The sequence below is a fragment of the Streptomyces sp. NBC_01481 genome, from assembly GCF_026339995.1.
Taxonomy (GTDB): domain Bacteria; phylum Actinomycetota; class Actinomycetes; order Streptomycetales; family Streptomycetaceae; genus Streptomyces.
In genome coordinates this window covers 322501-1245246 of the sequence record NZ_JAPEPT010000001.1, presented here as the reverse complement: position 1 = coordinate 1245246, position 922746 = coordinate 322501, and the positions used below count along the sequence as shown (strand labels likewise).

The 922746-nt window shown below is 69.9% G+C and carries 797 protein-coding genes, 15 tRNA genes, 2 rRNA genes, 1 other RNA gene, 25 pseudogenes and 3 riboswitches (2 of these 843 cut by a window edge); of the genes and pseudogenes, 372 read left to right on the top strand and 468 right to left on the bottom strand.

Annotation, left to right across the window (positions count from 1 at the left end; translation table 11 throughout):
* A pseudogene (gene eda, locus OOK40_RS05730) lies at positions 1 to 442 on the top strand (bifunctional 4-hydroxy-2-oxoglutarate aldolase/2-dehydro-3-deoxy-phosphogluconate aldolase); its annotated part reaches 170 nt to the left of the window's first position; the annotation flags it as partial.
* A 157-nt stretch (positions 443 to 599) separates the two neighbouring features.
* Here the strand turns inward: eda and OOK40_RS05725 are convergent.
* The 4 genes from OOK40_RS05725 to OOK40_RS05710 all read right to left on the bottom strand — a co-directional run bounded on the left by OOK40_RS05725 (position 600) and on the right by OOK40_RS05710 (position 4315).
* Positions 600 to 1445, bottom strand: coding sequence for a GNAT family N-acetyltransferase (locus tag OOK40_RS05725; protein ID WP_266477018.1), 846 nt, complete (start codon positions 1443 to 1445; stop codon positions 600 to 602).
* Between the two features lie 61 nt (positions 1446 to 1506).
* Entirely contained in the window at positions 1507 to 2748 is a 1242-nt protein-coding gene (locus OOK40_RS05720) for a bifunctional RNase H/acid phosphatase (RefSeq protein ID WP_266478913.1), read from the bottom strand.
* An 8-nt stretch (positions 2749 to 2756) separates the two neighbouring features.
* Positions 2757 to 3500, bottom strand: a complete 744-nt coding sequence (locus OOK40_RS05715; RefSeq protein WP_266478909.1) for a zinc ribbon domain-containing protein — start codon at positions 3498 to 3500, stop codon at positions 2757 to 2759.
* On the bottom strand, positions 3497 to 4315 hold the full coding sequence (locus OOK40_RS05710; protein WP_266477016.1) for a Nif3-like dinuclear metal center hexameric protein: 819 nt from the start codon (positions 4313 to 4315) through the stop codon (positions 3497 to 3499). Before OOK40_RS05710 ends, OOK40_RS05715 begins: the two co-directional genes overlap by 4 nt.
* 273 nt (positions 4316 to 4588) lie before the next feature.
* On the opposite strand from OOK40_RS05710, the gene OOK40_RS05705 reads away from it, so the two are divergent.
* Positions 4589 to 5734, top strand: coding sequence for a hypothetical protein (locus OOK40_RS05705; protein WP_266477015.1), 1146 nt, complete (start codon positions 4589 to 4591; stop codon positions 5732 to 5734).
* Positions 5735 to 5972: 238 nt separating this feature from the next.
* Here the strand turns inward: OOK40_RS05705 and OOK40_RS05700 are convergent, their stop codons facing one another.
* The 3 genes from OOK40_RS05700 to OOK40_RS05690 are packed head-to-tail and all read right to left on the bottom strand — an operon-like array spanning position 5973 to position 8878.
* The gene (locus OOK40_RS05700; protein ID WP_266477013.1) at positions 5973 to 6914 is read right to left on the bottom strand and encodes a 3-oxoacyl-ACP reductase; all 942 of its coding nucleotides are present in this window, start codon (positions 6912 to 6914) and stop codon (positions 5973 to 5975) included.
* A gap of 19 nt (positions 6915 to 6933) precedes the next feature.
* Complete coding sequence (locus tag OOK40_RS05695; protein ID WP_266477011.1) at positions 6934 to 8010, bottom strand: Zn-dependent alcohol dehydrogenase; 1077 nt, start codon at positions 8008 to 8010, stop codon at positions 6934 to 6936.
* A gap of 13 nt (positions 8011 to 8023) precedes the next feature.
* Positions 8024 to 8878 carry a MaoC/PaaZ C-terminal domain-containing protein gene (locus OOK40_RS05690; protein WP_266477010.1) on the bottom strand — a complete coding sequence of 285 codons (855 nt, stop codon included), beginning with the start codon at positions 8876 to 8878 and terminating at the stop codon, positions 8024 to 8026.
* 324 nt (positions 8879 to 9202) lie between these two features.
* On the opposite strand from OOK40_RS05690, the gene OOK40_RS05685 reads away from it, so the two are divergent.
* Complete coding sequence (locus OOK40_RS05685) at positions 9203 to 9835, top strand: response regulator transcription factor (protein ID WP_266478906.1); 633 nt, start codon at positions 9203 to 9205, stop codon at positions 9833 to 9835.
* Between the two features lie 57 nt (positions 9836 to 9892).
* Here the strand turns inward: OOK40_RS05685 and OOK40_RS05680 are convergent, their stop codons facing one another.
* Together OOK40_RS05680 and OOK40_RS05675 are read right to left on the bottom strand one after the other, a co-directional pair.
* Positions 9893 to 12526: a PAS domain S-box protein gene (locus OOK40_RS05680; RefSeq protein WP_266478903.1), complete on the bottom strand. Its 2634-nt coding sequence runs from the start codon at positions 12524 to 12526 to the stop codon at positions 9893 to 9895.
* A 227-nt stretch (positions 12527 to 12753) separates the two neighbouring features.
* A complete protein-coding gene (locus OOK40_RS05675; protein ID WP_266477008.1) occupies positions 12754 to 13935 on the bottom strand; it encodes an FAD-dependent monooxygenase in 1182 nt (393 codons plus the stop codon).
* 74 nt (positions 13936 to 14009) lie between these two features.
* On the opposite strand from OOK40_RS05675, the gene OOK40_RS05670 reads away from it, so the two are divergent.
* Complete coding sequence (locus tag OOK40_RS05670) at positions 14010 to 14582, top strand: TetR/AcrR family transcriptional regulator (protein ID WP_266477007.1); 573 nt, start codon at positions 14010 to 14012, stop codon at positions 14580 to 14582.
* Here the strand turns inward: OOK40_RS05670 and OOK40_RS05665 are convergent.
* From OOK40_RS05665 to OOK40_RS05650, 4 genes are all read right to left on the bottom strand, one after another.
* Entirely contained in the window at positions 14579 to 15832 is a 1254-nt protein-coding gene (locus tag OOK40_RS05665) for a lipid-transfer protein (RefSeq protein WP_266477006.1), read from the bottom strand. The two genes, OOK40_RS05670 and OOK40_RS05665, sit on opposite strands and share 4 nt — an antisense overlap.
* An 11-nt stretch (positions 15833 to 15843) precedes the next feature.
* Positions 15844 to 17994: an acyl-CoA dehydrogenase gene (locus OOK40_RS05660; protein ID WP_266477005.1), complete on the bottom strand. Its 2151-nt coding sequence runs from the start codon at positions 17992 to 17994 to the stop codon at positions 15844 to 15846.
* 241 nt (positions 17995 to 18235) lie between these two features.
* Positions 18236 to 18973, bottom strand: a complete 738-nt coding sequence (locus OOK40_RS05655; RefSeq protein ID WP_266477003.1) for a MerR family transcriptional regulator — start codon at positions 18971 to 18973, stop codon at positions 18236 to 18238.
* Positions 18974 to 19015: 42 nt separating this feature from the next.
* On the bottom strand, positions 19016 to 19930 hold the full coding sequence (locus OOK40_RS05650) for an alpha/beta fold hydrolase (RefSeq protein ID WP_266477002.1): 915 nt from the start codon (positions 19928 to 19930) through the stop codon (positions 19016 to 19018).
* A gap of 193 nt (positions 19931 to 20123) precedes the next feature.
* Between OOK40_RS05650 and OOK40_RS05645 the strand changes: the two genes are divergently transcribed.
* The 9 genes from OOK40_RS05645 to OOK40_RS05605 all read left to right on the top strand — a co-directional run bounded on the left by OOK40_RS05645 (position 20124) and on the right by OOK40_RS05605 (position 25592).
* On the top strand, positions 20124 to 20723 hold the full coding sequence (locus OOK40_RS05645) for a GNAT family N-acetyltransferase (protein ID WP_266477001.1): 600 nt from the start codon (positions 20124 to 20126) through the stop codon (positions 20721 to 20723).
* 210 nt (positions 20724 to 20933) lie between these two features.
* On the top strand, positions 20934 to 21164 hold the full coding sequence (locus tag OOK40_RS05640; RefSeq protein ID WP_266476999.1) for a hypothetical protein: 231 nt from the start codon (positions 20934 to 20936) through the stop codon (positions 21162 to 21164).
* The gene (locus OOK40_RS05635; protein ID WP_266476997.1) at positions 21142 to 21666 is read left to right on the top strand and encodes a DUF6879 family protein; all 525 of its coding nucleotides are present in this window, start codon (positions 21142 to 21144) and stop codon (positions 21664 to 21666) included. Before OOK40_RS05640 ends, OOK40_RS05635 begins: the two co-directional genes overlap by 23 nt.
* Positions 21667 to 21689: 23 nt before the next feature.
* Positions 21690 to 22541, top strand: coding sequence for a helix-turn-helix transcriptional regulator (locus tag OOK40_RS05630; RefSeq protein ID WP_266476995.1), 852 nt, complete (start codon positions 21690 to 21692; stop codon positions 22539 to 22541).
* Between the two features lie 99 nt (positions 22542 to 22640).
* Complete coding sequence (locus OOK40_RS05625; protein ID WP_266476993.1) at positions 22641 to 22850, top strand: hypothetical protein; 210 nt, start codon at positions 22641 to 22643, stop codon at positions 22848 to 22850.
* A 14-nt stretch (positions 22851 to 22864) separates the two neighbouring features.
* On the top strand, positions 22865 to 23950 hold the full coding sequence (gene amcB / locus OOK40_RS05620; protein WP_266476992.1) for a cyclophane-forming radical SAM peptide maturase AmcB: 1086 nt from the start codon (positions 22865 to 22867) through the stop codon (positions 23948 to 23950).
* Positions 23928 to 24104, top strand: coding sequence for a multiple cyclophane-containing RiPP AmcA (gene amcA, locus OOK40_RS05615; RefSeq protein WP_266476991.1), 177 nt, complete (start codon positions 23928 to 23930; stop codon positions 24102 to 24104). Before amcB ends, amcA begins: the two co-directional genes overlap by 23 nt.
* Positions 24105 to 24176: 72 nt before the next feature.
* On the top strand, positions 24177 to 24863 hold the full coding sequence (locus OOK40_RS05610; RefSeq protein WP_266476990.1) for a pentapeptide repeat-containing protein: 687 nt from the start codon (positions 24177 to 24179) through the stop codon (positions 24861 to 24863).
* Between the two features lie 12 nt (positions 24864 to 24875).
* Positions 24876 to 25592: a hypothetical protein gene (locus tag OOK40_RS05605; RefSeq protein WP_266476989.1), complete on the top strand. Its 717-nt coding sequence runs from the start codon at positions 24876 to 24878 to the stop codon at positions 25590 to 25592.
* 220 nt (positions 25593 to 25812) lie between these two features.
* Here the strand turns inward: OOK40_RS05605 and OOK40_RS05600 are convergent, their stop codons facing one another.
* A complete protein-coding gene (locus OOK40_RS05600; RefSeq protein ID WP_266476988.1) occupies positions 25813 to 26088 on the bottom strand; it encodes a DUF397 domain-containing protein in 276 nt (91 codons plus the stop codon).
* Positions 26048 to 26896 (bottom strand): helix-turn-helix transcriptional regulator, encoded by an 849-nt coding sequence (locus OOK40_RS05595; protein WP_266476987.1) that lies wholly within the window; start codon positions 26894 to 26896, stop codon positions 26048 to 26050. Before OOK40_RS05595 ends, OOK40_RS05600 begins: the two co-directional genes overlap by 41 nt.
* A gap of 84 nt (positions 26897 to 26980) precedes the next feature.
* Between OOK40_RS05595 and OOK40_RS05590 the strand changes: the two genes are divergently transcribed.
* The 6 genes from OOK40_RS05590 (at position 26981) to OOK40_RS05565 (ending at position 31489) form a co-directional block, all read left to right on the top strand.
* A complete protein-coding gene (locus OOK40_RS05590) occupies positions 26981 to 27400 on the top strand; it encodes an ATP-binding protein (protein WP_266476985.1) in 420 nt (139 codons plus the stop codon).
* A gap of 43 nt (positions 27401 to 27443) precedes the next feature.
* Positions 27444 to 28094, top strand: a complete 651-nt coding sequence (locus tag OOK40_RS05585) for a class I SAM-dependent methyltransferase (protein WP_266476984.1) — start codon at positions 27444 to 27446, stop codon at positions 28092 to 28094.
* A 22-nt stretch (positions 28095 to 28116) separates the two neighbouring features.
* Complete coding sequence (locus OOK40_RS05580) at positions 28117 to 29076, top strand: N-acetylmuramoyl-L-alanine amidase (protein WP_266476983.1); 960 nt, start codon at positions 28117 to 28119, stop codon at positions 29074 to 29076.
* A 147-nt stretch (positions 29077 to 29223) separates the two neighbouring features.
* Positions 29224 to 30057: a hypothetical protein gene (locus OOK40_RS05575; protein WP_266476982.1), complete on the top strand. Its 834-nt coding sequence runs from the start codon at positions 29224 to 29226 to the stop codon at positions 30055 to 30057.
* A 98-nt stretch (positions 30058 to 30155) separates the two neighbouring features.
* On the top strand, positions 30156 to 31202 hold the full coding sequence (locus OOK40_RS05570) for an LLM class F420-dependent oxidoreductase (RefSeq protein ID WP_266476981.1): 1047 nt from the start codon (positions 30156 to 30158) through the stop codon (positions 31200 to 31202).
* Positions 31199 to 31489 (top strand): hypothetical protein, encoded by a 291-nt coding sequence (locus tag OOK40_RS05565; RefSeq protein WP_266476980.1) that lies wholly within the window; start codon positions 31199 to 31201, stop codon positions 31487 to 31489. The genes OOK40_RS05570 and OOK40_RS05565 overlap by 4 nt, the downstream gene beginning before the upstream one ends.
* A gap of 264 nt (positions 31490 to 31753) precedes the next feature.
* On the opposite strand, the gene OOK40_RS05560 is transcribed toward OOK40_RS05565, so the two are convergent.
* The 3 genes from OOK40_RS05560 to OOK40_RS05550 all read right to left on the bottom strand — a co-directional run bounded on the left by OOK40_RS05560 (position 31754) and on the right by OOK40_RS05550 (position 35047).
* Positions 31754 to 32824, bottom strand: coding sequence for a prenyltransferase/squalene oxidase repeat-containing protein (locus tag OOK40_RS05560; RefSeq protein WP_266476979.1), 1071 nt, complete (start codon positions 32822 to 32824; stop codon positions 31754 to 31756).
* A complete protein-coding gene (locus OOK40_RS05555) occupies positions 32821 to 33555 on the bottom strand; it encodes a class I SAM-dependent methyltransferase (protein WP_266476978.1) in 735 nt (244 codons plus the stop codon). Before OOK40_RS05555 ends, OOK40_RS05560 begins: the two co-directional genes overlap by 4 nt.
* Positions 33556 to 33727: 172 nt before the next feature.
* Entirely contained in the window at positions 33728 to 35047 is a 1320-nt protein-coding gene (locus tag OOK40_RS05550; protein ID WP_266476976.1) for a glycosyltransferase family 4 protein, read from the bottom strand.
* 199 nt (positions 35048 to 35246) lie between these two features.
* On the opposite strand from OOK40_RS05550, the gene OOK40_RS05545 reads away from it, so the two are divergent.
* Together OOK40_RS05545 and OOK40_RS05540 are read left to right on the top strand one after the other, a co-directional pair.
* The gene (locus OOK40_RS05545) at positions 35247 to 35894 is read left to right on the top strand and encodes a TetR family transcriptional regulator (RefSeq protein WP_266476974.1); all 648 of its coding nucleotides are present in this window, start codon (positions 35247 to 35249) and stop codon (positions 35892 to 35894) included.
* A 172-nt stretch (positions 35895 to 36066) separates the two neighbouring features.
* A complete protein-coding gene (locus OOK40_RS05540) occupies positions 36067 to 36675 on the top strand; it encodes a response regulator transcription factor (RefSeq protein WP_323136037.1) in 609 nt (202 codons plus the stop codon).
* A 237-nt stretch (positions 36676 to 36912) separates the two neighbouring features.
* Here OOK40_RS05540 and OOK40_RS05535 read toward each other — a convergent pair.
* The 7 genes and pseudogenes from OOK40_RS05535 to OOK40_RS05505 all read right to left on the bottom strand — a co-directional run.
* Positions 36913 to 37467 (bottom strand): annotated as a pseudogene (locus OOK40_RS05535) (ATP-binding cassette domain-containing protein); the annotation flags it as partial.
* Positions 37468 to 38299: 832 nt separating this feature from the next.
* Positions 38300 to 39967, bottom strand: a complete 1668-nt coding sequence (locus OOK40_RS05530) for an ABC transporter ATP-binding protein (protein ID WP_266476971.1) — start codon at positions 39965 to 39967, stop codon at positions 38300 to 38302.
* Positions 39968 to 40049: 82 nt separating this feature from the next.
* Positions 40050 to 40169 (bottom strand): SapB/AmfS family lanthipeptide, encoded by a 120-nt coding sequence (locus OOK40_RS05525; protein ID WP_266476970.1) that lies wholly within the window; start codon positions 40167 to 40169, stop codon positions 40050 to 40052.
* A 63-nt stretch (positions 40170 to 40232) separates the two neighbouring features.
* Entirely contained in the window at positions 40233 to 42872 is a 2640-nt protein-coding gene (gene lanKC / locus OOK40_RS05520) for a class III lanthionine synthetase LanKC (RefSeq protein ID WP_266476969.1), read from the bottom strand.
* A gap of 175 nt (positions 42873 to 43047) precedes the next feature.
* Complete coding sequence (locus tag OOK40_RS05515; RefSeq protein ID WP_266476968.1) at positions 43048 to 43281, bottom strand: ferredoxin; 234 nt, start codon at positions 43279 to 43281, stop codon at positions 43048 to 43050.
* Positions 43281 to 44765: an aldehyde dehydrogenase gene (locus OOK40_RS05510; protein WP_266476966.1), complete on the bottom strand. Its 1485-nt coding sequence runs from the start codon at positions 44763 to 44765 to the stop codon at positions 43281 to 43283. The genes OOK40_RS05515 and OOK40_RS05510 overlap by 1 nt, the downstream gene beginning before the upstream one ends.
* A gap of 132 nt (positions 44766 to 44897) precedes the next feature.
* The gene (locus tag OOK40_RS05505) at positions 44898 to 45338 is read right to left on the bottom strand and encodes a nuclear transport factor 2 family protein (RefSeq protein WP_266476964.1); all 441 of its coding nucleotides are present in this window, start codon (positions 45336 to 45338) and stop codon (positions 44898 to 44900) included.
* A 121-nt stretch (positions 45339 to 45459) separates the two neighbouring features.
* On the opposite strand from OOK40_RS05505, the gene OOK40_RS05500 reads away from it, so the two are divergent.
* Together OOK40_RS05500 and OOK40_RS05495 are read left to right on the top strand one after the other, a co-directional pair.
* Positions 45460 to 46032: a TetR/AcrR family transcriptional regulator gene (locus OOK40_RS05500; protein ID WP_266476962.1), complete on the top strand. Its 573-nt coding sequence runs from the start codon at positions 45460 to 45462 to the stop codon at positions 46030 to 46032.
* A gap of 281 nt (positions 46033 to 46313) precedes the next feature.
* Positions 46314 to 48095 carry a GAF domain-containing protein gene (locus tag OOK40_RS05495; protein ID WP_266476960.1) on the top strand — a complete coding sequence of 594 codons (1782 nt, stop codon included), beginning with the start codon at positions 46314 to 46316 and terminating at the stop codon, positions 48093 to 48095.
* Here the strand turns inward: OOK40_RS05495 and OOK40_RS05490 are convergent.
* Together OOK40_RS05490 and OOK40_RS05485 are read right to left on the bottom strand one after the other, a co-directional pair.
* Complete coding sequence (locus tag OOK40_RS05490) at positions 48082 to 48702, bottom strand: alpha/beta hydrolase (protein WP_323136036.1); 621 nt, start codon at positions 48700 to 48702, stop codon at positions 48082 to 48084. The genes OOK40_RS05495 and OOK40_RS05490 overlap by 14 nt on opposite strands.
* Entirely contained in the window at positions 48675 to 49121 is a 447-nt protein-coding gene (locus OOK40_RS05485; RefSeq protein WP_266476956.1) for a TetR/AcrR family transcriptional regulator, read from the bottom strand. The genes OOK40_RS05490 and OOK40_RS05485 overlap by 28 nt, the downstream gene beginning before the upstream one ends.
* A 221-nt stretch (positions 49122 to 49342) precedes the next feature.
* On the opposite strand from OOK40_RS05485, the gene OOK40_RS05480 reads away from it, so the two are divergent.
* Positions 49343 to 50383 (top strand): MBL fold metallo-hydrolase, encoded by a 1041-nt coding sequence (locus OOK40_RS05480; RefSeq protein WP_266476954.1) that lies wholly within the window; start codon positions 49343 to 49345, stop codon positions 50381 to 50383.
* An 85-nt stretch (positions 50384 to 50468) separates the two neighbouring features.
* A complete protein-coding gene (locus OOK40_RS05475) occupies positions 50469 to 51290 on the top strand; it encodes a MerR family transcriptional regulator (protein WP_266478899.1) in 822 nt (273 codons plus the stop codon).
* A gap of 47 nt (positions 51291 to 51337) precedes the next feature.
* On the opposite strand, the gene OOK40_RS05470 is transcribed toward OOK40_RS05475, so the two are convergent.
* Positions 51338 to 51676 carry an SCO0607 family lipoprotein gene (locus tag OOK40_RS05470; RefSeq protein ID WP_266476952.1) on the bottom strand — a complete coding sequence of 113 codons (339 nt, stop codon included), beginning with the start codon at positions 51674 to 51676 and terminating at the stop codon, positions 51338 to 51340.
* A 298-nt stretch (positions 51677 to 51974) separates the two neighbouring features.
* Positions 51975 to 52047, top strand: a riboswitch (cobalamin riboswitch).
* Positions 52048 to 52179: 132 nt separating this feature from the next.
* Here OOK40_RS05470 and OOK40_RS05465 point away from each other — a divergent pair.
* The 6 genes from OOK40_RS05465 (at position 52180) to OOK40_RS05440 (ending at position 58743) form a co-directional block, all read left to right on the top strand.
* Positions 52180 to 53403 carry a prenyltransferase/squalene oxidase repeat-containing protein gene (locus tag OOK40_RS05465; protein WP_266478897.1) on the top strand — a complete coding sequence of 408 codons (1224 nt, stop codon included), beginning with the start codon at positions 52180 to 52182 and terminating at the stop codon, positions 53401 to 53403.
* Complete coding sequence (locus OOK40_RS05460; protein ID WP_266476951.1) at positions 53403 to 54065, top strand: SCO2322 family protein; 663 nt, start codon at positions 53403 to 53405, stop codon at positions 54063 to 54065. Before OOK40_RS05465 ends, OOK40_RS05460 begins: the two co-directional genes overlap by 1 nt.
* Before the next feature lie 368 nt (positions 54066 to 54433).
* Positions 54434 to 55501, top strand: coding sequence for an energy-coupling factor transporter transmembrane component T (locus tag OOK40_RS05455; protein ID WP_266478895.1), 1068 nt, complete (start codon positions 54434 to 54436; stop codon positions 55499 to 55501).
* A complete protein-coding gene (locus OOK40_RS05450; RefSeq protein ID WP_266476950.1) occupies positions 55498 to 57177 on the top strand; it encodes an ABC transporter ATP-binding protein in 1680 nt (559 codons plus the stop codon). Before OOK40_RS05455 ends, OOK40_RS05450 begins: the two co-directional genes overlap by 4 nt.
* The gene (locus OOK40_RS05445; protein WP_266476949.1) at positions 57174 to 57995 is read left to right on the top strand and encodes an ECF transporter S component; all 822 of its coding nucleotides are present in this window, start codon (positions 57174 to 57176) and stop codon (positions 57993 to 57995) included. The genes OOK40_RS05450 and OOK40_RS05445 overlap by 4 nt, the downstream gene beginning before the upstream one ends.
* A 325-nt stretch (positions 57996 to 58320) precedes the next feature.
* Positions 58321 to 58743 (top strand): transglycosylase SLT domain-containing protein, encoded by a 423-nt coding sequence (locus OOK40_RS05440; protein ID WP_266476948.1) that lies wholly within the window; start codon positions 58321 to 58323, stop codon positions 58741 to 58743.
* Positions 58744 to 58839: 96 nt separating this feature from the next.
* On the opposite strand, the gene OOK40_RS05435 is transcribed toward OOK40_RS05440, so the two are convergent.
* A complete protein-coding gene (locus OOK40_RS05435) occupies positions 58840 to 60009 on the bottom strand; it encodes a steroid 3-ketoacyl-CoA thiolase (protein ID WP_266476947.1) in 1170 nt (389 codons plus the stop codon).
* 265 nt (positions 60010 to 60274) lie between these two features.
* On the opposite strand from OOK40_RS05435, the gene OOK40_RS05430 reads away from it, so the two are divergent.
* Positions 60275 to 61531 (top strand): cytochrome P450, encoded by a 1257-nt coding sequence (locus tag OOK40_RS05430; RefSeq protein ID WP_323136035.1) that lies wholly within the window; start codon positions 60275 to 60277, stop codon positions 61529 to 61531.
* Between the two features lie 240 nt (positions 61532 to 61771).
* Here the strand turns inward: OOK40_RS05430 and OOK40_RS05425 are convergent, their stop codons facing one another.
* Entirely contained in the window at positions 61772 to 63748 is a 1977-nt protein-coding gene (locus tag OOK40_RS05425) for a bifunctional glycosyltransferase 87/phosphatase PAP2 family protein (RefSeq protein WP_266476946.1), read from the bottom strand.
* Positions 63749 to 64017: 269 nt separating this feature from the next.
* On the opposite strand from OOK40_RS05425, the gene OOK40_RS05420 reads away from it, so the two are divergent.
* Both OOK40_RS05420 and OOK40_RS05415 read left to right on the top strand, forming a co-directional pair.
* Positions 64018 to 65133: a DUF2330 domain-containing protein gene (locus tag OOK40_RS05420; RefSeq protein WP_266476945.1), complete on the top strand. Its 1116-nt coding sequence runs from the start codon at positions 64018 to 64020 to the stop codon at positions 65131 to 65133.
* A gap of 32 nt (positions 65134 to 65165) precedes the next feature.
* The gene (locus OOK40_RS05415) at positions 65166 to 65837 is read left to right on the top strand and encodes an O-methyltransferase (RefSeq protein ID WP_266476944.1); all 672 of its coding nucleotides are present in this window, start codon (positions 65166 to 65168) and stop codon (positions 65835 to 65837) included.
* Between the two features lie 91 nt (positions 65838 to 65928).
* Here OOK40_RS05415 and OOK40_RS05410 read toward each other — a convergent pair whose 3' ends face one another.
* Positions 65929 to 66342, bottom strand: coding sequence for a DUF3291 domain-containing protein (locus OOK40_RS05410; protein WP_266476943.1), 414 nt, complete (start codon positions 66340 to 66342; stop codon positions 65929 to 65931).
* An 85-nt stretch (positions 66343 to 66427) separates the two neighbouring features.
* On the opposite strand from OOK40_RS05410, the gene OOK40_RS05405 reads away from it, so the two are divergent.
* Together OOK40_RS05405 and OOK40_RS05400 are read left to right on the top strand one after the other, a co-directional pair.
* Positions 66428 to 67075: a MerR family transcriptional regulator gene (locus tag OOK40_RS05405; protein WP_266476941.1), complete on the top strand. Its 648-nt coding sequence runs from the start codon at positions 66428 to 66430 to the stop codon at positions 67073 to 67075.
* 228 nt (positions 67076 to 67303) lie between these two features.
* Complete coding sequence (locus OOK40_RS05400) at positions 67304 to 68254, top strand: AfsR/SARP family transcriptional regulator (RefSeq protein ID WP_266476939.1); 951 nt, start codon at positions 67304 to 67306, stop codon at positions 68252 to 68254.
* A gap of 65 nt (positions 68255 to 68319) precedes the next feature.
* Here OOK40_RS05400 and OOK40_RS05395 read toward each other — a convergent pair whose 3' ends face one another.
* The 10 genes from OOK40_RS05395 to OOK40_RS05350 form a co-directional block, all read right to left on the bottom strand.
* On the bottom strand, positions 68320 to 69624 hold the full coding sequence (locus tag OOK40_RS05395; protein ID WP_266476937.1) for an NAD(P)/FAD-dependent oxidoreductase: 1305 nt from the start codon (positions 69622 to 69624) through the stop codon (positions 68320 to 68322).
* 8 nt (positions 69625 to 69632) lie between these two features.
* Complete coding sequence (locus OOK40_RS05390) at positions 69633 to 70349, bottom strand: 4'-phosphopantetheinyl transferase superfamily protein (protein WP_266476935.1); 717 nt, start codon at positions 70347 to 70349, stop codon at positions 69633 to 69635.
* Between the two features lie 20 nt (positions 70350 to 70369).
* On the bottom strand, positions 70370 to 72163 hold the full coding sequence (locus OOK40_RS05385; RefSeq protein WP_266476933.1) for an acyl-CoA dehydrogenase family protein: 1794 nt from the start codon (positions 72161 to 72163) through the stop codon (positions 70370 to 70372).
* A gap of 9 nt (positions 72164 to 72172) precedes the next feature.
* Entirely contained in the window at positions 72173 to 73879 is a 1707-nt protein-coding gene (locus OOK40_RS05380) for an acyl-CoA dehydrogenase family protein (RefSeq protein ID WP_266476931.1), read from the bottom strand.
* Positions 73876 to 75501 carry a PfaD family polyunsaturated fatty acid/polyketide biosynthesis protein gene (locus OOK40_RS05375; protein WP_266476929.1) on the bottom strand — a complete coding sequence of 542 codons (1626 nt, stop codon included), beginning with the start codon at positions 75499 to 75501 and terminating at the stop codon, positions 73876 to 73878. The genes OOK40_RS05380 and OOK40_RS05375 overlap by 4 nt, the downstream gene beginning before the upstream one ends.
* 41 nt (positions 75502 to 75542) lie before the next feature.
* Complete coding sequence (locus OOK40_RS05370; RefSeq protein WP_266476928.1) at positions 75543 to 82916, bottom strand: beta-ketoacyl synthase N-terminal-like domain-containing protein; 7374 nt, start codon at positions 82914 to 82916, stop codon at positions 75543 to 75545.
* Positions 82917 to 83021: 105 nt separating this feature from the next.
* Positions 83022 to 89900 carry a type I polyketide synthase gene (locus tag OOK40_RS05365; protein WP_266476926.1) on the bottom strand — a complete coding sequence of 2293 codons (6879 nt, stop codon included), beginning with the start codon at positions 89898 to 89900 and terminating at the stop codon, positions 83022 to 83024.
* Positions 89901 to 90269: 369 nt separating this feature from the next.
* Positions 90270 to 90536, bottom strand: coding sequence for an acyl carrier protein (locus OOK40_RS05360; protein WP_266476925.1), 267 nt, complete (start codon positions 90534 to 90536; stop codon positions 90270 to 90272).
* A gap of 320 nt (positions 90537 to 90856) precedes the next feature.
* Positions 90857 to 92812 carry a BTAD domain-containing putative transcriptional regulator gene (locus OOK40_RS05355; RefSeq protein WP_266476923.1) on the bottom strand — a complete coding sequence of 652 codons (1956 nt, stop codon included), beginning with the start codon at positions 92810 to 92812 and terminating at the stop codon, positions 90857 to 90859.
* A 249-nt stretch (positions 92813 to 93061) separates the two neighbouring features.
* The gene (locus tag OOK40_RS05350; RefSeq protein WP_266476921.1) at positions 93062 to 94609 is read right to left on the bottom strand and encodes an MFS transporter; all 1548 of its coding nucleotides are present in this window, start codon (positions 94607 to 94609) and stop codon (positions 93062 to 93064) included.
* Between the two features lie 249 nt (positions 94610 to 94858).
* On the opposite strand from OOK40_RS05350, the gene OOK40_RS05345 reads away from it, so the two are divergent.
* Positions 94859 to 95554: a TetR/AcrR family transcriptional regulator gene (locus OOK40_RS05345; protein ID WP_266476920.1), complete on the top strand. Its 696-nt coding sequence runs from the start codon at positions 94859 to 94861 to the stop codon at positions 95552 to 95554.
* Positions 95555 to 95808: 254 nt separating this feature from the next.
* On the opposite strand, the gene OOK40_RS05340 is transcribed toward OOK40_RS05345, so the two are convergent.
* The 3 genes from OOK40_RS05340 to OOK40_RS05330 all read right to left on the bottom strand — a co-directional run bounded on the left by OOK40_RS05340 (position 95809) and on the right by OOK40_RS05330 (position 96936).
* Positions 95809 to 96024, bottom strand: a complete 216-nt coding sequence (locus tag OOK40_RS05340) for a hypothetical protein (protein ID WP_266476918.1) — start codon at positions 96022 to 96024, stop codon at positions 95809 to 95811.
* Between the two features lie 85 nt (positions 96025 to 96109).
* The gene (locus tag OOK40_RS05335; RefSeq protein ID WP_266476917.1) at positions 96110 to 96808 is read right to left on the bottom strand and encodes a restriction endonuclease; all 699 of its coding nucleotides are present in this window, start codon (positions 96806 to 96808) and stop codon (positions 96110 to 96112) included.
* Positions 96805 to 96936, bottom strand: coding sequence for a hypothetical protein (locus OOK40_RS05330; protein ID WP_266476916.1), 132 nt, complete (start codon positions 96934 to 96936; stop codon positions 96805 to 96807). Before OOK40_RS05330 ends, OOK40_RS05335 begins: the two co-directional genes overlap by 4 nt.
* Before the next feature lie 312 nt (positions 96937 to 97248).
* On the opposite strand from OOK40_RS05330, the gene OOK40_RS05325 reads away from it, so the two are divergent.
* Together OOK40_RS05325 and OOK40_RS05315 are read left to right on the top strand one after the other, a co-directional pair.
* Positions 97249 to 98109, top strand: coding sequence for a hypothetical protein (locus OOK40_RS05325; protein ID WP_266476915.1), 861 nt, complete (start codon positions 97249 to 97251; stop codon positions 98107 to 98109).
* A gap of 206 nt (positions 98110 to 98315) precedes the next feature.
* Positions 98316 to 99341 (top strand): NAD-dependent epimerase/dehydratase family protein, encoded by a 1026-nt coding sequence (locus OOK40_RS05315; RefSeq protein ID WP_266476914.1) that lies wholly within the window; start codon positions 98316 to 98318, stop codon positions 99339 to 99341.
* Between the two features lie 6 nt (positions 99342 to 99347).
* Here the strand turns inward: OOK40_RS05315 and OOK40_RS05310 are convergent, their stop codons facing one another.
* Positions 99348 to 100673 (bottom strand): DNA-binding protein, encoded by a 1326-nt coding sequence (locus OOK40_RS05310; RefSeq protein WP_266476912.1) that lies wholly within the window; start codon positions 100671 to 100673, stop codon positions 99348 to 99350.
* A gap of 504 nt (positions 100674 to 101177) precedes the next feature.
* Between OOK40_RS05310 and OOK40_RS05305 the strand changes: the two genes are divergently transcribed.
* From OOK40_RS05305 to OOK40_RS05280, 6 genes are all read left to right on the top strand, one after another.
* Entirely contained in the window at positions 101178 to 101645 is a 468-nt protein-coding gene (locus tag OOK40_RS05305) for an ATP-binding protein (RefSeq protein WP_266476910.1), read from the top strand.
* Between the two features lie 408 nt (positions 101646 to 102053).
* Positions 102054 to 103283, top strand: coding sequence for a methyltransferase, FxLD system (gene fxlM, locus OOK40_RS05300; protein WP_266476909.1), 1230 nt, complete (start codon positions 102054 to 102056; stop codon positions 103281 to 103283).
* A 66-nt stretch (positions 103284 to 103349) separates the two neighbouring features.
* Entirely contained in the window at positions 103350 to 103541 is a 192-nt protein-coding gene (locus tag OOK40_RS05295) for an FxLD family lanthipeptide (RefSeq protein ID WP_266476908.1), read from the top strand.
* An 81-nt stretch (positions 103542 to 103622) separates the two neighbouring features.
* Positions 103623 to 106670 carry a lantibiotic dehydratase gene (locus OOK40_RS05290; RefSeq protein ID WP_266476907.1) on the top strand — a complete coding sequence of 1016 codons (3048 nt, stop codon included), beginning with the start codon at positions 103623 to 103625 and terminating at the stop codon, positions 106668 to 106670.
* Positions 106667 to 107815 carry a lanthionine synthetase C family protein gene (locus tag OOK40_RS05285; RefSeq protein WP_266476906.1) on the top strand — a complete coding sequence of 383 codons (1149 nt, stop codon included), beginning with the start codon at positions 106667 to 106669 and terminating at the stop codon, positions 107813 to 107815. The genes OOK40_RS05290 and OOK40_RS05285 overlap by 4 nt, the downstream gene beginning before the upstream one ends.
* A gap of 22 nt (positions 107816 to 107837) precedes the next feature.
* Positions 107838 to 108815 (top strand): thiopeptide-type bacteriocin biosynthesis protein, encoded by a 978-nt coding sequence (locus OOK40_RS05280; RefSeq protein ID WP_266476905.1) that lies wholly within the window; start codon positions 107838 to 107840, stop codon positions 108813 to 108815.
* 146 nt (positions 108816 to 108961) lie between these two features.
* Here OOK40_RS05280 and OOK40_RS05275 read toward each other — a convergent pair whose 3' ends face one another.
* The 4 genes from OOK40_RS05275 to OOK40_RS05260 all read right to left on the bottom strand — a co-directional run bounded on the left by OOK40_RS05275 (position 108962) and on the right by OOK40_RS05260 (position 119277).
* Positions 108962 to 110359: a TerD family protein gene (locus OOK40_RS05275; protein WP_266476904.1), complete on the bottom strand. Its 1398-nt coding sequence runs from the start codon at positions 110357 to 110359 to the stop codon at positions 108962 to 108964.
* 342 nt (positions 110360 to 110701) lie between these two features.
* A complete protein-coding gene (locus OOK40_RS05270) occupies positions 110702 to 112399 on the bottom strand; it encodes a serine/threonine-protein kinase (RefSeq protein WP_266478887.1) in 1698 nt (565 codons plus the stop codon).
* Positions 112400 to 112711: 312 nt separating this feature from the next.
* Complete coding sequence (locus tag OOK40_RS05265) at positions 112712 to 117853, bottom strand: type I polyketide synthase (RefSeq protein ID WP_266476902.1); 5142 nt, start codon at positions 117851 to 117853, stop codon at positions 112712 to 112714.
* Positions 117854 to 117966: 113 nt separating this feature from the next.
* Positions 117967 to 119277 (bottom strand): phenylacetate--CoA ligase family protein, encoded by a 1311-nt coding sequence (locus OOK40_RS05260; RefSeq protein WP_266476901.1) that lies wholly within the window; start codon positions 119275 to 119277, stop codon positions 117967 to 117969.
* 285 nt (positions 119278 to 119562) lie between these two features.
* Here OOK40_RS05260 and OOK40_RS05255 point away from each other — a divergent pair, with 285 nt between their 5' ends.
* The 14 genes from OOK40_RS05255 to OOK40_RS05190 are packed head-to-tail and all read left to right on the top strand — an operon-like array spanning position 119563 to position 141036.
* Entirely contained in the window at positions 119563 to 120600 is a 1038-nt protein-coding gene (locus OOK40_RS05255; RefSeq protein ID WP_266476900.1) for a ketoacyl-ACP synthase III family protein, read from the top strand.
* 10 nt (positions 120601 to 120610) lie between these two features.
* Positions 120611 to 122254, top strand: coding sequence for a (2,3-dihydroxybenzoyl)adenylate synthase (locus tag OOK40_RS05250; protein WP_266476898.1), 1644 nt, complete (start codon positions 120611 to 120613; stop codon positions 122252 to 122254).
* 1 nt (position 122255) lies between these two features.
* The gene (locus tag OOK40_RS05245) at positions 122256 to 122525 is read left to right on the top strand and encodes a phosphopantetheine-binding protein (protein ID WP_266476896.1); all 270 of its coding nucleotides are present in this window, start codon (positions 122256 to 122258) and stop codon (positions 122523 to 122525) included.
* Positions 122525 to 124024, top strand: a complete 1500-nt coding sequence (locus OOK40_RS05240) for an amidohydrolase family protein (RefSeq protein WP_266476894.1) — start codon at positions 122525 to 122527, stop codon at positions 124022 to 124024. Before OOK40_RS05245 ends, OOK40_RS05240 begins: the two co-directional genes overlap by 1 nt.
* On the top strand, positions 124021 to 124797 hold the full coding sequence (locus tag OOK40_RS05235; protein ID WP_266476892.1) for a 2,3-dihydro-2,3-dihydroxybenzoate dehydrogenase: 777 nt from the start codon (positions 124021 to 124023) through the stop codon (positions 124795 to 124797). Before OOK40_RS05240 ends, OOK40_RS05235 begins: the two co-directional genes overlap by 4 nt.
* A gap of 27 nt (positions 124798 to 124824) precedes the next feature.
* Positions 124825 to 125490, top strand: coding sequence for an isochorismatase family protein (locus tag OOK40_RS05230; RefSeq protein WP_323136034.1), 666 nt, complete (start codon positions 124825 to 124827; stop codon positions 125488 to 125490).
* Positions 125490 to 127370 (top strand): anthranilate synthase family protein, encoded by a 1881-nt coding sequence (locus OOK40_RS05225; RefSeq protein ID WP_323136033.1) that lies wholly within the window; start codon positions 125490 to 125492, stop codon positions 127368 to 127370. The genes OOK40_RS05230 and OOK40_RS05225 overlap by 1 nt, the downstream gene beginning before the upstream one ends.
* A 5-nt stretch (positions 127371 to 127375) precedes the next feature.
* The gene (locus tag OOK40_RS05220; RefSeq protein WP_266478881.1) at positions 127376 to 128719 is read left to right on the top strand and encodes a 3-deoxy-7-phosphoheptulonate synthase class II; all 1344 of its coding nucleotides are present in this window, start codon (positions 127376 to 127378) and stop codon (positions 128717 to 128719) included.
* Between the two features lie 23 nt (positions 128720 to 128742).
* A complete protein-coding gene (locus OOK40_RS05215; protein WP_266476888.1) occupies positions 128743 to 129474 on the top strand; it encodes a 4'-phosphopantetheinyl transferase superfamily protein in 732 nt (243 codons plus the stop codon).
* 49 nt (positions 129475 to 129523) lie between these two features.
* The gene (locus OOK40_RS05210; RefSeq protein ID WP_266476886.1) at positions 129524 to 130816 is read left to right on the top strand and encodes an acyltransferase domain-containing protein; all 1293 of its coding nucleotides are present in this window, start codon (positions 129524 to 129526) and stop codon (positions 130814 to 130816) included.
* A gap of 29 nt (positions 130817 to 130845) precedes the next feature.
* Positions 130846 to 134541: an SDR family oxidoreductase gene (locus OOK40_RS05205; RefSeq protein WP_266476884.1), complete on the top strand. Its 3696-nt coding sequence runs from the start codon at positions 130846 to 130848 to the stop codon at positions 134539 to 134541.
* Positions 134538 to 137267: a KR domain-containing protein gene (locus tag OOK40_RS05200; protein WP_266476882.1), complete on the top strand. Its 2730-nt coding sequence runs from the start codon at positions 134538 to 134540 to the stop codon at positions 137265 to 137267. The genes OOK40_RS05205 and OOK40_RS05200 overlap by 4 nt, the downstream gene beginning before the upstream one ends.
* Positions 137264 to 138646: a cytochrome P450 gene (locus tag OOK40_RS05195; protein WP_266476880.1), complete on the top strand. Its 1383-nt coding sequence runs from the start codon at positions 137264 to 137266 to the stop codon at positions 138644 to 138646. The genes OOK40_RS05200 and OOK40_RS05195 overlap by 4 nt, the downstream gene beginning before the upstream one ends.
* A complete protein-coding gene (locus tag OOK40_RS05190; RefSeq protein ID WP_266476878.1) occupies positions 138643 to 141036 on the top strand; it encodes an SDR family NAD(P)-dependent oxidoreductase in 2394 nt (797 codons plus the stop codon). Before OOK40_RS05195 ends, OOK40_RS05190 begins: the two co-directional genes overlap by 4 nt.
* Positions 141037 to 141300: 264 nt before the next feature.
* On the opposite strand, the gene OOK40_RS05185 is transcribed toward OOK40_RS05190, so the two are convergent.
* From OOK40_RS05185 to OOK40_RS05175, 3 genes are all read right to left on the bottom strand, one after another.
* Positions 141301 to 141516, bottom strand: a complete 216-nt coding sequence (locus OOK40_RS05185; RefSeq protein ID WP_266476876.1) for a hypothetical protein — start codon at positions 141514 to 141516, stop codon at positions 141301 to 141303.
* A gap of 178 nt (positions 141517 to 141694) precedes the next feature.
* On the bottom strand, positions 141695 to 141970 hold the full coding sequence (locus OOK40_RS05180) for a hypothetical protein (RefSeq protein WP_266476875.1): 276 nt from the start codon (positions 141968 to 141970) through the stop codon (positions 141695 to 141697).
* Positions 141967 to 142392 carry a hypothetical protein gene (locus tag OOK40_RS05175; RefSeq protein ID WP_266476873.1) on the bottom strand — a complete coding sequence of 142 codons (426 nt, stop codon included), beginning with the start codon at positions 142390 to 142392 and terminating at the stop codon, positions 141967 to 141969. The genes OOK40_RS05180 and OOK40_RS05175 overlap by 4 nt, the downstream gene beginning before the upstream one ends.
* Positions 142393 to 142494: 102 nt before the next feature.
* On the opposite strand from OOK40_RS05175, the gene OOK40_RS05170 reads away from it, so the two are divergent.
* The 3 genes from OOK40_RS05170 to OOK40_RS05160 all read left to right on the top strand — a co-directional run bounded on the left by OOK40_RS05170 (position 142495) and on the right by OOK40_RS05160 (position 144475).
* Complete coding sequence (locus tag OOK40_RS05170; RefSeq protein ID WP_266476871.1) at positions 142495 to 143346, top strand: helix-turn-helix domain-containing protein; 852 nt, start codon at positions 142495 to 142497, stop codon at positions 143344 to 143346.
* A gap of 14 nt (positions 143347 to 143360) precedes the next feature.
* Positions 143361 to 143918: a class IV adenylate cyclase gene (locus OOK40_RS05165; RefSeq protein ID WP_266476869.1), complete on the top strand. Its 558-nt coding sequence runs from the start codon at positions 143361 to 143363 to the stop codon at positions 143916 to 143918.
* A gap of 113 nt (positions 143919 to 144031) precedes the next feature.
* Positions 144032 to 144475, top strand: coding sequence for an NUDIX domain-containing protein (locus OOK40_RS05160; protein ID WP_266476867.1), 444 nt, complete (start codon positions 144032 to 144034; stop codon positions 144473 to 144475).
* Positions 144476 to 144571: 96 nt separating this feature from the next.
* Here the strand turns inward: OOK40_RS05160 and OOK40_RS05155 are convergent, their stop codons facing one another.
* A complete protein-coding gene (locus OOK40_RS05155) occupies positions 144572 to 145174 on the bottom strand; it encodes a TetR/AcrR family transcriptional regulator (RefSeq protein WP_266476865.1) in 603 nt (200 codons plus the stop codon).
* A 245-nt stretch (positions 145175 to 145419) separates the two neighbouring features.
* Here OOK40_RS05155 and OOK40_RS05150 point away from each other — a divergent pair, with 245 nt between their 5' ends.
* The 4 genes from OOK40_RS05150 (at position 145420) to OOK40_RS05135 (ending at position 154745) form a co-directional block, all read left to right on the top strand.
* Positions 145420 to 147618 (top strand): MMPL family transporter, encoded by a 2199-nt coding sequence (locus tag OOK40_RS05150; RefSeq protein ID WP_266476863.1) that lies wholly within the window; start codon positions 145420 to 145422, stop codon positions 147616 to 147618.
* Between the two features lie 207 nt (positions 147619 to 147825).
* Positions 147826 to 149619, top strand: a complete 1794-nt coding sequence (locus OOK40_RS05145; RefSeq protein ID WP_266476862.1) for an ABC transporter ATP-binding protein — start codon at positions 147826 to 147828, stop codon at positions 149617 to 149619.
* On the top strand, positions 149619 to 151358 hold the full coding sequence (locus OOK40_RS05140; RefSeq protein WP_266476861.1) for an ABC transporter ATP-binding protein: 1740 nt from the start codon (positions 149619 to 149621) through the stop codon (positions 151356 to 151358). The genes OOK40_RS05145 and OOK40_RS05140 overlap by 1 nt, the downstream gene beginning before the upstream one ends.
* 624 nt (positions 151359 to 151982) lie before the next feature.
* Entirely contained in the window at positions 151983 to 154745 is a 2763-nt protein-coding gene (locus OOK40_RS05135; protein ID WP_266476860.1) for a LuxR family transcriptional regulator, read from the top strand.
* An 88-nt stretch (positions 154746 to 154833) separates the two neighbouring features.
* Here OOK40_RS05135 and OOK40_RS05130 read toward each other — a convergent pair whose 3' ends face one another.
* From OOK40_RS05130 to OOK40_RS05115, 4 genes are all read right to left on the bottom strand, one after another.
* Entirely contained in the window at positions 154834 to 156006 is a 1173-nt protein-coding gene (locus tag OOK40_RS05130) for a thioester reductase domain-containing protein (protein WP_266476859.1), read from the bottom strand.
* A gap of 53 nt (positions 156007 to 156059) precedes the next feature.
* On the bottom strand, positions 156060 to 157304 hold the full coding sequence (locus tag OOK40_RS05125) for an aspartate aminotransferase family protein (protein WP_266476858.1): 1245 nt from the start codon (positions 157302 to 157304) through the stop codon (positions 156060 to 156062).
* A gap of 26 nt (positions 157305 to 157330) precedes the next feature.
* Positions 157331 to 157753 (bottom strand): type II toxin-antitoxin system RatA family toxin, encoded by a 423-nt coding sequence (locus OOK40_RS05120; protein WP_266476857.1) that lies wholly within the window; start codon positions 157751 to 157753, stop codon positions 157331 to 157333.
* 143 nt (positions 157754 to 157896) lie between these two features.
* Positions 157897 to 158871 (bottom strand): BTAD domain-containing putative transcriptional regulator, encoded by a 975-nt coding sequence (locus tag OOK40_RS05115; protein WP_266476856.1) that lies wholly within the window; start codon positions 158869 to 158871, stop codon positions 157897 to 157899.
* 271 nt (positions 158872 to 159142) lie between these two features.
* Between OOK40_RS05115 and solA the strand changes: the two genes are divergently transcribed.
* Positions 159143 to 160285 carry an N-methyl-L-tryptophan oxidase gene (solA, locus tag OOK40_RS05110; RefSeq protein WP_266476855.1) on the top strand — a complete coding sequence of 381 codons (1143 nt, stop codon included), beginning with the start codon at positions 159143 to 159145 and terminating at the stop codon, positions 160283 to 160285.
* Between the two features lie 61 nt (positions 160286 to 160346).
* On the top strand, positions 160347 to 160826 hold the full coding sequence (locus OOK40_RS05105; protein ID WP_266476854.1) for a GNAT family N-acetyltransferase: 480 nt from the start codon (positions 160347 to 160349) through the stop codon (positions 160824 to 160826).
* 391 nt (positions 160827 to 161217) lie between these two features.
* Here OOK40_RS05105 and OOK40_RS05100 read toward each other — a convergent pair whose 3' ends face one another.
* A complete protein-coding gene (locus OOK40_RS05100) occupies positions 161218 to 163269 on the bottom strand; it encodes an MFS transporter (protein ID WP_266476853.1) in 2052 nt (683 codons plus the stop codon).
* 160 nt (positions 163270 to 163429) lie between these two features.
* On the opposite strand from OOK40_RS05100, the gene OOK40_RS05095 reads away from it, so the two are divergent.
* Both OOK40_RS05095 and OOK40_RS05090 read left to right on the top strand, forming a co-directional pair.
* A complete protein-coding gene (locus tag OOK40_RS05095; protein WP_266476851.1) occupies positions 163430 to 164323 on the top strand; it encodes a peptidoglycan-binding protein in 894 nt (297 codons plus the stop codon).
* Positions 164324 to 164458: 135 nt separating this feature from the next.
* Positions 164459 to 165127: an HAD-IA family hydrolase gene (locus OOK40_RS05090; protein ID WP_266476850.1), complete on the top strand. Its 669-nt coding sequence runs from the start codon at positions 164459 to 164461 to the stop codon at positions 165125 to 165127.
* 142 nt (positions 165128 to 165269) lie between these two features.
* On the opposite strand, the gene OOK40_RS05085 is transcribed toward OOK40_RS05090, so the two are convergent.
* Together OOK40_RS05085 and OOK40_RS05080 are read right to left on the bottom strand one after the other, a co-directional pair.
* Positions 165270 to 165854 (bottom strand): TMEM165/GDT1 family protein, encoded by a 585-nt coding sequence (locus OOK40_RS05085; RefSeq protein ID WP_266476849.1) that lies wholly within the window; start codon positions 165852 to 165854, stop codon positions 165270 to 165272.
* 257 nt (positions 165855 to 166111) lie between these two features.
* Complete coding sequence (locus OOK40_RS05080; protein ID WP_266476848.1) at positions 166112 to 166852, bottom strand: ABC transporter permease; 741 nt, start codon at positions 166850 to 166852, stop codon at positions 166112 to 166114.
* A 166-nt stretch (positions 166853 to 167018) separates the two neighbouring features.
* On the opposite strand from OOK40_RS05080, the gene OOK40_RS05075 reads away from it, so the two are divergent.
* The 5 genes from OOK40_RS05075 (at position 167019) to OOK40_RS05055 (ending at position 173042) form a co-directional block, all read left to right on the top strand.
* Entirely contained in the window at positions 167019 to 167672 is a 654-nt protein-coding gene (locus tag OOK40_RS05075; protein ID WP_266476841.1) for an HNH endonuclease family protein, read from the top strand.
* A gap of 93 nt (positions 167673 to 167765) precedes the next feature.
* The gene (locus tag OOK40_RS05070; RefSeq protein WP_266476839.1) at positions 167766 to 169463 is read left to right on the top strand and encodes an alkaline phosphatase D family protein; all 1698 of its coding nucleotides are present in this window, start codon (positions 167766 to 167768) and stop codon (positions 169461 to 169463) included.
* 96 nt (positions 169464 to 169559) lie between these two features.
* The gene (locus OOK40_RS05065) at positions 169560 to 171650 is read left to right on the top strand and encodes an FAD/NAD(P)-binding domain-containing protein (protein WP_266476837.1); all 2091 of its coding nucleotides are present in this window, start codon (positions 169560 to 169562) and stop codon (positions 171648 to 171650) included.
* A gap of 57 nt (positions 171651 to 171707) precedes the next feature.
* Positions 171708 to 172166, top strand: coding sequence for a DoxX family protein (locus OOK40_RS05060; RefSeq protein ID WP_266476835.1), 459 nt, complete (start codon positions 171708 to 171710; stop codon positions 172164 to 172166).
* A 216-nt stretch (positions 172167 to 172382) separates the two neighbouring features.
* Positions 172383 to 173042, top strand: coding sequence for a DedA family protein (locus OOK40_RS05055; RefSeq protein WP_266476833.1), 660 nt, complete (start codon positions 172383 to 172385; stop codon positions 173040 to 173042).
* On the opposite strand, the gene OOK40_RS05050 is transcribed toward OOK40_RS05055, so the two are convergent.
* From OOK40_RS05050 to OOK40_RS05040, 3 genes are read right to left on the bottom strand one after another with little or no spacing between them, the layout of a single operon-like run.
* Positions 172996 to 173271: a DUF2277 domain-containing protein gene (locus OOK40_RS05050; protein ID WP_266476831.1), complete on the bottom strand. Its 276-nt coding sequence runs from the start codon at positions 173269 to 173271 to the stop codon at positions 172996 to 172998. The genes OOK40_RS05055 and OOK40_RS05050 overlap by 47 nt on opposite strands.
* 56 nt (positions 173272 to 173327) lie before the next feature.
* Positions 173328 to 174485 (bottom strand): serine hydrolase, encoded by a 1158-nt coding sequence (locus tag OOK40_RS05045; protein WP_266476829.1) that lies wholly within the window; start codon positions 174483 to 174485, stop codon positions 173328 to 173330.
* Positions 174482 to 174688, bottom strand: coding sequence for a hypothetical protein (locus OOK40_RS05040; protein ID WP_266476824.1), 207 nt, complete (start codon positions 174686 to 174688; stop codon positions 174482 to 174484). Before OOK40_RS05040 ends, OOK40_RS05045 begins: the two co-directional genes overlap by 4 nt.
* Positions 174689 to 174702: 14 nt before the next feature.
* Here OOK40_RS05040 and OOK40_RS05035 point away from each other — a divergent pair.
* Positions 174703 to 174807 (top strand): annotated as a pseudogene (locus OOK40_RS05035) (LysR family transcriptional regulator); the annotation flags it as partial.
* 24 nt (positions 174808 to 174831) lie between these two features.
* On the opposite strand, the gene OOK40_RS05030 reads toward OOK40_RS05035, so the two are convergent.
* Positions 174832 to 175797, bottom strand: coding sequence for a phosphotransferase family protein (locus OOK40_RS05030; RefSeq protein ID WP_266476823.1), 966 nt, complete (start codon positions 175795 to 175797; stop codon positions 174832 to 174834).
* Between the two features lie 93 nt (positions 175798 to 175890).
* Here OOK40_RS05030 and OOK40_RS05025 point away from each other — a divergent pair, with 93 nt between their 5' ends.
* Positions 175891 to 176244, top strand: coding sequence for a helix-turn-helix transcriptional regulator (locus tag OOK40_RS05025; RefSeq protein WP_266476821.1), 354 nt, complete (start codon positions 175891 to 175893; stop codon positions 176242 to 176244).
* Entirely contained in the window at positions 176225 to 176713 is a 489-nt protein-coding gene (locus OOK40_RS05020; RefSeq protein WP_266476819.1) for an SRPBCC family protein, read from the top strand. The genes OOK40_RS05025 and OOK40_RS05020 overlap by 20 nt, the downstream gene beginning before the upstream one ends.
* Before the next feature lie 24 nt (positions 176714 to 176737).
* Here OOK40_RS05020 and OOK40_RS05015 read toward each other — a convergent pair whose 3' ends face one another.
* Genes OOK40_RS05015 through OOK40_RS04995 form a run of 5 tightly spaced genes read right to left on the bottom strand, consistent with a single transcriptional unit; the run spans position 176738 to position 179886 of the window.
* Positions 176738 to 177613, bottom strand: a complete 876-nt coding sequence (locus OOK40_RS05015) for a glycosyltransferase family 2 protein (protein WP_266476817.1) — start codon at positions 177611 to 177613, stop codon at positions 176738 to 176740.
* 51 nt (positions 177614 to 177664) lie between these two features.
* Positions 177665 to 177838, bottom strand: a complete 174-nt coding sequence (locus tag OOK40_RS05010) for a tyrosine-protein phosphatase (RefSeq protein ID WP_266476815.1) — start codon at positions 177836 to 177838, stop codon at positions 177665 to 177667.
* A gap of 21 nt (positions 177839 to 177859) precedes the next feature.
* Positions 177860 to 178714: an SDR family NAD(P)-dependent oxidoreductase gene (locus OOK40_RS05005; protein ID WP_266476813.1), complete on the bottom strand. Its 855-nt coding sequence runs from the start codon at positions 178712 to 178714 to the stop codon at positions 177860 to 177862.
* On the bottom strand, positions 178711 to 179379 hold the full coding sequence (locus tag OOK40_RS05000) for an NAD(P)-dependent oxidoreductase (protein ID WP_266476811.1): 669 nt from the start codon (positions 179377 to 179379) through the stop codon (positions 178711 to 178713). Before OOK40_RS05000 ends, OOK40_RS05005 begins: the two co-directional genes overlap by 4 nt.
* Positions 179380 to 179391: 12 nt before the next feature.
* Positions 179392 to 179886: a RidA family protein gene (locus OOK40_RS04995; RefSeq protein ID WP_266476809.1), complete on the bottom strand. Its 495-nt coding sequence runs from the start codon at positions 179884 to 179886 to the stop codon at positions 179392 to 179394.
* Positions 179887 to 180031: 145 nt separating this feature from the next.
* Here OOK40_RS04995 and OOK40_RS04990 point away from each other — a divergent pair.
* Positions 180032 to 180127 (top strand): annotated as a pseudogene (locus OOK40_RS04990) (TetR family transcriptional regulator); the annotation flags it as partial.
* Here OOK40_RS04990 and OOK40_RS04985 read toward each other — a convergent pair.
* Positions 180122 to 180874 (bottom strand): hypothetical protein, encoded by a 753-nt coding sequence (locus OOK40_RS04985; protein WP_323136048.1) that lies wholly within the window; start codon positions 180872 to 180874, stop codon positions 180122 to 180124. The pseudogene OOK40_RS04990 and the gene OOK40_RS04985 overlap by 6 nt on opposite strands.
* 366 nt (positions 180875 to 181240) lie before the next feature.
* Between OOK40_RS04985 and OOK40_RS04980 the strand changes: the two genes are divergently transcribed.
* The 3 genes from OOK40_RS04980 to OOK40_RS04970 all read left to right on the top strand — a co-directional run bounded on the left by OOK40_RS04980 (position 181241) and on the right by OOK40_RS04970 (position 184858).
* The gene (locus tag OOK40_RS04980; protein ID WP_266476807.1) at positions 181241 to 182704 is read left to right on the top strand and encodes an MFS transporter; all 1464 of its coding nucleotides are present in this window, start codon (positions 181241 to 181243) and stop codon (positions 182702 to 182704) included.
* A gap of 140 nt (positions 182705 to 182844) precedes the next feature.
* A complete protein-coding gene (locus OOK40_RS04975; RefSeq protein WP_266476805.1) occupies positions 182845 to 184407 on the top strand; it encodes a serine/threonine-protein kinase in 1563 nt (520 codons plus the stop codon).
* Positions 184408 to 184588: 181 nt separating this feature from the next.
* Positions 184589 to 184858: a hypothetical protein gene (locus tag OOK40_RS04970; RefSeq protein WP_266476804.1), complete on the top strand. Its 270-nt coding sequence runs from the start codon at positions 184589 to 184591 to the stop codon at positions 184856 to 184858.
* A gap of 121 nt (positions 184859 to 184979) precedes the next feature.
* Here the strand turns inward: OOK40_RS04970 and OOK40_RS04965 are convergent, their stop codons facing one another.
* The 3 genes from OOK40_RS04965 to OOK40_RS04955 form a co-directional block, all read right to left on the bottom strand.
* Complete coding sequence (locus tag OOK40_RS04965) at positions 184980 to 185531, bottom strand: tellurite resistance TerB family protein (protein WP_266476802.1); 552 nt, start codon at positions 185529 to 185531, stop codon at positions 184980 to 184982.
* 302 nt (positions 185532 to 185833) lie between these two features.
* Positions 185834 to 186121: a DUF3303 family protein gene (locus OOK40_RS04960; protein ID WP_266476800.1), complete on the bottom strand. Its 288-nt coding sequence runs from the start codon at positions 186119 to 186121 to the stop codon at positions 185834 to 185836.
* A gap of 242 nt (positions 186122 to 186363) precedes the next feature.
* Complete coding sequence (locus OOK40_RS04955; RefSeq protein WP_266476798.1) at positions 186364 to 186777, bottom strand: hypothetical protein; 414 nt, start codon at positions 186775 to 186777, stop codon at positions 186364 to 186366.
* Between the two features lie 753 nt (positions 186778 to 187530).
* Between OOK40_RS04955 and OOK40_RS04945 the strand changes: the two genes are divergently transcribed.
* On the top strand, positions 187531 to 187761 hold the full coding sequence (locus OOK40_RS04945; protein ID WP_266476796.1) for a hypothetical protein: 231 nt from the start codon (positions 187531 to 187533) through the stop codon (positions 187759 to 187761).
* 110 nt (positions 187762 to 187871) lie between these two features.
* On the opposite strand, the gene OOK40_RS04940 is transcribed toward OOK40_RS04945, so the two are convergent.
* The 3 genes and pseudogenes from OOK40_RS04940 to OOK40_RS35405 form a co-directional block, all read right to left on the bottom strand.
* Positions 187872 to 188108 (bottom strand): hypothetical protein, encoded by a 237-nt coding sequence (locus tag OOK40_RS04940; protein WP_266476793.1) that lies wholly within the window; start codon positions 188106 to 188108, stop codon positions 187872 to 187874.
* A gap of 281 nt (positions 188109 to 188389) precedes the next feature.
* Entirely contained in the window at positions 188390 to 188854 is a 465-nt protein-coding gene (locus tag OOK40_RS04935; RefSeq protein ID WP_266479102.1) for a hypothetical protein, read from the bottom strand.
* A gap of 210 nt (positions 188855 to 189064) precedes the next feature.
* A pseudogene (locus OOK40_RS35405) lies at positions 189065 to 189205 on the bottom strand (DUF6221 family protein); the annotation flags it as partial.
* On the opposite strand from OOK40_RS35405, the gene OOK40_RS04925 reads away from it, so the two are divergent.
* The 4 genes and pseudogenes from OOK40_RS04925 to OOK40_RS04910 all read left to right on the top strand — a co-directional run bounded on the left by OOK40_RS04925 (position 189180) and on the right by OOK40_RS04910 (position 194596).
* Positions 189180 to 189314 (top strand): hypothetical protein, encoded by a 135-nt coding sequence (locus tag OOK40_RS04925; protein WP_266479100.1) that lies wholly within the window; start codon positions 189180 to 189182, stop codon positions 189312 to 189314. The pseudogene OOK40_RS35405 and the gene OOK40_RS04925 overlap by 26 nt on opposite strands.
* Positions 189315 to 189463: 149 nt before the next feature.
* Entirely contained in the window at positions 189464 to 190387 is a 924-nt protein-coding gene (locus OOK40_RS04920; RefSeq protein WP_266476791.1) for a hypothetical protein, read from the top strand.
* An 82-nt stretch (positions 190388 to 190469) separates the two neighbouring features.
* On the top strand, positions 190470 to 192575 hold the full coding sequence (locus tag OOK40_RS04915; protein WP_266476789.1) for a bifunctional polysaccharide deacetylase/glycosyltransferase family 2 protein: 2106 nt from the start codon (positions 190470 to 190472) through the stop codon (positions 192573 to 192575).
* Positions 192576 to 193372: 797 nt separating this feature from the next.
* Positions 193373 to 194596 (top strand): annotated as a pseudogene (locus OOK40_RS04910) (IS110 family transposase).
* 497 nt (positions 194597 to 195093) lie between these two features.
* On the opposite strand, the gene OOK40_RS04905 reads toward OOK40_RS04910, so the two are convergent.
* Positions 195094 to 195330 (bottom strand): hypothetical protein, encoded by a 237-nt coding sequence (locus tag OOK40_RS04905; RefSeq protein ID WP_266476786.1) that lies wholly within the window; start codon positions 195328 to 195330, stop codon positions 195094 to 195096.
* A gap of 513 nt (positions 195331 to 195843) precedes the next feature.
* Between OOK40_RS04905 and OOK40_RS04900 the strand changes: the two genes are divergently transcribed.
* The 3 genes from OOK40_RS04900 (at position 195844) to OOK40_RS04890 (ending at position 198443) form a co-directional block, all read left to right on the top strand.
* Positions 195844 to 196896 (top strand): GlxA family transcriptional regulator, encoded by a 1053-nt coding sequence (locus tag OOK40_RS04900; RefSeq protein WP_266476784.1) that lies wholly within the window; start codon positions 195844 to 195846, stop codon positions 196894 to 196896.
* Positions 196893 to 197507, top strand: a complete 615-nt coding sequence (locus OOK40_RS04895; RefSeq protein ID WP_266476781.1) for a metal-dependent phosphohydrolase — start codon at positions 196893 to 196895, stop codon at positions 197505 to 197507. The genes OOK40_RS04900 and OOK40_RS04895 overlap by 4 nt, the downstream gene beginning before the upstream one ends.
* Before the next feature lie 150 nt (positions 197508 to 197657).
* Positions 197658 to 198443, top strand: a complete 786-nt coding sequence (locus tag OOK40_RS04890; protein WP_266476778.1) for an MBL fold metallo-hydrolase — start codon at positions 197658 to 197660, stop codon at positions 198441 to 198443.
* Positions 198444 to 198760: 317 nt separating this feature from the next.
* Here the strand turns inward: OOK40_RS04890 and OOK40_RS04885 are convergent, their stop codons facing one another.
* Entirely contained in the window at positions 198761 to 199429 is a 669-nt protein-coding gene (locus tag OOK40_RS04885) for a CDP-alcohol phosphatidyltransferase family protein (protein WP_266476775.1), read from the bottom strand.
* A gap of 161 nt (positions 199430 to 199590) precedes the next feature.
* Here OOK40_RS04885 and OOK40_RS04880 point away from each other — a divergent pair, with 161 nt between their 5' ends.
* From OOK40_RS04880 to OOK40_RS04870, 3 genes are read left to right on the top strand one after another with little or no spacing between them, the layout of a single operon-like run.
* Positions 199591 to 200160 (top strand): SRPBCC family protein, encoded by a 570-nt coding sequence (locus OOK40_RS04880; RefSeq protein ID WP_266476772.1) that lies wholly within the window; start codon positions 199591 to 199593, stop codon positions 200158 to 200160.
* 47 nt (positions 200161 to 200207) lie between these two features.
* Positions 200208 to 200498, top strand: coding sequence for a DUF1707 domain-containing protein (locus OOK40_RS04875; RefSeq protein ID WP_266476769.1), 291 nt, complete (start codon positions 200208 to 200210; stop codon positions 200496 to 200498).
* Positions 200495 to 200884 carry a hypothetical protein gene (locus OOK40_RS04870; RefSeq protein WP_266476765.1) on the top strand — a complete coding sequence of 130 codons (390 nt, stop codon included), beginning with the start codon at positions 200495 to 200497 and terminating at the stop codon, positions 200882 to 200884. The genes OOK40_RS04875 and OOK40_RS04870 overlap by 4 nt, the downstream gene beginning before the upstream one ends.
* Here OOK40_RS04870 and OOK40_RS04865 read toward each other — a convergent pair.
* Together OOK40_RS04865 and OOK40_RS04860 are read right to left on the bottom strand one after the other, a co-directional pair.
* The gene (locus OOK40_RS04865; RefSeq protein WP_266476762.1) at positions 200875 to 201537 is read right to left on the bottom strand and encodes a hypothetical protein; all 663 of its coding nucleotides are present in this window, start codon (positions 201535 to 201537) and stop codon (positions 200875 to 200877) included. The two genes, OOK40_RS04870 and OOK40_RS04865, sit on opposite strands and share 10 nt — an antisense overlap.
* The gene (locus OOK40_RS04860) at positions 201534 to 202568 is read right to left on the bottom strand and encodes a DUF3179 domain-containing protein (RefSeq protein WP_266476760.1); all 1035 of its coding nucleotides are present in this window, start codon (positions 202566 to 202568) and stop codon (positions 201534 to 201536) included. The genes OOK40_RS04865 and OOK40_RS04860 overlap by 4 nt, the downstream gene beginning before the upstream one ends.
* A gap of 118 nt (positions 202569 to 202686) precedes the next feature.
* On the opposite strand from OOK40_RS04860, the gene OOK40_RS04855 reads away from it, so the two are divergent.
* The 6 genes from OOK40_RS04855 to OOK40_RS04830 all read left to right on the top strand — a co-directional run bounded on the left by OOK40_RS04855 (position 202687) and on the right by OOK40_RS04830 (position 207633).
* Positions 202687 to 203136: a MauE/DoxX family redox-associated membrane protein gene (locus OOK40_RS04855; protein ID WP_266476758.1), complete on the top strand. Its 450-nt coding sequence runs from the start codon at positions 202687 to 202689 to the stop codon at positions 203134 to 203136.
* Entirely contained in the window at positions 203136 to 203459 is a 324-nt protein-coding gene (locus OOK40_RS04850; protein ID WP_266476756.1) for a hypothetical protein, read from the top strand. The genes OOK40_RS04855 and OOK40_RS04850 overlap by 1 nt, the downstream gene beginning before the upstream one ends.
* Positions 203460 to 203573: 114 nt before the next feature.
* Complete coding sequence (locus OOK40_RS04845; protein ID WP_266476753.1) at positions 203574 to 205166, top strand: radical SAM protein; 1593 nt, start codon at positions 203574 to 203576, stop codon at positions 205164 to 205166.
* Positions 205163 to 205972, top strand: coding sequence for a class I SAM-dependent methyltransferase (locus OOK40_RS04840; RefSeq protein ID WP_266476750.1), 810 nt, complete (start codon positions 205163 to 205165; stop codon positions 205970 to 205972). Before OOK40_RS04845 ends, OOK40_RS04840 begins: the two co-directional genes overlap by 4 nt.
* Positions 205973 to 206115: 143 nt before the next feature.
* Positions 206116 to 206475, top strand: a complete 360-nt coding sequence (locus OOK40_RS04835) for a nuclear transport factor 2 family protein (RefSeq protein WP_266476748.1) — start codon at positions 206116 to 206118, stop codon at positions 206473 to 206475.
* 96 nt (positions 206476 to 206571) lie between these two features.
* Positions 206572 to 207633: an RNA polymerase subunit sigma-70 gene (locus OOK40_RS04830; RefSeq protein ID WP_266476745.1), complete on the top strand. Its 1062-nt coding sequence runs from the start codon at positions 206572 to 206574 to the stop codon at positions 207631 to 207633.
* A 475-nt stretch (positions 207634 to 208108) separates the two neighbouring features.
* Here OOK40_RS04830 and OOK40_RS04825 read toward each other — a convergent pair whose 3' ends face one another.
* From OOK40_RS04825 to OOK40_RS04810, 4 genes are all read right to left on the bottom strand, one after another.
* The gene (locus OOK40_RS04825; protein ID WP_266476743.1) at positions 208109 to 208657 is read right to left on the bottom strand and encodes a hypothetical protein; all 549 of its coding nucleotides are present in this window, start codon (positions 208655 to 208657) and stop codon (positions 208109 to 208111) included.
* Positions 208654 to 209934, bottom strand: coding sequence for a molybdopterin-dependent oxidoreductase (locus tag OOK40_RS04820; RefSeq protein ID WP_266476740.1), 1281 nt, complete (start codon positions 209932 to 209934; stop codon positions 208654 to 208656). Before OOK40_RS04820 ends, OOK40_RS04825 begins: the two co-directional genes overlap by 4 nt.
* Before the next feature lie 464 nt (positions 209935 to 210398).
* Positions 210399 to 211613, bottom strand: a complete 1215-nt coding sequence (locus OOK40_RS04815) for an RNA polymerase sigma factor (protein ID WP_266476738.1) — start codon at positions 211611 to 211613, stop codon at positions 210399 to 210401.
* A gap of 14 nt (positions 211614 to 211627) precedes the next feature.
* Positions 211628 to 211987: a YciI family protein gene (locus tag OOK40_RS04810; protein ID WP_266476736.1), complete on the bottom strand. Its 360-nt coding sequence runs from the start codon at positions 211985 to 211987 to the stop codon at positions 211628 to 211630.
* Between the two features lie 479 nt (positions 211988 to 212466).
* Here OOK40_RS04810 and OOK40_RS04805 point away from each other — a divergent pair, with 479 nt between their 5' ends.
* The 6 genes and pseudogenes from OOK40_RS04805 to OOK40_RS04780 all read left to right on the top strand — a co-directional run bounded on the left by OOK40_RS04805 (position 212467) and on the right by OOK40_RS04780 (position 215789).
* A complete protein-coding gene (locus OOK40_RS04805; protein ID WP_266476733.1) occupies positions 212467 to 212832 on the top strand; it encodes a hypothetical protein in 366 nt (121 codons plus the stop codon).
* Positions 212829 to 213344, top strand: a pseudogene (locus tag OOK40_RS35235) (Crp/Fnr family transcriptional regulator); the annotation flags it as partial. The gene OOK40_RS04805 and the pseudogene OOK40_RS35235, both read left to right, overlap by 4 nt.
* Positions 213345 to 213492: 148 nt before the next feature.
* Positions 213493 to 213729 carry a helix-turn-helix domain-containing protein gene (locus tag OOK40_RS04795; protein WP_323136046.1) on the top strand — a complete coding sequence of 79 codons (237 nt, stop codon included), beginning with the start codon at positions 213493 to 213495 and terminating at the stop codon, positions 213727 to 213729.
* Between the two features lie 89 nt (positions 213730 to 213818).
* Entirely contained in the window at positions 213819 to 214409 is a 591-nt protein-coding gene (locus tag OOK40_RS04790; RefSeq protein WP_266478875.1) for a redoxin family protein, read from the top strand.
* Between the two features lie 6 nt (positions 214410 to 214415).
* Positions 214416 to 215309, top strand: coding sequence for a cytochrome c biogenesis CcdA family protein (locus OOK40_RS04785; RefSeq protein ID WP_266476730.1), 894 nt, complete (start codon positions 214416 to 214418; stop codon positions 215307 to 215309).
* Positions 215310 to 215492: 183 nt separating this feature from the next.
* A complete protein-coding gene (locus tag OOK40_RS04780; protein ID WP_266476728.1) occupies positions 215493 to 215789 on the top strand; it encodes a hypothetical protein in 297 nt (98 codons plus the stop codon).
* A 154-nt stretch (positions 215790 to 215943) separates the two neighbouring features.
* On the opposite strand, the gene OOK40_RS04775 is transcribed toward OOK40_RS04780, so the two are convergent.
* Entirely contained in the window at positions 215944 to 217149 is a 1206-nt protein-coding gene (locus tag OOK40_RS04775; RefSeq protein WP_266476726.1) for an SAM-dependent methyltransferase, read from the bottom strand.
* A 341-nt stretch (positions 217150 to 217490) separates the two neighbouring features.
* On the opposite strand from OOK40_RS04775, the gene OOK40_RS04770 reads away from it, so the two are divergent.
* Positions 217491 to 217781 (top strand): MerR family DNA-binding protein, encoded by a 291-nt coding sequence (locus OOK40_RS04770; RefSeq protein ID WP_266476724.1) that lies wholly within the window; start codon positions 217491 to 217493, stop codon positions 217779 to 217781.
* 357 nt (positions 217782 to 218138) lie between these two features.
* On the opposite strand, the gene OOK40_RS04765 is transcribed toward OOK40_RS04770, so the two are convergent.
* Positions 218139 to 218213: transfer RNA gene (locus OOK40_RS04765), tRNA-Val, on the bottom strand.
* A 191-nt stretch (positions 218214 to 218404) separates the two neighbouring features.
* Between OOK40_RS04765 and OOK40_RS04760 the strand changes: the two genes are divergently transcribed.
* From OOK40_RS04760 to OOK40_RS04745, 4 genes are all read left to right on the top strand, one after another.
* Positions 218405 to 219196: a DUF4097 family beta strand repeat-containing protein gene (locus tag OOK40_RS04760; RefSeq protein WP_266476722.1), complete on the top strand. Its 792-nt coding sequence runs from the start codon at positions 218405 to 218407 to the stop codon at positions 219194 to 219196.
* Between the two features lie 71 nt (positions 219197 to 219267).
* A complete protein-coding gene (locus tag OOK40_RS04755; protein ID WP_266476720.1) occupies positions 219268 to 220641 on the top strand; it encodes a hypothetical protein in 1374 nt (457 codons plus the stop codon).
* 127 nt (positions 220642 to 220768) lie between these two features.
* Positions 220769 to 221383 carry a DUF4383 domain-containing protein gene (locus tag OOK40_RS04750; RefSeq protein ID WP_266476718.1) on the top strand — a complete coding sequence of 205 codons (615 nt, stop codon included), beginning with the start codon at positions 220769 to 220771 and terminating at the stop codon, positions 221381 to 221383.
* Between the two features lie 9 nt (positions 221384 to 221392).
* On the top strand, positions 221393 to 221614 hold the full coding sequence (locus tag OOK40_RS04745; RefSeq protein WP_266476716.1) for a zinc ribbon domain-containing protein: 222 nt from the start codon (positions 221393 to 221395) through the stop codon (positions 221612 to 221614).
* A gap of 39 nt (positions 221615 to 221653) precedes the next feature.
* Here OOK40_RS04745 and OOK40_RS04740 read toward each other — a convergent pair whose 3' ends face one another.
* Genes OOK40_RS04740 through OOK40_RS04730 form a run of 3 tightly spaced genes read right to left on the bottom strand, consistent with a single transcriptional unit; the run spans position 221654 to position 226297 of the window.
* On the bottom strand, positions 221654 to 222472 hold the full coding sequence (locus OOK40_RS04740; protein WP_266476714.1) for an HAD family hydrolase: 819 nt from the start codon (positions 222470 to 222472) through the stop codon (positions 221654 to 221656).
* Positions 222469 to 225132 carry a phosphoribosyltransferase gene (locus tag OOK40_RS04735; RefSeq protein WP_266476711.1) on the bottom strand — a complete coding sequence of 888 codons (2664 nt, stop codon included), beginning with the start codon at positions 225130 to 225132 and terminating at the stop codon, positions 222469 to 222471. Before OOK40_RS04735 ends, OOK40_RS04740 begins: the two co-directional genes overlap by 4 nt.
* A 1-nt stretch (position 225133) precedes the next feature.
* Entirely contained in the window at positions 225134 to 226297 is a 1164-nt protein-coding gene (locus tag OOK40_RS04730) for an HpcH/HpaI aldolase/citrate lyase family protein (protein WP_266476709.1), read from the bottom strand.
* 203 nt (positions 226298 to 226500) lie between these two features.
* Here OOK40_RS04730 and OOK40_RS04725 point away from each other — a divergent pair, with 203 nt between their 5' ends.
* Positions 226501 to 227310, top strand: coding sequence for a TerD family protein (locus OOK40_RS04725; protein WP_266476707.1), 810 nt, complete (start codon positions 226501 to 226503; stop codon positions 227308 to 227310).
* An 11-nt stretch (positions 227311 to 227321) separates the two neighbouring features.
* Here OOK40_RS04725 and OOK40_RS04720 read toward each other — a convergent pair whose 3' ends face one another.
* From OOK40_RS04720 to OOK40_RS04695, 6 genes are all read right to left on the bottom strand, one after another.
* Positions 227322 to 228059, bottom strand: a complete 738-nt coding sequence (locus OOK40_RS04720; protein WP_266476705.1) for a Tellurium resistance — start codon at positions 228057 to 228059, stop codon at positions 227322 to 227324.
* A 97-nt stretch (positions 228060 to 228156) separates the two neighbouring features.
* A complete protein-coding gene (locus tag OOK40_RS04715; protein ID WP_266476703.1) occupies positions 228157 to 229296 on the bottom strand; it encodes a DUF475 domain-containing protein in 1140 nt (379 codons plus the stop codon).
* 48 nt (positions 229297 to 229344) lie between these two features.
* Positions 229345 to 229920, bottom strand: coding sequence for a TerD family protein (locus OOK40_RS04710; RefSeq protein WP_266476701.1), 576 nt, complete (start codon positions 229918 to 229920; stop codon positions 229345 to 229347).
* 98 nt (positions 229921 to 230018) lie between these two features.
* The gene (locus OOK40_RS04705; RefSeq protein ID WP_266476699.1) at positions 230019 to 230594 is read right to left on the bottom strand and encodes a TerD family protein; all 576 of its coding nucleotides are present in this window, start codon (positions 230592 to 230594) and stop codon (positions 230019 to 230021) included.
* Positions 230595 to 230745: 151 nt separating this feature from the next.
* On the bottom strand, positions 230746 to 231204 hold the full coding sequence (locus OOK40_RS04700; protein ID WP_266476697.1) for a peroxiredoxin: 459 nt from the start codon (positions 231202 to 231204) through the stop codon (positions 230746 to 230748).
* Between the two features lie 114 nt (positions 231205 to 231318).
* Positions 231319 to 231747 (bottom strand): DUF3052 domain-containing protein, encoded by a 429-nt coding sequence (locus OOK40_RS04695; protein ID WP_266476695.1) that lies wholly within the window; start codon positions 231745 to 231747, stop codon positions 231319 to 231321.
* A 459-nt stretch (positions 231748 to 232206) separates the two neighbouring features.
* Here OOK40_RS04695 and aceE point away from each other — a divergent pair, with 459 nt between their 5' ends.
* Together aceE and OOK40_RS04685 are read left to right on the top strand one after the other, a co-directional pair.
* Positions 232207 to 234954 (top strand): pyruvate dehydrogenase (acetyl-transferring), homodimeric type, encoded by a 2748-nt coding sequence (aceE, locus tag OOK40_RS04690; protein ID WP_266476693.1) that lies wholly within the window; start codon positions 232207 to 232209, stop codon positions 234952 to 234954.
* Between the two features lie 232 nt (positions 234955 to 235186).
* Positions 235187 to 235996, top strand: a complete 810-nt coding sequence (locus tag OOK40_RS04685) for a potassium channel family protein (protein ID WP_266476691.1) — start codon at positions 235187 to 235189, stop codon at positions 235994 to 235996.
* Between the two features lie 209 nt (positions 235997 to 236205).
* Here the strand turns inward: OOK40_RS04685 and OOK40_RS04680 are convergent, their stop codons facing one another.
* Together OOK40_RS04680 and OOK40_RS04675 are read right to left on the bottom strand one after the other, a co-directional pair.
* The gene (locus OOK40_RS04680; protein WP_266476690.1) at positions 236206 to 236514 is read right to left on the bottom strand and encodes a small hydrophobic protein; all 309 of its coding nucleotides are present in this window, start codon (positions 236512 to 236514) and stop codon (positions 236206 to 236208) included.
* Positions 236515 to 236561: 47 nt separating this feature from the next.
* A complete protein-coding gene (locus OOK40_RS04675) occupies positions 236562 to 236936 on the bottom strand; it encodes a peptidase inhibitor family I36 protein (protein WP_266476688.1) in 375 nt (124 codons plus the stop codon).
* Between the two features lie 348 nt (positions 236937 to 237284).
* Between OOK40_RS04675 and OOK40_RS04670 the strand changes: the two genes are divergently transcribed.
* Complete coding sequence (locus OOK40_RS04670; RefSeq protein ID WP_266476686.1) at positions 237285 to 238496, top strand: alpha/beta hydrolase; 1212 nt, start codon at positions 237285 to 237287, stop codon at positions 238494 to 238496.
* A 75-nt stretch (positions 238497 to 238571) separates the two neighbouring features.
* The gene (locus OOK40_RS04665) at positions 238572 to 239441 is read left to right on the top strand and encodes a DUF4429 domain-containing protein (RefSeq protein WP_266476683.1); all 870 of its coding nucleotides are present in this window, start codon (positions 238572 to 238574) and stop codon (positions 239439 to 239441) included.
* Between the two features lie 78 nt (positions 239442 to 239519).
* Here OOK40_RS04665 and OOK40_RS04660 read toward each other — a convergent pair whose 3' ends face one another.
* Together OOK40_RS04660 and OOK40_RS04655 are read right to left on the bottom strand one after the other, a co-directional pair.
* Entirely contained in the window at positions 239520 to 240548 is a 1029-nt protein-coding gene (locus tag OOK40_RS04660; RefSeq protein ID WP_266476681.1) for an aldo/keto reductase, read from the bottom strand.
* A gap of 6 nt (positions 240549 to 240554) precedes the next feature.
* Positions 240555 to 241010 carry a MerR family transcriptional regulator gene (locus OOK40_RS04655; protein ID WP_266476679.1) on the bottom strand — a complete coding sequence of 152 codons (456 nt, stop codon included), beginning with the start codon at positions 241008 to 241010 and terminating at the stop codon, positions 240555 to 240557.
* Between the two features lie 164 nt (positions 241011 to 241174).
* On the opposite strand from OOK40_RS04655, the gene OOK40_RS04650 reads away from it, so the two are divergent.
* A complete protein-coding gene (locus tag OOK40_RS04650; RefSeq protein WP_266476678.1) occupies positions 241175 to 241987 on the top strand; it encodes a serine hydrolase in 813 nt (270 codons plus the stop codon).
* A 21-nt stretch (positions 241988 to 242008) separates the two neighbouring features.
* Here the strand turns inward: OOK40_RS04650 and OOK40_RS04645 are convergent, their stop codons facing one another.
* The gene (locus OOK40_RS04645) at positions 242009 to 242668 is read right to left on the bottom strand and encodes a pirin family protein (protein WP_266476676.1); all 660 of its coding nucleotides are present in this window, start codon (positions 242666 to 242668) and stop codon (positions 242009 to 242011) included.
* A gap of 90 nt (positions 242669 to 242758) precedes the next feature.
* Here OOK40_RS04645 and OOK40_RS04640 point away from each other — a divergent pair, with 90 nt between their 5' ends.
* From OOK40_RS04640 to fabF, 5 genes are all read left to right on the top strand, one after another.
* Positions 242759 to 243943, top strand: a complete 1185-nt coding sequence (locus tag OOK40_RS04640; protein ID WP_266476674.1) for a CdaR family transcriptional regulator — start codon at positions 242759 to 242761, stop codon at positions 243941 to 243943.
* An 89-nt stretch (positions 243944 to 244032) separates the two neighbouring features.
* Entirely contained in the window at positions 244033 to 244944 is a 912-nt protein-coding gene (locus OOK40_RS04635; protein ID WP_266476673.1) for an ACP S-malonyltransferase, read from the top strand.
* Positions 244945 to 244960: 16 nt separating this feature from the next.
* Positions 244961 to 245965, top strand: a complete 1005-nt coding sequence (locus tag OOK40_RS04630) for a ketoacyl-ACP synthase III (RefSeq protein WP_266476672.1) — start codon at positions 244961 to 244963, stop codon at positions 245963 to 245965.
* A 55-nt stretch (positions 245966 to 246020) separates the two neighbouring features.
* On the top strand, positions 246021 to 246269 hold the full coding sequence (locus OOK40_RS04625) for an acyl carrier protein (protein WP_078077492.1): 249 nt from the start codon (positions 246021 to 246023) through the stop codon (positions 246267 to 246269).
* 78 nt (positions 246270 to 246347) lie between these two features.
* Entirely contained in the window at positions 246348 to 247610 is a 1263-nt protein-coding gene (fabF, locus tag OOK40_RS04620; RefSeq protein WP_266476669.1) for a beta-ketoacyl-ACP synthase II, read from the top strand.
* Between the two features lie 61 nt (positions 247611 to 247671).
* On the opposite strand, the gene OOK40_RS04615 is transcribed toward fabF, so the two are convergent.
* A complete protein-coding gene (locus OOK40_RS04615; RefSeq protein WP_266476668.1) occupies positions 247672 to 248166 on the bottom strand; it encodes a DUF3145 domain-containing protein in 495 nt (164 codons plus the stop codon).
* Positions 248167 to 248425: 259 nt separating this feature from the next.
* Here OOK40_RS04615 and OOK40_RS04610 point away from each other — a divergent pair, with 259 nt between their 5' ends.
* The 5 genes and pseudogenes from OOK40_RS04610 (at position 248426) to OOK40_RS04590 (ending at position 253759) form a co-directional block, all read left to right on the top strand.
* Complete coding sequence (locus OOK40_RS04610) at positions 248426 to 249334, top strand: SGNH/GDSL hydrolase family protein (protein WP_266476667.1); 909 nt, start codon at positions 248426 to 248428, stop codon at positions 249332 to 249334.
* A 404-nt stretch (positions 249335 to 249738) separates the two neighbouring features.
* A pseudogene (locus OOK40_RS04605) lies at positions 249739 to 249849 on the top strand (TetR family transcriptional regulator); the annotation flags it as partial.
* Positions 249850 to 249909: 60 nt separating this feature from the next.
* A complete protein-coding gene (locus tag OOK40_RS04600; protein ID WP_266476666.1) occupies positions 249910 to 251145 on the top strand; it encodes a pyroglutamyl peptidase in 1236 nt (411 codons plus the stop codon).
* A 366-nt stretch (positions 251146 to 251511) separates the two neighbouring features.
* Positions 251512 to 252981 (top strand): hydrolase, encoded by a 1470-nt coding sequence (locus OOK40_RS04595; protein WP_266476665.1) that lies wholly within the window; start codon positions 251512 to 251514, stop codon positions 252979 to 252981.
* A 61-nt stretch (positions 252982 to 253042) separates the two neighbouring features.
* Positions 253043 to 253759, top strand: a complete 717-nt coding sequence (locus OOK40_RS04590; RefSeq protein WP_266476664.1) for a carbon-nitrogen hydrolase family protein — start codon at positions 253043 to 253045, stop codon at positions 253757 to 253759.
* A 207-nt stretch (positions 253760 to 253966) separates the two neighbouring features.
* Here the strand turns inward: OOK40_RS04590 and OOK40_RS04585 are convergent, their stop codons facing one another.
* Positions 253967 to 254758, bottom strand: coding sequence for an EI24 domain-containing protein (locus OOK40_RS04585; RefSeq protein ID WP_266476663.1), 792 nt, complete (start codon positions 254756 to 254758; stop codon positions 253967 to 253969).
* A 110-nt stretch (positions 254759 to 254868) separates the two neighbouring features.
* On the opposite strand from OOK40_RS04585, the gene OOK40_RS04580 reads away from it, so the two are divergent.
* Positions 254869 to 257430, top strand: a complete 2562-nt coding sequence (locus OOK40_RS04580; RefSeq protein WP_266476662.1) for a M14 family zinc carboxypeptidase — start codon at positions 254869 to 254871, stop codon at positions 257428 to 257430.
* 81 nt (positions 257431 to 257511) lie between these two features.
* Here OOK40_RS04580 and OOK40_RS04575 read toward each other — a convergent pair whose 3' ends face one another.
* Both OOK40_RS04575 and OOK40_RS04570 read right to left on the bottom strand, forming a co-directional pair.
* Positions 257512 to 257934 (bottom strand): organic hydroperoxide resistance protein, encoded by a 423-nt coding sequence (locus OOK40_RS04575; protein ID WP_266476661.1) that lies wholly within the window; start codon positions 257932 to 257934, stop codon positions 257512 to 257514.
* Positions 257935 to 257999: 65 nt separating this feature from the next.
* A complete protein-coding gene (locus OOK40_RS04570; protein ID WP_266476659.1) occupies positions 258000 to 259019 on the bottom strand; it encodes an NADP-dependent oxidoreductase in 1020 nt (339 codons plus the stop codon).
* Between the two features lie 91 nt (positions 259020 to 259110).
* Here OOK40_RS04570 and OOK40_RS04565 point away from each other — a divergent pair, with 91 nt between their 5' ends.
* Positions 259111 to 259554, top strand: coding sequence for a MarR family winged helix-turn-helix transcriptional regulator (locus OOK40_RS04565; protein WP_266476658.1), 444 nt, complete (start codon positions 259111 to 259113; stop codon positions 259552 to 259554).
* A gap of 9 nt (positions 259555 to 259563) precedes the next feature.
* On the opposite strand, the gene OOK40_RS04560 is transcribed toward OOK40_RS04565, so the two are convergent.
* The gene (locus tag OOK40_RS04560) at positions 259564 to 260265 is read right to left on the bottom strand and encodes a hypothetical protein (protein ID WP_266476657.1); all 702 of its coding nucleotides are present in this window, start codon (positions 260263 to 260265) and stop codon (positions 259564 to 259566) included.
* A gap of 143 nt (positions 260266 to 260408) precedes the next feature.
* Here OOK40_RS04560 and OOK40_RS04555 point away from each other — a divergent pair, with 143 nt between their 5' ends.
* Entirely contained in the window at positions 260409 to 260966 is a 558-nt protein-coding gene (locus tag OOK40_RS04555; protein WP_266476656.1) for a hypothetical protein, read from the top strand.
* Positions 260967 to 261327: 361 nt separating this feature from the next.
* Positions 261328 to 262371: a rod shape-determining protein gene (locus OOK40_RS04550; RefSeq protein WP_266476655.1), complete on the top strand. Its 1044-nt coding sequence runs from the start codon at positions 261328 to 261330 to the stop codon at positions 262369 to 262371.
* Between the two features lie 24 nt (positions 262372 to 262395).
* Here the strand turns inward: OOK40_RS04550 and OOK40_RS04545 are convergent, their stop codons facing one another.
* Entirely contained in the window at positions 262396 to 262836 is a 441-nt protein-coding gene (locus OOK40_RS04545) for an Lrp/AsnC family transcriptional regulator (protein WP_266476654.1), read from the bottom strand.
* Positions 262837 to 262906: 70 nt separating this feature from the next.
* On the opposite strand from OOK40_RS04545, the gene OOK40_RS04540 reads away from it, so the two are divergent.
* Complete coding sequence (locus OOK40_RS04540) at positions 262907 to 263536, top strand: LysE family transporter (RefSeq protein WP_266476653.1); 630 nt, start codon at positions 262907 to 262909, stop codon at positions 263534 to 263536.
* Positions 263537 to 263597: 61 nt separating this feature from the next.
* Here OOK40_RS04540 and OOK40_RS04535 read toward each other — a convergent pair whose 3' ends face one another.
* On the bottom strand, positions 263598 to 264329 hold the full coding sequence (locus OOK40_RS04535; RefSeq protein WP_266476651.1) for a flavodoxin family protein: 732 nt from the start codon (positions 264327 to 264329) through the stop codon (positions 263598 to 263600).
* 244 nt (positions 264330 to 264573) lie between these two features.
* Positions 264574 to 265536, bottom strand: coding sequence for an NADP-dependent oxidoreductase (locus tag OOK40_RS04530; protein WP_266476650.1), 963 nt, complete (start codon positions 265534 to 265536; stop codon positions 264574 to 264576).
* 142 nt (positions 265537 to 265678) lie between these two features.
* Here OOK40_RS04530 and OOK40_RS04525 point away from each other — a divergent pair, with 142 nt between their 5' ends.
* Positions 265679 to 266077 (top strand): helix-turn-helix domain-containing protein, encoded by a 399-nt coding sequence (locus OOK40_RS04525; protein ID WP_266476649.1) that lies wholly within the window; start codon positions 265679 to 265681, stop codon positions 266075 to 266077.
* Between the two features lie 67 nt (positions 266078 to 266144).
* Here the strand turns inward: OOK40_RS04525 and OOK40_RS04520 are convergent, their stop codons facing one another.
* The 4 genes from OOK40_RS04520 to OOK40_RS04505 form a co-directional block, all read right to left on the bottom strand.
* Positions 266145 to 268190 carry an RICIN domain-containing protein gene (locus tag OOK40_RS04520; RefSeq protein ID WP_266476648.1) on the bottom strand — a complete coding sequence of 682 codons (2046 nt, stop codon included), beginning with the start codon at positions 268188 to 268190 and terminating at the stop codon, positions 266145 to 266147.
* Between the two features lie 315 nt (positions 268191 to 268505).
* Positions 268506 to 270431, bottom strand: coding sequence for an ABC transporter permease (locus OOK40_RS04515; RefSeq protein WP_266476647.1), 1926 nt, complete (start codon positions 270429 to 270431; stop codon positions 268506 to 268508).
* Between the two features lie 68 nt (positions 270432 to 270499).
* A complete protein-coding gene (gene modA / locus OOK40_RS04510) occupies positions 270500 to 271300 on the bottom strand; it encodes a molybdate ABC transporter substrate-binding protein (protein ID WP_266476646.1) in 801 nt (266 codons plus the stop codon).
* A 102-nt stretch (positions 271301 to 271402) separates the two neighbouring features.
* The gene (locus OOK40_RS04505) at positions 271403 to 271798 is read right to left on the bottom strand and encodes a molybdopterin-binding protein (RefSeq protein ID WP_266476645.1); all 396 of its coding nucleotides are present in this window, start codon (positions 271796 to 271798) and stop codon (positions 271403 to 271405) included.
* Positions 271799 to 272204: 406 nt separating this feature from the next.
* On the opposite strand from OOK40_RS04505, the gene OOK40_RS04500 reads away from it, so the two are divergent.
* The gene (locus OOK40_RS04500) at positions 272205 to 273461 is read left to right on the top strand and encodes a S8 family serine peptidase (RefSeq protein WP_266476644.1); all 1257 of its coding nucleotides are present in this window, start codon (positions 272205 to 272207) and stop codon (positions 273459 to 273461) included.
* A gap of 133 nt (positions 273462 to 273594) precedes the next feature.
* Positions 273595 to 274014, top strand: coding sequence for a molybdopterin-binding protein (locus OOK40_RS04495; RefSeq protein WP_266476642.1), 420 nt, complete (start codon positions 273595 to 273597; stop codon positions 274012 to 274014).
* Positions 274015 to 274064: 50 nt separating this feature from the next.
* Here the strand turns inward: OOK40_RS04495 and OOK40_RS04490 are convergent, their stop codons facing one another.
* Positions 274065 to 275255 (bottom strand): MFS transporter, encoded by a 1191-nt coding sequence (locus OOK40_RS04490; protein WP_266476641.1) that lies wholly within the window; start codon positions 275253 to 275255, stop codon positions 274065 to 274067.
* A gap of 401 nt (positions 275256 to 275656) precedes the next feature.
* On the opposite strand from OOK40_RS04490, the gene OOK40_RS04485 reads away from it, so the two are divergent.
* From OOK40_RS04485 to OOK40_RS04470, 4 genes are all read left to right on the top strand, one after another.
* A complete protein-coding gene (locus OOK40_RS04485) occupies positions 275657 to 278836 on the top strand; it encodes a bifunctional diguanylate cyclase/phosphodiesterase (protein WP_266476640.1) in 3180 nt (1059 codons plus the stop codon).
* A 71-nt stretch (positions 278837 to 278907) separates the two neighbouring features.
* Positions 278908 to 282183 (top strand): amino acid adenylation domain-containing protein, encoded by a 3276-nt coding sequence (locus OOK40_RS04480; protein WP_266476639.1) that lies wholly within the window; start codon positions 278908 to 278910, stop codon positions 282181 to 282183.
* Positions 282180 to 282968 carry a leucyl/phenylalanyl-tRNA--protein transferase gene (locus OOK40_RS04475; RefSeq protein WP_266476638.1) on the top strand — a complete coding sequence of 263 codons (789 nt, stop codon included), beginning with the start codon at positions 282180 to 282182 and terminating at the stop codon, positions 282966 to 282968. Before OOK40_RS04480 ends, OOK40_RS04475 begins: the two co-directional genes overlap by 4 nt.
* Positions 282969 to 283186: 218 nt before the next feature.
* The gene (locus tag OOK40_RS04470; RefSeq protein WP_266476636.1) at positions 283187 to 283600 is read left to right on the top strand and encodes a cupredoxin domain-containing protein; all 414 of its coding nucleotides are present in this window, start codon (positions 283187 to 283189) and stop codon (positions 283598 to 283600) included.
* A 14-nt stretch (positions 283601 to 283614) separates the two neighbouring features.
* On the opposite strand, the gene tgmB is transcribed toward OOK40_RS04470, so the two are convergent.
* The 24 genes from tgmB to OOK40_RS04350 all read right to left on the bottom strand — a co-directional run bounded on the left by tgmB (position 283615) and on the right by OOK40_RS04350 (position 307095).
* Positions 283615 to 284547 carry an ATP-grasp ribosomal peptide maturase gene (gene tgmB, locus OOK40_RS04465; RefSeq protein WP_266478872.1) on the bottom strand — a complete coding sequence of 311 codons (933 nt, stop codon included), beginning with the start codon at positions 284545 to 284547 and terminating at the stop codon, positions 283615 to 283617.
* A 10-nt stretch (positions 284548 to 284557) separates the two neighbouring features.
* Positions 284558 to 284770 (bottom strand): putative ATP-grasp-modified RiPP, encoded by a 213-nt coding sequence (tgmA, locus tag OOK40_RS04460; RefSeq protein ID WP_266478869.1) that lies wholly within the window; start codon positions 284768 to 284770, stop codon positions 284558 to 284560.
* Between the two features lie 105 nt (positions 284771 to 284875).
* Positions 284876 to 285032: riboswitch (cyclic di-AMP (ydaO/yuaA leader) on the bottom strand.
* A 220-nt stretch (positions 285033 to 285252) separates the two neighbouring features.
* A complete protein-coding gene (locus OOK40_RS04455) occupies positions 285253 to 285441 on the bottom strand; it encodes a hypothetical protein (protein ID WP_266476634.1) in 189 nt (62 codons plus the stop codon).
* Between the two features lie 246 nt (positions 285442 to 285687).
* Positions 285688 to 286644 carry a ScbA/BarX family gamma-butyrolactone biosynthesis protein gene (locus tag OOK40_RS04450; RefSeq protein WP_266476632.1) on the bottom strand — a complete coding sequence of 319 codons (957 nt, stop codon included), beginning with the start codon at positions 286642 to 286644 and terminating at the stop codon, positions 285688 to 285690.
* A gap of 334 nt (positions 286645 to 286978) precedes the next feature.
* Positions 286979 to 287455 (bottom strand): flavin reductase family protein, encoded by a 477-nt coding sequence (locus OOK40_RS04445; RefSeq protein ID WP_266476630.1) that lies wholly within the window; start codon positions 287453 to 287455, stop codon positions 286979 to 286981.
* Between the two features lie 172 nt (positions 287456 to 287627).
* On the bottom strand, positions 287628 to 288737 hold the full coding sequence (locus OOK40_RS04440; RefSeq protein WP_266476628.1) for an LLM class flavin-dependent oxidoreductase: 1110 nt from the start codon (positions 288735 to 288737) through the stop codon (positions 287628 to 287630).
* Positions 288738 to 288785: 48 nt separating this feature from the next.
* The gene (locus OOK40_RS04435) at positions 288786 to 290051 is read right to left on the bottom strand and encodes an ATP-grasp domain-containing protein (RefSeq protein WP_266476626.1); all 1266 of its coding nucleotides are present in this window, start codon (positions 290049 to 290051) and stop codon (positions 288786 to 288788) included.
* On the bottom strand, positions 290048 to 291391 hold the full coding sequence (locus OOK40_RS04430) for a PLP-dependent aminotransferase family protein (protein WP_266476624.1): 1344 nt from the start codon (positions 291389 to 291391) through the stop codon (positions 290048 to 290050). The genes OOK40_RS04435 and OOK40_RS04430 overlap by 4 nt, the downstream gene beginning before the upstream one ends.
* A 109-nt stretch (positions 291392 to 291500) precedes the next feature.
* Entirely contained in the window at positions 291501 to 291803 is a 303-nt protein-coding gene (locus OOK40_RS04425) for a YciI family protein (RefSeq protein ID WP_266476622.1), read from the bottom strand.
* A gap of 39 nt (positions 291804 to 291842) precedes the next feature.
* Positions 291843 to 292598: an SDR family NAD(P)-dependent oxidoreductase gene (locus OOK40_RS04420; RefSeq protein ID WP_266476621.1), complete on the bottom strand. Its 756-nt coding sequence runs from the start codon at positions 292596 to 292598 to the stop codon at positions 291843 to 291845.
* A 6-nt stretch (positions 292599 to 292604) separates the two neighbouring features.
* Entirely contained in the window at positions 292605 to 293915 is a 1311-nt protein-coding gene (locus tag OOK40_RS04415; RefSeq protein WP_266476619.1) for an MFS transporter, read from the bottom strand.
* Entirely contained in the window at positions 293915 to 295543 is a 1629-nt protein-coding gene (locus OOK40_RS04410; RefSeq protein WP_266476618.1) for a transposase, read from the bottom strand. Before OOK40_RS04410 ends, OOK40_RS04415 begins: the two co-directional genes overlap by 1 nt.
* A 162-nt stretch (positions 295544 to 295705) precedes the next feature.
* On the bottom strand, positions 295706 to 296923 hold the full coding sequence (locus tag OOK40_RS04405) for a hypothetical protein (protein WP_266476616.1): 1218 nt from the start codon (positions 296921 to 296923) through the stop codon (positions 295706 to 295708).
* Positions 296920 to 297807, bottom strand: a complete 888-nt coding sequence (locus tag OOK40_RS04400) for an FAH family protein (protein ID WP_266476615.1) — start codon at positions 297805 to 297807, stop codon at positions 296920 to 296922. Before OOK40_RS04400 ends, OOK40_RS04405 begins: the two co-directional genes overlap by 4 nt.
* An 85-nt stretch (positions 297808 to 297892) precedes the next feature.
* Positions 297893 to 299038, bottom strand: a complete 1146-nt coding sequence (locus OOK40_RS04395) for an enolase C-terminal domain-like protein (protein ID WP_266476614.1) — start codon at positions 299036 to 299038, stop codon at positions 297893 to 297895.
* A complete protein-coding gene (locus tag OOK40_RS04390; protein ID WP_266476613.1) occupies positions 299028 to 299912 on the bottom strand; it encodes an alpha/beta fold hydrolase in 885 nt (294 codons plus the stop codon). The genes OOK40_RS04395 and OOK40_RS04390 overlap by 11 nt, the downstream gene beginning before the upstream one ends.
* 45 nt (positions 299913 to 299957) lie before the next feature.
* On the bottom strand, positions 299958 to 301664 hold the full coding sequence (locus OOK40_RS04385; protein WP_266476612.1) for a GH3 auxin-responsive promoter family protein: 1707 nt from the start codon (positions 301662 to 301664) through the stop codon (positions 299958 to 299960).
* A gap of 107 nt (positions 301665 to 301771) precedes the next feature.
* Entirely contained in the window at positions 301772 to 301966 is a 195-nt protein-coding gene (locus tag OOK40_RS04380) for a hypothetical protein (protein ID WP_266476610.1), read from the bottom strand.
* Complete coding sequence (locus tag OOK40_RS04375; RefSeq protein ID WP_266476608.1) at positions 301963 to 302655, bottom strand: hypothetical protein; 693 nt, start codon at positions 302653 to 302655, stop codon at positions 301963 to 301965. The genes OOK40_RS04380 and OOK40_RS04375 overlap by 4 nt, the downstream gene beginning before the upstream one ends.
* A 307-nt stretch (positions 302656 to 302962) precedes the next feature.
* Positions 302963 to 303769 (bottom strand): carbon-nitrogen family hydrolase, encoded by an 807-nt coding sequence (locus OOK40_RS04370; RefSeq protein WP_266476607.1) that lies wholly within the window; start codon positions 303767 to 303769, stop codon positions 302963 to 302965.
* A 34-nt stretch (positions 303770 to 303803) separates the two neighbouring features.
* Positions 303804 to 304565, bottom strand: a complete 762-nt coding sequence (locus OOK40_RS04365) for an SDR family NAD(P)-dependent oxidoreductase (RefSeq protein WP_266476606.1) — start codon at positions 304563 to 304565, stop codon at positions 303804 to 303806.
* Positions 304562 to 305251 (bottom strand): TetR family transcriptional regulator, encoded by a 690-nt coding sequence (locus OOK40_RS04360; RefSeq protein WP_266476605.1) that lies wholly within the window; start codon positions 305249 to 305251, stop codon positions 304562 to 304564. The genes OOK40_RS04365 and OOK40_RS04360 overlap by 4 nt, the downstream gene beginning before the upstream one ends.
* Positions 305252 to 305488: 237 nt before the next feature.
* Positions 305489 to 306451: an NAD(P)-dependent oxidoreductase gene (locus tag OOK40_RS04355; protein WP_266476604.1), complete on the bottom strand. Its 963-nt coding sequence runs from the start codon at positions 306449 to 306451 to the stop codon at positions 305489 to 305491.
* A complete protein-coding gene (locus OOK40_RS04350; RefSeq protein WP_266476602.1) occupies positions 306448 to 307095 on the bottom strand; it encodes a ScbR family autoregulator-binding transcription factor in 648 nt (215 codons plus the stop codon). Before OOK40_RS04350 ends, OOK40_RS04355 begins: the two co-directional genes overlap by 4 nt.
* A 140-nt stretch (positions 307096 to 307235) precedes the next feature.
* Here OOK40_RS04350 and OOK40_RS04345 point away from each other — a divergent pair, with 140 nt between their 5' ends.
* Positions 307236 to 308177: a ScbA/BarX family gamma-butyrolactone biosynthesis protein gene (locus tag OOK40_RS04345; protein WP_266476601.1), complete on the top strand. Its 942-nt coding sequence runs from the start codon at positions 307236 to 307238 to the stop codon at positions 308175 to 308177.
* A gap of 50 nt (positions 308178 to 308227) precedes the next feature.
* Here OOK40_RS04345 and OOK40_RS04340 read toward each other — a convergent pair whose 3' ends face one another.
* Positions 308228 to 309148, bottom strand: coding sequence for a LysR family transcriptional regulator (locus OOK40_RS04340; protein ID WP_266476599.1), 921 nt, complete (start codon positions 309146 to 309148; stop codon positions 308228 to 308230).
* 113 nt (positions 309149 to 309261) lie between these two features.
* Here OOK40_RS04340 and OOK40_RS04335 point away from each other — a divergent pair.
* A pseudogene (locus OOK40_RS04335) lies at positions 309262 to 310298 on the top strand (DMT family transporter).
* 763 nt (positions 310299 to 311061) lie between these two features.
* Here OOK40_RS04335 and OOK40_RS04330 read toward each other — a convergent pair.
* The 3 genes from OOK40_RS04330 to OOK40_RS04320 form a co-directional block, all read right to left on the bottom strand.
* Positions 311062 to 311135, bottom strand: a tRNA-Ile gene (locus OOK40_RS04330).
* A 188-nt stretch (positions 311136 to 311323) separates the two neighbouring features.
* A tRNA-Asn gene (locus OOK40_RS04325) sits at positions 311324 to 311396 on the bottom strand.
* 5 nt (positions 311397 to 311401) lie between these two features.
* Positions 311402 to 311474, bottom strand: a tRNA-Asn gene (locus OOK40_RS04320).
* Between the two features lie 173 nt (positions 311475 to 311647).
* Between OOK40_RS04320 and OOK40_RS04315 the strand changes: the two genes are divergently transcribed.
* The 4 genes from OOK40_RS04315 (at position 311648) to OOK40_RS04300 (ending at position 317173) form a co-directional block, all read left to right on the top strand.
* Positions 311648 to 311947, top strand: coding sequence for a YtxH domain-containing protein (locus tag OOK40_RS04315; protein ID WP_266476598.1), 300 nt, complete (start codon positions 311648 to 311650; stop codon positions 311945 to 311947).
* A gap of 36 nt (positions 311948 to 311983) precedes the next feature.
* A complete protein-coding gene (locus OOK40_RS04310; RefSeq protein WP_266476597.1) occupies positions 311984 to 313429 on the top strand; it encodes an FGGY family carbohydrate kinase in 1446 nt (481 codons plus the stop codon).
* 91 nt (positions 313430 to 313520) lie between these two features.
* On the top strand, positions 313521 to 315254 hold the full coding sequence (locus OOK40_RS04305; protein ID WP_266476595.1) for an ABC transporter ATP-binding protein: 1734 nt from the start codon (positions 313521 to 313523) through the stop codon (positions 315252 to 315254).
* Positions 315251 to 317173: an ABC transporter ATP-binding protein gene (locus OOK40_RS04300; protein ID WP_266476594.1), complete on the top strand. Its 1923-nt coding sequence runs from the start codon at positions 315251 to 315253 to the stop codon at positions 317171 to 317173. The genes OOK40_RS04305 and OOK40_RS04300 overlap by 4 nt, the downstream gene beginning before the upstream one ends.
* Before the next feature lie 275 nt (positions 317174 to 317448).
* On the opposite strand, the pseudogene OOK40_RS04295 reads toward OOK40_RS04300, so the two are convergent.
* From OOK40_RS04295 to OOK40_RS04275, 5 genes and pseudogenes are all read right to left on the bottom strand, one after another.
* Positions 317449 to 318699 (bottom strand): annotated as a pseudogene (locus tag OOK40_RS04295) (RNA polymerase sigma factor).
* A gap of 106 nt (positions 318700 to 318805) precedes the next feature.
* Positions 318806 to 320710 carry a DNA primase gene (gene dnaG / locus OOK40_RS04290; protein WP_266476591.1) on the bottom strand — a complete coding sequence of 635 codons (1905 nt, stop codon included), beginning with the start codon at positions 320708 to 320710 and terminating at the stop codon, positions 318806 to 318808.
* A 35-nt stretch (positions 320711 to 320745) separates the two neighbouring features.
* Positions 320746 to 322008: an NAD(P)/FAD-dependent oxidoreductase gene (locus OOK40_RS04285; protein ID WP_266476590.1), complete on the bottom strand. Its 1263-nt coding sequence runs from the start codon at positions 322006 to 322008 to the stop codon at positions 320746 to 320748.
* Between the two features lie 129 nt (positions 322009 to 322137).
* Positions 322138 to 323469 carry a deoxyguanosinetriphosphate triphosphohydrolase gene (locus OOK40_RS04280; protein WP_266476589.1) on the bottom strand — a complete coding sequence of 444 codons (1332 nt, stop codon included), beginning with the start codon at positions 323467 to 323469 and terminating at the stop codon, positions 322138 to 322140.
* A 46-nt stretch (positions 323470 to 323515) separates the two neighbouring features.
* Positions 323516 to 324415 (bottom strand): sirohydrochlorin chelatase, encoded by a 900-nt coding sequence (locus OOK40_RS04275; RefSeq protein ID WP_266478867.1) that lies wholly within the window; start codon positions 324413 to 324415, stop codon positions 323516 to 323518.
* Positions 324416 to 324626: 211 nt separating this feature from the next.
* Here OOK40_RS04275 and OOK40_RS04270 point away from each other — a divergent pair, with 211 nt between their 5' ends.
* From OOK40_RS04270 to OOK40_RS04260, 3 genes are all read left to right on the top strand, one after another.
* Positions 324627 to 325307 (top strand): vancomycin high temperature exclusion protein, encoded by a 681-nt coding sequence (locus OOK40_RS04270; protein WP_266476588.1) that lies wholly within the window; start codon positions 324627 to 324629, stop codon positions 325305 to 325307.
* 99 nt (positions 325308 to 325406) lie between these two features.
* On the top strand, positions 325407 to 325988 hold the full coding sequence (locus OOK40_RS04265) for a TIGR03086 family metal-binding protein (protein WP_266476587.1): 582 nt from the start codon (positions 325407 to 325409) through the stop codon (positions 325986 to 325988).
* A gap of 110 nt (positions 325989 to 326098) precedes the next feature.
* A complete protein-coding gene (locus tag OOK40_RS04260; protein WP_266476586.1) occupies positions 326099 to 328264 on the top strand; it encodes a molybdopterin oxidoreductase family protein in 2166 nt (721 codons plus the stop codon).
* 3 nt (positions 328265 to 328267) lie between these two features.
* On the opposite strand, the gene OOK40_RS04255 is transcribed toward OOK40_RS04260, so the two are convergent.
* From OOK40_RS04255 to OOK40_RS04245, 3 genes and pseudogenes are all read right to left on the bottom strand, one after another.
* Entirely contained in the window at positions 328268 to 328735 is a 468-nt protein-coding gene (locus tag OOK40_RS04255) for a gamma-glutamylcyclotransferase family protein (RefSeq protein ID WP_266476585.1), read from the bottom strand.
* On the bottom strand, positions 328732 to 329064 hold the full coding sequence (cutA, locus tag OOK40_RS04250; protein WP_266476584.1) for a divalent-cation tolerance protein CutA: 333 nt from the start codon (positions 329062 to 329064) through the stop codon (positions 328732 to 328734). Before cutA ends, OOK40_RS04255 begins: the two co-directional genes overlap by 4 nt.
* A gap of 80 nt (positions 329065 to 329144) precedes the next feature.
* Positions 329145 to 329749, bottom strand: a pseudogene (locus tag OOK40_RS04245) (NADPH-dependent FMN reductase).
* 174 nt (positions 329750 to 329923) lie between these two features.
* Between OOK40_RS04245 and OOK40_RS04240 the strand changes: the two are divergent.
* The 3 genes from OOK40_RS04240 (at position 329924) to OOK40_RS04230 (ending at position 331991) form a co-directional block, all read left to right on the top strand.
* Complete coding sequence (locus tag OOK40_RS04240; RefSeq protein ID WP_266476583.1) at positions 329924 to 330523, top strand: Uma2 family endonuclease; 600 nt, start codon at positions 329924 to 329926, stop codon at positions 330521 to 330523.
* A 226-nt stretch (positions 330524 to 330749) separates the two neighbouring features.
* The gene (locus tag OOK40_RS04235; RefSeq protein ID WP_266476582.1) at positions 330750 to 331256 is read left to right on the top strand and encodes a hypothetical protein; all 507 of its coding nucleotides are present in this window, start codon (positions 330750 to 330752) and stop codon (positions 331254 to 331256) included.
* A gap of 93 nt (positions 331257 to 331349) precedes the next feature.
* The gene (locus OOK40_RS04230; protein ID WP_266476581.1) at positions 331350 to 331991 is read left to right on the top strand and encodes a class F sortase; all 642 of its coding nucleotides are present in this window, start codon (positions 331350 to 331352) and stop codon (positions 331989 to 331991) included.
* On the opposite strand, the gene OOK40_RS04225 is transcribed toward OOK40_RS04230, so the two are convergent.
* Both OOK40_RS04225 and OOK40_RS04220 read right to left on the bottom strand, forming a co-directional pair.
* Positions 331988 to 332773, bottom strand: coding sequence for a TSUP family transporter (locus OOK40_RS04225; protein ID WP_266476580.1), 786 nt, complete (start codon positions 332771 to 332773; stop codon positions 331988 to 331990). The genes OOK40_RS04230 and OOK40_RS04225 overlap by 4 nt on opposite strands.
* 84 nt (positions 332774 to 332857) lie before the next feature.
* Positions 332858 to 333661, bottom strand: coding sequence for a putative protein N(5)-glutamine methyltransferase (locus tag OOK40_RS04220; RefSeq protein ID WP_266476579.1), 804 nt, complete (start codon positions 333659 to 333661; stop codon positions 332858 to 332860).
* Between the two features lie 509 nt (positions 333662 to 334170).
* On the opposite strand from OOK40_RS04220, the gene OOK40_RS04215 reads away from it, so the two are divergent.
* The 5 genes from OOK40_RS04215 to OOK40_RS04195 all read left to right on the top strand — a co-directional run bounded on the left by OOK40_RS04215 (position 334171) and on the right by OOK40_RS04195 (position 340915).
* Positions 334171 to 335349 (top strand): NAD(P)/FAD-dependent oxidoreductase, encoded by a 1179-nt coding sequence (locus tag OOK40_RS04215; RefSeq protein WP_266476578.1) that lies wholly within the window; start codon positions 334171 to 334173, stop codon positions 335347 to 335349.
* A gap of 10 nt (positions 335350 to 335359) precedes the next feature.
* Positions 335360 to 337948, top strand: a complete 2589-nt coding sequence (nirB, locus tag OOK40_RS04210) for a nitrite reductase large subunit NirB (protein WP_266478865.1) — start codon at positions 335360 to 335362, stop codon at positions 337946 to 337948.
* Positions 337945 to 338295 carry a nitrite reductase small subunit NirD gene (nirD, locus tag OOK40_RS04205; RefSeq protein ID WP_266476577.1) on the top strand — a complete coding sequence of 117 codons (351 nt, stop codon included), beginning with the start codon at positions 337945 to 337947 and terminating at the stop codon, positions 338293 to 338295. Before nirB ends, nirD begins: the two co-directional genes overlap by 4 nt.
* Before the next feature lie 137 nt (positions 338296 to 338432).
* Entirely contained in the window at positions 338433 to 339368 is a 936-nt protein-coding gene (locus OOK40_RS04200; RefSeq protein WP_266476576.1) for an oxidoreductase, read from the top strand.
* Between the two features lie 386 nt (positions 339369 to 339754).
* On the top strand, positions 339755 to 340915 hold the full coding sequence (locus OOK40_RS04195; protein ID WP_266478863.1) for an alkaline phosphatase PhoX: 1161 nt from the start codon (positions 339755 to 339757) through the stop codon (positions 340913 to 340915).
* A 10-nt stretch (positions 340916 to 340925) separates the two neighbouring features.
* Here OOK40_RS04195 and OOK40_RS04190 read toward each other — a convergent pair whose 3' ends face one another.
* The 8 genes and pseudogenes from OOK40_RS04190 to OOK40_RS04155 all read right to left on the bottom strand — a co-directional run bounded on the left by OOK40_RS04190 (position 340926) and on the right by OOK40_RS04155 (position 350213).
* The gene (locus tag OOK40_RS04190; RefSeq protein WP_266476575.1) at positions 340926 to 341918 is read right to left on the bottom strand and encodes a helix-turn-helix transcriptional regulator; all 993 of its coding nucleotides are present in this window, start codon (positions 341916 to 341918) and stop codon (positions 340926 to 340928) included.
* Positions 341919 to 342431: 513 nt separating this feature from the next.
* Positions 342432 to 345140, bottom strand: coding sequence for a pyruvate, phosphate dikinase (gene ppdK / locus OOK40_RS04185; RefSeq protein ID WP_266476574.1), 2709 nt, complete (start codon positions 345138 to 345140; stop codon positions 342432 to 342434).
* Between the two features lie 395 nt (positions 345141 to 345535).
* A complete protein-coding gene (locus OOK40_RS04180; protein WP_266476573.1) occupies positions 345536 to 346210 on the bottom strand; it encodes an HAD family phosphatase in 675 nt (224 codons plus the stop codon).
* Positions 346207 to 346518, bottom strand: coding sequence for a TOBE domain-containing protein (locus OOK40_RS04175; protein WP_266478860.1), 312 nt, complete (start codon positions 346516 to 346518; stop codon positions 346207 to 346209). Before OOK40_RS04175 ends, OOK40_RS04180 begins: the two co-directional genes overlap by 4 nt.
* 306 nt (positions 346519 to 346824) lie before the next feature.
* Positions 346825 to 347285: pseudogene (locus OOK40_RS04170) on the bottom strand (ATP-binding cassette domain-containing protein); the annotation flags it as partial.
* Positions 347286 to 347287: 2 nt separating this feature from the next.
* Complete coding sequence (locus OOK40_RS04165; protein WP_266476572.1) at positions 347288 to 348184, bottom strand: ABC transporter permease; 897 nt, start codon at positions 348182 to 348184, stop codon at positions 347288 to 347290.
* Positions 348172 to 349068 (bottom strand): ABC transporter permease subunit, encoded by an 897-nt coding sequence (locus OOK40_RS04160; protein WP_266476571.1) that lies wholly within the window; start codon positions 349066 to 349068, stop codon positions 348172 to 348174. Before OOK40_RS04160 ends, OOK40_RS04165 begins: the two co-directional genes overlap by 13 nt.
* Positions 349068 to 350213, bottom strand: coding sequence for an ABC transporter substrate-binding protein (locus OOK40_RS04155; protein WP_266476570.1), 1146 nt, complete (start codon positions 350211 to 350213; stop codon positions 349068 to 349070). The genes OOK40_RS04160 and OOK40_RS04155 overlap by 1 nt, the downstream gene beginning before the upstream one ends.
* A gap of 255 nt (positions 350214 to 350468) precedes the next feature.
* On the opposite strand from OOK40_RS04155, the gene OOK40_RS04150 reads away from it, so the two are divergent.
* Positions 350469 to 351233, top strand: coding sequence for a GntR family transcriptional regulator (locus OOK40_RS04150; protein ID WP_266476569.1), 765 nt, complete (start codon positions 350469 to 350471; stop codon positions 351231 to 351233).
* A 118-nt stretch (positions 351234 to 351351) separates the two neighbouring features.
* Here the strand turns inward: OOK40_RS04150 and dusB are convergent, their stop codons facing one another.
* Entirely contained in the window at positions 351352 to 352500 is a 1149-nt protein-coding gene (dusB, locus tag OOK40_RS04145; protein ID WP_266476567.1) for a tRNA dihydrouridine synthase DusB, read from the bottom strand.
* 52 nt (positions 352501 to 352552) lie between these two features.
* Here dusB and OOK40_RS04140 point away from each other — a divergent pair, with 52 nt between their 5' ends.
* The gene (locus tag OOK40_RS04140; RefSeq protein WP_266476565.1) at positions 352553 to 353980 is read left to right on the top strand and encodes an MFS transporter; all 1428 of its coding nucleotides are present in this window, start codon (positions 352553 to 352555) and stop codon (positions 353978 to 353980) included.
* Here OOK40_RS04140 and OOK40_RS04135 read toward each other — a convergent pair.
* On the bottom strand, positions 353953 to 354804 hold the full coding sequence (locus OOK40_RS04135) for a helix-turn-helix transcriptional regulator (RefSeq protein WP_266476564.1): 852 nt from the start codon (positions 354802 to 354804) through the stop codon (positions 353953 to 353955). The genes OOK40_RS04140 and OOK40_RS04135 overlap by 28 nt on opposite strands.
* 101 nt (positions 354805 to 354905) lie before the next feature.
* Between OOK40_RS04135 and OOK40_RS04130 the strand changes: the two genes are divergently transcribed.
* Positions 354906 to 356345 (top strand): MFS transporter, encoded by a 1440-nt coding sequence (locus OOK40_RS04130; RefSeq protein ID WP_266476563.1) that lies wholly within the window; start codon positions 354906 to 354908, stop codon positions 356343 to 356345.
* Between the two features lie 61 nt (positions 356346 to 356406).
* On the opposite strand, the gene OOK40_RS04125 is transcribed toward OOK40_RS04130, so the two are convergent.
* From OOK40_RS04125 to OOK40_RS04115, 3 genes are all read right to left on the bottom strand, one after another.
* Positions 356407 to 356610 (bottom strand): DUF6243 family protein, encoded by a 204-nt coding sequence (locus OOK40_RS04125; protein WP_266476561.1) that lies wholly within the window; start codon positions 356608 to 356610, stop codon positions 356407 to 356409.
* A gap of 219 nt (positions 356611 to 356829) precedes the next feature.
* Positions 356830 to 357033, bottom strand: a complete 204-nt coding sequence (locus tag OOK40_RS04120; RefSeq protein ID WP_266476560.1) for a hypothetical protein — start codon at positions 357031 to 357033, stop codon at positions 356830 to 356832.
* A 210-nt stretch (positions 357034 to 357243) separates the two neighbouring features.
* A complete protein-coding gene (locus OOK40_RS04115; RefSeq protein WP_266476559.1) occupies positions 357244 to 358626 on the bottom strand; it encodes a glycine--tRNA ligase in 1383 nt (460 codons plus the stop codon).
* A 198-nt stretch (positions 358627 to 358824) separates the two neighbouring features.
* Here OOK40_RS04115 and OOK40_RS04110 point away from each other — a divergent pair, with 198 nt between their 5' ends.
* Genes OOK40_RS04110 through OOK40_RS04095 form a run of 4 tightly spaced genes read left to right on the top strand, consistent with a single transcriptional unit; the run spans position 358825 to position 361976 of the window.
* A complete protein-coding gene (locus tag OOK40_RS04110) occupies positions 358825 to 359799 on the top strand; it encodes a metal ABC transporter substrate-binding protein (RefSeq protein ID WP_266476557.1) in 975 nt (324 codons plus the stop codon).
* 20 nt (positions 359800 to 359819) lie between these two features.
* Entirely contained in the window at positions 359820 to 360590 is a 771-nt protein-coding gene (locus OOK40_RS04105; RefSeq protein ID WP_266476556.1) for a metal ABC transporter ATP-binding protein, read from the top strand.
* Positions 360591 to 360592: 2 nt separating this feature from the next.
* Positions 360593 to 361486 carry a metal ABC transporter permease gene (locus tag OOK40_RS04100; RefSeq protein WP_266476554.1) on the top strand — a complete coding sequence of 298 codons (894 nt, stop codon included), beginning with the start codon at positions 360593 to 360595 and terminating at the stop codon, positions 361484 to 361486.
* A 55-nt stretch (positions 361487 to 361541) separates the two neighbouring features.
* Positions 361542 to 361976 (top strand): Fur family transcriptional regulator, encoded by a 435-nt coding sequence (locus OOK40_RS04095; RefSeq protein ID WP_266476553.1) that lies wholly within the window; start codon positions 361542 to 361544, stop codon positions 361974 to 361976.
* A 3-nt stretch (positions 361977 to 361979) separates the two neighbouring features.
* On the opposite strand, the gene OOK40_RS04090 is transcribed toward OOK40_RS04095, so the two are convergent.
* From OOK40_RS04090 to OOK40_RS04080, 3 genes are all read right to left on the bottom strand, one after another.
* The gene (locus tag OOK40_RS04090; RefSeq protein ID WP_266476551.1) at positions 361980 to 363521 is read right to left on the bottom strand and encodes a hypothetical protein; all 1542 of its coding nucleotides are present in this window, start codon (positions 363519 to 363521) and stop codon (positions 361980 to 361982) included.
* Between the two features lie 97 nt (positions 363522 to 363618).
* Positions 363619 to 364971 (bottom strand): carbohydrate-binding protein, encoded by a 1353-nt coding sequence (locus tag OOK40_RS04085; protein ID WP_266476543.1) that lies wholly within the window; start codon positions 364969 to 364971, stop codon positions 363619 to 363621.
* 144 nt (positions 364972 to 365115) lie between these two features.
* Positions 365116 to 366717, bottom strand: a complete 1602-nt coding sequence (locus OOK40_RS04080) for a sigma-70 family RNA polymerase sigma factor (RefSeq protein WP_266476541.1) — start codon at positions 366715 to 366717, stop codon at positions 365116 to 365118.
* 653 nt (positions 366718 to 367370) lie between these two features.
* On the opposite strand from OOK40_RS04080, the gene OOK40_RS04075 reads away from it, so the two are divergent.
* Genes OOK40_RS04075 through OOK40_RS04060 form a run of 4 tightly spaced genes read left to right on the top strand, consistent with a single transcriptional unit; the run spans position 367371 to position 369223 of the window.
* A complete protein-coding gene (locus OOK40_RS04075) occupies positions 367371 to 367685 on the top strand; it encodes a hypothetical protein (protein ID WP_266476539.1) in 315 nt (104 codons plus the stop codon).
* Between the two features lie 19 nt (positions 367686 to 367704).
* Complete coding sequence (locus tag OOK40_RS04070; RefSeq protein ID WP_266476537.1) at positions 367705 to 368391, top strand: hypothetical protein; 687 nt, start codon at positions 367705 to 367707, stop codon at positions 368389 to 368391.
* 30 nt (positions 368392 to 368421) lie between these two features.
* Complete coding sequence (locus tag OOK40_RS04065; RefSeq protein ID WP_266476536.1) at positions 368422 to 368805, top strand: hypothetical protein; 384 nt, start codon at positions 368422 to 368424, stop codon at positions 368803 to 368805.
* Between the two features lie 43 nt (positions 368806 to 368848).
* On the top strand, positions 368849 to 369223 hold the full coding sequence (locus OOK40_RS04060) for a hypothetical protein (RefSeq protein ID WP_266476535.1): 375 nt from the start codon (positions 368849 to 368851) through the stop codon (positions 369221 to 369223).
* Positions 369224 to 369371: 148 nt separating this feature from the next.
* Here OOK40_RS04060 and OOK40_RS04055 read toward each other — a convergent pair whose 3' ends face one another.
* The 5 genes from OOK40_RS04055 to OOK40_RS04030 all read right to left on the bottom strand — a co-directional run bounded on the left by OOK40_RS04055 (position 369372) and on the right by OOK40_RS04030 (position 374620).
* Entirely contained in the window at positions 369372 to 372233 is a 2862-nt protein-coding gene (locus OOK40_RS04055; protein ID WP_266476533.1) for an AAA family ATPase, read from the bottom strand.
* 209 nt (positions 372234 to 372442) lie between these two features.
* Positions 372443 to 373288, bottom strand: a complete 846-nt coding sequence (locus tag OOK40_RS04050; protein WP_266476532.1) for an isoprenyl transferase — start codon at positions 373286 to 373288, stop codon at positions 372443 to 372445.
* A gap of 14 nt (positions 373289 to 373302) precedes the next feature.
* Positions 373303 to 374049, bottom strand: coding sequence for a DNA repair protein RecO (gene recO, locus OOK40_RS04045; protein ID WP_266476530.1), 747 nt, complete (start codon positions 374047 to 374049; stop codon positions 373303 to 373305).
* 124 nt (positions 374050 to 374173) lie between these two features.
* Complete coding sequence (locus OOK40_RS35230) at positions 374174 to 374305, bottom strand: hypothetical protein (protein ID WP_323136047.1); 132 nt, start codon at positions 374303 to 374305, stop codon at positions 374174 to 374176.
* Between the two features lie 45 nt (positions 374306 to 374350).
* Positions 374351 to 374620, bottom strand: a complete 270-nt coding sequence (locus OOK40_RS04030; protein WP_266476529.1) for a DUF1905 domain-containing protein — start codon at positions 374618 to 374620, stop codon at positions 374351 to 374353.
* Between the two features lie 173 nt (positions 374621 to 374793).
* On the opposite strand from OOK40_RS04030, the gene OOK40_RS04025 reads away from it, so the two are divergent.
* On the top strand, positions 374794 to 377319 hold the full coding sequence (locus OOK40_RS04025; protein WP_266476527.1) for a SpoIIE family protein phosphatase: 2526 nt from the start codon (positions 374794 to 374796) through the stop codon (positions 377317 to 377319).
* A gap of 26 nt (positions 377320 to 377345) precedes the next feature.
* Here the strand turns inward: OOK40_RS04025 and OOK40_RS04020 are convergent, their stop codons facing one another.
* On the bottom strand, positions 377346 to 377561 hold the full coding sequence (locus tag OOK40_RS04020) for a hypothetical protein (RefSeq protein WP_266476526.1): 216 nt from the start codon (positions 377559 to 377561) through the stop codon (positions 377346 to 377348).
* Positions 377558 to 377797 carry a hypothetical protein gene (locus OOK40_RS04015; RefSeq protein WP_266476525.1) on the bottom strand — a complete coding sequence of 80 codons (240 nt, stop codon included), beginning with the start codon at positions 377795 to 377797 and terminating at the stop codon, positions 377558 to 377560. The genes OOK40_RS04020 and OOK40_RS04015 overlap by 4 nt, the downstream gene beginning before the upstream one ends.
* Before the next feature lie 115 nt (positions 377798 to 377912).
* Here OOK40_RS04015 and OOK40_RS04010 point away from each other — a divergent pair, with 115 nt between their 5' ends.
* The gene (locus OOK40_RS04010) at positions 377913 to 378746 is read left to right on the top strand and encodes a helix-turn-helix transcriptional regulator (RefSeq protein WP_266476524.1); all 834 of its coding nucleotides are present in this window, start codon (positions 377913 to 377915) and stop codon (positions 378744 to 378746) included.
* Complete coding sequence (locus OOK40_RS04005) at positions 378728 to 378997, top strand: DUF397 domain-containing protein (protein WP_266476522.1); 270 nt, start codon at positions 378728 to 378730, stop codon at positions 378995 to 378997. Before OOK40_RS04010 ends, OOK40_RS04005 begins: the two co-directional genes overlap by 19 nt.
* On the opposite strand, the gene OOK40_RS04000 is transcribed toward OOK40_RS04005, so the two are convergent.
* On the bottom strand, positions 378948 to 379790 hold the full coding sequence (locus OOK40_RS04000) for a hypothetical protein (RefSeq protein WP_266476520.1): 843 nt from the start codon (positions 379788 to 379790) through the stop codon (positions 378948 to 378950). The two genes, OOK40_RS04005 and OOK40_RS04000, sit on opposite strands and share 50 nt — an antisense overlap.
* A gap of 305 nt (positions 379791 to 380095) precedes the next feature.
* Between OOK40_RS04000 and OOK40_RS03995 the strand changes: the two genes are divergently transcribed.
* The gene (locus tag OOK40_RS03995) at positions 380096 to 381457 is read left to right on the top strand and encodes an FAD-dependent oxidoreductase (RefSeq protein ID WP_266476518.1); all 1362 of its coding nucleotides are present in this window, start codon (positions 380096 to 380098) and stop codon (positions 381455 to 381457) included.
* A gap of 214 nt (positions 381458 to 381671) precedes the next feature.
* Here OOK40_RS03995 and OOK40_RS03990 read toward each other — a convergent pair whose 3' ends face one another.
* The 6 genes from OOK40_RS03990 to leuA all read right to left on the bottom strand — a co-directional run bounded on the left by OOK40_RS03990 (position 381672) and on the right by leuA (position 386393).
* Positions 381672 to 381848: a hypothetical protein gene (locus tag OOK40_RS03990; RefSeq protein ID WP_266476516.1), complete on the bottom strand. Its 177-nt coding sequence runs from the start codon at positions 381846 to 381848 to the stop codon at positions 381672 to 381674.
* 8 nt (positions 381849 to 381856) lie between these two features.
* On the bottom strand, positions 381857 to 382354 hold the full coding sequence (locus OOK40_RS03985) for a transmembrane transport protein (protein WP_266476515.1): 498 nt from the start codon (positions 382352 to 382354) through the stop codon (positions 381857 to 381859).
* Positions 382351 to 382893: an RNA polymerase sigma factor gene (locus OOK40_RS03980; RefSeq protein ID WP_266476514.1), complete on the bottom strand. Its 543-nt coding sequence runs from the start codon at positions 382891 to 382893 to the stop codon at positions 382351 to 382353. Before OOK40_RS03980 ends, OOK40_RS03985 begins: the two co-directional genes overlap by 4 nt.
* Before the next feature lie 350 nt (positions 382894 to 383243).
* Positions 383244 to 383549 (bottom strand): DUF1398 family protein, encoded by a 306-nt coding sequence (locus OOK40_RS03975; RefSeq protein ID WP_266476513.1) that lies wholly within the window; start codon positions 383547 to 383549, stop codon positions 383244 to 383246.
* Between the two features lie 188 nt (positions 383550 to 383737).
* Positions 383738 to 384430 (bottom strand): TerB family tellurite resistance protein, encoded by a 693-nt coding sequence (locus OOK40_RS03970; RefSeq protein WP_266476512.1) that lies wholly within the window; start codon positions 384428 to 384430, stop codon positions 383738 to 383740.
* 202 nt (positions 384431 to 384632) lie between these two features.
* A complete protein-coding gene (gene leuA, locus OOK40_RS03965) occupies positions 384633 to 386393 on the bottom strand; it encodes a 2-isopropylmalate synthase (protein ID WP_266476510.1) in 1761 nt (586 codons plus the stop codon).
* A 363-nt stretch (positions 386394 to 386756) separates the two neighbouring features.
* On the opposite strand from leuA, the gene OOK40_RS03960 reads away from it, so the two are divergent.
* Together OOK40_RS03960 and OOK40_RS03955 are read left to right on the top strand one after the other, a co-directional pair.
* Positions 386757 to 387824 (top strand): M4 family metallopeptidase, encoded by a 1068-nt coding sequence (locus tag OOK40_RS03960; RefSeq protein ID WP_266476508.1) that lies wholly within the window; start codon positions 386757 to 386759, stop codon positions 387822 to 387824.
* Positions 387825 to 387849: 25 nt separating this feature from the next.
* A complete protein-coding gene (locus OOK40_RS03955) occupies positions 387850 to 388116 on the top strand; it encodes a protealysin inhibitor emfourin (protein ID WP_266476506.1) in 267 nt (88 codons plus the stop codon).
* A gap of 276 nt (positions 388117 to 388392) precedes the next feature.
* Here OOK40_RS03955 and era read toward each other — a convergent pair whose 3' ends face one another.
* From era to OOK40_RS03870, 17 genes are all read right to left on the bottom strand, one after another.
* Positions 388393 to 389334: a GTPase Era gene (gene era / locus OOK40_RS03950; protein WP_266476504.1), complete on the bottom strand. Its 942-nt coding sequence runs from the start codon at positions 389332 to 389334 to the stop codon at positions 388393 to 388395.
* 20 nt (positions 389335 to 389354) lie between these two features.
* A complete protein-coding gene (locus OOK40_RS03945) occupies positions 389355 to 390305 on the bottom strand; it encodes a DUF916 domain-containing protein (RefSeq protein ID WP_266476502.1) in 951 nt (316 codons plus the stop codon).
* Positions 390306 to 390360: 55 nt separating this feature from the next.
* Positions 390361 to 391737 (bottom strand): beta-xylosidase, encoded by a 1377-nt coding sequence (locus OOK40_RS03940; RefSeq protein ID WP_266476500.1) that lies wholly within the window; start codon positions 391735 to 391737, stop codon positions 390361 to 390363.
* A 204-nt stretch (positions 391738 to 391941) separates the two neighbouring features.
* Positions 391942 to 392295 (bottom strand): cytidine deaminase, encoded by a 354-nt coding sequence (locus tag OOK40_RS03935; protein ID WP_266476499.1) that lies wholly within the window; start codon positions 392293 to 392295, stop codon positions 391942 to 391944.
* Between the two features lie 31 nt (positions 392296 to 392326).
* Positions 392327 to 393070, bottom strand: a complete 744-nt coding sequence (locus tag OOK40_RS03930; protein WP_266476497.1) for a hypothetical protein — start codon at positions 393068 to 393070, stop codon at positions 392327 to 392329.
* A 93-nt stretch (positions 393071 to 393163) separates the two neighbouring features.
* Positions 393164 to 394051: a helix-turn-helix transcriptional regulator gene (locus tag OOK40_RS03925; protein ID WP_266478857.1), complete on the bottom strand. Its 888-nt coding sequence runs from the start codon at positions 394049 to 394051 to the stop codon at positions 393164 to 393166.
* 366 nt (positions 394052 to 394417) lie between these two features.
* The gene (locus OOK40_RS03920) at positions 394418 to 394771 is read right to left on the bottom strand and encodes an MmcQ/YjbR family DNA-binding protein (RefSeq protein ID WP_266476496.1); all 354 of its coding nucleotides are present in this window, start codon (positions 394769 to 394771) and stop codon (positions 394418 to 394420) included.
* On the bottom strand, positions 394768 to 396066 hold the full coding sequence (locus tag OOK40_RS03915; RefSeq protein ID WP_266476495.1) for a hemolysin family protein: 1299 nt from the start codon (positions 396064 to 396066) through the stop codon (positions 394768 to 394770). The genes OOK40_RS03920 and OOK40_RS03915 overlap by 4 nt, the downstream gene beginning before the upstream one ends.
* Positions 396063 to 396560 carry an rRNA maturation RNase YbeY gene (gene ybeY, locus OOK40_RS03910; RefSeq protein WP_266476494.1) on the bottom strand — a complete coding sequence of 166 codons (498 nt, stop codon included), beginning with the start codon at positions 396558 to 396560 and terminating at the stop codon, positions 396063 to 396065. Before ybeY ends, OOK40_RS03915 begins: the two co-directional genes overlap by 4 nt.
* 12 nt (positions 396561 to 396572) lie before the next feature.
* Positions 396573 to 397589 carry a PhoH family protein gene (locus OOK40_RS03905; RefSeq protein WP_266476493.1) on the bottom strand — a complete coding sequence of 339 codons (1017 nt, stop codon included), beginning with the start codon at positions 397587 to 397589 and terminating at the stop codon, positions 396573 to 396575.
* 150 nt (positions 397590 to 397739) lie between these two features.
* Complete coding sequence (locus tag OOK40_RS03900) at positions 397740 to 398849, bottom strand: carbohydrate kinase family protein (protein ID WP_266476491.1); 1110 nt, start codon at positions 398847 to 398849, stop codon at positions 397740 to 397742.
* A 95-nt stretch (positions 398850 to 398944) separates the two neighbouring features.
* On the bottom strand, positions 398945 to 400243 hold the full coding sequence (locus OOK40_RS03895) for a glucarate dehydratase family protein (RefSeq protein WP_266476489.1): 1299 nt from the start codon (positions 400241 to 400243) through the stop codon (positions 398945 to 398947).
* Between the two features lie 318 nt (positions 400244 to 400561).
* On the bottom strand, positions 400562 to 401566 hold the full coding sequence (locus OOK40_RS03890) for an adenosine deaminase (RefSeq protein WP_266476487.1): 1005 nt from the start codon (positions 401564 to 401566) through the stop codon (positions 400562 to 400564).
* Positions 401567 to 401580: 14 nt separating this feature from the next.
* On the bottom strand, positions 401581 to 402489 hold the full coding sequence (locus tag OOK40_RS03885; RefSeq protein WP_266476486.1) for a ribonuclease Z: 909 nt from the start codon (positions 402487 to 402489) through the stop codon (positions 401581 to 401583).
* A 16-nt stretch (positions 402490 to 402505) separates the two neighbouring features.
* Positions 402506 to 402865 carry a histidine triad nucleotide-binding protein gene (locus OOK40_RS03880; RefSeq protein ID WP_266476484.1) on the bottom strand — a complete coding sequence of 120 codons (360 nt, stop codon included), beginning with the start codon at positions 402863 to 402865 and terminating at the stop codon, positions 402506 to 402508.
* 238 nt (positions 402866 to 403103) lie between these two features.
* A complete protein-coding gene (locus tag OOK40_RS03875; protein ID WP_266476482.1) occupies positions 403104 to 406307 on the bottom strand; it encodes a S41 family peptidase in 3204 nt (1067 codons plus the stop codon).
* Positions 406308 to 406353: 46 nt separating this feature from the next.
* Complete coding sequence (locus tag OOK40_RS03870; RefSeq protein ID WP_266476481.1) at positions 406354 to 406881, bottom strand: hypothetical protein; 528 nt, start codon at positions 406879 to 406881, stop codon at positions 406354 to 406356.
* A 76-nt stretch (positions 406882 to 406957) separates the two neighbouring features.
* Here OOK40_RS03870 and OOK40_RS03865 point away from each other — a divergent pair, with 76 nt between their 5' ends.
* Positions 406958 to 407368 carry a hypothetical protein gene (locus tag OOK40_RS03865; RefSeq protein WP_266476480.1) on the top strand — a complete coding sequence of 137 codons (411 nt, stop codon included), beginning with the start codon at positions 406958 to 406960 and terminating at the stop codon, positions 407366 to 407368.
* A gap of 185 nt (positions 407369 to 407553) precedes the next feature.
* Here the strand turns inward: OOK40_RS03865 and OOK40_RS03860 are convergent, their stop codons facing one another.
* The 4 genes from OOK40_RS03860 to hrcA form a co-directional block, all read right to left on the bottom strand.
* Positions 407554 to 408297, bottom strand: coding sequence for a 16S rRNA (uracil(1498)-N(3))-methyltransferase (locus OOK40_RS03860; protein WP_266476479.1), 744 nt, complete (start codon positions 408295 to 408297; stop codon positions 407554 to 407556).
* Positions 408294 to 409367: a nitronate monooxygenase gene (locus OOK40_RS03855; protein ID WP_266476477.1), complete on the bottom strand. Its 1074-nt coding sequence runs from the start codon at positions 409365 to 409367 to the stop codon at positions 408294 to 408296. The genes OOK40_RS03860 and OOK40_RS03855 overlap by 4 nt, the downstream gene beginning before the upstream one ends.
* Positions 409368 to 409494: 127 nt before the next feature.
* Positions 409495 to 410631 (bottom strand): molecular chaperone DnaJ, encoded by a 1137-nt coding sequence (gene dnaJ / locus OOK40_RS03850; protein WP_266476475.1) that lies wholly within the window; start codon positions 410629 to 410631, stop codon positions 409495 to 409497.
* Positions 410632 to 411657 (bottom strand): heat-inducible transcriptional repressor HrcA, encoded by a 1026-nt coding sequence (hrcA, locus tag OOK40_RS03845; RefSeq protein ID WP_266478854.1) that lies wholly within the window; start codon positions 411655 to 411657, stop codon positions 410632 to 410634.
* A gap of 166 nt (positions 411658 to 411823) precedes the next feature.
* On the opposite strand from hrcA, the gene OOK40_RS03840 reads away from it, so the two are divergent.
* Both OOK40_RS03840 and OOK40_RS03835 read left to right on the top strand, forming a co-directional pair.
* Positions 411824 to 412546, top strand: a complete 723-nt coding sequence (locus tag OOK40_RS03840; protein WP_266476473.1) for an MBL fold metallo-hydrolase — start codon at positions 411824 to 411826, stop codon at positions 412544 to 412546.
* Between the two features lie 10 nt (positions 412547 to 412556).
* Entirely contained in the window at positions 412557 to 413378 is an 822-nt protein-coding gene (locus tag OOK40_RS03835; protein WP_266476471.1) for a DUF3097 domain-containing protein, read from the top strand.
* Positions 413379 to 413674: 296 nt separating this feature from the next.
* Here OOK40_RS03835 and hemW read toward each other — a convergent pair whose 3' ends face one another.
* Complete coding sequence (gene hemW / locus OOK40_RS03830; protein ID WP_266476469.1) at positions 413675 to 414907, bottom strand: radical SAM family heme chaperone HemW; 1233 nt, start codon at positions 414905 to 414907, stop codon at positions 413675 to 413677.
* Between the two features lie 28 nt (positions 414908 to 414935).
* Entirely contained in the window at positions 414936 to 416888 is a 1953-nt protein-coding gene (locus OOK40_RS03825; protein WP_266476467.1) for an ATP-binding SpoIIE family protein phosphatase, read from the bottom strand.
* A 251-nt stretch (positions 416889 to 417139) separates the two neighbouring features.
* Between OOK40_RS03825 and OOK40_RS03820 the strand changes: the two genes are divergently transcribed.
* Together OOK40_RS03820 and OOK40_RS03815 are read left to right on the top strand one after the other, a co-directional pair.
* A complete protein-coding gene (locus OOK40_RS03820) occupies positions 417140 to 421252 on the top strand; it encodes a HAMP domain-containing protein (protein WP_266478851.1) in 4113 nt (1370 codons plus the stop codon).
* 10 nt (positions 421253 to 421262) lie between these two features.
* Positions 421263 to 421847 carry a two-component system response regulator gene (locus OOK40_RS03815; protein WP_266476466.1) on the top strand — a complete coding sequence of 195 codons (585 nt, stop codon included), beginning with the start codon at positions 421263 to 421265 and terminating at the stop codon, positions 421845 to 421847.
* 62 nt (positions 421848 to 421909) lie between these two features.
* Here OOK40_RS03815 and OOK40_RS03810 read toward each other — a convergent pair whose 3' ends face one another.
* Both OOK40_RS03810 and lepA read right to left on the bottom strand, forming a co-directional pair.
* Positions 421910 to 423799, bottom strand: a complete 1890-nt coding sequence (locus tag OOK40_RS03810) for a long-chain fatty acid--CoA ligase (RefSeq protein WP_266476464.1) — start codon at positions 423797 to 423799, stop codon at positions 421910 to 421912.
* A gap of 267 nt (positions 423800 to 424066) precedes the next feature.
* Positions 424067 to 425932 carry a translation elongation factor 4 gene (gene lepA / locus OOK40_RS03805; protein ID WP_266476463.1) on the bottom strand — a complete coding sequence of 622 codons (1866 nt, stop codon included), beginning with the start codon at positions 425930 to 425932 and terminating at the stop codon, positions 424067 to 424069.
* A 210-nt stretch (positions 425933 to 426142) separates the two neighbouring features.
* On the opposite strand from lepA, the gene rpsT reads away from it, so the two are divergent.
* Positions 426143 to 426409: a 30S ribosomal protein S20 gene (gene rpsT, locus OOK40_RS03800; protein WP_266476461.1), complete on the top strand. Its 267-nt coding sequence runs from the start codon at positions 426143 to 426145 to the stop codon at positions 426407 to 426409.
* 664 nt (positions 426410 to 427073) lie between these two features.
* Here rpsT and holA read toward each other — a convergent pair.
* The 8 genes and pseudogenes from holA to leuS all read right to left on the bottom strand — a co-directional run bounded on the left by holA (position 427074) and on the right by leuS (position 437703).
* Positions 427074 to 428060, bottom strand: a complete 987-nt coding sequence (gene holA, locus OOK40_RS03795; RefSeq protein WP_266476460.1) for a DNA polymerase III subunit delta — start codon at positions 428058 to 428060, stop codon at positions 427074 to 427076.
* A gap of 51 nt (positions 428061 to 428111) precedes the next feature.
* Positions 428112 to 428357 carry a hypothetical protein gene (locus OOK40_RS03790; protein WP_266476459.1) on the bottom strand — a complete coding sequence of 82 codons (246 nt, stop codon included), beginning with the start codon at positions 428355 to 428357 and terminating at the stop codon, positions 428112 to 428114.
* An 11-nt stretch (positions 428358 to 428368) separates the two neighbouring features.
* Positions 428369 to 429145 (bottom strand): arylamine N-acetyltransferase, encoded by a 777-nt coding sequence (locus OOK40_RS03785; RefSeq protein ID WP_266476458.1) that lies wholly within the window; start codon positions 429143 to 429145, stop codon positions 428369 to 428371.
* 103 nt (positions 429146 to 429248) lie between these two features.
* Positions 429249 to 431837: pseudogene (locus OOK40_RS03780) on the bottom strand (ComEC/Rec2 family competence protein); the annotation flags it as partial.
* Positions 431834 to 432901: a ComEA family DNA-binding protein gene (locus tag OOK40_RS03775; protein ID WP_266476457.1), complete on the bottom strand. Its 1068-nt coding sequence runs from the start codon at positions 432899 to 432901 to the stop codon at positions 431834 to 431836. The pseudogene OOK40_RS03780 and the gene OOK40_RS03775, both read right to left, overlap by 4 nt.
* A 110-nt stretch (positions 432902 to 433011) precedes the next feature.
* A complete protein-coding gene (locus tag OOK40_RS03770) occupies positions 433012 to 433857 on the bottom strand; it encodes a DegV family protein (RefSeq protein ID WP_266476456.1) in 846 nt (281 codons plus the stop codon).
* A gap of 77 nt (positions 433858 to 433934) precedes the next feature.
* A complete protein-coding gene (locus OOK40_RS03765) occupies positions 433935 to 434726 on the bottom strand; it encodes a hypothetical protein (protein WP_266476454.1) in 792 nt (263 codons plus the stop codon).
* A gap of 121 nt (positions 434727 to 434847) precedes the next feature.
* Positions 434848 to 437703 (bottom strand): leucine--tRNA ligase, encoded by a 2856-nt coding sequence (gene leuS, locus OOK40_RS03760; protein WP_266476452.1) that lies wholly within the window; start codon positions 437701 to 437703, stop codon positions 434848 to 434850.
* A gap of 586 nt (positions 437704 to 438289) precedes the next feature.
* Here leuS and OOK40_RS03755 point away from each other — a divergent pair.
* Both OOK40_RS03755 and OOK40_RS03750 read left to right on the top strand, forming a co-directional pair.
* Positions 438290 to 439708: a hypothetical protein gene (locus OOK40_RS03755; protein ID WP_266476451.1), complete on the top strand. Its 1419-nt coding sequence runs from the start codon at positions 438290 to 438292 to the stop codon at positions 439706 to 439708.
* The gene (locus tag OOK40_RS03750; protein WP_266476450.1) at positions 439705 to 441300 is read left to right on the top strand and encodes an NADH-quinone oxidoreductase subunit NuoF family protein; all 1596 of its coding nucleotides are present in this window, start codon (positions 439705 to 439707) and stop codon (positions 441298 to 441300) included. The genes OOK40_RS03755 and OOK40_RS03750 overlap by 4 nt, the downstream gene beginning before the upstream one ends.
* A 97-nt stretch (positions 441301 to 441397) precedes the next feature.
* On the opposite strand, the gene OOK40_RS03745 is transcribed toward OOK40_RS03750, so the two are convergent.
* From OOK40_RS03745 to OOK40_RS03730, 4 genes are all read right to left on the bottom strand, one after another.
* Positions 441398 to 441470, bottom strand: a tRNA-Ala gene (locus OOK40_RS03745).
* A gap of 143 nt (positions 441471 to 441613) precedes the next feature.
* Positions 441614 to 441847 (bottom strand): hypothetical protein, encoded by a 234-nt coding sequence (locus tag OOK40_RS03740; RefSeq protein WP_040916346.1) that lies wholly within the window; start codon positions 441845 to 441847, stop codon positions 441614 to 441616.
* 3 nt (positions 441848 to 441850) lie between these two features.
* The gene (locus tag OOK40_RS03735; RefSeq protein ID WP_266476448.1) at positions 441851 to 442018 is read right to left on the bottom strand and encodes a hypothetical protein; all 168 of its coding nucleotides are present in this window, start codon (positions 442016 to 442018) and stop codon (positions 441851 to 441853) included.
* Positions 442019 to 442088: 70 nt separating this feature from the next.
* Positions 442089 to 443525 (bottom strand): MFS transporter, encoded by a 1437-nt coding sequence (locus tag OOK40_RS03730; protein WP_266476446.1) that lies wholly within the window; start codon positions 443523 to 443525, stop codon positions 442089 to 442091.
* 112 nt (positions 443526 to 443637) lie between these two features.
* Here OOK40_RS03730 and OOK40_RS03725 point away from each other — a divergent pair, with 112 nt between their 5' ends.
* The gene (locus tag OOK40_RS03725; RefSeq protein ID WP_266478848.1) at positions 443638 to 444507 is read left to right on the top strand and encodes a helix-turn-helix transcriptional regulator; all 870 of its coding nucleotides are present in this window, start codon (positions 443638 to 443640) and stop codon (positions 444505 to 444507) included.
* Between the two features lie 118 nt (positions 444508 to 444625).
* Here the strand turns inward: OOK40_RS03725 and OOK40_RS03720 are convergent.
* The 6 genes from OOK40_RS03720 to OOK40_RS03695 form a co-directional block, all read right to left on the bottom strand.
* A tRNA-Ala gene (locus tag OOK40_RS03720) sits at positions 444626 to 444698 on the bottom strand.
* 105 nt (positions 444699 to 444803) lie between these two features.
* Complete coding sequence (locus tag OOK40_RS03715; protein WP_266478845.1) at positions 444804 to 445469, bottom strand: histidine phosphatase family protein; 666 nt, start codon at positions 445467 to 445469, stop codon at positions 444804 to 444806.
* Positions 445466 to 445897, bottom strand: coding sequence for a ribosome silencing factor (gene rsfS, locus OOK40_RS03710; protein WP_266478842.1), 432 nt, complete (start codon positions 445895 to 445897; stop codon positions 445466 to 445468). Before rsfS ends, OOK40_RS03715 begins: the two co-directional genes overlap by 4 nt.
* 83 nt (positions 445898 to 445980) lie before the next feature.
* Entirely contained in the window at positions 445981 to 447723 is a 1743-nt protein-coding gene (locus OOK40_RS03705; RefSeq protein WP_266476445.1) for an LCP family protein, read from the bottom strand.
* A 19-nt stretch (positions 447724 to 447742) separates the two neighbouring features.
* Positions 447743 to 448366 (bottom strand): nicotinate-nucleotide adenylyltransferase, encoded by a 624-nt coding sequence (gene nadD / locus OOK40_RS03700; RefSeq protein ID WP_142217123.1) that lies wholly within the window; start codon positions 448364 to 448366, stop codon positions 447743 to 447745.
* Between the two features lie 53 nt (positions 448367 to 448419).
* Positions 448420 to 448581, bottom strand: coding sequence for a hypothetical protein (locus tag OOK40_RS03695; RefSeq protein WP_186357104.1), 162 nt, complete (start codon positions 448579 to 448581; stop codon positions 448420 to 448422).
* 317 nt (positions 448582 to 448898) lie between these two features.
* Between OOK40_RS03695 and OOK40_RS03690 the strand changes: the two genes are divergently transcribed.
* Positions 448899 to 450026 carry a M48 family metallopeptidase gene (locus tag OOK40_RS03690; protein WP_266476441.1) on the top strand — a complete coding sequence of 376 codons (1128 nt, stop codon included), beginning with the start codon at positions 448899 to 448901 and terminating at the stop codon, positions 450024 to 450026.
* 212 nt (positions 450027 to 450238) lie between these two features.
* Here the strand turns inward: OOK40_RS03690 and OOK40_RS03685 are convergent, their stop codons facing one another.
* The 11 genes from OOK40_RS03685 to rplU form a co-directional block, all read right to left on the bottom strand.
* The gene (locus tag OOK40_RS03685; protein ID WP_266476439.1) at positions 450239 to 451312 is read right to left on the bottom strand and encodes a hypothetical protein; all 1074 of its coding nucleotides are present in this window, start codon (positions 451310 to 451312) and stop codon (positions 450239 to 450241) included.
* A gap of 134 nt (positions 451313 to 451446) precedes the next feature.
* Positions 451447 to 452061 (bottom strand): hypothetical protein, encoded by a 615-nt coding sequence (locus tag OOK40_RS03680; RefSeq protein ID WP_266476437.1) that lies wholly within the window; start codon positions 452059 to 452061, stop codon positions 451447 to 451449.
* Positions 452062 to 452139: 78 nt separating this feature from the next.
* Entirely contained in the window at positions 452140 to 453432 is a 1293-nt protein-coding gene (locus OOK40_RS03675; protein ID WP_266476436.1) for a glutamate-5-semialdehyde dehydrogenase, read from the bottom strand.
* Positions 453433 to 453506: 74 nt separating this feature from the next.
* The gene (locus tag OOK40_RS03670) at positions 453507 to 454025 is read right to left on the bottom strand and encodes a hypothetical protein (RefSeq protein WP_266476435.1); all 519 of its coding nucleotides are present in this window, start codon (positions 454023 to 454025) and stop codon (positions 453507 to 453509) included.
* Positions 454026 to 454156: 131 nt separating this feature from the next.
* Positions 454157 to 455284, bottom strand: coding sequence for a glutamate 5-kinase (proB, locus tag OOK40_RS03665; RefSeq protein ID WP_266476433.1), 1128 nt, complete (start codon positions 455282 to 455284; stop codon positions 454157 to 454159).
* A gap of 85 nt (positions 455285 to 455369) precedes the next feature.
* Positions 455370 to 457478 carry a hypothetical protein gene (locus tag OOK40_RS03660; RefSeq protein ID WP_266476431.1) on the bottom strand — a complete coding sequence of 703 codons (2109 nt, stop codon included), beginning with the start codon at positions 457476 to 457478 and terminating at the stop codon, positions 455370 to 455372.
* A 150-nt stretch (positions 457479 to 457628) separates the two neighbouring features.
* Complete coding sequence (locus tag OOK40_RS03655; protein WP_266476429.1) at positions 457629 to 459128, bottom strand: bifunctional cytidylyltransferase/SDR family oxidoreductase; 1500 nt, start codon at positions 459126 to 459128, stop codon at positions 457629 to 457631.
* A gap of 193 nt (positions 459129 to 459321) precedes the next feature.
* A complete protein-coding gene (locus tag OOK40_RS03650) occupies positions 459322 to 461376 on the bottom strand; it encodes a glycosyltransferase family 4 protein (protein WP_266476428.1) in 2055 nt (684 codons plus the stop codon).
* A 229-nt stretch (positions 461377 to 461605) separates the two neighbouring features.
* The gene (obgE, locus tag OOK40_RS03645; RefSeq protein WP_266476426.1) at positions 461606 to 463042 is read right to left on the bottom strand and encodes a GTPase ObgE; all 1437 of its coding nucleotides are present in this window, start codon (positions 463040 to 463042) and stop codon (positions 461606 to 461608) included.
* Between the two features lie 121 nt (positions 463043 to 463163).
* Entirely contained in the window at positions 463164 to 463418 is a 255-nt protein-coding gene (gene rpmA, locus OOK40_RS03640; RefSeq protein ID WP_142217134.1) for a 50S ribosomal protein L27, read from the bottom strand.
* A gap of 14 nt (positions 463419 to 463432) precedes the next feature.
* Positions 463433 to 463753 (bottom strand): 50S ribosomal protein L21, encoded by a 321-nt coding sequence (gene rplU / locus OOK40_RS03635; RefSeq protein ID WP_223774625.1) that lies wholly within the window; start codon positions 463751 to 463753, stop codon positions 463433 to 463435.
* A 307-nt stretch (positions 463754 to 464060) separates the two neighbouring features.
* Between rplU and OOK40_RS03630 the strand changes: the two genes are divergently transcribed.
* The gene (locus tag OOK40_RS03630; RefSeq protein ID WP_266476422.1) at positions 464061 to 465887 is read left to right on the top strand and encodes a hypothetical protein; all 1827 of its coding nucleotides are present in this window, start codon (positions 464061 to 464063) and stop codon (positions 465885 to 465887) included.
* A 76-nt stretch (positions 465888 to 465963) separates the two neighbouring features.
* Positions 465964 to 466566, top strand: a complete 603-nt coding sequence (locus tag OOK40_RS03625; RefSeq protein ID WP_266476420.1) for an acyltransferase — start codon at positions 465964 to 465966, stop codon at positions 466564 to 466566.
* Between the two features lie 71 nt (positions 466567 to 466637).
* Here the strand turns inward: OOK40_RS03625 and OOK40_RS03620 are convergent, their stop codons facing one another.
* A complete protein-coding gene (locus tag OOK40_RS03620) occupies positions 466638 to 467693 on the bottom strand; it encodes a hypothetical protein (RefSeq protein ID WP_266476418.1) in 1056 nt (351 codons plus the stop codon).
* Between the two features lie 409 nt (positions 467694 to 468102).
* Between OOK40_RS03620 and wecB the strand changes: the two genes are divergently transcribed.
* The 3 genes from wecB (at position 468103) to OOK40_RS03605 (ending at position 472848) form a co-directional block, all read left to right on the top strand.
* On the top strand, positions 468103 to 469206 hold the full coding sequence (gene wecB, locus OOK40_RS03615; protein WP_266476415.1) for a non-hydrolyzing UDP-N-acetylglucosamine 2-epimerase: 1104 nt from the start codon (positions 468103 to 468105) through the stop codon (positions 469204 to 469206).
* A gap of 166 nt (positions 469207 to 469372) precedes the next feature.
* Positions 469373 to 470728, top strand: coding sequence for a glycosyltransferase (locus tag OOK40_RS03610; RefSeq protein WP_266478839.1), 1356 nt, complete (start codon positions 469373 to 469375; stop codon positions 470726 to 470728).
* On the top strand, positions 470725 to 472848 hold the full coding sequence (locus OOK40_RS03605) for a glycosyltransferase family 1 protein (protein WP_266476412.1): 2124 nt from the start codon (positions 470725 to 470727) through the stop codon (positions 472846 to 472848). The genes OOK40_RS03610 and OOK40_RS03605 overlap by 4 nt, the downstream gene beginning before the upstream one ends.
* A 74-nt stretch (positions 472849 to 472922) precedes the next feature.
* Here OOK40_RS03605 and galE read toward each other — a convergent pair whose 3' ends face one another.
* From galE to OOK40_RS03510, 19 genes are all read right to left on the bottom strand, one after another.
* A complete protein-coding gene (gene galE / locus OOK40_RS03600) occupies positions 472923 to 473903 on the bottom strand; it encodes a UDP-glucose 4-epimerase GalE (protein ID WP_266476410.1) in 981 nt (326 codons plus the stop codon).
* A 79-nt stretch (positions 473904 to 473982) separates the two neighbouring features.
* Positions 473983 to 475266, bottom strand: coding sequence for a nucleotide sugar dehydrogenase (locus OOK40_RS03595; RefSeq protein WP_266476408.1), 1284 nt, complete (start codon positions 475264 to 475266; stop codon positions 473983 to 473985).
* Positions 475263 to 476912 carry a glycosyltransferase gene (locus tag OOK40_RS03590; RefSeq protein ID WP_266476406.1) on the bottom strand — a complete coding sequence of 550 codons (1650 nt, stop codon included), beginning with the start codon at positions 476910 to 476912 and terminating at the stop codon, positions 475263 to 475265. The genes OOK40_RS03595 and OOK40_RS03590 overlap by 4 nt, the downstream gene beginning before the upstream one ends.
* An 11-nt stretch (positions 476913 to 476923) precedes the next feature.
* Complete coding sequence (locus OOK40_RS03585; protein ID WP_266478836.1) at positions 476924 to 477934, bottom strand: Gfo/Idh/MocA family protein; 1011 nt, start codon at positions 477932 to 477934, stop codon at positions 476924 to 476926.
* Between the two features lie 2 nt (positions 477935 to 477936).
* The gene (locus tag OOK40_RS03580) at positions 477937 to 479055 is read right to left on the bottom strand and encodes a DegT/DnrJ/EryC1/StrS aminotransferase family protein (RefSeq protein ID WP_266476404.1); all 1119 of its coding nucleotides are present in this window, start codon (positions 479053 to 479055) and stop codon (positions 477937 to 477939) included.
* 332 nt (positions 479056 to 479387) lie between these two features.
* Positions 479388 to 483287, bottom strand: a complete 3900-nt coding sequence (locus OOK40_RS03575; RefSeq protein ID WP_266476402.1) for an Rne/Rng family ribonuclease — start codon at positions 483285 to 483287, stop codon at positions 479388 to 479390.
* 231 nt (positions 483288 to 483518) lie between these two features.
* Entirely contained in the window at positions 483519 to 484295 is a 777-nt protein-coding gene (locus OOK40_RS03570) for a TIGR03936 family radical SAM-associated protein (protein WP_266476401.1), read from the bottom strand.
* 125 nt (positions 484296 to 484420) lie between these two features.
* Positions 484421 to 485596, bottom strand: a complete 1176-nt coding sequence (locus OOK40_RS03565; protein ID WP_266476399.1) for a hypothetical protein — start codon at positions 485594 to 485596, stop codon at positions 484421 to 484423.
* Between the two features lie 204 nt (positions 485597 to 485800).
* Complete coding sequence (locus OOK40_RS03560; RefSeq protein WP_266478834.1) at positions 485801 to 487726, bottom strand: TIGR03960 family B12-binding radical SAM protein; 1926 nt, start codon at positions 487724 to 487726, stop codon at positions 485801 to 485803.
* A gap of 54 nt (positions 487727 to 487780) precedes the next feature.
* The gene (locus OOK40_RS03555) at positions 487781 to 489316 is read right to left on the bottom strand and encodes a CYTH and CHAD domain-containing protein (protein WP_266476398.1); all 1536 of its coding nucleotides are present in this window, start codon (positions 489314 to 489316) and stop codon (positions 487781 to 487783) included.
* A 50-nt stretch (positions 489317 to 489366) separates the two neighbouring features.
* The gene (rodA, locus tag OOK40_RS03550; RefSeq protein ID WP_266476396.1) at positions 489367 to 490569 is read right to left on the bottom strand and encodes a rod shape-determining protein RodA; all 1203 of its coding nucleotides are present in this window, start codon (positions 490567 to 490569) and stop codon (positions 489367 to 489369) included.
* Between the two features lie 3 nt (positions 490570 to 490572).
* Positions 490573 to 492738, bottom strand: a complete 2166-nt coding sequence (gene mrdA / locus OOK40_RS03545) for a penicillin-binding protein 2 (protein WP_266476394.1) — start codon at positions 492736 to 492738, stop codon at positions 490573 to 490575.
* Positions 492739 to 492754: 16 nt separating this feature from the next.
* Positions 492755 to 493426 (bottom strand): rod shape-determining protein MreD, encoded by a 672-nt coding sequence (gene mreD / locus OOK40_RS03540; protein ID WP_266476392.1) that lies wholly within the window; start codon positions 493424 to 493426, stop codon positions 492755 to 492757.
* Between the two features lie 13 nt (positions 493427 to 493439).
* On the bottom strand, positions 493440 to 494393 hold the full coding sequence (gene mreC, locus OOK40_RS03535) for a rod shape-determining protein MreC (protein ID WP_266476390.1): 954 nt from the start codon (positions 494391 to 494393) through the stop codon (positions 493440 to 493442).
* 135 nt (positions 494394 to 494528) lie between these two features.
* A complete protein-coding gene (locus tag OOK40_RS03530) occupies positions 494529 to 495548 on the bottom strand; it encodes a rod shape-determining protein (RefSeq protein WP_142218247.1) in 1020 nt (339 codons plus the stop codon).
* Between the two features lie 255 nt (positions 495549 to 495803).
* Positions 495804 to 496217: a nucleoside-diphosphate kinase gene (gene ndk, locus OOK40_RS03525; RefSeq protein ID WP_266476387.1), complete on the bottom strand. Its 414-nt coding sequence runs from the start codon at positions 496215 to 496217 to the stop codon at positions 495804 to 495806.
* A gap of 64 nt (positions 496218 to 496281) precedes the next feature.
* On the bottom strand, positions 496282 to 496635 hold the full coding sequence (locus tag OOK40_RS03520; RefSeq protein WP_266476385.1) for a DUF4233 domain-containing protein: 354 nt from the start codon (positions 496633 to 496635) through the stop codon (positions 496282 to 496284).
* Between the two features lie 6 nt (positions 496636 to 496641).
* Positions 496642 to 498132 (bottom strand): folylpolyglutamate synthase/dihydrofolate synthase family protein, encoded by a 1491-nt coding sequence (locus tag OOK40_RS03515; RefSeq protein WP_266476383.1) that lies wholly within the window; start codon positions 498130 to 498132, stop codon positions 496642 to 496644.
* A gap of 148 nt (positions 498133 to 498280) precedes the next feature.
* A complete protein-coding gene (locus OOK40_RS03510; protein WP_266476381.1) occupies positions 498281 to 500926 on the bottom strand; it encodes a valine--tRNA ligase in 2646 nt (881 codons plus the stop codon).
* Between the two features lie 440 nt (positions 500927 to 501366).
* On the opposite strand from OOK40_RS03510, the gene OOK40_RS03500 reads away from it, so the two are divergent.
* From OOK40_RS03500 to OOK40_RS03485, 4 genes are all read left to right on the top strand, one after another.
* Positions 501367 to 501909, top strand: a complete 543-nt coding sequence (locus tag OOK40_RS03500; RefSeq protein WP_266476377.1) for a hypothetical protein — start codon at positions 501367 to 501369, stop codon at positions 501907 to 501909.
* 113 nt (positions 501910 to 502022) lie between these two features.
* Positions 502023 to 502427: an ATP-binding protein gene (locus OOK40_RS03495; RefSeq protein ID WP_266476375.1), complete on the top strand. Its 405-nt coding sequence runs from the start codon at positions 502023 to 502025 to the stop codon at positions 502425 to 502427.
* 216 nt (positions 502428 to 502643) lie between these two features.
* A complete protein-coding gene (gene iscB / locus OOK40_RS03490) occupies positions 502644 to 504194 on the top strand; it encodes an RNA-guided endonuclease IscB (protein ID WP_266478831.1) in 1551 nt (516 codons plus the stop codon).
* Positions 504195 to 504273: 79 nt separating this feature from the next.
* On the top strand, positions 504274 to 505227 hold the full coding sequence (locus tag OOK40_RS03485; protein ID WP_266476373.1) for a hypothetical protein: 954 nt from the start codon (positions 504274 to 504276) through the stop codon (positions 505225 to 505227).
* A 66-nt stretch (positions 505228 to 505293) separates the two neighbouring features.
* Here the strand turns inward: OOK40_RS03485 and clpX are convergent, their stop codons facing one another.
* The 5 genes from clpX to OOK40_RS03460 all read right to left on the bottom strand — a co-directional run bounded on the left by clpX (position 505294) and on the right by OOK40_RS03460 (position 509968).
* Positions 505294 to 506586, bottom strand: coding sequence for an ATP-dependent Clp protease ATP-binding subunit ClpX (gene clpX / locus OOK40_RS03480; protein WP_266476371.1), 1293 nt, complete (start codon positions 506584 to 506586; stop codon positions 505294 to 505296).
* Between the two features lie 145 nt (positions 506587 to 506731).
* Positions 506732 to 507406, bottom strand: coding sequence for an ATP-dependent Clp protease proteolytic subunit (locus tag OOK40_RS03475; RefSeq protein WP_323136031.1), 675 nt, complete (start codon positions 507404 to 507406; stop codon positions 506732 to 506734).
* 41 nt (positions 507407 to 507447) lie between these two features.
* Positions 507448 to 508065 (bottom strand): ATP-dependent Clp protease proteolytic subunit, encoded by a 618-nt coding sequence (locus OOK40_RS03470; protein WP_266476368.1) that lies wholly within the window; start codon positions 508063 to 508065, stop codon positions 507448 to 507450.
* A 230-nt stretch (positions 508066 to 508295) separates the two neighbouring features.
* Positions 508296 to 509693: a trigger factor gene (tig, locus tag OOK40_RS03465; protein WP_266476367.1), complete on the bottom strand. Its 1398-nt coding sequence runs from the start codon at positions 509691 to 509693 to the stop codon at positions 508296 to 508298.
* Positions 509694 to 509891: 198 nt separating this feature from the next.
* Positions 509892 to 509968 (bottom strand) — tRNA-Pro (locus OOK40_RS03460).
* 153 nt (positions 509969 to 510121) lie between these two features.
* Here OOK40_RS03460 and OOK40_RS03455 point away from each other — a divergent pair.
* Positions 510122 to 510192 (top strand) — tRNA-Gly (locus OOK40_RS03455).
* Positions 510193 to 510311: 119 nt separating this feature from the next.
* Here the strand turns inward: OOK40_RS03455 and OOK40_RS03450 are convergent.
* Positions 510312 to 510506, bottom strand: a complete 195-nt coding sequence (locus tag OOK40_RS03450; RefSeq protein WP_266476365.1) for a hypothetical protein — start codon at positions 510504 to 510506, stop codon at positions 510312 to 510314.
* 421 nt (positions 510507 to 510927) lie between these two features.
* Here OOK40_RS03450 and OOK40_RS03445 point away from each other — a divergent pair, with 421 nt between their 5' ends.
* On the top strand, positions 510928 to 512082 hold the full coding sequence (locus tag OOK40_RS03445; RefSeq protein ID WP_266476363.1) for an acyltransferase family protein: 1155 nt from the start codon (positions 510928 to 510930) through the stop codon (positions 512080 to 512082).
* Positions 512083 to 512189: 107 nt separating this feature from the next.
* On the opposite strand, the gene OOK40_RS03440 is transcribed toward OOK40_RS03445, so the two are convergent.
* From OOK40_RS03440 to OOK40_RS03430, 3 genes are all read right to left on the bottom strand, one after another.
* Positions 512190 to 512639: an HD domain-containing protein gene (locus OOK40_RS03440; protein WP_266476360.1), complete on the bottom strand. Its 450-nt coding sequence runs from the start codon at positions 512637 to 512639 to the stop codon at positions 512190 to 512192.
* A gap of 62 nt (positions 512640 to 512701) precedes the next feature.
* Complete coding sequence (locus OOK40_RS03435) at positions 512702 to 513898, bottom strand: amidase (protein WP_266476358.1); 1197 nt, start codon at positions 513896 to 513898, stop codon at positions 512702 to 512704.
* Positions 513899 to 513982: 84 nt separating this feature from the next.
* Positions 513983 to 515128, bottom strand: coding sequence for a PP2C family protein-serine/threonine phosphatase (locus OOK40_RS03430; RefSeq protein ID WP_266476356.1), 1146 nt, complete (start codon positions 515126 to 515128; stop codon positions 513983 to 513985).
* A 106-nt stretch (positions 515129 to 515234) separates the two neighbouring features.
* Between OOK40_RS03430 and OOK40_RS03425 the strand changes: the two genes are divergently transcribed.
* Positions 515235 to 516464, top strand: coding sequence for a GNAT family N-acetyltransferase (locus OOK40_RS03425; RefSeq protein ID WP_266476354.1), 1230 nt, complete (start codon positions 515235 to 515237; stop codon positions 516462 to 516464).
* Between the two features lie 16 nt (positions 516465 to 516480).
* Here OOK40_RS03425 and OOK40_RS03420 read toward each other — a convergent pair whose 3' ends face one another.
* Both OOK40_RS03420 and OOK40_RS03415 read right to left on the bottom strand, forming a co-directional pair.
* On the bottom strand, positions 516481 to 517290 hold the full coding sequence (locus tag OOK40_RS03420) for an Fpg/Nei family DNA glycosylase (protein WP_266476353.1): 810 nt from the start codon (positions 517288 to 517290) through the stop codon (positions 516481 to 516483).
* Positions 517291 to 517292: 2 nt separating this feature from the next.
* On the bottom strand, positions 517293 to 517781 hold the full coding sequence (locus OOK40_RS03415; protein ID WP_266476351.1) for a ribose-5-phosphate isomerase: 489 nt from the start codon (positions 517779 to 517781) through the stop codon (positions 517293 to 517295).
* Positions 517782 to 517963: 182 nt separating this feature from the next.
* Here OOK40_RS03415 and OOK40_RS03410 point away from each other — a divergent pair, with 182 nt between their 5' ends.
* Positions 517964 to 519460 (top strand): amino acid permease, encoded by a 1497-nt coding sequence (locus tag OOK40_RS03410; protein WP_266476349.1) that lies wholly within the window; start codon positions 517964 to 517966, stop codon positions 519458 to 519460.
* Between the two features lie 91 nt (positions 519461 to 519551).
* On the opposite strand, the gene OOK40_RS03405 is transcribed toward OOK40_RS03410, so the two are convergent.
* On the bottom strand, positions 519552 to 520136 hold the full coding sequence (locus tag OOK40_RS03405) for a biotin transporter BioY (RefSeq protein WP_266476348.1): 585 nt from the start codon (positions 520134 to 520136) through the stop codon (positions 519552 to 519554).
* 384 nt (positions 520137 to 520520) lie between these two features.
* Here OOK40_RS03405 and OOK40_RS03400 point away from each other — a divergent pair, with 384 nt between their 5' ends.
* The 3 genes from OOK40_RS03400 (at position 520521) to OOK40_RS03390 (ending at position 524115) form a co-directional block, all read left to right on the top strand.
* Entirely contained in the window at positions 520521 to 521924 is a 1404-nt protein-coding gene (locus OOK40_RS03400) for an amino acid permease (RefSeq protein WP_266478829.1), read from the top strand.
* Between the two features lie 209 nt (positions 521925 to 522133).
* On the top strand, positions 522134 to 523216 hold the full coding sequence (locus tag OOK40_RS03395) for a glycerophosphodiester phosphodiesterase family protein (protein WP_266476347.1): 1083 nt from the start codon (positions 522134 to 522136) through the stop codon (positions 523214 to 523216).
* Positions 523217 to 523479: 263 nt separating this feature from the next.
* Complete coding sequence (locus OOK40_RS03390; RefSeq protein WP_266476346.1) at positions 523480 to 524115, top strand: superoxide dismutase; 636 nt, start codon at positions 523480 to 523482, stop codon at positions 524113 to 524115.
* A 129-nt stretch (positions 524116 to 524244) separates the two neighbouring features.
* On the opposite strand, the gene OOK40_RS03385 is transcribed toward OOK40_RS03390, so the two are convergent.
* A complete protein-coding gene (locus tag OOK40_RS03385; RefSeq protein ID WP_266476344.1) occupies positions 524245 to 524889 on the bottom strand; it encodes a DsbA family protein in 645 nt (214 codons plus the stop codon).
* 134 nt (positions 524890 to 525023) lie between these two features.
* On the opposite strand from OOK40_RS03385, the gene pepN (OOK40_RS03380) reads away from it, so the two are divergent.
* On the top strand, positions 525024 to 527594 hold the full coding sequence (pepN, locus tag OOK40_RS03380) for an aminopeptidase N (protein ID WP_266476342.1): 2571 nt from the start codon (positions 525024 to 525026) through the stop codon (positions 527592 to 527594).
* A gap of 222 nt (positions 527595 to 527816) precedes the next feature.
* Positions 527817 to 528842 carry a hypothetical protein gene (locus tag OOK40_RS03375; protein WP_266476340.1) on the top strand — a complete coding sequence of 342 codons (1026 nt, stop codon included), beginning with the start codon at positions 527817 to 527819 and terminating at the stop codon, positions 528840 to 528842.
* A gap of 49 nt (positions 528843 to 528891) precedes the next feature.
* On the opposite strand, the gene OOK40_RS03370 is transcribed toward OOK40_RS03375, so the two are convergent.
* Both OOK40_RS03370 and OOK40_RS03365 read right to left on the bottom strand, forming a co-directional pair.
* The gene (locus OOK40_RS03370) at positions 528892 to 530058 is read right to left on the bottom strand and encodes a serine hydrolase (RefSeq protein WP_266476338.1); all 1167 of its coding nucleotides are present in this window, start codon (positions 530056 to 530058) and stop codon (positions 528892 to 528894) included.
* An 84-nt stretch (positions 530059 to 530142) separates the two neighbouring features.
* Positions 530143 to 530616, bottom strand: coding sequence for an NUDIX hydrolase (locus OOK40_RS03365; protein ID WP_266476336.1), 474 nt, complete (start codon positions 530614 to 530616; stop codon positions 530143 to 530145).
* A gap of 55 nt (positions 530617 to 530671) precedes the next feature.
* Between OOK40_RS03365 and OOK40_RS35400 the strand changes: the two are divergent.
* The 3 genes and pseudogenes from OOK40_RS35400 to OOK40_RS03355 all read left to right on the top strand — a co-directional run.
* Positions 530672 to 530749 (top strand): annotated as a pseudogene (locus OOK40_RS35400) (CGNR zinc finger domain-containing protein); the annotation flags it as partial.
* 158 nt (positions 530750 to 530907) lie between these two features.
* Positions 530908 to 534231: a S8 family serine peptidase gene (locus OOK40_RS03360; protein WP_266476334.1), complete on the top strand. Its 3324-nt coding sequence runs from the start codon at positions 530908 to 530910 to the stop codon at positions 534229 to 534231.
* Between the two features lie 169 nt (positions 534232 to 534400).
* Positions 534401 to 535429, top strand: a complete 1029-nt coding sequence (locus OOK40_RS03355; protein WP_266476332.1) for an aspartate-semialdehyde dehydrogenase — start codon at positions 534401 to 534403, stop codon at positions 535427 to 535429.
* Between the two features lie 213 nt (positions 535430 to 535642).
* Here the strand turns inward: OOK40_RS03355 and OOK40_RS03350 are convergent, their stop codons facing one another.
* Entirely contained in the window at positions 535643 to 536146 is a 504-nt protein-coding gene (locus OOK40_RS03350; RefSeq protein ID WP_266476330.1) for a DUF1203 domain-containing protein, read from the bottom strand.
* Positions 536147 to 536273: 127 nt separating this feature from the next.
* On the opposite strand from OOK40_RS03350, the gene pepN (OOK40_RS03345) reads away from it, so the two are divergent.
* The 5 genes from pepN (OOK40_RS03345) to OOK40_RS03325 all read left to right on the top strand — a co-directional run bounded on the left by pepN (OOK40_RS03345) (position 536274) and on the right by OOK40_RS03325 (position 541830).
* Positions 536274 to 538844, top strand: a complete 2571-nt coding sequence (pepN, locus tag OOK40_RS03345) for an aminopeptidase N (protein ID WP_266476328.1) — start codon at positions 536274 to 536276, stop codon at positions 538842 to 538844.
* A gap of 185 nt (positions 538845 to 539029) precedes the next feature.
* Positions 539030 to 540460 carry a sensor histidine kinase KdpD gene (locus OOK40_RS03340; protein WP_266476326.1) on the top strand — a complete coding sequence of 477 codons (1431 nt, stop codon included), beginning with the start codon at positions 539030 to 539032 and terminating at the stop codon, positions 540458 to 540460.
* Positions 540457 to 540873 carry a roadblock/LC7 domain-containing protein gene (locus OOK40_RS03335; protein ID WP_266476325.1) on the top strand — a complete coding sequence of 139 codons (417 nt, stop codon included), beginning with the start codon at positions 540457 to 540459 and terminating at the stop codon, positions 540871 to 540873. Before OOK40_RS03340 ends, OOK40_RS03335 begins: the two co-directional genes overlap by 4 nt.
* Entirely contained in the window at positions 540870 to 541229 is a 360-nt protein-coding gene (locus tag OOK40_RS03330) for a DUF742 domain-containing protein (RefSeq protein ID WP_266476322.1), read from the top strand. Before OOK40_RS03335 ends, OOK40_RS03330 begins: the two co-directional genes overlap by 4 nt.
* The gene (locus OOK40_RS03325) at positions 541210 to 541830 is read left to right on the top strand and encodes an ATP/GTP-binding protein (RefSeq protein WP_266476320.1); all 621 of its coding nucleotides are present in this window, start codon (positions 541210 to 541212) and stop codon (positions 541828 to 541830) included. The genes OOK40_RS03330 and OOK40_RS03325 overlap by 20 nt, the downstream gene beginning before the upstream one ends.
* 268 nt (positions 541831 to 542098) lie before the next feature.
* Here OOK40_RS03325 and OOK40_RS03320 read toward each other — a convergent pair whose 3' ends face one another.
* The 6 genes and pseudogenes from OOK40_RS03320 to OOK40_RS03295 form a co-directional block, all read right to left on the bottom strand.
* Positions 542099 to 543007, bottom strand: coding sequence for a LysR family transcriptional regulator (locus tag OOK40_RS03320; protein WP_266476319.1), 909 nt, complete (start codon positions 543005 to 543007; stop codon positions 542099 to 542101).
* 34 nt (positions 543008 to 543041) lie between these two features.
* Positions 543042 to 543620, bottom strand: a complete 579-nt coding sequence (locus OOK40_RS03315) for a dihydrofolate reductase family protein (protein ID WP_266476317.1) — start codon at positions 543618 to 543620, stop codon at positions 543042 to 543044.
* Positions 543621 to 543717: 97 nt separating this feature from the next.
* On the bottom strand, positions 543718 to 544671 hold the full coding sequence (locus OOK40_RS03310; protein WP_266476314.1) for a DMT family transporter: 954 nt from the start codon (positions 544669 to 544671) through the stop codon (positions 543718 to 543720).
* A 258-nt stretch (positions 544672 to 544929) separates the two neighbouring features.
* Positions 544930 to 545160, bottom strand: a complete 231-nt coding sequence (locus tag OOK40_RS03305) for a hypothetical protein (protein ID WP_266476311.1) — start codon at positions 545158 to 545160, stop codon at positions 544930 to 544932.
* A gap of 23 nt (positions 545161 to 545183) precedes the next feature.
* Positions 545184 to 547322: pseudogene (gene malQ, locus OOK40_RS03300) on the bottom strand (4-alpha-glucanotransferase); the annotation flags it as partial.
* The gene (locus tag OOK40_RS03295; RefSeq protein ID WP_266476309.1) at positions 547323 to 547517 is read right to left on the bottom strand and encodes a hypothetical protein; all 195 of its coding nucleotides are present in this window, start codon (positions 547515 to 547517) and stop codon (positions 547323 to 547325) included.
* 289 nt (positions 547518 to 547806) lie between these two features.
* On the opposite strand from OOK40_RS03295, the gene OOK40_RS03290 reads away from it, so the two are divergent.
* Positions 547807 to 550791 (top strand): beta-N-acetylglucosaminidase domain-containing protein, encoded by a 2985-nt coding sequence (locus tag OOK40_RS03290; RefSeq protein ID WP_266476307.1) that lies wholly within the window; start codon positions 547807 to 547809, stop codon positions 550789 to 550791.
* Positions 550792 to 550909: 118 nt separating this feature from the next.
* Here OOK40_RS03290 and OOK40_RS03285 read toward each other — a convergent pair whose 3' ends face one another.
* A complete protein-coding gene (locus OOK40_RS03285; protein ID WP_266476305.1) occupies positions 550910 to 551446 on the bottom strand; it encodes an HNH endonuclease in 537 nt (178 codons plus the stop codon).
* 248 nt (positions 551447 to 551694) lie between these two features.
* Here OOK40_RS03285 and OOK40_RS03280 point away from each other — a divergent pair, with 248 nt between their 5' ends.
* From OOK40_RS03280 to OOK40_RS03215, 14 genes are all read left to right on the top strand, one after another.
* Positions 551695 to 552759 (top strand): mechanosensitive ion channel family protein, encoded by a 1065-nt coding sequence (locus OOK40_RS03280; protein ID WP_266476303.1) that lies wholly within the window; start codon positions 551695 to 551697, stop codon positions 552757 to 552759.
* Positions 552760 to 553061: 302 nt separating this feature from the next.
* Entirely contained in the window at positions 553062 to 554222 is a 1161-nt protein-coding gene (locus OOK40_RS03275; protein WP_266478826.1) for an ROK family transcriptional regulator, read from the top strand.
* A 70-nt stretch (positions 554223 to 554292) separates the two neighbouring features.
* Positions 554293 to 555630, top strand: a complete 1338-nt coding sequence (locus OOK40_RS03270; RefSeq protein WP_266476301.1) for an ABC transporter substrate-binding protein — start codon at positions 554293 to 554295, stop codon at positions 555628 to 555630.
* Positions 555631 to 555645: 15 nt separating this feature from the next.
* Positions 555646 to 556614, top strand: a complete 969-nt coding sequence (locus OOK40_RS03265) for a carbohydrate ABC transporter permease (protein ID WP_266476299.1) — start codon at positions 555646 to 555648, stop codon at positions 556612 to 556614.
* A 5-nt stretch (positions 556615 to 556619) separates the two neighbouring features.
* Positions 556620 to 557513: a carbohydrate ABC transporter permease gene (locus OOK40_RS03260; protein WP_266476298.1), complete on the top strand. Its 894-nt coding sequence runs from the start codon at positions 556620 to 556622 to the stop codon at positions 557511 to 557513.
* Positions 557514 to 557519: 6 nt separating this feature from the next.
* Positions 557520 to 558785 carry a 6-phospho-beta-glucosidase gene (locus OOK40_RS03255; RefSeq protein WP_266476295.1) on the top strand — a complete coding sequence of 422 codons (1266 nt, stop codon included), beginning with the start codon at positions 557520 to 557522 and terminating at the stop codon, positions 558783 to 558785.
* A complete protein-coding gene (locus OOK40_RS03250) occupies positions 558776 to 559762 on the top strand; it encodes an N-acetylglucosamine kinase (RefSeq protein WP_266476294.1) in 987 nt (328 codons plus the stop codon). Before OOK40_RS03255 ends, OOK40_RS03250 begins: the two co-directional genes overlap by 10 nt.
* Before the next feature lie 304 nt (positions 559763 to 560066).
* Positions 560067 to 561470: a hypothetical protein gene (locus OOK40_RS03245; RefSeq protein ID WP_266476292.1), complete on the top strand. Its 1404-nt coding sequence runs from the start codon at positions 560067 to 560069 to the stop codon at positions 561468 to 561470.
* A gap of 11 nt (positions 561471 to 561481) precedes the next feature.
* Entirely contained in the window at positions 561482 to 562489 is a 1008-nt protein-coding gene (locus tag OOK40_RS03240; RefSeq protein ID WP_266476290.1) for a glutamate ABC transporter substrate-binding protein, read from the top strand.
* 210 nt (positions 562490 to 562699) lie between these two features.
* Positions 562700 to 563986 (top strand): hypothetical protein, encoded by a 1287-nt coding sequence (locus OOK40_RS03235; protein WP_266476288.1) that lies wholly within the window; start codon positions 562700 to 562702, stop codon positions 563984 to 563986.
* On the top strand, positions 563983 to 566703 hold the full coding sequence (locus tag OOK40_RS03230) for a serine/threonine-protein kinase (RefSeq protein WP_266476286.1): 2721 nt from the start codon (positions 563983 to 563985) through the stop codon (positions 566701 to 566703). Before OOK40_RS03235 ends, OOK40_RS03230 begins: the two co-directional genes overlap by 4 nt.
* Before the next feature lie 3 nt (positions 566704 to 566706).
* Positions 566707 to 568122, top strand: coding sequence for a PP2C family serine/threonine-protein phosphatase (locus tag OOK40_RS03225; RefSeq protein ID WP_266476284.1), 1416 nt, complete (start codon positions 566707 to 566709; stop codon positions 568120 to 568122).
* A gap of 97 nt (positions 568123 to 568219) precedes the next feature.
* Positions 568220 to 569578, top strand: a complete 1359-nt coding sequence (locus OOK40_RS03220) for a VWA domain-containing protein (protein ID WP_266476282.1) — start codon at positions 568220 to 568222, stop codon at positions 569576 to 569578.
* 72 nt (positions 569579 to 569650) lie between these two features.
* Positions 569651 to 570856 carry an FHA domain-containing protein gene (locus tag OOK40_RS03215; RefSeq protein ID WP_266476280.1) on the top strand — a complete coding sequence of 402 codons (1206 nt, stop codon included), beginning with the start codon at positions 569651 to 569653 and terminating at the stop codon, positions 570854 to 570856.
* On the opposite strand, the gene OOK40_RS03210 is transcribed toward OOK40_RS03215, so the two are convergent.
* Complete coding sequence (locus tag OOK40_RS03210) at positions 570853 to 571872, bottom strand: methyltransferase domain-containing protein (RefSeq protein WP_266476278.1); 1020 nt, start codon at positions 571870 to 571872, stop codon at positions 570853 to 570855. The genes OOK40_RS03215 and OOK40_RS03210 overlap by 4 nt on opposite strands.
* Before the next feature lie 100 nt (positions 571873 to 571972).
* Here OOK40_RS03210 and OOK40_RS03205 point away from each other — a divergent pair, with 100 nt between their 5' ends.
* Positions 571973 to 572377, top strand: coding sequence for a globin (locus OOK40_RS03205; protein WP_266476277.1), 405 nt, complete (start codon positions 571973 to 571975; stop codon positions 572375 to 572377).
* A 19-nt stretch (positions 572378 to 572396) separates the two neighbouring features.
* Here the strand turns inward: OOK40_RS03205 and OOK40_RS03200 are convergent, their stop codons facing one another.
* The 7 genes from OOK40_RS03200 to OOK40_RS03170 form a co-directional block, all read right to left on the bottom strand.
* On the bottom strand, positions 572397 to 573071 hold the full coding sequence (locus tag OOK40_RS03200) for a hypothetical protein (RefSeq protein ID WP_266476276.1): 675 nt from the start codon (positions 573069 to 573071) through the stop codon (positions 572397 to 572399).
* The gene (locus tag OOK40_RS03195; protein ID WP_266476275.1) at positions 573068 to 573508 is read right to left on the bottom strand and encodes a thioesterase family protein; all 441 of its coding nucleotides are present in this window, start codon (positions 573506 to 573508) and stop codon (positions 573068 to 573070) included. Before OOK40_RS03195 ends, OOK40_RS03200 begins: the two co-directional genes overlap by 4 nt.
* Before the next feature lie 9 nt (positions 573509 to 573517).
* Positions 573518 to 575182 (bottom strand): energy-dependent translational throttle protein EttA, encoded by a 1665-nt coding sequence (gene ettA, locus OOK40_RS03190; protein ID WP_266476271.1) that lies wholly within the window; start codon positions 575180 to 575182, stop codon positions 573518 to 573520.
* Positions 575183 to 575396: 214 nt separating this feature from the next.
* Entirely contained in the window at positions 575397 to 576803 is a 1407-nt protein-coding gene (locus OOK40_RS03185) for a Cys-Gln thioester bond-forming surface protein (RefSeq protein WP_266476270.1), read from the bottom strand.
* A 233-nt stretch (positions 576804 to 577036) separates the two neighbouring features.
* Complete coding sequence (locus tag OOK40_RS03180; RefSeq protein WP_266476269.1) at positions 577037 to 577480, bottom strand: single-stranded DNA-binding protein; 444 nt, start codon at positions 577478 to 577480, stop codon at positions 577037 to 577039.
* Positions 577481 to 577603: 123 nt separating this feature from the next.
* Positions 577604 to 579415 carry a YfjP family GTPase gene (locus OOK40_RS03175; protein WP_266476267.1) on the bottom strand — a complete coding sequence of 604 codons (1812 nt, stop codon included), beginning with the start codon at positions 579413 to 579415 and terminating at the stop codon, positions 577604 to 577606.
* Between the two features lie 5 nt (positions 579416 to 579420).
* Positions 579421 to 581037, bottom strand: coding sequence for a dynamin family protein (locus tag OOK40_RS03170; RefSeq protein ID WP_266476266.1), 1617 nt, complete (start codon positions 581035 to 581037; stop codon positions 579421 to 579423).
* A 307-nt stretch (positions 581038 to 581344) separates the two neighbouring features.
* Here OOK40_RS03170 and OOK40_RS03165 point away from each other — a divergent pair.
* The 4 genes from OOK40_RS03165 (at position 581345) to OOK40_RS03150 (ending at position 584817) form a co-directional block, all read left to right on the top strand.
* A tRNA-Arg gene (locus OOK40_RS03165) sits at positions 581345 to 581417 on the top strand.
* Between the two features lie 520 nt (positions 581418 to 581937).
* Complete coding sequence (locus tag OOK40_RS03160) at positions 581938 to 583971, top strand: APC family permease (RefSeq protein ID WP_266476265.1); 2034 nt, start codon at positions 581938 to 581940, stop codon at positions 583969 to 583971.
* Positions 583972 to 584068: 97 nt separating this feature from the next.
* On the top strand, positions 584069 to 584365 hold the full coding sequence (locus tag OOK40_RS03155; protein WP_266476264.1) for a hypothetical protein: 297 nt from the start codon (positions 584069 to 584071) through the stop codon (positions 584363 to 584365).
* Between the two features lie 131 nt (positions 584366 to 584496).
* The gene (locus OOK40_RS03150) at positions 584497 to 584817 is read left to right on the top strand and encodes a GYD domain-containing protein (RefSeq protein WP_266476262.1); all 321 of its coding nucleotides are present in this window, start codon (positions 584497 to 584499) and stop codon (positions 584815 to 584817) included.
* Positions 584818 to 584916: 99 nt separating this feature from the next.
* On the opposite strand, the gene OOK40_RS03145 is transcribed toward OOK40_RS03150, so the two are convergent.
* The 3 genes from OOK40_RS03145 to OOK40_RS03135 form a co-directional block, all read right to left on the bottom strand.
* Complete coding sequence (locus OOK40_RS03145) at positions 584917 to 585894, bottom strand: lysylphosphatidylglycerol synthase transmembrane domain-containing protein (RefSeq protein WP_266476260.1); 978 nt, start codon at positions 585892 to 585894, stop codon at positions 584917 to 584919.
* A gap of 173 nt (positions 585895 to 586067) precedes the next feature.
* A complete protein-coding gene (locus OOK40_RS03140; protein ID WP_266476259.1) occupies positions 586068 to 586538 on the bottom strand; it encodes a DUF1772 domain-containing protein in 471 nt (156 codons plus the stop codon).
* Between the two features lie 433 nt (positions 586539 to 586971).
* Positions 586972 to 588558: a VWA domain-containing protein gene (locus OOK40_RS03135; RefSeq protein ID WP_266476257.1), complete on the bottom strand. Its 1587-nt coding sequence runs from the start codon at positions 588556 to 588558 to the stop codon at positions 586972 to 586974.
* Between the two features lie 433 nt (positions 588559 to 588991).
* On the opposite strand from OOK40_RS03135, the gene OOK40_RS03130 reads away from it, so the two are divergent.
* Entirely contained in the window at positions 588992 to 589591 is a 600-nt protein-coding gene (locus tag OOK40_RS03130) for a DNA-binding response regulator (RefSeq protein ID WP_266476256.1), read from the top strand.
* 23 nt (positions 589592 to 589614) lie between these two features.
* Here OOK40_RS03130 and OOK40_RS03125 read toward each other — a convergent pair whose 3' ends face one another.
* Both OOK40_RS03125 and OOK40_RS03120 read right to left on the bottom strand, forming a co-directional pair.
* On the bottom strand, positions 589615 to 590472 hold the full coding sequence (locus tag OOK40_RS03125; protein WP_266476255.1) for an ABC transporter permease: 858 nt from the start codon (positions 590470 to 590472) through the stop codon (positions 589615 to 589617).
* A complete protein-coding gene (locus tag OOK40_RS03120; protein ID WP_266476254.1) occupies positions 590469 to 593246 on the bottom strand; it encodes an alpha/beta fold hydrolase in 2778 nt (925 codons plus the stop codon). The genes OOK40_RS03125 and OOK40_RS03120 overlap by 4 nt, the downstream gene beginning before the upstream one ends.
* A gap of 133 nt (positions 593247 to 593379) precedes the next feature.
* Between OOK40_RS03120 and OOK40_RS03115 the strand changes: the two genes are divergently transcribed.
* Together OOK40_RS03115 and OOK40_RS03110 are read left to right on the top strand one after the other, a co-directional pair.
* The gene (locus OOK40_RS03115; RefSeq protein WP_266476253.1) at positions 593380 to 593796 is read left to right on the top strand and encodes a GNAT family N-acetyltransferase; all 417 of its coding nucleotides are present in this window, start codon (positions 593380 to 593382) and stop codon (positions 593794 to 593796) included.
* Positions 593797 to 593982: 186 nt separating this feature from the next.
* Positions 593983 to 595170, top strand: coding sequence for a S8 family peptidase (locus tag OOK40_RS03110; RefSeq protein ID WP_266476252.1), 1188 nt, complete (start codon positions 593983 to 593985; stop codon positions 595168 to 595170).
* On the opposite strand, the gene OOK40_RS03105 is transcribed toward OOK40_RS03110, so the two are convergent.
* From OOK40_RS03105 to iolC, 6 genes are read right to left on the bottom strand one after another with little or no spacing between them, the layout of a single operon-like run.
* Positions 595167 to 595778 (bottom strand): DUF4291 domain-containing protein, encoded by a 612-nt coding sequence (locus tag OOK40_RS03105; protein ID WP_266476251.1) that lies wholly within the window; start codon positions 595776 to 595778, stop codon positions 595167 to 595169. The genes OOK40_RS03110 and OOK40_RS03105 overlap by 4 nt on opposite strands.
* Positions 595779 to 595832: 54 nt before the next feature.
* On the bottom strand, positions 595833 to 597332 hold the full coding sequence (locus OOK40_RS03100) for a CoA-acylating methylmalonate-semialdehyde dehydrogenase (RefSeq protein ID WP_266476250.1): 1500 nt from the start codon (positions 597330 to 597332) through the stop codon (positions 595833 to 595835).
* Positions 597333 to 597358: 26 nt separating this feature from the next.
* Positions 597359 to 599239 (bottom strand): 3D-(3,5/4)-trihydroxycyclohexane-1,2-dione acylhydrolase (decyclizing), encoded by a 1881-nt coding sequence (gene iolD / locus OOK40_RS03095; protein ID WP_266476248.1) that lies wholly within the window; start codon positions 599237 to 599239, stop codon positions 597359 to 597361.
* Positions 599236 to 600126, bottom strand: a complete 891-nt coding sequence (iolB, locus tag OOK40_RS03090; protein WP_266476247.1) for a 5-deoxy-glucuronate isomerase — start codon at positions 600124 to 600126, stop codon at positions 599236 to 599238. Before iolB ends, iolD begins: the two co-directional genes overlap by 4 nt.
* Positions 600127 to 600142: 16 nt before the next feature.
* A complete protein-coding gene (locus OOK40_RS03085) occupies positions 600143 to 601027 on the bottom strand; it encodes a deoxyribose-phosphate aldolase (RefSeq protein WP_266476246.1) in 885 nt (294 codons plus the stop codon).
* Complete coding sequence (iolC, locus tag OOK40_RS03080; protein ID WP_266476244.1) at positions 601024 to 602079, bottom strand: 5-dehydro-2-deoxygluconokinase; 1056 nt, start codon at positions 602077 to 602079, stop codon at positions 601024 to 601026. The genes OOK40_RS03085 and iolC overlap by 4 nt, the downstream gene beginning before the upstream one ends.
* 129 nt (positions 602080 to 602208) lie before the next feature.
* Between iolC and OOK40_RS03075 the strand changes: the two genes are divergently transcribed.
* Both OOK40_RS03075 and OOK40_RS03070 read left to right on the top strand, forming a co-directional pair.
* Positions 602209 to 603120, top strand: a complete 912-nt coding sequence (locus OOK40_RS03075; protein ID WP_266476243.1) for a sugar phosphate isomerase/epimerase — start codon at positions 602209 to 602211, stop codon at positions 603118 to 603120.
* 214 nt (positions 603121 to 603334) lie between these two features.
* A complete protein-coding gene (locus OOK40_RS03070) occupies positions 603335 to 603532 on the top strand; it encodes an AlpA family transcriptional regulator (protein WP_266476241.1) in 198 nt (65 codons plus the stop codon).
* A 79-nt stretch (positions 603533 to 603611) separates the two neighbouring features.
* On the opposite strand, the gene OOK40_RS03065 is transcribed toward OOK40_RS03070, so the two are convergent.
* The gene (locus OOK40_RS03065) at positions 603612 to 605954 is read right to left on the bottom strand and encodes an MMPL family transporter (protein WP_266476239.1); all 2343 of its coding nucleotides are present in this window, start codon (positions 605952 to 605954) and stop codon (positions 603612 to 603614) included.
* 163 nt (positions 605955 to 606117) lie between these two features.
* Here OOK40_RS03065 and OOK40_RS03060 point away from each other — a divergent pair, with 163 nt between their 5' ends.
* From OOK40_RS03060 to OOK40_RS03050, 3 genes and pseudogenes are all read left to right on the top strand, one after another.
* On the top strand, positions 606118 to 606972 hold the full coding sequence (locus tag OOK40_RS03060; RefSeq protein WP_266476237.1) for a TetR family transcriptional regulator: 855 nt from the start codon (positions 606118 to 606120) through the stop codon (positions 606970 to 606972).
* A gap of 109 nt (positions 606973 to 607081) precedes the next feature.
* On the top strand, positions 607082 to 607393 hold the full coding sequence (locus OOK40_RS03055; RefSeq protein ID WP_266476236.1) for a heavy-metal-associated domain-containing protein: 312 nt from the start codon (positions 607082 to 607084) through the stop codon (positions 607391 to 607393).
* Positions 607394 to 607505: 112 nt separating this feature from the next.
* Positions 607506 to 608108: pseudogene (locus OOK40_RS03050) on the top strand (HAD-IC family P-type ATPase); the annotation flags it as partial.
* Positions 608109 to 608536: 428 nt separating this feature from the next.
* Here the strand turns inward: OOK40_RS03050 and OOK40_RS03045 are convergent.
* The 5 genes from OOK40_RS03045 to OOK40_RS03025 form a co-directional block, all read right to left on the bottom strand.
* On the bottom strand, positions 608537 to 609826 hold the full coding sequence (locus tag OOK40_RS03045) for a citrate synthase (protein WP_266476234.1): 1290 nt from the start codon (positions 609824 to 609826) through the stop codon (positions 608537 to 608539).
* A gap of 229 nt (positions 609827 to 610055) precedes the next feature.
* Positions 610056 to 612263: an ATP-dependent RecD-like DNA helicase gene (locus OOK40_RS03040; RefSeq protein WP_266476233.1), complete on the bottom strand. Its 2208-nt coding sequence runs from the start codon at positions 612261 to 612263 to the stop codon at positions 610056 to 610058.
* A 940-nt stretch (positions 612264 to 613203) separates the two neighbouring features.
* On the bottom strand, positions 613204 to 614001 hold the full coding sequence (locus OOK40_RS03035; RefSeq protein WP_266478823.1) for a sugar phosphate isomerase/epimerase: 798 nt from the start codon (positions 613999 to 614001) through the stop codon (positions 613204 to 613206).
* 32 nt (positions 614002 to 614033) lie between these two features.
* Positions 614034 to 615149 carry a dihydrodipicolinate synthase family protein gene (locus tag OOK40_RS03030; protein WP_266478821.1) on the bottom strand — a complete coding sequence of 372 codons (1116 nt, stop codon included), beginning with the start codon at positions 615147 to 615149 and terminating at the stop codon, positions 614034 to 614036.
* A 109-nt stretch (positions 615150 to 615258) separates the two neighbouring features.
* Positions 615259 to 615417, bottom strand: coding sequence for an Arc family DNA-binding protein (locus OOK40_RS03025; RefSeq protein WP_266476232.1), 159 nt, complete (start codon positions 615415 to 615417; stop codon positions 615259 to 615261).
* Between the two features lie 29 nt (positions 615418 to 615446).
* Between OOK40_RS03025 and OOK40_RS03020 the strand changes: the two genes are divergently transcribed.
* Complete coding sequence (locus OOK40_RS03020; protein WP_266476231.1) at positions 615447 to 616670, top strand: transposase; 1224 nt, start codon at positions 615447 to 615449, stop codon at positions 616668 to 616670.
* Between the two features lie 12 nt (positions 616671 to 616682).
* On the opposite strand, the gene OOK40_RS03015 is transcribed toward OOK40_RS03020, so the two are convergent.
* Positions 616683 to 617834: a Gfo/Idh/MocA family protein gene (locus OOK40_RS03015; RefSeq protein ID WP_266476229.1), complete on the bottom strand. Its 1152-nt coding sequence runs from the start codon at positions 617832 to 617834 to the stop codon at positions 616683 to 616685.
* A 128-nt stretch (positions 617835 to 617962) separates the two neighbouring features.
* Between OOK40_RS03015 and OOK40_RS03010 the strand changes: the two genes are divergently transcribed.
* The gene (locus OOK40_RS03010) at positions 617963 to 619027 is read left to right on the top strand and encodes a LacI family DNA-binding transcriptional regulator (RefSeq protein WP_266476228.1); all 1065 of its coding nucleotides are present in this window, start codon (positions 617963 to 617965) and stop codon (positions 619025 to 619027) included.
* Positions 619028 to 619073: 46 nt separating this feature from the next.
* Here OOK40_RS03010 and OOK40_RS03005 read toward each other — a convergent pair whose 3' ends face one another.
* Positions 619074 to 619481, bottom strand: coding sequence for an ATP-binding protein (locus OOK40_RS03005; protein ID WP_266476226.1), 408 nt, complete (start codon positions 619479 to 619481; stop codon positions 619074 to 619076).
* Between the two features lie 181 nt (positions 619482 to 619662).
* On the opposite strand from OOK40_RS03005, the gene OOK40_RS03000 reads away from it, so the two are divergent.
* The gene (locus OOK40_RS03000) at positions 619663 to 620421 is read left to right on the top strand and encodes a GntR family transcriptional regulator (RefSeq protein WP_266476225.1); all 759 of its coding nucleotides are present in this window, start codon (positions 619663 to 619665) and stop codon (positions 620419 to 620421) included.
* Positions 620422 to 620728: 307 nt separating this feature from the next.
* Here the strand turns inward: OOK40_RS03000 and OOK40_RS02995 are convergent, their stop codons facing one another.
* The gene (locus OOK40_RS02995) at positions 620729 to 622771 is read right to left on the bottom strand and encodes a TerD family protein (RefSeq protein WP_266476224.1); all 2043 of its coding nucleotides are present in this window, start codon (positions 622769 to 622771) and stop codon (positions 620729 to 620731) included.
* A gap of 257 nt (positions 622772 to 623028) precedes the next feature.
* Here OOK40_RS02995 and OOK40_RS02990 point away from each other — a divergent pair, with 257 nt between their 5' ends.
* The gene (locus OOK40_RS02990) at positions 623029 to 623964 is read left to right on the top strand and encodes a helix-turn-helix domain-containing GNAT family N-acetyltransferase (protein ID WP_266476223.1); all 936 of its coding nucleotides are present in this window, start codon (positions 623029 to 623031) and stop codon (positions 623962 to 623964) included.
* Positions 623965 to 623996: 32 nt separating this feature from the next.
* Positions 623997 to 624617: pseudogene (locus tag OOK40_RS02985) on the top strand (sugar phosphate isomerase/epimerase family protein); the annotation flags it as partial.
* Between the two features lie 7 nt (positions 624618 to 624624).
* Here OOK40_RS02985 and OOK40_RS02980 read toward each other — a convergent pair.
* Complete coding sequence (locus OOK40_RS02980; protein ID WP_266476221.1) at positions 624625 to 625581, bottom strand: EamA family transporter; 957 nt, start codon at positions 625579 to 625581, stop codon at positions 624625 to 624627.
* Between the two features lie 111 nt (positions 625582 to 625692).
* On the opposite strand from OOK40_RS02980, the gene OOK40_RS02975 reads away from it, so the two are divergent.
* The 3 genes from OOK40_RS02975 to OOK40_RS02965 all read left to right on the top strand — a co-directional run bounded on the left by OOK40_RS02975 (position 625693) and on the right by OOK40_RS02965 (position 629628).
* Positions 625693 to 626592: a LysR family transcriptional regulator gene (locus OOK40_RS02975; protein WP_266476220.1), complete on the top strand. Its 900-nt coding sequence runs from the start codon at positions 625693 to 625695 to the stop codon at positions 626590 to 626592.
* A gap of 389 nt (positions 626593 to 626981) precedes the next feature.
* A complete protein-coding gene (locus tag OOK40_RS02970; RefSeq protein ID WP_266476217.1) occupies positions 626982 to 628799 on the top strand; it encodes a glycoside hydrolase family 3 protein in 1818 nt (605 codons plus the stop codon).
* A 262-nt stretch (positions 628800 to 629061) separates the two neighbouring features.
* Positions 629062 to 629628 carry a hypothetical protein gene (locus tag OOK40_RS02965; protein WP_266478816.1) on the top strand — a complete coding sequence of 189 codons (567 nt, stop codon included), beginning with the start codon at positions 629062 to 629064 and terminating at the stop codon, positions 629626 to 629628.
* Positions 629629 to 629662: 34 nt separating this feature from the next.
* Here the strand turns inward: OOK40_RS02965 and OOK40_RS02960 are convergent, their stop codons facing one another.
* The 9 genes from OOK40_RS02960 to OOK40_RS02920 all read right to left on the bottom strand — a co-directional run bounded on the left by OOK40_RS02960 (position 629663) and on the right by OOK40_RS02920 (position 643967).
* Complete coding sequence (locus tag OOK40_RS02960; protein ID WP_266476216.1) at positions 629663 to 631096, bottom strand: S28 family serine protease; 1434 nt, start codon at positions 631094 to 631096, stop codon at positions 629663 to 629665.
* Between the two features lie 232 nt (positions 631097 to 631328).
* Positions 631329 to 631673 carry a hypothetical protein gene (locus OOK40_RS02955; protein WP_266478812.1) on the bottom strand — a complete coding sequence of 115 codons (345 nt, stop codon included), beginning with the start codon at positions 631671 to 631673 and terminating at the stop codon, positions 631329 to 631331.
* A gap of 163 nt (positions 631674 to 631836) precedes the next feature.
* Complete coding sequence (locus OOK40_RS02950; RefSeq protein WP_266476215.1) at positions 631837 to 635544, bottom strand: ABC transporter ATP-binding protein; 3708 nt, start codon at positions 635542 to 635544, stop codon at positions 631837 to 631839.
* A 108-nt stretch (positions 635545 to 635652) separates the two neighbouring features.
* Complete coding sequence (locus OOK40_RS02945; protein ID WP_266476214.1) at positions 635653 to 636609, bottom strand: serine hydrolase; 957 nt, start codon at positions 636607 to 636609, stop codon at positions 635653 to 635655.
* A gap of 112 nt (positions 636610 to 636721) precedes the next feature.
* Positions 636722 to 637759 carry an esterase-like activity of phytase family protein gene (locus OOK40_RS02940; protein ID WP_266476213.1) on the bottom strand — a complete coding sequence of 346 codons (1038 nt, stop codon included), beginning with the start codon at positions 637757 to 637759 and terminating at the stop codon, positions 636722 to 636724.
* Between the two features lie 69 nt (positions 637760 to 637828).
* Positions 637829 to 639310: a UDP-N-acetylmuramoyl-L-alanyl-D-glutamate--2,6-diaminopimelate ligase gene (locus OOK40_RS02935; protein ID WP_266476212.1), complete on the bottom strand. Its 1482-nt coding sequence runs from the start codon at positions 639308 to 639310 to the stop codon at positions 637829 to 637831.
* A 493-nt stretch (positions 639311 to 639803) separates the two neighbouring features.
* Complete coding sequence (locus OOK40_RS02930; protein WP_266476211.1) at positions 639804 to 641486, bottom strand: thiamine pyrophosphate-binding protein; 1683 nt, start codon at positions 641484 to 641486, stop codon at positions 639804 to 639806.
* Positions 641483 to 642454, bottom strand: coding sequence for an agmatinase (gene speB, locus OOK40_RS02925; RefSeq protein ID WP_266476210.1), 972 nt, complete (start codon positions 642452 to 642454; stop codon positions 641483 to 641485). The genes OOK40_RS02930 and speB overlap by 4 nt, the downstream gene beginning before the upstream one ends.
* Before the next feature lie 43 nt (positions 642455 to 642497).
* Entirely contained in the window at positions 642498 to 643967 is a 1470-nt protein-coding gene (locus OOK40_RS02920; RefSeq protein ID WP_266476209.1) for a sodium:solute symporter, read from the bottom strand.
* A 123-nt stretch (positions 643968 to 644090) separates the two neighbouring features.
* Between OOK40_RS02920 and OOK40_RS02915 the strand changes: the two genes are divergently transcribed.
* The 4 genes from OOK40_RS02915 to tesB all read left to right on the top strand — a co-directional run bounded on the left by OOK40_RS02915 (position 644091) and on the right by tesB (position 648345).
* Positions 644091 to 645578: a PucR family transcriptional regulator gene (locus tag OOK40_RS02915; protein WP_266476208.1), complete on the top strand. Its 1488-nt coding sequence runs from the start codon at positions 644091 to 644093 to the stop codon at positions 645576 to 645578.
* A gap of 113 nt (positions 645579 to 645691) precedes the next feature.
* Positions 645692 to 646162, top strand: a complete 471-nt coding sequence (locus OOK40_RS02910; RefSeq protein WP_266476207.1) for a hypothetical protein — start codon at positions 645692 to 645694, stop codon at positions 646160 to 646162.
* A 126-nt stretch (positions 646163 to 646288) separates the two neighbouring features.
* Positions 646289 to 647446, top strand: coding sequence for an acyl-CoA dehydrogenase family protein (locus OOK40_RS02905; RefSeq protein ID WP_266476205.1), 1158 nt, complete (start codon positions 646289 to 646291; stop codon positions 647444 to 647446).
* 23 nt (positions 647447 to 647469) lie between these two features.
* Complete coding sequence (gene tesB, locus OOK40_RS02900) at positions 647470 to 648345, top strand: acyl-CoA thioesterase II (protein ID WP_266476204.1); 876 nt, start codon at positions 647470 to 647472, stop codon at positions 648343 to 648345.
* A gap of 6 nt (positions 648346 to 648351) precedes the next feature.
* On the opposite strand, the gene OOK40_RS02895 is transcribed toward tesB, so the two are convergent.
* The 5 genes from OOK40_RS02895 to OOK40_RS02875 all read right to left on the bottom strand — a co-directional run bounded on the left by OOK40_RS02895 (position 648352) and on the right by OOK40_RS02875 (position 651061).
* Entirely contained in the window at positions 648352 to 648693 is a 342-nt protein-coding gene (locus OOK40_RS02895) for a helix-turn-helix domain-containing protein (protein ID WP_266476203.1), read from the bottom strand.
* Positions 648690 to 649076, bottom strand: coding sequence for a type II toxin-antitoxin system RelE/ParE family toxin (locus OOK40_RS02890; RefSeq protein WP_266476202.1), 387 nt, complete (start codon positions 649074 to 649076; stop codon positions 648690 to 648692). The genes OOK40_RS02895 and OOK40_RS02890 overlap by 4 nt, the downstream gene beginning before the upstream one ends.
* A gap of 97 nt (positions 649077 to 649173) precedes the next feature.
* Positions 649174 to 649962, bottom strand: a complete 789-nt coding sequence (locus OOK40_RS02885; RefSeq protein ID WP_266476200.1) for a phosphatase — start codon at positions 649960 to 649962, stop codon at positions 649174 to 649176.
* Between the two features lie 126 nt (positions 649963 to 650088).
* On the bottom strand, positions 650089 to 650367 hold the full coding sequence (locus OOK40_RS02880) for a hypothetical protein (RefSeq protein WP_266476199.1): 279 nt from the start codon (positions 650365 to 650367) through the stop codon (positions 650089 to 650091).
* A gap of 97 nt (positions 650368 to 650464) precedes the next feature.
* Positions 650465 to 651061, bottom strand: a complete 597-nt coding sequence (locus OOK40_RS02875; RefSeq protein WP_266476198.1) for a TetR/AcrR family transcriptional regulator — start codon at positions 651059 to 651061, stop codon at positions 650465 to 650467.
* 88 nt (positions 651062 to 651149) lie between these two features.
* Between OOK40_RS02875 and OOK40_RS02870 the strand changes: the two genes are divergently transcribed.
* From OOK40_RS02870 to OOK40_RS02825, 10 genes are all read left to right on the top strand, one after another.
* Complete coding sequence (locus tag OOK40_RS02870; protein WP_266476196.1) at positions 651150 to 652766, top strand: carboxyl transferase domain-containing protein; 1617 nt, start codon at positions 651150 to 651152, stop codon at positions 652764 to 652766.
* Between the two features lie 14 nt (positions 652767 to 652780).
* Positions 652781 to 654793: an acetyl/propionyl/methylcrotonyl-CoA carboxylase subunit alpha gene (locus OOK40_RS02865; RefSeq protein WP_266478809.1), complete on the top strand. Its 2013-nt coding sequence runs from the start codon at positions 652781 to 652783 to the stop codon at positions 654791 to 654793.
* The gene (locus OOK40_RS02860) at positions 654790 to 655728 is read left to right on the top strand and encodes a hydroxymethylglutaryl-CoA lyase (protein WP_266476195.1); all 939 of its coding nucleotides are present in this window, start codon (positions 654790 to 654792) and stop codon (positions 655726 to 655728) included. The genes OOK40_RS02865 and OOK40_RS02860 overlap by 4 nt, the downstream gene beginning before the upstream one ends.
* 7 nt (positions 655729 to 655735) lie before the next feature.
* Positions 655736 to 656896: an acyl-CoA dehydrogenase family protein gene (locus OOK40_RS02855; protein ID WP_266476194.1), complete on the top strand. Its 1161-nt coding sequence runs from the start codon at positions 655736 to 655738 to the stop codon at positions 656894 to 656896.
* Positions 656897 to 657017: 121 nt separating this feature from the next.
* Complete coding sequence (locus tag OOK40_RS02850) at positions 657018 to 658043, top strand: ABC transporter substrate-binding protein (protein WP_266478806.1); 1026 nt, start codon at positions 657018 to 657020, stop codon at positions 658041 to 658043.
* 2 nt (positions 658044 to 658045) lie between these two features.
* Complete coding sequence (locus OOK40_RS02845) at positions 658046 to 658921, top strand: siderophore-interacting protein (RefSeq protein ID WP_266476193.1); 876 nt, start codon at positions 658046 to 658048, stop codon at positions 658919 to 658921.
* Between the two features lie 116 nt (positions 658922 to 659037).
* A complete protein-coding gene (locus OOK40_RS02840) occupies positions 659038 to 660480 on the top strand; it encodes an aspartate aminotransferase family protein (protein ID WP_266476192.1) in 1443 nt (480 codons plus the stop codon).
* Complete coding sequence (locus OOK40_RS02835; RefSeq protein ID WP_266476191.1) at positions 660464 to 661729, top strand: lysine N(6)-hydroxylase/L-ornithine N(5)-oxygenase family protein; 1266 nt, start codon at positions 660464 to 660466, stop codon at positions 661727 to 661729. Before OOK40_RS02840 ends, OOK40_RS02835 begins: the two co-directional genes overlap by 17 nt.
* Positions 661726 to 662256: a GNAT family N-acetyltransferase gene (locus tag OOK40_RS02830; RefSeq protein WP_266476189.1), complete on the top strand. Its 531-nt coding sequence runs from the start codon at positions 661726 to 661728 to the stop codon at positions 662254 to 662256. Before OOK40_RS02835 ends, OOK40_RS02830 begins: the two co-directional genes overlap by 4 nt.
* Positions 662253 to 664034, top strand: a complete 1782-nt coding sequence (locus OOK40_RS02825; RefSeq protein WP_266476188.1) for an IucA/IucC family siderophore biosynthesis protein — start codon at positions 662253 to 662255, stop codon at positions 664032 to 664034. Before OOK40_RS02830 ends, OOK40_RS02825 begins: the two co-directional genes overlap by 4 nt.
* Before the next feature lie 59 nt (positions 664035 to 664093).
* Here the strand turns inward: OOK40_RS02825 and OOK40_RS02820 are convergent, their stop codons facing one another.
* Positions 664094 to 665716 (bottom strand): beta-N-acetylhexosaminidase, encoded by a 1623-nt coding sequence (locus OOK40_RS02820; RefSeq protein WP_266476187.1) that lies wholly within the window; start codon positions 665714 to 665716, stop codon positions 664094 to 664096.
* A gap of 254 nt (positions 665717 to 665970) precedes the next feature.
* Here OOK40_RS02820 and OOK40_RS02815 point away from each other — a divergent pair, with 254 nt between their 5' ends.
* From OOK40_RS02815 to glmS, 3 genes are all read left to right on the top strand, one after another.
* A complete protein-coding gene (locus OOK40_RS02815; RefSeq protein ID WP_266476186.1) occupies positions 665971 to 666825 on the top strand; it encodes a DUF4429 domain-containing protein in 855 nt (284 codons plus the stop codon).
* Positions 666826 to 666891: 66 nt separating this feature from the next.
* Positions 666892 to 667170: a hypothetical protein gene (locus OOK40_RS02810; protein ID WP_266478803.1), complete on the top strand. Its 279-nt coding sequence runs from the start codon at positions 666892 to 666894 to the stop codon at positions 667168 to 667170.
* A 41-nt stretch (positions 667171 to 667211) separates the two neighbouring features.
* Positions 667212 to 669029, top strand: a complete 1818-nt coding sequence (glmS, locus tag OOK40_RS02805) for a glutamine--fructose-6-phosphate transaminase (isomerizing) (RefSeq protein WP_266476185.1) — start codon at positions 667212 to 667214, stop codon at positions 669027 to 669029.
* Positions 669030 to 669138: 109 nt separating this feature from the next.
* On the opposite strand, the gene OOK40_RS02800 is transcribed toward glmS, so the two are convergent.
* Both OOK40_RS02800 and OOK40_RS02795 read right to left on the bottom strand, forming a co-directional pair.
* On the bottom strand, positions 669139 to 669708 hold the full coding sequence (locus tag OOK40_RS02800; protein ID WP_266476184.1) for an acetate uptake transporter: 570 nt from the start codon (positions 669706 to 669708) through the stop codon (positions 669139 to 669141).
* Positions 669709 to 669880: 172 nt separating this feature from the next.
* Positions 669881 to 670402, bottom strand: a complete 522-nt coding sequence (locus OOK40_RS02795; RefSeq protein ID WP_266476182.1) for a universal stress protein — start codon at positions 670400 to 670402, stop codon at positions 669881 to 669883.
* A 308-nt stretch (positions 670403 to 670710) separates the two neighbouring features.
* Here OOK40_RS02795 and OOK40_RS35225 point away from each other — a divergent pair, with 308 nt between their 5' ends.
* The 6 genes from OOK40_RS35225 (at position 670711) to OOK40_RS02765 (ending at position 675248) form a co-directional block, all read left to right on the top strand.
* Positions 670711 to 671127, top strand: a complete 417-nt coding sequence (locus OOK40_RS35225; RefSeq protein ID WP_323136030.1) for a hypothetical protein — start codon at positions 670711 to 670713, stop codon at positions 671125 to 671127.
* A gap of 386 nt (positions 671128 to 671513) precedes the next feature.
* Positions 671514 to 672731, top strand: a complete 1218-nt coding sequence (locus OOK40_RS02785; protein WP_266476180.1) for a GlxA family transcriptional regulator — start codon at positions 671514 to 671516, stop codon at positions 672729 to 672731.
* A gap of 258 nt (positions 672732 to 672989) precedes the next feature.
* The gene (gene orn, locus OOK40_RS02780; protein ID WP_266476179.1) at positions 672990 to 673592 is read left to right on the top strand and encodes an oligoribonuclease; all 603 of its coding nucleotides are present in this window, start codon (positions 672990 to 672992) and stop codon (positions 673590 to 673592) included.
* Positions 673593 to 673706: 114 nt separating this feature from the next.
* Positions 673707 to 673779: transfer RNA gene (locus tag OOK40_RS02775), tRNA-His, on the top strand.
* A gap of 284 nt (positions 673780 to 674063) precedes the next feature.
* Positions 674064 to 674498: a hypothetical protein gene (locus OOK40_RS02770; RefSeq protein WP_266476178.1), complete on the top strand. Its 435-nt coding sequence runs from the start codon at positions 674064 to 674066 to the stop codon at positions 674496 to 674498.
* Positions 674499 to 674567: 69 nt separating this feature from the next.
* A complete protein-coding gene (locus OOK40_RS02765) occupies positions 674568 to 675248 on the top strand; it encodes a hypothetical protein (protein WP_266476177.1) in 681 nt (226 codons plus the stop codon).
* A 29-nt stretch (positions 675249 to 675277) separates the two neighbouring features.
* Here the strand turns inward: OOK40_RS02765 and OOK40_RS02760 are convergent.
* The 4 genes and pseudogenes from OOK40_RS02760 to OOK40_RS02745 all read right to left on the bottom strand — a co-directional run bounded on the left by OOK40_RS02760 (position 675278) and on the right by OOK40_RS02745 (position 677220).
* A pseudogene (locus OOK40_RS02760) lies at positions 675278 to 675525 on the bottom strand (hypothetical protein).
* A 26-nt stretch (positions 675526 to 675551) separates the two neighbouring features.
* Complete coding sequence (locus OOK40_RS02755) at positions 675552 to 675662, bottom strand: DUF6233 domain-containing protein (protein ID WP_266476176.1); 111 nt, start codon at positions 675660 to 675662, stop codon at positions 675552 to 675554.
* Positions 675638 to 675871 (bottom strand): hypothetical protein, encoded by a 234-nt coding sequence (locus OOK40_RS02750; protein WP_266476174.1) that lies wholly within the window; start codon positions 675869 to 675871, stop codon positions 675638 to 675640. Before OOK40_RS02750 ends, OOK40_RS02755 begins: the two co-directional genes overlap by 25 nt.
* An 845-nt stretch (positions 675872 to 676716) precedes the next feature.
* Positions 676717 to 677220: a hypothetical protein gene (locus OOK40_RS02745; RefSeq protein ID WP_266476173.1), complete on the bottom strand. Its 504-nt coding sequence runs from the start codon at positions 677218 to 677220 to the stop codon at positions 676717 to 676719.
* Between the two features lie 51 nt (positions 677221 to 677271).
* Here OOK40_RS02745 and OOK40_RS02740 point away from each other — a divergent pair, with 51 nt between their 5' ends.
* The 10 genes from OOK40_RS02740 (at position 677272) to OOK40_RS02700 (ending at position 682459) form a co-directional block, all read left to right on the top strand.
* The gene (locus OOK40_RS02740; RefSeq protein ID WP_266476172.1) at positions 677272 to 677628 is read left to right on the top strand and encodes a hypothetical protein; all 357 of its coding nucleotides are present in this window, start codon (positions 677272 to 677274) and stop codon (positions 677626 to 677628) included.
* 298 nt (positions 677629 to 677926) lie between these two features.
* Positions 677927 to 678280, top strand: coding sequence for a hypothetical protein (locus tag OOK40_RS02735; protein ID WP_266476171.1), 354 nt, complete (start codon positions 677927 to 677929; stop codon positions 678278 to 678280).
* 261 nt (positions 678281 to 678541) lie between these two features.
* Positions 678542 to 679069, top strand: a complete 528-nt coding sequence (locus OOK40_RS02730; RefSeq protein ID WP_266476170.1) for a hypothetical protein — start codon at positions 678542 to 678544, stop codon at positions 679067 to 679069.
* Positions 679070 to 679114: 45 nt separating this feature from the next.
* Positions 679115 to 679675, top strand: coding sequence for a hypothetical protein (locus OOK40_RS02725; protein WP_266476169.1), 561 nt, complete (start codon positions 679115 to 679117; stop codon positions 679673 to 679675).
* 239 nt (positions 679676 to 679914) lie between these two features.
* Complete coding sequence (locus tag OOK40_RS02720) at positions 679915 to 680238, top strand: hypothetical protein (RefSeq protein ID WP_266476167.1); 324 nt, start codon at positions 679915 to 679917, stop codon at positions 680236 to 680238.
* Between the two features lie 14 nt (positions 680239 to 680252).
* On the top strand, positions 680253 to 680702 hold the full coding sequence (locus OOK40_RS02715; RefSeq protein WP_266476166.1) for a hypothetical protein: 450 nt from the start codon (positions 680253 to 680255) through the stop codon (positions 680700 to 680702).
* Positions 680703 to 680975: a hypothetical protein gene (locus tag OOK40_RS02710; protein ID WP_266476164.1), complete on the top strand. Its 273-nt coding sequence runs from the start codon at positions 680703 to 680705 to the stop codon at positions 680973 to 680975.
* Between the two features lie 63 nt (positions 680976 to 681038).
* Positions 681039 to 681782, top strand: coding sequence for an N-acetylmuramoyl-L-alanine amidase (locus OOK40_RS02705; protein WP_323136029.1), 744 nt, complete (start codon positions 681039 to 681041; stop codon positions 681780 to 681782).
* The gene (locus OOK40_RS35220; RefSeq protein WP_323136028.1) at positions 681779 to 681958 is read left to right on the top strand and encodes a hypothetical protein; all 180 of its coding nucleotides are present in this window, start codon (positions 681779 to 681781) and stop codon (positions 681956 to 681958) included. Before OOK40_RS02705 ends, OOK40_RS35220 begins: the two co-directional genes overlap by 4 nt.
* Before the next feature lie 21 nt (positions 681959 to 681979).
* Positions 681980 to 682459 (top strand): hypothetical protein, encoded by a 480-nt coding sequence (locus OOK40_RS02700; RefSeq protein WP_266476162.1) that lies wholly within the window; start codon positions 681980 to 681982, stop codon positions 682457 to 682459.
* 59 nt (positions 682460 to 682518) lie between these two features.
* Here the strand turns inward: OOK40_RS02700 and OOK40_RS02695 are convergent, their stop codons facing one another.
* Entirely contained in the window at positions 682519 to 683283 is a 765-nt protein-coding gene (locus OOK40_RS02695) for a GntR family transcriptional regulator (protein WP_266476160.1), read from the bottom strand.
* A gap of 107 nt (positions 683284 to 683390) precedes the next feature.
* On the opposite strand from OOK40_RS02695, the gene OOK40_RS02690 reads away from it, so the two are divergent.
* From OOK40_RS02690 to OOK40_RS02675, 4 genes are all read left to right on the top strand, one after another.
* Positions 683391 to 683636 carry a hypothetical protein gene (locus tag OOK40_RS02690; RefSeq protein ID WP_266476158.1) on the top strand — a complete coding sequence of 82 codons (246 nt, stop codon included), beginning with the start codon at positions 683391 to 683393 and terminating at the stop codon, positions 683634 to 683636.
* Positions 683633 to 684019 (top strand): recombinase family protein, encoded by a 387-nt coding sequence (locus OOK40_RS02685; protein ID WP_266476156.1) that lies wholly within the window; start codon positions 683633 to 683635, stop codon positions 684017 to 684019. The genes OOK40_RS02690 and OOK40_RS02685 overlap by 4 nt, the downstream gene beginning before the upstream one ends.
* Before the next feature lie 186 nt (positions 684020 to 684205).
* Complete coding sequence (locus tag OOK40_RS02680; RefSeq protein WP_323136027.1) at positions 684206 to 684610, top strand: hypothetical protein; 405 nt, start codon at positions 684206 to 684208, stop codon at positions 684608 to 684610.
* A 16-nt stretch (positions 684611 to 684626) separates the two neighbouring features.
* On the top strand, positions 684627 to 684752 hold the full coding sequence (locus OOK40_RS02675; RefSeq protein ID WP_266476154.1) for a hypothetical protein: 126 nt from the start codon (positions 684627 to 684629) through the stop codon (positions 684750 to 684752).
* Between the two features lie 90 nt (positions 684753 to 684842).
* On the opposite strand, the gene OOK40_RS02670 is transcribed toward OOK40_RS02675, so the two are convergent.
* The 3 genes and pseudogenes from OOK40_RS02670 to OOK40_RS02660 all read right to left on the bottom strand — a co-directional run bounded on the left by OOK40_RS02670 (position 684843) and on the right by OOK40_RS02660 (position 687415).
* Positions 684843 to 685118, bottom strand: coding sequence for a heavy metal-binding domain-containing protein (locus tag OOK40_RS02670; RefSeq protein WP_266476152.1), 276 nt, complete (start codon positions 685116 to 685118; stop codon positions 684843 to 684845).
* A 131-nt stretch (positions 685119 to 685249) separates the two neighbouring features.
* Positions 685250 to 685437, bottom strand: a pseudogene (locus OOK40_RS02665) (ATPase, T2SS/T4P/T4SS family); the annotation flags it as partial.
* Between the two features lie 928 nt (positions 685438 to 686365).
* On the bottom strand, positions 686366 to 687415 hold the full coding sequence (locus OOK40_RS02660; protein ID WP_266476151.1) for a LacI family DNA-binding transcriptional regulator: 1050 nt from the start codon (positions 687413 to 687415) through the stop codon (positions 686366 to 686368).
* Positions 687416 to 687639: 224 nt separating this feature from the next.
* Between OOK40_RS02660 and OOK40_RS02655 the strand changes: the two genes are divergently transcribed.
* From OOK40_RS02655 to OOK40_RS02640, 4 genes are all read left to right on the top strand, one after another.
* Complete coding sequence (locus OOK40_RS02655; RefSeq protein WP_266476150.1) at positions 687640 to 688956, top strand: ABC transporter substrate-binding protein; 1317 nt, start codon at positions 687640 to 687642, stop codon at positions 688954 to 688956.
* A gap of 5 nt (positions 688957 to 688961) precedes the next feature.
* Positions 688962 to 690002 carry a carbohydrate ABC transporter permease gene (locus OOK40_RS02650; protein ID WP_266476149.1) on the top strand — a complete coding sequence of 347 codons (1041 nt, stop codon included), beginning with the start codon at positions 688962 to 688964 and terminating at the stop codon, positions 690000 to 690002.
* Between the two features lie 126 nt (positions 690003 to 690128).
* On the top strand, positions 690129 to 690944 hold the full coding sequence (locus OOK40_RS02645; protein ID WP_266478794.1) for a carbohydrate ABC transporter permease: 816 nt from the start codon (positions 690129 to 690131) through the stop codon (positions 690942 to 690944).
* Positions 690945 to 690990: 46 nt separating this feature from the next.
* Positions 690991 to 692406, top strand: coding sequence for a GH1 family beta-glucosidase (locus OOK40_RS02640; RefSeq protein ID WP_266476147.1), 1416 nt, complete (start codon positions 690991 to 690993; stop codon positions 692404 to 692406).
* On the opposite strand, the gene OOK40_RS02635 is transcribed toward OOK40_RS02640, so the two are convergent.
* The 5 genes from OOK40_RS02635 to OOK40_RS02615 form a co-directional block, all read right to left on the bottom strand.
* Positions 692316 to 693251, bottom strand: coding sequence for a serine protease (locus tag OOK40_RS02635; RefSeq protein WP_266476146.1), 936 nt, complete (start codon positions 693249 to 693251; stop codon positions 692316 to 692318). The genes OOK40_RS02640 and OOK40_RS02635 overlap by 91 nt on opposite strands.
* Positions 693252 to 693401: 150 nt before the next feature.
* Complete coding sequence (locus OOK40_RS02630; RefSeq protein ID WP_266476145.1) at positions 693402 to 693809, bottom strand: ATP-binding protein; 408 nt, start codon at positions 693807 to 693809, stop codon at positions 693402 to 693404.
* A gap of 168 nt (positions 693810 to 693977) precedes the next feature.
* Positions 693978 to 695456: a cellulose binding domain-containing protein gene (locus OOK40_RS02625; protein ID WP_266476144.1), complete on the bottom strand. Its 1479-nt coding sequence runs from the start codon at positions 695454 to 695456 to the stop codon at positions 693978 to 693980.
* 133 nt (positions 695457 to 695589) lie between these two features.
* Positions 695590 to 696999 carry a HAMP domain-containing sensor histidine kinase gene (locus OOK40_RS02620; protein WP_266476143.1) on the bottom strand — a complete coding sequence of 470 codons (1410 nt, stop codon included), beginning with the start codon at positions 696997 to 696999 and terminating at the stop codon, positions 695590 to 695592.
* A complete protein-coding gene (locus OOK40_RS02615) occupies positions 696996 to 697712 on the bottom strand; it encodes a response regulator transcription factor (protein WP_266476142.1) in 717 nt (238 codons plus the stop codon). Before OOK40_RS02615 ends, OOK40_RS02620 begins: the two co-directional genes overlap by 4 nt.
* Before the next feature lie 113 nt (positions 697713 to 697825).
* Here OOK40_RS02615 and OOK40_RS02610 point away from each other — a divergent pair, with 113 nt between their 5' ends.
* Positions 697826 to 698365 (top strand): hypothetical protein, encoded by a 540-nt coding sequence (locus tag OOK40_RS02610; RefSeq protein WP_266476141.1) that lies wholly within the window; start codon positions 697826 to 697828, stop codon positions 698363 to 698365.
* Positions 698366 to 698367: 2 nt separating this feature from the next.
* Here the strand turns inward: OOK40_RS02610 and OOK40_RS02605 are convergent, their stop codons facing one another.
* Positions 698368 to 699243 (bottom strand): spermidine synthase, encoded by an 876-nt coding sequence (locus OOK40_RS02605; protein WP_266476140.1) that lies wholly within the window; start codon positions 699241 to 699243, stop codon positions 698368 to 698370.
* A 33-nt stretch (positions 699244 to 699276) separates the two neighbouring features.
* Positions 699277 to 699765 (bottom strand): hypothetical protein, encoded by a 489-nt coding sequence (locus OOK40_RS02600; RefSeq protein ID WP_266476139.1) that lies wholly within the window; start codon positions 699763 to 699765, stop codon positions 699277 to 699279.
* Positions 699766 to 700004: 239 nt separating this feature from the next.
* On the opposite strand from OOK40_RS02600, the gene OOK40_RS02595 reads away from it, so the two are divergent.
* On the top strand, positions 700005 to 701408 hold the full coding sequence (locus OOK40_RS02595) for a tetratricopeptide repeat protein (RefSeq protein ID WP_266476138.1): 1404 nt from the start codon (positions 700005 to 700007) through the stop codon (positions 701406 to 701408).
* 293 nt (positions 701409 to 701701) lie between these two features.
* Here OOK40_RS02595 and OOK40_RS02590 read toward each other — a convergent pair whose 3' ends face one another.
* On the bottom strand, positions 701702 to 702298 hold the full coding sequence (locus OOK40_RS02590) for a histidine phosphatase family protein (RefSeq protein ID WP_266476137.1): 597 nt from the start codon (positions 702296 to 702298) through the stop codon (positions 701702 to 701704).
* A gap of 197 nt (positions 702299 to 702495) precedes the next feature.
* On the opposite strand from OOK40_RS02590, the gene OOK40_RS02585 reads away from it, so the two are divergent.
* The 7 genes from OOK40_RS02585 to OOK40_RS02555 all read left to right on the top strand — a co-directional run bounded on the left by OOK40_RS02585 (position 702496) and on the right by OOK40_RS02555 (position 708805).
* A complete protein-coding gene (locus OOK40_RS02585; protein ID WP_266476136.1) occupies positions 702496 to 703374 on the top strand; it encodes a phosphatase PAP2 family protein in 879 nt (292 codons plus the stop codon).
* Complete coding sequence (locus OOK40_RS02580; RefSeq protein ID WP_266476135.1) at positions 703304 to 704425, top strand: hypothetical protein; 1122 nt, start codon at positions 703304 to 703306, stop codon at positions 704423 to 704425. Before OOK40_RS02585 ends, OOK40_RS02580 begins: the two co-directional genes overlap by 71 nt.
* Positions 704416 to 706002 carry a hypothetical protein gene (locus tag OOK40_RS02575; RefSeq protein ID WP_266476134.1) on the top strand — a complete coding sequence of 529 codons (1587 nt, stop codon included), beginning with the start codon at positions 704416 to 704418 and terminating at the stop codon, positions 706000 to 706002. The genes OOK40_RS02580 and OOK40_RS02575 overlap by 10 nt, the downstream gene beginning before the upstream one ends.
* Positions 705999 to 707336 carry an AAA family ATPase gene (locus OOK40_RS02570; protein WP_266476132.1) on the top strand — a complete coding sequence of 446 codons (1338 nt, stop codon included), beginning with the start codon at positions 705999 to 706001 and terminating at the stop codon, positions 707334 to 707336. The genes OOK40_RS02575 and OOK40_RS02570 overlap by 4 nt, the downstream gene beginning before the upstream one ends.
* Before the next feature lie 281 nt (positions 707337 to 707617).
* Entirely contained in the window at positions 707618 to 707959 is a 342-nt protein-coding gene (locus OOK40_RS02565) for a hypothetical protein (protein ID WP_266476131.1), read from the top strand.
* A 125-nt stretch (positions 707960 to 708084) separates the two neighbouring features.
* A complete protein-coding gene (locus tag OOK40_RS02560) occupies positions 708085 to 708741 on the top strand; it encodes a bifunctional DNA primase/polymerase (protein WP_266476130.1) in 657 nt (218 codons plus the stop codon).
* Positions 708732 to 708805, top strand: a tRNA-Lys gene (locus tag OOK40_RS02555). Before OOK40_RS02560 ends, OOK40_RS02555 begins: the two co-directional genes overlap by 10 nt.
* A gap of 80 nt (positions 708806 to 708885) precedes the next feature.
* Here OOK40_RS02555 and OOK40_RS02550 read toward each other — a convergent pair.
* Positions 708886 to 710103 (bottom strand): M6 family metalloprotease domain-containing protein, encoded by a 1218-nt coding sequence (locus tag OOK40_RS02550; protein WP_323136026.1) that lies wholly within the window; start codon positions 710101 to 710103, stop codon positions 708886 to 708888.
* Between the two features lie 392 nt (positions 710104 to 710495).
* Here OOK40_RS02550 and OOK40_RS02545 point away from each other — a divergent pair, with 392 nt between their 5' ends.
* Positions 710496 to 712304 (top strand): bifunctional diguanylate cyclase/phosphodiesterase, encoded by a 1809-nt coding sequence (locus OOK40_RS02545; protein WP_266476128.1) that lies wholly within the window; start codon positions 710496 to 710498, stop codon positions 712302 to 712304.
* A gap of 132 nt (positions 712305 to 712436) precedes the next feature.
* Here OOK40_RS02545 and OOK40_RS02540 read toward each other — a convergent pair whose 3' ends face one another.
* The 3 genes from OOK40_RS02540 to OOK40_RS02530 form a co-directional block, all read right to left on the bottom strand.
* Positions 712437 to 713510, bottom strand: a complete 1074-nt coding sequence (locus tag OOK40_RS02540; RefSeq protein WP_266476127.1) for an LLM class flavin-dependent oxidoreductase — start codon at positions 713508 to 713510, stop codon at positions 712437 to 712439.
* Positions 713511 to 713588: 78 nt separating this feature from the next.
* Complete coding sequence (locus OOK40_RS02535; RefSeq protein WP_266476126.1) at positions 713589 to 714326, bottom strand: decarboxylase; 738 nt, start codon at positions 714324 to 714326, stop codon at positions 713589 to 713591.
* On the bottom strand, positions 714323 to 715165 hold the full coding sequence (locus OOK40_RS02530) for a decarboxylase (RefSeq protein ID WP_266476125.1): 843 nt from the start codon (positions 715163 to 715165) through the stop codon (positions 714323 to 714325). The genes OOK40_RS02535 and OOK40_RS02530 overlap by 4 nt, the downstream gene beginning before the upstream one ends.
* A gap of 137 nt (positions 715166 to 715302) precedes the next feature.
* Here OOK40_RS02530 and OOK40_RS02525 point away from each other — a divergent pair, with 137 nt between their 5' ends.
* Together OOK40_RS02525 and OOK40_RS02520 are read left to right on the top strand one after the other, a co-directional pair.
* The gene (locus OOK40_RS02525; protein WP_266476124.1) at positions 715303 to 716265 is read left to right on the top strand and encodes a D-2-hydroxyacid dehydrogenase; all 963 of its coding nucleotides are present in this window, start codon (positions 715303 to 715305) and stop codon (positions 716263 to 716265) included.
* The gene (locus tag OOK40_RS02520; RefSeq protein WP_266478791.1) at positions 716249 to 717655 is read left to right on the top strand and encodes an amidase; all 1407 of its coding nucleotides are present in this window, start codon (positions 716249 to 716251) and stop codon (positions 717653 to 717655) included. Before OOK40_RS02525 ends, OOK40_RS02520 begins: the two co-directional genes overlap by 17 nt.
* On the opposite strand, the gene OOK40_RS02515 is transcribed toward OOK40_RS02520, so the two are convergent.
* Entirely contained in the window at positions 717636 to 718127 is a 492-nt protein-coding gene (locus OOK40_RS02515; protein ID WP_266476123.1) for a DUF3830 family protein, read from the bottom strand. The two genes, OOK40_RS02520 and OOK40_RS02515, sit on opposite strands and share 20 nt — an antisense overlap.
* 42 nt (positions 718128 to 718169) lie before the next feature.
* On the opposite strand from OOK40_RS02515, the gene ehuB reads away from it, so the two are divergent.
* The 6 genes from ehuB to OOK40_RS02485 all read left to right on the top strand — a co-directional run bounded on the left by ehuB (position 718170) and on the right by OOK40_RS02485 (position 722211).
* On the top strand, positions 718170 to 719051 hold the full coding sequence (ehuB, locus tag OOK40_RS02510) for an ectoine/hydroxyectoine ABC transporter substrate-binding protein EhuB (protein ID WP_266476122.1): 882 nt from the start codon (positions 718170 to 718172) through the stop codon (positions 719049 to 719051).
* On the top strand, positions 719048 to 719722 hold the full coding sequence (gene ehuC / locus OOK40_RS02505) for an ectoine/hydroxyectoine ABC transporter permease subunit EhuC (protein ID WP_266476121.1): 675 nt from the start codon (positions 719048 to 719050) through the stop codon (positions 719720 to 719722). The genes ehuB and ehuC overlap by 4 nt, the downstream gene beginning before the upstream one ends.
* Positions 719719 to 720369 (top strand): ectoine/hydroxyectoine ABC transporter permease subunit EhuD, encoded by a 651-nt coding sequence (gene ehuD / locus OOK40_RS02500; protein WP_266476120.1) that lies wholly within the window; start codon positions 719719 to 719721, stop codon positions 720367 to 720369. Before ehuC ends, ehuD begins: the two co-directional genes overlap by 4 nt.
* On the top strand, positions 720359 to 721126 hold the full coding sequence (gene ehuA, locus OOK40_RS02495) for an ectoine/hydroxyectoine ABC transporter ATP-binding protein EhuA (RefSeq protein ID WP_266476119.1): 768 nt from the start codon (positions 720359 to 720361) through the stop codon (positions 721124 to 721126). Before ehuD ends, ehuA begins: the two co-directional genes overlap by 11 nt.
* A gap of 167 nt (positions 721127 to 721293) precedes the next feature.
* Entirely contained in the window at positions 721294 to 722052 is a 759-nt protein-coding gene (locus OOK40_RS02490; RefSeq protein ID WP_266476118.1) for an IclR family transcriptional regulator, read from the top strand.
* Positions 722053 to 722137: 85 nt separating this feature from the next.
* Positions 722138 to 722211, top strand: a tRNA-Lys gene (locus OOK40_RS02485).
* Positions 722212 to 722249: 38 nt separating this feature from the next.
* Here the strand turns inward: OOK40_RS02485 and OOK40_RS02480 are convergent.
* The 6 genes and pseudogenes from OOK40_RS02480 to OOK40_RS02455 all read right to left on the bottom strand — a co-directional run bounded on the left by OOK40_RS02480 (position 722250) and on the right by OOK40_RS02455 (position 729816).
* On the bottom strand, positions 722250 to 722816 hold the full coding sequence (locus OOK40_RS02480) for a hypothetical protein (protein ID WP_266476117.1): 567 nt from the start codon (positions 722814 to 722816) through the stop codon (positions 722250 to 722252).
* The gene (locus tag OOK40_RS02475) at positions 722813 to 724525 is read right to left on the bottom strand and encodes a PHP domain-containing protein (protein WP_266476116.1); all 1713 of its coding nucleotides are present in this window, start codon (positions 724523 to 724525) and stop codon (positions 722813 to 722815) included. The genes OOK40_RS02480 and OOK40_RS02475 overlap by 4 nt, the downstream gene beginning before the upstream one ends.
* A 303-nt stretch (positions 724526 to 724828) precedes the next feature.
* Entirely contained in the window at positions 724829 to 726544 is a 1716-nt protein-coding gene (locus tag OOK40_RS02470) for an AMP-binding protein (RefSeq protein WP_266476115.1), read from the bottom strand.
* 26 nt (positions 726545 to 726570) lie between these two features.
* Positions 726571 to 727158, bottom strand: a complete 588-nt coding sequence (locus OOK40_RS02465; protein WP_266476114.1) for a lytic polysaccharide monooxygenase — start codon at positions 727156 to 727158, stop codon at positions 726571 to 726573.
* Positions 727159 to 727279: 121 nt separating this feature from the next.
* Positions 727280 to 728404 (bottom strand): annotated as a pseudogene (locus tag OOK40_RS02460) (SPFH domain-containing protein); the annotation flags it as partial.
* 86 nt (positions 728405 to 728490) lie between these two features.
* Positions 728491 to 729816: a peptidoglycan-binding protein gene (locus tag OOK40_RS02455; protein ID WP_266476113.1), complete on the bottom strand. Its 1326-nt coding sequence runs from the start codon at positions 729814 to 729816 to the stop codon at positions 728491 to 728493.
* Positions 729817 to 729962: 146 nt separating this feature from the next.
* On the opposite strand from OOK40_RS02455, the gene OOK40_RS02450 reads away from it, so the two are divergent.
* The 3 genes from OOK40_RS02450 to OOK40_RS02440 all read left to right on the top strand — a co-directional run bounded on the left by OOK40_RS02450 (position 729963) and on the right by OOK40_RS02440 (position 734355).
* A tRNA-Lys gene (locus tag OOK40_RS02450) sits at positions 729963 to 730036 on the top strand.
* A 447-nt stretch (positions 730037 to 730483) separates the two neighbouring features.
* Entirely contained in the window at positions 730484 to 732406 is a 1923-nt protein-coding gene (locus OOK40_RS02445; protein ID WP_266476112.1) for a cellulose synthase catalytic subunit, read from the top strand.
* A complete protein-coding gene (locus OOK40_RS02440) occupies positions 732403 to 734355 on the top strand; it encodes a galactose oxidase-like domain-containing protein (protein ID WP_266476111.1) in 1953 nt (650 codons plus the stop codon). Before OOK40_RS02445 ends, OOK40_RS02440 begins: the two co-directional genes overlap by 4 nt.
* 260 nt (positions 734356 to 734615) lie before the next feature.
* Here OOK40_RS02440 and OOK40_RS02435 read toward each other — a convergent pair whose 3' ends face one another.
* The 4 genes from OOK40_RS02435 to OOK40_RS02420 all read right to left on the bottom strand — a co-directional run bounded on the left by OOK40_RS02435 (position 734616) and on the right by OOK40_RS02420 (position 738215).
* Positions 734616 to 735623 carry a glycoside hydrolase family 6 protein gene (locus OOK40_RS02435; protein WP_266476110.1) on the bottom strand — a complete coding sequence of 336 codons (1008 nt, stop codon included), beginning with the start codon at positions 735621 to 735623 and terminating at the stop codon, positions 734616 to 734618.
* A gap of 404 nt (positions 735624 to 736027) precedes the next feature.
* Entirely contained in the window at positions 736028 to 736696 is a 669-nt protein-coding gene (locus tag OOK40_RS02430) for a class F sortase (protein ID WP_266476109.1), read from the bottom strand.
* Position 736697: 1 nt separating this feature from the next.
* Entirely contained in the window at positions 736698 to 737249 is a 552-nt protein-coding gene (locus OOK40_RS02425; RefSeq protein ID WP_266476108.1) for a hypothetical protein, read from the bottom strand.
* 210 nt (positions 737250 to 737459) lie between these two features.
* Positions 737460 to 738215 (bottom strand): hypothetical protein, encoded by a 756-nt coding sequence (locus OOK40_RS02420; protein WP_266476107.1) that lies wholly within the window; start codon positions 738213 to 738215, stop codon positions 737460 to 737462.
* A gap of 281 nt (positions 738216 to 738496) precedes the next feature.
* Between OOK40_RS02420 and OOK40_RS02415 the strand changes: the two genes are divergently transcribed.
* Positions 738497 to 739276 (top strand): HAD-IIA family hydrolase, encoded by a 780-nt coding sequence (locus tag OOK40_RS02415; RefSeq protein WP_266476106.1) that lies wholly within the window; start codon positions 738497 to 738499, stop codon positions 739274 to 739276.
* A gap of 66 nt (positions 739277 to 739342) precedes the next feature.
* Here OOK40_RS02415 and OOK40_RS02410 read toward each other — a convergent pair whose 3' ends face one another.
* From OOK40_RS02410 to OOK40_RS02365, 10 genes are all read right to left on the bottom strand, one after another.
* Positions 739343 to 740872, bottom strand: coding sequence for an alkaline phosphatase family protein (locus OOK40_RS02410; RefSeq protein ID WP_266476105.1), 1530 nt, complete (start codon positions 740870 to 740872; stop codon positions 739343 to 739345).
* A gap of 131 nt (positions 740873 to 741003) precedes the next feature.
* Positions 741004 to 742059: a 2-aminoethylphosphonate ABC transporter substrate-binding protein gene (locus OOK40_RS02405; RefSeq protein WP_266476104.1), complete on the bottom strand. Its 1056-nt coding sequence runs from the start codon at positions 742057 to 742059 to the stop codon at positions 741004 to 741006.
* Positions 742060 to 742073: 14 nt separating this feature from the next.
* A complete protein-coding gene (locus OOK40_RS02400) occupies positions 742074 to 742871 on the bottom strand; it encodes an ABC transporter permease (RefSeq protein ID WP_266476103.1) in 798 nt (265 codons plus the stop codon).
* Positions 742858 to 743718, bottom strand: coding sequence for a 2-aminoethylphosphonate ABC transporter permease subunit (locus OOK40_RS02395; RefSeq protein ID WP_266478788.1), 861 nt, complete (start codon positions 743716 to 743718; stop codon positions 742858 to 742860). Before OOK40_RS02395 ends, OOK40_RS02400 begins: the two co-directional genes overlap by 14 nt.
* A gap of 22 nt (positions 743719 to 743740) precedes the next feature.
* Complete coding sequence (locus tag OOK40_RS02390; RefSeq protein ID WP_266476102.1) at positions 743741 to 744793, bottom strand: ABC transporter ATP-binding protein; 1053 nt, start codon at positions 744791 to 744793, stop codon at positions 743741 to 743743.
* Positions 744790 to 745455: a phosphonatase-like hydrolase gene (locus tag OOK40_RS02385; RefSeq protein WP_266478785.1), complete on the bottom strand. Its 666-nt coding sequence runs from the start codon at positions 745453 to 745455 to the stop codon at positions 744790 to 744792. The genes OOK40_RS02390 and OOK40_RS02385 overlap by 4 nt, the downstream gene beginning before the upstream one ends.
* A gap of 14 nt (positions 745456 to 745469) precedes the next feature.
* Positions 745470 to 746591, bottom strand: a complete 1122-nt coding sequence (locus tag OOK40_RS02380; protein WP_266476101.1) for a TIGR03364 family FAD-dependent oxidoreductase — start codon at positions 746589 to 746591, stop codon at positions 745470 to 745472.
* A gap of 244 nt (positions 746592 to 746835) precedes the next feature.
* Complete coding sequence (locus OOK40_RS02375) at positions 746836 to 747600, bottom strand: GntR family transcriptional regulator (RefSeq protein WP_266476100.1); 765 nt, start codon at positions 747598 to 747600, stop codon at positions 746836 to 746838.
* 30 nt (positions 747601 to 747630) lie between these two features.
* Entirely contained in the window at positions 747631 to 748419 is a 789-nt protein-coding gene (locus tag OOK40_RS02370; protein WP_266476099.1) for a hypothetical protein, read from the bottom strand.
* 134 nt (positions 748420 to 748553) lie between these two features.
* A complete protein-coding gene (locus OOK40_RS02365; protein WP_266476098.1) occupies positions 748554 to 749630 on the bottom strand; it encodes an ROK family transcriptional regulator in 1077 nt (358 codons plus the stop codon).
* A 66-nt stretch (positions 749631 to 749696) separates the two neighbouring features.
* On the opposite strand from OOK40_RS02365, the gene OOK40_RS02360 reads away from it, so the two are divergent.
* Positions 749697 to 750776 carry a Gfo/Idh/MocA family oxidoreductase gene (locus OOK40_RS02360; protein WP_266478782.1) on the top strand — a complete coding sequence of 360 codons (1080 nt, stop codon included), beginning with the start codon at positions 749697 to 749699 and terminating at the stop codon, positions 750774 to 750776.
* Entirely contained in the window at positions 750773 to 751267 is a 495-nt protein-coding gene (locus OOK40_RS02355) for a heme-degrading domain-containing protein (RefSeq protein ID WP_266476097.1), read from the top strand. Before OOK40_RS02360 ends, OOK40_RS02355 begins: the two co-directional genes overlap by 4 nt.
* Positions 751268 to 751554: 287 nt before the next feature.
* Here the strand turns inward: OOK40_RS02355 and OOK40_RS02350 are convergent, their stop codons facing one another.
* The 4 genes from OOK40_RS02350 to OOK40_RS02335 all read right to left on the bottom strand — a co-directional run bounded on the left by OOK40_RS02350 (position 751555) and on the right by OOK40_RS02335 (position 754548).
* Positions 751555 to 752415, bottom strand: coding sequence for a fumarylacetoacetate hydrolase family protein (locus OOK40_RS02350; RefSeq protein ID WP_266476096.1), 861 nt, complete (start codon positions 752413 to 752415; stop codon positions 751555 to 751557).
* A 125-nt stretch (positions 752416 to 752540) separates the two neighbouring features.
* Positions 752541 to 753290 carry a YidC/Oxa1 family membrane protein insertase gene (locus OOK40_RS02345; protein ID WP_266476095.1) on the bottom strand — a complete coding sequence of 250 codons (750 nt, stop codon included), beginning with the start codon at positions 753288 to 753290 and terminating at the stop codon, positions 752541 to 752543.
* Between the two features lie 87 nt (positions 753291 to 753377).
* A complete protein-coding gene (locus tag OOK40_RS02340; RefSeq protein ID WP_266476094.1) occupies positions 753378 to 753698 on the bottom strand; it encodes a DUF6412 domain-containing protein in 321 nt (106 codons plus the stop codon).
* A 67-nt stretch (positions 753699 to 753765) separates the two neighbouring features.
* A complete protein-coding gene (locus tag OOK40_RS02335; protein WP_266478779.1) occupies positions 753766 to 754548 on the bottom strand; it encodes a class E sortase in 783 nt (260 codons plus the stop codon).
* A gap of 127 nt (positions 754549 to 754675) precedes the next feature.
* Between OOK40_RS02335 and OOK40_RS02330 the strand changes: the two genes are divergently transcribed.
* From OOK40_RS02330 to OOK40_RS02290, 8 genes are all read left to right on the top strand, one after another.
* The gene (locus OOK40_RS02330; RefSeq protein ID WP_266476093.1) at positions 754676 to 755686 is read left to right on the top strand and encodes an SEC-C domain-containing protein; all 1011 of its coding nucleotides are present in this window, start codon (positions 754676 to 754678) and stop codon (positions 755684 to 755686) included.
* A 235-nt stretch (positions 755687 to 755921) separates the two neighbouring features.
* Positions 755922 to 756317 carry a very short patch repair endonuclease gene (locus OOK40_RS02325; protein WP_266476092.1) on the top strand — a complete coding sequence of 132 codons (396 nt, stop codon included), beginning with the start codon at positions 755922 to 755924 and terminating at the stop codon, positions 756315 to 756317.
* A gap of 161 nt (positions 756318 to 756478) precedes the next feature.
* Positions 756479 to 759154 (top strand): Z1 domain-containing protein, encoded by a 2676-nt coding sequence (locus tag OOK40_RS02320; RefSeq protein ID WP_266476091.1) that lies wholly within the window; start codon positions 756479 to 756481, stop codon positions 759152 to 759154.
* Complete coding sequence (locus OOK40_RS02315) at positions 759151 to 760176, top strand: PD-(D/E)XK motif protein (protein WP_266476090.1); 1026 nt, start codon at positions 759151 to 759153, stop codon at positions 760174 to 760176. The genes OOK40_RS02320 and OOK40_RS02315 overlap by 4 nt, the downstream gene beginning before the upstream one ends.
* Positions 760173 to 762170, top strand: a complete 1998-nt coding sequence (locus OOK40_RS02310; protein ID WP_266476089.1) for a hypothetical protein — start codon at positions 760173 to 760175, stop codon at positions 762168 to 762170. The genes OOK40_RS02315 and OOK40_RS02310 overlap by 4 nt, the downstream gene beginning before the upstream one ends.
* A complete protein-coding gene (locus tag OOK40_RS02305; RefSeq protein ID WP_266476088.1) occupies positions 762167 to 763063 on the top strand; it encodes a hypothetical protein in 897 nt (298 codons plus the stop codon). The genes OOK40_RS02310 and OOK40_RS02305 overlap by 4 nt, the downstream gene beginning before the upstream one ends.
* Entirely contained in the window at positions 763063 to 764907 is a 1845-nt protein-coding gene (locus OOK40_RS35215; RefSeq protein ID WP_323136025.1) for a DUF6339 family protein, read from the top strand. Before OOK40_RS02305 ends, OOK40_RS35215 begins: the two co-directional genes overlap by 1 nt.
* Positions 764908 to 764916: 9 nt before the next feature.
* Positions 764917 to 766269: a DNA cytosine methyltransferase gene (locus OOK40_RS02290; protein ID WP_266476087.1), complete on the top strand. Its 1353-nt coding sequence runs from the start codon at positions 764917 to 764919 to the stop codon at positions 766267 to 766269.
* A gap of 14 nt (positions 766270 to 766283) precedes the next feature.
* On the opposite strand, the gene OOK40_RS02285 is transcribed toward OOK40_RS02290, so the two are convergent.
* On the bottom strand, positions 766284 to 766946 hold the full coding sequence (locus OOK40_RS02285; RefSeq protein WP_266476086.1) for an ATP-binding protein: 663 nt from the start codon (positions 766944 to 766946) through the stop codon (positions 766284 to 766286).
* Positions 766947 to 767126: 180 nt separating this feature from the next.
* On the opposite strand from OOK40_RS02285, the gene OOK40_RS02280 reads away from it, so the two are divergent.
* Complete coding sequence (locus tag OOK40_RS02280) at positions 767127 to 767975, top strand: helix-turn-helix transcriptional regulator (RefSeq protein WP_266476085.1); 849 nt, start codon at positions 767127 to 767129, stop codon at positions 767973 to 767975.
* Positions 767972 to 768169: a DUF397 domain-containing protein gene (locus OOK40_RS02275; RefSeq protein ID WP_266476084.1), complete on the top strand. Its 198-nt coding sequence runs from the start codon at positions 767972 to 767974 to the stop codon at positions 768167 to 768169. The genes OOK40_RS02280 and OOK40_RS02275 overlap by 4 nt, the downstream gene beginning before the upstream one ends.
* 181 nt (positions 768170 to 768350) lie before the next feature.
* Here OOK40_RS02275 and OOK40_RS02270 read toward each other — a convergent pair whose 3' ends face one another.
* Positions 768351 to 768995: a hypothetical protein gene (locus tag OOK40_RS02270; protein WP_266476083.1), complete on the bottom strand. Its 645-nt coding sequence runs from the start codon at positions 768993 to 768995 to the stop codon at positions 768351 to 768353.
* 89 nt (positions 768996 to 769084) lie between these two features.
* Between OOK40_RS02270 and OOK40_RS02265 the strand changes: the two genes are divergently transcribed.
* Positions 769085 to 769393: a hypothetical protein gene (locus OOK40_RS02265; RefSeq protein ID WP_266476082.1), complete on the top strand. Its 309-nt coding sequence runs from the start codon at positions 769085 to 769087 to the stop codon at positions 769391 to 769393.
* Between the two features lie 120 nt (positions 769394 to 769513).
* Positions 769514 to 770152 (top strand): hypothetical protein, encoded by a 639-nt coding sequence (locus OOK40_RS02260; RefSeq protein ID WP_266476081.1) that lies wholly within the window; start codon positions 769514 to 769516, stop codon positions 770150 to 770152.
* A gap of 207 nt (positions 770153 to 770359) precedes the next feature.
* On the opposite strand, the gene OOK40_RS02255 is transcribed toward OOK40_RS02260, so the two are convergent.
* Positions 770360 to 770812, bottom strand: a complete 453-nt coding sequence (locus OOK40_RS02255; RefSeq protein WP_266478773.1) for a MarR family winged helix-turn-helix transcriptional regulator — start codon at positions 770810 to 770812, stop codon at positions 770360 to 770362.
* A gap of 104 nt (positions 770813 to 770916) precedes the next feature.
* On the opposite strand from OOK40_RS02255, the gene OOK40_RS02250 reads away from it, so the two are divergent.
* The 3 genes and pseudogenes from OOK40_RS02250 to OOK40_RS02240 all read left to right on the top strand — a co-directional run.
* Positions 770917 to 771603 (top strand): SgcJ/EcaC family oxidoreductase, encoded by a 687-nt coding sequence (locus OOK40_RS02250; protein WP_266476080.1) that lies wholly within the window; start codon positions 770917 to 770919, stop codon positions 771601 to 771603.
* Positions 771600 to 772067 carry an SgcJ/EcaC family oxidoreductase gene (locus OOK40_RS02245; RefSeq protein ID WP_266476079.1) on the top strand — a complete coding sequence of 156 codons (468 nt, stop codon included), beginning with the start codon at positions 771600 to 771602 and terminating at the stop codon, positions 772065 to 772067. Before OOK40_RS02250 ends, OOK40_RS02245 begins: the two co-directional genes overlap by 4 nt.
* Before the next feature lie 244 nt (positions 772068 to 772311).
* Positions 772312 to 772410: pseudogene (locus OOK40_RS02240) on the top strand (IS5/IS1182 family transposase); the annotation flags it as partial.
* Here OOK40_RS02240 and OOK40_RS02235 read toward each other — a convergent pair.
* Positions 772411 to 772755 (bottom strand): hypothetical protein, encoded by a 345-nt coding sequence (locus OOK40_RS02235; protein ID WP_266476078.1) that lies wholly within the window; start codon positions 772753 to 772755, stop codon positions 772411 to 772413.
* Positions 772756 to 772856: 101 nt separating this feature from the next.
* On the opposite strand from OOK40_RS02235, the gene OOK40_RS02230 reads away from it, so the two are divergent.
* Both OOK40_RS02230 and OOK40_RS02225 read left to right on the top strand, forming a co-directional pair.
* Positions 772857 to 773360: a DUF4265 domain-containing protein gene (locus tag OOK40_RS02230; protein WP_266476077.1), complete on the top strand. Its 504-nt coding sequence runs from the start codon at positions 772857 to 772859 to the stop codon at positions 773358 to 773360.
* Between the two features lie 163 nt (positions 773361 to 773523).
* A complete protein-coding gene (locus OOK40_RS02225; protein ID WP_266476076.1) occupies positions 773524 to 773778 on the top strand; it encodes a hypothetical protein in 255 nt (84 codons plus the stop codon).
* Between the two features lie 194 nt (positions 773779 to 773972).
* Here the strand turns inward: OOK40_RS02225 and OOK40_RS02220 are convergent, their stop codons facing one another.
* From OOK40_RS02220 to OOK40_RS02205, 5 genes and pseudogenes are all read right to left on the bottom strand, one after another.
* Positions 773973 to 774440: an NUDIX hydrolase gene (locus OOK40_RS02220; RefSeq protein ID WP_266478770.1), complete on the bottom strand. Its 468-nt coding sequence runs from the start codon at positions 774438 to 774440 to the stop codon at positions 773973 to 773975.
* A gap of 66 nt (positions 774441 to 774506) precedes the next feature.
* Positions 774507 to 775352: pseudogene (locus tag OOK40_RS02215) on the bottom strand (helix-turn-helix domain-containing protein); the annotation flags it as partial.
* The gene (locus tag OOK40_RS35210; RefSeq protein ID WP_323136024.1) at positions 775349 to 775480 is read right to left on the bottom strand and encodes a DUF6879 family protein; all 132 of its coding nucleotides are present in this window, start codon (positions 775478 to 775480) and stop codon (positions 775349 to 775351) included. The pseudogene OOK40_RS02215 and the gene OOK40_RS35210, both read right to left, overlap by 4 nt.
* A complete protein-coding gene (locus OOK40_RS02210; RefSeq protein ID WP_266476075.1) occupies positions 775422 to 776135 on the bottom strand; it encodes a Scr1 family TA system antitoxin-like transcriptional regulator in 714 nt (237 codons plus the stop codon). Before OOK40_RS02210 ends, OOK40_RS35210 begins: the two co-directional genes overlap by 59 nt.
* A 12-nt stretch (positions 776136 to 776147) precedes the next feature.
* Positions 776148 to 776450, bottom strand: a pseudogene (locus OOK40_RS02205) (DUF6879 family protein); the annotation flags it as partial.
* Here OOK40_RS02205 and OOK40_RS02200 point away from each other — a divergent pair.
* Positions 776450 to 776866 carry a hypothetical protein gene (locus tag OOK40_RS02200; RefSeq protein WP_266479099.1) on the top strand — a complete coding sequence of 139 codons (417 nt, stop codon included), beginning with the start codon at positions 776450 to 776452 and terminating at the stop codon, positions 776864 to 776866. The pseudogene OOK40_RS02205 and the gene OOK40_RS02200 overlap by 1 nt on opposite strands.
* A 64-nt stretch (positions 776867 to 776930) precedes the next feature.
* Here the strand turns inward: OOK40_RS02200 and OOK40_RS02195 are convergent, their stop codons facing one another.
* The 4 genes from OOK40_RS02195 to OOK40_RS02180 form a co-directional block, all read right to left on the bottom strand.
* Positions 776931 to 777368, bottom strand: a complete 438-nt coding sequence (locus OOK40_RS02195) for an NUDIX hydrolase (RefSeq protein WP_266476074.1) — start codon at positions 777366 to 777368, stop codon at positions 776931 to 776933.
* Complete coding sequence (locus tag OOK40_RS02190; protein ID WP_266476072.1) at positions 777365 to 777826, bottom strand: DegT/DnrJ/EryC1/StrS family aminotransferase; 462 nt, start codon at positions 777824 to 777826, stop codon at positions 777365 to 777367. The genes OOK40_RS02195 and OOK40_RS02190 overlap by 4 nt, the downstream gene beginning before the upstream one ends.
* On the bottom strand, positions 777772 to 778134 hold the full coding sequence (locus OOK40_RS02185; RefSeq protein ID WP_266476070.1) for a hypothetical protein: 363 nt from the start codon (positions 778132 to 778134) through the stop codon (positions 777772 to 777774). The genes OOK40_RS02190 and OOK40_RS02185 overlap by 55 nt, the downstream gene beginning before the upstream one ends.
* A gap of 166 nt (positions 778135 to 778300) precedes the next feature.
* Positions 778301 to 778993, bottom strand: coding sequence for a TetR/AcrR family transcriptional regulator (locus OOK40_RS02180; protein ID WP_266476068.1), 693 nt, complete (start codon positions 778991 to 778993; stop codon positions 778301 to 778303).
* Here OOK40_RS02180 and OOK40_RS02175 point away from each other — a divergent pair.
* On the top strand, positions 778884 to 780434 hold the full coding sequence (locus tag OOK40_RS02175; protein ID WP_323136023.1) for an NADH:flavin oxidoreductase/NADH oxidase family protein: 1551 nt from the start codon (positions 778884 to 778886) through the stop codon (positions 780432 to 780434). The two genes, OOK40_RS02180 and OOK40_RS02175, sit on opposite strands and share 110 nt — an antisense overlap.
* A 134-nt stretch (positions 780435 to 780568) precedes the next feature.
* Positions 780569 to 781426: an SDR family NAD(P)-dependent oxidoreductase gene (locus OOK40_RS02170; RefSeq protein WP_266476066.1), complete on the top strand. Its 858-nt coding sequence runs from the start codon at positions 780569 to 780571 to the stop codon at positions 781424 to 781426.
* A gap of 109 nt (positions 781427 to 781535) precedes the next feature.
* Here the strand turns inward: OOK40_RS02170 and OOK40_RS02165 are convergent, their stop codons facing one another.
* On the bottom strand, positions 781536 to 783905 hold the full coding sequence (locus OOK40_RS02165; RefSeq protein ID WP_266476064.1) for an LPXTG cell wall anchor domain-containing protein: 2370 nt from the start codon (positions 783903 to 783905) through the stop codon (positions 781536 to 781538).
* Positions 783906 to 784077: 172 nt separating this feature from the next.
* Between OOK40_RS02165 and OOK40_RS02160 the strand changes: the two genes are divergently transcribed.
* From OOK40_RS02160 to OOK40_RS02150, 3 genes are all read left to right on the top strand, one after another.
* Entirely contained in the window at positions 784078 to 785025 is a 948-nt protein-coding gene (locus OOK40_RS02160; protein WP_266476062.1) for a hypothetical protein, read from the top strand.
* A 12-nt stretch (positions 785026 to 785037) separates the two neighbouring features.
* A complete protein-coding gene (locus OOK40_RS35205) occupies positions 785038 to 785424 on the top strand; it encodes an orotidine 5'-phosphate decarboxylase / HUMPS family protein (protein ID WP_323136022.1) in 387 nt (128 codons plus the stop codon).
* A 298-nt stretch (positions 785425 to 785722) separates the two neighbouring features.
* A complete protein-coding gene (locus tag OOK40_RS02150) occupies positions 785723 to 786490 on the top strand; it encodes an excalibur calcium-binding domain-containing protein (RefSeq protein WP_266476060.1) in 768 nt (255 codons plus the stop codon).
* A gap of 185 nt (positions 786491 to 786675) precedes the next feature.
* Here the strand turns inward: OOK40_RS02150 and OOK40_RS02145 are convergent, their stop codons facing one another.
* Entirely contained in the window at positions 786676 to 787167 is a 492-nt protein-coding gene (locus OOK40_RS02145) for a hypothetical protein (RefSeq protein ID WP_266476058.1), read from the bottom strand.
* A 184-nt stretch (positions 787168 to 787351) separates the two neighbouring features.
* Here OOK40_RS02145 and OOK40_RS02140 point away from each other — a divergent pair, with 184 nt between their 5' ends.
* Positions 787352 to 788308, top strand: a complete 957-nt coding sequence (locus OOK40_RS02140) for a CHRD domain-containing protein (protein WP_266476056.1) — start codon at positions 787352 to 787354, stop codon at positions 788306 to 788308.
* Positions 788309 to 788405: 97 nt separating this feature from the next.
* On the opposite strand, the gene OOK40_RS02135 is transcribed toward OOK40_RS02140, so the two are convergent.
* Positions 788406 to 789830, bottom strand: a complete 1425-nt coding sequence (locus OOK40_RS02135; protein WP_266476055.1) for a DUF445 domain-containing protein — start codon at positions 789828 to 789830, stop codon at positions 788406 to 788408.
* 90 nt (positions 789831 to 789920) lie between these two features.
* Between OOK40_RS02135 and OOK40_RS02130 the strand changes: the two genes are divergently transcribed.
* On the top strand, positions 789921 to 791162 hold the full coding sequence (locus OOK40_RS02130; protein ID WP_266476053.1) for an SGNH/GDSL hydrolase family protein: 1242 nt from the start codon (positions 789921 to 789923) through the stop codon (positions 791160 to 791162).
* Between the two features lie 275 nt (positions 791163 to 791437).
* Here OOK40_RS02130 and OOK40_RS02125 read toward each other — a convergent pair whose 3' ends face one another.
* The 4 genes from OOK40_RS02125 to OOK40_RS02110 all read right to left on the bottom strand — a co-directional run bounded on the left by OOK40_RS02125 (position 791438) and on the right by OOK40_RS02110 (position 794920).
* Positions 791438 to 792106: a DUF1707 domain-containing protein gene (locus OOK40_RS02125; RefSeq protein WP_266478761.1), complete on the bottom strand. Its 669-nt coding sequence runs from the start codon at positions 792104 to 792106 to the stop codon at positions 791438 to 791440.
* 251 nt (positions 792107 to 792357) lie between these two features.
* Entirely contained in the window at positions 792358 to 793317 is a 960-nt protein-coding gene (locus OOK40_RS02120; RefSeq protein WP_266476051.1) for an ATP-binding cassette domain-containing protein, read from the bottom strand.
* Between the two features lie 6 nt (positions 793318 to 793323).
* A complete protein-coding gene (locus tag OOK40_RS02115; RefSeq protein WP_266478758.1) occupies positions 793324 to 794100 on the bottom strand; it encodes an ABC transporter permease in 777 nt (258 codons plus the stop codon).
* A gap of 19 nt (positions 794101 to 794119) precedes the next feature.
* The gene (locus OOK40_RS02110) at positions 794120 to 794920 is read right to left on the bottom strand and encodes an ABC-2 family transporter protein (protein WP_266476049.1); all 801 of its coding nucleotides are present in this window, start codon (positions 794918 to 794920) and stop codon (positions 794120 to 794122) included.
* A 128-nt stretch (positions 794921 to 795048) separates the two neighbouring features.
* On the opposite strand from OOK40_RS02110, the gene OOK40_RS02105 reads away from it, so the two are divergent.
* Entirely contained in the window at positions 795049 to 797475 is a 2427-nt protein-coding gene (locus OOK40_RS02105; RefSeq protein ID WP_266476048.1) for a transglycosylase domain-containing protein, read from the top strand.
* On the opposite strand, the gene OOK40_RS02100 is transcribed toward OOK40_RS02105, so the two are convergent.
* The 3 genes from OOK40_RS02100 to OOK40_RS02090 all read right to left on the bottom strand — a co-directional run bounded on the left by OOK40_RS02100 (position 797469) and on the right by OOK40_RS02090 (position 798665).
* Positions 797469 to 797789: a multidrug efflux SMR transporter gene (locus tag OOK40_RS02100; protein ID WP_266476046.1), complete on the bottom strand. Its 321-nt coding sequence runs from the start codon at positions 797787 to 797789 to the stop codon at positions 797469 to 797471. The two genes, OOK40_RS02105 and OOK40_RS02100, sit on opposite strands and share 7 nt — an antisense overlap.
* 31 nt (positions 797790 to 797820) lie before the next feature.
* A riboswitch (guanidine-III (ykkC-III) riboswitch) is annotated at positions 797821 to 797885 on the bottom strand.
* Between the two features lie 59 nt (positions 797886 to 797944).
* Positions 797945 to 798301, bottom strand: a complete 357-nt coding sequence (locus OOK40_RS02095) for a co-chaperone GroES (protein ID WP_266476044.1) — start codon at positions 798299 to 798301, stop codon at positions 797945 to 797947.
* Between the two features lie 43 nt (positions 798302 to 798344).
* Positions 798345 to 798665 carry a DUF3618 domain-containing protein gene (locus OOK40_RS02090; RefSeq protein WP_266476042.1) on the bottom strand — a complete coding sequence of 107 codons (321 nt, stop codon included), beginning with the start codon at positions 798663 to 798665 and terminating at the stop codon, positions 798345 to 798347.
* Positions 798666 to 798805: 140 nt separating this feature from the next.
* On the opposite strand from OOK40_RS02090, the gene bcp reads away from it, so the two are divergent.
* The 4 genes from bcp to OOK40_RS02070 all read left to right on the top strand — a co-directional run bounded on the left by bcp (position 798806) and on the right by OOK40_RS02070 (position 800870).
* The gene (bcp, locus tag OOK40_RS02085) at positions 798806 to 799273 is read left to right on the top strand and encodes a thioredoxin-dependent thiol peroxidase (RefSeq protein ID WP_266476040.1); all 468 of its coding nucleotides are present in this window, start codon (positions 798806 to 798808) and stop codon (positions 799271 to 799273) included.
* 132 nt (positions 799274 to 799405) lie between these two features.
* Positions 799406 to 800059, top strand: a complete 654-nt coding sequence (locus OOK40_RS02080) for an HNH endonuclease signature motif containing protein (protein WP_266478755.1) — start codon at positions 799406 to 799408, stop codon at positions 800057 to 800059.
* On the top strand, positions 800056 to 800733 hold the full coding sequence (locus tag OOK40_RS02075) for an HNH endonuclease signature motif containing protein (RefSeq protein ID WP_266476038.1): 678 nt from the start codon (positions 800056 to 800058) through the stop codon (positions 800731 to 800733). Before OOK40_RS02080 ends, OOK40_RS02075 begins: the two co-directional genes overlap by 4 nt.
* A 53-nt stretch (positions 800734 to 800786) precedes the next feature.
* A tRNA-Leu gene (locus OOK40_RS02070) sits at positions 800787 to 800870 on the top strand.
* 51 nt (positions 800871 to 800921) lie between these two features.
* Here OOK40_RS02070 and rdgB read toward each other — a convergent pair.
* The 4 genes from rdgB to OOK40_RS02050 all read right to left on the bottom strand — a co-directional run bounded on the left by rdgB (position 800922) and on the right by OOK40_RS02050 (position 803094).
* Positions 800922 to 801524 (bottom strand): RdgB/HAM1 family non-canonical purine NTP pyrophosphatase, encoded by a 603-nt coding sequence (rdgB, locus tag OOK40_RS02065; protein WP_266476036.1) that lies wholly within the window; start codon positions 801522 to 801524, stop codon positions 800922 to 800924.
* A gap of 32 nt (positions 801525 to 801556) precedes the next feature.
* On the bottom strand, positions 801557 to 801940 hold the full coding sequence (locus OOK40_RS02060; RefSeq protein ID WP_266476034.1) for a hypothetical protein: 384 nt from the start codon (positions 801938 to 801940) through the stop codon (positions 801557 to 801559).
* Between the two features lie 92 nt (positions 801941 to 802032).
* Positions 802033 to 802770 (bottom strand): ribonuclease PH, encoded by a 738-nt coding sequence (rph, locus tag OOK40_RS02055; RefSeq protein WP_266476032.1) that lies wholly within the window; start codon positions 802768 to 802770, stop codon positions 802033 to 802035.
* Positions 802771 to 802860: 90 nt separating this feature from the next.
* Positions 802861 to 803094, bottom strand: coding sequence for a glucose PTS transporter subunit EIIB (locus OOK40_RS02050; RefSeq protein WP_142217368.1), 234 nt, complete (start codon positions 803092 to 803094; stop codon positions 802861 to 802863).
* Between the two features lie 243 nt (positions 803095 to 803337).
* Between OOK40_RS02050 and OOK40_RS02045 the strand changes: the two genes are divergently transcribed.
* Both OOK40_RS02045 and OOK40_RS02040 read left to right on the top strand, forming a co-directional pair.
* Positions 803338 to 804633: a PTS transporter subunit EIIC gene (locus OOK40_RS02045; protein ID WP_266476028.1), complete on the top strand. Its 1296-nt coding sequence runs from the start codon at positions 803338 to 803340 to the stop codon at positions 804631 to 804633.
* A gap of 241 nt (positions 804634 to 804874) precedes the next feature.
* A complete protein-coding gene (locus OOK40_RS02040) occupies positions 804875 to 806143 on the top strand; it encodes a PTS transporter subunit EIIC (protein ID WP_266476026.1) in 1269 nt (422 codons plus the stop codon).
* Between the two features lie 76 nt (positions 806144 to 806219).
* On the opposite strand, the gene OOK40_RS02035 is transcribed toward OOK40_RS02040, so the two are convergent.
* Positions 806220 to 806969 (bottom strand): MBL fold metallo-hydrolase, encoded by a 750-nt coding sequence (locus OOK40_RS02035; RefSeq protein ID WP_266476025.1) that lies wholly within the window; start codon positions 806967 to 806969, stop codon positions 806220 to 806222.
* Positions 806970 to 807222: 253 nt separating this feature from the next.
* Here OOK40_RS02035 and OOK40_RS02030 point away from each other — a divergent pair, with 253 nt between their 5' ends.
* Positions 807223 to 807687: a type II toxin-antitoxin system PemK/MazF family toxin gene (locus OOK40_RS02030; protein WP_266476024.1), complete on the top strand. Its 465-nt coding sequence runs from the start codon at positions 807223 to 807225 to the stop codon at positions 807685 to 807687.
* 984 nt (positions 807688 to 808671) lie between these two features.
* On the opposite strand, the gene OOK40_RS02025 is transcribed toward OOK40_RS02030, so the two are convergent.
* The 7 genes from OOK40_RS02025 to clpS form a co-directional block, all read right to left on the bottom strand.
* A complete protein-coding gene (locus OOK40_RS02025) occupies positions 808672 to 809622 on the bottom strand; it encodes a PLP-dependent cysteine synthase family protein (protein WP_266476022.1) in 951 nt (316 codons plus the stop codon).
* Complete coding sequence (locus tag OOK40_RS02020) at positions 809622 to 809954, bottom strand: MoaD/ThiS family protein (RefSeq protein ID WP_266476020.1); 333 nt, start codon at positions 809952 to 809954, stop codon at positions 809622 to 809624. Before OOK40_RS02020 ends, OOK40_RS02025 begins: the two co-directional genes overlap by 1 nt.
* A gap of 87 nt (positions 809955 to 810041) precedes the next feature.
* Positions 810042 to 810158: a putative leader peptide gene (locus tag OOK40_RS35200; RefSeq protein WP_323136021.1), complete on the bottom strand. Its 117-nt coding sequence runs from the start codon at positions 810156 to 810158 to the stop codon at positions 810042 to 810044.
* 98 nt (positions 810159 to 810256) lie between these two features.
* A complete protein-coding gene (locus tag OOK40_RS02015) occupies positions 810257 to 810679 on the bottom strand; it encodes a M67 family metallopeptidase (protein WP_266476018.1) in 423 nt (140 codons plus the stop codon).
* Positions 810680 to 810769: 90 nt separating this feature from the next.
* Positions 810770 to 812200, bottom strand: a complete 1431-nt coding sequence (locus OOK40_RS02010) for an amino acid permease (RefSeq protein WP_266476016.1) — start codon at positions 812198 to 812200, stop codon at positions 810770 to 810772.
* A 322-nt stretch (positions 812201 to 812522) separates the two neighbouring features.
* The gene (locus tag OOK40_RS02005; RefSeq protein ID WP_266476015.1) at positions 812523 to 813116 is read right to left on the bottom strand and encodes a DUF2017 domain-containing protein; all 594 of its coding nucleotides are present in this window, start codon (positions 813114 to 813116) and stop codon (positions 812523 to 812525) included.
* Positions 813116 to 813430: an ATP-dependent Clp protease adapter ClpS gene (gene clpS / locus OOK40_RS02000; protein WP_266476014.1), complete on the bottom strand. Its 315-nt coding sequence runs from the start codon at positions 813428 to 813430 to the stop codon at positions 813116 to 813118. Before clpS ends, OOK40_RS02005 begins: the two co-directional genes overlap by 1 nt.
* A gap of 80 nt (positions 813431 to 813510) precedes the next feature.
* Between clpS and OOK40_RS01995 the strand changes: the two genes are divergently transcribed.
* Complete coding sequence (locus OOK40_RS01995) at positions 813511 to 814839, top strand: nicotinate phosphoribosyltransferase (RefSeq protein ID WP_266476013.1); 1329 nt, start codon at positions 813511 to 813513, stop codon at positions 814837 to 814839.
* A gap of 96 nt (positions 814840 to 814935) precedes the next feature.
* Entirely contained in the window at positions 814936 to 815520 is a 585-nt protein-coding gene (locus OOK40_RS01990; protein ID WP_266476012.1) for an isochorismatase family protein, read from the top strand.
* Between the two features lie 425 nt (positions 815521 to 815945).
* On the opposite strand, the pseudogene OOK40_RS01985 reads toward OOK40_RS01990, so the two are convergent.
* Together OOK40_RS01985 and OOK40_RS01980 are read right to left on the bottom strand one after the other, a co-directional pair.
* Positions 815946 to 816245 (bottom strand): annotated as a pseudogene (locus OOK40_RS01985) (hypothetical protein); the annotation flags it as partial.
* 124 nt (positions 816246 to 816369) lie between these two features.
* Positions 816370 to 818787, bottom strand: coding sequence for an immune inhibitor A domain-containing protein (locus OOK40_RS01980; protein WP_266476011.1), 2418 nt, complete (start codon positions 818785 to 818787; stop codon positions 816370 to 816372).
* 370 nt (positions 818788 to 819157) lie between these two features.
* Here OOK40_RS01980 and OOK40_RS01975 point away from each other — a divergent pair, with 370 nt between their 5' ends.
* On the top strand, positions 819158 to 819499 hold the full coding sequence (locus OOK40_RS01975; protein WP_266476010.1) for a hypothetical protein: 342 nt from the start codon (positions 819158 to 819160) through the stop codon (positions 819497 to 819499).
* On the opposite strand, the gene OOK40_RS01970 is transcribed toward OOK40_RS01975, so the two are convergent.
* Positions 819485 to 820183 (bottom strand): RDD family protein, encoded by a 699-nt coding sequence (locus OOK40_RS01970; protein ID WP_266476009.1) that lies wholly within the window; start codon positions 820181 to 820183, stop codon positions 819485 to 819487. The genes OOK40_RS01975 and OOK40_RS01970 overlap by 15 nt on opposite strands.
* Before the next feature lie 75 nt (positions 820184 to 820258).
* Complete coding sequence (locus OOK40_RS01965) at positions 820259 to 821806, bottom strand: RDD family protein (RefSeq protein ID WP_266476008.1); 1548 nt, start codon at positions 821804 to 821806, stop codon at positions 820259 to 820261.
* Positions 821807 to 822026: 220 nt separating this feature from the next.
* Between OOK40_RS01965 and OOK40_RS01960 the strand changes: the two genes are divergently transcribed.
* The gene (locus OOK40_RS01960; RefSeq protein WP_266476007.1) at positions 822027 to 822503 is read left to right on the top strand and encodes an SsgA family sporulation/cell division regulator; all 477 of its coding nucleotides are present in this window, start codon (positions 822027 to 822029) and stop codon (positions 822501 to 822503) included.
* Here the strand turns inward: OOK40_RS01960 and OOK40_RS01955 are convergent.
* Entirely contained in the window at positions 822500 to 822880 is a 381-nt protein-coding gene (locus tag OOK40_RS01955; protein ID WP_266476006.1) for a VOC family protein, read from the bottom strand. The two genes, OOK40_RS01960 and OOK40_RS01955, sit on opposite strands and share 4 nt — an antisense overlap.
* A gap of 96 nt (positions 822881 to 822976) precedes the next feature.
* Positions 822977 to 824344 (bottom strand): FAD-binding oxidoreductase, encoded by a 1368-nt coding sequence (locus tag OOK40_RS01950; RefSeq protein ID WP_266476005.1) that lies wholly within the window; start codon positions 824342 to 824344, stop codon positions 822977 to 822979.
* A gap of 108 nt (positions 824345 to 824452) precedes the next feature.
* On the opposite strand from OOK40_RS01950, the gene OOK40_RS01945 reads away from it, so the two are divergent.
* Positions 824453 to 826054, top strand: a complete 1602-nt coding sequence (locus OOK40_RS01945) for a lipopolysaccharide assembly protein LapB (protein WP_266476004.1) — start codon at positions 824453 to 824455, stop codon at positions 826052 to 826054.
* Positions 826055 to 826075: 21 nt separating this feature from the next.
* On the opposite strand, the gene nthA is transcribed toward OOK40_RS01945, so the two are convergent.
* The 4 genes from nthA to hppD all read right to left on the bottom strand — a co-directional run bounded on the left by nthA (position 826076) and on the right by hppD (position 828608).
* Positions 826076 to 826663, bottom strand: coding sequence for a nitrile hydratase subunit alpha (nthA, locus tag OOK40_RS01940; protein WP_266476002.1), 588 nt, complete (start codon positions 826661 to 826663; stop codon positions 826076 to 826078).
* Positions 826660 to 826950, bottom strand: coding sequence for an SH3-like domain-containing protein (locus OOK40_RS35195; protein ID WP_323136020.1), 291 nt, complete (start codon positions 826948 to 826950; stop codon positions 826660 to 826662). Before OOK40_RS35195 ends, nthA begins: the two co-directional genes overlap by 4 nt.
* Positions 826943 to 827224, bottom strand: coding sequence for a hypothetical protein (locus OOK40_RS35190; protein WP_323136019.1), 282 nt, complete (start codon positions 827222 to 827224; stop codon positions 826943 to 826945). The genes OOK40_RS35195 and OOK40_RS35190 overlap by 8 nt, the downstream gene beginning before the upstream one ends.
* A gap of 238 nt (positions 827225 to 827462) precedes the next feature.
* Positions 827463 to 828608, bottom strand: a complete 1146-nt coding sequence (gene hppD / locus OOK40_RS01930; protein ID WP_266476001.1) for a 4-hydroxyphenylpyruvate dioxygenase — start codon at positions 828606 to 828608, stop codon at positions 827463 to 827465.
* A gap of 121 nt (positions 828609 to 828729) precedes the next feature.
* Here hppD and OOK40_RS01925 point away from each other — a divergent pair, with 121 nt between their 5' ends.
* From OOK40_RS01925 to OOK40_RS01910, 4 genes are all read left to right on the top strand, one after another.
* Positions 828730 to 829206: an Lrp/AsnC family transcriptional regulator gene (locus OOK40_RS01925; RefSeq protein ID WP_266476000.1), complete on the top strand. Its 477-nt coding sequence runs from the start codon at positions 828730 to 828732 to the stop codon at positions 829204 to 829206.
* An 83-nt stretch (positions 829207 to 829289) separates the two neighbouring features.
* Entirely contained in the window at positions 829290 to 829874 is a 585-nt protein-coding gene (locus OOK40_RS01920) for a transcriptional regulator (protein WP_266475999.1), read from the top strand.
* 71 nt (positions 829875 to 829945) lie between these two features.
* Positions 829946 to 830128 carry a hypothetical protein gene (locus OOK40_RS01915; RefSeq protein ID WP_266475998.1) on the top strand — a complete coding sequence of 61 codons (183 nt, stop codon included), beginning with the start codon at positions 829946 to 829948 and terminating at the stop codon, positions 830126 to 830128.
* Positions 830125 to 831429, top strand: a complete 1305-nt coding sequence (locus OOK40_RS01910) for an MFS transporter (protein ID WP_266475996.1) — start codon at positions 830125 to 830127, stop codon at positions 831427 to 831429. Before OOK40_RS01915 ends, OOK40_RS01910 begins: the two co-directional genes overlap by 4 nt.
* Here the strand turns inward: OOK40_RS01910 and OOK40_RS01905 are convergent.
* The 6 genes from OOK40_RS01905 to OOK40_RS01880 all read right to left on the bottom strand — a co-directional run bounded on the left by OOK40_RS01905 (position 831368) and on the right by OOK40_RS01880 (position 837178).
* Positions 831368 to 832156 carry a S16 family serine protease gene (locus tag OOK40_RS01905; RefSeq protein WP_266475995.1) on the bottom strand — a complete coding sequence of 263 codons (789 nt, stop codon included), beginning with the start codon at positions 832154 to 832156 and terminating at the stop codon, positions 831368 to 831370. The two genes, OOK40_RS01910 and OOK40_RS01905, sit on opposite strands and share 62 nt — an antisense overlap.
* Positions 832157 to 832319: 163 nt before the next feature.
* A complete protein-coding gene (locus OOK40_RS01900; protein WP_266475993.1) occupies positions 832320 to 832961 on the bottom strand; it encodes an IclR family transcriptional regulator in 642 nt (213 codons plus the stop codon).
* 217 nt (positions 832962 to 833178) lie between these two features.
* Positions 833179 to 834963: a DEAD/DEAH box helicase gene (locus OOK40_RS01895; RefSeq protein WP_266475991.1), complete on the bottom strand. Its 1785-nt coding sequence runs from the start codon at positions 834961 to 834963 to the stop codon at positions 833179 to 833181.
* 124 nt (positions 834964 to 835087) lie between these two features.
* Complete coding sequence (locus OOK40_RS01890; RefSeq protein WP_266475990.1) at positions 835088 to 835471, bottom strand: type II toxin-antitoxin system death-on-curing family toxin; 384 nt, start codon at positions 835469 to 835471, stop codon at positions 835088 to 835090.
* Positions 835472 to 835669, bottom strand: a complete 198-nt coding sequence (locus OOK40_RS01885; protein ID WP_266475989.1) for a CopG family transcriptional regulator — start codon at positions 835667 to 835669, stop codon at positions 835472 to 835474.
* Between the two features lie 30 nt (positions 835670 to 835699).
* On the bottom strand, positions 835700 to 837178 hold the full coding sequence (locus tag OOK40_RS01880; protein ID WP_266475987.1) for an MFS transporter: 1479 nt from the start codon (positions 837176 to 837178) through the stop codon (positions 835700 to 835702).
* Positions 837179 to 837355: 177 nt separating this feature from the next.
* On the opposite strand from OOK40_RS01880, the gene OOK40_RS01875 reads away from it, so the two are divergent.
* Positions 837356 to 837427: transfer RNA gene (locus tag OOK40_RS01875), tRNA-Cys, on the top strand.
* 167 nt (positions 837428 to 837594) lie between these two features.
* On the opposite strand, the gene OOK40_RS01870 is transcribed toward OOK40_RS01875, so the two are convergent.
* The 11 genes from OOK40_RS01870 to OOK40_RS01820 form a co-directional block, all read right to left on the bottom strand.
* The gene (locus OOK40_RS01870; RefSeq protein WP_266475985.1) at positions 837595 to 838560 is read right to left on the bottom strand and encodes a hypothetical protein; all 966 of its coding nucleotides are present in this window, start codon (positions 838558 to 838560) and stop codon (positions 837595 to 837597) included.
* Complete coding sequence (locus tag OOK40_RS01865; RefSeq protein ID WP_266475984.1) at positions 838557 to 839762, bottom strand: alpha/beta hydrolase; 1206 nt, start codon at positions 839760 to 839762, stop codon at positions 838557 to 838559. The genes OOK40_RS01870 and OOK40_RS01865 overlap by 4 nt, the downstream gene beginning before the upstream one ends.
* A 236-nt stretch (positions 839763 to 839998) precedes the next feature.
* Positions 839999 to 842314 (bottom strand): xanthine dehydrogenase family protein molybdopterin-binding subunit, encoded by a 2316-nt coding sequence (locus tag OOK40_RS01860; protein WP_266475983.1) that lies wholly within the window; start codon positions 842312 to 842314, stop codon positions 839999 to 840001.
* Positions 842311 to 843633, bottom strand: a complete 1323-nt coding sequence (locus OOK40_RS01855; protein WP_266478752.1) for a 2Fe-2S iron-sulfur cluster-binding protein — start codon at positions 843631 to 843633, stop codon at positions 842311 to 842313. The genes OOK40_RS01860 and OOK40_RS01855 overlap by 4 nt, the downstream gene beginning before the upstream one ends.
* A gap of 23 nt (positions 843634 to 843656) precedes the next feature.
* Positions 843657 to 844553 (bottom strand): xanthine dehydrogenase family protein subunit M, encoded by an 897-nt coding sequence (locus OOK40_RS01850; RefSeq protein WP_266475981.1) that lies wholly within the window; start codon positions 844551 to 844553, stop codon positions 843657 to 843659.
* Between the two features lie 288 nt (positions 844554 to 844841).
* Positions 844842 to 846476, bottom strand: a complete 1635-nt coding sequence (locus tag OOK40_RS01845) for a beta-N-acetylhexosaminidase (protein WP_266475980.1) — start codon at positions 846474 to 846476, stop codon at positions 844842 to 844844.
* 3 nt (positions 846477 to 846479) lie between these two features.
* Positions 846480 to 847322 carry a carbohydrate ABC transporter permease gene (locus OOK40_RS01840; protein WP_266475979.1) on the bottom strand — a complete coding sequence of 281 codons (843 nt, stop codon included), beginning with the start codon at positions 847320 to 847322 and terminating at the stop codon, positions 846480 to 846482.
* A gap of 32 nt (positions 847323 to 847354) precedes the next feature.
* Positions 847355 to 848308 (bottom strand): carbohydrate ABC transporter permease, encoded by a 954-nt coding sequence (locus OOK40_RS01835; protein WP_266478749.1) that lies wholly within the window; start codon positions 848306 to 848308, stop codon positions 847355 to 847357.
* 476 nt (positions 848309 to 848784) lie between these two features.
* Positions 848785 to 850089 carry an extracellular solute-binding protein gene (locus tag OOK40_RS01830; protein ID WP_266475977.1) on the bottom strand — a complete coding sequence of 435 codons (1305 nt, stop codon included), beginning with the start codon at positions 850087 to 850089 and terminating at the stop codon, positions 848785 to 848787.
* Positions 850090 to 850335: 246 nt separating this feature from the next.
* Positions 850336 to 850635 carry a DUF3039 domain-containing protein gene (locus OOK40_RS01825; RefSeq protein ID WP_266475976.1) on the bottom strand — a complete coding sequence of 100 codons (300 nt, stop codon included), beginning with the start codon at positions 850633 to 850635 and terminating at the stop codon, positions 850336 to 850338.
* A 30-nt stretch (positions 850636 to 850665) separates the two neighbouring features.
* Complete coding sequence (locus OOK40_RS01820; RefSeq protein WP_266475975.1) at positions 850666 to 851226, bottom strand: YqgE/AlgH family protein; 561 nt, start codon at positions 851224 to 851226, stop codon at positions 850666 to 850668.
* 253 nt (positions 851227 to 851479) lie between these two features.
* On the opposite strand from OOK40_RS01820, the gene murA reads away from it, so the two are divergent.
* A complete protein-coding gene (gene murA / locus OOK40_RS01815) occupies positions 851480 to 852820 on the top strand; it encodes a UDP-N-acetylglucosamine 1-carboxyvinyltransferase (RefSeq protein ID WP_266475973.1) in 1341 nt (446 codons plus the stop codon).
* 340 nt (positions 852821 to 853160) lie between these two features.
* On the opposite strand, the gene OOK40_RS01810 is transcribed toward murA, so the two are convergent.
* The 13 genes from OOK40_RS01810 to OOK40_RS01750 form a co-directional block, all read right to left on the bottom strand.
* Positions 853161 to 853442, bottom strand: coding sequence for an HU family DNA-binding protein (locus OOK40_RS01810; RefSeq protein ID WP_004571953.1), 282 nt, complete (start codon positions 853440 to 853442; stop codon positions 853161 to 853163).
* 312 nt (positions 853443 to 853754) lie between these two features.
* Positions 853755 to 855188, bottom strand: coding sequence for an NAD-dependent malic enzyme (locus OOK40_RS01805; protein ID WP_266475965.1), 1434 nt, complete (start codon positions 855186 to 855188; stop codon positions 853755 to 853757).
* Positions 855189 to 855600: 412 nt separating this feature from the next.
* Positions 855601 to 857955, bottom strand: coding sequence for a UvrD-helicase domain-containing protein (locus OOK40_RS01800; RefSeq protein ID WP_266478746.1), 2355 nt, complete (start codon positions 857953 to 857955; stop codon positions 855601 to 855603).
* A 105-nt stretch (positions 857956 to 858060) separates the two neighbouring features.
* Entirely contained in the window at positions 858061 to 858897 is an 837-nt protein-coding gene (locus OOK40_RS01795; protein ID WP_266475964.1) for an anti-sigma factor, read from the bottom strand.
* Positions 858894 to 859481: a sigma-70 family RNA polymerase sigma factor gene (locus OOK40_RS01790; protein WP_142217417.1), complete on the bottom strand. Its 588-nt coding sequence runs from the start codon at positions 859479 to 859481 to the stop codon at positions 858894 to 858896. The genes OOK40_RS01795 and OOK40_RS01790 overlap by 4 nt, the downstream gene beginning before the upstream one ends.
* Before the next feature lie 108 nt (positions 859482 to 859589).
* Entirely contained in the window at positions 859590 to 860192 is a 603-nt protein-coding gene (locus OOK40_RS01785) for an ABATE domain-containing protein (RefSeq protein WP_266475963.1), read from the bottom strand.
* Positions 860193 to 860462: 270 nt separating this feature from the next.
* Entirely contained in the window at positions 860463 to 861698 is a 1236-nt protein-coding gene (locus OOK40_RS01780; RefSeq protein WP_266478743.1) for a serine hydrolase, read from the bottom strand.
* Between the two features lie 141 nt (positions 861699 to 861839).
* A complete protein-coding gene (locus tag OOK40_RS01775; protein WP_266475962.1) occupies positions 861840 to 862979 on the bottom strand; it encodes a uroporphyrinogen-III synthase in 1140 nt (379 codons plus the stop codon).
* A 97-nt stretch (positions 862980 to 863076) separates the two neighbouring features.
* The gene (locus OOK40_RS01770) at positions 863077 to 864417 is read right to left on the bottom strand and encodes a NarK/NasA family nitrate transporter (RefSeq protein WP_266475961.1); all 1341 of its coding nucleotides are present in this window, start codon (positions 864415 to 864417) and stop codon (positions 863077 to 863079) included.
* Between the two features lie 106 nt (positions 864418 to 864523).
* Positions 864524 to 865726, bottom strand: coding sequence for an acyltransferase (locus tag OOK40_RS01765; RefSeq protein ID WP_266475960.1), 1203 nt, complete (start codon positions 865724 to 865726; stop codon positions 864524 to 864526).
* Positions 865723 to 867846: a bifunctional polysaccharide deacetylase/glycosyltransferase family 2 protein gene (locus tag OOK40_RS01760; protein WP_266478741.1), complete on the bottom strand. Its 2124-nt coding sequence runs from the start codon at positions 867844 to 867846 to the stop codon at positions 865723 to 865725. Before OOK40_RS01760 ends, OOK40_RS01765 begins: the two co-directional genes overlap by 4 nt.
* Before the next feature lie 66 nt (positions 867847 to 867912).
* Positions 867913 to 868554: a hypothetical protein gene (locus OOK40_RS01755; RefSeq protein WP_266475959.1), complete on the bottom strand. Its 642-nt coding sequence runs from the start codon at positions 868552 to 868554 to the stop codon at positions 867913 to 867915.
* 207 nt (positions 868555 to 868761) lie between these two features.
* Positions 868762 to 869727, bottom strand: a complete 966-nt coding sequence (locus OOK40_RS01750; protein ID WP_266475958.1) for a LysR family transcriptional regulator — start codon at positions 869725 to 869727, stop codon at positions 868762 to 868764.
* 84 nt (positions 869728 to 869811) lie between these two features.
* Here OOK40_RS01750 and OOK40_RS01745 point away from each other — a divergent pair, with 84 nt between their 5' ends.
* Positions 869812 to 871074, top strand: a complete 1263-nt coding sequence (locus OOK40_RS01745) for an MFS transporter (RefSeq protein WP_266475956.1) — start codon at positions 869812 to 869814, stop codon at positions 871072 to 871074.
* Positions 871075 to 871161: 87 nt separating this feature from the next.
* Positions 871162 to 871587 (top strand): hypothetical protein, encoded by a 426-nt coding sequence (locus tag OOK40_RS01740; protein WP_266475955.1) that lies wholly within the window; start codon positions 871162 to 871164, stop codon positions 871585 to 871587.
* Between the two features lie 63 nt (positions 871588 to 871650).
* Here the strand turns inward: OOK40_RS01740 and ssrA are convergent.
* The 5 genes and pseudogenes from ssrA to ftsE form a co-directional block, all read right to left on the bottom strand.
* Positions 871651 to 872035, bottom strand: a transfer-messenger RNA (tmRNA) gene (gene ssrA, locus OOK40_RS01735).
* Positions 872036 to 872178: 143 nt separating this feature from the next.
* Positions 872179 to 872658, bottom strand: coding sequence for an SsrA-binding protein SmpB (smpB, locus tag OOK40_RS01730; RefSeq protein ID WP_266475953.1), 480 nt, complete (start codon positions 872656 to 872658; stop codon positions 872179 to 872181).
* Positions 872659 to 872676: 18 nt separating this feature from the next.
* Positions 872677 to 873821 (bottom strand): annotated as a pseudogene (locus tag OOK40_RS01725) (S41 family peptidase).
* A gap of 67 nt (positions 873822 to 873888) precedes the next feature.
* On the bottom strand, positions 873889 to 874806 hold the full coding sequence (ftsX, locus tag OOK40_RS01720) for a permease-like cell division protein FtsX (protein WP_266475951.1): 918 nt from the start codon (positions 874804 to 874806) through the stop codon (positions 873889 to 873891).
* A 9-nt stretch (positions 874807 to 874815) separates the two neighbouring features.
* The gene (ftsE, locus tag OOK40_RS01715; RefSeq protein ID WP_266475950.1) at positions 874816 to 875505 is read right to left on the bottom strand and encodes a cell division ATP-binding protein FtsE; all 690 of its coding nucleotides are present in this window, start codon (positions 875503 to 875505) and stop codon (positions 874816 to 874818) included.
* 249 nt (positions 875506 to 875754) lie between these two features.
* On the opposite strand from ftsE, the gene OOK40_RS01710 reads away from it, so the two are divergent.
* On the top strand, positions 875755 to 875949 hold the full coding sequence (locus OOK40_RS01710; RefSeq protein WP_266475948.1) for a hypothetical protein: 195 nt from the start codon (positions 875755 to 875757) through the stop codon (positions 875947 to 875949).
* 99 nt (positions 875950 to 876048) lie between these two features.
* Here OOK40_RS01710 and OOK40_RS01705 read toward each other — a convergent pair whose 3' ends face one another.
* From OOK40_RS01705 to OOK40_RS01690, 4 genes are all read right to left on the bottom strand, one after another.
* Positions 876049 to 876705: a hypothetical protein gene (locus OOK40_RS01705; RefSeq protein WP_266475946.1), complete on the bottom strand. Its 657-nt coding sequence runs from the start codon at positions 876703 to 876705 to the stop codon at positions 876049 to 876051.
* A gap of 270 nt (positions 876706 to 876975) precedes the next feature.
* Positions 876976 to 878085: a peptide chain release factor 2 gene (gene prfB, locus OOK40_RS01700; RefSeq protein ID WP_266475945.1), complete on the bottom strand. Its 1110-nt coding sequence runs from the start codon at positions 878083 to 878085 to the stop codon at positions 876976 to 876978.
* Positions 878086 to 878134: 49 nt separating this feature from the next.
* Complete coding sequence (locus tag OOK40_RS01695) at positions 878135 to 879373, bottom strand: serine/threonine-protein kinase (protein ID WP_266475943.1); 1239 nt, start codon at positions 879371 to 879373, stop codon at positions 878135 to 878137.
* Positions 879374 to 879507: 134 nt separating this feature from the next.
* Positions 879508 to 881160, bottom strand: a complete 1653-nt coding sequence (locus OOK40_RS01690) for a serine/threonine-protein kinase (protein WP_266475941.1) — start codon at positions 881158 to 881160, stop codon at positions 879508 to 879510.
* Positions 881161 to 881617: 457 nt separating this feature from the next.
* On the opposite strand from OOK40_RS01690, the gene OOK40_RS01685 reads away from it, so the two are divergent.
* From OOK40_RS01685 to OOK40_RS01670, 4 genes are all read left to right on the top strand, one after another.
* Positions 881618 to 885043: an FHA domain-containing protein gene (locus tag OOK40_RS01685; protein ID WP_266475939.1), complete on the top strand. Its 3426-nt coding sequence runs from the start codon at positions 881618 to 881620 to the stop codon at positions 885041 to 885043.
* A 218-nt stretch (positions 885044 to 885261) separates the two neighbouring features.
* The gene (locus OOK40_RS01680; protein WP_266475938.1) at positions 885262 to 886623 is read left to right on the top strand and encodes an ABC transporter substrate-binding protein; all 1362 of its coding nucleotides are present in this window, start codon (positions 885262 to 885264) and stop codon (positions 886621 to 886623) included.
* A gap of 3 nt (positions 886624 to 886626) precedes the next feature.
* Positions 886627 to 887976, top strand: coding sequence for a carbohydrate ABC transporter permease (locus OOK40_RS01675; protein ID WP_266475937.1), 1350 nt, complete (start codon positions 886627 to 886629; stop codon positions 887974 to 887976).
* Positions 887973 to 888854, top strand: a complete 882-nt coding sequence (locus tag OOK40_RS01670; RefSeq protein ID WP_266475936.1) for a carbohydrate ABC transporter permease — start codon at positions 887973 to 887975, stop codon at positions 888852 to 888854. Before OOK40_RS01675 ends, OOK40_RS01670 begins: the two co-directional genes overlap by 4 nt.
* 66 nt (positions 888855 to 888920) lie before the next feature.
* Here the strand turns inward: OOK40_RS01670 and OOK40_RS01665 are convergent, their stop codons facing one another.
* The gene (locus OOK40_RS01665; protein ID WP_266475935.1) at positions 888921 to 889526 is read right to left on the bottom strand and encodes a TetR/AcrR family transcriptional regulator; all 606 of its coding nucleotides are present in this window, start codon (positions 889524 to 889526) and stop codon (positions 888921 to 888923) included.
* 130 nt (positions 889527 to 889656) lie between these two features.
* Between OOK40_RS01665 and OOK40_RS01660 the strand changes: the two genes are divergently transcribed.
* The 3 genes from OOK40_RS01660 (at position 889657) to OOK40_RS01650 (ending at position 892645) form a co-directional block, all read left to right on the top strand.
* Positions 889657 to 890559, top strand: coding sequence for an ABC transporter permease (locus tag OOK40_RS01660; RefSeq protein WP_266475934.1), 903 nt, complete (start codon positions 889657 to 889659; stop codon positions 890557 to 890559).
* Positions 890560 to 890587: 28 nt separating this feature from the next.
* A complete protein-coding gene (locus OOK40_RS01655; RefSeq protein WP_266478738.1) occupies positions 890588 to 891364 on the top strand; it encodes an ABC transporter ATP-binding protein in 777 nt (258 codons plus the stop codon).
* Between the two features lie 183 nt (positions 891365 to 891547).
* Positions 891548 to 892645, top strand: a complete 1098-nt coding sequence (locus tag OOK40_RS01650; protein WP_266478735.1) for a glycosyltransferase family 87 protein — start codon at positions 891548 to 891550, stop codon at positions 892643 to 892645.
* 93 nt (positions 892646 to 892738) lie between these two features.
* Here the strand turns inward: OOK40_RS01650 and OOK40_RS01645 are convergent, their stop codons facing one another.
* Positions 892739 to 897676 carry an NAD-glutamate dehydrogenase gene (locus tag OOK40_RS01645; protein WP_266475933.1) on the bottom strand — a complete coding sequence of 1646 codons (4938 nt, stop codon included), beginning with the start codon at positions 897674 to 897676 and terminating at the stop codon, positions 892739 to 892741.
* 449 nt (positions 897677 to 898125) lie between these two features.
* On the opposite strand from OOK40_RS01645, the gene OOK40_RS01640 reads away from it, so the two are divergent.
* Positions 898126 to 898692: a DJ-1/PfpI family protein gene (locus OOK40_RS01640; RefSeq protein ID WP_266475931.1), complete on the top strand. Its 567-nt coding sequence runs from the start codon at positions 898126 to 898128 to the stop codon at positions 898690 to 898692.
* Positions 898693 to 898800: 108 nt separating this feature from the next.
* On the opposite strand, the gene OOK40_RS01635 is transcribed toward OOK40_RS01640, so the two are convergent.
* Positions 898801 to 899466 carry an HAD family hydrolase gene (locus OOK40_RS01635; protein WP_266475930.1) on the bottom strand — a complete coding sequence of 222 codons (666 nt, stop codon included), beginning with the start codon at positions 899464 to 899466 and terminating at the stop codon, positions 898801 to 898803.
* Between the two features lie 55 nt (positions 899467 to 899521).
* On the bottom strand, positions 899522 to 900028 hold the full coding sequence (locus OOK40_RS01630; protein ID WP_266475929.1) for a hypothetical protein: 507 nt from the start codon (positions 900026 to 900028) through the stop codon (positions 899522 to 899524).
* 289 nt (positions 900029 to 900317) lie between these two features.
* Here OOK40_RS01630 and OOK40_RS01625 point away from each other — a divergent pair, with 289 nt between their 5' ends.
* Positions 900318 to 900752, top strand: coding sequence for an Rv3235 family protein (locus OOK40_RS01625; RefSeq protein ID WP_266475928.1), 435 nt, complete (start codon positions 900318 to 900320; stop codon positions 900750 to 900752).
* A gap of 48 nt (positions 900753 to 900800) precedes the next feature.
* On the opposite strand, the gene OOK40_RS01620 is transcribed toward OOK40_RS01625, so the two are convergent.
* Positions 900801 to 900980 (bottom strand): hypothetical protein, encoded by a 180-nt coding sequence (locus tag OOK40_RS01620; RefSeq protein ID WP_266475926.1) that lies wholly within the window; start codon positions 900978 to 900980, stop codon positions 900801 to 900803.
* 49 nt (positions 900981 to 901029) lie between these two features.
* Complete coding sequence (gene secA, locus OOK40_RS01615) at positions 901030 to 903843, bottom strand: preprotein translocase subunit SecA (RefSeq protein WP_266475924.1); 2814 nt, start codon at positions 903841 to 903843, stop codon at positions 901030 to 901032.
* A gap of 240 nt (positions 903844 to 904083) precedes the next feature.
* Here secA and OOK40_RS01610 point away from each other — a divergent pair, with 240 nt between their 5' ends.
* A complete protein-coding gene (locus tag OOK40_RS01610) occupies positions 904084 to 904659 on the top strand; it encodes a GNAT family N-acetyltransferase (protein ID WP_266475922.1) in 576 nt (191 codons plus the stop codon).
* Between the two features lie 120 nt (positions 904660 to 904779).
* On the top strand, positions 904780 to 905943 hold the full coding sequence (locus OOK40_RS01605) for a winged helix-turn-helix domain-containing protein (RefSeq protein WP_266475921.1): 1164 nt from the start codon (positions 904780 to 904782) through the stop codon (positions 905941 to 905943).
* 55 nt (positions 905944 to 905998) lie between these two features.
* On the opposite strand, the gene OOK40_RS01600 is transcribed toward OOK40_RS01605, so the two are convergent.
* The 7 genes from OOK40_RS01600 to mtnA all read right to left on the bottom strand — a co-directional run bounded on the left by OOK40_RS01600 (position 905999) and on the right by mtnA (position 914552).
* Positions 905999 to 906760 carry a response regulator transcription factor gene (locus OOK40_RS01600; protein ID WP_266475920.1) on the bottom strand — a complete coding sequence of 254 codons (762 nt, stop codon included), beginning with the start codon at positions 906758 to 906760 and terminating at the stop codon, positions 905999 to 906001.
* 192 nt (positions 906761 to 906952) lie between these two features.
* A complete protein-coding gene (gene raiA / locus OOK40_RS01595; RefSeq protein ID WP_266475919.1) occupies positions 906953 to 907642 on the bottom strand; it encodes a ribosome-associated translation inhibitor RaiA in 690 nt (229 codons plus the stop codon).
* A 333-nt stretch (positions 907643 to 907975) separates the two neighbouring features.
* Positions 907976 to 908701, bottom strand: coding sequence for a ComF family protein (locus tag OOK40_RS01590; protein WP_266478732.1), 726 nt, complete (start codon positions 908699 to 908701; stop codon positions 907976 to 907978).
* Between the two features lie 151 nt (positions 908702 to 908852).
* The gene (locus OOK40_RS01585; protein WP_266478729.1) at positions 908853 to 910610 is read right to left on the bottom strand and encodes an LpqB family beta-propeller domain-containing protein; all 1758 of its coding nucleotides are present in this window, start codon (positions 910608 to 910610) and stop codon (positions 908853 to 908855) included.
* A gap of 85 nt (positions 910611 to 910695) precedes the next feature.
* Positions 910696 to 912711, bottom strand: coding sequence for an MtrAB system histidine kinase MtrB (gene mtrB / locus OOK40_RS01580; protein ID WP_266475918.1), 2016 nt, complete (start codon positions 912709 to 912711; stop codon positions 910696 to 910698).
* Between the two features lies 1 nt (position 912712).
* Positions 912713 to 913402 (bottom strand): two-component system response regulator MtrA, encoded by a 690-nt coding sequence (gene mtrA, locus OOK40_RS01575; RefSeq protein WP_007448372.1) that lies wholly within the window; start codon positions 913400 to 913402, stop codon positions 912713 to 912715.
* A 4-nt stretch (positions 913403 to 913406) separates the two neighbouring features.
* Positions 913407 to 914552 carry an S-methyl-5-thioribose-1-phosphate isomerase gene (gene mtnA, locus OOK40_RS01570; RefSeq protein WP_266475911.1) on the bottom strand — a complete coding sequence of 382 codons (1146 nt, stop codon included), beginning with the start codon at positions 914550 to 914552 and terminating at the stop codon, positions 913407 to 913409.
* 182 nt (positions 914553 to 914734) lie between these two features.
* On the opposite strand from mtnA, the gene OOK40_RS01565 reads away from it, so the two are divergent.
* Genes OOK40_RS01565 through OOK40_RS01545 form a run of 5 tightly spaced genes read left to right on the top strand, consistent with a single transcriptional unit; the run spans position 914735 to position 920150 of the window.
* On the top strand, positions 914735 to 915958 hold the full coding sequence (locus OOK40_RS01565) for a hypothetical protein (RefSeq protein ID WP_266475910.1): 1224 nt from the start codon (positions 914735 to 914737) through the stop codon (positions 915956 to 915958).
* Between the two features lie 25 nt (positions 915959 to 915983).
* A complete protein-coding gene (locus OOK40_RS01560; protein WP_266478726.1) occupies positions 915984 to 916652 on the top strand; it encodes a DUF4129 domain-containing protein in 669 nt (222 codons plus the stop codon).
* Positions 916649 to 917848: a DUF4350 domain-containing protein gene (locus OOK40_RS01555; RefSeq protein ID WP_266475909.1), complete on the top strand. Its 1200-nt coding sequence runs from the start codon at positions 916649 to 916651 to the stop codon at positions 917846 to 917848. The genes OOK40_RS01560 and OOK40_RS01555 overlap by 4 nt, the downstream gene beginning before the upstream one ends.
* On the top strand, positions 917845 to 918828 hold the full coding sequence (locus OOK40_RS01550) for a MoxR family ATPase (RefSeq protein WP_266475907.1): 984 nt from the start codon (positions 917845 to 917847) through the stop codon (positions 918826 to 918828). The genes OOK40_RS01555 and OOK40_RS01550 overlap by 4 nt, the downstream gene beginning before the upstream one ends.
* 11 nt (positions 918829 to 918839) lie before the next feature.
* Entirely contained in the window at positions 918840 to 920150 is a 1311-nt protein-coding gene (locus OOK40_RS01545; protein WP_266475906.1) for a DUF58 domain-containing protein, read from the top strand.
* An 80-nt stretch (positions 920151 to 920230) separates the two neighbouring features.
* On the opposite strand, the gene rrf is transcribed toward OOK40_RS01545, so the two are convergent.
* Together rrf and OOK40_RS01535 are read right to left on the bottom strand one after the other, a co-directional pair.
* A 5S ribosomal RNA gene (rrf, locus tag OOK40_RS01540) occupies positions 920231 to 920347 on the bottom strand.
* A 94-nt stretch (positions 920348 to 920441) separates the two neighbouring features.
* Positions 920442 to 922746, bottom strand: a 23S ribosomal RNA gene (locus OOK40_RS01535) (it continues 819 nt past the right edge of the window).

Genomic DNA, 922746 nt, shown 5'->3' with positions numbered 1-922746 from the left:
TCCGGACGCGATCGTCGGCGCGGGCACGGTCGTCTCCCCGGACGGCGTGGACGCGGCGATCACGGCGGGTGCCCGGTTCCTGGTGAGCCCCGGCTGGACGGACCGACTGCTCGACGCGATGCAGCAGTCGGGAGTGCCGTTCCTGCCGGGGGTCTCGACGACGTCGGAGGTCGTGGCACTGCTGGAGCGCGGGCTGAGCGAACTGAAGTTCTTCCCGGCCGAGGCGGCGGGCGGCACGGCGTATCTCAAGTCCCTTGCCGGGCCGCTTCCCCAGGCCCGCTTCTGCCCGACGGGCGGCATCTCGCTCACGTCGGCACCGTCGTATCTGGCACTGCCGAACGTGGGCTGCGTGGGCGGTACGTGGATGCTTCCGGCGGACGCGCTCGCTGCGCGGGACTGGGCGCGGGTCGAGACGCTTGCCCGCGAGGCCGCCGCACTTAGGGGGTGTCCGGCGGATCATGCTGGGCTCGCGACGCCCTGCGACTCCGTCTCCTGCGTTGTCGTCGGTCGGCATGGCTCCGCCATGCCTCCCTCCTCCGCCTTGGATCCGAAGCCGCATGACGCCGCTCCCTGATCCAGCCTGATCCGCCGCACACCCCCTAGCTGAAGGCCAGGTCCACGTAGTCGGCGAGCGGGCGGTAACCGAGCCGCTGGTAGAGGGCGTTGCTGGTGGGGTTGGCCAAGTCCGTGAAGAGCAGCACCTGTTCGGCCCCCGCGTCCAGCGCGGACCGGCTGACGGCAGCGGTCACCGCTCCCGCGTAGCCGCGGCCGCGCAGCCCGGGCGGGGTGTAGACGGGCGACACCCGGGACTGCCCGGCGAGCAGCGGCGAGCGGGCGGCCATGGAGACGGGCTGCCCGCCGGTCTCCCACAGGTACAGGCATCCGTCGGCAATGCGGCGTGCGACGTTCTGGGTGTGGTCGGCGTCGGATCTCTCGCCTATGTCGGCCGCGAACTTCTTCATCCAGGCGGCGGCCAGGGGCACGTCGTCAGCGGTGGCCTGCCGGGCGGCGCCCGGGGGTGCCGGGCGCTTGGGCGTGAGCTCGCCGAGCCGCAAGAGCCGCAGCCGCAGGGCGACGGTCCAGCCGCCGCCTCCGGTCCACGCCTCGGCGAAGGCCTGGGCGGAGCCCTCCCCGCCCTTGACCCCACGGACCGGGACCCCGGCGCCCCGCAGCGCCTGAGCGAGCTCGCGGGCGAGGGGCTCCGCCATCGGGGCGAGCAGCGGCGGCTGGGGCGGCGTCTGCAAAAACGCCGCACCCACGGCACCGCCGCCCTCCTGCCACCAGCCGAACCGCGCGGGTTCGGCTGCCCCGAACGCATGCGGCCCGTGCCGTCGCACCGTCTCGCTGACGGTGAGCAACGCGGTACGCCGCGCGGGGTCCCGCGCCAGGTAGTCGCCCGCCGCGCGGTGGAACTCCTCGACGTCCTCGGTCAGATGCCAGGTCATGCCAGATGTTCCTACGGGCAGGGGCGCGGGCGCACCCGTATTTGCCCCCGCTGTGTGCCCCTCAGCGCAGGTGCGACGTGTCGTTCAGCAGGCGCACCGACGCGGTGCCGTCGCTGTAATACGCCACCGCCGAGATCGACGCCGCCGAGAGTTCCATCCGGAACAGCGACTCCGGCGGGGCGCCGAGCGCCAGGCGGACCAGGGTCTTGATCGGGGTCACATGCGTGACGAGCAGGACCGTACGGCCCCCGTAGCGCGCGATCAGTCTGTCCCGCGTCGCAGCGACCCGGCGGGCCACCGTCGCGAAACTCTCGCCGCCGCCCGTCGGCTCCACCTTCGGGGAGGCCAGCCAGGCCGACAGGTCGTCGGCGTACCGCTCCTGGACCTCCGCGAACGTCAGGCCCTCCCACGCGCCGAAGTCCGTCTCGCGCAGGCCCTCCTCGATGCGGACGTCCAGACCCAGCCGGGTCGCGGCCGCCTCCGCCGTCTCGCGGCAGCGCTTGAGCGGGGAGCTGACGATCTCCTGGACCGTGCCCCTCGCCGCCAGGGCCGCGGCGACCGCCTCCGCCTGGCGCATGCCCGCCGGGGACAGGGACGGGTCGGTGCCGCCGCTGCCCGAGAAGCGCTTCTCGGGAGTGAGCGGTGTCTCGCCGTGGCGCAGCAGTACGAAGGTCGCGGGCGTGCCCAGGTCGGCGGGCCCCCAGCCGACCGACTGCTCGGCGCCCTCCGGCTCGGCGACCGCTTCGCCGGCAACCGCTTCGCCGGCGGGGCCGCGCCCCGCGAGCGCCGCCCTTGCCTTCGCCGCGCCCGCCGCCGCGTCGCCGACCACCCGCGCCGCCTTCGCGTCACGCGCGTCAAGGGCCGCCGTGGAGCGCGAGGGCTCCCACTGCTTGCCCTTCTTGCCCGCGTCCATCGCCTCGTTGGCCAGCCGGTCCGCGTGCTTGTTCTTCTCGCGCGGGATCCACTCGTACCTCACCTGCGAGGCGGGAAGGACGCGTGAGGCCTCGGCCGCCAGCGGCTTCATGTCCGGGTGCTTGATCTTCCAGCGGCCCGACATCTGCTCCACGACGAGCTTGGAGTCCATCCGGACCCGGACCGAGGCGTCGGGGTCAAGGGCCTTCGCGGCCTTGAGACCGGCGATCAGGCCCTTGTACTCGGCGACGTTGTTCGTCGCCACACCGATGTACTCGGCCGCCTCCGCCAGCGTCTCCCCCGTCTTCGGGTCGATGACCGCGGCGCCGTATCCCGCGGGGCCCGGATTCCCCCGGGAGCCGCCGTCCGCCTCGACGACGAACTCGCGCAGTACAGGCACTACAACCCCGACTCAGCCGTACGGACCAGGATGCGGCGGCAATTCTCGCAGCGCAGCACCGTGTCCGGGGACGCCGCCTTGACCTCGTTCACCTCGGTGATGTTGAGCTCCAACTGGCAGCCCTCGCACCGGCGCTGGTAGAGGCGGGCCGCGCCCACCCCGCCCTGCTGGACGCGCAGCTTCTCGTACAGCTTGAGCAGGTCCGCGGGCACGGAGCCCGCCATGACCTCGCGCTCCTTGGTGGCCGAGGCGATCTCGCCGTCGATCTGCTCCTGCGCAGCGTCGCGGCGCGCGGTCGCGTCGTCGACCTTGGCCTGGACGGAGGTGACGCGCCCGGTCAGCTCGGTGGCACGCTCCTGCGCGGACTCGCGGCGCTCCATGACCTCCAGGACGACGTCCTCCAGGTCGCCCTGGCGCTTGGCGAGCGAGACGATCTCGTGCTGCAGGCTCTCCAGGTCCTTGGGTGAGGTGACGGCGCCCGAGTCGAGGCGCTGCTGGTCGCGTACGGCACGCTGGCGCACCTGGTCGACGTCCTGCTCCGCCTTGGTCTGCTCGCGGGCGGTGTCGCTCTCCTCGGTCTGCGCGGCGACCAGTAGATCGCGCAGCTGCGTGAGGTCCTTGGTGAGCGATTCGATCTCGGCGTGCTCGGGCAGCGTATTGACCTTGTGGGCGAGCTGCGACAGCCGTACGTCCAGTGCCTGGACGTCGAGAAGTCGGATCTGGTCGGCGGGCGCGGCGTTCAGTTGGGGGCTCCAGGAGAAGAGTGGTGGGCGGACCAGGGGTCGGTGACCGTGTGCGAGACGTGGACCCGAAGGCCCCAGCCGTGCCGGTCGGAAATCGCGTCGAGCTGGGCGGCTGCCTGCTCGCACCAGGGCCACTCGGTGGCCCAGTGCGCGGCGTCGACCAGCCCCAGGGGTGAGTGCTGGGTGGCCTCGGAGGCCGGGTGGTGGCGCAGGTCCGCGGTGAGGAAGGCGTCCACGCCCGCGGCCCGTACGACGTCGAAGAGGCTGTCGCCCGAGCCGCCGCTGACCGCGACCGTGCGCACCAGGGCGTCCGGGTCGCCCGCGATGCGGATGCCCTGCGCGGTGGCGGGGAGCCGCTTTGCGGCGCGCTCGGCGAATTCGGCGAGGGTCTCGGGATGGTCGAGCTCGCAGATCCGGCCGAGGCCGCTCTCGGGTACGAGGGGGCCGGTGACCCGCAGGTCCAGCGCGCCCGCGAGGGCGTCGGACACGCCGGGATCGGCGGTGTCGGCGTTGGTGTGCGCGACGTGCAGGGCGATGTCGTGCTTGATCAGGGTGTGCACGACCCGGCCCTTGAAGTGGGAGGCGGCGACCGTCGTCGTACCGCGCAGATAGAGCGGGTGGTGCGTGACGATCAGCTGGGCCCCGAGCCCGATCGCCTCGTCGGCGATCTGCTGGACCGGGTCCACGGCGAACAGTACGCGGGTGACCTCGGAGTCGGGGTCGCCGCAGACGGTGCCGACGGCGTCCCACTGTTCGGCCCGCTCGGGGGGCCACAGGGCGTCGAGCGCGGCGATGACTTCAGACAGACGGGGCACGGACACAGGTTACCTGCGCCGGGTGCCCCGGTGGCCTGGGCTCCTTGGCCCAGTTCTTCCGGGCTCCTGCCGGCTGCGGCGGCGCAGGGGGACGCGTGCTCCCGGCACAGCAGTCAGAGGTGCTCACCTGAAGCACCACATCCCCGCTGAGCACACTCGTCCCCCGCCCCTCAGGCGAATCCCGGCTCGGCCACCCGTATGTGTGAAACGACGGGCTCGTGCTGTTCGGCAGGAAGTGCGATACCTAGCTTCGTGACCGGAGGTGACGATCCCATGACAGCCTGTGCCATCGAGACCGCCGCGGAGGACGGATCCGTGGCGAGTACGGGGTTCACGATCACCGCGGGCGGGAGCTACGCGGCCCGGCTGGCGGGGGACGGTGAGGCCCTGTTCGCCGAGCGGTGGACGCTCGACGGGCCCGAGCCCTATGCGGTGCCCCTGCCGCTCGGGCAGCCCGAGGAGCGTGACGCCGATGTCCTGCCGCTGGCCGACGGGCGGGTGCTGATCCGGCGGCGGGTGGAGAGGCGGCATGCCTTCTCGCTGCTGTACCCGACCGGGCCGGGGACCGGTGAACTGCCGCTCGGCGGCATCGAGTCGGCGGAGCTGAGGCTCCTGCCACCCGCGCCGGACGGCGTCTGCGCCTACGCCCTGGCGCCCGGCCCCAGGTCGACCGCGATCTGGCTGGTGGCGGGCGGGGCCTTCGGTCCCGAGCATGTCGCCGAGGTGCCCGGGCGCTGCTCCGGCGGGGTGTGGCTCGACCGTACGGGCCGGATGCTCGCCCTGGACCGGCAGTTGGAGGGCGGCCCGGTGAAGGCGGTGGCGGTCGACCTGGAGCGGGGCGGGGAGGTGACACCGCTGCTCCAGATCACCGAGGAAAGCGACGACCGGCTGCTGCTGGCCGCCCCGGACAGCGGCCTCCTCGTGATCCGCTCGAACGCGCCGGGCCACGACCGGATCGGCTGGGGCGTGCTGGGCAGCCTGCTGCCCGTGCGCTTCCCGGAGTGCCTGCGGCTCGCGGACTGCGCGGTGACGCCGTTCGCCGTGCAGCCGGGTCAGGTCCTGACGCCGGAGAGCTGCGCGGTCGCGCTGCGGATCGACGGGGCGGCGGGAAGCTGGCTGGGCATCTGGTGCCCATCGGGACGGCGGCTGCACCAACTGACAGCGCCGGAAGGGTGGTTGGCGGGAGCCGGGCTGTGGAGCCCGGAGTGCGTACTGCAACTGCCGTACGCGACAAAGGCGGTGCCGTGCGGGGTGGCGCGACTCGACGCGTCGGCGATCACTGCGCGAGAGGTGATCACGGAACCGGCACAAGCGGAATGCGCAGGTGGGGAACCGTACGGGGGTGCGGGGGCTCCTGGTGCGTGGAAGCCTGTTCCCTTGCGGGAGGCGCCTCTCGGCGGGGGTACGGCCGGTGGCTAGCGCAGGGGGTGACGGGGGGTGCGCCGGCGGCGCTTTCCCCCACCCCGCCCCTTCCCGTAACCGGGGCTCCGCCCCGGACCCCGCTCCTCAAACGCCGGAGGGGCTGAACTATTCAGCCCGTCCGGCGTTTGAGGACACGCGCGAAGCGCGTACGGGTCCGGGGCGGAGCCCCGATTCGGGAAGGGGCGGGTAGGGGAACGCTCCGCGCAGCGGCACCCGGCACACCGCACCCGCACCGCTACCCCCGCTTCAGGCCCAAGACCTCCGCCGCAGCGAACGTCCCGCCCCCCGGCCGCTCCGCGTAATACGCGCCCAGCACTCCCTCCAGCTCCTCGAAGCTGAACGCCTCCTTCGACGTGTCGAACTTCGCCGCCACCTTCGGGCGTTCCACGATCGCCACCATCCCGCCGTGCACGACCAGCAGTTGCCCGTTGACCGTTCCCGCCGCCGGGGAGGCGAGATAGCCCACCAGCGGGGCGACATGCTCCGGTGCCAGCGGGTCGAGTTCGCCGGCCGCCGGTTCGGCGAAGCCCGCGAAGACGTCTTCCGTCATGCGCGTACGGGCCCTCGGGCAGATCACATTGGCCCTCACGCCGTACTTGGACAGTGCCAGGGCCGTCGACGTCGTCAGGCCGACGATGCCGCCCTTTGCCGCCGCGTAGTTGGGCTGGCCCGCCGAGCCTGCCAGGAACGCCTCCGACGAGGTGTTGACGATCCGGCCGTAGACCGGGCCACCCGCCGCCTTGGAGCGCTCGCGCCAGTGGACGGATGCGAAGTGGGTCGTGTTGAAGTGGCCCTTGAGGTGAACGCGGATCACCGAGTCCCATTCGCTCTCGGTCATCGAGAAGATCATCCGGTCGCGCAGGATGCCCGCGTTGTTGACCAGGATGTCGAGCTTGCCGTACGTCGTGACGGCCAGGTCGACGAGGGCGCGCGCGGACTCGAAGTCGGACACGTCGCCGAGGTGCGCGACTGCCCGGCCGCCCGCCGCGCGGATCTCTTCGGCGACGTTCTCCGCGGGCGCGGCGGACGCCTCGCCCGAGCCGTCGCGGCCCGGGCGGCCGTAGTCGTTGACGACGACCGCCGCGCCGAGCCGGGCGAGTTCCAGGGCTTCCGCCCGGCCGAGACCGCGGCCCGCGCCGGTGACGATCGCGCTGAGGCCCTCAAGTGGGAGTGACATCAGTGACTTCAACGTCCTCTCAGATCTCGATGCAGGTGCGCAGCGCCTCGCCCGTGCGCATCTGGGCCAGCGCCTCGTTGATCTCCGCGAGCTTCACCCGGTGGGTGATGAGCCCTTCGAGGTCGATACGGCCCGCGCGCCACAGGGCGATGGCCCTCTCGTACGAGGTGAGCACGTCCCCGCCCCCGTACATGGACGGCAGGATCCGCTTCTCGTCGAAGAACAGCTCGAACATGTTGAGCTGGAGGTGGTCGTCCATGGCGCCCGCGCCGACGATGCACAGGGTGCCGCCGCGCCGGGTCGTCTCGTACGCGGTGCGCGCGGTGGCGGATTTGCCGACGACCTCGAAGACGTAGTCGAAGCCCTCGCCCGCGGTGACGCGCTGCTTGGCATCGGCGAGTTCGTCGGGCGAGACGGCTTCCGTGGCGCCGAACTTCAGGGCCGCCTCGCGCCGGGTGGCGACCGGGTCGACCGCGACGATCTGGGCCGCGCCCTTGAGCCGGGCGCCCTGGATCGCGGAGATGCCGACCCCGCCGCACCCGATGACGGCGACCGACGAACCGGCCGCCACATCCGCGGTGTTGATGGCCGCGCCGAGGCCGGTGGTCACTCCGCAGCCGATGAGCGCGGCGATGTCGAAGGGCACGTCGTCGGGGATCGGCACGGCGCAGCCCGCAGGGACGACGACTTCCTCGGTGAAGGTTCCGGTGCCGGCGAAGCCGAAGACGTCGCCGCCGGGGCGCTTGAAGTTGGGGGTGCCGGCGTTCATGAATCCGGCCAGGCACAGTTCGCTCTGGCCGCGCTTGCAGGCGGGACAGACACGGCACGCGGGCAGCCAGCACAGCAGCACCCGGTCGCCCTGCGAGAGCCCGTTCACGCCGTCGCCGACGTCGGTGATCTCGCCCGCCCCCTCGTGTCCGGGGACGAAGGGCGCGGGCTGCGGCAGTACGCCGTTCATGGCCGAGATGTCGGAGTGGCACAGTCCGGTGGCCCGGACCCGGATCCTGACCTTGCCGGGGCCGAAGCCCACCGCCTCGACGTCGTCGAGGACTTCGAGCTTGTCCTGCCCTGTCTCGTGCAGTACCGCTGCGCGCATGACGCGGCTCCCTTCAGGACGTTTCCACGAGGGTGTCGACGAGGACCGGGGCGTCGTCCCGTTCCACGGCTGTCACCGACACCTGGACCTTGCTGTCTTGCTGCCACATCCGGATACGCAGGGTCTCGCCCGGGAAGACCACTCCGGCGAAGCGTGTGGTGTACGAGCGGACGCGGCGGACGTCCCCGCCGAGGACGGTGTCGACGACGGCCTTGAGGGTCATCCCGTACGTGCAGAGCCCGTGCAGGATGGGCCGGTCGAAGCCCGCGAGCGCGGCGAACTCGGGGTCGGCGTGCAGGGGGTTGAAGTCGCCGGAGAGCCGGTAGAGCAGCGCCTGGTCCTCGCGGATGCTCCGTTCGACGGTCTTGTCGGGCTCGCGTTCCGGCTGCTCCAGGCGCACCGACGGCCCGCGATCGCCTCCGAAGCCGCCTTCTCCGCGTACGAAGATCTGGGAGTCGCTCGTCCACAGCGGCCCGTCGTCGTCGGCGGCATCGGTGCGCAGGACGAGGACCGCGGCTTTGCCCTTGTCGTAGACGGCGGCGACGCGCGAGGTCGAGGCGGCTTTCCCTTCGACCGGGAGCGGCCGGTGCAGCCGGATGGTCTGTCCGCCGTGGAGTACGGATGTGAGGTCGATGTCGAGCCCGGGGCTGCCGAGTCCGGCGACGACGCCAAGGCGCCCGCCCGCGACGGTGGCGAAGCTGGGCAGTACGTGCAGCTTCGATTCGAGGGTGTAGCGCAGTTCGCCGGGATCGGTGGCGGGGACACCCGCGCCGAGGCCGAGGTGGTAGAGCAGGACGTCCTTGCGGTCCCAGCGGATCTCGGCGCTGCGGGGTTCGGCGGCGACGGCCTTGGCGGCATCAATGGGCATGGGGTTGCTGCTCCTTGATGGGTGGAAGACCTCGGCGCGGCCGTCCGCACCGTCGGCCGCACCGAGGTCGCACGGGACCGGCCCGGGGCGCCCGTTCTAGAACGCGTTCTAGGGTCGGTGGCCCCTATGTATAACGCAGCCCCCAGAACTTGTGAAGACTGCTGACTCCATGTCAGATACCGTGGGCGGCCCCGGACATTTGTCACTGCCGAGTGCGTACGGCTCTTCGGTGATCGCCGGGGTGCGGAACGGCGGGATCGCTTTGACCTGCGACGCATGGCCGCCGAACCCCCAGATCCGCCATACGCTTACATCGTGGAAGAAATGCCCCAGGACCACCGGCCCGCCAAGTCCGTACGCGTACTCCTCGCCGAGGACCCGGGCATGATGCGCGGCGCGCTCGCGCTGCTCCTCGGGCTGGAGCCGGACATCGAAGTCGTCGCACAGGTCGCCCGCGGCGACTCCATCGTCGACGCCGCGCTCACCTCGCGCCCCGACGTGGCGCTCCTCGACATCGAACTGCCCGGCCGCAGCGGCCTCGACGCGGCCGCCGACCTGCGGGACGAGGTCCCCGACTGCCGGGTACTGATCCTCACCACCTTCGGGCGCCCCGGCCATCTGCGCCGAGCGATGGAAGCCGGAGCAGCGGGCTTCCTGGTCAAGGACGGGCCCGTGGAGGAACTGGCCGGGGCCATCCGCAAGGTCCTGACCGGCGAGACGGTCATCGACCCGGCCCTGGCCGCAGCGGCCCTGAGCGCGGGCCCGAGCCCGCTCACCGCGCGAGAGCGGGAGGTCCTGAACGCGTCGGTGGACGGGGCGACGGTGTCCGACATCGCGGGGACGCTGCATCTGTCCGAGTCGACGGTACGGAACGATCTGTCGTCGGCGATCGGCAAGACGGGCACGCGCAACCGCATGGAGGCGGTGCGGGCGGCGCGGCAGCAGGGCTGGCTGTAGCCGGCGCCGCGTATTCAGCCCGTCCAGTATTGAGCCCGTCCGCCGTTCGAGGGTGTCTCAGCGTGTCGTCTTTTTCAGCTCAAGGGTGAACCAGGTGGTCTTGCCCTCGTCGGTGGGACGCACTCCCCAGCTGTCGGCGAGGGCCCGGACGAGGATCAGTCCCCTGCCGGACTCCTCGTCCTCTGCCGCGAGCCGGGGCTGGGGCAGATGGGGGCTGTGGTCGCTGACCTCGACGGTGAGATCGGTGGCGGTACGGCGCAGGTGCAGGCCGATGGGTCCCTGCGCGTGCTGGACGGCGTTGGTCAGGATCTCGGAGAGCAGGAGCTGTGCCTCGTCCGCGGCCTCCGTACAGTCCCAGGAGGAGAGGGCCTTGCCGAGGAAGGCGCGGCCCTCGGGCACCGAGTCGGGGATGGCGGGCAGGTCGGTGGTGACGGCGGCCAGGGGCGCGTCGGGCAGTCGTGTCAGCAGCAGGGTGACGTCGTCGTTGTGGCCCTCGACGTCAGGCAACAGGGTGGCGAGGATGTGATCGGCGGCTGCCTCCAGCTCGGGAGGGGCGGCGAAGAGGTCGCTCAGGGTAGTGGTGAGCTGGGTGAGTTGGTCCTCGATGTCGCTGCCGGGGGTTTCGATCAGGCCGTCGGTGTAGAGCACGAGGGTGGCGCCGGGCGGTATGACGGCGCTGGACTGCTGGTAAAGGATGTCGCCGACGCCGAGGGGAGCGTTCACGGGCGCCGCGAGCGCCCGGGCGCCGTCGCCGGGGGTGGCGATCAGGGTGGGCAGATGGCCGGCCGAGCAGACCGTGACCTCGCCCGCGTCGGCGGCGATGACCAGATAGCAGCAGGTGACCAGTTGGTCGGGGACGTCCAGGTCGGCCACGCAGGTGTCCAGGGCCTGCATGAGCTGGCGGGGCTGCATGCCGGTCTTGGCCAGGGCGTGCGCGGCGGAGCGCAACTGGCCCATGACGGCAGCGGCTTCCAGGCCCCGGCCCATCACGTCGCCGATCAGGACGCCCACCCGGCCGGCCCCGAGCGGGATGAGGTCGAACCAGTCGCCGCCGACCCCGGCGCCTTGGGTGGCGGGCCGGTAGCGGCTGGCGGTGGCGAGGCCGGGGATGGCGGGCGGGGTGCCCATCAGGCTGCGCTGGAGAGTAAGGGCGATGTGTCGCTGTTGTTCGTAGAGAACGGTCAGTTCCGCCTCGGCCTGCTTGCGGTCGCTGATGTCGCGGACGATGGCGCACGCGCCGGTGACTGTGCCGTTCGCGGCGCGGGTGGGCCAGAGGGTGATGTCGACGTCCAGCAGAGCACCGGAGCGGGTGAGGCGCAGGGTCTCGAAGTGCTCGACCCTCTCTCCGTTGCGCAGCCGGTGCATGAGTACGGCGATCTCGTCCCGGCGTTCGGGCGAGGCGAGCAGGGCCACGTGCCGGCCCATGACCTCGGCCCGGGTGTAGCCGTACAGCCGCTGGGCGGCGGCGTTCCAGTAGGTGATGTGGCCGTCGAGGGTCTTGGCGAGGATCGCGTCCTGGGAGGACTCGACGAGCGCGGCGAGTTCGTTGATGCGTTCCTCGGCGGCTTTACGGTCACTGACGTCCCGGACGGCAGCGGACACAAGAAGACCGTCGCTGGTCTCCAGCGGACTGAGACTGATCTCGACAGGGAACTCGGTACCGTCCTTACGCAGCCCATTCAACTCCAACCCCGCACCCATCGGCCGCACCTGGCGATTGTTGGCATAACCATCACGATGACCCGCATGGTGAGCCCGGAACCGGCCAGGGACCAGCAACTCGACAGGATGACCCAGCAACTCACCACGCTGATAACCGAAGAGAGCTTCGGTCTGGGCATTCACGAGCTTGATGATGCCGGTGTCATCCACAATGACCATCGCGTCCGGCGCCGCCTCCAACAACCCCCGAAACCGCTCCTCGGCAGCTTTACGGTCACTGACGTCCCGGACGGCAGCGGACACAAGAAGACCGTCGCTGGTCTCCAGCGGACTGAGACTGATCTCGACAGGGAACTCGGTACCGTCCTTACGCAGCCCATTCAACTCCAACCCCGCACCCATCGGCCGCACCTGGCGATTATTGGCATAACCATCACGATGACCCGCATGGTGAGCCCGGAACCGGCCAGGGACCAGCAACTCGACAGGATGACCCAGCAACTCACCACGCTGATAACCGAAGAGAGCTTCGGTCTGGGCATTCACGAGCTTGATGATGCCGGTGTCATCCACAATGACCATCGCGTCCGGCGCCGCCTCCAACAACCCCCGAAACCGCTCCTCGGCAGCTTTACGGTCACTGACGTCCCGGACGGCAGCGGACACAAGAAGACCGTCGCTGGTCTCCAGCGGACTGAGACTGATCTCGACAGGGAACTCGGTACCGTCCTTACGCAGCCCATTCAACTCCAACCCCGCACCCATCGGCCGCACCTGGCGATTGTTGGCATAACCATCACGATGACCCGCATGGTGAGCCCGGAACCGGCCAGGGACCAGCAACTCGACAGGATGACCCAGCAACTCACCACGCTGATAACCGAAGAGAGCTTCGGTCTGGGCATTCACGAGCTTGATGATGCCGGTGTCATCCACAATGACCATCGCGTCCGGCGCCGCCTCCAACAACCCCCGAAACCGCTCCTCAGCAGCTCCCGGCCCACCTTCGTGAGCCGCGACACCACACAGACACTGATTCCGGACCGCCGCATCCGCGGACCGAGCCGATGCCGGTCCAACAAAGTCACCCATGTCCGCCCCAGACGTGCCGCCTACCGTGAATCGGGCCATTCCAGTACGCCTGGACCGCGCCCGCCGCGACTTGTCGCTTACTGGCTTCACAACGGCCGAACCTGTCCGCCGACAGTGCCCCCGGTGACCGTCTGACGACGACGCAAGAACCTGGCGGGTCCCTGCTACCCGGGGAGGCGGAAGCCGTTGAACAGGTCGTCCATGCCGCGCAGGGCAAGGCGGGCAGGGGTGGCACGGACCGCGAGGTCGCGGGCCGCCACCGCGAGCGGGTTACGGAGGGCGCCCAGGCGGCCGACCCGGCGGGCGCGGACGCGCACGGCGTCGGTGCGGTCGCGGCGGGCGGCGGTGTACGCGGCGAGGGCGGCCGGGACGGAGTCTGTGCTGTCTCCGCCGTCTCCGGCGGGAAGCAGGTGCGCGAGGAGCACCGCGTCCTCGATGGCCTGGCAGCCGCCCTGGCCGAGGTTGGGGGCCATGGCGTGGGCGGCGTCGCCCAGCCAGGCGATCCGGCCGTGGTGCAGGGTGGGGAGCGGAGCGGCCAGGTCGTAGAGGTCGTTCTGGAGGACGTCGGCGGGGTCGAGTCGCCCGACGCGGTCCAGCAGGGCCGGAATCGGGTCGTGCCACAAGCCGAAGCGGTGCCGGAGTTCGGCGCGGGGGTCGGCCGACCGGGTGCCGGCCGGGACGACCGCGGTGGCGTAGAGGTAGAACCGGCCGTCGGTGAGCGGGGTGATGCCGAACCGCTCGCCCCGCCCCCAGGTCTCGCTCATGGCCGCTATCCGGAGGTCCGGGGCGTCCACGATGGTCCGCCAGGCGGTCTCGCCGATGTAGTGCAGGCCGGGGTGGGCGGGGAAGTACGCGCGGCGCAGCGGGCTGTGGATGCCGTCGGCGGCGACGACCAGATCGGCGGGAAGGTCCGGGCCGACTTCCGTACGGATGATCGGGCGGCCCGCGGCGTCGTCGACGGCGGTCACGGCGGTGCTGTAGCGGAGGGCCTCCGGCGGCAGGGCGGCGGTCAGGGCCGCGGCAAGGGCCGGGCGCGGGACGGCGATCGGGGGCATGCCGTAACGGGCTGCCATGTCGGCGGTGTCGGCCCGGCTGAGCCACTGGCCGTCGGAGCGGCGCAGGCCCATCGTTGTGGGTACGGCGCTGCCGGCGGCGTGGGCGGCGTCGACGTCGATGCTGTCGAGTGCACGCAGGGCGTTGGGGGCGAGGCCGATGCCGGCGCCGGTGGAGGGGGGTTCGGGGGCGCGTTCGCAGACGGTGACGTGCCAGCCGCGGCGGTGCAGTGCGATGCCGGCTGTGAGGCCGCCTATTCCGGCCCCGACCACCACCGCGTGACGTTTCGGCATGGAACACCTCTCCGTTCGGTTCAGGCATCCTCTACACCTGTAGAGCCCTCACTCTACAACTGTAGAGTGAGGGCATGTCCAGCCCTGACCGCCGCACCCTCATCGCGGACACCGCGATCGCCACCGTGGCCGCGGCCGGCCTGCGGGGGCTCACGCACCGCGCGATCGACACCGCGGCGGGGCTGCCCGCGGGCAGCACGTCGTACTACTTCCGCACGCGTACGGCGCTGATTGGCGCATGCTATGCGCGCATCGCGGAACTGGACCTGGACGACGTCGAGTTGAGGCAGCCGGTCTCGCGGGAGGAGGCCGCGGCCTCGCTCGGGGCGCTGCTGCACCGCTGGCTGACCACGGGCCGCGAGCGCCAGCTCGCCCGCTACGAGCTCAGCCTTGAGGCTGCGCGCACGCCGGAGTTGGCGTCGGCTCTCCACCGGGCGGGCCTGGCGGCCCGCGCCGGTGCGGCCGCCGTTCTCGCGGCGCTGGGCGCCGCCCGGCCCCCGGAGGCCGCCGAGCTGCTGGTCGCCTGGATGGACGGCCTGCTCTTCGACCGCCTCGCCGGCGCGATGGCTCGCACCCGGCCCGCGCCCGACCTGGCGGAACTCACGGCGGTGGCCCGCCGGATGCTTGACGCTGCGCTGGCAGACTAGGAGTTGCCGTGCGGTTCGACCTCGATGGTGATGGGCCCGGACGTCCGGAGCAGCGTCACCACCGCCGCGCCGCCGAGCCCGATGTTGTGCGCGAGCCCCACCCGCGCCCCTGCCACCTGCCGCCGCCCCGCCTCTCCCCTCAACTGCCGGACCAGTTCGGCCGCCTGGGCCAGACCGGTCGCGCCGAGCGGATGGCCCTTGGAGATCAGGCCGCCCGACGGGTTGACCACCCACCGGCCGCCGTACGTCGTCGCGCCGCTCTCCACGAGCTTGCCGGACTCGCCGTCCTCGCACATGCCGAGCGCCTCATACGTCAGCAGCTCGTTGATGGAGAAGCAGTCGTGCAGCTCGATGACGTCGACGTCCTCGATGCCCAGGCCTGACTTCTCGTACACGCTCATTGCTGCCTGCCGCGACATCGGCTTGCCGACGACGTCGATGCAGGAGCCGGAGGCGAAGGACTCCTCGGTGTCGGTGGTCATGGCCTGGGCGGCGATCTCCACGGCCTTGTCGTGCAGCCCGTGCCGGACGACGAAACGCTCGGAGACGACCACGGCCGCGGCCGCGCCGTCCGAGGTGGGCGAGCACTGGAGCTTGGTCAGCGGCCGGTGGATCGTCTTCGCGGCGAGGATCTCGTCCACCGAGTAGACGTCCTGGAACTGGGCTTCCGGGTTGTTCGCCGAGTGCCGGTGGTTCTTGGCGCCGACGGCGGCGAGCTGCGCCTCGGTCGTGCCGTACCGCTCCATGTGCTCGCGGGCGGCGTTGCCGAAGATCTGGGCGGTGGGGGGTGTCATCTCGAAGCCGTGCGCGGCCGCCATGACGCCGTAGTGCCGGGCGACGGGTGACGTGGCGCCCCCGACATTGGCGGCTCCGCCGCGGGCCCCGCCGTCCGCACCCGCCCCCAGCGCCCCGCGGGTCATCTTCTCGAAGCCGAGCGCCAGTACGCAGTCGCTGATGCCGCCCTCGACGAACTGCCGCGCCATCATCAGCGCCGTCGAGCCGGTCGCACAGTTGTTGTTGACGTTGTAGACGGGCACACCGGTCAGCCCGAGTTCGTACGCGGCCCGCTGCCCCGCTGTCGACGCCTGGAAGCAGTACCCGACAGGCACCTGCTCTACGAGGTCGTACGAGATCCCCGCGTCGGCGAGCGCGCCCGTCCCCGCCTCCTTCGCCATGTCCCAGTACTGCCAGTCCCTCGACTCGGGCTTCTCGAACTTCGTCGTCCCAACCCCGACGATGTACGCCTTCATGGTCTTCCCTCTCAGTCCCTGGGCAGGCCGAGGATGCGCTCGGCGACGACATTGAGCTGTACCTGCGTGGTGCCGCCCGCGATGGTGAGGCAGCGCGACATGAGAAAGCCGTGCACGGCTCGCGCGCCCGCGCCTTCGTTCAACGCGCCCTCGGGCCCGAGCAGTTCGAGTCCGAGCTCGGCGGTCTTCTGCTGGTGCACGGTCTGGATGAGTTTGCGTACGGACGCGCCCGCGCCCGGTTCGAGCCCGGACACCTGCCGCATCGTGGTCCGCAGCCCGATGCAGGCGAGGGCGTGCGCCTCGGCCGCCAGCGCCCCGATCCGTACGCGGTCCGCGCCGTCCAGGCCGGACGCCCGCGCGAGAAGGGCCTCAAGGCCCGTGTCGAAGGCCATCTGGTCGGCCATGTGGACGCGTTCGTTGCCGAGCGTGTTGCGGGCGACCTTCCAGCCCTCGCCGATCTTCCCCACCACCGCGTCGTCCGGCAGCAGCGCAGCGTCGAAGTAGACCTCGTTGAAGAGGGAGTCGCCGGTGATCTCCTTCAGCGGCCGGATGTCGATTCCGTCCGTCCGCCTCATGTCGACGACGAAGTAGGTGAGTCCCTTGTGCTTGGGGGCTTCGGGGTCGGTACGGGCGAGCAGGATGCCGTAGTCGGCCCGCTGGGCGGAGCTCGTCCACACCTTCTGGCCGCTGACGCGCCAGCCGTCCGGGGTCTTCTCTGCCCGGGTCCGCAGACTCGCCAGGTCCGATCCGGCGCCCGGCTCGGAGAACAACTGGCACCAGCGCAATTCGCCACGCAGGGTCGGCCCGAGGAAGCGCTCCCGCTGGGCGGGCGTCCCGTACGCGATGAGCGAAGGCACCACCCAGGTCGCGATCCCGAGGTCGCTCACCCGCACCCCGGCGGCCCGCAACTCCTCCTGCACGACGAGCTGCTGGACCGCTCCCGCGCCAAGGCCGTACGGCTCCGGCAGATGCGGTGCGGCGTACCCGGTGGGTGCGAGTTCCCTGCGTACGGCGTCGGGGTCGAGCCCTCGTACGCTCTCGGACGCCGCCCGGGCCGGTCCCCGGTGGCTCGCGGCCTGCGCCGGCAGTTCCAGCTTCAGCTCCCGCCGCGCCCCGCTCGCCGCGAGCCGGACCGCCCGCAGCCGATGGCTGTCGCCGGGTCCGAGCAACTGGCGCGCGACAAGGGCCCGGCGCAGATACAGGTGCGCGTCGTGCTCCCAGGTGAAGCCGATCCCGCCGAGCACCTGGATGCAGTCCTTGGCGCAGGAGTACGCGGCGTCGAGCGCGACACTCGCCGCCAGCGCTGCCGCGAGTCCCCGCACCTCTTCGGTGTCGTCCACCGCCCGTGCCGCGTCCCACGTCAGCGCGCGGGCCTGCTCGACGCGTACGAGCATGTCGGCGCACAGATGCTTGACGGCCTGGAACTGCCCGATGGGCCGCCCGAACTGCTCGCGCACCTTGGCGTATTCGGCCGCGGTGTGCAGCGCCCAGGCGGCGGTGCCGCACGCCTCTGCCGCGTACAGCACGCAGGCGAGGTCCCGTACGAGACCTGTGTCGATGTCCAGCACGCGGTCCCGCGGCACGGTCACGCCGTGCGCGGTGACCTCGGCGGTGGGCCGGGTCGGGTCGGCGCTCTCGTGCACGCGGACGGTGAGGCGGTCCCCGTCCGCCGCGAACCACGCGGTCCCGGTGTCGAGCACGAGCAGATCCGCCTGCCCGCCGCCGAGCACGGGCGGTGCGGTGCCGTCGAGCCGGTAGCCGTCCGGGGTTTCGGTGGCGGTGAGCGTCCCGGGGCCGAGCGCGACGGCCCCGATGCGCTCCCCGCCCGCGAGTGCGCCCGCCAGATCGCCCCGGCCCGCGCGGGCCAGCACGGCGGAAGCGAGCACGCTGGGCAGATACGGCCCCGGCAGCGCGGCCCGGCCCGTCTCCTCCAGGACAACGGCGAGGTCGAGCACCGTCCCGCCCCCACCGCGGTGCTCCTCGGCGAGGTGCGGGCCGAGGATGCCCTGCTCGGCGGCACCGTCCCAGTACCCGGGCCGCCCGGTCCCGTCACCGGGCGCGTCGAGCAGCTTCCGCACGGCCTCGGGTGGCACGGCGCGGGCGAGCCAGCCGCGCACCGACTCGGCCAACGCGAGCTGCTCCTGCGTGATTCCGATGCCCATGCGGGCAGACTAGAACACGTTCCAATCTGACGGAAGGTCAGATACGCGTTCTGGCATGCCGTTGACCGTCTGGTGGTGTCCTGTCTTGTTGGTCCCGTCTCTCTGAAGCCGAGAGGGTCTCGGTCTTTGTGACGCATCTGGTTGTACGTCTCTGTCAATCTCGGGCATCTGCTGCTGTGTCTCAGTCAATCCGAGGTACCGGACATCCGCCGCGCCTTCGGACGCGACCAGGGTGCTGGCTTCAGCTGTCGTGCCCGGCAGGTCGGCGCCGCTTGGCGCGGTGGACGAGCGCATCGACGATGCGTTGCCATGCCGGTGATGCCTCGGAGATCCGGGACGAGACCAGCTTCAGGTACCCTGCCCGGTTGCTGTCTCGTTCGTGTTTGATCTCCCATGCGTCCAGGTCGTCGATGAGCCGGTCCAGGCGTGGATCGTGCGGATCCCAGTCGACTGATTGATCACAGGCGAGATACAGGCGCGTCGTCTCAGGGTCGTCGAAGCCGGCGTTCTTGTCCCGTATCCGCTGCGGCATGACGTGCGGATCCAGTGCCTGCATCAGGATCCACGAGTCGCGCTCGACTCGTACCCTCCGTTCGCTGACCCCGAGACTGCGCATCCGGTTCAGGATGGCGACCACCTCAGGGGGCAGGACAAGCCTTTCGCCGCTCGCCAGTTCGGCGATCCTCCAGCGGTATTCGGTGAGCTGGTCGATCTTGCGCTGCAATTCGGCGTCGATGTCGGTGATGGCCGCGGCGAATTCGGTCGGCTGTGCATGCAGCAGCGCGTCGATACGGGCCAGTGGCACCCCGGCATCGGCGAGGGTCCTGATCCGGATGAGATCCACCGCCGCTTGCGCGCTGTAGCGGCGGTAGCCGGAGGCATCGCGCTCGGGCTCGGACAACAGGCCGACGTGGTGGTAGTGGCGAACGGTGCGCACGGTCACACCAGCGGTCGCCGCCAGCTGGCCGATCGTGAGCACCGTCCTCCTCGGGTCTTCGGGTCTTCGTGGGTCGTGCCGAGTCTAGGTGCGAGCCGCCCGGTCGACGACGTCGCGGACCGCCTGGACCACGGCATCGGGCCGGTCGAAGCAGAGCCGGTGGTGGGCGGTGTCAGAGATGATGCGTTGCTCCCCGTGCGAGACCCCGCTCGCCAAGGCCGCGTCCAGTCTCGTCCTGCCGTCATGCATCTCTTGCAACGTCCGCTCCGACGTCAGCGCCTGCTGGCCGGGGTCGGTGCCCACCACGGTGAGAGCAACCACCGGGACGTCGGGAATGTTCGGCCCGGCCCGCACTTCGGTGGCGAGTTCGGCCAACTTGGTGCGCTCGGCGATGCCGGCGTCGGTCCATTCCTCACTCATCTTGGCCTCGATCAGCGCCTGCCGCACGTGCTCCGGGTAGTCCGCGAGCAACTCTGCGAACATCTCGCGCAGGGCCGGGCGCATCTGTTCCAGCTGCTCCCGATCAGGTGCCATCTGCTCAACCACGGTTAGACCCGCCGTGGGAGGCATGAAGTCGTCCCAGTCGCGATGGAAGGCGTCCAACCAGACCAGTCCGGCCACGTCCTGCGGGTACAGCTGCGCGAACCGATGCGCGTAGAAGCCGCCGAGGGAGTGCGCCACCAGAACGTATGGGGCGGCGATGTTCTGGGCGCGCAGCAGCTCGCGCAGTTCCGTGGCGACCGCAGCGGCGGTGCGCGGCAGCGGGAGGGGATCGCTGTAGCCCGTGCCGCCGCGGTCGTACACAACGGCGGTGGTGAACTGCGAAACCCCCTGCTGGACACCGAAATAGTCCAGGCCGACCGCGCTGGCGCCCGGCAGGAACACCACGGCCGGTCCGCCGCTGCCCGACCGATGCACGAAAATGCGGCGGCCGTCGATCTCCTGGAACCCTCCGACCGACGGAGCGAGCCGAGCTGAGGTAGTGCTGCTGTTCGTCATGCGACCAGGCTCCAACCCTGACGTAGGGTCAGGGTCAACCCCTTCCGCCGCAATAGGTCACACAGCACTGTTGTGTCGAAGCGCGGCGTCCGGACGGCCCTTCTCATGTCACGGCCCGACCGGGACGATCACCATGTCCGCCGAGGCCGTAAAGCGGTGGACAGCCCTCCGGTGCTGGGCGAGCATCTCCGCGATGAATAACGAACCTCTCCCCATCCCCAAACGCGTCCGCTTCGTCGAGCTCAGCGCAAAGGCGCTGCGGGCGCTTGCCGACGGTGACCTCGCTGGCGGCAGCGCCGAGGCCAGGGTCGCCCTTGACGAATACTTCGTCTGCGACCGGGCCCGCTGGATCTTCGGCCATCGCGCTGACCAGCTCGCCGAGGACCCGTCTGCCGCGCCCTGGATCACGCGGGCCGCGGTGTCCGAGCCGGACGGGGCCGTCGTCGGCGACGCCGGGTTCCACGGGCCGCCGGACGAGGCCGGCATGGTCGAGGTCGGCTACACCGTCGTGCCCGGGTACCGCCGCCAGGGCTATGCCCGCGCCATGCTGACGGCGCTGCTCGTCAGGGCCGCCGCCGAACCCGGTGTCAGGACCGTGCGGGCCACTATCAGATCCGACAACAACGCCTCCCTGGCCACCATCGCGGGCTTCGGTTTCACGCGCGTCGGCGAGCAGGGGAACGAGCGCAACGGGCTCGAGATCGTCTTCGAGGTCCCCGCAGAAGCGATTCAGGCCGGGCAGCTTTACGGCCTCGGCGGACATGGTGATCGTCCCGGTCGGGCCGTGACATGAGAAGGGCCGCACGGGTTGGGTGAGTTGTGAAGCTGACCTGGGCCCGTGCGGCCTGTTCCCAACCTGCCCAGTCCGGTGTTTCACGCGCACATTTCGGCGAGGCGGCTCTCTCCGAGTCACAGCAAGTTCGTGCAAGTTCCGTGCACTGCCCCGGATTTGAATGCAAGAGTTCTAGCTCATAGATCGGCAACACCGAGCGAGGAGGGCACCATGGCTCTGCACAAGCTTGGCAAGGACCCGGAGAGTAAGTCCGGCGGATCCCCCACGATCTACCTGGACGACGAGAAGGACTCGTATGTCGTCCAGGGATGGCGGATCGAGGACGAGGACCGCCTGAAGCAGCTCGATGACATCCCCGGCCACGAGACCGTCGTCGAGATCCCCCGGCGGATGGTTCAGTTCTTCTTGGAGATGCGACGTGACGAAGGCACCGACCTTTGAGGATCTGCTGGCGTCAGCCCAGCAGTCGGCCGTGCACCTGGAGATGCGCGACGGGTACATGACCTCGGACCCGGCGTTCATCGCCTGGCAGAACGGGACTCTGACAGATCCGGTTGGTGATGACGCCGACTTCCAGCAGTGGCTCAAGTGGGTACGCGATGCCACCGAGCGTGGGGTCGCCATTCGCCGGGCCCGGGTCTTCTCGGTCCCGGAGTCGGACTACGTCCGGTTCGAGCACTACGTCTCGGATGCCAACGTGGAGGCAGGCGAGCAGATCCGCTGGCTGCCGCGCCGCCGGGCAACGGACATTGCCTTCCCCGGCAATGACTTCTGGGTGTTCGACAATCAGACAGTCTTGGTCCTCCACTTCACTGGGGACGGTGAGACGGCACCTGACTGGATGGAGCTCACGAAGGACCCGACGGTTCTCAAGCTGTGCGCGAGTGCCTTCGAAGCCGTGTGGGAACGCGCGATCCCCCACGCGGAATACCGGCCCGCCTGAGCGCACGACACCGAAGTAGAGCTGTGGCATCGTCGCCATCTTCAGCCGTCCAGGACGCCCGGCAAGCCCTGGGCGGTCGGCTTCGAGAGATCCGTAAGGCAAGCGGCTTCAGGACCGCACGGGCCTTCGCGGCCCGTGCCGGCTGGAGTGAGTCGAAAGCGTCCCGCATAGAGAACGGCGTGACGACGCCGTCCGACGACGACCTACGCCAGTACGCGGAACTGTGTCAGGTGCCCGAGACGTACCCCGACCTTCTCGCTACCGCGCACAACATTGAGGAGATGTACGTCGAGTGGCGGCGGCTGCAGCGGGAAGGGCTGCGTCCCGTCCAGGAGGCGCACGTCCCCTTGTACGAGCGCACACGGCACTTCCGCATCTACGAACCAGGCGTCATCCCAGGCCTGTTGCAGACCCGCGACTACGCCCGGTCGATCATGAGCCGCATCATCGGCTACTGGAACATCCCAGATGACACCGAAGACGCCGTCGACGTGCGCCTGGGCAGGCAGCGCGTGCTGCGCGACGCGAACCGAAAGTTCGGCATCCTGCTGGAAGAGACCGCGCTCAGGTCGCGGTTCGGTACCGCGGAGACCATGGCCAACCAGCTCGGCCACCTCCTGACCGTCTCCGTCCTCCAACAGGTCAGCCTCGGCATCATCCCCATGACAGCTGACCGCACGATGTGGCCCCTGGAAGGCTTCTGGATCTTCGATGACGAGCAGGTGATCATCGAATTGGCCACAGCTCAGGTGACGGTGAAGCAGCCCAGCGAGGTGTCCATGTACGCCCGCATGTTCTCCGACCTCGCTGGGATCGCCTGCTACGGCAAACCGGCTCGCGCGCTGATCTCCGAGGCCATCGACGCCTTGGAGTGAATGCGTGCAAGGCCCTGCAAATTTCTTGAGTCAGGCCGGTCCCCTTGTCGATGCTGTCTACACCTCTAACAGCAGCCATCAAGATCGGTGGTGACACCTGTGCCCGTCGCGAAGACCGGTTCCAGGCCTCTCGACAGCATCTCCGCCAATGCCGCAAGGGAGTTGAGCGACGCTCTGGAGTCGATCGGCGTCAAACTTCCCTCAGCCCGAGGAGAGGGCGAGGTGAACGGCAAGGCCTACGTGAACCTCGGTGGCTGCGCCGCAGAGCAGGCGTTCGCCCTGGCGCACTGGATCCGAGACCACCAGTGACGCGCCTCGCCGACGTGCCTCGCGCGGTCATCATGCAGCCGACGACGCTGTGCCAGCCACTCGACTGCACCTACTGCTACCTGCCCTTCCGCAAGACGAAGCACCTCATGCCGATGCCGGTGGCACAAGCCGTCGCCGACCCGGTCAATAGGTGTGCCCAAGACGATCCGCAGTTCGAGGTGGTGTGGCACGGCGGCGAACCCCTTGCCACCGGCCGGGAGTATCTTGCCGCGCTCATGGACCCGTTCCGGGGTGTAAAGCACACCCTTCAGACGAACGCTGTGCTCCTCGATGACGCCTGGTGCACTTTCCTGCTGGAACGAGACATTGGCGTCGGCGTCAGCGTCGACGGTCCGGAGGACATGAACACCCATCGGGTCACCCGGGCGGGGCACCCGGCCTATCGGCTGATCAAACGCGGGATCGACCGCCTCCGCCACCACGGCATTCCCTTCTCGGCGATCGCCGTGGTCTCCCACCCGGACCCCGCGCGGGCAGCCGACTTGTACGAGTTCTTCGTCGATCTCGGCTGCCATTCCCTCGGCGTCAACATCGAGGAGCAGGAGGGCGTCAACGTCACCGGTGGCCAGGACTTCGAGCAGGCAGCCGGCTTCTGGGAAGCCCTCACATCGGCCTGGCACGACAACCCCGTCCTCCAGCTTCGGGAAGTCGACCGGGTCCTGGACTTCGCCGGATCGGTGCTCGACGGCGACGTGGGATCGCCCCCAGTCCTCCAGGCATGGGACCCGTTGCCCACGATCGCCTACGACGGCGGCGTGGTGCTCATATCTCCCGAGCTCGCGGGGTTCACCGACGAACGCTTCGGCGACTTCACCACTGGCAACGTCCTGCACACCGGCCTCGACGTGCTCCTGGCCGAGGCGCACCAGCGCACCCGCTGGTTGTCCGAATTCTGGAGCGGAGTCGACGCCTGCAAGGCCACATGCCCCTACTTCAGCTTCTGTGGCGGCGCCCATCCAGCAAACCGGTACTTCGAACACCAGGGGCGGATGGACGGCACCCGCACCCGATACTGCACCACCTCGAAGATCGCCCTATTCGAAGGAGTCAACCGCCATGCCCACGCTCACAGCCACTGACCGGGTACTGGATTCGGCCGACACATTCCGGGCCCTGATACGCCTGACCACCCTCGTCCCTGTCTCGAAGTTCGACAATCGACCCACGTGGGCGAACAGCACACCGAAGTTCGACAACCGGCCCACCTGGGACAACTGGAACAAGAAGAAGTAGCTTCACCGCGGCGGGCCGCGGCCTTACTCGCGCGGCCTGCCCCTACCCGCCCCGAATGGGAGACGACAGCTTGTGGATTCCCGATCCTTCGGCCGTGCCCGGCTCACCCTGCCCGACTTCGACCAGCCGGGCCCGTACCTGGCCAACGTCACCTCCCTCGAATCCAGCCGCGGTAGCGTTCAGGAGTTTCTGTACGCCGACGCCGACCTCCGCGCGCTCGAGCTGGCCGACACCCAGCTCATTACCGGCCGCATCACGGGTCTGCGCGCTGCCCGCGTCCAGCTCCAGTCGTTGAACCTGCACTCCGTCGAGTTCGACGCCTGCAACCTCGGCACCGCCCAGTGGGCCGACAGCAAGCTGTCCCGCGTCGTGTTCCGAAACTGCAAGGTCATGGGCGCAACCTTCGACGGCCTCGCCCTTGACGAAGTCCTCTTCGAGAACTGCAAGCTCGACTACACCGCCTTCGCCAAGGTCCGAGTCACCGGGCCTCTCGCCTTCTCCAAGTGTGCACTGTCGGAAGCCTCGTTCACCGACTGCGACCTCACCGACGCTGTGTTCAGCGACTGCACGTTGCGGCTGACCGAATTCGGCCGGGGCCGCTATCAGGGACTGGACCTGCGCGGCAACGACCTGTCGACGGTGCGCGGCGTCCACCGCCTGGCGAAGGTCCTTATCGACCGCGCACAGCAGGCAGACATGGCTGAGGCACTGCTGGCCGAGCTGGACGTGACCTACGGCGACGACTTCGAGGAACGCTGACGGAGGACCTGCATGCCCCTGAGCATCGTCTACAACCACGTCGCTGCCTTACTGGGTCGGTGCGAGGTGGCCGACGTCCGCGCCGTGTCGGGAGAGCCCGCGTACGAAGACACCGCTGTCATCCCCTCCGAGCCCTGGCAGCCGCTCAGCACCGACACCGCCCGTGCCCTCCGTCCAGGCACAACGGCGCAGGACGGCACCCTCATGGAAGTCGTGAGGCCGCCCGGTCCAGCCAACATGCCGCTGGAGAACTTGGCCGCCCGCCTCGGCGATCCCGACGCCGTCTACCTGGGCCAGGCCTCCAGCAAGCCGAACTGCCTGACCACCACGGACAACTACATGGACGGGCGTCGCATCGGTCTCCACCTCGACGACTGGGACAAGCTCTCCTACACGGCCAAGCACACAGGACGGCGGCGGCTGTGCCTCAACCTCGGCCCCGGCGCCCGGTACCTCGTGGTCTGTGAGCTGGACGCGCAGACCCTATGCCGAGCCGTACACCCGTGCGACTTCTCTAACCGCTACCCGCACACCGACGACCTGCGCCGCTATGTCGCCGACGGACAGAGCCTGCGGTGCCTACGCATCCGTCTCGACCCCGGCGACGGATACATCGCTCCCACCGAGTACCTGCCTCACAACGGCTCCACCCAAGGGCAGTCGGAGCCGTCCACAGCCGCCTTCTGGCTCGGCCACTGGCCGCGAAACAGCCTCCCCTCACTGATATAGCCGGCGCTCGTCAGTTGTCCTATCGGGCCCCGCACGCCGAGCGCCCGCCGCGCATGCCATGCAAGTGACCACCGAGGCCTGGCACATGGTGGTCTGGCGGCTCTGACGTCAATCACCTGGCAAGGAGACCGGCAGTTGTAGGCGGGAGTTGAAGGTGGCCGGTGGAGCGGAGAGGAGAATCATGGACCTCGGCTCCACCGGCCGCACTCGCTTGCAGCAGTCAGAGACCGCCCTCGGCGGCGGCCGTGACGAAGGCCGCGAAGGCGGCCGGGGTGACGGCGAAGGCGGGGCCGTCGGGGTTCTTGGAGTCGCGGACGGCGATACGGCAGGGCCGGGCGGCGACCTCGATGCACTCGCCTCCGGTGTCGCCGCTGTACGTCGACTTGCGCCAGGCGGTCGCACCGAGCGGCGCGCACTCGATGCACTGGCCGCCGGTGTCGCCGCTGTACGACGACTTACGCCACCGCGCGCCCGTCAGATCCTGCTTCGTGGCCATAGCGCTCCTCCATTACGCGGGCGATCAGTGCCGCCGAATCCTCCACGGAGAGCGCGGCGGCCTGCAAGTGATCGTAACGGAGCAAACCTTCCCTGAAAGCTTGCGGATTGGCCGTCATATGGCCCTGGACGAAGTCCTCGGTATAGACGAGGTCCGGGTCATCCTCGAACCGCAGAAGGTTGAACGAGCCCATCTGCCCGGCATTGGCACCGGCCACGAAGGGCAGGATCTGAACCTGCACCCACTCCCGCCCACGCAGGCCCAACAAGTGGGCGAGTTGGTTCCGCATGACGTCCCGACCGCCGACCTCCTGGCGTAATACGGCCTCGCTCAGCACCACCCAGCTCAGTGGCGGATTCTCGCGCTCCAGGATGCGCTGACGCTCCATCCGAGCGGCCACCTTCGCGTCGAGGTTCTCCTCGGTCCGGACACCGAGGACCGCCCGCGCGTACGCCTCGGTTTGCAGCAGGCCATCCACCAACTGCGCCTGAAATGACGAGATGTACGCCGCTCGCGCCTCCATCTCCGCGTACGCCTGGAACCAGCTCGGCAGCTGGCTCCGCAGCACAAGTCCCACCAGCCGTGAAAACACCCCGCCCGTCCCCAGCGCCGCGTCAACGCGCTCCGAGAAGTCCCGCGTCGGCACCTTCCTCGCCGTCTCGATCTGGCCGACCAGCGACGCCGTACAGAAGACGGCGACGCCCAGCTCGCCCTGCTTCAGCCCGGCGTCCTCTCTCAGGCGGCGCAGTTCGGAGCCGTAGTAGTCCAGCGGTGATGCGCTGGGATCCAGGTCGCGGATGTTGACCACGCGGCGGTCACCCCCAAGCAAACGCCTCGCGGCGTACGTTTCCGGTCATGGCCGAGCGTAAGCGCGCCACTCCACTCTGGTGACATGAATCACGTAACTGACTGCCCACCAGCGACGATTGAAGGCTGCTACCGCATGGGCTTCACGGTGGGTACTCACTCCGCGCGGCATCTGCGGCGCATCCTGCGGACGTTCCTGACCCGCTGGGAGATGCCCGGGCTGACCGACGCCGCCGAGCTGGCGCTGACCGAGCTGGTCGCCAATGTGGTGCGGCACGTGCCCGGCAGGCGGTGCACGCTGCTCATCCTGCGGCGGCCCGACGGGCTGCGGGTCGAGGTCGCGGACAAGCACCCGCACTGCCCCCGCCCGGTACGCCCCGAATGCGGAGGCGATGAGCTCGACGAGGGCGGGCGCGGGCTGCTGCTCGTCGAGGCGGTGACCGACCGCTGGGGCGTCACGCCCATGCCAGGCGGCAAGACGATGTGGTTCGAGTGCGACGCGTGAGGCACGATGGGCGGCCGGACACCCCGTACGACCAGGAGGAACCATGGCCGCCGCGCCCAAGCCGGAGACCCTCGCCGCCTTCGAGGCCGCCAAGGGCTTCATGCCGGTACGGGAAGGGCTCGCCCTGTATGCCGCCGCCGCCGAGGCGGGCGGTCTTGGCCTGCCGCTGCTGGAGGTGGGCACGTACTGCGGGCGCTCGACGATCCTGCTCGCCGACGCCGCCCGGGAGGCGGGTACGACGGCCGTCACGGTCGACCACCACCGCGGCAGCGAGGAGCAGCAGCCGGGCTGGGACTACCACGACGCGGAGACCGTGGACCCCGAGATCGGCCGGATGGACACGCTTCCCACCTTCCGTCGCACCCTGCACAGGGCCGGTCTGGAGGACCACGTCATCGCGGTCGTGGGCCGCTCGCCGCAGGTCGCCAAGGTGTGGGGTACGCCACTGGGGCTGGTCTTCATCGACGGCGGGCACACCGACGAGCACGCGGCCGCGGACTACGAGGGCTGGGCGCCGCATGTCGCCGAGGGCGGACTGCTGGTGATCCACGACGTCTTCCCCGACCCGGTCGACGAGTGGACGGGCCAGGCGCCGTACCGCGTGTACCTGCGGGCACTCGCGTCCGGGGCGTTCACCGAGGTCTCGGTGACCGACTCCCTGCGCGTCCTGCGCCGCACGGGGCCGGGGATCTGAGCAGCGGGCTAGCATCGCCAGGGTGTCGTACGACGAGAACCAGCCTCCCGCCGCCCGGCCGCGCCGTATCGGGCGGGGCAATCTCACCATCGCGATCGCCGCGCTGGTGCCGACCGCCCTGGCGGGGTGGCTGGTGTGGCAGACGATGAGCGGCCCGGAGGAGAACGAGCCGCCGAAGGTGCTGCCGCTTCCGAGCGGGCAGGCGACGGCGGGCAAGCCGGGCAGCCCGGCGACCTCCGCGAGCAGCACCCCCGCCTCGCCCTCGAAGTCACCCTCGAAGTCTTCGGACGGGGAGAAGGGCGGGACGGGGCCGCTGGCCGGGAAGGTCGTGGTCGTCGACCCCGGGCACAACCCCGGCAATTTCCAGCACACGAGCGAGATCAACAAGCTCGTGGACATCGGAACCAATCGCAAGGAATGCGACACGACGGGCACCGCCACCGCCGACGGTTACACCGAGGCCGAATTCACCCGCGATGTTTCACAACGTCTTCGCAGACTGCTGGAAAAGCAGGGCGCAACGGTTCAATTCACCCACGACAACAACCGGGCGTTCGGTCCCTGCGTCGACGAGCGCGCCCGGATCGGCAACAAGGCCAAGGCCGATGCCGTCGTCTCCGTCCACGCGGACGGCGCGTCCGTCGGCGATCGCGGCTTCCATGTCATCCTTCCCGCCCTGGTCAAGGCGGGTGCCGCGGACACCACGAACATCGTCGGCCCCTCGCGTGAACTGGGCGAAAGGATCGCCGGACGGTTCGTACGCGCGACCGGCAGCGCGCCCTCCAACTACGTGGGCGACGGCACCGGGTTGGACGTGCGCAAGGATCTGGGCGGCCTCAATCTGTCCAGCGTGCCCAAGGTATTCATCGAATGCGGCAATATGCGTGACCCACAGGACGCCGCCCTGCTGAAAGACTCGGCGTGGCGCCAACTGGCCGCCCAGGGAATGGCGGACGGCATCGCCGGCTACCTCCAGGGGTAACTGCGATACCCGGCAGACGGCCGGATCGGGCAGACGATACATTCACCTCTACGATGGGGAGTCACCCCCGAGCTCCGCGCCGTGCACACCGCCGCACCGGCGGCAGCGACGACCGCCCCGATGAGACGACCGACGAAGGACTTTTACGTGAACATCCGCTCCCTCACTCGAGGCGATGGCGTGGTGATCGGAGCAGCGGTGTTGCTGTTCATCGCCTCGTTCCTCGACACGTTCGACTGCTCCGGTTCCAACTGCGACGACGTGCCGACCGCCTGGGACAACGGTTCCCTGCTCCTGGGTGTCTACTTGGCGGGCATCATCGGCGCGGCACTGATCGTTACCTCCCGTGCGCTGCCGCAGCCGCCGAAGGTCATCGGCCTCGACCTCGGCCAGCTCGGTGTCGCCCTGACGCTCTTCACGGCGTGGAGCGCGCTCGGCGCGATCTTCGACCCGGCGGGCTCGCTGGACCTCGGCGACAGCGGCATCGACTCGGGCACCGGCCTCATCCTCGGCTTCATCGCGGCGCTCGCGCTCGCGGCGGGCGCGGTCTGCTCGCTGATCGTCCCGGCCTTCAAGGCGCCACTCATGGGCGCCCCGAAGCCCCCGGCGACCCCGTACGGCGCGCAGCCGGGCGTCGCCGGAGCCGGTTACGGCTACCCGGGCGGCGGCCAGCCGCAGCCCTACGGCGCTCAGCCGGGTCAGCCCCAGCCCTACGGCGCCCAGCCGCAGCCGGGTCAGCAGCAGCCGGCTCCGGCCGCGCCGCAGCAGGCGGGTGCTCCGGCCGACTTCACGCCGTTCTGGTTCGCGGTGCCGGTGGCCCGTCCGCTGTTCGGTGAGGACGGTTCGCCGACCCCGATCGCCGAGCTCGCGCCCGGCACGTGGTACCTCGCGGTCGAGCAGCGCGGTCCGGGCCTGGTGGCCCAGACGCAGGACGGCCGCCGGGGTGTCCTCCAGGACACGAGCGGTATCCAGCGCGGCTGATCCCGCGCCCCGACCGAGCACGGCCCTTCGCCCTTCCGGGCGAGGGGCCGTTGTCGTACAGTCTGCCCCGACCTGACGTACCGTCAGAAGGGATCGCCATGCGACTCGGGCTCGCACTCGGCTACTGGGGCCGCGGCCCCGACCCCGCCCACCTGGAGCTCGCGCGCAAGGCCGAACGCCTCGGCTACGACTCCGTGTGGACGGCCGAGGCCTGGGGCTCCGACGCCTTCACCCCGCTCACCTGGATCGCCGCGCACACCTCCCGGATCCGCCTCGGCACGGCGATCGCGCAGATGGCCGCCCGCACGCCGACGGCCACCGCCATGCACGCGCTCACCCTCGACCATCTCTCCGGCGGCCGGATGATGCTCGGGCTCGGCCTGTCGGGCCCGCAGGTCGTGGAGGGCTGGTACGGGCGCCCGTTCCCCAAGAGCCCGCTGACGGCGACCCGCGAATACGTCGACGTCATCCGCCAAGTCCTTCGGCGCGAGGCCCCCGTTGAGCTGGCGGGCCGCTACCACTCCCACCCGTACCGCGGCGACGACGCCACGGGTATCGGCAAACCCCTCAAGCCGATCACGCATCCCCTGCGCGCCTCGCTGCCGCTGCTGCTCGGCGCCGAGGGCCCGAAGAACATCGCCCAGACGACGCGCATCGCCGACGGCTGGCTCCCGCTGTACTGGTCCCCGCTGCGGACAGACGTGTACGAGGCCTCGCTCACCGGCCTTCCGGAGGGCTTCCTGATCGCCCCCATGGCCCGCGCCAAGGTCTGCGACGACGTCGCAGAAGGGCTGCTGCCGGTCAAGGCGATGCTCGGCTTCTACATCGGCGGCATGGGCCATGCGGCCCGTAACTTCCACGCCGACCTGATGGCGCGCATGGGATACGAGTCGGAGGCCCGGCACATCCAGCAACTCTTCGCCGAAGGCCGCCGCGAGGAGGCGGTCCTGGCGGTGCCCGACGCCTTCGCCGACGAGATCTCCCTCGTCGGACCGCGCGCCCGGATCGCGGAACGGCTGGAAATGTGGCGCAAGGGCCCGGTCACGGACCTGCTGGTGACCGCGCCGGACCTTCACACCCTGCGCGTGCTGGCCGAGCTCAACCAAGGTTTCACAGGCTCACAAGCGGCAACCCGATGTGTATGAGCCCTAGTCGTCGGAACGGAACGCTGCAGGCCGCGAAGGTCATCACCATCGTGGCCGATGTCATGGCCGTCATCCTCGGCCTCTGGATCCTGATGTACCTACTGGACGCCAACCGCGCCAACGACCTGGTGAGCTTCATCCAGGACGTGGCCCGCTGGCTGGCCGGCTGGTCCTACGACCTGTTCACGTTCGACGAGGCGTGGGCGAGGGTGGTGGCCGGGTATGGGCTGGCGGCGGTCGTGTACCTGGTGGTGGGGCACGGGGTGGCGGGTCGCCTGCGGCGGTAGCGGGGTCCGCGGTGCGGGTCCGCTGCGCGGGGCTTCACCCCACCCCGCCCCTTCCCGTAACCGGGGCTCCGCCCCGGACCCCGCGCCTCAAACTCCCCCAGACTTCGTCCGGGGGGACCCCCACGGGGCTGAATTATTCAGCCCGTCCGGCGTTTGAGGACACGCGCGAAGCGCGTACGGGGGTCTGAGGGCTTGCCCCCAGTCCGGGAAGGGGCGGGTAGGGGAAAGGCCCGCCGCAGGCGCACCGCCCGCCCCCCGCACGGGCTAGCAGCAGTCCGGCGCCAGCCCCACCGGCAGTCGCTCCCCGCCGAACACCGCCACCGTCGCCTCGTCGCCCCCCAGCGCCGCCACCGCCAGCAGCAGCGCCCCCGCCGTCCACGACGTGACCTCCTCCGGCCACACCGCGCGGTTCTCCTCGAAGACGTAACCCGTCCAGTACATCCCGTCCTCGGTCCGCAGATGCTGCACGGACTGCAGGATCTCCAGCGCCCGGTCGGACTCCCCCATCACCCACAGCGCCAGCGCGAGTTCGCAGCTCTCGCCGCCTGTCACCCACGGGTTGGGCAGCACACACCGCACACCGAGACCCGGAACGACGAAGTCGTCCCACGACTCCTCGATACGGGACTTGGCCTCCGCGCCGGTCAGCGCGCCCCCGAGGACCGGGTAGTACCAGTCCATGGAGTAGTGGCTCTTGTCGAGGAAGCGCTCGGGGTGCTTGCGGATCGCGTGCGCAAGTGCGCCCGCCGCCAACTCCCAGTCCGGCTGCGGCTCCTCGCGTTCCTCGGCGATCGCCAGCGCGCACCGCAGCGCCTGGTGGACGGACGAACTGCCCGTCAGCAGAGCGTCGTTGACCGGCGTACCGTCCGCCTCGCGCTTCCAGCCGATCTGGCCGCCCGGCTGCTGCAGCTCCAGCACGAACTCGATCGCCCCGAACACGGCGGGCCACATCCGGTCGAGGAACACCTCGTCCCCGGTGGCCAGATAGTGGTGCCAGACGCCGACGGCGATGTACGCGCAGAAGTTGCTCTCGCGGCCGCGGTCGGTGGGCCGGCCGGCCTCGCCGTCGTGGTAGGCCGCGTACCAGGACCCGTCGGGGTTCTGGTGCCGCAGCAGCCACTCGTACGCACGGGCCGCCGCCTCGTGCTCACCGGCCGCGTCCAGCGCCATGGCCGCCTCGGTGTGGTCCCAGGGGTCGAGGTGGTGCCCCCTGAACCACGGGATCGCACCGTCCTCGCGCTGCATCGCGCGTATGCCCGCGACCGTCTCGGCGGCCTGCTCGGCGGTGAGCACTCCGGGCAGGACAAGGTGTTCCGTACGCCCGGGAGTTGTCACTTGGCAGCCACCGCAGGCAGGTGCGGCTTGGTCGCGTACGCCACGAAGCTCTTGCCGACGACCGGGTTGAGCGCCTGCTCCGCGAGCCGGGTGACCAGGGGCTTCTTCATGATGTCCCAGACCAGCAGCTTGTGGTACGCGCGGACCGGCAGCGCCTTGTCGTTGTCGACGCCGAACGCGCACTTGAGCCACCAGTACGGCGAGTGCAGCGCGTGCGCGTGGTGCGTGCCGTACGGCTTCAGTCCGGCTTCCCTCATCTTGCCGAGCAGCTCGTCGGCCTTGTAGATGCGGATGTGGCCGCCCTCGACCTCGTGGTACGCGTCGCTGAGCGCCCAGCAGATCTTCTCGGGCCCGTAGCGGGGCACGGTGACGGCGATGCGCCCACCGGGCTTCAGCACCCGGACCATCTCGGCGAGGACGCCCTTGTCGTCGGGGATGTGCTCCATGACCTCGGAGATGATCACGACGTCGAAGGACTCGTCGGGGAAGGGGAGGTTGAGGGCGTCGCCCTCCATCGCGGTGGCGGTGGCGCCCTCGGGGGCCTCACCGGCCTCCTTCATCGCGGCGAACCACTTGGCGACCTCGCGGATCTCCTCGCCGTTCTGGTCGAGGGCGACGACCTGAGCTCCGCGCCGGTAGCACTCGAACGCGTGCCGCCCGGCGCCACAGCCGAGATCGAGCACGCGGTCGCCTGCGGCGAGCGGGAAGCGGGAGAAGTCGACGGTCAGCACGTGGACCTGCTTTCGCGGTCGGGGGTGGTTCGAGTTGCCGTGGCGATGGCCGAGGGGGGCGGGGCTGTGGGCCTGCGGCACGTGGCTGTGGCCGTGCGGGCGGGTGCCGTGGCCGGGCAGGCCCGGGCCGTGGGCCTCCGGCCCACATTTGTGGCCGCGGAGCGGGCAGAGCTCACCGCGCGGCCCCCCGCGCCGCGCGGCCCCGTACCGCGATCGCCTCGCGGTACAGCTCCGCCGTCCCCTGCGCCGCCCTCGCCCAGGTGAAGCGCGCCAGCACCCGTTCCCGGCCCGCTCTCCCCAGCCGGGACCGGAGTTCGGGGTCGCCCAGCAGCCTGCCCAGCGCCGCGGCGAGCGCGCCCGCGTCGCCCGGTGGGACGGCCAGGCAGGTCTCCCCGTCCGGCCCGGAGACCTCCGGGATCGCTCCCCCGGTCGTGGCGACCAGCGGCGTCCCCGTCGCCATCGCCTCGGCCGCGGGCAGCGAGAAGCCCTCGTACAGCGACGGCACACACGCGATCTGCGCGCCTCGTACGAGGTCGACGAGCTCCGCGTCGGTGATGCCCTTGACGAACCGGACCGCGTCCTGGAGCCCGTACCGCTCGATGAGCTGCGCGACGGGCCCGTCCTCGGCCCGCTTGCCGACGACGACGAGGTGCGCGGCCGGGTTCTCCGTACGGAGCTTCGCGAGCGCTTCGACCAGGTGCACGAGGCCCTTGAGCGGGACGTCGGCGCTGGAGGTGGTGACGATCCGGCCGGGGACCTCCGCGACCGCGGGGTCCGGCGACCAGAGATCCGTGTCGGCCCCGATGTGGACGACCCGGACGCGCTCCGGCCGTACGCCGAGGTGGTCGACGATCTCCTGCTGCGAGGAGCCGGAGACGGTCAGTACGGACGGCAGCCGCCGCGCGACCCGCTTCTGCATCCGCGTGAAGCCGTACCAACGCCGTACGGAGGCCCGCCGCTTCCAGTGCTCCGCGGCGTCGATCTCCAGCTGCCGGTCGACGGTGATGGGGTGGTGGATCGTGGTGACCAGGGGCGCGCCGAGGTCGCCGAGCAGCCCGTAGCCCAGGGTCTGGTTGTCGTGGACGACGTCGAACTCGCCGCGCCGCGCGGCCAGATGACGCCTCGCGCGCAGCGAGAAGGTCAGCGGCTCGGGAAAGCCCCCGGTCCACATCGTCGCGACTTCGAGCGCGTCGATCCAGTCGCGGTACTCGCCGCGCTTCGGGGTGCGGAAGGGGTCCGGGCTGCGGTACAGATCGAGGCTGGCGAGCTCGGTGAGCGGCACGCCCTCGTCGAGTACGGGATAGGGCTGCGCGCCGATCACTTCGACGCTGTGACCGAGGCGGGCGAGTTCGCGCGAGAGGTGGCGTACGTAGACGCCCTGGCCGCCGCAGAAGGGGTTGCCCTTGTAGGTGAGGAGCGCGATGCGCAGCGGCTCGTCACCGCCGCCGGACCGACCCGTACGAGGGCCGGCCTCTATGGCCTCAGCGGTCACCCACGGCCCCCTTCTCACTGCGTTTTCGCCGGAGCGTAACCGCTCACGCTAATCTAGAACAAGTTTCAGACTTGATCGCTCAAGGAGCTTCGAATCTACCGGCAGGTAGCGCCGCTGTAAGGGCCGGATCAGGTGATTCGCGCCACGACGGGCACGCTGCCATGCTGTGCGATCCGGACTCGTGCGTGGAACGGGAAACATGACAGCGGAAGCCAAGTCGGCGGGGCCTGCGTCGCCGCCCCTGACAGAACGCCAGGAGGCGCGCCGCCGTCGCATCCTGCACGCCAGCGCGCAGCTGGCCAGCCGCGGCGGCTTCGACGCGGTGCAGATGCGCGAGGTCGCCGAGGCCGCCGGGGTCGCGCTCGGCACGCTCTACCGCTACTTCCCCTCCAAGATCCATCTGCTGGTCGCGACCATGCAGGACCAGCTCCAGCACATGCACACCACGCTGCGCAAACGCCCCCCGGCCGGTGACAGCGCGGCGGAGCGCGTCTCCGAGACGCTGATGCGGGCCTTCCGCGCGCTGCAGCGCGAGCCGCATCTCGCGGACGCGATGGTGCGGGCGCTGACCTTCGCGGACCGCAGCGTGAGCCCAGAAGTGGACACGGTCTCCCGGCAGACGACGGCGATCATTCTCGACGCGATGGGCCTGGAGAACCCGACGCCCGAGCAGCTGTCCGCGGTCCGCGTGATCGAGCACACCTGGCACTCCGCGCTGATCACCTGGCTGTCGGGGCGCGCGTCGATCGCACAGGTGAAGATCGACATCGAGACCGTCTGCCGTCTGATCGACCTGACGACTCCGTCGGCGCCGTCGAGGCCGGCTGCGCCGGGGCGCGCCCGCTAGAGGGGCCTGACCCGCGCACGCGGTCGCGCACGCCGGGCGTTCACCCCCGGCCCGTGCGCCCCTCTTGCCACCCCTTTGGCTGGATCTCCGTGCCCGTGTCGGTGCAACGCCGACCACAATGTTTGCGTGCTGCACGGAGCAAACCGGTGGGCGGGAGCTGAGGGGGCGATACGTGATCCGGGTACTTCTCGTGCACGACGCTGGACTGCTGCGCTCGGCGCTGGCGGACAGGCTCGCTGATGAGCCGGACCTGGAGGTCTCCCACGCGCCGTGGCGCACCGCGCCGGGGCTCGCGCGGTCGCTCGCGCCCGACGTCTGCGCCGTCGACCTGGAGTGCGAGGACTCGTACGGCATCGCGCCGCTCGGTGAGCTGCGCGGGCGGCTCAAAGGAGCCGCGAACGGCCGGCTGCTGGTACTCGCCAGCGCAAACCGGCCAGGTCCGCTCCGGCGCGCGGTCGAGGCACACGCCATCGGCTACGTCGACAAGGAGGGCACTCCCGAGCGCCTGATCGCGGCGATCCGGCAGGTGGCGCGGGGGGAGCGCTTCGTCGACTACTCGCTGGGCTTCAGCTTCCTCAAGGCGGCCGAGATGCCGCTGACGAGACGGGAGTTGAGTGTGCTGTCACTCGCGGCCGAGGGAGCCTCGATCGCCGACATCGCGAGCAGTCTCCATCTGTCCAGCGGCACGGTGCGCAATTACATGGCGGCCATCACCCGCAAGACGGGGGCCCGCAACCGGGTCGACGCCATAAGGATCTCCCAGGGGGAGGGCTGGGTGTGAGGCTTCGGAGCCTGTGAGCTCGGAGCCGGTCAGCTCGCGGTAGAAGGAGGAGCGGGCGAGCAGTCCCTCGTGGGTGCCGCACTGCGTGTGCGTACCGTCCATGAGGAGGACGCACCCGGCCCGCCGCGCCGAGCCGATCCGGTGCGCGACGACGATGAGCGTGCCGCCCGGGCGGGCGGCGAACGCCCGCTCCGCCAGGGCCTCGGCCGCCGGGTCGAGATGGCAGGTCGCCTCGTCGAGCAGGACGAGGGGCGCGGGCGCCACATGGGCGCGGGCCAGCGCGAGCAGCTGACGCTCACCGGCCGACAGGGCTCCGGGGTCGAGCTTCGCGTCGAGCCCGCCGAGCCGTTCGACGAGCCCCAGCGCGCCGACGGCCGTGCAGGAGGCGAGAAGCGCGGCGGCGGTGGGCGGCTCGGGGCACAGGTAGCCGAGGTTCTCGCGCACGGTTGCGGTGAAGACGTACGCCTCCTGCGGTACGAGAACCCGCTCGCCGCCGAGCGCGATCTCCCCGCGGTCGGGCCGCAGCACCCCGGCGATCAGCGCGGCGAGCGTGGACTTGCCGATGCCGCTCGGACCGGCGACGACGAGGTGGCCGCCGTACGGGACGTCCAGATCGAGCCCGTCGACGACGGGGGCGGCACCCGGCCCGTAGGCGAAGGTCACCCCGCGCAGCCGGACTGCCTGCTCCGCTCCCGCCGCCGGGGACACCGCATCCGGCTGCCGCTCCCCCTCGGCGGTGAGCCGGCGCAGGACGACCGCGAGCCGCGCGCCCGAGGTCCCGAGGCCCTGCATCAGCGACTGCAGGGCGGGCAGGAGGGACTGACTGAGATAGGCGAGGGCGCCGACCAGCGCGCCCGCACTCACCCCGTGTGTGAGCAGCCAGGGGGCGGTGACCAGCAGCAGCACGACAGGCAGACGGCCGCCGATGCCCACGGCCAGGACACGCAGAGTGCCCCAGCGCGCCAGCGCGCGGGCGGCCCGGTACTCGTCGGCGAACCGTACGCGGGCGTCAGCGGTCACCCGCCCCTCCGCCCCGGCCGCGGTGATGTCCCTCAACCCCGAGGTCAGCGCGCCCAGTTCGGTGGCGATCGCCTCGTCGGCGACGAGGAAGGCCTCCTGTCTGCGCGCCATCGGGCGCAGGGTCAGCGCGAAGAGCGCCAGTCCGGCGAGCAGGGGCGGCGTGACGACCAGGAGCAGTACGGGCGCCAGCGAGAACAGTCCGGCCAGGGCTCCGGCGGCCGTGAAGGCGAAGGTGCGAGAGACCAGGACCAGGCCCGCGAAGGTGTCCCGGGCGATCTCCACCTGGTGGGTCAGCCGGGACACGGCAGCGTCGTCCCCGTCGCGCAGCGCCCGGTCGACCACCTGTCGTACGAGTGCGTCCCGCACGGGCTCCACGAGGTCGGCGACCACCCGGTGGACCCTGCCGGTGCCGTACGCCCCGAGGACGACGGCGAGCGCAGCGGCGGCCAGCCAGCGCAGACCGTGGACGGGGTCGTGGGCAAGGAAGCCGCCGTCGACGGCGCGGGCGAGGGCGTAGCCGAGGAGGAAGGTCTGCCCGGCCTCCAGCGCGGACCAGGCGGCGAGGCGCACGAGCACGGAGGGCCGGGCGCGCAGGAGCCGGAGCTCACCCATCGAACACCGCCCGGTACTCCGGCAGTTGCCAGAGCTCGGCGTGCGGGCCGACCGCGCGGATGCGCCCCTCGTCCAGCCACACCACAAGGTCCGCGCGGGCGGCGGTCGGGGCGCGGTGGGCGACGATCAGCCGGGTCCGCCGGGCCCCTGCGAACAGGGCCTGGGACACCTTGCGCTCGGTGGCGGAGTCCAGGCTGGAGGTCGCGTCGTCCAGGATGAGCAGGCGCCCGGTGTGCGCGAGCGCCCGTGCCAGACCGAGGCGTTGGGCTTCGCCACCGGACAGTGGCGCGGCGGTGCAGGGCGTGTCGTAGCCGAGGGGCAGACGGCGTACGAAGTCGTCGGCACAGGCGGCACGCGCGGCCTCCCTCACGGCCTCGCCCGCGGGCAGGTGGGAGCCGAAGGCGATCGTGCCCGCGACGGTTTTGCCGAGCAGTGCCGGACGGGCGAAGGCATGGCCGACCTCGCGGCGCAGCGCGTCGCGGGAGAGTGACGTCAGCGGGACGCCGTCGATGAGGACGGCGCCCGTGTCGGGGTCCGCCAGCCGTCCGGCCAAGGCGGCCAGCGCGGACTTGCCGCTGCCCGAGCGCCCGACGACGGCGGTGACCGAGCCGCCCGGAACCACCAGATCGATGCCGCGCAGCCCGCGCCGGTCCACGCCCTTGAGCTGCAACTCACCCTTGCCGGGCGGGAGCTGACGCGCTCCGTACGTCATCGCGGGGGCTTCGAGGATCTCCGCGAGCCGTCCGGCGGCTGCCTGGCCGCGCACCAGGCCGTTCAGCTGCCCCACCAGTACGCCGGTGCCGGTGGCGAGCACCCCGTACCGCCAGGCGGCCAGCATTCCGCCGACGCTCAGAGCGCCGTCCGCGAGGCGTAGACCGGCGACGGCCAGCACGGTGAGCTGGAGCAGCGGCAGCAGGGCGGCGGCGCGGGCGGTCGAGCTGCCCAGGATCCGCCACATCAGCCGCCCCTGGCGGGTCAGTTCGGGCAGCGGCGCGAGAATGCGGGCCGCGTCGCGCTCCGGGACGCCGGCCGCGGTGATCGTCCGGATGCCTCGTATCGCTTCCGCCAGGAGTCCCGCGATCTCGCCCTGGGCCGTGAGATAGCGGGCGCTGCTCTCGCCGGAGGCCCGGATGAACACCCTGAGCAGCAGGGCGAGCAGCGGCATTCCGGCGATGACCACGAGTGCTGTCCACGCGTCGGTGAGGGCGAGTGCGACGAGGCCGCCCACGGGCGTGAGTACGGCGGCGAGCGCGGCGGCCAGGGCGGTCGGTACGGTTCCGGCCTGCGCGGCGTTGCCCGTGAGCCGGGCCACCAGCTCGCCGGAGGGCAGGCGCTGCTCGGGTCCGGCGGCGAGGACATGCCCGAGGACCCGTGCCCGTATCCAGGCGGTGGTACGGGCGTTGGCGCTTGCGGTGACGAGCCCGTCGAAAGCGCCGAGCAGCACGGACAGGGCGGTGAGACCGGCGCAGAGGGCGAGCCATGGTCCGGCGTCCGCGCGAGCCCCGGCTCCGGCTCCGGCTCCGGTTCCGGCGAGCAGAAGGTCGAGGGCGTGGCCGAGCACCGCGGGCAGTGCGAGCCCGGCGGCGGCCGAGGCGCAGGTCAGCAGCAGGACGAGGACGGCACGCGGCGCGCCGTGCCGGACGATCTCCCGGAGGAACATGCAGGACTCCTACGTCGCTGCGATCGATGCGGCCCCAAGTGGCCGGTGAGCGGTGCCACCCGGGGCCGCGATCCTCACTCGATCAGAGGCAGAGCAGGTTGCTGTGCGAGCTGTGCTTGTCACAGAGCAGCAGGCTGACGCTGCTCTCGCCGCCGCCGTCGGTCTCGGGGACGTCCATCGTCTGCAGGTCGAGAAGTGCCATGGTGATCTCCTTGTTCATGGGGACAGTTGCATACGTGGTGCGTGGTGCTCTTTGCTCGACCCCTCACGGGGTCGTTCGAGGAGCCGCCTTCGGTGGCGGCAGGAAGGGCAGCCGTGCGGGCCGTTCGTGGTGGCCCAGCGCGGCGCCGAGTGCGAGCAGGACGCCCGCGGTTCCGGTGGCGAGGTCCATGGAGAGCCGCATCATCTGGTCGCCGGGGAAGGCGAGTTCGCCCCTGTACGGCACGGCATACCAGTCGAGCGCGGCGATCTGGGCGTCCAGGTGCGGTCGCGGGGCGCGCGTCCGGGCCAGGTGAAGCACCATCCCGGCGCGCCCGTTGAACAGCCCGGGCTGTGCGTAGTACCGCAGTCGCGCGGCGGGCAGGATCGCCTCGCGGGCGCGGGCGAACTCCTCGTCGTGGCGATGGGCGAGAAAGTCGTCGAGGACCGCGCCGATGCCGGTGCTGCCCGCGCCGAGATACGGCATGGTGCGTGCACCCTCGTCCACCAGCAGGGTTCCGCTGCGGTCCCGTACGCAGGTGCCGAGATCCCGGCGCAGGGCCCGGGCGGCCTCGTCGAGAAGGGCCGGATCGCCCGTCGACTCGTACAGCCGCAGAAAGAACAGGGCGGGCCCGCTCGCGCCGCGCAGCAGCCCCGCGCGCCTGCCGTGCCCGGGCGGCTGCGGCCGGTCGATGAGGACGGACGCGGCCTCCAGCGCCTGCGCGCGCAGTCCGAGCCGGTCGAGTACGAGACCGATACCGGCCAGTCCTCCGTGGAGGTCGGGGGCGAGGCGCTGCCACTTCTCGTCCATCACGCGGCCGACGAGTTCGACGGCGCGCTCGCGGTGGCCGAGCCGGTCGAGGACGTCGGCGACGCCGGCCAGCCCGTCGTAGAGCCCGAGCGGGGTACCGGACGGGGGCGGGTCCGTATGGCTCAGCAGCCACTCCTCACCCGCCTCGTAGCGCTCGGCGCCGGTCTCGGCGAGGGCGTACAGCACCCCGGCGGCGCCGTGCGCCAGGCCGAGTCCGCCTCCGTCGCCGAACTGCGCGATGTCGCCGGGAAACAGCCGGTCCTCGCGCTCGGGTGTGGCGGAGGCGAGGATCGCGCGCACCATGGAGTCGCGGCTCGCGGGCCAGTCCTGTACGGGCACCGGCAGATAGCGGTCTCGCGGCGCCGAAGCGGAAGCGCCGCCCCCGGCGACGGGCCGCCCTTGCCGCTGCCCTTGCCGCCGCCTTTGTCGCCGCCCGCCCCGTACGACCTCCACCGCCTCCGCCAGGAAGCCGTCCGGCAGGTCCGGGAACAGCTCCCCCGCGACCTCCGCCAGGTGCGCCGCCTTGTGCCGGTCCACCACCAGCAGCGTCGTCATCGGCACGAAGAGGGCGAGCCGCAGACAGGCGAGCGCGTAACGGTCCACCTCGAAGCCGACGCGGTCGCCCGGCGCGACGAATCCCGGGTGCGCCATGGCCTGGCCACGATGCTCCTCGACCGGTGTCGCCGCCTCGAAGTCGAGCAGCCGTACGGAGTCGTCGTCCGGGTCGACCATGATGTTGAACATGTGCAGGTCGTTGAAGACGAGACCGCGACCGTGCACGGCCGCTACGGCCTCCTCCACCGCGTGCAGCACCCCCAGCGCCCAGCGGGTGTAGCCGGCGACCGCCGCCGGGTCCGGCTCGACGGCCAGCAGCGGATGACGCTCGGCGAAGAAGGAGTTGAGCGTCCGGCCGGGCAGGAAGTCCATGACGAGGAAGCGGTGGTCGCCGAGGGTGAACCAGTCCCGCGCCCCGGGAGCCACGCCCAGCCCGCCGAGCCGCTCCAGCGCGGCCCGCTCGCGCTCCAGCCGCGTGACGGCGTCCGCCCCGTCCGCGGCGAGCCCGGCATGGGGCCGCGCCTCCTTGAGTACCACCTGCTCACCGGTCCGCAGATCGGTACCCGCGTACACGCCCCCGCCGTTGGAGAAGTGCAGGGCACGCTCGATGCGGTACGGCAGATCCTGGGTGGTGGTCGCGTTGCGCGCCGCGAGCTGGGGTTCGAGGAAGGCGGGCAGCGTCACCCACTCGGGCAGCCGGAAGACCGGATCCCTGCGGTCGGGCACCAGCACGCCCTCGGCGTTCTCGATAGCGGGCACGAGCGCGCCCGAGCCGGCTTCGTCGACGCAGTGCCGCTTGGCGAAGCCTCCGTACCGTACATAGAGCGGGCCTTGCTTCCAGCGGAGATCCGTGAGGATGTACGGGCCCGGCTCGCCCGCGAGCTCCTGGCCCAACTCGTCGAGAATCAGCCGGAGTTCGGACTCGTCCGCCGGATAGATCGTGGCGAACTTCCCGCTGGAGCCGCGGCCCGCGTACTTGGAGTTGCGCAGGTGCAGCGGCTGCCGTCCGGGGACGAACTTGAAGGGGACGGAGCGCGGGACGCAGTAGTCCCACACTCTGGCCGCCGTCTTCTCGGCGTTGTCCAGAGTGGCCGAGACATGGATCTTCCAGCCCTGGCGCGGGCGGGCCGTGCCCACCGGGCTGATGTGGAGCCAGTCCCCGGAGAGGAAACGCCGCCACCCTTCGGGGACCGGGCGCCGCGCCGCTTCGAAGAGGGGGACGCTCTCCCCCGTACCCCCCTGCTCCGCTCTGCGGGACGACCCGCGCACGGAGGACAAGCGGTCAGGGGTCTCGTAGAAAATCCTGTCCGCAAGACAGAAGACCTCATACCGCTTGTCCATCCTGCTTCCCCCCGTCGGCGACGTGGCAACGAGATTTCCACGGCGTCCGGGGGCCGGACAGTCACGCATGTCACGAGATCACCGTGCGGTACGCACGAGTCAACCTCTGTTCGAGCAGCGGGAGTTCGACTACGAGGGCTCGACTACGGGCGCTCGGACGCACGGGTCTGCTCGGTCACTCCTCCGGCGGGAAGACCGGCTCCCCGCTCTCCAGCAAGGTGATCGCGATCGCCTCGACCGGGCAGTTCTCCGCGGCCGCGAGGATCCGCTCATTGGCGTCGGTGTCGTCGGCCACCGGATGCGACTGCCGCCCCGAGTCGAGCTTGAAGCCGTCCGGGGCGTGCCCCACACACATGCCGGAGCCGATGCACACGCTCCGGTCGACCTCGACGTGCCAGCGGTCCCCCATCAGTTCTCTCCACCCGCCGCGTCAGCGGCTGATGTATACGTGGAGGGCAGATGGATCATCTTGTGCTCCAGATACTCGCCGTACCCCTCGGGTCCGAACTCCCGCCCCAGACCGGAGTTCTTGTAGCCGCCGAACGGACCGAGCATGTCGAGACTGAACGTATTGATGTTGTACGTCCCCGTCCTGACCTGCCGCGCGAAGTCGATGCCGCGCTCGACGTCGGCCGTCCAGACGCTGCCGCTGAGCCCGTAGTCGGAGTCGTTCGCGATCTTCGCGGCCTCGCTCTCGTCGCCGTACGGCAGCAGACAGATGACCGGCCCGAAGATCTCCTCGCGGGCGATACGCATGGAGTTGTCGACCCCGCCGAAGAGGGTCGGCTCGACGTACCAGCCCTGTTCGAGACCAGCCGGCCGGCCGCCGCCCGTGAGGATCTTGGCGCCCTCCTCCTGGCCGATCCGGATGAAGTCGAGCGAGCGCTGCTGCTGGCGGCGGGCCACGAGCGGACCGACCTGGGTCGCCGGGTCGAGCGGGTCGCCGACCACCAGCGCGGAGGCGGCAGTGGCGAAGGCCTCGGCGAACTCGTCGTAGCGACTGCGCGGCGCGAGGATACGGGTCTGGGCCACGCACGCCTGCCCATTGTTCATCCAGGCCGCGGGCACGATCCCGGCGACAGCCGACTCCAGGTCCGCGTCCGGCAGGATTACGGCGGCCGACTTGCCGCCGAGCTCCAGGGTGACGCGGGTCAGATTGCGCGAGGCGACCTCCATGACCCGCTTGCCCGCGGCGACGGACCCGGTGAAGGACACCTTGTCGATCCCGGGGTGCCCGACCAGATACTCACTCACCTCACGGTCCGCGGGCAGGATCGACAGAACACCCTCCGGAAGCCCGGCCTCCGTCGCGATCTCGCCGAGGATGTACGAGTCGAGGGGCGACTCGGGCGACGGCTTGAGCACGACCGTACAACCGGCGAGCAGCGCGGGCCCGAGCTTGGCGGCGGCGGTGAACTGCGGCACGTTCCACGGCACAACCGCCGCGACGACCCCAACGGGCTCCCGCCGCACCAGAATCGGCCCGAGCACACCGGCCCGCCGCTCTTCGTGCGCGTAACCCCGCGCGACGGTGATGGCCGCGTCCCACACCATCATCGCGCCGAGCGCCTGCGCGAGCACGCTCCAGGAGTACGGGGAGCCGTTCTGCGAGCTGATGGACCGGGCGATCTCCTCGTGGCGTACGGCGATCGCGTCCTTGATCCGCGACACGACGCCGATCCGCTCCTCCAGGCTCATCCGCGGCCACGGCCCACGCTCGAACGCCTCCCGCGCGAGGGTCACGGCCCGGTCGACATCCGCCCGGGAGGCATGCGGCACGCGCCCGATGACCTGCTCGGTGTGCGGCGAGACGACCTCGATGGCGTCGCCGCCGAGGGGATCGGTCAACTCCCCGCCGATGAACAGCTTTCCGTGTTCCACAAGCTCGGTCATGGCTGCTGCCTCCCGGGGCCCCGGCGTTTCTGACACTGTTTCAGAACTGATACCAGTTCTAGTTCGAGTAGTCCACGGCAGGGACGAACGAGCCCCCGACCGGTGGCCCCGGCCCTGAGCACCGCACTCGTGCTACTCGCCTTCCAGTGCCGCCACCAGCTGAGACAGGTTGCCGCCGGCCACGACGAGGGCAAGGTGGTCGTGGTAGTCCCGGCTGCCGACGATCAGGCCGTCGCGGACCCGCAGCACCTGAATGTTGGAGGCCTCGAAGGTCCGTCCGGTCAACCGGTGGTGCACGTGGTAGTCGAACTCGGCGACGACCACCTCCGCGTCGTCGGTCTCCCGGACGACCACGTTCACCGGGGTCAGCTCCACGGGCGAACTTGCGGCGACCTGGGCGAACCGCTCCTCAAGTGCGGCCCGCCCCTCGACCCGGCGCGGACCGACCGGCTCGAAGACGGTCTCCACCACGGCGTCCTCGGCATAGAGCTCGGCCAGCTCCGTGAACCGCCCGGCGCCGATGCCCTCGATCAGCTTCTGGAAGACCTCGCGCGGTGACAGCGTTTCAGGCATGACAAACCTCCGGTGGGATCCCCGCTAGAATCGGACTAGCGACTCCGTTTTTACGATACGGACTGGAGACTCCGGTTGTCCAGGGTGGTTCCGCCGTCGACGGCGAAGGGATGGGAGAGGGATGGGTGGCGCTCAGGAGCGCCCGCTGCGGGCGGACGCGGTCCGCAACCGGGCCAGGCTGCTGGATGTCGCCACGGAGGTGTTCACCGCCCGCGGCGTCAGCGTGCCGACCGAGGAGATCGCCCGCATCGCCGGGGTCGGAGTCGGCACGCTCTTCAGACATTTCCCGACCAAGGAGGCGCTGCTGGAGGCGGTGATGGTGCGCAGACTGGAGGAAATGGCGGCCCAGACCGCACAGTTGGCCGCCGATGCCGGGCCCGCCGAAGCCTTCTTCGCCTGCTTCCGTCTGGTGGTGGATCAGTCCGCGGGCAAGAACGAGTTCGCCCAGGCACTCGCCGCGGCCGGGGTGAACGTACACGCGTCCCTTCAGGAGCCGACCATGGAGATCCAGACCCGGCTGGCCGATCTGCTGACCGGGGCGCAACGGGCGGGGGCGGTCCGCCCGGAGCTGGGCATGCCGGAGTTCATCGCCCTCCTGGCCGGCGTCGGCAGGGCGATGGAACAGCTCGGAGCGGATCCGGCGCCCCGGGAGCGGATCTTCGAGGTCGTCTTCGACGGGCTGCGGCCACGCTGAACCGAAGGCGTAAACCCCTTCCACGGCTGCGCACCCTCAGGCTGATACCGAGCTGAAATCGAGTTCGCGGCGCTCCAGTCGGCCGGTACTTCTTTCGATACGCGCCCTGGAGCCGGAGCTGGGGTTCGCCCCGGACGGGTCGTCCCGTCCGGGGCCGGTGGCAGGTCGTGAGCGGCCTCGGCCACCACATCACCCGCCCAGTGCACGCACCTCGTTGAGGATGGTGCGCATCTGGGGTCCGGACTTCTCTTCTGCGCGGCAACCCAGGTATCACTGGCCAGGTGACCGACAAGCCGGACCAGCACACCGAAGCCTTGCTGCGCCTGCTGCGTGAGGGCGCGGACGAGGACGCGTTCCTCGGCCTGGGCGCACCGGCCCCGCAGGTCGAGGACGCCCTGGAGGTACGGGCCCGGCTCGTCGCCCAGTCACGGCGCGAGGCCGCGCTGGCCGCGTTGTACGAGACGGCGGGCGACCTCGCCTCGCTGCGTGACCTCGAGGAGGTCCTCCAGGCCATCGTGCGCCGGGCCCGCACTCTCATCGGCACCGATGTCGCGTATCTGCTGCTGTACGACCCCGAGCGCGGCGACACCTATGTGCGGGTCACCGACGGCATCCACAGCGAGGCCTTCAAGAACGGGCGGCTCGCGGTCGGCGCATGTCTCGGCGGCCTGATCGCCGAAACCGCCCGGCCTTACCACACCGCCGACTATCCGAACGACACACGCTTCGCACACTCCGACTATGTCGACGGCGTCATCGGGGCCGAGGGACTCGTCGCCATCCAAGGGGTGCCGCTGAAGTCCGGTGACCAGGTCCACGGGGTGCTGTTCGCCGCCAACCGGCGTGTGCGGCCGTTCGCCCCCGAAGAGGTCGACCTGCTCATCTCGCTGGCCAACCACGCCGCCCTCGCGATCGAGAACGCCACGCTCTTCGAAGAGGTGCAGCGGGCCGCGACCGTCCACCAGCGGCTGACCGCCGTGGCGCTGGAGGGCGGCGGCACGGCGGGGCTCGCGAGCACGCTGGCCGAGGTGCTCGGCGGCAGCGTCTTCGTCCTGGACGCTCATGGCCGCCGACTCGCCGCGGCGGGCGAGGCTCCGCTGCCCGATCCCGTTCCGCGCTGCAAGGGCAGCGGCAGCAGACGTCTCGCTCTCGACGACGACGCGGCGTGTGTCACCCCGATCGTGGGGGGCGGCGAGCAGCTCGGCACCCTGCTACTCGTACGGCACCGGCTCGACGCCTCCGACGTCCACGCCCTGGAACGGGCTGCCCAGATCGCCGCACTGATGCTGCTGAGCGAACACACGGTCGCCCAGGCCGAGCAGCGGCTGCGCGGCGAAATCCTCGACGACCTCCTCGGCGCCCCGCACCGCGACCCCGAAGGCCTCCGCCGCAGGGTGGCACTCGTCGGCCTCGATCTGGACCGCGGCCATGTGGTGCTCGCGGCACGCTGCCGCGACGGCGACCGCCGTCGCCAGGTCACGGACGCCGCGGGCCGCTACGCCCTGCGGCTCGGCGGCCTGGCGGGAGAGTACGGCGGCAACACGGTCGTCGTCCTGCCGGGCGGCCCGGGCGCGGGCGAGGCGGCGCGCGCGCTGACCGCCGTACTGACCCAGGGCGCGGGCCGGCCGGTGACAGTCGGCGGTGAGAGCGCAGGCCCCGGCGCGGCCGCCCTGGTCGAGGCACACCGGGATGCCGTGCGCTGCCTCGATGTGCTCTTCGCCCTCGACCGGGACGGCGAGGGCGCCTGCCGCGATGAACTCGGTATCTACGGGCTGCTGTTGAGCCATGCGGGACGAGCCGAACTGAACCGCTTCGTGGAACGCACGGTGGGGCCGCTGCTCGCGCACGACGAGGCGCGCGGCAGTGAACTGGCCCGCACGGTGCTGACCTACTTCGGCTGCGACGGGTCTCTCGCGCGCACCGCCGGGGCCCTCTACGTCCACGTCAACACGCTGTATCAGCGCATCGACAAGGTGGGCGCGCTACTGGGCGCGGACTGGCGCCACGGCGACCGCGCCCTGCAGGTGCATCTGGCGCTCAAGCTGCACCTCACGGGAAGCTGACACCGGCCAGCCGCTCGGCGACGGTCTTGGCGTGGGAGCCCATGAGAATCGTGTAGTGGTTGGAGCCTTCGACGAACTCGGCCTGCAGGCCGGGCACTTCGCGCGCCCAGTGCTCGACGAGCGGCGCGGGCAGCATCGCGGGCTCCTGCCCTAGCAGACCGAGCGGGGAGTGCAGCAGCAGAGTGGGTACGGCGAGCCGGCCGAGGTCCGCGGCGAAGGCGTCGGCGGAGCCGAGCAGATCCCGCCCGTCCTGCCGCACGGCATCCTCCCGTGCCTTGGAACGGCGCGCGCCCTGCGGTCCGGTGAGGTCGTAGCGCACGTATGCCTCGATGTCCGGGCTCCAGTCCGGGCCGAGCGCCGGATGTGCGCGGAAGAAGTCCACGTACGCCTGGTCGCTCTCGTAGGTCCGGGAGAGCCGGGCGATGGCCGGGCCGAGCGTGAGGTCGAGGATCGCGTCCGGGTCGACGCCCTCGGGCGCGGGCAGCGGCAGACCGCCGTCGACGAGCAGCAGCCGGTCGAAGAGTTCGGGCCGGCGGGCGGCCGCGCGCAGCGCGATGTACGCACCCATCGAGTGCCCGGTCAGCGCAACCGGCCCGCCGTCGCCCAACTCCTTGCCAGCGAGGGCGCGGCGGCCTCGCCGCCCAGGACATGCAGCTCGGCATTGGCGACCAGCGCCAGCTGCGCGTACTCGGCATGCGCCAGTACATGCGCCCGCACCAGCGCCGCCAGCTGCCCGGTGGGGCCGCCGCGGGCTGTGACCAGCGCATGCTGCAGCCGGCCGTGCAGCTCCTGATGGCCCAGCAGCACCAGGGCGGCCAGCACATGCTCCTTGGAGCGGTAGTGCGAGTACAGGGTGGCCGAGTTGATCCCCGCCCTGGCCCCGATGTCGCGGATGGACGTTCCGCTGAAGCCCTTCTCGGCGAACAGCTCAAGACCGGCCGCGAGAATCCGCCCCGCGGTGCCTGGCGGGACGGCCCGCGGGGGCAGCCCGGCAGACAGGGCCGCGGATCGTACCCGCTCCGGCATGCGGTCCCCCATCGTTTGATTGGGAGAATCTAACAATGATGCCCAGTGGGGAACGCTTGATGGGGTGGCGGAGCCAATCAATTGATTGGCTCGGGGAGGGTGCCCGTCCCAGTCCGGCGGTGTCAGAGCCGCCCGTCAAGACAGTCGACTCGGGCGACTACTGGAACGAGTTCTAGTTATAGTGGGCAATGGCCGTGCCGCCGAAGAGAGATGAGAGCCTCATGACTCAGGTGATCAACCACGGCGGTGGCGTCTGGTCCATCGAGGTGCCCATCCCGGACAACCCTCTCGGCCATACCCTCGTCCATCTCCTCGACACCGACCGCGGTCCCGTCCTCATCGACACCGGCTGGGACGATCCCGCCTCCTGGGACACGCTTACCGCCGGGCTCGGGTCGCTCGGGGTCGGCATCGGCGACATTCATGGTGTGGTCATCACCCATCACCATCCCGATCACCACGGTCTTTCGGGCCAGGTCCGCGAGGCGTCCGGTGCGTGGATCGCGATGCATGCCGCCGACAGTGCTGTCGTGCGGCGCACGCGCGAGGCCGAACCCGGGCTCTGGCTCGACTACTTGGCCGACAAGCTCACCAGAGCCGGTGCGCCCGACGAGCACACCGCCCCGCTGCATGAGGCCCGCGCGTCGGGGCGGATGCGTACGTTGCCCGGGCTGCGGGCCGCGCTGCCCGACCGGGAGATCGTGCCCGGTGAGCGCCTCGATCTGGCGGGGCGGCGGCTGCGCGCGATCTGGACGCCCGGGCACACCCCCGGGCATGTCTGCCTGCATCTGGAGGAGGACCATCCGGCGAACCGGCCCGGGAACGGCAGGCTGTTCTCCGGCGACCATCTGCTGCCCGGGATCACCCCGCACATCGGCCTGTACGAGGACCCGGACGACGCCACCGTCACCGACCCGCTCGGTGACTACCTCGACTCGCTGGAGCGCATCGGCCGCCTCGCCCCCGCCGAGGTGCTGCCGGCACACCAGTACGCATTCCCCGACGCGGCCTCCCGCGTAGGGGAGTTGCTCGCCCACCACGAGGAGCGCCTGGTCGGTTTGCTCGCGCTGCTGGCCGAGCCGCTCACGCCGTGGCAGGTCGCCGAGCGAATGGAGTGGAACCGGCCCTGGGACCAGATTCCGTACGGATCACGGAACATCGCGGTCTCGGAGGCGGAGGCGCACCTGCGCAGGCTGGTGAAGCTGGGGAAGGCGGAGGCACGGACGGGGTGCGGACCGACGGTGTACGCGGCGACGATCTAACCGGCCCACCGGACTCGGGTCCGTCCGTTGAGCACTCCAGCCTCTTGACCCTCACACCGTGTCAGGCGCTGAACTCGGAGACATCATGTTCACCATCGGAGACTTCGCCCGGCACGGCCGCGTATCGGTCCGGATGCTGCGTCACTACGACGCGACCGGCCTGCTGCGCCCGGCCCATGTCGACCCTGCCACCGGCTACCGCCACTACACGGCCGCCCAGCTGGCCCGTCTCAACCGCGTCATCGCGCTCAAGGACCTCGGCTTCACCCTCCAGCAGGTCCAGGACATCCTGGACGAGAAGGTCACCACTGAGGAACTGCGGGGCATGCTGCGGCTGCGGTTGGCCGAGCTGGAGGTCACGATGGCCGCCGCGGCGGCGCGGCTGGTCCAGGTCGAGGCGAGGCTCCGGTCGATCGAGAGTGAGGGGCACATGCCCACGAACGACGTCGTCATCAAGAGCGTCCCGGCGATCCGGGTGGCGGAGCTGACCGCGACCGCCGCGAGCTACGGGCCGGAGGACATCAGCCCCGTCATCGGGCCGCTCTACGACGAGCTGTTCCGGCGCCTGGACGCGGCGGGCGTCACGACTGCGGGGCCCGGTGTCGCCTACTACGAGGACGTTCCGGAGGGCGGTGGCAGGATCAGCGTCCACGCCGCCGTCCAGGTCGAGGCTCCCCTTCAGGATGGCGCCTTCCGGGTGCTCGACCTGCCGCCCATCGACCAGGCGGCGACGATCGTGCACCGCGGCTCGATGGATACGGTGCTGCCCACGGCCCAGGCTCTGGCCCGCTGGATCGACGGCAACGGTCACCGGTCGACCGGATACCCCCGGGAGATAAACCTGGAGTGCCCCGACAACCGCGACGACTGGGTGACCGAACTGCAGGTGCCGGTAGCCCAGCCCTGACGCCCAGGGGCATCGGCCCCGTACGAGGCCTACACGGGTCCGGGCGGTCAGCCGGCGTCCGGCGCGTCGATGATCTTGCCGTCCTTGTCGAGCGTATGGGTGCGCCAGTACACGTCCCACTTGTCGTCGACCTGCTTCGGCACCTTGCCCTCGGGGTATCGCGTGTAGTCCTTCGGAGGCTGCTTGTCATCCGAGACGCATGCGGACCCGGTTCCTCCGACCGTCATGACGGGGTACTCACCCTTGCTGCAGATGTCCTCCTCGTACGCGAAGGAGCATCCGGTGAGTGCCACGGCTGCTGCCGCACCCGCGAGTGCGGCAGCAGCTGCGACACGGACCCTGCGGCGCCGGGAGGTGGTGGCGGGTCGGCTGAGTCTGCGGGACATGGGCACGGCGGTCTCCTGTCGTTTCGGTGTGCGCACCACTCTCGCCGACAGCGACCGCCGCGCCTTGAGTACGCGTACTCAGAAGCGCACCCGCCCATCATCTCAACACGCCGCATTCCACATCCGCTTGACGGCCGAACGACTCCCGGTGGCGGTCGGGCCGTGGTGTCGGGCCGAGGACCACGGGCGTCGCCCCCAGGAGCCGACCTCGGCCGAGGCCGGCCGGAGACAGGATGCGCCCCGCCGGGTGCTGGTGACCGGCCGGTAGAGTGAGCGCGTCGTCATCACACCCGTACGGGGGGAAGCCGGTGCAAATCCGGCACTGACCCGCAACCGTGAGCCGCCGTCGCAGGCGGTGAGTCGGAATGCCCCGTACACAGGTGTGACCGGCTCGCGCCACCGGCAGCCCGCCGGTGGCCGGCACCGTCGAGGAATACGGAGCCGGAGCCCTGGTGCCCGAGTGCGCCCGTGCCCGGCTCCCCAGTGGAGAGGCACCGCCCGCCATGACCGTTCGCCGCAGCGCAGCCACGCTCGCCGCATCCGCCGTGCTCTGCGTGGCCGTCGGCCCCGTTGCTGTCGCGGCGCCGAGCCCGACGCCGGCGCCCGCGACCCCCTCCGGCCTGTACGGGACGGGCGACCCGACCTACGACGGCGTCTGGCGGCAGTCGCTCGCCCTGCTCGCGCAGGACACCGTGGGCGTGAAGCCCGCGGCCAAGGCGGTCGACTGGCTGACCGGGCAGCAGTGCGACGGCGGGGCCTTCCCCTCGTATCGCGCGGACACGGCCAAGCCCTGCGACGTCAAGCTGCCGCTGGACTCCAACGCCACCGCTGCGGCGGTGCAGGCGCTCGCCGCGCTCGGCGGGCAGGACGCCGCCGTGAAGAAGTCGGTGGGCTGGCTGAAGTCCGTACAGAACGCGGACGGCGGGTGGAGCTACAACCCCGGCGGGGCCAGCGACGCGAACTCCACGTCGATCGTGATCGGCGCGCTCGCCGCGGCGGGCGAGAAGCCGGACGGCGTGAAGTCGAAGGGCGGCAAGACGCCGTACGACGCGCTGCTGACGTTCGCGCAGCCGTGCGGCGGGAAGAACAGCGGGGCGTTCGTCTACCAGCCGAAGCAGCCGGGCATCGTCGCGGACTCGACCTCGGCGGCGGTGCTCGGGGCGCACGGCATGGGGTTTGTCGCCACCGCGGGCGCGAAGGACGCGAAGGGGACGGTCTGCGAGAAGTCGACGACGGTCGAGGGCGCGGCGCACAACGGCGCGGCGTACCTGGCGACCGCGCTCGCCAAGACCGGCCACCTCAACACGGCCCCGATGCCGGGCTCCGAGGACCCGACCGAGAAGCCGGACTTCGGGAACACGGCGGACGCGGTCGTGGCGCTCAGCGCACAGGGTCTCGGCGACCAGGCGAAGAAGCCGCTGGCGTGGCTGGAGCAGAACTCCGCGGCGTGGGCGAAGGGCGCGGGTCCCGCGGCGTACGCCCAGCTGATCTTCGCGGCCCACGCGGCCGGTACGGACCCGAAGAGCTTCGGGGGTACGGACCTGGTGGCGGGCCTGAACGCGACGGGCCCCGCGCCTCAGAAGGCCGCGGCGGCCGAGAAGTCCGAGAAGAAGGACTCCGACTCGGACTCGGGCATGGGGGTGTGGTGGATCATCGGCGTCTTCTTCATCGCGAGCGTCGGCGTCGGCTTCCTGATCAGCGGCCGCCGGAAGAACCAGCAGCGCTGATGCGTACGCGACTTCTCGCCCTGGTCCTCGCGCTCGGCGCCGCGCTGACGGTGCTGGGCGCGGGGCCGGCGCAGGCGGCCGGGTACCGCTACTGGTCGTTCTGGCAGAGCAGTGGCGACACCTGGACGTACGCCACCGAGGGCCCGGCGACGGCTCGGCCCGAGGACGGGGCGGTGAACGGCTTCCGCTTCTCGGTGAGCCAGGACAGCGCTGACTCGGCCAAGCCACGCAGGGCGCCCGACTTCAAGGCGATCTGCGCAGGTACGCCCGCGAAGGCGGACGCCAAGCGGATCGCCCTGGTCATCGACTCCGGCACTCCGGCGGACGCCCCGTCGGGCGAGACGCCGCCCGCGCTGCGGGTGGCGTGCGCGCAGGTGCCGAAGGACGCGACAAGCGCGGAGGCACTGGCGTCGGTGGCGAAGCCGCTGCGCTACAACAGCGAGGCGCTGCTGTGCGCGATCTCCGGCTACCCGAAGTCGGGCTGCGGCGAACAGGTCGCGGCATCCGAGCCCACGCCTTCCGCCTCACCGAAGCCTTCGGCGGGCGGCGGGGACGGTGGCGGCCCGTCGGTCGGCATCATCGCGGGCATCGCGGCGGTGGCGGCGCTGGGGGCGGCAGCGGTGTGGCAGTCCCGTCGCCGCAGGTCCCCCGGTCCACGGTGAACGTGGGCCAGGGGGCGTTGGTGGTTCCTGCACGGTGGGTGGCCTCGCGGGCGAACTCCGGCGGGGCCGCGTCCACGCCGTCCCCGTGGGGAGGGCCCGTGCAGGGTCGTCCCCACAGGCGATTGGCGGCCAACACCGGGTCACTGCACCGACGCCTGTATGCCGCCGACGCCGAGGAGTCGAGCCCGACGGGGCTTGTACCGGGTTCGTGGTGGACGTGGGCCAGGGGGCGTTGGTGGTTCCTGCACGGTGGGTGGCTTCGCGGGCGAACCGTTGCGCACCGCCGTCCCGGGAGCCGCGCCGCGGACGCCAAGCCCCGCCACCCCCGCCGGCCGAGGCTCGCGCCCGAGGCCAGTCGTAGTAACGCCCTGCACGCCGGTGCCTGGTGGCTCTGGGCCCTCGGGCTGGCCGTCGCCGCGTCGCGGACCACCAATCCGCTGCTCCTCGGGCTCATCGTCGCCGTCGCCGGATACGTCGTCGCCGCGCGCCGTACCGACGCGCCCTGGGCCCGGTCCTACGGCGCCTTCGTCAAGCTCGGCCTTGTCGTCATCGCCATCCGCGTCCTGTTCTCCGTGGTCCTCGGATCGCCCATCCCCGGTACGCACACCCTCCTCACCCTTCCCGAAGTCCCCCTCCCCGACTGGGCGAAGGGCATCCGCATCGGCGGCCGGGTCTCGGCCGAGCAGCTGGTCTTCGCGCTGTACGACGGCGCGAAGCTCGCCGCCCTCCTCATCTGCGTCGGCGCGGCCAACGCCCTCGCCAACCCCGCGCGTCTGCTCAAGTCCCTTCCGGGCGCGCTGTACGAGGCCGGTGTCGCCGTCGTCGTCGCCATGACCTTCGCGCCGAACATGGTCGCCGACGTCGTGCGCCTGCGTACCGCCCGCCGACTGCGCGGACGCCCCACCGGCGGCATCAAGGCGCTCGTCCAGATCGGACTGCCCGTCCTGGAGGGCGCGCTGGAGCGTTCCGTCGCCGTCGCCGCGTCGATGGACGCGCGCGGATACGGGCGTACCGCCCAGGTGCCGCCCGCCGTACGGCACACCACCACCGCCCTCACCCTCGGCGGACTCCTCGGCGTCTGTGTCGGTTCGTACGGGCTGCTCGACCCGACCAGCCTCGCCTACGGGGTGCCTCTGCTGGTCGCGGGGCTCGCGGCGGCGGCGGGCGGCCTCTGGCTCGGCGGCCGCCGCTCCGTACGCACCCGCTACCGCCCCGACCGCTGGAGGCCACGGGCCTGGCTGGTCGCGGGCTCCGGCGCGGCGGTCGCGGCCCTGATGATCCGGGCGAGCGTGTACGCCCCCGAGGCCCTGCACCCCGGCGTCGTACCGCTGACCGCGCCCACGCTTCCCCTCTGGCCCGCGGCGAGCATCCTCATCGGGCTGCTGCCTGCCTTCGTCGCCCCCGCCCCCGCGCAGCCTTCGCAGGAGAAACCGTGATCCGCTTCGAAGACGTGTCGGTGACCTACGGCGACGCGGACGCGCCCGCGATCCGCGGCGTCGATCTGACCGTTCCCGAGGGCGAGTTGGTGCTGCTCGTCGGCCCGTCCGGCGTCGGCAAGTCGACCCTGCTCGGCACCGTGTCCGGGCTTGTCCCGCACTTCACCGGGGGCACCCTCCGTGGGCGTGTCACCGTCGGCGGCCGCGACACCCGCACCCACAGGCCCCGCGAACTCGCCGACCTCGTCGGCACGGTGGGCCAGGACCCGCTCGCCCACTTCGTCACCGACACGGTCGAGGACGAGCTGGCGTACGGAATGGAGTCGCTCGGCCTCGCCCCGGACGTGATGCGCCGCCGCGTCGAGGAGACGCTGGACCTCCTCGGACTGGCCGAGCTCCGCGACCGGCCGATCGCGACGCTGTCCGGCGGCCAGCAGCAGCGGGTTGCGATCGGCTCGGTGCTGACCCCGCACCCCGGGGTGCTGGTCCTCGACGAGCCGACGTCGGCGCTGGACCCGGCGGCGGCGGAGGAGGTGCTGGCGGTGCTGCAGCGGCTGGTGCACGACCTCGGCACGACGGTGCTGATGGCCGAGCACCGGCTTGAGCGGGTGGTGCAGTACGCGGACCAGGTCATCCTGCTGCCCGCGCCGGGAGCGGCTCCGGTCATGGGCGCCCCTGCGGACATCATGGCCATCTCCCCCGTCCACCCGCCGGTCGTGGGCCTGGGCCGCCTGGCGGGCTGGGATCCGCTGCCGCTGTCGGTACGGGACGCGAGGCGCAGGGCGGGTGCGCTGCGGGAGCGCCTGGCGGGGCTTTCCCCCACCCCGCCCTCCCCCAGACTCCGTCCGGGGGGACCCCCAACCTCCTCGCTCCTCAAACGCCGGAGGGGCTGGATTTCCCGGCCGGCGGCTGAGGGCACCCACAACGGCCCGCTCGCCCGGGCCACCGCACTCACCGTCCGCCGTGACCGCGTCGAAGCTCTCCGTGACGTCAGCCTCACGGTCGCGCCCGGTGAGGCCATCGCCCTCATGGGACGCAACGGCGCCGGGAAGTCCACCCTCCTCGCCGCCCTCGTCGGCATGATCGAGCCCACCTCCGGCACCGTCCTGGTCGGCGGACGGACGCCCCACCGCACCCACCCGCGCGAGATGGTCCGCCGGGTCGGTCTCGTACCGCAGGAGCCGCGCGATCTGCTGTACGCGGACACTGTGGGGGCCGAGTGCGCGGCCGCCGACACCGACGCGGGCGCAGCGCCCGGCACCTGCCGTGACCTGGTCGGCGAGCTGCTTCCCGGCCTGGCGGACGCCACTCACCCCCGCGATCTGTCCGAGGGGCAGCGCCTCGCGCTCGCGCTCGCGGTCGTGCTGACCGGCAGGCCACCGCTGCTGCTGCTCGACGAGCCGACCCGTGGCCTGGACTACGCCGCGAAGGCACGTCTGGTCGCCGTGCTGAAGGGCCTCGCCGCCGAGGGCCATGCCATCGTTCTGGCCACCCACGACGTGGAACTGGCCGCCGAGCTCGCGCACCGCGTGGTGATCCTGGCCGACGGCGAGGTCGTCGCCGACGGCCCGACCGCCGAGGTCGTGGTGTCGTCCCCCGCCTTCGCTCCGCAGGTCGCCAAGATCCTGGCTCCTCAGCCGTGGCTGACCGTCGCCCAGGTCGAGGACGCCCTGTGAGCGCCCGCGCGATCAGGCTCGGCCCGCGTTCCATCGCCGCCCTCGTCCTGATCAGCGGTATCGGTGTGATCGCCTTCGGCTGGCCGCTGCTCGCCGACGCCGATTCCGGGCTGGCCCACTCCGCCGACGCCCCCTGGCTCTTCGCCGCGCTGCTGCCGCTGCTCGTCGCCGTCGTCGTGGCGACGATCGCCGACACCGGTATGGACGCCAAGGCGGTGGCGATGCTCGGCGTGCTGGCGGCGGTCGGCGCGGCGCTGCGGCCCCTCGGCGCGGGCACGGCGGGCCTGGAGCCCATGTTCTTCCTGATGGTGCTGAGCGGCCGGGTCCTCGGTCCGGGTTTCGGCTTCGTCCTGGGTTCGGTCACGATGTTCGCCTCCGCCCTGCTCACGGGCGGTGTGGGCCCCTGGATGCCGTTCCAGATGCTGGCTATGGGCTGGTTCACGATGGGCGCCGGGCTCCTGCCGGGCCCGCACCGGCTGCGAGGGCGGGCCGAGCTGGCGATGCTCGGGGTCTACGGAGCGGTCGCGGCGTTCGCGTACGGCACGGTCATGAACCTGCAGGGCTGGACGTACATCGGCGGCCTGTCCTCCGGGATCTCCTTCCATCCCGGCGATCCGGTCCACGAGAACCTGGTCCGCTTCCTCGCCTACTGCGCCGCGACCTCCTTCGGCTGGGACCTGGGCCGCGCCGCGCTCACCGTCGTCCTGGCCCTCACCATCGGCTCCACCGTCCTCAAGGCGCTGCGCCGCGCCACGCGACGCGCCAACTTCGAGGCGCGGGTCACATTCGAGGCCCCCGGAAGGGTCCCTCCGGCGTGAGCCGCCCCACACGACCCGGGTCCCGTACTAGGCGGCATAGGAGCCTTCCGGCACCCCGGACAAACCGCCTCATTGCGGCGGCGACCTGTGCGAACACGGCCCGTCAAGCCCCCCGGGCAGGTCACCCCGGGTGCGACCTCCACTAGTAACAGCGGTCGTTGCGAGGGTCTGATCCGCTCGCTAGAACTGTTCAGGTCGCAAGGCGCCAACGGGCTCGCCAGAGAGCCGCAGAGCCGCAGCGCCACTCGGGCGGCCGGAATCCCTCGTACGTACGAGAGTCCGGCATGCCCGTGCGACCGCCCTGTTCCCGACGTTAGGCCTCTCTGTGTCCCGCTCGATCATCCGCCGCATCGCCAACCGTCCGAAGACCGCTCTGGTCGGCTCCGCTCTCGTACTGAGCTCCGCCGCCATGGTGCTGGGCGCCAACCCGGCCTCGGCCGCCGCCGCTCCCTCGCAGACGGGCTCGGCGAAGGCGATCGCCCAGCAGATGATCAAGGACGACGCGCAGTTCGAGTGCTTCAGCAACATCGTGTCGCACGAGAGCGGCTGGGACTCCAACGCCTCCAACCCGTCCTCCGGTGCGTACGGCCTGGTCCAGGCGCTGCCCGGCAGCAAGATGGCCTCCGCAGGCGCGGACTGGAAGACCAACCCCAAGACGCAGATCGAGTGGGGCCTGGACTACATGAACGACCGCTACGGCAGCCCGTGCGGCGCGTGGTCCGCGTGGCAGTCCCAGGGCTGGTACTGATCCCATTAGCCCGTCCGGCGTTTGAGGACATGCGGCCGAAGGTCGCATACGGGGGTCTGGGGGCCCACCCCCCAGCACGGGCCCCCAGCACGTGATCTACAGGCGCTGAATGATCGTGCCGGTCGCCAGCGCACCCCCCGCGCACATCGCCACCAGCGCGAACTCCTTGTCCCTGCGCTCCAGTTCATGCAGCGCCGTCGTGATCAGCCGCGCCCCGGTCGCCCCCACGGGGTGCCCGATCGCGATCCCGCCGCCGTTGACGTTGACCTTCTCCAGGTCTTGTTCGAAGACCTGCGCCCAGCTCAGCACCACTGATGCGAAGGCCTCGTTGACCTCCACCAGGTCGATGTCCCTGAGCGACATCCCCGCCTTGCCGAGCACCGCCCGCGTCGCGTCGATCGGCCCGTCCAGGTGGTAGTGCGGGTCCGCGCCGACCAGTGCCTGGGCGACGATCCGCGCGCGCGGCTTCAGCTTCAGCGCGCGTGCCATCCGCTTCGACGCCCACATGATCGCCGCCGCGCCGTCCGAGATCTGTGAGGAGTTGCCCGCCGTGTGCACGGCGGTCGGCATGACCGGCTTCAGCCGTGCCAGCGCCTCCATGCTGGTGTCCCGCAGTCCCTCGTCGCGGTCGACGAGGCGCCACATGCCCTGTCCGGCGGCCTGTTCCTCCTCCGTCGTCGGCACCTGCACGGCGAAAGTCTCCCGCTTGAAGCGCTCCTCGGACCAGGCGACGGCCGCCCGTTCTTGTGACAACAGCCCCAGGGAGTCCACCCGTTCGCGCGTGAGTCCGCGATGGCGCGCGATGCGCTCGGCGGCCTCGAACTGGTTGGGCAGGTCGACGTTCCACTCGTCGGGGAAGGGCTTTCCGGGCCCGTGCTTGGACCCGCTGCCCAGCGGCACCCGCGACATCGCCTCGACGCCGCAGCTGATGCCGACGTCGATGACACCCGCCGAGATCATGTTGGCGACCATGTGGCTGGCCTGCTGCGAGGATCCGCACTGGCAGTCCACGGTCGTTGCCGCGGTCTCGTACGGAAGCCCCATCGCCAGCCAGGCGTTGCGCGCGGGGTTCATGGACTGTTCGCCGGCGTGGGTGACGGTGCCGCCCACCACCTGCTCGACGCAGTCGGCGTGGATGCCGGTGCGGCCGAGGAGTTCGCGGTAGGTCTCGCCCAGGAGGTAGGCGGGATGGAGGTTGGCGAGCGCGCCTCCGCGCTTGCCGATCGGAGTGCGTACTGCTTCGACGATGACGGGTTCCGCGGCCATGAGCTCGTCCTCTCCTCACCCAGCCGCTGGGCGTCCCGGCGCCTCGCAGCTGGAACTAGTACGCGTTCTAGTTCTCAGTGCAGTCTGATGAGAGTTACCCCCGGTACGCAAGACTCTTGCACGCCTCCGCTGCGAGCGCCGCAGGCAACAGAACCCGCCATGGCCCTTGCCACTTGTAGAACTCGTTACTACCTTTCGGTCAACTTCTGATGGGTCGTCAGACAGATCCGTGTCACTGACACCGCCGCCAGAACTGGAGTTGACCTTGAAGCTGCCGAAGGACTGCCCCCATCTGCCCGAAGGGTTCGACTTCACCGATCCCGATCTGCTCCACGCCCGCGTCCCCTACCCGGAGTTCGCCGAGTTGCGGCAGACCGCCCCGGTCTGGTGGTGCGCGCAGCCGGCCGGCATCTCCGGCTTCCAGGACGAGGGCTACTGGGTCGTTACCCGGCACGCCGACGTCAAGCACGTCTCCACACATCCCGAACTGTTCTCCTCCAACACCAACACGGCCGTCATCCGCTTCAACGAGTCCATCAGCCGCGACCAGATCGAGGTCCAGAAGCTGATCATGCTCAACATGGACCCGCCGGAGCACACCCGCGTACGCCAGATCGTCCAGCGCGGCTTCACCCCGCGGGCGGTCCGCTCCCTGGAGCAGGCCCTGCGCAGTCGCGCCCGCGCCATTGTCGAGACCGCGCTGGCGGGTGCGAAGGACGGTGGCAGCTTCGACTTCGTCACCAACATCGCCGTCGAACTCCCCCTCCAGGCGATCGCCGAGCTCATTGGCGTACCGCAGGAGGACCGCACCAAGATCTTCGACTGGTCCAACAAGATGGCGGCCTACGACGATCCCGAGTACGCGATCACCGAGGAGATCGGCGCCGAGGCGGCGATGGAGATCGTCTCGTACTCGATGAACCTCGCCGCGGCCCGCAAGGAGTGTCCGGCCAAGGACATCGTCAGCCAGCTGGTCGCCGCGGAGGACGAAGGCAACCTCTCCAACGACGAGTTCGGCTTCTTCGTGATCCTTCTGGCCGTGGCGGGCAACGAGACGACGCGCAATGCCATCAGCCACGGCATGCACGCCTTCCTCACCCATCCCGGTCAGTGGGAACTCTACAAGCGCGAACGCCCGGAGACCGCCGCCGAGGAGATCGTGCGCTGGGCGACGCCCGTCGTCTCCTTCCAGCGCACCGCCACACAGGATCTCGAACTGGGCGGGCAGCAGATCAAGAAGGGCGACCGGGTCGGACTCTTCTACTCGTCGGCCAACAACGACCCCGAAGTCTTCGACGCGCCCGAGCAGTTCGACATCACCCGCGACCCGAACCCGCACCTCGGCTTCGGCGGCGGAGGCCCGCACTTCTGCCTCGGCAAGTCCCTCGCCGTCATGGAGATCAACCTGATCTTCAACGCGATAGCGGACGTTCTGCCCGACCTCCGCCTGGCGGGCGCCCCCCGCCGACTGCGCTCGGCCTGGCTCAACGGCATCAAGGAGCTCCAGGTCAGCCACGGCTGACGAGCCGAGCCGTGGGAGGCAGGGGCTCCGATCCCACGCCCCGCCCCTGCCTCCCGCCGGAACACACGACCTGGGTCTCCGAGTGGCGGAACCGGCGCCGCTGGCGGATCCTGGCAGGACGCGACGATCCACCCCAGGGGGTACGGGACTTCCCGTACCCCCTGGGGCCACGCAAGTTCGCGTACTACTTCGGTGCGGCGGCTGTTCGCGTACTACTTCGGTGCGGCGGCTGTTCGCGTACTACTTCGGTGCGGCCGCGACCGGCGTTTCCGCCTGCGCGGGGGCATCCGCCCTCGCGTGCGGCAGCGCGCCTCCCGGCAGCCTCAGCTGCCGCCGCCCGGCCAGCAGATACGTCAGGCCGAAGCCCGCGCCGACGACCGCGGCGCCGCCCGCCGCGTCCAGCACCCAGTGATTCGCCGTGGCGACGATCGCGCAGACCGTGAACAGCGGGTGGAGCAGGCCGAACAGCTTCATCCACAGCTTGGGCGCGAGGACGAGGATGACGAGCCCGCACCACAGGGACCAGCCGAAGTGCAGCGAGGGCATCGCCGCGTACTGGTTGGTGACCGCGGTCATCGCTCCGTAGTCCGGGTTGGCGAGGTCCTGCGGGCCGTGGACCGTGTCGATGTAGTCCATGCCGGGCATCAGGCGCGGCGGGGCCAGCGGGTAGAGCCAGAAGCCGAGCAGCGCGAGGAGCGTGGCGAAGGCGAGTGAGGCGCGCGCCCAGCGGTAGTCGGCGGGGCGGCGGGCGTACAGGACGCCGAGGATGGTCAGCGGCACCACGAAGTGGAAGGACGTGTAGTAGAAGTCGAAGAAGGCCTCGGCCCACTTCGCCTTCACCACCGCGTGGTTGATCCAGTGCTCGACGTCGATGCCGAGCGCCTGCTCGATGTCGAAGATCTGGCGGCCGTGCTCCTCGGCCGCGGCCACGCCGCCGGTCGCGGCGGCCCGGATGTGCGAGTAGGCGGAGTAGCCGACCCGGATCACCAGGAGTTCGAGCAGCAGGTTGGGGCGGCTGATCACGCGCCGCCAGTAGGGCAGCAGCGGCACCCGGCTCCAGCGGGCGGGGGCCGGGATCGCGTACCGGGTCGGGACGGGCCGGCGGAAGTACGGCGAGGTGCGCGGCAGGAAGGGCACCGCGCAGGCTGCGGCCAGGGCCGCTGTCAGCAGGACGTTGTCGCGTACGGGATAGAGCACCACCATGTTGGGCAGCAGCATCTTCCCGGGCAGGGTCATCGCCAGGATGATCAGGACCGGCCACAGCATGCGGTCGGACGCCCGCTTGCCGACGCGGCCGACGACGGCGAGCAGCACCCACAGGAGCTGGTGCTGCCAGGCGGTGGGCGAGACGGCGACGGCCACGCAGCCCGTCAGCGCGACGGCGAGCAGCAGCTGGCCGTCCTCGGCGTAGCGGACGGCGCGGCGCAGGCCGACGAAGCAGACGGCGACGGCGAGCGCGAGGTAGACGGAGATTTCGAGGGGGCCCTCCAGGCCGAAGCGGAGGAGGGCTCCGTGGAGGGACTGGTTGGCGAGGCTGTCCGGGCTGGCGCCGAGCCCCGCGCCCGCGACGTGGTGGACCCAGTACGTCCAGGAGTCGCTGGGCAGCGTGACCCAGGCGAGCCCCGAGCACAGCGCGAAGGTGCCGGCCGAGGTGACCGCGGCGCGTCTGCGTCCGGTGAACCAGAACAGGGGCGCGAAGAGCAGGACGGTGGGCTGCAGGGCGGCGCCGACACCGATCAGTACGCCGGAGGATCTCTCGCCGCGGACGGCGAAGCAGCCAAGGAGGACCAGCAGGACCGGGATGATGCTGGTCTGCCCGAGGTAGAAGCTGTTGCGCACAGGCAGCGACAGCATCAGCAAGCTGATGGCGATGGGCGTCGCGAGCACGGTGCTGCGGCGCGACACGGGGCCCGGCAGGGCGCGGGCCACGACCAGGCCGATACCGACGACGAGCAGGAGCGTGCCGAAGGTCCAGGCGACGCCGAGGCTCTGCTCGGCGGAGTGCGCGAGTGGTTTGAGCACCAGCCCGGCGAAGGGCGTACCGGTGAACTTGTCCGCGTCGTAGAGCGAGCCCTTCAGATGCAGGACACCGTTCTCGCCGATCCAGGTCTCCAGGTCGGTGAGCCGCTCACCCGGCGGCTGCCGGAGCACCGCTGCCGTCTGCCGTATCGCGAGTACGGCGGCTACGAGCCACAGCGCGACCCTGGCCGCACCCATCCTCGAGTCCGTCGTCGCACTCCCGTGCACACTGTGCTCCGCGTTCGCCACCTCGCGCCGAGCCTCCCCTGCGTTGTGTAGTCCGTCCCGGATTTGCGATCCATAGAGGGTCGCACTGCCCCATGAGGGAGACTCAGGCAACCCCCTCTTCGCCTGAGTGTCACTCCGTTTTGACTGATTATCTCGCTGAACGGCACCGGAACCATGTGGTCCGCGGCCTCGTCACAGGAAGCATGCGGGGGAACATACAAGACTTCAGGCCTGGCCACATGCCGGGCCGCAGGCGACAGAAAACGCTGTTCGTGGTGCTGGCGCTGCTCGCGCTGCAGCTCGGCTCGCTGATCAGCCCGGCGTACGCCTGCGGCTGTGGCGCGATGGTCCCGGGCCGCGGGTCCCATATGGCAGTCGACCGGGAAACCTCGGTGGTCGGCTGGGACGGCCGTACCGAGCAGATCGTCATGCGCTTCACGGTTGACGGGGACGCCCCGAAGGCCGCGTGGATCATGCCGGTGCCCAGCCGGGCGACGGTCGAGCTCGGTGACGCGGCCCTCTTCGAGGAGCTGGAGACGGTCACCGCGCCCGCACACCGCAAGCGGCACTACTTCTGGCCGCGGGCCAGGGACTGGCCCTTCTCGGGCACGGACACGGACAGCGCGGGCGCTCCGGCGCCGAGGGCCGGGGCCCCGGTGGGCGTGGTGGGGCGCGAGCGCCTCGGCGACTTCGACGTCGCGCGGCTGACGGCGACGGATCCCGGGGCGCTGCGAAGCTGGCTGGAAAGCAACGGCTTCGAGCTGCCGGACGGGCTGGCGCGCGAGCTGAAGCCGTACGTCGAGCAGAAGTGGGAGTACGTCGCCGTACGGCTGGCGCCCCAGGCCGAGGGCGCGGTGCTGCGCGGCACCCTCGATCCGCTGCGGCTGCGCTTCGCCAGCGCGAAGCTGATCTATCCGATGCGGCTGTCGCGGCTCGCGAAGACCGCGCAGTCGCTGGGCCTGTACGTGCTCGCGCCGCACCGGATGGAGCCGCGGAGCTCGATCGGCGGGAACCGGCCGGAGGTCACGTACGCGGGGAAGGTCGAGCCGGACGGGCCGCTGAGTGGGTTCACCGGCGGCCGGGAGACCTTTCTGACGGCCCTGGACCAGAGCTTCCCCGAGCCGGAGCGGATCGACGACGACCATGAGCTGCGCGCGGCGGGGGCGGACACCCCGTTCCGTCGGGTGGTGTACGAGGACGAACTGCTGACGGCGGGCGGTGTGCCGGTCTGGCTGCTGACGATGGGCGGGGGCCTGGTGGTGCTGGTGGGCGCCGGGGCGTGGCGGACGACGGCACGGCGGAGGAGGCCGGTGCTGCCGCCGCCGCCCGTCCATGCGCCCCCGCCGTTGCCCTGAAAACTCCCGCCCGCCTGAAATAGGTTGGGCGTATGACCCAGGAGCAGTGGAACGCAGTCGACCGCTATGTCACCGATCTCCTCGTCCCCGCCGACGAAGCCCTGACCGCGGCCCTCGCGGCGAGCGACGCGGCCGGGCTGCCCGCCATCAATGTCGCCCCGAACCAGGGCAAGATGCTGCATCTGCTGGCCAGGATCCAGGGGGCGCGGACCGTCCTGGAGATCGGCACGCTCGGCGGCTACAGCACGATCTGGCTGGCCAGGGCGCTGCCGGAGGAGGGCAGGCTGATCTCCCTGGAGTACAGCCCCGATAACGCGGAGGTCGCCCGCGCGAACCTCGCGCACGCGGGCCTCGACAAGATCGCGGAGGTCCGGGTGGGCCCGGCCCTGGAGACCCTGCCGAAGCTGGTACAGGAGCCGGGGGCGGGGCCGTTCGACCTGGTCTTCATCGACGCGGACAAGCAGAACAACGCGCACTACGTGGAGTGGGCGCTGAAGCTCACGCGCCCCGGCAGCCTGATCATCGTCGACAACGCGATCCGCGGCGGCGGGGTGGTGGACGCGGACCGGGCGGACCCGGCGATTGAGGGGACGCGGGCGATGTATGAGCTGGTGGGGCGGGAGGAGAGGCTGGAGGCGACGGCGGTGCAGACGGTGGGGACGAAGGGGTGGGACGGGTTCCTGCTGGCGCGGGTGGTCGCCTGAGCGGGTTGTCCTCAAACGCCGGACGGGCTGAATATTCAGCCCGTCCGTTGGTGCCCCGGCCCGGGGACGGGGGCGACCCCGGGCCGGGAGTTCAGGTGGTGCGGTTGGCGTCAGCGCGGGCCTGCTCGTCGATGCGGCGCTTCGCGTCCTTCCAGGAGATCGGCAGCTCCTCCACCGGCACCTCCCAGAACGTGAACGTCGACCCGCTCATCGTCGACCGCAGGCCGGTCATCACGCTCTTGTGGGGCTCGGTGCGCGCGTACTTGTACAGCGCGTCCCTGTCTTCCCAGGCCGAGAGGGTGAAGAAGACCCCCTTGAACAGCTGGGCCTCCAGGGACGCCCCGAGGGCTCCGGGCGCGGACCGTACCTGGCCCCAGGCGGAGAGGGACTTCAGGAAGAAGCGCGGCACGTCCTTCTTGGACTTCACCTCGAGACGCGAGGCCATGACGAAGGCGCGGGTGTCGGGTCGGGCAGGGTTCGGCGTCGTCCAAGGAAGAGTCGGCACGGTATCCTCGCATCCACAGTTGGTGAGTGGCAGTATCTATATTAGACAGTAGAGCTGCCCAATTGCCAGTGGGAAGCGGGACCAGGTGCGAATTTCCGAGTTGAGCCGCCGCAGCGGAGTAGCCACCGCGACGATCAAGTACTACCTGCGCGAAGGGCTGCTGCCGCCCGGCCGCGCCACCGCCGCGACCCAGGCGGAGTACGGCGAGTCGCATGTGCAGCGCCTCCGGCTGATCCGCGCCCTGATCGGGGTGCGGGGTCTTACCGTCAGTGCCGCCAAGGACGTACTCGACGCGCTCTCCGAGGTCGAGACGGACACCCATGAACTGCTCGGGCTCGTCTTCGGTGTCTGGCCCGCCTCAGGTGCCAAGGACTCCGCCGCCAAGGACTCAGCCAAGGACGGGGACCCCGACTCGGACACCTCCGAAGTGAACGCGCTGCTGGCCGAGATGGGCTGGACGGTCACCGAGCACAACCCCGCCCGGCACGTCATAACCCAGACACTGGACACCCTCAGATCGCTCGGAATGGACTACGACTGGCAGAACCTCGTTCCCTACGCGCAGCTCGCCGAAAAGACCGCCGCCCTGGACCTCGATCAGCTCCAGGATCCTGCCGAGCCGATCGAAAAGGCCGAGCGTGCCGTCCTGTTGACGTTCCTGCTCGAACCGGCGCTGCTGGCCCTGCGCCGGCTCGCGCAGGAAGCCGAGTCAACCGTCAGGTACCGCGGCTGACAGCACTTCCGGCGCTGCGCCTACTTCACCACGCGGCGTCCGCCCGTACGTGAGTGATCAGTACTCACATGGCTGGAAAGACACGTGCCCCCCGGGGCCCGGCGCACCCGGCTCGCGGCGGCGAAGGTGAGTACCCATGACTCAGGCCCGGCCTGCCGCCGGGTGGTCTGCTCGTGAGCTGAACGCAACACGGCGAACGCCGTGGACGGCGCACGGGGAGGCAAGAGCATGCAGTTCCGGATTCTGGGCTCGCCCGAGTTGTACGACGAGAAGCGGCACCGGCGCATCCCGCTGACCAGCCCCAAGCAGAGACTGCTTCTCGGCACTCTGCTCGCCCGTCCCAACTCCCCCGTCCCGAGGGAGCGGTTGATCTGGGAACTGTGGGGCGCGCTGCCCCCGCGGAAGGCTCGCAACACGCTCAACGCCCATGTCTCCGGGCTCCGCAAGGTCCTGCTCGAGGTCGAGCCCGAGCGTGCCCACACACCGCGCATCGTCGCCCGGGCGGCGGGTTATCTGCTGGAGGCCCGCCCGGCGGAGACGGACAGCGGCCGGTTCTGCCTGGCGGTGGCGCAGGCCCAGGGCGTTGCGCAGGACGATCCGCGCGGTGCGTACGACTCACTGCGCAGGGCGCTCGGTCTCTGGCGCGGCAGCGCGCTGGAGGGCGGCTCCCACGGTCCTGTCTGCGCGGCGCTGGTCGCCCAGCTGGAGGAGGAGCGGCAGCAGGCTCTGGAAATCCTCTTCGACTGCGCGCTGCGCACCGGGGAGCACCGCGGCATCATCCCGGAGCTGGAGGAACTGACTGCTGCGCACCCGCTGCGCGAGCGTTTCCACGACCAGTTGATGCTGGCCCTGTGCCGCTGCGGGCGCGGGGCGGACGCGATCCGTGTCTACACGCGGGCCCGGCAGCGGCTGACCGCGGCGCACGGCGGCACTCCCCTGCTGACCGCCCGCCTTGAGCAGATCAGCGTGCAGGCGCCCGCGTTGTTCGCGCACGAGACGGAGCGTCCCGAAGCCAGGAAGCGCGCCCGGGTGACGGCCCCTGCGGCCGGCGGGCGCGAAATCGACCGGCTGCGGCAGGAGATGAACCAGATCGAGGCGGAACAGCAGACGGCCCGGTCGGTCGTCGGCTATCTGACGAACATCCTCAGTGGGCAGGCTCTGCGCACCGGCGGCGCATGACCGCACACACCAAGCGCCCTTGCGTACCGGACGCGGCACGCAAGGGCGCTTGTGTATTCCGGGGATCAGAGTTCGCGGATGAGCTGGGCCGCGATCTCCATTCCGGAGGAGTAGCCGGCCTCGTGGGAGCCGATCTGGTCCACGCCGTGCCGCTTGGCGTGGAAGTAGGAGCCGCACAGCTTCACGCGGGTTCCCTCATTGACGTTGTAGATGTCGTTCTGCATTTCGCGCACATCGACATTGATGATTGGATGCGTGTACGGGAATTCCGCGATCACCGTCGCCGGGTCGACCTCTCCCGGGTAGTCGAGGGTGACGAAGTAGTCCTTCTCGGCGGTGAATCCGTGCAGCTTGTTCATGTAGTACGCGACAAACGTCTTGGGCTGTCCGCCGACCTCGACCTTGCCGTAGTTCCAGGCCTCCCAGCGGCTCTTGTCCTCGGGCACCACGGAGGGGTCGGTGTGCAGGATGACCTTGGAGGAGTTGTACTCCACCTTGGAGAGCACCTCGTGCTGGCGCCCGGTGGGGTTGTCGAGCATCGCGAGCGCCTCGTCCGCGTGGGCGCCGACCACCACGTAGTCGAACTTCTCGCTGCCCTTGTCCGTGGTCACCGTGACGCCGTCGGCCTCCTGGTGGATGCGGCTGACGGCCTCGCCCAGGCGCACCTCGGGACCGATCGCGGCGATCGCCTTGCGTACGTAGGAGATCGAACCGCCGCCCACCGTCCGCCAGTCCACGTGCTGGCCGCCCAGACCACCCTCGTCGTGGCCCATGAAGAAGGCGATCGCGGTGCTCGCCGGCATCTCCCAGATCAGCTCGGCGGGAATCGACCAGACCGCCGAGCAGAGCAGGATCACGTACGAGTGACGGAAGGCCTGGCTGTATCCGCCGCGGTCGAGGTACTCACCGAGGGGAATGTCCGCCCGCTTGCGGACGAAGTCCTTGCGGCCCTCGGTGTGGAAGCGCCTGGCCTCCTGCCAAATGGTCAGGAACTCCTCGGAGTAGCGCCCGGCCACCTCCTCCTCGCTGAGGCCGAGCTCCTTCGTGCCGTACTCGAGACCGGAGTCCAGGTCGAAGAAGTTGAAGGCCCCGCGGTGCTCGACGGCATCGACGCCCAGCTCGTCGAAGAACTCGCAAAGGTTGGTGTAGGCGGGACGGTTGAAGACGACGAAGGCCGTGTCGATGCCGAGGATCTTCCCGTTCTCCTCGACCTCGACGGTGTTGGCGTGCCCGCCGAGGCGGTCCTCCCGCTCGAAGACCGTGATCCGGGCGCGGTCGCGCAGGTGATAGGCGGCGGAGATGCCGGCGACGCCGGCACCGACGACGGCGACTCGTGGGGTGGTGGGCTGCGGCATGAGCTTGTCCTTCATGGTCGGTCTCATACGTACGAGAGGTCGGAGAGGTCTGTGCGGCGCAGGGCACCTGGCCGCCCGTTCTCTGTGGCGACGGCCAGGACGTGCCCCGGGCCGGGGTGGAGCAGGTCGAACCACCAGCGGGCATCGGTCCCCGCCGGCTGCTCCGGGTCGTGCACGGCGATCCGGTCCGCGGTCCGCGGCACGAAGGAGAAGCCGTCGAGGCCCCGGGACAACCCGGTGCCCAGGGCCTTGAGATACGCCTCCTTCAGCACCCAGAACTCACTGACCAGGGCCGCCCGGACGCCGGGAGCGGCGGCGGCGAGCTCCGCGCGTTCGGCGGGGGCGAGCCGGTGGGCGAGGTGGGTCGTCAGCCGGCCCGTGGAGGGAGTGGGGCCCACGTCGACCCCGCAGCCGCGCCCCTGGGTGACGACACACGCGATGAGGCCCTCGGTGTGGGAGAGGTTGAAGCGCACGCCCTCCTCGTCGGGCTCCGGTTCGGGGCGCCCGAAGTCGCCGGTGCGAAAGCGCCACCGGTCGGGCGGGCGGCCGGTGCGGGCGCTGAGCGCGTAACGGCACAGCAGCCGCGCACCGAGGTACCGGCGCCGCGCACCCGCGGTGAGCCGCCGTTCCAGCCCGGCGCGTTCCTGCGCCGTGAGCAGCCGCGTCCCGCCGAGCGCCGTGGCGAAGCGGTCCACGGCATGCTCGGGCAGCAGCCACAGGAACGTCGGGTCGGGATGCATCGGCGTCGGTTCCCGGCCGGTCAGAGGCGGGTGGCGGCGGCGTCGACGGTGCGCTCGGCGAGCGGGAACTGCCAGTGCGAGAAGAGCAGGTTCTCGCGGTGCAGATGGCGCAGCACCCGCATCACCTCGTCGATCACCACCTGGTCGGTGACGGACTCGTACGGGTACAGGTGCTTGCGCAGCCGCTCCATCTGGAGCAGCAGGAGAGCGCCGCTGGGCAGCGGGTCCTCCAGCGCGTCGTGCGAGTGGACGAAGGTGAGCACGCAGGCCGCGGTGGCATGGAGCAGGCAGTACTCCTTCGACAGCTCGAAGAGTTCCGTCGACTGCGCGTAGTCCCGGCCCAGTTCGGCCTTGAGCGCAGCGGACCGCTCGCTCATCGAGGTGACCCGGCCGAGCAGTTCTTCGGCCACGTCGGCCGCCTTCAGCAGCCAGTCGCGCTCGGTGCCCTTGGCGTCCTCGGCCAGGACGCGCAGCCGGCGCACCGCGTCGGGTCCGGCGAGCACCGCGTCGTCGAGCCCGCGGCTGAACATCTCCTGCTTCACCGGCTCGTACGGTGGCAGCTCGCTGTCCATGCCGAAGAGGGTGGCGGCGCGTTCGGCCGAGGCCTGAAGAACCTCCGGGGCGGCGCCGCCCGCGGTGGTCAGCAGACCGCCCAGCTGCTGGCCGATGTTGCGCAGGTTCACCACGGTGTTGCCGTCGGCGAAGTTGGCGACCATGAGGTCCCGCAGCATCTTCTGGTGCATGCCGTAGTGCGGGTGGTCCCGCAGGAAGAAGCGCGCGCCGAGGACCACGTTCAGCTGCGACATGGTCTTCTCGAGCAGCGTCGGCACCAGGTACTTGACCACCGACGACCACACGCTGATCTGCTCCGGCGCCGCCTGCAGCGCGCGGACCGCGCCCAGGCTCACGGCGTCGGCCAGCATCAGGTCGGCGAAGGACTCGGTCAACTGGCGGCGGCTGTAGGGGACATCGCTGACCGTGCCGCCCATCAGGACCCGGACCTCGGTGAAGTCGAGGACGAGCCGCAGCGCCGTGTCGGTGGCCGACATCGCGAAGCTGCTGATCACGGCGCGCGCCAGCTGGCCGGACTTGAGCGCGAGTTCCAGGCCCTGGCCCTCGGCTCCGATCCGCGCGGACTCGGGGACGAACGCGCCCTTGAAGCGCAGCCCGCTGAGGTCGAGGGCCCGCAGTCCGTGCAGCTTCTCGACCGGCAGTTCCTCGACGGTGTCGGCGTCGAGGAGCCACTTGTCCACCATGAGGATGGAGTGGGCGGCCGGGCCGCCGCGCTTGCCGGTGCGGGCGTGGACGGCCACCTTGTCGCAGACGGTGGCGTTGCCGATCAGCCACTTCTCGCCGGTCAGCCGGTAGCCGCCGTCGACCTTCTCGGCGACCACCTCGTTGGCGAGCAGATCGCTGCCGTGCTCGCGTTCGGTCAGTCCCCAGGACAGTCCGCGGCCGCGCTGCATCTCCTCGATCAAAGAGCGCTTCTGCTCGTCCGTTCCGCCCATCCACGCGGGCAGGAAGCCGAGGACGTTGATGACCAGGGCGGTGGCGGTCGTCACGTCACGGCGGGCGACGAGCCGCATCAGGTTGAAACCGGTCTCGATGTCGTCGGCCCGGGCGCCGTGCGCGGCGGGCAGGGTGTGGTCGAGCACGCCCCAGCGGCGGAGCTGGTTGACGAAGGCGTGCGGGTACTCCTGGTTCTCGTCGTGGTCCAGAACCCGGGTGAAGGGAATCCGGCTGCCCGGGTCGTGCGGGTCACCGAGGTGCTCTTCCAACTGCGCGGCCAGCGCGGTCAGGTCGGCCTTGGACATGAAGAACTCCTATCGGGTGGTGGCCAGTCGGACGGGCAGGGCGGAGAACAGCCGGCCGGTCTCCCGCAGCGCCACGACGGCGTCGAGCGCGGGCGTCAGTACGTCCCCGTGGTGGCGGGGGTCGACGCCGTCGGCCCGGGCGAGCAGATAGCCGAGCGTCGCGCCCAGCCAGCCGGCGGAGCCGGGCGGCGTGCCGTACAGCGACCGGTCCCGGTTGGCCCACCACAGGTGGACGCAGGAGGCGGCCGCGTGCAGCCAGGCGTACCGCTCGGCGGCGTCGACCAGCGCGTTCGGGTCGGCGCCGCGCTCCCGTGCGGCCCGGGTCAGATCGCCGAGCCCGGCCACGGCCCCGGCCAGCTGCCCGAGCAGTTCGACGACGGGGGTCGCGCTCTCGTCGTCGCCCAGGGCCCCGGCGACGTCCGTGGCGGCGTCCGGGAGTCCGGCGAGCACCGGGTCGACGCCGCGGGCGAACATGTCGAGCCTGGCCGGTTCGTACGCGGGCAGATCGGCGTCGAGCCCGTAGACGGCGGCGACGGCCTCCGGGTCCGGCTCCGCAGCGCCCTCCGTCAGCGTGGGCAACTGGCCCGCGAAGGAACGGAGGTTGGCCAGGGTGCTCGCGTCGATCACCCGGACGACCGCCGAGTCCCGCTGGAGCTTCTGGAACAGGCCCGCCCCCCGCTCGCCCTCACGCAGGACCGAGCGGGTGGCGAGCACTGTGCCGCAGCGGCGGATGAGCTCGTCGGTAGCCTCCGCCACTACGTGTTTGGCGGCCAGTGCCCAGACGCTGAACGCCTCGGGCACCACATGGACGCCGCGTGCCGCGGTCAGCGCCACCGTGTCGGCGGCCAGCAACGCCGCGGCGGCGACGGCCAGTTCACGCCGGGGGTGCGGCGATTCGGTGAGGACGGTGCGGCCGATCCTGCGGGTCGTGGCGAATTCCAGCGCGAGCCGCAGCGCGGTGTCCGCGATGCCCAGGCTGCCCGCCATGCTCATCAGCCGCACGGCCTGCTGGGCCTTGACGGCCGCTTCGAGCCCCTCGCCCTCCTTGCCGACCAGCGCCTTCTCGGGCACCTTCAGGCCGTTGAAACGCAGCCTGGCCATGTCGATGCCGCGCATACCGCCCGTACGGACCGCGGGAGTGCGCTCCAGCTGTCCCTCGGGGATGTCGGCCAGATCGAGCAGGACCGCGGAGAAGGCGCCGGGGCCGCGCTCGCCGGTGCGGGCGATCACGTACACCGCCTCGCAGCTCATGCCGAGGCCGACCATCCACTTCTCGCCGGTCAGCTCGCCTTCCGGGCTCAGCCGTACCTCGTTGGTGAGCAGATCGCTGCCGTGCTCCGCCTCGGTGAGCGCGAAGGCCACCGCCCCGCCGCCGGTCAGGATCTCGGCTGCCCGGCGCTGCTGCTCCGGTGTGCCGTGCAGCTGCAGACAGGTCGCGGCGATGATGCTGAACATCGTGCCGGGCATGATGTTGACGTCCCGGCGGGCCGCCGACCGTACGAGGGTGAGGCTGCGGTCGAAGGACTCCAGCTCGCCGCCCCACGACTTGGGCAGGTAGTTGAGGTGGAACCCGGCCCGGCGCAGCTCGTCGCAGAGCGCGGTGGGGAACTCGTCGCGCTCGTCACGCTCGACGGCGGCGGCGAAGCCGTACGGATTGGTGTTGTCGCCGGGGTCGCCGAGCAGCGCCTCCAGCTCGTCCGGCGTGAGCAGGGTCATCGCATACCCGCCGGCGAGCCGTGGGCCGGGGTCTCCAGCGGCACCGGACGGTAGTCGCCGGCCGTGGAGGGGATGTGCACACCGGTGCTGCGCAGCTGCGCGAGCCGGGTGTGGAAGGCGGCGCCGAGCATCAGGTGGTGGGCCACGTCGGCGACCCGCCGGTTGCCCGGGGTCTTCAGATAGCTGCCGGTCACCCAGTCGTTGAAGCTGCCCATCGCCGGGCCGCACCAGATCTGGTAGTCCATGGCGCGGTCCTTGTCGCCGACGACCGCCCAGCGCGAGGACATGCCCAGGTACCAGCGGAAGATCAGCGCCATCTTGCGCTTGGGGTTGCCCGCGGCGCGGGTGAGCTGCTCCGGGTCGCGGCGCTGGAAGTAGCCGACGCATTCCTGCCAGACGTCCTCCAGCGGCCGCCGGAAGATCTGCTGCTCCAGCTTGGCCCGGTCGGGCGCGGGGATCGCGTCGATGCCGTCGTGGGCCTGGTAGATCTGGTAGAGCCGACGGGCCCGCATCGGGAAGAGGGTGCCCTTCTTGAGGACCTGGAGGTCCACCCCCATCTCGAACATGTCGGCGGCCGGGGCCATGTCGACATCGGCGATGCCCGCCTCGGCGAGCATCGCCTTGGACTCGGTGGACGCCCCGGACTCCAGGCAGGACTGGTTGACGGAGCCGGTGACGACGTAGGCGGCGCCCATCGCGAAGGTCGCGGCCACCGCGACCGGTGTGCCGAGGCCGCCGCCGGCCCCGACCCTGATCGGCACGGCGTAGCGGTGCTCGCGCTGGACGGTGTCGCGCAGCCGAAGGATGGTCGGCAGCAGCGCGGGCAGCGGACGCCGGTCAGTGTGGCCACCCGAGTCCGCCTCGACGGTGATGTCGTCGGCCAGCGGCACATGATGGGCAAGTGCCGCCTGGTCGTGGGTGATCAGGCCCTGCTCAAGGAGGGAGCTGACCAGGGTGGCCGGGGCCGGGCGCATGAAGCGCTCGGCGGTCTCGGAGCGGGAGATCTTGGCGATCAGCCGGTTCTCGGCGACCACCCGGCCGTCCTGGTCCGTACGCAGTCCGGCCAGCCGGTAGCGCACGACATGCGGGGTGAGGTCCATGAAGGCCGACGCCTCCACGCACCGCACGCCGTGCCGCAGGAACAGCTCCACCGCCTCCCGCTCAAGACGGTCCTCGCTGGGGCTGTGGATCAGATTGACGGCGTACGGAAGTCCCGGGATCTCGGCGGCGAACCGGCCGAGCGCCTTCTCGATCGTCTCGGGCAGCAGGCCGGCCGCGCCGTAGGAGGCGAGGAAGCCCTCACGGGCCAGGGCGATCACCATGTCGGCCGAGGCGATCCCGCCTGCCATGGCGCCCGCCATGTACGGCTGGCGCACCCGGTGGGCGGCGAGGAAGGCGGCCGAACCCAGCCGCTGCGGGGGCAGCGGCTGAGCGGCGGCGAGCAGCGGCAGGCCGTCACCGCCGCCGGCAACCGAGCCGCCGGAGACGGCACCGATCCCGTCCGGCGTGACGACGATGAAACAGGGCTGGTCGAGATCGGCCAGCGCGTTGTAGATCCCGGCCGGATCGGTGCTGGGGTACCGGTCTCCGGACCATCGGAGAGGGGTCTCGCGAATATCCATGGTGAAACGAAGCTCCTTGGGCTGTGCGCGGGTACGGACCGTCAGGCGCCGGCGGTACGGACCTCGATGGCCACGTCGGTGAGTTCGTAGATGCGCAGGCCCGGCTTCGACAGATCCGCGTCGGCGATGATCAGCAGGCGGTCCGCCTCGCGCCGGACCTCCTTGATGTGCACGTCGAACTGCAACTCCTTGTCGTGGCGCAGGATCTGGCCGCGGTACTTCCAGGCCATCTCCACATCGGTGGCCATCGCGAAGTGCGGCCGCTCCATGCCGTCGGCGAGGTTCTGGTCGATCACGAACAGGCGCATCGCCTGGAGGATGGCCTCGACGCCGAGCGAACCGGGCATCACCGGGTCGCGGTGGAAGTGGCAGTCGAAGTACCACTCGTCGGGCCGGATCTCGCGGAACCCGTGCATATAGCCCTTGCCGTGGTTGCCGCCGTCCTCAACGACGTCGACCCGGTCCACCAGCGCGAAGTGCCCACCGGGCAGATGCAGCCGGCCGCCGGCCGGGTCGGTGAACGCCGGCGCGTTCTCCGGGAGTTCGATCCGGCGGACCCTGGCGGTGTCGACGTTCGCCGTCTCGATCCAGGGAGCGACCCACTTGCCGTTGTCCAGGCCGACCTGGTTGGCCAGCGCCGCCTCGCTGAAGTAGCCGAACAGCGACTCGCCGACGTAGAAGACCTCGCCGTCGGCGGACAGTTCGTAACTGAAGTTCTGCAGCACCGCACCGGAGACCGCGCTGGTCATCAGCAGCTTGGAGTGGTGGCGGATGGTCTTGCCGCGCAGGTCGATGTCCTTGACCAGCGTCGCCCGACCGTCCAGGTTGCGGATGGCGTACTGCTCTTCGGGGCGTTCGAGGGTCGCGCCGAGGTAGTAGCCGAGGAAGATCGCCGCCTGGAGCGAGGACTCCATGTAGATCGCGTTCGGCATGTGCGGGTGGGAGTTCTGCTCGTAGTACCAGGCATCGGCCGGGGAGTCGTACTCCGTGACCATCTCCGAGCCGGGGCTGCGCAGGTCGCCGCGCGTGCCCTTGAGGGACATGACCCGGTCGACGAACTGGAAGTCCCCGTTGGGGATGTAGGGGGCGCGGCTGTTGCGGTAGACCTCGAACTCCGGTCCCATCGCGACGTCGAGCAGGCCCTTGGCGGCGTGCGCCAGATGCATCTCGTTGATCATCGCCGCCTCGCCGTTCCTGTTGCGGCGGCCGAGGAACTGCGGCACACCGCCCGCCTCGGGACGGTAGGGCGTGCCCTCCTTCTCGCGGACCTGCAGGCCCAGGCCCTTCATCTTGATGACCGGCTTGTCGCCGAGGTAGATCAGCACGTCGGCGATCACCGTGGCCCGGGGCAGGAGCGTGAGCTCCATGACCTCGACCTCGTAGCGGATCTCCTCGTGCTGCTGGGTGATCTGGCCGCGGACCTGGACCTCGATCGGGACGTCGGTGACGCACTGGAAGGCCGCGTCGGGCAGGGTGAGATGCATGCCCTGGTGCATCAGGTAGATCTGCAGCAGCTGTACCGCGCCCTCGGCGACCAGCGAGCCGGCAAGGACGTGGTCGTCCGGGAAGTGGCAGGTGAAGTACCAGGCGTCGGGCGTCAGCTTCTTGATCGCGCTGAGGGTACCGAGGCCGCGCGGACCGGCCTTGCGGTCGATGGTGACCTCGTCGACCATCCGCAGCTTGGCGTCGGGCAGCCGGATCGCCGGGTTGATGCCCGGGTCCTGGGCGTGGTCCGGGCCGAAGACCTCACCGATGCGGCCCTGGGCAAGCAGCTCCAGGTCGTCGGAGGTCAGGTGGTTCTTCTCGGTGTACGCGAGGGGCTTGAACCAGCCCTTGGGGAGCGCGGCGCGGGCGGCCTTCTCCTTCTCGGTCATGACGACGCCGAGCGGGGTGTCGAGCTCCGCCTGGCTGAAGAACCCGGCGCAGGCGTCGTGGAGTTCGAGGATCAGCTCACCGTCGGCGTAGCACTTGTAGCTGAAGAAGAAGAGCGTGGTGTCGCCCTGGTGGACGAAGCGGTCGATGGAGATGTCGTAGCGCAGGGTCTGGCCGACCCGGGGCAGATTGCCGCGGAAGATCAGCGTGCTGTCGAGCAGCCGGTAGACGCGCTCGCCCTTGTTGCGGAAGTCGATGCCGAGGTAGCTGACGAGCAGCAGGTCGCACTGGCCGGCCTCGACGGTCACGGCCGGCGGCACGCCGCCGTCCACGGCGTACCAGGCGTCCTCGGGGACGTCGTACTCGGTGGTGATGGTGGCGGGCTTGAACTCGCCCGTCGTACCGCTGAGTTCGGTGACGCGGGTGACGAAGTGGTACGGGGGTGCGGGCAGCCGGACGCGCTTGGCGTAGCCGTCGATGACGCCGAACTCCGGGCCGAAGACCTTGGCGACGGAACCGACGGCGAACTCCAGCAGGTCCGCCTCGTCCCAGATCACTCCCTCCTTGATCACGCCCTCCTTGATCACGCCCTCCTTGACCTCGCGGTCGGCGGGCGGGGGCGGCGGCGTGGCGGGCCCGGAAGCGGCGGGCGCCGCGGGGCGGGCGGGAGCGACCGGGGGCAGGGCCGGGCGTACGGCCTGGTCGGACACGGCCGCCGTCAGGGCCGGCTGCTGTGCGAGGTCCGCGGTGCGCGGGGCGGGTGCGGGTGCCGGGGCGGTGGCTCCGTCGAGGAGCGCCTCCATCCGGCTGAGCGTGGCGCCCTGGAGGATGCGCTGGGTCTCCATCACCACCGAGTGGGTGGCGACCATCTGCTGGCGGATCTCGCGGACCAGATCGGCGGCGGGGTCCGCGGATGCGGGGGCGGGCTTGGCGGGTGCCGCCGTGGGGGCAGTCGGTGCCGCGACCGGTACGGCGACCGGTGCCGCGGGCACCGGTCCTGAGGCAGCGGGCTCGGGTGCCCCGGGCGCGGGCGGCGCCCACGGCAGGAAGGAGATCGGGGTGCCGTCGAAGGCGATGACCTCCGCGTCAGCGAGAGTCGGGTCGGCAGGCATGACGGAGTCCTCCGGCGGTACGGACGGGACGGGCGCGGGCGGTACGGGCACAGGGGTAGGGGCTGGTGTGGGGGCGGGGGTGGGCCTGGCGGGTGCCGCCGCGGCGGCCACGGGCTGCGGTGCCAAAGCCGGCTCGGCCGCCGGGCGGGTCGCCGCGATCCCCCGGGCGACGCGCGCCGGTACGGGGTCACCGCCGCCGACCCGGAACCGGGAGGCGCGGGCAGACCTGGCCGGGACCTGGTCCGCGGCGGTACCCAGCAGCGGCCTCAGATCGAGTTCCAGACCGTGGCTGACCAGGCGGGCCACCAGCTGCGCGACGGACTTCGTGGCCGGCGCCCCGCGCCGGTCCACCGGCAGCGCGACATGGGCCGCGTCGCCGAGCGTGTCGTGGATCCAGCGCGAGCAGGTCGCGCTGGGGCCGACCTCCAGGAAGTAGCGGAATCCGCGGTCGTGCGCGCCCTGTACGAGGCGCGGGAAGTCGATCGGGGAGCGCAGGGTGTGGGCGATGCGCCGGGCGATCTCCTTGCGGGCAAGGCCGGGCAGCGCTTCGTAGTCGTAGGCGCTGAACAGCTCCAGATCGCCGAACGAGCCGGTGGGGTAGTCGTTCAGACCGGCCAGGCCGCCGACTTCGGCGTCGACGACCGGGCAGTGCATGACCGCGTTGACGGGTGAGCGCGCGGCGGGGCAGCCCAGTTCCTTGACGAGGGCCTTGCACTGGGCCGGGTCTCCGGCGATCACCAGCTCGTTGGGGGTGTTGATGTGCGTGAGGTGGACCCGGTCGTAGCGGGTCAGCGCGTCCCGGACGGTGTCCGCGTCGGTGAGCAGCACATGGCTGGCCCACACCTGCCCGTCGGGGACGGACTCGGGCAGGTCCCAGTGCTCGCGCACCGTACGCTTCGGCCCGCACAGCCGGTCCTTGAAGATCGGCGTATCGCTGATCAGCTCGTCGCGGCGGCTTTCGGGGAGCCAGCCCCGGGTGGCGAAGAGCATGCTCGACTCGCCGAGGCTGTAGCCGAAGCCGCCGTGCGCCAGGACGCCGAGCACCTCCCGGACCAGGTCCGTGTAGAGGATCGCGAAGCTGGTTCCGGTGGCGAGCATGAACGGGATGTCCTCGCCCAGTTCGGCCTCCAGGCCCATCAGTTCGCGCCGCCCCGGGGTGACCTGGGTGCGCGGGTAGAGGGCGCGGGAACGAAGGTGCAGCGCAGGCTCGTCCGCCTGGCTCTCGAACCGGTCGAGCAGCCCCGGGAAGGCCCGGAAGAAGTCCTGGCCGAGTCCCGGATAGGAGTTGAACGCGCCCGGGTAGACCAGGGCGACCTTGCCGTCGGGGCCGATGGGCCGGGCGGTGAAGAAGCTCCCGGCCGGGGTGGCCCACTCGCCGCCCGCGGCGTGCACGCCGGGCAGATCCCTTGCGGCGAGCTCCAGTTGGGCCCGCAGCTCGGCGCGGCCACGGCCGACGAAGACCGCGCGCAGCTTCCTGCCCGCGAGTTCCTTGGCCGCATCGCGGGCCAGCGCGTACGGGTCGGCGACTTCGAGCAGTTCCAGATGCTGCTCGATCGAGGCGTGCAGGGCCTCGAAGGAGTCGGCGGCCAGGGGCAGTACGACGGGACCGCCCGCGCGCTGCCAGTCGCTCGGCGTGACCGCGCCACGGGTGGCCTCGGCGGAGAGCACGAGGTGGCCGTGGGCTCCGGAGGCGCCGATGAAGCTGAGGGCCGCGTACCGGCGGGCGCCCTTGGTCTCGCGCAGCCACGGGCGCGACGCGTCCGGGACGTACAGCGCGGAGGCGGCGAAGTCGTCGGCCAGCTCACCGGCGGGGCGGCTCCAGCCGCTGGTGCCGGGCAGATAGCCGTGGTGCAGGCAGAGCACGGACCGGATGAGTCCGGCCATGGTCGCGGCACAACCGGCGTCGCCGATCTGCGCCTTGGCGCTGCCGAGGGCCACACTTCCGCCGGCGGCCGGGTAGACCCGGGCCAGTCCGGCGATCTCGGCCCGGTCCTGGATGTCGGTGCCGCCGGCGTGGGCCTCCAGATAGCCGATGTCGGCTGCCGTGACGCCCGCGGCGGTCAGCGCCGCCTCGGCCGCGGATGCGAGGGTCGCAGCGTCGGCCTCGGGCACCGCGCCGTCGACCGGTGCGGCATGCCGGATGGCGACCGAGTCCAGGCGCGCGTACACCGTCGACTCGGACTCGCCGGGGCGGGTGACGACAATCGCGCCCGCGCCCTCGCCGATACGGCGGCCACGGCTGCCCTCCCCGAAGGTCAGCCCGGCCTCGGCGACCACATCGGGCCGCAGCAGCAGGTTCTCCGCCGAGCCCGCCAGGTCGACCGCTCCGACGAGGACCGCCTCGATGCTGGGGTCGAGCAGCAGCAGCCGTGCGACCTCCAGGGCCTCGGCGGTGCCCGAACCGTCGGAGGAGACGGTGAAGGACGGTCCGGTCAGGTTCCACAGCGAGGAGATACGGCTCGCCATCACGTTGCCGATGAAGCTGAGCACCTCGTTGGCGACGATCGGGTCGACCACCGCGTCGCGGCCGACCGCCGTCACGGCGGCCAGCTGCTCCTCGTCGATCGCGACTCCGGCCCGCTCGAACTCCTCGCGTACGAAGGCCCCGAGCGTGCGGCGGGTGAGCCGCAGATGCGTCATGGGCTCGATCTCCATGGCCACCACGACCGCGACCCGGCGCGGTGCGGGAGCGGTCTGGCCCTGAGCCACGGCGCGGCTGAAGCCGGCGTCGTGCAGAGCCTCGTCGGCCACCTTGGAGGCGAGCGCGTGCTGGAGGTTGTACGTCCGCAGGTCCGACGGCGGGATCTTGAGGTCTACGGGGTCGATGCCGAGCCCGTCCACGAAGGCGCCGTGCGGGAGCGCGTCGGGCGAGACGCCGGTGCCGTGCTCCAGGGAGCCGCCGCGGGTCTGGTCGAGGCCGCGCCAGCGCCGCTCGGGCAGCGGGCCCAGTGCGTCGCTGCCCTCGTGGACGGCACGCTCGAAGGCGTCGAGGGAGTCGAACGAGCCGAAGTGCGCGCCCAGGCCCACCACATCGAGGGTGGGCACGGTGGCCGCGGCCGCCTCGGTGACGGTCTCGGCGACCGGCTCGGAGAGCACCACATGCGCGTTGGTGCCGCCGAAGCCGAAGGCGGAGACCGCTCCCCGGCGAGGGTCCTCACCGCGCGGCCACTCCCGGCCCGTGCGGACCAGCGTGTCCTCGCCGACGCGTCCGTCCTTGGAGGCGACCGGCCGCTCCACACCGATGGTCGGCGGGATGTGGCCGTTGCCCATGGCCAGGATGACCTTGAGCATGCTGCTGAGCCCGGCCACGGTGAGGAGGTGGCCGATGTTGCCCTTGACCGAGCCGATCAGCGGGACCTTGCCCGCGTCGCCGAAGAACGCGGCCACCGAATCGGCCTCGGTCGAGTCGCCGATGGGAGTACCGGTGGCGTGGCACTCCAGGTAGTCGATGGTGGTCGGGTCGATGCCCGCCTGCTCGTACGCCAGCTCGTACGACTGGAGTTGGCCGCCTCCCTGCGGGACCAGCAGATGGCGTCCGCTGCCGTCGTTCGTCAGGCCGATGCCGTCGACGACGGCGTGGATCCGGTCGCCGTCACGCAGCGCGTCGGCCAGCCGCTTGACCGCGACCATGCCCGCGCCCTGGCCGGTGAGGATGCCGCCGGACCTGTCGTCGAAGGGCTGGCTGAAGCCGTCGCGGGGGTAGGCCTGCAGGTCCGAGAACGACAGGTGGATCAGCGTCGGGTCCGGCGCGCAGACACCGCCGGCCAGCACCAGGTCGGCCTGGCCCGCGGCGAGATGGTCGCAGGCCAGCTTGAGCGCGTACAGCGCGGACGAGCAGGCGGCGTCGAGCGCGTAGCGGGGGCCGCCGAGGCCCAGCGCGGTGGCGGCGAGGGACGACGGGGAGCCGCTGACCCGCAGGTCCTCGGGCTTGAGAGCGTCGCGGTCGATGCGGCGCTCCTGCTCGGCGAGCGCGCCGAGCGCCGGGTGCCCGGCCCCTCGCAGCCCCTCCAGAACCGCCTCCTGGACCAGCGGCACGCTGACCTCGGCGGAGGTGGGCGTGGGGAAGGAGTAGTTGCCCAGGATCAGTCCGGTACGGGCGAGGGTCTCGGGGCGGTCCGCGTGGCCACTGTCGCGCAGCGCCTCCCTGGCGACATGCAGGGACCAGTGGAAGATGCGGTCGAGCCCCGCGAGATGGCCGGGGTCGAGGAGATAGCCGGACGGGTCGAAGTCGAAGTCTGTGATGAAGCCGCCCCGGCTGCAGTAGATGCCGTGCTGGGGGTCGGTGTCCCGGGCGTCGAGGGCGGGGCCGAAGACCTCTTCGCCCCCTTCCTTGCGGCTGTCCGCCCCGGTACGGAGGTTCTGCCAGAACTCGGCAGGTGTCTCCGCTCCTGGAAACAGGCAGGAGAGGCCAACGATGGCGTACTTGCTCATGAGAGCTCTGGGGTCCCTTCTGAGGGGCGGCCGGCCCGGACGGCTGGGGCACGGTGAGCACCGTCCGGGCCGACCCGATCGCTTGCGTCAGCTACGAGGCGTCAATCAGCTGCTGATGAACTTGGCCGCCAACTGCGGGGCCGAGACCACGGATACGCCGTCGAAGCGGGTGAGCACCCGTCCGTCGGGGGCGCAGGCGGTGATGGTGAGCGAGGCTCCGATGCTGCTGCCCGACGGTGCGGGCTCCACCACGATCAGGAACGGCTCACCGTCCGGCAGCGGGTGGTGCAGATCGGCCCGGCCCACGGAGAGGGGCAGCCCCGCGGTGCCGCGGAACAGCCTCACCCACACAAGGCCCGCCTGGAGCAGCAGGTCCGCCGTACCCGGCGCGAAGCGGGAGCCGCCGAAGGCGCCTCCGGCGGGCCGGAGTTCGGGCAGTTCGCACTCGAGGACCAGCCGGGACCCGTCCTCGGCCAGCACCCGGCGCACACCGCGCAGGGCAGGTCCGTGGAAGAGCGTTCCGTCGCTGTAGAAGCCGGCGGCGTCCCGGCCCGAGCCGAGCGCCGGCAGTCCGGCGACCGTGGCATCGGCGAGCGTGGTCCCCGGGGCGACGACGGCCGCGTAGCGCGGTCGTGCGACTCCCTCGGCGTCGGTCGCGCGGATGGCCACCTTGACGGTGTCCCCGGCCGGGGTCATCACCAGGCTGACCTGCTCGGCCTGCGTACCGTCGAAGACGATGCCCTTGTGGACCGAGAAGTCGCTGACCTGGCGCACCTCGGTGGCACCGGCCCGCTCGACCGCGCCGATCGCCCAGCCGAGCGCGACGGCCGCCGGCAGCACCGGCGAATCGCCGATGACGTGGTCGGTGAGGATCGGGTCGCCCGCCAGCTCGCCGAGGTTTCGCTCGACGGTGACGGTGGCCGTGGGAACGGTCCGCTCCGGCTCCGAGAGGGGCGTCGTCGGGCCGAGTACGGTCACCACGTCCCCGGCGTGCTCGGGGGCGAACTGCTCGGTGAACATCTGGGCTCCGGTGTCCGCCGGGATCAGCGTGATGCCGCGTTCCTGGAAGACGGCCTTGACCTCCGGGGAGACCATTCCGCTGTCCCAGGCACCCCAGTTGAGCGAGGTGACGCGGGAGGCCGGGTGGCGCTGCTTCCAGGAGGACGCCCAGGCGTTGAGGACCTCGTTGGCCATGGCGTAGTCCGACTGGCCGCGGTTGCCGAAGAATCCGGCGACCGAGGAGAAGAGCACCACGTGGCGCAGTGCGTCGGCGGGCAGCGCGGCGGTCACGGCGCGCAGCCCGGCCAGCTTGGGAGCGAAGACCCGCTCGATCTCGGAGGCCTTCTTGTTGGCGATCAGCTGGTCGGCCAGGACACCCGCACCGTGCACCAGGCCGCTGATGCGCTCCTTGTGCGAAGCGAGGGCGGTGGCGACGGCGGCCGGGTCGGTGATGTCCACCGCCAGGTACTCGACCTGACTTCCGGCGGCCCGTACGTCCTCGATGGTCTTACGGATCTCACGGGCACCGACGACGGCCCGGTAGAGCTGCTCGACCCGCTTGGGGGTGGGCTTCTCGCCCGCGGCCTTCAACTGGCCCGCTGCCGCGGCCTTGAGCGCGGCGGCCTCGACGCCGTGCGCCCACTGCGGCTCCTCGTCCAGCGGGGTGCGGCCGAGCAGCAGCAGCCCCGGCTTGTACTGCTTGGCCAGCTCGATCACGCAGTCGGCGGTGATGCCGCGTCCGCCGCCGGTGACCACCAGTACGTCGTCGGAGGTGAGCGGTGCGATATCGGCGCCCGTGTCGGTCAGCGGCCGCTCGGCGAGGGTGAGGCCGACCCGGCGCGTACCGTCGTGGCCCACCTGCACCGTGTCGGTGACGGCGTCGTGGACCTCGTTCAGGACGAGGTCGGCGCCGGCCTCGGGGGTGAGGGCGGGGGCGAGGTCAAGAGCCCGGGTGAACAGCTGGGGCGCTTCCACCGCCAGGGTCTTGACGAGGCCCGCCACACCGCCGGCGGGGGCGAGCTCCTCGTCGACCCCGCCGAGGCCGAAGGCCCCGTCGAGACGCGTGACGGTGACGAAGGCGGCCCGGCCCGCGGTGGCCGCGGTGTTCAGCGGCTCCACCGCGTGCTTGGCGACGAGCAGCGTGTGGGCGAGGCGGCGCACTGATTCGGTCCAGTCACCGCCGTGCGCGGCGGAGAGGTCGATGACCAGGCTGATCCGGTCGGCGAGGATCTCCTCCATCCGGTCGGCGAGTTCGGTCACTCCCCAGCCGGACAGGGAGTGGTCCTTGACTCCGCTGACGCGCTGGGCCACACCCGGCAGCCGCAGTACGTGCACGTGGCGGCCCGACTCGATGAGACGGTTCACGAGGACCGGCGCGAGGTCCGCACCGTCGTCCACGACCAGCGCGCCCGAGCCCTCCGGGTAGGCGCCGACCAGCAGGTCGGGGGTGGCGAGGGTGACGAGCGCGGCCTGGGCCCGGCCGATACCGGCGCGGGAGTTGTCGGCGGCGGGCTGGGCGGCGGTCGCGTCGGCGGCCTGGGGCGCGGAGGTCTGGGCGGCGACTGACGCGTCAGTGCCGCCCGCCATGAAATCCACGATGTGGCGGAGCGTACGCAGTTCACCGAGCTGCTCGGGACCGGCGGCGACCAACTCGCCGAACCTCTCCTGCATCACGCCCATGATCTCGACCCGCTTGATCGAGTCGATACCGAGGTCCGCCTCGATGTCCATGTCCAGCTCGAGCATGTCCGCCGGGTAACCGGTCTTCTGACCGACGACCTCGAGGAGCGCGGCTTCCAGACCTGCGGCGTCCGGGCCGGCCGGGGCGGCGGGCTGAGCCGGGGCGGCGGGCTGCGGGGCAGCGGGGGCGGCAGCGGAGCCCGCGGCCTCGGCCATGAAGTCGACTATGTGGCGCAGGGTACGGAGTTCACCCAGTTGCTCGGGTCCGGCGGAGACTGTCTCGCCCAGGCGCTCCTGCATCACGCCCATGATCTCGACGCGCTTGATCGAGTCGATACCGAGATCGGCCTCGATGTCCATGTCCAGCTCAAGCATGTCCGCCGGGTAACCGGTCTTCTCACCGACCACCTCAAGCAGGACAGCCTCGACATCCACCGCGGGCTTCGCGGCAACCGCCGCCGCCGGAGCGGGAGCGGCGGCAGCGGGAGCGGCGGCAGCGGCCTCGGCCATGAAGTCGACTATGTGGCGCAGGGTACGGAGTTCACCCAGCTGCTCCGGACCGGCGGCGACCGTCTCGCCCAGGCGCTCCTGCAACACGCCCATGATCTCGACCCGCTTGATCGAGTCGATACCGAGGTCCGCCTCGATGTCCATGTCCAGCTCAAGCATGTCCGCCGGGTAACCGGTCTTCTCACCGACCACCTCAAGCAGCGCGGCCTCGACATCCACCGCGGGCTGTGCGACCACGACCGCCGCCGGAGCGGGAGCGGGGGTGGCCGGGACCGGAGCGGCGACGGCGGGCGCGGCGGCGGGCAGAGCCTGCGGTGCGGCGGGAGCCGGGGCTGCCGAGACCGGGGCCGCCGTCAGCGCGGCCGGGACCTGGGCGGGAGTCACGGCCTGCGGGGCCGTGGCGAGGGCGGCCGGTGCGATCTGCTGAGGGGCAGCCGCGCGAGTCGGGGCCGGGGCGTTGCCCAGCTCCAGGCCGGCCAGGTCGCGCAGGATCTCATTCGCCCGCAGGTGGCTGCGGCCGATGTCCAGGCCGTGCTCCTTGACGGCGTTGACCCCGGCCAGCACCTGGCCGAGCTGCCCCTGGTCGGCGGCGCGCTCCAGCAGACCGGTGAGGCGTTCGGCGCTCTGCAGCTGGCCGTTGAGGTACTCGTCGTGCAGGGAAAGATGGTCGGCCACAAGATCGGCCAGGCGGTCACTGTCCACGTGGGCTGTCTCCATGACGGTGGGAGCGGGGGCGGGGGCGGGCGCCGCCTGAACCGGAGCGGGTGCGGGTGCCGGTGCGGTGGCCAGGGCGGTGGCGGTGGCGACACCGGTCGCGGCGGAGGCGGTCGCCGGTGCCGGTGTCCCGGGGCTCCGCACCGGACCCCGGTCCGGGGACGCCGGAAGGGCCTGACGTGCCGCCGGTGCCGCCACCGGAGCGGGCGCGGGCGGCGCCGGAGCGGCCGGAGTGGCCGGGACCGCGATGCGGTATCCGTTGTCGATCGCGTCGCGGTAGGCCGCCTTGCGCTGGGGCGAGACGTAGTTGATGCCGTTCAGGAGGATCGACATCCCCTTGGTCGGCGCGTTCTCCACCGGCGCGGCCACATAGCGGTCGGCGGTGGCCAGCGGCAGTCCGAGGACGGCGAGCTGGGCGACGGCCTGCTTGAGCGCGACGTCCGCGTCGCGTCCGGGACCGGCGTCGAGGTTGACGACCGTGTGCTCGCGGTCGCCGAGGATCCGGCGTACCAGCTGGGTGAGCACGCTCTTGGGGCCGAACTCCACGAAGACCCGGAACCCGGCCGCGTACATCTCCTCGACGCGGGCGGCGAAGTCGACCGGGTTGATGAGCTGCTCGGCCAGGACCTTGCGGTTGGCGGCGATGTCGTCGCCGTAGAGCGCGCCCTTGGTGTTGGCGAAGACGGTGCCGTTCGGCCGGCGGACCTCGAAGCGCTCCACGTCGCCGCGGAAGGCATCGACGGCGTGGCCGACGAACGGGGTGTGGAAGGCGGCCGAGACCGGCAGTCGGCTGGCGCGCAGGCCCGCGGCCTTGGCGGCCGCGACCAGGCGCTCGACTTCCTCGGTGCCGCCGCCGATCACGATCTGGTCGGCAGCGTTGCGGTTGCAGACGACCAGACCCGCACGGTCGGCGAGCAGTTCGGCCACGCGCTCCTCGGGGGCGGAGACGGCGGCCATCGCACCGGCGTCGAAGCCGGTCTCCGGCGGCGGGGCCATCGCCTTGCCGCGGGCTCGTGCCAGCGCGAAGAAGGCGTCGTTGTCGAGTGCGCCCGCGGCCCACAGGGCGGTCAGTTCACCGAAGCTGTGGCCGAGGAACCCTTCGGCGGCGAAGCCGAGTTCACCGAGGTAGCGGAACTGCCCGGCCGACAGCGCGCCGATGGCGGGCTGGGCGTAGGCGGTCGCCTGGAGCGCGGTCTCCTGCGCCGTGCGTACGTCGTCGCCGAACAGCGGCGGCGGGAAGGCGATGCGGGACAGCGGCTCGGAGCCCTCGAAGTGCAGGTTGGCCCGGTCGAAGGCGGTACGCAGCGGCGGCAGCGCCATGACGGCGCTCTGGCCGAGGTTGACGTACTGGCTGCCCTGACCGGCGAAGAGGGCAGCGACCTTGCCGGCCGGTGTAGCGCTCGTGCGGAAGTGGACGCCCTTGGGGTGCGACCAGGCGTCCGCCCCGGGCCGGGAGCGCAGTTCGCCGAGCGCCAGCTCGCGCAGCGTCTTCAGCTCGTCCTCGGTGCGGGCGACCAGGGCGACGCGGGCGTGGCCCTCGGGGGCCGGGCCTCCGGTCGCGGGCGCAGCGGCGGCGAGGGCCTCGATGAGGGCGGCGGTGTCCGGGGCGTGCCACAGGTGCACGGCCGCGACCGGGTAGCTGACGCGCAGGTCTTCGCCGTCGCCGTGCTCTTCGAGCACCATGTGGAAGTTGGTGCCGCCGAAGCCGAACGAGGAGATCGCGGCGCGGCGCTTGGGGCGCTCGGGGTCGCGGATCCAGGGCCGGGCCTCGGTGTTGACGTAGAACGGTCCGGAGTCGAAGTCGATGGCGGGGTTGGGCTCGTCCACGTTGATGGTGGGCGGCAGCACCTTGTGGTGCAGCGCGAGCGCCAGCTTGATCAGGCCGGCCGCGCCTGCGGCCGCCTTGGTGTGGCCGATCTGCGACTTCACACTGCCGACGGCCGCGTACTGACGGCTTTCGTTGCCGTCGGAGACGACGGCGGACAGGGCGCTCAGCTCGGTGGCGTCGCCGACGGCGGTGCCGGTGCCGTGCGCCTCGAAGAGCTCGATGCTCGACGGCGAGCAGTCGGCGTCCTCGTACGCGCGGCGCAGCGCGACCATCTGCCCTTCCTTGCGGGGGGCGTAGATGGACTTGAACCGGCCGTCGCTGGAGGTGCCCATGCCGCGCAGCACCGCGTAGATCTGATTGCCGTCGCGCTCGGCGTCGGCGAGGCGGCGCAGCGCGAGCATGCCGATGCCCTCGCCGATCAGCGTGCCGTCGGCGTCCTTGTCGAACGGGCGGATGCGCCCGGACTTGGACAGCGCGGGCGTCTTGCTGAAGCACAGGTACATGAAGATGGTGTTCTCGGCGTCGCAGCCGCCCACCAGCATCGTGTCGGAGCGGCCTTCGAGCAGTTCGCTGGCGGCGGTGCGGACGGCGCCGAGCGAGCTGGCGCAGGCTGCGTCGATCGTCATGTTGATGCCGCCGAGGTCGAGCCGGTTGGCGACCCGTCCGGCGACCACGTTGCCGAGCATGCCCGGGAAGGAGTTCTCCTCCCACGGCGCATACGCGAGGCGGAACTTGGCGACGATCTCCTCGGCGTCCCTGGCGGACAGTCCGCAACTACGGACGACCTCCTTGAGCACTCCGCTCTGGAGCCGTGCTGTCAGCGGCTGGGTCAGCTGGTTGGCGCCGGTGATGCCGAGGACGACGCCGGTGCGCGAGGCGTCGTACCAGGGCTGGTCGGCTCCGGCGTCCTTGAGCAGATCGCGTGCGACGACCAGGCTCAGCAGCTGGAGTACGTCCGTGACCTCCAGCGTGTTCGGCGGAAGGCCGAACTCCAGGGGGTTGAACGGCACGTCGGGGATGAACCCGCCGCGCGTGGAGTACGTCTTGTCCGGCACCGTGGGGTCGGGGTCGTAGTGCTCGTCGACGTCCCAGTGGTCCGCGGGCACATCGTCGATGCAGTCGGCGGCCGAGACGACGTTCGCCCAGAATTCCTGCAGGTTGCTGGACTTGGGGTAGAGCGCGGAGAGGCCGACGATGGCGATGGGGTCCCGGGCGAGCCGACGGTCGAGGTCGGATTCCTGCGATGAGTTCACGGCAAGTCTCTCTGGATCTGGGCGAACAGGGACTTCGGTCTCGGCGCCTGTGGCACGGGGGCCGGCGGCCCGAGGCGGGGCGGCGCGCGCCCTCGGGGGCGGCGGACCAGGTCGGCGACGGTTGCTGCAGCGGGCGGGTCCGCATCGTGGAGGGGTCGCCTGGTGCGGTGTGCGCGTCCGGACCGTTCGGCGCGGCCGGGTGTCTCGTCCCACGGGATGGCGGACGGGGCTGAGGTTCGCCTCCCGTGGGACGAGGCTCTGGGGCCGTGCCGGCGAGCGGCTGTACGGACGTGGTCGCCGGCGTACGGACGGGGCCGACCGCGCTGTCGAGCGGCGCCGGCCAGTGCGACCGGCCCGGCGCCGCAGGCGCTACGCCGCGGCGGAACGCGCCGCGCACTCCTCGGCGATGTGCGCCGCGAGAGCCTCGATGGTCGGGTGGTACCACAGCGCCGTCGTACCGAGCTCGAAGCCGAGCCAGCTCTCCATCTCACCGGCGATGATGAGCGCCTGGGTGCTGTCCAGGTCGAGCTCGTCGAAGTACTGGTCGGCCGGGACCTCCGTCGGCTCCACACCCAGGCGCTGTGCGATCTCGTCGATCAGCCATTTCTGGGCTTCTTCGGCCGTAACGTTCGCCATTTCCCATCCTCTCCCACGGCTTATTGCACGCCTTCGGGGACTTTCGCATTCCCCGTAAGGGCGCCTCGCACATGGAGGCGCAAACAATCATCAGCAATGACCGAAAACCCGGCCATTATTCGGGACTTGCCCGCGAGCTTTGACCATAGGTCTGAGCCCCTGTCCGAGCAACCGAACTCCGCACCAGCAAAGGCCGATTTACCTCATGGCAATCATTCGTTCGGCCTGTGCTGGGCGGAATTCCCGTGCTGAGCTGCGGTGATTGAGTGGAGGAAGACGGGAGAAGACGTGCTGTCAGCCTCGCGCAAGGCTGTCAGCGGTCATGTCAGCCGGTGCCACCGGCCGTTGCCTGCATTGCGAGTCCTGCTCGAAGTCACCGACTGCTTGGACCGCAGCGCATAGGAGTGGTCGGCAGCCCTTCGCGCGAGTTCGGTGACAAGTGCGTGGATCGACAGGTGCGGTGTCGCCGCGAGCCTGGCGACGGCCATGCGCAGCTCCAGCGGATACTGCCCGCAGACCGCCGCCAGTTCGGCCGTGGCATCGGGCTCCGCCTGCGTACGCTCCGGACCGAGATGGGTCTCGATCAGGGCGTACGACTCCGCCGCGGACAGGACGTCCAGGGCGATGGACTGCGCGCCCTCGCGGGTCACCAGATCCATCAGCGGCGATCTGCTGGTGACGACCACCAGGTTTCCCGGAGTGCCCGGCAGCAGTGCGCGGACCTGCGCCGCGTCCGCCGCGTCGTCGAGCAGCACCAGGAAGTGGCGGCCGGCGAGAAGGCTGCGGAACAGGGCGGACGCCTCTTCCCGGGTGTCCGGGATCCAGGCGTCCGGCACTCCGAGGGACCGCAGGAAGCGGTTGAGCACCGTGCGGGGGTCGACCGGCCGTCCCGCGGCTTCGGCGCTGCCCTGCAGATCGGCGTAGAGCTGTCCGTCGGGGAATTCCTCGTGACGGTGATGGGCCCACCGCACGGCCAGTGCCGTCTTTCCGATCTCGGGCGGTCCGTTAATGGCGGCGATGCCCACGGAGGGGTGCCCCTTGCGCTGGTGCGCCAAGAGACCGTCCAGAATCCCCAGTTGCTCCTGCCGGCCGATGAAAGGCGTGATGACCGGCGGAAGTTGCGCCGGTGGAGCAAGGCTTCTGGGGCGGGCCGCCTCCGCCACGAAGGGCGGCGGGGTCGGCGCGGGCCAGGAGTCGCGGGCCGTGCCGTACGTATGGGTCGTCGCCGAGCCGGGCCGCCCGGCGGCCGCCTGATCGGTGCGCCCGTCGGGGCCGTCGTCCATCAGGATGGCGTTGCGCGCCTGCCAGATCTCTTCGCTCGGCTCGACGCCCAGTTCCTTCTTCAGCCTCATCCGCAGATCGGCGAAGAGGCGCAGCGCGGCCGCCCGCCGCCCGGAGCCGGCGAGCGCGAGCATGATCCGCGCCTGGAGTGCCTCGTGGAGCGGCTCCTCGTACGACGCGACCCTGAGATGTTCGACCGCAAAGGCGGAACGGTTCAGCCTGATTGCCAGATCCGCGAAATCGATGGCCACATCGATATGCCGCTGCGCCACCCTGACGACGGCGGGGTGCTGCCACAGCTGCGACAGATCCTGCAGGAGCCGCCCCTGCCAGCCGCGCAGGGCCTGGCCGAACAATTCGAGCGCGGCCATCGGATCGGCCGCCGCCGTCTGCTTGGCCTGTGCGCTGCGTTCCTCGAACTGACGGAGATCCAGCTCAACGCCTCTACTGTTGAAGACGTATCCGCCGCGCACCGTACTGATACGGCGGGCTCCTCTTCCGTGCCTGCCCTGCCCCGGCTCGATGAGGCGGCGCAGTCGTGCCACATAGGTATGCACCAATTTCTGGTAAGCGGGCGGCGCTTCACCGCTCCACAGCACATCCGCTATTTCTTCGTGGCTCACGGTCTGGTCCGGCTGTACGGCGAGCAGCCCGAGCAGTGCCCGCTGCTTCAGCGGCATGGCCACGGGCAGCCCCGTGCACAGAACCGTCAGCGGCCCCAGCAGGCGTATCTCATAGCGGAATCCGGGCTGGTCGGGCTGCGGATCCGTGTCCGGCTCGCTCCCCGGTCCCGCGGCCTCGTAGTCGTACCCGACCACCTCGGCCATCCGCGCCAAGGTCTCGTGGCGCGGATTCTTCACCTGGCCACGTTCAATATGACGGACGGTTCTGACGCTGATTTCGGCTCTTCGCGCCACTTCGTCCTGCGTTAATCCTGCCTTGATGCGTGCGGCCCGCAGACCGTCCCCCCTGGCAATCCTCAACCATCCCCCCACCCTTCAAGCGCATTTGGCGACGCCAGTTCGATAAGGACTGACATACGTCTCGCCACCGGTCACTCTATTGTGAAGATTCTGCGGAAGTGAAGACTCCGACTTTGTCATTGCCAACAGTCCTACGAAACACGGTCCCAGGGTGTTGACACCAAGTGACCATGGACTGTGGTCTTGTGGGAATCCAGTCGAACCCTCAACCACATTCCCTGGGCCCGCCGGCCGAACGGCCGACGGACCCGCGCACCACTCTCAGGCGGTCCGAAGCGGACTTTCCGCCGCAGGCGACTGCCCGTCGTACTCGGGAATATCGGCATCCGGCTGTTCGGCGGACCGGCGCACCAGCACCAGGACCAGGACCCCGGCGAGCGCGGCCGCGACACCGCTGATCAGGAACACTTGATCAAGACCTGCCGCCCAGGCGTCCTCGATCGCGGTGGTCGCCGCGGCCCGCGACTGCTCCGGGAGAGAGGCGACCACGCCGGCGGCCTGACCGCTGCTGACCTGCTCGGCCACCTCGTTCGCCCCGGCGAACGCCTTGCTGTCGTCGAGGTTCCGGCCGACCACACCCGTCAGGATGGCACCGACGATCGGAATGCCGACCGCGAAGCCGAGCTGACGGAACGTGTTCGCCGCACCGCCCGCCATGCCCGCCCTGCTCGCCGGCGCAGCGGCCAGCGCGGCCGACGCGAGGGTCGGCGAGGCGATACCGACACCGATACCGGTGACGATCATGCCGGGGAGCAGGGCCGTCCAGCCCGAGTCGCCGGTGACAAGCATCTCCAGGAGGGTGCCCGCGCCGATCAGCAGAAGACCGATACCGATCGGCCACTGCGGAGCGACGCTCGCCAGGAACCGGCCCGCAAGTCCGGCGGCCAGGAAGGACATTCCGCTCAGCGGCGTAAGGATCAGACCCGCCTTGACCGGGCTGAGGTCGAGCACCGACTGCGCCCACACCGAGACGAACACCAGGTTGGCGAAGGCCGCGGCGCTGAACACCACGGCTCCGGCCATCAGCCCGCCGAAGGACGGTGTACGCAGCAGGGCCAGGTCCAGCATCGGATCCCGCTTGCCGCGCTCGACCAGGACAAAGGCCACCAGCGCGAGCGCCGCACCGCCGAACAGGGCGAGCGTCGTGTTCGCGCCCCAGCCGTCGTCGCCCGCGCGGATCAGCGCGAAGATCAGCAGTGTGGCCATCAGGGTGAAACCGATCGTGCCGGGCAGGTCGACCCGGCGGTCGGTGCGGATGGCCGAGCCCTCCAGATACTTGCGGCCGACGATCAGCGCGAGCGCCGCGACGGGCAGGTTGACCAGGAAGATCCACCGCCAGTTCAGATGCTCGGTGAGCAGTCCGCCCAGGATCGGTCCGGCCGCCGCCGCGGCGCCGTTGACCGCGCCCCACAGGCCGAAGGCGATTCCGCGGTCGCGACCGCGGTAATTGCTGGCCAGCAGGGCGGTGTTGGTGGCGAACATCGCGGCGGCGCCGAGGCCCTGCACACCGCGCGCCGCGATCAGCTGACCACTGTTGTCCGCGAGGCCGCAGGCCAGCGAGGCGAGGGCGAAGACGGCGAGGCCGACGAGATAGACCCGCCGGGCGCCCTTGAGGTCGGACAGCGAGCCGATCGCCATCAGCAGGGCGGCGAGGACCAGCACATAGACGTCGACCACCCACTGCAGATCGGAGAACGACGCGTCGAGCGAGTCGGTCATCTGCGGCAGGGCGACGCTGACGATGGTCACGTCGATCAACAGCATGAAGGTGCCAAGGCAAACCGCCAGCAGCGGCATCCATTTGCGCATGACGCGGAGCCTCTCAGATTGCGGGACGAAAAAGGACAAATACATCCAGCCGGTCGGCCGGGTCGCCCGGCGGCCGGGTCGTGCACTGCTGCGTAACAACCGGTGCCGCAGGACGCGGCGCCGGTGACGGGCGGTCTGTGCGGGCACCTCTTAGACAGTGACTAATAGGTTAGGCTGACTCTATGCCCTGCGGGTCGCCGGGCGTCAAGTCGCTTCGGTCACACCCCCTCCAGCGTTAGGTTTTTAGTCATGTCTGGGTCAGCGCCCCGCCGCCGTTCACGGGCCTCGGCAGGCCTGCCGCCCATCACGGCGGACAAAATCATCGATGCCGCGGTCGAGTTGACCGCCGAGCACGGACTCGACGGCTGGTCCATCCGGCAGATCGCCACCAAGCTGGACGTATGGCCAGGTGTGGTCGCGCATCACGTCGGCGACCGCGAGGCGGTGGTCATGGCGGTCACCGACCGGGTGATCGCACGCATTCCGGTGCCCGACGCGGACTCGGCGTGGCGCGACTGGTTCAGCGCACTGATGCTCGAAGGGCGCGCCGTCCTGCGCCAGTACCCGGGCGTGGCACGCCGCCTGGTCCTGGTCGGCCCGAACGTGCCGGCCGCGCTGCCGACGATCGATGTCGGCATCAAGGTGCTGCTGGGGGCGGGGTTCGGCAAGCACGCGACCGAGATCTACCGCTACCTGCTCAACAGCGCGTTCATGCTGGTGGCGGTGGAGGACGACCGCGACAACTACTTCCCGGCGGCACGCGCGGAAATGGGCCGCGCCATGGCCGCGTTCGCGAAGGACGAGACGCGCCCCGGCCTGGCGGCGGCGGGCGCGCAGGCGGTCGCGAGCGACGACCCGGCGGATCTGGCGGCGCAGGACCTGGCGTTCTTCAAACTGACGGTGGAACGATCCCTGGACGGCGCGGAGGCACTGCTGAAGGACTGACCCGGCCGCGTGGGCGCCGCCCCGGACCCGCTACGCGACGGCGACCAGCTCGCGGGCCCGTTCGTCGAAGTCGGCGACGAGGATTGGCCCGGCCAAGCGAGCTCGATGGCAGCAGGACACCGTCGATCACCAGCTGCACTGCGCACGGTAGGCATGAACTCCTCCCGTGGCATCACGATCACGAGCAGGCCCGTCGCGGAAGGGTCCGGGCGGACGGGCCGATGGGGCATTCACCGTGAGGGGCACCGAGGGGCTCACGGGCCGCCGGACTGCGAGATGCTCTCCGCGAGTTGGCCCACGACGTTCAGGACTCCCTGGCCGAAGCTGGTCGGGGCGATCAGTAGGCCGAACACCAGCACAATGAGTACAGTCAACTTCTCGTCCACCCGACTCCGAGCCTCCGTACGTCGACGCAGTCGGACGATGATGATGAAGGCCAGCAGAACTGCCACATTGATCGTCAGAATCACCCGTCCACTCCTCCCAACAGGCAAAACACCACGGCGTTACCGGTAGTGCCAGGGCCCCGTCCTGCCCATTCGTGCGGCGCACGGGTCAGGACAGGGCCGTCGGTCGACGTGGAGGAGGGATGCGGTCCAGCAGGTCCCACAGCGGACGGGATCCTGCGGCCCACTCGCCGAGTACACGGCGGTCGACGAGATGAATGCGATGCTCCCTGCCCCAGGGGATGGCCTTCGAAGAAAAGCGACCGTTGGTGAGCACGACCGCGATGTCCGCCCCGTGGACCTGCCGGGCAGTGCCGTTGACCTGCTGCAGCACGCCGACGCCGACGGCAGAGCCGCGGTCCCCGTCTCGGCGGTGCTTGCACTGGATTGCCCAGACTCGGCCGGCCGGGTCGGTGGCCCGTACGTCGCAGGCGTCGTCGCCGGCACCGCCGATCCGCTCAGCACTACACCCGTCCCGGCGCATCAAGTCCCGTATGGAGAACTCGAATGCGCGGTGGTCCAGGGCGTCTATCTCGGCGATCCTCAGCCGCAGCGCCTGGGCGCGGACGCGCTGCCACTCGGCCCTCTGTCGGACCTGCTGGATCCAGAGGCCACCCGCGACCGATGCCATCACGGCCGCGAGAACGAGGAGCCACCAGTGGACAAGCAACCACTGAACGGCGGCGGCCACCAGCCCAAGCGCCACGACTCCGCCAACCAGCAGGGCAACCTGCTCGTCCTGCTTCTTGGAACGGCGGACCGGACGGCGCCGGACGGGACCCCGCCGCACCGGGCGACGGCGGCTCACAGGCCCACAAACGACTGGTCGCTGGCCGCGGGAGCGGGGTGGCACAGCGGCGGGGCCTTTGCTTCACCGCCGAACGCGCTGTCGGCCTCCGAGGCTCCCCGTATGTACGCCGGCACCTGTATCGCCATGAAAGAACTCCCCCTCGATCCAAGTTCGTTGGCTTATCCCTGCACAGGTCGTATGAGAGCACGCACCACTGACACAACGTCACCGTACGGTCACTGATGGCGCTGGGTTTTCGGTCAGCGAGTCCTTCACATCGATGCGCCCGTGGGCGAGCGACCTGCGCGTCTGGTGGCTCGACCGATCTGCTTTCAGCCGTTTCCACACCGTGGGGGCGGTGCCGCGATCGGCGGCCGAGCAGTGGCCTTCGTAGCTCTGTTCACCGCATAGACCGAGACGGACATGGGGTCCATTGCTCCGGTGCTACGGTCGCCCGCATGACGCTCTCGGTACCTTCGGCGCAGGCCGTTGACTTGCGAGTCGAACCGGTTGACAACGTTCTCGATCACGTAGAGCGATCCCTTCAAGTCGAGTTGGACCGGGACACGGTGGTACGCAAACGCCGCTCGGTCGGAGCGCGGACAGACCGGCGCACGTGGGTCCGTATTGAGAGGCGCGGGCTCGACAAGATCGGGGTGCAGGGCTGGAACGGCACCGAGTGCGCTGCGCGACTCGACGGCATTGCCCAGCCCACCTGGCAGGGGTGTGTCGTCTGGCGGGACGCGGACGAACCCGTGATGTGGCGCGCCGACGAGACCGAGCTCTTGCCGAGTGCGCCCATCGGTACCGCGATCCTCAGCGAAGACCCGAAGCTGCAGGACTCGTGGTGGCAGGCGTTCAACGCTTTGCTGGACGCGCTTGTGGCCCAGGACACGACGCGTGTCGCCACTCCGGACACCGTCACTATCACGCAGGCTCTCGTCACCGAAGCTGTCCGCAGCATCTCCCGCGCCGATGGCTTCGACACGACGGTAGAGCGGTGGGTGCCGGCTCACGCGGATCTGAACTGGGCCAACATGACGGCGCCGACGTTGTCTGTCTTCGATTGGGAGGACTGGGGCAACGCGCCGCGCGGCTTGGATTCCGCTTCGCTGTGGGGAAGCTCCCTTGCCGTCCCCTCTCTGGCCGATCGCGTACGGCTGGAACGGCGCCACGACTTCGAGAGCCGGGACGGCAAGCTGATGACGCTCTTCGTGTGCTCGAAAATCCTCGGTCCGCACGCGCACCCGCAGGACCCCCGGTTGGAACCCGCGCGCCGGATGACGGATCAGGTCATCGCGGAGCTTCATGCAGGCTGACAACGCGTCCGGGCTCGGATGAGGTCTCGGTACTCGCGGACGGCCCGCTCATCGACCTCACTGACCAGGGCGCCCATCAGTTCGCCCAGGTGGGCGGGCTCGTCCGGCGAGCGATCGGTCCACCAGCTGACGCCCGCATGCGGGATAGGGCCGGATCAGAGCGGGCCCCTTATCCCGGGGCCCTCGGGGAAGGCAGGATCTTGGGCATGAGGATTCTGGTCTTGGGCGGTACGTGGTTCCTGGGCAGGAGTGTCGCCGTGGAGGCGCATCGTCGCGGCTGGGACGTGACGGCGTTCAGCCGCGGCCGGTCTGGGCAAGACGTGCCAGGGGTGCGGCCGGTTCGCGGGGACCGGACAGAAGCGGCGGACCTCAACCGGCTTGCCGACGAGGGACCTTGGGACGCCGTGATCGATACGTCAAGTTCCGAACTCCCGCCCCGTGACGTGCGCCTCGCCGCACGCGCGCTGCGCGATGCGGCGCGCCGGTGGGTCCATGTCTCCACGGTGTCGGTCTACGCAGGGTGGCCGCATCAGCCCCTGACCGAGGCATCCGAAATCCTGGATTGCCCGTCGGACGTGAACGAATCCTTCGGCTACACCGGCGCGGATGGTTCGCCCACCAAGTACGGGTTTCAGAAGGCCGGTGGGGAGCGAGCCGTCGCCGAGGTATTCGGCGAGGGGGCGGTGTTCCTGCGGCCGGGGGTCATTCTCGGACCCGGTGAGTACGTGGGGCGGCTGCCGTGGTGGCTTAACCGTGCCCACCGCGGCGGACCGGTCCTGGCGCCGGCTCCGGCCAGTCGAATCATCCAGCCGACCGATGTGCGCGATGTCGCGGCGTTCGCCGTGGACCAGGCAGCCGCGGCAACCGGCGGCGCCTACAACGTGGCCCACCCCGAGGGGATGGCCTTCGGGGACTTCCTGCACGCGTGCTTCACCTTGACGCAAGCGGACGCCCATGCGGTGTGGGTGGAGCCGGAGGTGCTCATCGAGCATGGAGTACGGCAGTGGACCGAGCTGCCCCTCTGGCGTACGCACGCGGGTGTGTGGTCAGTGAACTCCAGCCGCGCTGTCTCAGCCGGGCTGAAGTGCCGACCGCTGCGCGAGACGATCGCGGACACGTGGGCGTGGCTGCGGGCCGACGGCCGCCCCGTGGACCACCCGCGCTGGGCCGAACACGGGCTCGCCACCGAGAAGGAGGCCAAGATAATCGCCTCCTTGGCCTCCACGCCCTGACGCGGCTCAGCCCTCCAGGGCCGCCACCGCTCCGGCTGCCGGGCCGAGTTGGTGCTGGGCGGCGAGTCGGCTGAAATGCTCCAGGCGCTCGCCGACTTCGCTCGCCAGAGGCGTCCGGCGGAACCGCTCGTCGGTCAGTGCCCGGCGGACGCGCGCGGTGCGGGTCAGCAGGCCCGTGGCACGCTGTTCGCCGGGCACGATCCAGAGGCGTTCGAGAGCGTCGGCCGCTCCATCGAGATCGCCGCTCAGGAGCCGGGCGGCGGCCAGATCCACGGCTGCACCGCCCACTACACGTACGGAGCGCAGTGTCTCGGGCTTGTTGGCCACCAGCTCAAGCGCGCTGCGGGCCGCGGTCTCGGCTTGTTCGCCGTTCCCGAGTAGCAGGCAGGTCGAGCTGTTGGACATGGCCAACCGTTCGTCGGGGAAGCCGAACTCGCCTGCCACGCCGTCGTGCAGGTCGTCGTTCTCCCCGCGTCTCGCCTCGTGAGAGGCGTTGAGTGCCTGCTGGGCCGAGACGGCGTCGCCTCGGTGGCCGTGGGCGCGTGCTTCGATGGCCGCCAGCCGGCGGCGTGCGACGTCACCGAGTCCGGTGAACATCTGCGCGCGCTGGGCGAGCTGCGCCGCTTCGGCGGGCCGACCGGAGAAGTAGGCGATGTAGGCAAGGGTTCCGCCGGCGAAGGCTCGCAGCGGGGTGTAGCGGGCGGTCTCGCCGTACAGGGCGGCGGCGCGAGCCAGGCGGGTGGCGCCGTCGAGCGAGCCCAGATCGAAGGCCGCGGCGGACAGCAGCGCGCAGGCTTGTCCGGCGGTGATCAGCAGGTCCTGCTGCTGAGCGGGCACCTGAGTGCGGTCGCGTTGCTGCTCGGACTCCTCGCGCAGCTTGCGCGCGGTCTGCAGGACCTCGAACGCCGAAAAGGTGTTGTAGCGGCGGGCGAGTTGGGCGACGTCGTCGCGTAGCTGGTCGACGGTGGTGTCGGAGATGGACGCGGAGGCGGCGGCGCCGGCCTCGCTGGATGCGTCGCGTGCGGTCATGTCGATCTCGGCTTTCAGGCTGAACGCGGGTGCGGGTGACTCGGGCGAGGGAGGCGCCTGGAACAGAGCGGTGGCGCTGACGCCGAACATCTCCTCCAGCACGCGGCAGGCATCTGGGCTGGGTAAAGTCCGGATGGTTCCCGCGGTCCAGCGGCGGAACTGCGCCTCGGAGATCGTCGGGTTCCTGGTGCCCTTCTTGACGACCTGCTCGGCAGTGCGGGCGAAGTGGCCCACGAAGTCCCCGTAACGCCAGTGTCGTTGGGACACCAGCGCTTTGAGCAGCGTCCTGGGACGTTCATCCATCGTCGGCCCCTCTCGGCCACAGAAGACCACTGACGACCGCTGTCGGCTCTGACCGGCGGCTCCCTCGCTTGCAGGGGACACCGCCACTCCTCTCGCACGCAACGCCCTAGGCATAGACGACACTTCGACGCTACCCGCGTGCTAGGTCCGTCACCCGGAAGAGCGCTGCACGCCATCTGCTGGGGCATGGCGACGACATCCGCCTGGGCACCACTCTGATCGCCGTCGCCGAACGCGAGGACGCCATCACCAGCGACCTACGTGGCGCTGGTGAGTCCCGTTCGGACATGTTCGTCTCTTCTCAAGGAGCCCCACCGTGATGCAGGAAACCCCCACACCTGGCCTCCAGGGCAGACGGCCGCTGCCGGTCCGGCCGTGCGGCCGGACCTGGCTCGTGCTCCTGCCCGCAGAGCCGCGGACGGCCGTGGACGTCGCTGGGGGCGGTTTCAGTGCCGGCACGAGGACCGTACGACGGGTCCGGAACACGCTGCGCAGGTGGGAATGATGGCGATCCCCACGCCGAGCGTGCCGAAGGGCCACATGCTCCGAGCGCTCGCGACACCTCTGGATTCCGACCCGCGCGAGGTGTCCAGAGCGCGCAGGACGGCGCGTGGCGCCCTGACCTCATGGGGCCTGGGCGACCTGGCCGACGACATGGCGCTCATCGTGTCGGAGCTCGTGACCAACGCGGTGCAGCACGGCGAGGGACCCATCGTGATGGTCCTCCAGCAGCGCGACGACACGGTCCTCATTGAGGTCGCCGACGCCTCTCCCCGCCTCCCGGTCCCGCGACAGGAGTCCGCCGGGGAGGAGTCCGGCCGCGGGTTAGCCCTGGTCCAGGCATGCTCGGACGACTGGGGGTGCCGTGCACGGGGGCGCAATGACGGCAAGTGGGTGTGGTGCCGCCGATCACTCAGGTCCGCGGCCACCACGCCCGTCGACCAGCCCTCACTTCTGGAGGCTGCGTCATGACCGCCTCCACGGGCACCCGGCCCGACGAAGAGTTTGAATGCCGGCTGCGGCTACTCGGGCGGCTGGAACGAGCACGGCGCCGAACTTACAAGGTCATCTCGGCCAAGGACGCCGCACACTGCGCACTGGGGACGACGCCCCCGCCCTGCCTCTCGAGGCAGAGTTGTCCCGGCCGCCGCCGATGCACGTCCATGCGGCGACTCGCGAACGCGGTGCGCCGCTGTCCGGGAGTGACCTTGCCCGGAGTAGCTGTCAACCTGCCCACCCTCTACCCCATGTGGCTGCTGTCGCCTTTCTACAAGCCATACCCCTAGCAGGGGCCAACACCAGAAATCGCTCCACTGTGCACACGCCACCGCTCGGCGCACACAGCCGAGGAGGAGAAAGCCCGTGAACAACGTCTCCGGCATGACAACTCACAGCGAAGAAGTCCCCACGCCCGAACAGCACTTGCGCGACGAGATGGTCAGGGAACTCATCGAAGTCGGTGCCGCACAAAGCCCGCACGTCGTGGCTGCGTTCGGCAAGATCCCCCGCCACCTGGCCACCCCGGACGAGGACATGGCCAAGGCATACCAGGCGGAGTACGCCGCGATCACGAAGAAGGACGCCGACGGCGTGGCCGTCAGCTCGGTGTCCGCGGCCCGCATCCAGGCCATGCAGATCGAGCAAGCGGACATCCGGCCGGGAATGCGGGTGCTGGAGATCGGTTCCGGTGGCGTCAACGCCGCCTACCTCGCCGAGATCGTCGGCACGGACGGCCTGGTCGTCACCCTGGACATCGACCGCGATGTCACCGAGCGCGCCGAGATGTTTCTGGCCAAGACCGGCTACGACCGGCAGGTGCAGGTCTTCACCGCAGACGGCGAGTACGGCTTGGCCGGGCACGCCCCGTACGACCGCATCATCGTCACCGTCCAGGCCGCTGACATCCCCCCTGCCTGGATCGAGCAGCTCGTCGACGGCGGCCGACTCGTCGTGCCGCTGCGGATGCGCGGCATGACGCGCACCGTCGCGCTCGTCCGCCACAGCGACCACCTCGTGAGCGACAGCGTCGAGCTGTGCGGCTTCGTGCCCATGCAGGGCGCTGGAGAGAACCGCGTCCGCCTGGTCCTGCTGCACGACATCACAGGCGAAGAGGTCGGCCTGCGCCTGGACGGACACCCGGAGCCGGACGTCGATGCGCTTCGTGCCGCCCTGCGCACCTCCCGAGCCGAAGCCTGGTCCGGGGTGACGCTTGCCGGCAACGAGTCCAACGAACACCTGGACCTGTGGCTGACAACCGCGCTCGACAACCTGCCGCTCCTGGCCGGGACACCGGCCGCCCGCGAGCGCGGCCTGGTCGCCTCGATCTCGCCGCTCGGCGTGCCCACCCTCGTCGACGGCGACAGCTTCGCCTATCGCTCGGTCCGCCGCACCGACACCCCGGAACGGTTCGAGCTGGGCGCCATCGGCCACGGACCGCAGGGCCAGAAGGTCGCCGAGCGGCTCGTCGAGGAGATCCAGATCTGGGACCGCGAACACCGCAGCGACCGAGCACGGGTCGAGGTCCACCCGGCAGGCACGCCCGACGCCCAGCTTCCCGTGGGCCGCGTCGTCGACCGTCCGCACGCACGGGTCCTGATCACCTGGCCCTAAGCGCAGAAAGCGCCTCGGACCAGGCAGCAAGGCACATCCCACCCACCTGCACAGGAAGGCAACGAGATGGCACCGCAGGGCAGCACCACGCTCAAGGCCGCTACGGACTTCACGGTCGACACCGACTCGGACTTCGACCTCAACATCGAGACCATCGCGTCCGCCCCGGTCGTGGCCGGACTGTTGAACGACACCGGTGACGGCTGCGGCGCGACCTGCCAGTCCGCCTGCTCCAACAGCACCTGCATCGGCAGCTGACCAACCAGTCCCGGGGCCGGGCCGGATTCCTCAGCCCGCCCCCGGGACCAAGCCACCCCAGACGACGAAGGAGGCACTGCGATGTACCACGCCGTTGACGCGGCTCTGATCCGAGCAGCCGCATGGCCGCTGGCGGCGCTGCCTCCCTGGCCCGACCTGGACGGAAACACCTCCCGCGACGTGGAACGCTGGCAGGAGTGGATCGGCAAGGTCTGGGCGGACGACTCCAGAGCAGCAGCGATCGAGGTCGCCAGTCCCCTGCTGGTCGAGGCCGTGCAGGGCGTCCTCGACGGCCGGCTCCAGAGACCTCGATCAGTCCGCCGCGCTGTCATTTCCCTGGTCCGCTACCTCCTGCGGATGCAGCACCGCGCCACCCCCTTCGGCCTGTTCGCCGGCCCCGCGCCCGTACGCCTTGATCACAAGGCCCAAGCCCACTGGGGTACCCGGCATCAGGCTGTCGCCCGAGCGGACGCCGAGTGGCTCACGCACATCGTCACCGTGCTGGAGCAAGACCCCGATCTCCTACGGCGCCTGCCCGTGATCGCCGATCCCACCTGCATCGCGCGAGGCGGGCAAGTCGTCGTACCGCATCAGCCGGGCAAGGACGGCTCCGCCGAGGTCAGCCTGCTACGTACTCCCGCCGTCGAGAAGGTCCTTGAACTCGCCCACTCGCCGATCACGGTCGAGGACATTGTCGCGAGACTGCAGTCCGACTACTCCCACACATCCACGTCGGTGATCGAGGACATGGTCCGTGGCCTCGTCACACACCGCATCCTCCTGACCAGCCTGCGGGCGCCAATGACCACCGACGACGCCCTCGGGCATCTGGTGGCCCAACTCGACGCTTCCAGTGCCCAGATGCTCCCCTCAACGGCAGCCACCGCTGGGCAGCTCCGGCAGATCCACCGGCTCCTGATCCGGCACGACACCGCCTCGACTGACGAGCAACGGGCTCTCCGCGCCGACGCCACCCGGCGTATGACGACCGTGACCGGCGCGGCCGAACGGACCCTGGTAGTGAACCTGCGCCCAGACTGCGACATCGCCCTGCCCATCGCAGTTTCCCGAGAGGTGGAACGGGCCGTGGACGTCATTACCCGTATCTCGCCGTACCCAGTCGGCCCCCCGGCCTGGCAGGACTACCGCGCCCGATTCCTGGAGCGCTACAGCATGGGCGCCCTGGTGCCGGTCCGCGACCTCACGGATCCCGACATCGGACTCGGCTTCCCGGCCGGCTATCGAGGCTCGGTCCTCAAACGCCCCGTCTTGGCCACCACCCGCCGGGACGAGCACCTGCTCGCCCTCGCCCAGCACGCCGCGGTGAACCACGTTCGAGAGCTCGTCCTGACAGACGAGGACCTCGCCGCACTCGCCGTCGGCGAGGCCACCCAGGTCCCCGCGCACATCGAGCTGTGCTTCACCGTGCTCGCCACCTCCTTGGACACCTTGCAGGAGGGGCGGTTCGAGCTGAGCCTCGCGGGCCTGTCCCATGCGGCAGGCACCACGACCGGCCGGTTCCTGGCGATGTTGGACCAGGCCGACCGCGAGCGCATGACGTCCGCGTACGCGTCCCTGCCCACCCTCACCGCCGAGGCGGAACGCGCGCAGGTCTCCGGCCCACCGCTGCGGCTGCGCACCCAGAACGTCAGCAGGGCCCCTGCCGTCGTACCGCACGTGCTCTCCCTGGGAGAGCACAACCCAGCCGCCACGCTCGACCTGGACGACCTCGCCGTGACCGCGGACTCCCAGCGCCTCTACCTGGCCTCGTTATCCACCGGCACACTCATCGAACCGTCAGTAATGAACGCGGTCGAACTCACCAACGCCACTCACCCCTTGGTCCGCTTCGTCACCGAGGTGCACCGCTCGCACACCGCAGTGCTGGCCCCCTTCGTCTGGGGCGCCGCCGCTCAGCTGCCGTTCCTGCCCGAAGTCCGCGTCGGCCGCACCATCCTTTCACCCGCCTGCTGGCGACTCCGGGCACGCGATCTCGGCCATGAGGACGAGCCCGGCTGGCTGCGGGGCCTCATCAACTGGCGCTGCCGTTACGGCGTTCCCCGCACCGTCTTCCTCGGCTCCGACGACCGGCGCCTCCGGCTCGACCTCGACAACCCCACCCAACTGCAACTGCTGCGCATGGAGCTGGACCACACCAGCACAGTGACACTGCACGAGGCACCAGAGGAGGACCTATACGGCTGGCTGGGACGCGCCCACGAGATCACCATGCCGTTCGCCTCCACACAGCAGCCCGCGGCCCGGACCACGGAAGCACAGGCGGTGGTCGTCCGCCGCGAGTCGGGGCGCCTGCCCGGCACGTCCCCATGGGCCTACCTCAAGATCTACTGCCACCCGGAGCGCGCCCGGGAAATCCTGACCACGCACCTGCCCGCCCTCTTCCAGGAATGGCGGGACGGCACACCGCTGTGGTGGTTCACCCGGTACAGCGACACCGGAACCCACCTACGCGTACGAATCCGAATGCCGCACCCGCGCGCCTTCGGCGATCTTGCGCAACGCGTCGGTGCCTGGGCGGGGGCCCTGCGCCAAGCTGGGCTGGTCAACCGCATCCAGTGGGACACGGACGAACCCGAGGCCGGCCGCTACGGCACCGGGCGCCTCCTGGACACTGCCGAGCAGGTCTTCGCTGCCGACTCCGCATCCGCCATCACGCAGATGGCGCTCGGCCTGCGGACCGGCAGGCGTCCAGCCGTGATCGCGGCCAGCTTCGTAGACATCGCCGCCGCCTTCACCAGCAGCCCGGCGTCCGGGCACCGCTGGCTGATCGAACACCTCCTCAAGGCCGAGGGCACACAGCCTCCGCGCGACTTACTTACGCAAGCCGTTCGGCTGTCCGAGCCGGACGGCGACTTCACCGCGCTGCGCTCCCTACGTGGAGGGGAGCAGGTCGTCGACGCCTGGGCTCGCCGCCGCGACGCCCTGGAGACCTACCGGACGTTGCTCATCGACCATGGCACCGACCCCGCCAAGGTCCTGCCGTCCCTGCTCCACATGCACCACAACCGAGCCGTCGGCATCGACCCCGACGGCGAAGCCGCCTGCCGCCGCCTGGCCCGCTCCGCCGCCCTGTCCTGGACCGCACGCGCGGAAGGAGGGCCGCGTTGACCACCGCCCGGACCGCTACCAAGCAGGACACCGCCTTTCGCCAGTCCCTCAGCCACGGCTCTCTCGGCTTGGCCCTGCTTGACATCGAACGCGCCCACCAAGGCACCGGATCGTGGCAGGCCGTGCACCATCTGCTTGCCGCCATCGGTCCCCTGATCGGCGGAGACGAAGCGAACCTGTTCCTCGGGGCACCCGCGATGGCATACGTCCTGCACCTGGCCGCCGCCGACACCGATCGATACGCCGGCGCTCTACACACCCTCGACCAGATCGTGGCCACGCACACCCAGCGCCGCTTGAAGGCTGCCCACGCCCGCATCGACCAGGGCAAGCCCACCAGCTTCGCCGAGTACGACCTGCTCCGCGGTCTGACCGGTCTCGGTGTGCTCCTCCTGCGCCGAGCCCCCGGAGGCGCAGAGCTGAAGGGCATCCTCAAGTACTTGGTCCGCCTGACCGAACCGCTCCCCGGCCCCAGCGGGCGCACACTGCCCGGCTGGTGGGTGTGGCACAGCCCCGTCAACCTCGGTACGCCCACTCCGGGCGGTCACGCGAACGCCGGGCTCGCCCACGGAGTCACAGGCCCCCTGGCTCTCCTGTCCCTCGCCAAGCTCGGCGGCATCACCGTGCCCGGCCATCAGGACGCGATGCTGCGGATCTGCCGCTGGCTGGACCAGATACAGCACAGCGACCGCCATGGAACCCGCTGGCCGCGCTGGGTCACCGAGACCACCGCCGTCCCCGCGTACCCGACCACACCGTCCTGGTGCTACGGCACCCCCGGCCTCGCCCGCACCCAGCAACTCGCCGCCATGGCTCTGGACGACCCGCACCGCAGACGCATGGCCGAACGGGCACTTCTGTACTGCCTGGCCGACCCGCTCCAGCTCGACCAACTCACCGACCGCGGCCTGTGCCACGGCATCGGCGGCCTGCTCCGCGTCGTCCAACGCGTCGCGCAGGACGCCGACGAACCACGCGCGTTCACCGACCGTCTGTCGCAGCTCAGTAGACGTTTCCTCGCCGCAGGGTCGCCGACGGCGACCGGTTTCCTGGAGGGGGCAGCCGGAGCCATGCTCACCTTCCAGAACGCCAAAGCAGGCTCAGCGCCCGCGAGCGACTGGGACGCCTGCCTCCTTCTCATCTGACCGCTCCAACGGAAGGGCCCGGGTGGATCTGCACGACAGCAACCCGACCGAGCAGGCCATTCTGGCTGTCCTCACCGGTACGCCGATCGCAGAGGTCGCCAGTTGGGCGCGCTCGTCCCCCGAGATTCTCGCCGAGGCCGCCGCGCGGTACCGCGCGGCCGGACGAACGGCCCTCACCCCGCGGCCGGAACCGTCCGGCTGGCACCAGCTGAACATCGAGTTCGCCGACTACCAAACCGCCGAACGCGCCTTCCTCACCTACCTCCTGCCCCCCTTGCGGCAGGCGACGGACACCGGGGTGGTCGGGTCCTGGTGGTTCGTCCGCAAGTACCCCTGCTGGCGCCTCCGAGTCATCCCCAGCCCGCAGTCAGCTGCCGACGAGCTCTCGCAGCAAGTCGGCGAAGTCCTCGACAGTGCGGTCTCGTGGCGCGTGGTGAGGCGCTGGTGGCCGTCTCTGTACGAGCCAGAGGCCACAGCATTCGGCGGCCCGGACGGCACGGACATCGCTCACGGCCTGTTCCATGGGGACAGCGTCGGAGTCCTCGGTTACATACATCACGCGGGTACGGACGGGAGCGGACTCCTCGATGCAAAGGCAACCTCGCTCCTTGTCATCAGCCTCTTCCTACGCGCCGCCGGCCAGGAATGGAGCGAGCAGGGTGACGTCTGGGCACGTGTCGAGGCAGCGCGCCCCCTGCCCGATGATGTCTCGGTCGAGCGCGTGACCGCCATGACCGGAACGATGCGCAGGCTCCTGGCGATCGACGCCGCGTCGGCCCTCGCGACCGGTGGCCCGCTCACGCCCGTCGCCGAATGGGTCACTGAAATGGAGCGCGGCGGCCGTGCCCTCGGCCACGCAGGGCGCGAAGGACGACTCAACCTCGGCACACGCGGAGTTCTGGCCCGGCACATCCTTTTCCACTGGAACCGGATGGGTTTCACGACGCGTCAGCAGGCTATCTGGGCACGAGCAGCGCGGGAGACGACGCTTGGGAACTAACCGCGAAGGCCTAAAGCGGGTGTCACACGGCGCTGGGACGCTGCACCTCAGACCCGCCCGAGTTGCTCGGGACGAAGAGGTCGGACTGAGACGCTCCCCGGAAGGACATGACAGACCACAGCTGCGGCACGAAGTGCCTGGGCCGGTCAGCGTCTCTTGCATTCGACTGGTCCCGCATTCATCTCGATGGTCCCGTCCGGATGGAGGACCGGGCGGCGTTCAGTCATGCGGGCGCTGTAGGCCTCGATGTGGTGGATCGCTGCTCCGTCAGCCGCGGTGAAGTCGACGAGAGCGATGGCCACCCAATAGCGGGTCTTGGTGTTCTCGAAGAGCGGGACAGTGACGGTGGAGCCACGCCCGTCCGTGATGACGACCTTCGCGCCAAAGCTGCGAAAGGACCCGATGCCGTTGCTGAGCGCAGAGTAGGCGCAGAGGAGGATGTAGCCCTGCTCGTCGGAACGAACGATACGAAGTGACTCACGCCCCGGAAAACGTGAATCGCCATCGAGGCGAATGTAGGGTCGGCTCTTCACCGAGCCGAGCCGCTTGTAGTAAACAACATCTGCGCCCCTGCCCTTCGTCGCTGTCCCCGGAACTGCGGGCACACCCACTCCCGGTCGCAGCGGCTCGCCTTGTGCCACATACCCGGACTTGACGAGGGCGCCGGGTGCCTTCTTTCCACGCAAGGCCTTTGAGGCCGGCACGAACAAGGCGTACAAGTCGAGGTCGGCGCCCAGCCTGCGGCGCCGCTCGCTTCCGCCATCCCACTCCAATGAGGCCGTGACCACCAACTGGCGGTCGTTCTTGTCCAGGCCCATGGAGACCTGACGGCCTTTGTCGAGGCTGATCTTGCCGAGCGGAGGCTTGCGCAGGCTCATCGGGCTCGCGGTGGCGACGGCTGGCGTGACCGGCCTGGGAGTCACCGCCGTAGTCGCGGCGTCGCGCGTTGATCCACTTTCTCCCGTATCGGACTGGTCCGCCGCAGGGGCTTCCTGTGACTCCTCCACGTGTATCCCGAAGTCGGTGGCCAGGCCGGCCAGACCGTTCGCGTAGCCCTGACCGATGGCGCGGAGCTTCCATGCCGGGCCCCGACGGTAAAGCTCCACCAGCAGCACGGCGCGTTCACCGTCAGTGAGGGCAGGGGGGCGGAAGCGGACCGGATCGGCACGGTGCTGGATGGCGCGTATCAGCACCTCGTTGACGTCACGAAAAGTGCGAGTCGCATCGTCGGGGTCGCAACTGCCAACCAGGACAACCCGATCGATCTCCGTGGGGAGAGCGGCTGGGTCCATCTCAATGCGCTCGGGACCCTCGGCGTCAGCGGCGAGGTGCTGGACGGCATATGAACAGGCGGAGGGCTGGTTGTAGAAGACCAAGTCGTCGTCGGACCTGACCTTGCCGTCCGCGGCGACCAGCAGGGCGCTGAGGTCGACCGGACTGCCCACAGTGTGCAGCTCGGCTGTAATGCGCCCCGAGCCCACTGCCGTGTTCTCCCCTTTACGGAGCTCTGGCATGCCGTCCACCCCCACGGGTATCCACGTCACCTTCGTCCCACCTTGTCACATCAAGTTCAAAGCGGAAGGGGTTTCACGCAGGCGCCCGTTCAGGGGCGGCCCTGCAGGTGTCGGCGACGCCCAGCGTGCCAGATCGAGCGGTCAACCCGACTAACAGGATCCGCTCAAGGCCCCCCAACGACCGGTCTGCCCCTCACTGACCGATCCACATAGAGCTATGGATCAGAAGGCTTCTGACATCCACGGCTGACATCAACGATGGCGCAAGGCCGCATATCTGAGCGGTCCACACGGCAGTTGGAGGACCAGACTCATGTGAACCAGACAGTCAGCGGTCGAACTCCTAACGCGGGTGTCTGACGATGCGCAGGTTCACTGGTAAACGCTGGCAATCGGCGTACTGACGCTGGTGCCTGCGCCGTTGGCCCTGTGAGAAATGACCCAAAGGGCGTCAGTCTTGTCAGGGTCCCCATACAGGTGGCCGCCATTTTCGCAGCTGTAGTTCATGCGTACTTCGGCGAGCACGGTGGTGGCTCCAGTCATCACACGACAGGTGTCCCCATCAGCGAGAACGATGATGATGGGGCTGATCTCGGGCCCACCAGGGATGTGGAAGTTGTTCCCGGGCAGCGTCTCGGTCAGAGTCAACCGGACCATCCGGGTCGGCCCGGTTCCCATACAGAGCAGGACCTGGTGCTCCGGGCCGACGTCGGGAGCGAAACAAGGGTCGAGAATTTCACTCTCGGCGCTGCATCTCCAAGCATCGAGGCGCATCGTGGCCTCGGAGGAGGACCAGCACGAACCGATCGTTTCTCCCGTAACGGTGATGTCCTCAGCGGGGTAACCACCAACAGCCCAGGGTGCGATGGTGTTGATCCGTGTCCGGCTCAGTGTCGGCGAAGGTGAAGGTACAGAAGATGGTGAGGACAAAGCGCGCACCGTGGGCGTCGGGCTTGATTGGGGTGGGACTGCAGAGCGGTTCATCTCAGTGGGGCTGAGGGGAGAGGTTTGGGAATCGCGGCTGGAAGCGGTCTCGGTACTCGTACCGGCTGTTTCCAGGATTCCCGCGTTCCAGGTGCCGATTGCCGTAGCGAGCACGGCGATGGCCACCCCAGCCAGCCACGCGGTGCGCTTGTGACGACTACGAGACGTCAGAGGCGCCCATGCAGGATCAACTTCAAATGCTGGTATGCGCCACTGTTCGAGGATCACGTCATCGACCATCGTGGGCTGCCCAAGGATGTCGCCCAGAAGCTGCGTTGCTTGGCGGCCCAACAGGTCCGCCGTCTTCTCGGCGAGCGTCTCAGCCGTCGGCCGCTTGCCTGGCTCCTTCGCTAGACATGCCTCGACCAGGCCGCGCAGATCGTCGGGCACGCAGTTCAGGTCCGGCTGTTCACGCATCACCCGGAACGCCACTACGTCTGGAGCCCCGCTACCGAAGGGAAGCCGTCCCGTTGCCGCGTAGGCGATAAGCGCGCCCCATGCGAAAACGTCACCGGGCGTCCCATCGGCTCCGTCCCGGTAGTGCTCGGGGCTGATCCAACCTGGGGTACCCGACATGATTCCAGTTCGAGTGATCGCCGTTCCGTCGACTACATGAGCGATCCCGAAGTCCAGCACCCGCGGCCCTTGCGGTGCAAGGATTACGTTCGTGGGTTTCAGATCCCGGTGGACGACACCCGCGGCGTGGATGGCAGCCAAAGCGCCAGCGGTACCGGCTGCGAAGAGGTGGAGCTGGATCCCCGACAGCGGCTCCCCGGCGGCCAGATGCTGCTGCAGAGTGGGACCGGGAACGTATTCGGTAGCCAGCCAAGGGACGTCGGCCCCTGGGGCCGCATCTAGCAGCGGTACCAGGCATGTGCCGCCTACGCGGCGCAGCACTTCCACTTCACGATGAAAGCGTGCCCGGAACTCAGAGTTTGCAGCGTGCTGAGCGTGGATGACCTTAACCGCGACACGGTGCCCTGCCGGATCCGTTGCCGCGTACACGGTCCCCATGCCGCCCGATCCCAGTCGCCCCAGGACACGGTATGACGCGATGCGCTCAGGGTCTCCTTGCAGAGCGGGCATGATCGTGGACACGGCATCTCCAGGGGCCAGGCACGCGAGGAGCGGCGTCAGAGGGTTCCCAAACCGTAGCGTTTGACCGATCTTTCCGAGGGGTGGTCTGGGCAATCGCCGAGCCCTCGGTGTCAGATGCGCCAGTCAGCCCGCCCGTAGGTTGCCGTAGCGATGCTCGCGGTCAACACCGCGGCGCACCCGATCAGTCTGAGGTAATCGCCTGGCAGCCCGCCGTCCAGGCTCCGCCCCGAACCCGCGCCTCCAACTCCCCCGGACGTCGTCCGGGAGACCCACAAGGCCGGGTTCGGGGCGGAGCCCCCGTCAGGCGGAAGCCCTGTCCGAGGCGTCCGTGTTTTCCGCGAGGACACCCGCCAGGAAGCCCGCGATCTCGCTCACCGTCGGGTAGTTCCACAGCAGCGTCGCCGGCAGGGCCACGCCCAGGTCCCGTTCCAGCGCGACCCGTACCGCCGTCGCCAGCAGTGAGTCGACGCCCGCCTCCGTGAGCGGGCGGTGGACGCCGACCGCCGTCGGCTGGACGCCGAGGACGACGGCGACGCGCTGGCGTACGTCGTCGAGCAGATACGCGGCCAGTTCGTCCCCGGTGAGGCCGACCCAGTCGGGTACCTCGGCCGGCTGGGAGGTGTCGCCCTGGGCCAGTTCCGCCAGCAGGGCGGGCCGCGGGCCGGTGTGGCCGCGCAGCAGGCTCAGGACGGTGACCAGGCCGCTCGGCGCGCGGCCGACGGTCTGGTCGAAGGCGCGCAGTGCCTGGTCGGGGGCGATGTCCGCGGTGCCACGGGCGGCCAGTTCGGCGTCGGTGGCCGAGGCCGCCGTCGCCATTCCCATGCCGCGCCAGCTGGTCCAGGCGATGCTCACCGTCTCCTGGTGACCGGCGGCCCGCCGGTGGGCGGCCAGTGCGTCGAGGAAGGCGTTGGCCGCCGCGTACGCGCCCTGGCCGGGCAGTCCGAGCAGGGGGCCGCACGAGGAGAACAGGACGAAGAAGTCCGTCGACCCGGGCGGGAACAGCTCGTGGAGCACCATCGCGCCGTCCACCTTGGGCCGCATGACGTCCCGCAGGTGCCCGGCGTCCAGCCGGTGCAGGAGCGCGCTGTGCACGGTGCCCGCCGCGTGGACCACTCCCCGGATCGGGGGCAGCTGGAGCGCGTCGAGCGCCGCCCGGGTGGCGCCGAGGTCGGTGATGTCGGCGGCCACGGTGGTGACGGTGACCCCGGCGGCCTCCAGCCGGCGCAGCGCGGCGACCCGGGGGTCGTCGTCGGACCACTGTGCCCGCGGGGGCACCGGGGTGCGGCCGAGGAGCACGATACGGCGGGCGCCGCGCCGGGCGAGGTGCTCGGCGAGCACCAGGCCGAGCACTCCGAGACCGCCGGTGATCAGATACGTGCCGTCGGACCGGCAGGTGAACGGCTCGCCGTCCTCGGCGAGTTCGGCCGGTACGAGCCGGGGCACCCGCACCTCGCCGTCGGTGACCGCGAGCACCGGCTCGGCCGGGCGCAGGTGCAGCAGGCTCATCAGCAGCCCGGCGGGCAGTTCCTCCAGCGGCCCGGCCGGCAGGTCGACCACGCCGCCCCAGAATTCGGGGTGTTCGCTCGCGGCGACCCGGCCCATGCCCCACAGCGGGGCGTGGTTGAGCTCGTCGGCCGATGCTGCCTCCCGTACGCCTGTGGTCAGGCACCACAGTGTGGGCTTGCGGCCGGGCAGCGCGGCGATCGCGCCGACGAGTTCGGCGAAGGCCACGGCAACGTCGGCGGCCGGTATCGCGTGCGGCGCGAACAGCACATGGTCCGCGCCGTCCAGGTCCGCCCGGTCGACGCTGACCGTCGCACCGTGCTCGGCGCAGGCGGGAACGAGCGCGCGGGCCAGGCCAGCCGCGGGGCCGAGCACCAGCACGGTGCGGTCCGGGAGGGCGGTGTGCGCGCCGGTGTCCACGGGGAAGGGCTGCCAGTCCAGTTCGAAGCGCCCGCTGGTGCTCTGCTCCTCCCCGGACAGGTCGCCTTCGAGCTCGCTGTAGCGCAGCCCGCGCAGGGTGAGTACGGACTCGTCGCCGTCGGCCTCGCCGCGGATGTCGACGTGCACGGTCGTGGGGTGCTCCTCGTCGAGGCTGACCGAGATCGTCGCCGTCCGGGGCGGCTGCCCGGTGCGGGTCACCTGGTCCACGTACGAAGGCATCCGCAGTACGCCCGGGCCGGGGAAGATGACCGAGGCCATGGAGAGGGCGGCGTCCAGGACGGCGGCCCAGCTGCGGTCGAGTTCGGCGCTCGCGGTGGCGGTCAAGGTGCCCTCGCCGCGGCGCAGTTCCTCGATCCGCCACGGGTAACCCATGTCGGCCACGCCCAGTTCGGCGAGCCGCTCGATCACATGGCCGGGGTCGAGAGTCTCGGTGGCCTGTCCGATGCGTACGGGCTCGGGCGCCGCTCCCCCGCCGACGGTGGCGAGGGTGTGGGTGGACCAGGCCGAGTCGGGTGCGCCGAGCCGGCGGGAGACCAGGGTCAGAGCGGTGTCGTCGCGGACGATCTGCAGTTCCCGCGTCTCCTGCTCCGGCACCACGACCGGCTGACGCAGCCGCAGATCGGTGAGTACGTCGGTGCGGCCCGCGGTGAGGAAGGTGTTGACCAGGACGGCGGCCGGGACGATCTCCGTGTTCAGTACGGGGTGGCGGCGGGGGTACGGCCGGGTGCGCAGGTCGAGTGTGGTCTGCCAGACCCGCAGCCGGGAGCCGTGCACCCCGGTCTCGGTGCCGAGCAGTGTGTCGACCGGCGACTCGCTGCGGTCGCGTGCGTCGACCCAGTGCCGGGCGTGCTGCCAGGCGGTGGTGGGCAGGTCGGTGCGGTTCCCTGCGGGCTGCAGGACCGACCAGTCGACCGGGACGCCCTGGCAGTGCAGTGCGGCCAGCGAGGTGAGCAGGGTGGTCCGCTCCGGGCGGTGGCGGCGAAGGCTCGGTGTGACCAGGGTGTCCCCGGCGCCCGAGACGGTCTCGTTGATCGAGTGGCCGACGACGGGGTGCGCGGAGATCTCCAGGAACAGCCGGTGGCCGTCCTCGAACGCGGCCTCGACCGCCTGCTGGAAGCGCACCGGATTACGCAGGTTGAGCGCCCAGTAGGAGGCGTCCTGGCGTCGCGTCGACCTCGGGTCGTCGAGCGCGGTGAGGTAGAGCGGCACCTGCGCGGGCCCTGCCTGGAGATCGGCGACGGCGGCGGCGAGGTCGGCACTGATCGCGTCCATGTGCGCGCTGTGGAAGGCGACGTCGGAGTCGACCCTGCGTACGGTCCAGCCCAGTTCGGCCCACTGCTCGGCGGCTTCGTCGACGGCCGGGATGTCTCCGGCGACGACTGTGGACGAGGGGGCGGCGGCGATGGCGGCGCAGAGGGTGTCGGTGGCGCCGATGGCGTCCTGCACCTCGTCGAAGGGCCGGTCGACCATGATCATCGCACCTCGGCCCGCCACCTTGCGCAGCAGTCCCGAGCGGCGGCAGACCAGCCGCGCGCCGTCTTCCTCGGACAGCACTCCGGCGACGACCGCCGCGGCGATCTCGCCGACGGAGTGCCCGATCACCGCGCCGGGCGTGACGCCGTAGCGGCGCCAGACCTCGGCGAGGCCTATCTGCATGGCGAACAGCATCGACTGGATGACGTCGACCGAGCCGAGTTCACCGCTGCTGAGTACCTCGCGCGGGGTGACGCCCAGTTCCTCGGCGTAGATGGGGCCGAGCCGGTCGATGGCCGCGGCGAACACCGGCTCCTGGGCGAGCAGGTCCTGGCCCATGCCCGACCACTGGGCGCCGTGTCCGGAGAATACCCAGACCGGCGAGCGCGACGGTCCGGACGTCTCGCCGGTGATGACCGTGGGAAGGGCTTCGCCCTCGGCCAAGGCACCGAGTCCGTCGGCGAGTTCGGCCCGGTCCGCCGCAACTACGACGGCGCGGGCGGACAGGTGCGCCCTGCGGTGCGCGAGGGTGTGCCCGACATCGGGGAGCGCGTGCGCGTGCAGCACCTCGCCCAGCCGGGCGGCCTGGGCGGCGAGCCCGGGCGCCGTCGCCGATGACAGCGGGTAGACAGTGAGCCCGGCGGATTCCGCCGACTCCGCCTGCTGGGCCTGCTCGGGCTCAGCGGTGAGAGGTGCCTCAGCGGTGACCGGGGCCTGCTCAAGGACCGCGTGCGCGATGGTGCCGCCGTACCCGTAGCTGGCTACTCCCGCGAGCCGGGGCCGGCCGGAGTCGGGCCACGGCGTGGCCTCACTGACCAGGCTGAGCCCGGAATCTGCCCACGGGATGTCCTTGCGCGGACCGTCCACGGTCAGGGTCGGCGGGATGATCCCGTGCTGCATGGCGAGCGCGGTCTTGATCAGCCCGGCGATGCCCGCCGCCGCCTCGCAGTGCCCGATGTTGGTCTTCACCGAGCCGATGAGGCACGGACGTTGTCCCGAGGCGCGGGCGCCGACGACTTCGGCGAGCGCGGCGGCCTCGATCGGGTCGCCGACCTTGGTGCCGGTGCCGTGCGCCTCGACGTAGTCGACCTCGGACGGCGCGATGCCCGCCGACTCGTACGCCTTGCGCAGCAGATGCGCCTGCGCGGAGGAGCTGGGCGCCATGATGCCGTCGGTGCGGCCGTCCTGGTGCACGGCGCTGCCGCGGACCAGGGCGATGATCCGGTCGCCGTCGCGCCGGGCGTCGGCGAGCCGCTTGAGTACGACGATGCCGCAGCCCTCGCCGCGGCCGTAGCCGTTCGCGGCCTCGTCGAAGGCCTTGGAGCGGCCGTCGGGCGAGATGGCGCCGGCGATGTCGAGCACGGTGGTCAGCCCCGGGCCGGCCATCAGCATGATGCCGCCCGCGAGCGCGACCGGTACCTCACCGCGCTGGAGGCTGGCGCACGCCTGGTGCAGTGCGACCAGCGAGGACGAGCAGGCGGTGTCCACGGCGACGCTCGGACCGCGCAGATCGAGGGTGTACGAGATCCGGTTGGGCACACCGCACAGCGAGGAGCCGATTCCGGTCCAGGCCTCGACTCCGGGCAGGTCTTCCAGGAGCCGGCGGCCGTAGTCGTCGGTGCCGACGCCGACGAACACGCCGGTGTCGCTGCCCGCGAGGGTGGAGGCGGGGATGCCCGCGTGCTCCAGCGCCTCCCAGGCCACCTCCAGCGCCATCCGCTGCTGCGGGTCGAGCTGGCGGGCCTCGGTGGCCGAGATGCCGAAGAAGGAGGCGTCGAATCCGCTGATGTCGCCCAGGAAGGCGCCGTTGGAGGTCACCCGCGACAGGACGGCGGCGTTCTCGCGCGACTGGGCGCGCTGCGGCGCCCACCGGTCCTCGGGAATCGGGCCGGACGCGTCGACCGCGCCCATCAGCAACTCCCACAGCTGTTGTGGCGAGTTGGCGCCGCCGGGGAAACGGCAGCCGATGCCGACGATGGCGATCCGGTCTTCGGAGGTCGGCGGCAGGGGGGACAACTCACTCACCATGGGGTCACCGCTTACGGGTCGGGCGTCGTCCACAGCGGACGGCGACGGGACAAGAAGAAGTCGGCCGGAATCGGCGGAACACGCTCGCAGGGCGGGCAGCGGGAGGCGGCTCATGCGTACATGACCGCCTTGTCCCAGTCCTCGCCCTCGCCGAACAGATAGCGGGCCTTGAGGATGTCGCGCTGCGTCGTGAGCGCTTCGCGGGGCACAAGCGCTCCCAGCGGCAGTCCGGTGATGCGGTGCGGTACGCCGAGCTCGCGGTCGATCAGTCCGGCCAGCTCCTTGACCGCCTGGTCGCGGCTCTCGTCGGGTGCCTCGAACTCCAGGCGCAGTACGTCCGGGTGGGCCATGGCCCGCCAGAACATCACCTCGTAGCTGCCTGGGAGGCTGAACACCAGCTCCTCGAGCCGCTGTTGGGTGACCGTCGCCGCGCCGACCGGATAGCCCGTCCCGGACCGCCCGAGCACGCGGACCGTCGGCAGCAGCCAGCCGCAGGAGCACTGAGCGTCGGACACCTCGACGTCGTCGGCGAGGTTGTAGCGCAGCAGCGGCATGGCCTCGCGGTAGAGCGGGGTCACGACCAGCTGGCCGCGTCCGGACTGCGACAGTTCACCGGTCTCGGGGTCGAAGACCTCGAAGATCGCGCGGTCCGCCCACAGGTGCAGGGCGCCGTTCGGGCACTGGCCGGCGATGGTGCCGGTCTCGGTGGAGCCGTACTCCTCGACGATCGGGATGCCGCCCCAGATCTCGCTGAGCCGGCGCCTTCGCACCTCGGTCAGCGGTTCCGCCGCGGTGAACATGGCCCGCAGCGCGGGGAAGTCCTGGTCCGGGCGCAGCCCGGCGGCCTTGGCCGCGGCGGCGAGCATCATGATCTCGGTCGGGTTGCACCAGGTCAGCGAGACGTCCAGGGCCCGCATGACGCGGATCATCCGGGGCAGCGGGGTGGCGAGCGAACGGGCGTCGCCCGGCACGATCGTGGCGCCGCGCAGCCGTCCGGCGGCCTGTGCCAGATGCGCGGTGATCACCAGGCCGTAGGGGGTGCGCACCAGGAAGGTGTCCGAGGGGGTGATGCCGACCCACTTGCGTGCGTAGCGTTCGGCGAGGTCGGCCCAGTCGTCGTCGGTGTAGTACGAGGCGGTGGGATCCCCGGCCGTGCCGCTCGACTCGTGGTAGGTGGCCAGCTTCTGGCGGTCCACCGCCAGCATGCCGAAGGGGTACTGGTCGCGCAGATCCTGCTTGGTGGTCAGCTCGATGCCGGCGAAGTCCTCCGCGTCGCGCGGCACGGCGCGGCCGTCATAGCGGGCGGAGTAGAACGGCGAGCGCATCGCCTGGGCGATCACCCGCGGCAGCTCCGCCCGCTGCAGCTGCGTGAGTTCGGCGGGACTTGACCAGTCGCCCAGTTCCGGACGCGACCACGACATCGGATCTCCTCGTCTGTGCCGGGGGCCGCGAGCGGACGGCACGCGGCGGATACCCGCCCAGCACACACCGCGGCCTTGGCCCGGGCCCGAGTAGTCGCTACTCAAATCAGCCAACGGGGGCACAGGCCAACAGGGGCCGGATGGCCTGCGTAGGGGACCCTTAGTCGACTCCCGTCTTAGACAGTGTCTAAGACGGGACCTTGAGTAGCGCCTACTCATGAGGCCCGTCAGCCCCCGTGTTGTGCTTGCCGCGAAACGCATCCACCCCACGAAGGAGTCGGCGCGATGAGGACCGAGAACCTGTATCTCGCCGGGATCGGCAGCCATCTGCCGCCCCTGTACCCGGCCGAGCGCGCGGTCGAGGAAGGCCTGTACGACGAGGAGAGCCGGCAGGCCTCCGGCATGCGTTCCGCGGCCGTCAGCGAGTCGACACCCGCGCCCGACATGGCGATCGACGCGGCCAGGGCCGCACTGTCCGCATCCGGCCACGGGCCCGACGACATCGGCATCCTGCTGCACAGCTACACCCACCACCAGGGTCCCGACGGCTGGTCGGCGGTGCACTACATCCTCAACAACACCGTCGACCGCCCGGTGCCCGCCGTGGAGATCAAGCAGGGCTGCCTCGGCATGCTCGCCTCCGTCGAGGTGGCGGCCAACCGGCTGATCGCCAACCCCACCCACGACGCCGCACTGATCACGACGGGCGACAACTACTCAACTCCGGGTGTGGAGCGATGGCGTGCCTCCGGTCTCTTCGTGCTCGCCGACGCCGGCTCCGCCGTGGTGCTCTCGCGGCGCGGCGGCTTCGCCGAGCTGCTCGCGGTCGGTTCGCTGTCCGACTCCTCGATGGAGATCCTCCACCGGGCGGGCGAGGAGCTCTTCCCGCCGGGTGTCACCCGTGGCCGCGGCCTGAACTTCGGCGAGCGGGCCCAGAAGGTCCGTGAGCAGTGGGCGGCCGGCCAGGCCCCGCCGATCAAGAACTTCGGCGACAAGGTCGCCGAGATCGCCGAGCGCACGCTCAAGGAGGCGGACCTGACCTTCGATCAGATCGCCAGGGTCTGCCACGTCGGCTTCGGCCGGCAGGCGCTGGAGGCCATGTTCCTGCTGCCGCTCGACGTCGACGAGGACAAGGCCCTGTGGGAGTACGTCAACACCATCGGGCACACGGGCGCGGCCGACCTGTTCCTGGGTCTTGAGCACGTCTGGCGCACCGGCCAGGTGGGGCCCGGCGACCACGTCCTGCTGATCGGCGCGAGCACCGGCATGGAGGCGGGCGCCGCCGTCGTACGCATCACCGAATCCGCACCCGAAGCCGAGTAGGAGTTCGAAGATGCTTGCCGGATGCACTCCTTGGCCGTCCGATGTCGCGCAGCGCTACCGCGAGCAGGGCATCTGGCGCGGTGAGACGCTCGGCGCTCTGCTGCGGGGCGCCGCGCGCCGGTACGGCTCCGCCACCGCGCTGGTGCACGGCGGCCGGCGGATCAGCTACGTCGAACTCGACCAGTGGGCCGACCGGCTGGCCGCCGGGTTCGCCGCGCACGGGGTGCGCGAGAACGACCGGCTCGTGGTGCAGCTGCCCAACGTCCCGGAGTTCGTTGCGATCGCCTTCGCCCTGATGCGTATCGGCGCGAAGCTGGTCTTCTCGCTGCCCGCGCACCGCTCGACGGAGATCTCCCACCTGGTGGAGCTCAGCGGGGCCACCGGTTACGTACTGCCCGAGACGCACCGCGGGTTCGACCACCGCGAGATGGCGCTGGAGATCCAGGCCTCAGCCCCCGAGCTGCGCACGCTGTTCGTGCTCGGCGAGAAGAGCGAGGGTTTCGTCTCGGTGTCCGAGCTGGAGCTCGCCTCCGCCGAGCCCGAGTCCGAGGCCAAGTCCGAGTCCGGGCCGCTGCCCGAGCCCGATGCGGCCGATGTGGCGTTCTTCCTGCTCTCGGGCGGGACGACCGCGCTGCCCAAGCTGATCCCGCGCACCCACGACGACTACGTCTACCAGTCCCGGCGAGCCGCCCAGGTGTGCGAGCTGACCAGCGATGACACCTATCTCGCCGTGCTGCCGGTCGAGTTCAACTTCGCCTACGGCTGCCCCGGAGTGATCGGCACCTTCCAGACCGGCGGAACCGTCGTCCTGGCCGACACCCCCAACCCCCTGGACTGCTTCCCGCTGATCGAGCAGCACAGCGTCACCGTCACCTCGATGGTGCCCTCGATCATGCAGCTGTGGCTGGAGGCCGCCGAGTGGAGCGAGGACGACCTGAGCAGCCTGCGGCTGGTACAGGTCGGCGGCGCGCGGATGACGCGCGAGTTCACCGAGCGCATCGCGCCGACGCTGGGCTGCTCGCTCCAGCAGGTGTTCGGCATGGCCGAGGGGCTGCTGACCTTCAGCAGGCCGGACGACCCGGCCGAGTCGGTGCTCACCACCCAGGGCAAGCCGATCTCGGACGCCGACGAGCTGCGCATCGTCGACGAGGACGGCAACGTACTGCCCGCCGGCTCCATCGGTGAGCTGATCACCCGCGGCCCGTACACCCTGCGGGGCTACTACGGGGTGCCCGAGTACAACAAGCGCGCCTTCACCGAGGACGGCTTCTACCGCACCGGTGACCTCGCCCGGCTCACCGAGGACGGTGACCTGGTGATCGAGGGCCGCATCAAGGACATGATCATCCGCGGTGGCGACAAGATCTCCGCGGGCGAGGTCGAGGACCATCTGCTCGCGCTGCCGTCGATCGCCCAGGCCGCCGTGATCGGCGTGCCCGACGAGTTCCTCGGCGAGCGGATCTGCGCGTATCTCGTCCCGGACGGCGAGCAGTTGGCGCTGGCCGAGCTCAAGAAGGCCATTCACTCCCGGGGCGTCGCGGACTACAAGCTGCCCGACGTGGTGCGTTACGTGCTCGAGCTCCCCCTGACGCCGCTGGGCAAAGTCGACAAGAAGGCGCTGGCCGTCATGGCCGCGTCCGAGCAGGAAGGCTGACGTGGACATCACTCCGACCCCTACTGAGCTCGATCTGCGAGCAACGGTCGCGCCGCTGCTGGGCCTTGAGCCCGAGGCGATCGAGCCGGACGCCAACCTGGTGGTTCTCGGCCTGAGTTCGCTGGAGATCATGCGGCTGGTCAGCCGCTGGCGCAAGAACAAGATCCCGGTTCAGTTCGACGAGCTGGTCGCCGCTCCCACGCTGAACGGCTGGCTCGCGCACTTCGCCTCCCTCGCCGTGCCCGCCTCGACCGAGCCCGGGGTGGCCTGATGAGCGTCCAGTTGATCACCGGCGGCACCGTCTACACGGCGGACGCCGAGGAGAGTGTGCACGCCCGCGGCGCGGTGCTGATCGTGGACGGCACGATCGCCGCGGTGGGCAGCGCGGCCGAGGTCGAGGAGGCGGCCGCCACCCTCGACCCGGCGCAGAAGGCCGCGATGAAGAGGACCGACGCCGGCCGCATGATGGTGCTGCCGGGCTTCGTCAACGCGCACTGGCACGAGATGTTCGCCATGCGCTTCCCGATGCGCGGCGCCCTGCGGCCGGTCTCCGACCGTGAGGACCATGTCGCGTTCATGGGCGGCGGCGGCAACATGCACGAGATCTCCGCCACCTTCGACCGCTTCGACGACCTCATCGACGGCATGACGCCGGACGAGGCACAGGCCATCGCCGAGTACTCGATGTGGACCCAGCTGCGCGGCGGGGTGACCACGCTCGGCGACATGGGCTCGCTCAACCGCCCGCACTCGATGGTCGCCGCGGCGCAGCGCCTGGGCATCCGGTTCTCGGCGAGCACCTGGGCGAGCGACGCGATCTGCCCGCCCGACCAGAGCACGTATCTGCGCACCAGGGACGCCGACGGAGTTCTGGCGAACTTCGAGTCGCTGCTGCAGCTCGTCGGCAAGGACACCTCGGGCCGCATCAGGTGCCGTCCGAGCATCGCCTACGTCACGAACATGACCGACGAGCTGGCGCGCGGCATGGCCGACCTGGTCGCCGCGCACGATCTCGGGTTCGCGACGCACGTTGGCGCGCTGCGCAACGAGGTCGAGCTGATGCGCACCTACTACGGCGAGACGGGTGTGCGCCGGCTTGCCGAACTCGGTCTCGTGGACGAGCGGTTGATGGCAGGGCACTGTGCCTTCCTCGACGAGCAGGAGCAGAAGCTCCTGCTGGAGGCCCGCGCCCACATCAGCCACTCCCCCGGCAAGTACGGGCCGTCCGGCGAGTCGTCGCTGACCGAGACCGGCGCCGTCCCTGCGCTGCGCAGGGCGGGCCTGGACGTGTCGCTGTCGACGGACGGCTCGTCGATGCCGAGCGCGGGGATCGCCGAGACGATGCGCGCGGCCTGGCAGATGTACAACGAGATGAGCGCCGACCAGACCGAGGTGCTGCCCAGCGACGCGCTGGCGATGGGCACCCGGATCGCGGCGAAGGGGCTGCGCTGGGACGACGCGGTGGGCAGCCTGGAGGTCGGCAAGCAGGCCGACCTGGTGCTCGTACGGGCCGACGACTGGCGCTATCTGCTCAACCCCCGGCCGCTGGAGAGCTTCCTGTGGCTGGCCGGTTCGGCCGATGTGGACACCGTGATCGTCGGCGGCCGCACGCTGCTGTCCGGCGGCAAGGGCGTCGAGGTCGACGAGGCGGGCCTGCAGGAGCGCTATCTCGAGGCGCTCGGCGCGTTCACGACGCGCACGCTGCGGGTGCCGTCAGAGGTGGTCGGGCGCGTACTGGCCGGACACGGCCCAGGCCAGGTGACACGGTGACCGGCGGCCTGTCCGGCGTCGCCGTCGTCACGGGGGCGGCCGGCGGGATCGGTGCCGAGATCGCCAGGTCTCTGGTGGCCGCCGAGACACCGGTCGCGCTGCTCGACCGCGACGTACTGGCGCTGTGGGAGCTGGCGGCCGAGCTGGACTCGACCGGCGTACGCGTCCTCGCGGTGGCCACCGACGTGACCGACAGCGGCGACGTGGACAGCGCGGTGGCCAAGGTCGAGGTCGAACTCGGCCCGATCGAGTACCTCGTCAACGCCGCCGGGGTGCTGCGCAGCGGGCAGGCCGCCCAGCTGACCGACGAGGAGTGGGACACGACCTTCGCCGTCAACGCGGGCGGGGTCTTCCACATGAGCCGCGCGGTGGCCCGTGTGATGGTGCCGCGCGGCAGCGGTTCGATCGTCACGGTCGCGTCGAATGCCGCGGCCACGCCGCGGATGTCGATGTCCGCGTACGCGGCGTCCAAGGCCGCGTCGGCGATGTTCACCAAGTGCCTCGGCCTGGAACTGGCCGCGCACGGCATCCGCTGCAATGTGGTCGCCCCGGGCTCGACCAGGACCCCGATGCTGACCGCGCTGCAGGGCGACGCCGCCGAGCGCGCCTCGATCGAGGGTGTGCCCGACGCCTACCGGGTCGGCATCCCCCTGCGGCGTATCGCCGAGCCGTCGCACATCGCCGACGCCGTGCTCTTCCTGCTCTCGGAGCGGGCCTCCCACATCACCATGCACGACCTGACCGTGGACGGCGGCGCCGCGCTCGGAGCCTGACCGACCGATGAGAAGAGGACACGACCAGTGGCGATTGCGCCGATCGACTCCTATCCGATGCCGCGGCCCGTCGACCTACCGGCCAACACCGCAACATGGACCGTCGACACCCGCAGGGCCGTGCTGCTCGTGCACGACATGCAGCACTACTTCCTCGCCCCGTTCGCCGGCGGCAGGCAGCCGCTGACCGATCTGATCGCCCACACCAGCGCTCTGCGCGAAAGCTGCGAGGAGCACGGCGTCCCGGTTCTCTACACGGCCCAGCCGGGCGGAATGACTCCCGAAGAGCGCGGTCTGCTCCAGGACTTCTGGGGACCGGGCATGTCGGCCGCGCCCGAGGACAGAGGCATTCCCGAAGCGGTCGCGCCCGGTGAGCGGGACACCGTACTCACCAAGTGGCGGGCCAGTGCCTTCCACAACACCGGGCTGCTCGACCTGATGTCCGCGCAGGGCCGCGACCAGCTGATCATCTGTGGGATCTACGCGCATGTCGGCATCCTGCTCACCGCCTGCGACGCCTTCGCCCACAACATCCAGCCCTTCGTGGTGGCCGACGCGATCGCCGACTTCACGCCCGAGTTCCACCGGATGGCGCTGCAGTACGCGGCCACCCGGTGCGCCATGACCCTTCCGACCGCGACGGTGCTCCAGGCGCTCGCGACGGTGACCACCGCGTCCGTAGGAGACTCATGATGACCCGCCTCGACGAACTGGCCGGGGGCGGAAGGCCGTTCGCGGTGCTGCACCGGCCCGAGAGCGGCCGGGAGCAGATGGTCGACCTGCTGCTCGGCGAGTTCACCGAGGTAGCGGGCACCGCCGAGCTGCCGGTCCCCGACCTCGGTGAACCCGACACGCACGCGACGCTGGTCCTGCTGCCGTACCGGGTGATCGGCGAGCGCGGTTACGACCACCACGACGACGGCGAGCCCGTACTGGCGATGCCGGTCGACGAGCAGTCGCTGCTGCCCGTGGACGAGGTGCTCGACCTGGTGCTGCGCTGGCCGATCGAGATGGGTGAGGGCACCTTCGACCTGGACGACGAGGAGTACGGCGATCTGGTGCGCCGGGTACTCGCCGAGGAGATCGGCCATGGCGCGGGCGCCAACTTCGTGCTCAAGCGCACCTTCGTCACCGAGATACCCAACTGGTCGGTGCGCACCGCGCTGGCGTTCTGGGGCCGGCTGCTGCGCGCGGAGCCCGGCGCGTACTGGACGTTCCTGATCCACACCGGCGAGCGCACCTTCATCGGGGCCAGCCCGGAGCGCCATGTCAGCCTCGACGACGGCGTCGCCGTGATGAACCCGATCAGCGGCACCTACCGCTACCCGGCCGGCGGCCCCGCCCCGGACGGAGTGCTGGACTTCCTCGCCGACAGCAAGGAGACCAACGAGCTGTACATGGTGCTCGACGAGGAACTGAAGATGATGAGCCGGGTCTGCGACGACGTGCGCGTGGTCGGTCCTCAGCTCAAGGAGATGGCGCACCTCGCCCACACCGAGTACCGCATCGTCGGGCACAGCAGTCGTGACGTACGGGAGATCCTGCACGAGACCCTGCTCGCGCCCACGGTGACCGGCAGCCCGGTGCAGAGCGCCTGCGAGGTGATCGCCAAGTTCGAACCGGCCGGGCGCGGTTACTACTCCGGGGTTGCCGCACTCATCGGCCGGGACGCCTCGAACCGGCGGCGCATGGACTCCGCGATCATGATCAGGACGGCGGACGTCGACCTGAGGGGACGGATGCGGATCGGGGTCGGCGCGACGCTGGTGCGCGACTCCGACCCCGCGAAGGAGGCCGCGGAGACCGCGGCGAAGGCGGCCGGGCTGCTCGACGCCCTGGGCCGCGTCGCCGAACACGCCCGCCCCGCGGGCCTCGACGCACACCCGCGGATCAGAGCCGCACTCACCGACCGCAACAGAGCGCTGTCGGACTTCTGGCTCGCACCCGCCGTGCCCCGGCTCGCCACCCGCGGCAAGCTGCTGATCATCGACGCCGAGGACAACTTCACCGCGATGGGCGCGCTGCAGCTGCGGGCGCTCGGCTTCGAGGTGACGGTGCGCCGCTTCGACGAGCCCTACCGGCTGACCGGCTACGACCTGGTCGTACTCGGCCCGGGTCCCGGTGATCCGCGCGACGAGAACCACCCCAAAATCGCGTATCTGCGGGCGGTGACCCGCAGCCTGCTCAACCTTCGCGTGCCGTTCGTATCGGTGTGCCTGAGCCACCAGATCCTCAGCGGACTGCTCGGCCTGCCCCTGCACAAGCTCGACTTCCCGAACCAGGGCGTGCGGCGCACGATCGATCTCTTCGGCAGCCCGGAACCCGTCTACTTCTACAACGCGTTCACCGCACGCTCCGGCAGCGAACTGCTGGAGAGCCCCCTGTGCCGGGACTTCGTGGAGGTCTCGCGCGATCCGGTCACGGGCGAGGTGCACGGCCTGCGCGGTCCCGGCTTCACCTCCGTGCAGTTCCACCCCGAGTCGGTGATGACCCGTCACGGATCAGCAATCCTCGACAGCCTGGTCACCGGTGCTCTCGCGCCGGTGCCTCACAGAGTGGAGCTCACGGCGTGACCCCCATGGTCGACGTCCCTTCCGTACGCGCCGGGCAGACCTGGCGTTCGCTGCCGGCCAAGCAGCAGCCCCAGTGGCCGGACCCCGCCGCGCTCGACGCCGCGGTCGACACCCTCACCGGCAGCCTTCCCCTGGTCGTTCCGCGCGAGTGCGACCTCCTCAAGAAGCGGCTCGCCGCCGTCGCCCAGGGCGAGGCCTTCCTCGTCCAGGGCGGCGACTGCGCCGAATCCCTCGACGCGGTCAACGCCACGTCGATCAGCCGCAGCGCGAGCACCCTGCAGCAACTGGCCACGGTCTTCGGATACATGATGTCCCTGCCGGTGGTCACGGTGGGGCGCATGGCCGGGCAGTACGCCAAGCCTCGCTCGGCGACGACCGAGACGCGCAACGGCATCGAACTGCCCGCGTACCGGGGCGACGCCGTGAACGGGTTCGCCTTCACCACCGCGGCCCGTACCCCCGACCCCCATCGCATGGTGCGCGTCTACAACGCGTCCGCCGCAACCCTCAATCTGGTGCGAGCCTTCGGCACGGGCGAGTCGGCCAGTGCCGCCCAGGCCCTGGAGAACATCAAGAAGTTCGCCGTGGACTCGCCGGACCGGGCCCGCCACGAAAGCCTCATCGCCGAGATCGAGGAGGCCGGAGGCTTCACCGGAACCGATGGCTGGCACACGCCCGGCGAGCTGTTCATGTCGCACGAAGGACTGCTCCTCGACTACGAAGCGGCGCTGACCCGGACCGACTCCGACACCGGCAGGCCGTACGCCACCTCCGGGCATCTGCTCTGGATCGGTGAGCGCACCCGGCAGCTCGACGGCGCGCACGTGGAGTACTTCTCCGGCATCAGCAACCCGATCGCCGTCAAGGTCGGAGCGACCGTCGACCAGGACGAACTGCTGCGTCTGATCGACCGGCTCGACCCGAGGCGCGAGCCGGGCAGGCTCACCCTCGTCGCCAGAATGGGCGCCGGAAAGGTACGCGCCGTACTGCCCGGCCTGGTCGAGCGGGTCACGGCTGAGGGTCTGCCCGTCGCGTGGGTGTCCGATCCCATGCACGGCAACACGATCAGCGCGCCGTGCGGGCGCAAGACCCGCAGGTTCGACGACATCCTCGACGAACTGTCCGGGTTCTTCGAGGTGGTCGGCTCACTCGGCGCGTACCCCGGCGGCGTACATCTGGAGCTGACCGGTGACGATGTGGCCGAGTGCGTCGGCGGCGGTGCGGGGCTCGGATTCGACGACCTGCCCGCGGGCTACCGCTCGGTCTGCGACCCCCGGCTGAACCGGGAGCAGTCGCTCGACCTCGCGTTCCGGCTCGCCGACCTCGTCCGTGCCCGGACGTTCGGGTGACGGGTAGCGCCAATGTCAGCACCGTGGCGGAGCAGGTGGCCGCCACGGGGCTGACGCATGTCTGGCTGCTGCCCGAGCATGCCGTGGACTCCTTCGCCGCGGATCTCGGCGGCACCCGGCTCCTCACCGAGGACGAACGGGCCCGCATGGACCGGCTGTTGACGGCCCCGCTGCGACGGCGTTTCCTCGCCCGGCGGCTGCTGTGCCGGTACGCGCTCAGCGACGGCACCGGCCGCCCGCTCGACCACTGGCGCTTCCGGGCAGGCCCGCACGGGCGGCCCGAGGCCGAACCGGACGACGACGGCATACGGTTCAGCCTCTCCCACACCGAGGGGCTCATCGTCTGCGCCGTCACACAGGGACGGGTCTGCGGAGCCGATGTGGAGCGGCTGCCCGCCACCTGTGAAACCACCGACTATGTGAGCCGCTACTTCGCCGCCGACGAGCGCGCGGAGCTGGCCGCCCTCACCCCCGCCGGGCGGATCGCCCGCGGCAGCGAGCTGTGGGTGCTCAAAGAGGCGTACCTCAAGGCTCTCGGCACCGGTCTGCACCGGAGTCTCGACGGATTCTCCTTCGCCGCGCAGCCGGCGGGCAGAGCGGGACGCATCACCGTCAACGACCCCGAGCGGCGCGAGAGACCCGGCGACGGCTGGTCGTTCGAGCTGCTCCATCCCGGCCCCGAGCACATCCTCGCCATCGCCGTCGAGGGAACGCACTCCGGTGCGCTGCAACGGACCGACTTATCCGGCACATAGCGCGCTGGCAGCGCAGAGATTGGACCTTCCCATGAACCGAGAACTGCACATGAGTGTTGCCCTCTTCCCCGGGCAGGGCGCCTACCGGCCGGGGACCCTCGCGGGACTCTGGGAGCGCGGCGACGACACCGTACGCGACACCTACGAAGAGGTCGACGCGGTCGCCAAGGAAAAGCTCGGCCGCAATGTGTCCTCGACCGTCTTCCGGCCCTCGCCGCCGAGCCCGGCCACCCTGCTGGCGTCCGCCCCGGACACCCTGCAGCTGGCCGTCTTCACCACCTCCGTGGCCACCCACCGCCTGCTCACCGAGCGGGGCGCGCAGGCCTCGGTCCACCTCGGACACAGCCTGGGCGAGCTTGCCGCCCTGACCTGCGCGGGCGCGTACGACCTGGCGGACGCGGCGGCCGTGCTCTGCGAGCGGATCTCCGTACTGCGCGAGCACGACACCAGCGGCGGCGCGATGCTCGCGCTCGGCTGCGGGCGTGAGCGGGCCGAGCGCGTGGTGGCGCTGATCGACCACCCCGACCTGGTCCTCGCCGTCGACAACAGCGCCGGCCAGGCCGTCGTCTCCGGCCCCGCGGACGCCATCGCCACGGCCGCGGGGATCGCCGCGCAGCTCGGCATCACGTCCACTCAGCTGCGCTCCCCGCACCCCTTCCACAACCCGCTGCTCGCCGAGGCACGGCGTCAGCTCGCCGCCCGTATCGCACCGCTGCGGACCCGGCCGCTCACCGTTCCGGTGTACTCGCCGATCCTGGGCCGCTTCTACCGCGACGGGGACGACCTCGCCGAGCTGCTGGCCCTGCACCTGGTGACGCCCGTCGACTTCCGTACGTCGGTGGCCGCACTGCATGCCGCCGGCGCGCGGGAGTTCGTGGAGATCGGCGCGGGGCGGGTGCTGACCGCGCTGGTCACGGAGGCGCTGCCGGGGGTGCACGCGGTGGCGCCGCTGGCGGGCCGCGACGACGAGGCGGGACTGGCGCAGGCGGCGGAGGCGCTGCGGGACCCGCTGGGCGGGGACGCGGTTCCTGCGGCGGCGGTTCAGGCCGCGGTTCCTGTCGCGGCTCCGGCGCAGATCGCTCCGGTTCACGTGGACCGGGATGAACTTACCGCCCAGGTACGGGCGTTGTACGCCGAGGCCATGGAGTACCCCGACGAGGTCTTCACCGACGACGTGCTCCTTGAGGCGGACCTCGGGATCGACTCGGTCAAGCAGACCGAGCTGCTGAGCAGGCTCGGCGACCGCTTCGGGCTCGGCGTCCCGCCGGCCGGGCTGCGGGTGGCCGACTACGACACCTTCGGCAAGGTCGTCGACTTCGTCGCCGCCGGGATCGCCCCGTGAGCCCGCACCACCCCACGGCAGGTGGGGACTTGGAGTTCTCCGGACGGATCGCACTGGTCACCGGCGGCGCGGGAAGCGTCGGCCGGGTGATCGTCGAGCGGCTCGCCGAGCGCGGCGCCACGGTCCTGCTCAACTGCTTCCACTCGTACGACTCCGCCAAGGAGCAGGCCCGCGGCCTGGTCGAACGCGGCCTGGACGTCCGGGTGGTGCGCGCTTCGGTGGCCCGCCCGGCCCAGGTCGAGCGGATGTTCGCGGAGATCGGCGTGGAGCACGGCCGCCTCGACATTCTGGTCAACAACGCGGCGGCGGGGTCGTTCGTCCCCTTCGACGAGATCACCGAGGAACTCCTCGACCGGACCTACGCCACGAACGTCAAGGGCCCCCTGTGGTGCTCCCGCTACGCCCGCCCCTTGCTCGCCGCGGCGCGGGGGCGCGGTGGCTCGGTGGTCAACGTCTCCTCGCTGGGCGCGGTCACCACACCGGCGAACTATCTGCCGGTCGGGGTGTCGAAGGCGGCCCTGGAGGCACTGACCCGCTATCTGGCGGCGGAACTCGCCGAGGACCTGATCCGGGTGAACGCCGCGTCGTGCGGCCTGATCGACAACCCGGTCGGCCAGATGTTCCCGGACTTCGCGGGCGTGAGCGCGAACACGGTCGCGGCGACACCGCTGTCGCGCCTGGGCCGCCCGGAGGACCTGGCGGAGGTCGTACTGTTCCTGGCCTCGGAACGCTCGGGCTGGGTCACGGGCCAGACGGTCCTGGCGGACGGCGGCCTGACACTGCTCCGGTCGGCGATGTCGCCACCGCGGGAGGTGGCGGCTGCCCTCGACGGCGTTGAGCCCCGGGCGGGGCTGGCGGCCCAGGCCGGACCTGGCGCCCCGGCCGACCTGGTGGCCGAGCCGTCGCCGGACGCGGCGGTACAACCCCCGGCCGGGAACGCGGCCAAGGCCCGACCGGACGTCGCGGCCGGGACCCGCCTGGGCCACGAGGCCCAGACCCCAACCGGCGCCTCGGCGGACGCAGGGGCACAGGCCCCGGCCGGTGCCCGGCCAGACACTGCGGCCGTCCTCGTGGGCGGGACCCGGCCCGGCGTTGCGGCCGAAGCCCGGGCCGACGCCGCGGCCGAGCCTCGGATCGAAACCCGGGCCGACCTCGTGGCCCAGGCCCCGACCGAGCCCCTGCCGGGCGAAGTGACAAAGCCCCAGGCCGGGTTCGTGGCCAAGACCCGGCCGGGTGTCGCGGCCGGGACCGGCCTGGGCCACGAGGCCCAGACCCCGACCGGCGCCTCGCCGGGCGCGGTGGCACAGCCCCCGGCCGGTGCCCGGCCGGGCACTGCGGCCGACCTCCTGGGCGGGACCCGGTACGGCGCCGCGGCAGACAGTCCGGTCGGGACCCGGACCGGCCGTGCGGCCGAGACCCCGGGCGAGGGACCGATCACGACCCGGGCCGACCTCGTGGGGGGCGCCTCTGGCGGGGCCTGGGCCGAGGCCGTGGCGGATGCCGTCGTCGAGACCGAGGCCGCGTCGGCCGATGACGCGGATGCCGTCGTCGAGACCGAGGCCCCGCCCGCCGCTGTGCCCGAGGACGATCCCATCGCCGTCGTCGGCATGGGCATGGCCGTCCCCGGTGCCTCGTCCCCCGAGGAGTTCTGGCGGCTTCTCATCGACGGGGCCGAGCTCTTCGTCGACGCTCCCGCCGACCGCTGGGACATCGCACGCTTCCACGCCACCGACCGCGGCGCCCCCGACAAGACGTACCAGCGCCGCTCCGGCTTCATCACGGACTTCCGCCCGCACGAGAAGCTGCGCGCGGAGGGCCTGGCCGAGGCCGGTCTCGATCAGACCGCGCTCTGGCTGCGGCACAGCCTCCACCAGGCGCTCGACGGCGTACGACGAAACGCGCGGGACCGGTTCTCCTTCTGTGTCGGCTACACCCCCGACGGCAGCCAGCACTTGGAGGAGGCCTTCGTCCTGCGCTCCTCGCTGGACACCCTCGCCGAGGACGGCGACGACGCCGTCGACGGACCGATCGGCGACGCGCTGCGGCGCCGGTTCAGCCGCGGCGACGACCCGTCGGCCTCGTATCTCCCCCACCGCATCGGCCAGGACGCGATGGCGGGCATCCTGCCGCCCGCCACCCGGGTGCACATGGTGGACACCGCCTGCTCCTCCTCGCTCTACGCGATGGATCTCGGGGTGCGCGATCTGCTCTCCGGGCGCAGCGACATCGCCGTGTGCGGCGGCTCGTTCGCGCTGGCGCCCAGCGGCTCGATCCTGTTCGCCAAGCTCAACGGACTTTCCGCGGGCGGTGCCGTACGCGCCCTGGACGCCGGAGCGGACGGTGCGCTGTTCTCCGACGGTGCGGGGCTCGTCGTGCTCAAGCGGCTCTCGCGCGCCCGCTCCGACGGCGACCAGGTGCTCGGCCTCGTCTCGGCGATCGGGCTGTCGGCCGACGGCCGCGGCAAGGCGATCTACGCTCCCGCCCGCGCCGGTCAGGAGCTCGCCATCGAGCGGGCCTTCGACCGCAGCGGGCTCGGCCCGGACGACGTGGACTGGATCGTCGCGCATGCCACCGGCACCCCGGCGGGCGACGAGGCGGAGTTCACGAGCCTCGCCCAGCGGTACGCCGGTGCCCGCAAGACCCTGGTGACCTCCAACAAGTCGCTGGTGGGGCACTGCGGTTGGGCCGCCGGCGTGGTCTCGGTCATCCACACCCTGCTCGCCCTGCGGCACGGAACGATCCCGGCGCAGTACCGCTTCGAGCGGCTGCCGGACGCTCTGGCCGGCGAGGCGGACGGGCTCACGGTGCCGGAGCAGCCGGTGTCCTGGCCCGCCAGTGCGGCGCGTCCCCGACGCGCCGCGGTCTCCGGCTTCGGTTTCGGCGGCACGAACGCCCACATGATCATCTCCGAGGAGCACCGGGGAAGCCGGTCCGGCCATCCCGCCGCGCTGCCCGCCCCGGTCGGCGAGGATCTGGTGCTGGTCGGCTGGTCCTCGCGCCAGCCCGGGGGCCCCGACGCGGACGCGGTCGCGGCATGGGCGGCCGGTACGGGCGAGGCCCCCGAGCCCTCGTTCGGGACGACCTATCCGGTGCCGCCGTTCCAGCAGTTGCGTATGCCGCCACCCACCGCGCGCGCCACGGACCGTACGCAGCTGATGATGGTGCGCTGCATGCAGGAACTGGACGAGGCCGTACGCCAGTTGTGCCTGGACCACCACAAGACCACCGGTGTCGTGGTCGGGCACACCGGCGCCACGCGTAATGCCCTCCTCTACAAGACCCGTGCCTATCTCGACGAGATCGGCCATGCGGTGGCCGGTGCGGACGAGCGGGCCACGACTGCGAAGTTCCTCCAGCGGCTCGAAGAGCGGGCCACCGGCCTGATCGCCGCGCCGACCGAGGACTCGTTCCCGGGCGAGATGCCCAATGTCATCGCCGCCAGGCTGTCGAACTACTTCGACCTCCGCGGCCTCAACATCACGGTCGACGCGGGCGAGGCCTCGCTCCTCGAGGCGTTCGACGTGGCGGGTTCCTACCTCGACTTCAGGGAGATCGATGTCGCCCTGGTGGCCGGGGTCAACGGAACGGCGCTGCCCGGCTGGAACGACACGGCGGGACGGAACGCCACCGAAGGCGCCTTCCTGTTCGTCGTGACCCGCAGGTCGCTCGCCGAAGAGGCCGGTCTGCCCGTGCTGGCCGTCATGGAAAGGAGCGTGGGAGTGTGAGTGCCCCGCGTCAGGGTTCCACCACCCTGCTGGGCGCCGAGGGCGCCCGTGAACTGATCGCGTTCCTCACGGCCCCCGCGCCGTCGCGGACCGCGGTGATCGAGCGCGCCGTACAGGAAGGCGGCCCGCTCCACCGGCTGCGGCTGCGCCACCCGGAGGCTGCTACGGCGGACGGGGCGCAGGAACCCGAGGCAACGGAAACCTTGGCGAAGCAACCCGCCGCCCCAGCCCGCCCCGCCGAGGCGCACCTCCTCGACCGGCACGTCCTTCGGCTGGCGCCCGCGCCCCGTCCGGCTCGTGCCGAGGGGCCGCCGCCGCTCTTCCCGCCCGGCACCGCCGTCCTGACCAACCTCAACGCCTCACAACTGCCCGGCGACAGCACGGTTCTCCAGGACGACGAGACGATCGAGGCCGACGTCCTTCGTGCCCGCCCGCGCCATGTGCGCGTGCTGGTCGACCTGTCCTCGCAGGACAAGGACACCGGTCCCTCGGAGCGGCTGCTGGGCCTGCACGACGCCCTCTTCCGTACCGCCAAGGCCTGCACCGAACTCCCCGAGCGACCAGAGTCGTTCGTCGTGCTCGTCCTCGGAGGCATCGACGCCGCGCGGGTGCCGCACCCGTGCAGCGGCCTGTTCACCGGCTTCGCGAAGAGCCTCGCGCTCGAATGGCCGGACTCGTCCGTCGTCGCCGTCGTCCACGAGGCCACCAGCCTCGCGTCCGCCGAGGCGGACACCGCGGCCGAGGCCGTGGCCGAACAGCTGCTGCCCGTCGTCTGCTTCGCGGGCGGCACCCGGCTGCTGTGGCAGGCGGCGCCCGAGCCTGGCGAGAGCAGGCCCGAGCGGTCCAGCACCGCGGAGTACACGATCGTCGCGGCCGGCGGCGGACGCGGCATCGGCGCCGAGCTCCTCATCGCGCTGGCCCGCCGCGAACGCCCCCGCCTCCATGTCATCGGCTCCACGCGCCTCGACACGGTGACCGACGCGGACGTCCTGCTGACCCGGAAGGACTTCATCCGCACCCGCACGACAGCGACCGGCGCCGGCCGACTCACCGTGCGGGAGGCGAACGCCGCCTTCGACCGGCTGTCCGCCGCCCGCGAGGTCAAGGCCAACCTGACGGCCCTGGAGGAGATCTGCGGTCCGGGCAGGGTCACGTACCACGCCTGCGACCTGCGGGATCGCGCCGCCGTTGACGCGGTCGTGGGACAGATCACCGACGCGCGGGGCGGCGGCCGCGTCGACCTGCTGCTCAATATCGCCGGGACCAACCGCGCCGCCTCGGTGGACCAGAAGAGCCTCGGCGACTTCCGTACGGTCCGCGACCTGAAGGTGCGTACGTACGCCAATCTCAAGGCGGCCTTCGGCAGCGGGCAGCCGCGCCGCTGGTGCAACTTCGGATCCTTCGTCGGCTTCACCGGACAGACCGGCGAGACCGACTACGGAGCGGCGAACGACTACTTCAACACCGCGGCCCTGTACAGCAGTTCACGCGGTGTCCGGGAGTTCACGATCGGCTGGACACTGTGGCGGGACGTCGGCCTCGGTGCCACACCGATCATGCGGACGTTCCTCGCGAAGAGCGCACAGTTCACCGCGATGCCCACGGCCGAGGGGATCGACCACTTCCTGCACGAGCTGGACCAGGCCGCGCACACGCCGGTCACCGTCCTGTTCGGAGACCCGGAACGAGCCGCCATCGAGGCGGCCGTCCCCGGCTATCTGGACTTCTGCCGTACAGCACCGACGCCTCCGGCACCGATCGCTCCCGCACCCGCCCTGCCGGACTTCTTCGTCGACGACATCGTCGACCGCGGCCCCGACCGGCTCACCGTCGTCCGCACCTTCAACCAGGACCGGGACGCCTACCTCCACGAGCATGTGGTCAACGGTTTCCCGACGCTGCCCGGCACCTTCGTGCCCGAACTCGCCGCGCAAGCCGCCATGCACCTCGTACCCGGCCGGGTCCCGGTCGTCTTCGAGGACATCCGGCTCGACTCCTTCCTGCGCGTCTACAAGGCGGGCCGCGACGAGACCAAACGCATCAAGGCCCACCTCGTCAACCATGGACCGCAGGAGTCGGTCGTCGACATCGAGGTGACCGGTGACGTGCTGGCCCCGAACGGGCGGCTGCTCGTGAAGGACCGCCGCCACTTCTCCGCCCGCGTACGGCTGCGCGACGAGCACGTCGCACCGCCACGCTGGGACCACTGGGACGACCAGGGTGCCGAGCGCATGGCCGACCCGTACCACGTGCCCAATCCGGCGGTGCTGCTCAGCGGTGTCTTCGTCTCCACGGCCGACACCCGCACGCATCCCAACGGCCGACGCGCCCGCTACGTACCCGACCGGCCCGGCATCGAGCGCTGGTTCTCCTCCCTCGTCGTCCCTTCGGTCCTCCTGGACGGCCTGGCCCGTGTCTCGGTCCTGGACCGCAGCGAGGGCGACTGGACCCCGCTGGCCGTGCCGCGCACGATCCGCCGTATCGATCTGTACGGCGGCCACACCGACGCCTCGCTCGCCGCGGCGGGCACCGGGGTCGAGCTCTACTCCCTGCCCTCCCGTCTCGATCTTGAGAGCGAGGAGGACAACCGGGCCCTCGCGGTCACCGCGGCCGGGGACGTCGTACTGCAGATCAAGGACATGACCGGCGTCGTACTCGGCCATGTGAACCAGTCCACCGGCGAGTACCGCGAGCGCCGGCGCCCCGCCGAGGAGGCAGCAGCATGACCGAGGAAAACGTGACCAAGGGCGTCTGCCCGGTGACCGGTGCCGGGCCCAGGCAGGTCGAGGGGCCGACGGGCTTCCCGATGTCCTCGCCGATCATCTCCACCGTGCGGTACGCCGCGGATCCGCCGGGCTTCTCGTTGCGGGCCCAGAAGGAACACGGCACCGTCGTCAAGATCCCGATCCTGCCCCACAATCCGACGGTCCAGCTCTCCTCGCCCGAGGCGATCCGGCGGGTCCTGCAGGGCAATGCCGACAACTACTCGCGCGGCGCCTACTACGAGGCGTTCGAGCTGTTCATGGGCCGGGGTCTGCTCACCCTGAACGACGGCGACTGGCGCGGACACCGCAAGGTCGTCAACCCCGCCTTCACTCCGAACGCGATCGCCGCGCGCGCGGCCGAGTCCGACGCGGCCGTCGCCGACCTGCTCGACCGCTGGGCCGAACACGCCAGGGCGGGCCGCTCGTTCGACCTGTTCACCGAGTCGATGAAGCTGACCTGCCGGGTAATGGGACATGCTCTGGTCGGCAAGGATCTGTCCCAGGACGGCGGCGAGTTCGCCGAGGCGGTGTCCGTCGCGCTGGAGGCGATCTTCAAGAACGTCGGTTCGGTGGACAAGGCGATCCCCTCGTTCATCCCGACCCCCTACCGCCGCAAGGTGGCGAGGGCACGGCGCACGCTGGAGCGCGTCGTCGCCGAAGCCGCCACGAACGTCGACCTCGGTGTGGGCGGCGAAGTGGCCACCCTCATCCGGGAGTCGGACCTGCCCGAGGACGCCCTGTGGGCCGACCTGGTGACCCTCTTCCTCGCCGGTGTCGAGACCACGGCGCTGTCCCTGTCCTGGACGCTGTACGAAGTGGCCCGCGACCCGGTGGCCCGTGATCGTCTGGAGGAGGAGACGGACCGCGTGCTGAGCGGCCGGATGCCCACGACGAAAGACCTGGCCGAACTCCCGTACGCAGGCATGGTCGTGGACGAAGGACTGCGGATGCACCCGCCGGTCTGGCAGTTCACGCGCGAGGCGATCGAGGACGACGTACTGGCCGACCACCACATTCCGGCGGGCACACCCCTGCTGGTGTCCGTGTACGGGGCCCACTACAACCCCGAACAGTGGGAGGACCCCGAGCGGTTCGACCCGGAGAGGTTCCGGCCGGGCAGCGCGCCCAGCCAGGACCGTTCGGCCTATCTGCCCTTCGGCGGCGGACGCCGCCAGTGCATCGGCAAGAAGATGGGGCTCGCGCTTCTCCAGCAGGCGGTCGCCGCGGCATCCGGCCGGTTCCGGCTCACGCTCGCGCGCGAGGACGCCCGCTCCGGCGCGTTCATCACGCTGTTCCCCAAGGGCGGCATCCATGTCACGGCCGAGGAGCGGCACCGATGACGACCACTGATCTGCCGGCCGCCGACGGGTGGCCGGCGATCCGCCCGCACCTGTCCTCCTTCGACCCTGACGCCTTCGTCCGGCCGGTCGACCGGTTCGTCTGGGAGCCCGTCCACGTCCCGCACACCGGGCCGCGCGAAGCCCGCCCGCTCGCCGGCCGCAGGATGCTGCTCGTCGGTGAGTCGGCGGATCTGGTCGGCGCCGTCGCCCGGGAGCTGGGCGAGCGCGGCGCGCTGGTCGTACGCTCCGATCCCGATACGCCGCTGAGCGCGGGCGGATGGGACGGCATCGTCGACCTCAACGTCATGGGCGAGAGATACGAACTGGGCGACACCACCTGGCGCTCGGCGCTCGCCCGCACCACCGAAGCGGTCCGCAGCGGCTATCAGCAGTGGGCCGCCGAGCCGCGCTTCGGCCGCCATGTCTATCTCGCCGTGACCCATCTCGGCGGGCACGCGGGGCACGGCGAGGGACAGGTGCCGCAGCCGCTGGGCGGCATCTGGGCCGGTCTCGCCAAGTGTCTGCCGCGCGAACTGCCCGCCGCCGGGATCGTCGTCGTGGACCTGGACCGTGCGGAGCCCGCGGCGATCGCCGACGCGGTGGAGCGTGAGTACGTACGCCCCGGCCACTTCGAGGTCGGCTACCGGGACGGCCGCCGCCATGTGCTGGTCGGGCGTCCCGCGCCTCTGGGACCGCCCGGTTCGCGGCCGCCGGGCCCCGACGACACCGTCCTGATCACCGGTGGCGCGCGGGGGGTCGGCTTCGCGGCAGCCCGCGCGTTCGCCGAGTCGTTCGGCTGCCGCGTCGTCGTCACGGGCCGGGGGATGCGTCCCGCGGCGAGCGAGGTGAGCTCCCTGGACGACGAGGAGTTCGCGGCCTGGCGCCGCAGGCGGCTCTCCGGTGCCCGTACCCCGCAGGACCTCGCCGCGGCCCGAGGCGAGATCCGCCGCGCGGACGAGGACCGCACCGTCCACCGCAACCTCGCGGGGGCAGCGGCGGACGGGCTGCGCATCGACTATCTGCGCTGCGACTGCACCGACATGGAGCAGGTCGAGCGAACCTTCGCCGCACTCGGTGACGGCCCGCAGTTCGTCGTCCACAACGCCGGGATCGACGATCCGGCCCGTTTCGACCGCAAATCCGCGGACGGTGTGGTGCGTACGGTCGACGTCAAGGTCACCGGCTTCGCGAACCTGGTCGCCGCGATCCTGGCCCGGCCCGAACGCCGCGATGCGCTGCGCCTGTTGAGCAATGTCGGATCGCTCGCGGGCCGCATGGGCGGGATGGTCGGCCAGATCGACTACGCGGCGGGCAACGAGGCCCTGGCCCGGCTCGGCTTCTGGGCGCGCGACAACCTCGGCCTGCCGGTGCAGACCCTGTGCTGGCCGACCTGGGAACGGCTCGGCGTGATCGCGAACTACTCCGCCGCCGTCCGCTACGTCTCCACGCTCGACCCGGTGGAGGGCGCACGCCGCTGGACCGAGGAACTCGCCTCCGGTCACACCGACGAGGCCGTGTTCCTGGGCAGGATCGGCGCGGTGCTCGCCCCAGGCCAGCTCCGCGGCTTCGGAATGCTCACCGGCCACCCCGATCTGCCCCGGCTCCACGCGCTGGACCATCATCTCGGTGAGGTCGAGGAGTACGAGATCTTCCGGTCGCTGCGGACCACCCTGCGCCTGAACGCCGGGCAGCATCCGTGCCTGTCGGACGTGCGCGTCGGCGCGACCCCCGCCGTCCCCGTCAGCGTCGTGCTGGAGCACGCGGTGGCCGCGGGCGACTGGGTGGTGCCGGAGGGCTGGCCCCTGCTGCATCTGCGCGAGTTGCGCGAGCTGAAGGTCCGGCTCGACGGGCTGCGGTCCGGCGGCGGCCGTCTCGATCTGCACCGCGAGGCGCGCGGCGGTTATGCCGAGGGAGAGTGGTGCGTCGATGTGACGATTCGCGACCGGGAAGGCGCGGACATCGCATCGGTGACGCTCGTCTACGGCGCCGAGCCCGCCGGGCGGACCGCGGTGCCGGACGAGGAGGAGGGCGGCAACTGGCCGACGGCGCAAGCGGGTTGGCTGAGCTGGGCCGGTGTGGTCTTCCCGGAAGGGGATGCAGGCCGGGGGCGTCGGCTCGACGTCACGCCCGTACTGCCCGCCGATCTGTGGACGGTCCCCTTCCCGCCCGACCCGACCGTCGCGCCCGCGGCCGTCGAGGCCATCGTCCGCGAGACGGACCGCCACACGGCACGGGAGGCGGCGGGGACGCTGACGATCCGCCGGCTGGTGCTCAGCCCGGGCGCGCAGCACGTCGAGCGCCTGTATGCGACGGACGGTCTGCGGCGATGGACGGGGACGCGCGAGGGAGTTGGCGTGCTTCTCGCTGAGGGGGTCGGCCTGACGGTGTGAGCCCAGACCCGGGGGCGGCGGACGGTACGCGGACCTGCGCGGCCCATGGCTGGCTCAAGCGGCCTTCTTACCCAGGAGAGAGTTCACCTACGCGGGAGTCACCCATGCGCGGGCGGGTAGATCCGCACGGATGGCCCCCGAGGCGCGTACGCGCGTACACGTCTCGGGGGCCGACGTGCCCCGGCCTGCCCATGACGGGGGACGAGTGGCAGACCGGGGCCGGCACCCGCTGGCGGCCAACCCCAGTCAGCCGCCTGCGGGGATCTAGCGGGAGCGTTGCCACACGGGCTCAAGCGCCCTTATGGCGTCGCGCCGTTCGCGAACCGCGGTGAAGAACTTGTCCGGGTCGCGCTCGAAAGAGTCGACCAGCTCGCGGTGCAGCTGGTGCGCCTCCGTCGAGATCTCGTATCCGCATCCGCCGCACCGATACCACTCCGAGCCGACCGGGCCCAGCCGTGCAGCGCACTGCGGACAATTCACGTTTCCTCTATCCGGGCTGGCTGGCGCCACAGGCGTAGCAGATCCACCAGCCTCCTGGGCCCTGGGTCATTCCGGCTCCGCATTTGGGACACTGCATTGTGCCTCCCTCTGTGATGGATGGGTGGTAAACCCGTCCCGGCCGGGATTCCTGGCGAGGTGCTCCGGTCGGGACGGGGGCTCAGTGCGTGCTGTCCTGCTGCTCACGGTGCAGCGGGTTACCGGGGGCGGGCACGGTCCGGAGGAAGGCCGTCGTCGTCGCCCTGAACGAGCGGTGATCGGTCTTCCGGCCCGTGTGCGTCAGCGCCCACAGCTCCGGGTCGGACTTGTCCTCGCTGGCCTGCGAACCTTCGTCGCACGTCGTGCATGTCAGCTCGAAGATCGGGCCAGACGCGCCGGGGCTGCGGTCGATGCCGAGGATCCAGTCGGCGAACTTGATGACGCTGCGCACGGTCACGATGCCCGCTCCCCTGCGATCTCACGAGGTCCGAGGGCGGCCGACACGGCTGCCTCCAGCGCGGCCCGTAGCTGCGAGGCGTCCGTCAGGCAGCGGCCCCGGGTTGGCGGCACCCGCCACTGGGGGCCAGCAGTGCGTTGAGGGCCGGGCACGGCAACGTGCGCCGTTTCGCGGAGGACTTGCACCTGTGCGGCCGGGTGGAACTCCCACGCCACTGCATGCCCTGTCGGAACCAGCCAGTAGAAGAGCCTGCCGCCGGGGTCCTCGATGACTGCTCCGGTGTCGTCTCCGAGCCGCCCCAGGACAGAGAGTCCGATGGCGCGCGGCACGCGGACGGCATCCCACCATTCGCCGGCAGGGCGCATCGAGACGACGCGTCCGGGTGGGACCCAGTCCAGGTTGTGCGCGGTTCGCTTCGTCATGCCCTCAGGATCTTGTGACGTAGCGTGTCGACTCGATACCCGAGCGGTAATCTCACCGTGGGATGACTTCCCATACCAGTTGTGGATACCGGGGGTTGCGGCATGGCGACGTCACTCGCGCCGATCGAGCTACCCGATTGGGCATGGGAGCGTGCCGAGGTCAGACAAGCGCTCCGAGGCAGGGACATCGGCGCGGTGTTCCGGCACGCGCAGCAGTACGCAGGCGTCAGCCAGTCGAAGATTGCCACCGCGATTGGCATGACGCAGGCCCGCGTCAACGAGATCATCAACGGCCGCCGTGAGGTGTCGCGCCTCGATGTGTACGAGCGGATCGCCGACGGCCTCAACATGCCCGACGATGCCCGGCATCTCCTCGGCCTTGCAGCAAGCAGAGAGAAGCGAAGCGGCGGCGCAGCCTTCGACCTTGCGGCATTCCCCGAGGTAGTCCGCGTGTACGCCGCACAGGCGTCGGCAGGCGAAGAGATCCAGCAACAGGCCCGCGATGCCCAGGAGCTCGACGTGCTCGCTGTGCGTGGCCTGGGACTGATCGGGTTGAATGACTCGCTCCTGCGGGCGTGCCTGCCCCGCGAGCAGGGCGGCCGGGGCCTGCGCGTCCGCGTACTGCTCCTCGACCCGGAGTCGGCGGCACTCACCCAACGTGCCGCGGAAATTGGGGAGTCGACTGAGTCCCTTGCCAGCGGCGTGCAGCTCGCAGAAGCGCGGCTGCGCGAGCTCGCGGATACCTGCGACGTTCAGGTCTACCGGTACGGCATGCTGCCGACCTGGCGTGTCATCCGCACGGACAGCACGATGTTCGTGGGCGCCTTCGATGCCGGGTGGGAAGGGCACGAGTCGGCGACGTACAAGGTGATGGAGACGCCACACGGGCCTCTGTACCGCGGGTTTCGGCGGATGTTCGAGGCCGTGATCGACGGGGCTGAGCGGACGGTGTGAGAGGGGAACGGCTGGTGATCGAGGCGGAGCTGAAAGCGCGCGTTCAGGCTCCCGAGATGGTGCTCAGGCTCTTGGAGGAGCGAGCGACGGGGCGGGCCGAGGTGTACCGCGATACGTACTACGACGATGCGGGCGGCGGCCTCGCAGTGAAGGATCAGGAGCTGCGGGTGCGCACGGTGCACGGGCCCGACGACACCCGCACGGTCCTGACGTTTAAGGAGGCAACCGTCGACGAGGCGTCTGGCTCGAAGCCCGAGCATGAGACGCGAGTGGCGGACGCTGCCGCGGTCCACGCCATGCTGAAGGGGCTGGGGTACGTGCCGGTGATCGCCTTCGAGAAGCGGTGCCGGAACTACGAGTTCGAGGCGCGGGGGCGGCGGATGCTTGCCACACTCGTACGCGTCCCGGAGATCGACGGCACGTTCCTAGAGCTTGAGACCCTCGTCGACGATGACGAGGTGAGCCCGGCACTGGACGACGTCCGGGCAGTCCTCGCCGAGTTGGGGATCGACGCTGAGGATCTAACGCGAGAGCTGTACACCGACGCAGTGGTGGCCACACGCTCCGCCTGACATCAGCAGCACGTGACATCTCAAAGGGGTCGGCCTCTGCATCTGTCACACACGCTCCCCGATCCCTCGGTACCGTCGGCAGTCTCACCGAACCCAACAACCCCCCAGGGACCATGAATCCGGAACCCGCACAACCCGTCGTCGACACCCACGTCATCCTCCGCGACGGCGACAAGCTGCTCTTCTCCCAGCGCGGCGGCTCCTACGGCTACGGCCGCTGGCACATGCCGTCGGGCAAGCTCGACCGGGGCGAGTCCCTGAGGGTCGGGGCCGCGCGTGAGCTGCTGGAAGAAACCGGCGTCGCAGTCGATCCGGACCGCCTGCGCATGGTGCACGTCGTGCACCATGCGCAGAGCGACACCGTGGAGCGGATCGGGTTCTTCTTCGAGGCCACCGAGTGGAGCGGTGAACCCGTCAACCGGGAGCCGGCGAAGTGCCTCGGCCTGGAGTGGTTCAGCGTTCACGAACTGCCCGAGGACATCATCGAGTACCCGAAGGAAGGGCTCCTCGGCTACCTGAAGGAAGACGGCGGCCTGACAGAGCACGGCTGGAAGTAGCTCCAGAGCCCCATGCGGAGGTCGGGCTCCGAGACCCGCAGCACGAAGCGGGACCGGGTCCGACATTCGCGTTGAAGGAACATCAGGGCCCCAGGCTCACTCGGGCTCCGGCCGCCACCCGGAGACGACCGCCCGCAGCGTGGCCTCGTAACAGTCGCCGATGTCCAGACCGGGAGGCTCGTTCCCGGACAGCTCCAGCGATACGAGCCCGTGCGCCGAGCCCCAGCAGGACAGCGCGATGACCTCCGGCGGGGCGTCGGCCTTGAACCGGCCGGCCTTCTGTCCCCGGACCACGGCGTCCACGAGCGGCTGGATGGTGTCTCCGACCTCGCTCTTGCGCTCGTCCGTCGGCTCGTACTCGACGGTGCGGTCGGCGAACAGAATCGCATACAAGTGCGGATTCGCGAGTGCGTACTCGCGATAGGCGACGCCGAGCCGAATCACATCGTTTGCGGGATCGTCGCTCGAATCGACCGTGGCCAGACGCGCGACAAAGAGCCGGGCCGCCTCCCGGTACAGACTGTCGAGCAAACCCGCCTTGTTTCCGAACAGCGAATAGACCGCCGTGGTCGAGGTCTTCACATCGGCTGCGAGCCGCCGCAGGCTCAGCGCAGCGGTGCCCCGGTCGAAGACCGTGGCGGCGGCGCGGTTGATCAGCCTGAGTCGGAGTGCTTCGTCGTAAGTCTTGAGCCTGGCCATACGTTAAATGTACCGCAACAGTGTTTTACAAGCTGGGTCGCTCTGCGTAGACACTTCCAGCCTACGCCCCTCACCGAAAATTCGCCCTGGCATTAGTGCAGGTCAGAGGCCACTTACTCGTGCTCACCCCTCAACACCGACGCCCATCCCCTCCCTGAAGGCGATTGATAACGGTGTTACTGTTGCCGTACCGTCGAGGTCAGGCAAGGCAACCTGCGCTCGCTGACGATCTAGGGAGAGACGTGATGTTCGAGGGGTTGGGGCGGTTCATTCACCGGGGGCGCAAGCCTCTGCTGATCTTCACGCTGTTGTTCGCCGTACTGTCCGGGGTCTATGGCGTCGGCGTCTTCGGCGACATGAAACCGGGCGGCTTCGAAGACCCGAAGTCGGAGAGCCGCCACGCGGCCCTCCTCGCCGAGAAGGCATTTCCTCAGCGGGCACCCGACGCGGTCGTGGTCTACCGCAACGACGACCTGACCGTGGACGATCCGGCGTTCCAGAAGGCGGTCACCGACAAGGTGAACTCGCTGCCGCGCTCGGTGGTCACCGGGTCGGCCCACTTCTGGATGACCAAGATGCCGGAGCAGGTGAGCCGGGACCGGCACGCGACCTATGTCGCGATGAACCTGCACGGCAGCGACGACAACATCAAGGAAGAGTCCTACAAGGCGGTCAAGGACAAGCTGGATCTGCAGGGCTTCAAGACCCTGCGCGGCGGCCCGGTCCCGACGGGCCATCAGGCCGGTGAGGAGATCGGCGAGGACCTCGGAGCGGCCGAGGGCTTCTCCTTCCCCGTGCTCTTCCTGCTCCTGGTGATCGTGTTCGGCGGACTCGCCGCGGCCAGCCTTCCGCTCCTCGTCGGCGGCCTGTCCATCCTGGGCTCGATGGCGGTCCTGCGGGTCATCGCACAGTTCACCGATGTCTCGGTGTTCGCGATGAGCCTTGTCACCGTCCTCGGTCTCGCGGTCGCCATCGACTACGGCCTGCTGATCGTGAGCCGCTACCGGGAGGAACTGGACCGCGGGCGCACCGGAGCCGACGCAATCTCGCGCACCGTCGCCACCGCCGGACGCACGGTGGTGGTCTCCGGAATCACCGTCGCGGTGGCGCTGTTCGGAATGACCTTCTTCCCCTTCGCCTTCCTGAAGTCCATGGCGTACGGCGGCGTGGCGGCGGTCGTTCTGTCCGTCTTCTTCTCGATCATCGCGCTGCCGGCGGCTCTGGCGGTCATGGGCCCGAAGGTCAACGCCCTGTCGCTGCGCCGCAAGAAGCGTGCGGCACAGGCACCGGCGGCTCGGACCGAGGCCGAGGGCGAAGGCGCCTGGTACAGGCTGGCCCACGTTCTGATGCGGCGTCCGGTGGCCATCACCGTGGTCACGCTGGGCGTGCTCATCGCCCTCGCGTCGCCGTTCCTGCGGATCGACTTCGGCGCCAACGACGCCCGGCAGCTGCCCAACAGCGCGGAGGGCCGCCAGGTTCACAACATGCTGGAGAAGGACTTCGACGGCGACGGCGTGAAGTCCATCGACTCGCTGCTGACCCTGGCGGGCGAGGCCACGTCCAAGGAGCAGGGCGCCGCGCTCCAGGCGTACGCCGACAAGCTCGGCAAGGTGCCCGGCGCGAAGGGCGCGCAGATCACCGGAGCCGAGGGCACGACCGCGCGGGTCTCGGTGAAGTTCGACGGGGTCGCCGTCTCCAGCCCGGCCCGGGACCTGGTGAACGATCTGCGCGAGGTGGCACCGCCGCCGGGCGCCAAGGCGTACTTCGGCGGTGAGACCGCGGTGTTCGACGACACCCTGGACGCGCTCGCCGACACGCTGCCGATGATGCTGCTCTACATCGCCGTCGCGACGTACATCCTGCTGTTCCTCGCCTTCGGTTCGGTGCTGCTGCCGCTCAAGGCGATCGCGATGAACCTGCTGTCGCTCTCGGCGACCTTCGGAATCCTGGTGTGGATCTTCCAGGACGGGCACCTCTCCGATGTGATCGGCTTCGATCCCACGGGCAACATCGAGCCCAATATGCCGATCATGCTGTTCGCGCTGATCTTCGGACTCTCCATGGACTACGAGGTGTTCCTGGTGTCCAGGATCCGGGAGCAGTACGACCTGCTGGGCGAGCCCACCGCCGCGGTGGCCACGGGACTGCAGAGCATCGGCAAGCTGATCGTCAGTGCCGCGCTGCTGATGTGCGTGCCGCTCGCGGCCATGGCGACGAGCGGTGTGCTGACCATGACGCTGTTCGGTGTGGGCATGGTCATCGCGATCCTGCTGGATGTGTTCGTGGTGCGCATCCTGCTGGTGCCGACCGTCATGAAGCTGATGGGCCGCGCCAGTTGGTGGGCTCCGGGCCCCCTGCAGAAGCTGTACTCCAAGTACGGCATCAAGGAGGGCGACGGGGTCGAGGCCCCGGAGTCCACCGAGCGTGTTCCCGTCCCGAGCTGACCGGCCGGTCTCGCTCCCGGGTCGAAGTGCCGTGCTCCTCACGGCACTTCGGCCCGGGCTCGGCCATCGGCCGTTCTCGCCGGTCATCGGTGATGTCCGGCACTACGTAACACCCCTCAACGCTTGACGCACCAAGTCGCGCGTCGGGTACAGTCATTCCATCTATTAGACACCGTCTAACGTCTAACTGAGCCTCTGGAGGACCGGATGGCCGCGGAAAAGGCCGCACTTGGCGAGATCCTTCGCCCGATCAAGGGACGGCTACGACTGGCCGTCGCCGCCCAGGCCGTTTCGGCGGTCGCCGGCGTCGTCCCCTTCATCGCCATCGCCGAACTCGGCCGGGTACTGCTCGACAACGAGCCCGACCGCAACAGCGATGCCTGGACCATCACCGCGATCGGCGCCGGCGCCCTCCTGGTGCGGCTGATCTTTCTGCTGGCATCGGGCGCCATCTCCCACTTCGCGGACAACGAACTGCAGCTGCACATCCGGCGAAGCCTCGTGGACCGGCTCGGCCGCGTCCCGCTGGGCTGGTTCTCCGCCCGTAACTCCGGCTCGGTGAAGAAGGCCGTGCAGGACGACGTGGACGCGATGCACCACATGATCGCCCACTCGGTGCTCGACATGACGGCCGCGACGGTCGTGCCGGTCACCTCGCTGGCGTATCTGTTCTGGGTCGACTGGCAGATGACCCTGGTGACGATCGCCCCGCTGGTCATCGGGCTCGGTCTGTACAGCATCACGATGGCCGGGATGGCGAGCCACCTTCCCGAGTACGACAAGGCGATGGAGCGGATCAACGGCAGCGCCGTCGAATTCGTCCAGGGCATCGCGGTCGTCAAGACCTTCGGGCAGACCCGCCGGGCGCACCAGCAGTTCGGTGCGGCGGCGGACGACTTCTCCTCGTTCTTCCTCAACTGGGTGCGCTCCACGCTCAACTCCAAGGCCGCAGCCGAGATCGTGCTGTCCCCGATCGCCGTCCTGGTGGCGGTGCTGACCGGCGGCGCGCTGTTCGTGACGAACGGCTGGATCGCCGCCGTGGATCTGCTGCCGTTCGCCCTGCTCGGGATCGGCCTCACCGCGCCGGTGCTCGCCCTGTTCTACGCGAGCTACGAACTGCGGTTCGCCAAGGGCGCGGCCGAGCGCGTCAGCGAGATCCTCGCCACCGAGGAGCTCCCGGTCTCCGACGCGCCCCGCACCCCGTCCGGGAACCACGTCAGCTACAAGGACGTGCACTTCTCCTACGACGGCAAGAAGGAAGCCGTGGCAGGTGTCGATCTGGAGCTCGTCCCGGGCACGGTCACCGCTCTGGTCGGCCCCTCGGGTTCGGGCAAGAGCACACTGGCCACTCTGCTTCCCCGGTTCGGCGACGTGACCGGCGGCTCGATCACCATCGGCGGCGTCGACATCAGGGAACTGGCCCTGGAGGATCTGTACAGCCGGGTCGCCTTCGTCTTCCAGGACGTCAAACTGACCCAGGACACGGTCGCCGAGAACATCCGGATGGCACGGCCCGACGCCGATCTGTCCGAGGTGCAGGCCGCCGCCCGCGCCGCCTGCGTCCACGATGTGATCGAGGCGCTGCCGCGCGGCTACGACTCGGTGATCGGCGAGGACGCACGGCTGTCCGGCGGCCAGGCGCAGCGCGTCTCGATCGCCCGGGCGCTGCTGGCCGACACCCCGATCATCGTCCTCGACGAGGCGGCGGCCTTCGCCGACCCGCAGTCCGAGGCCAAGGTGCAGGACGCGCTCTCCGAGCTGACCCGCGGCAAGATCGTGCTGCTGATCGCCCACCGGCTGTCGACGGTGGTCGACGCGGACGTGATCGCGGTGCTCGACGACGGAAAGATCGTCGAGCGGGGCACACACTCCGAACTGGTCGCCCGGGGCGGCAGGTTCGCGCGGATGTGGCACGCCCATGAGAAGACGGCTCAGTGGCAACCCCACCAGCCCACGTTGATCACGACCGTGAGCGCCGCTCCGGTGGGAGGGAACAGCTGATGATCCGCCAACTGCTCAATGTGGTGGGCCCCGAGCAGGGAGCTCCCGTACGCAGGATGCTCGTCGCCCTGGCGGTGGGCGCGGTGCTCCAGGGCATCGCCTTCGCCCTGCTGGTCCCGATTCTGGAGGCGTTGTTCGGCTCCGATCCCGACTCGGTCTGGCCGTGGATCTGGTCGCTGCTCGGCGTGTCCTTCCTGTACTGCGCGGTCTATTACGACAGCCTGCGCACCGGTTTCCAGGCGGGCGCGACGCTCTCCAGGACCCTGCACCACCGGATCGGTGACCAGGTGGCCTCGCTGCCGCTGGGCTGGTTCGCACCGGAGCGGGTCGGGCAGCTCGGCCAGCTCGCCACGAAGAGCGTCATGGACATCATGGGCGTGCCGGCGCATCTGCTGCGGCCCCTGGTGACCAGCTTCCTCACCCCGGCCACCGTCGTGCTGGTGATGTACGCCTTCGACTGGCGCCTCGCGCTGGCGGCCACGCTCACCGTGCCGGTGATCGTCGTGGTCTACCGGTGGAGCGCCGGTCTCAACCAGAAGGCCGACGAGGCACGGACCGCCGCACACGCCGTGACCGGCGGCCGGGTCGTCGAGTTCGCCCAGCTCCAGCCCGTTCTGCGGGTCTTCGGCCGGGGCGGCAAGGGCGCCGGAACGCGCGGGCTCGACGACGCGCTGCACACCCAGTACGAGGCGTCCCGCAAGGTCCTCGTCACCGGCGTGCCCGGTCTGATCAGCTTCGCCCTCGTTGTCCAGGCGGCGTTCACCGTCATCCTGGTGACCGGCACGTATCTGGCCCTCGACGGGGGCCTGGACGTGGCCAAGCTGCTGGCGATCCTGGTCCTGTCGGCCCGGTTCACCGAGCCGATCGCCGAGACCGCGGTGCTGGGCTCGACCCTTCGTACGGCACGCTCCGCGCTCGACCGGGTTTCCGATCTCCTCGAGCAGCCCCAGCTCCCGCAGCAGGACGACCCGCGGGTCCCGCTCGGCAACGCGATCGAGTTCGAGAACGTGTCCTTCAGCTACGACGGGACTCCGGTGCTCTCCGGGGTGTCGCTGGTCATGGAGGAGGGCACGATGACCGCGCTGGTCGGCCCCTCCGGTTCCGGCAAGACCACGGTCAGCAAGCTGATTCCGCGGTTCTGGGACGTGGACTCCGGTGTGGTGCGGGTCGGCGGCGTCGACGTGCGCGACATCGACCCCGAGGTGCTGATGTCCCGCATCTCCGTGGTGTTCCAGGATGTCTACCTCTTCGAGGGCACCATCATGGAGAACATCCGGGTGGGCCGCCCCTCGGCCACCGAGAGCGAGATTCGCGAGGTCGCCCGGCTGGCCCGGGTGGAGGAGATCGTGCAGCGGCTGCCCGACGGCTGGGACACCAAGGTCGGTGAGGGCGGCGCCCTGCTGTCGGGCGGTGAGCGCCAGCGGGTGTCGATCGCCCGCGCGATCCTCAAGGACGCTCCGATCGTGCTGCTCGACGAGGCGACCGCCTCGCTCGACCCGGAGAACCAGCAGGCGGTCCAGGAGGCACTGAGCCATCTCACCGCCCGCCGGACGCTCCTGGTCATCGCGCACAGGCTGCAGACCGTGGCCGCCGCCGACCAGATCCTGCTGCTCGACGACGGAAGGATCGCCGAGCGCGGCAGGCACGAGCAACTGATCGCCGCGGATGGCCGGTACGCCGACTTCTGGGCGGAGCGGAGCCGTGCTCAGCGCTGGCGGCTTACCCGTCAGTACTCCTGACGGATATTCAATTCAGCCACCCTGCACGGTCACTTGTCCCCGGTCCCCGACCGGGGACAAGTGGTATCCGGACGCGGGCACGAAGGAGGCACCTCCCCCCTCAGCACGGCAAACGGAACCCTCTAGCAGAATGCGTGGCCTGAAGTCCCCTCAACCGGAACGGCGTCTTGCAGGATGTCAGAATTGCCGGTCCATCTTGCCGCTCCCCTGCCGCGCAGGACCTGAATGCCGGAACCACCAGGCAATTCAACGTCTGCCGCCCCCGCCATAATCATTCAAGTCCCGCTTGCAACATGCCGGTCTATACTTGTAATCGTCCTGATGACCCACCAGGTTCGAGTGACGAAAAAGCAGCGCTGATTTTCGGCCGTCTGGGGAGCAGAGCAGTTGAAGAAGCACGTTTCTCCCTGGTTACGGGCTCCTTAATCAGCCACCACACCAAGACATCTGAGGGTTCCAGGACATTCATCAAAGGGTGCTGACATTCTTCCTGCGGGGGCTTGAGAACATATGTCAACAGATGTTGTTTTCCACTGGCCAATAACTGCACGAGATACCGAACTCGACGCCGTCGAAAGCGCCCTGGGGCGAGGCAGCGGAGCGATTCTGGTCGGCGGCTCCGGTGTGGGCAAAAGTCTGCTGCTGTCCACCGCACTGGAGCGCGCGGCCGACGAAGGCCGGACGGTCCTGTCCGTCGGCGGGGCGAGCTGGAACAGCGGCACGCGGGCCAAGGGGTTCGGATCGCTCGCCGAATGCCTGGAGTCCGTCGAACCGTCCACCCTGGACGGCGCCGCGGCCGAGCGTCCGGTCGTCGGTATCGACGACGCCCATCTGGTCGACGCCGCATCCGGCCACCGCCTCCACCGGCTCGTCGCAGCGGGCCGCCTCAGCGTGCTCGCCACCAGCCGCAAGGACGCGATCACCCCGGCCGGCATCGACAAACTCTGGGTCGACAGGCTCATCGACCACGTCGAAGTGGCTCCGTTCGACAGGGCCGCGCTGGGCGACGTCCTGCGCGCCCGTCTCGGCGGCCACACCGACACCTCCACGCTGGAGCGTCTGTGGGCAGCCACCCACGGAAACGCGCTGATGCTGCGCGAACTCATCGAGCACTCCCTCGAGGACGAGTCGCTGCGCTGCCTGAACGGGACCTGGGTCTGGCAGGGCCTGACCGAACGCCCGGGCAAGCGGCTGTCCGACGTCATACGACTCGGACTGCGGGACCTCAGTCACGACGAGAACGAACTCGTGAACATGCTCGCCGTCGCCGAGCCGCTGGAAGTCGACATCGCCGCCGCGTCGGGCCTCGCCCACGCGGCGGAGTCACTCGACCTGCGCGGCATCGTGACCGTCGAGCGCACCGGGGCCCGCGTGGACCTGCGGCTCGCCGTACCGCTGAGCCGCGTCGTGGTCGCGTCCCGGATGTCAGACCTCACCGCGCAGCGGCTGCGCCGACAGGTCGCCGACGCCCTGGAACGTACGGGCGCACGCCGGGTCGAGGACGTCCTGCGCATCGTCTCCCTGCGGATGGAGGCGGGCATCGTCCCCGAGCGGGACCAGCTCCTCGCCGCGACCCGCACCGCGATCCAACGCCGGGACTTCGCACTCGCGGAACGCCTGTGCCTGCTCGCGCTGCGCGACACCCCCTCGGAGGCCGACTCGGCGCCCTATCGCCCGGTGCCGGACTCCGTGGAGTACGGAACGGACCTGTGCCGCGTGGTGACCCGCGCGGCCCGGAGCTCCGAGCCCTCGGACTGCATCCGCGCCGCTCTGCTCCTCGGCCAGGTCCTGATCGGCAAGGGATCCCACCAGGAGGCCGAGGCGGTCCTGGCCACGGCGCTCGAATGCGGCGTCGAGGTGCCGCACGCCGAATACATCGCCGCGGTGCACACCCGGGTCATCAACCTGGCCTGGAGGCTGCGGCGGGTGCCTGACGCCGGGGCCGTACTGGCCCACGCCATCAAGGCCGTAGGCTCCGAGCAGGCCGGGGTGCTGCACGGCAGCCGCGCCATGATCGCCGTGATGTCCAACCGGCTCCAGGACGCCGTCGCCATCGGTGACACCGTGCTCAACGCCGAGACCGCGGGGCTTCCCGTCGCCCAGGCGCTGGTGCCCGTCGTGGCATTCGCACGGACCGAACTCGGGGACCCCGCGGGCGCCCTGCAGCTGCTGAACAGCTACCGGGACGTCTCGTACGACTGGGACACCGACGCGCTGGTGCTCGTCGACGCCGTCGCCGCACGCTGCTCCTACCTCGCGGGCAATCTGCAGGAGGCGGCCGACACCCTGGACGCCCCGCGCCGCTACGACTCCACCGACCGCTGGCCCGTTCTGGTACAGAGCATCATCGCCAGGTCCAGGCTGCTGCGGCTGCTGGGCCAGCCCGAGCGGGCCGTCGTACTGCTGCGGCAGGCGATCGCCTTCGAGACGGGCCACGAATGGCCGGCGACGCGGGCCTGGCCGCTGGCCCAACTGGCGGGCGCGCTCGCCGAGTCGGGCATGCACTCGGAGGCCCTGCGCACCCTCGTCGAGGCCCGCCTCGTCCAGCGCGAGGCGGTCTCGCACCCGATCGCCGAGGACGAGATCGCGCACGACCGCGCACTGGTGCTCGCCCACACCGGAGACCTCACGGGAGCCGTCGCCCAGGCCGTCGAGCTGGCCGAGGGCGCGGCGGCCTCAGGACGCACAGTCACGGCGGTGATCGCGCTGCATCTGGCGGCCCGGATCAAGGAGAGCGCCGCGTGCCGCTTCCGCAACCAGGCCCGCGAGCTCGCCTCGCAGAGCACCGGGGGCCTGGTGCGGGTGATGGCCGATCACATCCAGGCGCTCGCCGAGGCCGACGGCAATGCGCTCACCAAGGTCTCCAAGCAGTTCCGCGACATGGGAGCGCTTCCGCTCGCCGCCGAGGCCGCCGCGCAGGCGGCCCGCGCGTACCGGGCATCGGGCCAGCGCCGCAAGGGCCGTGAGGCCTGGGCGGCCTGCCAGGACATGCTCCGCGCCCGCGGTGGCGCCCTGCCGCCGTGGATGGTGAGCGAGAGCCGCGGCGAGAGCGACATCGCACCGCTGACCCCGCGGGAGCGCGAGGTCGCCGCGCTCGCGGCGACGGGTCTGTCGAACCGTGACATCGCCAACCAGCTGGTGGTCTCCGTACGCACCGTGGAGAACCATCTGCACCGCATTTACCACAAGTTGGGCATCACCGCGCGTAACAACCTCAAGCAGGGGCTGGACCAGTCGACCACGCAGTCCGACGGCACGAGCCGGACGGCATCGATGCAGCTGATCCGCTCGGCGGAGCCCGGATCTCCGGCTCCGGAGAAGAAGGACACCGACCGGCGCACGCCCCGCCAGTCCAGCCTCCGGTTCGTCGACCGGCCCGCCTCCTGAGCTCTCCTGAGGTCGCCGGCACGGTGATCCGCCGACATGAAGGTGTCCCGCGAGGTTCCTCGCGGGACACCGTTGTTTCGTCAGCGGTTCACAGGCACGGGTCCGGCAGCACGTCATGACGGACGAAGTACGCCACGTAGGCGGCGAACACCTTCTCGTCGATGCTGGGGCATTCGACCCCGGAGCCACTCAGGAACTCCCTGGTGTCGCCGTCGGCGAACTCCGCGACCTCGACCTTCTCCAGGTCCACGATCATGGCCATCAGCGGGTACATGGAGTTGTGGACGTCGGCCGAAATGCCCTTCATCCACTTGATGATGCTGACTTCCTTCAGCTCGTAACCGGAGCTGCGGATGAGGCCCAGAATCTCGTCGGAGTCCAGCGACCCGGGACTCACCTCGTGGAACGCCCTGCCGATGGACGCCGGGTCCCGGGAGATGGCGACGATGGCGGCGCTGACGTAGTCGACCGGCACCATGTTCATGTCGAGCCGGAACTTCCGCGGATACAGGCCGGCCTGTATGGATCCCTTGATGAACCGCCAGACGAAGTCGTTCGGCTGGCACGCTCCGCTGCGCGTGTCACCCCACACCTGCCCGGGGCGGTGGATGGTGGTGGGCACACCCCTGCGCCCGGCCTCGCGCACGAGCTGCTCGGCAACCCACTTGCTCTTGGTGTAGCCGAGCGACAGCTTCTCCGGCGGTCCCGTGGGATCCGCCTCGCGCCTCGGCCCGAGGGCGGCCTTCGGCTCGAAGACGCCCGTGGTCGACACGTGGTGCAGGGCGGCCTTCGCCGCGCACGCGAATCGCAGGATCTCGTGTGTTCCGTCGACCGTCGACTTGCGCAACCACTTGTACAGCGTAAGGAAGTTGACCTTGGCCGCGGAATGGTAAATGGCGCCTATCCGCCCGGCCAGTTCGGCATAGGAGGGCTCATCCATACCGAACCGGGGCTTCGTCACATCCCCGGGAACGACCCTGACCCGGTCCAGATCGACCTCGTCGATTTCGTACGTGTCCAGGTTGGCCTTCAGCCGGCCGAGTCCCGCGTCGGCGTCCGCGGCTCGCACCAGGCAGTGCACGACAAGGCCACGCGCCAGCAGTTCCTTCAGCAGAAATGCCCCGAGAAAACCGGTCGCGCCGGTGAGGAACACTTCGGATACGGTGTGCGGATCCGGAGCCGTGAAACCGGTGATGTCCTCGTGCAGAACGACATCGTCGGCGAACTCCTCGGTGACTTCTGAATGCGTGAGCGAAGTCATCAGTTATCTTCGTTCCTTCCCCGGGACATTCGTCCGGTTCGGTGCCGCGGCAGTCAGGCGCCGGCGGCGGCCTTTGCGATCGCGCCGGCGAGCAGTGACAGCGCCTCGTTCACGTCCTCGTCGGTCGCGACGATCGGCGGGAGCAGCCGCACGGTCGTCGGACGGCTGATGCAGGGTGAGACGACCAGACCGCTCTGGGCGAGTCCCGCAAGTACGTCGCCGGACAGCTCCGGCGAGCGGAAGTCGATGCCCCACAGCAGTCCACGGCCTCGCACGGCGACGACGATGTCGCTGTGCTCCTCCTGGATCCGCGCGAGTCCTTCCGCCATCGCCGCGGCGACGCGGGCGCCGTCCTCGGCGTGCTGCTCGATGGTGGCCAGGGCCACGGGAATCACCGCGGTGCCCAGCGGATGGCCGCTGAAGGTGGCGGTGTGCTTCATCGGATCGGTCAGCAGGGGCTGGAAGAGCCGGTCGTTGCCCACCGCGGCCGAGACCGGGACGACGCCGCCGCCCAGGGGCTTGCCCAGCAGTACGGCATCCACCGGCAGCCCTGCCTCCAGCGCCACGGACTTGGCGCCGCACCGCCGCAGGCCGACCTGGATCTCGTCGGAGATCACAAAGGCACCGTGCTCGTGGGCGTCGCGGCACCACTGCGCCAGGACGGTCTCGTCCAGCACCTGCACACCGTTCTCGGCCTGTACGGGCTCGAAGATGACGGCAGCGACGTCCTGTTCGCGGATGACCCGCGCGACCGCCTCGGGGTCGTCCGGGTCGACATGGACGACGCCCTGGAGCAGCGGCTCCAGGCCCGCCCTGAAGCGCTCGTTGTGGGTCAGCGCGAGGGCGCCGAGGGTCTTTCCGTGGAAGGCTCCGTCGACCGCGATGACGGTCATCCGGCCGGTGGCCATACGGGCCAGCTTGAGGGACACCTCGACGGCGTCCGCCCCGCCGCATCCGAAGAAGACCCGGTTGAGGACTCCTCCGAAGTACTCCGACAGGCTCTCCGCGGCCATCGGCGACACGGGGCTCTGGACCGTCCTGGTCGACGCCGGCATCACGTCCAGCTGGCTGCGTACGGCGTCGATGACCGCCGCGTTGCGATGGCCGAGGAGTGCGACGGCGTACGAGCCGAAGTCGAGGACGGACCGGCCGTCCGAGAGGGTCACCCGGCAGCCGTCCGCCGAGGACTCGACGGCACCCTGCCCGGAGAACTTACCGGCCACGGAAAGCGCCGGAGAGAAATGGCGCTTCACGCGCCGGAAGGTTTCCTTGGCGTCACCCGAGCGAAGGTCACTCATTGCTTCTCCTCCTAGTGGCTCTGGTCCTAGAGGCTCTGGCCGACAATTCCGGCCTGGTAGCCTTCCAGCGCCTTGGCCACCGCGGGATGAATCATTTCGGCAACCATCGGCAGACCGATGTCGAATTCCACGTTCAGTTCGAGGCCGACAACACCGTCGCCGTCCTCGACGACCTGCCAATAGCCCTCGTAGTGGGCGAGATCCCCGTCGGTCTGGCGGAACTCCAGACGCCGCCGCTCGGCGTCGATGACGTCCTCCTGGTCCCACTCCATCTCGGAACCCTTGAGTTCGACCACCCAACTACTGGTCCGACGGCCGTCCTCCTCGCCGGTGACGGTCACCTCATTGACGCCCTCCATGTACGAAGGGAACGCCTCGCAGTCCAGAAGCACCTTCCACACCTGGTCCGGTGTCCCGGCACTCTTGTGAGTCGTGTGCAGCACGGCCACGGAAATCTCCTCTCAGAAATCAAATTCCCGCTCATCAGCGATTCGCATTGTAGTTTGACGCGACACTCACCTGGGCATTCAAATGCCCATATCTGACACGCAATTGACAGACTGACAAACGGCCCCGATCCGGCACCGGGAGTTCACGCGGAATCCCTGCGCCGGGCAGGGACGCGCTCTTCCACCAGTGCCATGAGGCGGTCGAGTTCCGAGCGGAGTGTGTGCTGTTCGGAGGTCAGCTGGTCGACCCGCCGTCGCAGCCGCAGCAGTTCGAGATTGCTCGCACCCTCGCGGTGCGGGGTGTCGCCGTCGCCGTACTCCTCCGCCACCGTGTGCTCGACCGCGGCCTGCGCCTGCCACCGGCTCCCGGCCTCGTGGATCTGGCGTACGGGCACGGTCAGCACCGGCGCCGCGCCCGTACCGACCTCGGCGGCGCGACGTCGCCGTACGGTGTCGCGCACCGTGCGCGCCTCGCCCGGCCGGCCGCTGCGCTGGAGCGAGAGGGCCAACTGGTCGCGGAAACGCTCCCGCAGAGGGTGATCGGCGACCAACTCCTCCAGCTGGGCGATCACTTGGCGATGCTGGCCCATCCGGAGCGAGGCGTCGCACAGGTCCTCCAGAGCGAGCAGCCGCTCCTCCTCCAGCCGCGCGGCGACACCCGCACTCAGCGGTCCGTGCGAGCCGCCGGCCAGGGCGGGTCCGCGCCACAGCTTCAGGGCCTTGCGCAACAGGACGCACGCGGAATGCGGATCGGACTCCAACTGCCGCTGGGCGCGGGCCACCAGGAGCCGGAACTGCACACTGTCGAGTTCGTCGGGCCGCGCCTGCAGCAGATAACCGGAACCCCGCGCGACCAGGCGCGGCGTATTGGCCCGGGAGGGCTCCACCTCGATCAGCTGCTGCCGCAGCCGGGACACGTGCGCCTGCAGCGCGTTGATGGCCTTGTCCGGTGCGTTGCGTCCCCAGAGCTCGTTGATCAGCGCTTCCGTGGGCACCGGAGATCCCATCCGGACCAGCAGCGCCCCGAGCAGCACCCGCTGCTTGGGACTGGTCAGCTGGACGCTCCGTTGTCTGACCTCGTCGTAGATCTCGGGAGTCCCCAGTACACGGAATTGCATCCAAACCTCCACCGGTCGTCGCGCGCTGCACCGCGCGGCGCCATGAGCTGACCACGCGCCGGGACCCGGCTTCATGAGTACTCAGGTACTCAAACCTCTTCCGCGTCCCGACTCCGCGGCGCCCCGACCCGGCCCCCGCCGGTCCCCCGGAGGGGCAACGGCCGGGCGGCCAGGGGCGGCCACAAGGTGAGTAGCCGGTACTCAGGCATACGCGCGGGGGCGCGTGGTGGTGTGGACCCTGAGCACCTGACGACATGCGGGAGTGAATGACATGACTCGGTGGGACGCTGAAGCTGCGGTCGTGGGACTCGGGGCCTGGGGCGCCTCGGCCCTGTGGAAACTGGCTGCCCGGGGCGTCGACGTCCTGGGCTTCGAGCGCTTCACACCGGGTCATTCACTCGGTTCCTCCCACGGCGGGGCCCGGATGTTCCGGCTCGCCTGTCCGGAGCACCCTCAGCTCGTCCCGCTCGCACAGCGGTCCCGTGAGCTGTGGTCGGAGCTCGAAGACGCGGCACAGGAGCAGCTTTTCGTCCCCACCGGCGGGCTCATGATCGGCCCCGAGAACGGCCGCATCGCCGGCGGCACGCTCAGCTCGGCCCGCGAACACGGCATCGACGTGCGCACCTTCACGGCCCGCGCCCTGCGCTTCCAGTACCCGCGCCACACCGCCGTGCCGGACCATCACATAGGTGTCTGGGAACCGACCGCCGGGATCGTACGGCCGGAGAGGACCGTACGCTCCGCCGTCGCACTCGCCCGGCACGCGGGCGCCCGCGTGTACACCGACACCCGGATCACCTCGATCGAGCCGGTGCCGGGCGGAGTTGTCCTGCACACGGCGCAGCGGACCGTGCGGGTGCGGCAGGTCGTCGTGACGGCCGGCTCCTGGCTCGCGTCCCTCGTACCGGGGCTGCCGCTGGAGACGGTACGCATGCCGATCACCTGGTTCCGTCAGCTGGAGCCGGACGACAGCTTCACCCTGGACAGCTTCCCCGTCTTCATGCGGGAGCTGGACGACGTCCGGGTGCTGCGGGGCAGCGGGATGGAAGGCGGTCATGACATCCAGCTGAGCCTGGAGGACCGCAGTGTGTCGGCCAAGCCGATCGACCCCGACGACAGCGACCGTTCGGTGGCGTCCGAGGACTGGTCGGACCTGGCGGCCATGCTGCCCGCCAAGATCCCGGGCCTCGAGCCGGTGCCCGCACGAGTCGCGGTCTGTATGGCGACCCGCACCCCGGACGGGCAGTTCGTGATCGGCCGCCCCGGGGGTGACCCGCGCGTGATCGTCGCGGGCGGCGACAACACGCACGGCTTCCAGCACGCGACAGGCATCGGCGAGGCCCTGGCGGATCTCGTCCAGAACCGGCCGACGAGGGTGGCGCTGGACTTCCTCTCCCCCGACCGGTTCGCCTGACAGCTTCGCCTGACCGTTATTCGTTGGCCAACGGCTGCGCCGCTCGGGTACAGAGATCGTCATGACGAGCTGGACCCTGGCCCCCGAGGCCTTCGACTCCCCCGACGCGAGTGCGCTGCGGCGCGAGTACTACGACGAGGTCGCGAGCCGCTACTGGCAGCGCCCCGCGACCGACGAGGAGATCGACCAGGGGATGGCCGGGGACGGCGTGGAGCAACTTGTGCCGCCCACGGGCCAGTTCGTCGTCGGCCGCCACGACGGCAAGGCGGCGTCCTGCGGCGGCATCCTGATGCTGGACGCCGAGCGGGCGGAACTCACGCGTGTGTTCCTACGACCCGCCTTTCGGGGCACGGGGGGCGCCGGTCTGCTCATGGAACTGCTGGAGACGCAGGCGCGGGTCCTGGGCACGAGGCGGATGGTGCTGAACACGCGACTGGACCTGGTCGAGGCGCGGGGGCTGTATGTGCGGCACGGGTATGGGGAGATCCCGGCGTATTGCTCGGGGCCGTACATGGAGATCTGGTACGGCAAGGAGCTGTAGGCGGGGTGCGAGCGCGGGTGCGGGTGCGGGTACCGCTGCGCGGGGCTTGCTCCCCACCCCGCCCTCCCCCAGACTCCGTCCGGGGGGACCCCCAACCTCCCAGTATGCGACCTTCGGCCGCATGTCCTCAAACGCCGGACGGGCTGAACATTCAGCCCCGTGGGGGTCCCCCCCCGGGACGAAGTCTGGGGGAGTTTGAGGCGCGGGCGTCCGGGGGCAGCGCCCCGCACGGGCTTCGGGGCGGAGCCCCGGTGGGGGCTGGGGGCTTGCCCCCAGTTCGGGATGGGGGTACCTCCCACGGCCGCCAGGCCGTAGGGGGAGGGCGGGGCGGGGCTGTATCGATTTGCGGCTCCGCCGCGTGGGCCCGCCGCAGGCGCACCCGTAGGGGCGGTCACGGCGCGTGGTGGTCACCCGGCGGCGGGCGGCTGTACGGCCGCTCCGCGTCCGAGCCGCACAGCTCCGCCGTCAGCTCCCTCACCAGCTGCACCAGATCCGTCGGCCGCTCCGGCCCCCACCAGTCCCCCAGCAGCTCCGCGAGCGACTCCTCCCGCGCCTGCGCCAGCCGGACGGCGACCTCGTCGCCCCGGTCGGTGAGCAGCAACTGCAGCCCCTCGCGGCGGGCGAGGCCCCGTACCTCCACCTGGCGGGCGGCCTCGGTGATGGTCCGCAGCGGCACCGGCGTGGTGTCCGCCAGCAGCGCGGGCTGCACCATGCCGTGCCGCCGGATGCGCAGCAGCAGCCAACTGGCCGCGGGCAGCATGTCGTACCCCGCCTTCGCCGTGATCTTCTCGTAGATCCGCTGCCTCCCCTCGCGCGAGCCCAGCACCGACAGCGCCCGCGCCACCTCCTCGTGGGAGGAGCGCTCGACCGGGTTGGAGGCAAGGGTTTCGCTGGGGTCGGGCGCGGTGACCGAGCCGCGCAGCTTGTCCTCCTTGAGGAACCAGGAGACGAGGAAGGCGAGGACCACCACGGGTACCGCGTACAGGAAGACGTCCGTGATGGACGAGGCGTACGCCTGGAGCACCGACGGCCGCAGCGCGGGCGGCAGTTCCGCGATGGCGCGCGGGTCGGCGGCCAGCTGCCCGGGGCCGGTGCCGGAGGGCACGGACTGTCCGGCGAGCGCGCCGGAGAGTTTGTCCCCCAGGCGGCTGGTGAAGATCGTGCCGAAGATGGAGACGCCGAACGAGGCCCCGATGGAACGGAAGAAGGTCGCGCCGGAGGTGGCGACACCCAGGTCCTCGTATCCGACGGAATTCTGGACGACGAGTACGAGTACCTGCATGACCAGACCGAGCCCGGCGCCGAAGACGAAGAAGTACGTGCTCATCTCCCAGGTGGAGCTGGACACGTCGAGCTGGTGGAGCAGGAACAGGCCGACGGCGGTGATGCCGGTGCCCGCGATGGGGAAGATCTTCCAGCGTCCGGTGCGGCTGACGATCTGCCCGGACGCGGTGGAGGCGATCAGCATGCCGAGCACCATCGGCAGCATGTGGACACCGGACAGGGTGGGCGAGACGCCCTGCACGACCTGGAGGAACGTCGGCAGATAGGTCATCGCTCCGAACATCGCGAACCCGACGATGAAGCTGATGACCGCGACGAGCGTGAAGGTGCGGATCCGGAACAGTTTGAGCGGCAGCACCGGTTCGGTGGCGCGCTGCTCGACGTACACGAAGGCGACCAGCAGTACGGCGCTGAGAGCGACGAGGGAGATGATCTGCGCCGAGCCCCAGGCCCAGGTGGTGCCGCCGAGGGAGGCGACGAGGACCAGACAGGTGGCGACGGAGGCGATCAGGAAGGTGCCGAGGTAGTCGATGGTGTGCCGGGTCGGCCGGACCGGGGGGTGCAGTACGGCGGCGATGACGAGGAGCGCCACGACGCCGATCGGGAGGTTGATGTAGAAGACCCAGCGCCAGCTGAGATGTTCGGTGAACAGGCCGCCCAGCAGCGGGCCGAGCACGCTGGTCGCGCCGAATACCGCACCGAACAGGCCCTGGTACTTTCCGCGTTCGCGCGGGGAGACGATGTCGCCGACGATCGCCATGGACAGCACGATGAGGCCGCCGCCGCCCAGGCCCTGCAGCGCGCGGAAGCCGATGAGCTGCGCCATGTTCTGGGCGACGCCGCACAGCGCGGAGCCGATGAGGAAGATGACGATCGCGGCCTGGAAGAGCTTCTTGCGGCCGTACTGGTCACCGAGCTTGCCCCACAGGGGGGTGGCGGCGGTCGAGGCCAGCAGGTACGCGGTGACCACCCACGACAGATGGTTCAGGCCGCCGAGTTCGCTGGCGATGGTGGGCAGCGCGGTGGAGACGATCGTCTGGTCGAGGGCGGCGAGCAGCATGCCCAGGAGCAGTGCACCGATGGCGACCATGACGGTCTGCCGGTTCTGCCCCTCGCCGGGGGCCGGGCTCACGGCCTCGGTGCTCATTCCCTGAGCCATGCCGCTTTCACCCCTCGCCGGTCTCTTGACCACTCTCCTCCCCATCCTGGTGGTTGTGGCCGGTTATGGCCTGCCGAGTGTGCGGCCGGGAGGGCGGGCGCTGTTGGGTGTCCCGAGGAGCCGCTGCATAATCGCTCGCAGTGCAAGGGGAGGACCAGCGATGACCGGACACCAGTGTCCTGAATGCGGTACGCCGCGAGATGCCCAGGGCAGAGCCGGGCCCGGCTGCGCCTGTGCGGAGCGGGCCGCGGACGCGGTGCGGGCTGAGCGGGAGGCGGATGCCGCGACGGCAGAGGACTTCGATCCGCTGCGCGTACGGCCTTATGTGACGTTGCAGAACGTGGCCGAAAGCGGGGTGGCGCCGGACGGGGGGACGGTGCCACTGCCCCGCGTGGTGGATGCCGCGCCGCACGACGGGCCGGACGCTCTCCACCCGGTCACGCTCGACGCGGTGGACCTCACGCCGGCCAACCTCACCCCCGTGCGCCACCGTCGGCGCAAGCGCTCGTACAAGGGGCTCGTTGTGGCCGCGGCGGCGGTGACGGTGGCCGGGACCGCGGCGTTCGCCGGCGGCCTGTTCTCCGGGGACGACGACAAGGAGAAGGCTCTGCCGGACAGGGGGACGGTCGCGCCGACCGTCAGTCGCCTGCCGGATGCACCCACATCCGGGCCGACCGGTTCCGCTTCGGCCGACGCGTCGGCATCGGCGTCCGGTACGGCGTCCGCGGATCCGTCCACGACCTCGGCGGCCTCCCGCGACTCCTCACCGGCGGATCCCGCGTCGTCCACGGCGCAGACCACGGGCTCGGTGTCCCAGGCGCCCCAGACGCAGGTCTCGGGCACGCTGCGCAGCGGGGACAGCGGAGCGGCGGTCGTAGATCTCCAGCAGCGACTGGCCGAGGTGCTGCTGTACGTGGGTCCGATGGACGGCGAGTACGACCAGTCCGTGGCGGATGCGGTGCGGGCCTTCCAGAACACCCGGCATGTCAAGGGCGACCCCAAGGGCGTCTACGGCCCCAAGACGCGCCGGGCCCTGGAGGCGGAGACGAACTAGGCGGGGTGGACGCGGGAGCCCGCGCTTTGTATCGTGGTGGAACAAAGTGGTTCCGCCCGTACTCCCTGACCGGCGGGCGGAGCCGCCTTGTTTTCTTCTCCCGCGTTTTCTTCTCCTGCGCTCTGGAGTACGCCGATGCCGGCAACCGCACCGCCCGTCCTGACCGCCCGCGCCCTCCTGCTCGACATGGACGGCACCATCGTCAACTCGGACGCGGTGGTGGAACGCTGCTGGCGCCAGTGGGCGACCGAGCACGGCCTGGACCCGGAGGCGGCACTGAAGGTCGTCCACGGCCGCCAGGGGTACGCCACCATGGCGGCGCTGCTGCCGGACCGGCCGATGGAGCAGAACTACGCCGAGAACCGCGTGATGCTCGCCCAGGAGACCGCGGACACCGAAGGCGTGGTCCCCGTCGCGGGCGCCCCGGCCTTCCTGGCCGCGATCGCCGGGCTCCCCCACGCCCTGGTCACCTCGGCGGACGAGACCCTCGCCCGGGCCCGGATGACCGCGGCGGGCCTGCCGATGCCCCAGACCCGCGTCACCGCCGAACGAGTCGGCGCCAGCAAGCCGGACCCGGAGGGCTTCCTCAAGGGCGCGGCGGAACTGGGCTTCGCCCCGGCCGACTGCGTGGCCTTCGAGGACTCCGAGGCGGGCATCGAGGCGGCACGCGCGGCGGGCATGCGGGTGGTGGGCGTAGGCCCGCGCGCGAAGTCGCTCTCCCCGGACGTCCACGTGGAGGACCTGACGGGCCTGCGGGTGACGGCGGGCCCCGACGGCCTGATCCGCCTCCAAGTCACCTCCTGAATTCGGGCCGACCGGCGGAATATCAGCCCCGCCGGCGTTTGGCCCGCCGCAGGCGCCCCGAACCGGCACCGCACCAACCGCGCCCCGCACCCACACCCCCGCACCCCCGCACCCCCGCACCCCCGCACCTGAACGACCCCCCTCAGCCCGCGACCGCCTCCACCAGGCTGAGCCCCGCCAGCCCCAGCATCAGCCCCGCCGCCACCCTCGTGATCAGCCGCAGCGGCACGTACTTCATCAGCGTCCGCCCGCCCACGATGCCGATGCCCGCGACCGCCCACAGCGCCAGCACCGCACCGATCCCGACCGAGACGGGGCTGTCGTAGCGCGCCGCGAGATTCGCGGTCATGATCTGCGTCAGATCGCCGAACTCCGCCACCAGAATCAGCATGAAGCCCGCCCCGGAGACCTTCCAGAAGGACTGGTCCGCCGGGGCCTTGACGTGTTCCCCGTCGCCGTCGTCCCTCTTCATGAGCAGCATCAGCGCTCCCGCGAGGAAGAGCAGCCCGACCACCGCCTGCACCAGCCGGTGCGGCAGCAGGGTCAGTACGCTGCCCGCGGCGATGGCGAGCGTGACATGGACGGCGAAGGCGGCGGCGACACCGGCGAAGACGTACGAGGCGCGGTAACGGGTGCCGAGCATCAGACCGGCAAGCGCGGTCTTGTCGGGCAGTTCGGCGAGAAAGACGACGCCGAAGGTGATCGCCATGACGGTGAAGCTGATCACGGGTGATTCCTCAATCGGTCGGGCGCGGCCCTGCCGAGAGTCCTGAGCTTTCAGGGGTCGCTTCGGCACGGCAGCGCCATGAATACGTACATGGGCACTGCGGCCGAAGGTCTCGCTGACGGACCTCACCGAGGCCGCCTCCGGGCGCCGGCCAGGCACGAGGCCCGGCAGTATGTCGACGTTCCGGCGAAGAGCTACTCCCCTTCTGCTCCGTCAAGGGTACCCAAGCGCCCCCGGCACACCTCGCGCACGCCCCGTCACGCCGGATCCCGGTACAGCCGCCCCCGCGCCACCAGCTCGAGGACCAGCGAGACCGCCACCGCCTGCACCGCCATCAGCGCGACCAGCACAAACAGCTGCACCGCCCCGGCCAGCAGCGGGGAGGCCCCGCCGAGCAGCATGCCGACGAAGGCGCCGGGCAGTGTGACGAGCCCCACGGTCCTGGTCTGATCGAGCCCGGGCAGCAGCGCGTCGGACGCGGCCGGGCGCGCCACCTCCAGCCGGGCGTCGCGATCCAGCAGCCCGAGCGCCATCCCCGCCTCGACCTCTCCGTGCCGCAGCCCCAGCTCGTCGAGGGCCCGCCGCCCGCCGAGGACGGTCGCGGTGAGCGCGCCGCCGATGAGGATCCCGGTGACGGGGATCAGCGCGATGCCCTTGAGCGGAACGAGACCGGTGAGGAGCAGGGCGCAGACGACGGGCGCGACGCCCGCGGCGATCGGCAGCCAGGCCCACCACCAGGTTCCGTTCTTGGTGATACGCCGGCCCGCTGTGCGTACGGCGACCGCGTACATAAGCAGCAGAAACGCGAGCAGCAGCGGCAGGGAGTCGACGACCCAGCGGATCACCAGGGAGACGACGGCGAGTTGGACCGCCGCGCGCACGCCCGCCACGACGATCTCGCGTGCCCGGCCCAGGTGGGCGACGGCGGCCACCGTGGCCGCCGCGGCCAGCAGCACGGCGAGTACGACCCCGAAGGTGACATTGACCGTCAGCAGCACCCGGCAACCCTACGACGTAACTCGGCGTATGCCGGGGCGTCAGAAACCTTGATATGACGTGCCCATGTCGCCACCCTGTTACCTGGCGCACCCCCCAAGGAAACCTGGCGCCGTCAGCATGGCCACGCCCGAACGGCCAAGCTCCCCCCACATCAAAGGAGTTCGTATGCCTGGTGTCTACGCGCGTAACGCCCGCCGAATAGCCGTACTCGCCGCAACCTCCGCACTCGCCGTGACCGGCCTGCTGGCCACCGCCCCCGCGGCTCAGGCCTCCCCGCCCACCCCGGTCAGCGCCTCCACCGCCCGTACCTACCTCAGCCAGCTGACGGTGAAGGCGGAAGGCTCCTCCACCGGCTACAGCCGGGACAAGTTCCCGCACTGGATCACCCAGTCGGGCACCTGCAACACCCGTGAGGTCGTCCTCAAGCGCGACGGCACGAACGTCGTCCAGGACTCCAGCTGTGCTGCCGTCAGCGGCAGTTGGTTCTCCGAGTACGACGGCGCCACCTGGACCCTCGCCTCCGACCTGGACATCGACCACGTCGTGGCGCTCTCCGAGGCATGGAAGTCCGGTGCCAACAGCTGGACCACCGCCAAGCGCCAGCAGTTCGCCAACGACCTGACCCGTCCGCAGCTGATCGCGGTCACCGACAACGTCAACCAGGCGAAGGGCGACCTCGACCCGGCCGAGTGGCTGCCCTCGCGCACCTCGTACCGCTGCATGTACACGCGGATGTGGGTGCAGGTGAAGTACTACTACAACCTGTCCGTGGACTCGGCCGAGAAGAGCGCGCTGCAGGGCGTCCTGAACGGCTGCTGACCTGCGCCTGACGGTTCGGCCACGATCACGGCCGGAACCTGGCCGCCCACCTCTGTCGTTCCGTACCGTACGGGGCGACAGAGGAGGGCACACATGGCGGGCCTGCGCCTTGGACCACTACTGCGGTTTGTCGACTGGGAGACCGGCGGGAGCGCGACCGTCTGGGTCGAGGCCGACCGGCCGTGCACGGCCGAGGTCCGGTGCGCGGACGGCGCGCAGGGCACCTCGCGCACGTTCCAGATCGCGGGGCACCACTACGCCCTGGTCCCGGTCACCGGACTGACACCCGGCACCACGACCGCGTACGAGGTACTGCTGGACGGCCGCCGCGTCTGGCCGCTCGACGGGTCCGGCTTCCCGCCGAGCACGATCCGTACACCCGATGTGCCCTGTGACGGCGTCACCGTCTCCTTCGGCTCGTGCCGCTGGTCGGCCGCGCCCGCCGGGGAGCACGACCCGGTCGGCCCGGACGCGCTGGACACCCTCGCTGTCAAGCTCGCCGCCGAACCCGAGGCCGAGCGCCCCGACGTGCTGCTTCTGCTGGGCGACCAGGTGTACGCGGACGCGACGTCCAAGGCGACCCGGGCATGGCTCGCGGCCCGCCGGGATCTGCGCGAGCCCCCGGGCGCGGAGGTCGCGGACTACGAGGAGTACACCCACCTCTACGACGAGTCCTGGTCCGACCCCGAGGTGCGCTGGCTGCTCTCCACGGTCCCCAGCTGCATGATCTTCGACGACCACGACGTGATTGACGACTGGAACACAAGCGAGTCCTGGCTGGCCGAGATGCGCCGGACGCCGTGGTGGCAGGAGCGGATCGTCAGCGGCCTGATGTCGTACTGGGTCTATCAGCACCTGGGCAACCTCTCCCCCGCCGAGCTGGAGTCGGACGAGCTGTACGCGGCGGTACGGGCGGCGCCCGACGGGACCGACCTGCTGAGGAGCTTCGCCGCGCAGGCGGACGCCGACCCGGCCTGTGTGCGCTGGAGTTACCGCCGCGACTTCGGCCGGACCCGGCTGCTGATGGTGGACACCCGCGCGGGCCGGGTCCTGGACGAGCAGCGGCGCTCGATGCTGGACCCCGACGAGGCCCACTGGCTGCACGAACAGGCACTGGCCGGGCGGGGCTCGTACGACCATCTCCTGATCGGCACCTCGCTGCCCTGGCTGCTGCCGCCCCTGATCCATGACGCGGAGGGCTGGAACGCCGCGCTGTGCCGGGGGGAGCGGGGCGCACGGTGGGCGCGCTTCGGCGAGGATCTGCGCAGACGGGCCGACCTGGAGCACTGGGCCGCCTTCCCCGACTCTTTCGAGAAGCTGACGCGGCTGATCGCGGAGGCGGGCAGCGGCCCGGACGCACCGGCGACGGTGTGTGTGCTGTCGGGCGACGTCCACCATGCGTATGTCGCCGAACCCGAGTGGCCGGGCGGGGCGCCCGGTGCCCGGGTGCTGCAACTGACCTGTTCGCCCGTGCACAACTCCATCCCCCGCTCCGTACAGCTCGGCTTCCGCTTCGGCTGGAGCCGGACGGGACGGCGGCTCGGTCATGCCCTGGCCCGGCACGGCAGAGCGGGCAGACCGACCGTTTACTGGGGGCGCACGGGCGGTCCCTGGTTCGGCAATCAGCTGATGACGCTGACGCTGCGCGGGCGCTCGGCGGGTCTGCGGCTGGATCAGGCGCGGGCGGTGGGAGCCGGCCAGGGCACGGGTCCGGGCGGTGGTGCGCGGCTGGTCACGGCGGAGGAGCGGGAGCTGACAGCGCACCGTGATCCTTCCCACAGCGGAGGGTGATCATCGGTCCCAGGGGTTCGACTCCGGGCGCGGCCCCGGCATGATGAGCCGGACACTCCGCTTCCAAGCACCCCACATGCACCGGGAGTTCCCGTTTTGTCCGACGTACGCGACGACGCACGGTCCGTAGTTCCCCCCTCCGGCGCCCGCGCCATCGCAGTCGTGGGGGCCGGCCCGCGCGGCACCTCCGTCCTGGAGCGGCTCTGCGCCTCGGTGCCCGAGCTGACCCCGGGAACGCTGCTGACGGTCCACCTGGTCGACCCCGCACCACCCGGCCCCGGCCGGGTGTGGCGCACCGACCAGCCGGCGGAGCTGCTGATGAACACGGTGGCCTCGCAGGTCACTCTGTTCACGGATGACAGCGTTGTCTGCGAAGGTCCGATACGACCCGGTCCGAGCCTGTACGAGTGGGCTTCGGCGCACACGGACGAGCAGTTGGGCCCCGACGACTATCCGACGCGGGCCTGTTACGGACGCTATCTGGAGTGGGCGTTCCACAGGACGGCGGACGCCGCCCCGGACACGGTGACGGTCCGGGTCCACCGGGCGCGGGCGATACGGCTTGAGGACGACCGGGACGAGGCGGCGCGCGACGCGGCCGGTGTCGACGCCGTGCACGCGGCCGGTGTCGACGCGGTGCACGAGACCGCTCGCGCCGATGGCGGGGGCGGGGTTCGGCGTCCGGCCACGCGGCGGCAGACCCTCACACTCGACGACGACACCACGCTCACCGGCCTGTCCGCGGTGATCCTCGCCCAGGGGCATCTGCCCGTGGTCTCCCGCCAGGCCCAGGCACATCTCGCCGAGTACGCCGCCCGCCACCCCCGCCTGCGCTACTACGAGCCCGCCAACCCCGCCGACCTCGACCTCTCCGCCGTAGCTCCCGGCGAATCGGTCCTGCTGCGGGGCCTCGGCCTCAACTTCTTCGACCACATGGCCCTGTTGACGACCGGCCGCGGCGGGACCTTCGTACGCGACGGCAGGGGCGCGCTCGTCTACCGTCCCTCCGGCCGCGAGCCGCGCATGCACGCGGGATCGCGGCGCGGCGTCCCGTACCAGGCACGCGGCGACAACGCCAAGGGCGCATCGGGCCGGCACGAACCCCTTCTTCTCACCCCGGACGTGATCGCGGTCTTCCGCAAGCGCGCGGACGAGGGCGATCCGCCGGAGTTCCTGACCGAGATCTGGCCGCTGGTCGCCAAGGAGGTGGAGACGGTCCACTACGAGGCGCTGCTCGCGGGTCCCGACGGCCTCGTGCCCCGCGGCTTCCGCTCCCGCTATCTCGACGCCCCGCACGGCAGCCGCCAGGAGACCGCCGTACTGGACGAGTTCTCGGTCGCGCGCGCGGACCGCTGGTCCTGGGACCGTGTTTCCCGCCCGTACGACGGCCAGAGCTTCAACACCCCTGCCGAGCACCGCGGCTGGCTTCTCGCGCATCTGCGCCAGGACGCCGCCCAGGCCGCGCTCGGCAATGTCGCGGGCCCGCTGAAGGCCGCGCTCGACGTGCTGCGCGATCTCCGCAACGAACTGCGGCTGATCGTGGACCACGCAGGGCTCTCCGGCACATCCCGGCGTGACCACCTGGACCGCTGGTACACCCCGCTGAACGCCTTCCTCTCCATCGGCCCGCCGCGCCGCCGGATCGAGGAGATGGCGGCGCTGATCGAGGCGGGCGTGCTGGATGTGGTCGGCCCGCGCACGTGTTTCGGGACGGCGGAGGGGGTCTTCACCGCCGAGTCGCCCGACGTCCCCGGATCGCTCGTTACAGCGACGACGCTCATCGAGGCGCGGCTGCCGGAGCCGGATCTGCGACGGACCTGCGACGAGCTGCTGGGCCGGCTGATGAATACGGGCCAGTGCCGCCCGCACGCGATCGACGGCTACGAAACCGGAGGGCTGGACGTAACGCAGCGCCCGTACCGCCTGATCAACCGTCAGGGCCGCCCGCACCCCCGGCGTTTCGCGATCGGCGTGCCCACCGAGGGCGTGCACTGGGTGACCGCGGCCGGGGCCAGGCCTGGCGTCGACTCGGTGACGCTCTCGGACGCGGACGCGGTGGCACGCGCCGCGCTGCGCACGCTGCGAGGGCCGCGGGAGCGGGCAACAGACAGCGGGACGGGCAGCGAAACGGAATCCCTGGCAGAAATCGGCCTCCGGTCGAAAGTTGAACTTGCAAGCATTGATTAGGTCTGCCTAACCTGGGGCCCCCTCGTCGGTTCACGTCCCCAGACCGAAGGAGCCCCCATGGCGCACCCCTCGCTGTCCACCCGGCTCAACAACGCCCAGCCGTATGTGCTGAGCCTGTTCCGCATCGTCGTAGGCCTGCTCTTCACCTGCCACGGCGCCCGCTCACTCTTCGGCCTGCTCGGCGGCACCACCGTCCCGGCCGGCACCTGGCCCGAGTGGTACGCCGCGGTGATCGAACTGGTCGGCGGCGCGCTGGTGCTGCTCGGCCTCGGCACCCGCAGCGCCGCGTTCATCGCCTCGGGCTCGATGGCGTACGCGTACTTCAACGTCCACCAGCCCAAGGGCCTGTTCCCGATTCAGAACAGCGGCGAGGGAGCCGCGATGTTCTGCTGGGCCTTCCTGCTGCTGGTCTTCACCGGCCCCGGCGCGCTGGCGCTGGACAGGCTGTTCGCGCGCGGCGGGAGCCGGGCGGCGGACGAGGAGCGCAAGGAACAGTCCACCCCGGTCGCGGTCTAGGTCTCGGTCCAGGTCCAGCCGCGCCGAATTCCGGAGCGCCCGGGTCCTCTTGAGGAGGATCCGGGCGTTCCGTTTTGCCCGACACGTGACGATCACTACATCCCCCACCCTGGCGATCCTCGAGCCGAACCCCAGGCGTACGCTGTACAGCTGTACTTGCCGCCCCTGCCGCTCCCCTGCGACGTCGCGGCCTCTTCACGAAACCGGGGAGTTCGGGTGCTCGAGAGTGTGGGGTCGCTGACCGGCAGCCCATGGATCTACGCCGTGGTGGCGCTGTCCGTACTTCTCGACGTCTTCCTGCCCGTGCTCCCCAGCGGAGTCCTGGTGATCACGGCCGCGACCGCGGCCGCCGCGGGTACGACCACCGCGGCAGGCGGCTCCGTCCAGAGCGCGGCCGGGCAGGTCCCGCACGAAGTGCCCTCGCTCCTTGCCCTCGTCCTGTGCGCGGCCACCGCTTCCGTACTCGGCGACCTCGTCGCGTACCGCCTCGCATGGCGCGGCGGCGACCGGCTGGACCGTGCCATCGCCCGCTCCCGCAAGCTGACCAGCGCGCAGGAACGACTTGGCTGGGCTCTCAGCCGCGGCGGCGGCGCCCTTGTCGTCATCGCACGCTTCGCCCCGGCCGGACGCTCGGTCGTCTCGCTGGGCGCGGGCGCGGCCCACCGCAAGGCCAGGGATTTCCTGCCCTGGTCCGCCCTCGCGGGCGTGGCCTGGGCCGGCTACAGCGTCGGCCTCGGCTACTTCGGCGGCCACTGGCTGGGCGCGACCTGGGTCGGCGCGGCCGTGTCCGTACTGGCGCTGTTCGCGGCGGGCGCGCTGGCGTCCTACGTCATGCGGCGCCCGAAGCGGGAACCGGCTCCGGAGCCTGCCGCTTAGTCCCTGTCCGGCTGCCACCGGAACCGCGCACCTCGAGCCCTTCGAGCAGCTTGCGGGTCGCCTCGGCTATCTCGTCGACGGCCTGCTCGAAGACCTCGCGATTGTGCGCGGCGGGGACATGGAAGCCGGACACCTTGCGTACGTATTGCAAGGAGGCGGCACGGATGTCCTCCTCCGTGGCCTCTTCGGGGAGGACGGGCGGGCGGAGAGTCTTGATACTGCGGCACATGTCTTCAGTGTGCCTCGCGGGTGTGACAGTCGTCCGCGAAAGCGTCTCTGTGCTGGTCAGACCGCTGCCGCCGCCCGCACCACCGCCCGCGCCAGACGGTCGTTCTCCGCGGCTCCACCACCCGGCGGGTAGGCGAAGCGCCGGCGCACGTAGCCGTACGCGACGCCGGATGCCGGGTCGGCGAAGCCCATCCCGCCCGCCGCGCCGCTGTGGCCGAAGGCCTCCGGGCCGAGGAACGGATACCGCACGCCCATCGCCTCGAAGCCGAGACCGAAGTGGTCCACGTCGCCGGTGACCACGTCCGTGCCCACGGTGTGGAGGCGGCCGAACTCCGCGATCGTGTCCGGCTTCAGCAGGGGTGCCCGGCCGCCGGTCTCGCTGATGGCGGCCGCGTACATCCCCGCGACACCGCGCGCGTTGCCGACCCCGCCGCCCGAAGCCTGGCCCATTGCGCGTGCGTCACGCCTGTTGGCGAAACGCACCAGGTCGGTCGGCGGCTTGGCGTGGGCGTTGAAGGCGATGCCCATCAGGCTGTCGCGCGCCGGCGCGCCCGCCACGAGATCGGCGAGCTGCTCGCGTGTGGGCTCCATCGGCTGGACGTCGAGCCAGCGCGCCTCGAGCGGTTCGGGCAGGCCGAGGTAGAAGTCGAGACCGTACGGAACCCTGATCCGCTCCTCGAAGAGCTCCTGGATCGACTGCCCGGTGACCCGGCGCACCACCTCTCCGGTGAGGGCGGCGATCACCAGGGCGTGATAGCCGTACGCCGTGCCTGGCTCCCAGAACGGACGCTGACCCGCCAGCCGTTCGGCGATCAGCCGGTCGTCCGCGAGCTCCGCCTTGCTGAAGCCGCCGTCCGCACCGATCACCCCGGACTGGTGCATGAGCAGCTGACGCAGGGTGAGTGCACCCTTGCCCTCGGCCGCGAACTGTGGCCAGTAGTGGGCGACTTCGCGCTCCAGCTCCAGCGTCCCCTCCTGCACCAGCAGCGCCACGATCAGATGCGCCGCGCCCTTGGTGACGGAGTAGACGGCGGTGAGCGAGTCGCACTCCATGCCCTCCCCGGCCCACAGGTCGACGACCTGCCGCCCGTAGACACAGGCCGCGAGCTGCACCCCGGACGTGGTGATCCCCTCGTCGAGCAGGGCGGCGAATTCCTCCCGTACGGCCTCGAAGCCCTCGGCCACGGTCCCCTGCACGCCGGCTTCGGCGGTCATGCGTCCTCCCCGGTGATCCGCTGTACGTTCCGCGCGTCGCCCGCAACATACGCCACGCCGCCTGCCACGTCCGGCAGTTCACGACCTCGGGACGGCCCGTCGGCGATCACGGTCCGGCCCGGGCCGAACCCGCGGTACCCGATCACGACGGCGACGATCGCGACGATCAGCAGGACGGCGACCGTACGCAGCCCGACGCCCATGGCGGACGTTCTCCCTGCCGACGCTGCCTTTCGGCCTGGCGTGGCACCCGCGCAACGACGCGGACCCGGCCCACACGTGGCTGCGGGCCTGCGCGCGCGAGTTGCTGACATCGGACTGAACGGCTCATCCTGCGGCGGCGGAATCACCCGAAACGGTCGAAGAGGCTCTGCATGTACTCCTCCAGGCGCCCCGCGAGTACATCGGACGTCAGATCCAGCCGCCCCAACTCCCGCCAAGGGAGGCCGACTTTCTCCGCGTCGGGCGCGAAGGCGAGCGCGTCCAGCAGCCGCCAGTACAGATGATCCACCGCGCTCTCGGACAGCTGCCCGCCGGCGGAGACGTACCGCTCGGCGAAGCTCATGCCGACGGGGACGCCGTGCAGCAGCGCCAGATTGGTCGAGCAATGAGCCACGTCCAGATCAGACGGACCCCAGGAGGTCTCGACCCAGTCGACGACGCCGCTGACGCGAAGATCCGCGTCTGCGCTGACGCCGGTGAACAGGACATTGCCCGGATGAAAGTCCCGGTGCAGGAAGTGGGGCCTGTACATGGGAGGTTCACGGCGGATGACATCGACGGCCCGGCGCCAGAGCGCGGGCCGGTCGGTCGCCTCGGGCACGTGGACGCACTCGGGCGCCGTCCATGCCTGGTAGTCGCGCGGGCGGGTCACATCCGTCACCTGGACCCGGTGAATGTCCACCAACTGCCGAGCCAGCAGCTCGACGCGCTCCGGCGCACCGGCATCGTCCAGCCGCACGTCGCCCGGCAGGAGTGACATCAGCAGAGAGGGGTGGTCGCAGTGCTCACCCGTAGCGTCGACAGCGATCAAGTCGGCCGCGGGCACGTCCATACTGCCGAGCAGTTCCAGAATCTCCGCCTCGCGGGAGAGCAGTCCGGGCGCATGCCGTAGGAAGAAGGGCTTGACGAAGGACCGCAGAACCAGTGAGCGCGGCCCGTGCGGCCCGGTGACGTACAGCCGCCGCATCTGCGAGGTCCACCCGCCCCGTAGCCGCTGCACGCTCTCGATCCGCTCACCTTCCGCGAGGACCTTCTCCACCCAGGTACGGGTTGCTGCCCAGCTCAGGCCACTGCCGTCCGCGTCAGTCACGCCTGGAGCGTATCGCCGCGACGAGGCTTGACAGCAGGCGACCCGAGGCGCATGCTCAACCTATCGGTTAAACAACTAGATGGTTGATTACAGATGCCAGACGACCCGCTCAGCACCACCTTCGGCGCCCTCGCCGACCCGACCCGCCGGGCCATCCTGGCGCGCCTCGCCGACGGCGCGGCGACGGTCAACGAGCTGGCCGAGCCGTTCGACATCAGCCTGCAGGCCATCTCCAAGCACCTGAAGGTGCTCGAACGCGCCGGTCTGATCACAAGGGGCCGTGACGCCCAGTACCGGCCCTGCCATCTGCGGGCCGGCCCGCTCAAAGAGGTCACCGCGTGGCTGGAGCGCTACCGCAGCTTCTGGGAGGAGAGTTTCGGCCAGCTCGACGAGTACCTGATCGATCTTCAGGAAAGGCAGCGGAACAATGACATCGAAAGCCAGTGAGCACCCGACGACGCTGACGACCCCGTCGGACCGAGAGCTCGTCATCACGCGCGTCTTCGACGCCCCGCGCAGCCTCGTCTTCGAGGCCTGGACCAAGCCCGAACACGTCCGCCAGTGGTACGGCCTGCGCTCGCTGACGACGTCCGTCTGCGAGATCGACTTCCGCCCGGGCGGCGCGTGGCGCTGGGGCCAGACAGGAGCCGACGGAAACGCCGTCGTGTTCTCGGGCGAGTACAAGGAGATCGTGCCGCCGGAGCGCATCGTCTACACGGAAATCTTCGAACAGATGCCGGGCCCCGCGGTCCTGACCACCCTCACCTTCGAGGAGAAGGACGGCCGGACGACCCTGACGAGCACCTCGGTCTGGCCCTCGGCGGAGGTCCTCGCCGGAGCCATTGCCATGGGTATGGAGGCGGGAGTGGTCGAGACGTACGAACGCCTCGACGAGCACCTGCGGACGATGGCTTGAGGGCGGAGATCGGCCTCGCGTCGCCTAGACGATCGGCGGACGGCCGAGGCGAGTCATGCGCCGGACAGTGCGCCACCGCATGGGGCGGCGCGATCCGCAAGGCTTCCGCACACCCTCCGCGAAGCCGCCGAACCAAGCCCGCAGACCGGCCAGTGAACGGGTTCGGGCCAGTGTGAGCGCGATCCATGTTCCGAGATAGACCGGCACGAGCGGGGCGGGCAGATGGCGGCGAGCCATCCAGACGCGGTTACGGGCGGTCATGCGATAGAAGTCCGCATGGCGGGCCGGCGACGTGCGTGGGTGCTGGAGCACCAGATCCGGCTCGTAGAGGATCTTCCAGTCCGCATCCAGCGCCCGCCAGGCGAGGTCGGTCTCCTCGTGCGTGAAGAAGAACTGGTCGGGCCAGCCGCCGATTTCGGCGAGCATCCGCATCGACAGGCCATGGCCGCCACCCAGGAACGTGGTCACCAGGCCACGCTGCATCGGGTCGCCGGCTCGAAGCCGGGGCACGTGCCGCCGCTGGGTGAAGCCGGTCTCGTCGGCGATACGGAAACTGACGATACCGAGCCCGGGGTCGGCGGCGTACAGATCGGCGATCCGTGTGAACACGTCGTTGTCGATCAGGAGCCCGTCGTCGTCCAGGTCCACGAGGACGTCCACGTCCCCGGCTTCGCGGAGCAGGTCGATCGCGACATTCCGGCCACCGGAGACCCCGAGGTTCTCCGGAAGCTCCACACCGTCGACCCCGTCGGGCAGTTCCGGCAGGGGTGTGCCGTTGCCGACCACGACGACACGGGCAGCGGGCTCGCCCTGCTTGACCACCGAATCGAGGAGGGCCCGCAGTTCGGCGGGCCGGGTTCCCATGGTCAGTACGGCCACACCCACGCGCGGTCGGGTCACGTCCAGATCACTCCAGCTCTCGGGGCCGGCAGAAGGGACGATGCTAAGGGCTCAGCTCAGCAGCCGCGCGCGCAGTCGGGAGATCAAGGCCTCGTCGACGCCGAGCTGCTTGACCGCGTACTCGTGCACCGAGCCGTACGTGGCGGCAAGGTCGGACAGGAACAGCCGCATGATCTCCTCCGGTGCTCGCCCGTAGCCGGGCCACTTCAGTGCCGAACGCGGCATGACTGCCTCGGCGCCGGCGGTTCATGACGGCTGGACGGGGCCCAGCCCGTGGTGGGCGGTGAGGTGCTCGGCCAGCGCCCACAGTTCGGCGCCGAGCGCCGGGTCGTGAAGCTGTGGTGAGCCGGGCGCCGGGCGATTGCGGACGAAGTAGGCCTCTTCGATGGGATCCGCCGTCGTGGCGAGCCGGACCAGACGGTTCGCGCCGTCCGCCGGGCTGTCGAGAAAGGGCCGGGCCAGTGTCTTGAGAAGGGTGCCGACAGGGCCCATGTAGCGGCCGAAGTCGGAGGCGATGATGCCCGGATGGAAGTCGGCGACCGTGATCTCCGGGTGGCGGCGGCCGAATTCGCGCAGCAGGATCCCGGCGGCCAGTTTGGCCCGGGCATAGACCTTGTGGGCACTCAGGCCCGAGGCGCCGGCCGCGGCTGCCACGACCGTGCCCCGGGTGAGCGAAGCCCCGGTGTGGGAGCGGGAGGAGGTCGCCACCACCCGTCCTCCCGCCAGCAGGGGGGCGAGGAGGGTCATGAGCAGCCATGGCCCGATCGCGTTGACCTGGAAGACGGGCTCGATGCCATCCGCCGTCGCGCCGCGGGCGCGCGGGATGCCTCCCGCGTTCGCCGCGAGCACATCGATCCGGGGCACCAGCAAGCGCAGGGCGTCGGCCAGCCGGTGGACGTCCGCGAGATCGGCGAAGTCCACCGTGAGGCCGTCGATTCCGAGCTCGCCCGCCAAGGCGCGGGTCCTCGCGGGGTCGCGGCCGACGGCGATCACCCGGGCGCCTTGTCGGTGGAGTTGCCGGGCGGCCTCGGCGCCGATTCCGGAGCTGGCTCCGGTGATGACGACGGTGCCGAGGGCGCTGTCGGCCGCGGTGCTGCTCATCGCGGGACCGCTCCCTTCCGGTCGCCGGAAGGCCCGCTGAGCACGGCGCGCGCCCGGGCGAAGGCATTGTGTTCGGCCGCGGTGAGCAGGAACTGGGCCACGTCCGCGCGTGAGATCGCGAGGTTCGCCGGGGTGCGGATCTCCGCGGACGCCGACCAGTGCGCGCCGGCCGACGCGTCGGTCAGGGCGCCGAAGTACGCGACCGTCCAATTGAGTTCGGACTCCTCGAGCATCCGCTCAGCGGCGTCGAAGTCCCGGTAGTCACGCCGTATGAACACTCGGGTCGCTGTCCGGACCAGCGGGGACGCCCCGCGGCGGCTCGCGCCCGCGCCCCAGGCCAGGGGCATCACGATCCGTTCCACTTCGCCGTTGCGCATCGCAGCCACCAGATGTCCGGTCGCCCTCGCAACGATCGCCGGTCCTTTGCGGCCCTTGAGCCACAGCGGGTTGCCGAGGGCGCAGATGACGGCATCATGTCCGGGGACCGCCTTGCGCACGGCATCGGGCTCGTCCGCGACCGCCCCCGTCACCACCGTCAGACGTGGATCAGGCGGCAAACCTTCCGCCCGCCGGACGAACGCGGTGACGCGATGACCGCTCAACAGCGCGCGGAACACGACCTGGCGGCCGATCCCGCCGTTGGCTCCTGTGACGAACAGACGCACGGTGACAGTTCCTCAGTTCTCACGGTCGGATTCTGCCCCGGCGGGACGGTTGCCGGTGGCCGGCACGGGGCGTAGGGCGTTCTCGCCGGTGGGGACCCGCACTGCGCGCGCCGCCGGCAAAGCGGCGACCACATCGACCTCGAGCAGATACTCCGGTGCGAAGAGGGCAGGCACGCCCACCAGTGTGCTGGCGGGTGCCTGCCGGATGCCCGCCCGCAGCGGTCCGAAGATCGCGGGCAGCAGTGCGGGGCGGTAGTCCACGACGTAGACGGTTTCCTTGATGATGTCGTGCCGGGTGGCGCCGACCGCCGCGAGAGCCGCTTCGATGTTGCGGGCGATCTGGGTGGCCTGGGCCTCGTGGTCCCCGGGCCCCACGAGCCGCCCGTCGGCGTCCCAGGCGACCTGGCCCGAGAGATGCGCCAGCCGCTCGCCGTCGGTGGTGACGACTTGGCTGACCATCCCTGAAGGGCTGTGCACGGCGGGGGGATTGACGCGTTGTACAGGCATGGCTGTTTCCTTCTGGGATTCAGGAGGGCGTTCCGGCCCAGGCGGTCAGCGCCTTTCGCCGCTCGTCACGGCGTGCGGCGATGTCGTCGCCCTTCCCATTTAGTGAACGTCGTTCTCGTGAACGGTGTTCACTATAGTGAGGTCCATGAGCTCCCCGTCAAGCCCGGCCCGAGGCCGACCCGCGCGGCTCGACTTTGCGCGCACCCTGCGAACAGCCCTTGGTCTGCTGAATCAGTCAGGTCACCGTGGGCCACGCCCTGGAGGAACAGGCAGCCCTCCAACCGGGCAGCGGGGGCCCCGCGGATCTGCAGCTTGAGACCCGGATACCGAGTCCGGCGCTCCACATTCGGCGGAGCGGGCCGAACAACGGCCGGTCACCACATGCGCGACGGTCAGCTTCCCGCGGGAGCAGCAGTGCGCGCGCTCGGCTCCGTGAAGGGAGGGGTTCGGCGTACGACGCGACGAAGTCCCTGATCTCGGCCCTGCCGACCGGGAAGGCGGGGACGTTCGCGATCCAGGCGGCGGCCTCCTCCGCGGTGGCGAAGCACCGCACGGCCGTGCTCTGGCCGATGCCGCGCGGGTCCCAGCTGACGATGTCGTACCGCTCCCGCAGCTGAGCCGGGAACTTCTCGTACTGTGCCGGGAGTCCCACCGTCCCGGCGCCTCCAGGCCCTCCGGGGTTGAAGAACAACGATCCGACGCGCCGGCCGGGAGCGGTGGCCGGGTGCCTGATCACCGCCAGATCAATGGTGCGCCCCCGTGGGCGGGTGTAGTCGAGCGGCACCTTCGCCGTCGCGCACTCGAACCCCTGCTGCTCCTCGCCCTCACAGGCCCTCCACCGCAGCGCCGTCCCCGTGCCGCCCGCGGACGCTTTCCCCTTGGCCGGGTCGGCCGCGACCGAACCGGTCGCAACCGCGGAGGAGATCAACAGGGCTGCCGCGGCGCAGAGAGCACCACGGCCCCGCCACGTCAGAGTGGCTCCTGGCATCCGAAGACCCTTCCTGGGGCAGCACGAGCTGCGGCATGAGTCATGGCGACGGCCGATCATCGGCAGGCACAGTCACATATGACCGGCCCCGGCCGTGCCGGGCAACAGGCGCACATCCGAACGGGTGGCAACGTCCACCGGGCGGCGGGCGGTCCGTCGAACCGTGCGGGACAACGCATGTGGTCCGTCGTCAGTGCGCCGTCCGACGAGCGTGGGTCGTTGACGGGATCGGTCAGGGCGAGCTGTATAGGGTCTTGGCCAACCGTCCCTATCTCGACGTGGCCCGCCCTCCCGCCCGCCCCGAATCAGACGGACTTTCCCGGCAGGCCGTATGCGCAGACTTGGCCGATCATCAGGAGTGCTGCCGTGGGCCCCATAGAGACACCATCAGCGCCCGGAAGCCTCGGCTGGAACCGTGAGACAGCGATGCTGGCGCTGCTGTCCTTCGCCATGCTGATCGTTTCGCTCGACCAGTACATCGTGGTCGTGGCACTCCCTGACATCGCGCGCGACCTCGGCTATTCCGCGCAGACGCTCCAGTCGGTCATCAGCGCCTACACAGTGGCCTCGGCCGGCTTCCTGCTGTTCGGCGGGCGTGCCGCCGACCTGCTCGGACGACGCCGCATCCTGGCCACCGGCCTCGCGCTCTATGCCGGCTCAGCGCTCGCTGGAGGACTCGCGACCAGCCCCGGAATGCTCCTCGCCGCCCGCGCCTTCCAAGGGCTCGGCGGAGCGCTCGTCTTCCCCACCACCCTGGCACTCATCAACACCACCTTCGCCGAAGGCCGCGCCCGCAACCGTGCGTTGGGAATCTGGGGAGGGTCGGGCGCGGCAGGACTGGTCATCGGTGTGCTGCTCGGCGGTCTTCTGACGCAGGCGTTCGGCTGGCAAGCGGTCTTCCTCGTCAACGTCGCCCTGGCCGGTCCTGCGCTGCTGCTCGCCTTCGTACTGATCCCCCGGGACGGTGAACGCGAGAAGGGCCGCACGTTCGACCTCCCCGGTGCGCTCAGCGTCACTCTCGGCGTCACGCTCATCGTGTTCGCCCTCGTGCAAGGCCCCGGACTGGGCTGGCTTTCGCCGGGCATCCTGGTCAGCGCAGTGGCGGGCGTGCTGCTCATCGGGGCTTTCGTCATCATCGAGCGGCACAGCGACGACCCGCTCATGCCACCACGGATGCTCTCCAACCCCAACCTGGTCACCGGCACCGTCATCGCGTTCATGTTCATGGCGACCTTCGGCTCCGTGCTCTACTTCCTGTCCCTCTACTTCCAGGAGATTCTGGGCTACGACGCACTGCAGACCGGCGCCGGCTTCCTCATCCCCACGGCAGTGGTGGTTGCCGGTTCGACAACCGCAGGCCAGTTCGTGACGCGGTTCGGTCTCAGGCGCACGCTGGCCGCGGCCCTCGCCGTCGGTGCGCTCGGTGCGCTCGCACTCGGCCTCGCGATCTCGCCGAACGGCACATACGTCGAACTCGTCCCCGGCCTCGTGGCGCTCAGCATCGGCGACGGGGTGGTCTTCACGACCATGTTCATCGCCGCCGCCACCGGAGTCCCCGACCGACAACAAGGCATCGCCTCCGGCATTGCCTCCACCGGCTCAGGCGCGGGAGCGGCTGTCGGCCTCGCCATCCTTGTCCTGGTGGCGACGGCAGGCCTCGACGGCCTCTCCGGTGAACAGCTTCGCGTCGCCACCGCCGACGGGATCAGCACCGCGCTCTTCGTCGTGGCGGGCGGAATCGTGCTGACCTTCCTCGTCGCCGTGAGCCGGTGCCCGACACCGACGGAACCGCACCCCGCCCCCGTGCCGTACCAGACCCGTCGCTGCTGACAGGAAACCGTGGCCCGGGTGGTCTGTTGTGGGTGCGGCAGGTGATGCTTGGTGCGGACGTTATGGATACGGCGCCTGGCCGGTCCGGTCCGGGGGCGAACCTGGTTGGCAGTGTGCGGGTGTGAGGGGGCGGCGGGGGCGTGGAGTTGCTTGAGGGGTCGGATCCGGGGGCCATTGGTGGTTATCCACTGCTGGCGCGGCTCGGTGAGGGCGGCATGGGGCTGGTGTATCTGTCGCGGACGGTGTCGGGGCGGCCGCTGGCGTTGAAGACGGTGCGTGCCGAGTTCGGGCGGGAGCCGGGGTTCGAGGAGCGGTTCGCGCGGGAAATCCGTAACAGCGACCGGGTGCGCTCCCCATGGACCACCGCGGTGGTGGACTACAGCCCTGCGGGCCAGCGCCCGCAGTGGCTCGCCACGGAGTACGTGGCCGCGCCTTCGTTGGCGGAGTGGGTGCAGCGGTACGGCCGGCTGCCCGAGCGGTCCGTACTGGCTCTTGCGGCCGAGCTGTGCGGGGCGCTGGGGGCGGTACACGCGGCGGGTCTGGCCCATCGGGATGTCAAGCCGTCCAATGTGCTGTTGGGCCGCCGAAGTCCTTTGCTCATCGACTTCGGGATCGCGCGCGCGACGGAGGACTCGCGCCACACCATGACCGGCGGCGTGATCGGTTCTCCCGGTTATCTGGCGCCGGAGCAGGCGAGTGCTGGGGGATCGGGTGCGCCGGGTGATGTCTTCTCCCTGGCTGCGGTGCTGGTGTACGCGGCGACCGGACTGGGCCCGTTCTCCCACCGGGGCGAGGAGGTCTCGGCGGCGGTGTTGCTCTACCGCATCGTGCACGATGAGCCGAACCTCGACGGGGTTCCGGCCGCCCTGGTCTCGCTGCTGCGGTCCTGCCTGGCCAAGAACCCGCAGCAGCGGCCTACGGTCGGCGCCGCCGGCGCGATGCTGGAACGCCTGGGCGGCCGGACCGGTACCTGGCCGCAGCTGCTGCCCGAGGTGCTGGAGAGGGATCTCGCCGTGCGGGAGGAGGAGGCGCACGCGTTGGTCTCCGAAGCAGTCCAACCGCCGTCCGTGGCGCCCGTGGCACCTGTGTCACGTGAGGCGGCGGATGGCCCGGCTTCTGATGGCGCAGGCGCCACCGCTCCGCCGACTGCCACTTCCCTGCCACGGCGGCTGTCCGGCCGTACCGCCTGGGCTGTCGCAGGGACCGTTACCGCGGCCCTGATCACCACGGCGGGCACGCTCCTCGTGCAGCACTTCTCCGGCGATGACGCATCCGGCGCGACGCCTTCGCCGTCACCCACCGTCGCTTCTCTTCCCGCGTCTTGGACCGGGACATGGGTCGGCACAGGCCCAGGCACCCCAACCGCCGACGGCGTCACCCAGGCCCGGACCGGCCGGTTCGCCGTCACCCTGACCCTCCACCCGGCACTGCGCGGTGAACTGGCGGGCAAGCAGGTCAGCAAGGTGACCGAAGTGGGCAGCGGTCGTGAGCTGGGCTGCACCGAGGCCCTGCAACTGCGGGAGGTGCGCAGGACATCGATGGTCTTCGAGGCGGTCACCAGCCGCCCCACCGACCAATCGGCGGCCTTCTCCTGTCCCAAGGGCAGTATCTACATCGTCACGATGACCGGCCGCGACACCCTGGGCCTGGGCGACGAAGGTGCGCAGTCCGCCGGCGCGCCGTCCACCCTCACCCGGCGCTGACGGACGCGGCTCACACCCCACACTCACCGCAGGTGATCGGCCCCTGACCAGGCAACTCGGTCAGGGGGCCTGTCTCATTGGCGTTGTCCCCCGGCGACCGCTGTTCCCCGCTGTTTGCCGGCCGACCTCGTTCGGCCCGGTGACGACGACGGACCCCCTGGCCTGCTCCTATGCTTCGACCATGGCTCTGTGGATGTCCTGGGAAGTCTCGCCGATCGCCTCGGCGGGTGAGGATGTGGGCGACATCGAGGGCGCAGTGGAGGCTCTTGATCAGTCGGTGCAGCGGATTCAGGAACGAGCCACGCCCCCTGGCCACGCTGCGGTCCTGGATGAATCGGCGCGAGTCGTCCGCGATCTGATGCTCAGCGACGGCCGCGCGGCCGTAGAACGGGGAGAGCGCTGGACGGCCAAGGTGGGAGAAGTCGAAGTGACGCTGATTCCGCAAACGTGATGGCCCCAACGGCTGCTCGGCTTCCGGTTCATTCGGTGCTGCCCAGTGCGGTCATCGGGGTGGTGGCGCGGGTGAGCGCGGTCGAAGGGTCACCGACGGCGACAGGCGGTGGGGCCGGTGGTCAGATGCCGAACTCCTGCGGGGACAGGCCGAGTACCGAGCACGCCTCACGCAGGACCTGCTCCTCGGCCGGCGCGACGAATCCGTCCGCACCGGCGACGACGAATCCGGTCTGCACGACCGCCCTGGCCTCCGTCGGCTTCTTCGCCGCCTTGGCGATCTCCTGCATGACCTCCGCCTTGCCCTGCTGGAAGTTGAACGCCAGCTGGTCGACGTGCTTGTTGAACCGTTGCCGCAGCTGGTCGGACGGGAAGTTCTGCAGGACGTCGTTGTTCAGGATCAACGACTCCACATGTTGCCGCTCGGCCGGATCGACGTGCCCGTCGGCGGCCGCGACCAAGGCGCACATCGCCATGCTGGCATCCCGGTAGGCGCCACTCTTCAGCTCGGCCTTGAGGGAGGTGAGCTGGGACTTGAGCGTGTTCACCAGCTGAGCCCGCGATCCGCCGGACGACCCCGCACCCGGCCGCCCATGTCCGCCGGAGCCCCGCGTCCCCTGCGACTGCTGCTGCAGATTCTTGGCCTGGTCCTTGATCCGATCCCACATCGCCACTCGTGCCACCTCGGCTTCTGCCCATGTCGTTCCGGTCGTCGCGCGATTTCGCGCGTCCTCCTGCCAACGCTTCCCGGCCCCGCCGAAGTTCCGCGCTCGGCCTGCCGTGTCGCCGGGTGCGCGAAGCCCGGCCGTGAGTGACCGCCCTCGTTGACGTCGGATATGGATGCCAAAGGCCCCCGGCCGCGATCGGCTGGGGGCATTTGAAGGAGATGTCAGGCTGCCCTCGATGCCGAACCACGGCGGGGCGATCGCTGGGGTCTCTCAGGCTGATCAGCGTGCGGTCGCCGAGGTCGGCACCACTACTTCAGGGCAGCAAGGCCCCGCTGCAGATCCTCGAGATTCATCACCGGCTCGAATGTGACGTCGGCGCCCATCTCCTGGAAGAACGGATCGGCGATGGAAGGGAGTTGCGAGCTGTCCTGCATGTCGAATACGAGAATCATGGAGCGCCCGCCCTCAGGGGTGAAGTAGGCGGCTTCCGGCTTCAGCCGCTCGATGGCTGACTTCACCGACGCGGGCATGGCTCCCCCCTTCGTCACCTGATTCGACATCTGGGTGTCCATGCGGGCTTTCATCATCATCCGCATCGCACGCTCTCCTCGCGCACCACGACCTGCGCGGTTCCGTCCGCGCTCGCTGGGATCCGGTGCTTCCCGCTCAGATTCCCCTCACTGATCAGCGGCCGCAACATCTCCTACGCCCTACGTGAACCAGGCGAGGGGGACGCTGCCAGGAGCCGTCCGCCCCAGCCGCCGACTCCTACGCCCCGTCGCCTGCAGCCACGTGTTCAAGCCCCAGTCCAGCCCACGGGCACCCTGCCATGCCACGCTCAGCCTCCGTCAGGCCAGCCGCCGGGTCCGTCTGTGCGGATGAGGATCCCGGGGTCGTCCGGATCAACCTCACCCGTGTAATGGCTCGGCCAGAACGCCCGGCGGGTGCGCGGCAGGGGTATCTCCACGAGTCGGCCGTCGTGGATCATCCACAGGCCAAAGCACTCGTCCTCCTCGTCGTGAACCAGCACCTGCACTGAGTGTGGTGATTTCCAGGGCAAAGACTCAAGGTGCTCCAGCAATCCGATCCATCTGGACCGCCGCACGAACTCAATGGCCCAGCCGCCGAACATGCCATGTCCGATATCGGTGAAACACCCCGACCACTCTCGACTGTCGTCTGGCTGGGTCAGCGGCTCCATGGTCTCTTTTTCGTTGCTGGCCAGCACGATGACTTCGGCAAATCTGCTCATGAGGGAGTATCGCCAGTCGTTGAGAAGGAATGGCAACCGAGATTCCGTGTGAGCATGCTGCCGGCCGAGCATTGGCTTCGTGCACAGGTCAGTGGAGTCTCGGTCAAGTGCTGGCGCACCGGGCCTTGAAGCCCCAGTTCGGAAGATCGCGTAGGCGCATGCGGCCTGACCTGGCAAGTCCCTGACCTGCACGGGAGCTCCTACGACGCCGTCTTCCCCGTGGGTCCCCGACAGATGCCGCCTTAGCGGGCACGCGGCCTGGGGATCGTGCGGAATTGATCAGCCTTGGTCCCGACAACCACCAACGTCGACAGCCGGGACATACCGCTGCGTACCGTAGCGTCAGCTGAGGGCCCGAGCAGCCCGACCCCGGCCGGTACGACCCGGCCATCCTTGAGCGGACGACAGCGCTGATCGAGGCGGCAGGGTACGAAGTGGACCGGGACCTGTGGCGCGGCCCAACAGACACACTCGTATCCGTGGCCGCGGACTGCCAGCACTCCGACGACAGCGGGACAATCGTCATCACCCCCAAGCCCAAGCCCAAGGCGTTCTAGGCATCCGGCATGGCGAAGGAATGGATTGACCCGCGGTACGCGTACTTGGTCGCAGCGTGGAAGCGCGAGCAGGTGCCCAGCTCCCGCGATCCGCAACCCAGGCCCGTGAGGGCGTTCATCGTCCCGTCCAAGGCCTGACCCCCAGCGAGCCCCGGTCTGCCTGCGCCCCCCGTCGCGGGAAGGCCGGGGCTCACGTGTGTACGAGGTCGGCGAGCGGCACATCGACAGCCGCGGCAATGCGGAGCAGGATCCCGAGGCTCGGATCAGTGTGCGCGCACTCGATGCGGTGGATCGTCTTGTGGTCCGCGTCGACGAGCTCGCCGAGCTGCTGCTGAGGTGGGGATGTGGCCTCTATGTGGCCTCGATCATCGAAACGGCCCCCCGGTCGATCATGACCGGAGGGCCGAAACAGGCTCTCACCTGCTAGTTACCGCTGTGGGCGCGGACGGTTTCGAACCGCCGACATCTGCTTTGCAAGTTCGCCCAGACCGCCTCTCGGGGCCTCCAGCTGGGGAAGCGGGTGCCGTTCGGAGCTACTCAAGGTTGCCGCTGTGCGGCGTTGTTGATGTCACGGTGGATGTCAGAAGCATTCTTATCCGCAGCGCCGTTCCCGGCGTTGATGGCTTCAGCCAGCGCCAGGAGCGCTTCCACCTGAGCGATACCTATTACGTGCTCATTCAGCAGACCTCTCACGCGGCGACTCAGTTGTCTCTCCACGTCCAGGGCTTCAAGCAGCTTCTGAGCGTTCTGAACATGCGTGGCGTAATCGCCCACCGTGACCTCCCCCTCGTGGTGAGCCGAACAGTAGCCGCTCCTCGAAGTTCGGCGGCGTATGGATTGGGCTCCCAGACGGCCCCGGAGGATGAGGTCGGCGGAGTCTCAATGGCCCAGTCGAGCGATGGCGCGACGGTTCTTGGCGCACGAGTTTGGAAGGTCCCGTATGCGGACTGAGCCTGACCTGCACGTCCGCTGACCTGCGAGGGAGCGATGGTTGCTCCACACCTCCGCGTGGCTCCCCCTCGCCCCCACCGGATCGGGCACGCGAGGGGCACGCCTCAGACGCCCGCGCTGGCCACCCACTCAGCCCTGAGGTCCGCGCACAGGATGCGTACCGTTGTGGTCGTCAGCCTCAGCTCGTGACTACATCCGGCCTCATCTGGCAGGACTTCGTCCAGACGAACGGAGCCGAAGTCCGACAGCTCGATCGACTCCCCGTCGTCAGCCGCGATCTGAACGCTCTTGACTCCGCTGTACCGAATCGTGAGCACGTCCTCCTCACAACCTGACCTGGCGAAACGGATCTCGTACTGCCCCAGTGAATCGGCAGCGGCGGGCAACGCCTGGGGCCTCAGGTCCTTGATGCAGCGAGGTGCCGAGAAGTCGTAGTGCTCCGGATGTGAGGCGAAGGCACGTGCTCCGAGCGGAAGGGCCGGCAGCAGCTCCGGGAGCTTGGAAACGTACGGACTCGGGTCGTGCCAGAAGATTCCCCGGCCCTGCTGCTCGACGACTGCATACTTCACGGTTCCCCCCTCTGCTGACGGCTCAACGTACCTGGGAGGCGTGACGATCGCACACGGGCCCGATGGCACACCCGCCGACTCATCCGCACCGCCTGGACCCTCGGCGCACTCCGCACCGCCCGCGCCGAATGGCGACGCCTCGTCGTATTGGCAGTCGCTGCGATTGTCCCAGGGCAATTCGGGATCGCCGATCGGTGGGCTGAGCGTGTGCCGCGCAAGAACACGGCGCTTGGCTTCTACGTCGCGAAGGACGCGGGCGGGATCGTGAAGCGCCACGTGCTGGGCGATCGTTGGGTGGAATCTGGCAGAAGTCCACCGTGTCTCCGTGGGCACTCCACTGTCCGCAGTCATCGCCGTCGCATCGAACGGCCAGCTCGGCCTCCTCGTCCAACCGAGCTCGCAAGAACACCACCACGTCATCTCTCATGAGCGCATCCTCGACGACAGGGCACGCCTCTGACACCCGCTTTAGACATAGCCGTCGCGTTTGTACTGATAGGGCGATATAGCGCAGCTTTCCAGCCGTTTTGCCATGGAGGGCTGGGGGCTTTGAGCCGGTATCGTCCTCCGTTGCATCGCAGGTCTCCCGAGTCTCTATACTCTGCGCCCATGTCCTGGCAGCCTCAACACGGCAACGGTGCGTACGGCGCAAGCGGCGCCAATGGCGTGTACCACGCGGAGCAAGCGAACCTCGCGGACGGCGCCAATGGCGTGTACGCCGGGAACGGCGCCTACCAGGACCGTGGCGACACCCAGGGCCCGCCGCTCGTGTCCCACCGGTACGGCGACAGCCCCCTGGCTTATGACGGATACGTGGATCCGGCGGCCGGGCAGGGGTGGCAGGAGTCGGCTGCGACCGGTCACGGGGTTGCGCCCGGCAATGCTTTCGGCCACCCCCGAGGCACGTACGCTGACGGTCACGATGCGTACGGTGACGGCCACGACACCCACAAGGGGGGCTTCGGCCCCCATGAGACCGACCATGGGGCCTACGGCATCGAGCACGACCACATATATCGAGACGACGGATACGCCTACGGCACCGACGACGACCAGCACGACGCCGGGCACGCCGACGGCTCGGTCTTCGTCGATGCATCGGGCCGCCGCAGTCGGCTGATCCGCCGTGCGGCCCTCGCTGTCGCGGCGGTCTGTGTTGTCTTCATAGCCGTCGTGATCGCAGGATTCTTCAGTCCGGTGCCTTCCGGCGGCGTGCTGCCCTGGAGCCAGAAGCAGGAGCCGGAACGGGAGCAGAAGCAGGAGGGCTCGACGAAGGCCACGGACCAGCCCGGCTCGACCGACCGGCCCACCGCCGGCCCTTCCGCCACGCCCGCGGAGTCAGCGGCCCCGAGCCCCTCGCCCTCGGTGAGCGCCACCAAGACTGGCGGCGAGACCACGGAACTGCCCACCAAGGCGCCTACGACCACGGCCGCCTCCGCCACAAGCGCGCCGGGCCAGGGGAACTCCGGCGACCACCCCGGCGGCGGCCAGGGATCGACCAGCGGCCAGGGATCGACCAAGGGACCTAGGTGAGTCAGGCACAGCGCGACACCGGAACGAACCGCTCCACCGGCAGCAGCCGTTCTCCCCGCACCAAACGCTCGGCACGACTGCGGTGACCCGCGCAACGCAGACGGCGCCGCCTGCCAGAACCAACCGGCATGCCCTGCGGCGCGACCCCCGCGCCCACTGGCTGCTGCTACTGCTCACTCTCGCAGTCGCCGCCACCGCGCTGCTGTTCAGCGGTTACGGTCGGCACGAGATAACGCCCACCGCCACCCCCGCACATCCCTGCACCGCCGCCGCCCCCGCGGCGGTACGCACGGGCGGCCCCGTGCTCAGCGAGGCAGGCGGAAAGGCGCACAGCGCGCACCTGCCCGCCGGGAGGGTCTCCCTGACCTACGACGGCGGCCCCGATCCCACCTGGACTCCGCCACTTCTCGACGTCCTGAAGAAGCATCACGCCAAGGCGACGTTCTTCCTGTCCGGCACCCAGGTGGCCGCCCACCCGGACCTCGTGCGCAGGATCCACGGCGAGGGCCACGAGATCGGCTCGCACACCTACACCGACGCCAACCTCGCACAGGTCTCGGCGGCCCGCGCGCGGCTCGAACTCGCCATCACCCAGAACACCCTCGCCGGCGCCGCCGGCCTCGGTACACGTCTGGTGAGGCTGCCGCACACCGGGGACATCTCGTCCATGTGCGCCGACCAGTGGGCGGCCGGACGGCGCGCGATCGACGACGGCTACATCCTGGTTGCCGCCGACGCCGCCGACCGGAGCACGAAGCGGGGTGCGATCCGCCAGTTCAGCGGCTCGCAGGAGGCCGTCGACGCCACCGAGAAACTCTTGGCGTCCGCGCCGCACAGCGTGCGGTTCACGACGGTCGGGGCGGCGCTCGGGATGAACGGCGCGAGCTACCCCGTCTCGGAGGCCACCGAGGCGAAGGGCACAGCCGTCCTGTGGGCGCAGACCCTGTCCCGCGGCTTCGCCGACTCCATGACCTGGTTGCTGGTGGCCGCAGGTGTGATCTCCCTGGGGCGCCTCGTGCTGCTGTTCACGGTCGCCCGCGTGCATGTGCGCCGCACCCGCGGGAAACGGCGCCGCGGCAAGCGGCTGCCACCGGTCAACGACCCGGTCACCGTGATCGTGCCCGCGTACAACGAGGAGGCAGGCATCGAGGCGACCCTGCGCTCGCTGCTCGCTTCCACGCACCCGTACATCCAGATCATCGTGGTCGACGACGGATCGAGCGACCGCACCTTCGAGATCGCCGAGTGGGTCAGGCAGGCGGATCCGCGCGTGATGGTGGTGCGCCAGCCCAACGCGGGCAAGGCGGCTGCACTCAACACCGGTCTCGCCTGGGCACACTTCGACATCGTGGTGATGATCGACGGTGACACGGTCTTCGAGCCGGAGGCGATCCGCAATCTGATCCAGCCGCTCGCCGACCCGCGCATCGGCGCGGTCAGCGGCAACACGAAGGTCGGCAACCGGCAGGGCATACTCGGCCGTTGGCAGCACCTCGAGTACGTCGTCGGCTTCAACCTCGACCGCCGCATGTTCGACGTGCTCGAATGCATGCCGACTGTGCCGGGAGCCATCGGCGCCTTCCGTCGGCAGGCGCTCACGGGCGTCGGCGGGGTCAGCGAGGACACCCTTGCCGAGGACACCGATCTGACGATGGCGCTGTGCCGCATGGGCTGGCGGGTCGTGTACGAGGAGTCGGCGATCGCCTGGACGGAGGCGCCGTCCACCGTCCGACAGCTCTGGAAGCAGCGATACCGCTGGTGCTACGGCACCCTCCAAGCGATGTGGAAGCACCGCAGGTCGCTTTTCGAGAAGGGGTCGGCAGGCAAGTTCGGCCGCCGCGGACTGACCTATCTCGCCGTCTTTCAGACGCTGTTGCCGTTGCTCGCGCCGCTCGTCGACGTGTTCGCCGTGTACGGGCTGCTGTTCCAGAGCGCCGCCCAGGCCGGGGCCGTGTGGCTCGGCTTCACGACCGTGCAGGTGATCAGCGCCCTCTACGCGCTCCGCCTCGACAAGGAGAAGTTCGAACCGCTGTGGACGCTGCCGCTGCAGATCTTCGTCTACCGGCAGCTGATGTACCTGGTGGTGGTGCAGTCGGTCGTCACGGCGCTGCTGGGCAGCAGGCTGCGCTGGCACCGGATGCAGCGCACCGGTTCGGCGACGGACACGCTGCAGCGGCAGCCGGCGTGAGTTTGTACGGCCGGACACCTCCAGCACGCCGCACGAACGGCAGTTCGACCGTCGACCGATGACGCCACGTCCCGGCGTGCTCGCCCTGCCCTCGCCGTAGAGTGCTCGATCCCGGGTCGGAAAAGGCCCCGACCATGATCGGTCGGGGCCTCTTCACTGGTGGGCGCGGACGGTTTCGAACCGCCGACATCTGCTTTGTAAGAGGTCCAAGAACCTAGATCATCATGGCGGATCTTGCTTCGGCTGCCTCATTTTCGCTGGTCATAGGCAGGGTAGGCGAACCAGACTGCGCGATCTTTACTGGTCTTTCTCGGTCCTTGCGTTCCCATGATGTTCCCAGCGGACGGCATGGAGACCCGCGTGCAGCTCCGAGGTGATGTCCGCTCCTGGCTGCGGCAATGCTGATCGCTCGACTACGGCAGTGCATTTGAGGCGCGGAGTAGAATCCGCGCCTTTGCCCGGGGGCGAGCCGATGACCGTTTTCACAGGTCAGCTACCCAGCGCACCTTCGGTGCGCGCCGGGGGCGTGGTAAATGTCCTCGGCGCGCCGGGGTGCTTCTTGTGTGCCCTGTCAGCACGGTGGACGTGATCGAGACCATGTTCAGGGCTGTCCGTTCCGGTCGAAACCGATGCGGCTGTGATGCCTGCAGCTCGTAGGTCAGCTTGGTGCTGAGGGACGTCCACGGGAACCGTGGAGTGTTGCTGTGAGCACGGGCGTCAGACTCCTGTATTGCCCTGGCCCTCCCGGAACGGGCGGCCCGCTGGGGTGCGCTGTCGGTCGGTGAAGGAGCGGGGTCATGGACGTACTGCATGAGCGGTGCGCGGGCATGGACATCAGCAAGCGGGACGCGAAGGTGTGCATCCGGGTGCCGAGCGTGAAGCGCCGGGGGGCCTTCACGAGCGAGACCACCACCTGGGGTGCCACCACCAACGCCGTCCTGGAACTGCGGGATCACCTCTTGCAGGCCCAGGTCACGCTGGTGGTGATGGAGGCGACCAGCGACTACTGGAAGCCCTTCTACTTCCTGCTTGCCGAGGGGCTGAACGTCGTCCTGGTCAACGCCGCGCAGGTGAAGAACCTGCCCGGCCGCAAGACGGATGTCTCGGATGCGGCCTGGCTGGCCCACCTGGGGACGCACGGACTGGTGAGGGCGTCGTTCGTGCCGCCGCAGCCCGTGCGCGAACTGCGGGACCTGACCCGCACCCGGACCCAGATGACGCGGACGCGCGGTCAGATCGTCCAGCGGGTGGAGAAGATGTTGGAGGACTCCGGCATCAAGCTCGCCGCAGTGGCCTGCGACATCATGGGCGTCTCCGGCCGGGCCATGCTGGAGGCGCTGATCGCCGCGGAGCGTGACCCGCAGGTCCTGGCCGAACTGAGATCCCGGAACTGACCGAGGCGTTGACCGGCCGCTTCCGTGAGCATCACGGGTTCCTGGCCCGCCTGCATCTGGACCAGTACGACCAGCTCACCGAAGCGATCGGGCAGTTGAACGAGCGGATCGAGGAGGCGATGGCCCCCTTTCGGCCCGCCCTGGACCTCCTCGACACCATCCCCGGAATCAACCGGGCCGTCGCCGAAGTGATCGTCGCCGAGACCGGCGGCGACATGAGCCGCTTCGCCAGCGACAAGCACCTCGCCTCCTGGGCCGGCGTCTGCCCAGGCCACCACTCCTCGGCCGGACGCACCAAGAGCACCAAGGTCCGCCCCGGCAACCCGCATCTCAAGGGCGCCCTGGGCATCGCCGCCCTCGGCGCCGTACGGCACCCAGGACACCTACCTCCAGGCCCGCTACAAATGGCTCACCGCACGGCGCGGCATGATGAAGGCCCTCGTCGCCGTCGAGCACTCCATCGTCACCGCGATCTGGCACATGCTCACCGACAACAGGCCGTACCACGAGCTCGGCGGGACCTACTTCGCCCAGCGCGACCCCGAACGGGCCACCCGCAGAGCGATCACGCAGCTCAACCAACTCGGCTACAGCGTGACCTTCAACCCCCTCGACACCGCAGCCTGACCCAGGCACCCCACACTCGACGACCGCCACGCGACCCGCCGAGTACACCGTGCTGCCCGAAACCACCCTGACGTGCACGTATTTACGCGTCAGCCACGTGGCAACAGCGTATCGCAGCAACCATGCAGTCCCCGGCAGTCCGTCCCGATGCCATTACTTTCAGCCGTCGCTGAAAGCTCTGAGATCGAGTGGGCTGCCGGGGGCCTGGCCAGAGCCAAGGAGTGGGTCACGCGAGTCGGCGAACGTCTCCGCCGGCGGTGCGGCTCGCTCTGGTTTTCCGGTGTATTGAGCATTTTCCTCCCGATTTACAGCGAGTCAAGGAGTTTCTTCGCTTTCTCGGCAAAAATACAGTTCCTGCACTCCAGGGAGCAGACGACCGCCGGGCGGTGAGCTCCCGGGCCCCGGTGGGACCCAGGACAACAGACAGGGGTTCAGCCAAGGTGAGCCCAAAGCCACAACAGCCCGCCAGGCACTGCGTTGAGGCGAGGGGTGGGTGGTCAGGCCGTCGTGGCGGCTGTGAGCACCTGCCGGAGCTGGTCGATTTCGGGTACCCCTGACAGGCCGTGCGGTGTGCGATAGATCCGGCAGGCCAGTCCTGGCGGGCGGCTGGGGTCGGTGAACGGGTCGTGTCCGTCGACGAGGATGGTCGGGGAGCCGGTGAAGCCGGAGGTGTCGTGCAGACCGATGTCGTCCAGGGCTTGCCGCAGCCGTTCGGCGGCGGCTTTCTCGTTCACCCATCCGCGCCCCAAGGGGTCACAGAGAGACGGCGGCCGCGGATCGGGGGCGTCAGGCGAGGGGTGTTCCGTGGACTGTAGGCAGCGTCACCGTCGCCGCGGATGGGGCGCTCTAGTGCTGCACCGCGTTGATTGGTTGAGGGTGTGCGTCCGGTGATGGGGGTTACCACCCGCTTCGCTGCGGTCGACAGCGCGTATCTGAGCTGAGGATCAGGTGTCGCAGGCCGTTCCAGGGGTGATAGAAGCCGAGACGATCGGGGGAGAACTCGGCCCAGTCACCGCTCAGCGCCCTCGACGCAATCGCCATGGCACTCGAGGGCCAGGCCGTGAAGGGACCTCGCCAATACCTGGAACGGTCTGATGGCGATGTCGCCGCCCCACGCGCTGTGGGCGCATTGTTGGCTGATCGGTGTTCGGGTAGGGCGAGGCCCGTGGCGTGCGGCAGTTCCTGTGGCCGGATCTGACAGAAACTGGTCATAGCGGCCGCGGGGACAGGCGGGGAACCATGGCGGCATGCCCGCATCACGCAGAGTCGTCATCGTCGCCTTTCCCGGGGTGGAACTCCTGGATGTCACCGGTCCGGCCGAGGTCTTCTCCGTCGCCTCGGGCATCGCCGGGGCAGACCGTCCCGGCTACCAGGTGGAGATCGCGGCGACTCGGGCCGGCGAACTGCCCACCTCCAGTGGGGTCCGACTGGTGGCCGACGTGGCCCTGGAGGAGGTGGGCGGGCAGGTGGACACCCTGCTCGTGTCGGGTGCGATCAACCTGGTCGACGGTGGCGTCGAACCGGTAATCGACGCTGCTGTCGTCGAGTGGCTGCGTACGGCGGCCCCCCAGGCCCGCCGGACCGCCTCGGTCTGCGCGGGTGCGCATGTGCTGGCCGCGGCGGGGCTCCTGGACGGACTGTCTGCCACCACGCACTGGCTCACCGCCGAGCGGCTCGCCGCCGATTACCCGCAGATCGCCGTCGACCCGGATCCGATCTTCATCCGGGCCGGGCAGGTGTGGACCTGTGCGGGTGTCACCTCGGGGATGGACATGGCCCTGGCCATGGTCGCCGAGGACCACGGCCAGGCTCTGGCGCTCGCCACCGCCCGCATGATGGTCATGTATGTGAAGCGTCCCGGCGGGCAGAGCCAGTTCAGCGTGCCGCTCTCGATCCACGCGCCCTCGGGTGACCGGATCGATGAGCTACGCCTGTGGATCGCCGACCATCTCGCCGATGACCTGTCGATCGAAACACTCGCCGAGCGGATGCACCTGAGCGTGCGCCACCTCGCCCGGCTGTTCCGGCAGCGCACCGGCAGCACGCCCGCCTCGTACATCGAAGCGGTCCGGGTGGAGACCGCGCGCCGCCTCCTGGAAGAGACCGACCGCAGTCTGCCCGATGTGGCAACCGCGAGCGGCCTCGGCTCCGTGGAGACCCTGCACCGGGCCTTCCGGCGGCGGCTCGTCACCACTCCGGCCGAATACCGGCGCCGCTTCCGGTCCCCGCCCGCTGCCGACACCGTCGGCGCGTTCCCTGACGGCCCTCTCCCCCTGCCCGACCAGATCCCGGCACCATGACCCGCAGAGAGAGTCCCATGCCGCTGTCCTCGTTCCCCGACTCGCCGCTCGCCCGCGCCGCCGACCAGATGCTGTGCGCCGCGAGCCCCCCGACGCTGGTGGCCCACTGTCACCGCACCTACCGTTTCGGTTCGGCCTTCCTCGAGGGACAACGGCGCGCCTTCGACGCCGAGGCGCTGTTCATCGCCTCGGCCCTGCACGATCTGGCACTCACCGAGGCGTATGACGATCCCCAGACCCCGTTCGAGGTGCACGGAGCCCGGCTGGCCGAGCAGGAGTTGCACTCCCGCGGAGCCCGGCCCGATCTGGTCGGACTGGTCCGGGACGCGATCGCCCTGCACATGGAAATCACCACTGCCGACGACCCCCGGCCGGAGGTGGCCGCGGTCCACCTGGGCGCCGCGGCGGACGTCATGGGGTTGCGCCTGGACCAGCTGCCGCCAGGCCTGCTCACCGACGTGCTCAAACTCCACCCCCGCCAGGGGTTCGCCGCTTTCGTGACCGACGCAGTACGCCGACAGGCGGCTGCCAAGCCAGACTCGCGGATCGCCCTGCTGATCCGGCACGCCGGTTTCCTGGACCTGATCGCTGCCGCACCGTTCGAGGACTGAACGCACCACAGGCGACTGACGGATCACTCCGTCGATCCTCGACACGACCGGGCCGTACCGGGTGCCGGGGCCGGGCGGCGCGCCGGACTTCGCGCGCCTCGACCCACAGAAGCCACGCCGGAGCCGAGGCGGAGGCACTTTGGAGGAACCATGTCCCATACGAAGATCATTGCCATGCCCGTCCTGGGAAAGCACGCGATCAATACATACCTGGTGCTGGGCCGACGCGCTGTCGTCGTCGACGCGGGGACACCAGGAAACGGCCGCAGGATCCACGACCAGGTAGCCCAGCACGGAGTGGATCCCCAGGACATCGCTCTGATCGTTCTGACGCACGGTCACATCGACCACTTCGGCTCCGCGACCGAACTGCACCGGCTCACCGGTGCGCCCGTCGCGGGCCATATCGCCGACCTCGGCCCGTACAGCACCGGCCGTTCCCGCCGACCGTACCTGCCGACCGGGACGATGGGACGCCTGATGAACAGAAGCAAAGCCATGCACGTCACCGTGGAACGAGTCGAACCCGATGTGCTCGTCCGGGGAGAGATGAGTCTGTCCGACTACGGAGTCGAGGCTCGCATCATGCCCACTCCGGGGCACACCGCCGGCTCGGTGTCCGTCATCACCGACGCGGGCGACCTCGTCGCCGGCGACCTGGTGGCCAACTCCTTCATGGGCCTCATCACCGGCAGGCCGGCCAACCCGCCCTTCCACGACGACCCGCTGCGCAACCTGGCCAGCCTGCGCGAGATGCTCGCGCTGAAGCCGACCAGACTGCACGTGGGCCACGGCACTGCGCTCGATCCCGACCGGGTGCGCCAGTGGGCGGACAGAGAAGAACACCGACTGCGCAAACTGGCGGCTAAGGGCCGCCTGCCTCGGCGAACAGAGCCCGCGAGTTCCCATGCGGAGCCCACGACCGGAGCAGGATGAGGCTCGTCGCTCCCCGGCCTTCTACGACTGATCGCTCTGCCAGTCAGGTAGAACCGTCCTGGTAGCCGTCGCTTGGCGAGGTCGATGGCGAAGCCCCAGGTGTGCATGACCCGGCGAAGCGCAGACGGCACAGCGGCAGGCTCTGCCCGGTGGGAAACGTCCCCGCAACGTCGGCAAATCCGGCCCGAAAGCGCACGTCGACACGGGTCAGCTGCGGCCAGCGCGAGCGGGCGTGCTCGTTCAGGCGCTGGCGCAGGTGGTGCTGCATCGACTCCGGCAGGTTCTTCAGCTGTCGGTTGGGGCACAGGGGTGCCCGGTCAACGGCGCAGGAAGTGCCGCAGGGCGACGACGCCCTGCATCGCGGCGGCCGGGCGCAGCAGTGCGGGGCGGGGCCGCTCGGGCATGGTGCCGCGGCGGATGCCGATGGCCGTGACCGTGACGACCGGTAGTGCCCATGCGGCGATCGCCGCCGCCCGTACCGCACGGCTGGGTTCGTGGCTCAGGGTGAGCCAGGTCCAGTACGCGGCGTCGGCGAAGGAGTCGGCGTAGTCGCCGAACGGTGACACGGTGCCCTGGTTCCGGGCCAGGTGCCCGTCCGTCAGGTCCAGGGTGATGGCCAGCAGGCCCGACCAGCGGCTCGGTCCCATGCTCGTGGCGGGGAGGTTGCCGCGGATCAGTGTGAGCATATCGGCCGGCGAGAGCCGGTCACGGTGCTCCAGCAGGCCCAGATGGACCACGGCAAGGGTCCAGCTGGTCGCCACCCATCCCCGCCCCGGGCGCTGCTGCCCGGCGCGAGCGAGCAGCAGGCAGTGCAGGGCAGTGATCTGGCCGAGTGCCCGGGGGCGGCGGGCCGCCTGCCGCGCTGAGCGGTCGGCGGCCTGCCACAGGAAGCGGGCGACGGCGTGCGGTCTCCAGCCATCCCGCCTCAGTGCTCCCAGCAGGGCGTTGGTGGCGGCGCGGCTGTCGGTGAGATCGGATACGGACACGTGGAGGCGGTGCCCCTCTCTTCGAGCGCGGGATGTGCTGCGCTCACGGTAGACGGCCGACCTGCGGCCCGAAGGTGAGCGCGCTCACCGATCCGCCGGCCCGTCGGCCGTAGCGTCATCCCCGGATGGCACGAGTGCGGAGCATGGAGAGAGGACCCGGTATGTCGTTGCCGGCGAAGCTGGTGGGTGTGGCTGCGGTGGGCGGCGGCGCTGTGGCCGGGTATCTGGGATTGGTGACCGGGGCGCTGCCCCTGGATGTGGGCGTTGGTCGGCGGACCCGCCCGCTGGGGCCGCAGATGGTCGGCATCCAGGCCCCCCGGGAGGTCGTCTTCGACGTGATCGCCCAGCCGTATCTCGGGCGGGCCACCCGGGCGATGCGGGAGAAAGTACGGGTGCTGGAGCGCGGCATCGACATGGTGCTCGCCGCACACTCCACCCCGGTGGCCGGCGGGCGTCTGACGGCCGTCACGGTGGAGACGGTCCGGCTCACCCGGCCCTCGCGAGTGGACTTCCGGCTGGTCCGCGGGCCGGTGCCGTATGTCATGGAGTCCTTCGTCCTGGCCGAGCACGAGACGGGCACGCGTCTGGCGTACGAGGGCGAGCTGGGCACGGACCTGTGGGCGCTCGGGCAACGCTGGGGACAGCTGGTGGCCAGGCGCTGGGAGGAAACAGTCGCGGCCTCACTGACCTCGGTCAAGAAGGAGGCGGAGCGGCGCTCTGCCCTGCAGTAAGCCCGGGCCCGCCGCCACCGGCCGTACCGTGAAAGGAGGAGGTCCCCATGCCGTCACCGCAGGTCGGTCACACCGAACGGGACCAGGCCGTCGATCGCCTCAAGACGGCATACGCCGAAGGCCGATTGGACGAACCGACGTTCAAGGAACGCGTCAGCCAGGCAACGCCCGCGCACACCCAGGACGAGCTGAGCCAGCTGCTCCCGCTCGTGCCCGCTGCCGTGGCCGAACCGCCCGCTGTCGTCGGCCCGGTGCCGGTACGCGATCGCGTCGGCAACTGGCTTGTCCGGGCGCTTCGGCGCGCGGTGTTCTGCTGGCTGCCCCCTCCGCACGGGTGAACGCCGGACCGGTGCGTGTGCATCGGTCCTTGGTCCCGCGGCACCATGCCGCGAGCGGCGGCGGCACCTTCAAGCACTACGTCGCGGCCACCGGGGAAACCCTGACCGGGACATTCCAGGCCCGTTGGGTCAATAGCTTCACGTCCTACGGGAACGGCACGCCGCAAGGGGCGCCCGCCGACTGGTTCGGCGGGTTGCTCATTCTGGCCGTGGACATCACTCCCGACACGGACCCCAAGGCGCGCATCCCCGCGATTCTTACCATCGACTGCCTGCTCGGCAGCCCGCCTGCCGGAGCCGAGGAGGGCATCAAGCTCATCATCCCCGGACTGATCAACTTCGACACGATCGTTCCCGGCAGCGCAACCGTGTTCGTTCAGATCTGAACCGAGTCCCGGCTCGGTCGGTCATACGGCCGGCCGATCCGGGATGCGCCCCACACCAGTGTGTTGACGAGCATCAACAGCGTGAGCGGGTAGAAGACCGGGCGCAGGGGGATCAGTACCGGCAGGAGGGCCGCGGCGGCGCCAGTGCCGAGGACGAGCAGGAAGGTCGGTACGCAGCAGGCGAATCCGAGCAGGAACGCCGGGAGCACGCCGAGCAGCCGCGCGTAACCGGTCCGTCGGCAGGAGGCCGCCTGCCGGGCCGCCAGCCCGGCGGTGGCGACATTGCACCCGACCAGCGCGGCCACGACCGCGCCGAGCATCAGGTTGACCGGACTGACGAACGCCGCCACATGCCGAGTGGGATGCAGCGCGAGTACCGGCTCGAACAGGTAGGGCGCACGGGCCCGGAACAGCTGGTCCCAGGCGGTCTGGAACACGGGGGCGCCGGTGTACCGGCCGGAGGCCGACACCGCGAGATCGCCGATGGAGAACAGGTACGCCACCAGCACGACGGCAGCAGCGACCAGTCCGATCCGCCGGTGGCGGCTTACGGCGAGGGCGGCGCGCACACGGCGAGGGGTGGCCACGGCGGCGGCGATCGTGGCGTCCCAGGCGTCTCCGGCCCTGGCAAGCGCGGCGAGTGGCCTGTTCATTGCCGTACCTGGGTGCTCGGGTAGAACGCGTACCAGGCGAACCACATGGAGTCGAGGTGGTCGGCAGGCTCCCACCGGTCGCCGACCCGCTGAAGGACCCGGGCGGTGTCGAGCCGCTCGTCCCATCGCGCGACGAGTTCGGTGCCCGCGAGTTCGGAGTGCACGGTCTTTGCCTTGCGGACGAGGTCCTTGTGGATGGCGAGGCGCTCCTTGCCGACCCGTACTCCTATAACGACGTCCTTGTCGGAGAAGCGGTCGCTGCTGGTCAGCACCGGGAAGAATGGACGACCCCCGGCGTAGTAGCCGCTGCGGTCCGGATACGAGTCGTAGGAGCCGTACGGGTCGCTGCCGTAGCTGCGCAGGGCGCCGGTGCTGGTGGACAGTACCTGGGTGTCGGGGTGCGCGGCCCGCCACTGCTTCCACGTGGTCCACACCAGGGGGAGCGTGTCCAGCTGCTTGCCCTTGAGCGGGCCGCTGACGGCCGTGCCGAGCAGTTGCGGCCACTCGGATCCGGTCTGCCGGTCGTACATCAGCAGGTTGGAGTTGACGAGCCGTCCGGTCGTGCCGAACGTCAGCTTCGGCACACCAGGCGGGCTGGAGAACCCGATCACCGTGCCGGTGAGCGGGCAGTAGGTGACCGCCAGCGGCTGGCCGCCCACGGTGTCGTTGACGATCTCGTGCCACACCAGCACGAGCTGCGGGTAGGCCCGGACCTCGCCGCGGTACTCCAGTCCGAACACCGGGTCGTCGTCCGCGAGGAAGTCCGCGTCACCCGCCGGGATGAACCGGGGCCGGTCGATGGAGGGGATTCCGTCCTTGCCCGGCCCGCCGGAGACCGCCGCGCCGGCCAGCGCCTCCAGCGACGGATCCTGTCCGGGCTGTACGGCGGTCACGGGCTCGGACGGGCGGTCCGAGAGGGCCTGCCAGCCGATGACGCCCCCGCCCGCGACCAGGACGACAACTCCCCCGATCACGCCGGCGCCCTTGATGACCTGCCGACGGTCCCGCCTGGGCTGCCGCTGACCGTTCACCGTGCATCACCCGCCTCGGAACACGGTTCCCACACTCCCGATGGTCCCGCGCAGCCGGTGCCCGTTCGGTGAGCGCGCTTACAGTTCTCGGCACCCACCCGCGTCTAGCGTTCAGATCATGGTGCTGCGGATCATGCTGGGCGCGGTGTATGCCGCGATGGCGCTCGGCCAGCTGGCCTCCATCGGGCACATGCCCGGGATACTGGCCGCCTACGGGCTGGCGACCGGCGGTGCCGCGACCGCCCTGGCCGTGGCCCTGATCGCGGGCGAGCTGGTGTGCGGGGTCTGGTTCCTGGCCCGCCCGCGCTCAAAGGCGCTTGCACCGGTGTGGGTGTTCACGGCCGTCTCGGTGGTGCGGTCGTTCCTGGCTGTGCAGGCGTACGCACGCGGGCTCACCGTGGCCAACTGCGGCTGCTTCGGCATCTACCTGTCCCAGCGGCTGAGCTGGTTCGTACTCGTCCAGGACGCCTTGACGCTGCTCTACGCGGGGCTGCTGCTGCACGGGGCACGCAGGCGCCCTGCCGCACCCGCCGAGTACCCGCACATGAGGGAGGAGGCCGATGCCTGATGTCCGAACCCCGCGAACCCACCGGCCTGCGCGGCACGCCGGCCGCAGTCGGTAGGGGGCTGCTGACAGTGCTGGCCTGCGCGGGCCCGCTACTCGTTGCCGGCGGTGTGGCCGTTGCCGTAGGCGGTGCGCGGCGCAATCCCTGGCTGATCGCCGTCGGTACGGTGATGGTCCTTGCCGCTGTCGTCCGCACCCTGCGCTACCGGTCCCGCGGTGGTGCCGGGCCCGAGGACTGCTGCCCGTCCGTCACACCACCATCCGACGCGGCCGGCCAAGGCAGGCCGCATGGCTCGGACACGGAAGACGCCCGCCACCATCCATGACATCCGGTGACCGGCCGGACCCTTCCGCCGTTCACCCAGACCGCAGCAGCCCGATGCGGCGACGCCAAGGCCAGGTGTGCGTGCCCGGTCGCGATATGAGTGGAGAACCCCCGGATGACCCAAGCACCCGTGCCGCAGCGCAAGGTGGATCGCGACGAGGTGTTCGTGGAGTTCACCAAGTCCATCTGCCCGATGTGCAAGACGCCCGTCGACGCCCAGGTCAACATCCGCGACAACAAGGTCTACCTGCGCAAACGCTGCCGCGAGCACGGCGGGTTCGAGGCTCTTGTCTACGGGGATGCGGAGGAGTACCTGTCGTCTTCGCGGTTCAACAAGCCCGGCACCATCCCGCTCGTCTTCCAGACCGAAGTACGGGACGGCTGCCCGAGTGACTGCGGGCTGTGCCCGGAGCACAAGCAGCACGCCTGCCTGGGGATCATCGAGGTCAACACCGGCTGCAACCTGGACTGCCCGATCTGCTTCGCCGACTCCGGCCACCAACCGGACGGCTACTCCATCACGCACGAGCAGTGCGAGCGGATGCTGGATGTCTTCGTGGAGTCCGAGGGTGAGGCGGAGGTGGTGATGTTCTCGGGCGGCGAGCCCACCATCCACCAGCACATCCTCGACTTCATCGACCTCGCCCAGGCCCGGCCGATCCGCAATGTCACCCTCAACACCAACGGCATCCGCCTCGCCTCCGACAAGCGGCTCGTCGCGGAGCTCGGCACACGCAACCAGATGCCCGGCAGGTCGGTGAACATCTATCTCCAGTTCGATGGCTTCGACGAGCGCACCCATCTGGAGATCCGTGGCCGGGACCTGCGTACGTTCAAGCAGCGGGCATTGGACAACTGTGCCGAGGCCGGGCTGACCGTCACCCTGGTCGCCGCCGTCGAACGCGGACTGAACGAGCACGAAGTCGGCGCGATCATCGAGTACGGCATCGACCACCCCGCCGTACGGTCCGTGGCCTTCCAGCCCGTCACCCACTCCGGCAGGCACGTCGCCTTCGACCCACTGAACCGGCTCACCAACCCCGATGTCATCCGGCTGATCGGCGAGCAGCGGCCCAGCTGGTTCCGGAAGGGAGACTTCTTCCCCGTGCCCTGCTGCTTCCCCACCTGCCGGTCCGTCACCTACCTCCTCGTAGACGGCGAACCCGGTAACCGAACGGTCGTCCCGATCCCACGCCTTCTCCAGGTCGAGGACTACCTCGACTACGTCACCAACCGCGTCATGCCCGACACCGGCATCCGCGAGGCCCTGGAAAAGCTGTGGTCCGCCTCCGCGTTCATGGGCACAGCCACCACCGAGGAGCAGCTACGGACGACAGCCGTGGCGCTGGACTGCGCTGGGGGCACCTCCCGTGCCGAAGGCTACGGGGGAACCTGCGGCATCGACCTGCCGCAGGCCGTGAAGGACTTGAACGACAAGGCGTTCATGATCGTCGTGCAGGACTTCCAGGACCCCTACACCCTCAACGTCAAACAGCTCATGAAGTGCTGCGTCGAGGAGATCACCCCCGACGGACGCCTCATCCCGTTCTGCGCCTACAACTCCGTCGGCTACCGGGAACAGATCCGGGCACAGATGTCCGGCGTCCCGGTCGCGGACGTGGTGCCCAACGCGCTGCCCCTCACCGACCAGCTCACCGATACCCCGTACGGCTCCAAGACCGCCCGCACGGACGGGAGTACGCGATGACCGCCGAGGACAAGCTCAAAGCCTGCTGCGCCGCCGCGTACTCCTCCGACGTCGTCGCCCTGCTGCTCGGCGACTCCTACCATCCCGGCGGCACCGCCCTGACCCGCCGCCTCGCCGGCTCTCTCGGCCTCACCGAGGACGGCCGTGTCCTGGATGTGGCCTCGGGCCGGGGCACCACCGCGCTCCTCCTCGCTGACATCTACGGGGTGCGGGTGGACGGCGTCGACTATTCCGCCGCCAACACCGCCCTCGCCCAAGGAGCGGCCCAGGCGGCGAGTCTTGCGGAACGGGCGGTGTTCGTCACCGGCGACGCGGAGCACCTGCCCTACGCGGACGGGATGTTCGACGCGGTGGTGTGCGAGTGCGCGCTGTGCACCTTCCCCGACAAAGCGCAGGCCGCAGCCGAGTTCGCCCGGGTTCTGTGCCCGGGCGGTCGGCTCGGCGTCACCGATGTGACCGCCCAACCGGACCGGCTTCCACCGGAACTGAGGGGTCTCGGCGCCCGGATCGCCTGCATCGCCGACGCCCGCCCGCTCGCCGAGTACACCGACATCCTGGCCTCCGCCGGACTGCGCACCATCACCACCGAGCGCCACGACCAGGCCATGGTCCGCATGATCGACCAGATCGCGGCCCGTCTGAACCTGCTGCGCATGACCGCTCCCGACAAACTCGCCGCCGCGGGCGTCGACCTGAACGCGGCCCCAGCCGTCCTTCAGGCCGCCCGCGAGGCCGTGGCCGACGGCGTCCTGGGCTACGCCATGCTGATCGCCGAACGAACAGTCCGCCTTGGTGACGCCACGTAGCGATGCGCGCTTCCACCGGAGACCCGGCTGCCCGAACACCACGTGCCTTTCGGGCCCCACCGATGAGTTCGGAGCACATCCCGGGGTCTGTATAGGTGGGGACCTGCCGTGCCCGGTCCTTCGACATCGCAGCTGGAGGGATCATGACAGTCCAGGAAATCGTGGATGCTTACTACGAGGCGTGGATCAGCGGGAAGGGCGATTTCAGCCGCGTGCCCCTGGCGGCCGATTTCGTGTTCCGGGGGCCAGTGGCCAGTTTCGAGTCAGCCGAGGGATACCGGGCGATGGCCGCCCAGGCCGGCCCTATGGTGACCCGATTCACGGTCCGTCATCAGTTCGTGGACGGCAGCCGGGTGTGCTCGATCATCGACTGGGAGATGAGCCTGCCGGTGCCGCCGATGACCTCGGCGGAGATCCTTGAGATCGAGGACGGGAAGATAGTCCGAGGTGAGCTGATCTACGATGCCGAGCCTCTCCGCGCCGCCATGGCCCAGAACCGCTGACCTGACCGCGAGCGATGCCCCGCACGCCAGCCGTCACCTGTCCGCGCCGGTCAGGTCGGGACGGGCGAATGTCCTGGCAGAGCGTAGCGTGACCGGATGGACGCTGTGACAGGTGAGCCGCCGCCCGAGGACAGTCCGTCCGAGGACGAACTGCTGGCAGCGGCCCGCGCGGGCAACGAGGACGCCTTCAAGGCGCTGGTCGGCCCCTACCTGCGGGAATTGCACGTTCACTGCTACCGGATGCTCGGCTCGGTCCAGGACGCTGAGGATGTCATGCAGGAGGTCCTGCTACGCGCCTGGCGTCACATGGACGCCTTCGAGGGCCGGTCGTCGGTGCGGGGATGGCTGTATCGCATCGCCACCAACCGCTGCCTCACCAGCCGCAGCCGGGCCAGGACTTGGCCTCCCTTGGAACAGCCTCAGGGACCGCCGCTCTCCAACGCCGATGACGTGGAGGTGGTCGCGCTGGAGCCCTACCCCGACGCGCTGCTGGACCTGCTCGATGACCGTAATGACCCGTCGGCACGCTACGAGCTGCGCGAAAGCGTCCAGCTGGCCTTCCTCGCCACCATCCAGCTCCTGCCGGCACGGCAGCGGGCGGTACTGCTGCTGCGCGACGTCCTCGGCTACTCCGCCGCCGAGACCGGAGCGTTCCTGGAGGCCAGCGTCGCCTCGGTGAACAGCGCCCTGCAGCGGGCACGCGCGACGCTGGAGCGGCATCGTGCGAGCGGACGCCTGCACAGCGGCGGCCCGCCACCGACTCGCGCCCTGCAATCAACGCTCATCGAGCGGTTCACGGCTGCCTGGCAGGCAGGTGACGTCAACGGACTGGTCACGCTGCTCAGCCACGACGCGCTGCTGACGATGCCGCCCTACCCGATGGCCTACCGCGGGCGGCCCGCGATCGCATCCTTCCTCGCCACCGTGCCCGCGGGGGGCGACCTGACCCGGATCACGCTGGTTCCCACCCGGGCCAATGGCCAGCCCGCCCTCGCCGCCTACGGCCGCGACCCCAGCGGGACGAAAGCCTCCGCCTACGGGATCATGGTCCTCACCGTTGACGACGATGCGATCGCCGAGATCACCGGCTTCACCGACCCCTCTCTCTTCGCTCTGTTCGGCCTGCCCGACCACCTACCTGACGTACTGGAGGCATAGATGCCGTACGACGAGGCCCTGGCCGAGCGAGTACGGGACACGCTGCCACCGACCGATGACGTCAGCGGACGCAAGATGTTGGGCGGACTGGCGTTCCTGCCGGCGGCCACATGGGTCCGCTTCGCCGCCACCGACGAGCCCGGCTGGCCCCGCCACGAGTCCGGTCGTTGCCGCGTCCAGGGGGCTGCGCCGACGGAGGCACTCGCACGAACCGGCGCCCCGAACCTGGGGGAGCGTCGCCCCAGGGGCGGGCTTCAAGACTGCCGACGGCGAGGAGGCCTTCCTGGCCGGTGACGCCTACTACGTGTCGCCGGGCCACCCTCCCGAGATCTTCGAAGGCAGTGAGGTTGTCGAGTTCAGTCCGACCGCCGAACTCAAGCGCACGCTCGATGTGGTCGGCAGAAATCTCGAAGTCGGCGGGTGAGGCCGAGCCGCACTCGTCGCAGGTGTCCGGGAACGGCTCGTCGTCCTCGTCCTAATCCGGCTCATCCGGTTCGTCCGACTCCATGCCGGGTGTGGATTCCCGGTTCGGCTCCGGCGCCCGCCTGGTCGGGCGGGACGACCACATCCGGACCAGCAGCAGGAGAGCGGAGAGGCCGAACAGTGCGGCGCTGATCAGTAGCCAGCGGCCGAGGAACACGTCGTCGGGGAGGCCGGTGTATGCGGTGAAGATTTCCACCTGTCCCAGGATCAGGGGAAAGTAGGTCAGGAGCAGGAGACCGGACAGGAAGACGGGCACTCGGACGTAGTTGATCCATCCCCGCATCGGCGGGTTGTCGTCACCTTGAGCGGCAGGATCTGGGGGTCTGCCCAATACGGTCTGTGCGGCGCGGTCGGTGAGCGTATAGAGGGGGAGCAGGACCAGGTCGTGCAGGAGGACTGCTCCGACGAACCACACCACGACCATCCACGGTTGGTCCCCGTCCAGTAGCCGGATTCCCGCATACCCGGTCAGGGCAAAGGAGCACAGCACCAGCAGCAGGTGCAGAGGCGAGGCCCCGTAGCGGGCTCGAAAGCCGCTCATGCGCTCTCCCCGAAGGTCAGTCGGGTGACCCATTTGGTGTTGTGGACACCGGGGTTGGCCGGGACGATGACCCGCGCCGGATACCCGTGATCCGGCGACAGGACGGATCCGTTGACCCGCAGGGCCAGCAGCGAGCGCGCGTCGCGGACCTGGTTGTCGCGCAGCATGGCCGAGCGGAACGCCCCGCTGCGCTGGGCCGATTCGACGAACACACCCGGCGCACGGTCCGCGAAGCCGACGAGTGCGGCAAGGTCTGCCAGCCGCACCCCGCTCCACTCCTGGTCGTCGGTGGACCACCCTTCCACGCAGGCGATGGGCAGCGCCGCACTGTGCTGCCGCAGCGCCAGCACCTGGTCGCGGGTGAGGATCCTTTCGTGGCCCCCGCCTCGTACGACCAGCCGCCAGGCGGGTCCGATGTCGCGGGCACGGATTCCCACACCCGCCGCGGTTTTGTTGATCTGGAAGCCGTTCGGTCCGGGCCCGGGGTCCTGGCCGTGCGGGGCCAGCCAGGCCGTGGCTCTGAGGGAACCGCCAATGCTCTGCCCTGCCGTCACAGCCAGCAGAACCAGGGAGCCCGCACCCACCATGCCCAGCGCACCCCGCCGCGACAAGGTCGGCGGGGCCGGGTTCGGTGTCACCAGGCCGGTCGCGTCCACGAATGTTGCCTGCGTGCTGCCGGCCGGCGTGCGCAACTCGTCGCGGAGGCCGCCGCTGCGCAGCGTCCGGATCACCAGGGGAATGCGGAAGGCGATATGCACGACGAAGGCGCCGATGAACACCCAGGCCCCGTAGAAGTGCAGGACGTAGAAGGAGCCGGGGAAGATGTAGTCCAGCTGGATATTGAGCACACCGGTGGCGAATTCGAACAACACGCCGCCCACGAGCAGCAGCAGAGACAGCCGTTCAAGCGCCTGGCTGAGTGACCTCACAGGGGGCCAGGCGAACAGCCGGGGAATCACCGACCACAGCTTCGCCAGCAACACCGGGATCAGCACGATGCCGAGCGTGACATGCACGCCCTGGTTGAGGCGGTACAGCCAGGACGGATCGGTTGGCCAGGCGAACAGATAGAAGCCCAGCCACCGCCTGTCGGGGGTCTGGTCATTGCCCGCAAGATCCGGGTTGTACGCGGCGTAGGAGAGCAGCCCGGTCACGAACAACACCGGGATACCAACGAGCAGAACCGCGCCGAATACGGATGTCAGCCACGGCCCCCGCAGAGGACTTCGCCAAAAGCCCGGCCGGGACGGACCGGCCGGTGGGCCCACCAGCAGCATGTCCGCAGCCCGCGCCCTCGATGTCTTCGGCCTTGAGCCCGCCGCCGGAGTCCGCGGGGAACGGTCCTCCCTTTCGTGCCCGTCGGGTGGCTCAGCCGCGGAAGGACTGCGTTCCATACCGGCCTTTTGCACGCTCGTCGCGTCACTTCGTTCCCCAGACGTCTCGTCCGCACCGCGCCGACCCGACTCGCCTGCGCTGACGGCCGGCTCGTCTGCCGAGGAAGGCTCCCCCTCATCGTGTGTGTTGCCCATGGGATCCCTTGCGCTGTTCACGGAACGGCAGACCACTGACCAACGCCGAACAGTAGCCCCAAATACCGGTGTTTGAGGGTATTTGTTGAGGGCCGATCCTCGTGGCTCCCGCGCCGACCGACTGTGCTGGAGGCCCGGAGCACGGGCACGGAGCCACGCCCTGACGGCGGGCGGCTACGCGCGCGACGCCCGCGCGCTGCAAGCCGGTTCGCTCAGCGCGCAGCTCGGCCGCCGAGCCTGAGGAAGTCCCGCTCTGCGTCCGTCGGCGCCATGGCGGCGGCGCGCTCGTAGGCGACCGCGGCCTCGCTGTTCCTGCCCAGCCGCCGCAGCAGATCAGCTCGCGTGGCGTGGAAGGGGTGGTAATTGTCCAGGTCCAGCTCGTCCACCAGAGCCAGCGCGGCGGCGGGGCCCTGCACCTCACCGATGGCGACGGCACGGTTCAGGGCCACGACGGGCGTGGGGGCGATGGCGAGCAACTGGTCGTACAGGGCGACGATCTGCGACCAGTCGGTCTGCTCGAATGTCGCTGCGTCCGCGTGTACGGCATTGATGGCGGCCTGGAGCTGATAGACACCGGGGTGATCGCGGCGAAGGCACTTGCGGACGATCGCCTGGCCCTCCTCGATCAAGGCCCGATCCCATCGGCTGCGGTCCTGCTCGCCGAGCAGCACCAGGGAGCCGTCTGGCCGCATGCGTGACGAGCGACGGGACTCGGTCAGGAGCAACAGTGCGAGCAGGCCGGCCACCTCCGGCTCGTCGGGCATGAGCGTCGTCAGGATCCGTGCCAGCCGGATCGCCTCGGGGCACAGACCCTGTTCGGCCGGTCCGGTCAGTCCGGCGTTGTAGACGAGGTAGACGACGGCCAGTACCAGGGGCAGGCGGTCGGGCAGCTCGTGATCCTCCGGCACGCGGTAGGGGATCCGGGCGGCCTTGATCTTGTGCTTGGCACGCACGAGGCGTTGCGCCATCGTCGGTTCAGCCAGGAGGAAGGATCGTGCGACCTCCGCGGTCGACAGGCCGCCGAGCAGCCGGAGGGTGAGAGCCACCTGCGCTTCCGTGGAGAGTGCCGGGTGGCAGCAGGTGAAGATGAGGCGAAGCCGGTCGTCCTGCACGGGTCCCGCCTCCTCGAGCGTGCCGTAATCGTCGTTGCCGGGCGAGAGCACCGCCGCCTCGCCGAGCAGTTCCCGTTCACGCGACTCGTGGCGCAGACGGTCAATGGCACGCCGGCGGGCGGTCGTGGTGATCCAGCCGCCCGGGTTGGGCGGCAGGCCGCGGTCCGGCCAGGTGTGCAGGGCGACGGCGAACGCCTCCTGCACCGCATCCTCGGCGACGTCGATGTCGCCGAAGACGCGGATCAGGGCAGCCACCGATCGGCCGGATTCCTCGCGGAAGATCCGGCCGACCGCGGCCTGGTCGACGATCGGCAAGGTCAGGCTCCGGGCTACGCGGCGAAGCCCGCGAAGGGGCGGACCTCGATCGGCGCGTTGATGGCGTCGGTTACTTTCGACGCCCAGGCGATCGCGGCGTCGAGGTCGTCGGCCTCGATGATGTAGAAGCCGCCCAGGTGTTCCCTGGCCTCCGCAAAGGGGCCGTCCGTGGTCAGCACCTTGCCGTCGGACATGCGCACGACGGTGGCGGTGTCGGGTCCGTGCAGTCGGCCGGAGAACACCCAGGCGCCGAGCGACTTCATCTCCTGCTCGATGATGCCGACCTGCTTGTGGGACTGCTGCATCTCCTCGTCGGTCATCGGAGCGCGGGCCTCGCCCTCGACGCTGTGGACGGACAGCATGTACTTCGTCATGGTGGTGCTCCTCGTGACGGTGCGGGCACTTCCCGCCTCACCCCAACTACGAACGAGCCTCGGCCCGGATCGACAAGTGCTTCCAAGAAGAGCTCTTGCGGCCCAAGCAGAGCTCGTCAGCGGCGGATGAGTCGATCAGGACATCAGCCAACCGACCGGGTCTCTTCATCCTGGCACCTACCGCCTGACCATCCTCACCAACGGCACACCATGCGTCTGCTCACAGCTCCGGCAGCCTGTCGCCGTGAGACCCGCGCTACCACCGGGTACGTAAGCGCCCTCACATACCTGCCCCGCCATCGGTCATAGCGTCGAAGCCGAGAAGCAGACATCACCGAATGTGAGAGGGCGCTCACCATGACAACGACGACGCAGGTATCCCCAAGCACGCCGCCGTCCCGATCCATGCGGCATGGGGCGCTGCGGCCGGACTCGTCGGCGGAATAGGGATGGGCATCTGGATGTCGGTCTCTCGGCCGATGACGGACACCGCAATGATCACCATGGTCGCAGGACTCCTCGGCTCGACCAACGCCTTCGCAGGCTGGCTGATCCACCTGTCCATCGCGCTCTTCGCCGTCATCACCTTCGGCGCCCTGCTCGGCCAGTTCGCCCAGCGCCTCGCACCCGCCGTCCTCCTCGGCGTGGCCTACGGCGCGGTGTGGTGGTTCGTCGGTGCGCTGTGGATCATGCCCGCGAACATGGGCATGCCGGTCTTCGAATGGAACGACGTCAGCAGTTCCAGCCTCGGCGCACACCTGGTGTTCGGGCTGCTCGCCGGACTCACGTTCGCCGCGATCGCCCAGGCCGCGGACAAGCAGCGCACCGGCCCGGCCGGCGGATGAGCCCGCCGCCGCCCGCGTCAACACCCGGCCCCCATAGTCCACGGCCGGGGGCAGCGCCGCGCCGGACGGGCGACGCCGGTATGGCGGTGTCCTACTGTCTGGCCGACAGCGCCGATGCGCTGGCCGGCCCGGCGTGGGGCACCGCGCCCCCGCCGTGGGCACCCGGACGACGCGAGGAGACGCACACCATGATCGACGCCGGTACGGACGACGCCGGGGACGCCGACAGGACCTGGTGCATGGCCGAGGTCGACATCTTCTGCGACCTGTCAGCACAGGAAATGGAGGCCATCGCCGCCGCGGCGCCGATGAAGACCTACACCGCGGGCGAGATCCTCTACTCGCCCGTTCAGCCCAGCGAGGTGCTGTTCATCCTCAAGAAGGGCCGCGTGCGCGTCTTCCGCGTCTCCGCCGACGGCCGGGCGCTCACCACCGCAATCATCACCCCGGGCACCGTCTTCGGCGAGATGGCCCTGCTCGGACAGCAGATGTACGACAACTACGCCGAAGCCCTCGACGACACCGTCGTCTGCGTGATGAGCCGCGCCGACGTGCACCGGCTACTGCTGACCGACGCCCGGATCGCCGCCCGTATCACCGCGATCCTCGGCCGCCGCCTCGCCGACCTCGAACAGCGTCTTCAAGACCGTCGCCCAGCGCATCGCCACCACCCTCGACACCCTCACCACCGCGCAGCCCCCGGCGAGCCCGCTGCGGCCCGGCGGACGGCACCCGCAGATCGCCCTCACCCACGAACAGCTCGCCGCGCTGGCCGGAACCTCCCGCGAAACCTGCACCAAGGTGCTGCACGACTACGCCGACCAAGGACTGCTCCGCCTCGCCCGCGGCCGCATCACCGTCCTCGACACCGCCCGCCTCAAGGACGCCGCAGGCTGACGTCACCAAACCGTAAGACCACCACCACGCACCTGCGGGGCCTGGTGGATCTACAGTCATGCCCGGTCCCGAACACACAGGAGTCCTCCATGCGCGCCCGCACTCTCCTCCCGGCCGTCCTGGCCGCCGCCCTGCTCACCGTCACCGGGTGCGGAGCTGACGGCGGCTCCGACTCCGCCGGTGACGCGGGGGCGGCCGCCTCGAAGACATCGTCCTCAGCCCAGCCGCCAGCCCCCTCGGACGGGGGCGACACCGGGAGCGCAGGGGCCGAGGTGCCCGAGCTGCTGAAGTTCACCGGCACCACCGTGGACGGCAAGCCCTTCGACGCCAAGACCCTCGCCGGCAAGCCCACCGTTCTGTGGTTCTGGGCTCCCTGGTGCCCCAAGTGCAAGGCCCAGGCCGCCGAGACCGCGAAGGTGGCCGCCGATTACGCGGGCAGGGCCAACGTGGTCGGCGTCGCAGGGCTGGACAAGAACGCCGCCATGAAGGCATTCGTCTCCGACACCAAGACCGACGCCTTCCCGCACCTCTCCGACGAGAACGGCGACGTGTGGAAGCGGTTCAAGGTCACCGAGCAGAGCCGATACGTCATCCTCGACAAGGACGGCAAGACCGTCTACGAAGGCGTCCTGCCCGGCGGCGACGGGCTGGCCGAGAAGGTCGCCGGACTCACCGGCTGAACTCCCATGGCCGACCTGCCCCTCGCCCTCGCGCTCACCGCCGGCATGCTCGCCGCCGTCAACCCGTGCGGATTCGCCCTGCTCCCCGCCTACCTGTCGCTGCTCGTCCTCGGCGACGACAGCCCCACACGCACCGTGGCCGTCGGTCGGGCACTGACGGCCACCGCTGCGATGACCGCCGGATTCGCCGCGCTCTTCGGCGTCTTCGGCCTGGCCGTGCAGCCCGTCGCCGGACAGGTCCAGGAGCACCTGCCCTGGTTCACCATCGCCTTCGGACTCCTCATGGCCGCCGCCGGGACCTGGCTGATCACCGGCCGCCAACTCCCGGCCCTGACCCCGAAGGTTCGCCGGGCTCCCACCGTCACCCGCTCCGTCCCCTCGATGGCGCTGTTCGGCATGGCGTACGCCACCGCCTCGCTGGGCTGCACCATCGCCCCCTTCCTCGCCATCGTCGTCTCCGCCTTCCGCGGCAGATCCACCGGCGAAGGCATCGCCCTCTTCGCCGCGTACGCGGCCGGGATGGGTCTGATCGTCGGCGCCGCATCCCTGACCGTGGCTCTCACCCGCACCACCGCCGTCACCCGCCTGCGCCGCCTCGGCGCCCTCGCACCCCGCCTCGGCGGCGGCCTGCTCCTGCTCGTGGGCGCATACGTCGCCTACTACGGCTGGTACGAAATCCGCGTCCAGCGCGACCCCACAGCCCAGGACCCGGTCATCGACGCCGCGGGCACCGTCCAGCGCACCATCGCTGAAACGCTGGACACGATTGGCCCAGCGATCATCACCGCACTCTTCGCGGGTGTGCTCGTCACAGGAGTGATCATCCGCAGGCGCCGAGCAGGTCGCCGCGGCTCAGCCCCTGGATCCCCGCCCGCATCGCATACACCATTGTCCGGGTGACGGCTCTAACGTCGATGCAGCCCAGATCCGGGTTCATCAGCGATGGGGCTCCAGTGAGGGCTGAACGGCCGGCGGATCCGGAACAGAAAGCGCAGCCCCGACTGTGGGCACTGCGCCCCGGTCCAGCTCACTGGCCCTTGGCCTGATCCGGCGTAGAGTTTGTGACTACCTGCGGGAGGAGTCATGCGCCGCACGATACGAATCGGGCCGTTCACGATCGGATTCGGCCGTCGGCCGGTGCCACCGGTGGACGGCTCGGTGAGCCGCGAGCGTTTCGCCATCGACATCGCAGAGGGCCAAATGGGTGTCGGGGTCCCGTTGAGACGCGGCTGCAGCGCCCTCGGGTTCCGCGTGCGGGTCATCGACACAACAACCGGGCGGCGCCAGTACGTCTCCGAGAACTACACTCACGACCTCGCGTACGCCGACGGCGAAAAATACGTCACCAAGCTGATCACCGGTGCGAAGAGGGTGAAGTAGCGCCACCGATCAGCACCGCCGGGCCCCGCTCATGCCCACGCCACGTCCGACCACTTTTTTCCTGCTCGGCCTGTGTGCCGTACGGGGCGACGCGACGGCCCGCCCCCTCGCGGATCGGGGAGCGCCCTCAACCCTCAGGTACCGCGTCGGGTGCCTACCGTGAGTGCAACCGATGGCCGAGCAGCATCGTGGGGGATCCTGCGGTGCCGGTCACGAACACCGTGGCCGCGTTCGGGCCGTGAGGCTTGACGATGCAGCACAGCTCCTCCGGATCGGCGGCCGAGCCGCGCTCCTTGACGGTCAGCTCGCCGATCCCGCGCTCGCATAGCAGTGCGCTGAGTACCTCGGTACTGAACGGCATGACATCGGTGATCTCGTAAGCGGTGGCGAACGGGGTGGCGTGCAGGTCGTCGGCGGTGATGTAGGCGATGGTCTCGTCGATGAGGCCACCGTCGACGTCCTGCGCGAGCTCGGCTACGAGGTGGGCGTGGATGACGGCACCGTCCGGCTCATACAGGTAGCGGCCGACGGGACGCACGGCCGGGTCCGGCAGACCGCGGCTGATCAGTGACTCGCCGCCGGGGAGCAGAGTGGCGCTCCGCACGCCGTGGAGCCCGCCGAACCCGGTCCCGTCGGGCCAGTCGAACCACAAGACGGCTTCCTGGACGTCCCCGTCGTAGGAGATCCATTCGGCCAAGGCGCAGTCGGGCAGAACCTCGTGCGGGATATCGGGCGCGATCTTGATGGCTCCTCCCGCCGTAGCCTCGCGCACGGTCTCTACCGCCCGCGACAGATGCGTCGAGTACGCCTCGGGGTCGACGTTCCTGTCCTGGTCGACGCGCCGCACCAGGTCGATGACGACCGTCTCACCAAAGCCAACGGACTCCAACACATCGTCCTCGCAGGTCACCGTCATGAGGATCAGCGGCAGTTCCAGCGCGTCCGCGTTCGCCGCCGCGACAGCGCATGCCAGCGGGTCGTGGTCGACGGCCCAGACGACCAGCCCAGTATCAGCCACCTCGATCGCGTCGCCACCGATGCCGCAGCCCAACGTCTCCACGCCGAAGGTGCCGATGTACTGGTACAGCCGTTTCGCGCGGTACTCGGCGACGGCCTTGTGGGACGACTGCTCGAGGCCATCCGGGGTGAAGTACATGCGGTGTGCGTCCGCGCCGAACTTCGCGACGGCCTGCTGACGTAGCCGGATCTGCTCGATGGCGGCCGACACCAGCTCCGCGGGGTACTCGCGCCGCAGTCGGGCCGCCGTCGCGAGTTCGTCGGCCGGGTCGAAGTCACTCAGGGAAGCCAGCAGCGCCTGTCCCTCATCGGTCAGCAGCGCCTTGAACGCCTCAAGATCCACCCGCGCATTGTCCCACCCGGTCCGGACGCGGGGTCCCGTTGGGGGTGACTGCGGCACGCACAGGCGAAGGCGGCCGTCCGCCCGCCTTCGACCGGCACCAGTGGCGCGGCATCGCCACCCGACTGGCAAGACCGCCGGGCAAACCCGTGAGCCGAGCGTCGACTGATAGGCCTCGGCCCCGTCGCGGGCGCGCACGCCGACGACGTGCGGGCTCCCGCAGTCCGCATCGGGACAGCGGTAGACCTCGCCCTCACGGAACGGCATGGCGTTTCACTTCTCTCGTCGCGTTTCCCTCCGTACGTCCGCGACGCTAGAACCCGGCCCCAGGGGCAAGGTCAAGAGTGGAGACAGGAGGAGGCAACGACCATGCCGCCGCACGCACAGACCATCGGGCAAGCCGCCGTGGCCGCCGGGCTGACCCGCAAGGCGGCGAGCACGACATCGAGCTGCTGACCTTCATCCGCCGGGCCCGCACTCTCGGCCTGCACCTGGACGACATCCGCGAAGTCCTCGCCATCCGCGACGGCGGCGTGCCCCCGTGCGACACCGTCCGCGAGCTGCTCGACACCCGCATCGCGGAGATCGACGCCACCGTCACCGAACTCCTCGCCCTGCGAATGGCCCTCGCCTAGACCCCGTCGACGGGCTGTGACCTGCACCGGCGACGCGCCGGTCACCATCTGCGCGATCATCGAGGACACCGGCCGGCCCACGGCACGACTGCCGCAACACCGGTGAACGGCCGACAGGGCAGTCGCGCACGTCGATGGAGGCCGCTCACGCGAGGCCGCCGACGGACACGGCACCGGGTCGGCGAGCGGTGCAGCGCATCGGCGTACGTCCCGCAGCCGGGTCTTCGAATATCGAAAATCTAGATATAGAAGACATATCAGAGCATCAATTGTTCCCAGGATGTTCCCATCTGGGCACAGGAAAAGCCCCCCACGATCTTCGTGGGGGGATTTCAGGGCCCTGACCTGCATCTTCTCTGGTGGGCGCGGACGGTTTCGAACCGCCGACATCTGCTTTGTAAGAGCAGCGCTCTACCCCTGAGCTACGCACCCGTGGATGAGGCAACAGCGTACATGGCAGATGGGGCCGCCCTGCAAACCCGTTCCCCGTGACCGGGCCGCTACGGGGGCTACCCCCACCCCGCACACGGTGGTCGCCCGGATCGTTCCACCCCCATCCCCCCTCATACGGTGAGAGCACATCGGCGACACCGCCTGAACCAGACCTGGGGGAAACGATCACCATGGACGCACTCCGCACCCGCCGCACCCGCCGTACCGGCCGTCGGGCGCTCGCCGTGTTCGGGGGCGCGGCAGTCCTCGGCCTCTCGCTGACCGGGTGCGGGAGTGCCGATGCCGGGGAGGCGCCCGTCGAGAAGCGGGCTTTCCCGTTTGCCGGGAAGGCGCTCACCATCGACAGTGACGACTCCGACATCGAGCTGCAGCCCGCCGATGTGAAGGATGTGCAGGTGACGCGGCAGGTCGACGGGTGGGTCTTTCTCGGGAACGGGCCCGAGGCCACCTGGAAGATGGAGGGCGGGAAGCTGACCCTCCGGGTGAAGTGCGATGCCGTCGCCAGTGACTGCGAGGCGCGGCACATCGTGAAGGTGCCCCGCGGCGTCGCCGTGACCGTTGAGGATGACAACGGGAGCGTGACCGCCAGTGGGTTCGACACCGCGCTGGCGATCCGATCCGACAACGGTTCCGTGACGGTACGGGACTCCAGCGGGCCGTTGCAGCTCGACAGCGACAACGGGGACGTCGTCACCGAGCGCGTCAGGGCCCGGACCGTGAGTGTCGACTCGGCGAACGGGGACGTGCGGCTCGGGCTCCTTGCCGTGCCCGAGCTGGTCGACACCGTCAGTGACAACGGGTCGGTCCTCATCGAGCTGCCGCGCGCGGGGGCTCCGTACGCCGTGACGGCCAAGAGCGACAACGGCGACGTGGACGTCGACGTGCCGAACGACAGCAGCAGCTCACATGTCGTGACGGCGCGCAGCGACAATGGCAAAGTCACTGTGCGAAGCGCGAACTAACGGGCCCGTGTGTTCGTCCTTACCTGGTGGGAGAATGAACCGGGCAGGGCGACACAGCACGGGAGAGGGATGTGACGGCGACACACGCGCGGCCGCACGCCAGAGCGCAGGCGCGAGCGAGTGCCGTCCGTGACGTCCTCGCGCTTGTGCTGCTGCCCCTGCCGTTGATCGCCGTGGCGCTGCCGGGCACGTTCGCCAGCGGGGGGACGCGGCGCTGGTTCGGCGGGCGGGGTGAGAGTCACCGGGCCGATGCGCAGGCCGCGAAGGATGCCGCGGCCGCCGCCTTCTACGAGCTGGACACCGCCCAGCGCGATCTGCGGATCTCGATCGAGACGATCAGCGCCGTCGACAGTACGCCGGGGGCCCGCAGGGCCGTGGACGACTTCGCCGCGCTGGGGCAGCGGATCGACGAGGCGAGCGATCGGTACATCACCGCCGTCGACGCGCACGATCTCGACCGGGACGATCTGGAAGCTTCGGTCGCCACGCGGGCGCGCGGGGAGCTGGACCGGGCCAAGGACGAGCTCGTACGGGTCAAGGGCGATCTCGACCGGTTCGCTCAGGGGCTCGGGCCGCTGCTCGACAAGGCGGAGACACAGCTCGCCCGGCTCGCGCCCGCCGTCGAGCGGGCAAGACAGGCGCTCCTTTCCGCGAGCAATGCTCTCGATTCGGTGCGGAGCTCCGGACTGCGAGCAGATCATCTCGCGGCCCGACTCGCGGCTCTCGCCCCCGAGCTGACCATGCTCAATCAGGGCGCGGGCCGGCACGGCGTCGCCGAGACCCTCCAGCGCGCCGACCGGGTCCTGCGCGACGCCGAAGCCGTACGGGCCGAGGCCGAGCGGCTCCCCGAGCGCGCCGCCGAGACCGACAAACGCCTCGTCTCCCTCCGTACGCGCGCCCAGGCCCTCACCAACCGCGCCGGATCCGTCGAGCCCGTCCTCAGCGAGCTCCGGCGGCGTTTCTCCGCCGCCTGCTGGCAGGATCTGCAGCCCGTCCCCGAGCAGGCGGCAATCAGCGTCCGCAAGGCCGAGGAAAAACTCACGGAGGCGGCGAAGGCGCGCGACGAGCAGCGGTGGGCGGATGCGACGGCCCTGCTCAGCACGGTACGGGCGCTGCTGAACACCACCGACGAAGCCGTATCGGCCGCCGGCGACCGGCTGCAGCGGCTCAACGCCGTGGCCAAGGATCCGCAGCAGGAGATCGAGCGCACCCGCTTCGCCATCAGGGACGCGCAGCGCCTCGCCATGGCCGGGCGCAACACCCCCGATCCCCGGCACGCACGGCCGCTCGACGATGCTGTGGGGCGGCTGGAGCGGGCCGTCGCGGGGCTCGAGAGCCGTCACCCCGACTACTGGCACTTTCTGATGGAGACCGAGGCGGTGCGGAACACGGCCGCGCACGTGGTCGAGCAGATCCGCGAGGAGCGCGGCGCGGGCCACGCCTGACCGACGTCCACCCGGCCCCCCTTCGGCCTGCCCCCGCGCTCCCGTCGGCCCGGCCCGGAGCCCACCGATTGAACGCTGTCGCACTCGGGCGGATCCTAGGAGTACGTACGTCCAAAGGAGGCCGGACATGGCCGCACACGTACCTCTCCCCAAATCCAGCCGGAACGCGCCCCTGCTCGACGAACACCTCCCCGTCGACCACCGGCTCAACCAGGTCTACCGCGTGGGCGCCGGGCTGATGGGGCTCGTGCTGCTCGCCTTCGGGATTCTCGGGCTCATCGACGAAGTCGGCTTCTTCGACACCGACGGAGACACCGTCGCGGGCCTCAACACCAACGGCGCGCTCAGCGTGCTGTCCATCTGCATCGGCCTGCTGCTCTTCGTCGGCATGGTCATCGGCGGGAACTTCGCCTCGACCCTCAACATGGTCCTCGGCATCGCCTTCATCCTCAGCGGCTTCATCAACCTCGCGCTGATCGACACGACCTTCAACCCCCTCGCCTTCGAGATCCAGAACGTCCTCTTCAGCTTCGTGGTCGGCGTGCTGCTGATGTTCTTCGGGATGTACGGCAGGGTCAGTTCGACGCTGCCGCACGACAACCCGTACTGGAAGGCCCGCCATCCCGACCGCGCGGCCCAGGCCCAGGCTCCGGCCCAGGCACAAGCACAGGAACAGCCCGCCCGCCCCGCCGAACCTGGACCGGGCCCGGGACCGACGCTGGACAAGGGGCAGGGCAGCTAGCCTGAGGCCATGCCTCGTTACGAATACCGCTGCCGCAGCTGCGGCGACACCTTTGAAGTGAACCGGCCGATGGCCCAGTCCTCCGACCCGGCGAACTGCCCCGCCGGACACGAGGACACCGTCAAGCTGCTCTCGGCCGTCGCCGTCGGCGGTACGAAGTCCGCGCCCGCGCCCGGCGGCGGAAACGGAGGCGGCGGAGGGGGCTGCTGCGGGGGCGGCTGCTGCGGCTGACTGCCTCCGGTCACCCCCACGCGGCCACCCCCCGCGCGCTCAGGCAGTCGTGGCGCGGCCGAAGCGGCGCAGGATCTCCTCACCCGCCGCGACCCCCGTCTCGGACAGCACCTCGACGTTCGGGGCGTCCCAGCCGCTGTCGGCGAGCTCGCCGTGGCCCGGGCGCCAGGCGCGGTCCGCGGCGAGCAGCAGATCGGCGTCGAGGAGGGAGTCCCCGGCCGCGAGGATCTGCTCCGTGCCGCTGCGCCGGGCCACTTCGCGCACCGCCGCGCTCTTGGTGAGCGGCTGCGGCACCGCGTAGATCTTGCGGCCCTGGAGCGAGACGGTCCAGCCGCGGCCCTCGGCCCACTCGGAGAGCTCCTTCACCCAGCCCTCGGGCAGCAGGGTGCGCTCGACGACGAGATACGCGAACAGGTCTTCCGCGACCCGCTCCTTGAGCAGCCAGGCGGGGTCGGCCGCCGCGAGGAGATGGGCGCGGACCTCGGCGAGCGAGGCGCACTCGTCGGCGAGCCGGGCGGCGACCTGCCGCTGCCAGCCGGTGTCCGAGACGCCGTCGACGAGCAGATGTCCGCCATTGGCGCAGATCGCGAACTCGGGGGCGGGGCCCGGGAGATGGATCCGCTGGTACTGCTCGCGGGTGCGGGTGGTGGTCGGTACGAAGACGGCTCTACGGGCCAGCTCGTCGAGCAGCCCGGCCGCGGTCTCCGTGATGTACGACAGCGGCTTGCTCCCGTACACCTCGACACACAGCAGGCGGGGCGCGTCCGCGTCCGGCATGCGCAGATCGAGCGCGGCGTTGGAGTAGATGAGGGTGCGGTCGAGATCGCTCGCGATCAGGGAGGTGCCGGGCGTGCTCACAGCGCCGACACCGCCTTGCCGTCCGCGCCCGTCGCGCCGCGGGTGTACTGGGGGTGGATCAACCCGACGCAGGTGTACGGGAGTTCGTCGACCTCCTCGACCGGTACGCCGCGCTGCTCGGCGAGCAGCCGGACATGGTCGAGGTCGGCGCCCGCGCCGCGCTTGGCGAGGATCTTCCAGGGGACGCGGCGCAGCAGCACGCGGGTGGCCTCGCCGACGCCCGGCTTGACGAGGTTCACGTCGTGGATGCCGTACTCCTCGCTGATCCGCTCGACGGCGGCCCAGCCCTCCCAGGTGGGTGCGCGGTCCGCCGCGAGCAGCTCCTTGACCTCGGCGTCGACGGCGGTCGCGACCTCGGCGAAGCGGGCGGCGACGGTGTCCAGGAAGTGTTCCGAGACATCGCTGCCGGCGAGCTCGCGGTAGAACTTCGCGCCGTGGAAGTCGTTCGGGCCGACCAGGTCGGCGCGCAGCACCGTACGCGATATCAGGCCGGAGACCGTGGAGTTGAGGCAGGCGGAGGGGATGAGGAAGTCCTCGCGGGTGCCGTAGGTGCGGACGCAGCCGCCGGGGTCGGCGAGCACCGCGATCTCGGGGTTGAACCCCTCGAACTCCTCCAGCGCATCGGCCAGTTCGCGGGTGATCGCGCCCTTGCCGGTCCAGCCGTCGACGAACACGACGTCGGCCGGGTCGTGGTGCTGCTGCAGCCAGCGCAGGGCGTTGGCGTCGATGCCGCGGCCGCGGACGATGGAGACGGCGTAGTGGGGCAGGTCCAGGCCGTGCCGGTGCTGCGCCCAGCGGCGCATCAGCACGCCCACGGGGGTGCCGGCGCGGGCCAGCGACACGAGCACGGGGCGCGGCTCGTGGGGGTCCCTCCCAGGCCGAAGGCGCTGGGGGAGCTCGGCGATGACGGTCTCGGTGACGGTGCCGACGGCGCGGGCGATGCGGGCCGCCGATATCTCCAGGGCGGACTTGAACAGCTCTTGGTACTGGGCGCTGGGCTGGTACTCGACAGGAAGCGACTCGGCGTAGTGCGCGCCGCCGCTCTGTATGGCCTCTTCGCGCTCCTCGGTCGGGGCCTCGAGATCGACCTCGGACAGATCCTGGAGGAGCCAGCCGACCTCGTCCGGGGCGTAGGAGGAGAAGGCGGGGCCACGGAGGGGCTCGGGCAGCATGGACGCCCTTTCGGGTGCTTCGGGTACTTCGGCAGCTTCAGTTGCTTCGGGTGCTTGGGGTACGTAGCTCGGTACGACGGCCAGGACGACGTGCGGGACCTGCGCGGCGAGCTGGGCCAACAGGCCGTCGGGGGCATGCAGTTGGGCCGTGTCGGCGGCCGAGTCCACAACGGCGACGACGGCGTCGAATCCGGCGCCGGCGACGTTGTAGGCGTACCGCTCGCCGGGACCGTCGGCGGGGTCGTCGTGTGCCGGGAACACGAGCCGGGTGCGTATGGCGTAGCCGGGGTCGTCGACGGCGAGGACGGGTGAGCGGGTGGTGGTCGAGTAGCGGACGTCGGCGTCGAGGGCCTGCTCAAGGGCGGTGCCGAGGCGCAGCGGGGCGTACATCAACTCCTCGAAGCCGAGGACGAGTACGCGGGAGGCGCGGCCTACGGCCTCGGCTGTTCGCTCGGCCATACCGGGCAGGGCCGCTTCGAGCGCGGCGCGGTGCGCGGGAGTGAACCCGTGCCGCCCACCATCGGGCACGCCGCTCGGCCAGCCGAGCTCGACACGGGTATGGGCGGCGGACCCGGCCCCGCCGGAGGCAGCCTCGCCGGACGCGCCCCGCGTCCCGGACTCCGCACCGCCGGCCAAGGCCTCGCCAGGAGCGCCGTCGATCGCCGCAGCCTGGGCCAGGGGCCCGGACTCCCCTCGCAGGGCGTCACCGGATGTCGCCCGCGCCAGGGCCCCGGTACCGCCGACGGCCGCGGTCCGCGTCGCGATCGCCTCCTGTTCCGCAACCAGCGCCTGGCCCTTCTCCAGCACTCCCTCCGGGAGCCGGACCGTCCCCGAGGCCAAGGCCACCAGGTCGACCCTCGCGCCGATCTCCTGGGCGAAGCGCTCGAAGCGCTCGCGGTCCGCCTCCGAGCGCATGTCGACCAGCGCCACGATCACGTACCGCTCCCGCGGATACCGCTCGTGCAGATCCCGGATCGTGTTCAGCACGGTGTTGCCCGTCGAGAACTCGTCGTCGACCAGGATCAGCGGTCCGTCACCGGCCAGCAGCGCCGGGTCCTCGGGCAGCAGCAGATGCGAGGTCGCGTGCGAGTGGGACTCCTCGAAGCCGCCCGCCCGCTCGACCCCGTCGACCGGGCGGCGCGTGGAGTGCAGATACGGCGCGAGCTCCACCCCGTCCGCCACCGAGTGGCCCAGCCCCGTCGCCGTCTCCGCGTAGCCGAGGACGACCGCGCGGGCCGCCTCCTCGTCGCCGAGCAGCTTGCGGACCTGCTCACCGAGCCCGTACCCGGCGTCGTACACGACCTGCGGCGACTGCGGCACATGCTTGCCCAGCACGTTCGACACGAGCAGATGCGCCCGCTTGGGATTGCGCCTCAGGGCCAGTCCCAGCAGAGCGCTCAGCTCGGCGTCTCCGACAAGCCCGACGCCCAGCCGTTCAGCGACCCATGCACCCGACCACACCACGCTTACAGTCTCTTCCCTCTTCATGTCAGCCGGAGAGTCCGGCCGTGAGCAGCTCCACGAAGCCGACCTCTTCCCTGGCCACCCCGAAGACCTCCGCGCGCAGCAGCGTGCGCTCGGCCCAGGCCCGGTGGGGCTTCACTTCGTTCATCTTGTTCGTGTACGCGGAACGCATCACGCCTCCGCCGCCCCGCTCCGGCCGCAGGATGTCCTGCGCGTCGCTGAACTCTTCGTGACTGACGACCGACAGCGCGTGCACGGGCAGGACGTGCGAGGGATGAATGCAGGTCTTGCCCTGCAGGCCGTTGGCCCGGTCCAGTTCGATCTCGCGGAGCAGCCCGTCCAGGTCGTGCTCGATCAGGGTGGCACGCAGCTCCTCGGCCCGGCCCTCCATGAAGGGGCTGCGGCGCAGCTGGGGCTTGAACATGCGCTCCTGGAGCCGGAAGTACTCCCATACGGGTCCGGTCACCGTGAAGCCGGTGCCGTCCGCCCGCCCCAGGACATTCACCACGTCGGCGATGACCGCGGCGACGATCTGGACGTCGTACGCCGTCATGTCGGGCGATCTGCGCAGCCCGTACGCCGAGCAGAAGTCGGTGACGCCGAGCCGCAGCGCCAGGACCCGGTCGCGGTATTTGTCGACGGTCGCCGCGATGCCGGTGAGCGTCTCGGTGCGGGTTTCGAGGTGGAGAAGTTCCGGGGATTCCAGGACGGGCATGGCGAAAAGCCGCTGTCCGCTCGCGGTCTCCGCGTCGGCGAGGGCTTCCAGGAAGGGAACGCCCCGCTCTTCGGTGAATTTGGGAAGTACAAAACCGGACAGTCGTCGGACCGAGGGGCCGAGCCGCTCCACGAGATCCGGGATCTGCCCGGGTTCGCGGACCCGGATGAACAGCAGCGGCAGCTCTTCGCCGCGCGCGTCGAGGTCGGCGAACTGCCGGACCAGGTTCTCCTCGGCCTCGGCGACTTCCGCGTCGTCGATGGAATCCTCCAGGCAGAGCACCATGGAGACGGCTCCGCGAGCCGCCAGCTTGAGCACGTCGTCGGCGAGCTTGGGCCGGGTCGCGGGGCTGTAGAGGGTGGCGCCCAGCGCGGCCGCGAGGGTGCGCGCGGGCGAGGCGGCGCTGAATTCGCACGGCTCTTGATGGAACAGACTGTCACGCACAGTAGGCGAAATTTGCCCAAAGTGACGCATATATTTCCCCCGTACTGCCTTGGCGGCCCAACTGGCGTGGCCGGTAATAGTACGTACGACCATGTGTCAAGAGTTCCCCAAGCCCATGAATTCCAGGTAACCCGCTTGCACCATGCCCATGTCCTGGCCTGACGACAAGGGGGTCTCCTTCGAACACTCCCTAAGGGCCCCCGCGTTGTCCGGGCGGCCATCGGGAAGGCAGGATGACGGACATGACGCACGCGATGGTGAAGGGCTCGAACGTTCCTCTCGATGCCACGGCCGTACGGGCCGTGCTGCGCTGGACCCCGGGCGCCGGGGTCCCCGACGTGGACGCCTCGGCCCTGCTGCTCGGCAGCGACGGGCGTGTGCGCTCCGACGAGGACTTCGTCTTCTACAACCAGCCGCGCCATCCGTCGGGTCTGGTGCGGCGGCTGTCCAAGAAGCGCGTCGCGGAGCATCTGACGGACACCGTCGAGGCGGATCTCTCCTCCCTCGACCCGTCCGTCGACCAGGTGGTACTCGCCGCCTCGTCCGACGGCGACACCTTCCAGCATGTACGCGATCTGCGGATACTGCTCTACGACGCCGCCCTGGCCGACAGCGAGCCGCTCGCCGTCTTCGATGTGAAGCCGGAGACGGGCCTGGAGACGGCGATCATCTGCGGCGAGCTGTACCGGCGCGGGGAAGGCTGGAAGTTCCGCGCGGTGGCGCAGGGTTATCCGACCGGTCTGGTGGGTCTGGCCACGGCGTTCGGCATCTCGGTGGACGAGGCGGAGGCGGCTGCCGAGCCGTCCGCCGAGCCCGAGCCTCGGCCGCAGACCGACCCGCACCCCGCGCCGCCCGCGCAGCCCCCGGCCGCCCAGCCCGCCTATGGTTACCCTCAGCCCGCGTACGGTTACCCGCAGCCGCCGGCGACCCAGCCGGTCGCGCCTCCGGCGTACGGCTATCCGCAGCCCGCCGCCGCGGCGGCGCCCGCGCCCGACCCGAATTTCCGGCTGCCGCCCATGGGCCCCCAGTTCGTACGCCCCTGAGTGGTCAGCCGCTACACCCGGTTCTTGTAACCGCGTCCCCACTGCAGACCCCAGCCGTACAGCCGGTCCAGCTCCGCCTGGAAGCCGTATACGAACTTCACCTCGCGGCGCACGACCAGCTCCCCCTTCACGTTCTCCATGGAGAAGATCGCGCAGGAACGGGCCTGCGGCGCGCGCTCGTCGAGCTCTATCTCCACCCGCGGACCATTGCTCGGGTAGAGCGTCACATGCGCGTGCGTACGGTCGAAGGCCGGTGTCTGGTCGTAGATGTACGCGAAGAACAGCAGCCGCTTGATCGACTCGCGGTGGTCGAGATTGACGTAGATCGTCTCGCCCGAGGGGGAGCCGAAGCGGTCGTCGCCGCTGAGCTTCACATAGGGCGCCTCGTTGATGCTGCCGAAGAAGCTGCCCAGCGGCTGCACCACGCCCTTGCTGCCGTCCGTCAGCTCGTAGAGACAGCCCAGGTCGAGGTCCACATTGACCACGCCCTGGGTGTGGGCCTGGACCACATCGGGCTGGAAGAGCTTGAAGGGGTGCCGCAGCAGTCTGCCGCTCTGCTTGGACCTGCCCTCGATGTCGGAAGTGCGCATCCTCCAGGAGAGGTTGACGCGCAGATTGCCGGTGGCCGCGCCCTGCTTGGTGAGCGAGACCGTCGGGTGCCGTTTGGTCAGCTCGATCGAATTGGTCGCTGCGCTGCCGGAGTCGAACTGCAGTGACCTGCCACGCCGCAGGCCGTCCCAGAAGGCCATGCCCCACCCCCACATGCGTCGATGAACCCAGCGGGGCGGCTCCGAGGCCGGTGCCTCGGAGCCGCCCCGCTCAGAGCGTTCCTCAATCCCCTCCGGGTCACACCCCGGAGGTGACTTCCTGCTTCTCGTCGGAGTTGTCCCCGCCCTCCGCTGCGAGCGCCCGGTTGCGGCGCACCGAGGACCAGAAGGACCAGGCGATCAGCACGACGCCGACGAGACCGGTGATGATCTCGCTGATCTGGTACTGGATGGTCACGAGGAGGATCATGGCGAGGGCGCCGATCGCGTAGTGCGCGCCGTGCTCCAGGTAGACGTAGTCGTCCAGGGTGCCCTGGCGGACCAGGTAGACCGTGAGCGACCGGACGTACATGGCGCCGATACCGAGGCCGAGCGCCATCAGCACGATGTCGTTGGTGATGGCGAAGGCGCCGATGACACCGTCGAAGGAGAACGAGGCGTCCAGGACCTCGAGGTACAGGAACATGAAGAACGCGGCCTTGCCGACCAGTTGGACCGCAGAAACCTGCTTGCCGCTCTTCTTGGCCTCCTCCTCGGCCTCGTGCTCGCGCTCCTCCTCTTCCTCGAGCCTGTTCTCGAAGAAGCCGGAGAGACCACCGACCACCAGATACGTAATCAGACCCGCGACGCCGGACAGCAGCACCGTCGCCGCCTTGTCGGCATGCCCGGCGTGCTGGTGCGCCTGGGTCGCGAAGGTCATGGCCGTGATGAGAAGTGCGATCAGCGCGATGCAGACCGACAGCATGTCGATCTTGCCGAGCTTGGCCAGCGGGCGCTCCAGCCAGCCGAGCCACTTGATGTCACGGTCCTCGAAGATGAAGTCCAGGAAGATCATCAGCAGGAACATGCCACCGAACGCGGCGATCGACGGGTGAGCGTCGGTGACCAGCTGCTCGTAGCGCTCAGCGTCGTTGAACGCCAGGTCGACTGCCTCGATGGGGCCGATCTTGGCGCTGATGGCAACGATCACGACGGGGAAGACCAGTCGCATGCCGAATACGGCGATGAGCACGCCGACCGTGAGGAAGATCCGCTGCCAGAAGGCGCTCATCTTCTTCAGGATTCCGGCGTTGACCACCGCATTGTCGAAGGACAGCGAGATCTCGAGGACGGACAGGATCGCGACGACCCCCAACGCCGTCCACCCGCCGAACAAGACCGCTGCGACCAGGCCGAGCGCGGTGACCGCGAACGACCAGCCGAAGGTTTTCAGAACCACTGGTACCCAATCGTGTAAGTACGGGTCTCCCCCGCGCCGTGCGCGGCTTTACGAAACGTTGACCCCGAAGTCTAGAGCGATGCCTCGCAGACCCGACGCGTACCCCTGCCCCACGGCCCTGAACTTCCATTCCCCGCCATAGCGGTAGAGCTCGCCGAAGATCATCGCGGTCTCCGTCGAGGCGTCCTCGCTCAGGTCGTAGCGCGCGAGCTCCTGGGTGTCCGCCTGGTTGACCACACGGATGAAAGCGTTGCTGACCTGGCCGAAGGTCTGGCCCCGGTTGTCGGCCTCATGGATCGAGACCGGAAAGATGATCTTGTCGACATGAGCCGGCACCTGGGAGAGGTCCACGAGAATCGATTCGTCGTCCCCCTCGCCCTCGCCCGTGAGGTTGTCACCGGTGTGCTCGACGGAGCCGTCGGGGCTCTTGAGGTTGTTGTAGAAGACGAACCACTCGTCGCCGAGCACCCGGCCGGACTGGCAGAGCAAGGCACTGGCATCGAGGTCGAAGGGCGCTCCGGTGGTGGAGCGCGCGTCCCAGCCGAGCCCGACCAGCACCTGTGTGAGGTTCGGTGCGGCCTTGGAGAGGGAGACATTGCCTCCCTTGGCGAGCGTGACGCCCATGTTTGTGGTCCTCCCCGAGATGACGAAACAAAGGTGGTGCAGGCGCGTCCGGCGCCGCACTGGAAGGTGCGGCGCCGGACAGGGAATGAACCGCTCGCTCAGACGTTCACGCCGAAGTCCTGCGCGATGCCGCGCAGACCCGAGGCGTACCCCTGGCCGATGGCACGGAACTTCCACTCCGCGCCGTTGCGGTAGAGCTCGCCGAAGACCATGGCGGTCTCGGTCGAGGCGTCCTCGCTCAGGTCGTAGCGCGCGAGTTCGTTGTTGTCGGACTGGTTGACGACGCGGATGAAGGCGTTGCGCACCTGGCCGAAGGACTGCTGGCGGCTCTCGGCCTCGTAGATCGAGACCGGGAACACGATCTTGTCGACGTCGGCGGGCACCGAGGCGAGGTTCACCTTGATCTGCTCGTCGTCGCCCTCGCCCTCACCCGTGATGTTGTCACCGGTGTGCTCGACGGAGCCGTCGGGGCTCTTGAGGTTGTTGAAGAAGACGAAGTTGCCGTCGTTGGCGACCTTGCCCTCGGCGTTGGTCAGCAGGGCGCTGGCGTCGAGGTCGAAGTCGGTGCCGGTGGTGCTGCGTGCGTCCCAGCCCAGGCCCACGGTGACCGCGGTCAGGTTGGGCGCGGCCTTGGTCAGCGAGACGTTGCCGCCCTTGCTGAGGCTGACTCCCACGAGTCCCTCCATTGTTTTGTCAGGGGCAGCGCCCCCGTCGTGCGGTGATGTATCGGATCAACGAGTGGATCCTAGTGACCGGTTCCCATCGAAAACACCCTTTCGGGCAGGGGTCGGCCGATGAATAGGGGCGTGCGTCAGAGGGCGCGCGTCAGAGCGCGTCGAGCGCCTTGACGTAGTCGTTCAGGTCGCGCGCCTCGGGCAGAGAGTTGACGACGGTCCAGCGGACCACGCCCTCCTTGTCGATGATGAAGGTTCCGCGCACCGCGCACCCCTTCTCCTCGTCGAAGATTTCGTACGCCCGTGAGGTCTCGCCGTGCGGCCAGAAATCCGAGAGCAGCGGGTACTCCAGACCCTCCTGCTCGGCGAAGACGCGCAGGGTGTGGATGGAGTCGGTGGAGACGGCCAGCAGCTGGGTGTCGTCGTTGACGAACCGCGGCAACTCGTCACGGAGCGCGCACAGCTCGCCGGTGCACACACCGGTGAAGGCGAAGGGATAGAAGAGGAGCACCACGTTCTTCTCGCCGCGGAATTCGGCGAGGCTCACGGTGCGGCCGTGGTTGTCCTTCAGCTCGAAGTCCGGGGCCTTGGTGCCGACCTCGATCGCCATGACGTTGCGTCCCTTCACTGGGCTGGGCCCGACTGGTCCGTTCGGGTGGGTCCACCCTACGCAGAGGACCCCCGCCGGCAGTTGCCGACGGGGGCCCTCAGGGCGTACGGGGGCTCAGCGCTTGGATTTGGGTGCGCTCAGCCGGGTGCCCGACCAGTCCTTGCCCGCGTTGATGCTCTTGGTCTGGGAGAGACCGGAGGTCTGCGCGGCTTCGTTGATGTCGCTCGGCTCGATGTATCCGTCCCTGCCGGTCTTGGGCGTCAGCAGCCAGATGTCGCCGCCTTCGTCCAGCAGGCCGATGGCGTCCACCAGCGCATCCGTAAGGTCGCCGTCCTCGTCACGGAACCAGAGCACGACGACGTCAGCGACGTCCTCATAGTCCTCGTCCACGAGTTCCTGGCCGATAACGGCCTCGATGCCCTCACGGAGCTCCTGCTCGACGTCGTCGTCGTAGCCGATCTCCTGGACCACCTGTCCGGGCTCGAACCCCAGCCTGACGGCCGGGTTGGTCCGCTCCTCCGCGTGGTCCGCGGTCGCGCTCACGGCTTGCCTCCTGATCATGTTTGGAAAATCCTGCGGCCGCGCGCGTACGCGTGGCGTTGGCCGTAGTCCACACGGGCGGGACGGATCGCGCAAGTACCCGGCCGTTCAGACCGCCGAAACGGTGACGTTTGCGGCCGTCTCGGCCCAACTCCAGACACGCTCAATCCCGTCTCGTGATTCATGGCACACCATTCGACCATCTTTGCGGCAATCTTTCCCTTCGGTGGGCCAATCGGAACCGAACAGCCAAACGAAACACATTGGCGGCTTGGGCGTAAGGTTGCGATTTGACCGTACCCGGAACCGGGGTTGGGTCAGGATGTCAGTCAGAACAAGGGTTACCCCCCGGTAGAGATGACGTTTTCCTCCCCGCGGTACACGATGGGAGGCGGCGCGACACCGCCTGGACATCCCGTGTCTCCCGCAGGGGCAGAACCCACCGAACAGCGAAGGATTAGCGTGGCTTCCGGATCAGATCGCAACCCGATCATCATTGGCGGCCTTCCCAGCCAGGTCCCGGACTTCGATCCTGAAGAGACCCAGGAGTGGCTGGACTCCCTCGACGCCGCCGTCGACGAGCGGGGCCGGGAGCGCGCCCGCTACCTGATGCTCCGCCTGATCGAGCGAGCCCGCGAGAAGCGCGTGGCCGTGCCCGAGATGCGCAGCACGGACTACGTCAACACCATCGCCACCAAGGACGAGCCGTTCTTCCCCGGCAACGAGGAGATCGAGCGCAAGGTCCTCAACGCGACCCGCTGGAACGCCGCGGTGATGGTCTCCCGCGCCCAGCGCCCGGGCATCGGCGTCGGCGGCCACATCGCCACCTTCGCCTCCTCCGCCTCCCTCTACGACGTGGGCTTCAACCACTTCTTCCGCGGCAAGGACCAGGGCGACGGGGGCGACCAGATCTTCTTCCAGGGCCACGCCTCCCCCGGCATCTACGCCCGGGCCTTCCTGCTCGACCGCCTCAGCGAGGCCCGGCTCGACGCCTTCCGCCAGGAGAAGTCCAAGGCTCCCGAGGGTCTGTCCAGCTACCCGCACCCGCGGCTGATGCCGGACTTCTGGGAGTTCCCGACCGTCTCCATGGGCCTTGGCCCCCTCGGCGCGATCTACCAGGCGCGGATGAACCGCTACATGGAGGCGCGCGGTATCGCCGACACCTCCAGGTCGCATGTCTGGGCCTACCTCGGCGACGGCGAGATGGACGAGCCCGAGTCGCTGGGCCAGCTCTCCATCGCCGCCCGTGAGGGCCTGGACAACCTGACCTTCGTGGTCAACTGCAACCTGCAGCGTCTCGACGGCCCCGTGCGCGGCAACGGCAAGATCATCCAGGAGCTGGAGTCCCAGTTCCGCGGCGCCGGCTGGAACGTCATCAAGCTCGTCTGGGACCGCTCCTGGGACCCGCTGCTCGCCCAGGACCGCGACGGCGTGCTGGTCAACAAGCTGAACACCACGCCCGACGGCCAGTTCCAGACGTACGCCACCGAGACCGGCGCGTACATCCGCGAGCACTTCTTCGGCGACGACCACCGGCTGCGCGCCATGGTCGAGAACATGACCGACGACCAGGTCCTGCACCTGGGACGCGGCGGCCACGACCACAAGAAGGTCTACGCGGCGTACGCGGCGGCCAAGGCCCACAAGGGCCAGCCGACCGTGATCCTCGCCCAGACGGTCAAGGGCTGGACGCTCGGCCCGAACTTCGAGGGCCGCAACGCGACGCACCAGATGAAGAAGCTGACGGTCGACGACCTCAAGCGCTTCCGCGACCGTCTGCACATCCCGATCACGGACCAGCAGCTGGAGAACGGCGCGCCGCCGTACTACCACCCGGGCCGCGACTCGGAGGAGATCCAGTACATGCACGACCGCCGCAAGGCGCTGGGCGGGTATGTCCCGACCCGAGTCGTGCGGTCCAAGCCGCTGGTCCTGCCCGAGGACACGACGTACGCCCCGGTCAAGAAGGGCTCCGGCCAGCAGTCGATCGCCACCACCATGGCGTTCGTCCGGCTGCTCAAGGACCTGATGCGGGACAAGGAGATCGGCAGGCGCTTCGTGCTGATCGCGCCGGACGAGTACCGCACCTTCGGAATGGACTCGTTCTTCCCGAGCGCCAAGATCTACAACCCGCTGGGCCAGCAGTACGAAGCCGTGGACCGCGAGCTGCTGCTCGCGTACAAGGAGTCGCCGACCGGGCAGATGCTGCACGACGGCATCTCCGAGGCGGGCTGTACGGCGTCGCTCATCGCCGCCGGTTCCGCGTACGCCACGCACGGCGAGCCGCTGATCCCGGTGTACGTCTTCTACTCGATGTTCGGCTTCCAGCGCACCGGCGACCAGTTCTGGCAGATGGCCGACCAGCTCGCGCGCGGCTTCGTCCTGGGCGCGACCGCGGGCCGCACGACGCTGACCGGTGAGGGCCTGCAGCACGCCGACGGCCACTCCCAGCTGCTCGCCTCGACGAACCCGGGCTGTGTCGCCTACGACCCGGCCTTCGGTTTCGAGATCGCGCACATCGTCCAGGACGGTCTGCGCCGGATGTACGGCTCGTCCGAGGAGCACCCGCACGGCGAGGACGTCTTCTACTACCTCACCGTCTACAACGAGCCGATCCAGCACCCGGCCGAGCCCGAGAACGTGGACGCCGAGGGCATCCTCAAGGGCATCCACCGCTTCAGGGCGGGCGAGGCCGGCGCGATTCCCGCGCAGATCATGGCCTCGGGTGTGGCCGTGCCCTGGGCGATCGAGGCGCAGAGGATCCTCGCCGAGGAGTGGAACGTACGCGCCGACGTGTGGTCGGCGACGAGCTGGAACGAGCTGCGCCGCGAGGCCGTCGAGGTCGAACAGCACAACCTCCTGCACCCCGAGGAGGAGCAGCGCGTCCCGTACGTCACGCAGAAGCTCTCCGGCTCCGAGGGCCCGTTCGTGGCCGTCTCGGACTGGATGCGCTCGGTTCCGGACCAGATCTCGCGCTGGGTTCCCGGCACGTACCAGTCGCTGGGTGCCGACGGCTTCGGCTTCGCGGACACCCGGGGCGCGGCGCGTCGCTTCTTCCACATCGACGCGCAGTCGATCGTCCTCGCGGTGCTCACCGAGCTCGCGCGTGAGGGCAAGGTCGACCGTTCGGTGCTGAAGCAGGCGGTGGACCGCTACCAGCTGCTCGACGTGGCCGCGGCGGACCCGGGCGCGGCCGGCGGCGACGCGTAACGCTTGCACGGTGAAGGGCGGCGGGACCCGGCCGGGTCCCGCCGCCCTTAGGTCCTGTCCGGCCGATCTTGCCGGGCTCGCGTGCCCTGGCACGGCACCTCGCCGCGTTGTCGTCAGTCGCCGACGCTCCGCGTCGGCTCCATCCTCCGCCTTGCGATGCACCACGCCAGACCCCGCTCCCTGACCCGGCCCGATCGACCGGACAGGACCTACGCGTCTCTAACATGCAGGCATGAAGCAGCGAACAGCGCAGGTCCGGTGGGAACAGCGCATGCAGACCCCCCTGCTGGCACTCGCCATCGCGTTCGCCCTCGCGTACGCCGTGCCGATCGTGGCGCCCGACGCCAGTGGTTCGGTGATAACCGTGTGCACGGTCACCGAGTGGGTGGTGTGGGGGACCTTCGCCGTCGACTACCTCGTACGGCTGCTGCTGGCACCGGCCAAGTGGCTCTTCGTACGCAAGCATCCGCTGGATCTGGTGGCGGTGGTGCTGCCGCTGGTGCAGCCGCTGCGGCTGCTGCGGGTCGTCTCGACCCTGCTGCTGGTGGGCCGCCGGGCCAGGATGGCGCCCCAGATCACGCTGACGACGTATGTCGGTGGCGCGGTGGTGGGGCTGATGATGTTCGGCTCGCTGGCCGTGCTGCATGTGGAGCGGGACGCGCCGAACGGGAACATCAAGACGCTGGGCGACGCGGTGTGGTGGTCGTTCACCACGATGACGACGGTCGGGTACGGCGACCATGCGCCGACGACGGGTCTGGGGCGGGTGCTCGCGGTCGGGCTGATGATTTCGGGGATCGCGCTGCTCGGTGTCGTCACCGCCAATATCGCGGCGTGGTTCATCTCCCGCTTCGAGCGGGACGACTTGGAGGAACGCAAGCAGACGGCGCTGCTCCAGGCGCTGACTGCGGAAGTACGGGCGCTGCGGGAGCAGGTGGCCACGCTGTCGCAGGCCCGCGCGGTCACGGAGCTCCCGGATACGGCGATGCCGGCGGAAACCGGGGCGGGCGCGATGCCCACCCCGGTCGGTCCGTCCGACTAGGTCCTGTCCGGTCGACCAGGCCGGATCAGTGAGCGGGGTCTGGCGATGGGGGCACCTCCCGTGCCCGAAGGGCTACGGGGGAGCATCGCAAGGCGGAGGAAGGAGCCGACGCGGAGCGTCGGCGACTGACGACAACGCGGCGAGGTGCCGCGCCAGGGCACGCGAGCCCGGCAAGGTCGGCCGGACAGGACCTAAGGCGTGGCTGACGATCACCACATCCCGCTCGCGGGAACCGTGGCTCCCGCGAGCCAGACGATCGCCAGCAGGGTGTCGATGCCGCCGAGCACGACCGCGGCCAGTGCCGGGACCGGCTGTGCGCCGTTCCAGCGACGGCCCATACCGAGCCATCCGCAGACGATCGCGATCGGGCCGAGGACGATCCCCAGCACGAAGAAACCGGCGATCGCACAGATCAGGCCGATGATTCCGAGTGCCGCACGATCCGGCCCGCTCCGCGACCAGTTACGGCTGCGTGAGCGAGGGTGCCTGCGCGTTGTGTGTCCGAAGCCCGCCATCATCACTCCTCGAGTCGTCGAATCGGGGCTTCGTCAGCGGGTACCCCGGTTCAGCGCTCCCAGACCTTGAACGCTCTGACCTGGTACGGGGATTGAGGCACCCACGTGCCACCGCCCGGGTAGGTCTCGAACTCGCCCGTCTCCTCGCACTCCGCCGACTGGTACGCGGTGACGGGGCGCCCGGTCCGGTTTGCGAGTGCCTCGGCGGTGGTGCCGGACGGCAGCGGAACACAGCTCTCGATATCGGTGCCGGACAGCTCGTGGACCTGGCGTGTGCCCTTGAAGTTCCCCTTCTCCCACAGGCAGAGCTGGCCCGCCGCGCACTCCCCGAGGCGGGGCGGCGCGGCGGCCGCCGTCTGCGGCACCAGCACTGCCGCGGCCAGGGCTGATGTGGCCAGGACTCCGGCCGTGACGATCATGCGCATGTCGGTAACCCCCGTGTCGTACTGATCACTTGACCGCACCCTGCCCCCTGGCCGGGGGTCGGGAAAGGGGGTTCGGGGCGCATCACCCTGATAGGGGACGGCTCCGCCGGGCGGGCGCGGCGGAGCTGTCGTACGCACAAGGTTGACGCGCGGCCGCCCCCAGATGTGGGTCGCGCCCGCACGCGCCCCGGCGCAGGAGGGTGGTGGGCGGCCCACCGCGATCCCGGTGACCACAGGGGCGCGCCCGCGCACGGAAAGTGACGACTTGCCCCCCGCACTCCCCCCGGACACGTGATCTGTCTCACGGTCTTCGCGAGCCGCGTCGCGCGTCTCCTAGGGTGTCCCGCAGTGACTTCCTTCGACTCCTCCCCCACCCTCACCGCCTGGCGCGCCCTGCTCGCGCTCGCGGTCGTGTTCATGATGCTGGCGACGACCGGCTGGACCGCCATACGACATCAGGGCGGTCCTCGCGACGCTCTCGAGGCCGAGCTGTCCGGCTGGGCCAAGGCCAGGATCGGGGTGCGGGCACTGCCCGATCCGGCGTCACCGCCGCAGCGGCTCGCCGCGTTCTTCGGTTCCATCGGCAGCACGCAGCGGGCCCGCCTCGCCGACCGGTACCCCATCCTCGTCGGCAATCTCAACGGCGCCCCGGTCACCCTGCGCTACCGCGCCAACCGCAAGGCCCTCGCGCTCTCGATCGCCGAGGAGCGCAAGCGCGTGAAGGACGTCAACCTGACCGCGGACGGCCGGCACCAGGCGGTCCGCCGTATGCACCGCTTCGAGGCGCTCATGAGCGCGGAGCGGCAGATCCTCGCCTTCGACCCGTCCGGTCCCGGCAAGGTCGCCGAGGTGCTCGGCGATCTCGACCGCGCCCAGCGGGTGTCGGTGATCGTCCCCGGTGTGGACACCAATGTGCTCACGTTCCAGAAGACTTCCCGCAAGTACACCGCGCCGGTCGGCATGGCGGAGTCGCTGTACGCCGCCGAGCGGGCCGCGTCCCCGCGCACGCGTACTGCGGTCATCGCCTGGGCCGACTACACCGCACCCGCAGGCCTCGGCATGGACTCGGCCACGGGCCGCCGCGCGGAGGACGGCGCCGTGCGCCTGACCGCGCTCACCGGCGCGCTGCCGGGCAGCTCCAAGATCGCGCTGTTCTGCCACAGTTACGGCTCCGTCGTGTGCGGCGTCGCCGCCCGCCATCTTCCCGCCCGCGTGCGTGACGTGGCGGTGGCCGGCAGCCCCGGCATGCGCGCCGAGAACGTGGCCGGGCTCCATGCCCGTGCCCGCGTCTGGGCGATGCGCGACAGGGACGACTGGATCGAGGACGTGCCGCATCTGGCGGTCGGCGGCCTCGGCCACGGCGAGGACCCGGTGACGGAGGCGTTCGGCGCGCGGGTGCTGTCCGCGTCGGACGCGGTCGGTCACACCGGCTATTTCGAGCCGGGTACGGAGAGCGTCAGCAACTTCGCCGAGATAGGCGTCGGTTCGTACGACGGCGTGACCTGTGAGAGCGGCGGCGACACATGCCGCAGTGGTATTTACGGCGATGAGGCGGCCTGACGCGCGTAGAGCATCGTGGCCGGGCCTGAGCACCGAGGGGCGACGCGCGGGCAGGCGCAGCCTACGATGAGGCGTATGGGTGATGTTCTGGCCGGAATTCAAGCCACTTGGGAGTTCGAGACCGACTCCGTGCTCATCCGCTTCGAACGGGGGCTGCGTGCGCCGAAGCTGTTCCAGACGCTTCGCGAACGCCGCATCCCCCACGAGGCGTTGGCGTCGGTGACCCTCTCCCCCGGCAAGCGCGGCACGGTGGTGCTGCACGCCCTGCCAAGACCCGGCGCCGATCCGCTGATGGATGCCGCGGCAGGGCAGTTGAAGGAGGGCTGCGACCCGTACCGGCTGGTGCTGCCCGCGGAGCGCGAGACGCTCGCCGAGTACTACGCCGACGAACTGCGCGCCCTGCTCCCCGCCGACGCGGACACCCCGGCCGAGCGGTACGCCGTGGCCGCGCCGGAGGGGCCGATGCACTTCAAGGCGTACGACGGCAAGGCCTTCTTCGACGGCTCGATGGTTTCCTTCCGCTGGTCCCGGACGGCCGCGTCGTCCGCCAAGTGGCGGGCGGGCGACCAGAGTTTCCCGGTGACGGAACTGAGCGGCGTGGAGTGGCGCTCGCCGGAGGCCTTCGACGGGTATCTGCGACTGCTGCGCCGGGCGGACGATCCGGGCGACGAGGCGGCCGCGCCCAGGCAGGCGGACCAGGATCCGGCGGCGGTGCTCTTCGGGGTGAGCCGCGGGCCGGTGCACGAGTCGCTGCCGTTCGCCGCCGCGGTGCTCGAATCCGTACGCAGCAGCGGCTCGGCCCCGGTGATGGCGCTGCGGGCGGGGCGGCGCGACCCGGCGGACATCGCCGAGCGGATTCGGCACCTCGGGGAGCTGCACCAGGCGGGTCTGGTGACGGACGAGGAGTTCAGCACGAAGAAGGCGCAGCTGCTCGCGGAGCTGTGAGTCGTACGTGGGGAGGGCCCGCCGCGCGGCAGCAGCACTGCTCGCGGCGGGCTTCGTCTCATGACTGGCCCCGTACGGCTACTCGCGCGCCGCCGATGTCGAGGACATGTCCGGGTAGCGGTCCCCCGCCACCTGCCCGGCGATCGGCTCCAGCACCGCCAGCTCCTCCTCGGTCAGCTTCAGCCGGGTCGCCGCGACGTTCTCCAGCAGCCGGCTCGTCTTGCGGGTGCCGGGGATCGGCACCACGGCGAGCGAGTGCACCTCTGCCCGCTGCTGCACCCACGCGAGGGCCACCTGCGCGGCCGTCGCCCCGTGCGCCGCGGCGATCTTGTGGACCGGCTCCAGGAGCGCGGCGTTGGTCTTGGCGTTGTCGCCGGTGAAGCGCGGCTGGTGCCTGCGGAAGTCGTCCTCCGAGAGCTCCTTGCCCGCGTCGGCGAAGGCACCGGTGAGGAAGCCGCGGCCGAGCGGCGAGTACGGCACGAAGGCGACACCGAGTTCGGCCGCGGCGCCCACCGCGCTGCGCTCCACGTCCCTGCTGAACAGCGACCACTCCGACTGCAGCGCGGCGATCGGATGCACGGCGTGCGCCTCGCGCAGCTCCGCGCCGGTGACCTCGCTCAGCCCCAGGTGCCTGACGAGGCCGCGCTCCACCAGTTCGGCCATCGCGCCGACGGACTCGGCGAGCGGCACGGCCGGGTCGCGGCGGTGCATGTAGTACAGGTCGATGACTTCGGTCTTCAGCCGCCGCAGGCTCTCCTCGACGGCCTTGCGGATGTACGCCGGGTCGTTGCGGACGGCCCGGTACCGCGGGTCGTCGGTCCGCTGGATGGCGAACTTCGTGGCCAGGGTGATCTCGTCGCGGTGCGCTCCGACGAACGGCGCGAGGAACTCCTCGTTCGCCCCCCGCCCGTACACGTCCGCCGTGTCGAAGAGCGTGACGCCCGCATCCAGCGCCGCCACCAGGGTGTCCCGGGCTGCCGCCAGGTCCGTCTCTCCGTAGAACTCGCTCATGCCCATGCAGCCCAGGCCCTGTATGCCGACCAGCGGTCCGCCGGTCCCGAGCCGCACCTGTGCGATCTTGCTGCCGCTCCTCAAGGATTCAGCCATCAGGTTTCAGAGCCTCTCCGACGCCCGCCGGGCGTCCGCGTAAAAGTCGATCTTGTGATCCAGCACGGCGAGCGTGTCCTGCAGCTCCGCGATGCGCCTGCGCACATCGCGCCGCGTCTGCTGCAGCAGCTCCTGCCGTGCCTCGAAGGTGTGCTCGCCCTCGCGCACCAGCTCGGCGTAGCGGACCATGTCCGCGACCGGCATCCCGGTCAGCCGCAGCTTGCCGACGAAGGCGAGCCAGTCCAGATCGCGATTGGTGAAGCGCCGCTGTCCGGTGTGCGACCGGTCGATGTGCGGCATCAGCCCGATCCGCTCGTACCAGCGCAGGGTGTGCGCGGTGAGCCCGGTGAAAGCGACGACCTCGCTGATCGTGTAGCGGTCCTGGCCCTCGGGGCGGGGATGCGCGCGGGGAGGCGGCTTACAGAGGTCCACTCCTGCCGGCGTGCTCTCGATCAGCGTCATGTCCTCAACGCTAAAACCTTGGAGTGCACTCCAAGCAAGCAGAAAGGGATGGCAGTTTTCCTGCGGCGCCCAATAGCCTGCCGAAACCATGAGCCTCGGGACCTCGCTCGGCTTCGTCCGCACCCCCGATCCGGCGATGAGACTCACCCTTTAGGCTCGTACGCATGCAGAGCCTGGCGATGATCGAGAACTGGCCGGTACCGACCGCGGCGGCCGCCGTCGTACGAGCGGACGGCACCGTCGCCGGATCGCACGGCCCCCTCGCGCACCGCTTCCCGCTCGCCTCCGTCACCAAGCCGCTCGCGGCCTACGCGGCGCTCGTGGCGTACGAGGAAGGGGCGGTCGAGCTCGACGAACCGGCGGGCCCCGAGGGCTCCACGGTCCGTCATCTGCTCGCCCACACCTCGGGCCTGGCCTTCGACGAGCACCGGGTGACGGCCCCGCCGGGTACGCGCAGGCTGTACTCCAACGCGGGCTTCGAGGTGCTCGGCGACCACATCGCCAAGGCGACGGACATCCCGTTCGCGGAGTATCTGCGCCAGGCGGTCCTCGAACCGCTGGGCATGACGGCGACAACGCTGGACGGCTCCCCCGCGAAGGACGGCGTCTCGACGGTCGACGACCTGGTGCGCTTCGCCGCCGAGGTGCAGGCGCCGCGGCTCCTTGACGCCCGTACGGTCCTTGAGGCCATGACGGTCGTCCACCCGGGCCTGTCGGGCATCCTTCCCGGCTACGGGCACCAGAAGCCGAACGACTGGGGCCTGGGCTTCGAGATCCGGGACTCCAAGTCGCCGCACTGGACGGGCAGTTCGTCCTCGCCCCGTACGTTCGGCCACTTCGGCCAGTCGGGCACGTTCCTGTGGATCGACCCGGCGGTGGGCGCGGCGTGTGTGGCGCTCACGGACCGGCCCTTCGGGCAGTGGGCGATCGACGCGTGGCCGCCGTTCACGGACGCCGTGCTGGCCGAGCTGGGCTGAGGTCCGGTCTCAGAACCGGGCTCAGGACTCGTTCAGCTCCCAGAGCAGCAGCTCGGCGGGTACCAGGGCAGCCAGGTCGAGGCCGTCCGCGTCCGTGATGCGGGCCGCGTCCCCTGGGGCCAACTCCGCATCTCCCAGGCGGACTTCGCCCCGCACCACATGCACGTACACCGCGGGCGCGTCCGGCACCGCCGTGCGCTCGCCCCGGCCCAGACGGCGGACATGCAGCAGCGCGCCCGCCTCGGGGAGTGCGTACGGCGTCGAGTCAGCGATGCCGCGCACGATCTCGTACGCCGGATCACCGCCCGGCGCCAGCGGTGCGAGCCACATCTGGACGAAGGTCAGCGGCGCGTCCGCGTCATTGCGCTCCACATGGCGGACACCGTCCGCGGAACTGAGCCGCTGGACGTCGCCGGGCCGGACGACGGTCGCGTGGCCCGTCGAGTCGCGATGGGTCAACTCGCCCTCGACGACCCAGGTGACGATCTCGGTGTGGCTGTGCGGATGCTCGTCGAAGCCGGCACCGGGATCGAGACGTTCCTCGTTGCAGGCGAGGATCGCACCGAAGCGCAGGTTGTCGGGGTCGTAGTGCCGCCCGAAGGAGAAGGCGTGCAGGGATTCGATGCCCGAGGCGGGGTCGCCACCGCGGAAGCGGCCGGCGGAGCGACGTACGTCAATCACGGGTCCACCGTAGTCCGAGACGGCGGCCCGATGGCCGTACCCGAGCCCCGCCACTCCGCTCACCCGTCCCGATAAGGCACTCTTGTCCCCGTGCCCGAACCTGCAGCGAACTCCGCCCACCCGCATACCGCGACCCTGCGCCGACTGGAGCAGTCCTCCGGCCGGCTCGCCGCGAACGCCATCGCACGCATGGACGAGACGCTGCCGTGGTACCGCGCGATGCCCCCGGAGAACCGGTCGTGGATCGGCCTTGTCGCCCAGGCCGGTATCGCCGCCTTCACCGAGTGGTTCCGGCATCCGGAGACCCCGCAGGCGATCTCGACCGACGTCTTCGGCACCGCTCCGCGCGAGCTGACCCGCGCGATCACCCTGCGCCAGACCGTCGAGATGGTGCGCACCACCATCGAGGTCATGGAGTCGGCGATCGAGGAGGTCGCGGCGCCCGGTGACGAGTCCGTACTGCGCGAGGCCCTGCTCGTCTACGCACGCGAGATCGCTTTCGCCACCGCCCAGGTGTACGCGCAGGCAGCCGAGGCCCGCGGCGCCTGGGACGCCCGGCTCGAATCGCTGGTCGTGAACGCCGTACTGTCCGGCGAGGCCGACGAGGGCGCCGTCTCCCGCGCCGCCGCACTCGGCTGGAACTCGCCCGAGCATGTCTGCGTCATCCTCGGCACCGCACCCGACGGCGACAGCGAACTCACCGTCGAGGCCATCCGCCGGGCCGCCCGGCACGCCAAGCTCCAGGTCCTCACCGGAGTCCTCGGCGACCGGCTCGTCGTCATCGCGGGCGGCAGCGACAACCCGCTGCAGGTCGCGAAGGCCCTGATCGGGCCTTATGCCGCGGGTCCCGTGGTCGCGGGGCCCGTCGTGCCCGACCTGCTCGCCGCCACCAAGTCCGCGCAGGCCGCGGCCGCCGGGCTCAAGGCGTGTTTCGCCTGGCAGGACGCCCCACGCCCGGTTCTCGCGGACGATCTGCTGCCGGAGCGCGCGATCGCCTCGGATCCGGCCGCGCGGGAGCAGTTGGTGGAGGAGATCTACAGACCGCTGGAAGAAGCGGGGTCGGCACTTCTGGAAACCTTGAGCGTCTATCTAGAGCAGGCGAGTAGTCTCGAGGGCGCTGCAAGGATGCTCTTCGTCCACCCCAACACCGTGCGCTACCGGCTGCGACGTGTGACCGACGTCACCGGATGGTCACCCTCCGATGTACGCTCCGCGTTCACCCTGCGGATCGCGCTCATTCTGGGGCGTCTGGCCGACGCCGATTCGCAGCCCTAGACTTTTGTAGAAGGCCCACAATTCCCCTGACGTTTCTTGGTCCCTGTCCCCACGGGCGGTTGGAGCCGTCCACAAGAGAAAGTGTGAGGGTGCTCGTACTCGTCGCTCCCGGCCAAGGCGCTCAGACGCCCGGCTTCCTGACTCCCTGGCTCGACCTCCCCGGCGCCGCCGACCGCATTGCGGCCTGGTCCGACGCCATCGAGTTCGACCTTGCCCACTACGGCACGAAGGCCGACGCGGACGAGATCCGCGACACCGCCGTGGCACAGCCGCTCCTGGTCGCCGCGGGCCTGCTCTCGGCCGCTGCGCTCGGTGACGTACGCCCCGGCGCCGTCGCAGGTCACAGCGTCGGCGAAATCACCGTGGCCGCGGTCGCCGGTGTCCTCGACGAGGTCGCCGCGCTCGGCTTCGTCCGTACGCGCGGACTGGCCATGGCCGAGGCCGCCGCGGTCACCGAGACCGGCATGTCGGCCGTCCTGGGCGGTGACCCCGACCAGGTCGTGGCCCATCTCGAAAGCCTCGGCCTGACCGCGGCCAACGTGAACGGCGCCGGCCAGATCGTCGCCGCCGGCACCGCCGAGCAGCTCGCGGCACTGGCCGAGAACAAGCCGGAGAAGGCCCGCGTCATCGCACTGAAGGTGGCCGGCGCGTTCCACACGCACCACATGGCGCCCGCGGTCGCGACCCTGCAGGAGGCCGCCGAGAACCTCACGGTCTCCGACCCGGTCCTGCCGTACATCTCGAACAAGGACGGCCGTACGGTCTCCACCGGCGACCAGGTCATCGCCCGGCTGGTCGGCCAGGTCGCCAACCCGGTCCGCTGGGACCTGTGCATGGAGACCTTCAAGGATCAGGGCGTCAGCGCCCTGATCGAGGTCTGCCCCGGCGGCACGCTCACCGGCCTCGCCAAGCGCGCCCTGCCCGGCGTGCAGACGCTCGCGCTCAAGACCCCCGACGACCTCGACGCGGCCCGCACGCTCGTCGCCGAGCATTCAGCCTGACAAGGAGCCGTAGCGCATGTCGACGAAGATCAAGCCCAGCCAGGGCGCCCCGTACGCACGCATCATGGGTGTCGGCGGCTACCGCCCCATCCGGGTCGTGCCGAACGAGGTGATCCTCGAGACGATCGACTCCTCCGACGAGTGGATCCGCTCGCGCTCGGGCATCGCGACGCGCCACTGGGCCTCGCCCGAGGAGACCGTGAGCGCGATGTCCGTGGAGGCGGCGGGCAAGGCGATCGCCGACGCCGGGATCACCCCGGAGCAGATCGGCGGCGTCATCGTCTCCACGGTCTCGCACTTCAAGCAGACCCCGGCCATCGCCACCGAGATCGCGGACAAGATCGGCGCGGTCAAGCCGGCGGCGTTCGACATCTCCGCGGGCTGTGCCGGTTTCGGCTACGGCCTCACGCTCGCCAAGGGCATGGTCGTCGAGGGCTCGGCGCAGTACGTACTGGTCATCGGCGTCGAGCGGCTGAGCGACCTGACCGACCTGGAGGACCGCGCGACGGCCTTCCTGTTCGGTGACGGCGCGGGCGCGGTGGTCGTCGGCCCCTCCAAGGACCCGCAGATCGGCCCGACCGTCTGGGGCTCGGAGGGCGACAAGTCCGACACCATCAAGCAGACCGTGCCGTGGGACGACTACCGCAACGGCACCGTCGAAAAGTTTCCGGCGATCACGCAGGAGGGCCAGGCGGTCTTCCGCTGGGCCGTGTTCGAGATGGCGAAGGTCGCCCAGCAGGCGCTGGACGCGGCCGGAATCAGCGCGGACGACCTGGACGTCTTCATCCCGCACCAGGCCAATATGCGGATCATCGATTCGATGGTGAAGACTTTGAAACTGCCGGAGCACGTCACGGTCGCCCGCGACGTGGAAACCACCGGCAACACCTCGGCCGCCTCGATCCCGCTCGCAATGGAGCGGCTCCTGGCGACCGGACAGGCCAAGAGCGGCGACACCGCGCTCGTCATCGGCTTCGGGGCGGGTCTCGTCTACGCAGCCACGGTCGTTACCCTCCCCTAGGCAACCGGATCTTCCGGACGCCACACCCTCTGATACAACACCGAAGGAGCGCCACATGGCCGCCACTCAGGAAGAGATCGTCACCGGTCTCGCGGAGATCGTCAACGAGATCGCCGGCATCCCGGTAGAGGACGTCCAGCTGGACAAGTCCTTCACCGACGACCTGGACGTCGACTCGCTGTCCATGGTCGAGGTTGTCGTCGCCGCCGAAGAGCGTTTCGACGTCAAGATCCCGGACGACGACGTCAAGAACCTGAAGACTGTCGGCGACGCCGCGGACTACATCGCCAAGCACCAGGCCTGAGCCTGAATCGCGTTTGTCGCCACCCGGCGGTGGCGCCGTGAAAATTCAGCACCCCCTACACGTGGAGAAAGAATTCCTGTGAGCTCGACCAATCGCACCGTGGTCGTCACCGGTATCGGCGCAACCACACCGTTGGGTGGCGACAGCGCATCGACCTGGGAGGGTCTGCTCGCCGGGCGCTCCGGAGTGAAGCCCCTCGAGGGCGAGCGCTTCGCCGAACTCCCGGTCCGGATCGCCGCACCCGCGGCGGTCGACCCGGGCGAGGTCCTGCCGCGCCCGCTCGCCCGCAAGCTGGACCGCTCGGCGCAGTTCGCGCTGATCGCGGCCCGCGAGGCGTGGGCGGACGCCGGCTACAGCGCACCGGCCGGTGAGGACGTCAACGTTCTCCCCGAGCGCCTGGGCACGGTCATCGCCTCCGGCATCGGCGGCGTGACGACTCTGCTCGACCAGTACGACGTGCTCAAGGAGAAGGGCGTACGCCGCGTCTCCCCGCACACAGTGCCCATGCTCATGCCGAACGGCCCCTCCGCCAACGTCGGCCTGGAGGTGAACGCCCAGGCGGGCGTGCACACTCCGGTCTCCGCCTGTGCGTCGGGAGCCGAAGCGATCGGCTACGCGGTGGAGATGATCCGCACCGGCCGCGCCGACGTCGTCGTCGCCGGCGGCACCGAGGCGGCCATCCACCCGCTGCCCATCGCGGCGTTCGCCAACATGATGGCGATGTCCAAGAACAACGACGAGCCCGAGAAGGCCTCCCGTCCGTACGACACGGCCCGTGACGGCTTCGTCCTGGGCGAGGGCGCGGGCGTCGTCATCCTGGAGTCGGCCGAACACGCCGCCAAGCGCGGCGCGAAGGTCTACTGCGAGGTGCTGGGCCAGGGCCTGTCCGCGGACAGCCACCACATCGCGCAGCCCGAGCCGACCGGCCGCGGCATCGCCACCGCGATGCAGAACCTGCTGGACGCGACGGACCTCAAGCCGTCCGAGGTCGTGCACCTCAACGCGCACGCCACGTCGACTCCGCAGGGCGACATCGCCGAGATCAAGGCCCTGCGCAAGGTCCTGGGCGACGATCTCGACCATGTCGCGGTGTCCGCCACGAAGTCGATGACCGGCCATCTGCTGGGCGGCGCGGGCGGCATCGAGACGGTAGCCACGGTGCTCGCGCTGTACCACCGCACGGCACCGCCGACGATCAACATCGACGACCTCGACGAGGCGGTCGACGCGGACATCGTGCGCGGCGAGCCCCGCAAGCTCCCCCAGGGCACCATCGCGGCGATCAACAATTCGTTCGGCTTCGGCGGCCACAACGTGGTTCTGGCGTTCCGCACCGTCTGAGTTTTCGTACGCACCCGAAAGGGCCCCCACCACGCGGTGGGGGCCCTTTCGGCTACGTCGTTCAGACGACCTGGTGCAGCCAGCGGACCGGTGCGCCCTCCCCTGCGTACCGGAACGGCTCCAGTTCGTCGTCCCACGGCTTGCCCAGCAGCTTGGCGATCTCCGCCTCCAGGTCCGTCTCGCCCTGCACCGACCGCGCCAGCGCTGCGCGCAGCCGGTCCTCGGGGATCAGGATGTCGCCGTGCATCCCGGTGACGGCGTGAAAGATGCCGAGTTCGGGCGTGGCGCTGTAGCGCTCGCCCTCCGCCGTGGAGCAGGGCTCGGCGGTCACCTCGAAGCGCAGCAGCTGCCAGCCGCGCAGCGCCGAGGCGAGCTTGGAGGCCGTGCCCACCTCGCCCTGCCAGGAGAACTCGGCTCTCCAGGTACCGGGCGATGCCGGCTGCCGGATCCAGTCGAGCTGGACGCGCACGCCAAGAACACTCGCAACCGCCCATTCGACGTGCGGGCACAGCGCGCGGGGTGCGGAGTGAACGTACAGAACGCCACGTGTCGTCACCGGGACCTCCAGTGTGGGACGAGGATCGTCTTCCCAGCGGCCTCAGTAAACAGCATCGGGAGTCAAACTCCACAAAAGGGACAACATGTGACGTGATGTAATTTACCGGGGCCGATGGGCTCGGTGCCTCTGGGTCGACGGGAAAAAGCTACCGTGAGTAGGTGGCTGAGGGGTGACGTAATGTCGGTCCCGGGCCCGTACGCACCAAGCTTTCACTCGGCAGGACGTCTGGGACCGGTGATACGGAGGGGAACTGGGGATGCGGGAGACACGTCGGACGCGCCGCTCGCGCAGGGCGGCGGCAGCCCTGACGGCAGCTTTCCTCCTGATGACCGGCGCACTGACCGGCTGTGACTCCTCGTCGGACCCGAACGCGCACGGATCGCCCGCCAAACGGCGGCCCTCCCCCACCCCCGTCTGGGACCGCAGCCCGGACTCGATCGCCGCGGTCGGCGACTCCATCACCCGCGGTTTCGACGCGTGTGTGGTGCTCTCCGACTGCCCGGAAGTGTCCTGGGCGACCGGCACGGACACGAAGGTACGCAGCCTGGCGATGCGCCTGATCGGCGAACCCGCGATCGCCGAGCGCAGCTGGAACTACGCCCGCTCCGGGGCCGATGTCGCCGACCTGCCCGAGCAGATGGCACAGGCGGCGGCCAAGAAGCCCGAGCTCGTCACGGTCATGGTCGGCGCGAACGACGCGTGCGCGGACTCGGCGGAGAGAATGACGACCGTCGAGAACTTCCGCCGGTCCTTCGAGGGCGCGCTGAAGCAGCTGCGGCGTACGGCACCGAAGACCCAGGTGTACGTGTCGAGCGTGCCGGACCTCAAACGGCTGTGGTCGGCCGGGCGCGGCAATCCGCTGGGCAGGCAGATCTGGAAGCTGGGCATCTGCGCGTCGATGCTGGGCGACGCGGACGACGTGAGCACGCGGGCGCAGGCGCGGCGGGCCCGGGTGCAGGACCGGGTCGTCGCGTACAACGAGGTGCTGAAGGCCGTCTGCGGAAAGGACCCTCGGTGCCGGTACGACGGCGGGGCGGTGTTCGACTTCCGCTTCAGCGGCGAGCAGTTGAGCCGGTGGGACTGGTTCCACCCGAGCAGAGACGGCCAGGAACGGCTGGCGGAAATCGCCTACCGCAACGTGACGTCGGCGAAGCCGCCGGCTTGACCGGGGGGCTGTTCCCCACCCCGCCCTCCCCCAGACTCCGTCCGGGGGGACCCCCACGGGGCTGGATTGTGCGGCAGGGCCGCATATCCAGCCCGTCCGGCGTTTGAGGACATGCGGCCGAAGGTCGCATACGGGGGTCTGGGGGGCTTGCCCCCAGTTCGGGATGGGGGCACCTCCCACGGCCGCCAGGCCGTAGGGGGAGGGTGGGGTGGGGAAAACAGGCCCGCGGCCGGTCGCGCTGCGGGCCGAGGTGGTTGAGGGAGAACATGATGGCGGAAAGTGGCATGCTCGGCGCCTTGTTGACCGGGTGGGCGAGGGAGACCTCGACCGGCTCGCCCGTGGTGAGAGCGACCCGGCCACGTTCCGTCGGAGCCAACGCCGGAGCGGGCCGCCCCGCTGCTGCGGCGGTGTTGGACGGGCTGCAGTACCAGTGGCTGCTGGATCCGGAGGCAGTGGACATGCCCGAGGCGTTCCGGGACTTCCTGAGGCTCTTGGGGCCCGCGCGGCCGAAGTGACGTACTGGCCAGGATGGTTGGGCGACGGCGATACTTCCGCCACCCGACGGAAGGAATCCCGTGTCCCGGATACGCGTCCGCCTGCACGTAGTTGGCGCCGCCCTCGTCACCCTCACCCTCGCCGGCCCACCTATGGCCGCGGCCGAGCCCGCACCGGCTACACCCTCCACGGTGGAGGAACAGCGGCTCGACCGCGCCGTGCCCCAGGAGATCCTGCGGCGCAGCGGATTCGACGCCGTGGCACCGCGGTTCGCGGACGCGCTGGCCGTGGCGCGGACGTACCGGCAGGCCGAGCGTGCCGTCGTACGCCAGGGCTCACAGCTGTGGGACCGGGCCGTCGACCGCGCCCAGGGCCGCGGCCCCGCCCTCGGTGATCTCAGCCGGGACGACGACCGGCCGCTGTACTGGGCCCGGCTCGGCATGACCCGCGAACTGCGCCAGTGGCAGCCGGAGTTCGGGCTCTCGGACACCCAGCGGGCCCGCCTCCTCGACCGGCTCGAACGCTCCTCACGCGGCCAGGACTCGATGAACCTCCCCGCGGGCAAGGGCATCAAGCGCATCGTGATGACGGGCTTCGACCCCTTCACGCTGGACCGTGACATCCGTATCAGCAACCCGTCCGGGGCGACGGCGCTGGCGCTGGACGGTACGTGGATCCGCACGTCGGACGGCCCGGCCCGCATCGAGACAGCGGTCTTCCCGGTGCGCTGGCAGGACTTCGCGGACGGCACGGTCGAGCGGACGCTGCGCCCTCAGCTTCCGAAGGCGGATCTGTTCACGACGGTGAGTCAGGGCAGGGTCGGCCGCATCGACATCGAGCGCACGAACGGCGCGTGGCGGGGCGGGTTCGGCGACAACGAGAACGTCTCGCGTACGGAGACGGTGCCGGTGGCCGACCCGGCGTCGCAGCCGCAGTGGACGACGACCACGCTTCCGTACAAGGCGATCGTCGCGGCGCAGACGGGGCGCTTCCCCGTGTACGACAACACGACGGTGACGGAGATCCCGGCGGGCGGCTCGGCCCCGGTGGTCCGCCCCGACGGCCCGACAGCGGGCTCGACGGCGCGGGCCGGGGGCGGGGGCGACTACCTGTCGAACGAGATCGCGTACCGGGCGACGCTGTTGCGGGACCGGCTGGGGCTGAAGATCCCGGGGGGTCATGTGCACACGCCGGTACTGCAGTTCGGGCCGGAGAACACGACAGAGGTCACGGATCCGGAGTTCGTCAGGAACCGGCTGGACATCATCGCGCAGGTCCGCGCGATCCTTCGCGTGGCGGCGGAGTCGTCTGCCTGAGCCGGAACGGGGTGCGCCTGCGGCGGGCCCCACGCGGCGGAGCCGCACATCGATACAGCCCCTACCCGCCCTCCCCCTACGGCCTGGCGGCCGTGGGAGGTGCCCCCATCCCGAACTGGGGGCAAGCCCCCAGACCCCCGTATGCGACCTTCGGCCGCATGTCCTCAAACGCCGGACGGGCTGAAAGTGAGGCCCAGCCGGCGTTTGAGGCGCGGGGGTCCATGGGCGAAACAAGCCATTGTTGGTACCGGGTTCGCCATGTACCGTTCAAGCGCGCGTCGTCCCGCGGTTCGCCGCCCGCTGTTCTACGCGCGCAGAATCGACGCCCGCACCGCCTCTCCCCACCCCTCACGGAGGTACTGCCGGATGCTCGGATTCCGAGGTTCCAGAAGGTCCAACAGCTCCAGAAGACCCGGACGCGGACTCGTCAGCGCCCTCGCCGTCTTCGCCGCCCTCGTCGCCGGAACCACCGTTCAGGCCGCCACCGCCCCCGCCGCGGTCGCCGCCACTCCCCACCGGGTTCTCTTCGACAACAGCAAGGCCGAGACCGCCGGCAACGCCGACTGGATCATCGGTACCAGCCAGCCCGACCCGCTGGGGCAGGACGCGACGCCCTCCGCGGAGACCGACTGGACCGGCGCCATCTCTGCCTGGGGTGTCGCGCTGCAGAAGACCGGCAACTACCAGCTCAAGACGCTGCCTTCCGGCAACAGCATCACGTACGGCACCACCGCCGCGCTCGACCTGCAGAACTTCGACACCTTCGTGCTGCCCGAGCCGAACGTCCTGCTCACCGCGGCCGAGAAGACCGCTGTCATGAAGTTCGTGCAGAACGGCGGCGGGCTCTTCCTGGTCTCCGACCACACCGGGGCCGACCGCAACAACGACGGCTACGACGCCGTCGAGGTCATCAACGACCTGATGAGCAACAACAGCGTCGACAGCACCGACCCGTTCGGGTTCTCCGTCGACACGCTGTCCATCTCCACCAACAACCCGCGTGCCATCAGCGACACCACCAACCCGGTGCTCAACGGCCCCTTCGGCAAGGTCACCGGCAGCATCATCCGCAGCGGTACGACCGTCACGCTCAAGCCCGCCGACAATCCGGCCGTCAAGGGCCTGGTCTACCGCACGGGATACTCGGGCAACACCGGCGCCTTCTTCGCCACCAGCACCTTCGGCAGCGGCCGGGTCGCGGTCTGGGGCGACAGTTCGCCCATCGACGACGGCACCGGCCAGTCCGGCAACACCCTCTACGACGGCTGGAACGACACCGCGGGCACCAACGCCGCGCTCGCCCTCAACGCCACCGAGTGGCTCTCCGGCGGCACGGGCGGGGGAGGTGGCGGTGGCGGCACCTGCACCGCCGCCCAGCTCATCGCCAACCCCGGTTTCGAGTCCGGCGCCGCCTCCTGGTCCGCGACCGCCGGCGTCATCACCGCCGACAGCGGTGAGGCCGCCCGTACCGGCTCCTACAAGGCCTGGCTGAACGGCTACGGCTCCGCGCACACCGACACCCTGTCCCAGTCGGTGACCATCCCTTCCGGCTGCACCAGTGCGACGCTCAGCTTCCATCTGCACATCGACACGGCCGAGACGACCACGAGCACGGCCTACGACACCCTCAAGGTCCAGGTCCTGAGCAGCAGCGGCACGGTCCTGTCCACGCTCGCCACGTACTCCAACCTGAACGCGGCGAGCGGCTACACCCAGCGCAGCTTCAACCTCGGCGCGTACGCCGGGCAGAGTGTCACGCTCAAGTTCACCGGCACGGAAGGCTCCCAGCTGCAGACGTCGTTCGTCGTCGACGACGCGGCGCTCAATGTGAGCTGAGGCCGACGGCGGTCTCCCCCAGCACGGCACCTGGGGGAGGCCGTGTCCGATGATGGGACGCATGAAGACAGCGGCAGGGCAGTTCACACCAGTACCCGGTGACATCGAGGCCAACGTCCGTTCCATGTCCGCCCTGATCCGGGCGGCGTCCGCGCAGGGCGCCCGGCTCGTCGTCTTCCCCGAGCTGGCGGTGACGGGCTACGAGCTGAAGCTGATCGCCGAGGACCCGGAGCTGTGCGTGGCGCCGGACGATCCGCGTCTTGAGCCGGTCAGGGACGCGTGCCGCGCCACCTCCACCGCGGCGGTCGTCAACTGCGCGGCCCGCACCCCCGGCGGACGGCCCACCATCGCCTCGCTCGCCCTCGGCCCGAACGGCGAACTGCTCGCCCGCTACGACAAGCTGCATCCGTACGGGGACGAGCTCGACCTCTTCGAGGCCGGCACCGAGGACGGACGGTTCACGCTCGACGGCGTACGGTTCGCGATGACGATCTGCTACGACAACCGCTTCCCGGAGCTCGCCCAGCGGGCCCGTGCCGACAACTGCCGGGTATATGTGGCGAGTTCGGCGCTTGAAGTGGGCAATGACTCGTTCGAGTCGGTCTACCCGGTCCGGGCTCGGGACAACGGGCTGTATGTGCTGCTCGCGAACCCGGTGGGCGGGAGCGAGGCCGGGGAGTGCGGGGGCGGCAGCGCGATCTGGGGGCCGGACGGTGCGCTGCTCGCCACGGCGGGCGCGGAGACGCCGGGCTTGGCGGCGGCGGAGCTCCGGTTGTAGGGCGTGCTCCTCAACCTCCGGACGGGCTGCATTGTGCGGCCCAGCCGCACATGTCAGCCCCGTGGGGGTCCCCCCGGACGAAGTCTGGGGGAGTTTGAGGCGCGCGGTCCGGGGCGGAGCCCCCACGCGGCGGAGCCGCAGAATGTCACAGCGGGAAGCGGCGGGGTGGGGAACAAGCCCGCCGCAGGCGACCCGCACCCCGCACGCCTACCCCTTGTTCAGGCTGAACGGCGCGCCCGCCCCCGGCGCCCCGTCGTCGTCCGGCGGCGCCACCAGGTCCCGCACCATCAGCGTCGCCCCCGCCACCGCCCCCGGCATCAGGAACACCGCGACGAAGGGCACCAGGAAGGCCAGCGTGAGCGGAACCCCGAAGCCGAGGGTGAGCAGCCTGCGGCCGCGCAGCAGAGCGAGGCGTTCCTTGAGCTCGATTCCGCGCCGCTGGAGGGCGACCGCGGTGAGCTCCTCCGCGAGGAAGAAGCCCGAGACGCAGAAGCCGATCACCGGGACCACGGTCTGGCCGACGACCGGGACGAAGCCGAGGGCGAAGAGCAGGACTCCGTACAGCACGACGCGCGTCAGAACCCGCAGCGAGTCGCGGGCGGAGATCCACAGCTCCCGCCGCAGCGGCAGCCCGGACTCGGGTACGTCTCCGCCTTCGGTGCGGTCGACCTGCTCGGACAGCGACTCGTAGAAGGGCTGGCCGATCAGCAGGGTCACCGCGGTGAAGGTGATCACCGCGGTGAACAGCCCGAAGCCGACGACGAGGGCGGTCAGAAAACCGCGGAACAGGCCCTGCCAGGGCGAGGACCAGTCGTCGGCGAAGGGTGTCGCCCATGCCGTGAGATCGTCGGCGCCGTAGCCGAGTCCGACCAGCGCGGCCGCGTACAGCACCATGGCCACAAGCCCGGGCAGCAGCCCGAAGCCGAACCACCGGCCGTGCCCGGTGACCCAGCGCTGTCCTTTCACCAAGTAGCCGAAGCCCACCCCAAGATCACGCATGAGGCTCAGCCTATCGGGGGCCTCTTGTTGCCGGGCAGTCGGATCCGGTAGACCCCTGCGTACTGATCGTTGTGCTGTTCGATTTTTCGACACCATGGAGGCACGCACGCATGGGCATTCCCCGACCCGCCCTGGCCGCCACCGCGGCGCTCGCCGGTGCGCTGTTACTCGCGCCGCCGCCCGCGACCGCCGTCCCCGGCGCACCGGGTCGCGACTCTCCGCATCCCGTCCGCGAAGGGGGCGGACGCGACACCGAGGTCGCGAGGACTCCCCTCTCGGCCGCCGTCAACGCCCTGCGGACCGGAACAGGAACGACCCCCGGGCTCGCGAAGAGCGGCGGCTATCCGCGGCGTACCGTCCTCGACGTACCGCCCGTGAACCCGGCCGACAAGTCGATAAAGCTGGGGCTCGCGCCGTACCACTCGCTCGCACCGAGGCTCAACGCCCTGCAGAAGCTGGGCGACCGGGTCAGCGTCGAGGTCGCCGGTCACTCCGCCGGTGGACACGAGCTGTATCTCGTCACCGTCACCGCGCCCGAGAGCTCCGGGCAGGTGCGGGAGCAGGAGCGGATGCGGGAGCGCATCGAGAACTCCCCCGCCGCCGCGGCCAAGGACAGGCGCATCAAGGCCTCGTACAAGACGCCGGTGTTCATCAACAACAACATCCACGGCAACGAGTGGGAGGGCACGGACGCCGCCCTGCACCTCATCGAGCGGCTGGCGAAGGCCAAGGACGCGACGACCCGCGAGCTGCTGTCGAAGAACCGCGTCCATCTCAATGTGACGGCCAACCCGGACGGCCGCATCGCCGGAACCCGTACGAATGCCAACGGCTTCGACCTGAACCGCGACTTCATCACGGGATCCCAGCCCGAGGCGCGCGCCATCCGGCAGATCGCCATCGACAAGCAGCCTGCCCTCATGCTCGATCTGCACGGCTACGTCAACGGCACGCTGATCGAGCCGACGACCCCGCCGCACGGCGAGAACTACGAGTACGACCTCTTTCTGAAGAACGCCTACGCCAACGCCCTGGGAATGGAGAAGGCGGTCAACGGGCTCGGCTACACGCCCGCGAAGGACGGCGTCGAGCCCGCGGTCATCCCCTTCCGGGACCAAGAGGAGGGCTGGGACGACTGGCCGCCGATCTTCACCCCGCAGTACATGCCCTTCCAGGGCGCGGTGGCCGCGCACACCGTCGAGTTCCCGATGGCGGTCAACAACGAGGAGTACGACTCGCTGCCGGTGGCCGAACTGCGCCGCCGGGCCGCGATCAACACCGCCGTCGCGGGCGCGGCAATGCGCGCGACCCTCGACTACACGCGCACGCACCGCACTTCGGTGATCGCCGACCAGATCGAGACGTTCCGGCGGGCCGCGGCGGGCGAGGCGCAGCGGCCGGTGTCGGAGAAGACCGTGCCGGGTGTGCCGGGCATCGGTCCCGAGGATGTGTACACGACGACCTTCCCGCGCGCGTATGTCATTCCGGCCGGTCGGGGTCAGAGGTCGGCGACCGCGGCGGCCCGGCTCGTGGACCATCTGGTCGCCAATGACGTACGGGTGGTGCGGGCGCTGCTGCCCTTCCGGCTTGCCGGCCGCGTCTACCCGGCGGGTTCGTATGTCGTCGACATGCACCAGTCCAAGCGCGCCATCGCCAATGTGATCCTGGCCGAGGGCCGGGACATCAGCGCGGATGTCGCCACGATGTATGACATCTCGGGCTGGAGTCTCGGGCTGCTGTGGGGCGCGAGGGTCGACAAGGCCGCCACGGGCGAACTGCGTGTCGTGGGCCGCCCGGTGCATGCCGCGGCACCCACCGGCCATGTCGCCCCCTTCGGGGACCTGCGGCTGCGGCTCGACGACCCGAAGGAGATCGCCGCGCTCAACTCCCTGCTCGCGCAGGGCGTGCGGGTGCGGCGCGCGGCGGACGGCTCGGCGGTGGTGCCCGGTTCGGCCCGCGCGGTGGCATCCGTGCTCGCCGATCGCCTCGGGGTCGCTTTCCCGGCGACCAGGGAGAAGGGCACGGCGCTGCTGAAGCGGACCCGGGTGGCGGCGGCGGTGACGGCGGGTGAGCTGTTCGCGCTGCGCGAGATGGGCTTCGAGGTCCGGCCGGTGTCGACGGCCACGCTCAACACGGGTTACGACTGGTCGACCACGGATGCGCTGTATGTGTCGAGCGGTCTGGAGTACGGGAGTCTGAACCCTAAGGCCCGCGGCGCGCTGGACGCCTTCCTCAAGCGCGGCGGCGGTGTCGTCGGTCTCGGCGCGGGCGGCGCCGCCTTCAACACCGGCGCGGGGCTGCTCGCCGCCAAGCCGGTGGCGGGCAACGGCGATGCCAACGGCGTGGTCCGGGTGGCCAATGCGGCCGGCAGCCCGGTCACCGGCGGCGCGCTCGCGCACACCTTCGTCTACTCGCCGCTCTGGTTCACCGACCTGGGCCCGGGCGTGCGGGTCGAGCAGTCGTACGCCGCCGGGAACCCGCTTGTCGCGGGCCACTGGCGTACGACGGAGGACGGCAAGGGCGGCCCGAAGGACGCTGCCGGACAGGCGTCGATCGTCAGCGGCGTCAGCGCCAAGGGCGCGCCGGTGGTGCTGTTCGGCACCGAGCCGCTGTTCCGCGACCACCCCAAGGGCGTGTTCGCACAGGTCGGCCGGGCGCTGCTGACGCATTGAGCATGCAAGGCTGACGCACTGAGCATGCGAAGAGGGCCGCACCCCCGCCGGGGTGCGGCCCTCTCGTATGCCGTGAGGCGATCAGACCGCGAGGTCGACCGTGATGTTGCCGCGGGTCGCCTTGGAGTACGGGCAGACCTGGTGGGCCTTCTCGATCAGGTCCTTGGCGGTGGCGGCGTCGACGTTCGGTATCGTCGCGGAGATCTTGACGATGATCCCGAAGCCCTCGTCGTTCTTGCCGATGCCGACCTCGGCGGTGACCGTCGAGCCGGAGATGTCGGCCTTCTCCTGGCGGGCGACGACACCCAGCGCACCCTGGAAGCAGGCGCTGAAACCGGCGGCGAAGAGCTGCTCCGGGTTGGTGCCCGCGCCGGAACCGCCCATCTCCTTCGGCGGGTTGACGACCACATCGAGCTGACCGTCGTGCGTGGCGACGCGGCCGTCACGGCCGTTCTCCGCGGTGGCGACGGCGGTGTAGAGGACGTCGGAATGCTGGATGGACATGAAGAGATTTCCTCCTGCTGGTTCACCGCGGCTCGCGCCCACGACCGCGGTGGCTGAGGTCGAGACTACTGGGTGAGCGAAACGATCATCTTGCCGGTGTTCTCACCGCGCAGCAGACCGAGGAACGCGTCGTAGCCGTTCTCGATGCCCTCGACGACCGTCTCGTTGTACTTGAGCTCGCCGGAGGCGATCCAGCCCGCGACCTCGCGGACGAACTCCGGCTGGAGGTCCTTGTGGTCGTTCACGAGCATGCCCTGCAGACGCAGCCGCTTGCCGATGACCATGGCCAGATTGCGCGGGCCGGGCGTCGGCTCGGTGTTGTTGTACTGGGCGATCATGCCGCAGATGGTCGCGCGGCCCTGCACGTTGAGCGAGGAGATCGCGGCCTCCAGGTGGTCCCCGCCGACGTTGTCGAAGTAGACGTCGATGCCGTCCGGGGCGGCCTGCTTCAGCTGCTCGGCGACGGGGCCGTTCTTGTAGTTGAACGCCGCGTCGAAGCCGTACTCCTCGACGAGGAGCTTGACCTTGTCGTCGGATCCGGCCGAGCCGATGACCCGCGAGGCGCCCTTGAGCCTGGCCATCTGGCCGACCTGGCTGCCCACCGCACCGGCCGCGCCGGAGACGAAGACCGCGTCGCCCTCCTTGAAGGAGGCGACGTCGAAGAGACCGGCGTAGGCGGTGAGGCCGGTCATGCCCAGCACACCGAGGTACGTGGAGAGGGGGGCGAGGGAAGCGTCGACCTTGGTGGCGTACTGGGCGGGCACCTCGGCGTACTCGCGCCAGCCGAGCCCGTGCAGTACGTGGTCGCCGACGGCGAAGCCCTCGGCGTTGGAGGCTATGACCTCGCCGACCGCGCCGCCCTCCATGGGGTGGTCGAGCTGGAAGGGCGGGGTGTACGACTTCACGTCGTTCATCCGGCCGCGCATGTACGGGTCGACCGAGAAGTAGTGGTTGCGCACGAGGATGCGGCCCTCGCCCGGCTCGGTCACCGGAGCCTCACGCAGAGCGAAGTCCTCAGCCTTGGGCCAGCCGTGCGGACGGGCGATCAGGTGCCATTCACGACTGGACGTGGGAAGTGTGGACATGCTGCGTTCCTCCTAGAAAAAGCTTCACCATCTGAAACAACCATGCGCCTCGATATTTCATGTTGTCAAGTAACTGGGTATCCTGGTGCCCATGGCCACTGAACGCACAGACCCCCTGACCCGCGAAGTCGTCGAGCTCATCGGCACCGTCGTGGCCCGCTACTACACGGAGTACGAGCAGGCCGCGGCCAAGCACTCGCTCACCGGGGCACAGGCCCGGGTACTGGGACTGCTGGCCCTTGAGCCCCTGCCCATGCGACAGGTCGCCCAGACACTGAAATGCGAGCCGTCGAACATCACCGGCATCGTCGACCGGCTGGAGGCGCGCGGCCTGGTGGAGCGGCGGCCCGATCCGGGCGACCGCAGGGTCAAGCTCGCCGCGCCGACGGAGGAGGGCAAGGACACCGCTCGCCGGCTGCGGGAGTCGCTGGACTTCGCGCGCGAGCCGCTGGCCCAGCTCTCGGAGGAGGAGCGGACGGTGCTGCGGGACCTGCTCAAGCGGATGCTGGGAGACCAGGCCCCGGCGGTGCCGTAAGAGCACCCCCTAGATGCACCACCAGAGGAACTGGTCGCACGTCTCGCTGGGGCTGGGGGTCGGAACCGGGTTCGGCGGAGGAGGCTCGCCGGGGTTCGACCCGGTCGGCTGCGCGGAGCCCGACGGCTGCGCACTGCCCGAGGGATCCGCGGCGGAGGACGAGGCGGACGGCTCGCCGACCGGGCCGGACCCGGTCGCGGTCGGCTTTCCGGTGCCACTGCCACTGCCGCCCACGGCAGTACGGGTGGCCGTGCGCCTGGGGCGCGGGGAACCGGACGAGGTCACCGGCGCGTCCGTCACCTCGTCGGGACCCTGCGGAGTCAGGCTGTCCGTCGGCTCCGGAGCGGGCTCCGTCTCGACGCTGTCCTCTTCCTTGACCGCGGTGGCCGCGCCGTCCTCGCCCCCGCTCTCGTAAGCGAGCTCGGCGAGGCTCAGCGCACCCACTGCCAGGACCAGGCCGACCGTGCCGAACAGCACCTTGCGGCCACGCCTCTTACGGGCCCGGCGCCCCGCAGGAGCTCTGCGGCGGGGAGCGGGCTGACGGCGCGAACGCCTGTGGCCCACGGGCTCGGACACCTCGTCGAGGTCGAAGACGGGGTCCGCCGCGGGCGCACTGGGGCTGAGATGCCGTAGCTCCTCGACGGGCGTGCCGCAGCCTGCGCAGGCCAGAGCGCCGTTGAGGTGCCGTTGACACTGGTGGCAGTAATCCATGGCGCCCGCAGATTATGCGGCCCGAGGGGACCAGTGGTGAATGACTCTGTGAGGGTTGTGTGTGGAATCTTCGGCTCCGCGGCGGCTCGGCTTCGCGCGGTTGACGGCGCGTTCGAGCCGGTCAGCGGGGCAGGATGTCGGGCATGACCCCAGCCGCGCCTTTCGGGCCCCGCGACTTCCAACTGGTGCTGCTGCGCCGCATGGCCGACCACCAGCCGGGCCTCGTCGAGGACGCCCGCCACCAATTGGGGGCCTCGCTCGCCGAGATGCGCGAGGCCAACCGCCGCTGGCAGGCAATGGTCCGCGCGCCCAGAAGCCGCGGCGCGCCGGCCCGCTACCGCTCGGTGCTCGGCGAGCCGGAACGGGTCGTACGCCGCAGGATCGGCGATCTGGAGTGCGACGCGCTGCTGTGGCCCGTACCGCTCTGGCCCGATCTGCGCTTCGAGGTGCTGGCGGCGGGCGGCGGGGCGGTGTGGAACGAATGGCTGGTCCGCGCCCCCGGGGCACCAGCTCCTTCGCTGCGTACGGCGCAGGACCTGAAGCCGTGGTCGTGCACGGTGGACGAGGCGGCGAGGGCGTTCCCGCCCGCACGGCCGATGGAGGGCTCGGCTCCGACGCGGTGGCAGCTGGAGCTGACGCTTCCGGACGGGGAGCGGTGCGTGGCGGAGTTCACGTGGGGACTGCTGCAGAGGCTGCGGTAGGTCCTGTCCGGTCGGTCAGGCCGGATCAGTGAGCGGGTCTGGCGATGGGGGCACCTCCCGTGCCCGAAGGGCTACGGGGGAGCATCGCAAGGCGGAGGATGGAGCCCACGCGGAGCGTCGGCGACTACGACAACGGTGGGGGTACCTCCCGTGCCCGAAGGGCTACGGGGGAAAGGTGCCGTGCCAGGGCACGCGAGCCCGGCAAGGTCGGCCGGACAGGACCTGAGGGCTGGGACTCCCCGAACGGCGGAGCTGATCTGGCGGGTCGTCAGCTTTATACCCCCGACCGGCTCACCCAGCGCGCGCACCTCCCGCGGCGATCGCACGATGCGAACAGGTACCGCACTCGGGAGGATCCGCCGTGACCGTCAGCCTTGAGCAGTTGCGCCGTTGCCATGTCGCCGTCGACCTGGGAGCCGCGAGGACCAGGGTCTTCGTCAAGGGGGCCGGGCTCGTCGTCGACGAGCCGAGCGTCGCCGCCGTGAACACCCGCACCGGCGCGCTCATCGCCGTCGGTTCGTTCGCCGAGCAGATGACGGGCCGTACGCCCGACTACATCCGCGTCGCCCGCCCCGTCTCCGGCGGCACCGTCGTCGACATCGACATGGCCCAGCGGATGCTCCGTCACCTTCTCGGCGAGAAGCTCCGCCGCCAGCTGCGCCGCAAGCCCAGGCTGCGCGCCGCCGCCTGCACCCCGCACGACAGCGACCCGCTCGCCCAGCGGGCCGCCGTCGAGACCCTCGTCGGACTCGGCGCCCGCCGGGTCGAGCTCGTCGACACCCTGATCGCCGCGGCCGTCGGCTGCGGGCTGCCCGTGGAGCAGCCCGTCGCGACCATGATCCTGGTGTGCGGCGCGGCGACCACGCAGGTCGCCGTGCTCTCGCTCGGCGCGATCGTCACCGCCGAGCGGATCCCGGTGGGCGGCAACGCCATCGACCACGCGGTGATCCAGCACCTGCGCCACCAGCACGAGCTGATGCTGCCCAGCCAGTCGGTACGGCCCCTGCAACTCGCCCTGCACGGCAACGGCCTGACCCCTCATGGCCCGGCGTCTACCGAGATCCACGGCCGGGACGTGGCCACCGGCCTGGCCCGTTCGGTGCGCGTGGACACCGCTGCCGTACGCGACGCGATCCACACCCCGCTCACCTCCGTCCTCGACGGCATCGGCAAGGTGCTGCGGGACTGCCCGCCGGATCTGGTGGCCGATCTCGCCGACCGCGGGATCATGATGGTCGGCGGCAGCGCGCTGCTGCCGGGCCTGGACCAGATGCTGCGCGACGCGACCGGCATGCCGGTGCACATCGCCGAACGGCCCGACATCTGCGCCATCCTGGGCCTCGGTTCGATGCTGGAGGGCAAGATCCGGCCGCTGGTCCTCGATCCTCTCGCCGGGGCCGAATGAAGGCCGGTCAGGGGCAGAGGACGCTCACCTGGCAGGTCCCCCGGTAGCGGCCCGCAGCGCGATCCGGGTGCTGGACTGGGCGACGCCCGCCTCGCGTTTGAGGGTGCGCAGCAGTGCGTCCAGTTCTGCGGGGTCGGCGGCTCTGGCCCGTACGAGATAGTCGTGCGCTCCCGTCACATGCACGACTTCGGTGATGCCGGGCAGCTTCAGCACGACCCGCTCGAACTCCTCGTTCGTCGTGTCGAGCCGCAGCGTGATGTCGATGAAGACGACGAGACCCGCGCGGGAGTCGGCGGTGGGGTCGACGATCGTGGTGAAGCCGCGGATGACGCCGTCGCGGAGCATCCGGCGCACGCGCTCGGCGGCGGCATTGGCGCTGAGGCCCACACGTACGCCGAGATCGCGGTAGGAGATCCGCGCATCCTCTCGCAGTACACCGAGGATTTCGCTGTCGAGACGGTCCATACGGCGATTGTCGCAGTACGAGGCGTAATACGGCCGCGCCGATCACAGCCGGGGCCGGACAGTGTCCGCCATGAGTATGTGGACAACGGCGATGGCGGGCGCGGCGGCGGGCCTGGGAGTGGCGATGCCCCTGGGGGCGGTGGGCGTGCTGCTCATCCAGCAGGGCATGCGCGACCGCCGCGGAGCCGTGGCTGCCGCGGCTGCGGTCGCCGTCGTCGACTGCTCCTATGCCGCCGTGGCGACGGCACTGGGCCCTCTCGTCGCCTCCGCGCTCTCCGGTGTGGAGGCCTGGGTCCGGCTGGTGTCGGCCGCCGTGCTGGCGGTGATCGCGGTACGCGGACTGCTCGCCTCGCGGCGCCCCCGCCCCGCCGTGGCGAGCGAGGGCGAGGACGAGACGGCGGCTACGGGGGCGGTGCGGACGTTCACCCGGTTCGCCGCGATCACGCTGATCAACCCCACCACGGCGCTGTACTTCGCCGCCCTGACCACCGCTCAGGGGGCGACCCTGAGCACGGGCGCGGCGGGGGCGGTCTTCGTCGGCGCGGTGTTCCTCGCCTCGCTCGGCTGGCAGCAACTGCTGGTGGCGGCCAGCGGGTTCGCGGGCACCCGGATCTCGGACACCGCCCGGGCATGGACCTTCCGGATCGGGTACGGGCTGGTGGCCGTGTACGCGGTCAGGGTGGCGCTGCCGCTGCCTTGACGGTGGACCGTCTTACTCCGGAACGGCCACGCGTGCGATCACGCCGGCCCGGTGAACAGCTTCAGCGGTACTCGGGGTTGGGGAAGTCGAAGCGAAGTCCCGCGTCCCAGCCGGAGCGCTGGTTGCCGTACGCCGGGATGCCGCCCGCGCGCTTGAGCATCGCGGCCATGTGCATCAGGTTCCAGGTCATGAAGGCGGTATTGCGGTTGGTGAATTCGTTCTCCTGGGCGTGGGAGTCGGGATCCAGATACGAGGGCCCCGGACCCGCCTCACCGATCCACCCGGCGTCGGCCTGCGGCGGGATGGTGTACCCGAGGTGCTGCAGGCTGTAGAGAATGTTCATGGCGCAGTGCTTCACCCCGTCCTCGTTCCCGGTGAGAAGAGCACCCCCGACCCGACCGTAATATGCGTACTGGCCCTGCTCGTTGAGGATGCCGGAGCATGCGTAGAGACGCTCGATCACCTGCTTCATCACGGAACTGTTGTCGCCGAGCCATATAGGTCCGCACAGCACGAGAATGTCGGCCGCCATCACCCGCTCGTACAGCGACGGCCAGGCGTCGGCCTCCCAGCCGTGTTCCGTCATGTCGGGCCAGACACCGACGGCGATGTCGTGATCGACGGCGCGAATCAGCTCGGTGGTGACACCGTTCTTCTCCATCACAGCGCGGCTCTTGTCGATGAGGCCATCGGTGTGACTTGTCTCGGGCGAGCGCTTGAGCGTGCAGTTGACGAACAGCGCGCGCAGGTCGTCGAAGCGGTGCGGATTCTCGCTACGGTCCATCGTGGCCATGGTGATTCCTCGGGTCGCGGGGGAAGGTCCGGGTGAGTACCCCCAGCGTGGCATCCGAGCGTGCCGTTACGGCCGGGACGCCCGCGGCGTCAGCGATTCGTAAGAAGGCGCACGACGGCGCTTGAACGGATGTCATGGGCAGCGGGCAACTGCGCCCGTATCCAACGGCCTTCTCCGGCCGGCTCCATGACGCCCGAGGCCGGCCGGCAGCCTGGCAGGCTGCGGCCGGTCTCTGCGGCAGGGGTCAGGAGGTGACGCGCAGGACGAGCTTGCCGCGCGTGCGGCCGCTTTCGCCGCGGGTGTGGGCCTGGGTGGCCTGCTCCAGCGGGAAGACCTCCTCGACCTCCACGCTCACCTCGCCGGCGTCGATGAGTTCGGCGATGCGGGTGAGGGCCGGGCCGTCGGGCTCGACCAGGAAGGCGCTGGTGCGCAGCCCCCGGGACTCGGCCGCCTGGAGGAGTTCGGGCGAGACACCGGCGGGAATCGCGACGATCAGTCCGCCGGGGCGCAGCACGTCGAGCGAACGGGTGCTGGTGTTGTCGTGCACGTCGCCGACGAGGTCGATGACGACGTCGATGTCCTTGGCGGCCTCCTCGAAGCGGACCGCGGTGTAGTCGATGAGTTCGTCGGCGCCGAGTGCGGTGAGCCAGTCGTGGCGGGCGCTGCCGGCGGTGCCGGTGACGTGGGCGCCCAGGTGCTTGGCGAACTGGACGGCGAAGTGTCCGACGCCTCCGGCGGCGGCGTGGATCAGCACGCGCTGGCCGGGACGGATGCCGGCGGTGTCGACCAGGGCCTGCCAGGCGGTGAGGGCTGCCAGCGGTACGGCGGCGGCCTGCTCGTGGCTGATGCTCGCGGGCTTGCGGGCGAACTGCCGGGCGGGGGCGGTGACGTACTCGGCGTAACCGCCGGCCGCGCGGGGGAACCACGGCATCCCGTAGACCTCGTCGCCGGCCTTGAGGGTGGTCACACCGAAGCCGGTCTCCTCCACGACGCCGGAGACGTCCCAGCCCAGGGTGAACGGCGGCTCGCCGAGCACCCCGGCCATGCCGCCGCCGCCCCGGGTCTTCCAGTCGACCGGGTTGATGCCGGCGGCGTGCACCCGCACCAGGACCTCGGTCGGCAGCGGCACGGGCCGGGGCACCTCCTCCACCCGCAGGACGTCGGAGCCGCCGAAGGTGTGCTGCACCACCGCGCGCATCGAGGACATGAGTCGTCTCCCTTGAAACCAAACCTGCCGAAAGGCCACTTATCGGCCCCGGTCCAGTGGGCTTGACCGTATCCCCAGGGAGGTAGTTACCATCAAGGGAATCTACTTCCCAATGGGAAGCATGCTGCTGAGGAGCGCCCCCGTGACCACCGACTGCCAGACCGGGCAGCACGCCCACCACGACGTCTACGCGGCCCAGTGCCCCTGCCGCGCCATGCTGGACCTGCTCGCGAACAAGTGGTCGGCCCTGGCCATCGGAGCTCTGGAAGGCGGCCCACAGCGTTTCGGCGCCCTGCAGCGACTCCTGCAGGGCGTCAGCCCCAAGGTGCTCACCCAGACGCTGCGACGCCTGGAGGACACAGGGCTCGTCGACCGCACCATCTACCCCGCGGTGCCCCTCCACGTGGAGTACGCCCTGACCGACCTCGGTCACGGCGCAGCCGTTCCGCTGCGTCTGCTGCGGACCTGGGTCGAGGAGAACCTCGACAACGCCACGAGAGTGCCGGGCAATCAGGAGACCGGGCCGGCTGTGGCGAAGTAGCCGCCGGGCAGCTCCGGCAGCCCTGCGCTCCCGAAGCTGCCGCGAAGCGACACGTAGCTCTCTCCCGTCAGAGTGACGCTCGGTCAGGGCGAGTGGGGGCGGCCTTGATACGAGCCCCGATGGGCTCAGGTCCGGCCGCCGGATCAGCCTCCGCCTTGTCGGGGACCCTCGAATTCAGCGAGCCGGTCGCACCCTTGGCCGTCGGCCTCAGCAGGTTCGTCGCAGCCGACGGGCGCACCCGGCGCGCGCGCTCCTCGCCCGGAGCGGCGGCCTCGGAGCCCCACCCGGTACCGCCGTCGTTGACGCGGCGCACGCTCGAGCGGGCCTCGCCGTACCGCTGCGTCGGCGCAGGCGGCTCCGGGGCCGGCGCCGTGCCCGTTCCGGCGGACGCGCTGCTAATGCCCCCGGCCGGCGGCATGTTGACCTCCTTGGTCGAGGGATGCGCCGTGTCCGCGCTCGGCCGCGCCCTCGGCACCCGTGCGGCAACGTTGTCAGTGGCCCATCGCTGCCCCGGCGACCCGTCCCTCATCTTGACCACCACCGCCGACCCGGCGTCGGCCGACGCGGGCACGAGAGCCAGTCCTTCGTTCCAGCGCGGGATCACATCGCCCTGGATCGTCAGGTCGTAGCGCACATCCCCCGCATCGGCCGCCGACTCCTGCGTACAGACGCCGAGTTCGGCGACCCCGTCAAGCTCGTGGGAGTCGAGGCAGAGGTTGACGGCCGCCGCGCTGCGCAGCAGCCCGTCCGTCTCGTACACCCACTGCTGGGTCACCGCCGACGAGCACGCCGCCATCGTCGCCTCCGCACCGGCCTCCACCCTCTGGTCCTTGATGTCGAGGCACAGGTCCGCGCCGAGATTGCGCAGCGTGGTGTTCAGCGGGCCGGTCGGCATCGCGGCAGAGGTGGTGGACGGCTGGGGGCCGGGGTCGGAGGGGGTACGGGATCCGGGCGCGGGCATCGCCGTGACGGAGCCGCTCGGGACGGAGGGAGAGGGGGGGGGGGGGGAGGAGGAGGCGCGCGCGCTGCGCGCGCGCCCGCGCGCACGTAGCCGTCGTCGAAGCCAGAGTTCGGTGACGGCGGTTGCGACGACGAGCAGGCCGGTCATGATCCCGAGCCCGGTGACGACCGCGCCGCGCCCGCGCGGGCTCAGCGAGAGGCGGGGCAGTGCGCGCGGGCGTCCGCCCCGCGAGTGCCGTCCGGCGCCGCGTACCGCCGCGCGCACTCCGGCGACCCCGGACGCCCCCTCCGCCCTGGCGGCCCTCGCCTGGAAGCGGGCGCTGTTGCGGGCGGGCCGCGAGTCGAGATAGGGCTGGGCGGCCCGGCCGAGTACGGCCTCGGCCAGCAGCAGGGCCAGCCGGCCGCCGACCTGGTCGAGTTGTTCCGCGCCGAAGCGGCAGTGCTGGCACTTCGCCAAGTGCGTCTTGATGTCGGGGATCAGCGTGCCGCCCCGCCGCAGGGACACGTCGAGCAGCCTGCTGAAGTGGCGGCATTCGCTGTCCGGGGCCAGCTCCACGTGCAACCGCAGGCACGCCGCCCGGAAGATTTCCCGGGCTTGCTCCAGCTGAGCCGCCGCGCCCCGCGGATCAATGGCCAGCAAACCGGCCGGTACGGATATGCCCTCGCCCTCGGCCTCGGCGTGCCACAGCAGGCATTGGGCGGGCCCGGGCAATGCCTGGAATGCCCGTGCGACGAGGGTCCGATTCTCCGGGATGGTGAACATGTCGACCGGAACGGAGCGGCCGGTGTCCGGATTCTGGAGTTCTGGCAGTGCGGTGATCCGCTCGTCGGCCGCCCACGCCTTGCCGATTTGACGGGCCGTCACCAAAAGAAGCGGACGAAGCGCCGCCGTCGTCCGCACCTGCCGGAGATTCTCCAGCACCTTGTTGCAGGCGGCCGTGGCGAGCATGGACGCCCCCGTGGCCGATGGAGTGCAGATCGACGTGTAGTCGAAGACGGGTTGCCAGTGCCTCGCCAGCAGCACTGCTACGGGACGTATCTCGTCCGTCCCCCCGCCGGTCCGCAGTGTCGCCGCGAGACCTTCGTCGGAGTCCCCGGAGCTGAGGCCGGTGCGAGAGGGAGGGACGGGACCCGGAGTACGGGGATTCTGCATAGACGTGTTTCCATCCAGGGCATTGCGGTGGGGGGTTGAACGGTTGCCGGTTCCCCGGTCCGAGTTGACGGCCCGGAGAAATTTCTGTCGCTTGAAAGGATGCGCCCTACTTGGTCTATACCGCGGTGAAATTCGAACGACTGAACAAGAAACACCATGTTCAGACGCGAGGAAGCTCACCCTTACACAAACCCCAGGCGGGGAACAAGAGTTCCGGGAACCGGCGACCATTCCGACCGCTGCCGGGAAAGGATAAAGAGTGCTCGACTTTTGTTCAGAGTTGGCCGGTTTCCCGCCCTGTTCGACGATCAATACTCACAGAGTGACAACAACGGCTTCTGTCGCCTTGACACTTGTCCATACGGAAGTCCCCTCAGCGAGGCCGAGTTCCGCTGCCGCCTGAGGGGTGATCTCGGCGACGAGGTCCGGCGCCTGCGGCGAGGCGATGAGGATCCGCAGCCGGCTGCCACTGGCGGTGATCTCCCTGACGGTGCCCGGCCAGACGTTGCGCGGGCTGCCGCCGGGCTTGTCGCGATGCACCGCGACCGCTTCCGGCGCGATGATCGCCAGCGCCTCGGTGCCGACGGGCAGCGGATCGGCGACGACCAGAAGCCCGCCGCCGGGGAGGGCAAGGCCGTCCGAAGTCGCTGTGCCCGGCCAGGCGTTGCGGCCGAGCATCCGGGCGACCCACGGTGAGCGGGGGTGGCGGGTGACCTCGGAGGGCGGCGCGTCCTGGATGGCGCGGCCCTCGTCCAGTACGAGAACGCGGTCGGCCAGTGAGACGGCCTCCACCGGGTCGTGGGTGACGATCAGGCAGACGCCGCCGAAGCCGTCGAGGTGGGTGCGCAGAGTGTGGCGTACCCGTGCCCGGGTGGTCTGGTCGAGTGCGGCGAGCGGCTCGTCGAGCAGCAGCAGCCGGGGCCGGGCGGCCAGCGCCCGCGCCAGGGCGACACGCTGGGCCTGGCCGCCGGAGAGCTGGGCGGGCCTGCGGTGGGCGAGGTGGCCGACGCCGAGCCGGTCGAGCCAGTCCTGGGCGCTGCGGCGGGCCTGGGCGCGCGGGACGCCGTGGGCGCGCAGCCCGTAGGCCGTATTGCTCAGGGCGCTCAAGTGCGGGAAGAGGGCGCCGTCCTGGGGCACCCAGGCCACGCCGCGGCGGTGCGGGGGCAGATCGGTGACATCGGCGTCGCCGAGGCGCAGTGCCGCATGGGCTCGCGGGGTCAGGCCGAGCAGGGCGCGCAACAGGGTGGTCTTGCCCGCGCCGTTGGGGCCGACGACGGCGATGGTGGTGCCGGGCTCGGCGTCCAGGGTGAGCTCGTTGAAGCCGGTGACGCGGGCGTGCAGCCGCCAGTTCTCGTCCAATACGGGAAAGTCCGCCCGCGGGCCGGCCGGGGCCGGTTCGGGGCCGTCCTGGGGGCGCTGTCCGCCTGCTGCCCGGGCCGGGGTCCCGCCGGTCCAGCGCCCGCGCAGGGCGACGAGCACCGCCATGGCGATGGCGAGCAGCAGCAGGGACAGCGAGGTGGCCGCCTCCGGCTGGGACTGGAGCAGCAGATAGACCTGGAGGGGCAGGGTCTGTGTGGTGCCGGGCAGATTGCCGGCGAAGGTGATGGTCGCGCCGAACTCGCCCAGCGCACGCGCCCAGGTGAGGGCCGCCCCGGCGACGAGCCCGGGAGCCACCATGGGCAGCGTGACGGTGAGGAACACCCGCAGCGGCGTGGCTCCGAGCGAGGCCGCGGTCTCCTCGTAGCTCGGACGCAGGCCCCCGATGGCGCCTTCGAGGCTGATGACGAGGAACGGCATCGCGACGAACGTCGCCGCGACGACCGCGCCCGAGGTGTGGAAGGGCAGCGTGATGCCGAACGTCCCCTCCAGCCAGGGGCCGAGCAGTCCCCGGCGCCCGAAGCCGAGGAGCAGCGCCACGCCCCCGACGGTCGGCGGCAGCACCATCGGGAGCAGAACGAGGGAGCGTACGAGCGCCTTGCCCGGGAAGTCGACGCGGGCCAGCAGCCAGGCCAGCGGCACCCCGAGGAGCAGGGAGAGACCGAGTGCCCAGAAGGAGACGAGCAGCGACAGCCGCAGCGCCTCGGTGACGCCCGGGCTGGTCAGATGCGTACCGAGATCGCCCCAGGCGGTCCGGGCGAGGATGCCGATCAGCGGCATCAGCAGGAACGCGATCGCGAGGAGCGCGGGCACAGCGAGCGCGACCGGGGTGGTGCGGATGCCACGCGTGCGCGGACGTCTCATCGGATGTTCCCGGGGGTCTGGTGGCGGGCTGCCCGGCCCCCCCGCACCGGGCAGCCCGCGTACGGCGGTTACGGCTGCTGGAAGCCCGCGTCCTTGAGGATCTTCTGCGCCTCGGGCGTGGACAGCCACTGCACGAACGCGGCGGCGGCCTCGCTGTTCTTGGACGTCTTCAGGGTCGCGGCCGGGTACTGGGCGATGGCGTTCTGCGCGTCGGGGATCTCGACGGCGTCGACCTTGCCGGTGGCTGTGGCGGCATCCGTCTTGTAGACGAGACCCGCGTCGGCCTCACCGAGCTCGACCTTGCTGAGGACGGCCCGGACGTTGGGCTCCTCCGAGACCGGCTTCACCACGATCTTCTGAGAGTCCAGGATCTTCTTGCTGTAGCGGCCGACGGGGACCTCGGGCGCTGCGAGGACGACCTTCAGCGTGCTGTCGGCGAGGTCCTTGAGTTCGTCGACCTTCTTCGGGTTGCCCTCGACGGTGGCGATGACCAGACGGTTCTTGGCGATCACCGTCGGGGTGCCGGTGTCGGACTTCAGACCGTCCATGGTCTTGGTGTCGGCGGTGACCAGCGCGTCGGCGGGGGCGCCCTGCTTGACCTGGGCGGCGAGTTCCTGCGACCCGGCGAAGGAGAAGGTGATCTTCGAGCCGGGGTGGGACTTCTCGTACGCGGCACCGGCGGTCTTGAAGACATCGGTCAGCGAGGAGGCGGCCAGCACGATCAGAGCGGCATTCGGCGTGCCGGATGCGCCGGTCTTCGCGCCGCTGTCCGGTTTGGCGTCGTCGCTGCCGCAGCCGGCCAGCGGCACGAGCAGGGCGGCGGTCAGGACGACGGCAGCGGTACGGCGCCGGGTGAAGGCGTACGACATGACGGGACTCCTTGGCAAAAGCGGTAGGGAAAGGCCGCGTCGGGGACGGACGACGCCACTGCGGAAGAAGCGGAAGGCGGAAGAAGGTGGGCTGTCAGCTGCTCAGGTGCGGTCGATGTGCACGCTGGTCGACTTCACGCGGGCGGTGGCCTGCATGCCGACTTCCAGTCCCAGCTCTTCGACAGCCTCCCGGGTCAACAGGGAGACCAGCCGGTGCGGACCGGCCTGAATCTCGACCTGCGCGGCGACATCGCCGAGCTTCACGGCGGTGACGATGCCGGGAAAGGCGTTGCGGGCCGAGGTGTACGAGACCTCCTCGTCGCCGGTGCCGCTCTGGGCGACCTCGACCGAGAAAGCGGCCAGATCACGGCCGTCGACAAGCCGACGGCCGCTCTCGTCGCGATGGGTCACGACCCGGCCGGCGTCGGCCCAGCGGCGCGCGGTGTCGGCGCTGACGCCCAGCAGGCGCGCCGCCTGGCCGATTGTGTAGGACTGCATATGCGACACGGTAGGCAGGATGGACCAGCATTTACAAGCCATGGAGCGCTGCTTCATAGCAAATGCCAGACCGGTTGGACGAAGGCCCAAAGCACAGCCCGGCGAGCGGGCGCCGCCGCCCTCACGGCGGATTCATGAGCCTGAGAATCCGCGGCCGGTCCCGGCTACGGACCCGTATGGCCCGGGCCTGGAACCGGCCCGGGCGGCGGGGCGAGGCAGCGAGGGTCCGTACAGGGCCACATGGTTGACAGAGGGTCAGAGAATCCCCTGGGCGCCGTATGTCGGGCTGTCGCATCGCCGCAAACCTGCTAGCTGTGAGCGCGATAGCGAACCGAATATTTCCAGGGCAAATGCCCCGGAATTGCCGGGTTGGCTCGCCCTCCACCGCTCTCACGAAAGGTCCGGGATGCCCAAACTTTTCGGCGCCGCCCTCCTTGCTCTGGCCCTGCTGACTGCTACACCGACTCCTTCCGCGGCCAAGGAGTCCGTCCCGTCCGGTCAGATCCCCGGCCGGTACATCGTGACCCTCGCGGACACCACCACTCGCGGGGAAGCCGAAATGGACGCGGCTGTGGACGCGGCTGTGGAGCAGGCCTCCACCTTCGGTGCCGTGGTGCACCACGTCTACCGCTACGCCGTCCACGGCTATGCGGCATCCATGACCCCGAGCGCCGCAGCCGCGCTCGCCGCCGACCCCCAGGTTTCGGTGCAGCCCGACAAGTGGGTACGAGCCGCCGCCCAGTCGGTCCCGACCGGTGTGAACCGTGCGGAGGCCGACCTGAGCCCCACCGCCGCCATCGACGGCAAGGACACCCGGGTCAACGCCGATGTCGCGGTCATCGACACCGGCGTCAATCTGAACCACCCGGACCTGAATGTGTACAGAGCCGGTGGCAAGAACTGCACGATCCCCTTCCTGCCGCCCGAGGACTACCACGGCCACGGCACCCATGTCGCCGGAATCATCGGCGCTCTGGACAACGGCACCGGAGTCGTCGGCATGGCGCCGGGCGTCCGGATCTGGCCGGTGCAGGTGCTCAACGCCGCCGGCTGGGGCAGCACGTCGGACGTCATCTGCGGCATCGACTACGTCACCCAGCACGCCGACCAGATCGACGTCGCCAACATGAGCCTGGGCGGCGAGGGCACCGACGACGGCAACTGCGGCAGGACCAACGGCGATGCCGAGCACCGGGCGATCTGCGATTCGGTCGCCAAGGGCGTCACCTACACCGTTGCGGCGGCCAATGCCCACGCCGACGCGAAGAACACCGTCCCCGCCGCGTACGACGAAGTGATCACCGTCAGCGCCCTGGCCGACTTCGACGGCAAGCCCGGAGGCCTCGGGCAGGCCAGCTGCATGAACGACCAGGACGACACCTTCGCCGACTTCTCCAACTACGGCGCCGACGTCGACCTGATCGCGCCGGGCGTGTGCATCCGCTCCACCTACAGGTTCGGCGGCTATTCGACGCTGTCCGGCACCTCGATGGCGGCACCCCACGTCGCGGGCGGCGCGGCGCTGTACCGAGCCACCCACCCCACCGCATCACCCCTGTCCGTCAAGACGGCCCTGCAGGCCGCCGGCAGCCTCGACTGGACCTGGCCCTCCCAGGACCCCGACGGCACCAAGGAGAGCCTGCTGCGGGTCTCGTCCTTCTGACCGGCGGTCACCGGACCCGTGGGCGCGCCCCGCTGAGGGGCGCGCCCACGTGCGTCCGGCTCGTCCCGACCGCCGCCGGGTGACGTAAGCGCGCCGACCGGCCTCCGCCCGCGCCCGTGGCTACGGTGCTTCCATGAGCCTGAGCATCCGCAATCAGATCCCCGGCACGGTCGTCTCCGTCCATCCCGGCGAGGTCATGGCGACCGTCAAGGTCCGCCTGGAGGGCGGCCAGGAGATCACCGCCGCGATCACGCTGGAGGCCGCCCAGGAGCTGGGCCTCGCCCCGGGCTCGGCCGTCCGCGTCCTGATGAAGTCCACGGAGGTCTCCCTGGCCACGGCCGCGGTCGAGGGCCTGAGCATCCGCAATCAGATCCCGGGCACGGTCAACGGCATCACCGCCGGTGGCGCGATGGCGAGCGTCAAGATCGGCGTCGTCGGCGGCGAGTTGACGGCCGCGATCACGAAGGACGCGGTCGCCGATCTGGGCCTGACGGCGGGGTCCTCGGTCGTCGCGCTGATCAAGTCGACGGAGATCTCCCTCGCGACGGACTGACGGCGCCACCCGGCATCGGCGGCGCCGGGCACCCGATACGCTCGGCGAGCTCACTGCACGCCGGCCCGGGTCAGCCGGGGCAGGGCGAGCGAGACCGTCGCGGCGGCGAGCAGGGCCGCCCCGCACGGCACGCGGTAGCCCGCCGAGGCCCCCGCCACATCGACCACCCATCCGGACGCGGCGTAGCCCAGCGCCACCCCGACGGAGAGGCCCGAGACGAGCCAGGTGATGCTCTCGGTGAGCTGAGAGGCCGGCGCCAGGTGGCTCACCAGCCCCATCGCGGTGATCAGGGTCGGCGCGATGGCCATGCCCGCCACAAAGAGCATCCCGGCCAGCACCGCGAGATTCGGCGCGAACAACAGCGGTGCCATCGTCACCGCCATCGCGCAGACGCTGACCAGCAACCGCCGCGTGATCGCCCCCCGCGGCCTGATCGCTCCGAAGGCCGCGCCCGCCAGGCCCGAGCCGAGCGCGTACACCCCCAGCAGCAGGCCGGAGAACCCCTTGTGGTGGTGGGCGTCGGCGAACGCCACCGTCGCAACCTCCACCGAACCGTAGGCCACTCCCACCGACGTCAGCGTCAGCACCAACAGGCCGAGTCCCGGGATGCGCAGCACGCTGCCCCCGGGGCGCTGCGACTCGTGGCGCACCGGCGGTTCCGTACGCCGCTGGGCGGCGAACAGCAGGACGCCGACGGCGAGCAGGACCCCGGCCGCCAGCGGTCCTGCCTCGGCGCTGACGCTGGTCGACAGAGTGATCGCCAGGGCCGGGCCGACGACGTAGATCACCTCGTCGAGCACCGACTCCAGCGAGTACGCGGTGTGCAGCAGCCGCGGTGACTGCAGGTAGATCTCCGCCCAGCGGGACCTGACGAGCGCGCCCATGCTGGGCATGCAGCCGGCTACCGCCGCCGCGATGTAAAGCGTCCAGGCCGGGGCGGCGTACCGGGCGCACAGCAGCAGCGCACCAATGGCCGCGACCGTCACGGCCGTCGCCGGGAGGACCACCCGGCGCTGGCCGTGACGGTCCACCAGCCGGGAGATCTGCGGTCCGATTGCCGCGGCGGCGATCGCCTGCGTGGCGGAGACCGAGCCGGCGAGCCACCACTCGAAGCCGAGCTGCGACAGCATGGTGATGATGCCGACGCCGATCATCGCCAGCGGAAGACGGGCAATGAAGCCCGCGGCGGAGAAGAGCAGAGTGCCTGCAGGAGAAAAGATCCGGCGGTAATCGGAGAGCATGGGACTCCACGCTCCATCAGGAGCCGATCGTCGCTGGGCGGATCCGGTCCGGTTTCCGCGTCCTCCATTTTCACGTACGGCGCGGCATCTCGCGACGCGACACGGTATTTCTCCTTGCGCGTTGGGGTATCTCTCCCTGCGCATGCGGGAAATGGCGAGCCGGGTAAGCTGGGTCGAAGACACGTCGATGTCTTGGCGAGAAGGAGCCCGTATACCGGCGACCGAGTGTACCGGTGACTGCGTATACCGGCGATCGTGTTCCCGTGCAACCAGGACCGAATCCCGGCCCCGGAGAGATTCTCCTTTTTCAGCCCGATCCCACGGGCTTCTCCGCCGACGCCCGGTGCCGTTCGCCCAGCTCGGTCCGCCCGACAAGTGGCCCTCCCTGGAGGTGAGTTGGGGTGAACCCGCGACTGCGAAGCCTGGCCGCGATGGCCGCCGTCAGCGCATGCATCATCCTGCTGACGGCGCTCTACTACACATTTCCGCAGCATCGGCTGATCTTCGTAGGAATTGGAGCGCTCGGCGTCATCGGTATTTCCCTGGGTGTCTTTCTCAACCGCCCGGCGCATCGACTCCCCTGGCTGTTGCTCGCCGCGGGAAACTTCGCCTTCGCCGCGGGCCAGGCCACCCAGATCATCCTCATCGACTTGCTCCAGGAGGAGATGCCGTTTCCGTCGATCGCCGACGGCTTCTATCTCGCGGCATATCCGCTCTATGCGGCCGGGCTGCTGGGCTTTGTCCACTGGCGCACGGGGTGGCGCGACCGGGCGAGCCTCGTCGACGCACTGACGCTGACAGTCGGCTTGGCGCTGCTTTCGTGGATCTTCCTCATCGATCCGCTCGCCCACATCGAGGGTATTACCTGGGTGCAGAAGGCGTTCTCCATCGCCTATCCGCTCGGCGACATCCTCGTACTGGCGATGCTGCTGCGCCTGCTCGCCGGCCGTGGCGGCAGGAGCCCTGCGCTCATGCTGCTCACCGCGGGCACCGTCGGCCTGCTCGCCGCAGACGTGGCTTACGGCCTGATAGTACTGAACGGAACGTGGCGCACGGGTAGCGTCGTCGAGCTCGGCTGGGCCGTCCTGTACGGCGCCTGGGCGGCCGCCGCGCTCCATCCGTCCATGCGGTCGCTGACCCAGCCGGTGGCATGGCGCGGTGAGACCGGTGTGGGCCGGCTGAGCCTGCTCACCCTGGCGTCGCTGATCGCGCCGGCCATCCTCCTGATCGAGGCGCTGCGCGGCGTGAGGTCCAATGTCGGCGTCATCGGAGTGTTCTCCGCGGTGCTCTTCGTCCTCGTGCTCTACCGCCTGGCGGGCGTGGCGGCAACCCACCGGCAGGCGGTCGGCCGGGAGAAGGTGCTGCGCATCGCGGTGTCGTCGCTGGGCGGAGCGCGCGACGTGCGGGATGTGGCCGCCTCCGCCCACGCCGCCGTGACGGAGCTGATGCCGCACGGCCCGCCGCGTTCCGCGCTGCTCACCCCGCCGGACAACGCGCTCTGGGTGAACGGGGCGCACAGCGGCGTACACGGGCCCGCGGCCGAACGGGTGACCGCAGCCGTACGGGAACTGACCACGTCCGGCGAGAACCGCCTGGTGCCCCTCGACGGTCTGGGGCCCGATCTCGCCGACTGCCTCACGAGCCAGGACGAGGAGCCGAGCCGCACCGACCAGGCGCTCATCTGCCCCCTCAGCTCGCAGGATCACCCCGCGGGCGATCCGCTGATCGGGGCGCTGATCGTGGCCGGGGACGAGCAGGACCTGCTCGTACTCCGCGAAACGCTGGCGACTCTCGCCGCTCAGACGGCACTTGCCGTGGCACGGGTCGCCCTCGCACAGGAAGTCAACCGGCGCAACAGCGAGGTGTACTTCCGCACGCTGGTGCAGAACGCCTCCGACGTCATCCTGATCCTCGACGACGACGACCGGATCCGTTACGCCAGCCCCTCCGCCGACCAGGTGCTCGGCATTCCGGACCTGGAGGGCACCCTCCTCATCGATCTGGTGCCGCCGCAGGACAGCCGCGGGGTGGTCGAGACACTCGGCCGGATACGGACCCGCGAACACCAGGGCAGGCGCGAGCACTGGCGCATGGTCCGCACCGACCGGGCAACCATCGAGGTCGAGGTGAGGTGGAGCGACCTGCGCGAGGAGGCGACCGTCGGTGGGGTGGTGCTCACCCTTCAGGACGTGACCGAACAGCGCAAGCTCGAACGCGAACTCACCCATCAGGCGTTCCATGACCCGCTCACCGGCCTGGCCAACCGCATCCTCTTCCAGGAACGGGTCAACCACGCACTGGTTCAGGCCCAGCGCGACGGCACAGTGGTCGGCGTGCTCTTCGTCGACGTGGACGACTTCAAGGTCGTCAACGACATACACGGCCACAGCGTGGGCGACGAACTCCTGGTCGCGCTGTCACTCCGGCTGTCGACCACCGTCCGTGCCTCCGACACCGCCGCGCGCATCGGCGGCGACGAGTTCGCACTGCTGGTGGAGGGCTCCATTGGGCCCGAGGGCGTGGAGCGGTTCACCGAAAACGTGATGACCGTGTTCGCCGAGACGTTCCGGCTCAGCGTGGGGCCGGTGAGCACATACGCGAGCATCGGCGTCGCGACGACGGAGGACAGCATCGACTCGGTCGAACTGCTGACACACGCCGATCTCGCGCTCTACGCGGCGAAGACGGCGGGCAAGCGCCAGTGGCGCCGCTACCAACCGGAGCTGCAGAGCGGCATGGCCGAGCGTGCCAAGTTGCAGGAGGGCCTGGACAGTTCGCCGATCGAGACTTCGTTCCTGGTGCTTTACCAGCCCATCGTGGAGCTGGCCAGCGGGCGGATCTCCGGCTTCGAGGCGCTCGTTCGCTGGCCCTCCACGCGCGGCATGGTGCTGCCGGAGCAGTTCATCACGCTGGCCGAGGAGAGCGGACAGATCGTACCGCTCGGCGCCTGGGTGCTCGATCAGGCCGCGGCCGAGGCTGTCCGGTGGCAGGGCTCCGTGCTGCGCGACGGGACGGCCGACCGCATCCAGCCTTACGTCAGCGTGAATGTGTCGCCGCGTCAGTTCCGGGACGCCGAGTTCTACCAGGTGATCCGGCGCGCCCTGGATCTCTCCGGCATCGAACCGTCCTCTCTCGTACTGGAACTGACCGAGAGCGTGCTGATGTACAACGACGAACGCATCCTGGCCGAGATGAGTTCGCTCACCGACCTCGGGATCCGCATCGCGATCGACGACTTCGGAACGGGCTACTCGTCGCTGAGCTATCTGCGTGAGTTCCCGATCTCGATACTCAAGATCGACAAGTCGTTCGTCGACGAACTCGGGCGCTCACCCGAACAGTACGCCCTTGTCGAGGGCATCACCCATCTCGCGGACACACTCGGCCTCACGGTGATCGCCGAAGGAGTGGAGGACGTGAGGCAGCAGGAGTTGCTGACCTCCATTGGCTGCAAGTTCGGTCAGGGATACCTCTTCGCCGAGCCGGTCAGCGCCGAGGAGGCGGAGCAGCTCGTCCTCGCACCGCCGCTCGGCCGCCTGACCGGATTGCCTGAGGAGGCGCCCGCGGAGAGGAAGCGGTGATGGACCCGGCCTCTCCCTCGGGGGGCCCAGGCCGTGCTCCGCAGGACGCCGCGCCAGGCAGGAGACCCAAGGTGACAGAACGCCAGGACGCTCCGGCGGAGTCGGCCGCGCCGTGCGTCGTGCTGCGCAACGACGAGGAGGAGTACGCGATCTGGCCCGCCGATCGCCGGATTCCGGACGGGTGGCGCCGGATCGGCGGACCGGCGTCCGCCGCGGAGTGCGGGAGCCTGGTCGAACACCTGTGGACCGACATGCGGCCCGCGAGCGCCCGCGCCGAGGGGCGGCCTCCGGGTTCCGGGCCGGGCACCGTGCCCGAGCTGGTCCGGGAGCGGGCGCGGGATGAGCCGTCCGCTCTCGCGGTGGTCTCGGACGAGGGCCGGCTCAGCTACGCCGAACTGACCGGCCGCGCCGACCTGCTTGCCCACGAACTGCGGGAGTCGGGCGTCGGCGCGGAGTCCGTCGTCACCGTGTGCCTCGACCGCGAGCCCGAGTTGATCCTCGCGCTGCTGGCGGTACTGAGCTCCGGCGGCGCGTTCCTCCCCCTCGACCCGGCGACTCCGCAGCAGCGGATCGTCGCACTGGTCGGGGAGACCGGTTCACGCCACATTGTCTCGAGCCGTGAGCACGCCCCGTTGTTCGCCGGGTGCGAGGCGCGGATCGTCTACGCCGGGGAACAGGCCACGCAGGCGCCTCTGGAGGGAATTCCGCCGGCACGCGGCCCCCGGCCGGACGACCTCGCCTACGTGATCTACACCTCCGGATCCACCGGGCCCCCCAAGGGGGTGATGATCACCCATCGGTCGCTGGCCCACTCCCTCACCGCGGTGTCCCGGGCGTACGAACTGAGGCCCGGCGACCGGGTGCTGCACGCCGCGGCGCTCGGCTTCGACACCTCGCTGGAACAGGTCTTCGCCACACTGACCAGCGGCGCGACGCTCGTCCTCGCGGGAACACAGACGTGGGCACCCACCGACCTGCTGCACCGCCTCCCCGAGCACGGGATCTCCGTCGCCGACCTGACCCCCGCCTTCTGGCACCGGATCGTCTCCGTCGCGGACCGCGGCGAGATCCTCGCGTCGCTGAGGCTCGTCATCGTCGGCGGCGAGATCGTCACCGCGAAGGACTGCCGCGCCATTCTGCGCCGGATCCCCGGCGCGCGGCTCGTCAACGCCTACGGGCTCACCGAGACCACCATCACCTCCACGCTCTGCGACCTGAACGAGGAGGTGCTCGCGGCGCCGGACACCGCCGTAGCCCCGATCGGAAGGGCCCTGGAGGGGAGTCACGTCCACGTGCTCGACGCCGAACTGCGCCCGGTGCCGGCGGGCGAGCGCGGCGAGATCTACATCGGCGGCCCGGGGCTGGCGCGCGGTGTCTGGCGGCAACCCGCCCTGACCGCACAGCAGTTCCTGCCCGACCCGCACGGCTCCGCGCCGGGCGACCGGATGTATCGCACCGGGGATCTGGGCCGCCGGCGCCCGGACGGCAACCTGGAAGTCCTGGGCCGGGTCGACGACCAGATGAAGATCCGCGGATTCCGGGTCGACCCGGCCGAGATCGAGGCCGCGCTCGTCTCCCACCCGGAGATCGGCCAGGCGATGGTGGTGGCCCGGGCGCGCGACAACGGCGACCGGCACCTCATCGCGTACTACACGCCGGCCGCACAGCCGGCCGGCGGCGAGGCGGCGCTGCGCACGCGGCTGCGGTCGGCACTCGCCGAGGTCCTGCCGGGCTACATGATCCCGGCAGCCTTCCACGCGGTGGAACAGCTGCCCGTCGCGCCCAGCGGAAAGCTCGACCGCAAGGCCGTGCCGGAACCCAAGACCGCGGTGACGACGCCCACCGCCGACGACCGCCCGGTGCCGCAGGGGATGGCCCAGTTGTGGGGCCAGATCCTGGGTGTTGAGTACGTCCGTCCGCACGACGACTTCTTCGAGCTGGGCGGCAACTCGCTGCTGGCCATGGAGATGCTCGCCCGGACCCGCGTCATCTTCGGCATCGGCGTCACACAGATCCGCGAGCTGACCCGCTCGCTGCTGCAGCAGCCGATGCTCGCCGCTTTCACCGAGTCCGTGCGCCAGGCACGTGCCGGCACACTGGCCCATCCGGAAGGCGGGAGCGTCGACTTCGCCGCCGAGACCGCTCGGAGCATGCCGCCGATAGGCCGTGACGCGCCGGCTCCGCACCCTGAGCGCCCCGGCGACGTCCTCCTCACCGGGGCGACGGGGTTCTGCGGCGCGTACATGATCGACGAGCTGCTGCGCAGGACGACGGGGCGGATCCTGTGTCTGGTCAGGGCTTCCGACGACCTCGACGGTATGGAGAGGATCCGCGCGAGCCACAAGCGGTACGTCCTCAGCGATCTGTCCAGCGAGCGTGTCCAGCCGGTCGTCGGCGACCTGGCCAAGCCCGGACTGGGGCTGCCTCCCGGCCTGTTCGAGGAGCTGGGGTCGACCATCGACGCCGTCTACCACTTCGGCGGCCAGGTCAACTTCATCTACCCGTACCACGAGTTGCGCGCGGCCAATATCGAGGGAACATACGAGATCATCCGCCTCGCCGCCGACAGGGCCGTCCCCGTCCACTTCACGTCCAGCATGGCGGTGCTCGCCGGATTCGGGCCGGCCGGGGTGCGCGAGGTGACAGAGAGCACGCCGCTGCAGTTCCCGGACTATCTGTCGGTGGGTTACGTGGAGGCCAAGTGGGTCGGCGAGGCGCTGCTGCAGAAGGCGTCCGATGCGGGCCTTCCGGTCGCCATCTACCGCCTGATGGACATCACGGGCGGCAGCGGAACCAGCGTGATGAACACCAGCAGCGAGTTGGCCGCCCTCTTCGGCTTCATCGCGCGGACCGGGCTGTGCCCCGACGTCCGGCTGCCGCTGGACTTCCTGCCGGCCGACCACCTCGCCCGCGCAATCGGACACATCTCCACCCACCATCTCGCTCGCGGCGAGGTCTACCACCTCAACAACCCCCGTCCCACGCTGCTGCATTCGCTCGCCGAGCGCCTGCGCCAGCGCGGTTACCCGGTCCAGGAGATCCCCTACGCCGAGTGGATCGCCGTTCTGGTGAAGTACGCGGCCGGGCACCCCACCGACCCGATAACCCCGTTCGTCCCGCTCTTCGTCGACCGTTGCAGCCGCGCCGACATGACCGTGAGCGAGATGTACTTCCAGGGCGTTTTCGCGGAGTTCACACGCGACAACGCGGAACGGGCGCTGACGGACGCCGGGATCGACATTCCGCCGGTGGACGCGGAGATGATGGACCGTTACATCGACTACCTTTCCCAGGCCGAATACGTCCGGCCCGGGATCAACCAAGGGCACGGAGCATCGCAGTGGTGAACCGATGCCCCGACTGGGAGGCGCTGGACGTACGCAAAGCGGCGCCCGACGGTCCGGTGGCCTTCTCCGCCGACCTCAGTCCCGCCGGCCTCCTGGCGGCATACCGCGCCGGGGTCTATCCGTTCCCGGCATCCGACGAGTACACCCGCATCCTCAATGAGGTGGTCTTCGCCGAGCAGGTCGAAGAGGGCCGCATCCCGCTCGTGGGGGAGGAATCGGCTGATCCCTACGCCGTCTCCTGGTGGTCGCCCGACCCCAGGCCGGTGCTGCCCGTCTCGGCCGCGCACCTCAGCCGGAGCCTCGCCCGCAGGCTGCGCAACCAGCTGCCGTGGTCGACCAGCCTGGACCAGAGGTTCGAGCAGGTCGTCCGCGAATGCGGCGCCGATCGCGACCCTCTGTGGCTCACCGAAGAGCTGATCGCAAGCCTGATCCGCCTGCAGGAGCTGGGGCATGCCCACAGCGTCGAGGTGTGGGAGAACGGCGATGTGGTCGGCGGCGTCTTCGGCCTCCAGGTCGGATCGGTCTTCAGCATGGACTCGATGTTCTTCCACCGTCCCGGTGCCTCGAAGGTCGCGGTGTCCGACCTCGCGGAGCGCTTCGCACAGGCGGGCGGCGTGCTGCTCGACGCGCAGCGGGACAGCCCGCACGTCCGCGGCCTGGGCGCCCACCTCGTACCGCGCGAGCAATACGTGCGGGACCTGCGCGGCGCCGCGCCGGGCAGCCTCCCGATACCGACCGCCACCTTGCCGGCCGGCCGCCTCGCCCAGCCGAGGGGACCGGGCTGACCGCGCCCGTCGCGTCGCTCGCCCATTGGGTGAACCATGTCGGCGCTCCCCCGCCCGCCCGGGATGAAGCGCGACTCCCGTCGGCATTCAGGTGAACGGCACCGCGACTGGCGGTACCGCCCTGGCGAGCGCCACCGAGGACGGCGAACCTGAATGCGGCGGCCGATCACCAGCCGCGCCCAGACCACGGCATCCCTCGTCGGAAAGGTCCGCCCGGCATGTCCCTCACCTATCCGGACCGGGTCCACACCGCCCTCAGGGTGGGCGGAGCCTGTGTCCTGCTTGCCCTGGCCGGATGTTCGAGCAACGGCGACGGCAACGACACCGCCACCCCCGCCACCACCAGCGCCTCATCCGCCCCAAGCACCTCCAACGTCGGCGCAGCTCACATCTCGATCAAGAACTTCACCTTCATCCCGGCGACACTTCAGGTGCGCCCCGGAACGAAGGTCATCGTCGAGAACCAGGACTCGGTCACGCACACCCTGACCGCCACCGGGGACAAGCCATTCGACACCGGCGACATCGATCCCGGCGAAACAGCCACCTTCATCGCTCCGTCCACATCCGGCAGCTATCCCTACATCTGCACCATCCACACGAACATGAAAGGCACCCTCACCGTGAGCTGACGCCCCGGGTCGGCTCACACCGCAGGACCCAGAGCCAGCCAGGCTGCGACGGCTTCGGCGATGGGCTGACCGGTCTCCAGTTGGACGAAGCCGAACTGCCCTCCCTGATTGCACTCCAGGAACCACCAAGTGCCGTCACCGTCCTCAGCGAAGTCGAAGGCGCCGTACGCGAGCTGGGCGAGGGACATGTAGGCGCCGACCGCCTTCGCGATGCGGGTGGGTACTTCGGCCGGAGCCCAGGCACCGCCGTTGTCGGTGAAACGCCAGTCCACCTCGTCCGGGTCGGACGCCCTCCGCGCGGCGAACAGCTCGTCCCCCACACAGGTCAGCCGGATGTCCGCGCGCTTGGGCACGCGCTGCTGCAGGAGCGTGGGGCCGGCGGTCACCGCGTCGAAGTCGGCGTCCGGCCCGACGGGGGTGGTGGGCAGTGCCAGCGCCGGGTCGCCCGGATGCGCTCCCGAAACCGGCTTCACGACGAGGTCCGGGTACTGGGCGGCGAACTCGCGTGCAACCCGCGGAAAGCCGGTGATCAGCGTGGGGGGTACGGCGAAGCCGCTGCGGTGGGCGACGCGCAGCTGCCATGGTTTCCAGCGGGCTTGCGCGGCGGCCGCCGGGTGGTTCATCCAGCGCACGCCCGTGCAGTTCAGCGTTCCGTACAGGGCCTGTTCGGCCTCGGCGGTGAGCCATGCGGACTCATGGGCGGCACGCGCTGCCGGACGGCCGGGCCTGCGTACCCATACCGAGCGCAGTCCGCTCATGCTCACCACACGACCACCGGCCGACAGGTGCCCGTCGAAGTCGCCCCGCACGTATTCGGCAGACAGGGCAACCTGGCCAGGGAGGTCGGCAGGGTCCAGGCGTACGACCGGGACTCCCGCATCATCCAGGACGGACACCACCATGTCCGCGGTCACGTCCTCCTCGCAGGTCAGTACGAGCACGGTCATGGGGCGGCCGTCAGTCATCGAAGTGCGTTTGGGAACCGGCGGTGGACGTGGTGGTGCCGCACGCCAGCAGCAGGTCGCGGTCGCTGATGGCCGGGCGCCCATCGGGCAGGACGTTCAATTGACGCAGGGGGTCATAGGCGTAGGGGACCACGGCCGGGGGGCTCACGGCGGGACGGGCGTAGTTCAATGCGAACGGTCTCCCGTCGCGGCCCGTCGAGACCACGGTGCCGCCGGTTGCTGCGGTTTCGGCGTCGGTGGGGCCGTCGAGGCGGCGGGTGGTGGCGTGGGGGTGTGGGACGCGGTGTCTTCCGACTGCAGATATCACGGTGGCTCCTACTCCGAACGCCTGCGAGGTGAGCTGTCGGGTTCGGGCTGGAGAGTTGCCCGGCCGTGGTTCTCACGGCTTCACCCCAAGCCGCCCGGGTACGTGTTGTCCCGTACGGCGCAAGTGGGTCCCCCGCTCCTGCCTGCGGTGTGGTGATGTGCTGCCGCGCGCCGGGGGCAGGATTCGGCGGTCCGGCCACGCGGTGTTCGACTTCTCCGAACGCCGTGCACGTTAGGGGGACCTTGCGTTCGAGCACAAGGTCTCCACAAGCGGACTCACATCAACTGGCTTTTCCTACAGGGGAGTTCGTGATAGGTACGCCCAGTACCCCCGGTAAGAGGGGATGCGTGCATGCGTTTGCGTGTCAGCAATCCAGGCTGCTATGACGGTGCCGACCCGTGACGACAGCGCGTCTGGCGGGCGGCAATCGGCTGCGTCCCGCGCGGCGGCTGGGTGAAGTGGCGGGCGGCGGCCAGGAGAAGAAGCGCCAGGGCGGCCGGTGCCGCGTAGGCGAGACGGAACTGGCCGGTGGAGCCGAGGAGCCCGCTCACGGCGCCACCGATGACCACGCCGACGTAGTTTCCAACGCGCGGAGGCTCCACCCCGGTGCGGGGGCGGGCTGAGGCGGTGCACCGCTTCGAGGCCGGCGGCACTGCTGCGATGGCGGATGCGCTTGGTGTTTTGAACACCAAGCTGAGCGTGAGGAACTGCACGACCAACGCCCACCGACCCGCACCCAACACACCACCCGCGCTACCGAGCTCATAGTCACCCACCCGGCTGCGCCCCACCGCCGGGAGCACCAGGGCGCGTACTCAGTCACACAGACTCGCCACCACCAGGCTGTCGAAGGCCAGGCGGCCGGACTGCCAGGCGGTGACCCGGAGGGCGGCGTCCTCGCTCGCGTCCTGCGCGGGGAGCCGCGTCGCGGAGATGTGGCAGGGGGCGGACAGGCTCAGGGGGAAATGGAAGGCGCTGCGCAGTTCCACGGGGAGTACGCGGTACGGGGCGCAGGCCGCCTGGACGGCCTGGCGGGCGGCCTCCAGAAGGACCATCCCAGGGATCTCGTCGGTGGGGTGGTTGAAGAGCACCGGGTGTCCGGGGTCGATCCGCAGGTCCCAGACCAGCCCCCGGCGGGCACCGGCGGAGCCGGGGACGCCGAGGACGACGTCGCGTTCGTCGAACCGGCCCACGATCGCCGGCGGGACGGGGTCGGGCAGCGGCGGGTACCCGCCGCCCTCCCCTGCGGCGGGGTCGCGGGGAGCCGTCGTGTGCAGGGTCAGCCGTCCGGCACCGGCGAAGTCGCCGCCGCGCAGCAGGTCGGCCTCCAGCGTGAGCGCGGTCGGGGTGCCGTGGCGATGCCGTACGTCCGTGGCCGCGACGTCGAGGCGTACCTCGGCGGGGCGGGTGCCGAGCAGAATGGCACCCGGCACGACCTCGAACTCCAGTTCTGCGATGGTGAAGTCATGGTCCGCCGGGACTCCGTAGTACGTCTGCCCGACCAGGACGGACGCCTGCCGCAGTGACTCGGCGGCGAGCAGGGGGTCGTACCAGGTACCGGCGATGGGCGCGTAGAAGTGGTGCCCGCGCGGCCACTGCGCGCCCAGCCGAAAGGCGTCGGGGCCCAGCCGCCGCCAATCCGTGATCAGTACCTCGGCCACCGCGCTGCGGTCGACGAGATGGCGTGGGGCGGTCCGCACGAAGTGGAGGTCGGCGTCGTCCCTGGCATCCGGCGGCAGGGGCGCGGTGAGTGTGGGATCGGTGAGGGACACGCAGGTTGCCTTTCTGGTGGGCGTCGACGCGGGGCATGAACCGGAACCGGTGCGGATGCCAGGCCGGGGGGACAGGGCCGGGCCGAGGACGCCGGTGGCCTCGGCCCGGTGGACGGGAGGAGTCAGGCGGTGACGGGCGGCCGTCGGCCGTGTCCGGCACCGAACCGGATCGCCGGACACCGCTGGCCCCCCGGATCGCCGGCCCGAGACCGGGACCGCACCGGACCGCCGGCTCAGGGGGGCGAAGCCGGGGCGGGTGCCGGGGCCGACCGCCAAGCCACCACACCAACCGAACCGGCCGAACCAACCCGAAACGCGTCGGTGTTCGTTCGTCTCAGGCCGCTGCCAGGGCCGTGAAGCGGCCGGCGTGGAACACCAGGGGGTCCGCCTGTTCGGTCAGGGCGCCCTCCAGGGCCTCGGCGATGACCAGTTCGTGGTCGCCCGCCGGATGGACCGTGGTGATGCGGCAGTCCAGCCAGCCCAGGCCGTCGGCGGGGATGGGGTGCCCGGCACGGGTCGTCGACCAGTCGCCGGCGGCGAAGCGGTCGGCGCCCTTCGTGCTGAACAGGCGGCAGAGTTCCGCGTGCCGGTCGCCGAGGATCGTCACCGCGAAGGAACCGGTGTCGCGGATGGCCGGCCAGGTGGAGGAGGTGTCCGCGGCGCACAGGGCGACCAGCGGGGGGGTCAACGAGACGGAGGTGAAGGAGTTGACCGCCATGCCCTTGGGGCCCTCGGCCGTGTCTGCGGTGACCAGTACCACTCCCGTGGTGAACCGGCCGAGTATGTCGCGGAACGAGCGTTGCTCCAGCATGAGTTCTTTCCGATCGGGTGGGGCGCCCGGCCGGGCCGAGGAAACGGCCCGGCGTGACGTGGCGTGAGTGACGTGATTGACGGCGGGGCGGCGAGGAGGACTTCCGGAGCGCGTCGGCCGTACCTCCGCCAGCCGTGCCGACGCGGCCTGCCTCCTCGGGCCCCCGGCCCGCCTACTTCTTGCGGCTGGCGATCGCGAAGTCCACCGCCTCCTGCGGGCGCGCCGCCGAGCCGGTGATGCGCGGTGCGACATGGCGGGCCAGCAGTTCCATGCTGCGGTTGGTCTTCTCCCAGGACGTCCAGTCGGCGACGTAGACGAGCAGCGTGCCGAAGCCGCCGGTGATCTCGTGGAGGCGCTCGATGCCGGCGACCACGTCGTCCACAGAGCCTACGAGCGCGCCGCCCGCCTCGACCCGGGCCTCCAGCGCCTTCTCGCGCGGCACTTCGGGGCTGAGGACGTCACGCCCGGCCGCCTTGCCGAAGTACTCGAACAGCCAGCGATCGTAGCCCTCGCGGACGTCCGCGTACGCCTCCTCGCGGGTCTCCGCCACATGCACCGGCAACGCGATGCGCCACTTGTCGCGGTCCAGGGTCTGCCCGTGCTCGGCGGCGGCCTCCTCCGCGTACTTCCACTGGTGGGCGAGGTTGATGTGCGCGGGCGCGCCCGGCGTGAGCAGCGCGAAAGGGAGCGCGAACGAGGTCATGCTCAGCCCGTACTGGCCGATCAGGCGCGGGCTGGACTGCGAGGTCCCGGAGGTGGCGACGGCGACCTCGATGCCCTGCGGGCTGAACCGGGGCAGCTGGAGCTTGGCGTCGCGCAGGTCGAACCAGTCGGTCTGCTTGGTGATCCGCTCGTCACCGTTGACGAGTTCCAGGACCGTCGGCAGGGCCTCCTCCAGGCGGCGGCGCTGCACCGGCTGCTCCAGGCCGAACATCTTCGCGTCGAAGGGCACGCCAGGGCCGACGCCCAGGATGTAACGGCCGCGCGTGAGGTGGTCGAGGTGGACGGCGCGGCTCGCCACGTGGAAGGGGTGGTGGCCGGAGAGCGGTACGACACCGTGGGCCAGCTTGATCTGGGTGGTTCGCTGCGAGGCGGCGGCTATCAGCGTCTCGGGCGCCCCGACCAGACCCCAGCCCAGCGTGTGGTGCTCACCGAACCACGCCTCGTCGAAGTTGAGGTCGTCGACGTACTCGACGAGGTCCAGGTTCCGGCGGATCGCCAGGTGCGGGTCCTGGCCGGTCTCGTGGACGGGGGACAGGAAGAGACCGATACGGCTGTGCATGACAGAAGCCTCCGGGGAAGTAAGTCGTAAGAGGGGAAAGAACGATGGTCAGGCGACGCGGTACACCGCGTCCTTCAGCGAGCGGACCTTCTCGTAGTCGGCCGTCAGGGTCGTGTCGTCCGGTGCCGTGAAGAACACGCGCAGGGAGCTGGTCAGCAGGTCGACCGTCGGCTTGATCCGGGCACCGGGTCCGAACTTGACCGCCGTGAAGAACACGCTCTCCAGGGACCGGATCTCCGCCACGGCCGTCTCGTCGACGGACTCCACGACACCGTCCAGCTCGGTCGGGGTGTTGTAGACGACGGCGGGCTGCAGCCGGGCGTACGTCCGGCCGGCGTACTCGGCGCGGAACTCGCCGGGCCGGGTGTACGCCCGCGCCGTGAGCGCCGCCTGGTTGTGGCCGAGGCACACGTCGTGGAAGGGCGCGTTGATGTTGCCGTTGAGACGGGTGCCGATCTCGACCAGGACGGGGCCCTCGTCGGTGACGATGACCTCGGCGTGGGCCGGCCCCCAGGCGACGCCGAGCGCGGCGAGGACCTCGTCGACATACGAGGTGAGGGCGGCGACCACCGGGTTGTCGTCCGGGTCGGCGAGGAGGTCGCGGTTGTAGATGTTCTTGCCGGACGGCAGCAGCGTCTTCTCGTACTCCCAGACGCCGCAGACGTACCGCTCGCCGCCGCAGCTGACCGTGTCGACGATGTACTCGGTGCCCTTGAGGTAGGACTGCACGAGGATCTCGGTGTTGGCGAGGCCGAACATGTTCGGGGCGTCGAGGACGGTCCGGGCGGCGGCGCGCACCGCGTCGGGGCCGTCGCAGACGAAGACGCCGTCGGAGGCCGCCGAGCTGAGCGGCTTGACGACGACCGGGTAACTTCCGTGATCTTCAGCCCAGTTCACCGCCGCGTCCGGGTCGTCGGTCTTGAACTGCCGCGCGCAGCGCACCCCGGCCCGGCGCAGCGTCTCGATCATCTCGTACTTGTCGCGGCGGGCCGGCGACAGCGCCGAGCCGTTGGAGGGGACGCCGACCGCCTCGCTCAGCCGGTCGGCGAGCGGCACGGACGACTCCTGCCCGGCGATCACACACACGGGTCCGAAGGCGCGCAACCGCTCGACAAGGGCGGCCTCGCCGCCGTGGCCGACGATGTTCTCCTTGTACGCGGTGAGGTCCGGCGGCGCCATCGCCGGGATCAGCTCCGGGGTGGACTGGATGTGGACGACGTCCGTGCCGTACGCGGCGAAGGCGGCGGGGTAGAAGTTGCCGGAGGAGTAGCCGTCGACGATGACGGCGACGGGGCGGGTGGGTGTGCTGCTCATGAGGTGGCCTCCGAGGTGGACGTGGACTCGTCCTCGATGAAGCGGGCCAGGCGGGTGATGCCCTCGCGGATCGCGGCGGGGGTGAGGTTGCTGAAGCCGAGGCGCAGGGCGCGTTCGCCGCCGCCTTCGAGGTGGAACATGCTCATCGGCGCCCAGCTGACGGCGTAGTCGCGGGCCGACCGCTCCATGGCAACCAGGTCGGCCTCGAAGGGCACCTCGACGACCAGGAAGAAACCGCCGCGCGGCCGGTTCCAGCGCACCCCGTGCTCGGCGTACCGCTCGGGTGGGAAGTGCTCGGCGAGGGCGTCGAGGGTGGCGGCGAGCCGTTCCTGGTAGACGGCGGCCAGGTCGCGGGTGGCGGAGCGCAGGTCGTGGCCGGCGTCGACGAGGATGCCGCCGATCGCCGCCTGGGAGAGCGACGACGAGCCGACCGTGAACATCGCCTTGGCCTTGGAGAGCTCCTGGGCGAGGGTGCGCCGGGCGCCGTCCTCGCCGACCACTTCGCGGTCGCCGACCAGATAGCCGAGCCGAGCGCCGGGGAACGCGGACTTGGCGAAGGAACCGAGGTAGACGACGTCACCCCGCGTGTCCAGGGACTTCAGCGTGGGCAGCCGCTCCTCGTCGCTCGCGAACAGCCCGTACGGGTTGTCCTCCAGGATGGTGAACCCCTCCTCGGCGGCCAGCGCGAGCAGCCGCCGCCGTGCCTCCAGCGGTACGACCGTGCCGGACGGGTTGGAGAAATCGGGGACCAGGTAGAGCGCGGCGGGCCGCTTGCCCTCGGCGCGCACGGCGCGCACGGCGGCGGCCACGGCCTCCGGTTCGAGCCCGTTGGGCCCCTCGGTGATGCCCTTGACGGGGATGTCCAGCATGCGGGCGGCCCCGCGTATGCCGACGTACGCCGGGGACACGGACAGCAACACATCGTCGGGCGACCGGAACAGCCCCCGCAGGGCGACGAGCGCCGCCTCCTGGAAGCCGTGCGTGATCATGACGGCCTCGGGCGCGACATCGATGTCCTCGTCCCTGGCGAGCATCAACGCGACTTCCTCCTGGATGAACCCGTTGACGGGTCCGTACTGGAAGTGCAGCCGGGTGATGCGCTGTTCGGGCACCCCCTTCTCCCGCAGATGCGCGATATAACGGTCGACGTAGTACGAGAGCTTCGCGAGGTCGTGGGTGCCGTCGTGGGGCGCCCCCGACGAGAACGACAACGCTTCGGGAAACCTCATCGCCGTCTCGCTGAGCAGGCGCATCGAGTCCATACCCGGATCGACGATGCCGACGTGCAGCGCTTCACGGCGCAGGGGTGTGGCAGCTTGCTGAACTGGCGTCACGAGCACGTCAGTTGGTCCTTTCGGGTAAAGTCACTTCGCGAAAGCGGGGGTCTGGGGACGCGGCCCCCGGGGGCGGGAATGGGTAGGGGTGGCGGGGGGCGAAAAACCCTCGGGCTCAGGCCACTGCCTGACGCTGCCCCGCAACCCACGTCCCCTTACCAGGCGCCCACTGCCGGATACGGATGTGGCAGACGATGCCGCCCGTGACGTAGGGCTCGGCGTCCAGAATCCGCTGCAACGCGTCACGGTCCTCGGCCTCGTAGACCAGCAGACCGCCGTTGGTGTCCTGGAGCGGCCCGCCGAGCAGCAGCACACCGCTGTCGGTGAGGGCCCGCAGGTAGTCGGTGTGGGCGGGGTGCAGATGCTCCCGGCCCGCACGATCGACGTTGTACTCGAACTCGACGACGAACTTCGCCATGGAAACCTCCGGTGTCACGATGGGGGGCGGGGGCGGGACTCACATGTAGAGGCCGCCGTTGATGTCGATGACGGATCCGGTCGAGTAGCCGGCGCTCTCCGAGCAGAGGTGGAGCACGCTGCCGACGGCCTCGGCGACGGTGCCGTAGCGGCCCGTCGGCAGCTTGGCCAGGACGGCCGCCTGCTGCGCCGGATCGCGCCGCCCGAACGCCCCCGCGACCCGCTCGGTGGCGATGGGCCCGTGCGCGACAACGTTGACGACGACCCCGGTCGGGGCGAGCTCGTACGCCATCTGCTTGGTCATGCCGATGACTGCGGCCTTGGCCCCGACGTACGCGGCGTTGTTGAAGTGGCTGTACGTACGGCCGCCCGCCGAGGCGAAGTTGACGATGCGTCCGTAGCCATCGGCGGCCATGCGCGGGGCACACACCTTGACCGCGATCCAGCTGCTGACCACGTTCTCCAGGAACGACTGGTCGAAGTGGTCGGTGGTGAGGTCGGCGTAGCCGATGACCCGGGTGTCGCCGCCGACGGCGTTGACGAGGATCGAGGGGGCGAACCGGTCGACGATGTCGGTCAGTTGGCGTTCCGCCGACGGGATGTCGGTGATGTCACCGACGACGGCCTCGACCTTCGTGATCTGCCCCAGCTCCTCGGCGAGCCGGCCCACGGCCTCCGGGTCCCGGTCGAAGAGGACGAGCGTGTGGCCCTCCTCGGCGAGCTGGCGCGAGACCTCCTTGAGGATGCCGCCGGCGGCTCCGACGAGAAGTGCGGTGCGGGGGGTGGGTGCGGACATGTGGGATCACCTTGTCTTTGTGGTCAGGGATTCTTCGGTGGCGGTCGCTCGGGGGACGGCTTCCGGCTCCGGGAAGGGGGCGGGCGCGGGGACGGCCTTCGACGCGGGGACGGCGTCGGGCTCGGGGTCGGTCTTGGTCGCGAACCCGGTCAACCTCGGCAGCAGCGCGAAGCCGAGTGTCACGGCCAGGCCCAGGCCCAGGACGGACAGCCACAGCGATCCGTAGCCGTGGGCGTGGGCGAGGGCCAGTCCGGCGGGGCTGCCGACGACGAACGCGGCGTTCCAGGCGAAGAAGTACGAGCCCTGGTAGGTGCTGCTGCGTCCGGCGGGGGCGCGGTCGGCGATGAAGGTCGCGGACATGGGGGCCCACAGCACCTCGCCGAGTGTCCAGACGACGGTGGCGAGGGTGAAGGTGACCATGCCGTCGGCGAAGGCGTTGACGCCGAAGCCGAGGGCCATGAACCCGGCGGCCAGGATCAGCGGCACATGGGCGCGCATCCCGCCGACGAGGCGGGGGACGAGCGGCAGCAGCAGGACCGACAGTACGGCGTTGACGGCGAGCACGAACCCGATGTCCCCGGCGGTCAGCCCGCTGTCCCGCATGTCCAGCGGCAGCGCGGAGTTGACCTGAAGGTAGATGCAGGCCAGCAGGAAGGTCAGCAGGAGGAAGCCGACCAGGACGGGGGTGCGGAACGGTTCGGCGATGCCGCGCGCGGCCGACTTCAGGGCGGCCGCGGCCCCGGCGGGCCGGTCGGCGTCCCGCGCGGACGGCGGGTCGGCGGGCACCGCGAACACCAGGGCCGCGTAGACGAGGCTGGAGGCCGCCCAGACCACGAACAGGGCGCCGGGGCTGACTTCGAGGAGGAACCCGGAGACGACCGGGCTCAGCGACATCCCGATGTTGAAGCCGACGAGGAAGAGGCTGTACGCCTTCGAGAACTGCTCCTGCGGAACGATCGCGGAGATCAGCCCGGCCCCGGCCGGCCGGTCCACGGCCGACAGGAACCCGGTGATCAGCGACAGCGCGCACAACGCGACGACATGGTCGGCGACGGCAAACAGCAGGGCCATCGCGGCGGCCACCGGCTGGGCGGCGACGATGGTCCGGCGCGGCCCGATCAGATCGGCAAGTGCCCCTCCCACCAGCCCGGACAGCACGACACCGGCGCCGAAGAGTCCGACGACGAGCGGGGTGGTGCCGGGGGCGACGAGGCCGTCCTGCTCCAGGTAGAGGACGAGGAAGGCGGGGGCGAGCGTCCCGAGCCGGCTGACGGTCTGCCCGAACCACAGCAGCCAGAACGCTTTGGGAAGGGCCATCAGGAGCATCCCGTTCGTGTCGGAGAGGTGGGGGTCCGCGAGGGTGGGGGCGCGGGGGGTGGTGGGAAGAGTGGGGGTGCGGAGTGCAGGGCTGGGGGCGCCGAGTGCCTGGCGGGGGAGACCGAAGGCTGCGTGGGAGCCGTCGAGGGCAGCGGAGGCCGTGTCGAAGCCGACGGGAACCGCGTCGGAACCGCGGGAGGCCGCGTCGAAGCCGTAGAAGCCCGCGAGGGAGCTGTCGAACCCCGCCCCGGAGCCCCGGCACTCCGCGTCGGCGCCGCACCGCTTCGTGCCCCGCGCGGCGGTCGGCCCGCCATCGGTCCACGTGAGGCGGGGGCCGGGTTGCCCGGCGGCGCGGTGGCGGAGCCGAGGGTGCCGTAGGCGAAGGCGGCGGAGACCAGCGTCATGTGGTGGTGCCAGCCGGGGTACGAACGCCCCTCGAAGGCATGCAGCCCGAAGTCCTCGGCCAACCGCTCCACCGTGTCGACGGCCTCCGTGTGCAGCCGGGCCAGCGCCAGCACCTCAGGCGCCGGCCGGTCCACGAGATCGGTGAGCCAGACCCGCACGCCATCACCGGAGGCACCGCCCCCCTCCCCCCAACGCTCGCAGACCAGCCGGAGGGCGACGGGGATGCCGGGGAGGCGGACCACCCCCGTCGCCACGGCCGCCGGTCCCGGCGCGAGGGCCAGGTCCGGCTCGGCCGCCGCCGGGGGGTGCAGCGGCGACCGGCCGTGATGGGCTGCGAGCAGATTCCGCGCGGTGACGGCACGCGCCCGCGCCCCGGACGTACCGGACGCGGTACGTCCGGCCGCACCCGAGGCAGCCCGACCGTACGCACCGAACACGACGCGCCCGGCCACACCGCCCACCACCCGGTCCGGAAGCACGACAAGGTCCCCGGGCACCGCCACGACGAACCGCCGCCGCCGGGCGACCAGCCCGCACACCAGCGCGCCGGAGTCCGCGAAGCCGACCAGGTCGGCGACGACCGGCACCCCGTGCAGGTCCGGGTCCGGCAGGCCCCGGCCGACCTCGTCGACCAGGTCCAAGGCCTGCGCCTCGGCCGAGTCCTGGGCGCCGGAGGCGGTCTCGGGGACGCGGGCCCGGCCGCGTACCTCCGGGTCCTCGGACCACGCGCCGGGCAGCAGCAGACGCCAGTCGACGGGGACCGTCGCGTCGTCCGTGGCGAGGAACGCGCCGACGCCGACCTGGCAGTTGACGGTACGTCCGTCCTGCGGGACGAAGCGGCGGTGCACCCCGCAGGAGCGGTCGCCGCGCTTGGGCAGCACCGCCGGGCCTAGGACCAGGGCGCGGGGCCGGGACCGCCGTACGACCCAGTCGGCCAGGCGGGCGCGGACCGGCGCCCAGTCCCAGGGGCTGGCGTTGACGAACTGGTGCAGGGCCTGGGCGGCCGTGGTCGAGTCGGACACGGAGGCCGCGAGCCGCCGTACCGTCTTGCGACCCGGCGTCACCAGCAGGCCACGCGTGTAGATATGGGCCCATTTGCGCTGGTCGGCACGGGGCAGCCGTTCGAAGATCTCCGCGACGAAGGCGTCGAGGGCGGGGCGGTTCGCGGCGGAGCCGACCACCGTCCGGGCCGGCTCGGGAGCCACCATGGACAAAGTCCCCATGACGCGTCCCCTTTCCTCTGAGCTGTGCGCAGTTGGGCGGGCCTCGCTGGTTCGAAGCCTGGACTAAAAAATAGAGAACGAACTCTTTGTTTTCAATCGGAGGGCCACCCCCGGCTACGACTTTGAGGAGTCCGCACCCACGCAAGGCTCCCACCTGCGCTTTTACACGGGCAGCAAAGCGGAACGCAGCAGTGCCGCCTCGGTCAGCTCCCGCTCCGCGACCGCCACCCAGGGCCCACCGACGGCGAGAGCTACCGTCAACGCCCCCTTGAACGACGACAGCTGCAGGGTGCCGCCGAGCCGCGTCCCCCCGTGTGCCGCGACGGTCCGGAACCCCGTGACCCTTCCGGCGTGCGGGCCGAGCGCGGTGTCCACCGACCCGGCGTCGGTGACCCGAAGCTCCACCCCGCCCTCCCCCGCCGCCGCCCTCTCCACGGCCCGACGGACAGCGGCGTGCGCGCGCCGCTCCGGACGCCACGCACGCCCCGCCGCGCAGAGCGCCGCCGCGTTCGCCCGGGCCCCGCCCACCGGGTCGCCGCCCGGGCTCGCCCGCAGCGCCGCCCGCACCACGCCCAGCACACAGCCCGGTTCGGTGATCAGCGCCCGCTCGGCGTAGCTCCGCCGCAGGGACACCGCGGTGGCGACCGCGACCTCGGTGCATCCGCTCTCCCGGGCGAGCGCGTCGGCCAGCACGGTCGTGAGAAACCCGCTCACCGTCAACTGCCGCGTTCCGCACCAGGAGCGCAGCCGTCGAGTCGCGTAGGCGCTCAGGGCGAGGGTCACGACATCACCCGCACGCCCCACCTCCTCGGCCTGCCCGTCACTGTCTCCCGCGTACGGCGTCACGGCCCGCTTGCCCCGGCGCGGCGACCCGGAGGGCATGCACACCGCACACCCGCACGCGCCCCCGCCCTCGTAGGTGAGCCCGTCGAGGTCGGGGGGCAGCTCCTGTTCCCCGGGACAGGCGCCCGGCGTGCCGAACAGGGCGTCCAGCAACGGCCGTACGAGGCGGCCGACGGAGTAGCCGTCGCAGATCGCGGGGTGGAGGGTGAGGGAGAAGCGGGTCGTGCCCACCGGGGTCTGCCCGACGCTCAGCCTCCACAGCCGTTCCCCGTCCGCCTCCTGCTCGTGGACGGGGAACGCTCCCGGCGCCCCCTTTCGGAACCACAGCCCCGCGCCGCCGGCGTCCTCGATCCGCAGCGACAGCAGCGGCAGCCGCCGTACCCACAGCTCCACCGCGCGCTCGACCCGCTCCGGGGCGAGGACGCCGTTCACCGTGAAGGTGGTGGTGAGCCGGCCGCTGCCGCGCAGGAGTGCGTGGGCGTAGGCGAACGCCGCCTCCGTGTCGCTGAGCCTGCGCACCCCCTCGCCCCGGCTCACGAGCCCTCGTGCGCGGCGGCCACGAGCGCCGGCGACGCACACCGCACGGTGTTGGAGAGGGTGACGCCATGGCTCTCGAAGTCCAGCGTGACGCGGTCGCCGTCGGCCATGCGGTGGCCGTCGTGGAAGCTGCTGCGGTCGGCGCCGATATAGACGTAGTGGACGCGGCCGGGGGTGAGCAGGGCGTCGTACGAGAACAGCTCGGACATGATGTCGTCGAGCCCGTAGTGCAGAGCCTTGGTGCCGGTGGTGAAGTGGCCCCGCCAGCAGGGCTCGCCGTCCCGTTCGATCGTGACGTGCCCGGTGACATGGCGCGGCGGTTCGCCGAGGAACAGCCAGGGTGCCACGGCCGCGTCGCACAGCTTGGCATAGGAGAGGTGGCCGCGGTGGCGGCGGAAGCGGCCGATGTCGGTGAGGTCGTTGCCGAAGGTGTGGCCGACGTACCGGGGCCGGTGGTCGTCATCGGTGACGTAGACGAGGACGATCTCCGCCTCCTCGGTCAGCGCGACGGAGCCGACGGGGGCGCGCAGTTCCTCCCCGGAGGTCTTCAGCACCTCGCCGAGCCCCTTGAGGAACCAGTTCGGTTGGCTCGGGGTGTCCGCGTCCACCTTGACGTTGTGGGTCTGCATGAAGCCGCCGACCATGGCGTCGCCGAGGTGGTCGGGCAGCAGGGGCGGCCGGAAGGACACGGCGTCGCGTTCGCTCGCGGGAATGGTCACTGTCTCGGCGGCGGCGAGCAGCACGGCGACGTCGCCGCCCTCGACGAGCAGCTTCCCCAGGTCCAGGTTTCCGAGCGGGGTGACGTGCAACGGCTCGCCGTCCTCGGGAAGTCCGAGGCCGAAATAGCGGCCGCCCCGGTAGGTGCATTCGAACAGTACGGTCATGACGGTCCTGCCTTTCGGGCATGGGTGTGCGGGGTGTGATGTGCGAGTGGGAAGAGACAGCAGACGGTACGAGCGATGGGCGGGCTCAGAGGTCCCGTACCGCCCAGCGCTCCGCGCTCGCGGCGAGGTCCATGCCCCAGCCGGTGCCTCCCGCCGGTGACAGGGTGTTGGTGTCACGGTCGACGGCGGGGGGCGGGGCGACGATCATCTCGGGGAAGAAGCGGTCGGACTGGCCGGCCTCGACGGTGAGCGCGTCCGGGTGGCCGAAGGCCAGCGCCCGGCCCGAGTTGATGAGCGGGCCGACCTCGGCGACCTGGACGCCGAACTGAAAGCGGACCCCGTTCTCCCGGGCGTAGTCGACGAGCCCGGCGGCCGGCAGCGGCCCCCCGTTCTTCGACACCCGGATGTTGAACGCGTCGCACGCCCCGGACTCCACCGCCGTACGGGCGTCCCGGGCCGCGCACACCGACTCGTCCAGCATGATCCGCACCCCGCCGTCGCGCCGCAGCACGCGCAGCGCCTCCCAGGAGCCCTTGGGCAGCGGTTCCTCCACATAGTCGACGCCTGCCTCGCGCAGCCGACGGGCGTGGTCGACCGCGTTCGCGGGGGTCCAGCACATATTGGCGTCGACCATGATCGGTACGTCGTCGCCGATCCTGTCGCGGATGGTGCGGACGGTCCGGGCGTCGTGCTCGACGTCGTCCGACGCCTTGATCTTCACGAAGTGGAAAGGCCCCCGGGTGGCGAGGAACTCCTCGGCGTCCAGGCTGAGATCGAGCACCTGGGAGACGGGCAGGGGCGGTGGAGTCCCGCCCTCTCCCCCCGGCAGCAGAGCGCGCGCGCCAAGACCCAGCCGCCGCCCCAGCCAGTCGAGCACCGCCGTCTCCAGCAGGCAGAGCAGATTGTTGCCGCCGTCGATCCCGAAGGTCCGCGCGAAGCCGTCCCGGTGAAGCAGGCCCAGCAGTTCCTCCGGGTCGCGGCCGGTCAGCAGCGCGAACGGCGCGGCGAAGTCGACCTGTTCGAGCGCGGTGCGCACACTCGCGGTGGTCTCGCCGGTGACGTACGAGCGCGGCGCGCACTCCCCGATGCCGTCCACACCGTCGGCCGAGAGCCTCAGGACCAGGCTGTCGGACGTACGGCGCCGGGCGGCGGGATGGTCGAACGGCGTCCGCATGGGCAGCTCGACGTGGTACAGCCGGGCCCGTCCGGAACTCCCGGCCTCAGGCGCCACGGTTCACCCCCTGGAGCAGGGTGTACGTCGACGTCCAGTCGACCAGGTCGCCGCTGACGTCGGTATAGAAGAGGTAGTGCTTGTCGCTGGGGAACTTCATGATCGATCCGCGCGCGGAGACCAGGTCCTGGAAGACGGAGTGGGCCGCGTCGAGGTTCACGATCGGGTCGGTCATCCCGGAGACGAAGGTGGCCGCAGGCACCCGTGGCGTCGTACGCCCGCGCGTCAGATACAGCTGCTCCAGCTCCAGCAGCACGGCCCTCGACCGCCGCGTCAACTGCCGTACGGCCAGGTCGTCGTGGTCGATGAAGTGCTGGTACTTGACATCGTCGGTGAAGTCGGCGGCCTTCAGCCCCGCGTCCCACGGCTCCTCGCTCGCTTCCGCCACGATCGCCGCACGCGTGTCCGCGTCGAGCGTGGCGTGCATCCGGCCGAGCCAGGACGAGCAGAACACGGCCGCGTCGTACGAGGTGGTGAACCCCTCGTAGCTCATCAGGGCCGCCATGAAGGAGCCGCCGAGGCAGTGCCCGAACAGGGACAGGGGTACGGTGTCGCCGATCATCTCCCGGACGAACGCGACGGCCTTGGCGTAGTCGCCGAGGACGGTGTCGACGTCCGGTATCTCGCCCCGCGCCCCGGGGCTTATGCCGCTGCCGCGCCGGTCCAGGACGAAGAAGGCGATGTCGTTGTCGGCGAACTGCGGGCCCACTTCCCACAGCCACCCGGCGTGGCTCTGCAGCCCGTGGAAGTAGAAGACGGCTCCCCTGATCTGCTCCGGCCGCCACACGTGCAGGGCGAGCCGGGTGGCGTCGCCGCACGGCAGGTCGATGATCTCGCGGCGGGTGTTCTGCGGGGGCCTGAGGGTTTCCAGCACGGTCAACTCTCCTTGTTCAATGAGCAGTTGGTGATGTCAGGGCGGTCAGTCGGTCACGACCGCGTCGACGAAGTCGGTGTCCTTCTGGAACGGCTTGTACTTGTACTGAGTCGCGTTGCCCGGCTGCCGCCGCGACTCGACATACGCGGCGATCGCGCCCTGCGCCACGGTCCGCACTTGCAGGCCGGCGAGCCGTCCGCTGTCCCGCTTCGAGGCGTACTCGATGTTGATGACGGACAGCTCGCGGTCGATGGCGGCGGACAGCTCCACATCCAGCTCGTCCCCCGGGGCGGGTACTTCGACGACGACGGTGTAGGACGGCGGCTCGTCCCAGCGCGGCCCGCACATGTACAGCCCGGTGTCGAGACCGCTGCCTTCGAGTCCCTGCCGGATGGCCTGGGTGACCTGGCCCTCGGTGATCTTCTCGCCGGTGAAGGAGTGGAAGACGCCGTCGCGGTGGGTGAAGTGGATCCAGGGCGTGTCGTCGACGATCCGGTCGACACGGTAGATGTCGCCGGTCCACAGCCGGTAGAGGCCGTTCCCCTGGGACATGATCAGGTGGTAGTCGCGGCCCGCCTCGACCTCGTCGTACAGCAGGGTCTCGATCTTCTCGCCGGCGTCGAGGAGCTGCCCGAGCGGTACGTCGGCGGGGACGAACTCGAACCAGGCCTGGCTCACGGCGAGCGGCTGGCTCTCCAGGGTGTCGTCCACGGGGATGGTGGTGACTCCCTCGGTGCCGCAGCTCATGAACGGCAGCTTGGCGACGCCGGGCAGTACGGCGTCCAGGCGCGGCCGGTACAGCTCGGCGGAGGCCGACAGCCAGCAGCTGTAGAGGGTGAGGGACGGCCAGACGTCGACGAGGCTGAAGTCACGCTTGGCCAGGGCCTGTTCGAGGTGGAGCGCGGCCTTCTCGTCGGGCTCGGTCCACGGCCTGCCCTGAAGGGTGCCCTCGCGCAGGTCGCGCACCAGTTCGGCGCCGTGCTCGGCGAACAGGTCGCGCAGCGAGACGAGCGTGCTGGGGTTGATCGCCGAGATGTAGTGCAGGTCCTTGCCGACGAGGTGCCGTACGCGGTGGTACATCCGCCCGGCGTGGCTGGTGGGCGTGTCGGGGCCGAACCACGGGGACTCGTACCACGGCGGGTTCCAGTCCCGGCTGTTGATCTGCGGGTGGCGGTTGCTGATCGCCTGGTGCTCGACCCCGTGCACGAAGTCATAGACGTCCTCCCGGACGCTCTGGGTGTCGAGCGTGGCCCAGGGGTGGGCGAGGATCTCCGGGTGGTGCTCCAGGTAGGTGCCCCACATGGCCTTCATCGCGGGGATCCGGTACTTCAGCAGCCAGTGCAGCGTGTACGGGACGCGCTTGGGGGTGCCCGTCGTCCCGCTGGTCTTGAGCCAGCGCAGTACGGGGCTGCACGAGAGGATGCCGCCCTTGGTGCGGGTCTCCCGGTCGATCTGCTCGACGAAGTCGTTGTAGCGCATGATCGGCAGCACGGAACGGAAGGTGCCGGGGTCGGCGGCGATGACGTCGTACCCCTCCTCTTTCCAGTGCAGCGAGCTGGCGCCGATGTCGATGAGGTCGTCCAGAACGCGGGCCTGGGCGGCACCCGGGTCCTTCAGATCGGCGAGCAGGCTCTCCCGGGCCCGGAAGCACTCCTCGACGAAGGGGGCACGGCGGGCCTGCCAGTGCTGCTGCCACTGGGTTGTCCGGGGTGTGTCCTGGGTGGTTGTCCGGGGTGTCTGGGGTGTCTCCACTGTTGTCTCTCCTCAGGTGCCGACCCGTTTCCGGGCAGGCGAAAGCGCCGCGCGGCGGGGGCCGAACGGTGATGTGGGTGTGGGGTGTTACGTGGTGCCGGGGGCTCTTAGGTGGCGCTCTCGCGGGCCACGAGCGCGGTCAGCTCGTTCAGGTCGTACAGGGCCTGGTGCTTGGTGCCGTACCGGGTGATCTTGCCTCGGCGGGCCCACTGGCGGATCGTGCCCTCGCGGACGCCGAGGGCGAGGGCGGCGAGCGAGGTGGGGACGCGCTTGCCGCGCGGGGTATGCACGTCGTTGCTCATGCCGACTCCTTGGCCACGGCTGTGGATTGACGCTGATTCAGGAGGAGCCACTGGCGTGGCGTGAGTACGTGTCCCGCGCCGCACATCGGTCCGCGCAGCACCAGGTCGTCGCCGCCGCGCCCGGGCAGCGACACCTCGGCGTCGCAGCCGGGCTCCACGCACCGGCCGAGCGGTACGAGTTCGGGCCTGGGCGGCGCCACGACGAGCCGCAGGGCGGTGGCGACCTGGGAGATCTCGTCGGCCGCCGGGCCCGCGGCGGAGTGGGCGGCCAGGAAGTCGACGTGGCGGCGGAGGAAGGCGGCCAGTTCGGGGACGGTACGGCCGGGTGGTGCTCCGGTGTCCGCGTCCGTGCACTCGTCCAGCACGAGCCGGGCCCATGAGGCCAGGCGTACGACGGCGTCGTGGCGGGCCTCCAGCGCCGCGTCGCTCACGGCCGGCGCGTCCGGGCGGTGGCCCGTGACCCGGGCGAGGCCCGCTCGCCGCGCGGGGAGTACGAGTTGCTGCTCGCTGTCGTGGTGGAGCGCGGGCAGCGCCGCCAGGTCGGCCGCGAGGGCGCGCCCGCACGATCCGCAGAGCCGGGCACCGGGCGCGGCGGACCTGCGCCGCAGCGCGTCGGAACGGGCCGCCCGGCGGCAGCGGTGGGACGCGCACTGCTCCGGGCGGGACTGCGAGGGGGCCGGGTCGGCCATGGTCGCCTCACCTTCGTGGGAAACAAAAAAAGCGCCGCTCGATGGCGACGCGACGGCAGTGCGAGGGCCCTTGGGAGAGTTCCCGGAACTCCCGGAGTCCCTGAAAGGGTTCCTGGAAGTGGGCAGACTGCCTCGCGAAAGAGTGTTACACGTCTGCCGCGTGGGCCGCAAGGGGCTGAGGGAAAAGAACCAACTGGATTGCGGGGAGCAGCAGTTGATGGCGTGGACGGTCCGCGTCGGGCACGGACGACAGGTGCCGCCCGCCCCGACGGTCGCGGGGCGGGCGGCACCTGTCGCCGGGGCTCGGTCACCGGGGCGTCGGCACACCGAGCACTCGGTCGCGGAGCGCGGGGAACTCGGCTCGGGACTTCGCCACGAATGCCGGATCGAGGTCGACGACGAGCGTCTCCTCCCCCGGCCCGGCCTCGGCGAGGACCTCGCCCCACGGGTCGACCACGACACTGTGCCCGGCCTGTTCGACCCCGGCGTGTGTGCCGGCCGTGCCGCAGGCGAGGACGTACGCCTGGGACTCGACGGCCCGGGCGCGGGCCAGCAGTGACCAGTGGGCGCGGCGGACGGCGGGCCAGCCGGCCGGGACGAGGAACAGTTCGGCACCGGCGTCCACCAGGAGCCTGAACTGCTCGGGGAAGCGCAGGTCGTAGCAGGTGGCGAGCCCGGCGGTGAGTCCGGCCGTCCCGGGCCCGTCGAGCACGGCGGTGACGGTCTCCTCTCCCCTGGCCAGCAGGGTCGCCTCGCCGCGGTCGAAGCCGAAGCGGTGGATCTTCCGGTACGTCCGGTGCGGGGTGCCGTCGGGTGCGAACACCAGGGAGGTGTTGTACAGGGCATCGCCCACGCCGCGCTCGATGATCGAGCCCGCGTGCAGCCAGACCCGTGCGGCGGCCGCGGCCTCGCCCATGGCCAGGGCCGTGGGCCCGTCGAGCGACTCGGCCCGCTCGCGGAACGTGTCGAAGGCGAACGCGCCGACCGTCCAGAGTTCCGGCAACAGCACGAGGTCGGCGGTGTGTTGCTCGCGGACGAGGGCGGCTACGCGGTCACGCCGCTCGGCGACGGGTTCGTCCGGTCGTACGGCGATCTGCAGGAGCGCGGCGCGCACGTTGTCTCCGTTCGTGGTGGGTGAGTACGGGGGGTCAGCGCAGGTGGGAGGCGCCATTGACGTCGATCACGGTGCCGCTGCACCACTCGGCCCCGGTGCTGCTCAGCCAGGCGACAGCGGCCGCGACGTCCGAGGGCACGGCGATCCTGCCGAGCGGGCTCTGCCGGCGCATGTCGTCCTCGGCGGGCCCGACGAGCATGGGTTCCGTGAGGTCGGTGCGGACGAATCCCGGGGCGACGGCGGTCACCGCGATGCCGAGCGGGCCGAGCGACTGGGCGAGCGACTGGGTCAGCGCGTGCAGCGCGGCCTTGGTCGCGCCGTAGGCGGGGGCGTTGGGTTCGCCGCGGTAGGCGCCGCGCGAGCCGATGTTGACGATGCGCGCGCCCTGGGGGCCCTGCAGCCGGTGGCGGAGGTGGTCGACGTGGTGCCAGATGAGATCGGCGGGGCCGAGGAGGTTGACGTCGACCAGGCGCCGCCAGCCGGCCCGCCAGTCCTCGTACGAGGTGGTGGCGACGGGCTGTTCGGTGTAGACGCCGGCGTTGTTGACGAGGACGTCGACCGTGCCGAGCTGTTCGACCGCGGATTCGATGATCTTCCGAGCCGCTCCTGGTGCGCCGACATCGCCGGTGACGAGGGCGTGCCCAGTGCCGGGCAGGGCGTCCAGCACGGCCTTCGCGGCGGCGGAGTCGGTACGGCAATGCACGGCCACCCGGTGCCCGGCGGCGGCGAGTTCGGTCGCGATGGCGGCCCCGATGCCCCGGGAACCGCCGGTGACGAGCGCGCAGCGTCGAGTCATGGAGTGAGCCTTTTCGTAGCGGTTGAGGATGAGGCCGAGGACGAGGGAGCGGCGGCGCCCGGTGGAAACAGGTCGGCGCCCGTGGGACACGCCTCGGCGGCGATCGGCGGCCCGGGATCGAACACCAGCGCCCACAGACACTCCAGGTGGGTCCGGACCTCCTTGCCGGTGCGTCCCGCGCGCAGGGCCGCCTCGGCGCCCGCCGTGAGGTAGACGGCCAGCAGTTCCAGTAGGTCGGGCTCGGGTCCGGGGCCGGGCCTTTCGCGGGTCGGGGCCACTACCTCCCGCAAGGCGGCGCGCCAGACGGTGTGCCAGTGGCAGGGGACGGCCTGCTCCTGGGTGAGCCGGGCCGCGGCGCGGACGGTGACCTCCTCGTCCAGCAGCCGGGCCACCACGAAGGTGAACTCGGCGACCGGCAGGAGCGTGCCGGCCGGGGTGAGTCGTGCCAGCGCATGACGGGTGGCGTCCTCGGCCTCGTGGCAGACGGCGGTGGCCAGGTCCGCCTTGGCGGGGAAGTGAAAGGTGAGCGCTCCCATCGTCACCCCGCAGGCCCGGTGCACGGCGGACAGTGAGGTACCGGCGTACCCCTGCCGGTCGAACTCGATGGCCGCCGCCGCGATCAGCGCCTGCCGGGTGCGTTCCGCTCTCACCTGCTTGACCATGGGCTTGACCTCGGTATCCGTCACGGGAACTGACTCCCACGGGCCGCAGGACGGCGTTGCGCGCTCCGGGCACCGGGGGTGGGGACCCGTCGTTGCCCTCCCGCCCGCCGTACTTTCGTTCATGGGACGAGAGGGCAGGGCCCTCAGTTTTGCGAACCTACCGCCGCTTTCCCCCGCGGACGCCCCGCGTGCCCAACTCGGCAACAACTTGGCCAAGTTGGGTGGATTCCCCCTTGGTCGCCGTCCGAGTGGCCCGCGCCATCACCCCTCCCCAAGCCACCCCCGATACCACCCCGCCGCCCCAACCAACCGCTCCAGCGGCCCCGGTCCCGGCGCGCAGCCCGTCAACCGCCAGATCTCCTCGCTCTCGTACCAGTGATCCCGGGCCAGCAGTGCGAACTGCCGTTCGCTGATGTGGCCCGGGGCCTCCCGCAGGCGCGCCAGACACTGGTCCCACGGCAAGTCACCGGCCACCGACGGCAAGACGTCCAGTTCCGCGAGCCGGGCCATCAGGTCACGGTTGCGCACCGGCACCGGATGGCTGGCGTGGAACACCCCGGAGGGCACCTCGTGGTCCGGGGCCAAGGCCACCGCGGTCACCAGCCGGGCCAGGTCTTCGACGTCCACCGCGGACACCCGCCCGCGCCCGCCGTCCCACCGCGTCGGCACCCGCCGGAGCAGTTCGCCGAGCGCGGGCACGACCCAGCGGTCCCCGGCCCCGAGTACGAGACCGGGCCGTAGCACCACTCCGCCCGCGTCGAGCGCGATCCGCTCGGCGGCCAACCGGGTACGGCTGGCCGCCGACACCGGCGCCGGCGTGACCCCGTCGACGGCGATGCCCCGGTGCGGCCCGGGCCCGTACACCGCCGCCGTGGACAGGTGGACGACGCGCCCCACCCCGGCCCGCCGGGCCTCGGCGACGATCGCCCGGGTGCCGCCGACGTTCGTCCGCTCGCACTCCTCCGCATCGCCGTCGACCCGGCAGGCGAGATGCACGAGGACATCCGCGCCGCTCGCCACACCGTCCAGCGACGCCGGGTCCGACAGATCAGCCCGTACCCACTCCACACCCGCCGAGGCCCCGGCACCCGCGGGAACCCCGCGGACGACCGCACGCACCTCAACCCCTCCCCCGTCGGCGCCCCCTTCGCGCAGCAGAGCCCCGAGCACTGCCCGCCCCACGAACCCGGTCGAGCCCGTCAGCAACACCCGGACGGGCCTCATGAAGCGGCAGCCTCCCCCGTCGCTTTCGTCCCCTCACCGTTCCCCGGGAACTCCAGAGTGGCGACGACCTCAGCCGGCGCGAGGGCCGGCAGCAGACATCGCAGCATGTTCTCTATGCGTTCGGGCAGGTCGGCCCGATTGGTGGCGAGCCGCGACATGATCTGCGTCCCGGTGTACGCGGCGACGATCACCTGCGGGAACGCGCCCTCGTCGACGTCGGGACGCAGCTGCCCGAGCTCACGTGCCTCCGCGAGATGCGTACCGAACTGCTCGGCCCACCAGTCGTAGATCGAGTAGTCGAGGAGGTTCACCTCGCTCTGCTCGACGGCCAGCCGCACACCCGCCCGGAACAGCACATTCGAGCGCATCTCCACGGCCAGGTACTGGCACACGTCGATCAGCTGCTGCAGGCCCTTCTTCTCACGGGGCCACCGCAGCTCGGCGGCCTGGTCGACGATGACCGCCCGGGCCAGCTCCTCCTTCGACTTGAAGTGGAAGTACATGGCTCCAGTCGTGGTGCCCGCCTGCTGCAGGATCGCGTTCAGACCCGCGCCGTGGTACCCGGCCTGGTCGAACACCTCCGCAGCCGCGTGGATGAGCGCGGCCCGCGTCCGCTCCGCACGTTCCTGTCGTTGTCGCGCCATCAGCGGACTCCCTCATTCCCGTAGACAAACAAAAAGAACGACCTCTATTTTATTCACGTCGGCGCCGCCCTGTCACTGCGAGCGCCCTCGCTTCACCTGCGCGTGCCCATCGGAGAGTCACCGCAACAGGGGGATCAGCCATGTCCATCAGCCTTGCCCAGCACACCCTTGAAAACCGTTTTGAGATGGTTTCGCCCGCTTTCACACACAAGACGAACCAGGACGAAGTGCTGTTGCGCGACTGGCGCCGGACCGCGCTCGACGCCTTCACCGTCACAGCCGCCTGGCCCGCCACACACCCGTTCTACGTCAACCGCCTGGGCCTGCACGACCCGCTTCTGCTCAGCGAGACCGTACGCCAGACACTGCCGCTGCTGTCCCACGGCGCCTACCAGGCGCCGTTCGGCCACCAATTGCTGTGGAAGGACTTCGCCTGGAGCCTCGACCCGTCGGCCGCGTACGCCGACGGCGACCCGGCCCAGCTGGAACTGCACATCACCTGCCCCGAGGTGACGTACCGTCGCGAGCGCGCCGCCGCGATATCCCTGAGAGTCGACGTCGAGCGCGCCGGCCGACACCTCGCCTCGGCCCGCTCCCGCTTCACCATCCAGGACCGCACCGTCTACAACCGGCTCCGCGGCCCGTACGCCGACGCGACCGCGGCCACCGCGCGCGCCGTGCCGCTGCCACCGCCGGCCGGTCTCACGCAGTTCGGCCGCGACCGTTTCGAGGACGTGGTGCTCGCCGCCACCGACCGCCCCGACCGCTGGCAGCTGCGCGTCGACACCACCCACCCCACACTCTTCGACCACCTCGTCGACCACGCCCCGGGCATGCTGCTCCTGGAAGCCGCCCGCCAGGCGGCCCTGGCCACGGCACACCCCGACACGATGACGGTCACCGGCATGGACTCCGACTTCGTCCGCTACGCCGAGATGGACGTCCCCTGCTGGGTGGAGGCCGAGCAACTGGCGGACCCCGACCAGGTGCGGATCAGCGCTCGACAGCACGGCAAGGAGATCTTCGCCAGCGTGGTCACCCTGGCCGCCGTACCCAGCGCGCACGGCGCGCACGGCGCCTGACATGCGCCCCTTACGCCCCCGCCGCGGACCCGCACCCCCGCAGGCCGCGGTCATTCCGACCGGGGCTCATCGGGCGGGTCGGCGGTGGCGGCCGCGTCCCGCAGCGCGTCCAACAGGCCGCGCAGGGCCGGCTGTTCGAGGGCGGTCTCCCGGGCGGCGGCCGAGATCACCCGGAGCGGCTCGGGGTTGCGGACCGGGCGCACGACGACACCGGGGTGCTGGTTGCGCAGCCCGAGCCGCGGCATCAGACCGACGCCGAGACCGGCCGCGACGAAGCCCTGCGCGGTCGCGTAGTCCTCGCTCTGGATGACGAAGTCGGGGCTGAAGCCGGCCGCCGCGCAGGAGTCGATGACGGGTTCGAGGCAGGGGCCGGGGGGCTCGCTGCCGACCCACTGCTCACCGGACAACTCGTGCAGGTCGATCACCTCCTTGCCGGCGAGCGGATGGCCGAGGGGCAGTACGGCCGCGTACGGGTCGTCGAGGAGGTGGACGAGTCGGAAGCGGTCGCCTGTGCGGTCCTGCGCCTGGACCACCACGGCCAGGTCGGCCCGGCCCCGCGCCACCTCCTGGAACGGGTCCTCCGGGTCGGTGAGTTCGAGGTCGACGCGGACGCCGGGGTGCTCGGCGCGGAGTCTGGCCAGGGCGGGCGCCACCAGCGTGGAGCCGGCCGTGGCGAAGTAGCGGACCGACAGCCGGCCGGTGCGTCCGGCGCGGAGGTCGGCGAGCGCGGTCTCCGCCTGGGCGACCGCCGAGCCGATCAGCGCCGCGTGCTCGGTGAGCAGCAGCCCGGCCGCCGTGGGGCGCACCCCGCGGCCGACCCGCTCGAGCAGCGCCGTACCTGCCTGTTTCTCCAGCGCCGCCACCTGCTGGCTGACGGCGGACGGGGTGTAGCCCAAGTGGGCCGCGGCGGCGGTGACCGTGCCACTGGTGACCACCGCGCGCAGGACCTGCAGTCGCCTCACATCAAGCATGTAGCACAGCTTAACAGTATGAGTAGAACCATTTGCTTGTCCTCAAGTCTTAGCTGAGGCACCTTCGTAGGACAGGGACGAGAAAACCACCGAACGAGAACGGGGGAAACGCCATGAGCGACAACAGCGGTACGCGGGGCCTGTGGGGTGGATTACGGGTGGCCGTGCTCGCCCTGCTGTGGGGCTCGACCTTCCTCTGGACCGAGCTGGCGCTGCGCGGGCTCTCCCCGCTCCAGGTCACGCTCGCGCGCTGTGTCCTCGGTGCGCTCGTCCTCGTCGTCGCCTGCTATGCGACGGGGCACCGGCTGCCGAGGGGCGTCGCCTGGCGGCACATCGTCGTCGCGGCCTTCTTCTGCAACGCCCTGCCGTTCGCCCTGTTCAGCGTGGGCCAGCAGACCGTCGACTCCGGGCTCGCGGGCGTCCTGAACGCCACGACCCCGCTCTGGTCGATCGCCCTCGGTCTCGCCCTCGGCTCGGAGCGCGGGCTGCGGCCCGTACGGCTGGCGGGTCTTCTGCTCGGCTTCACCGGCACGATCGTCATCTTCGCCCCCTGGCAGACGACCGGGGCAACCGGCTGGGGCGCCCTCGCGATCCTGGGCGCCGCCGCCAGCTACGCCGTCGCGTTCACGTACATGGGCCGCACCCTGGTCCGCAGGGGCACGCCCACGATCTCGCTCTCCGCGGCCCAGCTCGTCGCCGCAAGCGGACTGACCGCCCTCGCGGTGCCGATCGGCGGCCTGGAGTCGATCGACCCCGGCCCGACGGTCCTGGTCGCGGCCGTCGTCCTCAGCGTCTTCTGCACCGCAATCACCTTCCACCTCACCTACCGGATCATCAACGACGAGGGCGCGACCAACGCCGCCGTGGTCGGCTATCTGCTGCCGGTGGTGTCCGTGCTGCTGGGGGCGGTCGTCCTGGGCGAGGACCTGAGCGTCCGGGGGTGCTGGGGATGGCCGTGGTGCTGGTGGGTGTGGGGATGACCCGGAGGCAGGGGGCGGCTGCGGAAGCTGTGGCTGCTGCCGAAGAACCGGCCGTCGAGGAGTCGGCCACCCCCGGGCTGGCCCCGGACCTCGGCTCGGTCGACGCCGAGCCCACCCCGGAAGACCGCCCGGCCGAGGCCCCGCGCCCCCTTCTGGAAAAGACCCGGTGACCTAGGCCGCGCCGGAGCCCCGGCTGTAGCCGGCGTACCGCGAGCTGACCGAGAAGGCGGTCTTCACGGACCTCACCCATGCCTTCCGGCCGGGGCAGCCGCTCTTCCCCGGCTTCGACGACGAGCGGCGCGGTTCGCCCTTCGGCCTCGACCGGGGCGACGGTTTCACCGGTACACGCTGGTCGGCCGGGGCACGCAACGGCCCCGGCCCGTCCGGTTCGTTCGTCGCCCTGCGCACCGGCTGGAGCCGACGCTGAGGGGCCCGGCGGCGATGGCCAACCGCGACGAGGCGGAGTCAGCCACACACCGGGCTGGTCGGCCGAGGTCCTGCGGTATCTGTTCGAGGAGGCGGGTGTCACCGCCACCGGCCACGAGCAGTCCGACACCGACGCGGGACTCGCCGCATCCGCCGGCGACTACGGCCCCGAGGCGTACGTCAGGCGTCCGCCACTGCGATCCCGTCGGCCACAACAGCCACGGTCTCAGCTGAACCCGGGGCGACGCCCCTCGCAGGCCCTTCCTGTTCCTTGCGTCCTGCCGGCGCCCCGAATTCCACGCCAGCCCGCCGGACAGTCACTCCAGCGGCACCCCGCGAGCGCACGGGGCGACCGTCTGCGCAGGTCAGTGAAGCGCCAACCCCCACACACGGAACCGTTGTTGAACCGCCGGGCAGCGGATCAGTCCCTTGGGCCAAAGTCCTGCATCCGCACCCGCGATGAGACGTTTCCGCAGGTCACATCACTTCTCCACGCGTAGCGCGTAGTGGGGCGGGTGGGACTCGAACCCACGGCCGACGGATTATGAGTCCGCTGCTCTAACCGGCTGAGCTACCGCCCCTAACGGCGCGTCGCGCACAAATGTGCGCGCCGTCTGCCGCAGCATAGCCGCTCATACGATCTCCTGCCTCGGATGGTCGGCAACGCGCAATCATGAAGACTGCGCTGCCCCCTGCCCGGTTCCAGAAGTCGTCGAACTCGCAGATGACACACGAAAAAGGACCCCCAAGGGGCCCTCTTCCGGTTCCGCTCCCCCGACTGGACTCGAACCAGTAACCCTCCGGTTAACAGCCGAATGCTCTGCCAATTGAGCTACAGGGGATCGCGCTCCCCCGACTGGACTCGAACCAGTAACCTGCCGGTTAACAGCCGGCTGCTCTGCCAATTGAGCTACAGGGGATTGCTGCGTATGCACCGAACGTACCTACCCCGGGCGTCCCGGGGGGCGTGTGCCCGCTGCGACACATACATTAGCGCAAGCAGGGGGGTGCTCCGCCAATCGGTATGGGCCCGGGTGATCACGGGCCACGACGGGTAGGCGGCCTGCACCGACGCAAGGGAAGGGTGGCAGCCATGCGGTACAAGCTGACGTTCGTCGCCGGACTGGCCCTCGGTTACGTGATCGGCACACGGGCCGGGCGCGAGCGCTACGAGCAGCTGAAGAAGTCCGTGCGCCAGTTCTCCCAGAATCCCGCGGTGCGCAATGCCGTGGAGTCCGCCGCGCAGAACGGACGCCAGGTGACCGGCAAGGCCTTCCACGCGGTGAGCGACAAGGTCGGGGACCGGGTGCCCGACTCGGTGGCCGAGCGGGTGCGGTCCCTCCGGGAGCGGACCGCGAACGGCGAGGACGACTGGGGAACCACCAACACGTGACGCCGACTCTCCTCACGTGCGGCAGAATCTTGTGTCATGGGGATAGTCGCCGGCTTGGACAGTTCGTCTGCATTCACGCGCATCGTCGTCTGTGACGCGGACACGGGTGCTGTGCTGCGCCAGGGGTACGCACCGCACCCCGCCGAGGCGAAAGCCACCGAGATCGATCCGCAGGCCTGGCTGCTCTCGCTCGGCGACGCGGCGGCCGGCGGGCTGCTCGAAGGCGTGCAGGCCATCGGCGTCTCCGCCCAGCAGCACGGACTGGTGCCGCTGGACGCGCAGGGCAATCTCGTACGCCCCGCGCTGCTCGGCAACGACAAGCGGGCGCAGGTCGCCGCGGCGGATCTGATCGACGCGCTCGGCGGGCGGCAGGCCTGGGCCGAGGCCGTCGGCTCGGTGCCGCAGGCCGCGCAGCCGGTGTCGAAGCTGCGGTGGATGGCACGCGCCGAGCCCGATACGGCGCGGCGCGTCGCGGCCGTCCTGCAGCCGCACGACTGGCTGGTGTGGCAGCTGCTCGGCCGTCCGGGCCGCAGGACCACGGACCGCGGCGGCGCTTCCGGCACCGGTTTCTGGTCGGCCGGCACCGGCTCCTACCGGCACGATCTGGTCGAGCTGGCGCTCGGGCACCAGGTCGCGCTGCCCGAGGTCCTCGGCCCGGCCGAGGCCGCGGGGACGACGCCCGAGGGGCTGCTGATCTCCGCCGGGACCGGCGAGACGATGGCGGCGGCGTTCGGGCTCGGCGTCGGGATCGGCGACGCGGTGGTGTCGCTGGGGGCCTCGGGTTCGGTGATGACCGTGCACCACGAGGCGCTGGCTGATCCGAGCGGGATGATTACGTCCTTCGCCGACGCGACCGGCATGCACCTGCCGGTGGTGCACACGCTCAATGCCGTACGGGCGCTGCGCGGCACGGCCGAACTGCTGGGGCTCGGCGAGCTCCAGGAGCTGTCCGCGATGGCGATGAAGTCGACGCCCGGTTCGTCGGGGCTTGTGCTGCTGCCGTATCTGGAGGGCGAGCGCACTCCGCAACTGCCGCACACCGCGGGGACGCTGAGCGGTTTGCGCCGCGAGTCGATGAAGCCCGAGCATCTGGCGCGGGCCGCCTTCGAAGGCATGCTCTGCTCGCTCGCGGACGCCCTGGATGTGCTGCGCGGGCGCGGGGTCGAGGTGCGCAGGGTCTTTCTGCTGGGTGCGGCGGCCGAGCTGCCCGCCGTGCAGGCCGCGGCGCCCGCGATCTTCGGGGCGCAGGTCGTCGTACCGCAGCCCGCGGACTACGCGGCGCTCGGTGCGGCCCGGCAGGCGGCCTGGGCGCTCGGGGTCTCGCAGGGCACGCTGTCGCCGAACGCTCCTCCGGCCTGGCAGGGCGCGGCCGCCCAGGTTTTCGAGCCCGGCGACGAGCTGGCGGTGGGTCAGGCAGTACGCCAGCAGTACGGGGCGACGCGGGAACAGATCCACCCCGGGGCGTTCAACCCGACATCTTGACCCCGCCTTGAATAAACCCTTGAGGTTCCGCGGGTGGAGTGTCGCAAGATGGGGGTGACTCCCAGATCTTGCCGACTCCGAGAGACAGCGTGTGCTGATACGACTACTGCGGACGCATTTGGGTCCGTACAGACAACCGATCACCCTCCTTGTGGTCCTGCAGCTGCTGCAGACCAGCGCCACCCTTTATCTGCCGACACTGAACGCGGACATCATCGACAACGGTGTGGTGAAGGGGGACACGGGCTACATCCTGCGGCTCGGCGCGCTCATGATCGCGGTGAGCGTCGTCCAGGTGCTCTGCAACATCGGAGCTGTCCATATCGGCGCGCAGACCGCCGCCGCGCTCGGGCGTGACGTCCGGGCCGCTGTCTTCGACCGGGTGCAGAGCTTCTCCGCGCGGGAGGTCGGCCACTTCGGCGCACCCTCCCTGATCACCCGTACGACCAATGACGTCCAGCAGGTGCAGATGCTGGTCCTGATGGCGTTCACGCTGATGGTGTCGGCGCCGATCATGTGCGTCGGCGGCATCATCATGGCCCTCGGCCAGGATGTGCCGCTGTCGGCGGTCCTGCTCGCGGTCGTGCCGGTGCTGGGCATCGCCGTCTCGCTGATCGTCAAGAAGATGCGGCCGCTGTTTCGGACCATGCAGGAGCGTCTGGACACGGTGAACCGGGTGCTGCGGGAGCAGATCACCGGCAACCGCGTCATCCGCGCCTTCGTGCGCGACGAGTACGAGGCCGGGCGCTTCCGCGGCGCCAACAACGAGCTGACAGATGTGTCCCTGTCCACCGGCCGGCTGATGGCGCTGATGTTCCCGACCGTGATGACGGTCGTGAACGTGTCGTCCGTCGCCGTCGTCTGGTTCGGCGCGCACCGGGTCGACAGCGGCGCGATCCAGATCGGCGCCCTGACCGCGTTTCTCGCGTATCTGATGCAGATCGTGATGGCCGTGATGATGGCCACCTTCATGTTCATGATGGTGCCGCGCGCCGAGGTCTGTGCCGAACGGATCGAGGAGGTGCTGGACACTCGCTCGAGCGTGATCCCGCCGATCAAGGCCGTACGGGAGCTGCGCCGCCACGGGCATCTGGAGGTGCGGGCCGTGGAGTTCCGCTATCCGGGGGCCGAGGAGTCGGTGCTGCACGATGTCACCCTGCTGGCGCGGCCCGGCGAGACCACCGCGATCATCGGGTCGACGGGCAGCGGAAAGTCGACGCTGCTAGGGCTCGTACCGCGGCTGTTCGACGCCACGGACGGGGAGGTGCTCGTCGACGGCGTGGATGTGCGCGACCTCGATCCGGCGCTGATGGCGAAGACGGTGGGGCTCGTGCCCCAGAGGCCGTATCTGTTCTCCGGGACCGTGGCCACCAATCTGCGCTACGGGAAGCCCGACGCGAGCGACGAGGAACTGTGGCAGGCGCTGGAAGTGGCGCAGGCGGCCGACTTCGTACGGGAACTCGAAGGCGGGCTGAACGCGCCGATCGCGCAGGGCGGCACCAATGTCTCCGGCGGTCAGCGCCAGCGCCTCGCGATCGCGCGGACCCTGGTGCAGCGTCCGGAGATCTACCTCTTCGACGACTCCTTCTCGGCCCTGGACTACGCCACGGACGCGGCGCTGCGAGGCGCGCTCGCCCGCGAGACCTCCGAGGCGACGGTGGTGATAGTCGCCCAGCGGGTGTCCACCATCCGTGACGCCGACCGCATCGTGGTCCTGGACGGGGGGCAGGTCGTAGGGACCGGAAGCCATCACGAGCTGATGGAGAGCAATGAGACCTACCGAGAGATCGTGCTCTCGCAGCTGACGGAGGCTGAGGCCGCATGAGCGGGCCGGGCGGACGGATGATGATGGGCCCGGTCGAGCGGTCCATGGACTTCAAGGGTTCGGGCAAACGGCTGCTGCGGCAGCTCGCGCCGGAGCGTATGACGCTGTGGGTGATGCTCGCGGCGGCTGTGCTGAGCGTCGCGTTCAACGTGGTCGGCCCGTGGATTCTGGGCCGGGCGACCGACCTGGTCTTCGCCGGGGTCGTCGGCCGTGACATGGACGCGGGGACCAGCAAGGAACAGGCGATCGAGGGCCTGCGGGACAAGGACCAGGGCGGGCTCGCGGACCTGCTGTCCGGCGTGGACTTCACGCCCGGCGACGGCGTCGACTTCACCGCCGTCGGCCATGTGCTGCTGGTGGCGCTCGCGGCGTACGTGGCCGCGGGGCTGCTGATGCTGGTGGCGACCCGGCTGTCGATCCGGGTGATCAACCGGACCCTGTACCGGATGCGCGAGGACGTACAGGCGAAGCTGTCGCGGCTGCCGCTGTCGTACTTCGACCGGGCCAAGCGCGGCGAGGTGCTCAGCCGGGCGACGAACGACATCGACAACATCTCGCAGACCCTGCAGCAGACGATGGGCCAGCTGATCAACTCGCTGCTGACCATCGTGGGCGTGCTGGCGATGATGTTCTGGATCTCGCCGCTGCTCGCGCTGGTGGCACTGGTGACCGTGCCGGTGTCGGTCGTCGTCGCGACGAAGGTCGGCAAGCGCTCGCAGCCGCACTTCGTGCAGCAGTGGAAGACCACGGGCAAGCTCAACGCCCATATCGAGGAGATGTACACCGGTCATGCGCTGGTGAAGGTCTTCGGGCGGCAGGACGAGTCCGCCAGCGACTTCGCCGAGCAGAACGAGGCGCTGTACGAGGCGGGATTCAAGGCGCAGTTCAACAGCGGGGTCATGCAGCCGCTGATGTTCTTCGTCTCGAACCTCAACTATGTGCTGGTGGCCGTGGTCGGCGGGCTGCGGGTCGCCTCCGGCGCGCTGTCGATCGGCGACGTGCAGGCGTTCATCCAGTACTCCCGGCAGTTCTCGATGCCGCTGACGCAGGTCGCCTCGATGGCGAACCTCGTGCAGTCGGGCGTCGCATCCGCCGAGCGGATCTTCGAACTCCTCGACGCGGAGGAGCAGGAGGCGGACGCGCCGTCCGCCGAGCGGCCCGAACGCCCGCAGGGCCGGGTCTCCCTGGAGAAGGTCGCCTTCCGCTACGAGCCGGACAAGCCGCTCATCGAGGATCTGTCGCTGAGCGTGGAGCCGGGTCACACGGTCGCGATCGTCGGCCCGACGGGCGCGGGCAAGACGACCCTGGTGAACCTGCTGATGCGGTTCTACGAGGTCACCGGCGGGCGGATCAGCCTCGACGGGGTCGACGTCGCCAGGATGTCCCGCGAGGAACTGCGGTCCCAGATCGGGATGGTGCTCCAGGACACGTGGCTGTTCGGCGGGACGATCGCGGACAACATCGCGTACGGCGCCTCCCGGGAGGTGACCCGCGAGGAGATCGAGGAGGCGGCGCGGGCCGCGCACGCCGACCGGTTCATCCGTACGCTGCCCGACGGCTACGACACGGTGATCGACGACGAGGGCTCGGGCGTGAGCGCGGGCGAGAAGCAGCTGATCACCATCGCGCGGGCGTTCCTGTCCGACCCGGTGATCCTGGTCCTCGACGAGGCGACCAGCTCGGTGGACACCCGTACGGAGGTGCTCATCCAGAAGGCGATGGCGCGGCTCGCCCACGGCCGCACGAGCTTCGTCATCGCGCACCGGCTCTCCACGATCCGGGACGCGGACGTGATCCTGGTGATGGAGAACGGGGCGATCGTCGAACAGGGCACGCATGAGGGGCTGTTGGCGGCGGAGGGGGCGTATGCGCGGCTGTACGCGGCGCAGTTCGCCCAGGCGGTGGTGGAGGTGGAGTAGGGGGCGGGGGGTGCGGGGTGCGCCTGCGGCGGGCTTGTTCCCCACCCCGCCCCTTCCCGTAACCGGGGGCGCTGCCCCGGACCTCCCCGCGCCTCAAACGCCGGCGGGGCTGAAATGTGCGGCCGAGCCGCACATTTCAGCCCGTCCGGCGATTGAGGACACGCGCGAAGCGCGTACGGGGTCGGGGCGGAGCCCCCCACGCGGCGGAGCCGCAAAATGTCACAGCGGGAAGGGGCGGGGTGGGGAACAAGCCCCGCGCAGCGGACCGCGCCCCCTCAGTCCAGGTAACCCCGCAGCTGGTCCGCGAACGCGTGGTCCCGGAGTTTGTTCAGCGTCTTGGACTCGATCTGGCGGATCCGCTCCCGCGTCACGCCGAAGATCCGGCCGATCTCCTCGAGCGTCCGCGGCCTCCCGTCCACCAGCCCGTACCGCAGCTGCACAACCTTCCGCTCCCGCTCGCCGAGCGTGGAGAGCACTGCCTCCAGGTGCTCGCGCAGCAGCAGGAAGGCCGCCGACTCGACGGGAGACGCCGCGTCGCCGTCCTCGATGAGGTCGCCGAGCGCCACGTCGTCCTCCTCGCCCACCGGCGCGTGCAGCGAGACCGGCTCCTGGGCGAGCCGCAGCACCTCGCTGATCCGCTCGGGCGACAGGTCCAGCTGGGCGGCCACCTCTTCGGGGGTGGGTTCGTAGCCGCGTTCCTGGAGCATCCGGCGCTGGACGCGGATGACCCGGTTGATCAGTTCGACGACGTGGACCGGGACCCGGATGGTGCGTGCCTGGTCCGCGAGAGCCCGGGACATGGCCTGGCGGATCCACCAGGTCGCGTACGTCGAGAACTTGTAGCCGCGGGCGTAGTCGAACTTCTCCACCGCCCTGATCAGGCCCAGGTTTCCCTCCTGGACGAGATCGAGCATGGTCAGTCCGCGCCCGACGTACCGCTTGGCGACGGAGACGACGAGCCGCAGGTTGGCCTCGATCAGCCGGCGCTTGGCCATCCGGCCCATGACGACCAACTTGTCGAGGTCGACGGCCAGTTGGGAGTCGTCGATGTCGGGGGTGTTGGCGAGCCTCTCCTCGGCGAAGAGACCGGCTTCGACGCGGCGCGCCAGCTCGACCTCCTCGACGGCCGTGAGCAGCGCAATCCTGCCGATTTCCCGCAGATACTGCCGGAACAGGTCGGAGGAGGGCCCGCCGCTGTCGACGCGGCCGGCCCGGGGCTCCGGAGGCTCGGGCACATCCACTGTTTCCTCGACGACGGTCTCCGGGGCCGCCTGGGGCACGGTCTCGGGGTGATGTACGGCCCGGCTCTGCGCGGGGACCTGCGCGGAAACGGCCGCGACAGCATCGGTCTCGGTCAGGGTCTGGGTCTGCACGGGGGCGACCTCCAGGTGATCGCTGCCGGGTCGGGGGTGTGCGGCAGCGGGACGGGGGCGGCCGGGCCGCTTTCCGTCCCGTACACGATGAGCGGATCCGCGGGAGTGAGAGGCCCACCGTGGTGGACGGCCGCGCTCCGAGGACTCAGGCACCGCACCCCAGTGTGGGGTACGACACACAGCCGCCACGAGGGGCTTGCGAGCACTTTTTGAGTCCCGTGCGTGACCGGGTGGTTACCGAAGCGGGGCTGCCGAGCCTCTAGAGAACGTCCGCGCCCTGGTTGCGCAGGGACTGGGCGTACTGCTGGAGGACCCAGAGTTCGTTCTGCACGGCCGTGTGCTGCTCGGGATCGGCGTGCTGGCCGAGGCGGGCGAGGGTGCCCTGGACCTCGCGGATGCGGCGGTCGACCGCCCGCAGGCGGACCTGGACGAGCTGGACTCCGGCGTAGCTCTCGTCGACCACGCGCGCGTGGACCGCTTCGACGGCGAGCTCGGTGACCAGGGCGCGCACCGTGTCGTTCGGGGCGGTGTCGCGGACGCGGGCGAGGTAGTCGGGGGTGTCCTCGGTGCCCTGTTCGGCTCCGCCGGCCTCGGCGATGGTCTGACGGACGGCGGCATAGGGCGGGGCGGTGAACTCGTCGATGCCGTACGCGTCGAAGGCCGGGGAGACCAGCGCCGGGTGCTGGAGCGCGAGCTTGAGCAGTTCGCGCTCGGTGCGATGGGCGGGGCTGCGCAGGTTGAGCGCGGGGCCCGCGGCGATCCGCGGGGCGCTCTGGGTCTCGTACGACTGGGGGGTGCGGGACTGGGTCGCCGGGCCGCGTCCGCCGCGGTCGCGGGCCCAGCGCGCGAGTTGGGCGACCCGCTTGACCACGAACTGGGTGTCGAGGATGCCGAGGATGCCCGCGAGCTGCACCGCCGACTCGTGCTGGATGGCGATGTTCTTGATGCCCGCGACGATCGGCGCGGCCTCGTCGAGCGCGGCGGCGCGGCCCGCGGGCGTCTCCAGATTGTGGCGCTGGACGCTGTGGCGGATCGCGAACTCGAAGAGCGGCGTGCGTGTTTCGACCAGTTTCTCGACCGCGTCGTCGCCCTCGGCGAGGCGCAGCTCGCAGGGGTCCATGCCGCCCGGAGTGATCGCGATCGAGGTCTCGGCGGCGAACTTCTGGTCGTCCTCGAAGGCCCGCAGCGCCGCCTTCTGGCCGGCCGCGTCGCCGTCGAAGGTGAAGATCACCTCGGCAGTGGCGTTGTCCATCAGCAGCCGGCGCAGGATCTTGATGTGGTCGCCGCCGAAGGCGGTTCCGCAGGTGGCGATCGCGGTGGTGACCCCGGCCAGATGGCAGGCCATGACGTCGGTGTACCCCTCGACGACGACGGCCCGGCTGGTCTTGGCGATCTCCTTCTTCGCGAGATCGATGCCGTAGAGCATCTGCGACTTCTTGTAGATGCCCGTCTCGGGGGTGTTGAGGTACTTCGGCCCGTTGTCGCTCTCGTACAACTTGCGCGCTCCGAAGCCGACGACATCGCCCGAGATGTCGCGGATCGGCCACATCAGCCGCCCGCGGAAACGGTCGATGGGCCCGCGGCGGCCGTCCTGGGAGAGGCCGGAGAGGATCAGCTCCTTGTCACTGAACCCTTTGCCTCGCAGAAAGCGGGTGAGGTGGTCCCAGCCCTGCGGGCTGTAGCCCACGCTGAAGTGCTGGGCCGCGGCCTGGTCGAAGCCGCGCTCGGCGAGGAACTTACGGCCCGTCTCGGCCTCGGGGCCGTTCTCCAGCTGCTCGATGTAGAACTGCGCGGCCATCTTGTGCGCCTCGACCAGACGGATGCGCTCGCCCCGCTGGTGGGTCGGGTTGTACCCGCCCTCCTCGTAGCGCAGGGTGATGCCCGCCGTCGCGGCGAGGCGCTCGACCGTCTCGGAGAAGGAGAGATGGTCGATCTTCATCACGAAGGCGATGGTGTCGCCGCCTTCCTGGCAGCCGAAGCAGTGGAAGAGACCCTTGCTCGGGCTGACCTGGAAGGAGGGGGACTTCTCGTCGTGGAAGGGGCAGAGCCCCTTCAGATTGCCGCCGCCCGCGTTGCGCAGCTGGAGGTACTCCGAAACGACGGCGTCGATCGGGACCGCGTCCCGGACCGCCTTCACGTCGTCATCGTTGATCCTGCCTGCCACACGCGGAAGTCTACGGTGGCGCGGTGACACTCCTGTCAGCTGTTGAGGGAAGTGAGCGGTACGGAGGGGTCGGCGAGGGCGTCCGGGTCCACCGGGGCACCGGAGCGGATCAGCTGCTGGATGGGGTCGGTGACGTCCCACACGTTCACGTTCATCCCGGCGATCACCCGGCGGTCCTTCGTCCAGAAGGCGATGAACTGCCGCTTCCCCGCGTCGCCCCGCAGCACCACCGCGTCGTACGAACCGGGCGGCGCCCAGCCCGAGTACTCCAGGCCGAGGTCGTACTGGTCGGAGAAGAAGTACGGGATGCGGTCGTAGGAGACCTCCTTGCCGAGCATCGCGCGCGCTGCCGCCGGACCGCCGTTGAGGGCGTTCGCCCAGTGCTCGACGCGCAGCCGGGACCCCAGGAGCGGGTGGTGGGCCGCCGCGACGTCGCCCGCCGCGTAGATGTCGGGGTCGGACGTGCGCAGGCTCGCGTCGACGGCGACGCCTCCGCCGTGCTCACGGTCCGCCATCGCGAGACCGGCCGTCTCGGCCAGTGTGGTGCGGGGGGCGGCGCCGATCGCGGCGAGGACGGCGTGCGCGGGGTGCTCGTCGCCGTCGTCGGTACGGGCCGCGAGCACCATGCCGTCCTGCCCGGTGATCTCGGTGAGACGGGCGCCGAAGTGGAAGCGGACGCCGTGCTCGCGGTGGAGCTCGGTGAACATCTGGCCGAGCTCGGGGCCGATGACCCGCTGCAGCGGGGTCGCTTCCGGTTCGACGATCATGACCTCGGCGCCGTAGCCACGGGCGGCCGAGGCGACTTCCAGGCCGATCCAGCCCGCGCCCGCGATGAGCAGCTGGCCGTTGTCGCGGCCGAGCGCGGTGAGCGCCCGGCGCAGCCGGTCGGCGTGGGCGAGGCGGCGCAGATGGTGGACGCCGGCCAGCTCGGTGCCGGGAATGTCGAGCCGGCGCGGCTCGGCGCCGGTGGCCAGCAGCAGCTTGTCGTAGTGCAGGACGGTGCCGTCACCCAGGCGTACGGACTTGGCGTCGCGGTCGACGGCGACGACGGTCTGGCCGAGGTGCAGTTCGACATCGGCCTGCGCGTACCAGGCGGGTTCATGGACGAAGACGCTGTCGCGCTCCTCCTTGCCCGACAGATAGCCCTTGGAGAGCGGCGGGCGTTCGTAGGGGTGGTCGCGTTCGTCACCGATGAGGATCACTCGTCCGGTGAACCCCTCGGCACGGAGGGTCTCGGCGGCCTTGGCCCCGGCCAGCCCACCGCCGACGATGACGAATGTCCGATGTGCGTCGACCACTTGATGCCTCCTCTTTGCTTCTACGCTGCCAAGCCTTCAGCGAGCGTCCCGCACGGAGCGTTATGGCGGAAGAGGGAGTGACCCCTGGGCGTGTCATCGTGGCCCCGCCCAGGCGGCTCTCCCGGCTGTTCAGCGGCGTGTCGTGAGCTGGGTGTGCAGGGTGCGGGCCGAGTCGTCCGTGAGCGAGGCCAGCTGGTCGACGATCACCCGCTTGCGCGCGCGGTCGTCGGGTGCGGCGTCGAACAAGGCGCGGAACTGCGGGTCGAGACTCTCGGGCGCGCGGGCCGTGAGCGCCTCGGCCAGTTCCGCCAGCACAATGCGCTGGTCGGCGCGGAGTGCTTCCTGTTCGGCGCGCTGCATCACATAGCGGTCGGCGACAGCCTTGAGTACGGCGCATTCGTTGCGGGCGGCGGGCGGGACGACCAGTTCGGCGGCGTACCGGGTGAGCCGGCCCGAGCCGTACGCCTCGCGGGTCGCGCCCTCCGCGGCCAGGCAGAACCGGCCGATGAGCTGGCTGGTGGCGTCTTTCAGCCGAGCCTGCGCGACCGCGGATCCGTCGTAGTGGTGCGGCCACCACTCCTGGTCGACGAGCCGGTCCAGGGCCTCGGCCAGCTCCTGCGGATCGGTGTCCTCGGGGACGTACCGGCCGATCGCGACCCGGAAGATGTCGCTGCGCTCCGGTTCGGCGAGCAGGAGGTTGGGGTCGACATGGCCGGCGTGCAGTCCGTCCTCGAAGTCGTGCACCGAATACGCCACGTCGTCGGACCAGTCCATGACCTGGGCCTCGAAGCACTTCCCGTACGCGGGCGCTCCCTCACGGGCCCATGCGAAGACCGGCAGGTCGTCCTCGTAGACGCCGAACTTCGTCGAGTCGGGGTCGGTGGGGTGTCCGCCGCGCGGCCACGGGTATTTGGTGGCGGCGTCCAGGGCGGCGCGGGTGAGGTTGAGGCCGACGCTGACGAGTTCGCCGTACGCGTCGTGGACGAAGCGCTTGGGCTCGATACGGGTCAGCAGGCGCAGTGACTGGGCGTTGCCCTCGAAGCCGCCGCAGTCCTTGGCGAAGTCGTTGAGCGCCTGTTCACCGTTGTGCCCGAAGGGCGGGTGGCCCATGTCGTGGGCGAGGCAGGAGGCCTCGACGAGATCGGGGTCGCAGCCGAGTGCCGCGCCGAGTTCGCGTCCGACCTGGGCGCACTCCAGGGAGTGGGTGAGCCGGGTGCGCGGGCTGGCGTCCCAGGCCTGATTGCGCGTGCCGGGGGTCACCACCTGGGTCTTCCCGGCGAGCCTGCGCAGCGCGGAGGAGTGCAGCACGCGCGCGCGGTCGCGCTGGAAGGCGGTGCGGCCGGGACGCTTGTCCGGTTCGGGGGCGAAGCGGTCGGTGGCTGCCTCGTCGTACGCGTCGTGTCCGTTGGTTCCCGGGGGTCCGTCGGGTCCTGATGAGGTGGTGCTGGTGGTGCCTGCCATGCACCGAAGGTAACCGGAGCGGGTCGCGGACGGGCGACCGAGCGGATTACGCGGTGGCGAGTTCGCGCCGCTGCGTGGCGTACGTCGGCGTGCTCAGGGCCTCGTCGTAGCGCTGGAGCAGCAGCCGGGCCAGGGCCGGGTGCGCGCCGAGCGGTGCGGCGGCGATCCAGGGCGTCGCGGCGGCACTGGCGGTGGCGAACTGGCCGGGGCAGGCGAAGTAGGAGGCGACGGCGATGCGGTGGCGGCCGCGTGCGGTGAGCGCGCGGACTGCCGCGGGCACGGTCGGCGCGACGGCCGAGGCGTACGCGGGAACGACCGGCACTCCGCCCAGGCGCTCGCTGAGCAGGTCCGCCGTACGGCGGGTGTCCGACGCGGAGTCGGGGTCGCGCGATCCGGCGGCGGCCAGGACCACTCCGGCGCTGCGGCTGGTGCCGTCCTCGGGCCGCCAGCCCGCGTCCGCGAGGCGGGAGCAGAGCGCCTCGACGAGGAGGGGGTGCGGGCCCAGCGGGGCGGCGATGCGGATGTCCGCGGCCGGCAGCGCGGCGGCGGCCTTCGGCAGATCGTGCTTGACGTGGTGGCCGCGGCCGAGGAGCAGGGGGACGAGGACGGCCCGGGTGCCCTGCGCACGCCGCTCGGCGTGCAGCGCGGCGAGGGTGCCGGTCAGCAGCGGCTCGTTCAGCTCGATGTGGCCGAGGCGGACGTCGAGGCTGGGGCGCAGCTCACGGACCAGATCGAGGAGCGCGGTGGCGGTGCGCAGGGCGCGCGGGTCGCGGCTGCCGTGGGCGACGGCGACGAGGGTGGGCCGTTCGGTCGGTGGCATACGCCTGCGGGTTCCGTTCCGTGTGACGTGGCTGAGTTGGGTGCCCAGCTGGTCGGTGATGCGCGAGAGCAGCTGCGCGGTGGTGTCCAGGGGGGTCGTGTCGAGCGGCCCGGCGCCGAGAGGCATGGCGCCGAGGAACGTTGCGTCGAGGGGCAGGGACTCGCGAGGGTGTACTGCCGACTCCGTCATGAACCGATCCTGCCGGGTCGAGATTGCGGGGTCGTTGCGCGGGGGTGACGGGTGTTTTCCACGGGCTCACCGACTCGGCCCCGGCGTTGTCAGACTCCTCACCGATCCGGGACCGAACCGATCCGGACCCGACGGCGTCTGACCAGGTGTGAAGCGACCAAGACTCAGATTGCCCCGCACCCGGCGCGCCCAGCGGCGGATCGTGCAGACGGTCATGGTGGCGTGCGTGTTCGCGCTCGCGCCCGCGACCTGGATGCATGCCGTCGCCGACAGCCGGGTTCGCACCGTCGCGGAGGTACCCGCGCAGGATGTCGCCGTCGTCTTCGGGGCCGGGCTGTGGAAGGGCCGTCCCACACCCTATCTCGCGCACCGTCTGGACGCCGCGGCCGAGTTGTACCGGGCGGGCAAGGTCAAGGTCGTGCTGGTCACCGGCGACAACAGCCGCGTGGAGTACGACGAACCGGACGCGATGCGCGCGTATCTCACCGCCCGCGGCGTGCCGGACAAGCGGATCGTCAGCGACTATGCCGGGTTCGACACCTGGGACTCCTGCGTACGCGCCAAGAAGATCTTCGGGGTCGACCGTGCGGTTCTGGTGACCCAGGGCTTCCACATCCGGCGGGCCGTCGCGCTCTGCCGGGCGGCCGGGGTCGAGTCGTACGGCGTCGGGGTCGCCGAGCCGCACGATGCGACCTGGCTGTACGGCGGGACGCGCGAGATGTTCGCGGCGGGCAAGGCGGCACTGGACGCGACGTTCACGCCGGATCCCCGGTTCCTGGGGGCCCAGGAACCGGGTGTGAAGGAGGCGCTGGCCGCGGCGGCGGGGTGACGCCCTCGACAATGCCGTGGCGACGCCCGCGATGACACGCGCCTGCGCATGCGTGCCGCAGACTCGCGTCGGCATGCGCGGCGCGCGACAGTGAGGCGTATGGAAAACGACGTAGCCACCCTGCTCAGCCGTCACGCCGAAGCGCTCGCGGTCTTCACGGACCGCGTGCACGCCGTACGGGCCGATCAGTGGGACGATCCGACGCCCTGCACCGAGTGGTCCGTACGCGATCTCGTCAACCATCTCACCGCGGAACAATTGTGGGTGCCCGCCCTGGTGACCGACGGGCTGACCGCCGGGGACGTGGGCGACGCCTACGACGGGGATGTCCTCGGCAGAAAACCGAAGACCAGCTGGGACACCGCCGCACGCGCCGCGCGCAAGGCCTTCGCGGAGCCGGGCGCGCTGGAGCGGACCGTACATCTGTCGTACGGGGAGGCACCCGCGGTCGCGTACTGCGCACAGATGGTCATGGACGCCGTCGTGCACGCCTGGGATCTGTCGCGGGCGATCGGCGCGCCGGAGCGGCTGCCGGACGCGCTGGTCCTCTTCGCGCTCGACGAGGTCACGCCGTACGCCGCGGAGCTGGCGAAGTCCGGCCTCTTCGCGCCTCCGATCGAGCCGCCGCCGGGCGACAGCCACCAGACCAGGCTGCTGGCGCTGCTCGGCCGCCGCGCGTGAGGAACGTCGCCCGTGCCTCACGGGGCGGCGGGGCGCAGGCGGAGCCCGTCGTACCCCGACCGTAATCCGGGGCGCCCGCCCACGTAACACGGGCGCCCCAACCTGGGCGTATGCCCGACGCCACCGCCACGACCGCCCCGACCGCCCCCATCACGCCGACCCACTGTCCCTACTGCGCCCTGCAGTGCGGCATGAGCCTGCGCGGCGAGGCGGAGGCGGTCGAGATCGTGGAAAGGCCGGACTTCCCCGTGAACCGGGGCGCGCTGTGCGGCAAGGGCCGCACCGCGCCCGCACTGCTCTCCTCCCGGGTGCGCCTGACCGAGCCCCTGGTCCGTCGCCCCGCCACAGGCAGGCTCGAGCCGGCCACCTGGGAGGAGGCCCTGCGCACGGTCGCGGCGGGACTGCGGCGTACGCGCACGGCGTACGGCCCCGACGCGGTCGGCGTCTTCGGCGGCGGGGGGCTCACCAATGAGAAGGCGTACACCCTCGGGAAGTTCGCGCGGGTCGTGCTCGGCACCTCGCAGATCGACTACAACGGGCGTTTTTGCATGTCGTCGGCCGCGGCCGCGCATCAGCGGGCGTTCGGCCTGGACCGCGGGCTGCCCTTCCCGCTGGAGGACATTCCGCGCACCGGGTGCGTGATCCTGGTCGGCTCGAACCTCGCCGAGACGATGCCGCCGGCGCTGCGCTACCTGACCGAACTGCGGGAGAACGGCGGCACGTTGATCGTCGTCGACCCGCGCCGCACGCGGACGGCGGAGCAGGCCGATCTGCACCTCGCGCCCCGGCCCGGGACGGATCTGGCGCTCGCGCTGGGGCTGCTGCATGTGGCGGTGGCGGAGGGGCGTACGGACGAGGAGTTCATCGCGGACCGTACGAGCGGCTGGGAGGAGGCCAGGGCAGCGGCGATGTCGCACTGGCCCGAGCTGGTCGAGCGGATCACGGGTGTGGGTGTTCCCCAACTGCGGGACGCGGTACGGATGTTCTGCGATGCCGAGTCAGGGATGGTGCTGACGGCGCGCGGGCCCGAGCAGCACTCCAAGGGCACGGACACCGTCAGCGCCTGGATCAATCTGTGTCTGGCGACGGGCCGGGCGGGGCGGCCGCTGTCCGGCTACGGCTGCCTGACGGGCCAGGGCAACGGGCAGGGCGGCCGCGAACACGGCCAGAAGGCCGACCAGTTGCCGGGCTACCGCAAGCTGGACGACCCGGCGGCGCGGGCCCATGTCGCCCGGGTATGGGGTGTGGAGCCCGAGACACTCCCGGGCCCGGGGCGCAGTGCGTACGAACTCCTCGACGCGCTCGGCGGGGACATCAAGTCGCTGCTGCTGATGGGCTCGAACCCGGTGGTGTCCGCGCCGCGCGCCGGGCATGTGGAGGAGCGGCTGCGCTCGCTGGACTTCCTCGCGGTCGCGGACGTGGTGCTGTCCGAGACGGCGGCGCTGGCGGACGTGGTGCTGCCGGTCACCCAGTGGGCGGAGGAGACGGGCACGACGACCAACCTGGAGGGCCGGGTCCTGCTGCGCCGCCGTGCGGTCTCGCCACCGCCGGGAGTACGGAGCGACCTGGAGGTCCTGGGCGGCCTGGCGTCCCTGCTGGGCCATGAGAAGGGCTTCCCGGCGTCCCCGGAGGAGGTCTTCGAGGAGCTGCGCAGGGCGTCGGCGGGCGGCCCGGCGGACTACTCGGGCATCACGTACCGGAGGATCGCGGAGGAGAACGGGGTCTTCTGGCCCTGCCCGGTACAGGACACGGCCGCCCCGGCTACCGACCCGCAGCCCGGCAGCCCGCACGCCGGCGCCCCGCACCCCGGTACGCCGCGCCTCTTTCTCGATCGGTTCGCAACGGACGACGGGCTCGCCCGGTTCATCGCGGTCGCGCATCGTGCCGCCGCCGAGGAGACCGACGAGGCGTATCCCGTCCTGCTCACCACTGGGCGCGTCGTCTCGCAGTATCAGTCCGGGGCGCAGACCCGGCGGGTCGACGAGCTCAACGCCGCCGCCCCGGGGCCCTTCGTCGAGCTGCATCCGCTGCTCGCCGAACGGCTGGGGGCCGTCGAGGGCGAGCCGCTCGCCGTCGTCTCCCGGCGCGGGCGGGCCGTCGGGCCCGCGCGGATCACCACCGGGATACGGGACGACACCGTCTTCATGCCGTTCCACTGGCCCGGCGAGGGCCGGGTCAACTCGGTGACGAATCCGGCGCTCGACCCGACCTCGCGGATGCCCGAGTTCAAGGTGTGCGCGGTCCGGGTGGAACGGGTCGCGGCCGAGGAGCGGTAGGACTCAGCCGGGCAGGCGGCCCGTCCAGTCGCCGCCCGGGATCGGCGTGCCCGTCGTCCGCAGCTTCTGGGCCACGCCCGGCGCCGCGACGTACACCCAGGCCCGTACGGCAGTGCCGTCCGGGCGCCGGACCTCGCGCGCCACCCGCTCGTACAGATTGCGCGGGTGGCCCGGCGCGACGTACTCCTCCAGCCGGTCGAGTACGGCGAGCAGTTCCCCGTACTCCCCCGGCGCCGCCGTCACCACCTCGCCCGCGACGGTGCCCCCACCGGGTTCGAGCAGGGCGTAGGGGTAGCCGGGGCCCTCGTACAGCACCGCGTCCGCGAGCAGCGCGGGCTCCTCGACGGCGGTGCGGCCGTGCAGAAACAGGTCGTGGTTGCCCTCGCCCGGGCGCAGCGTGCCGTAGACGAAGAAGGGAAGCTCCTCCCCGAAGCTCTCCCCGGAGCCCTCCCCGAAGCCCGGTCCTCTCACGGCGCCACGGTCTCCGCGTCGATCCACGCCAGATACGCCGCGCCGCCGCCCACCACCGGCGTCGCGATGATCTCCGGCGTCTCGTAGTCGTGTGCCGCGATCAGATGCGCCTCCAGCGCCGGATAGCAGGCCTCGGTCGTCTTGAAGAGGACCTGCCACTCCGCCGCGGTCTCGATGGCGTTCTTCCAGCGGAAGACGGAGGTGACGGGCGCGGAGATCTGCGCGCACGCCGCCAGCCTCGCCTCCACCACGCCCCGCGCGAGCCGCTCGGCCTTCTCGGCGCTGTCGGTCGTGGTCAGTACGGTGAGTACGGTCAGTGCCTGGGCCACCGACAATCTCCTTCGGGTCGACGGGCCACTCGGTCAGACCACGGTACGCACGGCTGACAAAGACCGTCCCGGCAGCCCCTTCACGCCTGTCCGTACGGGTGCGCCGACTTGGCCGTGCGCAACGCGTTCCCCCACCACGCGAGCTGGTCGAGCATCGCCTCGGCCGCCGCATCGCAGGCCGCGGGGTCCTTGTGCCGTCCCTCGCCGTCGAAGTGCCCGGCCGCGTTGTGGAAGGAGACCGTGTCCCGGACGGTGACGGCGTGCATCTCGGCGAAGACCTGACGCAGCTGCTCGACGGCGCGCAGGCCTCCGGAGATTCCGCCGTAGGAGACGAAGCCGACAGGCTTGGCCTGCCACTGGGTGAAGTGCCAGTCGATCAGACTCTTGAGGGAGGCGGGAAGGAGTGGTTGTACTCGGGAGTGAGGACGACAAAGGCATCGGCGGCGGACAGCTTCGGCGAGACCTTCGCGAGCGCCGCCCGCGCGGCGGAGCCGGGCCGGTAGGAGAGAGCGGTCGGCAGGTCCGCGTCGGCGAGATCGATCAGGTCGACGGCGAAGTCGTCGCGCCCGGCGGTGCGGGAGAGAAACCAGTCGGCGATGACGGGGCCGAAGCGGCCCTCGCGGTTGCTGGAGAGGATGACGGCAAGCTTGAGCGGTGCGCCATTTTCGGGCGTTGTGAGGTCCATGCCGAGGAGACTCGTACGTCAAGTTTGGTTGAGGTCAAGCGGATCCAAGGGTCACGTTGGGTTAACTCGAACGGGTGAGCCCCTGCCGTAGCCGGGTCGTCGCAGCAGAGCGTCACTACCGTTGGAGCTCCACCAGCCCTGCGTACGAGCACTCGGAGGACTACCGTGACGACCATGATGGAACGGCCGACACCGATAGACGCACCGCCTGCCGGAGACTTCGAGAGCCTGCTCCGGACCGTGGAGGAACTGGACACACCTGACGGCTACAAGGCCGAGCTCATCCGGGGGAAGATCGTCGTGTCGCCGTGGTCCAAGCTTCGCTACCTGCACCCCATGAGGTCTCTGCGACGACAGCTGGAAACACATGCGCCCGAAGGGCACATCGCAGAGACGGCACCGTTCCTGTTTCGTCTGTCCGCCTCGGAGCGCGGCTTCGGACCCGATCTCTTCGTCGCCGACGAAGCCGCGTTCGACGCCGACGGGCGCCACGCCGACGGAGAAGCGCTGTCCCTCGTCGCCGAACTCACGTCGGTCTCCACCAAGGACGCCGACTGGCAGGACAAGCTGGAGGCGTACGGCAGGCAGGTGCCGGCGTATTTGATCCTCGACATGCAGGCCGAGGAGATCGCCGCGTTCTGGGACCCGTCGCCGCAGGGCTACCGATCCCACACCACGGTGTCCTTCGGGAAGCCGCTGCATGTGCCCGCGCCGTTCGACTTCGACCTCGACACGAGCGGCTTCGCCGCGGAGTCTGCGGAGCCCGCCGAATAGACCCCCGGCACCGGGCCTCGCCGCGCGCGGCGTCACCCGTTCAGCGCGTCCGGCATCTGATTCCCCATCACCCGCGATGACCTGCGGCAACGCATCCTGTCCAGCGCGACACGCCGAGCCGGACAGACAGATCTGATTCCCCATCAGCAGGCGGGTGCGACGGGCTGAGCCTTACCTCTGAGAGAAGACGAGCACCTCGCACCAGCGCGCTTCTCGGAGGATCACCATGCGCACCACCGCCCGCCTGCTGGCCAGTACCGCGCTGGCGGCCGCCGCGACAGGACTCGGCGTCCACCCGGCGTACGCCTGGGACTTCGGCACGCTGGAGGTCTTCCCGTCCATCGCCACTCCGGGCGCCGTCATCACCGTGAGCACCACCGCCTGCGGCCCCGGCGGCCATGGTGTCGGCGACGCGCGCGCTCTGGGCGCCGGCGAGTTCCGGCTGGCGCCCGGGTCGCACAAGGACGTCGCGGTCGGTCAGTTCACGATCCCCGGGCGCACCCACGCGGGGACCTACGCCATCTCGGTGAGCTGCAAGAACGGCCGGCAGGCCTCGGGCGACGTGACCGTAGAGCACCACGGCCGGCCGAGCGGTCATGTGCACACCGGCGTCGGAGGCAGCGTGGGCCCCGACACCACCAAGATCGCGGCGGGCGCGGCCATTCTGGCCGCGGCCGCCGTCGGCGGGACCGTGCTCCTGCGCCGCCGGGCGAGCGGCGCGCAGGGCAGCTGACGGAGCGGTTTCCACCGTTCCGGTTCCGCCGTGTCCCCGCTCCCGGCAGGCCCCGAGCCTGCCGGGAGCGGGCGAGATGTATCCGGAGGACCGATGAGCGCCACGGGCAAGGGCAAGGGCTGGGCCATAGCCGTCGCCGTCTGCGCCGGCGCCTGGCTGGTCCAGAACGGCTCCGTCGATGTGACCCCTCCGGTCCCCTCCGCCGCGGAGGCCTTCGCGGCCGGTCCCGACTTCCACACGGACGCGGCCGCCGACCCGCTGCCGCCGTCCGTGCCCGTACGCCTTCGCATACCCGAGATACGCGTCGACGCCCCCGTCATGCCGCTGGGCCTCGCCGGGGACGGCAGCCTGGAGGTGCCGCCCGCCGCCGACCGCAACCTCGTGGGCTGGTGGCGGGACGGCACCACCCCGGGCGCGAAGGGCACCGCGATCGTCGCCGGGCACGTCGACAACGCACGCGGCAGGTCGGTCTTCTACAGCCTGGGCGCGCTGAAGAAGGGCCACCGGATCGAGGTGACCCGCGAGGACGGCCGCACGGCGGTCTTCACGATCGACGCGATCGAGGTGTACGACGCGGACTCGTTCCCCGACGCGAAGGTGTACGGGCCCAAGGACCGGGCCGAGCTGAGGGTGATCACCTGCGGGGGCGGCTTCACCGAGAAGACCGGCTACAAGGGCAATGTGGTGGCCTTCGCGCACCTCATCGGAGTGCGCGAGCCGAAATCGTCCGTCTAGGCCGTCCACTGGTCGAAGGCGAGCTTCGCGACCAGCGAGAAGACCACGACGAGCAGCACCCCTCGGACGAACTCGCTGCCCTTGCGCAGCGCCATCCTTGCGCCGAACATGCCGCCCGCCAGGTTGAACACCGCCATCACCGCGGCCAGTTGCCACATCACCGTGCCCTGGTAGGCGAACATCGCCAGGGCCCCGCCGTTGGTGCAGATATTGACGATCTTGGCGGTGGCGGACGCGGTCACCAGGTCGAGATGGAGTACGGCGGTGAGCGCGAGCACCAGGAAGGTGCCGGTGCCGGGCCCGACGAGCCCGTCGTAGAAGCCGATCCCGCCGCCCACGAGCACGATCGCGGCGATCGTACGGGTGCGGGTGACGGTCCGCCGCTCGGCGTCGGTGGCGGTGCCGAAGGTGGGGCGCAGCATCACAAAGGCGGCGACGCCGAGCAGCACCACCATGATCACGGGCCTCAGTACCTCGCTGCTGATCCCGGCCGCGAAGAACGCGCCGCCCATCGAGCCCGCGAGCGCGGCGAGCCCGATCCGTACCGCGGTCTTCACCTGTACAGGAGCCTCGCGCACATAGGTGATCGCGGCGCCCGACGTGCCGACGATGGCCACGGCCTTGTTGGTGCCGAGGATCTGCGCGGTCTGCACATGCGGCAGGCCGAGCAGCATGGCGGGCAGAAGCAGCAGCCCGCCACCGCCGACCACCGCGTCGATCCAGCCGGCCGCAGCGGCGGCGAGGCAGAGGAAGACGAGCGTGGTCAGCGATATGTCGGGCATGCCCGCGACCCTACGGACGTGATGCGTGTGGCGTCCATCGATCCCGGGAGAGTTGAGCGACGTCTGAGGTTCCGGGGACGCAGATCAAGCCGACGGCCCGGCGGGCCTCGTTCCGATCACCACCGTGGCGTACAACTCCTCGGAAACGGCCGTCGCCGGGATCAGCCCGCTGCCGCTGAAGGCGTCCACGGCGAGCGGCGCCTGACGCTCGCTCGTCTCCACCAGCAGACAGCCGCCCGGCGCCAGCCACCGCGGCGCATCGGCCGCGACCCGCCGCAGGACGTCGAGCCCGTCCGCGCCGCCGTCGAGCGCGACCAGTGGCTCGTGCTCGCGGGCCTCCGAGGGCAGCAGTCCCACCTCTTCGGTCGGTACGTAGGGCACGTTGGCGGCCAGTACATCGATACGGCCCCGCAGCGCGGCGGGCAGCGCCTCGAACAGGTCGCCCTCGTACACCCGGCCGCCGACGGCCCCGACATTGCGCCGGGCGCACCGCACCGCGGCGGGGTCGACGTCGGCCGCGTACAGCTCGACCTGCCCCAGCGCCGCGGCCAGCGCGACACCCACCGCGCCGGAGCCGCAGCACAGGTCGACGGCGACGGCCCCGGGGCGGGCGAGCGCGACGGCCTGGCGGACGAGGAATTCGGTACGGCGGCGCGGTACGAAGACGTGCGGGTCCACGGCCACCCGCATACCGCAGAACTCGGCCCAGCCGAGGACATGTTCAAGGGGCAGTCCGGCAACGCGCCGGTCCACCATGGCGGCGAGATCGGACGGCGTCCGTGCGGTGGAGCGGATCAGTTCCGCCTCGTCCTCGGCGAAGACGCAGCCGGCGGCGCGAAGCCGGGTGACGATGGCGGGAGAAGTCAGGAGTGACGGTGAAACCGGCATGAGAGCCTTTCGGGGAACCGAAGGGCGCGCTCGGGAGGGTCGGTCACCTATGCGGGAGGGACCGCGGGTCCTTGAGAGGAGAGCACCCGGACTGCGACAGCGGTAATGGGTCTCACCTCCTCGGTAGGTCCACGTCGTGTGGAGACGGCAACCTTACCGGAGGGCGCCTGCGGCGGGCCTTGTCCCCTACCCGCCCCTTCCCGAACTGGGGCTTCGCCCCAGACCCCGTATGCGACCTTCGGCCGCATGTCCTCAATCGCCGGACGGGCTGAATTTCCGCCGGTCGGCCTGAATTTTCAGGCCGACCGGCGGAAATTTCAGCCCCGCCGGCGTTTGAGGCGCGGGGGTCCGGGGGCGGAGCCCCCGGTTCGGGAAGGGGCGGGGTGGGGAACAGGCCCGCCGCAGGCGCCGCGCCCTCACACCCCCCACCCCGCCGCGCTGAGCGCAGCGTTCCCCCCGGGAAACAGCCCCGCACCTGCGAGGTAACACCGACCCCGCACGCTGCGGCTATGGCATCTGGAACCGTGGTGATCGGCAGCGGGACGGCAGGCGCGCGGCTCGCGCGGCAGCTCGTCGCCGTCGGCGCGCCCGTCACCGTGATCGGTGAGGAGCCGCACGCCCCCTACAACCGCCTGCTGCTCGCGGAAGTGCTCGCGGGGCGCTACGCCCCGGAGGTGATCGCGCTGCCCGCCGTACCGGTGCGCCGGGGCGTGCGGGCAACTGCCATCGACCGGGAGCGCCGGCTGGTGCTCTGCGAGGACGGGACTCCGGTGCCGTACGACCGCCTGGTCCTCGCGACCGGCTCGAACCCCGTGCTGCCCGCCCTGCGCGGGATCGCCCAGGGGCTCCCGGACGGCGTGCATCCGTTCCGTACGCTCGACGACTGCGCGGCCCTGTCCGCCGCCGTACGCCCCGGGATCCGGGCCGTCGTCGTCGGCGGCGGGCTGCTCGGTGTCTCCGCGGCCCGGGCGCTGGCCGAGCGGGGCGCGAAGGTGGTGCTGGCCCAGCAGGGCGAGCACCTCATGGAGCGCCAACTGGACGTCTCCGCATCGCAGTTGGTCCGCGCGCATCTCGAAGCGATGGGCGTGGAGGTTCACACCGAGTGCCGGGTGCGCGGACTGCGCGGCACGGATGTCGAGCTCGCCGACGGATATGTCCTGGACGCGGAGCTGATCGTCCTCGCCTGCGGGGTGCGACCGCGGACCAAGCTCGCGCAGGAGGCCGGGCTCGACGTCGGCAAGGGCATCCTCGTCGACGACGAGCTGCGCACCTCCGACCCGTACATCCACGCCGTCGGCGACTGTGCCGAGCACGAGGGACGGGTGTACGGACTCGCGGGTCCGGCCCTCGAACAGGCCGATGTGCTGGCCTGCCTGCTCACCGGGAAGCCCGCCCGCTACACGGGCACCCGCGCCCTGACCCGGCTGACCCTCAGCGGTCCCGGCGCACTCGACCTCGCCGCGTTCGGCGATCCGACCCCGCGCCCCGGGGACGACGTCGTCCAGCTCGCCGACGCCACCCGCGGTGCCTATCGCAAGGTCGTCGTCCGCGGGGACCGGCTCGTCGGCGGGGTGCTGCTCGGGGATCTCGCCGCGGTCGGCGCGCTCGCCCGGGCCTGGGAGGGCGACGAGGCCCTGCCGGAGACGGTGCCCCTGCTCCACCTGCTCACCAATGATGGAGGCCTCTGACATGCCCGCTATGACCACCCCCACGACTCCCACGATCGTGGTCGTCGGCCATGGCATGGTCGGCCAGCGATTCCTGGAGGCACTCGCCGAGCGCGGCGTGGCCGGGCGGGCGCGGATCGTCGTGCTGTGCGAGGAGCCTCGCGCCGCCTACGACCGGGTTCAGCTGACCTCGTACTTCTCCGGCCGTACGCCCGACGAACTCTCCCTCGTCGAGGGCGACTTCATGGAGCGGCACGGTATCGAGCTGCATCTGGACGACCCGGCCGAGACGATCGACAGGGACGCGCGCACGGTCACCTCGCGCGCCGGCCGCAGCTTCACGTACGACACGCTCGTTCTCGCCACCGGCTCGTACCCCTTCGTGCCACCGGTGCCGAACAAGGACGCCGAGGGCTGTTTCGTCTACCGCACGATCGAGGATCTGCTGGCGATCGAGGAGTACGCCAAGACGGCCCGCACGGGCGCGGTCGTCGGCGGCGGGCTGCTCGGTCTGGAGGCGGCGGGCGCCCTCAAGGGCCTCGGGCTCACGACGCACATCGTGGAGTTCGCGCCGCGGCTGATGCCGGCGCAGGTCGACGACGGCGGCGGCGCCGCGCTGCTGCGCACCATCGAGCGCATGGGGCTGACCGTCCACACGGGCACCGGCACCCAGGAGATCACCGTCGACGAGGCGGGCGCCGTGAACGGCATGGCCCTGTCGGACGGTTCGGTCCTGGACACCGATCTCGTCGTCTTCTCGGCGGGTGTGCGGCCCCGGGACCAGCTCGGCCGTGCCGCGGGGCTCGCGATCGGCGAGCGCGGCGGCATCATGGTCGACGAGCAGTGCCGTACCTCCGACCCCGCCGTCTTCGCGATCGGCGAGTGCGCGCTGGCGTCGGACGGCCGGGTGTACGGACTGGTCGCGCCCGGCTACGAGATGGCCGAGACGGCGGCGGCCACGATCACCGAGGAAGCCCGCAGCTTCACCGGCGCCGACATGTCCACCAAGCTCAAGCTCCTCGGCGTGGACGTGGCTTCGTTCGGCGACGCGCACGGCGCGGCGGAGGGCTGCCTGGACGTCGTGTACTCCGACTCCCGCTCCGGGGTCTACAAGAAGCTGGTGATCGGCAGCGAGGGCGAACTCCTCGGCGGCGTACTGGTCGGCGACGCCGACGCGTACGGCATGCTGCGCCCGCTCACCGGCTCCGTCCCGCCCGTCGCGCCCGAACAGCTCGTGATGCCCGCAGGGATCGGCGCCCCGGCGGCGCTCGGCCCCTCCTCGCTGCCCGACGACGCGGTCATCTGCTCCTGCCACAACGTCACCAAGGGCACCATCCGCGGCGCGGTCACCGAGCACTCCTGCACCACCGTGCCCGAGGTGAAGAAGTGCACCAAGGCCGGTACGGGCTGCGGCAGTTGCGTCAAGGTGCTCGGCCAGCTGGTCAACGCCGAGCTGGAGGCCTCGGGCGTCGAGGTCGACAAGGGCCTGTGCGGCTGCTTCGGGCAGAGCCGCCAGGAGCTGTACGAGATCGTGCACACGCTGCGTCTCACCTCGTACCAGGAGATCCTGGACCGGCACGGCCGGGAGACGGCCCGCGGCGGCAACGGCTGCGAGATCTGCAAGCCGGCCGTCGCCTCGATCATCGCCTCGCTGGCCCCGACGATCGGCGCGGGCGGCTATGTCCTGGACGGCGAGCAGGCCGCGCTCCAGGACACCAACGACCACTTCCTCGCCAATATGCAGAAGAACGGCTCGTACTCGATCGTGCCGCGCATCCCCGGCGGTGAGATCACCCCCGAGAAGCTGATCGTGATCGGCGAGGTGGCCCGCGACTACGGCCTCTACACGAAGATCACGGGCGGCCAGCGGATCGACCTGTTCGGCGCCCGGGTGGACCAACTGCCGCAGATCTGGGCCCGGCTGGTGGACGCGGGCTTCGAGTCGGGGCATGCGTACGGCAAGGCGCTGCGCACCGTGAAGTCCTGTGTGGGGCAGACGTGGTGCCGCTACGGCGTACAGGACTCGGTCAAAATGGCCATCGACCTGGAGCTGCGCTACCGGGGCCTGCGCTCCCCGCACAAACTCAAGTCCGCGGTCTCCGGCTGCCAGCGCGAGTGCGCGGAGGCGCAGAGCAAGGACTTCGGCGTCATCGCCACGGCCAACGGCTGGAATCTGTACGTGGGCGGCAATGGCGGCGCGACCCCGCGCCACGCCGATCTGCTCGCCCAGGATCTCTCCGACGCCGAACTGGTCCGGCTGATCGACCGGTTCCTGATGTTCTACATCCGTACCGCCGACCGGCTGGAGCGCACCTCGACCTGGCTGGAGCGGATCGAGGGCGGCCTCGATCACGTACGGGACGTGGTGGTCCATGACGCGCTGGGCATCTGCGCCGAGCTGGAGTCACTGATGGCGGACCATGTCGCGAACTACCGCGACGAGTGGTCCGAGACCATCAACGACCCGGAGAGGCTGCGCCGTTTCGTCTCCTTCGTCAACGCGCCCGACGTCCCGGACCCGACGGTGAAGTTCGTGCCCGAGCGCGACCAGGTCAAGCCTGATCTGCCGCTGCTGTCCATCCGTCCGCTGGAAGCCCTGGAAGGTAGTGCCGCCCGATGACGATCGCCCCCGAGAAGACGCAAACGCAGGTCCAACTCCGTGTGGGCCACGAGTGGTTCGCTCTCTGCGCCTTGTCGCTGCTGACGCCGGGCCGCGGTGTCGCGGCCCTCCTGCCGGACGGCACCCAGGCGGCGGTGTTCGTGGACCGCGAGGGCGCTGTCCACGCCATCGACAACCGGGACCCCTTCACCGGCGCCCAGGTCCTCTCCCGCGGCCTGCTCGGCTCGGCGGCCGGCGGCCCCTTCGTCGCGTCGCCGCTGCTCAAGCAGCGCTTCGACCTGCGCACGGGCCGCTGCCTGGACGACGATGCGGTGTCGGTGACTGCGTACGAGGTGCGCGTGGGGTGAGCCGCGCCCGCTGCCTGGGCTGACATCCGCTGACGCGAGCGGGGCGGCCGGATCAGATCTGGGCGCCGACTGTGGCTCCCGGGCCCGTTCGTTCATAGGCTGAACTCAACCCAGTTTCCCTATTGAGGAGTTCAGCCATGTCGGGCTGGAACGCGAGCGACATACCGGACCAGGACGGGCGCACCGCCGTCGTCACCGGGGCCAACAGCGGCATCGGACTCATCACGGCACGGGAGCTGGCCCGCCGCGGCGCGCGGGTGATTCTCGCCTGCCGCAGCGAGGCACGCGGCAAGGAGGCCGAGGCCCACATCGCGGGCCGGGTGCCGGGCGCGAAGGTGGAGTTCAGCCCGCTGGACCTGGCGGACCTCTCCTCGGTACGGGAGTTCGCGGCCCGCTACCCGTACGACAGCCTCGATCTGCTCATCAACAACGCGGGCGTGATGGCCCTTCCGTACGGGAAGACGGCCGACGGCTTCGAGAGGCAGTTCGGCGTCAACCACCTCGGGCACTTCGCGCTGACCGGACTGCTGCTGCCGAAGCTGCAGAAGGCGCAGGGTGCGCGGGTGGTGAGCGTGTCCAGCTTCATGCACGCCATGGCAGGCCTCGACATGGGCGATCTCAACAGCGAGCGCCGCTACAGCCCCTGGACCGCCTACTCCCGCACCAAGACGGCGAACCTGCTCTTCGTGCACGAGCTGGCCCGCCGACTCGCGGCGGCGGGCTCCGAGATCGTCGCTGCCGCCGCCCACCCCGGCTACTCGAACACCAACCTGCAGACCGCCGGGGCGCGGATGGAGGGCAAGAAGGCGAAGGAGCAGTTCATGGCGGTCGGCAACCGGATCTTCGCGCAGTCCGCCGAGTCGGGCGCGCTGCCGACGCTGTACGCGGCCACCGCGCCGGGTGTACGGCCCGACTCCTTCACCGGGCCGCGGCTGCTCGGCTGGCGCGGTGCGCCCGCGCCTTCGTGGCGGATCAAGTGGTCGAAGAACGACGCGACGGGTGAGCGGCTGTGGGTCGCCTCCGAGCAGCTCACCGGTGTGACGTACGAGGGCCTCGCGTCCCTCACGTCCTGAGTCCGCGCCCGGCGGCGCAGCCGGGCGATCACGGCCAGGGCTCGGGGGTGTCTTTTGGATCAGGCCGGATCAGTGAGCGGCCCGCCGCGGAGCGGCTGATGTCACTGTGGTGCGTGCGATCGCAGGCCGGAGGACGGGGGTCCCCCCGCCGAAGGCAGGGGGAGAGCCGACGCGGAGCGTCGGCGACTGACGACAACGCGGCGAGAGCGCGTACCAGGGCAGGCGAGCCCGGCAAGATCCGAAAGACACCCCCGAGGTGAGTGGACCGCTCTACGTCACCACGTGTTGACGTGCTGTCAATTCAGGACTCCTAGGTTCCGGTAGCGCGCTACCCCGGGTCGTCGACCGATGTCCCGGGGCGGTCACCACCCTCACCTGGAGTGACAGTGGAACGTCGCAATTTCCTGCGCGGAGCGGTCATCGGCACGTCCGCCGCCGCCTTCGGCGGCACGCTGATGCGGGGTGCCGCCTACGCGGCTCCCGCCCAGCCGGGCCCCGGCCCCTACGGAGCCATCCGCGCGGCGGACGCCAACGGCATCCAGCTGCCCAGCGGATTCAGCAGCAGGGTCATCGCCCGGTCCGGCCAGCAGGTCGGCTCGACCTCGTACACCTGGCACAACGCCCCCGACGGCGGCGCCTGTTTCGCCGACGGTTCGGGCTGGATCTATGTCTCCAACTCGGAAATCAACCCCTCCGGCGGCGCGAGCGCGGTCAGGTTCTCCTCGGCCGGCGCGATCACCGGTGCGTACAGAATCCTCTCCAACACCCGCCAGAACTGCGCCGGCGGCAAGACGCCGTGGAACACGTGGCTCTCGTGCGAGGAGGTCAGCCTCGGATACGTCTACGAGACCGACCCGTACGGCGTGAACGCCGCAGTGCGCCGGTCCGCGATGGGCAGGTTCAAGCACGAGGCCGCCGCCGCCGACCCGGTGCGCGAGGTGATCTATCTGACCGAGGACGAGTCCAACGGCTGCCTGTACCGGTTCATCCCCACCACCTGGGGCAACCTCGCCTCCGGCACCCTCCAGGTGCTCGTCGCGGGCTCCGGCACCTCCGGCTCCTTCAGCTGGCAGAACGTGCCCGACCCGGACGGCTCGCCGACCACGACCCGCACCCAGGTCTCCGGCGCCAAGCACTTCAACGGCGGCGAGGGCTGCCACTACGCCAATGACACCGTCTGGTTCACCACCAAGGGCGACAACCGGGTCTGGCAGCTCAACCTCGCGAGCAGCACCTACGAGCTGGCCTACGACGACTCGCTGGTGGTCGGCGGCGGCGCCCCGCTGACCGGCGTGGACAACGTCACCGGCTCGTCCTCCGGCGATCTCTTCGTTGCCGAGGACGGCGGCAACTTGGAGATCTGCATCATCACGCCCGACGACGTGGTGGCGGTGTTCCTGCGGGTCAACGGCCAGTCCTCGTCGGAGATCACCGGACCGGCCTTCTCCCCCGACGGCACGCGGCTGTACTTCTCCAGCCAGCGCGGTACGAGCGGCTCCTCGTCGGGCGGCATCACGTACGAGGTGACGGGCCCCTTCCGGGCCTAGTGTCTCTCCGCTAGCCCGCGGCCTCCGCTGTGGCGCCGCCCCTCAGCAGGGCGGCGCCCAGCGGGGTGACCGTGTGCAGGACGGCATTGCCGTGGCGCAGGGTCACCACCAGGCCGGCCTGGCGCAGGACCGCCGCGTGCTGGCTGGCGGAGGCGAGCGACACCCCTGCCCTGCGGGCGAGTTCACTGGTCGTACAGCCGTAGCGGATCGCCTGCAGGACGACCGAGCGGGTGTGGCCGACGAGCTTGCCGAGCGAGGGGTCGCCCGACTCGCCGAAGGCCGGAGCGCAGCTGTGTGCGGCGGGGTAGACGAGCACCGGCGGGAGCCCGGTGTCCCGGTAGACCACCGGGGTGCCGCGGCAGAAGAACGACGGCTGGAGCAGCAACCCCCTCCCGTCCAGATGCAGTTCGCGCTCCGCGGGATAGTCGGCCTCCAGGACCGGCGCCCGCCAGCGCAGCACCGGTGGCAGTGAGGCGAGCAGTTCTCCGGCGCCTCCGTCCAGCAGCGCGCGGCCGCGCACCGCGCGGTCCGCCTCGACCGTCGCCTGGATGTGCGGCCAGTACGGTTCGATGGCGGCCCGGTGGTAGGTGCGCAGCGCGCCGACGAGACCGGCCAGCGCCTCGGGTCTGCCCTCGGCGAGTGCGGAGAGCCGGCCCGGCAGCACTGGCGTGGTGGCCCGTCCCGCGGCCGCCAGGGCGAGTTCGGAGTGCAGCCGGGCGGGCGGGGTGGCCCGCAGGGCTTCCAGGCCCGCCTCCAGCCCGCAGGCGCCCTCGGGGGGTGTCAGAAAGTCGGGGAAATAGCCCCGCGGCGGAACCAGCGCGGCCAGCAGGCGTGTTTCACCACTGAGCCGGACCCGGGTTTCCGCACGCCATTCGCCGAACATCAGCGCGCGCCGGCGCTCCCTCAATCGATGAAAGCTGAGAATCGTTTCCCACAGAACATCCGGTCTGGCCGCCATCCGAACTCTGGCTAGGTCATCCCCAGTGAAATGGATACGCAGCACTGAACCCCCACCTGTTGCATCCGCAATCGCCCCCACCACTGAGTATGCATGCAATCACAGGACGTTACCACGGTGTTTCAGCCACAGTTGAAACGCCTCGCGAGGGGTGGGTGCCAACCGAAAGGCTGTACGACGTCGGGCAGGAAATCTTCTGTCTCCGATGGACGCAGCGAAGACCGTGGGGGGCTTTGCGCGTCCGGCGGCGGGCGACAGAGGGTTGCGGCTCCCTGTCCGGCACGGGTAATGGGGCGCGGCTTGTGGATGGGGATCCACAGGCCGCGCTCCGCCCGTTGTTTGCGCAGTAAATGGCAAAAATTCGATTCGTGGTAACGGTCCGGAATTCAACATGGACTTTCCGGCAAGCGTGAAATAAGCGGAAGAGGCGGACGCCCCGCACAGGCGCCCGCCTCTTCCGCTTCTGTGTTCCGGAGCCGCCACCGGGTCGGTGAGGGTGAGGGTTACCGATCTCCCGGGGACCGAGGCCCCCGGCAGACCGGTGACGGCTCCGGCGTCCTATCGGGAGTCGCTGCCCTTCGACTCGGCCGCCGCGCGGCCGGCCTCCAGGCGCGCCACCGGGATCCGGAAGGGCGAGCAGGACACGTAGTCCAGGCCCACCTCGTGGAAGAAGTGCACCGACTCCGGATCGCCGCCGTGCTCACCGCACACGCCCAGCTTCAGGTCGGGGCGGGTGGCGCGACCGGCCTCGACGGCGCTGCGTACGAGCGAGCCGACACCGTCCCTGTCGATCGTCTCGAACGGGGAGACGCCGAAGATGCCCTTCTCCAGGTACGCGGTGAAGAAGCTCGCCTCGACGTCGTCACGGGAGAAGCCCCACACCGTCTGGGTGAGGTCGTTGGTGCCGAAGGAGAAGAACTGTGCGGCCTCGGCGATCTGACCGGCGGTCAGCGCGGCGCGCGGCAGCTCGATCATCGTGCCGATGGTCAGCTTGAGATTCGTGCCGGTGGCAGCCTGCACCTCGGCGATGACCAGGTCGGCTTCCTCGCGGACGATCTCCAGCTCCTGGACGGTGCCCACGAGCGGGATCATGATCTCCGCGCGCGGGTCGCCCTTGGCGTTCTTGCGCTCGGCCGCGGCCTCGGCGATCGCCCGCACCTGCATGGCGAACAGACCGGGGATGACCAGACCGAGGCGTACACCGCGCAGACCCAGCATCGGGTTCTGCTCGTGCAGCTTGTGCACGGCCTGCAGCAGCCGCAGGTCGTTCTCGTTGGCGTCCTTGCGGGACTCGGCGAGGGCGACGCGTACCGACAGCTCGGTGATGTCCGGCAGGAACTCGTGCAGCGGCGGGTCCAGCAGCCGCACGGTGACGGGCAGTCCGTCCATCGCCTCGAAGAGCTCGACGAAGTCCTTCTTCTGCAGCGGCAGCAGGGCACCCAGCGCCTGCTCGCGCTCGTCGTCGGTGTCGGCGAGGATCAGGCGCTCGACCATCTCGCGGCGCTCGCCGAGGAACATGTGCTCGGTGCGGCACAGGCCGATGCCCTGCGCGCCGAAGCGCCGTGCTCGCAGCGCGTCCTCGGCGTTGTCGGCGTTGGCCCGTACGCGAAGACGGCGCACCCGGTCCGCGTAGGCCATGATCCGGTGCACGGCGGCGACCAGCTCGTCGGCGTCGTCGGCGCCCGCGTGCATCCGGCCCTCGAAGTACTCGACGACCGGGGAGGGCACGACCGGCACCTCACCGAGGTAGACCTTGCCTGTGGAGCCGTCGATGGAGACGACGTCGCCCTCCTCGACGAGGGTGCCGTTCACCGTCATCCTGCGGCGCTTGGTGTCGACCTCAAGGTCCTCGGCGCCGCAGACACAGGTCTTGCCCATGCCGCGTGCGACGACGGCGGCGTGCGAGGTCTTGCCACCACGGCTGGTCAGAATGCCCTCGGCGGCGATCATTCCGTCGAGGTCGTCGGGGTTGGTCTCGCGGCGGATCAGGATGACCTTCTCGCCGGAGCGCGACCACTTGACCGCGGTGTACGAGTCGAAGACGGCCTTGCCGACGGCCGCGCCCGGGGAGGCGGCGATACCGCGGCCGAGCAGGTCCGCCTTCGCGTCCTCGTCGAAGCGCGGGAACATCAGCTGGGCGAGCTGGGCGCCGTTGACGCGCTGCAGCGCCTCGGCCTCGTCGATCAGGCCCTGGTCCACCAGCTGGGTGGCGATACGGAAGGCCGCGCCGGCGGTCCGCTTGCCGACCCGGGTCTGCAGCATCCACAGCTGGCCGCGCTCGATGGTGAACTCGATGTCGCACAGGTCCTTGTAGTGCGTTTCGAGGGTCTCCATGATCTGCATCAGCTGGTCGTACGACTTCTTGTCGATCGTCTCCAGCTCGGCGAGCGGCACGGTGTTGCGGATACCCGCGACGACGTCCTCGCCCTGCGCGTTCTGCAGGTAGTCGCCGTAGACGCCCTGGTGGCCGCTGGCGGGGTCACGGGTGAAGGCGACGCCGGTGCCCGAGTCGGGGCCGAGGTTGCCGAAGACCATGGAGCAGATGTTGACGGCCGTGCCGAGGTCGCCGGGGATGCGCTCCTGGCGGCGGTAGAGCTTGGCGCGGTCGGTGTTCCAGGACTCGAAGACCGAGCGGATCGCGAGGTCCATCTGCTCGCGCGGGTCCTGCGGGAAGTCCCGGCCGGCCTCGCGGGCGACGGTCTTCTTGAACTGCTTGACCAGCTTCTTGAGGTCGGCGGCGTCGAGGTCGGTGTCGACGGTGACCTTCTTGGCGGTCTTGGCCTCGTCGAGCGCGTCCTCGAAGAGCTCGCCGTCGACGCCGAGGACGGTCTTGCCGAACATCTGGATCAGGCGGCGGTAGGAGTCCCAGGCGAAGCGCTCGTCACCGGACTGCTTGGCGAGCCCGACCACCGACGCGTCGGAGAGGCCGATGTTGAGGACGGTGTCCATCATGCCCGGCATGGAGAACTTCGCGCCCGAGCGTACGGATACGAGAAGAGGGTTGTCGGCCTGGCCGAGCTTCTTGCCCATCGACTGCTCGAGGGCGTCGAGATGGGCGCTCACCTCGTCGCGCAGCGCCGAGGGCTCCTGGCCGCTCTCGAGGTAGACCTTGCACGCCTCGGTGGTGATCGTGAAGCCCGGAGGGACGGGCAACCCGAGGTTGGTCATCTCGGCGAGGTTCGCGCCCTTGCCGCCAAGCAGGTCCTTGAGGTCCCTGTTCCCCTCGGTGAAGTCGTAGACGAACTTCTGATCTTTGTTTTCCGACACGGGTCTCGACTCCTCGAGGACTCGGTGGCTGCCCTGACGGCGAGGAACATACCCAGATCGAAGGCGTCTGGGTACGTCCACTTGCCCGTCATGCGGCTGTAACCACACGTCCGCCACCAGATCGAAAGTAACTGGCGAGTAGAAAACCTTTCACCCTCCGAAGAGGGCTTGACTCAAAGCAGACCTTCGCCGCTCTAATGAGCAGCCAATGTCGCTATTGAGTTCAAGACTTGAACGCCCGAAGGGTGGCACTCCGTGCCACCCTTCGGGAGGTGGATCCATTCCGAATCGCTCATCTGAGCGTACCCCTTATCAGGGGTGGCGAGAATCACGCGGCCGAAGAGCCTTCCGTCCCATCATCCGGACCCCTGTCCCGGGCCGCAACACACCGGCTCTCAGGACGAAACACACCGGCTGAGCAGGGCAAGATCCACGTCCTCCAGGCTCTCGGCGAAGACCCGGCCCCGGGACGCGGGTACCGGCAGCAACGACGGCACCACCAGCACCGGGCATCCCGCGGCCTGCGCGGACGCACTTCCGTCCGGAGAGTCCTCCACCGCCACACAGGCCCCTGGAGCAGCACCGAAGCGCTCGGCGGCCGCCCGGTACGGATCGGGATGCGGCTTGGTCCGTACGGTGTCGTCGGCCGAGATCGTGAAGGAGAAGGGCACATCGGCCAGCGCGCCCGCAACCACCGAGTCGACGACGATCCGGGGCGACGCGCTCACCAGAGCGAAGGGCACCCGACGCTGCTCCAGTTCGGCGAGCAACCGCCGTACGCCGGGCCGCAGCGGGGCCCCGCCCTCCACCCGCCCGTGGAAACCGGCGGTCAGCGCCGCCGCCACCTCGGTGGCACTCAGGGCCATCCGGTCCGGGTCATCCGCTCCCGCGACCCGTATCAGATGAGCGGCCGTGTCCTCCACGGCCCGGCCGACGACCTCCGGAGCGTCCGCGTCCGTCAGCCGGTGGCCGAGCGAGGCGGCGACCTCCTCGGTCGCCTCCCACCACAGCACCTCGGTGTCGACGAGCGTGCCGTCCATGTCGAAGAGGACGGCGGCAGGCAGGTTCACCTCGCCGCCGGGACGACGAGGACGGGCCGCTGCGCCAGACCGACTGCCGCGCGTACGCCGGGAGTCAGCGCGCCCGCGTCCCGCGAGGGCAGATCGGCCTTGACCGAGCTGCCGTCCGGCAGATCGAGCAGCACCCTGGTGACCGAGCCGAGGAAGGACGCCGAGACGACGGTGGCCTCGCCCTGCGGGTCGGCCGCGACGGTGATGTTCTCGGGTCGTACGAGCACCTCGACCTCGGTCGTCCGCGGTGCGTCCCCGTCCACGGGCAGCCTGCTGCCCGCCGCCTCGACGAGTCCGTCGTCCGTCATCCGGCCGGGCAGCCGGTTCATGGTCCCGACGAACTCGGCGACGAACGCGGTCGCGGGCCGCTCGTACAACTCGGCGGGGGCCGCGCACTGCTCGAGCTTCCCGGCGTTCAGGACGGCGACCCTGTCCGCCATGGACAGGGCCTCCTCCTGGTCGTGCGTCACGAAGATCGTGGTGATGCCCAGGGAAAGCTGCAGGCGCCGGATCTCCTCGCGCAGGCTCAGGCGCACCTTGGCGTCCAGCGCGGACAGCGGCTCGTCCAGCAGCAGCACGCGCGGCTGCAGCGCCAGGGCGCGGGCCAGGGCGACGCGCTGCTGCTGGCCGCCGGACATCTGGTGGGGGTAGCGGTCGCCGTGCTCGGGCAGGCCGACGAGGGCGAGGAGTTCGGCGGCGCGGGCGTTGCGCCTGGCCGCGGGCACCTTGCGTACGCGCAGGCCGAAGGCGACGTTGTCGCGGGCGCTCAGGTTGGGGAAGAGGCTGTACGACTGGAAGACCATGCCCGCGTCCCGGCGGTTGGCCGGGACCCATTGTAGTCGACAGGACCTCTTCGCGTCGAGTTGTTCGAAGCCACGACGACGCAGGCGGTGGTCTTTCCGCAGCCCGAGGGGCCGAGCAGGGCGATCAGTTCGCCCGGCTCGACGGTCAGGTCGAGCCCGTCGAGGGCGACGGTGGAGCCGAAGGCCCGGCGCAGTCCGCGGAATTCGACCCGGGCGCCGGCGGTGGCGGACCCTTCGGCCCGTTCCGCGACGGCTGTTGCTGTTTCCGGCATGGCTAGTCCTTGCTGGTGGAGGGGGCGGCGGCTGCGGCGTTCGCGGTCCGGGTGCCGTTCCCCGCGCGGGAGAGGAGCAGCAGCAGCGCCCAGGTGATCAGAAGACTGAGGATGGAGACGGCCACCGACATCCGTGCCTGTGCGCCGGAAACGGTGACGATCCACACCGCGAAGGGCTGGAAGCCCAGCAGCGCGGCCACCGTGAACTCGCCGAGAACCAGGGCCAGCGTGAGGAAGGCGGCTCCGGCGAGCGAGGTGCGCAGATTGGGCAGGATGACCCGCAGGATGACGTGGAGCCAGCTCGCCCCGCAGTTGCGGGCCGCCTCGACCAGCGTCGGCACGTCGATCGCGCGCAGCCCCGCGTCGAGGGAGCGGAAGACGAACGGCAGCGCCAGCACCGTGTACGCGAGGACGAGGACGAGCGGGAAGTTCTCGTCCTGGACCGCGATGAACGTCTGGTAGAGCGGGGTGCGGGACAGATGGTCCGGGCCCCAGCGCAGGACCGTGCTGATTCCGGTGACCAGCGCGATCGGCGGCACCACCAGCGGCAGCATGCACACCACTTCGACGACGGGCCGCAGCCGGGGCGCTCCCAGCCGTACGGCGACCAGCGCGGGCACCGCCAGCACCAGGACGAGCGCGATGGTGGCGGCGGCGAGTCCGAGCGAGAGCAGCAGACTGTCGGTGAAGCCATCGGCGGAGAGGATCCCGGTGTACGCCTGGAGTGAGAAGCCCTGGCCGGGGGTGTGCACGGTGAAGACGAAGGACGCGACCAGCGGCACCAGGAAGTAGAGCCCGGCGAGGCCGAGTACGAGTCCGCGCCAGACGCGCGGCCTGCGGCTCCGCTTCCGTACCGCGAGTGCGGGCAGGGTCTCGGCGGTGGGCGTCATCGCAGCCATCGGGCGCTCCGTCGCTGGAGGGGAAGGTAGACCGCCATGACGAGACCGGCGATCACGATCATGTCGAGGCTGAGGGCGAGTGCCACGTTCTCCTGGCCGACCAGCACATTGCCGGACAGCGCGTCCGCGATCTTGAGGGTGACCAGCGGTACGGAGCCGCCGACCAGAGCCGCGGCGGTGGCGTGCGCGGCGAAAGCGCTGCCGAAGAGCAGGACGAATCCGCCCAGCAATGAGGGCGCGAGAACGGGCAGTCCCACCAGCCGCCAGAACTGCCGTCCGGTGGCCCCGGTGTTCTGCGCGGCCTCGCGCCACTGGGGACGCAGTCCGTCCAGCGCCGGGGTGATCACGAGCACCATCAGCGGGGTCAGGAAGTAGAGATAGACGACGGAGAGCCCGGTGAAGGAGTAGAGGTTCCAGCCGAGGCTCTCCAGGTCCGCGAGCTGGGTGACCACACCGGAGATGCCCGCGGTCGCGATGAACGCGAACGCGAGGGGCACACCGCCGAAGTTGGCCAGTACCCCGGAGGCGGTGAGGGCGGCGCTGCGCAGCCACTGCCTGCGGGAGGTGACGATGGCCTGCGCGATGAACACGCCCGCGACCGATCCGATGACCGCGGTGAGCGCGGAGAGCTGGACGCTGCCGATGAGCGAGCCGAGATAGGGGCCCTGCAGTGAGCGCTGGAGATGCTCACCGGTCACTGAAGTGGCACCGGTGGCCTGGTCGGTGCGCGTGACCGCACCCTGCAGCAGGGCGGCGACGGGCAGACCGAAGCACACGCCCGTGAAGAGGAGCAGCGGGAGCGTCGCGAGCCAGGTGCGCGGCCCGCGCCGCCGGCGGCGGATTCCGCCGGCGGGCCCGCTGGGGGACGAGGAGGGTACGGGCATCAGGAGAGGGCCTTGTCCCAGTTCTCGGCGAGGGTGGCCTTGGCCTTGTCGAGCTCGGCGGAGGCGGGGAACTTCGGGGTGCCCTCGACCTTGGGGAGCTTGGCGACGAAGCCCTTGTCCGCGGTGCCGTCGGCGGTCATGCCGGGCAGCAGTACGGGACGGGCGTAGCCCTTCAGCCAGAGGTTCTGGCCCTCGGTGCTGTAGAGGAACTCCATCCACAGGCGCGCGGCGGCGGGGTTGGGGGCCTGCTTGTTGATGGCCTGCGAGTAGTACTGCGCGTAGACGCCGTCGCTCGGGATGGAGACCTTCCAGTCGACGCCCTTGCCGCGGAACTGGTCGGCGTAACCGGCGTTCAGGTAGTCCCAGTCGATACTGATCGGGGTCTCGCCCTTCTCGACCGTGGCCGGGGTGGACTCGACGGGGATGAAGTTGCCGCTCTTGCGCAGCTTCGCGAAGAAGTCGATGCCGGGCTGGATGTCGGCGAACGAGCCCTTGTTGGCGAGCGCGGCCGCGTACACGCCGCCGAAGGCGGAGCCGGACTTGGTCGGGTTGCCGTTCAGCGCGACCTTGCCCTTGTACTCGGGCTTGAGCAGATCGGCGAAGGTCGACGGGCAGTTCTTGATCCGCTTGGCGTCGCAGCCGATGGAGACGTAGCCGCCGTAGTCGTTGTACCAGCGGGCTTCCGGGTCCTTCTGGTCGCCGGGGATCTTGTCGAAGGCCTCGACCTTGTACGGGGCGAACAGGCCCTCGGCCGCGCCGCTGCGGGCGAAGGCGATGCCCAGGTCGAGGACGTCGGGGGCGCGCTTCTGGCCCTTGCGGGCCTTGACCGCGGCGATCTCGTCGGCGCTGGAGGCGTCCGGGTTCTCGCTGTTGACCTTGATCTTGTACTTGGCCTCGAAGGCCTTGATCAGTTCGCCGTAGTTCGCCCAGTCCGCGGGAATGGCGATGACATTGAGCCTGCCCTCCTTCTCGGCGGCTGCGACGAGCGCCTTCATTCCGCCGAAGTCGGCGGCCGAGGCACTGGCGTTGGCCCCCACCTTGCCGCCCGCGGCGGCGCCGTCGGGTGCGGCGCCACAGGCGGTGAGGGTGGTGAGCGCGGCGGCGCCGAGCAGTGCGGCAGCGCTGAGGCCAAAGCGTCTGAACACGGTCTCTCCCAGAGACGAGGTGAATGGCACTTGTCTGAACAAGCTGGATTCAGTTCGCCCGGAGCAGCTGTCCGGATCATGAACGGGGCATGGCCGTGGTGGATCGTCTTACGGAAGACCAACTCCGCCCCCTGACCGGTCAGGGCCGGGATAACGGGAAGGACGACAGTCGCACTCCGGCGCGGTTAGGGTGGGCGGGTGAGGGGAACACAGCGCAATCGACTGCGCACAGTTCGGGGCACGGAGGGCGTTCGCGTGGGCACGGCGCGTTATCTGGAAATCGCTGAGGCGCTGCGGCGGTCGATTCTCGGCGGCGAGTACCCGGTCGGGGCGCAGCTCCCCTCCGAGAGCGACCTCGCCGACCGCTGGTCCGCCTCCCGCGGAACGGTGCGGCAGGCGGTCGCCGTGCTGGCGTCCGAGGGCCTGATCGGCTCCCGGCAGGGTGCGCGCAGAATCGTGCTGCGCCACGAACGCCGCCACAGCTTCGCGGAGTTGAACAGCTTCGCGCAGTGGGCACAGGGCATGGGCTACGAAGCGGCCGGCCGCATCCTGACCCGCACCCGGCGCCCGGCCACCCCGACGGAGGCATCCCGCCTCTCCGTACCCGCCGGGTCCCCGATCCTGTACGTGCTGCGACTGCGGCTGCTCGACGGCGAACCGGCGATGCTGGAGCGCACGGCCTTCGCGGAGTGGGTGGCGCCGGCGGTGGAGGAACTGCCCGAGGACTGCGTCTCGATCATGAACAGCATCGCCGAACAGCACGGCATAGTCGCCCACTACGGCGAGCACCTGATCGACGCGGTGGCGGCAGGCAGCGTGGACGCCCGGATGCTCCGGGTCCGCCGGGGCAGCCCGCTGCTGCGCCAGCGCCATCTGACGTGCACGGCGACGGGGCGGCCGATCGAGTGGACGGACGACCGCTATGTGGCGGGCAGCGTGACGTTCAGCGTGAGCAACTCCTCGGACACGGCGCCGCTTTCACGCCACGCGGGCGACCTCTCCAGCCCGGCCGAGGCTTGATTTCAGCCCGTCCGGCGTTTGAGGACACGCGCGAAGCGCGTTCAGGGGTCCAGGGGGCGAAGCCCCTTGGTTACGGGAAAGGGCGGGGTGGGGAAGCAGCCCCGCGCAGCGGCGCCCCTCAACCGCCGGACGTGTCCAACTCGGCCTCCGCGCTGATCCCGGCGCAGTCGTACGGGTCCTTCAGCCACCCGTCCGGCAGGACAACCCGGTTGTTCCCCGACGTACGGCCGCGAGGCCCGTCCGCCCCCACCGGCCACGCCTGGTCCAGGTCCAGCTCACCCAGCAGCTCGTCCAGCTCGCCCAGCGACGACGTGATCGCCAGCTTCTTGCGCATCTCGGAGCCCACCGCGAAGCCCTTCAGATACCAGGCCACGTGCTTACGGAAGTCGATCACCCCGCGCGCCTCGTCGCCGATCCACTCCCCCAGCAGCTCCGCATGCCGCCGCATGACGACCGCGACCTCCTTCAGCGTCGGCGTCGCGTACGTTCCCGTACCCTCGAACGCCGCCACCAGGTCCCCGAACAGCCACGGCCGCCCCAGGCACCCGCGTCCCACGACCACCCCGTCGCAGCCGGTCTCGCGCACCATCCGCAGCGCGTCGTCCGCCGACCAGATGTCGCCGTTGCCGAGGACGGGGATCTCCGGGACGTGCTCCTTCAGCCGGGCGATCGCGTCCCAGTCCGCCGTACCGCCGTAGTGCTGCGCCGCCGTGCGCCCGTGCAGCGCGATGGCCGTCACGCCTTCGTCGACGGCGATCCGGCCCGCGTCCAGGAAGGTGAGGTGATCGTCGTCGATCCCCTTGCGCATCTTCATGGTCACGGGAAGCGCACCGGCGTTGGACACGGCCTCGTTCAGGATCGCCCGCAGCAGCGGCCGCTTGTACGGAAGCGCCGAGCCGCCGCCCTTGCGGGTCACCTTCGGGACCGGGCAGCCGAAGTTCAGGTCGATGTGGTCGGCCAGATCCTCGTCCACGATCATGCGGACCGCCTTGCCTACGGTCACCGGATCCACTCCGTACAGCTGGATCGACCGCGGCGTCTCGGTCTCGTCGAAGTGGATGAGCTGCATCGTCTTCTCATTGCGCTCGACCAGCGCCCGCGTCGTGATCATCTCGCTGACGAACAGCCCCTTGCCACCGGAAAACTCGCGGCACAGCGTGCGGAAGGGCGCGTTGGTGATGCCCGCCATCGGCGCGAGCACCACCGGGGGCTGTACGGCGTGCGGGCCGATTGTGAGCATCGAGGGGGAGGGGGCAAGCGTGGTCATTCGTCCATTGTCGCGTACGACGGGACTCGTTAGTTAGCCGTACTATCCGCATATGTCCGAGCTCACACACCGACGGCGCCTGCTCGTGCTGGCGATCTGCTGTATGAGCCTGCTGATCGTCAGCATCGACAACACCATCCTCAATATTGCGCTGCCCTCCATCCGTCAGGAGCTGGGCGCCTCCGTCGCCGGAATGCAGTGGACGATCGACGCGTACACCCTGGTCCTCGCCTCACTGCTGATCCTCTCCGGCTCGACCGCCGACCGGATCGGCCGCCGCCGAGTCTTCAAGGCCGGGCTGGTCCTGTTCACACTCGGCTCGCTGCTCTGCTCCCTCGCCCCGAACCTTCCCGCGCTGGTGGCCTTCCGTATGGTCCAGGCCGTCGGCGGCTCCATGCTCAATCCGGTCGCGATGTCGATCATCACCAACACCTTCACCGACCCGCGCGAGCGCGCCCGCGCCATCGGGGTGTGGGGCGGCGTCGTCGGCATCTCGATGGCCGCGGGACCGCTGGTCGGCGGAGTGCTCGTGGACACCGTCGGCTGGCGCTCGGTCTTCTGGGTCAATCTGCCCGTCGGCCTCGCCGCGCTGCTGCTGACCTGGCGTTACGTTCCGGAGTCCCGCGCCCCGAAACCGCGCCGCCCCGACCCCGTTGGGCAACTCCTGGTCATCGCGCTGCTCGGCTCGCTCACGTACGCGATCATCGAGACGGACCTCGTCTTCGCCGCGGTCGCCGCCCTCGCGCTCACAGGACTGCTGCTGTGGGAGCCAAGACGACGTGAGCCCCTGATCGATCTGCGCTTCTTCCGCAGCGCGCCGTTCAGTGGGGCCACCGTGATAGCGGTGTGCGCCTTCGCCTCGCTCGGCGGTTTCCTCTTCGTCAACACCCTCTATCTGCAGGACATCCGCGGCCTGTCCGCCCTGCACGCCGGTCTGTACATGCTGCCGATGGCGGCGCTGACCTTCGTCTGCGCTCCCCTGTCGGGACGGCTCGTCGGCAGCCGGGGGCCGCGCCTCCCGCTGCTGATCGCGGGCACGGCGATGGCCGCGAGCGGGGTGCTCTTCGCCGCCTTCAGGGCCGAGACGTCGGATCCCCTGCTGTTCACCGGGTACGTCCTGTTCGGCCTCGGCTTCGGCTTCGTGAACGCGCCGATCACCAACACCGCCGTCTCCGGCATGCCGCGCGCCCAGGCCGGCGTCGCCGCGGCCGTGGCCTCCACGAGCCGCCAGATCGGCCAGACCCTCGGCGTCGCGGTCATCGGGGCGGTCCTCGCGGCCGGGGTCGCCTCCACCTCGTACGCGCAGGGCTTTGTCGCGGCGAGCCGCCCCGCCTGGTGGGTCATCACCGGGTGCGGGCTGTGCGTCCTCGCGGTCGGCGGGCTGACGAGCGGCGCCTGGGCGCAGGGAACCGCGCGGCGCACGGCGGAACGTCTGGACGAGCAGAGGGGGGCTCAGACCTCGGCGAGCGCCAGCGCCTGAAGCTTCTCCAGCCGCTCGCGGCTCTCGGCGTCCAGGGGTACGTAGGTGATCAGCCGGGGACCGGCGCTCGGCCCCAGCCACAGGTCCTGGTGCTCCAGGTGCAGCAGCCCGACATGGGCGTTGCGGATGAGTTTGTTCCTGCCGCCGGGGCCGACCACCTCGTGCCGCGCCCACACCTCGCGGAACTCCGCGGACTTCTCCAGGCGCGCCAGCAGCGACTTCCAGGCGGGCTCGGCGAGATGCCCGGCCATCGACGCGCGGAACTTGGCGGCCATCATCCCCTTGGCATCGCTGAGTTCGGCGACCGAGGCCCGCCAGTCGTCGTTGGTGAAGGCCAGGATCATGCAGTTGCGGTCCTCGGGCGGCAGCGCGTCGAGGTCGCACAGCAGCCGTCCGTACGTGCGGTTGTAGGCGAGGATGTCGTACCGGCTGTTCTGGACGCAGGCCGGGAGCGGCTCCAGTTGCTCAAGCATCTTCCGCAGGGACGGAGTCACGGTCGGGCACGGTGTGCCGGGCGCCGGATCGGCCGCGCCCGCGAGGGCGAAGAGGTGGGTGCGTTCGCTCGCGTCGAGGAGCAGGGCCCGGGCGATGGCGTCGAGCACCTGCGGGGAGACCTGGATGTCCCTGGCCTGCTCCAGCCAGGTGTACCAGGTGACGCCGACCGCGGAGAGCTGGGCGACCTCCTCCCGGCGCAGACCGGGGGTGCGCCGGCGGCGGCCGTGCGGCAGACCGACCTGCTCGGGGGCGATGCGCTCGCGACGGCTGCGCAGAAAGCCCGCGAGCTCGTGCCGTCGTACGTCGGTCTCCTGCGCCATCGTGGTCATACTCCCAGGGTGCCGAAGGGCTCAGCCCATTGCCAGGTACTACTTGTACCAGGATAAAGAGACTCTGGTACCAGGCTGGGCGGACGAGGATCGTCGAGGCCGTGAGTGAGACCCGTGTCCTTCCCCCAACCCCCGTCCGCGCCACCGGCACCTCGAACGAACCGGCCCTCGGCCCGCTCGGCCTGTGCACCCTGCTGCTCGGCGCGGCACTTCCGCTGATCGACTTCTTCATCGTCAATGTCGCCCTGCCCACCATCGACCACGATCTCGCCGCGGGCCCCGCACTGCTCGAGCTGGTGATCGCCGGTTACGGGCTCTCGTACGCCGTGCTGCTCGTCCTCGGTGGACGCCTCGGGGACATGTTCGGCCGCCGCCGGCTCTTCCTGGTGGGCATGGCCGCCTTCGGACTGACCTCACTGGCCTGCGGTCTCGCCCCGGACGCCTGGACGCTGGTGGGCGCGAGGGTGGCGCAGGGCGCCGCGGCCGCGCTGATGCTGCCGCAGGTGCTCGCCACCATCCAGTCGGCGACGGCCGGACCGCGCAGGGCCCGGGCGATGAGCCTGTACGGAGCGACCGCGGGCCTTTCGATGGTCGCCGGGCAGATCCTGGGCGGCGTGCTCGTCGCGGCCGACATCGCGGGCAGCGGCTGGCGTGCGGTCTTCCTGGTGAACGTGCCGGTGGTGCTGATCGGCCTGGTGCTCGCCGCCCGCTCGATCCCCGATACGCGCTCCGCGCAGCCCGCGCCCGTCGACGTGGCCGGCACGCTGTTGCTGACCGTTGCCCTGCTGACGCTGCTGGCGCCGCTGACCGAGGGGCGTGCGGCGGGCTGGCCGCTGTGGACGTGGGCGGCGCTGGCGGTGTTCCCGCTCGCCGCGGTCGCCTTCTACCGGGTGGAGCGGCACGCCGACCGGCAGGGGCGCACGCCACTGGTGCCGCCGAGCCTGTTCGGGCTGCTCTCGCTGCGGCGCGGTCTCGCGCTGGTGCTGCCGTTCTCGATCGGCTTCGGCGGCTTCATGTTCGTGATCGCGGTGGCGCTGCAGCAGGGCCTCGGGATGGGGGCGATCGCCTCCGGCCTGGCGCTGGTGCCGATGGCGGTGGCCTTCTTCGGGGCGTCGCTGGCCGGTCCGCGGCTGGTCGTGCGGTACGGGACCCGGATCGTGACGGCGGGCTCGGTGATCCAGGCTGCGGGCATCGCGATCCTGGTACTGACCGTCCGGCGCGACTGGCCGGACCTTGGCTTCCTGGACCTGATGCCGGGCGTCGCACTGGCCGGGTTCGGCCAGGGGCTCCAACTGCCGGTGATTTTCCGGCTTGTGCTCTCCGACATACCGGCGGAGCGGGCCGGAGTGGGCAGCGGGGTGATGGTGACGACGCAGCAGTCGGCCCTGGCACTGGGCGTGGCCACCCTGGGCTCGCTTTTCCTGTCGCTGGCCGGCTCGGGCGGGATGCGTCAGGCGCTGACCGTCACACTGCTGGTGCAGCTGGGGATGATCGCGCTGACGGCGCTGCTGAGCCTGCGGCTGCCGCGCACGGTGAGCTGACGGAGGCCGTACACGCCCGTGGGCCCGGACCGCGTCACGCGGTCCGGCCCCACGGCTGTGATCAGGCCTGCTCGTCCTGCGGCGCCTCCGCGTCGCCGCTGCTGCCCTGGGCGCGCTCACGCATCTTGCGCACCAGCTCCTGCTTCTGTTCGGCGGACGTCTTGCGGTCGGCGTTGCGCGCCGGACCGTTGCCCTGCTGGTCGGCCCGGGACAGCTTCTTTCGCTGTCCGCCGACGCCGAGGAGGTTGTTACGGCTCTTGGCCATGGGGGTCTCCCATTGGTGGTGAGAAGTGACTGGGGAATCGTCAGACGGGGGCGGGGGCGGCCCGCCGCCCTCTCACTCGTAGATCGGGAGATACGCATACATGCAGGCGACGGTACCGCGCCGGGAGAGGTGGGGCACACAAATTCCGGCGTGACAGCTGCCATGGAGGGTGTCGCGGATCCGGTGCTGCGGGACATGACCGCCGGACCGCCCGCGGTCTCAGGCGCTCGGGTCGACCGTCGCCTGGTGCGCCTCGGCGAGGTGTTCCTCGGCCTTGAGCCAGGGCAGGAACTGCGCCCCCTTGCGCCAGCCGCAGGTGTCGCACGTCAGCGTGCGCTGCATGCCCGACTTCGCTACGTGCACGACGTGTTCGCGGCCGTGCTGATCCCATCTGCTGACCTTGCTTGTGGTCATGGACGGCATCGGTCCTCCTGGTGACGATTGCGCCCAGTGTGCAGCACGAACAACATCAACAGCGGATTCTTCCCGCTCTGTTGCCCAGGCTTCACCGCTTGCTCAGGCGCCGCCCTCTACGTGGCGGAGAACCGCCGGAGCCCCCGGCGTCAGCGACACCGGGGGCTCCTCGACGACCGCGCAGTGCGTACTGCGCAGTGCCTACTGGGTACTTGGGGATCAGCAGCCGAGCAGACGGCTGCCCAGGTACTGCTGGATCTGGTCCAGGGAGACGCGCTCCTGCTGCATGGTGTCGCGCTCGCGCACGGTCACCGCGTTGTCGTCGAGGGTGTCGAAGTCGACGGTGACGCAGAACGGCGTACCGATCTCGTCCTGGCGGCGGTAGCGGCGGCCGATGGCGCCCGCGTCGTCGAACTCGATGTTCCAGTGCTTGCGCAGGTCGGCCGCGAGGCCCTTCGCCTTCGGGGACAGCTGCGGGTTGCGGGACAGCGGCAGCACGGCGACCTTGACGGGCGCGAGGCGCGGGTCGAGGCGCATCACGGCGCGCTTCTCCATGACGCCCTTGGCGTTGGGCGCCTCGTCCTCGTTGTACGCGTCGAGGAGGAAGGCGAGCATGGAGCGGCCGACACCGGCGGCGGGCTCGATGACGTACGGGGTGTAGCGCTCGCCGGCTTCCTGGTCGAAGTACGACAGGTCGTGGCCCGACGCCTTGGAGTGCGCGGAGAGGTCGTAGTCGGTGCGGTTGGCGACGCCCTCGAGCTCGCCCCACTCGCTGCCGCCGAACTGGAAGCGGTACTCGATGTCGGCGGTGCGCTTGGAGTAGTGGGAGAGCTTCTCGGCCGGGTGCTCGTACCAGCGCATGTTCTCCTCACGGAGACCAAGGCCCGTGTACCAGTTCCAGCGCTGCTCCATCCAGTATTCCTGCCACTTCTCGTCCTCGCCCGGCTTGACGAAGAACTCCATCTCCATCTGCTCGAACTCGCGGGTGCGGAAGATGAAGTTGCCGGGCGTGATCTCGTTGCGGAAGGACTTGCCCATCTGGGCAATGCCGAACGGCGGCTTCCTGCGCGAAGTCTGCTGCACCTGCGCGAAGTTGGTGAAGATGCCCTGCGCGGTCTCGGGGCGCAGATAGGCGACTGAGCCGGAGTCCTGGGTCGGGCCGAGGTGCGTGGCGAGCAGGCCGGAGAACTGCTTGGGCTCGGTGAAGGTGCCCTTGTTGCCGCAGTTGGGGCAGTTGAGGTCGGTGAGGCCGTTCGCGGGGGCGTGGCCGTGCTTCTCCTCGTACGCCTCCTCCAGGTGGTCCGCGCGGAACCGCTTGTGACAGGAGGTGCACTCGGTGAGCGGGTCGGTAAAGGTGGCGACGTGGCCGGAGGCCTCCCAGACCTCGGTGGCCAGGATCACCGACGAGTCGATACCGACGACGTCCTCGCGCGAGGTGACCATGTAGCGCCACCACTGGCGCTTGAGGTTCTCCTTCAGCTCGACACCCAGCGGCCCGTAGTCCCAGGCGGCACGCTGACCGCCGTAGATCTCGCTGCTCGGGTAGACAAAGCCACGGCGCTTGCTCAGGTTGACGATGGTGTCGATCTTGTCGGCGGCCACGGTGCTCTCTTCATTACGACGACGACGGGAATTAACAGGTGCGGCGCGAAGCGCCTCGGTGAGGGGTGGTGGTCGGGAGACGGGGGCGAATGCTTCAGGTTACCGGCGGCCGCACCCCCCGGATCAAATCGGTTCGGGGTAGGGGGAGCTCAGGGGCTTTGTTGACAATCGTTTCCAAGTTTGTTGAAAATGACTGTCATGAACGTACGCCGCCTCATACCCGCCACCGCCGCCGCCGGAGCCGTCACCCTCGGCCTCGTGACCCTCTCCGCCTGCTCCACCTCCGACGCCGCAGACGCCAAGAGCGGCGACGGCAAGCTCAAGGTGGTGGCGTCGTTCTACCCCATGCAGTACCTGGCCGAGCAGATCGGCGGTGACCACGTCGCCGTCTCCAGCCTCACCAAGCCCGGCGTCGAGCCGCACGACCTGGAGCTGAAGCCCCGCCAGACCGCCGAGCTCAACGAAGCGGGCTACATCCTCTACCTCAAGGGCGTCCAGCCCGCCGTCGACAAGGCCATCGCCCAGTCCGAGGCGAAGAACAAGGTCGACGCCGCCACCCTCACCAAGCTGGAGCACCACGGCACCGAGGGCGGCCACAGCCACGAGGGCGAGGAGGCCGGCCACGACGAGCACGAGGGCGAGGGCGAGGCGGGCGCCGACCCGCACATCTGGCTCGACCCGGTGAAGTACGCCGAGGTCGCCAAGGGCGTCGGAAAGTCCCTGGAGAAGGCCGACCCGGACCACGCCGCGGACTACAAGAAGAACACCGACGCGCTGATCACCAAGCTGAACGGGCTGAACACCGCGTACCAGCAGGGCCTGAAGACCACCGCCACCAAGACCTTCATCACCACCCACTCCGCCTTCGGCTACCTCGCCGAGCGGTACGGCCTGGACCAGGAGGGCATCGCCGGCCTCGACCCCGAGTCCGAGCCCAGCCCCGCCCGTATCAAGGAGCTCCAGACCATCGCGAAGAAGGACAAGGTCACCACGGTCTTCTTCGAGACGCTCGCCAGCGACAAGACCGCCAAGACCCTGGCCGAGGACACCGGTCTGAAGACGGACGTCCTCGACCCCCTCGAGGGAATTACGGACAAGTCCAAGGGCGATGATTATCTGCAGGTCATGGAGTCCAACCTGGCCGCGCTGCAAAAGGCGCTCGGCGCGAAGTGAAGTCTGTTGTGGAGGCAACCGTGGCATCGGTGAGCGAGCCCGTCATATCCGTCCGCGGGGCCAGGGCCTCGCTCGGCTCGCGACCGGTGCTGCGCGGCATCGACCTCACCGTCCAGCGCGGTGAGGTCGTCGCCCTGCTCGGCGCCAACGGCTCGGGCAAGTCCACGGCCGTACGGTCCCTGATCGGCCAAGTGCCGCTCACCGACGGTGAGATCGCCCTGTTCGGCACACAGCTGCGCGCCTTTCGCTCATGGGCGCGCATCGGTTACGTACCGCAGCGCACCACCGCCGCGAGCGGCGTGCCCGCGACCGTGCGCGAGGTCGTCTCCTCGGGCCGTCTGTCCCGCAGCAGGCTGGGCCTGCTGTCGAAGGCCGACCGGGCCGCCGTGCAGCGCGCCATCGAGCTCGTCGGCCTCACCGACCGCGCCAAGGACTCCGTGAGCGCACTGTCCGGCGGCCAGCACCAGCGGGTGCTGATAGCCCGCGCGCTCGCCTCCGACCCCGAACTGCTGATCATGGACGAGCCGATGGCGGGCGTGGACCTGGTCAGCCAGGAGATCCTCGCCGGGACACTGCGTGAGCAGGTCGCCGCCGGTACGACGGTCCTGCTCGTGCTGCACGAGCTGGGCGCGCTGGAGCCGCTCATCGACCGCGCGGTGGTGCTGCGCGACGGCTGCGTGGTCCACGACGGGCCGCCGCCGAAGGCTGTGGGCCAGCACGCCCTGCCCGGCCACGACCACGTACATCCGCACGCGGCCGACGAGCCGCTCCGCACGGGACTGCTGACCTGATCATGGAAATCCTCGAGACAGCTTTCATGCAGCGGGCGCTCATCGCCGCCCTGCTGGTCGGCATCACCGCCCCCGCCATCGGCATCTACCTGGTGCAGCGCCGGCAGGCGCTGATGGGCGACGGCATCGGCCATGTCGCGATGACCGGTGTCGGCCTCGGCTTTCTGCTGTCGACCAACCCGATCTGGATGGCGACGCTCGTCTCCGTCGTCGGCGCGGTCACGATGGAGCTGATCCGGGCGTACGGGCGCACCCGCGGCGACATCGCGCTGGCGATGCTCTTCTACGGCGGAATGGCGGGCGGTGTCCTGCTGATCAACATCTCGGACACCGGCTCCACGGCGAATCTCAGCTCGTTCCTGTTCGGCTCGCTGTCCACGGTCTCCGACGCGGACCTCACCGCGATCTCGCTGCTCGCCGCGTTCGTGGTGCTCGTCTCGCTGGGGCTGCGGCGGCAGCTGTTCGCCGTGAGCCAGGACGAGGAGTTCGCGCGGGTGACCGGACTTCCGGTGCGCTGGCTGAATCTGCTGATCGCCGTCACCGCGGCGGTCACGGTGAGCGTGGCGATGCGGGTCGTCGGGCTGCTGCTGGTCAGCGCCCTGATGGTGGTCCCGGTGGCCGCGGCCCAGCAGATCTCCCGCTCCTTCAAGGCGACCTTCACGGTGGCCGTGGCCATCGGAGTCGCCGTAACTCTGGCCGGAACCACCACCTCCTACTACCAGGACGTGCCGCCAGGAGCGACGATCGTACTGATGGCCATCGGGGTCTTCGTGGCGCTGACCGCTCTGGCGACACCGCTGGCGAGGCGGCGTGCACGCACACTGGAGGCGAACGCGGCGGAGTGCACGGCGGACCTGCCGGGCACCCGGCAGGCCGGCGACGACGTCAAGGTCTGATCGCGGGCCTGGCAGAATGGCCCGACGGATGTGCGGGCAAAGCGAGGAGGCAGCTGTGGTGACGGCGCCAACCGGCGGGAACACGGCCCCAGTGCGAGGCCGGTCGACCCGGCAGCGCGCCGCGGTGGCGGCGGCGCTCGACGAGGTGGACGAGTTCCGCAGCGCGCAGGACCTGCACGACATGCTCAAGCACCGCGGCGACTCGGTCGGCCTGACCACGGTCTACCGGACCCTTCAGTCGCTCGCGGACGCGGGCGAGGTGGATGTACTGCGCACGTCCGAAGGCGAGTCCGTCTACCGCCGCTGCTCGACGGACGACCATCACCACCACCTGGTGTGCCGCGTCTGCGGCAAGGCGGTGGAGGTGGAGGGCCCGGCGGTGGAGCAGTGGGCGGAGACGGTGGCGTCGCAGCACGGGTTCGTGAACGTGGCGCACACGGTGGAAATCTTCGGCACCTGCGCGGACTGCGCGGCGGCGGCCTCGGCCTGAAGGTCACAGCGGTGCCGGCGGCATGGATGGCGCGGTACCGAATGCGTGGAGTTCGATGCACGGCTCGGTGGTCGTCGGGCAGTGCGCGGTGACGTAGACACGGTGCGCGCCGTCGGCGGGGATGATCGGCACCGAGATGTCGTGCACGGAACCGTCGGCGGTTGGAGTGATCCGCGCCAGCGGTAATCGGGCAGGGGAATCGAGCACGAGCTCTATCCAGGCACCACCGCCCGGCGGCCCGGCAAGCCTGGCGTCGGCGAGGGTGTCCCCGCCGGCGAAATCGACACGGTCGTAGTGCAGGAGGGCGGAGCTTCCCAGCACACGGGTGCCCGGGTCGGAGCCGGCAGTCGTCCCCTGCTGGGACGTGTATGCATCGGCAGAGACGCGGTCTGTGGCCCGGAGCGTAGGGGAAGCCGGTGCTTCGGGCGACGGCTGGTCGTCCGGCGCGGGCGAGGACCGGGACGCAGATGGCGGGTGTCCCTGGCCGCCGCGCTGCTGATCGCAGGCGGCCAGCGCGGCCATGCCCACGCCAACACCGGTCAGGAAGCCGATGACCGCGACGGCTGCCCGGGATCGACGAACGATCCGCTTGGACGCCGCCCCCTTTCTTCCCCGGTGACGCGGGGCGGTGGCCGCCGGGGCCCGGCGTACGCGCGAGCGCTGTGCGGGGGTTTCGACCCGGGATCGCTCCAGCAGCCTCGTCAGGAACGGCGGATCGTCCAGTGGCACGGGGATGGCGGCCTTGGCACGCAGGTAATCCTGACCGGTCCACCATCCCAACAGCCGTACGGGCAGCTGCGCTTCGAGCTGTCCGTCGAGCCGGGACACATCCTTGTAGACACCCATGCATGCCGGACAGACGCGGAGATGGTCCGCGACCTCCTCGGTTGTCGGCGGCGCCTCGGGCCGCTGGGACAGCCGTTTGATCACCTCCCTGCAGTCCTGACGCTCCAGCCGCTCGAGATACAGATCCGTACGGGCCTGGCGCAGCGCGCTTCTGGCCTGTTCGCCTGCAGCCCGAACCGCATGGAGGGCCAGCCCCGTGATGCGGGCCGTCGACGCGGGATCGTCCCGGTCCACCACCGAGTGCCACAGCAGACACTGTGTGGTGACCGGGAGACGCTGGAACGCGAGAGCCAGCTGGCCGTCCTCTCCCCAGGGCCACCGGCCTCCCGCCTCGACCCAGGCGCGGAAGTCCGGCGACAGCGCTTCGCGCGCCCGATGCCAGCTCGTGATCGCCGTGGAGCGAACGTTGCCCAGTAACTGGGGTCGCAGGCAGCCCGGAAAACGTTGTCCGACGAACCCCTCCCCGGACACCATCCGTTGCAGCAGTTGCGCGAAGACTTGCGATGTCACCTCGTGCGCATGCAGTGGACCCGGCATGCATTGGGAGGCGTACGCCTGCACGGCGGCGTAGTGGCGGCGATAGAGATGCCGAAAGAGTTCGACTCGTCCTTTGCGCACCGCCTGAATCAGAGCTGTATCGGAAAGAGGCGGCTGTGACGGTCGCGAACCCAAGACCAATTGCATCGAGGAACCTTCCACTCAAGTCCGGTGGCAGCCATGGGTGAAGGCCCTCATGGCGCCACCGGCCTGCCGACCGGCGTCTTGCTCCGGAGCCGGCAGAGATTTCCGGGGAGACTCAGCTGAAGGTGAATGCGGTGATGCTGACGCAGGAATTGCCCGCAGCGCAGCACGCCGTGAGATACACCGTGTGGACACCGGCGGTGGGCCGCATGGGCGCATGCACCCAACGTGCCGAACCCGCTTCGGGGGCCGGGATCGTGGCCACCACCGGAGCGTCGGGCCGGTCGAGGCGGACGGCGATCTCGGCGCCGGGCAGGCCCTGGCCCATGAGGCCGAGCGTGATGCCAATCCTGGCGTCGTCACCGAAATCGACGGTGTCGAAGCGCAGCAAGCTGCCGTCGGTGAGGGTGCGGACCGTGCCCTCCGCGGCCAGGGTGCCGCTTTCCGCAGTGCAGTCGGCGGCACGGATCACGTCCGTCGCGGGGACGAGGCGGGGACTCACATGGCCTGCCTGACTCGCGCCCGGGGCGGTCGAAGGACTGGGGGCAGGAGCGTACGGGGCCGCGTCGTCGTGCGAGGCGCTCAGATTGCTCGGAGCGGGGACTACTCCCGTGGCTGCCGCACCACCGGCTGCCAGGCCCAGCCTCGGACCGGCGAAACAACGCAGCATGGTGTTCCGGCGGCGGGCACGTGGAACCCGGGAAGCGGCGCGCACGGCACGTGCGAGGAAGGGCGGGAAGCCGGCAGGCGGTGTTGTCGCGGCGCGTACTTCCTCATACCGGGTCCCTTCCCACCACCCGAGGAGTATGACGGGGAGCTGAGCGCGAAGCTGCCCGTCGAGATCGCTCAGTTCCGGTCGCGCTTCGCGGGAGAGAGCCGGCTCCGTGATGTCGGCGGCGGGGGCATTACCCTGCAGCGCCCGGTACGCCTCGCGCAGAGCGGTGCGGGACAGCTCCGCGAAAGCCCCGAATTCCTGCTTCTTCATGCCGAGCACTCGCGCGACGTAGGCCTCCGGGTCCCGTTCGACGACGGCGTGCCACAGGAATGCCTGCGAGCGCCCGGGCAGGAGGTGGTACGCCTCGGTGATTCCGGAATTCACCGACAGGGGCCATGTGCCCCCTGCCGCCGCCCAGTTGCGGAACCCGTCCGCCATGTCCCACGCCTCCGGCGCGCGGTTCCACTCGCGCAGCGCCAGCGTGCGCGCGGTGGTCAACAGGTGCACCCGTATCGAGCCTGCGGGTGGGCTACCGCCCAAAGTCGCGTCGTAGAGGTCGCTGAATACCTGTTCGGTGCCCCTCGAGACAGCGGCCCGGTCCTTGAAGCAGGTGGTGAGGTAAGCGACGACGGCGGGCCAGTGACGCACCACGACGGTCTGAAAGGCCGCCGTTCTGCCGTGTCGTACGAGCTGTCCGATCTCCGCATCACTGAAGCGCTGGTGGATGTGGTGGGCGAGGAGACTTCGGACCATTGGGTCCCCCGGGATGTGTGACGTTTGTACAGACGGTCACAAGGAGGACTGCGCCCGGCGGAAAACATCCCGCCACTTTACTAACGCTTTACTAAGAGGGCCCGTGCGGCGGTGACGGGCGTCGCACGGGCCCCGGCCAGTCAGTCACTTGCCGTCGAGGAGGTATCGGAGCCGTGCGCTGTTGTAGTAGTTGTACGTGATCACGACGGGGGCGTCCTTCTCGGGCGGCGTATCGGCCCACCAGTCCAGCATGCCGATTTGCATCTCGTCCCAGGGCTTGCCGTCTTCGAGTTCGGCACGCACCAGGTAGCTGCCGTCACTCTCTCCCCACCACGGGTCGAAGCGGAACAGCTGTCCTGTGGCGTCCGTGCGGCAGGGTCTCATCGCGATGGGGATGTGGTCGGCCTGCCCGCGTACGAGGGTGCCTTCGCCGTAGTCGATGCACTCGCCGGTGGCGGCGTTACGCAGCCAGGTGTAGTTCGCATCGCGCTTGAACGAGAAGGTCTCCCACACCTGGTCTTTGCTGTCGTCGCACGCGTTCTGTACGACACTCGTACCGGCGGGCTCGACGCACACTGTGCTGATTCCAGCGTTGCGGAGGCGGCTTGACCATTTAACGGCCCCGAGGTCGGCCCCGGTGGGCGATGGCTGCGCCGGTTTTGACTCCGTGGCGGAGGGCACGGCGTGGCGCGCCGCAGCGGCCTGGGAGGGCGTGGCCGTGAGGGTGACGGGCGGCTGCTGCTCGAAGACCGTAATGGGCGGCTGCCGTAATTGCGCAGGCGGCGAGCTCGCAGGCCCCTTCCCGTCGTCACCGAAAGGCATCGGCACGACGAGAACTGCGATCGCGATGGCGGCGACAACGGAACCGGCGACCGCGCCCGAGGACAACGGGGAGTCCTTGGCCTTGGCCCACCACCCCGTACCGCCGTCCAGGGGGAAGGAGCCGTCCGGTGCGCCGGGCGCGATGGCCATACCACCGGCACTCGCGCCCGCTTCCGCCAGCCGCGCCGCCACGTACGCCGAGCCTCCCCACAGCAGCAACCCGGCCGGCAGCACCGAGCCCAACCGCTCGTTGAGGGCCGTGAGTTCGAGGAGCGCGGCGCGGCAGCGCTCGCACTCCGCGAGATGCCGGTCGAGGTCCTTGTTCGTACGGCGGCCGGTGCGGCGCACGGCGGCGCCGAGCAAGGAGCTGTAGCGGCGGCACTCGTCGCTCACGGACGCGCTCTCGACATGCGCGGCCAGGTAGGCCTCGCGCAGACCTTCCCGGGCGCGGGACACCAGCGAGCTGACACCGCTCGCGCCCAGGCCGAGCACGGGGCCGACCTTCGCGGCCGGTTCCTCCTCGACGGCGGTGTGCCACAGAACGGCCTGCCACCGCTCGGGTAACGAGCGGAATGCCCGTAACACAAGGCTGCTCTCCTCCATGCGAAGCATCCGCTCCTCGCCGCTCTCCGCCTCGGGAGTGTCGGGCACGTTGGCGAGCCACTGCTCGAAGTCGGGCGACAGTTCGGTGCGACGAGCTGTGCCCGCCCAGTCGGCGGCGGTGCGGCGGACGACGGTGAGGAGGTACGGGCGCCAGGCGGCCTCCGGACCGCCGCCGGAGCGTACGGCTTGAAGCGTGCGGGCGAACGCCTCCGAGGCGAGGTCTTCGGCGGTGTGCCGATCGCGGCAACAGGCAAGTGCGTAGCAGAGAACGGCGGACCGGTGCCGACGGTACAGCTCCTCCACCGGGCCGTCGGACTCCAACTCTCGTATTGCAGCAGTGAGTTCGGCGTCAGACGGGGATGTCTCCTGGTAATCGGGCATGCGTCACCGAAGCCTTCCACAGGGGGGAACGGCATTCTGGCCGATGTTCGATTATCGGCGGAAGCGTCTCGGATGATTTGGTTCGAGGAGCGAAACGCCGAAGGCTCGTGACACATCCGCGCGTGAGAAATACGAAACATGGGCGTTACATGTCCGTCGCCTGCGCAGTGGCACGCGGTGCCTTCCGTGATCGTCAGTGGGCGCTGCCAGTACCGGTACGTGCCGGTGCCCGTGGCAGCGCATGAGTGGAGCCGCAGCCGCGGTTCTCCTGGTCTCTGCTCGGACCGTCGGGTCGGGGGCCGGGCTGCCGATCCCGTGGTTTCTTCCACAGAGTCTCGTGGTCGCCCACAGCCCTTTCCCTCGTGAACCGAAGACTTCAGGCGAAGCGCTTTACGTCAACGGCCCTGCCCTGCCTAACGTGACGAAGGCGCGGCACGAGCTTCGGCACCAAGAAACAGACAAGGAAAGAAATGCTCATCGCCGCTCCAGTACAGACAGAGCCTCCATGACACAGAGAAGAGAGTGGATCCGTGAACAATGGCCGGAAAGGCCTACTCGGCCTGGTCACGTTGGGGGTTACGTGCCTCTCAATCGTGGCGCTGACACCTGCTGCACACGCAGGAACCGACAACTACATCCAGATCACGCACAACGCCGGCTTCGTCGCGAACACCTGCTTCAACTGGCGCGACGCCGAGAACAAGAACTACTGCAACAACGCACGGCCGGTCGGGACTTCCTGGAAGGCGCATTTCCCCGCGGAGGCGACCGGAGCCATGATCGACCTGAGTATCTGGCCCGGCTACACCGCCAAAGCCAGCGCCGTGGTGACCGACACCAACCGGAACCACTGCTTCGAAATCAGCGGCAGCGCACTCAATCCGACGCTGCTCGAAACCGGCTGCTGAACGCAGGACAGGAGGAACAGTGATCTCGATGTCCCGAACAGGTCTCGTCGCCGGTCTGCTCACGACCGCAGTTGCGCTGACGGTACCGACAGCGTCCGCGGCTCCCTTCCCCGAGGTGAACGGTCACACGGACAACTGGGTGAACGAGGGAACTCCGTCGGTCGAGTACGACAACGGGTACAAGGTCGATTCACAGGCCGCGGTCCGGGCCGCCCTGGATCAGTGCAAGGACCGATCCGTGTCCTGCGTGACGACCACCCTCAGCACACCGACCCAGGTGACGAAGTGGTTCGACGTGGAAAACACCGGCACCGGCACCGGTCCTATCGAAAACTGCGGCCAGGGCGAAGGGGAAATCAACCAGACGATCGGCGGAACCCACACCTTCACCTGGGGGTGGAACGTGGGCGGCAGCGTTGATGTAACCATCAAAGAAGTGCTGAAGGTAGGCGCCACTGCGCAATACAACGAGAGCACCACCGAAGCCAAGAGCGGTGACATCAGGATCACCGTGAAGAAAGGCGAAAAGGGGATGCTCAAGATGGGCTACGACATGGAGCGCAGTATCTCCGATGTAACCGTCCAGGGCGGCAAGTTCGGCGGCGCGAAAATCACCGGACTGCGCCTGGAGATTCCCCTCAAGGGTGGCATGCGGGTGGGCACCGACGTAGTGCAGTGCGGTGGCACCCTGCTGAACGGCCGCTGATCCAGCAGGTCCTGCAGAAAGGTCAATCCCATGCGAAATGTGAAGCGGTCGGTGGCACGGGGTGTCGTCGGCCTCGGAGTCGCTCTGGCCGGCGCGGTGATGACGGCACCGCCGGCCTCGGCCGGATCGGGCAATTACATCGGGTTCACGAACAACGGATGGTTCGTGGTCGACACCTGCTACAAGTGGCAGTCCTCGACGACCCCCGACTCGTGCGACTACGCCAAGCCCATCAATACGGACTGGCGGGTGGAAATACCGGAGGATGCGACGGGTGTCAGGGTTGAAGTGACCGTCGCCGGACAGGTCGCCGGAGGCAACGTGTCGCCGCAGATCACGGACCTGAATCGCAGCCACTGCTACGAACTCAAGGGCACCACGTTCGGCCCGAGTATCGCCAAGAAGGACTGCTAGACCCGACTACGGGAGCGAGAAGATGAACGCTGGGCTGCGAAAAATGAAACGATCGGCGGCATACGGTGCCGCCGCCCTCGGAGTCGCTCTGGCCGGCGCGGTGATGACGGCACCGCCGGCCTCCGCGAGCTCGGACAACTACATCCGGTTCACGAACGACTCGGGGTACTTCATCGACACCTGCTACACCTGGAAGGGCACGGACGGCATAGAGAGCAAGAACTACTGTCACCACGCCAAGCCCGTCGGGACCGGCTGGGAGGCGTACTTCCCGGCGGAAGCGACAGGAGCCACCGTCACCGTGAACTTCACGGGCAGTCACTCGGTACCCATCTACATCGACGACGCCAACACGAATCACTGCTTCAAGTTCACAGGGGTCTGGCCGAACGGCCACGTCCTCCGCGTGCAGTGCTGAGCTTCCCGTCCGGCGGCTCGGAAACGACCGAGCACGAACGATAACCGTCGGAAGTCTTCACAGTCGGCCCCCGCGTTCCCCGGGCTCTCCACGAGTACCGGAGCGCGGGGGCCACTTCATGCGCCCGCCACTCACTGGCCTGTCGGAGTCACCCCTCGGCGTGGGGGTCTCTTGGGCCACGGGACGAGATGTCACCCAGCACGGCGACGAGTTCGGACCTGCCGGTGATGCGGAGCTTGCGGTAAGCCCCGGTGAGGTGGGTCTCCACTGTCCTCAACGACACGAAGAGACGCTCGGCGATCTGCTTGTTGCTGTATCCCTGGGCGGCCAAAGCGGTGACGCGTTCTTCGCCGGCCGTCAGGGAGCAGCCGTACGCCCCCCGGTTGCCGACGCGGCCGCCTGCGTCGTACAGCCGCTTCTGCAGGCGCCCCGCGAGCGAGGAAGCTCCGCACCTGACCGCGATGTCCAGCCCGCGCCGCAGGGCCTGACGGGCACCGTGCTTGTCGTCGCGCCGGAGCAGCGCGGACCCGTACTCATGCAGAGCGCGGGCGAGTTCGAGGTGAGCCGGCGTGCGCTCCAGAAGGCTCACTGCCTCAGCCAGGTGTTCCAGCCCTCGCGCTCCTCCGGCCACACTTCCGGCGGCGAGCAGCGCCACTCCGAGGGCTCGCGGGATCCGGCAGCGCCGCGCTAGATCGAGCTCCTGCTCGATCAAAGCTCGCGCGTCGTCGTGGTGGCCCAGGGCGAGTTGGGCGGCGGCAGCTCGGGAACGCCAAGGACAGATGACCGGATTGACCGTCCCCGCCGCATCGAAGTGGTGACCGCACTCACGGAGCAGCGACAGACCCGCACGGACATCCCCCCGCGCCGTACGCAGTGCTGCCAGGCTCATCAGGAACCGTGGCCACTCCCAGGAGACGTCAGTCGGATCCGCGGCGGAGTAAGCGCCGGCGATGTGCTCGGCGGCCTCCAGGTCCCCCTGTTCGAGGAGGGTGTCGATCCTGATGGTGTCCATCGTCATCGTGTACGGCCGTTCGCCGGCCGCGGAGGGTCCCTCGGACGCGGCCCGCGCCGCCGCTGCGGCCTTGCCGATGTCGCCCCTGCGGAGCGAAATCCCGGCCCGGTAGACCAGCAGGGACGAGGCCAGCAGCTCCAGACCCCTCCCTCTGGTCTCCCGGAGCAGATGAGTGCACAGGTGGTCGGCCTTGTCGAGCTCGTCCAGATACAGCAGGGCCTGGGCGACGAAGTAGTGCAAGGGGAAGAGGTCGTGGGAGAACGTCGGCAGATTGACAGAAGTCCGGTCCACCATTTCGGCGATGTAGGGGGCCGGTTGCGCCGCCCGCAAGGCGTTGAAGGCGCGGATCGCGAGGAGTTGCCGTTCCCCAGGGGTATTGCCGGCCAGTTCGGTGTCGAGGACGGCACGGGATGCGGTCCCCTCGGCCCGGGTGGAGGGGCGCTCGAACTCCAGCCACGAGCGCAGCGCGTGCATGCGGAGCAAGGGCTCGCGGTCGGAGGAGGCGAGGTCTGCCCGCACGGACAACTCTGCGGTCAGGTCGTCCAGATCCGGCGCATACGCCTTGCCTCGTGACAGGAGGTGGGAGTACGTCAGTACCCCGACGGCCTCCGAGCGGGCGGAGTCGTCGGTCAGGCCCTCAAGCGCGGCCGTCCCGTACGACACCGCCAGTCCCGTGTCGTAGTGGCTCGCGGCGACGGCGAGCTTAAGGAGCACCTGGGCGCGTTCCCCCGGCTGAACCGGTTGGTGCACGGCGTGACGCAGGTATGTCACGGCCGCCTCGGCCGCGCCTCGGCGCAGCGCCTCTCCGGCAGCCCGGCGCAGGACCGTCACGACCCAGTGCCCTGGCACCGGTCCGGCGGCCAGAAGGTGCGCCGCCACTTCCTCGTCGGGGCGGCCGCTGAGATGCAGCACATGAGCCGCCCGTGCATGCGCCTCACCGATCTCCTGGGGCGGCCACTGAGCCAGGACGACTTCCCGGACCACGGGATGTACGAAGCGCAGTCCATCCCCGGCGCGCAGCAGACCGGAAGCGTGGAGCTCCGCCGCCGCCGACCGGATCACGGCCTCACCTTTGCTGCAGTACGCGGCCAGCAGCGCGGGCGGCTTGTGGTCGCCCAGGATCGCCAGCCCCCGCGCCAGTGCTGCCATGTCATCGGATCCGTGGCCCAGCCGGTGCCCGATCTCGCGACTGAGCGTATGCAGCCCGAATGTCCTGATCTTCTCCCGGTCGTCCCTGGTGGCCTGTACGCCGCTGCGCCGTGCGTCGCACAGCAACGCGCGCAGAAAGAGCGGGTGCCCATCTGTAGCGGCGTGGCAGGCGGCGCAGAAGGACGGATCCGGCCGGTCCGTGCTGAACACCGCGGACACCAGCTTCTCCACACTGTGGACACGGAGCGGTTCCAGGACGACGCTGCGGCACGTCGAGGGGTGGACGAGATCGTTGAACAGACGGCCGGGGGCCGGTTTCTCACCGGTGCGGGTGGTGCCGGCCACGAGGATCGGATGCGCGTCCGCCCGGTGGACCAGGCGTGCCAGCCAGCGCAGCGACGGCGGATCGATCCACTGCAGGTCGTCGATGGCCAGCAGCAACGGCTGTCGGCGGGACAGGCGGAGGGCGAGGTTGTCCAGACCCAGCAGCGTCTCGGTGGCGTCGGAGCACCCGCCGGGCTCGTCGTCGTTCCTGTAGTTCTCGGGGTCCAGGATGCGCAGCACCGTATCGCCCGCTCCTTCCAGCAGGGACCGGCGATCGCTGTCGGAGGTGGCGGCCATGAGGGGCTGCAACAGCCGGCGGACCGCACCGAATGCGAAGTCCCGCTCCAGCTGCCGGCAGCGCACCCGCAGAATGTGAAACTTCCGGGCCCGGTCCAGCCAGAAGTGCAGCAGAGCCGACTTTCCGATACCTGCGTGCCCGTCAAGCAGCACCACGCGCGTCCGCTCCGACAGGACCTCTTCGGCCACCGCATCCAGGGCGGCCAGTTCATCGGCGCGCCCGACCACCGGCCACTCCCCGTAGGCCGATAAGCCCCTCGCCGACGGTCCCGAACCGGGCGATTCACCCCGACTTGTCCCGTCGCTTCGCTGGCTGCTGTGCATCCGGTGCCCACTCCCGTCGTTCGGAGTGCGAGACGTCGGTACATCGGTCCGGGTTGCGCCGGAGCAGCGTATTCCTCACCCGGGTCGCGGCGGTGGCCCCCACGTGGCCCAGGTCAGACAGCCGGCCCCTCGGGCCGACCGCGCATCGCCTCCAGCTCCTCGTTCGGGATCGCGCCCCCGAAGCGACGGTCCCGCTGCGCGTACTCCAGGCACGCCCGCCACAGGTCCCGCCGGTCGAAGTCCGGCCACAGCACGTCCTGGAAGACCATCTCCGCGTAACTGCTCTGCCAGATCAGGTAGTTGGACGTCCGCTGTTCGCCGCTCGGCCGCAGGAACAGGTCCACATCCGGCATGTCCGGGTAGTACAGGTACTTCGCGAAGGTCTTCTCGTTGACCTTCGACGGGTCGAGCTTCCCCGCCGCCACGTCCCGGGCGATCGCCTGCGCCGCGTCCGCGACCTCCGCGCGCCCGCCGTAGTTGACGCAGAAGTACAGCGTCATGGCGTCGTTGTCCTTCGTCTGCTCCTGCGCGATCTGGAGCTCCTGGACGACGGACTTCCACATCTTCGGCATCCGGCCGACCCAGCGGATACGGATGCCCAGCTCGTCCATCTCGTCGCGCCGGCGCCGGATGACGTCCCGGTTGAAGTTCATCAGGAAGCGCACCTCGTCGGGCGAGCGCTTCCAGTTCTCGGTGGAGAAGGCGTACAGCGAGAGGTTCTTGACGCCCATCTCCAGGCAGCCCTTGAGCACATCGAGGACGACGCCCTCGCCGACCTTGTGCCCCTCGGTGCGCGGCAGCCCGCGCTCCTTGGCCCAGCGGCCGTTGCCGTCCATGACGCACGCCACATGGCCTGGCACCAGCTCGCCGGGGATCTTCGGCGGGCGCGCGCCGGACGGGTGCGGCTCGGGGACCTTGTACTCGCGGCGGGACCGGCCCAGGATTCCGCGTCGTGCCATGCGGCTCACATCTCCTATTTCTCTACGTACCTCAGCGAGCGCAGGCCGCGCTCCAGGTGCCAGTGCAGATAGGCGGACACCAGCCCGCTGCCCTCCCTGACGTGGCGCGCCTCGCACGCGTCCGCCGTGGGCCAGTCGCCGGTCAGCAGCGCGCTGAGCAGACCGATGGCCTCCGCAGAGGGTACGACGCTGCCGGGCATCCGGCAGTCGCCGCATATGACGCCGCCGGCGGCGACGGAAAAGAACCGGTTCGGCCCGTGCATGCCGCATTTCGCGCAGTCCTCGAAGCTGGGCGCGTAGCCGTTCACGGCGAGGGAGCGCAGCAGGAACGCGTCGAGGATGAGGTGCGGCGCGTGCTCGCCACGGGCGAGGGTGCGCAGGGCGCCGACGAGGAGCAGGTACTGCTGGACGGCCGGCTCGCCCTCGTGGTCGGTGAACCGCTCGGCGGTCTCCAGCATCGCGGTGCCCGCGGTGTAGCGGGCGTAGTCGGTGACGATGCCGCCACCGTACGCGGCGATGGTCTCACTCTGGGTGCACAGGGGGAGCCCGCGGCCGACGAGTTCGCTGCCGCGGGCGAAGAACTGCACGTCCACATGAGAGAAGGGCTCCAGCCGCGCCCCGAACTTGGACTTGGTCCGCCGCACGCCGCGGGCGACGGCCCGCACGCGCCCGTGCCCGCGCGTGAGCAGCGTGATGATGCGGTCGGCCTCGCCGAGTTTCTGGGTGCGCAGGACGACGCCGTCGTCACGAAAAAGACTCATCGCGCGCCCCCACGGGTGTCCGGCCGGGGGGCCGGGGGGTGTCCCCCGGGTGAGCACAGCATGATGCGGTCGGCCTCGCCCAGCTTCTGGGTGCGCAGCACGACGCCGTCGTCACGAAAAAGACTCATCGCGCGCCCCCACGGGTGTCCGGCCGGGGGGCCGGGGGGTGTCCCCCGGGTGAGCACAGCATGATGCGGTCGGCCTCGCCCAGCTTCTGGGTGCGCAGCACGACGCCGTCATCACGGAACAGGCTCATGGAGCCATTGTCCCGTACGGGCAACGGCCGCCCGCCATCGGATCGTCAATCCTCCACGCGCTCCTCAAGGCGTACGGTCACCGAGTCCCCGGCCTCCTTCCCGATCGCCTTGCGCACGTCCGCCTTCACGGGCAGCTTGTGCGTGCCGTCCCCGAGCGCCATGAAGGAGCTGCGGAACGGATGACCGTCGATCGTCCCCCTGACCTTGACCAGGCCCCGGGTGCCGAAGTACTCGACCGACTCGGGCCACACCAGATACGTCCAGCCGCCCTTCTCAGGGCTCTTCTGCAGCGTCGCGCTGAATTGTTTGTCCATGCAGATAGGACGGCGTGAGGCGGGCAAACTCATCGCCCCCTCACGATCGGTGCGGCGTCCCGTCAGGTTTCGCACGGAACCATTCCATAGAAGAATTGGGCAGACACCCCTGACGTGCGGGCCACGCCACCATTGCAGCGATCGGGGCCAGCGTGTCTTCCAGCGATACCAGCTTGAGTACGCATCCCTTCGGCACTACGAACGCCGACGGCACGAACGCCGACGGCACGGCGGAGCGTGACGATGCACTGGCTGAAGCCGTCCTCAAAGCCGTCGAGGTGACCGGGGCCCATGCGGCGAGTGTGTTCCTGGTCTCGCGCAACCGTCAGACGCTGATACTCGCCGCGGCGGCCGGGATGCCGCCTTCCCTGCTCGGCGGCTGGCGGCGGATTCCTGTGAACAGTCCCATTCCCGTGGCGGAGGCGTTCCGCTCCCGGCGGACGGTCCATCTGGTCGACGCCGATGACACCATGCGGCGTTTTCCTCAGCTCGCGGTCGCGTTGCCCTACCCTTTCGGCTCCGCCTCCGTACCGGTCACCGCGGGGCAGGAGACCTTCGGCTCCATGGCCGCGGTCTGGGCCGCCAAGTCCGGAGGGGAAGGGCTGTCCAAGGCCCAGCGACGGCAGTTGCGTACCGCGGCCGGCCGCCTCGGCGCAGCGCTCGCCCATCTGAACGCGCGCGGCGTCGACGTCGGGTACGAAATGGAGACCGGTCCGCTGGAGGTCCCGGTACCTTCCCCCTCAGCGGTACGGGTGGGCCTGTTCGACTGGAACCTCGACACCGGAGCCCTGGAAGCGGATGCCACCGTGTGCGCGGCCTTCGGCCTCGCCCCGGACGAGTACGACGGACAAGCGGCCACGCTGGAGGCCCAGGTGCACCCCGCGGACCGCCCCGGTTTCCGCGGTGCCGCCCGTGCCGCCCTCAAGGACGGCCGCGTCCTCGCCCAGAGTCTGCGCGTGCCGGAGAAGGGCGGCGGTCACCGCACCATCGAGCTGTGGGGCCGGATACCCGAACCCGGCGCCGCCCGGGAGTCGCGGCCCCACCTGGTGGGCGGGGTCCTCGACCTCGGAGCCGGTATGGCCGCCGTCGCGGCGATCGAACGGCTCGCGGACGGCTTCTTCGCGCTCGACCGCGAGGGGCGTGTGGCCTACGCCAACCACAGTCTGGTGCGGCTGTTGCGCGTACGTCGGGAGGATCTGGTGGGCCGCCGCCCCTGGGACGCTCTGCCGTGGCTGGCCGATCCCGCCTACGAAGACCGTTTCCGGGCCGCCAGGGTCTCCCAGCAGCCCGTCTCCTTCCTGGCCCGGTCCCCCGAGCGGTGGCTCGTCTTCTCGCTCCGCCCGGATGCGCAGGGCCTGACCGGCTGGGCCGCCCCGGCCGGACAACAGGTCCCGGCCGGGGCCGAGCCCGGGGCACCCCCCGAGGAGGCAGGAGGGGCCGCTCCGTCCTCATCACGGCCCGCGCCGGCGCCCCTGGGCGCCATCTATCGCGTCCTTCAGATGAGCAGCGCCCTGACCGAGGCGGTCACCGCGCGCGAAGTGTGCGATGTCGTCGCCGACCAGCTCCTGCCCGCCCTCGGCGGTGATCGACTGGCGATACTCGTGGTGCACGAGCGGCACGTATATCTGCTGTCGCAGCGTGGCTACCGTGAGAACTTTCTGGAGGGGTTCGAGGGCACGCCGCTGCATGACGCCGCCCGGGAGCCCGTGACCGGGGCGCTGACCTCCGGGGTGCCGCTGTTCATCGAATCGCGAGAAGAGTTCAGGGAGGCCTATCCCGAGCTCCAGCCCGAGTCCAGCTCCTTCGTGTTCCTGCCCCTGATCGCCTCCAGCCGCCCCGTGGGTGCCTGCATCATGGGCTTCGACGAGGTCCACCGGTTCTCCGACGAGGAACGGAGCCTCCTCACCGCGCTGAGCGGGCTGATCGCCCAGGCACTGGAACGTGCCAGGCTCTACGACGCCGAATTCACCCTCGCCCGGGGCCTGCAGAACGCGCTGCTTCCGCACCGACTGCCCACGCTACCGGGCGTCCACGTCACCGGCCGGTACCTGCCCGGTACGCGCGGGATGCACATCGGCGGCGACTGGTACGACGTGATCCCCACGGACCGCGGCGTCGTGCTGGTCGTCGGGGACGTCGAGGGCCACAACGTCGCTGCCGCGGCCGCCATGGGCCAACTGCGAAGCGCTGTACGGGCCTTCGCCTCCGCAGGCCACCGACCGAGCGATGTCATCGCCAGTACCAACCGGCTGCTCATCGACCTCGACCCCGGGCTCCTCGCCAGCTGCTGCTATGTCCTCCTCGACCCGGGTTCGGGAGTCGCGCACGTGGTGCGCGCGGGCCACTGCCAGCCCCTCCTGCGCCGACCCGACGGGCACACCGAGATCCTGGATCTGCCGGGCGGCCTGCTCCTCGGAGTGGAACGCGCCGCCGACTACCCGGAATCGGAGCTGCGTCTCGTGCCCGGCTCGGTGCTGGCCCTCTACACGGACGGACTGATCGAGACACGCGAGTCCGACATCGGTGTGGGCACGGACCGGCTGCGGACCCTGCTGGCCCATGCTGCTGCGGGCTCCCTCGAAGAACTGGCCGACGCACTCCTGCGAGACGCCCGCCAGTCCCCGAACCGCATGGACGACATCGCGCTGCTGCTCACCAAGTACACCCGTGCCTCGCCGCCGACGCCCCCCGCCGGGTGAGCGGAAGCGGGCGCCGGACAGCCGCTTCAGGTCACCTCGCCCCGGCTGCGCGCGTTCACATACGCCGTCGTCGCACTGATCCGCTCCACCGCGGTCGCCGGTCGCACCTGGTCCGGCTCGCACTCCCACTCCCGGCCCCCGCCGACGGGTCTCAGCAACAGCCGCGGCCCCGCCTCCCCCATGAGCCGGCCCACGCTGCCGGTGCGCATGTCGACGACGTACGTCCCGATGGGCCCGGTCACCGTGCTGCGCCGCCTTCCTTCGGCAGTACTGCCGTGAGCATGCGGACCACGTCGATGGTGCAGCGCCCCAATTCGACCAGGGGACAGGGCACCTCCCGTGCGTACGAAGCGGGCTCCAGGCGCAGTGACGGCAGGGTGATGCCGGACCGCTCCAGGGCCGTCCGTAATTTGTTCACAGCTTCCTCCGCCTCTTCGATGCATTCCATCGAGTGCCGCGGGTTTTCCTTGCTCGCCATGACTGCCCTTCCCGATCCGGTTTCACCTTTCGCATTACAACTGTGAGGGCTCGCAGCTACGCTCAACAGAGGGCCGCGCACTACAACTGGGCAGCAGCAACAAGGGGTTTGATCCATGGCCAATGGTTCACGGCAGGCGGCTTGGGAGTTCTTCGGTGCCGAGTTGAAGCGGCTCCGGGAGGACGCGGGAATCACTCAGGCGGCCCTGGGGGCAAGCGTTTTTGTGTCGGGCGGATACATCGGCCAATTCGAACAGGCCATTCGGAAGCCGCAATTGGATGTGGCCCAGCGGATCGATGAGACGCTGCAAACCGGAGGCTTTTTCGAGCGGATGTGCCGAAAGCTGATCAATAGCTCGCGGTACGCGGACTACTTCGCGGCCGCGGCGGAGCTTGAGGCTCTCGCGACGAGGATCAGCGAGTTCGCGCCCACCGTCGTCCCCGGGCTCCTCCAGACCGCGGAGTACGCCCAGGCGGTCGTTCTGGCCAGCAATCCGCTCGCTGCCGAGGAGTACGTCCAGGAGACGGTCAAGGCGCGGATAGACCGCGCCCAGATCCTGAAGGACGCTGCACGGCCCGTGTATTGGGCGATCCTGCACGAGACCGCTCTAAGGATCCCCGCGGGCGGCCCTGCCGCCATGGCACGCCAGCTGGACCACATCGCGGCGCTGGTGCGCGAGCGCAAGACCCTGATCCAGGTGTTGCCGTACGCGGCCGGTGCGTACCCACAGATGGGCAAGATGCTCACGCTCATGGAGTTCGAGGACGCCCCGCCAACTGCCTATACAGAGGCCGTGTATTCGGGGAATCTGCTGGACGATCCGGCAGTGGTGAAGCGGACACAGGCGGCTTACGATCTGCTGAGGGCCGCCGCGCTGTCGCCGGAGGCGTCCCTGGCCCTGATCGACTCGGCGGCGGAGGACTTCAGACGATGCGCGAGTACGACCTGAGCACCGCCCAGTGGCGCAAGAGCAGCTACAGCGACGGGCACGGCGGCGACTGCGTCGAAGTGGCGTACGCCTTCCCTGGCGCCGCCTGGCGCAAGAGCACGCACAGCGACGGCGACGGCGGTAGCTGCGTCGAAGTCCTCGACAACATGCCCGGCGTCGTCCCCGTCCGGGACAGCAAGAACCCCACCGGCCCCGTCCTCGTCATCGGAGCCGCCAGTTGGACCGCTTTCGTCGAGGGTGTTCGCCGCTAGGCGGTGTCATCTCCACGTCCTTGTTGATGGCGCGCGCCATGATCACCCCGATGAGGATCAGCCCGACGCTGAACCAGGACGCCGCGGCGTCGAAGATCAGGGAGACGACGCCCACCGGGATGATCAGGCCCGCCAGCGGGGTCAGCAGGTTGCGCACCGGCGGTGGGGTCCCGGCGCCGTGGCTGCGGGCGCGGACGACATGGGGGTACCACTCCGAGAAGCTCATCGCGGTGACCATTGCCGCGATCTGGATGATCCAGGTGGTCCAGAGGTTGTCCGGGTTGTGCAGGACGAGGTCGCCGAAGCCGCCCGCGAGGGCCGCGACGAGGAAGGCCGTTCCCCAGACGCCGGTGATCACATAGTTGATGTGGAGGAACTCCGGCGACTTCCAGTACTCGGGGCCGACCCGTTCGCGTCCGTACTGCATCGTGAACGGCACCCGTACGGCCATGGAGCCGAAGGCGATGACCACCAGCGTGAGGTTGGAGATCTCGCCCGCGTAGGTGTCGAGCCATCGATAGGTGCCGGGCGACGCGGCGACTCCGACGGTGGCCAGGACGGCGAAGGAGACGACGCCCGCCACTTCGAGGATCTTGAGCGAGGTGCCGCGGTAGACCATCCGCCCCGCGCAGAAGAGCACCACCGCCAGGGCCAGGGCGAGGCCCACCGCCAGTCCGAAACGGCCGGGGCCGACAAGGACCGAGAAGACGATCCACGGGGACAGGCCGACGATCGGGCTTTCCAGCGCGGCGGCGAGACGGCCGCCGGGTGCCGTGCGTGAGGCAGGGTTCATGGTGGGGGCCCCTTCGCCGGGCAGATCCTCCTGCACTCCAGCGTGCCGCGAGATCCCCCGCCGCGCTACAGCGGTAGGCCGGGGGCGCCGATGGTGGCCGGAGGGCAGGAGGTTAGGGTGTCCTTACCCCGCCCCTCCCGGGCGCCGGGTCATAGATCAGGCTTATGGGTCCATAGGTGCAGGGCGGGTACCGCGGTGGGAGCGCTGTTGCCAGGGTGGCGTACGAGAGTCGGCTCCCTCCGCACGCGCCTGGCCGTCTCACTCGCCGGGTCACGCCCGTGGACATCGTTCGAAGGGAACCATTCATGCCCCGCCCTCTGCGGATCGCGATCGTCGGTGCCGGCCCCGCCGGAATCTACGCCGCCGACGCCCTGCTGAAGTCCGAGGCCGCAGTCGAGCCCGGTGTGTCCATCGACCTCTTCGAGCGGATGCCCGCGCCGTTCGGTCTCATCCGGTACGGCGTCGCGCCCGACCACCCGCGGATCAAGGGCATCATCACCGCACTCCACCAGGTGCTCGACAAGCCGCAGATACGCCTCTTCGGAAATGTCGACTACCCGAGCGACATCGCCCTGGACGATCTGAGTGAGTTCTACGACGCGGTGATCTTCTCCACCGGCGCGGACGCGGACCGGGACCTCGACATACCCGGCATCGAGCTGGACGGCTCGTACGGCGCCGCCGACTTCGTGTCCTGGTACGACGGGCACCCCGATGTGCCGCGCACCTGGCCGCTGGAGGCGGAGAAGGTGGCCGTACTCGGCGTCGGCAATGTCGCCCTCGACGTGGCCCGCATCCTGGCCAAGACCGCGGACGAGCTGCTGCCGACCGAGATCCCGCCGAACGTGTACGACGGCCTGGCGGCAAACAAGGCCCTCGAAGTGCACGTGTTCGGGCGGCGCGGCCCGGCGCAGGCCAAGTTCAGCCCGATGGAACTGCGGGAGCTCGACCACTCGCCGAACATCGAGGTGATCGTCGACCCCGAGGACATCGACTACGACGACGGTTCCATCGCCACCCGCCGCGGCAGCAAGCAGGCGGACATGGTCGCGAAGACCCTGGAGAACTGGGCGATCCGCGACGTCGGCGACCGTCCGCACAAGCTGTTCCTGCACTTCTTCGAGTCCCCCGTCGAAGTCCTCGGCGAGGACGGCCGGGTGGTGGGGCTGCGTACGGAGCGGACGCGGCTGGACGGCACGGGCAACGTCACCGGTACCGGCGAGTTCCACACCTGGGACGTGCAGTCGGTCTACCGGGCGGTCGGCTATCTCTCCGACGAACTGCCCAAGCTGCCCTTCGACTTCATCAGTGGGACCGTGCCGCACGAGGGCGGCCGCGTCATCGAGGCCGGCGAGCACCTCCAGTCGACGTACGTGACCGGCTGGATCAAGCGCGGCCCGGTCGGTCTCATCGGCCACACGAAGGGCGACGCGAACGAGACGGTCGCGAACCTGCTCGACGACCACGGCAACGGGCGGCTGCGTGTTCCGGCTGCGCCGGAGGAGGAAGCGGTCGTCAACTTCCTTGAGGGGAAGGGCGTTTCGTACACCACGTGGGAGGGCTGGCACCGGCTGGACGCGGCGGAGCGGGCGCGCGGTGAGGCGGAGGGGCGCGAGCGGGTGAAGATCGTGGAGCGCGAGGAGATGCTGCGGGCGAGCGGGGCCTGACCCTGCGGGGCTGTTCCCCTACCCGCCCTCCCCCAGACTCCGTCCGGGGGGACACCCACGAGGCTGGATGTGCGGCAGGGCCGCGCATTCAGCCCGTCCGGCGTTTGAGGACATGCGGCCGAAGGTCGCATACGGGGTCTGGGGGCCTGCCCCCAGTTCGGGAAGGGGCGGGGTGGGGAACAAGCCCGCCGCAGGCGCACCCCCGCGCCCCCGCTCAGGTCAGTAGCAGGCCGATCCCGATCAGCAGCGTTGTGCACGCCAGCGCGGTAACCAGGAAGACGGTGCGCTTGCTTGCGCCGCGGAGGCGTAGAGCGAGGGCCAGCGGGCCGACTGGGGTGACCTTGTTCAAGGCAGTCTCCTTGACGATCTGGATGAATCCGGACGGACTCATTTCGGGGGTCAGGGGGCTTCTTGTCGCAGAGCCTCCCGCAGCCGCAGCAGCTCGCGACGGCGGGACTGCGCCCGGACCAGGACAAGCCCTGCTGCGGCGACAAGGGCGACACCGGCCAGGGCCGTGGCCAGGGCCTCGGCCGCGGTAGCGCGTGCCGCGGCCAGTGCTGTCCCGGCCACGCCGGTCACCACGGTGACCACGAGCGAGAGCCGGGCTCCCAGCACCCGGTCCCGGGCGAACAGCGGTCGGCGCCTGCTCAGCACCAAGCCGGCGAAGGCGGCCCAGGCCAGCCCGATGGCGATCAGTCCGGCGAAGGCGGCCTGGGTGCGCGCAGGAAGCGGATGCGGCTCGGTGGCCCACAGCACCGCGATCAGTGCCGCCGCACACCCTCCCGCCAGTCCCACGGCCACGTGGCGCATCCGGGAGCCCAGCGAGACTTCCGCAGCCAGCACACGCTCGAGTTCCTTGGGCACATCCCGCTGATCTGCGCGGTTCTGCTCGCTCATGCCTCGTATCCCCTCTCGGCAAGGACGCTCCGCAACATGCGGCGTGCGCGGTGCAGCCTGCTCTTGACCGTGCCGGGCGGTACGCCAAGCACCTCCGCGCAGGCAGCCAGAGGCAGATCCTGCAGGTGGAAAAGAATCAGCACTTCACGCTCGAGGTGCGGCAGCCCGTTGAGGCCGGCTTCTACCTGCATAGTGGTCAGCACGCCGCTGAGAGAGTCGTCGACGCCGCCGCCCGCCTCCTCCATGGACGTCTCCGGAGCCTGGTACACCTGCCGCAGGTGGTCGGCGACCGCGCGCCGGGCGATGGTGAACAGCCACGGGGCGAACCGCTCCGGCTGCCGCAGCCGCGGCAGCCCACGCACCACGGCGACCCACGCCTCCTGGGCAAGATCGTCCGCGAGGTGCGGCGAGCCGACCATGCCCCGCAGGTAGCGCCGCAACGGTGCATGCCAGACACGCACCAGCTCGCGGAACGCTTCCCGCTCCCCGAGCTGGCAGCGCACCACCAGCAGCCCGTCGCGTCGCCCGTCGCCGCCCACCGCACCTCCCTGCCTCGCGCCACGTATCACCGAGACAGTCGGCATTCGAGGCAGAAAGGTTCACAGGACCAGAGCGACCGGTCAGGAGCCTGTTTGCCAAGCCGTCGACCTCATGGCGCGAGTGGCCAAGTGAAGCACTCAACGGCCAACTACCCGGTTCTGACCGCGCTTCCGTGATGACTACGCCTGGAGAGTGGAGACTGCAGGACCGTTCCGTCAGGGGATCACGTCGTCATGAAGTTGGAGACGCTCGGAGACGTCCTCGACCTTGTACACGATCCGCCGGCATCTGGGGCGCCGGCGGTCCGGGCGGCCCTCCCGCAGGCGGCTCGGTTCCGTAAACGGGGTCGTCAGATTTCGACGGCGGGGTAGGTCTCGATGTAGCTGTCGCCGTGGGCGCCGTAGTACGTGCAGGTCCGCGCGTTGAGGTCGACGTCGTACCAGACGATGCCGGCGCTCCAGCAGCCCTGGACGAACTCGGGGAAGGTGGTCTGGCCTGCCTGGTCGGCGCGCAGTGCTGTTGTGAGTGCCTGGCGGTCGAACGGCATGACCTCGACCATGCCGGTGGCGAGCGGTTCACCCTGGACGGCGACGGGTCCTGCGTCGGTGAGGTAGAGCATGGCGCTCCCGAAGGAGACGTCCGGCAAGTACACCACGGTGATGAGGCTCGTTGAAATCGGTTCTGATGTGCTTCCGTGAGGGCCCACCGGAGTGCCGGCCCCGACCCTGCTGACCGGCTTGGACGCGGGCTGTCCGTCTGGCGCAGGCATCACGGAAGAGCGGTCAGAACCAACTGAAGCGCTCAGTCACCGTTGCAACGGGGCAAGGGTTCTCTGACGCGGCACTAGAAGGGCGCACGCGCCGTCGCCAGCAGCCGCGCCGTATCGTCCGCGCACAGCTGCAGCGCCGTACCGACCGTCGTCAGCACCTCTCGCTCCGCCGCGCTGTACGGCCCGTCCGCGAGTGCGATCCGTGCCCCCTGGAGCAGGATCGACTCCCGCCCCGCGGGCGCCAGATGGGGTGCGAGCGGCTCCAGCGCCTCGTGCAGTTCGATCGCGAGGGCCGCGCCATAGGGCCCGGTGTCGGTGACGAAGCGGCCGGTGTCCGCGGCAAGCGCCTCGATCAGGCCGGTGAGCTGGTCCTCCGTGCAGTCGTCGAGCCCGGCCGCGCGGACCGTGGCGACGGCGGTCTCCCGGACCGGGCGGGAGGAGGTGCCGCCGGAGGCGAGGACAGCGAGAGCGACGGTGTGGACGGCGTCACGGAGCATCGCGGAGAAGCGGGCGGTGGTGGGGTGGTCGAGGGCGTCCATGCCGAAATGGCCGTGGCAGGCGGCGCATTCGACGACCGGGCCCGCGAAGCCGCGCGGCAGCAGGGGCACACCGAGGAAGGTGAAGCGCCGGCGGCCGGTGCGGCGGCGGTAGTTGCGGTCGCCTCCGCAATCGGGGCAGAAGAACTCACCGTCCCCCACAGTGTTCCAAGAGGTATGAACGCCGCAGACCAGCAATTTTCGGCCGAACAGTCCCCGGTCTGGCTGCACCTCGCACCTCCGAAACGCTCCGGCAACATTGCCGCATTGGCGTGATGTTAGCCACATCGGTGATGTCGCGTCAGCACCCCCGGCAGCAGTGCGCCGGGACATGGCCGATTCCCTCGCCTGCCGCCCGCACACACGAACGCCGGACAGGCTTGTTTTCAAGCCTGTCCGGCGATCAGGACCGGACCCCGGTTGTCCGGGGGTACTAGCGCGCCGCGCGGTTGACGGCCGAGACGACCGCCTTCAGCGACGCACGCGTCGTGTTCGCGTCGATGCCGATGCCCCACAGCACCTTGCCGTCGATCGCGCACTCGATGTACGACGCGGCCTGCGCGGAAGCGCCCTCGCTCATCGTGTGCTCCTGGTAGTCCAGCAGCCGCGCGTCGACGCCCACCGCGTTCAGCGCCTCGAAGAATGCGGAGATCGGACCGTTGCCGGTGCCGGTCAGGACCGTCTCGGCGCCGTCCACGACCGCCTCGACGGTCAGGGTGTCGATGCCGTCCTTGTCGGTCGTCGTCTGGCCGGAACTCAGCTGGATACGGCCCCACGCGTTGCCCGGGTTCGGCAGGTACTCGTCCTGGAAGACCGACCAGATCGCCTTCGGCGTGACCTCGCCGCCCTCGGAGTCCGTCTTCGCCTGGATGATCTTCGAGAACTCGATCTGCATCCGGCGCGGCAGGTCCAGCTTGTGCTCGTTCTTCAGGACGTACGCGACACCGCCCTTGCCCGACTGGGAGTTGACCCGGATGACCGCCTCGTAGGAACGGCCGACGTCCTTGGGGTCGATGGGCAGATACGGCACGGCCCACTCGATGTCGTCCACCGTCCTGCCCTGGGCGGCCGCGTCGGCCTCCATGGCGTCGAAGCCCTTCTTGATGGCGTCCTGGTGGGAGCCGGAGAAGGCCGTGTAGACCAGATCGCCCGCGTAGGGGTGGCGCGGGTGGATCTCCATCTGGTTGCAGTACTCGCTCGTACGACGGATCTCGTCGATCTGCGAGAAGTCGATCTGCGGGTCGACGCCCTGCGAGAACAGGTTCATGCCCAGCGTCACCAGGTCGACGTTGCCGGTGCGCTCGCCTTGCCCGAACAGACAGCCCTCGATACGGTCGGCCCCGGCCATGATCGCCAGCTCGGCGGCGGCAACGGCGGTGCCGCGGTCGTTGTGCGGATGGACCGACAGGCACACGTGCTCGCGGCGCGACAGATGGCGCGACATCCACTCGAAGCGGTCCGCGTGCGTGGAGGGGGTCGAACGCTCCACCGTGGCAGGCAGGTTGAGGATGATCTCGCGGCCTTCCTCCGGCTGCCACACGTCACAGACGGCCTCGCAAACCTCCAGCGCGAAGTCCAGCTCGGTGTCGGTGAAGATCTCCGGGCTGTACTGGTAGCCGAAGGTCGTCTCCGCGCCCAGCAGCTTCTCGGCGTACTCCATCACCAGCCGGGTGCCGTCCACCGCGATCTGCTTGATGTCGTCCTTCGAGCCGCGGAAAACGACCCGGCGGAAGGTGGGCGCGGTCGCGTTGTACAGGTGCACGGTCGCGCGGCGGGCGCCGACGATGGACTCGACGGTGCGCTCGATCAGGTCCTCGCGCGCCTGCGTCAGGACGGAGATCGTCACGTCCTCGGGGATCGCGCCCTCTTCGATGATGGAGCGTACGAAGGCGAAGTCGGTGTCGCCGGAGGAGGGGAAGCCGACCTCGATCTCCTTGTAGCCCATGCGGACCAGCAGATCGAACATCTCGCGCTTGCGGGCGGGCGACATCGGGTCGATCAGGGCCTGGTTGCCGTCGCGCAGATCGGTCGACAGCCAGCGGGGAGCCTTGGTGATCCGCTTCTCGGGCCAGGTGCGGTCGGGGATGTCCACGGCCTCGTACTGCCCGTACTTGTGGATGGGCATCCCGGACGGCTTCTGGGTGTGGGTCGCGTTGGTGACGGGCGTGGGGCGACCGACAGAGTTGTCAGACATTTGCGTAGGGCTCCTCGGGGTCCATCAAGTAGGACGGCCGACTGAGTCGAAGCAGCACCAGATCCCGCGGGGAGGGGGTCGGCCTACGACTACAGGCCCTCGCCGCGGCAGCTAAGAAGAAGCAGCCCGAAACGCATGATGCGCAGCAGCGTAGCCCAGTGTGGGCGGGGACGGCGGTGCCGTATCAGTATGCGGGACACGACCCTACAAACGGACAAATAGTGACGTACCACACTCGGGTGCCACGTCAGCGGTACACCAATGGCCCGCGCCGCGGACGCCAGTCCTCCGTTATCACTCCATTTCACTAATCATGGTTGCAACTAGTGACAGCGTCATGACCCAGTGCCACAGTCCGGGGGCATGGACGCCAACGCCCGCCGGATCAACCCGGTCTTCTGCACCATCGTGCCGCCGCATGTCCTCGACAAACTGGCCCGCGCCGAGGACCCCGCCATCGCCGACCCAGCCGCCCGCACCCTCGAGCACGACGCCCTCCAGCGCACCCGCCGCCGTCTCACCACGGTCCGCGGCCTCGCCCCGAGCGTCACCGGCACGGTGTCGGACAAGCCGAACCGCACGATCTACGACGCCGAGCACCAGGAGACGGTGCCGGGCAGGAAGGTCCACTCCGAGAGCGACCAGCCCGCCCAGGACGCCACGGTCAACCGCGCCCACGCGGGCCTCGGCGCCACCTTCGAGCTGTATCTGAAGGCGTACGGCCGCCACTCCATCGACGACTCCGGCCTGCCGCTCAACGCGACCGTCCACTACGGCGAGAACTACGACAACGCCTTCTGGGACGGCGAGCGGATGGTCTTTGGCGACGGCGACAACGATCTGTTCCTGGACTTCACCCTGCCCGTGGACGTGATCGGGCACGAGCTCACGCACGGAGTCACGCAGTACACCGCGAACCTGGAGTACTTCAGCCAGTCCGGCGCGCTGAACGAGTCCATGTCGGACGTCTTCGGCTCGCTGATCAAGCAGTACTCGCTCGGCCAGAGCGCCGACCAGGCCGACTGGCTCATCGGCGCGGGCCTGCTGGGCCCCAATGTGTCGGGCATCGCCCTGCGCTCGATGAAGGAGCCGGGCACGGCGTACGACGACGACGTCCTCGGCAAGGACCCGCAGCCCGCGACGATGGAGGACTACGTCAGGACCGGCCGCGACAACGGCGGCGTCCACATCAACTCGGGGATCCCGAACCACGCCTTCTACCTGGTCGCCACCGCACTGGGCGGCAACGCATGGGAGCGGGCGGGCCAGATCTGGTACGACGTGCTGACCGGCGGACAGCTCTCCACGACCGCGCAATTCACCGACTTCGCGGCCCTGTCGGTGGCCGCGGCCCGCGCGCGCTACGGCGAGGGCGCGGAGCAGGAGGCACTGCTGAAGGCATGGTCCCAGGTCGGGGTGCCTACCAACTGAGGCGTTCTCGTACTAGACAGGACCCATGCGTATCCAGGTAAGACGCACAGGCGGATTCGCCGGCATCGAACGGTTCGCCGAGGTCGACACCTCGGGGCGGACCGACGCGAGCGAATGGCGAGCCCTGGCCGAGCGGGCGATGGTCGGCGGCGCGGGCACGCTGCCGGCGGGGGTGCCGGACGGGTTCAGCTACCAGATCACCGTCGACGGGCGGACCATTCACTGTGCCGATCCGCGACTGTCGGAGGCGCAGCGCGAGCTGATCTCGCGTGTACTCAAGGAAGGTGCGTGAGGGGACCCGTCGCATAACCGGGGCTCCGCCCCGGACCCCGCGCCTCAAACTCCCCCAGACTTCGTCCGGGGGGACCCCCACGGGGCTGGATGTGCGGCCGGGCCGCACATTCCAGCCCCTCCGGCGTTTGAGGACATGCGGCCGAAGGTCGCATACGGGTCTGGGGGCTTGCCCCCAGTTACGGGATGGGGGTACCTCCCACGGCCGCCAGGCCGTAGGGGGAGGGCGGGTAGGGGAATGCCCCGCGCAGCGGCACCCGCCGGGACCGGCGACGTGTCAGAAGCCCAGCTTTCGCAGCTGCTTCGGGTCCCGCTGCCAATCCTTCGCGACCTTCACATGCAGGTCCAGGAACACCGGCGTCCCCAGCAGCGCCTCGATCTGGTGGCGGGACTTCACCCCGACCTCCTTCAGGCGCTTGCCCTTCGGGCCGATGATGATGCCCTTCTGGCTCGGGCGCTCGATGTAGACGTTCGCGTGGATGTCCAGCAGCGGCTTGTCCGCCGGGCGGTCCTCCCGCGGCAGCATCTCCTCGACGACCACCGCGATCGAGTGCGGCAGCTCGTCCCGTACGCCCTCCAGCGCGGCCTCGCGGATCAGCTCCGCGACCATCACCTGCTCGGGCTCGTCGGTGAGGTCGCCCTCCGGGTACAGCGTCGGGCCCGGTGGCAACAGCGGGATGAGCAGGTCCGCCACCAGCTTGACCTGTTTGCCGCCGACCGCGGAGACGGGGACGATCTCCGCCCACTCCATGCCCAGCTCCTTGCCGAGCCGGTCGATCGCGATCAGCTGTTCGGCGAGGGTCCTGGAGTCGACCAGGTCGGTCTTGGTGACGATCGCGACCTTCGGGGTCTTCTTGATCCCGGCGAGCTCCTTGGCGATGAAGCGGTCACCGGGGCCGAGCTTCTCGTTCGCCGGCAGGCAGAAGCCGATCACGTCGACCTCGGCCCAGGTGGTGCGCACGATGTCGTTCAGCCGCTCGCCGAGCAGCGTGCGCGGCTTGTGCAGGCCGGGGGTGTCGACCAGGATCAGCTGCGCGTCGGGGCGGTGCACAATGCCGCGCACGGTGTGCCGGGTCGTCTGGGGCCGGTTGGAGGTGATCGCCACCTTCTGGCCGACCAGAGCGTTCGTGAGGGTGGACTTGCCCGCGTTGGGGCGGCCCACGAAGCAGGCGAAGCCTGCCCGGTGGGGGGCGTTGTTCTCATCTGTACGAGCGCTCATGGCGCCCATTGTCCCTGATGTCACGCGCCCCCGGTTACGCGCGCCCGCCGCCGGTGCACCCTGACCCACACCCCGGCCCCCGCCGCGGCAGCCACGAGCAGCAGCGCGACCAGCCACGGGAGCGCGAAGAAGGAGACCCCGGCCGACTCGCGCACATCCCGAGCGCTGGCTGTGAGCTTCACCTCGCCCCATTCGAGCTGGGGTGCGCCCGACCAGCGTTCGGTGAGGCGGATCTTCTGGCGCGGCAGCAGTTCGGAGGGGACCTTCTTCAGGTCGCGGCTCAGCAGATCGCGCCCGAACAGGCCCTCGGCCTTGAGGGCGACTTTGGGGTTGAGGGTGACGTTGCCGCGGTTGTAGAGCGTGTACGAGATGAGCGCGCTGCTCTCGCCGGTGCCCGGGACGAGGGGCTGGTCGTGGGTGAACCTCACGTCCTCGACGGAGAGCGCGGCCACGGTGGGGCCGCCCACCCGCAGATAGACGCGTGCGCCGACGGCTTGCTGGATGCCCACGGCGACCGAGCCGGTCGCGGCGCCGATGCGCTCGTCGAGGGCTACCAGGGCGCCGGGGTGGTCGCCGGGCTCGGCGTCGTCGGGGACGGTGAGGGTGTAGGGCACGGTGACCGAGCTGTTCGCCGGCACGGTGACCCGCTCGCGCTGGGGCCTGGCCCACGCGCCGACGCCGCGCTGCTTCTCGCCGCGGGTGCGTACGGCGAAGCCGCCGTCCCGTTCGGTGTTGTACGCGTCGGCCGCGTACAGCCGGAAGCTCAGCGGGGCTGCGGTCTTGTTGGTGACCGTCACCTGGTCGGTGAGGGTCGTGCCGGGATCGGCCGAGAGATAGAAGTAGGGCCGCCCGCCCAGTTCGGAGGCGGCGGGGTAGACGGACCAGTTGCCGTTGTCGGCGGCGCGCGCGGTTCCGTGTCCGTGCAACAGCATGGCGAGGACTGGCAGCACGATGACGTAGAGCTTGCGCATGAAACCCCCACAGGCCGAGGCGGGCCGACCGGGTGCGCGCCCGGCCCGCCGGGTGTCAGGTGAGCGTGAGGGTCAGGACGCCGGAGTACGCGCCGGGGGCGGTGTACGCCGGGACGTTCAGCGAGACCTTCGCGTCCACGGTGAACTCGCCTCCGGTGAGAGCCCCGTTGGGGGTGGAGGCCAGGGTCGCGCCCGCGCTGCCGACGGCTCCCGCCGAACCGGCCACGCAGGTGCTGGGGCTTCCCGGCTTGGTGGTGCAGGCCGGAGTCCAGCCGAGCTTTCCGGCGTCGATCTTTCCGCCGGGACCGGTGAAGTCGGTGACCTTGCCGGTCAGGGACCAGCCCGCGGGCCCGCCGCGGAAGTCCTTGACCGTCACCGTCTTCAGATCGCCGCTGGACGCCCCGCCCGTGCCGAAGTCGACCGCCGACATGGCGACGGTGTCACCGGCCTGGGACATGGACAACGTGCCTGCCGCGACGGAGGAGTTGAGCTTCTGGCTGTTGCCGGGCAGCGGGGTGTCGTCGATGACGGTGTACGCCGCCGGGCCCGCGCCCTTCTCCGCCGACCAGGCACTGCCCTCGTACGCGACGATGCCCGTGGTCGCCTTGTCGTTGACCGCGAGAGGTGCCGTGAAGCCGCCTGCCGCATTCGCCTTGACGGTTGCCTTGTCGGCGGTCTCGGCCGCTCCGGCCCGGCCGACGACGGTGATGTCGGCGAGCGGAGTGAACTTGGCGCCGGTGACGGTGACGCTGTCGCCCGGCTTTCCGGAGGCCGTCGCCAGCTGGATGGAGCGCTCATTGGCCCCGGGCTGGTCCGTCGCGGTGATCGTCTCGGAGACGGGTGCGGGCGGACTGATGACCGTACAAGGGGTGTCCAGCTCCATGATGTAGCTGGTGTGGATGTTGTAGTCGCCGGGCGAGAGGGTGATCGAGCCGGGCGCAGTGACCGTGAACGTGCCGGTCATCGAGAACGGCGGGAAGGCCCCCTTGCCGGGGACCGGCGGGTTCTTCTTGGGCCCGGTGACCGTGACGCTTCCGGCCTGGGCGCCGCCGAGGGCGACCTTGCCGCTGGGCGTCATGATGTCGGCGGGCAGCGCGAGGTCGACCGGGTTGCTGGCCGCGGGCTTGGTGACGGTGTAGGTGACGGTGACGGTGTCGCCGACCTTCGGTGCGGCCTTGTCGACGGTGATCTGGGCGGTCGTGATGCCGTCGATGGGCGGGATACCGGCGATGGGCGGTGGAACGCAGTGGGTCGCGAAGTCCACCGGTGCGGATGCGGCGGCCAACGCGTGCGCGGGTCCGGCGAGTGCCGCCGTACCGGCGACAAGGGCGACCGTTCCCAGCGCGGCGGTCCAGCGCCGCGTCCGGCCGGTGAGCCGGCCGATGGATCTTCGGGTGGGCCGGGTTGCTGATCTTCGGGTGGCTGTAGCCATGATTGCCCCCTTCTGAGGAATGCCGGGGGCTATTGACGTGTCATGGCCGAAAGAAGTCAATGGAATCGAAATGCGCCGCCTGATGACCCATCAGATACTGTCAAGATCCGCATTTCCGCAGACAGAAAGGGGAATCGGCGCCACCGGTTGATGACGCCGACCCCTGTCACCTTCGTACTGTCACGCCCGCCTCGGCGCGTGCGGTCAGCCCGCGGCCACGGAGGACTTGAGCTCCCCGTCGGGACCGGCGAGCAGCACCGGCGTCCCGGGCCCGCCCAGATCACGCACCGCCGCGCGGTCCGCGTCGGAGGCGGCGTCCGCCTCGGAGACGACTGCCGCGGCCTCCAGGGACTGCGCGCCGCTGGCGACTGCCATGGCGACGGCGGTCTGGAGCGCACTGAGCCTGAGCGACTCCAGAGCCACGGTCCCGGCGACATAGGTACGCCCGGTCTCGTCCCGTACGGCCGCACCCTCGGGCACACCGTTGCGAGCCCGGGCGCTGCGCGCCAGCGTGATGATCTTGCGGTCCTCGGGATTGAGGTCGGTGCTCTGCGTCATGCCCCGAGCATAGATCGGCCGGGCAAGGGCTTCAGCCCTGGACGCCCTTGACGAACTTGTCGCCGATCAGCTGGACCAGGTCCTCGAAACTCTTCTGCGCGGCGGCGTTGCCGGTGTTCACGTACGCGACGCGGGTGGCGCCGGTGCCCTGGTGGGCCACCAGCAGATTTGCCTTGATCTCCACACCGGGGGCGAACACGATGGCCATCTGGAAGGTGTGCGACTCCTCGCCGACCTTCGGGGCGTCCAGCTTCTTGATCTTGACGGGGACCTTCTGGCCTGCCATGTCGAAGGAGACGGTGGTGCACGTGCCCAGCGCCGTGCCGATGGCATTGGTGAAGTCGGCGGCGCCCGTGCCCGCGAACGTGAAGACCTTCTGGCTCAGCTCGGACTTGCCGTCGGCCTGCTTGAAGTCGACGTCGGGGCCCTTGGTGGCGCCCTTGATCTCGTCGCCCATCATGTCGGCGATGGGCTGGCAGCCGGGCCGGTCGGCCTTCGGCGCCGGGTCGTCGCCGGCGGAGACCTTGTTGGACTTCCAGCCGGCCGGCAGGTCCTTGAGCTCCACCGCGGCGGCCTTCATCTGCGCGGCCGTCAGCGGCGTGGTGGCCGCAGGCGCATCCGTCTTGGTCTCCTGCGGCTTGGCCGACTCCGTCGTGGCCGAATCCGTCGTGGCAGGCTTCTTGTCATCGCCGGCCGAGCTCTGGCATGCCGCCGCCGTGAGGCACAGCGTCGAAACGGCGACAGCGGCGACCACACCGCGTATACGGGTACGCATCAGCAGTAACTCCCCTTGAATCGGGCTCAAAACGCTCGTGGGGAGCTTCCCCCTCCCCCTTTTTCACGGGCAGAGGATAAACACGCGCACAGGTCAGCCCGCCACCGGATACATCGAACCCCGCCGGCCCTCCGGGCTCGCGAGCCACTCCAGCTTCCGGGCGGTGTCCGCCTCCGGAAGAGGCGTGTGCATCACGATCGCCAGATCCGGACGCGCCGGGACCCGCAGCTGGGTCGCCTCCACGAACAGCGTCCCCACCAGCGGATGTTCCATCTCCTTGCGGACCTGACCGCCGGGCGCGATGTCGCGCCGCTCCCACAGCTCGGTGAACTCCTCGCTGACCGCCTTCGCCTCCTCCACGACCGCCTGGAAGCCCTCGTCGTCCGGGCACTCCGAACACGCCGCCCTGAACTGCGCAACGACATAAGGGGCGTTGTCCTCCCAGCTCGTAGCGCGGGCCCGGAAGACGGGGTCGGTGAAGAAGGCGATCAGACAGTTCTGGACGAGGTCGGGGCGCATACCGAGGATCATCCCCGCGGCGTCGTTGTACAGGACCGTGTTCCAGTACCTGTCCATGATGTGCGCGGGGAACGGCATCCACGCCTCGATCAGCCGCCGCAGCCCGGCGCACATGTCGGCGTCGCCCGGATCGACCTCGGGCGCGGGCGGATTCAGCCCGGCCAGTACGTACAGATGGCGGCGCTCCGCACTGCTCAGCCGCAGCACCCGGCCCACCGAGTCGAGGACCTGGGGCGAGACGGTGATGTCCCGGCCCTGCTCCAGCCACTGGTACCAGGAGACACCGACACCGGCGAGGACGGCGACCTCCTCCCGTCGCAGTCCGGGCGTACGACGACGGGCTCCGCCTGCCGGCAGGCCCGCCTCGGCCGGGCTGACCCGGGCCCGCCTGCTCATCAGGAACTCGCGCAGCTCACCGAGGCGGTACGCCTTCTTCGCAGCGTGCTCGGCCGAGGTGGCCACGTACTCCCCCTGTCCGTCCACGTGTTGGTGCGACCAACAGGATAGGTTGTCCGCGCCGCCGAAAGGGAGCGCCTGCGGCGGGCTTCACCCCACCCCGCCCCTTCCCGAAACTGGGGGCAGGCCCCCAGACCCCGTACGCGCTTCGCGCGTGTCCTCAAGCGCCGGACGGGCTGATATGTGCGGCCCAGCCGCACATATCAGCCCCGTGGGGGTCCCCCCGGACGAAGTCTGGGGGAGTTTGAGGCGCGGGGGTCCGGGGGCAGCGCCCCCGCAAGGGGTCTGGGGCGGAGCCCCCCACGCGGCGGAGCCGCAAAATGTCACAGCGGGAAGGGGCGGGTAGGGGAACAGCCCCGCCGCAGGCGAACCTCAGCCCCGGTCCAGGCGCAGCCGGACCGCCTTCGGGAGGCCCGCGACCACCAGGTCGTAGGAGTCTTCGATCAGCTCACGGACCAACCGGTCCGGCAACTCCCCCACCGTCACCGTGTTCCAGTGCCGCTTGTTCATGTGATAGCCCGGCGCAATCCCCGCGTGATCGGCCCGCAGCTGCACCGCAATGTCCGGCTCACACTTGAGATTCACCTTCAGCGGCTCCGCATCCAGCGCAGTCAGTGCGAAAAGCTTCCCGTGCACCTTGAACACCGACACCTCGGGCCCGAACGGAAATTCCTCCACCGCCGCGTTGAATTCCAGGCAGAACGCCTTCAGTTCCTTCGCCTTCACGCCGCCGCTCCCCCCTCCGGCCGCTTGGGTAGCGGCTCCGCAAGCACCGTCACGATCTTGTTCCGGCGGCCCGCCGGGGACTCCGCCGTCAGGCGCAGCTCGCGGCCGTCCGGCAGGTCGACCACCGCGGACGCGCCCGCGATCGGGACCCGGCCGAGTGCTTTCGCCAGGAGGCCGCCGACCGTTTCCACGTCCTCGTCGTCGAGTTCGTCGAGGCCGTAGAGCTCGCCGAGGTCCCCGATGTCGAGCCGGGCGGTCACCCGGAAGCGTCCGTCGCCGAGTTCTTCGACCGGCGGAAGTTCGCGGTCGTACTCGTCGGTGATCTCGCCGACGATCTCTTCCAGGATGTCCTCGATGGTGACGATCCCCGCCGTGCCGCCGTACTCGTCGATGACGACGGCGACATGGTTGCGTTCCTGCTGCATCTCGCGCAGCAGATCGCCCGCGTTCTTGGTGTCGGGCACGAACGCGGCGGGCCGCATCGCCGTCGACACCAGGTCGGACTCGGAGTCCCGGTTGATGTGTGTCTTGCGGACGAGGTCTTTCAGGTACACGATCCCGACGATGTCGTCCTCGTTCTCCCCGGTCACCGGGATCCGGGAGAAGCCGGAGCGCAGCGCCAGCGTCAGGGCCTGGCGGATGGTCTTGTAGCGCTCGATGCAGACCAAGTCGGTCCGCGGGACCATCACTTCGCGTACGAGGGTGTCGCCGAGCTCGAAGACGGAGTGCACCATCCGGCGCTCGTCGTCCTCGATCAGTGACTCCTGCTCGGCGAGGTCGACCATGGCCCGCAGTTCCGCCTCGCTCGCGAACGGGCCCTTGCGGAACCCCTTTCCGGGCGTGAACGCGTTGCCGAGCAGAATCAGCAGCTGCGGGATGGGACCCATGATCCTGGCGAGCGGCAGCAGGACGTACGCCGCGGCCGTAGCGGTGTTCAGCGGGTGCTGGCGGCCGATGGTGCGCGGTGAGACGCCCACGGCGACGTACGAGACGAGGACCATCACGCCGATGGCGACGGCCAGCGCCTCCCAGGTCTCGGAGAACTCCTGCAGGCAGGCGTAGGTGACGAGGACCCCTGCCGCCATCTCGCAGGACACCCGCACCAGCAGGGCGACGTTGAGATAGCGGGTCGGGTCGGCGGCGACCTGTGCCAGCTTGGCGGAGCCGCGGCGCCCGGAGCGGACGGCCTCGGCGGCGCGGAAGCTGGAGGTGCGGGCGATGCCCGCCTCGGCGCAGGCGGCCAGCCAGGCGACGACGACCAGCAGGATCGCGCCGAAGATCAGTTGGCCGCTCATGAGACGGTCGGCGCCGGGGACGGACCGGAAAGGCCCTTCTCCGCCCGCCAGCCGTCGACGATCGCAGCCTGGAGCCCGAACATTTCGGCTTTCTCGTCCGGCTCCTCGTGGTCGTAACCGAGCAGGTGCAGCACTCCGTGGACGGCCAGAAGCTGGAGCTCCTCGTCCATGGAGTGCTGCGTCTCGGCCTCTTCGCCCTGCTTCTTCGCGACTTCGGGACAGAGCACGATGTCACCGAGGAGCCCCTGCGGGGGCTCCTCGTCGTCCTTGACCGGCGGACGCAGCTCGTCCATCGGGAAGGACATGACATCGGTCGGACCGGGCAGGTCCATCCACTGGATGTGCAACTGCTCCATGGCCTCGGCGTCCACGACGATCACCGAGAGTTCGGAGAGCGGGTGGATACGCATCCGCGCGAGCGCGTAGCGGGCGATGTCGAGGATCGCCTGCTCGTCGACCTCGGTTCCGGACTCGTTGTTGACGTCGATCGACATGGCGCGCTTTTGCTACTTCCCGTTTTGGCTGTCGTACTTCTCGTACGCGTCGACGATACGGCCGACGAGCTTGTGCCGTACGACATCCTGCGACGTGAGCAGCGAGAAGTGCACGTCGTCGACGCCGTCCAGGATGTCCCGGACCTGGCGCAGACCGCTCTTCGTGCCGCTCGGAAGGTCCACCTGGGTGACGTCGCCCGTGATCACGATCTTCGAGTCGAAGCCGAGCCTCGTCAGGAACATCTTCATCTGCTCGGGGTTCGTGTTCTGCGCCTCGTCGAGGATGATGAAGGCGTCGTTCAGGGTCCGTCCTCGCATGTACGCCAGGGGCGCGACCTCGATCGTGCCCGCCGCCATCAGCCGCGGGATCGAGTCGGGGTCGAGCATGTCGTGCAGCGCGTCGTAGAGCGGGCGCAGATAGGGGTCGATCTTCTCGTAGAGCGTGCCGGGCAGGAAGCCCAGCCGCTCTCCCGCCTCGACGGCGGGCCTGGTCAGGATGATCCGGGTGACCTGCTTGGACTGCAGGGCCTGGACCGCCTTGGCCATGGCGAGATACGTCTTGCCCGTACCGGCGGGGCCGATGCCGAACACGACCGTGTGCTTGTCGATCGCGTCGACGTACCGCTTCTGGTTGAGGGTCTTGGGGCGGATGGTGCGGCCGCGGCTGGAGAGGATGTTCTGGGTGAGCACCTCGGCCGGGGTCTCGTCCGGCCCGTTGCCGTTCTCGCTCGCCTTGAGCATGGCGATCGAGCGTTCCACTGCGTCCTCCGTCATCGGCTGACCGGTGCGGAGCACCAGCATCATCTCGTCGAACAAGCGCTGGATCATGGCGACTTCCGCCGCGTCACCGACCGCGCTCACCTGATTTCCCCGGACATGGATGTCGGCCGCCGGGAAGGCCTTCTCGATCACGCGCAGCAGGGCGTCACCCGAACCCAGGACCGTCACCATCGGATGCTTGGCGGGGACGGTGAAGTGGGCTCGTGCCTGCCCCGGTGCTGGGCTCTGGGCTGTGGGTGTCTGAGTCATGGGCCGGCTCTGTGGCCTGCACATACCTCCCGTTGCAGGGTTCTCGCTGCTCGACAACCTCTGAGATACCCAGCGTACGACCTGGCACTGACAACACCGAGGGCTTTTCCGCGGGGGTCCCTCCGTGGTCCGTCCGGTGCCGTCCCCGGTCTATGCGGAGCGGCCGAAGCCGATGGTCGGGACGGCCCTGCGCAGCGGCCAGGGCCTGGCCGGGGCGGGCAGCAGCGCTTCGAGGAAGGCGTACCGCTGCAGGGCCTCCGGGTCCTGGCCGGCGACGCCCTGGACGTGCTGCCACCAGGCCGCGATCTCCGACCAGCCGGGCGCGGAGAGTGATCCTCCGAATTCCTGCACCGACAGGGCGGCGGTCAGCCCGGCGAAGGCGAGCCGGTCGGCGAGCGGCCAGCCTGCGAGGGTGCCGGTGACGAACCCGGCCACGAACACGTCGCCGGCGCCCGTCGGGTCCAGCGCCTCCACCTCGATGGCCGGAACCTGGGCGCTCTCGCCGGTCGCCCCGTCCACGGCGCACGCACCCTCCGCACCCAGCGTGACGACGGCCACCGGGACGCGTTCGGTGAGGGCGTGGGCGGCGGCGAGGGGGCGGTCGGTGCGGGTGTAGCGCATCGCCTCCTCCGCATTGGGCAGGAAGGCCTCGCAGTGCTCCAGATCGGCGAGGTCCTCCGGGTCCCAGCGGCCGGTCTCGTCCCAGCCGACGTCGGCGAAGATGCGGGCGCCCTTGCGGGCGGCCTGCGCGATCCAGTCGGCCCGGCCGGGGGTCAGCGATGCGACGGCGGCGCGCGCGGGCGGCGGGCAGTCGGGGGCGGGCTCGGGCGGCGGGGCCTCGTGGCCGTGGGAGACCATCGTGCGTTCGCCCTCGTACGCCATAGAGACGGTCACGGGCGAGTGCCAGCCGGGGACGGTGCGGGAGAGGGAGAGGTCGATGCCCTCGCCCTGTTCGAGGGCGTCCCAGCAGTACTCGCCGTAGTGGTCGTCGCCGAAGGCGGAGGCGAGCGAGGTACGCAGGCCGAGGCGGGCGAGGGCGGTGGCCATGTTGGCGACGCCGCCGGGGCTCGATCCCATGCCGCGGGCCCAGGACTCGGTGCCGCGGACGGGGGCGGAGTCGAGGCCGGTGAAGATGATGTCCAGGAAGACGTTGCCGGTCAGGTAGACGTCGCAGGCGGGATCCTCGGGGGTCCGCAGGCCCGCGAGCGGGTCGAGGCAGGCGGCCGCGTGGTCCCATTGCTCACCGTGTCGAGTGCTCACCGTGCCGCTCCTGGTACGTGGTGCAGATCAGGCCAGTCTGCCTGATGGAGCGGCGCGTGTGCGGGTGCGGCGGGTGGTGCCGGGCCCGTGCCCGGCTACCAGCGCGGGACGGGCGGTGCGGCCCAGCCCGGCTGGGCGACCCGCATCGCCGCCGCGTCGTCGCGTTCGCGCATCGTGCCGTCGTCGTCGAGCCAGCGCCGGTGCAGGCGGGCGAGCTTGTCCCGGTCGAGCTCGACGCCGAGCCCCGGCAGATCACTGACGGCGAGGCGGCCGTCCTTGAAGTCGAGGCGCTCGGTGATGACGTCCTCGGTCTGCCAGGGGTAGTGGCTGTCGCAGGCGTGGTCGAGGTTGGGGACGACGGCCGCGACATGGGTCATCGCAGCGAGGCTGATGCCCAGGTGCGTGTTGGAGTGCATGGACAGGCCGACCCCGAACGTGCGGCAGATCGCGGCCAGTTCACGCGTGTTGCGCAGTCCGCCCCAGTAGTGGTGGTCGCAGAGCACGACCTGAACGGCGCCGCGCGTGAAGGCCTCCGGGATCTCGGCGAAGGTGGTCACGCACATGTTGGTGGCCAGCGGGACACCGGTGGCGGCCGCGACCGCGGCCATCCGGTCGGTGCCGCTCGTCGGGTCCTCCAGGTATTCCAGTACGTCCCCGAGTTCCTCCGCGACCCTCAGCGAGGTCTCGACCGACCAGGCGCCGTTGGGGTCCAGCCTCAGCGGCTGTCCGGGAAACGCCTCCGCCAGCGCCCGTACGGCCGCGATCTCCTGGTCCGGCTCGAAGACGCCGCCTTTGAGTTTGAAGGAGGCGAAGCCGTACTCGCGCGAGAAGCGCCTGGCCTGGGCGACCACGCCGACTGGGTCGAGTGCCGCGCCCCAGTCGTCCGGCTCCCCCGCCCCGCCCGGGTGTTCGGCCCAGCGGTAGAAGAGATACCCGCTGTACTCGACGGCGTCGCGCACCTTGCCGCCCAGCAGCGCGTGCACGGGCAGTCCGAGTGCCTTGCCGAGCGCGTCGAGGCAGGCGACCTCGAAGCCGGAGACGACGGAGAGCCGCAGCTTGTCGGCCGTCTGCACCCCGCGCAGTCCGCCCGCGTCGACGGCGCCCGCGCCGGTGGCCTCGGGCGAGTCGCCGCACACGAGGTCGGCGAGCCGGTGCAGGCCGTTCACGTCGCTGACCTGGCAGCCGGGCAGCGCGTCCGCCAAGGGGGCGGCCAGATCGAGGTATTTGGTGTCCCCGTAGGTCTCGCCGACGCCGGTGACGCCGTCCGCCGTGACGACTTCGACGATGAGGCGGGGGGTGTACGGCTGGTGCACGCCCTGGGTGTTGAGCAGCGGGGGATCGGCGACGAGGATCGGGGTGAGCCGCACGTCGGTGATCGTGAGGTTGCGCGTCACCGCTGTCTCCCTATGTAGATGCCGTACATGGATGAGAACGAGATCGAGAGTAGGTATGGGAGCTGGGGCCGTCAATGGGGCGTCCCTGCCAGGGGTGCGGGGCGCCTGCGGCGGGCCTGTTCCCCTACCCGCCCTTCCCCGTAACCGGGGGCGCTGCCCCCGGACCCCCGCGCCTCAAACGCCGGCGGGGCTGAATTCTTCAGCCCGTCCGGCGTTTGAGGACACGCGCGAAGCGCGTACGGGGTCTGGGGCGAAGCCCCAGTTCGGGAAGGGGCGGGTAGGGGAACAGGCCCGCCGCAGGCGCACCCCCGCCCCCGCCTACCGCCCGAACTCGTACGCCTCCACCTCCGCGATCAGCCCCGCCCGCCGCCCCTCGTCGTCATCCAGAAACGCCGCCACGAACGAGTTCCGCGCCAGCTCCCGCAGCGCCCCCTGGTCCAGCCCCAGCGCCTCCCGCACCGCGTAGAACGTCTCCCCGACATAGCCCCCGAAGTACGCCGGGTCGTCCGAGTTCACCGTGCACAGCAGGCCCGCCGCCATCATCCGGGGCAGCGGGTGGTCCTCCAGTGTGTCGACCGCGCGCAGGCGGACGTTCGACAGGGGGCAGAGCGTCAGCGGGATCCGCTCGCGGACCAGGCGTTCGACGAGTTGGGGGTCTTCCATGCAGCGCAGCCCGTGGTCGATGCGTTCGATGCCGAGGACGTCCAGGGCCTCGGTGATGTACGAGGGCGGGCCCTCCTCGCCCGCGTGGGCGACCCGGCGCAGGCCGAGCGCCGCCGCCGCCTCGTAGACCTCGCGGAACTTCGACGGCGGATGCCCGACCTCCGCCGAGTCGAGGCCCACGGCCGTGATCCGGTGCAGATACGGCTTCGCGGCCGTGAGCGTCTGCATCGCCGACTCGGCGGACTCGTCCCGAAGGAAGCACATGATCAGCCGCGTCGAGATGCCGTGCCGCTCCTCGCTGTGGTCCAGCGCGCGGGCCAGCCCTTCGATCACCGTGCCGAGCGGGACGCCGCGCGCGGTGTGCGCCTGCGGGTCGAAGAAGATCTCCGCATGCCGTACGCCCTGCTCGGCGGCGCGTGCCAGATACGCCTCGGCGAGTTCGGCGAAGTCGTCCTCGGTGTGCAGGACGGCCATCAGGCCGTAGTAGAGGTCGAGGAAGGACTGCAGATCCTCGAAGAGGTAGGCGCGGCGCAGCTCCTCGGTGTCCTTGTACGGCAGCTCCACGCCGTTGCGCGCGGCGAGTGCGAAGGCGAGTTCGGGTTCGAGGGTGCCTTCGATGTGGAGGTGCAGTTCGGCCTTGGGGAGGGGCTGGAAGGACACGGCTCTCGCCTCGTTCACTGGTGACGTTTGGGGAGGGGGACGCGCAACAGGTCCTGGGCGATGGTCAGTTCGCCCTCGAACCCGGCCGCGCGTGCCTGCCGCTCGAATTCGTCCGGGTCGCTGTAGCGCTGCGAGAAGTGCGTGAGAACCAGATGCCGCACTCCCGCGTCGCGGGCGGCCCGCGCCGCCTGCCCGGCGGTCAAGTGGCCGTGGTCCGTGGCCAGTTGTTCGTCCTCGTCGAGGAAGGTCGACTCGATGACGAGCATGTCGCAGCCGTCCGCGAGCGCGTGCACGCCGTCGCAGAGGCGGGTGTCCATGACGAAGGCGAACCGCTGTCCTCGGCGGACCTCGCTGACCTCGGCAAGGGTGACGCCGTTCACCTCGCCCTCGCGCTGGAGCCGCCCGACGTCGGGGCCCTTGATGCCGTGCGCGGCGAGCTTCTCGGGCAGCATCCGGCGGCCGTCCGGCTCGGTCACGCGGTAGCCGTACGACTCGACGGGGTGCGAGAGCTTGCGGGCGTCGAGGGTGTACGAGCCGTTCTCGGCCAGCACCCCGTCGGCGGCGACGGGGGCCTGGATCAGCTCGACGGTCTCGCGGTAGGCCGTCGCGTACCGCAGCCGGTCGAAGAAGCGCTGCCCGCTCGCCGGATAGTGCGCGGACACCTCGTGCGGGACCCGGTCGAGGTTGATGCGCTGGATCACTCCGGCGAGGCCGAGTGAGTGGTCGCCGTGGAAGTGCGTGACGCAGATCCGGTTGATGTCGTGCGCGGCCACCCCGGCCCGCAGCATCTGGCGCTGCGTGCCCTCGCCGGGGTCGAAGAGTATGCCTTCGCCGTCCCAGCGCAGCAGGTAGCCGTTGTGGTTGCGGTGGCGGGTCGGGACCTGACTGGCGGTGCCGAGCACGACCAATTCACGTACGGACAAGGCGAGTCGGCTCCCTTTATCCCGGGGGCCATTCGAGACCGCGACCGCCCAGCAGATGCGCGTGGGCGTGGAAGACGGTCTGGCCCGCGCCGCTTCCGGTGTTGAAGACGATCCGGTATCCGGCGCCGTCGACCTTCTCCTCGGCGGCGACCTCGCCCGCCTCGCGCAGCACATCGGCGGCAAGCTGCGGCTCGGCGGCGGCGAGCGAGGCGGCATCGCGGTAGTGCGCCTTGGGGATGACCAGGATGTGGGTGGGGGCCTGGGGATTGATGTCGCGGAAGGCGACGATCCGCTCGGTCTCCCGCACGACGGTGGCAGGAACCTCCCCCGCGACGATCTTGCAGAACAGGCAGTCAGCCTGCGGTTCTCCCGCCATGCCGGGATCCTCCTCGCGTGGGTCCACTACGACTTGCATCGTATCGAGTGACCGGGTTCGTGGGCGCCGTGGGAAGTCACCCGGGTCCGTGGTTGCCGTGGGCCAGGGGGCGTTGACGGTTGCTTTCCGGTGGTGGGCTTCGCGGGCGAGCCGCAGATTGCGCCCCACGCCGCCGGGCGCGGTCCGATGAGGACCGGCGCCCGGCGCCGCCAGGCAGACGGGACTTTGAAGACACGACCTATGGCAGGTCCGGAGGAGTCTTCGACGGGTTCTCGGACAGCACGGCCAGTGCCATCCGTACCGCCTCGTCCAGCTGCGGGTCACGCCCTGCCGCATGGTCCTGCGGGGTCATCACCACCTCCACGTCCGGGTCGACACCGTGGTTCTCCACGCCCCAGCCGTATCCCTCCAGCCAGAAGGCGTACTTGGGCTGGGTGACGAGCGTCCCGTCCACCAGGGAGTACCGGCTGTCGATGCCGACGACGCCGCCCCAGGTGCGCGTCCCCACCACCGGGCCGATGCCGAGCGCTTTGATCGCCGCATTGACGATGTCGCCGTCCGAGCCCGAGAACTCGTTCGCCACTGCGACCACCGGGCCGCGTGGCGCGTCCTGCGGGTAGCTGGACGGCTGCATCCCGCGCGGCAGGTCCCAGCCCACGATCCGGCGCGCCAGCTTCTCGACGACGAGCTGGGAGGTGTGCCCGCCGCGGTTCTCGCGTACGTCCACCACCAGCCCCTCGCAGGCCACCTCGATCCGCAGATCCCGGTGGATCTGGGCCCAGCCGGGCGCCTGCATGTCGGGGACGTGCAGATAGCCCAGGCGGCCGCCGGACTTCTCGTGGACGTAGGCACGCCGGTCCGCCACCCAGGCGTGGTAGCGCAGCGGCTCCTCGTCCGAGAGCGGCACGACGACGGCATGGCGCGGATCGCCGCCGCCCGCCGGGGAGACGGTCAGTTCGACGGGCTTGCCCGCGGCGCCCACGAGCAGCGGTCCGGGCCCGGCGACGGGGTCCACCGGCCTTCCGTCCACCGCGAGGATCGCGTCGCCCGCGCGGACCGCGACTCCGGGCGCGGCGAGCGGTGAGTGGGCGTTCGGGTCGGACGTCTCGGACGGCAGGATGCGGTCGATGCGCCAGGCGCCGTCCGCCGCGCGGGAGATGTCCGCGCCCAGCAGGCCCTGGCGGGTGCTCGCGCTGCCGTACCCGCCGCGCGGCATGACGTAGGCGTGCGAGGTGCCCAGCTCACCCTGCACCTCCCAGAGCAGATCCATCAGATCGTCATGGGTGGCCACCCTGGACAGGATCGGGCGGTAGCGGTCCAGTACGCCGTCCCAGTCGACGCCGCCGAGGTCCGGGCGCCAGAAGTTGTCGCGCATCAGCCGCCCGGCCTCGTCGTACATCTGCCGCCACTCGGCGGCCGGGTCGACGCTGCCGCGCACCCGCGAGAGGTCGACGGTGATGTTGGAGTCGCTCTCCTCGTCGCGCGAGGCCCTGCGGTCGCTCGGGACCACCTTGAGCTTGCCGTCGGTGTACAGCAGCACCCGCTTGCCGTCCCCGCTGACGGAGAAGCTCGTCGCGTCCGGGGCGAGCTCCTCGATCCGCTGCTGGACGAGGTCGTACCGCTCCAGGGCGGTCTGGGGCCCCGGGTCGTCGGGCGTCGCGCGGGTCGCGCCGAGGACGCCGCGCAGCGGGTGGCTCAGCCACAGCAGTCCGTCCTTGGCGGCGCGCAGCGTGGAGTAGCTGGCGGCCTCGACGGGGAAGGGCACTATCCGGTCGGCGAGCCCTTCGAGGTCGATACGGATCACGGGGACGCCGCCGTCCTCGCCGTCCTGCCGTCCCTGGTCCTTGTCCTTGTCCGTCTCGAACGCCCGGCCGTGGCGCTGCGGCCCGAACGGCGAGGGCGTGGTGGCCGCGAGCGTGATCAGATGCGGGCGGCAGCCGCGGACGAAGGCCAGGTCGAAGACGTGTGTGTCGTAGACCGGGTCGAAGGCGCGCTCGGAGAGGAACGCGAGGTGCTTTCCGTCGAGCGTGAAGGCGGGCTGGTAGTCGCAGAAGCGCAGCGGGGTCGCCTCGGAGACGGACAGATCGGCGGTGTTGGCGAGTTTGAGCTGACGCAGCGGGTCGGGTCCCGCGTGCGACCAGGCGAGCCAGCCGGAGTCGGGCGAGAAGGCGAGGCCGGTGGCGTCGCCGTGCTCGCTGCGGTCGACCTCGCGGACCTCGCCCGACTCGCGTTCGACGAGCAGGACACGGCCGTCGTGCGAGGCGACGGCGGCGCGGCTGCCGTCCGGTGCGACGGCGAGGCTCAGTACGCGGCCGAGCCGTCCCGCGCCGAGCCTGCGGGGTGTCGCGCCGGGCGCGGGGCCAGTGGCCGGCGCGAACTCGAGTGCGTCCTCGCCCTCGGCGTCGGTGACCCAGACAACCTGTTCCTCGCCCTCGACACGGAAGGTGCGGGGCAGCCTGGCCCGTACGCCGGGTTCCGCGGCGAGCGCCCGCGCGGGCCCCTCCCGGTGGGTGACCCAGTGGACTGTGCCGCGGACCTCCACGGCGCTGCCGCGGCCCGTGTGGTCGGGGGTCGCGGTGCCGAAGTGGCGGTCGGCCTTGACGGGGCGCGGGCGCAGATCGGTGCGCTGGCCGCCGAGGCGGATGTCGAGCCGGCGCGGCTCGGCGGCGTCCAGGCCGTCGAGGAGCCACAGTTCACCGGCGGACGCGTAGACGACGCGGGTGCCGTCGGTGGCGGCGTGGCGGGCGTAGAAGCCGTCGAGGGGGGTGTGCCGCCGCAGGCCGGAGCCGTCGGCCGCCGACGAATAGAGCGCGCCGGTGCCTTCGTGGTCGGAGAGGAAGGCGATCCGGTCCCCCACCCAGAGCGGGTACTCGATGTTCCCGTCGAGCTCCTCGTGGAGGCGTACGAACTCGCCATCGCTGTCCCGGTCGATCCACAACTTGCCCGCGGTGCCGCCCCGGTAGCGCTTCCAGGCGGCGGCCTCGCGGCCCATCGTGGCGGAGAGCAGGACGGTGTGCGGCCCGTGTGCCACATCGCCCACGGGCCCGTACGGCAGGACGGCCGCGGGCCCGCCGTCGAGCGGCACGGCACGCGCCCAGGTGCGGCGCAGCGAGGCCTGGCCGTGGGTGGTGATCGCGAGGACCTGGCCGTCGGGGGTCCAGCCGCGGACGGACGTCTTGTTGCTGCCCCAGTACGTCAGGCGGTTCGTCGGGCCGCCGTCGACGGGCGCGAGATGCACCTCGGGGGCGCCTGCCCGCTGCGAGGACCACGCTATGTGCGTGCCGTCGGGGGAGATCCTCGGATGGTTCACCGGAACGTTGTCGGCGCTGACGCGCCACGCGCGGCCGCCGTCGAGCGGGGCGACCCAGACGTCGTCCTCTGCGGTGAAGGCGATCAACTCGCCGTGGACATGCGGATACCGGAGGTAGGCAGGGTGCGTCACACCGTCACCCTAGGCAGGTGGCCGCCGCCCGGTCACGGCTTTCGGATCACTTGGCCGGCGGGTCGGCCGTCTCGGTCACGGTCACCGTGACGGTGACCGTGGGACGCGCCGGCCCGCCCGGCGGCCGGGTCGGCGGCGTACTGCTGGGCGCGGCACTGCAGTTGCCGAGCACGCTCGCCTCGAAGACGACCTTGCCGCCAACCTTCGCAATGAGATTCCCGCGTACACACCTGCCGGAACGCTCGTCCGTCACCTTGCCCTTGAGCGTGATCTCCTGACCGGATTCGGTCTCACCGTGACAGTCGACGGTGGCCACGCTCGGCCTGGACGGCGACGCGGAGGCGGTGACGGGCGCCTTGCCGCCGTCGATGTTCGCCGTACAACTGAGCCAGCGCACCTTGAAGCCGATCCGCTCCAGGGTGCTGGTCGCCGTCTTGTCGGTGGTGACCGCGACCGCGACGGAACTCAGCCCGCCGGTCGACGGCTCACAGGCCGCAACACCAACAACTGCCGCCGCGGCAGCGCAGATTGCCGCGAGGGTGCGCGGGTGGAGTACGCGTCTCAAGGCCCCCATGAGAGGCAGCCTCCCACTGTGTCACCGGCTGCGGTAGTCCGGTTGCCGCCACTCGTGAACACCGTAGGGTGACGTCATGGGAGCGAGCCGGAAGGTCAGGCGCCTCGTCGTCGGCGACACCATCCATCTGTGGTCGGTACGGCACCGCCACCACGACAGCACCGGCGAACACTGCGCCGAAGTGCTCTCCCTCGTGCGCGAGGGCACACAGACGCGGCTGCGACTGGTCTTCCGGGCGGGTCCGGGGCGGTTCACACCCGATGCCTACGTCCCCTCGGGCACAGTGGCGGACGACCGGGACCACTGGCTCAACCTGCATGAACCGGGCGTCGTACGCCGCTTCGTGGACGAGGCCGAGGCCCGCGGCGTTCTGCCGGCAGACGGCAGGACGGTGGAGCTCGACGGCTGGCCACTGTTCGACGCGGTGGTGAGCCGGAACCTCTCAAGCCCGTTGGGGGTCCCCCGGACGAAGTCTGGGGGAGATTGAGGACAAGGCTAGGCCGTGTCTGACAAATAGCGCCGTCCGCCCGCAGGGCGGGGTGCGCGGCGTCCGGTGCGTGCAATCGCAAGGCGGAGGATCATCCTCGTACTGGACGTACTTGGATGACTCCGACAACGCAGCGAGTGTGCGTGCCGGGCGTCGCGCACCAGGCGAGATTTGTCAGACACGGCCTAGGACCAGCGGCCGGTGCGGCCGAGCAGGAGCGCCGTCGCCGCCGTGCCCGCCGTCGACGTGCGCAGCACACTCCGGCCCAGCCGATACGGCTTCGCGCCCGCCTCGGCGAATGCCGCCAACTCCTCCGGGGACACGCCCCCTTCGGGGCCCACCACCAGCACGATCGACCCCTCCGCGGGCAGCTCCGCCGTGGCCAGCGGCTCGGCGCCCTCCTCGTGCAGCACCGCCGCGAAATCCGCTTCGGCCAGAAGTGACGCAACCTGCTTGGTCGTTGCCGCGTCCGCGACCTCCGGGAAGCGGAGCCGGCGCGACTGTTTGCCCGCCTCGCGTGCCGTCGCCCGCCACTTCGCAAGCGACTTGGCGGCCCGTTCGCCCTTCCACTGAGTGATGCAGCGCGCGGCGGCCCACGGCACGACCGCGTCGACTCCGGTCTCCGTCATCGTCTCGACGGCGAGTTCACCGCGGTCGCCCTTGGGCAGCGCCTGGACGACGGTGATACGGGGCGTCGGCTCCGGTTCCGTCGGGAACTCCCGCGGTTCGACGATCAGCCGGTCCTTGCCCTCGGTCCGTACGACGACCCCTGCCGCCCCCCGCCCGCGGCCGTCCGTCAGCACGATGTCCTCGCCGGGCTGCAGCCTGCGTACGGAGACGGCGTGCCGCCCCTCGGGCCCGTCCAGGGTGACGGTCGCCCCCGGGCCGACGCCCTCCAGGGAGTCGACGAGGAAGACCGGCGCAGTCATCGGGAACCGCCCAGCGCCAGCGCGGCGCGCGCGGAGTCCGTTTCGGCGACGAGGACGTCGACCAGCCGGCCGGCGGGCAGCTCACGCGCCAGCCGGTGGCCCTGCCCGGCCCACAGCGCCATGCCCTGCGCGTCGCCCGTCCTGGCCGCGGCCTTGCGCAGGCCGCTGGTCAGGTGGTGCACCTGGGGGTACGCGGCGGGCGCGTACGGGCCGTGCTCGCGCATGAAGCGGTTCACGAGGCCGCGGGCGGGCCGCCCGGAGAAGGCGCGGGTGAGTTCGGTGCGTACGAACAAAGGATTCGTCATGGCCTGCTTGTGCAGCGCGTTCGCACCGGACTCGGGGCAGACGAGGAACGCGGTGCCGAGCTGCGCCGCGACCGCCCCCGCCGCGAGCACGCCCGCGATCTGGCCGCCGCGCATCAGTCCGCCCGCGGCGATGAGCGGAAGCTGAACGGTCTCGCGGATCAGCGCGATGAGGGAGAGCAGCCCGATCCCGGCGCCGTCGGACTCGGGGTCGTCGCGGTGGGTGCCCTGATGGCCGCCGGCCTCGATGCCCTGCACACACACGGCGTCGGCCCCGGCCCACTGCGCGGCCTGCGCCTCTTCGGGCGTGGTGACGGTGACGACGGTGAAGGTCCCCGCCTTGGCGAAGGAGTCGAGCACATCGCGGGTCGGGCAGCCGAAGGTGAAGGAGACGACGGGCACGGGGTCGTCGAGGAGGATCGCCAGCTTGGCCTCGTAGCCGTCGTCGCGCCCGGAGTCGGGGTCGCCGAGAGGAGTCTCGTACCAGGCGGCCTCACCGGCGAGCTGATTCCGGTAGATCTCGACGGCACCGGGGTCGGCGGTGTTGGGCTGCGGCATGAGGAGATTGACGCCGAACGGCTGCGCGGTGAGCCCGCGCACCTGTTTGACCTCCTGGTACATGCCGTCCGCGGTCTTGTATCCGGCAGCGAGGAACCCGAGCCCGCCGGCTTCGGACACGGCGGCGGCGAGCTGGGGGCAGGATGCGCCGCCCGCCATGGGGGCCTGCACGATCGGATGACGGCAAAGATCGGTCAGTGCGGAGGACATGCAGGCATGGTGCCATGCCGCTCGCGGCCCATCGAATCGGGCGTTCCGCAACGGCAGCGGTTGCGGGCCGCTGTCCTGAAAACGCCGGAGGGGCTGAAGATTCAGCCCCTCCGGCGTTCGACAGGGCCTAACGCCCGTTGAACGCGTCCTTCAGGCGGGAGAACAGTCCCTGCTGCCCCGGCTGGAACTGACCCGTAGGCCTTTCCTCGCCGCGCAGCTTCGCCAGGTCCCGCAGCAGCCGCTCCTGATCCACGTCCAGCTTCGACGGGGTCATCACCTCGACATGGACGATCAGGTCGCCACGGCCCCCGCCCCGCAGGTGCGTGATGCCGCGCCCGTGCAGCGGGATCGACTGGCCGGACTGGGTGCCCGGGCGGATGTCGACCTCCTCCATGCCGTCCAGCGTCTCCAGCGGGCACTTCGTGCCCAGCGCCGCCGCCGTCATGGGGATCGTCACCGTGCAGTGCAGATCGTCGCCACGGCGCTGGAACACCGCGTGCGGCAGCTCGTGGATCTCGACGTAGAGGTCGCCGGCGGGGCCACCGCCCGGGCCGACCTCGCCCTCGCCCGCGAGCTGGATGCGGGTGCCGTTGTCGACACCGGCCGGGATCTTGACCGTCAGGGTGCGGCGGGACCGTACCCGCCCGTCGCCCGCGCACTCGGGGCACGGGGTCGGGACGACCGTTCCGAAGCCCTGGCACTGCGGGCACGGCCGCGACGTCATGACCTGGCCGAGGAAGGAACGCGTCACCTGCGAGACCTCACCGCGGCCGCGGCACATGTCACAGGTCTGCGCCGAGGTACCCGGCGCCGCGCCCTCGCCCGAACACGTCGTACAGACGACGGCCGTGTCGACCTGGATGTCCTTCGTCGTGCCGAAGGCAGACTCGTTGAGCTCGATCTCCAGGCGGATCATCGCGTCCTGGCCCCGCCGCGTACGCGACCTGGGGCCGCGCTGCGAAGCCGTACCGAAGAACGCGTCCATGATGTCCGAGAAGTTCCCGAAGCCACCGGCGCCGAAGCCGCCCGCGCCTCCGCCGCCCGCCTGCGAGAGCGGGTCTCCGCCGAGGTCGTAGACCTGCTTCTTCTGCGGGTCCGACAGCACCTCGTACGCCGCGTTGATCTCCTTGAAGCGCTCCTGCGTCTTCGGGTCCGGATTCACATCCGGGTGGAGTTCACGGGCAAGCCGGCGGAAGGCCTTCTTGATCTCGTCCTGGGACGCGTCGCGGCGTACGCCGAGTACGGCGTAGTAGTCCGTGGCCACTTACGACTCCGCCAGGATCTGTCCGACGTAACGTGCCACTGCGCGTACCGCTCCCATCGTTCCGGGGTAGTCCATGCGGGTCGGTCCGACCACGCCGAGTTTGGCAACTGCCTCGTCGCCCGAACCGTAGCCGACCGCGACGACGGACGTGGAGTTGAGGCCCTCGTGGGCGTTCTCATGACCGATCTTCACGGTCATGCCCATGCCGCCCGCTTCCTTGGCCTCGCCGAGCAGCTTGAGGAGCACCACATGCTCCTCAAGAGCCTCGAGCACCGGCCGGATCGTCAGCGGGAAATCATGTCCGAAGCGCGTCAGATTGGCGGTGCCGCCGATCACCAGCCGCTCCTCGGTCTCCTCGACCAGGGTTTCGAGCAGGGTCGAGAGCACCGTGGAAACGGTACCCCGGTCCTCCGCCTCGAAGGAGTCGGGAAGGTCCTGCACCAGCTGCGGCACATCCGCGAAGCGGCGCCCGACGACCCGGCTGTTGAGCCGGGCCCGCAGGTCCGCGAGCGAGGATTCCGCGAAGGGCGCGGGGCAGTCGATCATGCGCTGCTCGACCCGTCCGGTGTCCGTGATCAGCACGAGCATCAGCCGGGCGGGCGCGAGGGAGAGGAGTTCCACATGCCGGACGGTGGAGCGGGTCAGCGAGGGGTACTGGACCACCGCGACCTGCCGGGTCAGCTGCGCCAGCAGCCGCACCGTACGGCCCACGACGTCGTCGAGGTCGACGGCTCCGTCCAGGAAGTTCTGGATGGCACGGCGCTCGGGCGACGACAGCGGCTTGACGCCGGCCAGTTTGTCGACGAAGAGGCGGTAGCCCTTGTCCGTGGGGATACGCCCCGCGCTCGTATGAGGCTGGGCGATGAACCCTTCCTCCTCCAGCACCGCCATGTCATTGCGGACGGTGGCCGGGGAGACCCCGAGCTTGTGACGCTCCGTGAGCGCCTTGGAGCCGACGGGCTCCTCGGTGCCGACATAGTCCTGGACGATGGCGCGCAGCACCTCGAGTCTGCGTTCGCTGAGCATCGCGCACACCTCCAGCTGTGATTCCTCGGTGACTGCTTGGCACTCGATGCGTACGAGTGCCAGCATTTCCCCGTGCCAGTGTACGGCCGTGGGGTACATCCCTAGCAAGGGCGGCCGACCACGCCACCGAGCGACAGTGCTGGTCGGTTGCGGATAGCGTCGCGGTATGGACGTCAGTTGGGAAGACTTCGGCTGGGAGCGGCTGGCCGACGGGGTGGGCCGGCGGCGGCTTCCCGGCTGGGACGCGACCAGTGGTTTGATCGCCGGAGAGGACGGTGTCCTCCTGTACGACACCGGCTCGACACTCCGCGAGGGGGCCGAGCTGCGGGCCCAGGCGCAAGCCCTGCTCGGCGGCCGACGGGTGACGCATATCGCACTGAGCCATCCCCACTTCGACCATGTGCTGGGCACGGCGGCGTTCTCGGGCGCGGAGGTGTACGGAGCGGTCGGCATCGCCGAATTGATGCGGCGGGAGCGGGACGAGATCCGCGACAGCGCGATACGGCACGGGGTCACCGAGGCCGACGCGACGGAGGCGGCCGACGTGCTGGTGGCGCCGCACCATCTGGTGTTCGGCGAGTGGACGCTGGACCTGGGCGGCCGCCAGGTGCTGCTGGCGAACATCGGCCCCGGCCACTCGGGCCACGATCTGGCGGTCCTGGTGCCCGGCAGCCCGGAGGTCGTCTTCTGCGGCGACCTCGTGGAGGAGTCGGGCGAACCCCAGGCGGGCTCGGACGCGATCCCCTCCCGCTGGCCGGCGGCACTGGACCGGCTGCTGTCGCTCGGCGGCGAGGACGCGGTGTACGTACCGGGGCACGGCGCGGTCGTCGACGCGGCGTTCGTACGCGCCCAACGCGAGTTGCTGGCGGCGCGCTTCGGGGTGTCGTAGCGTCTGGCGAATGCGCAGCTACAGCCCGGATCTGACCCCGCCCTGGAAGAAGTCTCAGCCCGCGCCCGAGGTGCCGGCCGAGCCCGATCTGGTCGTCGAGGAGGTCGGTACGGGCTTCTGCGGTGCGGTGATCCGCTGCGAGAAGACGGCGGAGGGGCCGACGGTCACGCTGGAGGACCGCTTCGGCAAGCACCGGGTGTTCCCGATGGTCCCCCGGGGCTTCCTGCTGGAGGGCCGCGTCGTCACCCTCGTACGCCCCTCCGCCGCCGCTCCGGCGCGCCCGGCCCGCACCGCGTCCGGCTCGCTCGCGGTCCCGGGGGCGCGTGCGCGTGTGGCGCGGGCGGGGCGCATCTATGTCGAGGGCCGCCACGACGCGGAGCTCGTGGAGCGGGTGTGGGGTGACGACCTCCGGATCGAGGGGGTCGTCGTCGAATACCTGGAAGGCATCGACGACCTCCCGTCGATCGTCCGCGACTTCGGCCCGGGCCCGGACGCGCGCCTGGGGGTGCTGGTGGACCATCTGGTCCCGGGCTCGAAGGAGTCCCGCATCGCGGCGGAGGTCACCGGCGAGGACGCACTGGTGGTGGGCCACCCGTACATCGACGTGTGGGAGGCGGTGAAGCCGTCCTCGGTGGGCATCCCCGAGTGGCCGTCGGTCCCGCGGGGCCAGGACTGGAAGACGGGGGTCTGCCTGGCGCTGGGCTGGCCGGAGAACACGGGTGCCGCTTGGCAGCGCATCCTGTCGGCGGTGCGGTCGTACAAGGACCTGGAGCCGGAGCTGCTGGGGCGGGTGGAGGAGCTGATCGATTTCGTCACGGCGGCGGAGGTGTGACCGGGGGTTGTTTCCCCTACCCGCCCCTTCCCGTAACTGGGGGCAAGCCCCCAGCCCCCGACGGGGCTTCGCCCGTACCCCGTATGCGACCTTCGGCCGCATGTCCTCAATCGCCGGACGGGCTGACTGTGCGGCCCAGCCGCACATTCCAGCCCCGTGGGGGTCCCCCCGGACGAAGTCTGGGGGAGTTTGAGGCGCGGGGTCTGGGGCGGAGCCCCAGTTCGGGAAGGGGCGGGTAGGGGAACAGGCCCGCCGCAGGCGCACCCCGCGCCACCGCACCCCGCGCCCCCGCGCCCCTAATCCACCAGGTCCCGCACCACCGCGTCCGCCAGCAACCGCCCCCGCAGCGTCAGCACCGCCCGGCCCTCCCCGTACGGGCCCGCCTCCAGCAGGCCCTCCGACAACGCCCGCCCCGCCGCCGCCAGCCCCGCCGGCCGCAGCAGCGACAGTTCGCAGCCCTCGCGCAGGCGCAGTTCCAGGAGCACCCGCTCCACCCTCCGGTCCTCCGGCGCGAGCACCTCACGGCCCGCACCCGGCGACCGGCCCTCCGCGAGCGCCGCCGCATACGCCCCCGGGTGCTTCACGTTCCACCACCGCACCCCGCCGACGTGGCTGTGCGCTCCGGGGCCCGCGCCCCACCAGTCCGCGCCCCGCCAGTACAGCTCGTTGTGCAGGCAGCGGCCGGCCTGTGAGGTCGACCAGTTGGAGACCTCGTACCAGTCGAAGCCCGCCTCCGCGAGGACCGAGTCCGCGATCAGGTAGCGGTCCGCGTGGACGTCGTCGTCGGTCATCGGCACCTCGCCGCGCCGGATGCGCCGCGCCAGCTGGGTGCCCTCCTCCACGATCAGCGCGTACGCCGAGATGTGGTCGGGGCCGGCCCCCACCGCCGCCGCGAGGGACGTGCGCCAGTCGTCGTCGCTCTCCCCCGGCGTGCCGTAGATGAGGTCGAGATTCACATGCTGGAAGCCCGCCGCCCGCGCTTCCGCGACGCACGCCTCGGGCCGCCCCGGCGTGTGCGTACGGTCCAGCACCTTCAGTACGTGCTGCCGCGCGCTCTGCATCCCGAAGGACACCCGGTTGAAGCCGCCCTCCCGCAGCTCGGCCAGGTACGCCGGATCCACCGATTCCGGGTTCGCCTCGGTGGTGATCTCCGCGTCGTCCGCGAGGCCGAACTCCTCGCGTACCGCGGAGAGCATCCGTACGAGATCCGAGGCGGCGAGCAGCGTCGGCGTGCCGCCACCGACGAAGACCGTCTTCACCTGCCGCGGGTCGTCGCCCAGCACCTTGCGGGCGAGGCGGATCTCCTCGGTGACCATCGCGGCGTAGTTGTCGCGGGAGGCGAGGACGCCGCCCGAGCCGCGCAGCTCGGTCGCCGTGTAGGTGTTGAAATCGCAGTAGCCGCAGCGCGTCGCGCAGTACGGCACATGCAGATAGAAGGCGAGCGGCCGGCCGGCGGCCTGTTCGAGGGCGGATGCGGGCAGCGCCCCGTCCTCGGGCATGGGCTCACCATCGGGCAGTACGGAAGGCATGCCCCCCATTGTCCGTCACCCGCGAGGCTTACATCGCCTGCAGCACCAGCAGCGCGAGATCGTCCCCCGGCGGCGTCTCGGCGAACTCGTGCACCGCCTGCTTGATCCGTTCCGCGATCCCCTGCGCCGTAAGCCCCGCGCAGCCCGCGAGCACCGTCGCGAGCCCGTCGCCGTCGTCGAACATCCGCGCCCCCGAGCGCCGCTCGGTCACCCCGTCCGTGACGCAGAGCAGCGTGTCACCGGGCTCCAGGTCGAAGGTCTGGCTCTGGTACGCCACCTCGTCGACGACCCCGAGCAGCACCTGCGGCTCCGCCGCCGTACGCACCGTGCCGTCGGGCCGCAGCAGCAGCGGCAGCGGATGCCCGGCGCTGGCGACGGTGCACCGCACACCGCCCAGGGGCGAGCGCACCAGCTCGCCGTAGAGCAGGGACAGGAACCGGGCCTGCGGCCCTTCCGGAAAGCCCTGGCCGCCGGCCGCGGCGACCATCAGCGCGGCCGCCTCCGCCGCTTCCATGGCGTCGTCGAGCAGCAGTCCGTTCAGCCGGTCGAGCACCTCGCCGACCTGGTAGCCCTCGCGGGCGAGCAGCCGCAGCCAGGGCCGGGCGAGGCCGGTGACGACGGCGGCCTCGGGACCGCTGCCCTGGACGTCGCCGAGCATGAAGCACCAGCGGCCGCCGGAGCTCGCCGGGAAGATGTCGTAGAAGTCGCCGCCCGCGACTCCGTCGTCGCTCGGCTCGTACACAAGAAAGCGGTCCACGCCGGGGATCTCGCCGACCTTGCCGGGCAGCAGCCCCCGCTGCAGCACTTTGCTGATGGTGGCCTGCCGGGTGTACTGCCGGGCCGCGCCGATCGCGAGGGCGAGCCGCCGCGCGAAGTCCTCGATCAGAGCGGTCACTTCGTCGGGCACACGTGCCAGGCCCTGCCGGGCGACGAGCAGCGTGCCGAGACCGCGCCCGCCGGTGACGAGACGGAAGGCCAGCACCGTCCCCTCGCCCGCGCCCGGCTCGCCCTCGCGCGGCCAGGGGATCGGCACAGGGCCGTTGCGTGGGGTGTCGGGCAGCCGCGGGGGCTCCTTGCTCAGGATCTCGCGCAGTTCCTCGATCCGGGACTCGTCACTGTGCCAGACCCGCGCGAGCCGGGGCGCGGCTCCCGAAGGGCGGCCCGTTCCCCACCTGGGGTGTCCGCCCTCGCCGTCGAGCCAGATCGCGCACCAGTCGGCGAGCCGCGGCACCAGCAGCTGGGCGGCGAGCGCCGCGACCATGTCCTCGTCGAGCTGTCCGGCGAGCAAGTCGGAGGCTTCGGCGAGAAAGGAGAGCGCCCCTCGGCTGATCCAGTCCGGGTCCTCGCGGGCGGTGCGCCGCGGCGTGGGGGCGAGGATCTCGGCCGCGCGCAGCCCGCGCTGGAGCGCGGGTTCGGCGCCCGGCACGGGGCAGGACTCCAGGCCGTCGACGGGCAGGCGGGCCCAGACGGTCTTGAGGGCGGCGCGATAGGTGATGCCCCAGCGCTCGGCGAGGGCGCCGACGAGATGGAGGCCGCGTCCGTACTCGGGGGTGCCGATGCGGTCCTCGCTGTGCGGTTCGTTGCGTACGGTCCTGGCGGGGTGGTGGTCGGAGACCTCGATCACCAGCGCGGCGGGCTCGCCCTCGGCCGATTCATCGAGCCGGCAGAGGAGTTCGACGGTGGTGCCCGCATGGACTACCGCGTTTGTCACGAGCTCGTTGACGACGAGTACGGCATCGTCTGCGAGCCGGTCCGTACTGTGCCTGCCCGGCGGGCAGCCCCCGCGGCCCGCCGTGCCCCGGCAGAAGGCGCAGGTGGCGAGCAGTCCGAGGTTGGTCCAGTCGGCGAGTGCGGCTCGTACGAAACGTCGCGCCGCACAGGGCGCGAGAGGGTTTCCGGGCAGGCTCGTGCGGGAGACCGACCGCGCGTCATCCCGTAATGGGTACAACGGGGTTGGGCGCTGGACGGTGTCTCGCTGCATCGGAACGGGCCCCACTGTGCGGCTCCTGGTCGGTTCTGGCAATGCGCCGCTTATGACACCGACAGAGTGACAGACTGAGCCTGCCCATAAGCGCCGAGTCACTGAAGTGGGCGGTTATGAACGAACAGAGTGCTTTGTCGCCCGCCCAGTCCTCCGGGCTGCCCGCCCCGTCGGGATCCCGGCCGGGTGCCGAGCCGCCGCCCGACGGTGCCTGGATCCGGGTCTCGGAGCTCCGGCCTCTGCTGGCCGCCATGACGGCCCTGCGGGACGGGGACTTCAAGATACGGGTGGCGGAGACGCATGAAGGGATGTCCGCCGAGCTGGCGGCGATGTTCAACCAGATCGCGGTGCGCAATCAGCACTTCACGGATGAACTGACGCGCGTACGCAGGGAAGTCGTACGGCACGGACGCCTGGACGACCGGCTGGCGGCGAGCCCCGGCCAGGGCGCCTGGACCTCCGGCGTGAACAGTACGAACGCGCTCCTCGACGCCCTCGTGGTGCCCGCGGCGAACGCCACCCGGGTGCTGGACGCGGTGGCCGGCGGCGATCTGACCCAGCGGGTCGATCTGCACGACGGCAACCGCCAGTTGCGCGGAGATCTGCGGCGGCTCGGCCGCGCCGTGAACAAGATGGTCGACCAGCTCTCGCTCTTCACCGGCGAAGTGACCCGGGTCGCGCGCGAGGTGGGCACCGAGGGCCGCCTAGGCGGACGCGCCAAGGTCCAGGGCCTGTCAGGGAGTTGGCGGGATGTGACGGAGGCGGTCAACACCATGGCCTCCCGGCTGACCGCGCAGGTGCGGGACATCGCGGCGGTGACCACCGCCGTCGCCCGCGGCGACCTGACCCGTACGGTCACGGTCGAGGCGACCGGTGAGCTGCTGGAGCTGAAGCTCACCGTCAACACAATGGTGGACCAGCTCTCCGCCTTCGCCGACGAGGTCACCCGCGTCGCCCGCGAAGTCGGCACAGAGGGCCAGCTGGGTGGCCGTGCCCAGGTCCGCGGCGTGTCCGGCGTGTGGAAGGACCTCACGGACAACGTCAACTTCATGGCGTCCAACCTGACCTCACAGGTCCGCAACATCGCCCAGGTCACCACCGCCGTCGCCAACGGCGACCTGTCCCAGAAGATCACCGTCGACGCCCAGGGCGAGATCCTGGAACTCAAGTCGACCATCAACACAATGGTGGACCAGCTCTCCGCCTTCGCCGACGAGGTCACCCGCGTCGCCCGCGAAGTCGGCACCGAAGGAAACCTCGGCGGCCGCGCCCAGGTCCGCGGCGTCTCCGGCGTCTGGAAAGACCTCACCGAGAACGTCAACTTCATGGCCGACAACCTCACTTCACAGGTGAGGAACATCGCGCTCGTGTCGACGGCCGTGGCCCAGGGTGACCTCGGCAAGAAGATCACGGTCGAGGCGAAGGGCGAGATCCTGGAGCTCAAGTCGACCATCAACACCATGGTCGACCAGCTCTCCGCCTTCGCCGACGAGGTCACCCGCGTCGCCCGCGAAGTCGGCACCGAAGGAAACCTCGGCGGCCAGGCCCAGGTCCGCGGCGTCTCCGGCGTCTGGAAGGACCTCACGGACAACGTCAACTTCATGGCGTCCAACCTGACCTCACAGGTCCGCAACATCGCCCAGGTCACCACCGCCGTCGCCAACGGCGACCTGTCCAAGAAGATCACCGTCGACGCCCGCGGCGAGATCCTGGAGCTCAAGGACACCGTCAACACGATGGTGGAGCAGCTGCGCGCCTTCGCCGACGAGGTCACCAGGGTCGCCCGCGAGGTCGGCACGGACGGCAGGCTCGGCGGCCGCGCCCAGGTCCTCGGCGTCACCGGCCTGTGGAAGGACCTCACCGACAACGTCAACTACATGGCCGACAACCTCACTTCGCAGGTGCGGAACATCGCCCAGGTGGCGACGGCCGTGGCCCAGGGCGACCTGTCCAAGAAGATCGACGTGGACGCCCGCGGCGAGATCCTGGAGCTCAAGACCACCATCAACACCATGGTGGACACGCTCTCCTCGTTCTCCTCCGAGGTCACGCGTGTGGCCCGCGAGGTGGGCAGCGAGGGCCAGCTCGGCGGCCAGGCGCGCGTCGAGGGCGTGTACGGCACCTGGAAGCGCCTGACGACCAATGTGAACGAGCTCGCGCTCAACCTCACCACCCAGGTCCGCGCCATCGCCGAGGTCGCCTCCGCCGTCGCCCAGGGCGACATGTCCCGCTCGATCACCGTCGAGACCCGCGGCGAGGTCTCCGAGCTCAAGGACAACATCAACCTGATGGTGTCCAACCTCCGCGAGACCACCCGCGCCAAGGACTGGCTGGAGTCCAACCTCGCCCGCCTGGCGGGGCTGATGCAGGGCCACCGCGATCTGATGGAGGTCGCCGACCTGATCCTGCGCGAGCTGACCCCGCTGGTGAACGCGCAGTACGGCGCCTTCTTCCTGGCCGACCCCGACGGCGACGGCACTCCGTCCCGTACGACATCGACCACCAAGGGACTCGCCTTCATCGCGGGGTACGGCTCGGCCCAGTCCGCCACCATCGACACGACCGGCATGCCGGGACACGGTCTTGTGCGCCAGGCGGCCCTGGAGAAGAAGCGGATTCTCCTGGAGGAGGCCCCGCCGGACTACATCAAGATCAACTCTGGGCTCGGTGAGGCGTCCCCCGCCAGCGTCGTCATCATCCCGATCCTCTTCGAGGACAAGCTGCTCGGCGTCATCGAGCTGGCGTCCTTCTCCCGCTTCTCCGATGTCCATCTGGCCTTCTTCGACCAGTTCGTGAACACCATCGGCGTCGCGATCAACACGATCATCGCCAACTCCCGTACGGAATCGCTCCTCGGCGAGTCCCAGCGCCTGGCCATCCAGCTTCAGGAACGCTCCGACGAACTCCAGCGTCAGCAGGCCGAGTTGCAGCGTTCCAACGCCGAACTGGAGGAGAAGGCGGCGCTTCTGGCCACCTCCTCGCAGTACAAGTCGGAGTTCCTGGCGAACATGTCGCACGAACTGCGCACGCCGCTGAACTCCCTTCTGATCCTCGCCCGGCTGCTCTCCGACAATCCGGACGGCCATCTCTCCGACCAGGAAGTGCAGTTCGCCACCACGATCCACCGCTCCGGCTCCGACCTGCTCCAGCTGATCAACGACATCCTGGACCTGTCGAAGATCGAGGCCGGCCGGATGGATGTGCGTCCGAAGAAGCTGCCGCTGATCAAACTCCTTGACTACGTCCACGCCACCTTCCGCCCGATCACGCTCGACCGCGGTCTCGCCTTCGAGGTCGCGGTCGGCGAGGACGTACCGCGCGAGATGTACTCCGACGAGCAGCGGCTCCAGCAGATCCTGCGCAATCTGCTCTCCAACGCGATCAAGTTCACCTCCAGCGGCCGCGTCGAGCTGAGGGTGAGCCGGCTCAAGGACCCCGACAACAAGCTGCTCAAGGGCATCGACGACCTGATCGCCTTCGCCGTCACGGACACCGGAATCGGCATCGCGCCGGAGAAACTTCCGGTGATCTTCGAAGCGTTCCAGCAGGCCGACGGGACCACCAACCGCAAATACGGCGGCACGGGCCTGGGCCTGTCGATCAGCCGGGAGATCGCCGGGCTGCTCGGCGGCCGCATCATCGCGGAGAGCGAGCCGGGCCACGGCTCCACCTTCACGCTGTACGTCCCCGTCCTCTACCCCGGCCACATCGGCGCCGACAGCGACGGCTCCCACGACGGCCTGGGCATCCACGACGTCCACGACGTGCCGATGACCTCGCCGGAGCGCCATCACGCCGAGCACATGCAGCGCGCGGACCTGGACGACGGCTGGCCGACCACGACCAAGCTGGAGGCGTGGAAGTCGGGCCGGGGCCGGATCCTGGCGGGCCGGCGCGTCCTCATCGTGGACGACGACATCCGCAACGTCTTCGCGCTCACCCATGTGCTGGGCAGGGTGGGCATGCCCGTGCTGTACGCGGAGAACGGCCGGGAAGGCATCGAGACGCTGGCGCGGAACACCGATGTCGAACTGATCCTGATGGACATCATGATGCCCGAGATGGACGGTTACGAGACGATCGAGGCGATCAGACGGAGCCCGCTGTGGACGGATCTGCCGATCGTGGCTCTCACCGCCAAGGCGATGCCCGGCGACCGTGAGAAGTCGATCGCCCAGGGCGCGAACGAATATGTGCCCAAACCTGTGGACGTCGACCGTCTGCTGACCGTCGTCTGCGCCCTGCTGGACCCGGAGGGCAGCGGGACGAGCGGACCGGACGGCGCGACACCTGGAGCAGCACCCGCGATACCGGGACAGTCAACCGGCGATGGGGATCCGGCCGTCCCACCGACGATCACGTGAGGCAGACACGATGAGCACAGAGGCGACCACCGCCGACCGCGCGAGCATCCTCCTGGTGGACGACATGGAGGACAATCTCGTCGCCTTGGAGGCTGTCCTGGGGTCCCTCAACGAGCCGCTGGTCCGCGCGCGTTCGGGGGAGGAGGCGATGAAGGCACTGCTGCGGCAGAAGTTCGCGGTGGTCCTGCTGGATGTACGGATGCCGGGCATGGACGGCTTCGAGACCGCGTCCAACATCAAGCGCCTCGACCAGACGAAGGACGTTCCGATCATCTTCCTGACCGGGACGGAGGCGGACAGCGGCTACGCGTTCAGGGGGTATGCGACGGGGGCGGCGGACTTTCTGACCAAGCCCTTCGACCCGTGGGTGCTGCGGGCGAAGGTGAACGTGTTCCTCGATCTGCACCGCAAGAACCGCCAGTTGGAGCGGATGCTGGCGCGCGAGCAGGATCAGCTGGGCGAGCTCGCGGAGCGGCTGAGCACGATAGAGACGGAACTGGGCCGCAGCGGTCCGGCGGATGTGCCGGAGCTGCGGATGCAGCTGACGCGGATGGAGGAACTCCTGACGGACCTGCGCCGCGGCAGGTGCGTGTAGCGGGGGCGGAGCCTGGCGGGAAGGCCCGGGCCTTCCCGCCGGGCTCCGCCCCGGACCCGCCCCTACGCCTCGCGTGACCCCGCGTACATGTCCTCGATCAGGTCCTTGTACTCCCGCTCGACGACCGGCCGCTTCAGCTTCAGGCTCGGCGTCAGCTCGCCGTGCTCAATGTCCAGGTCCCGCGGAAGCAGCCGGAACTTCTTGATCGTCTGCCAGCGCTGCAGCCCCTCGTTGAGCCGCTTCACATAGCCCTCGATGAGCTGCTCGGCCTCCTTCGTGGCCACGACCTCCGGGTACGACTTGCCGTCAAGACCGTTCTCCTTGGCCCAGCCGAGAATCGTGGGCTCGTCGAGCGCGATCAGCGCCGTGCAGAAGTTACGGTCCGCGCCGTGCACCAGGATGTTGGACACGAACGGGCAGACCGCCTTGAACTGGCCCTCGACCTCGGCCGGCGCGATGTACTTGCCGCCCGACGTCTTGATCAGGTCCTTCTTGCGGTCCGTGATCCGCAGATAGCCGTCCGCGGACAGCTCGCCGATGTCCCCGGTGTGGAACCACCCGTCGGGCTCCAGGACCTCGGCCGTCTTCTCCGGCAGCCCGTGGTAGCCCTCCATGATGCCGGGACCGCGCAGCAGGATCTCGCCGTCGTCCGCGATGCGCACCTCGGTGCCGGGCACTGGCTTGCCGACGGTGCCGGTGCGGTACGCCTCGCCCGGGTTGACGAAGGACGCCGCACTGGACTCGGTGAGGCCGTAGCCCTCCAGGATGTGGATCCCGGCGCCGGCGAAGAAGTAACCGATGTCCGGTGCGAGGGCCGCGGAGCCGGAGACCGCGGCGCGCAGCCGCCCGCCGAAGGCGTCGCGGAGCTTGGAGTAGACGAGCACGTCGGCGACCTTGTGCTTGGCGCTCAGCCCGAAGGGCGCGCCGGCCGTGCCCGTACGCCGGTAGTTGTCCTGCGTGGCCTTGGCGTACTCGCGGGCGACCCCGGCCGCCCACTGGAAGATCTTGTACTTCGCGCCGCCGCCGGCCCGCGCCTTGGCCGCGACGCCGTTGTAGACCTTCTCGAAGATGCGCGGCACGGCGGCCATGTACGTCGGCTGCACGACCGGCAGGTTCTCGATGATCTTGTCGACGCGGCCGTCGACAGCGGTGACATGGCCGACCTCGATCTGCCCGGAGGTCAGCACCTTGCCGAACACGTGCGCGAGCGGCAGCCAGAGGTACTGGACGTCGTCCGGGCCGATCAGGCCGGTGGCGGCCATGGCCTTGGCCATGTACGACCAGTTGTCGTGCGGCAGCCGGACTCCCTTGGGGCGGCCCGTGGTGCCCGAGGTGTAGATGAGCGTCGCCAGCTGGTCGGCCCTGATCGCGCCGACCCGCTCCTTGACGGCCTCCGGGTGCTTGGCGAGATAATCCGCGCCGCGCGCCTCCAGGTCGGCGAGCGAGAGGACCCAGCCCTCGGGGTCACTCTCGTCCGGCTCGACGCCCGCCATGTCGATGACGACGACATGCTTCAGCTCCGGCAGATCGGCCCGCTTCTCACGCGCCTTGGCGAGCTGGGAGGCGTCCTCCGCGATCAGCACCCGGCTGACGGAGTCGGCGAGGATGTACGCCGACTCCTCGGCGTTGGTGGACGGGTAGACCGTCGTGGTCGCGCCGCCCGCGCACATCACGCCGAGGTCGACGAGGATCCACTCGACCCGGGTGGAGGAGGCGAGCGCGACCCGCTCCTCGGGCTGTACGCCGAGATCGATCAGGCCGGCCGCGATGGAGTAGACCCGCTCGGCGGCCTGGCCCCAGCTCAACGACTTCCAGTCGTCGGGTCCATGACCGGAGGCGGGGGCCACCGGATACCGGTAGGCCTCGGCGTCGGGCGTGGCCGCCACGCGCTCGGCGAAGAGGATCGCCACCGAGGGCGGTCGGTTCTCGATCAGGGTCTGTGTGTCGCTCACGACGTCCTCCGGGCCTGCGGCAAGCACTGCACGACTGGCTGGTTGTTTAACTGGCGAGTAACCATCGAGCCGTGATCAGAGTAGAGCGCACCAAGCCGGTGCGTAAGAGGCTGCGGGCTGCCGCTTCATAACGAAGAGACAGCAGGATCACGGGCCGGAACCGATAATCGGTGCACGTCTCACGTATCGGGGGACGCGACCGCCTGACACGCGAAAAGCGCCCGTCCGGACCCCCGGCGGACGCTTTCGCTTGTCATGTCTCCTGGGCTACTTCTTCGCCTTGCCGCCCTCGTCGCTGGACAGCACCGCGATGAAGGCCTCCTGCGGGACCTCCACGCTGCCGACCATCTTCATCCGCTTCTTGCCTTCCTTCTGCTTCTCCAGCAGCTTCCGCTTACGGGAGATGTCACCGCCGTAGCACTTGGCGAGGACGTCCTTGCGGATGGCGCGAATGGTCTCGCGGGCGATGACCCGAGAACCGATGGCGGCCTGGATGGGCACCTCGAAGGCCTGCCGCGGGATGAGCTCCCTGAGCTTGGCGACCAGCCGTACGCCGTACGCGTACGCCGCGTCCTTGTGCGTGATGGCGGAGAAGGCGTCGACCTTGTCGCCGTGCAGCAGGATGTCGACCTTGACCAGGCTGGAGGCCTGCTCGCCGGTGGGCTCGTAGTCGAGGGAGGCGTAACCGCGGGTCTTGGACTTCAGCTGGTCGAAGAAGTCGAAGACGATCTCGGCGAGGGGGAGGGTGTAGCGGATCTCGACCCGGTCCTCGGAGAGGTAGTCCATGCCGAGCAGCGTGCCTCGGCGGGTCTGGCAGAGCTCCATGATCGAGCCGATGAACTCGCTGGGGGCGAGGATCGTGGCCCGTACGACCGGCTCGTGCACCTCGTCGATCTTGCCCTCGGGGAACTCGCTCGGGTTGGTGACGGTGTGCTCGGTGCCGTCCTCCATGACCACGCGGTAGACCACGTTGGGGGCGGTGGCGATCAGGTCGAGCCCGAACTCGCGCTCAAGACGCTCACGGATGACGTCCAGGTGCAGCAGCCCGAGGAAGCCGACGCGGAAGCCGAACCCGAGCGCGGCGGAGGTCTCCGGCTCGTAGACCAGAGCCGCGTCGTTGAGCTGCAGCTTGTCGAGCGCGTCGCGCAGCTCGGGGTAGTCCGAGCCGTCCAGCGGATACAGGCCGGAGAACACCATCGGCTTGGGGTCCTTGTAGCCGCCCAGCGCCTCGGTTGCGCCCTTGGTGAGCGAGGTGATCGTGTCACCGACCTTGGACTGACGCACGTCCTTCACGCCGGTGATGATGTAGCCCACCTCACCGACGCCGATGCCGTCGGCCGGGGTCATCTCGGGAGAGGAGACGCCGATCTCGAGGAGTTCGTGGGTGGCGCCGGTGGACATCATCCTGATGCGCTCGCGCTTGTTGAGCTGCCCGTCGACGACTCGTACGTACGTCACGACACCGCGGTACGAGTCGTAGACCGAGTCGAAGATCATTGCGCGGGCGGGGGCGTCGGCGACACCGACCGGGGCGGGGACGTCGCGGACCACGCGGTCCAGCAGGGCCTCCACGCCGACGCCGGTCTTGGCCGAGACCTTGAGGACGTCCTCCGGCTGACAGCCGATGAGGTTGGCGAGCTCCTCGGAGAACTTCTCCGGCTGGGCGGCGGGCAGGTCGATCTTGTTGAGGACCGGAACGATCGTGAGGTCGTTCTCCATCGCCAGATAGAGATTGGCGAGAGTCTGCGCCTCGATGCCCTGCGCGGCGTCGACCAGCAGGACCGTGCCCTCACAGGCGGCGAGGGACCGCGACACCTCGTAGGTGAAGTCGACGTGCCCGGGGGTGTCGATCATGTTCAGGATGTGGGTCCTGTTCTGATCCGGCCCCTCGGTCGGCGCCCAGGGCAGCCGGACTGCCTGGGACTTGATCGTGATACCGCGCTCGCGCTCGATGTCCATACGGTCGAGGTACTGAGCACGCATCTGCCGCTGCTCGACCACCCCGGTCAGCTGAAGCATCCGGTCGGCAAGGGTCGACTTGCCGTGGTCGATGTGCGCGATGATGCAGAAATTGCGGATCAGCGCCGGGGCGGTACGGCTCGGCTCGGGCACGTTGGTAGGAGTCGCGGGCACGCAGGGTCCTGATTCTTGAGACGCGGGGCGTCTCGTCTCGGGCGATGTCGGATCGATACGTAGCTTCTATCGTCCCATGGCTGCGGGGCTGCGCCCGGTTTGGGCCGTCGGATGAACGGCTGGTAACGTGGGCAGCTGTGTCTCGTGCCCTCTCAGTGCGGGACGCAACCTCAGAGATCGAAGTTTCACCGAACCTGAAAAGGCTCTTTCGTGGCGAACATCAAGTCCCAGATCAAGCGGAACAAGACGAACGAGAAGGCGCGCCTGCGCAACAAGGCCGTCAAGTCGTCGCTCAAGACCGCGATCCGTAAGGCCCGTGAGGCTGTCGTAGCGGGTGACGTCGAGAAGGCCACTGTGGCCGTCCGTGAGGCGTCGCAGAAGCTGGACAAGGCCGTCTCCAAGGGTGTCATCCACAAGAACGCCGCCGCCAACAAGAAGTCGGCGCTGGCCGCCAAGGTTGGCTCCCTGCAGGGCTGAACCTCTTGATTGTCGCCGGTAGGGACTCAGCGGGCCCTCTCTTCCGCTCCTGACCCGGCACCCTTCGCGCCGCACGCGGCCTGCGTTCGCCACGCGGGTGCGGCGCACCAAGCTTGATCCGTGGCCCCGGCCACCGTCCTTCCCCAGGACGGGACCGGGGCTTTCGGCGTTTGGGGGGCTCGGGGGCGGGGCGGGCACCGGGTGGGTCGTCCGCTCGGCGCCGCGAGAGACCGGCCCTTCGGGGTGCGCCGGGGATCGGGGGCGCCCCGGACCGAGGGTGCGCCGTCACGCCGGGCAGCATCGCCACTGCAGCGCGCCGCGGAACCTGCGCTCGGGGTCCAGGCCGCATGGCGCCGAGCAGGCGGCGCTTTGTTGTGCGCCGGGGCACAGGGGCGCCGGGGCCGCGTTTCGCACCGCGAAGCCGGCGCTTCGGGGGCGGGGCATGGCGCCGGGCCCGGGTGCGGGTGTGCCCGGCGGGCCTGGGCGTCCTCGTCAGCCACTCGCGCCGCGAAGCCGGCGCTTCGGGGGCGTGGGGGTACGAAGTACCCCCACGTCTCCACCTCCCCGGGGGTCCGGGGGCTTGCCCCCGGTTCGGGATGGGGTACCTCCCACGGCCGCCAGGCCGTAGGGGGAGGGCGGGTGGGGGAAAAGCCCACCGCAGGGCTCAGCGTCGCGACCTCGCCGCCCGCGCCACCGCCACCACCGCCTTCTCCAGCGCGTACTCCGCGTCGTCTCCGCCGCCCTTGACCCCCGCGTCCGCATCCGCCACCGCCCGCAGTGCCACCGCCACCCCGTCCGGCGTCCAGCCCCGCATCTGCTGCCGCACCCGGTCGATCTTCCACGGCGGCATGCCCAGCTCACGCGCGAGATCCGCAGGCCGCCCGCCACGAGCCGAGGAGAGCTTGCCGATCGCCCGCACCCCCTGCGCCAGCGCGCTGGTGATCAGGACCGGGGCGACCCCGGTCGACAGCGACCAGCGCAGCGCCTCCAGCGCCTCCGCCGCCCGCCCCTCCACCGCACGGTCGGCGACCGTGAAGCTGGAGGCTTCGGCCCGGCCGGTGTAGTAGCGACCGACGACCGCCTCGTCGATGGTCCCCTCCACGTCGGCCGTCAGCTGGGACACCGCGCTGGCAAGCTCCCGCAGATCGCTGCCGATCGAGTCGACCAGCGCCTGACACGCCTCGGGCGTCGCCGACCGCCCGAGCGCACGGAATTCGGAGCGTACGAAGGTGAGCCGCTCCGCGGGCTTCGTCGTCTTGGGGCAGGCGACCTCGCGCGCCCCCGCCTTACGAGCCGCGTCCAGCAGCCCCTTCCCCTTCGCCCCGCCGGGGTGCAGCAGAACGAGCGTGATCTCCTCCGCGGGCGCGTCGAGATACGCCTTGACGTCCTTGATCGTGTCCGCGGACAGATCCTGCGCGTTCCGCACGACGACGACCTTGCGCTCGGCAAAGAGCGAAGGGCTCGTCAGCTCGTCAAGGGTGCCCGGATGCAGCTGATCGGCGGTGAGGTCGCGCACGTCCGTATCGGCGTCGGCGGCCCGGGCGGCCGCCACCACCTGCTGTACGGCACGGTCGAGAAGCAGGTCCTCCTGGCCCACGGCGAGCGTGACGGGGGCGAGGGGATCGTCGGTCGAATTCTTCCTGGTGGCCATCGCGGTCCAGCATCCCACGCACCACTGACACCGCCCCCGACCTCGCAACCATCACGGCCCCTCGAGCCAGCCGTCCCACTCCCCCACGAATTGGTCCAGCTTCACCGGATCGAGCCGCCGCTCCGGGTCCTCGACGACCACCAGCCACTGGGCGTCCTCGGCATCGTCCTCACCTGCCAGCGCGTCCCGTACGAGCAAGGGCTCATCGGCGATACCGAAGCGGTCCCGCAGGGCTTCGGCCGTCTCCTCCGCGGCGTCGCGGTCGGGCAGCACCAGTACATGTCTCACAGCACTCACAGGGACATTGTTCAGGTCGCCCGGCCGGGAGCCGACGGCAGGCGGTCGAGCACCAGCCCGAAGTGCTCGCGGTAGGCCGCGAGCACCGCCGCGTCGTCGGCCAGCGGCTGCTCGTGGCGCTCGCCCCGCAGGGTGGTGACCAGCTTGCGGCCGCTGAGCGTGATCCGGCCCTCCGGAGTGAGCCGCGAGCACACGAGCGACCGCGGGAAGTGGGAATCGGGCGAGGTCCTGTGCCACCAGGCCCCCGCCCGGAAGTCATCCAGGACGCGCGGCCGCCGCTCCAGGCGGAACTGCGACTTCCCGTCCCGGTGGACATCGAGATCACCGCTCTGGGGAACCTCGACGATCCGGAACGTATCGGCCGGGTCCTCCTGGTCCCCCCGCTCGTCGAACGCCAGCGGGTAGTGGCAGTGGTCGCCGAAGCCGACATCCGCCAGCCAGGGACCCGCCGAGTCGGCCGTCTCGACCAGCAGGGCGAGATGGTCGTACGGGACACCGAGGCGGCCCCCGTCGCCGAAGACCCGCCCCTGGAGGAGGCTGACACCGAAGCCGAGGTCGCGCAGCAACGCGGCAAAGGCGCCGTTGAGTTCGTAGCAGAAGCCCCCGCGCCCGGCCTCCACGATCTTGGCCAGGAGCGCCTTCTCCTCCAGCACGATGTCCTCGCCGAGATGGATGGAGAGATTCTCGAAAGGGACTGTCTGCAAGTGCCGCAGCTGCAGCTCGCGCAGTGCGTCGGCATCGGCGCGCCGCGGGCGGCTCGCGCCGATACGGCGGAGGTAGGCATCCATGAGGAGAGTGTGGCGCGCGGGTTGTCCGCACACCATCGACCCCTGGTCCTAGGCCTGTCGCCCGATGCGGCGCCGACGTCAGCCGCGGCGGCGGGTCGGGGCCTCGCGGCACCGCCCGCAGGTCCCGGCCGTCTCCCGTCACGGCGATCGCCCCGTCGGTGTCCGTACGCAGCACCACCGCGCCCCCGGCCCGCAACGCGCCGATCGTCCGAGGAGAGGGATGGCCGTACGTGTTGTCCGCGCCCACAGAGATCAGCGCCAGCCGTGCGCGTACGCCCCGCAGCAGACCGGGGTGCTGATGGGCCGAGCCGTGGTGGGCGACCTTGAGGACATCGACCGGAGGGAGCGCCGGGAAGGCTCGCAACAGCCCCCTCTGGGCCGGTGGTTCGAGGTCGCCCAGCAGCAGCAGGGTCGGGCCGTCCTCGATCCGTACGAGCAGCGTCACGCTGGCGTCATTGGGCCCCTCCGGTACGTAGCCCACCTCCGGAAGGCCAAGCCCGGCCGTACGGGCTGCCCCGGACGCACGGACAGCCGGCGGCCACAGCACCTGCCAGGCGAGCCGCCCGACCCTCCGCCGCTCCCCCGGACCCGCACGGATCACGGGCACCCCGGCCGCAGCCGTCGCCCTCCGTACGAACACGCTCTGCTCCCAGGGCTCGTCGTACGTCGTCGTCTGGACGGCACCGACAGCTCTGCCCCGCAACACACCTGGCAGCCCCCGGACATGATCGGCATGGAAGTGCGTCAAAAGGATCAATGGAACCCGGGTGACTCCCAGGTCACGCAGGCAGCGGTCGGCGAGCTCCGGATCGGGCCCCGCGTCCACGACGACGGCCGAACCCCCGCCCGTCGCAAGCACGGTGGCGTCCCCTTGACCGACATCGCACATCGCGAACGTCCATCCCGGTGGCGGCCAGCCGGACATGGCTCTGGTGAGCGGGGCCGGACGCAGCACGGCGAGCAGAAGCAGCAGCGTGCAGCCTGCCGCCCACCAGGGATGCCTGGGAAGGCGCCTGGCGGCGAGCACGACCAGGACCGTGACGGCGGCCAGCAGCAGCCCGCCCGGCCAGCCGTCCGGCCACCCCACCTCAGCCCCCGGCAGCGCCGCCCCGGTGCGCGCGACGGAGGCAATCCACCCCGCGGGCCACCCCGCACAGCGGGCCACCGCCTCGGCAACCGGCATCGCCACCGGCGCCGCGGCGAGAGCGGCGAACCCGAGAACCGTGGCCGGGGCGACCGCGAGCTCGGCAACGAGATTGCAGGGGATCGCCACCAGGCTGACCCTCGCCGCGAAGACCGCCACCACGGGAGCGCATACCGCCTGTGCGGCAGCCGCCGCACCCACCGCCTCGGCGAGCCGGGGCGGCACCCGTCTGCGTTGAAGCGCCGCGCTCCAGCGGGGGCCGATGGTGAGCAGCGAGCCCGTGGCCAGAACGGAGAGCAGAAAGCCGTAACTCCGTGCGAGCCACGGGTCGTACAGGACGAGCAGCAGTACGGCGGCGGCCAGCGCGGGCAGCAGCGACCGGCGGCGTCCGGTGCCGATGGCGAGCAAGGCGACGGCCCCGCAGGCCGCGGCCCGCAGCACGCTCGGTTCCGGTCGGCACACGACGACGAACGCGAGCGTGAGCCCGCCGCCGAGGACTGCGGCCCCTCGCAGCGTGATGCCCAACCGGGGCGCGAGACCCCGCCGTTCAGCCAGCAGCGCGGTGCCCGGCGGTCCGATCAGCAGTATGAGCACGACGGTCAGATTGCTGCCCGAAACGGCGAGCAGATGCGTGAGATCCGTTGCCTCGAAGGCATCCTGGAGGTCGGGCGGGACCCGAGAGGTGTCGCCCACGACCAGCCCTGGGAGCAGAGCGCGGGCATCGGGGGCGAGCCCATCGGTCGCCGCGCGCAGTCCTGCCCTGAGCCCTCCGGCCGTGCGCTGAAGGGCGGTCGGCGGCCCCGTGATCGGCGGCGGACCGGACCCGTCCGGCCGCAGGACCGCGGCGAACCGGTCGTCGGTGTTCAACGGCGGCGCGAGACGTCCAGCCAGCCGGAGCGGGGTGGAGGGCAGCAGCCGCAGCCACCGGGCTGCGAAATCGCCCGCCTCGCCGGACGCACCTGCCCGCACGATCACCAGCACGGGTGTCCGGGTCACGGTCACAGTGCCGCCTGGCCCCGTCACTCGGCTCACCTCCGCGTCCAGCACCACGGATCGTCCGGCCAACTGATCGCCGCGGACCCGGGGCCGGGTCAGTCGCGGATCTGAGGTGACGGTCAATTCGGCCATGACGTGGGCATACTGGTCCGCCAGTTCCGGCAGTGGACCGCGCCGCAGATCCGCGCCGTGCAGACCGGCCGAGGCCGCACCCGCGGCGCCGCACAGCAACATGGCCGCCAGCGCGGTGGCATTGAGCCGGAGCCCGCGTCGCCCGGTACCCGCATCCCCGCCATCGGCCGCCGGACCTCCGCCGCCCGTTCTTGCACGCATGGCTCGCAACGACACCGGAGCCAGTAACAGCCCCGCGACGACAACACAGACGGTCACGGCCAGCCCGGTCCACCAGCCCGGCGCGCCTACGGCGAGAGCAGCCGCGGCCCAGGCTGCCAGGGCCGGGGGCACCAGCCGCAGATCGGCCGGTCCCTCCTGCCGCGGGTCGGACGCCCCCAGCCGATGGCCCGACGCGGCGTGCACCGCGGGGCGCGTCATGGCCGTACGAGGGTCTGGAGGTCCGCGAACCGGCGGTCGCCGATCCCGTTGACCTCGCGGAGTTCGTCGACAGACCGGAAACCCCCGTGCTGGGTGCGGTAGTCGACGATGTGCTGAGCCAGCACGGGACCGACCCCGGGCAGGGTGTCGAGCTCCTCCACGGTCGCCGAGTTGAGGCTCACCGGTCCCGCCGGCTGAGCCCCTGCCGGACCCGATGCACCCGGGCCCGATCCGGTGGCGGGCAGCCCCGGCCGTACGGCGACGCCCACCACCACCTGCTCTCCGTCCATGAGCACCCGAGCCCGGTTCAGGCCGGTCAGGTCCGTACCCGCTCTGACGCCACCGGCCGCCCGCAGCGCGTCGGCCACCCTGGATCCCGCCGGCAGCCGGTGCACCCCCGGCCGCCGCACCTTGCCGCTGACGTCGACGATGACGATCCGCCCGCCGCCCGCCCCCGGATCGGGCGGCGGCGGCCCGGGGGACGGCGGGGATTCCGGCGTGGCCGCGCCCTGCTGGACCAACTCCGGGGCCCGTACGGTCTGGGGCCGCCCCACCCAGAAGTGCTGGACCGCGAAGCCCGCGGCCAGCACGAGCACGACGGCCAGGGCGGCGAGAGCCCTGGGCTCCAGACCGCATCTGAGCTGCAGCCACAGCGGCAAGCGCTCCCGCACCGCCAGCCGCATGCGCTGCCGGGCGCTCGTACCGAAGTCCACATCCGCGCCCACGTCCACATCCGCGGCTGCGACGGCGCGCCCTTCGGCACGCGAGCGCCCGTCAGCGGCGTCGAGCCTCGCGCCGGGCGGTTCGGCAGGTCCCGTACCGCCCGGCGATCCGTCGAACAGGGCGTCCGCGCGCCGGCGCGGGGCTGTGATCGACGCGGCAGCCACCCGTCCGCCGCGAAGAGGAGCGGGTCGGCGACCAGGGCGGTACATGCCACGCCCGGGGCCACTACGCAAGCCAAAGTCGCGGGCGCGGCCATCAGCGACGCGGCCATCGCGGGCGCGGCCGTCCGAAGCCCGCGCCCTGCCCGGGCCACTACGTGCGGAACGTGTTCTCAGAGCCATGTCACAGGACGGTAGGCACATCCACCCGAACCCGCTGAGCAGGCCCAATTTCCGTGGACAACCGCCCTGTTGTGGATAACCCGGTCACCCAAAAGAGCGTCGGCGGCTCCTCATCGAGGCGAGACCACAGCCCCCAGCAACCCCGGCCCCGTGTGCGCCCCGATCACCGCGCCCACCTCGCTCACATGCAGATCCACAAGGCCGGGAACCCGTTCCCGCAGTCGCTCCGCCAGCGCCGCGGCCCGTTCCGGCGCGGCGAGATGGTGCACGGCGATGTCGACGCTGCTCGTGCCCGCCCGGTCGACGACGATCTCCTCCAGCCGGGCGATCGCCTTCGAGGCCGTACGCACCTTCTCCAGCAGCTCGATCCGGCCGCCGTCCAGCTGGAGCAGAGGCTTCACGGCAAGCGCCGAGCCCAGCAGCGCCTGCGCGGCACCGATCCGGCCGCCCCGGCGCAGATAGTCCAGGGTGTCCACGTAGAAGTAGGCCGACGTGCCCGCGGCGCGCTTCTCCGCGGCGGCCACCGCCTCGTCCAGCGTGCCGCCCCCCTCCGCCGTCTCTGCGGCGGCAAGCGCGCAGAACCCCAGGGCCATGGCGACCATCCCGGTGTCCACCACCCGCACCGGCACGGGAGCGTCCTTGGCGGCCAGCACAGCCGCGTCGTACGTCCCCGAGAACTCGCCCGACAGATGGAGGGAAACGATTCCCGTCGCTCCGGCCTCGGCTCGCGCGCGGTACGCCTCGGCGAACACCTCGGGGCTCGGCCTGGACGTGGTCACCGGGCGTCGCTTCTGCAATGCGAGCGCCAGCGAGCGGGCCGAGATCTCGGTGCCCTCCTCGAGCGCCTGATCACCAATCACGACGGTCAGCGGCACCGCGATGATGCCGTGGCGCTCCATCGTCGGCGGCGGCAGGTAGGCCGTTGAATCGGTGACGATCGCGACATGGCGGGACATGAGCGGGAGGTTACCCGCAGGGGCAGCCGGACGGCAGCCCGGGCCCTCGTCGGTGGTCGCGTCGCCTGCCTGGTGGATCAGTTCGTGGTCTCCGGACGGGCTGTTTTCTGCCAGGGGTAGGACGTCTGCTGCCGGGGATCGGGTGCCGTGATCGCCTGCGGCTGCTCTGCCACGGTCTGCCCGGGCCCAGCACCGGCCCCTGCCTCCGGCCACGTCTGCTCCGCGACACCACGGTCCCCACCACCGTCAACGCCATCACCGGCACCGCCCGTGCCCCCGGCCTCCGGCCACGACGCCGCAGGAGCCTGCGGCTCCGCCGACTCCGCTCCCGACCAGTGCCGCAACGCCCCGGCCTCAACATCGATCTGCGTGCTCAGCGCGTCCAGATCGTCGTCGGCGAACTTGCGTGCCCGGTCCCGCGCCGCCCACCGCAGGGACTCGGCCGAGCGCGTGATCCGCTCCGTACGCTCACGCAGCCCGGGCAGCAGCGACGCCACCGTCGCGCGGTCCGGCTCGCGCTCCAGCCGCTTCAGCTCGTCGTCGAGCTCATGGCCGTGCGCACTCAGCCGCTGGAACAGGCCGATCGACTCCGACAGCGAGGCGTCCTCGGCCGCGCCGGCGTGCAGCGCGTCCTGGGTCGCCCTCATCGACGTACGCAGCGACAGCCGCAGCTGCGCCAGCTCCCCGACCACGCCGCCCTGTCCGTAGCTCTTCGCGCGAAGCGTCGTCTCCTCGACGGTGCGGCGCGCCTGCGTGACCGTACGCTCCACACCTCGCTTGGCAGCGCCGATGACCTTCACGCTGACATACACCCCCAATGCCACAAAGGCGACGAAAAGCAGCGCCAGTATCAGAATCGCGGCTTCCATGAGCGCCCCTCCGGCGTCGGCTGTTGTCCCTCCACCGTAAACGGAACGGGCAGGCCGCGAGTTCCATCGGAACCCCCAACCTGCCCGTAGGGGAAACCCCTGCCGTCAGCCGGGCCCTGCGCTACGCGGGGACGATGTTGACCAGCTTCGGCGCCCGCACGATCACCTTGCGGATGCCCGCGCCGCCCAGCGCCGCGACCACCGCCGCGTCACCCAGCGCCAGCGCCTCCAGCTCCTCGTCCGAGATCGACGGGGAGACCTCCAGCCGCGCCTTGACCTTGCCCTTGATCTGCACCACGCACGTCACGGACTCGTCCACGACATAGACCGGGTCGGCGACCGGGAAGTCCTGGTGCACGACCGAGTCGCCGTGGCCCAGCTTGTGCCACAGCTCCTCGGCGATGTGCGGGGCCAGCGGGGCGATCAGCAGCACCAGCCGCTCCGCCACGCTGCGCGACAGCGGACCGCCCACCTTGGTCAGGTGGTTGTTCAGCTCGGTGATCTTGGCGATGGCGGTGTTGAAGCGCAGCGCGGCCAGGTCCTGGCCGGCGCCGGCGATCGCCTTGTGCAGCGCGCGCAGCGTCGGCTCGTCGGCCTCGGTGTCGACGACCGTGATCTCACCGGTCGCTTCGTCGACGATGTTGCGCCACAGCCGCTGCAGCAGCCGGTACTGGCCGACCACAGCCCGGGTGTCCCACGGCCGCGAGACATCCAGGGGGCCCATCGCCATCTCGTACAGACGCAGCGTGTCCGCGCCGTACTCGGCGCAGATCTCGTCCGGAGTGACCGCGTTCTTCAGGGACTTGCCCATCTTGCCCAGCTCGCGCTTGACGGGCTCGCCGTTGAAGTAGAACTTCCCGTCCCGCTCCTCGACCTCGGCCGCCGTCACCGGGAAGCCGCGGCTGTCCCGGTAGACGTACGCCTGGATCATGCCCTGGTTGTACAGCTTGTGGAACGGTTCGACCGAGGAGATGTGCCCCAGGTCGAACAGCACCTTCGACCAGAACCGCGCGTACAGCAGGTGCAGCACGGCGTGCTCGGCGCCGCCCACGTACAGGTCGACGCCGCCGTGCGGCAGGCCCTCGCGCGGCCCCATCCAGTAGCGCTCGATCTCGGGGTCGACCAGCTTCTCGCTGTTGTGCGGGTCCAGGTAGCGCAGCTCGTACCAGCACGAACCGGCCCAGTTGGGCATGGTGTTGGTCTCGCGGCGGTAGCGCTTGACGCCGTCGCCCAGGTCCAGCTCCACGTCGACCCAGTCCTCGTTGCGCGACAGGGGCGTCTCGGGCTGGGTGTCGGCGTCGTCCGGGTCGAACGTACGAGGCGAGTAGTCGTCGACCTCGGGCAGCTCCAGCGGCAGCATCGACTCGGGCAGGGCGTGTGCCACGCCGTCCTCGCCGTACACGATCGGGAAGGGCTCGCCCCAGTAGCGCTGCCGGCTGAACAGCCAGTCGCGCAGCCGGAAGTTGACGGTCCCTTCGCCGATGCCGCGACCGGTCAGCCACTCGGTGATCTTCGCCTTGGCCTCGGCGACACCCAGGCCGTCCAGCGAGATCGCGTCGTTGGAGGAGTTGATCGCGGGGCCCTGGCCGGTGAAAGCCTCGCCCTCCCAGCCCTCGGGGGGCTGGACGGTACGGATGATGGGCAGGTCGAAGGCCTCGGAGAACTCCCAGTCGCGCTCGTCCTGGCCGGGGACGGCCATGATCGCGCCCGTGCCGTAGCCCATCAGCACATAGTCGGCGACGAAGACCGGGATCTTCTCGCCGGTGACCGGGTTCAGGGCATACGCACCGCTGAAGACACCGGTCTTGTCCTTGTGCTCGGTCTGCCGCTCGACATCACTCTTCGTCTGGGCCTGCTTGCGGTACGCCGCGACTGCCTCGGCAGGAGTGGCCGCACCGCCCGTCCACTGCTCCTTGACGCCCTCGGGCCACTCGGCCGGGACGATGGCGTCGATCAGGCCGTGCTCGGGCGCCAGCACCATGTACGTGGCGCCGAACAGCGTGTCGGGGCGGGTGGTGAAGACCGTGATCCGCGCGTCGTCGCCGCCGTCGACGGAGAAGTGGACGCGTGCGCCCTCGCTGCGGCCGATCCAGTTGCGCTGCTGCAGCTTGATCGCCTCGGGCCAGTCCAGGCCGTCCAGATCGTCCAGCAGCCGGTCGGCGTAGGCGGTGATGCGCATGTTCCACTGGCGCAGCTTGGCCTTGAAGACAGGGAAGTTGCCGCGCTCGGAACGTCCGTCGGCGGTGACTTCCTCGTTCGCCAGTACGGTGCCCAGGCCCGGACACCAGTTGACGGGCGCATCGGAGGCGTACGCCAGCCGGTAGCCGCTCAGTACGTCGGCGCGCTCGACGGCGCTCAGCTCGCTCCACGCGCGCGTGGAGCCCGCAACGGCGCGCTCACCGCTCTCGAACTGCGCAATCAGCTCGTCGATCGGACGGGCCTTCTGCGCGTCCTCGTCGTACCAGGAGTTGAAGATCTGCAGGAAGATCCACTGGGTCCACTTGTAGTACTCGGGGTCGATCGTCGCGATCGACCGGCGCTGGTCGTGGCCCAGACCCAGTCGGCGCAGCTGCCGCTTCATGTTCTCCATGGCGGCCTCGGTGGACACCCGCGGGTGCGTGCCGGTGGCGACCGCGTGCTGCTCGGCGGGCAGGCCGAAGGCGTCGAAGCCCAGCGTGTGCAGGACGTTGTGCCCGGTCATGCGCTGGTGGCGGGCGAACACGTCGGTGGCGATGTAGCCCAGGGGGTGGCCGACGTGCAGACCCGTGCCTGAGGGGTACGGGAACATGTCCATGACGAACTTCTTGGGCTTGGCCGCCAGGGCGGGGTCCCCGGCCAGGTCGCCGGTCGGGTTCGGCGCCTCGTACGTGCCCTCGGCGTCCCAGAAGTCCTGCCAGCGTGCCTCGATGTCGGCCGCCATGGCAGCCGTATAGCGGTGCGCTGCGGCCACCTCTGCAGCTGAATTCGTCTCGCTCATGATCTTTGAAGCTCCATCGATTCGTCTCTGCCAGCGGAATCCAAAACGAAAAAACCCCTCGCACAGGAGGGGACGCCGCGCCGATTCCGACCGGATCTTTCATCCGTCGGGACTGATCAGCGCGGCTCGCTAAGCAGAAGGCGTACGGCACGCATGGCGTCAGGGTACCGCAGCGGGCGAACCGGCCGCATGACACCCGAGCGGGGCCGCCGAGCCACTCCAGTACCCGACCGGGGGGATCCCGGCGGTACGAACCGCACCTCTGCACACTTCCCCCACCTAACCCGCGCACATACCCCGCGCATGACACTCACCGTTTCCCCGTCGAACCACCGAACACCCCCACGCACCCCTCACGCGCCACCGGCGCACGCCCCGCGTCGCGCCCCGGAGCACCCCCCGATTGGCATAGGCCAATACCTCAAGGCACTCAAGTTACTCCGCGTATCGGGCTTATCCGGGGCAACCCCAGAGTCAGTTGACTGTGGTTCCGCTCTCTAAACGCCGAAACCTCAGACCACTTGGTATGGGTCGACCTAGCATGCGTCAACGGGACCGCATTTCCCGCACCATTCGGAGTCGCCCCATGAACCCTCATCGCAAAAGCCGTTCTTCGCCAGCGCCGGGCCCCGGGCTCAGTCGCCAGGTCCAAGGCGGCCTGACCGCTGCGGCGTTGGTACTCATACCCCTGCTCGCCGTCGGCGGGAGCGACAGTTTCCGCGCCGCGCTGGACTTCACGACCGGGGTCCTGTCCCTGGTGTCCCTCACCGCATCCGTGGCGTGGGGCCTGATCGCCACCGACCGGCTGCTGCTCTCCACACGCCACCGCCTCCTCGCCCAGGGCATCCACCGGAGCACCGCGATCGCCTCGCTCGGCTTCCTGCTGCTGCACGCCACCGTGAAGGTGTCGCTGGGCCATGTCGAACTCATCGGCGCCCTGGTCCCGTTCGGACTCGGCGTCACCGGGACGTCCAGCCTGATCGGCTTCGGCTCGCTCGCCGGGTTCCTGATGGTGGTGGCAGCCACGACCGGCGCGCTGCGCAGCGCCCTTGCGGCCAACGTCAAGGTGGCGGGCCGCTGGCGGCCGCTCCACATGCTGGCCTACCCGGCCTGGTGCTTCGCCCTTGTGCACGGGCTGTACACCGGCCGGCCGGCCGCGACGTGGGTGGTCACCATGTACTGCCTGACGCTCACCGCCGTCGCCGCTGCCGTCGCCCTACGGATGCTGCCGCAACCTGTGAAGCGCCGCCTCGCCGCCAAGATCCTTTCCCTGATCGGCTCGGCCGACGACCGGCAGGGCGCGGAGGAATGGGAACGGCGCGATCTGAACGCCTCCCCGCTCCCCGGTGCGAGCGGAGTGACCGCACCGGCCGGACTCAACGGCATGAACGGCATTCCCTCGCAACGCCCGTACGAGGCCGAGTTCCAGCGCGAGACCCCGCTCGGCGGCCCCCTCGGCCAGTCGCGCGCGCAGCCCCGACGGCTCGCCGCCCCCTCGCCCCAGCTCTACGAAGCCCCGCCGCCCCCGATCGCGGAAACCCCCGCCGAGAGGACCGCGGGCGGCGGCATCGGCCCCGGCACCGGGATCTCCGCCGCGTACCGTGCGGTGTCCCTCGCGGGCGACCAGACGGCCCCGCTGGCCGAGCGCATACCGATGACCGAGGAGATCCCCGTCGTCTCGGAGTCGGGCCCCATGCCGGGCCTGTGGCCGGCCCCGTCGCCCCCGCCTCCCGCGCAGGCCTTCCTGCCGGAGCCGTCCGAGCCCCCCGCTCCTTCGGCGTACGAGCCCCCTCCCGTGTACGAAGCACCTCCGTCCCCGTCGTACGGCACAGCCTCGTACGAGACACCGTCCCCTTACGATCCCTCGTCCCCGTACGAAGAACCCCCCTCCCCGTACCAATCCGGCACTGCCGGTGGCTACGAAGACACAGCGCCAATGCCTGGACCCCTCTTTCCGCCTCCGGCGGGAGAGCCCTGGAACGCGCCCGCAGGAGACCGACCGTGAACACCCCCCTTCCTGATGTCCCCGAGGTCCGAGTCGTCGGCCTTCCCCAGCTGACGCAGGGGTTCGACCTTGTCGAACGACTCGACCTCCCCATGCATCTCAAGGTGCACGGCCCTCTTGAACCCATGACCGGCGAACGGCTCGCCCAGCTCGCCGAGGAGATATCCCTGCGCGGCCGCGGCGGCGCCGGCTTCCCTTTCGGACAGAAACTCAGAGCGGTCGCGAAGTCCGCCATCCGGCGCGGGGTGCGGCCCGTCGTCGTGATCAACGGCAGTGAGGGCGAGCCCGCCTGCCGCAAGGACACCGTCCTGCTCAACCGCGCCCCCCATCTGATCCTCGACGGCGCGCTGCTCGCCGCCGAGGCGCTCGGCGCGCGCACTCTGGTCGTCGCGGTCACCCGCAACTCCACGGAGATCTCCATGCGCGCCGCGCTCGCCGAGCGCGGCCTGTCCGACCGGCGCGGGCAGCAGCTGCGCGCGCGGGTGGTGCGCACCCCGGAGCGCATGGTCTCCGGCGAGGCCTCCTCCGTGATCCGTGCTGTCAACGGCGGCCCCGCCCTGCCGCCGGGCCGCCGTGAGCGCGCGTCCGACACGGGCGTCGGCGGCGCGCCGACCCTGCTGTCCAACGCGGAGACGTTCGCGCAGCTCGCCATCGGCGCCCGCATCGGCTCTCGCCGCTACAGCCACACCGGCCTGGACACCGAGCCGGGCACGGTCATGCTGACGATCTCCGGGGCGGTCGCGCGCCCGATGGTCGTCGAGGTTCCCACGGGTGTGCCGCTGAGGTACGTGCTGCAGCTGGCGGGCGCCCCGCCGCTCCCCCAGGGCGTGCTGACCGGCGGCTATCACGGCAACTGGATCGACTCGGTCGCCGTCCATGAGTCGCTCGTCTCGAGAGAGTCCCTGGCCTCCGTGGGCGGCTCGCTGGGCGCGGGAGCGATCCTCCCGATCGGCCCCGAGACCTGCCCGCTGGGCGAGGCGCTGAGGGTGGCCAACTGGCTCGCCGCCGAGACGGCCGGGCAGTGCGGCCCCTGCAAGCTGGGCCTGCCCGCCGCGGCCGGCGGTCTGTCCGATGTCATCAACGGCGGTGGCCCGGCCGCCCTGGAGGCGCTGCGCGAGGTGACCCAGGCTGTGAAGGGCCGGGGCGCGTGCAAGCACCCCGACGGCTCGGCGCGCTTCTTCGCCTCGACCCTGTCCGCCTTCACCGACGATCTCGCCGCCCATGTGCTCCACGGCGGCTGCGGACGCGAGACGACCGGCGTGCTGCCGCTCCCGCTGCCCGGCTACGAGGAAGCGGAAGAGTCGATTCCGAGCGGTGAGAAGGTCTTCATCGACTGGACGCTCTGCCAGGGCCACGGGCTGTGCGCGGACATCATCCCGGAGCTGATCCGGCTCAACCCCGACGGCTACCCCTCGGTGGCCGACGCGGTCGTTCCCATGCACCTGCAGGGGCGCGCTCAGCGGGCCGTACGCCGCTGTCCCGCACTGGCGATGCGTATCGAGCAGATGCCCGCCGAGCGGGCCCCTGCGCCCTCCGGCCGGCGGGAACTGCCCGGCGGCAACCGCAAGGCCCTTGGCAGCGGCCGCGGTTGACGGGACTGACGGGACATAAGGAAGCGGGCCACCCGATCCGGGTGGCCCGCTTCCTTATGCGTACTGCATGTGTACTGCTTGATCTGTACTGCTTCTGTGGAGCTAAGGAGAATTGAACTCCTGACCTCCTGCATGCCATGCAGGCGCTCTACCAACTGAGCTATAGCCCCTTGCGATGTGCCGCCTTGTTGGAAGGCTTCCCCCGCGGCGACGTCGACAACATTACACGGTCCCCCCGGTGCTTCACCAAATCGTTTTCGGGCCTCAGACGGACGCTCCGAGGGGACACCGCCGTCGGCGCGAGCCGTCCCTGTCACGCCGTGGCGAAGGAGTAGAACCTCTTCAGGGTGCAGTGCTCGTCCAGCAGCCGCCCGTAGATCGGCTCCCCTTCGAGCTCTCTGTACGTCTCGATGGGGTCGCCTTTTATGATCAGCGCCCGCGCGCACTCCTCGCACCAGTACTGGTACTCGGGATTGATCGGGTCCATGTCCCGGACGATGGGCGTACCACTGCCGCACCAGTCGCATTTACGCCTGTGTGCACCCATCATTCAGCTCCAGCTGTGGCCGCAGGCCGTGCACACGTAGGACACTCCGCCATTGTCGCCGAGGACTTGGGCGACATGCGCCGAACCGCAGGACGGGCAGCTGAGACGAGCGCGTGCTTCCGCCGCGGCAAGCAGGTCATCATCGGCCTCCTCGCTCCCGCTGGCGGACATCGTGCTCTCCCTCCCGTTCTGGCCGGTGTCCCCTCCGGCCGTCCGATTCTGCCATGGCCACGCAAGAGGGTCAGCGGCGTTTGCGTACCAGACCGGCCACCGAGCCCAAGATCGAAGCCGCGGCGAGCGCGAGCGCGCACACCCACAGCGCATCAGCCGACCCCTGCGCCCCGGGTACTGTCTGCCGATTCAGGAAGAGTGTGCCGAATGCGGCGACTCCGATCAGCTGTCCGAGCTGCGCGATCGTCACGAGCAGACCACTGGCGTCCGCGGCATCCTCCTGTCGTACGGTCGCGAGCGCGCCCGTGAGCGTGGGGCTGTAGGCGAGCGCCAGACCGGCTCCGACGCCCATGAAGGCGCCGTACAGCCACAGCCCGCCGTCGCCGCCGTCCCGCAGCGTCAGACCGACCGCGAGACAGGCGAGCGCGGTCAGCGTGAACCCGCCCGGGACCAGCGCCTTGTGCAGGCCGAAGGGCCAGCGCCGCCAGGTCAGCCCGACCGCTCCGAAGATCACCGCGGTCGGCGCGAACATCAGCCCCGCGCGCAGCGCACTGTGGCCGAGACCACCCTGGACATGCAGGGTGAGGGTGAAGAGGAAGCCCGCGTTCACCGCCATCACCAAGGTGATCCGCAGCACCGCGCGGCCCATGCCGGGGATGCGCAGCACGCGGGGCGCGATCAGCGGTGCGCCGCCACGCGCGGCCAGCCGTGACTCGTACGCGAGGAAGGCGCCGAAGAACGCCACGGAGGCGGCGAGAGAGAGCCAGGACCACACCGGCCAGTCCTGCTCCTGCCCGAGCACCAGCGGCACGGTGAACAGCGACACAGTGGCCGCGAGCAGCACCAGACCGGGCAGGTCGAGGCCCCGGGCGCGCTCGGGCTCCTCGCGCCGGTCCCTGGGCAGTATCCGCGCGCCCAGGACGAGCAGTGCGAGGCCGATCGGAACGTTCACCAGGAAGACCGGCCGCCAGCTCGCGCCGAAGAGGTCGGCGCTGACCAGCACACCGCCCACGACCTGCCCGGCGGCGGCTCCGGTGGCCAGAACCGCCGAGTACGCGCCCAGCGCCCGCACCCGTCCCTCGCCGGTGAAGTTCCGCTGGATCAGGCTGAGCACCTGGGGAATCATCAGGGCCGCGCCCGCGTCCTGGACCAGCCGGAAGGCGATCAACTGGCCGGTGTCCGCGGCGAGTCCGCAGGCGAGCGAGGCGGCGGTGAAGAGCGACAGCCCGCCCAGATAGGCCCGTCGGTGTCCGAGCAGATCGCCGAGCCGCGCGCCGGTGATGAGCAGGACGGCGTACGAGATGGTGTAACCGGCGATGACCAGCTGCAACCCGGCACCGGACGCGTCGAGTTCGGTACGGATGGTGGGGGCCGCGACATTGACGATGAAGGTGTCGAGGAGCGCCATGAACTGCGCCGCGAGCACGATCGCGAGCAGCAGGCGTGGCCGTTTGTCAGTGCCTGGGTCTTTACTGACCAGTGGAGTGTCCGCAGAGGTTGTCGTCATGGCTGCGAGCCTGACGGCATTCCAGTACGGGTAACGAGAGCCCGCCGATGCTGGTACTGACAGCACCTGGCAAGGACGGGCCGGGGCCTCGACCATGGGGGATGTGACCACGATGACGGCGACTACGAACACCACAGACGCGGCGACGCACCACCGCCGCAGACCCGAGCTGGCCGCGTTTCTGCGCAGCCGCCGGGCGCGGGTGACGCCCGCCGACGTGGGCATGCCGCCCGGGCTGCGGCGGCGCACCCCGGGGCTGCGCCGCGAGGAGGTCGCCCAGCTCTCAGGCGTATGCGTCACCTGGTACACCTGGCTCGAACAGGGCCGCCCGATCAATGCGTCCGCACAGGTCCTGGACGCCGTGGCGCGCACGCTCCGGCTCGACCGGCCGGAGCGGGAGCATCTGTACCACCTGGCGGAGGTGCCGTACGCACCGGACAGGCAGGAGGGCGCGGAGCGCGTCGGCCCGGAGATACAGGGCATCATCGACGCCCTGGACCCGCACCACCCGGCGGTGGTCTACAACGAGCGGTACGACGTCCTGGCGACCAATCACGCCTACCGCGATCTGTTCGCCCGCCACGACGCGAAGGGCTTCGGCCTGCGGAATGTGCTGTGGACGCTCTTCACCCTGCCCGAGCCGGACTGCCCGCTGGTCTTCCGGGAGTCGGAGCTGCCGCTGATGGTGGCGCAGCTGCGCGGTGCGTACGGGCGTCATGTCGGCGAGCCCGCCTGGGAGTCGTTCATCCACCGGCTCTCGGCCGTCAGCAACTACTTCACCGAGCTGTGGGAGAGCGGGAACGTCCTGCCTCCGGGGCCGCGGGTGAAGACGTTCCGCCACAAGGACGTGGGCGAGATGCGGATGACGTCCGTATCACTGTCGATCAACGGAATGCCGGAGTGCCGGATCGTCGCCTACACCCCGAACGACGAGGAGAGCCGGCAGCGGATCGAGGCGCTGCGTGACCGCCGCGGCCAATGACGAACCGGAGACGATGAACCGGAGACGATGAACCGGCAGACGACGAACCGGATGACGGCCAGGATGACGGCCGGAAAACGCGAGATCCCGCCCTCTGGTGAGGACGGGATCCGGATTGTGGAGCTAAGGAGAATTGAACTCCTGACCTCCTGCATGCCATGCAGGCGCTCTACCAACTGAGCTATAGCCCCGCGTGTTCTTCGCGCTCCGCGCTGCGAACAAGAAGAACTTTAGCCTGCGACCTGCCGGAAAGTGAAATCCGGGGTCACGGAGCCGAACGCCGGGCCCGGAGCTGGTCAGTCGTCGTCGCCGAGGACCGGTTCCGGCAGCGTGCCGGCGTTGTGCTCCAGCAGCCGCCAGCCGCGCGCGCCCTGGCCGAGCACCGACCAGCAGCAGTTGGAGAGGCCGCCGAGGCTCTCCCAGTGGTGGGACTCCAGGCCGAGCAGCCGGCCGATGGTGGTACGGATCGTGCCGCCGTGGCTGACCACGACGAGCGTGCCGTCCTCGGGAAGCTTCTCGACGTGATGCAGCACCACGGGAGCGGCCCGGTCGGCGACCTCCGTCTCCAGCTCACCACCGCCCCTGCGCACGGGCTCACCGCGCTTCCAGGCGGCGTACTGCTCGCCGTACCGCTCGACGATCTCGTCGTGGGTCAGGCCCTGCCAGGCGCCCGCGTAGGTCTCGCGCAGGGCCGAGTCGTAGGAGACGTCGAGGCCGGTGATCCCGGCCAGCTCGCCGGCCGTGGCCGCCGCCCGCTTGAGGTCGGAGGCGACGATCGCGTGGGGCCTGAGGGAGGCGAGCAGCCGGGCTGCCCGGCGCGCCTGGGAGACGCCCGCATCGGTCAGGGCGATGTCCGTGGAGCCCTGGAAGCGGCGTTGAAGGTTCCACGAGGTCTGGCCGTGCCGCCAGAGGACGACACGGCGCCCCGCGCCCCGATTGTTTCCGGTGTCTCTGCCGTTCAGCTCAGCTCACCGTCCGGGTCACCGGTGAGCCGAGCGTGCTCCTCGGCCTTGCCGCGGGTCTTCAGGGCGTCCTCGGGGAGGGGCAGCTCGGGGCAGTCCTTCCACAGTCGCTCCAGGGCGTAGAAGACACGCTCCTCGCTGTGCTGGACGTGCACGACGATGTCGACGTAGTCGAGCAGAATCCAGCGGGCGTCGCGGTCGCCCTCGCGGCGCACCGGCTTGGCGCCGAGCTCCTTGTTGAGCCGCTCCTCGATCTCGTCGACGATCGACTTGACCTGGCGGTCGTTGGGCGCTGAGGCGAGCAGGAAGGCGTCGGTGATCGACAGCACGTCACTGACGTCGTAGGCGATGATGTCGTGCGCGAGCCGGTCGGCAGCCGCCTGAGCGGCGGTGTTGACGAGCTCGATGGAGCGATCCGTGGCGGTCACAAGCAGGCTTTCGTCGGCGGTCAGGTACCCCTCAAGGGTCTCACGGACCACCGACACCCCTTGCCGGGATTATTGGACCTTGATCATCCGCCGGTGGACGAGCTCCCGGACTTGTAGTCCTTGCCGAGGAGGACGGAGACATCGGCGTTGGGGGCACTGGCGCCCTTCTTGACCGCGCTCGTCGCAAGGCCCAGGGTCTTGGCGACCTCGACGGCCTTGGCCTTCTGCGCCTCGTCGCCGTAGGTGATCTTCGAGGTGGACTCGGTGTCCGCCTTGCCGGCGTCCAGAACCGCGTAACCGGCGTTGACCAGGTCGATCCGGGCCTTCTCGGTGGCGCCCGTGTTCCCGGTGGCGTTCTTGATGCCCACCCGGAGGGCTGCGTCCTTGTCCGGCGCGGTGACCGAGCCGCCCAGGATGTCCTTGACCACGCTGTTGGCGGCCTGCTCGGTGAGCGTGCCGTCCTGCTGGACCGGCAGCAGCGCGGTCTTGTAGTCGCCGCCCTTTGCGTGCTCGGCGAGCTTGGCCAGCGACGCGCCCAGATCGCTCTCGCGCAGCGACGGGTCAAGGATCTGTGCCAGCGTCTCCACGGTGACGGTCGCGGACTTCGGGTCGTCGGGGAACTTCTTCAGGACGCCCTGCATGACCTGGCCGAAGCGCTGGAGCTGCTTCGCCTCGGCCTCGCCGGGCCCGAGGTAGGTGGCGTAGGCGACGGCCGCGCGGCCGTTGAGCGTCTGGTTCTCGCCCTTCTTCACCAGCGGCGCCTCGCCCTTCTTGGCGCCGGGCACCGCGGTGTCGGTGGTCAGGTCGATGGTGCCGACCAGCTCGACGAGGTTCTCCAGGTACGGGGTGTCGAGCCGCCAGGTGCCGGTGATCTTGGCGCCCAGGAGGGTGCCGATCGACTCACGGGTGCCCGTCGAGCCGTCGTCATCGACCGACTTGCCGAGGGTGGTGGCGGTGCCGTCGTCGTTCGCGACGGAGAGGGCGTTGGGGAGCAGAACCGTGGTGCCCTGCTTGGTGGTGGCGTTGTCGACGAGAAGGGCCGTGGAGGTGCCCTTCTTCTTGGTGTTGTGCAGATGGACAACGATCACGTCCCGCTTCTGCGGTCCGGCGGCCGTGTTGCTCTTCTTCTCGGCGTCCGCGAGACCGGGCAGCTTGCCCGCGTACCAGAGGTAGCCGACGCCGCCGGCGAGAGCCAGCGCCAGGACGACGAACAACGCGACGACGCGGTTGCGGCCCCGGCGCTTGGCCTCCTCGCGCCGCTCGGAGCGGCTCTCGCTGAACTTCAGCCAGTCGATGACGTCTTCGGAGTCCTCGTCCGGCTCCTCGATGAAGGAGAACTGCTCGGTGCGGTAGTCACGATCGGGCGCGGGCCTGCGCTGGCCGGGCACCGCGGCCTGCTCCCGCTCCTGCCGGGGCGCCTGCGCGGGCGGGGCCGGGGGCTGCTGCGGGATGTTCCACTGCCCGGTGGTGTCGACGGCGGGCTGCTGGCCGGTGTCATAGCCGTAGCCGTCGTAGCCGTACCCGGGGGCCTGGCCCTGCTGGGGGTGCGGACGGCCGTACGGGTCGTACTGCTGGGACTGGTCGGCCTGCGGCTGCGGCGCCTGCTGTCGCTGTTGCTGTTGTTGTTGCTGCTGCTGCTGTGCGTACGGGTCGTAGCCGTATCCCTGGCCGGGAGCCTGTTGTTGCTGAGGGTGCTGCTGTTGCTGCTGCGCGTAGGGGTCGTACGGCTGGGGCTGCTGATAGACCGGCTGCCCGTACTCGTCGTAGCCGATGATCTGCGGCTGTTGGTAGTACGGGTCGTACGGGTGGCTCTGCTGGTCGTTCACAGGTGCCCCTCTCCGTGGCTCACTCGCCGCGGTACAACTGGCGCTTGTCGATGTAGCGCACCACGCCGTCCGGCACCAGGTACCAGACCGGATCGCCCTGCGCCACCCTCGCACGGCAATCGGTCGAGGAGATCGCCAGCGCCGGAACCTCCACAAGGGAGACACCGCCCTCGGGCAGCCCGTCGTCCGTCAGATCGTGCCCCGGCCGCGTCACACCGATGAAGTGGGCGAGCGAGAACAGCTCTTCGGCGTCCCGCCAGCCGAGGATCTGGGAAAGGGCGTCGGCTCCGGTGATGAAGAAAAGATCCGCGTTCTTGTTGAGGGAGCGCAAGTCCCGCAGCGTATCGATCGTGTACGTCGGCCCGCCGCGGTCGATATCGATACGGCTGACCGAAAACTGCGGGTTTGACGCGGTCGCGATGACCGTCATCAGATACCGGTCCTCGGCCGGCGACACGGCCTTGTGGGTCTTCTGCCACGGCTGCCCGGTCGGCACGAACACCACCTCGTCCAGGTGGAACAGGGCGGCCACCTCACTGGCGGCCACCAGGTGTCCGTGGTGGATCGGGTCGAACGTCCCGCCCATCACACCGAGTCGGCGCTTGCCGGAACCGGAACCGGTAGGCACTTCCTGCTCTCCCATGCGTGCAGAGCCTACTGGCACCGCGGAACGGCCCCCACTCGCCGGCCGCGGACTCAGCGGTCGCGGTTGAAGCGCGTCGTGATCCACAGCAGCAGGAGGAGCGCGAAGAGCGCGCCGCCACCGGTGAGGTACGGGCTGAGGCTTTCGTGGTTGCCACCGTGCTCGGCGCCTTCGGCGAGGGTGACCAGGCTGGCGGCGGTGCTGGTGAGGCTCATCTTCAGCAGGACCTATCGATCGGGAGTCGGAGCTCGGGAATCGGACGCCTCCGACGGAGCGGAGAGACTTCGCGCACATCGTATGCGGGGCGCCCGGGCACGCTCACGCCGACTCAGTCGTTGTCCTGCTCGTCGGTGCCGTTTCCACGGTATCCGCGCAGCAGGAAAAGGCGGGAGGAGCCCGCTCCGGCGAGCGATGCCGGGCGTGCTCCTCAGTTATCCACAGCCCCCGCCAGGCCGTAGCCGCAGCACCTACGCTGGGGTCCGTCAGGGGGACGAGCCATAAGACGCACCAACAGGCGCAACAGGGGGCTTGAATGACCGAAAGCAGTCACGAGAACGTGCCGAGCAGGCAGCGCAAGCGCTTCGCCGGCATCTCCTCACGGGCGTACGAACATCCCGCGGACCGCTCGGCGCTGGTCGCGCTGCGCAAACTCAGCGGCTTCGACACCGTCTTCAAGGCGTTGAGCGGCCTGCTGCCCGAGCGCAGCCTGCGGCTGCTCTTCCTCTCCGACTCGGTGCGGGTGAGCGACGCTCAGTTCGCCCATCTCAACACCATGCTGCGGGACGCCTGCTACATCCTGGACCTGGAGAAGGTCCCCTCGATGTACGTCACGCAGGACCCCCGGCCCAATGCCATGTGCATCGGCCTGGACGAGCCGATCATCGTCGTCACCACCGGACTGGTGGAACTGCTCGACGAGGAGGAGATGCGGGCGGTCGTGGGGCACGAGGTGGGCCACGCCCTCTCCGGCCACTCCGTCTACCGCACGATCCTGCTGTTCCTCACCAACCTCGCGCTGAAGATCGCGTGGATCCCGCTCGGCAATGTGGCGATCATGGCCATCGTCACCGCGCTGCGCGAGTGGTTCCGCAAGTCGGAGCTCTCGGCGGACCGCGCCGGATTGCTGGTCGGCCAGGACCTGCAGGCGTCAATGCGCGGCCTGATGAAGATCGCCGGTGGCAACCATCTGCACGAGATGAATGTCGACGCGTTCCTGGAGCAGGCCGAGGAGTACGAGGCGGGCGGCGACCTGCGCGACTCGGTCCTGAAGATCCTCAATGTGCTGCCCCGCTCGCACCCGTTCACCACGGTGCGCGCGGCCGAGCTCAAGAAGTGGGCCGCGAGCCGCGACTACCAGCGGATCATGGACGGCCACTACCCGCGGCGTACGGAGGACAAGGACGCATCGGTGTCCGACTCCTTCCGCGAGTCCGCATCGCACTACGCGGACACGGTGCGCACCAGCAAGGACCCGCTGATGAAGCTGGTCGGCGACATAGCCGGCGGCGCCGGCGACCTGGGCGGCAAGCTGCGGGACAAGTTCACCGCCGCGGGGGCGGCCGGCGGCTCGGGCTCCGGTGGCACGAAGAGCAGCGGCAACGGCGACGGCAGCGGTCCGGCGGGTGAGACCGGGGGCGGAGGCGGTCAGGGCGGCAGCTGAGTACGGGGACCGGCCCAACCGGGTGGCCGTCGGCCAAGCGGCCGTCGTCGGCCCGACGGTCAGGCGGCCCGACGGTCAGGCGGTCAGGCGGTCAGGCGGCCAAGCGGTCAGGCGGCCAAGCGGCCAAGGGGGCCGTCATCGGTCAGGCGGCGCGGGCGGCCGTCGGCCGGGCCGCCGGCCCGACGCCCCGTACCGCCCGTACCGCCCGTCCGTCACGGCGAGGGCTGCGCGCCTGGTGACAGGGAGCCGCAGAGTGCCGCGGTGGCCTGGCCCGTCGCATACGGGTCCGTGCCCGCTGGGCCGTCCGCGGTCGCCCGCTCGCCGGCGAGCAGCGGGCGCAGGGTTCCGGAGGCGTCCGCCGAGCAGGCCTGCGGGCCGGCCTGGACGTAGCTGACCAGCAGTTCCGCGCGGTGCTGGTGCAGGTCGTCCCGGTCGAAGCGGAAGTGCAGCTCGCGGCGGACGGTGAACAGTGAGGCCTGGTTCGCCCCGGGCCCGCTCACGCCGACCGGCCGCAGCGCATAGGCGAAGGTGTGGTCCGACGTCACCTCCAGGGCGTCGGGCCCCGCCTCGGCGAAGCGCAGCGTGCCCTGCACCCGCACCTGCGTGTCCGCCAGCGCCACCTTCGCCGGGTCGAAGCGGACCAGCCAGCCCGTGGCGGCATGGCGGCCGTCCGCGGCCGGCGTGGCGATGCTCCGGTCGAACTGCTCCAGCTGGTCCGGGTCGAGCAGCACCCGCACCGGCCGCACCGCGCCGCCCGTGAGGACGTCGGGGTCGAGCGAGGACTCCACAAGGTAGTCCTTCGCCGTGGTCAGGGCCGTCATGACCTGGCTCTCGGAGAAGTTCTTGGTGCGCCGGGCGCCGGGCAGATTGATGCCCGAGGCTCCGAGGCGGAAGTTCGCGGCGGGGCTGTGAGCGTAGAGCTCGGCGGGGGTGCCGCCCGGGACGGGGCGCTGCGGGGCGAGCGGGATCATGGTGATGCGCAGCGGTTCGGCCTGCTTGATGGCCGGTGTCTGGTAGGGGTGGCGGATGCCGAGGTAGATCGCGGTGCCGAAGGCCATCGCGACGAGCATGACGAGTACCAGGACCTGCTTTGAGCCCGTCCTGCGGCTCCAGGCGGGAAGGCTGCGCACAGCGCGCGCATGCTCGCCCATCCGTTCCTGCGCGGAGAATTCCTGAAGCCGCGCAGCCCGTACAAACGATTCGTCGAAGACGACGGATCGGTACTCGTCCTCACCGCCGGGGAGTCCCTCGGGTGTCCCCTCGGGCGGGTCTCCGCGCCCAGCCATACCTTCAGGGTAGGTCCGCCGGGGCCCCGGTAAACGCGCTGGTACACGACAATGTCTGACGAGTTCTCCCGCAGTTTGTCAAGCGGGCGCACAGCCCCTGATCAGGGGCTCGTCCGAGGGTGCTCAGGGGGTGATCACGGGGTGCGCGGATCCGCCGAAACCGGTGGCGCGGAGTACTCCGCGGAGGCGGAGGGCCCGCCCACCCGGTCGGCGGCCGGGCCGCCGGTGGGGGTGGCGTCGACGCCGGTCGTGGCGGGCGGCGGCACCTGGTCCTGGCGGTTGCCCGAGGCTCCTCGGTAGACGGCCGTGAAGGCGAGGGCGACCATGCCGATGCCCATCAGCAGAGCCAGGATCCAAGCCACGGGGCGGTGCCAGCGGGCGCTGCCGCGGTAGGGGCGCAGAGCGCCGCCGTGGCGGCCGTACGGCCCGGTGTACTCGTCGTCGAAGTCCAGGCCGTCGTCATCGTCGTCGTATGCCCGCTCGCGGCCGTACAGACCGGGGCCGTAGCCGTCGTCGTAGAGCTCTTCGTCGGGCCCTCCGCCGCGGGATCCGGCCCGGGAGGCGTCGGCTTCGGCGCGGGCCTCGGCGGCAGCCAGAAGCCGCTCGACGGCGGTCGGCTCATGGATCTCGGCAGCACGCACGAAATCCTCGTCGAACACCACGGAGGCGAAGTCCTCGTCCGCGCCCCCGCGGTCGTCGTCGGGCTCCCAGCCGTCCGGGAACGGCCTGCCCCCCACGTCGTCCGGCACGCCTTCAGAGTAAACCTGGGCGGTCGCTTTGGGCAGGCGGAGTCCGAAGTCTGCCCACTCGGGTGACCCGCCCGACAGTCACCGGGTGTGACCGTCTCCTGTCACGATGTACTTCGTCGAGGTCAGCTCCGGAAGGCCCATCGGACCTCGTGCGTGCAGTTTCTGCGTGGAGATCCCGATCTCGGCGCCGAATCCGAACTGGCCACCGTCGGTGAAACGCGTGGATGCGTTCACGGCGACCGTCGTGGAGTCCACCAATTGGGTGAACCGGCGGGCCGCGGCCTGCGAGGTGGTGACGATCGCCTCGGTGTGCCCGGAGGACCAGAGCCGGATGTGGGCGACGGCCGAGTCCAGCGAGTCGACGACGGCGGCGGCGATGTCGTAGGAGAGGTACTCCGTCTCCCAGTCCTCGGCCGTGGCCGCCACGACGGTGGCCTTGGTGGCGTCGCCGTACTCCAGCACCCGCTCGTCGCCGTGCACGGTCACCCCGGCCTCGGCCAGGGCGTCGAGCGCGCGCGGCAGGAACTCGGCCGCGATGTCCTGGTGGACCAGGAGGGTCTCGGCGGCATTGCAGACGCTCGGCCGCTGCGCCTTGGAGTTGATCAGGATGTCGACGGCCATGTCGATGTCGGTCTGCGCGTCCACGTACACATGGCAGTTGCCGGTGCCCGTCTCGATGACGGGGACGATGGACTCCTCGACGACCGTACGGATCAGGGAGGCGCCGCCGCGCGGGATGAGCACGTCCACCAGGCCGCGGGCGCGCATCAACTCCCGTACGGAATCGCGGCTTTCACCGGGCACGAGCTGCACCGCGTCGGCGGGCAGCCCCGAGCCGCCGACCGCGTCGCGCAGGACCTTCACCAGGGCGCTGTTGGAGGCGTACGCGGAGGAGGAGCCGCGCAGCAGTACCGCGTTGCCGGACTTCAGGCAGAGCGCGGCGGCGTCCACGGTGACGTTGGGACGGGCCTCGTAGATGATGCCGACGACGCCGAGGGGGACGCGCACCTGGCGCAGGTCGATGCCGTTGGGCAGGGTCGAGCCGCGGACCACCTCGCCAACAGGGTCGGGCAGCGCGGCCACGTCCCGTACGTCGGCGGCGATCGCCCGCACCCGCTCGGGGGTCAGGGTGAGCCGGTCGATGATCGACTCGCTGGTGCCCGCCTCCCTGGCACGTGCGATGTCCTCGGCGTTGGCCGCGACGATCTCGCTCGTACGGACCTCGAGGGCGTCCGCGATCGCCAGCAGCGCGTCGTCCTTCGCCGAGCGCGGCAGCGGGGCGAGGTCGGCGGCGGCGCCACGGGCGCGGTAGGCGGCCCGGGCGACGGGCGAGAGGTTGTCGTAGGGCGAAAGCGGCGAGGACGTCGTCATGACCGCAGGGTACTGCGCTTTGCGGGGGCTCCCGGCGGGCGTCGTCGGCTGTCCCGAACTGCGAGACAGAGGCCTCAGAAGGGATGAACGCCCACCGGGGCGGCCGGCGGCGGACCGTACCCCTCCGCGATGCGCTGGTGGTAGGTCTGGCGGTCGATGACCTCCAGGCCCACGATCTCCCACGGGGGCAGCTGGGCGCTGGAACGGTGCTCGCCCCACAGCCGCAGCGCCACCGCCGCGGCGTCGTGCAGGTCCCGCGCCTCCTCCCAGTAGCGGATCTCCGCGTGGTCGTTGGCGTACCGGCTGGTCAGCAGGAAGGGATGGTCGTGCGCGAGCTGTTCCAGACCGCGGCGGACCTCCTTGAGCGGGGCTTCGGCTCCGGAGACGCTGAGCGTGATGTGCCACAGCTTGGACTGCACACGGTCCTCGCCGTGGGTGTCCGTCTCCTTGGCACTCTCCCGGCTCTCCGCGCCGTCGTCGAAGTCGGCGCCCGCTCCGACGCTGGTCAGGGCTCGTTCCTCGCCCACGGCCCTCCGGGCGTGGGGGAAGCCCCCCGTCCCTCGGGGCACATCCCCTGGGCGCGCTCGTCTCACCGGCGGCCTCCTGTTGTATGTGTCGTCCTGCTGTCCCCGCCATGCCTCCGCAACAAAGTTGACCAGTCCCGGACGGGATGTGGGGCGCTTTTGGTGAAGGTCTCCGAGAGAAGACGGGACTTTCAGCCGATTCAGGGGTGCAGGACGACCAGATCGTCCCTGTGTACGACTTCACGCTCGTATGCCGGGCCGAGTTCCTCGGCGAGTTCCCGGGTCGAGCGGCCGAGCAGCTGCGGGATTTCCTTGGCGTCGAAGTTGACGAGCCCACGGGCCACGGCCCGGCCCGCGGTGTCGCGCAGCTCGACCGGGTCGCCCGCGCTGAACTCACCCTCGACGGCGGCGATCCCGGCCGGCAGAAGCGACTTCCTGCCCTGCACCACTGCCCGAACCGCGCCGTCGTCGAGGGTCAGTGCGCCCTGCGGGGTCGAGGCGTGGGCGAGCCAGAGGAGCCGGTCGGCCGAGCGGCGTCCGGTGCTGTGGAAGTACGTGCCGGTGGCGCGGCCCGCGAGGGCGTCGGCCGCGCGGACTGCCGAGGTGAGGACGACGGGGACACCCGCCGCCGCGGCGATCCTGGCGGCCTCGACCTTGGTGACCATGCCACCGGTGCCGACGCCCGCCTTGCCCGCGCTGCCGATCTGTACGTGTGCGATGTCCTCCGGGCCGCGCACCTCTTCGATCCGCGAGGTGCCGGGCCTGGCCGGATCCCCGTCGTACAGCCCGTCGACGTCGGAGAGGAGGACAAGCAGATCGGCCCGTACGAGATGGGCGACGAGGGCGGCGAGCCGGTCGTTGTCGCCGAAGCGGATCTCGTCCGTGGCGACGGTGTCGTTCTCGTTGACGACCGGGACGGCGCCCATGTCGAGCAGCTGGTCCAGGGTCCGGTAGGCGTTGCGGTAATGGGCGCGGCGGCTGGTGTCGTCGGTGGTGAGGAGCACCTGGCCGACGCGTACGCCGTAGCGGGCGAAGGAGGCTGTGTAGCGGGCGACCAGCAGGCCCTGGCCGACACTGGCGGCCGCCTGCTGGCGGGCGAGGTCCTTGGGGCGGCGGGCCAGGCCCAGCGGTGCGAGACCGGCGGCGATGGCGCCGGAGGAGACCAGCACTATCTCCTTCTCGCCGCCGCTGCGGACCTTGGCCAGCACGTCGACCAGGGCGTCGACGCGGTCGGCGTCGAGCCCTCCTGATGCCGTGGTCAGCGAGGACGATCCGACCTTGACGACGATCCTGCGGGCTTGCGTTACCTGCTGTCTTGCCACTGTCACAGTGCCGAATCTATGCCAGGGCGCGGGGCGGGTGCGCGGTCATTTCACCGGCTGGACAGCGCACACCCACTCCGCGTCACGCAGTTCAGCGTGCGACCGGGGTCGACTCCTGGGACTCCGCGTCCGGGGTCTCCGACTCGGGGTCGAGCTCGCCGATGAGCTGGCCTCCGATGCGCTGCTCCACACCGGCGTTGCGTGCCTCGGCCTTGGCCGACAGCCGCCGTACGGCCGCGTTGAACAGCTCGATCGAGCTGGGCTCGTCCGGGCCGAGCAGATAGCGCTTCAACTCGCGTCTGGCGTCCACCAGCTTGTCGCCGGAACGATCCGCCACCGCGTCGAGCAGCTCGCTCAGTTCCTCGGCGCTGTTGGAGAGGATGACCGCGGCCCGTACGGCGGTGTTCTGCCGCTTGAACTCCTCCTCGCCCAGTTGGCCCGAGTCGGTCACGGCGTAGGGCTTGCCGCTCGCGATGAAGTCCGAGACCACGCTGGAGATGTCGGAGACCATGCCGTCGGCCTCGTTGAAGCAGTCGTACAGCTTGGGCTCGGAGCCCGCGACGACCCGGTGCTCCCACCAGCCGCAGGAGCGCCAGTACGCGTCGTTCCACTCGGCCCGCAGCCTCTTGATCTCGGCCTGGCGCTCCGGGTCGGCGAGGGAGACCCGTGACTCCTCCGACTCGTCGCCGCCCGCGCGGCCGGGCTTGGACAGCTCGGCCAACCGGGCCTGGATACGGGTCAGTTCGGCCTTCGCCTCGGCCTGGTCCGACTGGGTGGCGGCGGCTTCGCCGGCCCAGCGGGGGTCGACGGCACGCTCGGCGGCCGCGGCGCGCACCATCGCGGTGATGCGCTCGTGGACGGCCAGGGCCTTCTTGTTGCGGATGCCGGTGAAGGGGTGCGGCTTGTAGATGACGCGGACCGGCTTCTCGGCCTCCAGCAGCCGCCGGACGATGTTCTCGCCTGCCAGCAGCAGGGAGGTGTTGCCCGGATTGTCGTCCCAGCCCTCCCAGGTGGGGGCGTACAGCACCGTGGGGATGGGGTTCTTCGGGGTGCCGGCCCATGAGGTGATGGGAGCCAGCTGCGGGCGGCCCACCTCGACGATGTCCTGGTCGCGCACACCGACGTCGGCCAGGGCGTAGCGGTCGCGGCCCGCGCGGCCCGCGGTCCACACCTCGTCGTACACCTTGCTGAACGGGTTGACGCTGGCCAGCTTGTCGCTGTCGCCGTGACCGATGAAGACGTGCTTCATGGTCGGCACGCGCAGGTTGTGGATGTTCTTTCCGACGTTGGCCGGGTACAGCGCGACGCGGACCGAGGACAGGTCGAGGCTCATCAGATGCATGCCGCCGGGCACGCAGATGACCGGTACCGCGGTCGCGGTGAGCTTCTTCACCATGCCGCGTTCACGCATGATGATCAGCGGCCGGCCGTCGATCTGCTCCATCGTCTCGAGCCACATGTTGACCTGGTACGCGGACTCGTCGGAGCCGGAGAAGTACAGGACGACGGTCGGCTGGTACTCGCGCAGCCAGGTCTGGACGCCCTTGAGCACGGCGGCCGCGCCCGGCACCCGGCGGCTGCGCCGCAGATACGGGACGAGGGCGGCCGTGTAGAGCACTCCGAGGACGAGAGTGACGGCGACGCCCACGTATCCGATGACGTGCTTGCCGGTCCCCGCGGCGATCACCACGCCGACCATGGCCGGGATGTCGAGGTGGAGCATCTTCTCGCCGGAGCGGCGCAGCAGCGCGTTCGGCGGCGCGTCGGGGATGCGTACAGCGTTCAGGTCGACGTTGCGCGTGACGACCGGCATCGTGCGGCGCAGGCGGATCAGGGTCGTGAGCGCGCCCTGCGGTGCCTGGAGGCCGTAGAAGATCAGGAACCCGGCGACGGCCGCGTAGAAGAAGTTGGTCTCCGCCAGACCCTCACGGGCGAGCAGCAGAACCAGCAGCAGCTGACGCAGCAGGAAGCGGATCGGCAGACCGGCCCGGACCTTGTTGAGCCGGTTGACCAGGTAGCTGCCCTTCTGGTGCAGATACCAGTCGGCGAGGTAGGTCACGGCAGCGGCAGCCGCGAAGAACCAGAGGTTCGGGATCAGTGCGGCGATCATCACGCACGGATAGCCGAGTCCCATCAGAGCCGCTGCGGCCAGCTCTGACCGGCTGCCGACGCGAGCGAGTCGAATGGCGGTCGAAATCACGAAGAACCTGCTCCAAGGGGGTGCCGGTTGATTCACGTTTGGCGGGTTTTGTGAAGGTGGGGCTTCACAAACTCGGGCCTCTGTCCTCGCCTCAAGGTTTTCGCCTCAGGGCGACCACAAAGGCCCGATAATTACTTTAACGAACGATTGTTACACATCTTCCTGGCGGTCCAGAACGGCTTCGAGGGCCTTCTCGAAGTCTGATGCCTCGCTCGCCTCACGCGTCGGATCCTGCTGCCGGACATCGATGACATGGCCGGTGAGTTCGGACAGCAGGACGTCCAGCGAGGTCCTTGCCACGGCCTCGGAAGAGAGCAGCGAGCCCTCCGGTTCCGTGCCGAAAGCCTTGGTGCGCATGGGAGTAGCGGTGCGCTCGGGATTCACGCAGTTGACGCGAATTCCGTCGCCCGCCCATTCGTCGGAAAGGGCCTGGGTGAGATTCACCATGGCCGCCTTGGTCGACGAATAGAGGCTGTACTCGGCGCGACCGCGGGTGTAGCTGGAGGAGGTGTAGAGGAGCAGCTGCCCCTTCGTCTCCGCCAGATACTTGTACGAGGCACGAGCGATCTGCACCGGCGCGAGGTAGTTGACGTTCAGCGCTTCCTGGATGGTGCTGTTGTCGGTCTCGGCCAGCTTGCCGATACGCAGCACACCGGCCGTGTTGATGACGTAGTCGACCCGGCCCGTCTCGGCATACGCGCGGGAAAGAGCGTCGTCGACATGCTCGGGATTCTCCACGTGCGTACCGGTGGTGGAGCGGCCCAGCGCGTAGACATGGGCGCCGTACTGCTTCGCGATGGCGCAGATGTCCGCGCCGATGCCGTACGAACCACCGAAGACCACCAGCGTCTTGCCGGTCAGCAGCTCGCGGTAGGCGGCGGCGTCGGCCTGGCGCGGGGCCGCGCTGGATGCCAGCTGGAAGAGCTTGTCGGCGATGAAGACGTCGACCGGCTGCGTGACCTTCATGTTGTACTCGTCGCCCGCGACCACATAGATCGGCACGTCGGGCAGGTACCTGAGCACGACGCTGCAGTCGTCGGTCGCCTGGAAGTTGGGGTCGCCGGCCGCGATCTCGTAGGCCCGCCGGATGGTGGAGAGCTTGAAGGCCTGCGGGGTCTGGCCACGGCGCAGCCGCGAGCGGTCCGGGACGTCGGTGATGAACTCGCCGTCCTCGCCGTGGGTCCGGGTCACGATGATCGTGTCCGCGGACGGAATTGCGACATCGACGGCCTGATAGCGGTCGAGGGCGTCGACGCACGCCTTGATCACACGCTGTGACAGAAGCGGACGGACAGCGTCGTGGAAGAGGACGTTGTGGTCCTCACCCTCGGCAAGCCCCTCGCTGAGCGCCTCGATGGCGCGCTCGGTGGTCTCGTTGCGGGTCGCGCCACCCTCAATCACCTTCGTCACCTTGGTGAGTCCGGCCCTGGCGATGATCCGCTCCACATCCGGCACGAAACCCGGCGCCATCAGTACGATGACGTTGTCGACGGACTCCGCCTGCTCGAAGATCGACAGTGTGTGCTCGATAACGGCCTTGCCGGCAATCTTCAGCAGCTGCTTCGGGATCGCCAGTCCCACTCTCTGACCGGTACCACCGGCGAGCACAACGGCTGTAGTGCGGGGCTTGGCTACGTGCGGCACAGACACAGACGACCGACCTACCTTGCGACGAATGGGGGACGGGCTGATGGTCGCACTCTCCGTGACGGTCTCGCAAGGCGGTGGTCAAGCACCCCACACCTCCGCGAAACCGGGCGTTCACCCCCTGGACAGGGGATACTGCTGGGTCCCGGCGCCCAGTCCGGGTGACTGAAACCACAGTTGCCACGAGTGCGCACGGCTACTTGATCGGCTTGTCGACAACGTTCAGTACGAGCTCATTGGCCGCGCTGTAGAAGACCTTGACCGTGACCAGCTCCTGCGGTTTGCCGCCGAGTCTGCGGGCCACCCCGCGCAGCGTCGCCAGGGGGCGTCTCTTGCGCAGGTCGATGCCGGGATACGGGAAGAGGGAACCCTTCTCCACCACGTCGTCCAGGACCCGCGCGAGCCTGACCGGCTGCGCGTCGGGCGCAGGGCGCAGCCACAGGTCCCAGACGTCGTGCGCATCCGACTGGCGGTCCGCCGGAGCCGCGCACGGGACGGTGGCCCGGAAGCCGTCCGCTCCCTCGCGGCTCGCCGGGAACGTCAGCTCGGCGTGAGCCTTACCACGGCGGCGCAGCAGCAGAGCCGGGTCGCCGGCGGGAGTGCCCGGGGCGAACAGCCGCCCGGAGATGGTGATCTTCTGCCCAGTGAGCCGGATCTCACCGACCTCGGCGTGGACCGGCCTGACCCAGGACCGCAGGGAGAGCACTCCCTTCTTCACATACGGGACGAGATTGCGGACCGGGCCGCCCGCGGGCGTACGGGCCACGGCCCGCATCGATCCGCGCTGGTCGACGGCCCGGGCCGCCAGCGCGATCCGCTCGCCGTCCGGCAGCTCGACCTGGCAGGTCCACACGCCCTCCGGGAACTGGGCACCGGCCGGCACCCTCGCCCGCCCCTCCGCGTCGAACGCGAAGCGCCGCGCCTCGACCGCGGCGTCCGGGTGCGTACACACCAGGTGCAGTCCGGCACCACGGCCGACGGGCCGGCCACCGCCTGGGACCAGACTGACCGTCAGCCCGCCGTCATCGGCAACCAGGCAGTCGGCGAGGGGCGTGAACTGCTCCCCCGCCGCCCTCGCTACGTGGCCCGCGCCTCCGCGCGAGGCCGTGGCCGCGCCCAGCTCCGCGAAGAGCTCCTCGTACTGCTTGGCGACCGGACCTGGGGCGAAGCGACGCGCGTTGCGCAGCGCGGCCGCGCCCATCCGGCGGCGCAGTTCCTCGTCGTCGATGAGCTTCAACAGGGCATCGGCGATGGCCTCGACGTCACCGACCGGGACGAGCAGCCCGTCCACCCCGTCCTCGATGATCTCCCTCGGGCCGTAGTCGCAGTCCGTGCTGACGACCGGCAGACCGCAGCGCATGGCCTCCACGAGCGTCATGCCGAAGGATTCGTGCCGTGAAGTGGAAACTGCGATCGCGCCCTTGACCCACTCCGGCTCGATGGGCGAACGGGGACCCATGAGATGGACGCTGTTGTAGAGGCCGAGCTCGTCGATCTTCCGGCGGAGCCGGTCCTTCTGGTTGCCCCAGCCGCAGATCCGCAGCGTCCACTCGGGCCGGGCGGCGACGACCTTGCCGAAGGCCTCGATGAGCACTTGGTACTTCTTCTCCGAGGCGAGGCGTCCCGCCACCACCACGGTCGTCCCGGAGGTGTCGGACGGCACAACCATCGGCTCGGGCACGCTGTTGGGAATGGCGAGCACGCGGGTGCCGGGCAGCGGCATCTGCGCGCGGTAGGAGGCGGCGTCTCCCTCGGAGACCGTCACAAAGGCGTCGAGCCGTGCGAGGTGGTCGTACATCTCGGCGCGCAGCTCGGGCTTGTGATGGTTGTGCGTCATGTGCTCCTGCCCGATGAGCACGGCGCCCTCCGGGCCGAACTGCGCGACGTACGCGACGAGTCCGGGCCGGGTTCCGATGACCACATCCGCGTCGGAGCCCGCGTAGTGGGCCTGCACCCGCTCGTCGGTGAGCCTGCTGTACTCCTTGTACCGCGCCTCGGACCGGGGCAGGCACGCTGCGGGCTCCAGCTGGAGCGGGTGCTTCGTCTCGTTGGACGGGGAGGCGGGGCGGGTGTCGACGAGGGGTACGACGGTGACGCGCGGGTCGATGGCGAAGATCGGGTCGTCGCGGTGCCGGAAGACCGAGACGATTTCCACCTCATGCCGGTCGGCGAGTTCCTCGGCGAGGTTCAGCGTGGTCCGGATGGTCCCGCCGATGCCGTAAATCGTGTGGATGAGGAAAGAAATCTTCATCGACGCTCCGTTCCGTGTACCGGGGCGATACGCCCCACCCCCGCGTACAAGACGGTCATTGGGGGCGAGAGGTTGCGCCGCTTCACGCAATGGAGCGAATCGGACGGGCTTGTTCTCCAAGCCCGTCCGGCGATCGGAGCCGAACCCTTGGAACGAACCCTGCATCCGGGCTTCGGACGGCTGCGCCGGACTCCGTCCGCCGACCCGGCTCAGCCATCCGGCACGTTCCCTAGAAGGGGTCGAACTCGTCGAACTCCCGCTGCGCGTCGTCCCGTTCCGCCTCGCGGTCCCGGCGGCGCTGGGCCGCGGGGCGCGGGGCCTCCAGGCGGTGGTCCTCGCCGCGGCGGCCGAGCATCTCCGCGCCCGCCATCATCGAGGGCTCCCAGTCGAAGACGACCGCGTTGTCCTCGGGGCCGATGGCCACGCCGTCGCCCGCGCGGGCACCGGCCTTCATCAGCTGGTCCTCGACGCCGAGGCGGCTGAGACGGTCGGCCAGGTAGCCCACGGCCTCGTCGTTGCTGAAGTCCGTCTGGCGGACCCAGCGCTCCGGCTTCTCGCCGCGCACCCGGAAGAGGCCGTCCTCCTCCTGCGCGACGGTGAAGCCCGCGTCGTCGACCGCCTTCGGGCGGATGACGATGCGGGTCGCCTCCTCCACGGGCTTGGCCGCGCGCGCCTCGGCGATGATCTCGGCCAGGGCGAAGGACAGCTCCTTCAGGCCGGTACGCGCCACCGCGGACGCCTCGAAGACGCGGTATCCGCGCGCCTCGAGGTCCGGGCGGATCATGTCGGCGAGGTCCTGGCCGTCCGGGATGTCGATCTTGTTGAGGACCACGATGCGCGGACGGTCGTCGAGACCGCCGTACTGACGCAGCTCCTCCTCGATCACATCGAGGTCGGAGACCGGGTCGCGGTCGGACTCCAGCGTCGCGGTGTCCAGGACATGCACCAGCACGGAGCAGCGCTCGACATGGCGCAGGAACTCCAGGCCCAGGCCACGGCCCTGGCTGGCGCCGGGGATCAGGCCGGGGACGTCGGCGATGGTGTAGACGGTCGACCCGGCGGTGACCACGCCCAGGTTCGGTACGAGCGTGGTGAAGGGGTAGTCCGCGATCTTCGGCTTGGCCGCGCTGAGCACCGAGATCAGCGAGGACTTGCCCGCGCTCGGGTAGCCGACGAGGGCCACGTCGGCGACGGTCTTGAGCTCCATGACCACGTCACGGGCCTCGCCGGGCTCGCCGAGCAGTGCGAAGCCGGGCGCCTTGCGTCGCGCGGAGGCGAGCGCCGCGTTGCCGAGGCCGCCACGGCCGCCCTGGCCCGCGATGAAGGTGGTGCCCTGGCCGACCAGGTCGGCGAGCACATTGCCCTGCTTGTCGAGGACGACGGTGCCGTCGGGGACAGGCAGGACCAGGTCCTGGCCGTCCTTGCCGGAACGGTTGTCGCCTGCGCCGGGCTGGCCGTTGGTGGCCTTGCGGTGCGGGCTGTGGTGGTAGTCGAGCAGCGTGGTCACCGACTGGTCGACGACCAGGATGACATCGCCGCCACGGCCGCCGTTGCCGCCGTCGGGGCCGCCGAGCGGCTTGAACTTCTCCCGGTGAACGGAGGCGCAGCCGTGGCCCCCGTTACCCGCGGCGACATGCAGCTCGACGCGGTCCACGAAGGTGGTCATGGGTGTGCCTCCAGAAAGTACGGAATGTCTCTTACGTAACAAGCGAAAGGCGGACCCGCTTCCCGATCAACGGGAAGCGAGGTCCGCCCTCGCGAAGCAAACCGCTCTACGGGCGCCTGAGTCAGGCGACCGGAACGATGTTCACTACCTTGCGGCCACGGCGAGTGCCGAACTCCACCGCGCCGGCGTCCAGCGCGAACAGCGTGTCGTCCTTGCCACGGCCGACGCCGTTGCCCGGGTGGAAGTGGGTGCCGCGCTGGCGGACCAGGATCTCACCGGCGTTGACGACCTGACCGCCGAAGCGCTTCACGCCGAGCCGCTGAGCATTGGAGTCGCGACCGTTCCGAGTGGACGATGCGCCCTTCTTGTGTGCCATGTCTCCTCAGTCCCTTACTTCGCAGCCGTGGGGATGCCGGTGACCTTGATCGCCGTGTACTGCTGGCGGTGACCCTGGCGACGGCGGTAGCCGGTCTTGTTCTTGTAGCGAAGGATGTCGATCTTCGCGCCCTTGTGGTGGTCCACGACCTCGGCCGTGACCTTGATTCCGGCCAGCACCCACGGGTCGCTGGTCACGGCGTCGCCGTCGACAACGAGCAGGGTCGAGAGCTCGACCGTGTCGCCAACCTTGGCAGTGGGAATCTTGTCAACCTCAACGATGTCGTCAACAGCAACCTTGTGCTGACGACCACCGCTGCGCACGATGGCGTACACGCGGATCTCACTCTCGCTCGGAACGGATCCCCTGATGCCAGCCGCTCGCACGGGCCGAAGCCCGCGACGATCCGGAAGGATGAGCGGCCTCTCCTGAACGGGCAGAGCCGTCGGGAGGGAGTTGCTCAGGGGTGGGTGTGCATGGAAACACACCGAGGGTCAAGGTTACGGGGCCCGCCCCCAGGGGGTCAAACCGGGTACCCGGCCCCCGTCTCCCGGGGACCCGGCCCGCGTCTCTGGTGCATGCTCACCGCGGCCTGTTCAATATCAGCTCGTGTCCCTGCGCTCCCTCATCACTATGCCTCGCATGCTCCGCCACGGCTCGGCCGTGGGCGCGGATCTGCCACCGGACGAGGCCGTCACCGTCGGTGCTGTCGCCGACCCCGCCCTGCGTGCCGCGCTCTCCGCGGCCGCGAGCGGCGATGCCGCGCCCGCCGGCGAGCTGCTCGCCGAGACCCGGCTTGGCGCCCAGTGGGAGCGGCGCAGTGTGTGCGTCTCGGAGCTCGCCGAGTGCGCGCTGCACAGCCCGGGCTGGCTGGAGGACTGGCTGGCGAAGTCGCCGGATGACCCCGACGCGGTGCTGGTGAAGGCGGATCTGTGCATACAGCAGGCCTGGGAGATACGGACCGGCCACCGCGCCCGGCATGTGTCCCAGGACCAGTTCCGGGCGTTCTTCGCGCTCCTGGAGGACGCTGTTCCGGTCATCGCCGCCGCGGCCGAGCTGAACCCCACCGACCCGGTGCCGTGGGAGATCGCGCTCACCCACGCCCGCGGCATCCAGGCGCCCCGCGATGTGTTCGACGCGTACCGGGCGGAGGCCGTCGCCCGCGCGCCGCACCACTACGGCTGTCATGCGACGGCTCTGCAGTACCTGTGCGACAAGTGGTACGGCTCGCACGAGGAGATGTTCGCGTTCGCCGAGCGGGCCGCCGAAGGGGCGCTGCCGGGCTCGAAACTGCACGCGCTTCCGCTGCTGGCCGCCGTCGAGTACGAGGTGGTGTCCGACGACTCCACCGAGGACGGCCCGATCGACCGCGCCCGGGTCGAGGCCGCCGTGACCCGGGCCCTGGAGCTGTCGGGCTGGTACGAGCCGGGCGACCCCGAAGCCGCCGGTTTCCGCAACCACCTGGCTCTGATGCTGATCTTCGCCGAGCGCTGGAGCGAGGCCCTGGAGGTCTTCCGGGCGATCGGCGTGCACGCCCGCGAATTCCCGTGGGCGTACGTGGGTGACAGCCGCAAGGAGTTCCTGGAGTTCCGTCTCGGCGTACGGATGCAGGTCGCCTCCCAGACCCCGTTCTTCAGCCGCCCGCCGGGGCATGCCCGGCCGGCCGCTCCCGTACCGGCCGTCCCGGCGCCGCGCTCCCTGGCGATAGCGGCGGCCCGCCTCCACCAGGTCGCCGAGGCAGCTCTGATGTGCGGTATCTCGCTCCGTATCGCCCCCGCCCCGTCCGCGACGGGGATGAGCTACGTCGAACTCGTCCCCGACGCGTCTCCCGGCAGACGCGCGAGCCTCCTCGCCGGCGAGGAGATGCTGACGGCGGCCGCGGACAACTTCACCACCGGCGAGAAGTGGCCCGCCCTGGTGCTGCGCCGCACCGCCGACCGCTGCGGCTTCACGCTGTTCCACAAGGGCAGGGCGCGCGCCTCTCATCTGTGGGACCCGGCGGCCCCGGTCACCGACCACGCGCAGGCCACCGCCACCGCGCAGGCCCTCGCCGCCGTCTTCCCCGCGGTGGACCCGCGCCCGCTGGTCTCGCTGCTGCGCGGTACCGACAGCCCCGCCCGGCGGCAGTCGGAGCTGGTGGCCGCGCTCGGGCTGCCCCCGCTTCCGGACGGCTTCGGCGAGCGCGACGAGATCCTGGACGGCGTGCCCGGGGCGCAACTCCTGGCCAAGCGAGGGGTGTTCAAGGGCATCCGCGACACGATGTCGACGGACCTGGGCACCCCGGCCCTGCCGGTCCCCCGCCCGCGGCGCTGGTGGGTGCTGCGCATCGTGGGCCTGACGATCCTCGTCCCCGCGGCGGCGTACGCCTGGTGGTCCCCGCACGTGAGCTGGTACCGCACGATCGTCCCGACGGCGGCCGCGCTGTACCTGGCGCTCCAGCTCAGGAAGGCGCGGGCCCAGCGGCCATGAAAGGCACGCACCCAGCCATGAAAGGACGGCGGGCCGTATGCTCGCCGGGCGAAGCAGCGCACCGGAAGGCAGAACAGTGAACTACAGGGTCCAGCCCACCGCCCAGGTCGACGAGACCGCCGTCATCGGCGCCGGGAGCAGCGTCTGGGAGCTCGCCCAGATCCGCGAGGGCGCCAAGCTCGGCGAGGGTTGTGTCGTCGGCCGCGGCGCCTACGTCGGCACCGGCGTGCAGATCGGCGACAACGTCAAGCTGCAGAACTACGCCCTGGTGTACGAGCCGGCGGAGCTCGGCGACGGTGTCTTCGTCGGCCCGGCCGTGGTGCTCACCAACGACCACAACCCGCGCTCCGTCGACCCCGACGGCAAGCAGAAGCGCGGCGGCGACTGGGAGGCCGTGGGCGTCAAGGTCGCCGAGGGCGCATCGCTCGGCGCACGCTCGGTGTGTGTCGCGCCGGTGCGGATCGGACGCTGGTCCATGGTCGCCGCGGGCGCGGTCGTCACCAAGGACGTACCGGACTTCGCGCTGGTCGTGGGCGTGCCCGCCCGGCAGATCGGCTGGGTCGGCCGGGCCGGTGTCCGTCTCGTGGAGCGCGAGGGCGAGGCGGGCGTCTGGGAGTGCCCGCAGTCCGGCACGGTGTACGTGGAGAAGGACGGCGTCCTCGCCGAGCAGGCGGTCTGACGCGGCGGCTCCGCCCAAGGCATGCGAAACCCCCCGGACCGGGTCCGGGGGGTTTCGCATGCCTGTCTCGGTCAGACCCGGCTCCAGGCCTCCATCGCCAGGCCGGACTCGTCCTTCTGGCGCGTGACCCGCAGCGTGCCGTCCGTACCGAACGCCGCCATCACGACCCGGCCCCTCGCGTCGATCGCGAGCGCCGGAGCGCCCACGCAGGGCTCACCCGTAAGAGTCCAGCTGACACCCGAGGACTCGTCCTCGGTGGGATACGCGGCCAGCGCCGGGCGGCCGGTGGCGGCGTCGCGGTGGGCGAGGATCGTGCAGTCGTGACCGTCGACCGGGGTGCGCAGCAGCGCGACAGGTCCGGTGCCCGAACCGTTGCCGAGCGGGGCCGCGTCGGAGGTCGGGCGCCAGGCGCGGACCGTGTTGTCCCCGGCGTCGTGCCAGAAGTGCGTGAGCCGGTTGCCGCCGGTGCGCTCCGAGCTGAGCGAATCGGCCGCGGCCTTGGCGGGGATGTCGTCGGCGCGCTGGAACTTGACGCCCGGCGTCTCCTGCTCCCAGCGCATGATGTGGTCCGCGGTCGGAACGAGCAGCTCCATCAGGCCGTCCGGAGTCAGCGAGGCGGAGACCGTACCGACGCCACCGCTGCCCTTGAGGTCGGCCCACTTGTTCCACTTGCCGGAAGGCACCTGGGCGCGTCCGCAGACGCCGCCGCCCGCATTGCGTACGAACACATGCAGCGAGCCCTCGGCGTCGATCACGGCCGACGGGAGGCCGATCTGGCCGGCGAGATCGGGGTCGTTCGGGTACGGGGAGCCGAGCGGATACCAGTCGCGTACGGCGAGGCCGGACTGGTACTGCACGGCGTACACCACATCGGTGCCGGTCCGGCCGTCCGCGAGGCGGCTGCGGCGCAGACTCACCAGGTGGACATAGCCGTCGGCGCCCTGGGCGATGGAGAGATACGGCAGCACGCCGCGTCCGGGGATCACTTCGGGCCCGGTCCACTGGGGGCCACCGGGCCGGGTCTCGGTCCAGCGCAGCACGCCGTCCGAGCCCGGTGCGTACGCTGTGAGCCTGCCGTCCTTGCCGCGCACCAGCCAGCCGGTGGTGGGGGCCGACGACGTGTCCACGGTGGGTATCGGCGCGGCCTTTCGGCTCGGCGGCTCGTCCGAGCCGCGCGCAGATTTCCGTCCGGACCAGACCGCCATGGCTCACCATCGTCTTTCGCGTGACCACCCCGCAAAACTTGCGCGACGATAGTACGACAGGTTCGCGGCACCGACCGGGCCGCAGCGGCCCTCACTCCCGTGCCGGGTTCACGAAATCGTTATCGAGGACGCGCGCCCCCGCGCGAAGCCCCGGCCGCCGGTCCGCTCACCTCGGCCATTGCCTACCATTGCGTGGAGCACCCCTGGGAGCGCGCGCTTCGCCGGGCCGGTCCGGCCGCGTCGGCGGTGGCGCGATCGCGCGGGGTGTCCGCCCGCAGTATGAGACTGTGGCACGCCCCGCCAGTGACCTGACCCAGAAGAAGAGTGTTCAGTGAAAGTCATCAGCATCGTCGGTGCCCGTCCGCAATTGGTGAAGCTCGCCCCCATCGCGGCCGCGTTCGCCGAGACCGACCACGAGCACGTCATCGTGCACACCGGGCAGCACTACGACGCCGACCTCTCCGACGTCTTCTTCGACGGTCTCGGCATCCCCGACCCGGATGTCCACCTCGGTGTCGGCTCCGGCAGCCACGGCGTCCAGACCGGTTCGGTGCTCACCGCGCTCGACCCGGTGCTCGAGCGCGAGCAGCCCGACTGGGTCCTCGTCTACGGCGACACCAACTCGACGATCGCCGGTGCGCTCTCGGCGGTGAAGATGCACCTGCCGGTCGCGCACCTGGAGGCCGGTCTGCGCTCCTTCAACCGGCGCATGCCCGAGGAGCACAACCGCGTACTGACCGACCACTGCGCCGACGTTCTGCTGGCCCCGACCGAGGAGGCCATGCGCCACCTCGCCGACGAGGGCCTCAAGGACCGCGCCGTGCTGGCCGGTGACGTGATGGTCGACATCTGCCTGCGCATCCGCGACGCGGTGCTCGCCGGCGAGCACGCCGCGCCCGCGCTGCCCGAGGGCATCGACCCTTCGAAGCCGTTCCTGCTGGCGACCCTGCACCGGCCCGACAACACCGACGACCCCGAGCGCCTGGCCGCGATCATCGGCGCCATGGCCAAGCTCCCGGTGCCGGTGGCGCTTCTCGCGCACCCGCGCCTGGTCGCACGAGCCGAGCAGCACGGCATCGAGCTCGCGCAGGGCTCGGTGCACGTCGGCCGTCCGCTGCCGTACGCGGGTCTGGTCGCCGCGGTGCTGGCCTCGACCGGTGTGGTCACCGACTCCGGTGGCCTGCAGAAGGAGGCCTTCCTCCTGGAGCGGATCACGACCACGATCCGTCCCGAGACCGAGTGGGTCGAAACCGTCGACACCGGTTGGAACGTCTTGGTTCCCGACCCGCACGAGCTCTCCGCCGACGAGTGGGCCGCCACGGTCACCCGCGCCGTTCCGACGGCCGACCCGGGCACCCCCTACGGCGACGGACGAGCCGCGCAGAACGTTGTCCGGATCATGGAAGAGTGGAAGGGGGGCAGCCGGCGCGTGTGACGGACAAGCGCCTCAATGCAGGCTCTAATCCGTACTTGTCACCGTGCTAGCGTCACCGTTTATGTCAGCGTCTCCCAGGTCCGGGCTGCCCTCAGAAGGTCCGCGACCGCACGTCATCTATCTCGCCATCGGCTTTCCGCCGGCTGCGAAGAGCAGCGCCTACCGCATGCGCGAGACGGCGAACCAGTTCTGCAAAGCAGGCTGGGACGTCACCGTCGTCAACATCGCCCAGGAGTCCTGGGAGCGGGACTCGGGTGTCGACCTCACCCTGCTGGAGCAGGTCGACCCGCGGGTGAAGATCGTCGAGTTGCCGCTGTCCCGTGAGGACCTGGAAACGGACATCCGGCTCTACAGCGAGGACCGCGCCCTCAACCCCAACAGGTGGGTCTCGCAGCTGCGCAAGCGGCAGCAGAAGGCCTTCCCCGAGCCGAACTTCGGCGAGTGGCGCGGCGATCTGGAGCGGGCAGTGCTCGACATCCACGCGGAGCACCCGGCCGATCTGCTCGTGGCCAGCTGTGTTCCGTACGTGAATCTCGCCGCGGCCTGGAAGCTCTGGGAAGAGGCCAAGGTCCCGTACGCCGTGGACTTCCGCGACGGCTGGTCGATCGATGTGATCACCGGCATCGAGGCGTTCACCAAGGACTCCGAGATGGGCCGCTGGGAACAGAAGGTCCTCGACAGCGCGGTCTCGCTGTGGGTCGTCAACGACCCGATCGCCGACCACTACCGCGCCCGCTACCCGGAGTTCGCCTCCCGCGTCGAGGTCGTGCGCAACGGCTACGACGCGGACAGCTCGCCCGGCCGCGCCCACAACCCCGACCCCGAGTCGGGTCTGGTCTTCGGCTACCTCGGCACGGTCAACTTCACACCCGCGCACCTGGAGACGGTGCTCAACGCCTGGCGCGCGGCCCGTGAGAAGGAGCCGCTGCTCGCCAACGCGCGCTTCGAGGTACGCGGCCACATCGGCAACGGAGCGGGCCGCGAGGCGAACAAGCACTCCGAGATGCTCAAGCAGGCCGAAGCGGACGGCGTGTTCTTCGGCGGTCCCGCCGCCAAGGCCGAGGTCTCCTCCATCTACGCCCGCTGGGACGCCATGGTGCTCATCCTGATCGGCGGTCGCTTCGTGACCTCCGGCAAGGTGTACGAGTACATGGCCACGGGCCTGCCGATCGTCTCGGCGCATGTCGTCGAGCACGACGCCTCGAACGTTCTCAACGGTCATCCCCTGTGGACCGGTGCCGTCGGCATCGACGAGGAAGGCCTGGCGGAGTCCTTCGTGAAGGCGGCCCACATGGCCGTCGAGACGAGCGACAAGGTCCACGCGGAAGCGATGGCGCACGCCGACCAGTTCACCCGTGAGGCCCTGATGTCCCTCGCCGTGAAGAACCTCGTCGACCGGCTCGCCACCGAGCACGGTGTACCGGCCGCGCCCGCGGAGAGCATTGTCCCCCTGACTGCCGAAGCCACGGATGTGGACGACCTCTCATCGAAGTCGATCGTCGCCGGAGGTCCCACCCCGTGACCGATGTGTTGCTCGTCGCCGCCGCCCAGCCGCAACTCGGCGTGCTGGCCGGCGCGGTGCAGAAGTTCCGCGCCCAGGGCGCCCGCGTCTATCTGGCCTGCGCCTTCGACACTAAGAGCTGCCAGGAGGAGCTCGACCGGCTCGAGCTGGACGGGTACCAGGCACTGCCGTACGGCATAGGGCATCTGCGCACCGCGACCCGCCGCAGGCTGCGCAGGCTCCCGGCGAGCCGCCGCCTGTGGATCCAGATGCGCCGCAATCCGTGGCTGCGCCGCCACGGCCTGGGAGCGCAGCAGCTCGTCGCGCTCGACGCCAACGCCGTGTACACGGTCTGGCGGCTGTCCCAGTACACCGACGCGGACGCCAGCTTCGGCATCGCGCCTGCGCTGCGGGCCCTGTCGGACCCGCAGCGGACCCCGGCCCCGGCCAGGCGGAGGGCTCTGCCGCCCCGCTCGGTGATCGTCAGCGATGTACGCCGTCAGGCCAAGGCGCTGCCCGAGACCGTGATCCGTACGGCCACGGCGCGTCCCCTGATGCGCAGCAGCGTCGGTGCCCGGCTGTGGCGCACCGCGCTCGCCGCACCCGGCGTTCCCGCGAACGTCCGGGCGCGCCTGTCCCGCCAGGTGGCCGAGGGCATGCGCTGGGCCGGCCGGCCGGGCGGCGCGACGCTCGCGCTGACCACCGCCGCACAGCGCATCTCGGACCCCGCGATCAGGACGGCGCTGCTGGACGAGGCGGCCAAGACCGAGCTCAAGAGGGGCATCGCACCGCGCGCCTTCGACAGCACGGTCAAGGAGCTGCTGACCGCCGCGGACGAGCAGTACACGTCCGGGGATCCCGAGGGCGCGGCGTCCACGCTGGACCGTGCGCTCGTCCTCGGTTTCCACCGGGTCGTCCACATCGACCAGCTCAGCTCGCCGCTGGCCAGTGACCCGGCCGCCTTCTCGGCGCCGGTGCACGGCTCGGCGGTCATGAAGAAGATCCAGCAGCCGCAGGGCAGGAAGACCCCGGCCGCGACGCCTCCGAAGGACCGGCCGCTGCGGCTGCTGGTCACCACGAGCGCCAACGACAACTTCCTCAAGCTGATCCTGTCCCACTACGAGGCCCACCAGGGCGTCGAGGTCCGCTACCTGGACCTGGCGTCCACGCCGGCCATGAAGCGCATCTCGTGGGCCGGCCGGCGGATGATAGAGAACCGTCTCGGGGGCGAGGCCCTCTATGCGGAGCAGGTCGAGCAGCTGATGCGGCCCCATCTGGACTGGGCCGACACGGTGTTCCTCGACTGGTGTGTGGCACCGGCCGTGATGCTCACGACGATCGACCCGGGCGACACCCGGATCGTGGTGCGCCTGCACAGCTACGAGGCCTTCACCCGGTGGCCGCACCTGGTGGACTTCTCCCGCGTCGACGACCTCATCTATGTCGCCGACCATGTGCAGGACCTGACGACCGCTCTGGTGCCTCAGCTCCGCGGTCCCGAGGCGCCTCGTACGCACATGATCGACAACGCCATGGACCTGAGCGCCTTCAACCGCGCGAAGCCCGCCGACGCCCGCTTCAACCTCGGGCTCATCGGTGTCTCCCAGGTGGCGAAGGACCCGCTGTGGGCCCTCGACGTCCTGGAGCGCGTACGCAAGCAGGACGAGCGCTACCGGCTGCTGCTGGTCGGCAGTGACATGGATCCCAAGACCAGCCGTGCCACCAAGGACTACCTGAAGGAGTTCGAGCGACAGCTCGAACCGCTGGTGGAGTCCGGTGCGGTGGTACGTCTCGGGCCGACGGACGACGTACCGTCCGCGCTCACCGGGATCGGCACGATCCTGAGCTCCTCGGTGCGTGAGGGCTGCCACGTCGGTCTGATGGAGGGCGCGGCAAGTGCCGCCGTCCCCGTCGTGCGCGACTGGCCGTTCTACGCCGGACGCGACCACAGCGCCCGCACCCTCTACCCCGAGGGCTGGGTCGTGGGCTCCCCGGAGGAGGCGGCGAAGCGCATCCTCGAAACCACGGCGACCGAGGAGAGCTGGCAAAACGCGGGCAAGCTGGCCTCCGAGCACGCGCTGTCCGCATGGGACTGGCCGGTGGTGAGCCGTCGCTTCGACGAACTGCTGCTCGGCGAGTAACACGTAAAGCAGTACGAAGGGCCCCCGGGAAGTCCCGGGGGCCCTTCGTCGTATGTACGGGGTGCGAGCGCAGGTCAGCCGCGTGCCTCCGGGTGGCGCAGGCACCAGCCTTCCCACGCCGATGTCACCATCGCGCGCACGTCGTGGCGCGCCTCCCAGCCGAGCTCCTGGCGGATGCGGTCGGCGGCGGCCACGACGCGGGCCGGATCGCCCGGCCTGCGGGCCGTGACCTCCGCCTTGCTGTCCGTGTGCCCGGTGACGTCGAGGATGATGTCGACCATCTCCGCGACCGAAACCCCTTCGCCGCGGCCGATGTTGAGGACCAGCGAGGCTGAGGGGTCCGCGGCGAGCCGCCGCGCCGCCGCGACATGCGCGGAGGCGATGTCCTCGACGTGGATGTAGTCGCGGATGCAGGTGCCGTCGGGCGTCGCGTAGTCGTCGCCGAAGATACGCGGCGGCTCGCCCGCGGTCAGGCGCTCGAAGACCATCGGCACGAGGTTGAAGATGCCCTCGTCGCCCAGCTCCGGCGAGGCCGCGCCGGCGACGTTGAAGTAGCGCAGGGAGGCGGTCGCCATGCCGTGCGCCCTGCCGACGGCGGTGACCAGCCATTCACCCGCGAGCTTGGTCTCGCCGTACGGGCTCATCGGCAGACAGGGCGTCGCCTCGGTCACCAGGTCGACGTCGGGCATGCCGTAGACGGCCGCCGACGAGGAGAAGAGGAACCGGCGGACGCCTGCCGCGGCCGACGCTTCGAGAAGGACCCGCAGACCCTCGACGTTCTCGCGGTAGTAGAACAGGGGCTTCTCGACCGATTCGGCCACCTGCTTCTTGCCCGCGATGTGCACGACTCCGGTGATCGCGTGCTCGGCCAGGACACGGCCCACCAGCTCACCGTCGAGGACGGAGCCGGGCACCAGCGGTACGCCCGCGGGCAGCCGGTCGGCGCTGCCGGTGCTCAGATCGTCGAGGACGACGACGCTCTCGCCACCGTCGGTCATCGCCTTCACCACATGGGAGCCGATGAATCCGGCACCGCCCGTGATCAGCCACGTCATGTCAATACCCCTTGCGGAACGGCCCCGTCCCGGTGACTCGGGACGGGGCCACTGTGTCGCTCCAGTACTGCGTACTTAATCAGCCGCCGATGACAACCCGGCGGACGCCTTCCCAGCGCGCCGGGTCGGTGGTGCGCCGGCCGTCGACCAGGACGCGGACGTCCGGCAGGTCGGATGCGGCCAGCTCGCGGTACTCGGCGTGGTCGGCCTGCAGGATCGCGGCGGTGACGGTCTGGCCCTCGTGCGGGGTCAGGCCGTGCGCGGTGAGCTCCTCGGCCGTGTACATCGGGTCCGACACGAAGGGGACGGCCCCGCGCGCCTTGAGCGCCTCGACGGTCGGGAAGACGCCGGAGAAGGCCGTCTCCTTCACACCGCCGCGGTAGGCGGCGCCGAGCACCAGCACGCCCACGCCCTCCAGGTCGCCGTAGGCGGCGGCAAGCAGGTCGACGGCGTACTCCGGCATGGCGGCGTTCGCCTCGCGCGCCGAGCGCACGACGGTGGCCTCCGGGTCGTTCCACAGGTACATCCGCGGGTAGATCGGGATGCAGTGGCCGCCGACCGCGATGCCGGGCTGGTGGATGTGGCTGTAGGGCTGCGAGTTGCAGGCCTCGATGACCTTCTTGACGTCGATGTCGTTCTTGTCGGCGAAACGGGCGAACTGGTTCGCCAGGCCGATGTTGACGTCGCGGTACGTGGTCTCGGCGAGCTTCGCCAGCTCGGAGGCCTCGGCGGTGCCCAGGTCCCAGACGCCGTTCGGCTGCGCCAGGTCCGCGCGCTCGTCGAAGTCGAGCACCTGCTCGTAGAACTCCACACCGTGCTTCGCGGAGGCCTCGTCGATACCGCCGACGAGCTTCGGGTAGCGGCGCAGGTCGGCGAAGACCCGGCCGGTGAGCACCCGCTCCGGCGAGAAGACCAGGTGGAAGTCCTTGCCCGCGGTGAGACCGGAGCCCTGCTCCAGCATCGGGGCCCAGCGGGTGCGGGTGGTGCCGACCGGCAGGGTGGTCTCGTACGAGACGAGCGTGCCGGGCTTGAGACCCGCGGCGATCGCCTTGGTGGCCGAGTCCATCCAGCCGAAGTCCGGCACGCCCTCGGCGTCCACGAACAGCGGGACGACGACCACGACGGCGTCGGACTCGGCGACGGCGGAGGCGGTGTCGGTGGTCGCGGACAGCAGCCCGGCGCCGACGGTCTCCTTGAGCAGACGGTCGAGGTCGTGCTCGCCGGGGAAGGGCTCGGTGCCGGCGTTGACCAGCTCGACGACCTTCTCGTTGACATCGGCGCCGATGACCTTGTGGCCCTTGGCGGCGAACTGGACGGCGAGCGGCAGGCCGATCTTGCCCAGCGCGACTACACAGATATTCATCGGGTCAGTTTCCTCTTCACACGGGACAGCAGGGCGCGCAGGCGCGGGAGACGGGACAGCAGGGCGCGCAGGCGCGCGTCCAGGCCGACTCTGGGCTCCCACAGGGGGGCCGTGGTGATGACCAGCCGTCCCTTGGGGTTCGCGTTGGCGGAGATGCGGTAGGGGATCTTCTCCCGCCACCGCCGTGCGAGCGGCAGCGGCAGCCCGCAGGTCTTCACCGGGATCTCGTACGTCGAGCCGGCGACGTTCACATGGACGCGGACGCCGAGCTTGGCGCGCTTCGGCTCGATCGGGATCCGGGCCCGGATCAGGGTGCCGCTTCCGTCGGGCATGGGCTCGCGGCTGAACTCGCCCACGGGGGCGGGCAGTTCGTGCCCTTCGGGCAGCTTGCGGCCGCCCGCCTTGTCGGAGCTCTTGGGCATGGCTCCGTTCACCAGACGGATGACGGCGGAGTCGGTGTCCCCGACCGTGCCGGCCCGTACGGCGACAGCGAGCGTCAGCTGCTCGCCGGTCTGCTCCCACTCGGCGGAGACCAGGCCGGTGGCCTCAGCCAGCACCGCGGGGAGGGACGCGGCGTCCGCCTCGAAGAGGCGGTCGGGCAGGTCCAGCCCCGCGGTGCGGAACCCCGGGTAGCGGACGAAGGCGCGGCCGTCCTCGACCAGGACCGGCGCCCCGGCCTCGTCGGTGATGGCCTGCACGAGCTCCTGGACCGCGCCCCGCTGGGCCAGCCCGATCCGTACCCGCCGCTTGACGTCCATGGAGTCACGCAGCGCGTCCGTGAAGTACTCGTCCGCGAGACGGGCGATACCGGCGCACACCTCCTGCCGGGTCTGCGCGTCCAGCGACGGGAAGTCCTCCCGGACGAGCTTGGCGAGCTCCCAGGTGAAGTGCCGCTTGAGGAGGTGGTCACGCTGGGGTCCTGCCTCGACGAGCCCGGCCGCGTGCTTCATGATCTCGGCCGTGCAGCGCAGCCGCGACAGATGATCGGCGCGGTAGGTGATGTTGCTGGCGTCCCCGCGCTTCACGGCGTAGTAGCACGTGTAGTCCGCCATCACCGAGATCTTCCGGGCCCGGACACACGCCTCGATCGTGAAGGGCATGTCGCTGCCGACCGGGAGGTCCTCGGGGAAGCGCAGCTTGTACTTGTCCACCAGCTCACGGCGGAACAGCTTGGTGTTGGCCAGCGTGAACGGCAGCTCCGAGTCGTACAGGCTGATGTCCGGGTCGCTCTTCTTGAAGAGCGCCTGGTGGACATAGCGGCCGTTCGTGCCGACCATTTTGCCGATCACGACGTCGGAGTCGTGCTTGTCGGCGTACGCCACCATCCGCGCCAACGCCTCTTTGCCGAGGTGGTCGTCGGCGCCGATGAAGTAGACGTAACGTCCGGTGGCCACGTCCAGCGCCCTGTTGCTGGGCGCGGCCGGGCCACCGGAGTTCGCCTGGTGGATCACCGTGATGGTGTCCGGGTACTTCTTCGCGAACCGGTCGAGCTCCGCTCCGCTCTCGTCCGTGGAACCGTCGTCGACGGCCACGATCTCGAGCCTGTCCCGGCCAATGCTCTGCCCGACAAGGGAGTTAAGGCATTCCGTCAGATACGGCATCGTGTTGTACACGGCGACGACGACGGTGACATCAGGACTGGTCAAGGCTCCTCGCCCTACTGGGCCGCGGGGTACGCGGAGAGATCGACGGTGATGCCCGTGGCGGCGGACTCCAGAACGGCTGCTGCGACCTCGACGGTACGAAGACCCTGGCGCAGTGTGCAAATGTCGTGCGACTTCCCGAGGACCGCGTCGCGGAAGAGCTCGTGCTCGACCAGCAGCGGCTCGCGCTTCGCGATGGCGTAACGGATCATGTCGCCCTCGGCGACGCCGCGGAACGCCTGGACCGCTTCCCACTCGGTGGCCTGGGAGGCGTTCGCGTAGAAGGTGAGGTCGGCGGTGAGGGTGTCCGCGACGAAGCAGCCCTTCTCGCCGGTGACCGAGGTGAAGCGCTCCTTGAGCGGGCTCAGCCAGTTGACCAGGTGGTTGACCATGGTGCCGTCGGAGAGCTGACCGACCGCGGAGACCATGTCCTCGTGCGGACGGCCCGACTTGGAGACCGTGCGCGCGGAGATCGAGGTGTACGTCTGGCCGGTCACCCAGCCGGTGAGGTCGATGTCGTGGGTGGCGAGGTCCTTGACCACGCCGACATCGGCGATGCGGTGCGGGAAGGGGCCCTGGCGGCGGGTGACGACCTGGTAGACGTCGCCGAGCTCGCCGGCCTCCAGGCGCTGGCGCAGGGAGCGCAGCGCCGGGTTGCAGCGCTCGATGTGGCCGACGCCGGCGACCAGGCCGCGCGACTCGAAGGCCTCGACGAGGCGGCGGGCGCCGTCGACGGTGTCCGCGACCGGCTTCTCGACGAGCGCGCCGATTCCGGCCTCGGCCAGCTGGAGGCCGACCTCCTCGTGCAGGGCGGTCGGGCACGCCACGACGGCGTAGTCGATGCCGAGCGCGATGAGCTCCTCGACTGTCGACAGCACCGGGGCGCCCTGGCCCCAGCCGTTCTTGTCACCCATCGGGTCGACGACGGCGACAAGCTCGACGCCCTCCAGGCCGGCGAGTACGCGGGCGTGGTGGCGGCCCATCGAGCCGAGGCCGATCAGGCCGGCCCGAAGTCCCTGGGCGATGGTCACTGGTTCTCTCCAAGCTCGTTCACGGCGACAACGATCCGCTCGAGGTCCTCCGCGGACAGCGAAGGGTGCACCGGCAGGGAGACGACCTCGGCCGCCGCACGCTCGGTCTCGGGCAGGTCCCAGTTACGGCCGGCCTTCTGGTCCGGCTCCCAGTACGGCTTCAGCCGGTGGATCGGGGTCGGGTAGTAGACGGCGTTGCCGACGCCCGCCTCGGTTAGCTTCGCCATGGCGGCGTCGCGGTCCCCGGCGATCCGGATCGTGTACTGGTGGTAGATGTGGCGCGCGCCTTCGGAGACGGTCGGCGTCTGCACGGCCGGCGCGGTGATGTGCTCGGTGAGGTACGCGGCGTTGGCGATGCGCTGCTCGGTCCAGCCGCCCAGCTTCGAGAGCTGTACGCGTCCGACGGCGGCGGCGACGTCGGTCATCCGCATGTTGGCGCCGACGATCTCGTTCGCGTACCGCTGCTCCATGCCCTGGTTGCGCAGGAGGCGCAGGGTGCGGGCGATCTCGGCGTCCGCCGTGGAGATCATGCCGCCCTCGAGCGAGTGCATGTTCTTGGTCGGGTAGAAGCTGAAGGTACCGCCCGAGCCGAACGCGCCGACGGGGGTGCCGTTCAGCGCGGCGGCGTGCGCCTGGCAGGCGTCTTCGACGACGGCCAGTTTGTGCTTGGCGGCGATGGGCATGAGCTTGTCCATCGCGGCCGGGTGGCCGTACAGGTGCACCGGCATGATCGCGGCGGTGCGCGGGGTGATCGCGGCCTCGACGGCCGCGGGGTCCAGGCCGAAGCTGCCCGGCTCGATGTCGGCGAAGACGACATCGGCGCCGACCAGGCGGACGGCGTTCGCCGAAGCGGCGAACGAGAACGAAGGAACGATCACTTCGTCACCGGGGCCGATGCCCAAAGCCAGCAGAAGGAGGTGCAGCGCGGAGGTACCCGAGTTGACGGCCACACAGTGGCGCCCCTCGACGAGCTCCGAGAAGCCCTCCTCGAACGCGGCGACTTCGGGGCCCTGTACGACCCTGCCGCTGCGCAGTACGCGTACTGCGGCCTCGATCTCTTCCTCACCGATGACCGGGCGTGCTGCGGGAATGGGCTGCTGGTTGCTGCTCGTCATGGACGTCCTCCTTGAACACCGCAAGAGCTCTATGTGGCAGAGGTCAGGGGCGGAGCGGACGTCTCACGAGGCCGCGCATACCCCTCCGGCGCAAAGCCAACGCCCTACCGAGGATCTGGGACCGGTCTTGTCCCGAACCGGGCCGGTCACCCACCGTAGTGTCCGGAACGGGGCCCTCACCCGGCAGCGACCGCCGTCACATTATCAGGGATTTCCTAGTCAATTTCGGGGCTGTTAACGCAGCCCTGCATCGATTCGGCGACAAAAACCGTGTCCCACCCCACAGTCTGCGGGATGGGACACGGTTCGTTCACTGAGGGCTCATCAACTGTTCAGCTCTCAGTGGTCGCCGTCACTGTGGGCAGCGACTGCTGCTCGGCCGCCGCTGTGGTCTTCTTCGCACCGGCCTTCTTCGCGGTCGTCTTCTTCGCCGCGGTCTTCTTGGCCGCCGTCTTCTTGGTGGCGGCCTTCTTCGCGGTTGCCTTCTTGGCGGTCTTGCGGGCGGCCTTCTTGGCCGGAGCGCCGGCCTCGTCGGCCCCGGCCTCCGGCTCCGCCGTGGGCTCGGCCGTCGCGGGGACCACGACGATCGCGGCCTCCTCGGCGCCCGACGGCGAACCGGCGGGAGCGGTGACCTTGCGGGTCACCCGGCGGCGCGCACGCGGCGGCGCCACGACGGGAGCCTCCTCCAAGACGGTGGTCTCCGGCTCGGCGACCGGCGCCTCGGCGTGGGGGGCCTCCGCCTTGGCCTCGATGACGACCTCCGCCTCGACGGGGGTCGTCTCGGCGGCCTTCGGCGCACCGGCCGGAGCCGTCGCCTTGCGGGTGGCCCGGCGGCGGGTGCGGCCCGCCGGGGCGGCCTCGGGAGCGGGAGCCTCCGCCTCGGCGACGGGCGCCTCGGCCCGGGGCTCGGCAACCGGCGCCTCGGCCCTGGCCTCGATGACGACCTCGGCCTCGGCCGCGGGGGCCGCGGCCTTAGGCGCACCGGCCGGAGCCGTGACCTTACGGGTCGCCCGGCGGCGGCCACGGCCGCGCGTCGCGGCGGCCTCGGCCTCCGCGGCGCTGCTGTACAGCTCCTCGTCCGGCACGAACTCGGGCTCCGCCGGCGCCACCGGGGCAGCCACCTCGGCGGCGACCTCTGCCTCGGCAGTGAGCTCGTGCTCGTGCTCCTGGCCCTGCTCCGCGCCGCCGCGCCCGCGCTTCTTGGCGCGCTTGCCGCCGCCACCGCCACCGGGGGCGGACGGCTGCTCCATGTGCACGATCACGCCACGGCCGTTGCAGTGGACGCAGGTCTCGGAGAAGGACTCCAGCAGACCCTGGCCCACACGCTTACGGGTCATCTGGACCAGGCCCAGCGAGGTGACCTCGGCCACCTGGTGCTTCGTACGGTCACGGCCCAGGCATTCGAGCAGACGCCGCATGACCAGGTCGCGGTTGGACTCCAGGACCATGTCGATGAAGTCGACGACGACGATGCCGCCCAGGTCGCGCAGCCGCAGCTGGCGCACGATCTCCTCGGCCGCCTCCAGGTTGTTCCTGGTGACGGTCTCCTCGAGATTGCCGCCCTGACCGGTGAACTTGCCGGTGTTGACGTCGACCACGACCATGGCTTCGGTCTTGTCGATCACCAGCGAACCGCCGCTCGGCAGCCAGACCTTGCGGTCCAGCGCCTTCATCAGCTGCTCGTCGATCCGGTACGTCGCGAAGACGTCGACCTCGGACGTCCACTTGGACAGCCGGTCGGTCAGATCCGGGGCGACGTGGTTGACGTAGCCGTGGATGGTCTCCCATGCCTCGCCACCGCTGACGATGACCTTGGTGAAGTCCTCGTTGAAGATGTCGCGGACGACCCGGACGGTCATGTCCGGCTCACCGTAGAGAAGGGTCGGGGCGTTGGAGCTGCCGCCGCTCTTGGCCTTCTTCTGGATGTCTTCCCACTGCCCCTGCAGACGCTCGACGTCGCGGCGCAACTCGTCCTCGCTCGCACCCTCGGCGGCGGTACGGACGATGACGCCCGCGTCCTCGGGGACGATCTTCTTGAGGATGGTCTTCAGACGGGCGCGCTCGGTGTCGGGCAGCTTGCGGCTGATACCGGTCATCGAGCCCTCGGGCACGTAGACCAGGTAGCGGCCGGGCAGCGAGACCTGGCTGGTCAGGCGGGCGCCCTTGTGGCCGATCGGGTCCTTGGTCACCTGGACGAGGACCGACTGGCCGGACTTGAGCGCGGCCTCGATACGGCGCGGGCCGTTCGCCATGCCCAGCGCCTCGAAGTTGACCTCACCGGCGTACAGAACGGCGTTGCGTCCCTTGCCGATGTCGACGAACGCGGCCTCCATGGACGGCAGTACGTTCTGCACCTTGCCCAGGTAGACATTGCCGACGTACGAGGTCGCCTGCTCCTTGTTGACGTAGTGCTCGACGAGCACGTTGTCCTCGAGGACGCCGATCTGGGTGCGCTCGCCGCTCTGGCGGACGACCATCACCCGCTCGACGGCCTCGCGGCGGGCGAGGAACTCGGCCTCGGTGATGATCGGCACCCGACGGCGGCCCTGCTCGCGGCCCTCGCGGCGGCGCTGCTTCTTCGCCTCCAGACGGGTCGAGCCCTTGATGGACTGCACCTCGTCGGACGGCTCGTCGCTCTTGGCGCGCGCCGGGCGGGGCTCGCGGACCTTGACGACCGTACGCTCCGGGTCGCCCGAAACCGTCTCCTCGCCCTCGGCGGGCTCACCGCTGCGACGGCGACGGCGACGACGACGACGGCTGCTGGCGGTACCGGCGGCCGAGGGGGTCCCGGTCTCGCCCTGCTCCTCCTCGCCCTCTTCGTCGTACTGGGCCTCTTCGCCGGCAGTCTCCTCGGAGGACTCCTCCGAGGTCTCGTCGGTGTCGGCGGGCTCACCGCGGCGACGGCGACGGCCACCACGGCGGCGGCGGCGCGAGGGACGCTCGTCGAACTCGTCCGACTCCTCGCCCTCGGTCTCCGGCTCGGCCTCGGTCTCGGTCTCCTGCTCGGCCTCCTGCGCGGCGGGCGCGGGGGCCTCGACCGGCTCGGCGGCCTCACCACGACGGCGACGGCGGCGACGGCCCGCGGGCTCGGGGGCGACGGTCTCGGCGACCGGCTCGACGACGTCCTCGTCCTCCTCCGGCTCCGTGTCCACGGCAGCGGCGGCGGCCGCGGCGGCCGTCTCCGGGGTCTGGAACATGGGCTCGGTGAAGACGGGGGCCTGGAACACGGCCACGGCGGGCCGTCCCGCCCGGCGGCCGCGCGCGGGCGCCTCGGCCTTCTCGCTCTCGGCCTTTGCGGGCTCGGCCTTCGCGCTTTCGGCCTTCGCGGGCTGGGCGAATTCGGGCGCGGCGGCGCGACGGCGCGTACGGCCACGGGTGGCGGCCTTCTCGGCGGCAGCGACCTCGGCCTCGGCCTCGGCGGAGGTGATCTGGGCGACGATGCCCGTGGGCAGGCTCTCGCCCGCCTCGACGACGTCCTCGTCCTCGTCGGCCTCGGCGGCCTGCGGGGTGGCTGCGGGCGCGGTGACCTTACGGGTGGCCCGACGGCGGGTGCGCGGCGCGGCTGCCTCGGCCTCCGGCTCGGCAGCAACCTCAGCGGCCTCGTCGGCCTCAGCCGTCTCTACTGGCTGCGGCGCACCGGCGGGCGCGGACGCCCGCCGGCGGGCACGGCCACGCGGCGCGGGAGCCTCGCTCTCAGTCTCGGTCTCGTCCTCGGCGGCCACGGCTTCGACGGCAGCGGGCTCGGCGACCGCCTCGGGGGCGGTCACCTGGCGGGTGGCCCGACGGCGGGTGCGCGGCGCGGGAGCCTCGGCCTCCGGCTCGGCAGCAACCTCAGCGGCCTCGTCGGCCTCCGGGGCACCGGCGGGCGCGGTGACCTTACGGGTGGCGCGACGGCGGGTACGCGGCGCGGCGGCCTCGGCCTCCGGCTCGGCAGAGGTCTCAGGGGCCTCTGCAGCCTCCGGGGCACCGGCGGGCGCGGTCGCCTTACGGGTCGCACGGCGACGCGTGCGGGGCGCGGCGGCCTCGGCCTCCGCGACATCGGCGACATCGGCGACGACAGCGGTCTCGGCGATGTCCGCCGTGACCTCCGCGGCCTCCGTGGAACCCGCGGCCGCCGTCGGCGGCCCCGCGGGACGCGATGCTGCCCGGCGCCTGCGGCGCGGCGGCAGCGTATCGCTGGGTGAATTGTTCTCGGTCTCTCCGGCGGTGCCGGATTCGTTCGGCTCGTGCATGCGGGCGGTTCTCCCGTCACGCTCCCGGGCGCCACGCCTGATTCCGGTCCGGTCACGGCCCGCGTGATGTTCGCGGTGCCGCCGTCCGGGGCGCGGGCGCCGCACGGGAGCTGATGTATGGCTCGCCGGTTCCCTACGCGTTGTACGTACGGCCTGGCGAAAGTCTCCTGTCAGTGCGCGGCCCGACCCAGGTGGCTCCCGAGTACCAGGGCTGCGCTACAACGACTGCCCTTACGCGGCGGGACCCGGCGCCGTCGCGGCGGCGATTCCGGCGGCCGTGGGTGTAGCGGCCGGAACTGCCTCGCGGTCGGGCGCGAGCGGGTCGGTCACCGTGCCGGACTCCTCGTCGAAGAGCCCCTGCGCCAGCCTGGTCACCGCTGCGGGGACCGGCGGCGCCAGGTCGGCCACAGCTCGGAGACCGGACAGGACGTCGTCGGGTCGCACGGCAGGTGTTACGTGCCGAACAACCAGCCGCAGTATCGCACAGGGCCCGTCCCCCGGCCTATCAGCCGGTGAATGGAGCGCCTGCAGCTCTGCCACGGCACCTCGTGCGTCGAAGGTCCGCAGGCCGTTCTTCGTCTTGCGCTCGACCTCTACGGTCTCGGCGCCGAGGAAGGCGGACACGGCCTGTGAAGCATCGTCGACTCCCACCCCGTCGAGCCGCAGCTCCCACACGGAGGCGGTGAGCCGGTCGGCGAGCCCCGACGTACGGGCCTCGACGGCGTCGGTGATGTCCAGCCCGGCGGGCAGCGACTCGTCGAGCAGCTCACGCAGCTTGTCGGGGTCGCGGTGCTCGGTGAGGGCGATCTCCAGATACTCGGCCTCGCTGCCCGTGCCGGTGGGTGCGGCATTGGCGTAGGAGACCTTGGGGTGCGGTGTGAAGCCCGCCGAGTACGCCATGGGCACCTCGGCACGGCGCAGCGCCCGCTCGAAGGCACGCTGGAAGTCTCGGTGGCTGGTGAACCGGAGGCGGCCGCGCTTGGTGTAGCGCAGTCGGATGCGCTGCACCGCCGGTGCGGGCGGCGGGCCTTCGGGCTGTCGCTTGCCCAGTGGTTCTTCTCCTCGGTGCGGGGCTGGCGCGGAGGGCGCGCCGCCCTCGGACGTGCGGGGTGTTCCCTGGGGGCCTGACCGGCTCACCCCCGCTTGTGCAGGGAGATCTCGGGTTCGGCCGGCGCGCCGGGAACAGTCGTTGCACTACCCAGAGTACGCGCCTGCCGCACTACCGGTTCGCCGAGCGTGCGCGCCGGAGGCCCGCCGACCAGTGCCCGCCAGGCGTCGCGCCTGGCCTGGCGTACCGTTTCGCGGGCCGATCGCAGCGCGGCCGAGGCGGCCCGGCCCGCCTCGACGGCGGCCTTCTTCGCCGGCCGCCAGATCCCGTCGCGCAGGGCATGCCCGACGGGGGTGCACACGACCTGGTAGAACCAGCGCACCGGTCGTCCCACCAGATTCCAGGCAAGCCACTTCAGCGCCCTGCCGACGGCGTGCGAGATGTATCCGGCGATACGCCAGGCGAAAGCGCACGCGTCGGCGATCTCGCGTCCGACGGGGGCGAGTATGCGCCGGTAGACCCAGGCGGCGGGCGTGACCAGCAGTGTCACGACCAGCCAGACGACCGCCATCCACACCCCGCGGCTGACGGCGGCGATGCCGCGCCCCGTCATGGTGAGCAGCCAGGCGATGCCGTGGCCGAGCGGCGTCAGCAGCTGCCGGTAGATCCACACCACCGGCACCACCAGCCCGTACGTCACCACCGGCACCACGACATACCGCCACAGCGCCACCCACGGCCAGACGAACAGGGCCCTGCCCAGCCAGCCGAGCACCACGGCGATGCCGTGCCCGACGGGGGTGAGCAGCCGGCGGTAGATCCAGCGCGCGGGCGCGAACAGCAGGTTCTCGACGAGCCAGGCGATGCCGTGGCCGAGCGGCGTCAGCAGCTGCCGGTAGATCCACACCACCGGCACCACCAGCCCGTACGTCACCACCGGCACCACGACATACCGCCACAGCGCCACCCACGGCCAGACGAACAGCGCCTTGCCGACGAAGAGCGCGACGGGGGCGAGCACGCTCTCGTACAGCCAGACCAGCCCGCGGCCGACCGGCCTCAGCAGGACGCGGTCGAGAGCGACCCCGCAGACGACGAGCAGGTCCCAGACCATCCGTACGGGAACGACCACGAGCAGCACCACAATCCGCACCGGGACCCGGACGACCGTGGTGAGACAGCCCTCGCCGGGCTGGTAGTGCGCGGGGGCCTGATGACTCCCGTATGGCTGGGGGGACTTCTCGAACTCCATGTCAGCCATGACGCGGCACAGCCCTGTCCGGATCCACTACCGGGACGCGGGTTGTGGTGGCGGCAGGAGCAGCACACGATCAAGGCCCGGCCACGGGGTTTCCCCCGCGGCCGGGCCCAGGGTCTGTCGTTCGGATCTTGCCGGGTTCGCGTGCCCTGGCACGCACGCTCGCTGATCCGGCCTGATCCGAACGACAGACCCTTGCCAGGAGCTCTAATTGACGACCGTCAGCGGCAGCAACTTCTTGCCGGTCGGGCCGATTTGGATATGCGTGTCCATCTGCGGGCAGACGCCACAGTCGAAGCACGGCGTCCAGCGGCAGTCCTCGACCTCGGTCTCGTCGAGCGCGTCCTGCCAGTCCTCCCAGAGCCAGTCCTTGTCGAGACCGGAGTCCAGGTGGTCCCAGGGCAGGACCTCTTCGTAGGTGCGCTCGCGGGTGGTGTACCAGTCGACGTCCACACCGAACTCGGGCAGCGCCTTCGCGGCACACGCCATCCAGCGGTCGTACGAGAAGTGCTCACGCCAGCCGTCGAAGCGGCCGCCGTCCTCGTAGACGGCCCGGATGACCGCACCCACCCGGCGGTCGCCGCGCGAGAGCAGGCCCTCGACGATGCCGGGCTTGCCGTCGTGGTAGCGGAAGCCGATGGAACGGCCGTACTTCTTGTCGCCGCGGATCTTGTCGCGCAGCTTCTCCAGGCGGGCGTCCGTCTCCTCGGCGCTCAGCTGCGGGGCCCACTGGAAGGGGGTGTGCGGCTTGGGCACGAAGCCGCCGATGGAGACCGTGCAGCGAATGTCGTTCTGGCCGGAGACCTTTCGGCCCTCGGCGATGACCTTGACCGCCATGTCGCCGATCTGGAGGACGTCCTCGTCGGTCTCGGTGGGCAGGCCGCACATGAAGTACAGCTTCACCTGGCGCCAGCCGTTGCCGTACGCCGTCGAGACGGTACGGATCAGGTCCTCTTCGGAGACCATCTTGTTGATGACCTTGCGCAGGCGCTCGGAGCCGCCCTCGGGGGCGAAGGTCAGACCCGAGCGACGGCCGTTGCGCGTCAGCTCGTTGGCCAGGTCGACGTTGAAGGCGTCGACCCGGGTGGACGGCAGCGAGAGGCCGATCTTGTCCTCCTCGTACCGGTCGGCCAGACCCTTGGCGATGTCGCCGATCTCGCTGTGGTCCGCGGAGGACAGCGACAGCAGTCCGACCTCCTCGAAGCCGGTCGCCTTGAGGCCCTTCTCGACCATGTCGCCGATGCCGGTGATGCTTCGCTCCCGCACGGGGCGCGTGATCATGCCGGCCTGGCAGAAGCGGCAGCCGCGGGTGCAGCCGCGGAAGATCTCCACCGACATCCGCTCGTGGACGGTCTCGGCGAGCGGCACGAGGGGCTGCTTGGGGTAGGGCCACTCGTCGAGGTCCATGACGGTGTGCTTGGACACCCGCCACGGCACGCCCGACTTGTTGGGGACGACGCGGCCGATACGGCCGTCGGGCAGGTACTCGACGTCGTAGAAGCCCGGAACGTAGACATTGCCCGTCCTGGCGAGGCGGAAGAGGACCTCCTCGCGCCCGCCCGGGCGGCCCTCGGCCTTCCAGGCTCGGATGATCCCGGTCATGTCGAGGACGGCCTGCTCGCCGTCGCCGATGACCGCGCAGTCGATGAACTCCGCGATCGGCTCGGGGTTGAAGGCCGCGTGGCCGCCCGCGAGCACGATCGGGTCGTCGATCGTCCGGTCCTTGGCCGCGAGCGGGATGCCCGCGAGGTCGAGGGCGGTGAGCATGTTGGTGTACCCGAGCTCGGTGGAGAAGCTCAGCCCGAAGACGTCGAAGGCCTTCACCGGACGGTGGGAGTCCACGGTGAACTGCGGGACCTTGTGCTCCCGCATCAGCTCTTCGAGGTCCGGCCAGACGCTGTACGTACGCTCGGCCAGCACGCCCTCGCGTTCGTTCAGTACCTCGTAGAGGATCATGACGCCCTGGTTGGGCAGTCCGACCTCGTACGCGTCGGGGTACATGAGCGCCCAGCGGACATCGCAGGCGTCCCAGTCCTTGACGGTGGAGTTGAGCTCACCGCCGACGTACTGAATGGGCTTCTGCACGTGCGGCAGGAGGGCTTCCAGGCGGGGGAAGACCGACTCGACAGGCATCGTGGTGTCTCTCATAGAGGCGGGCTGGGGTGACCATCAAGCGTACCTTGACGCTCATCCCGTCAGATCCGCCCGAAGTTCGGGGGCCGACGCCTGTGCCCACACCCCCGGCAGCTCCGCCTCGCGCTGAGCCGCGGCAGCCTCCTCCTGGCCGTACAACAGTCCCCAGGTGAAGGCCGACTCCCCCGCCGCATGCGACTGGATCGCGAGATTCCGCAGGGCTTCGCGGGCGACGACGCTGTCCTGGTGATCGCCGAGGACCGTCTGCACGGCCTTCATCCGCTTGGCGAACTTCTTGGCCGCCTTGCCGAGCGCGGGCGTGGCCGCCTCGCCCGCGTACCTGGCGCGCTTGGCGGCTTTGCGGGCGTCGTGCATGGCCAGGTCCCTGGCCTCGCCGGCCGGGAGCTCCAGGGCGTGGTCGATCCGGCCGGCCAGCCGGTCGTAGTCCTTGATCACGGCCGCGGGGACCACCCTGGCGGCGGCGCCGCCCGCCGCCTTGAGCAGCGGTGGGTCGGCGAGCAGGGTGTCCAGGGACTCCAGCAGCGCGAGGTAGCGCTTGCTGTCGAGCACGGCGACGGCCTTGCGCCGGGCGCCCGAGCCGTGGGCGACGCTCCACAGCCGCAGCCGCCCGCGCACGGGGCCGAGCAGCAGCGTCCTGGGCACGGCGTCGATCCTCGACTTCAGCCGCTCGGTGAGCACCTCCTGGTCGCGGGCGACACCGAGCTCGGCCGCGAGCCACTTGAGCTCCTCGCCGATCGGGTCGGTGATGGACCGGTCGATGACCTTCCGGAATGTCTTGAACGCGCTGCGCATCCGCCGGGTGGCGACCCGCATCTGGTGGACGGAGTCGGGCAGATCGCGGCGTACGGCGGGGTCGTAGGCGAGCAGCGCGTCAGCCTGTTCCCCCAGGTAAGCGAGGACCTGGCCGCCGGCGGTCCCCGGGTCGAGCTCGGCGCGCGGGGCCGGCAGCTTGGGGGCATGATCGCCCTGGGGGGCGGTGTCCACCAGCGCCCTCGCCAGCTTCGACGGCGAGGCGGCGGGCTTCAGCCCTGCCTTGCGGAGCTTTTTGTCGGCCGCGTCCAGGAAGGACGGGTCACTGCCGTCACCGAGCTCGACCTCGATCTCGTCCCAGGCGGCCGTTCTGCCGCCCTCGGTGAGGCGTTCCGCACGGACGGTGTCCCGGCTCAGCTCGGCGAGCAGCGTGCCGTCGCCGTCCAGAAGTTGGCGGATGTCCCGGGAGGACCGCAGCCGTACGACCGGCACGAGCTCGGCGTCCCGGGTGCGGGCCCGGGCCAGGCTCGCCAGGTTGCGCGGGACCGTGTCGGACAGGGGCGCGGTGATCTCGTCCCGTACCCCTGGTGCGACAGGAAGTTTTAGGTGCCAGCCCGCGTCGCTGCCGCCCGTTCTGCGCCGCAGGGTGATCGAGGCGGCGGCCAGCCGCAGGTCCACGGTGTCGTAGTAGACGGCGTCCAGCTCGACGACTCCCTTGTCGACGACCGCCGAAACCCCGGGCACCCGCCCGGGATCCGGCAGCCGGGTCTCGGGAGTGGCTTCGTACTTCCGCTCGATCTCGCGCTTCGTGTCCGCCATGAATTGAATCTAGTTGCCCAGAGGACGTCATGGCAGCCCCAAATGTTCACCTAAGCCGTTATCGGCCTCTGAACACGGATCGACTGCAGCAGTCCGATCGCGATCCAGACCGCGAACATCGACGTGCCTCCGTACGACACGAACGGCAGCGGCAGACCCGCCACCGGCATGATGCCGAGCGTCATACCGACGTTCTCGAACGACTGGAACGCGAACCAGGCGATGATCCCGGCGGCGACGATCGTGCCGTACAGCTCGGTGGTCTCGCGTGCGATCCGGCAGGCGCGCCACAGCACGATGCCGAGCAGCAGCAGGATCAGACCGGCCCCCAGGAAGCCGAGTTCCTCGCCCGCGACGGTGAAGACGAAGTCCGTCTGCTGTTCGGGCACGAACTGGCCGGTGGTCTGCGAGCCCTTGAACAGGCCCGTGCCGGTCAGCCCGCCCGATCCGATCGCGATCCTGGCCTGGTTGGTGTTGTAGCCGACACCGGCCGGGTCCAGCTCCGGGTTGGCGAACGCGGCGAAGCGGTTGATCTGGTACTCGTCGAGCAGTCCGAGGGCCGTGACCAGCACCCCGCCGATGACTCCGGCGCCGATCAGCCCGAGGATCCAGCGGTTGGAAGCGCCCGAGGCGAGCAGCACCCCGAGCACGATCACCGCCATCACCATGACCGAGCCGAGGTCCGGCATCAGCATGACGATCGCTATCGGAAGGACCGCGAGGCCCAGCGACTTGGCGACCGTCCGGTGGTCCGGATGCACTTGGTCGCCCGCGTCCACGCGCGCGGCCAGCATCATCGCCATCCCCAGGATGATCGTGATCTTCACGAACTCCGAGGGCTGGAGGGAGAATCCGCCGCCGATGACGATCCACGCGTGCGCGCCGTTGATGGTCGCGCCGAGCGGCGTGAGGACCAGCAGGACGAGCACCACGGACAGCCCGTACAGCACCGGGACTGCGCCGCGCAGGGTGCGGTGCCCGAGCCAGATGGTGCCGATCATCAGCGCGAAGCCGATACCGGTGTTGAGGGCGTGCCGGAACAGGAAGTAGTACGGGTCCCCCTGGTTGAGCTCGGTGCGCCCGCGCGTCGCCGACCACACGAGCAGCGAGCCGACGAAGGAGAGCGCGATCGCCGAGAAGAGCAGCGGCCAGTCGAGCCTGCGCACCATGGAGTCACGGGCGCTCAGCTGGGACCACAGGCCGCGGCGCCGGGGCCCGTATCCGGAGACGGAGAAGCCGTTCGTACCGGCCATGGCTCAGTCCCTCCGCGCGGGCGGGCCCGCGAGCTGCTCGGTCTGGTCCGGTTCCTTTTCCTTCGGCACGTACGGCTTGATCTCCGGAGCGTCGATGGAGCCGTCGGGCTGGATCTTGGGGAGCGCCTTCTGCGGCGCGGGCAGCAGGGCCCTCTTCAGGTCCTGGCCGCCCTTCTCGTCGAGTCCGTACATCGCCTCGTAGATCTTGCGCACGGCAGGACCCGAGGCGCCGGAGCCCGTACCACCCTGGGCGATCGTCATGATGATCGTGTAGTCCGGGGAGTACGAGACGAACCAGGAGGTCGTCTGCTTGCCGTAGACCTCCGCCGTACCCGTCTTGGCGTGCATCGGGATCTTGTCCTGCGGCCAGCCGCCGAATCGCCAGGCGGCCGATCCGCGGGTCGTGACTCCCGCGAGGGCTTGGTCTATCTGTTCGCGGGTGTCGGCGTCCATCGGCAGCTTGCCGTGGGACTTCGGCTTGATCTCCTTGACGGACTTGCCGTCCGGGCTGATGACGGCCTTGCCGATGGTGGGGTTGAAGAGGGTGCCGCCGTTGGCGATGGCGGCGTAGATGGTGGCCATCTGGATCGGGGTGACCAGTGTGTCGCCCTGTCCGATGGAGTAGTTGACGGAGTCACCCGCCCGCATCCGGTTGCCTTCGAGGCAGTTCTCGAAGGCGATCTTCTCGACGTAGGAGCCGTTCTTCTTGCCCTGCTTGCACCAGCCGTCCTTGTTGGCCTCCCAGAAGCGCTGCTTCCACTGACGGTCGGGAACACGGCCGCTGACCTCGTTGGGGAGGTCGATGCCGGTCTCCTTGCCGAGGCCGAACTGGTGGGCGGTCTTGTAGAACCAGTCGTTGGTCTGCTTCTTGGGCTTGGTGCCGCCGTCCTTCTGCCACTCGCGGTGGGCGAGGCCGTAGAAGACGGTGTCGCAGGAGACCTCCAGCGCCCTGCCGAGGTCGATGCTGCCGTAGCCCTTGGACTCGAAGTTCTTGAAGACCTGGCCGCCGACGGAGTACGAGGAGGGGCAGGGGTAGTCGCCGTCGAAGGGGTAGCCGGCGTTGACCGCGGCGGTCGAGGAGATCACCTTGAAGATCGAGCCGGGGGCGGCCTGCCCCTGGATCGCGCGGTTCAGCAGCGGGTAGTTGGAGTTCTTGCCGGTGAGCTTGGCGTAGTCCTTGGCGGAGATGCCGCCGACCCAGGAGTTGGGGTCGTAGGTGGGCTGGGAGGCCATCGAGATGATCCGGCCGGTCTTGTTCTCCATCACCACGACGGCACCGGCGTCGGCCTTGTAGTTCTCGTCGGTGTTCTTGTCGAACTCCTGGCGGGCGGTCTTCATCGCCTTGTTGAGCTCGTACTCGGCTACGGCCTGGACGCGCGCGTCGATCGAGGTGACGAGGTTGGCGCCGGGCTGGGCCTCGTCCTTGGCGGCCTGGCCGATGACGCGGCCGAGGTTGTCGACCTCGTAGCGGGTGACTCCGGCCTTGCCGCGCAGCTCCTTGTCGTAGGTGCGCTCGATGCCCGAGCGGCCGACCTGGTCGGAGCGCAGGAACGGCGAGTCGGTGTCCTTGGCCTTGGTGATCTCCTCGTCGGTGACCGGCGAGAGATAGCCGAGCACCTGCGCGGTGTTGGTCTTGCCGGGCGCGGTGTAGCGGCGTACGGCGGTGGGCTCGGCGGTGATGCCGGGGAAGTCCTCGGCGCGCTCACGGATCTGCAGGGCCTGTTGGGTGGTGGCCTCGTCGGTGACCGGGATCGGCTGGTAGGGGGAGCCGTTCCAGCAGGGCTGGGGGGTCTTGGCGTCGCAGAGCCTGACCTTGTCCATGACGTCCTTCGGCTTCATGCCGAGCACGGCCGCGAGGCGGGTGAGGACGCCCTTGCCGTCGTCCTTTATCTTCATCAGCTCGGTGCGGGACGCGGAGACGACGAGGCGGGTCTCGTTGTCGGCGAGCGGGATGCCGCGGGCGTCGAGGATCGCGCCGCGGACGGCGGGCTGGACGACCTGCTGGACGTGGTTGTTCTTCGCCTCGTCGGTGTACTCCTCGCCGTTGCGGATCTGGAGGTACCAGAGGCGTCCGCCGAGGGTCAGGAGGAGGGAGAAGACAAGGACCTGGATGATCACGAGCCGGATCTGGACCCGGGGGGTCCGCCCGGTCTCCGGAATGTTGCTCACGCTGCTGCCCCCTCGATCACAGTCGCTTGACTCCCTTGATGCGGCCGGCCCGTGCCGCCCGCGTCCTGGCCGCCTTCACCCGCAGTCCACCGCGGCGCTGGGTGCCGATCCGCAGACCAGTGCCGGAGGAGAGCCAGCGGGAGGCGACGTCGCCGCCGCCGCTGCTCTGGCTCTCGGAGAGCGGATCGTTCTCGGCGCGTCTGGCGAGGGCCATGATCAGCGGCACGGTGAAGGGCGCGAGCAGCAGGTCGTAGACGGCGGCCGTGAACAGCAGGCTGCCCAGGCCCACATGGCGGGCTGCGGTGTCGCCGACGAGGGCGCCGACCCCCGCGTACAGCAGCGTCGAGCCGATGGCGGCCGCGACGACCACGACCATCGGTCCGGTGGCCGACTTGATCTGGCCGTTGTCGGGGCGCACCAGGCCCGCGAGATAGCCGATGACGCAGAGCACGAGTGCGTAGCGTCCCGCGGCGTGGTCGGCGGGCGGGGCGAGGTCGGCGAGCAGGCCCGCGCCGAAGCCGATGAAGGCCCCGGCCATGTGCCCGTAGACGAAGGCGAGTCCGAGGACGACGAGCAGCAGCAGGTCGGGGACGGCGCCGGGGAGCTGGAGGCGGGCGAGGACGGAGACCTGGATGACGAGGGCGACCACGACGAGTGTCGTGGAGAGCAGCATCCGGTTGAAACGCATGACGGATCAGCTCCTACTGCTCGTCGTTCTGGCCGGTCGCGTTCACATCGCCGCCGGGTGACGGGGTGACCGTCACCGTGACCGTCGGTGTGGGCTTCGGGGCCGCCGGCTTGGGCGGCAGGACCGCGTCGCGCGGATCGGACCGGGGGGCCTGGACGACGACGCCGACGATGTCGAGCTTGGTGAAGCCGACGAACGGCCGGACGTAGATGGTGCGGGTGAGGTCGCCGCCGGAGGGGTCGACACGGACGACCTCCCCGACCGGGACACCCGGCACGAACGGCTTGTCGGCCTGCGAGCCGAAGGTGACCAGACGGTCGCCCTTCTTGACCTTGGCCTTGCCGTTGAGCAGCTGTACGGAGAGCGGACGGTCGCCCTGGCCGGTGGCGAAGCCGAGTTCGTCGGTCTTCTCCATGCGCGTCCCGACCGTGAAGTCCGGGTCGTTGGCGAGCAGTACGGTCGCGGTGTTCGGGCCGACCGTGGTGACGCGTCCGACGAGTCCGTCGCCGTTGAGCACGGTCATGTCCCGCTGGATGCCGTCGCTGGAGCCGACGTCGATGGTCACCGTCCAGGAGAAGCCCTGGGCCGCTCCTATGGCGATGACTTCGGCGCCCTTGATGCCGTACTGTCCCGCGCCGGCCTTCTTGAGCATCTTGTCGAGCTCGCGCACCCGGCTGCGGTTACGGTCGTCGCTGCCGAGTCTCTGCTTCAGCGCGGCGTTCTCGTGCTCCAGTTGGGTGATGCGGTCGTGGCGCTGACCGGAGTCCCGCACCGCTCCGATCGCGTTGCCGATCGGGTCGACCGCTGCCGCGACGCCGTTCTCGACCGGTCCGAAGACCGTGGCGGCGGCCTGCCGGGCGCCGTCGACCGGTGACTCCTCGCCCCCTCGGATATCCACCGTGATCAAAGCGAACGCGATGGCGATCAGCAGCACCAGGAGCAGCCGGCTCTCTCGTGTGTCCCTCACAGTGCGGCGGCCGTGCCTTCCTCGTAGGAATGGTGATGTCTGTATATCAACGACCCGCCGCACGGGTTGGCAGCGCACCCGTATGGGGGTCCCCCCACGCCCGCCAGGGCGTAGGGGGCGGATCCGTCGATGCCGCTAGCGGCGGGGCTGGGCGTCCAGCACCTGCTGGAGTGCCTCGAACTCCTCGACGCACTTGCCGGATCCGAGGGCAACGGAGTCCAGCGGATCCTCGGCGATATGGATGGGCATTCCGGTCTCGCGGCGCAGCCGCTCGTCCAGGCCGCGCAGCAGGGCGCCACCGCCGGTGAGGACGATGCCGCGGTCCATGACATCGCCGGAGAGCTCCGGCGGGCACTTGTCGAGGGTGGTCTTGACGGCGTCGACGATCGCGTTGACGGGTTCCTCGATCGCCTTGCGGACTTCGGCGGCCGAGATGACGACGGTCTTCGGCAGACCGGAGACGAGGTCACGGCCGCGGATCTCGGTGTGCTCGTCCTTGTCCATGTCGTAGGCGGAACCGATGGTGATCTTGATGTTCTCGGCGGTCCGTTCGCCGAGCAGGAGCGAGTACTCCTTCTTGATGTGCTGGATGATCGCGTTGTCCAGCTCGTCGCCGGCGACGCGGATGGACTGTGCCGTGACGATTCCGCCGAGTGAGATGACGGCGACTTCGGTGGTCCCGCCACCGATGTCGACGACCATGTTGCCGGTGGCTTCATGAACCGGGAGTCCGGAGCCGATGGCCGCGGCCATGGGCTCCTCGATGATGTGCACCTGACGGGCGCCCGCCTGCGTCGACGCCTCGATGACCGCGCGGCGCTCGACGCCGGTGATGCCGGAGGGCACACAGACGACGACGCGCGGCCGGGCGAGGTACCGGCGCTTGTGAATCTTCAGGATGAAGTAGCGGAGCATCCGTTCGGTGATCTCGAAGTCGGCGATGACGCCGTCCTTCAGCGGCCGGACGGCAACGATGTTGCCCGGTGTCCGGCCGATCATCTTCTTCGCCTCGGCGCCGACCGCGAGAATGCCGCCCGTGTTGGTGTTGATGGCGACGACGGACGGCTCGTTGAGGACGATCCCCCGGCCCCTGACGTACACCAGCGTGTTGGCGGTCCCGAGGTCGACAGCCATGTCACGGCCGATGAACGACATGTTGTTCCCCATGAGGATGCGTCTGGCCTTCCCAAATCGAGCGTTGATGGCTTTTTAGGATGGCGAGGTGGGTGCTGTGGCGTGGAGGTTTCATCGTAGTGCCGCCTGCACGGACACCGCGCGGTGAGTCCACCTCTCAATGTGGTGACGAGGTGTCGGAGCGATGCGTTCCCGCAAAGCACCTATGTACACCGAAGGGCGACCGAAATTCCTTCGGTCGCCCCAGGTGAAGAGCTCTGTATGGCTGACGGCCAATCAGGAAAGCCCGGGGAAGAAAATCTTGAGTTCTCGAATGGCGGACTCCTCGGAGTCCGAGGCGTGGATGAGGTTTTCCCGCACGATAGTGCCGAAGTCCCCACGGATGGAGCCGGGCGCGGCGGCGATCGGGTCGGTCGGCCCCGCGAGGGCGCGCAGGCCCTCGATGACCCGCTCGCCCTCGACGACGAGCACGACGACCGGACCGGACTGCATGAACTCGACGAGCGGCTCGTAGAACGGCCGGCCGACGTGCTCGGCGTAGTGCAGCTCCAGGATCTCCCGGTCCAGGGTGCGCAGCTCCAGCGCGCTGATGGTCCAGCCGTCCTTGGCCTCGATACGGCCGATGATCTCGCCGATCAGGCCGCGGCGTACGGCGTCGGGCTTGAGCAGGACGAGCGTGCGCTGGCTCACGGTGCGGGCTCCTTCATGTGCTGATTCGGGAGTTCAGAGGCTACAGGGCCGGACAGTACGCCGATTACGCAGCGTCAGGCTCTGAGGGGGCCTGAGCGGCCCATCTCGCCTTCGTCTCGTCGATCTTGCGGCCGTAGTGGACCGATGCCCACCACAGGCCCGCGAAGATCGTGCCGAGGAAGAACATCGTCGGCACCACGAAGCCGCTGGCGATCAGCGCGATCTGCAGTGCCCAGCCGAGCTGCACTCCGCCGGGGCGGCCGATCATCCCGCAGAGCAGGACCGAGAGCAGCATCCCGATGCCGCACACGGTCCATACGGTGGTCATGGAGAGTTCGTCGGACTTCATGGCGACGAGACCGGCGAAGCCGATCACGAAGAACTCGCCGATCAGGGTGGAAGCACAGAGCGTACGCATCGGAGGTCAGCCCTTCCCCAGCAGCAGCCGGGCCTCGCCGACCGTGATAACGGAACCGGTCACCAGGACGCCCGCGCCCGCGAACTCGGACTCCTCCTCGGCGAGCGTGATCGCCGCCTCCAGCGCGTCGTCGAGACGCGGTTCGACGACCACCCGATCGTCGCCGAAGACCTCGACGGCGACGGCCGCCAGTTCGTCGGCGTCCATCGACCGATGGCTCGAGTTCTGGGTGATCACCACCTCGGCGAAGATCGGCTCGAAGGCCTCCAGGAAGCCCCGGACGTCTTTGTCCCCGCTCGCGCCCACCACACCGATGAGGCGGGAGAAGCCGAAAGACTCGGTGATCCCGTCGGCGGCCGCCCGGGCGCCCGCCGGATTGTGCGCGGCATCCAGCACGACCGTCGGGCTGCGGCGCACGACCTCCAGACGGCCCGGAGAGGCCACCGAGGCGAACGCCTTGCGGATGGTGTCCATGTCGAGCCTGCGGGCCTGCTCGGAGCCGATGCCGAAGAAGGCCTCGACCGCGGCGAGCGCCACCGCCGCGTTGTGCGCCTGATGAGCCCCGTACAGCGGGAGGAAGATCTCGTCGTACTCCCCGCCGAGTCCGCGCAGCGTCACCAGCTGGCCGCCGACCGCGACTTCGCGGGCGACGACGCCGAACTCCATGCCCTCGCGCGCGACCGTGGCGTCGGCCTCGACGGCCTTCTTCAGCATCACCTGCGCGGCGTCCACCGGCTGCTGCGCCAGGATGACCGTCGCGCCCTGCTTGATGACACCGGCCTTCTCGACGGCGATCTCGGCGGGCGTCTCGCCGAGGCGGTCGGTGTGGTCCAGATCGATGGGGGTGATGACGGCGACGGATCCGTCGATGACGTTCGTCGCGTCCCAGCTGCCGCCCATGCCGACCTCGACGACGGCCACATCCACGGGCGCGTCGGCGAAGGCCGCGTACGCCATGCCGGTCAGCACCTCGAAGAAGGACAGCCGGAACTCCTGCTGGGAGTCCACCATCTCGATGTACGGCTTGATGTCGTTGTACGTCTCGATGAAGCGCACGGCGTCGATCGCGGCGCCGTCCAGGCTGATCCGCTCGGTGACCGACTGGACGTGCGGCGAGGTGTACCGGCCGGTGCGCAGATCGAAGGCGCCGAGCAGCGACTCGATCATGCGGGCCGTTGACGTCTTGCCGTTCGTCCCCGTGATGTGGATCGAGGGGTACGCACGCTGGGGCTCGCCCAGCACGTCCATCAGGGCAGAGATACGGGCGACCGACGGCTCCAGCTTCGTCTCGCCCCAGCGCGTCGCCAGGTCCGCCTCGACCGCGCGCAGCGCCTTGTCCACCTCCGGGTCTGCGGGCCGGGCGGGCACGGGGTCACCCTGGAGCGATCCGGCCTGCGCGCGCAGGGCGCGGCTGCCGGCCTCGATCACCGCCAGGTCGGGGTCACGGTCTGTCTCGGCGTCGACGATCTCGTCGAAGGGGTCGGGCTGGTTACTCACGGGGCCAGTCTACGGAGGAGCAGTGACAGGACGTTCGCCCCGCCCCTTTCGGGTGGTCTGCGTACCCCGCGCGAGGTAGCGGGGCAGCGGGGCATGAACGCGCGAGAGGCCCCGGGGTGCTCCCCCCGGGGCCTCTCGTACGTCGTGACTACGCCTGCGGCAGCCGGTCCAGCTGGGCGGTGATCCGCGCGATGTCCTCCTCGGCCTTGGCGAGGCGCGTACGGATCTTGTCGACCACGTTGTCCGGGGCCTTGGCGAGGAACGCCTCGTTGCCGAGCTTCCCCAACGCCTGGGCCTTCTCCTTCTCGGCCGCGGCCAAGTCCTTCGCGAGCCGCTTGCGCTCGGCGCCGACGTCGATCGTGCCGGACAGGTCGAGCGCGACCGTGGCCCCCGCGACCGGGAGGGTCGCCGTGGCGCTGAATGCCTCACCCTCCGGCTGCAGCCGCAGCAGTTGCCGGATGGCGGCCTCGTGCGGCGCCAGCGCGGTGCCGTCGAGGCTGAGCCGGGCCGGAACCTTCTGCCCGGGCTGCAGCCCCTGGTCGGACCTGAACCGGCGGACCTCGGTGACGACGCGCTGGACCAGTTCGATCTCCCGCTCGGCGGCCTTGTCGCGGAAGCCGCTGTCACTCGGCCAGTCGGCGATGACGAGCGACTCCTTGCCGGTGAGCGTGGTCCACAGCGTCTCGGTGACGAACGGGACGATGGGGTGGAGAAGTCGCAGCGTGACGTCGAGGACCTCGCCCAGGACGCGGCCGGAGACACGCGCCTGCTCGCCGCCCGCGAAGTACGTCGTCTTCGACAGCTCGACGTACCAGTCGAAGACCTCGTCCCACGCGAAGTGGTAGAGGGCGTCGGCGAGCTTCGCGAACTGGTAGTCGTCGTAGTACGCGTCGACCTCGGCGACCACCGCGTTGAGCCGGGAGAGGATCCACCGGTCGGCCGCCGACTGCTGCTCGACGGGCGGCAGTTCGCCCTCCACCGTCGCGCCGTTCATCAGCGCGAAGCGGGTGGCGTTCCAGATCTTGTTGGCGAAGTTGCGCGACGCCTTGACCCAGTCCTCGCCGATCGGGACGTCCACACCCGGGTTGGCACCGTTGGCCAGCGTGAAGCGGACCGCGTCGGAGCCGTAAGTGTCCATCCAGTCCAACGGGTTGACCGCGTTGCCGAAGGACTTCGACATCTTCTTGCCGAACTGGTCGCGGACCATGCCGTGCAGGGCGATGGTGTGGAACGGCGGGGTGCCGTCCATCGCGTACAGGCCGAACATCATCATCCGGGCGACCCAGAAGAAGAGGATGTCGTACCCGGTGACCAGGACGGAGTTCGGATAGAACTTCTCCAGGCTCTCGGTCTGTTCGGGCCAGCCGAGGGTGGAGAAGGGCCACAGGCCGGAGGAGAACCAGGTGTCCAGGACATCGGTGTCCTGGGTCCAGCCCTCGCCCGTGGGGGTCCCCCCAGCGGTAGCTGGGGGAGGCTGCTCGTCCGGTCCGACGCAGACGATCTCGCCATTCGGTCCGTACCAGACCGGGATGCGGTGGCCCCACCACAGCTGGCGCGAGATGCACCAGTCGTGGAGGTTGTCGACCCAGTCGAAGTACCGCTTCTCCATCTCCTGCGGATGGATCTTGACCTTGCCGTCGCGGACCGCGTCACCGGCGGCCTTGGCGAGCGGGCCGACCTTGACCCACCACTGCAGGGACAGCCGCGGCTCGATCGTCGTCTTGCAGCGCGAGCAGTGGCCGACGGAGTGGGTGTACGGACGCTTCTCGGCGACGATCCGGCCCTCGGCGCGCAGCGCGCCGACGATCGCGGAACGGGCCTCCAGACGGTCAAGACCCTGGAACGGGCCGTGCACGGTGATGACCGCGTGCTCGTCCATGATCGCGAGGTTCGGCAGGCCGTGGCGCTGGCCGATCTCGAAGTCGTTCGGGTCGTGGGCCGGTGTGACCTTGACGGCGCCCGTGCCGAACTCGGGATCGACGTGCTCGTCGGCGACGACCGGGATCCGGCGGCCGGTGAGCGGCAGTTCGATCTCCGTGCCGACGAGGTGGGCGTAGCGCTCGTCGTCGGGGTGAACGGCGACCGCGGTGTCACCGAGCATCGTCTCGGCCCGAGTCGTCGCGACGACGATCGACGCGTCGCCTTCGCCGTAGCGGATCGAGACCAGTTCACCCTCGTCGTCCTGGTACTCCACCTCGATGTCGGAGATGGCGGTCAGGCAGCGCGGGCACCAGTTGATGATGCGCTCGGCGCGGTAGATCAGCTCGTCGTCGTAGAGCCTCTTGAAGATCGTCTGGACGGCCTGGGAGAGGCCCTCGTCCATGGTGAAGCGCTCGCGGCTCCAGTCGACACCATCGCCGAGGCGGCGCATCTGGCCGGAGATCTGCCCGCCGGACTCCGCCTTCCACTGCCAGACCCGCTCGACGAAGGCCTCACGGCCAAGGTCGTGACGGGACTTGCCCTCCTTGGCCAGCTCGCGCTCGACGACGTTCTGGGTGGCGATACCGGCGTGGTCCATGCCGGGCTGCCACAGCGTCTCGTATCCCTGCATCCGCTTGCGGCGGGTGAGGGCGTCGATCAGCGTGTGCTCGAAGGCGTGGCCCAGGTGCAGGGAGCCGGTGACGTTGGGCGGCGGGATGACGATGGTGTACGCAGGCTTGTCGCTCTTCGCGTCCGCCTCGAAGTAACCGCGCTCTACCCAGCGCTCGTACAGCTTCCCCTCTACTTCGGCCGGCGCGTACTGGGTCGGCAGTTCGGGGTTGCTGGCTGGCTGCTGCTGAGTGTTCTCGGTCACGGCGCATAGTTTACGGGGCTGGCCACCCCCATTTCGAACCGATACCGCAACCCGACTCACCTCGGTGACCACGCGGCGTAACGTGATTGTCGGCACACTCCCTATCCCGACGGGCAGGGCGATGACGGCGACGATCAGTGATCGGCTGGGCGAACTGCGGTTGCGCCGGGGCCTGACCCAAGAAGGCCTGGCCGACAAGGCCCAGCTCAGCACTGACACCGTGCGCAAGCTAGAACCAGCGGCTGACAGCCCGGATGGGCACTCTGAACAGCCTTGCGCGTGCGTTGGACGTCGAGACATCAGTACTGCTCGGAGCCCCAGCGGTGCTCGCTTCATCCAACGGAAGCGAACCGCCGAGCCTCCTCACCCTCCGGCAAGCAGTGACGCCCCTGTCCGACTTCCCCGGCTTGGGGAGTGAGGAAGATACACCGCCTCCTACTGTGGCTCAGCTCCGCGCCGGCATCCGCAGCACTGAACAGATTCGTAGGCGCGGGGAACTGACGAAGATCACCGCGTTACTGCCCGTGCTCCTCGCGGACGCCCGTGCCGCGGTGCGCCAGTACACGGGAGACGACCGCGCGGGCGCCTGCGCCGTGCTCGCCGAGGCGTATCAAGTGGCAGCCACCACGCTGACGGCCTTCGGCAAGGAAGACGCCGCATATACCGCCATCGAGCGTTCGATGACGGCCGCACGGCAGTCCGATGACCCACGGTTGGAGATGATCGGAGTCTCATCACTTTCCTGGATCTTCTCCAAACAGGGCCGTCTCGCCGATGCCGAGCAAGTGGCCGTGCGGATGGCTGAGCGCATCGAGCCCGGCTTCCGGTCGGCGCCCATCGCCGAGCAGATCGCCCTGAGTGGATGCGCTATCACTCCTCGTCCCGGCACCTCGTGGCCGAGTTGCGGGAACGAGAACTGCGCCGGTCTTCCCTCATCAGGGATCTGGCCATTCGCCTCGAACTCGAAGGCTGAGAGGCAGTAGGACGCACCGTCCTACCGGATTCCGTCAGTCGCACGTCCTGTCCCTGGGCCGCATCCCTGTCACGGCGCACCGTTTACACGAGACGACCGACGGACTTCAGACGGTGGCACCCCATGGAAGACATGCCCCAGCAGCTCATCGTGCGGCGATGGACTCGGCACCCCAAAAGTGTTGGCCTGGCGCGTACAGAGCTGCAACGGGCCCTGTGCGGATGGGGCTTGGCAGTGATCGAGGAACCAGCTCTGCTGATCCTCTCGGAACTGGTCACCAATGCCGTGGTCCACGCTCGCGTACCCAAGGGGAGGCAGATCGAGACGCGCTTCGAGTGCGAAGACAAGGGCGTCAGGATCGAAGTGCACGATGCTTCCGACGAGAAACCGACTCTGTGTCCGCAGACTGCCGATTCGGAGCGCGGTAGAGGGCTGACGCTGGTCGAGGCGATGGCCGACGAGTGGGCTGTGAGCAAACGGAATGGACCAGGCAAAGTGGTGTGGGCTGTGCTGAGGCTCCCCCGCTGATCCCAGTGATCCCGCCACAGTTCAGTATGAATTGCCTGGATGTTTGGTAACGGTGTGAACCCCGCTGCCGCACGACTCCCCGGCTTCCGTCAAGATGTTCGGAACGCATAAGCATTCAGAGGGGAACCCAGTAGTCACACGCTCCCCGGCCGCAAGCTGGGCTCATCAGCCACGTGTGACCAGACCAAGCCATCACGCACGGGGGAGGTGACCTTGATGGCTACGTTCGCTGCAGGACAGCAGACCGACCGAGCTGTGCTTCCTCAGCAGCTCGCTCTCGAATTCGCGTCAGCAGACACCCCGGGGAGCAGGGACGAAACGGGACGCGGACGCCGCAGGGCACCCGGCAGCGGACATCGTCGAGGGGAGACATCTGGTGGTTCACCTGCCGTCGGATGCGTAACCCCCACCCCTCGGGGTGGGGAGCAGAGTCGTGAGGCTCACCCTGCCGTATTTGTTCTCGACAAAGATGGTCGACCGTTGCAGCCCACGAGTGCCGCCAGGGCACGAAAGCTGCTGAAGCAGGGCCGGGCAGCGGTGCACCGGCATGCCCCCTTCGTCATCCGTCTCAGGGACCGCTCTGTCGCCGAGTCCTCGGTGGACGGGGTGGAGTTGGGGATCGACCCCGGCAGCAAGCGCACCGGCCTCGCAGTCTTCACACCAACAGAGGGAGAAACCGGGGTCATCAGGCACGGTCTCTACGCGATCGAGCTCACCCACCGCGGCAGCCAGATCCGCCACTCACTCGCCCGGCGGTCCGCCTATCGCCGGCGCCGACGATCACGAAATCTGCGCTATCGCTCACCGCGCTTCAACAACCGGACCCGGCCTGACGGTTGGCTCGCACCTTCGCTTCGCCACCGCGTCGAGACCACGATGGCGTGGGTGGGTCGACTCGCGCGATGGGCCCCCATCAGAGCAGTCCATGTCGAGCGGGTGGCCTTCGATACCCATGCGCTGTCGCAGGGCAGAGATCTGTCACATGAGGAATACCAGCACGGCACCCTGTCCGGGACGGAGGTCCGTGAGTATCTGCTCGCCAAGTGGAGCCGCGCTTGTGCTTACTGCGGCGCGACCGGCGTGCCACTGAACATCGATCACATCCGTCCGAAGTCAAAGGGTGGGTCCGACCGCATCTCCAACCTCACCCTCGCGTGCATCCCATGCAACGAGAGCAAGAGCAACCAGGCCATCGAGGAATTTCTCTCCGGCCGGCCAAAGGTGCTTGCGAAGATCATCGTTCAGGCCAAAGCCCCTCTCTCATGTGCCGCCGCTGTAAATGCCACGCGCTCGGAACTGACGCGCGCCCTCGGCATCGCCTTCCCCGTTCTGCGCAGTGCGTCCGGCGGACGGACCAAGTGGAACCGCAGGCGTAACGGCCTGCCCAAGACTCACAGCCTCGACGCTTTGTGCGTGGGCACCTTCGACACCGTACGGCAGTACCCCCGCACCGTCCTGGCTGTGGCGGCGACCGGGCGCGGGACGTACGCCCGCACCCGTGCCGACAGGTACGGCTTTCCTCGCCTGCGACTGCCACGGCAGAAATACTTCTTCGGATTCGCTACCGGCGACTACGCGCGCGCCTCTGTTCCCACTGGTGTTCGCGCAGGCACGCACATCGGGAGACTCGCCGTCCGGTCCACCGGTAGCTTCAACATCCGCACCCCGGACGGTCTTGTCCAAGGGGTCCACCACCGGCATATCCGCCTCCTCCAACGGGCCGACGGCTATGCCTACATGACGCGTACCGAGGGGTCGGAGCCATGACCGAGTTGGGCCACGTGCGCCGCACCGACCAGTTTCACCCCCGGCCCGAAGGCCGGACTATCCATACAAGGAGATCTTGATGAGCTACAACCAGCCGGGCCCGTACGGCGGACAGCCTCAGCAGCCCGGACCGTACGGTCAGCCGGGTCCCTACGGCCAGCAGCCGCAGGCCCCGCAGCCCGGCTACGGCTACCCCCAGCAGGCCCCTCCCGGCGTTCCGCCGCAGCAGCCTCAGCAACCGGGCCAGTGGGGCCAGCCCCAGCAGCCGGGCCCGTACGGCCAACAGCCCCAGTACGGCCAGCCCTACGGCGGCGGCCAGGTCCCGCCCCCGCCGGCTGCCCCGAAGAAGAAGACGGGCCTGATCGTGGCGGCCTCGGTCGTGGCGCTCGCGGTGATCGGCGGGGGGGTGTACTTCCTGCTGGGCGGGAGCAGCGGGAACGGGGATGTCTCGGCCGACACGAAGGGCTACAAGCTGACCCCAGCGGCGTCGATCGACGACTACAAGAAGCAGGGTGCCGACAAGGCCGAGCCCCTCAGCGAGAAGGACAAGAAGCAGGCCGAGGCGTACGGGATCAAGAAGCCCGTGCAGGTAGGCGCTAACTACAGGTCCGGCACCGCAAGCGAGCCGTTGAAGGGGAAGTCCCTGAGCCTCAACGGGATGTGGGGAGACGTTTCCGACCCGGCTAAGGCGCTCGACGCCTTCTTCACGGGCCTCAAGACGGCCAGCCAGGAGGACAAGCAGAAGGGCACCGAAGTCGAACTCGTGGGAAGCCCCACCGCGGTCACGCCTTCCGGTTTCGAGGGTGCCCTGATGAAGTGCCAGACCATCAAGGGCACGTCCACCAGCGGCTCCACCGGCACAGGCCCCAAGTCCTTCGAGAGCTCGGTCTGCGTTTGGGCCGACTACAGCACCCTTGGTCAGGTGACCGCTGTCGACCTCGCCGAGATGATGACCACCGGCAAGGGCATGTCTCAGGACAAGGTCGCCGAGCTCGCGGCAAAGCTTTACAAGAGCTCGCGCACCAAGGTCTGACCCAACACGAAGGGGCGCCCGGCCAGTTCAGCTGGCCGGGCGCCCCTTATCCGTACCTACAAAAACCTACGCAGACTTCTCGTGCCGCCCGTCGTTCTTCACGATCCGCGGCTCCCGCGGCACCAGCGTCGGGTTCACGTTGTTGCGCACCACGTCCGCCGTGATGACCACCCGTGCGACGTCCTTGCGGGAGGGGACCTCGTACATCACCGACATCAGGACCTCTTCCATGATGGCCCGCAGGCCACGCGCGCCCGTGCCGCGCAGGATCGCCTGGTCGGCGATCGCCTCCAGGGCCGGGAGGTCGAAGTCCAGCTCCACGCCGTCCAGTTCGAACAGGCGCTGGTACTGCTTCACCAGTGCGTTGCGCGGCTCGACCAGGATCTTCAGCAGGGCCTCGCGGTCCAGGTTGTGGACCGAGGTGATGACCGGGAGGCGGCCGATGAACTCCGGGATCATCCCGAACTTCACCAGGTCCTCCGGCATGACCTCCTGGAACTGGTCGCTCGCCTCGATCTCGCGCTTCGAGCGGATCGTCGCGCCGAAGCCGATGCCCTTCGCGCCCGCCCGCGACTCGATGATCTTCTCCAGGCCCGCGAAGGCACCGCCCACGATGAACAGCACGTTCGTCGTGTCGATCTGGATGAACTCCTGGTGCGGGTGCTTCCGTCCGCCCTGGGGCGGGACCGAGGCCGTCGTGCCTTCGAGGATCTTCAGCAGGGCCTGCTGGACGCCTTCGCCCGACACGTCACGGGTGATCGACGGGTTTTCACTCTTACGAGCGACCTTGTCGATCTCGTCGATATAGATGATCCCGGTCTCGGCCTTCTTGACGTCGTAGTCGGCCGCCTGGATCAGCTTCAGCAGGATGTTCTCGACGTCCTCGCCGACATACCCGGCCTCCGTCAGCGCCGTCGCGTCGGCGATGGCGAACGGGACGTTGAGCATCCGGGCCAGGGTCTGGGCGAGAAGAGTCTTGCCGGACCCGGTGGGGCCCAGCAGGAGGATGTTGGACTTGGCCAGTTCGATCGCGTCGTCCCGGCCCGTGCCCCCGCCGTTCTCGCCGGCCTGGACGCGCTTGTAGTGGTTGTAGACCGCTACCGAGAGGGCCTTCTTCGCGGGCTCCTGCCCGACGACGTACCCCTCGAGGAACTCGTAGATCTCGCGCGGCTTGGGCAGTTCCTCCCACCGCACCTCGGAGGTCTCGGCGAGCTCCTCCTCGATGATCTCGTTGCAGAGGTCGATGCACTCGTCGCAGATGTACACACCCGGGCCTGCGATGAGCTTCTTCACCTGCTTCTGGCTCTTTCCGCAGAACGAGCACTTGAGCAGGTCGCCGCCATCACCGATGCGTGCCACGAGGTGCTTCCCCTTCGCCTGGGAGCAGCTTGGTTCAGCCGACTCCTGGTGCCTCATATCCGACGGTACCTTGCCGGGCCCCCCGTTCGGGCCCCCCTTGGCGCGGTTCACATGCTTGTGCTCCGCGCCAAGGGGACCGGACCGGTCAGGCGGCCGCTGCGGCCGTGGTCTTACGGGTCGAGACGATCTGGTCGACGAGGCCGTACGCAAGCGCGTCCTCGGCGGTCAGGATCTTGTCGCGCTCGATGTCGTCACGGATCTTCTCGATCGGCGTGGTGGAGTGCTTGGCCAGCATCTCTTCCAGCTGCGTACGCATCCGCAGGATTTCGTTGGCCGCGATCTCCAGGTCGGAGAGCTGCTCACGGCCGGTCTGCGAGGACGGCTGGTGGATCAGGATGCGGGCGTTCGGCAGGGCCATCCGCTTGCCGGGCGTACCGGCGGCGAGCAGCACGGCCGCGGCGGAGGCCGCCTGGCCCATGCAGACCGTCTGGATGTCCGGCTTCACGAACTGCATCGTGTCGTAGATGGCCGTGAGGGCCGTGAACGAGCCGCCGGGGCTGTTGATGTAGATGGAGATGTCGCGGTCCGGGTCCATCGACTCCAGGCACAGCAGCTGCGCCATGACGTCGTTGGCGGAGGCGTCGTCGATCTGCACGCCGAGGAAGATGACGCGCTCCTCGAAGAGCTTCGCGTACGGGTCGTACTCGCGCACACCCTGGGAGGTGCGCTCGACGAAGCGCGGGACGACGTAGCGGTTGTCCACCTGCGGGCCGGTGTAGAGGCCGCTCGCGGGGAAGTTACTCATGTGGGTGTTCACCATCCTGGTGGCGTTCTGTGGGCGGGGGCTGGGGGCAGTGCGGCTCAGGCGCCGGTGCCGCCGCCGCCCGGAACGCCCGATGCGGCGGAGATGATCTCGTCGATGAGGCCGTAGGCCTTGGCCTCTTCCGCGGTGTACCAGCGGTCGCGGTCACCGTCGCGGATGATCGTCTCGACGGTCTGGCCGGAGTGGAGGGCGGTGATCTCCGCCATGCGCTTCTTCGTGCGAAGCAGATACTCGGCCTGGATCTTGATGTCCGAGGCGGTGCCGCCGATGCCGGCCGATCCCTGGTGCATCAGAATGTCGGTGTTCGGGAGCGCGAAGCGCTTGCCCGCGCTGCCGCCGGTGAGCAGGAACTGGCCCATCGAGGCCGCCATACCCATACCGATCGTGACCACGTCGTTCGGGATGTACTGCATGGTGTCGTAGATCGCCATGCCGGCAGTCACCGAGCCGCCGGGGCTGTTGATGTAGAGGTAGATGTCCTTGTCCGGCTCGGCGGCCAGGAGCAGCATCTGCGCCGTGATCTTGTTGGCGATCTCGTCGTCGACCTGCTGGCCGAGGAAGATGATGCGCTCGCCGAGCAGCCGGTTGTAGACATGGTCGCCGAGGCCGCCACCGATGGACGGCTCACCCGCGGCGTAAGGCTTCAGATTCGTCACGTATCCACCTGCTCGTCTCTGACGGCCCTGGCCGTCTCAGCATCTTTCGTACTGGGGGCGGGGACTCCCCTGCCCTCGTATTCAAGGACCCTAACGCGCTGGTCGGCGGGCGCCATCCCGGTTCCCCAACTGTTCGCTCGGAGCGCAAGGTGGACGGGGGTGCGCGGCCGTACGAGTCGGGCCCCGGCGCGGTTGCGTCCGGGGCCCGAATCAGTGGTTCAGAGCGAGGCTCAGGCCTCGGTCTTCTCCGTGGTCTCCTCGGCCTCGTCACCGTCGACGACGGCCTCGACCGTCTCCGCGGCGACCTCGGTCTCGTCCTCGTCCTCGAGGTCGACGACCTCACCGTTGGTGTCGGTGACCTTGGCGGCCTCGACGACCACGGCGAGCGCCTTGCCGCGGGCGACCTCGCCCACGAGCATCGGCACCTGGCCGCCCTCGACGACCGCCTGGGCGAACTGGTCGGGGCTCATGCCGGAGGAGGCCGCACGCCGCATGAGGTGCTCGGTGAGCTCCTCCTGGTTGACGTTCAGCTTCTCCTTGTTGACCAGCTCGTCGAGGATGAACTGGGTCTTGATGCCCTTGATCGCCTGCTCGGACGTCTCGGCGTCGAACTCTTCCTCGGTCTTGCCCTGGATCTCCAGGTACTTGGCGAGGTCGATGCCCATCTGGCCGAGCTGGTGGTGCTCCAGGTTGTGCTTGCGGGTCTTGACCTCGTCCTCGAGAAGCTTCTCGGGGATCGGCACCTCGGCCAGCTTCAGCAGCTCGTCGAGGACGCGCTCCTGGGCCTGGGTGGCCTGGTCGTACTGCTTCATGTTCTCCAGGCGCTTGCGGCTGTCCGCCTGCAGCTCCTCGAGGGTGTCGAACTCGCTCGCCATCTGCGCGAAGTCGTCGTCGAGCTCGGGGAGCTCGCGGGCGGCGACGGCGGTGACCTTGACGGTGACCTCCGCGTCCTTGCCCTCCGCGGAGCCGCCCTTCAGCTGCGAGGTGAAGGTGGCCTCGCCGCCGGCCTCCAGGCCGGTGACGGCCTCGTCGATGCCGTCGAGAAGCTCGCCGGAACCGATGGTGTACTGCACGCCGGCCGCGACGCCGTCCTCCAGGACCTCGCCGTCGACCTTGGCCTCGAGGTCGATCGTCACGACGTCGCCCTCGGCGGCGGCGCGCTCGACCGGGTTGGTGGAGGCGAAGCGCTCGCGCAGCTGCTCCACGGACTTCTCGACGTCCTCGTCGCTGACCTCGACGGCGTCGACGGTGACCTCGATGCCGGAGTAGTCCGGGATCTCGATGGCCGGGCGGATGTCGACCTCGGCGGTGAAGGCCAGCAGCTCGCCGTCCTTCAGCTCGGTGATGTCGACCTCGGGCTGGCCGAGCGGGTTGACCGAGGCCTCGTTGACGGCCTCGGTGTAGAACTTCGGGAGGGCGTCGTTGACGGCCTCCTCCAGCACCGCACCACGGCCGAACCGCTGGTCGATCACTCGGGCCGGGATCTTGCCCTTGCGGAAGCCCTTGACCGTGACCTGCTGGTTGATCTTCTTGTACGCCGCGTCGAGGCTGTCCTTGAGCTCCTCGAAGGGCACCTCGACAGTGAGCCGAACCCGAGTCGGGTTCAGGGTCTCCACGGCGCTCTTCACGGTTCGGTCTCCTTGGTGGCTGATTCTGGGGTTCTGCTGCGTCCGCGCACTGGAGGCGGCTCAGCGGATTCGGCCCGGTCTCTCCGTCAGACTGTCCGGCTTTTCGCCGGACTCGTCGGACACACGGGCACGCAGCTTGCATAGTAGCCGCAAGCAGGATGAGCCCCACAATGTGATCTTGAAGAGCGATGGTGATGATGGTCGGGGTGGCCGGATTCGAACCGACGACCTTCCGCTCCCAAAGCGGACGCGCTACCAAGCTGCGCCACACCCCGTCGGTGCGACACGTAGGGTACATGCCCGCAGGCCATGCGGCTGCCGCATTCTTCGGGACGCGGCACAGGGTGGAATGGGGTGTGCGGCGGCGGCCCCGGACCCGCTACGATGCTCTTCGTACCGCGGCCCTCGTGACCTGCGGTGCGATGCATGCGGGCGTAGCTCAATGGTAGAGCACTAGTCTTCCAAACTAGCTACGCGGGTTCGATTCCCGTCGCCCGCTCTTCATGTCTCAGGCCCGGCTTGGTGGTTGACCACCAGGACCGGGCCTGAGTCGTTCTCGGCGCAGGTCCGACGGACCGCAAGGCGGTGCCGGGTCGGACGCTGATTCTGAACGCCGATTCAGAAGCTGATCTGATTGATGGTGTCGGCTATCGAGTCGAGGAATTTGTTGATCGACGGCGCCATGCCCGTCGAGGCGAGGAAGAAGCCGAACAGCACCGCGACGATGGCGGGTCCGGCCTTGATGGAGCCGCCGCGGATCAGCACCACGAGGATGATCGCCAACAGCAGCACCACAGACAGTGAAATGGCCACAACTGATCACACCCTCGGTCGGTCCGCCTTGCCGGCCCGGGAGCGTGCGGCCCAGCACACCCCCGCCATGACCATCGTGCCACCAACAGCCCCATACATGCTCCCTGCTGACGAATCATCGACGACGGGATCACGCCATCCGCGCGCACGCGTGCGCCTGCACGCGGGCGGAGACTGGTCCGGCCGGGTGAAATACCCAAGGAATTCGGCCTGATCGTTTCCATGCCCCCACACGTCGGTCACGCGAAATTCGAAGGCGTTCGGTGAGGAAATTCACGCACTCACAAGAGCGTGCCGCTATGCACTATTTAAGGGGGATTAATTGGGGCATAGCGGGCGGTTGGGGGCCGTTTCAGATTCGAATGGGAGACATGCGCAGAGGGTTTTACGAAATCGAATCGGCGGGGCTAGGGTGCCTCAGATGTTCCACGCTCCGAATGGATTCAGCAGGGCCCCGCTCCCCCAGGCCCGGGAGTCGGAGCCCGTCCCTACAACACAGGAGTCGGCCACACCCGCCGTTGCCGCCGCGCCCGAGAAGGCACCGGCGAAGTCCACCAGCCGAGACGCCTACTTCGACAACGCGAAGTATCTGGCCATCGTGCTCGTCGCGATCGCGCACGCATGGGAACCGGTGATGGACGGCAGCCGTGCCTCCCGGGCGCTCTACCTGCTCGTCTACACCTTCCACATGCCGGCCTTCATCCTCATCTCCGGCTATTTCTCCCGGAGTTACACCGGCAGGCCCGACCAGCTGAGACGGCTGCTGACCGGGATCGCCGTGCCGTACGTCGTCTTCGAGATCGTGTACTCCCTGTTCAGACGGTGGGCGCAGCACGCCCCCGAGCAGCCGATCAGCCTGCTCGACCCCTTCTATCTGACCTGGTTCCTGGCGGCCCTGTTCATCTGGCGGCTGACCGCCCCGCTGTGGCGGCTGATCCGGTGGCCGGTTCCGGTCGCGCTCGCCCTGGCCTCGCTCGCCGCGCTGACGCCGAACATCGGCGCCGATCTCAATCTCCAGCGCGTACTGCAGTTCCTGCCGTTCTTCGTGCTGGGTCTGTCGCTGAAGCCCGAGCACTTCCAGATGGTGCGGCGCCGGGAGGTGCGGCTGCTCGCGCTGCCGCTCTTCGCGGGCGCGGGCGCCTTCGCGTACTGGGCCTCTCCCCGGATGAACTTCAGCTGGCTCTACCGCTCCAGCAGCGCCCAGGAGCTGGGCGAGCCGTGGTGGGTGGGTGTCGTGATGACACTGGCGTTCTTCGGCTGCGCGGCGCTGCTCACGGCCGGGTTCCTGGCCTGGGTGCCGGGCCGCAGGACCTGGTTCACGGTGCTCGGCGCAGGGACGATCTGTGGCTATCTGGGGCACGGCCTGCTGATCAAGGCGGCGGACTACGGGCATGTCTTCGAGACGTACGCGTGGCTGAGCGACCCGAGCGGCGAGATCGTGCTCACGCTGGTCGCGGCGGCGGCGGTGACGCTGCTGTGCACGCCGCCGGTGCGCAGGGCTTTGCGGTTCGTGACCGAGCCGGAGATGACGTGGGCGTTCCGGCGGGACGCGGCGAAGCTGGGGCCGCGGCGCTGAGCCGTGCGGCGCCGCGCTGTGCCGTGCTGAGTCGTGCGACGGGGCCGGGTGGGACCGGGCACGTGGGTCCGGGCCCGGATCCCGGCCCGTACCGTCGTCAGGCCAGGTCACCGTCCGGGTAGGCCCAGCAGGCCGCGTACCTTCGCGTACTTCGCCGTGAGCCGCGTCCGCGTCGCCTCGTCGAGGACCGCGAGCCGCGCCGGATCGGCGTTGTGCGCGAGGTCGGCCTCCTTGACGAGGCGCGCGCCCGGCGTGGCCAGAATGCGCCTCGTGTACTCCTCCAGATCCTCGCCCTTGCGCTTGGTGAGGGCGAGGACCATGTTCTTGACCGTCTGCGGCAGCGCGGCCGCGTCCATCCACTCCCGGGACAGCGCGTCGTCCTCGACGGCGTCGTGCAGCCATCCCGCGGCGATCTGCTCATCGCTCCCGCCACGGGCCCGCACCCCTTCGGCGACGGCGGCGAGATGCTCGGTGTACGGGCGTCCCGCCTTGTCCGTCTGGGCGGCGTGGGCCTCGCGGGCGACGGCCTCGATCTCGGCGAGCGTGAGATACGGCATGGCACGACTGTACGGGTGCGCGGCCGTGCCCTGCCGGGCAGTTGGGCTCCGGGGCCCCCTGGTCAGGGGCGCAAGCCCCGTCCGGCGCTGCGCACACCCAGGTCGAGCAGCGCGCGGTCGCTCCCGCGGCCGGCGATCACCGCGAGACCCACCGGCAGTCCGTCCACCGACATCCGCGGAAGCACCAGGCACGGCAGGCCCGCGCCGCTCGCCAGGCAGGTGAGGCGGAACGTGCCCTGCCGGGTGGCTGCCTTGCGCGCGCTGTCCTCGTCGGGCAGCGGAGCCGGTCCGCTCGCCGCGGGCAGAAGCAGTACCGCGTCGTCCGGCAGAGCCGCGAGCAGCTCGCGGGCGCCGAGGTGGACCACCTCCTCCGCGGCGGTCCGCTCCTCGGGGGTGACCGCGGCGGCGCGGGCGAATCTGGCCTCGACGCCGGGCCCGAGCGTCCCGGGATGGGCGCTCACCCAGGCCCCGTCGCACTCCCACACCTCCGCCGCCTGAGCCGTCGCGAAGGCGGCCGCCCGCTCGGCCGGATCGCCTCCCAGGGACGGGACTTCCTCCGTCTTGAGGCCGAGCCGCTCGGCCAGCCCCGCCGCCGCCGGGCCGAATGCCTCACGTACTCCCGAGTCGGCGAGCGCGACGAGGTCCCTCGCCACCAGGGCGGTACGGAAAGGGCGTTGGCCCTCGACGCCGCCTGATGGCAGCAGTACGTCGCCCAGCCGTGCCAGCGTGCGCGCGTCCCGCGCGAGCCAGGCGACCGTGTCGAACGAGGGGGCCAGCGGCAGCATTCCGGTGGCGGGGACGGCGCCGTGGGTGGGCCGCAGGCCGTGGAGCCCGCAGTACGAGGCGGGCACCCGGATCGATCCGGCGGTGTCGCTGCCGAGGCCGGCGTCGGCCTGGCCGAGGGCGACCGCGGCGGCCGGTCCGCCGGAGGAGCCGCCGGGGACGCGGCCGGGTGCCGCCGGGTTGGGCGGGGTGCCGTAGTGCGCGTTCGTCCCGTTGAGGCTGTAGGCGAACTCGTCGGTCTGCGCGATGCCGGTCACGTCGGCCCCCGCGGCCAGCAGGGTGCCCACGGCCCACGAGTGCGCTCTCTGGGGTACGGCCTCGGCGAGCCAGGCCGGATTGCCGGCGCCGAGCCGGTGGCCGGCGACAGCGTGCACGTCCTTGACCGCCAGCCGTACGCCGTGCAGCGGGCCGCTGCCGAACCCGGCGACCAGCGGGTTGCCGCGCTCGCGCCAGACCGCGGTGTCTGTCGTCGCCATCAGGTCTCCTCGGGACGCCGTCGTGGGCGTTCGAGCATCTCAGGCCCCCGTCCGGCATTGAGGACAAAACACCTGCCGGGCGGATTACGCCTCGCGGCAGAGCAGCAGCAGCGCCCGGTCGTCGTTGACGTGCTTCGCGACGGCCTCGATCAGATGCCAAGCCGCGCCCTCGAACCCCGAGGCGACATAGCGGTCGGCCTCACCGGTGAGGCGGTCTATGCCCTCGCTGATGTCACGGCCCGACGCCTCCACCAGGCCGTCGGTGAAGAGCATCAGTACGTCGCCGGCGCGCAGGGAGCCCTTGACCGGGTCGAACTGTGCCCCGTCGTACACCCCCAGGAGCGGGCCTTCGGCGCCCTTCTCCTCCCAGCGGCCGCTGCCCGCGTGCAGCTGCAGCGCGGGCAGATGGCCCGCCGAGAACAGTTCGTAGTCTCCGGAGTCCAGATCCAGGACGAGATGGATGGAGGTCGCGAAGCCCTCGTCCCAGTCCTGGCGGAGCAGATAGCCGTTGGCCGCGGGCAGGAAGCCGTGCGGCGGCAGCGAGCCGAGCAGACCCCCGAAGGCGCCCGACAGCAGCAGCGCCCGCGAGGCCGCGTCCATGCCCTTGCCCGAGACGTCGGTGAGGATGACTTCCAGGGTGCGGCCGCCGTTCGTACGCGCCGCGACCACGAAGTCGCCGGAGAAGGACTGGCCGCCGGCCGGGCGGAGCGACATCTCGCGGTGCCAGCCCTTGGGGAGCCGGGGCAGGGCGCTCTGCACCCGGATGCGTTCGCGCAGGTCGAAGAGCATCGTCCCGCCGCGCCGCCAGGGCACTCCGACCCGGGCTCTGAACTGGGCTATCAGGAGTCCGAAGAGACCGCAGGCCGCGACGGCGAGAACCGTTCCCGGGGTGACGCGCGCCGGGCCCTCGGCGTACGGGCCGAGCACGACCGACTCGACGATCAGTGCCGCCGCTGCCGCCGCGTACAGACCCAGCAGGCTCGCCGGACGCAGCAGCAGACCCCCCGCCACGATCGGCAGGACGAGGGTCGCCGGGGAGACCCAGACCGGCATCACGACCGTGCCCCAGGTGAAGGCCGGGATCGTCAGCAGCAGCCCGACGAGCGCGATCCAGTCGGAGCCGTCGCCGCGGAAATAGTCGACCCCGGATTTGCGCAGCGCGATGCGTCCCCGGTGCACGGCTTTCCGCAACCGGGCCGTGAACGAGTCTGCTGCAGAGCCGCGGGCCATTGCCGTGGACCCTATCCACCCGCTCGCCATCCGTGCAGGGGGACCCCGGTGACAATGCGTTCGAAATCGGGTCGCCTCGGCGCCGTTGCCCTGGTAGGCATGGCATATGACTCTCGAACTTCGCGAACTGCGCCGTACCGAATGGGACCTCTGGTACGGCAAGTTGGAGCGCGCGTTCGGCGGTGTGGCGGAGGCCCCTGAGGAGCGTGAGCTTTACCATTCGCTGACCGAGCACGAGCGCTCCATCGGCGCCTGGGACGGCGACGAGTGCGTCGGGACGGCCGGGGCGTTCACGTTCGGGGTCTCGGTGCCGGGCGGCGCGATGGTTCCCGCCGCGGGCGTGACGATGGTCAGCGTGGCCGCGACACACCGCCGCCGCGGGGTGCTCACCGCGATGATGCGCCGCCAGCTCGACGACGTACGCGACTGCGGCGAGCCGATCGCCGTACTGACAGCGTCAGAACCGGAGATCTACGGACGATTCGGCTACGGCCTCGGGACCCAGCAGATGTCCCTGACTATCGACACCGTCCGGGGACACATCGCCCTCCCCAAGGGCGCGGACGCGGTCCGGCTGCGCTTCGCGGACGTCGCGGAGGTCGCGCCGGAGTGCGAGGCGGTGTACGTCCGCACCATCGGCTCGCGGCCCGGCATGCTCGCCCGCAGGCCCGGCTGGGAGCGGCTGCCGTTGCTCGACCCCGAGAGCGAGCGGCAGGGCGCCTCGCCGATGCAGTGCGTGGTCGCCGAGCGGGAGGGCGAGATCGTCGGTTTCGTGCGCTTCCACACCAAGCCGGACTGGGATGCGCAGGGCCCCAAGGGCAGCATCACCCTGCGGCACATCGAGGCGCTCGACCCGGTGACGTACGCCGTGCTGTGGCGCTTCCTCTTCGACATCGACCTGACGGTGCAGGTCGTGGCGCGCAACCGGCCGGTGGACGATCCGCTGCTGCATCTCGTCAATGACATCCGGCGGTGCGAAGTGCGGGTGCGGGACGGCATGTTCGTGCGGCTCATGGAGCTGGGCGCAGCCCTGGAGGCGCGTACGTACCAGACGCCGGTGGACGTCGTCTTCGACGTCGACGACGCCTTCTGCCCCTGGAACGCGGGGCGTTGGCGGCTGACCGGCGACCACAAGGGCGCGTCCTGCAAGCGGACCGAGGACCACGCAGATCTGGCGCTGTCCGTACGGGAGTTGGGCGCGGCATATCTGGGCGGGGTGTCGCTGGCCGCGCTGGCGGGGGCGGGGAGGGTGCGGGAGCTGCGGCAGGGGGCGCTGGCCGAGGCATCGGTGGCGTTCGCCTCGGACGTCGCGCCCTGGCTGCCGCACGGCTTCTAGTACGCGCGCCGGCACCTCAGGCCATCTGGCAGCCCGGGCACCAGAAAAGATTGCGTGCGGCGAGAGCGGCGGTGCGGATCTCTCCGCCGCAGACATGGCAGGGCAGGTGTGCCCGGCGGTAGACGTAGACCTCGCCGCCGTGGTCGTCGACTCGCGGCGGGCGGCCCATCGCATCGGGGGTGTGCTCGGGGCGGACGGTGTCGATGCGGTTGTTGCGTACTCCTTCGCGCATCAGCTCCACGAGGTCCGCCCAGATCGCGGTCCACTCGTCGTGGGTGAGGTCCTTGCCCGCGCGGTAGGGGTCGATGCCGTGCCGGAAGAGGACCTCGGCGCGGTAGACGTTGCCCACGCCCGCGATGATCTTCTGGTCCATGAGCAGCGCGGCGACGGTGGTTCGGGAGCGGGAGATACGGGCCCAGGCGCGGTCAGGATCGTCGGCGGGGCGCAGCGGGTCGGGGCCCAGACGCTCGTGTATCGCCGCCTTCTCACCGTCCGCGATCAGCCCGCAGGCCGTGGGCCCGCGCAGATCCACATAGGCCGTCGCATTGGCCAGCCGCAGCCGCACGGTGTCGGTCGGCGGCGGCGCGGGCGCGTCGCCGAAGGCGACCTTGCCGAACAGGCCGAGATGGATATGGACCCAGCCGAGCGGGCCGAAGCCGAGGAAGAGGTGCTTGCCGTGCGCCTCGGTGCTCTCAAGAGCCTGGCCGTCGAGCAGCGCCGCGCTGTCGGAGAACTTCCCCTGCGGGCTGGTCGCCCGCACAGGCCGGCCGCCGAACCTCTCGAAGTGGTCGGCGGCCAGTCGGTGGATCGTATGACCCTCGGGCACGCTCAGCCCTGCTGCGGGTGGTGGGCCGGGATCGGGGGAAGCTCGCCGGTCTCCTCGTACGCCGAGAGCATCTCGATACGGCGGGTGTGACGCTCCTCACCCGAGTACGGGGTGGAGAGGAAGATCTCGACGAACTTCACCGACTCTTCCGGCGTGTGCATCCGGCCGCCGATGGAGATCACGTTCGCGTTGTTGTGCTCACGGCCAAGCGCTGCGGTCTGCTCGCTCCAGGCGAGTGCGGCGCGCACTCCCTTGACCTTGTTGGCGGCGATCTGCTCGCCGTTGCCGGAGCCGCCGATCACGATGCCCAGGCTGTCCGGGTCCGCGGCCGTCTTCTCGGCGGCACGCAGGCAGAACGGGGGGTAGTCGTCCTGGGCGTCGTAGATGTGGGGACCGCAGTCGACGGGCTCGTGGCCGTGGGCCGTGAGCCACTCGACGAGGTGGTTCTTGAGTTCGAAGCCGGCATGGTCGGAGCCGAGGTACACGCGCATGATCCGAGTGTGGCACGCGAGTGTCCGGGTAGCGGTGACCGGGGTCAGGCCCTGTCGGGGCCGCGGGCTTCCGCCTATCGCCCGGACCTAACGATCCGGAGACGGGACTTCACACATCTGGAGTCGCGCGTTTGAATGCGGGGGCTCGTGACCCGAGTGCACTCAAACCTAAGGATTCGTCCATGACCTCGCAGCAGACCCTCATGAAGGAAGGCGAGAAGGCCGGTACGACCGGTAACTCGCAGCCCTCCGGTGGTCTCCAGGCCGGACTCAAGAACCGGCATCTGTCCATGATCGCCATCGGCGGTGTGATCGGCGCCGGCCTGTTCGTCGGCTCCAAGGCGGGTATCGCCGCGGCGGGCCCAGCCATCCTCCTCTCGTACGCACTCGTGGGTGCGCTGGTCGTCTTCGTGATGCGGATGCTCGGCGAGATGGCGGCGGCCAACCCGACCTCCGGCTCGTTCTCCGCCTACGCGGACCGGGCGCTCGGCCGCTGGGCCGGGTTCTCCATCGGCTGGCTCTACTGGTTCTTCTGGGTCGTCGTGCTGGCGGTCGAGGCGACGGCCGGCGCGGACATCCTCGAAGGATGGGTACCGGGGGTCCCGCAGTGGGGCTGGGCGCTGATCGTGATGGTCGTGCTGACGGCGACGAACCTCGTGTCCGTGTCCTCGTACGGCGAGTTCGAGTTCTGGTTCGCGGGCATCAAGGTCGTGGCGATCGGCGCGTTCATAGTGATCGGCCTGCTGGCCGTCTTCGGCGTGCTGCCGGGCTCCGACAACCCGGGCGCGGGCTTCGCGCACCTGACGGACGCCGGCGGGTTCATGCCGAACGGCGCGGGCGCGATTCTCACCGGCGTGCTGATGGTCGTCTTCTCCTTCATGGGCAGTGAGATCGTGACCCTGGCGGCGGGCGAGTCCGAGGACCCGCAGCGCGCGGTCACCAAGGCGACGAACAGCGTGATCTGGCGGATCGGCGTCTTCTACCTGGGCTCGATCTTCGTGGTGCTGACGCTGCTGCCGTGGAACGACGAGTCGATCCTCGCCAAGGGCTCGTACGTCGCGTCCCTGGACTCGATCGGGATCGCGCACGCCGGGCAGATCATGAACGTGATCGTGCTGACGGCCGTGCTGTCGTGCCTCAACTCCGGCCTGTACACGGCCTCCCGCATGGCGTTCTCGCTCGGACGGCGCGGCGACGCACCGAAGGCCTTCGGCCGTACGAACTCGCGGGGCGTGCCGCAGGCGGCGATCCTCGGCTCTGTCGTCTTCGGCTTCCTCGCCGTCTTCTTCAACTACAAGTGGCCCGACACGGTCTTCGCGTTCCTGCTGAACGCGTCCGGTGCGGTCGCGCTGTTCGTGTGGCTGGTCATCTGCGTCACGCAGCTGCGGATGCGCGGGATCATCCTGCGCGAGTCGCCGGAGAAGCTGATCGTGCGGATGTGGCTCTTCCCGTATCTGACGTGGCTGACGATCGGCATGATCGTTTTCGTGCTCGGCTACATGGTCTACGACGGTGGCGACGCGCGGGAGCAGGTGCTGCTGTCGCTGCTGGTGGCGGTGCTCGTGGTGGGCGTCGCGGTGGTGCGGCAGATGCTGGGCAAGGGCGGCGCGGCTGCCGATGCCGGTGCGGCTGCCGATGCCGATCAGAGCGGTGTGAAGGACTCGGTCACGTCTTCGTGAGTGGTCAGGGCGGCGTCCTGTAAGGCGCTCAGGGGCCCGCGGCCGTCGGTGGCCGCGGGCCCCTGCGCCGTAAGAGCAAGGACCGCCGGCGTCAGCCGCGGCGGCCGACGAGCTTCCAGGCCGCGGGCAGTGCACCCATCGCCAGCGCCGCCTTCAGCGCGTCGCCGATCAGGAACGGCGTCAGACCGGCGGCGACGGCCTGCGACAGCGTCATGCCGGTGGCCAGCGCGAGATACGGGACACCGACCGCGTAGATGATCAGGGAGCCGACCGCCATCGCGGCCGCGGTGCGCAGCACCGAGCGGTCGGCGCCGCGGCGCGCGAGGGCGCCGACGACCGTGGCCGCGACCATCATTCCGAGGATGTAGCCGAAGGACGGCATCCCGTAGCCCGACGCGGCCTGCGCGAACCAGGGCGTGCCCGCCATGCCCGCCACCGCGTACAGCGCGAGGGAGAGAAAGCCGCGGCGGGCGCCGAGCGCGGTGCCGACGAGGAGGGCCGCGAAGGTCTGGCCGGAGACCGGGACCGGTGAGCCGGGGACCGGGACGGCGATCTGGGCCGCGATGCCGGTGAGCGCGGCGCCGCCGATTACGAGCGCGATGTCCTTCGCACGGGATGCGGGCAGCAGGTCGGCGAGGACCACTCCGGGGCGGGACGTGACGGAAGCAGTACTCATCGGGACTCCGCTGAGGCGAGGACGGGTTGGGGGACACGGCGACGCTAGCCCACGGGGAATGTGCTGATCACGGTCGGCCGACGACAAAGGCCCACCGCGCTGATTGGTGGGGATCACACAAAGGCGGCGCGACATGCGCGAGTTGGCGTGATGCTCGTCACTGAGGTCGGAGCATGGTCGGCCCGTTTTGCGCGGAGGGGCCGTTGTTGGGGACACTGTGGGATCTTGCCAAATGAACGAGGAGGGCAAGGAGCAGGTGGGCGTGAGGATGTGTTCACCAGGTGTAAGCATCGTGCCCGTATAGCGGACATCCGTTCCGTGTAAGCGGTACACGCAACCAGACTGTGGGCCCTCCCCGTCTCAGCTACTGAACAGGGCATGCCCATGTCTCGGACCTCCGCGCCCGCGCCCGTCGACCAGCAGGCCGACGCCCCGCTCTCGCACGGACTCAAACAACGCCATCTCTCGATGATCGCCCTCGGCGGCGTCATCGGAGCCGGACTCTTCGTCGGATCCGGCGCAGGTATCGCCGCGGCCGGCCCGTCGATCGTCATCGCGTATGCGGTCTCCGGCCTTCTCGTCATGCTCGTGATGCGCATGCTCGGCGAGATGTCGGCGGCGAACCCGGCATCCGGCTCCTTCTCGGTGCATGCCGAACGGGCGATCGGCCCCTGGGCCGGATTCACGGCGGGCTGGGCGTTCTGGTTCCTGCTCTGTGTTGCTGTCGGCCTCGAAGGCATCGGTGCGGCGAAGATCATGACGGGCTGGCTTCCCGGCACGCACGAGTGGGCCTGGGTCGCGCTGTTCATGCTGGTGTTCTGCGGCACGAACCTGGCTGCCGTGAAGAACTTCGGCGAGTTCGAGTTCTGGTTCGCGGCGATCAAGGTCGGCGCGATCGCCCTCTTCCTTGGCATCGGCGCGCTGGCGATCCTCGGCATCCTGCCCGGCACGGACGCGCCCGGCACCGCCAACCTCACCGGCGAGGGCGGCTTCTTGCCGAACGGCACGGAGGGTCTGGTCGTCGGACTGCTCGCCTCCGTCTTCGCGTACGGCGGTCTGGAGACGGTCACCATCGCCGCGGCCGAGTCCGAGCACCCGGTCCAGGGCGTCGCCAAGGCCGTGCGTACGGCGATGTGGCGTATCGCGGTCTTCTACATCGGCTCGATGGCGGTCATCGTCACGCTGGTCCCGTGGGGCGACCCGAAGGTCGTCGAGAAGGGCCCGTACGTTGCGACGCTGGACCACCTGGGCATCCCCGCGGCCGGTCAGATCATGAACGTGGTCGTGCTGGTGGCCCTGCTCTCGGCGATGAACGCCAACGTCTACGGCGCCTCCCGCATGGCCTGCTCGCTGGTTGCCCGCGGCCAGGGCCCGAGGGCGCTCGGCCGTACCTCCGGCGGGGTGCCGCGCACCGCGGTGCTGGTGTCGTCCGTGTTCGGGTTCCTGTGCGTACTGCTCAGCTACTGGCGGCCCAACGACGTCTTCACGTGGCTGCTCAACATGATCGGCGCGATCATTCTGGTCGTATGGATCTTCATCGCGGTCTCGCAGCTGGTGCTGCGCCGACGCACCGAACGCGAGGACCCGTCAAAGCTGGTCGTGAAGATGTGGCTCTACCCGGCGCTGACGTGGGTCGCGCTCGCGGGCATGGTCGCGATCTTCGTCCTGATGGCACGGGAGCCGGACACCCGTACGCAGCTGTACTACACAGGTGGGCTGACGGTGGCTCTGGCGGCTGTGGGCTACGTCCGCCAGGTGCGGGCGCGGCGGGTGGGGGCCGCGGGCTGAGTTCCTCCCACCGCGGGCCGCAATTCAGCCCGTCCGGCGTGTGACGACACTCCCCCTACGCCCTGCGGGCGTAGGGGGAGTACGGCGTTCGGGGCGGACCGCGCACGCAGGACATGACACGGACACTCCCCCGCCTCCTCACCGCAATCCGGCGTGGCAAGCGTGATGAACAAACGCGCCCCACGACCGGATCCGATGAGGAGACCCGCATGCCCGCGATGCCGAGACGCCGTTCGATCCTGCTCGCCGCAGGCGCCGCCACCGCCACCACCGCCGTGACCGCGCTGCCCGCCGCCGCGGCGGAGCATCAACACCCGCACCCCGCACGCCCGTTGGTGATCGGCCACCGCGGCTCCGCGGGCTGGCGGCCCGAGCACACGGCCGCGGCGTACACCTTCGCCGTCCAGGCGGGTGCCGACTGGATCGAGCCGGACCTCGTCCCCACCAAGGACCATGTGCTGGTCGTCCGGCACGAGAACGAGATCTCACAGACGACGGACATCGCGAAGCATCCCGAGTTCGCGGAGCGCCGCACCACGAAGACGGTCGACGGGCGCGCGGTGACCGGCTGGTTCACCGAGGACTTCACGCTCGCCGAGCTGAAGAGCCTCCGGGCGGTCGAGCGACTGCCGCTGATCCGCAACCGCAACACCGTTTTCGACGGTACCCAGCAGATCATGACCTTCCAGGAGGTCGTCGATCTCGCCCGCGCGCTCTCCAAGCGGTACGGCCGAAGGGTCGCCGTCTTCCCGGAGACCAAGCACCCGACGTACTTCCGCTCCATCGGCCTCCCGCTGGAGCCCCAGCTCGTACGCGTCGTCCGCCGGAACCGGCTCGACGCCCGTGAGTGCGTCATCCAGTCCTTCGAGCCGTCCAGCCTGCTGCGGATCGCGGGCGCGCGGCTGCGGCTTCCGCTGTGGCAGGCGCTCGGCACCACCGGTGGTCCCTACGGCCACACCGCGACGTATGCCCAGATGATGAAGCCCGACGGGCTGCGCGAGATCGCGGAGTACGCGCACTGGATCGGCCCGGACAAGTCCTCGGTCGTCGCGCCCTCGGCGCTGCTGGCCGACGCGCACACCGCGGGCCTGAAGGTGGGCGCGTACACCTTCCGCGCGGAGAACCAGTTCCTGCCCGCCGCGCTGCGCCGCGGGACGAACCCCAACGACTTCGGTGAGGCGTTCGCCGAGTACGCCCTGCACTACGGGCTCGGCGTGGACGCGGTCGTCACCGACTTCCCGGACCTCGCCGTGATCGCCAGGGACCAGTGGGCCGGGGACTCGGAGTCCTAGGTCGTGTCTTCAAAGTCCCGTCTGCCTGGCGACGCCCGGCACGCACGCTCGCTGCGTTGTCGTCAGTCGCCGACGCTCCGCGTGGGCTCCATCCTCCGCCTTGCGATCGCACGCACCAGACGCCGCCGGGCCCGCCCTTCGGGCGGACGACGCTACTTTGAAGACACTCCCCAGGGCCGGCGCCTGATCATGACCCGACCCTCTTGCTGCTAGCGTGCACTTGCATATGATGTGCAATAAGCAGTCGGAGGGACCGGACAGACATGGCCGTTTACACACTTCCTGAACTTCCTTATGACTACGCGGCGCTCGAACCGGTCATCAATCCGCAGATCATCGAGCTCCACCACGACAAGCACCACGCCGCCTACGTCAAGGGTGCCAACGACACCCTGGAGCAGCTCGAAGAGGCCCGCGACAAGGAGGCCTGGGGGACGATCAACGGGCTGGAGAAGAACCTCGCGTTCCATCTCTCCGGCCACATACTGCACTCGATCTACTGGCACAACATGACCGGCGACGGCGGCGGCGAGCCGCTGGCCGCGGACGGCGTCGGCGAGCTCGCGGACTCGATCGCCGAGTCCTTCGGATCCTTCGCCAAGTTCAGGTCCCAGCTGACCAAGGCCTCCGCGACCACACAGGGTTCGGGCTGGGGCGTTCTCGCGTACGAGCCGGTCAGCGGGCGTCTCATCGTCGAGCAGGTCTACGACCACCAGGGCAACGTCGGCCAGGGCTCGGTCCCGATCCTGGTCTTCGACGCCTGGGAGCACGCGTTCTACCTTCAGTACAAGAACCAGAAGGTGGACTTCATCGAGGCGATGTGGCAGGTCGTCAACTGGCAGGACGTGGCGAGGCGTTACGACCGGGCCAAGGAACGCACCCCACTCATCACCCCGTGAGCAGGGGAACCTGAAGCGTCCTGCCCGTGATCGTCTTCTCAGCCTTCACGTGCGGGCGGTATGACGAAGGACCCCCGCGAGGACCTGACTCGCGGGGGTCCTTCCAGGAGCAAAGACCGAGGGGAGAGGTCAGTCGAAGATCGGGCCCTGCGTCCGCGTGCGCTTGATCTCGTAGAAGCCGGGGATCGACGCGACCATCAGCGTGCCGTCCCAGAGCTTCGCCGCCTCCTCGCCCTTCGGGGCGGGCGTGACGACCGGGCCGAAGAACGCGAGCTGCTCGCCGTCCGAGCCCGGGACCGCGATGACAGGGGTGCCGACGTCCTGGCCGACCTTGTCGATGCCCTCCTTGTGGGAGGCGCGCAGCTCGGTGTCGTACGCGTCGGAGTCGGCGTACTCGATCAGCTCGGCCGGGAGGCCCACATCCTCCAGCGCCTCGGCTATGGCCTCGCGGGTCGCGCCCTCGCCGCGGTTGTGGAAGCGGGTGCCGAGCGCGGTGTAGAGGTCCGCGAGCACCTCGTCGCCGTGCTTCTGCTGCGCGGCGATGACGACCCGGACCGGGCCCCATGCCTGCTTCATGGCCTCGCGGTACTTGTCGGGGAGCTCGTCGAGCTTGGGCTCGTTCAGGACGGCGAGGCTCATCACATGCCAGCGGACCTCGACGTCGCGGACCTTCTCCACTTCGAGCATCCAGCGCGAGGTCATCCACGCCCAGGGGCAGAGGGGGTCGAACCAGAAGTCGACGGGGGTCTTGCCAGTCTGACCGTTCTCGGACATGTCTCTCCTCGTCATGGCGTCACGCACGCCTCCCATCGGCAACGCCGATGGTCACCGGACGATTCCCGCACGTACCCCGCTCAGGTGTGCATGGGAGGATCGGTCCTGTCCGAACGAGACACGAAGGAGTGCCCGTGCCCGGTGAGAATCTGTCCCGCGACGAGGCCCGTCGACGGGCCGAACTGGTGTCCGTCGACGGGTACGAGGTTGCCCTCGATCTGCGTTCCGCGGTCGGGGAGACCCCGGAGGGCTCCGGGCCACGCACCTTCCGTTCGGTGACGACGATCCGCTTCCGCTGCGGCGAGCCGGGCGCATCGACCTTCGCGGATCTGCTGGCGCCCGCCGTGACGGCCGTCACGCTGAACGGCGAGAAGCTGGACGCGGCCGCCGTCTTCGACGGCTCGCGGATCGCGCTCGACTCTCTGGCCGCGGAGAACGTACTGGTCGTGGACGCGCAGTGCGCGTACAGCCGTACCGGCGAGGGACTGCACCGCTTCGTCGACCCGGAGGACGGCGAGGTCTATCTCTACACGCAGTACGAGCCGGCCGACGCCCGCCGTGTCTTCGCCACTTTCGAGCAGCCGGACCTCAAGGCGCCGTTCCGCTTCGAGGTGACCGCGCCGGAGGGCTGGACCGTCTGGAGCAACGGCGAGGGCGCGCGGGACGAGGACGGCGTGTGGCGCTTCGCCGAGACGAAGCCGATCTCCTCGTACATCACAGCGGTCGTGGCCGGTCCGTACCACTACGAGACCGACGTCTACACGCGCACCTTCGACGACGGGACGACGCTGGAGATCCCGCTCGGCGCGATGTGCCGCAAGGGACTCGCCAGGCACTTCGACGCCGACGACATCTTCCTGGTGACGCGGCAGGGGCTGGACTTCTTCCACGACCACTTCGACTATCCGTACCCCTTCGGGAAGTACGACCAGGCGTTCGTGCCGGAGTACAACATCGGGGCGATGGAGAACCCGGGCTGTGTGACCTTCCGCGAGGAGTTCATCTTCCGGGGGAAGGTGACGCAGGCGTCGTACGAGCGCCGGGCGAACGTCATCCTGCATGAGATGGCGCACATGTGGTTCGGCGATCTGGTCACCATGGTGTGGTGGGACGACCTGTGGCTGAAGGAGTCCTTCGCGGACTTCATGGGCAGCTTCTCGATGGTGGGGGCGACCCGCTTCACCAACGGCTGGATCACCTTCGCCAACAACCGCAAGTCGTGGGCGTACCGGGCGGACCAGCTGCCGTCGACCCATCCGATCACGGCCGACATCCGTGACCTGGAGGACGCCAAGCTGAACTTCGACGGGATCACGTACGCGAAGGGCGCGTCCGTACTGAAGCAGCTCGTCGCGTACGTCGGCCAGGACGCTTTCCTGGAGGGCGCGCGACGCTACTTCAAGCGGCACGCGTACGGGAACACGCGCCTCGCCGACCTGCTGGCGGTGCTCGAAGAGACGTCCGGGCGGGACATGGCGACATGGTCGCGGTCCTGGCTGGAGACGGCGGGCGTCAACTCGCTGACCCCTGTGGTGACGTACGACGCGGGCGACCGGATCACCGAGCTCGCGGTTGCGCAGGACGGCGACGAGCTGAGGCCGCACCGGGCGGCGGTCGGTCTCTACCGCGGCGAGGCGGGTGCGCTGGTGCGCTACGCCCGCGCCGAGGTGGACGTCACCGGGCCCCGGACGGTCGTGGACGCGCTCGCTGGCGCCGAGCGGCCCGAACTGATCCTGGTCAACGACGAGGACCTGACGTACTGCAAGATCCGCTTCGACGAGGGCTCCCTGGCGACGCTGCGCAGCCACCTGGGCGACATCACGGACCCGCTGGCGCGGGCGCTGTGCTGGTCGGCGCTGTGGAATCTGACGCGGGACGCGCTGATGCCCACGCGGGACTTCATCGACCTGGTGCTGCGGTTCGCGGGACGCGAGTCGGACATCGGCGTGCTGCAGATGCTGCACATGTGGGTCCGCTCGGCGCTGCACCACTACGCGGCGCCCGGCTGGCGCGAGCAGGGCGCACGGCTGCTCGCGGAGGGCGCGCTGCGGGAGCTGCGGCAGTCCGAGCCGGGCAGCCAGCACCAGCTGACGTGGGCGCGGTTCTTCGCCACTACCGCGACGTCGGCGGCGGATCTGCAGCTGCTGCGGGGCCTGTTGGAGGGTTCGGCGAAGATCGACGGCCTGGACGTTGACCAGGAACTGCGGTGGGCTTTCGTGGAGCCGCTGGCCTCGCACGGGGTGGCGGACGAGACCTTCATCGCGGCGGAACTCGCCCGCGACGACACCGCCTCGGGCAAGCGCCACCAGGTCCGCTGCCTGGCGGCGCGCCCGTCGGCGGCGGTCAAGGACCAGGCGTGGGCGCAGGTCGTCGAGTCCGACTCGCTGTCCAACGCACTGGTGGAGGCGACGATTTCCGGCTTCGCGCAGGCGGGGCAGCGGGAGCTGCTGTCGCCGTACGTGCCGAAGTACTTCGAGGCGATCGAGCGCGTGTGGGAGGAGCGGTCGATCCAGATCGGCATGGACGTGGTGAAGGGCCTGTTCCCGGGCCTGCAGGACAGCGAGGCGACGCTGGCGGCGACGGACGCGTGGCTTGCGGCGCACGAGGGGGCGGCGCCGGCGCTGAGGCGGCTGGTGCGGGAGTCGCGGGACGACCTGGCGAGGGGGCTGCGGGCGCAGGCGTGCGATGCGGGGGCGTCGGGCTGACGTCGGGTGGGGTGCGCCTGCGGCGGGCTTCACCCCACCCCGCCCCTTCCCGTAACCGGGGCTCCGCCCCGGACCCCGCTCCTCAAACGCCGGAGGGGCTGAATGTGCCGCTGCGTCTGATCGGCAGTCGAACGCCCGTACTTTAGGACGAGGTTGTCCCGAAATGTCGACGAGCCTGTAACAGCGGTTAGCTCCCCGACCCCCCGCGGGCATCCCCGTCGCATGAACCACAACACCCCGCTCTCCCCCCTCCCCCTCTCCCACCTCTCCGACGTCCAGCGCCGCGTCCTCTCCGCCGTGCAGCTGCGGGCGCACGGAGTGTCCGCCGCGCGGACCACCGCGCAGTGCCGGCCCGGTGGACCCTGGCAGTTGCTGCTGCCCGGGGTGTTTCTGCTGCACCCCGGCCCGCCGACGAGCGAGGAGCGGCTGCACGGCGCGCTCCTGTACGCCGGGCGCCCGGTGATTCCCGCGCAGGGCGAGCCCCGGAGCGCCGCGCCCCGCTACGGGGAGGCCATGGTCACCGGGCTCGCCGCCCTTGCCCTGCATCAGTTCTCCTCCGCCCCGCCGCTCCTCTCCCTCGAACGGATCGACGTCCTCGTGCCCCGCACCCGGCGGCTGCGGTCGACCGGTTGCGCCAGGCTCGTGCGCTCGCACGAGCTGCCGGGACCGCAGGAGATCACCGGCGTGCCCGTCGCGCCCGTGCCGCGTGCCCTCGCTGACGCCGTGGCGGAGCTCACGGATGCCCATGTCGTACGGCAGCTGCTCACCGAGGCCGTCCGCGGCGGGCACTGCGAACCCGCCGCGGTCGTCAAGGAGCTGAACCGGGCGCGGCTGCTCAACCGCCCCCATGTCGTCGACGCCGTCGACTGGCTGCTCGCCGAGGGCCGGGCGCTGGCCGAGGACCGGCTGTACGACCTGGTACGCGAGCACGGCCTGCCCGTCCCCGTGTGGAACGTGGACCTGCGCCTCCCCGGCGGCCCGCACCTCGGCGGCCTCGACGCCTACTGGCCCGAACAGGCCGTCGCCGTCGAGCTGGACACCCGTGCGCCCCGCCACGACGAGGACGCGCTCTGGTCGGAGTACGCCCGTAAGCGCGAGCATCTGGAGCGGCTCGGCATCACCGTCGTGTACATCACGCCGCGCAAGCTGCGGGATGCGCCGGAGCAACAGGCGACCGTGGTCCGCACCGCCCTGATGGCGGCGGCGGACCGCGACCCGGCCGCCTATGTCGTGGTGCTCCCGCGCTAGGGGGTGCGCGGCGGGCGAGCCCAGCCTGATCCGTCGGACACCCCCTAGGTCAGCCGCAGAACTCCGCCTCCACGACAGCCCAGCTGTCCCCCGACCAGTCGCCGTTGAAGTTCATCGCCAGCGAATGGCTCCCGTCCCGCGTGGTGAGCGCCTCGGACGACGACCCGTGGATCCCGCCTCCGTGGCCCCAGACGTCCTTGCCGCAGCTCGTCTTGATCTGCATCAGGCCGAGGCCGTAGCGCTTGTCCTGATCCTTCGGGTCCATCGCGACGGTGGCGGTCATCTCCCGCAGCTGCTTGCGCGGCAGCAAATCGCCCTTCAGCAGCGCCCGGTAGAAGCGCTGCAGATCGGCGGAGTCGGAGACCATCTCGCCGGCCGAACCCGCGGCCGACGGGTTCAGTTCGGTCACATCGTGGATCTTCGCCTTGGGGTCCTCGGACAGTTTCGAGTAGGCCCGGCCGCTGGGGCGCGGCATCCGGGCGTCGGTTCCCGGGAGGGAGGTGGCGCGCAGCGAGAGCGGGCGCAGGATCCGGCGCTCGATCTCGGCGCCGTACGCACGTCCCGTCGCCTTCTCGACGACCATCCCGGCGAGGATGAAGTTGGTGTTGGAGTAGTGCCAGCTCGCGCCGGGCGCGAAATAGGGCTTGTGCCCCATCGCGAGGCCGACCAGCCGACGCGGGGTCCAGGTGTCGTAGCGGTGCTGGAAGAAGCCGTCACCGAAGACCTTCTCCAGGAAGCCCTGGTCGTCGGTGTAGTTGTAGATCCCGCTGGTGTGGTTGAGGAGCTGCCTCAGGGTGATCCGGCGACCGTCGTGGCCGTTGCCGCGCACCACGCCGGGCAGCCAGTGGTCCACCGTGTCGTCCAGGCTCAGTCTGCCTTCCGCCTCCAGCTGGAGCACGACGGTGGCGACGAAGGTCTTGGTGATGGACCCGACGCGGTAGCGGTCCTGCGGCAGGCGTTCGCGCCCGGTCCTCAGGTTCGCGACGCCGGCCGTGCCGTTCCATGTGCCGTCGCGGTCGCGCGCCTGGGCGAGGACTCCGGGCACCCCGTCGCGGACGGCGGCCTCGATCGCCCGCTGCGTGGCGCGGTGGTTGCCGCTCCCTGCCGTTCCGCTGTCCGCGGCTGCGGGGCTCACCAGCGCGCCGGTGGCCAGGGTTGCCACCGCCACCGCTCCTGTCAACGCCGTCCGAACCGTGCGTACTGAACGTCCTGCCATCCCGGTCTCCTGTCTCCGACTGCGGTCGAAGGACAGGACTCGGACGGCGCGTACGGCGTTGCCCGGAGTGCCAGGGTTGAGCGGCTATCGGCCATTGCGGACGACGCGGCCCACCGGGGGCCTGGAGCGCCACAGTTCCAGGCCGATGTCGACCAGTTCGACCCGCTCCAGACCGGTCACCGAGGCGAGCGGATGCCAGGCTGCAAGGTCCGTCGACCCGTCCGTCTCATGGCGCAGCTCGCCGCCGGTGACCCTCCCCTCGTACACGATGCGCAGCCCCTGGAAGTCGGCGAACGCACCGAGTCTGCGGGGGTACTGGCGGCGGATGGTGTCCAGGCCGAGCAGTGCGGTCATCTCCGACGCGTAGCCCGTCTCTTCTTCGACCTCGCGGACGACGGTGTCGAGCGGGTCCTCCCCGTGGTCCATGCCGCCTCCGGGCAGCGTCCACTTCTTGGCGCCGTCGCGGGCCACCCAGCGGGCGAGCAGGATCTGTTCCTCCCGTACGCACACGGCGTATGCCGCAACCCTCAACTCCCTGTTCCGCAACTGCTTGTTCATGCGGTGAGGGTAGACGTACGCCCAAGATCCCCATTTCAGTGGAGTCGGGTCCCGGCGGCGCCGGTGCTCCATGGCCGTGTGCGGCAACCGGGCGAAGGCCTCGCGACACCACGCGCTCGGACGCGGGGACTGAATCTCCCCTTTGCCCCTCATGGCGTACCGTCCGCAGTGGCGGGTTTCCGCCATGACCACATCATGCCTCTGACAACTCTCCACAAACCCCTGTCACTTACGCAAGGCTGAGCGGTCATCCGGCACCGAATTCCGGACCCTTACCTTTCACAAGCAGGGATGCTGATGACCCCCCAATCCCAGAGCCCTCTTTCCGGGCGCTCCGTACCAGGTCACAGACGCGCGGCCCGCATCGCGGCCGCCGCATCGATCGTGGCCGCACTGGTAGCAGCAGGCGCCGTACCCGCTTTCTCGGCCGCGCCCGCCGACGACCCGGGCACTTCCGCCGGCGTCAAGGCGGCCTCGTCCGACAAGCTCGGCTCGGCCGACGAGGAACTCCTCGCCCAGGCCGAGGCCAAGGGTGAGAAGAGCGTGACCGTCATGGTCGCCACCGCGCCCGGCGCGACCGAGCAGGTCGCCGGGCAGCTCGACGCGGTCGAGGGTGCCGTGGTCGGCAAGACGTACGACCAGCTCGGCTATGTGCGGGCCACCCTCCCCACCGGCAGGGCGGAGGCCGCGCTCAAGGCGGCCGCCAAGCTCTCCAGCGTCCACGGCATCGACCTCAAGCACGAGGTCAAGCTGGACGACCCGACCCCGGCAGCCGACTCCGCCAAGACCGCGGGTACCGCGGCCGCGCAGACGACGCCGTACCCGGCGCCCGGCAAGGGCACCCCGGCGAAGAACCCGTACAACCCGTCCTTCGAGACCGGCGCTGTCGACTTCGTCAAGGAGCACCCCAAGGCCGACGGCCGCGGTGTGACCATCGGCATCCTCGACTCCGGCGTCGACCTCGGCCACCCGGCGCTGCAGAAGACCACCACCGGCGAGCGCAAGATCGTCGACTGGGTCACGGCGACCGACCCGGTGGCGGACGGCGACGCCACCTGGCGCCAGATGTCGCTCGATGTCAGCGGCCCGACGTTCACCGTCAACGGCCTTACGTACTCCGCCCCGGCGGGCGCGTACAAGTTCGACCTCTTCGCCGAGGCCGCCACCAAGGGCGGCGACATGGCCGGTGACCTCAACCGGGACGGCGACACCACCGACGTCTGGGGCGTGCTGTACGACGCGGGCACCCGCACCGCCCGGGTCGACCTCGACAACGACGGCAACTTCGCCAACGACACCGTGATGAAGCCGTACAAGAACGGCTTCCAGATCGGCTACTTCGGCACCGACAACCCGGCCACCGAGGTCGTCGAGCGCATTCCGTTCGTCATCGAGGTCCGCAAGGACGTCGTCTACAACGCCGCGGGCGCCAAGGCCGACTACGTCAACATCGGCGTCATCGAGTCCGAGCACGGCACGCACGTCGCCGGCATCACCGCCGCCAACAGCCTCTTCGGCGGCCGGATGAACGGCGCCGCCCCCGGCGCCAAGCTGGTCTCCTCGCGCGCCTGCACCTGGAGCGGCGGCTGCACCAACGTCGCGCTCACCGAGGGCATGGCCGACCTGGTCATCAACCGCGGCGTGGACATCGTCAACATGTCCATCGGCGGTCTGCCCGCGCTGAACGACGGCAACAACGCCCGCGCCGAGCTCTACACCCGCCTCATCGACACCTACGGCGTCCAGCTGGTCATCTCGGCCGGCAACGAGGGTCCGGGCACCAACACCATCGGCGACCCCGGCCTCGCCGACAAGGTCATCTCCGTCGGCGCCGCCATCTCCAAGGAGACCTGGGCAGCCAACTACGGCTCCGCGGTGACCAAGAAGTACGCCATGCTCCCCTTCTCCTCCCGTGGACCGCGTGAGGACGGCGGCTTCGCCCCGATCATCACCGCGCCCGGTGCCTCCATCAACACCACCCAGACCTGGCTGCCCGGCGGCCCGGTCAAGGAGGCGGGCTACGAGCTCCCGGCCGGCTACTCCATGCTGCAGGGCACCTCGATGTCCTCGCCGCAGGCCGCCGGCGCGAGCGCACTGCTGCTCTCGGCCGCCAAGCAGCGTCACATCGAGCTGACCCCGGCGAAGCTGCGCACGGCGCTGACCAGCACCGCGCACCGCATCCCCGGAGTGCAGGCGCACGAGCAGGGCTCCGGCCTGATCAACATCGTGGACGCCTGGGACGCCATCGAGGACGGTGCCACCGCCCACGACTACAGCGTCAAGGCCCCGGTCGACACCGCGATCGACTTCGCGCTGAAGACCCCCGGCTTCGGCACCGGCCTCTACGACCGCGAGGGCGGTCTGAAGACCGGGCAGAAGAAGTCCTACGACGTCGTCATCACGCGGACGACAGGACCGGACCGCCCCGTGCGGCACGAGCTGGACTGGAAGTACAACGACGGCACCTTCGACCTGCCCGGCAGCGGCGCGGTCACGCTGCCGCTGAACACCCCGGTCACCGTCAAGGTCGAGGCCAGGCCCCGGACGGCCGGCCTGCACAGCGCGATCCTGGAGGCGGACGACCCGCGTACCGAGGGCGTGGACAAGCAGATCATGGCGACCGTAGTCGTCTCCAAGGAGCTCGCGAAGCCCGCGTACACCTTCTCGGCGTCCGGCTCGGTGCAGCGCAACAGCCACAAGTCGTACTTCATCACGGTGCCCGAGGGCGCCAAGAACCTCGAGGTCGCCCTCGGCGGTCTGGCCGCCAACAGCCAGACCCGGTTCATCGGCATCCACCCGTACGGCGTGGGTGTCGAGGACAGCTCGACGATCTTCTGCTACCCGAACTACAACAATCCGGCGAACACCTGCCGTCCGGACTTGCGCTCGTACGCCGAGCCGACGCCGGGCGTCTGGGAGATCGAGGTCGAGTCGCGGCGTACGTCTCCGCTGCTCGACAACCCGTACAAGCTGGACGTGAGCCTGCTGGGCGCCTCCTTCGACCCGGCCGTCAAGACGCTCCCCGAGGCGAAGGTCGGCACGCCGGCCGCCGTCGAATGGAAGGTCACCAACGGCTTCGCCGCGATCGACGGCAAGCTCGCGGGCGGTTCGCTGGGCTCGGCGAAGGTCGCCCGCCCGTCCATCAAGAACGGTGAGTCGCAGGAGTCGACGGTCACCATCGGTGAGGGCGTCGAGCGTCTCGACGTCGCCATCGGCGGGGTCTCCGACACCGGCGCCGACCTGGACCTGACGGTCCGGCTGAACGGTGTGCAGGTCGGCCAGTCCGCGGACGGCGACTCGGAGGAGGCGGTGAGCCTGCTCAAGCCGGCCGCCGGCACCTACACCATCGTCGTCGACGGTTACGCCGTCCCGGCCGGGACCACCGAGTACAACTACCGCGATGTGTACTTCGCGGCTTCCCTCGGCTCGGTCAAGGTCGACTCGGCGAAGCCGGTCAAGCTCGCCAACGGAGCGTCGGCGCAGGTCAGCGCCGAGATTCTGGTGGGTGGCGCGGCTCCCGAGGGACGTCAGTTCTTCGGCGAGGTACAGCTGCTGAACGGCCGCGGCACCGTCGCGGGCGCCGGTAGCGTCGTGATCGAGAAGGTCACTCCGTAAGGCAGTCAGTGATCGGGGGCGGGTGTCCGTACCGGACGCCCGCCCCCTTTCGTATGCCGGTTTTCACATGCCGGACAATGGATTGGACAAGCAGACCCGGGTCATACGCATGATGGGCAGGCTGCCCGCGTCACACGCACAGATGGACGCACAGACAGAAGGAGTCACCGTGAGGGTCGGAATCGTCGGAGCCACCGGTCAGGTCGGCGGAGTCATGCGCAAGATCCTCGCCGAGCGGAAGTTCCCGGTCGACGAGCTCCGCCTCTTCGCCTCCGCGCGGTCCGCGGGCACCACCCTCACGTGGCAGGACCAGGAGATCACCATCGAGGACGCGTCCAGCGCCGACTACTCCGGCCTGGACATCGTGCTCTTCTCGGCCGGTGGCGCGACCTCCAGGGCGCTCGCCGAGAAGGTCGCCGCACAGGGCGCCGTCGTGATCGACAACTCCTCGGCCTGGCGCCGCGACCCCGAGGTGCCGCTGGTCGTCTCCGAGGTCAACCCGCACGCGATCAAGGACCGGCCCAAGGGCATCATCGCCAACCCGAACTGCACGACGATGGCCGCGATGCCGGTACTGCGCCCGCTGCACGCGGAGGCCGGCCTCACCGCGATGGTCGCCACCACCTACCAGGCGGTGTCGGGCTCCGGTCTGGCCGGTGTCGCCGAGCTGCGCACCCAGGCCTGCGCGGTGTCCGAGGTCGCCGACCAGCTCACGTTCGACGGCGAAGCCGTCGAGTTCCCCGAGCCCGGCGTCTACAAGCGCCCCATCGCTTTCAACGTCCTGCCGCTGGCGGGCAGCATCGTCGACGACGGCTCCTTCGAGACGGACGAGGAGCAGAAGCTCCGCAACGAGTCCCGCAAGATCCTGGAGATCCCGGAGCTCAAGGTCTCCGGCACGTGTGTCCGGGTGCCGGTGTTCTCGGGTCACTCGCTGCAGGTCAACGCGCGCTTCGAGCGTCCGGTCTCGGTGGAGCGGGCGTACGAGCTGCTCAAGGATGCGCCCGGGGTCGAGCTCTCGGAGATCCCGACGCCACTGCAGGCGGCGGGCAAGGACGCGTCGTACGTGGGCCGCATCCGAGTGGACGAGACGGTCGAGAACGGTCTTGCGCTGTTCCTGTCGAACGACAACCTGCGCAAGGGGGCGGCGCTGAACGCGGTCCAGATCGCGGAACTGGTCGCGGACGAGCTCCGCGGGTAGTCCGCCTGGGCGGGCCTGTTCCCCTACCCGCCCCTTCCCGCTGTGACATTTTGCGGCTCAGCCGCGTGGGGGGGCTCCGCCCCGAACCCCGTACGCGCTTCGCGCGTGTCCTCAAACGCCGGACGGGCTGAAATTCAGCCCCTTGGGGGTCCCCCCGGACGAAGTCTGGGGGAGTTTGAGGAGCGGGGGTCCGGGGGCGGAGCCCCCGGATTCCTACCGCCGCCGAACCTCGAACTGGAAGCAGCCGTACTCCACCGCCCTGACGTGGACCAGCACCACCCCCGGCTCCTCGAACGCCCCCCGCAGCGCCTCGTCGAACGCCTCCGTCGCCGCCTCCGGGATCTCCAGCAGGCGGCCTCCCGCTATGTGCCCCTCCGCGTCATACCGCCGCAGCGTTCGCAGTGCCCCCGGCCGGGCGAACGGGTAGCCGCCCCCGTCGCCCGGGCCCGCGCATTCCTCGGCGTGGATGAAGACGGGGCTCTGCTCGTCGTACGCGCCGGGCTTCGCCCCCGTCTCCGCAGCCCAGCGGCGCAGCGGTGCGTACGACACGAGGGCGATGCGTTCGCCGACAGCGCTGGGGCGCAGACAGCAGCGCAGCGGGGCGCCTCCCTCGGTGTCCGTGTACGGGGCGCACACACGCCCCGCGTCGTCGGTGTCGCGAAGCTGCTTGAGGGCGGCGGCCTCGATGGGCCGCGCGGTGAAGAGTGTGTTGGTCATAGGTTCAGCGTGACGCTTCCGGGCTCCTCGTTCCGGCGGGAAACGGACAGGGAATTAACCGCGGGCAGTCCCACCGCAGCCCGTGGAAAGATGGCCGCAAACGTAACGAAACCGAGGAGATGACAGCGTGCCTGGCACGAATCTGACCCGCGAAGAGGCGCAGCAGCGGGCGAGCCTGCTGACCGTCGACTCGTACGAGATCGACCTCGATCTGAGCGGCGCGCAGGAGGGCGGGACCTACCGGTCCGTGACCACGGTGCGCTTCGACTCCGCAGAGGAGGGCGCGGAGACCTTCATCGATCTGGTGGCTCCCGCCGTGCACGAGGTAGTGCTCAACGGCGAGCCGCTGGACGTCGCCGCGGTCTTCCAGGACTCCCGTATCGCGCTGGCGCAGCTGCACGCGGGCCCGAACGAGCTGAAGGTCGTCGCGGACTGCGCGTACACCAACACCGGCGAGGGCCTGCACCGCTTTGTCGACCAGGTGGACCAGCAGGCCTACCTCTACACGCAGTTCGAGGTGCCGGACGCCCGCCGTGTCTTCGCCTCCTTCGAGCAGCCGGACCTGAAGGCGACGTTCCAGTTCACCGTGAAGGCCCCCGAAGGCTGGACGGTCGTCTCGAACTCGGCCACGCCGGAGCCCAAGGACAATGTCTGGCACTTCGAGCCGACGCCCCGTATCTCCAGCTACATCACGGCGCTGATCGTCGGCCCGTACCACTCGGTGCACAGCAGCTACGAGAAGGACGGCCAGTCCGTCCCGCTCGGTGTCTACTGCCGCCCCTCGCTCGCCGAGTTCCTGGACTCCGACGCGATCTTCGAGGTCACCCGTCAGGGCTTCGAGTGGTTCCAGGAGAAGTTCGACTACGACTATCCCTTCGCGAAGTACGACCAGCTCTTCGTGCCGGAGTTCAACGCGGGCGCGATGGAGAACGCGGGCGCGGTGACCATCCGCGACCAGTACGTTTTCCGCTCCAAGGTGACGGACGCGGCGTACGAGGTGCGCGCGGAGACGATCCTGCACGAGCTGGCGCACATGTGGTTCGGCGACCTGGTCACCATGGAGTGGTGGAACGACCTGTGGCTGAACGAGTCGTTCGCCACCTACACCTCGATCGCCTGCCAGGCCGCCCACCCGGAGTCGAGGTGGCCGCAGTCCTGGACCACCTTCGCCAACTCCATGAAGACCTGGGCGTACCGGCAGGACCAGCTGCCGTCCACCCACCCGATCATGGCCGAAATCCGCGACCTCGACGACGTGCTCGTCAACTTCGACGGCATCACGTACGCCAAGGGTGCCTCGGTGCTCAAGCAGCTCGTCGCGTACGTCGGCCAGGACGAGTTCTTCCGCGGCGTGCAGGCCTATTTCAAGGCGCACGCCTTCGGCAACACCCGGCTGTCCGATCTGCTGGGCGCGCTGGAGGAGACCTCCGGCCGTGATCTGAAGACCTGGTCGCAGAAGTGGCTGGAAACCGCGGGCATCAACATCCTGCGCCCGGAGCTCGAGGTCTCCGAGGAGGGGCACGTCACCTCCTTCTCGGTACGCCAGGAGGCCCCGGCCCTGCCCGCCGGCGCCAAGGGTGAGCCGACGCTCCGCCCGCACCGGATCGCGATCGGCTGCTACGACCTCGACGAGAGCGGCAAGCTGGTCCGTACGAGCCGGATCGAGCTGGACGTGGACGGCGAGCTCACGGATGTGCCGTTCCCGCAGAACACCCGCCGTCCCGCGGTGATCCTGCTCAACGACGACGATCTGTCGTACGCGAAGGTCCGCCTCGACGAGGAGTCGCTGCGGGTCGTCACCGCACACCTCGGCGACTTCACCGAGTCGCTGCCGCGCGCCCTGTGCTGGGCATCGGCCTGGGACATGACCCGCGACGGCGAGCTGGCCACCCGGGACTATCTGTCCCTGGTCCTGTCCGGCATCGGCAAGGAGTCGGACATCGGCGTCGTGCAGTCGCTGCACCGCCAGGTGAAGCTGGCGATCGACCTGTACGCGGCGCCCGAGTGGCGCGAGGCGGGGCTCACGCAGTGGACGGACGCGACGCTGGCGCATCTGCGCGCGGCTAAGCCGGGCAGCGACCACCAGCTGGCGTGGGCGCGCGCCTTCGCCGCGACCGCGCGTACGCCGCAGCAACTGGATCTGCTGCAGGCGCTGTTGGACGGTACCGAGACCATCGAGGGCCTGGCGGTGGACACCGAGCTGCGGTGGGCCTTCGTGGAGCGTCTCGCGGCGGTCGGGCAGCTGGACGAGGACGAGATCGCGGCGGAGTACGAGCGGGACAAGACCGCGGCGGGCGAACGCCACGCGATGACGGCGCGCGCGGCCCGGCCGACGGCCGAGGCGAAGGCCGAGGCCTGGGCATCGGTCGTGGAGGCCGACAAGCTGCCGAACGCCCAGCAGGAGGCGGTCATTTCGGGCTTCGTCCAGACCGATCAGCGTGAGCTGCTGGCCCAGTACACCGAGAAGTACTTCGCGGCGGTCAACGACGTGTGGAACTCGCGCAGCCATGAGATCGCGCAGCAGATCGCGGTCGGTCTCTACCCCGCGCTCCAGGTCTCGCGGGCCACTCTGGACGCGACGGACGCATGGCTGGAATCGACCGAGCCGAACGCGGCGCTGCGGCGGCTGATCTCCGAATCGCGCGCGGGAATCGAGCGTGCGCTGACGGCGCAGGCGGCCGACGCGGCCGTCGCGTAACCGTGTAAACGCGCATCCGCGCAGGCAGGCGCCCCGGGCCGTTCGGCCCGGGGCGCATTCCGTTTCAGGGGGCACATGAAGATCCCGCCAAATCGATGACCCGGCGTCATCTCCCGTAACTGGAACGAGATATGCTCCCGCCCGTCGTCATATGATCTTTCCGGTTCGATGGTTTGAGGATGCTGATGGTTCGACAGGAAACGTCGACCGGAAGTCCGCGGAACGCGGCCGCTTTCGGGTGGCTCCTGCTCGTCGTCGTGACCGCCGTGGCCGCCGCGGTGGCCGCTGCCCTGGTTTCCGCCCCGGCGCGTACCGCCGTGGTCTGGATCGGTGTCGCGGCAGTCGTGCCGGTCGCCGTCGCCTGCGCGGAAGTGGCGCGGCGCGGCCGGCGGATCGAGGAGCTGAGCGCCCGGCTCGCCGAGCGGGAGGCGGTGCTGTCACAACAGCAGGCCGAGACCGCACGGCTGGCCGGTGAGCTGCTGCCTCAGGTCGTGGAGCGGCTGCGCTCGGGCGAGTTCCCCGAGGACGTGCTCGAATCGCTCGACGCCCCGGCCGAGCACCAGGCGGTCCTGAGCTCGGTGCTCGACGCGGTCGTCGCCGAGGAGGACCTGCGCGAGTCCGCGCAGCGGGCGTTCGTGAACATCGCCCGTCGCGTTCAGGCCATCGTTCACCAACAGGCGCAGGAACTGCGGGAGATGGAGGACCGGCACGGCAAGTCGCCCGAGGTCTTCGGCGATCTGCTGCGGATCGACCACGGCACCGCGCTGATCGGCCGGCTCGCCGACTCCATCGCCGTACTCGGCGGTGCGCGGCCCGGCCGCCAGTGGAGCAAGGCCGTACCGCTCTACAGCGTGATGCGCGGCGCCATGTCGCGGATCATCGACTACCAGCGCGTCGAACTCCACTCCGTCTCCGAGGTCGCGGTCGTCGGCACCGCCGTCGAGCCGCTGATCCATGCGCTCGCCGAGCTTCTCGACAACGCGACCCGCTACTCGCCGCCGCAGGCCAAGGTCCATCTGACCGCCGTCGACGTGCAGTCGGGCATCGCCATCGAGATCGAGGACGGCGGTGTGAGCATGAGCGAGGAGGCCCGCAAGCGGGCCGAGCGCATGCTCCGCCAGGCCCAGCAGGGCATCGACGTCAACGACCTGGGCGAGACGCCCCGCCTCGGCCTCGCCGTGGTCGGCCGGCTGTCGCAGGTGTACGGCTTCCAGGTCTCGCTGCGTTCGTCGGCGTACGGCGGTGTACGCGCCGTACTCGTCGTCCCGCAGGCACTGATCACCACCGCGTCGTCGGCGACCGGTCTCGCGCACGGCATCGGGGCGTCCTCCGGCCCCCGCGCCACCGGCACGATCACCGAACAGCCGCCGTCCCGGCAGGTGACCGGCCCGATGACGGCGGACGAAGAGGCCCCGATCGTGACCGAACGGACCCCGACCGGTCTGCCGCAGCGGCGTCGCAAGGCTCCCGTCACCGAAACGGCCGCATCCGCCGCATCCGCCGCGCCCGAGCCGGAGGCCTCCCCCGAGGTGCAGCCCGGCATGTGGCTGAGCGCCTTCCAGAGCGGCCTCGCCGGTGAGACCACCCAGACGAGCAAGGGAAACACGCAGCCATGATTCAGCAGCATTCCACCCGGACGAACATGGACTGGATGCTCAAGGACCTGGCAGAGGGCGTCCCCCAGACCCGGAACGTGGTCGTTCTGTCCGCCGACGGGCTGCGCATGGCCCAGTACGGCGCGGACACCGACACCGCGGACCGGCTGGCCGCCGCCTGCGCCGGGCTGCAGAGCCTCGCGGGCGCCGTCGCCTCCGAACTGCCGCACAGCGACGGCCGGATGCACCTGGTCGTCATCGAGATGACCGGCGGCTTCTTCTATCTGATGGCGGCGGGCTCGGGGGCGTTTCTCGCCGTGCTGGCCGACGAAGGGGTCGACGCCGGGCTGATGGGACAGCGGATGCGGGACCTCGTGCTGCGGATCGGGGAGCACATGAGCACGCCGCCGCGGCACGAGGGGCACACCGCGTGAGCAACCCGGGCGGGGACTGGGAGGAGAGCAGTCCCGAGCGGCTCTACGTCATCACGGGCGGCCGCAGCGGCTCCTCCGCACCCACCGCACTCGACCTGGTCACGCTGATCGTGGCCAAGTCGGGTTCCCGCCCCGGTATGCAGCCCGAGCAGGCCGCGATCATCCGGCTCTGCCACGCCCCGCTGTCGGTGGCCGAGATCTCCGCCTATCTGAGGCTTCCGGTGAGCGTCGTCACCGTGCTGCTCAGCGATCTGCTGGCCGAGGACCGGGTACTCGCCCGCGCACCCGTCAAACCCGCCCAACTCCCCGACCGCGCTTTGATTGAGGCAGTGATCGATGGACTTCAGAAGCTCTGAGCAGGCCGTCGGGCCGCGCAGCGAGGACGTGCTGCCGGAGACGGCCACGGCCGCCGTCAAGGTGGTCATCGTGGGCGGCTTCGGAGTCGGCAAGACGACCCTGGTCGGCTCGGTGAGCGAGATCCGGCCGCTGACCACCGAGGAGACGATGACCCAGGCCGGGGTCGGCGTCGACGACACGGCCGGCGTGGAGCGCAAGACCTCGACGACGGTCGCCATGGACTTCGGCCGCATCAGCATCAACGAGGAGCTGGTGCTGTACCTCTTCGGCACGCCAGGCCAGGAACGCTTCTGGTTCCTGTGGCGCGGCCTGTTCGAGGGGGCCCTGGGCGCGGTGGTGCTGGTCGACACCCGCCGTTTGGAGGTCAGCTTCGACGTCATCGGCCGCCTGGAGGAGCGCGGGGTGCCGTTCGTGGTGGCCGTCAACTCCTTCCCGGACGCGCCGGGTTACCCGCTCGACGAGGTGCGCGGCGCGCTCGACCTGCCGGATTCGGTGCCGATCGTGGCGTGCGACGCGCGTACGCGTGCGTCGAGCCGTGACGTACTGATGACGCTGATGCGGTATCTGCAGTCCCTCGCCGTGGCGAAGGAAGCGTCGTGATGAGAGCGGTGCACGATACGAGACGCGACCGCCCGTTCGCGTAGGCGGTGCGCCTGCGGCGGGCTTGTGCGACTCGGTCGCACATTTCAGCCCGTCCGGCGTTTGAGGACATGCGGCCGAAGGTCGCATACGGGGGTCTGGGGACCTGCCCCCAGTTCGGGATGGGGGCACCTCCCACGGCCGCCAGGCCGTAGGGGGAGGGCGGGTAGGGGCTGTATCGATGTGCGGCTCCGCCGCGTGGGGCCCGCCGCAGGCGCACCACCGCCCCTCACCGCCTCGCCGCCGCAGCCCCCCTCAGCGCCCCCACCACCCGCCCGACCGCCCGCCCTTCCTCCGCCCCCCTGCGCACCGCCGCCACCACATGCCGCCGCGGCTGGTCCGCGCTCAGGACACGCATCACGACGCCCGCACGATCGCCCCGTTCGGCCGCCATGCGGGGGATCAGCGCGACGCCCATCCCCGCTTCCACCATCGCCAGGATCGCCGTCCAACCGGCCGCAGAGTGGGCCTGTTCCGGCACGAAGCCCGCCGCCTCGCAGGCCGCGAGTGTGATCTCCGACCACGGTCCGCTGCCTCCGAAGATCCACGGTTCGCCGGACAGGTCCGCGAGCCGCAGTCCGGCGGCGGACGCCAGCGGGTGCCCGGCCGGAAGGGCCACGTCCAGTGGGTCCGCCAGGAGCGGGAAGCGGCTGAACTTCGGGTCGCGGGCCGTCGGCGCGTGCGCGGCCAGGGACAGCGCGACGTCCACGTCCCCGGACAGCAGCAGTTCGTACGCCTCCGCCGCCTCCGCCTCCCGCACCCGGACCTCAAGCAAGGGATACTCCTGCCTCAGCTCCCGTACCGCGGGCACGACCAGCGCGGGCACGGCCGTCGAGAAGGCGCCTACCCGCACCTCCCCCGCCTCGCCCTGCAGGTAGCCGGTCAACTCCGCGTCCGCCCGCTCCAGTTGGGCGAAGACGGCCTCCGCGTGCCGCAGCACCAGATGCGCCGCGTCGGTGAGCCGCACCCGCCGCCCCTGCGCCTCAAGCAGGGGTACGCCGAGTTGCTTTGCGAGATTCGAGAGCTGCTGCGACACGGCCGAGGGGGTCATCAGCAGCGCCTCCGCCGTGGCCGTCACGGTCCCCCGCTCGCTCAGCGTGCGCAGGATCTGGAGCTTCTTGATGTCCCACTCGGTCATGGCCGCACGCTATCCGCCCGGCCCGGGCCCGGCGTTACCGCTTCCGCGCGTACGTCGTGAAGATCAGCCCGTTGTCGAAGACCCGGTTGCTCATCAGCTCGAGGTTCATCGCGCCGTACTTCTCCGAGAACATGGGGACTCCCGCGCCCAGCACCACCGGGTAGGTCTTCACATGCAGCTCGTCGATCTCGTCGCGCAACTGCCCGGCGAGATCGGCCCCGCCGCAGAGGTAGATCCCGAGATCGCCGTCCTCCGCCTTGAGCTCGCGGATCTTGGCGACCATGTCGCCGGACACGATCTCCACCGCCGGGTCGGGTGACTCCTTGAGGCTGCGGGAGACGACGTACTGGCGCATATGCGCGTACGGACTGGTGACATCGATCCGGAGCGCGGGCTCGTAGGTGTTGCGCCCCATGACGACGGTGTCGAAGTGCACATTCGCCGCGTTCTCGATGCCGAGCATCGGACGGACATGGGTGGGAAGCGTCTCGGGGTACTCCGCCGAGGCGTACGCCGTGAACTCCTCGCTGATGGGGTAGACGTCGCCGTCCCCGTCGGGCGCGGCGATGAAGCCGTCGATGGACACGGCGATGTAGTACACGAGCTTTCGCAAGCTGATCCTCATTCACTGGTTCTGGCGGCCGGGACTCCGACCACGACGTTCATAGTGCTCCACCTGTAGTGGTTACGCAAGACCCTTTCCTGGAGCCTCACTTGACCCGGCCCCCCGACCCCAGCATCACCCCGCCGAGGATCAGCGCCATGCACAGGATCTGCGTCGGCCCGGTCGACTCGCCCAGCAGGGCGAAGGAGAGCACCGCCACGCACACCGGCTGCAGGTAGTACACGACTCCGGCCCGCGCTGCGCCGATCACCGCGATCGCCTTGTTCCAGGCGAAGAAGGCGATCGCGGAGGAGAAGACGCCGACGTAGACCAGCGGCCCGACCGTCCCGGCCGTCGGCGCGAAGCCGCCCTGGACGGCCAGACTGATGGCGAACACCGGTGCCAGCATCAGCGCGCCGAGGACGAACGTCATGAGGAGGAAGGCGAGTCCGCCGATCTCGGCGGGCCGTCGCCGCAGCAGTGCGCTGTACGAGGCGAAACTGAGCGTGGCCGCGAACATCCACAGGTCACCGGCGGTGAAGTCCATCGCGAGGGACCCCTTGCCGACGAGCAGCAGAACTCCCGTGCAGGCGATGGCCATTCCCACCACGCGCCGCGCCCCGAGCCGCTGCCCGCCGACGCGTTCGCCGACGGCCATCAGGACGGGCGACGCAGCCATGATCATGCCCATGTTGCCGGCCGGGGTGGTCAGACCGGCCTGGTTGACGAGGGTGTTGTAGACGGTGACGCCGAGCAGCGAGGCGAGCGTGATGAATCCCAAGTGGCGCCGGATCAGCCCTCGCTGACGCCAGGCCTCCCGTAGCGCGAAGGGCGCGACGGCGATGATCGCGATGATCCAGCGCCAGAACGCGGCCTGCACGGGCGGGACAGAATCGTGGAGGGCACGAGAGGCGACGAAGCTCCCCGACCAGACGACCGTCGCCACGGCGGCGAGCAGTAGCCCGGCCCCGGAGCGGTGGCCGGGGCCGACGCCTGAGCCCTGCCGGCCCCGCCTCGCCGTGGTCGCCTCACTGCTGCGGACGCGGTCCAGGACTGCCATCGGTACCCCTTGCCCTCTCCCCCGACCCGGGGCTCTCTCGCTGGTGCGATCTACCGTCGCAGCGAGGAAACGCTTAGGTCCATCGAATCTTTTCGACGATTACTTGAAGGAGAGCTGAAAGATCAGGCAGGGCTGCCCGGGCCGGACCTGCGACGCACTCGGGCGTCGGGACATGACGTCGGGGCATGACAAGGGCGCCCCGGGGGTGCGTTCACACCCCGGAGCGCCCGGGAAAACCAGCTGAGGCCGAGAGGCCGGTCAGACCTGCTTCTTGGACTTGTCGAGAACCATTACCAGGCCCGCGATCAGCACAAAGAGCCCCAGCGGCGCCGCCACGAAAAGGCCCAGCGTCTCGGCCACACTCAGGCCCTGGCCCGGGTCGTCGCCGTCGTCGGGGGTCAGGGCGAGCGCGGGCGACGACAGGAGCAGCATCATCAGCGTCGTACCGGCCGCGACGGCGCCGGCGCGCAAAGCGTTCTTCTTGTCCACGGTGCCAACGTAGCGAACGGCTGTCACGACCGCGCGTCCGGGGGTGCCGTACGAGGTTCGGAGCGGGCTTCGGGCCGGGGTTCGGGGCGAGCTCCGGAATCCGGGCCGAAGATCTCCATCAGCGCGTGCAGCCGGGGCGAGGCCGCCAGCTCCTCCAGGCTGACGGGGCGCCCGTCGGAGTCCGCGACCGGCAGCCGCCAGTTCGGGTACTGGTCCCAGGTGCCCGGGAGGTTCTGGGGACGCCGGTCGCCCACCGCGTCGGGCAGCCAGACGCCGACCATGCGGGCCGGCGTACGCAGCAGAAAGCGGTACGCCGCGCGGATCTCCCCCTCCTCGTCGCCCCTGCCCTCGGGCAGCAGGCCGAGACCGCCGAGCAGGTCCAGCCATTCGGCGACGTCCGCCGCGTCCTGTGTGCGCTCCTGGTCCAGCGGGCGGCTGAGCAGGCCGAGGCGGTGGTGCAGCGCCACATGCCCGCCGGTCAGCCGGGCGGCCGTGGACGGCAGATCGTGGGTGGTCGCCGTGGCCACGCAGTCCACGCGCCACCGCTCGGGCGGCAGCGGTCGGCCCGTGCCCGCCCAGTCGCGCTCGAACCAGAGCACCGAGGTGCCCAGCACCCCGCGGCGGGTGAGGGCCTCGCGCACGCCCGGTTCGACCGTGCCGAGGTCCTCCCCGATGACGGCGGCGCCCGCGCGGTGGGCCTCCAGGACGAGAAGCGCAAGCATCGCCTCTGCGTCGTAGCGGACATATGTGCCGTCGGTGGGCGGGCTGCCCTCCGGGACCCACCAGAGGCGGAACAGGCCCATGACATGGTCGATGCGCAGTGCGCCCGCGTTACGGAGCAGGCCGCGCAGCAGTCCGCGGTACGGGGCGTAACCGGACCCGGCCAGAACATCGGGCCGCCACGGGGGCAGACCCCAGTCCTGGCCACGGGCGTTGAAGGCGTCCGGGGGCGCGCCGACCGACATGCCCGCCGCGAAGGCGTCCTGCTGCGCCCAGGCGTCCGCGCCGCCGGGATGCACGCCGACGGCCAGGTCATGGACGATGCCGACGCCCATGCCCGCCTCGCGCGCCGCCCGCCCCGCGGCGGCCAGCTGCCGGTCGGTCAGCCAGGCGAGCCTGCTGTGGAAGTCGACGCGGTCCATCAGTTCGTACCGCGCCCGGACCGTCTCCGGCGAGTGCGGGTCCCGCAGGGCGGCGGGCCAGCCGTGCCACTCGGGGCCGTGCACCTCGGCGAGGGCGCACCAGGTGGCGTGGTCCTCCAGGGCACGGCCCTGCCCGGCCAGGAAGTCGCAGTAGTCGGCGCGGCGGCCGGGCCCGAGCGGCACGCGGTGCACGATCTCCAGGGCCTCGCGCTTGAGCGCCCAGACGGCGTCGCGGTCGATCAACGCACCCTTCTGCAGCACCGATTCGCGCAGCCCGGCCCCCTTGTCGCACAGCTCGTCCAGTCGCTGCCGGTCGCGGGCGCCGACGTACGCGTACTCGGGAATGTCCTCGATCCGCAGATGGACGGGGTCGGGGAAGCGCCGCGAGGAGGGCCGGTAGGGAGAGGGGTCGGTGGGTGCGCCGGGGACGGCCGCGTGCAGCGGATTGACCTGGACGAAACCGGCCCCGAGCGACCGTCCGGACCAGGTCGCGAGCTCGGCCAGGTCCCCGAGGTCGCCCATGCCCCAGGAGCGGGCGGAGAGCAGGGAGTAGAGCTGTACGAGAAAGCCGTACGAGCGGCCTTCCGGCTGCGGCGCCCGGCCGGGCGCGACGACCAGGGTGGAGCGGGCGCAGCGCCCGTCGGGGGCCCGGGCATCCAACTGGTGGACGCCGTAGGGGAGTTCCCGCCAGGTCTGCCCGGGCTCCGCCACCGGCTGCGGAGCGAGCTCGGCACCCTCCTCCGTCTCGACCCGCAGGGCCGTGCCCGCGGGGAGCCCGGTCAGGGGCGCCGGGACGTCGCCCTCGGGCCACAGCACCAGCGTCGGCGGCAGCAGCCGCTCCGCTGCGGCGGATTCGGCTCGGGCCAGGGCGTCCCGTACCGCCGAGGGGGTCGAGGCGTCGACGCCGAGGGCGGCGAGGACCGCGACGACCGTGGCGTCGGGGACGGGGACGCTCACGCCCTCGGAGGGCGCGTAGGCGGTGGCGACTCCATGCAGCGCGGCGAGCCGGGCAAGGCCCATTCAGACTCCTGGGGACTCCGTGCCGCCGGCCGTGCCAGGGGCTGTCGGCTCGCTGGTGAGGGGGGCGGCCTCGGCGAGCGGCGGCTCACTGGTCAGCGGTGCGGCGTCGGCGAGCGGGGGTTCGCTGGTCAGCGGGCCGGGACCCGGGACCTGTTTGGACAGGGCAGAGAGCAGAAGGTGTGCGGATGCGGCCATGACGGTCACTCCAGACGGACGGTAGCGGGACACAGCAGCCCTACCCAGTGGGCGCGACCGCAGACGTACACGATCAGTCAACGTGTTCCGTGTCACATTCCGTTCCCGGCGCGGCAGTTGGATCAAACCGCCCATCGCGCCAGGCAAAAGGTGCACAACGGCCACCTGCATTGACACCCTCAGTGTGGGGGTGGTGGGCTCGAAACCAACCGGAACGCAACCGGAACAGCAAGCGGAGCGACAACGGGAACGACGGCCGGAACGACAGGGGACACGAGGGGAGACGGGCGTGCGGCTCGCGCGCAGGAGGCGCACCGCGACAGCCGTCGCGGTCGCTGTCATCGGCAGCCTGCTCGGCGGCGCGCACAGCGCGGTCGCGGCCCCCGACAACCCCGGCACCCCCGCCGGCACCGCCACGGACCCCGAGGGTGAGGCGGGGCTGCCCACGGTCTGGCCGCGTCCGCAGACGATGCGCGCGGCGGGCCCGTCCATACCGCTCGACAGCGAGGCGACCGTACTCGTGGACCGTGCCGCCGATCCGTACGCCGTTCAGCGGCTGAAGGAGCTGCTGCACGAGTCCGGCGTCAGGACCGTGCACAGCGAACTGCCCGGCCGCGGACCCGTCGTGCGCGTCGGCGGGAGCGGCGCACAGGAGGCGCTGCGCGCCCTGCGGGCACGCGAACGCGCCGATCTCCCCTCCGGCGGCTACCGGATCGCCGTCGGCCGGATACAGGGCCGCGCCACGATCGCGCTCGACGGCGTCGGCGACGACGGTCTCTTCCACGGCGTGCAGACGCTGCGCCAGCTGATCGTGCGGAAGACCGGCGCGGTCGGTGCGGGCGCCGGCGGTGCGAGCGTCGCCGGAGTGCTCGTACGCGACTGGCCGGGCACAGCCGTACGCGGCATGACGGAGGGTTTCTACGGTCAGCCGTGGAGCCATCAACAGCGGCTGGCGCAGCTGGACTTCATGGGGCGCACCAAGCAGAACCGCTACCTGTACGCGCCCGGCGACGACCCCTTCCGGCAGGCCCGCTGGCGCGATCCGTATCCCGCCGCGCAGCGCGCGCAGTTCCGGGAACTCGCCGAACGTGCCCGGCAGAACCACGTCACGCTCGCCTGGGCCGTCGCGCCCGCGCAGGAGATGTGTCTGGCCGACGACGGCGACATCAAGGCGCTGACCCGCAAGATCGACGCGATGTGGGCGCTGGGTGTACGCGCCTTCCAGCTGCAGTTCCAGGACGTCAGCTACAGCGAATGGCACTGCGGCAGGGACGCGGACACCTTCGGCTCGGGACCGGAGGCGGCGGCCAGGGCGCAGGCGCGGGTCGCGGGCGCGGTCGCGGGGCATCTCGCGGACCGGTATCCGGGCGCGCAGCCGCTGTCCCTGATGCCGACGGAGTTCTACCAGGACGGAACAACCGACTACCGGCGGGCCCTCGCCGACGAGCTGGACGGACGGGTCCAGGTGGCGTGGTCGGGCGTCGGCGTGGTGCCACGTTCCATCACCGGAAGCGAACTGGCCGGTGCCCGCGACGTGTTCAGGCACCCGCTCGTCACCATGGACAACTACCCGGTCAACGACTACGCGCAGGACCGGATATTCCTCGGCCCCTACACGGGCCGCGAGCCCGCCGTCGCGACCGGCTCCGCCGCGCTGCTCGCGAACGCGATGGAGCAGGCGTCCGCCTCCCGCATCCCGCTCTTCACCGCCGCCGACTACGCCTGGAACCCGAAGGGCTACCGCCCCCAGGAGTCCTGGAAGGCGGCTATCAACGATCTCGCGGGCGGCGACACCAGGACCCGCGAGGCGCTGACCGCGCTCGCAGGCAACCACTCCTCCTCGCTCCTCAGCCCCGCCGAGTCCGGCTATCTGCAACCGCTGCTGAAGGAGTTCTGGCACTCCCGCACGACGGGGGACGCCGCCGCCCGGGACCGGGCGGCGGCCGCGCTGCGCGCCGCGTTCACCGTGATGCGCGAGGCCCCGCAGCGGCTGAAGCAGTCGGCCGACGGGCGACTCGACGACGAAGTACGGCCGTGGCTCGATCAGCTGGCGCGCTACGGCCGCGCGGGCGAACTCTCCGTCGACATGCTCCAGGCGCAGGCACGCGGCGAGGGCGAGGCGGCCTGGCGGGCCTCGCTGGACCTCGAGCCGCTGCGCCCGGCACTGAAGACGAGCCGGGCGACGGTCGGCAAGGGTGTCCTGGGCCCCTTCCTGGACCGGGCCGCGAAGGAGTCGGCGGCCTGGACGGGCGCGGACCGTTTCAAGGAGACGGCCGGCGAGGACACGCTGTGGCTGGACCGGCCCCGCCCTGTCGTGGCCGTGACCGCGATGACGGAGCCGTCCGCCGGCGCGGGCGCTGGATCCGGCAGGCCGGGCGCGGGCGCGGTGTCCGGCAGCCTGGAAGCACACGTTCCGGGCAAGGGCTGGCGCCCGCTCGGCCCGCTCTCGGCGAGCGGCTGGACCCAGGCGGACGCCAAGGGCATGCGGGTGGACGGGGTGCGGATCACGTCGGCCGGCGCGCAGCCTGTGGCCGTACGGTCCGTGGTGCCCTGGTTCGCGGACGAGCCCCTCGCGGGCCTCGATCTCGTACGCGGCGAGGCGGACGCCGAGATCGGCGGCGGCCCGCAGCAGGCCGGGGTCCGGCTGACCGCGCGCCGCCCGGCCGAGGTGCGCGGCGCGCTCACCGCGAAGGCCCCGGCGGGCATCAAGGTGACGGTGCCGAAGGAGACGACGGTGCCGCGCGGGCCGGGGACGACCGTGCCGGTCGAGGTCACCGTCCCGGCGGGCACACCGGCCGGGGAGTACCAGGTGCCGCTGTCCTTCGCGGGCGAGGAGCGCACCCTGACGGTACGCGCCTACCCGCGCACCGCGGGCCCCGACCTCGCGCGCGCCGCGGGCTCCGTCGCGTCCTCGTCCGGCGACGAGACGGCCGACTTCCCGGCGGCCTCGGCGATCGACGGCGACCCGAAGACCCGCTGGTCCTCACCCCCCGAGGACGGCGCCTGGTGGCAGCTGGAACTGGCCCGCCCGGCGCGGCTCGGCCAGGTCGTCCTGCACTGGCAGGACGCGTACGCGACGAGGTACCGCATCCAGGTCTCGGCGGACGGCCGCACGTGGCGCACTGCGGCGACGGTGGGCGAAGGCAGGGGCGGGCGCGAGATCGTCCGTATGGACAGCCGCGACACCCGCTTCGTCCGGGTCCAGGGCGATGCGCGGGCCACGCAGTACGGCTACTCACTGTGGTCGGTGGAGGCGTACGCGGTAGCGGAGTGAGGCCGAGGGGGCTCGGCGCCGCGGGCCGTGGCTCGGGCTCTGGGCGGGCGGCGCGGGCTCTGGGCGGGCGCGGGACCCGAAGGTCCAGCGCCCGTGCGCCAACAAAAACGACCCGCTCTCAGGCAGAGATGCCGTCGATCCGGGCCATCGCGTCGTCCGCGCCGTACGGCTGCAGGTATGGCAGCCAGCGCGGGTCCCTATGCCCGGTCCCGATGATGCGCCACGCGAGCCCGCTCGGCGGGGCGGGGTGATGGCGCAGCCGCCACCCCAGCTCGCGCAGATGCCGGTCGGCCTTGACGTGGTTGCAGCGGCGGCAGGCCGCCACCACGTTGTCCCAGGCGTGCTGTCCGCCACGGCTGCGCGGAATGACATGGTCGACGCTGGTTGCGACGCCACCGCAGTACATACAGCGCCCGCCGTCGCGGGCGAAGAGTGCTTTGCGGGTGAGAGGAACGGGCCCCCGGTAAGGGACCCGCACGAACCGCTTCAGCCGTACGACGCTGGGTGCGGCGATGACACGGGTCGCGCTGTGCATGAAGGCGCCGGATTCCTCGAGGCAGAGAGCCTTGTTCTCCAGGACGAGGATGAGCGCGCGGCGAAGCGGTACGACGCCGAGCGGCTCGTACGACGCGTTGAGGACCAGAACGTGCGGCACGGTGGATGCCTCCTTGTACGCCGGCGGCGCGTGGCTCGCGCCGGGACGATCTGCACTTCAGTGTCTCCTCATGCCAGGTCCGAGCGCCACCACGTACAGGTAACGGGCTCGAGGTGTTTTGAACCACATGCCTTCGACCAGTTCATCCCCGGGTGAGCCTCGTCTCTCCCTCGAACACCGCAACGGAGCACACCGGATGCCCCGTTAGGGTGGTTGGTCTGCCACCGCAATGCCTGGAGGTTCCCCTCGTGTCCCTTTCCGTCCTACTGGCCGCCGGCCCCTCCACCGAGCCGGGCTCGCTCGACGAGGCCGCCAAGCAGGCGGGAGACGCCGCGGGCTACGTGGAACAGAACTGGTCCACGTGGCTGAACACCAGCCTGCGTATCGCCCTGATCCTGCTGGTCGCGCTCGTGATGCGGATGCTGCTGCGCCGCGCCCTGACCAAGCTGATCGAGCGGATGAACCGCTCCGCCCAGGCGGTGGAGGGGACGGCCCTCGGCGGCCTTCTGGTCAACGCCGAACGCCGCCGCCAGCGCTCCGAGGCCATCGGATCCGTACTCCGCTCGGTCTCCTCTTTTGTGATTCTCGGCACTGCGGGCCTGATGATCCTGGGCGCTTTCAAGATCGACCTGGCACCGCTGCTGGCATCGGCGGGTGTCGCTGGCGTCGCGATCGGCTTCGGCGCGCGCAACCTGGTCACCGACTTCCTCTCGGGCGTCTTCATGATCATGGAGGACCAGTACGGAGTCGGGGACAGCATCGACGCGGGCGTCGCCTCGGGCGAGGTGATCGAGGTGGGCCTGCGCGTCACCAAGCTGCGCGGCGACAACGGTGAGATCTGGTACGTCCGCAACGGCGAGATCAAGCGCATCGGCAACCTCAGCCAGGGCTGGGCGACGGCCTCGGTCGACGTCATGGTCCGCCCGACGGAGGACCTGGACCGCATCCGCTCGGTGATCAGCGAGGTCGCTGACGAACTGGCGAAGTCCGAGCCGTGGAACGAGCGCCTGTGGGGCCCGGTCGAGGTGCTGGGCCTGAACGAGGTCCTGCTGGACTCGATGACGGTCCGGGTCTCGGCGAAGACGATGCCGGGCAAGGCACTCGGCGTGGAACGCGAACTGCGCTGGCGCATCAAGCAGGCCTTCGACAGGGCGGGCATCCGCATCGTGGGCGGCCTCCCGCCGGTGGCGGAGGAGGCGGCGACGACGGACCCGACGGCGGGAATGGCGGCACCTTCGGCGTACGCGTCGACGACGTCCCCGCAGTCGATGGCGGCAACACCGATCGGGCCTCAGGCGAACCTGTCGAAGTAGGACGACGCACGGGAACGGGCCCCTGCCACTCGACAGGGGCCCGTTCCCGTGTCCGCGTCAGTGAACCCGGTTCCTCTACCTGGCCCCGCGACCCGCCCACGTAACGCTTTGGTTGCCTAGGCCGCCCCGACCATTGACTCCCGCCCGACACGCGGCTTACCTTCCTCCCAACTGAATAGGAAACTTTCCTAACAGTCCGCTGAGAACATCCGCAGCGTCGAAGGGCAGGTGCATCCGTCGTGGCCGGAACCACACCCGGTACACCCGGGACCACACCCGGTACACCGCGCGTACTGCGCGCCATGAACGACCGGGCCGCGCTCGATCTGCTGCTGGAGCACGGGCCGCTGTCGCGCACCAAGATAGGGAAGCTGACCGGCCTCTCCAAGCCCACCGCCTCGCAGCTGCTCGCGCGGCTCGAATCCGCCGAGCTCGTCGTCGCCACCGGGACCACCGAGGGACGGCCCGGGCCCAATGCGCAGTTGTACGCCGTCAACGCGCGCGCCGCCTTCGCCGCCGGGCTCGATGTGACGCCACAGCGCATTCACGCCGCCGTCGCCGATGTCACCGGTGCCACCGTCGGGGAGTTCGAGCTGCCGACCCCGGGGCGACGCGCCGAGAGTGTCGTACGGCAGGTCACCGAGGCGCTCGACGGGGCCGTGAAGGCCGCCGGGGTGACCCGGTCCGATGTGCACCGGCTCGTCATCGGTACACCCGGTGCCTTCGACCCGTCCACGGGGCGGCTGCGGTACGCCTCCCACCTGCCCGGCTGGCACTCCCCCACCCTCCTCGACGAGCTGGCCGCCGTGCTGCCCATGCCCGTCGAGTACGAGAACGACGTCAACCTGGTCGCGGTCGCCGAGCAGCGCCTGGGCGCCGCGCACGGGCACGAGAACTTCGTGCTCCTGTGGAACGAGGAGGGCCTCGGCGCCGCCGTCGTCATCGGCGGGCGCCTCCATCGGGGCTTCACCGGCGGCGCCGGGGAGGTCGGTTTCCTGCCCGTGCCCGGCACCCCGCTGGTGCGGCAGGTGACCAAGGCCAACAGCGGCGGCTTCCAGGAGCTGGCCGGCGCCCAGGCGCTGCCCCGGCTGGCGCGCGAGTTCGGGGTCGAGGGCGTCGGTCACGGACCGCACGCCGAGGTCGCCGCGTCTCTCGTCGCCCGGGCCGCCGAGGCCGACTCGGGGCCGTACCGCAAGCTGCTCGACGCCTACGCGACCGGTCTCGCCACCGGTCTGGCCTCAATGGTCGCCGTGCTCGACCCCGAACTCGTCGTCCTGTCCGGCGATGTGATCGCCGCCGGCGGGGAGCCGCTGCGCGAACGCGTGCAGGCGGAACTCACCGAACTGGCCGCCCCCCGGCCCCGTCTCGTACTCGGTTCCGTACGAGAACACCCCGTCCTGCGCGGCGCGTTGGAGAGCGCCCTGGCCACCACGCGCGACGAAGTCTTCGACACCTCCCGCTGATCCAGCTGATCCCCGCCCGAAACTGCCGAAAGACCCGCCGGCCCACGACCCGTCACAGGGAGACTCCGCCATGTCCACACGCACCCGGAAGACGGCCGCCGCGCTCGCCGCGACCGCCGCGATATCCCTGTTCGCCTCGGCTTGTACGGGCTCGAGCGACAGCGCGGCCAACGACGATCCGAACGCCAGGACGACCATCACCTTCTGGCACGGCTGGAGCGCCCCGAGCGAGGTCAAGGCCATCCAGGAGAACGTCTCCCGCTTCGAGAAGGCGCACAGCAACATCAAGGTCAAGATCGTCGGCAATATGACCGACGACAAGATCAACCAGGCGCTGCGGGCGGGCGGTTCGAACGCCCCGGATGTGGTCTCCTCCTTCACCACCGACAGCGTGGGCAAGTTCTGCACCTCCGGTGCCTTCGTCGACCTCAAGCCCTTCCTGGCGAAGTCGAAGATCGACCCGGCCAAGGTCTTCCACAAGCCGCTGCTCGACTACACGCAGTTCGCGGGCAACCAGTGCTCGCTGCCGCTGCTCAACGACGCGTACGGCCTCTACTACAACAAGGACGCCTTCAAGGCCGCCGGGATCGCCGCCCCGCCGAAGACCTGGAGCGAGTTCGAGAAGGTCGCCGAGAAGCTGACCAAGACCAAGGGCGACAGCTACGAGCAGCTCGGCTTCATGCCGAACTACCACGGCTACGAGACGACCCCCATGCACTACGCCTCGCAGTGGGGCCCCACCTACTTCGACGCGGACGGCAAGTCCAACATCGCCAAGGACCCGGCGTTCTCGAAGATGCTGACCTTCCAGAAGAGCCTGGTCAACAAGCTGGGCGGCTTCACCAAGCTGGAGAAGTACCGCAACACCTTCGGTGACGAGTGGGGCGCCAAGCACCCCTTCCAGACCGGTCAGGTCGCCATGCAGCTGGACGGCGAGTGGCGGCTGGGCATGGCCCAGGACGCGAAGGTGAAGTTCGAGATCGGCACCGCGCCGCTGCCCGTCGCAGACGAGCAGGTCGCCGACTACGGCAAGGGCTATCTCTCCGGCACGATCATGGGCATCGCCTCCACGAGCAAGAAGCAGAACGCCGCGTGGGAGCTGGTGAAGTACATGACCACGGACACCGAGGCGGTGGTGGCCTTCGCCAACGGCATCCACAACGTGCCCTCCACGATCGAGGCGCTCAAGTCGCCGAACCTGACGATCGACCCGGGCTTCAAGACCTTCATCGACATCGCGCAGCACCCGAAGTCCAACACCACACCCGCCAACGTCGACGGCGGCGCGTACCAGGTGACCTTCCAGGACTTCGGCTACCAGTACGAGTCCGGAAAGGCGAGCGACCTGAAGGCCGGTCTGGAGAAGACGGCCAAGCAGATCGACACCGACATCGCCAAGCAGAAGTAGCAGAGAAGAAAGACAGTGACTACGCACACGCTGCGGACGAAGCGCCGGCGCTCTGGCCTTGTGGCGAAGCGCAGAAAACAAGCACTGCGCACGGCGGCCTTCATGTCACCGTGGCTGATCGGCTTCAGCGTCTTCTTCGCCTACCCGCTGATCTCGACCGTTTACTTCTCCTTCATGAAGTACGACGGCTTCCGGCCCCCCGTCTTCAACGGCCTGGACAACTGGACGTACGTCTTCAGCGAGTACCCCATGTTCTGGCCCGCCCTGCGCAACACGCTGTGGCTGGTGCTCGTGATGGTCACCTGCCGTGTCCTGTTCGGCCTCGGCATCGGACTGCTCATCACCAAGATCAAGACGGGGGCCGGGGTCTTCAGGACCCTGTTCTATCTGCCGTATCTGGCCCCGCCGGTCGCGGCGACGCTCGCCTTCGTCTTTCTGCTCAACCCCGGTACGGGACCGGTCAATTCGATCCTCGACTCGATCGGACTGCCGACCCCGGGCTGGTTCACCGACGCCGGCTGGTCCAAGCCCGCACTCACCGCGCTCGCGCTCTGGGGCATCGGCGACCTGATGGTGATCTTCATGGCGGCGCTGCTCGACGTACCGAAGGAGCAGTACGAGGCGGCGGAGCTGGACGGCGCCTCGGCCTGGCAGCGCTTCCGCTTCGTCACCCTGCCGAACATCTCGCCGATCGTGATGTTCGCCGTGGTCACGGGCGTGATCCAGACGATGCAGTACTACACACAGCCGCTGGTGGCCGGAAAGGTCGCCTCCGGAATCATCGGCGGCAGCGGGCAGCAGTTCGAGCCCGGTTACCCCGAGAAGTCGACCCTGACGCTGCCGCAGCTCGTCTACAACGTCGGCTTTCAGCGCTTCGACTACGGTGCCGCGGCCGTCATCGCGCTCGTCCTGTTCGTGCTCTCCATGGTCTTCACCGCGTTCCTGATGCGCAGGCGCGGCGGCCTCGTCCAGGTGGGTGACTGACCATCATGACCCAGATCCTCGACAAGCCCGTCCGGGCGGCAAGCATCGTCGGCGACGCCGAACGGACCGCACGCCGCAAGACGCTGCTGCACTGGATCGCGGTGCACTCCCTGGGTGTCGCGGCCGCGCTCTTCTTCGTGCTGCCGTTCGTCTTCGTCGTCCTCACCTCGCTGATGAGCGACCAGCAGGCACTCACCCGCGACCTCATCCCGAAGACCTGGGAGTGGCACAACTACAGCCGCGTGCTGGACACTCCGGGCTTTCTGACGTGGTGGCGCAACACGCTGCTGTACGCGGGGCTCGGCACCGTTCTCACAGTGGTGTCCTCGATCCCGGTCGCGTACGCCCTCGCCAAGTTCCGCTTCCGCGGCCAGAGGCTCGCGCTGATGCTCGTCATCTCGATGATGATGCTGCCGCCCCAGGTGGTCATCATCCCGATGTACCTGTTCTGGGCGAAGCAGCTCGACCTGGCGGGCACGCTGTGGCCGCTGATCATCCCGATGGCGTTCGGCGACGCGTTCTCGATCTTCCTGCTGCGCCAGTTCCTGCTCACCATCCCCAATGAGTATCTGGACGCGGCGAAGGTCGACGGCTGCAGCGAACTGCGCACCCTGCTCAAGGTGGTGCTGCCGATGGCCAGGCCGGGCATCGCCGCCGTAGCGCTCTTCCAGTTCTTCTACGCCTGGAACGACTACTTCGGCCCGCAGATCTACGCCTCGGAGAACCCGGCGGCCTGGACGCTGAGTTACGGCCTGGAGTCGTTCAAGGGCGCGCACCACACGGACTGGAATCTGACCATGGCCGCGACCGTCCTGGTCATGGCCCCCGTGATCCTCGTCTTCTTCTTTGCCCAGAAGGCATTTGTCGAGGGTGTCACACTGACCGGAGTGAAGGGCTAGAACCACATGAAGCTCGCAGTCGTGGGTGGCGGATCCACCTATACCCCTGAGTTGATCGACGGCTTCGCCCGGCTGAGGGACACCCTCCCGATCAGTGAACTGGTTCTTATCGACCCGGCGGCCGACCGGCTGGAGCTCGTCGGTGGTCTGGCGCGGCGGATCTTCGCCAGGCAGAGCCACGACGGGAAGATCGTCACCACCTCCGACGTCGACGCGGGCGTCGCGGACGCCGACGCGGTGCTGCTGCAGCTGCGCGTCGGCGGTCAGGCGGCCCGCAACCAGGACGAGACCTGGCCGCTGGAGTGCGGCTGCGTCGGCCAGGAGACGACGGGCGCGGGCGGCCTCGCCAAGGCGCTGCGTACGGTCCCGGTCGTCCTCGACATCGCCGAGCGGGTGCGGCGTGCCAACCCGGACGCCTGGATCATCGACTTCACCAACCCGGTGGGCATCGTGACCAGGGCGCTGCTGCAGGCCGGCCACAAGGCTGTGGGCCTGTGCAATGTCGCCATCGGCTTCCAGCGCAGGTTCGCGGCCCTCCTCGAAGTCGCCGCCACCGACGTCCACTTGAACCATGTGGGCCTGAACCACCTGACGTGGGAGACGGGGGTGCGACTCGGCGGCCCGGAGGGCGCGGACGTACTGCCGAAGCTGCTGGCCGAGCACAGTGACGCGATCGCCGACGATCTGCGTCTGCCGCGCGCGGTGCTCGACCGGCTCGGCGTCGTCCCCTCGTACTACCTGCGCTACTTCTACGCGCACGACGAGGTCGTACGGGAGCTGAGGACCAAGCCTTCGCGGGCCGCCGAGGTCGCGGAGATGGAGAAACAGCTGCTGAAGATGTACGGCGACCCGGCGCTCGACACCAAGCCGGAGCTGCTGGCCAGGCGTGGCGGCGCCTTCTACTCGGAGGCGGCCGTGGATCTCGCGGCTTCCCTCATCGGCGGGGGCGGCAGCCCGTATCAGGTGGTCAACACCGTCAACAACGGCACCCTGTCCTTCCTCCCCGCCGACGCGGTGATCGAGGTGCAGGCCGCCGTGGGCGCGCAGGGCGCGACCCCGCTGCCCGTGCCCGAGCTCGACCCGCTGTACGCCGGGCTGATCACCCATGTCACGGCGTACGAGGACCTGGCGCTGGAGGCTGCCCTGCGCGGCGGCCGCGACCGTGTCTTCAAGGCACTGCTGTCTCATCCCCTGATCGGCCAGTACGAGTACGCCGATGCGCTCACCGACAAGCTGATCGCGCACAACCGGGAGCACCTCGCGTGGGCCTGAACGCACGTCGGCCCGCGGAGACGAGTGTGCTCGCCATCGACGCGGGCAACAGCAAGACCGATGTGGCCGTGATCGGTGGGGATGGCGCCGTGCTCGCTGCCGCGCGCGGTGGTGGCTTCCAGCCGCCACAGGTCGGCGTGGAGGCGGCGATCGACGGCCTCGCCGAAGCGGTCGGCCAGGCACTGGCCGAGGCGGACGTGACGGGCGTGGCGCATGTTTCGGCCTGCCTGGCCAACGCCGATCTCCCGGTGGAGGAACGGGAGTTGGCCGAGGCGGTGCAGCGGCGCGGCTGGGGGCGTACGACCGAAGTCCGCAACGACACCTTCGCGATCCTGCGCGCCGGTGTCGACGAGCCGCGCGGTGTCGCGGTGGTGTGCGGCGCGGGAATCAACTGCGTCGGCATGCTGCCGGACGGCCGCACCGCGCGCTTCCCGGCGATCGGCAAGATCTCGGGGGACTGGGGCGGAGGCGCGGGCCTCGCGGAGGAGGCGCTGTGGTTCGCGGCGCGGGCGGAGGACGGGCGGGGCGAGCCGACGGCCCTGGCCCGTACGCTGCCCGCGCACTTCGGACTCGACTCGATGTACGCCCTCATAGAGGCACTGCACCTGGGGCACATCCCCTCGGGGCGCAGGCACGAGCTGACTCCGGTCCTCTTCAGAACCAGCGCGGAGGGCGACCCGGTGGCCCGCTCGCTGGTGCACCGGCTGGCACAGGAGGTCGTCGCGCTGTCCACGGTGGCGCTGGCCCGGCTCGATCTCCTGGACGAGGAGGTGCCGGTGCTGCTGGGCGGCAGTGTGCTGGCGGCTCGGCATCCGGAACTGGACGAGCAGATCGGCATCTTGCTGGCGGCCAGGGCTCCGAAGGCGGTCATCGAGGTGGTGACGGCACCGCCGGTGCTCGGCGCGGCCCTGCTGGGGCTCGACCATGTGGGGGCGCCGCCACAGGCTCGTGCCCGGCTGCGTGCGTATTACGCGTAGCCCAGGGTCAATTTACGTGTAGCGCAGGGTCAATGGGGCAGGGCTGTTCTCACTCGCCGGACGGGTTTGAACTCATGCCCGTCCGGCACCCGTGTCCACCCCTCGCCAACGGGAACCGATCGAGGTCGGGGGGCGTATTCATGGTGGGGAGACCGGTCTGGCAGGATCCTGGGTTGCTGCGATGGGAACAAGATCCAGTCAATCCTGGTGTGAATGTCGGTCACTCCGGCCATACTGCTGGCCGGGAGCAGTCTCCCGACCCGCCGGGGGGCGGGCCGACGTCAGGGACCGAGGGGGAGGTCACGTGACATACCCGCCGAATGTGCGCACCGCGCCCCAGTCGGCTCCGGGGCATGCGCCCGCACAGCCACCGGCTCGCCCGGCCATCCAGCCGCCCGCACACCGTGGCGCCTGGGCTGTGGGCAAGGAGCGACTGCGCACCGCGGCGACGACCGAGCCGGGGCGGCTGCAGATCATCGGGGCCGTTCTGGCCGCGCTGGTCGTGGCGTTCGGCGCGGTCACCGCGTTCGAGATCTCCGACCGCGCCTCCGCGGCCGACGATGTGGTGAGCCGCAGTCAGCCGCTGAGCGCGGACGCCGCGTCCATCCACCGCTCGCTGGCCGACGCGGACGCGGCGGCCGCCAATGGCTTCCTCGCGGGTGCCGAAGAGCCTCGCGCGATCCATGAGCGGTACGAGAAGGACATCACGGCAGCGTCCAGGCTGCTCATCAACGCCGCCGCGAACACCGACAGTTCGACCGAGTCGGGCCGCCAGATTGCCGCTCTCAACGAGCAGCTGCCCCGCTACACGGGCCTGATCGAGCGCGCCCGTGCCAACAACCGGCAGGGCCTGCCGCTCGGCGGCGCCTATCTGCGCTACGCCAACCTGAAAATGTCGAACGAGCTGCTGCCCGCCGCCGACAAGCTCTACCAGGCGGAGACGAAGCGCCTCGGTGAGGACAACGACGACGCGCGCGACTGGCCGTTCGTCTCGTTCGGACTGGGTGTGCTGGTGCTCGGAGCGCTCGTCTGGGCCCAGCGGCGCAACTACCGGCGGACGAACCGGATGTTCAACCACGGGCTGCTCGCCGCCACGGCCGCGTCGACGGTCGTCGTGCTCTGGCTGATCGTGGGTCACTCGGTGGCCCGTGCCGAGCTGAACAACGCCATGGAGGGCGGCCAGGAGTCCCTGAAAGCCCTCAACAGCTCGCGGGTACAGGCGCTGCAGGCCCGTGCCAACGAGAATCTGGCGGTCGTCTCCCGGGGCGCGGTCCTCACCCCGGACGGGAAGAACGACCAGTACGAATTCAACTACACGAACCGGATGGACGCCGTCGGCGTCACGCTGACATCGGCGAAGGACCTGGCGGACGACTCCGAGGGACGCGACCCCGTCGCGGACGCCACCAACGCCGTCGCCGAGTGGCGCACCCGCCACAAGAAGGCGCGTGCCACCGACAACGGCGGCGACTACGACAGCGCGCTGCAGCAGATCATCGGCCCGAAGGCCTCGACGGGCCAGTCCTTCGACACGGTGGACGCGGCGCTGCGCAGGGCGATCGACCATGAGCAGCGGGAGTTCACGGCGTCGGCGACGTCCGGGCGCGGCGCGCTGGACGGGCTGCCGGTCGGCGCCGCCGCACTGGCCGTGCTCGGCGCGGCAGGAGCCGTACTCGGCATCAACCGCAGGCTTTCGGAGTACCGGTGAGAGGGGGCGCCATGAGGGACGTGAGGAGCAGGATCCGCGGCTGGGAGGGCGTCGCGGGGATGGCTGCGGCCTGCGCGCTGACCGCCGCCGTCACACTCCTGCCGCTGGCCAGAGGTACGCAGGAGCCCGGCGCGGAGCCGGCCACCCAGGGCGTGGCCTCCGTCGTGCCCGCCAAGGAGGACGGCTGCACCACCCCCGAAGCCTCGCTGCCGTCGTCGACCGCCGGCGGACCGACCATCGACGCAATCGTGCAGCGCGGCAAGCTGATCGTCGGCGTCGACCAGAACAGCTACCGCTGGGGTTACCGCAATCCCGCCACCGGCGGCCTCGAAGGCTTCGACATCGACCTCGCCCGGGCCATCGCCAAGGACATCCTCGGCAGGCCCGACGCCATCATCTTCCGCGCCATCCCGACCAACCAGCGCATACCCGCCCTGAACAACGGCACGGTGGACATCGTCGTCCGTACGATGACGATCAACTGCGCCCGGGTCAAGCAGGTCGCGTTCTCCACGGCGTACTTCCAGACCGGCCAGCAGGTGCTCGCCCCCAAGGGGTCGTCGATCACCGGATACGACAAGTCGTTGTCCGGGAAGAAGGTCTGCTCGGCCGAAGGCTCGACGGCCTACGAGGCACTGGAGAAGAACTCCTTCGGGGCGACGTTCAAGGACGCGCACGACGGGCAGGCATCGGACGAGGACCAGCTCACTGTGCCCAATCAGCTCGACTGCCTGGTGCGGCTGCAGCTGGGCCTCGTCGACGCCGTCGTCACGGACGCGGCCCTCGCGGCGGGCCAGGCCGCTCAGGACCCGGCGGTCGCGCTCAAGGGCGGCAAGCCCTTCACCACCGAGTTCTACGGCGTCGCCACCAAGCTCGGCAACGACGACCTGGTGCGCCGGGTGAACAGCGTGCTCGACGACTACCGCAAGGGCCCGTGGACGGAGGCGTACAACAAGTGGCTGGTGGCCGATCTGCCCGGGATACCCGGGCCGCCCGCGCCGAAGTACCGCACCGGCTGAAGCCGGACGCGAACAACCAGGTCCTGTCCGGTCGATCAGGCCGGATCAGGGAGCGGGGTGGTGCGTGCCAGGGCACGCGAGCCCGGCAAGATCGGCTGGACACGACCTAGTCCTGCAGGAAAGCTAGTCCGGCAAGGAAGAGCGGAGAGGTGATCGATGGGCGCGGCGGGACCCTCCCCCAGCTTCGCGGCGGGACCCCCAGGACCGGTGATGGACCGGGACGAGGTGGACCGTGCTCTGGCGCGCCTCGGCGCCGAGCACGAAGCGATCGAGACGTCGCTCCTCGCCCTCCAGGACCATGCGGGCCGCCGGCTCCTCGAAGGCGCCGAGCTCACGGGCGTCACCAAGGACCGCTGGGCCTCCGCCGAGCAGGCGATCACCGTGCTGTGGGGGTACTTCGACGCGTACGCCGCCGCCCTGAACGACACCCGTGAGCTGCGTTCCCGCCGTCGCTGGCCCAGCCGTGAGGACCTGGTGGAGCTGACCGAGCGGCTGCGCGGCCGCAGCGTCACGGTCGCCGGCACCGCCACCCACACCGCGCCGTCGATCACCGGGCCCGCCAAGCTCTCCGAGCAGTTCACGCTCGAAGAGCTGGTCGCCCGGATGAACGAGCTGTACGCGAGCTCGCTGGACATGGTCGTCACGGCCGACTCGGTGTGGTCGGCTCTGCCCGCCCGCATAGATCTGCTCTCCGCCGAACTGCAGCGGACCCGGTCGCTCGCGCACTCCGTCGGCGTACGGCCCGGCGAGCACCCGGCCGGTGACGAGCTGGAGGCGATCACCCATGAGCTGTCCACGCTGCGTGCCCAGGTGATCTCCGATCCGCTCGCCTTCTGGCGGCCCGCGCCCGGCAGTTCGGCCCCGGGCGGCGGACGGCCCGACACCGACCGGTACGACCGGGCGGCCCGCGCCCTTGAGGACATCCGCCGTGAGATCGAGGCGGTGCTCCAGGTCCGGCAGGACTCCGAGGAGCGGCTGCTGCGGCTGCGCGACGTGCTCTCGCGCGCCGACCGGACGCTGACCGAGGCACGGTCCGCGCGCGGCGAGGTGCTCGCGAAGATCGCGGCCTCCGAGGTGCCTGCGGTCAGCGGCCCGCCGACCGCGCTGCAGGAGCGGCTCGCCACGGCGGCCGAGTACCGCAGGCACTCCCAGTGGCATCGGCTCTCGCCGCTGCTCGAATCGCTGGAGCGCGAGGCCGAGGACGAACTGATGCGCGCCCGTGAGTCGTTGACGGCCGTGACCGCGCCGCTCGCCATCCGCGCGGAGCTGCGCGGACGCCTCGACGCGTACAAGGCGAAGGTGGCCCGGCACGGCATGGCGGAGGACCCGCTGCTGATCGAGCGGTACGACGCGGCCCGCCGGATGCTGTGGAGCGCGCCGTGCGATCTGCGCGTCGCCGAACAGGCGGTGCTGCGCTATCAGCAGGCCGCGGCCGAAGTACTGGTCCCGCGCCAGGCCGGACCGGCCGGGCCCCAGGACCGCAGGGGGGATTCATGAGCGAGAACAACAAGTGCCAGCGCCCCGGCTGCGAGGGCGGTTACGAGGACATGGGCGGCGGTGAGCTGTACTGCGACACCTGCGGGCTCGCTCCCGTCGTCTCGTCGAACGGCATGGTGTCCTCGCAGCCCACCGGCATCACGGGCGGCGGCAGGGACTCCGGCTCGGCGCGCAGTTCACGCTCCTCGCGGGCCTCTTCGCGCTCGTCGACCTCGCGGCGTTCCGTATCGGGGCGGCTTTCGCGCTCGCTGACCGGGAGCAGCACCTCGACCCGGTCGGTCTCGGTGCGCAGCTCCGGCACCTCCACGGGCGCGTCCGGCCGCAACCGGCTGGGTGCGGGCCTGGTCACCGTGCCGCAGGTCCCGCGCCCCGACCCGCGCACGGCGGTGATGGAGAACCCCGAGGTTCCCGAGCGCAAGCGGTTCTGCTCGCGCTCCGACTGCGGGGCACCGGTGGGCCGTTCGCGCGGTGAACGTCCCGGGCGTACGGAAGGCTTCTGCACCAAGTGCGGCCACCCGTATTCGTTCGTGCCCAAGCTCGCCGACGGCGACATCGTGCACGGGCAGTACGAAGTGGTGGGCTGCCTCGCCCACGGCGGCCTGGGCTGGGTCTATCTGGCGGTGGACCGCGCGGTCTCCGACCGGTGGGTGGTGCTCAAGGGCCTGCTGGACACGGGCGACCAGGACGCCATGGCCGCGGCGATCTCGGAGCGCCGCTTCCTCGCGGAGATCGAGCACTCCAACATCGTCCGTATCTACAACTTCGTGGAGCATCTCGACCAGCGCACGGGCTCGCTCGACGGCTACATCGTCATGGAGTACGTCGGCGGCAAGTCGCTGAAGGAGATCGCCAACGAGCGGCGCGACACGGCCGGCAAGCGCGATCCGCTGCCGGTCGAGCAGGCGTGTGCGTACGGCATCGAGGCGCTGGAGGCCCTCGGGCATCTGCACAGCCGGAACCTGCTGTACTGCGACTTCAAGGTCGACAACGCCATCCAGCAGCAGGACCAGCTCAAGCTCATCGACATGGGCGCGGTCCGCAGGATGGACGACGACGAGTCCGCGATCTACGGCACGGTCGGCTACCAGGCCCCGGAGGTCGCCGAGATCGGCCCTTCGGTCGCCTCCGACCTGTACACCGTCGCACGCACGCTGGCGGTGCTGACCTTCGACTTCCAGGGCTACACGAATGTGTTCGTGGACTCCCTTCCCGATCCGGAGAACATCAAGGTCTTCCAGACGTACGAGTCCTTCTACCGGCTGCTGGTGCGGGCGACGGACCCGGACCCGGCTCGGCGGTTCGCCTCGGCGCAGGAGATGGCGGAGCAGCTGACGGGTGTGCTCAGGGAGGTCGTCGCGATCCAGACGGGACGCCCGCGGCCCTCGCTGTCCACGCTGTTCGGGCCCGAACTGCGAGTCACGGACACGCAGTTGTTCGCCGAGCTGACGGGAGACGTGTCGCAGCTGGGCGGGCGTGCGGCGGCGGCTTCGGGCCGTGGGCGCGGTAAGCAGTCGGCGGCGGCGAACGGCTCGGTGGGCACGGGTCCTGCGGCGGTGGGCGGCCCGGCCCCGGTGGGTGCGGGCGGCGCGCTGGTGCCCGGGGCGCGTGTGGGCGAAGGCGCGCCCCAACTGGGCGTCTACGGCGCCGGATACGGCATCGGCGGGCCCGGCCACCTGGGCGGGACGCCCGCACCGGTTGCCGGGATCGCGGGCGGAGGGGCCGCAGGCGTCCACGCTCTCGCGCCCCACCTCGCCACGCTCGGCACCCGCGCGACCTCACTCGCCCTGCCCGTGCCGCGCGTCGACCCGAACGACCCCAACGCCGGTTTCCTCGCCGGTCTCATGGCCTCGGCCCCCGCCGAGCTGATCGCCGCGCTGCACTCCACGTCCGCCGCCTCCCCGGAGACCCGGCTGCGTGAGCTGCGCGCCCGCCTGGAGATGGGCGAACTGGACTCCGCGAGCAAGGCGCTCGCCACCCTGGAGGGCCAGCACCCCGACGACTGGCGGGTCGTCTGGTACCGCGGACTCACCTCCCTGGTGACCGGGGAGAACGAGGTCGCGGCGCTCTCCTTCGACGCGATCTACGACGCGTTCCCCGGCGAGCCCGCGCCCAAGCTCGCGCTGGGCGTCTGCGCCGAGGTGCTCGGCCAGCTGGACAACGCCGCTGAGTACTACCGCCTGGTGTGGACGACCGACCCGAGCTATGTCAGCGCCGCCTTCGGCCTCGCGCGGGTGCAGCTCGCGGCGGGCGACCGGGCCGGAGCCGTACGGACTCTGGAGTCGGTGCCGGAGGCGTCGATCCACTACACGGCGGCGCGCGTGGCCGCCGTGCGGGCGAGGCTGCGGCGACGCGCCGTGCACGAGCCGCTGATCGGCGACCTGTTGGCTGCCGCAGCGCAGGTGGACGCCCTGAAGGACTTCGGTCTGGACGCCGTACGCCGCGAACAGTTGTCGACAGAAGTACTCGGCACGGCCCTGGACTGGGTACTCTCCGGTAGTCCCGGAGCCCCTCCGTCCGTACAGAACGCGCCGAGCGCACCGCACGCGGCGGCGCAGAGCACGCCGACCGTGCTGCTCGGCAGCGAACTGGACGAGCGCGGACTGCGCTTCGGGCTGGAACGCTCCTACCGGGTACTCGCCCGGCTCGCCCAGCGCGGCGAGGAGCGGATCGACCTGGTGGAGCGGGCCAACCGCTTCCGCCCCCGGACGTGGGTGTGATTGATGGCCTCGCAGATGCACCACCCGGCCGCGGGGTCGACCTGCCCAAGCTGCGACGAGCCGCTGGAGAGGGGTGACCTCTTCTGCGGCGCGTGCGGATACGACCTCTCGGCCGTGCCCGAGCAGCCGGACGACCACCCGACCATCGCCATCGGCACGGCAGTCCAGTGGCCGACGGCGACCGGCACGGACAGTGCGGGTACCCCGACGCCCACGCACCGGCCCGGCGATCTGCCGGGCACGGACTCGGGCGGCAGCCCGCTGGCCGCCCCGGCGGCCGTACGGTACGACAACCGGCCGGGCCGTGAGGCCTCGCCCGATGTCCCCGTCGTCCCTGTCCAAGCCACCGCGCCCAAGGCCTCACCCAATGCCGCGCCGAGCGTCTCTCCCAGTGGCGACTTCGAGCTGCCCGCACCCGAGGCGGCCCCCGTCGGCGCCGCCGACCCGCGCGCCGTGGATCCCGTGACTGCCCCGTCCGGCACCAAGCTCTGCGTGGCCTGCCGCGCCGGTCATGTCGACACCGACGGCTACTGCGAGAACTGCGGGCACGCCCAGCCCCGCGAGCGCGACCACATGGAGCGTGAGCTCGGCTCGGTCGCCGCGGTCAGCGACCGCGGACTGCGCCACCACCGCAACGAGGACTCGTTCGCGGTCTCCTCCACGGCCCTGCCCGACGGCTCACCGGCCGTCGTCGCGATCGTCTGTGACGGGGTGTCGTCGGCGACCCGCCCCGACGAGGCCTCCGAGGCCGCGGCGAGCGCCGCCAACGAGCTGCTGCTGGAGATCCTGCCGCGCGGCACGCACCCCCAGCAGGCCATGCACGAGGCGATCGTTGCAGCCGCGGACGCGGTCAACTCCCTTGCCACCGACCCCGGTGAGGGCGAGGCGATGGAGCACGATTCGCACCGCCACCAGAACGCGCCCGCGTGCACGATCGTCGGCGCGATCGCGGCCGGCGGTCTGCTGGTCGTCGGCTGGGTCGGCGACAGCCGGGCGTACTGGGTGCCCGACGACCGCAGCGGCCCGCCCGCCCGGCTCACCGATGACGACTCCTGGGCCGCCCAGATGGTGGCGGCGGGCCTGATGAGCGAGGCCGAGGCCTACGCGGACGAGCGCGCCCACGCCATCACGGGCTGGCTGGGAGCGGACGCGTACGAACTGGAGCCGCACACCGCGTCCTTCAAGCCGGACCGTTCCGGTGTGGTCGTGGTCTGCACGGACGGCCTGTGGAACTACGCCGAGGGCGCCGAGGACATGGCCCGGGCGATCCCGGCCGATGCCGCGGGACGGCCTCTGCACAGTGCGCAGGTTCTGGTCGGTCATGCCCTGGACGGCGGGGGCCACGACAACGTAACAGTGGCCGTCCTGCCGTTCGCCGTGCCGCAGCAAGGGGCAGGATCGGCCTACAACAAGGCTTGAGCCCCCTTTTGTCCGCGGCTTGCGGACCTTCATGTCGTTTCTCGCTGACCGATTCTGACCAACTCTGCCCGAGCGGAGCCTCAAGGAGCCGATTCAGATGGCTGTTTTCTCCAAGTCCCAGGTGCCGCAGTTCTCCGTCGAGGTGTACCAGAACGCATACCTGCCCGAGGGCGGCCGCGAGGTGAACGCGATCGTCACGGTCACCTCCACGGGGGGCGGCACCAGTGGCGGTGCTCCGCTCACGGGCGCCACGCCCTCCCCCGCCGCCATACCGGGGCAGGCACCGAGCGCGGCCGTAGTGATCATGGTCGACTGTTCCGGCTCGATGGACTACCCGCCGACCAAGATGCGCAATGCCCGTGATGCCACGGCTGCCGCCATCGACACCCTGCGCGACGGCGTCGCGTTCGCGGTGGTCGCGGGCACGCATGTGGCCGCCGAGGTCTTCCCCGGCGACGGAAAGCTCGCCGTCGCCGATCCGGCGACCCGCGCCCAGGCCAAGGACGCCCTGCGGCGTCTCACCGCGGGCGGCGGCACCGCGATCGGCACCTGGCTGCGGCTGGCCGACCGGCTGCTCGCCACCTCCGATGTCGCGATCAGGCACGGCATCCTGCTCACCGACGGCCGTAACGAGCACGAGGCCCCGGAGGATCTGCGGGCCACGCTCGACGCGGTCGGGGGCCGCTTCACGTGCGACGCCCGCGGCGTCGGGACCGACTGGGAGGTCAAGGAGGTCACCGGTGTCGCCTCCGCGCTGCTCGGCACGGCGGACATTGTCGCGAACCCGGCCGAGCTGGCCGCGGACTTCACGAGCATGATGGAGAACGCGATGGGCAAGGAGGTCGCGGACGTGGCGCTGCGGCTGTGGACACCCGTCGGCGTGGAGATCAAGTTCATCAAGCAAGTGGCTCCGACGGTCGAGGAGCTGACCGGGCGGCGCACGGAGGCGGGTCCCCGGGCCGGGGACTACCCCACGGGATCCTGGGGCGACGAGTCCCGCGACTATCACGTATGCGTCCAGGTGCCGGAGGCGGGCATCGGCCAGGAGATGCTCGCCGCCCGCGTCTCGCTGATCATTCCGGCCGCGGACGGCGGCGCTCCGCAGGTGCTGTCGCAAGGTCTCGTACGCGCGGTGTGGACGGACGACATGGTGGCGTCCACCTCCATCAATCCGCAGGTCGCGCACTACACGGGTCAGGCCGAACTGGCACAAGTCATCCAACAGGGGCTGGATGCCCGCAAGTCGGGCGACATCGACGGCGCGACCGCGAAGCTCGGCCGCGCGGTGCAGCTCGCGGCTGACTCGGGCAACGAGGACACTGCGAAACTGCTTTCGAAGGTGGTGGACGTCGTCGATGCGGCGACGGGTACTGTGCGACTGAAGGCGAAGGTCGCGGAGGCGGACGAGATGACCCTCGAAACGCGCTCCACCAAGACAGTTCGTGTGAAGAAGTAGCCAGCAGAAGCACCCAGATTGACCGATGTGAAACGGCCCCCGGGCCGGACGAGGAGAGGGGGAAGCGCCGACATGCCGACCTGCCCGAACGGACACCAGTCGGGTTCCGACGACTGGTGCGAGGTCTGTGGCCACCGCATGGCCGGTCCTGGTGCTCCCGCGGGTGCCGTGCCGCCGCCTCCGCCGCCACCCCCGCCGGCCTACGGCTACCCCGGCCCGGGTCCCGGCTCCGCCGACCCGAACGCCACCGCCCAGGCCGAGCTCTGCCCGCAGTGCCGCACCCCGCGCGAGGCCATGGCCCCTTTCTGCGAGGAGTGCCGGTACAACTTCCTCACGCACACGGCGACCTCGTACACCCCGCTGGCTCCGCCCCCGCAGCCGGTCGGCGGGCTGAATCTGCCGCCGGGCTTCCAGGCGCAGCCGGCGCCCGCGCCGCAGCAGCAGCACCCCAATCCGCAGCAGCACGACCCGTACGAGTACCAGAGCTCGCGGCCCTCGCAGATGAACCGGCCGGCCGAGCCGCTGATGAACGAGCCGCCGTCGCAGCAGCAGCCGCCGCAGGGCTTCCAGCAGCAGGGGCCGCCGCCTGTGCCGCAGGCGTTCCAGCAGCAGCCGGGCCCGCCGGCGCCGCCCGCGTATCACCAGCCCGCACCTCCCGCGCCGCCGGGGCACCAGCAGACGGGCGGCGGGGACGACTGGATGCTGCCTCCGCCCTCGCAGGCGCAGGCACCGCAGCAGACGCAGCCACCACAGCCTCAGGCACCGCAGCAGCCGCACCCGTTCCAGCAGCAGCCGATGCAGCCGCAGTACACCCAGCAGCCCGGCCCTCCGCAGGGTCAGCAGGCTCCGCCCCCGTACCAGCAGGCAGCACCCGCGGGCTGGACGGCCGTCATCGCGCCCGACCGTGAGTACTTCCTGGCGATGATGCAGCGCAGCGGCCCGGACGCGAGCGGCCTCAACCTGCCCGCGTACTCCCCCGAGCAGCAGCTCCCGCTCGTCGGCAACCAGATCACCATCGGCCGCCGCCGGCACTCCACCGGCGAGTCCCCCGACATCGATCTCTCGGTGCCTCCGGAGGACCCGGGTGTCTCGCACCAGCACGCGGTGCTGGTGCAGCAGCCCGACGGCTCGTGGGCGGTCGTCGACCAGAACTCCACCAACGGCACCACGCTCAACGGCGCCGAGGACCCGATCCAGCCCTATGTCCCGATCCCGCTGAACGACGGCGACCGGGTCCATGTCGGAGCCTGGACGACGATCACAATCCGCCGGGGCTAAGCCTGGCGTGTGGGACGCCCCAGGGGCCAGGCGTACGGCCCCTCGGGGTCGTCCAGCCAGGCCCACTGGTGGTGTCCGCTGACCGTGACCCCGAAGCGGTCCCGCTGCGGGCGCCGCTCGCGCTCCCACAGCGACAATGCCTCGTGCGGGTCGAGGCTGCCCGCGGTCAGCGTCAGCAGAAAACGGAACAGCTCGTTCTCGATCGCGCGCCTCGGCAGCCCGCCGGTGTGCCCCTCCCGTGCGGCCGAGCCGCCGCGCAGCGGCACGAAGTAGGCGGCCGTCCGCAGAAAGCGCCCCTCCGCGGTGCGGCCGCGGCTGTCGTCGTGCACCCGCAGGGCGATCAGACCGGTGGAGAGCGGCGCCAGGATCCGCGCCCCCGGCCTGCACTGCGGCAGCCAGTCGAAGGGAACGGACGGCAGGGTGCAGGTCGCGATGATGCGGTCGAACGGTGCGCGTTCGGGGCAGCCGCGCGCGCCGTCGCCGGTGATCACGGCCGGGTGGTAGCCCGCGGCGGCCAGATGCGAGCGCGCCGACTCGGTGATCTCCGGGTCCACGTCGATGGTCGTCACCAGCTCGTCGCCGAGACGGTGGGCGAGCAGGGCGGCGTTGTAGCCGGTGCCCGCGCCGATCTCCAGGACGGCGTCCCCGTCGCGTACCTCCAGCTCCTGAAGCATCCGTGCCATCAGCGAGGGCTGGCTGCTGGAGGAGAGCAGCTGCCCGTCGCGCACCCGCGTCGCGAGCGGCCCGTCGGCATAGGCACCCCGCAGCCAGCGGGCCCGCCGCTGCGGATCAGGGTCCTCGCACCACAGCCGCTCGTACGCGCCCTTGCCGACGCCGTCGCTCGGGGCGTATCCCCGGCTCACGAAGTAGTACGGCACGAACAGATGCCGCGGCACGTCCTCGAACGCCGCCCGCCAGGCCGGATCGGTCAGCCCTCCGTCGGCCATGATCGTCCGTACCATCGAGCGCCGTGCCTCGGCCGCGGGCTCGGCGAACCGTTCAAGCTCCGTACCCATGCCTCCACTCTCCTGCGCGGCCGCCGCCGAGGCGAGCACCCGATCGTGGACGGGTCCTAGGGCCTGCGTCCTCGGCCGGTGCGTCTGAGACCATGGAGGGGTGACTGAGATTCCGCGCGGCACCCTTGAGGAGCAGACGTTCTACGAACAGATCGGTGGCGAGGAGACCTTCCGGCGTCTCGTCCACCGTTTCTACCAGGGCGTTGCCGAGGACCCGCTGCTGCGGCCGATGTACCCGGAGGAGGATCTGGGTCCGGCCGAGGAGCGGCTCACGCTGTTCCTGATCCAGTACTGGGGCGGGCCCCGCACCTACAGCGACAATCGCGGCCACCCGCGGCTGCGGATGCGGCACGCGCCGTTCACCGTCGACCGGGCCGCACACGACGCCTGGCTGAGGCACATGCGTACGGCCGTGGACGAGCTCGGGCTCTCCGAGGCGCACCAGCGGCAGCTGTGGGACTACCTCAGCTATGCCGCGGCCTCGATGGTGAACGCGGCCGACTAGCGGGTTGCAGCAGCGGGTGTCAGCCGTGGCGGGTGGGCGTGACCGTCAGTCCGCCGAGACCATTGGTGCGTACGACGATCGACCCGAAGGGCGTACGCAGCCTGAGCCAGGCCCCCGTGGACAGCAGGGCGACCGGAACTCCCGGGCGCAGAAAGCCGAGCGACTGGGCGGCATGCACGGCACGCAGCGGCAGCCCGGTGGTGCCGACGGTGCGCGACCAGATGTCGCGGCCGATCCGGTCCCGCTCGGCGCGGGTGCGGCGCTCGGCGGGCAACTGCTCGTCGCGGGTGCGGAATTCGGCGACCGCGGCGGCGACGGCTCCGCGCATCGCGGTCACTCCGGGCAGTCCGGCGAGCTCCCGCCAGCCGCCGCGCGGCGGCAGCACCCCGGCCCACGGCGGCCCGGTGACGGGCGCGGGCACGGTGAACTCCGCGCCGCCCTCACCGCCCAGGGACTCCAGAAGCTCACCCGCCGAGACGGTGACATCCAGCTCGACGGGGTCGTCGAGCCGTGCCGTACGGATCGCAAGCACCTCGAAGGAGGGCGGGCGCCCGAAAACGGCGAGCGCGCCACCACCGGCCTGAAGGCGGACGGCGGCGGCGCGGTCGTAGTGGATCAGCCGGGCGAGGAAGGCGGCGAGATCCTCCGCCTCCCTCGCGTCGGCGAGGTGCAGACTCTGCACGGGCACGCTCATGCGGCGAGAGCACCCTCGCCCGCGTCGTCCAGGTACTTCAGGAGGAAGGACTTCTCCTCCGCGCTGATCCGGCGCGGACGCTCGGCGGCGAGGTCGTAGGGCACGACGACGGTCGAGGCCCGCACATAGACCTGCGAAGGGCCCTCCGCGTCCTTGACCTCGTACGCGATGGTCAGCGACGCCGCACCTATCTTCGTCACCCACGACTCGATGATCACCGGCTCGTGCCGGTGGACCAGCGGACGCTTGTACTCGATCTCGTGGCGGGCCACGACGGACCCGCCGGAGAACGACGGCGACCCGTCCCCCGGCGCCAGCCGGAACATGAAGTCGATACGCGCTTCTTCCAGATACCGGAGGAAGACGACATTGTTGACATGCCCGAAGGCGTCCATGTCCGACCAGCGGAGGGGGCAGCGGTAGATGTGCCGGGCCATTGGTGAACCTCAGCCCCGGGTGAGCTTCTTGTAGGTGGCACGGTGCGGACGGGCCGCGTCCGGGCCGAGGCGCTCGACCTTGTTCTTCTCGTACGAATCGAAGTTGCCCTCGAACCAGAACCACTTGGAGTCGCCCTCGTACGCCAGGATGTGCGTGGCGACGCGGTCGAGGAACCAGCGGTCGTGGGAGACGACCACGGCCGCACCGGGGAACTCGAGCAGGGCGTTCTCCAGGGAGGAGAGCGTCTCGACGTCGAGGTCGTTGGTGGGCTCGTCGAGGAGCAGCAGGTTGCCGCCCTGCTTGAGGGTCAGCGCCAGGTTGAGGCGGTTGCGCTCACCGCCCGACAGGACACCGGCCGGCTTCTGCTGGTCCGGGCCCTTGAAACCGAACGCCGAGACATAGGCGCGGGACGGCATCTCGACCTGGCCGACGTTGATGTAGTCGAGCTCGTCGGAGACAACGGCCCACAGGGTCTTCTTGGGGTCGATGTTGGCGCGGCTCTGGTCGACGTAGGAGATCTTGACGGTCTCGCCGACCTTGATCACACCGGAGTCGGCCTCTTCCAGACCCTGGATCATCTTGAAGAGCGTGGTCTTGCCGGCGCCGTTGGGGCCGATGACGCCGACGATGCCGTTACGCGGCAGGGTAAAGCTCAGGTCGTCGATAAGGACCTTGTCGCCGAAGGCCTTGGTGAGGTTCTCGACCTCGACGACGACGGAGCCCAGACGCGGGCCCGGCGGGATCTGGATCTCCTCGAAGTCCAGCTTCCGCATCTTGTCGGCCTCGGCGGCCATCTCCTCGTAACGGGCCAGACGGGCCTTGGACTTGGCCTGCCGCCCCTTCGCGTTGGAGCGCACCCACTCGAGCTCTTCCTTCAGACGCTTCTGGCGCTTGGCGTCCTTGGCTCCCTCGACCTTGAGGCGGGAGGCCTTGTTCTCCAGGTAGGTGGAGTAGTTGCCCTCGTAGGGGTGGGCGCGGCCGCGGTCGAGCTCGAGGATCCACTCGGCCACGTTGTCGAGGAAATACCGGTCGTGGGTGATGGCGACGACGGTGCCGGGGTACTTGGCGAGGTGCGCCTCCAGCCACTGCACGGACTCGGCATCCAGGTGGTTGGTGGGCTCGTCGAGGAGCAGCAGGTCGGGGGCTTCGAGCAGCAGCTTGCACAGGGCGACGCGGCGCTTCTCACCACCGGAGAGGGTGGTGACGGGCCAGTCCCCGGGCGGGCAGCCGAGCGCGTCCATGGCCTGCTCGAGCTGGGCGTCGAGGTCCCAGGCGTTGGCGTGGTCGAGCTCCTCCTGGAGCTTGCCCATCTCTTCCATCAGCGCGTCGGTGTACTCGGTCGCCATCTGCTCGGCGATCTCGTTGAACCGGTCGAGCTTGCCCTTGATCGCGGCAACGCCGTCCTCGACGTTCTCCAGAACCGTCTTGGACTCGTCCAGCGGCGGCTCCTGCAGCAGGATGCCGACGGTGTAGCCGGGCGAGAGGAACGCGTCACCGTTGGAGGGCTGCTCCAGACCGGCCATGATCTTCAGCACGGTGGACTTACCGGCGCCGTTGGGGCCGACCACACCGATCTTCGCACCGGGCAGGAAGCTCAGCGTCACGTCATCGAGGATGACCTTGTCGCCGTGCGCCTTGCGCGTCTTGCGCATCGTGTAGATGTACTCAGCCAAGAGAAACCGTCCGGCAAGAAGAGGGTGGGCAGATACACCCCATCTTGCCGTACGTCCATCCCTCGATGGAAACCGGTAGGTCGGGGCCCCTGCTCCGGTCCGGCCCATCGGCACCGGTCCGGCACAGAACCGGCACCGACGGAAACGACCCCGGAGCGCGCACAGGCGTACCGGGGCCGTCTCGTGCGCAGTGTCACGTTGCGCGAGGGAGCGCTCACTCCTCGGTGGGCGTCTCCTTCTTCTTGCGGAGGAAGAAGACCGCGCCGCCGCCGATCACGACCAGCCCGATCGCTATGCCCGCGATCATCGGGGTGGCGTTGGAGCTCCCCGTCGCGGCGAGGTCGCCCTCAAGGCCACTGGAGGTGCCACCGGCCGAGGCCGGGCTGGGCTGGGACGAGGGAGTGTCCTCGGGGCCCGAGGCGCCGGTGGTCTTGCAGTCCAGCACGCCTTTGAAGGTCTTACTGAAGCCTTCGGGCCCGGTGATGGTGAAGTCGTACGCCTGGTCCTCGGCGACCGGGATGGTGACCGTCCTGGACGCCCCGGCCGGGATCGTGTGCTTGAAGCCCATCAGCTCGAAGCTGAACGGGGCGTCGCCCTTGTTGGCCGCGCTGATGTCCACGCCGCCCTTGGCGCAGTTCTTCTTCGCCGACAGCGCCGGAATCGCGCCCGCCTTCGCCCAGGTCGCCGTCGCGGTCGCGGAGACCGTGGACTCGCTGGAGCCGGCCAGGATCTGGGTCTGGCTCTTGGTCGCACCCGCGAAGGCACGGCCCACCGGCACGGACGTGGTGGCCTGCGCCGTCAGCGTCGCCGAGCCGTCGACAGCACCGGCCGGCACGTCGAAGTAGAGCTGGGCGCCGTTGACGACCGCGGTGAGGGGCTTCCCGGCCACGTCGGTGATCTTGATCCCGCTGGCTGCCGCGTCGGCCGGCGGGGTCAGAGCGACCTGCCCGGCATCGGTGCGGACGGTGACGGGGCCGAGCCGTCCGCCCGCCTTGCCGGAGACGGCGTTCGGCTCCAGGCTGAGCGAGGCCTTCGGCTCCGCCACGTTCCGGGCCTTGGCCTCCAGCCAGTCCGCGAGCTTTTCCGCGGCGGGGTCGAGCGCGTCGACGTCCGCGCCGTCCGAGTAGCGCCAGATGGCCACCTGGGTGCCGGCCGCCGCGGTCCTCTCGGAGAGCGGCCCGGTGCCTGCCGACTTGGCCAGCGCCGCCAGGTCGTCGACCTGGGGGTAGGAGTGCAGCAGGATCCACCGGATCCTGCCCGCGTCCTTGTTGGTGCCCAGCGACGTCTGATTCCAGGCGGTCTCGAGGTACTTCGCCTGGTCCTGGGTCGGGTTGTGGATGTCGATGCAGTACGTCTTCAGCCGTCCGCCGCCGTCGACGGTCATCTCGAAGACCCCGGCGGGGATTTCGTGCTTCTTGCCGTTCGTGCGGAGCACGGCCCGGTCAAAGGTCTTCAGCCCGTCGAGAGCGGCAACCGCGCCACCCTGGTGCTGGACGTCGTCCTCGGCGACGGCCGGGCCTGCGGCGGCCAAAGAGCCGGTCGCGATGAGGCCCGACAGCAAGGCCGCGGCAGTCAGACGACGAGCAGCGCTCCGCCTGCGTCCGACCGACGCAGAGAACACAGCAAACACAGAATTCCCCTCCGGGCGAGGCCCTATTCGCGTGTGACGCGTGGGGGGAGTGCCTCACCTGCAGACTCAAGTGCCCCGTGGTACGCCGAAATCCTATGGACGCCGCGCACCCCAGTCCCCCGTCATACCGTCAGACAACCATTCCGACTCGGAATCGTTATCGCCGCCTCTGTCGCCATCGCCGAATCCCCGCTCCTGAATCGACAAATCTCCACAACTCCTGGTCAGGGCACGGCTACCGGCGCCGCCCCGACCTCCTCGGATCGCTCGCCGGCGCGCTCCGCCGGACGGGCCGTCAGATGCGGTTCCGCCTTCATCACGCGCCGGAATGCCGAGGTCCCGCGCGTCAGATCGTGGCCCACCGCCACCGCGTCGATCTCCACCGATGTCCTGCGTTTCCCGTCCCGCTCCTCCTCGCGCACCTTCAACCGCCCATGGACAAGAAGCGGTTCTCCCACGGAGACCGACCCGGCCAGATTTATGGCGAGCGACCGCCAGGCGAAGACCGTGTAGAAGCTGGTGTGCCCGTCCGTCCAGCTTCCGCTCTGCTTGTCCCATCGCCTCGGAGTCACAGCGAATCGGAATCGCGCCATGCCTCCTGCCACCGATTCCCGGTACTCCACATTCGTGGCGACATTGCCCACCACCGTCACCATCGTGTCGTTCACGACAGCCACCTCCCCGTCCGGTTGTGCTGACCGATCTCCATGCTGGACCGGAAGGGAAGAACCCGCTGACGGCTGTGGACGAGAGCCCCTCTGTGGAAAACCCCGTCACCCCCCTCACCCCAGTCACCGCTGGAGCCATACAGACCCGCCCCCAGGCCCGCCCCCGGAACCGCCACCCGGAACCGCCACGGCAGCCCCCGCCTTCCCCGACGACACCGTCGAGTACTGCTCCCGCACCTCGCGGTAGCGCATGAGCTCCCCCGCGATCGGGTCGAGCACCCTCGCCCGCCCGCACCCGGCCGCCGCCTCCCGCAGTCGCCGCTCGGCGTCCTGTCCGTACCGCCGCGCAGGCCCCCGTACGGCCGCCCCGCACGCCCATTCCACCAGCGGCCCGCCCACGATCCCGGCGAGCATCAGCATCGCCGGTGTCAGCAGCCCCGGCTCCAGGACGCCGATGATCTGGCCCACCAGCCAGAGCCCGCCGTAGATCTGAAGCAGCGTCATCGACGCCTGTGCCAGTACCGCGGCCGGCCACCACTTCGGCCGCAGGGGCCGTCCACTCGTCGCCGCCGCCTCCCGCGTCGCCAGCTCGTCCAGCGCCTCGGGCAGCCCCTCGGCCCCGCGCACCGCCGCCTCGCGCACCGCCTGCGCCCAGGGCGCGGGCAGCCCGGCGGCCGCCTCGTCCGCGACCGTACGCACTGCCTGTTCGACCCGTTGGCGCGCCGTGAGCTCCTCCTCCACCGGCTCCGCGGCCTCCGGCGCCCCGCTGCCCGGCGTACGCGTGCCCTCGTACCAGCGCCACAGCCGCAGCCAGGGCGTCCCGCACGCCCGCCCTGCGTTCCTGCGCCACTCGCGCTCCGCCGTCTCACCGGCCGCCTTGGCACCGATCGCCTCGGCGAGCCGGGCGGCGAAGTCCTCGCGCGAGCGTTCGCTCAGTCCGGTCCTGCCGTCGGCCACGTACACCGCACGCAGCTTGGCCGCTGCGGCCTCCACGTCGGCGGACAGGCGTCGCGCCGGGGCAGTGCGCTCCTGTACGAACGTCCCGATCATCTCCCGCAGTTCCTCGACGCCTTCCCCGGTCAGCGCGGAGAGCGGGAGCACGGTTGCGCCGGGTTCGCCGTGTTCGCCGAGCGCCATGCCGTCCTCGTCCAGGAGGCGGCGCAGATCGTCGAGCACCTGGTCGGCGGCCTCGCCGGGCAGCCGGTCCACCTGATTGAGCACCACGAAGGTGATCTCCGCATGCCCGGCGAGCGGCCGCAGATACCGCTCGTGCAGGGCGGCGTCCGCGTACTTCTCCGGGTCTACGACCCAGATCACCGCGTCCACCAGTGCCAGCACCCGGTCCACCTGCTCCCGGTGGCGGACCAGTGCCGAGTCGTGGTCGGGCAGGTCGACGAGCACCAGCCCGGACAGCTCCTCGGCGCCGCCCGCCAGGGGTCTGCGCCGCAGCCGGGGCGGGATTGCGAGCCGGTCGAGCAGCCCGGCGGCACCCTCCGACCAGGTGCAGGCGATCGGTCCTGTGGTGGTGGGCCTGCGCAGTCCGGTCTCCGAGATCGGCACTTGGGCCAGGGCGTTGAAGAGCGTCGACTTGCCACTGCCTGTGGCGCCCGCGATGGCGACGACGGTGTGCCGCGAGGAGAGCCGCTGGCGGGCGGCCGCCTCGTCGAGGACACGTCCTGCCTCGGCGAGTGTCTGCCCGTCCAGCCGGGTCCGTGACAGGCCGATGAGTTCGCGCAGGGCGTCGAGGCGTACCCGAAGCGGCCCGACGTACGCCCCGCCGATCGGGACGTGTTCCTCACCCACCTCCTCCTCGGTCCCCTCCCTTGTCTCCTCATCGCGCAGCCCGCTGTCGTCGCGGCCGCCCGCGCGCCGGGCGATCAGCCCGTCGTCCCAGCGGTCCGCGGCCTCGTCCTCGTCGTCAGTGATGGCGGTCAACGCCGTCACCTCTCCTTCTGCAGTACGGACAGCGCGGCGATCAGTTCGGCCTGCGGCTCGGGGGTCACTTCGAGTGCGTCCAGGGGTGCCAGCCGGCGGTCGCGTTCGCCGTGCAGTACGCCGTCGATGTACGTCGCCATGAGCTCGCCGCCCTTGTCGCGCAGTCGCAGCGCGCCCTTGGCGCCGATCCGTTCGGCAAGCCGCTCCCCCGCTCCGCGTGCGCGCCTGCCGCCGAGCAGTGCGGCCGCGATCAGTGCGGCCACAGTTTCGGCGTCGGGCGGGAGATTCAGGTCCAGCCGGCGTACCTCTTCGTCGGCGAGCTCCTCCAGCTCCCGCCGCCAGCGGCGCACGGCGATCCCGATCCGTTCCGCAGACTCCAGGTCCGGCCGCCCTCCCCGAGCGAGGACGGCTTCCGCGGCGGGCTCGCGCCGCCAGGCGTCCTGGACGCGTTCGTCGGCGGCGGCGACGGCGCACTGCAGCAGCGCGGACAGGCTGCCCACCAGCGCGTCCAGCAGCTCGCCCGCGGAGCTGTCGCGCGGAAAGCCGCGCCAGCGCGTCCGCGCGTCGCCCGCGAGCACCGCACCGCTCCGGAGCTGCCCGCGTACCCGCTCGCGCTCCTTGTCGTACGCGTCCTCGACCGCGCCGGTGAGCCGTACGGCCGCTGCGTACTGCCCCGCCACGGCGGCCGCGAGTTCCGGCATCCGGGCGTTGAGCGAATCGATCACGCCCGATGCGGTACGTGCCAGTGCCTGCTGGCGGGCCGCCGGATCCTGCGCCCTGTGGGCCAGCCAGGCGAAGAGGGGGGCGACGGCGGTGGTGGGCAGCAGCCCGTTGCCGCCGCCCGCCGACTCGGGCAGCTCCGGGATCGTGAACCGCGGCACCTCGCCGAGTCCAGCCTTGGTCAGCAGGGCGGCGTATTGGCGCGAGACCTCCGCGACGACCTGGTGGGGTACCCGGTCGAGCACGGTGACCAGCGTCGCGTCGTACTCCTTGGCGGTACGCAGCAGATGCCAGGGGACCGCGTCCGCGTACCGCGAGGCCGTCGTCACCATCACCCACACATCGGCGGCGCAGATCAACTCGGCGGCCAACAGCCGGTTCTCGACGACGAGCGAGTCGATGTCGGGCGCGTCGAGCAGTGCGAGCCCGCGGGGCAGGCCGGCGGCGGTCTCGATCCGCAGGGAGTTCTGCGCGTCGGCCGCCTCGCGGGCACCGTCCTGTTCCCCTTCGGTCTCGTCCTGCTGGGGCAGCCATACGCGGGTGAGGTGCGGCAGTACCCGCATTCCCGCGAACCAGTGGTGGTCGTCGGGATGGCATACGAGCACCGGCGTACGGGTGGTGGGCCGCAGCACCCCGGCCTCGCTGACCCGCCGCCCCACAAGGGAGTTGACGAGGGTCGACTTCCCGGCCCCGGTGGATCCGCCGACGACGGCGAGAAGCGGCGCTTCGGGCTCCTTGAGCCGGGGCACGAGATAGTCGTCGAGCTGTGCGAGCAGCTCGGCACGCGTCTGCCGAGCGCGCGGGGCGCCAGGAAGGGGAAGAGGGAGACGCACGGCGGCGACACGGTCGCGGAGGGCGGAGAGTGCGTCGATCAGCTGAGGCCGTGCATCCAAGGTCACCACATGCGAAGAATGCCCAATTTAAGTGGCTTTTTGAAGCGTATAGCCCTCCCTGCGCGCCGGTCGGACAGACGGGACACATGAGGCGAGTGGGGCGCAGGCATAACGAGTGCACAACACCCGAGACGCGAGGCGCTAAAAGCGGTGCGTGAATCGCACCTGCCTGCGATTATCGGTTCGCTTCACCGAACCTCCACATCGTGCCACGCAGGTGAAGCAACGGGGTCAAGGCGATCGGAGCCCTATCCTTGTCCCCGGCAAGGTCACGGAACACCCGACGTGGGCTCCAGGCCACCGAGGCCACCATTCGGCCCCCGTAGCTCAGTGGATAGAGCAGGCGCCTTCTAAGCGCTTGGCCGCAGGTTCGAGTCCTGCCGGGGGCGCTCTACCCGACCGAAGTACGGCCCTCCCTCGTGGGGGGCTTTTTTGCAGGTCACGGAAGTCTGGCGAGGGCGGCCCAGCGCTCGGGCAAACCAGCTGGGTCCCGCCGGGCGCCCGCTCGTTCGCGCTCAGGACGTCGGGGCATGGTGTTCCTGGTGGAGTCCGCGGTGGGCATCATGCTCACGTGAGCGGCCCCGGGCCCGTGCCGTCGCGGATGAATACGGGCGGGTAGCGGCGCATCGCCTCCTGGTTCTCCCCTCCGCGCTGCGGGAGTTGGGTGAGATCGGCGGCGGCCGGCGTACGTCTGCCGTGGACCCCCGTGCGCCGGATGATGGCCGGCCTGAGGCGCGCAGCCGTTTCGAAGCGAGGCGGCTCGGCAGGCTCTGACGCGTCGGCCGGCCACCCTCATCGGCGCAATTGCGCCATTTGTACGAAGCCTCGGCGAATCCTAACGAGTTCTTGATGCCCCTCAGACCCCTCTGACGGTGCATTCCGGCCGGTGGGGCGGCTTACGCTCGCGCCGTGCTCAACGTGACCGGGATACTCAAGCGGCTGGTGATCGGCCGGGCAAGGCGCAGCGAGGAGCTGGGCGAGACGCTGCTGCCCAAGCGCCTCGCTCTGCCGATCTTCGCCTCCGACCCACTGTCCTCGGTGGCGTACGCCACCCAGGAGATCCTGCTGGTCCTCACGCTGGGCGGCCTGGCGTATCTGCATTTCACGCCCTGGATCGCGGCCGCGGTCGTGGCGCTGATGACCGTGGTGGTGCTGTCCTACCGCCAGGTGGTGCACGCCTATCCGAGCGGCGGTGGGTCGTACGAGGTGGCCTCGACGAACCTCGGCCCGTCGGCCGGCCTGGTGGTCGCCTCCTCGCTGCTGGTCGACTACGTGATGACGGTGGCCGTATCGGTCGCCTCCGGCGTCGACAACATCATCTCGGCGGTGCCCGAACTGGCCGACGAGCGGGTGCTGATGGCGCTGATCTTCGTCGCCCTGCTGACCGCGATGAACCTGCGCGGGGTACGCGAGTCCGGCCAACTGTTCGCCGCCCCGACCTACCTGTTCATCGGCGGCGTACTGATCATGGTCGGCACCGGCCTGTTCCGCTATCTGATGGGTGACGCGCCGGTGGCCGAAAGCGCCGCCTACGGCATCAAGCCGGAGCCCGGGGACGCGGACCTGGCGGGCCTCGCGCTGGTGATGCTGGTCCTGCGCGCGTTCTCCAGCGGCTGTACAGCACTGACCGGCGTGGAGGCGATCTCCAACGGCGTGCCCGCCTTCCGCAAGCCCAAGTCCCAGAACGCCGCGACCACCATGGCCGCGATGGGCATCATCGCCATCACGATGTTCGTCGGCGTCACCACGCTCGCCATCGTGGCCAAGGTGCACATCACCGACGACTCCTGCCGGCTGACGGGGCTGACCGACTGCGAGGGCTACACACAGCGCACGGTCATCGCGCAGCTGGCCGCCTCCGTCTTCGGCGGCGAGAACAGCGTCGGCTTCTACTTCATCCAGGCCGCCACCGCCCTGGTCCTGATTCTCGCCGCGAACACCGCCTTCAACGGCTTCCCGCTGCTCGCCTCGATTCTCGCCCAGCACCGCTATCTGCCACGCCAGTTGCACAACCGCGGCGACCGGCTCGCGTTCTCCAACGGCATCCTGGCCCTGGCGATCGTGGCCGGACTGCTGCTGTGGGGCTACAAAGCCAATGTCACCAGCCTCATCCACCTCTACATCCTGGGCGTGTTCACCTCCTTCACGCTGTCCCAGACGGGCATGGTCCGGCACTGGAACCGCGAGCTGCGTACCGAGCCCGATCAGGCGCTCCGCCGCCGCCATCAGGTCGCGCGGGTCATCAACGCCACCGGCGCGGTCGTCACGTGTCTGGTCCTGGTCATCGTGCTGGCCACCAAGTTCACCCAGGGCGCGTGGCTGGCGGTGCTGGCGGCGATCGTGCTGTTCGTGATGATGCGCGGCATCCGCCGCCACTACGACTCCGTCGCGGCCGAACTCGCGGTCACGGACCCGCGCAGCGAGATGGTCCGGCCTTCCCGGGTGCTGGCCATCGTGCTCGTGTCCACCATCCACAAACCGACCCTGCGGGCGCTGGCCTACGCACGCGCCTTCAGGCCCGACCGGCTGGAAGCCCTCACCGTCGCGGTCGACCGCGACGCCTCCACCGCGCTCCAACGGCAGTGGGACGACTACGGCATCGAGATCCCGCTCAAGGTTCTCGACTCCCCCTACCGCGAGATCACCAAGTCGGTTGTGGAATACGTGCGCTCGATACGGCGCGAGAGCCCGCGCGACGTGGTCGCGGTCTTCATCCCCGAGTACGTGGTCGGCCACTGGTGGGAGAACCTGCTGCACAACCAGTCCGCGCTGTGGCTCAAGAGCCGCCTGCTGTTCACCCCCGGCGTGATGGTGACCAGCGTCCCCTGGCAGCTGTCCTCCTCCGTCCGCGCCGACCACCCTGCCGCCCGCGCCCCCGGCTCCGTACGCCGCGGAGAACCCACGACGGCGCCCAAGAGCGACGACGTCAGCACGCCTCACTAGCCGCCCCGCGGAGAGGAGGCGCGAGCGGCAGCGCCGACCTACGGTGGTTGGGAGAGGACGCCGTCAGGCCGAACGCGGCGTTCCTGAGGAGGCTGCGATGAAGGAGCTATTCGTCTGGGTGACGACGCGCCGCATCAAGCCCGGCGCGTTGGAGGAGTTCGAAGGGGCCTGGCGCCCGGACCCGTATCCGCAGGCTCTGCGCTACGCCTACGCGTACTGGAGCGAGGACGGCCGGGAGATCACCGGGGTGTCGTTCTGGGACACCAAGGAGGCGTGCGACTCCTGGCGGGCCTCCGAGGCGGAGACGCGGCGGCACGAGGCCATGGCCCCGTACGTCGTCGAGGAGCGGGAAGGCTTCTACCGCGGGCGTGAACTCGCCGTCCCCGCGCGATAGCCGGCGCACGGTCTGCGGAATCCCGGTCGCGGCTCTGGCACCGGGGCGGCCTTCGCCGCGACGGGGGACGCGAGGCGGAGGAGAATTCAGGTAAAGGGCAAGGATCGGGACAATGCCGAAGGCGGAGACCGATGTCGAAATACCTTTTCAGAGTCACGCTGACCGTGGACGGCCTGAAGGGCATGCTCAAGGAAGGTGCTGCGTCGCGCCGCGAGGTCGTCGAACGCATGGTTCAGGGCCTGGGAGGCCAGATCGAATCCATGTACTGGGCGTTCGGCAAGGATGACGTCTACGTCATCGCGGACCTGCCGAGCAACGCCTCCGCTGCGGCCATGGGCCTGGTCACCTCGGCGGCCGGTGGCGTTCGCACGAACACCGTCGTCCTGCTGACGGCCGACGAGATCGACGAAGCGGCCCGCCAGAAGGTGGACTACCGCGCACCCGGTGCCTGACGCACGCGCCTGACCGTTGCGGCGACCCGCATCGGGCGGCAGGGGCTCAGTTTCCTGCGCCCTGATGGCACGCACCGGGGTAGGCCCTGTCCGTACGGCTCAGAGCACCCGCCACCGCACCAGCGCGGCCAGCACCGCCACTCCCGGCAGCAGCGGCATCCATACGGTGAGGAAGCGGAAGCCGAGAACCGTCGCGGTGGCGACCACGAGCGGCGCGCCGACCGTGACGAGAGCGACGGCCAGGGCGGGCTCGACCGAGCCGATGCCGCCCGGAGCCGGAATGAAACCGGCCACGATGCTCGCCGCCAGATAGGCGATCACGATGTAGTGCCACGAGACCGGCAGTTCAAGGGCGAGGGCGACACAGACCAGCACGCCTGCCTGCAGCAGCGGGAAGGCCAGTGCGCCGCCCCACAGGGCCAGCGCCCGGGACGGCCGTTTGTGCAGGGCGCGTGCGTCGGTCAGCGCCGTGCGCAGGAATCCGGCGACGAAGCGGCGCAGCCGCGGTATCGAGAGCAGCACGATCACCGCCGTTCCGACGACGGCGACCGCGACGAGGAGCGCCGTCGGGACCGTACTCCCTGGCGGTACGAGCTCGTCGAGCCGCAGCGCGTCGGGGAAGGCGAGCACCAGCCCGAGGAGCAGTCCGATCCTGGCGACCGCCTCGACCAGGCTGTAGAGGGCGAGCGCGGCCGTCGAACGGTCCAGCGGAATGCCGCAGCCCCGAAGGAAGCGCAGGGTGACCACATGCGCCCCGAGTCCGGCCGGGAGCAAGTGGTTGGCGGCTCCGGCGGCGAACTGCGAGGCGAGCAGGCGCCCGGTGGGGAGCCGTTCCACGACGGTTCCCTGGCGTACGCAGGACGCCGCCACCCAGCACAGTCCGGTGACGACGCCGCCCATGAGCAGCCAGCTGATGTCGGCGCCGCCGAGGCGGCTGACGCCGGAGGCCACGAGGGGCCAGTTGCCGAAGGCCCAGACGGCAACCAGGACGAACGGGACGAAGCAGAGGATCCTGCGGACGGGCAGCTGCCGCAGGCGGTTCAGCGGGTGCCGTTGCAGGGGGAGGGTCTCGGGCATGGCCACGTTCTCGGCCGTCCTTCTTTCATGGGGCCCGCCTCGCGGCGCGATCGCGGTACGAGACGGGAGGGCTGCCCGGGAACCTGCCCTTCTCCCGCGACATTCCGGTGTCGCGAACCCGACATCCAGCGGATACGTCGGTGGCCTCTGGGGGCACCGGTGCTGTCACGTCGCTACAGCGCGGCACTGACCAGCAGGGCGAACGACGCGATCGTGAACAGCGTGCGGATCAGATGGAGGACGTTCCAGCGGGGCTCGAAGGCCGCGCGGACCTCGCTGTCGGGGCCGGCCGAGGGGTCGTTCTCCGACGTCGCGAGGGCGTTGTTCAGCGGGATGTTGCCGACGACGGTGACGAGGTGATTGAGGACCGCGCACAACAGGCCCGCGACGATCAGCCAACGCTGGGTGTCCGTACGCCCGTCGACGGGGACGGCGAGGGCCGCGGCCGGGAAGGCGATGATCCCGAAGAAGATGAGGAGGAAGAGCGGGCGCGGTACGACCTCGTTGATCCGGCGCATGGCGGTGAGGAACTGGTCGTCGGACAGCCGGGCGAGAGCGGGCATGACCCCGGTCCGGAAGGTCAGCATGAACCCCGCGTACAGACCGGTGGAGATGATGGCGAGGGCGAGCAAAAGGGTGGCCATGGCCCACATCATGTCCCTCCGCCTCCGGAGCGGCACGCACCAGGGCCGGACCGGAGTGCGGCGGGGCGACCACGCCGTCCGCCTCCTGCCCAAGGCGACAGGTGACTGGCGACCGGCAGGCGACCCCGCGCGGCCGGGCTGCAGCTGAGGCCCGCCTGCCGGGCCGGGACTCCAGGCTGGAGCCGAGCCACCGGGCTGGGACCGGGCCACGAGGCTGGAGCCGGGCCCGCCCTGCGAGTCCGCCGCCGGGCTGACCTCGACCCGCCTGGTCGGCGGCTCCGCCGGGCCGCACCCGAACCCACCTGCCCGGCAGCGCGCCCAGCAGCCGGGACCTGGCGCAGCCCGACCGCCGCGCCCTGACCACGGCACAGCCCGACCAGCGCTGCGCCGTCGTCGGGGCGCAGCCCGACCGCCGCGCCGTCTCACCCTCGTCTCAGTCCCGCAGCCTCTGCGCCTGCCTGATCGCCTCCGCCAGCTGCCGCACCGCGCCGTCCTCCGTCGACTTGGCCAGCGTCCCCGCCCGCTCGGCCAGTTCGCCCAGACCCGGCGCGCCCGGCATCGAGCCGCCCCTCAGCGATTCGGCGAAGTACGCCGCGACTGCCGTGACCTGGAGCCTCTTGGAGGCTCCGTCCCACAGCGCGCCGTCGATCGCGTCCGTCTCGACGGAGCCCGTCTGCTCGTGCGGCGCGCGCGTCCGTGGGTCGAGCCAGCGGACGGTCGCCGTCGCGACATGACCGCTCGCGCCCTCCCGCAGCCGTACCGCATACAGCGCCGTCACCGTGTGGCCCGGGCCGACCTCGCCGCCGTCCACACGGTCGTTGCGGAAGTCCTCGTCCGCGACCGCGCGGTTCTCGTAGCCGATGAGCCGGAACTGCTTGACGGTCTTCGGGTCGAAGGCCACCTGCGCCTTGGCGTCCCGTGCGCGCAGCTCGACATGGGTGGGCAGCTGGTCGACGAAGACCTTCCTGGCCTGCTGGCTGGTGGAGACGTACGTGGTGTGACCGTCGCCCTTGTCGGCGAGCCGCTCCATCAGCTCGTCGCCGTACTCACTGCCGACGCCCACGCCGAAGAGCGTGATGCCGTACTCCCGACGCGCGTCGTCGATGCGGTCGAGGATCGCGTCGGCGTCGGTCTCCCCCGTATTGGCGAGGGCGTCGGAGAGGAGCACGACGCGGTTGGTGGCTCCGCGGCGACGGCCCTCGACCGCCTCGTCGTAGCCGGTCCGCACGCCCGCCTCGACATTGGTGGAGTCGGTCGGCTCCAAACTGTCGATCACCGAGTGGATCCGCTCGCGGCTGCCCTTGAGCCTGGTCATCGGCAGCCGGGTCTCGGCCTCGTCGCTGAAGGTGACGACGGCGATCGAGTCGTCGTCGCGCAGCTTGTCGGTGAGGATGCCCAGCGATTCCTGGACGAGGTCGAGGCGGCCAGGCTCAGCCATGGAGCCGGAGATGTCGATGACGAACGTGAGAGCGGCGGGCGGCCGTTCGCCCGCGCGGTCGGAGGGGCGGGTCGAAAGCCCCACGCGCACCAGCGACCAGTCCTCCCCGTCCACTTCGCCCTCGGCGCCACGGGGCCGCGCGCCGTCGACCGTCACCGAGAAGCCGTCGCCCTTCGGCCGCGGATAGTCCTGCCGGAAGCTGTTGACGAACTCCTCGGGCCTGATGTCACCGGGCTGCGGCCGCTGTCCGTCGGCGAGTGTGCGACGGGCATAGCCGTACGAGGCGGTGTCGACGTCGAGCGCGAAGGTCGACAGATAGTCGGCCGCTGGCCTTGAATCCTCGAGCGCGTCGTCCTTTCGCTGTCCTTCCGACCCGCCGTCAACCCCCTCCGCAGGTGCGCCTCCTCCGCCGTCCGGCGCGATCGGCACGGGTGCGGGCTTCGAGCCGTCGTTCGCCCGCTGCTCGCCGCTGTGGGAGGACCGGTCGGCCTGGCCGCCCGTGCCGCAGCCCGCGGTCAGCAGCATGCCGCCGGCCAGTATCGCGGCCGCCGCTCCCCTGTACGTCCGTGTGCTGAGCTTCATCTGGGCTCCCCTGGATCGTCACTTGTGAATGTGACGTCCGAGACGGCTCCAAGGAGCAGTCGAAGGAGTTGCGGATGGATCTCAATGCGGCAACGGCGGGCGGGAGTTGCCCGCCCGGGAAGGGCAACTCCCTCAGTGGCTCCACTGCTCGCACTCATCTCTCCTGCCTCCATCGTGACCGGCCACCGCTCGGAAACGAAGGGACTGGCAAGGACTCGCCAGTCCCCGACCAGGCGCTTGTCACCATGTGCATTCGTGTGCGTACATGGAGTGGCATACGAATCCGAAGGGGACGGACCGTATGTCTGCGTGGATGGCGGGGGGATGATCTGCGATGACAGTGGGGGTCGTTCCGGGCTCCGTGCTCGGTCCAGAGGTTTCACGGTCTGTTCTGCGCGACGCGCCTGGGCAGCCTGTTCAAGGGGTGGCGCAGGTGAGAGCGGCCCTGACCAGGCTGGTCCGCTCCGCACGCCGCGAGCTCCTCAGCTTCGACGACCCGGCAGGTGCGCTGGGCCAGGGCATTCCGGAGCGGTTCCTCGAATTCGCAGGCGCCTGCGTGCGTTCGGCCACCGGGCAGACCGCGGCGGTCCGACGTATCGCACCCCGGCAGGGGCTGACACATATGCGGGAGCCGTTGCACTGCCCCGGCGCGGTCAGGGTGACGGACTCCATTCCGTTCAAGATGGTCGTCGCGGACCGCACGGTCGCTGCCGTGCCGCTCGATCTGGAACTGCACTACAACGGCGTGCTCTTGATCCGCGATCCCGTTGTCGTCCAGACCCTGGTCCGCACACACCGCACCTGGTGGGACACGGGTGATGATCCGACCCGACATATGGTCGGCCCTGTGCCGGCCCATCTGCGGTCCGTGCTCCACGCCATGCTGACCGGGCTCACGGACGAGGCGGCCGCGGCCCGGCTCGGCATGTCGGGGCGCACGTACAGCCGCCGCGTCGGTGAACTGCTCGCCGCTCTCGGCACGACGAGCCGCTTCCGGGCGGGAGCGGAAGCGGCTCGTCGGGGCTGGCTGTAGCGATGCGACGCGCCGGAGACCCCTTAGGACACGATGTCCTTGCGGGAGAAGTTCCGGAAGGCGAGCGCGAACAGCACCAGCGCATACGTCACCGAGACCGCCGCGCCCTTCACCATGCCGTTCCACTCCAGCTGTGGCTGGAGCGCATCGATCCACGCGAACTGCCAGTGCGCGGGCAGCACATCACGCCATGACCCGAGCGCCGTGACCGCGTCCAGCACATTGCCGATGATCGTCAGACCCACCGCGCCGCCGACCGCGCCCAGCGGAGCGTCGGTCTTGGTGGAAAGCCAGAACGCAAGCCCGGCCGTGACCAGTTGGGAGACAAAGATGAACGCCACGACCAGTCCCAGACGCGGCAGCGTGTCGCCGGTGTCCAGGGAGCCGCCCGTGGGCAGCTCCAGCGGCCCCCAGCCGTAGGCCAAGGTGCCCGTTGCCAGAGCCACCAGCGGCAGCAGCACCATCGCCGCCGCGGTGAAGCCGAGCGCCACCGCCAGCTTGGACCACAGCAACCGAGTGCGCGGCACGGGGGCGGCGAGCAGATAGCGCAGGGACGACCAGCTGGCCTCCGACGCCACGGTGTCACCGCAGAACAGCGCCACCGGCACCACCAGCAGGAAGCCGGCCGAGACGAACAGACAGGTGGCCGCGAAGTTCGCCCCGGACGCGGTGGCCGTGTCCATCAGGGTCACCCGGCCGCTGTCCCTGCCGTCCGGGGTGCCGCCGATCGCGAAGGCGGCGATCAGAATGAGGGGCAGCGCGGCCAGCACCCCGGCCATGACCAGCGTCCGCCTGCGCTTCAGCTGCCGTACGGCCTCGACACGCAGCGGCAGGGTGTGGCGCCCCCGGTAGCCAGGGGCCGACTCGACCAGCGTGCTCATGCGGGACCTCCGATCAGGGTGAGGAAGGCATCCTCCAGGCGGCGGTGCGGACCGACGCCCGTCAACGGCACATCCAGACGGACGAGTTCGGCGATCATGCCGGTGGCCGTAGCCCCGTCGAGGCGTACGAGCAGTCCTTCGTCCGTACGGGACGCCGAGCCGATTCCCGGCAGCGCGGCGATCTTCTCGACCACCGGCTCCGCGACCTCCTCGGCGGTGGTGACGAGCAGGGTGTCGCTCTCGCCGGTGATCTCCGCGACCGGTCCTGCCTGCACCAGCCGGCCACGGTCCATGACCACGAGATGAGTGCAGGACTGTTCGACCTCGGAGAGGAGGTGACTGGAGACGATCACCGTGCGGCCCGCGGCCGCGTACCGGATCATCACGTCCCGCATTTCGCGGATCTGGGGCGGGTCGAGTCCATTCGTCGGCTCGTCGAGAATCAGCAGATCCGGCATGCCGAGCATGGCCTGGGCGATGGCGAGGCGCTGCCGCATTCCCTGCGAGTAGGTGCGTACGGCGCGGGCGAGGGCGTCGCCGAGACCCGCGATCTCCAGGGCCTCCTCGATATGCGCATCGCCGGCGGGGCGGCCGGTGGCCTGCCAGTAGAGCTCCAGGTTGTCGCGGCCCGAGAGATGCGGCAGGAAGCCCGCGCCCTCGACGAACGCGCCGACCCGGGAGAGGACGGGCGCGCCCGGGCGGATGGCGTGGCCGAAGACGCGGATCTCGCCCTCGTCGGGCCGGATGAGACCCATCAGCATGCGCAGGGTGGTGGTCTTGCCCGCGCCGTTGGGGCCGAGCAGGCCGAGGACCTGGCCCTTCTCGACGCGGAAGGACAGCTCTCGTACGGCATACCGGTCGGCGGACTTGGCGTACCGCTTGGTCAAGCCGGTGATCTCCAGCGGCACTTCGGCCAGCTCGGGATCGGGCGCCGGGGCCAGGACCCGGCGCCGGGCGGTGAGCAGGAGCGCCGCCGCGATCAGTGCGCCCGAGGCCGGGAGCGCCCAGGTCCACCAGGGAAGTCCCGCGGCCTGGGTCTTCACGGCGGGTGCGGTGGGCACCGCCAGGGTGCCGCCTGCGGCGAGCGCGACGGTGTACGTGGCGGGGGCGGCCGGGGACGCATAGCCGAGGTCGGTCGCGGACAGGACCAGCCGCAACCGGTGTCCGGCGTCGACCTGATGGTCCACGGCCGGCAGGGTCAGTGCGACGTCCGTGCCCTGCTTGGCGTTCTCGACGCGGACGGGGGCGACGAGCTGGGAGGGCAGCACCTGTTCACGGCCGTCGGGCCCGACGTCGTAGACCTTGCCGAACAGAACCGCTTCGCCGTTGGAGGAGGTGACCTTGACGCGGACGGTCGGCGAGCCGGTGATCCGCAGGGACTGCGTGAGGGACTCAGAGTCGAAGCGTGCGAACTGGCCGGGGAAGTCGAGGGAGAGACCGAGACCGAGGGAGGAGAGCTGACCGAGGCCGCCGCCGAGGCCGGGGACCGCGGAGATGGCGGGCGGGGTGGCGCCGGCCGGGTTGGAGAAGCTCTGCTCGCGGCCGGTGAGCGCGATGGGCTGTGCACCGTTCGTAAGCCCCGGGTAGCGGTCGCCGGTCGCGCCGCGCAGCAGCGCCTGGCCGTCGGTGGAGTCGATGCCTCCGGTGCGGCTGACGCGGAAGGCGGGTCCGGTGTCAGTGCCCTTGTCCTGCTTCAGGTAGCGGTCGAACCAGTTGCTGATCCGGGACTCGATCCGGCCGGCCTCCCGGTCGCCGCCGTCGTGGCCGCCGACGATCCAGTCGACGGAGACGGGCGCGCCGTTGGCGCTGATCCGCTTGGCCATGGCGTCGGCGTGCGCAAGCGGGAAGAGGGAGTCGGACTGGCCCTGAACGATCAGCGTGGGCACCTTGATGCGCTCGCCGACGGCGGAGGGGCTGCGGCGCTCAAGGAGTTGCTCGGCGGCGGCGTCGGGCTTTCCCGCAACGGCGACGCGTTCGTACATCGCGCACAATGCGGGCTGGAAGCGTCCGCAGCCGCCCGGGTTGGCGGGGCCCGCGGGGGTGGCGGCTCCGGCTGCGCCCTGAGGCCCGGCACCGCCCGGGGGCGTGTCCCCGGCAGGTGCGTCGGCGGGTGCATCGGCGGGTGCATCGGCGGACCGGTCTTCGGAGGTGCCCGGCGCGCCCACCGAGCCGGTGGAGAAGAAGATCCCGGCCCAGAGCTTCTTGAAGACGCCGTCCGGGAAGAGCGCGTCGGAGAGGTTCCAGTAGGTGATGGCGGGGGCGATGGCGTCGACGCGCTTGTCGTATCCGGCGGCGAGCAGCGAGATGGCTCCGCCGTAGGAGGCACCGGCGACGCCGACGCGCGGGTCACCGTTCGCGTCCAGCTGCACTTCGGGCCGTTTCGCCAGCCAGTCGACGAGCCGCGAGACGTCCTTGACCTCGAAGTCGGGGTCGTTGAGCCCAATCTGCCCGGTGGATGTGCCGAAGCCGCGGGCGGACCAGGTCAGCACGGCGTATCCGTCGCGGGCCAGCTTCTCGGCCTGGGCGCGTACGTCGTCCTTGCTGCCGCCGAAGCCGTGGCCGAGGAGCACGGCGGGACGGCGCTCCTTGCCGCCCGTCGTGAAGTAGGAGGTGTCGATCTTCGCCCCGGGCATCTCCTGCACCCGGTCCTCACGCTGCACGGCCGGTGCGCCGTCGTCGGCGACCGCGGTCCAGGTGCCCGCGCCGGCCAGAACGGCGAAGGCGGCGACGCCTGCGAGCCATCGGCCGCGCGGCCCGGGAAGTCGGATCTGCATGCTTGAAACCCTAAGCGGATCCCTGTGCTCACTCGGCTGCCGCCAGGCGGAACTGCTGAGCCTCCTCGAGTAGTACGCAGTACGGTCCTCGTACACCAGACGCGGTATGCACCGCCGCCCCGAAGGGACCCGTATGGACATCCGGCGCGCGACCACGGTGGCCGAGCTCGTCGCGGCCGAGCATCTCTATGACGGGCCGGCGCGGGCGGAGTGGGCGGAGCGTTTCCTGGCGGCGCCCGGGCATCTGATGCTGATCGCCTATGTCGACGGGGCTCCGGCCGGAATGGTCTCGGGCATCGAGATGCTCCACCCCGACAAGGGCACGGAGATGTGTCTGTACGAGCTGTCGGTGGACGAGCCGTACCGCAGGCGCGGCATCGGACGGGCCCTGGTCGAGGCGCTGCGTGAGGTGGCGCGCGAGCGCGGCTGCTACGACCTCTGGGTGGGCGTGGACACGGACAATGACGCGGCGCTGGCGACATACCGCTCGGCGGGCTCGACGGACGACGGGGTGTTCGCGATGCTCACCTGGGAGTTCCCGGCCCGGTAGTGAACACCGGGGGCGCGAGCGGCGATTTGTGACCTTATGGGTGTTCACAATGTGTGGATCCGTCATGTGTCAAGTGGCGAAGCTGTCTTGTGTCGCAGGTCACGTCACGAGACCCTGGTCAGCGCATATGCAGCTCCTGGCACCATGCACGCCCGTACTTGTCCGTCATCGGTCAACGAAAGGTAGGTGCACGAGATGAGAGCCACTGCCCGACGCTTCGGGGCGCTGATACCCGTAATCGCCCTTGCCGCCGGTCTCCAGTTCGCCGCCTCCCCCACCGCGCAGGGCGCACCCCTCGGCGATCTTCGTCTCGCTCCCACTGCAACTGCCATACAGAACAGCTGGATTGTCGTCCTCAAGGACGGCTCGACCCGCGCCGCCGATCTGGGCGTCACACCGAAACTCACCTACCGCAGCGTCCTCCAGGGCTTCTCCGCGACCATGTCCGGCGACAAAGCGGCGAAGCTAGCCGCCGATCCTCGCGTGGCGTACGTCGAGCAGAACGCCACGGTCCGCCTCAACGACACCCAGACCAACCCGACCTGGGGAATCGACCGCATCGACCAGCGCGACCTGCCGCTGTCGAAGTCGTACACCTACAAGACCACCGCGTCAAACGTGAACGCGTACATCATCGACACCGGGATCCGCACCTCCCACACCGAGTTCGGCGGCCGCGCGAGCGTCGGCACGGACACCGTGGGCGGCGGCCAGAACGGCCAGGACTGCAACGGCCACGGCACGCATGTGGCAGGCACGGTCGGCGGGAGGACGTACGGCGTGGCCAAGGCCGTCAAGCTCATCGCCGTACGCGTCCTGAACTGCCAGGGCTCCGGGACGACGGCCGGAGTCATCGCGGGCATCGACTGGGTGACCGCCAACGCGAAGAAGCCGGCCGTGGCCAACATGAGCCTGGGCGGCGGGGTGAACACCTCGCTGGACAACGCGGTGAAGAAGTCCATCGCCTCGGGCGTCAGTTATGCGATCGCCGCGGGCAACGGCAACTTCCTCGGCCTTCCCGCGAACGCGTGCAACTACTCGCCTGCCCGAGTCCCCGAGGCGATCACGGTCGGCGCGACGGACAACACGGACCGGAGGGCGTCGTTCTCCAACTATGGGACGTGCCTTGACCTGTTCGCACCGGGCGTGAACATCACGTCGTCGTGGAAGGACAGCAACACGGCGACGAACACGATCTCGGGCACGTCGATGGCGACGCCGCACACGGCGGGCGTCGCGGCGCTGTATCTGGCGACGCACGCGACGGCGACCCCGGCGCAGGTCAGGGACGCGATCGTGAACGGCGCGACGACGGGCAAGGTCCAGGACCCGCGGACCGGTTCCCCGAACAGGCTGCTGTACTCGCTGTTCTAGCCCAGCCGGCTCTTCTCACCGGTCAACTGCCCGAGGAGCTCCTGCCCGGCCGGGTACGGGCGCTCCTCGGGCAGAAGCCTGCCCGAGGCGTCCAGCTCACCGTCCCGTACGAGGGCGTGGATCCGGTGCGCGAGCGGTGTCACATCCCTGATCGAGACAGTCCACTCGTCGGCGTACAGCCGCGAGGCATCGCCCGCCAGACCGAGCTGGAGCGAGCGGTACGGCAGCGCATTCAGACGCAGATCGCGCTCGGGGTCCCACTGGACCCGGGCGGGGGCGCGCTTCAACTCCCGCCTCCAGGCGGCCTGGTCGGGGTGCACATCTTTGTCGTAGTGCGAGAGACAGGCGTTGCGCAGCGCCCACTCGAAGCCGTCGCGGCTGATCTCGACGGCGAGGACCGTCTCCTGGCCCTCCTTGGTGCCCCAGCCGCAGCGGTACATCATCCACAGGAACGAGGGCTTGATCCAGGTCATCCGGTCCCGCTTCCAGGCCGCGGGAAAACGTCCGTCGCGGGCGGCCGGGAGGCCGATGGCCGGGGGGTAGGCCTGGTAGACGGTGACTGTGGATTCGGTGTGGAGCGCTCGGATACGGCGCTGCGGTTCTTGCATGGACCCCAGGGTGGTCCGGCCGGGGCGGCCGGACCACCGAATTACGGGCGGGCGTCAGTGATTGCGGGGGAAGCCCAGGTCCACGCCGATGTGGCCCTCCGACGGGTCCGGCCAGCGGGTGGTGACGACCTTGCCGCGGGTGTAGAAGTGCACGCCGTCGTTGCCGTAGATGTGGTGGTCGCCGAAGAGCGAGTCCTTCCAGCCGCCGAAGGAGTGGTAGCCCACGGGGACCGGGATCGGCACGTTCACGCCGACCATGCCCGCCTCGACCTCCAGCTGGAAGCGGCGCGCGGCGCCGCCGTCGCGGGTGAAGATGGCCGTGCCGTTGCCGTACGGGGAGGCGTTGATGAGGGCCAGGCCCTCCTCGTAGGTGTCCGCGCGCAGCACGCACAGCACCGGGCCGAAGATCTCGTCGCGGTACGCGTCGGAGTCCGTGGAGACCTTGTCGAGCAGCGACAAGCCGATCCAGTGGCCGTCCTCGAAGCCGTCGACCGTGTACCCGGTGCCGTCGAGCACGACGTCCGCGCCCTGCGCCGCCGCGCCCGTGACATAGGTGGCGACCTTGTCGCGGTGGGCCTTGGTGATCAGGGGGCCCATCTCGGACACGGGGTCGTTGCCGGGGCCGATCTTGATCTTCTCGGCGCGCTCGCGGATCTTGTCCACCAGCTCGTCGGCGATGGAGCTGATCGCCACGACCGCGGAGATCGCCATGCAGCGCTCGCCCGCCGAACCGTACGCCGCCGAGACCGCCGCGTCCGCGGCCGCGTCGAGGTCCGCGTCTGGCAGGACCAGCATGTGGTTCTTCGCGCCGCCGAGCGCCTGGACGCGCTTGCCGTTGGCGGATGCGGTGGCGTGGATGTAGCGGGCGATCGGGGTGGAGCCGACGAAGGAGACCGCGGCGACGTCCGGGTGCGTGAGCAGCGCGTCGACCGCGACCTTGTCGCCGTGGACGACATTGAGCACGCCGTCGGGCAGGCCCGCCTCGGCCGCCAGCTCCGCGAGGAAGTTCGCGGGCGAGGGGTCCTTCTCGCTGGGCTTCAGTACGAAGGTGTTTCCGCAGGCGATCGCCAGCGGGAACATCCACATCGGGACCATCGCCGGGAAGTTGAAGGGCGTGATGCCGGCGACGACGCCGAGCGACTGGCGGATCGAGGAGACGTCGACCCGGTTGGAGACCTGGGTGGACAGTTCGCCCTTGAGCTGGGTGGTGATGCCGCAGGCGAGCTCCACGATCTCCAGACCGCGGGCGACCTCGCCGAGCGCGTCGGAGTGGACCTTGCCGTGCTCGGCGGTGATCAGCGCGGCGATGTCGTCGCGGTGCGCGTCGAGCAGTGCGCGGTAGCGGAAGAGGATGGAGGTGCGCTGGGCGAGCGAGGACGTGCCCCAGGTGGCGTACGCCTCCTTCGCCGCGCTGACGGCGGCGTCGACCTCCTCCGCCGAGGCGAGGGCGACCTGGGTGGTGACGGCGCCGGTCGCCGGGTCGGTGACCGGGCCCCAGTTGCCTGACGCGCCCTCGACGGTCTTGCCACCGATCCAGTGGTTGACGGTCTTCATTTCGTGCTCCTTCGCAGATGGCGGCGTCACAGATGGCGGCGTCGGGCTGAGACTTGCCGGTCGTACTCCTCCCGGGCCTTGACCGCCGACGGGCGGGTCGCGGTCTCGGCCACCGGAACATCCCACCACGCCTGCGCCGGTGGCGCGCCCGACACAGTGTCTGCCGTTTCGGTCTCGACGTAGACACCTGTGGGGACGTCCGCCTCGCGCGCCTCGGCAAGCGCTTCGCGCAGGTCACGCACTGTCTTGGCGCGGATCACGCGCAGCCCCAGGGAGGCGGCGTTGGCGGCCAGGTCGACGGGGAGCGGGGCTCCGGTGTACGTACCGTCGGCGGAGCGGTGGCGGTAGGCGGTGCCGAAACGCTCGCCGCCGACCGACTCGGACAGGCCGCCGATCGAGGCGTATCCGTGATTCTGCAGGATGATCACCTTGATCGGGACGTTCTCCTGGACGGCGGTGACGATCTCGGTGGGGTTCATCAGATATGTACCGTCGCCGACGAGTGCCCACACCGGTCGTCCCGGCGCGGCCATGCCGACGCCGATGGCCGCCGGGATCTCGTATCCCATGCAGGAGTAGCCGTACTCGACGTGGTACTGGTCGGCGGAACGGGCGCGCCACAGCTTGTGAAGGTCGCCCGGGAGCGAGCCCGCCGCGTTGATCAGGATGTCGTCGCCGGTGACCAGCGCGTCGAGTGCGCCGAGCACCTGGGGCTGGGTGGGGCGGGTGTCCGGGTCCTCGGCCTCGTAGGCGGCATCGACCCGGTGCTCCCAGCGCTCCTTGTCGTCGCCGTACTCCGTGGCGTAGGCGGGCTCGACGCGGAAGCGGGTGCCGAGCGCCGCGGCCAGTTCGTCCAGGGCGGTGCGGGCGTCCGAGATCAGGGAGAGTCCGGCCATCTTGTGCGCGTCGAAGGCGGTGATGTTGATGTTGAGGAAGCGGACGGCGGGGTTCTGGAAGAGGGTCGCGGAGGCGGTGGTGAAGTCGGACCAGCGGGTGCCGATGCCGATCACGAGGTCGGCGGTACGGGCGAGCTCGTCGGCCGTGGCGGTGCCGGTGTGGCCGATTCCGCCGACGTCACAGGGGTGGTCGTGGGGCAGCGACCCCTTGCCCGCCTGGGTGGAGGCGACCGGAATGCCGGTCGCGCCGGCGAAGGACCGCAGCGCTTCCTCGGCCTCGCTGTGGTGGACGCCGCCGCCCGCGACGATCAGAGGGCGGCGGGCGGATGCCAGGGCGCGGCGGGCCGCTTCGAGGGCGTCCAGATCGGGCCTGGGGCGGCTCACCTTCCAGACGCGCTCGGCGAAGAAGTCCTCCGGCCAGTCGTATGCCTCGGCCTGCACGTCCTGCGGCAGTGCCAGCGTCACGGCTCCCGTGTCGGCGGGGTCGGCGAGGACGCGCATCGCCTGCAGGGCAGCTGGAATGAGCATCTCGGGACGGGTGACCCGGTCGAAATAGCGCGAGACCGGTCGCAGGGCGTCATTGACCGACACATCGCCCGCGTAGGGGAGTTCGAGCTGCTGGAGGACCGGGTCGGCGGGGCGGGTCGCGAACATGTCTCCGGGCAGCAGCAGGACGGGCAGCCGGTTGATGGTGGCGAGCGCCGCGCCGGTGACGAGGTTGGTGGCGCCGGGGCCGATGGAGGTGGTCACCGCGTGGGTGGAGAGGCGCCGTGACTGGCGGGCGTAGCCGACGGCGGCGTGCACCATCGCCTGTTCGTTGCGGCCCTGGATGTACGGCATGTCTGTTCCGGACTCCAGGAGCGCCTGGCCGAGTCCGGCCACATTGCCGTGGCCGAAGATGCCCCAGGTGGCGTTGATCAGGCGGTGGCGGCGGCCGTCGCGCTCGCTGTACTGGCGGGCGAGGAAGGCGACGAGGGCCTGGGCGACGGTGAGTCGGCGCGTACTGCTCATCGGGCACCCTCTTCGGTTCCGGCTTCGTACAGGGGAAGGCGGGGGTCGACGGGCTGCGCCGGCCAGGTGTCACGGATCCAGCCGTGGTCCGGGTGGTCGCAGATCAGCCACTCCCGGGTGGCGCCCGGGCCCGCCATGACATTGAGGTAGTACATGTCGCGGCCGGGCGCGGCGATGGACGGGCCGTGCCAGCCGTCGGGGATGAGAACCGCGTCGCCGGTGCGGACCTCGGCCAGCACGTCCGTACCGCCGGGCCTCGACGGGGAGACGCGGTGGTAGCCGATGCCGTCGTGGTCGATCTCGAAGTAATAGATCTCCTCGAGCTCGGACTCGGCGCCAGGGCGGTGCTCGTCGTGCTTGTGCGGCGGGTACGAGGACCAGTTCCCGCCGGGTGTGAGCACTTCGACCGCGATCAGCTTGTCGCAGTCGAAGGTGTCGGCTGCAGCGAAATTGTTGACCTGACGCGAGCAGCTGCCCGCGCCGCGCAGCTCGACCGGAACCTCCGGCGCGGGGCCGTAGCGAGCGGGGAGTCGTCGCTCGCACTTCGCTCCTGCCAGGGCGAAGCGGCCTCCCGCACCGGAGGCGATCTGTGCATGGGCATCTCGCGGGACATAGGCGAAGTCACTCACTCCGCCGAACACGCTTTCTCTGCCCTGCAGTTCAAAGATCTCGCCTTGTGTCTGCACCGTGCAACCGCCGCTGAGCGGCAGCACGATCCACTCACTGTCCCCGGCGACGAGGGAGTGTGAACCGCCCGGCTTCAGCTCCAGTACACGCAGGCTGGAGTACCCCCAGCCGGCCTGTTCCGGATCGATCCGGAGGGCATAGGGCCCGTCGGCCGCGCTGCCCGCCCGCAAGTACTGCTTCTGGTCGTCGTGGTCGCTCATGACTTCTCCGTACCCCCTACAGCAGTCCTACGGCCGTATCGACCGCACCTGCGACGTCTCCGTCGACCGGATAGAGCAGCGAGCGTCCCACCACAAGTCCTTGGACGGTGGGCAGTTGCAGGGCACCACGCCATTTCTCGTACGCGCCGTGCTGGTCGTCGCCGATCTCTCCCCCGAGAAGGACCGCGGGCAGCGTGGAGGTCTCCATCACCGACGCCATGTCGTCGGGGTCGTCGGTGACAGGGACCTTCAGCCAGGTGTACGCCGAAGTGCCTGCAAGCCCGGACGCGATCGCTATCGACCGGGTGACTGCTTCGGCGCTGAGATCGTTGCGGAGCTGTCCGTCGATCCGGTGACAGATGAACGGCTCGACGAAGACGGGAAGCTGACGCTCCGCCATCTCGTCGACGACCCGGGCGGTGGCGTACAGGGTGTCGAGCGAGCCCGGGTCCTCGTAGTCGAGACGGAGCAGCAGTTTGCCCGCGTCGAATCCGAGGCGGTCCAGGTCCTGGGGGCGGTGGCCGGTGAACCGGTCGTCGAGCTCGAAGGTGGCGCCGGCCAGGCCGCCGCGGTTCATCGAGCCCATGACGACCTTGTCGTCGAGTGCGCCGAGGAGGAGCAGGTCGTCGAGGATGTCGGCGGTGGCGAGGACGCCGTCGACGCCGGGGCGGGAGAGCGCCAGACAGAGCCGTTCGAGCAGGTCGAGGCGGTTGGCCATGGCGAGTGGACGCTCACCGACGGCGAGGGCGCCGCGGGCGGGATGGTCGGCGGCGATGATCATCAGGCGTCCGCTCTCGCCGATGAGCCGGGGCCGCCTGCGCCGCCGGGATGCGGCTTCGGCGACGGCCTCGGGGTGGCGGGTGCGGATCCCGACGAGCTCGGCGATGTCGACGCGGCTCACGACAGGGCTCCTGGCGGGACCGGCCCGAGCACGGGCGCCTCGCCGGGCGGTGGGACCGGCCCGAGCACGGGCCGCGACGGTGGTGGGGTCGGGGACGGCGGGACCGGGTCACCGGAGAGGACCTGGTCGACCTCGGCGGCGTACGGCATCGCGGTGGAGCAGGCGAGGCGCGCGGCGACAATCGCTCCTGCGGCATTGGCGTACCGCATGATGCACTCCAACTCCCAGCCGGACAGCAGCCCGTGGCACAGGGCCCCGCCGAACGCGTCTCCCGCGCCGAGCCCGTTGACCACCTCGACCGGAACCGGCGGAACCTCGGCCCGCGTGCCGTCCCGGTGGACGGCGAGGACCCCCTTGGGCCCCTGCTTGACCACGGCGATTTCGACCCCTGCGGCCAGCAGCGCGCGGGCCGCGGCATACGGTTCGCGCTCGCCGGTGGCGATCTCGCACTCCTCCAGATTGCCGACGGCGACGGTGGCGTGCGCGAGCGCCTCGGCGTAGTACGGCCGCGCCTCGTCAGGGTTCTTCCAGAACATCGGCCGCCAGTCGAGGTCGAAGACGGTGGTCCCGGACCGGTCCCGGTGGGCGAGCGCGGCCAGCGTCGCCGTACGGCTCGGCTCCGCGCACAGACCGGTCCCGGTCATCCAGAACACGCGCGCCTCGCGAATGGCCGCGAGGTCCAGCTCGTGCTCGTGGATCTCGAGGTCGGGGGCCTTGGGCTGCCGGTAGAAGTAGAGGGGAAAGTCGTCCGGCGGGAAGATCTCGCAGAAGGTGACCGGGGTCGGGTATTCGGCCACCGGCGTCACCCAGCGGTCGTCGACGCCGAACTCCCCCAGCGCCTGGTGGAGATAGTCCCCGAAGGCGTCCTGACCGGTGCGGGTGATCACCGCCGTCCGCCGGCCGAGCCTGGCCGCCCCGACCGCGACATTCGCAGCCGAGCCGCCGAGGAACTTTCCGAACGTGTCGACCTGCGCCAAAGGGACCCCGGTCCGCAGCGGATAGAGGTCCACCCCGATCCGTCCCATCGTGATCACGTCGTACGGCTGAGGCATGCGCGTCCCTTCGGTTCGACGCCGGCTGCACCCAGGTCTAGTGCTCCATCCTGAGCCCTGTCAACATTTTGTCCTTACATTCGGACGAAGTCTTGACACCCTTCTCCGGCGGCCGGAAAGCTGACCGTCATGACCTCATCCGTCCCCTCCCTGAACCGCATCCGGGTCGGCTCGGCCCCCGACTCCTGGGGGGTGTGGTTTCCCGACGACCCCCAGCAGGTCCCCTGGCAGCGCTTCCTCGACGAGGTCGCCCAGGCCGGTTACGAATGGATCGAGCTCGGCCCGTACGGCTATCTCCCGAGCGACCCCGCCCGCCTCGGCGAGGAGACCGCCCGGCGCGGCCTGAAGGTCTCGGCCGGAACTGTCTTCACCGGCCTGCACCACGGGCCCGCCGTCTGGGACAAGACCTGGGCACACGTCGCGGACATCGCGGCCCTGACACAGGCGATGGGCGCGAAGCATCTGGTCGTCATCCCCTCTTTCTGGCGCGACGACAAGACCGGCCAGGTGCTGGAGGACAAGACCCTCACCCCCGCACAATGGCGCGATCTGACCACTCAGACCGAGCGGTTGGGCCGCGAGGTGCGCGAGCGCTACGGGCTGAAGATCGTCGTCCATCCTCACGCGGACACGCATATCGACAGCGAGGAGAACGTCAGCCGTTTCCTCGACGCCACTGATCCCTCGCTCGTCTCGCTCTGCCTGGACACCGGGCATTACGCCTACTGCGGCGGCGACAGCGTCAAGCTGATCGAGACCTACGGCGAGCGGATCGGTTACCTCCATCTCAAGCAGGTGGATCCGGAGATCCTGGCCGAAGTGGTCGCGGACGAGGTGCCGTTCGGGCCGGCCGTCGACCGCGGTGTGATGTGCGAGCCGCCGGCCGGGGTGCCCGCGCTGGAGCCCGTACTGGCCGCGGCCCAGGCGCTTGACGTCGAACTCTTCGCCATCGTCGAGCAGGACATGTATCCCTGCCCGCCCGACAAACCCTTCCCGATCGCCCGGCGGACACGCCGTTTCCTGCGCTCGTGCGGTGCCTGACGCCCAGGCACCACTTCTGTCACGGTTGTCGCCCGCTCATCACGCATGTCTCCATTACGCGGGTCTTCCGTCACAGCCGATCAACAGGCCCACCCCTCCCGTCACCCGCAGTCGTTCAACGGGCACAGGCTCAGTGATCGCCAGCGTCCGCGCCGCAGCTCCCCCGACAGCCCCCCCGGCTGCCGCTGCCGCGACGCAGGGAGGTGCCACACATATGACGGACAGAAGACTCTGGTCGTACAAGGAGATCGCCGCGCACATCAAGGTGCAGCCGGACACGGTCCGTTCGTACCGCAAGCACGGCCTTCTCCCGCCGCCCGACCATGTGGAGACCGGCAAGCCCTACTGGTACGCGGACACGATCCGTGCGTGGGTCGCCAATCGCCCCGGGAACAGGGGCCGCCGGGAGTGAGAACCGGCGGGCCCGCCGACAGGACCTGCACCACCGGAGCCCCGCCCCCCTGATGCGGGGCTCCGGCGTGCTCGCGGTGTCAGGCCTCGACCTTGTCCCGTACCGCGTCGGGGTCCGTCTCCGGTCCCGAGTCCGACTTCGGCTCCGTGGCCGGGTCCGTCTTCGGCTGCGGCTCCGAGTCCGACTTCGGCTTCGTGGCCGACGGCGAGGTCAGCTGCGGCACGGGCTGGGATATCTCGCCCTCACTCAGTCCGAACCGCTGGTGGAAGCGGCGCAACGGCCCGGGCGCCCACCAGGTCGAGGCGCCCATCAGTTTCATCACCGACGGGACCAGCAGACTGCGCACCACCATGGCGTCCATCAGCACGGCCAGCGCGATTCCGAGACCGAGCATCTTGGTGTTGGTCACCCGCGAAGTGCCGATGCCCACCATCACGACCGCCAGGATCACGGCCGCCGCGGTGATCAGCCCGCCGGTGCGCTGAAGACCGAACCTCACCGCGTGTTCATGGTCGCCCGTGTGGTCGTACTCCTCCTTGATACGGGAGAGCAGGAAGACGCCGTAGTCCATGGAGAGCCCGAAGGCGATGCAGAACATCAGCACGGGCAGCGTCGTCTCGATGTCCCCGGTGGAGGTGAACGCGAGCACTCCGGAGAGGTTTCCGTCCTGGAAGACCCAGACGACCGCCCCGAACATCGCTGTCAGGCTCAGGGCGTTGAGCACGACCGCCTGGATCGGGATCAGCACACTGCCGGTGAGCAGGAAGACCAGGAGCAGGGTGACCACGGCGATGATCGCCAGCGCCAGCGGCAGCCGGTCCGCTATGGCTGCCTTGGAGTCCTCCAGAACCGCCGCCCTACCCGTCACCGAGGTCTCGAACGGGGCCGGGACATCGCGCAGTTCGTGCACGAGCCGCTGGGCCTCCCGGCCGACCGCCTCGCCCTTGGGCTGGACCGTGAAGTAGGCCGAACCGTTCGCGGCGACAGGCCCGTCGACCCGCAGCACTCCGGGCAGGGCGGCAATTCGAGCGCGGTAGTCGGCGTAGTCGGCGGGTGTCGTGCGGGACTTTGTGTCTTCGGCGTCCTCGGCGAAGACTTCGAGGCCACCGGCGGGGCTGCCGGGGAAGCCGTCCCGTATCTGCTGCTGGACCACATGCGATTCGGCGGTCGACGGCAGCTGGCGGTCGTCGGGCGTACCGAACTTCACGCCCAGGAAGGGCAGTCCGAGCAGCACCAGACCCGCGACGGTGGCGAAGGCGAAGAGCGGGGCGCGGCGCATCACCAGGCCCGCAAAGCGCCCCCATCCCGCACCGGTCTCAGCGGTGTCCCGGTCCGCACCGGCAGCCCCCTTGCCGCGCCCCCGCCGCAACAGGCGGCGCAGATCAAGCGCGTTGACCCGATGCCCCAGGAGCATCAGCGCGGCCGGCAGCAGGATCAGCGCGGCGCCCGCCGCCAGCAGCACCACCGCTATCCCGGCATAGGCGAAGGAGCGCAGGAAGTACTGCGGGAAGACCAGCATCGCGGCCAGCGACACCGCCACGGTCAGCGCAGAGAACAGAACCGTGCGCCCCGCCGTGCGCAGCGTGATGCCCACCGCCTCCCGCACCTCTGCCCCCGCGGCCAGCTCCTCGCGGAATCTGCGCACGATGAACAGGGCGTAGTCGATGGCGAGTCCGAGACCTAGGGCCGTGGTCAGGTTCTGTGCGAACACCGAGACATCGGCGAACTCGGTGATGCCGCGCAGTACGGCATTGGTCCCCAGGATGGCGACGATGCCGACTCCCAGCGGGAGCAGCGCGGCGATCGCGCTGCCGAACACCATCACCAGCAGCACCAGCGTCACCGGCAGGGCGATCATCTCGGCCCGCAGCAGGTCGTCCTGGATGATCGTCGTCATCTCGTGCTGGACGGCGACAGGGCCGCCGATCGAGACGTCGACCGGGCCGTGTGCCCCGCGGAAGTCGGGCGCTATCCGCTGCAGCACCTCGGCCGCGGCCTTCTCGTCGCCCTGAATGCGGGCGGCGATCAGGGCCTGCCGACCGTCCTGGGCACGCAGCGCGGCCGAGCCCGTCTGCCAGTACGAACCGACGCCTGTGACGTCCTTCTCGGCGGCCAGCCGCTCCGCCAGCCGCCGTCCCTCGGCGGCGACCGCCGGGTCGTCCACGCTTGCCCGCCCGCTGTCCACGAGCAGCAGCACGTTCGGCTGGGAGGCGGGGAACTCCCGCTCCAGCGCCTTGGTGGCATACGTCGACTCGGCGGACGGGTCCGCCCAGCCACCGCTGCCCATGCGCTCGGCGACTGAGCTGCCGGCGAATACGGCCAGCGCGGTGAGGACGAGCGCGGCGAGCAGCGAGAGCCGGGGGCGCGCGGTGACGAAGCGGGTCCATCCCCCGAGAGGGGGCGGGCTGTTGACTTCGGACATGGTGCGGTGTCCCCTTCACCGTGGCCCATGCGCTGGCTTCCCGGCAGGCAGCATGGGTCGACCATTGCCATAGACTGGCAAACACGAGCTATCGCTCGCATTAATCAAGAATGCGAGCGACCACTCGCGTTTGTCAACCGCTTGAGGAAGCTGGGGATTTCACGTGCCGGAGCCCACGACGCCGGAGCCCGCCGCGACCGCCGAGCCCGCCCCGACCCGGCGCACCCGCGCCGCGACCTCCGAGCCCGAGCCGACCAAGCCCGCGCCGGCCAAGGCCGAGCCGCCCGCAACGCGGCCCGCCCGGCCCGCCACCGCCGAGCCCGCCACCCCCGCGACCGGCGAGCACCCGCCCACCGCCAAGCCGCGCCGTCGGCAGGCCCGCGGTGAGCGCCGTATCGCCCAGCTCCTCGACGCAGCGGCCAGCGTCTTTTGCACCAGCGGCTACACCGCGGCCAGCACCAACGCCATCGCCCGCGAGGCGGGCGTCTCCCCCGGCACGCTCTACCAGTTCTTCCCGAACAAGGAGGCCATCGCCGTCGAGCTGGGCGGCCGGCTCCTTGAGCGGTGGCGCGATTCCCACGGCGCGGCTCTGACCGCCGCCAATCTGGACCTCCCGCTCGACCAGTTGCTGGACGCGGTCCTCGATCCGCTCTTCGCCTTCAATCACGAGAACCCGGCCTTCGCCGTCCTGGTGCACGGCCCGGACGTACCCGGCCAGATCACCCAGGAGTTCGACGCTCTGCACGCCGTGCTGCTCACGCGGATCGAGGAGATCGTCGCGAGCTTCCTCCCCGACGCCCCGCCCGCCGAGCTCTCCCTCATCGCGACCATGATCTTCGCCATTTTCAAGGCGGGCCTCGATCTGGTCCTCGCCCATGAGGGGGAGGAGCGGCAGGCGTACATCGACGAGATCAAGAAGGTCTTGTTCCGCTACCTGGCCCCCATCGTCGGTTTCTGCCCGGCCGGACAGCCGGCTGCGGAGCAGCGCGACGCACAGCCGGGCGCACATTCGCACTAATACCCCCTAGGGGTATAGTCTGGCGAGTGTCGGGGAGCCTCGGTATTCCCGTGGACCTCCGGCGCCACCATGAACTCGTACGTGTTGCACGCTCGAAGAGGAGAACGCCATGACCGCCGAGACGAACACCGAGACCGCCCAGGCGACCGGCTCCTGCTGCTCGTCGACCGGCTCCTGTCACGACGGTGCGGCCGATGTGCAGATCGGTGGCGTCACCACCGTCTACCAGGTCACCGGCATGACCTGCGGCCACTGCGAAGGCGCCGTCACCGCCGAGATCTCCGAACTCCCGGGCGTCACCTCGGTGAAGGCGGTCGCCGCAACCGGCCAGGTGACGGTCGTCTCCGACTCCCCGCTGGAGGAGACCGCCGTACGCGAGGCCGTCGACGAGGCCGGGTACGAGCTCGTCGGCCAGGCCTGAGCACGGCCCCCCGTCCGCCTGGCGCAAGCCCTCCGTCGACGCCCCTCAATACCCCCTAACGCCTCCCGCCGGGCCGCACCCGATCAGTCCGATACTGGTCCTGTACGGCCCGGCTGGCGCGGAGGGACGTGCGGCGGTCTTCGCCGCTCGCGACGGCAAGGCGCTCGGGGTCCTCACCGTTGCCGACGCGGTCAAGGACTCCAGCGCTGAGGCGGTCGTCCGGCTGCGGGTCCTGGGCCTGACTCCGGTGCTGCTGACCGGCGACAGCAGGGCGGTGGCCGAGGCGGTCGCGGCCGAGGTCGGCATCGGTGAGGTGTATGCCGAGGTCACGCCCGAGGAGAAGGCGGCCGTGGTCAGGCGCCTGCAGGCCGAGGGCCGCAGCGTCGCGATGGTCGGGGGCGGCGTCAACGACGCGGCCGCGCTCGCCACGGCCGGCCCGGGGCTGGCGATGGGCACGGGCACCGACGCGGCGATCGAGGCCGGCGACCTGACACTCGTACGTGGGGATCTGAGGGTTGCAGCCGACGCGATCCGTCTCGCACGCCGGACGCCGGCAACGATCAAAGGGAATCTTTACTGGGCCTTCGCCTACAACCTCGCCGCACTGCCTCTCGCGGCATCAGGCCTGCTCAACCCCATGATCGCCGGATTCACCATGGCCTTTTCGTCCGTATTTGTGGTAGCCAACAGCCTCAGCCTGCGCTCCTTCTCGTGACTACAAATAGGTCACAAGACCTTCACAAGGAGACCTAGATCACAGATATTGAGGGGTAACCATTAAGGCTCCTCGCGAGTCTAGATTGGCGATGCCGAGAACGTCTTGGGGGACGTTCATGGGATGTCTTGGGGGACGTCCCAGGCAAGCGTTGGCCGGGGCACGTGCCCGGGGAGCTTTGAGCGGCCCTCCCGTGCGTACGTACCCCGGCAGACCGCGTGAGGAGCTCCTGCAGCCAGCAGGCGCCCGGCCGGATCCCGTGGGGGGAATCCGCTCCGGGGATATGGGAAGCGCCCCGCCCGCCGACCCGTGGGGGGATCGGCAGCGGGGCGCTTTCCGCGTTCTGTGCGGCCGCGTTCAGCGGGGTACGGTCACCGGCTCCATCTACTGCCAGGACCGTCCGCCGCCGACCGCCGCGGACGCGGGTGTCAGCGGGCCTCGACCGGGACGAAGTCGCGCAGGACCTCGCCGGTGTAGATCTGGCGCGGACGGCCGATGCGGGAACCCGGCTCCTTGATCATCTCGTGCCACTGGGCGATCCAGCCCGGGAGACGGCCGATGGCGAAGAGCACGGTGAACATCTCGGTCGGGAAGCCCATGGCCCGGTAGATCAGACCGGTGTAGAAGTCCACGTTCGGGTAGAGGTTGCGCGAGACGAAGTAGTCGTCGGAGAGCGCGTGCTCCTCCAGCTTGAGCGCGATGTCCAGCAGCTGGTCGGACTTGCCGAGCGCCGAGAGGACATCGTGCGCCGCGGCCTTGATGATCATCGCGCGCGGGTCGAAGCTCTTGTAGACGCGGTGGCCGAAGCCCATCAGCCGGACGCCGTCCTCCTTGTTCTTCACCTTGCGGATGAAGGAGTCCACGTCGCCGCCGTTGGCCTGGATGCCCTCGAGCATCTCCAGCACCGACTGGTTGGCGCCACCGTGCAGCGGGCCCCACAGGGCGCTGATACCGGCGGAGATCGAGGCGAACATGTTCGCCTGCGAGGAGCCGACCAGACGCACGGTGGAGGTCGAACAGTTCTGCTCGTGGTCCGCGTGCAGGATCAGCAGCTTGTCGAGCGCCGAGACCACGACCGGGTCCAGGTCGTACTCCTGCGCGGGGACCGAGAAGGTCATCCGCAGGAAGTTCTCCACGTACCCGAGGTCGTTGCGCGGGTAGACGAAGGGGTGGCCGATCGACTTCTTGTACGCGTACGCCGCGATCGTCGGCAGCTTGGCGAGCAGCCGGACCGTGGAGAGGTGACGCTGCTTCTCGTCGAACGGGTTGTGGCTGTCCTGGTAGAACGTCGACAGCGCGCTGACCACCGAGGACAGCATCGCCATCGGGTGTGCGTCACGCGGGAACCCGCCGAAGAACCGCTTGACGTCCTCGTGCAGCAGCGTGTGCTGGGTGATCTCACCCTTGAAGGCCGCCAGCTCGTCGACCGTCGGAAGCTCGCCGTTGATCAGCAGGTACGCCACCTCGAGGAAGGTGGAGCGTTCGGCCAGCTGCTCGATCGGGTAGCCGCGGTAGCGCAGGATGCCCTGCTCGCCGTCGAGGTAGGTGATTGCGGATTTATAGGCGGCGGTATTGCCGTATCCGCTGTCCAGGGTGACCAGACCGGTATTGGCTCGGAGCTTCCCGATGTCGAAGCCCTTGTCGCCGACGGTGCTCTCGACCACCGGGTAGGTGTATTCACCGTCCGCGTACCGCAGTACTACAGAGTTGTCGCTCACGTCATCCCTCACCGACGTAGTGCCTCTTCTTCGAGGTGCCCTGACTGTCTCTACCATCCCCCATTTGGCTCAGGAGAGTGCACTCGGGGTCGACCATTGGGCCTACTGGCGGCACTCAGTGCCGCCAACCTGCTCATCTTGCCCCGTTCGCCCAGGTTCCGGAAACCGGGGTGGTGTTTCCCACCCCTCGGGGCCGGGTGACTTCCCCCGGCCGGCCGAGCCGTCCGTGTCAACCGCCGGTCAGCCGGTGGTCGAGCGCGGTGAAGCGTCTGCCTGCGGAAACGGTGCGCACTGCCTGTCCTATCGCCTTGCGGGAGCCGACCAGCACGACGAGTTTCCTCGCCCGGGTGACCGCGGTGTACAGGAGGTTCCGCTGCAGCATCATCCACGCTCCTGTGGTGACAGGGATCACCACCGCGGGGTATTCACTGCCCTGCGAGCGGTGAATGGTCACGGCATAGGCGTGGGCCAGCTCGTCCAGCTCGTCGAAGTCATACGGAACCTCCTCGTCCTCGTCCGTCACCACCGTCAGCCGCTGATCGTCCAGTTGGAGCGAGGTCACCACGCCGACCGTGCCGTTGAAGACGCCGTTCTTGCCTTTCTCGTAATTGTTGCGAATCTGGGTGACCTTGTCGCCGACCCGGAAGACCCGGCCGCCGAAGCGCTTCTCCGGGAGGTCCGGCCGCGCGGGGGTAATCGCCTGCTGAAGCAGCCCGTTGAGCGTGCCGGCGCCGGCCGGGCCGCGGTGCATCGGCGCGAGGACCTGCACATCGCGCCGTGGGTCGAGGCCGAACTTGGCAGGAATCCGGCGGGCGGCCACATCGACGGTGACCCTGCCCGCGTCCTCCGTCTCCTCCTCCACGAAGAGAAAGAAGTCCGAGAGCCCCGAAGTGATGGGCTGAACGCCGGAATTGATGCGATGGGCATTGGTGACGACACCCGACTGCTGGGCCTGGCGGAAGATCCGGGTGAGGCGGACGCTGGGCACCGGGCCGCCGTCCGCGAGCAGATCGCGCAGCACTTCGCCCGCGCCGACGCTCGGCAGCTGGTCTACGTCCCCCACCAGCAGCAGATGCGCGCCGGGGGCGACCGCCTTGACCAGCTTGTTGGCCAGCAGCAGATCGAGCATCGACGCCTCGTCGACCACCACCAGGTCCGCGTCCAGGGGCCGGTCCCGGTCGTACGCCGCGTCCCCGCCCGGCTTGAGCTCAAGCAGCCGGTGCACGGTGGAGGCCTCGGCTCCGGTGAGCTCGGCAAGACGCTTGGCCGCGCGCCCTGTCGGGGCCGCGAGCACCACCTTGGCCTTCTTGGCGCGGGCCAGCTCCACGATGGAGCGGACTGTGAACGACTTGCCGCAGCCCGGGCCTCCGGTGAGGACGGCCACCTTGCTGGTGAGCGCGAGACGGACCGCCTGCTCCTGCTCGGTCGCCAGCTCGGCGCCCGTCCGCTCGGCCAGCCAGGCCAGTGCCTTGTCCCACGCGACGTCCTGGAAAGCCGCCATCCGGTCCTCGGCGGTACGCAGCAGACGGCCCAGCTGAGCCGCGAGCGAGATCTCGGCGCGGTGGAAGGGGACGAGATAGACCGCGGTCAGCGCCTCGCCGCCGTCGGGGGCCGGGACCTGCTCGCGGACGACCCCCTCCTCGTCGCCCGCGAGTTCGGCGAGACACTCGATGACAAGGCCGGTGTCCACCTGGAGCAGCTTCACCGCGTCCGCGATCAGCTGCTCCTCGGGCAGGAAGCAGTGCCCCTGGTCGGTGGACTGCGACAGGGCGTACTGCAGGCCCGCCTTGACCCGCTCGGGGCTGTCGTGCGGAATGCCGACCGCCTGCGCGATCCTGTCGGCCGTGAGGAAGCCGATGCCCCATACGTCGGCGGCCAGGCGGTACGGCTGGTTCTTCACGACCGAGATCGAGGCGTCCTCGTACTTCTTGTAGATACGCACCGCGATGGAGGTCGAGACGCCGACGCCCTGAAGGAAGATCATGACCTCCTTGATGGCCTTCTGCTCCTCCCAGGCGGCGCCGATCAACTTCGTCCGCTTCGGGCCGAGTCCGGGGACCTCGATGAGCTTCTTCGGCTCCTGCTCGATGATGTCGAGGGTGTCGACGCCGAAGTGATCGACGATGCGCTCGGCGATTTTCGGGCCGATGCCCTTGATCAGGCCCGAGCCGAGGTAGCGGCGTATGCCCTGGATGGTGGCCGGGAGGACGGTGGTGTAGTTCTCCACGGTGAACTGCTTGCCGTACTGGGGATGGGAGCCCCAGCGGCCCTCCATACGCAGGGACTCGCCCGGCTGCGCGCCGAGCAGCGAGCCGACCACCGTGAGGAGATCACCACCGCCGCGGCCGGTGTCGACGCGGGCGACCGTGTAGCCGTTCTCCTCATTGGCGTACGTGATCCGCTCGAGGACCCCTTCGAGCACTGCCAGATTGGACATGATCCGACGCTACAGCCGGGGTCCGACAGTGCGGGCGGCCTGTGGACAACTCCGGCCCGGCGGGCGGGCGGCGTCCTGGCAGGTGCGGCGACAGCTGGTGCCCGGCCAGGCCAAGGGGGCCCGGTCGACCGACCGGGCCCCGTCGAACTCCCCCTCCATCAAGGGCTCCCCGAATCCCCCCAGATCCCCCCGGGAGCCTTGATGACAGGTACGACTCGCGTCACGGGGAAAGGGTTGCACGACTGCGGGCAGTTATTTTTGCGGAATCTCGGAATGCCGACGAAATGGGGTGATCGTCGCGTTTCACACTGGGCGTGGGTGGGGGTGCGGGTGTGTTGGTCCCCCACCCCACCCTTCCCGAAACTGGGGGCAGGCCCCCAGGCCCCCAGACCCCCGGGGGTGAGCGTAAAGGCTGACGCCCCCAGACCCCGGTGCGGCAGCTTCGCGCCGCGGGGTGAGCCGCAGTTACGTGAGCCCCCGGCGGCGCGGCGACCGCGCGCCACCGGGGCAGAAGGCCGGGGCCCGGCTGGGGCGGCAGACCGGAAGAGTGCTCGCGGGACGGAACCCCAACGCCAGGGGCGGCAGGCCGGGAGAGCTCGCCCAGCCGCGACTCCGTACCGCTGAGTGGGAGTCCGGGAGAACGCGCGGACCGGCAGCTTTGTGCCCGGGGGGAGGCTCGGAGCGCCCGCCGAGCCCGACTTCGTACCACCGTGCGGGAGGCTGCGAACGCTACCCAGCCGCATTCGCACCACCGCGCGGCCCGAGACCCCCCGAGCGGCAGCTTCGCGCCGCGGGATCGATCGGGGCCGTGCTCCGGACCGGGTCCCGCAGTCTCTGGTACGTCGCCAGCCCGCCGGCCCCGCCGCCGTCGCCGCGCGCCTGAAGGCGCTCCCGGGCGTCTTCGAGACAGCCCTCGGGACCAGATCCCAAAAACTGCCCCCTACGCCACGTGCTCCACGTACCGCCCCACCGTCTCCCGCAGCACCTCCACCCCGCCCCTCGCCCACAACCCCTCGTTGAACAGCTCCACTTCAATCGGCCCGCCGTACCCCGCCGCGTCCACCCGTTCCCTCCACTCGCGCAGGTCCACCGCGCCGTCGCCCAGCTGGCCCCGGCCGTGCAGGGCGCCTGACGGCAACGGGGTGGTCCAGTCCGCCAGTTGGAAGGCGTGGATGCGGCCCGACGCGCCCGCGCGGGCAACTGCCGACGGGGCCGTGTCGTCCCACCAGATGTGGTACGTGTCCACCGCCACGCCCACCTGGTCCGGCGGGAAGCGTTCCGCCAGGTCCAGGGCCTGGGTCAGGGTGGAGACCACGCAGCGGTCCGACGCGAACATCGGGTGCAGCGGCTCGATCGCCAGGCGTACGCCCCGCTCCCCCGCGTAGGGGGCCAGGACCGAGAGCGCGTCCGCGATGCGTTCGCGCGCCGCCGACAGGTCACGGCTGCCCGGTGGGAGGCCGCCCGAGACCAGGAGGAGGGTGTCCGTGCCGAAGGCCGCGGCCTCCTCGATCGCCGTGTGGTTGTCGGCCAGGGCGAGGGCCCGTTCCGCCGGGTCGGTCGCGGTGAAGAAGCCGCCGCGGCACAGGCTGGTGACCGTAAGCCCCGCGTCCCGTACGAGTTTGGCGGCCGCCTCGACTCCGTACGCCTGGACCGGTGCGCGCCACAGGCCCACCCCGCCGATGCCCAGTGCGCCGCAGGCCTCGGTGAGTTCGGGCAGGGTCAGCTGCTTGACCGTCATCTGGTTGATGCTGAGGCGCGTCAAGTCCGTCGTCACCGGTCGGCTCCGTACATCGTGAGCAGGGACTTCATACGCTGCTCGGCCAGCCGGGGATCCGGGAACAGTCCAAGGCCGTCGGCCAGTTCGTACGCCCGGCACAGGTGCGGCAGCGAGCGCGCCGACTGCAGGCCGCCCACCATCGTGAAGTGCGACTGGTGCCCCGCCAGCCAAGCCAGCAGCACCACGCCCGTCTTGTAGAAGCGCGTCGGCGGCTGGAACAGATGCCGGGACAGACCGACGGTCGGGTCGAGGAGTGTGCGGAAGCCGACGGCATCGCCGGTGTCGAGGACCCGTACCGCATGGGCCGCCAGGGGACCGAGCGGATCGAAGATCCCCAACAGCGCGTGGCTGAAGCCGTGTTCGTCGCCCGCGATCAGCTCGGGGTAGTTGAAGTCGTCGCCGGTGTAGCACCGGACGCCCTCCGGCAGCCGCCGTCGCAGGTCGATCTCGCGCTGCGCGTCGAGCAGCGAGACCTTGATGCCGTCGACCTTGTCGGGGTGCGCCGCGATGACCTCCAGAAACGTCCCCGTCGCCGCGTCCAGGTCCGACGAGCCCCAATACCCCTCCAGCGCCGGGTCGAACATCGGGCCCAACCAGTGCAGGATCACCGGTTCGGAGGCCTGGCGCAGCAGGTGGGTGTAGAGGGCCACATAGTCGTCCGGGGTCCCGGCCGCGCCCGCCAGCGCCCGCGAGGCCATCAGGATCGCCTGTGAGCCGGTCTCCTCGACGAGTGCGAGCTGCTCCTCGTACGCCGTACGGACGGCCGGCAGATCAGCCGGGCCGGTCAGTTGGTCGGTGCCGACCCCGCAGGCGATGCGGCCGCCCACTGCCTTGGCCTCGGCTGCCGAGCGCCGGATCAGCTCGGCCGCGCCCGCCCAGTCGAGACCCATGCCGCGCTGCGCCGTGTCCATGGCCTCCGCGACGCAGAGGCCGTGCGACCACAGATGGCGCCGGAAGGCGAGCGTGGCGTCCCAGTCGACGGCGGCGGGCGAGTCCGGTGAGACATCGGCGTACGGGTCGGCCACGACATGCGCCGCCGCGAAGACCGTACGGGAGGTGGGCGCAGCGCCCCCCGCGAACACCACCGGCTCGGTGCGGGGCTCGTACACCCCGTGGAGGAGCCTGATTGTCACCGGGTACCTCCGAGGGGTGCCCCGGCCTCTGGGCCGGGGAGGAATCGGACTCCTGCGGTGCAGGGCGGGGGAGGACGAATCGCGGTCAGGGCGATTCGTCGTCTGTAACGGGAGTGCCGCGCTGGGCCTCAAGGCGGTGCAGGATTTCGGAGTTGAGGGACCGTCGAGCGGATTTTGCTTGAGTGGTGAGCCATGCATGGAGGTCGGCGGGGAGTCTGAGTGTGATGCGTACTTCGTGGTCCATACGGCCAATCGTAGTAGTAGGTTGGTGGCATGACGACACTACAGATGGCCGAGGATGCTGGGCATGCCCGGTACACCTACAGGCTTCGCGTGTCGTCCACCGCGCTCGCCGCACTGAAGGCGGAGTGGGCGCGGTGCCGGTGGATCTGGAACGAGTGCTGCGCCCGGTCGAAGAAGGCGCACACCGAGGACGAGAAGTGCGGCCCGGCCCGGCTGGACAAGATGCTGACCGAAGCTCGGGCTGCGAACGCGTGGCTGCGGGAGGGCAGCTCGGTCCCGCAGCAGCAGATCATCCGGGACTTCGCCACGTCCCGCGCCAAAGCCTTGAAGGACATCAAGGCGCGGCTGCCGATACGGCAGCGGGCGGGGATGCCGAAGTACAAGAAGAAGCGCGATGCAGAGCCGACGCTGAACTACACGCAGCGTGGCTTCCGGCTGAAGGACGGCCGCCTGCACCTGGCAGGGGGCATCGTCCTGGCCGTGGTGTGGTCGCGGGATCTGCCCAAACCCCCGTCCAGCGTGCGCGTGTACCGCGACAGCATGGGGCATTGGTACTGCTCGTTCGTTGTCCCCGCCACGACTGAGGCCCTGCCCGCCACGGGCCGTGTGATCGGTGTGGACTGGGGGGTGAGGGAGACCGCCACCACCACGTCCGACATGCACGACCTGCCCCACGCGGGGCATGGGAAGAAAGCCCAGGCGAAGCTGACCCGGTACGACCGGATGATGGCCCGACGCAAGCCGAAGAAGGGGCAGCCCGGATCGAAGGGCTACCGTGAGGCCAAGCGGCTGCGGGCCAAGCTGTACCAGAAGGTCGCCCGGCAGCGGCAGGACACCGCCCGCAAGTGGGCCAAGCACGTGGTACGCGACCATGACGCCCTCGCCGTCGAGGACTTCCGGCCGAAGTTTCTCGCCAAATCCACCATGGCCAAGAAGGCCGCGGACGCCGCGATCGGTGCAGTCAAAGCGGCCCTGATCGAAATGGGCCGCAAGCACGGACGTGCCGTGCACCTGGTACATCCCGCGCACACCACGATGGACTGCGCGCAGTGTGGAGCGAGAACCAAGCACGCACTACCTCTTTCCGAACGAACCTATGCCTGCACCGCGTGCGGAGCTGTATCCCCCAGAGATAAGAACTCCGCCCGCGTAATGCTCGTCCGGGCTGGTCTCAACCCGGCTGGTGCTGATCGTGTAAGAGCTGACGGACCGCCGGTCCACAGCCAACGTGAGCCAGGAATCCCCTCCCTCTAGGGAGGAGAGGAGTCAAAGCGACAGCTCCGGCACTTCAAAGCGGCGGCCCTCGGCCGACGACTTCAGCCCCAACTCGGCGAGCTGCACGCCGCGAGCTCCCGCGAGCAGGTCCCGGTGGTACGGCTCGCCGAGCACGACATGGCGCAGGAACAGCTCCCACTGCGCCTTGAAGGCGTTCTCGAACTCCCCGTTGTCCGGCACCTCCTGCCACTGGTCGCGAAAGCACTCGGTGGCGGGCAAATCCGGGTTCCAGACGGGCTTCGGGGTCGCGGAACGGTGCTGGGCGCGGCAGCGGCGCAGGCCCGCGATGGCCGAGCCGTGTGTGCCGTCGACCTGGAACTCGACGAGTTCGTCGCGCATCACCCGTACGGCCCAGGAGGAGTTGATCTGGGCGACGGCACCGCCCTCCAGCTGGAAGATGGCGTACGCGGAGTCGTCGGCGGTCGCGGCGTACGGCTTGCCGCGTTCGTCCCAGCGCCGCGGGATGTGCGTGGCGACCTGCGCCGTCACGCTGGTGACGCGGCCGAACAGCTCGCGCAGTACGTACTCCCAGTGCGGGAACATGTCGACGACGATGCCGCCGCCGTCCTCGGCGCGGTAGTTCCAGCTCGGGCGCTGCGCCTCCTGCCAGTCGCCCTCGAAGACCCAGTAGCCGAACTCCCCACGTACGGACAGGATCTCGCCGAAGAAGCCGCCGTCGACGAGGCGCTTCAGCTTCAGCATGCCCGGCAGGAAGATCTTGTCCTGGACGACGCCGTGCTTGATGCCGGCCGCGTCGGCGAGACGGGCCAGTTCCAGCGCGCCCGCGAGATCGGTGGCGGTCGGCTTCTCTGTGTAGATGTGCTTGCCCGCCGCTACGGCCTGCTTGATCGCACAGGCGCGGGCGGAGGTGACCTGCGCGTCGAAGTAGATGTCGATGCTGTCGTCGGCGAGCACGGCGTCGAGGTCGGTGGAGACATCGGCGAGGCCGTGGCGGTCGGCGATCTCACGCAGGGCGTGCTCGCGGCGGCCGACGAGGACGGGCTCGGGCCACAGGACGTCGCCGTCGCCGAGGTCGAGGCCGCCCTGTTCGCGGATGGCGAGGAGGGAGCGCACCAGGTGCTGGCGGTAGCCCATCCGCCCCGTGACGCCGTTCATGGCGATCCGCACTGTCCTGCGTGTCATGAAGTCGCCCTCATTACGGCCGGTTTCCGCTGATACGCGGGTAGCAAGCGCTTTCTACACGGTAGGACGCTAGCCTGCCCACAGCGGCCCGGACAAGGGCCCCGTCCCGTCTCCCGCGGAGGAAAGCGATGACAGTCACTCTGGCGGATGTGGCGGCACGCGCCCGGGTGTCCCCGGCCACCGTCTCCCGTGTCCTCAACGGCAACTACCCGGTCGCGGCGTCAACGCGGGAACGGGTGCTGCGAGCGGTTGACGAGCTCGACTACGTCCTGAACGGGCCCGCGAGTTCGCTGGCGGCGGCCACATCGGATCTGGTGGGCATCCTCGTCAACGACATCGCCGACCCCTTCTGCGGGATCATGGCCGGGGCCGCCCAGAGCGAGATCGGCGTGCAGGAGGGTTCGGGGCGGGCGGGCGGCGAGAAACTGGCCGTCGTCTGCAACACCGGCGGCTCCCCCGAGCGCGAACTCACCTATCTCACCCTCCTCCAGCGCCAGCGCGCCGCGGCCGTCGTCCTGACCGGCGGCGCCATGGAGGACCCGGACCACATCGCGGCGATGGCCACGAAACTGGCCAAGCTCGCGGACGCCGGCACGCGGGTCGTACTCTGCGGCCGGCCGCCGCTGCCGGGCAGCGAGGCGATCGTCGCCGCGCTCGCCTTCGACAACCGGGGCGGCGGGCGGCGGCTCACCGAGCATCTGGTCGCGCTCGGACACCGCAGGATCGGCTACGTGGCGGGGCCGACCGAGCGCACGACGACCCGGCACCGGCTGGAGGGCCACCGGGCGGCACTGGCCGCGGCGGGCATCGACGGCGACCAGGACCGGCTCACGGTCCACGGCCCGTACGCCCGCCGCTCCGGCTACGACGCGACCCTCGAACTGCTGCGCCGCGACCCCGGTTTGACCGCCGTCGTGGCGGCGAACGACACCGTGGCGCTGGGCGCCTGCGCGGCCCTGCGCGACCAGGGCCTGCGCATCCCCGAGGACATCTCGGTGGCGGGCTTCGACGACCTCCCCTTCTCGATCGACGCGGCACCCGCACTGACGACGGTCCGGCTGCCGCTGTACGAGGCGGGGGCCCGGGCGGGCCGCCTGGCGATGGGCAAGGAGGCCCCGCCGCCCGGCGGCATCGCGACGATCGCGGCGGAACTGATGGCACGGTCGTCGACGGCGCCGCCGCGGAAGGGGTGAGGCGGGGGCGATTCCGGAGGGTGCGGCTGCGGGCCGCGCGCCAGGATCACCCCATCTTCAGTTCCGCCCAGACGGATTTGCCGATGCCGTGGCGTCGTGGGCAGCAGCCCCAGTGTTCCGCCAGGGCAGCGACGAGGACGAGCCCTCGGCCGCCTTCCTCATCGGCATCGGCCGAACGAGGTACTGGGCGACAGTTGTTGGCATCGGCCACTTCGACGCGCAGCATCCCGTCGTAGCGCGCGAGCCGCACACCGATGTCGCGACCGGCCGGCGTGCGGGCGTGCCGGATGGAGTTGGTGACCAATTCCGAGAGCAACAGCTCGGCGGTGTCGGCCACTTCGTCCCCGACCTCCCACATGGAGAGCTGCTTGCGCAGCAGCGCCCGTGCCCGCCCGGCACTGCGAGGACTTCTCGGGAATCGCCAGCCGACTTCGACGATGTTGGTACGCGGCACGGGGAGCCTCCGCAGGGTCGCAATGAGTGACATCTCTAGATATGTTTCCGTGGCGTGCCCGCCTTGGTCAAGGGTTCTCTAGAGATGTTTGCGCTCTTTGCTCGCCCGTGAGCATGGGGTGGCGGGTGATGGGCAGCGGGAGGTGCCTAGGATGTCTAGAGATGATCAGGGAGGACCGTCCATGGGGAGCCAGGGCGCCGGCAGACAGCCCAAGTACCAGCGCATCGCCGCCGAGCTGAAGGCCGCCATCCATTCGGGTGAGTACGGTCCGGGAGACCGGCTGCCCGGCGAGAACGACCTGATGGCCACCTACGAGGTCGCCCGTATGACGGCCAGGCAGGCGCTCGGCGTTCTCCAGTCGGAGGGGCTGGCCGAGGCACGCAAGGGCGCCGGAGTCTTTGTGCGCGAGTTCAGGCCGATCCGGCGCCGCGGTGTTCAGCGGCTCTCACCCGCGCTGTGGGGCGCGGGCCGGTCCATCTGGACAGCCGACACTGAAGGCCGGGATCTGACGGTCGATCCGATCTCGGTGACCGAGGAAGACGCGCCTGAAGCGATAGCGCGTGTTCTCGGCCTTGTCGATGGCGCGCGGGCGTGCGTCCGCCGCCGCCGGTTCGTACTCGACGGCAGACCAGTCCTGCTGGCCACCTCCTATCTCGATGCCGAGCTTGTAGCAGGCACGGCGATCACGCGTACGGACACCGGGCCCGGAGGCATCTACGCCCGGCTCGACGAGATCGGCTCCAAGCCGGTCCGCTTCCGCGAGGAAGTCCGCTCCCGCATGCCCACCGCGGAGGAAAACGATCGACTCGGCCTGGCAGCGGGCACACCGGTCGTCCTGATCTGCCGCACGGCCTTCGCCGAGGACGGGCGCGCCGTCGAAGTGAACGACATGGTCCTGGATGCGTCCGCCTACATCCTCGAGTACGACTTCGACGCCTGAGGCGTGCCTCCTGCTGGTGCGGCCGGGCATGCCGTTCGGGGACCGCCAGGAGGACGACCACTACGTGGTTTTCTTTGCGATCGTCGAGGGCGGGCACGGCCCTTACCACTACACCGGCGGCCCTCCGAGCGGCTCGAGCCCCGTCCGCGAGGGTACGGCGTCCTTCGCTTCGGGACGCACAGTGGGACTTCTGACGTACGAGCGCCCCTTCGGGCGCATCCCGACCGGAACCGAGATCTGCAGTGCGGACAACTCAGTCTGCTTTCCAGCCTATTACCCCGAGACCTAGCAATCCCACAACTCGGGCTCAGCCGACGGCAGACGGTTCCGTTGGTTGCGAGCGGCTTCCCGAGCGTCGTTCCAACGGCGTCAGCTGGGCAACTACGCTCGCGTAGAACCGGTCCACAGACTCGTCGACGCTGCGGATGAATCCGGATTCGGCACTGCCGCGAGTGGCGCCCATGCCCTTGAACAACGACAGCCGGAAACCGGTCATCCGGGCGCCGTCCTTGGGCAGCATGTCGGCGGGTTCAGGGCGCAGCCGCTCCAGGGTGCCGCGCGGGCCGCTGCCGCCCTCGACAAGGGTCTCGACATGGAGGTCCGCCGGCGCCTCGGCCAGCAGTCGGAGTAGGCGCTTGGCCGAGGTGAGGGGATAACTCCCTTCCGGGGCCTGGATTTCGATGGATGTGCGAAGTCTGGCTGTCCGCAGGTCGGCCGTAATCCCGAGGACCCCCGGCGTTCCGTCGATGCGCAGCTCAGCGGCCAGGCGGCCTTCGTCGCACAGCCGGTCGGCGAGTACGGCGCGCCGGGACTGGGGGTCGGTACCGCGCTTGGCGCGCTGTACCGGCAGGGCTTTCTGGCCGAGTTCGCCGCCCAGGCGCAGGCAGACCTGGCGGATGAGCCGTTCCCAGCTCTCGACGACCTCGACAGCCCGGAGGTCACCCTGGCAAAGGGTTTCCGTGTCGATGCCGTTTCGTACGGGCACCCAGGCCGGACCCATGTTCTGAAAGCCGTGGCAACCGGAGTTCTCGTGCAGGAGGTAGTGGAGCAATTCCTGCAGGAGCCACGCATGCGCAGCATTGCCGACGCCCTCATGGCGGATCAGCATCTGTGCCTGGTGCGCCACTTCGGCCCAGGACAAGTGCCACAGAGCGACTTTGTGCTTGCGCCGTCCGTCGGTCCTGACGTCCACGAGCGGACTGCCCTCCAGCGCAACGTCGTTGGAGAGGGTTATCACGGCCTCGTAGCCGCGACGGGCGGCAATGTCCATGTAGTTCTGGACCTGATCCTGCTTGAGCGGATTCCCATTGGTCTTCGTCTCGACCAGAGCGGTCCACAGCTTGCCCGCGCGCTCCACACGGATGACACCGTCCGGGCGCTTGGGGGTGTCTCCATGCGGCAGCGTGACCTCGGTGAAGGTCTGCATACGTCCGGCCGGTGCGCCGAAGGCGGCGGTGAGCCTTCGCCCCAACTCCGGCACTTCGGCCATCACCGAGAGCAGTACTGAAGTGGCCCGTAGCTCTCGCTCCTTGTCGCTTTTGAGCGACGGTGCGGGGAAGAGCCGGGCAGGCTTCCACGAGTCGTTCTCGGCGAGGGATTTCCTGGCCACCTTGGGGAGCGTGACCTTCTTCTTGGCCGTGCGAGGGCCGCGGGCGCGCTTTGTCGTGGGCTCCACGCCGACCGGCTGCGCCTCACCTACGGCCTGTGCGGGGATCGCCGCCGATGGAAGGACTGCCAGTAGTTGCCCCTCATCGGCCTTCGGTACCTGCTCCACCGCGGTCGCCGCTACCGCGTCGTCTTCGCTCCCGTCATCGATATCGATACCGAAGTCGGTCGCCAGACCCGCCAGACCGGTCTCGTAGCCCTGGCCGATGGCCCGGAACTTCCACTCCTCGCCCCGCCGGTAAAGCTCACCGAAGATAAATGCGCTCTCGACTCCGGCGTCGGTGATGGAGAATCCGAGCAGAGCCTCACCGCTGCCATCGGCGAGCGTTACCCGCAGGTCGTCGAGTTCACCGAAGCAGGAACCGCCGTACTGGCTGGCTGCCACGACAATGCGGTCAACGTCCTGCGACACCGCGGTCAGATCGAGGCTGATGCGGTCCTCGCTACCACTGTCGGTCGGTGTTTTGCCCAGCAGCTGCACGCTGCCGTCGGCCGCGGCGGGGTTGTTGTAGAAGAAGAAGTCGGCGTCGCTGCGCACCTTGCCGTTGCCGTCCAACAGTAATACGGAGACATCGGCGTCGCCGTCCCCCGCCGCGCTGCTCCAACGCAGGCTCACGACCACCGATCCGGTGTCATCGCTCAGGGCTGCGAGGCCGACGTTGGAACCCTTGGCCATTTCGCGCATGCAGTCCCCCAGACGTACAGCCGCCTCAGGGCAGGCCCGAGCGGCGGCAACATGTCGATCTGTGACGTAGCTCGCACTCGGCGCTACAAAAAGTACCGTAGCGCTCACCGTCGGTGCGCGAGCAGGTGATGTGAAGAATCAACCATCTTCCTGCTCCCGGACTTGGAGCTCTGCCCGTCGGAGCGGGTCGCCCTCTTGCCGGGACTACGGCCTCGTCGTACCGTTGACTCAGTCAAGGATAGAGCCCGGAGCAGCCCATGCCCATCCAGGAAATCCGCGCCTTCAACCGCTTCTACACCAATCTCATCGGCGCGCTCGACTACAGCAAGCACCTCTACACCCCGTACACCCTCACCGAGTCCCGCGTCCTGTACAAGCTCGCCCACAGCCCCCGTACCGACGCCGCCGATCTGCGGGCCGAGCTCTCCCTCGACGCCGGGTACTTGAGCAGACTCCTCGCCAAGTTCGAGCGGGACGGACTGGTCGGACGGGCGCCGTCCGAGGTGGATTCGCGGCGGCAGCGGATCACGCTCACCGAGCGGGGGCGCGAGGCCGCCGCGCTGCTCGACGAGCGGTCGCGGGAGGCCGTGGGGGCGCTGCTCGCCAACGTGCCCGTCGACGAGCGGCCGCGGCTCGTCGAGGCGATGCGGACCGTGCGCGAGATCCTCGGCCGTGGGCGGCCCGCCCACCGGGAAGGGCCCGTGCTGCGCGAGCCCGGTCCCGGGGATCTGGGGTGGGTCGTGCAGCGCCATGGTGCCCTGTACGGCGCCGAGTACGGCTGGAACGCCGACTTCGAGGGGCTCGTCGCCCGGATCGTCGCGGACTTCGCCCAGGACCACGATCCCCATCTGGAGCGGGTGTGGATCGCCGAGCTGGACGGGCGGCCGATGGGGTCGGTCATGTGCGTACGGGACGACGCCCCGGCGACCGCGCGGCTGCGGTTGCTGCTGGTCGAGCCGGATGCGCGCGGGCACGGACTCGGCGACCTGCTCGTGCGTACCGTCGTGGATTTCGCCCGCGATGTGGGGTATCGAGAACTGGTGCTGTGGACCAATGACGTACTGGCCGGAGCCCGCCGGATCTATCAGCGGGCCGGGTTCACCCTCGTCGCCGAGAAGCCGCACCGTTCGTACGGAGCCGATCTGGTCGGCCAGGACTGGCGGCTGCCCCTGCTGGAAGGAACCGTCACGTGAAGTTCGCCTTCTCCACCCTCGGTGTGCCGGGCATGCCGGTCCCCGACGTGGTCGCGCTCGCCGTGGACACCGGCTACCAGGGGGTCGAGCTGCGTGCCCACCCCGAGGAGCCGGTACATCCGGGGACCGGCATGCGGGAGCGGGCCGCCGTGGTGGCGGAGTTCGAGCAGGCGGGCGTGGAGATTCTCACCGTGTGCGGGTACACCGGCGTCGCTGCCGCCGGTGACGACGCTCCGGTGTACAAGGAGCTCGACGAACTGATGTGGCTGGCAAAGGACTTGGGCGCTCCATATGTACGCGTCTTCGTCGGCGCAGGCGACCAGGACCCGGACGAGGCCGAGGCCACAGCCGCCCGCCGGCTCGGGACCGCCGCCGAGACCGCTGCCGAACTCGGCGTACGGATCCTGCTGGAGACCCACGACTCGCACCGCACCGGCGCCGGTGTCTCGCGCATCCTGGGCACGGTCGGCCACAAACACGTCGGCGCGATCTGGGACGTGGTGCACCCCTGGCTCGACGGCGAGACCCCGGCCGCGGCGCATGCCGCGCTCGCCCCCTTCCTCGGCTACGTCCAGGTCAAGGACGTCGCATCGACCGACGACCTCGCGCCACTGCCGCTCGGCGCGGGCGTACTGCCGCTGGCCGAGTGCCTGGCCACGCTCACCGAGGAGACGTGGCTGTGCTGGGAGTACGAAAAGCGCTGGCATCCGGAGGCAGCCGACCTGCCAGGACTGCTGGTGCCGGGACGGGAGCACCTGGAACGCCTGCTCGCGACAGTGAGGTGAGCGCGACGCCGCCGACCAGCAGCACCGCCGCGCCCCAGCGCAGCGGGCTCACCGACTCGTCGAGCAGCAGCGCCGCGGACGACATGCCGAAGACCGGGACGAGGAGCGAGAAGGGGGCGACGGCGGAGGCGGGGTAGCGGCGCAGCAGGAAACCCCAGGCACCGAAGCCGAACACCGTCGCGCCCCAGGCGACATAGACGATCGTGCCTGCCCCGCTCCAGTCGAGGGAGCGCAGCGCCTCTACGTCGGCCTTGGGGCCTTCGAGGAGCAACGAGAGCGCGAGCAGCGGCAGCACGGGGACGGTGGAGACCCAGATCATGAAGTTCAGGGCGTCCGGCGGGGACGCCTTGCGGGTCAGCACATTGGACACGCCCCAGCAGGCCGCGGCCGCGATGAGGAGCAGGAAGGCGAGGACGGGTCCCGAGGTCCCCTCGTCGACCGCCGCGAGGGCGATGCCGCACAGGGCGATCGCCATGCCCAGGATCCGTACCCTGCCCGGACGTTCGTGCAGGACAACGGCCGCGAGCAGGGCCGTGAAGACCGTCTGGATCTGCAGGACGAGCGAGGAGAGCCCGGCCGGCATCCCGCGGTCCATACCGATGAACAGCAGCCCGAACTTCGCGACGCCCAGAGCCAGTCCGACGCCGATCACCCACTTCCAGGCCACCTTGGGACGGCCCACGAAGAAGACCGCGGGCAGCGCGGCCACCAGGAAGCGCAGGGCGGAGAAGAACAGGGGCGGAAAGTGGCCGAGCCCAAGCTCGATGACGACGAAGTTCACTCCCCAGACCGCGGTGACCAGGACGGCGAGTGCCATGTGTACGGGGCGCATGGGTCGATGATCAACGGCGCCGACCATGTAGCACCAGCGCGGGTTTCTTCATGGTGGAATTGAGCGTTGCTTACGAGTGCCCGATCAGGAACACACCACAGGGAGGCCGCCGTGCTCGATCTGGGACGACTGCGCGCACTGCACGCCGTCTCCGTCCACGGGTCCGTCGCCGCGGCGGCCGTCGCGCTCGGGTACACCCCGTCCGCCGTGTCTCAGCAGATCACCAAGCTGGAGCGGGAGACGCGTACGACTCTGCTGGAGCGCCGGGGGCGGGGCGTCGCGCTCACCGAGGAGGCGCGACATCTGGCCGCCACCGCACAGGAGTTGCTCGCCATCGTCGAACGCGCCGAGACCACGCTGGAGGAGCGCCGGGGGCAGCCGACCGGGCGGCTCACCATCGGCGCCTTCGCCACGGCGGCGCGTGGTCTGCTTCCCGGGGTCCTCGCCGAACTGAGCCGCAGGCATCCCGGGCTCGACGCCCGCATGACCGAGGTCGACCCGCATCTGTCCATCGACCTGGTCGCCCGCGGCATGATCGACGTGGCAGTAGCGCACGACTGGGACATCGCGCCGCTGCCCGCCCCCGAGGGGGTGGAGCAGGCCGTCATCGGCGACGACCTGTGTGATCTGCTCGTACCGGAGGGGCATCCGCTGGCCGCGCACGCGTCCGTACGCCGCGAGGAGCTGGCGGGGCAGCGGTGGATCTGCCAGCCGCCGGGCACGGTCTGCCACGACTGGCTGGTCCGTACGCTGCGCGCGGCCGGGTGCGAGCCCGATCTCGCCCACCGGGCGGAGGAGTACCACACCCAGCTCGCGCTGGTCGCGGCCGGACTGGGCATCGCGCTGATCCCGCGGCTGGGCCGGGGCACGCTGCCGACGGGGGTGGTGGCGGTGGGCCTGGATCCGGTGCCGAAGCGGCGGTTGTACGCGCTGTGGCGGGCGGGGGCGGCGAGGAGGCCGGCGATCACGGAGACGGTGGGGGTGTTGCGGGGGCGGTGGGCGGGGGGTTGAGGCCCGGGCGTCCGGTGCGGAGTGCGCCTGCCCCGCGCGGCTCCTCGCGTACAAATTGCCGAGAACCCCGGCGCGGCAGGAACCCCCCACCCGGGCCGGCCGTCTAACCGGCCGTACTGCTGGGTGAGTCTCCGCTGTGCGGTGTCGGCCCTCGCTGCTGGCTGCGATCGCTGACCACCCCCTCTCCAGCCGCCTGCGGCCGGCAGCACACCGCCACCGGTGCGGCCCCCTCCGACAGCACCGGTGGCGGCCCCCGTCCCGGTGACCTTCCGCGCGCCGCGCCGTCTTTGTCTTGCCACACCCTTGACCTGGCAGTAATTTTCGGGCTATCCGTGTGTCCTTGGAAGTTTCCTTCAACTCCCTTGTCGAGCAAGGCCGGAAGGAGCCCCATGCACGACCGGAGCCTCACCAGACGCACCCTCCTCACCGCGACTGCCGCCACCGCCGTGGCGGCGGGCGCCGTTGCCGGCGCCACCCCCGCACTCGCCCTCCCCTCCCACCGCGACCGCCTCAAACGGCTCATCTCCCGGATGAGCCTGGAGGAGAAGGTCGGCCAGCTCTTCGTGATGCGGGTGTACGGGCACTCCGCCACCGCCCCCGACCAGGCCGACATCGAGCTGAACCTCAAGGAGATGGGTGTCCGCACCGCCGCCGAGCTGGTCGCGGCGTATCACGTCGGCGGCATCATCTACTTCTCCTGGGCGCACAACACCCGTGATCCGTACCAGATCGCGGATCTGTCCAACGGCATCCAGCGGGCCGGACTCGCCCAGTCCACTCCCGTACCGCTGCTGATCTCCACCGACCAGGAGCACGGCATCGTGGCCCGCGTGGGCAGGCCCGCCACCCTGATGCCGGGTGCGATGGCGCTGGGCGCGGGCGGGTCCCGCTCCGACGCCCGTACGGCGGCACGGATCGCCGGGGCCGAGCTGGCCGCGATGGGCATCTGCCAGAACTACGCCCCGGTCGCCGACGTCAACGTCAATCCCGCCAATCCGGTCATCGGAGTCCGCTCCTTCGGCGCCGATCCCGACGCGGTGGCGGGCCTGGTCGCCGCGCAGGTGAAGGGCTATCAGAGCGCAGGCATCGCCGCGACGTCGAAGCACTTCCCGGGGCACGGCGACACCACCGTCGACAGTCACACGGGCATCCCGGTAATCACCCACACCCGCGAGCAGTGGGAGGAGATCGACGCCCCGCCGTTCCGGGCCGCGATCGCCGCCGGTATCGACTCGATCATGACGGCGCACATCCAGTTCCCCGCGCTGGACCCGAGCAATGACCCGGCCACGCTCTCGCGCCCCATCCTCACCGGCATCCTGCGCGAGGAGCTGGGTTACGACGGTGTGGTGGTCACCGACGCGCTCAATATGCAGGGCGTGCGCGACAAGTACGGCGACAGCCGGGTGCCGGTGCTCGCACTGAAGGCGGGTGTGGACCAGCTGCTCAACCCGCCGGATCTGGCCGTCGCCTGGAACGGCGTCCTCAGCGCGGTCAGGAGCGGCGAGCTCACCGTCGCCCGCCTCGAGGAATCGATCCTGCGCATCCTGCTCCTGAAGGAGAAACTGGGCCTGTTCCGCGACCCGTTCGTCTCCCGGCGCGAAGTGGAGCGCACCGTCGGCGCCCGCGCGCATCTCGCCGCAGCCGACCGGATCGCCGAGGGCACCACGACCCTGCTCGTCAACGAGGACGGACTGCTTCCGCTGAACAGGCGCAGTGGGCGCAATCTCCTGGTGGTCGGCGCCGATCCGGCCTCGCCCACCGGGACGACCGGACCGCCGACCTCCGTACTGGCGAAGGCCCTGACCGAACTGGGCTTCGCCGCGACCGCGCTGTCCACCGGGATCACGCCGACGGCCGCGAAGATCGACGAGGCGGTCGCGGCGGCTGGCGGCAAGGACGCGGTGATCGTCGGTACGTACAACGTCACGGCGACCAGCCCGCAGCGGACCCTGGTGGCCCGGCTCGCCGTGACAGGCGTGCCCGTTGTCGCGGTCGCCGTCCGCAATCCGTACGACATCGCCCGGCTCACCGGCGTACGGGCGGCGCTCGCCGCGTACTGCTGGACCGATGTCGAACTGCGGGCGGCAGCACGGGTGATCGCGGGCCGAGCCGCCCCGGAGGGACACCTTCCGGTGCCGGTGCAGCGTGCGGACGATCCGCTTCAGGTGCTGTATCCCATCGGCCACGGCCTGTCGTACGACTGACGGAGACCGACGGACCGGAGCGAAAAAGCCGAGACGGACCGGAGGGCGAAAGACCGACATACGCAAACGTGCCACGCACCCCCGGCGCACTCCCGCAAAATGTCATCAATCACCCCGCACGTCTGGCGTGGCCCGCCCCGGCGGGTCACGCTGGACGGACCGGCCGGGGGTCGGGGCTCGTGGGGGGTACGTGATGGGCGTGAAGCAGCGGTCAGCCGGGGCGGTGAGCAGCCTGGTACCGGTACTCGCCCTGGTGGTGGTCATGATCACCGGCTGCCAGCAGGCGAGCGGACGCACCGGCGCGGCCGCGAGCAGCGTCGAGAGCGCCACCCCAACACCCTCGGGATACGGCCTGGTCTTCCTCGGTCCCGGCGACTGCGCCTCGCGCGGCCGTGACTTCCATGAAGTGCCCTGCACCAGCGAGAAGGCATACGCACGGGTGACCGCCCGCCACGAGGGGCGGACGTCGGCGGGCCCTGCCTGCCCCGCCGCCACCGACTTCGTCCTGCACATCTCCGAGAGCCGTCCCTCGACGGACGAGGACGGCGACGGGGACGTTGGTCAGGGGTACGCCTGCATGCGCAATCTGGAGCCGCCGCATCCGGGCGACCCGGGCGGGGGCGGCGGTCCGCACACCGTGGTCGGCGACTGCGTCTACAGCGCGAGCGCGGGCCAGGTGAAGGAGACGGCCTGCGACGGATCGAGCACGCGCGCACCGGAGTTCAGGGTGGCGTCCTCGGTGGAGCGCCGGGCGCAGTGCCCGCCGTCCACGGCGCTGTATGTGCGGATGGAGGGTGACAAGCCGGTGGGCTGCGCCCGCCGCGTGTGAGGATCACTCGGCGGTGGGCGCAACCCCGGGGGACCTACGGCCGCAGGGCCGGCTCCCGCTCGATGTCGCGCTTGTCGAGCTTCGCGTCGTACCTGGTCAGCGGCTTCGCCTTCGCCTCGTCCTGCTGGACGGCGGCCGGGGCGACGCCCGCCCACTTCAGAATCGCGGCGGTGGCTGCCGCCTTCTGGTCGGGCACCAGGGCGGCCACATTGGCGCCGTGGTTGGCACCCGGAGCGACATACACATGGCTGTCGTGGGTGCCCCTGCCGGGCCGGAACTGCTCGGCGCCCCACGGGTCGTTCTGGCCGTAGACGAAGAGCATCTGGTTGGCGTTGTGCCGCACCCAGGTGTCCACGTCGCGCATGACCCACGGCTTGAAGCGCATCGGGATGTCGCGCGGCACGAAGTTCCGCGGCGGCTGGTACCCGTACCGGGTCAGGCCGTTGAGGTGCGGCTGCTTGATGTCGGGCGAGCCCAGCTCGGTGCCTGCCTGGTAGTAGTACGGGGTGTACGTCTCCAGGCCCTGGTCGGTGTAGGCGGAGAAGCCGGAGATCGCGTCGACGCTGTCGTAGATCTCCTGGTCGCTCGCGGTCGCGGCGGCCGGGATCGATCCGCAGTCGGCGAGCTTGCTGTACTGCCAGAAAGCCCAGACGTAGTCGAGGACGACCGCCTCGTACGCCTTGTCGAGGTTGCCGACGGTCTTGAAGGTGTGGCCCTCGGCGGTCGCGGCCGCCTGGTACTTGGCCTCCAGCGGCTCGCGCCGCACCAGTGCCTCGCGCTGGACCGCGTTCAGCTTGTCGCGGCACTCCTTGGTACCGACGTTCTCGAAGAACCGGTCGTACGCCGAGTCCTCCTTGTTGACCACGTCGTTGGGCGCGACGTACGCGACGACGCCGTCCATGTCCCGCGGGTAGTGGCGCTCGAAGTAGGTGGCCGTCATGCCGCCCTTGGAAGCGCCGGTGGCGAGCCACTTCTTGGTGTAGATCTTCTTCAGCGCCTTGAAGACCCGGTGCTGGTCGCTGGCCGCCTGCCAGATGTCCAGCTTGGACCAGTTGGCCGGGTCGGGCCTGGACGGGGTGAAGAAGCGATACTCCAGAGAGACCTGGTTGCCGTCGATGATCGCCGTCGGCTCACTGCGGCGTGGCGTGGTGCTCACGTTGTAGCCGGAGGTGAAGAAGACGGTGGGGCGACTGGTGTCCTTGTGCAGCAGGGTGATCCGCTGCTTGAACGTGCCCTTGCCGGGGTGCCGGTGATCGACCGGCTGTGTGTAGTTGAGGACGAAGTACCGGTAACCCGGGTACGGCTTCTCCTCGATGAGACTCATGCCCTCAATCGCGAGGATCTGGTCCTTGATGTCCGTGCCGGCCGTCGGCTCGGCGGCGGTAGCCGCACCGGCCGTCGCACCGGCCGCACTCACGGTGCCAATGAGCACCACGAGCGACAGCAGCCATCTGAGCGCCTTGCGCATTCACCCTCCCCTTGATTCACCTGTGGTCGCGGTGAACCTAGCGGGGGAACACCAGTCCCGCCAGCCCCAGTTGGGATCGGCTGGTCCGACCAGGTTGTGTCCGGTCGATCAGGCCGGATCAGTGAGCGGGTCTGGCGATGGGGGCACCTCCCGTGCCCGAAGGGCTACGGGGGAGAGGTGCCGTGCCAGGGCACGCGAGCCCGGCAAGATCGGCCGGACACCCCCCTAGGCGTCAGCAGAGGATCCAGCCGGTCGAGCGTGAGATGCCCGCGATCGAACCGGTGGCCCGTACACAGCGGTTGAGCGCGTGGACGGTGACGGGTCCCGCCTGGCGGGTGAAATTGCCCTTGTCGACCGCGGCCCGGCCGCCGCGCGCCTGGAGCGAGATGGACATGGCCCGCCGCGCGCCGGGCTTGCCGGCGACCGTGACGGCGCAGGCGTACTGCCGGTTCTTGTAGACCCGCAGCTCGCCGGTGGGGAATTTGACGGTCTTCAGCGGCCGGCCGCTGCACGTGGAGACGGCAGCCTCGGCGTGTGATGCCCCCGGTCCCGCCAGTGCGAGCGCACCTGCCGCCATGAAGACGGCGACGCCCTGCGCGAGCAGCCGCCGTCCTCGTCGTATGTTCCCCGACCCGTCGATGTTCCCCGTTCCACCGAACACGCTCGCACCCCTTTGTCACGGCCCCGTACATGCGTACGACGCAGCCGGGCCTCCAACGGTTGCGGTATTCGGCGATCCGTCATACGGCGGCGGGCTCGTCCTCCCCGATGAAGGTGCGCCAGAGCATGGCGTACGGCCCGTTCAGGGCGAGGAGTTCTTCGTGCGTACCGTCCTCGACGACCTTTCCGCGGTCCATCACGACCACCCGGTCCGCGCGGGCCGCCGTGGTCAGGCGGTGGGCGACGACCAGCGTGGTGCGGCGGCCCGTCAACCGGTCCGTGGCCTGGTTGACCTGTCCCTCGGTGGCCAGGTCGAGGGCCGCGGTCGCCTCGTCGAGCAGCAGGATGTCCGGGTCGACGAGCTCGGCCCGGGCCAGCGCGATCAGCTGGCGCTGGCCCGCCGAGAGGTTGCGGCCGCGCTCGGAGACCTCGTGCAGGTAGCCGCCGTCGAGGGTGGCGATCATGTCGTGGGCACCGACGGCGCGGGCCGCGGCCTCCACCTCGGCGTCGCTCGCGCCGGGGCGGCCGTAGGCGATGGCGTCCCGGACGGTCCCCTCGAAGAGGTACGCCTCCTGGGGGACGACGCCGAGCCGGTGCCGGTAGGCCGTCAGATCCAGCTCGCGCAGATCGGTGCCGTCGGCGGTGACCCGGCCGCCGGTCGGGTCGTAGAACCGCGCGACCAGCTTGACGAGCGTCGACTTGCCCGCGCCGGTCTCGCCGACGAAGGCGACGGTCTGGCCGGCCGGGATGCGCAGGTCGATCGAGTTCAGGGCCGCCTCGTCGTCCCCGTAGGCGAAGTCGACGTTCTCGAAAGCGATCTCGCCGCGCAGCGAGCGCACATCGACGGGCGCCTTCGCGGTGGCCGTCGATGTCGGCTCCTGGAGGAGCTCCTGGATGCGGCCCAGCGACACCGTCGCCTGCTGGTATCCGTCGAAGACCTGGGAGAGCTGCTGCACGGGCGCGAAGAACAGATCGATGTAGAGGAGGTAGGCGACCAGCGCGCCGGTGGTGAGGGTGCCCGCCTCGACCCGGCCCGCGCCGACGATCAGCACGGCCGCGGCGGCCACCGAGGCCAGCAGCTGAACGAAGGGGAAGTAGACCGAGATCAGCCACTGGCCGCGCACCCGGGCCTCGCGATAGCTGTCGCTGCGGCCGGCGAACCTGTCCGCGCCGTCGCGCTCGCGCCGGAAGGCCTGCACGATCCGCAGCCCTGACACGGACTCCTGGAGGTCGGCGTTGACGACGCTGATGCGTTCGCGGGCCAGTTCGTAGGCCTTGACGCTCTTCTTGCGGAAGAAGTACGTGCCGACGATCAGCACCGGCAGGGTCGCGAAGACCACCAGCGCCAGCTGCAGGTCGATGACGAGCAGGACGACCAGGATGCCGAAGAAGGTGACCACCGAGACGAACGCGGTGACCAGGCCCGTCTGCAGGAAGGTGGACAGGGCGTCCACGTCCGTCGTCATCCGGGTCATGATCCGGCCGGTCAGTTCGCGCTCGTAGTAGTCGAGTCCGAGCCGCTGGAGCTGCGCGAAGATCTTCAGGCGCAGCGAGTAGAGGACGCGCTCGCCGGTGCGGCCCGTCATCCGGGTCTCGCCGATCTGCGCCAGCCACTGCACGACCACACTCGCGAGCGCGAGCAGGGACGCGGCCCACACCGCGCCGAGCGCCACCTGCTCGACGCCCTCGTCGATGCCGTGCCGGATCATGACCGGCAGCAGCAGGCCCATGCCCGCGTCGGTCGCCACCAGCAGCAGGCTGACCAGCAGGGGCAGTCCGAAGCCGCGCAGCAGCCTGCGCAGGCCGTAGGTCTGCTCGGCGCGGACGGCACGCGCCTCGTCGATCTCGGGGGTGTCGGTCGCCGGGGGCAGCGCCTCGACCTGGGCGAGCAGCTCAGGGGTGGCGCCGGGCGCCGCGGACTCCTCGGCCCTTTCCTCGCGCTCCCACAGGCGGGGGGTGATGCCGCGCTCGACGTCGAACTCGGCGTCCAGCTCGTCCCGTACGGTGTTGTCCTCTTCCGGTTCCGCGGCGGGCAGCGGGGTGTGGCCCGGTGATACGCCGCCGAGCTCGTCCGGGTCGGTCAGCAGCCGCCGGTAGAGGGCCGAGCGCCCGGTCAGCTCCTCGTGCGTACCGATGTCGGCGAGGCGTCCGCCGTCGAGAACGGCGATCCGGTCGGCGAGGCCGAGCGTGGAGCGGCGGTGGGCGATCAGCAGGGTGGTCCGGCCCGCCATGACGCTGCGCAGTGCCTCGTGGATCTCGTGCTCGACACGGGCGTCCACGGCCGAGGTGGCGTCGTCCAGGAGCAGCAGCCGGGGATCGGTGAGGATCGCGCGGGCGAGCGCGATGCGCTGGCGCTGGCCGCCGGAGAGGGTGAGGCCGTGTTCGCCGACCTTGGTGTCGTAGCCCTGGGGCAGCTCGGCGATGAAGCGGTCGGCCTGGGCGGCGCGTGCGGCGGTCTCGATCTCTTCCTCGGTGGCGTCCGGCTTTCCGTACGCGATGTTCGTCCGCACGGTGTCGGAGAAGAGGAAGCTGTCCTCCGGCACCAGGCCGATGGCGGCGCGCAGGGATTCCATGGTCAGCTCGCGCACATCGTGGCCGCCGACCAGGACGGCGCCGTGCGTCACGTCGTAGAAGCGGGGCAGCAGCAGCGAGACTGTGGACTTGCCGCTGCCGGAGGAGCCGACGACGGCGACGGTCTCGCCCGCCCGGATCTCCAGCGAGAACCCGTCCAGGACGGGGCGCTGCTCGTCGTATCCGAAGGTCACGTCGTCGAACTCGACCGTCGCGGGCGCGTCCGCCGGGAGTTCCTTGGTGCCGTCCTGCATCGTCGGCTCGGTGTCGATCAGCTCCAGTACGCGCTCGACACCGGCACGGGCCTGCTGTCCGACCGTCAGCACCACGGCGAGCATCCGGACCGGGCCGACGAGCTGCGCCAGATAGGTCGAGAAGGCGACAAAGGTACCGAGGGTGATCTGGCCGCGGGTGGCCAGCCAGCCGCCGAGCGCCAGCATCGCGACCTGCCCGAGCGCGGGGACGGACTGGAGGGCCGGGGTGTACTTGGCGTTGAGCCTGATGGTCCGCAGGCGTCCCGCGAAGAGCTTGCGGCCGACCTCGCGCAGCTTGCCGGTCTCCTGGTCCTCCTGGCCGAAGCCCTTGACCACGCGTACGCCGGAGACGGCGCCGTCGACGACGCCCGCGACGGCCGCGGCCTGGCTCTGGGCGTACCAGGTGGCGGGGTGCAGCCGGACGCGGCTGCGCTTGGCGATGAACCAGAGGGCGGGGGCGACGGCCAGGGCGATCAGGGTGAGCGGCAGCGACAGCCACGCCATGATCACCAGGGAGATCAGGAAGAGCAGGATGTTCCCGATGGTCATCGGGAGCATGAAGAGCAGGCCCTGGATGAGCTGGAGGTCGCTGGTGGCACGGCCGACGACCTGGCCGGTGGAGAGTTCGTCCTGACGGCGGCCGTCCAGACGGGTGATCGTCCCGTACATCTCGGTCCGCAGATCGTGCTGGACGTCGAGGGCGAGGCGTCCGCCGTAGTAGCGGCGTACATAGGTGAGGGCGTAGATGAACAGGGCCGCGATTATCAGCAGCCCGGTCCAGACGGCGACGGACCGTGTTCCGTCACCGATCACGTCGTCGATGACGACCTTGGTGATCAGCGGGACGAGCGCCATGACGGCCATGCCCGCCAGCGACGAACCGAGCGCGAGCACCACATTGCGCCGGTAACGCCATGCGTAACCGGCGAGCCTCCGTGCCCAGCCTTGGTCTGCCGCCGCCACGTGGTGCCTCCCGGTCGCCCGATCCAGTTCTGAAATCGTGTTCTGATCTACCGGAAAGCACCAACGCGGCGAGCTGCGGATTTCATCCCGCCGCAACGAACGGACACCTCACCGGGTGGCGGAAATCGCGTCCCTCGCAGCCGTCTCCGGGGTGGCCGGCAGGGCCTCCTGCGGAACGGCGGGCGGGGTGAAGACCCCGGCCGACCGGGCTGTGGCCGGGTTGAGGTCCTTGTGGATGGCGCGGGCGACGGCCTGGATGGTGGTGACGCCGTAGTCCATGGTCGCGTTGTCCCACGTCAGGACGGTGATCGTGTAGTCGTGGCCGTTGCCGGTGAAGGCGCCGATGCTGTGGACGCGCCAGCCGTGGGTGGCCCGGGACAGCCAGCCGTTCTTGACCTGGACGGTGACGTCGGCGGGGGCTCCGGCCGGGGTGCCCCAGCGCTGGGAGGTGATGACCTTGCTCATCAGCTTGAGGGCGTACGCGCGATTGCCGTCGGACAGCACGGTGTTCGGCACGGTCAGCAGCGCGAGCAGCTTCTGCTCGTCACGAGCGGTGATCTGGGTGAGCCCCCAGTAGCCATCGGCGCCGGGCACCGTCTGGGTCATGCCGGCGGCCGTGAGGAAGCTTTTGATCTTCGTCAGGCCGAGCTGCTTCCACAGGGCGCTGGTGGCGGCGTTGTCCGACTTGGTGATCATGTCGTAGGCGAGCGTGAACTCGCGCTGGGTGAAGCCGCGCTTCTGCCGCTGCGCGTCCAGCAGGAGGGCCCCGAGCACGGTCACCTTCACCACGCTGGCCGAGTCGTATTTCTGGTCCGGGCGCAGAATACAACTCGTCTTGCTGACACGGTCGTTGAGGAGCACGGCGGTCGTCGACCTACGGCCAGAGAGCGCGGCGGTGATGTCGGCGGTCAGCTTGGCGGCGAGTCCCACGGTCTTGGAAGTACAGGCAACCTGCGGGGTCGCGGCGGCCGCGGGCGCGGCGCCCGCGGCCAGCGGCACGAACACGCCCGCGGCCACGACGGCCGAAGCCGCCCGCGCGCGACGCGATATTCGGTGGTGAGTCATGGAGGCTTTTCCCGTCTCCTGGTGCTGTCGCGGGTGCGCCTCTGCGGTGCACCCGCCACACATGACTCACGACTGGCTGAAAAGTTGTATGAGCGAGGTCTGAGTACTCGACTCAGTGCTGCGGAAGGCAGACCGAAAGCCGGTAGAAACGGGTGATTTGGGCGGGATTCTGGTTGTCGTCGCTGGCCAGCAGGAGGTGGATCCGGCCGCCGGGTCCTCGCGAAGTGACCGCCATGGCCTCGATGTTGTCCAGCAGCGGGTTGGGCTGGGGCTGCTTGGCCGGGGCGCCGAGGGACGGGCAGTCGGCGAGGTCGGCGAGCAGTGTCTTGCGTACGAGCCGGACCCCGTCCTGCCCCGTGACGTACTCGACACCGCTGACGTCGGTGGCATGCCGCAGGTCGGCGAGATAGAGCCGGACGGTGTTGCCGATGCCCGGCGTGAACCCGCGCTCGAGCACGAGCAGCCGGCCGTCCCCGGTGGCGGTGGTCTCGCTGATCCCGAGACCGGCGTCGGCGCGGTACGCGTACTGCTCGTCGAGCCGGAAGTCCTGCTTCGGGCTGTACCGCTTCCAGGTCTGCAGCCGCATGATCCCGGCCCCGTCACCGGCGATCGGCCCCTCCATGGCGGCGACGAGGGTACGGCCGCCGGGCCCCAGCGTCAGCCCCTCGAAGGTGAGATTCCGCGTGGCCCGCCCGGCGGGAGCGACACGCAGCGCCTCGGGCACGGGGAGGGAGCCGAGTATCGCGCCCTCGCGGCTGTAGCGGCGGATGGACGGCTCGATCTCGGAGCTGATGAGCCGGCTTCCGTCCCGCTCGACGACAAGTCCCTCGGAGTCGAGCTGCGCCCCCTTCTCGTCGGCGAGATGCACCACGCTCGTCGGCCGCAGACTCACGCGGTCGAGGCCGAACAGCTCCGAGCGGTCCGAGACCGCCGCGATGCCGCCGTCCGTGTCGACGGCGAGGGCGGAGAAGTTGCCGACGAAAGTGCCCTGGAACTCGGTCTTGTCGAGCGCGTCGGAGTAACTGTCGATGCTCACCCGGGGCGAGCAACTTCCCGTACGGGGACGGGAGTCGGCCGGAGCGGCGGCGCCGAGGCAGGTGGCGACGGCCAGGCCGGCGGTGACGGTGGCGAGTACGGTTCGCAGACGCATGGCGCCACCGTAGGCCGGTGCGGGTTGAGCACGGGCGGACTTCCCGTGAACGTTCGGCCGCCCGGCCGGCTACAGCTGAGCGGCCGCGAGTTCGCGTGCCGTCGCCATGTCGCTGAAGGGGAGCAGCTGCTCGCCGACGGTCTGATACGGCTCGCTGCCCCTCCCCGCGACCAGGACGATGTCGCCCGGCCCCGCGGCGTCCAGCGCGAAGGCGATCGCCTCACGGCGGTCGGCGAAGCGCTCGAAGCGGGTGCCGCTCACCGCGAGACCTGGCGCGATCTGGTCCAGGATCGCCTCGGGGTCCTCGTTGCGAGGGTTGTCCGAGGTGAGAACGCACAGATCGGAGTGTGTCCCGGCGATCTCCCCCATCTTCGCGCGCTTGGTGACGTCCCGGTCGCCGCCGCAGCCGAAGACGGTGACGACCTGGCCGGTGGCGAAGTCCCGGATGGCGGTGAGCACCTTGTCCAGGGAGTCGGGAGAGTGCGCGTAGTCCACGATCACGGAGGTGCCGCGAGGCGTCTCGAAGCGCTCGAAACGCCCCGGGACCGCGGGCATCCTGTCGAGTGCGGCGACCAGTCCTGTCAGGTCGTGCCCGAGCAGATGGCAGGCCGCCACGGCCGCCAGCGCGTTGGACACCGAGAAACGCCCGGGGACGGGGATCGCCGCGGGGTACTTGCGGCCGGCGTGGTGGAGGGTGAAGCGCGTACCGAGGGCGTTCATGCTGAGGTCGGTCGCCCGGTAGTCGGCCTCGGCGTCGAGTGCGTACGTCGAGACCGCGCCGGGCATCATGGCCCGGATCCCGGCTCCCACGGGGTCGTCCGCGTTGACCACCGCGCGCCGGCACAGCCCCTGGAACAGGCGCAGCTTGGCGTCCCGGTAGTTCTCCATGGTGCCGTGGTCGTCCAGGTGGTCCTGCGTGAGGTTGGTGAAGATCCCGACGTCCAGGAACGCCCGGTCGATCCGGTGGGTCAGCAGGCCCATCGAGGTGGCCTCCAGGACCACGGTGGTCACCTCCCGGTCGCGCATGCACCCGAGCAGGTACTGGAAGTCCGGCGACTCCGGCGTGGTCAGCACCGATCTCGGCATCGGGATCAGTTCGTCCCCGATCCGGCTGCCGGCCGTCCCGATGACCCCCACGCGCGCGCCCTCCGCGATCCGCAGCAGGGACTCGACCATGTACGACACCGACGTCTTCCCGTTGGTGCCGGTGACGGCCACCATGTCCATCGCCCGCCCGGGCTCGCCGTAGTAGCGGGAGGTGACGACCGCGGCCGCCTTGCGCGCGTCCGCCACCCGTACGACACAGACTCCGTCGGCCGACGCCCACACCGCGTCCGGGACCGCTTGGTCGACGAGGACCGCGACCGCGCCACGGGCCAGAGCGGGACCGACGAGCTCGAGTCCGCCCTCGCGGTGCCCGGGCACCGCGATGAACAGCGAGCCCGACGAGACGCGGTGGGCGTCGAAGCAGGCTCCCCCGGTGATCCTCGTCTCCGTATCACCCAGAAGAACCTCATGGTCGTGCCCGGCCAGCAACTCGCTCAACTTCACAGGGGGTCCTCTCAAGGGTGTGGCTTCGCCGGTCGCCCGGCCGTCGCCGAGGCGATGCCGATGGCACGCCGAGGAGTCGCGGAGGTGGTGCTCAGCAGACAGAAAGAAAGTGGTGCGGTGTTCCGGAAACCGGAGAGAAGCCCGGGCTGCGCGGAAAGAACTCCACGGGCGGGGCGAAAGGCCTAAGAGGGCCGGTGGGGCCGGTCGAACCGGTCGGGTCGGTCAGCCGTGACCGTGCAGAGCGCGGCAGCGCGCACCGGGACCGGAAACACACAGCGCCGGAGGTGCCTGTCGCAGGCTCTCCCTCATCGCTTGTGTGCAACCCATGGGTGGAGTGTACGTCCCACGGACCGGCCAGGACTCCGCGCTGCGGCGGACTGGGACCGCGCGTGGTGATCGCGCGGGGCGCACGGACGCCGGCGCGCGACATGCCTGCGCCCCGCCGGCTCGGGGGAGTGAACGGCAGGGCGCAGGAGTCGGGGGGCGGGTCGTCTCAGAGGTGGGTCGGGGCGAACATCCGCAGGACCGCCGGGAGCACGACCACCGAAGGGCCCGGCTCCGTCAGGGACTTCGCGAGGTCCTCGGCCAGGGACTGCGGGGTCGTACGGACCGCGGGCACCCCGAAAGATTCCGCCAGGGCCACGAAGTCCGGGCGGGACAGTTCCGTCGCCGTCGCCTCGCCGAAGGTGTCCTTCATGTACTCGCGCAGGATGCCGTATCCGCCGTCGTCCACGATCAGCCAGGTCACCGGGAGGTCGTACTGGCGGGCCGTCGCCAGTTCCGCGATCGAGTACATCGCGCCGCCGTCGCCGGAGACCGCGAGGACCGGGCGGGTGGGGTCGGCCGCAGCCGCGCCCAGCGCCGCCGGGAACCCGTAGCCGAGGCCGCCCGCGCCCTGGGCCGAGTGCATGGTGTTCGGGTGGCGGGCGTCGAAGGCGGACCAGGCCCAGTAGGCCAGGATCGTCATGTCCCAGAAGCTGGGGGCGTCGTCCGGCAAGGCCTCGCGGACCGAAGCCAGCACCTGCTGTTCCAGGGTGAGCTCCTGGGCTGCGATACGGGCCCGGACCCGGTCCAGGACCGTCCGTACGGATTCGGCCGCCGTGTCGTCCTCGCGCCCCTCCACCGTCTCGAGGAGCGCCGACAGCGCGAGCCGCGCGTCCGCGTGGATGCCCAGGGCCGGGTGGTTGGACTCCAGCTTGCCGGCGTCCGCCTCGATCTGGATGACCCGGCCGCGCGGCGCGAACGTGTGGTAGTTCGAGGACAGTTCACCCAGTCCTGAGCCGACGACGAGCAGTACGTCCGCGGATTCCAGGAAGTCCGTGGTGTGGCGGTCCTCCAGCCAGGACTGGAGCGAGAGCGGGTGTTCCCAGGGGAACGCGCCCTTGCCGCCGAAGGTGGTGACGACCGGGGCGTTCAGCTTCTCGGCCAGCGCGAGCAGCTTGCCGGACGCGTCGGAGCGTACGACTCCGCCGCCCGCGATGATCGCCGGACGGGTGGCGCCGGACAGCAAGTGGGCTGCGACCGCGGTCAGTTCGGGGCGCGGCACGACCTCGTGCGGAGTCGCGTCCATGGCCGTCACGACCGGCAGCGTCGTCGGCGCCAGCAGGACGTCCTGAGGGATTTCGACCCACACCGGCCCGTGGGGTGCCGTGAGTGCCGACTCCCAGGCCGCCGCGATCGCCGAGGGGATCTGGGACTGGGTGCGGGCCGTGTGGACGGACTTCACCACATCCCTGAACGAGGCCTGCTGGTCGCGCAGTTCGTGCAGATAACCGTGACGTCCGCCGCCGAGCCCTGCCGTGGGCACCTGGCTGCCGATGGCCAGGACGGGGGCGGAGGCCGCCGCGGACTCCTGCAGCGCCGCGAGCGACATCAGCGCGCCCGGGCCGGTGGACAGCAGCAGCGGCGCCACCTCGCCGGTGATCCGGCCGTACGCGTCGGCGGCGAAGCCCGCGTTGTTCTCGACGCGCAGTCCGACGTACGAGAGCGAGGAGCGGCGCAGGGCGTCGAACATGCCCAGCGCGTGCTGACCCGGCAGCCCGAAGACGGTCGTCGCGCCGAGACCGGCCAGGGTCTCGACGACGAGGTCGCCGCCGTTACGGCCCGCCGGGGGGTTCAGCGCGGCCGCGGTCTGTGCCTCGGTCGGCCGCAGGACGAGATCGTGGTCGTGCGTCACTGCGCCGCCTTCGCGGCCGCGATCTGGCGGGTCATGATCGTGGTCAGCTCGTACGCGGTGTGGGAGGCGGCCACGCACGTGATCTCCGCGTGGTCGTACGCCGGGGCGACCTCGACCACGTCCGCGGAGACGAGGTTGCAGGAGGCGAGGCCGCGCAGGATCTCCAGCAGCTCGCGGGAGGTCATGCCGCCCGCCTCGGGCGTGCCCGTGCCCGGGGCGTGCGCCGGGTCGAGGCAGTCGATGTCGATGGAGATGTAGAGCGGGCGGTCGCCTATGCGCTGGCGCAGCTGGTCGGCGACCTCGTCGGCGCCACGCCGGTAGACGTCGGCGGAGGTGACGATGCCGAAGCCCATCTTCTCGTCGTCGGTCAGGTCCTGCTTGCCGTACAGCGGCCCGCGGATGCCCACGTGGGACAGGGCGGAGGTGTCGAGGATGCCCTCCTCGACGGCACGGCGGAACGGGGTGCCGTGGGTGTACTCCGCGCCGAAGTACGTGTCCCAGGTGTCCAGGTGCGCGTCGAAGTGCAGCAGCGCGACCGGGCCGTGCTTCTTGGCGACCGAGCGCAGCAGGGGCAGAGCGATGGTGTGGTCGCCGCCGAGCGTCATCATGCGCGCGCCGGTGCCGAGCAGATCGTCGGCCGCGGCCTCGATCGTCTCGACGGCCTCGTGGATGTTGAACGGGTTCGCGGCGATGTCGCCCGCGTCGGCGACCTGCGCGAGAGCGAAGGGCGAGGCGTCCTGCGCCGGGTTATAGGGGCGCAGGAGCCTCGACGCCTCGCGGATGGCGTTGCCGCCGAAGCGTGCGCCGGGACGGTAGGAGACCCCGGAGTCGAAGGGAACGCCGACCACGGCGACATCGGTGGTGCCGACCTCGTCGAGCCGGGGCAGCCGGGCGAACGTCGCGGGTCCGGCGTACCGCGGAATACGGGACGAGTCGATCGGGCCGCGCGGCTGCTCGTTGCTGCTCATGTGTTTTGCCTTCTTTCGTACGCTTCGTTGCGGTAATTCGACTTTAGCTCGGGACAGCCACGGGCTCGGCGGCGGCCTCGTCGTCCTCGGCGCCCCGGCCCGCCAGACGCTCGCGCCAGTTCGCCAGGATCGCCGCGTCCGTCGGCCTGGTCGCCAGCGAGACGATCACATACGCCGCGAGCGACAGGAGCAGGCCGTAGTAGATGGGCTCGTTGGCGAGGATCCCGTACGAGGCCATCAAGCCGATGACCGCGACGCCGCCGACGATCACCGAGGCGAGCGCGCCGTACACCGTGCCGCGCTTCCACAGCAGGCCGCCGAGGATCGGCACGAGCAGTCCGCCGACGAGCAGGTTGTAGGCGACGGTGAGCGCCTCGACCACGTTGTTGAGCGCGATGGCGGTACAGATGACGCCGACGCCCATGATCAGGATGAAGACGCGGTTGCCCTTGACCTCGTCGTGGTCGGCGCCGCCCCGGGAGGCGAGAGGCCTCAGGCGCGACCAGATGTCGTTGTTGGCGACGGTCGCGCAGGCGATCAGCGCTCCGGAGGACGTCGACATGACGGCGGCGAGGGCCGCGGCGAGCACCAGGCCGCGCACGCCCATGGGCAGTTCGTCCTTGACGATGGTCGCGAAGGCGTCGTCGGCGTTCGGCAGCTTCGGGTAGAGGACCCTGGCGGCGGTGCCGATGACGGCACCGGCGAGGGCGTAGACGAGGCAGTACGTACCGGCGACGGTGCCACCGTGGCGCGCGACCCTGTCGCTGCGGGCCGCGAACACCCGCTGCCAGATGTCCTGGCCGATCAGCATGCCGAAGGTGTAGATCAGGACGTACGTGAAGATCATCTCGCCGCCGATGCCCAGCGGGTCGAAGTACTCCGTCGGCAGCGCGGCCTTCATCGCGCCGAAGCCGCCGGCCTTGACGACCGCGATGGGCAGCAGGAGCAGCAGCACACCGACCGTCTTCACGACGAACTGCACCATGTCGGTGAGGGTGATCGACCACATCCCGCCGAGCGTGGAGTACGCGACGACGATCGAGCCGCCGAGAATGATCGCGAGGGTCCGGTTCATGTCGAAGAGGACGTCGAAGATCGTGGCGTAGGCGATGGTCGAGGTGACGGCGAGCATCAGGGTGTACGCCCACATCACGACGCCCGAGAGGAGACCGGCCTTGCCGCCGTAGCGCAGGTCGAGCATCTCGGAGACGGTGTAGACCTTCAGCCGGGCGATGCGCGCGGAGAAGAGGATGGACAGGGCCAGCAGGCCGAGGCCGATGGCGAAGACCATCCAGGCGCCGGAGAGTCCGTACTTGTAGCCGAGGCCCACGCCGCCGATGGTGGAGGCGCCTCCGAGGACGATGGCCGCCATGGTGCCGGAGTACATGCCGGGGCCGAGGCGGCGGCCCGCGACCAGGAATTCGCTCTTGGACTTGGCGCGCCGCATGCCCCACCAGCCCATGCCGAGCATGCCGGCCAGATAGACGACGATTACTGCATAGTCGACAGCCATCGGCTTTCCTTCCGTCTCGTCCCCCGGGTCCCCTGGTCCTGTGCGATGACGGTAGGTGGCTGGAATGCAACGCTGAAGTGTACGTTTTATCCATTCTTGACGCCGCCGATGGATGGACTGTCCATGCCGGAGACCGCAGCAGCCCCACCGACCCCGCCGATCCCTCTCGCCGCACTGCTGGCCCGCGAGGATCTCGGTCTGCGCCAGATCGCCGGGCCGGTTCAGGCGGGCGCGGCGGTGCACATGGTGCACACCTCGGAGATGGCGGATCCCTATCCGTATCTGCTCGGCGGCGAGCTGCTGCTGAGCGCGGGGGTGCTGCTGAAGGACCCGGACCGCTATGTCTCGCGCATCGTTGAGGCGGGGGCGACGGCGCTCGGATTCGGGCTCGCGCCGGTGTACGACGCGGTGCCGGCGGATCTGATCGAGGCGTGCGACCGGCATGGGCTGCCGCTGCTCGAAGTGCCGCCGCAGACGACGTTCACGGCGGTGGCGCGGGCGGTGTGGCGGCTCATGGCGGAAGCCCGCCACCGGGAACTGCGCCGGGTCACCCAGGCCCAGCAGGGCCTCGCCGCGGCGGCAGCCCGCCCGGACCCGGTCCCGGCGGTCCTGCACCAGCTGGCGGTACGGCTGGAGGGCTGGGCGGTCCTGCTGGCCCCGGACGGCACGGAACTTTCGTCGTCGGGCCGCGCGCCGTCCCCCGAGGCCAGGGCGGGGGTGATCCGGCTGGGACAGGTGGTGAGCCCGGGCACGGGCCCGTCGCCGCGCCCGACCCCCGCATCGGCGACGGACACGGTGTCGCCGCCACCGGCATCGGAGTCCGGGGCTGCAGGACCCGCCGCCCCGGCCGCACCCGCCGTCTCCCATCTCTCCGCGTACGCCCTCGGCGGCAGCCGGGGCCTCGTCCTCGGGCTCGCGGCGCCCGCCCGCGAGGCGGGGGACCACACGGTCGCCGGGGTCGCCGTCGTCCTGCTCTCGCTGCTCACAGCCCCGCACCAGGGCGCCGACGCCGCGGGCTGCAGCGCCGCGCTCGTACGCATGCTGCTCGGCGCGAGCCCCGCCGAGACCGCCCCACTACTGGGACCGGGGCCCTGGACGGTGGTCCATGGGCAGGGCAGCGACGACAGCCCCTTCGCGGCGACGGCACTGGGCGCGGCGCTCGGCAGCGCGCTGGTCGATCCGGACGCGGACGGCTGCGTACGGGTCCTGCTCCCCGCCTCTCGCGAGGTCGGCGCACAGGCCGGCTGGACGCTGGGCGTGAGCGCGCCCGCGCGCCCCGAGGAGCTGGCTGCGGCCGACGCACAGGCAGCCAGGGCGGTGCGCCGCGCCACGGCCACCCGCAAGGCCCTGGTCCGCCACCGGGACACCGCCCCCATCTCGCTCGACGAGGCCCGCCACCGCCTGGCGCCCCTCACGGACTCCCCCGCCCTCGTCGAGACGCTGCGCACCTGGCTGTCCCTGCACGGCAGTTGGGACCGCACGGCGGCGGCGATGGAGATCCACCGCAACACGGTCCGCCAGCGCATCGCCCGATGCCAGACGCTCCTCGACGAGGACCTGGACGACGCGGACGTACGGATGGAGCTGTGGTTCGCGCTGCGGCACGGCTGAGGTGACCGGTGTTCGGGGGCGGACCGTTCTGGCGGGAGCCCACCAATCCCGGTCTCCAAAGCTGTCGCCACGATCTCAAGTCCCAGGAGGAGAAGGCGTGTTGGAATCGAGACATGACGACCACCGCCGGTTCCACGCGTATGTCCGCCGATGAGCCCTCGCGCCGCCTGCGCGCCGAGATCGAGCGTCTGCGCGACGAGGCGACGCGACAGCGGGAACTCGCCCAGCGGCGGGCGGAGTTCTGGACGAAGGCCCATATCGCGCTGGGTTTCCCCGGGGCTCTGCTCGCGGCCGTTTCGGGTGCCGCCGGGTTGGCGACGGCAGACGCACGCGTCCCCGCGGCGCTGATCGCCCTGGCCGCCGCCGGATTCGCGGCCGGGGCGGGCTTCCTGCGCAGCGATGCCAGGCGCATCGCCAACAAGCGAGCCCGCGGGGCATGGGCCGACCTGGAGGGCAGGGCCGGCCTGAAGCTGGCGCACGAGCAGCTGAGCCCCGAGGACCTGCGCGAGCTGCTGGAGTGCCGCCAGGCCGCGCTGGCGGCGTACGAGGGCGAAGCCGCTCTGCCGGGCCGGACGGCCGCCTGAAGCCCGCTCCTGGGGACATCGCAGCGTGCTCATCATCACTCTGGACAGCACTTGCGACTGCCGGGTAACTTAGTACTGAGCAAGCGCTTAGACATCTGCCCCAGCACCCCGAAGGAGGCGTCGACCGTGCGCCGCACCGTTTACAACGAGGACCACGAGGCGTTCCGCGAGACGATCCGCGCCTTCATCGAGGCCGAGGTCGTGCCCGTCTACGACGAGTGGTTCGCCGCCGGCCAGGCGCCGCGCGACTTCTATTACAAGCTCGGCGAGCTGGGCATCTTCGGCATCAACGTGCCCGAGGAGTTCGGCGGCGCGGGCATGAACACGCACAAGTTCGAGGCCGTGCTCTACGAGGAGACCTCGCGCGCGGGCGTGCAGTTCGGCGGCTCCGGCGTGCATGTGCTGCTCGCCCTGCCGTACATAAAGATGCTGGCCACCGACGAGCAGAAGAAGCGCTTCCTGCCGCAGTTCGTCACCGGCGAGGAGATGTGGGCGCTGGCGATGACCGAGCCGGGCACCGGCTCCGACGTCGCGGGCATGAAGACCACCGCCAAGCTTTCGGACGACGGCACGCACTACGTCCTCAACGGCGCCAAGACCTTCATCACCGGCGGTGTGCATGCCGACCGTGTGATCGTCTGCGCCCGCACCTCCGCCCCGCGCGAGGACGACCGCCGCTTCGGCATCTCCCTGTTCGCCGTGGACACCAAGTCCGAGGGCTACTCCATCGGCCGCAAGCTGGACAAGCTCGGCCTGCGCACCTCCGACACCGCCGAGCTGGCCTTCGTCGACGTCAAGGTCCCCGTCGAGGACCTGCTCGGCGAGGAGAACAAGGGCTTCCACTACCTCGGCCAGAACCTGCCTTCCGAGCGCTGGGGCATCGCGTTCGGCGCGTACGCCCAGGCCAAGGCCGCCATCCGGTTCGCCCAGCAGTACGTGCAGGAGCGCACCGTCTTCGGCAAGCCGGTCGCCTCCTTCCAGAACACCAAGTTCGAACTGGCCGCCTGCCAGGCCGAGGTGGACGCCGCCGAGGCCGTCGCCGACCGCGCCCTGGAAGCCCTGGACGCGGGTGAACTCACCGCCGCCGAGGCCGCCTCCGCGAAGCTGTTCAACACCGAGGTCGCGCACCGCGTCATCGACAAGTGCCTTCAGCTGCACGGCGGTTACGGCTACATGAACGAGTACCCCATCGCCCGCCTGTACGCCGACAACCGCGTCAACCGCATCTACGGCGGCACCAGCGAGGTCATGAAGTCGATCATCGCCAAGGACATGGGCCTCTAGGCACGTACCACTACGTTCCTCCCATGAGCTCAGCACTCGACGACCTGCTCGATCTGCTCGACCTGGAGCAGATCGAGCAGGACATCTTCCGGGGACGGTCCCGCTCGGCGATCGTCCCCCGCGTATTCGGCGGACAGGTCGCGGCCCAGGCGCTCGTCGCCGCCGGCCGCACCGTCCCCGACGACCGCACGGCCCACTCCCTGCACGCGTACTTCCTGCGCATGGGCGACCCCGGCGTGCCGATCGTCTACACGGTCGACCGCATCCGCGACGGCCGCTCCTTCACCACCCGCCGGGTCGTCGCCGTCCAGCACGGGCAGCCGATCTTCCACCTCTCGGCGTCCTTCCAGACGTACGAGGAGGGCTTGGAGCACCAGGCCGACATGCCGCCCGCCCCCGACCCGGAGACGCTCCCGACGGCCGCCGAGATGCTGCCGCAGTACGCGGGCCTCTTCATCGACCCGGGTGTGGTCGACCGCCTCCTGGAGGCACGAGCGGCGGTCGATCTGCGATACGTCGACGCCCCGCCGTACGGGACGGTCGGCGAGACCCGCGAGCCGCGCTCGCAGGTGTGGTTCCGGGCCAACGGCAAGCTCGCCGACGATCCGCTGCTGCACGTCTGCCTGGCCACCTACGTCTCCGACATGACACTGCTCGACTCGGTGCTGCTCGCGCACGGCCGCGGCGGCTGGGCGGTCGGCGACGTGGTGGGCGCCTCGCTCGACCACGCGATGTGGTTCCACCGCCCCTTCAGGGCGGACGAATGGCTGCTCTACGACCAGGAGTCCCCGTCGGCGTCCGGCGGCCGCGGGCTGGGGCAGGCCCGGATCTACACCCAGGACGGCCGGCTGGCGATCTCCGTCATCCAGGAAGGCGTCGTTCGCGTCCCCCGCGATTGAGGGCGGTCAGGCGGCAGGCACGTGCGCGGTGAAGGCGACCCGCGAGGTGTCCCCGTCCAGCTCCAGGCTGAGGGCCGCGTCCAGAGCGCGTGCCAGCCGGGCGAGCAGGGGCAGTGTGGGCATGGTCCCGCCCAGCTCCAGCTTGGAGATCTGCGGCTGGGTCATGCCGGCCCGCTTGGCGAGCTCGGTCTGGGAAATGCCGAGTTCGGTACGCCGGTCGTAGACGGCCTGCCCGAGGTCAAGAGCCATCCGGATCTCCTCGCGCATCCTTTCCACTTCGGGGCCCTCGCTGATCCCCTCGGCGATCTGCTTGTCGCGGGCGAGCTTCCACCGCGCGTGACTGGTCATCGGGGGATTCCCTCCTTGAAGATGCGTGCGTATTCCTCGTGCGCCGGCTTGTGCTCAGCCTCGCAGATCACCTGCGCCCGCTTGGCCCGCGCCACTTCGGAGACCTCGCGTTGCCTGTTCTTGCGGAAAACGGTCAGCAGGATGACCCTCCGTCCAGGTGCGAGCCAATAAGGGATCCGCACGGCGTGACGGTCATTCCCGAGATCGAACCGTAACTCGCGGACTGGACCTCCCAGATGACGTGAATACGGTTCGCCGAGAGTGGTCGCGTTGCACAGAAGTCGGTCAACGACGGCTTCGACGTTCAGGTAGTCCCGCACCGGAAGGTTTCCCAGCCAGAGCCGGACTTCGGGCTCGATCTCCACAATGAAGCGATCTTCCATACAGCCGAACGTATAGCCACTCCAGTATATGGAGGTCTCGATCGCGAGAGAAGTCCACCGTCCGGGTGACTCCCGGAACCCGTACTGACCCCCGCCCTCAGGCCTGGGACGTCAGCCCCGCCGCGTCCAGCAGGTACGCCGTCATCGGGTCGTAGAAGCGCGGGTCCGTGACGTGGTCGTCCAGCGGCACGGCAACCTGGAGGGTGCCCTCCGCCTCGCCGATGAAGAGCGCGGGGTCGTTGCAGTCCGCGTATCCGACGGAGTCCAGGCCGCGCTGTCCCGCGCAGCCCGCCCAGCCGTGGTCGGCCACCACCAGGTCGGGCTGCGGTCTGCCGTCGCGCTCCAGGCCGTCCAGGATCGCGGCCATGGGGGCCGGGGAGTGTGTGTGCCACAGGGTCGCGCCGCGCTCCAGCATCGCGACGTCCGCGAACTGGAAGACCATGCCCTCGTCGGCCGTGAGACCGCCCGGAATCCGTACGATCTCGCACCCGGCGGCCCGCAGCGCGTCGGCGGTCTGCCGGTGCACGTCGAGGAGACCACCGGGATGCCCGGTCGCGAAGAGCACCCGCTCCTGGCCGGCGGCCGCCTTGCGCAGCCGTGCCGCGAGCCGCTCAAGGGCGTCGACGGTCAGTTCCGGGTCGATGGTGTCCTGCCCGGTCCGGTGCTCGGGATCGTCGTTGACCCCGCACCGCTCGGCCATGACCGCGAGCACGTCCTGCTCGTCGGTCCAGCGGTCGCCGAGCTCGAGACCCAGCCAGAAGTGACGGTCGCCGTTGGCGAGCTTGCGGTAGTGGGAGAGGTTGTTGTCGCGGGGTGTGGCGACATCTCCGGCGATACGTGTGCGGACGAGGTGGTCGACAAGGGCGGCACGGCTGGGTATCGGCATGCGCCCATTGTGCCGTCAGGCACACACCGCGTGCCGGGCGTCCCGAACGCTGGACGTGCGTATCGCGTCACTCACAGGCGCGGCCGCCCCTCACAGCGGCCGCCCGGCCGGAAGTTCAGGCGTGCGTCACCCGTGGTTCGCCCAGAACAGGACGCCCATCACGACGAGGAGCCCGAAGGCGAACACCGCCCCGACACCGGGATTTCTGCGCTGGGCGGCAGACCTGACGAGCAGGCCCAGGGCCGGGATCCATCCCGCGGAGTAGATGATCCAGGCGACGGTCGATGCCGACGAGGCGTCGTCCTTCTGGAACAGTGCCCAGGACACGGCGACGAACATCGCGGGCGCGGCCCACAGGTTCCGCTCGATCGTTTCCCGGCGGTCGGGACCGATGTGTTCTGACATGAAACCCCCGTTGTCGACAAGGCTGGTCAGGCCTCGCTGCGCCGGTCGTGGCGCCGATTGGGACTGTACATGTGCCCTTCGCGTACGCCAGGGCGCCTCAGGCGCCGTCCGCCGCGGCCGCGAAGGCCCCGCGGGCCAGGCGGTGGAGCAGGTCCGCCGTCGCGTCACGGCCCATGCGGGCGTCCGGGCGGCCTAGGTGCGGAGTGGAGTTGAGCAGGCCGAAGACCGCGTGGACCGCGGCCCGGGCGTCCGCCTCGGCGAGCGCCGGGTACATCGCGCAGACCGCCTCGACCCACAGCTCCACGTACTGCCGCTGGAGCTGCCGCACCAGCTTGCGGTCGCTCTCCCGCAGGCGGTCCAGCTCCCGGTCGTGCAGGGTGATGAGTGGGCGGTCGTCCAGCGCGAAGTCGATGTGCCCGTCGATCAGTGCGGCGAGCAGCACCTCGGGGTCGGCGGCGGACTCCTCGACCCGCAGCCGGCCACCGCTCAGCAGCCGTTCGCTGATGCCCACGAGCAGCTCGGCGAGCATCGCGTCCTTGCCCGCGAAGTGGCGGTAGAGACCCGGCCCGCTGATGCCGACGGCAGCTCCTATCTCGTCGACACCGACCCCGTGGAAGCCGCGCTCGGCGAAGAGGCGCGCGGCCTCCCTGAGGATCTGCTCGCGGCGCGTCGGGGCCGCCGTCCTGGTGCTCATGGGAATTCATTCTAGACAGAGGTGTTAGCGCTCGTTAACCTAGAGGAAACACGTTAACGCTCATTAACCGAGCAAGGGAGCTCGAGCGATGCAGCAGGCACCCGTGCTGGCGAGTGCGGCAGACCCCGCCTCTCCGGCCTGGCAGGCCAATGAGGCGGCGCACCAGGAGCTGGCCGACGCCCTGCGCGCCAAGCTCGCCGCCGCGCGTCTGGGCGGAGGTGAGAAGGCCCGCGCCCGCCACACCGCGCGCGGAAAGCTGCTGCCGCGCGACCGCGTGGACACCCTCCTGGACCCCGGCTCCCCCTTTCTGGAGCTCGCTCCCCTCGCCGCCGAGGGGATGTACGAGGGGCAGGCACCGGCCGCCGGAGTGATCGCCGGGATCGGGCGCGTCAGCGGCCGCGAGGTGGTCGTCGTCGCCAATGACGCCACCGTCAAGGGCGGCACGTACTACCCGATGACGGTCAAGAAGCATCTGCGCGCCCAGGAGGTGGCCCTGGAGAACCGGCTGCCCTGCGTCTATCTCGTCGACTCCGGCGGCGCCTTCCTGCCGATGCAGGACGAGGTCTTCCCTGACCGCGAGCACTTCGGACGGATCTTCTACAACCAGGCACGGATGTCCGGCGCGGGCATCCCGCAGATCGCCGCCGTCCTCGGCTCCTGCACGGCGGGCGGGGCGTATGTGCCCGCCATGAGCGACGAGGCCGTGATCGTCCGCAACCAGGGCACGATCTTCCTCGGCGGCCCGCCGCTGGTGAAGGCCGCGACCGGCGAGGTCGTCACGGCCGAGGAGCTCGGCGGCGGCGAGGTCCACTCCCGTGTCTCCGGCGTCACCGACCATCTCGCCGAGGACGACGCGCACGCGCTGCGGATCGTACGGAACATCGTGGCGACGCTGCCCGAGCGCGGCCCGCTGCCCTGGTCGGTCGAGCCGGCCGAGGAGCCGAAGGTCGACCCGGCCGGTCTGTACGGCGCGGTGCCGGTGGACTCCCGTACCCCCTATGACGTACGGGAAGTGATCGCCCGGATCACCGACGCCTCCCGGTTCCAGGAGTTCAAGTCCGAGTTCGGGCAGACCCTGATCACCGGCTTCGCGCGGATCCACGGCCACCCGGTCGGCATCGTCGCCAACAACGGCATCCTGTTCTCCGAATCCGCCCAGAAGGGCGCGCACTTCATCGAACTGTGCGACCAGCGCGGCATCCCCCTGCTCTTCCTGCAGAACATCTCGGGCTTCATGGTCGGCAAGGACTACGAGGCGGGCGGCATCGCCAAGCACGGCGCGAAGATGGTCACGGCCGTGGCATGCACACGCGTGCCGAAGCTGACCGTCGTCATCGGCGGTTCGTACGGCGCGGGCAACTACTCGATGTGCGGCCGGGCCTATTCGCCGCGCTTCCTGTGGATGTGGCCCAACGCCAAGATCTCGGTCATGGGCGGCGAGCAGGCGGCCTCCGTGCTGGCGACCGTGAAGCGGGACCAGTTGGAGGGGCGCGGCGAGGCGTGGCCCGCCGATGCGGAGGAGGCCTTCAAGGCGCCGATCCGGGCTCAGTACGAATCCCAGGGCAATGCCTACTACGCGACGGCCCGGCTCTGGGACGACGGCGTGATCGACCCCCTGGAGACCCGCCAGGTGCTCGGCCTCGCGCTCACCGCCTGCGCCAACGCCCCGTTGACCGACCCCGCCTTCGGCGTCTTCCGGATGTGAGACGGACCATGACGATGTTCAGCACAGTCCTTGTCGCCAACCGAGGCGAGATCGCGGTCCGCGTCATCCGTACGCTGCGCGCGATGGGCATCCGCTCGGTCGCCGTCTTCAGCGACGCGGACGCGGACGCCCGGCATGTACGGGAGGCGGACACCGCGGTCCGCATCGGCCCGTCGGCGGCCGCCGAGAGCTACCTCTGCGTGGAGCGCCTGCTCGAAGCCGCGGCCCGCACGGGCGCGGAGGCGGTCCACCCCGGCTACGGCTTCCTCGCGGAGAACGCGGGCTTCGCGCAGGCCTGCGCGGATGCCGGTCTTGCCTTCATCGGGCCGCCCGCATCGGCGATCTCGCTGATGGGCGACAAGATCCGCGCGAAGGAGACGGTGCGGGCTGCGGGCGTCCCGGTCGTTCCGGGCTCCTCGGGATCCGGCCTGAGCGACGACCAACTGGCCGACGCCGCCCGGGAGATCGGCATGCCCGTGCTGCTGAAGCCTTCGGCGGGCGGCGGCGGCAAGGGCATGCGGCTCACGCGCGTGGAGTCGGCGCTCCTCGACGAGATCGCGGCGGCCAGGCGCGAGGCGCGGGCATCCTTCGGCGACGACACCCTGCTCGTGGAGCGCTGGATCGACCGGCCCCGGCACATCGAGATCCAGGTCCTCGCGGACGGGCACGGGAACGTGGTGCACCTCGGCGAGCGCGAGTGCTCGCTGCAGCGCCGCCACCAGAAGATCATCGAAGAGGCGCCGAGCGTCCTGCTGGACGAGAAGACGCGTGCGTCGATGGGCGCCGCCGCCGTGGAGGCGGCTCTCTCCTGCCGCTATGTGGGCGCGGGCACGGTGGAGTTCATCGTCCCGGGCAGCGACCCTTCCTCGTACTACTTCATGGAGATGAACACCCGCCTCCAGGTCGAGCACCCGGTGACGGAGCTGATCACCGACCTGGACCTGGTGGAGTGGCAGCTGCGGGTCGCGGCGGGCGAACAACTGCCCTTCGTCCAGGACGACATCACCCTCACGGGCCACGCGATCGAGGCCCGTATCTGCGCGGAGGACCCCTCCCGGGGCTTCCTGCCCTCCGGTGGCACGGTCCTGGCCCTGCACGAGCCGCAGGGCGACGGCGTGCGCACCGACTCCGGTCTCACGCGGGGCACGGAGGTCTCCAGCCTGTACGACCCGATGCTGTCCAAGGTCATCGCGTACGGCCCCGACCGCGCGACCGCCCTGCGCAAGCTGCGGGCGGCCCTCGCGGACACGGTCACCCTCGGCGTCCCGACGAACGCGGGCTTCCTGCGGCGTCTGCTGGCCCACCCGGACGTGGTGTCGGGCGACTTGGACACGGGCCTGGTGGAACGGGACGCGGACACCCTGGTCGTGGACGGGGTCCCGGAGGAGGTGTACGCGGCGGCGGCGCTACTGGCCCAGCAGGACCTCCCCCCTGCCGGTGGCTGGACGGACCCCTTCGGGGTCGCCAACGGCTGGCGCCTGGGCGGCGTACCGGCCTGGACGGTCCACCACTTCCGCGTGCCGGGCCAGGACCCGGTGGCGGTTCGCGTACGCGGCACAACGACGGACGCGGAACTCCTGCCCGGCGCTGAACTCCCGCCCGGCGCGGGGGAAATCCAGCGCACACGCCTCGTTCACGCCGACGCAGGCAACCTCACCCTTGAGCTGGACGGGGTCACGCATCGCTTCCAGTGCGCCACCTCCCCGGAGGGGACCTGGCTCGGCCGGGACGGCGAGTCCTGGCACGTCCAGGACCACGACCCCGTCGAGGCGTCCCTCAGCGGCGCCGCGCATGCCGGCGCCGACACCCTCGCCGCGCCCATGCCCGGCACCGTCACCGTCGTCAAGGTCGCCGTCGGGGACGAGGTCGAGGCGGGCCAGGGCCTCCTCGTCGTCGAGGCGATGAAGATGGAGCACGTCATCTCCGCCCCGCACGCCGGCACCGTCACCGAGCTGGACGTCACGCCCGGCTCGACCGTCGCCATGGACCAGATCCTGGCGGTCGTCACCCCGAGGGAGGAAGCATGACCGACGGGCTGCCCATGGCCGTTCCCGCACAGGATCTGCCGCCCCGCGTCCGGATCCACGAGGTCGGGGCGCGTGACGGCCTGCAGAACGAGAAGACGGTCGTCCCCACGGAGGTCAAGGCGGAGTTCATCCGCCGGCTCGCCGACGCGGGCCTGACCACGATCGAGGCGACCAGCTTCGTCCACCCCAAGTGGGTGCCCCAACTCGCCGACGCCGAGCAGCTGTTCCCCCTCGTCGGCGACATCGAGGGGGTCGCCCTGCCCGTTCTCGTACCGAACGAGCGCGGTCTTGAGCGGGCCGCCGCCCTCGGTGCGCGCCGTATCGCCGTGTTCGGGTCCGCGACCGAGACCTTCGCGCAGCGCAATCTCAATCGCAGCGTCGATGAGTCGCTGGCCATGTTCGAGCCGGTCGTCGCCAAGGCCCGAGCGGACAGGATCCATGTCCGCGGCTATCTGTCGATGTGCTTCGGCGACCCGTGGGAGGGACCCGTCCCCGTCCACCAGGTAGTCCGCGTCGCCAAGCAGCTCATGGACCTCGGCTGCGACGAGCTGAGCCTCGGCGACACGATCGGCGTGGCGACGCCCGGCCATGTGCAGGCGCTGCTCGCCGCCCTGAACGAGCAGGGCGTGCCGACCGATGCCATCGGCGTGCACTTCCACGACACGTACGGCCAGGCACTCGCCAACACCCTCGCCGCGCTCCAGCACGGCGTGAGAACCGTGGACGCCTCCGCGGGCGGCCTCGGCGGCTGCCCGTACGCGAAGAGCGCGACCGGAAACCTCGCCACCGAAGACCTCGTGTGGATGCTTCAGGGCCTCGGCATCGAAACCGGGGTCGACCTTGCCCGCCTCACCGCCACGAGCGTGTGGATGGCCGAACAGCTGGGCCGACCGAGCCCCTCCCGCACCGTCCGTGCCCTCTCCCACAAGGAGTGACTCCCCCATGTCCCTGGACCACCGGCTGACCCCCGAACACGAGGAACTCCGCCGCACCGTGGAGCAGTTCGCCCACGACGTGATAGCGCCGAAGATCGGCGACTTCTACGAACGCCACGAGTTCCCGTACGAGATCGTCCGCGAGATGGGCCGTATGGGCCTGTTCGGACTGCCCTTCCCCGAGGAGTACGGCGGCATGGGCGGCGACTATCTCGCCCTCGGCATCGCCCTGGAGGAGCTGGCCCGCGTCGACTCCTCCGTCGCGATCACCCTCGAAGCGGGCGTCTCGCTCGGCGCGATGCCCGTGTACCGCTTCGGCACCGAGGAGCAGAAGCGGCAGTGGCTGCCGCAGCTGTGCTCGGGCGAGATGCTCGGCGCCTTCGGCCTGACCGAGCCGGGCGCGGGCTCGGACGCCGGCGGCACGAGGACGACGGCCGTCCGCGACGGTGACGAGTGGGTGATCAACGGCTCGAAGAGCTTCATCACCAACTCCGGTACGGACATCACCGGCCTCGTCACGGTCACCGCGGTCACCGGCCGCACGGCCGAGGGCAAGCCGCTGATCTCCTCGATCATCGTCCCCTCCGGCACCCCCGGCTTCACCGTCGCCGCCCCCTACTCCAAGGTCGGGTGGAACGCCTCGGACACCCGTGAGCTGTCCTTCGACGACGTCCGCGTGCCGCTGGCCAATCTGCTGGGCGAGGAGGGCCGCGGCTACGCCCAGTTCCTGCGCATCCTCGACGAGGGCCGGATCGCCATCTCGGCCCTGGCGACGGGCCTCGCGCAGGGCTGTGTGGACGAGTCCGTGAAGTACGCCAAGGAGCGCCACGCGTTCGGGCGGCCGATCGGAGCCAACCAGGCCATCCAGTTCAAGATCGCGGACATGGAGATGCGGGCACACATGGCCCGGGTCGGCTGGCGCGACGCGGCCTCGCGGCTGGTCCAGGGCGAGCCGTTCAAGAAGGAGGCGGCGCTCGCCAAGCTGTACTCCTCCACGGTCGCGGTGGACAACGCGCGAGAGGCCACCCAGATCCATGGCGGCTACGGCTTCATGAACGAGTATCCGGTGGCCCGGATGTGGCGCGACTCCAAGATCCTCGAGATCGGCGAGGGCACGAGCGAGGTGCAACGGATGCTGATCGCCCGGGAGTTGGGGCTTACGGGCTGATCCAGCCAGCCCGGAGGGCGGGCTCGGGCCGGGGTGCCCACTGGACAGTTTCTGAGGTTAGGCTAACCTACCTTCGAACTGCCCAGTGGCCGACCCGGCACGTACGAAAGCGGACATCATCATGCCCAACGCCCGCCCTTCCCATCTCACGCGCCGTGGCCTGCTCGCCGCGGGCAGCGCCCTCGGTCTCGGCGCGGCGCTGGCCGCCTGCGGCAGCGACGACAAAAAGGGCGGCACCGACAAGGCCGCCGAGAAGCCGGGCCCCTGGTCCTTCACCGACGACCGCGGCAAGAACGTCCAGTTGAAGGCGGCCCCGAAGAACATCGTCGCCTTCACCGGCACCGCCGCGGCCCTCTACGACTACGGCGTCGAGGTCAAGGGCGTGTTCGGCCCGACCACGACCAAGGACAACAAGCCCGACGTCCAGGCGGGCGACCTCGATGTCACCAAGGTCAAGGTCATCGGCAATGTCTACGGCGAGTTCAAGATCGAACAGTACGCGGCCCTGAACCCCGAGCTCCTCATCACCAACATGTGGGCCAAGGACGACCCGTGGTACGTCCCGCCGCAGTCCAAGGACAAGATCATGAAGCTGGCCCCCAGCGTTCTGCTGTGGGCGGCCGAGACCACGATGCAGAAGGCGCTGGAGCGCCACGCCGAACTCGCCGCGTCGCTCGGCGGTGACGTCAAGGGCAAGAAGGCGGCCGACGCCAAGGCCCGCTTCGAGAAGGCCGCGGCACGCCTGCGCGCCGCCGCCAAGGCCAAGCCGGACCTCAAGGTGCTCATCGGCTCCGGCAGCCCGGAGCTCTTCTACGTCTCCGTGCCGAAGATGTCCGCCGACACCCTGTACTTCCAGGAGCTGGGCGTGAAGTTCGTCGAGCCGAAGGCGAATGCGCAGGGCTTCTTCGAGGAGCTCAGCTGGGAGAACGCCGGCAAGTACGGCGCCGACATCATCATCCTGGACAACCGCACCGGGACCCTCCAGCCCGACGCCCTCAAGAGCAAGCCGACCTGGACCCAGCTGCCCGCCGTCAAGGCCGGACAGGTCGTCCCGCGTGTCACCGAGCCGATCTACTCCTACGACAAGTGCGCGCCGATCCTCGAAGACCTGGCCAAGGCCATCGAGACCGCGAAGAAGGTCGCCTGACCATGACGACGACGGCCGAGCTCGCCCCGTTCCGCTTCTTCGACCTGAAGGTTGCACGGACCAGGCGGCTCGGCCCGACCATGGTCCGCGTGACCTTCGGGGGCGAGGACCTTAAGGCCTTCGCCGCCGGAGGCCGCGACCAGAGCCTCTCCCTCTTCCTGCCGCATCCCGACCAGCAGGCTCCCGTCGTGCCGGTGCCCGAGGACGGGGACCTGTACGCCGCGCTCGGCGCCTGGCGTGGGATGCCCGAGGACGTACGCGCCGTGATGCGCTCGTACACCGTGCGGGAGCAGCGGCTCCAACCCGCAGAGGTCGACATCGACTTCGCCGTCCACGCCGACGGCGGACCCGCCTGCCGCTGGGCCCTTCAGGCCGCGCCCGGCCACCGGGTGACGGTGCTCGGCCCGGCCGTCGCCGACAACACCGCCGTACGCTGCCGTCCGCCCGAGGACACCGACTGGGTGCTGATCTGGGCCGACGAGACCGCGCTGCCCGCCGCCGCGGCGATCTTGGAGTGGCTGCCCGCCGGAATGCGGGCCCGGGTCTGGCTGGAGGTGCAGCACGCCGAGGACCGCCAGGACGTGAGGACCGAGGCGGACGCCCATGTCACCTGGCTCGTACGGGAAGAGGGCGCGCCCTCGGCCCTGGAGGCGGTCAGCCGGGCGGAGTTGCCCGAGGGCACTGGGTACGCCTGGATCGCGGGCGAATCGGGCAGCGTGAAGGCGCTGCGCCGCCATCTGGTGCGCGAGCGTGAACTCGACCGCCGGCGCGTCACGTTCGTGGGCTACTGGCGGCGCGGCGTGAGCGAGGACGGCTTGCGCGAACAGGCCGAAGCGGGCGTGCCGGACGACGCCGCGAGCGAAGCTGACGACATGTGAACAACGGCATAACAGCCGTGCCCCGAGGGGGCGAGGGACCGCTGGCACAGAAAGTTAGGTTAGGCTAACCTTACTTCAGCATCCCTCGCCCCCCTCGCTTGTCCGGAGGACATCGCATGCGCTCGCACCTGCTCAATGACGTGACGGCGGACAGCTATCGGCGCTCCGTGACCGAAGGAGTCGAGCGGGTGGCGCATCGACTCGCCACCACCCGGAAGCCGTTCACCGGCGTGACCGCCGACGAACTCGCTCCGGTGATCTCAGCGGTCGACCTCGACCGGCCGCTCGGCAACGCCTCCGCCGCCCTCGACGAGCTGGAGACCGTCTACCTGCGCGACGCGGTCTACTTCCACCACCCCCGCTACCTCGGCCACCTCAACTGCCCGGTCGTCATCCCGGCCGTGCTCGGCGAGGCCGTGCTCTCCGCGGTCAACTCCTCGCTCGACACCTGGGACCAGAGCGCGGGCGGCACCCTCATCGAACGGCGCCTCATCGACTGGACCGCGCAGCGGATCGGCCTCGGAGCCGCCGCCGACGGCGTGTTCACCAGCGGCGGCACACAGTCCAACCTCCAGGCGCTGCTGCTCGCCCGTGAGGAGGCCAAAACGACGGACCTGGCCAAGCTGCGTATCTTCACCTCGGAGTGCAGCCACTTCAGCGTGCAGAAGTCGGCGACGCTGCTGGGCCTCGGCCGCGAGGCCGTCGTGTCCATCCCCGTCGACCGCAACAAGCGGATGCAGACCCTCGCTCTCGCCGCCGAGCTGGCACGCTGCAGCCGTGACGGCCTGGTCCCCATGGCCGTCGTCGCGACCGCGGGCACCACCGACTTCGGCTCCATCGACCCGCTGCCCGAGATCGCCGAGCTGGTCGAGCAGTACGGCACCTGGATGCATGTGGACGCGGCGTACGGCTGCGGACTGCTGGCCTCACCCACCCGCCGCCATCTCCTCGACGGCATCGAGCACGCCGACTCGGTGACCGTGGACTACCACAAGTCCTTCTTCCAGCCGGTGAGTTCATCCGCCGTGCTGGTCCGGGACGGGGCCACGCTCGGCCATGCCACGTACCACGCGGACTACCTCAACCCGCGGCGCACTCTCGAAGAGCACATCCCGAATCAGGTCGACAAGTCCCTGCAGACCACCCGCCGTTTCGACGCGCTGAAGCTGTGGATGACGCTGCGCGTGATGGGCGCGGACGGCGTCGGGCAGCTCTTCGACGAGGTCTGCGACCTGGCCGCGGCGGGCTGGGAGCTGCTGGCCGCCGACCCGCGCTACGACGTGGTGGTGCAGCCGCAGCTGTCGACGCTGGTCTACCGCTACATCCCGCAGTCCGCCACCGGCCCCGCCGAGATCGACCGGGCCAACCTGTATGCCCGCAAGGCGCTGTTCGCGTCCGGCGAGGCCGTGGTGGCCGGTACGAAGGTCGGCGGCCGCCAGTACCTGAAGTTCACCCTGCTCAACCCCGAGACGACGACCGAAGACATCGCCGCCGTACTCGATCTGATCGCCGGCCACGCCGAGCAGTACCTGGGAGAGAATCTTGTCCACGCCTCGTGAGCCCCTGGATTTCATCGGTATCGGGCTCGGGCCCTTCAATCTCGGACTGGCCTGCCTGACCGAGCCGATCGGTGAGCTGAGCGGCCTCTTCCTGGAGTCCAAGCCGGACTTCGAGTGGCACTCCGGCATGTTCCTGGAGGGCGCCCACCTCCAGACGCCGTTCATGTCGGACCTGGTCACCCTCGCCGACCCCACCTCCCCCTACTCCTTCCTCAACTATCTGAAGGAATCGGGGCGGCTGTACTCCTTCTACATCCGCGAGAACTTCTATCCGCTGCGGACCGAGTACAACGACTACTGCCGCTGGGCCGCGGCCAAACTGAGCTCCATCCGCTTCAGCACCACGGTAACCCGGGTCGAGTACGCGAACGAGCTGTACGTCGTCCACACCGAGGGCGGCGAACAGTTCCGCGCCCGGCGCCTCGTCCTGGGCACCGGCACCCCGCCGTACATCCCCGAGCCCTGCCAGGGACTGGACGGCGACCTTCTGCACAACTCGCGCTACCTCGACCACAAGGAGGCACTGCAGCAGAAGGAGTCGATCACCCTCGTCGGCAGCGGCCAGAGCGCGGCGGAGATCTACTACGACCTGCTCTCCGAGATCGACGTACACGGCTACCGGCTCAACTGGGTCACGCGCTCCCCGCGGTTCTTCCCGCTGGAGTACACCAAGCTGACCCTGGAGATGACCTCGCCGGAGTACATCGACTACTTCCACGCGCTGCCCGAGGCCACCCGCTACCGCCTAGAATCCCAGCAGAAGGGCCTCTTCAAGGGCATCGACGGCGATCTCATCAACGAGATCTTCGACCTGCTCTACCAGAAGAACCTCAAGGGCCCGGTCCCGACCAGACTGCTCACCAACTCCTCGCTCCAGAGCGCGCGGTACGAGAACGGGGCATACACCCTCGGGCTGCGCCAGGAGGAGCAGGGCAAGGACTTCGAGCTGCAGACCTCGGGCCTGATCCTGGCCACCGGCTACAAGTACGCCGAGCCCGAATTCCTGAAGCCTGTCGCCGACCGTATCCGCCGTGACGGGCAGGGCCGCTTCGATGTCGCCCGCAATTATGCGATCGACACGGCGGGCCGCGAGATCTTCCTGCAGAACGCGGGGGTGCACACGCACTCCATCACCTCGCCCGACCTGGGCATGGGCGCCTACCGAAACGCCTACATCATCGGAGAGCTGCTGGGATCCGAGTACTACGCCGTCGAAAAGTCCATCGCGTTCCAGGAGTTCTCCGTATGACGTTCACCGTCCGTCCCCTCGATCCGTTCGCCGACGCCGAGCTGGTGCACGGGTGGGTCACCCACCCCAAGGCCGCGTTCTGGCTGATGCAGGACGCGAAACTGCAGGACGTCGAGCGCGAGTACATGGCCATATCGGCTCATGAGCACCACCACGCCTTCATCGGACTGAAGGACGGTGAGCCCGTCTTCCTGATGGAGCGCTACGACCCGGCGCACGTCGAACTCGTCGGGCTGTACGACGCCATGCCGGGCGACGTCGGCATGCACTTCCTGGTCGCGCCGACCGATACGCCCGTGCACGGCTTCACCCGGGGCGTGATCACCGCGGTGATGGAGACGCTGTTCGCCGACATGGCCACCGAGCGTGTGGTCGTCGAGCCGGACGTGCGCAACCAGGCCGTGCACGCGCTCAACGAGGCCGTCGGCTTCGTGCCGGAGCGAGAGATCAAGAAGCCGGAGAAGGACGCGCTGCTGAGCTTCTGCACCCGCGCACAGTTCGAGGCGGCCCGGGGGGTGGCGGCATGACCCTCACCAACGCCGTATCGCATCTGACGCCCGAGCTGTGGGAGCAGGCCAACCGGCTGCTCGTGCGCAAGGCGCTGGCGGAGTTCTCGCACGAGCGGCTGCTGGTCCCCGAGTCGCTCGGCGAGGACCGCTACCGGGTCCTCAGCGACGACGCCGCGAGCGAATACCGTTTCAGCGCCGGCCGGTTCGCGCTCGACCACTGGCAGGTCCACGCCGACTCCATCAGCCGCCACCGGGACGGCGAGAAGCAGCCCGTGGACGCGCTGGACTTCTTCATCGAACTGCGCGGCTCGCTGGGCCTGAGCGAGGAGATCCTGCCGGTCTATCTGGAGGAGATCTCCTCCACCCTCTCCGGCACGGCGTACAAACTGACCAAGAAGCCCGTCACCTCCGCCGAACTCGCCACGGCCGGCTTCCAGGCCATCGAGACGGGCATGACCGAGGGCCACCCCTGCTTCGTGGCCAACAACGGCCGGCTCGGCTTCGGGGTCCATGAATACCTCTCGTACGCCCCCGAGACGGCCGGCGACATCCGCCTCGTCTGGCTCGCCGCCCGGCGGGATGTCGCCACCTTCACGGCAGGCGCCGGACTCGACTACGAGACGCTGGTCCAGAGCGAGCTCGGCGAAGCGGCGCTCGCCCGCTTCGGCGGGCAGCTCAGCGCCCTCGGACTCGACATCGCCGACTACTTCCTGCTGCCCGTCCACCCCTGGCAGTGGTGGAACAAACTGTCCGTCACCTTCGCCGCCGAGATCGCCCAGCAGCGGCTGGTGTGCCTGGGCGCGGGCGACGACGACTATCTCGCGCAGCAGTCGATCCGCACCTTCTTCAACAAGAGCGCCCCGGCGAAGCACTACGTCAAAACCGCGCTGTCCGTCCTGAACATGGGCTTCATGCGGGGCCTTTCGGCCGCGTACATGGAGGCGACACCCGCGATCAACGACTGGCTCGCGGGCCTGATCGACAGCGACGACGTACTGAAGGCGGCGCGCTTCTCGATCATCCGGGAGCGGGCGGCGATCGGGTACCACCACCGCCAGTACGAGCGGGCTACCGACCGCTACTCGCCGTACCGCAAGATGCTCGCCGCGCTGTGGCGCGAGAGCCCGGTGCCGTCGCTGCGGGCGGGTGAGCGGCTGGCGACCATGGCGTCGCTGCTCCATGCCGACCACGAGGGCGCGTCGTTCGCGGGCGCGCTGATCGACGAGTCGGGGCTCGCCCCCTCGGAGTGGCTGCGCCGGTATCTGGGCGCGTATCTGACGCCGGTGCTGCACAGTTTCTACGCGTACGACCTGGTCTTCATGCCCCACGGCGAGAACGTCATCCTCGTCATCGGCGAGGACGGCACGGTCCAGCGGGCGATCTTCAAGGACATCGCCGAGGAGATCGCGGTGATGGACCCGGACGCGGTGCTGCCGCCGGCCGTCGAACGGATCCGCGCGGACGTCCCCGACGACATGAAGCTGCTGTCCATTTTCACGGACGTCTTCGACTGCTTCTTCCGCTTCCTGGGGGCCACGCTGGTCGCGGAGGAGCGGCTGGACGAGGAGACGTTCTGGCGGACGGTCGCGGAGTGCGTGCTGGCCTACCAGGAGTCGGTGCCACATCTGGCGGACAAGTTCCGGGAGTACGACATGTTCGCGGACGAGTTCGCGCTCTCCTGCCTCAACCGGCTCCAGCTGCGCAACAACAAGCAGATGGTGGACCTGGCGGACCCGGCGGGGGCGCTGCAGCTGGTCGGCGCGCTGGAGAACCCGATCGCGCGGTTCTCCCACTGAACGGGCGGGCGCGCCGGTGACTACGGTCCCTCACCGGCGCGCCCGTCTCTCTTCGTGGGTCAGCCAGAGGGCCAGGGCACCTGCGGGCTGCGGTAGAAGTCGATGCCCAGCGCCTCCATCCGCGGCCCCTGCGAGGCCAGCCGCAGCCGGTACGCCTCCCAGTCGTGTGTGGACGCCGCCGACCAGCCCAGCTCCGCGACCCCCACCACCCTCGGGAACGCCATGAACTCGATGTGGTCACTCGTCGAGATCGTCTCCGACCACAGCGGTGCCTCGACCCCCGCCACCGCCGACGCCGGCGCGCCCGGAAGATACGCGCCCGGATCCCAGTCGTACGCCCTGCGCACCTCGACGAAGCCCGCCCAGTCCAGCCCCAGCGGGGTGTCCTTGTTGTACTTCATGTCGAGGTAGATACGGTCCGCGGGCGACAGGATGAGTCCGGTGCCGTTCCGCGCGGCCCTCGCGACCTGCGCCTTCTCCTGGGCGCTGGTGCCGTCCAGACCCCAGTACTGCGCGAGCGCGCCCTTCGCGGGTGTGGCGCCGGTCAGCTGGTGCCAACCGACCACCGTCTTCCCGTACTTGGCGACGATCGGCTGCACCTTGTCCATGAACGCCACATAGTCCGCATGGCTGGTGGAGTGCGCCTCGTCGCCGCCGATGTGGAGGTACTTCCCGGGCGTCAGCGCGGCGAGCTCGCGCACCACGTCGTCCACGAAGTCGTACGTCAGGGCCTTCGGCACACAGAGCGAGCTGAAGCCGACGTCCGTACCGGTGTAGAGCGGCGGCGCGACGCCGTTGCAGTTCAGCTGGGCGTACGAGGCGAGCGCGGCGTTCGTGTGGCCCGGCATGTCGATCTCCGGGACGACCTCCAGATAGCGGGAGGCGGCGTGGCCGAGGATCTCGTTGTACTGGGCCTTCGTGTAGTAGCCGCCCGGCCCGCCGCCGACCTGGGTCGAGCCGCCGTAGGTGGCCAGAAGCGGCCAGGAGTCGATGGCGATCCGCCAGCCCTGGTCGTCGGAGAGATGCAGATGCAGCTTGTTGATCTTGTAGAGGGCGAGCTGGTCGATGTAGAGCTTGACCTGGTCGACGGTGAAGAAGTGCCGGGAGACGTCGAGCATCGCGCCCCGGTAGGCATAGCGCGGGGTGTCGGTGACGGTGCCGCCCGCGACCTGCCAGGGGCCACGCTGGTGGGCGCTCTTCTCCACGGCCGCGGGCAGCAGTTGGCGCAGCGTCTGCACGGCGTGGAAGAGGCCGGCGGGCTTGCGGGCGGTGAGGGTGAGCCCGGCGGGGGACGACTGGAGCCGGTAGCCCTCGTCGCCGAGGGCGCGCTCCTCGGCGCTCAGCCGCAACCGGATGCCGCCGGGGGCGGGGCCGTCGGTGAGGGGCAGCGCGTATCCGGTGGACGGCCGCAGAATCCCGGCGAGATACGTGCCGATCTGCTGCGCCTCGCGGGAGTGCTGGTCGACCCGGATCCGGGTCCAGGGGGTGAGCGTGTACGGGGCGCCGCCCGGGCTCACGGACGCGGGCGCAGGGACGATCTGCCCCAGCGGCCGCGGGGTGGACGCGGACCGGTCGGGCACCGACCGGTCGGGCGCGGGTCCGGCGCCGATGGCGGCGATGCCCGCGGCGGCTACAAGCAGCAGCGAGCCGAACAGACGGGGTAACGCTCTGGGCTGTCTCACAGGCTGGGTCCCTTCGACGGGCGTCGCAACTGTGGTGCTGAACAACCGAACGGCAGTCATCATGCGTACCGTGCACCCCAGTTGAGGTCAAGGTGTAGACCACTTCCTCAAGCCTCAGGTGAAAGAATCCCCGCATGGCGGCTGTGCCATCCCGGGGGACAACCCCCGGACCCCCGGGCGAGAACCCCGCCGACCCCAGCCAACTCGCCCCGGGCGAACGCCCGTACCCCACCCCCGATGCGAGAATCGCGGGCATGGCGGAAATCATCCAGAAGGACGGCACCTGGACCTTCGACGGGGACACAGTGCGCATCGTGCCCGGCAGCGACAAGAGCGTCAGTCTGCTGCGCCAGACCCTCGGGGAGGTCGCCGTCCCCCTGAACGCACTCGCCGGCATCTCCTTCGAGCCCGGCAAGAAGTCCGGACGCCTCCGGCTGCGGCTGCGCAACGGCGCCGACCCGCTGCTGCAGATCACCGGCGGCAAGCTGGAGGACAGCTCCGACCCCTACCGGCTCACCGTCGAGAACGACCGCACCGGCGTCGCCGAGTACTTCGTCGACGAGGTCCGTAACGCCCTGCTGCTCGACCAGGTGCAGACCGGCCCCGTCGACACTTATCTCGTGCCCGGCCCCGCCCTGCCCATCACCGTCGGCGCGGGCGACGGCACCGCCACCTTCGACGGTGAGCGGATCCGGCTGGAGTGGAACTGGAAGACCGAGGAGTCCAAGTCGTCCGGCGGCGCCCGCAGCGTCGCCCTGGAGGACGTGGAGGCGGTGGAGTGGCTGCCCTCGGCCGGTCTGGAGAACGGCTACCTCCGGTTCCGGGTGACCAAGGCCGGCTCCCCGCCCCCACCGAAGTACGACCCGTATGCCGTGGAGCTGTGGGGCTTCCGCAAGGATCCCCTGATGGCGCTGGTCGGGGCGGCCGTAACAGCACGGATGCCGCATCCGTACGCACCGCAGGACGCCCTGCCGCCCCCCGCGCCCAGCAGCGACGATCATGACGCGCTGCTGCGCCGGCTGCGGGAGCTGGGCGAGCTGCATCAGGCCGGGATACTGACGGAAGAGGAGTTCACCACCGCAAAACGGGCGGTTCTCAAGCGCCTCTGAGTGAGATGTGCCCGCAATCGGGCAGGATTCTTGCAATCGCGACAGGTGACCCCGCAATATCTACGGGTGCTCGAACGCCGCCCATCGTCCCACGACGATCTCATCGACCATCTGGTGCGCAGCACCGCGCTCCAGCGCGGTGAGGCAGCCCGGGTGGTGCTCGACGTGCTGGCGTACTTCGACGAGAGGACCGAGGAATTCGTCCGCCGCCGCCACCGCGAGCTGCAATCCGGTGGCCTGGCGAACACGGAGATCTTCGAGCGCATCGCGGCCGAGCTGCCGTACCGCGCCGTGGCGCCGCCGGAGCTCTCGCTCCGCCAGCTGCGCCGCATCGTCTACGGCTGACCGGCCGGGCACACACCTGATCTACCGGAGGGCATAACTGTATGTGTGGAATTGTCGGTTACATCGGTAAGCGTGACGTGGCTCCGCTGCTGCTCGAAGGCCTGCAGCGGCTGGAGTACCGGGGCTATGACTCCGCGGGCATCGTGATCACGAGCCCCAAGGCCGCCGGCCTGAAGATGGTCAAGGCCAAGGGCCGGGTCCGTGACCTGGAGGCCCGCGTTCCCAAGCGCTTCGCCGGCACCACCGGCATCGCCCACACCCGCTGGGCCACCCACGGCGCCCCGAGCGACATCAACTCGCACCCGCACCTCGACCCCGAGAACAAGGTCGCGGTCGTCCACAACGGCATCGTCGACAACGCCGCCGAGCTGCGCGCGAAGCTGGAAGCCGACGGCGTCGTCTTCGCCTCCGAGACCGACACCGAGGTGATCACCCACCTGATCGCCCGCTCCCAGGCCGAGAAGCTCGAGGAGAAGGTCCGCGAGGCGCTCAAGGTCGTCGAGGGCACCTACGGCATCGCCGTCATGCACGCCGACTTCAGCGACCGCATCGTCGTGGCCCGCAACGGCTCCCCGGTCGTCCTCGGCATCGGCGAGAAGGAGATGTTCGTCGCCTCCGACGTCGCCGCGCTGATCTCCCACACCCGCCAGGTCGTCACCCTCGACGACGGCGAAATGGCCACGCTGAAAGCCGACGACTTCCGCACGTACACGACCTCGGGCACGCGCACCACCGCCACCCCCGAGACCGTCGAGTGGGAGGCCGCCTCCTACGACATGGGCGGCCACGACACGTACATGCACAAGGAGATCTCCGAGCAGCCCGACGCGGTGGACCGCGTCCTGCGCGGCCGCATCGACGAGAAGTTCTCCACCGTGCACCTCGGCGGGCTGAACCTGGACGCCCGTGAGGCCCGCGGCATCCGTCGTGTGAAGATCCTCGGCTGCGGCACCTCGTACCACGCGGGCATGATCGGCGCCTCGCTGATCGAGGGCCTGGCCCGGATCCCCGCGGACGCCGAGCCGGCCTCCGAGTTCCGCTACCGCAACCCGGTCGTGGACCCCGACACCCTGTACATCGCCGTCTCCCAGTCCGGTGAGACGTACGACGTGCTCGCGGCCGTCCAGGAGCTCAAGCGCAAGGGCGCCCGCGTCCTCGGCGTGGTCAACGTGGTGGGCTCCGCGATCGCCCGCGAGGCCGACGGCGGCGTGTACGTGCATGCCGGGCCCGAGGTCTGCGTCGTGTCCACCAAGTGCTTCACCAACACCGTGGTCGCCTTCGGGCTGCTCGCCCTGCATCTGGGCCGCATCCGCGACCTCTCGGTCTCCGACGGCAAGCGGATCATCGAGGGCCTGCGCAAGCTGCCCGCGCAGATCAGCGAGATCCTTGAGGGTGAGGCCGAGATCAAGAAGCTCGCCGAGGAGTACGCGGGCGCCAAGTCGATGATGTTCATCGGCCGTGTGCGCGGTTACCCGGTGGCTCTTGAGGCCTCCCTGAAGCTCAAGGAGATCTCCTACATCCACGCCGAGGCCTACCCGGCCTCCGAGCTCAAGCACGGCCCGCTGGCGCTCATCGAGCCCGCGCTGCCGACGGTGGCGATCGTCCCGGACGACGAGCTGCTGGAGAAGAACCGCGCGGCCCTGGAGGAGATCAAGGCCCGCAGCGGCCGGATCCTCGCCGTCGCGCACCGCGAGCAGGAGAAGGCCGACCACACGATCGTCGTGCCGAAGAACGAGAACGAGCTGGACCCGATCCTGATGGGCATCCCGCTCCAGCTCTTCGCGTACCACACGGCCCTGGCCATGGGCCGCGACATCGACAAGCCGCGCAACCTGGCGAAGTCGGTCACGGTCGAGTAGCAGAACCCGTTCCCGGACACGGGCGGTCCCCTGCGCGCAGCCACCAATGCGCGCAGGGGACCGCCCTTTTGGTAAGCCGGCGCGGCCCAGGCGCCGGCTTGCGGCTGCCTCAGCCGGTGGCCGTCACTCCACGGCCGGCAGCGCGTCCGGAGAAGGTCGGCCACTTGGCGAGTGCGGCCGTCGCGCCGTACCAGGCCGCCAGGCCCGCGACCGCGCCGACCCAGCCGCCCGCCTTGGCCAGGCCGTCGTTGTCCGCGAACGACGCGATGCCTATGAGCAGCAGTGAGACGAACAGCAGCCCGTAGACGCCCTGTCCGAACAGTCCGCTGCCCGCGGACGCGGCGGTCAGGGTGAGTGCGAGCAGCGCCCACAGCAGCAGGAAGAGGCCTGCCGCCTCGGCCGACATCTCCGTGCCGACCCCGGTGCCCCAGGTGAACCAGAAGGCGCCGAGACCCGAAAACGCCGTGCCCGCACCGGCGTTGCCCGCGCGGTACTCGAGAAGCCCGATGATGAACAGTGCGACGCCGCCCACCCACGTCGCGAGACCGGCGGCGTCCGTCGCCGCCACATTGTCGATCACACCAGTGTGGCCGACGCCGAACGCCAGCAGGGTCAGTCCGAGCGCGAGGTGGCCGAGAGTCGAGGTAGTAGCGCTTCCCGCAGAGACTTCGTTGTCCACGGCGGGCTCCCTTCGTGTCCTGTGCAGTTGTGCTGCTTACCAGCCACCCTTATCTACCCTTCACAAGCGCACAATCCACCTGTACGGGTGGGTAGTTTTCCGTGCACACCAAGGGAGTTGACCCCGCGCGACCTGGGCGGAAAGCGCAAGTGGAAGCGCGATTACGGGTTGGCTACGGGATGACGACAACCGGCCGCTGCGCGCGCTTCGCGAGCCGTCCCGCCACCGAGCCGAAGAGGCGCCCGACGATGCCGTGCGTCGAGCCGACCACGATCGCGTCGGCCGAATACTCCCGGCCGACCTCCTCCAGCTCGTGGCAGATGTCGCCACCGCGCTCGACCAGGATCCAGGGCACCTCGGCGAGATAGTCCGCGCAGGCGAGCTCCAGGCCCAGCACCTCGGTGCGGTGATCGGGGACATCCACGAAGACCGGGGGCTCACAGCCCGCCCAGACGGTGGTGGGCAGCCGGTTGGCGACATGGACGATGATCAGGCCGGAACCGGACCTTTTGGCCATGCCGATGGCGTAGGCGAGCGCCCGCTCACTGGACGTCGACCCGTCGAAGCCGACGACGACTCCGTGCCGGAAGGCCGGATCGCAGGAATGACGTGTCTCTTCTGCCGCCTGGAGGTCCGACGTGGGGTCGGCGACCTGCTTGCGGTCCGCGGGTTCGGGAAATTCGTGACCGGCCATCGGTGTCTCGGCGTTCAGATCCTCATGGGAGGGCGACGGTGGGCGGCAGAGCTGTGTCCGGGAATCATCTTCCCTGGCCCATACCCCCAAGGGTACGGCGACACTCCTTCCCCTGCCCAGAGCCCACAGGCCCTCTCACGGCGTTCCAGGGAGCATGCCCGAGCCCGCCCCGTATGGCAATGCCGCTTGGTGTGTACACGCTTGGTATGTACAGCCGTCCGGCACACCGCCGGGGACGCCTCAGGGTGACCGAACCGCTGCGCCTGTCGTTGGCACCTCGGTCACCCCGCCGCCTCCAGGGAGCTTCCGTGTCCGCACCACCGTCCGCCCCGGCCTCCGCCCCTTCTCCCGCCCCCTCCCCGGTCCCGCAGCACGGACGGCGCCGCGCGCCGCGACGGCAGGAGGCGCCCGCCGGGCCCGTCGGGCGCGTTCCGCACCCCTCGTCCGAGTCAGCCGGCGACGTGGTCCGCTGGGCGGCTTTCAGCTGTGTGCTCGTGCCTGTCGTGCTGGTCGTGTACGGGACGTCCGTCGGCGGGGCCGCCGCCGCGGCCCTCGGTCTCGCCGCGGTCACCGCCGCCTGCCGGGTGCTGCTGCGCCAGTCCGAGCGCGGTGCGGCCCGGGCCCGTACGGCCGAGGCCACGCCGCCGCGCGGCCGCCGCGCGCGGACGGGTCCGGGGGCGCGCCGGGGCGGTCGGCACGGCGCCGGAAGTGCGCCCGGCGGCTGACGGGTTCGTACACTCGCACCCGTATGTTTTCAGCCAACTTCGCGCCACTGGCTCCCCCTTGGCGAAATGGCCTGCCAACCCCCTTGCCACCAGGGAAGAAAGGACTATTCGCGGCCCTTGCGCCCTACGTGGATGGGCCATGAGTGCCAGGCGCACTTCCCTGGGCGCCCGACGAGTGGAACGCTTCGTGATCGAATGCTTCGCGCCAAGTTGCCATGTCGACATAGCGGGGCATGCCGAACTTGTCACGTCGGCGCCACGAGACACAGTAGATTCGATCATGAGTATCGAAGACTCGGGACTCGTGCAAAACCGAGGGGAAACGTGCAGGAGCGAAAGGCCCGAAACGAACGGGGAGACGCGAACACCGAGGGGGGCTTAGCGTCATGAGTCAGGACTCCGCCGCACCGGAGGCAGCGCGGAAGCTTTCCGGCCGCCGGCGCCGGGAGGTTGTCGCGGTGCTGCTGTTCAGCGGCGGCCCCATCTTTGAAAGTTCCATCCCGCTCTCGGTGTTCGGAATTGACCGTCAGGACGCCGGAGTTCCCCGCTATCGACTGCTCGTCTGCGGTGGCGAGGAGGGCCCGCTGCGGACCACCGGCGGGCTCGAACTGACCGCGCCGTACGGCCTTGAGGCCATCGGCAGAGCAGGCACCGTCGTCGTACCGGCATGGCGGTCGATCACGTCACCGCCACCGCCCGAGGCGCTCGACGCGCTGCGCCGGGCGCATGAGGAGGGGGCCAGGATCGTCGGCCTGTGCACGGGTGCGTTCGTGCTCGCGGCGGCCGGTCTGCTGGACGGCCGCCCGGCCACCACCCACTGGATGTACGCGCCGACCTTGGCCAAGAGATATCCGTCCGTCCACGTCGATCCGCGCGAGCTGTTCGTCGACGACGGCGATGTGCTCACCTCCGCGGGGACGGCGGCCGGAATCGACCTGTGCCTCCACATCGTGCGCACCGACCACGGCACCGAGGCCGCCGGGGCACTGGCCCGCAGGCTGGTCGTGCCGCCGCGCCGCAGTGGGGGGCAGGAGCGGTATCTGGACAGGTCTTTACCAGAGGAAATCGGGTCGGACCCGCTGGCCGAGGTCGTCTCGTGGGCGCTGGAGCATCTCCATGAACAGTTCGATGTGGAGACCCTGGCGGCCCGGGCGTACATGAGCCGGCGCACCTTCGACCGGCGATTCCGTTCGCTGACCGGCAGCGCGCCGCTGCAATGGCTGATCACCCAGCGGGTGCTTCAGGCCCAGCGGCTGCTCGAGACCTCCGACTACTCGGTCGACGAGGTCGCGGGCCGCTGCGGCTTCCGCTCGCCGGTGGCGCTGCGTGGCCATTTCCGGCGCCAGCTGGGCTCCTCACCGGCCGCGTACCGGGCCGCCTACCGGGTCCGCCGACCGCAGAGCGAGTCCCCACCGCCCCCGGTGGTGGAGGCTGTCGTACCGGCGCAGGCGGGTCCACAGGCCAGAAGGGCCGCGGCGGCGGCCGGAGCGACGGGACCGGCGGCCACTTCGGCCGCTCCGCCGGAGCTCGGGAAGCCTCCGTCCGACGCGTACGCGTCGGGCCACGGCCGTCCGAGCCTGCCGGGCCAGCGGAGTGCGCCATAGTCCGACGGGATGCGACGCCGCCCCCCGATCGCCGGGGGACCAGCCGGGTCCTAGGTCCTGTCCGGTCGATCAGGCCGGATCAGTGAGCGGGTCCGGCGATGGGGGCACCTCCCGTGCCCGAAGGGCTACGGGGGAGCATCTCAAGGCGGAGGAAGGAGCCGACGCGGAGCGTAGGCGACTGACGACAACGCAGCGAGGTGCCGTGCCAGGGCACGCGAGCCCGGCCTGGTCGGCCGGGCAGGACCTAAGGTAGGACGCATGAACGATCGCATGGTGTGGATCGACTGCGAGATGACCGGGCTCTCGTTGGCGGACGACGCACTCATCGAGGTGGCCGCACTGGTCACCGACTCGGAACTGAACGTGCTCGGCGAAGGGGTGGACATCGTGATCCGCCCGCCGGACGCGGCGCTGGAAACGATGCCCGAGGTGGTGCGGCAGATGCACACCGCCTCGGGCCTCCTCGACGAGCTTGCGGGCGGCACCACGCTCGCGGCCGCCGAGGAGCAGGTCCTGGCGTACGTACGCAAGCACGTCAAGGAGCCCGGCAAGGCTCCCCTGTGCGGAAACTCGGTCGGCACCGACCGCGGCTTCCTGCTGCGTGACATGCCCAAGGTGGAGCAGTACCTCCACTACCGGATCGTCGATGTCTCCTCGGTCAAGGAACTGGCACGCCGCTGGTACCCGAGGGCGTACTTCAACAGTCCGGAGAAGAACGGCAACCACCGGGCGCTGGCGGACATCCGCGAATCCATCGCGGAGCTGCGCTACTACCGGGAGGCGGTCTTCGTGCCGCAGCCCGGACCGGACTCGGATACCGCGAAGAAGATCGCGGCGAAGCACGTCCTTCCCGCGGAGTAGGACCGGAGGGGGCGAGCGCCAAGGGGAGGCCCCTGAGGGGCGTAAACCCGGGCGCGAGCACCCTCCGGGACCCTGTACACTTTTTCTCGGCCGGTCGGAAAGTGACCGGTCGTGGTGGGTATAGCTCAGCTGGTAGAGCACCTGGTTGTGGTCCAGGATGTCGCGGGTTCGAGTCCCGTTACTCACCCTGAATGATCAAGGGCTGACCTGTGAGAACGGGTCGGCCCTTCTTCATGCCCGAAACCACGGGGGTCCCGTGGGGGTCCGCTGCCGCTGAACCCCGCTTATGGTCTCCGCCATGGCGTACATCCAAGAGCGTCCTCAGAAGAACGGGGCCGTCACCTACCAGGTCCGCTGGATCGAGGGTGGCGGACGTACGGGCGAGAACCTGTCCGAGCGCTTCGGAGACCGGGGCGCCGCAGAGCAGTTCAAGAACCTCGTGAATGCCCACGGCCAGCATTGGCCGCATGGATGGGTGAAGGGTCAGGGCTTCATCGAGGAGCCGGCCGTCCCGGCGACGTCGCCCTCGACGGCTACGCGACCCGCTACGTCGACCGGCTGACGGGGATCGACGAGCGGACCCGCGAGGACTACCACCGCGAGATCCGCCTCCACCTCTCCGTCCTGCGGCACACCGACCCCGCCGGGAATCAGCGCGCCGCGACAATCTGCAACCTCACGCAGGACGACGTCACGGACTGGGTGCGTGCCGAGGAGGCAGGCGAGAAGGACGCCGAGGACCCCGAGAAGTGGGCGCGGCGGCCTGCCGACCCGAAGAGCATCGCGAACCGGCACGGACAAGATGATCGAGGACACCCTCAACGGAGACCAGTAGCGGTCACGACGGGACTCGGCCCACGTTTCCCGGCCGCCGGGCCCGACATTCGATCAACTCCGGCTCATTGATGCTCGGCGGGCATCGCCAAGCCGGCCGGGCGCCTCGTATCCAGTGAACTGCCAAACTAGGAGGTCCTCGTGGTGCAGAGCCTGCGTGACATCTGGACTGAAACGCCACCCCTCACAAAGCTCGTGTGCAAGGTCTCCATACCCTTGGGCATGACGCTCATGGCAGTGGGAGTCGTGGGCGACATCTTTTTCAAGTGGTGGGATGGCCTCTCGTTCATCACGAACCTCCTGTCCAGCGTTACCGGGCTGGCCTTCGCCGTGCCGTTCGCCCTGCTCATCCTCGACCGTCTCGCGGAACCTCACGCCATCGCAGCGGAGAGGCGCTCGGCAATACGGCTCGCTGGGCTTTGGATCGCCAAGTACGAGGCTGCCAAGGTCGACGTCGCCCGGCTGAGCCGGGAACTGCAATGGATGAATGGATTGGCGCCAGCCAACGCCGAGGAGGAGGCGGCCGCATTCGACGAGCTCCACCGAACTCTCTCCAGCAATTGGGGCTGCGTGCTTCACCTTCGGGACGCCTGGGCACTCGTCCGAGGCACCGCTGAACAGAGGCTCGCCGAGAACGGCATGCGCCTTCGCACCTCACTGCGCATTGACCATTACGACCAGCTGGTGGAGAGCACCTACCAGGGCACCATGAGGATCCTGCAAGCAACCTCGGCCAACATGCCGCCGCACGCCGAATTGGAAACCTGGTTCTCCGAGCTAGGAATGGTGTCATCAGTGCGTGTCTCGTTCTACGACGACTGATCTAGACCCAACACCGAGTCCGCACGACACTACGGGATATCGGTGTCGGACGGCTCCGCCTCGTACCTCCCCGGCTCTCCACCCACCCAGTCGATCAACTTCGAGCCACCGAGGACCAACTCATCCGGATCCTCCACACCAGCCCGGCGCAGGAACTCGATCACGTCGGCGTCCGACCACGCGAGGCCGAGGATCCGCTCATCCCCTCGACACGCACCGTGACGCGCCGCCCGCCCGACGGAGAGATCCGGTGCACGACAATCGGGGCGTGTTCCATACCTCCAGGCTGCGCCGAGCCCCCGTTCACACCACACCGAGGGCCGTGTCAGGCCGGCAGAACTGGCACGGCTCGACACCCCCGGCCAGAGCTGCGCGCGCCTGGTCCTGACTCACTGGCTTCTTGTGCTTTGCCATGCCGCAGTCGCCGATGTGGACCTCCAGCGGCTTCGGTCGGCGCCGATGCCGTACGACACGCACCAGCCCGGATCGCGCGGCGGCTGGAGACGCTCGGCGCGCACCTGCTCGGCGGCGCGCTGCTCCTCCTGCGCGATCCACCGGTCCGTCTGCTGGAGCTGCTGCTCCTGGACACGGCGGAGGAACTGGAGCAGCTCCAGACGCGGCACATATTGTCGCCATTGCGTAACCGTCTGCGATGTTCCGGTGACAGTTGGCACCTTGGGAGGATTTGATGCCTTCCATGGTGGAACCGGTGGGGATCGCGGCGAGCGGGCTTGGGCGGGCCGCTGGCACGGTATTAGGGAAGGCCCTCAGCCCGAAGGGCCGTGTGCGGCTGGGTGGTCGAGAGGAACGCAGAGCTGCCTACAGCGCGCTCCAGACTGCCGTCCTGCATGCCCTTATGGCCAAGGCCCGCTTACGGGAGTTTTGGCTCCTGCGCTGGACCAGGAAGATACCAACTTCGCACTACGCGCAGCTGAAAAAGGAAACACGGGATGTAAATGTGGCCATGGTGGATGCATACACCACGGTATTGCTGGTCGGGAACGAAGGGCCCGCCCGCGCTGCCGAGGCTCTTGTCAAGGCCGTAGCTGCCATCCAAGACAAGCGTCGCCTTGGTTCGAACAGGCAGCCGCTCCGGGATGCGGAGAAGGCGATGGAGCACTTTCTCCTCATGTGCAAGGCAGATCTTTGGTACCTACCGCAGTGGTGGCAAGTCTGGCGCCCCGCTTGGTGGCGGGCGCGGTGGAAATCTCTGCGTGGGCGGCAGGCTGATCGCAGAGCTACGGTCCGGCGCGCCAAAGAGCTGGGCTGGTAGCGGACCTGCTCGGGAAGGCGTGGCGTCCGAAGAGGCCAGACGGCGGGGGATCCACGACAAGCCACCGAAAAGTGCGGTGTCCACGGGGCCGCACCCCAGGCACGCCCAAGAAGTAGCCCAGAGCAGGACACTGAATATGAAGGCCTCGACCACCCCTCCGGTCGGGGCCTTCGCCATGTGCGCGCGGTGCCCGCATCAGGAACCGTCAGGGGCCTCACCCGGAGAGGCGTCTCCGCGCTCGGACTCTCCCCACTCTTGGGCGATTCGGCTGAGGCGCGACGCCTGGGCCAGCGGAGAGAACAGCGAGCGAATGAAGGGGAACGCGATCAGCCAGACCATTCCCCCCAAAATGGCCACCAGGCAGACAATGGCCGAGCCGGTGTGAGGCTTCGCCTTCGGCGTCGCGAGCCAAACAAGCGAGATTGTGACTGCGGCGACCTGCAAGATCCCGAACACCGCCCAAGCCATAGCGACGACGTGCCCCAACATGCTTCTCATGACTGGGCGCAGATACTTGAGAGCGGCTCTCCCGCCGGGTCGCGGGAGTCCGTTAGCCCGGTCCCGTTCCATCTCGTCGCCGATCTCGACAAGGGCGGCAGCGGCTTTCCGCTCTGAGTTGGCCAGCTCGACTGCTGCCACCAGCACGAGAACCGGTGCGACGGCGGCGATGCTGGCCGCAAAGGGTTCGGTCATCTGCATCAGCCAAGCGTGTCCATAATGCAGCGCAGACCGCGCCCGTTTGAGTCACAGATGAGTGACATCACCCGCACCCGCACCGCCGCGGCCACCGCCGCCACACTCCTGCTCGCGCTCACCGCGTGCGGCGCCAGCAGCGAGCCCAAGCCCGCCACGACCACAGCCACGGTCACCGCGCCCGCCCCTGTCGACAAGGCCCAGCAGATCCGGCTGTGCATGGACGCGGTCGCCACCGTCAAGCCCAACGCCGCCGGCGACGTGCCGTCCGAGCCGAAGCCCGACCCGTGCACCGCGCTCACCGAGTCCGAGTACCTCGATGCGTACATGGACGGCATCGCGCAGGGCAACAAGGCCGGGCAGGACGAGCTGCAGCGGCAGATCGAAGAGGCGCGCGAGAGCGCACAGCCGTAGATGGCGCCCGTGGCCAGCAACCCACGCAGCGGGCGCCGCCAGTCGCGACGATCCCGCAACATCGGCATGCGCAGGGCGTACCCGCGCGGTAACAGATCCCGCCGAACACATCCCGACCCGGAGCACGAGACCGTGTACCAGCCGTCCTGCGGCGGGCACTTCAAGCCGGAGCCGAAGCCCGTACCGGGCCAGCCCAAGTAGCCCTCGAACACCGGGTATCAGGACTGTCACACCCACACCGGGGCACACTCCGCAGGCGGACAATCACGCATCCACACCCACAAATCCGAGGGTAGCCATGAGCAATCCGTACCAGCCCCAGCCCAGCCCGTACGTCACCACTCCGATGCCCAACGCTCGGCCGCGGATGTTCAACTCCACCGCAGCAAAAGTGATCTGGACCCTGGTCCCCATCGTCACCATGAGTATCGGCGCAGCCGTCCCCTTTGTGGTCGCCGCAGTCAAGGGTGTGATTAAGCCCTGGGTCGCCGCCGTTTACGTGGCAGTCGAGGTGCTCATCCTCGGCGTGAGCACGGCGGTTGCCTCCGATGGAGAGAGCCCTTTCGTGGGCATGCTCCTCATCTTCCTGATCACCACCGCTGCCACTCACACCGCGCTGCTCGACAGCGACAAGGTGACCATCGGGAAGTGAGCAACTGTCAATGCGGCCGCGTACGGCAGCCGCCGCCCACTAGCGCTCGCTGGCCGCGGCGCTGGTGCTCGAACCGGAGCCGCTGCCATACACGCGTTCCCTCTTCACGGGCCACCGACCCCGTGGGCGGGCTTCGTCATGCGCGCGCTGCGTATCGCCGTGGTAACGGATCTCGCCTGACCCACTTCACACAGCGACCACACCGATACATTTAGTTCCCCCCACAAATACTCATAAGATCCACTTGAGGGGACTTCCGACGTGAGCCCGGATCAACCGCCACCACCCGAGCAGCCCCCCACGACCCCACAGCCGCCATCAGGTCGTCGCACCCTCACCGCTGCACTTGTAGGGGCACTCGCAGGAGCCGCAATAGTCGGAGCGGCCTGGTACGCCACCAGCTCGACCGGCGACAGCAGCAAGGCGAGCACAGCCGTAAGCAAAGCTGCCACAAGCGAGCCCAGCACTTTCAATCTGACCGGCCAATTCACCCTGAACGAGGGGGCCATCGACGACGGTGCTGGCGGATGCGAAGGGACCGGCGGCTACGAAGACATCAGCCTGGGAACCTCGGTCACCGTGTACGACGCGGCCGGGGCCGTCATCGCTACAAGTTCACTCCTCCTGTCGGAGTTCGACGAGACAGCCAGGTCGTGCACTTTCGACGTCTTGGTTCAGGACGTCCCCGCTCACGAGAGCTTCTATCAGGTAGAGATCGGGCATCGCGGCAAGCTCCAACTCTCCGCCCAGGAAGCCAAGGCCGGAGCGCTCTCCGGCAGCCTTGGCTGATCGACGCACCTACGCCCCCGCTCACGTTCGCCAGGAGACATCCGCATGAGCCACCAATACCCGGGCCCGCAGCAGCCCTACCAGGGCGGTCCCGCGCCCTACCAGCCGCCGCCCCCACCCAAGAAGCGCATGTCCCCTTGGGCCATCGTCGCCATTACCCTCGGCGGCATTTTCGCGTTCCTGATCGTGGTCAGCATCGCACTAGGCGGCACAGACACGGACAAGACGACGGCACGCAAGGGCACCCCTGCGGCTACCCCGCAGAAGAAGGCCCCCGTCACGCCCACCGAGAAGAAGCAGCCGGCCAAAGCGCCCGCGAAGGAGCTCAGCCAGGCCGACCAGTTCAAAGCCTTCGTCGCCAAGAACGGCAGCGCCGCAGAGAAGGCCGCGGTCAAGCACGTCACCAAGGTCCAGGGCGCCGACGATCAGAACGACATCGCCGACACAGCCGACGTCTACACTGACTTCAGCGGCGGACTGGTGGGCCCGCACCAGGGCGAAGGGAAGCTGATCGCCTCGGCATTCGCCGATTGGAAGGCGTCGAAGAACGGCCTGGTCACCATCTACGACAAGGACGGCCAGCTGTTGTCGAACGGCAACTTCTGATCACCATGACCGACTTCCAATGGGTCCTCGTCATCCTGCTGTTCTGCGCAATCGCCGTTGCCGTAATCGTCTGGGCCATCGAGTTCGGGACCAGCGTGCAGCTGTTCTGACGCACTGCAAGTAGTTGCAAAACCGGTCATCAGTGCCGCATTATGGGCCGCAGATCCGGGGTGCCCGGAAACAGTGACCTCGTAGGCCCCGCCACCGCGCGGGGCCTTTCGCATGCCCGGAGGTGACCCGTGGTCCTGCGACGCGACTACCGGCCCGTCACTGAAGAGGGCTACGACGCCGTCGCCGAACTGCACGCGCAGGGCCTCGGTAGGAACGAAATCGCCCGCCAGATCAACCGGGCGCAGCGCACCGTGTCCCTCATCGCGCAGGAGCTCGGCCTCGAATTCGACGTCACCATGACCGAGGTAGCCACCGCGCACCGCGTCGCCCAGCTCGCCGCGAAGCGCAGCATCCAGCGCTTCACCGTGACCCGCAGCATCAACGGCATCGTCAAGGCCCATTCGGCGGGCACTGCGGTGTCCCTCGTCTACCCGATGCGCGGCGCACTCTAGAAAAGGGGGAACCCATGGGGTTCTTGGCCGGGCAGATCGTCACCGCGGGGCAGCTGGACCGGATCCAGCCGGTCCCGTACGAGGCAGTCGCCAACGGGTCTCTCACATCGACGACAACGACGGAGACCGACATCCCTGGGGCGTCGGTCACCTTCACCACCAAGGCAGCGAACGCGACCTTCCAGGCGACCGGCACCTTCGACTGCGAGCCGCTCGCCGTCTCCAGCACGATCATGATGCTGGGGAAGCTCAACGTGGACGGGACCGGACAGTCGGGCGGCGCCGTCCACCGGATGAATCAACTGGACCGCGACACCGTGTCCAGGACCTGGACGGGTGTCCTGCCCGCGGCCGGCTCTCACACCCTGAAGCTCCGCGGGAACCTTTCCGCGAACCTCGCGGTGGGCGGGCGCTTCCAAACCGGAGATACAAAGCTGCAATTCACGATCACGGAGGTCGTCTGAATGCTCGTGACCCAGCGGGTTGAGGCTCTGGCGTACGACGGCACGAACGGGCAGTTCATCGCAGAGGAATGGCTGGCCGATGTGACGCTCGTCAGCGACAACGGGCAGCTGCTGGTACTCGAAGTGCCGGGCTGGCCGTCGCCGAGCCAGATCGACGTGCCGCATGCATATCTGGTGTTGCGGGGCGGCCGCAAGACCTTCTTGCAGCCCATCCCTGCCGACGACTTCGCGGAAAACTGGGTGCAGCTCCCGGATCCGCCGCCCGCACCCTGATCTACCTCATACCGTCGCCCCGTGCCGTCTGGCCGGGGCTTTTCTCATGCCCTGGAGGCGCTCATGGCCACTCCACCCATCGCTGACGCCTTCCTTGCGCTGCTCCGCGCCGAGGGCCTCACCGTCGTCGAGGTCGGCCGCTGGCAGACCCACAACCGCAACCACAAGGGCCCGTGGGGCCCCGTGCACGGCGTGATGATCCACCACACCGTCACGAAGGGCACCGAAAACACCGTTCGCATCTGCCGGGACGAATACACCTCTCTGCCGGGGCCGCTGTGTCACGGCGTCATCGCCAAGGACGGCACCGTCCACCTCGTCGGCTACGGCCGCGCCAACCATGCGGGCCTGGGTGACGGCGACGTACTGCAAGCCATCATCAACGAGACCCCGGCCCTGCCCCGCGACGACGAGGCCGACACCGACGGCAACCGCTACTTCTACGGCTTCGAGTGCGAGAACCTCGGCGACGGCAAAGACCCATGGCCGAAGGAGCAGCTGGAGGCGATCGAGCGGGTCGCCGCAGCGATCTGCCGGCATCACGGGTGGGAGCCGCGCTCCGTCATCCGTCACCTCGACTGGCAGCCCGGCAAGGTCGACCCGCGGGGCGTCGACTGGGACGCCATGCAGGACCGCATAGCGGACCGTCTCGCAGTCCCGGTCCCGAAGCCGCCTGCGAAGCCCCCGGTCGTGAAGCCTCCGGCGGTGGACCTGTCGAAGCTGATCGCTGCGGCCAAGTCGGATCCGCCGAGGCTGGTACGCCGATCTCGTATTACGGCGTCAAGACGGTGGAGCAGGCGCTCGTGAAAGAAGGCCTCCTGGCCTCGTCCCTCGCTGACGGGCACTTCGGATCGTCCACGGTCACCGCATACGCCGCGTGGCAGCGCTGTTGCGGCTTCAAGGGCGCCGATGCGAACGGCATCCCGGGCGCCGAGTCCCTCAAGAAGCTGGCCGCTCGCCGCGGCTTCACCGTCACCGCCTGACCTCACAGAAACGGAACTGACATGGCTGCACCAGTTGAGAAGAAGGTCACCGCCGCCACCGCGGGAACTTACGTCGCGTCGACAGGGCTCCTCGGAGCCCTCGCCGTGGTCCAGGACAATGCGCGGCTCCTGGAGTGGATGCCCGACAGCCTCACGCCGTTCGTACTGGGCCGTCGTCCCTGCGGCGATCGCGTTCGTCACTGGCTACCGCGCGAAGCACTCGCCGCGCTTCGACGTGCGGTGACGACACCGCAGGATCCGGGGGTCTACATCTCGTCGGCGCAGATGTACAGCGAGATGCGTTCGCTACACGACGCCGTCACCCGGGTAGAGACGAAACTCGATGGCTTCAATAGCCAGGCCAAGGCCATCACTGACGACGTCTCCGATCATGAGACGCGTATTCGTGCTCTGAAGCGGGCACGGTGGCCGCTGCCGACGATCGGTGTCCTCGCCGGTGCGGCTGGCGCGGCAGCCGGCTTGATCGCTCTCCTCCGCTGAACACGTCGCCCCCTGTTCTCCCTTCGGGGAGGGCAGGGGGCGCTTTCGTGCGTCCGGGCTCAGTCGTCGGGGTGCTCGATGCCGATCTCATAGGCGATCTCCCACCGGACGTCGGCGACCGTGATGTCCGCCGTCTCAACCGGCCGCCCCTCGACGTCGTAGTACGTCCGCTCAATCTCCGTGATCAGGTCACCGACGGAGATGCCGAGAAGGTTCGCCTGCTCCTGCGTAGCGCGGGCTGGCCGTGGTACTTCGACGGCCGTCTCGATGACGACACCGATCGACCGCATCCGCTCCACCACGCCAGCGCCCGCGTGTGGGCCCATCTCCGGCAGCACGATCGGCGTGCCGTCCGTGATGGCCATTGGCTCCCACGACTCGGACAGTTGGACGGGCATCCCATCAGCAAGGAACTCGTAACGGGTGACGACGCATAGGTCCCCGGACTCGATCGCCAGGCGCTCGGCGATGTGGTCGGGCGCTGGGGTGCGGGCTTCGCTCCGGCACTCCCACGTGCCGGCTCGCCCCTGCTCCTTCATGTCCGCGCGAAACGGGCTGCCGCCGCGGCGCTCACGGTGCCGGGAGCGGACCATGCGCAGGCGCTCACGCGGGCGGCGGACGTAGGTCCCGGATCCGGCGCGCCCTTCCAGCATGCCCTCGATGATGAGCCGTTCCATGGCGCGTTGGGCGACGCTCTGGCCAACTCCGTACTCCTCGGCGAACCGGGACCGGGACGGCAGCTTCTCGCCCACTTGCCACTCGCCAGCTTTGATGCGGGCGCGCAGAGCGTTTGCCACCTGCAAGTACGGGGTTTCACGAGGCATTTGGGCGGCTCCGGGGTCTTGCGTCGACATTGACAAAGCTAACCCATCAGGTCGAAGCTGAATACTCAGCATCACACCGAGTGATTGCCCGCTGACAGGGGAGAGCTGTGCGCGCTGTGCAGAATCAGGCTGCCGCACTCGTCGGCATGCTCGCCGCCGCCACTGGCAGCGAACCGCGCACCGAGGAAACCGACCGCGGCATCCGCGTCGAGGCCGACCTCCCCGAACCCCTCAGCCCCACGGCCCGGACGGCAATCCTCACTGCCCTCGCATCCGCTCACCGCTACGGGCACGCCAGGACCGACGAAAACGCCACGGTGTGGGCCGAGATCGACAGAGAGGCAGAGCAGTGACCCAGACCGGGGAACGCGTCCGTGCGTTCGTCTACGACCGGCACGCCACCATGTCCACCGTCATTCTCGACATCCGCCTCGACCGGTGCCGCGCCTACGCCGAGTCTCGCTGCTGGGAGATTGCGGGTATCTGGCTCGACGTCGGCGACGATGCGCTCGGCGACCATCGCCCCCAGTTCGACGCACTGTGTGTGGCCATGGACCGAGCTCACGGGCCCATCGTGTGCCTGGTCGACGACTGGGACCGGCTCACCCGCGACACCTCGCAGAGCTCGGTCATGCGCCACCGCATCGCGCAGGCCGGCGGCCACTGCGTGACAGCGGAAGGCGAGAGCGATGCGCCCGCAGAGAAGGCGCGCGTACGCCTGTGCACACCCCATTGATCCCCCGTCCCGACCGGAGCACCTCGCCAGGAATCCCGGCCGGGACGGGGCAAATCCCCATCTATCAGAGGAGATCACTGTGAGCGTACCTCCGCACCCCGTACCGGATCCGCCGGCAGTCCCATCCCCGTCCTCGCCCGGCAGTTAATCACCGACAGGCAGTTCACCAGCTGCCGCAAGACCGTCATGGACGGCAACCCGGACATGGCCGAGGAGATGGCCGGCCGCATCATCGATGAGGGGCTGAAGTTCGTCACAGCGTGCGCGCAGTACCCGATGGTCGGGCTCGCGCCGTCGCGGATCGTGGACGAGGGATGGCACGCGCTGATCCTGCACACAGCGATGTACGCGGAACTGTGCGACTCGCTCCGCAGCTTCGTCCACCACTACCCGGGCTGGGACCCGACGCACTACGACCCCGAGATCCTCGACCGCACCCGCGAGATGATCGCCAAGCTGGGATACACGGCGGACGCCGAGCTGTGGGGTCCGCCGTCGGACGAGACGCTCGTGTCGGTGGCGGCGAAATGTCAGCACGCACCGGAGTGCACGATCCGCCCCATGCCCACCCCTCAGCCGCCCGTAGGCTGAGCGCAGGAGGTGGCTCATGGCCGAGTGGATTGACCCGCGGTACGCGGAGCTAGTCGCGGCGTGGAAGCGCGCGCAGACGCCGGACGCCCGCGATCCGCAGCCCAGGCCCGTGAGGGGATTCGTCCTCCCGCCCAAGGCCTGACGCACAGCGAGCCCCGGTCTGTCTGCGTCCCCCGTTGCGGACAGACCGGGGCTCCTTCACGCGTCTGGATCCTCTACCCCGGGGCCGCAGTCATCTCCGGTCCATCCAGGGGCCTTCGGTTGGTTTGTGCTTCACCGCAGTTCCATAAGCAACGAAGCTTTGCCCACGGACCCCTACGGACTCAGACTGTCCCACCGCGATGCGAAGACCGATGATCGCATCTGCCCCATCCTGGAGGGCCTTCTCCTTGAGACCCGCCAGAGCCTCATCCAGGACGCCCCTGTAGTTCGTCGCTTCAGTGACCAGCCATGCCTTCTCAACGATTCCGTCTGAATCGGGAATCGAGTCAGTGGTGTAGATCTCCATAGCATCAGCCTGAGCTGTGCTCCGCGGAGCTGCACTCCGGCGGCGGCCATCCGGTGCTCGGCCCAGCCGTATCAGACCTGGTCACGTTTCGAAATCAAGGGCTAGAGGCGTCCTAATCACCAATTGGGGTTGCCCGATCCGGTCCCGCCGCTGATCAGGAAGGAGAGCTGGGCATCGATCAGCGCCCTCAACACCCGCTCCCCGCCGGCGGCACGGTCCCGGCCGCGACGAACTCCCCCACAGAGAAACGCCGGGGCCTGACGACCCGCAGCGACAGACACATCGAGCCGACCGCCACCGGCGGGATCACGGCATGCATCAAAAGTTTGGCCTCGTCGCGACGGACGAGCCGCCTCCCCCGTAGAGCAGATGTCGGAGCAATCCCCGGCACCCGAAAGCCGCCCCGGTCTGTCTGCGTCCCCCGTCGCGGACAGTCCGGGGCTTTTTCGTGCCCGGCTCCGCTACGTCAGCGGTCATCGACCTCGATTGAGATCAGGCGGCCGCGAGGGTACGTCCGCCGATTGGGAGGAATCCCGAGGCTCTGAAGCTCTCCCATCTTCGTTTCCAGGAGGAACTCATCAGGGCCAACCTCCTCGACTTTGGTCACAACTTGCGTCAACCCGATGCGCATCCCGGGCCTTACCTTCTCGATAGGAACCTGCACTACAACGCACCTCCGAGTTGAGTACGGCAGCGAAGCCCTCGCTCTTCCAGCATCTGCCGCCGCGTGGGTGGTCGCACCTCAGCACGCTCGCTGATCACTCCTGCCTCAGCTACAGCCGGTCACCATGAAGTAGAGGTGTCTTAACTGCCTATTGGGGTTGCCCGATCCGGTCCCGCCGCTGATCAAAGTTTGGCCTCAGCCCGACGGACGGACCGCCCTCCCGCGTAGAGCAGGTGTCGCCCGTTCCAGACCGGCCCTCCGCGGCCTCCCCCAGGCGGAGCGGAGTGGTCGGCGGCGCCCCCGTCTTCGGGTGGGGACGTTGTCATGTCGGATCGCGATTGCGGAGTTTGCTACTCACCCCATCAGCTCCTCTTGGCGATCTCCCACAGAGTGCGCCCCCACGGGGGTCCCGCCCGGTCTTCCCAGGCACTGAGTGGCATCGAACAGCATCGAATGACATCCTTTTGTGCCGATTTTCGGTGTCGTCGCAGGTCAAAAGTGGGTAACAAAACTGGTTCGAGTCCCGTTACTCACCCTGACGAATCAAGGGCCCCGGTCTTCGGACCGGGGCCCTTGATCGTTTCTACGAGGAGTCGCGTACGACAAGCTCCGTCGGCAGCACGATCTGCGGTCGCCCCGTCGCCCGCCCCGTGATTTCCTCCAGCAGCACCCGCGCCATCGTGCGCCCCATCTCCTCGATCGGCTGGCGCACGCTCGTCAGCGCCGGGTCCATGTGGCGGGCCACCGCCGAGTCGTCGAAGCCGACCAGCGCCACGTCGCCCGGGATCCGGCGGCCCGACTCGCGCAGCACCTGACGGGCGCCCGCCGCCATCACGTCGGAGGCCGCGAAGACCGCGTCCAGCCCGGGGCAGCGCTCCAGGAGGTCCCGCATCGCACGGCGGCCGCCCTCCTCGGTGAAGTCCGCGGGGGCCGTCAGCCGGGCGTCCGCGGGCAAGCCCGCCGCCGCCAGGGCGGCGCGGTAGCCCTCCAGGCGGCACTGCGCGCCGTACACGTCCAGGCGTCCGGTGATCGTCGCGATCGAGCGGCGGCCGCGGGCGGCCAGGTGCGTCACCGCGCTGCGGGCGCCCTCGAAGTTGTCGGAGTCGACCGCGGCGAGCGTCTCGTCGGCGGAGCGGCGGCCGCTGATCACGGCCGGGATGGAGAGGTCCTCCAGCATGTCGGGGATCGGGTCGTCGGCGTGCACCGAGACCAGCAGGACGCCGTCGACGCGGTGGGCGGCGAGGAACTGGGCCAGGCGGCGGCGCTCGCGGTCGCTGCCGGCGAAGGTCAGCAGCAGTTGCATGTCGGTGTCGGCGAGGGCCGCGCCGACACCGCGGACCATGTCGGAGAAGTACGGCTCGGCGAAGAAACGGTCCTCCGGCTCCGGGACGACCAGGGCGATCGCGTCGGTGCGGTTGGCGGCCAGCGCGCGGGCCGCGCGGTTGGGTACGTACCCGAGTTCGGCGACGGCCGCCTCGACGGCGGCGCGGGTGGCGTCGCTGACCCGCGGCGAGCCGTTGATCACGCGGGAGACCGTGCCGCGGCCGACGCCCGCGCGTGCGGCGACTTCTTCGAGGGTGGGCCTGCCCGTGCCCCGCCCGCCGTTACTCGTACGGATTGTGCGAGACACCATCTCCGCCTCCCCAGGCTTCCCGTCCGAGAACATAACGTGCCGGGTGCCTTGACACCCCTGCGGCGAGCCGCGACCCTTCAACACATCACACATGGGAGCGCTCCCACCGTACCTCAGCCATACACAACCCGCACGTTCCCCGCCCGAGCCGCAGAACGTCAACGCAACGGGGCCGCACGCCAGTTGGCCGGGGGGTCGGCACGTCAGGGCACAAGGAGGACGCAATGCGCAGGGCAGTAATCCTCGCGGTCGTCGCCGCGCTCGGCGCCGGTCTGCTGGCCGGCTGTGCCGAGGACAGCGACGAACCCACCGGCAGTGCTTCCAACGGCGGCGGCGGTGGGGGCAAGGGCAAGACCACCCTCACCGTAGGGGTCTTCGGCGCCTTCGGCCTCAAGGAGGCCGGTCTGTACGACGAGTACATGAAGCTCCACAAGAACATCGAGATCAAGCAGACCTCCATCGAGCGGAACGAGAACTACTACCCGCAGCTCCTGACCCACCTGGGCAGCGGCAGCGGACTCGCCGACATCCAGGCCGTCGAGGTCAACAACATCGCGGAGATCACTGCCACTCAGGGGGGCAAGCTGGTCGACCTCGGCACGACGGCGGGCGTGCAGAAGGACGCATTCCTGCCCTGGAAGTGGGCGCAGGCAACCACCAAGGACGGCAAGACGATCGCGCTCGGCACCGACATCGGGCCGCAGGGCATCTGCTACCGCAAGGACCTCTTCGCCAAGGCCGGTCTGCCCACCGACCGTGAGGCGGTCGGCAAACTGTGGGCCGGCGACTGGAACAAGTACCTGGACGCGGGCAAGCAGTTCAAGGCCAAGGCGCCCAAGGGCACGGCGTTCGTGGACTCGGCGACCGGAGTGATGTCGGCCATCACCGGCAGCAACGCGAACCGCTTCTACGACAAGGACGGCAAGGTCGTCTACAAGACCAACCCGGCCGTGAAGCAGGCCTGGGACATCGCCGCGTCGTTCGCGACGGAGGGTCTGACCGGCAAGCTCCAGCAGTTCACGCCCGCCTGGGACCAGGGCTTCGCCAACGGCACCTTCGCCACCGTCTCCTGCCCCGCCTGGATGCTCGGCTATATCCAGGACAAGGGCGGGGCCGCGGGCAAGGACAAGTGGGACGTGGCCGCCGCGCCCCGGCCCAGCAACTGGGGCGGCTCCTTCCTGACCGTGCCCGACGCGGGCAAGAACAAGGAGGAGGCGGCCAAGCTCGCCGCCTGGCTGACCGCGCCCGAGCAGCAGGCGAAGCTCTTCGCCAAGCGCGGCAGCTTCCCGAGCGCCAAGGCCGCGTACTCCCTGCCCGAAGTCTCCGGCGCCAAGCACGCGTACTTCGGCAACGCGCCCATCGGGGAGATCTTCTCCAAGGCCGCCGAGGGTGTGCCGGTCCAGATCGTCGGGCCGAAGGACCTGATCATCGCGCAGAACCTGGGAGACGTGGGCATGCTCCAGGTCGACCAGAAGGGCCGCTCCTCCCAGCAAGGGTGGGACGCGGCGGTGAAGGCGATCGACAACGCACTGGACCAGTGACCGGTATGGCAAGTGACGCACAGGCCGCCGCGCCCTCCCAGGGGGAGGAGGGCGCGGCCCCGCGCACACCTCCCGGCCCGCGCACATCGTCCGAGTCGCGCACACCGGGCGAGTCGGCGGCCGAACAGCGCCGCCGAGCCCGGCGCAGCCGCCGCTACCGGCTGGACGTCAGGTGGAGTCCTTACGCCTTCGTCGCGCCGTTCTTCGTGTTCTTCCTGGCCTTCGGGCTCTTTCCGCTGCTCTACACCGGCTGGGCCTCGCTGCACCGGGTGGAACTGACCGCGCCCACCGACATGGAGTGGGTCGGGCTGCGGAACTTCTCCCGGCTGCTGGAGGACGAGTTCTTCTGGAACGCGCTGAGGAACACCGTCACCATCGGGCTGATCTCCACGGTGCCGCAGCTGCTGATCGCGCTCGGCATCGCGCATCTGCTGAACTACCGGCTGCGCGGCTCGATGTTCTTCCGCGTCGCCGCGCTGACTCCGTACGCCACCTCGGTGGCCGCAGCGACGCTCGTCTTCGTGCTCCTCTTCGGACGCGACTACGGAATGATCAACTGGGCGCTGGGTCTGGTCGGCTTTGACAAGATCGACTGGCAGAACGGCACCTGGACCTCCCAACTGGCCGTCTCCACCATCGTCATCTGGCGGTGGACGGGCTACAACGCGCTGATCTATCTGGCCGCGATGCAGGCCATCCCGAACGATCTCTACGAGTCGGCCGCGCTCGACGGCGCCTCGCGGTGGCAGCAGTTCCTGCATGTCACCGTCCCCTCGCTGCGGCCCACGATCCTGTTCACCTGCGTGGTCTCGACGATCGGCGCGACCCAGCTCTTCGGTGAGCCACTGCTGTTCAACGGCAGTGCGGGTGCGACCGGCGGCGCCGATCATCAGTTCCAGACGCTCGGGCTCTATCTGTACGAGCAGGGCTGGGTGAATCTCCATCTCGGCCGGGCTTCCGCGATCGCCTGGTCGATGTTCCTGATCCTGCTGGTCATCGGCGCGGTGAACTGGCTGCTCGCCCGCCGTCTGAGCAAGAGCGCGTAGGGGGTACGTGACGTGACGACTTCGCTGAGCACCAGGCGGGCCAAGGGCCGCGCCGCACGCACCCGAGGCACCGGCCGCACCACAGGTGCCGGAGGCGCCCGCGGCGCCAAGCGCGCCGGACGCCATCTGCACGGCGGCCGGATCACCTATGCCGTGCTGATCATTTTCACCATCGGCTCCCTCTTCCCCCTCGTGTGGACAGCCATCGCCGCCTCCCGCAACAACACCCGGCTCGCGCAGACTCCCCCGCCCTTCTGGTTCGGTGGCAATCTCTTCAAGAACCTCCAGTTCGCCTGGACCGACGCCAATATGGGCGCCGCCCTGCTCAACACCACGATCGTCGCGGGGTCGATCGCGGCCGGGACCGTCGTCTTCTCCACGCTCGCCGGCTTCGCCTTCGCCAAACTCCGCTTCCGCTTCAAGAACCTCCTGCTCGTGCTGGTGATCGGCACGATGATGGTGCCGCCGCAACTCAGCGTCGTACCGCTGTACATGCTGATCGCCGAGCTGTCCTGGACCGACCAGCTGCAGTCCGTCATCCTGCCCACCCTGGTCAGCGCCTTCGGCGTGTTCTTCATGCGGCAGTACCTCATCGAGGCACTGCCCACCGAGCTGATCGAGGCGGCGCGCGTGGACGGCGCGAGCAGTTGGCGCGTGGTGTGGCATGTCGTCTTCCCCGCCGCGCGGCCCGCGATGGCCGTGCTGGGGATGCTGACCTTTGTCATGGCCTGGAACGACTTCTTCTGGCCGATCATCGCCCTGACCCAGAACGGCAGTCCCACCGTGCAGGTCGCGCTGACCGGGCTCGGCCGCGGCTTCATCCCCGACCAGTCCGTGATCATGGCGGGCGCGCTGCTGGGCACGCTGCCGCTGCTGATCGCCTTCGTCCTGTTCGGGAAACACATCGTCGGCGGCATCATGCAGGGCGCCGTCAAGGGCTGACGCCTCCTCACATTCCCGTACCTACACATATGTTGGGAGCACACCCATGTCCGACGCGCCCATGACCTTTCCGCCCGCCTTCCTGTGGGGTACCGCCACCGCCGCCTACCAGATCGAGGGCGCCGTACGCGAAGGCGGCCGCACGCCATCGATCTGGGACACCTTCAGCCGTACGCCGGGCAAGGTGGAGGCCGGTGACACCGGGGACACGGCCGTCGACCACTTCCACCGCCGCGCCGAGGACGTCGCGCTGATGGCGGACCTCGGCGTCAACGCCTACCGCTTCTCGGTCTCCTGGCCGCGCGTGCAGCCCACCGGCCGCGGCCCCGCCGTCCAGCGCGGCCTCGACTTCTACCGCGGCCTCGTCGACGATCTGCTCGAGCGCGGCATACGTCCCGTGCTCACCCTCTACCACTGGGATCTGCCCCAGGAGCTGGAGACGGCGGGCGGCTGGCCCGAGCGGGACACCGCGCACCGCTTCGCCGACTACGCGCGGATCGTCGCCCACGCCCTCGGCGACCGGGTGGATATGTGGACCACGCTCAACGAGCCCTGGTGCAGCGCCTTTCTGGGATACGGCTCCGGTGTGCACGCCCCCGGCCGCACCGACCCGGTCGCCGCCCTGCGGGCCGCCCACCATCTCAACCTCGGCCACGGCCTGGCGGCCCAGGCGCTGCGCTCGGCGCTCCCCGCGGGCGCCCAGCTCTCCGTCAGCCTCAATCCGAGCGTGGTCAGGGCGAGCAGCCAGAGCCCCCAGGACCTGGACGCGCGCCGCCGGATCGACGCGCTCGCGAACCGGATCTTCACGGACCCGATGCTGAAGGGCACGTATCCGGAAGATCTCTTCGCGGACACCGCGCGCCTCACCGACTGGTCCTTCGTCCACGGCGACGATCTCGCAGTCATCAAGCACCCCCTGGACTCGCTCGGACTGAATTACTACGCACCTGCAGTTGTATCGGCTGCCACTGACAATCACGCCGAGCGCAATGACGGCCACGGCGCGAGCGAGCACTCCCCCTGGCCCGGTGCGGACGCGGTCTCCTTCCACCAGCCGCCCGGCGATCGCACCGAGATGGGCTGGTCGATCGACCCGACCGGGCTGTACGACCTGCTGCTGCACTACACCGGCGAGGCCCCGGGCCTGCCGCTGATGATCACCGAGAACGGCGCGGCGTACGTCGACAAGCCCTCCGCCGACGGTTCGGTCCACGATCCCGACCGCATCCGCTATCTGCACGGCCATCTCCTCGCGGTCGGGCAGGCGATCGCGGACGGCGCGGATGTGCGCGGCTATTTCCTGTGGTCGCTGATCGACAACTTCGAGTGGTCGTACGGGTACGGCAAGCGCTTCGGCGCGGTGTACGTGGACTACGAGACGCTGGCCCGTACGCCCAAGTCGAGTGCGTACTGGTACGGGGAGCTGGCGCGGACGGGGGTGCTGCCGGAGCCTCCGGCGTGACGCACGGCCGGGGGCTGAACACGGGGCTCAGCGCCGGTACGGAAGGCGCTTGATGTCCGCGTCGCTCCTTTCCGCCACCGCGTCGGCGTACAGAGCCTGCGCGTCCTTGGCGTACACCGGCGAGTAGGTGATCCAGTCGACGTTCTGGTCGTTGCCTCCGCCGTTGTAGCCGCCTGTGTTGCCGATGACCTTGCCGGTGCGGGTCGCCGGGTCGTAGTCCGTGATCCAGGGCCTCCGGACACCCCTCCGTGGAAGCCGGCGCACGTCATCCGCATCTGTCGGAAGCCGGTGAGGCGCGAGGTGGTGACATCGCAACGGAGCGCCTGGTGCTTCTTGTTGACGTCCTCGCCGCTGGGATATCCGATCACGGTGGCGTTGTGGCGGTAGCCGGCCGCGCGGGTGAGGGTGAGGGAGCCGGTGACGTCCTCCGCCCTGCCCCTGCTGTTGGGGGCGAGGCGTACGAAGGCGAAGTCCAGGTCGGAGACGGGCTTCGTGGTGTTCTGCTCGTAGCGCGGGTCGACGAAGACCCGCCGCACCTCGAAGATGCCGCTGGGCTGGCCGGCGGCGGGGGCTCCGTGGCGGTACTGCGGTACGAAGACGCTGTGCATGGAGCGCTTGAGGCCGTTGGCGCAGTGGCCAGCGGTGAGGACGAGGTCCTTGGTGGCGCTGTGGACGACGCTGCCGGTGCAGGAGGTCACCTCTCCGCCGAGCGGTCTGCCGTCGTAGAAGAAGGTGCCGACCATCGGCAGTCCGCCGAAGTAATCCCCCTTCCTGATCCCGCCGGGCGCGGCCGCCCCCGCACGGGACGTGCCTGAGGCGGAGTCGACCGGTACGGCATCGGCCATGCGCTGCGCCGTCCAGTACCCGTCTGCGGCCGGGGTCGGGGCCTGGCGCGGACTCGCTCCGAGGGCTCCCGCGCAGAGGATGAGCGCGAGAAAGGGCAACCCACGTGGGCGCAACACACTGTCCTTCCCGTAGAAGATCAACCGCCGGACTCAGTGAGTCAGTTCGAACCAGGTCGCCTTGCCCCGGCCCGGGCCGTGGCTGCAGACACCCCACGCGTCGGCGCCGTACGAGATCAGCTGCATGCCGCGACCGCTCTCGTCCTCCTCCGCGGGCGTCTGACAGGCAGGAACCCCGGGCGCCTCGTCGTGCACGAGGATGCGCAGGCGGTGGGCGTCGGTCCAGCCGGCGAAGAGGGTTACCGGGGCGGTGCAGCCTTTGAGGACGCAGGCGTTGATCGCATTCGTCACCGCCTCGGAGGTGAGCAGGACCGCGGTGTCCATCAATTCGGTCCGCCGGGTCGCGCCGAGGAGCGTACGTACGGTTTCGCGAGCCGCGCGGACCCACAAGGGGTCGGGCGGGAAGACCAGCGAGACATCGCCGGTCGGGGGATCCTCCATGGGGCGCCTCCAGGTGGGGGATGCGGTGCCTGTGACCCTCGTTCGCCACTGTTCAGTACGGGGTGGGGCGATGAATCACTCAATGGCGCAGGAAAGCGCGCCCCAGCCGGATGGGGGGGTGGTCCGGCCGGGGCGCGCGGGTGGGGGGCGCCGACGTTCTCGCAGGGACTACTTGAAGGCGCCGAAGGCCTTCGTGAAGGCCAGCGGCTCCTGGACGATCGAGGAGCATGTCGCGTCCGCCGAGGGCTTCGCACCGCCCGCGCACTGCTTGTCACGCGTCGACGACCACATCGCCAGCCAGCCGATGCCCTTCGACTTCGCGAACTCGACCAGCTGCGTTGCGTCGTCGACCTTGAAGATCTCGGTCGCGACGTCGTTGACGCCGATCATCGGGGTGACGGCGACGGCCTTCCACGCCGCCGCGTCCGACAGACCGAGCACGCCCTTGATCTGCGCCTGGGTCGCGGTCGCCGCCTGGATGGCGTACTGGCCCATGTCGCCGCTGTAGGCGGGCCCGTAGTCCATCGCCATGATGTTGACCGCGCTGACCTTGACGCCGTTCTTCTTGGCGTCGGCGATCAGATCCACGCCGGGCTGGGTCAGTCCCTCGGGCATCACGGGCAGCGTGAAGGAGACGTCCAGGCCGGGGTGGGACTTCTGGAGCTGCGCGATCGCCTGCGAGCGGCGGGAGTTGGCGGCGGTGTCCGGCAGGGCCGCGCCCTCGATGTCGAAGTCGACCTTGGTGAGCTTGTACGCGTCGATGACCTTGCCGTACGCCTTCGCGAGCTCGTCGGCGGAGGAGCAGCGCAGGCCCAGCTCTGAGCCCGCGGCACCGCCGAAGGAGACGCGGACATCGCCACCCTTGGCGCGCAGAGCGCCTATCTGGGAGGCCACCTGGTCGCTGCCGAGGTCGGTGACACCGCCCCAGAGGGGCGCGCAGCTGCCGCCGGAGGTGATGAAGGCGAGGTTGAACTCCTTGACCCCGGTCTTGGTCGCGGTGTCCACCAGGTCGTACGCCGGGTAGAGCGAGGTGTCGACGTACGGCGCGAAGCGCGCGCCGGTGCCGCCTCCGGGCGTCTCGGTGGACGTGGGCGTAGGCGTCGGTGCCGAGGTGGGGGGCTTGGTGGGGGTGGCGCTCGCCGTCGGGGTGGGCGTGGGCTTGGGCTGCTCGGTCGGGCGGCCGCTGGGCTGCGGGGTCGCGCCGTCGTCCACCGAGCACTTGACCTTGTTGATGAGACAGGAGGTCGGGTCGCCCGCGGTCGCGGTGGTGCTCGCGGCGGTGACGAAACCGACGGTGACCGAGGCGCCGGGCGCGAGCCGCTTGTTCCAGCTCGCGGGCTTCACGGTGACGTGCCGGCCGCTGACCGTGTGCTCGCCGTTCCACAGCGAGCTGATCGTGGTGCCCGTGGGCAGGTCGAATTCGAGCGTCCAGTCCGTCTGCGCCGTGTCGGTGTCATTGGTGATGACGTACTGGCCGGTGTAACCGCCGGTCCAGGAGCTGGTCTTGGTGTACGCGGCGCCGACGGACGCGGCCTGCGCGGTGCCCGCGAGGGCGAATGCCGCGCCGCCGATCACCGCGGCGGCGACGACGGCGCCGACCGCCTTGGTCCTGACGCTCGCCCTGCGCCGGTGCGTACTGCTGCCCATTGCGTGCCTGCCTCTGCGTTACGGGGGTGGGGGGTGGTGAGGCAGACGCTAGCGATACGGAAACGGACAAATGACCAGTTCGGGGCGGGGGTTGCACTTCTTAGGACGGCCTTAAGGAAGGCATGGGAGGCGATTAATGGTAGAGACCAGTTGCCTTCGTCCGCTTGCGTCGCCGGACCGTTCCGCGGTGGCCGCGGCGGCGCACCGGGCCCACGCCTTCGCGCGGATCGAGGCCGATCCAGATCCGTACCTCCGTGCCGCCGAGCACCGAGCTGCCGATCCGTACGTCCCCGCCCGTGGACTCCGCCACCCGGCGCACGATGTCCAGGCCGAGCCCGGTCGAGCCGTCCCTGTGCCCGCTGTTGCCGCGGGCCATGGCCGCCTCCGGGTCGGTGATGCCCGGGCCCGCGTCCGAGACCAGCACGATGACCGCGTCCTCGCCGTTGTGGACGTCGACCGAGAAGGCCGCGCCCTCGGGGGTGTGCCGGAAGACATTGCCGAGCAGCGCGTCGAGCGCGGCGGCCAGTTCGGGGCGGGCGACCGGGATCCGTACGGGACGGTCGACGCCCGCGACCCGCACCTTGCGGCCCTCGTCCTCCGCCAGCGCCGACCAGAAGTCCATCCGCTGCCGGACGACTTCGGCGGCGTCGCAGCCCGCGCCGGGGCCGGCCGCCATGGTCTGCGGCTTGGCCTCGCGGGCGGTGCGGATGATCGTGTCGACCTCGCGCTCCAGCTGCTCGACGGCGGCCCTGGTCTGGTCGGCGGCGGGTCCTTCGCCGAGCGAGGCGGCGTTGAGGCGCAGCACGGTGAGCGGTGTACGCAGCCGGTGCGAGAGGTCGGCGGCGAGTTCGCGCTCGTTGGCGAGCAGCTGGACCACCTGGTCGGCCATGGAGTTGAAGGCGACCGCGGCGGAGCGCAGTTCGGTCGGGCCCTCCTCGGGGACGCGCGCCCCGAGCTTGCCCTCGCCGAGGTCGTGCGCAGCGCCCGCGAGCCGCTGGGCGGGCTGCACCATCCGTATGCCGAGCCGGTCGGCGACCGCGACCGAGCCGACGACCAGCGCCAGACCGACGCCCGCGAGCACCAGCCAGGCCGTGTCGACGCCGTTGGACACCTCGCCATCGGGCACGAAAACCTCGACGACGGCGATCTGGCCGGTGCTGATCGCCGTGGGCTGAAGCAGCGCGGAGCCGCCGGTGACCTCGGTGATGGAGGCGCGGCCGAGGCGCTGCGTGGTGAGCAGGTCCTTCTGGGCTGCCCGGCGGGTGCCGATGTTCACGGGCTCGCTGCCGGGCTCGCCGGAGGCCGGTATGTGCACGGCCATCCGTCCGGCCGAACCGGCCTGCGTGGACAGGACGGCGCGCTCCAGCGGATCGCGGTCGGCGGTGATGGAGAGGGTCGGGCCGATGGCGGCGGCCTGTCGCTCGGCGTTGGAGAAGGCCCGGTCCCTGGCCATCTCCTTGATGACGATGCCCAGCGGGACGGCGAAGGCGAGCACGACCATCACCGTGACGGCGAGGGAGACCTTGACCAGCGCCCATCTCATGGCATGTGTCCGTTCGACCGCTGTCCGTTCGGAGGTTCGAGCTTCACACCGACACCCCGCAGGGTGTGCAGATAGCGGGGCCTCGCCGCCGTCTCACCGAGCTTGCGCCGCAGCCAGCTCAGATGGACGTCGATGGTCTGGTCGTCGCCGTAACTCTGCTGCCACACCTCGGCGAGCAGTTCCTTGCGCGGTACGACGACGCCGGGCCGCCCGGCGAGAAAGGCCAGCAGGTCGAACTCGCGGCGGGTCAGGTCGAGTGCCGCCCCGTCCAACTCGGCCTGGCGGCGCAGCGGGTCGATGGAGAGCCCGCCGACCTGGATGACGCGCGAGGGCGGGGCCTCTCCGGCGGAGGCCCGGGATCGGCGCAGCACGGCGGCCATCCGCGCGGACAGATGCTCCACCGAGAAGGGTTTGATGAGGTAGTCGTCGGCGCCGTCGTTGAGCAGCCGGACGATCTCCGTCTCGTCGTCCCGCGCGGTGGCGATGATCACCGGTACGTCGGTGATACCGCGCAGCATTTTCAGCGCCTCGGACCCGTCCAGATCCGGCAGACCGAGGTCGAGGATGACCACGTCGAAACGGAAATGGGCCACCTCGCGCAGCGCCTCCAGGGCCGTGCCGACGCTCCTCACGGTGTGGGAGGCCTCGGTCAAGTGCCGGATGAGGGCGGAGCGCACGAACTGGTCGTCCTCGACGACGAGCACACTTGCCATGGGCGGCACCGTACGCCATCCGGCCCGCTGCGGGAGCAGCTGATGTCACTGCGGGAGTCCCCGTCAGACCCTGGCCGGGACAGACCTGGGGCGCGTGGTGCAGTATGGCCCGGATGCATCGAGGACTCGTACATGCCATGGCGTGGTCGCTGTCCACCGGAGCCGCAGTCACGCTCTCCTGGTGGGGCGTCCATACCGTCATGTCCGGTACCGCGTACGACCGTCCGCGCGCGCTGCCCATCAGTGCGGACGCGGCGACCACGCAGGGCGCGAGACCGCAGGCCTCCAGCACGCAGCGGGCGCCGAGCCCGACCGCATCGAAACCGGCCACACCGGACAAGAGCCCCAAGTCGTCGGTCACTGCTTCGGCCGGGAAGCCGAGCGGGACCAAGCCGCCGTACTCGCAGCCCTCTTCGTCGCCGTCGGCGCCGGGGAACGTGAAGGGCTACACCGTCGACGGCGGCCGGGTCGTCTTCGACATCGCCAAGACGTGGGCCGAGTTGGTGTCGGCGACTCCGGACGCGGGCTGGCAGATGCAGGTCTGGAAGCAACCGGAGTGGATCCGGGTGACGTTCACCCGCGACGGCCATGAGAGCTCGGTCTTCTGCACCTGGAACGGCCATCCGCCGATGGTGCAGTTCGACGAGCGTTAGCGCTACTGGAAGGTGGCGGGCGGCGGGACCGGTGACGGCTTCGCGCTCGCGTCCGTCACCGCGGGCGCGCCGCCCGTGAAGTCGGCCAGCGCCTTTCCGTGTTCCACCCGGCCGGCGTGCGGGTCCGTCGCCACGCGGCGGGTCAGTTCCGCGACGGGCAGCGGAACGTCCGAGGCGAGCAGCACCGCATTGCCGAAGCGGCGCCCGCGCAGAACGGTCGGGTCGGCGGCGAGCGCGAGCTCGGGGAAGACCGCCGCGGCCGTGGCGACCTGGGCGCGCAGATGCGCCAGCGGAGGCCCGTCGGCGAGGTTCGCGGCGTAGAACCCGCCCGGCGCGAGGACCCTGCGCACCTCGCCGAGGAATTCCGTACTGGTCAGATGCGCGGGTGTGCGGGCCCCGCTGAAGACATCGGCGATCACCAGGTCCGCCCAGCCGTCCGGGACCTTGCCGAGCCCGGCGCGGGCGTCGGTGGACCGGACGCGTATCCGCGCGCCGGGGTCCAACGGGAGCTGCCTGCGGACCAGTTGGACCAGAAGGGCGTCCAGCTCCACGATCTGCTGGGTGGAGCGTGGGCGGGTCGCCGCGATGTAGCGGGCGAGAGTGAAGGCGCCGCCGCCGAGGTGAACGGCCTGGAGGGGGCGGCCGGGCGGGGCGGCGAGGTCGATGACATGGCCGAGACGGCGCTGGTACTCGAAGGAGAGATGGACCGGGTCGTCGAGGTCGACATGGGACTGCGGGGCGCCGTCGATGAGCAGTGTCCAGCCGCGCGGCCGCTCACGGTCGGGTATCAGCTCGGCGAGCCCGCCGTCGACCTGCTCGACGACAGGTTCGGGGCCGCCTGCCCCGCCCGTGCGGCTGCGCCGCTTGTTCCTTGCCACCAACCCATTATCGGCGCAGAGCCGATACGCGGCTCAGCTGCAGTTGTCGGCGGCCTCGATCAGCCGGGCCGCCTCGCCGAGCGCCTCGCGCAGCACCACCGGGTCGGTGACCGGGTCGGTGCCGTCCGGCGGAAGCAGCCAGCCGGAGCCGCTGACCGGGGGCTCTTCGGGGATACGCAGACCGCGTCCCGCGGTCTGCGTACAGGCGCTGCCCGGCATGTCCCAGCCGTCGGCGGTGCCCGGCGGCACCAGAAAGCCGAGGGTGTCGCACGAGCCGTCGTGGAGTACGGGGCCGACGGCCGGGGTGGCACCGCGACGCAGGATGTCGACCGCCTCGAGCCCTTGGCGGGCGGGGACGGTCACCAGGTCGCAGGGCTCGGTGGATGCGACGGATTCGGTGGATTCGACGGACGGCGGGGTGTGGGCCGGTGCGCCGTGAGGTGGTGCGCTGCTGTCCGGGGTTGGTCTGTGGCGAGCTGTCGTCGCAGTCGTGCGTGAGCCGCTTGGGGCGCTGGTCTCCATGCCGACCTCCAACAAGGGGATCGCCTCCTCGCTCGAGTGGAGACACGTACCGCGCCTCCAAAGGGTTCAACGCTTGTATGCGTCAAGGGCTACGGCGGCACGCCGCCGCAAAGGATGGCAGTTCATGGCAGATCGAGGGGGAGATATCCCTTTTGTAGGCAAACCTTGTGTGTGCGGCCCGTCACAGCAGGTACGTTCTTGCTCCGCCGGAACACGGTGCACCAAGAGAGGGCTCCGCCATGGCGTCGTCGTCACAGGCATCAGGGCAGGCACGGCAGGGATCACAGGCAGTTCCCAATCCCGCCTTCCGCAGACTGCGCGGGCAGCGCTCGGCGGGAGAGTTCGCGGCGGCGGTACGCAAGGCCGCTCGGGAGATCGGCGAACAGGTCTCGTGCGACGCCCGCTACATCGGGCGGGTCGAGGCCGGCGAGATCCGCTGTCCGAACTACGCGTACGAGCGGGTGTTCCTGCACATGTTCCCCGGTCTGACACTGGCGGACCTGGGCTTCGCGGCGCGGGAACGCGTGCGGGGCGGCCAGGTCGCACGACGCCGGGGGCCCGAACCGGCGCATCCCTGCTGCCCCTTCGACATCGACAGCGACATCGACAGCGACATCGACAGCGACATCGACGAGGAGAGCGACGTGCTGCGTCGCGCATTCATGACGAGCGGCACCACCACGGTGGCGGCCGCGTCCCTCGGGCTCGGACTCGGTCTTGTGCCCAACCAGCGCCGGGTCGGCGAGGCGGAGGTCAACGCCGTCGAGGAGGCCGTACGGCGGATCCGGCTGCTCGACGACCGGCACGGCGCGGACGGGCTCTACCGGCAGGCCGCACAGCCGCTGCGGGCGGCGTACGCGCTGCTCGACGCGGGCACGGCGACACGGCGCTCGACCGCGGACCGGCTGCATTCGGGTGCGGGCGAACTCGCCATCTCCGTGGGCTGGCTGGCGCACGACTCGGGCCGCTTCGACGATGCGCGCTCGCACTACGGGGAGGCGCTGGCGACCGCGCGGGTGGCGGGCGACGGGGCACTCGAGGCGCACGCCTTCTGCAATACGTCCTTCCTGGCCCGGGACGCGGGCCGGTACCGGGAGGCCGTGCGCTCCGCCCAGGCGGGCCAGCGGGCGGCACACCGGCTGGCCTCGGCGCGGCTGCTCTCGCTGCTCTCACTGCGGGAGGCGGGCGGCTGGGCGGGGCTGGGGGACCGTGGCGCCTGCGAGAAGTCCCTGGTGCGGGCGCACGGGTACTTCGACCGGGGCGCGGCGGACGCGGACCCCGAGTGGATGTCCTTCTTCGGCGAACCGGAGCTGGAGGCACTGCAGGCCCAGTGCTGGTCGGCCCTCGGCGAATGGTCCCGGGCGGCCCGCCACGCCCGCCGGGCGGCGTCCCTCCAGGACCGCCGCTTCACCCGCAACCTGGCGCTGTACCGGGCCGAACTCGCCCTGAACCTGGCCCACGCGGGCGCACCGGCCGAGGCGGCGCGGGCGGGGCAGCAGGTGCTGGACCTGCTGGAGGAGGTCCGGTCGACGCGCATCCAGTCGATGGTGTCGGAGACGGCGCGGGTGCTGGTGCCGCAGCGCGGGGCAGGGGACGTGGGGACGTTCCTGGACCGGGTCGGGGAGGCGGGGCGGGGGGCGTAGGCGGGGCGGGGGTGCCCTGCGGGGCTTGTTCCCCTACCCGCCCTCCCCCTACGGCCTGGCGGCCGTGGGAGGTACCCCCATCCCGAACTGGGGGCAAGCCCCCAGACCCCCGTACGCGCTTCGCGCGTGTCCTCAAACGCCGGACGGGCTGAAATTCAGCCCCTTGGGGGTCCCCCCGGACGAAGTCTGGGGGAGTTTGAGGCGCGGGGTCCGGGGCGGAGCCCCGGTTAAGGGAACGGGCGGGGTGGGGAAACAAGCCCCGCAGGGCACCCCCGCCCTGCCGCCCGGCCCCGTCACACCTCCATGTGCCCCGTGTCGTTCCAGCGGTCCAGCGCCGGCTCCCCGTACGCCCACCCGAGTACCGACAGCGACGTCGGGTCCAGTCGGATTCTCGCCGCGAACGACGGGTCCATGCCCAGCCACCGCGCGCCCAGGACGCGCAGGATGTGGCCGTGGGCGAAGACCAGGACGTCGCGGTCCGCCGAGCGCGCCCACTCGACCACCTCGTCCGCGCGGGCGCCGAGTTCGGCCAGGGTTTCACCCTCGGGGACACCGTCCCGCCAGATGAACCAGTCCGGGCGGTCCGCCCAGATCGCCCCCGCGGTCATGCCCTCGTACGCCCCGTAGTCCCACTCCATGAGCGCGTCCCACTCGGTCGCCCGTTCCGCGAACCCCGCCAGCGCGCAGGTCTCGCTCGCCCGCACCAGCGGGCTCGTGCGGACCTCGACGGACTCCAGGCCCGACCACGGTGCGCGGTGCAGCCGCTCACCGAGAAGTTTCGCCCCGCGCCTGCCCTCTTCGAGCAGGGGGATGTCCGTCCGGCCGGTGTGCCTGCCGAGCAGCGACCACTCGGTCTGGCCGTGCCGGGCGAGCAGGATGCGCGGTGCCATGAGGGGCTCTCCTGAGGTTCACGAGCGGTTCACGAGCGGTGTCGTCCCATCATCTCGCACCTGAACGCAAGGCAACCTCCGGGAGGATCTCAGCGTCCTCCAGAGGCCGGGACCCGACGCCCGAGCACTTTCTCATACGCCGTACGGTTGAGCGGTTGGCCGATGGCCGCCTGAACACAAACTGGAGAAACGTTCGGATGTCGTACCCCGCGACCCGCCATCGGCCCCGCTGGTGGACCGAACTCACGCTGCTCGCCGTGGTCTACGCCGCCTACTCGGCCGGCCGGCTGCTCGCGCGCGGCGATGTGAACACCGCGGTCGACCACGGCATGGCGATACTCCGGGCCGAGAAGGCACTCCTCCTCAACGCCGAACACCCGCTCAACCGCCTCTTCACTGACACCCCCGCGCTCGGCATACCCGCCGACTTCGCGTACGCCTCGCTGCACTATCTGGTCACCCCGGTCATCCTGGTCTGGCTCTTCCGCCGTCGCCCCGCCCGCTACCGGGCCGCCCGCACCTGGCTGATGCTCTCAACGCTTCTCGGCCTCGTCGGCTTCACGCTTGTTCCGACCTGCCCGCCGCGGCTCCTCGACGCGGGCCAGGGCTTCGTCGACACGATGGCGCAGTACAGCTCGTACGGCTGGTGGGGCGGCGAGGCGAGCGCCCCGCGCGGGATGGGCGCGATGACCAACCAGTACGCCGCGATGCCGAGTCTGCACGTCGGCTGGGCACTGTGGTGCGGCGTGATGCTGTGGCGCCACGGGCGTACGCCGCTGATGAAGGCACTCGGTGTCGCCTACCCGCTGCTCACCACCCTCGTCGTGATGGGCACGGCCAACCACTACTTCCTCGACGCGGTCGCCGGATGCGCCGTGATGGGCGTCGGCGTCCTGCTGACCAGGCCCGCGCTGCGTCTCGCCGACCGTGTGCGCACCCGCCTGTCGGCCGCCCCTTCCGGCTCGCAGTCCCCGATTGTCAGTGCCGGATGCGAGACTTCCGCGGGTGAGCGAATCCCTGGACAGCGGACCACCTCCGCCGGCGCCGACGACAGCACTACGGCAGCGGCTCGCTGAGCTGCGCGGTCCCGCCGCCCAGCCCCATCCGCTCGACGCCCGCGCGCTGGCCGCCCTCGCGGCCAACCCCGGCTGCAAGCGGCGCGCGCTGCTGGACGGTGCCGGGGTGGACAAGGCGGCGCTCGCGTCCGCGCTGGGATCCCCGGCGGCGTTCGGCCAGTCCCAGTTCGCTTTCATGCGCGGCAACGCCTTCGAGGCGAAGGTCAAGGCCGACGGCGGCAAGGAGCTGACGCGGCTCATCGGTGTGGACACCCCGGCCGAGGTCCGCGTGCCCGAACTGTCGGCCGCCGGACCCGAGGGCCGGGCCGCGCGCACGGCTCTCGCGCTGCGCGAGGCGACCGCCGCGAAGGCGTGGACACTGCTCGACCACCCCATGCTGGCGCTGGAGGTCGCGGGCTCCCCCGCCTATCTGGAGCCGGACGCAGTGGTCGTCCACCCCGACGGGACGTGGACGGTCGTCGAGATCAAGTCCTTCCCGATGATCGACGCCTCGGCGGACGCGGCGAAGGTGGGCGCGGCCGCGCGCCAGGCCGCCGTGTACGTACTGGCGCTGGAGCGGGTCGCGTCGGTGACGGACGGGGCGCGGGTGGCCCATTCGGTCCTGCTGGTCTGCCCCAAGGACTTCTCCAATCTGCCGACCGCGTCCGTCGTCGACGTACGCAAGCAGCTGTCGGTCACCCGCCGTCAACTGGCCAGGCTGACCCGGATCGAGGACATCGCCGCGGCCCTGCCCGAAGGCACGACCTTCGATGTGGAGCGCCCGGCCGAAGAGCTGACGGCAGCGGTCGAGTCGGTGTCGGCCGCGTACGCCCCCGAGTGCCTGGCCGCCTGCGAGCTGGCCTTCCACTGCCGCGACCGGGCCCGCGGCGCCGGGGCGGTGGAAGCGCTGGGGCGCGGGGTGCGCGGCGAACTCGGCGGTCTTACGACCATCGGCGACGTCCTGGCCGCGGCCCGTGGCACGGCAGGCGATCCGGACGACCCTGCGGTCGCCGCCCTGCGCCGGGCCGCCGCTCTGCGGGCCGAAGCACTGGAGGCGGCCGGATGTCGCTGATCTCCACCCTCGCCCGGCTGGAGGCCGTGGAGTCGGGGCGGGCCGCTGCGCTCGCGACGGTGCGCCACCGGCATCTGTCCGAGCGCCCGCTGGTTCTCGTACCGCTGACGACGGCCGGTGAGGCGGGGGCCCCACTGGGCGCGCTGGTCGGCACCGACGAGGAGGAGCCGCGGCTGCTGGTCGTGGCACAGCCGCGCGACCGCGATCAGCGCTTCGCCTTTCTCGCCGAGCTCGCCGACGCCGTACTGCCGCACCTGGACGCGTACGCCGACGACGTGGAGCCCGCCGAGCGGAGCGAGACCGATCCCGAGACCGGAAAGCGGGTCAAGGTCGAGGTCGAACTGTGCGCGGACGCACCGCAGTTGATCGTGCCGGGCCGTGCAAGCATCGACTTCGTAAGACTCCTGGGCCGCTCGATGCGTTTTCGGCGTACCGCGGAGCAGGACCCCGACGCGCCCTATCCCGCGCCGCCGCGCGTCCCGCTGCTCGGCCGCTGGCTGACGCACTACGGCGAGCGTGCCCGGGTGCCCGGCTCGTCGCTGCTGCTCGCCGCGACCGATCTACTGGGGCGGCACTGGGCGACGGGTCAGTCCTCGCTGGAGGACCAGCACCTCGGTGCGCTGCTCGCCTGGATCGACCCCCCCGGGGGCGAGTCGGGCGCGGAGGCGGCGCTGCGGGCGGAGCTCGCCCGGGACGCCCGGGGCCAGCTGCTGTGCCCGCCCGCCGGTCCGGCCACCGACCCGGCCTTCGACAACAGACTGCTGGCCCCCGCGGTCGAGCGGTACGACCGGGCACGCCAGGCGCTCGGGGCGGCCGAGGACGGCGCCGAGGCGGATGCCCGGCTCGGTGAACTCACCCTCGCCGAGCGGGAGATCCGCCGCCTTGTGCTGACCCAGCTCAAGCCCACATGGCACGCCGTGTGGCGCAGCCTGGAGCTGCTGCGCGCGCTGCCGGAGGGGCCCCGGGCGGCCGACCGCTGGACCCGGGACCGCTGGTCGTTCACCGCGCACCGCGACCGCGTCCGCGCGGGCGAGCCACCGCAGCCACGACGCGACGACGCGGTGACGGCCGCGCAGAAGCTCGCCTCCCGCGAGACGGCCCAGGCCCAGCTGGAGGCGCAGGAGGCGCTGGACGACCCGCTGGTGCTGGCCGGGCGCAGGCTGGCGGGCGAGGCGTTCCTGGGCGAGGTGACCGAGGTCGTGATGGCCTGGTCCGACTCGAAGCGGCCGAGCCCCCGCCCGCTGCTCACGGTCCGTACGGACGACCGGCCGCATCTGGGCGAGCGGGCGAAGGTGTACCGCTCGCTGGGCGGCAAGGCGCAGACGGCCGAGTTCGTACGCTACGAGGCGGACGGGACGCTGGTGCTGCGGCTCACCGACCGGATGGGCCGTTCCAGGGACCCCGCGGAAGGCTCCGTACCGGACAAGGGCGAGCGGATCGCCTGGACCCTGTTCGAGCACGACCAGCGGGGCGGCCCGAAGCTGCCGGACCCGGAGGAGACCCCGTGGACGCACGGCGGGCCCCCGGGCACGGCCGCGGAGAGCCCCGACCCGGTGACTGCGGAGGACATCCTGTGAGCGGGCACGCCTTCGACCCGGCCGCCGAGGCCGCGCGGGCCACCGGCGCGATCCTCGCCGACACACTGGACGGCGGCCACCGCGGCGTCGTCGTGGACTCGCCGCCCGGCGCGGGCAAGTCCACACTCGTCGTGAACGCCGCGCGTGAACTGGCCGCGGCCGGGCGGCCATTGATGGTCATCGCACAGACCAACGCCCAGGTGGACGACCTGGTCCTGCGGCTCGCCGAGAAGGAGCCCGAGCTGCCGGTCGGGCGGCTGCACAGCAACGACTCCGACCCGTACGACAAGGCGCTCGACGAACTGGACAACGTCCGCAAGTCCGCGAAGGCGGGCGACCTCGCGGGCCTGGAGATCGTCATCTCGACCGCCGCGAAGTGGGCGCATGTCCAGGGCGTCGAGCCCTGGCGGCACGCCATCGTCGACGAGGCCTACCAGATGCGCTCCGACGCGCTGCTCGCCGTCGCCGGGCTCTTCGAGCGTGCCCTGTTCGTGGGCGACCCAGGTCAGCTGGACCCGTTCTCGATCGTCGGCGCGGACCAGTGGGCCGGGCTCTCGTACGACCCGTCCGCGAGCGCGGTCTCCACGCTGCTCGCCCACAATCCGGAGCTGCCGCAGCACCGGCTGCCGGTGTCCTGGCGGCTCCCGGCGTCGGCCGCGCCGCTGGTCTCCGACGCGTTCTATCCGTACACGCCCTTCCGCAGCGGCACGGGCGAGTCGGAGCGGCGGCTGGCCTTCGGGGTGGCGTCGGACGGCTCGGGCCCCGACCGGGTGCTGGACGAGGCGGCCGAGTCGGGCTGGGGCCTGCTGGAGCTGCCCGCCCGGCACACACCCCGTACGGACCCGGAGGCGGTACGTGCCGTGGCCCTGGTCGTCCGCCGACTGCTGGACCGCGGCGGCGCGGCCGTCTCCGAGCGCTCCCCGGACCCGGTCCCGGTGACCGCCGACCGGATCGCGGTCGGCACGGCCCACCGCGACCAGGCGGCGGCGGTACGGGCGGCGCTGGCGGAAGTGGGCGTCGCGGATGTCACGGTGGACACGGCGAACCGTCTGCAGGGCCGGGAGTTCGATGTCACGGTCGTGCTGCACCCGCTGTCGGGCCGGCCGGACGCGACGGCGTTCCACCTGGAGACGGGCAGGCTGTGCGTGCTGGCGTCGCGCCACCGGCACGCGTGCATCGTGGTGTGCCGCGCGGGCGTGAGCGACCTCCTGGACGAACATCCCTCGACGGAGCCGGTCCAGCTGGGCGTCACGGTCAAGTTCCCGGACGGCTGGGAGGCGATGCAGTCCACATGGGACCACTGGTCGAACCACCGCGTCACCTGGCGCCCGTGAGCCCGCGGCAGCGGACGGCATGGGCCCCCCGAACGCCGGACGGAGTCCGGCACGCCGCCGGAGGCGGCCGAGGGAAACGGCCCCGACGACTGGGAGGCCAACCACGCGGTTCTCGCTCACCTGGCGGAACACCGGGTGAGCTGGGCTCCGTAGGCGGCCTTGCGCGGGCCGCGACAATAGAAGACGGCCATGGGCAGAGAGCGGCCGGGGAACAGATCAGAGAACAAGGTCAATGGGGGGCGGCCGGGACGGGGCCGAACCTGTGCGAGGAGGAGAACCACATGGCGCAACCCGAGCGGAGCGAGCGCAAGCTGCGACCGGCACCGCTGCTCTTCGAGCCGTCGGAGGCCGCCGCCGACCCCGAGCACTTCTTCGACCTGGAGTCGATCGAGGACCCCCGGGAGCTGCTGGCCCGGGCGACCGAGCTGACGCTCGCCTTCCGGGCGGCCACCGACCGGGCGGTGGAGTTCCAGGCCCTCGCGGCGGCCCAGCTCGCCGACCCCGGCCGTTTCGACCGGCTGACCCCCGCGGACATCGCCGAGCGGGCGGAGTGGACGGCCGACTATGCGAAGAAGATGATCGAATTCGGCCGCGAGCTGCAGCGCGGCGGGTCCCAGCAGTAAGGCGTGCCCCGGGAACATCCCACCCGGCATATGCCGGTGCGCAAGATACTCCCACCCGCCCCGCCCTGTCCCCGTTTCCGGCAACTCTCAGAAACTGAACGGTCACTCCGGGTAGATCTTGTTTTATGAGCGCATGGCTGCGAGATGACTCCCTGCTGAACCCCGGTGCCGGTGACGACGAGCGCCGGACCGACATCTTCGCCTTCCTGAGGGAGGAGGGCGGACACCACTCCGCCCATGTCACACCCCCCGGCGGCAGCTGGCTCACCTCCGCCGGCGCCCATCCGCGCTCGATGCTCGCACTCTGGGAGACCCGCCCGACCACCCCCGCCGTACTCCCCTGCGGCTCGGTCTTCGACGTCGTGAACGTGCCCGCGATCTTCGGCCGCCGGATGCTCGACCGGCTGTGGGAGGAGGGGCCCGGCTCCGGCCCGGTCGCCATGCACCGTGGCCGGATGCTGCTCTTCACCGCCCCCGGCACCGCCCAGCGGCTGCCGTCCCTGCTCGACTGGGAGGAGTGGGGCGAAGCCGTGCCGCCGATGTTCTGCCACGGCATCGGCGACGCCGTGACCGTACCGCCGCTGACCCAGGACCACAGGGCATCCGGGCCGCGCTGGCTGGTGGCTCCCGACACCCGCCACCCGTGGCTCCCGGGGCCCGAGGTGGTGCTCTGGGCATGCGTGCGCGCGGCCCGCGCGGCCTCGTCGCCGAGCGTCCGAGTATCGATTTTTCCTCCCGCCGATCAGGATGCTAAGGTCTACGACGTCAGCAGGCGCCGCTAGCTCAGTTGGTTAGAGCAGCTGACTCTTAATCAGCGGGTCCGGGGTTCGAGTCCCTGGCGGCGCACAGACGGAAAAAGCCCCTCGCGGAAGCGGGGGGCCTTTTCGTGCGCCCGAGAGCCGCCCGGAGTCGCGGGGCCCCGCGGGCTACACCGTCGAGATCCGGACGGTCCACGCGCCCGCGCGGGTACGGTCCGCCACCTCCACCCGCGTCCGCTCCCCCGGCGCCCCCGGCATCGTGAACGTCTCACCGACCCCCAGCGGCGCGTCCGCGAGCGGCGGGTACACCGACTCGTCCCAGCACGCCTCCGTCTCCGGATGGGTGTCGACGACCTCGACCGGGCCGCCGCCCGAGTCCGCGTCGGACTGGACGCGGTAGATCAGCACGCCCTCCGTGCAGGTCGTCTCGTCATTGCCCGTCGCGCTGCGCGCCTCGACCGCGAGCGCCGTGTCCTCGCCGGTGCGTACGACCGCGAGCCGGGTGCCGAGGCTCGCGCCCGGCGCGGGCGCGGCGGAGATCGGCTCCAGCGTGATCAGCCCCGTCCTGGTGACGCACCGCACGGCCTGCCGGTCCAGCCAGCCCAGCTTCCACTTGTGCCAGCCGAAGAGGTCCGGCGACAGCCCGAACTGGCTGCCCATCACATCCCAGTCGCCGACATACGTGTCCCAGTCACCCTGTCCGTCCACCGGCCGGTGGTAGAGGTCCGGCAAATCGAAGACGTGCCCGGTCTCGTGGGCCAGCACATTGCGGTCAGGCGGATGGTGTTCGAAGACGGTGACGACTCGGCTGATGTCGGTGCCGTCGGCGTGCAGCGGCTGGTCGAGATTGACGACCTTCGTCGCGTCGGAGTCCACGCCGGGCGCATCCGGGTCGGCGACCAGATAGACGATGTCGTAGCGCGAGAAGTCCACGCCCGCGTCCGCGGCATCGAGCGCGTCGCCCAGATAGGCGCTGCGCTGCTCGGACCGCCAGTCCCGTCGTATCCCGTACTCCGTCGAGGCCTTCGGCATCGTCACCCACTGGCGCTGCGGTTCGGCCCGCAGCGAGAACCTGCCGTAGGAGGCGCGCGTGAAGAACGTGCTGGTGGCCGGGAAGTGGTCGGCGGCGAGCTCTTCCGGCGCGTTCGCCGGCACATGGTCCGGGAACGACACGAAGATCACGACCGCGTTCAGGGTCCGGGCCGGGCGCGGATACGCGGCGTTCCAGGTGTCCACGCCCAGGGAGTGGTGCGCCGCGGTGCGGGGAAGGGCGCAGGGGCCCGACGTGGTGGATGCCACCGCGGGGCCCGCGACCAAGGATGTGGCGGCGAGCGCCATGAGGGAGGTGAGCGCGGCGGCGGCACTGCGCAGACGTACGCGTTCCACTCCCTCGGGTGTTCCCTCGGATGACTGCTGACCCTCCACGTGGACCTCCGGCTACGGAATGCGCGACACCTCAACCACCTTGTGCTTGTTTGCGGTAGTACGCCCTGTTCCGCTGCCCCACCCGGGTGACCGACCCGACACCGGCTCGACACCGACCCGAGACCCGGCGACACTCCGATGGCTCACGGAACGTCACATTCGGTCAGAACGGGATCGGGCCCGGCCAGGACCTGTGCAGAAACGATCGGCCGAAGGCGTGGAGGGGACTGCTCGCGGGCCTCGTCGCTGGAACGGCCCAGGCGCGTGGCTCTATGATCGGCTCACTTTCCCGACCTCTTCCCGACCACATCTGTACGACCCTGGACGACACAACTGCACTGCGGGAGCGAGCGGTGAGCGGAACCTCCGAAGGAACAGGGCCCGCGGGAGTCGCAGTCCCCGGGAATGTCCGGCCGTCGGTCACACAGCGTCACAGCGTCGGCGCGGCGGAACAGCGTGACCACTGGGCCGCGTTCAACGCCGCCCATCTCGCGATGGCGGTCGTCGACAACGAGGGCCTCGTCGTCACAGCGAACACGGCACTCGCCACGCTGCTGGGCACCGAACCCGTGACCCTGCGGGAACAGTTCGCCGCGGATCTCGTGGACCTGGCGTCGGACCGCCGCACCTGGCACGCGTACCGCGAAGTGCTGCGCGGCCGACGGTCCCGCTTCCGCTGTACGCGCCGCCTCAAGCACCCCGACGGGCACGCGCTGTGGGCCGAGGTGACGGTGGCGCCCGTGCCCGAAAGCCGCAACGTGCTGCTGTCCATCACGGACATCAGCGACCGCCGCGAGCTCCAGGCCCGGCTGCGCCATCTCCAGATGCACGACGCCGTGACGCGGCTGCCCAACCGCACGCTGTTCTTCGAGCGACTGTCGGCGGCGCTCGAATCATCGGCGTACGACCACGGCTCGACCGGGCGGATCGGCCTCTGCTACCTCGACCTCGACGGCTTCAAGGCGGTCAACGACACGCTCGGGCACCGGGTCGGCGACCGGCTCCTCGCGGCGGTCGCCGCGCGGCTGACCGAGTGCGCGGACAGCGACGGGTATACGCGCAGCGGCGGGCACTTGGTGGCACGGCTGGGCGGCGACGAGTTCGCGATCCTCGTCGAGGACTCCACCGGTACGGAACAACTCGCCGATCTGGCGCGGTGCGTACTGGCCGCATTACAGCAGCCGTTCGACCTGGCGGGGCAGCGGCTCTCGGTCTCGGCGTCGATCGGCGTGGTGGAACGGTCGGTCTCGGGGACCACGGCCACCTGCCTGATGCAGGCCGCGGACACGACGCTCTACTGGGCGAAGGCGGACGGCAAGGCCCGCTGGACCCTCTTCGACCCCGAGCGCAACGCGCACCGGATGACCCGTCAGGCACTTTCGTCGACACTACGGCCGGCCGTGGAACGCGGGGAGTTCACGCTGGAGTACCAGCCGCTGGTGGGGATGGCGGACGGGGTCACGCGGGGCGTCGAGGCACTTGTGCGATGGAATCATCCGCAGTTCGGCACGCTGGCGCCGAATCGGTTCATCGGAATTGCTGAAGAGGACGGCTCGATCGTCCAGCTCGGGCGGTGGGTCCTGCGTACGGCGTGCCGCCAGGCCCGCCAGTGGCAGAAGGAACACCCCGAGGCACCGCCGCTGTTCGTGAGCGTCAACGTCGCCGTGCGGCAGGTCTGGGACTCCGACCTGGTCGCCGACGTGGCGGGGATCCTGGCCGAGACGGGACTCGCGCCGCATCTGCTGCAGCTGGAACTCACCGAATCGGCGGTGATGGGCTCGGCGGGCCGCCCGCTCCAGGCGCTGCAGGCGCTGAGCGACATGGGCGTACGGATCGCGATCGACGACTTCGGGACGGGCTACTCGAACCTGGCGTACCTGAGCCGGCTGCCGGTATCCGTACTGAAGCTCGACGGATCGTTTGTCCGCGGCTTCCAGGACGAGGCGCACCCGAACCCGGCGGACGAGACCATCGTCGAGGCGATGGTCCAACTGGCGCACCGGCTGGGGCTGACGGTCACGGCGGAATGCGTGGAGACGGCGGGGCAGGCGTCGCGGCTGCGGCGGATCGGGTGCGATACGGGGCAGGGGTGGCTGTATTCACGGGCGGTGACGCCGGAGCGGATTGCGGAGCTGATCGGGGCGGCGGCGCTTTCGGTTTGAGCGATTCAGCCCCTCCGGCGTTTGAGGAGCGGGGCCCGGGGCGGAGCCCCGGCGGGGGTTCGGGGGCAGCGCCCCCGGGCTACATCAGCACGCGCCCTGGTCGCGCCAGACAGGGCCAGGGGAGCAGGCGGTTCAGGAATGAACCACTCCACGCGGCAGATCGTAGGCGTCCGCGATCAGTTCGTACGAGCGCAGCCGCGCGTCGGCGCCGTGCGCGTTGGTCGTGATCATCAACTCGTCCGCGCCCGTGCGCTTCTGGAGGTCGTCCAGGCCCGTGCGTACCGCCTCCGGCGTGCCGTGAATGACGTTCACCAGCCAGCTGTCCACGAACTCCCGCTCCATGGGGCTGAATTCGTACGCAGCCGCCTCCTCGGGCGTCGGGATCAGACCGGGGCGGCCGGTGCGCAGCCGGACCATGGACAGCGCACCCGTCAGGACTTGGCGGCGGGCCTCCTTCTCGTCGTCCGATGCGAGCGCGGAGACGCCAATCAGGGCGTACGGGGCATCCAGCAGCGCGGACGGCCGGAAGGACTCGCGGTACAGGTCGAGCGCCGGGACCGTGTTCTGGGCCGAGAAGTGGTGGGCGAAGGCAAAGGGCAGTCCGAGCACTCCGGCCAGCCGGGCGCTGAAGCCGGAGGAGCCGAGCAGCCAGATCGGCGGGCGGGCGGAGGGGCCCTGCACGGGGCCGGGGACGGCATGGATGCGGGCGTACGGATGGCCGTCGGGAAAGTCGTCGTCCAGGAAGCGGGTGAGTTCGGCGAGTTGCTGCGGGAAGTCGTCCGCGCCCTCGTTCAGCCGCTCGGTACGGCGCAGTGCCGCCGCGGTCGCGCCGTCCGTGCCGGGTGCCCTGCCAAGGCCCAGATCGACACGGCCCGGCGCGAGAGCCTCCAGGGTGCCGAACTGCTCGGCGATCACCAGCGGCGCGTGGTTCGGGAGCATCACGCCGCCCGAGCCGAGGCGGATCCGCTGGGTGTGGGCGGCGAGATGGGCGAGGATCACGGCCGGGGAGGACGAGGCGACGCCCGGCATGGAGTGGTGCTCGGCGACCCAGTGGCGGTGGAAGCCGCGGCTCTCGGCAAGTCGGGAGATGTCCACGCTGGTGCCCAGGGCGTCGCTCGCGGTGCGGCCGACGCCGACGGTCACCAGGTCGAGTACCGACAGCGGTACGGGTGCGGTGCCGATCGCCGTGCCTCGAATGTCGTCCACCGGTGGGTCCTCCTGCGCATGAAAATGGGTACAGCGCAGTCAAACAGGAGGGCCTCTCCGTTTATTCCGGGTGCCCGACTATTCGGGGGGCTCGAACTCCTTCTGGAAGAGCTTGCCGAGCTTCGGGCCGTACACCCACGCCCTGCGCTCCGCCAGCCGCAGCCCCTCCCACACGGTCACCTGGTTCGCCGTGAGCACCGGCTTGCCCACGGCCTGCTCCAGATCCGCGAGATACGCCGCCGTGTGAAGGGCTGTGTCCGGCAGCAGGACGACCTCGGCATCGGGGTGGTCCCCCGCGCGCGCCAGCTCCAGTACCTCGTCCCGGCCCCAGGTGCCCACCTCGGCCGCCGTCACGATCCCGCTCGCCCGGTCGGCCACGACCTCGGCCCCGGACGCCTTGAGGAAGGCCGTGAACAGGGCCGTGATGTCCTCCGGATAGGTCGCGGCGACCGCGACGCGCTGGGCGCCCAGCTCGCGCAGGGCGTGCGCGAAGCCGAAGGACGTGCTCGACGCGGGCATCCCCGCCGCCAGGGCGAGCGAGCGGATCTGCTCGTGCGCGCCCTCCCAGCCGTACACGAAGCTCCCGCTGGTGCACGCCCACACCACCGACTCCGCACCCTCCAGCCGCAGCTCCTCGACCCGCGCCGCGAGCCGGTCCGGCGCCCCCATCCTCAGCAGCGCGTCGACGCGGTGCGCGTCCTCGCCGATGTCGGTGTGGACGACGGGCAGTCTGATGTCGCTGTCGAGCAGCACCTCGAGCCGGGGGTAGTCGTCCTCGGCGGAGTGGCCGGGGTAGAGGAGTCCGACCGTGGTCATGTCCAGCCTTCCTGGTCTTCGGGCCCGGCGGGCTGAGCCGGCTGGGCCGGCTGCGCGGGCTCTGCTGGCGGCGCCTGGGGTGCGGGCGGCACCTCCGCCTGCGCCTCCGGCTGAAGCAGCAGGCCCTGATAGGGACCTATCGCGTGCACGCCGATCCGGCGCAGCGCCGACCACATCGTCACCTGGTTCGCGGAGAGCACCGGCATCCTCAGTTCGGCCTCCAGCTGCGGGATCGCGTCGTACGTCGGCAGATTGGTGCAGCTGATGAAGAGCGCGTCGGCCGCACCCACCACCGCTTGGCGCGCCATGTCCACCACCGACCGGTACGGCACCTTCCAGATGTGCCGGGTCAGCCCGAGAAAAGCGCGTCCGGTGACGGTTGCCCCGGCTTCGCCGAGATACTCCTCCAGCGCCTCGGTGACCGATTCCGTGTACGGCGTGACCAGGGCGATACGGCCGGCGCCCAGCTCGTCGAGTGCTTCGAGCAGGGCGCCGGAGGTGGTCAGCGAGGGCACCTCCCCTTCCGCGGTCATCGCCTCGCACATCGCCCGCTCACCGGCGAGACCCCCGACGAAACTCCCCGATGTGCAGGCGTAGGCGACCACCTCGGGCTCGGATGCGCTCAGGGCCCGTACCGCGTCGCGCAGTGTCTCGTGCTCGCTCACCAGGCGCGCGAGATCGAGGGAGACCTCGACGGGCACGTAGGGCGTACGGGTGAGCCGCAGAGAGACATCGTCGGGGACCCAGCGCCACAGCTCACGGTCCAGCGCGAAGTCGAAAGGGGCGACCACGCCGACGCCGTGCTGAGGCTGTGGTCCACCGAGAAAGGAGACATCCATAGCAGGCCCCCTTATGGCCCTGACCCGTTGTTGACGACGTTAGGTTCGGGTGCGAGCGTGGTCAATCCGTACATCTCTGACTCCCCCGTATGCCCTTCGGGCACGGGAGGTGCCCCCATCGAAACGGCTTCCGCCTGATGTCCGAACCCACGCTTCTGGTGCTTGCGGCCGACCCTGAGCCCCGTCTCGGCCGACTGGCCGGACGGGTCCGCGTCCAGTACGCCGACGAGCAGACCCTGGCCGATCGACTTCCGTACGCCGACGTGCTGTTGGTGTGGGACTTCACGTCCGAGGCGGTACGCGCCGCCTGGCCGGGCGAGGGTCCGCGTCCGCGCTGGGTGCACACCCCGAGCGCGGGCGTCGACCGGCTGCTCTGCCCGGAACTGATCGCTTCCGACACCGTCGTCACCAACGCGCGAGGAGTCTTCGAGGAGCCGATCGCCGAGTACGTCGCCGGTCTGGTCCTGGCCATGGCGAAGGACCTTCCCGGCACCCTGGAACTCCAGCGGCAGCGGCGCTGGCGCCATCGCGAGGGCCTGCGGGTCGCGGGCACCCGGGCCACTGTCGTCGGCGCGGGCCCCATCGGCCGGGCCGTGGCCGCCACCTTGGAGGCACTGGGTGTCACCGTGGCGGTCGTGGGCCGTACCGAGCGCGCCGGCATCCATGGCGCCCAGGACCTGGATCCGCTGCTCGCCCGCGCCGACTGGGTGGTGTGCGCCGCGCCGCTCACCGACGCGACGCGCGGGATGTTCGGCGCGCGGCGCTTCGGTCTGATGCAGCCGTCGGCGCGGTTCATCAATGTCGGGCGCGGGCCGCTGGTCGTCGAGGACGATCTGGTGGCCGCGCTGAACAAGCGGTGGCTCGCGGGCGCGGCACTCGATGTCTTCGCCTCGGAGCCGCTCACGCCCGACAGCCCGCTCTGGGACGTGCCGGGGCTGATCGTCTCGCCGCACATGAGCGGCGACACGGTCGGCTGGCGCGACCGGCTCGGGGAGCAGTTCGTGGAGCTGTACGAATTGTGGGAGGCCGGAAAGCCGTTCCCGAACGTGGTGGACAAGAAACGTGGGTACGTCCCCATGCATGATGTCTCCGCTGACTGACCTCACCGCCCACCAGCTCCTGGCCGGCTACGAAAAGGGCGACTTCACGCCCGTCGACGCGACCCGCGCGGCGCTGGAGCGGATCGAGGTGGTGCAGCCGCTGGTGAATGCCTTCGTCCGGGTCGACGCCGAACAGGCACTGGCCCAGGCGCGCGCATCCGCCGGGCGCTGGCACCGGGGGGAGCCGCAGGGGCTGCTCGACGGGGTTCCGGTGACCGTCAAGGACCTGCTGCTGCAGCGCGGCGGGCCGACCCTGCGCGGCTCCAAGAACGTATCCGAGCAAGGGAGCTGGGACGAGGACGCTCCGTCCGTCGCACGACTGCGGGCGCATGGCGCGGTCTTCCTCGGCAAGACGACGACCCCCGAGTTCGGCTGGAAGGGTGTCACCGATTCGCCGCGGCACGGGGTGACGGGCAATCCGTACGATCCGGCGCGCACGTCGGGCGGTTCCAGCGGCGGCAGCGCGGCGGCCGTGGCTCTCGGCGCGGGTGCGCTGTCGATCGGCACGGACGGCGGCGGCTCGATCCGCATCCCCGCGTCCTTCTGCGGTGTCTTCGGGCTGAAGCCGACGTACGGGCGGGTGCCGCTGTATCCGTCGAGCCCCTTCGGGACGCTCTCGCACGCGGGCCCGATGACCCGCGACGCGGCGGACGCCGCGCTGCTGCTCGACGTCATCAGCGGCGAGGACTGGCGGGACTGGTCCCATCTGGGCCCGGCGGCGGGGGTGCGCGGCGCGCTGGCGGAGGGTGTGAAGGGGCTGCGCATCGCGTACTCGCCGTCCTTCGGCGGACAGGTGGCGGTGCGCCCGGCGGTCGCGTCCGCGGTACGGCGGGCTGTCGGGGCGCTCGCGGAACTCGGCGCGTACATCGAGGAGTCCGACCCCGACATCGCCGACCCGGTGGAGGCCTTCCACACCCTGTGGTTCAGCGGCGCGGCCCGGCTGCTCCAGCCCTACGGGCCCCGTCAGCGCGAACTGCTGGACCCGGGGCTGCGGGAGATCGCCGGGCACGGCGCGCGGTACAGCGCGCTGGAGTACCTGGCGGCCGTGGACCGCCGGATGGCGCTGGGCAGGCGGATGGGCCGCTTCCACACCTCGTACGACCTGCTTGTCACCCCGACCCTGCCGATCACGGCGTTCGAGGCGGGCGCGGAGGTCCCGGCGCACTCCGGACACCGGCGCTGGACGGGGTGGACACCGTTCACCTACCCGTTCAACATGACCCAGCAGCCCGCCGCGACGGTGCCGTGCGGGCTCGACGATGACGGGCTCCCGATCGGCGTCCAGCTGATCGGCCCGCGGCACGCGGACGCGGTGGTCCTGCGGGCGGCGCACGCGCTGTACGAGTCGGGAGCGGCGGCGATTCCCGGGCCTACGCTCGCCGGAAGCTGAGCGTCTCGCCCAGCGCGCCCGCGCGCCACAGGTCCTGGCACGCGTCCGCCATCCGGTCCAGGCCGTCCACCACCGTGCCCCACACGATGCCCGGCACCCACCCGGTGTCGCCGTTCAGCAGCAGGTTGTTCCGCTCGTAGAACAGCGCCAGATCGACCGTCACCTGGCGGGAGAGGTCACGGTCGTATCCGTACGCCGCAGTGCTCAACTCCGTGCCACTGAAGGTGAAATAGCAGAGATCACCCGGAATCGGGGTCACCGTCGGGTTCTCCAGCGGTGGCTCCTGTTCCGCGAACGCCGGGAACAGGGCGTAGATCTCATTGCGGGCGTACTTCGCGTGGTACACGTCCCCCGCGAGGGGCAGCGCCTCCCACACGGCCGCGCAGGCGAGCGGGGCCTTGTCGTCGAGGAGCTTCGCGGTGCAACGCACACCGCGCTTGTCGAGGGCTACGGTCACATATCGGTCGGCCATTTCGTACGCATACCCAGCCGGGAGCCGGGTAGCCGCGCGCCCATGGCTCGTACAAGACTGACAGGATCGATTCGCAGACGCACAGTGCTGCTCGGCGCCGCTGCCGCCGGTGCCCTCGGCGCCGCGGGCGCGGCAGGCTGCAGCCGGGTGCCCTCGGGTGACGCGCTGGCCCGGCTCAAGTCCCAGCGCACGGTGCGCCTGGGCATCGCCGGCGAGGTGCCCTACGGCTATGTCGACGACCAGGGCGAGTTCACCGGGGAGGCTCCGGAGCTGGCCCGGGTGATCTTCAAACGGCTGGGGATCGACAGTGTCCAGCCGGTCGCCACGGACTTCGCCTCCCTCATACCCGGGCTCAACTCACAGCAGTTCGACGTCGTCTCGGCCGGGATGTACATCAACAAGGAGCGCTGCGAGCAGGTCATCTTCGCCGACCCCGAGTACCAGATGCTCGACTCTTTCATCGTGCGCAAGGGCAATCCCAAGAACCTGCACACCTACGAGGACGTGGTGAAGGCGAAGGCGAAGTTCGCCACCGGCACCGGTTATGCGGAGATCGACTACGCGGTCGCCGCCGGTTATCCGGAGAAGGACATCGTCATCCTCCAGGACCAGGTGGCGGGCCTGAACGCCGTCGAGTCGGGCCGGGTCGACGTCTTCGCGGGCACCGCGCTGACCGCCCGCGAAGTGGTGAAGAAGAGCCACAAGGCCGAGGCGACCGAGCCGTTCGCGGCCGTCGTGGACGGCGAGAAGAAGATCGACGGCGGCGGTTTCGCCTTCCGCCCCACCGACACCGAGCTGCGCGACGCGTTCAACGTCGAGATACACAAGATGAAGAAGAGCGGCGAACTCTTCCGCATACTGCGGCCGTTCGGCTTCACCAAGAACGAGATGACCGCTCTCACTGCCGAGGAGCTGTGCCGATGACAGCCGGACTCTGGCAGAACTGGGTACTCCCGGGCATCTGGATCACCGTCCAACTGCTGGTGTACAGCGCGGTGCTGGCCGGTTTCGTCGCCTTCGCCGTCGGTATGGCCCGCACCCACCGCTCCCGCTTCGTCCGCTTCCTGGCGGGCTTCTACACCGAGATCTTCCGCGGCACGTCCGCGCTGATCCTGATGTTCTGGCTGTTCTTCGTGCTGCCTCCGCTGCTGGGCTGGCAGCTTGTCCCGATGTGGGCCGCGGTGCTGGCACTTGGCCTCTCCTACGGCGCGTACGGCGCCGAGATCGTGCGCGGCGCGCTGAACTCGGTGGCCCCGGCACAGCGCGAGGCCGGCGTCGCGCTCAGCTTTTCGCCCTGGCAGCGGATGCGGCTGATCCTGCTGCCGCAGGCGGTGCCGGAGATGATCCCTCCGTTCTGCAATCTGCTGGTGGAACTGCTCAAGGGCACGGCGCTGGTGTCGCTGCTCGGCGTGGGCGACGTCTCCTTCGCGGCGTACCTGGTGCGGCTCGCGACCCAGGAGAGCGCACAGATCTACACCATCAGCCTGGTCATCTACTTCGTGCTCGCCTTCGTCATCACACGCTCCATGAGGGCCCTTGAGAAGAAGACCAAGCGGAATATCGGCGTCGCGGTCTCGGGAGGTGGCGCGAAGTGAACTGGGACTGGTCCGCCGTAGCGGACTTCATGCCGCGCTTCTGGGACGGCGTGCTGATCACGCTGCAGATCCTGGTGCTCGGCTCGCTGATCTCCTTCACGCTCGGCCTCCTCTGGGCGATCGGATTCCGCGCGCCGACCCGCTTCGTACGGTGGCCGGTGAACCTGATCACGGAGTTCATCCGCACCACACCGCTGCTGGTGCAGCTCTTCTTCCTCTACTTCGTACTGCCGGAGTGGGGCGTGCAGTTCTCGGCGCTGACCACCGGCACGATCGCGATCGGGCTGCACTACTCGACGTACACCGCGCAGGTCTACCGGGCGGGCATCGAAGCCGTGCCGGCCGGTCAGTGGGAGGCGGCGACGGCGCTGAGCCTGCCCGCCCACCGCACCTGGATCGCGGTGATCCTGCCGCAGGCGGTCCGGCGCATCACACCAGCGCTGGGCAACTACGTCATCGCGATGCTGAAGGACACGCCGCTGCTCGCCGCGATCGGCGTCCTGGAGATGCTCCAGGAGTCCCGGCTGGAGAGCGCCTCGACGTTCCAGTACACCGAGCCGCTGACCGTGATCGGCATCGCCTTCATTCTCATCGCCTATCCGGCTTCCCTTCTCGTACGAGCCCTGGAGCGCCGTCTTGTCCGCTGACACCACCCCCACCGATACGACGTCCGAGCTGATCCGCTTCGAGAATGTGACGAAGCGCTTCGGCGACAACACCGTCCTCGACAACCTCTGTTTTTCGGTGAAACCCGGCAAACACGTCACGCTGATCGGTCCGTCGGGTTCCGGAAAGACGACGATCCTGCGGTTGCTGATGACGCTGGCGACGCCCGACGAGGGCACGATCCGGGTGAACGGGAACCGGCTGTTTCCGGCCGCCGAGAAGGAGCGCAGAGAAGCGCGCAAACAGATCGGCATGGTCTTCCAGCAGTTCAATCTCTTTCCCAACATGACCGCTCTGCGGAATATCACCGAGGCCCCGGTGCGCGTGCTCGGCATGTCCAAGGACGAGGCCGAGGTGCGCGCCAAGGAGTTGCTGGAGCTGGTCGGCCTCGGCGACCGCTGTGACGCGAAGCCGGGCCAGCTGTCGGGCGGCCAGCAGCAGCGGGTGGCGATCGCCCGGGCGCTGGCGATGCGCCCGCAGGTGCTGCTCCTCGACGAGGTGACCTCGGCACTCGACCCCGAGCTGGTGGCCGGCGTGCTGGACGTGCTGCGGGACATCGCGCGCTCGACCGACATCACGATGCTGTGTGTCACGCACGAGATGAACTTCGCGCGGGACATCTCCGACGAGGTGCTGATGTTCGACGCGGGCAGAGTCATCGAGTCCGGATCGCCGGAAAAAATCTTCTCCGAGCCGGAGCAGGAACGTACTCGCGAGTTTCTCGGTGCGGTGCTCTGACCATTTACTCGGGTCGATAAGTGTGACCCTGGCATATGCCAAATGGATGCGCCCCAGCTTATGCGGCTGGGGCGCACCATCATTCTCGCCAACAGCCGCCCCGGAAACGGCTCTTGGCCGCTATCGTGGTACGGAAGCTTGCGGTAACAACCTGGTAGGGGGAAACCGTGGCGCTGAAGCCCGAGCCGACCGCGCCGTTCCACTCGGTGCAATACGTCTTGCGTGTCCTGGAGACGATCTCGAAGCACGGTGGCGGTGTCACCGATGTCCAGATCGCACGCGAGACAGGTCTGCCGACCGGCCATCTGGCTCCCATGCTGGCGATGCTGCGCCGCGAGGGCTATGTGGAACAGGTCGCGGACGGCGCCTATGTGATCGGCGACTCCCTGATCCTGCTCGGCTCGGGGATCACCCGCCAGCAGGCGCTGGAGGCGAAGATCCAGGAGACGCTCACCGAGCTGCGCGACTCCGTGGGCGCGGCCGTCTACATCAGCCGGTACATCGACGGCGAGGTCAGGATCACCCAGTACGCCGACGGCCCGCGCGCCCCGAAGGTGAACGAGTGGGTGGACTTCCGCTCGGCGGCGCACGCGAGCGCGGTCGGCAAGTGCCTGCTGACCCAGCTGGATGTGAACGGCCGCCGTGACCACCTCTCGCGCCACAAGATCGCCCGCCTGACCTCGCGGACGATCACCAGCGAGAAGCTGCTCTTCTCCAAGCTGGACAGCCAGCCTCCGACGGTCCCGGTGCTGGACCTCCAGGAGTACGCGGTGGGCACGGTCTGTGCTGCGGTCCCGCTGACGGCGGGCTCGGCCGTGGGGTGCCTGGCGCTGTCCATGCCGATCGAGCACGCCCACCGACTGCGCTCGGCGGCCGATCTGCTGAACCGCAAGGCGGCGCCGGTGGTGCTGTCGCTGGCGATCTAGGCGCTGCGCCCGGGCCCGCCGGGGGTGCCCCCGGGGGGTGTCAGGAGCACCCCTCAGGACCAGGTATTATTTTCGATGTCAGCAGGCGCCGCTAGCTCAGTTGGTTAGAGCAGCTGACTCTTAATCAGCGGGTCCGGGGTTCGAGTCCCTGGCGGCGCACAGACAGGGAAAGCCCCTCGCTCACGCGAGGGGCTTTTTCACTTGTGGTCCGCGCAGCACGGGGTGGGATCGGGAGCCTCGAACGGCACCAGACTGCCGCCCACCGCGGACATCACCGTGAGCGCCAGCCGTCCCTCCCGCCACTCGGGCCGTACATGATCGCGTGTGACCAGCCGGCCGCCGGGGTCCACGGCGCCGGGTGCGCCCAGGGCGACCACCTCGTCGACGGCGGAGGCGGCCGACAGCTCGCCGACGGTCAGTGTGCCGGTCAGGGCGGCCACGCCGGGGAAGAGCACGGCCCGGCCGGCGGTACGGGTCGCGTGCTCGGCGGCTGCCCGCTCGGCCCCCGCGGCGAGGTCCGCGGGCCCCTCACGCAGAGCGCCGAACGCGGTACCCGCCTGCCGGGCGGTGATGCTCCTGAACGCCTCGTACGCATCCTCTGAGGGCAGCGCGAAGGAGAGCGCGATATGCGGGTGCCCGCCCCGGATCAGATGCGTGCAGCCGAACACGGCGGCGGGCGGCGCGAGTTCGCGGACGAGGTGATCGGCGTCGCTCAGGGACGTACAGCCCGTGTCGACGCCGATCACCCTCAGGCCCGAGGTCATGCGGGCAGCACCCAGATGGGGTTGGAGTAGAACCAGAGGTCGTTCCACGGGTCCGCGTCGCCGACCACGTCGAGCGCCGGGCCCGCGGGGTCGACCGACGCCCCGCCCAGGCCGACCGCGCCGCGCTTGCCGTCCGTGCCGCGCAGCCTGACGTACAGCGGGCCGTCGACCCGGCCGAGCCGGTAGCCGAGCCGGACCGTGCCCGTCGACCTGTTCACCTCGAAGGACCGCACGACCTTGGCGGTCGGCGCGGTGAAGGTGTCGTGGTCGGCGACCGGCCCGGTCACGTCGCCCTGGATGACGTCGACGCGGGCGAGCGCCGGGACGAACTGCGCCCAGTTGGGACCGTCGGCGAGCGCGATCTCGATGCTCAGCTCGATCTCCGTGCCGCGCCTGACGTGCAGGGCGCCGCCGAGCGTCGCCCAGCGCCCGCCGCCCTTGAGGCGTGCGTCGAGCCCGCTGATCAGGCGGCCGTGGTCGACCCAGACCCGGCCCGCCCTGATGCCGTCCATGACGGCGGCGTAGGAGAATCCGTCGGCGCCGACATGGGTGCGGCTGTACTGGCCGGGCCAGTAGTCGCCCTGGGCCAGATCGAGTCCGCCGGAGTAGACGGGGTCGGTGTGCCTGCCGTTGGCGGCGAAGTCGCTGTCGGGGCCGCCGCGCTTGGCGGTGTCCCCGTACACCTGGTGCGAGTCGGAGTTGGCGGTGATCCACCAGGGCTTGCCCTCGGCGAGCAGGCTGTCCCACAGACCGCCGACGGTCGCGGTCATCCAGTCGAAGCCGCCCCAGGTGCGGTAGCTCTCCAGGGGGTACCCGGCGAAGGAGTTGGCGCTCGGGTTGTTGTCGTAGAACCCGCGGGCCCGGCCCATACCGCGCGGGGCGGCGATCCCGGCAGCCTGGTGACCCGGTGCGCCCTCCATGCCCACGGCGATCTGACGGCCGCCCGCGGTGGCGTCGCGCCAGCCGCGTATCTCGTGCGGCGAGTCGACACCGCGCCGTGCGGGGTGGTTGGCGAGCATCAGCGCGTCCTTGACCTTGCGGCGCTCCACCTGCTCGGCGAGGAAGCGCAGCCCGGAGACGGCCAGAGCCTCATTGGCGGGGGTGTTGTCGCCGGCGCTTCGCAGGCTGCCGTCGAAGGAGGTCTCGAACTCCTTGAGTACGGCGACCTCGTTGCGTCCGGGGTGGACGAAGACGGTGCCGTGCTCGGCGGCCGGGATGTTCCACTCCAGGCCCTGGAAGACGAGGGTGTCCTCGTACTCCTCGCGGGCCTCGCGGATGTCCGGGTTGACCTTCTCCACACCGATCTTGGCGTGCGTCTCGCTGCCGTGGTCGGTGATGACCAGCCAGTCCATGCCGTGCCGGGCGCCCTGCCGCACCTGGTCGATGACGCGGTACTTGCCGTCGCTGCTGTACTGGGTGTGGATGTGGTGGTCGCCCGCCAGCCACAGGAAGCCGTCGCGCCGGGGCCGCCCGCCGTCGGCGTCCGCGTCCGCGTCCGCGACCGCGGCCGTCGCGCCGCCCAGCACACTCGCGCCGGCGATCCCGGCGGCGAGCAGGCCTGCGCGGCGGAGCATCGAGCGGCGCGAGAGTTCGTCGGGGCTCAGCTCACTGTCGGGCACGGAGGTGTCGAGCGCGGGCGGCACCGCTCCGACTCCGGCCTCGTCCGTGTGGTGGTGGTGCGGGTGGTCGTGCCCGTGGCTGTGGCCCATCTCAGCTCCTGTGTCCGGTTGCCGATGGTGCGGCTTGGAGGATCACGGAGGCGGGTGAACGCAGTGCCATGGGTGGATGAGCACGGAACGGCGGGAAGCGGGCGGGGGGTGCGCCTGCGGCGGGCTTTGCCCCCACCCCGCCCTCCCCCTACGGCCTGGCGGCCGTGGGAGGTACCCCCATCCCGTAACCGGGGGCGCTGCCCCCGGACCCCTCCGGGGCTCCGCCCCGGACCCCCGTATGCGACCTTCGGCCGCATGTCCTCAATCGCCGGACGGGCTGAAATGTGCGGCTTGGGCGCACATTCAGCCCCTCCGGCGTTTGAGGAGCGGGGTCTGGGGCGGAGCCCCAGCTAGGACCTCACCGCGCCGCCGCTCCGCGTACTCCCCCTCCAGCGCCGACCGCTCCTCTACCAGCAGCAACCGATACGCCCCCGCACCCCCCGGCCGCCACCACACCGGGTCCCCACCCCCGAACCCCACCTTCCGCAACCCCACCCGGTGGACCTTGTTCGTCGCCGTCACCGGCAGTTCCCGCAGCACCCGTACGAACCGCGGCGCCATCTTCGTGCCCAGGTCCGGCTGCGCCGCCAGGAAGTCGGCGAAAGCCTCCGGGTCGAAGGACTCCCCCTCCCGCAGGGCCATCGCCGCCATCACCTGGTCGCCCGACACCGGGTCGGGTACGGCGTAGACGGCGACCGCCGCCGCGGGCTCCCAGCGGGCGAGGATGTTCTCGATCATCGCGGCGGCGAGGTTCTCGCTGTCGACCCGCAGCCGGTCGTCCGTACGGCCCGCGAAGTACAGGAAACCCTCCGCGTCGCGGAAGAAGAGGTCGCCGGTCCAGTACCAGCCACCGCGGGTCCGGGCCGCGTCCGCCTCGGGGTGGCGCCAGTAGCCCTCGAAGGGGTTCGGGCCGCGGCTGACCAACTCCCCTATCGCTTCGTCCCCGTTGAGCAGCCGACCCTCCTCGTCCAGCGCCGCGGCCGCCCGTTCCTTGCCCGTGTCGGGGTCGACCACCGCGAGGTCGTCGCCGGGACCGGCCCTGCCTGTCGCGCCGGCGGGTGTGTCGGGGGTCCGCTGGATCGCCGCGCCGCCTTCCGAGGAGCCGTAGCCCTCGACCAGGCGTACTCCGAAGCGCGCCTGGAAGCGGGCCGCGTCCACCGCGCCCGCCTCGGTGCCGAAACCCAGCCGCAGGGAGTGCGAGCGGTCGTCGTCGCGCTCGGGCGTGGCCAGCAGATACTGGACGGCCCGGCCGACGTAGGTGAAGTAGGTGGCGCCGAACTCCCGTACGTCGGACAGGAAGCCCGAGGCCGAGAAGCGCCGCCGCAGCGCGACGGCCGCGCCCGCCGACAGCGCGGGCGCCCAGTCGGCGATGACGGCGTTGCCGTGGAACATCGGCATGCAGATGTAGTGCACGTCGTCCGCGCGCACGCCGAAGTGCGCGACGAGCGACGCGCCCGCCGCCGCGAGCCGCCCCTGGGAGCAGATCGCGGCCTTGGGCGCGCCTGTCGACCCGGAGGTGAAGTACAGCAGCAGCCGGCTGCCGGGCCCGACGGGGCCGAGCGTGGCCTCGCCCGGTACGGCGGCGGCGTACGGGGCGAGGAGCTCGGCGTAGTCGGCGTTGTCGGGATCGGTCACCAGCACCCGTGTCCCCGGCAGTTCGAGACCGTCGAGGAGGGGAAGGCGGGAGCGTTCGGTGACCAGCACCCGGCAGTCGGTGTGCTGGATGTCGCGGGCCAGTTCGGGCCCGCGCCGGGTCGGATTGATGCCTGCCACGGCGGCTCCGGCCAGAGCCGCCGCGCTGAGCCACAGGGGAAACTCCGGGGTATTGTCCAGCAGTACCCCGAGGTGTGGCTCGGCGCCGCGCGGCATCAGGTCCACGAGGAGCGCGGCCCGTGCGGCGGCGCCCGCGGCCATCTGGTGGTGGGTGAGTGAGTGACCGTGGTCTCTCAGGCCCACCCGATGATCGCCCCATTGGCGCTGTACGAGCTCCGCGACGGTGCCTGCTTCCGCGTTCCTCATGACGCCGCACGGTAACTGACTACCTGTCAGAACTGAACGTCCGAGCAGGCATAGAAGGCGTTGCCGGTGTCGTGCACGGTCCACACCGCGAGGATCAGGTGCCTGCCGGACTTCGACGGCAGCGTCCCGGAGTGGCTGAGCGTGGACGGCGGGCGCTGGCCGTTGTAGGGGATCGTCAGGAACGGCTGCGAGTCGAGCGAGGCGCGGGTGAGCTTCTGGCCCGGGTTCCAGCCGTTCTTGGTGACGTAGTACTTGAAGTCGGTCGTCGCGTGCATGGCGGTGAACTGCCACCGGAAGGTGTAGTTCTGGCCCGCGGAGACCTTGGTGGTGGGCCAGGTGCCGCCGCGCGGGTCGTCGAGCTGCGAGAAGCGGCTGTTGCCACCGGCGCAGATCGTTCCGTCGGCAGGGCCCGCGGCCGGGAAGCCCTTGGGGCCTTCGACGCTCTGGGGTTCGTAGATGATCTCGCCGCAGTCGGCGACCGTGCGGTTGGCGCAGAGCTTCTGGCGGCTGATGGGCGAGTCGGTGTAGCCGTGGCTGCTGGCACTGCCGGTGGCGAGCACAGTGGTGCCCGCTACGGCGAGACCGACCACGGCCGCGCTTATCTTTTTGCGCATGCTTCGCTCCTGGAGAACGTGGGGGAGTTCAGGCGAGCCGTGCTGCACGCGTGCGGTGTTGCGTATTCAGGTCTAGACCAAGTCCCAGGGTATTAACGGAACTTGAACATGTCCAGACCAATCACGTACCTTCCGCCGCCCCACAACGCCCGGTGTAGAAGGCGATCGTGAGGTCCTTCACCAGAGCCTTGCGCTCGTAGTCGTCGAGCTCCACGAGCCCCCGCGCGGTCAGCCTGCTCACCGTCTCCTCCACCGCATCCACCACCGAAGTCAGCACGCTGTCACGGTGCTTGGCGTCGATCGCCGCAATCCGACGGCGCTGCATCGCGGCCGCCACCTCCGGCGCGTACTCGATCCCCGTCGGCTGCGCCGAGAAGACCTCGATCCCCACCGGCGCGCAGTCCGCCGACAGCATCCGGGTCAGCGCGTCGCCGACCGCCTCCGCGTCGCGCAGCGTGGGGGTCCCCCCGGCGGAGCCAGGGGGAGCCTCCTCGTGAAGTGCGTCGGCGGGCAGCTGCGAAAGCACCCGCGCCATCGCCGCCTCGACCTGCTCGCTCAGATAGTCCTCGTGGTCCTCGACACCGAGCGCGGCACGCGCCGTGTCCGCCACCCGCCACACGACGAGCACGACGACCCGCAGCGCGGTGCCGTCCGCGTCGACCGCGGGCATGGGTTCGCTGCGCCAGTGCCGCAGCCGTACGTCCACGCGCCGGCGCAGCACCAGCGGGCTCACCCACACCAGTCCCGTACGCCGCACGCTGCCGCAGTAGTCGCCGAAGAGCGTGAGCACCCAGGCCTGGCCGACGCGACCGCGGCCCAGCCCGCCGAAGGCGAAGAGCGCAAGGGTCACGCCGAGCGTGAGCAGGCACCACAGTCCGAACCCGATGCCGTGGAACGGATGCGGGGTCAGCCCGAGCAGCCCGGCCACCGGGCCCGGCACCGCCCCGGCCCCCCACAGCACCGCGCCGATCCCGCCGAGCGCGCACGCACCCGCGACCAGACCGGTCCAGCCGGGCAGCGCGGACGCGGGGCGCTCGCCCAGGTCCGGATCGACGGGCGGCGCGGGCCGCAGAGGCACGGCGGCCGGCGGCGCGGGCCTGCGCCCGACCTTCGGCTGCTCGCCGGTGCCCTGCCGCCGCGCCACCACGGCGGAACGCAGGGCGATCGGCTGGGAGTCGTCGTCACGGAAGAGGAGATGCACCGGGATCTCGGTGGTCACCTCCTGGGCGATCACGGGGGTGTGCCGCGGGCCGTCGGACGTCGGTTCGCCGTCGGGCTCCGAGGTCGTGGTGTTCATGACTGCCGCCTCCACTGATGAGTTCGGTGCGTGTCTCAGGCGAAGAGCCGGCGCCAGGTCTCCGGTCCGGGGAATCCGTCCGCCGCCGCGCCGCGCCAGCCCTGGGCCCGCTGGAAGGCCTCGACACTGCGCCGGTCCGCCTCGCCCCAGACCGGCCCCGGGGCGGCTGTGTAGTGCTTGCCGAAGCCGAGTTCGACCAGCTTCCGGCGGAGCTGGGTGACATGCGCGCCGGACCGGCCGGGCCTGAAGTGCCGGGACCCGGGGTACGTGGGCTTCGCCGCCCTCGTGCCGCCGGGGCCGGGCGCCGCCGCAGGGATGCTCCTGCCCTGCTTGGTCGCCAGGAGCTGCCAGGTCTCCGCGCTCGGCATCCCGTCGGCGGCAGGGCCGCGCCAGCCCTGGGCGAGCTGGAAGGCCTCGGTGGCCCGGCGGTCGGCCTCGCCCCAGAGGGGCCCGGGGCCGACTGTGTAGTACTTGCCGAAGCCGAGCTCGACGAGCATCTCGCCGAGCTTGGTGATGTGCGCGTTGTTCGCGCCGGGGCCGAAGGCCGTCGCGCCCGGATACTCCTCGGCGGAGACCGGCCCGCTCGCGGTGGTCGTCGCGGTGGTCGTCGCGGTGATGAGGCCGTTGTAGCGGTAGGGCAGATAACGGTCGGCGTTGGTCCAGTACCCCATGGGCGTCGGCTGCTTGCGGGTGTGCGGCTTCGTCTGCTCGTACGCGACGTAATAGGTGTGCGTGTAGTCGGTCCAGCCGCCGAAAATCGTGACGTGCGAGCCCTTGGTCGGATTGTCCGGGTTGTGGAAGAGCAGGATGTCGCCGGGCTCCAGCTCCTCGCGCGTGATCCGGGTGGCGAACTGCGCGAGGCTCCCGGTCCACTCGTTGCTGCCCATGTTCCAGGCCATCGAGACAAAGCCGGAGCAGTCCTGGCGGTACCCGTCCGACCAGTACTTGTCCATGCTGTACGGGACTTTGGCGGCCACCCACTGCTTGGCGCGGTTGATGATCTCGGCCCGGGTGACCGGACGCAGCGCGGCGGGAACCGTGGCGGTGGCGGGATGGGGGCCGTGCAGCGGTGCGGTGCCGCCCTGCTCGTTGGCGGACTCTGGATCGCCGACGAAGGCGGCCGCCCCCGGCGCGGGCCGGAGCGCGGACCCGGGCGCGGAGGGGACCCCGACTGCCGTCGCCGCGGCTGCTCCTCCGCCGCCGCCCAGGACCACACCCGCCGCCGTGAACAGCACGAGTGCCCGGCGACAGCCGTGCGCGGCCGGGTGCTCCCCCGCGGCCAGAGCGCGGCGCTGCTGCACGCACCCCGCGCAGTCGCAGTCGTCGGCGGGCTCGAACTCCTCGAATACCGGCGCGGTCATACGTGGCCCCTGTCACTGATCGATCTGTCACGTTTGATCGCATTTTGACGGAGTAGCGGTAATAAACGACGATCCGACAGGCCGGAACGATCAGATAATGGTCAGTAGCACCCTTCGCCGTCCGGTAGAGTTCTCCGGGTCAGCAGGCGCCGCTAGCTCAGTTGGTTAGAGCAGCTGACTCTTAATCAGCGGGTCCGGGGTTCGAGTCCCTGGCGGCGCACGCAACACTGAGGCCCCCTCACGGCGAGTGAGGGGGCCTCGGTCGTCCCTACGGCCATTTTCGGCCACCCTGCACCCCGAACACTGCTCGCCCACAAGGGCACCTCAAATCGTACATATATCCGCTTAAGTGCTTCATTCACCCTTGCGATCATGGGCGGGGTCGTAGAACCTATCCTGGAAGCAATGGCTCCAATGGGGCATCCGTTTCGCGTAGTTGAGGGTAGTACAGGCGCATCAGTCCGTTGTCGGAGTGCGGGGAAGGGGACCCCGATCACGGTCCGAACACGTGACGGGCATGATGCAACCGGCGAGTGACTGTTTCGTGTCTGTAGGGACGGTGGCCCGCCACTGATGTGTCCAGGGCAACTGGTCGAGGGGGACCGGGGTCAGGACTTAAGAACCGACCACATCACACGCAGCCAGCATGCGTGCGGGGGGATGACTCATGACGTCGACGCCGAGCGGCGCCGGGCAGCACAACGACCCTTCCCTGACGACTCAGCTCCGGGTACCCGCCCATCTGCGCACCGGAGGCCACCGGCTGCGCCCGAAGAAGGCGCTTCCCAAGTACGACTACGAGCACTACAGCCGCCTCGCCGGCCCCCTCACCCAGCCCGATCCCACCAAGCCGTACACCGTGCAGTACCGCTCCCTGCTCTCGCAGGAGCCGCACCGCATACGGGCCGCCCTGCTGCTGGGAGCCGCGCCGCTGGTGTCGCTGGGTCTGTTCGCCTGGCTGATGCAGCCACAGCACTGGACCGAGCGCGATCCGAACCTGAAGAACGACACGCTGCTCATTCTCGACATCGTCATGCTCGTCTCGATCGGTCTGATCGAGCTCTTCCGCACGATGAACGTCCTGTCCAACGCGCACGCGACGCTGGTGGCGCGTGATCCCGTCCCCGTGGTGCCCGAGTCCGGCACCAAGGTCGCCTTCCTCACCTCCTTCGTACCGGGCAAGGAGCCCCTGGAGATGGTGACGAAGACCCTGGAGGCGGCCGTAAAAATCCGCCACCGCGGGCTCATGCACGTCTGGCTCCTCGACGAGGGCGACGACCCCGCCGTCAAGGAGGTGTGCGCGCGCCTCGGCGTCCACCACTTCTCCCGCAAGGGCATAGCGAAGTGGAACCAGACCAAGGGCGCCCACCGCGCCAAGACCAAGCACGGCAACTACAACGCCTGGCTAGAGGCGCACGGCGGCAACTACGACTACTTCGCCTCCGTGGACACCGACCACATCCCGCTGCCCAACTATCTGGAGCGGATGCTCGGTTACTTCCGCGACCCCGACGTCGGTTTTGTCATCGGCCCGCAGGTCTACGGCAACTACGACACCTTCGTCACCAAGGCCGCCGAGTCCCAGCAGTTCCTCTTCCACGCCCTGATCCAGCGCGCGGGCAACCGCTACGGCGCCCCGATGTTCGTCGGCACCTCCAACGCCGTCCGTATCAAGGCGCTCAAGCAGATCGGAGGCCTGTACGACTCGATCACCGAGGACATGGCCACCGGTTTCGAGATGCACCGCGCCAAGAACCCGGACACCGGCAACAGGTGGCGCTCGGTCTACACCCCGGACGTGCTGGCCGTCGGCGAGGGGCCCACGGCCTGGACCGACTTCTTCACCCAGCAGCTGCGCTGGTCGCGGGGCACATACGAAACGATCATGAAGCAGTACTGGAAGGGCTTCTACTCCCTGCCGCCGGGCAAGCTCTTCAACTACACGATGATGATCATCTTCTACCCGATGTCCGCCCTCAACTGGATCCTGGCGGCGCTGAGCTGTGCGCTGTTCCTGGGCATGGGCGCCTCGGGTGTGCAGATCGACCCCGCGATCTGGATGATGCTGTACGGCAATGCCTCGGCGCTCCAGATCGGCCTCTACATCTGGAACCGCCGCCACAACGTTTCGCCACACGAGCCCGAGGGCTCCGGCGGACTCGCGGGCATGGTCATGTCCGCGCTCTCCGCGCCGATCTACGCACGCTCGCTGATGGACGCCGTACTGCGCCGCAAGAGCAAGTTCGTCGTGACCCCCAAGGGCGACTCGTCCAGCCCGGACACCCTCTTCGGCACCTTCCGGATCCATCTCTTCTTCATCCTCGTCTTCGGCGGATCGCTGGGCTCCTCCTTCTACTTCGGGCACGACCATCCGGCGATGATCGTGTGGGCGACGCTGGCCCTGCTGATCACCGCGGCGCCGATCTTCGCCTGGCGCCACGGCATCCGTGCCGAGAAGAAGAAGCGCTCACGGCGCCACGGCGGCGGGCGGCCGCCGGCCGCACAGCCCGAGGCCCATGTGCCGCAGCAGCGGCCGGGCTCCGCCGCAGATCAGACCATGCAGATCGCCCTTGGGGGACGTAAGAAATGAGCACGCTGCCCGTCCGGCCGAACCACCGCAAGAACCGGGCCCGCCGGATAGCGATCGGCGCCGCGGTGATCGTCGCGGTGGCCGGCTTCAACGGGCCCGCGCTGTGGCGCTTCGGCTCGGACCAGTACCACGACTACAAGATCAACAAGCCCGAGTACAAGGCTGAGAACGGTCACTGGGACTTTCTGGACGTCCCCGCCGAGTACCGCATCAACTCCATCCACGCGGCGCTGCTGCACACCGGCAAGGTGCTGCTCGTCGCCGGATCGGGCAACAACCAGAAGAACTTCGACGCGAAGAAGTTCGAGTCGGTGCTGTGGGATCCCAGGACCAATGAGTTCAAGAAGATCCCCACACCCAAGGACATGTTCTGCGCCGGGCACACCCAACTGCCCGACGGCAAGCTCCTGATCGCGGGCGGCACCAAGCGGTACGAGAAGCTCAAGGGCGACATCACCAAGGCCGGCGGCCTGATGGTCGTGCACAACGAGGACCCGGACGAGCCCAAGACCCTGCCCGCGGGCACCAAGTTCACCGGCAAGAAGAACGGCAAGACCTTCGTCTCCAAGGACCCCGTCCTGGTGGAGAAGGCGAAGAAGGTCTTCGACCCGGCGACGGGCAGGTTCCTGCGGACCGAGCCGGGCCTCGGCCGTATCTACGTCGAGGCCGAGGAGTCCGGGAAGGACTACGAGACCGGCACCGAGGACAACTACCGCGTGCAGGGCCTCAAGGGCTCCGACGCCCGCAACATCTACGGCATCGCGCAGAAGCTCGCCCTCGACAAGAAGGACTTCCAGGGCATCAAGGAGGCCTACGAGTTCGACCCGGTGGCGGAGAAGTACATCACCGTCGACCCGATGAACGAGGCCCGCTGGTACCCCACGCTGACCACGCTCAAGGACGGCAAGGTCCTCGCGCTCTCCGGCCTCGACGAGATCGGGCAGATCGTCCCCGGCAAGGACGAGGTCTACGACCCGAAGACCAAGAAGTGGCAGTACACCGGGATCATCAGGAAGTTCCCCACCTACCCGGCGATCTTCCTGATGGACAACGGCAAGCTCTTCTACTCCGGCTCCAACGCCGGGTACGGACCGGCCGACGTCGGCCGCGCGCCGGGCGTCTGGGACCTGAAGACGAACAAGTTCGTCAAGGTCCCCGGGCTGAGCGACCCGGACAAGATGGAGACCTCCGCGACGGTCATGCTGCCGCCCGCCCAGGACCAGAGGTTCATGGTCATCGGCGGCGGCGGGGTCGGCGAGTCCGAGAAGGCGAGTGAGAAGTCCCGCCTGGTCGACCTCAAGGAGATCAACCCCCGCTTCAAGGACGGCGCTTCACTGGAGAAGGGCACGCGCTACCCGAGCGCCTCGCTGCTGCCGGACGACTCGATCCTGGTGACCGGAGGCTCCTCGGACTACCGGGGGCGCGGCGGCTCGAACGTACTCCAGGCGCGCACGTACGACCCGAAGACCGGCACGTACAAGCGGGTCGCCGACCCCGCGGTGGGGCGCAACTACCACTCGGGCTCGGTGCTGCTGCCCGACGGGCGCGTCATGATCTTCGGCTCGGACTCGCTGTTCGCGGACAAGGCGAACACGAAGCCGGGCGTCTTCGAGCAGCGCATCGAGATCTACACGCCGCCGTATCTCTACCGGGACTCCAAGCCGCTCATCAGCGGCGGGCCGAAGTCCATCGCGCGCGGGGACACGGGGACGTTCAAGGTCAAGGACGCCGCGTCCGTCAAGACGGCGAAGCTGATCCGGCCGAGCGCGGTCACGCATGTCACGGACACGGATCAGCGGTCGATCGCGCTGGACGTGAAGAAGACGGCGGACGGGATCGAGGTGTCGGTGCCGGCGAATCGGGCGTTGGTGCCGTCGGGCTGGTACATGCTGTTTGTGACGGACGAGAAGGGGACGCCGTCGGAGGGTGTGTGGGTGGAGGTCCCGTAACCGGGGGCTCTGCCCCCGGACCCCCGCGCCTCAAACGCCGGCGGGGCTGAGTTTCCGCCGGTCGGCCTGAATTGTCAGGCCGACCGGCGGAAACTCAGCCCGTCCGGCGTTTGAGGACATGCGGCCGAAGGTCGCATACGGGGGTCTGGGGGCTTGCCCCCAGTTCGGGATGGGGGTACCTCCCACGGCCGCCAGGCCGTAGGGGGAGGGCGGGTAGGGGAACGGCCCCGGGCAGCGGAACCGGCGCCCCCACCCCAGGGCTACTTCGACGCCCGCGCCAACCCCAGCGCGTACTCCCCCCACCACTCCCCCGCCCGCGGCCCACCCCTGCACTCCCCGTCCGACTCCCCCGGCCGCTTGACCCACAGATACGCGTCGACGAGCGCGTCGCCCGTCTGTGTCGTCGGCTTCTCGCCGAGCGCGCGGCCCGGCGGATTGCACCACGGGTCCTTGCCCGCGGTGTACGGGCCGTTGCCATTGCGGCTGGTGTCGATCACGAAGTGCTTGCCGCCGACCTTCGCGGACAGCTTGCGGCCGAACTCCTTGCTCGCCGCGGTCGGATAGAAGTTGGAGACGTTGACGGAGAAGCCGTCGGCCTTGTCGATCCCGGCCCGCCGCAGCGGGTCGAAGAGCGCATCCGGCTGCGACCAGCCCGCGTTGCCCGCGTCCAGGTACACCTTCGTGTTCGGCTGCTGCTTCAGCCGCTCGACGGCACCCTTGAGCAGATCGAACCGCTCCTCGTGGAACTCCTGCGGCGTGCACGTGTCCACGAGGTGCAGCACCGCGTCCGGCTCCAGGATCACCGTGGCCCGCCGGTCGCCGATCCCCGCCGCGACCTTGTCCACCCACTCCCGGTAGGCGTTGCCGTCGGCCGCGCCGCCCTTGGAGAACTGTCCGCAGTCGCGGTGCGGGATGTTGTAGAGGACGAGCAGTGCGTCCCGGTCGGCCTTCGCGGCCGCCTGGGTGAAGCCCTTGGCCTCGGCCTCCGGTTTGTCCGGGCCGATCCATTCGCCGACGGGCTGCTCGGCGATCTTCTTGATCAGTTCGGCGTTCTTGTCGTCGCCGTCCTTGCGGTACGCGGCAACCTGCCGCGCGGCCTTGCCGTCGGGATTGACCCAGTAGGGATCGTTCGCCTTGGGCTGCTGGCTCACCGCCGGTTTGTTGTCCTCGCCGTCGCCGGAGGAACAGCCTGCGAGCAAGAGCAGCACCGCCGCCCCCGCCGCCGCGGCCCCGCACAGGCGGGCACGCCCGGTGGAACTCCCGTACATCCACTCCCCCTTGGCTGCACTTGCAGGTGACCTCCCCGCCCGGGCTTCCCACCGGACAAGACAGGTCGAATCCATCCTGACACACGCCGGGTGAGAGCCACGAGCCCGCACCTCGTCGCGGTGTGCTCGCAGGGCGACGGTAAGGAAATAGCCACTGAGGGCGACGAGTTCACGACATGGTGTCATCCAGGCCCTAGGCCGGGCCCACCGACCGCTCTAGAGTGTCGGGCAACGGCCCCGGCCCCTGACCTTGAGCGCGACCGGACCAACCAGAACCTCCCGTGCCGGTGCCGGGCTTCTCCCGCAGCCCGGGCGCCCGCGGTCGAGGACCGGCTCGGCCGACGGCTCTGGGGGGAGCATGTCGTCGGTCGAGCCAGGTTGGACCCTGCCGACCGCTTCGCGGACTACTCCTTCACCACCGCGGTCAGATACGCGGAGACGACCACATTCGCGTTGTACGTGCCTGTCGCGCGGTCGAACGTGCCGCCGCAGGTGATCAGCCGCAGCTCCGCCCGCCCGTCCTCGCGCGGACCGTAGACCTTCGTCGGATCGAAGCGGTCCCGGCCGAAGACCTGGATGTCGTCGATGGTGAACTCCACGACCGAGCCGTCGGCCCTGCTCACCCGGACCTTCTCGCCGGGGCGGGCGGAACTCAGCCCGTAGAAGACGGCCGGTTTTGTCTCTGTGTCGACATGACCCACGAGCAGCGCCGCTCCGGACGCGCCCGGCTGCGTGCCGCTGCCGTACCAGCCGACGGTGTTCTGCATGGCGTACGGCGGAGGGTCGACCGCGCCGGCGGAGTCCAGACCGCGCGGGACGACGGGGGCGGCGATGCCTATCGACGGTATCTCCACCCGGTCGGGCCTGGCGGGGCTCAGCGGATCGAGGGCGGGCGGCAGGGGCACGCCGAGCGGCCGGCCGACCGCCGCCACATCGCCCGTGGTCGGCGCGGAGGTGCCGCCGAAGCCGCCGGTGAACCCGTTGCCCCAGAGCCACAGCCCTAGCAGGAGTACCGCCCAGGCCACTCCGGTGAGCAGCCGACCGGTCCCCGCCGAGCGTTCGGCGGAGGACATGTCAGTCCGATTCCGTCCGGCGCCGTCGTGAGCTGCGGAAGGCCACTGCGATCGCCGCGACGCCCGCGAGGACGAGACCGACCACGGCGTGCGGGGTGCCGGGGCCTGTGCCCTCGACGCGGTCCGTCGTGGCCACGGCGAGGTGGGCCGCGCCGCCACCGCCCGCGCGGACCGGCGCGACGGGGGTCTGCTGGTCCGTGGGCTGCTGCACGACCTTGATCTGGCCCTTCGCCGGGTGGCGATGACCGTCGCACACGACACTGACCTCGTACGCGGCCAGGCTCACGCCGGCTTTCACGGTCGTCTGCCCGGAGAACTGGGAGCCCGTCCTGCTGGAGAGCTCGACGTCCGCGGCGAAGGCCTGGGACGTGACGGTGGCCGTCGTTCCCTGGCAGCCCGAGACGCTGATCGCCACCTCACCGCCGGGAACGACGGTGGCCGGGGCGAGGTTGACCTCCACGGAGTCGTCGGCATGTGCGGTGGTGGCGGCGGGTGCCAGGACCAGTACAGCGGCCGCCCCTGCGGCACGGAGAGCTATCAAGCATGAACGCATCGTGAACCTCCTGATAGGGAAAAGATTCACGCGTCTGGGGCGTTTTCGCATCCGCAAGAGCGGCCCGGTGGTCCATTTGAGCCCCCTGACGTGCCCAAATGCGTCAGACCCGTTCGGCGCAGCCCCGATCGGTGACGGACCGTGCCGCTACCCCGCCACAGCCCGGACTCGCGGCGAGCAGCATTCCGCTCGCCGCGAGGCAGTCGGTGGTTACTTCTTGTGCACCGCGCGGTGCCGCTCGATCTCCAGCGCGAGGTCACTGCGCTCCCTGCGGGCCGTGTCCGCCTCCTCGCGCACCTTGTCGAGACGGTCCTCGAGCTGGGCGACCCGCTCGCGGTAGCGTTCGAGCTCGGCACGCACGAACTCGGCGTCGGCCACCTGCTGCGCGGTTTCCTTGCGGATCTTCTCGGTCTCCTCTTCGAACTTCTGCTTGGCCTCATCCAGCTCGGCGATGGCCATCTCCGCGGCCTCTTCCCCCAGCGCGGTGCGCTGCTCGGCGGCCAGGGTCCGCTGAGCAGCGGCCTTGGTCACGGTCTCGATGCGCGCCTCGGCGGCAACCGAGTCCGTGATGATGGCCAGCTCTTCGATGTAGGAGGGCAAGTCTGTGGCCAGCCGGGACATGAGTGCTATGAGATCGTCGCGAGCTCCAGTCCCGTCCTGTACGGCTTCCATCGCCTCCTCGACTTGGGGCAAGCCCGAGTCAGGCGCCTGGGCTGCGGCCGGCGGCGCGGCGAACTGAGCGGGCGGCTGAACGTCGGCCGCTGCCTTGGCCGCCTTCTTGATCTCGGTCGCCTGGCGCTTCTCCTCCTTGCGCTGCTGCCTCTTGGCACGGAACTTGCGGAAGGCCCCCAGCGCGTTGTGCTCGGGATGAACGCAGTAACGAGGCGCCGGGGCGCCGGGCGTCGGCGCTTCCGGAGGGTTGGTGCAGTCCGGGTAGGCACAGATCGGAAGCCTCTCAACGGTCACTTTTCGGCCCTTCTAGTGATATTCGGGGTCTTTGAAGTCGAACCGGCATCCGGCGCGGCTTGCGCCGACCGGTCGCACACGGGGATTTACCGATCACGCTAGATGCGTGCGGGGCCTTACGGGCCCCGCACGGGGTGGGCGTCAGGAATCGGTAAGATCCCGCGGCCGACGCGGAGTTGCCGGACAGCGGGGACGAGCCGGCGCAACGTCAGGTTCGTGCGCGTCCGGCCCGCGTCATGACCTCAAAGCGCTTGAGAAGAGGTGCTGAGTACGGTAGAGCCATGACAGAACGCAAGCCGGTCGAATCCTGGCTCACCGACATGGACGGGGTCCTCATCCACGAGGGCGTCCCGATCCCCGGTGCAGACGCCTTCCTCAAGCGGCTGAAGGAGTCCGGGAAGCCCTTCCTGGTCCTCACCAACAACTCGATCTACACGGCGCGGGACCTGCACGCCAGGCTTTCCCGGATGGGCCTGGACGTGCCCGTCGAGAGCCTCTGGACCTCGGCGCTGGCGACCGCGCAGTTCTTGGACAACCAGCACCCCGGCGGCACGGCGTACGTGATAGGCGAGGCCGGTCTGACGACGGCGCTGCACGACATCGGCTATGTCCTCACCGACCACGACCCCGATTTTGTGATCCTCGGCGAGACGAGGACTTACTCGTTCGAGGCGATGACCAAGGCCGTTCGCCTGATCAACAACGGGGCCAGGTTCATCGCCACCAACCCCGACGAGACCGGACCGTCCGCCGAGGGGGCGTTGCCCGCCACCGGGGCGGTCGCCGCACTGATCACCAAGGCCACCGGCAAGGACCCTTACTTCGTTGGCAAGCCGAACCCTCTGATGATGCGCACTGGGCTGAACGCCATCGGAGCGCACTCGGAGACCTCCGCCATGATCGGTGACCGCATGGACACCGATGTCCTGGCCGGGCTTGAAGCCGGTATGGAAACGTTCCTTGTGCTGACAGGCTTGACGAGCAAGGCGGACATCGAGCGCTACCCGTTCCGCCCGACCAACGTCGTGGACTCCATCGCGGACCTCGTCGATCGCGTGTGAGCGGCGCCGTCAACCGCCGAGACCCCCGCACCGACACTGGCGGGGGTCTCGGTCTTCGGTCCTGAATCAGGAAGCGGAGACCCTGACCCCGTCGATCACCCAGTACCAGTTGTTGGAGCCCGTGTAGCGGAAACGGAAGCTGACGCTGGAGGCCCCGGAGGGGACGTTCACGGTCAGCGACTGCGGCTGGGAGACCACATCGGCCGTGTAGCTCTTGACCACCGTGGGCGTGCCGCCGTTGAAGGAGGCCAGGACCTGGGCGGTCTGGCTGCCCTCCTGGCGGTAGAAGGTGGTGAAGTCCAGCGTCACCTTCGTCTTGCCGCCGACGCTGTACGCCGGGGTCACGAGCGTGGAGTCGTAGCCGCCCGAGTTCGTCCTGTCGTCCCACTCGTCGGAGTCGGCGACCGCGAAGACGCCGCGCGAGCGGATGTTGAGCTCACGCCACTGGTCCCGCTGCGCCCGGGACCAGAACTCGTTGGTGGCGAAGGCCCAGCCGCGCCACTCGGTGACCCCGCCGGTGCCCATCGCGCTGTTGATCACGGACCAGCCGCTGGGCGCGGTGTGCGTGAAGCCGAGCACTCCGGCCGGGATTCCGGTCTCGTCGACACGCTGGCCCAGCTGCGAGTGCAGCGTGTCGAAGGGGTCGGTCGAGCGTTCCTGGATGGGCTTGCCGTCCAGGCCCCAGGCAGGGTCGGGGGTGATACCGAGCTGCTTGAAGACCGTGGTGGCGACATCGACGAGCCGGGTGTCCGCGGGCCGGGCGCCGGCGGCGATGCCGGGGCCCTGGGCGAGCACGAACGTACGCCGTTCCTCGATGGAGCTGCCTCCGTGGCCGCCCGCGTCGACATGCCCGTGGTCGGTGGCGACGATGACGGTCCAGCGCTCGGTGGCGTACGAGGGGCGGGCCTGGATCGCGGCCTGCAACCGGCCGAGATAGGCGTCCTGGACGTCGATGGCGTCGAGGTACTTCTGGCTCGCGGCGCCGTAGCTGTGGCCCATCTCGTCGGTCTCGCCGAAGTAGACGAACAGGACGTCCGGGTTCTGGTTGCGGAGGATGTCCTCGGTCTGGTCGGTGATGACCTTGTCGTTCACCGCGTAGTTGTTGTTGAACACGAGCTTGGCGTCGGCCCCGGGGGTGACGGTGCCATGGGTGTCGAGCTCGGGCCAGTCGACGGCGGCGAAGAGGGACAGTTCGGGCCTGATCTGGTTCAACCGGGCGAGAAAACCAGGGTACTTGGCGTAGTTCTTGCCGATGAAGGTGTTGTCCTTCACGCCGTGCTTGTCGGGCCAGACACCGGTGGAGATGGTCGACCAGCCGGGTCCGGACGAGGTCTGCGCCATGGGGTTGGCGTACAGCAGCGACATGCCGTATGTCCCGTTCGCCATCAGGGACTTGAGTGTCGGGGCCTTGGCCGCGTCGATCCTGTCGTACCGCAGTCCGTCCATGCCGACGAAGAGCACCTTGTCCTTGCTGGTGCCGTTCGGGAGGGCCGGGGCGGCCTGGGCGGGGGTGGCGAGGGTGCCGGTGGCGGCGACCGCGGCGGTGGCGGCGCCGGCGGCGAGTACGGAGCGCCTGGATATGCCGTTGAGCGGCATCTGTTCCTCCGTCAGAGGGCTGAGGTTTGTCTGCGGGCAGAGCAACGCCCCCGGTTTCCCGGGGGCGTTGGTCCGTACCCGTTATCATTCCGCGACAATCAGTCCCGCAACAGAAGCTTTCCGGTGAACTCTTAGCTGCCGGTCGCGGAGTTCCACGCGTCCACATAGGACTGGAGGTTCGTGTCGATGTCCTTCCAGTCCGGCTCGAAGACCTCGACGCCTTCGAGCAGCTTGGCGAGAGCGATGGCGTTGGCGTCGGTCGCCTTCACATCGCTGCGGGCCGAGAAGCCGCCGCCGATCGCGCTGACCTGCTTCTGCGCCTTCTCGGTCAGCATGAAGTCGAGAAGCTTCTTGCCGTTCTCGCTGTGCGGAGCCTTGTTGACCAGACCAGCCGCGTAGGGAAGCGCGAAGGTGGTGGGCTTGCCGCCCTCCTTCGCCGGGAACCAGATCGCGAGGTTCGGCATGGACTTGGACTGTGCGAAGTTCATCTGCACATCGCCGTTGGCGACGAGGATCTCGCCCTTGTCGACCTTGGGCGCGAGCTTGGAGGTGGAGGAGGACGGGCCGACATTGTTGGCCTGGAGCTTCTTCAGGTACGCCATCGCCGGCTCCTTGCCGCCGAAGTCGTGCATGGCCTTGATGACCACGGCGGTGCCGTCGCCCGCGACGCCGGGCGTGGAGTACTGCAGCTTGTCGTTGTACCTGCCGTCGAGGAGCTGCTCCCAGGTGGTGGGCGCCTGCGTCAGCTCCTTCTTGTTGTAGATGAAGCCGAAGTAGTTGTTGACGACCGAAGTCCACTTGCCGGCACCGGACTTGTCGGCGCCGTTGACCTTGTCGGCACCCTTGGGCTCGTACGCCTGGAGCAGTCCCTTGGAGTCCGCCTGCTGGATGAAGGGCGGGAGGGTGACGATGACATCGGCCTGGGTGTTGGACTTCTCGCGGGCGGCGCGCTGCACCATCTCGCCCGAGCCGCCCTCCACGTACTTGACCTTGATGCCGGTCTCCTTCTCGAAGTCCTTGAAGACCTGGTCGTACCAGCCGTCGCCCTTCTCGCCCTTGAGGCCGTCGGCGCTGTAGACGGTGACGACCTTCTCTTCGGCGGCGGCCGAGCCGCCACAGGCGGTGAGGGAGGCGGCGAGTGCGAGGCTGCCGATCACGGCGGCGATCGGCTTGAGGTGGCTGTGCATGGCGTGTGCTTCTCCTAGCGGTAAGAGGCTTTGGTGCGGATACGGGAGACCGCGAGCAGGACAAGGAGCGTCGTGCCCATCAGGACGACCGCGAGGGCCGATCCGGTGAAGAGGGACCCGCGGTCGGTGGCGGTGAAGATGAGCACCGGCAGCGGCATCCAGTCGGGCGGGTAGAGCATCATCGTGGCGCTCAGCTCGCCCATGGACAGGGCGAAGCAGAGCCCTGCGGCCGCGGTGAGCGACGGCAGCAGGAGTGGGAGTTTCACCCGGAACAGGACGTACGAGGGGCGGGCGCCGAGGCTCGCCGCCGCCTGCTCGTACATCGGGTCGAGACGGATGATGGCGGCGGCGACCGACTGGTAGGCGAACGCCGTGACAAGCACGGTGTGCGCCAGGATCACGATCCAGCGGGTGCCGTTGAGCAGCATCGGCGGCTTGGAGAAGGCGACGAGGATCGCCAGGCCGACGACGACGGAGGGGACGGCGACGGGCAGCACGAACAGCGCGTCGAGCACGCGCCGCCCGCGCTTTTTGAGCCCGGCGGCCGCGATGGCGGCCCAGCTGCCGACGGTGAGGGCGAGCAGGCTGGCCGTGACGGCGGTGACCAGGCTGGTGGTGAGGGCCTGGAGGGATTCACCGCGTACGGCAGCGCTGTAGTGCTCGGTCGTCGGCCCGGAGGGGAAGGCGCCGGACCAGTGCGTCGAGAAGGACGCGGCGACGATGACGAGCAGCGGCAGCGCGAAGAGCGGCAGGAACAGGACGAGGAAGAGTGCCCAGGTGGCCCATTTCCCCTTGCGGCTATGCACCAACACGGCGGCTGACCATTCGGTAGAGGCTGTAAAGACCCACGGAGATCGCGATGTTGACGACGGCGACGACGCAGGCGGCCGGATAGTCGGACTCGAGGATCGCCTTGCCGTAGACGAGCATCGGCAGGGTGGTCACTCCCTTGGCCCCGGTGAACAGGACGATGCCGAACTCGTTGAGGCACATGACGAGTACGAGACTCCCGCCGGCGGCGAGCGCGGGCAGCGCCTCGGGCAGGATCACCCGCCGCACGATCCGCGCGGGCCGCGCCCCGAGCGAGGAGGCGACCTCCAGCTGGGCGGTGTCGAGCTGCGAGAAGGCGGCCAGGAGGGGGCGCATCACGAAGGGTGTGAAGTAGGTGATCTCCGCGAGGAGTACGCCCCAGGGGGTGGTGAGGAAGTGGAAGGGGCCCTCGGCCGCGCCGGTGAAGTCCGTCCACAGTCCGTTGGCCATCCCGACGGTGCCGTAGACGAACAGCAGCGCGAGGGTGATGAGGAAGGAGGGGAAGGAGAGGAAGACGTCGATGAACTTGGCGACCGCCTTGCCGCCCGGGAAGGGCACGAAGGCGATGATCAGCGCGAGGACGAACCCGAGGACGAGACACCCGACGGTGGCACCGACGGCGAGCCAGACGGTGGTGGCCAGAGCGTCACGGAAGGCCTGGGAGCCGAAGACGTCGGAGTAGGCGCCGGGTGAGAGGGACTCCTGTACGACGAGCGCGAGGGGATACAGGAAGACGAGCGCCAGGACGGCGACGGGCGGGAGCACCCACAGGATCGTTGGGAGCCTGCGTTCCGCGAGGGCGGCGGGGGCACCTTCCGGGCCCGAAGGGCCCTTGGGGAGTACGGGCACGATCCCCGGCGCCGGAGGCGCGCTACTCACCGCTCACCCCGCCCGCCAGCAGCACCGCGTCCTCCGGCGCGAAGTGCACGGTGACCGCGTCCCCCAGCGAAGGCGTCGCCCGCAGTTCGCGGACATCCGCCTTGACGCGGTGACCGTCCACATCCACGTACAGCCGGTGCGTCGCACCCCGCCACTGGACCTCCGCTATCGTCCCGCGCAGCGCGTTCGGCCCGTCGCCGAGTCCGACGAGGTGCGGGCGTACGCACAAGGTGGCGGTCGTGCCGGACGGGACACGGTCCGTGGACACCTTCAGCTCGGCCCCGCCGAAGGACACCGCCCCCGCCCCGACCGTCACCGGCAACAGATTCGCGTTGCCGACGAACGACGCCGTGAACTCCGTACGCGGCCGCCGGTACAGCTCCTGCGGCGTGCCGCAGTCCCGCAGCCGCGCCCTGTCCATCACCGCGATCCGGTCCGCGAGTGTGAGCGCCTCGACCTGGTCGTGTGTGACGTACAGGATCGAGACGTCCGGCAACTCCCGGTGCAGCCGGGCCAGTTCCGCCAGCATCCCGGACCTGAGCTGCGCGTCCAGTGCCGACAGCGGCTCGTCGAGGAGCAGCACGCCGGGCCGGATCGCCAGCGCCCGCGCGATCGCGACACGCTGCTGCTGACCGCCGGAGAGCTCGCGCGGATAGCGCTGCGCGTACGCCGCCATCCCTGTCATCTCCAGGGCCTCGGCGACCCGCGCCGGTATCTCTCGCTTCGGTGCCTTCTGCGCCTTGAGGCCGAAGGCCACGTTCTCCGCGACCCGCATGTGCGGGAAGAGGGCGTACTGCTGGACGACCATCCCGATCCCCCGCCGGTACGGCGGCAGTGCGGTGACATCGCGGTCGCCGATGAACACCCGCCCGGAGACGGGCCGCACGAATCCGGCGACGGCCCGCAGCGCCGTGGTCTTGCCCGAGCCCGAGGGCCCGAGCAGCGCCATGACCTCGCCCGGCTCGACGGTGAGGTCGAGCGAGTCGAGTACGAGGTTCTTCCCGTACGCGACCGAGACACTCTCGAAGCGGATGCCGCTGGTCATCGGTCTGCCCCGGCCAGGAGCTCCGGCAACTCGGCGACGGATCCGAGCACATGGGTCGCGCCGTGCGTCTGCAGCTGCTCCATGTCATGCGCGCCGGTCAGCACGCCGGCGACGATGCCCGCGCCGGACCGTACGCCGCTGAGCATGTCGTACGAGGTGTCCCCCACGACCGCGATCTGCTGGACGCCGTCCACCGCGCCGGTGCGCAGGAAGGCGGCGAGCACCATGTCGGGGTAGGGGCGGCCGCGGCCGCCCGCGTCGGCCGGGCAGAGGGTGAGCTCGACGAGGCCCTGCCAGCCGAGCGCGGCCAGGATCGCGTCCTGCGTGGTGCGGGCGAAGCCGGTGGTCAGGACGACCGTGCGCCCCTGGTCGCGCAGGTGCTCGATCGCCTCCCGCGCGCCGGGAACCGGCGCGATGCGTCCGCCGTCGACGAGTGCGCCGTACGCCTCCTCGAACGCGGCGTTCGCGGCCTGCGCCTTCGTCTCGTCTCCGAAGAGGTGCCGGAAGACGGAGATCTTCGACTCGCCCATCGTCGCGCGGACGTAGTCGATCATCGCGGCGGGATCCGCGCCGAGCCGCTCGGCGGCGGCGCCGAAGGCCTGCTCGACGAGGCCTCCGTCGGCGACGGTGGTGCCCGCCATGTCCAGTACGACGAGGTTCATCTCGTTCAACTTCTTCACCAGCCCAGTTCGTTCGCGGTCTTTTCGGCTATGGCGGGCGAGCAGGTCATGCCGCGCCCGCCCGGCCCTGTGACCAGCCACACTCCGTCGCGCACCTGCTGCCGGTGCACCACGCGGCTGGTGTCGGTGCACTGCGCGTACACCCCGGCCCAGCGGCGGCGGATCCTCGGCAGCGGCCTGCCGAGGAAGGACTCGACGACCTCGGTGAGGTGCTCGTACGGGTCCTCGATCGTGTCGAAGGCGAAGGGATGCTCGTACTCGTGGGTGTCGCCGATGGTCAGCCCGCCGTCGCGGCGCTGCACCATCAGCAGCTGCATCTTGTGCGCGGCGGCGGTCGGCGTCTGGTCCTGTCCGGCGTTGAGCGCGTCCAGGGCCTCGCTCGCGTAGGCCGGGTAGTAGCGGAAGCTGTCGGCGTCGGCGACCGAGGTGGTCAGCGGCTCGCCGAGCGGGTCGGTCTGCATCATCTGCAGGCGCACCCGGCGCACGGGCAGGTCGGGGACGAGCTCGCGGACGAGACCGGAGAGCGCGGCGCCCGGGCACAGGACGACGGCGTCGCCGGTGTGTACGTCGCCGTGGTCGTCGCGGACGGATCCGTCACCGAGGACGTCGCGGACCTCGCGCCCGCCGAGGTAGGTGTAGCGGCCGGAGGCCAGCAGCGCCTCCTTCAGGGCGAGTTGGGCTGGCCGGGGCTCGACGGCCGCGTCCCGCTCGCACCACAGGGCGGCGGTGAAGGAGCCGCGCAGCGCGGGGTTGATCCGGCGCGCCTCGTCGGCGGTGACGAGCTTGTAGCCGCGGGCCGGGGCGTCGGACCGCGCGACGGCGGCCTCGGCGACGGCCAGCTCCAGGTCGCTGCGTACCGGAGTGAGTGAGCCGATGGCCCGAAAGCCGAGCCCGGGCACGCGCGCCCCGATGGCCTCCCACAGCTCACGGGCGCGCAGGGCGGTTTCGAGCTCCTCGCCGCCCGCGCGGCCGCTGACCCATATCTGGCCGAAATTGCGCAGGCTCGCGCCTCGTGCCTCGCTCTCGCGCTCGATCTGTACGACCTCGTGGCCGCGTTCCACTGCGTGCCAGGCGTGCATGGTTCCCACCACGCCGGCTCCTACGACGATGACTCTCACGACGCCAAAGCTCCTCGGGGTTGGTGTCCCGTACGGGGCCGGTCGGCAACGGGACGGTGAACGGGCCCTCAATCTTGGCCTAGACCCGTTACCTTCTCGTTATCGACGTGTGGTGTCCAGAGGGCACTGAGAAATCGCGTCAGCCGCGGTTTCAGACGTCAGCCGCTGTTGCCGAGGTGCGCGCTGCTGCATCTCCCGGGGGACAACCCCCGGACCCCCGGCAGAAACCCCCCGCGTTCAGCCCTCAGTTCTGTTTGCCCAGATGCGCCGTGAAGCTGAAGCGGTCGCCGCGGTAGAGGGTGCGGACCCGCTCCAGCGGCCTGCCCGCCGTGTCCCGCGAGAGGCGGTGGATCAGCAGCATCGGCAGGGCAGGGGGCGTGCCGATCAGCAACGCCTCGCGCGGTGTCGCGAGCACCGTCTCGATCCGCTCGTCCGCGTCGCCGAAGGAGATCCCGAGCTGCTCGCGCAGATAGGCGTAGAAGGAGGAGTCGGGGTCGAAGTCGGCGTCCAGGCGCGGCACTCGGGCCACGGAGACGTACGTACTCTCCAGGCCGACGCGTTCGTCGTCGGCGAGCAGCACCCGCTCCATGTGCCATACGGGCTCGCCGCGGGCCACGCCGATGTCGGCGGCGAGCGCGTCGTTGCAGGGGAAGCGGTCGAGGCTGATGAGCATACGGCCCGGGGTGCGTCCCTGGCGGCGTACGCCCTCGGTGTAGCTGGCGAGCGAGAGCGGCTGCTCCAGCTTCGCGCCCGCGACGACCGTGCCGCGGCCCTGGCGGCGCAGCCGGCCCTCCAGCAGGAGTTCGCGCAGTGCCTGACGCACCGTCTCGCGCGAGACCTCGTACCGTACGGCGAGTTCACGCTCGGTCGGCAGCAGTCCTCCCTCGCCCAACTCCTCGATCAGGAGGGAGATATGGGCCTTGACGGCGTAGTACTTGGGGATGCGTCCGTGCTCCGGGATGCCGGAGCGGACAGGGGCGCCGGGCGCCTGGTCGTTCGGGTAGTCCACCAGGGGATGTTCGCAGACGTATATGAACGATCAGCGGCGGCCCGCGCGCATCCGGCGCTGCGCGAACACGAGGATCCCGGTGCCGAGCAGGACCGCGCCGAAGGCCGCGCCGTGGCGGAGGAGGGTGCCGGTGCCGGTGGTGGCGAGTTCGTCGACGGTGTCGGCCGCGGCGGTGCCGCCGCCGTCGAGGACGGCGAAGCGGTAGTCGCCGGACTCCCCGACCCAGTCGCCGTCGTCGCCCTGGCGCTGGACGACCGCGGCGTTGACCGTGACCTGGTTGGGCGGGGTGTCGGCGGCCAGGGCGAGGCGGACCTTGACGGTGACCGACTTGTGGGCGGGGACGACGAAGCCGGGGAATCCGCCGTCGAAGGCGCCGACGATCTCGTCCTCGGCGGTCGTCTCCAGGGTGACGGGGCGCCAGCGGGCCGCCGCGGCGTCGTAGAACTCCAGCGCGAGGCGGGCGGGCGTGAGTCCCGGGTCGCGGGCTGTGAGGACGATCACCGGGTGGATGTTGCCGCACCTCTCGCCGGTGGTGTTGGCGAGGTCCACGGACCACTCCTTGAAGCCGCCTCCGGGGTGGTGGACGGTCGGGCCGCCGTGGATACGGGTGTCGATGGGGAAGTCGGGGTCGGACACCGTGCCGCAGGTGGGCAGCTGGTCGCCGGGGCGTCCGGGAAGCGGCGGTGCGGCGGGCCCCGCGAGGGTCTCGGCTGCAGCGCGATCGGTCACGGCGGCGGCCGTCGCGGCCGCGCCGGTGAGCACCGCGGGCGCGATGGTGGCCGCGGTGACTCCGACGGCGAGGGCATTGCGCAGTCGCATGGGGGACCTTTGCTGCTCGGCTGCGTACGAACCCCGGGGGCACCCGGTCATGCAGCCAGACCCTTCCACGCGCGCGCGGCGCTGACCGGTCGCCACGTCCGGGCAGGGCGGATCAGCCGCGCAGATCCGCCCTATCAGCCTATTTTCGGTGCGGTAACAGCAACCTCGGCCCGCCCGAAAAGGGGGGCGAGGACCAGCTGCGCGGCGCCTTCGGCGACGACGTGCGCGCCCCCTTCGGCGAGGGCCACCGGGACGCGGACCCGCTCGCCGACACCGCGTACGAACGGTTCGGCGTCGGCGGCCACGACCCGGCCGCCGAGCAGTACGCGATCGATGTCGAGCAGTTCGACGAGATTGGCGGCACCGATCCCCAGCACCCCCGCGGCCCGGTCGAGATCCCCGAGGCCGACGGCTTCGAGGCACAGCGCCTCGATGCACCCGCGCCTGCCGCACTCGCACTGTGGCCCGTCGAGATGAATGACCTGATGCCCGAACTCCCCCGCTCCGGTGCGCGCGCCCCGGTACAGCGCCCCGGCAAGGACGAGCCCGGCGCCGAGCCCGGTCCCGAGGTGGAGATACGCGAACGACTCCCCGGCTCCCCGCAGAGCGAGCCCGAGGGCGGCGGCATTGGTGTCCTTGTCGAGTACGACGGCGTGCCCGAGCCGGACGGCGAGGGCGTCCCGGAGAGGGAAGCCGTCCCACTGGGGAAACCCGGTGACGCGACGGGCGATACCGGTGGCGTGATCGAGGGGCCCGGGCATGGCGACGCCGACCCCGAGGACGCGCCCGCCGGCCGTGGGCAGCGCCTCCACCTCGCCCGCCACCCGCTCCATGACCGCTTTGGCCCCCGAGCCGAGGTCGAGAGGAGCGGTGCGTACCGCGACCGGGGCGCCCGACAGGTCCAGCAGGACTGCCGTCAGTTCGTCGCGGTCCAGGTGCAGGCCCACCGCGTGCCCCGCCGAGGGGACCAGGCGCAGCACCGTGCCGGGTCTGCCGCCGGTGGACGCGCGGCGGCCCGCCTCCGCCGCCAGGCCCTCCTCCCGCAGCCGCGCGGTGATCTTGCTGACCGCCTGCGGTGTCAGCCCGGTGCGCCCGGCCAGCTCCATCCGGCTGATGCCGCGCTCACCGGCCGTACGCAGCAGATCGAGCACCCGGGCCGCGTTGTGGCTGCGCAGCGCGGGCAGATTCACTCCGTTGATGGTTCGGTTCATGGGCTTCACGGATCCCATTGTCCTCTGCGCTTGCACTTTGGCAACACCGTTGCTTAAGTGGAAGACATGACTGGCACCGGCACCCGCACTCCCCTTCGCGTCGGCCTCGTCGGGTACGGCCTGGCGGGCTCCGTCTTCCACGCCCCGCTGATCGCCGCCACCGAGGGCCTCGCCCTCGACACGATCGTCACCTCGAACCCGGAGCGCCGGCAGCAGGCCCGGGCCGAGTTCCCCGGCGTACGCTTCGCGGCCTCGCCCGACGAGCTGTGGGAGCGCGCGGACGAGCTCGACCTGATCGCGATCGCCTCCCCCAACAAGACCCATGTCCCGATCGCCACCGCCGCCCTCAAGGCCGGTCTCCCGGTCGTCGTCGACAAGCCGGTCGCCGGCACCGCCGCCGAGGCGCGTGAGCTCGCCGCCCTCGCCGAGGAGCGCGGCCTGCTGCTCTCCGTCTTCCAGAACCGCCGCTGGGACAACGACTTCCTGACTCTGGTGCAGCTGATCGCGGCCGGCGAACTCGGCGACGTACAGCGCTTCGAGTCCCGCTTCGAGCGCTGGCGGCCCGAACTCAAGGGCGGCTGGCGCGAGTCGGGCGACCCGCAGGAGATCGGCGGTCTGCTGTACGACCTGGGCAGCCATGTCGTCGACCAGGCGCTGACCCTGTTCGGCCCGGTCGAGAGGGTGTACGCCGAGGCGGACGTACGCCGCCACGGCGCCAAGACCGACGACGACACGTTCCTCGCGCTCACGCACACGAGCGGAGTCCGCTCCCACCTGTACATGAGCGCCACGACCGCACAGCTCGGCCCCCGCTTCCGGGTACTCGGCTCGAAGGCCGGTTACGTGAAGTACGGCCTCGACCCGCAGGAGGCGGCCCTGCGCGACGGCGCCCGCCCGACCGGGGACAAGGACGCATGGGGCGTCGAGCCCGAGTCCCAGTGGGGCCGGATCGGCGCGGGCGACGGAGGCCGCCCGGTCGAGTCGGCCCCGGGCGACTACCCCGCGTACTACGCGGCGATCGCCGCCGCCCTGCGCGACGGCACACCCCCGCCGGTCACCGCCCACGAGGCGGCCGACGCACTGGACGTCCTGGAGGCCGCCCGCCGCTCCGCCCGCGAAGGAATCACCGTGGAGGTCCCGGTATGACCCTTCCCACCCCCGCCCCGCTCACCGTCGAGGAGATCGAGGCCCAGGAACGCAAGCTGGCGCTGCGCCGCTTCACCCACGACGACGCCTGGGCGCTCGGCAGTCTCCTGGTCGAAATGGCTCACCTGCGCGAGGCCCCGGTCGCGATCGACATCCGCCGCGGGACGCAGCAGCTCTTCCACTGCGCGCTGGCGGGGTCGAGCGCCGACAACGACGCGTGGATCGACCGCAAGCGCCGGGTCGTCGAGCGCTACGGCGAGAGCTCGTTCCTCGTCGGCGCCCGCCACCGCGCGAAGGGCACGACCTTCGAGGACTCCTCGCGCCTCGACCCGAACCTGTACGCGGCCCACGGCGGCTCGTTCCCGATCACCGTCGAGGGCGCGGGCGTCGTCGGCACGGTCACGGTCTCGGGCCTGCCGCAGGCCGAGGATCACGCCATGGTGGTCGAGGCGCTGGAGCGCTTCATCTCCGCCCACCGAGGCGGTCACTGACTCCGGCGCGGGGATACGGGACCGGTCCCGAACCCCGCGCCGGGCTATCCATGCGGGCTAGGGCCTGTCGTTCGGATCTTGCCGGGCTCGCGTGCCCTGGCACGCACGCTCGCCGCGTTGTCGTCAGTCGCCGACGCTCCGCGTCGGCTCCTTCCTCCGCCTTGCGATCGCACGCACCAGACCCCGCTCACTGATCCGGCCTGATCCAAACGACAGGCCCTGCGTCCTTGAGCTCCTGGCGCTGCCGCCGGGCTACGCGTCCTTGAGCTCCTGGCGCTGCCGCCGGGCTACGCGTCCTTGAGCTCCTGGCGCTGCCGCCCGAGCCCGTCGATCTCCAGCTCCACCACGTCGCCCGCCCGCAGGAACGGCTTCGGCTCCGGCTGCCCGAGTGCCACGCCCGCCGGCGTCCCGGTGTTGATGACGTCGCCGGGGTACAGGGTCATGAACTGGCTTACGTAACGCACCACCTCGGCCACCGGGAAGATCTGGTCCGCGCTGGAGCCGTTCTGCTTGAGCTCGCCGTTGACCCACAGCTTCAGGCTCAGCGCCTGCGGGTCGGGGACCTCGTCCGCCGTCACGAGCCAGGGGCCCAGCGGGTTGAACGTCTCGCAGTTCTTGCCCTTGTCCCAGGTGCCGCCGCGCTCGATCTGGAACTCGCGTTCCGAGACGTCGTGCGCGACCGCGTACCCGGCGACGTACGACAGCGGGTCCTCGGCGTCCTCGATGTAGCGCGCCGTACGGCCGATGATCACCGCGAGCTCGACCTCCCAGTCGGTCTTGCGGCTGCGGCGCGGCACCAGCACCGTGTCGTTCGGCCCGACCACCGTGTCGGCGGCCTTGAAGAAGACGACCGGCTCGGCCGGGACGTCCGCGCCTGTCTCGGCAGCGTGGTCGTGGTAGTTCAGCCCGATGCACACGACCTTGCCGATACGGGCGACCGGCGCACCGGTCCGAAGGCCGTCGGCCTCAAGGGCGGGCAGCCCGCCCGCGTCCGCCGCGGCCCGTATCCGGGCGAGGGCGGACGCGTCGGCGAGCAGCTCACCGTCGATGTCCGCGACAAGGCCGGACAGGTCCCGCAGGGTCGTACCGTCCTGGTCGAGCAGGGCCGGTCGCTCGGCTCCCGCAGTGCCGACACGCAGCAGCTTCATGGTCAATCTCCCCTGGTCGAGTGCGAGCCCCGACGATGGGTAGCGGCCATCGGGAGGATCGGAGGATTGGCCGATCCTCCAAGACGGTCGACCACTCCGCAATACCCCGTTCACAACCTGGACCCTTACGCGGCAGTAGCAAGCGCGCCGGCGACAGGCATGTCCCGGTAGAGGAACGCCCGCTCGACAGCGGTCCAGGTCGTGCTGGTGACGATGTAGAGCGCGGCGGCCAGCGGCACCCATGCCACGGTCAGCAGCGTGAAGAAGGAGAGCAGCGGCATGACCTTCGTCATCGCGCTCATCGCCCCCATACCGGGCAGCTGCTGGTCAACAGCGAGGGGCGCGGCCGCCATCTGCCGCTTCGTACGCCGGTAGTTGTACGTCGCCACGGCGGCGACGATCGCGAAGAGCACGAGGTACACCAGCCCGGCCCCGCCGAAGACCCCGCCGTGCGCGAGGGCGTCCGACCAGCGGTCACCGAGGGGCGCGGCGAAGAGGGTGTGCGAGAGCAGGCCGTTCGGCTCGCCGCCGATCCGCGCGCTGGAGAACAGGTGATACATGAGAAAGAAGGCGGGCAGCTGCAGCAGGCTCGGCAGACAGCCGGAGAGGGGCGAGACCTTCTCCTCGGCGTGCAGCTCCAGGAGTGCCTTCTGCATACGGTCCGGGTTCTTGGCGTGCTTCTTGCGCAGCTCGGCGATCTGCGGCGAGAGCCTGGCCTTGGCCTTCTGCCCGCGGGCGGCCGCCCGCGAGAGGGGATGGACGGCGAGCCGTACGAGCGCGGTGAACAGGATGATCGCGGCGGCGGTGGCGGACGCGTGGAAAAACGGCTGCAGCAGGTCGGCGAGCTGTGCGACCAGGCTGGCGAAAACGGACATGGGTGAGCCCTCCGAGGGTCTCGTCGTGCCGGGATGAGGACATACGTCGGCATGACGCCCGCGAAAGGGTGTGTACGAGTGGGTTCCCTACGCGGCCGTCAGGAGGGCACGGCCGGGCGCTCGGGGCCTGGTCCGCCCCTTCGCGTCGGGATCACGCTGGGGCAGGAAGGCGGTGCGCTGCTCGCGGTCGCGGATGGCGGTGCGGACCCGGGTGCGGGGCACGACGGGCGCACAGCGCGCGCTGATGACGGCGCAGACGACGAGCGCGGAACCGGCGGCGGCGGTGGCGGTCGCGGCGAGCGCGAGCGCGGCGGAGAGGCTGCCGCCGTCGATGAGGAGGACTTCGACGAGGAGGAAAAGCAGGAGTGCGGCGGGCCGAACCGACTGCAGCAGCCGACGCTGTCCCATGCCCACTCCTCCCCTCAGATCGTTCGGATCGATCCTCGAACCCTCCAGCCGTTATACACGACGGCTGCTAGCTCTGGCGGGGCCGCACGGACTTCAGCTTCCCCCAGACGACGAGCCGGTAGGTGGAGGTGAACTCGGGCGTGCAGGTGGTGAGGGTGAGGTAGTAGCCGGGCTCGCTGTATCCGGCGGAGGGCTTCACGATGCTGCGCGGGATGCGGGCGATGACTCCCGTGTCGCGGGGGGAGGTCTGCGCCAGCGAGGCGTCGACCACGTAGAGGTACACCCCCTGGCGCGTCTCGACCTGGACCTGGTCACCGTCCCGGAGCCGGTTGATGTGACGGAAGGGCTCGCCGTGGGTGTTGCGATGCCCGGCGACGGCGAAGTTCCCGGCCTCGCCGGGCTGGGCGGTCCCCGGGTAGTGCCCGACGTATCCCTTGTCGAGGACTCCCCGCTTGGCGATGCCCTGGGCGACGGGGGCGACGACGCCGAGGCGGGGGATACGGAGGACGGCGTAGGCCTGGTCCCAGCGGGGTCTCTGCCGGGTGGACGGACCGGGGTCGGGGCTTTCGGGCTCCCTCGACGCCGCAGCTTCGGGAAGGACCTCCCCATCCCCTCCCGAAATATCCCCTTTCTCGCTTTCCTCACCTGCTGGGCTGCCCCACTCCTGCTCCAGGGCCCGGACCTTGTGCTCGGCGCCTTCGCGGGCCTGCCGGTTGGTCCACCACAACTGGTGTACGACGAGAAGGAGCACGATGACCCCGAGGGTGACGGCGACCTCGGCACCCGCCCAGAGCCCACGGGCGAGCATGGCCCGCCTCCGCGAGCCGCGCCCCTGCACGACGACCGCCATCCGCTCATGCACGGGCGCACGATAGGTGCTGATCGCCGAAGTCACCAGATCCGTACGCCGGTTCCCATCAGCCCTCTCGTATGGGCTTCATCCCGCCGAACCGCCGTACAGCAGTACGGTGTCCACTATGCGCCCCGACACGCCTGCCGATCACATCACCGAAGCCGAGCGCCTGCTGCGTACCGCCGCGCAGTACCCCGAGGACGACGAGCAACTGCTTCTCCAAGCCGCGGCCCACCTTGAGCTGGCAGGCGACCGCGAACGCGCCTCCACCCTCTACGACAGCCTCCTCGCGACGGACTCCGAACACACCCTGCTGATCAAGGCCCTCCAGGCCGCGAACCTGTGGGAGTACGGCCACGAGGCAGAGGCCCGCGCCCTGATCAACGGCATCCGCACGGCGGCCCCGGCGGACGCGGCGCCCTGGGAGATCATCGCGGAGACGCTGGAGTCCCACGACGAGCTCGAGGCGTCCCACGACTGCTTCACCACGGCCCTGGACCTGCTGCTCCCCGCGGACGACGACGAGGTCCCCTACGCCACCCAGTCCCTCCTCGCCGGCCGCCACCGCGTCCGCCGCCTCCTCGGCCTCCCCCACGACGACCGCGACGCCCTGGCGGACCGGGTCCACCCGGGAGACATCTCCCTGGACGAACTCCACGACCCGAAGCGCCTGTGGGCCCTGGGCTCCGACAACCCGGCCGAACTCCAGGCGGAAATCGCCCGCCTCCGCTCCGAACTCGGCTCCTACCGCTCGGAGTTGTCCCGCCCCTTCCCGGTGGCGGTCCTCCACTGGCCGGAGCCCGAACTGGACGAACTGCTCGCGGCCTACCCCGAGTTGGAACGCGAATACCCGACCCACGAGGCCCACCTGACGGACCTTGAGGCGTCCTTGCGTGACCTGTCGGCCACGGGCACGGGGAACCTGGGCATCGTGACGGGCACGGTCCCGTCGTACGAGGCCTTCGCAGCCTCGGAACAGTCCTCCCCGTCCAACGCGGACCTGCTCCCGCAGTACGCGACCACGCTGGCGGCCAGGGGCCGGGCGGTGGCGTGGCCTCCGGCGCGGGGGGCGGCGTGCTGGTGCGGGTCGGGGCGTGTGTACCGGGATTGTCACGGGGGTCCGGTTCAGGGCTGAGCCACCCCACCCGGCGGTGGATCTCCTCACCGAGCCGGACACGGCCACCATCGGCAGGGTGCGAACCTGTGCCCCAGCGCCGAGAATGACGTACATGGCTCGGTCCACGGTGGTGGGATCAATGGCTCGCCCAGGAAAGGTACGGGGAGACGAAGCAGCGCTTCTGAACGCCGCACGCCGGCACAATGCCCAGGCGCCCGATGCCATCCCTTCCTCCGCTGCCGTCTCGGCCCGAATGAGCCGCCAGGTATCGCGCGACACGGCCCCGGAAGTCGCTGTGCGCAAGCTTCTCCACGCATCAGGGCTGCGCTATCGCGTGAACGTTCCGGTTCCCGGCATGCGCAGACGCACGATCGACATCGTCTTCGGGCCGGCCAAGGTCGCCGTCTTCCTGGACGGCTGCTTCTGGCACGGGTGCCCCCAGCACGCAACCCAGCCGAAAGCCAACGCCGAATGGTGGCGCACCAAGCTGGACAAGAACATGGCCCGCGACCGCGAGACAACCGATCACCTGCTCTCCGAGGACTGGACAGTCCTCAGGTTCTGGGAGCACGAGTCAGTCGAGGACGTTGCGCGGCAGATCACCGCCGCTGTGGCGTCCAAGCGGCGCCCCTCTGTGGGGCCTGACTGAAGGCCTTGGCAACGTTCGTTCCGTCCCGAGCTGTGCGTCGGATCGGCGGGCGCAGGTCCTCTCCGCCATGAATCTCAGGTCCTGTCGCGGCGTGACAGCCGATGGTGACGTTGTTTCCCTAACCAGCGCCCATGTCACCCAATAGTGTGTAGGCACTGCATATGAGGGGTGTGCCGGGTCCAGCTTCCATGCGTCGTTCACGGAGCATTCCGGGCGATGGCGTGGCTCTGCGGAAACCGGCTCGGGCGAGCGAGGGCGGGAGACGGTCGACTTCCATGACCGAAGAATTCGATGAGATGTACGAGACGTTCAAGGCGCTCTTGGACGCGTTTCCCCCTGCCGAGGCAGTCAAGCGGCTGGAGCAGTTCGGCACCAGCCCGGACATCGTTCAGCGGATCCGAGAGCGGCACGAGCAACAGACCATACGCATCAAGGAGCTCGAGGAACCGCACGCGGTGGTTCTGGGCAACCGCGACACCTGGTACACAGGCCCGCAGCCCAAGGACAAGTGTTGGCCCGCGATCGTGGACCTGCTTCGCAAGGACGGCTGGCCCCAGGAGCCCGCGATCAGGGCGCTCGACGATTCCTCAACACGTGTCGTCTCGCTGCTCAACCATCCGAAGGAGAAGGCGTTCTCCACCCGCGGCCTCGTCGTCGGCTACGTGCAGTCCGGCAAGACGACCAACTTCACCTCGGTCATGGCCAAGGCGGCCGACCGCGGCTACAAACTGTTCATTGTCCTGGCCGGGATCCACAACGGCCTCCGCCGCCAGACTCAGGCCCGGCTGGTGCAGCAGCTCGTGGAGTCGAATCCTTCGATGTGGTCCCAACTGACCGGACTCGAAAAGGACTTCATTCCGCAGGACAATCCAGCCTCGTACTTCGGCAAGAGCAATAAGACGCATGTGCTGTGCGTGGTGAAGAAGAATGCGCCTGTACTGCGCAAGCTCGTCCGTTGGCTCGAGAAGGCCTCGGACTACCTCAAGGACTGCCCCGCGCTGATCATCGACGACGAGGCCGACCAAGCCACTGTGGCGACGAAATCGATCAATCCGTTGATCCTGAGCATCATGGGCTGCCTGCCGCGAAGCGCCTACGTCGGGTACACGGCCTCGCCATTCGCGAACTTGCTGATCGACCCTGGCGCCGAAGACCTGTATCCCAAGGACTTCGTCGTCAACCTGCCCAAGCCCACAGGGCATTTCGGCACCGAGGTCCTCTTCGGTCGCTACGCCCTCGACGGTGAAGACCCGGAGCAGATCGACGACGGATACGACATGATCCGGTCGGTGCCCGAGGGCGACATGCCATGTGTACGTCCCGAGACCAGGGCCGATGTCGAAGGCTTCGAACCTGTCATCACGGAGACCCTTCGCAAGGCAGTCGAATACTTCTGGATGGTCACCGCCGCCCGGCGCGTACGGGGTACCGGCAACCCGCACAACACGATGCTGATCCACACCAGCGTCAACACCGCCGTGCACAACAGCTTCGAGAGGCCCCTGAAGCGTCTGCGCGACCAGTCCGTGCAGTCCCTGACGGACGCCGGTTTCCTCTCTCGCCTCCGTGTTTTGTGGGAGCAGGAGACCGGCCGTGTCCCGGCAGAGGACTTCGGTGAGACCAACGTTTCGTTCGAGGAGTTGGTCCCCGAACTACCGGGAGTCCTCGACAGCTGTCGCGTCATCATGGACAACTCCAGCAGTGAGGACCGTCTCGACTACGAGAACGGTCCGGTCGTGGCAATCGCTGTGGGCGGCAACACCCTCTCGCGGGGGCTGACGCTCGAGGGCCTGTCGGTCAGCTACTTCGTCCGCTCCGTTTCGGCCTACGACACCCTGCTGCAGATGGGCCGTTGGTTCGGATTCCGAAACGGCTACGCCGACCTGCCTCGGATCTGGATGACCGACGAGCTGGCCGAATGGTTCCGGCACCTGGCCACGGTCGAGACCGAAATGCGTCGAGACATCGACATCTACATGACAGAGGACGAGACTCCACTCACCTTCGCCGTCCGTCTGCGCACACACCCGGCCCTGCGGGTGACCGCAGCTGCCAAGATGCGTGACGCCGTCACTGCGGCCTCGGCCTATGGCGGCCAGCGAATCCAGACCCACTACTTCCACACCAATGCCGACTGGTTGCGCGGCAACATCGACGCCGCACACACGTTGGTCGAAGCGTCGATCGCGAGCGCCGTCAGGGTGTCGGATCGCTCCGCGGAAGGGCGATTCATCTTCCGGGATGTTCCGCACGATGTCGTGACCGACTTCCTGTCGAGGTACAAATTCCACGAGAAGTCTCCGGAGAGCGATGCGGATCTGATCATCGCGTACATACGGAAGCGCATCGCCGCGGCAGGATCGCTGCGCAGGTGGAACGTCGCGATCGTCGGCAATCCCAAGGCCAAGGAAGGCTTCTCTTTTGCCCCCGGGGTGAACGTCGGACGCAATGTACGTGCCCGTGTGACCGGCAACCCGACCCCGGACTTCGCCGACATCAAAACTCTAATGAGCCGTCGCGACGCCGCCGTGGACCTGACCGGCGACACGTCAAAGCTGACCGAGGATGACATCGTGGACAGGCGTCGCGTCGAGCTTCCGGACACCGGCTTGCTGGTCCTTTACCCGATCGACAAGGTGTCCGAGCCGAGCCGGGCGAAGAAGTCGAAGAATCTGCGTGATCCCTTGAACGCCGAGGATCACGTCATCGGCGTCGGCCTGGTCTTCCCCAAGCCTCGGGATATGGACTCCACAGTGGAGAGCTACATCTCTGCTGACCTGTCCAACGTCCGCATCGAGGATGAGGACTTCAGCCTCCTCGACAGCGAGGACGCATGAACGACGACGAGCTCCGGAGCCTCGTCGAGGAGCAGTGGGCAGCGCTGGAAGCCGAGCAGACCAGCGGGGAGCATCGCCTACGGGTCGCCGAGCTGACTGTTGTCACCGGGAGCGGGCCGATGGCCGTGGCCGTCGACCACGACGGGCATCACCATCTTCTGGTGCCGATCCACGCGCACCGTAAGATCCGTCCCGGCCTGGACGGACCCGTACTCCAGTTGCGCAAGCGGGCGCTGGAGGACGAGGAGACCTACCAGACGTACGCCGACCTCACCTGCCTGCGCAGCGACCTCAACGATCTGTTCACTGAGCTGTGCGTGGACGTGCTGGGCGCGGCCGAAGAGCTGCCCGAGAACCCCGTCAAGGCGCTCTACCGTGTTCTCGACCGATGGAAAGCCCTCTTCCGAGCGCAGGGAAGGCCGCTGGGGCCCGAGCAACTTGCAGGGCTCTTCGGCGAGTTGACCGTACTCAACCGTCTTCTCGAGAAGGACCCGAGCGCACACCGGCTCTGGCGCGGCCCCGAGGGGCACCGCCACGACTTCTCTGCCGCGACCACCGCAGTCGAGGTGAAGTCGAGCACTGCAACCGAAGGACGAAGGCCGCGGATCCACGGGCTTGACCAGCTCGAAGTGCCGGAGGGCGGGACGCTGTGCCTGGCCTGGTTCCGCCTGCACCGCACAGCCGTGAGCGGTGCAGGCACCGCTTTCGTGGAGGCGGTGGGCGAGGCACTTCGTCTGTGCGACGACGAGGGTGCGCTACTCGATCTGCTTGCAGAAGCCGGATACCGCCCGTCCGACGCCGACCTCTACCACGATGTGCGCTTCGTGGTCAGCGAGGAGAGGTGGTATCAAGTCGGCCCCGGATTCCCCGGTCTCACAGGCCGGGAACTCAGCGCGGCCGGTGTACCGGTGTCGGTACTGGACGTCGAGTACACCATCGACCTGTCCGGTGAGGCCCCTGCCCCTCTCACGCATGACCAGGTGTCCCAAGCGATCGACAGCATGATCCAGGAGTCCGTGTGACGGAGCCCCGCTGGTTCTCCCAGCCGTACCCTCCGGAAGGCGCAAGCGCCGCAGAGGGCATCCGCAACCAGCTCGGACGCCCCGAACTCGACCTGCTCACCATCCTGGTACGCGAGTCCGCCCAGAACAGCTGGGACGCCCGTCTCGTGCCGTCCTCGAATCCGGTCGACTACCGCATCGACATGTGGACGGTCGGCCCGGCCCACGCCGGCATGTGGCGAGAGATCCTTCTCGACGGAGCCCCCACCGGGGCGGACAACTTCCCGCTGCGCGAGACCTTCAGACGCGGCTCGATCCGGGTCCTGTCCGTCTCGGACCGGGGCACCCGAGGGCTCGGAGGACCCACCCGCGCCGACGACGCGGTTGGCCCCGACCGCGATTTCGTCTCCTTCATCCGCAACATCGGCGAGCCGCGCGACACCGCGCTGGGCGGTGGTACCTACGGCTTCGGCAAGGGCATCTTCTACCTGCTGTCCAAGTCCGGCACCGTCCTCGTGCACTCCCGATGCCGTACCGCACAGGGAGGCCACGAGACCCGACTCATCGGCTGCACTCTCTGGAAGAGTTACGTGGCCGCAGAGCCCGCCGGAAATCGTCGCTACACCGGTCGACACTGGTGGGGCAACACCTCGGGAGACGTCGTCGAACCCCTGGTCGGCCGGGAGGCGGAGGCCACAGCTCAGCGTTTGGGCCTCAAACCCTTCGGCCCTGACGAGACCGGGACAACCGTCGTTGTCATCGATCCGAACCTGGACGAGCTGGAGCCGTCCGAGGCGGCCAACTACCTGGCCGAGACCATCACTTGGCACCTCTGGCCAAAGATGATCTCGACCGGCGAGAAGCCACCTGCCATGAGTTTTTCCGTCAAATGCGACGGCGTCCCACACTCTGTGCCGGATCCGCGGGAGGTCCGCCCGCTCAACATGTTCGTCGCCGCCTACGAGACGATGATCGGCCCGGACGGAAGCGATCTGCATTGCTTGAGGCCCAAGCGGTATCTGGGGCGTCTCGGTCTGGTGAAACGGATCATGCCTCCGCTGGAGCCGACCCGTGCGTCCCGCATGCTCGACATCGAGGATCTCGTCCATCACGTCTGTCTGATGCGGCCCGCGGAGCTCGTCGTCACGTACCAGCCCGGGCCGAAACCCCCCAGCGTGAACCAGGGCTACGCCGGCGTCTTCCGGGCCGACGAAGACATGGACGAGATCTACGCGAAGGCCGAACCACCCACGCACGATGCCTGGCACCCGCAGTCGCTCGACAGGCCCGAGAGCACCTTCGTGCAGACGACGTTCACGCGCATCGCAGAGGCTCAGGCTCAGCTCCTCTCCCTCGGCGGTATAGCGCGTCCCGGAGCAAGCAATGTCGCACTGGGCGCAGCCAGTTCCCTCTTCTCCGGGTTGGTGGGCGGCGCCTGGGGGATCGGCGGGGCCACTTCCTACTCCAAGCCGGGCAGCACTGTCACCCGCTCGTCGAAGCCGGACGACTCGGAGGAGAGCGCTACCCGTTCGTCTCCGGGACGTCCCGTCCCGAAGACGGCACCGTCCGGTGCGGGACTGCCAACAGCGGACGGATCGGCCGGTCCCGGCGGTTTCGGCGTCGATGGGCAGTCGTTCACCGAAGCACCGGGGAGCGATGGAACAAGCATGCCGCGCCGACGTCCGAGAGTGCAGTACGTCGGCGACCCCTACTACGACGATCGCGGCGACACCTCTGTGCTCGTCCAGGAGTTCCGGCTGCCCGTGCCCGGGCCGCAGCGGGTCCACATCGACCTTGCCGTCACACTCCCCGGAACAGGCGGACGCGAGACGGATCCGCCCATCGGGGCGAGCATGCCCGTGCTCCTGGGTTGGGAGGACGATGACGGTCGCCTGCATGCCTCCGAGACGTACGTGATCGAGGGCAGCGAGTCCGTCTGGCGCGCCCTCGTGCGACCGGCCCCGGACACCATGACCGAGATCGGCATCAAGGTCGAGGCGGTGAAGACTCCATGACCCGGCGCGTTCTTCCCTATCGCATCCCGGCCGAGACCGTCATGGCCGCCGAGGCGTGGTTGCTGGTGACCGAGGACGGCGATGTCGAGATGCCCGAGTCGCTGCCGGACTGGGACTACCAGATGGACCTGCACCTGCGCAGGACTGTCCGTGTCGACCTGGATCGGGCACGTTCGCAGTCGGGTCTTCCGACCGACGCGGCGCTGATGCTCTCGGCCGTGTGGACGGCCACCGGGTCCAACCTCAGCGGGCCCGCTCAACACGTGCGATTGACCGAAAGTGGCACGAGCACAGTGGAGCTGGATTTCCGGCTTCGGGGTGCCGATCTGGGCGGCCTGCTCCTCCTGGACACGGCACTCGTCCTTGCCGAGCGCCGGAATGACGCCCGCCCCTCCTCCCCCCGCCGGGCGGGCTCCGTGCTGTGGAGTGATCAGGAGTCGCTGCGCCTCCAGGGCGACGCGCCGCAGTTCCCCATGGCCGTGATCGACTTCGCCCGAACGTCGTTTCCCGATGACGCAGCCTGGCACCTGCAGATCAGCGGGGGCTTGGAGAGCGCCACCATGGGGTCCCTGCTTCTGCTCGTCAATGAGCGGAACAGCGTCACCGCGACCGCGTTCGAGAACGCCGGCAAGCCCCGACAGGTGGATCGGATCGTGCTCTCCGCGGTGTACGCGGACGCCGCCCGGATCATGCTCGAGCACGCACTCAACAACGACGACTTCGCGGAGGACGCAGACTTCCCCGACGGATCGCTGGGCGCCACCCTGCTGAGTCTGTTCGACCAGCTCTTCCCGGGACAGTCGATCACTGACATCCGTCTGCGTCGACGACAGTCACCCGCCCTGTTCGCCTCGGATCTGCAGGCGGCGGTCAAGATCTTCGAGGTGTCATGATGAGCTTCCTCTACCCCCGGTTGCTCGCCGAACAGGCCAGACCGCTCTTCGAGGAGTACCGACACCTGACGATCACCGAGCTGGCCGGACGAGTGGTCGTTTCTCACGAGTCGGCGGTGTATGTGGCGACCGGTGGTGACCGGGTCTCCGCCGCTCGGCTTCAGGAACTGCGTACAGACGTCGTCGACCTGGCCAGGCGTGCCGGTTTCCCCGACGACTCCGACCGTGCCCGCAACGCCGACTTCGACCTCCGGCTTGCCGCTCTGCTGCACGCCGAGATGGGCATGGTGCCGGCCGAGGCTGCGTCACGTGACGCCTGGGCCTTCCTCGCGCTGGTTCTGCTCCCGGATGTGGCCTTCTGGCGCTATCCCCAGCCGCCCAGAGACCGTGTCCTCGGTACGGACCTCACCCGGCACGTCTTCGGCCGGTTGTGGTGGCGTGCCCAGCTCGTGCGCTCCTCCGACGACTCGGAACCGTACGGGGCCCTCAAGATCCTCGGCGAGGCCGCGTTCGACCAGATCTACGCACGCCGAGCCGCGCTCGGCGGAAGTCCGCACATGGTCCGGGCCATCCTCCGCGTCTGGAAAGACCTCGATCTGACCGGCTTGAACGAACGCGAGACCCTGCGCGACTTCCTCAAGCGGCTGCTGCGGCTCGCCCCGTTCGTGCTCTTCGACGGGATCGAAGAGCACGCGTTGGACCACGAGCTCCGGGCGGTTGCCCATGAATCTGTCGACGCCCAACGCCTCACCTCCCAGCCTTCTACGGACGAGACTTCGCGGACCGGGCAGGACACGGCGCGAAGCAGCGTTGCCAGTGAATGGTCCGCAGCCGACTCGCCGAGGGAGAAGTCACCGATTCCCCAGACTGCTCCGGCGGCGTCGGTCGATTCCCGTCGGTTCAGGTCGTTGGAGATCTGTGCCGGTGCGGGAGCACAGGCGCTTGGACTCGAGAGCGCCGGTTTCGACCCAGTACTGCTCATCGACAGCAAGGCCGATGCCTGCTTCACGATCGACCTCAACCGACCTGATTGGGACGTGGTCTGCATGGACGTCTCGCAATTCCACCCCGGTATGCGGCCGGACACGCTTGGCATCGATCTCCTCAGCGGCGGACTCCCTCGCGTGAAGTCCTCAGCAACTGTCGGTCGTGCCGAGGACACGGAAGAGCGCGGCGTTCTCCGGGCTGCGATCGGGCTGGTACGCGAGCTCCGTCCGAAAGCCGTGCTCTTGGAGAACGTCCCGGACCTGGTCGAGAGCCCGAGCTTCGAGGACGACCGCTCATGGATCGAAACCGAGCTCAAGAGCGAGGGTTACCGCTGGAGTTGGCGAGTGCTCAATGCCGCGGACTTCGGCGTGCCGCAGAACCGAAGCAGCGGCTTCCTGGTCGCCCTGCAGGACTCGTACTTCTTCCGCTTCTCCTGGCCCGAGCCGGACGAACTGCCACCCCCGACCGTCGGCCAGGTCCTCGGCCCTTCCATGTCCGCATATGGATGGCCCGGCGCAGAGCGCTGGGTCAAGGGCGCCGACCGCCTCGCTCCCGCACTCGTCGGCGGCTCCGACCGGCGGGGCGGTGCCGACCTCGGTCCCACGGGCACCAAGAAGGCGTGGGCCTCACTAGGCGTGAACGGCAACAGCCTTGGCGACGAACCTCCCGGCGCGGACTTCCCCGTGGACGTCCAACCCAAGCTCACCGTCGACCAGGCCGCGCTGATCCAGGCGATTCCGCCGGAGTGGCGCCTCTTCGGTGGCAAGACGTCCAGGTATCGCCAGATCGGCCATGCGATGCCGCCGCCTCTCGCGACCGCTGTCGGACGGGCGATCGCCGCCGCCCTGCGCAGCTAAGATCCCCTCATGCGCACGCCCCGCCCCCTCGCCCCCGAGCCCATCAAAGTCCTGGATCTTTTCTCCGGCTGCGGTGGCTTCACTCAGGGGTTTCACGAGTTCCGCCCGGAGGGGGCGGAGGACGACGGACCCGTCTTCCACAGCGTCGCGGCGGTCGAGCACGACCCCGCCGCAGCTGCCACGTACGCCGTGAACTTCGGAAGCGGCCGAACGGACGACGCTCTCCCTGCCGCCCGCGTCCACCTCGAGGACATTGAGGACTGGAAACCGGCGGAGGACGCCCTCAATGCGGACGTCGTGGTCGGGGGACCACCCTGTCAGGGCTTCTCAGCCTTGAACCGTCATAAAAAGGGAGCCGAACGTAACCGCCTGTGGGAGGAATACGTTCGCATCGTCGCCAAAATTCGCCCCAAAGTCTTCGTCATCGAGAACGTCGATCGCTTTCTCAAGTCGGACGAGTTCCGCAACTTGCTCAGTGAAGTGGAAGAGGGCGGCCTTCTGGCCGAATACCGGCTCGTCGACCCTCCCGGCCATGAAGCGACCGACACCGAGGAGAAGAAGTACAAGCGCTATCTCCTCAACGCCGCCGACTACGGTGCAGTCCAAGCACGTCGGCGAGCCATCGTCATCGGTGTGCACCGTGATGTCGACAACGGTCGCGCGATGATGTACCCCGCCACGACGCACGTGCGACGCCCGAAGCACAGCATCGGCGTCTCGACCCAACCGCTCGACGGCGTCGACGTGGGCCCCTCGTACTGGCGAGCAGTCGACAGCGTGTTCAACGAATCGTCCCGACTCGTGGTCCGAGGCACCGAACTTCCGGACGGCAAGGACTACATCCCTGAGGTGGACACCGTCCTCCCCGGTATTTTCACGACCAGCGACCTCCACTTCGGCCGCAATCCGGAGCCACTCTCAAGGGCCCGCTACCGAGCCATCCCTCGGGGTGGAAACCGCAAGGACCTGCACGGCAAGTGGTACACGGTGAACGAGGACGGCGAAATCCGGATCTTCGACAACCCGAATCCTCCTGGCGTGAGGACACCGGTCAAATATCTCTCGACCGATAGCTGGGACAATCACAACACCGGGACGGGGGACGTTATGGGCCGACTTCGCCTGGGCGAGCCCTCTGTAACCATCCGAACCGAATTCTTCAAGCCCGAGAAGGGCCGGTACCTCCACCCGACCGCCGCTCGTCCGATCACCCATTACGAGGCCGCCCGCATACAGGGCTTCCCCCTCGACTTCCGCTGGTGCGGCTCGAAGACGGACATCGCCCGACAGATCGGCAACGCGGTACCGATCCCACTCGGCACAGCCATCGCCTCGGCGATCCACTCCTACCTGCGCACCTGACCGGAGTATCTGGGTCACGGATCGGTGATGCTCAGCTCCTCCGCCTCAAAGTGCACCTGAGCCCGATCCAGCGCCTCATCCGGGTCGCACCCATGAGCCCGGAGCCAGTGGAGGAGGTCGGCGATCAGGTCGATCGCCGCCTCCTCTGCCACGGCCACGCTCAGGCGACCCGATCCTGACCGCCGCGGATTGCGGGCCGTGCCGTAGAGCGTGAGGTACTCCTCGGCATGCGACACTCGGGGACTGTCGGTGTGCCCGTTCGGGCCGGTCAGCTTCGTGGCCAACTCGCACCAGACGAACTTGGAGTCTGCCCGGAGGACGACTCCCCACCGGTCGGTGACCGAGTCGACGAGCGTCATGCCACGGCCCGACTCGGCCTCGTCCCCCGCGCTGAGCAAGGTGGGCAGCGCGCGCGTGTCCGGGTCGTGCAGTTCGATGCGGAGGTACGTACCGCTCATCGAAACGGCCAGCCTGGTCGGCGTGCCGGCTCCCACGTGCTTGATGACGTTCGACGCCAGTTCGGTGACGCAGATCTGAGCCGCCTCGACCAGGTCCGGCAGACCCCACAGGGTCAGATGCAGTCTCAACACCCTTCGTAAACCTGACAGTTCGGCCGGATCGGCCGCGAACGCAATCTCCCAGGGCTTCCGCTTGACGCAATCCTGGCCATAGATCATGTCGATCCGCCTCCCTGACGATTCCTCGTGCACTGCGTGACCAGTAGTCACTCCCAGTAAGAGGTTCCCAATGCGATTCCCTTCGTGCAACGTGCACGAAGGGATTCCCTCCATCGGGTGATTGGCCTTTCGCGGTACTTCCGATGGGATGGAACATCCGCTACAGCACAAGGAGTTGGCATGGCAGGCTCTCCCACCGCTCGCCGCCGTCGGTTGGCGATCGAGCTCAGGAAGCTCCGCGAGGACCACGGCTTCACCTGCGTTCACGTGGGCCAGGAGCTGGACTGGAGCAGCTCCAAGGTCAACCGCATGGAGACCGGACAGGGGCGCGTCCAGCCGTCCGATGTGGATGCTCTGTGTCGTTTCTACGGGACCTCGGACGAACTCCGCGAGCTCCTCAAGTTCTTGGCCAAGGAGTCGAAGACGAAAGGGTGGTGGCACGCTCAGGGAGATGCCGTCCCCGTTTGGTTCTCCGTATACGTGGGCCTGGAACAGGCGGCTTCAACTCTCCGTAGCTACCAAGGGGAGTTCATCCCGGGGCTGCTGCAGACTCCCGAGTACGCAACCGAACTGTGCCGAGTGTCCGCGGAACAGACCGATGAGGAGATCCAACGCCTGGTCGACGTACGCATGAGGCGGCAGGAGCTACTGGTCAAAGCGAGCCCACCGGATCTTTGGACGGTGATCCACCAGAGTGCGCTCATGCATCTGATCGGCAGCCGCCAGGTGATGGCCGCACAGCTCGAACGTATGCTGAAAGCGGCGAGGTTGAGGAATGTGACCGTTCAGGTACTCCCCTTCGACGCCGGCGCGTATCCGGTAACAGGGACCTACATGATCCTCGGCTTCCCCGAACAGGAGGACCCCGACGTGGTCTATCGAGAAGGGCTGACCGACTCGGTCTACCTCGAAGAGCCCACGGACGTGCACCTCTACACGAAGGCGTTCGATCACCTTCGGGCTCTGGCGTTGAGCCCCCTGAGATCGGCCGCACTGATCCGGAAGACGCTGGAGGAACACTCCCGATGACCCGGCCCTCAGACCTCACATGGACCAAGAGCAGTTACAGCAACGGCACTGGTGGCGAGTGCGTCGAGGTCGCCGCGTCCGCCGTGGACGTCGCGGTGCGGGACTCCAAGGTTCCGTACGGCCCGCGGCTCGGTCTCGGGTGCGACGCCTGGTCACACTTCGTCGCCGCCGTGCGGCAGGAGCTGCTCAAGTAGAAGAGTGCCCAGGCATTCCGCGCTGCCGCCCTCAGCGAAGGGACAGGGGCGGGAGGAGCGCAGAGGCGGCCACCTGCCATGCGGCCAGGAACGGCTCTGCCCGTCTTGCACGGTCGCGCGTCCTTCGCGCTCCTCCGGGCGCAGGTTGTCACCCACTGCGAGCCGATCCTCGTGCCGGAGCTCAACTCGGATAACTGCGAGGTGACTCGTTGCCCTGCCTCCAGATCTCTTTCCACTCTCGGTCGCGGTCGGCCGCCAACAGCGGGTCGCGATCGCCCGCCCGCTGCACCGCCAGGCTGACTCCGCAATTCCCGCAGAGCCGATGGATCCAGAAGGCGCCGTCGTACCAGACGCCAATTTCGCCCCGGTTTCCGCACGCTCGGCAGGCCAGAGGAGCTTCATCGGGCGGGACCGACGAGCGGAGCACCCGCTCGACCACCACTCGCAACGGCTCGTCGGGATGGATAGTCGGATCAGGACAGTAGGCAATGTTCCCCCAACCCCGCTGCCAGCCGCGCCATGACTCGTCAGGCTTCACCTGCCGACAGCCACGCGCTTTGTCTGCTCGGCGCCTGTCGGCATAGGCACGCTCGTCAGCGAGCCAGAGCTGCCGGGCGTCGTGCAACTCCTCGACCGCGCGTATGAGTGAGCTCGGATCCTTCTCCAGATCCTTGGGGATCCCCGCGCTGAGGCAGAGGTGGTGATACGTGGCCCGGAAGCCGTAAGGCGCGAAGTGAACGAGGCACGACCGCAAATTCGTATGTCGACCGCGGGTCGGGAGGCTTTCGTCGTAGACCCGTCTCAAGTGCGTATTGAAGCTGCTCACCCCAAAGACGTTATGGCCTCATCCGCCCGGCGCCCACGCCGCCGCCACCCACCTTGCCCAGGCAAGCCACAGCCGCCGATCATTCGAGGATGAGACTTGAAGTTCAAGCCTTCGTCGAGGACGGGCCGCTCCCCGACTGGGACGCCAGTGAAGAGGAGATCGACAGGCGTGTGGCGCAGCTGCACGCGATCTCCAAACCGGTGACGGCCGAGGAGGCGAGGGCGCTGGTCGACTGCTTCGGTCCCGACGACTGCTTCGGCGTCGCCTGGACTTTGATGCACCTCATAGAGACGGGCCCGAACCCGGTGCTGACGACCCAGCCGGTTGAGAACGCCAACGAGTGGCACCACCGGCTTTTTGACCGAGCTGTGTTCGGAGGTCTCGTCCCAGCACCCTGACGGGTTAGCCACGTGAGGCGTCTGCCGCTCAGGCGTCGCAGGACAGCGGCCTGAGGTTTTGCCCCTCCGTGCACGGTAATTGGAGGGCCGTGCGGCTGAGGCATACGGCAGACTCGCCAGGTGATCGTTGTGCAGCCTGTCCTGGAGATCTACCGCCCCGACGGCTTCGCCCTCTGGCCCGTGGCCGAGTTCGAGGCGTACGGCTTCCTGCCGCTCAGTGGCGCGCTCAGTCCGGCCGAGGTGGGCACGGCGGTCATGCGCATCGCCGACTACAACAACGTCGATCCCGAGGACGACAGCCCGCCGCGGCCCGCCGATCCGCTCGGGGCTTTCCTGCACGGACTGCTCACCATGGACGACGTCCTCTCACCCGGAGGCCTGCGGGTTACCGACACCGCCACCGGCATCACCTTGCTGCCCGGCTGTTGCAACGGCCTGGAGGAGCGGCACGACTGGCTTGAGGTCCTCGACGGCGACGGCGGAGGCTACTTCGGCCATGACCCCACCCCGCTCGCCGAGCGCCTCGGCGACTCGGTCCGATTGACCGTCGACGCCGAGCGGGACGACAGCCCGGTGATCGAGCTGCCCGCCGCCGAACTGCGCCACCTGCTCGCCGGCGCGGAGCGCGACCTGGCCGACTTCCTCGGACTGGCTGCTGATTGGGCCGCACAGCACCTGCCCAATCACGCCACCTCACTCACCGTCGCGCTCGCCCGCGCCTTGGACCTGCCCGCGCCGGTCGTACCGTCGAAGCCGTAGGGCGACGGACTCGTCGGACACTCATCTGACCGGCGGGCCGAATCTGGACCGAACACCCGGCCCCAGGCTGCGTGATCGGGCCACTGGGGACGGCAGGAGACCCGTGCCGTCGCGCCTACGCGGAGGGCGAGTTCACCGCGTGCCATCGCCGTCGAGTACGACTCCGGGGGCCGGGCAGATCGACCGCACCACCCAGGGCGCGGGGGTTCAGCTGTCCGCGGTGCCGTTGGCGCGCAGTTGCTCGGCCGCTTCCCGGTATGCCTGGGCGGCGCGGGCGAAGTAGTCGAAAAGGGCGTCGAGTTGCTCGGGCGAGTACCCGCCGAGGATCTCGCCGATCTTCTGCCGAGCCGGGGCCATAACGTCGTCGAGGGCGGCAGGCCGGCCGACCGGCTCGACGATGACCTTGCGCCGGTCGTCTGGATCGGGCGCTCGGCGGACGTAGCCCGCCCGCTCCAGTCGGTCGATCAGGCGGGTGGTCGGCCCGGTTGTCAGGCCGGTGCGAGCGCCTAGTTCACCGGGGGTCATCGCCCCCTCCAGCTGCAGGATGTTCAGCGCGTACAGGTCGGTGGCGCCGAGGTCACAGGCTCTCGCGCTCGCGTGGCCGTGCAGCATCACCGCGCTCAGGTACTGGCGGTAGATCTGGCTCGCGTCGGGTCGCATGGCTGGTGTTGACACGGGCCCCTCCACTTCCTAATCTCTTCCTCAAGGAAGAGACTTCTTTAAAGAAGTAACTTCTCCGGAGAAGTTATCACGAAGGGGGAACCGTGACTGCCATCAGCACCATGCCGGCCGATCCGACCGCCGAACCGGCCCCGTCCCGCACGCCTCGCCGCCGCCGCCGCCGCGTCAAGATCGTCCTGGGCGCCACCGCACTGACACTGGTCGCGGCCGCCGGCGCCGGATACCTGTGGCTCGACGCCACGGCCGACGTGCAGAACCTCGGGGTGAGCGACTGCACCGCACTCACACCCGTCGTCACCGCCACGGCGGCCGGGACACCGACCGCCGAGGACCACCGGGCCGTCTGCGGCACGCTGCGCTCGCTGACCGACTCATGGGCCAAGGGCGACGCAACCGCGTACGGCGAGCACTTCACCCCGGACGCCACGTACACCAGCTACGTCGGCACCCACTACCAGGGACGGCGCGACATCACGGAGGGCCACCGCGCCCTGTTCGGCGGGTTCCTCAAGGACACCAAGCTCGCCGACTCGTTCCTCGGCATCCGCTTCTACGGCCCCGACACCGCCGTGGTCACCAGTCGCGGCGACACCTACACCGGCGCACGCAAGAAGCCGGCCGACCTGACCAAGACCCAGACCTACACACTGATCCGCCAGGCCGACCACCAGTGGCGCATCGCCGCTTTCCACAACACCCAGCGCCAGCGCGTCATGGAGCGGATCTCGTTCCTGTACTCCCCCGAGACCAAGCCGGAGGCCGAGAAGTGACCACGAACACCCCCGCGGACCACGGGCGCGGCCCCGACCTCAGCGCGATCCGTGCGCTCCTCGATCAAAGCTGCGCCGCCTGGAACCGCGGCGACGGAACCGCCTACGGCGAACAGTTCACCGCGGACGCCACCGATGTGACCTTCGCCGGCACGGTGTACCACGGCGGCCAGGACATCGGCCGCGCCCACCAAGCCCTGTTCGACAGCTTCCTGAAGGGAACCCGGCTGACCGTCGAGATCATCGACATCCGCTTCTACGGCCGTGACACCGCCGTTGTCATCACCCGCGGCGACGTGCACAAGGGCCGGCCGACGAGGCTCGGCAAACTCGCGACGTACACCGTCGTCCGTGGGGAGGACGGCCGCTGGCAGATCGCCGCCGTCCAGAAGACCCAGCGCAAGCGCCTGATGGAGGCCTTCTCGTTCAGGCTCCAGCCCGCGACCAGGCCTGCTGCGCAGTGAACTGCACCGCGCACACCCATCGAGCAGGAGGACTACGGTCATGGCCGACGCAAGGCCGCAGAGGAGGGCGACCGGCCGAGGCAAGACGAACTCGGCCCGGACCAGGAACACTTGGCAGCGGACCTCGCGACCGCCGTCGGCCGACAGCAGGTCGCCGACGTACTCGCGAACCAACGCGTCCACCTGCTCGTCAACAACGCCGCCACCGCTTTCCGGATCGCCCCGCCCCACGGTCCGGAACCGCAAGCATTCCCGGGCCATGGCAACGCGGTAGGACGAGCGCGCCTACGTCTTCAGCGGCACCGTCACCGTGGCCTCGATCCGTCTGTGGCTCAGGCCATGATCAGCCCGCCTCCAGGGCGGCGGCCCGCTTCGCCAGGTCGGCTGCGATGTCGTCCCAGTCCGGGCCGTGCATCCACAAGTTCTCGGCAGCCTCTCGCATCAGCGCCGGCTCGTCCGGCCGTTGCAAGAGCACCAGCTGATAGGCCAGGTTCCGAACCCATACCGGTAGTCGGCCATCAGCCACGTGTGGGCAGAGCTCGCGCAGCATGGCAAGGACGGAATCCGCGTCAGCGAACGTCAACTCCTCGACGAAGTAGTGCTCCTGGTGTTCGAGGCCGCACTCCGGCGTGGGTCGGTACTCGTCTCCGTAGAGACACCGGGCGTGCTCCGTCAGGGTGCAGTGCATGGCTGGAGCCTACGACGCCATGATCCGCCGGACAGAACCTAAGGGCAGACGCACCGGCGTTCGATGCGGGAAGGGAAGGTGGGTGCGCGATCATTTGGGCCGTGACCTCTTTGACTCCGTCCGAGTCCGTCGCCGCCGAGAGCGACCGGATCAAGGTGTGGTACCGGTTGGTGCCGCGTGAAGGCTGGCTTCCCTATGACACTGAGGGACTGTGGGCCACGCAGCTGAGCAGTGATACCGCCCGCGTGGAGAACGTCCCCTTCTTGCAGGACGGGGTAGCCGAGGGTGAAATCGTGCGGTTCGTGACGGACGCCGACGGCCTCCACTGGGCGAAGGAGCGAGTGGAGGCATCGGGTAACTGCACCATCCGGGTCCTGCCTGTTCCCTCCGGTCCGCTGGGGCGAAGCGCTCAGGCTGTGCACGAGCGGTTGTCTCCATTTGGGCTGGGCGGTGAGGTTTTCAGCGAGGAGCTTCCCTTGGTCGCCTTCACCGTGCCCTCCGATGCAGACCTTGGTCGGATCAAGGCGTTGCTGGTCCGTGGCCGGGAGGACGGGTGGTGGCACTTCGAGGTCGGTTGTGCCACCGACGCATGGCGCGACGCCTAGTCCAAGTGTCGGCGTACTTGAGAAGGCGCTCATCGAAGTACAGACAAAACGCGCTCAGTTGGAGATCGCCGCCTGAGCTACCTGTAGGCGAGTCGGCCCCGGCCGATATTCCCGGCAGGGCACTTCGCCGTGTCCATATAATCCTGCCTCGATGAAGAGACGCGTGCAGTTCACCGAGCAGGTTGTGCGGTTCCGCGACTACATGCCAGCCGCAGATCGGGAGAAGTTCCGGCGTCTCGTCGACAGGATCGCAGCTGATCCTGAAGGCGCCGACAGCCACCTTGCCTACACGAACGACGCTGTGACGCGCGCGGCTTGGGAAGACCGCGTAACGGTCCACTACGTCGTGACGAGCTTCTTCGTGGTCGTCTTCGAGGCCGACATCTACGACGCGTCGCGTGGCTTCAACGAGGTTTGAGGTACGCCTCCGTCACGCCCCTTGGCTTGAATCTGCCCTTTGCCATGGCGGCGACGGCCGACTTCAGCCACTCCTCGCCTTCTCGGGGATGAACCCGTAGGTCAGTGAGTTGGCGCTTCCGGTCATGCCCCGCCGCCGCTGCGAGTGGCTTGCGTCGAGCGCGCTGTGGAACGGGTGGAGGCGGCGCAGGCGCCTCAGCCGAGGTAGGGGTAGGTGCCCGCGAGGTAGTCGCCGATCTGCTGGCGCATGCTGGGGTGGATGTCGTACCGGTCGAGATCGGCGGGCTGGACGAAGCGGACGCCGTCGGCTTCGTCGTTGATGGTGGGCTCGCCGCCGATCGGGCGGCCGATGTACGTGGTCTCGTACTGCTGGCGGATCTCGCCGTCGGTGTAGGCGACGATGTGGTGGGGGTTGGTGTAGACCCCGAGAAAGCCCGTGATCTCGGCGACGATGCCGGTCTCTTCCAGACATTCGCGCACCGCGCACTGTGCGGCGGTTTCGCCGATGTCCTGGGCGCCGCCGGGCAGCGCCCACTGGCCGGTGTCGCGGCGGCGCTGGAGCAAGATGGCGCCGCTGTCATTGACGACGAGCAAGTTGCTGGCGGGAATGAGGGTGTTGGCCTTGGGGGCGTCGGGGTCGTTGTAGTACTCAATCCTGCCCATGTGCGGCCGTCCCTCCTGGTGGGGCGTCCAGGGCCGTGCACCGGCCCAGGCTGGCCGGGGTCCGTTCAATGCGTCGATGGCTTTGGTGATCAGGGCTCGCGCCTCGGACCCGTGCACGGCCATGGCACGCAGTTCCTCGAAAGCCCTCAGGTACAAGGCGATCTCACTCGGCTGCGTGATGTCCACCTGCGCCGACAGCAGCTCCACCGATACGAGGGTGTCGTCGTACATGTTGAACGTCTCCTGCGGCCAGAGCCGACGCTGCGGGGTGGCCATCGGGATCACGCCGAGCGACACAGACGGCAGAGCGCCGGCCGTGAGGAGGTAATCCAGCTGCTCGGCCATCACGTCCCCATCGCCGAGCTGGTAGTACAAAGCGGCCTCCTCAACGAGGAGAACGAAGCGGCGTCCCTGCTCATGGATGACACGGGAGCGCTCGACTCTCGCAGCCGCCGCTTCAGCCCCGTCGTTGGGGATATCGCGGACATCGGCAATGGTGCTGAGCAGCGCGGTTGCGTAGCCCTCGGTCTGCAGGAGGCCGGGCACCAGCGTCGACGAGTAGATGCGGAACAGCTGTGTGTGGTGAAAGAACTCCACCCAGCTGTCCTGGAGTTGCTTCAGCCCGCTGCCCACCTGGTGGCGCCATTCGCTATACGTCGAGTCTGTGTTGAGGGACTTGGCGATGAGTTCGTCCGCCTGGTCGGCGTCACCGCACGCACGGCACCACAGGTGGATGTCCTTGGCTGAGGGTGCGGTGCGGGCATTCTCGATGCGGGACGTCTTGGCGAGGTGCCAGCCACATCGGTCGGCCAGCTCGGAAACCGTCAGTCCTGACGCCTCACGTAAGTCGCGCAACCATCGGGCGACCGATTCACGGACAGACTGCGCGGACGACGACGGGGAAAAGGTCACGGGCAAGCCGTTCCTTCCTGCTCGGGGATCTTGTATTGGTCGTGTGGGATCGCGCGCGACCACACTGCCTCAAAGGCCTCGGCACACAGTTTCGCAGCCGAAGGGGCTTCGCTGATCTCCCCGCCCATGGACGACCCGTCGCCGGCGAAGTGGTTCCAACTGCGACACGGACGGCAGATCCATCGCGGAGAGCAATGAGCCCAGTTGGCCGGCCATGACTCCGGCGTCCCCGATGCGATAGCGCAGAACCGTCTCTTCGATGACTATTGCGAAGCGGTGGTCCCCTTCTCGCACGATTCGTGAGCGGTCCATACGCGCGACTACTGCTTCGGCCACGTCGTCCGGGATGCCACGGAACGTAGAGATGGCCCGCAGCAGCGCCGTGGCGTAGCCGGGCGTCTGCAGGAAGCCGGGCACCACGTTGGAGCAGTAGACCTTGAAGTGCTTGGTCCGCTTGTACAGCGGAAGGTTTGCCTGCTGCAGCCTCTTGAGCCCGGTGCGCTGGAGCCGCCTCCACTGGACGTACATGGAGTCGGCCTGCCGGTTCGCCGCAACGAGGTCGGGAGCCTGCGCTTCGGCTCCACAAGCGACGCACCACAACCTGATGTCCGCATCCGACGGTGGCGTCTTGGCACTCTCGATGCGCGACGACTTCGACTCGTGCCATCCGCACCGAGCTGCCAGTTCCCGCTTTGTGATGCCGGCGTCCAGCCGTACCTCCCGCAGACGCTCGGCGAGCTCGGCTCGTGCGGCTTGCACGCTGGACGACGCGGACTCAGTCACCTGTCGGAGGGGCTATCGGATCGGGTACTGATCGTGCGTGGTCGCGCGATCCCACACGGTTTCGAACGCGGCGGCACAGAGCTTCAGCAGGGCTGGGGCGTCGGTGAGTTCGTCTTCCACCACGGCGCCGTCGCCGTCGAAGTGGTGGACCCGCAACAGAGCGCCGTCGAAGAGCCAGAAGTCATTCCCTGGAAGAGCAATGTCTGTGGCCAGCCGACGTGGCAACCAGCGCACTTGCTCACCTGCCGTGACATTGGCAGTCGTGACGTAGTGCTCCCACCGGATGTATTCGCTGACAGGCTCCGAGATGATGCGTGACCCCGGCGGCCCAGACAGCCCTTGACCAGGCCGCCCAGCGACTCCTGGCCGGCTGCTCACAGCGCAGCGACGGCAGCCTGACGGTCGCCGCCCTGGCCCGCGAGGCCCAAGTCAGCCGGGCGACCGCCTACCGCGCCGGTGACGTGCTGCAAGCCTTCCGCCAGCGCGTTGACGAACGCAGCGGTGACCCGGACATCCCGGTGACCCTGCGGGAGCAGATCAGGGAATTGCAGGGCGAAGTCCGTGAGGCTCGACGCGCACGCCACGAGGAGATCACCGCTCTTCGCCGTTCCGTCGACGCCCTCGCCCAGCGCGTGCAGGGCCTCACCCTCGACAACCAGCGTCTGCGGGCCGAGCTCGCCCGGCAGGGCACCCTCGCGGTCCTACCGACAGCCGGGCCGCCGCCTGGATGACCCCAGACGGCCCGCCCCCCGTCTCTGGGAGGGGCGGGCCGAACGGGAGGGGGCGCCGTGGTTCCTACGCGCTGGCCAGGATCTTCCGTACGCCGTCGGTGACGCCTGGCAGGTCACCGGTCGGGGCCGCCCACTGATGCAGGTCGTGTTCGGTCAGGATGACCGGCCCGGTCTCGGCGACGGTGACGGCGAAGTTGAACTGGCGGGTGGTGGTGCCGCGGCTGTTCTCGTAGTCGAAGTGCCCGAGGTAGCGGTCCACGGAGGAGACGGTCAGGCCGGTCTCCTCCCGTGTCTCGCGGCGGGCCGCGTCCAGGATGGTCTCCCCGGCGTCCACGTGCCCGGAGGGGATCTCCCACAGGCCGCCCATGAAGTCGTCCGGCTGGCGGCGGACCAGGAGGATGCGGTCGGCGTCGGTGACGACGGCCGCGGCCACGAAGGTGGTGATGCCTTCGGCTTCGGCCTCCTCTGCCAGGGTTCGGGCGAGGTCGGAGGTCACGGTCACAGAAGCTCCTTGTGGTGTTCGCTGACCTTCCTGGCCGCGCTGACGTACTGCTCGGCCAGTTCCAGATCCTGTTCACGGTGCCAGACAGGCAGCTTGATCGTGTGCGTGTGCGCCTTCTCGGCGACGGGGAAGTCGCCAGGCCGGTAGCGGCTGCGGGTGTCCGGGTAGCCGGGGAAGAGGTGGGAGGGGTGCTGGTAGAGCGGGAGTTGGTTCAGGGGGCGAGTGGAGCCGGGCAGGTCGAACTCGGTCGCACCTTCCGCTAGGAGGGCCTCGTGGAACCGGTCGATGGGCAGGCCGCCGAGCTGGTCGGGCTGGTAGCTGGCCGTCAACGCGTACCAGGACGACTTCACCCCCTCGGGCATGGGGGTGACCTCCAGCCCAGGTATCTGGCTGAGTTCGTTGGTCAGATAGGCGGCGGTCTCCTCGCGGCCGGCGAGGCAGGCGTCGGGCGGGCCCACCGGGCGACCTGAGCCCGCTCACGCGGCCATGAGGCCGGCCGACGCAGGGCCCGCACGGCATCGTCGAGGATCCGGTGATGCTCGTGGGTGGTCGACAGCCGCCACGAAACACCCTCGGCATCCACCGACCCGGTGAGGGTTCCGAGCGGATTCCCGCTGTCATACGCGACCCAGACGAGGCGGCCCGAGTCCTCCAAGGGCCGTACGAAGTCGACCTGGTCGCCGTCGACTACCCGGCTGAACAGATCCTCGAAGCCTGAGGGGTCGAGGCTCCCCGGCGTCTTCGTCGCGTCGGTCAGCTCGGTCATCGAACGGCACCTCCGGGAAGAGACAGCTTGCTCGATCGAGTGAATCTGATCTGCGGTCCCCACGATGCGGAATCGCTGGTGAGACAGGCATCTGCCCGGATAACGGGGTCGAGTGACGGATCGAGTGGTCCGCCGCCCCTCCTCTACTGACGCCCGCAACGGGCACTCAGCGGCTGGTGACGCGCCCTTCCGCCATGCACACGATGCCGGTCACCAGCATGTCGATGCCCAGCTCATGGTTGGCCTCCGGGCCCGTGCACGCCGCCAGAGCTTCCGCGGAAGCGACCACGTTGGGGTGGCGGCGAGGTGACAGAGCGCTGAGGGAGGCTCGCTTGACGCGCATGGCGTCTTCGCGGGCTTCGGCGTCGGCTCCGTACGCCAAGCCCGGCTCGTCGGACACCAGCGTCACTACGGCGGTGAGCAGGAAGCCGCCGATTTCTGCGGACTTGTCCGCATCGAAGCCTGCCTGGCGCAGCAGCGAGAGAGTGTGCTCCGCGACTGCCAGTCCGGGCTCGCAGGACAGGACGGAGGCGCGGGCAAGCGAGGCAACCGCAGGGTGGGGTCGCAGTGCCGCGACCAGCGCCATGAGCAGTGCCCGAAGCTGATCGTCCCAGGGCGCGGAGTCGGCGGGCGGGAACTGAACCTCGCTGAACAGTCGCTCGGCGATTCCGTCGAGCAGCTGGTCCTTGTCCTTGAAGTGCCAGTACAGCGCCATGGGCGTCACGCTGTGAGCTTGAGCGAGCCGCCGGATGGTGACCGCCCCCAGGCCCTCGGCGTCAGCCAGAGCGATGGCGCCCGTCACGATGGCGTCCCGACTCAGCCGCTCACGCGCCTCAGCAGTGTCCCGCTTCTTCACCATGCCGATGACTGTACCTTGTACAGGTTCACCTGTACGGTGTCCATGTACCTTGTACAGGAATTCCCTGTACGACGTCCATGTGCGTTGTCCAGATACGCCGCACGGCGGCGTTTCTCAGAGAGGCATCTGCGAGCTCATGTCACCTTCGCCGCATGCGGGCCAGGCCGCGCTGTCGTCAGCCCTCACCCTGGGCTGCGGCCTCACCTTGCCCAATCGACTCGCCAAGGCGGCGACCAGCGAGCACCTGGCCGACAGGTTCGGTGCCCCCACCGCACAGCTCATCCAGGCATACCGGGCCATGGCGGCGTCCGGCGTCGGCCTGGTGATCAGCGGCAACGTCATGGTCGACGGCTCGTCGCTCGAGGCGCCGCGCAATGTCGTGATCGAGGACGACCGCCACATCGACGCGCTTCGTCGCTGGTCGGCCGTGACCGCCGGTACGCCGGCCCGCTTCATCCTGCAGCTCTCGCATCCCGGCAGGCAGAGCATGCGCGGCAACACACTGCCGGGACGTCGGCAGGACGTCGTGGCACCCTCCTCCGTTCCCCTGTCCACGGGTGCCGATCGCCTCTTCCGTCCCCCACGCGCCCTGCGGGAAGAGGAGATCGCGGACATCATCGGCCGGTTCGCCCGCGCCGCCGAGGTCGCCGCGGCCGCCGGCTTCCACGGAGTTCAGCTGCACGCCGCCCACGGCTACCTCCTCAACCAGTTCTTGTCCCCGCTGAGCAACCGGCGCACCGACCGGTGGGGTGGCTCGCTGGAGAACCGTATGCGGCTGCTGATCGAGGTGTTCCGGGCTGTCAAGACGGTGACCCCCGACGATTTCATGGTCGCCGTCAAGCTCAATTCCGCCGACTTCCAGCGCGGTGGATTCGAGCCCGATGACTCCCTGGCCGTGGCCAAGGCCCTGGAGGCGGAAGGTGTCGACCTCATCGAAATCTCGGGGGGCACCTACGAAAACACCGCCATGTTCGCGGGAACCTCGCCGCGCGAGTCGACCCGTCAACGCGAGGCCTACTTCATGGAGTTCGCCGAACGGTTCTCCAGGGACGTGACCGTACCCATGATGCTGACCGGCGGTTTCAGGACCCGCCAGGTCATGATTGACGCACTGACCGGTGGCGCGGTGGACGTCGTCGGTCTCGCCCGGCCGATAACCCACGACCCCGGCTTCCCCCGTGATCTGCTGGCCGGCAGCGCTGAACGAAGCTCGGCCCGGCCGCGGAACACGGGCCGCAAGGCTGTCGATGCGTTCCTCGACAGTGCCTGGCACCAGCAGCAATTGGCCCGCCTCGGCCGCGGTAAAGATGTCAGGCCGAAGCGAGGCACCGCCGCCGCTTTGCTCATCGCCACGTTTGTCACCATGCGCGACATTCTGGCGCCCAGGCTTGGCATGACCTTTTCGGGCCCACGGAAGCGACGACGTCGGCCACATGGCTGACCGCGCCACTCCGTCAACGGGCACTGCCCGCAGGTGGAGCCGGACCCTGAACCGTGGACCAGCGGCGGCCGGTCAGATCCGGCCGCAGCTTCCTTCAAAGCCAGGCAGAACGAAATCCAAGAGGGACAACAGGCATGACCAACGAAACGACGCTGAGCGGCAAGCGTGTTCTCATCACGGGAGGCTCGGCCGGAATTGGTGAATACGCGGCCATGGAACTTGCCCGCCTCGGGGCAGACATCGTCATAACGGGACGTCGCGAGAGAGTGGCCTCCGAGGCGGCGGACAGGATCCGGCGTGAGACCGGTTCCACGGTCGACGTCCTGACAGCGGACCTGTCTTTGATGAGTAGCACGCGGGAGTTCGCCGAAGCGTACATGGAACGCTACGAGGCTCTCGACATCCTGGTGCACTCTGCCGGAGGCACGGCCGTACGGCGCACGCTCACTGCCGAAGGCGCGGAGCTCACGTATGCCACGCAGTACCTTGCCCGCTTTTACCTCAACAATCTCTTTCTCCCGGTCCTGGAGGGCCGGGACGCGCGGATCATCGCGGTTTCAGGAGGCGGTTCGGTCACCAAGCAACTGGACCGGACCAACCTCCACGGCGAGGTCAGATACTCGAGCATGAAGGCCATCGAGACCATCTCGATCGCCAACGACTACTTGGGAATCGACTTCCAGGAACGCTACGGCGAAAAGGGCATCCGCAGTTACGTGTACGGCCCTGGGCCGGTGCGCGGAACCGGATTGACCGCTCCGTTGCCTTTCCTTACGCGCAGCGCGTTCATGCTCTCGAGCTACCTCATCGGAAGCTCTGTGGCCCAAGCGGCCCGAGACGTCGTCAACTTGGCCGCCGGCGAACACCCTTCGGGTCTTTATCAGCGGCGCCTCAAGAGGGCCGTGCCGAGCAGGTACCTCCAGGACGCGGACGAGCGCGATGCCGTGTGGCGGGCCACGGAAGAAGAAATCGCACACAGGGCAGCCAGTTGACCTGCCTGGTCAATTGTGGAAACACGCCTCATGAACACGTCGGCCCCCGCGCCCGCTGCGATGAGCGGGTACAGGGGCCGAAGTGTCTGTGCCGGGTGACAGCGTCAGGTCAGTGCTGTGCGGTCTGCCTGCGGCGCTTCCACCACACCAGACCGCCACCGGCCGCGAGGAGGGCTGCGGCGATTCCGGCGATCAGGCCGACCTGGGCGCCGGTGTCGGCGAGGCCGCCGTCATCGTCGTCCTTGGGCGGGGTGGTGTTGCTGCCGCCGGTCGGTGCCGGGGTGGACGGGGCCGGGCTGGACGGGTCCGTCGGCGTGGACGAGGGGTCCGGCTTGCCGGTTCCGGTCGGCGTCGGTGTCGGGTCCGGCTTGGGGTCGCCGGACGGCTTGACGTCGGTGTTGCCGCCCAGGAACTGCGTCCCGGTGTCGCGGTAGTCACGCGGGGCGATCTTCGAGCGGTCGGTGATCTGCGGCAGGCGCGGGTTCTCGACGTCGAAGCGGACCTTAGTGATGTTCTTCTTGGGAGCCTTGGAGAAGTCCACACCGCCGACGCTGTAGACGTAGACCTCGCCGCCGTACTCCAGGTTGTACTTGAACTCGCCTTCCTTGAAGATCTTCACGTACTTCTGGAAGACGTCGTTCCGGTCCCAGTTCTTGTTCTCGCCGCGCAGGGGCCAGCTGGTCACGTCGTTGCTGTTGATGATCTTGTGGAAGTCGGTCGGCTTCTTTGCGTCCTGCTGCCGGATCCACTCTGCCGCCACCCGGGAGGTGTAGACGCGGCGCAGGTCGGCGTACTGAGGAGCGCTGTTGATCTGCTTCTTGACCTCGGGAACGATCATCGTCTCGACCACGCGCTGGTTGTGGTCGATCTCCGCCTTGGTCAGGTCACAGCCCTTGCCGCCCGGGCCGGGGGTGTTGGTCTCCTGCGGAACGGAGTTGAGCTTCATCGGCGCGTCGAGGATGTAGATGCCGCCGTCCTGCTCACGCACCTGGGCGGGCTCGGGCTCGATCCAGTTGCGCATCCCGTGCAGACACGGGGCTCCGTTCCGGCGGGCCAGCGAGTCCCAGAACCGCTTGCCGAGATCGGTCTTGGGGTCCATCGCCCCGTAGAAGTCGTGCTTCATCCGAAGGTCGGCTTCCAGCAGGACCCTGCCGGCGTCGGTCCTGCCGAACTTGGCGTCCATGATCTTGTCCGGCTGGTCCGGGTTGAGGTTCACCCAGAACTTCTCCGGGGTGAGCGCCATCCACGTGAAGAAGGAGTCCGAGACGAGCTGGGCCTTCTCCTTACCGCCGAAGGAGGGGTTCTCGTCCGGGTCGGGGCTGATCCCGGCCTTGTAGGAGTAGTCCAGGCCCTTGCCCTTGACCGGGGTGCCGACGTAGCGCAGCTCCAGGGTGGAGAAGTCGACGCCGCCAGGGCCGCGCATGCGCTGGGAGCCGTTCGCGCCTCCGCGCTCGGCCTGGGCGATGCGCCGGGCCTGGTCCTGGTTCTTGGGGGAGCCGTTGACCATGCGGTCCGCGGCGCCGTTGCTGGAGCAGATGCCGCCCGCGCGGGCCGCGAGGGTGACCGTGCCGGTGGTCTGGCAGCCCGGGTTCATCTGGCCGGCGGGCTTGTTGTAGCCGGTGTTGTTGTTGTACTTCGGGCTGGGTGTCGCGGCGTGCTTGTAGCGGCTGATCTTACCCTTGCCGTCTGCGTCGACCTCGGCGAGCTTCCGCTTGGTGAGGTCGTCGGGCTCCTCACCGAAGATGTAGACGACCTTCCAGCCCCGGCGGGCGAGGGCCTTGTCGACGTGTATCTCCTTGTAGTCGAACCTCCCTCCCGCCTTGAACTCGTAGATGGTCTTGGTCTGCCGGTTGATCGCGTCGAACCGGCGGTCCTTGTTCGGGAACTTGTCCCCGAGTTCTGCCTTCAGCTCGTTGTACAGCTTCTTGTCGAGCGCCTTCAGCGAGCCCTGGCACAGCCACTCCGGGCCACCGAGCTTGTAGTGCGTGGTGACCTGGCGCTCGAAGCCGGCGCCGCGCTTGCCGTTGCCTTCGAGGCGGATGGTCGCCTCCAGCCATCCGCCGAAGTCGGCCTTCGGCCACCGCTTGGACGCATCAGTGTTGGCCTGGTTGCGGTTCCAGCGCGCGTAGATCTGCTTGTGGCGGTCGTTGGGCCACTTCTTGGGGTCCTTGCCGTAGGCCGCAAGCTCCCGCTGGCTGGCAGGGAGCTGGAGCCCGTCGTAGCCGAGGGAAGGGTTGTCGTAGTCGTAGACGTACTGCTCGGCGCTCGGGGTGGCGTCCCGGTTGTTGCCGCCGGGCAGGCTGGTGGCCGGCGGCGCGGTGTTCGGGGTGCCGTACTTCTGGTCGCAGCGGTTCCGGGGCGCGGCGGCGGCTTCCTGGGCGTCCAGCAGAGGCAGTCCGCCGACGAGCAGTCCGGCGCTGACGGCGATCATCGCCGCGCGCACGCCGAAGCGTGTTCGGATACGCGTGAGATAACTCAAGTGGGTTCCCTGGGGGGCAGGGACGAGTAAGGGCAGCGCTCATAGCCCCCGTCATGACGCTGCCATGACACACCCTAGGCGTGATGCAGGAGGTTGATCAAAACATTGGAGGCGCAACTGGCGTGTCTCGCCTGCGTGTTCACTGTCGGAGCCTGGCCCTAGAGTCGTGGGCATGACCCGAGGAGAGACTGTGCGTACCGGCGGAGTGCCGGACCTCATCGTGTGGATCGACCATGTCCCGGACGCGATCGACCGGCTCCGGGAAGAGCATCTTCCCGATGACGTGCGGCTGGATTTCGGCGTGGAGTCCCTGGCGCACGTGGAGGCGGCCCTGCTGCGCCACTACGCCGCAGAGGGCTCGGAGGACCTGGGCAGCGGGTTCGTGAACGACGCCATGGCGTATCTCGGTGAGGTGCTGCTGACGGTGGCGGGCGGCGGCTGGGGCTGGGACACGGAGCCGGCCGGTGACGTGGAAGGACATCCGGTGGTCGTGCCGGATGCGGCGCTCGGGCTCCCGCCGGTGGCGCCGGTGCTGCTGATCGGTGAGGCGCTGAGCAGCCGGACCGGCCACGAGCTCACGGCAGCCGCCCGGCGGCTGGGTGAAGCCGTGGACGGGCTCCGCAAGGAGCGGCCGGACTGGGAGCCGGTGAAGGAGCACACGCCGGGGGTGGACCCGGAGCCGGACGTGCCGGAGCATCCATGGCTGGCCGGTTGGCTCGCCGAACGGGAGCGGGCGTTTTCCGCGTGGGTTCAGGAGACCGGGCTGCCGGAAGAGACATGGGACTACTCCGCGTCCTCGCTCGATGTGCTGGAACGCCTGGCCAAGGAGCGGTTCTCTTCCGGAGAGCGGTTCGAAGCGGCGGAGCCGGGGCTGTTCCTTCAGGGCGCTGCCTGGTACGTGGGCGAGGTGGCGCGACGGGTGCGGGAGGCGGCGTGGGCCTATATGGACCCGGAGGAGCATGACAGCACGTGGGCGGGCCAGCCGTACATGACGCAGCCCGGTGTGCGGGACGGCAACATCGCAGCTCCCATGGCGGAGTTGTATGCCGCTGCGGTGATGGCCGAGGAGGGTGAGAGCGGGGTGCTGCGGGAGCGGCTGAGCTGGTACAAGGAAAGCTGACGAGCCGGACCCGTGGCCTGGACGTCAGGCGTCGTCCCACGCGTCCTGGATCTCGGCGAACTGTTCAGCGCTCAGCCGCGGGGTGAAGCCCGCTGGGAACCGCATCATGGTGGGCTGGGGCCACATGCTCTCCAGCGGCAGGAGGCCGGGCCGTTGCGTAAGGTGCTCGGTCCCCGCGCCCTGATCGTCACGCCGGGGGTCACGCTTCCCGGAGAATCGCCGACCGAGCACGCCCGGCCCGGCATGCCGCGTGCTGCCATCGCCGCTGGTGCGTCACATGTCGTCGTGGGTCGCACGGTCACCCGCGCCGCAGATCCCGTAGCCGCGCTGCGGCTTGTCCACGCCAACCTCGGTCTCCGACCGGCCCGAACCCGCCAGCGGTCGATGTGCTCCGCGTAACTGCGATCGCCGAGGCCCGGTCCGGGCGCGCGGTGCGGGACTGCCTCCCGCTGAGCGATTCGTAGCGTTCTTCGTACGCGACTGATCGAGTAGGCGTGTTTCGCGGCCAGTTCTGACCGACGTAAGCACATCTTCATCACAAGCGCGATACGAGATTCCGCAATCGCCTCGGCCGACTGAACCGGAATGTCATGCTCAGCACCCTCGGTTCTGATCCGTACGCCTTGGGGGACACATGTCAGGGATAGGTAGTACAGGCGCAGACAGGCGCTTCGCGTTAGCCGCCGGAGCGGCTGTCATGGCCCTGGGGGTCGCGGGATGCGGGGGCGACAGCCAGGGGGCCGCGAAACCCCTCGCCGCCACGACCACCTCCGCGGCTCCCACGCCGTCCGTGCAGGCGGCTCTCGGTCTCGTCGACGATCAGGAGAGCGCCGACGCGGGGAAGGCGATCGAGGTGAAGGTGCTGGGCAACGACAGCGTCACCCTCAAGGACGGCACGACCGGGAACGTTGAAACCGCCCTGACCGCTGGGCAGTTCACCGTCTCTGTGGACGCCGCGCCCGCGCACGGGACCGCCGTGGTCGACGGGACCACCATCACGTACACCTCCGGTCCCGGCTACGGCGGCGACGACGAGTTCACCTACCGCGTCGACGTGGCCGGGCAGAGCCTGACCGGAACCGCCGTCGTGCGGATCACCGTGGCGAAGCCCACGCCAACGCCGACGCCGACACCCAAGCCCGCGAAGCCCGCGGTCTCGTACGCCAATTGCGATGCCGTACGGGCTGCCGGCGCCGATCCCCTTCACGAAGGAGAGCCGGGCTACGGGCCGCACCTCGACCGGGACGGGGACGGGGTCGGCTGTGAGTCCTGGAGCGGGGGCAGCGGGGGAAGCGGCGGTTCCACCGGAGGGAGCACCGGGGGCAGCACCGGCGGTGGCGGCGGGAGTACGTACTACGACAACTGTGCCGCCGTACGCGCCGCAGGCGCCGCGCCCATCCATGCCGGGGAGCCCGGGTACGGGCGGCACCTCGACCGCGACGGTGACGGCGTCGGCTGCGAGTGAGCGAGTGAGTGAGCGAGTGACATTCCAGCAGAGCTGGCAGAGCAACACGACTGCGGCGGCCGGGGAGTGGACACGGCCGCCGCAGGGTTATCGGTGGGGCAAGCACAGAGCTTGAGGATCAGAAATCGATAAGGGCGAGAGACCCCTTTATGAAGGACGCGTGAATTCCTCAAACCGTAAGAACTTCATGCCGCCTTCTTGACCAGCTTCCCGTCCGCCGCGATCACGAACCACTCGCCGTCCAGGCCCTGCCCGTTCACGTCACCGGGCGTCACGTCGCCCACGTAGTAGTACAGCGGCCAGTCCCCGTACACGGCCTGTTCCGCGCCCTCGCCGAGCTTCGTCTCCTTCAGCAGGGCGGCGTCCGTACCCGACCCGGCCTTGACGTCCTTAGATGATGTGAGCGCGGGCCAGACCGCGATGCAGTCGGCGTCGCACTTGCTGGCGCCGGGCTTGTCCTTGGTGAATCCGTACAGCGTACGGCCCGAATCGTCGACCAGGATCTTGCCGAGATCCGAGTCCGCCGTCTTGACCGAGACGGTCTTCGCGGGCTTGGCCGCGGGCTTCGTGCCGCCGTCGTCGGACGAGTCGGTGGAGCCGCCGCAGGCCGCCAGGGTCAGCAGTGCCGCCGCGACGAGCGGTGCCGCAAGCAGGGCTTTGGGTCGCGTGGTGCGCATGGTTGTTCCCCCGGTTGGTGTGTGGGTGTGAGTGGGTGATGCCTACGCCGGGTTGTACGGCGGCAACTGACCGGCGGTTCAAACGAATTAAAAGAAGTTTTCCGTTGAACAAGGCCCACGGGAGGTGCGTACTTCATCGCGACCGGCCCAAGAAGGTGCCGGGTCCAACGGGAGGACGAAAACAATGCAGAAGCGTTATCTCGCTGTTACCGCAGCCGCAATTGTGCTTGGTGTTGCCGGTGTTACTCCGGCGGTCGCGCACGGCGGACATGGCGGCCACGACGGCGGCTCCAGCAGCAACGCCGGCGGCGGCAGTGCCGGCTCCTTCACCAAGCACTCCAGCGGACGTGCCCTCACCTTCGCCGCCCAGCTCTCCGGCGCCAACGAGGTGCCCGTCCAGGGCGGCCCCGCCGTGAACGACCCCGACGGCAAGGCCGTTGCCCTCGTCAAGGTGAAGGGTGACCGCGTCACCTTCGCCCTGCGGTGGAAGGGGTTCACTCCGAGCCTCGGGCACATCCACGAAGGCGCCACCGGGAAGAACGGCGCCGTGAAGGTTCCCCTCTTCACCACCGCGATGCCCGACTCCGTGAACTCGGCGGCCGGGCAAGTCGCTCTGACCGACGCCAAGCTGGCCGACAGCATCCGTCACAACCCGGCCGGGTTCTACGTCAACCTGCACAGCGCCGAGTTCCCGGGCGGAGCCGTACGAGGGCAGCTGAAGCCGCTGCACAAGAACATCAACCCGCTCGACATCATCAAGGGCGGCAAGCTGCGGGCCCTGTCCAACGGCGACCAGGAAGTCCCGAAGAACGACGCCTCCAAGGTGGGCGACCCGGACGGGCACGCCATCACCTTCCTGCAGCCCAAGGGCACGTCCGTCGGCTACTCGCTGGCCTGGGTCAACATCAAGGCCCCCGCCAAGGGCCATATCCACAAGGGTGCCTTCGGCAAGAACGGTGACGTCGTCTTCGACTTCTTCAACCGGCCCGTGCCCGACGGGATCTTCGCCGTCTCCGGGAAGATCGAGGGCCAGAACCCCGATGTCGTGAAGCGCGTCCGCGCCGACCCCGGCAACTACTACTCCAACATCCACACCTCCGAGTTCCCCGACGGTGCGCTGCGCGGGCAGCTCTTCCACTGAGCCGCCGCTGCCCGCGCTGAACGCGCGCGCCCTGCCGTACGTACTCCTCAGCACCTCCCCCAGGTCGCTGGGCGCGTGGCCGTACGGCAGGGATCGGTCACGCGCCCAGCGCGTGAGCCACGGTGTAGATCAGCAGCCCGGCCAGCGCGCCGACCACCGTGCCGTTGATCCGGATGAACTGCAGGTCGCGGCCGATGTGCGCCTCGATCTTGCGCGAGGTGTGCTCCGCGTCCCAGCCGGCGACGGTGTCCGAGATCAGCGAGGTGATCTCGGCGCGGTACGTGGTCACCACATACACGGCCGCGTCCTCCATCCAGCCGTCCAGCTTCGACTGCAGGCGGCCGTCCGTCGCGAGCCGCGCGCCCAGCGACAGCAGCGAGGCGCGGGCGCGCAGCCGCAGCTCGCTGCGGTCGTCCTCGGCCGCCGAGATGATCATGGTGCGTACGGAGGACCACGCCGACGCGATCACGTCCTGCACCTCCGAACGCGACAGCAGATCCGACTTCATCCGCTCCACCCGCGCCCGGGTGTCCGTGTCCGACTGGAGATCGGCTGCGAAGTCGGTCAGGAAGCGGTCGATCGCGCCGCGGGCGGGGTGTGCGGGCATGTCCCGCATCTCCGTGACGAAGCGCAGCAGTTCCTTGTAGACCCGCTCGCCGACCTTCCGGTCCACGAAACGCGGGGTCCAGCCCGGCGCCCCGCCCTCGACCGCGTCCATCACCGAGTCCGAGTGGAGGACCAGCCAGTCGTGGGCGCGGGCGCAGATCAGGTCGACGGCGCGGTGGTGGGCGCCGTCGGCGACGACCTTCTCCAGGGTCTTGCCGATGCCGGGGGCGACCTCCGCGCTGTCGGCGCGGCGGGTGATCGCCTCGCTGACGACGGCCTGGACGTCGGAGTCGCGCAGCACGGTGAGCGCACCGCGCAGTGCGGTGGACAGCTCGGCGGTGACCCGGTCGGCGTGGGCGGGCTCGGCCAGCCAGGCTCCGAAGCGGCGCCCGATGCCGAGCGCGTGCAGGCGCTCCCGTACGACGCCGGCGGAGAGGAAGTTCTCGCCGACGAAGGATCCCAGCGTGGTTCCCAGCTGATCCTTCTTGTTCGGGATGATCGCGGTGTGCGGGATGGGCAGGCCCAGCGGATACCGGAAGAGCGCGGTGACCGCGAACCAGTCGGCCAGTGCGCCGACCATGCCCGCCTCGGCCGCGGCGGCGACGTAACCGGCCCAGGGACCCGCGCCGGAGTTCTTCGCCCAGGTGGCGAGGGCGAAGATCAGCGCGACGAACACGAGCGCCCCGGTCGCCGTCGTCTTCATCCGGCGCACGCCGCGCATCTTCTCCGCGTCGGCAGCGGTGTACGCGAAGGAGGGGAGCGGCGTGCGGGGGCGGGGGCGGCCCCCGCCGGGCCGGTCCTGGCCGGGCCGGTCCTGGCCGGGCCGATCCTGGCCGGGCTCGCCGCCTTCTATCGCCTTCGGTTCCGTACGTTCCGGATCTGTACGTTCCGGCTCTGTGCGTTCCATACGCTCCACCCGTCCGCGCGCGCCCCGTACGCAATGTCCCTACCTCAGGTACTCCCGGGACGCACTTCGAGTTCCCGCGACATGTCCCATGATGTGCTCATGCACAAGCGACGCGGGTATGCGAGCCTCGCAGCCCTCACCGCCGTGGTCCTCCTGATCAGCGGCGCGATATACGTCGGCGTCGGAGCCCTGCAGGGCCGCGCCGCCGCCCGTACGCCCACCGCCGCCCGGGCCGCGGTCTGGGTCGGGACATGGTCGGCGCCGCCCGTCGAGGCTGCGGCGGGCGCCGCCCAGGGGGAGCACGGGGCTCGCTCCGTACGCAATGTGGTGCACACCAGCATCGGCGGGACCGCCGCCCGGCTCACCCTCTCCAACCTCCTGGGGCGCCGCCCGCTCACCGTCGCGCAGGTCTCGCTCGCCCTGCGCGCGGGCAGGGGCGCGGACGCCGTGCCCGGCAGCCTGCGGCACGTGACCTTCCACGGCCTGCGCGGGGTCACCATCGCGCCCGGCGGGCAGTCCGTCAGCGATCCCGTCGTGCTGAAGATCCCGTACGACGGGGACCTCCTCGTCAGCGTCGCCACGCCCGGCGGGCCCGTCACCGTCCATCCGCGGGCGCGGCAGACGTCGTACGTCGCGGACGGCGACCGTACGGCGGACGTCGGCGGGGAGGCGTACACCTCGCGGATCCACGCCTGGCAGCACGTCACCGCGGTCGACGTCCTGACCCGGGAGGCGGCCGGCGCGGTCGTCGCGATCGGCGACTCGATCACCGACGGGACCACGGCGACGGTTGACGCGAACCGGCGCTGGCCCGACGTCCTCGCCGACCGGTTGGGCCGGCGGGGCGCGCCCCGCTACGGCGTGATCAACGCCGGTATCAGCGGCAACCGCCTTCTCCAAGCGGGCCGCGGTCCCAGTGCGCTCGCCCGCTTCGACCGCGATGTGCTCGCGCGGCCGGGGGTGAAGACGGTGATCGTCGCGATCGGCATCAACGACCTGCTGCGCGCGCCGCGCACGGCGAAGGCCGACCGGATCACGGCGGGGCTCGCCGAACTCACGCGCCGGGCGCACGCGCGGGGGCTGAGGGTCGTCGGGGCGACGCTGCTGCCGTGCGGTGGGTACCGGGGGTGTACGCGCTCGGTCCAGGCCGTACGGGAGGAAGTCAACGCGGTCGTGCGTGCGGGTGGGATCTTCGACGGGGTCGTGGACTTCGACCGGGTGCTGCGGGATCCGTATGCGCGGGGGCGGCTGAGGCCTGTGTATGACAGCGGGGATCATGTGCATCCAAGCGATGCGGGGTATGCGCGGATGGGTGGGGCGGTGGGGGTGGCGGGGCTGTGAGGGGGCCTCGCGGTGCGTCTGGTCGGGGTGCAGCTCTGGCTCGGGCGGTCCCGTGCACCGGGGGTTTCTCCCCCACCCCGCCCCTTCCCGTAACTGGGGCTCCGCCCCAGACCCCGCGGGGGCTGGTTTTCGGGGGCTCCGCCCCCGGACCCCCGCTCCTCAATCGCCGACGGGGCAAGTCACCGGGTTCGTGGTGAGCGTGGGCCGGGGGGCGTTGGTGGCTGATGCCGGTGGGTGGTCGCGGGCGAACCGCAGGGGGCTGACCCGGACCGCGATCAGCCGAGTTCCTTGCGGTCGTCCTTCTCGTCCTTCTCCAGGCGCGCCCGCTTTTCCTCTTCCCGTTCCGCCTTGAGGCGCTGCTTCTCCGCCTTCGTGCGCTTGCGCTCGACACCCACGCCGCCCATCAGCGCGAAGCCCGAGATGACCACGCGGGGCGCCGACGGGTCCGGGTTGCCCTCGCCCTGTTCGGCGAAGCCGCCCATGAAGCCGATGCCGTTGACCTCGACGTTCAGGTCGGGGGGTACGACGATGCTGACCCCGCCCATGATCGCGAAGCAGCGGATCACGGTTACCCGGTCCTCGAAGCGGGCCTCGCGCAGGTCGAGTTCGCCGCCGCCCATCATCGCGAAGCCGGTGAACTTCCGGGCCACCGTCCAGGTGCCCTTGCGCCCGAAGCCGCCCCAGAAGGCGAACGCACCCTTCGAGGTCGGCGGGCCGCCCACGCGCTGGGCCCAGTTGCCCGAGCCGGTGGCCGCCATCGGTGCGGCCGGGGTCGTGCCCGTCAGCGGGAGGTCGCTGACCAGAGGCTCCAGCTCGCCGTGCGTACGTGCCCTGTATGCCGCGTCCAGGCGCTGCCCGAACTCCTCCATGTCGAGCCTGCCCTCCGCCACCGCCTCTCGCAGCCGCTCGGCAATCCGCTCACGCTCGGCGTCGGAGGCGCGCATCTCCGGGAGTTCGCTCATGCGGGAAGAATATCCAGCACCGGGCCCCGGTCGCAGCGCAGGGGCCAGGGGGTGTCTTTTGGATCAGGCCGGATCAGTGAGCGGGGTCTGGTGCGTGCGATCGCAGGCCGGAGGATGGGGGTCCCCCCGCCGAAGGCAGGGGGAGAGCCGACGCGGAGCGTCGGCGACTGACGACAACGCAGCGAGCGTGCGTACCAGGGCACGCGAGCCCGGCAAGATCCGAAAGACACCCCCTAGAGCCCTGAGCGCTCCGCGTACATCTTGGCGATCACGGCCTCGATGTCCGGCTCCCGTACCGACAGATCCACCAGCGGATACTTGTCGGCGAGCGCGGCCACCAGCGGGGCCGCGGACTGGGACGCGGGGAACGCGAGCCACTGCCGCGGGCCCTCGATCTTCACCGTACGGGCCAAGTCCATGACGATCGGCGGCAGTTCGCGTTCGAGGTCCACCACCAGCGTGCGCTCGCTCTCCCCCACCTCGTGGAGACCGGCGAGCGCCCCGTCATACATCAGCCGCCCGTGGTCGATGACCATCACGCGCTTGCACAGCTGCTCGATGTCGGTGAGGTCGTGCGTCGTGAGCAGCACCGTCGTCTCCCGCTCGGTGTTGAGGTCGCGCAGGAAGTCCCGGACCTTCGCCTTGGAGATCACGTCGAGCCCGATGGTCGGCTCGTCCAAATACAGCACTTCGGGGTCGTGCAGCAGCGCCGCCGCGATGTCGCCGCGCATCCGCTGGCCGAGCGAGAGCTGCCGTACGGGCACGTCCAACAGCTCGCCCAGGTCGAGGAGTTCGACACACCGGTCGAGGTTCTCGCGGAAGCGCTTGTCGGGGATCCGGTACATCCGGTGCACCAGGCGGTACGAGTCCTTCAGCGGCAGGTCCCACCACAGGGTCGTGCGCTGCCCGAAGACGACACCGATGCGCTGCGCGAGGCGTGTGCGCTCGCGGGACGGGTCGATGCCCGCGACCCGCAGCCGCCCGCCGCTGGGGGTCAGGATGCCCGTCAGCATCTTGATCATGGTGGACTTTCCGGCGCCGTTGGGGCCGATGTAGCCGACCATCTCGCCGCGCGGCACCCGGAAGCTGATCCCGTCGACCGCGCGCACCTGGTGCTTCTCGCGCCGCAGCCTGCCCGCCTTGCGGCGTACGTCGAAGACCTTCTCGACGCCGTCCAGCTCGATGAAGTCCATGCGCTCTCAGCTCCCCGTGCTGCGGTAAGAACGAAGGGCCGTCCGCCATGCCAGTGCGGCGAGCAGACAGCAGGCCGCGGCGACGAACGGTGACAGGAAGGCCGTCCAGCCCGGCACACCGGCCGGAGCGTCGCGCCCCAGGACGTACAGCGCGGGCAGCCAGTTGACGAAGGCCAGCGGTACGACGTAGACGACCCCGCGCACCAGGTCCTGCGCGAATATCGTCGGCGGGTACTGCAGCAGCGTATTGCCGCCGTACGTAAAGGAGTTGGTGACCTCCGACGCGTCCTGCGCCCAGAACTGGAAGGACGCACCCGCCACCATCACCGCCGAGAAGATCAGCGAGCCGCAGACCACCATCAGCGGCAGCATCGCCACCTTCACGGCCGTCCACTCCACGTCGACGATGACCAGCGACCAGATCAGCACCAGGAGACCCTGACTGATCCTTCCGAGGCGGCGCAGTGCGAACCGGTCCGCCGCCACCTGTGCCAGTACCGGCACCGGCCGTACGAGGAGGGTGTCGAGCGTCCCGTCCCGCACCCGCCTACCCAGCCTGTTGACCTGCCCCATCGCCAGGTCCGCGAGCCCGAAAGCCGTGCCGGTGGTGCCGTACAGGAAGGCCACCTCGGCGAAGGAGAAGCCTCCCAGGCCGTCCACCTGGCTGAACATCAGCACGATGACCACAAAGTCGAAGATCGTCGCGGTGAAGTTGGAGAAGAGGGACATCGCGAAGGAGAAGCGGTACGTCATCGTGGAGCGCATCCACATCGCCGCGATCATCCGGTACGTACGCCAGGACTCACCCACCCTGAACCACCACCCTCCGGGTGGCCGCGGACTGCACGAGGCGCCCCGCAGCCAGCAGGACGACGGCCCAGCCGAGCTGGAACGCGTATGCCTGCACCAGCCCCCACCCCGTGCGCTTCTCCAGGAAGACATCCGCCGGGACCTGGAGCATCGACGCCCAGGGCAGCGCCCGCGCGACCTCGCCCAGCGCGCCGGGGAAGACGGTCAGCGGCAGCAGCATCCCGGAGAAGAACATGCCCGCGAGCCAGGCGATATGGGCCGTACCGGCACCGTCCATCATCCAGAACGCGCTCAGCGCCACCAGGTACCAGACCGCGAAGCTGACGGTCACACCCAGCGCCACCGACAGGAGAAAGGCCGGCCAGGTGAGCGGACTGGACGGCAGCGCGAGGTCGAAGGCGAGCGCGCCGACGATCATCGGCACCGCGCCGCGCCCGAGCAGATGGAAGGCGGCGCGCCCCAAGTTGGCCGAGAACCACCACAGTTGGAGGTCGACCGGCCGGTAGAGGTCGATGGCGATGTCGCCCGTCTTGATCCGCTCGATCAGCTCGTCCTCGAAGCCGCCGCCCATCAGCCCGGCGGTGGCCAGCAGCGCCTGGCCGATCCACACATAGGTGAGCGCCTCGGGCATGTCGTAACCACCCAGGTGGGGCCGCTCGTCCCAGAGGGCCTGATAGGTGTAGGCCAGGATGAAGCCGAAGACTGTGTTCGTGAACACCCCCGCCGCCGTGGCCATCCGGTACGTCGCATGGCGCCGGAAGCCGCCCGCCGCAACGGCCGCGTACAGCCGCACCTGGACTCCCTCCGCGTGAAGGCACCAAAGCGCACGACCCTAGCCCAGCGCCGTGGCCGCCGCGACGGCTTTTACGCCGGAGGTCCTGGCTGCGATGGATAACCCACCCAAAAGGGCAGTATGGGCCTATGAGTGACGAGCCACAGCAGCAGGGCTGGACACCCCGGGACGCGACCGTCGCCGGACCGGGTCCCGGGCCCGCGCCGGAGAAGAAGGGCCCCAAGACCCGTCCCGGGCGCACCGGCTGGCGCCGCGTCATCCCCACCTGGCGGATGGTGCTCGGCACGGTCCTGCTCGTCGCCCTGCTGCTGATCGGCGGCTTCCTGGCCGGCTACATGCTCGTCGACATCCCGCCCGCCAATGCCACGGCCACCGCCCAGTCCAATGTGTATCTCTACAAGGACGGCACGCAGATCGTCCGCGACGGCGAGGTCAACCGCGAGAACGTGAGCCTCGCGCAGGTCCCGCTGACCGCGCAGCGGGCCGTACTGGCCGCCGAGGACCGGGACTTCTACTCCGAGCGCGCCGTCGACCCCAAGGCGATGGTCCGCGCCGCCTGGAACACCCTGACCGGCAAGGGCAGGCAGTCCGGCTCCACCATCACCCAGCAGTATGTCAAGAACTACTACCTGGGCCAGGAGCAGACGATCTCGCGGAAGTGGAAGGAGTTCTTCATCGCGATCAAGCTGGGGCGCGAGGAGAGCAAGGGCGACATCCTCGGGGGCTATCTCAACACCAGTTACTTCGGGCGCAACGCGTACGGCATCCAGGCCGCAGCCCAGGCGTACTACGGCAAGGACATCGCGGACATCGACACGGCGGAGGGCGCCTATCTCGCCTCTCTGCTCAACGCCCCGAGCGTGTACGACGTCGCCACGCATCCGGAGAACCGGGCCGCCGCGCTCGCCCGCTGGAACTACACCCTCGACGGCATGGTCAAGAAGAAGTGGCTCAGCCCCGCCGAGCGCGCGGCCATGACGTTCCCGGTGCCGCAGACGGCAAAGCCCGCGACCGGGCTTTCGGGCCAGCGCGGCTATATCGTCCAGGCCGTCGAGGACTACCTCACCAACAACAAGATCATCGACGAGAACACCCTGGCCACCGGCGGCTACCGGATCACCACTACGCTGGAGCGCGACAAGCAGAACGCCTTCAAGGAGGCGGTCGACGACCAGGTGATGTCCAAACTCGACCCGGACCGCAAGGCCGACCGCAATGTCCGGGTCGGCGGCGCCTCCATCGACCCGGCCACCGGCAAGGTCCTCGCCATGTACGGCGGCGTCGACTACACCAAGCAGTACGTCAACAACGCGACCCGCCGCGACTACCAAGTCGGCTCCACCTTCAAGCCGTTCGTCTTCACCTCCGCCGTCGCGCACGACTCCGAGGCCCAGGACGGCGGGCGCATCACCCCCAACACGGTCTACGACGGCACCAACAGGCGCCCCGTCCAGGGATGGAGCGGGAAGCCGTACGCCCCCGCCAACGAGGACGACGTCTCGTACGGCCCCATCACCGTCCGCACCGCCACCGACAGGTCCGTCAACGCGGTGTACGCGCAGATGGCCATGGACGTCGGGCCCGCCAGGGTCAGGAAGACGGCGATCGCCCTGGGGATCCCCGCGAGCACCCCGGACCTGACCGCCTCGCCCTCCATCGCGCTCGGTCCCGCGACCGCGAGCGTCCTCGACATGACCGAGGCGTACGCGACGCTCGCCAACCACGGCAGGCATGGCACGTACACCCTGGTCGAGAAGGTCTCCAAGGACGGCGTCGACGTCCAGCTGCCCAAGGAGGAACCCGAACAGGCCGTCAGCCGGGAGGCCGCCGACACGACGACCTCGATCCTGCAGAGCGTGGTCGACGGCGGCACGGGCACCGAGGCCCAGTCCGCCGGCCGCCCGGCCGCAGGCAAGACCGGCACGGCGGAGGAGGACCAGGCGGCCTGGTTCGCCGGCTACACCCCGGACCTGGCGACGGTGGTCGCGGTGATGGGCCAGGACCCGGCCACCGGCGCGCACAAGCCGCTGTACGGGGCGCTGGGTCTGCCGCGGATCAACGGCGGCGGGGCACCGGCGAAGATCTGGGGCCAGTTCACCGGGCTCGCGCTGGAGGACTCCGACGTCGAGGAGTTCGACCTGGACCTGCAGGTAGGCGCGGACGAGGTCGAGCCCCCGGTGGAGGAGGAGCCCCCGGCCGAGCCCTCTCAGGCGCCGGGGTCCAGCTGGCCGAGCCTGCCCCCCGACGACACGCAGGGCCAGGACCAGGGCCAGACGCAGGGGCAGGACCAGGGGCAGACCGACGGCGGCCAGACGGACGGCGGCACCGACGACGGCGGCACGGACGACGGCGGCACCACGACCGGCGGGCAGACGGACGGCGGGACGGAGGACGGAGGAACCACCGACGGGGGCACGGGCACCGGAGGGACGACGGAAGGGGGCACGACGACCGGCGGAATCATCGGCGGGACCGACACGGGCCGCGGGACGGCGGACGAGGGCGGAGGGGGTGGCGGGCGCGGGGGCAGCAAACCCTCGACCGGCCGTCAGTGACCCGAGGTCGCCTTGAGGCCGACCACCGCGACCAGCAGCAGACAGACGAAGAAGATCCGGGCCGCGGTCGCGGGCTCGTTCAGCGCGACCATGCCGACCACGGCGGCACCGGCCGCACCGATGCCGACCCAGACGCCGTACGCCGTGCCGATCGGCAGGCTCCTGGCGGCGTGCGACAGCAGCATCATGCTGACGACGATCCCGAGACCGGTGAACACGCTCGGCCACAGCCGGGTGAACCCCTCGGTGAACTTCATTCCGATCGACCAGCCGACCTCGAGCAGACCGGCGACAACAAGCAGAACCCAGGCCATGACGGCACCTCCGAGACGCGGAACTTCGGGCGGTGCGTCGTCTTTGCGGCAACCCGGTACGGCGCGTCTCGTCGGGTGCTTCCACGGTAGCAAAGGGCAGACAGAAGGGCTGGTGACCTGTGCCACCAGCCCGTCGCTGCAGGTACAGACGCCGCTTAGAGATACAGCCCGGTGGAGTCCTCGGAGCCCTGGAAACGGTCCGCGGCGACGGCGTGCAGATCGCGCTCGCGCATCAGCACGTACGCGACGCCCCGCACCTCGACCTCGGCGCGGTCCTCGGGGTCGTACAGCACCCGGTCGCCCGGCTCCACGGTGCGGACGTTCTGCCCGACGGCGACCACCCCGGCCCAGGCCAGGCGCCGCCCGACCGCCGCGGTCGCCGGAATGACGATGCCGCCGCTCGAACGCCGCTCCCCCTCCGGAATGTCGGTCCTGACCAGCACGCGATCGTGCAGCATCCGGATCGGCAGCTTGTCATGGGTGGTGCTGGGGTCATGGCTGTTGGCGCTCACGAGTCGAACCTACCTGCCCGCGAGCGTTCCGTACGCCCGAGGGTCACCGCCGCCGCCTTCTCGCCGACACCGCGAGCAGCCCCACGATTCCCACAGCCACCAGTGCCACCGGCACCAGGCGCTCCAGCCGCGGGGCCCCATCCTCGTTGACGAACTGCGCCTTGATGTCGGACACCGTACGGTTCACCGCGACGACGGCGCGGCCCGCCGTCTGGTCCACGGTCGATGCAACCCTGGCCCTGGCATCGCCGATGACCGTCTTCGGGTGCACCCGCACGCCGATCTCGTCGAGCATCTCCGCGAGCTGCTCGCGCCTGCGGACGATGTCCGTCTCGATCTGCGCAGGGGTCCTGGCATCCGACACCGCGCTGCCTCCGTCGTCGTTTCCGTTGGTCCGTCATCGACAGTCTGTCAGCTCGGCCGCTCCCGCACCCCACGGCACCCCTATTACGCTCGACGGCGTACACCCTCACCTCACCCCCAGCACGTCTTTCGAGGAGAACCATGAGCGAGCGACTCCAGCCCGGCGACACCGCCCCCGACTTCACGCTGCCCGACGCGGACGGCAACGAGGTCTCGCTCGCGGACCACAAGGGCCGCAAGGTCATCGTCTACTTCTACCCGGCCGCCCTGACCCCCGGCTGCACCAAGCAGGCCTGCGATTTCACGGACAACCTGGAGCTGCTGGCGGGCGCGGGCTACGACGTGATCGGTGTGTCCCCGGACAAGCCGGAGAAGCTGGCGAAGTTCCGTGAGAAGGAGTCCCTGAAGGTCACGCTGGTCGGCGACCCCTCCAAGGAGACGCTGAAGGCGTACGGCGCCTTCGGCGAGAAGAAGCTGTACGGCAAGACGGTGACCGGTGTCATCCGATCGACGGTGATCGTCGACGAGGAGGGCAAGGTCGAGCGCGCCCTGTACAACGTCAAGGCGACCGGCCATGTCGCCAAGATCATCAAGGACCTGGGGATCTAGGCCTCCCGCTTCCTGGAACGGCTCGCATCGATTGGCGGTGCGAGCCGTTCCGCATTTCGGACGTGACCATCCGATAAACGGTTCGTTACTCAGTGCGAGGCCGTGAACACGCGGCCGGATACGGAGGCAATGATGCCGGTAAGCCCGTACACCAGGGAACGGCTCGCTGCGGCGGCGGAATCGTCGCGGACACTGTCCGAGGCGCTGAGAAAGCTCGGCGTAGACCCGAAGAGTTCCACACGGCGATACATCCTCGAGCGCATGAAGCGGATGGGCATAGCGACCTCGCACTTCGAGCGCGAGGGCGCCCGCTGGACCAAGGAAGTCCTTGAGCCCGTAGTTGCCGCATCGGCAAGCGTGTGTGAGGTGCTCCGCCGCCTCGGACTCGACGTGGTGGGCGGCCACCACACCAACATCAGTCGGCGGATCAAGACGTACGGCATCGACACCTCGCACTTCAGGGCACCGTCCAGACGCGGGGAGACCAGAAGCCGACGGACACCAAGGGCGCTGCTCGTCGAGCAGACCTCTCAGGAAGCCCGACGCATCCCGAGTGAGCGCCTCAAGCGCGCCATGACCGCACTGGGTGTCAGCGAGTGCTGCGACTTATGCGGCACCGAACCTGTGTGGCGTGGCAATCCACTTCCGCTCGAGGTCGACCACATCGATGGGAATTGGCGCAACAACCGAATCGAGAACCTGCGCCTGCTCTGTCCGAACTGCCACTCCACAACGGACACTTACCGCGGTCGCGGCAAAGGGCGAATCGATGTGGCAGCGTCGTGAGCAGTGACATCCGTTACACCCGCGAGCGGCTGACCCAAGCCGCCGAGCACTGCTCGACGATCGACGAGGTCATTACCTTCTTCGGCACCCGCCCTTACGGCCACCTGCACCGATACCTGAAGCGGCGCTTCGCTCAATTCGGCATTGACATCTCGCATTTCCGCCACTGCGGCAACGGCACCACTCGGACGCGACCCGAACGGGACGAGCTGTGCACAGCGGTGGCGGAATCCCGGTCCATTGCCGATACCCTTCGCCACCTCGGCCGACCCGACAACGGGCGCCAGCGCCAGATGTTGCGCCAGTGGGTCACCGAGGAAGGACTCACGACTGCGCACTTCCTCGGGCAGGCGCATCGGCGTGGGAAGCCAGGCTCGGCGCCCACGAAGCGAGCCGAAGATGTCCTGGTGAAGCGCAGCGGCAGGCACCGGACGCGAACGGTGACGCTTCGCCGAGCTCTGCGAGAGATCGGCGTCGCCGAGGAATGCGCGGAGTGCGGGACCGGCCCCGAATGGAACGGGAGGCCCATGACCCTGGAAGTCGACCACATAAACGGCGACTGGAGCGACGACCGGGCCGAGAACCTTCGGCTCCTCTGCCCCAACTGCCACGCCATCACCAGCACCTGGTGTCGCGGCGGCAGGCGTCGAAAGGCAAGCCGGCCAGCTGCGTAGCGGAAACCCAGACGCCGTCCGAGCCGCCGAACCGGTACCATGACTGGCGGCTGGCGGCCGTTGCTGAATTGGTATAAGCGCGACACTTAGGATGTCGTGGGAGAAATCCCATGTGGGTTCGAGTCCCACCGGCCGCACATGAACAGAGGGGCCGTTCCGCAGCATGCGGAACGGCCCTTCTTCATGGGTCAGCCCAGGAGTTCACGCACCACCGGCACCAGCGCCCGAAACGCCTGTCCCCTGTGGCTGATCGCGTTCTTCTCCTCAGGGGTCAGTTCGGCGCAGGTGCGCGTGTCGCCCTCCGGCTGCAGGATCGGGTCGTAGCCGAAGCCGCCCGAGCCCTCGGGGGCGTAGCGCAGGGTGCCGCGCAGGCGGCCCTCGACGACGCGTTCCGTACCGTCGGGCAGGGCGAGCGCCGCCGCGCAGGCGAAGTGGGCGCCGCGGTGGAGTTCGTCGATGTCGGAGAGCTGGTCCAGGAGCAGGGTGAGATTTGCCCGGTCGTCGCCGTGGCGGCCGGCCCAGCGGGCGGAGAAGATGCCGGGCGCGCCGCCGAGGACGTCGACGCAGAGGCCGGAGTCGTCGGCGACGGCCGCAAAGCCGGTGGCCTGGGCGAGGGTGTGCGCCTTGAGCAGCGCGTTCTCGACGAAGGTGACGCCGGTTTCCTTGACGTCGGGAATGTCGGGATAGGCATCCGCGCCGACGAGTTCGTGGGTGAGGCCCGCGTCGGCGAGGACGGCCTTCAGTTCGGTGATTTTCCCGGTGTTGCGAGTGGCGAGGATCAGTCGGGTCATGCTCCTGATTATCCGGGCTCGGGGACCCTTTATCAGGATGTGCAGACCTTGCCGATCTCGCCCGCCGCGTCGGTGATGGGCTTGATGTCGGGGGTGCTGTCGCCGTTCTCGATCGACTTGCGGACGTTGTCGACGCCTGCGTTGAGATTGTCGACGGCCTTGCTCAGGTCGGCGTTGTCGGTCTTGTCGCTGAGGTTCTTCAGTTCCCGGTCGATGTCGTCGAGCGCTTCCTTGGCCTGCGTCGGGTCGTCGGCTGCGGTCGAGACCGCCTGCTGGAGCTTGTCGACGCTGGTGGCGATGGCGTCGGCGGTCTCGACGCAGTCGAGTGCCTTGTCGATGGCGCTGCAGCCGACCGTGATCGGTACGAGCAGTGCGGCTGTGGCGAGCGTGATTGCTATACGGCGGCGCGCAGGCATGGAACGGTCCTCCCGGATACGGACGGGCGCACGGTTCGGCCCGTGCGCCCGTAGTTCTGATGACGCCCGGTGGGGCGTACTTGGTTGCTTCTTTACCCTTCGAGTGCCCGATCGAGGGCGTCGCGCTGGAGCGCGGCGAGGTCGGCACAGCCGCCGGTCGCCAGGTCCAGGAGTGCGTTGAGCTCCTTGCGGTCGAAGGGTTCGGCCTCGGCGGTGCCCTGCACCTCGACGAAGCGGCCGTCGCCGGTGCAGACGACGTTCATGTCGGTCTCGGCGCGTACGTCTTCCTCGTAGCAGAGGTCGAGGAGCGGGGTGCCGTCGACGATGCCGACGCTGACGGCGGCGACGGTCCCGGTGAGCGGTCGGCGGCCGGCCTTGACGAGCTTCTTGCGCTGGGCCCAGGCGACGGCGTCGGCCAGCGCGACATAGGCGCCGGTGATGGCGGCGGTGCGGGTGCCGCCGTCGGCCTGCAGGACGTCGCAGTCCAGGACGATGGTGTTCTCGCCGAGGGCCTTGTAGTCGATGACCGCGCGCAGCGAGCGGCCGATGAGGCGGGAGATCTCGTGCGTACGTCCGCCGATCTTGCCGCGTACGGATTCGCGGTCGCCGCGGGTGTTGGTGGAGCGCGGCAGCATCGAGTACTCGGCGGTGACCCAGCCTTCGCCGCTGCCCTTGCGCCAGCGCGGGACGCCTTCGGTGACCGAGGCGGTGCAGAAGACCTTGGTGTCGCCGAAGGCGATGAGGACGGAGCCCTCGGCGTGCTTGCTCCATCCGCGTTCGATGGTGACCGGGCGGAGCTGTTCGGGGGTGCGGCCGTCGATTCGAGACATGGCGTCGAGCCTAGCGGCCTGAACTCGGGTGGGGACTCCGCCCCTCAGGGACCGGCGGGGGTCGGGGACGGAGTCCCGGGTGGGAGTGCGCTACATCATGTCTTCGATGTCCGCGGCGATCGGGTCGGCGTCGGTGCCGATGACGACCTGGATCGCGGTGCCCATCTTCACGACACCGTGCGCGCCGGCGGCCTTCAGGGCGGCTTCGTCGACCTTGCTCGGGTCGACGACTTCGGTGCGGAGGCGGGTGATGCAGCCCTCGATCTCCTCGATGTTGTCGATTCCGCCGAGCCCGGCGACGATCTTCTCAGCCTTGCTGGCCATGTCTTTCTCCCTGCGTATCAAGAGCGCCCGTACGGGGCGCTCAGCGCTGCCTCGGCCCACCGTTGGTCCGCTTCGTCACGGTAACGCACGGTTGGCCCACCTTCGCGGGCGGGTAACCGCCTCGTACCGAATGATGACGATCACCGGTGTCTGTCCCGCGACCGGGCGCGGGGACCGTACCGCGACTGGTCTACACCAGTCTGCAACACCTGCCAAACCACGGCATGTTCCGGGAGGACGCCGATGAGCTCCGACAGCGTCGCCGCGCCGCAGAAGAAGTGGTGGAGCGGCGCCTTCCAAGGGCTGCAGAAGATGGGCCGCAGCCTCCAGCTGCCCATCGCCGTCCTCCCCGCCGCCGGCATCCTCAACCGCCTCGGCCAGCCCGATGTGTTCGGCGCGGACGGACTCGGCTGGGACAACGTCGCCAAGGTGATGGCGGGCGCGGGCGGCGCGCTGCTGGACGGCGACCTCGGTCTGCCGCTGCTGTTCTGCGTCGGCGTCGCGATCGGCATGGCCAAGAAGTCCGACGGCTCTACCGCTCTCGCGGCCGTGGTCGGCTTCCTCGTCTACTACAACGTCCTGCTCCAGTTCCCCGAGGACTGCGTGGAGGGAGCCAAGGCGGCGGCCACCGGCTGCCAGGCCCCCGACGGATCGGTCGCGGAATTCACGTACCAGAACCCGGGCGTCTTCGGCGGCATCGTCATCGGCCTGCTGACCGCCTACTTCTGGCAGCGCTACCACCGCACCAAGCTCGTGGACTGGCTCGGCTTCTTCAACGGCCGACGGCTCGTCCCGATCATCATGTCCTTCGTCGCGATCGGGGTCGCGGCCCTCTCCCTGTGGGCCTGGCCACCCCTTGGCGACGCTCTCGAGAATTTCAGCGACTGGCTGGTGGGTCTGGGCGCCTGGGGTTCGGGCCTCTTCGGCCTCACGAACCGGGCGCTGCTGGTGATCGGCCTGCACCAGTTCCTGAACGTGCCGATCTTCTTCCAGTTCGGCAGCTACACCACGCCGGACGGCACGGTCGTGCACGGCGACATCACCATGTTCCTGGCGGGCGACCCGAACGCGGGCCAGTTCACCACGGGCTTCTTCCCGATCATGATGTTCGCGCTCCCCGCCGCCGCGCTGGCCATCACCCACTGCGCCAAGCCGCACCGCCGCAAGGAGATCGGCGGCCTGATGCTCTCGGTCGCCCTGACGTCGTTCGTCACCGGTATCACCGAGCCGATCGAGTACTCGTTCCTGTTCGTCGCCCCGCTGCTGTACGCGGTCCACGCGCTGCTGACCGGTGTCTCGATGGCGGTGAGCTGGGGACTCGGCGTCCATGACGGCTTCAGCTTCTCGGCCGGCCTGATCGACTACGTCATCAACTGGGGCCTGGCGACCAAACCGTGGCTGATCATTCCGATCGGGCTCTGCTTCGCGGTGGTGTATTACGCGATCTTCCGGTTCGCGATCACCAGGTTCAATATCCAGACACCAGGGCGGGAGCCGGACGAGATCGGGGACGAGCTGGAGCGGGAGAACATCAAGTAGAGGCGTCACACGTAACACCCCATGAGGCCCTTGGACCACGGTCCAAGGGCCTCATGTCGTGCATTTCGCGCTATGGCCCGGCCCACAGAAATCGGAGGTTCCTTATCCGCCACTCACATGCTAAAACTGGTCTACACCACTGAGTGGTGTAGACCACGCGGGTCTGACCGCGTTCCCCATGAGACGCCGCCCTCCCCCGTTTTCTGTCCCCGGCGGCGCCTTGCCCACTTGGAGGAAGTTGATGACCACGGCAAGCGCCGCCCCCGAGGCGGACAAGAAGAAGACGGGCGCAGGCGCGATGGCTGTCATGCAGCGCATCGGCCGCAGCCTCATGCTGCCGGTCGCGGTGCTGCCCGCCGCCGCGCTCCTGGTCCGTTTCGGCCAGCCCGACATGCTCGGCAAGGAGTCCTACCCGGGCTTCGTCACCAAGCTCGCCGGCTACATGGCGGCCGGCGGCGACGCGATCCTCGCCAACATGGCGCTGCTGTTCGCCGTCGGTATCGCGATCGGCTTCGCCAAGAAGTCCGACGGCTCGACCGCGCTCGCGGCCGTCGCCGGCTACCTGGTCTTCAAGAACGTGCTGGCCACGTTCACCGACCCGAACCTGGACAAGGTCGCGAAGGTCATCGACGGCAAGATCGTCATGACCGAGGCACCCGTCGACGCCAAGGTCCTCGGCGGCGTCGTGATGGGCATCGTCGTCGCCCTGCTGTACCAGAAGTTCTACCGGACCAAGCTCCCGGACTGGGCGGGCTTCTTCGGCGGCCGCCGTCTCGTCCCGATCCTCTCCGCCTTCGCGGGCCTGGTCATCGGCATCGTCTTCGGCCTGATCTGGCCGGTCCTCGGCACCGGTCTGCACAACTTCGGTGAGTGGCTGGTGGGCTCCGGCGCCGCGGGCGCGGGCATCTTCGGTGTCGCCAACCGTGCGCTGATCCCGATCGGCATGCACCACCTGCTCAACTCGTTCCCGTGGTTCCAGGCCGGTACGTACGAGGGCAAGAGCGGCGACATCGGCCGCTTCCTCGCCGGTGACCCGACCGCCGGACAGTTCATGACCGGCTTCTTCCCGATCATGATGTTCGCCCTCCCGGCGGCCTGTCTCGCGATCGTCCACTGTGCCCGCCCGGAGCGCCGCAAGGTCATCGGCGGCATGATGTTCTCGCTCGCGCTGACGTCCTTCGTCACCGGTGTGACCGAGCCGATCGAGTTCACCTTCATGTTCATCGCTCCGGCGCTGTACGCGATCCACGCGGTGCTCACCGGTGTCTCCATGGCGCTGACCTGGTCGCTCGGAATGAAGGACGGCTTCGGCTTCTCGGCCGGCGCGGTGGACTTCTTCCTGAACCTGGGCATCGCGTCCAACCCGTGGGGGCTCGCGCTGGTCGGCCTCTGTTTCGCGGCCGTCTACTACGTGGTCTTCCGCTTCGCGATCATCAGGTTCAACCTCCCGACGCCGGGCCGCGAGTCCGACGAGGAGCTGGCGGAACTGCAGAAGGCCGAGGCGAAGTAGGCCTCAGGCTTTCCCAGGGCATGCGGACCGCAGCCCCTGCTTCCCGGCGGAAGCAGGGGCTGCGGCTGTGTGGGGATCAGACGTGGTAGACCGCGCCGGGGGCGGCCAGTTCGGTGGGGCCGTCGTAGACCGCGCGGGCGTCGGCAAGGTTCTGCGAGCCGTCCGTCCACGGCGGGACGTGCGTCAGCACGAGCCGCCCGACGTTCGCGCGCCGGGCGTGGGCACCGGCCTCGCGCCCGTTGAGGTGGAGGTCCGGGATGTCCTCCTTGCCGTAGGTGAAGGACGCCTCGCACAGGAACAGATCGGCACCGACGGCGAGTTCGTGCAGGGGCTCGCAGACGCCGGTGTCGCCCGAGTACGTCAGCGTCTTGCCGGCGTGCTCCAGGCGGATGGCGTACGCCTCGACGGGATGGGCCACCCGCTCCGTACGGATGGAGAACGGGCCTATGTCGAAGCTGCCGGACTTGAGGGTGTGGAAGTCGAAGACCTCGCTCATGGAGGTGGGCGACGGGGTGTCCGCGTACGCGGTGGTCAGGCGCTGCTCGGTGCCTTCCGGCCCGTAGACCGGCAAGGGACCGCAGCGGCCCTCCTGGCGGTAGTAGCGGGCGACGAAGTATCCGCACATGTCGATGCAGTGGTCCGCATGGAGATGGCTGAGAAAAACGGCATCGAGGTCGTAGAGACCGATGTGGCGCTGCAGCTCGCCGAGGGCACCGTTGCCCATGTCGAGAAGCAGCCTGAAGCCGTCGGCCTCTACGAGGTAGCTCGAACAGGCCGATTCCGCGGACGGGAACGACCCCGAGCAGCCGACGACGGTGAGCTTCATGGAGCTTGAACCTCCGTTGACTCGTGCGGGGCTCTTGGGCTGAAGGTGGGCCGGGGGCGATGTGGTTGCTGCCGGTGGGTGGAAAACAGTGGCGTCCGGCAACGGCTGGGGAAAGTCGTGCGGTTTGTCGAGCGTAAGGCGCGAAACGGCTGGTCGCTCCTCGGTGGCGGGCCGTTGTGGGGGAACTCACCTGCGCTGTCACCGGTTCGGACGGAGCGCGCGCGTCCGGCTGTGCGCCGGTAGCGTCTGGGGTATGGACACGTCGTGGTGGCTCGCGGTGCTCGCCGTGGTGGTGATCGCGCTGGTCGCCGCGGTGATGGACGGGCGCGGGCGCTCGGACACCCGCCGCCCCGGCGGCCGGGCCCGCCCGCCGGGCCGCCCGGCCGGCCCACGGCGCGCCCCTAAGCGGCGCCCGCAGCCGGGCGAAATCTGGTGGGCGGAGGTCCCCTACGAGGACCGCCCGCGGGCGAAGGACAGGCCGTGCCTGGTGCTTTCGGTACGGGGCGACACGGCGTTGGTCGCGAAGATCACGAGCAAGTACCACGACGAGAGGCCGGGCGTGATCTGCCTGCCACCGGGGACGGTGGGGGACGCGCAGGGGAGGCCGAGCTTTCTGGAGACGGGTGAGCTGAGGGACGTGGGGGTGTGGGGGTTCAGGAGACGGGTGGGGGTGGTGGACCCGACGGTGTGGGACCAGGTCCGCCACTTGGCGGTGTGAGGGGGGTTTTCTCCCCCACCCCGCCCCTTCCCTGAACCGGGGGCAAGCCCCCGGACCCCGGGGGGGGTGGGGTTTCGGTGGGGCTGACGCCCCACACCTTGGGGATGCGCCCGCTTCGCGGCGCAACAGCCGGGGGAACCCGACGCACGACTCGCCGTCGCGTGAACTTTTGTCGCGGCTCCGCTGGAACGCCGGTTCGCGGCGCGAGGGGGCTGCGGCTGCGCGCGGCGGCGGGGTGCTGCGTGTTGGCGACGCATCGCGGCGAAGTGCGGGTTCGCAGGGCACCCGGGGGTGGGTTTCGGTGGGGCTGACGCCCCACACCCTGGGATGCGCCCGCTTCGCGGCGCGACAGCCGGGGCGAGACCCGACGCACGACTCGGGTCGTGAAGGCTTCGCGGACTTGCGGCCCGCGCCGGGGCCCCGGCCCCGCTTCGCGGCGCGAGGGATCCGCGCCCGCATGCACGCGGGCACGCCATGGCGCCCGCGCCAAGACCCGCGCACCGCCTCGCGGCGGCGCGGTGCGGTGGCTCGGACTCGTCACAGCGGGCTGATGTCCCACACCCGGGGGACGCCGACTCGGACTTGCCGCCCGCGCCGAGGCGCGGCCCGGGGGCGCTCGGGACAGCCAGACTGGCTCGCATCACGAGGACTGTGGTGCGGCTCCGCAGGAACGCCGCTTCGCGGCGCGAGGGGGCTGTGGCCCGCGGGCCCGCCGTGCGGTCCGGGGGCGTCGAGAGGCGTCGGCTTCGCGGCACAACGGTCGGGGCTCCCGGCCTCGCGGGCCCGTCATCGGGCCGCGCCGCGGCGGCGCCTCCGCAACGGGCGCTCGGGACGGCCGGCCGCCCGGCTCGCTTCGAGAAGCCTGCGCAGCGGGCCCGGCATGACGCCCGTGCCGAGAGCCCGCGCATCGCCTCGCGGGGCGCGCCCCCGCCGTACCGCGGGAGTCCTGCGGGCGAGGGCACAGGAGCCGCGCGGCGGGAGCCGCTACGCCCAGAGCTGGCCCTGCACCGCCGCGATGGCCTCTTCCGTCGTCCGGGCCGTGTAGACGCCCGTCGACAAGTACTTCCAGCCGCCGTCCGCGACCACGAACACGATGTCCGCCTCTTCGCCCGCCGCCACCGCCTTCTTGCCGACGCCGATCGCCGCGTGCAACGCCGCTCCCGTCGAGACGCCCGCGAAGATGCCCTCCTGCTGGAGGAGTTCACGCGTGCGCGTGACCGCGTCCGCCGAGCCCACCGAGAAGCGGGTCGTGAGGACCGAGGCGTCATACAGCTCGGGGACGAAGCCCTCGTCCAGGTTGCGCAGGCCGTAGACCAGGTCGTCGTACCGCGGCTCCGCGGCGACGATCTTGATGTCGGGCTTGTGCTCGCGCAGGAAGCGGCCGACCCCCATCAGCGTGCCCGTCGTGCCCAGGCCCGCCACGAAGTGGGTGACCGAGGGCAGGTCGGCCAGGATCTCCGGGCCGGTCGTGGCGTAGTGCGCGCCCGCGTTGTGCGGGTTGCCGTACTGGTAGAGCATCACCCAGGCGGGGTTCTGCGCGGCCAGTTCCTTCGCGACGCGGACCGCCGTGTTCGACCCTCCCGCCGCCGGGGACGAGATGATCTCCGCGCCCCACATCGCGAGCAGGTCGCGCCGCTCCTGGGACGTGTTCTCCGGCATCACGCACACCATGCGGTAGCCCTTGAGCTTCGCCGCCATGGCGAGCGAGATACCGGTGTTCCCCGACGTCGGCTCCAGGATCGTGCAGCCCGGCGTCAGGCGGCCGTCCTTCTCCGCCTGCTCGATCATGTGGAGCGCCGGGCGGTCCTTGATCGAGCCGGTCGGGTTGCGGTCCTCGAGCTTGGCCCAGATACGGACCTCCTCCGAGGGGGACAGCCGTGGCAGGCGGACCAGCGGGGTGTTCCCGACCGCTGCCAGCGGGGAGTCGTACCGCATCAGCGCATTCCCACCCGTCGCCCGGCCGCCACCCCAGCCGGACGCGGCTTCGCCGCGGCAGATCCTCCGGCGACCGCAGGAAGGATCGTGACGCTGTCGCCGTGGGCGAGCTTGGTGGAGATGCCGTCCAGGAAACGGACGTCCTCGTCGTTCAGGTACACGTTCACGAAGCGGCGCAGCTTGTCGCCGTCCACGATGCGCTCCTGGATGCCGTTGTGCCGGGTCTCGAGGTCGGCGAAGAGGTCGGCGAGCGTGTCACCGCTGCCCTCGACGGCCTTGGCGCCGTCGGTGTACGTACGGAGGATGGTCGGGATGCGGACCTCGATGGCCATGACATGGGCTCCTGTCGGGAGTGCGGGGTGCGTAAGGGGCGCGCGGCTCTGTCCCCCCGCGCAGGGGGTGGTGCGGTGGATGCGCGCTCAGAGCGCAGCGCGGGCCGTACACATCGCGCTTGCGAGGCGGCACAGGTCGACGTGCAGCCGCGCAACGAGCAGCGGCGTGCCCGGCGTCCTGTCGCTCACGTCATGGGGAACCATGCGGTCATCGTATCGATTCCCGGTCCGGGTTCCGGTATGTGATCTCGCATGCTGGACGATTTTCGCTCAGCATGCGGAAGGGCCCGTGCTCCGCGGGCTCAGTACGCCTCGACGACCTTGATGTCTTCCTCGGTGACCTCGCCGTCCACAATGCGGAAAGAGCGGAACTGGAACGGCCCCGCACCGTCGGTGTCGGCGGTGGAGACCAGGACGTAGTGCGCGCCCGGCTCGTTCGCGTAGCTGATGTCCGTACGTGAGGGATACGCCTCGGTCGCGGTGTGCGAGTGGTAGATGATCACCGGCTCTTCGTCGCGGTCGTCCAGCTCCCGGTAGAGCTTCAGCAGATCCGCCGAGTCGAACTCGTAGAAGGTGGGCGAGCGCGCGGCGTTCAGCATGGGGATGAAGCGCTCGGGGCGGCCGCTGCCCTCGGGGCCCGCGACCACGCCGCAGGCCTCGTCGGGGTGGTCGGCGCGGGCGTGCGCGACGATCTGGTCGTACAGGGCCTCGGTAATGGTCAGCATGAGCGACAGGATAAGCAGAGGGCGGGCTCGTACCGGAGACTGGTACGAGCCCGCCCGAATGCTGGACGCCAGGGACGCCGCGCAGGGGTTTCAGCGCTTGATGAAGGCCGCGCCCTGCGGGTTGCGCCTGCGCAGCACCACGTAGGAGACGCCGAGGATCAGGCCCCACAGCGGTGCGCAGTACAGCGAGATCCGCGCGTCCTTGTCGATGCCCATCATCACGATGACCATGCAGATGAACAGCAGCGCGAACCAGCTGGTGTACGGGGCGCCGGGCGCCCGGAACGTGGACTGCGGCACCTCGCCGCGGTCCGCCTTGGCCCGGTAGCGGATCTGGCAGACCAGGATCATGATCCAGGCCCACATGCCGGAGATGGTCGCGAAGGAGACGACGTAGTTGAACGCGTCGCCCGGCCACTGGTAGTTGATCCAGACGCCGACCAGCATCAGTGCCGCGGAGAAGGTGGTGCCGGCCAGCGGCGTGCCGCTCTTCGTCAGCTTGGTGAAGGCCTTGGGGCCCTGTCCGTTGAGCGCCAGGTCGCGCAGCATGCGGCCGGTGGAGTACATGCCGGAGTTGCAGGACGAGAGCGCCGCGGTGAGGACGACGAAGTTGACGATCGCCGCTCCGACGCCGAGGCCCATCTGCTCGAAGGCGGCGACGAAGGGCGAGATGCCCGGCTGGAAGTGGGTCCACGGGACCACCGACAGGATCATGATCAGCGCGCCGACGTAGAAGACGGCGATACGCCACGGCACGGTGTTGATGGCCTTGGGGAGGGTCTTCTCGGGGTCCTTGGACTCACCGGCGGTGACACCGACCAACTCGACCGCGAGGAAGGCGAACATCACGATCTGCAGAGTCATCAGCGTGCCGCCGATGCCCTTGGGGAAGAAGCCGCCGTCGGACCACAGGTGGGTCACGGACGCGGTGTCGCCGGCGTCGGAGAAGCCGAGCGTGAGCACACCGGCGCAGATCAGGATCATGCCGATGATGGCGGTCACCTTGACCATCGAGAACCAGAACTCCAGCTCACCGAAGAGCTTCACGGAGATGAGGTTCGCGCCGTACAGGATGATCGTGAAGACGAGTGCGGACAGCCACTGGGGGATGTTCCACCAGTACGTCATATAGGTGGCGGCCGCGGTGACTTCGGTGATGCCGGTGACGACCCAGAAGAGCCAGTACGTCCATCCGGTCACGAAGCCCGCGAAGGGGCCCACGAATTCGCGCGCGTACTCGGAGAAGGACCCCGAGACCGGGCGGTACATGAGCAGTTCGCCCAGCGCCCGCATGATGAAGAAGATGACCAGGCCCGCGATGGCGTAGGCCAGGATGAGGCTGGGTCCGGCCTTGGAAATGGCTTTGCCCGCGCCGAGGAAGAGACCGGTGCCGATGGCCCCACCGATCGCGATCATCTGGATCTGACGAGCACCCAGTCCGCGCTGATAGCCCTCGTCCGTGCTCGCCGCGGACCCCGCGGCCTCATTGCGATCGTGCTTGTCGACCTGCAGTGAGGTCATGGTGATGCGCCCTTTCTCCATGCTGATCCGCCCGCCGCGACTGCCGCGCGACTGCGGACCAGGTCGTGATCCCCCCGGATGTGGATGGAGTGCTACCGGCGGTCTGCCGGCCCAAGCGCCCCCGGGGACATGGGTGGCGTCCCTCGGGCGGTCGTGAAGATTTATCACGGCTGTAACAGCGGTCAGCCCCGGGCGTTGTGGCGCACACCACAGAAAGAAGCGGACATAATTCCCTCGCCGCGGCAAAGTATGCCGATGCGGTGACGTGATCGTTATCCGGATTTGAGTGTCCGTTGAGCGAACGGTGCGGGACCTCGGAGCGTCAGGGCAGCAACGTCTCGACGAGCGTCTCCTGGAGCGCGCCGAGCCAGAGATACGCCATCACCATCGGCTTGCGCGGGTCGGTGTCGGGCAGCCGGTACAGCTCGCCGTTCTCGTCCTCGTCGCTCACGTCGAGCCGGGTGCCGATGGTCAGGCGCAGGTCGTTGAGGGCGCCGAGCCAGTGCTGACAGTCGTCTGCCGTCAGTTTCAGTACGGCGCCGCCGTCGCCGGCGGCGGTCAGCGAGTCGAGGGTGCGCACGACCGTGAGGGCGTCGTCGCGCTTGCGGGACCGCAGATCGTTCTCGGTGAAACGCCTGAACTCCGCGGAGAGCGAGCGCAGTTCCTCGTCCTGCTCGTCGGCGTCGGGTCCGGCGTACGCCTCCGGGAAGAGGCGGGCGAGCGCCGGGTCCGTGGGCGGCTCGCTCGGTCCCTCGGCGAAGAGGGCGGCCAGCGGGTCCTCGCCCTCGACCGGCTCGTCACCGGGCCCGATCAGCTCGAGGAGCTGTACGGCCAGCGAGCGCAGGATGGAGATCTCGACCTCGTCGAGCGCGACGGCGGCGCCACCGCCGGGGATGGGCTCGAAGTGTGATGCCATCAGCCGCGGTCCTGGGAGAGGGTCGCCCACAGGCCGTAACCGTGCATGGCCTGCACGTCGCGCTCCATTTCCTCGCGGCTGCCGCTGGAGACGACGGCGCGTCCCTTGTGATGGACGTCGAGCATCAGCTTGTGCGCCTTGTCCTTGGAGTAGCCGAAGTAGGCCTGGAAGACGTAGGTGACGTAGCTCATCAGGTTCACCGGGTCGTTGTGCACGAGCGTCACCCACGGCACGTCGGGCTCGGGTACGACGAAGGACTCTTCCGCCGACTCAGGGCGTTCGATCTCTGTGGGAGCAACACTCACCTGGTCCATGCTGCCACCCGGGAGGGCTCATCGCACAAACGACTCCCACATCTCGTCACTCTGACGAGATGTGCGGTAGCATCCGCCGTATGAACCCTGCGGACCTTGGGCTGCCGGTGGACGTGCCGTCGACAGCGCTCTTCACCGACCAGTACGAGCTCACGATGCTTCAGGCGGCCCTCAAGGCGGGCACGGCCGACCGCCGCTCCGTCTTCGAAGTGTTCACCCGCCGACTGCCCGAAGGCCGCCGCTACGGCGTCGTCGCGGGCACCGGACGGGTCCTCGACGCCGTCGAGAACTTCCGCTTCGACGCGGGCGTGCTGCGCTTTCTGCGCGAACAGCAGATCGTCGACGAGCCGACGCTGCAGTGGCTCGCCTCGTACCGCTTCGGCGGCGACATCTGGGGCTACCCGGAGGGCGAGGTCTACTTCCCGGGCTCGCCGATCCTGCGGGTCGAGGGCTCCTTCGCCGAGTGCGTCCTGCTGGAGACCGTGATCCTCTCGATCCTCAACCACGACTCGGCCATCGCGGCCGCGGCGTCGAGGATGTCGGTGGCCGCGGGCGGGCGCAGGCTGATCGAGATGGGCGCACGGCGTACGCACGAGCTCGCCGCGGTCGCATCGTCCCGGGCCGCCTACGTCGGCGGCTTCAACTCCACCTCCGACCTGGCGGCGGGCTTCCGCTACGCCATTCCGACGGTCGGCACCAGCGCGCACGCCTTCACGCTGCTGCACGACAGTGAGCGCGACGCCTTCCGGGCGCAGGTCGCCTCACTCGGCCGGGGCACCACGCTGCTGGTCGACACCTACGACGTGGCCGAGGCCGTACGCACCGCCGTGGACATCGCGGGACCCGAGCTCGGGGCCGTACGCATCGACTCCGGGGACCTGCTGCTGGTCGCGCACCGGGTGCGGGCGCAGCTGGACGAGCTCGGCGCCGTCAACACCAAGATCGTGGTCACCTCCGACCTGGACGAGTACGCCATCGCCTCACTGGCCGCCGCGCCCGTGGACGCGTACGGCGTGGGAACACAGCTGGTCACCGGCAGCGGGCACCCCACCTGCTCGATGGTCTACAAGCTCGTCGCCCGTGCCCATTCGGCCGATGCGAAGGCGCCGCTGGAGCCGGTGGCGAAGAAGTCGCTCGGCGGCAAGCTGTCCATCGGCGGCCGCAAATGGGCGGCGCGGCGCCTCGACACGGAAGGGGTCGCCGAGGCCGAGGTGATCGGCACCGGCGAGGTGCCGTCCGAGCTCATGGACCAGCAGCTGCTGGTCGAGCTGGTCAAGGGGGGCGCCATCGTGGCCCGCGAGCCGCTGGACGCGGCACGTGAGCGGCACATCGCGGTACGGGCGGGGCTGCCGTTGTCCGCGATGCAGCTGTCCAGGGGGGAACCGGTCCTTCCCACGGAGTACGTCTGAACACCGTGTGAGCCCCCTCCCGCCGGGCCGACCGAGTCTCTAGGCTCAGTAACTTCCCGTACCTTCCCCGCCCCACCCCATCGAAGGACACCCGTCATGCACCGCGCCTTGATCGTCGTGGACGTTCAGAACGACTTCTGCGAGGGCGGCAGCCTCGCGGTGGCAGGGGGTGCCGATGTCGCTGCCGCGATCACTGATCTGGTCGGTCAGGCCCAGCCGGGCTACCGCCATGTCGTGGCCACCCGCGACCACCACATCGAGCCGGGCGACCACTTCTCCGACCACCCGGACTACGTGCGCACCTGGCCGCCCCACTGCGTCGCCGGCACGGAAGGGGTCGGCTTCCACCCGAACTTCGCTCCGGCGGTCGCCTCCGGCGCGATCGACACGGTCTTCGACAAGGGGGCGTACGCGGCGGCGTACAGCGGCTTCGAGGGCACGGACGAGAACGGCACGACGCTGGCGCAGTGGCTGCGGGCGCGGGAGGTCAGCGAGGTCGACGTGGTCGGCATCGCGACGGACCACTGCGTACGGGCGACGGCGCTGGACGCGGTCCGGGAGGGCTTCACGACGCATGTGCTGCTGGACCTGACGGCGGGGGTCGCGGAGGCGACGACGGAGACGGCGCTGGAGGAGTTGCGGGCGGCGGGGGTGGAGCTGTCCGGCAAGCCGGTGGTGTGACCGGGGGGTTGTTCCCCACCCCGCCCCTTCCCGTAACTGGGGCTCCGCCCCAGACCCCGTGCGGGGGCTCCGCCCCCGAACCCCCGCGCCTCAATCGCCGGCGGGGCTGGATGTACGGCCGAGCCGCACATCCAGCCCGTCCGGCGTATGGGGGCTTGGGGGCGGAGCCCCCGTTCGCGCCGCGAAGCGGGCGCAGGGGTCTGGGGCTTGCCCCAGTTACGGGAAGGGGCGGGTAGGGGAACAGCCCCGCCGCAGGCGCACCCCGCCCCCTCAGCCGCGCCGGAAGGGCCTCACGCGCTGCCCGCGATGGGCGCGCGGGGTTCGGGGCGGCGCACCGGGTCGGGCTGGGGCAGCGTCAGCCTCGGTGGCGCCTGGGGCGCAAGATCAGGGGCTTTCGGGGCCTCCGGAGCAGCACCCCAGCTCCTCGGCCTCAGCAGCGCCCGTATCGGGTGCCACAGCTCCTTGTGGTCGGCCGGCGTCGTCCGCCACAGCAGGCCCTCCGGGTGGTGCAGCACCGCCGTGATCTCGTCCGGCGTCGGCGGTTCCGCGTTGCCCCGCAGGTACACCGCCCGCAGGCCCAGATTCCGCAGCCGTGTCAGCGCCCTGGCGCGGTTCACCGCGTGGACGAGAAAGCGGACCGTGCTGCCGTCGCCCGCCGGACTGGGCAGGCTGAGCGCGACCACCACACTGCCGTTCGGCAGCTTGCTGAAACCTCCGCCGGGCACGCTGGACCACTCCCCCGTTAGATGCCGTGTCAATAGGAACCTCGTAGGACGCACCTAAACACGATCGGCCGTCGCCCGCTAGAGGGCGACGGCCGATCATGCTCTGACCTGTGGCTACACGAAATTACCGGGTCGAAGGACCAACCCTGACCGTGATCGTCTGGCCGTTCAGCGGCTCGCGCAGGACGGAGATCTTGGTGTTCGTGTCAGTGACCTTGACACCCGCCGTCGGGTTCTCGGCGAACCAGTAGACACCCTTGCGGTCGTCGAAGACCGGGTTGCCGGCCTGCGGCTTGACCCTCAGCGCGACGTCCGCCTTGTGCAGCGTGAAGCCGTCGGTCGGCCACAGGCTGAAGGGCGAGTCGAACGACTGGATCTTGTTCCGCATCAGCGTGCCGTCCGCCCACTTCATGGCCTTCGGGTGCGCGTCCACCGGGAGGACCAGACCCTGGCCCGGGTGCTGGCTGGTGTTGTTGTCCTTCTGGGAGGTGTCCCAGTACCAGATCATCAGGCCGTTCTGGTACGGGTAGTGCTCGACCCAGGCATCCTTCGGCGCCTTGAAACCGAAGTTGTACGGACCGACCTTGAGGGTCTTGTCGTACGACACGTACTGACGGTTCTCGGCCAGGTAGTACTGCTCGTACTCCTTGGTGAAGGACTCACCGATGCGCGAGAAGCCCTTCGCGGTCCAGCCCGCGTCGTCACCCTCGGCGTTGTCGGTGAACAGCGGCGTGCCGTCCGCCACCACGCTCAGCGCGTCGGCCGCGAAGCCCTTGCCGCCCGCGCCGCCGTCGGTCTGGTAGCGGAAGCGGACGTCGAACTTCTTGCCCGCGTAGGCGTCCAGCGAGTACGCCAGCTTCTTGTACGCGCCCGAAGCACCGGTCAGCGCCGGCTTGTCGGACGAGTCGCGGGTGATCGGCTTGCCGTCGGCCGTGCCGTCCACCGGCGTCCAGTTGGCGCCGCCGTCCGTCGACACCTCGGCGTAGAGGTAGTCGTAGTCGGCCTCGATGTCCCACCAGCCCGAGAGCTCCAGGGACGCCTTGGACTTGCCGGTGAGGTCGACCGAGCGGGTGAGGGTGTTCTTGAGGTTGTCACCCATGTCGCTCCACCACTGCTTGGAGCCCTCGGCGGGCTTCACGACAGTCGTGGTGACGGCCTTCTTCGGAAGCTCGACGACAAGCGCCTGCGGCTTCTTGGTGTTGTACTCCGCCACACCCAGCGTGTGGGTGGACTTCGTCGCCGCCTTGGCCTTGGCGTAGTTGAGCCAGCCCAGCTGCAGCTTGTCCCAGGCGTTCATGTCGCCCGGCAGGTCGCCGATGGAGTCCTTGCCGGTACCGAGCCAGGAACCACCGGACATCAGCGTCCAGAAGCCGGTGGAGTTCTCGCCGCCGCCCGAGGTGTCGTAGTGGTCGGGCAGACCGAGGTCGTGACCGTACTCGTGGGCGAAGACACCGAGGCCGCCGTTCTCGGGCTGCATGGTGTAGTCGCCGACCCAGATGCCGGACGTGCCGATCTGGGTGCCGCCGGCCTTGTTGTCCGCCGGGCCGGTCTTGCCGGCGTCGGTGCCGTACGCGTACCAGCGGTGCGCCCACAGGGCGTTGGTGCCCTCGGCGCCGCCGCCCGCCGACTCGTCCTCGCCCGCGTGGACGATCTGGAAGTGGTCGATGTAGCCGTCGGGCTCGTTGAAGTTGCCGTCGCCGTCGAAGTCGTAGCGGTCCCAGAGGTCGTACTTGGACAGGTCCGCCTTGATCTGCTCGTCCGTACGGCCCTTGGCCTTCTGGTCCGCGGCCCAGGCGGTGACGCCGTCCTTGACCGTGTCCCAGACGTTGGAGCAGTTGGTCTGGCCGCAGTAGTTGGAGCCGTAACGACCCTCGTTGTAGTCGACCTTGACCCAGTCGGCGACCTCGCCGTCGACCGAGTAACGGCCCGAAGAGGTCTTCTCGTAGTAGGTCTTCAGGGAGTGCTTCGGCTGCCCGTTCTTGTCCTTGCCGGTGCCGAAGTACAGGTCCTGGAAGTGCTGCTGGTTGTAGTCCGCCTGCCAGGCCGTGGAGTTGTCGACCTTGCGGTCCGGCTTGGCGATCTTGTTGTGCAGCGGGCCCGGAGTGCCGCCGTACTTCTTGACGGGGGGCTTGGGCCCGTCCGGGCCGTCCGGGTCGAACATCGTGGTGTCGTCGACCTTGTCGCCGAACTCCACCAGGATCGTGAAGATCTTGTCCGTCCGCTCCCGGCCGAGCTCGACGTACTTCTTGTCGCCGAGCTTCACGACCTTGGACCCGCCGCGCTGCTGCACGGTCGCGTCGCCGGATATGACCTGCTCCAGAGCGGCTTCGCGCTGCTGGTCCTGCTGCTTGCTGAACGGACCCTCGAGGTCGTGCTCGATCTGGCCCTGGCGCGGCGCCGGGTCATGGCGCTCGATCCCCGCAGGACCCGACGGCCGCTTGTCGTCGGCCTGGGCGCTACTGAACGCCGAGGCCGACGCGGCAGTCGCGGCCAGAGCCACGAGCACCGCGGACGCTCTGATCGTCCGTCGCTTGATGGTCACTTGATGTTGTCCTCCCCCGCGCCCCGTCGCAGCGGACCGGATGTGGGGTCGTCCGCGCGCGGTGTCGCGTCACAAGTGACGACATTCGACCGGAGTTGCGGGAGAAAAGACAGACCTTGACTTGCACAGGCCAACTGCACTATGCAGGAGCGCAGTTCCGGTATCCGGACGTCCGGCATATGGGACAACAGGCGCATAGGATTGAACACTTGGCCGGTCGATGACTCCGTGCGCCCCCGATGCACCGGCACCGTGGGTTAGGTCACGCTTACCGCTGGTTCCTCCCGGGCATCCACCGTCGTAGAGTCACTTGACAGTGCGACCGCGTTGAGAGACACCCCCTGACCATGTCCCGAGGACGGATACTGTCATGCCGCGTCCGACTGCCGCACAGCTTGCCTACGGTTCGGCCACCGTCGTCTTCTCGACCCTCGCCTTGCTGCTGCTCACCCGACCCAGCGCGGTCATGGGCGTCGCCGCCATAGGCGTCGGCTCGATGGCGCTCGGCCTTCTGGTCGCCTGCGCCCTGCCGATGGGCAGGGCAGGAGCGAGGAGGGTGAAGGCGGTCCACACGGTCCGTACGAACCGTGCCGCCGCCTCCGGCACCACCGCGTCGGCCGCCTCCGCCGACGGTCTCACCACCCGGGTGCCCGTGCCCCGCGCGCGCGTGGGGGCCGAGGCAAGGGTCGGCGAGCACTCACTGCGCCGCTGACACGACCACTGTCTTTCCCGCCTTGTCGTGCAGACCCTGTTTGTACGGCTTGTCGGTCAGGATCGTCAGGATGATGACGATCCACCAGAGACAGAAGCAGCAGACCAGCGCCGGCACCCAGAGCACGACGGCGCGCATCAGCGAAGAGGCCGCGTCGGGCACGCTTCCGTCGTTGAGCATCGCCACACGGATGTTCATCACGGACTTGCCGATGGTCTGCCCGTTCCTCCTGCTGGTCATCACCGTGTCGTAACCGACGTACGCCACCAGGGAGATCAACGACCAGAGCCACTGTCTGCCGGAATTCATCTCGTCGGTGAACTCGTCCCAGCCGTTGCTGTTGTCGGTCGAGAAGTCCCAGCCGCCGAAGACCAGCGAGAGCACCAGCAGCGGTACGAAGATGATCAGCGTGTCGATGACCCGGGCGACGAACCGCTTGCCGAAGTCCGCGAGCGGCGGCATCCCGGCGAGCGGGTCCGCTCCGCCGTACGCCCCGCCGTAGGCGCCCGGATCGTAGGGAGGGGGCTGGCCGCGGCCTCCGTCGTACGGAGAGCCCGGCGGCGGTCCCTGCGGAGGCGGGGGCTCCTGAGGACCACCCGCCGAGGGCGGCGGTGTCTCCGGCGGCTTTTTGCGGAACGGGTCGTCCTCGGGCGGCTGATCGGGCGGCGGCTGGTCGTTGCTCATGGGGGCAGTGCACCGCGCCGCGAGTGCCCCCGCAACGGCTCGCGCGCCGTTCGGGGGAACCTCGTCGGAAAGCTGTCAGCCAGTCACAAAGGTGTGGGCCGCCTTGTCGTGCCAGCACTGCCGCCACGGACGGTCGAACAGACACCACAGCACATTGAGCACTCCGACGGCGATCACCCCGAGTACGCCGTAGACCAGCCAGCGGCGCAGCGCGGCCCCGAAGGACGGCGGCTCGTGGGACTCGATGTCCCAGACCCTGATGCCGCACAGCTTCTTGCCGAGGGTGCGGCCCCACCTGGCCGTCGGCAGCGCCTCGTACAGCACACCGAGAACCAGCAGCGCGCCGAGGACGATGCCGAGCCGCCCCGCGACGGTGCCGTCGACGAGCCAGACGGTGACCGTCTCGCCCGACTGCTTGGCCGCCTCGATCTTCTCGTCGATATGAGTGCGCGCCTGGGACACGAAGGGTGCGGAGACCGCACCCACCAGCGCGAGGAGCAGCAGGGTGTCGATCAGCCGGGCGGCAAATCGCCTGCCGAGCCCCGCGGGACGGGCCGCGGCCTGAGCCTGGGCCGCCTGCAGGAAGGGGTCGTTGACCGGCGGCTTCCACGGCACGACCGGCTGCTCGGCCTCCCCGGCGCCGTCGCCCGCCCTGGCGAGCTGATGGACCTGCTGCGCCCAGGAGGCCGAGCCGCCGCCGGGTCCGTTGGTCACGGGCGGCTGACTCTGCGCGGGCACCTGCGGCTGGGCGGTCTGAGGCTGTTGCGGCTGGGCCGGCGCCTGAGGCTGCGGCATGCGCTGGGCCGGAGTCTGCGGCTGGGGCTGGGCGGGCGCGGTCGGGGCCGATGCCGCGCCCGGGGTCATGGACCGCACGGACAGCCCTTCGGCCTCTGAGGCGGCCTGGTTGCCGCCTGCTCGCAGGGCGCGGATGGTGACCGTGCCGTCGGCCTGCGGCTGCGGCCCCTGCTGGCGGCGGGCGGAATCACCCGGGTCCGCAGCGGCCGGATTCGCACCGGCGGGGGAACCCTGACCGGCCCGCAGCGCACGCATCGCGACGGTGCCGTCGCTGGGAGGTTCACCGCCGGATGCCGGGCCGAGGGAGCGTACGCCGGGCAGAGCGCCGCCCGACGGATCGGCCGAAGCCCCCGAGGCGGCGGGACGTCGCGGGTCGGCGGACGCACCGGTGGCGCCGGACGTGCCCGGGTCGGCCGCAGTGCGCGGGTCCTGGGTGCCGGGGGCGCCGGGGCTGCCGGGGGCGCCGCCCCAGGAGACCCGGTTGTCGCGGTCGCCGCCGAAGCCGGTCTGGCGTGCCGTGTCGGCCTGCCACGCGGTGGCCGGCTCCGGTCGCGAGGGTTCGTCGTTCGGCTCCTCGTCGAAGAAGACCGGACCGGTCTCCTCCAGCCGGGCCGGTGCGGGGGCGTGTGCCTGGGGCGCCGGGGGTTCGCCGGACGAAGCCGGGCCGGGGGCCGTGGGCATCGCCTCGCCCGTTTTCGGCGCGGGCCGGCTCGTACCGGGCACCCACGCCGCTCCGTTCCAGTACCGGACATATCCGGGGATGGACGGATCGGGGTAGTAGCCGGGCGTGGGGCTGCCGTCGCCGGTGGCCGGGGTTGGGGCGCTCATCACCGTGGTCCCGTATCTCCTCGAGAGCCTCAATTCAAGGGTCCACATCTATCAGACCCTCGCCCGCGCCCGGGCCGGTCCTGCCGTATGGACCACTTTCCGGTCACTTTGCGGTCAGAGAAAGTTGTTCCCGAAAGTCGCGTCATAGCAGCCCGGGTACGTGCTCTCTCCTTGCGAGGCCCGCCAACAAGGCCTCGTACAGGAAGGGAAGAGCACTGCTATGCACACCGTGGTGGAACGCGATCTGGAGCTCAACCTCGTGCTGTCGCCGGAACTCAGCGTCCCCGTCCCGGCCCGCCTGACCTACCGCACGGACGATCCGTACGCCGTGCACATCACCTTTCACGTCGGCTCCGACAACCCCGTCAACTGGACCTTCGCCCGTGAACTGCTGGTCGAGGGGGTGTTCAGGCCCAGCGGCGAGGGCGACGTCCGGATCTGGCCGACCAAGGTCGACGGCCGCGGCGTGGTGCTGATGGCCCTCAGCTCCCCCGACGGCGACGCGCTCCTGGAGGCCTCCGCCGCCGTGGTCTCCGCCTGGCTGGAGCGGACCCTGCGGGTGGTCCCTCCCGGCTCTGAGTCCGAGCAGCTCGGAATAGACGGCGGCCTCGCCGAGCTGCTCGCGCCCACCCCGGCCGACGATCTGTGGCTGCACGGCCGGCGGCGGTCGGAGGAGTCCCAGGACGGCGAGGCCTAGTCGATGACGTAGGTGTGGGTGATGAACTCGAGCGAGTGACCGTCGGGGTCGTCGATGTAGACCCCACGGCCTCCGAAGTTGTGGTTGATCCGCTGGGGCCTGTCGTGCATCGGGTCGGCCCAGTAAGGGAGTTCGCGCTCGGTTATCCGGGCGAAGATCTCGTCGAACTCCTCCTCCGAGACCAGGAAGGCGAGGTGCTGGGGGACGATCGTGTCCCGTTCGTCGAGATAGTCGAGAGTGACGCCGCCCGCCAGCGGCAGGCTCGCGAAGGGGCCGAAGGGCTTGGGTTCGGGCTCTCCGATGAGCTCGGCGAGAAAGCGGGCCCCTGCGAAGCGGTCGCGGCTGTGGACGATGGTGTGGTCGAGGCGTGCCGGCACGGCTCCTCCTTCGTCGGACTCTTCTTCGTCGCTCTCCTCAACGCTATGCGGACAGCCGTGTCCGTTCCATCGGGCATTGGTCCTGCGTCCGAAGTCTCAGAAGATCTTGCCCGGATTGAGGATGCCCAGCGGGTCGAAGGTGTGCTTGATGCCGCGCTGCATCTCCACGCCCACCGGGCCCAGTTCGCGCGCCAGCCACTCCTTCTTGAGTACGCCGACGCCGTGTTCGCCGGTGATGGTGCCGCCCAGTTCCAGGCCGAGCGCCATGATCTCGTCGAAGGACTCGCGGGCGCGCCGCGACTCGTCCGGATCGGCGTGGTCGAAGCAGACGACGGGATGGGTGTTGCCGTCGCCCGCGTGCGCGCAGACGCCGATGGTGAGGCCGTACTTGTCGGCGATGGCGGCCGTGCCCTCGATCATCGCGCCCAGCTGCGAGCGCGGCACACAGACGTCGTCGATCATCGTCGCCGACTTGACGGTCTCCAGGGCGGTGAGCGACAACCTCCGTGCCTGAAGGAGGAGTTCGGACTCGGCGACGCTGTCGGCCGGGACGACCTGCGTGGCGCCCGCGGCGCTGCACAACTCCCCGACGGCGGCCAGGTCGGCGGCCGGGTCCGGGGTGTCGAAGGCGGCCAGCAGCAGCGCCTCGGTGGTGTCGGGCAGGCCCATGTTCGCCATGGCGTTGACGGCCCGGACGGTCGTACGGTCCATGAGCTCGAGCAGCGAGGGGGTGTGGCCGCGCTCCATGATCGCGCAGACGGCTTCGCAGGCGGCTGCCGCGGAGTCGAACTCGGCGGCGAGCACCAGCTGCGCGGGCGGCTGCGGCCGCAGCGCGAGGACTGCTTTGACAACGATGCCGAGGCTGCCTTCTGAGCCGACGAACAGCCTGGTCAGGTCGTATCCGGCCACGCCCTTGGCGGTACGGCGGCCGGTGCTGAGCAGCCGCCCGTCGGCGAGGACGACCTCCAGGCCCAGTACGTACTCCGCGGTCACTCCGTACTTGACGCAGCACAGGCCGCCCGAGGCGGTGCCGATGTTCCCGCCGATGGTGCACGTCTCCCAGCTGGAGGGGTCCGGCGGGTAGTAAAGGCCGTGCTCGTTCACCGCCCGGGACAGGACGGCGTTGACGACACCCGGCTCGACGACGGCGATCCGGTCGACCGGGCTGATCTCCAGGATCCGGTCCATCTTGGTCAGGGACAGCACGATGCAGCCGTCGGAGGCGTTCGCGGCACCCGACAGGCCGGTACGGGCACCCTGCGGGACGACGGGGACACGCAGCGCGGTCGCGGTGCGCATGACGTGCTGGACCTGCTCGACGGTGCGCGGCAGCACGACGACGGCCGGGCTGCCCGCCTCGCAGAAGCTCGCCATGTCGTTCGCGTAGGAGGCCGTGACGTCGGGGTCGGTGATGAGGGCCTCGGCGGGCAGACCGGAGCGCAGCCGGTCGAGAAGATCGTCCATGGACCCAGCCTCGCACCGGGGGCCATCGGTGTGAACCCGTCCGCGATCCGGTTCGCAGGGCGGGTCGCGTTCTTCGTATTGGCTGCGCGCTGTCGCACAGTGAGCCCCATGAGGAGCGAACTCGTGAAGAACGCCGCGATCAGCACGCTGATCGGCGCGACGCTGGTCTTCGGGGTGATCACGCTCGCCCCGGGGTGGGGCGAGGAGGGTGCGCGGCGCGAGCCGGGAGCGGCCGAGCGGGCGCTGGCCGCGGGCGCCGCGGGCGCCCCCGCGGCGCTCGTCGATCTGACCGCGCTCATCGAGGACCGTGAGCAATGGGTACGGGCCCACCCCCGGGACGAGGAGTCGTGGGCGGTGCTCGGGTCGGCGTATGTGGAGCGGGGCTCCCGGCTGGCGGAGGCGGCGTACTACCGGAAGGCGGAGAGCGCGCTGCGGCGCTCGCTGGAGCTGCTGCCGGGAGAGAAGGGCAATGTGAACGCGGTGGTGGGGCTCGCGGCGCTGGCCAATGCCCGGCACGACTACGCCCGGGCCCGCACGCTGGGCGAGAGCGCGATGGAGCAGCAGCCGCAGCAGTGGACGGCGTATCCGGCGCTGATCGACGCGTACAGCGGGCTCGGCGACTACAAGGCCATGAGCAAGGCGATGGACAAGCTCACGGAGCTGCACCCGGGCGCCCAGACGCTGAGCCGGGCGGCCGGTGTCTACCGGGAACGCGGCTGGCGCGAGGACGCGGCGGCGGCGGCGTACGACGCGGTGGGCAGCGCCCAGGCGCCCCAGGAGAAGGCCGCCGCGCGGCACCGGCTGGGCGACCTGGCGTGGGAGTGGGGCGAGCCTGCGGAGGCGCTGAAGGAGTACGACGCGGCGCTGCGGCTGGCCCCGGACCACGATCCGTTGCTGGCGTCGCGGGCGCGGGCGCTGGCCGCGCTGGGGCGTACGGCCGAGGCCTTCCGCGACTATCAGGCGGCCCTGGCCCGGATCGAGCGGCCCGAATACGCCCTGGCGGCGGGCGAGTTGTACCAGTCGCGGGGGCTCGACGGGGACGCGGCCACGCAGTACGAGCAGCTGCGGACGAAGGTGGCGCGGGCCGGGGCGGACGGCGTGGTCGACGAGGTCGTACTCGGCCAATTCGAGGCGGACCACGGCGACCCGGAGGCGGCCGTGCGCCGGCTGAAAGCCGAATGGGCGCGGGGCCACCTGAACGTGTACACCGCGGACGCTCTGGGCTGGGCGCTGTACCGGGCGGGCAGGCCCGAGGAGGCGCTGCCGTACGCGAGGAGGGCGTCGGAGCAGGGGCTGCGCAGCGCGCTGTTCACCTACCACCGAGGCGAGATCGAGCGCGCGCTCAAGCAGGACGGCCCGGCCCGCAGGCATCTGGCCGAGGCGCTGCGGATCAACCCGTACTTCTCGCCGCTGCTGGCCCCGGCGGCGCGGCAGGCCCTGGAAGCGCTCGGGGAGCCGCCGCCGGGCGGGCCGAAGGACGTGACGGGCCCGGAGGGGGAGGCCCCGACGGAGCCGGAGACGGAGACGGCAACGGAGACGGAGGTGGGACAGGAAACGGAGGTGGGGCCGGAGGTGGAGGTCGGGCCGCCGTCGCCGTCGCCGTCGACGGCGCCCACGCTTTCGCCGACGCCGGAACGGTCTCGGGCCGGTGCCGGTGCCAGTGCCAGTGCCACGGCCCCTACCCCCACCAGTACCGGTGCCGTGGAGTGACCGGCCGCCGTACGGCCCTCGTCAGATCGCCGCAGTGCCGATCAGCGCGTTGCGCGACACCAGCGCCGACAGTTCCGCCTCGGTCAGCGACTCGGTGTTCTCCGGGCGGCGCGGCAGCACCATGTACCGGGTCTCCGAGGTCGAGTCCCACACCGTGATCTCCGCGTCCGGGGGCAGATGCAGCCCGAACTCCTCCAGTACCGCGCGCGGTTCGCGCACCACGCGCGAGCGGTAGGCCTCGCTCTTGTACCAGCTCGGGGACGGTCCGAGGAGCCGGATGGGGTAGCAGGAGCAGAGCGTGCAGACGATGACGTTGTGCGTGTGCTCGGTGTTCTCGACGACGCGCAGGCGCTGCGGCTGCACTCCCCCGGCAGTCAGGCCGAGTTCGGCGACGGCCGCGGTCCCGTCGGCGAGCAGACGGGCGCGGAAGGCGGGGTCGGTCCAGGCCCGGGCCGTCACCTTGGCCCCGTTCGCCGGGGACGCGCTGCTCAGGAAGGCGTCGAGGGCTTCGTCGAGCCCCGCGCCCGCGACGATGCCGCGCTCTTCCAGGAGCGTTTCGAGACGGCGTACGCGGCGGGAGATCAGGGCGTCCGCGTGGGTTCCGGTCACGGCTGGTCGTCCTCCAAGTAGCTCTCGGACAGATCGAGTACGACATGGTGGTCGCCGTCGCCCCACAGATCGCGGGCCGCGAAGCGCACGGCGTAGACCTGCTCGACGGGGGCGTCGTCGCGCCCCTGGGAACGGATGTCGGGAAGCGGCGTGCGGCCCTCGGGCTCGACGACGGTGCCGTGCTTGCCGCGGGCGTACCGGGGCAACCGCGTGTGGTGCGGCGGGTCGTGGTGGGCGGTCCGCACCACGGCGCCCGGCGTGAAGCGGTCGGTGGTGGCGTCAGTCATCGAGCTCACCCGCCGCGATGACGCCCTTGCGCTCCAGGAGGCTGACGATGGCGTGGAACCAGCGCTCGTAGTACGAGGCCGCGAGGTACTCGGCGGGCGGCATGGACTCGATCGCGTCGCGGAACTCGTCGAGGTTGAAGACCTTGCCGGCGATGAGGGCGCGGTTCAGGGCGAAGACCCTGGCTTCCCAGTCGGCGTGGAAGGGCTCGGTGTCGTCGGTGGTGTCGATGGGCCCGAAGCCCTGCATGCCGCCGACGTCATTCATCCTGGCCATGCGTCCAGCGTAGGCGGTGCGGGGCCGCTGCGCGGGGCCCGTTCCCAAGGGGCTTCGCCCCCTGGACCCCCGTATGCGACCTCCGGCCGCATGTCCTCAAACGCCGGACGGGCTGGATGTGCGGCCCCTGCCGCACATCCAGCCCCGTGGGGGTCCCCCCGGCGCGAAGTCTGGGGGAGATTGAGGCGCGGGGGTCCGGGGGCAGCGCCCCCGCAAGGGGTCCCGGGCGGAGCCCCGGTCAGAGGTTGCCCCGCTTCTCCTGCTCGCGCTCGATCGCTTCGAAGAGCGCCTTGAAGTTGCCCTTGCCGAAGCCCATCGACCCGTGCCGCTCGATCATCTCGAAGAAGACCGTCGGCCGGTCCTGGACCGGCTTGGTGAAGATCTGCAACAGATAGCCGTCCTCGTCACGGTCGACGAGGATCTTCAGCTCGCGCAGCGTCTCGACGGGCACGCGCGTCTCGCCCGCCCACTCGCCGAGCGTGTCGTAGTACGAGTCGGGGGTGTCCAGGAACTTGACTCCCGCCGCCCGCATGGACCGTACGGTCGCGACGATGTCGTTCGTGGCGAGCGCGATGTGCTGGACGCCGGCCCCGCCGTAGAACTCCAGGTACTCGTCGATCTGCGACTTCTTCTTCGCGATCGCGGGCTCGTTGATCGGGAACTTCACCTTCAGCGTGCCGTCGGCGACGACCTTCGACATCAGGGCGGAGTACTCGGTGGCGATGTCGTCGCCCACGAACTCCTTCATGTTGGTGAAGCCCATGACCTTGTTGTAGAAGGCCACCCACTCGTTCATCTTGCCGAGCTCGACATTGCCGACGCAGTGGTCGATCGCCTGGAAGGTGCGCTTGGCGGGCGGCTCGACGATCGGGTCGGCGGCCACGAAGCCCGGCAGGTAGGGGCCGTCGTAGCCGGAGCGGTCGACCAGCGTGTGACGGGTCTTGCCGTACGTGGCGATCGAGGCGAGGACCACGGTGCCGTGCTCGTCCTTGAGCTCGTAGGGCTCGGTGATCCCGCGGGCGCCGTGCTCGGTCGCGTATGCGTACGCGGCGCGCGCGTCCGGCACCTCGATGGCCAGGTCGACGACGCCGTCGCCGTGCTCGGCCACATGGTCGGCGAGGAAGCCGCCCCAGTCGGTGGACTGCTTGATGACGGAGGTGAAGACGAAACGGGCGCCACCGTTCGCCAGGACGTAACTCGCCGTCTCGCGGCTGCCGTTCTCCGGTCCGGAGTACGCGACGAGCTTCATGCCGAAGGCCGTGGAGTAGTAGTGCGCGGCCTGCTTGGCATTGCCTACGGCGAAGACGACCGCGTCCATTCCCTTCACCGGGAAGGGGTCGGCCTCACGCGCGGTGTTCGGGTTGTGATCGATGGTCTCAGTCATAACGGCAGGCTCCACCCGATCCACAAGGTGCGCAATAGTTCGTGTTTCCTCTGGGCAATCTGCATAGCGCAGGAGGAGGATGGAGGGGCTATCTGTACAGGATGACCATTCGGGAGACGCCATGGCGATCGATCATCTGGACGGCCGGCTCATCGTCCTGCTGGCGCGTGAGCCCCGGATCGGAGTGCTTGAGGCATCCCGCCGGCTCGGGGTCGCCCGCGGCACCGTACAGGCGCGACTTGACCGCCTTCAGTCGAACGGGGTCATCCGCGGCTTCGGCCCCGACGTCGATCCGGCGGCGCTCGGCTATCCCGTCACGGCCTTCGCGACGCTGGAGATCAAACAGGGACAAGGTGCGGACGTACGGGCGCATTTGAGCGGCGTACCGGAAGTGCTGGAGCTGCACACCACCACCGGTCACGGGGACATGCTGTGCCGCCTCGTCGCCCGTTCCAATGCCGATCTTCAACGGGTGATCGACCTGGTGGTCGGTTTTGACGGCATCGTCCGGGCCTCCACGGCGATCGTCATGGAAAACCCCGTGCGCTTGCGGATCATCCCGCTGGTGGAGCAGGCGGCGGAGGACGAAGACGTCTGAGGCGACACGGCGCGAGACTCTTACAAAGAGGTGCTTGCAAAGAAATCGTTGCAACAACTCCTCTGCAAAGCTATCTTTGCATCATGTCCGAGTCCGAAGACCGCAAATACCGCCGGCTCGACCCGCGCTCTCTGCGCGGCCTCGCCCATCCGCTGCGTATGCGCCTGCTGAACACGCTGCGGCACGACGGGCCCGCCACTGCCTCGCAGCTGGCCGAGAAGCTCGGGGAATCCAGCGGCGCGACCAGCTACCACCTGCGCCAGCTCGCGGCGCACGGCTTCGTCGCGGACGACCCGGAGCGCGGCAAGGGCCGGGAGCGCTGGTGGAAGGCCGCGGAAGAGGGCATCACCATCGAATACTCGCTGTTCGACAACCCCGATCCCGCGGTGCGCGGGGCCGCCGATCTCCTGATGCACGAGATCGCGACCCACCACACCGAGGAGGTCGGCACCTGGCTCGGCACGGCGCACGACTGGCCCGAGGCCTGGCGCCGCAGCTCCGACCTCAGTGACTTCACTCTGCGGCTGACTCCCGCGCAGGCCTTCGAGCTGAACGCGAAGGTCCACGACCTCATCGAGAGCTACACGGAGCTGGCGCCCGGCCCCGAGGCCGAGGACGCCGCGCAGGTCCGGATGCATCTGCACTCCTTCCCGCGCTCGACCGACTGATTCGCCGAGCCCGCCGACCGACTCAACCGAACTGCGCGACAGACTGCGCGACCGATCGAGAGGACACCGCCATGCATCCCGACGTGCATCGCCAGCTGCACTCCATACGCGCGGACGAGCTGCGGGGCGAGACCGCCGAGGTCGCCCTGCGCCCCCGCCGTGCCCCGATCCGTACACAACTCGGCCTGGTGCTCGTCGAGTTGGGGCTGCGGCTCATGAAACCGCCGGCGCGCCGACAAGCACGTATCGCATGAAGGACGAGGGGGGACGGGGGCCGCTGGCGAGCGTGTTGGCGGCCAACGCCGTATCGATCACCGGGAATTCACTCACCCTCGTCGGCGTCCCGTGGTTCGCCTTGGAGACCACGGGCAGCCCCGCCAAGGCGGGCCTGGTCGCCTTCTGCGCGACCCTGCCGGTCGTGGTCTCCGCGATCGCCGGCGGCCCGGTCATCGACCGCATCGGCCGCCGCCGGGTCAGCATCGCCTCCGACCTGATCTGTGCCCTCGCCATCGGCGCGATCCCGCTGCTGCACTACACCGGGGCGCTCGCATTCTGGATGCTGTGCACGCTGATGGCCGTGACCGGCCTCTTCCACGCGCCCGGCGAGACCGCGCGCTATGTGCTCGTCCCCGATCTCGCGAAGGCGGCGGGCACGGACCTCTCCCGGGCTGCGAGCCTCTTCGACGCGGTCTCGCGCGGCGCCCGGATGGCCGGGGCGGCGCTCGCGGGCGTACTGATCGCGGTGACCGGCGCGGAGGCGGTTCTGCTGCTGGACGCCTTGACCTTCTGCGGCTCCGCGCTGCTGATCTTCGCAGGCATACGGGCACTCGGCGCGGCCGATCCCCGGCGGGCCGCGAAGCCCGTCTCCCTCGCGGCGTACCGGGGCGAGCTGCGCGAGGGATACGCCTTCCTGCTGCGCACCCGGCTGCTGCTGGCGATCACGACCATGGTCATGCTCACCAACGGCCTTGACCAGGGCTGGAGTTCGGTCCTGCTGCCCGTACACGCCCGGGAGAATCTGGGCGGGGCGCGCCATCTGGGCCTGCTGGTCGCCGTCTTCGCGGGCTGCGCGCTGCTCGGCGCCCTCCTGTACGGCGCGATCGGGCACCGTTTCCCGCGGCGGGTCCTGTTCACAGGGGCGTTCCTGCTGTGCGGACTGCCGCGGTTCGTGGTGGCCGCGCTGGTCGACGGGACCGTGCCGCTCGCCGTGACGATGGCCGTCGGCGGTCTCGGGGCCGGGATGCTCAACCCGATCCTCACCACGGTGATCTACGAGCGGATTCCCGACGAACTGCGCAGCCGGGTCGCGGGCGTGACGACCTCGGGTGTCCTGCTGACCACTCCACTCGGCGGACTGGCCGCGGGCTGGCTCGTCGAACAAACGGGACTGGCAGCCGCGTTGCTGGCGATCGGCTGTGTGTACTTCCTGGCGACGCTGGCACCGGCGGTGTTCCCGAGCTGGCGCGAGATGGACGCGCCGCCCGCAGCGGCGGTCAGCAGCTCGGAACCTTCCCGCCCTTCTCCAGCGCCCGAAGCGACTCCACCGCGCCCTTGAGGGTCGTGACGGGGATCAGCCGCAGCCCCTTGGGGAGCTCGGCCTGCGCGTCGGAGCACTCCCCCTTGGGCACGAGGAAGACACTCGCGCCGTCGCGCTTGGCGGCCCGAGTCTTCAGCGAGACACCCCCGACCGCCCCGACCTCGCCGCTGGGGCTGATCGTCCCCGTACCGGCGACGGTCCGTCCCCCCGTGAGATCGCCGCCCGCGCCGTCGCCGTCGAGCTTGTCGACGATCCCGAGCGAGAACAGGAGCCCGGCGCTGGGCCCGCCGACATCGGCGAGATGAAGGGTGACCTTGACCTTCGCCGGATCCTCGCCGAGGAACGAGAGCGCGGCGGTGGTCGCGACGTCCTGGGACTTCTCCATGTCCTTCAGGTTGTGCTCGGCGACCTCCTCGTCGGACTTGCCCCGCGGATAGACGGAGTCACGGGGCAGCACCGCGCGGTCCGTCCTGAACCAGGCGTCGACCACATCCCCGAGATCGACGTCCGCGGACGGCCCGGTCGCGACGATGGTCGTCATCCGCAGCTCGCCCTTGGGTGTACGGGTCGGGGCGCCGGAGATGGTGATGACCGGGGCGCCCTTGACGTCACCCAGCACATCGGCGGTCGAACCGGGCTGCGCCACGGCGTACGGCAACGGCGCGAGCCCGACGACGGCGAAGAGCGCGACGATGGGGAGGGCGCAGAGGGCGAGGGCGCGGGGGCGCGTGAGGCTGGAGAGCACGGGGTCAATGTATCGGGACGCGGGGGCGGGGCTGCGGGGTCCGGGGTGCGGGGTTCAGGGGGCGCAAGGGCGCAAGGGCGCAAGGGCGCTTGCCGGAGGTTCGGGGGCACGGGCTGGTTCCTCCCCCGCCCCGAACCGCACCGGCACCCCGCCAGGGGACCCGTCAGCGCAGCGCGTCCGCCACTTCCCTCGCCGCGTCGACCACCCTCGGGCCCACCCTCTCCGGGACCGAGTCCGAGAGCATCACCACGCCCACGCTCCCCTCTATCCCCGTCACCCCCACCAGCGCCGCGGCCGCACCGCTCGCGCCCGCCTCGAGTTCGCCGTGGGTGAGCGTGTATCCGGGTTCTTTCCCCTTGTTCTGGCGCGCGGCCAGGATCGCCTTGCCCGCCGCGCCCCGGTCCAGCGGATGACGGAACCCGGCCCGGTAGGCCACGTGATAGTCCGTCCACGTCGGCTCGACGACCGCGACCGCGAGGGCCTCCGCGCCGTCGACGAGGGTGAGATGAGCCGTAGCCCCTATGTCCTCCGCGAGCGAGCGCAGGGCGGGCATCGCGGCCTCCCGCACCAGCGGGTGCACCTGGCGGCCCAGGCGCAATACGCCCAGGCCCACCCGGGCGCGGCCGCCCAGGTCACGGCGGACGAGGGCGTGCTGCTCAAGGGTGGCGAGCAGACGGTAGACGACGGTTCGGTTGACGCCGAGTTTGGTGGACAACTCGGTGACGGTCAGCCCGTGGTCGGTGTCGGCGAGCAGCTTGAGGACACGCAGTCCCCGGTCGAGCGTCTGGGAAGTCTCCGCGGTCACGACGCCCTCTCCTTCGGAGTGAGTGACGGCGGTCCTCGACGGAAGCAGCGACACCGGTCCCATCGGCGACGCACCCCGAGGCCGCCGGCAGGCCCTGGCACACCGGCTGCGCTCCGCGGCGGCGCTGCCACGGGGCGTGTGCAATGCGGGGACAGTAGCGACCTGGTCCGCTCAGCGGAAGACCTCGTCCAGAATCCGGTCACGGGCGGGGTCCGGATCACCGCATTCGCGTCGCCCACTCCTGAACCTTCTTGATCCGCTCCCGGATCTGCCCGGCGGTCGCCTCCGCGCTCGGCGGCCCGCCGCACACCCGGCGCAGCTCGGTGTGGATGACCCCGTGCGGCTTGCCGCTCTGGTGGACGTACGCGCCGACCATCGTGTTGAGCTGCTTCCTCAGCTCCAGCAGCTCCTTGTGGGAGACCACGGGACGCCGCTCGGCCGGCAGCTCCAGCAGATCGGCCTCGTCGTCGGGCTTCTTGCGGCTGTGCGCGATCTGCCGTGCCTGCCGCTTCTGGAGCAGGAGCTGCACCTGGTCGGGTTCCAGGAGCCCCGGGATGCCGAGGTAGTCCTGCTCCTCCTCGCTCCCCGGATGTGCCTGCATGCCGAACTCGGCGCCGTCGTAGAGCACCCGGTCGAAGACCGCGTCGGACTCGAGCGCCTCGAAGGGGAGCATGTCCTGCTCACCGGTGTCCTCGTCCTGCTGCTTCTCCGCCTCCGCCATTTCCTTCTCGGACTCGGCGTACGGGTCGTCCTCCCCGTCCTTCTTCGGCTTGTCGAGGACGTGGTCGCGCTCGACCTCCATCTCGTTGGCGAAGCCGAGGAGGTTGGGGATGGTCGGCAGGAAGACGGACGCGGTCTCGCCGCGTCGGCGGGACCGTACGAACCGCCCCACCGCCTGCGCGAAGAAGAGCGGCGTCGAAATGGTGGTGGCGTACACGCCCACGGCGAGGCGCGGCACGTCGACGCCCTCGGACACCATGCGGACCGCGACCATCCAGCGGTCCTCGTTCTCGCTGAACTCCTCGATCCGCTGGGACGAGGCGGCTTCGTCGGAGAGCACGACGGTCGCCTTGGTGCCGGTGATCTCGCGGATCAGCTTGGCGTACGCACGCGCCGAGTCCTGGTCGGAGGCGATGACGAGACCGCCGGCGTCCGGGATGCTCTTCCTGACCTCCGTCAGCCGCTTGTCGGCGGCGCGCAGCACATTCGGCATCCAGTCGCCGCGCGGGTCGAGCGCGGTGCGCCAGGCCTGCGAGATCGCGTCCTTGGTCATCGGCTCGCCGAGGCGCGCGGCGATCTCGTCGCCCGCCTTGGTGCGCCAGCGCATATTGCCGCTGTAGCTGAGGAAGATGACGGGCCGTACGACCCCGTCCCCCAGAGCGTTCCCGTACCCATAGGTGTAGTCGGCGGAGGACCGCCGGATCCCGTCGTTCCCTTCCTCGTACTGCACGAAGGGAATGGGGTTGGTGTCGGACCGGAAGGGCGTACCGGTCAGCGCGAGCCGCCGGGTCGCCGGGTCGAAGGCCTCCAGGCACGCCTCGCCCCACGACTTCGAGTCACCGGCGTGGTGAATCTCGTCGAGGATCACCAGGGTCTTGCGCTGCTCGCAGCGGTTGCGGTGGAGCATGGGCCGTACGCCGACACCCGCGTAGGTCACCGCGACGCCCTGGTACTCCTTGCTCAGCGGCCCGGCGCTGTACTCCGGATCGAGCTTGATGCCTATCCGCGCGGCGGCCGCGGCCCACTGCTTCTTGAGGTGCTCGGTGGGCGCGACGACGGTGATCTGCTGGACGACGTGATGGTGCAGCAGCCAGGAGGCGAGGGTGAGCGCGAAGGTGGTCTTCCCGGCGCCGGGGGTGGCGACGGCGAGGAAGTCCCGTGGCTGCTCGTGGAGATACCGCTCCATGGCACCCTGCTGCCAGGCACGCAGCTTGCTTGCGGTACCCCAAGGGGCACGCCCGGGGAACGCGGGCGAGAGGTGGTGGGAGGCGGTAGTAGTCACGGTCTCCGGTTCACGGGCTCGGGGGCTCGGGGCGCACGTCGGTACGACAACCGGGCCACCCTACCGGTGAGCGACGGGCGGGCCCGGCCGAACAAGGCCGGGCCCGCCCAGGGTGCGACTCAGCTCACATCTCTTCGTGCAAGGTGCGCAGACGCAGGGCGATCTGACTCACGTCTTCGAGACTGCCCATGGCCACTTCGATGACGAGTTTGTACGCCTCGTCCTGATCGACATCGACCATTTCGGTGCCGTTGAAATCGAGGAACACGACCGTGGACATCCACGCCATCCGCTTGTTTCCGTCCACCAGGGGATGGTTCACGGCCAGCGATTGGAGCAGAGCGGCGGCCTTCTCGAAGAGATCGACATATGCCTCAATGCCGAACATCTGCGACTGTGGGCGATGCACTGCCGAGCTGAGCAGCCCCAGGTCGCGCACCGCTACCTGCTGCCCCTCGCAAGCGAGTTCCGCCAGGTCCAGGACCTCCTGGACGGTCAGATACTTCACCTACTCGCCCAGTCGCTTCAGCAGATCAGCGTGACGCACGGCGTACTTGGCGCCGAGGCGGCGGACGGACTCCCGGTCCGCCTCCTGCGCCAAGTACCGGTCGATCGCCTGAAGCACTATGGCGTGCATGCTCCGGCCCTCTTGGTCAGCCCGGAGCTTGAGAGCCTCTTGCTGGTCGTCGCGGAGACGCAGATTCATAGCCATACCGAAAAGGTACCACCGGTGGGGTCACTTTGATACTGAAACCTCGGTGCCCCGCACCCGCAAGCGCGTCGCCACCCACGCCCCGACGAGCGCCACCCCCGCCATCGGCAGAAACACCGCCGCGAAAGCCACCGGGTGCGAACCCGCCGTCCCCGACGCGGCATGGGTCGCCCCCACCGCTCCCCCGCCCAGCGCGGCGAAGGCCGCGCCCCCGGCCGCCAGGAGCAGTACGTTCGACAGTCCGTCCGAGATCTGGAGCGCCGCCGAGTTCGCGCCCGCCTCCTCCGGTGCCGAGAGCTTCAGCAGCAGCACGCTCGTCGAGGCGAGCACCAGACCCATCCCGAAGCAGCCCACGCCCCACGCGACCCCCACGACCCACACCGGCACCGAGGCGATCAGCACACTCGGAGCCGTCGCGATCGCCGCCGCGACCAGCATCATCCCGGCGACCACCAGCGGCTGCCGGTACGGCTCCAGCCTCGGCCGGGACTGGACGTACGAGCCGAGCGCCCAGGTCGCCCCGCCGACCGCCAGCGAGAGCCCGGCCATCGTCGGCGACAGTCCCCGCTGGGTGACCAGCATCAGCGGTATGAAGGACTCCGCCGCGATGAAGGATCCGGCCGCGATCCCACGCAGCAGTACGACGGAGGGCAGCCCGCGCGCGGCACGGTAGGTCCCGCGGGGCAGCAGTCCGAGGACGGCAGGCACCAGAAGGGCGACCCCCGCCGCGGCCGGGATCACCGACAGCCACCTCAGGTCCTGACCTGCGTACTGCAGCAGCCCGGCCCCCAGCGAGATACCGAGCGCCAGCCGGATCCGCCGCCCGTCGAAGGTCTGCCGCGGCGCGGACGGATCCGCGGGCCCGGACGCCATCCGCCGTATCGCGGGCAGCGCGAGCGCCAGCGGGAAGACGACAAGAAGCGGGATGCCGATGAACACCCAGCGCCAGCCGAGGTGTTCGGTGACGGTCCCGGACGCGAGCGGCCCCACGACCGACGGGACAACCCAACTCGCCGCGAAAGCGGCCATGATCGCGGGCCGCAGCCGCTCCGGGTACGCCCGGCTGACAACCACGTACAGAGCCACGATCACCAGCCCCCCGCCGAGCCCCTGCACGGCCCGCCCGACGATGAACAGCCACATCGCACTCGCGCTCCCGGCAAGCAGCAGCCCAGCCCCGAAGGCAGCGATCCCCGCGGCGAGCGGCCGCAGCGGCCCGTCCCGGTCGGCCCACTGCCCGGAGAGAACCATCGCGAAGAGGCTGGTCGTGAAGTACGCGGAGAAGGCGAAGGCGTACAGCTCAATGCCGCGCAACTCCCGTGCGGCAACGGGCATCGCGGTCCCGACGGCGGTCGCCTCGAAGGCGATCAGCACGACGACGGAGACGATCCCGACACTGAGCGCGCGATGCGCTCTGCCGAGAACGCCCTGCCCCTCGGGCACCACGTCTGCGTCGTCGGTCGGCGGCGTGACATCGGCGTCACGGGGTTCGAGGGCGGTCATGGCCCTCAGAGTAAGGGGCATGGGCGGCGTTGAGCCCTGTCGCTGGACGGGACCCGACTGGTCCCTTGGTCGTACGACCGCGAACCGTGAACGCCGTATGGCAGTCGCATTGCGTCCCGGGCCGAAGCCTTGAGCGGCGTCTTGGCCCCGCCTACGGTCGACGCATTGGAGTCACACGGCCGTGTGCCCGAGTGGTTGAGGGACTCGCCTGCAAAGCGAGTTACGCCGGTTCGATTCCGGTCACGGCCTCTGCAGCCTTGACCAGGCAAAACGAGGCGGCATCCCGGATGGGATGCCGCCTTTCAGCCACGCGCGCCGACCGTCGGCCGGGTGACCTTCAGGCTGTCGCCACTCACGCGCGGTCGGAGCCAGGATCGCGCCCCGGACTTCTCGCCAGGCGCACGTGAGGCACGCTGTCATATGTCTGCGGACACTGGTTCGTTGACGGGCGTCGTGACCGCGACGCGCACCGCGCCGGTGGTCGAGGCTGCGACCTGTGCGATCGTGCCCTCTTCGGGGTGGCGGGCGACGACGGCCGGGATGCCCTCAAGCGTCGGCATGTGGTGTACGTTCCATCCCGCGCTCTGGAAGTACGCCTGCGCGCGTGCCAGAGCCCGTACCGTCTCGTCCTCTGGCAGTGGCTCGGTCGACCAGGTGTGATGGACCGAGGTTCCCGACTCGTCCTGGACCGTGCTGAGGCCTTCCCCGGGCTGCGTGGGCGCCGACCCGACCCGCAGGGCGTCGTAGATCCGGCTGGAGTGGCCGAGGGCCCGGCGCGCGGCGGGATCGTCGGCCTTCGGGGTCTCCAGCGCGGCGGGATCGGCCGCGGTCGCCCCCGAGGCCTTGCCCGGCGGGAGGAAGCAGGGCGATGTCACCTTGAGAGAGGCGACGCCCTCGCCCTTGGCGCGGTCCATGACGCCGGTCACGGCGTCCATCCAGAAGTCGTCGGGCTCCGTACGCATGTAGACCGTCGGAAAGGGGCTGGACCAGTCGACCTCGCCCGAGGTGTTGTACTTGTAGCCCTGCTTCAGCCAGGCATCCCGCGCCTGCCGCACGAGGTTCTGGGCCTCGGACCCCGGAACGCCCGTCAGTTTGTAGATGACGGTGACCTGCACGCGGTCGTCGGGGCCGTGGTCGTCCCTGGCGATGCAGGCGCCGACGGGCGCGTGGCCCATGCGCTCCAGTGTCGGTTGGGGGGACATGCCGTCCACCGCCCGGTGAATGATTTCCTCTGCCCGGTCGATCGCCTGCTGCTCGTTCATCGTGACCTGCTTCGGTGCTTCTCCGCCGGTTTTCTGTCCGTCCCCCTGCGCCCCGCACGCGGTCACCGTGATCGTCATGGCCAGCAGTGCGGCAGCCGGGATTGCTTTGCGTAGATTCACGGTCGTCCTCCGGTAACGATCTTCGCCAGGCTACCGAGAGGCTTTTCGTCCCAGTACTGAGAGTGTGCGGGCATCATTTCCCAGTCCTTGCCCGGCAGCTTCCCGTCGGGGACCTTGAAGACCTGGCCGCCGAAGTCGTCGGAAGTCGGGTCGGTTCCGTGGACGATCGAGTGGTCGTCGAAAAACTCCATGTACGCCTTCGGGTTGAGGGGGGCCAGGGGGCCTGCCGGGGGCGGGGCGGCGTTGATGAGGTCGTTCTGGGCCGTGGCCGCGAAGACATGGTTCGGCGGGATGTTCAGGTCCTTCGCGTGGTCCACGCCCACGCCCGGACTGCCCACCATGATCGCGTTGTCGACCGGCAGGTCTATGTGCATGCTCATCGTCTCGCCCACCACCAGGGACCCGTAGCTGTGACCCATGAGCGTCTGGTTCACACCGCTGTCGCGGTGATTGGCTTCCTCGATCCCCTGGATGAAGTTGCCGAGCGGCTCCTTGGCGTTGTCGGCCCACTTGGTCTCCGTCGCATCGGTCATGATGCCCTGCGGGGCGTCGTAACCGAGCCACACGATCGAAGCCGTCGAGTGGGCGCCATCCTGGCGCTCCGCCTCCGCCTGGAGCGCCACAGCCCTGTCCATCTCTCCGCCGATGGACTCCAGCTTGGCGAACGTCCCGGGCACGTACGTCACCACATTGTCGGCGGTGTCCGGATTTCCGATGGAGACGATGGCGCGGCCCATGTTGTTGCCGTCGAATCCGAGCAGATAGGGGCGATTACTCTCGCTCGTGTAGCTGTCGAAACGCTTCTGGATGGCGTCCATGCCCTTGTAGCCGTTCTCCTGCTGCTTCTTCTTCTCGTTCCATTCCTTCCACGCCACGCTGTCGACCTTGACGCCCTTCATGATGGTGCCGGTCATGGGGTTGATGTAGTCCGTGTACCGCGTGGGCTCCGGATGCTTCTTGAGCCACGTGTCGTATTCGACCTGCGCGGCACCTCGGGCCTCGGCGAGCACCATCCGGTTCGCGTCGTCGCGTACGGCGGAGGGAAGGCCGTCGAGCGCTCCGATGCTCGCGGGGTGCATGGAGACGTAGGCGTCGCGCTGCTCCTGGGAGAGGCCGTTCCACCAGTTGGCGTTGTCCTGGGGCCAGTCGTTCTTGGGCGGTGGCTTGATCGTGTCGAGGTAGGCATCAGCAGCGTCGCGCACGCTAGCAACCCTGCCGCTCGGGACACGGGCCCGGATGAGTATGGATCACCAGCTCCGTGAGCACCCGCACTTATTCCGGTGCTCAGCAGCACTACCCTGCTCGCTGTTTCAGGCCATACGCTTCGGCGGATCCGGGAACGTCAGCCGGTTCTCACACTTCACGCCCTCCGCCACGAACACGGCGGACCTTCCCGGCTCGGTCCCATAGGACTGCACGTGCAATGCGCGTCACACGGCTACGAGTTGGGGACCGCCACCGCCGCCTGAGCCCTGATCGGGAGCCTGTTGATCGGTCGGCCCGTCGCCGCGCGGACCGCTGAAGCCACCGCCGCGGGTGAGGTGACCACCGGAACCGCGCTTGCCGGCTTCGCGCCGAAGGGGGCCACCACGTCGCGTTCCTCGACTAGTTTCACGATGCGAATATCCGGGGCGTCCAGGGATGTCGGGAGTGCGTAGCCCGTCAGGTCCGGGTGGCGGACCAGGCCGCGGGCCGTGCGGAGGTTTTCTGTCAGGGCCGCGCCGACGCCCTGGGTGATGCCCGCTTCGATGCGGGTTGCCAGTTGGGCCGGGTTGAGGACGCGGCCCACGTCCTGGGCGACCGCCATTTCGACCACGCGGATCGAGCCCAGTTCGATGTCGACGTCGACCACCGCGCGGATCGCGCAGAAGGCCATGCCCACGAAGGCGTCGCCCTGGCCGGCCTCGTCGAGGGGTTCGGTGGGGTGGGGGCGGCACTGGGCCGTTGCCCAGAGTTCCTTGCCATCCATCGCCTCGGTGACCGTCGTCGACAGGACACCGTCGTACGACGTGATCTTGCCGTCGGTGATCTGGAGGAGCTCAGTGGACATGCCGAACTTGTGGGCCAGGGGCTGCAGCAGCTGGGTGCGGACCATCTTCGCCGCCCGCTCGACGGCGCCGCCGGAGACCCAGGTGTGGCGGCCGTGGGCGGCCGGGCCCGCCGGGGGCTGGTCCGTGTCGACCGAGGCCACGTGGACCTCTTCGACGCCCAGCGTCTCCTGGACGATCTGGCGGGCGAGGGTGGAGAAGCCCTGGCCGGTCTCGACGGCCGCGCAGATCACCGTCGCGACGCCGTCGTGGACCTTGACCGTCGCTGTGGAGACCTCGTCGGTGCCTTCCGCCCCGAGCATGTGGACCATGCCCAGCGCGTAGCCGACGCCTCGGCGGATCGCGCCGGGCTCGCCCGCGCCCTCCGGGCCGCCGGGCAGGAGCCAGGCCGCTTCCGGGGTGTCCTTCGGGAGGGTCGGGAGGGGGAAGTCTCGTACGGCCTGGAGGAGTTCGGCGACGGGCGCGGGGCAGGTGACCGTCTGGCCGGTGGGGAGGATGTCTCCCGTCGCCAGCGCGTTGCGCAGGCGCAGGTCCACGGGGTCGATGCCGAGCTTCCCCGCCAGCTTGTCCATCTGCGCCTCGTACGCCGCGCACACCTGCATCGCTCCCTCGCCGCGCACATGGCCGGAGGGAGGGTTGTTCGTACGGACCGCCCAGCCCTCGATGAAGGCGTGCGGGACGACGTAGGGACCGCAGGCGAAAGCGACGGCTGCCGCGAGGGACTCGGAGGAGGCGTCGGCGTACGCGCCCGCGTCGAGGAGGAGTTGGGCCTCGACCTTGACCAGGTGGCCCTCGGAGTCCGCGTGGTGGCGGTAGCGCAGCAGCGTCGGGTGGCGGTGGGCGTGGCCGAGGAAGGACTCCTCGCGGGTGGCGGTCAGTTTGACCGGGCAGCCGGTCTTCAACGCCAGCAGTCCCAGCGGGAGTTGGAAGCCGGGGTCCTCGCGGTCGCCCGTCGCGCCCGGGACGCCTGTGACCACGACCTTCACCCGGTCCGGCTCCAGGCCGAAGCACGCGGCCGCCAGATCGCGGTCCGTGTGGGGGTCGGTCGACGCGGCGTACAGCTCGACGCCGCCGTCGGGGCGCGGGACGGCGAGGCCAGCCTCGGCGCCGATGGGCGCAGGGTCCTGGCGGCCGATGCGGTACAGGCCCTCGACGATCACCTCGCCCGTCGCGTCCGGGTCGCCGTAGCGCAGCGGGATGTGGCGGATGAGATTGCCGTCGGGGTGCAGGGGTTCGGCGGCGAAGGCCTTCTCGGGGTCTGTGACCGGGTCGAGTACTTCGTACTCGACGGCGATCGCCGCGGCGGCGAGCCGGGCCGTGTCGGGGTGGTCCGCGGCGACGGCCGCGATCGCCTCGCCGTGGTGGCGGACGAGGTCGGAGGCGAAGACGGGACGGTCGGCGATACGCCTGCCGTACGAAGAATCGCCCGGGATGTCCTCATGGGTCACTACGGCCCGTACGCCTGGCATCTCAAGGGCCGCGGACGTGTCGATCGAGCCGATCCGCGCGTGCGGGTGCGGGGAGCGCAGGATCGCCGCCCACAGCAGGCCCTCGGCCCACAGGTCGGCGGCGTACGGGAACGTGCCCTCGGTCTTGGCGCGGGCATCGGCCGGCGGGAGCGACGCGCCGATGCCGTGGGCCGGCGCCTCGGGCTGCCCGGCGTCGACCGTCCGGGGCGTCGCAGTGGTGGCCGCGTCGTTGCTCACGCCATGCCTCCGTCGTGCGGGTGGGGCTGCACACTACCGGCGCCGGGGGGCGCCTGGTGCGGGATGCGGGCTTCCTCACTCGCCTCGGTGGCGGCCGCGGCACTCGCGGCACGTTCGGCGACCACCTCGCCTACGGCTTCGAGGACGCCCCGGTAGCCGGAGCAGCGGCAGAGGTTGCCGCACAGGGCCTGGCGGGTCTCGAGCTCCGTGGGGGCGTGGTTGCCCTCCAGGAGGTCGTGGACGGTCATGGCCATACCGGGGATGCAGAAGCCGCACTGGACCGCGCCGCAGCCCGCCAGGGCGCGCTGGACGTCGGAGGGCTCGCCGTCGGCGGCGAGGCCCTCGACCGTACGGACCTCGGAGCCGGCGGCCGTCGCGGCGGGGACCAGGCAGGAGGCGACCAGACGGCCGTCGACCTGGACGTTGCACGCGCCGCACTCGCCCTGCGAGCAGCCGTCCTTGGCGCCGGCGAGGCCGAGGCGCTCGCGCAGCACGTAGAGCAGGGATTCGCCGATCCAGGCGTCGGTGACGGGGCGGTCGGTGCCGTTGACGCGCAGGACGTAGGAGGTGGGCGGGTGTTCGTCGCTGTCGATGGAGGAGCTGAGGACAGCGGCCTCCTGCTCGGGCTCCGATACCGCCTCAGGGGACGCGTCCGCGGTTTCCCCGGACGGCTGCCCGGAGGGGTCGCCAGGGGTCTGCCCGGGCAGCGCCGCGGCACTGAGCGGCTCGGGGACGGGCTCCTCGGCCACGGCGGGCTCCGGGGCCGTCGCCCAGGGCGCGGTCGCACCGCCCGGCAGCGTGGCCGGGGCATCGGGGGACGGGGCCCACGGGGCAGCGGCCCCGCCCGGCAGCGTGGCGGGCGCGGTGCCCCACTGGGACCGCAGCGCGGATGTCGTGAACTCGCCGGACTCCTCGGGAAGATCGCCGTCGGCCACGGGGATCGTCCACTGGCCGGTCAGCTCGGAGGCGGACGGGGCCGGAGCCGGGGCGGGCTCCGCCTCGGTGAAGGTCCACTGACCCGTGGCATGCGGGTCGACGCGCTCGGCGTGCGGGGCCTCGGGCTCCGGCCAGCGCACCGCCGCGGGCTCACCCGTCGGCTGGTGCACGGCCCAGCTGCCCGTCGCGCCCGGATCGGCGGCGTCCGGGGCGCGAGGCGGGATCACCGGCGGTACGTAGCCGTGCCCCGGCGCCTCGAGCGGCGCGGCGTCCAGCATGCCCTCGGGCGGCAACTGCAGGAAGGCCGTGGCCTCGGCGTCGTACTCACCGCCGTGCGGAATCGGCTGCCAGCCGCCCTGCTCCGGCGGGAGCTCGTGCGGCATTTCGCGCGAATTCTCCTCATTGCTCACGACAGCGCCCTCCCCAGTGCACGTCGGGCCAGCGCGGCGACGGTGCGCCGCAGATGCAGTACGGCGGGCGGCAGCACGGGCTGTTCCTCGCCCTGCGCAGTCGGCGCCGGATCCGGAATGCACGCCGCCGCGACGTACTCGCCGAAGGCCGCCAGCGCCTCGCTCGCGAGGCCTCGCTCGCCGTCCCAGTCGATCAGAGACGCGATCCACCGCTCGGCCTCCAGCGGCCGCAGCGGCATCGGCGCGATCGCGCCCACCGCGCAGCGCACGCCGCGCCGCGCCGGATCGAGGACGACCGCGACGGACGCGCCCGCGCGGCCGGGCCCGGTGCGCCCGGTGGCCTTCAGGAAGACCTGCGGGGCGTGCAGGAGCGGGACGCGTACGAAGCCGATCAGTTCGGCAGGGGCGAGCATTTCGCGGCCCGCCAGCAGGTGGGACACGGGAATCTCGCGGCGGGTGCCGCCGGGGCCCGCGATGATCAGGTCCGCCTCCAGCGCGGCCAGCACGGGCAGCGTGTCCCCGGTAGGGGACGAGGTGGCGATATTGCCGCCGAGCGTGCCAGCGTTACGGATCTGGGGCGGGCCCGCCGCGCGCGCGGACGCGGCCAGCGCGGGAATGAGGGCGGCGAAGTCGGGCCGCCCCATCCGGGCGTGAGTCAGTCCGGCGCCGAGCAGTGCGTGTCCGTCCTGGTAGCGCCAGCCGCGGATCTCGCTGATACGGCCGAGGCCGACGAGACCGGCCGGACGGAGCTGTCCTTTGTTGACGGCGGCCATGAGGTCGGTGCCGCCCGCGACAGGCACGGCGGCGGGCATGGCGGTGAGCGCCGCCACGGCCTCGTCGAGCGAAGCCGGCAGCGTCACCGACTGCGCCGCCTGCGGTGCGTGCGTGGTCACCCAGCTGCCCCTTCCCGGTGTCCCGGCTGTCCCGCCTTTGTTGCCGTACCGTACGTGCTCACAGCCCGGACGTGGCAACTCTGGCACATCTTCCGAGCCGACCGACGAGAGGGTCCGCGAAGGACATATCCGTACCGGATATACCGTCTCGCGGCGTTGGTCCGTTTTGGAACACCGTCGGCGCCACATGCGGATTGCCACTCTTCGGCGACCGATGTGCGGCTTTTTCCTTACACGGTTCAACCGTCCCAGGGCAGCGGGCGCCGGATATGCGAGTTCCGGCCGGGCTCACACGTTTGGGGGCGCACCCTCGATCGGGCGTCCGATGCTGCCTTTCATTCCTTTGGGGGCGGGACGCTTCTGCCACGGCAACGGGCCCCCGGGCGGCCGGTAGTCGACGCCGAGCGCGTCAAGGCGCCTGTAGTGGACCGTCATTCGCCGTTCGAAATCCACGAAGTCACGCTCGACGGGTGCGGGCAGCGCGGACCAGGCGACCTCGGCGAAGGCGGCGAGCCTCGGAAAGACCTGGTAGTCGACCCGGGAGCGGTCCTGCATCACCTCGGTCCAGACATTGGCCTGGGTACCGAGGACGTGCGCGGCGGCCTCGGGCGACAGGGCAGAGGGAACGGGCTCGAAGCGATAGACGTCCTCAAGGGTGCGTACGTATCCGATGGGCATCGGCTCGTCCGGGCCGCCGTGCTGGCGGTGGTCCAAGTACACGTGCTGCTCGGGGCACATGACGACGTCGTGACCGGCCTCGGCGGCGGCGATACCGCCGGCGTATCCACGCCAGGAGGAGACGGCGGCGCCGGGCGCGAGCCCGCCCTGAAGGATCTCGTCCCAGCCGATGAGGCGGCGGCCGCGCTCGGTGAGCCAGGTGTCGAAATGCCGGATGAACCAGGACTGGAGTTCGTCCTCGCCCTTCAGCCCCAGCTCCGTGATGCGGGCCTGGGCGGCCGGGGACGCCTTCCACTGGTCCTTGGGGCACTCGTCGCCGCCGACGTGGACGAAGGTGGACGGGAAGAGGTCGAGGAGCTCCTCGAAGACGCCCTCGTAGAAGCGCAGGGTGTTGTCAGTGGGGGCGAGTACGTTCGGATTGACGCCCCAGTTGTCCCACACGGAGAGGGAGGTCGTATCGATGACGTCGGTGTTGCCGAGTTCCGGATATGCGGCGATGGCCGCCTGCGAGTGGCCGGGGATGTCGATCTCGGGGACGACGGTGATATGCCGCTCGGCGGCGTACGCCACGATCTCGCGGATGTCGTCCTGCGTGTAGTAACCGCCGTGCGGTCGCTCGTCCCAGAGTTCGGAGGCGCGATGGCCGTATTTGGTGCGTGGGCGCCAGGCTCCGACCTCGGTGAGCCTCGGGTGGCGCTTGATCTCGACGCGCCAGCCCTGGTCGTCGGTGAGGTGGAAGTGGAAGACGTTGAGCTTGTGTGCGGCGAGCAGATCGAGATAGCGCAGGACGTCGGCCTTGGGCATGAAGTGCCGTGAGACATCGAGCATGAGGCCGCGCCAGGGAAAGCGCGGACTGTCCTCGATGACCTGGTCCGGCAGGGCCGCTGTGGCCCTGGTGACGGGCGCTTGGCGAAATGCCTCCGTGCCCAGGAGTTGACGCAGCGTCTGGGCGCCCCAGAAGACACCCGCCGCGTCGCCGCCGGCGATCTCCACACCCACCGTCGAGGCCACCGTCAGCCGGTATGCCTCGGGCCGCAGCGAGTTGTCGATGCGCAGGGTGAGCCTGTTGCCCGTGGCCTGCGGCGCGGGTGGGAGCGGCAGGCCGAAGGCCGCGCCGAGTGCGGAGCGCAGCCACCGCTCCGTCCGCTCGGTACCGGGTCCGGCGGTAATGGACGTACGGGCATCCATGACGAAGCCGCAGCGGTACGGGCCTTCGATGTACGAAGGGGCCGGAATCAGGTCCATCACTCACTCCTTGATGGCGCCGCCCAGGCCGGAGACCAGGCGTCGCTGTACGAGTACGAAGAAGACGAGCACCGGGACGGTCATCACGGTGGACGCCGCCATGATCCCGCCCCAGTCGTTCTCGTCCGGCTTGAAGAAGACGAGCAGTGCCATCGGCAGCGTCGACTGCGAGGTGTCGCTGATGATGAAGGACTTGGCGAACAGGAAGTCGTTCCATGTCGAGATGAACGAGAACACGCTCGTCGCCACGAGGCCCGGGAAGACGAGCGGGAAGAGGATCTGCCACAGGAACCGGGTCCGGCTCGCGCCGTCGATGTACGCCGCCTCCTCAAGCGCCTCAGGGACCGCCTTCACGAAGCCCCGCAGCATCCAGATCGCGAACGGCAACGAGAAGGCGATGTGCGGCAGGATCAGCGAGCCGAGGGTGTTCAGCCGGCCGAAGTCCCGCATCAGGAAGAACAGCGGGATCGTCAGCGCCTCGACCGGCACCATCTGTGCGACGAGAAACATGATCAGCAGGGTTGTGCGGAACCGGAAACGGAACCGGGTGACCGCCGTCGCCGCCAGGAAGGCGATCAGCGCGGAGGCGAGGACGACCACGCCCGCGACGAACAAGCTGTTGAGGAAATACCGGCCGAATTCCTGCTGTTCGAAGACGCGGCGGAAGGAGTCGAGCGAGGGGGAAAGCGTCCAGGGACGCGCCTTCGTCGACTGGATCTCGCCCGCCGGTTTGAACGCGGAGAGCGCCATCCAGTACAGCGGGAAAGCGACGACGACCGCGATGAGGAGGGCGGATGCCTCGGCGGCGAGGCGCCAGGGGTGCCGGGGGCGGCGCATTGGGCGCATGGGGCGCACGGGGCGGTGAATGCGGGGCAGGCTCACAGCTCTTCTCCCTGGCGTCGCAGCAGGCGCAGATATACGAGGGTGACGGCGAGCAGAATCAGCAGCATCACCACGCCGATGGCCGAGCCCAGGCTGTACTGGGACGAGGCGAAAGCCTTCTGATAGGCGTACACATTGAGCACGAGATTCTGTCCGGCGATGCCGCCGCCGTTCGTCATCACATAAATCTGGGTGAAGACCTTGAAGTCCCAGATGATCGACTGGATGGTCACAACGACGAGAATGGGACGCAGCATCGGTGCCGTGACGGAGCGCCAGATCCGCCACTGCGAGGCGCCGTCGAGGGAGGCGGCCTCCAGGACTTCGGAGGGGATCGCCTTGATGCCCGCGTAGACGGTGACCATCACGAACGGGAACGAGCACCAGACGACTTCGAGGAGCACGAGCGCGAAGGCGCTGTAGCGCCCGTACGTCCAGGAGAAGTCGCCGAGGCCGAGGAGCCGGTTGACCGGTCCGTAGTCCGGGTCGAAGAGGAAGACCCAGACGGTGGAGCCGGTGATGGCGGGGGTCGCCCAGGCGCCGAGGGCGGCGAGCATGAGGGCGAGGCGGGGGACGGCGCGTACGCGCGTGAGCAGGACGGCGAGGGCGCAGCCGACGGCGAGCGTGGCGAGCACGCAGGCGGCGGCGAAGGCGAGCGTGGCGAGCAGGACCTGCCAGAACTGGCTGTCGGCGAAGAGGGTGCGGTAGTTGCCGAGCCCCTGGAAGGTGGTGGGCTTGCCGCCGCTGACCTGGGCCTGGGTGTACTCGAGGAAGGAGATCAGGCCGAGCTGGTAGATGGGGTAGACAAGGAGCGCGCCGAGAACGACGAGAGCGGGCGCGAGGTAGAGCCACGGGGTCCAGCCCCCGCGCCCCCGCCGCGGGGTGAGCGAACTCCTGGCGGCCTTGGGCCCGCGGGCCGATCCCGCTCCGGCTGCGCGGCCCGCCCCCAGGCCGCGGGTGGCGCCCGCCGCCGCAGGTGCCCCGCGGCGCGGGGGGCCGTCCAGGGCGCCGGGCCCAACCGCCTCGCCGCCCTGCACCGGGACCCCCGCACCTGGGCGGTCCGGGCTGCCCGTGACGCCGACCGACCCAGAACCGTCGGCCGAGGCGTCGATCCCGACGACGTGCGCACCCGCCCCGACGCGCGAGCCCGGGCCGTCCGGGGCGCCCGTCGCACCAGCCGTCGCAACGGCGCCAGTTGACGCATCCCCCTCGCCGACAGGCGAACCAGCCCGGCTGTACAGGCCCTCGCCGCCGGGCGACAAGATCCCCGCGCCCGGGCCGCCCGAGGCGCCCGTCGCGCCAGCCGCCTCGCCGCCCTGCACCGGGAACCCCGCACCCTGGCGGCCCGGGCCGCCCGTCGCACCAGCGGGCGCAGCCGCGCCCTCCTGGGGCTTTCGCTCCGCGTTCGCGTCGTTCGTCATCGCGTTCAGCCCGCGGCAGCGAACGCCGCGTCCATCTTCTTTGCCGCGTCGTCCGACGCCCGCGCCACGTCCTTCTTGCCGCTCACGATCTCCTGGAACATCGTCGGCAGCACCAGCGACGCGTCGATCTGGCCCCAGCCCGGCGACGCCGGCACGAACTTCGTGCCCGCACCCAGCGTCCGTACGAACGGCTCGACGAAAGGCTCCTTCGTCGCCACCTCCCCGCGGACGTCCGTGTACGTCGGCAGGAAGCCCATCGCCTCGAACAGCTTGCGCTGCGTCTCCTTGCCCGCGAACTGCTTCATCAGGTCCACCGCCAGCGTGCGGTGCGAACTGCTCTTCAGGACACCGATGTTGTTGCCGCCTGCGAACGCCGGCGCGATCGAGCCCGCCTGCCTGCCCGGCAGCGGCAGGACCGCGTACTTGCCCTTCACCGCGCCCGCCTCCACCGCCTGGTGGCTGAAGTCGCCGCCGATCGCCATCGCCGCCTTGCCGGACGCGAACGCCGTCACCGTCGCATTGCCGCCCATCGAGGCGCACTTCGCGGCCGGGCAGTTGTCCTCGCCGAAGAGCGAGGTGTACGCCGTGATGCCCTTCCGCGCGGCCGGGCTGTTGATCGCCGCCTTGTACGCACCGCCGCTCTCCTCCGCGAGCTCGCCGCCCTGCGCCCAGATGAACGGCATCGCCCCATACGTGTACGCGCCGCCGACCGCGAGCCCGTACAGCTCCGGCTTCGCCTTGTGGATCTTCCTGGAGGTGGCGATCAGCTCGTCCTGGGTCTTGGGGGCCGCGATCCCCAACTCCTTGAAGACATCGGTGCGGTAGTACAGCGCCCGTACGCCGACGAACAGCGGCGCGCCGTAGATCTTGCCGCCGACCGTGACCGAGGTCCGCGCCGTCGGGTCGGTGTCGTTCGCCTCGGCCCAGGCGGCGAACTCCGCGCTGACGTCGGCGAGTCCGCCGTCCTTCACGTATCCCGCCGTGTCCGTGTTGCCGTACTCGATCAGGTCCGGCGCGCTCTTCGGGTCGTTGAACGCGGCCTTGACGCGCTGGGCCCGCGTCTCGACCGGTATGTACTCGACCTCGACCTTCGCGTCCTTGTGCGCCGCGCGAAAGGCGGCGACGGCGTCGCCGACGACCTTCTCCTTGGGCTTGTTGTTGACCTCCTGGAAGAGCCAGACGCGCAGGGTGCCGCTCTTGTCGTCCTTCTGGGCGCTGTTGTCGGAGGTCTGGGGTGCGCAGGCGGTGCCGGTGAGACCTGCGAGCACAAGTGCCGCGGCGGGGGCGGCGATTCGGGCGATCAGCTTCATGCGTGGTCCCCTACGAGTAGGCGTTGCACAGAATGCAACGCGCGTTTCGTGCTGCACAACACGCAGGAGGCTAAAGCCACGGCCGACAACCGGACAAGAGGTCTCGACCACTCTGTGACCGGCAGAAGCACCCCGTGCAACGGGGACGGAACGCGAACGGCCCCCGGGACGCGCGTGCATGCGCGTCCCGGGGGCCGTCCCCTGCGGCAGGACTGCCGCCGTCAGACCTGTTTCAGACCTGTCGGACTACTTCTTGTCCTTGCCGCCCTTGCCCTTGTCCTTGTCCTTGTCGCCACCAGGGCCCATGGACTCGTAGATCTCCTTGCACATCGGGCAGACCGGGTACTTCTTGGGGTCGCGCCCCGGCACCCAGACCTTCCCGCACAGTGCCACCACGGGAGTGCCCTCGAGGGCACTCGCCATGATCTTGTCCTTCTGGACGTAATGGGCGAAGCGCTCGTGGTCGCCGTCGCCGTGCGACAACTGCGGCGTCGGCTCTACGAGGGTCCCCGCGCCTGTCCCGCGCTCGGGCTCAAGAGTGCTCATAACCGCCAAGGGTACTGAACGCCGCACCGCTCAGTTCAGCGACGGGTCGTCCGGATAGGTGGCGAACATCGCGAGTTCGCTGCGCTGCCTGCGCAGGACCGCCCGCCACAGGCTCTCCGGCCTGGGCGAGGACACGTCACCCGGCTCCGATTCGACGACGTACCAGGCGCCGTCGTTCAGCTCCTCCTCCAGCTGGCCGGGGCCCCATCCGGCGTACCCCGCGAAGATCCGCAGGGAACCGAGCGCCCCGCCGAGCAGCTCCGGCGGCGCCTCGAGATCGACCAGGCCGATCGCGCCGTACACCCGCCGCCAGCCGAGCGGGCCCTCGTCGCCCGGTATCACGGCGACACCGAGAGCCGAGTCGAGGGAGACCGGGCCGCCCTGGAAAACCACCCCAGGCTCACCGGCGAGCGCGGCCCATCCCTCCAGGATGTCGCCGACCACGACAGGGGTCGGCCGGTTGAGAACCACGCCGAGCGAGCCTTCGTCGTCGTGGTCGAGCAGCAGGACCACCGCCCTGTCGAAGTTGGGATCGGCGAGGACGGGGGTGGCGACGAGCAGCCGCCCTGTGAGCGAGGACACCTCGGTCATGCGAGACATGATCCCGCATCTTCGCCCTCCGCGGGGAGCGGGCGGCACAGTGTGAGCCCACGCAGCTCAGGGCGCGACACGGGCTCCGGCAGCCCGGAGCCCGAGCGGTGACGCTGCGCAAGGTGGAGTGAACCGAGCGTGTTGTGCCCAATTCATTACGCTCCCGGAGCGTCCTTGGCCTTACGGGACAGGGGTGGACGCCCCTTACCCTTTTCACTTGGCCCCTGTCCGACCACTCCGGAACGCGAGATTCATGACCGGCACCGACGATGTACTGCTTGTCCACGGCGGAACCCCGCTGGAGGGCGAGATCCGCGTCCGCGGCGCGAAGAACCTCGTGCCCAAGGCTATGGTCGCCGCCCTGCTCGGCAGCGAGCCGAGCCGACTGCGCAATGTGCCCGACATCCGTGACGTGCGCGTCGTGCGCGGACTGCTGCAGCTGCACGGTGTGACGGTGCGCCCCGGCGACGAGCCGGGGGAGCTGGTGCTCGACCCCTCGCACGTCGAGAGCGCGAACGTCGCCGACATCGATGCCCACGCGGGCTCTTCGCGTATCCCGATCCTCTTCTGCGGTCCGCTGCTGCACCGGCTCGGACATGCGTTCATTCCGGGCCTGGGCGGCTGTGACATCGGCGGCCGGCCCATCGACTTCCACTTCGAGGTGCTGCGCCAGTTCGGCGCGACGATCGAGAAGCGGGCGGACGGACAGTACCTGGAGGCCCCGCAGCGCCTGCGCGGCACCAAGATCCGGCTGCCGTACCCCTCGGTCGGCTCGACCGAGCAGGTGCTGCTGACGGCCGTACTGGCCGAGGGCGTCACGGAGCTGTCGAACGCGGCCGTCGAGCCCGAGATCGAGGACCTCATCTGCGTACTGCAGAAGATGGGCGCGATCATCTCGATGGACACCGACCGGACGATCCGGATCACCGGTGTCGACAAACTCGGCGGCTACACCCACCGGGCGATCCCGGACCGCCTGGAGGCGGCCTCCTGGGCGTCGGCGGCACTGGCGACCGAGGGCAACATCTATGTGCGCGGGGCGCAGCAGCGCTCGATGATGACGTTCCTGAACACCTTCCGGAGGGTAGGTGGCGCGTTCGAGATCGACGACGAGGGCATCCGCTTCTGGCACCCGGGCGGCGCGCTGAAGGCCATCGCCCTGGAGACGGACGTGCACCCCGGTTTCCAGACCGACTGGCAGCAGCCGCTGGTGGTGGCCCTGACGCAGGCGGCGGGCCTGTCCATCATCCACGAGACGGTGTACGAGTCGAGGCTCGGCTTCACCTCCGCGCTCAACCAGATGGGTGCGCACATCCAGCTGTACCGCGAGTGCCTGGGCGGCTCGGACTGCCGCTTCGGCCAGCGCAACTTCCTGCACTCGGCGGTCGTGTCGGGCCCGACGAAGCTGCAGGGCGCGGACCTGGTCATCCCGGACCTGCGCGGCGGCTTCTCGTACCTGATCGCGGCGCTGGCGGCGCAGGGGACGTCGCGGGTGCACGGCATCGACCTGATCAACCGTGGCTACGAGAACTTCATGGAGAAGCTCGAGAAGCTCGGCGCGAAGGTGGAGCTGCCGGGCGGCAAGCTCGTCTGAGGCGGGGACGGGGGCGCCCGCGGCGGGCCTTGTCCCCGCCCCGCCCTCCCCCAGACTCCGTCCGGGGGGGACCCCCAACCTCCCCGTATGCGACCTTCGGCCGCATGTCCGCAAACGCCGGCGGGGCTGAATATGCGGCTCGGCCGCACATCCAGCCCCGCCGGCGTTTGAGGCGTGGTCCCGGACGCGAAATTCAGCCCCGCCGGCCTTTGAGGCGCGGGGTTCGGGGCCGGAGCCCCGCGCTTGGCCCCACGGCCCTGTACAGGCCCCTCACGGCCCCTGCACAGCAAAGGGCGGCCACCCCCAGCCGGGGTGGCCGCCTTTGCTGTTGCCTCGGGGCTTACTTGCCCTTGGCGGCTTCCTTGAGCTTGGAGCCCGCGGAGACCTTCACGCTGTAACCGGCCGGGATCTGGATCGGGTCGCCGGTCTGCGGGTTACGAGCGGTCCGAGCGGCACGGTGGGTGCGCTCGAAGGTCAGGAAGCCGGGGATGGTGACCTTCTCGTCGCCCTTGGCGACGACCTCGCCGACCGTCTCGGCGAGAGCGGCCAGCACGGCGTCGGCGTCCTTGCGGGTCACCTCGGCGCGGTCGGCCAGCGCGGCCACCAGCTCACTGCGGTTCATGTTGTTACTCCCGTGTTCTTCTTGCCTGTGAGGCGTGAGATCGAAGCCGATGCTGCCAGGGCCCTCGGACAGTCCCCGGACCCGGGTCTGCTGTCAGACCCTCGCGCCCGATTACGCATCCTGCCCCCACCAGCGGCGGGAAAGCCAATCCGGCACCCTCCGGAGTCACACGAAAAGCGCCACTGCCTCGTCGTGGTGACGTTCCGTCGACTCGGTGGAGACTCGTTGTGGAGACTCCGCGGAGCCTCGGGGCTCATGGTCCGCCACCCTAGAGCGGCAGTCACGGCCCCGCGACTCGCGACGCGCCGTGTGTCAGCCCGACGTGGGGCCTGTCACAGAGGTGCCGACCGCCTTGGCGGCGTTGCGGACGGCTCCCGCGACCGCTCCGGCGACCTTCTCGTTGAAGACCGACGGAATGATGTAGTTCGGGTTGAGCTCGTCCTCGGTGACGGTCTCCGCGAGGGCGGCCGCCGCCGCGAGCATCATCTCCGTGTTGACGGTACGCGACTGGGCGTCGAGCAGGCCACGGAAGACACCCGGGAAGACGAGCACATTGTTGATCTGGTTCGGGAAGTCGGAGCGGCCGGTGGCGACAACTGCGGCCGTCTGCCGTGCGATTGCCGGGTCGACTTCGGGGTCCGGGTTCGCGAGCGCGAACACGATCGCGCCGTCGGCCATCGCCGCGACGTCCTGCGCGCCCAGTACATTCGGGGCGGAGACGCCGATGAAGACGTCCGCGCCTGCGACCGCTTCCCTGAGGGTGCCGGTGACGCCCTCGGGGTTGGTGTTGTCGGCGATCCAGCGCAGCGGCGAGCCGGGGGCCGCGTCCACCAGATCCTCGCGGCCGGCGTGCACCACGCCCTGGATGTCGGCGACGACGGCGTGCTTGACACCCGCCGCGATCAGCAGTTTCAGGATGGCCGTACCGGCCGCGCCGGCTCCGGACATGACGACCCGTACGTCCCCGACGGCTTTGCCGACCACGCGCAGCGCGTTGGTCAGCGCGGCGAGGACGACGATCGCCGTGCCGTGCTGGTCGTCGTGGAAGACCGGGATGTCGAGGGCCTCGCGCAGCCGTGCCTCGATCTCGAAGCAGCGGGGCGCGGAGATGTCTTCGAGGTTGATTCCGGCGAAACCGGGGGCGATCGCCTTGACGATCGCGACGATTTCGTCGGTGTCCTGGGTGTCCAGGCACAGCGGCCAGGCGTCGATGCCGGCGAAGCGCTTGAACAGGGCCGCCTTGCCCTCCATGACCGGCAGCGCGGCCATGGGGCCGATGTTGCCGAGGCCGAGGACGGCGGAGCCGTCGGTGACCACGGCGACGGAGTTGCGCTTGATGGTGAGGCGGCGGGCGTCCTCGGGGTTCTCGGCGATCGCCATGCACACCCGCGCCACACCCGGCGTGTAGATCATCGAAAGATCGTCACGGTTGCGGATGGGGTGCTTGGACTGCATCTCGATCTTGCCGCCGAGGTGCATCAGGAACGTACGGTCGGAGACCTTGCCGAGGACGACGCCCTCGATGTTGCGCAGCTCTTCGACGATTTCGTCGGCGTGCACGGTGGAGGCCGCCGCGATCGTGACGTCGATCCGCAGCTTCTCGTGGCCTGAGGCGGTCACGTCCAGGCCGGTCACGGATCCGCCGGAGGACTCCACGGCCGTGGTCAGCTGGGAGACCGCGGTTCCGCTCGCGGGCACCTCCAGCCGGACCGTCATCGAGTACGAGACGCTGGGCGCCGTTGCCATGACCGGGTTCCTCTGCTTTCGCTAGCTTCATTGCCATGCGGCCGCGGCTGCTGCCCGGCGACGCTTTCCGATGGTCGCACCTACCTGCGGGTAGCAGGTAATAGTGGTCATTGAGTTTTCGGAAACAGGATTCCACCATACGAGATACGGCAGCCTGCGTGGAAGCCGGGGTGGCACCAGGGCCCCAAATGAAACAGGTCCACGTCACCCAGGGTGACGCGGACCTGTCCCTACGAAGAAGTGGCACCGACCCGCCATGCTCGCCTCGCGGCAAGTGGTCGCTCTGAGCGACGAAGGTTGGGCCCGGGGGCTTGGATCGAGCCGGTGCCAGCACCCAGGCTAACAAACGACCCCAGAACCTGATTCCCGCATCGCAGGTTGACTCTCCATCAGGCGCCGGCGGGACCCCGATTCAGTCCCGCAGCAAGTCCGGCACACCGTCCGCGTCCGGCTCGTCGCGCCGGCCGGAGACCACCGTGAGCTGCTGGGTCGCCCGGGTCAGCGCCACGTACAGCACGCGCAGCCCGGCCGGGGACTCGTCCGCGATCTCCGCCGGGGAGACGACCACTGTCGCGTCGTACTCGAGGCCCTTCGCCTCCAGGGAGCCGAGCGCGACCACCCGGTCGCCGAGCCCGGCGAGCCAACGCGCCGCCTGCTCGCGCCGGTTCATCGCGACCACGACGCCCACCGTGCCGTCGACGCGGTCGAGCAGCCGCTGCGCCTCGGCCCGTACGGTCCCAGCCAGATCCCCGTCCGGGACCACGGAGAAGCGCGGCCGCACGCCCGTGGAGCGGACCGCGGACGGGGACTGCATCCCGGGCATCGCCAGCGCCAGCACCTTGGCCGCCAGCTCGGCGATCTCGGCCGGGTTGCGGTAGTTGACGGTGAGCTGGAAGCGGCGGCGCGGGCGGGTGCCGAGCGCCTCGTCGCGGGCCTCGGCCGCCTCGTCCGGGGACGACCAGGAGGACTGCGCCGGGTCGCCGACGACCGTCCAGGTGGCGTGCCGGCCGCGGCGGCCGACCATGCGCCACTGCATCGGGGTCAGGTCCTGCGCCTCGTCGACGATGACATGCGCGTACTCGGTACGTTCCTGCGCCAGGCGCTCGGCGCGTTCGCGCTGCGACTCCTCGCGCTGCGGCATCAGCTCCTCCAGACCGGTCAACTGGTCCAGCGGATCGAGCTCGCGCCTGCGCTTGGGGCGGGCCGGGGTGCCGAGCAGCGTCTGCAGCTCGTCCAGCAGCGCCACGTCGTGTACGGAGAGAGCGTCGCGCTTGAGAGAACGGGCGAGGCGGCGCGCCTCTCCCGGGTTGAGGATCCGGCGTGACCAGCGCCCCAGGCGTCTCTCGTCGGCCATGGCTGTGAGCACGCCGCGCGGGGTGAGCTCGGGCCACCAGGCGTCCAGGAAGCCGATGAACGCGTCCTCGGAGGCAACGTCCTCGTCGAAGGAGGAGCGCAGCTCGGCGGCGAGCTCGGGGTCGCCAAGAGAAGAAGATGCAGCCCGCGTTCCGTTGCCCGACTTGGCGTACAGAGCGTCCAGCAGCAGCCTGCGGGCGCGCGGGCGCAACAGATTCACGGGGGCGGTGCCGCCCAGGACGTTGTGGCGGATGCGCTGGAGCTCGTCGGCCTCCAGCTCCAGCCGCCGGCCGAAGGCGACCACACGCAGCCGTGTGGGCGTCCCCGCGGGCCCCTGTGTCCCCCTCTCGTGCTCCTCGCCGAAGGCGAGCTGCGCGGAGGGCGCGGGCGGCGGCATCTCCAGCGCGCCCCGCGCGGCCTTGCGCAGCACCTTCAGCATCCGCGAGGAGCCCTTGACGCGGGCCACGGCCGGATCGTCGTACGCCGTCGCCTCCGCGCCGTCGACAAGACTGCCGACGGCCCGGATCGCGACCTGCCCCTCCTCGCCCAGCGAGGGCAGCACGCCCTCGGTGTACGCGACGAGCAGCGGGGTGGGCGAGACGATCAGGATGCCGCCCGCGTAGCGCCTGCGGTCCTGGTAGAGCAGGTATGCCGCCCGGTGCAGGGCCACCGCGGTCTTGCCGGTGCCCGGCCCGCCCTCCACATACGTGACGGACGCGGCAGGGGCCCGGATCACCAGGTCCTGCTCCGCCTGGATGGAGGCGACGATGTCGCGCATGGTGTGGCTGCGGGCCTGTCCCAGCGCCGCCATCAGCGCGCCGTCGCCAATGACCGGGAGCTCGGCCCCGTCCAGTGTGGCGCTGAGCTCCGGGCGCATCAGGTCGTCCTCCACGCCGAGGACCCTGCGGCCCTTGGAGCGGATGACCCTGCGGCGTACCACCCGGCCCGGATCGACCGGTGTCGAGCGGTAGAACGGGGCGGCTGCCGGGGCGCGCCAGTCGATGACCAGCGGCGCGTAGTCGGAGTCGAGAACCCCGATACGGCCGATGTGCAGGGTCTCCCCGATGTCGGCCGTGTTGTCGGCGCGTACGGCGTCGTCGGCGGGCTCGATCGAGGTGTACGCCCCGTCCGGGCCCTTCTGGCCGTCCTTGCCGCGCAGCAGATCGATGCGGCCGAAGAGGAAGTCCTCGAACTCGTTGTTCAGCCGGTTGAGGTGAATCCCGGCCCGGAAGACCTGGGCGTCCCGCTCCGCGAGCGCGCCCGGCGTACCGACCTGGCCGCGCTTGGCGGCGTCGTGCATCAGGAACTCCGCCTCGTGGATCTTCTCCTCGAGGCGGCGGTAGACCCGATCCAGATGTTCCTGTTCGACGCCGATCTCACGGTCTCGCACCGTGTCGACGGCGGATCCGACCATGGAATCAACAGCGGCATCCTGCGCGGCCACCGAGGCCCCCTTCTGACGTGCACTGGGCAGCCGTCAACCGTACGCGAAGGGGGCGAATCTGTCAGGCGTCAACTTTCAGGCGTCAACCTCCACGAGCCGCTTTCCGTCGAAGGTGCGGACCTCGAAGTGATCGATGTCGTTCCGGTCCATGGCGGCTCCGCCGTGGACGTAGAGCGGGTTCTTTGCCGTCTTGACCGGGCTGTCGGGGATGCCGTAACCCCACTTCGGGACGGCCCAGGAGGTCACGACCTCTTCCTCGCCGGTCTTGGAGACGGCGATCAGACTGCACTTCTGCGGACCCGTGACGTTCTTCAGTTCGAGAACGGTGTGCGTGCCCCAGGCCTTCTTCTCCAGGCCGACGGTCGCGCTGACCTTGGTGCTCGCGTCGGTGGCCTTGACCTTCTCTTCCATGTGGTTGAAGAAGGCGTCCTCGGCGGGACTGGTGGGGTGCGGATCGCTGGTCGCCTGGTTCGTGCCGGTGTCGTTGGCCGTGACCACGACCGCGACGGCGGGACCGCCGATGATCAGGGCCGCGGCGGCCGCGACCAGATACATCCCGCGCCTGCGCTTGGCCGCCCGCTTGGCGGCGACCTCGTCGAGCAGACCGCCGAGCAGCTGCGGGCTGGGGGCGGTGGGGACCACGGGGACCGCTCGCGGCGGCGGGACGTCCGACCAGCCCGGCTCGGACTGCCTGCCGCGCATGTTCAGCACATTCGACTGCTGTGGTGGTGCCGGGGCCTCCGCCAGCATGGCCAGCATCGGCTCCATCCCGGAGAACTCTTCGAGGTGGGCGGCGCAGATGTCACAACCCGCCAGGTGCATCTCGAAGGCGGAGGCGTCCGCGTCGTCGAGAATGCCGAGCACATACGCGCCGACGGCGTCGTGGACGGATTCCTGCTCGTACATGGTCATGCCGTGACCCCCCTCTCCTCCAGAGCGAGCTTCATGGAACGGAGTGCGTAGAACACCCGCGAACGCACCGTCCCGCTGGGTATGCCGAGCGTCTCGGCCGCCTCATTGACCGTTCGGCCCTTGAAATACGTCTCGACAAGAACTTCCCTGTGGGCGGGCGTCAAATCATCGAGTGCATCTGAGAGCGTCATCAGCCACAACGCCTTGTCGATCTCGTCCTCCGCGGGCATGACCTCCAGCGGCGACGGATCGACCTCCTGCGGCCGGGCCTGCCGGCTGCGGTGACCGTCGATGACGATGCGGCGTGCGACCGTCACCAGCCAGGGTCGGACAGAGCCGGTCGCTCGGTTGAGCTGGCCGGCGTTCTTCCAGGCACGGATGAGCGTCTCCTGCACCACGTCCTCGGCTCGCTGGCGATCGCCGGCGACAAGACGGAGTACATAGGCGAGCAGAGGTCCCGCATGTTCGCGATACAGCGCACGCATCAGCTCCTCATCAGGTGCTGAGGAGTCGTTGCGTGGCTTCTCGCTGCGATGCCGGGCCCTCTGCGGACGGTCATCGGCCACGGCGGCATCCTTGCGCACCTGAACCTCCCGGTCGAGACCCTGTTTTTCGGCTGACTGCTTCTCCCCCTTCTCTACGGGGACCACGGGCGCATCACTCAACGTCCGCCGAAAAACTTTCAAGATCTTTTACAGGTGGGTCGCAGCGGTGCGGCGCCGGTGCCTGGCGACGCGTTCGCGGTTCCCGCACACCTCGCTGGAGCACCAGCGGCGCCGCCGTCCGCGGGACGTGTCCAGGTATACGCGGCGGCAGTTGTCGCCCTCGCACTGCCGCAGCCGGGCCCTGGCCGCCGGGTCGGTCAGCAGGTCCACGGCGTCGCGGGCGATCGCCGCCAGCAGCGCCCCGCACTCGGGCGCGGCGCTCAGCGCCCGTACCAGGGAGCCGTCCCCGTCGGGTACGGCTCTGATGGCGGGCGGCGCTCCTGCAGCGAGGGCGTTGACGCGCTCCAGCGCGGACTCGGCGCGCCGGCCGTCGATCTGGGCCCGTACCAACTGGCCCACGCAGTCCCGCAGTTCGACGAAGCGCGCCACCCACCCGATGTCGAAGGCCGGGAGCGCCGTCGCCGCGGGCACCAGGCCCGCCCCGACCAGCCAGCGGCCCAGCCGACCGGCCTGGGCCAGCGCTTCGCGCCCTTCGCCGGCCGATTCCGCGGTCGCCATCAGATCCAGGCAGATCCGCCCGGAGTCGAACCTCCAGTCGTAGGAGGCTGCACCCGTCGCGCCTGCCGTCATGCGCCTGCCACCGCCTAGGGGTCACTGCCGGGTCTCCCCTCCAGAGTGCCCGTCCGAACGTGCGGCCGGAACCCCTTCTCCCCAGGGGTCAGGGGGTGTCTTTCGGATCTTGCCGGGTTCGCGTGCCCTGGCACGCCCGCTCGCTGCGTTGTCGTCAGTCGCCGACGCTCCGCGTCGGCTCCTTCCTCCGCCTTGCGATCGCACGCACCAGACCCCGCTCACTGATCCGGCCTGATCCAAACGACACCCCCTAAGCCGCACCCCCACGCATCAGTCGCGCGAAACGTCCGGTGCGACGTCCTCGTAGCGCTCGGCGGGCGCGGAGCTGCGGGCGCTCGGCGCGGCGGCGGGCTTGCCGCAGAAGGCAGCGTCCAGCGTCTTTGCCATCACGCCGAGCACATCGCTGTTGTTGGAGGTGTTGGCGAGGGCGGTGATGCTGCGGCTGCCGTCCTTGGAGGTGAAGGAGTACGTGTAGTAGCCCTGGACGGTGCCGGTGTGCCCGTACACGGAGACACCGCAGGACAGATCGCGGCGGCGCAGACCGAGACCGTAGCCCTGGGTGCTGTTGATCGGGACCCACTGCCGCATCTGCGTCAGCAGAGGGGCCGGGAGCAGCCTGCCCTTCAGCAGCGCGGAGAAGAAGGTGTCCAGATCGCGGGTGCTGGAGATCATCGCGCCCGCGCTCTGGGCCCAGGAGACGGTCTGCCGGGTGGAGTCGACGAGCGGCGCTCCCGCCTCGTCGGGCCGGAGATAGCCCTTGGTGTAGCGGCCCGGAAGGGCGGTGTCGGGATGCACGTAGAAGGTGTCGCGCAGCTTCAGTGGCTCGATGATGCGCTTGCGGTACTCGGTGCGCAGCGAGTGTCCGGTGAGCTTCTCGATGAGCTGTCCGACGACCACGAAGTTGGTGTTGGAGTAGTCGTAGGCGGTGCCCGGCTGAACCGTCAGGGGCTTGGCGAGGGAGAGGTCGACCAGTTCCTGGAGCGTGAAGACCTTGTTGCGTACGGACTCGAAGCCCGGGACCGTCTTGTCGAACATGTCGTTGGTGTAGTCGTACAAACCGCTGCGGTGGCTGAGCAGATGACGCACCGTGATGCGGTTGTCCGGCAGCAGGCCCGGCAGATAGGTGTTGGCCGAGGTGTCGAGGTCGAGCCTTCCCTCGCCGACGAGTTGCAGCAGGACCACCGAGGAGAAGCTCTTGGTGACGCTGCCGACGCGGAAGCGGTCCTCGGTGCTGATGGCCCGTCCGGTGGCCCGGTCCGCGACACCCTCGCTCGCCTTGTACACCGTGCCGTTGTCGTCGATCCTCGCCATCGCGCCGGGAGCGCCCTTGGCCAGCGCGTCGCGCAACACCGCCTTCAGGCCCGCGAGATCGGGAGCGGGGTCGGTGGCCGCGGCTAAGGGCGCCGCGGAGGGCGCCTGCGCCGACGCGGCCTGCGCGGGGACTGCCAGCAGAGACAGCAGGACGGCGCCGACAGCCGTGCCCCTGCCCACCATGACTGAGACCATCTGGTTGTTCTCCATTCCGGTGCGAGCCGCGCCGCGGATGCGGACGCCGGCACAGTCTGTACGCACCGGACCCCCCGTCAGGTTGCAACGAGCGGACCTACGTCGAGGTCATGCAGAAAACGCTGCCCAACGCCGTGCGCGTCAGGCGTCCGCGTACTTGGTGTCGGCGGCCGGGTCCAGGGCCAGCCGGTAGCCCCGCTTGACGACGGTCTGGATGATCTTGGGCGCACCGAGCGCCGTACGCAGCCGGGCCATGGCCGTCTCGACGGCGTGCTCGTCCCGCCCGGCGCCCGGCAGGACGCCCAGCAGGTCGGAGCGGGAGACGACCCAGCCGGGGCGTCTGGACAGGGCACGCAGCAGGGCCATTCCGGCGGGCGGCACGGGCCGCAGGTCCTCGTCGACCAGGACGGCGTGGCCGCGGATCTCGACACGGCGGCCCGCGACCGGGAGCGTACGGGCCCGGGAGGGCAGCTCCAGGCCTATCAGCTGCACCAGCGGGCCGAGCCGGAAGCGCTCCGGCTGCACCGTGGCGACGCCGTGGGCCTGCAGCGGCAGCGCGGTGACCGGCCCCACGCAGGCGGCCAGCACATCGTGGTCCAGGGCGTGCAGCAGCTCGGGCAGCAGTCCCCGGGTCTCGGCGCGGGAGAGCAGCGAGGCGGCGGCGGGGGCGCTGGTGAAGGCGAGGGCGTCCAGGGCGCGCGCGACGGTCGCGTCCAGGAGCCGGTCGACGGGCCCGAGGTCCTCCGGCGCCATCCACCGGTAGACGGGCACGACGACGACATCGGCGCCCCCGGCCCGTAGCGACTCGACGAATCCGGGCAGCGGCTCGCCGTGCAGCTGGAGCGCGATCCGGCGGCCCGCGACACCCTCGGCGAGCAGTCGGTCGAGGACCTCGGCCATGGACTCGGAGGCCGGGGACCACTCCTCGGTGAGCCCGGCGGCACGGATCGCGCCCTTGACCTTCGGCCCGCGGGCCAGCAGCTCGACCCCGCGCAGCCGTTCCAGGAGCTTTTCGCCGTGTCCCCAGCCGTCGGCGGCCTCCACCCAGCCGCGGAATCCGATGGCGGTGGTGGCGACGACCACGTCGGGCGCGTGGTCGATCAGTTCCTGGGTGGCTGCGAGGAGTTCGGCGTCGTCGGCGAGCGGGACGATGCGCAGGGCGGGGGCGTGCAGGACGCTCGCCCCGCGGCGTCGAAGGAGCGCGCCGAGTTCGTCGGCGCGCCGCGCTGCGGTGACGCCGACGGTGAAGCCGGCGAGCGGCCCGTGCTGATGGTCTTGCATATGGCGTCCCCAGACGTGGTTCCCCAGACGTGCGGATGGGACGACCGAGCCTGCCAACGGTGCGTGACAGGCTCGGTGCGCCGTGATTTCGCTGGTGTTACACCTCTGCGTAGCTGAGCTGCGGCTTCGCCTCCGCGACGGGCTGCGCGGCGACGGCGGGCCGGCGAAGGTATACCGCCCAAGTCACGGTGAAACAGGCCGCGTAGAAGACGAGGAAGGCGACGAAGGCGGAGGTGCCGGTGCCCGCGGTCAGGAAGGACTGGCGGAAGGCGAGGTTGATGCCGAGCCCGCCGAGCGCGCCCACCGCGCCGATGAGTCCCATGGACGCACCGGAGAGCCTGCGCCCGTAGGCGGCGGCCTCCTCGCCGGACATGCCCTTCGCAACCGCCTTTGCATGGAAGATGCCCGGGATCATCTTGTACGTGGAGCCGTTGCCGACCCCGGTCAGCACGAAGAGTGCGATGAAGGCGGTGGTGAACAGCGTCAGCGACTCCTCGACGGAGGCGGCCACGACGGCCGCGGTGGCCAGGCCCATGCCGAGGAAGTTCCACAGGGTGATGCGTGCGCCGCCGTAGCGGTCGGCGAGCCAGCCGCCCACGGGGCGGATCAGCGAGCCGAGGAGCGGGCCGATGAAGGTGATGGACGCGGCCTGCAGCGGCGTACGCCCGAACTGTGTCTGCAGCACCAGACCGAAGGCGAAGCTGTAGCCGATGAAGGATCCGAAGGTGCCGATGTAGAGGAAGGACATGATCCAGGTGTGCGGGTCCTTGACGGCTTCCTTCGATGCGCCGGTGTCGTTCTTGACCGGGGCGAGGTTGTCCATGAAGAGCGCGGCGCAGATCGCGGAGACGGCGATGAACGGGATGTAGATCCCGAGCAGCATGCGCGGTCCGCCGGACGCCCCGATGACGGCGAGCCCGACCAGCTGTACGACGGGCACTCCGATGTTGCCGCCGCCCGCGTTCAGCCCGAGGGCCCAGCCCTTCTTCCGCAGCGGGAAGAAGGAGTTGATGTTGGTCATGGACGAGGCGAAGTTACCGCCGCCGACGCCCGTGAGCATCGCGACCAGCATGAAGGTCGTGTACGAGGTCCCCGGCTCCATCACCACGAAGGCGGCGCCCGTCGGCAGGAGCAGCATCGACGCGGCGACGATGGTCCAGTTACGGCCGCCGAAGCGGGCGACGGCGAAGGTGTACGGGACCCGGATGAACGCCCCCACCAGCGTGGCCATGGCCACCAGGAAGAACTTCCCGGCCGGGTCGATTCCGTACTCCGGCCCCATGAACAGGACCATGACGGACCACAGGGTCCAGATCGAGAACCCGATGTGTTCGGAGAGAATCGAGAAAACCAGATTGCGCCGGGCGATCCGCTCGCCCTTCGCCTCCCAGAACGACTCGTCCTCGGGGTCCCACTGTTCGATCCACCGGCCAGCCATCACGTGCCTCCACGGTCCTCGGGGTGTGAAGGGGACGTTATGGATGGCGCGTTTCGGCCCCGGTGGCGCGAGGTGACCGGGGCGAAACCTTGCTCTCACCCGGCCCTCAGCGCCGGTGTGAGCCGCTCTCCGTCTGCCGCGCCTTCCTGCTGCCGTTGGGCCACAGACGCGGACGGCGCTTGGCCGCCAGATCCTCGATCCAGCCCACGGCCACGATCATCAGCCCGATCAGCGGCCAGACCACGAGGAACATCAGGATCGTGTACGTCGCCTCCAGGATGCTGCCCAGGTGCGCGTCCACGAAGGGGATCTCCCACAGCAGGTCCAGCACGGGGATCGTGGCCATGATCAGGGTGTTGTGCCAGAGGTAGATCGTCACCGCGCGGTTGTTGGACAGCGTGACGTACTTGTCGAAGCGGGCGAGCTTTCCGGGCAGCTCCTGCCAGGACGGGGAGTACTGCAGCAGGATCACCACGAAGCCCAGCGACCAGGTGGCCTGGGCCAGCGGGATGTCGTTGAGGTCCCAGCCGTCCACGGTCTGGTGGCCCGAGGCCCACCACAGGCCGAAGGCCATCAGCAGAGTGGAGCAGGACATCACGGCATAGCGGGGAATCTGTTTCAGCAGGCCCTCGTGGTGGGCGAAGCCGAGCACCCAGCAGGAGCCGAAGACCGCGAAGTCGGAAACGGCATTGCCGGTCTCGCCGGGGATCTTCACCAGGCCGGTGCCGACGATCGCGGTGAGGCCGAGCGGCGCGAGCAGCGTCACCCAGGGCAGCCGGCGGAAGGCCCAGAGCAGCAGCGGCGAGGCGATGACGAACCAGAGGTAGGCGCGCAGATACCAGAGCGGACCCACCGCCTGGACCGCCCAGGTGTCCTCCAGCAGACCGGCCTTGTCACCGATGCTCCAGGGGAATTCGGGAGCGCCGACCGGGACGATGTAGCAGAACAGCCTGACGAACCACCACAGCCCCTCCTCCTTGACCGGCTTCCAGCCGGCCACGAAGAGCATGACGAGCATGACGGCGCTGAACGCCCACAGCGGCGGGAGCAGCCTGCGGATACGGCCGCGGATCACCCCGAGCGCGGGCCGCGACAGCGAACGCGCCATCAGCGAGCCCGCGAGCGCGAACATCACGCCCATGGAGGGGAACAGGATCGTCAGCCACGCCCAGCCGAATATGTGGTAGACGACGACACGGACCAGGGCGACGGAGCGCAGCAGGTCGAGATACCGGTCGCGGCCCGGCCCGGCGGCAGGCGCGGCGGGCTTGAGGTCCGGCGCCGCGGCGGCGGTGGAAGTGTGGCTCACGCGACCGGCCTCCGGTCCTCGTCGCTGCGCCGCGGGCTGGGTATGACGCCGGGCGCCTCCACCGCTCCCGTACGCCGCAGCTTCTGCCAGCGCAGCCGGCCTCCGGTCAGTGCGGTGATCCAGGACTGCAGCAGCACGACGTACATCAACTGCCGGTACAAGAGCTGCTGGAGCGGCAGTGAGATCAGATGGAGCATGCGCTCGCGGTCCAGCCGGAAGGCGTACGCGGCGCACACGGCCTGGACGGCGAGGACGCCCAGCCAGGCGGCGATCGTCTTCTGGGTGGGGCCGAAGACCAGCCCGTACAGCAGGAAGACGTCGATCAGCGGGGCCAGCAGCGGGGCGAGCACCATGAACAGCGAGACCAGCGGCAGGCCCACGCGGCCGAAGCGGCCCGAGGGGCCGCGATCCAGGAGGGCGCCCCGGTGCTTCCAGATGGCCTGCATCGTGCCGTACGACCAGCGGTAGCGCTGCGACCACAGCTGCTGCACGGTCTCGGGGGCCTCGGTCCAGGCGCGGGCCCGCTCGGCGTAGACGACGCGCCAGCCGTCGCGGTGGATGGCCATGGTGATGTCGGTGTCCTCGGCGAGGGTGTCCTCGCTCATGCCGCCGACACGGTCCAGGGCCTGGCGGCGGAAGGCGCCGACCGCGCCGGGGATGGTGGGCATGCAGCCGAGCAGGTCGTACATACGGCGGTCGAGGTTGAAGCCCATGACGTACTCGATGTGCTGCCAGGCACCGATCAGGCTGTCGCGGTTGCCGACCTTGGCATTGCCCGCGACCGCGCCGACGCGCGGGTCGCCGAAGGGCTGGACCAGCTCGCGCACGGTGGACGGCTCGAAGACGGTGTCGCCGTCCATCATCACGACGATGTCGTAGCGGGCGTTCCGGATGCCCCTGTTGAGGGCCGCGGGCTTTCCGGAGTTGGGCTGGCGTACGACGCGGACGCCCGGCAGCCGCAAGGACTCGACGATGCCGGCGGTGCCGTCCGTGGAGCCGTCGTCGATGACGATGACCTCGATGGGGTGGTCGCTCGCCGTCAGCGAGCGGACCGTGTTGGCTATGCATTCGCGTTCGTTGTACGCGGGGACCAGCACGGACACCGGGCGGGTGACCTCCGGGCCCCAGCTGAAGCCGCGCCTGCGCACCTTGCGGGCGTGCGCGAAGGAGAGGATCAGCATCAGCCCGAAGCGCGCGATGACGAGCACGCCGATCACTGCGAGACCGACGACCAGGACCTCGGTGGTGTGCTCGGAGAAGGCGACCGCGGAGACGAATGCCTTGCCCTTCCACAGTTCGGGGCCGGTGACCTTGGTGTGGGCGCTGGGCGCGTCGAGCGCCTCGGTGAGGTTGGTGAAGCGGTAGCCCCGCTCCTTCATCTGCGGCAGGAAGCGGCCGAGCGCCGCGACAGTCTGCGAGCGGTCGCCGCCGGAGTCGTGCATCAGCACGATCGAGCCGCTGGTGCCCTTGGGCGTCGCCCTCTTGATGATCGCGTCGGCGCCGGGGCGCTTCCAGTCCTCGGAGTCGGTGTTGTTGAAGACGGTGATGTAGCCGCGGCTGCCGATGTACTGGGTGACCGGCCAGGACTTGTTGTCCAGGGCGTCGGAGAAGGAGGAGTACGGCGGGCGGAACAGCGAGGTGTGGATGCCGGCCGCGCCCGCGAGCGCCAGCTGGTTCTGCGAGAGCTCCCAGGCGATGCGCGCGGTGGACTGGTAGGACAGGTCGGGGTGGTTGAAGGTGTGCAGTCCGACCTCGTGACCCTCGCGGACCATCCGTTCCACCAGCTCGGGGTGGCGCGAGGACATGGTGCCGGTGACGAAGAAGACGGCGTGCGCGTCGTACTGCTTCAGCTGGTCCAGGACCTTCGGCGTCCAGACGGGATCCGGGCCGTCGTCGAAGGTCAGCACCAGTCTGCGGTCGGGGATGCTCATCGCCTTGGGCGCCGCCTCGTCGCGCGCGTCGATGACCGGTCCGCCGCGCAGGATCTTGTCGGGGACCTGGTCGGTCGGGGCGGGCGGCCGTACGCGGTGGTCGGCCAGGATCTCGCTGTGCACATAGCCGCGCAGCATCAGCATCGCGAGCATGGCGACCAGGATGAGGACGGGCAGGAGATAGCGCATGGGCATTCTGCGCCGTGCGACGCGCCGGGCCCGGCGCCGCGGGCCCCTGCTGTCGGGGAGTGTCATTTAGAGCGCGCCTTCTTGCACGGGTGGATCGGTGGGATTCGTCGACGGTCCCGGATCGGACGGGGTGGGCACCGGGGGACTGACGTCCGGCTCGGGCCCGGGGGAGCTTCCGCCGCCGCCCGGCGTGGCGGACGCGGATGCACCGCCCGGAGCGGGCACTCCCTTGCCGGAGGGCTGGGGAACCGCGGAACCGGAGGTGCCGGGGCCCGGTCCGGCCGGGAGCCCGCCGGCGGCGCCGCTCGACGCGGAGCCGGAGGGCTGGGGCAGTACGGCGCCGGTGGAGTCGGTGGGGGCGGGTGCGCCGGGTACGCCGCCGGGTGGGACCTGCGCGGACGTGCTGTCGCTGGGGGCGGGCTGTATCTCGACCTTGTCGGTCTGCTCCTTGTCGCCCTGGCCGAACCCGGGCAGCAGGGGCGCGGCGGAGTTGCCGCCGAGGAGGGCGACGACGAGCGTCACGGCGTAGCAGGCGCAGGCGATGGCCAGAACCCAGCCGAGTTGGCGAAACTTCTTGCTGCGGCGGCCGCTCTCGTCGACGAAGACCGGCCCGTCGGAGGCGTCTTGGACGGCAGAACCGGCATGCCCCGAAGTCCCGGCCGGCAGATCCCCCAGTATTCGGCCAAGGCCGTCCAGCTGGATCGTCACCTCGTTCGGCTCATGCGTATGACCGATACGGGCATCTTCTTGCCAATTTTCCACTGCTGTACGCACATCCCCCACTGGCTGAAATCGAGCGTGCGCACGACGGCCCGGACACTGCCGGACTGGGTCCCCACCCAACCTGCGCACCCTCTACCACACTCACCCTGACCCAGAATGTAGCGCACGCCGGTGGCATCTCGTGCTCTTGTGTCAGTTGTTGTCACCCATCAGCGACATATCACCTTCGGGCAACCATGCGTTGGCGTCCCGTTCCAGCCAGCCCTCTTGCCCGGCGAGATCGGCGGCTGCTGCCCGCAGCGCGTCCACCCCGGGGTGGACGATGCCTTTTCGCCACACCATCGAGACAGGCGACAGCGGTACGGGGTCGACGATCGGGCGCAGCACGGTGTCGGGCACGGCCGGAAAATCCACCACTGCCAGAACCGGGGTACGCGTCTTCGCCATCACCCGCCGGAACTCCTCGAAGCCGATCGCCACAGGCGCGGGCGGCGCGATCGTGATCCCGCGCCCGGCGAAGAGCCGCCGCGCCAGATCCGTCCACTCCAGGGTCGCCGGATTGCCCGCACCGGCATATACGGTCTCGCCCGCGAGCGCGTTCAACGGGATCCGCTCCCGCCCGGCGAGCGGGTGGTCATGCGGCAGCAGGACGGCCATCGGCTCGAACCGCACGGGCTGATGGGACAGCAGCGCCCGCACCGCGGGTTCCAGTCCCGCAAGGCGCCCGAAGGAGACATCGAGCCGCCCGGCGACAATCTCGGCGGCCGCGCCTGTGAGACCGCTCTGGAAGCGGGCCATCAGCTCACAGTCCGGGGCGAGTTCCCGAGCCCGGGCCAGCACCCGGCCGGATGCCATGCCCTCGGTGTTGAGGTCGACGAGCAGCGGCCGCGAGGCTCCCGACGCGGCCGCGAGCAGCTCGTCCTGCGCCTGGAGCACCCCGCGCGCGTACGGCAGCAGCCGCTCGCCGTCGCCGGTGAGCGTCACCTGCCGGGTGGTCCGTACGAAGAGCTCGGCACCCAACTCCCGCTCCAGCCGCCGTATGTCACGACTGAGGGCCTGCTGGGCGACATACAGCCGGGCGGCGGCACGGGTGAAGTGCAGTTCGTCGGCGACGGCGACGAAGGCACGGAGGAGGCGGGGGTCGAGGTCTCGGGGCACACGGTCGAATTTACAACGGGGGTGTGTCAATGGGGCCTGAGCAGGTGTTGGACGCTGCGAGCGCCTCGCGGCGAGGGTTGCTCCATGCCGCATCCAGTCGACTCCGAGCGCCATCCAGCCCCTCCGGCGATCGAGGAGCGGGCTCCGGGGCGCAGCCCCGGCACAGGCCCCACCCCCTACCGACGGCTCTTCGCGCCGCACGGCGCGCTCGCCTTCACCGCCGGCAATCTCCTGGCCCGCCTCCCCATGGGCATGTTCAGCGTCAGCGCCGTCATCATGATCGCCGGAGCCCGCGGCTCGTACGCCCTCGCGGGAGCCGTCACCGCGACCGGTCTCGCCGCGACCGCGCTGGTCGCGCCATGGACCGCGCGGCTTGTGGACCGGCACGGGCAGGCCCGGGTCGCGGTGCCCGCCACCGCGCTCGCCGTCCTCGGTTCCATCGCCCTGCTGCTGTGCGTACGCCTCGACGCACCCGACTGGACCCTGTTCGCCGCGTACGCCGCGACCGCCACGACCCCCAACACGGGCGGCATGTCCCGCGCCCGCTGGGCCCATCTGCACCGCGGCGACCCGGCAACACTGCACACCGCAAACTCCTTCGAGCAGGCCGCCGACGAGCTGTGCTTCATGCTCGGCCCGGTGCTCGCCGCGTTCCTGTGCTCCGCGCTGTTCCCCGAGGCGGGCACTTTGACGGGCGCGATCCTGCTGCTCACCGGCGTACTGGTCTTCGCGGCCCAGCGCGCCACCGAGCCGCCGGTCGCCGCCCGCCCGGCGCGGACCCGCTCTCCGCTGCGTACGCCGGGCATGGCCCCGCTGCTAGTGGTCTTCCTCGCGACGGGCGCGGTCTTCGGCTCGATGGAGGTCGTCACGATCGCCTTCGCGGACGGGCGGGGGCATGCGAGCGCAGCGGGTGCGGTGCTCGCGCTCCAGGCCGCGGGCTCGTGTGTGGCGGGCCTGGTGTACGGCAGGTTCCGCCCCGCCCGGGGACTTGCCCGGCGCCTCTTGATCTGCCTCGCGGCGATGACGGTCCTGATGTCGCTGCCCCTGCTGGCCGCCATCACGGGTTCGCTTCCGGCCGTCGCCGTGGCCCTTCTTGCGGCGGGCATGGCCACCGCACCGACGATGGTCACAGGGATGACAGTGGTCCAACGCCTTACGCCCGAGAGCCAGTTGAACGAGGGCATGACGCTCGCGGTCACCGCGCTGCTCGGTGGCATAGCGGCCGGTTCGGCGGCGGGCGGCTGGACGGTGGAGCACACGAGCACGGCGTACGGATATCTGGTGCCCGTCGCGGCGGCCGCGACCGCGCTTCTGCTGGCCGCGGCGGGGCGGACCGAACGGTACTGAGCCCCCGGCGGATCCCGGCGGGGACAGGGCGATACGCTGCACCGCCCCCGAAGCGGGGGCATCTGTTCCGCTCAGTGGAGGGGCCCCATGGCCATCAAGAAGGCAACCATCCAGCAGCAGGTGGCTGCCGCCATCGCACAGGCCAACCCGGCCGACCGGCCGATCGTCACCATCCAGGCGATCGCCGGCCCGAGTGTCTGGCTGATGAGCATGCTCGGTCTGATAGGCCAGGCGTTTCTGACGTACTACTTCATCACGGTGACCGAGCAGGCCGTGGTCATCCACAAGGCGGGCCGGATGAGCAACCGTCCGCAGGAGATCGCCTTCGCGCTGACGCCTGCCGAGGTCACGGGAATGGTCGGTGAGATCCAGCGCAACACCCTCTGGAGCTCGTTCCGCTTCCAGCTGCCCGGCCAGCCGAAGCCGACCCGGATGAATGTGCACCGCATCTGGCGCGCCGAGATGGACCAGCTGCTCGGCATGGTGGCCCCCGGACACCAGCCGGCGGTCTGACCTGCGGCACAACACGACGAAGGCCCGGTCTGCCGTAGCAGCCGGGCCTTTGACGCATGGGATGAGTGGAGATGGCGGGAATCGAACCCGCGTCCAACGGTGCAGAATCAGGGCTTCTCCGAGCGCAGTCCGCTTCGATTTTCTCAGCCCCGGAGATCTCGCGGACAAGTCTCCGACGGGCTCAGTCACTGTTTGATTTCCCTCTACGCCCCGTGACCGGGCTTAGAGGTTTAGTTCCCTAGATGATGCCAGGATCCGGGTCGGGAACAGCCCCGGGCTGACACCCGAAGGCCTTCGCTAGCTGCTAATTAGGCAGCGAGCGCGAAGGCGCGGGAATCGCTCTTGGAAGTGGCGATTATTGGTTGCGACATATGGTTAACGAGATCATTGCCGCTTCCTCGGCTCGCTTCCCCTGCTTCGACATCCGCTGTCGAAACCGATCATCCCCATGTTGATTTTTCAAACTGCACTGCGCCCCTTGCTGTGAGGGGCAGGTGCCATCGTACGTGACCAACGCACGACCGTGCCAGCCTATTCCTCCGGGGCGGGTCCCCGCAGGTCAGACCTGCTGGAGCTCAGGCCCGCCGGAGGTCAGGCCCGCTGGCGCTTCTTCGCGGCCGAGACGGCACGGTCCGTCTCGCGCCGGTCCTGCTTCTCGCGCAGCGTCTGCCGCTTGTCGTACTCCTTCTTGCCCTTCGCCAGCGCGATCTCGACCTTCGCCCGGCCGTCCTTGAAATACAGCACCAGCGGCACGATGGTGTGGCCGGTCTCCTGCGACTTCGACTCGAGCTTGTCGATCTCGGCGCGGTGCATCAGCAGCTTCCGCTTGCGCCGCGCGCTGTGGTTGGTCCACGTCCCCTGCGTGTACTCCGGGACGTGCACGTTGTGCAGCCACGCCTCGTGGGCGTCGATCTGGACGAAGCCGTCCACCAGCGAGGCCCGCCCCTGACGCAGCGACTTCACCTCGGTACCTGTCAGCACGAGACCGCACTCGTAGGTGTCGAGGATGGTGTAGTCGTGCCGCGCCTTCTTGTTCTGCGCGATCAGCTTGCGCCCTTTTTCCTTAGCCATAGTGCGGTCATTTTCGCACTAAGACCCGCCCCCGAGGCCACTCAATACCGTCTGGGCCCGATCCTCGGCCCTCTCGCTCGCGGCGAGGTCCGGGGTGATGCCGCGCCCGTCGACGCTGTGACCGGCCGGAGTGCGGTAATGGCCGACAGTCAGCTCGGCGACCGAACCGTCGGGCAGGCGGCTGGGCATCTGGACCGAGCCCTTGCCGAAGGTGCGCGAACCGACCGTGATCGCCCGGCCGCGGTCCTGCAAAGCCCCGGTGACCAGCTCGGCCGCGCTCATCGTGCCGCTGTCGACCAGGGCGACGACGGGTCTGGTGGTGTCGCCGCCAGGGGTCGCGTACAGGGCACGCTGCTCGCCCCTTATGTCGTACGTGGCCACCAGACCGCCGTCCAGGAAGGCGGAGGCGGCACTGACGGCCTCGGCGACCAGTCCCCCGGCGTTGCCCCGCAGATCCAGCAGGACGCCGACGCCCGCGGGGGCGTCCTGCACCGCCTCGCGCACCCGGGCGCCCGACCCCTTGGTGAAGGAGGCGACCTTGATCATTACTGCCCCGCCCTGGAGGCGCTGGACGGTGACCGCCCGGGTGCTCAGCGTGGTGCGCACCAGCTTCTCCGTCCACGCACGGCCGCCCCGCTGGAGGCCGATGACGACGTGCGGTCGCCGCCGCGCAGCAGTGCCACCACCTCGGTGACGGGGCGCTCGGCGACCGGGAGGCCGTCGATCGTACGCAGCAGATCACCGGCCCTGATGCCCGCCTTGGAGGCGGGGCCGCCGGGCTGGACCTCGGCGACCTCGACCTGCCCGCCGGCGGCGCGCCTGGCCGTGAGCCCGACGCCGGTGTACTCGCCGTCGAGGGCCTGCTCGAACTCCTCGTACTCGCTCTTGTCGTAGACCGCGCCCCAGCGGTCCCCGCTGCGGCTGACGGCCGCCTCGGCGGCCTCGGTGCCGGACTTGCCGTCGGCCATCGCCTCGGCGGCGGCACGGGCGACGTCGTCGACGGTCGCGGCGGCCGTATTCGCGACAAGGCGCGGCTCGTTCTCGTCGTCGTGCGGCAGGGAGTTGGTGGCGGCCGCGGTGGCCAGAACACTTGCGAAGACCAATGTCAGGGCCGCCCCGCGGCGGATGCGGCGGGGCCGAGGGCAGAACTCCGGGCCCGGCATGGCGCCCACTCTAGGACAAGCAAACGGCGCCGTACGGCGGTTGGCCGGACGGCGCCAGGGGCGCTTGTCACACCTTGAGATACTTGCGCAATGCGATGAAAGCCGCCATGGCGGGCATCAACAGCCCAATTGCGATCACCAGGGGCAGTTTGGTGACCACGGCGTCCCAGCCGATGAAGTTGACCAACTGCATCTTCTCGGAGAGCGCGAGACCGTGGTCGATCAGGAAGTATCTGCCGACCAGCAGCATCGCGGAGGCGACAACACCGCCCAGCAGACCGGCGAATGCGGCTTCCATGATGAACGGCATCTGGATGTAGAAGCTGGATGCTCCCACCAGCCGCATGATTCCGGTTTCACGCCTGCGGCTGAACGCCGAAACACGCACGGTGTTGACGATCAGCATCAGCGCAATGACCAGCATCAGCGCCATCACGAAGAGCGCGGCGATGTTCATGCCGTTCATCAGGGAGAACAGGTTCTCCAGGATGTTGCGCTGGTCCTGGACGGACTGCACGCCGTCGCGGCCCGCGAAGGCGGTTGCCACGACCTTGTACTTCTCGGGATCGTCCAGCTTCACGCGGAACGACTCCTGCATCTGGTCCGGCGTGATGGTGGACGCGATGGGGGTGTCGCCATACTGGTCCCGGTAGTGCTTGTACGCCTCTTCGGCCGTCTCGTGGTGGACGACGTCGACCACGTCCATCTTCTTGAGATCGGCCTCGATCTGCTGCTTCTGCTGGGCGGTTACGGCTCCCTTGGCGCACTTGGGAGAGGTCGCCGCGTCGTTCTTGTTGCAGAGGAAGATCGAGACGTTGACCTTGTCGTACCAGAAGTCCTTCATCGTGCTGACCTGCTCACGCATGAGCAGCGCACCGCCGAACAGGGCGAGTGAAAGGGCTACGGAGACGATGACGGCGAAGGTCATCGTGAGATTACGGCGGAGACCGACGCCGATCTCCGACAGGACGAACTGGGCGCGCATGGCGTCCTTTCAGTGCTGGTAGCCGTAGACGCCGCGTGCCTGGTCGCGGACGAGACGGCCCTTTTCGAGCTCGATGACGCGCTTGCGCATCTGGTCGACGATGTTCTGGTCGTGGGTCGCCATGATCACGGTGGTACCGGTCCTGTTGATCCGGTCCAGCAGCTTCATGATGCCCACGGAGGTCTGCGGGTCGAGGTTGCCGGTCGGCTCGTCCGCGATCAGCAGCATGGGGCGGTTGACGAAGGCCCGCGCGATCGCGACGCGCTGCTGCTCACCGCCGGAGAGCTCACCGGGCATCCGGTCCTCCTTGCCGCCGAGGCCGACGAGGTCGAGAACCTGGGGCACAGCCTTGCGGATCTCACCGCGCGGCTTGCCGATGACCTCCTGGGCGAAGGCCACGTTCTCGGCGACGGTCTTGTTCGGCAGGAGGCGGAAGTCCTGGAAGACGGTCCCGAGCTGGCGGCGCATGTGCGGCACTTTCCAGTTGGACAGTCTGGCGAGGTCCTTGCCGAGGACGTGGACCAGGCCCTGGCTGGCGCGCTCCTCGCGCAGAACGAGCCGCAGGAAGGTCGACTTGCCGGAACCGGACGAGCCGACGAGGAAGACGAACTCCCCCTTGGCGATGTCGAGAGATACGTCGCGCAGGGCGGGGCGGCTCTGCTTGGGGTAGGTCTTGGAGACGTTGTCGAATCGGATCACGGGTGCACCACGGTCGGCCGGGGGTAGGTGAGCGAGACACTACGCGAAGCGGGCTGCCGCTCGCAGTCGGCGTCACGGGTTGCGCGGTTTGTCCGGTCACGGAATGGGCGTAATCCGGCGGGCCGCGCCGAAAAGCGCGCGAGCTGGCACAGTGGTAGGGGAACAGTCGCGTTTCCCCGAGCGTTGTCGGGAGAGAACTGTGCTTACGGTCCGCGCCTGCGGCTCCGGCGCGCGGGAGGAGGAGAGCGCATGACCTACGACCGATTGGTGTGCGCCAACTGCGCGGCCCCGGTCACAGAGGGTCGCTGCCCGGTCTGCCGGGCGAACCGCGAGCGGCTGCAGCAGGAGGGCCCCCTCGGCGGCCTGAGCCCCGTGGCACTGCTGACCTTGCTGGTGGTGCTGATAGCGGCGGTGGCGCTGCTGGCGGCGCACCAGACCGCCTAGGACATACGCAAAGGAGGGCCCGGGGTGCTGAAGCGCACCCCGGGCCCTCCTTCTGTGTGATGTTTCGACTTGCAGCCGCTTACATCCGCCTATATCCGCTTACACAGCGGTACGGCCACCACCGGCGAGACGCGGCAGCATGCGGAAGCCGATGCCACCGGCGATCATCGTCGCGGCACCGATGAGCAGGAAGGTGGTCTCGGCGGCGCCGGTCTCCGCCAGCTCCTCCTTGGCCTTGCCCTGCTCGACCGGCTGGGAGCCGGCGCTGTCGGTGTCGGTGTTGTCCGAGCCACCGTTGGGGTTGTTGTCGTTACCGGAGCCACCGTTGGCGTTGCCCGGGTCCTCGGAGGGGTCCTCGGACGGGTCACTGGTCGGCTTGCCGGGCTTGTCGGGCTTGCCGGTCGGCTTCCCGGTGGGCTTGTCGGTCGGCTTGCCCGTCGGACCCGGGTCGGTCGGCTCGGTCGGAATCGGGTCGGTGGGGCCCGGGTCGGTCGGCTCGGTCGGAATCGGGTCGGTGGGGCCCGGGTCGGTCGGCTCGGTCGGAACGGGGTCGGTCGGGCTCGGGTCCAGGTCGTCGTCGACACCGATACCGGCGTCGACGCCGTTCTCGTTGGCGTTGACCCGCGCCTCAAGGGGACCCACGTTGATGTCGACACCGACGGCTGAGGCGGCGCCCGCGGCGGTCAGCGACGCACCGGCGGCGATCACCGCGCCGGCGGCTATACGCGCTACACGGATCCGCGTCTTCTTGGTCATCTGGCTGCTACCCCCAGTAGCTAATTGTCAATGGAGCAGCGTCCGGGGCAACTGCCGCTGGGGGCGGTTTCGTTCGGCCCCCAATCACACGCGCCCCAGTAGATACGCATGCCGCGCGTCAGCTTTCCGAGTTTCCGCGGACGCGTCAAGCTCGTTGCGCGTGCGATGTCCGGTATAGGGGCGGTTGCCTGACCTGCGGGGAAGCAACTGTGACATAAAAGGGAACTGCCGCCCTCGGGGCGGCAGTTCCCTTGTCGACAAAGCGAGCTGTTACTTCTCCTGCTGCTTGCGCCAGCGAATCCCGGCCTCGAGGAAGCCGTCGATCTCGCCGTCAAGTACCGCCTGCGGGTTGCCCACTTCGAACTCCGTGCGCAGGTCCTTGACCATCTGGTACGGGTGCAGGACGTACGAACGCATCTGGTTTCCCCAGGAGTTGCCGCCCTCGCTCTTGCCGAGGGAGTCCATGAGTGCCTGCTCCTCCTGGCGGCGGCGCTCAAGGAGCTTGGCCTGAAGGACATTCATCGCGCTCGCCTTGTTCTGGATCTGGGAGCGCTCGTTCTGGCAGGAAACCACGATGCCGGTCGGCACGTGCGTGATCCGCACAGCGGAGTCCGTCGTGTTGACGCCCTGGCCGCCGGGGCCGGACGCGCGGTAGACGTCGATGCGCAGTTCGGACTCGTCGATCTCGACGTGGTCGCTCTGCTCGACGACGGGCAGCACCTCGACGCCCGCGAAGGACGTCTGGCGGCGGCCCTGGTTGTCGAACGGCGAGATGCGCACCAGGCGGTGGGTGCCCTGCTCGACGGAGAGTGTGCCGTAGGCGTACGGGGCCTTCACGACGAAGGTGGTCGACTTGATGCCGGCCTCTTCCGCGTACGACGTCTCGTAGACCTCGGTGGAGTAGCCGTGCCGCTCGGCCCAGCGCAGATACATGCGCTGCAGGCGCTCGGCGAAGTCGGAGGCGTCGACGCCACCGGCCTCGGCGCGGATGTTGACCAGCGCCTCGCGCTCGTCGTACTGACCGGACAGGAGGGTGCGGACTTCCATCTCGTCCAGCGCCTTGCGGACATCCGTCAGCTCGGACTCGGCCTCGGCGAGGGTATCCGCGTCGTCTTCGGCCTCGGCGAGCTCGAAGAGCACGCTCAGGTCGTCGATCCGGCTGCGGAGCGCCTCGGTCTTGCGGAGCTCGGCCTGGAGGTGCGAAAGCTTGCTGGTGATCTTCTGCGCCGCCTCCGGGTCGTCCCAGAGGGACGGGGCCGCGGCCTGCTCCTCGAGCACAGCAATGTCTGCCCTCATTTTTTCGAGGTCCAGGACGGCCTCGATCGACCCCATGGTCGAGGAGAGGGACTTCAGCTCTTCGGATACATCGACGACTGCCACGGGTCCAGCGTAACGGCTGGCCGCGGGAGCCAGACCCCTCAGGCCCGGCCTAGGGTTCCGCCGGGCTCGACTGCTTCGAGTCCCGCGGGGGCGCGTCCCCGCCGTCGTCGCTCGTGGCGAGCCAGCCGCCGACGCCCACCGCGGCCGCCACGGCGAGTGCCGCGACGCCCAGGGTGATACGGCGCTTACGGACCGCGTCCGACTTGTGGCGGGCCGAGCCGGGGCGGCGCTGGCCAGGGGTGCGAGGGGCGCGGGCCGTGCCGCGGGCGCCGCCCGCGAGCTCGTCCGGGGCCGGGACGCGCATCGAGGTGTGGGTGTCGCGGTTGGAGTCCGCGGGGGCCGCGCCGGGGACCAGGGGGACGGCGCCACGGCGGCGGGGTTCGCCGTGGGTGGCGGGGGCGGGGTCCTCGTACGACTCCGGCGCGGGCTCGCCGTCCGGCTCGTCGACGTCCAGCGGCGGCATCCCCGCCAGCAGCGGGAGCAGCTCGTGCAGACGGCTGGCCAGCTCGGACGCGCGCAGCCGGGAGGCGGGGGCCTTGGCCAGGCACTGGACCACGAGCTGCCACAGCTCGTCGGGGATGCCGGGCAGCGGGACCACGGTCTCGGTGACATGGCGCCGCAGGACCGCGCCGGGGTGGCCGCCGCCGAAGGGTGTGAAGCCCGCGAGGAGCTCGTAGAGAACGGTCGCCAGGGCGTAGATGTCGACCGCTGCCCGGGGCGGCAGGCCCTCGACGATCTCGGGGGCGAGATAGTCCGGGGTTCCGATGATCCGGGTCGCCTTCGTACGGCGCGGGGTGTCGATCAACTTGGCGACGCCGAAGTCGGTGAGCAGCGCGGGGTGGGATCCGGCCGGGCCGAGGGGGCCCTCCATGTCGAGGAGGATGTTCTCCGGCTTGACGTCGCGGTGGACGATTCCGGCGGCATGGGCCGCGGCGAGGCCTTCGGCTACGTCCGCGATGATCGCGACCGCCGCTTCGGGGGCGAGGCGGCGCTCCCGGTCGAGACGGGTGCGCAGATCCGTGCCGCGCACGAGGTCCATGACGAGCGCGAGGTCGTTGCCGTCGACGACCAGGTCGCGGACTCCGACGACCTTGGGGTGGTCGAGTGCGAGCAGGGCGGTGCGCTCCTGTACGAAGCGTCCGACCAGCTCCTGGTCCGACGCCAGGTCCTCGCGCAACAGCTTGATGGCGACGGGCCCTTCGGGTCCCTCGCCGAGCCACACCGTGCCGGCGCTGCCCCGCCCCAGGATCTGGTGGGCGGTGTAGCGGCTGCCGATATTCCGTGCCAAGACTGCTCCCTCAGCGGCTGGCGTTGCCCACAAGGTACGCGGGCATCCGGGGGCTGTGTGCCCCGGATGGCGCCAACTGTCACTTCTGCGGGAGAAATCACGCCGCAGAAGTCGACAAATCCGCAGAGTCGTTACTACTGCCCCGTGTTGGGGGTGTCCGAACTGCCGCCGAGCTCCGAGATCAGGTCCGACAGCTTCGAGATGCCGTCACCGATCGCCTCCCAGTAGCTCTTGCCCTGGGCGACCCATCCCTGGAGCGGCGTCAGCTCCCAGATCAGCCAGCCCGCGACGAAGAGCAGGACCAGCGTGAAAAGGCAGCCCTTGAGGCAGCCGAGGCCCGGGATCCGCATCGGGTTGGAGCTGCGCTGGCGCGGCGGCCTCGGCTGACGCGGTGCCGGCTGCTGGGGCGGCGCTTGCGGAGGCGCGTACTGCTGTTGTTGCGGCGGCGGGGCGTACTGCTGCCGCTGAGGCTGGGGGCGCGGGGGCTGAGGACGCTGAGGCTGGGCCTGAGGCGCGTACTGCTGCTGTTGCGGGTGCATCGGCGGCTGCTGGGGCCGCTGCTGCTGGCGCTGCGGGCGGCGGCGCAGCGGGTCCTGGCTCGGGTCGAGGTACCGGACCTGCGTCTGCTCGTTGCGGTCGCGCGCCGCCTGCAGCTGGGACTGCCAGGGGTGCGGGTCCTCCGGACGCGGCTGGCCCGGCGGGACGGGCGGCATGACCGCGGTCGGGTCGGCGCCCTGCTGCGGGTTGCCGGACTGCGCGTTGCCGGTCTGCTGCATGACGCTGGTCGCCGCGTTGGGGTCGTACGAACCGGCATTGCCCGGCAGGACCTGCGTCGCGTCGGAGGCGCCCGGAACCTGCGGGACCTGGGCGGGCGCGGGGTCCGGGGCGAGCAGCGCGGCGACACCGAGCGCGGCCTCGACCTGCGCGGCGGACGAGTGCACTCCGATACCGGCCGCGACCGTGCGCAGCCCGCGGGCCAGGTTCTCGGCGCTGGGCCGCTCGGTGGGCTCCTTGCGCAGACAGCGCTCTATGACCGTCCACAGCGGCTCGGGGACGGTGGTGGGGCGGCGGGGCTCCTCGCTCAGGTGGCGGTGGAGCACTTCGAGCGCGGTGCCGCCCGCGAACGGGGGCCTGCCGGTGACCAGTTCGTACAGCAGAATGCCCGCGCCGTAGATGTCGACGGCGGACGTCTGCGGGCGGCCCTCGGCGGACTCCGGCGCGACGTACGCGGGTGTGCCGACGAATTCGTGCGTACGGGTCAGGCCCGGGGAGTCCGCGAGGCGCGCGATGCCGAAGTCGGTCAGCATCGGGTGCATCTGGCCGTCGGCGTCGGTCTTGAGCAGGACGTTCGCAGGCTTGAGGTCGCGGTGGACGACGCCGTCGGCGTGGCTGGCGGCCAGCGCGTCCGCGATCTGGGCGGTCAGCAGGGAGGCGGCGACCGGTGTGAGGGGGCCGTTCTCGCGGATGTAGCGGTGCAGGTCGGGTCCGTCGACAAGGTCCATGACCAGCGCGAGGAGATCGCCCTCGACGACCAGGTCGCGGGTGCGCACGATGTTCGGGTGGGTCAGGCGGAGCAGGACGGAGCGCTCGCGCAGGAAGCGCATCACCACGTCCGCGTCGTTCGCCAGCTCCTCCTTGAGGACCTTGATCGCGACGGTCTCGCCGGGCTGGCCGGCCACGGCCGCCTCGGCGCCTGCGGTCTCGCGCTGGCTCGCTCGCCAGACGGTACCCGTGGCGCCGCGCCCGAGGGGCTCCTCGAGCAGGTACTTGCTGCCTACCGGCCGCACGTCATGTGCTCCCTGCTGATCGTGGTCCTTGCGTGGTCCCGTGGCACTGTGCCCGGCCATGGGTGTCCGACCCACTTTAGTGCCGCCGGACGACGCACCGGCCGGTCGTCACCATCTCCCTCTTGCCGTTCCTGTTTCAGTGCCTCTTACGGTTCCGATTCCGGCGCTGTTCGAAAGAAAGACGTCGGCATCGTACGGATGGTTGCCGAACGTCCGTGCCGCAGACATCACTGTCGTTCCGGAGCATGCCCCAACCAGGCATTTTTGCGGCCAGAGCCGACCATTCAAGATCACTTAACGGTGACCCCCGGGCGTGTTGTCAGTGGCAGGTGCGAGGATGCCCTCAGCACGGAGTCGTGAGGGAGGTGGCCTCGCGGCGCGTGCCGACCTGCCGGGTGGGGGATCACAGGGCGGCTCCCCTGCCGGGCACCCCGCGCAGAAGGGATTGCTGACGGCGATGCAGATCCGGCTGACTGTCCTCGCGCCGCGCTGCGGGCAATCCGCGGCCGCGGGACACTCCCCTGCGGGCCAGTCCTCTGCGGGGCGCTCCTGCGACGTGCTGATCACCGCGCCTGCCGGGACGGCGCTGGCCGCCGTAGCCTCCGGTCTGGCCGCGGCCGTCTCGGGACCCGACGCCTCGGGCTCTGTCGTGCTGTACGCGGGGCAGGAACGGCTCGACGCGCAGCGCCGCACGCTGGGCGAGCCGCCGCTCGTCGACGGCGCGGTGCTCTCCCTCCAGGTCCCGGGCGAGGCCGATGCGCCGGGTACGGACGCCTCGGCGCAGCTCCATGTGGTCGCGGGTCCCGACGCGGGCGGAGTCCATCTGCTGCACGGCGGCCAGATCAGGATCGGCCGCTCCGCGGACGCGGACGTGCCGCTGGACGACCCGGACGTCTCGCGCCTGCACTGCGCGGTCACGGTCGCCGAGGACGGCCGCGTCACGGTCGCGGACCTCGACTCGACGAACGGCACGACGCTGGACGGCACGAGTGTGGGCACGCACCCGGTGCGGCTGCCCGCGGGGGCGCTGTTGCGCCTGGGCGAGTCGACTCTCCGGGTCACCCAGGGCGACCGCGCGCAGTCACTCGCGACGGCGCCGGACGGCGAGGGCCACCTGCGGGTGACGCGACCGGATGCTGCGGACGCGGGGCCCGACGACGGCGGTGGATCCGGCGGTACGGCTCCGGGTGACTCCGGCTCTCGCGGGTCTTCGGCCGGTTTCTCCGGTACGGGCGGCCCCGGGCCGGGCAGGTCGGCCGGGTACGCCGTGGGTTCCGACAACCGACCGGGCAGGTCCGGCGGCTCAGCCTCCAGCCGGTCCGGCGCAGGCGCCGCGGCACCCGACGGGTTCGCTCCGGGGACCCATGCATCCGGCGGTACGTCTCCGGACGGCTCCGGGTCGGGCGGGTCCGACCGCTCGCCCTCCACCTGGTCCGGCACGGGCGGTCCCGCGTCCGGCGGTCCCGGACCGGGCCGACGGGCCCCCAGCTGGGCCCGCCAGGACGGCACCGGCACGGACACCGGTCCCGCCGGCCACCCCGACCCGCGCCGCGTGCCCCCGCAGTACGACCCCGCCTCCCCCGTCGCACCGACCGGCGCGGCCCGTGGCGACGCCGGGACGCTCTATACGTACAACCCGGAAAGCACCCACTCCAGGGCAACTGATGCCCCGGACGAGGCTCCCTCAGCCCACAGCCGTACCACCGGGACGACGCCCCCGCGCGGCACGCGGCTGCCCGACAGCACTCCCCGAAAGCGCGGCATAGGCGCCTGGGCGCGGCGGCTGGCCGGTGGGCGGGAGGAGCCCGTCGCAGAGGTGCCTCCGCAGCCCGGACCGCCCGTCGCCGAGGTGCCCCTCGTCGAGAGCTGGCCGGACCCCGCCGCAGTTCTGCTCACCGCGCTCGGCCCCGGCCCCCGGCTCTGGGAGCGCGGACCCGCGCACCCCGAATCGCTCGTCCTGCGGCTCGGCACCGCCGACCGGGCCGAGCTGCCCTCCGTGCCGGTGACCGTCGCCCTGCGTGAGGCCGGTTCGCTCGGGCTCGCCGGACCGAGGGCGCGACTGGCCGGACTGGCCCGGTCCGCCGTGGCCCAGCTCGCCGCGCTCCACTCGCCCGTGGATCTGGAGATCGTGCTGATCAGCACGGACCGGGCGCGGAGCCTGGAGGAGCGCAGGGCGGAGTGGGCGTGGCTCGGCTGGCTGCCGCATCTGCGGCCCGCGCACGGCCAGGACTGCCGTCTGCTGCTCGCGTACGACCGGGACCAGGCCACCGCCCGCACCGCCGAGCTCACCCGCAGGCTGGACGACGGCCCGCTCGGCCCCGGCTGGCCGAGCGCCGATCGCAGGTCGCTCGCGGATGCCGCCGAGCGGTACGACGGCGCCCGGACGGTCGTCATAGTCGACGGCGACCCGGGATCGGCCGTGCTGCGCGAGACGACGGCCCGGCTGGCCGGAGCGGGCTGGGCCTCGGGGATCCATCTGATCTGTCTGGCCGAGACTCCGGCCGCCTCGCCCCTCTCCCCGGTCGCCGCGACCTACGAGTCGGCGTGCACCGCCTCGCTCGCTTTCCGCGAGTGCGGGGCGGTCGCCCTGCTCAGCGGCGATGTGGCGACGGCGCTGCGGCTGATGCGTACGGCAGAGGGCCGGCCCGTGGGCCATGGCACGGTCGGCGCGGTGGACGCGGTGTCGGCGGCCTGGGCCGAGCGTTTCGGCCGGGCGCTCGCGCCGCTGCGCGCCGAGGGCAGCGGCACGCACCCCGGCAGTGCCACCGCGCTGCCCCGTGCCTCGCGGCTGCTCGACGAGCTGGAGCTGGCCCGCGCCACCCCCGCCTCACTGATGGCGCGCTGGGGCACGGCGGGCGACGGCACCGTGGTGCTCGGCGCCGGCCCGCGCGGCCCGCTCGCCGTCGATCTGACCGAGGAGGGCCCGCATCTGCTGATAGAAGGCCCCGCGGGCAGCGGCCGTACGGAGCTGCTGCGCTCCGTGGCCGCCTCGCTCGCCGCCGCGGGCCGCCCCGACCGGCTCGGCCTGCTGCTCGTCGACGGAGCGGGCGGCGAGCGCGGCGAAGGACTCGCGGCCTGTACGGAACTGCCGCATGTCACCGAGCACTTGGTGGCCTCGGACCCTGTCCGTATGCGGGTCTTCGCCCAGGCACTGGGTGCCGAGCTGAAGCGCCGCTCCGAGCTGCTGGGAAGCGTGGGCTTCGCCGAGTGGCACACCCAGCGCGAGCTCTCGGACCGCATGGTGGGCCAGCGCCCGGCGAGCGCCGCCGAGCAGCGCGGTGACCTGGACTCCCCCGCCAGTGGGACGCTGCGCCTGCGCCCCGGTGCTCGTACGAAGGCGGAGGGCCCGGCCCCGCTGCCCCGGCTGGTCGTCCTGGTGGACGACTTCGACGCGCTGGTCGCCCCGGCGCTCGGCAGTACGGGACGGCCCGCGGCGGGCTCCGTCGTACGGGCGCTGGAGGCCGTGGCCCGTGACGGCGAGCGGCTCGGCATACATCTGGTGGCGACGTCCGCGCGCCCGGACCGCACGGTCGACACGGATCTGGCGCAGGGCGCGCGACTGCGCGTCGTGCTGGACGCGCCGCCTGCCGCTCCGGGGCCGGAGGATCCCGCTCCCGGGCGGGGCAGGCTCGGACATCCGGACGGCCGGGTCACGCCGTTCCAGAGCGGCCGGGTGACGGGACGCATTCCGCGTACGGCGACCTCGCGCCCCACTGTCGTACCGCTCGATTGGGAGCGGATGGGTGATCCGCCCGCTCGCCGCCCTGTGCGTGAACTGGGCAACGGTCCAACGGACCTGGCGCTGCTGGCCAGTGCGCTGGAGCGTGCCGCGCGCTCGGTGGACGCCGCGCCGGTGCCTCCGCTCTCGCCGGCCCGCCCCTGACCGATGGCGTACTCACGCCATGTGATGTGACATCACGTCACAAGGCCATCACAAAAGCCCTATTGACACCTGACGCGGTATTGCGACGCCCTCATACCGGGCGTACACCTGTCGGCACGGGAAGGCGTTTCGGAAGGGGTTCGGGGCAGCGCTCGGGCGGGCACCGGCAAGGCGTTCGGGGCAGCGCACGGATCGCGCACGGAAGAGACGGGGCAGTGATGCGCACAACTCTTCGTACCGGCAGGGCCGCAGTGATATTCGCCGCCATCGGCGCTCTCGCCATCGCCGGCTGCGGCGACAACAAAGACGACGACAAGACGAAACCGGGCGAGAGCGGCGGCAAGGAACCCGCGGCAAGCGTCCAACTGCCCAAGCTGAACGGCGAGAAGGTGCAGGTCGCCGCGGTCTGGAGCGGACCCGAGCAGGAGAACTTCACCAAGGTCCTCAAGGAGTTCGAGAAGCGCACCGGAGCAACGGTCACGTTTGTGCCCGCGCAGGACCCGATCGTCAACTTCCTCGGTACGAAGATCGCGGGCGGCGCTCCCCCCGATGTGGCGATGCTCCCCCAGGTCGGCGCGATCCAGCAGGCCGTGCAGCGCAAGTGGGCCAAGCCTGTCGGCCCCGAGGCGAAGGCGCAGCTGGCGAAGAACTACTCCAAGGGCTGGCAGGATCTCGGCGCCGTGGACGGCACGCAGTACGGCGTGTACTACAAGGCCGCCAACAAGTCCCTGGTCTGGTACAACAACGCGGTCTTCGAGAACGCGGGCGCGAAGGAGCCGAAGACCTGGAAGGACTTCCTGGCGACGGCCGAGACGATCTCCGCGTCGGGCGTCACGCCCGTCTCGGTGGCGGGCGCGGACGGCTGGACGCTCACCGACTGGTTCGAGAACATCTACCTCTCCCAGGCGGGCCCGGAGAAGTACGACCAGCTCGCCCAGCACAAGATCAAGTGGACCGACGCCTCGGTGAAGACCGCGCTGACCACGCTCGGCGAGCTCTTCGGCAAGCCCGCCCTGATCGCGGGCGGCGCGGACGGCGCGCTGCAGACGGAGTTCCCGGCCTCGGTCACCCAGACCTTCAGCGGTGGCGACCAGCCCAAGGGGGCGATGGTCTTCGAGGGCGACTTCGTGACCGTCAACATCGCGCAGACCGAGGCAAAGATCGGTACGGACGCGAAGGTGTTCCCCTTCCCGGCGGTCGGCGCGCTGGCTCCCGTGGTGACGGGCGGCGACGCGGCGGTGGCGCTGAAGGACAGCAAGGGCGCCCAGGCGCTGCTGACCTTCCTGGCCTCGCCGGACGCGGCCAGGATCTCGGCCTCCGCCGGCGGTTTCCTCTCCCCGAACAAGTCGCTGGACCTGTCCGCGTACCCGAACAATGTGCAGCGCGACATCGCCAAGGCGCTGATCGCGGCGGGCGACGACTTCCGCTTCGACATGTCGGACCAGATGCCGCAGTCGTTCGGCGGCACGCCGGGCAAGGGTGAGTGGAAGGCTCTGCAGGACTTCCTGAAGAACCCGAAGGACGTGGCCGGGGCCCAGCAGAAGCTGGAGTCGGACGCCGCCAAGGCGTACAAGAGCTGACGGGTGAAAACCGCGGCGACCGCGGGGGGTCCGGCGCGTCCGGCTCCCCCCGCCGACAAGCGCAAGAGCGTGACAGGCACACGTAAAATCGTCGCGGCCGGCTTTCTGCTGCCCGCGCTGGTGCTGCTGGGCGCGCTCGTCGTCTACCCCATCGGGTACTCCCTCTACCGGTCCTTCTTCGACCAGTCCGGCAGCTCGTTCGCCGGGCTCGACAACTACAAGGAGATCTTCACCGAGGACAGCATCCTGACCGCGGTCAAGAACAACGCGATCTGGGTGGTCGTCGCGCCGACCGTCTCGACGGCACTCGGTCTGATCTTCGCCGTACTCACCGAACGGGTGCGCTGGGGCACGGCGTTCAAGCTGATCGTCTTCATGCCGATGGCGATCTCGATGCTCGCGGCGGGCATCATCTTCCGGCTTGTGTACGAGCAGGATCCGGACCGCGGGGTCGCCAACGCGGTCTGGGTGGGCGTGCATGACACCTTCGCCGAGTCGGCCGGATTCCCCAAGGCGCATCCGCTGGCGCTCGCCCCGCTCAAAGGGGGCGGAGGCGGGTCGTTCGTCACCAAGGAGCCGGTGACCGCGGGCCAACAGGTCCAGCTCCCGCTGGTGGGTATCGCGGCCGAGAAGATGCCGTCCGGCGCGAAGTCCGCGAAGGCGGCCCAGCCGGACGACGGGAAGATCACCGGCACCGCGTGGCTGGACTTCACCAAGGGCGGCGGCGGCAGGGCGAATGCCATCGACGCGAAGGAGCTCGGCCTCAAGGGCATCAAGGTCGAGGCGGTCAAGGACGGCAAGGTGGTCGCCTCGGCACGGGCGGGCGCGGACGGTACGTTCACGCTGCCCGCGTCCGCGGACGGGGCCCATCTGCGGCTGCCCGCCGACAACTTCCGCGAGCCGTACAACGGCGTCAACTGGCTCGGACCCTCGCTCGTCACTCCGGCGATCATCGGCAGCTACGTATGGATGTGGGCGGGCTTCGCGATGGTGCTGATCGCGGCGGGGCTCGCGAGCGTGCCGCGTGAACTGCTCGAAGCGGCGCGGGTGGACGGCGCGAACGAATGGCAGGTCTTCCGCAGGGTCACGGTCCCGCTGCTGGCGCCTGTGCTCGCGGTGGTGCTGGTCACCCTGATGATCAATGTGCTGAAGATCTTCGACCTGGTCTTCATCATCGCGCCCGGGTCCGCGCAGGACGACGCGAATGTCCTGGCGCTCCAGCTCTATCGCTCCTCCTTCGGCACGGACTCGAATCTGGGGCTGGGCAGCGCGATTGCCGTGCTCCTGTTGCTGCTGGTGGTCCCGGTGATGCTGTTCAACATCCGGCGCATGCGAAGGGAGGCCCGCCGATGACCACGACCGACGGCGTGGTGAAGGCGAAGCAGTCCCTCCCGGCACGGATCGCGGCGCGCGCGGGCGGTGGCGTGATGCGCGTCTTTCTCGTCCTGGTGGGCCTGTTCTGGCTGCTGCCGACGTTCGGGCTGCTGCTGTCCTCGCTGCGGGGGCCCGCGGACATCAGCGCGAGCGGCTGGTGGAAGGTGTTCAGCGCGCCCGCACAGCTCACCTTCGACAACTACTCACGGCTGCTGGACAACGAGGCGATCACCGACTCCCTGCTGTCCAGCGTCCTGATCACCGTCCCCGCGACGCTGCTGGTGGTGGTGATCGGCTCGCTGGCCGGTTACGCCTTCGCCTGGATGGACTTCCCCGGCCGCGACTGGTGGTTCATCGCGGTCGTCGCCCTCCTGGTGGTCCCGGTCCAGGTGGCGCTGGTGCCGGTCTCCAAACTGTTCGGCTGGGTCGGCATCTTCGAGACGACGATCGGCGTGATCGTCTTCCATGTGGCGTTCGGGCTTCCCTTCGCGATCTTCCTGCTGAGGAACTTCTTCGCGGAGATCCCGAGGGAACTGCTGGAGGCGGCGAGGCTGGACGGCGCGGGCGAGATTCGCCTGTTCACCCGCGTGGTGATGCCCCTGGGCGGCCCGGCGATCGCATCGCTGGGCATCTTCCAGTTCCTGTGGGTCTGGAACGACATGCTGGTCGCCCTGATCTTCGCGGACTCGGAGAGCGCGCCGATCACGGTGGCGCTGCAGCGCCAGGTGAGGCAGTTCGGCAACAACATCGACGTGCTGGCGCCGGGGGCGTTCGTCTCGATGATCATCCCGCTTGCGGTGTTCTTCGCGTTCCAGCGGCAGTTCGTGACGGGGGTGATGGCTGGGGCGGTGAAGTGACGTACGGGCTGAACATTCAGCCCCTCCGGCGAGTGATGAGCGGGGTCCGGGGCGGCCGAACCGCCGTCAGGCCTGAAGCCCCGCCACCGCCGACCTCGCCAGCTCGTCCAGGTACCCCTTCGGCAGCCCGCCCCGCACCACCACCAGCCGCCAGTACAGCGGCCCCACGATCAGGTCCAGCGCCCGGTCCGGATCCGTTCCTTCCGGGAGTTCGCCGCGGGACACCGCCTCGCGGACCACCACCGCCGCCACGCCCTGCTGGCTGTCCAGCAGGGCCGCCTTGATCGCGTCCGAGATTTCCGGATGGCGCGCCGCCTCGACCAGCAGGTCCGGGATCACCTGGGAGGCGACCGGGTGGCGCAGGGCGTGCGAGGCCACTTCCAGCAGGGCCCTTACGTCTCCGTACAGCGACCCCGTCGCCGGCGCCGGCAGCCCCTGCGAGGCGAAGGCCGAGACCAGGTCGAGCACGAGCGACAGCTTCGACTTCCAGCGCCGGTAGACCGCGGTCTTGCCGACGCCCGCGCGCCGCGCGATCCCTTCGATCGACATCCGGGCGAAGCCGACCGCCGCCAGCTCCTCGAAGACGGCGGCACGAATCGCATCGGTCACGTCCTCCCGGAGCACTGCGGCTCCCGCGGGGGCGCGACGTGGGGTTCCAGGGTCCGTGGTCATGCCCGGATCCTACCGTCACGACGACACGGTTGCGTTGCGACGCTGGACCGTCCTACTCTCACCGTAGCGACGATACGGGTCCGTCCCATCGCCAGCGTCCACCCTGCCCCCGTCGAAAGTGGCCGCCCCTGTGAGCACGCAGACGATTGCCCCTCCCCCCTTCGTGGAGGATTTCGGTGAGCTCGCCCTCAGGCACGGGCTGACCGTCAGCGGTGCCCGGCCGACGCTGCCCGACTACGTCCGGCAGCTCTGGTCACGACGCCACTTCATCGGCGCCTTCGCCACCGCCCGCCTCACCGCGCAGTACAGCCGCGCCAAGCTCGGCCAGGTCTGGCAGATCATGACCCCGCTGCTGAACGCGGCGGTCTACTACTTCATCTTCGGCATCCTGCTCCAGACCAGCCGCGGCGTCCCCGACTTCGTCCCGTTCCTGGTCACGGGCGTCTTCATCTGGACCTTCACCTCCAGCTCGATCATGACCGGCAGCGGCGCCATCCGCGGCAACATGGGCCTGGTGCAGGCGCTGCACTTCCCGCGCGCCACCCTGCCCATCTCCTACGTCCTGCTCCAGCTCCAGCAGCTGCTGTTCTCCATGGGCGCACTGGTCATGATCCTGATGTGCTTCGGAGAGTTCCCCAAGCTCACCTGGCTGCTGGCCGTCCCCGCCCTGATCCTGCAGGCAGTCTTCAACACCGGCGTCTCGATGATCATGGCGCGGCTGTGCGCCAGGACCCCCGACATCGCCCAGCTGATGCCCTTCGTCCTGCGCACCTGGATGTATGCCTCCGGCGTGATGTGGAGCATCGAAAAGGTCCTCAAGGGCGCGCACCTGCCGCATCTCGTGATGGTCGCCCTGGAGTGCAATCCCGCCGCCGTCTTCATCGACCTGATGCGTTTCGCGCTCATCGAGAGCTACACCTCCGCCCAACTGCCCCCGCACGTCTGGGCCGTCGCCCTCGGCTGGGCGCTCCTGTTCGGAGTGGGCGGGTTCATCTACTTCTGGAAGGCAGAGGAGGAGTACGGCCGTGTCTGACTCCCAGGTAATCCCCGCACCCGAGGACATGCGGACGACCGACGAACGCGTCCCTACCGTCGTCGTCGACAACGTCCACATCACGTACACGGTCCACGGCGCCCGCGGCGGCAAAGGCAGCGCCACCGCCGCCCTCAGCCGGATCGCCTCCCGCAAGAAATCCCGGGGCGTCCGCGTGGTGCGTGCCGTCAAGGGCGTCAGCTTCGCGGCGTACAAGGGCGAGGCCATCGGCCTGATCGGCTCCAACGGCTCCGGCAAGTCGACCCTGCTGAAAGCGATCGCGGGCCTGCTGCCGGCCACCGAGGGCAGGGTCTTCACCCAGGGCCAGCCCTCCCTCCTCGGCGTGAACGCCGCACTGATGGGCGATCTGACCGGCGAGCGCAACGTCATCCTCGGCGGTCTGGCGATGGGCATGACCCGCGAGCAGATCCAGGAGCGGTACGAACAGATCGTGGACTTCTCGGGGATCAACGAGAAGGGCGACTTCATCTCGCTCCCCATGCGTACGTACTCTTCCGGCATGGGCGCCCGGCTCCGCTTCTCGATCGCCGCGGCCAAGAGCCATGACGTGCTTCTGATCGACGAGGCCCTGTCCACCGGCGACGCGAAGTTCCAGCGCCGCAGCCAGGAGCGCATTACCGAGCTGCGCCAGGAGGCCGGCACGGTCTTTCTGGTGAGCCACAGCAACGGGGCGATCACCCAGACCTGTGACCGGGCAATCTGGCTGGAGGCGGGTCGGATGCTGATGGACGGCCCGGCGCCGGAAGTCGTCGCCGCGTACGAGAAGTACAACAACACCAAATAGCCAGAAATAGCCCAATACGCCCTAAACTGCCGGTCGATGACGACCCATCGGATCGGTCCGCCCCTGTCCTCCTTCGGCCACTCCCCGGTGCCGGGGATCGCCCTCCTCGGCACCTCCCGCTCCCGTTTCCGCCGCAGGCGGGCCGCCGCGCTCGCCGCGGTCTGGGCGGCCACCCGCGTCGGCATGCTCGGGCTGCTCGTCGTCGACGAGGTCGGCGACAGCGGTGTCGCGGGCGAGGTGCACATCCTCTACCGGCGCTGGTACGAGCAGCTCGTCCAGGGAGCGTTCCCCCTGGACGACGCCACCTGGCAGTACCCGCCGGGCGCCGCCCTCGTCTTCCTCGCCCCCGGCGCGCTGCCCTTTCTGACCTACTTCCAGGCCTTCGTCGCCCTCACCCTCGCCGCCGACGGGGTCATCACGCTCGCCCTCTCCCGCGCAGGGCTGCCCGGCGCCTGGCTGTGGGTGTGCGGACTGCCGCTCCTGCTGCACCTCCCGTACGCGCGCTACGACGTGCAGGTCACCGCCGTCGCCGTACTCGCCCTGCTGGCCGTGCGCAGGCGCCCGCACATCGCGGGCGGGCTCGCCGGGCTGGGCGCGATGATCAAGGTGTGGCCGCTGCTCACCGTCCTGGGCACGCCCCCGGGCCGTACCACTCGCGCGGCCTGGCTCTCGGCCGCCGCCTCCATGACCGCGCTGCTCGCCGTCTTCGCGCTCGGCTTCAGCCACACCCCGGACTTTCTGCGGCAGCAGGGCGCCAGGGGCGTCCAGATCGAGTCCCTCGGCGGGACCGCGCTCCAGCTCGCGCGGAAGGCGGGCTGGCCGGGCACGGTCCGCTACCAGTACGGAGCCTTCGAACTCGTCGGCCCGTACGTGTCGGGCATCGCGCGGCTCAGTCTGCTGCTGAGCGTCGCGGCGGTGTGCTGGCTGCTGCTGTGGCGGGCCAGGTCGTGGCGCCGGCCACCCGCCACGCCGTTCGACGCCGCGTTCGCCGCCGTACTGCTCTTCACGGTCACCAGCCGGGTCATCAGCCCGCAGTATCTGGTCGGGCTGCTGGGTCTGGCCGCGGTCTGCCTGACCTCGCGGCACACCACCCAGCGCCCGGTCGCGCTCCTGATGCTGCCGGCCGCCGCCGCGAGCGCGCTCGCCCACCCCGTGCTGTACGACGACGTGCTGGCGGGCACCCCGGCCGGCCTGCTCCTCATGGCCGTACGCAACGGGCTGCTGCTGGTCGCCGCCCTGCTGTCCTGCCGTCGGCTGTGGGCCGCCACGGCCGCGCGATAGGCCCCCGACTTTCGCGAACCACCTGAAGTGGAACCACCCGAAGACGAAGGCGCCCGGCACCGATTCGGTGCCGGGCGCCCCCTTACCGCCGTATCAGCTGTGCGTCCGCAGCAGCTGGCGCATCGTCCGCATCGCGACCGACAGATTCGCCAGGTCGAACGTGTCCGAGCCCTGGATCTCCTCCAGCGTCGTACGCGCCCGGCTCAGGATCGCCGCGTTCTTCTGCTCCCACGCCTTGAACCGCTCCTCCGGCGTCGAGGTGCCATTGCCGACGGTGAGCACGTCCGCCGTCAGAGCGGCATGCGCCGCGTACAGGTCCTCGCGGATGGATGCGCGGGCCATCGACTGCCAGCGGTCGGCCCGCGGCAGCTCTATGATCCGGTCCATCAGCTGGGTGATACGCAGCCGGTCCGCGAGGTCGTAGTACACCTCGGCGACCGCCATCGGCTCCTTCTTGGTGCGGTCCGCGATCGCGACGATGTCGAGCGTCGGGAAGGCGGAGGAGAACCCGGCGACCCGCAGCGCGAGCTCCTCCGGGACGCCCTCCTCGGTGAGCTCTTCGAGGATGCTCTGGTACCACTCCAGGTCCGCGCCGCGCAGCATCTTCGCCAGCTCGGCCCAGACCTGCTCCACGCGCTCGGCGAAGAAGCCGATGGTCTCGGCGAGCTCCAGCGGCTGCGGCCGGTTGCCGAGCAGCCAGCGCGTGCCGCGCTCTACGAGTCGGCGCGAGTGCAGCCGGATACGGGTCTGGACGGCGGCCGGGACCGTGTTGTCCAGCGCCTCGACCGCGTCCCACACGGCGCTGAGCCCGAAGATCTCGCGTGCCGCGGTCTGCGCCCGCACGACCTCCTCGATCGACGCGCCCGTCTCTTCGCGCAGCCGGTGCAGGAAGGTCGAACCACCAGTGTTCACCGTGTCGTTGACCAGCACCGTCGTGACGATCTCCCGGCACAGCGCGTGCCCGTCGATCGCGTCGGGGAACCTGTCGCGCAAGGCCTGCGGGAAGTACGCGTGCAGCAGCCGGCGCAGATACGGGTCGTCCGGCAGCTCGGTCCCGATCAGCTCGTCCGCCACCGTGATCTTGGTGTAGGCGAGCAGCACGGCCAGCTCGGGCTGGCTGAGCCCCTTGCCGGAGTTGAGCAGCTCACGGATCTGCCGGTCGTTCGGCAGGAACTCCAGTGCCCTGTCCAGGTGCCCGTCCCTGCCGAGGCGCCGCATGAAGCGCTGGTGGGCGTGGAGCAGCGAGGGCGACTGGGCGACGGCGTTGCCGAGGGCGACGTTCTGCGCGTAGTTGTTGCGCAGGACCAGCGCGCCGACCTCGTCGGTCATCTCGGCGAGCAGCTTGTTGCGCTGCTTGACGGTCATGTCGCCGTCCGACACCAGGCCGTTGAGCAGGATCTTGATGTTCACCTCGTGGTCGGAGGTGTCCACGCCCGCGCTGTTGTCGATGGCGTCGGTGTTGATCTTGCCGCCGCTGCGGTCGAACTCGATCCGGCCCAGCTGGGTCAGACCCAGGTTGCCGCCCTCGCCGACGGCCTTGACCCGCAGGTCCTCACCATTGACGCGGATCGCGTCGTTGGCCTTGTCGCCGACGTCCGCGTTGGACTCGGAGGAGGCCTTGACGTACGTACCGATGCCGCCGTTCCACAACAGGTCCACCGGGGCCTTGAGGATCGTCTTCATCAGCTCGGCGGGCGTCATCTTGGAGATGCCCGCCTCGATGCCGAGGGCAGCGCGCATGTGCGCGTTGACCGGGATCGACTTGGCCGCGCGCGGGTGGATGCCGCCACCGGCCGACAGCAGTTCCTTGTCGTAGTCGGCCCAGGAGGAGCGGGGCAGCTCGAAGAGGCGGCGGCGCTCGGCGTACGAGGTGGCCGCGTCCGGGTTCGGGTCGATGAAAATGTGCCGGTGGTCGAAGGCCGCGACGAGGCGGATGTGCTCGGAGAGCAGCATGCCGTTGCCGAACACGTCACCGGACATGTCGCCGACACCGACGACCGTGAAGTCCTGGGTCTGGGTGTCGTGGCCGAGCTCGCGGAAGTGCCGCTTGACGGACTCCCAGGCGCCGCGGGCGGTGATGCCCATGGCCTTGTGGTCGTATCCGGCGGAGCCGCCCGAAGCGAAGGCGTCACCGAGCCAGAAGTTGTACGCGACCGCGACCTCGTTGGCGATGTCGGAGAAGGTCGCGGTGCCCTTGTCCGCGGCAACGACGAGGTAGGTGTCGTCCTCGTCGTGGCGTACGACATCGGCGGGCGGCACGACCTCGCCGGCCACCAGGTTGTCCGTGATGTCGAGCAGTGCCGAGATGAACACCTTGTAGCTGGCGATGCCCTCGGCCAGCCACGCGTCCCGGTCCGCCGACGGGTCGGGCAGCTGCTTGGCGACGAAGCCGCCCTTGGCGCCGACCGGCACGATCACGGTGTTCTTGACCATCTGGGCCTTGACCAGGCCCAGGATCTCCGTACGGAAGTCCTCACGCCGGTCGGACCAGCGCAGACCGCCGCGCGCGACCTTGCCGAAGCGCAGGTGCACACCCTCGACCCGCGGGGAGTAGACCCAGATCTCGTACGCCGGGCGGGGCGCGGGCAGATCCGGGATGGCCTGCGGGTCGAACTTCATCGACACATAGCTGTGGTACTTGGCGCCCGCCGCCTCCTGGAAGAAGTTCGTGCGGAGCGTCGCCTTGATGAGGGTGAGGAACGACCGCAGGATGCGGTCCTCGTCCAGGCTCGCGACCTGGTCGAGCGCGCCGTCGAGCTCCTCCAGCAGGGCGTCGGTCAGCTCGGTGCCGCCGCGCTGGCGCTCGGGGGACATCCGGGCCTCGAAGAGGGAGACCAGCAGCCGGGTGGTGTGGACGTTGGTACTGAGGGTGTCCTCCATGTAGTCCTGGCTGAAGGTCGCTCCGGCCTGACGCAGGTACTTGGCGTACGCGCGCAGCACCATCGCCTGCCGCCAGTCCAGACCGGCGCGCAGCACGAGGGAGTTGAAGCCGTCGTTCTCCGCCTCGCCGGTCCAGACTGCCGAGAAGGCCTCCTGGAAGCGTTCGCGGGCATCGTCGGCCAGGTAGTCGCCGTTGCCGGTGGCCAGCGGCATGCGCATACCGAAGTCGTAGATCCACGCGGTCGTACGGTCCGAGCAGCGCAGCTCGTAGGGACGCTCGTCGACGACTTCGACGCCGAGCCGGTTGAGGACCGGCAGAACGGCGGAGAGCGAGACCTGGTCACCCGTGCGGTAGATCTTGAAGCGGCGCTCGCCGGGGCCCGCGCCGACCGGCTCGTACAGGGAGAGCGCGAAGTCCTTGTCCAGGTGGGCCAGTTGCTCGACGTGGACCAGGTCGGCGACGGCGGCGCGCGGCGAGTGGTCGGCCTTGTAGCCCTCGGGGAAGGCGTGGCCGTAACGGCGCAGCAGCTCGGCTGCGCGCTCCTCGCCGCACTCGGCGTTGAGCGCCTCGGCGAAGCCGTCGGCCCAGGAGCGGGCGGCCTCGACGAGCCGGGACTCGATGCGGTCCTTGTCGGCGTCGGTGAGGTCCGGGAGCTCGGTGCCGGGCTGGACACGGATGACGAAGTGCAGCCGGGACAGCACCGATTCGGTGTGCAGGGCGGTGAAGTCGACCGGCGCGCGGCCGTTCAGCTCCTCCAGCAGGATGTCGGTCAGGCGCAGCCGTACATCGGTGGTGAAGCGGTCCCGCGGCAGGTAGACGAGGGCGGAGTAGTAGCGGCCGTACTCGTCCTGGCGCAGGTACAGCCGCAGCCTGCGGCGCTCCTGGAGGTAGAGGACGGATGTGACGATGGAGCGCAGCTGGTCGGCCGGCGTCTGGAACAGCTCGTCGCGCGGGTAGGTCTCCAGGATCTGCAGCAGGTCGCGGCCGTCGTGGCTGTTGGGCGCGAAGCCCGCGCCTTCGAGGACCTCCTGGACCTTGCGGCGGATGACCGGGACGCGGCGCACGGACTCGGTGTACGCGGCCGAGGAGAACAGGCCGAGGAATCGGCGCTCACCGATGACATTGCCGTTGGCGTCGAACCTCTTCACCCCGATGTAGTCGAGGTAGGAGGGCCGGTGCACGGTCGAGCGGCTGTTGGCCTTCGTCAGCACGAGCAGCTTGTGCTCGCGGGCCTTGGCACGGGCGTCGGCGGGCAGGCGGCTGAAGGAGGGGCTGACGGGATGCGCCTCGTCGGTGCTGTGCTGGGGGTCGGAGCGCAGAATGCCGAGGCCGGTGCCGGGCACGGCGGCCAGGGCGTCGGTCTCGGTGAGCTCGTACTCCCGGTAGCCGAGGAAGGTGAAGTGGTCGGCGGAGAGCCAGCGCAGCAGTTCGCGCGCCTCCTCGACCTCCTGGTCACGCAGATCGTCGGCGGTCGGCTCACTGGGCAGCTCTTCGGCGATGCGCAGCGCGGCGTCGCGCATCTTCTCCCAGTCCTCGACGGCCTCGCGGACGTCCGAGAGGACCCGCAGCAGATCGGCGCTGATCTGCTTGAGGTCGGACCGGTCGGTCTCACGGTCGATCTCGACATGGATCCAGGATTCGAGGACCGCGTCGTGCGGCAGGTCCTTGCCGTTCGCCTCGAGAGGCAGAACTTCGATCAGCTTGCCCGTGAGGTCGCGGCGAACCGTGACCTGCGGGTGGATCACAACATGGATGCCGCGGCCCTGGCGGGATAGCTCGTTGGTGACCGAGTCGACGAGGAAGGGCATGTCGTCGGTGACCACCTCGACCACGGAGTGGCTGCAGGTCCAGCCGTTCTCCTCGACGGTCGGGGTGTGGACCCGCACGTTGGCCGTCCCCTGGGGGCGGTTCTCGGCGAGCCGGAAGTGGGAAAGGGCCGCGCCGAAGACGTCGACCGGGTCCCGGTCGGTCAGGTCCTCCGGAGCGGTGTGCAGGTAGTAGCGCTGGAGGTACCGGAGCACGGTGTCCTGGTCAGGGCTCTTGCCGTGCTCGGCCCCGGTCGGAAGGTGCCCCCCGACCGGGCTGTTCTCAGCAACCCGGGCTGCCCGTGCGAGCAGCTCGGCCTTGGCTTCGTCCAGCTTGGTCTGCATGTCCTCTGGCTCCTGTCGCGCGCCGTTGCGTGACGTAGGGGAAAGAAGCGACGCAACGCCATGACGCGGGGTGTCCGGTCGGAGTCGACGTTATGCCGCGATGAGAGATGTCCGAGCCGATATTGGCCAATGTTGGCAGCGGGGCCGGAACGGGGTGATCAACGATCGCCCGGGCGCTGTGGCGCTCCGGGCGCTGGCCGGGGGCTTCGCTGCCCCCACGGCATATAGCGCTGATCACGGGTCAAGGCTATCGCCCCGCCCCCCCGACCCGTCATGAGCCGTATGTGTACAAAAGCAGGGCCGGAAGTTTGACAGTCTGGACAGCGACACAGGGCCACTCTTGGCAAACAGTCCCCCGCGGTGCAAGTTGGCGGTGACGACACGGCATACCGTCGACGCCCTGCACCGACGGCAGGGACACCGTCGACAGCCCGACACCGGGAGCAGCCATGACACCGAAGATCCTGATCGTCACCGGCGATGCGGCCGAGTCCCTCGAAGTCCTCTACCCGTATCAGCGGCTGCGGGAAGAGGGGTACGAGGTCGACATCGCGGCCCCCGCCCGCAAAAAACTGCAATTCGTCGTGCACGACTTCGAGCCGGGCTTCGACACCTACACCGAAAAGCCGGGCTACACCTGGCCGGCGGACCTGGCCTTCTCGGAGGTCGAGCCCGGACAGTACGCAGCGGTGGTGATCCCGGGCGGCCGCGCCCCGGAGTACCTGCGCAACGATCCCGAGCTACGCAAGATTCTGAAGTCGTTCTTCGACGCCGACAAGCCCGTGGCGCAGATCTGCCACGGCCCGCTGCTGACGGCGGCGATCGGCAGCCTGGAGGGCCGCCGGGTCACGGCCTATCCCGCCCTGGAACTGGACATGCAGGCGGCGGGCGCGAGCTTCCAGGACGTGGAGGCGGTCGTCGACGGCACGCTGGTGTCGTCGAGGGCCTGGCCGGACCACTCGGCGTGGATGCGGGAGTTCCTCACGGTGCTTCGGGCGAAGGCACCGGTGGCGTAGGGCGTGTGGCGGGGCAGCCCGGGCCCCTCGGGGTCCGGGCCGAGCCCGGTTCGGACTCCGCGGGGTGGGCTCCGCGGGGAGCAGCCCGTCCTGGGGCGAACCGCCCCGTTACGCCGCCAGCCGTGTCGCCACCTCCACCGCCTCCGCGAGGCTGTCCACCACTGGCACCCCCACCGACTCCAGGCTCGCCCTGCTGTGCGACCCCCCGGTGTACAGCACCGCCCGCGCCCCCACATGCGCCGCCGCCACCGCGTCGTCGACCGCGTCACCGATCACCACCGTGCGCTCCGGCGCCGCGACGCCGCCGAGCGCCGCGAGGTGGCGCTCCATGTGCAGCGCCTTCGTGCCGCCGGACGGCCCGGTCCGCCCGTCCACGCGTATGAAGTGGCCCTCGATGCCATAGCCCCGTACGACCGGGACCAGCTCCTCGTGCCCGTACATGCTCAGCAGCGACTGGCTGCGCCCGGCCAGCCGCCACTCCTGGAGCAGCTCCTCGACGCCCTCGGTCAGCCCGCACCCGATCCGGTGCTCGCTGTAGTGCCGGTGGAAGGCCTCGTCCATGACCTCCCACTCCGCGTCCGAGGGCAGCCGTCCCATGAGCCGCTCGTAGAACCGGGGAATCGGTACGCAGTACATCTCGCGGTAGCTCTCGAGCGTGATCGGCTCCAGGCCGATCTCCTCGAAGGCGGCGTTGGTCGCCCCGATGACTGCGGTGATGTCGTCGAGCAGTGTGCCGTTCCAGTCCCAGACCAGATGTGTGCTGTGCTTCCCCATGCGAAAACGGTACCGGCCGGGTCTGACAACCGGCCGCCGAGCCGCCTTCGCAGCCTCAGCCGACGAGGTTTTGGATCTCCTGCACCCCGTACCAGAGCAGCTCGTGGTCCTCCGCCCCGTCCACCGTGAACTGCGCGTCGTCGTCGCCCTGGTCCGCGGCCCCCAGCGCGTCCGCCGCGGCCGCCACGTCACCGATCGCGTCGTCCGCGTCCACGTGCACCGCCGCCGCCTTGGACAGCGGAACCGCGGTGGCGACCCGCACCTCGCCGAGCGCGCTCACGACGAGCACTCCGTCGGGATCGGCGACCGCGTCCTGGTCCCGTACGTCGACCGCGACGACCACCCGGCGCCTGGCCGCGTCCGGGTCACCGGCGATCAGTCGCAGCGAGGCGGCGGCGGCGCGGTTCAGCGCGGCGTACTCCAGTTCCTCGATGTCGTCGGAGACGTACCACTCGCGCAGTCCCGGCGTGACGGCATACGCGGTCAGCGGCCCGGGGCCGAGCTCGCCCGTCTTGTGCGCCTCTGCGAGTCCGGGGAGGGTCAGGGGGACGTAGACGCGCATGGCTGACCGCTTTCGTAGTCGGAAACGCCCTCAGGATACGTGTGAGGTCCGCCCGAGGTCCCCCTTCGGGCTGCCGCCCCCGGCCTCGCGCGCCGTCCACCGCAGACCTGCCTCGCACTGGCTCAGGACGGCCCGTGTCGGGCCCCCGTCACCCTGATAGGTGAACTGTGGCGCCTGCCCCCGCAAGGGACACCGCGCATTGCGGTTCGACAAGCCCGCCCCGTAGAAGATCACCAACGAAGTTACCGCCCGGTATCGCACCGGGCCCGGCATATCGGGGGCGATCTGCATGAGCATGAACAGGACCCGGCCCGCAGGGCGGCAGGACCAGCGCCGTCCCGCCGCGGTGGCGGCAACCGCGATGGCACGCGCACGACGGCAGCACAAGCCGCACTACTGGTTCGCCGACCGCCTGCTCGCGGTGCTCAGCGGCCGGCGCCCGGTTCATTGGATGCTCGGGCACACCATCGGGGAGGCGTACGAACAGCTCGTGCGGCTCGCCCCGGGAGCTCCGCTGCGTCCGGCGGAGCGGGTCACACCCGTCGTACGGCACTGCGGGGAGTACCACCCCGGCCCCGGCGTGATCGAGGCCTTCGCCAGGATCGGCTCCGGCGACCGGGTCAGCGCGATGGCCTTCCGCCTGGAACAGGGCGCGGACCAGCGCTGGCGCTGTGCCGCTGTGGAACTCGGCGGAGAACGCGTCGGCACGTCCGCCGGGAACTAGCCGCCGCCCTGGGCTCGCCCGGCCAGCAGGAAGCCGCAGGCGGTCCGCTCAGCCGCCGCCCGCGCCGAGCCGGGCCGCCTGCCGCTCCTGCACCTGCCGAGCCGTCTGGAGGAAGTCCAGGATCGTGGGGAGCTGCTCCTCGTCGTAGCGACTCAGAGCCTCGGCCCCGGCGGCGCCGACGGGTACGTCGAACGCGAGCCCTGAAGCGAAACGGCCGGGGCCGGACACCGCAATCGGTGTCCGGCCCCGGCCGTTCGCAACAGGCAGGCGCAGAGAATTACTTCTTGCGGCGGCGCCCGGCGCCCTTCTGCGCCTTGCGGCGCTCCGCCCGCGTCAGGCCGTCCCCGTCCGAAGGGGCCTGCCCGTCGTCGCTGATGAATTCGCCCTCGACGATGCCGCCCTCGCCGTCCACCTTCGGCGCCGAGAAGTGCAGCCGGTCCCGCCGCTGCGGGGCGTCGAGCCCCTTCGCGCGGATCTCCGGACGGGAGGCTCCCGCCGCAACCGCGTCCTCCTTGGCGAGCGAAGGAGCCGCGTCCTGCACCGGGACCTCCTCGACCTGCTGCTCGACCTGAACCTCCAGGTTGAACAGATAGCCGACGGACTCCTCCTTGATGCCCTCCATCATGGCGGTGAACATGTCGAAGCCCTCGCGCTGGTACTCCACGAGCGGGTCCTTCTGGGCCATCGCGCGCAGGCCGATGCCCTCCTGGAGGTAGTCCATCTCGTAGAGGTGCTCCCGCCACTTGCGGTCCAGTACGGACAGCACCACGCGCCGCTCCAGCTCACGCATGATGTCCGAGCCGAGCTGCTTCTCACGCTCGTCGTACTGCTCGTGGACGTCGTCCTTGATGGACTCGGCGATGAACTCGGCGGTGATCCCGGCACGGTCGCCGGCCGCGTCCTCCAGCTCCTCGACGGTGATCTTCACCGGGTAGAGCTGCTTGAACGCGCCCCACAGCCGGTCCAGGTCCCACTCCTCGGCGAAGCCCTCGACCGTCTCCGCCTGGATGTACGCGTCGATGGTGTCGTCCATGAAGTGGCGCACCTGCTCGTGCAGGTCCTCGCCCTCCAGAACGCGGCGGCGCTCGCCGTAGATGACCTCACGCTGGCGGTTGAGCACCTCGTCGTACTTCAGGACGTTCTTACGCGTCTCGAAGTTCTGCTGCTCCACCTGCGACTGCGCCGACGCGATCGCGCGCGTGACCATCTTGTTCTCGATCGGGACGTCGTCGGGGACGTTCGCCATCGACATCACGCGCTCGACCATCTGCGCCTTGAACAGACGCATCAGGTCGTCACCCAGGGACAGGTAGAAACGGGACTCGCCCGGGTCGCCCTGACGGCCGGAACGACCGCGCAGCTGGTTGTCGATACGCCGCGACTCGTGCCGCTCGGTGCCCAGCACATAGAGCCCGCCGATGTCGGTGACCTCGTCGTGCTCGGCCTTGACGGCCGCCTCGGCGCGCTCCAGCGCGGCGGGCAGGGCCGCGGCCCACTCCTCGACGTGCTCGACCGGGTCCAGGCCGCGCTGGCGCAGCTCCGCCTCGGCGAGGTCGTCGGGGTTACCGCCGAGCTTGATGTCCGTACCACGGCCGGCCATGTTCGTCGCGACCGTGACCGCGCCCTTGCGCCCGGCCTGGGCGACGATCGTCGCCTCCCGGTCGTGCTGCTTGGCGTTGAGGACCTCGTGCTGGATGCCGCGCTTGTTGAGCTGCTGCGAGAGGTACTCGGACTTCTCGACCGAGGTCGTGCCGACCAGGATCGGCTGGCCCTTCTCGTGCTTCTCGGCGATGTCGTCGACGACCGCGGCGAACTTGGCGACCTCGGTCCGGTAGATCAGGTCGGACTGGTCCATGCGGACCATCGGCATGTTCGTCGGGATCGGCACGACGCCCAGCTTGTAGATCTGGTGGAACTCGGCGGCCTCGGTCATGGCCGTACCGGTCATGCCGGAGAGCTTGCCGTAGAGGCGGAAGAAGTTCTGCAGGGTGATCGTGGCAAGGGTCTGGTTCTCGTCCTTGATGTCCACCCCTTCCTTCGCCTCGATCGCCTGGTGCATGCCCTCGTTGTAGCGGCGGCCGGCGAGGATACGGCCGGTGTGCTCGTCGACGATCATGACTTCGCCGTCGATGACGACGTAGTCCTTGTCCTTCTTGAACAGTTCCTTGGCCTTGATGGCGTTGTTCAGATAACCGACGAGCGGGGTGTTCACCGACTCGTAGAGGTTGTCGATGCCCAGCCAGTCCTCGACCTTGGCGACACCCGGTTCATGGATGGCGACTGTCCGCTTCTTCTCGTCGACCTCGTAGTCGCCGGTCTCCTCGATGCCCTTGAGGGGGTTGCCCGCCTCGCCCTTGGCCAGGCGGGTCACGAGCTTGGCGAAGTCGCCGTACCACTTGGTGGCCTGGTCGGCCGGGCCGGAGATGATCAGCGGCGTACGGGCCTCGTCGACGAGGATCGAGTCGACCTCGTCGACGATGGCGTAGTTGTGGCCGCGCTGGACCAGCTCGTCCTTGGACCACGCCATGTTGTCGCGGAGGTAGTCGAAGCCGAACTCGTTGTTCGTTCCGTACGTAATGTCACAGTTGTACTGCTCGCGACGCTGAGCCGGCGTCATGTTGGCGAGGATGCAGCCGACATCCAGGCCCAGGAACTTGTGGACCCGGCCCATCATCTCGGAGTCACGCTCGGCCAGGTAGTCGTTCACCGTGATCAGGTGGACGCCCTTGCCCGCGAGCGCATTGAGATAGGCGGGGAGCGTGCCGACGAGGGTCTTGCCCTCACCGGTCTTCATCTCGGCGACATACCCGAGGTGCAGCGCTGCGCCGCCCATCATCTGTACGTCGTAATGGCGCTGACCGAGGACGCGCTTGGCGGCCTCACGGACGGTCGCGAACGCCTCGGGGAGCAGGTCGTCCAGGCTCTCACCGTCGGCGTACCGCTCCTTGTACTCATCGGTGAGCGCCCGCAACTCGGCGTCGGAGAGGTTGACGAAGTCCTCTTCGATGGAGTTGACCTGGTCCGCGATGCGGTGCAGTTTGCGCAGGATCTTGCCTTCGCCTGCACGCATGAGCTTGTTGAAGACGGACACTGAGGTTGGTCTCCTTGCCGATCGGGCCTGGCACTGGGTCTTGTTATGGACACTGGCGCGGGCACGGCAGGTGGGCCCCACCGCAACGGCCATCGTAAGCGAGGACCCGGCCGGGTCGGGAGGTCCGCCGTCAGCCAGGCCTGCTGTCACCCTCAAAGAGAACGCACGGGACGCACGGAAGGTGCCGGTGAGGTACGAAAAGTGCTCGCATCCCTTCGCGGACATGACCAGAATCCGGTCATGGAGCCCATCACCCTCACCACGGAACGCCTGCTGCTGCGCACCTTCACGAGCGACGACACGGACGCGGTCTATCAGGCGTGCCAGGATCCCGACATCCAGCGTTGGACGACGGTCCCTTCGCCCTACGAGCGCCGGCATGCGGCCGAATTCACCGGACAGATGGTCCCGGAGGGCTGGCGCTCCGGCACGATGTGCACCTTCGCGGTGCTGCCGCGCGCGGGCGGTGCGCTGATGGCATCGGTCGCGGTCAGCCTGCGGACTTTCTCGGGCACCTGGGAGATCGGTTTCTGGACGGACAAGGAGCACCGGGGGCGCGGGATCATGGCGGAGACCGTGGGAGCCGTGGCGCACTGGGCCTTCACCAGGCTCGGGGCGACGCGCCTGGAGTGGCGGGCGGAGGTCGGCAACGAGGGCTCGCGGGCCGTCGCCGAGAAGGCGGGCTTCATGATCGAGGGGTCGCTGCGCGCGGCGCTGCTGAACAAGGACACTCTCAGGGATGTGTGGGTGGGGGCGCTGCTCCCGTCGGACCTGGGACTGTCGAGCACCCATCCGTATCTGCCGCCCCGGGGCTGACGCCGGCGGGGTGGGACGGCATGCCGTGTGCGGCGGCCCGCGGGGTGCGGGCATGCGGGTGCGGCGGCCGGGACCTGCGGCCCGGACCGATTGTCAGTGCCGCCGTCTAGGGTGCGGACCATGACCAGTGTGCCGCCACCCACCGCCGAACTGTCCGCCGACGAAGCGCGCCGCATAGCCCTGCGCGCCCAAGGGTTCCTGGGCGCGCCCGACCGGCGCGGCGGGGTACGGGGTGTGCTGCGTCACCTCGGCGCCGTCCAGCTGGACACGATCTCGGTACTGGCGCGCTCGCACGAGCTGATTCCGTACGCCCGCCTTGGCGCGGTGGGCCGCAAGACGGTCGAGGACGCGTACTGGACCGAGGGCCACAGCTTCGAGTACTGGTCGCACGCCGCCTGCATTCTGCCCGTCGAGGAGTGGCCCCACTTCGCCTTCCGCCGCCGCAGCTACCGCGCCCGCCCGCACTGGGGCCATGACCTTCCGGACGGCGCCTACGACACGGTGATCAAGCAGCTGCGCGCCGAAGGCCCGCTCACCGCGACGGAGTTGGGCGGCGCGAAGAACGGCGGCGAGTGGTGGGACTGGTCGGAGTCTAAGGTCGCCGTCGAGCGCGCGCTGATGTACGGCGAGGTGGTGTGCACCGAGCGGCGCAGCTGGAAGCGGGTGTACGACCTCGCCGAGCGAGCCATCCCCGATGATCTTCTCCACGACGAGCTGGGCGACACGGAGTGCCTGCGCCGGCTCGTCCGGCTCGCAGGAGAGTCGCTCGGTGTCGGCACCCGCGCGGACATCGCGGACTACCACCGCCTCAAGGGCGAGCAGTTCGATGCCGTGGTGGCGGACTCGGGGCTGGTCCCGGTCACGGTCGAGGGCTGGTCCAAGCCCGCCTGGGCGGACCCGCAGGCGCTCGCCTCCGAGCCGCGCGGCCGACATCGTACGACCCTGCTCTCACCGTTCGACTCTCTCATCTGGGAACGGGCACGCACCGAGCGGATCTTCGGCTTCTCCCACCGCCTCGAGGCGTATGTCCCCAAGCCGAAGCGGGTGTACGGCTACTTCGCGATGCCGTTGCTGTCGGGCGGAAAGCTGCTGGGGCGCGTCGACCCGGCCCGCGAGGGCACGACGCTGGTGGCACGCCAGGTGTCGCTGGACGGCGCGAAGGCGGTGGCACCCATGGCCCAGGCGCTGCGCGAGGCCGCTCAGTGGGTCGGCTGCGATGCGGTACGCATCGAACGGGTCGACCGTGCCGAGCTGACCGCGGACCTGGTCAAGGCTGTCTCGTGAGCGCCACCGGTGATCACTACCGGCCATCCGTACCGGTGATCGCCGTCGGTGATCATTACCGAATCTCGAGGATCTTCTCCCGCATCGCGTAGACCACGGCCTCCATCCTGGAGTGCAGCTGCAGCTTCTCCAGGATGTTGCGGACGTGGTTCTTCACCGTGTTCTCGGAAATGAACAACTCCTTGGCGATATCCCGGTTGTTCATCCCCGTGGCAACCAGCTTGAGCACTTCCAGCTCCCGCTCGGTCAGCCGGGGCGCGGGCACCAGCCTGCGCTCGTCGGTGCGCTGGATCATCGACTTGAACTCGGTCAGCAGCTTGGACGCCATGGACGGGCTGATCTGCGACTGCCCGTCGGCCACCGCGCGGATCGCCGTGGCCACCTCGTCGGTGGAGATCTCCTTGAGGAGATAGCCGGTGGCGCCCGCCTTGATCGCGTCGTAGAGATCGGCCTCCTCGTCGCTGATCGTCAGCATGATGATCTTCGCGCTGGGAGCCACCTCCTTGATGGACGTACAGGCTTCGATGCCGCCGCGCTTGGGCATCCGCACATCCATCAGCACGATGTCGGGCAGGAGGTCAGCGGCCTTGTCGACCGCCTCGGCGCCGTCGCCCGCCTCGCCCACGACCTGGATGTCCTCCTCCTGCGCGAGGACGATCTCCAGCCCCCGCCGGAACAGGGCGTGATCGTCCACCACAAGAACCCGGATGGGCTCCTTGCGGGAACCACCCTGGTCCGCGCCGCCTTCGGCGACTGTGGAGCCGTCGTCACCCGCGTCGCCCGAGTCGTCATGAACCGGCCCGAAGCTGTCCGCCATCGTTCCTCCCCCTGAAGGCCGCGGCCTGAAGATCATGTCTGGTCCGCCAACGTCATTGCGGAGTGCATCGGTTGGCCTGGGACGCCATGCTTTCATGCCCGGACGACAGAGCGGTGATCCTGTGGTCGCACGGTGGTGCCCCTGGGGGCGCACGTTGCACTCCAGGGGCACCACCGACCTGCCTGACGGCTCTCAGCCGCCGAGCGCACCTCCGGCACCGCCCGCCTCGGATCCGGCCAGCGGGTCGGTCTCCAGGTGGATGACGCCATAGTCATAGGCGTGCCGTCGGTAGACGACACTGGGCTGCTTCGTCTCGGAGTCGACGAAGAGGTAGAAGTCGTGCCCGACCAGTTCCATCTCGTAGAGAGCCTGGTCGAGCGTCATCGGTGCTGCGGTGTGGACCTTCTCGCGGACCACCAGCGGTCCCTCGCCCTGGATTTCGAGCGAGCCGATCCTGGTGGTGGGAATGGACGGGGGCGTCTCTTCGCCGAGGGGCCGGCCATTGGCGTTCAACTCGGCGACGCCGGGGACGACGTCGGCCACCTCGGAGGCCGAAATCCGGCCGTTTCCACGGCGGTTGTGGCGCTTCTCGTGCTGCTTGCGCAGCCGGGCCTCCAACTTGCCGGTGGCGAGGTCGAGCGCTGCGTACGGGTCGCCGGCTGCGGCCTCCGCCCGGATCACCGGGCCTCGGGAGTGGAGAGTGATCTCCACACGGTCGGAACGGTCGGCCTGCCGCGGGTTGTGCTCCTTGGACACCTCGACGTCCAGGCTGATCACCTTGCCGTCGAGCTTCTGGATCTTCTCCAGCTTCAGCTTCTCGGCCACGTGCTTGCGGAACCGCTCGGGCACCTCGGTCTTGCGGCCCTTGACGACGATGTCCACGCAGAACTCCGTTCCCGGATAGCTCCGTCCGCTCGCTGGCTGCGGAGCCTCTCCCTCTTGCACCAGACTCCGGTGATCACCGAAGTCTCGGACTTGGCGACTTTCACCTCCTCCTCCCCAGTCGACAAGATCCCAACCCCACCCACCTTCGAGGTATTGGCTTCCTCGAATCCCTGGCCCGAAGCGCGGCCCATCATTCGGTGCGGTACGGCAATCGCCATTCCTCACAACCGAACATAGCTCGCTCGGACGGGTGTCGGCACCCGCTACCAGCGCGTACCTCCATTCAGGAGCTTTTCGTCTCTCACTACCTGCAACGATGCAAGTTCTCGGTCAGTTCCGGTTTTTTTCGAAAGACAGCGGTGGGACTGCGACCACCGCAGCGCTCAGCTGCAGAAGTCCGGGAAATCGCATCCCGGAGGCCGCCCGCAGCGCCCGCGCCGCCTCGGTCAGCGAAGCCCCGGTGGTCATGAGGTCGTCCACCAGAACCACCCTGCCGCCCTCCAGAAGCCGTCCGCCTCCGGCGGCGACCGCCAGGGCCCCCGCCAGATTCTCCACCCGCATACGGGCCGTGAGACCCGACTGGTCGGCCACTTCCCGCCGCTGCCGCAGCACGGGGAGCACCCTGGCCTCCGTCCCCGTCCGCCGCAGCTCGCCCGCGGCGGCCAGCGCCATCCGCCGCGCCGCGTCGTGCCCCCGCGCCCGGACCGCACGCCGCGCCGACGGCACCGGTACGAGCAGCAGGGGACCAGTCCCCCGATCGGCCGACGCCACCGCGCCCCGCACCGCCCCGGCGAGCGCGACACCCAGCGGCCGGGCCAGCCCCAGCGCACCCCGCTCCTTGTGCGCCAGCAGCACGGCACGCACCGCATCGGCATACGGAGCGGCGGCATGCACCACCGGCAGGCCCGCGGGCTCGGGCACGGGCCTCGCCCTGCGCGCCGCGGTGCCGTACAGCGCCAGGGCGCACTCCTCGCACAGCGGCGTACGAGGACTACCGCAGCCGCCGCAGGCGACCGGCAGCACCAGACCGGAGATCTCCCGCCACCAGCCCCGCATGGCAACCACTGTGCCCACGGCTGGAGCGCCGTGCCACCCCTGTGGACAACTCTGTCCGGGACAGCCCGGCAGGCCCTCCGCAGGCCCGCCGGGGCGTCTCAGAGGCCCTTTCCGGCCGCTGCGGCCGGTCCCGACGCCGTCTTTCGCCCGGCTACCCCGGGTAGACCGGCGACGAGCCCTTCTTGACGAGCGTCTGCCAGTTCGCGCCCGGCGGCAGCTTCACGATGCCGTCGTCCTCCGAGTACGCCACCAGCGGGGCGCTCTCGTCGTCGGACGCGGCGACCGCCTTCACGCGGTTCAGACCCGGCAGCACGCTCGTGTCCGAACTCGAGCCGTCCGTCTGCATGTACCGCACCTGCTGGACTCCGCCGGACTCCTTGCCGACCACCACGAGCCTGCTGGGCCCCGCCCAGGAAACGGCCGTGACCGTCTCCATCTGTGGTGCGGCGGGCCGCAGTTCCGCGACGGAGACCACCGGGTTGGCCGTGGGGCCGTGGCGCTCCACACGCCCGATCTTCAGCGTGGTCCTGCCGTCCTTGGTCAGCAGCAGCGCGATGCGCACACCGTCGGCCGAGACCCTGACCGCCTCGATCCGTGCGCCGTCCAGCCCTGGGACGATCTTGACGTTCTGCGGAGCACCCGCGCCGCGCGCCAGGCGCATGAGCGCCGGATGACGAGGATCGCGGTCGGCGACCCACAGATCGTTCCGGCCGTCCCAGCTGGGCGCCGAAAGACGGTTCGCGGGGCTGTCGCCGTGGCTCCGGAGCAGCGGCTGGCCCAGCGCGCTGTCCGCCATGAGGGACGACACGTAAAGGCTGCTGTAGTCCTTCGAGACGGCCGCCGCGGTGCGCTCGTCGCGAGCCACACCGACCAGGCTCATCTGCAGCCGGCCGTTGCCGAACGGGCCGAGCACATTCTCCGGCTCGCTTATGTCCCTGGCGGAGCCCGACAGCAGCGCCAGCTGGTTCTTGCTGTCGACGAAGTACTGGTTCATCGACTGGCCCGAGACATGGTCCCGTGCGTACCCCTCGGCCTGGCTGCTGTTGACCACGCACAACTGCGAGCCGTCCGCACGCTGCAGCTCCACCTGCTCGACCCTGGTGGACGTCAGATCCTTCAGGGTGAACAGAATCTGCGCCGCCATCCTCGAACACTGCAGGCGGCCCACATTGGACGCCTTCTCGTTGAGTGGCACCTTCAGCGCATTCCGGTCGTCGAACGCCAGCGACTTGGTGCCCTTCTTCAGCGTCGTACCGGTCGGGAAGGGCGACTCGACCACAGGCTTCAGCCAGTTCGTCGGACCGTCGAGCAGCGCCTTGACCGACTGGGTTACCGGGTCCATCCGGGTCACCGGATCGAGCCGCTGGCGGATGTAGACCGGGTCGGCCACCGGCGTGGAGGCCTGCCCCGAGGCGAAGTAGTACTTGTTGACCGAGATGTAGTTGCGCCGGAAGTCGGACGCGCCGAGCACCAGCCCCGGCGGCAGACTGTCGATCCGCCACTCCTTGCCTTCCGGCCCGGCCTGCAGGGACAGGTGAATCGTCCGGCTGTACGGCGTGGGAGAAACCGCCTGATAGGCATGCTGCGGGTCCACCGCGGCGATCTGCGTGCCCAAGAGCGGATAGTCGACGCCCGGGTTGTCCCGGCCACCGGTGATGGCCTGCCCGTAGCCGGGCGCGGCGGACAGCACCGTGGTGCCCGCGTCCGGCCGCCACTTTTTGGAGGTCTCCGGCATCAGATACGTCCGGGCGATGGCGAAGTCCGTGTCGTCGCTGGTCATCGCCTCCAGGAAGCCCGTGACGACCTCGATCGGACTGGCGCCCTTCCGCGGCGGCACCGCGTACACGCGCACCTGCGAATCCGCACGCTGGGACGCCTTCACCGCATGGATGTCACCGCTGTCGGGCATCGAGGCGCACCCCGCCAGCAGCACACCGCTGCAGCCGAGCAGAGCGGAAGCCTTGAGCGCGCCTCGGCGGCTGTCGCGTCGGGGGTCAGCGCCCACGGGTCGTGTCCTCCCGGTCCGAAGAAACCTGTGCTGCCGCGTCACCACGCCGCTCCCCCGCCGGTCGTGCCACCACCCGCGCACCGTTGCCCGGCAGCGCCGCCGGGTCCACACCCGCCGGGGCCGAAGGGGGCGGCACCGGAGCACGCGGCGGCACGGGCAGGGCCGAGCGGTCGGTCACGGGCTGCGTGGGCACGGCCGACAACCGGTGCCCGTTCGTCTGAGGGGCAGTGGAATCGCCGCGCTCGCGGTTCTGCCGCGAATCCTCCGGCTCCAGGGGTATCGGCGAACCGCGCAGCGGCTCGTCCGCCGTACGCGGCAGGGTCAGCCGGAACTGCGAGCCCCCACCGGGCTCGCCCCACGCCTGCAGCCAGCCGCCGTGCAGCCGGGCGTCCTCGACGGCGATGGACAGACCGAGGCCTGTGCCGCCCGTCGTACGGGCCCGCGCCGGATCGGCCCGCCAGAAGCGGTTGAAGACCCGGGTCGCCTCCCCCGGCTTCAGCCCCACTCCGTAGTCGCGCACGGCAACCGCTACGGCCCCGCCTGCGACCGCCATCCGCACCACCACGTCCCGGCCCTCCCCGTGCTCCACGGCGTTAACGACCAGGTTGCGCAGCACACGCTCCACACGCCGGGCATCGGCCTCGGCCACCACCGGCTGCTCGTCGCCGATCACGCGTATCCGGGTGCCCTTGCGCTCGGCCAGCGGCTCGGCGCCGCCGATCACCCGCCGTACCACCTCGCGCAGATCTATCGGCTCCGCCTCCAGCGCCGCCGCACCCGCGTCGAAGCGGCTGATCTCCAGCAGATCGGAGAGCAGCGACTCGAAACGGTCGAGCTGATCCCCGAGAAGCTCCGCCGAACGCGCCGTCACCGGATCGAAGTCGGCCCGCGCCTCATGAATGACATCGGCCGCCATCCGTACGGTCGTCAGCGGCGTACGCAGCTCGTGCGACACATCCGACACGAAGCGGCGCTGCATCCGGGACAGCTCCTCCAGCTGCTGGATCTTGAGCTGGAGGTTCTGCGCCATCTTGTTGAACGCCTCGCCCAGGCGGGCGATGTCGTCCTCGCCTGTGACCTTCATCCGCTCCTGGAGGCGGCCGGCGGAAAGCCGCTCGGCGATCCCCGCGGCCATCCGCACAGGCGTCACGATCTGCCGCACCACCAGCCAGGCGATGGCTCCCAGCAGGACGACGACGAACAGCCCGGCCGTGGCGAGGGTTCCTCTGACGAGGTTGAGCGACTGCTCCTCCTGCGCCAGCGGGAAGAGGTAGTAGAGCTCGTACGGATTGCCCTCGATGTCGTTGAGTCGCGTACCGACGACCAGGCCGGGCTCGGGCTCGTGCTCGTTGTTGTACTTGATCTGCATGTACGTCTCGTACGTACCGGTCCCCTGGTCGACCGCGTTCCGCAGGTCTTCGGGAATGCTCTCGAAAGCTACGCTCCCCGAGGTCCGCGGCCCGCGGCCCGCGTCCTCGGAGTCGGCGCTGAGCGCCACCACGTGGAACGCGCCCTGCCCGCCGCTGGAGAGCTGCTGCACCAGATCGGACCGCCAGGAGCTCCCCGCGGTCCTGCCGTCCGCGGCGGCGCCGTTGCGCCCGCTTCCCGGACCGTTGAGCAGGTTCGCCTTCTCGCGCGCCACGGCGAAGCCGCCGGCCGCCTGGCTCTGGGCAGCCTTGTCCTTGGCGTCCAGCAGACCGTTGCGCACCTGGCCGATGACGACGAAGCCCAGCAGCACCACCACGCCGAGCGACATCAGCAGCGTGCTCGCAACCACCCTGAGCTGGATGTTCCGCCGCCACAGCCGCACAGCGGGCAGTAGCGGACGGCGCACCCAGCGCATCAAGAGCCGAAGAACCGGGCCCCCCGGCGCGCTGCCCGAGGGCAGCCGTCCCCCCTGGAGCAGACGGCCGAATCGCGAGGGCTCATTCCCCGGTCCGGCAGCCCGCCCCGTACGGACTCCCGGCTCACCGGGCTTCGGAGCAACGCTGCCTCGGGACATGTCAGCTCGGCCCGGCCTTGTAACCGACACCACGGACGGTCACGACGATCTCCGGACGCTCAGGGTCCTTCTCGACCTTTGAGCGCAACCGCTGTACGTGCACATTGACCAGCCTGGTGTCGGCGGCATGGCGATAGCCCCACACCTGCTCCAGCAGCACCTCGCGGGTGAACACCTGCCACGGCTTGCGTGCGAGTGCCACCAGCAGATCGAACTCGAGCGGAGTCAGGGCGATCGACTGCCCCTCCCGCTTCACGGAGTGTCCGGCCACATCAATGACCAGATCCCCGATCGTCAGCTGCTCCGGCGCAGGCTCCTCCGACCTCCTCAGACGCGCCCGGATCCGGGCGACCAGCTCCTTCGGCTTGAACGGTTTGACGATGTAGTCATCGGCCCCGGATTCCAGGCCCACCACCACATCCACGGTGTCGCTCTTGGCCGTGAGCATCACGATCGGCACGCCGGACTCTGCCCTGATCAGCCTGCACACCTCGATGCCGTCCCGTCCGGGCAGCATGAGATCCAGCAGTACAAGATCGGGTTTGGCCTCACGGAAAGCGGCAAGTGCCTTGTCACCGTCCGCTACGAACGACGGCTCGAAACCTTCACCACGCAGCACAATCCCGAGCATCTCGGCCAGTGCGGTGTCGTCGTCGACGACAAGGACTCGTCCCTTCATAATCGACATCATCCCATTAGCTAATCGTTACCTGGCGTGACCTGGCCCACAGCTCCGCAATTCCGCCCCCGGTGACCGGGGACAATGTTCCCTGCTCGGTGACGATCGCCGTCACCAGATCCGGCGGTGTGACATCAAACGCCGGGTTGTACGCCTGGGTTCCCAGCGGCGCCACCGACAGCCCGCCACCTACTCCCCCAGCCACCGCGATCTGCGGCGCTGTGACCTCGGTCACCTCCTGCCCAGGCCGTTGCTCCACCTCTATCGAGGCCCCGTCCGGCGTGCTCCGATCGATCGTCGTCGTCGGCGCGACCACGATGAACGGCACATGGTGGTACTTCGCCAGCACCGCCAGCGGATAGCTCCCCACCTTGTTCGCCACCGCTCCGTCGGCGGCGATCCTGTCGGCTCCGATCAATACCGCATCAACCTCCCCCGCCGCGAACAGCGACCCTGCGGCATTGTCCGTGAGCAATGTGTACGGCATTCCGGTCCGCGCCGCCTCATAGGCGGTCAGCCGGGCCCCCTGCAGCAGCGGTCGCGTCTCGTCGACCCACAGCCTCCGCAGCCGTCCCGCGCGGTGCGCCCTGAGCGCCACGGCGAACGCGGTGCCCTCCCCGCCGGAGACCAGCGCCCCGGTATTGCAGTGGGTCAGGATCCGGTGACCGCCGCCCGGCAGCAGCTCGTCGAGCAGCACCAGGCCGTGCTCAGCCATCCGGCCACTGGCCTCGGCATCCTCCTGATGGAGCGCCTTGGCAGTGGAGAGCGCCGCCTGCGCGGCCTGCTCGGCGTCCGCCCCCTTGTCCACCGCCATGCGGTATGCGGCCACTGCACGCCGTACGCCGTACCCGAGATTCACCGCGGTGGGCCGCGCCCGTTCCAGCAGCTCAGCCGACTCTTCCACGTCGTAGCCCCGCACGGCCGCGAGGGCCACCCCATAGGCCCCGGCGATACCCAGCAGCGGTGCCCCGCGCACGGCGAGCGTCTGGATCGCCAGCACCAGGGCCGGCACATCGGTACAGACGAGCTCGACCTCGTCGGCGGGCAGCCGGGTCTGGTCGAGCAGTACCAGTACAGGCCCTTCCGGCGGCTCGTCCCACCGCAGCGCCGGAAGCGGGGGCGGCTCGGTACCAGCCGGGTTTTGTACGTACTGATCAGCCATCCGCCCAGTCTGCCCGGTGAGCCACCGACAATGAAGGTGCGCAGGAGATACGGGCCCCCGCCCACCCGCGGGCGACGCGTGGCACGATGGCCACCAACCTGCCGTCCCGCCAAGGGGACAGGCACCGTGAACGCACCGGCTCGGCGAGCCGGTCCCGCGACCAATCCATGAGGTGGACGACCGTGAACGACACTCCGGGCTGGGCCTCGCCCGGATCTGCTCCCTCCGACGGGCACGCCGGCGTTCCGCGGCCTGCCGAGCCTGCCGGAGAGAGCGGCCCCGCCTCGAAGTGGTCCACCGAGCAGCCGCCTCCGGGCCGGTGGTCCGCGCCGACCGCCCCGGGTGCCGACCGCATCCCCGTACCCCCGCCCGCCCCGGGCTGGGGCGAACAGCCGCGCGGCAGCTGGGGCAGGCCACCGGCCGCGGCCAAGCCCGGTGTCATCCCGCTGCGCCCCCTGGGGGTCGGCGAGATCCTCGACGGCGCTGTTTCCACGCTGCGCGCCCACTGGCGCACGGTGCTGGGCATCACGATCACCGTCTCGGTGGTCTCCCAGATCTGCAACATCCTCGTCGAGCGCTACCTGCTGCCCGACCCGCCCGAGGTCAATCCGGACGCGACGCCCTCGGAGGCCCTGAGGCAGTCCGTGGACTCGCTCCAGGCCAGTCTGCTCGCCATGGGCCCGGCGCTGATCATCACCATGATCGCGACCCTCTTCACCACGGCACTTCTCACCATAGTGATCAGCCGCTCCGTGCTCGGCCGCCCGGTGACGCTCTCCGAGGCCTGGCAGGAGGCACGGCCCCGGCTTCCTCAACTGCTGGGCCTGACCCTGCTGTTGCCCCTGATGGGCGCAGCAATCATGACCGTGGCGATTCTGCCCGGACTGCTGCTCGGGGGCGGAGGTGGAATCGCGCTCGCCGTGCTCGCAGGCCTCGGGGCCTGCGGGGTCGTCCTCTGGCTGATGATCCGGTTCGCCCTCGCTTCTCCCGCGCTGATGCTTGAGCGCCAGGGCGTCATCGCCTCCCTGCGCCGCTCGGCCAAACTGGTGCAGGGCGCCTGGTGGCGGACCTTCGGCATCGTCGTACTCACGCTGCTGCTGACACTGCTGGTTTCGATGATCATCGCTGTGCCGTTCACGGTGATCGCGTTCGCCGTGGACGGCAGCGGGTTCAGCGACCTCTTCGCCGGAAACAGCCCCGACTTCGGATGGCCGTTCCTGATCATCACCGGCATCGGCTCGGTGATCGCATCCTCCATCACCTACCCGATCTCCGCCGGCGTGACGGTCCTCCTCTACGTCGACCAGCGCATCCGCCGCGAAGCTCTCGACCTGGAACTCGCACGGGCCGCAGGCGTCCCCGGCTACGGCTCCGAGCCGTCGGGCCACAACGCCTCCAGGAGCTGATGCGGTGTCCACCACGGGGGGCGTGATGAGGGCGCGGCTACTGATCCGCGCGAGCGACGACGTACCGGTGGACACTCCGCGTATCCCCGCGCGGGAGGCGGCGGAGCGGGAACTGTCCAAGCCGATGTACCACGAGAACGACCCGAGCCTGCTCCAGCGCGCCCTCGACCGCTTCTGGGACTGGGTCGGCGGTCTCTTCGACTCCGCCTCCGGCGCCACTCCCGGCGGCCCGCTCGGACTCCTCGTGGTCGTCCTGGTCGTGGTCGTCCTGATTGCCGCCCTCTGGTGGCGTCTGGGCACGCCCCGGCGCACCCACGGCTCCGCGGACTCCCTCTTCGACGACAGCCCACGCAGCGCGTCCGAGCACCGCACAGCCGCCGAGGCCCACGCAGCCGCCGGACGCTGGAACCAGGCCGTCCAGGAACGCATGCGGGCCATCGTCCGTTCCCTGGAGGAACGAACCCTCCTCGACCCGCGCCCCGGCCGCACCGCGGACGAGGCCGCCGCCGAGGCCGGACGTTCCCTCCCCGCCCAGTCCGACGGACTCCGCGCCGCCGCCAGGGAGTTCGACGACGTCACATACGGCGGCCGGACCGCCGACCGGCAGGCATATCTGCGTCTGCGTGATCTCGACCTTGAACTGGAGCGCACAAAGCCCCAACTGAGCGGCGCGGCCCAGGGAGCAGCCGAATGACCGCGGCTTCCGTCAGCTCCACCTCCATGGCCCCGACGAAGCGCCAGGTGTGGTCCCGAACTCGTGGTCTCCTGCTCGCACTTGTCATCCTCGTCGCAGCCGGGATCGCCATGGCCGCCCTGCGCTCCGGGGACCAGCACGGCCGTCTCGACCCCCGATCCGCCGACCGCTACGGCAGCCGCGCCGTCGCCGAACTCCTCAAGGACCGCGGCGTCTCCACCCGCGTGGTCACCACCCTCGACGAGGCGGCCACTGCCGGCGGACCCGACACCACTCTTCTCGTCACCGTCCCCGACCTGCTGACGGAACCTCAGCAAGCAACGCTCCACGCCGCGATGGCCGACTCCGGCGGGCGCACGGTTCTCCTCGCCGCCGGACCCGCGTCGCTCGGCACCCTGGCCCCCGGCGTCCACAGCGAGGCCACGGCCTCCGTCTCGGCACGCACCCCCCAGTGTTCCCTCCCCGCTGCCCGCAGCGCGGGCAACGCAGAGCTCGGCGGTGAGCGGTACGCCACCGAGAGGCCCGGCGCCGACAGCTGCTACCCGAGCGACGGCCTGCCCACACTCCTCAGGATCGACGAAACCGGCAACGGCGACACCGTCCTGCTCGGCTCCCCCGACATCCTCTACAACCACCGTCTGGACAAGCACGGCAACGCCTCCCTCGCCCTGCAACTCCTCGGCTCGCGAAGCCATTTGGTCTGGTACCTCCCTTCGCTCGGCGACACCTCCGCCGCACAAGACAGCACCGACGGCGACACCGACAGCACGTTCCTCGACCTGATTCCCTCCGGCTGGCTCTGGGGGACACTCCAGCTCGCCGTCGCCGCCGTCCTGGCGGCGATCTGGCGCGCCCGCCGGCTGGGCCCCCTCGTCACCGAACGGCTTCCCGTCGCCATCCGCGCCTCCGAGTCCACCGAGGGCCGCGCCCGCCTCTACCGCAAGGTGAACGCCCGCGACCGCGCGGCCGCGGCCCTGCGCTCGGCCACCCGTACGCGCATCGCTCCGCTGCTCGGCGTCCCCCCTGCCGGCGCCCACTCCCCCGACGTCCTGCTCCCAGCTGCCTCGGCCCATCTCCGGACCGGCGAACGAGACCTCAACGGCCTGCTCTTCGGCCCGGCTCCGGCCGACGACACCGCTCTCATCCATCTGGCTGACCAACTCGACGCCCTCGAAAGAGAGGTACGCACTTCATGAGCGCCCCGACCCCCGAGACAGCTGAGAACTCGGACCGCGCCCGCACCTCCCTGGAGGCCCTGCGCACCGAGATCGCCAAGGCCGTTGTCGGCCAGGATCCCGCTGTCACCGGACTCGTCGTGGCCCTGCTCTGCCGCGGCCATGTCCTCCTCGAAGGAGTACCGGGCGTCGCCAAGACTCTGCTGGTCCGCACCCTCGCCGCATCCCTCGAACTCGACACCAAGCGTGTCCAGTTCACTCCCGACCTGATGCCCAGCGACGTGACTGGCTCTCTTGTCTACGACGCACGCACCGCCGAGTTCTCCTTCCAGCCCGGCCCCGTCTTCACCAACCTCCTCCTCGCCGACGAGATCAACCGCACGCCGCCCAAGACGCAGTCCTCGCTCCTGGAGGCGATGGAGGAGCGCCAGGTCACCGTCGACGGCGCACCCCGCCCGCTGCCCGACCCCTTCCTCGTCGCCGCGACCCAGAACCCCGTTGAGTACGAGGGCACTTACCCTCTTCCGGAAGCCCAACTGGACCGCTTCCTCCTCAAGCTCACGGTCCCGCTGCCCAGCCGCGAGGACGAGATCAACGTCCTGACCCGTCACGCGGAAGGCTTCAACCCCCGCGACCTGGAAGCTGCAGGCGTACGCCCCGTCGCCGGGCCGGCTGACCTGGAAGCCGCCAGGGCCGCCGTCGCCAAGACCTCGGTCTCCGCCGAAATCGCGGGCTATGTCGTCGATATCTGCCGCGCCACCCGTGAGTCCCCCTCACTCACTCTCGGTGTGTCCCCCCGAGGCGCCACTGCGCTACTCTCCACCGCCCGCGCATGGGCCTGGCTCACCGGCCGCGACTACGTCATCCCCGACGATGTCAAAGCCCTGGCCCTGCCCACCCTGCGCCACCGGATCCAGCTGCGGCCCGAAGCGGAAATGGAAGGAGTCACCACTGACTCCGTCATCACCGCGATCCTCAGCCACGTCCCCGTCCCCCGCTGAGGAGCTGCCCCATGGCCCTCACCGGACGAACCGCGCTCCTCGCCGCTCTCGGCTCTCTCCCCGTGGGCATCCTGGCCCCGAGCTGGACCGGGATGCTTGCTGTGAATGCGCCTCTTTCCCTGGCAATCTTGTGCGACTACGCCCTCGCCGCGCCAGTGCGAACGCTCCGATTCACCCGAAGTGGTGATACATCAGTTCGACTGGGTGACGGCGCCGAGGTCCACCTCACGGTCACCAACCCCTCCGGTCGCCCCCTGCGCGCCCACCTCCGCGACGCCTGGCCCCCGAGCAGCTGGATCACCGGCACCGAACAGGCCGCATCGCGCCACAAGTTGACCGTCCCCGCCGGCGAACGCCGCCGTATCACCACGATCCTTCGCCCCACCCGCCGCGGCGACCGCCAGGCGGAGCGCGTCACCGTCCGCTCGTACGGACCACTGGGCCTGGCCGCCCGCCAGAGCAATCACCAAGTCCCCTGGACCGTGCGCGTCCTGCCGCCCTTCACCAGCCGCAAACACCTGCCCTCCAGACTGGCCAGGCTGCGCGAGCTGGACGGACGCACCAGCGTCCTCATCCGCGGCCAGGGCACCGAGTTCGACAGCCTTCGCGACTACGTCCCCGGCGACGACACCCGTTCCATCGACTGGCGAGCAACCGCCCGCCAGACCACCGTCGCCGTGCGCACTTGGCGTCCCGAACGCGACCGCCACATCCTCGTCGTCCTCGACACCGGCCGCACATCTGCCGGTCGAGTCGGAGATGTCCCGCGCCTCGACGCGGCCATGGACGCGGCAATGCTTCTCACCGCGCTGGCCTCACGCGCCGGCGACCGGGTGGACCTCCTGGCCTACGACCGCCGTGTCCGAGCCCAGGTCCAGGGACGCTCCGCAGGTGATCTCCTGCCCGCCCTGGTCAACGCGCTTGCTCCTCTGGAACCGGAACTCGTCGAGACAGATGCCCGCGGCCTCAGCGCCACCGCCCTGAGCTGCGCCCCGCGCCGCTCCTTGATCGTCCTGCTCACGAGCCTCGACGCCGCACCCATCGAAGAAGGCCTGCTTCCGGTTCTCCCGCAGCTCACACAACGGCACACCGTGCTCGTCGCCTCGGTCGCCGACCCTCATGTCCAGCAGATGTCCACTTCCCGAGGAACGATCGAGGCGGTGTACGACGCCGCAGCTGCCACCCAGGCTCAAGCTCAGCGCCGCCGTACGGCAGAACAGCTCCAGCGCCATGGCGTCAACGTTGTCGATGCGACCCCTGACAATCTTGCACCTGCCCTTGCAGATGCCTACCTCGCGCTGAAAGCCGCCGGTCGACTCTGACGGGGGGTAGGAGGGCGGTATTGGCCCCTGAACGCAGAAAAGCCCCGCACCAGAAGGTGCGGGGCTCTCCCACAATAATTGTTCGGCGGCGTCCTACTCTCCCACAGGGTCCCCCCTGCAGTACCATCGGCGCTGAAAGGCTTAGCTTCCGGGTTCGGAATGTAACCGGGCGTTTCCCTAACGCAATGACCACCGAAACACTGTGAAGCATATCGATTCCGGAATCCCCCGGTGCCATGGGGGACTCGACAGTTCGTTACTTCAGAACTGACACAGTGGACGCGAGCAACTGAGGACAAGCCCTCGGCCTATTAGTACCAGTCAGCTCCACCCCTTGCGGGGCTTCCACATCTGGCCTATCAACCCAGTCGTCTACTGGGAGCCTTAACCCCTCGAAGGGGGTGGGAGTCCTCATCTCGAAGCAGGCTTCCCGCTTAGATGCTTTCAGCGGTTATCCTTTCCGAACGTAGCCAACCAGCCATGCCCTTGGCAGGACAACTGGCACACCAGAGGTTCGTCCGTCCCGGTCCTCTCGTACTAGGGACAGCCCTTCTCAAGACTCCTACGCGCACAGCGGATAGGGACCGAACTGTCTCACGACGTTCTAAACCCAGCTCGCGTACCGCTTTAATGGGCGAACAGCCCAACCCTTGGGACCGACTCCAGCCCCAGGATGCGACGAGCCGACATCGAGGTGCCAAACCATCCCGTCGATATGGACTCTTGGGGAAGATCAGCCTGTTATCCCCGGGGTACCTTTTATCCGTTGAGCGACGGCGCTTCCACAAGCCACCGCCGGATCACTAGTCCCGACTTTCGTCCCTGCTCGACCCGTCGGTCTCACAGTCAAGCTCCCTTGTGCACTTACACTCAACACCTGATTGCCAACCAGGCTGAGGGAACCTTTGGGCGCCTCCGTTACTCTTTGGGAGGCAACCGCCCCAGTTAAACTACCCATCAGACACTGTCCCTGATCCGGATCACGGACCCAGGTTAGACATCCAGCACGACCAGAGTGGTATTTCAACGACGACTCCACCTGAACTGGCGTCCAAGCTTCACAGTCTCCCACCTATCCTACACAAGCCGAACCGAACACCAATATCAAACTGTAGTAAAGGTCCCGGGGTCTTTCCGTCCTGCTGCGCGAAACGAGCATCTTTACTCGTAGTGCAATTTCACCGGGCCTATGGTTGAGACAGTCGAGAAGTCGTTACGCCATTCGTGCAGGTCGGAACTTACCCGACAAGGAATTTCGCTACCTTAGGATGGTTATAGTTACCACCGCCGTTTACTGGCGCTTAAGTTCTCAGCTTCGCCACACCGAAATGTGACTAACCGGTCCCCTTAACGTTCCAGCACCGGGCAGGCGTCAGTCCGTATACATCGCCTTACGGCTTCGCACGGACCTGTGTTTTTAGTAAACAGTCGCTTCTCGCTGGTCTCTGCGGCCACCCCCAGCTCAAGGAGCAAGTCCTCTCACCAGTGATGGCCCCCCTTCTCCCGAAGTTACGGGGGCATTTTGCCGAGTTCCTTAACCATAGTTCACCCGAACGCCTCGGTATTCTCTACCTGACCACCTGAGTCGGTTTAGGGTACGGGCCGCCATGAAACTCGCTAGAGGCTTTTCTCGACAGCATAGGATCATCCACTTCACCACAATCGGCTCGGCATCAGGTCTCAGCCTCAATGTGTGACGGATTTGCCTGCCACACGGCCTACACCCTTACCCCGGGACAACCACCGCCCGGGCTGGACTACCTTCCTGCGTCACCCCATCGCTTACCTACTACCACCTTGGGCCGGCGGCTCCACCACTCCCCTTTGCCCGAAGGCTCCAGGACGGCTTCACGGCCTTAGCATTAATGGGTTCAGTACTGGGCGTTTCAAAGCGGGTACCGGAATATCAACCGGTTGTCCATCGACTACGCCTGTCGGCCTCGCCTTAGGTCCCGACTTACCCTGGGCAGATCAGCTTGACCCAGGAACCCTTAGTCAATCGGCGCACACGTTTCTCACGTGTGTATCGCTACTCATGCCTGCATTCTCACTCGTGTACCGTCCACCACTCGCTTACGCGGCGGCTTCACCCGGCACACGACGCTCCCCTACCCATCCCAGCGGGCGTTGGCCCTCATGCTGGAATGACACGACTTCGGCGGTACGCTTGAGCCCCGCTACATTGTCGGCGCGGAATCACTTGACCAGTGAGCTATTACGCACTCTTTCAAGGGTGGCTGCTTCTAAGCCAACCTCCTGGTTGTCTCTGCGACTCCACATCCTTTCCCACTTAGCGTACGCTTAGGGGCCTTAGTCGATGCTCTGGGCTGTTTCCCTCTCGACCATGGAGCTTATCCCCCACAGTCTCACTGCCGCGCTCTCACTTACCGGCATTCGGAGTTTGGCTAAGGTCAGTAACCCGGTAGGGCCCATCGCCTATCCAGTGCTCTACCTCCGGCAAGAAACACACGACGCTGCACCTAAATGCATTTCGGGGAGAACCAGCTATCACGGAGTTTGATTGGCCTTTCACCCCTAACCACAGGTCATCCCCCAGGTTTTCAACCCTGGTGGGTTCGGTCCTCCACGAAGTCTT

Coding starts and splice junctions, on each gene's coding strand:
- OOK40_RS05395 (WP_266476937.1), bottom strand. CDS start 69,624: ATGAAGGACAAGCTCATGCCGCAGCCCACCACCCCACGAGTCGCCGTC.
- OOK40_RS04375 (WP_266476608.1), bottom strand. CDS start 302,655: ATGGCCGACCCGGCCCCCTCGCAGTCCCGCCCGGAGCAGTGCGCGTCC.
- OOK40_RS04015 (WP_266476525.1), bottom strand. CDS start 377,797: ATGGCGAGCAAGGAAAACCCGCGGCACTCGATGGAATGCATCGAAGAG.
- nadD (WP_142217123.1), bottom strand. CDS start 448,366: ATGGGAGAGCAGGAAGTGCCTACCGGTTCCGGTTCCGGCAAGCGCCGA.
- OOK40_RS02870 (WP_266476196.1), top strand. CDS start 651,150: ATGCAGCAGGCACCCGTGCTGGCGAGTGCGGCAGACCCCGCCTCTCCG.
- OOK40_RS05010 (WP_266476815.1), bottom strand. CDS start 177,838: ATGCCGCGTTCGGCACTGAAGTGGCCCGGCTACGGGCGAGCACCGGAG.
- OOK40_RS05640 (WP_266476999.1), top strand. CDS start 20,934: ATGGCTCTGCACAAGCTTGGCAAGGACCCGGAGAGTAAGTCCGGCGGA.
- OOK40_RS02105 (WP_266476048.1), top strand. CDS start 795,049: ATGAGTGACGAGCCACAGCAGCAGGGCTGGACACCCCGGGACGCGACC.
- OOK40_RS03395 (WP_266476347.1), top strand. CDS start 522,134: ATGCCCGCGATGCCGAGACGCCGTTCGATCCTGCTCGCCGCAGGCGCC.
- OOK40_RS01560 (WP_266478726.1), top strand. CDS start 915,984: ATGAGGGCGCGGCTACTGATCCGCGCGAGCGACGACGTACCGGTGGAC.
- OOK40_RS04665 (WP_266476683.1), top strand. CDS start 238,572: ATGGGTGATGTTCTGGCCGGAATTCAAGCCACTTGGGAGTTCGAGACC.
- OOK40_RS04100 (WP_266476554.1), top strand. CDS start 360,593: ATGGAAATCCTCGAGACAGCTTTCATGCAGCGGGCGCTCATCGCCGCC.
- OOK40_RS03685 (WP_266476439.1), bottom strand. CDS start 451,312: ATGGCTGGGCGCGGAGACCCGCCCGAGGGGACACCCGAGGGACTCCCC.
- OOK40_RS02910 (WP_266476207.1), top strand. CDS start 645,692: ATGACGACCACCGCCGGTTCCACGCGTATGTCCGCCGATGAGCCCTCG.
- OOK40_RS05670 (WP_266477007.1), top strand. CDS start 14,010: ATGTCCAGCCCTGACCGCCGCACCCTCATCGCGGACACCGCGATCGCC.
- OOK40_RS04220 (WP_266476579.1), bottom strand. CDS start 333,661: ATGCCGGTTTCACCGTCACTCCTGACTTCTCCCGCCATCGTCACCCGG.
- rodA (WP_266476396.1), bottom strand. CDS start 490,569: ATGGCCGGTACGAACGGCTTCTCCGTCTCCGGATACGGGCCCCGGCGC.
- OOK40_RS04710 (WP_266476701.1), bottom strand. CDS start 229,920: ATGGGCGTCACGCTCGCCAAGGGAGGCAATGTCTCCCTCTCCAAGGCC.
- OOK40_RS03255 (WP_266476295.1), top strand. CDS start 557,520: ATGAAGCTCGCAGTCGTGGGTGGCGGATCCACCTATACCCCTGAGTTG.
- OOK40_RS01655 (WP_266478738.1), top strand. CDS start 890,588: ATGCGGACGACCGACGAACGCGTCCCTACCGTCGTCGTCGACAACGTC.
- OOK40_RS03485 (WP_266476373.1), top strand. CDS start 504,274: ATGAGCTACAACCAGCCGGGCCCGTACGGCGGACAGCCTCAGCAGCCC.
- OOK40_RS05400 (WP_266476939.1), top strand. CDS start 67,304: ATGCAGTTCCGGATTCTGGGCTCGCCCGAGTTGTACGACGAGAAGCGG.
- dusB (WP_266476567.1), bottom strand. CDS start 352,500: ATGACCACGCTTGCCCCCTCCCCCTCGATGCTCACAATCGGCCCGCAC.
- OOK40_RS01625 (WP_266475928.1), top strand. CDS start 900,318: ATGAGCATGAACAGGACCCGGCCCGCAGGGCGGCAGGACCAGCGCCGT.
- OOK40_RS04010 (WP_266476524.1), top strand. CDS start 377,913: ATGGCCAATGGTTCACGGCAGGCGGCTTGGGAGTTCTTCGGTGCCGAG.
- OOK40_RS03275 (WP_266478826.1), top strand. CDS start 553,062: ATGAACGACCGGGCCGCGCTCGATCTGCTGCTGGAGCACGGGCCGCTG.
- OOK40_RS03125 (WP_266476255.1), bottom strand. CDS start 590,472: ATGAGCACGCTGGTCGAGTCGGCCCCTGGCTACCGGGGGCGCCACACC.
- OOK40_RS05345 (WP_266476920.1), top strand. CDS start 94,859: ATGTCTGGGTCAGCGCCCCGCCGCCGTTCACGGGCCTCGGCAGGCCTG.
- OOK40_RS01795 (WP_266475964.1), bottom strand. CDS start 858,897: ATGACCATGTACGAGCAGGAATCCGTCCACGACGCCGTCGGCGCGTAT.
- iscB (WP_266478831.1), top strand. CDS start 502,644: ATGGCTACGTTCGCTGCAGGACAGCAGACCGACCGAGCTGTGCTTCCT.
- OOK40_RS04760 (WP_266476722.1), top strand. CDS start 218,405: ATGGACGCACTCCGCACCCGCCGCACCCGCCGTACCGGCCGTCGGGCG.
- ehuB (WP_266476122.1), top strand. CDS start 718,170: ATGGCTCGTACAAGACTGACAGGATCGATTCGCAGACGCACAGTGCTG.
- OOK40_RS02120 (WP_266476051.1), bottom strand. CDS start 793,317: ATGGACTTCATCGAGCTGGACGGCGTCGAGAAGGTCTTCGACGTACGC.
- OOK40_RS05175 (WP_266476873.1), bottom strand. CDS start 142,392: ATGACGAAGCGAACCGCGCACAACCTGGACTGGGTCCCACCCGGACGC.
- OOK40_RS02080 (WP_266478755.1), top strand. CDS start 799,406: ATGCCGGTAAGCCCGTACACCAGGGAACGGCTCGCTGCGGCGGCGGAA.
- OOK40_RS03695 (WP_186357104.1), bottom strand. CDS start 448,581: ATGAGCCTCACCAGCACCGCCGCCAGCCTGGTCACCCTCGCCGAAGGC.
- OOK40_RS04625 (WP_078077492.1), top strand. CDS start 246,021: ATGGCCGCCACTCAGGAAGAGATCGTCACCGGTCTCGCGGAGATCGTC.
- OOK40_RS01680 (WP_266475938.1), top strand. CDS start 885,262: ATGCGCACAACTCTTCGTACCGGCAGGGCCGCAGTGATATTCGCCGCC.
- OOK40_RS02960 (WP_266476216.1), bottom strand. CDS start 631,096: ATGCGCAAGGCGCTCAGATGGCTGCTGTCGCTCGTGGTGCTCATTGGC.
- OOK40_RS02015 (WP_266476018.1), bottom strand. CDS start 810,679: ATGCTGACCATTACCGAGGCCCTGTACGACCAGATCGTCGCGCACGCC.
- OOK40_RS02005 (WP_266476015.1), bottom strand. CDS start 813,116: ATGGCATCACACTTCGAGCCCATCCCCGGCGGTGGCGCCGCCGTCGCG.
- OOK40_RS02390 (WP_266476102.1), bottom strand. CDS start 744,793: ATGACCAGCGGCATCCGCTTCGAGAGTGTCTCGGTCGCGTACGGGAAG.
- OOK40_RS03825 (WP_266476467.1), bottom strand. CDS start 416,888: ATGCAGCGAGACACCGTCCAGCGCCCAACCCCGTTGTACCCATTACGG.
- OOK40_RS04895 (WP_266476781.1), top strand. CDS start 196,893: ATGACCCGCAGAGAGAGTCCCATGCCGCTGTCCTCGTTCCCCGACTCG.
- OOK40_RS02785 (WP_266476180.1), top strand. CDS start 671,514: ATGAGTCAGGACTCCGCCGCACCGGAGGCAGCGCGGAAGCTTTCCGGC.
- OOK40_RS05070 (WP_266476839.1), top strand. CDS start 167,766: ATGGCGGGCCTGCGCCTTGGACCACTACTGCGGTTTGTCGACTGGGAG.
- recO (WP_266476530.1), bottom strand. CDS start 374,049: ATGAGTCTTTTTCGTGACGACGGCGTCGTCCTGCGCACCCAGAAACTC.
- OOK40_RS03370 (WP_266476338.1), bottom strand. CDS start 530,058: ATGGCAGGACGTTCAGTACGCACGGTTCGGACGGCGTTGACAGGAGCG.
- OOK40_RS01710 (WP_266475948.1), top strand. CDS start 875,755: ATGACCTACGACCGATTGGTGTGCGCCAACTGCGCGGCCCCGGTCACA.
- OOK40_RS03775 (WP_266476457.1), bottom strand. CDS start 432,901: ATGGCTCTGAGAACACGTTCCGCACGTAGTGGCCCGGGCAGGGCGCGG.
- OOK40_RS03360 (WP_266476334.1), top strand. CDS start 530,908: ATGCTGATGACCCCCCAATCCCAGAGCCCTCTTTCCGGGCGCTCCGTA.
- OOK40_RS04840 (WP_266476750.1), top strand. CDS start 205,163: ATGACCGCCGAGGACAAGCTCAAAGCCTGCTGCGCCGCCGCGTACTCC.
- OOK40_RS03405 (WP_266476348.1), bottom strand. CDS start 520,136: ATGAGTACTGCTTCCGTCACGTCCCGCCCCGGAGTGGTCCTCGCCGAC.
- OOK40_RS04570 (WP_266476659.1), bottom strand. CDS start 259,019: ATGTCCACACTTCCCACGTCCAGTCGTGAATGGCACCTGATCGCCCGT.
- OOK40_RS04215 (WP_266476578.1), top strand. CDS start 334,171: ATGGCATCTGGAACCGTGGTGATCGGCAGCGGGACGGCAGGCGCGCGG.
- OOK40_RS04140 (WP_266476565.1), top strand. CDS start 352,553: ATGTCCGAGCTCACACACCGACGGCGCCTGCTCGTGCTGGCGATCTGC.
- OOK40_RS04745 (WP_266476716.1), top strand. CDS start 221,393: ATGCCTCGTTACGAATACCGCTGCCGCAGCTGCGGCGACACCTTTGAA.
- OOK40_RS03735 (WP_266476448.1), bottom strand. CDS start 442,018: ATGTCCGCCAGCGGGAGCGAGGAGGCCGATGATGACCTGCTTGCCGCG.
- OOK40_RS05295 (WP_266476908.1), top strand. CDS start 103,350: ATGGCACCGCAGGGCAGCACCACGCTCAAGGCCGCTACGGACTTCACG.
- hppD (WP_266476001.1), bottom strand. CDS start 828,608: ATGACTGAGACCATCGATCACAACCCGAACACCGCGCGTGAGGCCGAC.
- OOK40_RS04175 (WP_266478860.1), bottom strand. CDS start 346,518: ATGACGGACGACGGACTCGTCGAGGCGGCGGGCAGCAGGCTGCCCGTG.
- OOK40_RS05360 (WP_266476925.1), bottom strand. CDS start 90,536: ATGGCGAACGTTACGGCCGAAGAAGCCCAGAAATGGCTGATCGACGAG.
- OOK40_RS03725 (WP_266478848.1), top strand. CDS start 443,638: ATGACGGCGACTACGAACACCACAGACGCGGCGACGCACCACCGCCGC.
- OOK40_RS05050 (WP_266476831.1), bottom strand. CDS start 173,271: ATGTGCCGCAGTATCAAGACTCTCCGCCCGCCCGTCCTCCCCGAAGAG.
- OOK40_RS04425 (WP_266476622.1), bottom strand. CDS start 291,803: ATGGCGAAGTTCGTCGTCGAGTTCGAGTACAACGTCGATCGTGCGGGC.
- OOK40_RS02735 (WP_266476171.1), top strand. CDS start 677,927: ATGAGCAATCCGTACCAGCCCCAGCCCAGCCCGTACGTCACCACTCCG.
- OOK40_RS05190 (WP_266476878.1), top strand. CDS start 138,643: ATGACGACCACTGATCTGCCGGCCGCCGACGGGTGGCCGGCGATCCGC.
- OOK40_RS04590 (WP_266476664.1), top strand. CDS start 253,043: ATGAAGACAGCGGCAGGGCAGTTCACACCAGTACCCGGTGACATCGAG.
- OOK40_RS04960 (WP_266476800.1), bottom strand. CDS start 186,121: ATGCGGATGATGATGAAAGCCCGCATGGACACCCAGATGTCGAATCAG.
- OOK40_RS04725 (WP_266476707.1), top strand. CDS start 226,501: ATGACGGACATGACGCACGCGATGGTGAAGGGCTCGAACGTTCCTCTC.
- OOK40_RS02115 (WP_266478758.1), bottom strand. CDS start 794,100: ATGATCGCGGCGATGTGGATGCGCTCCACGATGACGTACCGCTTCTCC.
- OOK40_RS03915 (WP_266476495.1), bottom strand. CDS start 396,066: ATGAGCGGCCAACTGATCTTCGGCGCGATCCTGCTGGTCGTCGTCGCC.
- OOK40_RS02620 (WP_266476143.1), bottom strand. CDS start 696,999: ATGAGATGGGCGCTGGTCAAGGTCTCCCTCGCCGTCACGGTGATGGTC.
- OOK40_RS02285 (WP_266476086.1), bottom strand. CDS start 766,946: ATGATCTATGGCCAGGATTGCGTCAAGCGGAAGCCCTGGGAGATTGCG.
- OOK40_RS04260 (WP_266476586.1), top strand. CDS start 326,099: ATGCCCGACGCCACCGCCACGACCGCCCCGACCGCCCCCATCACGCCG.
- OOK40_RS04630 (WP_266476672.1), top strand. CDS start 244,961: ATGTCGACGAAGATCAAGCCCAGCCAGGGCGCCCCGTACGCACGCATC.
- OOK40_RS05220 (WP_266478881.1), top strand. CDS start 127,376: ATGGTCGACGTCCCTTCCGTACGCGCCGGGCAGACCTGGCGTTCGCTG.
- OOK40_RS02235 (WP_266476078.1), bottom strand. CDS start 772,755: ATGCACTGCACCCTGACGGAGCACGCCCGGTGTCTCTACGGAGACGAG.
- OOK40_RS02345 (WP_266476095.1), bottom strand. CDS start 753,290: ATGTCCGTTTTCGCCAGCCTGGTCGCACAGCTCGCCGACCTGCTGCAG.
- OOK40_RS02990 (WP_266476223.1), top strand. CDS start 623,029: ATGCCCATCCAGGAAATCCGCGCCTTCAACCGCTTCTACACCAATCTC.
- OOK40_RS02360 (WP_266478782.1), top strand. CDS start 749,697: ATGACTGGCACCGGCACCCGCACTCCCCTTCGCGTCGGCCTCGTCGGG.
- OOK40_RS02520 (WP_266478791.1), top strand. CDS start 716,249: ATGTCTCCGCTGACTGACCTCACCGCCCACCAGCTCCTGGCCGGCTAC.
- OOK40_RS02600 (WP_266476139.1), bottom strand. CDS start 699,765: ATGGAGACCAGCGCCCCAAGCGGCTCACGCACGACTGCGACGACAGCT.
- OOK40_RS03115 (WP_266476253.1), top strand. CDS start 593,380: ATGGACATCCGGCGCGCGACCACGGTGGCCGAGCTCGTCGCGGCCGAG.
- OOK40_RS02895 (WP_266476203.1), bottom strand. CDS start 648,693: ATGACCAGTCACGCGCGGTGGAAGCTCGCCCGCGACAAGCAGATCGCC.
- OOK40_RS03865 (WP_266476480.1), top strand. CDS start 406,958: ATGGGAGCGAGCCGGAAGGTCAGGCGCCTCGTCGTCGGCGACACCATC.
- OOK40_RS03730 (WP_266476446.1), bottom strand. CDS start 443,525: ATGACGACAACCTCTGCGGACACTCCACTGGTCAGTAAAGACCCAGGC.
- OOK40_RS01775 (WP_266475962.1), bottom strand. CDS start 862,979: ATGCAAGACCATCAGCACGGGCCGCTCGCCGGCTTCACCGTCGGCGTC.
- OOK40_RS01650 (WP_266478735.1), top strand. CDS start 891,548: ATGCTCGGGCTGCTCGTCGTCGACGAGGTCGGCGACAGCGGTGTCGCG.
- OOK40_RS03385 (WP_266476344.1), bottom strand. CDS start 524,889: ATGTCCGAGAACGGTCAGACTGGCAAGACCCCCGTCGACTTCTGGTTC.
- OOK40_RS02130 (WP_266476053.1), top strand. CDS start 789,921: ATGCACAAGCGACGCGGGTATGCGAGCCTCGCAGCCCTCACCGCCGTG.
- mtrA (WP_007448372.1), bottom strand. CDS start 913,402: ATGATGTCGATTATGAAGGGACGAGTCCTTGTCGTCGACGACGACACC.
- OOK40_RS03120 (WP_266476254.1), bottom strand. CDS start 593,246: ATGCAGATCCGACTTCCCGGGCCGCGCGGCCGATGGCTCGCAGGCGTC.
- OOK40_RS03840 (WP_266476473.1), top strand. CDS start 411,824: ATGGACGTCAGTTGGGAAGACTTCGGCTGGGAGCGGCTGGCCGACGGG.
- OOK40_RS04880 (WP_266476772.1), top strand. CDS start 199,591: ATGTCGTTGCCGGCGAAGCTGGTGGGTGTGGCTGCGGTGGGCGGCGGC.
- OOK40_RS02675 (WP_266476154.1), top strand. CDS start 684,627: ATGGCCGAGTGGATTGACCCGCGGTACGCGGAGCTAGTCGCGGCGTGG.
- OOK40_RS01640 (WP_266475931.1), top strand. CDS start 898,126: ATGACACCGAAGATCCTGATCGTCACCGGCGATGCGGCCGAGTCCCTC.
- OOK40_RS01780 (WP_266478743.1), bottom strand. CDS start 861,698: ATGGTCTCAGTCATGGTGGGCAGGGGCACGGCTGTCGGCGCCGTCCTG.
- OOK40_RS01670 (WP_266475936.1), top strand. CDS start 887,973: ATGACCACGACCGACGGCGTGGTGAAGGCGAAGCAGTCCCTCCCGGCA.
- OOK40_RS05105 (WP_266476854.1), top strand. CDS start 160,347: ATGACGAGCTGGACCCTGGCCCCCGAGGCCTTCGACTCCCCCGACGCG.
- OOK40_RS01990 (WP_266476012.1), top strand. CDS start 814,936: ATGCACCGCGCCTTGATCGTCGTGGACGTTCAGAACGACTTCTGCGAG.
- OOK40_RS05350 (WP_266476921.1), bottom strand. CDS start 94,609: ATGCGCAAATGGATGCCGCTGCTGGCGGTTTGCCTTGGCACCTTCATG.
- OOK40_RS35190 (WP_323136019.1), bottom strand. CDS start 827,224: ATGGCCAGGATGAATGACGTCGGCGGCATGCAGGGCTTCGGGCCCATC.
- OOK40_RS04495 (WP_266476642.1), top strand. CDS start 273,595: ATGAGCCTGAGCATCCGCAATCAGATCCCCGGCACGGTCGTCTCCGTC.
- OOK40_RS04995 (WP_266476809.1), bottom strand. CDS start 179,886: ATGCCTGTACAACGCGTCAATCCCCCCGCCGTGCACAGCCCTTCAGGG.
- OOK40_RS02265 (WP_266476082.1), top strand. CDS start 769,085: ATGAGACTTGAAGTTCAAGCCTTCGTCGAGGACGGGCCGCTCCCCGAC.
- OOK40_RS04400 (WP_266476615.1), bottom strand. CDS start 297,807: ATGACCGTACTGTTCGAATGCACCTACCGGGGCGGCCGCTATTTCGGC.
- OOK40_RS02970 (WP_266476217.1), top strand. CDS start 626,982: ATGCACGACCGGAGCCTCACCAGACGCACCCTCCTCACCGCGACTGCC.
- OOK40_RS02415 (WP_266476106.1), top strand. CDS start 738,497: ATGACAGAACGCAAGCCGGTCGAATCCTGGCTCACCGACATGGACGGG.
- OOK40_RS03260 (WP_266476298.1), top strand. CDS start 556,620: ATGACCCAGATCCTCGACAAGCCCGTCCGGGCGGCAAGCATCGTCGGC.
- amcA (WP_266476991.1), top strand. CDS start 23,928: ATGCCCACGCTCACAGCCACTGACCGGGTACTGGATTCGGCCGACACA.
- OOK40_RS02610 (WP_266476141.1), top strand. CDS start 697,826: ATGCATCGAGGACTCGTACATGCCATGGCGTGGTCGCTGTCCACCGGA.
- OOK40_RS04300 (WP_266476594.1), top strand. CDS start 315,251: ATGAGCGGGCCGGGCGGACGGATGATGATGGGCCCGGTCGAGCGGTCC.
- iolC (WP_266476244.1), bottom strand. CDS start 602,079: ATGCCTCAGCCGTACGACGTGATCACGATGGGACGGATCGGGGTGGAC.
- OOK40_RS02860 (WP_266476195.1), top strand. CDS start 654,790: ATGACCGACGGGCTGCCCATGGCCGTTCCCGCACAGGATCTGCCGCCC.
- OOK40_RS03270 (WP_266476301.1), top strand. CDS start 554,293: ATGTCCACACGCACCCGGAAGACGGCCGCCGCGCTCGCCGCGACCGCC.
- OOK40_RS04555 (WP_266476656.1), top strand. CDS start 260,409: ATGACCCCAGCCGCGCCTTTCGGGCCCCGCGACTTCCAACTGGTGCTG.
- OOK40_RS05600 (WP_266476988.1), bottom strand. CDS start 26,088: ATGGCCACGAAGCAGGATCTGACGGGCGCGCGGTGGCGTAAGTCGTCG.
- OOK40_RS03650 (WP_266476428.1), bottom strand. CDS start 461,376: ATGAAGATTTCTTTCCTCATCCACACGATTTACGGCATCGGCGGGACC.
- OOK40_RS02565 (WP_266476131.1), top strand. CDS start 707,618: ATGGCGCAACCCGAGCGGAGCGAGCGCAAGCTGCGACCGGCACCGCTG.
- OOK40_RS03610 (WP_266478839.1), top strand. CDS start 469,373: ATGCGCGAGACGGCGAACCAGTTCTGCAAAGCAGGCTGGGACGTCACC.
- OOK40_RS05500 (WP_266476962.1), top strand. CDS start 45,460: ATGGGTGGCGCTCAGGAGCGCCCGCTGCGGGCGGACGCGGTCCGCAAC.
- OOK40_RS04065 (WP_266476536.1), top strand. CDS start 368,422: ATGCGAAATGTGAAGCGGTCGGTGGCACGGGGTGTCGTCGGCCTCGGA.
- OOK40_RS04470 (WP_266476636.1), top strand. CDS start 283,187: ATGTCCCTCACCTATCCGGACCGGGTCCACACCGCCCTCAGGGTGGGC.
- OOK40_RS03055 (WP_266476236.1), top strand. CDS start 607,082: ATGACCGCCGAGACGAACACCGAGACCGCCCAGGCGACCGGCTCCTGC.
- OOK40_RS02035 (WP_266476025.1), bottom strand. CDS start 806,969: ATGAAGCTCACCGTCGTCGGCTGCTCGGGGTCGTTCCCGTCCGCGGAA.
- OOK40_RS02060 (WP_266476034.1), bottom strand. CDS start 801,940: ATGCCTGCGCGCCGCCGTATAGCAATCACGCTCGCCACAGCCGCACTG.
- OOK40_RS02710 (WP_266476164.1), top strand. CDS start 680,703: ATGCTCGTGACCCAGCGGGTTGAGGCTCTGGCGTACGACGGCACGAAC.
- OOK40_RS05250 (WP_266476898.1), top strand. CDS start 120,611: ATGCTTGCCGGATGCACTCCTTGGCCGTCCGATGTCGCGCAGCGCTAC.
- OOK40_RS02980 (WP_266476221.1), bottom strand. CDS start 625,581: ATGCGCCCCGTACACATGGCACTCGCCGTCCTGGTCACCGCGGTCTGG.
- OOK40_RS05310 (WP_266476912.1), bottom strand. CDS start 100,673: ATGGATGAACGTCCCAGGACGCTGCTCAAAGCGCTGGTGTCCCAACGA.
- OOK40_RS02475 (WP_266476116.1), bottom strand. CDS start 724,525: ATGGGCCACAGCCACGGGCACGACCACCCGCACCACCACCACACGGAC.
- OOK40_RS05075 (WP_266476841.1), top strand. CDS start 167,019: ATGCCTGGTGTCTACGCGCGTAACGCCCGCCGAATAGCCGTACTCGCC.
- speB (WP_266476210.1), bottom strand. CDS start 642,454: ATGAGCAGCAACGAGCAGCCGCGCGGCCCGATCGACTCGTCCCGTATT.
- OOK40_RS03215 (WP_266476280.1), top strand. CDS start 569,651: ATGCCGACCTGCCCGAACGGACACCAGTCGGGTTCCGACGACTGGTGC.
- OOK40_RS03945 (WP_266476502.1), bottom strand. CDS start 390,305: ATGCGCAAGCTCTACGTCATCGTGCTGCCAGTCCTCGCCATGCTGTTG.
- OOK40_RS04235 (WP_266476582.1), top strand. CDS start 330,750: ATGCGCACCACCGCCCGCCTGCTGGCCAGTACCGCGCTGGCGGCCGCC.
- OOK40_RS01590 (WP_266478732.1), bottom strand. CDS start 908,701: ATGCGGGGCTGGTGGCGGGAGATCTCCGGTCTGGTGCTGCCGGTCGCC.
- OOK40_RS04435 (WP_266476626.1), bottom strand. CDS start 290,051: ATGAGCAGCACACCCACCCGCCCCGTCGCCGTCATCGTCGACGGCTAC.
- OOK40_RS02670 (WP_266476152.1), bottom strand. CDS start 685,118: ATGGAGATCTACACCACTGACTCGATTCCCGATTCAGACGGAATCGTT.
- OOK40_RS02850 (WP_266478806.1), top strand. CDS start 657,018: ATGCCCAACGCCCGCCCTTCCCATCTCACGCGCCGTGGCCTGCTCGCC.
- OOK40_RS04060 (WP_266476535.1), top strand. CDS start 368,849: ATGAAACGATCGGCGGCATACGGTGCCGCCGCCCTCGGAGTCGCTCTG.
- OOK40_RS04540 (WP_266476653.1), top strand. CDS start 262,907: ATGAGTATGTGGACAACGGCGATGGCGGGCGCGGCGGCGGGCCTGGGA.
- OOK40_RS02335 (WP_266478779.1), bottom strand. CDS start 754,548: ATGGCGGTCGTCGTGCAGGGGCGCGGCTCGCGGAGGCGGGCCATGCTC.
- OOK40_RS01705 (WP_266475946.1), bottom strand. CDS start 876,705: ATGACCAAGAAGACGCGGATCCGTGTAGCGCGTATAGCCGCCGGCGCG.
- OOK40_RS05370 (WP_266476928.1), bottom strand. CDS start 82,916: ATGAGCAAGTACGCCATCGTTGGCCTCTCCTGCCTGTTTCCAGGAGCG.
- OOK40_RS03430 (WP_266476356.1), bottom strand. CDS start 515,128: ATGGCCCGCGGCTCTGCAGCAGACTCGTTCACGGCCCGGTTGCGGAAA.
- OOK40_RS05700 (WP_266477013.1), bottom strand. CDS start 6,914: ATGTCACTCCCACTTGAGGGCCTCAGCGCGATCGTCACCGGCGCGGGC.
- OOK40_RS02940 (WP_266476213.1), bottom strand. CDS start 637,759: ATGCGTCTGCGAACCGTACTCGCCACCGTCACCGCCGGCCTGGCCGTC.
- OOK40_RS01830 (WP_266475977.1), bottom strand. CDS start 850,089: ATGAAGCTGATCGCCCGAATCGCCGCCCCCGCCGCGGCACTTGTGCTC.
- OOK40_RS01810 (WP_004571953.1), bottom strand. CDS start 853,442: ATGAACCGCAGTGAGCTGGTGGCCGCGCTGGCCGACCGCGCCGAGGTG.
- mtnA (WP_266475911.1), bottom strand. CDS start 914,552: ATGGCTGATCAGTACGTACAAAACCCGGCTGGTACCGAGCCGCCCCCG.
- OOK40_RS05170 (WP_266476871.1), top strand. CDS start 142,495: ATGGCGACGTCACTCGCGCCGATCGAGCTACCCGATTGGGCATGGGAG.
- mreD (WP_266476392.1), bottom strand. CDS start 493,426: ATGCGTTTCAACCGGATGCTGCTCTCCACGACACTCGTCGTGGTCGCC.
- obgE (WP_266476426.1), bottom strand. CDS start 463,042: ATGACCACCTTCGTGGACCGCGTCGAGCTGCATGTCGCCGCGGGTAAC.
- nirB (WP_266478865.1), top strand. CDS start 335,360: ATGACCACCCCCACGACTCCCACGATCGTGGTCGTCGGCCATGGCATG.
- OOK40_RS04085 (WP_266476543.1), bottom strand. CDS start 364,971: ATGGTCCGAAGTCTCCTCGCCCACCACATCCACCAGCGCTTCAGTGAT.
- OOK40_RS02955 (WP_266478812.1), bottom strand. CDS start 631,673: ATGGCGGCAGGTGCGCTCGCACTGGCGGGACCGGGGGCATCACACGCC.
- OOK40_RS01545 (WP_266475906.1), top strand. CDS start 918,840: ATGGCCCTCACCGGACGAACCGCGCTCCTCGCCGCTCTCGGCTCTCTC.
- OOK40_RS04275 (WP_266478867.1), bottom strand. CDS start 324,415: ATGCCTCTCGGCGCCGGGCCGCTCGACACGACCCCCCTGGACACCACC.
- OOK40_RS04830 (WP_266476745.1), top strand. CDS start 206,572: ATGGACGCTGTGACAGGTGAGCCGCCGCCCGAGGACAGTCCGTCCGAG.
- leuS (WP_266476452.1), bottom strand. CDS start 437,703: ATGAGCGAGACGAATTCAGCTGCAGAGGTGGCCGCAGCGCACCGCTAT.
- OOK40_RS04380 (WP_266476610.1), bottom strand. CDS start 301,966: ATGAGCAACGACGTGCATACCCCGCGCGGCAAGCGCGTCCCCACCTCG.
- OOK40_RS04820 (WP_266476740.1), bottom strand. CDS start 209,934: ATGCTGCTGGTGGGCCCACCGGCCGGTCCGTCCCGGCCGGGCTTTTGG.
- OOK40_RS03410 (WP_266476349.1), top strand. CDS start 517,964: ATGACCTCGCAGCAGACCCTCATGAAGGAAGGCGAGAAGGCCGGTACG.
- OOK40_RS02030 (WP_266476024.1), top strand. CDS start 807,223: ATGGACACGTCGTGGTGGCTCGCGGTGCTCGCCGTGGTGGTGATCGCG.
- OOK40_RS03145 (WP_266476260.1), bottom strand. CDS start 585,894: ATGCCCGAGACCCTCCCCCTGCAACGGCACCCGCTGAACCGCCTGCGG.
- OOK40_RS02340 (WP_266476094.1), bottom strand. CDS start 753,698: ATGGGACAGCGTCGGCTGCTGCAGTCGGTTCGGCCCGCCGCACTCCTG.
- OOK40_RS05290 (WP_266476907.1), top strand. CDS start 103,623: ATGTACCACGCCGTTGACGCGGCTCTGATCCGAGCAGCCGCATGGCCG.
- OOK40_RS05130 (WP_266476859.1), bottom strand. CDS start 156,006: ATGACTTCGCTCACGCATTCAGAAGTCACCGAGGAGTTCGCCGACGAT.
- OOK40_RS03400 (WP_266478829.1), top strand. CDS start 520,521: ATGTCTCGGACCTCCGCGCCCGCGCCCGTCGACCAGCAGGCCGACGCC.
- rph (WP_266476032.1), bottom strand. CDS start 802,770: ATGTCTCGAATCGACGGCCGCACCCCCGAACAGCTCCGCCCGGTCACC.
- OOK40_RS05325 (WP_266476915.1), top strand. CDS start 97,249: ATGACGCTCTCGGTACCTTCGGCGCAGGCCGTTGACTTGCGAGTCGAA.
- OOK40_RS02830 (WP_266476189.1), top strand. CDS start 661,726: ATGACGTTCACCGTCCGTCCCCTCGATCCGTTCGCCGACGCCGAGCTG.
- OOK40_RS35215 (WP_323136025.1), top strand. CDS start 763,063: ATGAGCTTCCTCTACCCCCGGTTGCTCGCCGAACAGGCCAGACCGCTC.
- OOK40_RS35210 (WP_323136024.1), bottom strand. CDS start 775,480: ATGGGCGGGGAGATCAGCGAAGCCCCTTCGGCTGCGAAACTGTGTGCC.
- OOK40_RS05115 (WP_266476856.1), bottom strand. CDS start 158,871: ATGCAATTCCGTGTACTGGGGACTCCCGAGATCTACGACGAGGTCAGA.
- OOK40_RS05645 (WP_266477001.1), top strand. CDS start 20,124: ATGAATAACGAACCTCTCCCCATCCCCAAACGCGTCCGCTTCGTCGAG.
- murA (WP_266475973.1), top strand. CDS start 851,480: ATGACCGGCACCGACGATGTACTGCTTGTCCACGGCGGAACCCCGCTG.
- OOK40_RS05305 (WP_266476910.1), top strand. CDS start 101,178: ATGGCGATCCCCACGCCGAGCGTGCCGAAGGGCCACATGCTCCGAGCG.
- OOK40_RS02180 (WP_266476068.1), bottom strand. CDS start 778,993: ATGGTGAAGAAGCGGGACACTGCTGAGGCGCGTGAGCGGCTGAGTCGG.
- OOK40_RS01665 (WP_266475935.1), bottom strand. CDS start 889,526: ATGACCACGGACCCTGGAACCCCACGTCGCGCCCCCGCGGGAGCCGCA.
- iolD (WP_266476248.1), bottom strand. CDS start 599,239: ATGAGCAGTACGCGCCGACTCACCGTCGCCCAGGCCCTCGTCGCCTTC.
- OOK40_RS04720 (WP_266476705.1), bottom strand. CDS start 228,059: ATGGCCTTCTGGGACGGCCTGCGGCGTGGCAGGTCACTGCAGTTCGAC.
- OOK40_RS05025 (WP_266476821.1), top strand. CDS start 175,891: ATGCCAGACGACCCGCTCAGCACCACCTTCGGCGCCCTCGCCGACCCG.
- OOK40_RS04535 (WP_266476651.1), bottom strand. CDS start 264,329: ATGGCCACGATGGACCGTAGCGAGAATCCGCACCGCTTCGACGACCTG.
- OOK40_RS05160 (WP_266476867.1), top strand. CDS start 144,032: ATGAATCCGGAACCCGCACAACCCGTCGTCGACACCCACGTCATCCTC.
- OOK40_RS05675 (WP_266477008.1), bottom strand. CDS start 13,935: ATGCCGAAACGTCACGCGGTGGTGGTCGGGGCCGGAATAGGCGGCCTC.
- OOK40_RS35200 (WP_323136021.1), bottom strand. CDS start 810,158: ATGGTTCCCCATGACGTGAGCGACAGGACGCCGGGCACGCCGCTGCTC.
- OOK40_RS03070 (WP_266476241.1), top strand. CDS start 603,335: ATGACGGACAGAAGACTCTGGTCGTACAAGGAGATCGCCGCGCACATC.
- OOK40_RS04110 (WP_266476557.1), top strand. CDS start 358,825: ATGAACGTACGCCGCCTCATACCCGCCACCGCCGCCGCCGGAGCCGTC.
- iolB (WP_266476247.1), bottom strand. CDS start 600,126: ATGAGCGACCACGACGACCAGAAGCAGTACTTGCGGGCGGGCAGCGCG.
- OOK40_RS03010 (WP_266476228.1), top strand. CDS start 617,963: ATGACAGTCACTCTGGCGGATGTGGCGGCACGCGCCCGGGTGTCCCCG.
- OOK40_RS03445 (WP_266476363.1), top strand. CDS start 510,928: ATGTTCCACGCTCCGAATGGATTCAGCAGGGCCCCGCTCCCCCAGGCC.
- OOK40_RS03990 (WP_266476516.1), bottom strand. CDS start 381,848: ATGAGTCCGTCCGGATTCATCCAGATCGTCAAGGAGACTGCCTTGAAC.
- tesB (WP_266476204.1), top strand. CDS start 647,470: ATGAGCTCAGCACTCGACGACCTGCTCGATCTGCTCGACCTGGAGCAG.
- OOK40_RS05665 (WP_266477006.1), bottom strand. CDS start 15,832: ATGAAGGCGTACATCGTCGGGGTTGGGACGACGAAGTTCGAGAAGCCC.
- OOK40_RS04835 (WP_266476748.1), top strand. CDS start 206,116: ATGACAGTCCAGGAAATCGTGGATGCTTACTACGAGGCGTGGATCAGC.
- ftsX (WP_266475951.1), bottom strand. CDS start 874,806: ATGCGCGCCCAGTTCGTCCTGTCGGAGATCGGCGTCGGTCTCCGCCGT.
- OOK40_RS01760 (WP_266478741.1), bottom strand. CDS start 867,846: ATGCGCTATCTCCTGCCCGTCCTCATCCTGGTCGCCATGCTCGCGATG.
- OOK40_RS02025 (WP_266476022.1), bottom strand. CDS start 809,622: ATGCGGTACGACTCCCCGCTGGCAGCGGTCGGGAACACCCCGCTGGTC.
- OOK40_RS05690 (WP_266477010.1), bottom strand. CDS start 8,878: ATGCCCATTGATGCCGCCAAGGCCGTCGCCGCCGAACCCCGCAGCGCC.
- OOK40_RS02770 (WP_266476178.1), top strand. CDS start 674,064: ATGGGTGAAGGGTCAGGGCTTCATCGAGGAGCCGGCCGTCCCGGCGAC.
- OOK40_RS02825 (WP_266476188.1), top strand. CDS start 662,253: ATGACCCTCACCAACGCCGTATCGCATCTGACGCCCGAGCTGTGGGAG.
- OOK40_RS04750 (WP_266476718.1), top strand. CDS start 220,769: ATGGCCGCACACGTACCTCTCCCCAAATCCAGCCGGAACGCGCCCCTG.
- OOK40_RS03785 (WP_266476458.1), bottom strand. CDS start 429,145: ATGGATGCCTACCTCCGCCGTATCGGCGCGAGCCGCCCGCGGCGCGCC.
- OOK40_RS05270 (WP_266478887.1), bottom strand. CDS start 112,399: ATGCCCGCTCTGCAAGGAGACCCTGAGCGCATCGCGTCATACCGTGTC.
- OOK40_RS03335 (WP_266476325.1), top strand. CDS start 540,457: ATGATTCAGCAGCATTCCACCCGGACGAACATGGACTGGATGCTCAAG.
- OOK40_RS02445 (WP_266476112.1), top strand. CDS start 730,484: ATGACGTCGACGCCGAGCGGCGCCGGGCAGCACAACGACCCTTCCCTG.
- OOK40_RS02945 (WP_266476214.1), bottom strand. CDS start 636,609: ATGACTCACCACCGAATATCGCGTCGCGCGCGGGCGGCTTCGGCCGTC.
- OOK40_RS05045 (WP_266476829.1), bottom strand. CDS start 174,485: ATGACCGCCGAAGCCGGCGTGCAGGGGACCGTGGCCGAGGGCTTCGAG.
- OOK40_RS03960 (WP_266476508.1), top strand. CDS start 386,757: ATGGACGCCAACGCCCGCCGGATCAACCCGGTCTTCTGCACCATCGTG.
- OOK40_RS04900 (WP_266476784.1), top strand. CDS start 195,844: ATGCCCGCATCACGCAGAGTCGTCATCGTCGCCTTTCCCGGGGTGGAA.
- OOK40_RS05145 (WP_266476862.1), top strand. CDS start 147,826: ATGGCCGCGGAAAAGGCCGCACTTGGCGAGATCCTTCGCCCGATCAAG.
- galE (WP_266476410.1), bottom strand. CDS start 473,903: ATGACGTGGCTGATCACGGGCGGTGCCGGATTCATCGGCTCCCATGTG.
- OOK40_RS05260 (WP_266476901.1), bottom strand. CDS start 119,277: ATGTCGTGGTCGCGTCCGGAACTGGGCGACTGGTCAAGTCCCGCCGAA.
- OOK40_RS01645 (WP_266475933.1), bottom strand. CDS start 897,676: ATGCAGACCAAGCTGGACGAAGCCAAGGCCGAGCTGCTCGCACGGGCA.
- OOK40_RS02410 (WP_266476105.1), bottom strand. CDS start 740,872: ATGCCGCTCAACGGCATATCCAGGCGCTCCGTACTCGCCGCCGGCGCC.
- OOK40_RS04355 (WP_266476604.1), bottom strand. CDS start 306,451: ATGAGGCCCGTCCGGGTGTTGCTGACGGGCTCGACCGGGTTCGTGGGG.
- OOK40_RS03375 (WP_266476340.1), top strand. CDS start 527,817: ATGAACCACAACACCCCGCTCTCCCCCCTCCCCCTCTCCCACCTCTCC.
- OOK40_RS03560 (WP_266478834.1), bottom strand. CDS start 487,726: ATGCCTGTCGAGTCGGTCTTCCCCCGCCTGGAAGCCCTCCTGCCGCAC.
- smpB (WP_266475953.1), bottom strand. CDS start 872,658: ATGGCTAAGGAAAAAGGGCGCAAGCTGATCGCGCAGAACAAGAAGGCG.
- OOK40_RS01600 (WP_266475920.1), bottom strand. CDS start 906,760: ATGGCGGACAGCTTCGGGCCGGTTCATGACGACTCGGGCGACGCGGGT.
- OOK40_RS05060 (WP_266476835.1), top strand. CDS start 171,708: ATGGCGCACCCCTCGCTGTCCACCCGGCTCAACAACGCCCAGCCGTAT.
- rdgB (WP_266476036.1), bottom strand. CDS start 801,524: ATGACCCGACTGATCCTCGCCACTCGCAACACCGGGAAAATCACCGAA.
- OOK40_RS03765 (WP_266476454.1), bottom strand. CDS start 434,726: ATGGAAGCCGCGATTCTGATACTGGCGCTGCTTTTCGTCGCCTTTGTG.
- OOK40_RS04855 (WP_266476758.1), top strand. CDS start 202,687: ATGGTGCTGCGGATCATGCTGGGCGCGGTGTATGCCGCGATGGCGCTC.
- OOK40_RS03225 (WP_266476284.1), top strand. CDS start 566,707: ATGGCCTCGCAGATGCACCACCCGGCCGCGGGGTCGACCTGCCCAAGC.
- OOK40_RS01825 (WP_266475976.1), bottom strand. CDS start 850,635: ATGAGCACTCTTGAGCCCGAGCGCGGGACAGGCGCGGGGACCCTCGTA.
- OOK40_RS01800 (WP_266478746.1), bottom strand. CDS start 857,955: ATGGTCGGATCCGCCGTCGACACGGTGCGAGACCGTGAGATCGGCGTC.
- OOK40_RS04505 (WP_266476645.1), bottom strand. CDS start 271,798: ATGCAGTCCTACACAATCGGCCAGGCGGCGCGCCTGCTGGGCGTCAGC.
- OOK40_RS03350 (WP_266476330.1), bottom strand. CDS start 536,146: ATGACCAACACACTCTTCACCGCGCGGCCCATCGAGGCCGCCGCCCTC.
- OOK40_RS04530 (WP_266476650.1), bottom strand. CDS start 265,536: ATGTCCTCGATGCGCGCGGTGGTGCAGCACACCTTCGGCGGCTCCGAC.
- OOK40_RS02140 (WP_266476056.1), top strand. CDS start 787,352: ATGCAGAAGCGTTATCTCGCTGTTACCGCAGCCGCAATTGTGCTTGGT.
- OOK40_RS03425 (WP_266476354.1), top strand. CDS start 515,235: ATGACTCTCGAACTTCGCGAACTGCGCCGTACCGAATGGGACCTCTGG.
- OOK40_RS03905 (WP_266476493.1), bottom strand. CDS start 397,589: ATGACTCAGACACCCACAGCCCAGAGCCCAGCACCGGGGCAGGCACGA.
- OOK40_RS03985 (WP_266476515.1), bottom strand. CDS start 382,354: ATGAGCGAGCAGAACCGCGCAGATCAGCGGGATGTGCCCAAGGAACTC.
- OOK40_RS03340 (WP_266476326.1), top strand. CDS start 539,030: ATGGTTCGACAGGAAACGTCGACCGGAAGTCCGCGGAACGCGGCCGCT.
- OOK40_RS03195 (WP_266476275.1), bottom strand. CDS start 573,508: ATGGCCCGGCACATCTACCGCTGCCCCCTCCGCTGGTCGGACATGGAC.
- OOK40_RS02560 (WP_266476130.1), top strand. CDS start 708,085: ATGAGCGCATGGCTGCGAGATGACTCCCTGCTGAACCCCGGTGCCGGT.
- OOK40_RS02100 (WP_266476046.1), bottom strand. CDS start 797,789: ATGGCCTGGGTTCTGCTTGTTGTCGCCGGTCTGCTCGAGGTCGGCTGG.
- OOK40_RS05510 (WP_266476966.1), bottom strand. CDS start 44,765: ATGACCGAGCTTGTGGAACACGGAAAGCTGTTCATCGGCGGGGAGTTG.
- OOK40_RS05005 (WP_266476813.1), bottom strand. CDS start 178,714: ATGAGCAGCACCGCGGCCGACAGCGCCCTCGGCACCGTCGTCATCACC.
- OOK40_RS04865 (WP_266476762.1), bottom strand. CDS start 201,537: ATGAACAGGCCACTCGCCGCGCTTGCCAGGGCCGGAGACGCCTGGGAC.
- OOK40_RS01965 (WP_266476008.1), bottom strand. CDS start 821,806: ATGAGCGCCCCAACCCCGGCCACCGGCGACGGCAGCCCCACGCCCGGC.
- OOK40_RS03495 (WP_266476375.1), top strand. CDS start 502,023: ATGGAAGACATGCCCCAGCAGCTCATCGTGCGGCGATGGACTCGGCAC.
- OOK40_RS05460 (WP_266476951.1), top strand. CDS start 53,403: ATGCGTACGCGACTTCTCGCCCTGGTCCTCGCGCTCGGCGCCGCGCTG.
- OOK40_RS04660 (WP_266476681.1), bottom strand. CDS start 240,548: ATGGCTGAATCCTTGAGGAGCGGCAGCAAGATCGCACAGGTGCGGCTC.
- OOK40_RS03035 (WP_266478823.1), bottom strand. CDS start 614,001: ATGACGGTCAAGCAGCTGACCCTGCCCGAACTCACCGAGGCCTGCGGC.
- OOK40_RS05475 (WP_266478899.1), top strand. CDS start 50,469: ATGTTCACCATCGGAGACTTCGCCCGGCACGGCCGCGTATCGGTCCGG.
- OOK40_RS02745 (WP_266476173.1), bottom strand. CDS start 677,220: ATGCAGATGACCGAACCCTTTGCGGCCAGCATCGCCGCCGTCGCACCG.
- OOK40_RS01920 (WP_266475999.1), top strand. CDS start 829,290: ATGTCCGAGTCCGAAGACCGCAAATACCGCCGGCTCGACCCGCGCTCT.
- OOK40_RS04595 (WP_266476665.1), top strand. CDS start 251,512: ATGCTCGGATTCCGAGGTTCCAGAAGGTCCAACAGCTCCAGAAGACCC.
- OOK40_RS01585 (WP_266478729.1), bottom strand. CDS start 910,610: ATGCCCGACAGCGGTGACATCCATGCGGTGAAGGCGTCCCAGCGTGCG.
- OOK40_RS02255 (WP_266478773.1), bottom strand. CDS start 770,812: ATGCGACCCGACGCGAGCCAGATCTACCGCCAGTACCTGAGCGCGGTG.
- OOK40_RS04225 (WP_266476580.1), bottom strand. CDS start 332,773: ATGCCCGACATATCGCTGACCACGCTCGTCTTCCTCTGCCTCGCCGCC.
- OOK40_RS01910 (WP_266475996.1), top strand. CDS start 830,125: ATGAAGGACGAGGGGGGACGGGGGCCGCTGGCGAGCGTGTTGGCGGCC.
- OOK40_RS04955 (WP_266476798.1), bottom strand. CDS start 186,777: ATGAGCAGATTTGCCGAAGTCATCGTGCTGGCCAGCAACGAAAAAGAG.
- OOK40_RS05020 (WP_266476819.1), top strand. CDS start 176,225: ATGACATCGAAAGCCAGTGAGCACCCGACGACGCTGACGACCCCGTCG.
- OOK40_RS02125 (WP_266478761.1), bottom strand. CDS start 792,106: ATGCGCGCCTCCGACGCCGAGCGTGAGCGGATTGCCGAGCGGCTGCGA.
- OOK40_RS05605 (WP_266476989.1), top strand. CDS start 24,876: ATGCCCCTGAGCATCGTCTACAACCACGTCGCTGCCTTACTGGGTCGG.
- OOK40_RS02045 (WP_266476028.1), top strand. CDS start 803,338: ATGAGCTCCGACAGCGTCGCCGCGCCGCAGAAGAAGTGGTGGAGCGGC.
- OOK40_RS03000 (WP_266476225.1), top strand. CDS start 619,663: ATGGGGAGCCAGGGCGCCGGCAGACAGCCCAAGTACCAGCGCATCGCC.
- OOK40_RS01820 (WP_266475975.1), bottom strand. CDS start 851,226: ATGACCGAGGTGTCCTCGCTCACAGGGCGGCTGCTCGTCGCCACCCCC.
- OOK40_RS05525 (WP_266476970.1), bottom strand. CDS start 40,169: ATGGCACTTCTCGACCTGCAGACGATGGACGTCCCCGAGACCGACGGC.
- OOK40_RS04310 (WP_266476597.1), top strand. CDS start 311,984: ATGGGGATAGTCGCCGGCTTGGACAGTTCGTCTGCATTCACGCGCATC.
- holA (WP_266476460.1), bottom strand. CDS start 428,060: ATGGCCACCAGGAAGAATTCGACCGACGATCCCCTCGCCCCCGTCACG.
- OOK40_RS02150 (WP_266476060.1), top strand. CDS start 785,723: ATGGCCCTGGGGGTCGCGGGATGCGGGGGCGACAGCCAGGGGGCCGCG.
- OOK40_RS02050 (WP_142217368.1), bottom strand. CDS start 803,094: ATGGCCAGCAAGGCTGAGAAGATCGTCGCCGGGCTCGGCGGAATCGAC.
- OOK40_RS05195 (WP_266476880.1), top strand. CDS start 137,264: ATGACCGAGGAAAACGTGACCAAGGGCGTCTGCCCGGTGACCGGTGCC.
- OOK40_RS04610 (WP_266476667.1), top strand. CDS start 248,426: ATGCGGGAGACACGTCGGACGCGCCGCTCGCGCAGGGCGGCGGCAGCC.
- OOK40_RS03575 (WP_266476402.1), bottom strand. CDS start 483,287: ATGCACGAGCCGAACGAATCCGGCACCGCCGGAGAGACCGAGAACAAT.
- OOK40_RS05125 (WP_266476858.1), bottom strand. CDS start 157,304: ATGAGTGACCTTCGCTCGGGTGACGCCAAGGAAACCTTCCGGCGCGTG.
- OOK40_RS03440 (WP_266476360.1), bottom strand. CDS start 512,639: ATGCCGTATCTCACGCTCGCCGAGATCGAGGCCGTCGCCCGCGAGGCC.
- OOK40_RS02855 (WP_266476194.1), top strand. CDS start 655,736: ATGTCCCTGGACCACCGGCTGACCCCCGAACACGAGGAACTCCGCCGC.
- OOK40_RS02320 (WP_266476091.1), top strand. CDS start 756,479: ATGAGGGGTGTGCCGGGTCCAGCTTCCATGCGTCGTTCACGGAGCATT.
- OOK40_RS05435 (WP_266476947.1), bottom strand. CDS start 60,009: ATGGCCGCGGAACCCGTCATCGTCGAAGCAGTACGCACTCCGATCGGC.
- OOK40_RS02695 (WP_266476160.1), bottom strand. CDS start 683,283: ATGCCTCGTGAAACCCCGTACTTGCAGGTGGCAAACGCTCTGCGCGCC.
- OOK40_RS03930 (WP_266476497.1), bottom strand. CDS start 393,070: ATGCGTACCCGTATACGCGGTGTGGTCGCCGCTGTCGCCGTTTCGACG.
- OOK40_RS04680 (WP_266476690.1), bottom strand. CDS start 236,514: ATGATGGCGGGCTTCGGACACACAACGCGCAGGCACCCTCGCTCACGC.
- OOK40_RS02425 (WP_266476108.1), bottom strand. CDS start 737,249: ATGCGTTCATGCTTGATAGCTCTCCGTGCCGCAGGGGCGGCCGCTGTA.
- OOK40_RS03040 (WP_266476233.1), bottom strand. CDS start 612,263: ATGTCCAATCTGGCAGTGCTCGAAGGGGTCCTCGAGCGGATCACGTAC.
- OOK40_RS02160 (WP_266476062.1), top strand. CDS start 784,078: ATGACCCGAGGAGAGACTGTGCGTACCGGCGGAGTGCCGGACCTCATC.
- OOK40_RS03770 (WP_266476456.1), bottom strand. CDS start 433,857: ATGTCCCGCCATGTCGCGATCGTCACCGATTCAACGGCCTACCTGCCG.
- OOK40_RS04585 (WP_266476663.1), bottom strand. CDS start 254,758: ATGCGTGATCTTGGGGTGGGCTTCGGCTACTTGGTGAAAGGACAGCGC.
- OOK40_RS01960 (WP_266476007.1), top strand. CDS start 822,027: ATGCACACCGTGGTGGAACGCGATCTGGAGCTCAACCTCGTGCTGTCG.
- OOK40_RS02435 (WP_266476110.1), bottom strand. CDS start 735,623: ATGTACGGGAGTTCCACCGGGCGTGCCCGCCTGTGCGGGGCCGCGGCG.
- OOK40_RS02290 (WP_266476087.1), top strand. CDS start 764,917: ATGCGCACGCCCCGCCCCCTCGCCCCCGAGCCCATCAAAGTCCTGGAT.
- OOK40_RS04120 (WP_266476560.1), bottom strand. CDS start 357,033: ATGCCGTCCATGACCACAAGCAAGGTCAGCAGATGGGATCAGCACGGC.
- OOK40_RS05705 (WP_266477015.1), top strand. CDS start 4,589: ATGACAGCCTGTGCCATCGAGACCGCCGCGGAGGACGGATCCGTGGCG.
- glmS (WP_266476185.1), top strand. CDS start 667,212: ATGTGTGGAATTGTCGGTTACATCGGTAAGCGTGACGTGGCTCCGCTG.
- OOK40_RS04030 (WP_266476529.1), bottom strand. CDS start 374,620: ATGGACAAACAATTCAGCGCGACGCTGCAGAAGAGCCCTGAGAAGGGC.
- OOK40_RS03580 (WP_266476404.1), bottom strand. CDS start 479,055: ATGACGAGCAGCAACCAGCAGCCCATTCCCGCAGCACGCCCGGTCATC.
- OOK40_RS04520 (WP_266476648.1), bottom strand. CDS start 268,190: ATGCAGAATCCCCGTACTCCGGGTCCCGTCCCTCCCTCTCGCACCGGC.
- OOK40_RS04580 (WP_266476662.1), top strand. CDS start 254,869: ATGGGCATTCCCCGACCCGCCCTGGCCGCCACCGCGGCGCTCGCCGGT.
- OOK40_RS05420 (WP_266476945.1), top strand. CDS start 64,018: ATGCCGGGCCGCAGGCGACAGAAAACGCTGTTCGTGGTGCTGGCGCTG.
- OOK40_RS05570 (WP_266476981.1), top strand. CDS start 30,156: ATGCGACTCGGGCTCGCACTCGGCTACTGGGGCCGCGGCCCCGACCCC.
- OOK40_RS04650 (WP_266476678.1), top strand. CDS start 241,175: ATGCAGAGCCTGGCGATGATCGAGAACTGGCCGGTACCGACCGCGGCG.
- OOK40_RS03020 (WP_266476231.1), top strand. CDS start 615,447: ATGACGACACTACAGATGGCCGAGGATGCTGGGCATGCCCGGTACACC.
- OOK40_RS04420 (WP_266476621.1), bottom strand. CDS start 292,598: ATGTCCGCACCCACCCCCCGCACCGCACTTCTCGTCGGAGCCGCCGGC.
- OOK40_RS02185 (WP_266476070.1), bottom strand. CDS start 778,134: ATGACCGAGCTGACCGACGCGACGAAGACGCCGGGGAGCCTCGACCCC.
- modA (WP_266476646.1), bottom strand. CDS start 271,300: ATGTCGTACGCCTTCACCCGGCGCCGTACCGCTGCCGTCGTCCTGACC.
- OOK40_RS05155 (WP_266476865.1), bottom strand. CDS start 145,174: ATGGCCAGGCTCAAGACTTACGACGAAGCACTCCGACTCAGGCTGATC.
- OOK40_RS05660 (WP_266477005.1), bottom strand. CDS start 17,994: ATGGGCATCGGAATCACGCAGGAGCAGCTCGCGTTGGCCGAGTCGGTG.
- OOK40_RS05505 (WP_266476964.1), bottom strand. CDS start 45,338: ATGCCTGAAACGCTGTCACCGCGCGAGGTCTTCCAGAAGCTGATCGAG.
- OOK40_RS03835 (WP_266476471.1), top strand. CDS start 412,557: ATGCGCAGCTACAGCCCGGATCTGACCCCGCCCTGGAAGAAGTCTCAG.
- OOK40_RS05240 (WP_266476894.1), top strand. CDS start 122,525: ATGAGCGTCCAGTTGATCACCGGCGGCACCGTCTACACGGCGGACGCC.
- OOK40_RS05425 (WP_266476946.1), bottom strand. CDS start 63,748: ATGGGTGCGGCCAGGGTCGCGCTGTGGCTCGTAGCCGCCGTACTCGCG.
- OOK40_RS02865 (WP_266478809.1), top strand. CDS start 652,781: ATGTTCAGCACAGTCCTTGTCGCCAACCGAGGCGAGATCGCGGTCCGC.
- orn (WP_266476179.1), top strand. CDS start 672,990: ATGAACGATCGCATGGTGTGGATCGACTGCGAGATGACCGGGCTCTCG.
- OOK40_RS02480 (WP_266476117.1), bottom strand. CDS start 722,816: ATGACCTCGGGCCTGAGGGTGATCGGCGTCGACACGGGCTGTACGTCC.
- OOK40_RS02890 (WP_266476202.1), bottom strand. CDS start 649,076: ATGGAAGATCGCTTCATTGTGGAGATCGAGCCCGAAGTCCGGCTCTGG.
- OOK40_RS02795 (WP_266476182.1), bottom strand. CDS start 670,402: ATGGCCGGTCACGAATTTCCCGAACCCGCGGACCGCAAGCAGGTCGCC.
- OOK40_RS03415 (WP_266476351.1), bottom strand. CDS start 517,781: ATGCGCGTGTACCTCGGCTCCGACCATGCCGGCTTCGAACTCAAGAAC.
- OOK40_RS02915 (WP_266476208.1), top strand. CDS start 644,091: ATGCCGGAGACCGCAGCAGCCCCACCGACCCCGCCGATCCCTCTCGCC.
- OOK40_RS04500 (WP_266476644.1), top strand. CDS start 272,205: ATGCCCAAACTTTTCGGCGCCGCCCTCCTTGCTCTGGCCCTGCTGACT.
- OOK40_RS04000 (WP_266476520.1), bottom strand. CDS start 379,790: ATGAACCCTGCCTCACGCACGGCACCCGGCGGCCGTCTCGCCGCCGCG.
- OOK40_RS04350 (WP_266476602.1), bottom strand. CDS start 307,095: ATGGCGCGACAACGACAGGAACGTGCGGAGCGGACGCGGGCCGCGCTC.
- OOK40_RS01745 (WP_266475956.1), top strand. CDS start 869,812: ATGCCGCATCCAGTCGACTCCGAGCGCCATCCAGCCCCTCCGGCGATC.
- OOK40_RS02875 (WP_266476198.1), bottom strand. CDS start 651,061: ATGAGCACCAGGACGGCGGCCCCGACGCGCCGCGAGCAGATCCTCAGG.
- OOK40_RS03755 (WP_266476451.1), top strand. CDS start 438,290: ATGAACCCTCATCGCAAAAGCCGTTCTTCGCCAGCGCCGGGCCCCGGG.
- OOK40_RS04970 (WP_266476804.1), top strand. CDS start 184,589: ATGGCTCTGTGGATGTCCTGGGAAGTCTCGCCGATCGCCTCGGCGGGT.
- OOK40_RS01945 (WP_266476004.1), top strand. CDS start 824,453: ATGAGGAGCGAACTCGTGAAGAACGCCGCGATCAGCACGCTGATCGGC.
- OOK40_RS05515 (WP_266476968.1), bottom strand. CDS start 43,281: ATGGGGGACCGCTGGCACGTCGAGGTCGACCGGAGCGTGTGCATCGGC.
- OOK40_RS03820 (WP_266478851.1), top strand. CDS start 417,140: ATGACGGCCCTGCGGGACGGGGACTTCAAGATACGGGTGGCGGAGACG.
- OOK40_RS03630 (WP_266476422.1), top strand. CDS start 464,061: ATGCTCCGCCACGGCTCGGCCGTGGGCGCGGATCTGCCACCGGACGAG.
- OOK40_RS02650 (WP_266476149.1), top strand. CDS start 688,962: ATGGCAAGTGACGCACAGGCCGCCGCGCCCTCCCAGGGGGAGGAGGGC.
- OOK40_RS05390 (WP_266476935.1), bottom strand. CDS start 70,349: ATGCATCCCGACCCGACGTTCCTGTGGCTGCTGCCCGAGCATGCCGTG.
- OOK40_RS04165 (WP_266476572.1), bottom strand. CDS start 348,184: ATGGCTGCGATGACGCCCACCGCCGAGACCCTGCCCGCACTCGCGGTA.
- OOK40_RS03530 (WP_142218247.1), bottom strand. CDS start 495,548: ATGTCGTTCATCGGCCGTGACATGGCTGTCGACCTCGGGACCGCCAAC.
- OOK40_RS05040 (WP_266476824.1), bottom strand. CDS start 174,688: ATGGGCGTCGGGCTGCGTACGGTCGCCGTCCTGCTGATCGTCGCGATC.
- era (WP_266476504.1), bottom strand. CDS start 389,334: ATGAGCGCTCGTACAGATGAGAACAACGCCCCCCACCGGGCAGGCTTC.
- OOK40_RS02680 (WP_323136027.1), top strand. CDS start 684,206: ATGGACGGCAACCCGGACATGGCCGAGGAGATGGCCGGCCGCATCATC.
- leuA (WP_266476510.1), bottom strand. CDS start 386,393: ATGTCTGACAACTCTGTCGGTCGCCCCACGCCCGTCACCAACGCGACC.
- OOK40_RS05725 (WP_266477018.1), bottom strand. CDS start 1,445: ATGACCTGGCATCTGACCGAGGACGTCGAGGAGTTCCACCGCGCGGCG.
- OOK40_RS04790 (WP_266478875.1), top strand. CDS start 213,819: ATGCGCGCCCGCACTCTCCTCCCGGCCGTCCTGGCCGCCGCCCTGCTC.
- OOK40_RS04280 (WP_266476589.1), bottom strand. CDS start 323,469: ATGGCAGGCACCACCAGCACCACCTCATCAGGACCCGACGGACCCCCG.
- OOK40_RS02330 (WP_266476093.1), top strand. CDS start 754,676: ATGCGCCCCGACACGCCTGCCGATCACATCACCGAAGCCGAGCGCCTG.
- OOK40_RS02010 (WP_266476016.1), bottom strand. CDS start 812,200: ATGACCTCACTGCAGGTCGACAAGCACGATCGCAATGAGGCCGCGGGG.
- OOK40_RS04490 (WP_266476641.1), bottom strand. CDS start 275,255: ATGCTCTCCGATTACCGCCGGATCTTTTCTCCTGCAGGCACTCTGCTC.
- OOK40_RS01855 (WP_266478752.1), bottom strand. CDS start 843,633: ATGCCGCACGAGCTCCCGCCGGAGCAGGGCGGCTGGCAGCCGATTCCG.
- OOK40_RS05480 (WP_266476954.1), top strand. CDS start 49,343: ATGACTCAGGTGATCAACCACGGCGGTGGCGTCTGGTCCATCGAGGTG.
- rpmA (WP_142217134.1), bottom strand. CDS start 463,418: ATGGCACACAAGAAGGGCGCATCGTCCACTCGGAACGGTCGCGACTCC.
- OOK40_RS03015 (WP_266476229.1), bottom strand. CDS start 617,834: ATGACACGCAGGACAGTGCGGATCGCCATGAACGGCGTCACGGGGCGG.
- OOK40_RS02040 (WP_266476026.1), top strand. CDS start 804,875: ATGACCACGGCAAGCGCCGCCCCCGAGGCGGACAAGAAGAAGACGGGC.
- OOK40_RS03365 (WP_266476336.1), bottom strand. CDS start 530,616: ATGAACAAGCAGTTGCGGAACAGGGAGTTGAGGGTTGCGGCATACGCC.
- OOK40_RS04700 (WP_266476697.1), bottom strand. CDS start 231,204: ATGGCGATCGAGGTCGGCACCAAGGCCCCGGACTTCGAGCTGAAGGAC.
- OOK40_RS05225 (WP_323136033.1), top strand. CDS start 125,490: ATGACCCGCCTCGACGAACTGGCCGGGGGCGGAAGGCCGTTCGCGGTG.
- OOK40_RS05465 (WP_266478897.1), top strand. CDS start 52,180: ATGACCGTTCGCCGCAGCGCAGCCACGCTCGCCGCATCCGCCGTGCTC.
- OOK40_RS04365 (WP_266476606.1), bottom strand. CDS start 304,565: ATGACTCGACGCTGCGCGCTCGTCACCGGCGGTTCCCGGGGCATCGGG.
- OOK40_RS03520 (WP_266476385.1), bottom strand. CDS start 496,635: ATGCGTACGCTCTGTGCTTCCACCCTGATCGGCGAGTTCTTCGTGATC.
- OOK40_RS02465 (WP_266476114.1), bottom strand. CDS start 727,158: ATGCGCAAAAAGATAAGCGCGGCCGTGGTCGGTCTCGCCGTAGCGGGC.
- OOK40_RS02020 (WP_266476020.1), bottom strand. CDS start 809,954: ATGGCCATCGAGGTCCGCATCCCGACCATCCTCCGTACGTACACCGAC.
- OOK40_RS02350 (WP_266476096.1), bottom strand. CDS start 752,415: ATGAAGCTGCTGCGTGTCGGCACTGCGGGAGCCGAGCGACCGGCCCTG.
- OOK40_RS02705 (WP_323136029.1), top strand. CDS start 681,039: ATGGCCACTCCACCCATCGCTGACGCCTTCCTTGCGCTGCTCCGCGCC.
- OOK40_RS03210 (WP_266476278.1), bottom strand. CDS start 571,872: ATGGGTACGGAGCTTGAACGGTTCGCCGAGCCCGCGGCCGAGGCACGG.
- OOK40_RS05415 (WP_266476944.1), top strand. CDS start 65,166: ATGACCCAGGAGCAGTGGAACGCAGTCGACCGCTATGTCACCGATCTC.
- OOK40_RS04735 (WP_266476711.1), bottom strand. CDS start 225,132: ATGAAGAGGGAAGAGACTGTAAGCGTGGTGTGGTCGGGTGCATGGGTC.
- OOK40_RS05385 (WP_266476933.1), bottom strand. CDS start 72,163: ATGTCCAAGGCCGACCTGACCGCGCTGGCCGCGCAGTTGGAAGAGCAC.
- OOK40_RS02965 (WP_266478816.1), top strand. CDS start 629,062: ATGATCACCGGCTGCCAGCAGGCGAGCGGACGCACCGGCGCGGCCGCG.
- OOK40_RS02370 (WP_266476099.1), bottom strand. CDS start 748,419: ATGCGACTGCGCAATGCCCTCGCCGTCGGAGTCACCGCGGCCACCATC.
- OOK40_RS04230 (WP_266476581.1), top strand. CDS start 331,350: ATGAGCGCCACGGGCAAGGGCAAGGGCTGGGCCATAGCCGTCGCCGTC.
- OOK40_RS04685 (WP_266476691.1), top strand. CDS start 235,187: ATGAAGCAGCGAACAGCGCAGGTCCGGTGGGAACAGCGCATGCAGACC.
- OOK40_RS05485 (WP_266476956.1), bottom strand. CDS start 49,121: ATGCCGGAGCGGGTACGATCCGCGGCCCTGTCTGCCGGGCTGCCCCCG.
- OOK40_RS02740 (WP_266476172.1), top strand. CDS start 677,272: ATGAGTGACATCACCCGCACCCGCACCGCCGCGGCCACCGCCGCCACA.
- OOK40_RS04135 (WP_266476564.1), bottom strand. CDS start 354,804: ATGACCACGATGGCGCAGGAGACCGACGTACGACGGCACGAGCTCGCG.
- OOK40_RS01845 (WP_266475980.1), bottom strand. CDS start 846,476: ATGGACCTGATTCCGGCCCCTTCGTACATCGAAGGCCCGTACCGCTGC.
- bcp (WP_266476040.1), top strand. CDS start 798,806: ATGAGCGAGCGACTCCAGCCCGGCGACACCGCCCCCGACTTCACGCTG.
- OOK40_RS02470 (WP_266476115.1), bottom strand. CDS start 726,544: ATGAGGAACGCGGAAGCAGGCACCGTCGCGGAGCTCGTACAGCGCCAA.
- OOK40_RS01685 (WP_266475939.1), top strand. CDS start 881,618: ATGCAGATCCGGCTGACTGTCCTCGCGCCGCGCTGCGGGCAATCCGCG.
- hemW (WP_266476469.1), bottom strand. CDS start 414,907: ATGCCTTCCGTACTGCCCGATGGTGAGCCCATGCCCGAGGACGGGGCG.
- OOK40_RS03565 (WP_266476399.1), bottom strand. CDS start 485,596: ATGGCTGACATGGAGTTCGAGAAGTCCCCCCAGCCATACGGGAGTCAT.
- OOK40_RS02995 (WP_266476224.1), bottom strand. CDS start 622,771: ATGCGCGAAATGGCCAAGGGTTCCAACGTCGGCCTCGCAGCCCTGAGC.
- OOK40_RS03325 (WP_266476320.1), top strand. CDS start 541,210: ATGGACTTCAGAAGCTCTGAGCAGGCCGTCGGGCCGCGCAGCGAGGAC.
- OOK40_RS03555 (WP_266476398.1), bottom strand. CDS start 489,316: ATGGCGGACACGAAGCGCGAGATCGAGCGGAAGTACGAAGCCACTCCC.
- OOK40_RS05695 (WP_266477011.1), bottom strand. CDS start 8,010: ATGCGCGCAGCGGTACTGCACGAGACAGGGCAGGACAAGCTCGAAGTC.
- OOK40_RS05330 (WP_266476916.1), bottom strand. CDS start 96,936: ATGGCGATACAGGTGCCGGCGTACATACGGGGAGCCTCGGAGGCCGAC.
- OOK40_RS03690 (WP_266476441.1), top strand. CDS start 448,899: ATGACCGAAAGCAGTCACGAGAACGTGCCGAGCAGGCAGCGCAAGCGC.
- OOK40_RS01840 (WP_266475979.1), bottom strand. CDS start 847,322: ATGCGCCCAATGCGCCGCCCCCGGCACCCCTGGCGCCTCGCCGCCGAG.
- OOK40_RS02840 (WP_266476192.1), top strand. CDS start 659,038: ATGCGCTCGCACCTGCTCAATGACGTGACGGCGGACAGCTATCGGCGC.
- OOK40_RS01885 (WP_266475989.1), bottom strand. CDS start 835,669: ATGAATCTGCGTCTCCGCGACGACCAGCAAGAGGCTCTCAAGCTCCGG.
- OOK40_RS02170 (WP_266476066.1), top strand. CDS start 780,569: ATGACCAACGAAACGACGCTGAGCGGCAAGCGTGTTCTCATCACGGGA.
- OOK40_RS01805 (WP_266475965.1), bottom strand. CDS start 855,188: ATGGCAACGGCGCCCAGCGTCTCGTACTCGATGACGGTCCGGCTGGAG.
- OOK40_RS03995 (WP_266476518.1), top strand. CDS start 380,096: ATGCCCCGCCCTCTGCGGATCGCGATCGTCGGTGCCGGCCCCGCCGGA.
- OOK40_RS05545 (WP_266476974.1), top strand. CDS start 35,247: ATGACAGCGGAAGCCAAGTCGGCGGGGCCTGCGTCGCCGCCCCTGACA.
- OOK40_RS05585 (WP_266476984.1), top strand. CDS start 27,444: ATGGCCGCCGCGCCCAAGCCGGAGACCCTCGCCGCCTTCGAGGCCGCC.
- OOK40_RS01770 (WP_266475961.1), bottom strand. CDS start 864,417: ATGGCTGGCCGGTGGATCGAACAGTGGGACCCCGAGGACGAGTCGTTC.
- OOK40_RS02590 (WP_266476137.1), bottom strand. CDS start 702,298: ATGGCACCGCGCATCCTGCTCGCCCGGCACGGCCAGACCGAGTGGTCG.
- OOK40_RS02530 (WP_266476125.1), bottom strand. CDS start 715,165: ATGGATGTCTCCTTTCTCGGTGGACCACAGCCTCAGCACGGCGTCGGC.
- OOK40_RS02630 (WP_266476145.1), bottom strand. CDS start 693,809: ATGGAGGATCCCCCGACCGGCGATGTCTCGCTGGTCTTCCCGCCCGAC.
- OOK40_RS04560 (WP_266476657.1), bottom strand. CDS start 260,265: ATGGATTACTGCCACCAGTGTCAACGGCACCTCAACGGCGCTCTGGCC.
- OOK40_RS03870 (WP_266476481.1), bottom strand. CDS start 406,881: ATGGGGGCCTTGAGACGCGTACTCCACCCGCGCACCCTCGCGGCAATC.
- OOK40_RS04850 (WP_266476756.1), top strand. CDS start 203,136: ATGTCCGAACCCCGCGAACCCACCGGCCTGCGCGGCACGCCGGCCGCA.
- OOK40_RS03295 (WP_266476309.1), bottom strand. CDS start 547,517: ATGGCCGCATCCGCACACCTTCTGCTCTCTGCCCTGTCCAAACAGGTC.
- OOK40_RS03150 (WP_266476262.1), top strand. CDS start 584,497: ATGTCGAAATACCTTTTCAGAGTCACGCTGACCGTGGACGGCCTGAAG.
- ybeY (WP_266476494.1), bottom strand. CDS start 396,560: ATGTCGATCGACGTCAACAACGAGTCCGGAACCGAGGTCGACGAGCAG.
- OOK40_RS04340 (WP_266476599.1), bottom strand. CDS start 309,148: ATGCTTGATGTGAGGCGACTGCAGGTCCTGCGCGCGGTGGTCACCAGT.
- fxlM (WP_266476909.1), top strand. CDS start 102,054: ATGACAACTCACAGCGAAGAAGTCCCCACGCCCGAACAGCACTTGCGC.
- OOK40_RS02430 (WP_266476109.1), bottom strand. CDS start 736,696: ATGTCCTCCGCCGAACGCTCGGCGGGGACCGGTCGGCTGCTCACCGGA.
- OOK40_RS05100 (WP_266476853.1), bottom strand. CDS start 163,269: ATGGCTCAGGGAATGAGCACCGAGGCCGTGAGCCCGGCCCCCGGCGAG.
- OOK40_RS03065 (WP_266476239.1), bottom strand. CDS start 605,954: ATGTCCGAAGTCAACAGCCCGCCCCCTCTCGGGGGATGGACCCGCTTC.
- OOK40_RS05150 (WP_266476863.1), top strand. CDS start 145,420: ATGTTCGAGGGGTTGGGGCGGTTCATTCACCGGGGGCGCAAGCCTCTG.
- OOK40_RS05530 (WP_266476971.1), bottom strand. CDS start 39,967: ATGTTCCTCCGGGAGATCGTCCGGCACGGCGCGCCGCGTGCCGTCCTC.
- OOK40_RS03475 (WP_323136031.1), bottom strand. CDS start 507,406: ATGGTGAACACCCACATGAGTAACTTCCCCGCGAGCGGCCTCTACACC.
- mtrB (WP_266475918.1), bottom strand. CDS start 912,711: ATGTCCCGAGGCAGCGTTGCTCCGAAGCCCGGTGAGCCGGGAGTCCGT.
- OOK40_RS03320 (WP_266476319.1), bottom strand. CDS start 543,007: ATGACCGAGTGGGACATCAAGAAGCTCCAGATCCTGCGCACGCTGAGC.
- OOK40_RS03675 (WP_266476436.1), bottom strand. CDS start 453,432: ATGACGACGTCCTCGCCGCTTTCGCCCTACGACAACCTCTCGCCCGTC.
- OOK40_RS03740 (WP_040916346.1), bottom strand. CDS start 441,847: ATGGGTGCACACAGGCGTAAATGCGACTGGTGCGGCAGTGGTACGCCC.
- OOK40_RS01925 (WP_266476000.1), top strand. CDS start 828,730: ATGGCGATCGATCATCTGGACGGCCGGCTCATCGTCCTGCTGGCGCGT.
- OOK40_RS03200 (WP_266476276.1), bottom strand. CDS start 573,071: ATGAGCGTGCCCGTGCAGAGTCTGCACCTCGCCGACGCGAGGGAGGCG.
- OOK40_RS02355 (WP_266476097.1), top strand. CDS start 750,773: ATGACCCTTCCCACCCCCGCCCCGCTCACCGTCGAGGAGATCGAGGCC.
- OOK40_RS03075 (WP_266476243.1), top strand. CDS start 602,209: ATGACCTCATCCGTCCCCTCCCTGAACCGCATCCGGGTCGGCTCGGCC.
- OOK40_RS01970 (WP_266476009.1), bottom strand. CDS start 820,183: ATGAGCAACGACCAGCCGCCGCCCGATCAGCCGCCCGAGGACGACCCG.
- clpS (WP_266476014.1), bottom strand. CDS start 813,430: ATGGACCAGGTGAGTGTTGCTCCCACAGAGATCGAACGCCCTGAGTCG.
- OOK40_RS04575 (WP_266476661.1), bottom strand. CDS start 257,934: ATGTCCATCCAGCATTCCGACGTCCTCTACACCGCCGTCGCCACCGCG.
- OOK40_RS02220 (WP_266478770.1), bottom strand. CDS start 774,440: ATGGGCAGGATTGAGTACTACAACGACCCCGACGCCCCCAAGGCCAAC.
- OOK40_RS04875 (WP_266476769.1), top strand. CDS start 200,208: ATGCCGTCACCGCAGGTCGGTCACACCGAACGGGACCAGGCCGTCGAT.
- OOK40_RS01555 (WP_266475909.1), top strand. CDS start 916,649: ATGACCGCGGCTTCCGTCAGCTCCACCTCCATGGCCCCGACGAAGCGC.
- OOK40_RS03595 (WP_266476408.1), bottom strand. CDS start 475,266: ATGAATATCTGTGTAGTCGCGCTGGGCAAGATCGGCCTGCCGCTCGCC.
- OOK40_RS02625 (WP_266476144.1), bottom strand. CDS start 695,456: ATGGGCAGCAGTACGCACCGGCGCAGGGCGAGCGTCAGGACCAAGGCG.
- OOK40_RS04415 (WP_266476619.1), bottom strand. CDS start 293,915: ATGGCCCTTCCCAAAGCGTTCTGGCTGCTGTGGTTCGGGCAGACCGTC.
- OOK40_RS04240 (WP_266476583.1), top strand. CDS start 329,924: ATGATGGAACGGCCGACACCGATAGACGCACCGCCTGCCGGAGACTTC.
- OOK40_RS03105 (WP_266476251.1), bottom strand. CDS start 595,778: ATGCAAGAACCGCAGCGCCGTATCCGAGCGCTCCACACCGAATCCACA.
- OOK40_RS02315 (WP_266476090.1), top strand. CDS start 759,151: ATGAACGACGACGAGCTCCGGAGCCTCGTCGAGGAGCAGTGGGCAGCG.
- OOK40_RS04050 (WP_266476532.1), bottom strand. CDS start 373,288: ATGGCACGACGCGGAATCCTGGGCCGGTCCCGCCGCGAGTACAAGGTC.
- OOK40_RS02700 (WP_266476162.1), top strand. CDS start 681,980: ATGGCTGCACCAGTTGAGAAGAAGGTCACCGCCGCCACCGCGGGAACT.
- OOK40_RS03135 (WP_266476257.1), bottom strand. CDS start 588,558: ATGAAGCTCAGCACACGGACGTACAGGGGAGCGGCGGCCGCGATACTG.
- OOK40_RS35230 (WP_323136047.1), bottom strand. CDS start 374,305: ATGAGCCTGTTCCGTGATGACGGCGTCGTGCTGCGCACCCAGAAGCTG.
- OOK40_RS02385 (WP_266478785.1), bottom strand. CDS start 745,455: ATGAACCTCGTCGTACTGGACATGGCGGGCACCACCGTCGCCGACGGA.
- OOK40_RS03390 (WP_266476346.1), top strand. CDS start 523,480: ATGGCCGTTTACACACTTCCTGAACTTCCTTATGACTACGCGGCGCTC.
- OOK40_RS04675 (WP_266476688.1), bottom strand. CDS start 236,936: ATGCGCATGATCGTCACGGCCGGAGTCCTGGCCACATCAGCCCTGGCC.
- OOK40_RS03240 (WP_266476290.1), top strand. CDS start 561,482: ATGAGGGACGTGAGGAGCAGGATCCGCGGCTGGGAGGGCGTCGCGGGG.
- OOK40_RS04780 (WP_266476728.1), top strand. CDS start 215,493: ATGCGCCGCACGATACGAATCGGGCCGTTCACGATCGGATTCGGCCGT.
- lanKC (WP_266476969.1), bottom strand. CDS start 42,872: ATGGACAAGCGGTATGAGGTCTTCTGTCTTGCGGACAGGATTTTCTAC.
- nirD (WP_266476577.1), top strand. CDS start 337,945: ATGACGATCGCCCCCGAGAAGACGCAAACGCAGGTCCAACTCCGTGTG.
- OOK40_RS01950 (WP_266476005.1), bottom strand. CDS start 824,344: ATGGACGATCTTCTCGACCGGCTGCGCTCCGGTCTGCCCGCCGAGGCC.
- OOK40_RS05590 (WP_266476985.1), top strand. CDS start 26,981: ATGAATCACGTAACTGACTGCCCACCAGCGACGATTGAAGGCTGCTAC.
- OOK40_RS01635 (WP_266475930.1), bottom strand. CDS start 899,466: ATGGGGAAGCACAGCACACATCTGGTCTGGGACTGGAACGGCACACTG.
- OOK40_RS04440 (WP_266476628.1), bottom strand. CDS start 288,737: ATGCACAGCCGTATCGGTCTCTTCCTGTCCCCCGTCCACGAGACCGGC.
- OOK40_RS02405 (WP_266476104.1), bottom strand. CDS start 742,059: ATGCACAGCCACCTCAAGCCGATCGCCGCCGTGATCGGCAGCCTCGCA.
- OOK40_RS01975 (WP_266476010.1), top strand. CDS start 819,158: ATGCCGCGTCCGACTGCCGCACAGCTTGCCTACGGTTCGGCCACCGTC.
- OOK40_RS03955 (WP_266476506.1), top strand. CDS start 387,850: ATGCGTATCCAGGTAAGACGCACAGGCGGATTCGCCGGCATCGAACGG.
- OOK40_RS03155 (WP_266476264.1), top strand. CDS start 584,069: ATGAAGGAGCTATTCGTCTGGGTGACGACGCGCCGCATCAAGCCCGGC.
- OOK40_RS04655 (WP_266476679.1), bottom strand. CDS start 241,010: ATGACGCTGATCGAGAGCACGCCGGCAGGAGTGGACCTCTGTAAGCCG.
- OOK40_RS03935 (WP_266476499.1), bottom strand. CDS start 392,295: ATGACGCAGAGCACCGACCTCAATCCCGAGGACCGCAAGATCATCACG.
- OOK40_RS02880 (WP_266476199.1), bottom strand. CDS start 650,367: ATGTCAGAACACATCGGTCCCGACCGCCGGGAAACGATCGAGCGGAAC.
- OOK40_RS04785 (WP_266476730.1), top strand. CDS start 214,416: ATGGCCGACCTGCCCCTCGCCCTCGCGCTCACCGCCGGCATGCTCGCC.
- OOK40_RS04920 (WP_266476791.1), top strand. CDS start 189,464: ATGTCCTGGCAGCCTCAACACGGCAACGGTGCGTACGGCGCAAGCGGC.
- OOK40_RS04410 (WP_266476618.1), bottom strand. CDS start 295,543: ATGGGGACTTTGTCCATGGTGGCTCCCGAGCCGGCCCGGACGGTGGTC.
- OOK40_RS01740 (WP_266475955.1), top strand. CDS start 871,162: ATGGCCATCAAGAAGGCAACCATCCAGCAGCAGGTGGCTGCCGCCATC.
- OOK40_RS05650 (WP_266477002.1), bottom strand. CDS start 19,930: ATGACGAACAGCAGCACTACCTCAGCTCGGCTCGCTCCGTCGGTCGGA.
- ehuC (WP_266476121.1), top strand. CDS start 719,048: ATGACAGCCGGACTCTGGCAGAACTGGGTACTCCCGGGCATCTGGATC.
- OOK40_RS02515 (WP_266476123.1), bottom strand. CDS start 718,127: ATGGCCGACCGATATGTGACCGTAGCCCTCGACAAGCGCGGTGTGCGT.
- OOK40_RS05470 (WP_266476952.1), bottom strand. CDS start 51,676: ATGTCCCGCAGACTCAGCCGACCCGCCACCACCTCCCGGCGCCGCAGG.
- OOK40_RS02175 (WP_323136023.1), top strand. CDS start 778,884: ATGGTGACCGCCCCCAGGCCCTCGGCGTCAGCCAGAGCGATGGCGCCC.
- OOK40_RS04545 (WP_266476654.1), bottom strand. CDS start 262,836: ATGGACCGTCTCGACAGCGAAATCCTCGGTGTACTGCGAGAGGATGCG.
- OOK40_RS03220 (WP_266476282.1), top strand. CDS start 568,220: ATGGCTGTTTTCTCCAAGTCCCAGGTGCCGCAGTTCTCCGTCGAGGTG.
- OOK40_RS05315 (WP_266476914.1), top strand. CDS start 98,316: ATGAGGATTCTGGTCTTGGGCGGTACGTGGTTCCTGGGCAGGAGTGTC.
- OOK40_RS04805 (WP_266476733.1), top strand. CDS start 212,467: ATGACGGACACCGCAATGATCACCATGGTCGCAGGACTCCTCGGCTCG.
- OOK40_RS02715 (WP_266476166.1), top strand. CDS start 680,253: ATGGGGTTCTTGGCCGGGCAGATCGTCACCGCGGGGCAGCTGGACCGG.
- OOK40_RS03880 (WP_266476484.1), bottom strand. CDS start 402,865: ATGGCGGGAGAACCGCAGGCTGACTGCCTGTTCTGCAAGATCGTCGCG.
- OOK40_RS04985 (WP_323136048.1), bottom strand. CDS start 180,874: ATGCCAGGAGCCACTCTGACGTGGCGGGGCCGTGGTGCTCTCTGCGCC.
- OOK40_RS02455 (WP_266476113.1), bottom strand. CDS start 729,816: ATGACCGCGCCGGTATTCGAGGAGTTCGAGCCCGCCGACGACTGCGAC.
- OOK40_RS04825 (WP_266476743.1), bottom strand. CDS start 208,657: ATGAGCGGCTTTCGAGCCCGCTACGGGGCCTCGCCTCTGCACCTGCTG.
- OOK40_RS04345 (WP_266476601.1), top strand. CDS start 307,236: ATGTCCATCAGCCTTGCCCAGCACACCCTTGAAAACCGTTTTGAGATG.
- OOK40_RS02640 (WP_266476147.1), top strand. CDS start 690,991: ATGTCCGACGCGCCCATGACCTTTCCGCCCGCCTTCCTGTGGGGTACC.
- OOK40_RS01605 (WP_266475921.1), top strand. CDS start 904,780: ATGACCAGTGTGCCGCCACCCACCGCCGAACTGTCCGCCGACGAAGCG.
- OOK40_RS05380 (WP_266476931.1), bottom strand. CDS start 73,879: ATGACCCTGCTCACGCCGGACGAGCTGGAGGCGCTGCTCGGCGACCCC.
- OOK40_RS04565 (WP_266476658.1), top strand. CDS start 259,111: ATGGCCACTGAACGCACAGACCCCCTGACCCGCGAAGTCGTCGAGCTC.
- OOK40_RS02440 (WP_266476111.1), top strand. CDS start 732,403: ATGAGCACGCTGCCCGTCCGGCCGAACCACCGCAAGAACCGGGCCCGC.
- OOK40_RS02845 (WP_266476193.1), top strand. CDS start 658,046: ATGACGACGACGGCCGAGCTCGCCCCGTTCCGCTTCTTCGACCTGAAG.
- OOK40_RS02535 (WP_266476126.1), bottom strand. CDS start 714,326: ATGACCACGGTCGGACTCCTCTACCCCGGCCACTCCGCCGAGGACGAC.
- OOK40_RS03235 (WP_266476288.1), top strand. CDS start 562,700: ATGGACCGGGACGAGGTGGACCGTGCTCTGGCGCGCCTCGGCGCCGAG.
- OOK40_RS04810 (WP_266476736.1), bottom strand. CDS start 211,987: ATGACGAAGTACATGCTGTCCGTCCACAGCGTCGAGGGCGAGGCCCGC.
- OOK40_RS04890 (WP_266476778.1), top strand. CDS start 197,658: ATGTCCCATACGAAGATCATTGCCATGCCCGTCCTGGGAAAGCACGCG.
- OOK40_RS02635 (WP_266476146.1), bottom strand. CDS start 693,251: ATGGCCGATGCCGTACCGGTCGACTCCGCCTCAGGCACGTCCCGTGCG.
- OOK40_RS01610 (WP_266475922.1), top strand. CDS start 904,084: ATGGAGCCCATCACCCTCACCACGGAACGCCTGCTGCTGCGCACCTTC.
- OOK40_RS02660 (WP_266476151.1), bottom strand. CDS start 687,415: ATGGTGTCTCGCACAATCCGTACGAGTAACGGCGGGCGGGGCACGGGC.
- OOK40_RS03860 (WP_266476479.1), bottom strand. CDS start 408,297: ATGACTGCGCCGGTCTTCCTCGTCGACTCCCTGGAGGGCGTCGGCCCG.
- OOK40_RS02325 (WP_266476092.1), top strand. CDS start 755,922: ATGAGCCGCCAGGTATCGCGCGACACGGCCCCGGAAGTCGCTGTGCGC.
- OOK40_RS05095 (WP_266476851.1), top strand. CDS start 163,430: ATGACCGGACACCAGTGTCCTGAATGCGGTACGCCGCGAGATGCCCAG.
- OOK40_RS02525 (WP_266476124.1), top strand. CDS start 715,303: ATGTCCGAACCCACGCTTCTGGTGCTTGCGGCCGACCCTGAGCCCCGT.
- hrcA (WP_266478854.1), bottom strand. CDS start 411,657: ATGCTCAGCGAACGCAGACTCGAGGTGCTGCGCGCCATCGTCCAGGAC.
- OOK40_RS02585 (WP_266476136.1), top strand. CDS start 702,496: ATGTCGTACCCCGCGACCCGCCATCGGCCCCGCTGGTGGACCGAACTC.
- OOK40_RS02575 (WP_266476134.1), top strand. CDS start 704,416: ATGTCGCTGATCTCCACCCTCGCCCGGCTGGAGGCCGTGGAGTCGGGG.
- OOK40_RS05210 (WP_266476886.1), top strand. CDS start 129,524: ATGAGTGTTGCCCTCTTCCCCGGGCAGGGCGCCTACCGGCCGGGGACC.
- OOK40_RS03025 (WP_266476232.1), bottom strand. CDS start 615,417: ATGGACCACGAAGTACGCATCACACTCAGACTCCCCGCCGACCTCCAT.
- OOK40_RS01915 (WP_266475998.1), top strand. CDS start 829,946: ATGCATCCCGACGTGCATCGCCAGCTGCACTCCATACGCGCGGACGAG.
- OOK40_RS05140 (WP_266476861.1), top strand. CDS start 149,619: ATGATCCGCCAACTGCTCAATGTGGTGGGCCCCGAGCAGGGAGCTCCC.
- OOK40_RS03310 (WP_266476314.1), bottom strand. CDS start 544,671: ATGGCAGTCCTGGACCGCGTCCGCAGCAGTGAGGCGACCACGGCGAGG.
- OOK40_RS03140 (WP_266476259.1), bottom strand. CDS start 586,538: ATGGCCACCCTTTTGCTCGCCCTCGCCATCATCTCCACCGGTCTGTAC.
- OOK40_RS04005 (WP_266476522.1), top strand. CDS start 378,728: ATGCGCGAGTACGACCTGAGCACCGCCCAGTGGCGCAAGAGCAGCTAC.
- OOK40_RS05375 (WP_266476929.1), bottom strand. CDS start 75,501: ATGGATATTCGCGAGACCCCTCTCCGATGGTCCGGAGACCGGTACCCC.
- OOK40_RS05685 (WP_266478906.1), top strand. CDS start 9,203: ATGCCCCAGGACCACCGGCCCGCCAAGTCCGTACGCGTACTCCTCGCC.
- OOK40_RS35195 (WP_323136020.1), bottom strand. CDS start 826,950: ATGACTGACGCCACCACCGACCGCTTCACGCCGGGCGCCGTGGTGCGG.
- OOK40_RS02145 (WP_266476058.1), bottom strand. CDS start 787,167: ATGCGCACCACGCGACCCAAAGCCCTGCTTGCGGCACCGCTCGTCGCG.
- OOK40_RS03230 (WP_266476286.1), top strand. CDS start 563,983: ATGAGCGAGAACAACAAGTGCCAGCGCCCCGGCTGCGAGGGCGGTTAC.
- OOK40_RS02615 (WP_266476142.1), bottom strand. CDS start 697,712: ATGGCAAGTGTGCTCGTCGTCGAGGACGACCAGTTCGTGCGCTCCGCC.
- OOK40_RS04515 (WP_266476647.1), bottom strand. CDS start 270,431: ATGAGACGTCCGCGCACGCGTGGCATCCGCACCACCCCGGTCGCGCTC.
- tgmB (WP_266478872.1), bottom strand. CDS start 284,547: ATGACCGTGCTCGTACTGACCTGCGAGGAGGACGTGACCGCGGACATG.
- OOK40_RS02655 (WP_266476150.1), top strand. CDS start 687,640: ATGCGCAGGGCAGTAATCCTCGCGGTCGTCGCCGCGCTCGGCGCCGGT.
- OOK40_RS02275 (WP_266476084.1), top strand. CDS start 767,972: ATGACCCGGCCCTCAGACCTCACATGGACCAAGAGCAGTTACAGCAAC.
- OOK40_RS04160 (WP_266476571.1), bottom strand. CDS start 349,068: ATGCCCGTACCCTCCTCGTCCCCCAGCGGGCCCGCCGGCGGAATCCGC.
- OOK40_RS01785 (WP_266475963.1), bottom strand. CDS start 860,192: ATGACGGCAGGCGCGACGGGTGCAGCCTCCTACGACTGGAGGTTCGAC.
- OOK40_RS04200 (WP_266476576.1), top strand. CDS start 338,433: ATGTCGGGCTGGAACGCGAGCGACATACCGGACCAGGACGGGCGCACC.
- OOK40_RS04730 (WP_266476709.1), bottom strand. CDS start 226,297: ATGCGTCACTTTGGGCAAATTTCGCCTACTGTGCGTGACAGTCTGTTC.
- OOK40_RS03855 (WP_266476477.1), bottom strand. CDS start 409,367: ATGTCCTCCGCACTGACCGATCTTTGCCGTCATCCGATCGTGCAGGCC.
- solA (WP_266476855.1), top strand. CDS start 159,143: ATGACTCGGTGGGACGCTGAAGCTGCGGTCGTGGGACTCGGGGCCTGG.
- OOK40_RS04315 (WP_266476598.1), top strand. CDS start 311,648: ATGCGGTACAAGCTGACGTTCGTCGCCGGACTGGCCCTCGGTTACGTG.
- OOK40_RS04845 (WP_266476753.1), top strand. CDS start 203,574: ATGACCCAAGCACCCGTGCCGCAGCGCAAGGTGGATCGCGACGAGGTG.
- OOK40_RS03815 (WP_266476466.1), top strand. CDS start 421,263: ATGAGCACAGAGGCGACCACCGCCGACCGCGCGAGCATCCTCCTGGTG.
- OOK40_RS05565 (WP_266476980.1), top strand. CDS start 31,199: ATGAGCCCTAGTCGTCGGAACGGAACGCTGCAGGCCGCGAAGGTCATC.
- OOK40_RS02920 (WP_266476209.1), bottom strand. CDS start 643,967: ATGGCTGTCGACTATGCAGTAATCGTCGTCTATCTGGCCGGCATGCTC.
- OOK40_RS03100 (WP_266476250.1), bottom strand. CDS start 597,332: ATGAAGACCGTCAACCACTGGATCGGTGGCAAGACCGTCGAGGGCGCG.
- OOK40_RS05090 (WP_266476850.1), top strand. CDS start 164,459: ATGCCGGCAACCGCACCGCCCGTCCTGACCGCCCGCGCCCTCCTGCTC.
- OOK40_RS02885 (WP_266476200.1), bottom strand. CDS start 649,962: ATGCCGATACCCAGCCGTGCCGCCCTTGTCGACCACCTCGTCCGCACA.
- OOK40_RS02595 (WP_266476138.1), top strand. CDS start 700,005: ATGGCGTCGTCGTCACAGGCATCAGGGCAGGCACGGCAGGGATCACAG.
- OOK40_RS02305 (WP_266476088.1), top strand. CDS start 762,167: ATGACCCGGCGCGTTCTTCCCTATCGCATCCCGGCCGAGACCGTCATG.
- OOK40_RS01550 (WP_266475907.1), top strand. CDS start 917,845: ATGAGCGCCCCGACCCCCGAGACAGCTGAGAACTCGGACCGCGCCCGC.
- OOK40_RS02725 (WP_266476169.1), top strand. CDS start 679,115: ATGAGCCACCAATACCCGGGCCCGCAGCAGCCCTACCAGGGCGGTCCC.
- OOK40_RS03435 (WP_266476358.1), bottom strand. CDS start 513,898: ATGGCGACGACAGACACCGCGGTCTGGCGCGAGCGCGGCAACCCGCTG.
- OOK40_RS02280 (WP_266476085.1), top strand. CDS start 767,127: ATGGCAGGCTCTCCCACCGCTCGCCGCCGTCGGTTGGCGATCGAGCTC.
- OOK40_RS02365 (WP_266476098.1), bottom strand. CDS start 749,630: ATGAACCGAACCATCAACGGAGTGAATCTGCCCGCGCTGCGCAGCCAC.
- OOK40_RS03940 (WP_266476500.1), bottom strand. CDS start 391,737: ATGGCTACAGCCACCCGAAGATCAGCAACCCGGCCCACCCGAAGATCC.
- OOK40_RS04445 (WP_266476630.1), bottom strand. CDS start 287,455: ATGCTGGAGCAACGCTCGTTCCGCGACATACTCGGCCGGTTCACCACG.
- OOK40_RS05255 (WP_266476900.1), top strand. CDS start 119,563: ATGAGGACCGAGAACCTGTATCTCGCCGGGATCGGCAGCCATCTGCCG.
- OOK40_RS04125 (WP_266476561.1), bottom strand. CDS start 356,610: ATGGCCAAGAGCCGTAACAACCTCCTCGGCGTCGGCGGACAGCGAAAG.
- OOK40_RS04265 (WP_266476587.1), top strand. CDS start 325,407: ATGGAAAACGACGTAGCCACCCTGCTCAGCCGTCACGCCGAAGCGCTC.
- OOK40_RS02815 (WP_266476186.1), top strand. CDS start 665,971: ATGGCGGAAATCATCCAGAAGGACGGCACCTGGACCTTCGACGGGGAC.
- OOK40_RS02755 (WP_266476176.1), bottom strand. CDS start 675,662: ATGGCAAAGCACAAGAAGCCAGTGAGTCAGGACCAGGCGCGCGCAGCT.
- OOK40_RS01995 (WP_266476013.1), top strand. CDS start 813,511: ATGAACCCTGCGGACCTTGGGCTGCCGGTGGACGTGCCGTCGACAGCG.
- OOK40_RS01630 (WP_266475929.1), bottom strand. CDS start 900,028: ATGCGCGTCTACGTCCCCCTGACCCTCCCCGGACTCGCAGAGGCGCAC.
- OOK40_RS01880 (WP_266475987.1), bottom strand. CDS start 837,178: ATGACCGCCCTCGAACCCCGTGACGCCGATGTCACGCCGCCGACCGAC.